This is a genomic window from Mesorhizobium sp. M2A.F.Ca.ET.043.05.1.1 (assembly GCF_003952445.1).
Lineage (GTDB): Bacteria > Pseudomonadota > Alphaproteobacteria > Rhizobiales > Rhizobiaceae > Mesorhizobium.
The window spans coordinates 4,913,404-5,836,149 of record NZ_CP034446.1 but is presented as its reverse complement, the minus strand read 5'-3'; the positions used below and the strand labels follow the sequence as shown (position 1 = coordinate 5,836,149).

At 62.4% G+C, this 922,746-nt stretch carries 796 protein-coding genes, 4 tRNA genes, 76 pseudogenes and 1 riboswitch (2 of these 877 cut by a window edge); of the genes and pseudogenes, 391 read left to right on the top strand and 485 right to left on the bottom strand.

Annotated elements, in window-relative coordinates:
- From trbE to trbB, 4 genes and pseudogenes are all read right to left on the bottom strand, one after another.
- A pseudogene (gene trbE / locus EJ069_RS28060) lies at positions 1-1,362 on the bottom strand (conjugal transfer protein TrbE); it reaches 1,087 nt to the left of the window's first position.
- Entirely contained in the window at positions 1,356-1,628 is a 273-nt protein-coding gene (locus tag EJ069_RS28055; protein WP_024502852.1) for a VirB3 family type IV secretion system protein, read from the bottom strand. Before EJ069_RS28055 ends, trbE begins: the two are co-directional and overlap by 7 nt.
- Complete coding sequence (locus EJ069_RS28050; RefSeq protein ID WP_126057781.1) at positions 1,628-1,936, bottom strand: TrbC/VirB2 family protein; 309 nt, start codon at positions 1,934-1,936, stop codon at positions 1,628-1,630. Before EJ069_RS28050 ends, EJ069_RS28055 begins: the two co-directional genes overlap by 1 nt.
- Before the next feature lie 12 nt (positions 1,937-1,948).
- Complete coding sequence (gene trbB, locus EJ069_RS28045; RefSeq protein WP_024502850.1) at positions 1,949-2,917, bottom strand: P-type conjugative transfer ATPase TrbB; 969 nt, start codon at positions 2,915-2,917, stop codon at positions 1,949-1,951.
- A gap of 91 nt (positions 2,918-3,008) precedes the next feature.
- On the opposite strand from trbB, the gene EJ069_RS32930 reads away from it, so the two are divergent.
- Positions 3,009-3,233: a hypothetical protein gene (locus tag EJ069_RS32930; RefSeq protein ID WP_189476007.1), complete on the top strand. Its 225-nt coding sequence runs from the start codon at positions 3,009-3,011 to the stop codon at positions 3,231-3,233.
- A 209-nt stretch (positions 3,234-3,442) separates the two neighbouring features.
- On the opposite strand, the pseudogene EJ069_RS28035 reads toward EJ069_RS32930, so the two are convergent.
- From EJ069_RS28035 to EJ069_RS33065, 5 genes and pseudogenes are all read right to left on the bottom strand, one after another.
- A pseudogene (locus EJ069_RS28035) lies at positions 3,443-5,466 on the bottom strand (conjugal transfer protein TraG).
- 206 nt (positions 5,467-5,672) lie between these two features.
- Positions 5,673-8,906 (bottom strand): Ulp1 family isopeptidase, encoded by a 3,234-nt coding sequence (locus tag EJ069_RS28030; RefSeq protein WP_126063929.1) that lies wholly within the window; start codon positions 8,904-8,906, stop codon positions 5,673-5,675.
- A 1,120-nt stretch (positions 8,907-10,026) separates the two neighbouring features.
- Positions 10,027-12,332: pseudogene (locus EJ069_RS28025) on the bottom strand (prolyl oligopeptidase family serine peptidase).
- A 515-nt stretch (positions 12,333-12,847) separates the two neighbouring features.
- A pseudogene (fni, locus tag EJ069_RS28020) lies at positions 12,848-13,771 on the bottom strand (type 2 isopentenyl-diphosphate Delta-isomerase); the annotation flags it as partial.
- A pseudogene (locus EJ069_RS33065) lies at positions 13,760-13,999 on the bottom strand (hypothetical protein); the annotation flags it as partial. The pseudogenes fni and EJ069_RS33065, both read right to left, overlap by 12 nt.
- Before the next feature lie 311 nt (positions 14,000-14,310).
- Here EJ069_RS33065 and EJ069_RS28015 point away from each other — a divergent pair.
- Genes EJ069_RS28015 through EJ069_RS28000 form a run of 4 tightly spaced genes read left to right on the top strand, consistent with a single transcriptional unit; the run spans position 14,311 to position 17,235 of the window.
- Positions 14,311-14,607, top strand: coding sequence for a DUF2604 domain-containing protein (locus EJ069_RS28015; RefSeq protein ID WP_126057779.1), 297 nt, complete (start codon positions 14,311-14,313; stop codon positions 14,605-14,607).
- The gene (locus tag EJ069_RS28010; RefSeq protein WP_126057778.1) at positions 14,600-15,217 is read left to right on the top strand and encodes a putative metal-binding protein; all 618 of its coding nucleotides are present in this window, start codon (positions 14,600-14,602) and stop codon (positions 15,215-15,217) included. Before EJ069_RS28015 ends, EJ069_RS28010 begins: the two co-directional genes overlap by 8 nt.
- The gene (locus EJ069_RS28005; RefSeq protein WP_126057777.1) at positions 15,214-15,702 is read left to right on the top strand and encodes a Mov34/MPN/PAD-1 family protein; all 489 of its coding nucleotides are present in this window, start codon (positions 15,214-15,216) and stop codon (positions 15,700-15,702) included. Before EJ069_RS28010 ends, EJ069_RS28005 begins: the two co-directional genes overlap by 4 nt.
- Before the next feature lie 3 nt (positions 15,703-15,705).
- Positions 15,706-17,235: an E2 ligase fold family C protein gene (locus tag EJ069_RS28000; protein ID WP_126057776.1), complete on the top strand. Its 1,530-nt coding sequence runs from the start codon at positions 15,706-15,708 to the stop codon at positions 17,233-17,235.
- Between the two features lie 232 nt (positions 17,236-17,467).
- On the opposite strand, the pseudogene EJ069_RS27995 reads toward EJ069_RS28000, so the two are convergent.
- The 7 genes and pseudogenes from EJ069_RS27995 to EJ069_RS27965 form a co-directional block, all read right to left on the bottom strand.
- Positions 17,468-19,936: pseudogene (locus EJ069_RS27995) on the bottom strand (S8 family peptidase).
- Positions 19,937-19,953: 17 nt separating this feature from the next.
- Positions 19,954-20,939: pseudogene (locus EJ069_RS27990) on the bottom strand (ATP-binding protein).
- 355 nt (positions 20,940-21,294) lie between these two features.
- Complete coding sequence (gene rlxS / locus EJ069_RS27985; RefSeq protein WP_024505648.1) at positions 21,295-23,265, bottom strand: relaxase/mobilization nuclease RlxS; 1,971 nt, start codon at positions 23,263-23,265, stop codon at positions 21,295-21,297.
- A gap of 177 nt (positions 23,266-23,442) precedes the next feature.
- Positions 23,443-24,126 carry a lytic transglycosylase domain-containing protein gene (locus EJ069_RS27980; protein WP_024505647.1) on the bottom strand — a complete coding sequence of 228 codons (684 nt, stop codon included), beginning with the start codon at positions 24,124-24,126 and terminating at the stop codon, positions 23,443-23,445.
- On the bottom strand, positions 24,114-24,662 hold the full coding sequence (locus EJ069_RS27975) for a S26 family signal peptidase (protein ID WP_024505646.1): 549 nt from the start codon (positions 24,660-24,662) through the stop codon (positions 24,114-24,116). Before EJ069_RS27975 ends, EJ069_RS27980 begins: the two co-directional genes overlap by 13 nt.
- A complete protein-coding gene (locus EJ069_RS27970) occupies positions 24,659-24,928 on the bottom strand; it encodes a helix-turn-helix domain-containing protein (protein WP_024505645.1) in 270 nt (89 codons plus the stop codon). The genes EJ069_RS27975 and EJ069_RS27970 overlap by 4 nt, the downstream gene beginning before the upstream one ends.
- Positions 24,929-25,109: 181 nt before the next feature.
- Complete coding sequence (locus EJ069_RS27965) at positions 25,110-25,433, bottom strand: DUF736 domain-containing protein (protein WP_024505644.1); 324 nt, start codon at positions 25,431-25,433, stop codon at positions 25,110-25,112.
- A 1,009-nt stretch (positions 25,434-26,442) separates the two neighbouring features.
- On the opposite strand from EJ069_RS27965, the gene EJ069_RS27960 reads away from it, so the two are divergent.
- The 3 genes and pseudogenes from EJ069_RS27960 (at position 26,443) to groL (ending at position 28,879) form a co-directional block, all read left to right on the top strand.
- Complete coding sequence (locus EJ069_RS27960) at positions 26,443-26,790, top strand: hypothetical protein (protein WP_063169239.1); 348 nt, start codon at positions 26,443-26,445, stop codon at positions 26,788-26,790.
- Between the two features lie 62 nt (positions 26,791-26,852).
- A pseudogene (gene groES, locus EJ069_RS27955) lies at positions 26,853-27,146 on the top strand (co-chaperone GroES); the annotation flags it as partial.
- A gap of 65 nt (positions 27,147-27,211) precedes the next feature.
- A complete protein-coding gene (gene groL / locus EJ069_RS27950) occupies positions 27,212-28,879 on the top strand; it encodes a chaperonin GroEL (RefSeq protein WP_126063928.1) in 1,668 nt (555 codons plus the stop codon).
- A gap of 157 nt (positions 28,880-29,036) precedes the next feature.
- Here groL and EJ069_RS27945 read toward each other — a convergent pair whose 3' ends face one another.
- Positions 29,037-30,038 (bottom strand): zincin-like metallopeptidase domain-containing protein, encoded by a 1,002-nt coding sequence (locus EJ069_RS27945; RefSeq protein ID WP_126059319.1) that lies wholly within the window; start codon positions 30,036-30,038, stop codon positions 29,037-29,039.
- 611 nt (positions 30,039-30,649) lie between these two features.
- On the opposite strand from EJ069_RS27945, the gene EJ069_RS33560 reads away from it, so the two are divergent.
- Complete coding sequence (locus EJ069_RS33560) at positions 30,650-31,219, top strand: hypothetical protein (RefSeq protein WP_245454735.1); 570 nt, start codon at positions 30,650-30,652, stop codon at positions 31,217-31,219.
- A gap of 6 nt (positions 31,220-31,225) precedes the next feature.
- Here EJ069_RS33560 and EJ069_RS27935 read toward each other — a convergent pair whose 3' ends face one another.
- On the bottom strand, positions 31,226-32,425 hold the full coding sequence (locus tag EJ069_RS27935) for a cation:dicarboxylase symporter family transporter (protein ID WP_306462679.1): 1,200 nt from the start codon (positions 32,423-32,425) through the stop codon (positions 31,226-31,228).
- Between the two features lie 707 nt (positions 32,426-33,132).
- Between EJ069_RS27935 and EJ069_RS27930 the strand changes: the two genes are divergently transcribed.
- The gene (locus tag EJ069_RS27930) at positions 33,133-33,522 is read left to right on the top strand and encodes a hypothetical protein (RefSeq protein ID WP_024505560.1); all 390 of its coding nucleotides are present in this window, start codon (positions 33,133-33,135) and stop codon (positions 33,520-33,522) included.
- 189 nt (positions 33,523-33,711) lie between these two features.
- On the opposite strand, the gene EJ069_RS27925 is transcribed toward EJ069_RS27930, so the two are convergent.
- From EJ069_RS27925 to EJ069_RS27920, 3 genes are all read right to left on the bottom strand, one after another.
- Complete coding sequence (locus EJ069_RS27925; protein WP_063169243.1) at positions 33,712-33,957, bottom strand: hypothetical protein; 246 nt, start codon at positions 33,955-33,957, stop codon at positions 33,712-33,714.
- 174 nt (positions 33,958-34,131) lie between these two features.
- Positions 34,132-34,266, bottom strand: a complete 135-nt coding sequence (locus EJ069_RS33840; protein ID WP_256754986.1) for a hypothetical protein — start codon at positions 34,264-34,266, stop codon at positions 34,132-34,134.
- Complete coding sequence (locus tag EJ069_RS27920; protein ID WP_245454734.1) at positions 34,259-34,729, bottom strand: hypothetical protein; 471 nt, start codon at positions 34,727-34,729, stop codon at positions 34,259-34,261. Before EJ069_RS27920 ends, EJ069_RS33840 begins: the two co-directional genes overlap by 8 nt.
- Before the next feature lie 599 nt (positions 34,730-35,328).
- Here EJ069_RS27920 and EJ069_RS33555 point away from each other — a divergent pair.
- Positions 35,329-35,577, top strand: coding sequence for a DUF6074 family protein (locus EJ069_RS33555; RefSeq protein ID WP_063169245.1), 249 nt, complete (start codon positions 35,329-35,331; stop codon positions 35,575-35,577).
- A gap of 366 nt (positions 35,578-35,943) precedes the next feature.
- Here the strand turns inward: EJ069_RS33555 and EJ069_RS27910 are convergent, their stop codons facing one another.
- The 4 genes from EJ069_RS27910 to panB form a co-directional block, all read right to left on the bottom strand.
- On the bottom strand, positions 35,944-36,576 hold the full coding sequence (locus EJ069_RS27910; RefSeq protein WP_126057769.1) for an acyl-homoserine-lactone synthase: 633 nt from the start codon (positions 36,574-36,576) through the stop codon (positions 35,944-35,946).
- 92 nt (positions 36,577-36,668) lie between these two features.
- A complete protein-coding gene (locus EJ069_RS27905; protein ID WP_126057768.1) occupies positions 36,669-37,388 on the bottom strand; it encodes a LuxR family transcriptional regulator in 720 nt (239 codons plus the stop codon).
- Between the two features lie 98 nt (positions 37,389-37,486).
- Positions 37,487-38,395: a pantoate--beta-alanine ligase gene (gene panC / locus EJ069_RS27900; protein WP_024505565.1), complete on the bottom strand. Its 909-nt coding sequence runs from the start codon at positions 38,393-38,395 to the stop codon at positions 37,487-37,489.
- Complete coding sequence (panB, locus tag EJ069_RS27895; protein WP_126063927.1) at positions 38,392-39,228, bottom strand: 3-methyl-2-oxobutanoate hydroxymethyltransferase; 837 nt, start codon at positions 39,226-39,228, stop codon at positions 38,392-38,394. The genes panC and panB overlap by 4 nt, the downstream gene beginning before the upstream one ends.
- A 171-nt stretch (positions 39,229-39,399) precedes the next feature.
- Here panB and EJ069_RS27890 point away from each other — a divergent pair, with 171 nt between their 5' ends.
- From EJ069_RS27890 to EJ069_RS27845, 10 genes and pseudogenes are all read left to right on the top strand, one after another.
- Positions 39,400-40,362, top strand: a complete 963-nt coding sequence (locus tag EJ069_RS27890; protein ID WP_126063926.1) for a hypothetical protein — start codon at positions 39,400-39,402, stop codon at positions 40,360-40,362.
- 62 nt (positions 40,363-40,424) lie between these two features.
- Positions 40,425-41,399: a quinolinate synthase NadA gene (nadA, locus tag EJ069_RS27885; RefSeq protein ID WP_126063925.1), complete on the top strand. Its 975-nt coding sequence runs from the start codon at positions 40,425-40,427 to the stop codon at positions 41,397-41,399.
- Positions 41,396-42,937 (top strand): L-aspartate oxidase, encoded by a 1,542-nt coding sequence (locus EJ069_RS27880; protein ID WP_024505569.1) that lies wholly within the window; start codon positions 41,396-41,398, stop codon positions 42,935-42,937. Before nadA ends, EJ069_RS27880 begins: the two co-directional genes overlap by 4 nt.
- A gap of 1 nt (position 42,938) precedes the next feature.
- Positions 42,939-43,820 carry a carboxylating nicotinate-nucleotide diphosphorylase gene (nadC, locus tag EJ069_RS27875; protein ID WP_024505570.1) on the top strand — a complete coding sequence of 294 codons (882 nt, stop codon included), beginning with the start codon at positions 42,939-42,941 and terminating at the stop codon, positions 43,818-43,820.
- A gap of 174 nt (positions 43,821-43,994) precedes the next feature.
- Positions 43,995-44,963 carry a biotin synthase BioB gene (gene bioB / locus EJ069_RS27870; RefSeq protein ID WP_245454882.1) on the top strand — a complete coding sequence of 323 codons (969 nt, stop codon included), beginning with the start codon at positions 43,995-43,997 and terminating at the stop codon, positions 44,961-44,963.
- Positions 44,960-46,099, top strand: a complete 1,140-nt coding sequence (locus tag EJ069_RS27865) for an 8-amino-7-oxononanoate synthase (RefSeq protein WP_024505572.1) — start codon at positions 44,960-44,962, stop codon at positions 46,097-46,099. The genes bioB and EJ069_RS27865 overlap by 4 nt, the downstream gene beginning before the upstream one ends.
- On the top strand, positions 46,096-46,731 hold the full coding sequence (bioD, locus tag EJ069_RS27860) for a dethiobiotin synthase (RefSeq protein WP_063169254.1): 636 nt from the start codon (positions 46,096-46,098) through the stop codon (positions 46,729-46,731). The genes EJ069_RS27865 and bioD overlap by 4 nt, the downstream gene beginning before the upstream one ends.
- Positions 46,731-47,995: pseudogene (locus EJ069_RS27855) on the top strand (adenosylmethionine--8-amino-7-oxononanoate transaminase). Before bioD ends, EJ069_RS27855 begins: the two are co-directional and overlap by 1 nt.
- Complete coding sequence (locus EJ069_RS27850) at positions 47,992-48,975, top strand: beta-ketoacyl-ACP synthase III (protein ID WP_126063924.1); 984 nt, start codon at positions 47,992-47,994, stop codon at positions 48,973-48,975. The pseudogene EJ069_RS27855 and the gene EJ069_RS27850 overlap by 4 nt, the downstream one beginning before the upstream one ends.
- Before the next feature lie 173 nt (positions 48,976-49,148).
- Positions 49,149-50,792, top strand: coding sequence for an MFS transporter (locus EJ069_RS27845; protein WP_126063923.1), 1,644 nt, complete (start codon positions 49,149-49,151; stop codon positions 50,790-50,792).
- A 234-nt stretch (positions 50,793-51,026) separates the two neighbouring features.
- On the opposite strand, the pseudogene hemN reads toward EJ069_RS27845, so the two are convergent.
- A pseudogene (gene hemN, locus EJ069_RS27840) lies at positions 51,027-52,353 on the bottom strand (oxygen-independent coproporphyrinogen III oxidase).
- A 470-nt stretch (positions 52,354-52,823) separates the two neighbouring features.
- Complete coding sequence (locus EJ069_RS27835; protein ID WP_024505577.1) at positions 52,824-53,180, bottom strand: hypothetical protein; 357 nt, start codon at positions 53,178-53,180, stop codon at positions 52,824-52,826.
- Positions 53,181-53,862: 682 nt separating this feature from the next.
- Between EJ069_RS27835 and EJ069_RS27830 the strand changes: the two genes are divergently transcribed.
- Positions 53,863-55,002: a porin gene (locus EJ069_RS27830; protein ID WP_126063922.1), complete on the top strand. Its 1,140-nt coding sequence runs from the start codon at positions 53,863-53,865 to the stop codon at positions 55,000-55,002.
- A gap of 482 nt (positions 55,003-55,484) precedes the next feature.
- Here the strand turns inward: EJ069_RS27830 and EJ069_RS33550 are convergent, their stop codons facing one another.
- The 10 genes and pseudogenes from EJ069_RS33550 to glyA form a co-directional block, all read right to left on the bottom strand.
- The gene (locus tag EJ069_RS33550) at positions 55,485-56,093 is read right to left on the bottom strand and encodes an SGNH hydrolase domain-containing protein (RefSeq protein WP_245456338.1); all 609 of its coding nucleotides are present in this window, start codon (positions 56,091-56,093) and stop codon (positions 55,485-55,487) included.
- Positions 56,042-57,355, bottom strand: a complete 1,314-nt coding sequence (locus tag EJ069_RS27825) for an acyltransferase (protein ID WP_245456337.1) — start codon at positions 57,353-57,355, stop codon at positions 56,042-56,044. The genes EJ069_RS33550 and EJ069_RS27825 overlap by 52 nt, the downstream gene beginning before the upstream one ends.
- Before the next feature lie 83 nt (positions 57,356-57,438).
- On the bottom strand, positions 57,439-57,999 hold the full coding sequence (locus tag EJ069_RS27820; protein ID WP_063169261.1) for a CpaD family pilus assembly lipoprotein: 561 nt from the start codon (positions 57,997-57,999) through the stop codon (positions 57,439-57,441).
- Positions 57,984-59,477 carry a type II and III secretion system protein family protein gene (locus tag EJ069_RS27815; RefSeq protein ID WP_245456335.1) on the bottom strand — a complete coding sequence of 498 codons (1,494 nt, stop codon included), beginning with the start codon at positions 59,475-59,477 and terminating at the stop codon, positions 57,984-57,986. Before EJ069_RS27815 ends, EJ069_RS27820 begins: the two co-directional genes overlap by 16 nt.
- A 26-nt stretch (positions 59,478-59,503) precedes the next feature.
- Complete coding sequence (locus tag EJ069_RS27810) at positions 59,504-60,190, bottom strand: response regulator transcription factor (RefSeq protein ID WP_024505585.1); 687 nt, start codon at positions 60,188-60,190, stop codon at positions 59,504-59,506.
- An 812-nt stretch (positions 60,191-61,002) separates the two neighbouring features.
- Positions 61,003-61,171 (bottom strand): annotated as a pseudogene (locus EJ069_RS33545) (transposase); the annotation flags it as partial.
- A gap of 714 nt (positions 61,172-61,885) precedes the next feature.
- Complete coding sequence (gene tdh, locus EJ069_RS27800) at positions 61,886-62,920, bottom strand: L-threonine 3-dehydrogenase (RefSeq protein WP_126063920.1); 1,035 nt, start codon at positions 62,918-62,920, stop codon at positions 61,886-61,888.
- A 65-nt stretch (positions 62,921-62,985) separates the two neighbouring features.
- Complete coding sequence (locus tag EJ069_RS27795; protein WP_126063919.1) at positions 62,986-63,999, bottom strand: adenosine kinase; 1,014 nt, start codon at positions 63,997-63,999, stop codon at positions 62,986-62,988.
- A 100-nt stretch (positions 64,000-64,099) separates the two neighbouring features.
- Complete coding sequence (gene metK, locus EJ069_RS27790; protein ID WP_063169265.1) at positions 64,100-65,275, bottom strand: methionine adenosyltransferase; 1,176 nt, start codon at positions 65,273-65,275, stop codon at positions 64,100-64,102.
- A 57-nt stretch (positions 65,276-65,332) separates the two neighbouring features.
- A pseudogene (gene glyA, locus EJ069_RS27785) lies at positions 65,333-66,653 on the bottom strand (serine hydroxymethyltransferase).
- Positions 66,654-66,753: 100 nt separating this feature from the next.
- On the opposite strand from glyA, the gene EJ069_RS32915 reads away from it, so the two are divergent.
- On the top strand, positions 66,754-66,954 hold the full coding sequence (locus EJ069_RS32915; RefSeq protein WP_024505365.1) for a hypothetical protein: 201 nt from the start codon (positions 66,754-66,756) through the stop codon (positions 66,952-66,954).
- Positions 66,955-68,091: 1,137 nt separating this feature from the next.
- Here EJ069_RS32915 and EJ069_RS27770 read toward each other — a convergent pair.
- Both EJ069_RS27770 and EJ069_RS27765 read right to left on the bottom strand, forming a co-directional pair.
- On the bottom strand, positions 68,092-70,026 hold the full coding sequence (locus EJ069_RS27770) for an HrpF/NolX family T3SS translocon protein (RefSeq protein ID WP_024505366.1): 1,935 nt from the start codon (positions 70,024-70,026) through the stop codon (positions 68,092-68,094).
- 301 nt (positions 70,027-70,327) lie between these two features.
- A complete protein-coding gene (locus EJ069_RS27765; RefSeq protein WP_126063918.1) occupies positions 70,328-71,026 on the bottom strand; it encodes a secretin N-terminal domain-containing protein in 699 nt (232 codons plus the stop codon).
- Positions 71,027-71,213: 187 nt separating this feature from the next.
- On the opposite strand from EJ069_RS27765, the gene EJ069_RS27760 reads away from it, so the two are divergent.
- From EJ069_RS27760 to EJ069_RS27705, 12 genes are all read left to right on the top strand, one after another.
- On the top strand, positions 71,214-71,723 hold the full coding sequence (locus EJ069_RS27760) for a nodulation protein NolB (RefSeq protein ID WP_024505368.1): 510 nt from the start codon (positions 71,214-71,216) through the stop codon (positions 71,721-71,723).
- Positions 71,724-71,732: 9 nt separating this feature from the next.
- The gene (gene sctJ / locus EJ069_RS27755) at positions 71,733-72,596 is read left to right on the top strand and encodes a type III secretion inner membrane ring lipoprotein SctJ (RefSeq protein ID WP_024505369.1); all 864 of its coding nucleotides are present in this window, start codon (positions 71,733-71,735) and stop codon (positions 72,594-72,596) included.
- Positions 72,541-73,227 carry a nodulation protein NolU gene (locus EJ069_RS27750; protein WP_269470858.1) on the top strand — a complete coding sequence of 229 codons (687 nt, stop codon included), beginning with the start codon at positions 72,541-72,543 and terminating at the stop codon, positions 73,225-73,227. The genes sctJ and EJ069_RS27750 overlap by 56 nt, the downstream gene beginning before the upstream one ends.
- On the top strand, positions 73,224-73,847 hold the full coding sequence (gene sctL / locus EJ069_RS27745; RefSeq protein ID WP_024505371.1) for a type III secretion system stator protein SctL: 624 nt from the start codon (positions 73,224-73,226) through the stop codon (positions 73,845-73,847). The genes EJ069_RS27750 and sctL overlap by 4 nt, the downstream gene beginning before the upstream one ends.
- A complete protein-coding gene (gene sctN, locus EJ069_RS27740) occupies positions 73,844-75,202 on the top strand; it encodes a type III secretion system ATPase SctN (protein WP_024505372.1) in 1,359 nt (452 codons plus the stop codon). The genes sctL and sctN overlap by 4 nt, the downstream gene beginning before the upstream one ends.
- On the top strand, positions 75,178-75,690 hold the full coding sequence (locus EJ069_RS27735; protein ID WP_032899688.1) for a hypothetical protein: 513 nt from the start codon (positions 75,178-75,180) through the stop codon (positions 75,688-75,690). The genes sctN and EJ069_RS27735 overlap by 25 nt, the downstream gene beginning before the upstream one ends.
- An 89-nt stretch (positions 75,691-75,779) precedes the next feature.
- Positions 75,780-76,808, top strand: a complete 1,029-nt coding sequence (gene sctQ / locus EJ069_RS27730) for a type III secretion system cytoplasmic ring protein SctQ (RefSeq protein WP_095769044.1) — start codon at positions 75,780-75,782, stop codon at positions 76,806-76,808.
- A complete protein-coding gene (gene sctR / locus EJ069_RS27725) occupies positions 76,801-77,466 on the top strand; it encodes a type III secretion system export apparatus subunit SctR (protein ID WP_029354851.1) in 666 nt (221 codons plus the stop codon). Before sctQ ends, sctR begins: the two co-directional genes overlap by 8 nt.
- Positions 77,467-77,468: 2 nt before the next feature.
- On the top strand, positions 77,469-77,744 hold the full coding sequence (locus tag EJ069_RS27720) for an EscS/YscS/HrcS family type III secretion system export apparatus protein (protein WP_024505375.1): 276 nt from the start codon (positions 77,469-77,471) through the stop codon (positions 77,742-77,744).
- Positions 77,745-77,752: 8 nt separating this feature from the next.
- Positions 77,753-78,571, top strand: a complete 819-nt coding sequence (gene sctT, locus EJ069_RS27715) for a type III secretion system export apparatus subunit SctT (protein ID WP_024505376.1) — start codon at positions 77,753-77,755, stop codon at positions 78,569-78,571.
- Positions 78,568-79,605: an EscU/YscU/HrcU family type III secretion system export apparatus switch protein gene (locus EJ069_RS27710; RefSeq protein WP_024505377.1), complete on the top strand. Its 1,038-nt coding sequence runs from the start codon at positions 78,568-78,570 to the stop codon at positions 79,603-79,605. Before sctT ends, EJ069_RS27710 begins: the two co-directional genes overlap by 4 nt.
- Before the next feature lie 356 nt (positions 79,606-79,961).
- Entirely contained in the window at positions 79,962-80,765 is an 804-nt protein-coding gene (locus EJ069_RS27705; protein ID WP_024505378.1) for a hypothetical protein, read from the top strand.
- Between the two features lie 525 nt (positions 80,766-81,290).
- Here EJ069_RS27705 and EJ069_RS27700 read toward each other — a convergent pair.
- Entirely contained in the window at positions 81,291-83,405 is a 2,115-nt protein-coding gene (locus EJ069_RS27700) for a hypothetical protein (RefSeq protein ID WP_245456333.1), read from the bottom strand.
- Positions 83,406-84,753: 1,348 nt separating this feature from the next.
- On the opposite strand from EJ069_RS27700, the gene EJ069_RS27695 reads away from it, so the two are divergent.
- The 6 genes and pseudogenes from EJ069_RS27695 (at position 84,754) to EJ069_RS27670 (ending at position 90,661) form a co-directional block, all read left to right on the top strand.
- A complete protein-coding gene (locus tag EJ069_RS27695; RefSeq protein WP_081714433.1) occupies positions 84,754-85,083 on the top strand; it encodes a hypothetical protein in 330 nt (109 codons plus the stop codon).
- Positions 85,084-85,154: 71 nt separating this feature from the next.
- Positions 85,155-85,397, top strand: coding sequence for a nodulation protein NopA (locus EJ069_RS33540; protein ID WP_224570034.1), 243 nt, complete (start codon positions 85,155-85,157; stop codon positions 85,395-85,397).
- A 117-nt stretch (positions 85,398-85,514) separates the two neighbouring features.
- Positions 85,515-86,405 (top strand): hypothetical protein, encoded by an 891-nt coding sequence (locus tag EJ069_RS27685; RefSeq protein WP_024505382.1) that lies wholly within the window; start codon positions 85,515-85,517, stop codon positions 86,403-86,405.
- Between the two features lie 232 nt (positions 86,406-86,637).
- A pseudogene (gene sctV / locus EJ069_RS27680) lies at positions 86,638-88,700 on the top strand (type III secretion system export apparatus subunit SctV).
- A 53-nt stretch (positions 88,701-88,753) separates the two neighbouring features.
- Positions 88,754-89,296 (top strand): tetratricopeptide repeat protein, encoded by a 543-nt coding sequence (locus EJ069_RS27675; protein ID WP_081714429.1) that lies wholly within the window; start codon positions 88,754-88,756, stop codon positions 89,294-89,296.
- 894 nt (positions 89,297-90,190) lie between these two features.
- Positions 90,191-90,661, top strand: a complete 471-nt coding sequence (locus EJ069_RS27670) for a MucR family transcriptional regulator (RefSeq protein WP_024505385.1) — start codon at positions 90,191-90,193, stop codon at positions 90,659-90,661.
- Positions 90,662-90,889: 228 nt separating this feature from the next.
- Here the strand turns inward: EJ069_RS27670 and EJ069_RS27665 are convergent, their stop codons facing one another.
- Positions 90,890-91,102, bottom strand: coding sequence for a cold-shock protein (locus EJ069_RS27665; protein ID WP_008874821.1), 213 nt, complete (start codon positions 91,100-91,102; stop codon positions 90,890-90,892).
- A 524-nt stretch (positions 91,103-91,626) separates the two neighbouring features.
- Here EJ069_RS27665 and EJ069_RS33535 point away from each other — a divergent pair.
- Positions 91,627-91,843: pseudogene (locus EJ069_RS33535) on the top strand (transposase); the annotation flags it as partial.
- Between the two features lie 794 nt (positions 91,844-92,637).
- On the opposite strand, the gene EJ069_RS27660 reads toward EJ069_RS33535, so the two are convergent.
- On the bottom strand, positions 92,638-93,759 hold the full coding sequence (locus EJ069_RS27660; RefSeq protein ID WP_024505387.1) for a DUF418 domain-containing protein: 1,122 nt from the start codon (positions 93,757-93,759) through the stop codon (positions 92,638-92,640).
- Between the two features lie 754 nt (positions 93,760-94,513).
- On the opposite strand from EJ069_RS27660, the gene EJ069_RS27655 reads away from it, so the two are divergent.
- From EJ069_RS27655 to EJ069_RS27625, 7 genes and pseudogenes are all read left to right on the top strand, one after another.
- On the top strand, positions 94,514-94,972 hold the full coding sequence (locus EJ069_RS27655; RefSeq protein ID WP_224570033.1) for a response regulator transcription factor: 459 nt from the start codon (positions 94,514-94,516) through the stop codon (positions 94,970-94,972).
- A 244-nt stretch (positions 94,973-95,216) separates the two neighbouring features.
- Positions 95,217-95,649, top strand: a pseudogene (locus EJ069_RS27650) (helix-turn-helix domain-containing protein); the annotation flags it as partial.
- Positions 95,650-96,268: 619 nt separating this feature from the next.
- A complete protein-coding gene (locus EJ069_RS27645) occupies positions 96,269-96,928 on the top strand; it encodes a response regulator transcription factor (protein WP_024505389.1) in 660 nt (219 codons plus the stop codon).
- Entirely contained in the window at positions 96,925-98,253 is a 1,329-nt protein-coding gene (locus EJ069_RS27640) for a HAMP domain-containing sensor histidine kinase (RefSeq protein ID WP_126063917.1), read from the top strand. Before EJ069_RS27645 ends, EJ069_RS27640 begins: the two co-directional genes overlap by 4 nt.
- A gap of 1,933 nt (positions 98,254-100,186) precedes the next feature.
- Positions 100,187-101,491, top strand: a pseudogene (locus EJ069_RS27635) (pitrilysin family protein); the annotation flags it as partial.
- A gap of 9 nt (positions 101,492-101,500) precedes the next feature.
- Positions 101,501-102,766 (top strand): pitrilysin family protein, encoded by a 1,266-nt coding sequence (locus tag EJ069_RS27630; RefSeq protein WP_245456719.1) that lies wholly within the window; start codon positions 101,501-101,503, stop codon positions 102,764-102,766.
- A 412-nt stretch (positions 102,767-103,178) separates the two neighbouring features.
- A pseudogene (locus EJ069_RS27625) lies at positions 103,179-104,626 on the top strand (NAD-dependent succinate-semialdehyde dehydrogenase); the annotation flags it as partial.
- Between the two features lie 1,209 nt (positions 104,627-105,835).
- Here EJ069_RS27625 and EJ069_RS27620 read toward each other — a convergent pair.
- On the bottom strand, positions 105,836-106,351 hold the full coding sequence (locus EJ069_RS27620) for a DUF2285 domain-containing protein (protein ID WP_245456331.1): 516 nt from the start codon (positions 106,349-106,351) through the stop codon (positions 105,836-105,838).
- 937 nt (positions 106,352-107,288) lie between these two features.
- Here EJ069_RS27620 and EJ069_RS27615 point away from each other — a divergent pair.
- Together EJ069_RS27615 and EJ069_RS27610 are read left to right on the top strand one after the other, a co-directional pair.
- Positions 107,289-107,601, top strand: a pseudogene (locus tag EJ069_RS27615) (IS256 family transposase); the annotation flags it as partial.
- Between the two features lie 98 nt (positions 107,602-107,699).
- Entirely contained in the window at positions 107,700-108,173 is a 474-nt protein-coding gene (locus EJ069_RS27610) for a hypothetical protein (RefSeq protein ID WP_126063915.1), read from the top strand.
- A gap of 403 nt (positions 108,174-108,576) precedes the next feature.
- On the opposite strand, the gene EJ069_RS27605 is transcribed toward EJ069_RS27610, so the two are convergent.
- From EJ069_RS27605 to EJ069_RS27585, 5 genes and pseudogenes are all read right to left on the bottom strand, one after another.
- Positions 108,577-109,206: a hypothetical protein gene (locus EJ069_RS27605; protein ID WP_126063914.1), complete on the bottom strand. Its 630-nt coding sequence runs from the start codon at positions 109,204-109,206 to the stop codon at positions 108,577-108,579.
- 192 nt (positions 109,207-109,398) lie between these two features.
- Positions 109,399-109,712 (bottom strand): annotated as a pseudogene (locus EJ069_RS33530) (ATP-binding protein); the annotation flags it as partial.
- 10 nt (positions 109,713-109,722) lie between these two features.
- Positions 109,723-110,256 (bottom strand): annotated as a pseudogene (locus tag EJ069_RS33525) (IS21 family transposase); the annotation flags it as partial.
- Positions 110,257-111,698: 1,442 nt separating this feature from the next.
- A complete protein-coding gene (locus EJ069_RS27590) occupies positions 111,699-113,015 on the bottom strand; it encodes a HipA domain-containing protein (protein ID WP_126063913.1) in 1,317 nt (438 codons plus the stop codon).
- Entirely contained in the window at positions 113,005-113,343 is a 339-nt protein-coding gene (locus EJ069_RS27585) for a helix-turn-helix transcriptional regulator (RefSeq protein ID WP_245456329.1), read from the bottom strand. Before EJ069_RS27585 ends, EJ069_RS27590 begins: the two co-directional genes overlap by 11 nt.
- 732 nt (positions 113,344-114,075) lie before the next feature.
- On the opposite strand from EJ069_RS27585, the pseudogene EJ069_RS27575 reads away from it, so the two are divergent.
- A pseudogene (locus tag EJ069_RS27575) lies at positions 114,076-114,461 on the top strand (aldehyde dehydrogenase family protein); the annotation flags it as partial.
- Positions 114,462-114,972: 511 nt separating this feature from the next.
- Here the strand turns inward: EJ069_RS27575 and EJ069_RS33955 are convergent.
- Both EJ069_RS33955 and EJ069_RS27565 read right to left on the bottom strand, forming a co-directional pair.
- Positions 114,973-115,434 (bottom strand): annotated as a pseudogene (locus tag EJ069_RS33955) (OB-fold nucleic acid binding domain-containing protein); the annotation flags it as partial.
- Between the two features lie 307 nt (positions 115,435-115,741).
- Positions 115,742-117,667, bottom strand: coding sequence for a potassium transporter Kup (locus EJ069_RS27565; protein WP_126063912.1), 1,926 nt, complete (start codon positions 117,665-117,667; stop codon positions 115,742-115,744).
- Between the two features lie 983 nt (positions 117,668-118,650).
- Here EJ069_RS27565 and EJ069_RS27560 point away from each other — a divergent pair.
- The 4 genes and pseudogenes from EJ069_RS27560 to EJ069_RS27545 form a co-directional block, all read left to right on the top strand.
- Positions 118,651-118,932: an AlpA family phage regulatory protein gene (locus tag EJ069_RS27560; RefSeq protein ID WP_126063911.1), complete on the top strand. Its 282-nt coding sequence runs from the start codon at positions 118,651-118,653 to the stop codon at positions 118,930-118,932.
- Positions 118,926-119,552 carry a hypothetical protein gene (locus EJ069_RS27555; protein ID WP_126063910.1) on the top strand — a complete coding sequence of 209 codons (627 nt, stop codon included), beginning with the start codon at positions 118,926-118,928 and terminating at the stop codon, positions 119,550-119,552. Before EJ069_RS27560 ends, EJ069_RS27555 begins: the two co-directional genes overlap by 7 nt.
- Positions 119,553-120,257: 705 nt before the next feature.
- Positions 120,258-123,785 carry an autotransporter domain-containing protein gene (locus tag EJ069_RS27550; RefSeq protein ID WP_126063909.1) on the top strand — a complete coding sequence of 1,176 codons (3,528 nt, stop codon included), beginning with the start codon at positions 120,258-120,260 and terminating at the stop codon, positions 123,783-123,785.
- 219 nt (positions 123,786-124,004) lie between these two features.
- Positions 124,005-125,003 (top strand): annotated as a pseudogene (locus EJ069_RS27545) (tyrosine-type recombinase/integrase); the annotation flags it as partial.
- Between the two features lie 383 nt (positions 125,004-125,386).
- Here the strand turns inward: EJ069_RS27545 and EJ069_RS27540 are convergent.
- Together EJ069_RS27540 and EJ069_RS27535 are read right to left on the bottom strand one after the other, a co-directional pair.
- Complete coding sequence (locus EJ069_RS27540; RefSeq protein WP_126063908.1) at positions 125,387-125,725, bottom strand: nucleotidyl transferase AbiEii/AbiGii toxin family protein; 339 nt, start codon at positions 125,723-125,725, stop codon at positions 125,387-125,389.
- A gap of 502 nt (positions 125,726-126,227) precedes the next feature.
- A complete protein-coding gene (locus tag EJ069_RS27535) occupies positions 126,228-126,458 on the bottom strand; it encodes a hypothetical protein (RefSeq protein ID WP_126063907.1) in 231 nt (76 codons plus the stop codon).
- Positions 126,459-127,166: 708 nt separating this feature from the next.
- Between EJ069_RS27535 and EJ069_RS27530 the strand changes: the two genes are divergently transcribed.
- Together EJ069_RS27530 and EJ069_RS27525 are read left to right on the top strand one after the other, a co-directional pair.
- A complete protein-coding gene (locus EJ069_RS27530; protein WP_126063906.1) occupies positions 127,167-129,329 on the top strand; it encodes a prolyl oligopeptidase family serine peptidase in 2,163 nt (720 codons plus the stop codon).
- A gap of 38 nt (positions 129,330-129,367) precedes the next feature.
- Positions 129,368-130,066, top strand: coding sequence for an OmpW family protein (locus tag EJ069_RS27525; RefSeq protein WP_126063905.1), 699 nt, complete (start codon positions 129,368-129,370; stop codon positions 130,064-130,066).
- A gap of 744 nt (positions 130,067-130,810) precedes the next feature.
- Here the strand turns inward: EJ069_RS27525 and EJ069_RS27520 are convergent.
- Positions 130,811-131,029 (bottom strand): helix-turn-helix transcriptional regulator, encoded by a 219-nt coding sequence (locus EJ069_RS27520; protein ID WP_126063904.1) that lies wholly within the window; start codon positions 131,027-131,029, stop codon positions 130,811-130,813.
- A 109-nt stretch (positions 131,030-131,138) separates the two neighbouring features.
- Between EJ069_RS27520 and EJ069_RS27515 the strand changes: the two genes are divergently transcribed.
- Positions 131,139-131,405, top strand: a complete 267-nt coding sequence (locus EJ069_RS27515) for a DUF2285 domain-containing protein (protein ID WP_126063903.1) — start codon at positions 131,139-131,141, stop codon at positions 131,403-131,405.
- A gap of 1,184 nt (positions 131,406-132,589) precedes the next feature.
- Here EJ069_RS27515 and EJ069_RS27510 read toward each other — a convergent pair.
- Positions 132,590-132,823 (bottom strand): helix-turn-helix transcriptional regulator, encoded by a 234-nt coding sequence (locus tag EJ069_RS27510; protein WP_126063902.1) that lies wholly within the window; start codon positions 132,821-132,823, stop codon positions 132,590-132,592.
- 116 nt (positions 132,824-132,939) lie between these two features.
- On the opposite strand from EJ069_RS27510, the gene EJ069_RS27505 reads away from it, so the two are divergent.
- The gene (locus tag EJ069_RS27505; RefSeq protein WP_126063901.1) at positions 132,940-133,248 is read left to right on the top strand and encodes a DUF2285 domain-containing protein; all 309 of its coding nucleotides are present in this window, start codon (positions 132,940-132,942) and stop codon (positions 133,246-133,248) included.
- Positions 133,249-133,854: 606 nt separating this feature from the next.
- Positions 133,855-134,823 (top strand): glutamate 5-kinase, encoded by a 969-nt coding sequence (gene proB, locus EJ069_RS27500; RefSeq protein ID WP_245456327.1) that lies wholly within the window; start codon positions 133,855-133,857, stop codon positions 134,821-134,823.
- 148 nt (positions 134,824-134,971) lie between these two features.
- Here the strand turns inward: proB and EJ069_RS27495 are convergent, their stop codons facing one another.
- The 4 genes from EJ069_RS27495 to EJ069_RS27480 form a co-directional block, all read right to left on the bottom strand.
- Positions 134,972-135,706, bottom strand: a complete 735-nt coding sequence (locus tag EJ069_RS27495) for a LuxR family transcriptional regulator (RefSeq protein ID WP_126063900.1) — start codon at positions 135,704-135,706, stop codon at positions 134,972-134,974.
- A gap of 509 nt (positions 135,707-136,215) precedes the next feature.
- Positions 136,216-137,268, bottom strand: a complete 1,053-nt coding sequence (locus EJ069_RS27490) for a GlxA family transcriptional regulator (protein WP_126063899.1) — start codon at positions 137,266-137,268, stop codon at positions 136,216-136,218.
- Positions 137,268-138,377, bottom strand: a complete 1,110-nt coding sequence (locus EJ069_RS27485; protein ID WP_126063898.1) for a mandelate racemase/muconate lactonizing enzyme family protein — start codon at positions 138,375-138,377, stop codon at positions 137,268-137,270. Before EJ069_RS27485 ends, EJ069_RS27490 begins: the two co-directional genes overlap by 1 nt.
- A gap of 8 nt (positions 138,378-138,385) precedes the next feature.
- Positions 138,386-139,939, bottom strand: a complete 1,554-nt coding sequence (locus EJ069_RS27480) for a trimethylamine methyltransferase family protein (protein WP_126063897.1) — start codon at positions 139,937-139,939, stop codon at positions 138,386-138,388.
- 644 nt (positions 139,940-140,583) lie between these two features.
- Here EJ069_RS27480 and EJ069_RS27475 point away from each other — a divergent pair.
- The 3 genes from EJ069_RS27475 to EJ069_RS27465 are packed head-to-tail and all read left to right on the top strand — an operon-like array spanning position 140,584 to position 143,571.
- Positions 140,584-142,170: an adenylate/guanylate cyclase domain-containing protein gene (locus EJ069_RS27475; RefSeq protein WP_245456323.1), complete on the top strand. Its 1,587-nt coding sequence runs from the start codon at positions 140,584-140,586 to the stop codon at positions 142,168-142,170.
- 41 nt (positions 142,171-142,211) lie between these two features.
- Positions 142,212-142,979, top strand: a complete 768-nt coding sequence (locus tag EJ069_RS27470; protein ID WP_126063896.1) for an E2 domain-associated cysteine-rich protein — start codon at positions 142,212-142,214, stop codon at positions 142,977-142,979.
- Positions 142,966-143,571: a Pycsar system effector family protein gene (locus EJ069_RS27465; RefSeq protein WP_126063895.1), complete on the top strand. Its 606-nt coding sequence runs from the start codon at positions 142,966-142,968 to the stop codon at positions 143,569-143,571. The genes EJ069_RS27470 and EJ069_RS27465 overlap by 14 nt, the downstream gene beginning before the upstream one ends.
- Positions 143,572-144,109: 538 nt before the next feature.
- Here the strand turns inward: EJ069_RS27465 and EJ069_RS27460 are convergent.
- From EJ069_RS27460 to EJ069_RS33830, 3 genes and pseudogenes are all read right to left on the bottom strand, one after another.
- Positions 144,110-145,036, bottom strand: coding sequence for a BRCT domain-containing protein (locus EJ069_RS27460; RefSeq protein ID WP_126063894.1), 927 nt, complete (start codon positions 145,034-145,036; stop codon positions 144,110-144,112).
- 419 nt (positions 145,037-145,455) lie between these two features.
- Positions 145,456-145,755 (bottom strand): annotated as a pseudogene (locus EJ069_RS33835) (SDR family oxidoreductase).
- Positions 145,712-146,116 carry an SDR family oxidoreductase gene (locus tag EJ069_RS33830; RefSeq protein ID WP_281060077.1) on the bottom strand — a complete coding sequence of 135 codons (405 nt, stop codon included), beginning with the start codon at positions 146,114-146,116 and terminating at the stop codon, positions 145,712-145,714. The pseudogene EJ069_RS33835 and the gene EJ069_RS33830 overlap by 44 nt, the downstream one beginning before the upstream one ends.
- A gap of 473 nt (positions 146,117-146,589) precedes the next feature.
- Here EJ069_RS33830 and EJ069_RS33515 point away from each other — a divergent pair, with 473 nt between their 5' ends.
- Positions 146,590-146,829 carry a hypothetical protein gene (locus tag EJ069_RS33515; protein ID WP_245456321.1) on the top strand — a complete coding sequence of 80 codons (240 nt, stop codon included), beginning with the start codon at positions 146,590-146,592 and terminating at the stop codon, positions 146,827-146,829.
- Positions 146,830-147,324: 495 nt separating this feature from the next.
- Positions 147,325-148,236 carry a LysR substrate-binding domain-containing protein gene (locus tag EJ069_RS27445; protein ID WP_126063892.1) on the top strand — a complete coding sequence of 304 codons (912 nt, stop codon included), beginning with the start codon at positions 147,325-147,327 and terminating at the stop codon, positions 148,234-148,236.
- On the opposite strand, the gene EJ069_RS27440 is transcribed toward EJ069_RS27445, so the two are convergent.
- The 3 genes and pseudogenes from EJ069_RS27440 to EJ069_RS27430 form a co-directional block, all read right to left on the bottom strand.
- Positions 148,233-149,468, bottom strand: coding sequence for an FAD-binding oxidoreductase (locus EJ069_RS27440; protein WP_210211314.1), 1,236 nt, complete (start codon positions 149,466-149,468; stop codon positions 148,233-148,235). The two genes, EJ069_RS27445 and EJ069_RS27440, sit on opposite strands and share 4 nt — an antisense overlap.
- 98 nt (positions 149,469-149,566) lie before the next feature.
- Positions 149,567-151,092 (bottom strand): annotated as a pseudogene (locus EJ069_RS27435) (aldehyde dehydrogenase).
- Positions 151,070-152,014 (bottom strand): dihydrodipicolinate synthase family protein, encoded by a 945-nt coding sequence (locus tag EJ069_RS27430; protein ID WP_126063890.1) that lies wholly within the window; start codon positions 152,012-152,014, stop codon positions 151,070-151,072. The pseudogene EJ069_RS27435 and the gene EJ069_RS27430 overlap by 23 nt, the downstream one beginning before the upstream one ends.
- A gap of 326 nt (positions 152,015-152,340) precedes the next feature.
- Here EJ069_RS27430 and EJ069_RS27425 point away from each other — a divergent pair, with 326 nt between their 5' ends.
- Positions 152,341-153,450 carry a hypothetical protein gene (locus tag EJ069_RS27425; RefSeq protein ID WP_126063889.1) on the top strand — a complete coding sequence of 370 codons (1,110 nt, stop codon included), beginning with the start codon at positions 152,341-152,343 and terminating at the stop codon, positions 153,448-153,450.
- Between the two features lie 75 nt (positions 153,451-153,525).
- Positions 153,526-153,720 carry a hypothetical protein gene (locus EJ069_RS27420; protein ID WP_126063888.1) on the top strand — a complete coding sequence of 65 codons (195 nt, stop codon included), beginning with the start codon at positions 153,526-153,528 and terminating at the stop codon, positions 153,718-153,720.
- Between the two features lie 435 nt (positions 153,721-154,155).
- On the opposite strand, the gene EJ069_RS27415 is transcribed toward EJ069_RS27420, so the two are convergent.
- The gene (locus EJ069_RS27415) at positions 154,156-154,536 is read right to left on the bottom strand and encodes a type II restriction endonuclease (RefSeq protein WP_210211312.1); all 381 of its coding nucleotides are present in this window, start codon (positions 154,534-154,536) and stop codon (positions 154,156-154,158) included.
- Between EJ069_RS27415 and EJ069_RS33825 the strand changes: the two genes are divergently transcribed.
- The 3 genes and pseudogenes from EJ069_RS33825 (at position 154,518) to EJ069_RS27400 (ending at position 157,290) form a co-directional block, all read left to right on the top strand.
- Positions 154,518-155,156, top strand: coding sequence for an aminotransferase class III-fold pyridoxal phosphate-dependent enzyme (locus EJ069_RS33825; RefSeq protein ID WP_126063887.1), 639 nt, complete (start codon positions 154,518-154,520; stop codon positions 155,154-155,156). The genes EJ069_RS27415 and EJ069_RS33825 overlap by 19 nt on opposite strands.
- Entirely contained in the window at positions 155,105-155,680 is a 576-nt protein-coding gene (locus tag EJ069_RS33820; RefSeq protein WP_126063886.1) for an aminotransferase class III-fold pyridoxal phosphate-dependent enzyme, read from the top strand. Before EJ069_RS33825 ends, EJ069_RS33820 begins: the two co-directional genes overlap by 52 nt.
- A 382-nt stretch (positions 155,681-156,062) precedes the next feature.
- Positions 156,063-157,290 (top strand): annotated as a pseudogene (locus EJ069_RS27400) (acetyl-CoA carboxylase biotin carboxylase subunit family protein).
- Positions 157,291-157,480: 190 nt separating this feature from the next.
- On the opposite strand, the pseudogene EJ069_RS27395 reads toward EJ069_RS27400, so the two are convergent.
- The 3 genes and pseudogenes from EJ069_RS27395 to EJ069_RS27375 form a co-directional block, all read right to left on the bottom strand.
- A pseudogene (locus tag EJ069_RS27395) lies at positions 157,481-158,049 on the bottom strand (IS66 family transposase zinc-finger binding domain-containing protein); the annotation flags it as partial.
- A gap of 1,054 nt (positions 158,050-159,103) precedes the next feature.
- Positions 159,104-160,099: a 2-oxoglutarate and iron-dependent oxygenase domain-containing protein gene (locus EJ069_RS27380; RefSeq protein WP_126063883.1), complete on the bottom strand. Its 996-nt coding sequence runs from the start codon at positions 160,097-160,099 to the stop codon at positions 159,104-159,106.
- A 240-nt stretch (positions 160,100-160,339) separates the two neighbouring features.
- Positions 160,340-161,047: a class I SAM-dependent methyltransferase gene (locus EJ069_RS27375; RefSeq protein ID WP_126063882.1), complete on the bottom strand. Its 708-nt coding sequence runs from the start codon at positions 161,045-161,047 to the stop codon at positions 160,340-160,342.
- Between the two features lie 433 nt (positions 161,048-161,480).
- Here EJ069_RS27375 and EJ069_RS33950 point away from each other — a divergent pair.
- From EJ069_RS33950 to EJ069_RS27355, 4 genes and pseudogenes are all read left to right on the top strand, one after another.
- Positions 161,481-161,751, top strand: a pseudogene (locus tag EJ069_RS33950) (alanine racemase C-terminal domain-containing protein); the annotation flags it as partial.
- A 493-nt stretch (positions 161,752-162,244) separates the two neighbouring features.
- Positions 162,245-163,312, top strand: coding sequence for an iron ABC transporter permease (locus EJ069_RS27365; RefSeq protein ID WP_206616867.1), 1,068 nt, complete (start codon positions 162,245-162,247; stop codon positions 163,310-163,312).
- On the top strand, positions 163,312-164,145 hold the full coding sequence (locus tag EJ069_RS27360; protein ID WP_126063881.1) for an ABC transporter ATP-binding protein: 834 nt from the start codon (positions 163,312-163,314) through the stop codon (positions 164,143-164,145). Before EJ069_RS27365 ends, EJ069_RS27360 begins: the two co-directional genes overlap by 1 nt.
- 1 nt (position 164,146) lies before the next feature.
- Positions 164,147-165,190 (top strand): ABC transporter substrate-binding protein, encoded by a 1,044-nt coding sequence (locus EJ069_RS27355; protein WP_126063880.1) that lies wholly within the window; start codon positions 164,147-164,149, stop codon positions 165,188-165,190.
- A gap of 61 nt (positions 165,191-165,251) precedes the next feature.
- Here the strand turns inward: EJ069_RS27355 and EJ069_RS27350 are convergent.
- Together EJ069_RS27350 and EJ069_RS27345 are read right to left on the bottom strand one after the other, a co-directional pair.
- Positions 165,252-165,368, bottom strand: a pseudogene (locus EJ069_RS27350) (transposase); the annotation flags it as partial.
- A gap of 215 nt (positions 165,369-165,583) precedes the next feature.
- A pseudogene (locus EJ069_RS27345) lies at positions 165,584-165,801 on the bottom strand (helix-turn-helix transcriptional regulator).
- Positions 165,802-167,350: 1,549 nt separating this feature from the next.
- Here EJ069_RS27345 and EJ069_RS27340 point away from each other — a divergent pair.
- Entirely contained in the window at positions 167,351-168,520 is a 1,170-nt protein-coding gene (locus tag EJ069_RS27340) for a M20 aminoacylase family protein (RefSeq protein ID WP_126063879.1), read from the top strand.
- A gap of 609 nt (positions 168,521-169,129) precedes the next feature.
- Here EJ069_RS27340 and EJ069_RS27335 read toward each other — a convergent pair.
- Positions 169,130-170,605 carry an amidase gene (locus EJ069_RS27335; protein WP_126063878.1) on the bottom strand — a complete coding sequence of 492 codons (1,476 nt, stop codon included), beginning with the start codon at positions 170,603-170,605 and terminating at the stop codon, positions 169,130-169,132.
- A gap of 2,116 nt (positions 170,606-172,721) precedes the next feature.
- Here EJ069_RS27335 and EJ069_RS27330 point away from each other — a divergent pair.
- Complete coding sequence (locus tag EJ069_RS27330) at positions 172,722-173,897, top strand: Xaa-Pro peptidase family protein (protein WP_126063877.1); 1,176 nt, start codon at positions 172,722-172,724, stop codon at positions 173,895-173,897.
- 830 nt (positions 173,898-174,727) lie between these two features.
- Here EJ069_RS27330 and EJ069_RS27325 read toward each other — a convergent pair.
- Complete coding sequence (locus tag EJ069_RS27325) at positions 174,728-175,165, bottom strand: hypothetical protein (protein ID WP_126063876.1); 438 nt, start codon at positions 175,163-175,165, stop codon at positions 174,728-174,730.
- Positions 175,166-175,274: 109 nt separating this feature from the next.
- Here EJ069_RS27325 and EJ069_RS33050 point away from each other — a divergent pair, with 109 nt between their 5' ends.
- The 7 genes from EJ069_RS33050 (at position 175,275) to EJ069_RS27300 (ending at position 182,579) form a co-directional block, all read left to right on the top strand.
- Entirely contained in the window at positions 175,275-176,294 is a 1,020-nt protein-coding gene (locus EJ069_RS33050; RefSeq protein ID WP_210211311.1) for a hypothetical protein, read from the top strand.
- On the top strand, positions 176,231-178,429 hold the full coding sequence (locus EJ069_RS27320) for a hypothetical protein (RefSeq protein ID WP_210211310.1): 2,199 nt from the start codon (positions 176,231-176,233) through the stop codon (positions 178,427-178,429). The genes EJ069_RS33050 and EJ069_RS27320 overlap by 64 nt, the downstream gene beginning before the upstream one ends.
- A gap of 204 nt (positions 178,430-178,633) precedes the next feature.
- A complete protein-coding gene (locus tag EJ069_RS27315) occupies positions 178,634-179,218 on the top strand; it encodes a hypothetical protein (RefSeq protein WP_126063875.1) in 585 nt (194 codons plus the stop codon).
- Between the two features lie 23 nt (positions 179,219-179,241).
- Complete coding sequence (locus tag EJ069_RS33505) at positions 179,242-179,652, top strand: aminopeptidase P family N-terminal domain-containing protein (protein ID WP_245456319.1); 411 nt, start codon at positions 179,242-179,244, stop codon at positions 179,650-179,652.
- Positions 179,598-180,416 carry a Xaa-Pro peptidase family protein gene (locus EJ069_RS27310; RefSeq protein WP_245456317.1) on the top strand — a complete coding sequence of 273 codons (819 nt, stop codon included), beginning with the start codon at positions 179,598-179,600 and terminating at the stop codon, positions 180,414-180,416. Before EJ069_RS33505 ends, EJ069_RS27310 begins: the two co-directional genes overlap by 55 nt.
- Positions 180,417-180,696: 280 nt before the next feature.
- On the top strand, positions 180,697-181,233 hold the full coding sequence (locus EJ069_RS33815; RefSeq protein WP_126063874.1) for a CocE/NonD family hydrolase: 537 nt from the start codon (positions 180,697-180,699) through the stop codon (positions 181,231-181,233).
- Positions 181,119-182,579: a CocE/NonD family hydrolase gene (locus tag EJ069_RS27300; protein ID WP_348639379.1), complete on the top strand. Its 1,461-nt coding sequence runs from the start codon at positions 181,119-181,121 to the stop codon at positions 182,577-182,579. The genes EJ069_RS33815 and EJ069_RS27300 overlap by 115 nt, the downstream gene beginning before the upstream one ends.
- A 453-nt stretch (positions 182,580-183,032) precedes the next feature.
- On the opposite strand, the gene istB (EJ069_RS27295) is transcribed toward EJ069_RS27300, so the two are convergent.
- The 4 genes from istB (EJ069_RS27295) to istA (EJ069_RS27280) form a co-directional block, all read right to left on the bottom strand.
- Positions 183,033-183,833 carry an IS21-like element helper ATPase IstB gene (istB, locus tag EJ069_RS27295; protein WP_126064886.1) on the bottom strand — a complete coding sequence of 267 codons (801 nt, stop codon included), beginning with the start codon at positions 183,831-183,833 and terminating at the stop codon, positions 183,033-183,035.
- Positions 183,833-185,122 carry an IS21 family transposase gene (gene istA, locus EJ069_RS27290; RefSeq protein ID WP_126063872.1) on the bottom strand — a complete coding sequence of 430 codons (1,290 nt, stop codon included), beginning with the start codon at positions 185,120-185,122 and terminating at the stop codon, positions 183,833-183,835. Before istA (EJ069_RS27290) ends, istB (EJ069_RS27295) begins: the two co-directional genes overlap by 1 nt.
- 151 nt (positions 185,123-185,273) lie before the next feature.
- Positions 185,274-186,167: an IS21-like element helper ATPase IstB gene (istB, locus tag EJ069_RS27285; protein WP_126063871.1), complete on the bottom strand. Its 894-nt coding sequence runs from the start codon at positions 186,165-186,167 to the stop codon at positions 185,274-185,276.
- Positions 186,164-187,648, bottom strand: coding sequence for an IS21 family transposase (gene istA / locus EJ069_RS27280; RefSeq protein WP_189476565.1), 1,485 nt, complete (start codon positions 187,646-187,648; stop codon positions 186,164-186,166). The genes istB (EJ069_RS27285) and istA (EJ069_RS27280) overlap by 4 nt, the downstream gene beginning before the upstream one ends.
- 376 nt (positions 187,649-188,024) lie before the next feature.
- Here istA (EJ069_RS27280) and EJ069_RS27275 point away from each other — a divergent pair, with 376 nt between their 5' ends.
- Both EJ069_RS27275 and EJ069_RS27270 read left to right on the top strand, forming a co-directional pair.
- A complete protein-coding gene (locus EJ069_RS27275; protein ID WP_126063870.1) occupies positions 188,025-188,207 on the top strand; it encodes a hypothetical protein in 183 nt (60 codons plus the stop codon).
- Between the two features lie 212 nt (positions 188,208-188,419).
- Positions 188,420-188,602 (top strand): AsnC family transcriptional regulator, encoded by a 183-nt coding sequence (locus tag EJ069_RS27270; RefSeq protein ID WP_245456315.1) that lies wholly within the window; start codon positions 188,420-188,422, stop codon positions 188,600-188,602.
- Between the two features lie 119 nt (positions 188,603-188,721).
- Here EJ069_RS27270 and EJ069_RS32905 read toward each other — a convergent pair whose 3' ends face one another.
- The 14 genes from EJ069_RS32905 to EJ069_RS27195 form a co-directional block, all read right to left on the bottom strand.
- Entirely contained in the window at positions 188,722-188,871 is a 150-nt protein-coding gene (locus EJ069_RS32905) for a hypothetical protein (protein WP_164897956.1), read from the bottom strand.
- Between the two features lie 42 nt (positions 188,872-188,913).
- Entirely contained in the window at positions 188,914-189,924 is a 1,011-nt protein-coding gene (locus tag EJ069_RS27265) for a dipeptide ABC transporter ATP-binding protein (RefSeq protein ID WP_126063869.1), read from the bottom strand.
- On the bottom strand, positions 189,921-190,928 hold the full coding sequence (locus EJ069_RS27260) for an ABC transporter ATP-binding protein (RefSeq protein ID WP_126063868.1): 1,008 nt from the start codon (positions 190,926-190,928) through the stop codon (positions 189,921-189,923). Before EJ069_RS27260 ends, EJ069_RS27265 begins: the two co-directional genes overlap by 4 nt.
- A gap of 1 nt (position 190,929) precedes the next feature.
- A complete protein-coding gene (locus EJ069_RS27255) occupies positions 190,930-191,811 on the bottom strand; it encodes an ABC transporter permease (RefSeq protein WP_126063867.1) in 882 nt (293 codons plus the stop codon).
- Between the two features lies 1 nt (position 191,812).
- Positions 191,813-192,754, bottom strand: a complete 942-nt coding sequence (locus EJ069_RS27250; protein ID WP_126063866.1) for an ABC transporter permease — start codon at positions 192,752-192,754, stop codon at positions 191,813-191,815.
- 6 nt (positions 192,755-192,760) lie between these two features.
- Positions 192,761-194,365, bottom strand: coding sequence for an ABC transporter substrate-binding protein (locus tag EJ069_RS27245; RefSeq protein WP_126063865.1), 1,605 nt, complete (start codon positions 194,363-194,365; stop codon positions 192,761-192,763).
- Positions 194,366-194,804: 439 nt separating this feature from the next.
- Entirely contained in the window at positions 194,805-195,992 is a 1,188-nt protein-coding gene (locus tag EJ069_RS27235; protein ID WP_126063864.1) for a glycine C-acetyltransferase, read from the bottom strand.
- 277 nt (positions 195,993-196,269) lie between these two features.
- Positions 196,270-197,217, bottom strand: a complete 948-nt coding sequence (locus EJ069_RS27230; RefSeq protein ID WP_245456313.1) for an aminotransferase class IV — start codon at positions 197,215-197,217, stop codon at positions 196,270-196,272.
- 185 nt (positions 197,218-197,402) lie between these two features.
- Positions 197,403-197,855 (bottom strand): Lrp/AsnC family transcriptional regulator, encoded by a 453-nt coding sequence (locus EJ069_RS27225; protein ID WP_126063862.1) that lies wholly within the window; start codon positions 197,853-197,855, stop codon positions 197,403-197,405.
- Between the two features lie 1,368 nt (positions 197,856-199,223).
- Positions 199,224-200,252, bottom strand: coding sequence for an ABC transporter ATP-binding protein (locus EJ069_RS27215; RefSeq protein WP_126063860.1), 1,029 nt, complete (start codon positions 200,250-200,252; stop codon positions 199,224-199,226).
- Positions 200,249-201,265 (bottom strand): ABC transporter ATP-binding protein, encoded by a 1,017-nt coding sequence (locus EJ069_RS27210; RefSeq protein WP_126063859.1) that lies wholly within the window; start codon positions 201,263-201,265, stop codon positions 200,249-200,251. Before EJ069_RS27210 ends, EJ069_RS27215 begins: the two co-directional genes overlap by 4 nt.
- Complete coding sequence (locus EJ069_RS27205) at positions 201,262-202,158, bottom strand: ABC transporter permease (protein ID WP_126063858.1); 897 nt, start codon at positions 202,156-202,158, stop codon at positions 201,262-201,264. The genes EJ069_RS27210 and EJ069_RS27205 overlap by 4 nt, the downstream gene beginning before the upstream one ends.
- Positions 202,159-202,160: 2 nt before the next feature.
- Complete coding sequence (locus tag EJ069_RS27200) at positions 202,161-203,099, bottom strand: ABC transporter permease (RefSeq protein WP_126063857.1); 939 nt, start codon at positions 203,097-203,099, stop codon at positions 202,161-202,163.
- Between the two features lie 22 nt (positions 203,100-203,121).
- Complete coding sequence (locus tag EJ069_RS27195; protein ID WP_126063856.1) at positions 203,122-204,711, bottom strand: ABC transporter substrate-binding protein; 1,590 nt, start codon at positions 204,709-204,711, stop codon at positions 203,122-203,124.
- Between the two features lie 462 nt (positions 204,712-205,173).
- On the opposite strand from EJ069_RS27195, the pseudogene EJ069_RS33500 reads away from it, so the two are divergent.
- Positions 205,174-205,469: pseudogene (locus EJ069_RS33500) on the top strand (biotin synthase); the annotation flags it as partial.
- Positions 205,470-205,589: 120 nt separating this feature from the next.
- Here EJ069_RS33500 and EJ069_RS33045 read toward each other — a convergent pair.
- Genes EJ069_RS33045 through EJ069_RS27165 form a run of 6 tightly spaced genes read right to left on the bottom strand, consistent with a single transcriptional unit; the run spans position 205,590 to position 211,144 of the window.
- Positions 205,590-205,922, bottom strand: a complete 333-nt coding sequence (locus EJ069_RS33045; RefSeq protein ID WP_206616871.1) for a tetrahydrofolate dehydrogenase/cyclohydrolase catalytic domain-containing protein — start codon at positions 205,920-205,922, stop codon at positions 205,590-205,592.
- 36 nt (positions 205,923-205,958) lie between these two features.
- Positions 205,959-206,108 (bottom strand): hypothetical protein, encoded by a 150-nt coding sequence (locus EJ069_RS33040; RefSeq protein ID WP_206616872.1) that lies wholly within the window; start codon positions 206,106-206,108, stop codon positions 205,959-205,961.
- Positions 206,105-206,740, bottom strand: coding sequence for a sarcosine oxidase subunit gamma (locus EJ069_RS27180; protein ID WP_245456310.1), 636 nt, complete (start codon positions 206,738-206,740; stop codon positions 206,105-206,107). Before EJ069_RS27180 ends, EJ069_RS33040 begins: the two co-directional genes overlap by 4 nt.
- Positions 206,664-209,597, bottom strand: a complete 2,934-nt coding sequence (locus tag EJ069_RS27175) for a sarcosine oxidase subunit alpha family protein (RefSeq protein ID WP_126063855.1) — start codon at positions 209,595-209,597, stop codon at positions 206,664-206,666. Before EJ069_RS27175 ends, EJ069_RS27180 begins: the two co-directional genes overlap by 77 nt.
- Positions 209,594-209,884, bottom strand: a complete 291-nt coding sequence (locus tag EJ069_RS27170; protein ID WP_126063854.1) for a sarcosine oxidase subunit delta — start codon at positions 209,882-209,884, stop codon at positions 209,594-209,596. The genes EJ069_RS27175 and EJ069_RS27170 overlap by 4 nt, the downstream gene beginning before the upstream one ends.
- A 9-nt stretch (positions 209,885-209,893) precedes the next feature.
- Positions 209,894-211,144 (bottom strand): sarcosine oxidase subunit beta family protein, encoded by a 1,251-nt coding sequence (locus EJ069_RS27165; protein WP_126063853.1) that lies wholly within the window; start codon positions 211,142-211,144, stop codon positions 209,894-209,896.
- Positions 211,145-211,269: 125 nt separating this feature from the next.
- Between EJ069_RS27165 and EJ069_RS27160 the strand changes: the two genes are divergently transcribed.
- Entirely contained in the window at positions 211,270-212,268 is a 999-nt protein-coding gene (locus tag EJ069_RS27160; RefSeq protein ID WP_210211309.1) for a GlxA family transcriptional regulator, read from the top strand.
- Between the two features lie 59 nt (positions 212,269-212,327).
- Here the strand turns inward: EJ069_RS27160 and EJ069_RS33810 are convergent, their stop codons facing one another.
- The 10 genes and pseudogenes from EJ069_RS33810 to EJ069_RS27125 all read right to left on the bottom strand — a co-directional run bounded on the left by EJ069_RS33810 (position 212,328) and on the right by EJ069_RS27125 (position 222,627).
- Positions 212,328-212,453 (bottom strand): hypothetical protein, encoded by a 126-nt coding sequence (locus EJ069_RS33810; protein ID WP_281035178.1) that lies wholly within the window; start codon positions 212,451-212,453, stop codon positions 212,328-212,330.
- A gap of 16 nt (positions 212,454-212,469) precedes the next feature.
- Positions 212,470-212,770, bottom strand: a pseudogene (locus tag EJ069_RS33495) (IS110 family transposase); the annotation flags it as partial.
- A 157-nt stretch (positions 212,771-212,927) separates the two neighbouring features.
- Positions 212,928-213,362 carry a hypothetical protein gene (locus tag EJ069_RS33945; protein WP_348639347.1) on the bottom strand — a complete coding sequence of 145 codons (435 nt, stop codon included), beginning with the start codon at positions 213,360-213,362 and terminating at the stop codon, positions 212,928-212,930.
- Positions 213,320-214,273, bottom strand: a complete 954-nt coding sequence (locus tag EJ069_RS27155; protein WP_348639346.1) for an MmgE/PrpD family protein — start codon at positions 214,271-214,273, stop codon at positions 213,320-213,322. The genes EJ069_RS33945 and EJ069_RS27155 overlap by 43 nt, the downstream gene beginning before the upstream one ends.
- A 187-nt stretch (positions 214,274-214,460) precedes the next feature.
- On the bottom strand, positions 214,461-215,183 hold the full coding sequence (locus EJ069_RS27150) for a gamma-glutamyl-gamma-aminobutyrate hydrolase family protein (protein WP_126063852.1): 723 nt from the start codon (positions 215,181-215,183) through the stop codon (positions 214,461-214,463).
- A gap of 23 nt (positions 215,184-215,206) precedes the next feature.
- Entirely contained in the window at positions 215,207-216,382 is a 1,176-nt protein-coding gene (locus EJ069_RS27145; RefSeq protein WP_126063851.1) for a Xaa-Pro peptidase family protein, read from the bottom strand.
- The gene (locus EJ069_RS27140) at positions 216,379-218,193 is read right to left on the bottom strand and encodes an ABC transporter permease subunit (RefSeq protein WP_164897963.1); all 1,815 of its coding nucleotides are present in this window, start codon (positions 218,191-218,193) and stop codon (positions 216,379-216,381) included. The genes EJ069_RS27145 and EJ069_RS27140 overlap by 4 nt, the downstream gene beginning before the upstream one ends.
- Complete coding sequence (locus EJ069_RS27135) at positions 218,193-219,308, bottom strand: ABC transporter substrate-binding protein (RefSeq protein WP_126063849.1); 1,116 nt, start codon at positions 219,306-219,308, stop codon at positions 218,193-218,195. Before EJ069_RS27135 ends, EJ069_RS27140 begins: the two co-directional genes overlap by 1 nt.
- 12 nt (positions 219,309-219,320) lie before the next feature.
- Positions 219,321-220,508 (bottom strand): ABC transporter ATP-binding protein, encoded by a 1,188-nt coding sequence (locus EJ069_RS27130; RefSeq protein ID WP_126063848.1) that lies wholly within the window; start codon positions 220,506-220,508, stop codon positions 219,321-219,323.
- A gap of 1,153 nt (positions 220,509-221,661) precedes the next feature.
- Positions 221,662-222,627, bottom strand: coding sequence for an ABC transporter substrate-binding protein (locus EJ069_RS27125; RefSeq protein ID WP_281060075.1), 966 nt, complete (start codon positions 222,625-222,627; stop codon positions 221,662-221,664).
- 388 nt (positions 222,628-223,015) lie between these two features.
- Between EJ069_RS27125 and EJ069_RS27115 the strand changes: the two genes are divergently transcribed.
- A complete protein-coding gene (locus EJ069_RS27115) occupies positions 223,016-223,840 on the top strand; it encodes an IclR family transcriptional regulator (RefSeq protein ID WP_126063845.1) in 825 nt (274 codons plus the stop codon).
- A gap of 419 nt (positions 223,841-224,259) precedes the next feature.
- Here EJ069_RS27115 and EJ069_RS33490 read toward each other — a convergent pair.
- A pseudogene (locus tag EJ069_RS33490) lies at positions 224,260-224,395 on the bottom strand (3-methyl-2-oxobutanoate hydroxymethyltransferase); the annotation flags it as partial.
- 221 nt (positions 224,396-224,616) lie between these two features.
- Between EJ069_RS33490 and EJ069_RS33485 the strand changes: the two are divergent.
- Positions 224,617-224,906: pseudogene (locus EJ069_RS33485) on the top strand (hypothetical protein); the annotation flags it as partial.
- A gap of 112 nt (positions 224,907-225,018) precedes the next feature.
- Here EJ069_RS33485 and EJ069_RS33940 read toward each other — a convergent pair.
- The 7 genes and pseudogenes from EJ069_RS33940 to EJ069_RS27070 all read right to left on the bottom strand — a co-directional run.
- Positions 225,019-225,246 (bottom strand): pantoate--beta-alanine ligase, encoded by a 228-nt coding sequence (locus EJ069_RS33940; RefSeq protein WP_348639378.1) that lies wholly within the window; start codon positions 225,244-225,246, stop codon positions 225,019-225,021.
- Positions 225,247-225,358: 112 nt separating this feature from the next.
- The gene (locus tag EJ069_RS33935) at positions 225,359-225,643 is read right to left on the bottom strand and encodes a pantoate--beta-alanine ligase (protein WP_348639377.1); all 285 of its coding nucleotides are present in this window, start codon (positions 225,641-225,643) and stop codon (positions 225,359-225,361) included.
- 34 nt (positions 225,644-225,677) lie between these two features.
- Positions 225,678-226,067, bottom strand: a pseudogene (locus EJ069_RS27095) (3-methyl-2-oxobutanoate hydroxymethyltransferase); the annotation flags it as partial.
- Positions 226,068-227,025: 958 nt separating this feature from the next.
- Positions 227,026-228,351, bottom strand: coding sequence for an amidase (locus tag EJ069_RS27085; RefSeq protein ID WP_126063844.1), 1,326 nt, complete (start codon positions 228,349-228,351; stop codon positions 227,026-227,028).
- Positions 228,344-228,562, bottom strand: coding sequence for a hypothetical protein (locus EJ069_RS27080; protein WP_126063843.1), 219 nt, complete (start codon positions 228,560-228,562; stop codon positions 228,344-228,346). Before EJ069_RS27080 ends, EJ069_RS27085 begins: the two co-directional genes overlap by 8 nt.
- A 74-nt stretch (positions 228,563-228,636) precedes the next feature.
- Positions 228,637-229,473 carry a hypothetical protein gene (locus tag EJ069_RS27075; RefSeq protein WP_245456309.1) on the bottom strand — a complete coding sequence of 279 codons (837 nt, stop codon included), beginning with the start codon at positions 229,471-229,473 and terminating at the stop codon, positions 228,637-228,639.
- 777 nt (positions 229,474-230,250) lie between these two features.
- Positions 230,251-231,003: pseudogene (locus EJ069_RS27070) on the bottom strand (prephenate/arogenate dehydrogenase family protein); the annotation flags it as partial.
- A 634-nt stretch (positions 231,004-231,637) separates the two neighbouring features.
- Between EJ069_RS27070 and EJ069_RS27065 the strand changes: the two are divergent.
- The 6 genes and pseudogenes from EJ069_RS27065 (at position 231,638) to EJ069_RS27040 (ending at position 238,841) form a co-directional block, all read left to right on the top strand.
- Positions 231,638-232,912, top strand: a complete 1,275-nt coding sequence (locus EJ069_RS27065; protein WP_126063842.1) for an acetyl-CoA carboxylase biotin carboxylase subunit family protein — start codon at positions 231,638-231,640, stop codon at positions 232,910-232,912.
- A 223-nt stretch (positions 232,913-233,135) separates the two neighbouring features.
- Positions 233,136-234,071, top strand: a pseudogene (locus EJ069_RS27060) (prephenate/arogenate dehydrogenase family protein).
- A 777-nt stretch (positions 234,072-234,848) separates the two neighbouring features.
- A complete protein-coding gene (locus tag EJ069_RS27055; RefSeq protein WP_245456309.1) occupies positions 234,849-235,685 on the top strand; it encodes a hypothetical protein in 837 nt (278 codons plus the stop codon).
- Between the two features lie 90 nt (positions 235,686-235,775).
- Positions 235,776-236,951, top strand: coding sequence for a Xaa-Pro peptidase family protein (locus EJ069_RS27050; RefSeq protein WP_126063841.1), 1,176 nt, complete (start codon positions 235,776-235,778; stop codon positions 236,949-236,951).
- A 13-nt stretch (positions 236,952-236,964) separates the two neighbouring features.
- Entirely contained in the window at positions 236,965-237,324 is a 360-nt protein-coding gene (locus tag EJ069_RS27045) for a gamma-glutamyl-gamma-aminobutyrate hydrolase family protein (RefSeq protein WP_126063840.1), read from the top strand.
- A 140-nt stretch (positions 237,325-237,464) separates the two neighbouring features.
- A complete protein-coding gene (locus EJ069_RS27040; RefSeq protein ID WP_126063839.1) occupies positions 237,465-238,841 on the top strand; it encodes an MmgE/PrpD family protein in 1,377 nt (458 codons plus the stop codon).
- 656 nt (positions 238,842-239,497) lie between these two features.
- On the opposite strand, the pseudogene EJ069_RS27035 reads toward EJ069_RS27040, so the two are convergent.
- Positions 239,498-239,621 (bottom strand): annotated as a pseudogene (locus EJ069_RS27035) (IS110 family transposase); the annotation flags it as partial.
- Positions 239,622-239,790: 169 nt separating this feature from the next.
- Here EJ069_RS27035 and EJ069_RS27030 point away from each other — a divergent pair.
- Positions 239,791-240,099 (top strand): hypothetical protein, encoded by a 309-nt coding sequence (locus tag EJ069_RS27030; protein ID WP_245456307.1) that lies wholly within the window; start codon positions 239,791-239,793, stop codon positions 240,097-240,099.
- Here EJ069_RS27030 and EJ069_RS33475 read toward each other — a convergent pair.
- Positions 240,057-241,208 (bottom strand): transposase family protein, encoded by a 1,152-nt coding sequence (locus EJ069_RS33475; RefSeq protein WP_348639345.1) that lies wholly within the window; start codon positions 241,206-241,208, stop codon positions 240,057-240,059. The genes EJ069_RS27030 and EJ069_RS33475 overlap by 43 nt on opposite strands.
- Here EJ069_RS33475 and EJ069_RS33470 point away from each other — a divergent pair.
- Positions 241,201-241,689 carry a hypothetical protein gene (locus tag EJ069_RS33470; protein WP_348639344.1) on the top strand — a complete coding sequence of 163 codons (489 nt, stop codon included), beginning with the start codon at positions 241,201-241,203 and terminating at the stop codon, positions 241,687-241,689. The genes EJ069_RS33475 and EJ069_RS33470 overlap by 8 nt on opposite strands.
- A 367-nt stretch (positions 241,690-242,056) precedes the next feature.
- Complete coding sequence (locus EJ069_RS27020; RefSeq protein WP_126063838.1) at positions 242,057-243,271, top strand: acetyl-CoA carboxylase biotin carboxylase subunit family protein; 1,215 nt, start codon at positions 242,057-242,059, stop codon at positions 243,269-243,271.
- On the opposite strand, the pseudogene EJ069_RS33465 reads toward EJ069_RS27020, so the two are convergent.
- The 5 genes and pseudogenes from EJ069_RS33465 to EJ069_RS27000 all read right to left on the bottom strand — a co-directional run.
- A pseudogene (locus EJ069_RS33465) lies at positions 243,226-243,487 on the bottom strand (transposase domain-containing protein); the annotation flags it as partial. The gene EJ069_RS27020 and the pseudogene EJ069_RS33465 sit on opposite strands and share 46 nt — an antisense overlap.
- A 34-nt stretch (positions 243,488-243,521) precedes the next feature.
- Complete coding sequence (locus EJ069_RS27015; RefSeq protein ID WP_126063837.1) at positions 243,522-243,836, bottom strand: hypothetical protein; 315 nt, start codon at positions 243,834-243,836, stop codon at positions 243,522-243,524.
- A gap of 246 nt (positions 243,837-244,082) precedes the next feature.
- Positions 244,083-244,601, bottom strand: a complete 519-nt coding sequence (locus EJ069_RS27010; RefSeq protein ID WP_126063836.1) for a hypothetical protein — start codon at positions 244,599-244,601, stop codon at positions 244,083-244,085.
- A gap of 663 nt (positions 244,602-245,264) precedes the next feature.
- Positions 245,265-246,440 carry a Xaa-Pro peptidase family protein gene (locus EJ069_RS27005; protein ID WP_126063835.1) on the bottom strand — a complete coding sequence of 392 codons (1,176 nt, stop codon included), beginning with the start codon at positions 246,438-246,440 and terminating at the stop codon, positions 245,265-245,267.
- Positions 246,441-247,122: 682 nt separating this feature from the next.
- Positions 247,123-248,418, bottom strand: coding sequence for an acetyl-CoA carboxylase biotin carboxylase subunit family protein (locus tag EJ069_RS27000; protein ID WP_126063834.1), 1,296 nt, complete (start codon positions 248,416-248,418; stop codon positions 247,123-247,125).
- A gap of 334 nt (positions 248,419-248,752) precedes the next feature.
- Between EJ069_RS27000 and EJ069_RS26995 the strand changes: the two are divergent.
- Positions 248,753-248,956: pseudogene (locus EJ069_RS26995) on the top strand (ISNCY family transposase); the annotation flags it as partial.
- A 284-nt stretch (positions 248,957-249,240) separates the two neighbouring features.
- A pseudogene (locus tag EJ069_RS26990) lies at positions 249,241-249,360 on the top strand (IS630 family transposase); the annotation flags it as partial.
- Positions 249,361-249,699: 339 nt separating this feature from the next.
- On the opposite strand, the gene EJ069_RS33460 reads toward EJ069_RS26990, so the two are convergent.
- The 7 genes and pseudogenes from EJ069_RS33460 to EJ069_RS26960 all read right to left on the bottom strand — a co-directional run.
- On the bottom strand, positions 249,700-250,263 hold the full coding sequence (locus tag EJ069_RS33460; RefSeq protein WP_245456302.1) for a hypothetical protein: 564 nt from the start codon (positions 250,261-250,263) through the stop codon (positions 249,700-249,702).
- On the bottom strand, positions 250,170-252,398 hold the full coding sequence (locus tag EJ069_RS26985; RefSeq protein WP_245456301.1) for a lyase family protein: 2,229 nt from the start codon (positions 252,396-252,398) through the stop codon (positions 250,170-250,172). Before EJ069_RS26985 ends, EJ069_RS33460 begins: the two co-directional genes overlap by 94 nt.
- The gene (locus EJ069_RS26980) at positions 252,395-253,453 is read right to left on the bottom strand and encodes a cysteine synthase family protein (protein WP_126063833.1); all 1,059 of its coding nucleotides are present in this window, start codon (positions 253,451-253,453) and stop codon (positions 252,395-252,397) included. The genes EJ069_RS26985 and EJ069_RS26980 overlap by 4 nt, the downstream gene beginning before the upstream one ends.
- A gap of 9 nt (positions 253,454-253,462) precedes the next feature.
- Positions 253,463-254,518: a hypothetical protein gene (locus EJ069_RS26975; protein ID WP_126063832.1), complete on the bottom strand. Its 1,056-nt coding sequence runs from the start codon at positions 254,516-254,518 to the stop codon at positions 253,463-253,465.
- An 800-nt stretch (positions 254,519-255,318) separates the two neighbouring features.
- Positions 255,319-255,758, bottom strand: a pseudogene (locus EJ069_RS26970) (pyridoxal-phosphate dependent enzyme); the annotation flags it as partial.
- A gap of 495 nt (positions 255,759-256,253) precedes the next feature.
- Positions 256,254-256,756 (bottom strand): annotated as a pseudogene (locus EJ069_RS26965) (pyridoxal-phosphate dependent enzyme); the annotation flags it as partial.
- Positions 256,757-257,219: 463 nt separating this feature from the next.
- Positions 257,220-257,394, bottom strand: a pseudogene (locus tag EJ069_RS26960) (aminocyclopropane-1-carboxylate deaminase/D-cysteine desulfhydrase family protein); the annotation flags it as partial.
- A gap of 313 nt (positions 257,395-257,707) precedes the next feature.
- On the opposite strand from EJ069_RS26960, the gene EJ069_RS26955 reads away from it, so the two are divergent.
- Both EJ069_RS26955 and EJ069_RS33455 read left to right on the top strand, forming a co-directional pair.
- A complete protein-coding gene (locus tag EJ069_RS26955; RefSeq protein WP_126063831.1) occupies positions 257,708-259,510 on the top strand; it encodes an ABC transporter ATP-binding protein in 1,803 nt (600 codons plus the stop codon).
- Positions 259,511-259,954: 444 nt separating this feature from the next.
- Positions 259,955-260,180: pseudogene (locus EJ069_RS33455) on the top strand (7-cyano-7-deazaguanine synthase); the annotation flags it as partial.
- Positions 260,181-260,236: 56 nt separating this feature from the next.
- Here the strand turns inward: EJ069_RS33455 and EJ069_RS26950 are convergent.
- From EJ069_RS26950 to queC, 22 genes and pseudogenes are all read right to left on the bottom strand, one after another.
- A complete protein-coding gene (locus EJ069_RS26950) occupies positions 260,237-261,250 on the bottom strand; it encodes a 1-aminocyclopropane-1-carboxylate deaminase (RefSeq protein ID WP_126063830.1) in 1,014 nt (337 codons plus the stop codon).
- A gap of 404 nt (positions 261,251-261,654) precedes the next feature.
- Positions 261,655-261,843, bottom strand: a complete 189-nt coding sequence (locus EJ069_RS26945) for an exopolysaccharide production repressor protein (protein WP_126063829.1) — start codon at positions 261,841-261,843, stop codon at positions 261,655-261,657.
- Between the two features lie 84 nt (positions 261,844-261,927).
- Positions 261,928-262,245: a ferredoxin III, nif-specific gene (gene fdxB, locus EJ069_RS26940; protein WP_189475995.1), complete on the bottom strand. Its 318-nt coding sequence runs from the start codon at positions 262,243-262,245 to the stop codon at positions 261,928-261,930.
- On the bottom strand, positions 262,242-262,445 hold the full coding sequence (locus tag EJ069_RS26935; RefSeq protein ID WP_095517143.1) for a CCE_0567 family metalloprotein: 204 nt from the start codon (positions 262,443-262,445) through the stop codon (positions 262,242-262,244). The genes fdxB and EJ069_RS26935 overlap by 4 nt, the downstream gene beginning before the upstream one ends.
- A gap of 46 nt (positions 262,446-262,491) precedes the next feature.
- Positions 262,492-262,935 carry a DUF269 domain-containing protein gene (locus tag EJ069_RS26930; protein WP_245456299.1) on the bottom strand — a complete coding sequence of 148 codons (444 nt, stop codon included), beginning with the start codon at positions 262,933-262,935 and terminating at the stop codon, positions 262,492-262,494.
- Positions 262,936-263,255: 320 nt separating this feature from the next.
- The gene (locus EJ069_RS26925; protein WP_063170388.1) at positions 263,256-264,401 is read right to left on the bottom strand and encodes a TlpA disulfide reductase family protein; all 1,146 of its coding nucleotides are present in this window, start codon (positions 264,399-264,401) and stop codon (positions 263,256-263,258) included.
- A gap of 272 nt (positions 264,402-264,673) precedes the next feature.
- Positions 264,674-265,051 carry a hypothetical protein gene (locus EJ069_RS26920; RefSeq protein ID WP_024505270.1) on the bottom strand — a complete coding sequence of 126 codons (378 nt, stop codon included), beginning with the start codon at positions 265,049-265,051 and terminating at the stop codon, positions 264,674-264,676.
- 13 nt (positions 265,052-265,064) lie between these two features.
- Positions 265,065-266,363 carry a SidA/IucD/PvdA family monooxygenase gene (locus tag EJ069_RS26915; protein WP_063169368.1) on the bottom strand — a complete coding sequence of 433 codons (1,299 nt, stop codon included), beginning with the start codon at positions 266,361-266,363 and terminating at the stop codon, positions 265,065-265,067.
- A gap of 842 nt (positions 266,364-267,205) precedes the next feature.
- A complete protein-coding gene (locus tag EJ069_RS26910; RefSeq protein ID WP_245456297.1) occupies positions 267,206-267,841 on the bottom strand; it encodes a universal stress protein in 636 nt (211 codons plus the stop codon).
- 331 nt (positions 267,842-268,172) lie between these two features.
- Positions 268,173-268,988 (bottom strand): response regulator transcription factor, encoded by an 816-nt coding sequence (locus tag EJ069_RS26905; protein WP_063169370.1) that lies wholly within the window; start codon positions 268,986-268,988, stop codon positions 268,173-268,175.
- Positions 268,985-269,464 carry a NifX-associated nitrogen fixation protein gene (locus EJ069_RS26900; RefSeq protein WP_024505267.1) on the bottom strand — a complete coding sequence of 160 codons (480 nt, stop codon included), beginning with the start codon at positions 269,462-269,464 and terminating at the stop codon, positions 268,985-268,987. Before EJ069_RS26900 ends, EJ069_RS26905 begins: the two co-directional genes overlap by 4 nt.
- A gap of 16 nt (positions 269,465-269,480) precedes the next feature.
- Positions 269,481-269,978, bottom strand: a complete 498-nt coding sequence (gene nifX, locus EJ069_RS26895) for a nitrogen fixation protein NifX (protein ID WP_063169371.1) — start codon at positions 269,976-269,978, stop codon at positions 269,481-269,483.
- Entirely contained in the window at positions 269,975-271,327 is a 1,353-nt protein-coding gene (gene nifN / locus EJ069_RS26890) for a nitrogenase iron-molybdenum cofactor biosynthesis protein NifN (protein ID WP_126063827.1), read from the bottom strand. The genes nifX and nifN overlap by 4 nt, the downstream gene beginning before the upstream one ends.
- A gap of 8 nt (positions 271,328-271,335) precedes the next feature.
- Positions 271,336-272,811 carry a nitrogenase iron-molybdenum cofactor biosynthesis protein NifE gene (gene nifE / locus EJ069_RS26885; protein ID WP_095489376.1) on the bottom strand — a complete coding sequence of 492 codons (1,476 nt, stop codon included), beginning with the start codon at positions 272,809-272,811 and terminating at the stop codon, positions 271,336-271,338.
- 61 nt (positions 272,812-272,872) lie between these two features.
- Entirely contained in the window at positions 272,873-274,414 is a 1,542-nt protein-coding gene (nifK, locus tag EJ069_RS26880; protein WP_126063826.1) for a nitrogenase molybdenum-iron protein subunit beta, read from the bottom strand.
- A 129-nt stretch (positions 274,415-274,543) separates the two neighbouring features.
- The gene (nifD, locus tag EJ069_RS26875) at positions 274,544-276,046 is read right to left on the bottom strand and encodes a nitrogenase molybdenum-iron protein alpha chain (protein ID WP_024505262.1); all 1,503 of its coding nucleotides are present in this window, start codon (positions 276,044-276,046) and stop codon (positions 274,544-274,546) included.
- A gap of 86 nt (positions 276,047-276,132) precedes the next feature.
- Complete coding sequence (gene nifH / locus EJ069_RS26870) at positions 276,133-277,026, bottom strand: nitrogenase iron protein (protein ID WP_024505261.1); 894 nt, start codon at positions 277,024-277,026, stop codon at positions 276,133-276,135.
- Positions 277,027-278,077: 1,051 nt separating this feature from the next.
- Positions 278,078-278,274, bottom strand: a pseudogene (locus tag EJ069_RS33450) (7-carboxy-7-deazaguanine synthase QueE); the annotation flags it as partial.
- A gap of 160 nt (positions 278,275-278,434) precedes the next feature.
- Positions 278,435-279,187, bottom strand: a complete 753-nt coding sequence (locus tag EJ069_RS26860) for a carbonic anhydrase (RefSeq protein WP_126063825.1) — start codon at positions 279,185-279,187, stop codon at positions 278,435-278,437.
- A 770-nt stretch (positions 279,188-279,957) separates the two neighbouring features.
- Entirely contained in the window at positions 279,958-280,683 is a 726-nt protein-coding gene (gene queE / locus EJ069_RS26855; RefSeq protein WP_164752747.1) for a 7-carboxy-7-deazaguanine synthase QueE, read from the bottom strand.
- Between the two features lie 5 nt (positions 280,684-280,688).
- Positions 280,689-281,045, bottom strand: coding sequence for a 6-carboxytetrahydropterin synthase QueD (gene queD, locus EJ069_RS26850; protein ID WP_126063824.1), 357 nt, complete (start codon positions 281,043-281,045; stop codon positions 280,689-280,691).
- Positions 281,045-281,743, bottom strand: coding sequence for a 7-cyano-7-deazaguanine synthase QueC (gene queC, locus EJ069_RS26845; RefSeq protein ID WP_063170389.1), 699 nt, complete (start codon positions 281,741-281,743; stop codon positions 281,045-281,047). The genes queD and queC overlap by 1 nt, the downstream gene beginning before the upstream one ends.
- Before the next feature lie 517 nt (positions 281,744-282,260).
- Between queC and EJ069_RS26840 the strand changes: the two are divergent.
- Positions 282,261-282,356 (top strand): annotated as a pseudogene (locus tag EJ069_RS26840) (transposase); the annotation flags it as partial.
- 10 nt (positions 282,357-282,366) lie between these two features.
- Here the strand turns inward: EJ069_RS26840 and EJ069_RS26835 are convergent.
- The 4 genes and pseudogenes from EJ069_RS26835 to EJ069_RS26820 form a co-directional block, all read right to left on the bottom strand.
- A pseudogene (locus EJ069_RS26835) lies at positions 282,367-283,573 on the bottom strand (IS3 family transposase).
- 244 nt (positions 283,574-283,817) lie between these two features.
- Positions 283,818-284,852: an LLM class flavin-dependent oxidoreductase gene (locus EJ069_RS26830; RefSeq protein ID WP_095484287.1), complete on the bottom strand. Its 1,035-nt coding sequence runs from the start codon at positions 284,850-284,852 to the stop codon at positions 283,818-283,820.
- A 94-nt stretch (positions 284,853-284,946) separates the two neighbouring features.
- Complete coding sequence (gene hisC, locus EJ069_RS26825) at positions 284,947-286,062, bottom strand: histidinol-phosphate transaminase (RefSeq protein ID WP_126063823.1); 1,116 nt, start codon at positions 286,060-286,062, stop codon at positions 284,947-284,949.
- Between the two features lie 832 nt (positions 286,063-286,894).
- Positions 286,895-287,206 (bottom strand): hypothetical protein, encoded by a 312-nt coding sequence (locus EJ069_RS26820; RefSeq protein ID WP_206437555.1) that lies wholly within the window; start codon positions 287,204-287,206, stop codon positions 286,895-286,897.
- Between the two features lie 1,173 nt (positions 287,207-288,379).
- Between EJ069_RS26820 and EJ069_RS26815 the strand changes: the two genes are divergently transcribed.
- The gene (locus tag EJ069_RS26815) at positions 288,380-288,913 is read left to right on the top strand and encodes a peroxiredoxin (protein ID WP_029356553.1); all 534 of its coding nucleotides are present in this window, start codon (positions 288,380-288,382) and stop codon (positions 288,911-288,913) included.
- Positions 288,914-288,981: 68 nt separating this feature from the next.
- Positions 288,982-290,415, top strand: a complete 1,434-nt coding sequence (gene rpoN / locus EJ069_RS26810; RefSeq protein ID WP_126063822.1) for an RNA polymerase factor sigma-54 — start codon at positions 288,982-288,984, stop codon at positions 290,413-290,415.
- On the opposite strand, the gene EJ069_RS26805 is transcribed toward rpoN, so the two are convergent.
- The 7 genes and pseudogenes from EJ069_RS26805 to EJ069_RS26780 all read right to left on the bottom strand — a co-directional run bounded on the left by EJ069_RS26805 (position 290,412) and on the right by EJ069_RS26780 (position 297,244).
- Positions 290,412-291,038, bottom strand: coding sequence for a nitrogen fixation protein NifQ (locus tag EJ069_RS26805; RefSeq protein WP_029356557.1), 627 nt, complete (start codon positions 291,036-291,038; stop codon positions 290,412-290,414). The genes rpoN and EJ069_RS26805 overlap by 4 nt on opposite strands.
- On the bottom strand, positions 291,025-292,077 hold the full coding sequence (locus tag EJ069_RS26800; protein ID WP_024505249.1) for an LLM class flavin-dependent oxidoreductase: 1,053 nt from the start codon (positions 292,075-292,077) through the stop codon (positions 291,025-291,027). Before EJ069_RS26800 ends, EJ069_RS26805 begins: the two co-directional genes overlap by 14 nt.
- A gap of 138 nt (positions 292,078-292,215) precedes the next feature.
- The gene (locus EJ069_RS26795) at positions 292,216-293,817 is read right to left on the bottom strand and encodes an SDR family oxidoreductase (protein ID WP_063169384.1); all 1,602 of its coding nucleotides are present in this window, start codon (positions 293,815-293,817) and stop codon (positions 292,216-292,218) included.
- A gap of 148 nt (positions 293,818-293,965) precedes the next feature.
- Positions 293,966-294,553, bottom strand: coding sequence for a nuclear transport factor 2 family protein (locus EJ069_RS26790; protein ID WP_126083656.1), 588 nt, complete (start codon positions 294,551-294,553; stop codon positions 293,966-293,968).
- A 138-nt stretch (positions 294,554-294,691) separates the two neighbouring features.
- Positions 294,692-294,814: pseudogene (locus tag EJ069_RS33445) on the bottom strand (ferredoxin); the annotation flags it as partial.
- Between the two features lie 29 nt (positions 294,815-294,843).
- The gene (locus tag EJ069_RS26785) at positions 294,844-296,022 is read right to left on the bottom strand and encodes a cytochrome P450 (protein ID WP_164759124.1); all 1,179 of its coding nucleotides are present in this window, start codon (positions 296,020-296,022) and stop codon (positions 294,844-294,846) included.
- 265 nt (positions 296,023-296,287) lie between these two features.
- Positions 296,288-297,244 carry an IS481 family transposase gene (locus EJ069_RS26780; protein ID WP_126063820.1) on the bottom strand — a complete coding sequence of 319 codons (957 nt, stop codon included), beginning with the start codon at positions 297,242-297,244 and terminating at the stop codon, positions 296,288-296,290.
- Positions 297,245-298,550: 1,306 nt separating this feature from the next.
- On the opposite strand from EJ069_RS26780, the gene EJ069_RS26775 reads away from it, so the two are divergent.
- Positions 298,551-299,783, top strand: a complete 1,233-nt coding sequence (locus tag EJ069_RS26775; protein WP_126063819.1) for an MFS transporter — start codon at positions 298,551-298,553, stop codon at positions 299,781-299,783.
- 156 nt (positions 299,784-299,939) lie between these two features.
- Here EJ069_RS26775 and EJ069_RS26770 read toward each other — a convergent pair whose 3' ends face one another.
- Positions 299,940-301,076 carry a ChuX/HutX family heme-like substrate-binding protein gene (locus EJ069_RS26770; protein WP_126063818.1) on the bottom strand — a complete coding sequence of 379 codons (1,137 nt, stop codon included), beginning with the start codon at positions 301,074-301,076 and terminating at the stop codon, positions 299,940-299,942.
- Between the two features lie 586 nt (positions 301,077-301,662).
- Here EJ069_RS26770 and EJ069_RS26765 point away from each other — a divergent pair.
- From EJ069_RS26765 to EJ069_RS26700, 15 genes and pseudogenes are all read left to right on the top strand, one after another.
- Positions 301,663-301,983, top strand: a complete 321-nt coding sequence (locus EJ069_RS26765; RefSeq protein WP_029356570.1) for an iron-sulfur cluster assembly accessory protein — start codon at positions 301,663-301,665, stop codon at positions 301,981-301,983.
- 17 nt (positions 301,984-302,000) lie between these two features.
- Positions 302,001-302,171: a hypothetical protein gene (locus EJ069_RS32890; RefSeq protein ID WP_165349961.1), complete on the top strand. Its 171-nt coding sequence runs from the start codon at positions 302,001-302,003 to the stop codon at positions 302,169-302,171.
- Between the two features lie 158 nt (positions 302,172-302,329).
- Positions 302,330-303,541, top strand: a complete 1,212-nt coding sequence (gene nifS / locus EJ069_RS26760; protein WP_126063817.1) for a cysteine desulfurase NifS — start codon at positions 302,330-302,332, stop codon at positions 303,539-303,541.
- Between the two features lie 180 nt (positions 303,542-303,721).
- Complete coding sequence (nifW, locus tag EJ069_RS26755; protein ID WP_024505239.1) at positions 303,722-304,099, top strand: nitrogenase stabilizing/protective protein NifW; 378 nt, start codon at positions 303,722-303,724, stop codon at positions 304,097-304,099.
- A gap of 188 nt (positions 304,100-304,287) precedes the next feature.
- Positions 304,288-305,139 (top strand): electron transfer flavoprotein subunit beta/FixA family protein, encoded by an 852-nt coding sequence (locus tag EJ069_RS26750; RefSeq protein ID WP_126063816.1) that lies wholly within the window; start codon positions 304,288-304,290, stop codon positions 305,137-305,139.
- A 16-nt stretch (positions 305,140-305,155) separates the two neighbouring features.
- Positions 305,156-306,265: an electron transfer flavoprotein subunit alpha/FixB family protein gene (locus tag EJ069_RS26745; RefSeq protein ID WP_126063815.1), complete on the top strand. Its 1,110-nt coding sequence runs from the start codon at positions 305,156-305,158 to the stop codon at positions 306,263-306,265.
- Between the two features lie 10 nt (positions 306,266-306,275).
- Positions 306,276-307,579 (top strand): annotated as a pseudogene (locus EJ069_RS26740) (FAD-binding protein).
- A 12-nt stretch (positions 307,580-307,591) separates the two neighbouring features.
- Positions 307,592-307,891: a ferredoxin family protein gene (locus EJ069_RS26735; protein ID WP_024505235.1), complete on the top strand. Its 300-nt coding sequence runs from the start codon at positions 307,592-307,594 to the stop codon at positions 307,889-307,891.
- A gap of 396 nt (positions 307,892-308,287) precedes the next feature.
- Positions 308,288-308,869 (top strand): alpha/beta fold hydrolase, encoded by a 582-nt coding sequence (locus EJ069_RS26730; RefSeq protein WP_287152319.1) that lies wholly within the window; start codon positions 308,288-308,290, stop codon positions 308,867-308,869.
- 700 nt (positions 308,870-309,569) lie between these two features.
- Positions 309,570-309,641: a helix-turn-helix domain-containing protein gene (locus EJ069_RS33035; protein ID WP_245467364.1), complete on the top strand. Its 72-nt coding sequence runs from the start codon at positions 309,570-309,572 to the stop codon at positions 309,639-309,641.
- Between the two features lie 273 nt (positions 309,642-309,914).
- Positions 309,915-311,396, top strand: a complete 1,482-nt coding sequence (gene nifB, locus EJ069_RS26720) for a nitrogenase cofactor biosynthesis protein NifB (protein ID WP_024505233.1) — start codon at positions 309,915-309,917, stop codon at positions 311,394-311,396.
- A gap of 29 nt (positions 311,397-311,425) precedes the next feature.
- Positions 311,426-311,620 carry a 4Fe-4S binding protein gene (locus tag EJ069_RS26715; RefSeq protein ID WP_024505232.1) on the top strand — a complete coding sequence of 65 codons (195 nt, stop codon included), beginning with the start codon at positions 311,426-311,428 and terminating at the stop codon, positions 311,618-311,620.
- An 85-nt stretch (positions 311,621-311,705) separates the two neighbouring features.
- Positions 311,706-312,026, top strand: a complete 321-nt coding sequence (locus EJ069_RS26710) for a nitrogen fixation protein NifZ (protein WP_024505231.1) — start codon at positions 311,706-311,708, stop codon at positions 312,024-312,026.
- Positions 312,023-312,235, top strand: coding sequence for a putative nitrogen fixation protein NifT (gene nifT, locus EJ069_RS26705; RefSeq protein ID WP_024505230.1), 213 nt, complete (start codon positions 312,023-312,025; stop codon positions 312,233-312,235). Before EJ069_RS26710 ends, nifT begins: the two co-directional genes overlap by 4 nt.
- A gap of 34 nt (positions 312,236-312,269) precedes the next feature.
- Complete coding sequence (locus tag EJ069_RS26700; protein WP_024505229.1) at positions 312,270-313,163, top strand: SIR2 family protein; 894 nt, start codon at positions 312,270-312,272, stop codon at positions 313,161-313,163.
- A 307-nt stretch (positions 313,164-313,470) separates the two neighbouring features.
- On the opposite strand, the gene EJ069_RS26695 is transcribed toward EJ069_RS26700, so the two are convergent.
- From EJ069_RS26695 to EJ069_RS33925, 6 genes and pseudogenes are all read right to left on the bottom strand, one after another.
- The gene (locus EJ069_RS26695; RefSeq protein ID WP_024505228.1) at positions 313,471-314,037 is read right to left on the bottom strand and encodes a sugar O-acetyltransferase; all 567 of its coding nucleotides are present in this window, start codon (positions 314,035-314,037) and stop codon (positions 313,471-313,473) included.
- Positions 314,038-314,619: 582 nt separating this feature from the next.
- Positions 314,620-315,663, bottom strand: a pseudogene (gene nifA / locus EJ069_RS26690) (nif-specific transcriptional activator NifA); the annotation flags it as partial.
- A gap of 762 nt (positions 315,664-316,425) precedes the next feature.
- Positions 316,426-317,634 (bottom strand): beta-ketoacyl-[acyl-carrier-protein] synthase family protein, encoded by a 1,209-nt coding sequence (locus tag EJ069_RS26685; protein ID WP_126057636.1) that lies wholly within the window; start codon positions 317,632-317,634, stop codon positions 316,426-316,428.
- Entirely contained in the window at positions 317,635-317,916 is a 282-nt protein-coding gene (locus EJ069_RS26680; protein WP_126057635.1) for an acyl carrier protein, read from the bottom strand.
- A gap of 1,218 nt (positions 317,917-319,134) precedes the next feature.
- On the bottom strand, positions 319,135-319,659 hold the full coding sequence (locus tag EJ069_RS33930; RefSeq protein WP_245265439.1) for a transposase: 525 nt from the start codon (positions 319,657-319,659) through the stop codon (positions 319,135-319,137).
- Between the two features lie 91 nt (positions 319,660-319,750).
- Positions 319,751-320,125: pseudogene (locus EJ069_RS33925) on the bottom strand (IS110 family transposase); the annotation flags it as partial.
- A gap of 701 nt (positions 320,126-320,826) precedes the next feature.
- Here EJ069_RS33925 and EJ069_RS26670 point away from each other — a divergent pair.
- Positions 320,827-321,744 (top strand): LysR family transcriptional regulator, encoded by a 918-nt coding sequence (locus EJ069_RS26670; protein ID WP_024505887.1) that lies wholly within the window; start codon positions 320,827-320,829, stop codon positions 321,742-321,744.
- A gap of 48 nt (positions 321,745-321,792) precedes the next feature.
- Here EJ069_RS26670 and EJ069_RS26665 read toward each other — a convergent pair whose 3' ends face one another.
- The 11 genes from EJ069_RS26665 to EJ069_RS26615 all read right to left on the bottom strand — a co-directional run bounded on the left by EJ069_RS26665 (position 321,793) and on the right by EJ069_RS26615 (position 333,708).
- Entirely contained in the window at positions 321,793-322,596 is an 804-nt protein-coding gene (locus EJ069_RS26665) for a TIM barrel protein (protein ID WP_024505888.1), read from the bottom strand.
- Between the two features lie 164 nt (positions 322,597-322,760).
- Positions 322,761-323,822 carry a LacI family DNA-binding transcriptional regulator gene (locus EJ069_RS26660; RefSeq protein ID WP_024505889.1) on the bottom strand — a complete coding sequence of 354 codons (1,062 nt, stop codon included), beginning with the start codon at positions 323,820-323,822 and terminating at the stop codon, positions 322,761-322,763.
- A 272-nt stretch (positions 323,823-324,094) separates the two neighbouring features.
- Positions 324,095-325,381 carry a dicarboxylate/amino acid:cation symporter gene (locus tag EJ069_RS26655; RefSeq protein WP_126063813.1) on the bottom strand — a complete coding sequence of 429 codons (1,287 nt, stop codon included), beginning with the start codon at positions 325,379-325,381 and terminating at the stop codon, positions 324,095-324,097.
- Between the two features lie 377 nt (positions 325,382-325,758).
- On the bottom strand, positions 325,759-326,520 hold the full coding sequence (locus EJ069_RS26650) for a sulfotransferase (protein ID WP_024505871.1): 762 nt from the start codon (positions 326,518-326,520) through the stop codon (positions 325,759-325,761).
- A 289-nt stretch (positions 326,521-326,809) separates the two neighbouring features.
- Positions 326,810-327,598, bottom strand: coding sequence for an ABC transporter permease (locus EJ069_RS26645; RefSeq protein WP_029356621.1), 789 nt, complete (start codon positions 327,596-327,598; stop codon positions 326,810-326,812).
- 3 nt (positions 327,599-327,601) lie between these two features.
- Complete coding sequence (nodI, locus tag EJ069_RS26640; protein WP_024505873.1) at positions 327,602-328,516, bottom strand: nodulation factor ABC transporter ATP-binding protein NodI; 915 nt, start codon at positions 328,514-328,516, stop codon at positions 327,602-327,604.
- A gap of 260 nt (positions 328,517-328,776) precedes the next feature.
- Positions 328,777-330,102, bottom strand: coding sequence for a chitooligosaccharide synthase NodC (nodC, locus tag EJ069_RS26635; protein WP_032899868.1), 1,326 nt, complete (start codon positions 330,100-330,102; stop codon positions 328,777-328,779).
- 15 nt (positions 330,103-330,117) lie between these two features.
- Positions 330,118-330,777 carry a chitooligosaccharide deacetylase NodB gene (gene nodB, locus EJ069_RS26630; RefSeq protein WP_126057632.1) on the bottom strand — a complete coding sequence of 220 codons (660 nt, stop codon included), beginning with the start codon at positions 330,775-330,777 and terminating at the stop codon, positions 330,118-330,120.
- A complete protein-coding gene (locus EJ069_RS26625) occupies positions 330,774-331,364 on the bottom strand; it encodes a NodA family N-acyltransferase (protein WP_024505875.1) in 591 nt (196 codons plus the stop codon). The genes nodB and EJ069_RS26625 overlap by 4 nt, the downstream gene beginning before the upstream one ends.
- Positions 331,365-332,217: 853 nt before the next feature.
- The gene (locus EJ069_RS26620; RefSeq protein ID WP_126057631.1) at positions 332,218-333,426 is read right to left on the bottom strand and encodes a beta-ketoacyl-[acyl-carrier-protein] synthase family protein; all 1,209 of its coding nucleotides are present in this window, start codon (positions 333,424-333,426) and stop codon (positions 332,218-332,220) included.
- Complete coding sequence (locus EJ069_RS26615) at positions 333,427-333,708, bottom strand: acyl carrier protein (protein WP_029356603.1); 282 nt, start codon at positions 333,706-333,708, stop codon at positions 333,427-333,429.
- A gap of 370 nt (positions 333,709-334,078) precedes the next feature.
- On the opposite strand from EJ069_RS26615, the pseudogene EJ069_RS33440 reads away from it, so the two are divergent.
- Positions 334,079-334,207, top strand: a pseudogene (locus EJ069_RS33440) (LysR family transcriptional regulator); the annotation flags it as partial.
- A gap of 104 nt (positions 334,208-334,311) precedes the next feature.
- On the opposite strand, the pseudogene EJ069_RS26610 reads toward EJ069_RS33440, so the two are convergent.
- Positions 334,312-334,458 (bottom strand): annotated as a pseudogene (locus tag EJ069_RS26610) (multicopper oxidase domain-containing protein); the annotation flags it as partial.
- 993 nt (positions 334,459-335,451) lie between these two features.
- Here EJ069_RS26610 and EJ069_RS32885 point away from each other — a divergent pair.
- Positions 335,452-335,721, top strand: a complete 270-nt coding sequence (locus tag EJ069_RS32885; protein ID WP_024504272.1) for a hypothetical protein — start codon at positions 335,452-335,454, stop codon at positions 335,719-335,721.
- Between the two features lie 594 nt (positions 335,722-336,315).
- Here the strand turns inward: EJ069_RS32885 and EJ069_RS26600 are convergent.
- Complete coding sequence (locus EJ069_RS26600; RefSeq protein WP_126063812.1) at positions 336,316-337,269, bottom strand: TauD/TfdA family dioxygenase; 954 nt, start codon at positions 337,267-337,269, stop codon at positions 336,316-336,318.
- On the opposite strand from EJ069_RS26600, the pseudogene EJ069_RS33435 reads away from it, so the two are divergent.
- The 3 genes and pseudogenes from EJ069_RS33435 to EJ069_RS26585 all read left to right on the top strand — a co-directional run.
- A pseudogene (locus tag EJ069_RS33435) lies at positions 337,184-337,369 on the top strand (pyridoxal-phosphate dependent enzyme); the annotation flags it as partial. The gene EJ069_RS26600 and the pseudogene EJ069_RS33435 sit on opposite strands and share 86 nt — an antisense overlap.
- 275 nt (positions 337,370-337,644) lie before the next feature.
- A pseudogene (locus tag EJ069_RS26590) lies at positions 337,645-337,808 on the top strand (thioredoxin domain-containing protein); the annotation flags it as partial.
- 41 nt (positions 337,809-337,849) lie between these two features.
- Positions 337,850-339,304 carry a glutamate synthase subunit beta gene (locus EJ069_RS26585; protein ID WP_024504270.1) on the top strand — a complete coding sequence of 485 codons (1,455 nt, stop codon included), beginning with the start codon at positions 337,850-337,852 and terminating at the stop codon, positions 339,302-339,304.
- A gap of 464 nt (positions 339,305-339,768) precedes the next feature.
- On the opposite strand, the gene EJ069_RS33430 is transcribed toward EJ069_RS26585, so the two are convergent.
- The gene (locus EJ069_RS33430) at positions 339,769-340,134 is read right to left on the bottom strand and encodes an extracellular solute-binding protein (protein ID WP_245454714.1); all 366 of its coding nucleotides are present in this window, start codon (positions 340,132-340,134) and stop codon (positions 339,769-339,771) included.
- A 1,054-nt stretch (positions 340,135-341,188) separates the two neighbouring features.
- Here EJ069_RS33430 and EJ069_RS26575 point away from each other — a divergent pair.
- Both EJ069_RS26575 and EJ069_RS26570 read left to right on the top strand, forming a co-directional pair.
- A pseudogene (locus tag EJ069_RS26575) lies at positions 341,189-341,409 on the top strand (insulinase family protein); the annotation flags it as partial.
- Between the two features lie 57 nt (positions 341,410-341,466).
- A complete protein-coding gene (locus EJ069_RS26570) occupies positions 341,467-342,525 on the top strand; it encodes a class I SAM-dependent methyltransferase (protein WP_024504268.1) in 1,059 nt (352 codons plus the stop codon).
- 606 nt (positions 342,526-343,131) lie between these two features.
- Here EJ069_RS26570 and EJ069_RS26565 read toward each other — a convergent pair.
- Genes EJ069_RS26565 through EJ069_RS26555 form a run of 3 tightly spaced genes read right to left on the bottom strand, consistent with a single transcriptional unit; the run spans position 343,132 to position 347,710 of the window.
- Entirely contained in the window at positions 343,132-344,187 is a 1,056-nt protein-coding gene (locus EJ069_RS26565; RefSeq protein WP_126057630.1) for a hypothetical protein, read from the bottom strand.
- On the bottom strand, positions 344,184-346,250 hold the full coding sequence (locus EJ069_RS26560) for a hypothetical protein (RefSeq protein WP_126057629.1): 2,067 nt from the start codon (positions 346,248-346,250) through the stop codon (positions 344,184-344,186). The genes EJ069_RS26565 and EJ069_RS26560 overlap by 4 nt, the downstream gene beginning before the upstream one ends.
- 2 nt (positions 346,251-346,252) lie before the next feature.
- Positions 346,253-347,710: a metallophosphoesterase gene (locus EJ069_RS26555; protein WP_126057628.1), complete on the bottom strand. Its 1,458-nt coding sequence runs from the start codon at positions 347,708-347,710 to the stop codon at positions 346,253-346,255.
- 59 nt (positions 347,711-347,769) lie between these two features.
- On the opposite strand from EJ069_RS26555, the gene EJ069_RS26550 reads away from it, so the two are divergent.
- Complete coding sequence (locus EJ069_RS26550) at positions 347,770-348,099, top strand: hypothetical protein (RefSeq protein WP_186815491.1); 330 nt, start codon at positions 347,770-347,772, stop codon at positions 348,097-348,099.
- Positions 348,100-348,120: 21 nt separating this feature from the next.
- On the opposite strand, the gene EJ069_RS26545 is transcribed toward EJ069_RS26550, so the two are convergent.
- Positions 348,121-350,805 carry an AAA family ATPase gene (locus EJ069_RS26545; protein ID WP_126063811.1) on the bottom strand — a complete coding sequence of 895 codons (2,685 nt, stop codon included), beginning with the start codon at positions 350,803-350,805 and terminating at the stop codon, positions 348,121-348,123.
- A gap of 671 nt (positions 350,806-351,476) precedes the next feature.
- On the opposite strand from EJ069_RS26545, the gene EJ069_RS26540 reads away from it, so the two are divergent.
- Genes EJ069_RS26540 through EJ069_RS26530 form a run of 3 tightly spaced genes read left to right on the top strand, consistent with a single transcriptional unit; the run spans position 351,477 to position 361,208 of the window.
- Positions 351,477-357,440, top strand: coding sequence for a DUF3320 domain-containing protein (locus tag EJ069_RS26540; protein ID WP_126057627.1), 5,964 nt, complete (start codon positions 351,477-351,479; stop codon positions 357,438-357,440).
- 13 nt (positions 357,441-357,453) lie between these two features.
- Positions 357,454-358,578, top strand: a complete 1,125-nt coding sequence (locus tag EJ069_RS26535) for a DNA repair exonuclease (RefSeq protein ID WP_126057626.1) — start codon at positions 357,454-357,456, stop codon at positions 358,576-358,578.
- Positions 358,575-361,208: an ATP-binding protein gene (locus tag EJ069_RS26530; RefSeq protein ID WP_126063810.1), complete on the top strand. Its 2,634-nt coding sequence runs from the start codon at positions 358,575-358,577 to the stop codon at positions 361,206-361,208. The genes EJ069_RS26535 and EJ069_RS26530 overlap by 4 nt, the downstream gene beginning before the upstream one ends.
- Before the next feature lie 21 nt (positions 361,209-361,229).
- On the opposite strand, the gene EJ069_RS26525 is transcribed toward EJ069_RS26530, so the two are convergent.
- From EJ069_RS26525 to EJ069_RS33425, 3 genes and pseudogenes are all read right to left on the bottom strand, one after another.
- The gene (locus EJ069_RS26525; RefSeq protein WP_126057625.1) at positions 361,230-361,607 is read right to left on the bottom strand and encodes a DUF5615 family PIN-like protein; all 378 of its coding nucleotides are present in this window, start codon (positions 361,605-361,607) and stop codon (positions 361,230-361,232) included.
- A 4-nt stretch (positions 361,608-361,611) separates the two neighbouring features.
- The gene (locus EJ069_RS26520) at positions 361,612-362,262 is read right to left on the bottom strand and encodes a DUF433 domain-containing protein (protein WP_126057624.1); all 651 of its coding nucleotides are present in this window, start codon (positions 362,260-362,262) and stop codon (positions 361,612-361,614) included.
- Between the two features lie 533 nt (positions 362,263-362,795).
- Positions 362,796-363,318, bottom strand: a pseudogene (locus EJ069_RS33425) (SMC-Scp complex subunit ScpB).
- Positions 363,319-364,216: 898 nt separating this feature from the next.
- Here EJ069_RS33425 and EJ069_RS33920 point away from each other — a divergent pair.
- The 11 genes and pseudogenes from EJ069_RS33920 to EJ069_RS26455 all read left to right on the top strand — a co-directional run.
- The gene (locus EJ069_RS33920; RefSeq protein WP_306283303.1) at positions 364,217-364,678 is read left to right on the top strand and encodes a hypothetical protein; all 462 of its coding nucleotides are present in this window, start codon (positions 364,217-364,219) and stop codon (positions 364,676-364,678) included.
- Positions 364,679-365,340: 662 nt separating this feature from the next.
- Positions 365,341-365,568, top strand: a complete 228-nt coding sequence (locus EJ069_RS26505) for a hypothetical protein (protein ID WP_245454713.1) — start codon at positions 365,341-365,343, stop codon at positions 365,566-365,568.
- Positions 365,569-365,689: 121 nt separating this feature from the next.
- Positions 365,690-365,806, top strand: a riboswitch (TPP riboswitch).
- A gap of 103 nt (positions 365,807-365,909) precedes the next feature.
- Positions 365,910-367,745, top strand: coding sequence for a phosphomethylpyrimidine synthase ThiC (gene thiC / locus EJ069_RS26500; protein ID WP_126063809.1), 1,836 nt, complete (start codon positions 365,910-365,912; stop codon positions 367,743-367,745).
- A complete protein-coding gene (thiO, locus tag EJ069_RS26495) occupies positions 367,742-368,743 on the top strand; it encodes a glycine oxidase ThiO (RefSeq protein WP_126057621.1) in 1,002 nt (333 codons plus the stop codon). Before thiC ends, thiO begins: the two co-directional genes overlap by 4 nt.
- Entirely contained in the window at positions 368,712-368,909 is a 198-nt protein-coding gene (gene thiS, locus EJ069_RS26490; protein ID WP_126057620.1) for a sulfur carrier protein ThiS, read from the top strand. Before thiO ends, thiS begins: the two co-directional genes overlap by 32 nt.
- Position 368,910: 1 nt before the next feature.
- Positions 368,911-369,684 carry a thiazole synthase gene (locus tag EJ069_RS26485; RefSeq protein WP_126057619.1) on the top strand — a complete coding sequence of 258 codons (774 nt, stop codon included), beginning with the start codon at positions 368,911-368,913 and terminating at the stop codon, positions 369,682-369,684.
- Positions 369,681-370,286, top strand: a complete 606-nt coding sequence (locus tag EJ069_RS26480) for a thiamine phosphate synthase (protein WP_126057618.1) — start codon at positions 369,681-369,683, stop codon at positions 370,284-370,286. The genes EJ069_RS26485 and EJ069_RS26480 overlap by 4 nt, the downstream gene beginning before the upstream one ends.
- Positions 370,277-371,092 (top strand): hydroxymethylpyrimidine/phosphomethylpyrimidine kinase, encoded by an 816-nt coding sequence (locus tag EJ069_RS26475; protein ID WP_126057617.1) that lies wholly within the window; start codon positions 370,277-370,279, stop codon positions 371,090-371,092. The genes EJ069_RS26480 and EJ069_RS26475 overlap by 10 nt, the downstream gene beginning before the upstream one ends.
- A gap of 627 nt (positions 371,093-371,719) precedes the next feature.
- Entirely contained in the window at positions 371,720-371,944 is a 225-nt protein-coding gene (locus tag EJ069_RS26465; protein ID WP_245454712.1) for a DUF982 domain-containing protein, read from the top strand.
- 531 nt (positions 371,945-372,475) lie between these two features.
- Positions 372,476-373,108: an Hsp20/alpha crystallin family protein gene (locus EJ069_RS26460; RefSeq protein WP_126057616.1), complete on the top strand. Its 633-nt coding sequence runs from the start codon at positions 372,476-372,478 to the stop codon at positions 373,106-373,108.
- 29 nt (positions 373,109-373,137) lie between these two features.
- Positions 373,138-373,920, top strand: a pseudogene (locus tag EJ069_RS26455) (sensor histidine kinase); the annotation flags it as partial.
- A 298-nt stretch (positions 373,921-374,218) separates the two neighbouring features.
- Here EJ069_RS26455 and EJ069_RS26450 read toward each other — a convergent pair.
- Positions 374,219-374,501: pseudogene (locus EJ069_RS26450) on the bottom strand (transposase); the annotation flags it as partial.
- Positions 374,401-374,613, bottom strand: coding sequence for a hypothetical protein (locus tag EJ069_RS26445; RefSeq protein WP_126057615.1), 213 nt, complete (start codon positions 374,611-374,613; stop codon positions 374,401-374,403). The gene EJ069_RS26445 and the pseudogene EJ069_RS26450, both read right to left, overlap by 101 nt.
- Positions 374,614-374,735: 122 nt before the next feature.
- Here EJ069_RS26445 and EJ069_RS32875 point away from each other — a divergent pair.
- Positions 374,736-375,249: pseudogene (locus EJ069_RS32875) on the top strand (transposase); the annotation flags it as partial.
- Between the two features lie 314 nt (positions 375,250-375,563).
- Here the strand turns inward: EJ069_RS32875 and EJ069_RS26430 are convergent.
- Positions 375,564-378,145: pseudogene (locus EJ069_RS26430) on the bottom strand (EAL domain-containing protein).
- Between the two features lie 422 nt (positions 378,146-378,567).
- On the opposite strand from EJ069_RS26430, the gene EJ069_RS33420 reads away from it, so the two are divergent.
- Genes EJ069_RS33420 through EJ069_RS33405 form a run of 4 tightly spaced genes read left to right on the top strand, consistent with a single transcriptional unit; the run spans position 378,568 to position 382,228 of the window.
- A complete protein-coding gene (locus EJ069_RS33420; RefSeq protein ID WP_245456288.1) occupies positions 378,568-379,437 on the top strand; it encodes a hypothetical protein in 870 nt (289 codons plus the stop codon).
- Complete coding sequence (locus tag EJ069_RS33415; protein ID WP_245456286.1) at positions 379,359-381,038, top strand: hypothetical protein; 1,680 nt, start codon at positions 379,359-379,361, stop codon at positions 381,036-381,038. Before EJ069_RS33420 ends, EJ069_RS33415 begins: the two co-directional genes overlap by 79 nt.
- Positions 381,019-381,930 (top strand): shikimate kinase, encoded by a 912-nt coding sequence (locus EJ069_RS33410; RefSeq protein WP_245454709.1) that lies wholly within the window; start codon positions 381,019-381,021, stop codon positions 381,928-381,930. Before EJ069_RS33415 ends, EJ069_RS33410 begins: the two co-directional genes overlap by 20 nt.
- Entirely contained in the window at positions 381,818-382,228 is a 411-nt protein-coding gene (locus EJ069_RS33405; protein ID WP_348639376.1) for a shikimate kinase, read from the top strand. Before EJ069_RS33410 ends, EJ069_RS33405 begins: the two co-directional genes overlap by 113 nt.
- 671 nt (positions 382,229-382,899) lie before the next feature.
- Here EJ069_RS33405 and EJ069_RS26420 read toward each other — a convergent pair.
- From EJ069_RS26420 to EJ069_RS26375, 10 genes are all read right to left on the bottom strand, one after another.
- Entirely contained in the window at positions 382,900-384,129 is a 1,230-nt protein-coding gene (locus tag EJ069_RS26420) for an HlyD family efflux transporter periplasmic adaptor subunit (RefSeq protein WP_245456284.1), read from the bottom strand.
- Positions 384,130-384,134: 5 nt separating this feature from the next.
- Positions 384,135-386,498, bottom strand: a complete 2,364-nt coding sequence (locus tag EJ069_RS26415; protein ID WP_126063806.1) for an ABC transporter permease — start codon at positions 386,496-386,498, stop codon at positions 384,135-384,137.
- Between the two features lie 4 nt (positions 386,499-386,502).
- Positions 386,503-387,210 carry an ABC transporter ATP-binding protein gene (locus tag EJ069_RS26410; protein ID WP_126063805.1) on the bottom strand — a complete coding sequence of 236 codons (708 nt, stop codon included), beginning with the start codon at positions 387,208-387,210 and terminating at the stop codon, positions 386,503-386,505.
- 3 nt (positions 387,211-387,213) lie between these two features.
- Positions 387,214-387,678, bottom strand: a complete 465-nt coding sequence (locus EJ069_RS26405) for a hypothetical protein (protein WP_126063804.1) — start codon at positions 387,676-387,678, stop codon at positions 387,214-387,216.
- Positions 387,675-388,355 carry an isoprenylcysteine carboxylmethyltransferase family protein gene (locus EJ069_RS26400; protein ID WP_126063803.1) on the bottom strand — a complete coding sequence of 227 codons (681 nt, stop codon included), beginning with the start codon at positions 388,353-388,355 and terminating at the stop codon, positions 387,675-387,677. Before EJ069_RS26400 ends, EJ069_RS26405 begins: the two co-directional genes overlap by 4 nt.
- Positions 388,352-388,633, bottom strand: a complete 282-nt coding sequence (locus EJ069_RS26395) for a DUF2933 domain-containing protein (protein ID WP_126063802.1) — start codon at positions 388,631-388,633, stop codon at positions 388,352-388,354. Before EJ069_RS26395 ends, EJ069_RS26400 begins: the two co-directional genes overlap by 4 nt.
- Before the next feature lie 9 nt (positions 388,634-388,642).
- On the bottom strand, positions 388,643-388,855 hold the full coding sequence (locus EJ069_RS26390; protein WP_126063801.1) for a hypothetical protein: 213 nt from the start codon (positions 388,853-388,855) through the stop codon (positions 388,643-388,645).
- Between the two features lie 651 nt (positions 388,856-389,506).
- A complete protein-coding gene (locus EJ069_RS26385; RefSeq protein WP_126063800.1) occupies positions 389,507-390,826 on the bottom strand; it encodes a glucoamylase family protein in 1,320 nt (439 codons plus the stop codon).
- 70 nt (positions 390,827-390,896) lie between these two features.
- Complete coding sequence (locus tag EJ069_RS26380) at positions 390,897-391,514, bottom strand: Spy/CpxP family protein refolding chaperone (protein ID WP_245456282.1); 618 nt, start codon at positions 391,512-391,514, stop codon at positions 390,897-390,899.
- A 20-nt stretch (positions 391,515-391,534) separates the two neighbouring features.
- Positions 391,535-393,013, bottom strand: coding sequence for a multicopper oxidase family protein (locus tag EJ069_RS26375; RefSeq protein WP_126063799.1), 1,479 nt, complete (start codon positions 393,011-393,013; stop codon positions 391,535-391,537).
- A gap of 789 nt (positions 393,014-393,802) precedes the next feature.
- Here EJ069_RS26375 and EJ069_RS26370 point away from each other — a divergent pair.
- Together EJ069_RS26370 and EJ069_RS26365 are read left to right on the top strand one after the other, a co-directional pair.
- Positions 393,803-394,216 (top strand): hypothetical protein, encoded by a 414-nt coding sequence (locus EJ069_RS26370; protein ID WP_126063798.1) that lies wholly within the window; start codon positions 393,803-393,805, stop codon positions 394,214-394,216.
- A 246-nt stretch (positions 394,217-394,462) separates the two neighbouring features.
- Positions 394,463-396,073: a caspase family protein gene (locus tag EJ069_RS26365; protein ID WP_126063797.1), complete on the top strand. Its 1,611-nt coding sequence runs from the start codon at positions 394,463-394,465 to the stop codon at positions 396,071-396,073.
- A 62-nt stretch (positions 396,074-396,135) separates the two neighbouring features.
- On the opposite strand, the pseudogene EJ069_RS33400 reads toward EJ069_RS26365, so the two are convergent.
- The 3 genes and pseudogenes from EJ069_RS33400 to EJ069_RS33395 all read right to left on the bottom strand — a co-directional run.
- Positions 396,136-396,395: pseudogene (locus EJ069_RS33400) on the bottom strand (histidine ammonia-lyase); the annotation flags it as partial.
- 94 nt (positions 396,396-396,489) lie between these two features.
- Positions 396,490-397,638 (bottom strand): annotated as a pseudogene (locus tag EJ069_RS26355) (hypothetical protein).
- A gap of 2 nt (positions 397,639-397,640) precedes the next feature.
- Positions 397,641-397,868 carry a hypothetical protein gene (locus EJ069_RS33395; RefSeq protein WP_245456280.1) on the bottom strand — a complete coding sequence of 76 codons (228 nt, stop codon included), beginning with the start codon at positions 397,866-397,868 and terminating at the stop codon, positions 397,641-397,643.
- 257 nt (positions 397,869-398,125) lie between these two features.
- On the opposite strand from EJ069_RS33395, the gene EJ069_RS26345 reads away from it, so the two are divergent.
- Entirely contained in the window at positions 398,126-398,515 is a 390-nt protein-coding gene (locus EJ069_RS26345) for a hypothetical protein (RefSeq protein WP_126063796.1), read from the top strand.
- A gap of 54 nt (positions 398,516-398,569) precedes the next feature.
- On the opposite strand, the gene recQ is transcribed toward EJ069_RS26345, so the two are convergent.
- Positions 398,570-400,414, bottom strand: coding sequence for a DNA helicase RecQ (recQ, locus tag EJ069_RS26340; protein WP_126063795.1), 1,845 nt, complete (start codon positions 400,412-400,414; stop codon positions 398,570-398,572).
- 240 nt (positions 400,415-400,654) lie between these two features.
- On the opposite strand from recQ, the gene EJ069_RS26335 reads away from it, so the two are divergent.
- Entirely contained in the window at positions 400,655-401,281 is a 627-nt protein-coding gene (locus EJ069_RS26335; protein ID WP_126063794.1) for a LysE family translocator, read from the top strand.
- 165 nt (positions 401,282-401,446) lie between these two features.
- Here EJ069_RS26335 and EJ069_RS26330 read toward each other — a convergent pair whose 3' ends face one another.
- Positions 401,447-401,779 carry a cupin domain-containing protein gene (locus EJ069_RS26330; protein WP_126063793.1) on the bottom strand — a complete coding sequence of 111 codons (333 nt, stop codon included), beginning with the start codon at positions 401,777-401,779 and terminating at the stop codon, positions 401,447-401,449.
- A 58-nt stretch (positions 401,780-401,837) separates the two neighbouring features.
- Complete coding sequence (gene uxaC / locus EJ069_RS26325) at positions 401,838-403,247, bottom strand: glucuronate isomerase (RefSeq protein WP_126063792.1); 1,410 nt, start codon at positions 403,245-403,247, stop codon at positions 401,838-401,840.
- A gap of 307 nt (positions 403,248-403,554) precedes the next feature.
- Between uxaC and EJ069_RS26320 the strand changes: the two genes are divergently transcribed.
- Positions 403,555-405,048, top strand: coding sequence for a mannitol dehydrogenase family protein (locus EJ069_RS26320; protein WP_126063791.1), 1,494 nt, complete (start codon positions 403,555-403,557; stop codon positions 405,046-405,048).
- Positions 405,049-405,162: 114 nt separating this feature from the next.
- Here the strand turns inward: EJ069_RS26320 and EJ069_RS26315 are convergent, their stop codons facing one another.
- The 8 genes from EJ069_RS26315 to EJ069_RS26280 form a co-directional block, all read right to left on the bottom strand.
- On the bottom strand, positions 405,163-405,570 hold the full coding sequence (locus EJ069_RS26315; RefSeq protein ID WP_040991593.1) for a F0F1 ATP synthase subunit epsilon: 408 nt from the start codon (positions 405,568-405,570) through the stop codon (positions 405,163-405,165).
- Between the two features lie 111 nt (positions 405,571-405,681).
- On the bottom strand, positions 405,682-407,259 hold the full coding sequence (atpD, locus tag EJ069_RS26310; protein ID WP_040991592.1) for a F0F1 ATP synthase subunit beta: 1,578 nt from the start codon (positions 407,257-407,259) through the stop codon (positions 405,682-405,684).
- Positions 407,260-407,329: 70 nt separating this feature from the next.
- Entirely contained in the window at positions 407,330-408,214 is an 885-nt protein-coding gene (locus EJ069_RS26305) for a F0F1 ATP synthase subunit gamma (RefSeq protein ID WP_126063790.1), read from the bottom strand.
- A 33-nt stretch (positions 408,215-408,247) separates the two neighbouring features.
- Positions 408,248-409,777, bottom strand: a complete 1,530-nt coding sequence (gene atpA, locus EJ069_RS26300) for a F0F1 ATP synthase subunit alpha (protein ID WP_126063789.1) — start codon at positions 409,775-409,777, stop codon at positions 408,248-408,250.
- Positions 409,777-410,337: a F0F1 ATP synthase subunit delta gene (locus tag EJ069_RS26295; RefSeq protein WP_126063788.1), complete on the bottom strand. Its 561-nt coding sequence runs from the start codon at positions 410,335-410,337 to the stop codon at positions 409,777-409,779. Before EJ069_RS26295 ends, atpA begins: the two co-directional genes overlap by 1 nt.
- A gap of 234 nt (positions 410,338-410,571) precedes the next feature.
- The gene (locus tag EJ069_RS26290) at positions 410,572-410,967 is read right to left on the bottom strand and encodes a DUF4345 family protein (protein WP_042645646.1); all 396 of its coding nucleotides are present in this window, start codon (positions 410,965-410,967) and stop codon (positions 410,572-410,574) included.
- 94 nt (positions 410,968-411,061) lie between these two features.
- Positions 411,062-411,757, bottom strand: a complete 696-nt coding sequence (locus EJ069_RS26285; RefSeq protein ID WP_126063787.1) for an aspartate/glutamate racemase family protein — start codon at positions 411,755-411,757, stop codon at positions 411,062-411,064.
- Between the two features lie 30 nt (positions 411,758-411,787).
- Positions 411,788-413,971, bottom strand: coding sequence for a primosomal protein N' (locus EJ069_RS26280; RefSeq protein ID WP_126063786.1), 2,184 nt, complete (start codon positions 413,969-413,971; stop codon positions 411,788-411,790).
- 90 nt (positions 413,972-414,061) lie between these two features.
- On the opposite strand from EJ069_RS26280, the gene fsa reads away from it, so the two are divergent.
- Positions 414,062-414,718: a fructose-6-phosphate aldolase gene (fsa, locus tag EJ069_RS26275; RefSeq protein ID WP_126063785.1), complete on the top strand. Its 657-nt coding sequence runs from the start codon at positions 414,062-414,064 to the stop codon at positions 414,716-414,718.
- A 210-nt stretch (positions 414,719-414,928) separates the two neighbouring features.
- On the opposite strand, the gene lptE is transcribed toward fsa, so the two are convergent.
- Together lptE and leuS are read right to left on the bottom strand one after the other, a co-directional pair.
- Complete coding sequence (gene lptE / locus EJ069_RS26270; protein WP_126063784.1) at positions 414,929-415,510, bottom strand: LPS assembly lipoprotein LptE; 582 nt, start codon at positions 415,508-415,510, stop codon at positions 414,929-414,931.
- The gene (leuS, locus tag EJ069_RS26265; protein ID WP_126063783.1) at positions 415,497-418,124 is read right to left on the bottom strand and encodes a leucine--tRNA ligase; all 2,628 of its coding nucleotides are present in this window, start codon (positions 418,122-418,124) and stop codon (positions 415,497-415,499) included. The genes lptE and leuS overlap by 14 nt, the downstream gene beginning before the upstream one ends.
- A 147-nt stretch (positions 418,125-418,271) precedes the next feature.
- Here leuS and EJ069_RS26260 point away from each other — a divergent pair, with 147 nt between their 5' ends.
- The 3 genes from EJ069_RS26260 (at position 418,272) to EJ069_RS26250 (ending at position 420,399) form a co-directional block, all read left to right on the top strand.
- A complete protein-coding gene (locus tag EJ069_RS26260) occupies positions 418,272-418,934 on the top strand; it encodes a YggS family pyridoxal phosphate-dependent enzyme (RefSeq protein WP_126063782.1) in 663 nt (220 codons plus the stop codon).
- An 18-nt stretch (positions 418,935-418,952) separates the two neighbouring features.
- Positions 418,953-419,264, top strand: coding sequence for a type II toxin-antitoxin system Phd/YefM family antitoxin (locus EJ069_RS26255; protein WP_245456278.1), 312 nt, complete (start codon positions 418,953-418,955; stop codon positions 419,262-419,264).
- An 85-nt stretch (positions 419,265-419,349) separates the two neighbouring features.
- Positions 419,350-420,399 (top strand): aldo/keto reductase, encoded by a 1,050-nt coding sequence (locus EJ069_RS26250; protein WP_126063781.1) that lies wholly within the window; start codon positions 419,350-419,352, stop codon positions 420,397-420,399.
- 63 nt (positions 420,400-420,462) lie between these two features.
- Here EJ069_RS26250 and EJ069_RS26245 read toward each other — a convergent pair whose 3' ends face one another.
- Positions 420,463-421,368, bottom strand: a complete 906-nt coding sequence (locus EJ069_RS26245) for a LysR family transcriptional regulator (protein WP_126063780.1) — start codon at positions 421,366-421,368, stop codon at positions 420,463-420,465.
- A 123-nt stretch (positions 421,369-421,491) separates the two neighbouring features.
- On the opposite strand from EJ069_RS26245, the gene EJ069_RS26240 reads away from it, so the two are divergent.
- Positions 421,492-422,679 carry an MFS transporter gene (locus tag EJ069_RS26240; RefSeq protein ID WP_126063779.1) on the top strand — a complete coding sequence of 396 codons (1,188 nt, stop codon included), beginning with the start codon at positions 421,492-421,494 and terminating at the stop codon, positions 422,677-422,679.
- A gap of 37 nt (positions 422,680-422,716) precedes the next feature.
- A complete protein-coding gene (locus EJ069_RS26235) occupies positions 422,717-423,751 on the top strand; it encodes an aldo/keto reductase (RefSeq protein WP_126063778.1) in 1,035 nt (344 codons plus the stop codon).
- Between the two features lie 308 nt (positions 423,752-424,059).
- On the opposite strand, the gene EJ069_RS26225 is transcribed toward EJ069_RS26235, so the two are convergent.
- Positions 424,060-424,332, bottom strand: coding sequence for an usg protein (locus EJ069_RS26225; protein WP_126063777.1), 273 nt, complete (start codon positions 424,330-424,332; stop codon positions 424,060-424,062).
- Positions 424,333-424,635: 303 nt separating this feature from the next.
- On the opposite strand from EJ069_RS26225, the gene acs reads away from it, so the two are divergent.
- Entirely contained in the window at positions 424,636-426,591 is a 1,956-nt protein-coding gene (acs, locus tag EJ069_RS26220; protein ID WP_126063776.1) for an acetate--CoA ligase, read from the top strand.
- Positions 426,591-427,358: an MOSC domain-containing protein gene (locus EJ069_RS26215; protein ID WP_126063775.1), complete on the top strand. Its 768-nt coding sequence runs from the start codon at positions 426,591-426,593 to the stop codon at positions 427,356-427,358. The genes acs and EJ069_RS26215 overlap by 1 nt, the downstream gene beginning before the upstream one ends.
- A gap of 267 nt (positions 427,359-427,625) precedes the next feature.
- On the opposite strand, the gene EJ069_RS26210 is transcribed toward EJ069_RS26215, so the two are convergent.
- Together EJ069_RS26210 and EJ069_RS26205 are read right to left on the bottom strand one after the other, a co-directional pair.
- Positions 427,626-429,041 carry a pilus assembly protein gene (locus EJ069_RS26210; protein WP_126063774.1) on the bottom strand — a complete coding sequence of 472 codons (1,416 nt, stop codon included), beginning with the start codon at positions 429,039-429,041 and terminating at the stop codon, positions 427,626-427,628.
- A gap of 443 nt (positions 429,042-429,484) precedes the next feature.
- Positions 429,485-430,354 carry a transglutaminase family protein gene (locus tag EJ069_RS26205; RefSeq protein ID WP_126063773.1) on the bottom strand — a complete coding sequence of 290 codons (870 nt, stop codon included), beginning with the start codon at positions 430,352-430,354 and terminating at the stop codon, positions 429,485-429,487.
- A gap of 172 nt (positions 430,355-430,526) precedes the next feature.
- Here EJ069_RS26205 and EJ069_RS26200 point away from each other — a divergent pair, with 172 nt between their 5' ends.
- On the top strand, positions 430,527-431,192 hold the full coding sequence (locus EJ069_RS26200) for an HAD-IA family hydrolase (RefSeq protein WP_126063772.1): 666 nt from the start codon (positions 430,527-430,529) through the stop codon (positions 431,190-431,192).
- A 245-nt stretch (positions 431,193-431,437) separates the two neighbouring features.
- Here the strand turns inward: EJ069_RS26200 and EJ069_RS26195 are convergent, their stop codons facing one another.
- Together EJ069_RS26195 and EJ069_RS26190 are read right to left on the bottom strand one after the other, a co-directional pair.
- On the bottom strand, positions 431,438-432,364 hold the full coding sequence (locus EJ069_RS26195) for a transposase (protein ID WP_126059570.1): 927 nt from the start codon (positions 432,362-432,364) through the stop codon (positions 431,438-431,440).
- 309 nt (positions 432,365-432,673) lie between these two features.
- Positions 432,674-432,895 carry a DUF1674 domain-containing protein gene (locus tag EJ069_RS26190; protein ID WP_126063770.1) on the bottom strand — a complete coding sequence of 74 codons (222 nt, stop codon included), beginning with the start codon at positions 432,893-432,895 and terminating at the stop codon, positions 432,674-432,676.
- Between the two features lie 105 nt (positions 432,896-433,000).
- Between EJ069_RS26190 and htpX the strand changes: the two genes are divergently transcribed.
- From htpX to purH, 4 genes are all read left to right on the top strand, one after another.
- Positions 433,001-434,029: a zinc metalloprotease HtpX gene (htpX, locus tag EJ069_RS26185; protein WP_126063769.1), complete on the top strand. Its 1,029-nt coding sequence runs from the start codon at positions 433,001-433,003 to the stop codon at positions 434,027-434,029.
- Positions 434,020-435,399, top strand: coding sequence for an RsmB/NOP family class I SAM-dependent RNA methyltransferase (locus tag EJ069_RS26180; RefSeq protein ID WP_126063768.1), 1,380 nt, complete (start codon positions 434,020-434,022; stop codon positions 435,397-435,399). Before htpX ends, EJ069_RS26180 begins: the two co-directional genes overlap by 10 nt.
- A gap of 149 nt (positions 435,400-435,548) precedes the next feature.
- A complete protein-coding gene (locus EJ069_RS26175) occupies positions 435,549-437,273 on the top strand; it encodes a heparinase II/III family protein (RefSeq protein ID WP_126063767.1) in 1,725 nt (574 codons plus the stop codon).
- A 112-nt stretch (positions 437,274-437,385) separates the two neighbouring features.
- Positions 437,386-439,002: a bifunctional phosphoribosylaminoimidazolecarboxamide formyltransferase/IMP cyclohydrolase gene (gene purH, locus EJ069_RS26170; RefSeq protein ID WP_126063766.1), complete on the top strand. Its 1,617-nt coding sequence runs from the start codon at positions 437,386-437,388 to the stop codon at positions 439,000-439,002.
- Between the two features lie 188 nt (positions 439,003-439,190).
- On the opposite strand, the gene EJ069_RS26165 is transcribed toward purH, so the two are convergent.
- Both EJ069_RS26165 and EJ069_RS26160 read right to left on the bottom strand, forming a co-directional pair.
- Complete coding sequence (locus EJ069_RS26165; RefSeq protein WP_126063765.1) at positions 439,191-440,564, bottom strand: MFS transporter; 1,374 nt, start codon at positions 440,562-440,564, stop codon at positions 439,191-439,193.
- A gap of 242 nt (positions 440,565-440,806) precedes the next feature.
- Positions 440,807-445,585: an NAD-glutamate dehydrogenase gene (locus tag EJ069_RS26160; protein WP_126063764.1), complete on the bottom strand. Its 4,779-nt coding sequence runs from the start codon at positions 445,583-445,585 to the stop codon at positions 440,807-440,809.
- 127 nt (positions 445,586-445,712) lie between these two features.
- Between EJ069_RS26160 and EJ069_RS26155 the strand changes: the two genes are divergently transcribed.
- The gene (locus EJ069_RS26155) at positions 445,713-446,276 is read left to right on the top strand and encodes a peroxidase-related enzyme (RefSeq protein ID WP_126063763.1); all 564 of its coding nucleotides are present in this window, start codon (positions 445,713-445,715) and stop codon (positions 446,274-446,276) included.
- Between the two features lie 217 nt (positions 446,277-446,493).
- Entirely contained in the window at positions 446,494-446,817 is a 324-nt protein-coding gene (locus EJ069_RS26150) for a YciI family protein (protein ID WP_126063762.1), read from the top strand.
- Between the two features lie 110 nt (positions 446,818-446,927).
- Here EJ069_RS26150 and EJ069_RS26145 read toward each other — a convergent pair whose 3' ends face one another.
- Positions 446,928-447,539 (bottom strand): LysE family translocator, encoded by a 612-nt coding sequence (locus EJ069_RS26145; protein ID WP_126063761.1) that lies wholly within the window; start codon positions 447,537-447,539, stop codon positions 446,928-446,930.
- 687 nt (positions 447,540-448,226) lie between these two features.
- On the opposite strand from EJ069_RS26145, the gene EJ069_RS26140 reads away from it, so the two are divergent.
- Positions 448,227-448,769, top strand: a complete 543-nt coding sequence (locus EJ069_RS26140; RefSeq protein WP_348639343.1) for a DUF1062 domain-containing protein — start codon at positions 448,227-448,229, stop codon at positions 448,767-448,769.
- 51 nt (positions 448,770-448,820) lie between these two features.
- Here the strand turns inward: EJ069_RS26140 and typA are convergent, their stop codons facing one another.
- Complete coding sequence (gene typA, locus EJ069_RS26135; protein WP_126063759.1) at positions 448,821-450,650, bottom strand: translational GTPase TypA; 1,830 nt, start codon at positions 450,648-450,650, stop codon at positions 448,821-448,823.
- Positions 450,651-450,851: 201 nt separating this feature from the next.
- Between typA and EJ069_RS26130 the strand changes: the two genes are divergently transcribed.
- A complete protein-coding gene (locus EJ069_RS26130; RefSeq protein ID WP_126063758.1) occupies positions 450,852-451,133 on the top strand; it encodes a hypothetical protein in 282 nt (93 codons plus the stop codon).
- A 220-nt stretch (positions 451,134-451,353) separates the two neighbouring features.
- Here EJ069_RS26130 and EJ069_RS26125 read toward each other — a convergent pair whose 3' ends face one another.
- Entirely contained in the window at positions 451,354-452,928 is a 1,575-nt protein-coding gene (locus EJ069_RS26125; protein WP_126063757.1) for an alkaline phosphatase, read from the bottom strand.
- A gap of 264 nt (positions 452,929-453,192) precedes the next feature.
- Positions 453,193-454,476, bottom strand: coding sequence for an MFS transporter (locus tag EJ069_RS26120; protein WP_126063756.1), 1,284 nt, complete (start codon positions 454,474-454,476; stop codon positions 453,193-453,195).
- 78 nt (positions 454,477-454,554) lie between these two features.
- Here EJ069_RS26120 and EJ069_RS26115 point away from each other — a divergent pair, with 78 nt between their 5' ends.
- The 8 genes from EJ069_RS26115 to EJ069_RS26080 all read left to right on the top strand — a co-directional run bounded on the left by EJ069_RS26115 (position 454,555) and on the right by EJ069_RS26080 (position 464,661).
- Positions 454,555-455,163 carry a TetR/AcrR family transcriptional regulator gene (locus tag EJ069_RS26115; RefSeq protein ID WP_126063755.1) on the top strand — a complete coding sequence of 203 codons (609 nt, stop codon included), beginning with the start codon at positions 454,555-454,557 and terminating at the stop codon, positions 455,161-455,163.
- A gap of 45 nt (positions 455,164-455,208) precedes the next feature.
- Positions 455,209-455,799, top strand: a complete 591-nt coding sequence (locus EJ069_RS26110; RefSeq protein ID WP_126063754.1) for a hypothetical protein — start codon at positions 455,209-455,211, stop codon at positions 455,797-455,799.
- Positions 455,800-456,132: 333 nt separating this feature from the next.
- Complete coding sequence (locus EJ069_RS26105) at positions 456,133-457,059, top strand: IS110 family transposase (RefSeq protein WP_126063753.1); 927 nt, start codon at positions 456,133-456,135, stop codon at positions 457,057-457,059.
- 334 nt (positions 457,060-457,393) lie between these two features.
- Positions 457,394-459,469, top strand: a complete 2,076-nt coding sequence (locus EJ069_RS26100; protein ID WP_126063752.1) for a 3-hydroxyacyl-CoA dehydrogenase NAD-binding domain-containing protein — start codon at positions 457,394-457,396, stop codon at positions 459,467-459,469.
- Positions 459,470-459,786: 317 nt separating this feature from the next.
- A complete protein-coding gene (locus EJ069_RS26095) occupies positions 459,787-460,812 on the top strand; it encodes a BMP family protein (protein ID WP_126063751.1) in 1,026 nt (341 codons plus the stop codon).
- A 332-nt stretch (positions 460,813-461,144) separates the two neighbouring features.
- Entirely contained in the window at positions 461,145-462,665 is a 1,521-nt protein-coding gene (locus EJ069_RS26090) for an ABC transporter ATP-binding protein (RefSeq protein ID WP_126063750.1), read from the top strand.
- Positions 462,665-463,720 carry an ABC transporter permease gene (locus EJ069_RS26085; RefSeq protein ID WP_126063749.1) on the top strand — a complete coding sequence of 352 codons (1,056 nt, stop codon included), beginning with the start codon at positions 462,665-462,667 and terminating at the stop codon, positions 463,718-463,720. Before EJ069_RS26090 ends, EJ069_RS26085 begins: the two co-directional genes overlap by 1 nt.
- Positions 463,717-464,661 (top strand): ABC transporter permease, encoded by a 945-nt coding sequence (locus EJ069_RS26080; RefSeq protein ID WP_126063748.1) that lies wholly within the window; start codon positions 463,717-463,719, stop codon positions 464,659-464,661. Before EJ069_RS26085 ends, EJ069_RS26080 begins: the two co-directional genes overlap by 4 nt.
- Before the next feature lie 204 nt (positions 464,662-464,865).
- On the opposite strand, the gene EJ069_RS26075 is transcribed toward EJ069_RS26080, so the two are convergent.
- Positions 464,866-465,633: an SDR family oxidoreductase gene (locus EJ069_RS26075; protein ID WP_126063747.1), complete on the bottom strand. Its 768-nt coding sequence runs from the start codon at positions 465,631-465,633 to the stop codon at positions 464,866-464,868.
- Between the two features lie 278 nt (positions 465,634-465,911).
- Between EJ069_RS26075 and EJ069_RS26070 the strand changes: the two genes are divergently transcribed.
- On the top strand, positions 465,912-466,067 hold the full coding sequence (locus EJ069_RS26070) for a hypothetical protein (RefSeq protein ID WP_095816548.1): 156 nt from the start codon (positions 465,912-465,914) through the stop codon (positions 466,065-466,067).
- A 157-nt stretch (positions 466,068-466,224) separates the two neighbouring features.
- Positions 466,225-467,163: an LLM class flavin-dependent oxidoreductase gene (locus EJ069_RS26065; RefSeq protein WP_126063746.1), complete on the top strand. Its 939-nt coding sequence runs from the start codon at positions 466,225-466,227 to the stop codon at positions 467,161-467,163.
- A gap of 1 nt (position 467,164) precedes the next feature.
- Here the strand turns inward: EJ069_RS26065 and EJ069_RS26060 are convergent, their stop codons facing one another.
- From EJ069_RS26060 to EJ069_RS26050, 3 genes are all read right to left on the bottom strand, one after another.
- Positions 467,165-468,079 (bottom strand): sigma-70 family RNA polymerase sigma factor, encoded by a 915-nt coding sequence (locus tag EJ069_RS26060; protein WP_126063745.1) that lies wholly within the window; start codon positions 468,077-468,079, stop codon positions 467,165-467,167.
- A 67-nt stretch (positions 468,080-468,146) separates the two neighbouring features.
- Positions 468,147-468,461, bottom strand: coding sequence for an antibiotic biosynthesis monooxygenase family protein (locus EJ069_RS26055; RefSeq protein WP_126063744.1), 315 nt, complete (start codon positions 468,459-468,461; stop codon positions 468,147-468,149).
- Positions 468,462-468,590: 129 nt separating this feature from the next.
- Positions 468,591-469,265, bottom strand: a complete 675-nt coding sequence (locus EJ069_RS26050; RefSeq protein ID WP_126063743.1) for an isochorismatase family cysteine hydrolase — start codon at positions 469,263-469,265, stop codon at positions 468,591-468,593.
- Between the two features lie 266 nt (positions 469,266-469,531).
- Here EJ069_RS26050 and exbB point away from each other — a divergent pair, with 266 nt between their 5' ends.
- From exbB to EJ069_RS26020, 6 genes are all read left to right on the top strand, one after another.
- Positions 469,532-470,476, top strand: coding sequence for a tonB-system energizer ExbB (gene exbB / locus EJ069_RS26045; RefSeq protein WP_126063742.1), 945 nt, complete (start codon positions 469,532-469,534; stop codon positions 470,474-470,476).
- Positions 470,477-470,481: 5 nt separating this feature from the next.
- On the top strand, positions 470,482-470,985 hold the full coding sequence (gene exbD / locus EJ069_RS26040) for a TonB system transport protein ExbD (RefSeq protein WP_126063741.1): 504 nt from the start codon (positions 470,482-470,484) through the stop codon (positions 470,983-470,985).
- Complete coding sequence (locus EJ069_RS26035; RefSeq protein ID WP_126063740.1) at positions 470,982-471,962, top strand: energy transducer TonB; 981 nt, start codon at positions 470,982-470,984, stop codon at positions 471,960-471,962. Before exbD ends, EJ069_RS26035 begins: the two co-directional genes overlap by 4 nt.
- 155 nt (positions 471,963-472,117) lie before the next feature.
- The gene (locus EJ069_RS26030; RefSeq protein WP_126063739.1) at positions 472,118-473,512 is read left to right on the top strand and encodes a multicopper oxidase family protein; all 1,395 of its coding nucleotides are present in this window, start codon (positions 472,118-472,120) and stop codon (positions 473,510-473,512) included.
- Between the two features lie 115 nt (positions 473,513-473,627).
- Positions 473,628-474,122 carry a hypothetical protein gene (locus tag EJ069_RS26025; RefSeq protein ID WP_126063738.1) on the top strand — a complete coding sequence of 165 codons (495 nt, stop codon included), beginning with the start codon at positions 473,628-473,630 and terminating at the stop codon, positions 474,120-474,122.
- Between the two features lie 479 nt (positions 474,123-474,601).
- Positions 474,602-477,643, top strand: coding sequence for an AsmA family protein (locus EJ069_RS26020; RefSeq protein WP_189475988.1), 3,042 nt, complete (start codon positions 474,602-474,604; stop codon positions 477,641-477,643).
- Between the two features lie 398 nt (positions 477,644-478,041).
- Here EJ069_RS26020 and EJ069_RS26015 read toward each other — a convergent pair.
- Positions 478,042-479,062: pseudogene (locus EJ069_RS26015) on the bottom strand (IS110 family transposase).
- Positions 479,063-479,537: 475 nt separating this feature from the next.
- On the opposite strand from EJ069_RS26015, the gene EJ069_RS26010 reads away from it, so the two are divergent.
- A complete protein-coding gene (locus EJ069_RS26010; RefSeq protein WP_126063736.1) occupies positions 479,538-479,873 on the top strand; it encodes a hypothetical protein in 336 nt (111 codons plus the stop codon).
- Between the two features lie 136 nt (positions 479,874-480,009).
- Here the strand turns inward: EJ069_RS26010 and EJ069_RS26005 are convergent, their stop codons facing one another.
- From EJ069_RS26005 to EJ069_RS25985, 5 genes and pseudogenes are all read right to left on the bottom strand, one after another.
- Positions 480,010-480,426 carry a curlin gene (locus EJ069_RS26005; RefSeq protein ID WP_126063735.1) on the bottom strand — a complete coding sequence of 139 codons (417 nt, stop codon included), beginning with the start codon at positions 480,424-480,426 and terminating at the stop codon, positions 480,010-480,012.
- A 204-nt stretch (positions 480,427-480,630) separates the two neighbouring features.
- Positions 480,631-481,032: a curli-like amyloid fiber formation chaperone CsgH gene (gene csgH, locus EJ069_RS26000; protein ID WP_126063734.1), complete on the bottom strand. Its 402-nt coding sequence runs from the start codon at positions 481,030-481,032 to the stop codon at positions 480,631-480,633.
- A 59-nt stretch (positions 481,033-481,091) separates the two neighbouring features.
- Positions 481,092-481,528 (bottom strand): annotated as a pseudogene (locus EJ069_RS25995) (curlin).
- 415 nt (positions 481,529-481,943) lie between these two features.
- Entirely contained in the window at positions 481,944-482,387 is a 444-nt protein-coding gene (locus tag EJ069_RS25990) for a hypothetical protein (RefSeq protein ID WP_126063733.1), read from the bottom strand.
- Between the two features lie 167 nt (positions 482,388-482,554).
- A tRNA-Ala gene (locus EJ069_RS25985) sits at positions 482,555-482,630 on the bottom strand.
- A 152-nt stretch (positions 482,631-482,782) separates the two neighbouring features.
- Here EJ069_RS25985 and EJ069_RS25980 point away from each other — a divergent pair.
- Positions 482,783-483,082 (top strand): YggT family protein, encoded by a 300-nt coding sequence (locus tag EJ069_RS25980; protein ID WP_042645595.1) that lies wholly within the window; start codon positions 482,783-482,785, stop codon positions 483,080-483,082.
- A complete protein-coding gene (locus tag EJ069_RS25975) occupies positions 483,082-483,393 on the top strand; it encodes a DUF167 family protein (RefSeq protein WP_126063732.1) in 312 nt (103 codons plus the stop codon). The genes EJ069_RS25980 and EJ069_RS25975 overlap by 1 nt, the downstream gene beginning before the upstream one ends.
- A 179-nt stretch (positions 483,394-483,572) precedes the next feature.
- Here EJ069_RS25975 and EJ069_RS25970 read toward each other — a convergent pair.
- From EJ069_RS25970 to EJ069_RS25960, 3 genes and pseudogenes are all read right to left on the bottom strand, one after another.
- A pseudogene (locus tag EJ069_RS25970) lies at positions 483,573-484,448 on the bottom strand (MurR/RpiR family transcriptional regulator); the annotation flags it as partial.
- Positions 484,449-484,455: 7 nt separating this feature from the next.
- On the bottom strand, positions 484,456-485,523 hold the full coding sequence (gene ugpC, locus EJ069_RS25965) for a sn-glycerol-3-phosphate ABC transporter ATP-binding protein UgpC (protein WP_126063731.1): 1,068 nt from the start codon (positions 485,521-485,523) through the stop codon (positions 484,456-484,458).
- 2 nt (positions 485,524-485,525) lie between these two features.
- A complete protein-coding gene (locus tag EJ069_RS25960; RefSeq protein ID WP_126063730.1) occupies positions 485,526-486,296 on the bottom strand; it encodes an SDR family oxidoreductase in 771 nt (256 codons plus the stop codon).
- 173 nt (positions 486,297-486,469) lie between these two features.
- Between EJ069_RS25960 and EJ069_RS25955 the strand changes: the two genes are divergently transcribed.
- The 5 genes from EJ069_RS25955 (at position 486,470) to EJ069_RS25930 (ending at position 492,558) form a co-directional block, all read left to right on the top strand.
- Complete coding sequence (locus EJ069_RS25955) at positions 486,470-487,696, top strand: sugar ABC transporter substrate-binding protein (RefSeq protein WP_126063729.1); 1,227 nt, start codon at positions 486,470-486,472, stop codon at positions 487,694-487,696.
- Positions 487,697-488,077: 381 nt separating this feature from the next.
- A complete protein-coding gene (locus EJ069_RS25945; protein ID WP_126063728.1) occupies positions 488,078-488,947 on the top strand; it encodes a sugar ABC transporter permease in 870 nt (289 codons plus the stop codon).
- Entirely contained in the window at positions 488,944-489,768 is an 825-nt protein-coding gene (locus EJ069_RS25940; RefSeq protein ID WP_126063727.1) for a carbohydrate ABC transporter permease, read from the top strand. The genes EJ069_RS25945 and EJ069_RS25940 overlap by 4 nt, the downstream gene beginning before the upstream one ends.
- A gap of 75 nt (positions 489,769-489,843) precedes the next feature.
- Complete coding sequence (locus EJ069_RS25935) at positions 489,844-491,364, top strand: M81 family metallopeptidase (RefSeq protein ID WP_126063726.1); 1,521 nt, start codon at positions 489,844-489,846, stop codon at positions 491,362-491,364.
- Positions 491,365-491,619: 255 nt separating this feature from the next.
- Entirely contained in the window at positions 491,620-492,558 is a 939-nt protein-coding gene (locus EJ069_RS25930) for an IS110 family transposase (RefSeq protein ID WP_126059835.1), read from the top strand.
- Positions 492,559-492,630: 72 nt separating this feature from the next.
- Here the strand turns inward: EJ069_RS25930 and EJ069_RS25925 are convergent, their stop codons facing one another.
- The 6 genes and pseudogenes from EJ069_RS25925 to EJ069_RS25900 all read right to left on the bottom strand — a co-directional run bounded on the left by EJ069_RS25925 (position 492,631) and on the right by EJ069_RS25900 (position 497,899).
- Positions 492,631-494,685 (bottom strand): M3 family metallopeptidase, encoded by a 2,055-nt coding sequence (locus EJ069_RS25925; RefSeq protein WP_126063725.1) that lies wholly within the window; start codon positions 494,683-494,685, stop codon positions 492,631-492,633.
- Between the two features lie 82 nt (positions 494,686-494,767).
- Positions 494,768-495,184 (bottom strand): nuclear transport factor 2 family protein, encoded by a 417-nt coding sequence (locus tag EJ069_RS25920; RefSeq protein ID WP_126063724.1) that lies wholly within the window; start codon positions 495,182-495,184, stop codon positions 494,768-494,770.
- An 11-nt stretch (positions 495,185-495,195) separates the two neighbouring features.
- Positions 495,196-495,837: a carbonic anhydrase gene (locus tag EJ069_RS25915; protein WP_126063723.1), complete on the bottom strand. Its 642-nt coding sequence runs from the start codon at positions 495,835-495,837 to the stop codon at positions 495,196-495,198.
- A gap of 150 nt (positions 495,838-495,987) precedes the next feature.
- Positions 495,988-496,754: pseudogene (locus EJ069_RS25910) on the bottom strand (DUF429 domain-containing protein).
- Entirely contained in the window at positions 496,751-497,635 is an 885-nt protein-coding gene (pdxY, locus tag EJ069_RS25905; RefSeq protein ID WP_042645579.1) for a pyridoxal kinase PdxY, read from the bottom strand. The pseudogene EJ069_RS25910 and the gene pdxY overlap by 4 nt, the downstream one beginning before the upstream one ends.
- Positions 497,636-497,647: 12 nt before the next feature.
- Positions 497,648-497,899 carry a hypothetical protein gene (locus EJ069_RS25900; RefSeq protein WP_126063722.1) on the bottom strand — a complete coding sequence of 84 codons (252 nt, stop codon included), beginning with the start codon at positions 497,897-497,899 and terminating at the stop codon, positions 497,648-497,650.
- Positions 497,900-498,052: 153 nt separating this feature from the next.
- On the opposite strand from EJ069_RS25900, the gene EJ069_RS25895 reads away from it, so the two are divergent.
- From EJ069_RS25895 to ppa, 5 genes are all read left to right on the top strand, one after another.
- Complete coding sequence (locus tag EJ069_RS25895) at positions 498,053-498,700, top strand: LemA family protein (protein ID WP_126063721.1); 648 nt, start codon at positions 498,053-498,055, stop codon at positions 498,698-498,700.
- A 217-nt stretch (positions 498,701-498,917) separates the two neighbouring features.
- Positions 498,918-499,721 carry a YgcG family protein gene (locus tag EJ069_RS25885; RefSeq protein ID WP_245456276.1) on the top strand — a complete coding sequence of 268 codons (804 nt, stop codon included), beginning with the start codon at positions 498,918-498,920 and terminating at the stop codon, positions 499,719-499,721.
- Positions 499,722-499,727: 6 nt separating this feature from the next.
- On the top strand, positions 499,728-500,366 hold the full coding sequence (locus tag EJ069_RS25880) for a TPM domain-containing protein (protein WP_126063719.1): 639 nt from the start codon (positions 499,728-499,730) through the stop codon (positions 500,364-500,366).
- A gap of 430 nt (positions 500,367-500,796) precedes the next feature.
- Complete coding sequence (locus EJ069_RS25875; RefSeq protein WP_040991512.1) at positions 500,797-501,306, top strand: GNAT family N-acetyltransferase; 510 nt, start codon at positions 500,797-500,799, stop codon at positions 501,304-501,306.
- Between the two features lie 123 nt (positions 501,307-501,429).
- Positions 501,430-501,963: an inorganic diphosphatase gene (gene ppa / locus EJ069_RS25870; RefSeq protein WP_126063718.1), complete on the top strand. Its 534-nt coding sequence runs from the start codon at positions 501,430-501,432 to the stop codon at positions 501,961-501,963.
- Between the two features lie 42 nt (positions 501,964-502,005).
- On the opposite strand, the gene EJ069_RS25865 is transcribed toward ppa, so the two are convergent.
- Genes EJ069_RS25865 through EJ069_RS25850 form a run of 4 tightly spaced genes read right to left on the bottom strand, consistent with a single transcriptional unit; the run spans position 502,006 to position 506,460 of the window.
- On the bottom strand, positions 502,006-502,953 hold the full coding sequence (locus EJ069_RS25865; RefSeq protein ID WP_126063717.1) for an ABC transporter permease: 948 nt from the start codon (positions 502,951-502,953) through the stop codon (positions 502,006-502,008).
- A gap of 2 nt (positions 502,954-502,955) precedes the next feature.
- Positions 502,956-503,933, bottom strand: a complete 978-nt coding sequence (locus EJ069_RS25860) for an ABC transporter permease (protein WP_189341737.1) — start codon at positions 503,931-503,933, stop codon at positions 502,956-502,958.
- 1 nt (position 503,934) lies between these two features.
- Positions 503,935-505,398, bottom strand: coding sequence for a sugar ABC transporter ATP-binding protein (locus tag EJ069_RS25855; RefSeq protein ID WP_126063715.1), 1,464 nt, complete (start codon positions 505,396-505,398; stop codon positions 503,935-503,937).
- Positions 505,399-505,446: 48 nt separating this feature from the next.
- Positions 505,447-506,460 (bottom strand): ABC transporter substrate-binding protein, encoded by a 1,014-nt coding sequence (locus EJ069_RS25850; protein WP_126063714.1) that lies wholly within the window; start codon positions 506,458-506,460, stop codon positions 505,447-505,449.
- Positions 506,461-506,657: 197 nt separating this feature from the next.
- On the opposite strand from EJ069_RS25850, the pseudogene EJ069_RS25845 reads away from it, so the two are divergent.
- The 7 genes and pseudogenes from EJ069_RS25845 to EJ069_RS25815 all read left to right on the top strand — a co-directional run bounded on the left by EJ069_RS25845 (position 506,658) and on the right by EJ069_RS25815 (position 515,490).
- Positions 506,658-509,073 (top strand): annotated as a pseudogene (locus EJ069_RS25845) (glucan 1,4-alpha-glucosidase).
- 33 nt (positions 509,074-509,106) lie between these two features.
- Entirely contained in the window at positions 509,107-510,120 is a 1,014-nt protein-coding gene (gene gnd, locus EJ069_RS25840) for a phosphogluconate dehydrogenase (NAD(+)-dependent, decarboxylating) (RefSeq protein ID WP_126063713.1), read from the top strand.
- A gap of 13 nt (positions 510,121-510,133) precedes the next feature.
- The gene (zwf, locus tag EJ069_RS25835) at positions 510,134-511,510 is read left to right on the top strand and encodes a glucose-6-phosphate dehydrogenase (protein WP_126063712.1); all 1,377 of its coding nucleotides are present in this window, start codon (positions 510,134-510,136) and stop codon (positions 511,508-511,510) included.
- A gap of 17 nt (positions 511,511-511,527) precedes the next feature.
- Positions 511,528-512,232, top strand: a complete 705-nt coding sequence (locus tag EJ069_RS25830; RefSeq protein ID WP_126063711.1) for an ROK family protein — start codon at positions 511,528-511,530, stop codon at positions 512,230-512,232.
- Between the two features lie 204 nt (positions 512,233-512,436).
- Positions 512,437-512,898 (top strand): MucR family transcriptional regulator, encoded by a 462-nt coding sequence (locus tag EJ069_RS25825; RefSeq protein WP_126063710.1) that lies wholly within the window; start codon positions 512,437-512,439, stop codon positions 512,896-512,898.
- A 108-nt stretch (positions 512,899-513,006) separates the two neighbouring features.
- On the top strand, positions 513,007-514,107 hold the full coding sequence (locus EJ069_RS25820) for an aminotransferase class I/II-fold pyridoxal phosphate-dependent enzyme (protein WP_126063709.1): 1,101 nt from the start codon (positions 513,007-513,009) through the stop codon (positions 514,105-514,107).
- A 144-nt stretch (positions 514,108-514,251) separates the two neighbouring features.
- The gene (locus EJ069_RS25815) at positions 514,252-515,490 is read left to right on the top strand and encodes an MFS transporter (protein WP_126063708.1); all 1,239 of its coding nucleotides are present in this window, start codon (positions 514,252-514,254) and stop codon (positions 515,488-515,490) included.
- Between the two features lie 186 nt (positions 515,491-515,676).
- On the opposite strand, the gene EJ069_RS25810 is transcribed toward EJ069_RS25815, so the two are convergent.
- The gene (locus EJ069_RS25810; RefSeq protein ID WP_126063707.1) at positions 515,677-515,907 is read right to left on the bottom strand and encodes a hypothetical protein; all 231 of its coding nucleotides are present in this window, start codon (positions 515,905-515,907) and stop codon (positions 515,677-515,679) included.
- 334 nt (positions 515,908-516,241) lie between these two features.
- Between EJ069_RS25810 and EJ069_RS25805 the strand changes: the two genes are divergently transcribed.
- Genes EJ069_RS25805 through EJ069_RS25795 form a run of 3 tightly spaced genes read left to right on the top strand, consistent with a single transcriptional unit; the run spans position 516,242 to position 517,721 of the window.
- Entirely contained in the window at positions 516,242-516,865 is a 624-nt protein-coding gene (locus EJ069_RS25805) for a hypothetical protein (protein ID WP_126063706.1), read from the top strand.
- Between the two features lie 33 nt (positions 516,866-516,898).
- Positions 516,899-517,210 (top strand): hypothetical protein, encoded by a 312-nt coding sequence (locus EJ069_RS25800; protein ID WP_126063705.1) that lies wholly within the window; start codon positions 516,899-516,901, stop codon positions 517,208-517,210.
- Between the two features lie 10 nt (positions 517,211-517,220).
- Positions 517,221-517,721 carry a hypothetical protein gene (locus EJ069_RS25795; protein WP_126063704.1) on the top strand — a complete coding sequence of 167 codons (501 nt, stop codon included), beginning with the start codon at positions 517,221-517,223 and terminating at the stop codon, positions 517,719-517,721.
- An 88-nt stretch (positions 517,722-517,809) separates the two neighbouring features.
- On the opposite strand, the gene EJ069_RS25790 is transcribed toward EJ069_RS25795, so the two are convergent.
- The 6 genes from EJ069_RS25790 to hemC all read right to left on the bottom strand — a co-directional run bounded on the left by EJ069_RS25790 (position 517,810) and on the right by hemC (position 523,954).
- Entirely contained in the window at positions 517,810-518,526 is a 717-nt protein-coding gene (locus tag EJ069_RS25790; protein ID WP_126063703.1) for a glutamine amidotransferase, read from the bottom strand.
- Positions 518,527-518,544: 18 nt separating this feature from the next.
- Positions 518,545-519,024 carry a TerB family tellurite resistance protein gene (locus EJ069_RS25785; protein ID WP_126063702.1) on the bottom strand — a complete coding sequence of 160 codons (480 nt, stop codon included), beginning with the start codon at positions 519,022-519,024 and terminating at the stop codon, positions 518,545-518,547.
- A gap of 33 nt (positions 519,025-519,057) precedes the next feature.
- Positions 519,058-520,629: a heme biosynthesis protein HemY gene (locus EJ069_RS25780; RefSeq protein ID WP_126063701.1), complete on the bottom strand. Its 1,572-nt coding sequence runs from the start codon at positions 520,627-520,629 to the stop codon at positions 519,058-519,060.
- A 10-nt stretch (positions 520,630-520,639) separates the two neighbouring features.
- Positions 520,640-522,109 (bottom strand): mitofilin family membrane protein, encoded by a 1,470-nt coding sequence (locus EJ069_RS25775; protein WP_126063700.1) that lies wholly within the window; start codon positions 522,107-522,109, stop codon positions 520,640-520,642.
- Between the two features lie 206 nt (positions 522,110-522,315).
- On the bottom strand, positions 522,316-523,029 hold the full coding sequence (locus EJ069_RS25770) for a uroporphyrinogen-III synthase (protein WP_126063699.1): 714 nt from the start codon (positions 523,027-523,029) through the stop codon (positions 522,316-522,318).
- A gap of 1 nt (position 523,030) precedes the next feature.
- Positions 523,031-523,954, bottom strand: coding sequence for a hydroxymethylbilane synthase (gene hemC / locus EJ069_RS25765; protein ID WP_126063698.1), 924 nt, complete (start codon positions 523,952-523,954; stop codon positions 523,031-523,033).
- A gap of 212 nt (positions 523,955-524,166) precedes the next feature.
- On the opposite strand from hemC, the gene tsaD reads away from it, so the two are divergent.
- The 6 genes from tsaD to EJ069_RS25735 are packed head-to-tail and all read left to right on the top strand — an operon-like array spanning position 524,167 to position 528,165.
- Positions 524,167-525,252 (top strand): tRNA (adenosine(37)-N6)-threonylcarbamoyltransferase complex transferase subunit TsaD, encoded by a 1,086-nt coding sequence (gene tsaD / locus EJ069_RS25760; protein ID WP_189476557.1) that lies wholly within the window; start codon positions 524,167-524,169, stop codon positions 525,250-525,252.
- The gene (locus EJ069_RS25755) at positions 525,249-526,268 is read left to right on the top strand and encodes an NAD(P)H-dependent glycerol-3-phosphate dehydrogenase (RefSeq protein ID WP_126063696.1); all 1,020 of its coding nucleotides are present in this window, start codon (positions 525,249-525,251) and stop codon (positions 526,266-526,268) included. The genes tsaD and EJ069_RS25755 overlap by 4 nt, the downstream gene beginning before the upstream one ends.
- 17 nt (positions 526,269-526,285) lie before the next feature.
- A complete protein-coding gene (locus EJ069_RS25750; protein ID WP_126063695.1) occupies positions 526,286-526,582 on the top strand; it encodes a YciI-like protein in 297 nt (98 codons plus the stop codon).
- A gap of 30 nt (positions 526,583-526,612) precedes the next feature.
- Entirely contained in the window at positions 526,613-527,038 is a 426-nt protein-coding gene (locus tag EJ069_RS25745) for an EVE domain-containing protein (protein WP_126063694.1), read from the top strand.
- Positions 526,993-527,691, top strand: a complete 699-nt coding sequence (locus EJ069_RS25740) for a methyltransferase (protein ID WP_189475985.1) — start codon at positions 526,993-526,995, stop codon at positions 527,689-527,691. The genes EJ069_RS25745 and EJ069_RS25740 overlap by 46 nt, the downstream gene beginning before the upstream one ends.
- A 48-nt stretch (positions 527,692-527,739) precedes the next feature.
- Entirely contained in the window at positions 527,740-528,165 is a 426-nt protein-coding gene (locus EJ069_RS25735; protein ID WP_126063692.1) for a DUF1761 domain-containing protein, read from the top strand.
- A gap of 9 nt (positions 528,166-528,174) precedes the next feature.
- Here the strand turns inward: EJ069_RS25735 and gcvA are convergent, their stop codons facing one another.
- Positions 528,175-529,095, bottom strand: a complete 921-nt coding sequence (gcvA, locus tag EJ069_RS25730; RefSeq protein ID WP_126063691.1) for a transcriptional regulator GcvA — start codon at positions 529,093-529,095, stop codon at positions 528,175-528,177.
- Between the two features lie 131 nt (positions 529,096-529,226).
- Here gcvA and EJ069_RS25725 point away from each other — a divergent pair, with 131 nt between their 5' ends.
- Positions 529,227-529,478, top strand: a complete 252-nt coding sequence (locus EJ069_RS25725) for a hypothetical protein (protein ID WP_126063690.1) — start codon at positions 529,227-529,229, stop codon at positions 529,476-529,478.
- A 78-nt stretch (positions 529,479-529,556) separates the two neighbouring features.
- Here the strand turns inward: EJ069_RS25725 and EJ069_RS25720 are convergent, their stop codons facing one another.
- Positions 529,557-530,090 (bottom strand): L,D-transpeptidase, encoded by a 534-nt coding sequence (locus EJ069_RS25720; protein WP_245456274.1) that lies wholly within the window; start codon positions 530,088-530,090, stop codon positions 529,557-529,559.
- A gap of 149 nt (positions 530,091-530,239) precedes the next feature.
- Between EJ069_RS25720 and EJ069_RS25715 the strand changes: the two genes are divergently transcribed.
- Positions 530,240-530,923: a response regulator transcription factor gene (locus tag EJ069_RS25715; RefSeq protein WP_040991447.1), complete on the top strand. Its 684-nt coding sequence runs from the start codon at positions 530,240-530,242 to the stop codon at positions 530,921-530,923.
- Between the two features lie 263 nt (positions 530,924-531,186).
- Positions 531,187-531,642 (top strand): cyclic nucleotide-binding domain-containing protein, encoded by a 456-nt coding sequence (locus EJ069_RS25710; protein WP_126063689.1) that lies wholly within the window; start codon positions 531,187-531,189, stop codon positions 531,640-531,642.
- Between the two features lie 290 nt (positions 531,643-531,932).
- On the opposite strand, the gene xth is transcribed toward EJ069_RS25710, so the two are convergent.
- The 6 genes from xth to tesB form a co-directional block, all read right to left on the bottom strand.
- Positions 531,933-532,739 (bottom strand): exodeoxyribonuclease III, encoded by an 807-nt coding sequence (gene xth, locus EJ069_RS25705; protein WP_126063688.1) that lies wholly within the window; start codon positions 532,737-532,739, stop codon positions 531,933-531,935.
- Between the two features lie 349 nt (positions 532,740-533,088).
- A complete protein-coding gene (locus tag EJ069_RS25700; RefSeq protein WP_042645542.1) occupies positions 533,089-533,757 on the bottom strand; it encodes an outer membrane lipoprotein carrier protein LolA in 669 nt (222 codons plus the stop codon).
- Positions 533,758-533,950: 193 nt separating this feature from the next.
- Positions 533,951-536,626, bottom strand: coding sequence for a DNA translocase FtsK (locus EJ069_RS25695; RefSeq protein ID WP_126063687.1), 2,676 nt, complete (start codon positions 536,624-536,626; stop codon positions 533,951-533,953).
- A 543-nt stretch (positions 536,627-537,169) separates the two neighbouring features.
- Positions 537,170-538,501, bottom strand: a complete 1,332-nt coding sequence (locus EJ069_RS25690) for an ammonium transporter (protein ID WP_189341664.1) — start codon at positions 538,499-538,501, stop codon at positions 537,170-537,172.
- A 49-nt stretch (positions 538,502-538,550) separates the two neighbouring features.
- Entirely contained in the window at positions 538,551-538,889 is a 339-nt protein-coding gene (locus EJ069_RS25685; RefSeq protein ID WP_027169082.1) for a P-II family nitrogen regulator, read from the bottom strand.
- A gap of 249 nt (positions 538,890-539,138) precedes the next feature.
- A complete protein-coding gene (gene tesB, locus EJ069_RS25680) occupies positions 539,139-540,002 on the bottom strand; it encodes an acyl-CoA thioesterase II (RefSeq protein ID WP_042645540.1) in 864 nt (287 codons plus the stop codon).
- A gap of 104 nt (positions 540,003-540,106) precedes the next feature.
- Between tesB and EJ069_RS25675 the strand changes: the two genes are divergently transcribed.
- A complete protein-coding gene (locus EJ069_RS25675) occupies positions 540,107-541,384 on the top strand; it encodes a ubiquinone biosynthesis hydroxylase (RefSeq protein ID WP_126064874.1) in 1,278 nt (425 codons plus the stop codon).
- Between the two features lie 273 nt (positions 541,385-541,657).
- Here EJ069_RS25675 and EJ069_RS25670 read toward each other — a convergent pair whose 3' ends face one another.
- Together EJ069_RS25670 and EJ069_RS25665 are read right to left on the bottom strand one after the other, a co-directional pair.
- Positions 541,658-542,188, bottom strand: coding sequence for a hypothetical protein (locus EJ069_RS25670; RefSeq protein ID WP_126063685.1), 531 nt, complete (start codon positions 542,186-542,188; stop codon positions 541,658-541,660).
- Between the two features lie 141 nt (positions 542,189-542,329).
- Positions 542,330-542,686, bottom strand: a complete 357-nt coding sequence (locus tag EJ069_RS25665) for a YciI family protein (protein ID WP_126063684.1) — start codon at positions 542,684-542,686, stop codon at positions 542,330-542,332.
- A 473-nt stretch (positions 542,687-543,159) separates the two neighbouring features.
- Between EJ069_RS25665 and EJ069_RS25655 the strand changes: the two genes are divergently transcribed.
- Positions 543,160-543,585 carry an OsmC family protein gene (locus tag EJ069_RS25655; protein WP_042645515.1) on the top strand — a complete coding sequence of 142 codons (426 nt, stop codon included), beginning with the start codon at positions 543,160-543,162 and terminating at the stop codon, positions 543,583-543,585.
- Positions 543,586-543,795: 210 nt separating this feature from the next.
- Here EJ069_RS25655 and EJ069_RS25645 read toward each other — a convergent pair whose 3' ends face one another.
- From EJ069_RS25645 to EJ069_RS25615, 7 genes are all read right to left on the bottom strand, one after another.
- Positions 543,796-544,422, bottom strand: a complete 627-nt coding sequence (locus EJ069_RS25645) for a DUF480 domain-containing protein (protein WP_126063683.1) — start codon at positions 544,420-544,422, stop codon at positions 543,796-543,798.
- 233 nt (positions 544,423-544,655) lie between these two features.
- Positions 544,656-545,435: a succinate dehydrogenase iron-sulfur subunit gene (locus EJ069_RS25640; RefSeq protein WP_126063682.1), complete on the bottom strand. Its 780-nt coding sequence runs from the start codon at positions 545,433-545,435 to the stop codon at positions 544,656-544,658.
- The gene (locus EJ069_RS25635) at positions 545,435-545,869 is read right to left on the bottom strand and encodes a DUF3052 family protein (RefSeq protein WP_126063681.1); all 435 of its coding nucleotides are present in this window, start codon (positions 545,867-545,869) and stop codon (positions 545,435-545,437) included. The genes EJ069_RS25640 and EJ069_RS25635 overlap by 1 nt, the downstream gene beginning before the upstream one ends.
- Positions 545,870-545,871: 2 nt before the next feature.
- Positions 545,872-547,707, bottom strand: a complete 1,836-nt coding sequence (gene sdhA / locus EJ069_RS25630; RefSeq protein WP_126063680.1) for a succinate dehydrogenase flavoprotein subunit — start codon at positions 547,705-547,707, stop codon at positions 545,872-545,874.
- Between the two features lie 4 nt (positions 547,708-547,711).
- On the bottom strand, positions 547,712-548,107 hold the full coding sequence (gene sdhD, locus EJ069_RS25625) for a succinate dehydrogenase, hydrophobic membrane anchor protein (RefSeq protein ID WP_126063679.1): 396 nt from the start codon (positions 548,105-548,107) through the stop codon (positions 547,712-547,714).
- The gene (gene sdhC, locus EJ069_RS25620) at positions 548,107-548,529 is read right to left on the bottom strand and encodes a succinate dehydrogenase, cytochrome b556 subunit (RefSeq protein ID WP_126063678.1); all 423 of its coding nucleotides are present in this window, start codon (positions 548,527-548,529) and stop codon (positions 548,107-548,109) included. Before sdhC ends, sdhD begins: the two co-directional genes overlap by 1 nt.
- A gap of 228 nt (positions 548,530-548,757) precedes the next feature.
- Positions 548,758-549,288 carry a hypothetical protein gene (locus EJ069_RS25615; protein ID WP_245456273.1) on the bottom strand — a complete coding sequence of 177 codons (531 nt, stop codon included), beginning with the start codon at positions 549,286-549,288 and terminating at the stop codon, positions 548,758-548,760.
- A 319-nt stretch (positions 549,289-549,607) separates the two neighbouring features.
- Here EJ069_RS25615 and EJ069_RS25610 point away from each other — a divergent pair, with 319 nt between their 5' ends.
- Positions 549,608-549,964: a hypothetical protein gene (locus EJ069_RS25610; protein ID WP_126063677.1), complete on the top strand. Its 357-nt coding sequence runs from the start codon at positions 549,608-549,610 to the stop codon at positions 549,962-549,964.
- On the opposite strand, the gene EJ069_RS25605 is transcribed toward EJ069_RS25610, so the two are convergent.
- Together EJ069_RS25605 and EJ069_RS25600 are read right to left on the bottom strand one after the other, a co-directional pair.
- Positions 549,948-551,150, bottom strand: a complete 1,203-nt coding sequence (locus EJ069_RS25605; RefSeq protein ID WP_126063676.1) for a GGDEF domain-containing protein — start codon at positions 551,148-551,150, stop codon at positions 549,948-549,950. The two genes, EJ069_RS25610 and EJ069_RS25605, sit on opposite strands and share 17 nt — an antisense overlap.
- Positions 551,151-551,410: 260 nt before the next feature.
- Positions 551,411-552,607 carry a GGDEF domain-containing protein gene (locus EJ069_RS25600; RefSeq protein ID WP_126063675.1) on the bottom strand — a complete coding sequence of 399 codons (1,197 nt, stop codon included), beginning with the start codon at positions 552,605-552,607 and terminating at the stop codon, positions 551,411-551,413.
- Between the two features lie 165 nt (positions 552,608-552,772).
- On the opposite strand from EJ069_RS25600, the gene EJ069_RS25595 reads away from it, so the two are divergent.
- On the top strand, positions 552,773-553,078 hold the full coding sequence (locus tag EJ069_RS25595) for a hypothetical protein (protein ID WP_042645496.1): 306 nt from the start codon (positions 552,773-552,775) through the stop codon (positions 553,076-553,078).
- Positions 553,079-553,416: 338 nt separating this feature from the next.
- Here the strand turns inward: EJ069_RS25595 and leuC are convergent, their stop codons facing one another.
- The 7 genes from leuC to rplS form a co-directional block, all read right to left on the bottom strand.
- Complete coding sequence (gene leuC / locus EJ069_RS25590; protein WP_126063674.1) at positions 553,417-554,826, bottom strand: 3-isopropylmalate dehydratase large subunit; 1,410 nt, start codon at positions 554,824-554,826, stop codon at positions 553,417-553,419.
- A gap of 469 nt (positions 554,827-555,295) precedes the next feature.
- Complete coding sequence (locus EJ069_RS25580) at positions 555,296-555,946, bottom strand: class I SAM-dependent methyltransferase (protein ID WP_126063673.1); 651 nt, start codon at positions 555,944-555,946, stop codon at positions 555,296-555,298.
- Positions 555,947-556,003: 57 nt separating this feature from the next.
- Entirely contained in the window at positions 556,004-556,813 is an 810-nt protein-coding gene (locus EJ069_RS25575; RefSeq protein WP_126063672.1) for an amino acid ABC transporter permease, read from the bottom strand.
- Positions 556,814-557,074: 261 nt separating this feature from the next.
- The gene (locus EJ069_RS25565; RefSeq protein ID WP_126063671.1) at positions 557,075-557,872 is read right to left on the bottom strand and encodes a transporter substrate-binding domain-containing protein; all 798 of its coding nucleotides are present in this window, start codon (positions 557,870-557,872) and stop codon (positions 557,075-557,077) included.
- Positions 557,873-558,137: 265 nt separating this feature from the next.
- Positions 558,138-558,638: a MarR family winged helix-turn-helix transcriptional regulator gene (locus EJ069_RS25560; RefSeq protein ID WP_126063670.1), complete on the bottom strand. Its 501-nt coding sequence runs from the start codon at positions 558,636-558,638 to the stop codon at positions 558,138-558,140.
- A complete protein-coding gene (locus tag EJ069_RS25555; protein WP_126063669.1) occupies positions 558,635-559,054 on the bottom strand; it encodes an organic hydroperoxide resistance protein in 420 nt (139 codons plus the stop codon). The genes EJ069_RS25560 and EJ069_RS25555 overlap by 4 nt, the downstream gene beginning before the upstream one ends.
- A gap of 443 nt (positions 559,055-559,497) precedes the next feature.
- Positions 559,498-560,019, bottom strand: a complete 522-nt coding sequence (gene rplS, locus EJ069_RS25550; protein ID WP_042645484.1) for a 50S ribosomal protein L19 — start codon at positions 560,017-560,019, stop codon at positions 559,498-559,500.
- Between the two features lie 367 nt (positions 560,020-560,386).
- On the opposite strand from rplS, the gene EJ069_RS25545 reads away from it, so the two are divergent.
- On the top strand, positions 560,387-561,139 hold the full coding sequence (locus tag EJ069_RS25545; RefSeq protein WP_126063668.1) for a sulfite exporter TauE/SafE family protein: 753 nt from the start codon (positions 560,387-560,389) through the stop codon (positions 561,137-561,139).
- On the opposite strand, the gene trmD is transcribed toward EJ069_RS25545, so the two are convergent.
- Complete coding sequence (gene trmD / locus EJ069_RS25540) at positions 561,121-561,825, bottom strand: tRNA (guanosine(37)-N1)-methyltransferase TrmD (RefSeq protein ID WP_126063667.1); 705 nt, start codon at positions 561,823-561,825, stop codon at positions 561,121-561,123. The genes EJ069_RS25545 and trmD overlap by 19 nt on opposite strands.
- Positions 561,822-562,421 carry a ribosome maturation factor RimM gene (gene rimM, locus EJ069_RS25535; RefSeq protein ID WP_126063666.1) on the bottom strand — a complete coding sequence of 200 codons (600 nt, stop codon included), beginning with the start codon at positions 562,419-562,421 and terminating at the stop codon, positions 561,822-561,824. The genes trmD and rimM overlap by 4 nt, the downstream gene beginning before the upstream one ends.
- Positions 562,422-562,519: 98 nt before the next feature.
- On the opposite strand from rimM, the gene EJ069_RS25530 reads away from it, so the two are divergent.
- The gene (locus EJ069_RS25530) at positions 562,520-563,458 is read left to right on the top strand and encodes a tyrosine recombinase XerC (protein WP_126063665.1); all 939 of its coding nucleotides are present in this window, start codon (positions 562,520-562,522) and stop codon (positions 563,456-563,458) included.
- Positions 563,459-563,807: 349 nt separating this feature from the next.
- Positions 563,808-564,872, top strand: coding sequence for a TraB/GumN family protein (locus EJ069_RS25525; RefSeq protein WP_126063664.1), 1,065 nt, complete (start codon positions 563,808-563,810; stop codon positions 564,870-564,872).
- A gap of 861 nt (positions 564,873-565,733) precedes the next feature.
- On the opposite strand, the gene EJ069_RS25515 is transcribed toward EJ069_RS25525, so the two are convergent.
- From EJ069_RS25515 to EJ069_RS25430, 18 genes are all read right to left on the bottom strand, one after another.
- Positions 565,734-566,756 (bottom strand): IS110 family transposase, encoded by a 1,023-nt coding sequence (locus tag EJ069_RS25515; protein ID WP_126063663.1) that lies wholly within the window; start codon positions 566,754-566,756, stop codon positions 565,734-565,736.
- A 367-nt stretch (positions 566,757-567,123) separates the two neighbouring features.
- A complete protein-coding gene (locus tag EJ069_RS25510; RefSeq protein WP_126063662.1) occupies positions 567,124-568,782 on the bottom strand; it encodes an acetolactate synthase large subunit in 1,659 nt (552 codons plus the stop codon).
- 176 nt (positions 568,783-568,958) lie between these two features.
- Positions 568,959-570,365, bottom strand: a complete 1,407-nt coding sequence (gene lpdA / locus EJ069_RS25505; RefSeq protein WP_126063661.1) for a dihydrolipoyl dehydrogenase — start codon at positions 570,363-570,365, stop codon at positions 568,959-568,961.
- 24 nt (positions 570,366-570,389) lie between these two features.
- Positions 570,390-571,145: a glucose 1-dehydrogenase gene (locus tag EJ069_RS25500; protein WP_126063660.1), complete on the bottom strand. Its 756-nt coding sequence runs from the start codon at positions 571,143-571,145 to the stop codon at positions 570,390-570,392.
- Positions 571,142-571,618 carry a hypothetical protein gene (locus tag EJ069_RS25495; protein ID WP_189475981.1) on the bottom strand — a complete coding sequence of 159 codons (477 nt, stop codon included), beginning with the start codon at positions 571,616-571,618 and terminating at the stop codon, positions 571,142-571,144. The genes EJ069_RS25500 and EJ069_RS25495 overlap by 4 nt, the downstream gene beginning before the upstream one ends.
- A 29-nt stretch (positions 571,619-571,647) precedes the next feature.
- Positions 571,648-572,289, bottom strand: coding sequence for a DUF4241 domain-containing protein (locus EJ069_RS25490; RefSeq protein WP_245456271.1), 642 nt, complete (start codon positions 572,287-572,289; stop codon positions 571,648-571,650).
- 88 nt (positions 572,290-572,377) lie between these two features.
- Positions 572,378-573,658, bottom strand: coding sequence for a 2-oxoglutarate dehydrogenase complex dihydrolipoyllysine-residue succinyltransferase (odhB, locus tag EJ069_RS25485; RefSeq protein WP_126063657.1), 1,281 nt, complete (start codon positions 573,656-573,658; stop codon positions 572,378-572,380).
- A 45-nt stretch (positions 573,659-573,703) separates the two neighbouring features.
- The gene (locus EJ069_RS25480; RefSeq protein WP_126063656.1) at positions 573,704-576,691 is read right to left on the bottom strand and encodes a 2-oxoglutarate dehydrogenase E1 component; all 2,988 of its coding nucleotides are present in this window, start codon (positions 576,689-576,691) and stop codon (positions 573,704-573,706) included.
- A gap of 148 nt (positions 576,692-576,839) precedes the next feature.
- Positions 576,840-577,742, bottom strand: coding sequence for a succinate--CoA ligase subunit alpha (sucD, locus tag EJ069_RS25475; RefSeq protein WP_126063655.1), 903 nt, complete (start codon positions 577,740-577,742; stop codon positions 576,840-576,842).
- Between the two features lie 27 nt (positions 577,743-577,769).
- The gene (locus tag EJ069_RS25470) at positions 577,770-578,186 is read right to left on the bottom strand and encodes a PIN domain-containing protein (protein WP_126063654.1); all 417 of its coding nucleotides are present in this window, start codon (positions 578,184-578,186) and stop codon (positions 577,770-577,772) included.
- Positions 578,113-578,418 (bottom strand): hypothetical protein, encoded by a 306-nt coding sequence (locus tag EJ069_RS25465; RefSeq protein ID WP_126063653.1) that lies wholly within the window; start codon positions 578,416-578,418, stop codon positions 578,113-578,115. The genes EJ069_RS25470 and EJ069_RS25465 overlap by 74 nt, the downstream gene beginning before the upstream one ends.
- Before the next feature lie 83 nt (positions 578,419-578,501).
- A complete protein-coding gene (locus EJ069_RS25460; RefSeq protein ID WP_126063652.1) occupies positions 578,502-578,999 on the bottom strand; it encodes a DUF1579 family protein in 498 nt (165 codons plus the stop codon).
- A 3-nt stretch (positions 579,000-579,002) separates the two neighbouring features.
- On the bottom strand, positions 579,003-579,374 hold the full coding sequence (locus tag EJ069_RS25455; RefSeq protein WP_126063651.1) for a cupin domain-containing protein: 372 nt from the start codon (positions 579,372-579,374) through the stop codon (positions 579,003-579,005).
- Positions 579,375-579,379: 5 nt separating this feature from the next.
- Positions 579,380-580,573, bottom strand: coding sequence for an ADP-forming succinate--CoA ligase subunit beta (gene sucC, locus EJ069_RS25450; RefSeq protein ID WP_126063650.1), 1,194 nt, complete (start codon positions 580,571-580,573; stop codon positions 579,380-579,382).
- 40 nt (positions 580,574-580,613) lie between these two features.
- On the bottom strand, positions 580,614-581,582 hold the full coding sequence (gene mdh, locus EJ069_RS25445; protein WP_126063649.1) for a malate dehydrogenase: 969 nt from the start codon (positions 581,580-581,582) through the stop codon (positions 580,614-580,616).
- 472 nt (positions 581,583-582,054) lie between these two features.
- Positions 582,055-583,251: a cell division protein ZapE gene (gene zapE, locus EJ069_RS25440; protein ID WP_126063648.1), complete on the bottom strand. Its 1,197-nt coding sequence runs from the start codon at positions 583,249-583,251 to the stop codon at positions 582,055-582,057.
- Between the two features lie 187 nt (positions 583,252-583,438).
- Positions 583,439-583,996 carry a protease inhibitor Inh/omp19 family protein gene (locus tag EJ069_RS25435; RefSeq protein ID WP_245456270.1) on the bottom strand — a complete coding sequence of 186 codons (558 nt, stop codon included), beginning with the start codon at positions 583,994-583,996 and terminating at the stop codon, positions 583,439-583,441.
- Between the two features lie 196 nt (positions 583,997-584,192).
- Positions 584,193-584,630 carry a VOC family protein gene (locus EJ069_RS25430; RefSeq protein ID WP_126063647.1) on the bottom strand — a complete coding sequence of 146 codons (438 nt, stop codon included), beginning with the start codon at positions 584,628-584,630 and terminating at the stop codon, positions 584,193-584,195.
- A 126-nt stretch (positions 584,631-584,756) separates the two neighbouring features.
- On the opposite strand from EJ069_RS25430, the gene EJ069_RS25425 reads away from it, so the two are divergent.
- The 8 genes from EJ069_RS25425 (at position 584,757) to EJ069_RS25390 (ending at position 592,015) form a co-directional block, all read left to right on the top strand.
- Entirely contained in the window at positions 584,757-585,764 is a 1,008-nt protein-coding gene (locus tag EJ069_RS25425) for an MBL fold metallo-hydrolase (RefSeq protein ID WP_126063646.1), read from the top strand.
- Between the two features lie 61 nt (positions 585,765-585,825).
- Positions 585,826-585,987 (top strand): DUF1328 family protein, encoded by a 162-nt coding sequence (locus EJ069_RS25420; protein ID WP_126063645.1) that lies wholly within the window; start codon positions 585,826-585,828, stop codon positions 585,985-585,987.
- Positions 585,988-586,140: 153 nt separating this feature from the next.
- Positions 586,141-587,025 (top strand): diaminopimelate epimerase, encoded by an 885-nt coding sequence (dapF, locus tag EJ069_RS25415; RefSeq protein ID WP_126063644.1) that lies wholly within the window; start codon positions 586,141-586,143, stop codon positions 587,023-587,025.
- Positions 587,025-588,338, top strand: coding sequence for a tRNA (N(6)-L-threonylcarbamoyladenosine(37)-C(2))-methylthiotransferase MtaB (gene mtaB, locus EJ069_RS25410; RefSeq protein ID WP_126063643.1), 1,314 nt, complete (start codon positions 587,025-587,027; stop codon positions 588,336-588,338). Before dapF ends, mtaB begins: the two co-directional genes overlap by 1 nt.
- Positions 588,339-588,351: 13 nt before the next feature.
- Entirely contained in the window at positions 588,352-590,040 is a 1,689-nt protein-coding gene (gene ftsY, locus EJ069_RS25405; RefSeq protein WP_126063642.1) for a signal recognition particle-docking protein FtsY, read from the top strand.
- Between the two features lie 63 nt (positions 590,041-590,103).
- The gene (locus EJ069_RS25400; RefSeq protein ID WP_126063641.1) at positions 590,104-590,760 is read left to right on the top strand and encodes a septation protein A; all 657 of its coding nucleotides are present in this window, start codon (positions 590,104-590,106) and stop codon (positions 590,758-590,760) included.
- 64 nt (positions 590,761-590,824) lie between these two features.
- Positions 590,825-591,445: a pyridoxamine 5'-phosphate oxidase family protein gene (locus tag EJ069_RS25395; RefSeq protein ID WP_126063640.1), complete on the top strand. Its 621-nt coding sequence runs from the start codon at positions 590,825-590,827 to the stop codon at positions 591,443-591,445.
- A 36-nt stretch (positions 591,446-591,481) separates the two neighbouring features.
- Positions 591,482-592,015 carry an NADPH-dependent FMN reductase gene (locus EJ069_RS25390; protein ID WP_126063639.1) on the top strand — a complete coding sequence of 178 codons (534 nt, stop codon included), beginning with the start codon at positions 591,482-591,484 and terminating at the stop codon, positions 592,013-592,015.
- Positions 592,016-592,210: 195 nt separating this feature from the next.
- Here the strand turns inward: EJ069_RS25390 and EJ069_RS25385 are convergent, their stop codons facing one another.
- Together EJ069_RS25385 and EJ069_RS25380 are read right to left on the bottom strand one after the other, a co-directional pair.
- On the bottom strand, positions 592,211-592,417 hold the full coding sequence (locus EJ069_RS25385) for a 4-oxalocrotonate tautomerase family protein (RefSeq protein ID WP_042645446.1): 207 nt from the start codon (positions 592,415-592,417) through the stop codon (positions 592,211-592,213).
- A gap of 159 nt (positions 592,418-592,576) precedes the next feature.
- Positions 592,577-593,497, bottom strand: a complete 921-nt coding sequence (locus EJ069_RS25380) for an SMP-30/gluconolactonase/LRE family protein (RefSeq protein ID WP_126063638.1) — start codon at positions 593,495-593,497, stop codon at positions 592,577-592,579.
- 292 nt (positions 593,498-593,789) lie between these two features.
- On the opposite strand from EJ069_RS25380, the gene EJ069_RS25375 reads away from it, so the two are divergent.
- Positions 593,790-593,954 carry a hypothetical protein gene (locus EJ069_RS25375; RefSeq protein ID WP_245431577.1) on the top strand — a complete coding sequence of 55 codons (165 nt, stop codon included), beginning with the start codon at positions 593,790-593,792 and terminating at the stop codon, positions 593,952-593,954.
- A gap of 79 nt (positions 593,955-594,033) precedes the next feature.
- Here the strand turns inward: EJ069_RS25375 and EJ069_RS25370 are convergent, their stop codons facing one another.
- From EJ069_RS25370 to ccmA, 5 genes are all read right to left on the bottom strand, one after another.
- Entirely contained in the window at positions 594,034-594,612 is a 579-nt protein-coding gene (locus tag EJ069_RS25370) for a DsbE family thiol:disulfide interchange protein (protein ID WP_126063637.1), read from the bottom strand.
- A complete protein-coding gene (ccmD, locus tag EJ069_RS25365; RefSeq protein ID WP_126063636.1) occupies positions 594,609-594,776 on the bottom strand; it encodes a heme exporter protein CcmD in 168 nt (55 codons plus the stop codon). Before ccmD ends, EJ069_RS25370 begins: the two co-directional genes overlap by 4 nt.
- 84 nt (positions 594,777-594,860) lie before the next feature.
- A complete protein-coding gene (locus EJ069_RS25360) occupies positions 594,861-595,235 on the bottom strand; it encodes an Imm50 family immunity protein (protein WP_126063635.1) in 375 nt (124 codons plus the stop codon).
- On the bottom strand, positions 595,235-595,900 hold the full coding sequence (gene ccmB, locus EJ069_RS25355) for a heme exporter protein CcmB (RefSeq protein ID WP_126063634.1): 666 nt from the start codon (positions 595,898-595,900) through the stop codon (positions 595,235-595,237). The genes EJ069_RS25360 and ccmB overlap by 1 nt, the downstream gene beginning before the upstream one ends.
- Before the next feature lie 272 nt (positions 595,901-596,172).
- On the bottom strand, positions 596,173-596,781 hold the full coding sequence (ccmA, locus tag EJ069_RS25350) for a heme ABC exporter ATP-binding protein CcmA (protein ID WP_126064872.1): 609 nt from the start codon (positions 596,779-596,781) through the stop codon (positions 596,173-596,175).
- 284 nt (positions 596,782-597,065) lie between these two features.
- Here ccmA and acnA point away from each other — a divergent pair.
- From acnA to EJ069_RS25320, 5 genes and pseudogenes are all read left to right on the top strand, one after another.
- Positions 597,066-599,755, top strand: a pseudogene (acnA, locus tag EJ069_RS25345) (aconitate hydratase AcnA).
- A gap of 310 nt (positions 599,756-600,065) precedes the next feature.
- Positions 600,066-600,506 (top strand): transposase, encoded by a 441-nt coding sequence (locus EJ069_RS33390; protein WP_245456268.1) that lies wholly within the window; start codon positions 600,066-600,068, stop codon positions 600,504-600,506.
- Positions 600,446-601,021, top strand: coding sequence for an IS630 family transposase (locus EJ069_RS33385; protein ID WP_245456713.1), 576 nt, complete (start codon positions 600,446-600,448; stop codon positions 601,019-601,021). The genes EJ069_RS33390 and EJ069_RS33385 overlap by 61 nt, the downstream gene beginning before the upstream one ends.
- A 273-nt stretch (positions 601,022-601,294) precedes the next feature.
- On the top strand, positions 601,295-602,074 hold the full coding sequence (locus tag EJ069_RS25330) for a thioredoxin family protein (protein ID WP_126063633.1): 780 nt from the start codon (positions 601,295-601,297) through the stop codon (positions 602,072-602,074).
- Positions 602,075-602,627: 553 nt separating this feature from the next.
- Positions 602,628-603,013: pseudogene (locus EJ069_RS25320) on the top strand (DUF2794 domain-containing protein).
- A 96-nt stretch (positions 603,014-603,109) separates the two neighbouring features.
- Here EJ069_RS25320 and EJ069_RS25315 read toward each other — a convergent pair.
- The 4 genes from EJ069_RS25315 to EJ069_RS25300 form a co-directional block, all read right to left on the bottom strand.
- Positions 603,110-603,721, bottom strand: coding sequence for a GNAT family N-acetyltransferase (locus EJ069_RS25315; protein ID WP_126063631.1), 612 nt, complete (start codon positions 603,719-603,721; stop codon positions 603,110-603,112).
- A gap of 117 nt (positions 603,722-603,838) precedes the next feature.
- Entirely contained in the window at positions 603,839-604,579 is a 741-nt protein-coding gene (locus tag EJ069_RS25310) for a Bax inhibitor-1/YccA family protein (protein ID WP_126063630.1), read from the bottom strand.
- 240 nt (positions 604,580-604,819) lie between these two features.
- Positions 604,820-607,318: an ABC transporter permease gene (locus EJ069_RS25305; protein ID WP_189476554.1), complete on the bottom strand. Its 2,499-nt coding sequence runs from the start codon at positions 607,316-607,318 to the stop codon at positions 604,820-604,822.
- Positions 607,319-607,499: 181 nt separating this feature from the next.
- Positions 607,500-608,195 (bottom strand): ABC transporter ATP-binding protein, encoded by a 696-nt coding sequence (locus EJ069_RS25300; protein WP_126063628.1) that lies wholly within the window; start codon positions 608,193-608,195, stop codon positions 607,500-607,502.
- An 82-nt stretch (positions 608,196-608,277) separates the two neighbouring features.
- Between EJ069_RS25300 and EJ069_RS25295 the strand changes: the two genes are divergently transcribed.
- Complete coding sequence (locus EJ069_RS25295) at positions 608,278-608,940, top strand: arylesterase (RefSeq protein ID WP_126063627.1); 663 nt, start codon at positions 608,278-608,280, stop codon at positions 608,938-608,940.
- 118 nt (positions 608,941-609,058) lie between these two features.
- Positions 609,059-609,652, top strand: coding sequence for an RNA 2',3'-cyclic phosphodiesterase (gene thpR, locus EJ069_RS25290; RefSeq protein ID WP_126063626.1), 594 nt, complete (start codon positions 609,059-609,061; stop codon positions 609,650-609,652).
- Here the strand turns inward: thpR and EJ069_RS25285 are convergent.
- Positions 609,559-610,074, bottom strand: a complete 516-nt coding sequence (locus EJ069_RS25285; protein WP_126063625.1) for a low molecular weight protein-tyrosine-phosphatase — start codon at positions 610,072-610,074, stop codon at positions 609,559-609,561. The two genes, thpR and EJ069_RS25285, sit on opposite strands and share 94 nt — an antisense overlap.
- 104 nt (positions 610,075-610,178) lie before the next feature.
- Between EJ069_RS25285 and EJ069_RS25280 the strand changes: the two genes are divergently transcribed.
- The 4 genes from EJ069_RS25280 to EJ069_RS25265 all read left to right on the top strand — a co-directional run bounded on the left by EJ069_RS25280 (position 610,179) and on the right by EJ069_RS25265 (position 613,854).
- Complete coding sequence (locus EJ069_RS25280; RefSeq protein ID WP_112129091.1) at positions 610,179-610,472, top strand: 4a-hydroxytetrahydrobiopterin dehydratase; 294 nt, start codon at positions 610,179-610,181, stop codon at positions 610,470-610,472.
- A 512-nt stretch (positions 610,473-610,984) separates the two neighbouring features.
- Positions 610,985-611,347: a YkvA family protein gene (locus tag EJ069_RS25275; protein ID WP_126063624.1), complete on the top strand. Its 363-nt coding sequence runs from the start codon at positions 610,985-610,987 to the stop codon at positions 611,345-611,347.
- 355 nt (positions 611,348-611,702) lie between these two features.
- A complete protein-coding gene (locus tag EJ069_RS25270; protein ID WP_042645424.1) occupies positions 611,703-612,209 on the top strand; it encodes an invasion associated locus B family protein in 507 nt (168 codons plus the stop codon).
- A gap of 298 nt (positions 612,210-612,507) precedes the next feature.
- Positions 612,508-613,854: a glycosyl hydrolase gene (locus tag EJ069_RS25265; RefSeq protein WP_126063623.1), complete on the top strand. Its 1,347-nt coding sequence runs from the start codon at positions 612,508-612,510 to the stop codon at positions 613,852-613,854.
- Positions 613,855-613,903: 49 nt separating this feature from the next.
- Here EJ069_RS25265 and EJ069_RS25260 read toward each other — a convergent pair whose 3' ends face one another.
- On the bottom strand, positions 613,904-615,253 hold the full coding sequence (locus EJ069_RS25260; RefSeq protein ID WP_126063622.1) for a chloride channel protein: 1,350 nt from the start codon (positions 615,251-615,253) through the stop codon (positions 613,904-613,906).
- 179 nt (positions 615,254-615,432) lie between these two features.
- Positions 615,433-615,732, bottom strand: a complete 300-nt coding sequence (locus EJ069_RS25255; RefSeq protein ID WP_126063621.1) for a hypothetical protein — start codon at positions 615,730-615,732, stop codon at positions 615,433-615,435.
- Between the two features lie 261 nt (positions 615,733-615,993).
- On the opposite strand from EJ069_RS25255, the gene EJ069_RS33380 reads away from it, so the two are divergent.
- From EJ069_RS33380 to EJ069_RS25235, 6 genes are all read left to right on the top strand, one after another.
- On the top strand, positions 615,994-616,416 hold the full coding sequence (locus EJ069_RS33380; protein WP_245456711.1) for an MFS transporter: 423 nt from the start codon (positions 615,994-615,996) through the stop codon (positions 616,414-616,416).
- Entirely contained in the window at positions 616,302-617,477 is a 1,176-nt protein-coding gene (locus EJ069_RS25250) for an MFS transporter (RefSeq protein WP_245456709.1), read from the top strand. Before EJ069_RS33380 ends, EJ069_RS25250 begins: the two co-directional genes overlap by 115 nt.
- Before the next feature lie 98 nt (positions 617,478-617,575).
- Positions 617,576-618,808 (top strand): 23S rRNA (adenine(2503)-C(2))-methyltransferase RlmN, encoded by a 1,233-nt coding sequence (rlmN, locus tag EJ069_RS25245; protein ID WP_126063620.1) that lies wholly within the window; start codon positions 617,576-617,578, stop codon positions 618,806-618,808.
- Entirely contained in the window at positions 618,805-619,272 is a 468-nt protein-coding gene (locus tag EJ069_RS25240; protein ID WP_126063619.1) for a hypothetical protein, read from the top strand. The genes rlmN and EJ069_RS25240 overlap by 4 nt, the downstream gene beginning before the upstream one ends.
- A 135-nt stretch (positions 619,273-619,407) precedes the next feature.
- Entirely contained in the window at positions 619,408-619,578 is a 171-nt protein-coding gene (locus EJ069_RS33375; protein ID WP_245456266.1) for a hypothetical protein, read from the top strand.
- Entirely contained in the window at positions 619,527-620,651 is a 1,125-nt protein-coding gene (locus EJ069_RS25235; RefSeq protein WP_348639375.1) for an MFS transporter, read from the top strand. The genes EJ069_RS33375 and EJ069_RS25235 overlap by 52 nt, the downstream gene beginning before the upstream one ends.
- A gap of 34 nt (positions 620,652-620,685) precedes the next feature.
- On the opposite strand, the gene EJ069_RS25230 is transcribed toward EJ069_RS25235, so the two are convergent.
- Positions 620,686-621,327 carry a LysE family translocator gene (locus EJ069_RS25230; RefSeq protein WP_126063618.1) on the bottom strand — a complete coding sequence of 214 codons (642 nt, stop codon included), beginning with the start codon at positions 621,325-621,327 and terminating at the stop codon, positions 620,686-620,688.
- 305 nt (positions 621,328-621,632) lie between these two features.
- On the opposite strand from EJ069_RS25230, the gene EJ069_RS25225 reads away from it, so the two are divergent.
- Positions 621,633-622,856 carry an argininosuccinate synthase gene (locus tag EJ069_RS25225; protein ID WP_126063617.1) on the top strand — a complete coding sequence of 408 codons (1,224 nt, stop codon included), beginning with the start codon at positions 621,633-621,635 and terminating at the stop codon, positions 622,854-622,856.
- Between the two features lie 146 nt (positions 622,857-623,002).
- A complete protein-coding gene (locus tag EJ069_RS25220) occupies positions 623,003-623,587 on the top strand; it encodes a hypothetical protein (protein ID WP_189475978.1) in 585 nt (194 codons plus the stop codon).
- A 249-nt stretch (positions 623,588-623,836) separates the two neighbouring features.
- Here EJ069_RS25220 and EJ069_RS25215 read toward each other — a convergent pair whose 3' ends face one another.
- The gene (locus EJ069_RS25215; protein ID WP_042645451.1) at positions 623,837-624,634 is read right to left on the bottom strand and encodes a lytic transglycosylase domain-containing protein; all 798 of its coding nucleotides are present in this window, start codon (positions 624,632-624,634) and stop codon (positions 623,837-623,839) included.
- Between the two features lie 302 nt (positions 624,635-624,936).
- On the opposite strand from EJ069_RS25215, the gene EJ069_RS25210 reads away from it, so the two are divergent.
- Together EJ069_RS25210 and EJ069_RS25205 are read left to right on the top strand one after the other, a co-directional pair.
- The gene (locus tag EJ069_RS25210) at positions 624,937-626,034 is read left to right on the top strand and encodes a putative zinc-binding metallopeptidase (protein ID WP_126063616.1); all 1,098 of its coding nucleotides are present in this window, start codon (positions 624,937-624,939) and stop codon (positions 626,032-626,034) included.
- A 168-nt stretch (positions 626,035-626,202) separates the two neighbouring features.
- Positions 626,203-626,808 (top strand): DUF1236 domain-containing protein, encoded by a 606-nt coding sequence (locus EJ069_RS25205; protein ID WP_126063615.1) that lies wholly within the window; start codon positions 626,203-626,205, stop codon positions 626,806-626,808.
- A gap of 67 nt (positions 626,809-626,875) precedes the next feature.
- Here EJ069_RS25205 and EJ069_RS25200 read toward each other — a convergent pair whose 3' ends face one another.
- Complete coding sequence (locus EJ069_RS25200) at positions 626,876-627,175, bottom strand: HigA family addiction module antitoxin (protein ID WP_042645449.1); 300 nt, start codon at positions 627,173-627,175, stop codon at positions 626,876-626,878.
- A gap of 399 nt (positions 627,176-627,574) precedes the next feature.
- Between EJ069_RS25200 and EJ069_RS25195 the strand changes: the two genes are divergently transcribed.
- The 4 genes and pseudogenes from EJ069_RS25195 to rpsP all read left to right on the top strand — a co-directional run bounded on the left by EJ069_RS25195 (position 627,575) and on the right by rpsP (position 631,631).
- Positions 627,575-628,525 (top strand): type II CAAX endopeptidase family protein, encoded by a 951-nt coding sequence (locus tag EJ069_RS25195; protein WP_126063614.1) that lies wholly within the window; start codon positions 627,575-627,577, stop codon positions 628,523-628,525.
- A 669-nt stretch (positions 628,526-629,194) separates the two neighbouring features.
- Positions 629,195-630,786: pseudogene (gene ffh, locus EJ069_RS25190) on the top strand (signal recognition particle protein).
- 7 nt (positions 630,787-630,793) lie between these two features.
- Complete coding sequence (locus EJ069_RS25185; protein ID WP_073989908.1) at positions 630,794-631,120, top strand: chorismate mutase; 327 nt, start codon at positions 630,794-630,796, stop codon at positions 631,118-631,120.
- A 109-nt stretch (positions 631,121-631,229) separates the two neighbouring features.
- On the top strand, positions 631,230-631,631 hold the full coding sequence (gene rpsP / locus EJ069_RS25180; RefSeq protein ID WP_126063613.1) for a 30S ribosomal protein S16: 402 nt from the start codon (positions 631,230-631,232) through the stop codon (positions 631,629-631,631).
- A gap of 81 nt (positions 631,632-631,712) precedes the next feature.
- On the opposite strand, the gene EJ069_RS25175 is transcribed toward rpsP, so the two are convergent.
- The 3 genes from EJ069_RS25175 to EJ069_RS25165 all read right to left on the bottom strand — a co-directional run bounded on the left by EJ069_RS25175 (position 631,713) and on the right by EJ069_RS25165 (position 633,919).
- On the bottom strand, positions 631,713-631,976 hold the full coding sequence (locus tag EJ069_RS25175) for a YMGG-like glycine zipper-containing protein (protein WP_040987857.1): 264 nt from the start codon (positions 631,974-631,976) through the stop codon (positions 631,713-631,715).
- A gap of 237 nt (positions 631,977-632,213) precedes the next feature.
- Entirely contained in the window at positions 632,214-632,624 is a 411-nt protein-coding gene (locus tag EJ069_RS25170; RefSeq protein WP_126063612.1) for a DoxX family protein, read from the bottom strand.
- Positions 632,625-633,013: 389 nt separating this feature from the next.
- On the bottom strand, positions 633,014-633,919 hold the full coding sequence (locus EJ069_RS25165; protein WP_126063611.1) for a bestrophin family ion channel: 906 nt from the start codon (positions 633,917-633,919) through the stop codon (positions 633,014-633,016).
- A gap of 155 nt (positions 633,920-634,074) precedes the next feature.
- Here EJ069_RS25165 and EJ069_RS25160 point away from each other — a divergent pair, with 155 nt between their 5' ends.
- From EJ069_RS25160 to EJ069_RS25150, 3 genes are all read left to right on the top strand, one after another.
- The gene (locus EJ069_RS25160; RefSeq protein WP_126063610.1) at positions 634,075-634,482 is read left to right on the top strand and encodes an ACT domain-containing protein; all 408 of its coding nucleotides are present in this window, start codon (positions 634,075-634,077) and stop codon (positions 634,480-634,482) included.
- 209 nt (positions 634,483-634,691) lie between these two features.
- Positions 634,692-634,961 (top strand): type II toxin-antitoxin system prevent-host-death family antitoxin, encoded by a 270-nt coding sequence (locus EJ069_RS25155; RefSeq protein WP_126064871.1) that lies wholly within the window; start codon positions 634,692-634,694, stop codon positions 634,959-634,961.
- A complete protein-coding gene (locus EJ069_RS25150; protein ID WP_126063609.1) occupies positions 634,958-635,371 on the top strand; it encodes a hypothetical protein in 414 nt (137 codons plus the stop codon). Before EJ069_RS25155 ends, EJ069_RS25150 begins: the two co-directional genes overlap by 4 nt.
- 145 nt (positions 635,372-635,516) lie before the next feature.
- Here EJ069_RS25150 and EJ069_RS25145 read toward each other — a convergent pair whose 3' ends face one another.
- Positions 635,517-636,551, bottom strand: coding sequence for an aspartate-semialdehyde dehydrogenase (locus tag EJ069_RS25145; RefSeq protein ID WP_126063608.1), 1,035 nt, complete (start codon positions 636,549-636,551; stop codon positions 635,517-635,519).
- A gap of 603 nt (positions 636,552-637,154) precedes the next feature.
- Between EJ069_RS25145 and EJ069_RS25140 the strand changes: the two genes are divergently transcribed.
- The 3 genes from EJ069_RS25140 (at position 637,155) to EJ069_RS25130 (ending at position 640,969) form a co-directional block, all read left to right on the top strand.
- Complete coding sequence (locus EJ069_RS25140) at positions 637,155-638,093, top strand: IS110 family transposase (RefSeq protein ID WP_126059835.1); 939 nt, start codon at positions 637,155-637,157, stop codon at positions 638,091-638,093.
- 202 nt (positions 638,094-638,295) lie between these two features.
- A complete protein-coding gene (locus EJ069_RS25135; RefSeq protein WP_126063607.1) occupies positions 638,296-640,143 on the top strand; it encodes a DEAD/DEAH box helicase in 1,848 nt (615 codons plus the stop codon).
- A 169-nt stretch (positions 640,144-640,312) separates the two neighbouring features.
- Entirely contained in the window at positions 640,313-640,969 is a 657-nt protein-coding gene (locus tag EJ069_RS25130; RefSeq protein ID WP_126063606.1) for a DUF805 domain-containing protein, read from the top strand.
- Here the strand turns inward: EJ069_RS25130 and EJ069_RS25125 are convergent.
- The 7 genes from EJ069_RS25125 to EJ069_RS33915 form a co-directional block, all read right to left on the bottom strand.
- Complete coding sequence (locus EJ069_RS25125) at positions 640,959-641,456, bottom strand: GNAT family N-acetyltransferase (protein ID WP_245456264.1); 498 nt, start codon at positions 641,454-641,456, stop codon at positions 640,959-640,961. The two genes, EJ069_RS25130 and EJ069_RS25125, sit on opposite strands and share 11 nt — an antisense overlap.
- Positions 641,449-642,552, bottom strand: a complete 1,104-nt coding sequence (gene leuB / locus EJ069_RS25120) for a 3-isopropylmalate dehydrogenase (protein WP_126063604.1) — start codon at positions 642,550-642,552, stop codon at positions 641,449-641,451. Before leuB ends, EJ069_RS25125 begins: the two co-directional genes overlap by 8 nt.
- Positions 642,553-642,860: 308 nt before the next feature.
- Positions 642,861-643,211, bottom strand: a complete 351-nt coding sequence (locus EJ069_RS25115) for a VOC family protein (RefSeq protein WP_126064870.1) — start codon at positions 643,209-643,211, stop codon at positions 642,861-642,863.
- Between the two features lie 38 nt (positions 643,212-643,249).
- Positions 643,250-643,633 (bottom strand): RidA family protein, encoded by a 384-nt coding sequence (locus EJ069_RS25110; protein ID WP_126063603.1) that lies wholly within the window; start codon positions 643,631-643,633, stop codon positions 643,250-643,252.
- A 330-nt stretch (positions 643,634-643,963) separates the two neighbouring features.
- On the bottom strand, positions 643,964-644,872 hold the full coding sequence (locus EJ069_RS25105; RefSeq protein ID WP_126063602.1) for a hypothetical protein: 909 nt from the start codon (positions 644,870-644,872) through the stop codon (positions 643,964-643,966).
- Between the two features lie 65 nt (positions 644,873-644,937).
- Positions 644,938-645,543 (bottom strand): 3-isopropylmalate dehydratase small subunit, encoded by a 606-nt coding sequence (leuD, locus tag EJ069_RS25100; RefSeq protein WP_040987979.1) that lies wholly within the window; start codon positions 645,541-645,543, stop codon positions 644,938-644,940.
- 47 nt (positions 645,544-645,590) lie between these two features.
- The gene (locus tag EJ069_RS33915) at positions 645,591-645,938 is read right to left on the bottom strand and encodes a hypothetical protein (RefSeq protein ID WP_348639342.1); all 348 of its coding nucleotides are present in this window, start codon (positions 645,936-645,938) and stop codon (positions 645,591-645,593) included.
- Between the two features lie 37 nt (positions 645,939-645,975).
- On the opposite strand from EJ069_RS33915, the gene EJ069_RS33910 reads away from it, so the two are divergent.
- From EJ069_RS33910 to EJ069_RS25080, 4 genes are all read left to right on the top strand, one after another.
- Positions 645,976-646,152, top strand: a complete 177-nt coding sequence (locus EJ069_RS33910; protein WP_348639341.1) for a GNAT family N-acetyltransferase — start codon at positions 645,976-645,978, stop codon at positions 646,150-646,152.
- A gap of 99 nt (positions 646,153-646,251) precedes the next feature.
- Positions 646,252-646,572 carry a metalloregulator ArsR/SmtB family transcription factor gene (locus EJ069_RS25090; RefSeq protein ID WP_126063601.1) on the top strand — a complete coding sequence of 107 codons (321 nt, stop codon included), beginning with the start codon at positions 646,252-646,254 and terminating at the stop codon, positions 646,570-646,572.
- Positions 646,569-647,018, top strand: coding sequence for an SRPBCC family protein (locus EJ069_RS25085; protein WP_126063600.1), 450 nt, complete (start codon positions 646,569-646,571; stop codon positions 647,016-647,018). The genes EJ069_RS25090 and EJ069_RS25085 overlap by 4 nt, the downstream gene beginning before the upstream one ends.
- A gap of 43 nt (positions 647,019-647,061) precedes the next feature.
- The gene (locus tag EJ069_RS25080) at positions 647,062-647,541 is read left to right on the top strand and encodes an SRPBCC domain-containing protein (RefSeq protein ID WP_126063599.1); all 480 of its coding nucleotides are present in this window, start codon (positions 647,062-647,064) and stop codon (positions 647,539-647,541) included.
- A 211-nt stretch (positions 647,542-647,752) separates the two neighbouring features.
- Here the strand turns inward: EJ069_RS25080 and EJ069_RS25070 are convergent, their stop codons facing one another.
- From EJ069_RS25070 to EJ069_RS25060, 3 genes are all read right to left on the bottom strand, one after another.
- Positions 647,753-648,919 (bottom strand): FAD-binding oxidoreductase, encoded by a 1,167-nt coding sequence (locus tag EJ069_RS25070; protein WP_126063598.1) that lies wholly within the window; start codon positions 648,917-648,919, stop codon positions 647,753-647,755.
- Between the two features lie 81 nt (positions 648,920-649,000).
- The gene (locus EJ069_RS25065; RefSeq protein ID WP_126063597.1) at positions 649,001-650,572 is read right to left on the bottom strand and encodes an ATP-binding protein; all 1,572 of its coding nucleotides are present in this window, start codon (positions 650,570-650,572) and stop codon (positions 649,001-649,003) included.
- A complete protein-coding gene (locus EJ069_RS25060) occupies positions 650,560-651,258 on the bottom strand; it encodes a response regulator transcription factor (protein WP_126063596.1) in 699 nt (232 codons plus the stop codon). The genes EJ069_RS25065 and EJ069_RS25060 overlap by 13 nt, the downstream gene beginning before the upstream one ends.
- A gap of 632 nt (positions 651,259-651,890) precedes the next feature.
- On the opposite strand from EJ069_RS25060, the gene EJ069_RS25055 reads away from it, so the two are divergent.
- Together EJ069_RS25055 and EJ069_RS25050 are read left to right on the top strand one after the other, a co-directional pair.
- On the top strand, positions 651,891-652,769 hold the full coding sequence (locus EJ069_RS25055) for a CoA ester lyase (RefSeq protein WP_126063595.1): 879 nt from the start codon (positions 651,891-651,893) through the stop codon (positions 652,767-652,769).
- 29 nt (positions 652,770-652,798) lie between these two features.
- Positions 652,799-653,005, top strand: coding sequence for a DUF1737 domain-containing protein (locus EJ069_RS25050; protein WP_095820644.1), 207 nt, complete (start codon positions 652,799-652,801; stop codon positions 653,003-653,005).
- A gap of 242 nt (positions 653,006-653,247) precedes the next feature.
- On the opposite strand, the gene EJ069_RS25045 is transcribed toward EJ069_RS25050, so the two are convergent.
- Positions 653,248-653,685, bottom strand: a complete 438-nt coding sequence (locus EJ069_RS25045) for a metallopeptidase family protein (protein WP_042645389.1) — start codon at positions 653,683-653,685, stop codon at positions 653,248-653,250.
- Between the two features lie 183 nt (positions 653,686-653,868).
- Here EJ069_RS25045 and EJ069_RS33370 point away from each other — a divergent pair, with 183 nt between their 5' ends.
- From EJ069_RS33370 to EJ069_RS25030, 3 genes are read left to right on the top strand one after another with little or no spacing between them, the layout of a single operon-like run.
- On the top strand, positions 653,869-654,858 hold the full coding sequence (locus EJ069_RS33370) for a hypothetical protein (RefSeq protein WP_126063594.1): 990 nt from the start codon (positions 653,869-653,871) through the stop codon (positions 654,856-654,858).
- On the top strand, positions 654,800-656,290 hold the full coding sequence (locus EJ069_RS25035) for a DUF6504 family protein (RefSeq protein ID WP_126063593.1): 1,491 nt from the start codon (positions 654,800-654,802) through the stop codon (positions 656,288-656,290). The genes EJ069_RS33370 and EJ069_RS25035 overlap by 59 nt, the downstream gene beginning before the upstream one ends.
- Positions 656,287-659,619, top strand: coding sequence for an error-prone DNA polymerase (locus EJ069_RS25030; RefSeq protein WP_126063592.1), 3,333 nt, complete (start codon positions 656,287-656,289; stop codon positions 659,617-659,619). The genes EJ069_RS25035 and EJ069_RS25030 overlap by 4 nt, the downstream gene beginning before the upstream one ends.
- Positions 659,620-659,870: 251 nt before the next feature.
- On the opposite strand, the gene EJ069_RS25025 is transcribed toward EJ069_RS25030, so the two are convergent.
- The 4 genes from EJ069_RS25025 to EJ069_RS25010 form a co-directional block, all read right to left on the bottom strand.
- Positions 659,871-660,116, bottom strand: a complete 246-nt coding sequence (locus EJ069_RS25025) for a Trm112 family protein (RefSeq protein WP_042645365.1) — start codon at positions 660,114-660,116, stop codon at positions 659,871-659,873.
- 14 nt (positions 660,117-660,130) lie between these two features.
- On the bottom strand, positions 660,131-660,802 hold the full coding sequence (locus EJ069_RS25020; RefSeq protein WP_126063591.1) for an LON peptidase substrate-binding domain-containing protein: 672 nt from the start codon (positions 660,800-660,802) through the stop codon (positions 660,131-660,133).
- Positions 660,803-661,095: 293 nt separating this feature from the next.
- The gene (gene trxA, locus EJ069_RS25015) at positions 661,096-662,088 is read right to left on the bottom strand and encodes a thioredoxin (RefSeq protein WP_126064869.1); all 993 of its coding nucleotides are present in this window, start codon (positions 662,086-662,088) and stop codon (positions 661,096-661,098) included.
- Between the two features lie 84 nt (positions 662,089-662,172).
- Entirely contained in the window at positions 662,173-662,673 is a 501-nt protein-coding gene (locus tag EJ069_RS25010; RefSeq protein WP_126063590.1) for a prolyl-tRNA synthetase associated domain-containing protein, read from the bottom strand.
- A 270-nt stretch (positions 662,674-662,943) separates the two neighbouring features.
- Between EJ069_RS25010 and EJ069_RS25005 the strand changes: the two genes are divergently transcribed.
- From EJ069_RS25005 to EJ069_RS24995, 3 genes are all read left to right on the top strand, one after another.
- Positions 662,944-663,018 (top strand) — tRNA-Gly (locus EJ069_RS25005).
- A 590-nt stretch (positions 663,019-663,608) separates the two neighbouring features.
- Entirely contained in the window at positions 663,609-663,806 is a 198-nt protein-coding gene (locus EJ069_RS25000; protein WP_126063589.1) for a hypothetical protein, read from the top strand.
- Between the two features lie 210 nt (positions 663,807-664,016).
- Entirely contained in the window at positions 664,017-664,400 is a 384-nt protein-coding gene (locus EJ069_RS24995; protein WP_126063588.1) for a hypothetical protein, read from the top strand.
- Positions 664,401-664,542: 142 nt separating this feature from the next.
- Here EJ069_RS24995 and EJ069_RS24990 read toward each other — a convergent pair whose 3' ends face one another.
- Positions 664,543-664,983 carry an Lrp/AsnC family transcriptional regulator gene (locus tag EJ069_RS24990; protein WP_126063587.1) on the bottom strand — a complete coding sequence of 147 codons (441 nt, stop codon included), beginning with the start codon at positions 664,981-664,983 and terminating at the stop codon, positions 664,543-664,545.
- Between the two features lie 130 nt (positions 664,984-665,113).
- On the opposite strand from EJ069_RS24990, the gene rocF reads away from it, so the two are divergent.
- Together rocF and EJ069_RS24980 are read left to right on the top strand one after the other, a co-directional pair.
- Complete coding sequence (gene rocF / locus EJ069_RS24985) at positions 665,114-666,049, top strand: arginase (protein WP_126063586.1); 936 nt, start codon at positions 665,114-665,116, stop codon at positions 666,047-666,049.
- 2 nt (positions 666,050-666,051) lie between these two features.
- Positions 666,052-667,110: an ornithine cyclodeaminase gene (locus tag EJ069_RS24980; RefSeq protein ID WP_126063585.1), complete on the top strand. Its 1,059-nt coding sequence runs from the start codon at positions 666,052-666,054 to the stop codon at positions 667,108-667,110.
- 160 nt (positions 667,111-667,270) lie between these two features.
- Here EJ069_RS24980 and EJ069_RS24975 read toward each other — a convergent pair whose 3' ends face one another.
- Together EJ069_RS24975 and EJ069_RS24970 are read right to left on the bottom strand one after the other, a co-directional pair.
- A complete protein-coding gene (locus EJ069_RS24975) occupies positions 667,271-668,269 on the bottom strand; it encodes a substrate-binding domain-containing protein (protein ID WP_126063584.1) in 999 nt (332 codons plus the stop codon).
- A gap of 616 nt (positions 668,270-668,885) precedes the next feature.
- On the bottom strand, positions 668,886-669,905 hold the full coding sequence (locus EJ069_RS24970; RefSeq protein ID WP_126063583.1) for an LLM class flavin-dependent oxidoreductase: 1,020 nt from the start codon (positions 669,903-669,905) through the stop codon (positions 668,886-668,888).
- A gap of 246 nt (positions 669,906-670,151) precedes the next feature.
- Here EJ069_RS24970 and EJ069_RS24965 point away from each other — a divergent pair, with 246 nt between their 5' ends.
- On the top strand, positions 670,152-670,907 hold the full coding sequence (locus EJ069_RS24965) for a COG4280 domain-containing protein (RefSeq protein WP_126063582.1): 756 nt from the start codon (positions 670,152-670,154) through the stop codon (positions 670,905-670,907).
- The gene (locus EJ069_RS24960) at positions 670,904-671,113 is read left to right on the top strand and encodes a hypothetical protein (RefSeq protein ID WP_126063581.1); all 210 of its coding nucleotides are present in this window, start codon (positions 670,904-670,906) and stop codon (positions 671,111-671,113) included. The genes EJ069_RS24965 and EJ069_RS24960 overlap by 4 nt, the downstream gene beginning before the upstream one ends.
- 298 nt (positions 671,114-671,411) lie before the next feature.
- On the opposite strand, the gene EJ069_RS24950 is transcribed toward EJ069_RS24960, so the two are convergent.
- Positions 671,412-672,044, bottom strand: coding sequence for an isoprenylcysteine carboxylmethyltransferase family protein (locus EJ069_RS24950; protein ID WP_126063580.1), 633 nt, complete (start codon positions 672,042-672,044; stop codon positions 671,412-671,414).
- Between the two features lie 219 nt (positions 672,045-672,263).
- Between EJ069_RS24950 and EJ069_RS24945 the strand changes: the two genes are divergently transcribed.
- The 3 genes from EJ069_RS24945 (at position 672,264) to EJ069_RS24935 (ending at position 675,618) form a co-directional block, all read left to right on the top strand.
- Positions 672,264-673,049, top strand: coding sequence for a hypothetical protein (locus EJ069_RS24945; RefSeq protein WP_126063579.1), 786 nt, complete (start codon positions 672,264-672,266; stop codon positions 673,047-673,049).
- Positions 673,050-673,515: 466 nt separating this feature from the next.
- Positions 673,516-674,193 carry a winged helix-turn-helix domain-containing protein gene (locus tag EJ069_RS24940; protein ID WP_126063578.1) on the top strand — a complete coding sequence of 226 codons (678 nt, stop codon included), beginning with the start codon at positions 673,516-673,518 and terminating at the stop codon, positions 674,191-674,193.
- A 45-nt stretch (positions 674,194-674,238) separates the two neighbouring features.
- Positions 674,239-675,618 carry a HAMP domain-containing sensor histidine kinase gene (locus EJ069_RS24935; protein WP_126063577.1) on the top strand — a complete coding sequence of 460 codons (1,380 nt, stop codon included), beginning with the start codon at positions 674,239-674,241 and terminating at the stop codon, positions 675,616-675,618.
- A gap of 256 nt (positions 675,619-675,874) precedes the next feature.
- Here the strand turns inward: EJ069_RS24935 and EJ069_RS24930 are convergent, their stop codons facing one another.
- Positions 675,875-676,744: a helix-turn-helix domain-containing protein gene (locus tag EJ069_RS24930; protein WP_126063576.1), complete on the bottom strand. Its 870-nt coding sequence runs from the start codon at positions 676,742-676,744 to the stop codon at positions 675,875-675,877.
- A 106-nt stretch (positions 676,745-676,850) separates the two neighbouring features.
- Between EJ069_RS24930 and EJ069_RS24925 the strand changes: the two genes are divergently transcribed.
- From EJ069_RS24925 to EJ069_RS24905, 5 genes are all read left to right on the top strand, one after another.
- Positions 676,851-678,119, top strand: coding sequence for an ABC transporter substrate-binding protein (locus EJ069_RS24925; protein ID WP_126063575.1), 1,269 nt, complete (start codon positions 676,851-676,853; stop codon positions 678,117-678,119).
- A gap of 179 nt (positions 678,120-678,298) precedes the next feature.
- On the top strand, positions 678,299-679,159 hold the full coding sequence (locus EJ069_RS24920) for a sugar ABC transporter permease (protein WP_126063574.1): 861 nt from the start codon (positions 678,299-678,301) through the stop codon (positions 679,157-679,159).
- A complete protein-coding gene (locus EJ069_RS24915) occupies positions 679,156-679,992 on the top strand; it encodes a carbohydrate ABC transporter permease (protein WP_126063573.1) in 837 nt (278 codons plus the stop codon). Before EJ069_RS24920 ends, EJ069_RS24915 begins: the two co-directional genes overlap by 4 nt.
- A gap of 12 nt (positions 679,993-680,004) precedes the next feature.
- Entirely contained in the window at positions 680,005-681,090 is a 1,086-nt protein-coding gene (gene ugpC / locus EJ069_RS24910; RefSeq protein ID WP_126063572.1) for a sn-glycerol-3-phosphate ABC transporter ATP-binding protein UgpC, read from the top strand.
- Between the two features lie 54 nt (positions 681,091-681,144).
- Positions 681,145-683,172, top strand: a complete 2,028-nt coding sequence (locus tag EJ069_RS24905) for an aldo/keto reductase (protein WP_126063571.1) — start codon at positions 681,145-681,147, stop codon at positions 683,170-683,172.
- 168 nt (positions 683,173-683,340) lie between these two features.
- Here the strand turns inward: EJ069_RS24905 and EJ069_RS24900 are convergent, their stop codons facing one another.
- On the bottom strand, positions 683,341-683,769 hold the full coding sequence (locus tag EJ069_RS24900; RefSeq protein WP_126063570.1) for an Lrp/AsnC family transcriptional regulator: 429 nt from the start codon (positions 683,767-683,769) through the stop codon (positions 683,341-683,343).
- 83 nt (positions 683,770-683,852) lie between these two features.
- On the opposite strand from EJ069_RS24900, the gene EJ069_RS24895 reads away from it, so the two are divergent.
- Positions 683,853-684,995, top strand: a complete 1,143-nt coding sequence (locus tag EJ069_RS24895; protein ID WP_281059992.1) for a saccharopine dehydrogenase family protein — start codon at positions 683,853-683,855, stop codon at positions 684,993-684,995.
- A 168-nt stretch (positions 684,996-685,163) separates the two neighbouring features.
- Here EJ069_RS24895 and lpdA (EJ069_RS24890) read toward each other — a convergent pair whose 3' ends face one another.
- From lpdA (EJ069_RS24890) to EJ069_RS24875, 4 genes are all read right to left on the bottom strand, one after another.
- Entirely contained in the window at positions 685,164-686,561 is a 1,398-nt protein-coding gene (lpdA, locus tag EJ069_RS24890; RefSeq protein ID WP_126063568.1) for a dihydrolipoyl dehydrogenase, read from the bottom strand.
- Between the two features lie 231 nt (positions 686,562-686,792).
- A complete protein-coding gene (locus EJ069_RS24885) occupies positions 686,793-688,109 on the bottom strand; it encodes a dihydrolipoamide acetyltransferase family protein (RefSeq protein WP_126063567.1) in 1,317 nt (438 codons plus the stop codon).
- Positions 688,110-688,122: 13 nt separating this feature from the next.
- Positions 688,123-689,136, bottom strand: a complete 1,014-nt coding sequence (locus tag EJ069_RS24880; protein WP_126063566.1) for an alpha-ketoacid dehydrogenase subunit beta — start codon at positions 689,134-689,136, stop codon at positions 688,123-688,125.
- Between the two features lie 2 nt (positions 689,137-689,138).
- Positions 689,139-690,371: a 3-methyl-2-oxobutanoate dehydrogenase (2-methylpropanoyl-transferring) subunit alpha gene (locus tag EJ069_RS24875; protein WP_126063565.1), complete on the bottom strand. Its 1,233-nt coding sequence runs from the start codon at positions 690,369-690,371 to the stop codon at positions 689,139-689,141.
- 465 nt (positions 690,372-690,836) lie between these two features.
- Here EJ069_RS24875 and holA point away from each other — a divergent pair, with 465 nt between their 5' ends.
- Positions 690,837-691,883 carry a DNA polymerase III subunit delta gene (gene holA / locus EJ069_RS24870; protein WP_126063564.1) on the top strand — a complete coding sequence of 349 codons (1,047 nt, stop codon included), beginning with the start codon at positions 690,837-690,839 and terminating at the stop codon, positions 691,881-691,883.
- A 379-nt stretch (positions 691,884-692,262) separates the two neighbouring features.
- Here holA and EJ069_RS24865 read toward each other — a convergent pair whose 3' ends face one another.
- The 5 genes from EJ069_RS24865 to mnmE all read right to left on the bottom strand — a co-directional run bounded on the left by EJ069_RS24865 (position 692,263) and on the right by mnmE (position 698,022).
- Positions 692,263-693,156, bottom strand: coding sequence for a ParB/RepB/Spo0J family partition protein (locus EJ069_RS24865; RefSeq protein WP_126063563.1), 894 nt, complete (start codon positions 693,154-693,156; stop codon positions 692,263-692,265).
- A 64-nt stretch (positions 693,157-693,220) separates the two neighbouring features.
- Positions 693,221-694,018, bottom strand: coding sequence for a ParA family protein (locus EJ069_RS24860; protein ID WP_112128796.1), 798 nt, complete (start codon positions 694,016-694,018; stop codon positions 693,221-693,223).
- 17 nt (positions 694,019-694,035) lie between these two features.
- Positions 694,036-694,677, bottom strand: a complete 642-nt coding sequence (rsmG, locus tag EJ069_RS24855) for a 16S rRNA (guanine(527)-N(7))-methyltransferase RsmG (RefSeq protein ID WP_126063562.1) — start codon at positions 694,675-694,677, stop codon at positions 694,036-694,038.
- Positions 694,674-696,548, bottom strand: a complete 1,875-nt coding sequence (mnmG, locus tag EJ069_RS24850; RefSeq protein WP_126063561.1) for a tRNA uridine-5-carboxymethylaminomethyl(34) synthesis enzyme MnmG — start codon at positions 696,546-696,548, stop codon at positions 694,674-694,676. Before mnmG ends, rsmG begins: the two co-directional genes overlap by 4 nt.
- Before the next feature lie 166 nt (positions 696,549-696,714).
- Positions 696,715-698,022 carry a tRNA uridine-5-carboxymethylaminomethyl(34) synthesis GTPase MnmE gene (gene mnmE, locus EJ069_RS24845; protein ID WP_126063560.1) on the bottom strand — a complete coding sequence of 436 codons (1,308 nt, stop codon included), beginning with the start codon at positions 698,020-698,022 and terminating at the stop codon, positions 696,715-696,717.
- 122 nt (positions 698,023-698,144) lie between these two features.
- Between mnmE and EJ069_RS24840 the strand changes: the two genes are divergently transcribed.
- Both EJ069_RS24840 and EJ069_RS24835 read left to right on the top strand, forming a co-directional pair.
- Positions 698,145-700,160: a thioredoxin domain-containing protein gene (locus tag EJ069_RS24840; protein WP_126063559.1), complete on the top strand. Its 2,016-nt coding sequence runs from the start codon at positions 698,145-698,147 to the stop codon at positions 700,158-700,160.
- 207 nt (positions 700,161-700,367) lie between these two features.
- Complete coding sequence (locus EJ069_RS24835; protein WP_189341472.1) at positions 700,368-701,348, top strand: IS5 family transposase; 981 nt, start codon at positions 700,368-700,370, stop codon at positions 701,346-701,348.
- Between the two features lie 172 nt (positions 701,349-701,520).
- On the opposite strand, the gene rho is transcribed toward EJ069_RS24835, so the two are convergent.
- The 3 genes from rho to hemE all read right to left on the bottom strand — a co-directional run bounded on the left by rho (position 701,521) and on the right by hemE (position 704,526).
- Entirely contained in the window at positions 701,521-702,786 is a 1,266-nt protein-coding gene (gene rho, locus EJ069_RS24830) for a transcription termination factor Rho (protein ID WP_108702996.1), read from the bottom strand.
- 178 nt (positions 702,787-702,964) lie between these two features.
- Positions 702,965-703,501, bottom strand: a complete 537-nt coding sequence (hemJ, locus tag EJ069_RS24825) for a protoporphyrinogen oxidase HemJ (protein ID WP_126063558.1) — start codon at positions 703,499-703,501, stop codon at positions 702,965-702,967.
- Complete coding sequence (gene hemE, locus EJ069_RS24820) at positions 703,498-704,526, bottom strand: uroporphyrinogen decarboxylase (protein WP_126063557.1); 1,029 nt, start codon at positions 704,524-704,526, stop codon at positions 703,498-703,500. Before hemE ends, hemJ begins: the two co-directional genes overlap by 4 nt.
- A 401-nt stretch (positions 704,527-704,927) precedes the next feature.
- On the opposite strand from hemE, the gene EJ069_RS24815 reads away from it, so the two are divergent.
- The 5 genes from EJ069_RS24815 (at position 704,928) to dnaQ (ending at position 709,217) form a co-directional block, all read left to right on the top strand.
- Complete coding sequence (locus EJ069_RS24815; protein ID WP_126063556.1) at positions 704,928-705,749, top strand: pyruvate, water dikinase regulatory protein; 822 nt, start codon at positions 704,928-704,930, stop codon at positions 705,747-705,749.
- Between the two features lie 243 nt (positions 705,750-705,992).
- The gene (locus EJ069_RS24810) at positions 705,993-706,592 is read left to right on the top strand and encodes a Maf-like protein (protein ID WP_126063555.1); all 600 of its coding nucleotides are present in this window, start codon (positions 705,993-705,995) and stop codon (positions 706,590-706,592) included.
- On the top strand, positions 706,585-707,412 hold the full coding sequence (locus EJ069_RS24805; RefSeq protein WP_126063554.1) for a shikimate dehydrogenase: 828 nt from the start codon (positions 706,585-706,587) through the stop codon (positions 707,410-707,412). The genes EJ069_RS24810 and EJ069_RS24805 overlap by 8 nt, the downstream gene beginning before the upstream one ends.
- Complete coding sequence (coaE, locus tag EJ069_RS24800; RefSeq protein ID WP_126063553.1) at positions 707,412-708,005, top strand: dephospho-CoA kinase; 594 nt, start codon at positions 707,412-707,414, stop codon at positions 708,003-708,005. Before EJ069_RS24805 ends, coaE begins: the two co-directional genes overlap by 1 nt.
- 507 nt (positions 708,006-708,512) lie before the next feature.
- Positions 708,513-709,217 (top strand): DNA polymerase III subunit epsilon, encoded by a 705-nt coding sequence (dnaQ, locus tag EJ069_RS24795; protein WP_126063552.1) that lies wholly within the window; start codon positions 708,513-708,515, stop codon positions 709,215-709,217.
- Positions 709,218-709,516: 299 nt separating this feature from the next.
- Here dnaQ and secB read toward each other — a convergent pair whose 3' ends face one another.
- Both secB and EJ069_RS24785 read right to left on the bottom strand, forming a co-directional pair.
- The gene (secB, locus tag EJ069_RS24790) at positions 709,517-710,017 is read right to left on the bottom strand and encodes a protein-export chaperone SecB (RefSeq protein WP_042645309.1); all 501 of its coding nucleotides are present in this window, start codon (positions 710,015-710,017) and stop codon (positions 709,517-709,519) included.
- 118 nt (positions 710,018-710,135) lie between these two features.
- Positions 710,136-710,630, bottom strand: a complete 495-nt coding sequence (locus tag EJ069_RS24785) for an FxsA family protein (RefSeq protein WP_126063551.1) — start codon at positions 710,628-710,630, stop codon at positions 710,136-710,138.
- Between the two features lie 204 nt (positions 710,631-710,834).
- Between EJ069_RS24785 and EJ069_RS24780 the strand changes: the two genes are divergently transcribed.
- The 4 genes from EJ069_RS24780 to EJ069_RS24765 are packed head-to-tail and all read left to right on the top strand — an operon-like array spanning position 710,835 to position 713,607.
- Positions 710,835-711,542, top strand: coding sequence for a Tim44/TimA family putative adaptor protein (locus EJ069_RS24780; protein WP_042645307.1), 708 nt, complete (start codon positions 710,835-710,837; stop codon positions 711,540-711,542).
- A 22-nt stretch (positions 711,543-711,564) separates the two neighbouring features.
- Positions 711,565-712,668, top strand: a complete 1,104-nt coding sequence (locus tag EJ069_RS24775; RefSeq protein ID WP_126063550.1) for a murein transglycosylase A — start codon at positions 711,565-711,567, stop codon at positions 712,666-712,668.
- The gene (locus tag EJ069_RS24770) at positions 712,665-713,189 is read left to right on the top strand and encodes a Smr/MutS family protein (RefSeq protein WP_126063549.1); all 525 of its coding nucleotides are present in this window, start codon (positions 712,665-712,667) and stop codon (positions 713,187-713,189) included. The genes EJ069_RS24775 and EJ069_RS24770 overlap by 4 nt, the downstream gene beginning before the upstream one ends.
- Before the next feature lie 55 nt (positions 713,190-713,244).
- Positions 713,245-713,607, top strand: a complete 363-nt coding sequence (locus EJ069_RS24765; protein ID WP_126063548.1) for a helix-turn-helix transcriptional regulator — start codon at positions 713,245-713,247, stop codon at positions 713,605-713,607.
- A 288-nt stretch (positions 713,608-713,895) separates the two neighbouring features.
- Here EJ069_RS24765 and EJ069_RS24760 read toward each other — a convergent pair whose 3' ends face one another.
- From EJ069_RS24760 to EJ069_RS24745, 4 genes and pseudogenes are all read right to left on the bottom strand, one after another.
- The gene (locus tag EJ069_RS24760; protein WP_126063547.1) at positions 713,896-714,153 is read right to left on the bottom strand and encodes a hypothetical protein; all 258 of its coding nucleotides are present in this window, start codon (positions 714,151-714,153) and stop codon (positions 713,896-713,898) included.
- A gap of 316 nt (positions 714,154-714,469) precedes the next feature.
- Positions 714,470-715,087: a transglutaminase-like cysteine peptidase gene (locus tag EJ069_RS24755; protein WP_126063546.1), complete on the bottom strand. Its 618-nt coding sequence runs from the start codon at positions 715,085-715,087 to the stop codon at positions 714,470-714,472.
- A gap of 201 nt (positions 715,088-715,288) precedes the next feature.
- Positions 715,289-716,565, bottom strand: a pseudogene (locus tag EJ069_RS24750) (polyhydroxyalkanoate depolymerase).
- Positions 716,566-716,847: 282 nt separating this feature from the next.
- Positions 716,848-717,210, bottom strand: coding sequence for a septal ring lytic transglycosylase RlpA family protein (locus tag EJ069_RS24745; protein ID WP_126063545.1), 363 nt, complete (start codon positions 717,208-717,210; stop codon positions 716,848-716,850).
- A gap of 308 nt (positions 717,211-717,518) precedes the next feature.
- On the opposite strand from EJ069_RS24745, the gene EJ069_RS24740 reads away from it, so the two are divergent.
- Positions 717,519-717,704, top strand: coding sequence for a hypothetical protein (locus tag EJ069_RS24740; protein WP_126063544.1), 186 nt, complete (start codon positions 717,519-717,521; stop codon positions 717,702-717,704).
- Positions 717,705-717,740: 36 nt separating this feature from the next.
- Here EJ069_RS24740 and EJ069_RS24735 read toward each other — a convergent pair whose 3' ends face one another.
- From EJ069_RS24735 to tauA, 8 genes are all read right to left on the bottom strand, one after another.
- Positions 717,741-718,544: an ATP-binding cassette domain-containing protein gene (locus EJ069_RS24735; RefSeq protein WP_126063543.1), complete on the bottom strand. Its 804-nt coding sequence runs from the start codon at positions 718,542-718,544 to the stop codon at positions 717,741-717,743.
- 8 nt (positions 718,545-718,552) lie between these two features.
- Entirely contained in the window at positions 718,553-719,332 is a 780-nt protein-coding gene (locus tag EJ069_RS24730) for an ABC transporter permease subunit (protein ID WP_126063542.1), read from the bottom strand.
- Positions 719,329-720,486, bottom strand: coding sequence for an FMNH2-dependent alkanesulfonate monooxygenase (gene ssuD, locus EJ069_RS24725; RefSeq protein ID WP_126063541.1), 1,158 nt, complete (start codon positions 720,484-720,486; stop codon positions 719,329-719,331). Before ssuD ends, EJ069_RS24730 begins: the two co-directional genes overlap by 4 nt.
- Before the next feature lie 74 nt (positions 720,487-720,560).
- A complete protein-coding gene (locus EJ069_RS24720; protein WP_126063540.1) occupies positions 720,561-721,517 on the bottom strand; it encodes a sulfonate ABC transporter substrate-binding protein in 957 nt (318 codons plus the stop codon).
- A gap of 510 nt (positions 721,518-722,027) precedes the next feature.
- Positions 722,028-722,213, bottom strand: a complete 186-nt coding sequence (locus EJ069_RS24715) for a hypothetical protein (protein WP_126063539.1) — start codon at positions 722,211-722,213, stop codon at positions 722,028-722,030.
- A 22-nt stretch (positions 722,214-722,235) separates the two neighbouring features.
- Entirely contained in the window at positions 722,236-723,096 is an 861-nt protein-coding gene (locus EJ069_RS24710; protein WP_126063538.1) for an ABC transporter permease subunit, read from the bottom strand.
- Positions 723,093-723,866: a taurine ABC transporter ATP-binding protein gene (locus EJ069_RS24705; protein WP_126063537.1), complete on the bottom strand. Its 774-nt coding sequence runs from the start codon at positions 723,864-723,866 to the stop codon at positions 723,093-723,095. Before EJ069_RS24705 ends, EJ069_RS24710 begins: the two co-directional genes overlap by 4 nt.
- 154 nt (positions 723,867-724,020) lie before the next feature.
- Positions 724,021-725,037: a taurine ABC transporter substrate-binding protein gene (gene tauA, locus EJ069_RS24700; RefSeq protein ID WP_126063536.1), complete on the bottom strand. Its 1,017-nt coding sequence runs from the start codon at positions 725,035-725,037 to the stop codon at positions 724,021-724,023.
- 772 nt (positions 725,038-725,809) lie between these two features.
- Between tauA and EJ069_RS24695 the strand changes: the two genes are divergently transcribed.
- The 7 genes from EJ069_RS24695 to EJ069_RS24665 all read left to right on the top strand — a co-directional run bounded on the left by EJ069_RS24695 (position 725,810) and on the right by EJ069_RS24665 (position 734,195).
- Entirely contained in the window at positions 725,810-727,150 is a 1,341-nt protein-coding gene (locus tag EJ069_RS24695) for an FAD/NAD(P)-binding protein (RefSeq protein WP_126063535.1), read from the top strand.
- A 405-nt stretch (positions 727,151-727,555) separates the two neighbouring features.
- A complete protein-coding gene (locus tag EJ069_RS24690; RefSeq protein ID WP_126063534.1) occupies positions 727,556-728,989 on the top strand; it encodes a pyridoxal-phosphate dependent enzyme in 1,434 nt (477 codons plus the stop codon).
- Entirely contained in the window at positions 728,986-730,155 is a 1,170-nt protein-coding gene (locus EJ069_RS24685; RefSeq protein ID WP_126063533.1) for a PLP-dependent aspartate aminotransferase family protein, read from the top strand. Before EJ069_RS24690 ends, EJ069_RS24685 begins: the two co-directional genes overlap by 4 nt.
- 587 nt (positions 730,156-730,742) lie before the next feature.
- Positions 730,743-731,462 (top strand): GntR family transcriptional regulator, encoded by a 720-nt coding sequence (locus EJ069_RS24680; RefSeq protein WP_126063532.1) that lies wholly within the window; start codon positions 730,743-730,745, stop codon positions 731,460-731,462.
- 130 nt (positions 731,463-731,592) lie between these two features.
- Entirely contained in the window at positions 731,593-732,834 is a 1,242-nt protein-coding gene (locus EJ069_RS24675; protein WP_126063531.1) for a D-amino acid dehydrogenase, read from the top strand.
- A 42-nt stretch (positions 732,835-732,876) separates the two neighbouring features.
- Positions 732,877-733,680, top strand: coding sequence for an aspartate/glutamate racemase family protein (locus tag EJ069_RS24670; protein WP_126063530.1), 804 nt, complete (start codon positions 732,877-732,879; stop codon positions 733,678-733,680).
- A 335-nt stretch (positions 733,681-734,015) separates the two neighbouring features.
- Positions 734,016-734,195, top strand: a complete 180-nt coding sequence (locus EJ069_RS24665) for a hypothetical protein (protein ID WP_189341673.1) — start codon at positions 734,016-734,018, stop codon at positions 734,193-734,195.
- Positions 734,196-734,218: 23 nt separating this feature from the next.
- Here EJ069_RS24665 and EJ069_RS24660 read toward each other — a convergent pair whose 3' ends face one another.
- The 11 genes from EJ069_RS24660 to EJ069_RS24610 form a co-directional block, all read right to left on the bottom strand.
- Positions 734,219-734,524, bottom strand: a complete 306-nt coding sequence (locus EJ069_RS24660) for a UBP-type zinc finger domain-containing protein (protein WP_126063528.1) — start codon at positions 734,522-734,524, stop codon at positions 734,219-734,221.
- Positions 734,525-734,551: 27 nt separating this feature from the next.
- Entirely contained in the window at positions 734,552-736,222 is a 1,671-nt protein-coding gene (locus tag EJ069_RS24655) for a cyclic nucleotide-binding domain-containing thioredoxin-disulfide reductase (RefSeq protein ID WP_126063527.1), read from the bottom strand.
- Between the two features lie 352 nt (positions 736,223-736,574).
- Positions 736,575-736,659, bottom strand: a tRNA-Leu gene (locus tag EJ069_RS24650).
- Positions 736,660-736,739: 80 nt separating this feature from the next.
- Complete coding sequence (locus EJ069_RS24645; RefSeq protein ID WP_126063526.1) at positions 736,740-737,360, bottom strand: 2,3-bisphosphoglycerate-dependent phosphoglycerate mutase; 621 nt, start codon at positions 737,358-737,360, stop codon at positions 736,740-736,742.
- Between the two features lie 30 nt (positions 737,361-737,390).
- Positions 737,391-738,212 (bottom strand): 4-hydroxy-tetrahydrodipicolinate reductase, encoded by an 822-nt coding sequence (gene dapB, locus EJ069_RS24640; protein ID WP_126063525.1) that lies wholly within the window; start codon positions 738,210-738,212, stop codon positions 737,391-737,393.
- On the bottom strand, positions 738,209-740,080 hold the full coding sequence (locus tag EJ069_RS24635; protein WP_126063524.1) for an ABC transporter ATP-binding protein: 1,872 nt from the start codon (positions 740,078-740,080) through the stop codon (positions 738,209-738,211). Before EJ069_RS24635 ends, dapB begins: the two co-directional genes overlap by 4 nt.
- A gap of 130 nt (positions 740,081-740,210) precedes the next feature.
- Positions 740,211-741,230 (bottom strand): glucokinase, encoded by a 1,020-nt coding sequence (locus EJ069_RS24630; protein ID WP_126063523.1) that lies wholly within the window; start codon positions 741,228-741,230, stop codon positions 740,211-740,213.
- Between the two features lie 89 nt (positions 741,231-741,319).
- Positions 741,320-742,396 carry a penicillin-insensitive murein endopeptidase gene (mepA, locus tag EJ069_RS24625; RefSeq protein WP_126063522.1) on the bottom strand — a complete coding sequence of 359 codons (1,077 nt, stop codon included), beginning with the start codon at positions 742,394-742,396 and terminating at the stop codon, positions 741,320-741,322.
- Between the two features lie 82 nt (positions 742,397-742,478).
- The gene (locus EJ069_RS24620; RefSeq protein ID WP_126063521.1) at positions 742,479-743,381 is read right to left on the bottom strand and encodes an SDR family oxidoreductase; all 903 of its coding nucleotides are present in this window, start codon (positions 743,379-743,381) and stop codon (positions 742,479-742,481) included.
- A complete protein-coding gene (gene queG, locus EJ069_RS24615; RefSeq protein WP_126063520.1) occupies positions 743,378-744,529 on the bottom strand; it encodes a tRNA epoxyqueuosine(34) reductase QueG in 1,152 nt (383 codons plus the stop codon). The genes EJ069_RS24620 and queG overlap by 4 nt, the downstream gene beginning before the upstream one ends.
- Positions 744,510-745,202, bottom strand: coding sequence for a glutathione S-transferase family protein (locus tag EJ069_RS24610; RefSeq protein ID WP_042645260.1), 693 nt, complete (start codon positions 745,200-745,202; stop codon positions 744,510-744,512). Before EJ069_RS24610 ends, queG begins: the two co-directional genes overlap by 20 nt.
- A 159-nt stretch (positions 745,203-745,361) precedes the next feature.
- On the opposite strand from EJ069_RS24610, the gene EJ069_RS24605 reads away from it, so the two are divergent.
- Entirely contained in the window at positions 745,362-746,168 is an 807-nt protein-coding gene (locus tag EJ069_RS24605; protein WP_126063519.1) for an undecaprenyl-diphosphate phosphatase, read from the top strand.
- A gap of 150 nt (positions 746,169-746,318) precedes the next feature.
- Here the strand turns inward: EJ069_RS24605 and EJ069_RS24600 are convergent, their stop codons facing one another.
- The 3 genes from EJ069_RS24600 to rsmI all read right to left on the bottom strand — a co-directional run bounded on the left by EJ069_RS24600 (position 746,319) and on the right by rsmI (position 748,919).
- Entirely contained in the window at positions 746,319-747,281 is a 963-nt protein-coding gene (locus EJ069_RS24600) for an IS110 family transposase (RefSeq protein WP_126060767.1), read from the bottom strand.
- Between the two features lie 285 nt (positions 747,282-747,566).
- A complete protein-coding gene (locus EJ069_RS24595) occupies positions 747,567-747,944 on the bottom strand; it encodes a YraN family protein (RefSeq protein WP_126063518.1) in 378 nt (125 codons plus the stop codon).
- A 51-nt stretch (positions 747,945-747,995) separates the two neighbouring features.
- On the bottom strand, positions 747,996-748,919 hold the full coding sequence (rsmI, locus tag EJ069_RS24590; protein ID WP_126063517.1) for a 16S rRNA (cytidine(1402)-2'-O)-methyltransferase: 924 nt from the start codon (positions 748,917-748,919) through the stop codon (positions 747,996-747,998).
- A 127-nt stretch (positions 748,920-749,046) separates the two neighbouring features.
- Between rsmI and EJ069_RS24585 the strand changes: the two genes are divergently transcribed.
- Positions 749,047-749,235: a hypothetical protein gene (locus tag EJ069_RS24585; protein ID WP_126063516.1), complete on the top strand. Its 189-nt coding sequence runs from the start codon at positions 749,047-749,049 to the stop codon at positions 749,233-749,235.
- A 213-nt stretch (positions 749,236-749,448) separates the two neighbouring features.
- Here the strand turns inward: EJ069_RS24585 and EJ069_RS24580 are convergent, their stop codons facing one another.
- The 5 genes from EJ069_RS24580 to rph all read right to left on the bottom strand — a co-directional run bounded on the left by EJ069_RS24580 (position 749,449) and on the right by rph (position 752,946).
- A complete protein-coding gene (locus EJ069_RS24580) occupies positions 749,449-749,769 on the bottom strand; it encodes a low molecular weight protein tyrosine phosphatase family protein (protein ID WP_126063515.1) in 321 nt (106 codons plus the stop codon).
- A gap of 5 nt (positions 749,770-749,774) precedes the next feature.
- Positions 749,775-750,947: a radical SAM family heme chaperone HemW gene (gene hemW / locus EJ069_RS24575; protein WP_189475972.1), complete on the bottom strand. Its 1,173-nt coding sequence runs from the start codon at positions 750,945-750,947 to the stop codon at positions 749,775-749,777.
- Positions 750,944-751,636, bottom strand: a complete 693-nt coding sequence (gene rdgB / locus EJ069_RS24570) for an RdgB/HAM1 family non-canonical purine NTP pyrophosphatase (RefSeq protein WP_126063514.1) — start codon at positions 751,634-751,636, stop codon at positions 750,944-750,946. Before rdgB ends, hemW begins: the two co-directional genes overlap by 4 nt.
- Positions 751,636-752,046: a VOC family protein gene (locus EJ069_RS24565; protein ID WP_126063513.1), complete on the bottom strand. Its 411-nt coding sequence runs from the start codon at positions 752,044-752,046 to the stop codon at positions 751,636-751,638. Before EJ069_RS24565 ends, rdgB begins: the two co-directional genes overlap by 1 nt.
- 183 nt (positions 752,047-752,229) lie before the next feature.
- Positions 752,230-752,946, bottom strand: coding sequence for a ribonuclease PH (rph, locus tag EJ069_RS24555; RefSeq protein ID WP_027169620.1), 717 nt, complete (start codon positions 752,944-752,946; stop codon positions 752,230-752,232).
- A 147-nt stretch (positions 752,947-753,093) separates the two neighbouring features.
- Here rph and hrcA point away from each other — a divergent pair, with 147 nt between their 5' ends.
- The 5 genes from hrcA to cysK all read left to right on the top strand — a co-directional run bounded on the left by hrcA (position 753,094) and on the right by cysK (position 758,203).
- Entirely contained in the window at positions 753,094-754,191 is a 1,098-nt protein-coding gene (hrcA, locus tag EJ069_RS24550; RefSeq protein ID WP_126063511.1) for a heat-inducible transcriptional repressor HrcA, read from the top strand.
- Between the two features lie 71 nt (positions 754,192-754,262).
- On the top strand, positions 754,263-754,460 hold the full coding sequence (locus EJ069_RS24545) for a hypothetical protein (RefSeq protein WP_126063510.1): 198 nt from the start codon (positions 754,263-754,265) through the stop codon (positions 754,458-754,460).
- A gap of 117 nt (positions 754,461-754,577) precedes the next feature.
- Positions 754,578-755,912 (top strand): sorbosone dehydrogenase family protein, encoded by a 1,335-nt coding sequence (locus EJ069_RS24540; RefSeq protein WP_126063509.1) that lies wholly within the window; start codon positions 754,578-754,580, stop codon positions 755,910-755,912.
- A 501-nt stretch (positions 755,913-756,413) separates the two neighbouring features.
- Entirely contained in the window at positions 756,414-757,031 is a 618-nt protein-coding gene (locus EJ069_RS24535; protein ID WP_126063508.1) for a LysE family translocator, read from the top strand.
- Between the two features lie 191 nt (positions 757,032-757,222).
- Complete coding sequence (gene cysK, locus EJ069_RS24530) at positions 757,223-758,203, top strand: cysteine synthase A (RefSeq protein ID WP_126063507.1); 981 nt, start codon at positions 757,223-757,225, stop codon at positions 758,201-758,203.
- 286 nt (positions 758,204-758,489) lie between these two features.
- On the opposite strand, the gene EJ069_RS24525 is transcribed toward cysK, so the two are convergent.
- Both EJ069_RS24525 and EJ069_RS24520 read right to left on the bottom strand, forming a co-directional pair.
- Positions 758,490-759,737, bottom strand: coding sequence for an RNA polymerase sigma factor (locus EJ069_RS24525; RefSeq protein WP_126063506.1), 1,248 nt, complete (start codon positions 759,735-759,737; stop codon positions 758,490-758,492).
- 6 nt (positions 759,738-759,743) lie between these two features.
- The gene (locus EJ069_RS24520) at positions 759,744-760,115 is read right to left on the bottom strand and encodes a YciI family protein (protein ID WP_126063505.1); all 372 of its coding nucleotides are present in this window, start codon (positions 760,113-760,115) and stop codon (positions 759,744-759,746) included.
- Between the two features lie 290 nt (positions 760,116-760,405).
- On the opposite strand from EJ069_RS24520, the gene EJ069_RS24515 reads away from it, so the two are divergent.
- The 3 genes from EJ069_RS24515 to EJ069_RS24505 all read left to right on the top strand — a co-directional run bounded on the left by EJ069_RS24515 (position 760,406) and on the right by EJ069_RS24505 (position 764,068).
- Positions 760,406-761,365: a TAXI family TRAP transporter solute-binding subunit gene (locus EJ069_RS24515; RefSeq protein ID WP_126063504.1), complete on the top strand. Its 960-nt coding sequence runs from the start codon at positions 760,406-760,408 to the stop codon at positions 761,363-761,365.
- Positions 761,366-761,597: 232 nt separating this feature from the next.
- Positions 761,598-763,694 carry a TRAP transporter permease gene (locus EJ069_RS24510; protein ID WP_126063503.1) on the top strand — a complete coding sequence of 699 codons (2,097 nt, stop codon included), beginning with the start codon at positions 761,598-761,600 and terminating at the stop codon, positions 763,692-763,694.
- Positions 763,691-764,068 carry a DUF1850 domain-containing protein gene (locus tag EJ069_RS24505; RefSeq protein ID WP_126063502.1) on the top strand — a complete coding sequence of 126 codons (378 nt, stop codon included), beginning with the start codon at positions 763,691-763,693 and terminating at the stop codon, positions 764,066-764,068. Before EJ069_RS24510 ends, EJ069_RS24505 begins: the two co-directional genes overlap by 4 nt.
- Before the next feature lie 132 nt (positions 764,069-764,200).
- Here the strand turns inward: EJ069_RS24505 and EJ069_RS24500 are convergent, their stop codons facing one another.
- The 3 genes from EJ069_RS24500 to EJ069_RS24495 form a co-directional block, all read right to left on the bottom strand.
- The gene (locus EJ069_RS24500; RefSeq protein WP_126063501.1) at positions 764,201-764,653 is read right to left on the bottom strand and encodes a thiol-disulfide oxidoreductase DCC family protein; all 453 of its coding nucleotides are present in this window, start codon (positions 764,651-764,653) and stop codon (positions 764,201-764,203) included.
- Positions 764,654-764,852: 199 nt separating this feature from the next.
- On the bottom strand, positions 764,853-764,978 hold the full coding sequence (locus EJ069_RS33805) for a hypothetical protein (protein WP_281059991.1): 126 nt from the start codon (positions 764,976-764,978) through the stop codon (positions 764,853-764,855).
- A gap of 2 nt (positions 764,979-764,980) precedes the next feature.
- Positions 764,981-765,127 carry a hypothetical protein gene (locus EJ069_RS24495; protein ID WP_108702809.1) on the bottom strand — a complete coding sequence of 49 codons (147 nt, stop codon included), beginning with the start codon at positions 765,125-765,127 and terminating at the stop codon, positions 764,981-764,983.
- Between the two features lie 396 nt (positions 765,128-765,523).
- Here EJ069_RS24495 and EJ069_RS24490 point away from each other — a divergent pair, with 396 nt between their 5' ends.
- The 3 genes from EJ069_RS24490 to ligD all read left to right on the top strand — a co-directional run bounded on the left by EJ069_RS24490 (position 765,524) and on the right by ligD (position 769,507).
- On the top strand, positions 765,524-766,030 hold the full coding sequence (locus EJ069_RS24490) for a ferritin-like domain-containing protein (protein WP_126063500.1): 507 nt from the start codon (positions 765,524-765,526) through the stop codon (positions 766,028-766,030).
- Positions 766,031-766,144: 114 nt separating this feature from the next.
- A complete protein-coding gene (locus EJ069_RS24485) occupies positions 766,145-767,005 on the top strand; it encodes a Ku protein (RefSeq protein ID WP_126063499.1) in 861 nt (286 codons plus the stop codon).
- 9 nt (positions 767,006-767,014) lie between these two features.
- Complete coding sequence (gene ligD, locus EJ069_RS24480; protein WP_126063498.1) at positions 767,015-769,507, top strand: DNA ligase D; 2,493 nt, start codon at positions 767,015-767,017, stop codon at positions 769,505-769,507.
- Positions 769,508-769,730: 223 nt separating this feature from the next.
- On the opposite strand, the gene EJ069_RS24470 is transcribed toward ligD, so the two are convergent.
- Positions 769,731-770,405, bottom strand: a complete 675-nt coding sequence (locus EJ069_RS24470) for a winged helix-turn-helix domain-containing protein (RefSeq protein ID WP_126063497.1) — start codon at positions 770,403-770,405, stop codon at positions 769,731-769,733.
- Between the two features lie 171 nt (positions 770,406-770,576).
- Here EJ069_RS24470 and EJ069_RS24465 point away from each other — a divergent pair, with 171 nt between their 5' ends.
- The 6 genes from EJ069_RS24465 (at position 770,577) to EJ069_RS24440 (ending at position 775,836) form a co-directional block, all read left to right on the top strand.
- Positions 770,577-770,945 carry an NIPSNAP family protein gene (locus EJ069_RS24465; RefSeq protein ID WP_126063496.1) on the top strand — a complete coding sequence of 123 codons (369 nt, stop codon included), beginning with the start codon at positions 770,577-770,579 and terminating at the stop codon, positions 770,943-770,945.
- Positions 770,942-771,286 carry an antibiotic biosynthesis monooxygenase gene (locus EJ069_RS24460; protein WP_126063495.1) on the top strand — a complete coding sequence of 115 codons (345 nt, stop codon included), beginning with the start codon at positions 770,942-770,944 and terminating at the stop codon, positions 771,284-771,286. Before EJ069_RS24465 ends, EJ069_RS24460 begins: the two co-directional genes overlap by 4 nt.
- 115 nt (positions 771,287-771,401) lie before the next feature.
- The gene (locus tag EJ069_RS24455) at positions 771,402-772,088 is read left to right on the top strand and encodes a DUF1223 domain-containing protein (RefSeq protein WP_126063494.1); all 687 of its coding nucleotides are present in this window, start codon (positions 771,402-771,404) and stop codon (positions 772,086-772,088) included.
- Between the two features lie 90 nt (positions 772,089-772,178).
- Entirely contained in the window at positions 772,179-772,487 is a 309-nt protein-coding gene (locus EJ069_RS24450) for a hypothetical protein (protein WP_126063493.1), read from the top strand.
- A 334-nt stretch (positions 772,488-772,821) separates the two neighbouring features.
- Entirely contained in the window at positions 772,822-773,559 is a 738-nt protein-coding gene (gene msrA, locus EJ069_RS24445; RefSeq protein WP_126063492.1) for a peptide-methionine (S)-S-oxide reductase MsrA, read from the top strand.
- Positions 773,560-774,132: 573 nt separating this feature from the next.
- Positions 774,133-775,836 (top strand): phospholipase D-like domain-containing protein, encoded by a 1,704-nt coding sequence (locus tag EJ069_RS24440; RefSeq protein ID WP_126063491.1) that lies wholly within the window; start codon positions 774,133-774,135, stop codon positions 775,834-775,836.
- A gap of 42 nt (positions 775,837-775,878) precedes the next feature.
- Here the strand turns inward: EJ069_RS24440 and EJ069_RS24435 are convergent, their stop codons facing one another.
- The 10 genes from EJ069_RS24435 to lepA form a co-directional block, all read right to left on the bottom strand.
- On the bottom strand, positions 775,879-776,250 hold the full coding sequence (locus EJ069_RS24435; RefSeq protein ID WP_126063490.1) for a hypothetical protein: 372 nt from the start codon (positions 776,248-776,250) through the stop codon (positions 775,879-775,881).
- Between the two features lie 363 nt (positions 776,251-776,613).
- Positions 776,614-776,961: a hypothetical protein gene (locus tag EJ069_RS24430; RefSeq protein WP_126063489.1), complete on the bottom strand. Its 348-nt coding sequence runs from the start codon at positions 776,959-776,961 to the stop codon at positions 776,614-776,616.
- Between the two features lie 349 nt (positions 776,962-777,310).
- Positions 777,311-777,658, bottom strand: coding sequence for a hypothetical protein (locus tag EJ069_RS24425; RefSeq protein WP_126063488.1), 348 nt, complete (start codon positions 777,656-777,658; stop codon positions 777,311-777,313).
- Between the two features lie 221 nt (positions 777,659-777,879).
- Positions 777,880-778,404 (bottom strand): hypothetical protein, encoded by a 525-nt coding sequence (locus EJ069_RS24420; RefSeq protein WP_126063487.1) that lies wholly within the window; start codon positions 778,402-778,404, stop codon positions 777,880-777,882.
- The gene (locus tag EJ069_RS32870) at positions 778,401-778,913 is read right to left on the bottom strand and encodes a hypothetical protein (RefSeq protein WP_189475969.1); all 513 of its coding nucleotides are present in this window, start codon (positions 778,911-778,913) and stop codon (positions 778,401-778,403) included. Before EJ069_RS32870 ends, EJ069_RS24420 begins: the two co-directional genes overlap by 4 nt.
- A gap of 164 nt (positions 778,914-779,077) precedes the next feature.
- Positions 779,078-779,482: a hypothetical protein gene (locus tag EJ069_RS24410; RefSeq protein WP_126063486.1), complete on the bottom strand. Its 405-nt coding sequence runs from the start codon at positions 779,480-779,482 to the stop codon at positions 779,078-779,080.
- Between the two features lie 106 nt (positions 779,483-779,588).
- The gene (locus EJ069_RS24405) at positions 779,589-780,419 is read right to left on the bottom strand and encodes an ImmA/IrrE family metallo-endopeptidase (protein WP_189475966.1); all 831 of its coding nucleotides are present in this window, start codon (positions 780,417-780,419) and stop codon (positions 779,589-779,591) included.
- Between the two features lie 253 nt (positions 780,420-780,672).
- Positions 780,673-781,245: a hypothetical protein gene (locus tag EJ069_RS24400; protein WP_126063484.1), complete on the bottom strand. Its 573-nt coding sequence runs from the start codon at positions 781,243-781,245 to the stop codon at positions 780,673-780,675.
- A gap of 203 nt (positions 781,246-781,448) precedes the next feature.
- Positions 781,449-781,592, bottom strand: coding sequence for a hypothetical protein (locus EJ069_RS32865; RefSeq protein ID WP_189475963.1), 144 nt, complete (start codon positions 781,590-781,592; stop codon positions 781,449-781,451).
- Between the two features lie 774 nt (positions 781,593-782,366).
- A complete protein-coding gene (gene lepA / locus EJ069_RS24395) occupies positions 782,367-784,172 on the bottom strand; it encodes a translation elongation factor 4 (RefSeq protein ID WP_126063483.1) in 1,806 nt (601 codons plus the stop codon).
- A 316-nt stretch (positions 784,173-784,488) separates the two neighbouring features.
- Here lepA and EJ069_RS24390 point away from each other — a divergent pair, with 316 nt between their 5' ends.
- Positions 784,489-785,589 (top strand): TadE/TadG family type IV pilus assembly protein, encoded by a 1,101-nt coding sequence (locus tag EJ069_RS24390; RefSeq protein WP_245456261.1) that lies wholly within the window; start codon positions 784,489-784,491, stop codon positions 785,587-785,589.
- 212 nt (positions 785,590-785,801) lie between these two features.
- Here the strand turns inward: EJ069_RS24390 and mbfA are convergent, their stop codons facing one another.
- Positions 785,802-786,785 (bottom strand): iron exporter MbfA, encoded by a 984-nt coding sequence (gene mbfA, locus EJ069_RS24385; protein WP_126063482.1) that lies wholly within the window; start codon positions 786,783-786,785, stop codon positions 785,802-785,804.
- Positions 786,786-786,967: 182 nt separating this feature from the next.
- On the opposite strand from mbfA, the gene EJ069_RS24380 reads away from it, so the two are divergent.
- Both EJ069_RS24380 and EJ069_RS24375 read left to right on the top strand, forming a co-directional pair.
- Positions 786,968-787,291, top strand: coding sequence for a hypothetical protein (locus EJ069_RS24380; RefSeq protein WP_042637293.1), 324 nt, complete (start codon positions 786,968-786,970; stop codon positions 787,289-787,291).
- Between the two features lie 470 nt (positions 787,292-787,761).
- Positions 787,762-788,736 carry a threonine/serine dehydratase gene (locus EJ069_RS24375; protein ID WP_126063481.1) on the top strand — a complete coding sequence of 325 codons (975 nt, stop codon included), beginning with the start codon at positions 787,762-787,764 and terminating at the stop codon, positions 788,734-788,736.
- A gap of 254 nt (positions 788,737-788,990) precedes the next feature.
- On the opposite strand, the gene EJ069_RS24365 is transcribed toward EJ069_RS24375, so the two are convergent.
- Genes EJ069_RS24365 through EJ069_RS24350 form a run of 4 tightly spaced genes read right to left on the bottom strand, consistent with a single transcriptional unit; the run spans position 788,991 to position 792,695 of the window.
- Positions 788,991-790,127 carry an ABC transporter permease gene (locus EJ069_RS24365; protein WP_126063480.1) on the bottom strand — a complete coding sequence of 379 codons (1,137 nt, stop codon included), beginning with the start codon at positions 790,125-790,127 and terminating at the stop codon, positions 788,991-788,993.
- Positions 790,124-791,044 (bottom strand): ABC transporter ATP-binding protein, encoded by a 921-nt coding sequence (locus tag EJ069_RS24360; protein ID WP_126063479.1) that lies wholly within the window; start codon positions 791,042-791,044, stop codon positions 790,124-790,126. Before EJ069_RS24360 ends, EJ069_RS24365 begins: the two co-directional genes overlap by 4 nt.
- The gene (locus EJ069_RS24355) at positions 791,041-791,994 is read right to left on the bottom strand and encodes an HlyD family efflux transporter periplasmic adaptor subunit (protein ID WP_126063478.1); all 954 of its coding nucleotides are present in this window, start codon (positions 791,992-791,994) and stop codon (positions 791,041-791,043) included. The genes EJ069_RS24360 and EJ069_RS24355 overlap by 4 nt, the downstream gene beginning before the upstream one ends.
- Positions 791,991-792,695, bottom strand: a complete 705-nt coding sequence (locus EJ069_RS24350) for a CerR family C-terminal domain-containing protein (RefSeq protein WP_126063477.1) — start codon at positions 792,693-792,695, stop codon at positions 791,991-791,993. Before EJ069_RS24350 ends, EJ069_RS24355 begins: the two co-directional genes overlap by 4 nt.
- A 92-nt stretch (positions 792,696-792,787) precedes the next feature.
- Here EJ069_RS24350 and EJ069_RS24345 point away from each other — a divergent pair, with 92 nt between their 5' ends.
- Positions 792,788-793,261, top strand: a complete 474-nt coding sequence (locus tag EJ069_RS24345; protein WP_126063476.1) for a CYTH domain-containing protein — start codon at positions 792,788-792,790, stop codon at positions 793,259-793,261.
- Positions 793,258-794,190 carry a CHAD domain-containing protein gene (locus tag EJ069_RS24340; RefSeq protein WP_126063475.1) on the top strand — a complete coding sequence of 311 codons (933 nt, stop codon included), beginning with the start codon at positions 793,258-793,260 and terminating at the stop codon, positions 794,188-794,190. The genes EJ069_RS24345 and EJ069_RS24340 overlap by 4 nt, the downstream gene beginning before the upstream one ends.
- A 107-nt stretch (positions 794,191-794,297) precedes the next feature.
- Here EJ069_RS24340 and EJ069_RS24335 read toward each other — a convergent pair whose 3' ends face one another.
- The gene (locus EJ069_RS24335; protein ID WP_126063474.1) at positions 794,298-795,674 is read right to left on the bottom strand and encodes an adenylate/guanylate cyclase domain-containing protein; all 1,377 of its coding nucleotides are present in this window, start codon (positions 795,672-795,674) and stop codon (positions 794,298-794,300) included.
- A gap of 219 nt (positions 795,675-795,893) precedes the next feature.
- The gene (locus tag EJ069_RS24330) at positions 795,894-796,700 is read right to left on the bottom strand and encodes a helix-turn-helix transcriptional regulator (RefSeq protein ID WP_126063473.1); all 807 of its coding nucleotides are present in this window, start codon (positions 796,698-796,700) and stop codon (positions 795,894-795,896) included.
- A gap of 111 nt (positions 796,701-796,811) precedes the next feature.
- Between EJ069_RS24330 and EJ069_RS24325 the strand changes: the two genes are divergently transcribed.
- Together EJ069_RS24325 and EJ069_RS24315 are read left to right on the top strand one after the other, a co-directional pair.
- Entirely contained in the window at positions 796,812-797,675 is an 864-nt protein-coding gene (locus EJ069_RS24325; RefSeq protein WP_126063472.1) for an ATP/GTP-binding protein, read from the top strand.
- Between the two features lie 338 nt (positions 797,676-798,013).
- Entirely contained in the window at positions 798,014-798,940 is a 927-nt protein-coding gene (locus tag EJ069_RS24315; RefSeq protein ID WP_126063470.1) for a DMT family transporter, read from the top strand.
- A 22-nt stretch (positions 798,941-798,962) separates the two neighbouring features.
- On the opposite strand, the gene EJ069_RS24310 is transcribed toward EJ069_RS24315, so the two are convergent.
- The 3 genes from EJ069_RS24310 to EJ069_RS24300 all read right to left on the bottom strand — a co-directional run bounded on the left by EJ069_RS24310 (position 798,963) and on the right by EJ069_RS24300 (position 800,374).
- The gene (locus EJ069_RS24310; protein WP_126063469.1) at positions 798,963-799,232 is read right to left on the bottom strand and encodes a helix-turn-helix transcriptional regulator; all 270 of its coding nucleotides are present in this window, start codon (positions 799,230-799,232) and stop codon (positions 798,963-798,965) included.
- Between the two features lie 78 nt (positions 799,233-799,310).
- Positions 799,311-800,021, bottom strand: coding sequence for a phosphatase PAP2 family protein (locus EJ069_RS24305; RefSeq protein WP_126063468.1), 711 nt, complete (start codon positions 800,019-800,021; stop codon positions 799,311-799,313).
- Positions 800,022-800,035: 14 nt separating this feature from the next.
- Positions 800,036-800,374, bottom strand: coding sequence for a hypothetical protein (locus EJ069_RS24300; protein WP_126063467.1), 339 nt, complete (start codon positions 800,372-800,374; stop codon positions 800,036-800,038).
- A 250-nt stretch (positions 800,375-800,624) separates the two neighbouring features.
- On the opposite strand from EJ069_RS24300, the gene EJ069_RS24295 reads away from it, so the two are divergent.
- Together EJ069_RS24295 and EJ069_RS24290 are read left to right on the top strand one after the other, a co-directional pair.
- Entirely contained in the window at positions 800,625-802,622 is a 1,998-nt protein-coding gene (locus EJ069_RS24295) for a PhoX family phosphatase (RefSeq protein WP_126063466.1), read from the top strand.
- 190 nt (positions 802,623-802,812) lie between these two features.
- The gene (locus EJ069_RS24290) at positions 802,813-803,037 is read left to right on the top strand and encodes a hypothetical protein (RefSeq protein ID WP_042637313.1); all 225 of its coding nucleotides are present in this window, start codon (positions 802,813-802,815) and stop codon (positions 803,035-803,037) included.
- 12 nt (positions 803,038-803,049) lie between these two features.
- On the opposite strand, the gene EJ069_RS24285 is transcribed toward EJ069_RS24290, so the two are convergent.
- Positions 803,050-803,730: a GNAT family N-acetyltransferase gene (locus EJ069_RS24285; RefSeq protein ID WP_126063465.1), complete on the bottom strand. Its 681-nt coding sequence runs from the start codon at positions 803,728-803,730 to the stop codon at positions 803,050-803,052.
- A complete protein-coding gene (locus tag EJ069_RS24280; RefSeq protein WP_126063464.1) occupies positions 803,727-804,212 on the bottom strand; it encodes a MarR family transcriptional regulator in 486 nt (161 codons plus the stop codon). Before EJ069_RS24280 ends, EJ069_RS24285 begins: the two co-directional genes overlap by 4 nt.
- Before the next feature lie 233 nt (positions 804,213-804,445).
- Here EJ069_RS24280 and EJ069_RS24275 point away from each other — a divergent pair, with 233 nt between their 5' ends.
- Positions 804,446-805,483: a phosphatidylglycerol lysyltransferase domain-containing protein gene (locus EJ069_RS24275; protein WP_126063463.1), complete on the top strand. Its 1,038-nt coding sequence runs from the start codon at positions 804,446-804,448 to the stop codon at positions 805,481-805,483.
- 286 nt (positions 805,484-805,769) lie between these two features.
- On the opposite strand, the gene EJ069_RS24270 is transcribed toward EJ069_RS24275, so the two are convergent.
- Positions 805,770-806,531, bottom strand: a complete 762-nt coding sequence (locus EJ069_RS24270; protein ID WP_126063462.1) for an ABC transporter permease — start codon at positions 806,529-806,531, stop codon at positions 805,770-805,772.
- Positions 806,528-807,454, bottom strand: coding sequence for an ABC transporter ATP-binding protein (locus tag EJ069_RS24265; protein WP_126063461.1), 927 nt, complete (start codon positions 807,452-807,454; stop codon positions 806,528-806,530). Before EJ069_RS24265 ends, EJ069_RS24270 begins: the two co-directional genes overlap by 4 nt.
- A 313-nt stretch (positions 807,455-807,767) precedes the next feature.
- Between EJ069_RS24265 and EJ069_RS24260 the strand changes: the two genes are divergently transcribed.
- The 3 genes from EJ069_RS24260 to EJ069_RS24245 all read left to right on the top strand — a co-directional run bounded on the left by EJ069_RS24260 (position 807,768) and on the right by EJ069_RS24245 (position 813,156).
- Positions 807,768-808,394 carry a CDGSH iron-sulfur domain-containing protein gene (locus EJ069_RS24260; RefSeq protein ID WP_126063460.1) on the top strand — a complete coding sequence of 209 codons (627 nt, stop codon included), beginning with the start codon at positions 807,768-807,770 and terminating at the stop codon, positions 808,392-808,394.
- Between the two features lie 309 nt (positions 808,395-808,703).
- The gene (locus tag EJ069_RS24250) at positions 808,704-810,725 is read left to right on the top strand and encodes a hydantoinase/oxoprolinase family protein (RefSeq protein ID WP_126063459.1); all 2,022 of its coding nucleotides are present in this window, start codon (positions 808,704-808,706) and stop codon (positions 810,723-810,725) included.
- Between the two features lie 250 nt (positions 810,726-810,975).
- A complete protein-coding gene (locus EJ069_RS24245; protein WP_126063458.1) occupies positions 810,976-813,156 on the top strand; it encodes a malate synthase G in 2,181 nt (726 codons plus the stop codon).
- Positions 813,157-813,196: 40 nt separating this feature from the next.
- Here EJ069_RS24245 and EJ069_RS24240 read toward each other — a convergent pair whose 3' ends face one another.
- On the bottom strand, positions 813,197-813,712 hold the full coding sequence (locus EJ069_RS24240) for a GNAT family N-acetyltransferase (RefSeq protein ID WP_126063457.1): 516 nt from the start codon (positions 813,710-813,712) through the stop codon (positions 813,197-813,199).
- A 166-nt stretch (positions 813,713-813,878) separates the two neighbouring features.
- Here EJ069_RS24240 and EJ069_RS24235 point away from each other — a divergent pair, with 166 nt between their 5' ends.
- Positions 813,879-814,469 carry a DUF308 domain-containing protein gene (locus EJ069_RS24235; RefSeq protein ID WP_126063456.1) on the top strand — a complete coding sequence of 197 codons (591 nt, stop codon included), beginning with the start codon at positions 813,879-813,881 and terminating at the stop codon, positions 814,467-814,469.
- Positions 814,470-814,499: 30 nt separating this feature from the next.
- Positions 814,500-815,087: a TetR/AcrR family transcriptional regulator gene (locus tag EJ069_RS24230; protein WP_126064865.1), complete on the top strand. Its 588-nt coding sequence runs from the start codon at positions 814,500-814,502 to the stop codon at positions 815,085-815,087.
- A gap of 52 nt (positions 815,088-815,139) precedes the next feature.
- Here EJ069_RS24230 and EJ069_RS24225 read toward each other — a convergent pair whose 3' ends face one another.
- The 5 genes from EJ069_RS24225 to EJ069_RS24205 all read right to left on the bottom strand — a co-directional run bounded on the left by EJ069_RS24225 (position 815,140) and on the right by EJ069_RS24205 (position 820,350).
- Positions 815,140-816,669 carry a YifB family Mg chelatase-like AAA ATPase gene (locus tag EJ069_RS24225; RefSeq protein WP_126063455.1) on the bottom strand — a complete coding sequence of 510 codons (1,530 nt, stop codon included), beginning with the start codon at positions 816,667-816,669 and terminating at the stop codon, positions 815,140-815,142.
- Positions 816,670-816,766: 97 nt separating this feature from the next.
- Complete coding sequence (locus tag EJ069_RS24220) at positions 816,767-817,747, bottom strand: glycosyltransferase family 8 protein (RefSeq protein WP_126063454.1); 981 nt, start codon at positions 817,745-817,747, stop codon at positions 816,767-816,769.
- Positions 817,748-817,937: 190 nt separating this feature from the next.
- A complete protein-coding gene (gene gshB / locus EJ069_RS24215) occupies positions 817,938-818,879 on the bottom strand; it encodes a glutathione synthase (protein WP_126063453.1) in 942 nt (313 codons plus the stop codon).
- A gap of 80 nt (positions 818,880-818,959) precedes the next feature.
- Positions 818,960-819,334, bottom strand: coding sequence for a GtrA family protein (locus EJ069_RS24210; RefSeq protein ID WP_126063452.1), 375 nt, complete (start codon positions 819,332-819,334; stop codon positions 818,960-818,962).
- Between the two features lie 11 nt (positions 819,335-819,345).
- The gene (locus EJ069_RS24205) at positions 819,346-820,350 is read right to left on the bottom strand and encodes a glycosyltransferase (protein ID WP_126063451.1); all 1,005 of its coding nucleotides are present in this window, start codon (positions 820,348-820,350) and stop codon (positions 819,346-819,348) included.
- Positions 820,351-820,477: 127 nt separating this feature from the next.
- On the opposite strand from EJ069_RS24205, the gene EJ069_RS24200 reads away from it, so the two are divergent.
- The 7 genes from EJ069_RS24200 (at position 820,478) to EJ069_RS24170 (ending at position 828,617) form a co-directional block, all read left to right on the top strand.
- A complete protein-coding gene (locus EJ069_RS24200) occupies positions 820,478-822,277 on the top strand; it encodes a GtrA family protein (protein WP_126063450.1) in 1,800 nt (599 codons plus the stop codon).
- Between the two features lie 265 nt (positions 822,278-822,542).
- Positions 822,543-823,892 (top strand): EAL domain-containing protein, encoded by a 1,350-nt coding sequence (locus tag EJ069_RS24195; protein WP_126064864.1) that lies wholly within the window; start codon positions 822,543-822,545, stop codon positions 823,890-823,892.
- A gap of 365 nt (positions 823,893-824,257) precedes the next feature.
- The gene (locus tag EJ069_RS24190; RefSeq protein WP_126063449.1) at positions 824,258-825,025 is read left to right on the top strand and encodes an SDR family oxidoreductase; all 768 of its coding nucleotides are present in this window, start codon (positions 824,258-824,260) and stop codon (positions 825,023-825,025) included.
- A complete protein-coding gene (locus EJ069_RS24185; RefSeq protein WP_126063448.1) occupies positions 825,022-825,954 on the top strand; it encodes a 2-dehydro-3-deoxygalactonokinase in 933 nt (310 codons plus the stop codon). The genes EJ069_RS24190 and EJ069_RS24185 overlap by 4 nt, the downstream gene beginning before the upstream one ends.
- The gene (locus tag EJ069_RS24180; protein WP_126063447.1) at positions 825,954-826,589 is read left to right on the top strand and encodes a 2-dehydro-3-deoxy-6-phosphogalactonate aldolase; all 636 of its coding nucleotides are present in this window, start codon (positions 825,954-825,956) and stop codon (positions 826,587-826,589) included. Before EJ069_RS24185 ends, EJ069_RS24180 begins: the two co-directional genes overlap by 1 nt.
- Positions 826,586-827,464: an SMP-30/gluconolactonase/LRE family protein gene (locus tag EJ069_RS24175; protein WP_126063446.1), complete on the top strand. Its 879-nt coding sequence runs from the start codon at positions 826,586-826,588 to the stop codon at positions 827,462-827,464. The genes EJ069_RS24180 and EJ069_RS24175 overlap by 4 nt, the downstream gene beginning before the upstream one ends.
- A 103-nt stretch (positions 827,465-827,567) precedes the next feature.
- Positions 827,568-828,617 carry a D-alanine:D-lactate ligase-like protein gene (locus tag EJ069_RS24170; RefSeq protein WP_126063445.1) on the top strand — a complete coding sequence of 350 codons (1,050 nt, stop codon included), beginning with the start codon at positions 827,568-827,570 and terminating at the stop codon, positions 828,615-828,617.
- 255 nt (positions 828,618-828,872) lie between these two features.
- On the opposite strand, the gene EJ069_RS24165 is transcribed toward EJ069_RS24170, so the two are convergent.
- The 13 genes from EJ069_RS24165 to EJ069_RS24105 form a co-directional block, all read right to left on the bottom strand.
- Positions 828,873-829,160: a DUF1330 domain-containing protein gene (locus tag EJ069_RS24165; RefSeq protein WP_042647338.1), complete on the bottom strand. Its 288-nt coding sequence runs from the start codon at positions 829,158-829,160 to the stop codon at positions 828,873-828,875.
- 269 nt (positions 829,161-829,429) lie between these two features.
- Positions 829,430-830,758: a peroxidase gene (locus EJ069_RS24160; protein ID WP_126063444.1), complete on the bottom strand. Its 1,329-nt coding sequence runs from the start codon at positions 830,756-830,758 to the stop codon at positions 829,430-829,432.
- 8 nt (positions 830,759-830,766) lie between these two features.
- Positions 830,767-831,792, bottom strand: coding sequence for an ester cyclase (locus EJ069_RS24155; RefSeq protein ID WP_126063443.1), 1,026 nt, complete (start codon positions 831,790-831,792; stop codon positions 830,767-830,769).
- Complete coding sequence (locus EJ069_RS24150) at positions 831,789-832,757, bottom strand: catalase (protein WP_126063442.1); 969 nt, start codon at positions 832,755-832,757, stop codon at positions 831,789-831,791. Before EJ069_RS24150 ends, EJ069_RS24155 begins: the two co-directional genes overlap by 4 nt.
- 120 nt (positions 832,758-832,877) lie before the next feature.
- Entirely contained in the window at positions 832,878-834,572 is a 1,695-nt protein-coding gene (locus EJ069_RS24145) for a hypothetical protein (protein ID WP_126063441.1), read from the bottom strand.
- Positions 834,573-834,926: 354 nt separating this feature from the next.
- On the bottom strand, positions 834,927-835,610 hold the full coding sequence (gene pyrF, locus EJ069_RS24140) for an orotidine-5'-phosphate decarboxylase (protein ID WP_126063440.1): 684 nt from the start codon (positions 835,608-835,610) through the stop codon (positions 834,927-834,929).
- Positions 835,611-835,633: 23 nt separating this feature from the next.
- Positions 835,634-836,230: an NADPH-dependent FMN reductase gene (locus EJ069_RS24135; protein WP_126063439.1), complete on the bottom strand. Its 597-nt coding sequence runs from the start codon at positions 836,228-836,230 to the stop codon at positions 835,634-835,636.
- Positions 836,231-836,466: 236 nt separating this feature from the next.
- Positions 836,467-837,072 carry a phospholipid N-methyltransferase PmtA gene (gene pmtA, locus EJ069_RS24130; RefSeq protein ID WP_126063438.1) on the bottom strand — a complete coding sequence of 202 codons (606 nt, stop codon included), beginning with the start codon at positions 837,070-837,072 and terminating at the stop codon, positions 836,467-836,469.
- 146 nt (positions 837,073-837,218) lie between these two features.
- Entirely contained in the window at positions 837,219-838,346 is a 1,128-nt protein-coding gene (gene dnaJ / locus EJ069_RS24125; RefSeq protein WP_042647343.1) for a molecular chaperone DnaJ, read from the bottom strand.
- A 221-nt stretch (positions 838,347-838,567) separates the two neighbouring features.
- A complete protein-coding gene (gene dnaK / locus EJ069_RS24120) occupies positions 838,568-840,484 on the bottom strand; it encodes a molecular chaperone DnaK (protein WP_126063437.1) in 1,917 nt (638 codons plus the stop codon).
- Between the two features lie 462 nt (positions 840,485-840,946).
- Positions 840,947-841,915, bottom strand: a complete 969-nt coding sequence (locus tag EJ069_RS24115; protein WP_126063436.1) for a substrate-binding domain-containing protein — start codon at positions 841,913-841,915, stop codon at positions 840,947-840,949.
- Between the two features lie 18 nt (positions 841,916-841,933).
- Positions 841,934-843,229: an ABC transporter permease gene (locus EJ069_RS24110; RefSeq protein ID WP_126063435.1), complete on the bottom strand. Its 1,296-nt coding sequence runs from the start codon at positions 843,227-843,229 to the stop codon at positions 841,934-841,936.
- Complete coding sequence (locus EJ069_RS24105) at positions 843,226-844,806, bottom strand: sugar ABC transporter ATP-binding protein (RefSeq protein WP_126063434.1); 1,581 nt, start codon at positions 844,804-844,806, stop codon at positions 843,226-843,228. Before EJ069_RS24105 ends, EJ069_RS24110 begins: the two co-directional genes overlap by 4 nt.
- 218 nt (positions 844,807-845,024) lie before the next feature.
- On the opposite strand from EJ069_RS24105, the gene EJ069_RS24100 reads away from it, so the two are divergent.
- Positions 845,025-846,044, top strand: coding sequence for a LacI family DNA-binding transcriptional regulator (locus tag EJ069_RS24100; RefSeq protein ID WP_126063433.1), 1,020 nt, complete (start codon positions 845,025-845,027; stop codon positions 846,042-846,044).
- On the opposite strand, the gene EJ069_RS24095 is transcribed toward EJ069_RS24100, so the two are convergent.
- From EJ069_RS24095 to EJ069_RS24075, 5 genes and pseudogenes are all read right to left on the bottom strand, one after another.
- Positions 846,034-846,834, bottom strand: coding sequence for an inositol monophosphatase family protein (locus EJ069_RS24095; protein WP_126063432.1), 801 nt, complete (start codon positions 846,832-846,834; stop codon positions 846,034-846,036). The two genes, EJ069_RS24100 and EJ069_RS24095, sit on opposite strands and share 11 nt — an antisense overlap.
- Before the next feature lie 74 nt (positions 846,835-846,908).
- On the bottom strand, positions 846,909-847,907 hold the full coding sequence (locus EJ069_RS24090) for an LLM class flavin-dependent oxidoreductase (RefSeq protein WP_126063431.1): 999 nt from the start codon (positions 847,905-847,907) through the stop codon (positions 846,909-846,911).
- A 3-nt stretch (positions 847,908-847,910) separates the two neighbouring features.
- Positions 847,911-848,732, bottom strand: a complete 822-nt coding sequence (locus tag EJ069_RS24085; RefSeq protein WP_126063430.1) for an arylamine N-acetyltransferase — start codon at positions 848,730-848,732, stop codon at positions 847,911-847,913.
- A gap of 88 nt (positions 848,733-848,820) precedes the next feature.
- A pseudogene (locus EJ069_RS24080) lies at positions 848,821-849,872 on the bottom strand (AI-2E family transporter).
- 242 nt (positions 849,873-850,114) lie between these two features.
- On the bottom strand, positions 850,115-851,167 hold the full coding sequence (locus EJ069_RS24075; RefSeq protein ID WP_126063429.1) for an LLM class flavin-dependent oxidoreductase: 1,053 nt from the start codon (positions 851,165-851,167) through the stop codon (positions 850,115-850,117).
- 234 nt (positions 851,168-851,401) lie between these two features.
- On the opposite strand from EJ069_RS24075, the gene EJ069_RS24070 reads away from it, so the two are divergent.
- Positions 851,402-851,830, top strand: a complete 429-nt coding sequence (locus tag EJ069_RS24070; RefSeq protein ID WP_042647354.1) for a DUF6481 family protein — start codon at positions 851,402-851,404, stop codon at positions 851,828-851,830.
- A gap of 74 nt (positions 851,831-851,904) precedes the next feature.
- On the opposite strand, the gene sugE is transcribed toward EJ069_RS24070, so the two are convergent.
- Together sugE and EJ069_RS33800 are read right to left on the bottom strand one after the other, a co-directional pair.
- On the bottom strand, positions 851,905-852,219 hold the full coding sequence (sugE, locus tag EJ069_RS24065; protein WP_112128924.1) for a quaternary ammonium compound efflux SMR transporter SugE: 315 nt from the start codon (positions 852,217-852,219) through the stop codon (positions 851,905-851,907).
- 193 nt (positions 852,220-852,412) lie between these two features.
- On the bottom strand, positions 852,413-852,538 hold the full coding sequence (locus EJ069_RS33800) for a hypothetical protein (RefSeq protein ID WP_095819016.1): 126 nt from the start codon (positions 852,536-852,538) through the stop codon (positions 852,413-852,415).
- Positions 852,539-852,749: 211 nt separating this feature from the next.
- On the opposite strand from EJ069_RS33800, the gene EJ069_RS24055 reads away from it, so the two are divergent.
- Positions 852,750-853,709, top strand: coding sequence for a cation diffusion facilitator family transporter (locus EJ069_RS24055; RefSeq protein WP_126063428.1), 960 nt, complete (start codon positions 852,750-852,752; stop codon positions 853,707-853,709).
- A gap of 37 nt (positions 853,710-853,746) precedes the next feature.
- Positions 853,747-854,151 (top strand): GFA family protein, encoded by a 405-nt coding sequence (locus tag EJ069_RS24050; RefSeq protein WP_126063427.1) that lies wholly within the window; start codon positions 853,747-853,749, stop codon positions 854,149-854,151.
- Positions 854,152-854,154: 3 nt separating this feature from the next.
- Here the strand turns inward: EJ069_RS24050 and EJ069_RS24045 are convergent, their stop codons facing one another.
- Positions 854,155-855,402, bottom strand: a complete 1,248-nt coding sequence (locus tag EJ069_RS24045; RefSeq protein ID WP_126063426.1) for a DNA recombination protein RmuC — start codon at positions 855,400-855,402, stop codon at positions 854,155-854,157.
- Between the two features lie 103 nt (positions 855,403-855,505).
- Between EJ069_RS24045 and def the strand changes: the two genes are divergently transcribed.
- The 4 genes from def to truA are packed head-to-tail and all read left to right on the top strand — an operon-like array spanning position 855,506 to position 858,312.
- Positions 855,506-856,036, top strand: coding sequence for a peptide deformylase (gene def / locus EJ069_RS24040; protein WP_126063425.1), 531 nt, complete (start codon positions 855,506-855,508; stop codon positions 856,034-856,036).
- Between the two features lie 58 nt (positions 856,037-856,094).
- Positions 856,095-857,030, top strand: coding sequence for a methionyl-tRNA formyltransferase (fmt, locus tag EJ069_RS24035; protein WP_126063424.1), 936 nt, complete (start codon positions 856,095-856,097; stop codon positions 857,028-857,030).
- Entirely contained in the window at positions 857,027-857,533 is a 507-nt protein-coding gene (locus EJ069_RS24030) for an N-acetyltransferase (protein ID WP_126063423.1), read from the top strand. The genes fmt and EJ069_RS24030 overlap by 4 nt, the downstream gene beginning before the upstream one ends.
- Before the next feature lie 23 nt (positions 857,534-857,556).
- Positions 857,557-858,312: a tRNA pseudouridine(38-40) synthase TruA gene (gene truA, locus EJ069_RS24025; protein WP_126063422.1), complete on the top strand. Its 756-nt coding sequence runs from the start codon at positions 857,557-857,559 to the stop codon at positions 858,310-858,312.
- Positions 858,313-858,419: 107 nt separating this feature from the next.
- On the opposite strand, the gene EJ069_RS24020 is transcribed toward truA, so the two are convergent.
- The 4 genes from EJ069_RS24020 to dapE form a co-directional block, all read right to left on the bottom strand.
- Positions 858,420-860,024 (bottom strand): PEP/pyruvate-binding domain-containing protein, encoded by a 1,605-nt coding sequence (locus tag EJ069_RS24020; protein ID WP_210211308.1) that lies wholly within the window; start codon positions 860,022-860,024, stop codon positions 858,420-858,422.
- A complete protein-coding gene (locus EJ069_RS24015; RefSeq protein ID WP_126063421.1) occupies positions 860,021-861,982 on the bottom strand; it encodes a DUF47 family protein in 1,962 nt (653 codons plus the stop codon). Before EJ069_RS24015 ends, EJ069_RS24020 begins: the two co-directional genes overlap by 4 nt.
- Before the next feature lie 387 nt (positions 861,983-862,369).
- On the bottom strand, positions 862,370-862,975 hold the full coding sequence (locus EJ069_RS24010) for a transporter (RefSeq protein WP_126064862.1): 606 nt from the start codon (positions 862,973-862,975) through the stop codon (positions 862,370-862,372).
- A 2-nt stretch (positions 862,976-862,977) separates the two neighbouring features.
- Positions 862,978-864,177: a succinyl-diaminopimelate desuccinylase gene (gene dapE / locus EJ069_RS24005; protein WP_126063420.1), complete on the bottom strand. Its 1,200-nt coding sequence runs from the start codon at positions 864,175-864,177 to the stop codon at positions 862,978-862,980.
- A gap of 123 nt (positions 864,178-864,300) precedes the next feature.
- Between dapE and EJ069_RS24000 the strand changes: the two genes are divergently transcribed.
- Entirely contained in the window at positions 864,301-865,335 is a 1,035-nt protein-coding gene (locus EJ069_RS24000; protein WP_126063419.1) for a 2-dehydropantoate 2-reductase, read from the top strand.
- A 75-nt stretch (positions 865,336-865,410) separates the two neighbouring features.
- Here EJ069_RS24000 and EJ069_RS23995 read toward each other — a convergent pair whose 3' ends face one another.
- From EJ069_RS23995 to dapD, 3 genes are all read right to left on the bottom strand, one after another.
- Complete coding sequence (locus tag EJ069_RS23995; protein WP_126063418.1) at positions 865,411-866,112, bottom strand: hypothetical protein; 702 nt, start codon at positions 866,110-866,112, stop codon at positions 865,411-865,413.
- A 7-nt stretch (positions 866,113-866,119) separates the two neighbouring features.
- Entirely contained in the window at positions 866,120-866,491 is a 372-nt protein-coding gene (locus tag EJ069_RS23990; RefSeq protein WP_189341662.1) for a DUF805 domain-containing protein, read from the bottom strand.
- A 129-nt stretch (positions 866,492-866,620) separates the two neighbouring features.
- Positions 866,621-867,475, bottom strand: coding sequence for a 2,3,4,5-tetrahydropyridine-2,6-dicarboxylate N-succinyltransferase (gene dapD / locus EJ069_RS23985; protein WP_126063416.1), 855 nt, complete (start codon positions 867,473-867,475; stop codon positions 866,621-866,623).
- Between the two features lie 144 nt (positions 867,476-867,619).
- Between dapD and EJ069_RS23980 the strand changes: the two genes are divergently transcribed.
- A complete protein-coding gene (locus EJ069_RS23980) occupies positions 867,620-868,465 on the top strand; it encodes an LOG family protein (RefSeq protein ID WP_126063415.1) in 846 nt (281 codons plus the stop codon).
- 167 nt (positions 868,466-868,632) lie between these two features.
- Here EJ069_RS23980 and EJ069_RS23975 read toward each other — a convergent pair whose 3' ends face one another.
- Both EJ069_RS23975 and EJ069_RS23970 read right to left on the bottom strand, forming a co-directional pair.
- A complete protein-coding gene (locus EJ069_RS23975; protein WP_126063414.1) occupies positions 868,633-869,214 on the bottom strand; it encodes a response regulator transcription factor in 582 nt (193 codons plus the stop codon).
- Positions 869,215-869,638: 424 nt separating this feature from the next.
- On the bottom strand, positions 869,639-870,301 hold the full coding sequence (locus tag EJ069_RS23970) for a sensor histidine kinase (protein ID WP_189475960.1): 663 nt from the start codon (positions 870,299-870,301) through the stop codon (positions 869,639-869,641).
- 295 nt (positions 870,302-870,596) lie between these two features.
- On the opposite strand from EJ069_RS23970, the gene EJ069_RS32860 reads away from it, so the two are divergent.
- The 3 genes from EJ069_RS32860 (at position 870,597) to EJ069_RS23955 (ending at position 872,139) form a co-directional block, all read left to right on the top strand.
- Positions 870,597-871,013 carry a hypothetical protein gene (locus EJ069_RS32860; protein ID WP_189475957.1) on the top strand — a complete coding sequence of 139 codons (417 nt, stop codon included), beginning with the start codon at positions 870,597-870,599 and terminating at the stop codon, positions 871,011-871,013.
- A gap of 206 nt (positions 871,014-871,219) precedes the next feature.
- Complete coding sequence (locus EJ069_RS23960) at positions 871,220-871,672, top strand: hypothetical protein (protein ID WP_126063411.1); 453 nt, start codon at positions 871,220-871,222, stop codon at positions 871,670-871,672.
- Positions 871,672-872,139 carry a hypothetical protein gene (locus EJ069_RS23955; RefSeq protein WP_126063410.1) on the top strand — a complete coding sequence of 156 codons (468 nt, stop codon included), beginning with the start codon at positions 871,672-871,674 and terminating at the stop codon, positions 872,137-872,139. Before EJ069_RS23960 ends, EJ069_RS23955 begins: the two co-directional genes overlap by 1 nt.
- Positions 872,140-872,181: 42 nt before the next feature.
- On the opposite strand, the gene EJ069_RS23950 is transcribed toward EJ069_RS23955, so the two are convergent.
- Positions 872,182-872,889: a pyrimidine 5'-nucleotidase gene (locus tag EJ069_RS23950; protein ID WP_126063409.1), complete on the bottom strand. Its 708-nt coding sequence runs from the start codon at positions 872,887-872,889 to the stop codon at positions 872,182-872,184.
- Positions 872,890-873,037: 148 nt separating this feature from the next.
- On the opposite strand from EJ069_RS23950, the gene EJ069_RS23945 reads away from it, so the two are divergent.
- The 3 genes from EJ069_RS23945 to EJ069_RS23940 all read left to right on the top strand — a co-directional run bounded on the left by EJ069_RS23945 (position 873,038) and on the right by EJ069_RS23940 (position 875,680).
- A complete protein-coding gene (locus tag EJ069_RS23945) occupies positions 873,038-873,799 on the top strand; it encodes a GGDEF domain-containing protein (RefSeq protein ID WP_126063408.1) in 762 nt (253 codons plus the stop codon).
- A gap of 271 nt (positions 873,800-874,070) precedes the next feature.
- Complete coding sequence (locus EJ069_RS32855; RefSeq protein ID WP_189475954.1) at positions 874,071-874,244, top strand: hypothetical protein; 174 nt, start codon at positions 874,071-874,073, stop codon at positions 874,242-874,244.
- Positions 874,241-875,680, top strand: a complete 1,440-nt coding sequence (locus EJ069_RS23940) for a GMC family oxidoreductase (protein WP_126063407.1) — start codon at positions 874,241-874,243, stop codon at positions 875,678-875,680. Before EJ069_RS32855 ends, EJ069_RS23940 begins: the two co-directional genes overlap by 4 nt.
- 80 nt (positions 875,681-875,760) lie before the next feature.
- On the opposite strand, the gene EJ069_RS32850 is transcribed toward EJ069_RS23940, so the two are convergent.
- Complete coding sequence (locus EJ069_RS32850; protein WP_189475951.1) at positions 875,761-875,928, bottom strand: hypothetical protein; 168 nt, start codon at positions 875,926-875,928, stop codon at positions 875,761-875,763.
- Positions 875,929-876,023: 95 nt separating this feature from the next.
- Here EJ069_RS32850 and EJ069_RS23935 point away from each other — a divergent pair, with 95 nt between their 5' ends.
- Complete coding sequence (locus EJ069_RS23935) at positions 876,024-876,512, top strand: MarR family transcriptional regulator (RefSeq protein ID WP_126063406.1); 489 nt, start codon at positions 876,024-876,026, stop codon at positions 876,510-876,512.
- A 519-nt stretch (positions 876,513-877,031) separates the two neighbouring features.
- Here the strand turns inward: EJ069_RS23935 and phhA are convergent.
- Positions 877,032-877,865: a phenylalanine 4-monooxygenase gene (gene phhA / locus EJ069_RS23930; RefSeq protein WP_126063405.1), complete on the bottom strand. Its 834-nt coding sequence runs from the start codon at positions 877,863-877,865 to the stop codon at positions 877,032-877,034.
- Positions 877,866-878,004: 139 nt separating this feature from the next.
- Between phhA and EJ069_RS23925 the strand changes: the two genes are divergently transcribed.
- Both EJ069_RS23925 and bchE read left to right on the top strand, forming a co-directional pair.
- Complete coding sequence (locus EJ069_RS23925; protein ID WP_042647377.1) at positions 878,005-878,481, top strand: Lrp/AsnC family transcriptional regulator; 477 nt, start codon at positions 878,005-878,007, stop codon at positions 878,479-878,481.
- Positions 878,482-878,582: 101 nt separating this feature from the next.
- Positions 878,583-880,133: pseudogene (bchE, locus tag EJ069_RS23920) on the top strand (magnesium-protoporphyrin IX monomethyl ester anaerobic oxidative cyclase).
- A 43-nt stretch (positions 880,134-880,176) separates the two neighbouring features.
- On the opposite strand, the gene argB reads toward bchE, so the two are convergent.
- On the bottom strand, positions 880,177-881,070 hold the full coding sequence (gene argB / locus EJ069_RS23915) for an acetylglutamate kinase (protein ID WP_126063404.1): 894 nt from the start codon (positions 881,068-881,070) through the stop codon (positions 880,177-880,179).
- A gap of 335 nt (positions 881,071-881,405) precedes the next feature.
- On the opposite strand from argB, the gene EJ069_RS23910 reads away from it, so the two are divergent.
- From EJ069_RS23910 to msrB, 4 genes are all read left to right on the top strand, one after another.
- Positions 881,406-881,945 (top strand): sigma-70 family RNA polymerase sigma factor, encoded by a 540-nt coding sequence (locus EJ069_RS23910; protein ID WP_126063403.1) that lies wholly within the window; start codon positions 881,406-881,408, stop codon positions 881,943-881,945.
- Positions 881,942-882,658 (top strand): anti-sigma factor, encoded by a 717-nt coding sequence (locus tag EJ069_RS23905; protein ID WP_126063402.1) that lies wholly within the window; start codon positions 881,942-881,944, stop codon positions 882,656-882,658. Before EJ069_RS23910 ends, EJ069_RS23905 begins: the two co-directional genes overlap by 4 nt.
- Positions 882,659-882,871: 213 nt before the next feature.
- The gene (locus EJ069_RS23900; RefSeq protein WP_126063401.1) at positions 882,872-883,426 is read left to right on the top strand and encodes a fasciclin domain-containing protein; all 555 of its coding nucleotides are present in this window, start codon (positions 882,872-882,874) and stop codon (positions 883,424-883,426) included.
- A gap of 221 nt (positions 883,427-883,647) precedes the next feature.
- A complete protein-coding gene (msrB, locus tag EJ069_RS23895) occupies positions 883,648-884,151 on the top strand; it encodes a peptide-methionine (R)-S-oxide reductase MsrB (protein WP_126063400.1) in 504 nt (167 codons plus the stop codon).
- Between the two features lie 305 nt (positions 884,152-884,456).
- Here the strand turns inward: msrB and EJ069_RS23890 are convergent, their stop codons facing one another.
- Positions 884,457-886,043: a DHA2 family efflux MFS transporter permease subunit gene (locus tag EJ069_RS23890; RefSeq protein WP_245456706.1), complete on the bottom strand. Its 1,587-nt coding sequence runs from the start codon at positions 886,041-886,043 to the stop codon at positions 884,457-884,459.
- 148 nt (positions 886,044-886,191) lie between these two features.
- The gene (locus EJ069_RS23885) at positions 886,192-887,385 is read right to left on the bottom strand and encodes an HlyD family secretion protein (protein WP_126063398.1); all 1,194 of its coding nucleotides are present in this window, start codon (positions 887,383-887,385) and stop codon (positions 886,192-886,194) included.
- Between the two features lie 132 nt (positions 887,386-887,517).
- On the opposite strand from EJ069_RS23885, the gene EJ069_RS23880 reads away from it, so the two are divergent.
- Positions 887,518-888,216 (top strand): TetR/AcrR family transcriptional regulator, encoded by a 699-nt coding sequence (locus EJ069_RS23880; protein ID WP_126063397.1) that lies wholly within the window; start codon positions 887,518-887,520, stop codon positions 888,214-888,216.
- 196 nt (positions 888,217-888,412) lie between these two features.
- Positions 888,413-890,854, top strand: coding sequence for a DNA translocase FtsK (locus tag EJ069_RS23875; protein ID WP_126063396.1), 2,442 nt, complete (start codon positions 888,413-888,415; stop codon positions 890,852-890,854).
- Between the two features lie 30 nt (positions 890,855-890,884).
- Here the strand turns inward: EJ069_RS23875 and yihA are convergent, their stop codons facing one another.
- The 3 genes from yihA to EJ069_RS23860 all read right to left on the bottom strand — a co-directional run bounded on the left by yihA (position 890,885) and on the right by EJ069_RS23860 (position 892,630).
- Positions 890,885-891,526 carry a ribosome biogenesis GTP-binding protein YihA/YsxC gene (gene yihA / locus EJ069_RS23870; RefSeq protein ID WP_126064861.1) on the bottom strand — a complete coding sequence of 214 codons (642 nt, stop codon included), beginning with the start codon at positions 891,524-891,526 and terminating at the stop codon, positions 890,885-890,887.
- A 26-nt stretch (positions 891,527-891,552) separates the two neighbouring features.
- Positions 891,553-892,191 carry a CatB-related O-acetyltransferase gene (locus tag EJ069_RS23865; protein ID WP_126063395.1) on the bottom strand — a complete coding sequence of 213 codons (639 nt, stop codon included), beginning with the start codon at positions 892,189-892,191 and terminating at the stop codon, positions 891,553-891,555.
- A 124-nt stretch (positions 892,192-892,315) separates the two neighbouring features.
- Positions 892,316-892,630, bottom strand: coding sequence for a hypothetical protein (locus tag EJ069_RS23860; protein WP_126063394.1), 315 nt, complete (start codon positions 892,628-892,630; stop codon positions 892,316-892,318).
- 165 nt (positions 892,631-892,795) lie between these two features.
- Between EJ069_RS23860 and EJ069_RS23855 the strand changes: the two genes are divergently transcribed.
- From EJ069_RS23855 to EJ069_RS23845, 3 genes are read left to right on the top strand one after another with little or no spacing between them, the layout of a single operon-like run.
- Positions 892,796-893,260: a MarR family transcriptional regulator gene (locus EJ069_RS23855; protein ID WP_126063393.1), complete on the top strand. Its 465-nt coding sequence runs from the start codon at positions 892,796-892,798 to the stop codon at positions 893,258-893,260.
- Positions 893,253-894,548 carry an HlyD family secretion protein gene (locus EJ069_RS23850; RefSeq protein WP_126063392.1) on the top strand — a complete coding sequence of 432 codons (1,296 nt, stop codon included), beginning with the start codon at positions 893,253-893,255 and terminating at the stop codon, positions 894,546-894,548. The genes EJ069_RS23855 and EJ069_RS23850 overlap by 8 nt, the downstream gene beginning before the upstream one ends.
- Positions 894,545-896,089 carry a DHA2 family efflux MFS transporter permease subunit gene (locus tag EJ069_RS23845; protein WP_126063391.1) on the top strand — a complete coding sequence of 515 codons (1,545 nt, stop codon included), beginning with the start codon at positions 894,545-894,547 and terminating at the stop codon, positions 896,087-896,089. Before EJ069_RS23850 ends, EJ069_RS23845 begins: the two co-directional genes overlap by 4 nt.
- Before the next feature lie 339 nt (positions 896,090-896,428).
- On the opposite strand, the gene EJ069_RS23840 is transcribed toward EJ069_RS23845, so the two are convergent.
- The 4 genes from EJ069_RS23840 to rpmH form a co-directional block, all read right to left on the bottom strand.
- A complete protein-coding gene (locus EJ069_RS23840) occupies positions 896,429-897,355 on the bottom strand; it encodes a transposase (RefSeq protein WP_126059570.1) in 927 nt (308 codons plus the stop codon).
- A gap of 567 nt (positions 897,356-897,922) precedes the next feature.
- Complete coding sequence (gene yidC, locus EJ069_RS23835; RefSeq protein ID WP_126063390.1) at positions 897,923-899,755, bottom strand: membrane protein insertase YidC; 1,833 nt, start codon at positions 899,753-899,755, stop codon at positions 897,923-897,925.
- A 14-nt stretch (positions 899,756-899,769) separates the two neighbouring features.
- Entirely contained in the window at positions 899,770-900,123 is a 354-nt protein-coding gene (rnpA, locus tag EJ069_RS23830; protein ID WP_112128961.1) for a ribonuclease P protein component, read from the bottom strand.
- A gap of 16 nt (positions 900,124-900,139) precedes the next feature.
- Complete coding sequence (gene rpmH, locus EJ069_RS23825) at positions 900,140-900,274, bottom strand: 50S ribosomal protein L34 (RefSeq protein ID WP_008833937.1); 135 nt, start codon at positions 900,272-900,274, stop codon at positions 900,140-900,142.
- Positions 900,275-900,529: 255 nt separating this feature from the next.
- On the opposite strand from rpmH, the gene EJ069_RS23820 reads away from it, so the two are divergent.
- Complete coding sequence (locus tag EJ069_RS23820) at positions 900,530-902,020, top strand: HAMP domain-containing sensor histidine kinase (RefSeq protein WP_126063389.1); 1,491 nt, start codon at positions 900,530-900,532, stop codon at positions 902,018-902,020.
- A gap of 186 nt (positions 902,021-902,206) precedes the next feature.
- Positions 902,207-902,283: transfer RNA gene (locus tag EJ069_RS23815), tRNA-Arg, on the top strand.
- Positions 902,284-902,545: 262 nt separating this feature from the next.
- Here EJ069_RS23815 and EJ069_RS23810 read toward each other — a convergent pair.
- The 5 genes from EJ069_RS23810 to EJ069_RS23790 all read right to left on the bottom strand — a co-directional run bounded on the left by EJ069_RS23810 (position 902,546) and on the right by EJ069_RS23790 (position 906,486).
- Positions 902,546-903,514 (bottom strand): quinone oxidoreductase, encoded by a 969-nt coding sequence (locus EJ069_RS23810; RefSeq protein WP_126063388.1) that lies wholly within the window; start codon positions 903,512-903,514, stop codon positions 902,546-902,548.
- On the bottom strand, positions 903,511-904,287 hold the full coding sequence (locus EJ069_RS23805; RefSeq protein WP_126063387.1) for an alpha/beta hydrolase: 777 nt from the start codon (positions 904,285-904,287) through the stop codon (positions 903,511-903,513). Before EJ069_RS23805 ends, EJ069_RS23810 begins: the two co-directional genes overlap by 4 nt.
- A 125-nt stretch (positions 904,288-904,412) precedes the next feature.
- Positions 904,413-904,925 (bottom strand): cytochrome P460 family protein, encoded by a 513-nt coding sequence (locus EJ069_RS23800; RefSeq protein ID WP_126063386.1) that lies wholly within the window; start codon positions 904,923-904,925, stop codon positions 904,413-904,415.
- A 24-nt stretch (positions 904,926-904,949) separates the two neighbouring features.
- Entirely contained in the window at positions 904,950-906,011 is a 1,062-nt protein-coding gene (locus tag EJ069_RS23795) for an alpha/beta hydrolase (protein WP_126063385.1), read from the bottom strand.
- Between the two features lie 58 nt (positions 906,012-906,069).
- Entirely contained in the window at positions 906,070-906,486 is a 417-nt protein-coding gene (locus tag EJ069_RS23790) for an organic hydroperoxide resistance protein (protein ID WP_126063384.1), read from the bottom strand.
- A gap of 237 nt (positions 906,487-906,723) precedes the next feature.
- On the opposite strand from EJ069_RS23790, the gene EJ069_RS23785 reads away from it, so the two are divergent.
- Positions 906,724-909,549, top strand: coding sequence for a winged helix-turn-helix domain-containing protein (locus EJ069_RS23785; RefSeq protein ID WP_126063383.1), 2,826 nt, complete (start codon positions 906,724-906,726; stop codon positions 909,547-909,549).
- 75 nt (positions 909,550-909,624) lie between these two features.
- Here EJ069_RS23785 and EJ069_RS23780 read toward each other — a convergent pair whose 3' ends face one another.
- Entirely contained in the window at positions 909,625-910,251 is a 627-nt protein-coding gene (locus tag EJ069_RS23780; protein ID WP_126063382.1) for a TetR/AcrR family transcriptional regulator, read from the bottom strand.
- An 88-nt stretch (positions 910,252-910,339) separates the two neighbouring features.
- Between EJ069_RS23780 and EJ069_RS23775 the strand changes: the two genes are divergently transcribed.
- Entirely contained in the window at positions 910,340-911,110 is a 771-nt protein-coding gene (locus EJ069_RS23775) for an SDR family NAD(P)-dependent oxidoreductase (protein WP_126063381.1), read from the top strand.
- A 73-nt stretch (positions 911,111-911,183) separates the two neighbouring features.
- Here EJ069_RS23775 and EJ069_RS23770 read toward each other — a convergent pair whose 3' ends face one another.
- Entirely contained in the window at positions 911,184-912,143 is a 960-nt protein-coding gene (locus EJ069_RS23770) for an aldo/keto reductase (protein ID WP_126063380.1), read from the bottom strand.
- Between the two features lie 280 nt (positions 912,144-912,423).
- Here EJ069_RS23770 and EJ069_RS23765 point away from each other — a divergent pair, with 280 nt between their 5' ends.
- Both EJ069_RS23765 and EJ069_RS23760 read left to right on the top strand, forming a co-directional pair.
- Entirely contained in the window at positions 912,424-913,206 is a 783-nt protein-coding gene (locus EJ069_RS23765; RefSeq protein WP_348639339.1) for an AraC family transcriptional regulator, read from the top strand.
- Positions 913,207-913,331: 125 nt separating this feature from the next.
- Entirely contained in the window at positions 913,332-913,862 is a 531-nt protein-coding gene (locus tag EJ069_RS23760; RefSeq protein ID WP_126063379.1) for a dihydrofolate reductase family protein, read from the top strand.
- Positions 913,863-913,883: 21 nt separating this feature from the next.
- On the opposite strand, the gene EJ069_RS23755 is transcribed toward EJ069_RS23760, so the two are convergent.
- Genes EJ069_RS23755 through EJ069_RS23740 form a run of 4 tightly spaced genes read right to left on the bottom strand, consistent with a single transcriptional unit; the run spans position 913,884 to position 918,235 of the window.
- Complete coding sequence (locus tag EJ069_RS23755) at positions 913,884-914,720, bottom strand: N-acyl homoserine lactonase family protein (protein WP_126063378.1); 837 nt, start codon at positions 914,718-914,720, stop codon at positions 913,884-913,886.
- 17 nt (positions 914,721-914,737) lie between these two features.
- Positions 914,738-915,730: an ABC transporter permease gene (locus tag EJ069_RS23750; protein WP_126063377.1), complete on the bottom strand. Its 993-nt coding sequence runs from the start codon at positions 915,728-915,730 to the stop codon at positions 914,738-914,740.
- Positions 915,727-917,280: a sugar ABC transporter ATP-binding protein gene (locus EJ069_RS23745; RefSeq protein WP_126063376.1), complete on the bottom strand. Its 1,554-nt coding sequence runs from the start codon at positions 917,278-917,280 to the stop codon at positions 915,727-915,729. Before EJ069_RS23745 ends, EJ069_RS23750 begins: the two co-directional genes overlap by 4 nt.
- A gap of 19 nt (positions 917,281-917,299) precedes the next feature.
- The gene (locus EJ069_RS23740) at positions 917,300-918,235 is read right to left on the bottom strand and encodes a sugar ABC transporter substrate-binding protein (RefSeq protein WP_126063375.1); all 936 of its coding nucleotides are present in this window, start codon (positions 918,233-918,235) and stop codon (positions 917,300-917,302) included.
- A 155-nt stretch (positions 918,236-918,390) separates the two neighbouring features.
- Here EJ069_RS23740 and EJ069_RS23735 point away from each other — a divergent pair, with 155 nt between their 5' ends.
- Entirely contained in the window at positions 918,391-919,449 is a 1,059-nt protein-coding gene (locus EJ069_RS23735; protein ID WP_126063374.1) for a LacI family DNA-binding transcriptional regulator, read from the top strand.
- 250 nt (positions 919,450-919,699) lie between these two features.
- On the opposite strand, the pseudogene EJ069_RS23730 reads toward EJ069_RS23735, so the two are convergent.
- Both EJ069_RS23730 and EJ069_RS23725 read right to left on the bottom strand, forming a co-directional pair.
- Positions 919,700-919,898: pseudogene (locus EJ069_RS23730) on the bottom strand (hypothetical protein); the annotation flags it as partial.
- A gap of 199 nt (positions 919,899-920,097) precedes the next feature.
- Entirely contained in the window at positions 920,098-920,961 is an 864-nt protein-coding gene (locus tag EJ069_RS23725; protein WP_348639338.1) for an alpha/beta hydrolase, read from the bottom strand.
- A gap of 153 nt (positions 920,962-921,114) precedes the next feature.
- Between EJ069_RS23725 and EJ069_RS23720 the strand changes: the two genes are divergently transcribed.
- From EJ069_RS23720 to EJ069_RS23710, 3 genes are all read left to right on the top strand, one after another.
- Positions 921,115-921,708 carry a TetR/AcrR family transcriptional regulator gene (locus EJ069_RS23720; RefSeq protein WP_126063373.1) on the top strand — a complete coding sequence of 198 codons (594 nt, stop codon included), beginning with the start codon at positions 921,115-921,117 and terminating at the stop codon, positions 921,706-921,708.
- A gap of 186 nt (positions 921,709-921,894) precedes the next feature.
- Positions 921,895-922,626 carry an NUDIX domain-containing protein gene (locus EJ069_RS23715; protein WP_126064859.1) on the top strand — a complete coding sequence of 244 codons (732 nt, stop codon included), beginning with the start codon at positions 921,895-921,897 and terminating at the stop codon, positions 922,624-922,626.
- 13 nt (positions 922,627-922,639) lie between these two features.
- Positions 922,640-922,746 carry the 5' end (the start) of an SPFH domain-containing protein gene (locus EJ069_RS23710; protein WP_126063372.1) on the top strand. 877 nt of this gene lie beyond the right edge of the window, so 107 of the gene's 984 nt are visible here — the first part of the coding sequence; its start codon is at positions 922,640-922,642; its stop codon lies off the right edge, out of view.

Here is a 922,746-nt window from a genome sequence, read left to right as displayed (position 1 = left end):
CCAACAACCAGCATGTGGCCGACATCTTCGACGTGGGTGGAAAGCCGAAACGGTGTCGACCCACTGGTCTCGGCAACGAAAAGCGGTGGCGCTTCGGTTTGGGTGACTTTCGCGAGATGCTCGTTTGTCGCAGGACCGGCCCAAACCGACGACAGCGGCATGAGATGGGCAAGGTTCAATGTATGAACGAGCGGTTGGCGAACGTTAGCGTAGACATGGCCAGGCAATGAGCCGAGCCAAGCCTCGACCGCATTGACGCCTTCTCGGATCGTGGTGAAGCCGAGCCCATTGATGATGCGCTCGACCGCGCGAAGCTTCTCTGCAGCGGCTTGGCGATCCTCGCCCCACACCGTCACGGTGGTGGTGAGATAGCCGAAACTCACATGATCACCGCCCAATGCCTGAAGGGCTTCGTCGGCATCGAGCGCCTTGTTGTCGGCATCGTTATCGACAAGCGGGACCGGCTCGTTGGTAATGACCTCGCGTAGGATTGCCACGATCGATTTGCGCTTGGCAAACCACTGCCGGCGCAATCGCGTCAGCGTCTTCGTGGCTTCCGTTTTCTCGAGCGGAATGAAGCGCGTCATCCAGCGATAGGCGAAATCCTGATGATTGAGGGTATCGAGGATTCCGGGCCGGGTGAGGTTCGGAAAGCCGAGGATGGTCAGTGTGCGAAGATGCTGCTCACCCAGCATCGGCTCCAGGCCACCGGTAAGCGGCGCATCGACCAGGATTGCATCCAGATATATCGGCGTTTCCGGGCCATGATAGGATGGCGACGAGGCGAAATCGTGCCGTGGAGGTAGGTCAACGTCTGAGCATCATCGAGGACGCGTACTTCGGACATGAAACCCGAGAAGAGATCGAGCACGCGGTTGGTCTCGTCACGGAACCTCGCCAGATCCTGGCGCCAGTCTCTTTCTCCTCGGGAATAATGAGAGTCGACGAGCGCGCTTTCTGCGCGCGCCTGGGCGTCCGGCGGTGGCATAAACACCAAGGTCAGATGATAGCGGCTCTCGTAGTGCGCTACCTTCCCTCGAAAGCAGCGCGGCGTTCTTCGTCGACCAGCCACGACGCGGCGTCAGGAAAATGCGAGTTCGGATAGCCCAGCGCTTCTGTGCGCTCGGCCTCAAAGAACAATGCCCAGCCAGAGCCAAGGCGTCTGAGAGCATTGTTCGCCCGGGCGCAAATGCCGACGAGTTCAGCCTCCGTCGCACTTTCGAGATCCGGGCCGCGGAACCGCAACGTCCGCTGAAAGCTGCCGTCCTTGTTGAGCACGATGCCGGGCGCCACCAAGGCAGCCCAGGGTAGATGGTCGGCAAGCCGGTCGGCTTTGCTTCGATATTCCGAAAGGTTCAGCATGCAAGCCACCCCTTCAGACGTAGGTGGCGCACAAGCACGCTGGCGAAGTCCGGATCGCGTCTTGCGGCAAACACCGCTAACGAGTGGCCTGCGATCCAAAGCACCAGACCAGCAATCCATTGCTGCAAGCCGAAGCCAATGGCCGCGGCCACTGTACCGTTGAGGATCGCCACCGCGCGCGGAGCCCCGCCGAGCAGGATCGGCTCGGTCAGCGCCCGGTGGACCGGTACTGCGAAGCCCTCGATATGCTGCTCCCCGGCGGCCATCAGACGAGCGCCCCACCACCGAAGGAGAAGAAGGAGAGGAAGAAGCTCGATGCCGCGAAGGCGATTGACAGACCGAAGACGATCTGAATCAGGCGCCGAAAACCACCGGCGGTGTCGCCGAAGGCAAGCGTCAGGCCGGTGGTGATAATGATGATCACCGCAACGATCTTGGCGACCGGTCCCTGCACGGACTCCAGGATCTGCTGCAGCGGCTGCTCCCACGGCATGCCGGAGCCGGCGGCATAAACCGGGGCCGTGTTAAGAAACGCGAGCGCTGTGGACGAAAGAAAGCGAAGCTTCTTGCGCATGAGGAAGGCCTTTCAAAGCTGCTGGAGTTGCGAAAGCGTGAGCGGGGCAACGGCGTAATCGCCGCTGCCGTCGAGACCGGTGACCTCGGCGATTGCGTCGATGTGGCGCGACGAGCCGCGTCCCGCTATGAAGACGATCAGATCTATCGCCTCAGCGATGAGCCGGCGGGGAACGGTGACCACCGCTTCCTGGGCGAGTTGCTCAATGCGATAGAGAGCCGAGCGCGCGGAATTGGCGTGTACGGTAGCGATGCCGCCTGGGTGCCCGGTGTTCCATGCCTTCAGCATGTCGAGCGCTTCCGCGCCCCTCACCTCGCCCACGATGATGCGGTCCGGCCTGAGCCTCAGCGTCGAGCGCACGAGATCGGCAAGGGTGACCGAGCCCCGCCTTGTTCTCAGGGCAACGCAGTCCCTGGCCGCGCACTGCAGTTCGCGTGTGTCCTCGATCAGGATCACCCGATCGTCGCATTCGGCGACTTCAGCCAGCAGAGCGTTGGCGAGTGTTGTCTTCCCCGAGGAAGTGCCGCCGGCGATCAGCATGTTGCGCCGCTCGCGGACGGCCTTTTTCAGCGCATCGGCCTGCAGCGGCAGCATGATGCGTTCGGCAACATAGTCGGCCAGGGTGTAGACTTTCGCGGCGGGCTTGCGGATGGCAAAACATGGCGCCAACACCACAGGTGGCAGCAGGCCTTCGAAGCGTTCGCCAGACGGCAATTCGGCACTGACGATCGGGTTGTCGGCGTGCGCCTCGGCGCGCACGTGCGAAGCAACCAGGCGGATGATACGTTCTGCCTCGGACGGGTGCATGTGAACGTCGGTATCGACCCGACCTTCGCCTAACCGGTCGAGTCGCAGCGCGCCGTCGGGATTGACCATCACCTCGATGACGGACGGATCGGCCAGGGCTTCGGTGATTGCCGGACCCATGGCGGTGCGCAGCATGACACGCCGCCGGTGGTCGGCCTCGGGATGAGAGCTCATCCTTCCCTCCCCCACCATTGTCTTTGCTAAGCGACTTTTTGCCGGAAGCGATCTGGCGGCCGACCTTCTCAACGAATTTCTCGAAACGCTCTTGGGCAATAGCCTGCGTTGCCCGATCCGGGACCGGCGTGTGGGCGTGAAGGGTGATCGAAAAGCGGATGAAGAGCGCCAGGCTCTCCAGGATCACCTCGGAATCGCGCCTGACGTGGGCAAGATCGCGGGAGAGCCGGTCAAGCCTTACGCCGTAGCGCCGATCGAACTCGCTCTCGCCACGCCGCTCGATGAACGCCTCGATCGCCTTCGCCACGATCGCTGATTTGGTCGTTGACGGATCGCGACTGAGGTTGTCCAGTTTCTCGCTGAGCTCCGGCTCAAGCAGAAACTGATGGCGAATGCGGTGCGGCTTCATGCGGCTCGTTCCGACGGCCCGGCGTTGCGCCGGCGACGGGAGAAGCATCGGCCAGACGCTCAAAATTGCTTATGGCCGTTATCTACGCTGAGGTGCGCTCTGCAACTCAGCGGACTTCAGAAGCCGGGAATGACATCGTCGCCCCTGCCCTCGTTGATACCGTAGGCGCGGGCCGCAGTGGAAATCCGATCCATGACACGCTTGTCCGCGAGCGCTTCGCTGTCATCGTCTGCGGGCTTGTACAGATCGGCCTGATCGGGCTCTTGAGAGACAACAACGTCTTCTTCGGGCAGGCTTGGATGGCGTTGCTGCTGAACGCCTCCCTCGTCTTCAACTGGCGCGTCGGCGCTTTCCTCGTCCGCAGCAAGTCGGCTATCGACGCTGCACACTTGTCCAGTCCAGCCGTCCGGGCGTGATGCAGGGCAGTCCGCATAGGGTCCGTCGTGCAGCACCGGCGCAGGCAGCACCCGATCTGTGAAATTCTGATCCTGATAATAGCGCAGCTTCTTGGCGCGGATCGGCGGCAACCCAGAAACCAGGACCAATTCGTCTGACGGCGGCAATTGCATCACCTCGCCTGGCGTCAGGAGCGGGCGCGCGGTTTCCTGGCGGCTCACCATGACATGTGAAAGCCAGGGCGCAAGCCGATGGCCCGCATAGTTGCGCATCGACCTAAGTTCGGTTGCGGTGCCGAGGGCATCCGAGATGCGCTTGGCCGTGCGTTCGTCATTGGAGGAAAAGGCAATTCGCACGTGGCAATTGTCGAGAATAGCATTGTTCTCGCCATAGGCCTTTGAAACCTGGTTCAAAGATTGTGCGATCAGATAGGAGCGAATGCCATAACCTGCCATGAAGGCGAGCGCCGTTTCGAAGAAGTCGAGGCGACCGAGCGCCGGAAACTCGTCCAGCATCATGAGCAGCTGATGCTTACGGCTCTTCTTCGGGTCCCCTCCAGACGCTCCGTCAACCGCCTGCCGATCTGGTTCAAGATCAGTCGCACCAAAGGCTTGGTGCGCGAGATATCCGAAGGCGGCACGACCAGATAGAGCGACAGCGGTCGCTCTCCATCCACTAGGTCAGCGATGCGCCAGTCGCAGGACGAAGTGGCCGCCGCGACCGTTGGATCACGATAAAGCCCAAGAAAGGACATGGCGGTCGAGAGGACGCCTGAGCGCTCGTTTTCCGACTTGTTCAGGAGTTCGCGAGCCGCCGAGGCCACTACGGGATGGACCTGAGGGTTATGCCCCGTCCCGAGATGGTTTGTCGTCATCATCCGCCGTAGCGTTGCGGCAAACGAGCGTTGCGGGTCCGACAGGAAGGTGGCGACGCGGGCTAGCGTCTTGTCCTCTTCAGCGTAGAGCACGTGCAAAATGGCGCCAACTAGGAGTGAATGGCTGGTCTTCTCCCAGTGATTCCGTCGCTCCAGCGCGCCCTCGGGATCGACGAGGATGTCGGCGATGTTTTGAACGTCCCGGATCTCATCTGGGCCTTTGCGCACCTCCAGCAGCGGGTTGTAGCGTGCCGATCTCGGGTCGGTCGGATTGAACAGAAGGCAGTACGAGAATTTCGACCGCCAGCCGGAGGTCAACTGCCAATTTTCGCCTTTTATATCATGAATGATGGCAGACCCGGTCCAGGAAAGTAGCGTTGGAACAACCAGCCCCACGCCCTTGCCCGAACGCGTCGGCGCAAATGCCATGACGTGCTCCGGGCCGTCATGGCGCAGATAGCGATCGTTCAGCCTACCGAGGAAAACGCCCGCCGGCCGTAACAACCCTGCCGTCTCGACCTCATGAGTCGTGGCCCACCGTGAAGACCCATAGGTCGTAACCGACCCGCGCTGTCGCGCGCGCAAAAGCGAGCCTGCGATTGCGGCGGCACAGCCCAGGAATCCGCTGGCGCCTGCAAGCGTACCGGCTTTGTCGAAGACCTCCGGCGCATAAGCATCGAAGTGGAACCACCATTCAAACAGCTTCCACGGCTTGTAGATTGGCCAGCCGGCGAAGAGAAACCATGGTGCGCCGAGAGGCGTCTGGTAGGTCAGCATTTGAGCGCACCATTGGGTTGCCGTCCATACGCCGATAATGACAATTGCGCACACAACGGCGATCTGCCCGATCAGTAGCTTCGTAGGTGTCATCGGCTTGGCCCGCTGAACAACGCGACCTAGCATCGCGCGGTGCAGCCGGGACAGGAATGTTCCTCACATACGATTTGGGAGCAATGAACGACTTCCTACTATGCAGGTCGGTCAGCACGCGTGTTGCGCCTTCACGCGACACCATCCTCTCCATTCACCCTGAGGCCCGGCGCCGCCGACAGTTGCGTGACCGCTCCTCCGCAAAGTTATCTTCTGCGTTCAGGGAGCCAGGGCGCCTGGGCTGGCTGATGAACACCGTCCGCTCGCGCATGTGGGGTCGAATTGATTTGTGCCCAAGTGGAGGCAGGCTCATCATTCAACAGTTGCCGCAGTTCCCCTGGCTCGAACGCCATCATTGGTGGGGAGGCAGGCTCGTCTTCCAACAGTTGCCGCAGTTCCCCTGGCTCGAACGCCATCATCGGTGGGGAAGCGGGTTCATCCTCCAACAGCTGCCGCAGTTCCCCTGGCTCGAACGCCATCATCGGTGGGGAAGCGGGTTCATCCTCCAACAGCTGCCGCAGTTCCCCTGGCTCGAACGCCATCATTGGTGGGGAGGCAGGCTCGTCCTCCAACAGTTGCCGCAGTTCCCCTGACTCGAACGCCATCATTGGTGGGGAGGCAGGCTCGTCTTCCAACAGTTGCCGCAGTTCCCCTGACTCGAACGCCATCATTGGTGGGGAGTCAGGCTCGTCTTCCAACAGTTGCCGCAGTTCCCCTGGCTCGAATGCCATCATCGGTGGGGAGGCGGGTTCATCCTCCAGCAGCTGCCGCGGCTCTTCCTCGTGCGGCAAGCGCCTCCTTAGCCGGTCTTGCAGCGCCTGCCGATCGGCAACGAGGTTGTCGAGGGGCAGCGGCTCGTGGTCTGGCCGCTGCCCTTTCACCAATCGTTCAACCAGCGCCCACGTGCCCTCCAGGACAAATACGCCGCAATCATAATGGTTCGTCTGTCTGGCCATGGGGGCTGGCGCCAAGGTAGCATTCAGCAGTCCTGCGAGCTGTTTTGCAGGCACGTCGTTATATCCCTCTCGCTGGAGGGAGTCGTAGTGATAGGCGAACCGCCTTTCGGGGTCGCGGCGATCAACGAGCAGCAGCGACCAATGGGTGCCGGGGCTAGTAGCCGTGCCATTATTCACTGGCAAGAACAGGAAGTCGGCTGTGGCGTTGTTTTGATTATAGATGGACTGCAATATGCCTCGAGCGTCTTGCGGCGACGTGTGTCGCAGTAGATGGGATACGGAAGGATCCACCAGCCGAGTCCGGGCAGCGAGCGCCGGATTGATCCCCTGCAGTTGCCGCTCCAGCAAATTGTAATCTCTCTGGACATGGGCGTCGCTCAGCCATTCGGCGGCGCCGAGCACCCGCCCCGTTGCAACGTTGGACGGGGCTGTCGGATCGAGCGCCCCGATCTGAGCCCCAGAGGAACTGGTCGTCAGTGTGGTCACATCAACCAGTGGAAGGCCGCGGTAGGTGCCTGGCAGCTTAGCGGTTGCTGGCGAGGCGGGTTGGGGAGCTCTTGCCGGTGCCGCTGGCCCAGCTTCAGCAGCGGCCCCAACGCGCCTGGTGACTGCGTCTGCCGGATGAGCAGCAAGGACAGTTTCGCGCCCGAGCACAATGCGCGGCAGGATATCCCGGAGGTGAGCCAATGCAGAACCGATACTTAGTCTATTACCATAGGAGACAGCCTTGAAGCTCTCAACATCTTTATCCAGCGATTTGTCGTGAATCCGAGCGGCAATCCCAGGCTTGTTATTTTGACGCAGATACTGGCTAAAATGTCTAAGAAAATTTGTATAGCCGCCCACGGTATCTGGATTCCGTCCGGTCGCAGGCGCTGCCAGGTACTCCTTGGTCGAAGCGGCTCTGTAATCTCTAATGAGCTCGGCATCGTCAGGATAGGGGATCACGAGAGGGCGACCCATAATCGGGGCTCCGCTTGTCGACTTCTTGAGGTAACGCAGTGCGCCAGCCACGGTGGAGGAACCACCCGTACTCTCGTACTCCTTGAGATCCTGATCCAGCGACGAATGGTAAAGCCGAGCAGCAAACCCTGGCTTGTTGTTTTGAAGGAGCCACCGACTAAAGCCGAAAAGAGAATTTACATTGAAAGTGACCGTGTTCGCGCTGGCCTTACCCGCGTGGAATGCTGCCCTCAGCCCTTCGATAGCGGTCGCATCGTTGGAATAGACAGGACGCTTGTCGGAACCGTTGGGGACTACAATTGGACGATCCGGCTGCACTGTCGAGGACATCGAACCACCACCTCCGGGATGCGGTGCTGGGGTGGATTCGTGTTCATCCCTCTGCCTGACGAGCTGCGCCTCAGATTCCGGTGTAGCCACCTTATGAGGATCCTGCATCGGTTCGATCCCCTCCATCTCCTGCTGCAACCAAGCCAAAGCTTGGCGAGCGGCGGCTTCATCAACCGCGGAGGATGTCTCCACACCTCTGGCGGACGCCGGCAGAGCCTGCTCCGCCCGCCGTCGAAAGAGCTCTGGCGAGGCGGATTTCTCCGCCCACAATCTGGGCTGCGTAGCGAGTCCCCGTCCAGATTTATGTGGCACCGCCTCGCTTGGCAGCGGGCTGCTCCTGTCCCGTGCAGCTACCAGCCCCTCCGGGGCGCCCTGGTCGCCGTGGCGCCAGTTCAAGTGAGGGACGGCCTCTCCAAAGTCGGGTGCTTGGTGTTGGTGCGCGGTTGGGGCGAGAGACAATGGTAGATCGGTGCCCTCCTTATAACCTACCGGCAGGAGCTCCTCTGGCCAATCGAATCCCTGCTGTGGTGCGGTATGCTGAGCAGCGTCGCCACGGGGACGAGCCTCCATGCTGACCGCGTTTTCCAGATGACTCCCGAGTATAACGCGCGGCGGGTGCTTGCGGATATAAACCAGTGCAGATTCGATCGGAGCTCCACGAGTAGAGGAGGCGGCCTTGTAGCTCTCAACATCTTTATCCAGCGATTCATCGTAAATCCGGCCCGCAATCCCGAGCTTGTCATTTTGACGTAGGTAATGACTGAAATGGTTAAGAGCAGTTGCGTAGCCGCTCGCGGATCTGAAATGTCTAGTGAGCGCGGCGTCGTCAGGATGGGGGTTCAGGACAGCGCGACCCACAATCGGGGCGGCTCCGCCTATCGGCTTCATCAGTTGACGCAGTGCGCCAGCCACTGTGGAGGAACCACCCCTACTCTCGTACTCCTCGAGATCCTGGCTCAGCGACGGATGGTAAAGCCGAGCAGCAAACCCTGGCTTTTTGTTTTGAAAGAGCCAACGACTAAAGCCGAAAAGAGAATTTGCGCTGCGAGTGACCGTGTCCGGCCTGGCTTTACCCGCAAGGAGTGCAGACTTCAGCCCTTCGATGGCGGTGGCATCGTTGGAATAAACAGGACGCTTGTCGGCACCGTCGGGGGCCACAATTGGACGATCCGGCTGCACTGTCGAGGGCATCGACCCATCGAGATGCGGCGCTGGGGTGTATTCGTGCTCATCCCCTGCATCGCGAGCTGCGCCTCCCGTTCCGATGTACCCACCTGATGGGCAGGGAGTTGCATCATCGCGCGAGCGCCTGAGTCACCAACCTGACCTGGTTGCCGCTCAGTGACAGCATGCTGCAGATTGCTTTGGATCCTCTGCCTCTTCGTTGGTCTCAACTCACCTTTGCCATGCGAGCCATTGACGAGGACATCCTCGCCTGGTGCACTCATCAACTCATCCGCCGCCTGCAATTCGCCCAAGTGCTGCTCAAAACCGGCTTGGCCGGCTTGTCCGCTTGCTCGTGCGGTACGGCGTGCTGCACCTGCAGCCAAGCTGCTACGATGAATGTCCAGTTTGTACGGGTGCACGCTAGCCTCACTTCCACAGATCACATGAGCAACCTACTCAGGCAAGCTTTCGAAAGGCTGACGAGGTCCGCCGCCGCGGAAGGCGAAGGCTGGTTTTCTGCTCAGCGGTTGACGGCCTAGCGTGTTGCGGCCGCGCCGGGTATCACGCCAATCAATCTGAATAGTCGATGCGTCAAACGAACCAGGATAGGATTTTCGTAGCGGGGCTGCTCTACTCACTCTTGTCCTGAGGTAGAATTCAACCATATCGCCGAGCAACTGGATGCCGATTGGATACCCGATCCGGAAAGCTTCAGCTCATATGTGACGCGAGGATGAGAATCGTGGCAGCTCCAGACCGACGGGCTGCCACCCACAGCGGCGATGACCGACGAGGGTCTTCTATTGCCAAGGTAATCGTCCGTTCGGGGACCTATGTGTTCCTATGCTCGTCGAGCGGATCGGGTGGGCCGCACCGCCGTAGCGTTACGGCGAGCGGAAGCGGCGTTGGGTGCGGCTTTTCCCCTGAACGCTTCACACCAGGCTGATAGGGGATCTTGCAATCGCACACACGCGGTCTGCAGGCGTGCCTATCAAGCAGTTTGCTCAGACCAACGTCGCGGCGAGCCTATCCTCAATACGCAGCGCAAGTCCTAGACTCCACGATCGTCCTTCGGTGCAGATTTGCTCGCGCCTCGCCCTGATTACAGCCGATAAGGCGAGCTAACAATTGCAAGAGCCACAAGCTACTCCAGCTCGATCGGTTTGCTGTTCCAGTCGGGCGGGGTCTGACCGAGAATGTTGCGAACGAAGAAGTCTAGGAGTTTGCGCTCGGTGTAGGTGCCTAGAGTATGGTGATTGGCACCAGGAACGTAGACAATGTCAAAATCTTTTCCTGCCTTGATGAGTCGATCGGCAAGCTGGAACGAGCAAAACGGATCGACATTATCATCCATTTCGCCGACCGCGATCATCAGCTTGCCCTGCAGCCTGTGAGCATTGTCAACGGCGGAGGATTGCGAATATTCAATGCCGACCGGCCACCCCATCCACAGTTCATTCCACCAGGTCTTGTCTATCCTGTTGTCGAAGCAGCCGTTTTTGGCGACGGCGACCTTGTAGAAATCGGGGTGAAAGAGCAGCGCGCTGACTGCACTCTGGCCGCCGGCGGATGCGCCAAAAATGCCGACGTTGGATATGTCGTACCATGGATATTGCGCGGCCGCCGCCTTGTGCCACAGAATGCGATCGGGAAATCCTGCGTCCTTCAGATTCTTCCAAGCAACATCATGGAAGGCGCGGGAGCGGTTGTTGGTGCCCATGCCGTCGATCTGAGCAACGACGAAGCCCAGCTGCGTGAGCGGCTCTGTCCACCGCGAGAAGGATTTTGGGACGAAGGAGCCGTGGGGTCCAGCATAGATATTCTCCACAACCGGGTATTTCTTCGTCGGGTCGAAGTTGGCTGGCAGGTGGAGCACACCCCAGATGTCAGTTTTGCCGTCGCGCCCCTTGGAATGGAAACTGAGCGGCGGCTGCCAGCCTGCGGCGACGAGCTCGGAAATGTCGGCCGTCTCGATCTGCTGGAGCTTGGCATTGTCGCTGGCGCGGTAGAGTGCCATGCGCGGGGGCAGATCGATGCGTGACCAGAGATCGACATAATAGCGCCTGTCAGGCGAGAACTCGATATGGTGGTTGGCCGGTTCGGGCGTCAGTGCAGTCAGTCCCTTGCCGTCAAAGCCGATGCGGTAAGCATGGACCCAATAGGGGTCCTCCTGCGAGTTCATCCCGCTCGCCTCGAACCAGATCTGACGCTTCACCGGATCGACATGGTTGACCCTCCGGACGACCCACTCACCTCGGGTGATCTGGTTTTCGAGCGCGCCTGTCCGGCCGTTGAAAAGATACAAATGCTCATACCCGTCGCGCTCTGATGCCCAGATGATCTCCTTCCCGTCATCGACATCGTAACGGAAGATTTTTCCGGCATCCTCCTGGCCATGCCCCAGCGGCAAATAATCCACGAATGTCTCGCTGGTCTCATCGATCAGGGAGCGCCCGCGGCCCGAGGCGGCGTCTACCTCGACCAAGCGATAGAGCTGATGCCCGCGCTGGTTATATTCGAAAGTGAAGCCGCGGCTGTCCGCCCACCACCGGAGAGGGGAAAGTTCGAAGACGTTCGAGAAGAGGGCACCGTCAATCACGATCTGGCGCCGGCCGGCAATGTCGAACAGGACTGGTTGGGGCAGCGGAAGGACATCGCCCGGCCTGGGATAGAATATTGTTGAATATTCCCGCTCCAACTGGTCCGTCGATGAATTGAGGTAGCGGACCTCTCGCCTATAGCCGGGGCGAACAAGGTAAGCGGCGAGGTGGCGCGAGTCCGGCGACCAGCTCAGCGTCGAAAAGACGTAGCAATTGCCTTCGGCTCCGTCCCGGCTCAGAGGAACATCCTGCAATCCGTCCTCGCTGCGCAGGAAAACGTTGCAGTTCTTGATATAGGCGATCCATTTGCCGTCGGGCGACGCGTTGCTCTTGTCGGGGTTGTTCTCCGCTGGCGGCGTGTAGCGGTGGCTGAGCTCCCTACGGTCCCCTTTCCTTGCATCGAATGTGGTGCTGGTACAGTCATAGCTTGCAAGGTCGCAGCTCCACCGGGTGTCTTCAATCTGGAAGTCGAGCCTGCGACCATCCTCACTCAGTTCGAAACGGTCGAACGGAAGATTGCCGGCTTGATAGCTCTCATGGCTCACCTTGTTTAGCGCTGCCGCCAGACGCGCCTGATCGAAAGCGGGCCGCTTGAAACCCGTGGCAGCATCGACCTGCATGAACTGCTGCTCGCCGTGGCTAGTCCGGCGGTAGACGAAGGCTTCACCCCGGTCAGCCAGAAAGGCATTTTGGGGACATTGACAGTGAGCCCGCCATATCGATCGTTGATCGTAAGTGCGCGCTTGAAATCGGCCGGCGCTAGCGTCGGGTGTAAACTTTTCGAACCCTTGGCCAGCGTCTGAGTTGCCGATCGCCATGCCGCGCGCGTCAAAGCGCCGATCCTGGACATACCTGTTCACTTCTTTCGGTTTTCGGAATGCTAATTTTGAAGTTGGGTTCTCGTCGCCGGTCTGCAGCAGCGCCGAGCGTCGCCTTGGAGGAGAGCCAGCACGCGGGTGCAGCCAGGCACGCGCAACAGGGGCGCTCCTTGGACATCCAGGCACTGGTTCGGGTGCCGATTGAAGAGTTGGCGTCCGTCGCCGAAACAACCAGGAAAGAGCGTCCATGCAGCCCTGACGCGACTATTTCCCCGCGAGTATGGCCGCTTGCTTTTCTGCATCATCTGAAAGGTCCTGCTCTAGTCGGGCCGGATGTCACCCCGGCAGATTGTGCTATTTCGACAATCTCCGAGCGATTGCCGCCGGCCCATGACGAGGTTTACCGATAGGGCGCAATATGCGTGCCAAAGGAAAAGCGGTTTAATACACGGCAATCCGCCTATGTCGCATCCCCAACATCGTCGCACACCGGACAATGCCGGACGATATTGTCCCGGGGCGTCAAATTGGTTTGATGGTGACCCAACAACTGGCGGATGACGATCTCGAAATGCGCGACAACGGCCTCGGTGGACACTGTCGCCGCGCCCAGCACGCTGGCCGCCTGCCCGGCGATGTCCGCGCCCAGGCGGATGGCCTTGGCCACGTCGACGCCATCGCGGATCCCGCCCGACGCGATCAGCTTCACCGTTGGCAGCGCCCGACGCACCGCCTGCACGCTGGTCAGGGTGGGAATCCCCCAATTGGCGAATGACATCGCCACTGCACGGTCGGCGGCATTGCGGGCGCGCTCGCCCTCCACTGCGGCCCAACTGGTGCCGCCGGCGCCGGCGACATCGATTACCGCCACGCCCGCCTCGACGAGCGCACAGGCCACCGAGGCGGACAGGCCGCCCCCACTTCCTTGGCCACGATCGGCACGCCCACGATGCGCGCGGCGCCAGCGATCAGCGCCAGGACGCCGCGCCAGTCGCGGTCGCCCTCCCGGCTGTACCGCTTCCTGCAGCGGATTGAGATGGACGATGAGCCCATCGGCCTCCAGCGCGTCCACCGCGCGACGCGCCAGGTCCAGGCCGTCGGCCTCCCGCAGTTGCGCGGCGCCGATATTGGCCAGCAAGGGAATGTCTGGCGCCAGGCGGCGCAGCGCGCGCGTTAGCCCCTGGGAGTTACGGGATTGCAGGCTCACACGCTGCGAACCGCACATGGCGATCCGCAAGGCTTGCGCTGCCTCGCTCAAATGCCGGTTGATGGCCTCGGCCCGTGGCATGCCGCCGGCCATAGAGCTGATCAGCAGCGGCGCGCGCATAGCCTTGCCCAGCAGCGAGGCGCGCAGGTCGATCTGCGTCAGGTCCAACTCGGGCAGTGCGCAGTGTTCGAAATGGATGTACTCCCAGCCAGCGGCCACCGTGGCCGGCGCCGTTCGCCGATCCAGCACCAGCGAAGCGCGCAGCTGAGCGCAGCCCTCGAATCCGGAGAGAACGCACGGTACGCCGTGCCCCAGCGCCTGCTCCACGGCGGCGAGCTGCTCCGGCGCGATCAGGCCAACGTCGTTGCAATCGTCTAGCCAGAACAGCAGCGCCAGTTCGCGATAGAACGCCACGATCAGCGTTTCGTTCTGCGGATCACGGCCGGTGCGGGCGCTGGTGTCGCGCAGGCTCGGGTGAATGCGTTGCAGGATTGGGGGACGCGTGACGCAGTCAAAGCTCCCCTTGCCAAGCACGGAGCAGGCGAGTGAGAGAGCAGATGAATAGGCGTGTCGCCAATATTTTCGCATTGCTATAATCGATTATACTTGTGAGGAGCAATTTGAGACCATTTACTTGCGGCTCAAGTCACCCATAAAAGAAGGCAAGCACCGATTCGGTAGCTTATCCCCTGTCTTTCGCGTACTCGCGGCCGTGGCGCCGGGTGAACGATTGAAGACCGCCGGTCTCACTCGCAGGTGGGCGCCAGGGCGTGGGACGGTTGGCAAGCCACAGGAGTAGGACAATGTCGAAGGATTCGGGTAAGGGCGATAATCACGGCGGCGGGCCGGGCAAGATCGAGATCACGATGGTGGTGAACGGCCAGCCCACGCAGGTCGAAGCCAATCCCAACCAGCCGCTTCACGTCATTCGTACCAAAGCCCTTGAGAACACGCAGAATGTCGCCCAACCAGCCGAGAATTGGGAATTGAAGGATGAGGCCGGCAACTTGCTCGACGTCGACAAGAAGCTTGGCGATTTCGGTTTCCCGAATACTGTGACCCTGTTCCTCAGCCTGAAGGCGGGCGTCGCAGGTGCCTAAACCCCAAAGTGTGGATCCGGAGGTCTCCCGAGCGAAGTTTGATCGGGAGATCGGCCGGTTCCGGCCATATGCTGATGTCTATCGGGCTCAGGGCTGCTTCTTGATCGAGGCGACCTTTCCGCGCGCTTTCTTCATTTTCGCAAGCCTCAAGTTAAAACCACGGGTGATCAGCGCAGCGAGCGAGGTCGACTTCACCGACTACGACTTAAGACCACCGTCCGTGGTCTTCGTCGATCCGTTTACGCGTCATCCGATTGCCCGGAAAGATCTATACCTGAAAATGCTTAGACGTCCGCCGCTGCCCGGAACGCCGCCGGAGATGATAGGAGCTCTCATCCAGCAGAACGCCGTGCCGCTGACGGACTTCATCCAGGCCAACAGTCCCGAGGACGAACCATTCCTGTGCATGGCGGGCGTCCGGGAATACCACGACAATCCAGCCCATTCAGGTGATCCATGGCTACTTCATCGGGGTTCTGGCGAAGGCTGTTTGGCCTTCATCCTGGACAAGATCATCAAGTACGGAATCATTCCTATAGAGCAGTTGCAGATTCAACTCCCACCGGCAATCGTAGGAATGGTGGTATCCCCTCAGGCGATACAAGAATGACTGGTTTGAGAGATGTAACGATCGTGACTCTCCCGCGCGGCTGCATCTCGACCACGCATGGGCATCTGCGCTCAGTTGGTCGCGAAGGCAATGAGGGGATGGCGCTCTGGGTCGGCGTTCAGCAAGACCGGCACTTTGCCGTAACAGAGACGGTTATCCCGGCGCAGCGTCACATTCGGACAAACGATGGCGTTTGCGTGATCGTTGCGGCCGAAGAACTGCACCGGCTCAATGTCTGGCTCTACAAAAGCGGCCTGAAACTCTTGGCCCAGATTCACAGCCATCCGGGCCGCGCCTACCATTCGACGACGGACGACGCTTATGCGGTTGCTACCACGGTTGGGTGTCTGTCGCTGGTAGTGCCGAATTTCGCCCGCGAGCCTTTCGATTTTGCTCGGGTCGCCGCCTATCGGCTTGACGAAAAGGCCAAATGGAATGCGCTCCCTCCCGCGGCACTGTCGCGAATGATCATGATATCGAGTTGAACAATGGCATTCGCTAACTTCATCGATCGTGCCGCCACGGCGGCATCTCAGGTCCTGGCCGATTTTCATCTGGGAGACTTCAAAGCAGCTCTTGAAAAGCAGGTCGTGGCAGTCGCCTTCGACCATCAGGCCGCTTCCTGCGCCGAAGGCCAGGCGACACTAGATCTTGCGGTGAGATTGCTCGCTAGGCTCTACCCGGTTCTGGCGATACTCCCGCTGGACAGCGCGGCGAGCTCTCAAGCCCAAGCGCTGGAGCGCTTGGCAAAGTCGATCAATCCAAAAGTCGGCATCCGGCGTTCCGGCAAGTCTGCCACCGTCTGCGTCGTTGCAGGGGTAACGCGCCCATCACTCCGGTGCCCGATCTTTTTCGTGGGATCGGACGGTTGGGCGGCAAAGCTGTCGCGTACGGACCCGGTGGGCTCTGGCCCAAGTCTGCTGCCTTTTGGAGCTGGCGCCGCCAGTTGCTTCGGCGCCGCCAACGTCTTTCGAACTATCTTCGCCGCCCAGTTGACCGGCGCCGAGTTGGACGAAACCATCGACCTCTCGCTATGCAGCTACGACAAGACCAAAGCCGGGGAGGCTGGCCCGATCGACTTCCCAGTCGACCTTGGCGAAACCCACCTCGTTGGGCTCGGTGCGATAGGCCATGGCTCGCTTTGGGCGCTAGCGAGACAACCCGATCTCAAGGGTCGTCTGCATGTAATCGATCACGAAGCGATCGAACTCTCAAACCTGCAGCGCTACGCATTGGCCGGCCAGGCGGAGATTGGTATGTCCAAGGCGGTTCTTGCAGCCACCGCCCTTAGATCGACTGGCCTTGAGGTCGAGGCGCACCCTCTGACGTGGGCAGAATATGTTGCGCGCCGGGGCAATTGGGTCTTAGACCAAGTGGGTGTGGCGCTTGACACCGCCGCCGACCGTCTGGCTGTCCAAGGTGCACTGCCGCGATGGATCGCAAACGCTTGGATGCAGGAGCACGATCTCGGTATCTCCCGGCATGGTTTCGATGACGGCCAGGCTTGCCTTTGTTGCATGTACCTGCCATCCGGAAAATCCAAGGACGAGCACCAGCTGATTGCCGAGGAACTCGGAATACCGGAAGCACACGAGCAGGTGAAAACGCTCCTGCAGACAAATGCCGGAGTTCCCAACGACTTTGTAGTTCGCGTGGCTACAGCGATGGCTGTGCCGTTTGAACCGCTAGCCCCGTTTGTCGGCCAGCCCCTGCGCTCCTTTTATCAGCAGGCTATCTGCGGCGGTCTGGTGTTCCAGCTTAGCGAAGGAAGTCGCCGCGTTCGAACTGTGGTTCCGATGGCCTTTCAGTCGGTGCTTGCCGGGATTATGCTTGCCGCGGATTTGGTCAAGCATAGTGCGGGGTTTCCCATGAGCCCGACGACGAGCACTCGGGTGAATCTTCTGCGCCCCCTTGGCTCTCACTTGCACGATCCGAAGGCCAAGGACTCCAGCGGCCGCTGCATCTGTAGCGACGACGATTTCATTGCCGCTTACAGGCGCAAATACGGAGCGCGTTGATCAGGTAAGCGATGTCTCGGCCGCCTAAGCAGACGCGCACCTCTCCGTAGACGCAGGGGGCGCGGCTTGTGGGCGTGACCATGGGCGCCATTATGACACGCTTGGCCCGCTCCTTTGCCGGCCTATCGTCCTCCGCGCATGATCCCGTGCCGACGTGATGATCCAGCACCAGCCGCCATGGCACCAGAGGCTGGTCAAACCTCCGTTGTTGGCCGGTTTGGACAGTGCTGCATCAGGTCTCGACCGACGTCTCGACAGTCAGGGCTGCTTCGACGGGTGTGAAGATGTCAACATCGACCCCAGGCGCCCGAATCGTCACAATCAGGGCGTACCGAGCCAGAGCGTCGACGCGTTCCAGGTAAGGCTTCTCCTTCCACCAGCCCCCGACCGGGAACACGCCGATCGCGTCACGCTCGGCGAGATCGGCGGCGCTGCCCGACCAGAAATCGGCGTGCAACGAGCCGCGATCGCGGAAGGTGCCGAGCAGCCACTCTTCTCCGCCTCCAGCAGGCGCCCCTTCCTCCTCGTCCCGAGCGGCCTGATTGATGCGGGCTCGGAATTCGTCGACTGTCTCGGTCGCTGACTTTACTCTGAACCGAAGACCATGGGACGCGTAACGATGCCGGCGGGTCCATCCGCGTTCACCGGGGTTGGGTTCGATGAAATAGGACAGCGTGACGCGGAGCTCGACCTGGGCAGCGCCGAGCGCCGCGAGCTGCTCCTTCGGCCAAGGCAGGCGATGCAGCTTCATGTCACGCGTTTTGGCAGCCGCGCCGCCCTCGCGCTGGAAAGGCTGAAGCTCATCTTCAACGATAAGCGTGAGGTCGTTCACCGTTGACAGAAGCGCGCGCCCAAGATCTGGCACGCCGTAACCATAGCGCCGCACGAGCGCCTGGATCTCGCCCTTCGCTCCGTTGCACGCATCGATGCGTGCGCGCATCGCCGGAGTCCATTCGGCCGAGTGGACGATCAGGGCGCGAACCGATTCAGGCCACAGCTCGGGGCGCGCTGATAGAATTAGTCCCGCCATCCGTGCGGCATGGGCCGTTGCCGCGCTCGTATCTCCGAGGGTGGTGAAGTGGCGCAGTTCGGGTCGACAGAAAGTGGTCAATATCTGCAGATCGTCGATCGGCTCGCCGGGCAACACACCGTCATGGGCGAGATTGCCGCCTTCGAAGACGACCTCGGGCTTCACCGGCCACTGCCTGTCCCAAACGACCGAAGTGCGACTGCGCGGCGAGAGCTCGCCGACCGGCGCGATCGGAGCGTAGCCCGAAAAGTCGGTGTCAATGATATCGACCTTTTCTGTGAAAGCGCCGACCGTCAGCGCATTCCAGGCCTGAGAAGGATCATCGACTGCTTCCAGATCGTTGCGCGTCAAATGCTCGGCCGGCATGAGGTCATCGCCGATGTTGCCGGCAGAGAGAACGATCAAGCGTCGCTGTTCCTCTTCGAAACAGAGTTGGTCGATAGCGGCAGACCACGATGTGGGCCTTCCACGCGCCGGACTGGCGCTTGTCACAGCCATTGCGATCGCGCGGCGGCGCTCCGGCGCCTGCACCTCGGCGCGGGCGATCGCTTCCGCGGTGATCGCGCCATAGAGTTCTGGATCGTTTGCCTCGTCTTCTGGCGGAAGGATACGAACACTCTCCAGCCGAAAGGGCAATGGAACTGGATCGCCTCCGACCAGGAGCGGGACCAGATCACCGTACAGGCCGACACCTGCCATTCGCGTCCCGTGGCCGCTCCACGCAGGTGTGTCGTCGCTGCCCCATGCCGGTTTGACGGTGTGCCAGTCTTAAACGGCAAGTGCGGGTTCGATCAACGGGTGGGTGCGACGCACGCCGCTGTCGAGAATGCAGACCGCAATATCGGATTGAGGCGGTCTGACGCGCCCGAGAAGCTCGTCGCTCCAGTCCCTTTGCTCCGCGCCGCCAAGGCCCAGGAAGAAGGACGGCGTATCCTTCGCGCGCCGCAGCTCGGCGACGACATCGCTGTGCGCAATCATGCGGTCGAGCATTGCCGTGCTGGCGAGGGCCAGCATGACCACCCGCTCCGGAAACCTAACCGCATGCGTGCGCAAAGTGATGTTCAGGGCTTCGGCAATGTGCTCGAAGTTCTCGCGGCGACCGTCGCGCAGCCAGACTTCCCACCACACCTGCTCGTCAGCGGCCTGGGGGAAGAGGTCGTCGTGGTCGGTAAACAACGATCGTGCAGTCGCCAGCCTGACTGTCTCCATGCGGGAGACGAGCGGCTCGTTGCGCGGTCTGCCGCGGTCAGTATCAACGTCTCGATACGCCTCGACTTTCCGCAAATAATAGGCTTGCGCGCTTTGCGGCAGGAACACCGACGCTGTGATGGGAGCACCGGGTTGAGTTGGCTCATGGACGGCGACCAGCTCCATGTGCTGGCGACGATCGGCCAACTGGTCGAGGGCCGCCCGTCCGGACATGGGCAGATCGATCGCGAGGTAAAAGCCAGGCGTGCCGACCGACAGCTGGGGGTCACGCGCCGCAATCTGCTGGCGTGCACTTTCGACCGCTTGTTCGATGGATTGCGTCAAGGCCGCAGCATGCGACGCCCGATCACGCGCCGGCAGCGGCGGTGCATGTATAAGTTGGTTGGGCCGCCGATAGGCTTCCCGAATGCCGTTGTTGCGAAGGTGGATATGGGCGCGGTCGCGCGGAAAATCGTCTGCCATTATGATCTGTGCTGTCGCTACTCAAACAGCGACGCCTGCCGGCGTTCCTTCAGAGCGTCGATGAGCGCTTCCGAGGTGATCCGCTTCCCCCCCGCAATATGATGGTTTTTGCAGCGTCGTCGGCCGCGCGCGTGATCTCGGCCTGCGACAGTCTCTCTGCCTGAGAGATCGCCTCGTTCCAGGCAAGCCCTCTGGTGTCGAAGCGGTCGAGTCGAGCCCGAAGCAGCGCCTCTATAATCGGCCGATCGGGCACGGCGTATTCGATGACATCGTCGAAACGGCGGAACAAAGCTCTGTCGAGCAGCTCGGGATGATTTGTTGCCGCAATAATCAGGCTGTGGCTGTCGTCTTGCTCGAGAAACTGCAGAAACGAATTCAGCACGCGCCGAATCTCGCCAACATCCTGGCGTTCGCCTCGACGCGCGCCGATGGCATCGAATTCGTCAAAGAAGTAGACGCCCCGCGTCGCCTGCATTGCATCAAAAACAAGCCGCAGCTTTCCGGCAGTCTCTCCCATGAACTTGGTGATCAAACCATCGAGGACGATCGTGAAAAGGGGCAGATGAAGCTCCCCGGCCAATGCCGATGCGGTCATCGTCTTGCCTGATCCTGGCGGGCCGACCAGAAGCAGTTTGCGACGGGGAACAAGCCCGTGCTCGCGCAAGCTTGCTTGTTGGCGCTGCTCTCCCAGCACGCGGTGCAGGCGCGAGCGCAGACTGTCCGGCAAAATCATGTCGGTCAGTCGCAGGTCCGGATAGCGCACATGCAGGAGCCCTGCGAGCTCGCCCTTTGGCTGAAAAAGGGGAACCGGCCGACTGCTCTTGACAATCCGGGCGTCCCTGCTCTTGGCTGCGTCGACCAGATCCTTGAGCTCCTGAGCAAGCTTACCATGGCCTTGACGTGCCTCATGCGCAGCAAGCTGCATCGCGATAGAGAGGAAACGATCCTCGTCGCCGGCAATGTGGCTTTTAAGCAGCGTCACGATATGGCGGGCCGTGGTCATGGCTCTCTTCTGGGGTATCCGTTTACTTGGCGAAGCGCATGCAACCTAAACGCTTTCAACGGCGATTTGTATCGCGCAATGGTGTTTTTTCTCTTGTCGATGTTCGCCCGTGGCAACTTCAGCGGTGAACTGTTGCGCCGCGGTCATAGGCCAGCCGGAATAACGCCGGCCAGCAGACAACAGTCCGCATCTTCGAGCGCTCGAAGTCTGGCCACTCACGCAGCGTGTCGGGTCCGAACGCTCCAAAGCCGCCCCGCCTGGCAGGTCCATGCGACCGATTGCGGGCGTGCGGCCATAAGGTCTACGCGGGCTCGCATGGCTGCCCGCGCCGCTGGCTAAAAAGCTGTACACCATCTCACGAAACACCAGGTCCGCTCCTTTGCCGGCCGACGGTCCATGAAATCCCCTCCCCACTTACGACACCGGAGACCTCCTTGCCCACATGGCGCTCAAGCACCGGCCGCCATGGCACCAGCGTGAACTCGCGCGACTTTTCAACGACGGCATATTTTCCGCTGGCAAGCTCGACGGAGCGGCGGAGCGTACCCTCTACTCGTCCTCCGGATCGCGCTTCGGCATAGGGCAGGCCAAGTTCCTCCGACAGTTGGCCAGCAACACGGTTCAGTTCTCGCTGGCGCAGGATCGAAAGCATGTTGGCTCGATAGACGATCCCATCCTGTTCTTTATGCGCGAGGCCTTGCGCGATCAGCCACTGCCGCCGGCGAGCTTGCGCCTCTCTCACGTCGCGGCCGAAGCCGGATCCGTGCAAAGGCTCGGGTCTATCGGCAACCAGCTCCCGGTCGAGCCAGGTGGCGCCGTTGAAGCTGACCTGTCGCTCCAGCGCCATTGAGGAGAGCTTGTCGGCAACGACAGGCTCGGCCCTGGCCCGCTGGCCCTCATAATTCGCGACGCGATCGAGATGGTCCGGCGCGATGAGCCAGGTGCCGTTCGGCTCTCGCTCGACGCCGCCGGTCGCGCGGCGGATCGCCTCCAGCCGCCGCACATGCGTTCGCGCAAAGCTCTCGGTGGCGGATGGGTCATGCTTCAGGTGCATATCGACGTCGTAACGGCCGCCATGCGCGGCGGCGATTTCGGCGATGGTACGATCGACCTGCCTCGGCTCGGTGTTCCTTGGCGCGACACGCACGATGCAGCCATTAGGCATCGTTTCCATCGCCTCGCCTCTACCGATGTTGATCCAATGGCTCTTACCGTCGACGGCGTCGACGATCATGTAATGGCGGTCATTGATCTCGTCGGCCAGTCCACGCGCGACAACGCGACCGACGAGAGACTGGACGGGCTCGCCGGATCGATCGTGGATCACCCAGTCGGCGGCCCTGCGGGCAAGCCCCTTGCCGGTCAGTTCGCGGTGCATGGTCTTGATGATGTCGCCGCGTTCGCCGGTGCGGCGCAGCGTGGCTTCGAGCTCATCGTCGAGGCGCCAGGAGCCAGCGCCGACCTCCGCGGCCAGACCCATCCGCTCGAGCTTGCGCAGCCGTCCCTGGTGCAGCGTCTGGCGAATGGCGTCGGGACCGCCCGGCGAGACCAGGCCGTCATCATCACGCATGCTGAGCAGCCGACGGTCGATGCTGGTGAAGCGTTCCTGCTCCATTTCCCGGCGCAGGCGAAGCTCAATCTCGCGGTCGGTTCGCGGACCGAGATCGAGGCTGACCAGCTCGGCCGCCCGCTCGCGGATGCCAGATGAGATATATTCGCGCGCGATGACCAGGTTCTCGCCACGGTCGTCCCTGCCACGGACGATGATGTGGCTGTGCGGGTGGCCGGTGTTGAAATGATCGACCGCGACCCAGTCGAGCTTCGTGCCGAGGTCTTCCTGCATCTGCGCCATGAGCCGCCGCGTCAGCGCCTTGAGGTCGTCGTACTCGATGCCGTCTTCGGCAGCGACGATGAAGCGGAACTGATGGCGGTCGCCGTCCGCGCGATCGATGAACGCCTTGCCGTCGACGCGGCCGCTGTCGGCGCCGTAGAGCTCGCCAGGTTCACCTTCGCGGGTGACCCCGTCGCGCTGAAGATAGCGTAGATGGGCACGCGCCCCGTCCGCGCCCTTGCCGGCGAGCTTGACGACCCGCGCCTTGACGATCACCCGGCGCTGGCGGAAGGCGGCATACCGGTCGCGCGATTTCAGCAGTGCGGCGGCCGCCCCGCCGCGCCCTGTCCGGCTTCCTGTGAAGCGACCACCGCGTTGCGGCCGGCCGCCAGCCCGGTTGATCGCCGCACGAACCTGGCCGGCATAGCGTTTGCCGGCCTTCGAGCCGCGCGACCCGATTTTGCCGAGCTTCGGCCTGAACTCGTCATCCTTAATGCGAGCCTCCCAGACATATCAAGCAAAATCAGACACTTACACGTCAAACCCTCTTGGCACCGGCGGCAGCCTCCCGGAAAAACGATGTGCAGACAAAGATTTAACCGCCTCCTGGAGGCGGTACCTTTATCTTGCCTTCCGCGCCCAGCCCCGCCAGACGCGCCCCGTCCGCCATGGCTAACGCACCGGCTCCTTCGGCTGCGCGCCGTCCTTGCCGAGCGGCACGAAGAGATCGCCGTTTCGCACGCCTGAGTGAACACCGTCATGAATGAAGAACAGCGACCGTCCGAGAGGAGCGATTTGCGCCTTTGGAGCGACAGATTGGCTTTCGAACGCCTCGATGTCGGCCGCCGAAACTCCGGCCGCCTTGAGTTGGTCGAGGTACTCGACGGTCTCTTCTGGCAGCGGTTTGCCACGCTTCAAATGCTCGTCGTAGCGCTCGGGACCGGCATTGTAGGCGCCAAACAGGCCAGGAAATCCGAAGCGGTCATACATGGCACTGAGATAGGCCGTGCCGGCCAGGATATTGTCGCGCGGATCGTGGGGGTTAGGCCCAAGGCCGTGTTCGACCCGCATCTCTTCATAGGTGCCGGGCATCACCTGCATGAGGCCCATGGCGCCAGCGGGGGAGGTGATGGGGCGGCCGCCGCGCATTGTCTTGCCGCCGCTTTCGGCAGCCATGACGGCATAGATCCAGGCTTGGGGAATATGGAAGCGCCGGCTTGCTTCCGATACCAACGTCTGCCACTTTCGCAGCTGCGGACTTTGGGAGATGGCGACCGGCTCAGCGCCGGTCGAGGCGGAACAGGCGCATGGCGCAATGGCGATCATGCCCAACAAGAGGAGGGTCACTCGGTCCATAGTGGTACGAGCCTCCCGATGACATTTTGAGTGGGAACAGGCCCGAAATAGCGGCTGTCGAAGGAGCGGTTTTTGTCGCTGCCGAGCAGGAAAACCTCGTTATCCCCGAGCGCTCGGCAGCCGTTCCACCATGGCAAAGGTCGGCCTTCGGCGTCGATTTTGAGCCGGCGCGCGACGATGTCGCCGCCGATGATGATGGCGTCATTGAAGGCGCAGACATTATCGTCCGGCAGCGCTGCAAGACGTTTTGCCAGCGGCACATTGCGAGGCAGATAGCTGCGCTCGGCGGCGAGATACGCCGCGTATTCAGGCGGGCGCACGAGCACGAGATCGCCACGCGCCAGCGCTCCCGCAGCGATGCGGTAAAGGCCGATCGGCGCGCTGGCCGAGGCGTTCCAGACCAGCCAAGGGGCGGGCTTTCCCAGCGCCGTGAAGCCCAAAAGACCGAGACCGGCCGCGGCCAAGGCGACCGTCTTACGGGCTCGAACACGCCTCAGGCGGCTGCCGATCAGATGGATGGAAGGGCGCCGCCTCATGAACGGCCTCCCGTGCCGCCCTGGCCGGAACCGGCCTTGCCATCGCCGGCGATGGAGTGCTGCGGGTGTCCTTTCGACCAATGGTCGAGTTCGTCGATGTGATAGCGGACATAGCGGCCGTGCTTGCGGAATTTCGGGCCGCCGCCCTTGAGCCGCATCTTTTCGAGCGTGCGCTGGGAGAGCCCGATATAGAAGGCGGCTTGGGCTGTGCTGAGAAACGGGCTGCCCTTTTTCGCGCGGGCCGCGCGTTCGTTTTCGTCGTCCATGATGATCCTCGTTTCGCTTCGGACAAGCGAGGGCGAGGATGGGCGAGGGAGATCGTCTCGGGGACGGGCGAAGAGTCGGGGGAGAGTTTTCGCCGCCCTTTAGGGCGGACGGGGTTTGGGTGGAACTCCTGGGAATGAGCCCCGCGCCGGGGCTGCGGCGCGAGGCTCTTATCTCGGCCGGTCAGTCGGCCGGGTTCCAGATGATGGCGTAGGTGTCGTGATCGTCCTGGCCGGCGGCTCGGCCGAGATTGGCGTAGAGCTTGCGCGGTCCGAACTCCGGCGCTGCAATCGACAGGCTCACATAATCCTTGCCGGAAGTCTCGCCGGTGCGGATCCAGCCAGCGCCGACTTCGACCCCTTGCGTAAGCACCCGGAAGTCGGGATGGTTATCGGCGCTCTTGGCCTGGTTGGGGACGATATCGATGTCGGCGCGGACGCTGAGCGTCTTGAACTGGCCCTTGTAGGCGCCGTTTTCCTGCTTGTTGACGTAACCGATCGCGGTCATTTCGAAGTCTCCTTTTGTGGTTTCGCCGGGGACCATCCCCTGCGATGGCGCACCGTAATGGGCGCGTCAGGACCGCCTGAATCCGACAGGGCCGCAGCGACAGTGAAGGACCCGAGCGGGCAGCTTTTTTGTGAGCGAAGCGGCGCGAGGAAGCCGCCGCAGGCGGCGGGGAAAAAAGCTGATGGCGCGAGGGTTTCGGGCGGCCGGACCCGCCCATAGGTCGACAAGCCAGCCGCAGGGATGGTCCTTGGAGAGAGCATGGAGACCGCTCGCCAAGTGCGGTCTGTCAGCCAAGCAGGACGCCGGGATGAAACGGCCTGCAAAGATGCTGCGCCCTTATGCCGGATCGAGATCGTGCCAGCGGGTCGGGCGCCAGAGCAGACATCCGGCATGGTGCGATCTATGAAAGCAGGGCTCGCCAGCGGGAATTTGATACGCGAGGGGCCAAAGTAAGGCTGGATGAGAAGCCGGTGCTACCTGCAGGTCCAGTGTCATGTGGCGGCGCTCGGGAAACCGCTACGCAATGTAACGCGCTCTTATGAGGCGAACAGACCGGCCCCAAAACCGATCGACCGGTGGTCGGCGCGAAACGCGTCATGCCTGTCCGAAAGCTGACAGTGGCAGAAGACGCATGTCGGGTTCCGCACAATTGACCATGCTGGATTTGTGAGGTTTTCAGGGAGAGCCATGCGTTCACTTCCCAGTGAGCTTTGGCACGGCATTTGCTCTTGATGTGGCAACACGGATCGAAGGTTGACTGCATGCACAAGCGCGAGATGAGCAATGCTCTCCTTTCCTGGAGGCTTGGCAGCAGATTCGATTTGACGTTGCGAGGAGCTTCAGCCGCTCGCGGCGGAAGTGATCTCAAATCTGAAGGCACCGTTGGGGCCGCAGCCATCAAACACATCTTTCTCTTTTTCGCAGCTCGTCTTCAACGCGATGCGGACTTCTTCGCGTCGACGGCGGCCGAAGGTGGAGAAGGGGCTCGACTTGCAAAAAGGAGTTGTCAATGACGTCTTACGTTCGCACCAACAGCCCGGCGCAGGTGCGCTCACTGTCCACCTTTGGCAAGCATCTGCAAAGGAGCGTGCTGACGGCGACGCTGCTTGCCGCGGCTTCGACGGGAAGTGAAGCGCAGCCCTATGTTCGTGCTGACGGCAGCACGACTGACGACTTGGAAGCGGCGCGAGCAAGTTGGCGTCATGACGCCGAATTCAATGGAAATGTGGGGCTCGCAGCCATCAACGCGGATGCCGCGTATGCGTTGGGTTCCACCGGGGAGGGGGCCAGAGCTCCTCGCCTGCCCTCGTCCGTCTTGACGAGTGCCCGCTTACAGCCTACCTCACTATCGCGTTAGCACTCGTCCATCGCGAGTGCTAACAAAAACCCCTCAACAGCGCACCAGGGAAAAATCCGAAAATGGCAAAGTCGAAGTTCCGCCCGCTGCATGACCGCGTGGTCGTTCGCCGGGTCGAATCCGAATCCAAGACCGCTGGCGGGATCATCATCCCCGACACGGCAAAGGAAAAGCCGCAGGAAGGCGAGATCATCGCTGTCGGCTTCGGCGCTCGTGACGAAGCTGGCAAGCTGGTCCCGCTGGACGTCAAGGCCGGCGACCGCATCCTGTTCAGCAAGTGGTCGGGCACGGAAGTCAAGCTCAATGGCGAAGACCTTCTGATCATGAAGGAATCCGACATCATGGGCATCATCGGCTCATATCAGGCCCTTTCGTCAACTGAATTCCCGGGCTCGATTGAAGCCCCTGCCAGGAGCTAAAAATGGCTGCCAAAGACGTAAAATTCTCCCGCGATGCCCGCGAGCGCATGCTGCGCGGTGTCAACATCCTCGCTGACGCGGTGAAGGTCACGCTCGGCCCCAAGGGCCGCAACGTGGTCATCGACAAGTCGTTCGGCGCCCCGCGCATCACCAAGGACGGCGTCACCGTCGCCAAGGAAATCGAGCTTGAGGACAAGTTCGAAAACATGGGCGCGCAGATGGTCCGCGAAGTTGCTTCGAAGACCAACGACATCGCTGGCGACGGCACCACGACCGCGACCGTTCTGGCGCAGTCGATCGTCCAGGAAGGCCACAAGGCCGTTGCCGCCGGCATGAACCCGATGGACCTGAAGCGCGGCATCGACCTCACGGTAACCGACGTCGTTGCGACCCTGATCAAGAACGCCAAGAAGATCAAGACCTCCGAAGAGGTTGCCCAGGTCGGCACCATCGCCGGCAACGGCGATGCTTCGGTCGGCAAGATGATCGCCGAAGCGATGCAGAAGGTCGGCAACGAAGGCGTCATCACGGTTGAGGAAGCCAAGACCGCCGAGACCGAACTCGAAGTCGTCGAAGGCATGCAGTTCGACCGCGGCTACCTCTCGCCCTACTTCGTCACCAACGCCGACAAGATGGTTGCCGAGCTCGAGGACGTCTACATCCTCCTGCACGAGAAGAAGCTGTCCAACCTCCAGGCCATGCTGCCGGTTCTCGAAGCCGTCGTGCAGACCTCGAAGCCGCTGCTCATCATCTCGGAAGACGTCGAAGGCGAGGCTCTGGCCACGCTGGTCGTCAACAAGCTGCGTGGCGGCCTGAAGATCGCCGCCGTCAAGGCGCCGGGCTTCGGTGATCGCCGCAAGGCCATGCTGGAAGACATCGCCATCCTCACCGGTGGCCAGGTCATCTCGGAAGACCTCGGCATCAAGCTCGAGAACGTCGGCCTCAACATGCTCGGCCGCGCCAAGAAGGTGTCGATCTCCAAGGAGAACACCACCATCGTCGACGGCGCCGGCAAGAAGGCCGAGATCCAGGGCCGCGTTGCCCAGATCAAGCAGCAGATCGAAGAGACCACTTCGGACTACGACAAGGAGAAGCTGCAGGAACGTCTGGCGAAGCTCGCCGGCGGCGTTGCGGTGATCCGCGTCGGCGGTGCGACGGAAGTCGAAGTCAAGGAAAAGAAGGACCGCGTCGATGACGCCCTCAACGCGACCCGCGCGGCCGTCGAAGAAGGCATCGTTGCTGGTGGTGGCGTCGCGCTGCTGCGCGCTTCGGCCAACATCAAGGCCACCGGCGTCAATGCCGACCAGGCCGCCGGCATCAACATCGTGCGTCGTGCGCTTCAGGCTCCGGCCCGCCAGATCGCGGCCAACGCCGGTGCGGAAGCATCGATCGTTGCCGGCAAGATCCTTGAGAACAAGGGCGCGACCTTCGGCTACAACGCCCAGACCGGCGAGTATGGCGACATGATCGCCATGGGTATCGTCGATCCGGTCAAGGTTGTCCGTACGGCTCTTCAGGACGCGGCCTCGGTCGCCGGCCTGCTGGTCACCACCGAAGCCATGATCGCGGAGGCTCCGAAGAAGGAGTCGGCTGGCGGCGGCATGCCTGGCGGCATGCCTGGCGGCATGGGCGGCGGCGGCATGGGCGGCATGGGCGGCATGGATTTCTAATCCAGCTCTGGCAGCTTTCGCAACGAGAGGGCGGCATCAATGCCGCCCTCTTTTTTTGCGAACCTCGGTCCGATGAACGATCGACGCCAACGCCGGCCATCGGCGTTAGGGCAACCTCAAAAGAACTGTCGAGTTGGTTGCGCGCGGCTTTGCGTCATCAGAGGCGCAAGGCGGTCGCGTGTGAGGATTGCGCGCTCCCATAGGCGGTTTCGGCATGTGCCTCGCCTTCGACATCGACATTGCGGCCAAGCAGGAAATCGGCGGCTTTCGAGGCATGGCTTGCGGCGCGGAAGATGGCGCGGTTGTCCTCGCGCAAAACCGTCAGCCATGAGCCGATGTAGTCGGCATGGCGCACGCTCGGCTCGATGCCGAGACTGCTGCAGATGAAGGCTGATGCGATTTCGGCGACCAGTTCCTCGCGCGCATAGGTGTTGGACCCGAAGGAGCCGGACAGGTCGCGCGCGAGTCGCCTCGGGTGGCCGGTCCAGTGTCCAAGCTCGTGAAAGCAGGTCCGGTAATAGTCGATCTGGTGGAAGAAAGCCGGCTGCGGCGGCACCTGTATGGTGTCGCTGCCGGGCATGTAGAAGGCGCGCTCGCCGCCGATGCGAAAATCAGCGCCGGTTGCATGAATGAGCGCCTCGGCCTGCGGGACCATCTCGCGCTCAGGCAGAGGCTCGCCGGCGGCGTAAAGATGTTCGGGCAGATTATCGCACTGCGCGACATCGAAGACGGTGAAGCGCTTCAGGAAGGGCACCGCCTGCGGTTCGTCGCCATCGGTGTCGGCGCGTTGCTTTTCGTTCTTGGGAACAAAGCGGTCAGCGTGAACGATGGTGGTGCCGTGCTCGCCCTTCCTGACATTGCCGCCAAGCGAAAGCGCCTGCCGGAAGGTGAGCCAGTTCTGGCTGGGGAAACCGCGCTCGATGACCGCGCCCCACAGGATCAGGATATTGATGCCGGAATATCGGCGCTGGGTGGCCGCATTCCGCGGCAGGCCGAGGCCTGTCCTTGCCCTGCCCCACGGCTTGACCCATGGCACGGTGCCGCGCTCCAGTTCGGCAATGATGCGGTCGGTGATTTCCTGATAAAGGCTGGCGCCGGTGCGCCCGCCACTGTCTGCGCCAGCCTGTCGGCTGCCGCAACGTTTGTTGTTTGCACGCATCGTGATGTCCTCCGCTCTACAATCGCGCGCCCTCCCCGGAAGCGGGGTGGGCGGCAAAAGCGACCGGAAAGGCCCGCCGTCGGAGGCGGACTGCATCAGCAGGACCGGAACGGAGTGGAGGACCCGAAAGCGACAAGCGAAGGGTTGCGGGACGCCGCGGCGGGCCTAGAAGGGAGTGCTGCCCACCCTGCGCCAGGGGGAAGGCCACAATAGAAAGACGCCGGCCGACAGGCCGGCGACCGTCAGCAGCCGAAGGCTGCCCCGCGCCAGGGGGCGATGCCGCAGGGCCAAGACCGCCTGAGCTTGCCGAAGAAAAGCGGGCTCGGTTCACGAGCACCCGGCCAGCGACTTCAGGCGCGGGCGCTCAGGATTGTTGTTGGCGCCCACGGCAGCTGGATGACCGCAACAAGATTACGAGGAGCGACAGCAAAGCCAGCTGCCACAAACGGCACGCTCCGGCAACAACAGCGTGGCCGGTCTACAGATGCTGCCCCGCACGAGAGCCAGCACGCTTTGAGCGCGCATCGGCGATGCAAGCGTTGCAAGCTGGCCATGTCCACAAGGTCGGCGACCACTATATCGCCGACCACCAACGCGGGCGTACCGTCTAAGTGCAGACCTTTCGCGAGTGCGCGGACCGCGCATTTCATCTGCGATGGCCGGATCTTGCATTCCCGCTTGAGCTGCTCAACGTCAAGGCCTACACGCGCTGCGATCTTGAGAGTGACCCTTCAACTGGGGGAAATCATAAGGGCGCGGTGGAATTCGTCGAACTTTCCCTGTTTTCTCGAGGCGAGTGCGGCGAAGGCTGGGAATTGGGAATCCGGTCCCAGGACCGGGAACTGTTTGATCACAAGCTTCAGATTGGGTTCATGCTTGAAGGCTTTTTGGTAGTTGATATCAGCCAGTCTGCAATGCGGACAGTTGTGGTAGTCATTGAATATGACCAGAACGGCATCGCCTTGCGGGTTGCCGGCGATTGGCGAAGGAGATCGTTGTCGAATGCGCCGCTCCACTTTTGCCTGTCGGTCGACCACGCCTGCCGGTGCAGGTTCGCGCTATATTGGCTCGCCAGCAAGGCGAGGAGTAAAAGAAGAGCTGCGACAGTGATGGCAGTCGGCTTAGACATGAGTCTCCAATCCATGGACGGCGTGGCAGCAACGGCCGCCTTTTTGGTGTAAAATGGGTCAGTTTTGATCGTGCCCCGCAGTTGCTACAGGCGCACAGGTGCCGGTGCGATCTGGCGGTTTCTCAAATACGGCTTTGCGCCATCGGGTCCACCCCAATAGCTGAGCGTCGTTCGCACGGGGAATTGTGTTCACCACGCCGGGCGACTTGACCGTCCACCGCCGGAGCGCTGAACGGTCCGCTAGTGAGGCGCTCCCCGAATCGTCGTTTATCCCGCTCGCCCCGGACCGGGTGACAGCCAGCGTTGCCGCTACGCTGCGGAGAAAAACCGTCAGCGCGTGGCATTCGGACATAAGCTGATCGACGCCAAGAATAAGCCCCACGGAGGTGACCGGTGCGGCCGGAACAAGAAAGAGCGTTGCAGCCATTGTGACGAGGCCTGCACCGGTAATGCGGGTTGTTCCGTTCGAAGGGAACAATGCGACAAACAGCATGAGGATCCGGCAGCCGATCGGGAGATCAGTTTTCGTCGCTTGGGCGATGAAAAGGGCGGCGAGCATCATATTCGTGCCGTCCAGATTGAATGGAATGAGACCCACGACCGAATGCGTGGCGCCGGCCCTTTCCATCTTCTCCATGAGCGAGGCCAGCGCGGCCTCTGAGGAGGACATTGCGAGCAGCAGCTCGTCCTTGATGTATCGGACGAGAGAGAAGAGCGAGCGGCCGTTGTAGCGGCAGACCGCGCCGAACAGGACCGAGAGGAACAAGACTTGCAGGATGTCGCCTTCCGCGAAGGCATTGGCAATCGTTGACGGGATGATGTTCATCAGGAAGCTGGTCACGGACTGCTCGTGAGCCGTGGCCACATAGCCCTTAACGGCTTGGACATCGAGCGAGGCCGGATCGATGTTGAGGCCGGCGCCAGGCTGAACGATATTCGCGACAATCAGCCCGACAACAAAAGCGAGCGTCGAAAAGGTGAGAAAATAGACCATCGCCTTGGCGGCAACTCGGCCGACCTTCTGCAGATCGCTCATGCCGGCAATGCCGGTCGCCATTGTCAGGAAGATGACAGGTACGGTGATTATCTTGACGACATCGACGAAGGCATCGCCGAGCGGCTTCAGGCTGTGGCCGGTCTCCAAATGGAAATAGCCGATTGCGGCACCCAGGATTATGGCGGCAAGTACCTGCACGTAGGTCCGGGCAAAATGGCGCTTGCGGGGCGCTGCGATCGCGCGGGGAACTCTTGGAACCAACACCGTCTCTCTCCTTGACCGGATCGGGGTGGGGCTCCTCCCTCTCCCATGCAGTGCTCCGGTCGAACGCTGCGCCCACTTCGGCGCAAACGATGTGCCAAATAGCAAAGAGGGGAAAACGCGCAGGACCTCACGCAATGCTTGCGATTCGCTCTCCCACACTCGTGCAGTGGTTGCCTGTCGCAACTATGGAAGGGTCGATTCTTGGGAACTCCAAAGGCCGCTCTTTGCGTCGAGCAGCTTGGCTGCCTGGAAGGTTCCCTCTTTGCCTTGCGGTCTGCGAGCTGAGTCCAGATCGTCATCATTTGGCTGCGCGCCGCACGGGGCTCGAAAGATTCAATCGAGGACGGGTCCTCTTGGAAAACGGGGGCAGCGTTGGTCAAGCCCTTCCACCCTGCTGTCCCAATGGTGTTCAGAAGCTCAGTTCACGATCAAGCGATGGATCAGCGTCATCTGGCGTTTGCGCCATCGCGGCGGCGTTGCAACGGGTCTGCCAAAGATGAGAAGGCCGCGAGGCAGGGTCCGAGACCTAGACTCCAACCTCATAGCGCGCTCGGCTCGCGTTCGGAAGGTTCGAACCGCAGCACGATCAGGTGGCGACACCGTTGGTCGGAACCGGAACCCGACGAATGATCGTTCGTGACCGACATCTGTGAACAAGCAGTATGTGTCATTGCAATCACCACCCGTTGCGCGGAAATGCCCATATGGCCGTGAATGAACTGGATTTGGTGATTTTCCAGATGGCGGTGGAAAGCGTCCGCTTGCTCTCTTCAAGCTTTGATGAGAAGGCGGCTGAGATAGCCACGAGGAGCCGTGGTAGCCTTCTTTTTGACGTGCGGGTGGACGGTGACCTGGAGGTCCAGCGAGTCGCAGCCATTGGATATCCAGGCGACAAGATCGGTGTGGTGGCATTGGACCGAGAGGGCCTTGTTAGCTGTTGTTGCCTAGTCAATGGCACCTTCTCACCTTTCATTGCACCGTTGGAGAACTGGACCAGCATGCCCCTTTCGATGCAGGCCCAGATCGATGTCACAGGCTATGCGAGGCTCCTTCTGGCCGCCTTGCGAAATGCTGGACATATGCTGGACAGGTAGCATCGCGATGATGTCTGTGATGAGATGGTGCAAACGGCTGGATGAGGCGATCGCTTGCTGGCAGCTTTGGCAACAAAGCGATCGGTGAGTTCGCAATGCTGGAACACGTCCTTTAGACTCTGCAGTTAAGTTAGCGGACTACCATCTGACGAATGCCCTCTGACAGTCTGCATGGCGCGGCATGCCCTCTTAGGAATGCAGCCGTGGTTCTACACCATCGGCTGTTTTTGTGTCGAAGGCGACGGGCACGCCATGAACGAAGGAAGCGGCCGCCAACAGTTCCTCCAACTCGCGGTCGGTGGCCTTGCATGCCGGCATTAGTGTTCGGATGGCGCGGATCGCCTGCGCCATGGAGAGAAAGCGGACCCTTCCCCTGGAAAGGACATAGGCTTCTGCGGCTTTTTCGACGGTGACGGTGTGAAACGAATTGGTCATGACGAATTCCTCCCTGAACCCTGACCAACCCGACTTATGGCACGAATTCGACCGCCTTCAAGCCTATGTCCGATTGCGGACAATAGCTGCGATTCGTTCAAAACCGCTGATGCTTTTGGGCGACCTGGTGAGGGGCAAGGAGACGTCGGCTGAACCCGTTTCAACCGACATGCTTCAGGCAGCGGCCAGGCCGAAATAACGCTGCTCCTCCTTGTCATAAGCGCCATGTGTGAGCTTTATCAATCCGGCACGGTCGATGATCGTGATCTCGCCGCGCTTGGCGTGCACCAGTCCTCGATACTCAAGCATTTGCAGGGCCGTGGTGACCCCGGGCGGTGGGCGCGAGCATGGTCGCCAGAAATTCATGCGTCGGGAGGATCTTATCTCCTTCCGCACGGTCGTGGACCATCAGCTGCCAGCGGGCCAGCCGTTCTTCGATCTTGGAGTGGCCATTGACCAGTGCCGTCCGGCATGATTGGACGAGGAACGCGTGGGCATAATCCAGCACTGAGGTGCGAAGCGACGGGCTAATCGCAGGGCGAAGGTTTTCAACCGGCAGGCGCCAGGTAGTGCTTTCCTTTCCGAGAATGACGGCAATTCCTTTCATCCCGTCATAGCCGACAATGCCGACTTCACCTTGCCGCCCGCCGGTCATGGTGGCGACCACCGACGCGATGCCCCTCTCGGGAAAATATACGTTCTTGATCGGCTGATGCGCGACCTCCAACTGGTCCTTGATGCCCGGTTCGACGTGATGCAGCGATGGTCGCAAAAGCGCGAAGTCCTGCGGGGTGAGGGCTTCAGCACCTGGTCGCGAAAGAGGGATCGGGCAAGGCTCTCTTCCAACGGGGCAAGAGCGCGTACGTCTTACTGTCGGCTGCACCGAAGTAAATGCCGGCCGATGCCAAAGCATAGGCTTCGAAACGCGCGATTGCAAAGCCCTGTCGGGGCAGTGCAGTCATGCTAGAAGTCGCGCCGCCTACGATAGGCAGCGGATGACATGATTCCCTTCTGCGGCGGCCACCAAGAACGGCTCGGGCACGCTTTAATCGTTCATACACAAGCTCGCAGGAATGTAAGCAGCGGAACAATCGGGTGATTCGTACCGCCCTGCCCTTTCAGAGATCAAGTCATTGGACGTCAATTCGGCTGGAACGCCTCGTCGAACGGCCCAGGAAAATGCAGCCGGATGAGCAATGGTGGTTCACCTTATGTGCGGTCCCGGATATGCGGTCCGGCGGCTCATCTCCCAATAGCTTGTCGATGGGGAAGTGGAACTCGTCATGTCGCCGCGAACCGTCACCGCGCTAGCGGGGCTCTTTTGAAGACGCCGGTGTTTTTCTTTGTGGAACTGAATCTGTGAGGTGATTGATGCATGAATCAAACATTTGCGTATTTCCGCTGCATCGGCGACGTATATTGGTCGAAAGTATCGCCCAGGCCCTCGAGACCAAGAACGGCGAGGCGGCGAGTGCGTTCTGGCGCTGTGCTGCCAAGAAAATGCTCATTCAATTGTCCGATGTAGGAATTGCGCCAGAGCTCGCTGCGCAGGAGGTTGGAAGCCTTCTTCATGCGGTCTTGGACGACATGGCCAACCGAACGGTAATGCACAAAGCATAGGCTCGGGCGCTGTTGGACCGCGCGTCAGCTCGGGTCCTTATCAGGGGACTGCTCCGACTGGCCGACGGTCCGGCCAAACCGGCATACCGGCAAAGGTTTGAGGTTGCGATCGCTCACGGCGGCCGGTCCAATATTCTAAGACGACCTCAGAAGCCACGTTGGCTTCTTTGGACGAAGCGGAGGGGCGCCATTTTGGCGTGCTCACGCTGGACTGCGGGTTGCGCCTACGGAAATCCAAAGTCCGGCCGCGCGAGCCAATCGACCGGAACAGTCGAAAGCTCGTGGGGGCGGGTCCGCTCACCCTCACGGCGGCGGTGGCGGCCGTGAGCAGACTTAACTCAAGTCACGGCTGAGCATCCGCAGGCGCTATGCCGATTGGATGAGAACTGGTTGCCACAACACCGGCCCGTTGAGGCGTCCCCTCCAGCGGATGCGCAAGAGACTGGCGTAGGAAATATCGAGGAAGCCGGCGACTGCCTCGGTGTTGCCGACCTGCTTGGGCTGTCCGATACGTGACAACGGCCAGGTGGCGAGACGAAGGATCCTTTCGATGCGCGTATCTGTCACCGTTACGATCCCGGAGAGATTGTTGGCCAAGCCGAATTCGATGATCCCCGCGAAGAGCTCGTAGGTTGCTTGGGCCAGGCCGCCAGCTGCCTTCGGCGCTGTCGCAGGGAGATCGAGCGCGAAACGACTACTCTCCCAGATATCGGCACTCGCAGGGACCACCATCTCATCCAGCAGCGTCGGAAACGTATCGCGCAACATTGTCGGTCCGGTGGTCGGCAAAAGGCGGACGCAGCCGCAAGTTCGCCAATCGGACCCCTTGAGAAGCAGGTAGACGGGGTTCAGGCTGTCAAACGGGTCCGTTTCCATTTCGCCTTCGGTCTGCACTTCCCAATCGAGCCGCTTCTTGAAAACCCGATACCTAAGTCCGTGCATTTCCTTGAGTTCGCTCGCAAACTCGGCGTAGCAGTCGGGTGTTATCAGCTGCATCATTGTCGTCTCCGTGCGGGATGTGTCCACGCAATCGAAGGGCAAAGCCGTCATGAATGCAGCCTGTAGACCTTTACAGCTAGACTTGGAGAGGATCAGGATCTCGCCCGAGCAGCCATCCGCACTACGGCCTGGTTGATGGTTCGCACGCCAAGCTTCGCCTTGGCGTTTTCCTGATGGAAGGTCACGGTGCGTTTCGAGACACCGAGAATCTGGCTGATATCCCAGGCCGACTTGCCGCACGCCGCCCATTTCAGGCACTCGAACTCCCGCCGGGTGAGCGTTATGCCATCTACCACGCAATCTTCGGCGAGCCTGCGCCGGGCATGGATATGAACGTTGATCGCAACCAGTTGCATTGCTTTTTCGTAGCGCGTCAGCGACCTCAGAAATGGCGGATGCGCCTCGTTGGAGGCGAAGGTCAGTGCGGCGAACCGGCCGCGATGATCATGCATCGACATGGTCAGTCCGCCGCGAATGCCGAACTCAGCTGCTTTTTCCAGGACTTCCTGCTGAGAGGTCGGCAAATAACGGTGATCGCGGTCCACACCCCAGTCGAAGGTATCCCAGCCCCGCAGTCCCCGCAGGATCACGGGATCCACGCTGTGGTAGCGCTGTTGCAGGTAATGTGATGTCCATGATGATGGATAATTCGAGATCAATCGCGGCCTGTCGCCGGAAGCGGATGGGTAGGTGAAATAAGCGAAGAGCGGAAAGTCGAACCCGGCTGCGGCGGACGCCATTGCCTCATGGAGATCGACGGCATCGACGCTTGCAGAGAGTTGCTCGACCAAGGTTTCAAATACGCGATGCATCTGCGCTTAGCGTACCTCGCGGAGGTTGCTGGAAGCCGACGGAGACGTGGTTCTAAATGATGGCCTGTCCCTGCAGGGCATACGACGCGCCGCCGTCATCACCGCAATTGCTGTGCTGCTTCCGATTGGAGAGAGCTCCGCCCACCTGACCAACTACCGATGGGTGATATTGCGACGTTATCGATGAGCCGCGTGTCGCCAAGCCAAGCCGCAGCAAGCAAGCGTGCCGGTCGGTCAAGGCTTGCTAACGATTGCAGGTCTGTTTCTCCGCGCAGCTCCAGGTATTCGAGCTCGCGATAGCCGGCAGCCAGAATTGCTGCACGCGCTTCATCAAGCGTAGGCAGGATGGGGGAGCCGCGTGCAAGCCGCTCGGCCGTATCGAGCAGGACCGATGCTAGTTTTGGGGCAATGGCGCGTTGGGCTGGGGAGAGCCGCACGTTACGCGACGATAGCGCAAGACCATCGGCTTCGCGGACTGTCGGACAGGGCACAATAGTGATCGGAATGTCGAGATCCCGGACCAAGCGCCTGACAAGCTGAAGTTGCTGAAAATCCTTTTCGCCAAAAAAGGCGAAGTCAGCGCCGGCCTGCAGGAAGAGCTTGGCCACGACCGTCGCCACGCCATTGAAATGGCCGGGCCGGAATGCGCCGCAAAGGCATTCGCTGATGCCGGACACTGAAACGGCCGTGGCGAAGCCCACCTGGTACATTTCCTCTGTGTCCGGCACATAGAGCAGATGCGTGCCCAGCAGAGCGAGCTTGGCAGCATCGTCGCTTTCCGTCCGAGGGTAGGCAATCAGGTCGGCGGGGCTGTTGAACTGCTTGGGGTTTACGAACAGCGTCACGATCACCCGCTCGGCCCTTTCGAGCGCCTTCCGCACGAGGCTCAGATGCCCGTCGTGCAAGGCTCCCATGGTCGGCACAATACCGATCGTGGCACCCGAGCGACGCCATTGCGCAACGACGCCGCGCAGCTCGCTCACGGTTCGAGCGATCGGCACGCTCATGTGAAGTCACCGGCCTTCAAGGCGTTGACATAGAGATGTTCGACCGCCGGAAAGTGCCGGTTCCGCACATCGGTGGCGTAAGCGGCGATTGCCGCCTCAGCCTGCTCACCGAGCTCGGCATAGCGTTTGACGAACTTCGGCCGAAATGAGGTGAAGAGCCCGAGCATATCGTGGCTCACCAGAATCTGGCCGTCGCAAGCTGGCGAGGCACCGATGCCGATTGTGGGTATGTCGATATCGGCGGTTATCTGCCGTGCAAGCTGCTCCGGTATCTTTTCCAGCACCAAGGAGAAGGCGCCCGCTTCGGTTACCGCCCTGGCGTCGCGCCTGATCCGCTCTGCATCGGCTCCCCGGCCCTGCACACGATAGCCTCCAAACGTGTTTACCGCCTGCGGCGTCAGGCCCACATGGGCCATGACAGGTACGCCGCGCGCGGTAAGGAAGCGGATGGTTTCCGAGATGGTCTCGCCGCCCTCGATCTTTACCGCTGAACAACCGGTCTCACCCATCACGCGCGCAGCGTTGCCGAAAGCGTGCTCTGGGCTTTCCTCGTAGGAACCGAAGGGCAGGTCGACGACCATCAGCGCGTGTTCAAGGCCGCGGCGAACGGCCTGTCCGTGCATGATCATCATGTCGAGCGTGACCCCCAGCGTCGACGACAGGCCGTGCAGCACCATGCCGACGCTGTCGCCGACAAGAACGATGTCGCAGTGGCGATCGAGCAGCCTCGCGACCGGCGTGGTGTAGGCCGTCAAGCATACAAGTGGCGTCTGGCCTTTTCGCGATCGAATATCTGGAGGAGTCATCCCTTTTATCTCACCAGCCGCGCTCAACCGAGGCCCCTTCCCTTACGTTACCAACAGCGGGTGTCGCGTTTGGCATATTTTTGTGCGACTGCGAAGAGCTAAAAACAGCGCTTGAGTACTCTGGTGTTGACGTGCTGGCTTCCAAGGTTACATTCAATCGATTAAGGCGCTCCGTTGGGCCAACCCGCTTTCGCAAACATGGATCCTCAGACAAGAAGAACCAAGAAAGGCAAAGCCGCCGTCAAAGCTGACGAAGCCAAAGTGGACCTGACTGCCGTCGTGGTCGCCGTAAACGACAGTGAGCCCTGTGTCCTCACAGTCGGTCATGCGGACACCCTCCCTTCTGGACCTTTTGCCCTTGAGCATCGATCACTGCAGTCGGGTTTGAGGGGGTGGGTGGAGCAGCAGACCGGCCATGCACTTGGATACATCGAGCAACTCTACACCTTCGCCGATCGCGATCGCATCGGCACTGAGCGCCACCAGCGCGTCATCTCAATCAGCTATCTCGCATTGACCAGGAAGGAACAGGCAACGAACTCGGCCGCGTGCGGCTGGCAAAGTTGGTACGAATATTTTCCCTGGGAGGACCACCGCTTCGGCACGCCGCCTGTGCTGCTCGATAGATTGCGGCCCCGCCTGATTGAGTGGGCCGGCGGCGCCAGCGAGCCGACCACTCAACGCGAGCGCCGGCAGCGCGCTGCGATAGCCTTCGGCTTCGACGACCGCCATTGGAACGAGGAACTCACGCTCCAACGCTACGAGTTGCTCTATGAAGCTGGTCTGATTGAGGAGGCCGGTGGCGGCAGGGACGCGATTGCGGCCGCGGCTGGCAAACCAATGGTCGCTGACCACCGTCGTATTCTGGCAACCGGGATCGCGCGGCTGCGTTCGAAGATCAAATACCGGCCGGTCGTGTTCGAGCTTATGCGGCCTTCCTTCACGCTGCTGCAACTGCAGCGAACCGTGGAAGCTTTGGCTGGCAGGCTGATCAACAAGCCGAACTTCCGGAGATTGGTCGAGCAGCAGGAACTTGTTGAGGAGACCGGGGAGACCTCCCTCGACACGGGCGGCCGACCGGCGAAGCTTTATCGCTTCCGGCATGCCGTCCTCGACGACAGGGCTATCGCCGGGACAAAATTACCGCTGGCGCGGGCTTGACATACTTATAGTCAAGGTAGATATATTCCCTTATTGTCAAACCGAATATAATCGAGGCGCCAATGACTGGGGCGTTACCTATGGCTGCGTCCCTGTATGAGCGTGTCCGGCGGGTGATCCCACCCGTTGAATGGCTCGCGTTCGCCGGCGATATTGAAGCCATCTTAGCGCTGAAGCGTGAGCGCAATGCGGTGGTGCTGGCGCACAATTACCAGACGCCCGAAATTTTTCATTGCGTGGCAGACATCGTCGGCGACAGCCTGGCGTTGGCCCACAAGGCGGTGACGGTCGACGCCGACATCATCGTGGTTGCCGGCGTTCATTTCATGGCCGAGACGGCAAAACTGCTCAATCCGAACAAGACCGTGCTCATCCCGGATCTCCGCGCCGGCTGCTCGCTGGCCGAATCGATCACGGCAAACGACGTGCGGCTAATGCGGCTGCGGTATCCGGGGGTCCCCGTTGTTACTTACGTCAACACTTCCGCCGCCGTAAAAGCGGAGTCCGACATCTGCTGCACGTCCGGCAACGCCAAGGCGGTGGTGGAATCGCTTGGCGTGGCGCGTGTGCTGATGCTCCCGGACGAATATCTGGCGAGGAACGTGGCAGCCGATACAGACGTCGAGATCATCGCCTGGAAAGGCCATTGCGAGGTGCATGAGCGCTTCACCGCAGCAGACATCCGGGAACTGCGCGATGCCCATCCAGGCGTCATCGTGCTGGCCCATCCAGAATGCCCACCAGACGTTGTCGCGGAGGCGGAGTTCTCCGGCTCGACCGCGGCGATGTCGGATTATGTCGAGCGTGAGAAACCGACGCGTGTCGTCCTTCTGACCGAATGTTCGATGAGCGACAACGTCGCGGTCGCGCATCCCGACGTCGAGTTCGTTCGCCCATGCAATCTGTGCCCGCACATGAAGCGCATCAACCTGGCCAACATTCGCGCCGCACTCGAGCAGAACCGGCATGAGGTCCGGATTGATCCCGAAATTGCCGGCCCCGCCCGCCGCGCGGTCGAGCGCATGCTTTCCCTATGAGTCTGGAGGTTCGCGACATCGCCGGGGCGCCGGTCGTCATCGGCGGCGGCATTGCCGGCCTGATGACGGCGCTTCATCTGGCGCCGGAACCGGTCGTGCTTTTGACCAACGCGCCGCTTGGAACCGGAGCCTGCAGTGAACTTGCCCAGGGCGGTCTTGCGGCAAGTCTCGGGGGCGACGACGGCCCAGATTTTCACCTTTGCGACACGATAGCTGCCGGCGACGGACTCTGCGATGAGGCCACGGTGCGGCGAGTGGTACGAGCTGCACCCGAAGCGATTAGGACGATCCAAAGGTTCGGCGTCGACTTCGACCAGCACCCTGACCGCGCGTTGCGACTTGGGCTCGAGGCGGCACACTCGCGACGGCGAATTGTGCATGCAGCCGGCGACGCCACCGGTCGCGAGTTGGTGCGCGCGCTCGTCGCCGCGGTTCGGCGTACAGCCTCGATCACCATTATCGAAAATGTGGAGGTCCGCCGGCTGGTCGTGCAGGACGGGTCGGTCATCGCCGTGGTCGCAGCAGGACGAGCCGGCGCGCTCGCTCTGCCCACGCGTCGCGCGGTGCTGGCGACCGGCGGCGTCGGCGGGCTGTTTTGCGACACGACAAACCCCGCTGGCTCATGGGGTCACGGGCTGGCGCTCGCCGCATGGGCGGGGGCGGAACTCGCCGACTTGGAATTCATACAGTTCCATCCAACTGCGCTCGACGGTCCGCGCCGGCCGATGCCGCTGGTGAGCGAAGCCGTGCGTGGCGAAGGCGCGGTGCTCATCGATGAGCGAGGAGAGCGCTTCCTCGCCGACACACCTGGCGGTGAACTTGCGCCTCGCGACGTCGTAGCGCGCGCCATTTGGCACCAGCTTGCCGTTGGACGCCGCGTATTCCTGGACGCACGGCAAAGTCTCGGCCCGAGATTTGGCAAGCGTTTTCCAGGCATCGCCGAATTGTGCCGGAGCGCAGGAATCGACCCCGCGACCGACCTGATCCCGGTGCGCCCGGCGGCACATTATCACATGGGCGGCGTCGCCGTAGACAGCGCCGGCCGCAGCTCCATCGAGGGATTGTGGGCCTGCGGTGAGGTGGCCTGTACCGGCCTGCACGGCGCCAACCGCCTGGCCAGCAACTCGCTCACCGAAGCGGCGGTCACCGCGAGCTGGGTTGCCGAAAGCGTTGCCGGCACGTCGTATACCCGGCGACCGCGCAGATGCTCCACATTCGTCCCTCCACGACCAGACGCTTCCGTGGTCCGCCCGATTGTCTCCGCCGCCCTGGGTATCATCCGCGACGGCGAGGCAATGCGCGAAGCGGTGGCGACCCTGCTGCCGATCGCAGCCAATAGTGTCGCTGCCTCTGGTCCGGCTTTGGTCTCACTGATGATCGCCGCGGCGGCCCTGAGGCGGGAAGAGAGTCGAGGCGCGCACTGTCGGTCCGATTTCCCGCTCCACGATGCCAACGTGCGCCCATCACGGCTGACACTGCACAGCGCAATGCGGGCCGCGGCCGCACTCGATTGCCGGGCTACCATACGGAGCACTTGATATGACTTCATTCTCCCCCCTCCCCGCGACCCTGATCGAACCGATTGTGCGCGTTGCGCTCCTCGAAGACCTGGGCAGATCCGGCGACCTGACCACCGATGCGGTTATCCCGTATGATTGCACTGCCACGTTGGTGCTCAAAGCGAGGCAGGCGGGCGTCGTTGCCGGGCTCGATCTGGTCTCGTATGCCTTCCTTCTCGTGGAACCGGCGATCAACATCCAGATCTGGCGCCCTGATGGCAGCGAGGTTGGGGCCGGGGAAACCATTGCAAGATTGTCCGGACCCGCACGAGGCCTGCTCACGGCCGAACGCACGGCCCTCAATTTCTTATGCCGGCTGAGCGGCATTGCCACTGCCACAGCGGCCATGGTTGAGGCCGTGCGCGGTCACAAGGCGAGGATTGTATCGACGCGAAAGACGACGCCCGGGCTGCGGGCATTGGAGAAATACGCCGTGCGCGTCGGCGGCGGTGCCAATCACCGGTTCGGCCTCGATGACGGCGTGCTCATAAAGGACAACCACATCGCGATCGCCGGCGATATCCGCACAGCAATAGAGCGGGCGCGCGCCGCAGCAGGGCATATGGTGAAGGTCGAGGTCGAGGTCGACACGCTGAAGCAGCTCGATGCAGCGCTCGCGATTGGTGTTGACGCGGTGCTGCTCGACAATATGTCGGTCGAGGATCTTGCCCGCGCGGTTTCTATAGTGGATGGCCGTACGATCACCGAGGCGTCCGGTCGGGTGATGCCGAAAACGGCGGCGGCGATTGCGGCGACCGGTGTCGATCTCATCTCCATGGGTTGGCTGACGCACAGCGCCCCGATCCTCGACATCGGCCTGGACATGCCGGACCACCAGAACATCTGCAAGCACTTGAACTGAGGATTACGGCGTGAGGAGCAACATCAGCTCGGCAGGCGTAGGAGGTGCTGGAAAGACGTGCCGCAGCTCGCCTTTAGCGAGTGCGCCCCAAAGCCAAGAAGGCGTACCGGACTAGCAAACAAAGGTTTGACGATGACGATTGGAATGAACTCGGAGTTCGACGTGAACCAGACCATGCAATCGGTCGATGGAACGCCTCCGCGATGGAACCGCAAAGAGGCCGAGGCCATCTACGGCATGCCATTCAACGATCTGCTGTTCCTAGCTCAGACGATCCACCGCCAGAACTTCGATCGAAACCGAGTGCAGCTGTCGCGGCTCCTTAGCATCAAGACCGGCGGGTGCCCCGAAGATTGCGGCTATTGCAGCCAGTCTGCGCATTACGAAACCGGTGTGAAGGCGTCGAAGCTGGTGGACGTCAAGCATGTCATCGACGAAGCGGCCATGGCGCGTGATGGCGGCGCAACGCGCTATTGCATGGGCGCGGCGTGGCGAAGTCCCAAGGAGCGCGACATGGAGGTTGTGGTCGCCATGATTGAGGGCGTCAAGGCCCTCGGCATGGAGACCTGCATGACGCTCGGCATGCTCGATCTTGAGCAAGCTGCTCGCCTGAAGCAGGCCGGTCTCGACTACTATAACCACAACATCGATACCTCTGAGCGCTACTATGGCGAGGTTATTTCAACCAGGACTTTTGCCGACCGGCTGGAAACGCTTGGGCACGTGCGCGCGGTTGGGATGAAAGTCTGCTGCGGCGGCATTGTCGGGATGGGAGAAGAAAAGACCGATCGCATCGACATGCTGGTCACGCTCGCGAACCTGCCCGAGCCGCCGGAAAGCGTGCCGATCAACATGCTTATTCCCATCGAAGGCACGCCGCTTGCCGCGGCCGACGCCATCGATCCGATCGATTTCGTCCGCATCGTTGCGCTCGCGCGGGTGATGATGCCGAAATCCTATGTAAGGCTGTCCGCCGGCAGGACGGCGATGAGCGACGAAACGCAGGCGCTGTGCTTCTTTGCCGGGGCCAATTCGATCTTTGTCGGCGACACGCTGCTGACGGCGGGAAATCCCGGCGAGGACAAGGATACCCTTCTGTTCCGGCGCCTCGGCATTGAGCCTATGGAACTCGCCACGCAATGAAGGAGGCAATTCTTGCCCGCTATGACGCAACCTTGCGGGGACTGGGGCGCAAGGACCGGTTGCGGACGCTCGCACCGCGCGCCGGGCTCGACTTCTCGTCGAACGACTATATCGGACTTGCCGCCTCCAAAAGACTGGGCGATGCGGTTTCGACGGCGATTGCGCGGGGCACGCCAGTGGGCGCCACCGGATCGCGGCTGTTGCGCGGCAATGCACCGGAACATGAGCAACTGGAGGCGGACGCAGCGGCATTTTTCGGAGCCGAGCGTGCACTGTTCTTCGGCAGCGGCTATATCGCCAACTTCGCTCTGCTGACGGCCCTGCCGCAGAAAGGCGACCTGCTGGTCCTCGACGAGCTCGCTCATGCCAGCATGCATGAGGGTGCCCAGGCCGGGCGCGCTGAGTTCAAGCTGGCCGCGCACAACGACGTCGACGCTGTCGAGGACGCAATCACCCGCTGGCGCGCCGAAGGCGGCATGGGGCGGGTGTGGATCGCCTTCGAAAGCCTTTACAGCATGGATGGCGACCGTGCGCCGATGGAGAGCCTGGTCGCGCTGGCTGATCGGTACCAGGCATTCATCGTCGTCGATGAAGCGCATGCCACCGGCGTCTGGGGACCGGACGGCCGGGGACTGGCCGCCGCGTATGAAGGCCGCGACAACATCGTCACGCTCCACACATGCGGCAAGGCGCTTGGCGCATCCGGCGCGCTCGTTACCGGACCGCGAACACTGTGCGACTATCTTATCAACCGGTGCCGGCCATTCATCTATGCGACCGCACCATCGCCGCTGATGGCAGTCGCGGCACGTGAGGCGCTGACTATTCTGTCTGACGAGCCTATGCGTCGTGCTCAGTTGCACGAGCGTGTCGCTTTCGCGAGCCGGCAATTGGCCGAACGCTGCGGCGTGATGCCCAGCGGTTCGCAGATCCAGCCGCTTGTGATCGGCGATAACAGCCGCACCATGGCGGTGGCGGCAGGACTGCAGGCACGCGGCTTCGACATACGCGGCATTCGCCCGCCGACAGTGCCTGAGGGTACGTCGCGCCTGCGCATTTCGCTGACTCTCAACGTCGACGAAGCCGACATTTCCGCCATGGTCGAGGCTCTCGTCGGAGTGTTGGCCACAGCATGACCAAACGCATCGTCGTCACCGGAACAGACACTGGAATTGGCAAGACAGTGTTTTCGGCCGGACTTGCCGGGCTGCTCGACGGCTTCTACTGGAAGCCGGTGCAATCGGGCCTCAACGAGGAGACCGACAGCGAGGTCGTCGCCCGGCTTTCCGGCTTGCCCGACGGACGCGTGCTGCCCGAAGTCTATCGACTGACGATGCCGCTGTCGCCGCATCGATCAGCCGAAATCGACGGCGTCGCGATCGAGGCCGACGATCTTTCATTTCCGGTCCTGCCGACACCGCTCGTCATCGAAGGCGCCGGCGGGCTGATGGTGCCGCTCAATCGACAGACAAGGTTCATTGACATATTCGAACAATGGCGGCTGCCGGTCATACTGTGCGCCCGCACCGCGCTTGGCACCATCAATCATACGCTGTTGTCGATCGAGGCCCTGAGAGCCCGCTCCATCCCGCTCATCGGCATTGCCTTCATTGGCGAAGAGGTGGCCGATACACAAAGGACAATCGTGGAATTCGGCGGCGTGCCGCAGCTGGGCAGGCTGCCGCACCTCGGTCCGCTGACGGGTGAAACGTTGAGAGATGCAATGATTTCCGGCTTCGACCTGGCCATGATTGCCGGAGGCGACTGATGGCGGAGTCTCGAGTCTGGCATCCGTTCACGCAGCACGCGCTAGAGCCCTCGGTCCCTGAAATCGTGCTGACTGAAGGCGCCTATCTCCACAAGGCCGACGGCTTCCGCATCCTCGATGCGATTTCTTCCTGGTGGGTCGTCACCCATGGCCATCGCCACCCCGCATCATGAAGGCCATCGAGACGACCGCGTCGAGCCTCGACCAGATCATCTTCGCGGGCTTCACCCACGAGCCGGCCGAACGGCTGGCCGAGGCGCTTATCGGCATCGCACCCGCCGGCCTCGACCGGGTGTTCTATTCCGACAGTGGCTCCACCTCAGTCGAAGTCGCGCTGAAGATGGCGCTCGGCTATTTCCGCAACATCGGCGCGCCGCGTTCGCGCATCGCCGTCATGGAGCACAGCTATCATGGCGACACGATCGGGGCGATGAGCGTCGGCGCCCGCGGCGTCTTCAACGCCGCCTATGATCCTTTGCTGTTCGAGGTCGACGCCATCCCCTTCCCGGCCGCCGGGCGCGAGCAGGAAACGCTGGATCGGTTCGAGGCCGTTAGCCGCGACCGGCGCGCAGCCGCGCTGATCGTCGAGCCGCTGGTGCTTGGCGCCGGCGGCATGCTGATGTATCCGGCCTGGGTTCTTGCCGAATTGAAGAGGATCGCCGAAGCCTCCGGCACGCTGCTGATCGCCGATGAAGTGATGACCGGCTGGGGGCGCACCGGAACCATGTTTGCCTGCGAACAGGCGTCCGTCTCGCCCGACATCTTGTGCACCTCGAAAGGTCTGACCGGTGGTACCATCCCGCTGGCCGCCACGATCGCCACCGATGCCATCTTCCACGCTCACTTTTCGGAGGATCGCAAGAAGACGTTTTTCCATTCGAGCTCCTACACCGCCAATCCGATCGCCTGCGCGGCAGCACTTGCCAATGTCGAGATCTGGCGTGACGAGCCGGTGGCCGAGCGGATCGCGGTCTTGAGCGCGAGGCAGGCCGCCGGGCTGCAACGCTTCCGGGTCAATCCATATTTCACCGACTGCCGGACAACCGGCACCATCGCGGCACTCGACCTACGCACCGGCTCAGCCGGTTATCTGGCCGAGATCGGGCCAAAACTGCGCGCTTTTTTCCTTGAGCGGGGGCTACTTGTGCGCCCGCTCGGCAATGTCCTCTATCTTCTACCGCCCTATTGCATCACCAGCGACGAATTGGGCGGGCTCTATGACGCGATAGAGGAGGCCGGCGAACGCTTCGGCTCGCGGCCATGAACCTATCGTCGCGCGTTCTCGGCTTCGGCCATCATGCGCCGGCGCGCAAGGTCGAGAACCCGGAAATCGAAGACCGGCTCGGGCTTGAGCCCGGCTGGATCGAGCGGCGCACCGGAATTCGCTCGCGCTTCTGGGCAACAGACGAAGACACGCTGTCGGGCCTTGCCGCCTCTGCCGGCGACATGGCGCTGACCAATGCCGGTATCGACCGCGGCGACGTCGGTCTACTCTTGCTCGCCACGTCGACGCCCGATCACCTTCTGCCGCCAAGCGCGCCGCTGGTCGCACATCGGCTGGGGCTAGGCCGCGCCGGAGCGATCGACCTGACCGGCGCCTGCGCCGGCTTCATCTATGCGCTGATGTTCGCCGACGGGTTCACCCGCCTGCACGGCAAAGCGAGCCTTGTCATCGCCGCCAACATCCTCAGCCACCGCATCAATTTGGCCGAGCGCGCCAGCGCCGTGCTGTTTGCCGATGCCGCCGGCGCCATGGTGATCAGTCCTTGCGATGACCCGGATCGAGGCATTCTCGGCGCTTCGGTGGATTCCGACGGCTCGCGCTACGGGCTAATCCAGATTCCCGCCGGGGGAAGCAACACTCCGTTCCATGCCGACCTCGACCTCGCGCAGACACGGATGACGATCACTGACGGCCGTGAAGTATTCAGCAAGGCCGTGGAGATGATGACCGCCTGCTCGAGAGATGCGCTCACTGCTGCCCGACTGAGGCCGCAAGACCTCGATCGTTTCGTGCCGCATCAGGCCAATGCGCGCATTTTCGACGCGGTCGGCAGGAACCTCGGCATCGCTGATCACTCGATCGTCAAGACGATCGCCGAATATGGCAACTCTTCCGCCGCGACGATCCCGCTCTCATTGTCGCTGGCCCATCGGGCGCAGCCGTTTCGGCCTGGCGAGAAAGTCCTCTTGGCGGCAGCGGGTGCGGGTCTCAGCGGCGGCGCGCTTGTGGTGGGAATTTAGCAAAGCAATGCTTGCGCACAGGACTGCTCATGAATGAGACTATGAGAATGGCTCAATACGTAAATAGTCGCCGGCAAGCTCCATAGAGCTGGGTTCCGTGCGGTGCTCCGCGATGTCTAAGTATCGACCCGCTTGCTCAAATCGCAGCGCTCATCGAAGGCCAGCAATACCTCATGCAGAGCGAAAATCCTCAACCGCCCGTTTCAAAGACGCTCGCCCCATTTCGAAACAAGGTGTTTCGCTCAATTTGGGCGGCCACCCAGATTTCCAGCCTCGGTTGGCTAGTGCAAACGGTCGCCATCAGTTGGCTTATGGCAACGATTTCAGCGTCCGACCTCATGGTGGCACTCGTCCAGGCCGCATCCACATTGCCGGTGTTCTTCCTCTCAGTTTTCGCCGGAGCCATTGCCGACAACTTCAGCCGCCGGTGGGTGATGTTTGCGGGACACTGCCTGATAGCATCGGCGTCGACGACGCTGATGATTTCTGTGGGTCTGGGATTTGTCAGTCCTTGGCTGATTCTCGGGTTAGGTTTCCTGGCCGGCTGCGGCTTTGCCTTGAATGATCCGGCTTGGCACGCTTCGGTCGGCGATATCCTTCACAAACGCGACATTCCGGCCGCAGTGACGCTTATGTCCGTCGGATACAACATTGTGCGCAGCGTTGGTCCGGCCTTGGGGGGCGTGATCCTGGCCGTCTTTGGGCCGCTGGCCGCTTTCGCCTTGGCTGCGGTGAGTGATCTGGCGCCCATAAGCGCGATATGGCGCACCAAATGGGAGGTCCGCTCTTCGCCTCTCCCTCGTGAGAGAATGACGACGGCAATTCATGACGGAGTGCGCTTTACTGCGATGTCTTTGGAGATCAGGGCAGCGACCGCCCGAGCCGCTCTTTTCGGATTGGCAAGCATCTCCATTCTGGCGTTGCTCCCCCTCGTCGTCCGGGATCAGTTGAAGAGTGGGCCAATTGTCTACGGTATCTTATTGGCCGGCTTCGGCATGGGTGCTTTCATCGCGGGCATGGGCAACGGCTTCTTGAGGAAGGTCACGTCTCAAAACAGGCTGGTGGCCTTCGCCTCTGTGGCTTGTGCAGTCTGTTGCCTCTCCCTTGCCCTTACATCGTCGATTCCTGTGGCGGCCATTTCGCTGGCGCTCGGCGGAGCGGGTTGGCTTATCACCTGGACGGGCATTGACGTGTCGGTGCAGTTGGCAAGCCCAAGGTGGGTTGTAGGCCGCACGCTCTCCATTTACTACGCCTTGAGCGCAGGCGGTATGGCTGCTGGCAGCTGGATCTGGGGTTCTGTCGCGCAAAACTATTCCTTGACCTTAGCATTGGAGGGCGCCGCAGGCGCTCTGTTGCTGGTTGCAGCAGCGGGGATCGTGTTGCCGGTCCGTCCCTGGGAAGAAACCGATCAAGAAAGTTCAGTTTTTCATCCGCCGGACGTGGCTCTCGATCTGAAACCCAGAAGTGGCCCTATCGTGGCCAAGGTCGAGTATTTGATATCGGAGGAAAATATCGAGGCCTTTCTGGGCTCCATGCGCACGCGGCGACACGTCCAGAGCCGTGCCGGTGCACGAAACTGGACGCTCCAGCGAAATCTGCAAACACCGTCACTTTGGACGGAGACATTCCGCACCCCCACCTGGATGGACTTTCTCCGCCTAAATCATCGACTCACCGCAGCAGATAAGGAAGTCGCCCAGCATCTCCTGTCACTGCATGAAGGAGAGGTGCCTCCGCAGACAGTGCTTTCGATTGAACGGACGACCGAGGCAATTCGTACCCGTACCTCGACAATCTTTTCTCGTCCTCCAAGATGACGCCATCAAGCTGCTGTCCAGGGACAGGGTGGATCACCGGTGCTTTGCAGAGCACAGCCTCACACCGAGAGCAGCGTGCTCCGGGTTGTGCGCTTTCGCGCGCACCCAGGCGAGATGATGGTGAACGCGGCGTCAAGTGGAAGTCCCCTGCATACGCTTGCGGAGTCTTCTGCGAGAGCCCATGCCGACGAGCGCCAAACAAGGTTTGATGCCTTTCGGCGTCGTGGCCTCAACTCATCGATTCGCGAGAAAAGCATCGAATGCAGCAGCAACGGCGCGAACAACAAAGCGGTGCTCCGGCCGCACGCGGATGAAGCCGTTTTCGACGTCCAGGATCCCCTCCTCAGCCAGCGTCACCAAACTCTCAACTGAATCGAGAAAACGAGCTGGTTCGATTTCGTGGGCGGCACAGATGGTCGGCACGTCGGCCTCCAAATCGCACATCAGTCGCTCGATGATCGCTGCGCGCACCCGGTCATCGTCGGTCAGACGGTGACCCTTTGATGTCGCCAGACGTCCACTTGCGATGTGCCGGGCGTAAGAATCCCGTGTTACTTCGTTCTGAACATACCCCTCGCGGACTCGGCCAATAGCCGACGCGCCTAAGCCGATCACGTTTTGCAAGTATCGGCCGAGTATCCCAGCGAATTACGCCGTAGGCGCGCCCGGTCTTCTGCGCTAGCGCGAGTTCGTCGTCCGGCGGAGCGAAATGATCGAGCCCGATCTCCCGGTAGCCAGCGCCAACCAGTGTCTCGGCGACAGCTGCAGCCTGTTCGGCGCGAAGATCGCCGTCCGGTAGACCTGCCTGCTCGATAGGCGCTGGTTCTTTATCACGGAAGGAATATGCGCGTATCCGAACACCGCAAGCCGGTTGGGGCGCATGGCGACCGCAGCCATCGCGGTCTGGATGCAGGACTGCACAGTCTGTTTCGGTAGACCGAAGATGAGGTCGAAGTTGATATGGCCAACGCCATGCCGGCGGAGATTTTGGACTGCAGCGGCCGTCTGCACCTTACTCTGGATCCGATTGATCGCCTTTGCACATCGGGATCAAAGCTCTGCACGCCGATGCTCGCGCGGTTGACACCGTTAGCTGCCAAGGCTTCGGCCATTTCCGGTGTGAACGTTCGGGGATCGATCTCCACGGTGATCGCAGCAGTTTTGCTGAAAGCGAAGTGGCGGCGTAGAAATTCCATCAGCGCCAAGTGCTCGGCTGGCCCGATAAGGTGAGGCGTTCCGCGCCGAAATGCACATCGCTCACCGGCAGCCCTTGCCGCACTTGCTCCGACACCAAACTGATCTCCTGACGCAGCACCGCTAAATAATTAAGGATCGGGCCGTTGCGACGGATGACCGCGGTAGGGAAGCCGCAATACCAGCACATGGATCGGCAAAACGGAATGTGGAAATAGAGCGACACCGATTCGTCGGCCGGGAGGCCCCCCAGCCATTCCTCATAATCGTCAGCACCAACTGCCGCAGAGAAGTCTGGCACAGTCGGATAGATGGTATACCAAGGCGGCCGGGGGTCCCGGTACTTTGTCAGGATTGAGGTGTGCAAGGAGCTGTCATCCCACGTCGCTGATCCATCATTCTTTCGTTGCGCGCTCGTCCTGGTCTCTGACCTAAGTCAGTGCGTCCCGCTTATGTCGCAGTCTCGTTTGGACAGGATGGGGTCAACCACGCCGGGGAGCGCGCGTGCCATGGTTGCGCCTGAGGTGATGGTGCGGTGCCGCATTCAACGTCTGAGTAGTACGTGACGCCAGTGCAGTGTGCTTGAGGCGTCTGCGGAAGAACTTTGCAATGCGAAATTCATGTCCGACGCAACGGACCTGTCAAGCCTCGTTCAGACGCCATCCAGGTCCAGCCAGCGGCCTTCCCTGCCGGCCGAAAAACCATACCGGCTTTAGCCACCGAGACGCTCTAAAGCTGACGTCGGCTCATTTGATGAAAGGAGGACGCCGCTAGGGGGTGCACAAGGTTCCCCGGCTTGACGTCGCTTCGAGCGAAGAGCGGCGGTGTGGCTTGTCGTCAAGCGCCGGGCAGCGTGCCCCCTACCGATATCCCGAAAAGATCGACCAAGATGGCCATGCCGACGCCACACGCGGTCTGGATGAGGCCGACCATGAAAATGCGATTGGCGCGTTCGTAGATGGGGCGCCGCAAGGAACTCATGTCGAGCAGCATGGACAGCGCTCTCATCTGCAGTGCGATGCCGAGCAGGATCGGCACTACGGCGAACAGATCGTAGAGTTGCCATGGCAAGGGGTTCGCGGCCCAATGAGTGAGGAAGCCGAGCGAAAAGGCAAGCAGGATACCCACGGCAGTGATTGTGCCGTTGCGGAAAATGGTCTCGATCGGTTCTTCCTTCGGATCGTGCTCGTCCAAGCGGCTTCCTTTCGTTGCTCTTTCCGTCGAGACTAAGTTCTCGAGAATGCTGTTCATCGCCAATTACTCGAGGCGAGCCGTAGGCAGCCGTTTCAGGGTGCGCTCCCTCTCGCTTCCGGCCGCGCAATGTACCTGCACGGCGAACTTACAGCGGCGAAAAGGTGCTGCGGCCACCATGCGACGCCTCGGACGCGCACGCCCTCTGTTCCTGGCGCAGCCCTTGCGGAGCGTACGCGCAGTGATCCTTCTCGGTAGCGCATGGCGCGGCCTCCGTTGCGGTCAGACGGGAAGCCGTCGCTGTTAAACGAGACTGTCACATATCGAACATGGCGAACCGTGTCGCACATTGCTTTTCGCAGTGACCCTCAAAAAAAGTGATTCCAGCGAGACGAAGGCGCGTCGGCCCGATTTTGGTGTCGGCCGCATTTACGCTTCAGGTTGGCATGTCGCTTGCTGCTCTATTTCGGAGAGCTGCAGCGGTCCGACCGGAGTGTTTCACATGTAAACGATAATGAATCTCCTAACAGAAAACACTATTATAAGTACATGTGGCTTTTACGCTGGCTCACCTCTCGTGTCAAGCGCTTTGGCGTCCACATATTGGAGACAACACGCACAAAATTTAGAGGAAAAGCTTGCTCTTTCGCCTCTATCCTTTTTATTCCTTCATGGAGATCTAGACATGTACATCAAGAGTCCTCTTCTCGGCTTAACTGCTCTGATGACCGTTTCCGTCGGTCGAGCAGCTGGCGCCGAGCGGGAACCGGCCGAGTACATCAAGATCTGCGACGTCCTCGGCTCGGGATATTCCTATATTCCCAACACCGAGACCTGCCTGCGCATCGGCGGCTATGTCCGTTACGATATCGGCCTGGGTGACGTCCGATCGTATGACAGCGCAAGAACCTCGGACGTGAGAACTGGCGAGGACCAAGGCACTTGGCGAAACAGCACACGCTTCACGTTCAAAACTTGGACCGGCCAGCAGACCGAGCTCGGCGCGTTGACGACCTATACCGAAACCCACGTGAATTTTGGCAACAGCGCTAACTCGCATGACAGTCCTCAGAACTATGATTTCAACAGCGGCCTCGCACTGGCTTCTGCCTGGGTCGAGCTGGGAGGCCTGCGAGTTGGCAAGGAGGGGTCGGCCTTCGATACGTTTGTAAGCTACGCTGGCGACGTTCTCGATAGTATGCTCGTTCCGTCGGCCGGCTTCGACACCAACGTGGCTCAGTACCACTTCGACGCCGGCAACGGCATTTCGACTGTGATTTCGCTCGAACAAGGATCGGGCTCAGCCGGTACTATCGACAGCTATATTCCGCACGTTGTCGCCGGCTTGAAATACACGCAAGGCTGGGGCTCGATCACCGGCGTCGCGGCTTATGACAGCAATTACGAAGCTTTTGCCGGCAAGATCCGCGTCGACGTCGCTGTCACAAACCAGCTGTCGCTGTTTGGACTCTTCGGCTACGGTTCCAATGCCAGTCTCAACGAGGACTCAAACGGCGCAATTGCCAATCATGGGCGCGGCTCGTACAAAATCTGGAACGGCCAGTGGGCTTTCTGGGCGGGCGCCACCTACGAGTTTGACGAGAAAACTTCGTTCAACCTTCAGGTCTCGGGTGATCAGCTCAAGGATGCTGGTGTGGCTGCAAACGTCGCCTACATGGTCGTTCCCGGCTTCACGGTCACAGCCGAGGTCGATTACGACCACTACGGCAACTCTGGCCTCGGCCCTGCCGAGCCTACCGCCGTCAAGGGCACGAGCAAGCCGAACAGCGTCGGCGGCATTCTCCGCTTACAAGGCTCATTTTGAAATCTCTCCAGTCGCGAGCATGGCAAAGGCACTTGCCTCGACAACGCACGCATGGAGAGCTTCGTTCGCCATCTTGAAGTCTGCATCGACCGTCCACGGCCCATCGTACCAACTAGAAACTGAAAGTTATGAGCCCTGTGTACTACACCTAGCCCTTGACCTGCCCGATGAACCGGCCAGGGGCCGTCAGTTCAAATTCGGGGCCGCTTAGAGGGCAGTGTGAGGCCGTGTTAGGTAAGCGCCACTGCAATGTCGAGGCCGCGACACGCCTGTCGCTTTGGACGGCTGGAATTGCCCTTCGCGGCGCCATTCATTCTCTCAACATTTACGTGATAATGCACGCTGAGTCCGAGCCGCGTGGCAGCACCCATCCTAGGTCACTATCGGGGGGCCTTAAACCTGAACAGCTCCATCGTCGCGGCTGCTGCGGAAGCAGGAGCTATCACTGGGACCCGTACTGGTGCTTGTCAGCCGCTGAGCCGCTACTTCGTCTTAGGAAGAGCATTGTCCTTGCCAAAAGCCGGCCAGTATTTCGAGATTGCCAGTGTGGCGCCGGCTGAAGAGAAATGACCATAGTCGAAATATAAAAACTCTCCTCTATCGGAATAGGCGCAGCGTCCTGCGCTGCACAGGAATTTCAGCGGATCGATGAATGTGGCGCCTTTGGTAAATGAGCGCACACGTTCGTTGATGTCGGGGTCCATCGCGATCGGCCAGGACGTATCGTCCAGATTTTGGCGCTTGGCGAAGAACGCAATTTTCCGGACGTCAGTTGGGAACTGCGGAGACTGGCCGATGACAAACACGCGCACGCCCAGGGCACGAAGCGTAGCGATTGTTTGCTGAAGACCGTCGAAACCTCTGACCTCATAGTCACTCCATCTACCGCTGAGGATAACCGTCTTGATGTCCGCTTCCAAGATGACGTCCAAGGCCTTGCGATTGAACCGGACACAATCAAGACGATCGTAAGGGTAGTAATAGAGTATCGGCGCGCAGCTGGCGTACGTATATTCAACGATGTTCGCCTGCAATCGATTTATGTTAGCACCCAAGCCGGAAACATAGTGCGCGGCGAAGGAGTCGCCCACAAAAAAACCGTTGTTGGAAAACCGCTGGTGCGCGTGCAATCCTCCATATTCCAGCTTTCGATCCGGCTGGTGCCCTCGTTGAAACAGATGCCATTCCTCCAGTCCCCGACGGAAATGCGCCGCTGGACATAGTCCGGAAACCGTTGCGGAAAGCCATTGCCGAGCGCCCCCGCCGCTCCGCCGGCACAAAGGACAACGATCGCGAGCGCTGAAAAGGCGAAGATAGGCCCCGGGGAGGTGAAGGCCCTCTTCTGTCGAAACGGCTGCTCTACAAACTTCCAGGAGAATGCAGCCAATGCGAGGCTTGCCACCAACATCGCACCGGTCATCAACGGATCGAGTTTTTGGAACGAAAGATAGTGCGCGAACGCATTGAGAGGCCAGTGAACAAGATACAACGAATACGAGATGAGCCCAATCCAGACCAGCGGCCGGACTTCGAGCATGCGGGTGGCGACCGTCGAGGGGGTATTTTGGCCAACATAGATCAGAAGGGCCGTTCCGATGCATGGATACAAGGCGTTGTAGCCTGGGAACGGATCACTCGCCGAAATCGCGAAGAACCCGATGGCGAGAAGGCCAAATCCGGCCACCCCCACCGACTCCATCAGGAATCGGTTGCCCAGCGGCGAGGGGCATTTGAGCATGAGCAGGGCGCCCAACATGAGTTCCCAGATTCGGGTCGGCAGCAGATAGAATCCGGCGGTGGGTGCCAGCGATGTCGCCATCACCGCCACTACGAAGCTGCAGAGAATTATCGGAAGAAGTGTCGTCAGCCAGCGCTTCCCGATGTAGCGATAGATTAGGAACATCAGGATTGGTGCGAAGATGTAGTACTGCTCCGCTACGGAAAGCGGCCAAGTGTGCAACAGTGGTAGAAGCGCGGCATCGATAGAGAAGTAACTTGACGTTTTCCAGAAGAAAACGTTCGACCAGAAGGTCGAGGTAGCTATGATGCTAAGACTGAATCCGCGCAGATCCGGTGGCAGAAGAATGAACAATGCTGCAATGCAGGTGAGAAGCATCACAAAGACGAGCGCCGGCAGAATGCGCCGGGCACGGCGCCAGTAGAAGTTGACGATGGAAAATTGGCCGCGTTCAAGGTCATCCAGGAGGCTTCCGCTGGTTAGGTAGCCGGAGATGACGAAGAAGATATCGACCCCGCTAAAGCCACCCGGGATCGCCGAAATTCCGAAATGAAAGAGTACGACCGGAAGTACAGCAACGGCCCTAAGGCCCTCGATATAGCGCCTATATTGCATCCAGCGGTTCCTTTTATTTTAGATCAGGACGCGATTGGAAGCTTTCAATCTCCGGTAGGAGTGCTGCCGAGATAAGGGCGGTATCAGCCACCTTTATCCGTCCCGAATGTTCTGTAAGTTGCAACTGGTACAGAAGCACGATCGCCATCGCCGGCCTTGACGGCCTGATTGTCGAGCAGATCGCGCGGATCGTTGACCATCACGGCCAGGTTATGTCCTGTCGAACAACCAAGCGGCTGTTTGAAGGATTCTTCATTGGGTAAGGCACCATATGAGGGACAGACCGGCGGACGGGCGTGATAGACAATCGCCTCAATTCGCACTGAGCCGGCGTCGTGTTGATCGCGCAATTGAATGTTGTCTTCTTCGATTGCCAACTGCCTGGCCTGATGGGCTACCCCTGCGCTGAGCTGGGGCGAACCGCTGATGAGGAGGTGGATGGCATCGAACCGGCCGCGACTGGCCTTGTCTAGGAAAACACGCAAACGCTGCCGTTCGGAAGCGCGCAGGCTTTGCAACGTCAGGACGGTGGTCTCCTCTCGGACAAGCATTGGTGCCGATGGTTCGACATCAACTGGCGTAGTGCTTGTGCAGCCACTTACGCTTGGTGCCAGAGCGACAAAGAGGATTATAAAACGCAACATCTTTGGATGACACTATTCGATGATGAAGCCGAGACCGCCCTGGGCGCTTGGCGCGCCCGCACGGATAGCAGCGCGGTCTCGCGGGGACTTGTCACGGAATTCGTCGGAGCGCCCCCTCCGTTCAAAGCCGGTGCCGCCCGCTCGGTCGGTGCGCTCATCTGGTTTGGGTTGGAGCCTGGTCTTACAATGTAAGGCGTAACTAGAATGACCAGTTCTGACTCCTCTTTTTGAAACGAGGTCGAGCGAAAAAGCGGTCCCAGGATCGGCAGTTCTCCGAGCCAGGGAAAGGCCCTGACATCATTGTTGACGTTCCGCCTGATTAGACCGCCGATTGCGAAGCTCTGGCCGCTGGCGAGTTCGACGACCGTATCGGCTCGGCGCGTGGAAACTGCCGGCACGGAAATTCCGTTGATTTGCACGGCACCTTGCGTCGACAGTTCACTGACTTCGGGCGTTACGTGAATGTTGATTTGATTGTTGCTGAGAACTGTCGGCACAAATTCCAGACTGACGCCGAAGTGACGGAATTCAACCGATACCTGCCTGTTTTCCTGCAGGACAGGAATGGGAAATTCGCCGCCCGCGAGAAAGCTGGCCTTTTCACCCGACATAGCGGTGAGGTTCGGCTCAGCCAGGACGGAAGCTATATGCTCCTTGGCGAGCGCGTCGAGAACCGCGCTGACGTTGACGGCACCGTTGTCGAATCCGATTTCTGCTGTACCGCCACCCTGGGTTGAACCAGACCCAGCGCTTGCAGCGCTTCCGCTTAGAACGCCCACTTTGAAATTGCCGATTTGACCGAAGGCGGACAAGTTGACGCCGAGTGACTTCATGGCGCTGCGTGAGACTTCGGCTACGCGCACGCTGAGGTTAACTTGCAGGGATCCAGCGACCTTGATGTTGTTGACGACTTGCGCTCCGTCGCCCAGATATTGCTCAGTGACTCTTTTTGCGGTGTCGGCGACCTCTGCGTCGGGCGCCGTCCCGCTAAGGATTGCGCCGCGCGGCGTATAGTTGACGCGGATGGGATAGTCGCCGACCTGCTCCCGCAACATGGCGCGTAAATCCCCGATCGGTTGCGTGACAACGATACGCAATTCGGCGAGAGGCTCGCCATTGCCATCCAAGGCGAATAGGCTGGTCCGCCCCGATTTCTTGCCAAAGACGAAGATTGTTTTGCTCGATGGCGCCTGAAAATCCGCGATCGTGGGGTCAGCAACAAAGATGGTCGTGGCTGGCGCGGGCAGATGAACGGTCTCCCCGAGCGAAGAGGAAAGGGTCAGCGTGGCGTTGATGCTATTCGAAGCCGCATGCGGCGGGCCTTTGTCCTGCTTGTTTTGCGCCGCGACACCAAGTGGGAAAGTCACAATAAGCGCGCAGAGGAGATGGCCCAGGTAACGGGGAACTGCAGGTCTTGTAACCTTGTTGGCGATCGCCCGCCAATTGAGCGCATGGCAAGGATGTTGAAGGATCAGCAAAATAGATCTTCTTTCGATTCGACAAACTATGCGGACGAGGCGTCAGTCAATTCTAGGATGTAACCAATGCCTCGGATGGTCTTGATCCGTGGCGTTGCACCTGATCTGGTCAGATGTCCCCGTAAACGATAAATTCCGACTTCAAGCGCGTTGGCAGACACGTCGTCGTTGAATGAATAGAGGTGATCTTCCAATTGCGCACGGGGCACGATGCGGCCTGCCCGGTTAAGCAGGTGCTCTAGAATACAGAGTTCGCGACGTGCGATCATCATTGGGTGCCCATCAACGAAAACCTGGCGGGCGACCGGATCAAAGTCGAGATTGCCAAATACGAGCCTCAGGTCGGTCATCTGTGTCGCCCGGCGCAGAATGGCTCTCATTCTGGCAATAAGCTCATCGGTAGAGATGGGTTTGAGCAGAAAGTCGTCCGCACCACCGTTGAAGATCGCAATTCGCTTATCGAGATCGTTAAGGCTGCTCATAATGACGGCAGGAACTGAATGCCCGTGGGTCCTCAACTGCCTCAGCCAACCCAAGCCATCGCCATCTGGCAGAGCCAATTCCAGCAGGAGAATTTCATAGCTGGCGCAAGAAAATGCACTCGAAGCCAGTTCCAGAGTACCAACGACATCAACGACGAAGCCGCCATCCCCGAGCGCAAGTCGCATGGCGCGCGCAAGATCCGCATGATGATCCACGAGCAGCGTTCGCATTTCATCTCCTCTCGAAGAGGGACGGCCCATCGAACGCGTCACCGGCGGCCATCTGATCGGAGCACACGGCGCGCAACTCGTCGCAGCTCTCGGAACTGGTCCGAGTCGGAGGGACATGCAAGTCGCTCGGTGGCAATAGGCGCGGGTGAGGACCAACTGACGGGCTCAAATACGCCGGTCGGCGAACCCACGAGGCCAGCAACCCGCGTGCGATTTCTCGTTGCATCATCTCTCCTACGTGCAGCCCCTGCGCTCGCAAGGCAGCGTCGCGGCTCAGAGCCCGATTCCCACAGAGGGTAGGGTTAGCTTTCGAGAAACTGATTGAACAAATCGATTATTTGGATCGAATGCATCCACGGTATGGATGCAGCGCACCATCTTCAACGACTGCGGCGTCCTGATGCACTGTTGTGTCTGTCGTGCTCTGCTTTTTTCGCTGTCCTTCAAGGCTGGCGAGCCTGGTGGAACCTGCGCGTCATTGGCTTGGTAGCTTGAATGCTCAACAACGGAGCGCCCTGCGCAAAGCCGCTCTCATTTCCAAAAAGCCTTGCAATCTGGTTGGAGCACTTCGCGCTCGACACCAAAATAGGCGAGGAAAACTGACGTCTGACAGGGATGTACATGCAACAGCCGATTTGCGGCACCAGCAAACGACCGCGTTCAGGCTGAAGATCGACGACCAACGGCTCCTCGATTTCCGCACCGACCGCTTTTACAAGCTCTTCCTGTGCGGGCGGATGCCGGCAAACAGCAGCACAGGGTCAGCGAAACCGGGAGCGGGCCTGCTTGATCGCCATGATCACATTGCCGCTGTCGCGCGTGCGGAGCGGAATGCAATCGGTCCAGCCGGCGGCAATCCGGTCAGCACCATCGTCTGCACGAAGCTCCCTGACGAAGACGTGCCCGAATGCGCTCAACAAAGCCGGGCGGCGGATCTTTCCAATCGCCGAAGGTGCGGGCTGGCACCGAGCGGCGAACTGCGAACTCATTCCTGCCCGGCGGCGCTGGCCGCCGCGAGCGTCGATGCGGACCCAGCCGCTCCGAATCCTCCCACAACACGATGAGCGCGTCGCGGACATCGCTGCCGTAACAGCGGCTGCGGCTCTTGCCCGCAGACGGCCTCTGCTCACGACGGTTCATAAGACGGATCGCGCGCTTGCGAATAATAGCCGGTTACCGCCTCGAACTCATCCAGAATGCGCCGCTTGTCAACGCCGCAATAAAGCTCCACGATCGCCGCTTCACCGTGTCGCCATGCTGAGCCGCGCCATCCTTCCCCCGAACCGGAATGGCACGACCTGTCCATCCCCTTTGGAACAGGACACTATTGGTAACATTTTGCTTGAGGCAATGCGGCTCGTTGCCTTCCTTTTCGCTGACCGGAAGGGTACCGGAAGTCGTCTATCGCATTTTACCCGCTGAAAGCGGCAACACCTCGACCTCAATCGCAGATCATAGGAAATAGACGATCGCGTCGGGGCCTCAGCATCGGTTCACCGGGTTTCCGTCATCGACTGAAGCGAATTGCCCCATCGACCGTCACCGGGTGGGCCGCGATACGTCGCCGTGTATGATTAGCGAGCGCACGTAGCGGAGCCATAGCTCTCCACCCAGCCATGTTCCCCTAGTTGGAAAATGTCCGGCGGACCAGAGGTGCTGTCGTCAGCTTTTCCTGAATAGCGGCCAAGGCAATCCCTACCAGTCCATCACCACCTTGCCGGAACTGCCGCTCTTCATCGCATCGAAACCGATCTGAAAATCGTCGATGCCGATGCGGTGGGTGATCAGGCCGGAGACATCCAGCGGACCCTGCACAAGCGCGATCATCTTGTACCAGGTTTCGAACATCTCGCGGCCGTAGATGCCTTTGAGATGCAGCATCTTGAAGATGACCTTGTTCCAGTCGATCTCGAAGCCGGTCGGCGCGATGCCCAGAATGGCGATCTTGCCGCCATTGTTCATGGTGTCGATCATGTCGCGGAAAGCGGGGGCGGCGCCTGACATTTCGAGCCCGACGTCGAACCCCTCGGTCATGCCGAGCACCGGCATGACGTCGCGCAGCTTCTCCTTCGAGGCGTCGACGACATGCTGGACGCCGAGTTTCTTGGCTAGCGCCAGCCGCACCGGGTTGATGTCAGTGATGACCACTTTGCGCGCGCCGACGCATTGGGCGACGAGCGCGCCCATGATGCCGATCGGCCCGGCGCCAGTCACCAGCACGTCCTCGCCGACCAGATCGAAGGACAATGCGGTGTGGACGGCATTGCCCAAGGGATCGAAGATCGCGGCAATCTCATCGGGCACATCGTCGGGGATCGGCACGACATTGTGCTGCGGGATCGCCAGATACTCGCCGAAGGCGCCTGGACGGTTGACGCCGACGCCGAGTGTGTTGCGGCACAGATGCCCTCGCCCGGCGCGACAGTTGCGGCAATGGCCGCAGACGATGTGGCCTTCGCCCAATACACGCTGGCCGACCTTGTATTCGGTGACCGCTGCGCCGAAATCGGCAACGGTGCCGACGAATTCATGGCCCGTCACCATCGGCACCGGCACCGTCTTCTGCGCCCACTGGTCCCAATTGTAGATGTGCACGTCGGTGCCGCAGATCGCCGTCTTCTTGATCTTGATCAGCACGTCGTTGGGGCCGATTTCCGGCACCGGCACCTCTTCCATCCAGATGCCCGGTTCGGCCTTGGCCTTCACAAGCGCCTTCATCATGTTCGACATCAGGATTTCCCTATTCCGTGATTGCGCTTCTGGCGAGATAGCCTGCACAACGGGAAGGTAGGCCACTAACTCGTTTGAACGTCCGGAATGGTCAGCCCCGCCTGCTCGGCCTCGCGGCGCAAATTCTGACGGGGCCTGGGGCCGATCTGCTGGATCACCAATCCGGCTGCCAGTGAGCCAAGGTCGCCGCAAGTCTGCAGGTCGCGGCCTTGCGTGTAGCCATGCAGGAAGCCGGCGGCATAGAGATCGCCGGCGCCCGTCGTGTCGACCAGTTCCTTGATGGCGGTCGCCTTGATCACCACGGTCTCGTCGCCGCGCACGATCACCGAGCCTTTTTCCGAGCGGGTGACGGCGGCGATCCGGCAATCCTTGCGGATCTGGGCCAGCGCCTCGTCGAACGACGATGTCTGGTAGAGCGACTTGATCTCGTGGCTGTTGGCAAAGACGATGTCGACCGTGCCCGAGCGCATCAGGTCGAGGAATTCGTCGCGGTAGCGGTCGACGCAGAACGAATCCGATAGCGTCATCGACACTTCTCGGCCTGCCGCGTGCGCCAGCTTCGCCGTCTGGCGGATTGCCTCCTTGGCGCGCGGCGGGTCCCACAGATAGCCTTCGAAATAGGTGACCTTGGCGCCGGACGCCTTGTCGGCTTCGACATCCTCAGGGCCAAGCTCGACGCAGGCGCCGAGATAGGTGTTCATCGAGCGCTCGCCGTCGGGCGTGACGAAGATCATCGAGCGCGCCGTCGGCGGCTCACCCTTGAGCGGCGTGGTGCCGAAGGCGACGCCCTGCGCATGGATGTCGTGGGCGTAGATTTCGCCCAGCGCATCGTTGGAGACCTTGCCGAAGAAGGCCGCGCGGCCGCCAAAGCTGGCGACGCCGGCCGCCGTGTTGCCGGCGCTGCCGCCGGACGCTTCGATCGCCGGACCCATGCGGCTGTAGAGCAGTTCGGCGCGTTGTGTGTCGATGAGGTTCATCGCGCCCTTGATGATGCCGTTGGTCTCGAGGAATTCCTCGTCGCACTGGGCGATGATGTCGACAATGGCATTGCCGATGCAAAGCACGTCATAATCCGGCATCAAAATCTCCGCCAAAACCCGAGCCGGCTTCTTGCCACGCCGGCCGGGCGTGGTCTCGCGAGTTGAAATGGGTTGCCGCATGCGCTTGATCCAGCCGCCCTCACGCAGCTGCCGGTCCGGCTTCACGCAGCAAATCGTCAGCTTTGTCCGTCTTCTCCCAAGTGAACTCAGGCTCTTCACGCCCGAAGTGTCCGTATGTCGCCGTCTTGCGGTATATCGGCCGTAAGAGATCAAGCATCTTGATGATGCCTTTCGGTCGGAGATTGAAAACCTCGAGAACAAGGCGCTCGATCCTTTTTTCCTCGATCCTTGCGGTTCCGAAGGTATTGACCATGACAGAAACCGGACTGGCCACGCCGATCGCGTAGGCAAGCTGAACCTCGCAGACCTCTGCAAGGCCGCTGGCAACGATGTTCTTCGCGACATACCGGGCGGCATAGGCCGCCGAGCGGTCAACCTTGGATGGGTCCTTGCCCGAAAAGGCACCGCCGCCGTGACGCCCGGTCCCACCGTAGGAATCGACGATGATCTTCCGTCCTGTGAGGCCGCAGTCGCCGGCAGGCCCACCGACCACGAACCGCCCTGTTGGGTTGACCAGAAATCTGATCCCCGAAGTATCCAGGTGGGCCGGCAGGACCGGTTTTATGATCTCCTCAATGACGCCTTCGCGGACCGTGGCTTGTGAGACCGCTTCGTCATGCTGCGTTGACAGGACTATGGTATCCAGCGCCACCGGGCGGAGCCCTTCGTAGCGTACCGACACTTGAGATTTCACGTCCGGACGCAGCCAGCCAAGCTGTCCCGCTTTCCGGACCTCGGCCTGTCTTTTCGTCAAATGGTGAGCGAGTTGGATCGGCAGGGGCATCAATGTATCCGTCTCGTTGCATGCGAATCCAAACATGATGCCCTGATCCCCTGCCCCTTGCCCGAGATCCTGCCCTCGTCCTTCATCAACGCCCTGGCTTATGTCGGGCGACTGCTCGGTGAGGGCCAGAACGACGGCGCAACGTCGACCATCAAAGCCAATCGCATCATCGTCGTAGCCAATATCGAGTATCGTATCGCGGGCGACTTGGCTGTAATCGATGTGGGCATGGCTGGTGATCTCGCCAGCCACAACGACCATCCCCGTCTTCACCAACACTTCACAGGCGACGCGCGCCTTCGGATCGGTGCGCAGGACCGCATCGAGAATGGCATCGGAGATGTTGTCTGCCATCTTGTCGGGGTGTCCCGCGCCGACGGATTCGGAAGAGAACACGAACTGCCTGGTCATAAAAATGCCCTCGCTTCAAGTGCTGGAGTTAGTGAGGAGTTTCTGGATTGGGGTGGCTTATCGGTCGCGGATGCCGGGAACATCGAACGCAGTGCAGAAGTCGGCAACGTCTCTTCGTACGCTCGCATGAACTTCCTGGTCATCGGGCTGGCGGCAGACCGAGTCGATGAAAGCGGCGATCTGCACCATCTCCGTTTCGCGCATGCCCATGGACGTCACCGCTGGTGTCCCTAAGCGGATGCCGCTTGTCAGCGCCGGATGCCGCCGGTCGCCCGGGACCATATTGAAATTCGCAATGATGCCTGCACGCGATAAGCGCTCCGCATAGGCTTTGCCTGACAGCGGCCGGTCCCGAAGATCAAGGATCAGCATGTGATTGTCAGTGCCCCCAGTGACGAGTTCATAACCTCGCTCCAGAAGCGCCTGGGCCAGAGCCTTGGCGTTGTGGACGATCTGCTGACCGTAGACACGAAAGGACGAGTTCGCTGCTTCCTGCAAAGCGACGGCAAGCGCGGCGATAGTATTCATATGCGGTCCGCCTTGCAGAAGAGGGAACACGGCGCAGATTGTGTTTGCTCTTCGGATGATGGAGGGGCTGATAACGGTCTTCATTCCTTGATAAAATGAAGCCACCCCGGGGACCGCGGATCGACTTGTGAGAGGTGCTGGTGACCACATCGCAATGGGACACGGGGTTCGGATGCACTCCTGCGACAACCAGGCCGCAGATGTGGGCGATGTCAGCCACCAGATACGAGTTCACCTCCGAAGCAATTTCGGCCATTGCCGCGTAGTCAAAAATACGCGGATAAGCAGTTCCGCCGACCCAAATTAGCTTCGGGCGTTCCCGCTTGGCGGTCTCGCGCAAGTGGTCATAGTCAATTTGCTGTGTCTTTTCGTGCAGCCTGTACGGGACGCGCTGATAATCGCTGCCGGAAAAATTGACGGACCAACCGTGAGTCAGATGGCCGCCTTCGGGTAAAGGCAAGCCCATGACTTTGTCACGGGGGCTCAAAAGCGCGCGATAGACAGCCTGGTTGGCTGGCGAGCCTGAATAAGGCTGGACGTTGGCGTGTTCACTGCCAAATAGCGCTTTCAGGCGCTCGATCGCGAGGGTCTCAAGCTCATCGACGATCTCGTTTCCGGCGTAGTAGCGCGCACCGGGGTATCCCTCGGCATACTTGTTGGTGAAAATCGACCCGGTCGCTTCCAACACCGCCGAGGAGGCAAAGTTCTCGGAGGCGATCAGTTTGAGAGTTGTCCGCTCCTGACGCTCCTGTCTTAGAAGCAGTTCGTGAACGCGGGAGTCGACGGCGGCTAAGTGAGGCCGCCCGTAAGTGTCGGGCTGCGCGATGGCGCCGCCGGCGGAGTTATCCATGGTAGTCGCGCTCCATTTGGACTGATCTATTTCACGATCAAGCAGGCGGTCCCTTCAACCGCGCGTCTTGTATTGCTTCCAGGCGTTGTAGGTCTCTTTTATGATGGCCATCATCGTGGGGCAGGAGATCGACCACCAATTGAGCCAGCCCGCCATCCTTGCCTCCTGCTTGCATATGGTACGAAGACTGCGGACGTTGTTCGTTGCAGCAAAGAAAGTTGGCTCTGCCCAGCCGCCGAACGTGGCGTCGAACCTGCTCGCGAGGCAGACTGGTAATATCGGCCAGCTCGCCGACGGTTAGATCCGCATGCGCGCAAAGGCCCAGGATTCGAAGGCGATCAAGATGCGCTGCCGTCCTTAGGCGATTTACCAGTGTCAACATTGGTTGGCATCAACCCGGACGGGATGCAGCAAGCCGCTAGCCCTTCTATCCCCATCAATCCGCATGAGACCTCTCTCGTCATTTGCTGTAAATCCGCTGGTATGGATGCTAATGGAAGATGGATCACAGTCCTTTCTACGACTAAGACGCCAGATATTGGGGCTAATGTACCACCTGACAGGAGACTACACTCACGAACATTATGTGAATTTTTTTTAACGTTGCTGAGAATCAAGGGTGAGGTTTGGCGAATGTCTCGCCGTCGACTGTCGAATCCTGCCCGACGGGATTATGGGGTGCGTAGCCTGCTTGTCCTTTCCACATGACCAGCGACGATGGGGCGGAGGCGGCAGACATAGCTCTGGAGCATGCTGCGGTATCTTTGGCCTGAAGCCGAGGAAGGCGGACCGTGGCTTCCGCGCCGCTGCCGGGAGCCCGCGAACAGGCCAAGTTGATCAGCCGGGTGTTGCCGTCATAGAGCGTGAGACCCAAAGCTGGCCAGCCGCGCCCTGAGGCTGACGCACCGCTCAGCGTCCACCTTGCTCTCGAAGCCCATCGGCATAGCGCCGATAACGACTTGACCGCGTGCGTGTCGACGAGCGATCGGTGAGCGCAAGGATCGAGGGTGCAGTGCAGGATAATGCTGTTTTAAATCAGCGCTGTTTTCAGCCGACTGCCTTGAGCGTGGGCACAAGGATATAGGCCCAAGGCAGGAGATCATCGTCTGCTGTTCGGGAGGCCGCCCTGGGCGCGCGACAGCCGTTCCTTCGGCTGCGCCGCTCCGCCACCATCCGCGCCGTGCCTTCCGGAGACCATTCCCGCTGCCGGCCGGCGCCCGTGAAAACCTCGACCCGGCGCACCGGCTCGAGATGGCTGGGCTCAGCGTAACTCTGAAGTCGTCATATACCGAAGCCTTCACAGACTTCGGACATCCCCCTCACAGTCCGATCCAGATGGCGTCAGGAACACCGCTGCGTTGATGCGGATGAACCCCTGCTTGTGCCACAATGACCCTTATGTCAGCGCGCGAGCCAAAGCTTCCGCGCAAGGCGACGGCTAGGATAAGGCAATGCCGACGAAGGGCACATTGCTTGCCACACTCTGGAATGATGGCATGCTCGGAAGGCCTAGGCTTTGCTCAGGGCCGCCTGCAAGGCGCGCTTTGAGGTTATTCACATAGCCTTCTGCGTAGTCCTGCGCCGTCGAGACCGAAAGATCAATGCCTGCCGCCAAGGCCTCTTCCATCAGGTGCTTTACGAGCCCATTTCGAATGGCCAGCTTGACCTCGGGGCCTGCGATAAGGCCGATCGCCTGCGCGGCCATATTGAGGCCAGCTTCCTCCAGCGCTCGCTTCATATCGCCTCCGTTAATGGCCGTACGCAGGAGATTGGCTGCTTGCGACTCAGCCTCGAGAACCATCGAGGCAAGATCGGCTACTTGTCCGAGGCCCGGAATGAAGCTGAGCAGTCCCACCGCCGTTGCCGCCAAGTCGAGCACTTTCGTCTCGATTTTGAGCACGGAGTCGACGACGTGCATGACGGCCCCGCCGTTCTTTTTGGCTGACTTAATGTCAGGCTGGTCCATCAGGCCCATCTTCATGTCCGCGACGGCATTCTGCTCTTCTGCGGTTTGGGCGCCGTGGGTGATTGGCTGCTGAACGTTGCGGTTCGCAGACGACATGTTTGTGCAAAAATGGGCAAAGTCTTTTTTGCTGATATTGCCGGAATCAACCGTATGCCCGCCGCCAAAGTCGAAGAATTTATGATGGGTCTTATAGCCCGTGATCGAATTGTTCAGGAGGCCAAACAGAAGAGGATCTGAAAGGAGCTGAGAGGCTGCTTCCCGCACTTTCGGATCAAGGCTCTTGTCGTCTTTCATTTTCGCCAGTTTGTCGCGAGTCAGAACACCGCTTCCAAAGAACGTGTCCTGATGGTCCTTGATCATCTCGACCGTATTCAGCTCAGTTTGCGTGAGGCTCATCGACGATGAGGCGACTTGCAGGAAATCCTCTTTGTGCATCTTCCCTTTCGAGCCACCGCACAACTGGTTCCAAGCATCGGGGTGATCGAGGAAATATTGCGCCGCCGCAATGACCTGGGGCGGAAATTTGCCGTTTTTCGATTCGCCGCCGACCATTTTCTTGAACTCATCCAGACTCAGGTCCTTGGACAGATTTTCGGAGTACCGGTAAAACTCCCGCAAGGCATCGCTCAAGGTCATGACCGAAGGCTGCAAACCTCCGCTGCCGTCGGATGGTATGTAGTTCTGCTCGTAGCTTCGCGCTTGGGCTTCCTGAAATGCAGCAACTTGTGGGTGGTGGTTTGAAAATCCGGCCAAGTCCTTGGCGTTGATCTTGCCTCCACAGCGGCCGTCGCCCTGCGAGCCAATCGCATAAAAAAGTCCCGAATCCTGCTGCAGTCCCTGGATCGCCGCTTTCAGATCCGGTGGCGTAGAGGGATCATTGGCTTTGTCGGTCAACGACTTCCAAGTAAGCGGGCATTGGTCCTTGTGACGGTTGAGTACCGCAACAATCTGCAACTCAGCCGTGGTCAGCGACCCACCGTTCCACGTGATTCCGGGGCTCGGCCTGGGAGCCGGCTCGATCTTCGGAGTGACGCCGAGCAGATGTTGGGCTTCAGTCGCCTTGGAGCGTTGCGATTGGTCCTCCTTGAGAGCCGCCCTCATATTTGGCGGCAGCAGATCCAGTGGGTGTTGCTCCAAGCCATTCAATGTCAAGACATCCGGTGCCAGATGGCCCAAAGGGTCCTGCCGCAATTTATCCATTGTCGAATCAAGATTCGACGCTGGCAGATCCCCTTGCGCGAAAGAGCCGGGCTTGTCTGCCAGCACACAAGTGGACAGCATCGCTTCGAAGCACGATGCACTTTGCTGATGCTGGGTCGCAAAATGGGAAACTTTCAGGCCCGGCCAACCCCTTGCGGACTGTAGCGAATTTGAGCGGTAGAAAGTTGAAAGATTACTGGCCGACATTATGCATCCTCAGACGTGACGTTGAAATCCCCACAAGAGACCCCGACAGAAGATCCCTTGCGTTTCACAAAATTCGACAATTCCAAGCGTCGGCAGGTCACGAATGCGCCTGCCCTGCCTTCAATTGCTGTGTTCCGGGCCGGCTCCAAGGTTCGGTCCAACACAATGGCCGGAGTCACCGCGAGAGCTGCCGGGACTCATCATGAGCGGATTAGCTTTCGAGAAACTGACGAGTTTGCGAAGAGTTCACAAAGGGGTAGCCGCAGTCATGTTCTTCAGAGCTGCGGGAAATCCTCAATGTTCATTTCTTGCCCAGCTCAGGCTTCCCGCCAACGCTATCCTGTTGTGGGATGTCAGAAGAATAAGAAGCATCCGGTCGTCCGTCGCGAACGACCGTAGTGGAGGAGCCGCGAAACAAGATCAGCACTGATTCCTTTGGCGTTGCCGCTATGTGAGTCTGCGCCTGCGCCTGCGCCACCAAGCCGTTAAAGGTCTGCTCCACGAGTGCGACGAAGCGCGGTGGACCGGAAACGAAGACGAGGCCATTGCCTGGCACGGGTTTGACCACATAGCGCTCGTCGGAGATATCAAGCTTGTCGAGAGCCCCCTTGAACGCATCGAAGCGAATCGACGTCATCAAAAGCATTCGAGTTTGCGATTCTTGTGCAGCAGACACATAGAGCACAAGGCCGTCATAGTACCATTGTAGACTGTAAAGGTTCGTCAAGCGGTCGAGGAACGCGCGCGGTGGCAAATCAGGCATACGTCCGCGAATTCGCCCCTTCACCGCAGGACTGATGTTGACCCTGATATTCAGGTTGTTGCCGAATTCCTGCAACGCTGCAGCGAGCTCCTGATCCAGAACCGTGTATCTATAGGGTGTCGCCGGAAGGGACAGCGGGACTGCATGCGCCGGGTGAATCCCGGTGGACAGAAAAAACCCGGCACAAAGAAGTCTCAAAACATGCAGGGTGACGGGTTGGATAAGCGTTCTCGGCATGTCGCACTGATAAACCAAACGCTGAAATCATCACAAGTGACTAAATTGCCGAAGAGATTTTAGATTGTCGAAATGACGCCGCCGTTAGTCAGCTTGTTGTCAGCTTGCCCCCCTAGGAGTGTTGCGCCGACACCGGGTGATGAATGGGCGGGGCTCGCCCGGTCAGAGAGAGCAACCGAGTCCTTACATGATGATGCCTGTCACGTCGATCTCTGCCACTCTAACGGCTGGCCTCCCCAGGGTCGGATCACCGTCGATTGTCGAGCAGGCCCAGTTTGAGCGCGCCTTAGGGCATGCAGCCGACTCGCTGAAAAACGATGCCGCCGCGGGGCCAGCGAGTGCGGCGCCAGTTGCTGCGGCGATGGATGTTCAGCGCGCGGCTGCGCCGACGAGCGGCATGGGCGATCGCGTGTTGCAGACGATTTCCTCCCTATATCCACACAACACTGTTTCCTTCCCCGCGCTCGACCATGACATAGCCCTTTCGAAGGGCGCTCTACCGGGACCGGCGCAGAAGCTTCCCGTTCCAGGTGAGGCGGGAACCGGAATCTCGGGCATTCCCCAACAAGGGCAAGACTTCGAAACGATGATGGCTGGTCTTCGGGATGTTTACAACGGCGTCACCCAGGTGGCGCTTATCTCCAAAGGCGTCAGCGGCGTCACATCATCCGTGAATAAACTTTTGAAGGAAGGCTGAACCGCGCGCATGATTGGCTTGGCCGAGGGCGAAATCATGCGTGGCCTGTCAGGGTGGCGGTCGGTTAGACTTGTCATGCTGCCAGTTCTCGTCGCCCTCACTGCTTGCAAAGCCGACCTCTACACGCAATTGCAAGAGCGTGAGGCAAATGAAATGCTCGCACTTCTTGAAGACAACGGGGTCGCCGCGATCCGGGTGGTCGCCAAGGATGGAACCAGCACGATCCAGGTTGACGAAAAGCTGCTCGCCTTCTCAATCAACCTTCTGAACGCCAAGGGGCTGCCGCGCCAATCCTTCAAGAACCTCGGTGAGATATTCCAAGGATCAGGCCTGATTGCCTCGCCGACCGAAGAGCGTGCCCGTTACGTGTATGCCCTGAGCGAAGAGTTGTCGCGGACGATCAGCGATATCGATGGCGTTTTTTCTGTACGTGTTCACGTCGTGCTGCCGCATAACGACCTTGTGCGAGCCGGTGCCACGCCATCCTCGGCCTCGGTGTTTATCAGGCACGACGCAAAAACAAATGTCGCGGCTCTGCTGCCAAAGATAAAGATGCTTGTAGCCGACAGCATCGAAGGCCTGTCCTACGATAAGGTGGAAGTGGTTTTGGTGCCGGTAGAACGGTCCGCACACGAGCAACGGCCCGATCCGACTGCTGTTTTGCCACAAGCATCACTACCTCTTCCTGCGCCACTTCTGGCGACCGTAACAGGTTTTGCCGCAGCCGTATTCGCCGTGGCCTGTTATCTCTTGATCGGCGTTGTTACGCGTCGGCGCAAGCAATCAACCGGCGTTTCCAAGGTCGAGGGGCGCCGGGATGCTTCTGCTGTCGAGGCCATTCGCAAAAGAATGCCTGCAATTGGACGTGGGTGACATCTCATTGCCAATGCCTATACAGACCGCCCGACCTGATGGTCCGCACTTTCCGGGCGCGAGCGAGCTTGCGGCTTCGGCCCATCCAACCCGTCTTGCGGCGCGTCTTGATCCAGCGTTATCGGCCGAAACGTTAGTGAAGTTGCAGAAGTGTTCCAGACTGCATCCAAGGCTGGCAGAATTGCTGGGCAACGATGACGTGGATCTGAACCACATCGGCTGCAGGCCGGACCTTCTACGCGGGCATGATCCATATCGAGCGGCCCTTCTTGCTGGTAGTATCTGGCATGCCCGTTCGCTGGTCGCGTTTGTCTCTCAGCCTGAGCTTGCCATCCTTGTTAAACGCATCGGCGTGGATGCACACGCATTCGGAATCCGACACCTGCTGCATGCTGTTGACAAAAGACTGATCTCGGACCCAGAAAAACTCGCTCAGCAAATCGAATACGATGGACACGCATGTCTTGGAGCTTGGCTCCAGGACAGTTCAGCGACCGAGCGTAACCGCGTGCTTCTTCGATTGCCCGAGGGGACTGCCGCGGAGACTCCAGCACATGAGCATTGGACCGCCGCCGGCCAATTGCTTTCACTTGTAGTAGCTCATTTTGAGACAGAGACCCCGGTGAAATGACAGTCGAACTTTCCGAGGGGCCAATAGCGCCGCAGATGCGTCCAGTCGGACCACTGATACCCGCGAGCGAGCTCGAAACCTGGCACAGCGCCGCGCAAGCCCTTGCCGCGGCAGAACGGCATCGGCAGCGCGTTCGAAACTGGGCACGCGCGGTTTACCAGCGGGCGTGGGCGCGCGGCCACATGGAGGGCTCGAATGCAGGCACCGAGGAGATGGCAGGGTTGATTGCGGAGACAATCTCCGAAATCGCGCGACGAAAGGCGGCTCTGGAGCAGGAATTGCCGCAGCTCGTGATGGAAATATTGAGCGATCTTATCGGCGCTTTCGATCCGGGCGAGCTATTGGTGAGGGCTGTTCGTCACGCCATAGAGTGTCAATACAGCGGCGCCGACGTTTGCCTTCATGTTTCTCCCATGCAAGTCGACATGCTTGCACGAGAGTTTGCTCGATGCGACGGCCAGGATGGTCGACCAAGGGTGCGGATCGAGCCCGACCCGACATTGTCGCCGCAACGCTGCGTGCTGTGGAGCGAGTACGGCAATGTTGACCTTGGACTTGACGCCCAGATGCGCGCGCTGCGCCTTGGTTTCGGGACGCTCTGTGAGAAAGGCGAGCTATGAGAAAGCCCGTCCCAGAACATAACGCTGACGCCGACACTCGAGCTCTCGTTCCAGCAATCTCGTCTTTGAGGGCTGCGGCCAAGCGAATTGACACGCGTGCGGTGCGCGGTCGGATCACGCGGGCTATCGGCACACTGGTTCATGCCGTCTTGCCAGACACTCGTATTGGGGAACTTTGCCTCCTAGAGGACCCGCGAACCGGGCTGTCGCTCGAGGCCGAGGTGATCGGCCTGTCGGGTGATGGTGTATTGCTGACACCGATCGGGGACTTGGTGGGCCTATCCAGCCGCGCAGAGGTCGTGGCCACTGGCCGAATGCGTGAGGTGCCCGTCGGCGGCGATTTGCTCGGTCGCGTGATCGACAGTCGTTGCCGCCCATTGGACGGCAAAGGCGAAATCAAGACCGTCGAAACTCGGCCCCTGCATGGCAGAGCCCCCAATCCGATGACGAGGCGCATGATTGAGCGGCCATTCCCGCTTGGGGTCCGTGTCCTCGATGGTCTGCTGACGTGCGGCGAGGGCCAGCGGATCGGGATTTATGGCGAGCCAGGTGGTGGCAAGTCGACGCTGTTGTCACAGATCGTAAAGGGTGCCGCCGCTGACGTCGTCATAGTGGCGCTCATAGGCGAACGTGGACGGGAAGTTCGTGAATTCATCGAAAGGAATCTTGGTGAAGAGGGCCTTCTCCGTACGGTCGTCGTGGTTGAAACATCCGACCGCTCGGCGGTAGAGCGTGCGCAATGCGCTCCAATGGCGACTGCGCTCGCGGAATATTTCCGCGATCAAGGCCTACGCGTTGCTCTCATGCTGGATTCGCTGACGCGCTTCTGCCGCGCTATGCGCGAAATAGGCCTTGCTGCGGGTGAGCCGCCGACGCGACGGGGCTTTCCTCCTTCCGTTTTTGGCATGCTGCCAGGCCTGCTCGAGCGCGCCGGCATGGGTGAGCGGGGCTCAATCACGGCCTTCTATACGGTGCTTGTAGAGGGTGATGGCACGGGTGATCCAATCGCCGAGGAATCGCGTGGTATTCTCGATGGCCATGTCATCCTCTCACGCGCTATTGCGGCGCGATCGCATTTCCCCGCTATTGATGTGCTGCAGAGTCGCAGCCGCGTCATGGATGCAGTCGTTTCGGGGACACATCGCAAGGCAGCATCCATTTTCCGCGAGCTCCTGTCGCGCTATGCCGAGACCGAGTTCTTGATCAATGTTGGCGAATACAAGCCAGGTGGAGATCCCCTGACTGACCGGGCTGTCGCGTCAATCGACGAACTGAGGGAGTTTCTGCGCCAGAGCGAAGATGACGCGTCAGATTTCGAGGAGACGGTCGCATGGATGTCGCGTCTGACCGCGTAAACTGGATTCAGTCTTCGAGGTTACGGCTTCTGAAGGAAATGCAAGAGCGTCGTGCCCTTGGCGAGCTGTCCAAGAAGGAAGCCCAGCGCGATGTGGCCGCCTCAGCCGTACAAAATGCCTCTAGGGAGCTTGCAATGATACAGCAACATTGTTCAAGAAAAGAAGCAGCGCTCTATCAGCATCTGATGTCACTCGACAACTTGTCTAGCGCAGCGCTCGACCGTCACCGCCTTCACACTGAACAACTTGCCGCTGAGATCAATTCCAGACGGCAGATGCTTGATGATACCCAAATCGCTCAAGAGGAGGCTGAGATGGCGGCGTCCAGGACGAGGGAGCTATGGGTCATATGTTCGGCGGCAAGGGACAAATGGCAACAAATCGAGGACGACGTGCGGCGCGCCGTCGAGACTCATTCGGAGGCCGCAGCCGAGATCGAGGCCGACGATGAGATACTGCTGAAATATGCGAGGGGGTCGCTTGCCTAAATGCCGCGCAACCGGATCCGACGGTCGCAAGAGGTCGTCCGAATGACACGACCGTGCAGTCTTTGATAGGCGCTGCGGTCACACCCGCCATGTTCGAACCAGTTCTGAAACTGTCCCACACGGTTGTCTCGTGGCTCAATGATACAGCAGCGCCGCGCACGCCGTTTCAAAGCCGGATCAACGAGGTGCCGCTATCGGTGCGAACGGCAGGGCTTGTCTGGCAGCAGGAACCTGCTGCCATTCCGATGCTTGACTGCGTCTGGAGAGTGGGAGCCGAAACGGTCATCTTGTCACTGTCGCGCCCGCTCGTAGAGGAGTTCATCACGACAGTGCAGAACGGCTTGGCCTTCCCTTCCGAGCCAACTGCTTCGCTAATTCTCGAACTCGCTCTGGAGCCGCTTGTCACTCGACTGGAGGAGACGACGCGTCTGAACGTGCAACTCGTGCGGGTATGCGAAGCCACGATGCTGGCTCCTCATCTTGAACTCGACATCATTTTCGGCGCGGTCAAGGGCAAGGGCCGTCTATTCCTGTTCACGCCACTTGACGGCTTAGTACCGCCTGCGTTTCGCGCGCTAGGCGAACTGCTTGCCCAGTTGCCGCGGCAGCTGGGCGGGCTGCCTCCAGAGCTCCCGCTCATTGTTGCAGGAGAGGTCGGCACGCTTCGCCTTCCTGCGGCGCTTCTTCGAAGCGCATGTGTCGGTGATGCATTGTTGCCCGATATTGCGCCGTTCGGCCGCGGCCAGATCACCCTAGCTGTCGGCCAGTTGTGCGCCGAGGCGGATCTTGACGGCGATGAATTAATCTTGCGGGGGCCTTTCCGCCCGCGACCGTGTCCTTTGGAGAGTGCGCATATGACACAACCCGGATCGCAACTGGAGCTTACTAAGGATCTCGACGATGTCGAGATCGTGCTTGTCTTTGAATGCGGCCGCTGGCCTATTTCTCTTGGGGAATTAAGAAGTGCCGGCGAAGGGCATATTTTTGAACTTGGATGGCCGATCGACGGCCCGGTCGACATAGTGGCCAATGGTCAGCGTATCGGGCGTGGCGACATTGTCCGCATCGGAGAAGAGCTGGGCATCAGGCTCCGTGGCGGGTTTGCATGCAATGAGTGAAGCTCAGCCGACAATCCTGGCGCTTCTTGCGGTTACCGCCGGACTCGGTCTGCTGGTTTTAGCAGTTGCCACGACAACGGCCTTTGTAAAGGTATCAATTGTTCTTTTCCTCGTCCGCAATGCGCTCGGGACCCAGACCATACCACCCAATGTGGTGCTGTACGCCGCGGCGATGATCCTCACTATGTTCGTTAGTGCGCCCGTTGCTGAGCAGACCTATGACCGCATGTCGGATCCCAAGCTCCACTATCAGACATTCGACGACTGGGTAAGCGCCGCTAAAGCCGGAAGTGAGCCCTTGCGCGAGCATCTCAAGAAATTCACAAATGAAGAGCAGCGGCGATTTTTCCTATCTTCGACAGAAAAGGTCTGGCCAGAGGAAATGCACGCTGCAGCCACGCCTGATGACTTTGCAATACTTGTACCATCTTTCTTGCTATCAGAATTGAAGCGCGGATTTGAGATAGGATTTCTACTTTATCTGCCTTTTATTGTTATAGATCTGATAGTGACAACTATCTTGATGGCAATGGGTATGTCGATGGTCTCACCAACTGTTATATCTGTCCCGTTCAAGATCTTCTTGTTTGTTGCCATTGATGGTTGGTCAAAATTGATGCATGGGCTTGTGCTGAGTTATACGTTACCGGGAGGCTGATCATCACTGAATCCAGCATCATTACTCTTATGAGCCAATCACTGGTGGTTTTCATGATCTGGATTCTACCGCCGCTCATTGCATCAGTGGTTGTCGGCCTCGTCATCGGCATCCTCCAGGCGGCGACGCAGATCCAGGATGAAAGCTTGCCGCTCACCGTGAAGCTTCTGGTCGTTGTCGCGGTGATTGGGCTGTTTGCTCCTGTGCTAAGCGCCCCGCTCATAGAGCTAGCCGATCAGATCTTCACCGAGTTTCCCGCAATGACACTTAGCTACTAGTCCGCCCCATGGACGCGCCATCGGCCGATATTCAAATTCTGATCCAGACGGCTCTCGAACTCGTCGTTGCGGCAGGTCTTGGGGCAGCCCGCGCGATGGGCATCATGCTGATCTTTCCCGTATTCACACGCTCGCAGATCAGTGGGCTGATCCGGGGCTGTTTGGCTGTTGGCTTCGCACTACCATGCCTGGCACACGTCAGCGGCGGATTGCCGGCGCTGGATCCTGATACGCGCCTGATCCAGCTAACCCTGCTCGGATTCAAGGAAGTTTTTGTCGGTGTACTCCTTGGCACTTTTCTTGGCATTCCGCTTTGGGGCCTTCAGGCTGCCGGGGAGCTTATCGACAACCAACGCGGCATCAGCAGCCCGACCGCTTCGGCCGATCCCGCGACGAACAGTCAGGCTTCCGCGATGGGCGTTTTTCTGGGGATCACTGCGATTGCCATATTCGTCGGATCAGGAGGCCTGGAAACTTTGATCAGTGTCCTGTACCGCAGCTACTTGATCTGGCCGGTGTATCAGTTTCACCCGACACTGAGTGGGCCAGGAGCAATGGAGTTGTTGGGGCTTCTCGACAGCATAATGCGCACGGCATTATTGGTATCGGGGCCTGTCGTGTTCTTCCTGATACTGATTGATATATCGATGATGCTGCTGCGTCGCTTTGCCCCGCAATTTAAGGCGAGCCAACTGTCTCCGGCAATCAAGAACATTGTCTTTCCAGTTCTCATGGTCACCTACGCTGCCTATCTGGTGGAGAGCATGAAACTGGAGGTCACACGTGCCAACGGCGTGCTGGAGTGGTTCGACAAATTGCTGCCATGAGCGACACAAGTGAAGAGAAGACACACGCCGCCAGCCCGAAGAAGTTAAGTGAAGCGCGCAAAAAAGGACAGCTGCCACGTAGCTCCGATTTCGTCCGCGCGGTCGGGACTTGCGCTGGGCTCGGCTACCTTTGGCTAAGAGGCAGCGTGATCGAGGACAAATGCCGGGAAGCGCTCCTATTAGCCACCAAGTTGCAGAGCCTACCTTTCGATACCGCGGTGCCGCAGGCATTGGTTGTGCTCGTCCAACTCACAGTCGCGGCTGTTGGCCCGCTGCTTGGAACCCTTGTCGCCGCGGTGATTTTGGCCAGCCTGCTAGCCAATGGTGGATTTGTCTTCTCTCTGGAGCCGATGAAGCTCAGCTTTAAGAAAATTGACCCCTTTGAAGGGCTGAAGCGCTTGGGGTCTGCTCGTTCCATGGTCGAAGTCTGCAAGACCATGTTCAAGGTATTGGTTCTCAGCGCAACCTTTTCCATTGTCCTTCTCGGGATGTGGAAGACAATGGTCCCTCTGCCGATCTGCGGCATGGGCTGTGTTGGCCTCATCTTTATGGAGACAAAATTGCTGATGGGAATTGGCGCCGGCGCACTGCTGGTCGGCGGACTGATCGATCTTCTGCTCCAGCGCGCGTTGTATCTGCGCGAAATGCGCATGACCAATACCGAAGTGACGCGCGAGTCGAAGGATCAGCAAGGAGCGCCAGAGTTGAAAGGTGAACAGCGTCGCATCCGCGAGGAGGCGGCCGACGAGCCTGCGCTTGGCGTGCATCGCGCCACGCTGGTCTTAACAGGAAGGGCGGTCCTGATCGGTCTGCGTTACGTTCGCGGTGAAACCGGGGTGCCGTTCTTAGTTTGCCGTGCCGAAGGTGAGCGCGTTTCACATGTGTTGAGCGAGGCGCGGGCACTACGCCTGACGATCGTCCATGACCATGTCTTAGCGCGTCAGCTGATAGGCACTACAAAACTCGGCCACGCGGTTCCTATGCAATATTTCCAGCCTGTCGCGAAAGCATTCTTTGCCGCAGGCTTGGCCTAGTCATTGGAAGTCCACGACTGCCCAGTTCAAAACTGACCTGGCTCCATGCTAGTGGCAAATGTCGGCTGGCCATCCGTGCCCCAGTGTCTCTGTCAGGCCAACCGCGCAACCGCGGGCCTGGGGCAATCACTCCCCTCGGATCTGCCACCCAGCAACTACGGCAAGTCCTCCGGGCATGACCTTGCAGCCTCTGCTGGCCGGTGCGTGGCGCAGTCCGAGGTTTTGAGGCCGGCAGTGCGGATTTGATTGGTGCAGCCGTTGGAATGCCCTCGTCAGCTAGTCGTCAACTAAGCGCCCTATGTTGAACAGCCGTGCTAACTTGAGCTCGGTTGCGAAACATAGGAGTACGAATCGTCATGTATGGTCGAATTGGTGGCTCATCCGATAGTTACCGCGCGCATAATGCCGGCGAGCAATCGGATGCAGGAAGCGAAGGGTTCGCGGACACATTTGCCCGAATGCACTTATCCGGATCGGAAGGTAGCGGCGCCTCATCATCGGCGGCTCCCCAAGCATACTCCCTCAATTCCCGACCTCCTGTGGTGGAGATCAACAGGACTTCCTTCAGGAGACAGGTGAGGCAATTTCATGGTGATGAAATCACGCACATCGCCGACAATCCTCAAGAGTATTCGGAGTTCGTATCGTCACGAGCCAGGCGCACCGCGGACGTTGCTCAGCAATATGGCATCCGTCGAGATACGGAGCACGCGCGATATTTCAGTTACCAATTGGGAGACCGGAGTGCCGGACTGCTGAGAATGGAAGGCGGATTCAGCATGAACGAGTTCGAATCGGAAAGTTGGCGGGAACAATTTCCTGGTCGAACTGAGGTCACTTCCATAGTGGATCTTCAAGTCGCCCATCCGCTCGTCGAAAATGCGGGCGATATTCTGCTGGAGCATCAACTTCGGATAGACGGCGACCGACCGTTGCTGAATTGGCGTGCGGCTAATCCGGAAGCACAAGCGCGCGCGCAGACGATGGGGTTTGTTGAAGTGGATCATGGCGACCTGGTGCTTGACCCTACGCAGCATCCCGACAAATGGACGAAGAACAGTGCCGGTGAGTGGCAGCGTGCAGGCAAACCTCCACTCTATCTCCACAAAACCGAGGATAGCGACAGCAGCGATAGCGGGTCCGACGACGATTTCATGTGATTTGTCGACCCGCCGCCGAGCCTTGCAACTGGTGACGGTTGCAAGGCTGTTGGCAGTGAATGCTAATTGTCCGGCGACAGCCCCGCCTTAGCGCCAGCGCCGCCGAGCAATCCAGCCCATCTCCCAGACAATAAACTGCGGATGCGCATCGTGGGTGCTTGCGAGCGGATTGTATTCGGGCCGGAACTCCGCCTCTTGGAACCGAGCTCTCCCGAATCCAATTTTCTCCACCACACCGTTGGGTCGTTGCGATGCGCCGATCCCGATCGGATCGGCTATGCCTGCTCCGCGCTCGCAGGAAGACCTTCCGCCTCGATCTTGGCGGCGCGATCTCGGCGATAAGTTGGATGGGAGGCAAGATACGCCGCCACGTCAACAGCCGGTAACGCGACATCGCAAATCGGCCCTGACGGTAGCCGATCGACTCCAATCGCCGGACCGCAACTCGCGCAGCGGCATTCGCGGTTTGGCCAGGAGAAATGCTCGCTGACTCACAGCGTGGCCGGCCGCATTCTGAGTGCCCTGTCATGCAGCCTGCGCCGACGGGAGCTCGGCACGCGAATGGCGTGGTTGGCGGCCAAGCCCTGAGGTCAACAAGGACTTACAGAAAGCGGGGGTGAGTTCGCCGCGATGAATTATGACCTTCTCGCGACCGGACCTAGCATCGGCTTCCTCTCGCTCTCGATTGTAGCCGCGCTGTTCGTTGGATTTAACGTGGCAAGCGGTGAATTCGGAATCAGCCAGCCCTTCCAAGTTTCTGGCCATGACGGGGCGACTCGTGTGGATGTGCACCCACATCGGGCTCGGCATCGCACCATTGACCAGCATCTTGGGCTGCAGCTTCATCTCAAACAGCTTTCCTGGCTCGCCACGCAGCGCGACCGGTGCCTCCGGCGGCATCAATTCGTCGGCATTGCACAAATGTTCCAGGTATTTTTGCGCCGGAAATGCGTAGGTCTTCATGCAATCAGTCGTAATGCCGGCTTTTCCTTCATTCAATGCGTTGGCCTGTCCCAGCACCATGTTCAGCAACCCTTTGAGCTGGTCTGTGCGTTCGTGCACTTTGGGTAGCTGGGTGGAGGTGAGTAGCAGGCGTACATTACGCCCCTGCAACCCGGCGAGACAGGTTTGCATCTCAATGGCCTGGGCTCGCAGGTACTGGGCCACATCGTCCACGACCTTACCGGCCTCCTCAGGCTTCATCTGGCGCACTTGGGAGACGACGCTTTGCTGACCGGCCAGATCGAACTGCAAAAGTTCGTCCAATCGTTTGAGCCGCTCCGTCAATACCTCCATTGACAACGCGGCGCCCCCGATTGTCGAGCCTGCCCCCGACGAACTCGCAGCCACCTCTTGCGCTCTCACCTGTGTACTCGCAACTTGATCCGAGCGCGCGAGAACCTTGGCTGCTGGCACTGTGCCGGCGTTCGCAGCGACTGGTGTTGATGGCTGCCCGGCGGCAGAAGTCCCGGCGCGAGCTGCCGACTTATGCTTTGACTTCCCTTTCCTTCGCGCTGTAGTGCCTTCTGACACTGCAGCCGTACCAGCAGTGCCAGCCGGTATCGCAGCGCCTGCCCTGGCCGGCATCGCAGCGCCCGCCTGGGCCTGTGGCGCCATGATGGCTGACGGCGGAGACTGCAGGTTCAACAAGTGCATGGCATCGTGCGCAGTGATCCATGCATCGTCCACGATCCGTTCGAACAGTTTCAATGGGAGGCCGGCATCTGGGTAGGTATGGCTTAGCTTGGTATGCACCTCGTGCAACGCCAATCCAAAATCCGAAAGCCGCTCCATGATTTTTTCTACAACCGCGCAATCATGAGCGTTGAGTGTTTTGCCATCATCCATTATGCCCTTCGCCAAAGAGAGGGCGCGAAGAGCTTCTTGAGCGGCGCTTGCCATCAGCTGCACCACTCCATTTCGACCGACGAGGAGTTCCTTCAAATCTGGCTCGAACCTGCTCGCCCGCAGTTCAATCTTGGCCCGCGCAAGACCGATCCGCTCACGGACCAGCCAGATCCTGACACTCAGTACCGAGCCGGCACGCAGCCGCAGTGCGCACCGCTCGGCTTCCCGCATCACGGGCGTTCCACTGGATAGGCTAGCGGTGGCAGCGCAGGCGGATCGCTGCCGTTCGGAGCGCCATGCCTTTTTTTCCCACCACTTAATTGCCGCCGTATGGTGGTTCTCCACATTTAAAATCAACAGCTCCTGCCGGTCCGCCTGGGAGTAGGAGTAGAGTTTATCGACCATACCTGCCGCTTTCTTGGTCTTTTTGTCCAATTTCGTGATCGTCGACAGGCCAAGTTTGTCTACTTCATTCGCGGCGTCGCACACGATCTGGCAACATCTACGCACCTTGTCGTCTGGCATAATTGTCTGCGCCTCAGCCGCAGGCAGGCTAGCGCGGTACTCCAGAATTGCTGAGGCTGCATCGACGACCCGACTGATCAGCTCCACCGCCTCCTCGGGGACGTCGGTTTTCCTGGCCGCAGCCTCGCAATCAGTCAGTTGTTGAACAAGACTGTTCATTCTGAGCTGTGTCGGACTGATATCTTCATTTGACGATGAGCTGGTGCCTTCCACCTGCGCGGTTGATAGTTGGCTACCGACCGGCGCCATGGCTTCGCCCTCAGACATGGAGGGAGAACCGCGCCGCCTTGCGGCTGCGCCACGTGGCGCTACGGTTCCGCGTGGTGGCGCAGCGGCTCCACGTCGCGGTGTGTTCAGGATTTGATCTTCGCCAATCGAGGCGCCTGGCAGACTTTCGCGGGCATCGCCTGGACCGCGCGCAACTGGAAGGGAGGAGGGCCTCCTATCGGCGTCCCCAGAGCGCATCTGCTCCACAACGGAATCGAATGACTGTCCACCTTCTCCCGCAGCAAGACTTGATTGCGAAAGGGAACTGCTCGCCCGCCCCGCGCGGCTGGCTCCAGTTTCAGCCTGCGATTTCCGTGGTCGGCCAATGCCCTTCATATTGCGTCTCCGTAGTAGGCGAGAATGTGCTGCTATTGTGCTGGCGGCTGACGAGACCAGCGGCATCTTTCGGTTAACGTCACGGTCAGCCAGACCCGCGACGGCGTAATGTTCCCGCCAAAGTGCTTCTCAGTAGCAGGCCAAGATTGGCCCGAGCTCACAGGACTTTCGCAACGTTGCCATCGATGTCCTGAGATTATCAGCGCTTCAGTCCGCCGATTTCCAGGAACAGCGAATGAAATCAGACCAACTCGGCTAGCTCCCCTTCCTAGACACGTGCCTGACGATTTTATTGATGCGTCACTCCTCTCGTTCGCCACCGACAAAGTCACACATTTGCTTCAGAGAAGCGTGTGCGTTGCGTATCACGCGGACCATTTCGATCTATAGTTACAAAAAGTGTCGAGACGGGACCTTTGGATCCGAAGGTCAGGCACGGCCGGCCTAGATAGACCGCTTGGCTGACGATTAGCTGACGATGGGAGTTCTCACGAACAGGGCAAGAAAATCCGACCGCTTCAAGCTTTCGATATGGTGAGAAGAGGATCCGCACCGGCCTCCCAAAGCCGGCAGACCATCCCATGTTCGTACGGTCGCCGACCTTCTCGAAGCCAATGAGCTCACCGCGCCGGGCCGTGATGTGCAGGCGAGAGAATGGTGATGCAAAGACCGAGTTCCTGCTCGTTGCGTGCGCCCGTGGAGCCAGCAAGAATACGGTCATTGCGGTCATGCAGCACGTGGACCGTGTCTCCTGTTCGACACCACAGCATCGAGGATGCAAACGAGCTGCTGCGGCTGCCATTCGGTCGCGGCATGCGTGGACGGCGGGATTGGCCGAACAGCCGAGATCGTGGTCGACTGTTCGATGCGAGAGCAACATCCTGCAGAGCATACGTTTTTGCGCTGGCCGGTTTTTGTCAAAAGCCGTCAGGTTCTCGAAAGCTCCCGCCCTTAGCTTGATCGAGGCTAACCTTTAACACGTCGCCGCCAATGGCAAATGCCGGAGTACCTGATGATAGCAGCAATTGGGAGTGGAGTTGGCAACCTCGGGACTTCCTTGATCCGAAAGGGCCATGGGGATTCGAAATCCGAGCATTCTGGTGATGGCAAGCCGGCTGATGGCAATGATGGCAAGCCAGCTGGTGGGAATGATGGCAAGGCAGCTGGCGGGAACGATCGGGCGGATAACCGGACCGTTTCAAATGATCAACTTCAAGACAACTCACAGTCTGCAGCACAAAGTGAAGCCTTCCAAAGTATCCTGCGATCGTTCGCGTTCCAATTCGCGAACGATGCGATGGCTGAGGCCGATGAAGCTTTGGATGACACAGAAGATGCCTGACGCGGGAAATCCGGCGTGAGGTCATACAGGCCGTTATTGACGGCACAACTCCAACAGAAAAAGGAATGATCATGGCTGCAGTTGATAATAATAAAAAATCAGGCAATACCAATACCAGTAGCGCCGGCAATACCGATAAAACTAACAGTGGCACTCCCGGCAATACAAGCGGAGCTGATGCTACTGCTTTTCAGGCGCAAGTGCAGGAACTAACCAATGTTAGCTTGGAGGCGACGAAAAGGAGTGTCCAGTTGCGCACTCTAACGACCAATCTCCAGACCATCAAGAAGGCCGCCGACGAACGCGTTTCGTAATGTCGGAAGCGGGTTTTAGACTGCCCCCTAGCGCGTCTCCTTATTGACGCGACGTAGTCCCGAAATGAGCCGCATGGCAATTGCCATGCGGCTTCTATCCTGTTTGAGAGATGCTCTGTGGATGACGCCGTTTCCCTCCGTTTCGAAGTGCGTTCGGGGCACTATTGCGGTCTGACCGGCAAGACGGATCTTCAAAAGTGTTTAATCGGCAGCGGCTTCGATGCCGATTTGGTCTTTGTCGAGCAGGGACTGGCACCGCATCACCTTCGTGTAACTCTTCTTGGCAAGTCGATCGAACTGGAGGCGCTTGCACCCGGACTCAGTATCGAGGGCAACCGGAATATCGCCGCAGGCCAGTCCGTTGTTGTGCCCCTTCCTGTCGTCCTGCTCGTAGGCGAGATGTCCATTGCTTTGTCCGTGCAGGATGCAGAGCCGCCTGGTTCGACCGGCATACCGCGCCTACCGATCGGTGTGCTCGCCATGGTCATAATCAGCTCACTCGGGATCGGCGCGCTTTCAGGCACGATCTCCTATCTTGGCAATGCAAGTGGATCGAGCCCCAATTCACTTCGGGCTGAAGTCGCGTCCAGAACGATCAGTCACCGCGCTGACAATGAACTTACGGAGGCAGCGGCCCAAGAGCTGCAGGAGGAAGTCGATCGAGCGGGTCTTCTCGACGTCAAGATTGGGTCGGCAAAGGGTGTTGTGACCGCCGAAGGCACCGTCACGTCTGAATCGGTCATCAGCTGGCAGAAGCTTCAGCAATCGTTCGATCGTCGCACCAAGGGTACTCTAACACTGGTGAACGGAGTGCTCATCAAAGAGGAGAAGGCGCCATCCGCAATCGCGGTCGAAGCTGTGTGGCATGGGGTCCAACCATATATTGTCATCGACAGCGAGAAGTATTTTGTCGGCGCCATTTTGGCTGATGGATGGGTGGTCGAACGTATTGAGGACAGCCGTGTGCTGCTGAGCAGGAATGGCCGCATTGCTGCTCTCCAATATTGAAAGCTCGCAGGCCCCATCAAGCAGCACTCTATGGCCAGCCAAACATCCTGTCGCGCTCGGTGCTGACAAGCTGGCTGCGTTGGAAACATTTGCTGCCCAGCCATTTCGCGCCTGCTTGTGGCTCTCATGCAGGGTCACGCGCTGGCCAAGGCTGAGGCGCCTTCGGAGTTCGAAAGCCACGTTTCATGGCGTAACAGCAGAGTAAGTCTCAACCGATTGCAAAGGTGTCTCGATGGCCAACGTCCTGCGTGACTTCATCAAGCGTGCGCCGGCCAGCCCGGATTTAATGGTTGCGTTGATGCTGCTTCTGGCTGTCGCGATGATGGTCATGCCTATCCCGGTCGTGGTGGTCGACGCCCTGATAGGATTCAATATGGGGTTGGCCATACTGCTGATGATGGTTGCCCTGTATGTCAGTACTCCACTTGATTTTTCCTCTTTGCCCGGCGTTATTTTGATTTCCACTGTATTCCGTCTCGCGCTCACGGTCGCAACGACGCGACTGATCCTGGCCGAGGGGAGGCCGGCAGCATTATTCATACTTTTGGCGATTTCGTCATTTCAGGCAATATCGTGGTGGGTTTCGTCATATTTCTGGTCGTCACCATGGTGCAATTCATGGTCCTCGCGAAGGGTGCCGAACGGGTGGCAGAAGTGGCGGCGCGTTTCACGCTGGATGCTCTGCCGGGCAAGCAAATGGCGGTCGACGCAGAGCTACGCAACGGCCACATCGATGCCAACGAATCCCGCCGGCGGCGCGCCGAATTGGAGAAGGAAAGCCAACTCTATGGCGCGATGGACGGCGCGATGAAATTTGTGAAGGGCGATTCCATCGCCGGGCTGGTGGTTATCTGCATCAACATGCTGGGTGGAATTTCGATCGGCCTGCTCTCCAAGGGCATGTCCTTCGGCGAGGTACTGCATCACTACACTCTGCTGACGATAGGCGATGCATTGATATCGCAGATTCCGGCCCTTCTGCTCTCCATTACTGCGGCGACCATCGTCACCCGTGTGACTGGGACGGCGAGGATCAACCTCGGTACAGAAATGGTCAGTCAGCTCACGGCCAGCACTCGAGCCTTGCGACTGGCGGCCGGCGTCCTGGTTGTAATGGGGTTCGTTCCTGGGTTTCCCCTCCCCGTCTTTCTGATGCTGGCCGCAGTGTTCGCTGCGGTAAGCATTGTCAAGGCTGATGTGCTGGGCGCCGGCACTGCCGATGCGAAAGGTGGAACTGCAGCGGAGCCTAAGCAAGCCGCGCCTGCGAAGGAATTCCCGATCGCATTTTTTCTAGCGCCAGATCTTATGCAGGCGGTCGATCAAGCCGAATTGCAAAAACATATTGGGCGCGTTTCGCTCCTGGTCACAGCCGATCTGGGCATTATCGTTCCTCGCATCCCTGTCTTGGTTGACGAGCAGCTGCCTGAATCGCAATTCCGAATTGATGTCGAGGGCGTGCCAGTCGAACAGGACGCCTTAGATCCAAACCAGATGGCGCTCCGAGCCGATGTAGCGCACGTCGACTCGAGCGGTGTCCCCCTTAGACGTGAGCCGAAAACGGACACACTCCCGGTTGAACATACCCCTGCAAAGGCCCTTACGGGCGCCGGCACGGAGCATAGGGCTCCCGGCGAACTCCTCGCCTTGCGCGTCCATGCAGCGTTGACCCGCTACGCACCGCGATTGGTGGGCATCCAAGAGACCCGACATTTCCTGGGCCGAATGGAGCAGGAATATTCTGAGCTTGTGAAAGAGGTGCTACGCACGACGCCGATTCCTCGGATTGCCGATGTTCTGCGCCGCCTCCTGGAGGAAGGTATCCCAATCCGCCACACCCGTCTCGTGTTGGAGGCATTGGCCGAATGGAGCGAGCGTGAGCAGAACGTTGCCCTGCTGACGGAATATGTCCGTTCTGGTTTGAAGCGACAGATCTGCCACCGCCATGCCAACACGGAGGGCATCGTGTCCGCCCTGGTCGTCGAGCGCGAGAGCGAGGATGTGATGCGTGGCGCGGTTCGAGATTCGGATGCAGGCCCCTATCTCGCACTGGAGGATCGGCAAAGCGAAGCGATGCTATCACAGATACGTCAGGTCCTTTCGAACGCAGAACCGGGTCAAACCCGCCCTATTCTGTTGACGTCGATGGATGTCCGACGTTTCGTCCGCGGCTTTCTGACGCGAAACGGGGTTGATCTCGCCGTGCTGTCTTATCAAGACCTCGCCTCCGACTTTACAATTCGCCCCGCAGGATCCGTCACACTCCCGCACGGATCGAACAGCGGATTGTTAGAGTAGTCCCACCTTTCCTAACTGAACGCCACGCGCCTCCCCGATAACTGAGAGATAACATGAATAGTAATACAGTTTCTCCATCGCCTATGTTTCTGCGCCGGAACTCACTTCTTTTTGCCGTACTCGCCATTCTGCCTTTGGGCGGTTGCGCCAGCTGGCAAAAGCCGGCTCTTTCCGTGCAGGAGACATCTTCCCCCGAGTTGCTCAGCGCCGATCAAATCGATCCGGCTATGCGCGAACGCATTTTGCGCGAAGTTGGTCAGGATGTTCAAGAGCGGGCTTTGCGGGATGAGGTGAAGCAGCACCCGGACAATGTTGATGCGGCGATACGACTTACAAATGCCTTGGTGGGCCAGAAGCGCCCGCACGAAGCGGTTGAGGTGCTCGACAGCGTCTTGGTTGCAGCCCCAGGAAACGTACGTGCATTGAATGCGAAGGGCGTGATTTTGGACATTGAGGGGCGGCATGACGCGGCACAGGCCCTGTATCGGCGAGCTCTCGAAAACGAGCCAGGCAATCAGATGGTGCAGCATAACTTCAATCTGTCGCTTGCCTTTAACGGCAAGTCCAAACAACCAAGGTTAGCACGATCGCAATAGGTGGGCACAGTGCATGCGCAGCCTGTTCCCCGGCTCGAACACGCGCTCGGCTCCCATCATAGATGGCCCCCTGAAGAGAGCCATATCTATGCAAAACAGTTGCTCCAGATCTGGCCGGCAGAGATCGGCAGGAGAGCCGGATGACATCACGCGGCCACCCGCAAGGCCACCCGCCTCGCTTCGTTGCCAGAGCGCCCTCTCCCTCGCCGGTCACCGTCTCGCAATGCGGCGACCTGGCTTAAGGCGGTCGACCGAGCGCCCGATGCAGTAGCCATGAATACGTAACGCAGCGATGGACCCGCCGGATCGTGTCGCGCTTGTGCTGGCCGTCCCTGCCATTACAGCACGGTGATTGTAGCTGGATCCTATTCTAGAGGCATCGATGGTGTGGATGCCTTCGATCCAAACAATCGATTTGTTGAATTCGTCCGCCTGAGGAAATTAGCTGCGGCGATCCGACTTCCGACGCCTGCAGGCGCAAAACCAACAGCGTGAGCGCTGCGGGTCCGGAGGCAGGCTGCAAAGTGCAATCACCAGCGCTGATAAGCGGCAAGTGAAGAATGTATCGCTCGGGCGACTCCTGTGTTGTGCACGGTTGCCCCGCGAGGTGAACTGTAGCAGCTTGGCAGCTCAGCGTTCACGAAAGGAGAAAAGATTTGGGGCCAAGCAAAGACCGGCTTTTTTGATTGTCTTGCTGTATCGCTATGGTGGGGCGGGCGCGACCGCTCCCATAATTCAATACGCTGCCTTTAGCGATGGACGATGACGGGATGCGTCGCCGAGACTTCAATGGTGGAGGAGCAGCGCACCCGTCGATCCATTTGCTTTCAGCGGCAACCGCCACTATGAAGCGACACTTCGCCCAACTGTGTTTCAAGCTGCCCGGAGAAGTTTATGACAGAAGAACCCCACAAGACCGACATCCTCATCGAGCTCACTGCCGATGTTGTATCAGCCTACGTCTCCAACAACCCCGTCCCGGCGGGGGAGCTTCCTGCCCTGATCGCCCAAGTGCACGGGGCTCTAAACGGCACGGCTGGACTCATACCGGCAGAAGAGCCTGTGCCTGTAAAAAAACCTGCTGTCCCGATCAAAAAGTCGATCGAACCGGACTACATCATTAGCCTTGAAGACGGCAAGAAATTCAAATCGCTAAAGCGCCATCTGGCGACGCACTATGGTCTGACCCCAGACGAATATCGCGCCAAATGGGGTCTGCCGTCGGATTATCCCATGGTGGCGCCGAATTACGCCGCTGCGCGCTCCGCCTTGGCCAAGACCATGGGACTCGGCCGCAAACCGAAAGAGCCGGAAGCCCCAGCCACGGCGCCGGCGAAACGGACCCGCAAGAAGGTCGCAGCCTAAATCCGTATCAACAGTCGTTCGGACGCGCAGCAGCCGTTGGCCCAATCTGCGCGGAATCAAAGGGCGGGGATGAGCCCCGCCTTTCCCGTCCAAGAGCCTCATTTCCAGAGTAATTCATGATGGCTCCAGCAATCCCTGCCGCGGCATTAACTTGCATGCTCCGGCCCGGGTTTCGAGCCGTCAATGCGTTCCGGCGATGACGAACCTTGCCAAGGCTTTCCCGGACCGTTAGCCAGCCTTGCTGAGGCTGCCTGCAGAGGACTTTCCCGTGCGGCGATCCTGTTCCACCTCGTAGTTGATCTTCTGGCCCTCATTAAGGGTCGACAGGCCCGCTCGTTCAACAGCGGAAATGTGGACAAAGACATCCTGACCGCCGTTGTCAGGCTGAATAAAACCAAAACCCTTCGTGCTGTTGAACCACTTCACCGTTCCAGTCGCCATATCCATTCCTTTGTAATAAGTCGCAACTTAGGCAGGCCATTCACGCCAGCCTGATTTGTACACGAGACTTTAGGCGCATCAAAATCGGAAAATTGCAAGGCCCACTCGATCGCCTGATCTCCAGCAGCAACTGCAACATATGCGAGGCGCGTGCCAGACGAGGCGTATGCCAGACGTTTCGTCGTGCGCTGTCGCTCGAACGTTGACAGAAACAATGACACACCTTGCAAACTCGGCACATCTTGTGGACGTGCTCGGGTCGCTTCTCGACTGCGATACCCGCTCCTGACCGGGTATCGTCGGCCAAAATGAGGGTTTTTGTCATGTGCCGCCAGACCGAAAGATCAGGCGCGCAGCGACCTGCACATTCAAACCGGAACCCGCGAACCTCGATTAGCTTCTGCCTGCTCCGAAGGGCGGTAGCCTGCTCTGAGGCGGGCCACTGTCGGGTTGAAAACCAACTGTCGGGTTCGGAACCCCAGATTGTCGGCAAGGTACGCGCCGCCCACTGGTTGGCCAAAGGGCACTGGCTCCTGATCCTGCCGCCATGCTCGCCCGATCTCAACCCGATCAAGACAGGTCTGCTCAAAACTCAAGGCGCGGCTGCGGAAGAAGGCGGCCAAAACTTTCGACGCTCTCTGCGGAACTCTCGGCGATATCTGCCAGCTGCTGGAGCCAAATCAAAAACCATTAATTGCGACAGGTGATTTTATGACATTCATTGCGAAGAGGCCAGAATGAACAGCGGAAGAGAGTAGCAGCTCTCTGGTCGCGGCGAGGTGGATCGTCGACACGATCGGCACCTGGCCCGTGCGGGGATCGCACCGCAGCCAGCACCAGAGCCAGACCTTGACCGCTTGCCTTGCTCAGGCGCCACAACAACGAGTGGCTGGAAGCAGATCCACGTGAACTCAGCGATATCGATCAGACGATGCTTACCCTCATGAAAGCCGATCCCGACGCTGTCCAGCGCCGCGAAATCCTGACCAGCATATGGCGCATCGGATGCCACCGCCTGCACACTCACCATCGACATGCCGGAACTCGGAACCAAAGGCCGCAAGCCTCGCCGGCCTCGGCAAAATGGAGCGGCCGCGCCTGGGCGGCCGGGCCAATGTTCGCCAGGCCCTCTACATGCCCGGCCCTTCGCCCTGCGCTTCAACCCCGACCTCAAGGCAAAATACCAGGCGCTAAAGGCGGCAGGCAAACCCGCAAAGGTCATCATCTTGTTGCGAAAGCTCCTCATCCTAGCAAACGCTCTCCTCAAGGCGCAGCGAAAATGGCCCCTAAAACCCTTGACCGAAACGGATACCTTAGCCTTTCAGGTGAGGCGGGCCGAGATAGACCAACCGTGGGTTTAACTTCGCGAGTTTAAGCTGATTATGCCGATGCAACTCTAGCGCCTGCGCGACCGTTTTAGCTTCCATCAACAAGGCGGCAGGGTGGGAGGAAGTACCCTCCCCTGCCGCGAACAAGCTTTGGACAAAGCCCCACCTTGTCCGTAATGTGATCGGGAGGCCGGGGCGCGGCGGTGCTCAGCGGATGTGACGCGCGAGATCTGCGACCCTACCCATCAGCACTTCCATCGGTCCTCGCTGGAAGACGCGCAGCCAAAGCACCGCAAAAGTGCTGATAACCACAACGAAGCCAAAGAGCGTGGACAGGCTCTCGTCTTTGAAAATGTTTATCTTCATAAGATAGGCTATTCCCGCAATGTGCAGCACATAGGCCGTCAAAGACATCGAGCCGACTGCGATTATTGGCCAGACCAGCTTTCGCAGACGCGGGAGCGCATCCACAGCGAGCATGCAAGCCGCCAAGATGATCATTGCGCAACCGGTGCTGCCCACGATCGAAAGCGTCGTTTCGCTATGAGGTGCGGCTATCCATGACGACTTGACTATAAATGACGACTTGGAAGGCTCAAAAGCGCCGTCAACGTCAGACCACCACAAGGAGGTTTCAGTCAAAGCGCGGGAACTCAGCGCGAGCAAGGATCCCCCATGGCCCAACACGGCCAGCGCGACCCCCGCCAGACCAAGGCGCCAATGCGCTGCTAGCGTATTAAGATTAAGGCGCGCGATGGCCATGCCAGCGATGAGGAAAGGAACCCAGGTCACCGCGGGATAGTAGCCGTTGACCATGAGGTTGAAGACCGGGTCGAGGAGGTTGGGGGCAACCGACAGAAGGGAGGAACGGACTTGCGGGAGAACTAATGCCGTAGCGGCAGCGATCAAGCCCAGCTGATATGCGCTGAGCCGATGGAGCGGCAATACCAACAAGAAGCAAATTCCGTAGTATTCTAGGATGACTTCGACCTGGGTACCGAGGCAGCCCAGGATTGAGCCAAGCGCGAGCAAAACAAGGGCACGAATTGCGACTCTGGCGATGGCCTGTCTACCGGCTATCCCCGACTTCGGCGCCTTGCGACCTGTAATCAGGAGGATTGAAAAACCGGCCAATACGGCAAACAGGGCCGACGGCCGCCCATGGGTTAGTTCCATCAGAAACCCGACTAGTCCTCCTTCGCCGGGGTCGGGACCGAGATGGGCGGCATACATCCCGAAGACAGCCAGGCCCCGAGCGAGGTCGATGCCGACCAGCCGATCTACTACCGACCCATTCCTAGCGTCGGCAACCGGTGCCTTCATTACCATGGTAGATTCCCTTGCTGGGTGTGTGGATCGCGGGAGCCGCGATAGGAGAGCCGGTCGGCTGCTGCCGTCGCCTCGTGAAAGGGTTCAAAACATCGCGCCATCTGGCGCATCGAGCCGGCGACAGAGCTGTTCAGCCATTAGCCTGGGGTAAGAACAACAGATCGGCTCACAAAGCCTGTGTCACGGACCTGAAAAGTGGTGTCGCGGAACCGTCGTTTTTTGCATGATGGCTAAGCCGAGAGATCCACTGCACCGACGAGAGACTCAGCGACGTTAGATATCCGATCAGTACGCCGCGGCTCCGCCGGTGACGATCACCCCGGGTGTCAAGGCCAGGGCGTAAACCTGCCATAATCTGTGGTAGTGCGCCCGCGACCAATCCGTTCGACAAAGCTCGGCGCATGGTCGAGCCAATCATATTCTTCCATGTGGCTGTTGCCTGAAAAACCGAAGACGCCGTTCGCTGGTCCAGCTGTTCCAGACCTCGGCCTGCGTCGGTCATTAGAACCGGCGCGCCTGTTTCCCAAATCAATTTGCTGATGCAGCCGCCGGGGGTCACATTGAGCAAAAGTGCCGAGGTCAGGACGGGTTTCATAGGGGCTCTTCGTTTGGCTTTGTTAACGACCCCTTTCTTGCAAGTTGTAGCTGACAGCAGCCTGAAAGCTCCCCAAATAATTCGCTGCCGCCGGTTCAGCCTATTGTCAGCTTCGACCAATAAGATGGGAGCCTTGCCCTCATACCGGAGCTCGGCAGCATGATGCGAATACTGCTCACTGAAGACGATAAGGACCTTGGAAGTGCTATGCACGATCATTTGGTGGCTGGTGGCCACGCGGTCGACTGGGCCAAGAACCTGTCCGAAGCGCGCGATTATGCAGCTGTGGTCGGCTACGACCTTATTTTGCTCGACGTTCACCTGCCGGACGGCAATGGGATCGACTATCTGCGGGAGCTGATCAAGGAACTTGAATCGGCACCGGTCATCATTCTGACAGCCTGCGATCGGATTTCGCATCGCATCGAGGGCTTCAACGCTGGAGCCGACGACTATTTGGTCAAGCCGTTCGATCTGGGGGAACTCTCAGCGCGTATCCATGCAGTGGCACGTCGCCATGGGCATTTTCCGGAGCCGCAATTTTCGGTTGGGACGCTTTCCATACAGGCAGCCGAGCGACGCCTCTTCCGCGACGGGCAGGAGGTCTACCTGACTTGACGCGGATGGGCGGTGCTCGACTACCGTCTGCCCCAGCCCTGCACGGTCGTTTCAAAAGGGAAGATCGTGGACGCGCTTTTCGGCAGACGGCGCTGATTCATACTCTAAAAGAAAATTCGGCTTCCAGTTGCCTTGGCCATGACTGCCCTTCCCGAAAGATGGGTGACAGTTCATTCCGGATAGATGGGTTACACTTTCGGCCCTTTGCAAGGAGAGCAAGGTGCCTTGGAAGGAGTGTAACGTCATGGAAGAGCGGCTGAAGTTCGTCGCCCGGCTGCTGGACGGCGAGAAGATGGCGGTGCTTTGCCGGGAGTTCGATATCTCGCGCAAGACCGGCTACAAGATCCTCACGCGCTACAACGACAGCGGCCTGGAGGGGCTGACGGACCGATCGCGGCGGCCCTATCGCCACGCCAATCAGCTTCCGTTTCAAATCGAGAAGCTGATTGTGCGCCTCAAGCAAGACAAGCCGACATGGGGTGCGCCGAAGATACGCGAGCGGCTGGCCCGGCTGTATCCGGATGTGCACCGGCCCGCGATCTCGACCGTGCATGCCGTGCTCGACCGCCGGCATGGTCGAGCGCCGCAAGCGCAGGCGCAACAGGGCGACGGGGACACCACTTTCAAACGGCTGTCGCCCTAACGATCTTTGGTGTGCCGACTACAAGGGCGAGTTCGGCAGAGAACACGGCCGGGACAGGGGATCACAAACACTTGACCGTTCCAGACCCTGGCAGTGGCGCATCGATTGACCGTTGGCTCTGTTCGTGGGCACCGAAAATAGGGCCTTCTTGGTCCTCGGCAGAGAATATGGCCCGGACGGGGGATAACAAACACTTGACCGTTCCAGACTCTGGCAGTGGCGCATCGATTGACCGTCGACTCTGTTCGCGAGCGCCGAAAATACGGACGACCCCTATGGTCAAAGTGCACTTCTGACCTGCTAGGCACTGTTCGATAACTGGAGGCACCCGCTACGGTGCCCTCGTATTTAAGACACCTGTCAGTTTCAAGCCTGGACATTGACGCGTGGCGCGGCTGCCATTCGTTGACCGCCACGTCGAATTGCCCGCCAACCAGTGTACAGCCGCCGGTGGTCACATTGAGCAAAAGTGCCGAGATCAGGAGGGGTTTCATAAGGCCTCTTCGTTTGGCTTTGTTAACGACCCCTTTCTTGCAATTGTAGCTGACAGCAGCCTGAAAGCCCCCAGATATTCGCTGGCGCCGGTTCAGCCTACTGTCAGCTTCGATCAATAAGGCAGGAGCCTTGCCCTCATACCGGAGCTCGGCAGCCTGATGCGAATACTGCTCATTGAAGACGACGACGACCTTAGAAGTGCTGTGCACGATCATTTGGTGGCTGGTGGCCACGCGGTCGACTGGGCCGAGGGCCTGTCCGGAGCGCGCGGTCATGCAGCTGTGGCCGGCTACGACGTTATTTTGCTCGACGTTCACCTGCCGGACGGCAATGGCATCGACTATCTGCGGGAGCTGATCAAGGGGCTTGATACAACGCCGGTCATCATTCTGACAGCCCGCGATCGGATTTCGCACCGCATCGAGGGGCTCAACGCTGGCGCCGACGACTATTTGGTCAAGCCGTTCGATCTGGGGGAACTCTCGGCACGCATCCGTGCAGTGGCACGTCGCCAAGGGCATTTTCCGGAGCCGCAATTTTCGGTTGGGACGCTTTCCATACAGGCAGCCGAGCGACGCCTCTTCCGCGACGGGCAGGAGGTCCACCTGTCTGGACGCGAATGGGCGGTGCTCGACTGCCTTCTACGCCGGCCCGGTTCGGTCGTTTCAAAGGGGAGGATCGAGCACGCGCTTTATTCATTCAATTCGGAGTTCGAGAGCAACACAGTGGAGGTTTATGTCAGCCGGCTCCGCAAGAAGATCGGCGGGGATAGAATAGCAACCGTGCGTGGCTCCGGATACAGGCTCGTGGTCACATGACGAACTCGAACAGCATGACGAGAAAGCTGATATCGTGGTTAGGCGGGGCAACGCTCCTGGTTTGGATCGCCGCCCCAACCATTGCTGCGTTCATTTTTTGCAATAATGTAAACGAAAGTTCGGATGACTTGCTCCAGGCGAGCGCAGAGTACAGAGAACCAGAGCTGATCAAGGTCTTGAATGGAAAACACGTTGATCAATACAATAACCACTTGCCAACTTATAAAAAGTACTGGACCTATCGTGAGCAGGTTATTAATAAGTACGGGGTAGTGCTTATTTCCGAACCGGAAGAGGGTCAGCAGCCCTTCCCTGATGCTCCCCTGAGTAACGGCTTTTGGGGAAACGCTGATTACCGCGTCTACACAGAGGAGATCCAAGACGGCGTGTATCATCAGTTGGCCGAACCGCTTGATGGCCGCCGTACCACAATCGCGAAGGGCGCACTTTTTGTCTTCCTTCCGACACTCGTGCTCCTGCCCTTTAGCTTAGCTGTTTGGTGGATCGTGATCCGGCGCTCGCTGCGGCCAATCGAGGTACTGCGACAGCAGATCGGATCGCGCGACGGCGGCAATCTGTCACCAATGGACTTGGGCGATTTCCCGGCAGAGTTGGCTCCAATCGCGGCATCCGTCAATCGGCTTCTCGATCGTCTGCGGGCGGCTCTCGAGGCCGAACGCGAGTTCGCCGCAAACAGTGCGCATGAACTGCGCACGCCGATCGCAGGTTCAATCGCTCAGATGCAGAGATTAGTGGCCGAGCTTCCCAATGGGTCGGCCAAAATGCGTGCGCGCGGCATCGAGCAAGCGCTGTCGAGCCTTGGCCGCCTTGTCGAAAAAGTGCTTCAGCTCGCTCAAGCCGAATCGGGGGTTGGCATGGCGGATCACGCGATCGATCTTGTCCGATCGGTTCGGCTGGAAATCGACGACCTGAGGAAAAAGCCGCAATATGCCGGACGCCTGCATCTTAACGTCGACGGCTGCACCACTTTGATGCGCAAAGTGGATGTCGATGCGTTTGGGATCCTCCTTCGTAACCTGATCGAGAATGCGCTGATACATGGACTGCCCACTGTTCCGACAACAGTTTCCGTCCAAACTGATGGAACCATCGCTATTGCAAACGCCGGACCGGTGGTGCCCCTCCCCGACCTCGAAGGGCTTACAAAGCGATTTAGTCGTGGTGCTACTCCTGCTGCGGGCTCAGGCCTTGGTCTACATATCGCTAACATGGTTATCCAGCGGATCGGTGGCAGTCTAGAGCTTGCGTCGCCCGCCCGCGGTCGCAATGATGGTTTCGAGGCGATCATACGAATTCCTCAATGACACCGGTGAATTCGACGACAGTTGGACACAGGGCGGATTGCTGGCAAGGCTGCTGACAGGGCGAACTGTACGGCAGTATGTATACGGCGTAGAAATCGTACTTCACACAACGCATTTCGGCCGCGGCAATCAATGCCGCTATCATCGTCTGAGCAGTTCGATCGAAGCGACACGACATGATCGGCAAAATCGAAGGCTCCGCCTCACCGCTCGCTCGATTTCGCCCGGGGAGAAAAAAGGCCATCCGAGAAAGTGCAAGCCGCCGCGCAAAGGCGACGTGTCCAATTGTCTGGGTGCCCCTGTGCGCCGGCCCGATCGGGTTGGCGGGGTCCAGTAAGGACCCGGACCAACCATTCCATTTAGACGACCGGCAGGTTTTAATCGGCGTCCGGATCGCCGTCCCAAAATGCCCCAAGTATACGGCTAGAAAGGCTGCCAACGATCGAGCTTTGGTCGGAGGCGTGCTTGTCAGCGTCTTGGGTGCTTGACCGGCCTTTGCAATGGCCATCGCCATCGCAAGTATCGTGCGTGGCCAGTGAGACCGCAATTTCATCAGCCTGGAGCCGACCGTATCGGTGCTTTTTTATGATTTAGGGATTTTTCGTTTTCCTCTTGGATCATCACGGGTTTGGAGAGGATCTGGTGTTAAGTGCCATTCGGAGCGCCGGCGAACCGCCCGAAATTAATGTGGTCGAGTGATGAAGCCTCCCGAATGCGTTAAACGAGACCCTTTATGGCGGCCCTGGCTGACAACAGTCTGAAAGCTGCAAGCGGCATGCGAAAATGGGGCGATCCTGAATGACGACAGATGCTATCAACATGAAAGAGGCTCGCCCTGAAAGCTGAGCACGCTTTATGCTCAGGCTGCTGACAAGGCCAAAGCAGCGTAAGTGCGTAGTGAAATCCAAGGTCCACATGGGTCGTCGCGCGTCCCATGCGCCTGGGAAGGCGCCGGCCCGGCCAAGCTTTCCCAGCTCGTCCGCATGATGCTTCGCTGAGCGTCAATGGACGTTGGCGCGAGACCAAGGCGTCGTGCGTTGCAATCCGGACGGTCCAGGGTATCAGGAGTTTCACGGCCTCGGCCCGCTTGGCTGGCCACAGTTGAAGCTCCAACGTACCGGCTGGCACCGGGAAATTGGGCTCTGCGCTGCCTCAACGCTGATGGCACGGTCAATGCTTGCCTACCGATGGGGCCGCCCATGCCGTGATGCTGTCGGTCGACGTTCGCAAACCAGACCCTCGCGAGACCCAGCGAAGGGGCTCGCCGGTACGACGAGGGACCTTACCTCTTTATGCGCGGCATCATTAGCCTTACACGTCGTCCCTCGCGCTCGGGTCTTTGTGGGGCGGATGAAGTCCTGATCGCGGTGGCACTGCTGCATGTTTGCGTAAGACCCATCCAGTCACGATCGCGCTGTCCTTCGATGTCGCGGTGCTGATAGGCGGGCAGATCGGTGTGCGCGGCGCCCGCCAAAGGATCGTCGTCACGCCGGAGGAGGCGAGCGTCATAGCCGGCGCGCCGGCGAAAGGCGCTTTCTGTCGGATGCCCGACAATGTCGGATATCGCAAGTATCAAGGTTGGATCAAACCTTGCGAATCGGGGCTTTCTTACTTGGCACGGGGCATGCTCAGGTATCCGCAAACACCCAATGGATAACGAGCAGACTTCCCATGGCCTCACCATGCCGAAAGTTTCCCGGACGCATCCAAAGATGAGGCTCGCGTCAGGCCCAGCAACACGCTGACGGCTCATGTGGCTCGGCGTCGCGTGCCGATCCACTTTCTCCCAATAGGCGTTCGGGAGACATAGATCCTTCAAAATGAGGAACAGATCACTTTGCCAGGAACGCAGCCCATAACCCCACTCTCCCTACCAGAACTACCAAGCAAGCCCCGCACTCATGGGCTTCGCAGGACGTCCGTTGCGTCCGAGTTGGTCGGCGCGGGGCCGGCTCCGATCCCCGTCGCATGGGAGGACGGCAAGGCGAGGGATTTCGTGCTCGACAACGGCATGGAGGTGGTCGTCATTCCCAACCACCGGGCGCCGATCGTCACCCACATGGTGTGGTACAAGATCGGCAGCGCCGACGAGCCGCCGGGCAAATCCGGCATTGCCCATTTTTTCGAGCATCTGATGTTCAAGGCGACGACCAACCATGCGGGCGGCGAATTCGACCGCGCAGTGTTCGAGATCGGCGGCTCCAACAACGCCTTCACCTCCTCCGACTACACCGCCTTCTATCAGACAGTGGCGCCGTCGGCGCTCGAGCTGATGATGAGCTTCGAGGCCGACCGAATGCGAAACCTCATCCTGACCGACGATGTCGTCAAGACCGAGCGCGATGTGGTCATCGAGGAGCGCCGCTCAAGCACCGACACCAACCCGCAGGACGTTCTCCATGAGGAGATCGACGCGACGCTGTGGCAGAACCACCCCTATCGCATCCCGATCATCGGCTGGATGCAGGAGATCGAGCAGCTGAACCGCGTCGACGCCACCGTCTTCTATGAAAAGTACTACTGGCCCAACAACTCCGTGCTGATCGTGGCCGGCGATGTCGAACCGGACACGGTGCGGGCGCTGGCCGAAAAGACCTATGGCAAGGTGGCGCGCGGACCTGACCTGCCGCCGCGCATCCGGCCGGTTGAGCCCGAGCAGAACACCAGGCGCACCGTCACGCTCTCAGACGCCCGCGTCAGCGTGCCCAGTTTTTCGACGCAGTGGGTGGTGCCGTCCTACCACACCGCCAAGCCGGGCGAGGCCGAAGCGCTCGACCTGCTGGCCGAAATTCTCGGCGGCGGTAACCGCGGCCGGCTCTACCAGGCGCTCGCTGTCCAGCAAGGTATCGCTTCCAGCGCCCGCGTCTATTTCCAGGGCACTGTGCTCGACGACACCAAGTTCGCCATCTATGGCGCACCGCGCGGCGATGCCAAGCTGGCTGATCTCGAAGCGGCGGCCGCTGCCGAAGTTGCCCGCATTGCCGAGGATGGTGTCAGCAACGAGGAACTAGGCAAGGCCAAGGACCACTATTTGCTCAATATGATCTTTGCGGAAGACAACCTGGACTGGCTCGCCAGCATCTACGGCTCGACGCTGGCCACCGGCGGTACCGTGAAGGATGTCGAGGAACGGCCGAATCGCATCCGCAAGGTTACCCCCGAGCAAATCAAAGCAGTTGCCGCCCGCTATCTCGCGTTCGACCGTTCGACCACGGGCTATCTCTTGCCCAAGACGGAGAATCAAGAGATGACGCTCGGCGCTCGGCCCCATGCTGCGATGAACATCCAGGAGGTGAAGTCCGAAAAGGGCATCATCGCCTGGCTGGTGGAGGACCACACAGTGGAAATCGTCAACATCGGCTTTGCCTTCAAGGGCGGCACCAAGCAGGACCCGGTCGGGAAGGAGGGGATGGCCAAACTGATGGCCGGCCTGTTCATCGAAGGCGCTGGCCATTACGACAGCGGTGCCTTCCAGGTGAAGCTCGACCATGCCGGCGCCGAAATGAGTTTGGACGCGCAAAGCGACGACATCTACGGATCGATGTGCATGCTTTCCAAAAAGCAGGACGCGGCGTTCGGCCTGCTTCGGCTCGCGCTGAACGCGCCGCGCTTCGAGCAGGGGCCGATCGATCGCGTCCGCGCCGAGATTGTCTCCCGCATCGTCGGCAGCGAGCGAGACCCTAACGCCATCGCTCAGCGCAAATGGCTGCGCGCGATCTATGGCGCGCATCCTTGTTCAAGGCCGGGAGAAGGCACAAAAGAGAGCCTCCCCGGCATCACGCCGTCCGACCTCCGCGCCTTCCACCAGGCCATTTTCGCTCGCGACGGGCTCCATATTGCCGTGGTGGGTGACATTGACGCGAACACGTTGAGGGAAAGGCTTGACCAGCTGTTTGGTGATTTGCCTGAGCAACAAACCCTCGTCCCCGTCTACGATGTCGCGCCGAAACTCGGTCAACTGGTGGAGGAGAACTACGACCTGCCGCAGACTTCGCTGACGTTGGCCTGGCCTGGCGTGAAGCCTAGCGCGCCGGATTTCTACGCGGCCGTGCTGATGAACGACATCCTTGGCGGCTCATACTTGACTTCCCGCCTTTACGAGGAGGTACGTCAAAAACGCGGCCTTGCCTATCACGTCAGCTCTGAACTAACCCTTGACTCGCTTCTGGTTACGACAGAGACACGCTCGGACTGCGCTGCCCAAACACTGAGCATCGTGCGAGATGTGGTAAAGCAGATGGCGCAGCAAGGACCGACCGGGGCCGAGCTCAAGGCGGCGAAGAAGCACCTGATCGGCGCCTATGCCATCGACCAACTGGGCTCGACCCGCTCGATTGCAGACCGGCTCCTGGATTTGCAGATTCACAAGGCCGACGTCGACTACAACCAGCGTCGCGCCCGCAGCATCGGTCGGGTGACGCTCAAACAGGTCAAGGCGGCGGCCAAAAAGCTGCTTTCGGCCGAGCCCGCCATTTTGGTGGTCGGCCCGCCGCTGGGCGGCAAGGATGAGTAAAGAAACTCATCACACCTTCCTTCTTCATCGGGGCTTCTCGTGGGAAGAGCGTTGGAGGCCCGTGGGCCAAGCAGATCATGCAGACGCGCGGAGTCGTTTTCGCCGACCTTGCGCGGCATTGGCGGTCCGGCGGCCTCTCGCCGAAATGGCGCTCCTCAGCATGTATGCCGCCTTTTTGCAGAATTCAGTCGCACGCCACCAGCAGGCATGGTGGATGAAGCAAACATCCGACTGCTTAATCCATCAATTGATGAACCGCGGGCACTCAAACTAACGAAACTGCTGTCTTTTCATCGGGCTAGCGTGGTCTACCAGCTGCTTTGCCGAGGCCCTACGACGAACCCACTGGTGCAGAATACACACTGACGGCCCGTCGACCTGGATGTTCGCTGCGTTGAGGAGGAATCCGGTATTGCCCCTGTGCCTGCCGATGATCCGTCGCCTGAAATCCCCGCACCTGTTTGGAGCCATCGACCGCCTGCCGGCACTCGGCAGACCAGTTGGCAATAAGACGTTCGAGGTCGTCAATCCGTCGACCGGCGAAGTTTTGGCAGAGCTTGCCGATATGGGCGTGGAGGAGACACGTGCTGCGGTAGACAAGGCCTATGTTGCGCAGTCGGGATGGGCCGCGTTGACGGCCCGAGAACGTAGCGACGTTCTTTGGCGATGGCATCAGCTGATCATCGACCATGCAGGCGATCTCGCCGCGATTCTGACTGCGGAAATGGGCAAGCCGCTTGCCGAAGCCATTTCAGAGGTATCGCATGCGGCGGCGTATCTGCAATGGTATGCCGAAGAGGCCAATCGCGTCTATGGGGAGACGATCTCGGCACCCTCGACAGACCGCCGAATGCTAGTGATCAAGCAGCCCATCGGCGTTGTTGGCACGATCACGCCATGGAATTTCCCGGCCTCCATGGTGGCGCGCAAAATCTCGCCGGCCTTGGCTGCGGGCTGCACAATCGTGCTCAAGCCCGCTGAACAGACGCCGCTTGTGGCTGGCGCAATGTTCGCCCTCGCCCATCAGGCCGGCTTTCCCGATGGCGTGGTCAACCTGATCTATGCGTCCGAAGGTGATCGCGTGGGCCGTGAACTCTGCACCAATTCCAAGATTCGAAAGATCAGCTTCACCGGTTCGACGGAGGTCGGACGGCTGCTGATGCGTCAGTGCTCTGACCAGATCAAGAAGGTCAGCCTTGAACTCGGCGGCAATGCACCTTTCATCATCTTCGATGATGCCGACATTGACGGTGCTGTTGACGGTGCGGTCCAGGCGAAGTTCCGCAATGCCGGCCAGACCTGCGTTTCCGCGAACCGCATTTACGTCCAATCGAGCGTTCACGATGAGTTCGTCAAGAAATTCGTGGAAAGAATCCGGCACTTGTCGGTTGGCGACGGATTCGATGCCGGAGTGGACATCGGACCGCTCATCGACAGGCATGCTCTGGCCAAGATCGAGTCTCACATCGCAGATGCCATTGCGAAAGGCGGCACAATACGATGTGGGGGCCAACGTATCGGCAAGAATGGCACGTTTTTCGAACCCACGGTCCTCACCGAGATTTCCAGCGTCATGGCAGTCGCGCAAGAGGAGACATTCGGGCCGCTCGCGCCGATCATTCGCTTCAACGATGCGGATCAGGTCGTGCGCGAGGCCAATGACACGATCTACGGCCTCGCCGCATACTTCTATGCCTCAAACCTGAAGCGGGTCTGGCGTGTGGCAGAGGCTCTGGAATATGGCATGGTTGGCATCAACACGGGACGCATGTCCTCGGAGGCGGCACCGTTTGGCGGGATCAAACAATCCGGCATCGGGCGGGAGGGTTCCCGTCATGGCTCGAGGACTATCTGGAAATGGTGATCGCGTGGGCCGTTGAACTCTTGACACCAATTACCAAGATTCGAAAAGATCAAATGCCTATCGACGGCAGTTTCGAATCCGCGAATGGTCGAACGGCTGCATGTAGGGAGCAAAACTGTGGAACTCGTACAAGCACAACAGATCTGCTATACTGACCTTGTCACGCCAGCGACCAGATCACTGAAGAGCGATGGCGAGCGGCCCGAATGGGCAGTCGGGGCTTCCGATGGGCCGTGAGTATCGTGCGTTGCGACGGACCGTTGCGCATGACCGTGGATGCTTGGCCGCGGCGCAGATGCTGCGAAGGCGACAAGGCCAACGTTGAATGCGTTTCGAACCCACGGTCCTACCGAGATCCAGCGCATGGCAGTCTCGAAGGATATCTGGAAATGAAATATCTTTGCATGGGCCGGGATTTGAAACCTGCTGCACTGGTCTCTCCGCCCCAACCGGGGGGCGGCCTGCGGCCAATGCCGCCACCTAATTGGAGTTCCAACGCCGTTGACCTGAAACACGGATGCCGGCAGGAGACTGAGCTCGCTGCCGGGCCGGACATGCCTTGGGAGGGCATAAGTCAGCGCTCCTAGGGCCGATGGGCCACTCAGTTCGTGCGCCTTTTGCCGATTGCGTTGCATGTGCCGTGCCAAGCAAAAAAGCATTGATAAACCGCCGATGGATCAGCTTTTGCCCTGTAGCGCATTCTACATTGTGCGATATGCGACAATGCCCAAGCGGTTGAATCGTCGTGTTGCAGACCCCCAGACGGGTCATGACTGCTGTTCTTAGGACAGTGCGCAGCAAGCCGCTACTCGCTGCACTCCAGGCACACCATTTCCATAATCAAGCGGTGGGTGCTATGTCTGACCGAGCTGTCGACCAGGGAGCGGTGTGAGGCCTCAAATCCCTCCATATTGTTGCACCCGCCGGTCCAACAGGACTGCAGGTCCGGACTCAAAGGATCTTGGCTGCTATGGCGACATTGCGGTGCACGCCGCTTTCCGACCAATGATGTGCGTCCAGGTCGAGGCCGGCCCTAATGAACCACCGCCTTGGCACCCTCGCCCATCTCATTGCGGCATCGACAAGCTAGACCAGAGCGCACCTTGCAAGGCGCCATGCAGTCCTGTCGGCGGGCGAACTGTTGGTGACGGGTACAGCTGCGAGCGAACGTTCATCCACCGACGCACAGCGCGGACTGTCGCTTTTCAAATTAGGAAATCTCTGTAGCCACCATTCATGAGCGCGCGGCCACGCGAGACGGCCCGACGGATGCGGTCGCGCAGATGATCGCGAGGATCCGCCCAGTCGGCATGGACGCGCCGTTGACCGATGAGAACTTCGGCGAGCTCGCGATGAGGTGCTCCGGCGAGCGAACCGTCGAGCGCACGAAGAACGAAGGACAAACGGACGCCGCGCTTTTCCGGCGCAAACAAGCGGGGGGGCAACTGTTGCCCTAGACTGAGAGCATTGAGGCACTCCAGTCCCCTCAGTCGATGCTTTAAAAGCACCGCGGGCCAGATGGCATGCGTATGCAGGCAAACAGGGTGGAGGATATTCGCGCCCGAGACGGCGAGCTGCAGCGCGTGGTCCGCATTGCGAAGAAGAACATGCTGGCTCTTGTCGGGCGCCAGCAGGACGGTTGCACGACAGGGCAATGCCGAGAGTTCGAACGGCGGTGTCGGCGACGAGGCAGGCAACCGTTCCGCAATGACCGGCAGCACATGGACGCACCAGAGCGGACACCAGAATACGACCGAAGCGCGGCCACAAGACTCCGCGAAACAGAACACCCCAGCGTGACAGGTCGCCGGCCGACGCGACCATATCGAGAAAGGATTGGAGAGACCAAGTCTTGCAATGCTGGCGCGCAGCGGTCAGATCGCGCTGGAACGCTGGATTGCGGCGTAAGAACTCCCAAGCCCACTCCCGCAGCGTCAGGCCAGCGGTGTAGTCGTATGATCTTTCATCCCGCCAATCGGCCTGATCCGCGCCAGTCAGGAGATTCATGACTGACATCCCCTGCCCGCGCCTGCGTGCGTCGAAACATTATGCCACTTCGCAAAGCATCGGCGAAGGCAGCAGACGTCGAAGACCCCGTTTCGTTGAACGGTCAGCCATCGCCACTGTCGGCGACAGAAGATGTGCCCAAATTGCCACCAGACCGTCGAACGGGCACAGCGACGGCCAGCGCGACCTGGAATTGATTCCGTAACGGTCATCGGCTCCTGCGTCGCGATCCAGACGTCCCTTGAAGGCGCAGTAGCGCGGCAGTGGATCGCACGCTGCTTGTCGGCAAGTTGTCGTAGCGGCGGCGCCATAGGCACGGTCATCGGAGGGTCTCCTGCGGCAAGTTTTCGCCATTGGAGGCCAATCTCCCCGCTAGGGCAGCCTGTGCAGTTGCACAGGTGAAGCGGATCAATCAGGGGGAGCCATGGCGGAAACTGGATGATGGCGGCTTGAGGAGAGCGGCGTATCGAGGCGGGTGATGAAGCCTGCCAGTACCTCTCAAGGAGAGTGATACGCCATGAACGAGACTATCAACACATTGTTCGCCTTCGTCAGCCCGACGAAATCGATGATACCCTGACGGATGTACTTCGCAGCGGCGCGCGCAAATTGCTTGCGCATGCGATCGAGATGGAGGCCGAGGCGTATGCCAAGGCGGTCGACTGCCTGACGAAAGATCAGAATGCGTCGCTGGCGCTCTACGATTTCCCCGCCGAACACTGGGATCATCTGCGAACGTCCAATCCCATCGAAAGCGTCTTTGCAACCGTTCGCTATCGCACGGTTCGCACCAAGGGCTCGCTCATCCTCGAAAACCGCCCAGCTGATGGTCTTCAAGCTGTTGGCCGCGGCCAGGAAGTGGCGACGATTGAAAGGACAAAATCAGTTGCCGAAACTCATCGCAGGTGCCAGGTTCCTGGACGGAATCCAGGTCATCGAAACGAAGCCGCAGAGCGCCGCTTGATCAGCCTCGTCACCCAAATTCCAGCATAGCTCCATCGGAACTGCCAGCCTTCCTTGCCGATCAGGCGCATATCAGCGCTGACGATACCGAGGACGGCGATGGCGGTCACCTCCAGGCCGCCGAGTAACGACCCTCAAAACACCGCACTGGTCGAGGCCAGCCTGAACCGGTATCTTGTGCCTGCCCTCGGGAGTCGCTCTATCCACCATGTGATCGACACCGACATTGCTAACATCACCAAGAAGATCGTCGCCGGGGGTCACCCGCAAAGGGCTAACACGGCCTTCTGGTATATGCGGGCATTTTCAACTGGTATCGCAAACCGCCGCAACGGCTCATCGCGGTTTCCCGCGAGGGTTTGGAAAATTAGGTATCCGGCCCCGATCGTCAAGCGCAAGCGAGTGGTGAACGATGCCGAACTGGCGGCTATATGGACGGGCTGTGAGCCCGAACCGGGCGATATCGGCTATTCGTTCGGCTCCATCGTCAAGCTGCTCATGCTGACCGGACAGAGGCGTACGGAAGTTGCCGCGATGCATTGGTCTGAACTCAACCTTGAAGCCGGAACATGAGAACTATCGGGTGACCGCACGAAGAACGAAGAGCCTACGCTTATTCCGCTGTCCACACTGGCGGTGTCGGTCCCCCAGTCGGCACCGAAGACTAATGACACGTTTGTTTTCCCTGCCAGGGTCAACAAAAAAAGCCACTTCTCAGGCTACGCGAAGGGCAAGAAGGCTCGAGACGGCAAGGTCAATGTTGACGGGGTGGCTTTGGAGAACGGGACCCTTCACGATCTGCGCAGGACGCTCGCGACAAATCTCGGCAGGCGGCAGGTATTGCCACACGTCATCGAGCACATAGTGAACACAAGGCGTCGTCCCTGAGACATTGGCGAAATCTACAATCTCTTTAGCAACGTCAAGGAGAGGCGCGAGGTGTTGCAGATGTGGTCAAATCACATCGAATGGCTGATCAAGCAGGCTGCGGATGACGCTCTGGCGGCGTAGCTGCTGGCATGGGCGGAAGATGCGGCGCAACAATCGTCAGAGCCTCATCGAATTGGAGATCATGCTTGACCAGCAAATGCGCGGCCAATGCTTCGATGGCTGACCAGTGATCGAGTACTAGCCGGGCCGTGCGATCTTCGATCCGCCTCCAACGGGGGCGGCGCGGCATCAGGAACCGCAACTCACCATAGATTCGCTTGGCATCCGCGTAGTCGCTGCTCCCCTCATTCCCATCGGACGCATTCATCGCCATATCGCTCGGGTCCAGATAGCCTTCGAATGCGGATTCTGCAAAAGGACCTGCCAGACACGCAACTATCTCTTGGATCGCACAATCGCGTTTCAAATATCGATCCATATCGTCCTCGAAAATCGGCTTTCGCTTCGAGGTGACTCCTTGCGCTGAATAAAAACCCGCGCCTTCGACAACACCAGCGCACTCTCCGTCACCGGCGTCGGGGTAAATACTAACACTTGAGAAAGCAGGGAGTTCACGGTCGTCGTCGAACACCTGACGGTGCAAAACGATGGCGGCCACCGCGTGCCCGGCTTCGTGATGCGCCACAAGCGGCAGATATTGGGAGGCTACATTCATGCGGTGCGGCTCTCAGGTCTAGTTTGCTTTTGCGCATAGGACCGCAATTGTCGTGCCAACTGGGAAAATCGTTTCGGGCAATGCGATCGCTCCGATAGCGTTGTGTCTCCTGTCTGACATTGTTGGGAAGTCGACACGCGCCCGTCGCAATGCGGTCGACCTTCCGCGCGAGTTGGGTGACCCGTGAAGGCGGCCGACCAGGACGATGTTGCGCTGATCGGCGACGAAGGCGCCGCCGGGCGAGATCGCGCATCAGGGGGTGACCGGCGTGTCGGCGAAGTCGAAGTCGTCGATGTCCTTGGCCAGCGGCAACTTGGCGACAGCGAACTGGTATTTGATGGAGCGGGCCTGCTTCTCCGATATCTCGGCCTGCAAGAGATCACCGACAATCCTGGGCGGCTCGTGCCGTCGCTTGATGGCGACGCGCCCATGATCTCGTCATAGGCTCTGCGCATTCCGTAGAGCTTCAGCGCTCCCATCAGTTCCAGTACCTCGGTGCGTTCCATGGCTGTTTGTCCTCCTGAGACTGTCATAGCGGGCGCAGTCGGCGACCGCTCGTGAGCTAGCTTCAGCGCCTGGGGAATGGAAAGGATCGTGCCCGGCGCCGGATCGCGGCTGCGGGCCAGGATGTTGAGGATCACCGGCGCCGACGATGCACCGTGCTCGATGGCTTCCTGACAGGCGGCCTCGACCGCGCTCAATCCGTCGGTCAGCACCCAGGTGAGGATCAACACCATCTGCCGGTCGACGTCATCAACCGCCTTGAGCTGCGCCGCACCTTCTCCATTGCCGACCGCAGGACCCAGCTAAGGAACGGCGCGCGCCGTGTGCCAGGGATCGTAGACGACCTCGTTGCGGCCAAAGGAGCGAACGTGTTCTCCCACGACCACGCCATCCTCTGGCGGATGCGATCCGATCGACATAAGCATGGATCTCGACGGGCCGACCGACGGCACTCGACAGCACCGAGTATTTGTTGTTGTCGAAGCGCACCGTGCAGGTCTTCGACACCGACGGGGGAATGCAGTGGAAGCCGTCGAAGCGACCGGCAGCCGCTCCCGCTGCGGCTTGGCCGCATTCGCCGACAGCAGCCGGTCCCGCGTCTCACGCCGAGCTCCCATGCGGGGATAGGGCTGGTGCTTGCGCTCGTAGCGGAACTCCGTCTGCTCAGAACGCAGGACCTTGCGCACCACCTTGCGCGAGATCTTCAGCTCACGGCAGATCGCCTTGATCGACTTCCCCTGGACCAGCGACAGCCGACGTATCTTTGCAATCGTCTCTAAAACCAACATCCAAAACACAAATGCCTCCGATCAAGCCGGAGGCATCTTGATGACCCCATCGTTAAAGGGTCCCGTTTGGACGAAAATCACCCTTTAAACAGGGTCCCCATTCCACGAAAAATCAATGCACTACCTTCCAAAGCTGCGAGAGATCGCCACCGACCGCTTTGAAGGGGCTTTCGGCGGTCTCGTCAGCGAGGTTGTGGCATGAAGAAACATCAATCCACAGCATTGGGCCGAAGCATGCCACGGGCTCATGCCGCGGGAGAGCGGGAAGATATTCTTGAAAGAAGCGGTCTCCGACATCAATACCGACAGGATGGGCAGCTTTCTCACATCACTTGAGGTCGAGCGTGGCAGTTGCGACCCGCAATGCAAGGCTGGCGGCGATGGATGCCTTTGCGCGGTTCCTGATTTCGGAGCACCCCGAATATTAGGATACGCTGCAACTGGTGGTGACACTTCCCTTCAAGAGAGCGCGTGGGTGGCACCTGTCGAATATCTCGATGAGCCCGGAAATCAAGAGCGTCCTGGCGCGTATCGACCGCCGCACGCCTTCTGGACAGCGGGATTACGCTCTGTTTTCGCTGATGTTCAATACGGATGCACGAGTTCAGGGATCCTGACTCTTCGATTGTGACCTTCGTCTGGTATCGCCCTGTCCCGCCGAGCAAAGCAACGACCGCCCCACACTGCTCACCCGGTTCGGTGTTCGATACTTGCTGCGCACACATGGCTGCGGGCGAAGGAACCACCCTGGCGGAAAAAAGCATCCATCATCGCCCTTTGCGGGACACGACGGCCATCCACCTCGTCAAGGCGGGTGTTGACATCGCCACCATCAGTCGATGGCCAGGCCACTCGGGCTGAACTAACGATGCGCTACGCCCAGGCCGGTATCGATATGAAGCGGCAAGCGCTCGAACAAGTCTTCCCCGACGTGATGTCATCGGCAAAAGATCAGACGATCATCGCTTTGATGGCTGGATGTTTGGCTGGCTGCACCGCTTGTAGACGCTCAGTTATGTGGAGTTGTATCGCGGGAAGTCGCGCGTCTTGGGCTTTTGCGGTGTCAGCTCCACATCTCTCCGCAGTGCACGTTGTCACTGTTGAAGAGCCGTTTGTTCAATCTTCGTCCTGGCACGGCAAGGGTTGTCCATATTGTGGGCGTCTTACGCTTGCCGAGCTTGTCCGAAATCCAGCGCCGGATCAGGCGTGAACACTGTTGCGTAGTTCGTCAGCCAGAGCGCGGAGAACGTCGGCGCTTCCTTCCAGCGCCGTAAAAGCGTAGGGATTGAGGAACTGTCGGCCCCAGAACAGATTGCGATCTGTGCCGGATAGCGTAGCTTCCTCGCTAACACGCGGCCAATTCTCCGCAATGCATCGGAGCTGGCCTTCAACAATCGCAAGAGCTTCCGGCGCGCTGAGCAGGAAGTGATGCGCGGCTTCAAGGCAGGACGCTATCCGGCTCATGCGGTTATTGCCGCTGATGAGCATGGCCTGGCTGGCCTCCTGGCCACTGCGGGCCTGCGGACAAATATCGTACGCAGGCGTGAGGGTGAGCTTAGCCCCATCCCAGAATGCCGCATGGTTGCGGGCATGATCGTCGGTGTTGCCGCAAAGTATGTTGAAGACAATGCGGCTGAACAACTCGCGCAGAGTTTCCGACGGCGCGGTGAATCGGTGGCGAATGATCTCCGCCAAATCCTGGTAGCTGGCGTAACGCGCCATCATCTCATCGAGCGCGAGCATCGTCAGCGCTGAGACCATGGATTTGCGTTGCCAGCCGCCCGTGACCTTGATCCGGTCGAATCGCTCGACGAGCAACACGTCGTTGCCTGCGGCGCGAACGAGCGAGACGGATGCCGCTCTGATGCCGCACAAGGCGGCAAGCCGCATGGCTATGAATTCTCCTTTGACGACGCTGTAAAGGTCGGCAGACGAGGAAAATTTCGCGACATGCTTGACGGCGTCATCCTCGATCAGCGCCTTTGGCCTTGCGCCGCCGATCGAGCTGCCGTGATGCAGCGCCTGATCTAATTCGGGGGTGAGCGGAATACCTTTCTCTACCCGCTCCGCCGATTGGACAAGCTCTTCGAGAGTGGCATTGGCCAGTGCGCGCGGCTCGTAATTCGTGGGCGAAAACTGAAAATCGAGCGCGCCGATGCGGTCCGAGCCTGATTCCAGCAGGAACGTCAGTTCTGAAATATCGAGCCGCGCGATTTCATCGCCCTTCACACCGAATTTGCGGTTTAGGATAACCCGTCGTCCCCAGGCATCGGGGGCAGCATCGCGGATGCATCCCGGCATGGTTAGGCCAGGAAGCAAAGGCAATTCGCCTGCCTTCAGGGGCAGTTCCGGGAGATAAAGCGGGATCGCGCTGCCCAGTTCACGAAAGCTCCTGCCATAGTTGAAGCTGACGAGTCCGTCATGGGCATATAGCCGCCCGGCGACAACCGGCGCGGTCTCGCCCGGCAGCCAGACCCAGACATAGGCTTCGTCGTACTTGGGGACCTTAGAACTCATCGACGATCTGCTTGCCGGCCTTGTAGACGTGCTTCGGCAGCAGCGCGATGCGATCGTCAATGCGGCCTGTGAGGGCTGTGATGCCATTGCCGTCGGCATCGAACAGCTTCACACCGACAATGGCAGCAGCTTCGAACATCAGTCCGATTTCGACTTTGGGATCGCCCTTCTCGATGCGCTGCAGGGTGCTGCGTGAAACACCGATTCTCTCGGCTAACTCCTGTGCGGTTAACCGGTGCTGCACCCGGCCCAGCCGGATGGTCTTACCGAAAAGGCCAAGCGCTTCCATCGCGTAGCGCGAATAGGTGCGTTTATGCGCTGCCGTCATTCGGGTCTCCGTGACCTATGCATGATCTATATCGTCTTCTTTCGACCTTTATATAGGTAATGTCACAGAGCGACTGCCAAAGTCAAGACTCCGTATCGCAAGCGTTACCCATCCGAACGAGGAAGGCGGATATTGCCTACGGCTCCTGCACAACCGGCCAGCTCTGCGCGTCTCGGGCGAGGCGGAGATCTGGCGCTGGATCGCGGACAGCCTTGAGACGCCTCGCATGAGTCATTCATGGGCGGTCCCTGGTGCGAGGCCGCGGCGCTCGACTGCTGGCCGACATTCTCGGCGGCGGGACCCGCATCCGGCTACACCAGCACTTTTCGACCACATACGCGCCCAGCTTCTCTCCGAAATCATTGCCAATGAGCGCGAACCTCATGCGATCGCCGAGCTGGCCTGGCGGCGCGGAACCTACGGCACGCATCCGTATTCGAGACCGCCCAAGGGAGGCTGACTAGCGTAACGCCCTCCGATCTAAGCGCCTTCCACAAAGCCGCTTTCGCACGCGACGGGCTGCATGTGGCGGTCGTAGGCGACATAGATGCCAAGCCCTGAGAGTAAGGCTCTACCAGCTGTTCGGCGATTTGCCTCAGAAACAGGCGCTTGCCGGCGCGAACCAGTGGTATCGCGAGGGCGAGCACGCCGAGCGCTTTTCCTCCGCCCTACACTGACCACAGACCCGCACGCAACGAAGCCGCGCTCGATCTTATCGTGGCGTGGCTAGGTGCAATGTTTGCTCTCGCCCATCAGGCCGGCTTTCCCGATGGCGTGGTCAACCTGATCTATGCGTCCGAAGGTGATCGCGTGGGCCGTGAACTCTGCACCAATTCCAAGATTCGAAAGATCAGCTTTACCGGTTCGAACGAGGTCGGACGGCTGCTGATGCGTCAGTGCTCTGACCAGATCAAGAAGGTCAGCCTTGAAACCGGCGGCAATGCACCTTTCATCATCTTCGATGATGCCGACATTGACGGTGCTGTTGACGGTGCGGTCCAGGCGAAGTTCCGCAATGCCGGCCAGACCTGCGTTTCCGCGAACCGCATTTACGTCCAATCGAGCGTTCACGATGAGTCCGCCGAGAAATTGTGGAGAAGGTCCGGCACTTATCAGTGGTCCGACGTCTACTCCCGGAGCGAAGCCGTCGCCAACCCAAGATCGAGTCCCACATCGCAGATGATAATTCGATGCGGGGCCGAACGATAAATATGCATGCTTTGGCCACCCCGAGGCAGGGCTCATTGAGATGATCCGACCGCCTTGGAACAAAGATGGGGTAGAGCAGATGAAGCGTTGGCAGCGTGTCTCCATTCGACGCGAGCGCTGAGGATGGGATCACGATCATTCGCATCACGCGCAGCCGCAAGGGCGACGCCATGGCTACTTTGGAATCGTTGAAGTGGTTTGAGCCGGACAGTCACAAATACACCCGTTACGCCGCGGCTCAGGAAACGGGGCGGCGTCCGGCGGTGGAGGTGCTCGCTGACTTAAAAAGGTGCGGGCAGTCGTTGCGCTTGAGAGCGACGACATTTGGGATCCGGCACGGGGTGACCTGCTGCCAATCGGCAGTTAACAGGGTCCGACAAAAGTGTGCACAACATGCTGCTGAAGTGGCCTCCGGAAGCGCTACCGGAAGTTACGCGTCTTGAACTTGATAGGGTCGATATGGTCATACTGCATCGACGATGTCGCGCCCCTTCGGCATGCCGCGCGGATCGATGCCCGATCCGCCGTGATGAGCCTCGTCCCTCGGCCGTGCGGCAACGGAAACGGCGTCTTGCGGTTTCCCACGCTGGCCAGCCCAGCCGACAGATCGGTCAGCTCGTGGGCGACGAGGTGCACCACCTCCTATTCCCGCCGGATGAGTCCGCGGACGCCGAGCATGGCCGACGCAAGAAGCACGCGCCGGAATTTCTCGAGAGATCTTGACCCAGACGACGACGTTTGCCGCACCCGTCTCATCCTCCAGAGGAACATGAAGCCTTTGGCCGAGCCCGGCCGCTGCCGGACCAGCACCAGGCCGGCGGCCTCGAGCCAGCTTCTGCCTCGCGCCTGCATAGCATCCTGACAGGTCACGGTGCGGCGCCGGTTAGGCGGCACGCCGATTTTGGCAACGCTAGCCTGTGAACTGAAGAATGAAGGTCGGACTTGCGGCACATCGATTAGGTTCAAATGATAAGTTGCTGCCCGGCGAGGTCGTTTCAGCGCATCTCGACTGGTGGGTCGGCAAGACAATGCGGAACGGAAATGATCGCAGGCGTAAAGGACGGCTTTCGGGGCCGGAAGCTTCAGGCCTGGAACCGGACCCCAGTTTGGCGCAAGCATCGTGGCCTCCGCCCGGTCAGGCATTCACCGGCTCGCGAAATGCCAATTGATTCTGCTTAACCGGGCATGCCTAAACGGCCACTTGCGTTCCCATCTCGACCACACGTCCGGTCGGGATCTGGAAATACTCCGTCGCGTCGGCGGCCGTGCGCGCCAAGCCGATGAACAGCTTGTCCTGCCACACCGGCATGCCGGAGTTGGGTGACGCCTTGAGCGAGCGACGCGACAGGAAGAAGGACGTCGTCATGATGTCGAACTTCCAACCCTGCTTGCGGCAGATCGCCAGCGCACGCGGGATGTTAGGCTGTTCCATGTAGCCGAAGGTCAGTGTCACCCGCATGAACAGCTCATTGATCGCTTCCATCATGATCCGCTCGCTGTCGGGCACCACGGGCTGCTGCGCCGTCACCACAGAGAGGATGACGTTCTGTTCGTGCAGCGCCTTGTAGTGCTTCAGGCTGTGCATCAACGCGGTCGGCGCACTGGCGGGATCGCTGGTCAGGAACACGGCCGTACCGGACACCAGCTGCGGTTTCTTCTTCAACAGATTGCCCGCAAGGAAATCGAGCGGAATCTGGTTCCTGCGCGTCTTGTCAAATAGATACCTGCTGCCTCTTATCCAAGTCCACATGGTCATCACGATCACTGCGGCAATGGCAAGCGAGGCCCAGCCGCCTTCGAATACCTTGACGATGTTAGCTGCAAAGAAGCCGGTATCGATGAAGACGAACACCGCCATTAAGGCTATCGCGACGCCGAGCGGCCATTTCCAGATGCGCGTCATCACAACAAAAAGCAGTATGTTCGTCACCAGCATATTGCCGGTCACCGAAATACCGTAGGCCGAGGCCAGCCGGCTGGATTCGCCGAAGCCGACCACCAGCAGCATCACCACCAGCGCCAGCATCAGGTTGATGCGCGGCAGATAGATCTGGCCCGACTGTTTTTCAGACGTGTGCTGGATGACGAAACGCGGCAGCATGTTGAGCTGTACCGCTTGCCTGGTCAGCGAAAAGGCGCCGGAGATCACCGCCTGGCAGGCGATCACGGTCGCCGCCGTGGCAAGCACGACCATCGGAATAAGCGTCCAGCCCTGGTTCATCTCGAAGAAGGGATGACCGACAACGCCGCCATTTGCCAGCACGAAGGCGCCTTGCCCGACATAATTGAGCAACAGACAAGGGAACACGATCGCCAGCCAGGCGAGCACGATCGGCTTGCGGCCGAAATGGCCGAGGTCGGCGTAGAGCGCCTCGGCTCCGGTGACGGCGAGGAAGACTGCACCAACCGTAACGAAGGCGACGTCAGGCGAGTTGACCAGGAACGACACGATGTAATGCGGGCTGATTGCCAGCAGGATTTCCGGGTCGTCCATGATGTGGTTGAGCCCGGAAAGGCCGATGGCCAGGAACCACAGCGCGGTAACGGGTCCGAACACCAATCCTACGCCGCCGGTGCCAAACCGCTGTACCGCAAACACGATCGCCAGGATGGCCAGTGTCAGCGGCACCACATAGGGCTGGAACGTCGGCGTGACGACATTCATACCTTCGACCGCCGACAGTACCGAGATTGCCGGCGTAATGACGGCGTCGCCAAAAAAAAGCGCCGCGCCGACGATGCCGATGCCGATGCCGAGGATCACCGCAGAGCGGGTCGGGAAACTGTTGCGCGCCAGCGCCATAAGCGACAGCACCCCGCCCTCGCCTCGATTGTCGGCGCGGAGCACGAACATGATGTATTTGATCGTCACGGTGATCGTCAGGGACCAGATGATCAGCGAGAGTACGCCGAGGATGTCGCCACGGCTGGCGACGTTGCCACCCGCTGATGCATGCAACGCCTCGCGAAATGCATAGATCGGGCTGGTGCCTATATCGCCATAAACGACACCTAGTGCGCCCAACATCAGCGCCTTGGTGCTGTGCTGCTCGACCTCAGAATGGCTCGATTGTTCGACAGGTTCTGCCTCGTTACCAGCATTGGTAAGGGCCATGGACGACACTCCGATAAGCGCGCGGTGCTCTACGCTTGCTGCACTGCAATATCAAGTTCCGTCACGTAATGTCTGCCGTCTCGCCTGTCGTTGCTCGCCTTGGTAGACTCGCCAGCCCGCAGCCCTACCGAGCAGCAATAGCGCCCCGGCAGAACCCTCAATCGCCCAGATCAATGAATGGTTATCGCCCACATTGCCCCCCCGCGATGCGGCCGATGGCGACCAGGGTGTCGTGGGCGCACAAGGATGGCGCTTTCCTGATGACGCCGTGCTCCAGGTGTGATCGCACCGTTGCTGCGCAAGCCATTTACTTGCTCGTCCCAGCGAGGACCGTGGCCAACTGGAACGCAGGGCCACGCCGCTCACCGGCCGCACTTTGCGGCGCAGATAACGATTCGATCTCCGCGGCGAGATTCTGGTTGAAGAAGCCACCAAGCTTGTCGAAGGACACACGGTCGTAATATCGACATGCCAGTATCCGCAACCCAGAAAAAGCTCCTTCGGCTCCGCTGCGCGCGCCACGAACAACCCGATCTTCTCTGCGAAAGAGGACGCCGTAATCCCAGGTTGAAGCCAAACCGGGGGGCGGCCGTGACGTATGCTACACAGGCGAAGGGCTAGGAGGCGGGTTCGGTGAGGAACGGCATTGATGTCCACGCCGTCTCCTGGAAAGACAGAGGAATGCGGTGTCACCGGCTGGCGCCGGAGGTTGATCCGGTGATTAGGAGGAGCACTCGTTGTCGGATTCTCGACGATGTCGGACATCTGACACAACGCTGCCAGAGTGATCGCATTGTTCCGAAACGATTTTCCCAGTTGGCACGACGGTTGCGGTCCCTATGCGCAAAAGCACTGCGATGCCGCACCGACTGGAAGAACTCATCAATGATCACGCTTTTCGAACATGTGGGCGCCGCTACCAGCACTGAGCGTTCCCGAGCCGACGGAAGCCTCTATCCCTTCTTTCTGAAGGCTGTCCGGACATGAACGCATTTGATGTCCGTCCAACGCTGGATGCTCCCGACGACGATCCCTATGTCTGGCTTGAAGATGTAGAGGGCGAGCGGGCACTTGCCTGGGCCGCCGGCCAGTCGGCAAAGACCCTGAAGCACTTCAGTGGAACGCAGTTCGAGCGCGACCGCGCGACTCTGAAGGCAGGCCTGTTCCCTAAGCGGCGTCGCATCTCCCCCGGCCGAGTCGCATGGCTTGAATCCGATATCAGGGCTTGGATGGAAACTAGATCTGAGAGCCGCACCGCATGGTAGCCTCCCAATATCTGCCGCTTGTGGCGCATCACGAAGCCGGGCACGCGGTGGCCGCCATCGTTTTGCACCGTCAGATGTTCGACGACGACCGTGAACTCCCTGCTTTCTCAAGTGTTAGTATTTACCCCGACGCCGGTGACGGAGAGTGCGGTGGTTTTGTCGAAGGCACGGTTTTCTATTCAGCGCAAGGATTCACCTCGGAGCGAAAGCCGATTTTCGAGAACGATATGGATCGACATTTCCAACGCGATGAAGCGATCCAAGTGATAGTTGCGTGTCTGGCAGGTCCTTTTGCAGAATCCGCATTCGAAGGCTATCTGGACCCGCGCGATATGGCGATGAATGCGTCCGATGGGAATGAGGGGAGCAGCGACTACGCGGATGCCAAGCGAATCTATGGTGAGTTGCGGTTCCTGATGCCGCGCCGCCCCCGTTGGAGGCGGATCGAAGATCGCACGGCCCGGCTAGTACTCGATCACTGGTCAGCCATCGAAGCATTGGCCGCGCATTTGCTGGTCAAGCATGATCTCCAATTCGATGAGGCTCTGACGATTGTTGCGCCGCATCTTCCGCCCATGCCAGCAGCTACGCCGCCAGAGCGTCATCCGCAGCCTGCTTGATCAGCCATTCGATGTGATTTGACCACATCTGCAACACCTCGCGCTTCTCCTTGACGTTGCTATAGAGATCGTAGATTTCGCCAATGTCTCCGGTTCGGGCTCACAGCCCGTCCATATAGCCGCCAGTCTGCTGCCTTCGAGTGGCCCATGTTGGCCGCGGCCAGGAAGTGGCGACGATTGAAAGGACAAAATCAGTTGCCGAAACTCATCGCAGGTGACGGTCTGGTGGCAATTTGGGCACATCTTGTGTCTCGTCGCCAGTAAACACGGATGCCCGGCAGGAGGCTGAGCTCGCTGCCGGCGGAAATCGTAGAGCGCCAGCGACGCATTCTGATCTTTCGTCAGGCAGTCGACCGCCTTGGCATACGCCTCGGCCTCCATCTCGATCGACCTGAACCGGTATCTTGTGCGCCATCCGGACGATCTGGGAAAGCTTGGCCGGGCCGGCGCCTTCCCAGGCGCACGGGAAGCGCGACGACCCATGTGGACCCTGGATTTCACTCCGCACTTACGCTGCTTTGGCCTTGTCAGCAGCCTGAGCATAAAGCGTGCTCAGCTTTCAGGCCGAGCACTCTTCCATTGTTGACAGCATCTGTCGTCAGTCAGGATCGCCCCATTTTCGCATGCCGCTTGCAGCTTTCAGGCTGTTGTCAGCCAGGGCCGCCATAAAGGGTCTCGTTAAACAACATTCAGGAGGCCGTTCCAATGATCAATCAGTTTGCGAGACTTTTTCGAGGACCAGGTATGCAGGCTTGTTTCAGGACAAAGAACTTTCTGGCGGCAACCACCGCGATGACGACGGTATTCCTGCCGGCTGTGTCTCTCGGGGTGGGTCTGGTAGCATTTCCAACTGGAGAAGCGTTGGCCGACGACCCGATTTCGATCCCGCTGGAGTATGTCGGGGAAGGCCATGACCGCCTGGGCATCTGGGCCAAGATCAACAATGGCAACGCGCAGCGATACGTATTCGACACGGGCTCGGACCAGCTCAACACGCAGATCGGGTCAGAGGTGACCGGGGTCCGCCCGATTGCCGACACGCCTTACGTATATACGTACGGGGACGGAACGTATGGTAATAAGCTTCAGAACGTGGAAATTGACAAATTTACATATGTCGATCCAGATCAAAAGATAACAATCGACGGGCCGTCTGTAAGCGATAAGAAATACCGGTCTGCTCGCATTCTCGATTTTGTCTATACCCATGCGTATTGCAAGGACAACAATCTTAAGTGCACGCCGGGATCCGTGACGGATGGACTTAAAGATATGTATGGTCAGGATCTCCAAGAACCTTATCACGCCGATAAGGAGCAGCGGGCGAAAATGACCGCTGGCAAGATGGCAGACGAAGGCGGCGATTTCGCAGGTACATTCGGGGCCGGCGATTTTCTTGGCAAGACAAGTGTCTGGGGCATGATGGGCAGTGTCACCAGGTCTGGCTACGTGGTCTCCGCCAATGTGAATCCGGATTCCGAGAGCGACCAAACGCCTGGCTGTTCCCCCTGCACGATTGTCAACCTCAATCCAAGCCTCCGGGCCCAATATACTAATGCCATGCCATGGGGAGAACCCGAGGAAAAAGATCAGGATTCTTATCAGAATTTTCCTGGCTCTGGCGCCAATGCCTCGACCGAATACGAAGGCAGCTACAATCTGCAGTACACGGTTAAGGATGGAGCCCCACCAATCACCGACCCCAACAAGACCGCGGTATTGCTCGACACCGGCACACCGGGCGGTGGCAGTCTGGAGATCAGTGATGCGATGCTGAAGCAATTTCAGGATGCGGGCGTCAAACTTAAAAATGTTCGGAGAAATGAGCAACGCGAGATCGTAAGCGCATCGGGCAACATCCCGAGCGTTACAATCGCAGGAACGGATGGCGATCCGGTAAGGCTGGACAATATCGACTTCACCTACACCAGCGGCACGACGGAACAACCCAATGACCAGACCAGTTTTGTTGCCGGTCTTGACTTCTTCAAAAACAGATCGGTCATTTTCGATCTGGAGAAGAAGTATACCGCTTTACATTTCGTCACTGCCAGCAACTTCTCTACCGATTCATCCGCACCCGAAGGGACCGGTCTGAGCAGGATCACGACGAGCATGGGGAATGAGGGCGGGTTCGGCATAGCGGGTGTCGTCTCCGGCTCCGGATCGCTGACGCTTGATACAAAGACGGTGGTCCGGATGACGAATGTCAACACCTACACCGGCGAGACGAATATTGCTCAGGATGCCTATCTCTCGCTTGCGGGGCTCGGCAACATCCAACGGTCAGCGAAAGTCGTTGCAGACGGCACGTTCGATATCTCCGAACATGGAAATGGCAGCGACTATTGGGGAATCTCCGACGCCTACAACGATGCCCGTATTCGTAGCCTGAGTGGCAGCGGAACGGTCGAACTGGGCAAGCGTACCCTGGTGCTAACGGCTTCGAACGACACTTTCGCCGGCAGCATCAACGACCTCGACGTTGATAACAATAATATGGGCGGCAAACTATTCGTTGCCGGTGGCGTGCAAACGCTGAGCGGAAAGAACAATTTTTCCGGCATGACGACGGTCGGTTCCGGCGCGGGATTGCTGCTTGCCGATACAGGTGTGCTTTCCCATGATGCGACCACGTCCGGCTTTCTCGGGAATGACGGGCAGATCGGGGGCACGGCTATCGCAAACAGCGGCGGTGTCGTCGCAGGCGGCGGCACCTACGGTGCGGTCACCATTTCCGAGGGCGGCACGGTCGCTCCTGGCAGTGCGACCGATCCGAGCAGGATCGTCACCACACTGACTGTCACGGGCGATTTCGCGCAGCAGTCCGGATCGATCTATCAGGTCGACCTCGCAAGGTCGTCCGATCTCATCGATGTTGGCGGAGCAGCGGCGATCGACAGCGGCGCGCAGATCGAGCTGCTGCGGCAGGGAACGCTATCGGTCGATGCCCGATATACTCTGCTCTCCGCAGCAGGCGGCGTAAGCGGCACCTATGGCGGGCTGACGGGGGCTCTGGCGACAGACGCGACGCCCTTCGTCGATTTCCAGCTCGTCTACGATGCCAACAATGTCTATCTCGATATCAGCCGCACATCGACGGCGTTTGCCGATGTAGCCAGCACCTTCAATCAACGCTCGGTCGCCGCAGCGGCTCAGGCGCTTGGAAGCGGTAATCCGATCCAGGACAACATCCTGTTCCTGACGGCGCCGGAAGCCCGCAACGCTTTCGATATGCTATCAGGCGAGGTTCATGCTTCCATTCATAGCGGCCTCATCGAGGACAGTCATTCTGTACGCGATGCCGCGAGCGAACGGATCCGTGCGGCGTTCGACGGCGTCGGTGCCTCCAGCGTTCCGGTGATGACTTATGGGCTGGGTGGTCTGGAACTGGCCCCGGCAACGAGTGAGAATTTCGCCGTATGGGGCCGTGGCTTCGGCGCCTGGGGTCATCTCGACAGCGACGGCAATGCCGCCGGTCTCGATCACTCGACAGGCGGCTTTCTGGCTGGCGGTGACGCGGCTGTCGGCGAAAGCTGGCGGCTCGGCCTCATCAGCGGCTACAGCCATACCTCCTTGGAGGCGGACGATCGCGCGTCGTCGGGCTCGAGCGAGAATTACCATCTCGGTCTTTTTGCCGGCACGCAGAACGGCAATCTCGGTTTTCGTTCCGGCCTTGCCTATACCTGGCACAGCATCGAGACCGGCAGGTCCGTGGTCTTTCCAGGCTTCGCCGACAGCCTTTCGGCCGATTACGACGCCGGCACGTTCCAGGCCTTTGGCGAGCTCGGCTACCGTATCAATACGGCTTCGGCTTCCTTCGAGCCCTACGCTAATCTCGCTTATGTGAATTTTGATGCCGATGGCTTCACCGAGAAGGGCGGCGCAGCCGCCTTGTCGAGCGGGGATCGCTCGAGCGACACGGCGTTTACCACGCTAGGTCTGCGTGCGTCGACGGTACTGACCCTCGGCACCGTGACTGCTACCGCGCGCGGCGGTCTTGGCTGGCGCCACGCCTTCGGCGACGTCAGGCCGGATACCGCTCTTGCCTTTGCTGGCGGTTCCTCCTTCGCCATCAAGGGCGTGCCGATCGCAAAGAACGCAGCTCTGCTCGAAGCTGGGCTGGACGTAAACATCACCGAGAACGCGACGTTCGGCATCGCCTATCAGGGACAGATCGCCTCGGATGCCCAGACACACGGGTTCAGCGCCAAGCTCGGCGTCCGTTACTAAATCACCCGCAAAAGAGATTGGTTATGAAGTCAGTGAGTGCATTTTCTTTTACCGTCGTTCTCGGCTCAGCGACGGTGATGTCTGTGTCCGCCGCGCGAACGGACGATGCCTGCTACAACAAGGCACAAAGCCTATGATGACGCAATGTTCAATCGACGACCTGAAGCCAGTCGATGGCGAGCTTGACAAGCTCTACAAGGAGATGGAGACCCGGCTCAAAGAGTCCCGGCGCATGTCCAGGAACTGGTCGAGACCGCGAGGGGCTACAACGCCACCTCGGAGAACACGCGCGACGCCTACCCCAAGGATTGGCGGCATTTTTCCTCCTGGTGCCGGCGCGCTGGCTTCGATCCCCTGCCTCCGGGCTCGAAGGTGATCAGGCTCAATATCAGCGCCTGTGCCTTGGGCACCGCCGCCGGCGATCCGAAGCGTGGCGCCCCTGCCCTTTCGGTTGCGACCATCGAGCGGCGGCTTTCCGGCCTCGCCTGGAACTTTACCCAGCGCGGCCGGCCGTTGGACCGCGCGGAGCGGCATATCTATACGGTTCTTGCCGGCATTCGCCGCGCAAGCACGCAAAAGCCACCGCGGCAGAAAGAGGCGGTCCTGGCGACGATCTGCTGGCGATGATCGCCACGCTCGGCCACGACCTCAGGGCCTGCGCGACCGCGCTATTTTGCTCCTGGGCTGTGGCGGCGGCCTGCGGCGCTCCGAGATCGTCGGTCTCGACGTCATGCGCGACGACAACAGCGATGGCGCCGGCTGGATCGAGATTTTTGACGGCAAGGGCTGCTGGTCACCCTGCGCGGCAAGACCGGCTGGCGCGAGGTCGAGGTCGGCCGCGGCTCCAGCGACCACACCTACCCCGTAGTCGCGCTCGAGAGCTGGATCCGCTTTGGCCGCATCGCACGTGGACCCCTGTTCCGCCGCATCTTCAAGGACAACAAGACCGTCGACGTCGAACGGCTCTCCGACAAGCACGTCGCCCGCCTGGTCAAGCAGGTGACGATCGCCGCCGGCGTCCCCTCCGATCTCCCGGAAGGGTAACGGGCGCTGCTGTTCTCGGGCCAGTCGCTGCGCGCCGGACTTGCCTCGTCGGCCGACGTCGAGGAGCGTTACGTGCAGAAGCAGCTCGGCCATGCCTCGGCCGAGATGACCCGCAAATATCAGCGGAGGCGCGGCAGATTCCGGACCAACCTCACCAAGGCGTCCGGGCTCTGAGAAACCCCTCCCCTCCCTCGGTTGGTCGCTAGGTCGTGGGGGTCAGGTTCTTTGAGTGATGACAACACCTCGTCGAGCACAGCGAACGCTGCGTCCAGACTGTCGGCGGCCGACGCTTCGTAGTCAGGGCATGATCATCAGCTGTGCAATGGCGCGGCCGACGAATTCATTGTTGAGTTTTTCCATCCGCTGTCTGGTTCGAGCGACCTGTTCTGGGAGCGTACGCAGAGCGTTGACGACCTCGTCCAATTGCGACCGGGCTGCGGCGGCGATGTCGAAGATGTCGCGCGGGTTGGCTTCCGAAATCCCCGGTAATAGACCTTCTTGGCGATGATTTCCGGGATGGTCTCGAGCCGCACGGTCCTGCCTTCCACCACGCGGGTCTAGAACGGCTTCGTTGTTAGCGCTCCGGCAACGATGAAGTCGATTTCGCCAACGTCTTCGAAGGCGAATTTCTGGAACCGAAGCCCGTCCCCCAAATAGTCGGACGGCATCGTTTCAAAGTGCAGGTGGCTTTTGGATGGTCGATGACCGAGCAATTGAGGGTCGTCGAGGAAAATATCGATGTCGTGGCTTTCGCGATGGCCGATCTGGATCATCATAGCCGTTCCGCCGCCAAATGACCATTCAAAGTCGTAGCCCCGGCATTCCCGCGAAGCTGGCCGATCAGGTCGATATAATACGAAAAAGCCGCCGCCATTCGGACGGGCGTCGGCTATCATGTCCAGCCATTACGCGGCGAGCGGATAGCTTTCGCCGGACCAGGCAGAGAACTTGGCGGCAAAAGCCTTCATCTCGTCGACCGAATGTGGTGCGCGGTTGCGAACTCGACTTGCTGGGCCAGTCACGAGAACTGCAGGCACGACTGTGCCCCCTTGCCCGCCCCCACGGACGTCCAAACATGCAATTTGGCAAAGCACCGGCGCCGAAGCCACCCGACCTCGATGACGCCATTTCGTCGAAGCATGTGTCGTCGGCACTGTGCAGGGCAGAAGCAGGCTGTCGGTCCCGCGCAGCGACAGCAAGCGCGGCCTGAGCATGCGAAGGGAGTCGCTTTGATAGGAGTACCCGGCTGGGTTCCGTTCAGGACGTTCCCTGAAGACTTGGTGGCGTGGCGGTGGCTTCGACGCTGGTGGTGGGCAGGTTGTCGTAGCCCGGGTGCAATAAGCTTAGTCATCTAGGTCTCCTGGGGGAAATTTCCGCCATTGGGGGCCAAGTTTCACGCTATGCCAGCCCGTAGTTGTACAGGTGAAGCCGACTGGTCAGTGGACCGCAAAACGAAAGGCGCGCCGCTTCTCTTTGGTGATGCTCGCGCCGCGCTTTCTTCGCTGACGGTATGGAGATGAAGCGCGGCATGCCCCTGTAGCAGCCGATTTCACAACCAGACTTGCGTCCGCACTGCCCCTGTTCCTGCGGCATACCAATGCGTGGCGTCAGGAAGACTTCGTCGACCATTAGCCGTCTCGCTGAGATACTACCGAGCCCGAGCTCCCCTATCCTAGACCCTCGTATCGCATATCGGACGGCCCCACATCAGCCCAAGTTGCCATGGGGACCAGCCCCATGCGTTCGCCCGAATGCAGCTTCCTGGCTTGATCGACAGCAATCCAGGCGACGGTGCAGGCCAAGATTGCGGCAGGGCTTGGGCAACCATCAGGTCGCCCAAGGGGTGCCCCACCCTTCTCCTCAGAACTCAGCTGCTTCCAGCTGGCGGCTGAAACTCACAGGCGCAGCCAGCTTGGTCTCTAACCGCATCGATCGCATCATGGTGTCTGCCATGAATCCGTGTGCGTGAAGCGCTCCAGAGCGAAGATGTTGGGCGTCAACCAGGTTCACCAATGAGCTTCACTGCTCGAGTTCTGCACGGTGTCACCGCCTGGCGCCGGAGGTTGATCCGGTGATTAGGAGGAGCACTCGTTGTCGGATTCTCGACGATGTCGGACATGTGACACAACGCTTCCAGAGCGATCGCGTTGTTCCGAAACGATTTTCCCAGTTGGCACGACGGTTGCGGTCCCTATGCGCAAAAGCACTGCGATGCCGCACCGACTGGAAGAACTCATCAATGATCACGCTTTTCGAACATGTGGGCGCCGCTACCAGCACTGAGCGTTCCCGAGCCGACGGAAGCCTCTATCCCTTCTTTCTGAAGGCTGTCCGGACATGAACGCATTTGATGTCCGTCCAACGCTGGATGCTCCCGACGACGATCCCTATGTCTGGCTTGAAGATGTAGAGGGCGAGCGGGCACTTGCCTGGGCCGCCGGCCAATCGGCAAAGACCCTGAAGCACTTCGGTGGAGCGCAATTCGAGCGCGACCGCGCGGCTCTGACAGCCATTTTCGACAATCGCGACAATCTTCCCCTGATCGCGCGCCGTAGTCAGTACCTCTACAATTACTGGCGAGATGACGGTAATCCACGCGGACTGTGGCGCCGGACCACCCTTGCCGCCTACATGAAGGCGGATCCCCAATGGGAGCTACTGCTCGATCTGGATGCTCTCGCGGCTAGCGACGGAGAGGACTGGATCTGGGACGGCGCGTCCATCGAGCCGGAGAGACGGGAAAGAGCCGTTCTGCGCCTGTCGCGCGGCGGCAGCGACGCGGTCGTGCATCGCGAATTCGACCTGATCTCTCTGAGCTTTGTCGCCGACGGCTTCAACCTCCCCGAGGCCAAAGGCTACGTTAATTGGCTGGACCCTGACACGCTTCTGCTTTCCAGTGCGCTTGGTAATGGCATGGCCACCCGCTCCGGCTATGCGCGCACCGTTCGACTGTGGAAGCGTGACGCGGATCCCCTCACCACGCCGGTAATCTTCGAGGCCGGGTTCGAGAGCCTCGAGGTGTCTGGTCATTCGGACCGCACCGGCCGCGGCGAGCGCCTTTGGTTCATCGAGAAACCGGCCTTCTTCGAGAAGATCAGTTGGATCGGGGACAGGAGCGGGCCGAGGACGCAGATCGATCTTCCTCGCGACGCGTCGTGGCGGGTCTTCGGCGACTGGCTGGCGGTAAGGCCGCGCAAGCCCTTGACGGTGGGAGGCACCACCCATCCCGCCGACGCGCTGATCGTCATCTCGCTTTCCTCTTTCCTCGCCGGCGGACGCCGTTTTGAGACCCTGTTTCAACCAGGGGAAAGGCGCTCCCTGCAGTCATTCTTCTGGAATGACGGGAAGCTTATTATCTCCTACCTCGCGAACCTCGCCCCGCGTTTCGAGGTCTTCACCCCGGGTCGGCAGGAATGGACGCGCCGGACCCTGGACGCGGTGCCAGCGCAAGGGACTGTCCACCTCTGGTCTCTCGATGCGGAAAATCACGAGACCAATGGAGAGGTCCTCGTTTCGGCTCAGGACCCGATCACGCCGCCGCAGCTCTTGCTATTCGATCTCAATGCCGCGCCGTCTCTCAGCGCTTCAGCAATCCTGAAGCGCAGCCCGGAGAATTTCGATGCATCCGGACTGGTGGTCACGCGCCACGAGGCAGTCTCTATCGATCATGAGCTGATCCCCTATACGCAGGTTGGTCCGGCGAACGGGAACGGAGATGCTCCGATTCACCTTTCCGCTTATGGCGGGTTCGGCATATCGCTCCTGCCCTACTACAACTCCCCGCTGGGCAAGCTGTGGCTCGAGCGCGGCGGCACGTGTGTGGAGGCGAACATCCGCGGCGGCGGCGAGTTCGGCACCCGCTGGCACGATGCCGGGCGCAGGGAGGGCAAGCGTCTGGCCCATGACGATTTCGCCGCCGTTGCCGCCGACCTCGTGCGAAGGGGCATCACCCTGCCGAGGCGGATTGCCGCTGAGGGCGGCTCAAATGGCGGCCTGCTGATCGCAAACATGCTGACCCGCTATCCTGAGCATTTCGGGGCTCTGTTCTGCACAAATCCGCTTATCGACATGCGTCGCTATTCCAAGCTCTTGGCGGGCGCGAGCTGGATCGACGAATATGGCGATCCGGACAAGGCTCACGATTGGGCTTTCCTGAAGGAAATCGCCGCCTATCACGCCGCGGCGCCGGGACAGCCCTATCCGCCTATCCTGATCGCCACCACGAAACGCGACGACCGCGTCCATCCGGGCCATGCGCGCAAGATGGCCGCAAAACTGCAGGCTCTTGGCTATCCCGCTTACTTCTACGAGGCCAGCGCAGGCGGGCACGGCTACGGCAAGGACAATCGGGAGCAAGCCGCATTCATCAGTCTAGGCACCAATTTTCTCCGCAGCGCAATCGGCTTCAACGATCACCTTCCGGAGATGGCGGAACGCGTTGCAACGCAAGAGGAGCGTTTGAGCTCCATCAACAATTCATTCGAGCAGGAGACGAAATAGTGCAGTGCATCCTTTCTGAACATCAAGGAGTGAATCTCATGGCGAGAACGCGAATGGGCGTAGCGCGGGCAATAGCAGCGGCGATGGCCCTGATCATGGTGGGACAGCAGGCCGTCGCCGCGGAGCCTGCGCAAGCAGAGACCGTCCTGGCGGAGACGGGAGCCTCGGTCACCGAAGCGCCAAGCCCTTGGCAGGTCCGCTTGCGGGCGTTGGGCGTCGTTACGAAAGATCTGGGCTACGTTGATACGCTTCCCGGCTCCGGTCTTTCGTATTCGGACACGGTGACGCCGGAACTCGATATCTCGTATTTCTTCACCGACAACATCGCCGCCGAACTCATACTCGGTACCACCTATGCCAACATCGCGGGCCAAGGGACGATCGGAGGGTTGGGCAACATCGGCAAAGTTTGGCTGCTGCCGCCGACGCTCACGTTGCAGTACCATTTTACCGATCTCGGCGCGTTCAAGCCTTATGTCGGCGCCGGCGTGAACTACACGATCTTCTACAACCAGGACACTGGCAGCGCTGATGCTCTCAAGGTGAAGAACACGTTCGGCACGGCGCTGCAGGTCGGATTCGACTACATGGTGGACCAGCACTGGGGCCTCAACTTCGACGTGAAGAAGCTTTTCCTGAAGCCGGACTTCGACGTCACGGTGGCCGGCGCGAAGCTGACGGGGAAGGCGGAGCTCGATCCCTGGCTGATAGGCGCAGGTGTCACCTACCGCTTTTGAATATCAGAGTGAAGTCTGCTTCCCGACTGCCGGTTTAAATGAAGGGCGCCTCGCGCGCCCTTTTTTACGGTCGACACTGCAGGGCGAGACCTCATGAAGCCGATTGTCGAGAGGGCGGGGCTCTCTTCCGGCGGACCAAGAAGGTGAACTGGCCAGCTGGCCCCGCGCCTGAGATGGAGTGCTCAGAAGCGCTTTGAATCGGGACGGGCTTTGGTATTGTGGGTGGAATGCTTCAGCCAGACCATTTGCCAGCATCGTCTCCCGGACGTCATGTCTGAGCTTCGTGTCAGCGCAAGGCGAACACGCGGCTCCTAGATGCCGACAAGATGGCTGGTTCAGCCATGCTGCGACAGTTGCCTGTTTTTTCAGTTCTTTGCTGTTCGTGCGCTAACCGCAACGCTCGATACTAGTCTCGCGTGCCTGTCCCAGTGGGGTGGGCGGCAGAAAGCGATTAGGCCCGCTGAAAGAGGCAGACCGCATCCGGAGACCGTAACCAAGAGAAGGACCTGAAGCGAGAGCGAAGGTTGCGGGAGGCCGCGGCGGGCCTAAAAGGGGATGCCGACCAACCCCCCACGCCCCAGGAAAGGCGGACAAAAACCGCAGCGGCCGACTGTCCAATAGGGTGCGCCCGCGCCAGGCGAGCCAAATGGCAGGGGCTGCCGGGGGACCCTAAGAAAAGCGGGTTGGGTTCACGAGCCCCCGGCGCGCGCCATCAGGCCGCCAGCTACTTGGAGGGCGGGGGCATCAGGTCTGTTTGTCGGGCCGAACCAGATCCATGTGGCTGACGCCGAGGGCCAATGCCAGTTCATAGATCGTGATAATTGTCGGATTTCTTCGGCCTTTCTCCAAGCCGCTGATGTACTGCTGACTGAACCCGGAACTCTCCGCAAGCTGCTCCTGCGTCAGATGCTTCCTTTGCCTGATCCTCTGTACATTCCGACCGACCAACTTGCGCATATCCATGCACGCAAGCCAGCGGATCAGGCGGCTTGAGTTTATCAACTATAATATGTAATCCACATTTAGCAGGCAGAGGGCTTCGCGGGTCCATTGTCCGGAGATCGAATTAGCGATGTTACAGCCCAAATCGAACACGCCGTTCGCCGACGAGGTCCCCTGGTCGGACCGCATTACAGCCTACGACAAGGACCACTTTACAACCTATATGAGGCTTCTGGACGCCTCGGCCGACAACGCCACTGAAGAGGAAATGGCCCATGTGATCCTCGGCATTGATCCGGCACGCGAACCTGAGCGCGCACAGAACGTTCTTCGCAGTCATCTCGACCGCGCAAACTGGGTGGTGACGAGCGGCTACAAGGATTTGTTCGCCAGTTGACGAAATGGGCGGTGCGGTCGCTTGGCTTCAAGCAACGAAGTCGCGTAACCACCCTGCATCGACGCATCACCACAGCGCGAATGCGCTCGATCGCGAGGACTTCCAGTCGGCGCGGATAGCCCAGTGCTTCGGCACCCGCAAGCCAAGCGTCGAAGCGCCTGCAGGACGAAGCGGAGGCGACGGCAGCGCGCTTTGAGCGAAACAGGATTTTTTGCAGTCGCCCTTACGCCGCAACTGTTGACACTTTCAAGAGAGTCCGGAGGCGGCTTTCAACCGCCGATCGGGCCAGATCGCGTCCATAATGAGTCGGACGGGCAGCAAAACGCTAGCGGCACGAGCTGGAATGCGGGCTCGCACCGCAGGGGTATATGCTCGCGGCGCCCCCCCAGAAATGCCGTTGCGCAGCATGCCAGCCTCGCCACGTCGAACAGCGATCTCGCCGGACGGGTGTGACGATAACCGCCGCAATCCTTGTGGTCCCGGGCAACTTGCCTTCCCCGCGCGTGGGTTCGCAGGCAGACAAGCGTGATGACGCAGGCGGTCGGCATAATTATGCGCAGCATGCCGAAGCGTGGCTCAACGGGCAGCTTGCGGCATCAAGGGTGACCTTGCGGGACACTAGTTAAGTGTAGCCCGGCCGCGGGGTCCCCGGACTGGTCGTGACCACGACCGATAGCATTGCGCCACCTATGGGCGCGCCCGCTTGGGCAGCGGTTTGGGACCATTCCCGCGCAACTGGCCTCAACAAGACGGAGACAGGAACGATTCCGACGTTTCGCTAGCCGCAGAGCGGGATTTGAGGACATGGCGCCCGCCCTCGCCTGCTCTTCGCTGGCGGTACGCTTCTGTCTCATCGTTTTGTCCTCCGCTCGCCAATCGCTGCTCCCAGGAAGCGGTGCGGCGGCGAGTCATGACAGGAACGGACCCGCCGTCTGAGCCGCACCGCATCCGAAGGACCGGAACGAGGAGAATGACCCGAAGCTCACAGCTAGCTAGGGTTGCGGGACGCCGCGGCGGGCCTAGAAGGATGCGGCGCCACCTGCTGGAAGGCGCAACAGAGAGAATTGCGAGAGTCTTACGACGCGCGCTAGGAGGCGCAGCGGAAATGGTCGAGACGCCCTGAGCCAAGAAAAGCGGGGAGCGACCCACTGGCACCCGGCACGCGTGATGGGCGCGGGCGCCCCCTACGTCCGCAGGCTCAACAGAATCTCACACGGATCAGCGTCGAGGGCCGCAGTTACGTCGAGAAACTCAATGATATCGAGACGCCGCTCTCCACCCTCATATTTCGCCACGAAGGATTGCGGACGACCAAGCTTCTCAGCCACCTGCGCCTGCGTCAGTCCTTTGACCTTGCGCAGTGAGATCAACTGGGTCAGAAACCGCTGGTGGCGGGAAGATCGAAGAGATTTGGGCATTAAGGTGAACCGGTCAGGTGAAGACCGGCTCAGCGACTAATCCCCGCTTCGGATTATCCCATTTTGGGATATTCTGCCTTGGATCCAGCGATCAAGATGCGAGGTTCGCGGCAGACATGAATCGAACAACGGGAACAGATTGGACTGAAAGCTCAACACTGCTCGACGAGGTCCCTTGGTCAGACAGCCTCACGAGCTATGACAGGCAGCATTTCAAAATCTATCTGAGGATCCTCGACGCCTGCGCCGACAATGCTACCGTAGAGGAGATGGCCGATCTCATTCTCGGTATTGACCCGGCACTTGAACCGGGGCGCGCCCGCAAAGCTATTCACAGCCATATCGACCGGGCGAACTGGATGATTACGACCGGCTACAAGGAACTGTTCCGGGCTGACGAAAAGGGCAAGGCGTTCGCTTCTTGAGCAACGAACTGGCTACCGCCATTCATCGGCACATGGCCACGGCGCAGCGAACGCGGTCGCACAGATGATCGGGAGGACCTTTCCAGTAGGCGCCGACCCGCGGTTGGCCGACGCAATTTTCCGGTGGGAATCACCCGCAGGCGAACCGTTGAGCGCCCGCAGGACGAAGCCGAGGCGGCGAGAGCGCTCTTCCAGCGAAACAGGGTTTGGCAGTTGCCTTTGCGTCCTTAGCGATCTCGCTGGATGATGCGACGACAACCCCGCAGTTCCTCGTAGCCTCGCTCCCCGCAGTAGTATGGTTGGGTATGGACAGAGTGCCGAACAGATTCGGGCCGCTGAATATCCGAATTGCAATCAACGGCGAGGCGCTATTCGACTTGGGCTGGGCACGCAACGTGCAGACCCCGAGTTTCGCTGCTCGATCGCCGCAGCAGTCTGATTTGACCAAATGAACTGGCAAGGAACTGGCAGCTAACGCGGCAGCAAGGGCACCATGCGCGCCTTTAATCATCGTGAACCCCCGGTTACAACGAATTTAAAGACTCTTCACGACCGAAATCACTGACAAGTGGTACGTTCCTCAGCAAGTCTTCGGCGGCCCCGAAAGTGTTAGGTCATACAAAGAAGTTGAAAGCTGATCATCCTGCAAGGCCGCACAGCCGCCTGTTTGGATACCAAGAGATTGAAAAAATGTCTTCCCTGCCCTGGCAGCAACACCCAATCCAAAAAACTACAAGCGCGGGCCAATTGCTTTCAGCTCGCCGGATCATCGTGAAGATTGGCTCTGCACTGCTTGTCGATCCACAAACGAGAAAGCTGCGCGGCGCTTGGCTTGAGTCGCTAATAGCCGATGTCGCCCGATTTTTCTCACGCGGGCAGCAGGTGATTCTCGTCACATCCGGTGCTGTCGCGCTTGGATCTTGTCAATTCGATGGGTTAGACAGACCACTCAGAATTGAGGAGAAGCAAACGGCGGCGGCAATTGGTCAGGTTCGACTTATGCTTGCTTACGAACAGAGATTAAAGCGCCATGGTTTTGCGTCGGGGCAAATGTTATTGACCAGCCAAGACATAGAGAACCAGAATCGCCGGCACAATGCATGGTCGACCCTTCAACAACTTCTCAAAATCGGGGCCGTACCCATCATCAACGAGAACGACACGACCGCAACGGCCGAGATCTGCTTTGGCGACAATGACCGGCTGGCGGCACGGGTCGCGCAGATGGTAAATGCCGACCTTTTAATTTTGCTTTCTAACGTAGATGGCCTATTCACGGAAGACCCGCACGACAATCCGTTGGCTCGTCTCGTGACAGAAGTGCGGTGCATTACCCCCGAGATAGAGGCCATGGCGGGTCATTCTCTCACCCGCTATAGTTCGGGTGGCATGGTAACAAAGTTAATGGCAGCAAAGATAGCCATGGGCGCGGGATGCGGCATGGTCATTGCGAGAGGAACCGAACCTTACCCGCTCGCCGCCATCGAGAACGGTTCGCCATCGACGTCGTTTGTTCCGATCGCCAAAGATAAAGCTATTCGCGGGACCTTTGATGAACTCTGGCCGCCTGAATAACTCCAGCGACCGTCAATTCGCGGACGGGCTTGCAATGCTATCTGGCGCAATGTTGCGCAAGGAATGAGCCTGCCATCGGAGGCTAGTGCACCTACTGAAGCGGCCTCTGCAAAGCATAGAGGAACCAAGGTCGAAGCAGTTTACTAATCTAGAGAATTGAAGATCGTGAGGAGGCTAACAGCGCTACGGCCTGGTTTTTGGTGCGCACGCCGAGCTTATTCCTGGCATTATCCAGATGAAAAGCGACCGTGCGCGCTGTGATGCCCAAGATGCAGGCCGTATCCAAGGCGGACGTGCCGCGCGCCGCCCACCGCAGGCAATCATATTCACGTGGTGTCAACAAAATGCCGTCCACCGTTCGATTGACAGAGAGTTTGCGGCGAATATGAATGTGAAAGCACATTGCCATGAGTTGGAGCGCCTGCTCATACCGCTCGGCGACGCGCAGTAAAGCGGACGGCTCACGCGCTGCAAAGGTCATCGCAGCAACACGGCCTCTGCGATCGACAATCGGGATCGTCAATCCAGAGCAGATGCCGAACTCTGCCGCTTCAGCGAACAGCCTTTGCTGAACCTTCGATGTCTCAAAGCCACGAAGGTCGCATTCCCATTGGAATGGACGTTCGGCAAGTCGCGCACGCATGATGACGGGATCGACTCTCTGATACTGGTTTCGCAGATAGTGCGCTGTCCAGGGACGCGGATAATTTGAGATCAACTTGGGCTCGCCGGAAGGTTGTGAGGGCAGGGATAGATAGGCAAACGTGAGTAGATCAAATTTTGAGGCCGCGCTGGCCAAGGCATCCCGAAAATCTGTTTCGTCGACGCTCTCCGAGAGCCTTTCCAGAAATGTCTCGAATACAAGCGGCATATCCTTTGTCATTGTCCTGACTCAATTTCTCCACCTGTCTGTTGCGCGCCACGCCGACTGGAGGCCCGGTAAAGCGACCCGCTTAACCGCTGCCCGCATCTCTGCATGGGCCGCCTGACAGTCTTGCAGAATGGCGCAACGTCTGGATCTTCGCTCCGATGATCCCAATGGCAACTACGCTGGACCTTGGGACGGCTATCTCCGCGACGCTTGAGCATCTCTCCAAACGCAATTGTGCAATGAGAGAGCCCTCTCGGAGTGAAACGACACAGCGCCCCTGCATCAGTGGTGAGAAGTCATCCTGCGCCATCATGGTCAGCGGCATCTAAAGGAATCATCAGTCCAGAGGTTGCTGCGTCAACGTCGCTCCGCACGAAGAAGAGAATGACAGGCGCTCATCTTCGCCGCTCTGGGCACTGTGATCTGGAACGTAGTTGCGCCGCTTCTGTGTGTTGCTGGGCAGATCGACTTCAAAGATCATACGGATGCCGCCGTTCCGTAAAGTTCAAATTGCCAGTCTATCATCTTAAGCCGGGACCAACCCAGGCCGGTACTCTCGCTCGACACTGCTGCGGCGACATTCCATTGAAGATTCTGAAGCACTTTGCGAAGTGCGAAGCAGACATGAACCCGCAGGCCATGGCAACGTCAATGATGGGCATCCGTGTGCCTTCGATCAGGCGCTTTGCATGCTCTGTTCGAATCCGGAGATAGTGACGCACCGGCGGAAGTCCAATATGGGAAGCGAACAAGCGTTCCAGCTGGCGCCGTGACACTCCGGCTTTTTGCGCGACCTCGTCCATTGCGAGCGGGAACTCCACGTTTTCTTCCATGATCCGCATTGCCATCAGGAGCTTGTCGCTCACGCCGACAAAGGCCAGGCCCGCTGGGCCGGTCTGGCGGTTTGAACCTGAGCGCTGACCTTCAACTGTCGCGTGGCGGCAGACCTCCTGGGCAATATACCCGCCGGCATGGCTGCCGATCAGATCCACGGCCAGGTCGAAGGCTGCCAGTTCTCCTGCGCAGGTTGAATACTGGCCGTCCTTGACAAACAAGGAATCGCTTACACGAGCCTGGTTGAACACTTCGGCGAACGCAGCGAGGCGCGACCAGTGAATCGTACAGCGTGTGCCTGCCAGAAGGCCCATTCGAGCAAGCAGCCATGTCGCTGTCCCAACGGCAGATATCGGCACCCCGCGACGCGCCATCGTTCGCAGGAATCCATTGAGCTCAGGTGTCAGTTGCCGTTCGACCGGCTCGCCCGTCATAATAGCGAGCTGGTTCGGTCTGCGATCTTCCGCGCCTAATACCAGCTCGTCTATTGCGAAATCGACAGCAACCGAAAGGCCGTTGGCGCCCTCAATAGGCCGGGCGTCAAGGCCGGCGATTCGCCACCGGAACAGGGGCAGCCGCGACACCGTATTGGCGATTCGGAATGGTTCGAGGTAAGCGTGAAGCGCCAAGTGCGAGAACCCGGGCAGCACCAGAACCACTAGATCAAACGGTCGGCCGGCCGCCGAAATCGCCGGCGCGGCCCACGACTTTATGACACTGATATTGGCAGGCGCGTTCATCAGGATCCGTATGTGACCAATGCTTTGCCGAACATGCCGGCTTCCGGTTTGACGCCGAGGCCTGGCAGTTGCGGCACGGCGATGTGACCCTTTTCGATAACAACCGGGTTCTTCGCGTCGAAATGTCCGTCGATATATTCCTGCGCGATCCAGGCACCCTCCATGCGGCACGGCTCTACGGTCGCGGCGAGATGGACGCAGGCCGCCGCAATGATGTCGCCACCCCAGGCGTCGTCGCAGCTATGCGGCAAGGAGCGGATGGCACAAAGGTCGCGAACGGCCGTCATCTTTGTGAGGCCTCCAAGGCGAGTGACCTTGAAGCCAAAGCCGTCAGCGATGCCCTGGGAGATCGCCTTGAGTACGGCATTCTGATCCTCTGTGTTCTCGTCCAGATATATAGGGTGCGTTACCCTGCCCTTCAGTGTGGCGACCTCATCCATAGTGTTGCAAGGTTGTTCGAAAACAAACGGGATTGCCTCACATAGCCGATCAAGATGGATTGCAGAAGCGACAGTGAGGCCTCTGTTGCCATCCACAGCGATGCGCGCTTTGTAACCGACTGCCTCCCAAACTTTGCGAATTGTGGCCACGTCCTCTTCGAGAGAGCGCCCCGAGATCTTGACCTGAAGGCGCAAGTAGCCCGCCTTCAGCTTATCGGCGGCAATTCGAGCGGTTTCATCCGGTGCGCCGACGATCAGCGAATAGTAGGCTGGAACGCGGTCGGTCAGCGCGCCGCCCAAGAGAGTCGAGACCGGAACGCCTAGCTGCTGGCCGAGGAGGTCCAGGAGCGCCATGTCGAACGCTGCCTTGGCATAGCCATGCCCGTTGAGGCGTTCGTCCATGCGTTTTGTTAGAAGCCTGATCGAGGCTATCTCAGAACCGACGAGCCCCGGGGCGATTTCGGCTATCGCTGCGCGGGCGCCCAATGCATGATGCGGTTGATATAGCGGCCCAACTGGACAGGTTTCGCCCCAGCCCGTGAGTCCGTGATCGGTCACTATCTCGAGAAGCGTGCTGTCCAGCGACTCCACCTCGTCGCTCGCCATACGGTAGACGCCGCCCTTAACCGGTAGCCGAGTGGTATAAAGGTTGATGTGATCGATGTGCATGACGTGGGTCAGAAGTCTTCATTCAGGGCATCGACGGCGGGGATTTCCCGTGAGCGACGATCGATATACGCGCGCAATTCCTCGTCCTTCGCGACATCGAGCTTAGGTTCTTCATATTCGTCCAGAAGACGGCGTGCATGATCGAGCGCGCGTTGCTTGATGTCCTTGGAGCCATCGGCGTACCACTGCTCGATCGAGTTATTGTCAAACAGTTTCGGGATAAAGAAGGCCTTCTCGAAGTTCGCCTGTGTATGCGGATGTCCAAAGTAATGGCCGCCGGGCCCGACATCGCGGACCGCAGCCAAGGCTTCGTCAAAGTCGTCCCACTGGATGCCTTGGGTCATGCGATAGCCCATAGAGCAGACTTCGGCGTCGACGACGAACTTCGCGATCGAGCAGTGCATACCGGCTTCATTCCAGCCAGCCGAATGCCAAATGTAGTTTGCGCCTGACATCAGCACGGCCATCATCGTCATCGCACTCTCATAGCCGGCTTGCGCATCGAAGACCTTGGCGCCGCCGAGCAGGTTTGAGGTACGCCAAGGGACATTGTAGCGGCGAGCCATCTGACCGATCATGAAGTTCATGAGCGATATCTCCGGCGTCCCCGCCATCGGCGCTCCCGATTGCATCGACACGGTCGACAGATAGTGCCCATAAATCGCGGGGCAGCCCTTCCGGACCACCTGCGTATACGCGAGTGCAGAAAGCGCCTCCGCATTGAGCTGAGCCACCGCCGCCGCGGTGGAGGCCGGCGTATTAGCGCCGCCGAGAACGAATGGCGAGCACAGAACGGGCTGATTGCGCCGGCAGAAAGCACGCATGCCGCCCAGCATAACCTGGTCCCACACGAGCGGCGAATTGCCATTGCAGTTTCCGGTGGTCACTGCATGCTTGTCGAGGAAGCCTTCGCCGAACAGGATCTCGCACATATCAAGCACATCCTCCGCATTTTTGGGCGAAGTAGTCATGCCCATAAATATCTTGTCGGAATGCCTCATTGACGAATAGGTGATGTGCAGGTGCCGATGCGCGACAACAATGTCCATTGGCTCCACGATGTGGTGCGCCGATGAATGCAACGCCGGCATCATGTGCGCTAGCTTGTGAAAGGTCCCAAGGTCCGCGATCGTCGGGCCACGCCGGACGTCATCTAGATCGCGCATGTAAGGCGCGCCGGTCATAGGCACAAAGATAGATTTGTTGCCGCCGAGCGCGACATTCTTCGTCGGATCCCTAGCGAAATAATCGACTTTGGGGGGGATGGTCTTGATAAGTTCCATGACCAAGCCGCGGTCGAGGTGAACGCGGTCATCCGCCCGCACGTCCGCTCCGGCTCTCTTCCAGTCCTCGATTGCGATCGGATCGCGAAACACTACGCCTACTTCTTCAAGGATCGCGAGAGAAGCCTCGTGAACGCGCTCAACCTGCTCGGCATTCATCGGCTCTACGACCGGCAGGCCGCGCTTCAGCGTCGGCAACATGTCGACCTTCGGCGCCATGCGGATCGTCCGCCGCGCTTCCCGCCCTCCTCTACGAGAAAGTTGTAGCTGAGCAGTCATGCCGGCCTCCAGAATAACGGTACGGCCCGTGTGAGCCGGCCTCAACTATTGCTGGAGCCCGAAGCTTTGACCTACTGCAAAAGTCTCACGCGTCTGTTGACTAACGCGCGGCCGTGGTCGGGCCGTCCGATCAGATAGCTCGCATCGACAAGAAAGACCGGTTCCCGCCGAAGGCAGGTCACGGGTGCACACTCGACGAGTGCGTCGAGGAAAAAAATTCAATCGTGAGACTACTTTTTTGCGCCAACGACCTTGTGCGGTTCCGTGCTAGCAAGTGTTGGTTGGTGTTGGTGGGACTCAAAATTGTGACTCTAGACGACAACGTTGCGTACGTTTGGGGCTGGATTCGCAGCATGGTGAAATTTGCGGGATCTGGGACAGCCCTGTTGCTCCTGAGCCGGCCCAAGTATCGGTTTGACGCAACGTCTTGCAGTAAAACTGGCCTCGAATGAGACGAGTGTACGCCTCGACATGTTTCCCCCGTCCAAGAGGTGACTGAGGCTTTTTTGTAAAGAACCGCTTTTCCCAGATGCAAAGGCGTTTGGAAAATCTCTGTCAGAACAAACAGCGAATTGAACGCAAGGAGGGCATCTCTCCCGGCGCACAATCTCGACGCTTCTATGCGAAATAGACGGACAGGAAATTTGATCGAAGCTTGTGAGGCGCCCCGGGCGCCTAAAGATGAATGGAGTCGAAAATTGTCGAATAGTTGGAAATATGACCGCGCTAAGAATGCCATTGATGCCCGCATCAAGGACGTTGAAACGGTGACGGTCGCCGACTACAAGCGGGATACGTCACTGACGTCCATACCGACGAACAAAGCCTACCGAATAGATGCTGTTCACCTCTACGCCGACATTTTGAACCTTCGAGACATGCTTAAAAGCACCGCGACGGAAGGAGAGACCTGCCATAAGAGGACACTCCGCTTTCTCAATCTTCACTACAGGGCCGTACACAGAATCTTATCAGCGTCGGATGCCCTGCGTGTCGATTTTCATAACCAGCGCCTCCACGCGGTCGTCGCCAAGCCCTACGGCGAGGATTCGGAAGGCGACCGCGTGAACCGAGCGGTGGCGATTGCACGGTTGATCAGCGACGTCCTGCAGGAAACGGGCGACGATGATGAGAACATCCCCGCAGCGCAGGTTCGTATTGGCATAGACAGCGGCCGTGCGTTGGTCGTCAACAACGGCCGCAACGGCAACCGAGAACCGCTATTCCTTGGCCGCCCTGCCAACATGGCCGCAAAGATCGCGTCGAACGGAAATGACGTTGGAATCTATCTCAGCAACGAGGCACGATCTGCAATAGGCCTCGAAGAGCTCGATGCTGGGGACATACCGCTTACGCCGTTGACCGACGCAGAGATCTCCGAGTGCCAGGATGCAGCGCAGCTCGGCTTGAGCAAGGACACCCTGGTGTCGGAATGGCACGCCGACAACAAGAACAATCCAATCGGCTCCTTTGTCTTCACGCGAGTCACGCCACCCCTGCGAGCTCTCGACATCCCTTTGCTGACCGCGGGCAACTCAAGACGGATGGAGACGATTTCGGTCTACGCTGACGTCGACAATTTCACAGCCTATGTGGACGCCCATATCGACGATGATCCGGAAGACGTTGTTCGCTGTCTCCATGTCATCCGCTCAGAACTTGATCGGGTTCTTTCTTCCGACTTCTCGGGACGTCGTATCAGGTTCATCGGTGACTGCATCCATGGCCATTTGATGGAGGGTACCGCCTTTCAGACCTACACCGAGGACACGGTATCGACTGGAACACTTTGCGCCGGTGCCTTCAGGAGCAGCTTCGACCTAGCGCTTGAGCGGCTGCGCGCGAATAACGTAGATACGGACGGTCTGGGATTGGCGATTGGTTTTGAGTATGGACCAACTGCCATCACTCGACTTGGCATGCAGGGCAATCGTGTTCGCTGCTCCACAGGACGAGCAGTCTTAGGATCAGAGGACGAACAGAAGCGCTGCACTGGCGAGCAGACGGCAATCGGCCAAACCGCATATGACGGAGGCCCGGCATCGGTGCGCACGCTCTTCGGAACGTCGAGGCGAAAGTCAGGTCTCACGTATGATGTGGTGCTAGAAGCGCTCGTTGCCGATGAAAACAAGGTGGCCAAAGCCATACACGCTGCCGCTTACGTGGTGGTGAGTCCTTCAATAGCCAGAGCTGCCGAAGAGCCGTTCCGACCTTACTGGGAGAAGTGCTAACACCGATGTCGGCCGTTTGGCTATTGGCTGAGACTGCAAACTTGAACCATGCCGTCTTCATCCGCGAGAATGGCGAGAGCGCAATCTTTGCTGTCCAGCCCCCGCTTGCTTCCGGTGCCCCAGGGACTAAATTTCTTATCGATGTCAAGAGGGTCGGCGAGACGGTTAAAGCTCGCGAATTGAAACCGGACCATCTTCCATCGTTCTGCCCGGAACGCCACATAAACTTCGACGGAAGCTTCTGTCTTTTTTGGGCGGAGCTCGAGCCTCATACCATCGACAGTCATGAGGCGGCGGCTGGATGGTGGCGGAAGTTGCTACTTTTTCTCCTTAGGCAAGGCGCCGCCGCGGTAATACGCTCATGGCCTGGAAAGGCCGATGCTAGGGCCCACGGGTCAGAGGCTGCGAAACTTCAAGCGGTCGCGGAATTCAATGCGTCCAACCTCGGCCAAGCGTACATAGCTTTTCTTCGGGAAGACCGTTTTTCGACCGTGGAGAAGCGGGTAAACAATGAGCGCCGAGTGCGACTGCACTTGGACGGTAAGAGGCTGCTTTCAGTCGTGCGAAAGGAGCGTCGCGTCATGACGCTTCGGCAAAGATGCAAATGCGGCCATGAGAACCGCCCAATTTCCGCCTGCTCAGATCACGGTAAAGTCCTCGCAGATTTCGTCCTAGCGTTAGATGGCTGGCGTGAGGCTGAGCGGGCGTTCTTCAACAGTTTCAAAAACTCGACGCTGAAATGCTGCGGGACAATGGACAACTGTCCTCTCGCCAACATTCTAGGCGTGCAACTCAATGAAGCTGCGTAGGATTGCGATGGCCAGAAATGATCAGCAAGACAGTTATGAGAAACTGCTCTCCGCCAGCCATGGGCGGATGCTGGACCTCGTGAAATTTGCAGAAACGAAGAACGCAGCCCTGCTCACCTTTTGCTCGGTTTGGATGGGATCGATTATCACTATACTCCGATCCTTGGACGAACCGCCCATGGGCTACCGAGCAGCATTCCTTGTTGTTCTTCCTCTATTGGCCGTAGCGGCTGTCATATCATTGACTTCATTCTTACCAAAATTCCTACATCACTTTCATCGGACCGTGGATGGATCGGCGAACCTCCTATATTTCGGCGACATCGCAAAACTGCGATCAGAGGAATTCGGTGAAGCCGCCAGGAGGCGGTATTTTCCGGAGGATGGTCAATCCGCCACCGACGACTATTTGGACGACCTAGCGCTCCAGGTCGCCGTGCAGGCTCTCATCGCAAATCGTAAATTCAAGACTTTCAACGCCGCCGGCCGACTCGTCCTAGCTTCATTCATTTGCATGGCGGCCCCCCCGGTGGTCTGGGCTCTTCAAACTATTTGGACGACCGCTAAAAGATTGCTTCAGGTAGCCAGTTAACTCTTCAGGCGGTCAAAAGATGCCGAGTTATTTTAGATTGTGAAGGAAAGGTTTTCACGTGATCGCGGGGCAGCGCTTCTATCAAGAAGAGCCTGAGGCCAACGTCACTTCGGTGGGATTCCTGAGTCGCCTGTAGCCAGTAGGGTCTCGGACAAATTGTGGAATTTTCCAAGGAGGCAAAGTTGATTGAGCAGGATTGGCGGACAATGAAGTCTATTTCATTATCTCGGAATCTTCGGCGTCTTTGTGAACTCCAAAAGAGTGGCAACGCGCCAACCGGGAGAGGCCATCGGGCTGCTACTTCCACTGGACTTGCGTGAAGTCTATCAAAGCGAGTTGGCTGCGGCTGATCGATACCGATGGTCATGTCATCCAGAGGTCACGACCTCCAGTAAAGGGGACAGGCATTAGAACCGTGCCCCCACGCGATTGTATTCTCGAACTGCTGCAAGCGAGATGAGGGAGGCCGCTACAGACACGTGGAGCGCGGTCCGGTCCGCCGAGCGGGACGACGCCTCCTGTGTTGAAGGACCCGCCGTCAAAGGCCCAGCGCCTTCTGGAGAGTAAGCTCTTCCACGAAATGTATGTTGCCGCCCTTCTCGCGAAGCTTCAGGGCTTCGATGATCTTGGTCCCCTGATGGCTATGGAGCCAATCGCGCGAAGCGATCGCGGCTATGATCAGGTAGTCGGTGCTGCGGGAGACGCTCCTAGTAACCACCCCTCCCCGTTCTACGATCCATCCCTCGATAGCCTTTCTAGGCCCCATACTAAAGTTACCGGTCACTACAAATCCCGCGTTCTCGAACACCAACATGCTCGAGTCTCTCAGGACGCCGTCTATGGAGGGCGTGTTCCCGTAAGTTGGTAACCCGGTGTCTGCGCAGCTATCGCCGACCAATCGAACGATCCACTCGCCGATGTCTTCTTCTTCCTCCGTCGATAGATGCCCATCCGATATCGCCTTGGCAGCCACCCTCTTCAAAGCCGCAATCCTGGCGTCATCGAGGAGTTGCGCGTTCTGGTCGATGCGGTCGATCAGCTTTTCGACCTCCATGATCTTCAGGCGATTGTCGCAGGCAATCCCGGCACAGAAGCCGAAGAACCTGTTGCAGCAGTCATTTGGGCTGCTTTCGGAGAACGGTCTCAAGCGATAGTCGACGATTCCGGAGATGATCCCGAAAATTTCCCCACGGTAATCGCTGTATGCGGTGTCCAAATCCTGGATGAGGTCTGCTGCGTCGTCGTCTCCAAACAGCTGGAGGAACTGCTCGGCTTCGGCCCGAATTGACGCGATTTCCAGGCTCTCAATGGATTCGCTGGCCAGAACACCTTCAAGAAAACCCAGCCAGTATGCCTCGGCCTTCCGACGGTTGCTCTTCGCGTGTATTCGCCATAGCGCAGACCCGCCGTACTTCAATTCACCTGCCCCCATCATCCCCTCCCTGTACAGCAGTTTACGAACCATATTTGCGGCCGGTCCTCAGCGCAATGACATCAGTTCACGAGAACTGATTTTGCCGCGGATGGAGCCAAATCGTTGTGCAAGAGCATGACCAGAGTCTTCGATTCCATTACCAAATGCTCGCCATCAACGACCCTTTGCTGTCGATCATTGCTGCATCTGAAAACGGGCCGGTTTTCATCCCGGGGCCATCCGCCGTGAACGATGAAGTTTTTGTGCCTGACGCGCTGCGTGCATATGCCTCAAAGCGTAATGGTGTCCTTGTCTGGCACCGGTAAGTTGGGCGATCTCTCGCCTGCAGGTTTGGAGACGTCGTGGTTCTGGTAACACTTATAGATCGCATTACCAGGCGAATTCGTGAGAAAGTCGATCCGACAGTCTGACAAGGGGCGGAGAGCCGGCCCATTGGCCGGCTTCGTGGCCTAGGGAATCGGTAGCGGCAACTTTTTGGTACGGCCGCCGTCGATGACGTAAACCTGACCGGTCACGAAGGCGCTCTCTGCCGAGGCAAGCCAAACGGCTAGATTTCCGATATCGGTTGGCTCGCCAAGACGGCCAACCGGATGCATGGCGAGCAGTTCTCTGTAGAGGCGGGAGCTGTCGGCCATGCTATGTATGTGGATTTCACTGAGATCAGAATTGATTCAGCCCGGTGCAATGGCATTGCACCGGATGCCCTCATGCCCATGATCGACCGCTACTGCTGCGGTAAACCCGTGAATGCCGGCTTTTGAGGCGGAATATGCAGGATGGCCAGGATTTGGACGCTAGGCCTTCAATCGACCCGATATTGACCACGCTTGCACCAGTCCGGTTGCGGAGGTGTGGCAACGCCGCCTTCGTGAGCAGGAATGGGGCCTTAAGATTGATATCCATCATGTGATCCCAGTCCGCCTCAGCCATCTCATCGACCGTCTTCTCGAACATGACACCAGCGTTATTGACCAGGATATCCAGACCGCCAAGGCTTTTGACCACAGTTTCGACAGCGGATCGAATGTCGTTGGAATTCGCGAGATCCGCCTTCACATAGATGGTTCGATTGTTAAGCATCCCGTCAGGCGGCGAATTTCTCTGCACAATGGCAACTCTCGCCCCCTCCTCTACGAACCGCTGTGTAATACCGGCGCCGATACCACGTCCCCGCCTGTGACGATTGCGATCTTGCCTGATAGCCTATCAGCCATGGGTGCCTCAATAGAGAGCTTTTGCATCGTTCAATTCGACCGCCGTGCCCGTGACGGAGCGTAGGACATAGGAAGATTACCACGTCGGCTATTTGGTCTGGCTCCGCGAGCCGGCCTTAAGGCACCGGGTTGTTGGCCTCCGCTGCGGCTGTGTACGGATCGAAGCCAGGCCGGAGGGCCGGTACGCAGCATCGGCGCGTTGACTTCATTTGGGCACACCGCGTTGACCCGCGTCCCGTCACTTGCCTGGTCGCGGCCGAGACATTTTGGCAACGCCGCCACGGCTGCTTCGCTGATCCAGTACGCGGCGTGCCCAGGCCCGGGATAGGGTCCCCAGTAACATGCGACGTTCACAATGGCGCCGCCGCCATGTCTCTTCATGTGGCCTATGGCTTTCCGGGAGGTATGGAAAATGGAACTCACGCTAATCTCGAATGTCCGCTCGCAAAATTCGCCGGTCGTCGTGAGAATATTTCCTCGCGTGATGATTCCGGCTTTGTTGACGAGCATGTCGAGCCCTGTCGCCTGGACGGAGTACTCGATCAAATCCTCGCAATAGTCCTTGCTCCTGAGGTCACCAGCTTTGGTCCAGACATTCTGTCCGGATAGATTTAGTTCTGCCTCAAGCCTGTCGAGTCCGGCCTGGTCGAGGTCGCTCGCAACCACACGAAAGCCCTTTCAACGAACTGCCTGGAGATAGCTCGCTCTATGCATCCCGCAGCGCCTGTTATCACCGCAGTTTTCTTATCAATGCCAGTCACGGCTCAAGTCAACCTTTGAGAAAAGTTCCCATCATAATCTCTGAAAGGCCGCCGAAGACTAGTGGGGCAGTCCTGCAAAAGTTTCACCTCCTTGTTGAGTTGTCAGCCAGCGGCATCGCCACGGATTGTGCTACGCTACAGCGGTGTCGGACTTTGATCGGGCAGCGTCGCAGATCGCGAAGCATGGTTCGAGCAGTTTTACTAAGCTGCGGCGCAGCTGGGTTGGAATTGCGGCCATAATCGGCCGTAACGCAGATTATCAGCTGCAACCCGATTTCCAAAAGTACCGAGTGGTTGATATATTTGTCGCCCGGCGCGATTGTCGAAGTATTTGGAGCTTGAGATGGTTCGCCGCTATTACGACCTGCCGTCCCTGACTGCTTTGGCTGTTTTTGAAGCGTCTGCCCGGCACCTGTCATTCAAATTGGCTGCTGCCGAACTGAACGTCACTCCTGGGGCTGTCAGCCGGCAGATCAAAGCGATCGAGGATGAACTCGGTGTTCCGCTCTTCGCTCGGCTGGCAACCGGCGTGGCGCTGACAGGCGCCGGCGAAGACCTTTATGGCGCGTTGGCCAGCGGTTTTTCGCGGGCCGCAGATATCGTCCGAAATGTGAAGCACGGCGACCGGGCGAAGAACGTCACTCTCGCCTGCTCTGATGCGTTCGCGTCGATGTGGTTGATCCCACGGATGCCGGACTTCTGGACGCGAAATCAGGACATTGCCGTTGACCACCTGATTTCGGACAATCCTCGAGAATACCGGCGCGCCGAAGTCGAACTGCGTATCCGCTACGGGTTTGGATCGTGGTCGAATGAAGATGCTGAACTCCTTTTCGATGAAACAATCTACCCGGTATGCGGCCCTGGATTTGCAAGCAAGCATCGCGACGCAACAGCGGAGTCGTTGGCCGACCTTCCTTTGCTGCACGTTGACTGGGTGGATCCCGACTGGGCTGGCTGGGACGAGGTCTTGCGGCGCGCGGGAGTCTCGCATGGGCCGACCCGTGGTCGGCGCTTCGGCAAGTTCTTCGTGGCTCTCCAGGCCGCTCAAGCCGATCAAGGGGTGGCTGTTGGCTGGCACCGCCTTGTCAAGGCGCAGATCGAAGAAGGGAGTCTCGTCAGACTGACGGATCTCGAGTTGCCCGCCCCTGGTAGCTATTATCTCACCTGGTATGAAAATCGCACACTGTCCCCTGCCGCGCAGAGCCTCCGTAGCTGGATCCGGGAAACGGCGGCGCAAGAACGAGAAAGCTAGAGCTCTCTGCCGGCCCGCTTCTGCATCGCCCACAGCTTCAACGGCACTCCGATCGACATCAGCGGTTCTGGATACAGCCGAACTGGGGTTGGCTCGCTCAGGGCGTCTGCAACCATCGGCTCGTTGCTACCGGCGGCAAGATCGGCAGCCAGCATCCCATAGAGGGTAGCTTGCACCGTTCCAAGGCCATTGCAGCATCCGGCTACGAAGACCCTATCCTCAATTTCGCCGAATGCGGGCGCTGAATTGAGGGAGAGACACAAGTGGCCTCCCCAACGAAATTCCATCGGTATTTCACCCAGCATAGGGAAGCGCGCCTGGAACGATCGGTCGTGCGCAGCGCCGATCCGACGGATCTGCTTCTCACTGGTGGACATATCCGGATTATAGGTGAAGGTGTTGCGGACGAGGATCCGGTTGCCGATCCTCCGGATAGTTGATCCCATCGGATCAGCCGGGATCAGGCCCCAGTTCGGTTCACCGCCCAGAAGCGCCTGTTCGGTCCTGGAGAGCGGCCTTGTCATGCTGGCGTAGGTGAACACATGGAGCAGGCGTTTCCTGAAGAAGCCAAAGCTTTCAAGATGACCGTTGACCGTCAGTATCAGCCGCGGCGCGGTGATCTCGCCCCCGGTCGTCCTCACGGTATGCATTTTGCCGGTCTGCAGAGATATGACCGGCGAATTCTCGAATATATGGAGACCGCGGGTTAACCCTTGGGCGAGGCCGCGGATGAAGCCGGCCGGCTGTGCCATTACTGTTCCCGGCGTAAAGGTACCTCCGGCGAAGAAGTCGGTTCCGGTGATTTCCTTCAGCTGCAGCGCGTCGAGCCGCTCGAATGGCTCGCCTAATCCCGTCAGGTGCTCCTCGAACCCGCGTAGGGCAGAGAGACCGTGGCCGGTTGCCGCCCCATGAAATTTGCCGGCCCGAACAAAGAACTTCTGCAGACCGTACTCGTCTGCGGATGAAGCAGAGAATTCGATCGCGGCCCGGTTCAGGCGGATGCGCCGGCGGTCGCGGTCCTGGCTTCCGCCGTAGTGCTCACTGCCGAGTTCGTGCGGAAGATCGATCATGAAGCCGGAGTTGCGCCCGGCAGCACCCCAACCGATGCGTTGGGCGTCGACGACCGCAATGCGCTCGTCCGGCACCAGTTGGGACAGACGCCGCGCGGCCGCCAGACCAGCAAAGCCGGCTCCGACAATGAGCCAGTCTGCCTTGTGACGGTCGCGCAGCACCTCCGGTGCCTTGGGAGGCGGCAGAATACCGTACCAGCCGGACGGGACGTGTCCGCAGGCGTGCGGACAGCCGCGTGGTCGGTCATCTTTGCGATCGGCTAGTCTACCGAACGCGAGACCTCAGGATCGGAAATATCCGCCCAGATGGTCTTGAGTTCGGTATACTGGTCGTGGGCATGCAACGACTTGTCCCGTCCCCGAAGCCTGAAAGCTGGAAGCCGCCGAAGGGCGTCGAGATGTCTCCTTCCCCATAGCAGTTGATGGTCACCGTTCCGGCGCGGATGTCTCGCGCGATACGATGTGCCTTGCCAAGATTGGCTGTGAAGATCGAGGCTGCAAGTCCATATTGCGTGTCATTTGCTACCCGGACTGCTTCATCAGCGTTGGTAACCTTAATGACGGAAAGCACCGGTCCAAAAATTTCTTCCCGTGCAATTGTCATTTCGGGGGTAACATCGTCGAACACGGTGGGCTCGATGAAAAAGCCTTTCCCGCACCTGTGGGCGTTCCCGCCCGTGACCATCCTGGCGCCTTCCGCCCGCCCCTTCTTGATGTAGGCCATAATTCGGTCGAACTGCTCCTTCGAGACAATGGCACCGAGCCGGTTGGCTGGGTTCAGCGGTTCCCCCAGAGGCCATTCCCTGAGCTTGTGCAGGACCGTTTCCACCAGGCGGTCCTTGATCTTCTCGTGAACGATGAGGCGCGAATTGGACGAGCAGTTCTCGCCCATGTTCCAGAAGACCGCCTGGGTGACATGCTGTGCTACGACATCGAGGTTCTCGGCATCATCCAGAACGATGCAGGGGTTCTTCCCGCCGCATTCGAGCACGATGCGCTTGAGATTGGACCTGGCGGAATATTCCAGGAATTTCCGGCCGACATCGGTCGAACCGGTGAAGGCGACCATGTCGACATCGGGATGCAGGCCGAGTGCCTTGCCGGTGATCTCGCCGGGACCGGTTACGATCTGGAGGACGCCCGCGGGGATCCCCGCCTCATGCGCCAGTTCGGCAATGCGCAAAGTTGACATGTTGGTCTGCTCGGCCGGCTTGACGATTACGGAGTTGCCGCTCGCAAGAGCTGGCCCGATCTTCCATGCCAGTATCAGGATAGGGAAATTCCAGGGCAGAACGCAAGCGACCACGCCGAGCGGCTGGCGTACGATCATCGATACGACATCATCACCGGAAGGCGACGTCTGGCCGTAGAGCTTGTCGGTGGCTTCGGCGTGCCATTCCAGGCAGTGCAGGGCCTCTGGAATGTCTATGGTTTCGACGTCATAGATCGGCTTGCCGCTTTCAAGCGTCTCAAGCACTGCAAGCTCATGGGCGTCTCGCTTCATCAGTTTTACTAGCCGCCGCAGAACGCGCTTGCGCTCGCTCGGATGCGCACGCGACCAGACGCCCGATTCAAACGCCAGTCGTGCTTTTTCGACAGCGAGATCGACGTCGGGCTGGCCGCAGGAAGCGATCCTGGCGATGACCTGCCCCGTGGCGGGATTGATGGTTTCGAATGTATCCCCAGATTGTGCTGCCCGCGCCGTGCCGTCGATCACTGCGTTGGTAGGCAGTGGCAAGCTGTCCGCCAAGTTCTGGTACTCATCACGCGTTAATAGCGATGACATTCTCGGAAGCCCTCTTTTGGGATTTTGTAGTGATCGACGCGATGACTGCTTTAAGGGTGCGGATCGTCGACTCGAGTTCCCGCTTTTGTTGGTCGTCGAGTGCCCGCATAGGTCGGCGCACCGGCCCAGCCGGCAATCCAGCCAATTCGCACGCGAACTTGATGCTTTGGACGAACTTGCCGCCCTGTTCGAGAAGGCTCATCAGAGGTAGAAGGGCCGACATGATCTGCCGGCCCTTGGTGAAATCATTCTCAATAACGCACGCTTCGTACAACGCGAGGTGCTCAGCCGGCAGGCAGTTGCCCGCTCCGCAGACCCAACCCTTGGCGCCCCAGGCGAAGAATTCGAGCGCCTGATCGTCCATCCCGCAGAACAGGTCGATATGCGGATAGTCACGAGCCAGGGCGTGCAGCTGATTCATGCTGCCGCTCGACTCCTTGATTGCACAGAAATTGGAGCTGCGACCGACGCGGTCCAGGAACTCGAAATCCATCATCGTGCCGGTGCGTCCGGGATAGTTGTAGAGCATCACCGGCAGATCGGCGGCCTTGTCAATTGCAAGGGCATGATTGGCAAGTTCGAGCTGCGTGGGGACAGCGTAGTAGGGCGAACCTATCAGGATGCCGTCGTACTTCAGGTCCTTTGCAACCAGCGCATATTCGATGCAGTCTTCCGTGCGGATCGCGCCGACGCCAGCAATCAGGGGCAACTTCCCCTTCACCATGCTCCTTGCAAGCTTTAGCAGGACGACACGCTCATCGCGTGACTGGGCGTAGTACTCGCCTGTCGTGCCACCGACAATGATACCGTGGACGCCAGCGGCGACGAGGTGCTCGACCATGACGCAGAAGCCGTCACGGTCAATCGATCCGTCCGCATGAAAGGGCGTTGTGACGGGCGGAATAACGCCTTTGAACGACATCTGCCTCGCTCCGATGTGGGCTACAAAGTCAGTGTTATATGCAAGCCTGAAGGGCTCGGCAGCCGAAATAAAGTCACCTGGTAGGCAACTTTTTTGCGGTTCGAGCTATGATTCGCAAGGCTTGCCCGTCCATTTGATGGCGGGTAATTACCTGACGCGCCCTGCCTCTGCGAATGCGTGAAATTTTATAGTGACGACGGCGAGATGGTCGACCGGAGTACGTGGCCGTGTGTTTTGAGCCCTAGCGGGTATACGCCGAGTGCACTCGAACGACCCGCTTTGATGACCGGTAGCTATTTGGCTTTCACTACGGAGACGGTTAACCAATGAAAATGTTTGATCAGATCGTCACCAACGAAAAACTCCATCCGCAATATGTGAGCTTGCGGGACATGTTTTCGTATGCGCCGGCACGAGGAATGATTGACGAGATCGCAGAGAAGCTCGTCGACGTCGACGGCAACTTCGTTGAGCAGTTCCAATCAACGGGCTTTGACGCTCGGACTTTTGAGCTATTCCTGAATACCATGTTTGCCGAGCAGGGACATGAGGTCTTGCGCGACTATGATCGCCCAGACTTCTTGTTGCGGAGAGATGGCATTGAAGTCTTCGTAGAAGCGGTGACCGCCAATCATCCTGGTCAAGCAAGTGGTCAGCCATACCAAGCTTTTCCTGAACCGAAGTCGCTGGCGGACGCTTCGGAGTATCACCTGAACGAAGGGCCCATCCGTCTAGGTAGCCCCCTCTACTCAAAGCTGAAGAAGAGGTACTGGGAGTTGCCGCATGTGAAGGGAAAACCGCTCATCCTCGCTATCCAGGATTTCCATGCACCCGGATCCCTGGCGAACAGTTCATCGGCGCTCTCTATGTATCTCAACGGTGCAATGGCTACCTCGTGGAAGGACGAGGCTGGGTCGCTTTCTGTGAGCACGGCGCAGATCCAGAAACATGTCGGCTCGAAAGAAATCCCTTCAGGATTCTTTGCGCAGCCAGGGGCCGAACACATCTCGGGCGTACTCTTCGCCAACAGTGGCACGATCGCCAAGTTCAACAGAATGGGTCAATTGGGAAAACACCATTCGAATGCAGTGCACGTATTCCGCTACGGCACGCATTACAATTGGGACCCAAATGCCACCAGGCCATTCCCGTTTCTATACGAAATTGGCGACCCTGAAGCGCCGCCTGAAAGTTGTAGACAGGGTACCGAATTGATCCGCAACCCTCATGCGCTCAATCCAGTACCAACTGAGTGGTTGGGCGCCGCAGTCGAAACCACGTTCGCGAACGGACAGATTGTGCCGTTGATTGCTAAAGGAGAGGATTTTCTCCCTTACATGTCGATGACCACGCACTTCCCTTCGACTGCGTCTAATGACGCCATCAACCAGGCATTGATGCTGCAGTTCGAGCCGCTTCGCATGATGTTCGGATAGTTAGCGTGCCCATGACCCAAATCATCGACTGGCTCAGGCAAAGGCGCATGGGTTGAATCATCTCTCAACGAGGAGGTGAGCGCCATCTCGCTGCTCTGGACCCCGTTCGAGTCCGGCCTGCTCAACACCGAAGGGAGTGCCCGATCCATCTGCAACATGGTGGATAGCTGGCAAAAGGACGGGACACTCGACGCGCCATCCTTCGACGCGGAGCTCAGCTATTTTCGGATGAAGGTGCTGGATCGGTACGGCGCGCTCCTCGAAGGATAGCGCGCCCGACGCGGCGGCGCAGGGTGTTCGGGGTGAGAGGTGCATGCCGGACCGGCGAAGCTCGGCGGCTTCGTCGTCGATTGGCCGGTTGGCAGTGGAAGGCGCGAATGGTGCGTGACGCGATCAGCTCCCCACTCTGTGAGCAAGGCCACCTCGAGCGGGCCAAGATGGAAGGTGCGCGCGTCTCAGACATCAATGGCAACGAAGCTTCCTCCAGGCGGCAGATCGGCCACGTGTCGGCTACCGATATTAATGACCTGCGATCCCTGAGCCAAAAACCGAGCCTAAAAAGCAAGCCGAGCCACCCCCAAGCTCCCCACGCCTCGAGTCAGCGGGAATTGAAGGCCGTCTCACTGCGGTTGCTGGCGGGCTTGCACGAGCTGCACGAAATCCATGAGAGACATCAGCCACGACCGCTGGCTCTCGCGATAGGTATCATGGAGCTTCGCAGGCAGCACCAGCTGGAGACGCTGCCTTCATCTGGTCGGTCTGGTTCTCGGATATGGCCGGCTCAAGTGTCAGCAGATGCTTCGACGGTATCCGTGCCGCCTCCGGCAGCACCTGGCGCCAGCGGTCTTTCAGCGTCGATTTGGATTCCAGCATGGTCAGCAGGTCGGGAGAGAAGCCGGAATCAGTGTACTCGGCGTGGCCAGGAAACAGAAAATCCGGCCTGTTGCGGTTCTCGGTCTCCGCGCCCCGCGAAAACCGGATCGAGCGCGCCTGAAACAGCGCCTCCAGATGATGCTCCAGCGACTGCCCCGCCCGGGATTTCCGGCGGTTCTGCACGCTCAGGGAAAATGCCAGAAAACCGTCCACGTCAGCTGGTCGGACATTCGCATCCGCAGGTGGTTGACGCAGTTCGAGCGCAGTTGCAGCGCTTCACCCATACCTTCTTCGGCAGCATTCCCTATGACGGTTACGTGCGGCTCGCGGAACGCCTCAACGCAATAGCCCCGTTTCGCTCGCCGGCGAAAACCCTGCTTGTCACTACTGGCGCAGAAGCGGTGGAGAATGCCATAAAGATCGCTCGTTTCCACTCGGGTCGAAGGGGTGTCATTGTCTTTAGCGGCGGTTTTCACGGGCGCACGTTACTCACCCTTGCGATGACCTCACAGATCTATCCATACAAACGCGGTTTCGGCCCCTTCCCCACTGATGTCCACGCGCCCTTTCCTTCGGCTTATCGAGGCCCTGGTGTAGACGAGGCCCTCGAAGCGCTTCGAGACCTGTTCGAAACGCAGATCGAACCTGACGAGGTTGCAGCCATGGTGATCGAGCCAGTCCAGGGTGAAGCTGGTTTCCTGCCGGCGCCGCCCGAGTTCATACGCGGTCTGCGCGCCTTGTGCGACGCCCACGGCATCGTCCTGATCGCGGATGAAGTCCAGTGCGGCTTCGCTCGCACCGGCCAGGTTTCGCCATCGAGCATTCAGGGGTAGAGCCGGATCTTGTCGCGCTCGGAAAGAGTTTCGGTGGCGGGCTCCCAATCGCAGCTGTCATTGGCAAGGCTGTGATCATGGACGCCGTGCCGCCGGGCGGACTCGGAGGCACGTTCGCGGGAAATCCTCTTGCCTGCGCGGCGGCACTTGCCGCTCTGAACGTGCTCGAGGATGAGAACCTGACCGCCCGTAGCATGGAAATCGGCGAACGCCTCACCATCGGTTTCCGCTCTCTAAGCCGCCGAGGGAACAATCGCCAAATTATTGGGGAGGTGCGTGGCTTGGGCGCGATGATCGGCATTGAACTCGTTGGCGATACAGTGTCCCGGTGCCCGGCGACAGCGCTGACGGCAAACCTTATGAAAGAGGCCGCGATACACGGTCTACTACTCGCCTCGGCCGGACGCGCGCATAATATCATACGCGTCCTTGCGCCGCTTACTGTATCGAACGAGATCATCGACGAAGCCTTGGCGATTTTCCAGGATTCGCTTGGGCGGGTGGTCACGCGTTGCCACACTTGATTAGCCATGCTGCCCTCAGAAATAGAGTCCCAGAATAGGGCTGGAGATCTGAATGGTGAGCCTCCGCACCGGGGGTTGGTGGGCAGGGAATGGGAGACGGCTTGCGTGAGCGTAGCCGAGTACGGTTGACTACTCACACTTCGGGCCGAGTGCTCGCATTTGAGCATTCTGCCGACGCATCTAGTGCCCTGAACACTGCACCCGTCGGAAATCAGTCAAGATGCTTAATGTCACAGCAGCGGTTTAAGACGGGTGCAACAGATCCCTCAAGTAAACTTGCAGAACTTTTAGCCTCCAACCCACCGTTACATACCTCAAGTAGTACGGCTTAAGAACCGATTTGTGCTTAGTGTCACTGCGCCACGCAATCTAGGTGTCTACGATGGCAAGAAGAGCGCTAATATTGCTTGAAGGCACAATCGCGAATGGCGAGCTATACGTCCAAGCCGCCCAGCGTCTTGGCCTTCATCCAATTGTCCTGTCCGCTAACCCGGCGCAGTACGAATATCTTGCAGCGGGAAGCATTGAAGCAGTCGCCGTTGACACAACCAATCTCGACGCGCTTATCCACGAATGTTCCCGGTTGAGTGCGACCTATGAAATTGAAGGGATTACAACCGCCCTTGAGCCGGTCTATGCGACTGTTGGCGAGCTCTGTCGCCATTTCCAGCTTCCAGGACCGAACCCCATAGCAATTGCACGATGCTGCGACAAATTCACCCAACGTCAACTCCTCGCGGAGGGCGGTGTTCCAATCCCAGCTTACCGCTTGGCAGCCAATGCGCCCGAGGTAAACAGTGCTGCTCAGGAGATTTGGGCTCCCGGTAGTCCTTAAGCCAGCCGTGGGCGCGGGCAGCAGCGGGGTCCAGTTATGCCGTGACTTCGACGAGCTGGCCGAACACACGAGCTATCTGTTGGGCGAGAAGCACCTCTGGCAGACTTCGCCGAGGATACTGGTGGAAGAATTCGCGGAAGGCCCCCACTATTGGGCGCACCTGATGGGAAATGAGGTAATTGGTATTGAGGCCGCTGAGTTCGACTCGCCACCCTACTTCGTCTTTCGTGAAGGCTCGTTTCCGGCCCTGCTGGCGATGAAGAGTATGAACGAATAACCGAACTTTCGCTGAGCTGCTTGCGAGCCCTCGACCTCGGCTGGGGGCCAGCGAATATCGAATTCCGTTTGACAGAGCGTGGCCCAATAAATTGAAGTCAATCCGCGTCTCGCTGGCGGTCCTCAATCGGTTCAATTGGCCTACGGCGTCGATCTTGTCACCGAACACATTAAACTTGTTATCGGCAATGAATGGAACCTGGGCCGAAGGCATTCCCGTGTCGCGGCTTGGCACTGTCTACTTCCTGATCGCGATGGCATCCTCGATTGGATAGATGGCCACGCCAGGGCGGCTGCCTTCTCAGGCGTCGCGGAGGTTAAATTGGATGTTAAACCCAAGACGCCCATCGTCAGGCAGCGCGACTACCGAGACTCTATGGGCTGTGTCATAGCTGTTTCGCCCAACTTTGATGAAACGAAAGCGATCCTTCAGCGTGCAGTTGACTTGATCAAGTGGTCGATTATACCATTTCCGACGATTGGAACAGAAAAAGTCTGAACCAGCCCTTCTTGCTTCAGCGCAGGGGCACACAAGTCAGAAATAATGGCCCGTTGATCGCCTACGACGAATCTGCCCGGACGCCCAGACGATTTTGGGGCAGCGACAATGTGATCAGGCGCGATATCTCGTCTTGAGCTTGCGATTGGCTAGACGTTCAAGACCGGAAACGGGCATGCTGGGGCTTGCCGGCGCCAGCCATGCTGCCTGGTATCGGACGGCTGGGCGCGGGCAACTGCACCATCTTTCGCAGCAGCGGCAGGATTTCTTCAACCGGGCGATCTCGATGACCTTCATCTGGGCGGCGATCAGGTCGAGGATTTCGCTTGTGTCTTCGCCCACAAGACGTAGTCCACCGCCACAGGCGGGGCAGCAGGCGCCGGGATCGAGCTCCCTGCGCTCGCGAACTGACTTGTGTGATACGCGCGGACGACGGCGCGTGATCTTTCGGGCGCGTTTGGCATAGGCGCAACAGACGCTGCCTCGTCGGCCTCATTGATTGGCCCGGCATTGCTCCCCGCCGCGGGGATCAAAAGATCCTCCAGGGCCAGTTCCAGCTGCTGGATTTCCCCCTCGATCTTTTCCGAAGACTTGCCGAAGACCTGTTTCTAGCCGGGCAAGGCGCAGCCGCAAGGCCTGGATCAACTGGTCATGCGCCTGCAACGTCGCCGACATCTTCGCATTTCCCGCCTGCAAGGCGGTGATCATCGCCTTCAGAAAGGCAGGATCGTCTGGATGATTTTCGGCGACATTCGACATGCACCTGACCACCATAAGTCAGGGCGAGTAGCCATAAAACCATTACATCAGAGAGATAAATCATCCGACACGCGCCTGCGGCGCACCCCATTTGGGGCGTCGCCAGTCAATTCCTTCCCATAACATCGCCATTTGCGCTGACGTCAGCCTGGCCGTCCCGTCGGCCGCCGACGGCCATGGAAAGCGACCCTTCTGCAAAACCTTGTAATAAAGACTGGACCCCTGGCCATAAAATAAAGAAGCTTCAAACGGTCGCCACGCCTTCCCCCAAAGGCGAAGACCGCGCCTCCCGTCGGCTTCTGGCCGCAACACATCCTGCGTCAGTGCAACCAAACCCTCGATCCCTTTGGGCATGGTGAACCCACAGGCAAGGTACACCCGAACCCCAGTTCCCGGTCCGATCATGCTGCCTCAACCGCTTGGATAAGCCGGGTCAGAGTGGCGGTATCGATCTCGCTGTCAAAGCGCAGGTTCCGCCCACAGCATAGTTGTAACTCAACCAGCGCTGACAATTTGTCAGTGCCTTTGCCCATACGGGGTTCGCAATGCGCCACGGGCATGTCCACGGGAAGGAACATGGGACCCGCCGACGGCAACAGGAGCCCCCTTCCTCCTCAGCCCTCGCCGCCAGGTGTAAATCTGCTGCCGCGTCACGGTCGCCCCCTCAATTCCAACCGACATGACGATGTCGAGCTTCTTCTTATCACCCCAGCGACGACGCCGTTCAGCACCAAGAATCTCTACACGCACCGCCCCAGGGTTGTTGATGTCCTCGCAAGCCTCATCAGTCTGGTCCAACCTCAACACGAAAGAAGTAGCAATGCCGGGAGTAGCAATGCCGCGCATCCGCATAGCAGAATCTCGGAACTCAGCTTTCTTGATCGCCGCTTGCGCTCGAAGCTCTGATGCTAGCAACGAACTCGCCGTCAGACTGACAGTATTATCTCGCCAGTCTGAACTGCACCCGGCCGCGACTTTGAAGGCCCCCTTGCCGACTAATTGTCCAAGTGCTTGTAGCCGCCCAGAATGAACACGGCAGGTCACGTATTTGCCCTCACGCCTTTGCCAAGTGACCGTAAGTTGCAGCAAAACGCCCGAATTTGTGTTCGCCGCACCTCACCGGTTTGTAGCGAAGCGGGTTGCCGTCCGTAATACATGATGGCAAAGATTCGACGATCGCATCGAAATCTGCGTCGATAAAGAAGGGGATCGAGTATCGCTCGCGGCCCGAGGTATTTATCACGCGGTGCATGTTCGCCAGATAGAGATCGTTCGTGAGCCGCTGAATCAGATCGCCAATGTTAATTACGAACGTGCCGCGGATCGGAATGCCCTCGACCCAATCTCCATCGCGATTCATGACCTGAAGGCCACCTACGTCGTCCTGCGCCAGGATGGTCAGATTGCCGTAATCCGTGTGGGCGCCGATACCGATGATCTCTTCGCTGATGTAGCCACTTTGCGGGGGGTAATGAAGCAGGCGCTGAATGCTGATCGGGTTTCGCATAAGGCTTTCGAAATAGCTTTCCGACAGGTCCAGACTGAGCGCAATGCCCTGCAAGATTTTTTTCGCCAGGCCGACCATCTTTTGATGGTATCCGTATGTAAGTTCTCGAAACTCGGGCAGACTTGAGGGCCACTGGTTGGGGCCAAAAAACGGACCCTCCAACATCAAACGTTCAGGACCGATGTCAATGCACTCCTTCAGGTCTTTCGTCTTGCCCGGATCGGTATTCTCCCCGAACGGCTCTATGTATCCGCGAAGGGCCACATCGGATTTGCTAATATGCAATGCCATCTTCTGCGACATGGGCAGATCAAAAAACCGACGGCTCACATCGAACACTGAATCCACATAATCCTGCGGAATGCCGTGATTCTTCACATACATGAACCCAGTATTTGACAACGCCCAATGTATCTCCTTCGCCACCCTCTGCTTGTTGCTGCCATCAAGAAGCGGCGCGATATCTACCACTGGAAGCTTGTCAAAGCTTTCGCGTTTCGCGCGCAGGTTGTCGTCCAGTCTGGTCAACAGGTCCATAGACATGAGTACACCTTTGTTTGACAAATGGGAGTCGGCACACGATTTCGGGCCATTTTCTTATTTGGCTGGCAGCGTCGAGGACCGTCGGGAAGCCTGAATAGGCTGTGCCGAGAATTCTTTTGAGGTGCCGTGCTCAACAAAGTAGAAGGCCCGAATTTCTGGCAGGCATGCGTAGGCACACACGCTCTTCGTTGTCGCCTTGCATCGTTTGCCAGCTTCGCCAGCGAGATTGCAGTAGCGTGGTCATGGCCCCTGTTCCTCTGGGGCGCTGGCCTTCTTGAGCACCTGGAAAACCCAGTAGTGCGCGTCCTCCTCCGCGACGTACCTGCCGTCATTTAGACGCTGTGCCAGCACAAGGACGCCCGCATCTTGCAGACGCCGCACCTCGCCTTCAAAGGAGGTGGCCTCCGCATAACTCTTGCGGGTGCTTGCGATGATGAAGCCGTTTGGGCGCGTGACGCGAGCCAGTTCGCGCAGCCCATCAGGTCGGACATGCCCGAGCGTGAAGACGCCGCAGCAGACCGTAATGTCATAGCTCGCGCTGGCGTAGTCGGAGAGCGGCCCGTTAAGGTCGACATCGCCTCGGACATGCCGGTATGCGCGGGTTTGCCGGGCCTGTTCGACCATCTCCTCGGAGAGGTCGATCCCGTCGATCAACCGGAAGCCGAGGCGTTCCAATTCTACGCCGACGAGGCCTGTTCCGCAGCCGGCGTCCAGGATTGCGATGGCAGTTCGCTGCCTGGCCAAATAGGCCGTCTGCACGGCACCCGCCAGTTCCGCCACGATCATAGGCCCGCAGTACCCGTCGCGGTCGACATCCATCTCGTAGGATCTAGCCCATCCGCGATAGAAGTTGGCCAAGCGACTGGCATCGCTGTCGAGCGCATGGGAATCCTTGATGCGTTTTCGTGCGGCTTGCTCCTGTGCCGTCTGCTGATCGGGAGTGTTCATGACAGTTCCTTATGTAGGGCAAGATGGTCAACGGCGGCGTGCCGGTCGGCACCTGCTGCCGCCTCGCACCGAGAGCATCAAAGCTCGTGCCATTTGGCCGAACGAGGCGAAAAAACATGTTTTGCGGCTGTTTTCAGCGATTTGGTCTGCTGCCAAAATAGGAGATTGGCTAGCCAAGCCTCTGTCGCCGATCAGACAAAAGCTAAAATCATGTCGGACATCTCCCCGCGCGCGCTACACGTAGATGTAGCGGGAGAGCCATAACGGCAGGCTACCCCTTCTCGCGTCCATGGCAGGGCTGTCCGGGGAAACTGTCTGAAAAGCAAATCTAGAGAGCCTGAGCTTTCCGACGGCGGCTCTGCTTTTCGAGAAAGAGAGGGGACGAGGCGTGCAGTGCCTGGGGGCGATGTTAGCGCGAGCCAGAGCGATTAGTGCTGCCGGCTACGCCAATGGGCTGCCCCGCAGCCTTGGCGCACGCGGTGCAGTATACTATTGGGGTCCGCCTGCCAATCGTCAGTCGCGTTTCGATGGACAGCATGACCGTCGTTGCAACGGCTCTGCCTGAAGCCGCACTGCGGCTAAGAAGCCTCGCCGAAGTGCTTTGGTCGACACCAAACGCTCGAGTACATCGCGCGACGCCGGAACCAATATCCTATAAAATCCTGACCGGCATCAGTGACCTATACCACCGGCGGTTTCGCTAAGCACATACGAGAGGGTACGATATGCCCACCCGAATCCGCTGAGATCGTCCTCATGGCGCAAACGAACGTGCGCAAAATTCTAGAGCTTGATTGCGCGTAATCGCGTTAAGTTTGAGCCTTGGATCTTGGTGTAGCCTGGACAGCTTGCGCTGAAGCCGTCACTTCGGGCCTCTTTTTTGAAGCACCCATTGCGTGTTCAGCATCGGATTGAGCGTCTTCGCGCGCGAAGCTGTGCGATCAAGAGGGCGCCAACTGATGCTGCGTCAGGATGGACCACGACGTGGGGCGCCGACGCAGGCGGAGCAGACTCCACCAAGCAAGGAAACAAGAATATCTCTGACGATGCTTCAGCGTGCCGCGGCCCGACCTCAACCCTCAACGCACTTCACGTTGATTCAACGCGCTACCCGCATGGCGTTGCGTTTATGGATGGGCAGTACCTGCCGATGTCAGAGATTTCTTTGAGCTGCTCGCTACTCTGGCCATCGGAAGAATGGGCACCTCGACGATGACCACTTCACACGAGAGGAGTCAAAGCCAGAACTTGTCGCGGCAACAGCCACTGTGGCCGCTCTACCTTGTACTTTTCGCACTGCTGCTTGCGGTGGTGGCGTCGGCCTTCGCCACGGGGCGCTATCCCGTGCCGCCGCTGATGGCCCTGCGGATCTTACTGTACCCCATAACCGGCGGCGAGGCCGACTGGGCCGCGACAGTGGAGACGGTCGTTTGGGAAATCAGGCTGCCGCGCATTGCCGGCGCGCTGCTGGTCGGCGCCAGCCTGGCGGCGGCCGGGGCGACGTATCAGTGTATTTTCCGCAATCCGCTGGTTTCCCCCGCGATTCTAGGCGCTTCACAGGGCGCGGCCTTTGGCGCCTCGCTGGCCCTGCTATTGCGCCTGTCTTGGTCGGGCATCATGGGTATGGCTGTGGCATCCGGTATCCTCGCCACGTCGGCCACTGCGCTGATCGGCCGTCATCTCGGCAGTGGCTCGATGATCACCTTGGTACTGGCGGGCCTGGTGGTCGCCGCCGTTTTCAACGCGCTGGTTGCGGTGGTGCAATACATAGCCGACCCGCTCGACGTGCTGCCGTCGATCACCTTTTGGTTGATGGGCAGTCTAAACCGCATCGGTAATGATGATCTCGGCATCATCGGCGTTCCTATCGCACTTATGCTCGCCCAGCTTTACGCCATCCGCTGGCACATAAACGTACTCGGCGCCGACAACGACTCGGCACGGGCGCTCGGGGTCAACGCGCCGCTGGTCAGCGGCGTGGCCATCGCCGGAGCTACCGTACTGACCGCGCTCGCTGTCAGCGTAAGCGGCATCGTTGGCTGGGTCGGGCTGGTCGTCCCCCACATCGCCCGCTTTCTGGTCGGTCCCAATTTCGACCGCCTCTTGCCGATCAGCGCCCTGACGGGCGGCCTGTTCCTGCTTGCCATGGACACACTGGCGCGCAGCGTGGCGACGCAGGAACTGCCGCTCGGCGTCGTAACTTCGCTTGTTGGGGCGCCATGCTTCGCCATCGTGCTCGGCCGTGCCCGGAGGCATTGGTTCTGATGGCCGCGTTAGTCGCCAGCGATGTCTCCTTTACTCACGCCGGCAACGTCGCACCGACCCTGCGTGGGATTTCGATCCGGGCCGAAGCGGGCGGGGTGCTGTGCCTTCTCGGGCCGAACGGGTCGGGTAAGACGACGCTGCTGCGTTGTCTCGTCGGGCTCCAGGGCGGCGGCGCCGGCATCGAGGTCGACGGCCGGCCGCTGTCAAGCTTCAGCGACGGCGAGCGGGCGCGCCGCATCGCTTACGTGCCGCAGCACGGCGCGGCCGTGTTTCCCTATACGCTGGCCGACATCGCAGTGCTCGGCCGCACGCCGCATCTCGGCTCCTTCACCGTGCCATCGCCCCATGACCGGCGCATTGCCCTCGACAGCCTCGACCGTCTTGGCATCGGCCACCTGGCGAACCATCCGTTCAATCTGTCGAGCGGCGGCGAGCGCCAGCTTGCGCTGATCGCCCGCGCAATCGCGCAGGACGCGGCGACGATCGTGCTCGACGAACCGACGGCCAGCCTCGATTTGGCCAACCAGACCCGCATCCTCGACATCATCGCGGGCTTGGCCACGCAGGGGCGCACGGTGGTATTTTCCACGCACGATCCCGACCACGCCCTGGCGGCGGCGACGCAAGCGGTTCTGCTGAAGCACGGGCTCGTGCTTGCGCAGGGAGACGTAGCCCACGTGGTCAACGATGTAACGCTGAGCGCTCTGTACGATGTGCCGGTGCGGGTGGCGTCCATAGGTTCAAGCGACGATGGCTTCGGTCCCATGACCGTATGTTTTCCTGTCCGCCGACGCTCCCGATTGGGCAAGTCCCAAAATCTGAGGGAATATTGATATGACGTGTCGATCCATCCTGAAAATTTCCGCCTTCTTGCTGCTCCTGTTAGGCGTCGCCTCGCCGGGGGCGAATGCAACCGAGGTCCGCACCATCACCGACATGGCAGGCCGAAGAGTCGTCGTGCCGGCCGAAGTCGAGCGGGTCGCCACCATGGGCTCCGTGCCGCCACTAAACAGCCTGCTGTTCGCCGTCGGCGCGTCGGATCGACTCGTCAGCGGTTTGCCGCCGCGATTCGGCGAGAACCCGCGCTGGACCTTTCAAAAAGTCTTCGCGCCGCAACTGGTTGACGCGCCCTTGATCGAGACGCAGAGCCGCGAACCGGACCTGGAGGCGATAATCGCGCTGCAGCCGGATGTCATCCTGACGACCTATCCGGCCATCGCGGATGCGATGGCGCGCGTCGGCGTGCCTGCGGTCGTCATTGAATGGCAGGAGCCCGATGACGTTAAGACGGCGATGGACCTCATCGGCGGCCTTCTCGGCAAAGAGAAGGAAGCAGCCGCCTATGTCGACTACTTCGACCGCACTCTGGCGCGGGTCTCGGCGATTTCGCAATCCCTTGCGGTCACCGAGAAGCCGCGCGTGCTCTATTTCGAGCCGGAGACGATCAGCCAGCCGCATCTCATTGCGGAGTGGTGGATCCGGCAGGCCGGCGGCGTCAGCGTCTCCGACGACGGGCGCAGCCAAGAAGTGCTGTCCTTCAACATCGAGCAGGTGCTTGCCTGGAACCCCGACATCATCTTGGTCCCCCAACTGAAGGATGTCGAAAAAGTCATTGCAAATCCACTGTTGAAGGATGTTCGCGCGGTGGCGACACGACGCGTCTTTCCGCTTCCAGTGGTCGCGCATACATGGGGCAATCGCACTGCTGAGCAGCCGCTTACCGTGTTGTGGGCGGCGAGGACGCTCAACCCCGAGGTTTTTGGTGAGATCGACCTAGAGGCCGAAGTGAAGCGATTTTACGCCACGATCTTCGCCCATTCGCTCGATGACAAGACTGTCGCAGCCATTCTGGACCCGACGACCGAGCCACCCTACTGAGCAATCCGACCGTGGACCGGTTCGGTTTCGGTTCCGCAGAAGTCTAACGGCAAACTTGCAAATCTCCGCCGCGATCCGAACCGCAGAACAGCCAGGCCTTGCGACCGAGCGGAACGCAGCGCAGGACCCTTCCGCAAGCAATGTTCGTGATGGAGACCCTGCCGTCGCCGAAGAATCGGGTGAGCGCGGGCTAGCGCTTTGGCACGTAGTTGATGGCCTTTGTCGAGATCATGATCGCGCGAGCGCTTGGCAATGGCCGGCGGTAGCACCAGCGGAAAGCTGCCCCCCTGCCAGGGGCGAAGCCGGATGACCGAGACCGCCTGAGCTTGCGAAAAATGGCCGGCTCGGTTCACAAGCACTCTGCACTCAGCAGTTACTTAGAAGTTGAAAGTCTCAGGCCTCTCTGTCGGGCCGAACTATATCCATGTGGCGGACGCACGGGCCGATGCCAGTTAATCGATAAATCGCAAGTATCGGATTTCTGCCGCCTTTTTCCAAACCGCTGATGTACTGCTGGCTGTATCCGGAAACCTCGACAAGCTGCTCCTGCGTCAGACGGTTTTGTTCCTGATCCTCTGCACATTCCGTCCGACCAACCTGCGCATGTCCATGCACGAAGGTCAGCGGTCGCACAGCGTAATCCACTTGAAGCGTCCCCGCCCGCGCGGAATCGATATTCTGGAGACCGACTCCAGCAATATTACATCCGAAATTGAGCACGCCGATTGCCGACGAAGTCCCTTGATCGAGCGGCCTCACACCCTACGACAAGGAGCACTTTACAACCTATATGAGACTCTTGGACTCTTGAACGCGTACGCCGACAAACCAGCGAAGAAGAAATTGCCCATTTGATCCTCGGCATCGAGCGTCAGAATCTGCCATGATAGCCGGTTGCCGTCGCGTAGCTGCCGAATTTCGATGTGCCATCGGGCTATGCGGATCACCTCCTTCGCAAAATACTCGATCGCGGAGGCACTGCAATCACCTCTATCAGGCAATTTGAGAATATCGCCCTGCCGGTAGGGAGGAACCCGGCAGGGCGCGCCGCGCGAAGGTCGCGGCCGCGTAACGACCGGACGGCGGTGGCGGACTGTCGCTTTGCGTAGCGAACCTCTTTTCCATCGGGTTCAGATCAGAGGCCGAGACGATTACGGGAACGCATTCAGGTCGCCTCGTTGCGAATTTTGACAGGATGACCTGTGGCGGGAAGCGATTTGCGCCAAAATGCGTCGGCTGCTGAAACGCGAACCGCATAAAACATTGCGGTTTGAGATATTCTAGCCGGGTTCGGCAAGAAGAGACACGCGAAGAGCAAATCACGCTGGCGGGTTTTGTCGCGCCGGCAGATCTTGGCGCGCTTAGCGCGACGGCGGGCGATCAGGGCTATTGGAAGGCGGCGGCGAGGTTCGATCCGTCTTCGCACGACCTGCACAAAACCGAATTTGCTGCCTCAGTCGATGGCGACATAGAGATACAGCTTGCCTTCCGCAGTCTACACCTCGGTGATGTCTATGCGAATTTCACCGGTACTTGGGCAAAATCCTAGCATTGAGTTTGATAAGTACGAAGGGCGACTGGTCAAAGGCACCCCTTGGCTTCGGCGACACGCGTCGAACTCGTGGGAGTTCACGGGATCAAGCATCTCGCACGAGCTGCAGAAGTTCCAGTTCTTTGGGTTATCTTCGCGCAGCCAAATCCAAGCTTAGCAGCGAGTCTAGCGCACGCAAAAATCCAGCCGGCGTTCCAGGCCGAGTGACGCTTCGATCTCATCATTACACAGCTCTGCGCGGTCACATGGTGGCGAGGCTCACAATCTCCGAGACAGCCAAGCGGTGAGAATTATCTGTTATCCATATTTGTCCCGAGTGCGTCGCAGAACGTGACGGCTATATTTCACACCGTATCATGTTGCGTGATCTGCATTTCACGGTCCGGTGCATTTTGGCACAAATCCCTCTCTCACATGTCCCATCCTCCCTAGAGGGTGGACAAAGATTCTGATCGTTGACTTGAATAAACAAGTAGACGTTGGATCGCTTATGCCGCGCTCCAAAAAAGGATGCAATCCACCGTTGCCTCTTCCGCGGGAACGCGACGCTGATGGAAAGGGACATCGAAAGGGCTCGGCGACTGTGTCGAAGAAGGGGCTAATGTGACATGAGAAGCGTAGAAACTTTCCGGGATATACAGCGCGAGGCAACCGAGTGGCGCCGCTATCTCCATGAAAATCCCGAGCTTGATTATCGGTTGTACAATACAGCGGAGTTCGTGTCCGAGAAACTAGCCTCTTTCGGAATCAATCATATCGAAACGGGGATAGCTGAGACCGGTATCGTCGCCGTGGTTCAGGGCGAAGGTGGAGACGGGCCGACTATTGGATTGAGGGCAGATATGGATGCCCTGCCAATCGTTGAGACGTCAAACAAACCCTGGTCGTCCAAGATAGCAGGCAAGATGCACGCATGCGGCCACGACGGCCACACGGCCATGCTGCTCGGCGCCGCGAAATACCTTGCGAATACACGCAACTTCAAGGGCTCGGTCGCCTTGATATTCCAGCCAGCAGAAGAGGTAGAATTGCCGTCGGGAGGCCTAAGAATGGTCCAGGCAGGGATTATGGACCGTTTTGGCGTATCCCAGGTTTTTGGTATGCATAACATGCCGGGCATGGAACTCGGCAAGTTTTCCATTTGCGACGGCCCAATCATGGGCTCCCAGGACGACTTCGACATAATCGTGAAGGGCAGAGGCGGCCATGCGGCCCACCCATACCGAACCATTGATCCCGTGGTTATCGCAGCACAGATAGTCCTTGGCCTGCAAACCTTGGTCTCGCGTAAGACCGACCCAAAGGAGTCGCTGGTGATCTCCGTCACCAAATTGAGCGCTGCACAGGCCTACAATGTCATTCCCGATAATGTTGAGATCGCCGGAACGGTCAGGACACTCGCACCGGACCTGCGAGACTTCGCCGAACGAGAGATTTTGGCAGCCGCTCAGGGCATTGCGCGCGGGTTCGGCGCAGATATCGAGTTCAAGTACCGTCGATCAGTCCCTGGTGCTGTCAACAACAAGGAGGCAACGAAATTTGCGGTAAAGGCGGCACGCGACCTAGTGGGACCTGCGTCGGTGAATCAAAACATGAGACCAAGCATGGGTGCAGAGGACTTCGCCTACATGCTTGAGGCGCGGCCAGGCGCTCTTATATTCCTTGGGAATGGACCGACCGCTTCGGTACACCACCCGGCATATGATTTCAACGACGAAGCCTTGCCTTATGGCATCGGCTACTGGGTGAACCTGGTCGAGACCGTTCTCGCACCCTAAAACGCGATCTGCGGCGTCTCTAGTCTCTATGATTGCTGGGCCTGAGGGTGGCTCCCTCATCCGATATGCAACGGTACGAGGGAAGCCGGCTAGCCGGCGCAGAGCCCCATGCATAGGAGACGGGCCACCCTCAGGCCCAGCAATCATAGGGACTAGCTTACTAGCGCGCTTTAACGGGATCAGCGGTTGCATGGTCCGCGGTCGCTAGCAAGCGCCATCTAAGATTAATGAGCAATAACGGCTATTATTACACCTCGCCAGCTTCCATGATGTACTTGGTACTGCTACTCAGATGCACTGACTATTCGGCGGATGGCGAATTGATCTGCCGAGTCTCTTCACTATTCCTTTAGCATAGGGGCGCCATCCTGTGGTGAACTTGGTGCGGTCAACGGTCAATAACCTCCCCTACGCCACAAGTATACGTCGATGATGGTTATGCAGCGTTCTTGATTTATCGACGCGGAATCCGTTGTTCGTCAGCCGGCCCAGATCGTCGAATGCCTCAGGCCGCGGGCGTAATTGGAGCGGCGGCAAGGCGCCCATTGACGCTAGTTTCCAGCCGCTGAAATGACGTCGCGCTCCCTTCGTCTGCTTTGACATAGGCGATCATGCTTCTTGGTAGCGAAGCTCCGGCGACGGATGACTTTTCCCTGCTCGAACGCTTGGTCGTCGCTGGCGCCATGGGCATGCCTCTTCCAGGTCGCGCGAGATCCGCACCAACGTTGCCTCGTCACCAAAACGGCCGACAATTTGCAGGCCGATTGGCAAGCCGTTAGCGCTATGGGCCAACGGTAGCGACACCGATGGATGCCCAGTGATGTTGAATACACCCATGTACTGATAAATCGCGGCAGCGGCATCGGCGTCCATGAATTCCAGTGCAGAAACCGCCGGATTGGTCGTGCAATAGATGCCTCGGTGCGGCGGGGCAACGATTGGCATCGTAGGCGTCAACAAAATATCGAAGGCATCGATCGCCTCGCCGACGCGGAACCGGAATCTACGGACATCCTCAAGTAAGTTTCCTATGGAATCACCTGGAGAGCTGCGGCCATAATCATAAAGCTTAAGATTGACCGGTTCCAGAGTGTCTGCGTCGATCGTTCGGCCCATGGCCCGGGCCGCGTCTTCAAGTGACATTGCACTCAGGGCGGAGCTGCGAAGCGTTATCCTCGTTCTCTCCTCAGGGTCGTATGGCGGGTCGATCTCCGCGACTAGATGGCCCATTTCCTCCAGAAGCGCGGCAATTGTGTCGACCGCTTGACGGACCTCGGGCTCGATATCAACCGCTGCCCATTTGGATCGCGCGACTCCGACCCGGAGAGTGCCGGTCGGTTGGGATAGCTCGTCCACATAAGGGCGGCTCGGCTGGACGATGATAAATGGATCTCCAGCATAAGGACCCGAAAAGACGTCCAATGCAGCAGCCATATCGCGCACCGTCCGACAGACGACAAAGGTTCGGCTACGGCCCAGCGACGCGTCTTGGTTGTTCGGCCCACCAGATACACGCCCGCGGGATGGGTTCAGCCCGACAAGGCCGCACCATGAGGCAGGAATGCGAATTGAGCCACCGCCGTCGCTGGCATGTGCGATGGGAGTGATGCCTGCGGCAACCGCCGCGGCGGCTCCCGAGGACGAGCCTCCTGCTGATCGGTCCAAACTCCATGGATTGCCGGTAATGCCATTTAAAATGGATTCACTCATTCCGGACGTTCCAAGCTCCGGGAGTGTTGTTCTACCGATCGTACGGAGGCCTGCTTCTCGCGAGCGACGAAAATAATAGCTGTCGGTGTCGGGACGACAGCCTTTGAACAGGCGACTACCTCGTTCCTGAAGTCGGCCAGCTTCGGCAGCACCAATATCCTTGCGAAGGAAAGGTACGCCGTGAAAAATTCCTCCGTCGGCGCCTGCCACGCTATCAGCATCTTCATAGAACTCGATGACGGCGTTGACTAAAGGGTTGACTTCGTCATGTGCCTCGCGGGCCAGCCGCGTCAACTCCAAAGGCGTTATTTCGCCAGCATTCACACGAGACGCCAGAGCGGTGGCATCATGATCGACATATTCACTCAATCTCATCTCAAAAATACCCTTACCCAACCCAGATTGTATTCGCGCCTTCTTGCCCGACTCCAAAGGAATGGGGAGGTGACGTTAGGCCTCGCAATGACCGGCTCGAAGAAGGCAAGGTCGTCAATATTATCCACAGGTCGATGGGCTCTCTGCGCTGGCGTCGCTGCACGTAACGATAAGGCCATTCCGGCAGGAGCGCGCATGTTAACGGGACCGCGCCGAGAAATCCTCATGTTCCAGTTCTTCCCTCTGAGCTCGGGCGCGGTTGTCCGCACTATTGGGGCTTGTCGACGGCACGGGCGTAGGATTCGGCTGTCGTTTGCCTCAAACGCCCCCTCAGGAGGCGACAATTCTGGAGTGATTAGCATCAGGGGAAGGCGAGTTTGCGCCAAAATGCTGCATCTATTGAAACGCGAGCTGCAAAAGGCGGCGGGGTTGAAGTGTCGCGGCCTCTGCGGGCGCACGCCGCAGCTCATGTTCGATCCGATATCCACAAACTCGCGCTTGTGCGGGCCTACCTGGCCCAAGCGCAGGGTGGTCACGAGCAGGCGGTGAAGGTTACCCCAGCTCGCAATGGCGGCATGCAGCGTAGTGCGGCGCATTGATCGCCGGCACGGAGCCGCCGGCCGGTGATCGCTGAGATCTCCTAGTCGATTGTTGGTCGAAACGCCGATGTGGGCCTCCTCCTCAACCAAATAGCCGATCTCGATCAGTGATATTTTGTACTTGGCGAGGTCGTCCGCCGCGCCATCACAGCGGGCGCACTGATTGATCTCCCTCACGAACTCCTCTCGGGTGGTGAGCGGTTCGCCATTTACGGAGCGCGTCGTCTGCGATGGGAGGTGAACTTCTAGACAATGAGGTGACCATATAGCCGATAGCGCCTGTTCAGACGGGCGCCAATTCGGGCCTTTCTCCAGCAACGTTGAATGACGGCTAGAACAGACTGCCGTAAAGACTGACCGCGTCACAGAGGCGAACGACCATTGCCGTCGCCTCCGCACCGAAAAATCTCTCGCGCGGCCTACCAGGCTTCGCGCTGGCGCTGTTCTTCTGCTCCGCTCGACTCAAGCCTGATCATTGTTCCGAAATACCTTAGAACCGGTTCATGAAGGCTCCATATCGAGGTCGACGCCCGCAGCGGAAAACGGAAGAGCGTTCTAGCCCGTTTTATGGCAGTGGTCCCCAGATCGCGTTCCAGAGTCTGGACCAGCACGCACTCGGTCCAGATCCCTAGCGATATCGGTCAGAACCATCGTCTGCACAAAGCTACCGAACGAGAAGGTGAGGTGCGGACCGGAACCGATCGGCTCACTGCCGAACTCATTCCGGCCCGACGCATTGCCCGTAGCGAGCCACAACACGCACTTTGCGACATGCCGCTCAGGCGCCGGCAGCAAGACGGGGGATCAGCGGTACAGGCGTTTCGAGTAGAAGCGGGCAACGCCTCCCACAACACCACCATGTCTCGAACCTGAGCGCCATAACGGGCGGCGCGCTACCGTCGGAAGGCGGCCTCGTCTCACCTCGGCCGAGCACACGGATCGCGCGCTTGCGGTGATAGGCGGAGACAGTGACAAACTCATCCAGGGATCCGCTGCCTGTCGGTCCGGCAGCTCGCTCGATTACCGGCACATCTACTCGGGTTTGAGCTGTCAAGGAGCTCGCCAATGCCGCGCAGAGATCATGGAGCCTCGCGCGGCGGCCGGTTTTAGGCGGGCCCTGACCTTGCCCTAGACGAGTTCGAGGGGGTTCAGTCCTCGGGAGCATTTGGGCAGTAAGAGAGACGCTTGGTGCTGACTATCCGAATGGCTTGTCGCGCCGCTTGGCTTTGGTGACGTCAAATTTGTCGAGCACAACGACATCCCCCGGTGAGCGACGGTGATGTCCATCTTCCTGACATGGGCCAAGAAGCGCTTGCCATTGAATTGGGCCGCCGGCGGATGCGTACATTTCAAACCATGTCCAGCTTGTGCGTTCCACGTTTCAGCGGAGGCCCATTTTGGTGGAAACTCTCCTCCCCGCCGATGTTAGAAAATTGCCAAGTATCGTTCCGCGATCAAGGGACTTGTTCGCGGCGACAAACGAATACAGAGGTACGCATGTCCAGAGGTGACTTAACATGACGGAGCGCACGCCGGTGAATGAGCCTGCGGACAACGGGATGATTTTTTCAGTTGAGGAATATCGGGCACGGGTTCAGCGCACGCAGAAGGAGATGTCTGAGCATGATCTGCCCGTGTTATTGCTGCATCAGCCAGAGAACATCCTGTATCTTAGTGGATTCCATACTACTGGCTATTTCTCCTATCACGCCTTGGCGGTTCCGAGTCGCGGCGACCCGGTACTGATCTTGCGCGATGTGGAAGTCCCGGCAGCGCACGCCACGTCTTGGGTGAAAGACCACGTGACCTATGCAGATGCCGCCGATCCGCTCCCCGTTTGGCTCGACACGGCGAGAAGAGCCCTCGATGGCCTTGGCTTCGCAGGCGGGCGTGTCGGCGTGGATGAGCACTCTTGGTTCTTGACGGTGGAACGCTGGAAGATGCTGCAGGCATTGCTGCCCAATGCGACTTTGGTCAGAGAGCCGCGCATTGTCGATCACCTGCGCCTGATCAAATCACCGCGGGAAATAGACTACCTGCGCGGCGCTGCTCGCCAGGTTGAAGTGGGCATCCGGGCTGGCATCGGGGCGATCGCGCCCGGCGTCAAAGAGCGAGAGCTCGCTGCCGCCGTGTTCGGCGCGTTGGTGAATGCCGGGTCAGAAATGCCGCTCAGCGGTACCATCACCTCGGGCAATCGAACCAATCTCATCCACGGGCAATGGTCCGACCGGCGCCTGGAATGTGGCGATACCGTCTGCCTTGAGCTCAGCGGGATCCATCACCATTATTGGGCACGCTTAATGCGCAGCGCCGTTGTTGGTTCCCCGAGCGCTGAGCAGCAGCGTATAGCTGAGACAATCATCCGCGTCCAAGACGGGGCTATCGCACTGATGAAGCCAGGCACACCGGCCAGCGTGATCGACCGAGCTTGCCGCGAGCCGATCCTGGCGTCTGGTCTGCGTAAGACATACACGAACCGCACTGGCTATTCGCTCGCCCTCAATCACCGCCCCTCCGCTGGCGAATTCATCCGCGAGTTCGTGCCGGGCGTGGAATGGGTGCTGGAGGCCGGAATGGTGTTTCATATGCTGATGACGGCAGCCGGGATGGGCTTCAGCGACACGGTGCTGGTGACGGAGCAAGGCCCGGAACGCCTAACCGGGATGGAGCGCAAGCTCTTCTCGCCTACTTGAGGTACCATCCACGATGGCTAAATTAATATGGCCAGCGCCAATTGAGCCCCTCCAGTGTGTGCGGACTTCAAGTTCATGGTCGGGTCAAGAAGGTCCGCGCATCTTCTTGGCGAAACGGGCAAGAGATATCTCGAAGTATCACGTTTTGTGCTCCGCGTTTCAATAGTCGACCCATTTTGGCGCAAATCTGTCTCTGCAATGCGCCCTTTCCGAAGTCCTTAACGAAGGCGATCCGGCAGCATTCCATGTCGGTTTCTCCGATCTAAGGTCGATCGAAAGATCATCGCTACCGAACTCTCAGTCTGCCACCACTGTCCGGTCCCACGCGGCCGGGATGTGCGCGGCGCGCCCTGCTGGTGTCCTCCCCGCCGGCAGGGCGCTGAGGGTTTGGATGCTAGTAACTACAGCGCATCCGCGATCGAAACTGAAGGGCTACTTGTCTCAACTTGTAGAGAATGACGGGGCTTCGTGCCGCGCTCTGCAGTGACCGGCGAAGCTCTGCGCCCGTGATGGGCTTACGATGAGCTTCTTGGCTACTTGGCTCGGCGACCAAGCACGGAGGGATCGCCAACAACAGAAGCGCCGCATGTTCTACGCCGGACCAAATGCAGGCGAGATGAATGGGCAGGATCCTCCTTGTCGGCCTGAGGCTGGACTCTCGCCTACTGCGAAGGTGCCGTCCAAACGAATTCCCGAATCGAGCAGGTGGACAGTCGTAATCAGATCCGGGACACCCTCAACCGGATCTGGAAGTTCCTCGCTACGCTTCCGACCGGCGATCTAAGAGGTCGGCGGCATTTCACACCAGAGCGCTTCATGCCGCGCTCGTTTCAAAAGCCCACGCATTTTGGCGCAAGCCTGTCTCCTCCATGCGTCATATTCCTAAAAGTGGTGACGTCGTCTGAACACAAAAGGGGAGCGCGAAACGCGAGGGATTGAAGCGCAGAACCGCCGAACGTACGCCGCCCACCAGAAAGCAGCCCACTCTGAACGGAATCGCTTGCAAAGACGGGAATGGAAATAGTGGTATTGGTCAACATGGACGGTAAAAAAATGAAGATTGTCCAGGGACCGCTACCCATCACATCAATCAACAAGAATTTGATTCCACTTTCCGACGGAATGGGTTTGGCTGCCAAAATCTCGCTGCCAGAAGGCGCGATCCTCCAATTCAGTTGGGACAGCATTGTTGACGTATTCCCTACGGCAAACGCAATCGCACCTAGCGAATTTCCCATTTCGCTGCACATGGTGACGCGAGCATCCATATAGCCATCCGAGGCACAGGCAGGCGCGTCGATCGTCCCTGGAAGCTCGATCAGGCTTCACGGCACAATACTATCATTTGCAGGTAATACGATGAGTAGGCAGATTAGCGTGACCGAACCCGGGACCCTCGAAGCCCTCAAATGGCGCTGTATCGGTCCAGCCAGAGGCGGCCGAGTTGTGGCGGTCGCGGGCGACCCTAACGATCCGACGGTTTTCTATTTCGGCGCCTGCGCAGGCGGGGTGTGGAAGACGATCGACGGTGGGATTTACTGGCACTGCGTATCCGACGGTTTTTTCGCGAGCGCAAGTGTCGGCGCGCTCGCGGTCGCCCGCTCCGATTCGAACGTTATTTATGCCGGCATGGGCGAGGCGTCGATCCGAGGCGACGTCTCTTACGGCGACGGCGTCTACAGGTCGACCGATGCTGGTCGCAGTTGGACTCACTTGGGACTTAAAGAGACCCACCATATCGGCAAGATCTGCATTCATCCGGACGACCCTGACATCGTGTATGTCGCCGCGCTCGGCGACGCGTTCGGGCCAAACGAGCAGCGCGGCGTGTTCCGCTCCGTGGACGGCGGCAAGACCTGGCAGAAGGTCCTCTACCGCGATCCCGACGCCGGCGCCATCGACATCTCGATGGATCCCAACAATCCGCGCATCCTCTTCGCCACGATCTGGCAGACGCGACGGAACTTTTGGAACCTGAACAGCGGTGGGCCGGGCAGCGGAATATTCCGGTCGTTTGATGGCGGCGACTCCTGGGAAGAGCTGTCCGGTCGGAACGGCCTGCCGGGCGGGGTGCTCGGCAAGATTGGCGTCTCTGTTTCGCAGGCGCAGCGCGGGCGCGTCTACGCGCTCATCGAGGCGGAAGGAGACAAGACAGGGCTCTATCGCACAGATGATCACGGCGACCGCTGGATCCAGACCTCGCAGAATCGCGATTTAATGCACCGTCCTTTCTACTACACCCATGTCTTCGCCGACCCTGGACATGCCGGTACCGTCTACATAACCAATTATCAGATGTGGAAGTCGACCGATGGGGGGCGAGCTTCACCGAAGTGGCGACGCCCCACGCCGACAACCACGATCTCTGGATCGATCCGGTCAATCCCAAGCGGATGATCGAAGGCAACGATGGCGGCGCCTGCGTCACCTTCAATGGTGGCGTGACTTGGTCGTCGATTTACAATCAAAAGACGGCGCAGTTCTATCGCATTGACGTCGATGAGCAGTATCCCTATCGGGTCTATGCCACCCAGCAAGACAACACCTCGATCTCGGTTCCGAGCGCGTCGGAATGGGGCGTTATCACCCTGAGCGATTGCACCTATCCAGGCACCGGCGAGAGCGGCTTCATCGTCGTCGATCCCGAGGATCCCAACATCGTCTATTGCGGCGCCCTCGGCTACAGCTCGGGCGCAGCAGCTGTGCAACGCTACGACCACCGGACCCGGCAGTTCCACCTCGTCAATGTCTGGCCGGAAGAGTTGAACGGTGTCGCGCCGAAGAACATGCGTTACCGATTCGCCTGGACCTTTCCACTCACCTTCTCACCGCATGATCCGAAGACGCTCTATGCTGGGGGTAACCATGTCTTCCGCAGCCGCGACGAAGGATCGAGCTGGACGGCGATCTCGCCTGACCTCAGCCTCAACGACCCGGCTCGGCAGGACTATTCGGGCGGCTTGACTGGCGAGAACTTTGGCTGTGAGGTCCATGCGACGTGCGCCTCGGTGGTGGAGTCTCGGCATCGCAAAGGTGAGATCTGGGCGTCTACTGACGACGGGCTCGTTCATGTTACGCGAGACGGTGGGGCCCAGTGGAACAACGTCACGCCCAAGGGGATGCCGGAACTCGCATATGTCGGCTGCGTTGAGATCTCGTCGCATGACGCTGATACCGTTTATGTAGCGGCCACGCGCTACAAACTTGCCGATTATCAGCCCTATCTTTTTCGCACCAGGGACGGCGGCAAGAGCTGGCAGTCGATCGTCGGCAACTTCCCGAGGGGGGAGATCACGCGTGTGGTGCGTGCCGACCCGGTTCGGCCAGGCCTACTCTTCGTCGGCACCGAGACAGGGGTCTTCTTCAGTCTCGATGACGGCGAGCATTGGTCGCGCATGGACGGCGGCTTGCCCGTGGTTCCGGTCTACGATCTTAAGATCAAGGGCAGCGATCTCGTCGCCGGCACCCACGGCCGGTCTTTCTGGATTCTCGACGACGTGACGCCGTTACGCGGGCTGGCTGCGGACCAGGAGGATATCTTGCTGGTGAGCCCGCGGTCGACGATCCGGACCAAGCTCCGGGCCGGGACGGGCTTCGCTAAGGCGAGGATCAGCTACGGCGAGGGTATCGCCGCCGCCACAGAAGGCGTGGAACTGGAGGGCGGACGGCGCGATTACCTCTATCTGGACTGCGGCGAGAATCCCCCGAATGGGGCGATCATCTATTACTGGCTCTCCCAAGATGCGGAGGGACCGGTCAGGCTCACCTTCCAAGACGCCGCGGGAAATACCGTCATCACCTTCTCGAGCGACGAACAGGACGCGCCCTTCCACAGGAAGCCGGGAACGAAGGCCGGGCTCAACCGCTTCGTCTGGGATCTCAAGCATGTCGGGCCGGCCAAGCTCGACCAGTCGCTGATAACCCGCAAATACGAGCCTCTCGCGCTGAAGGGTGACAACCAAAGCGGCGCGACGGTGGTTCCCGGCAGCTATAAGGTCGAGCTTCAGGTCGACGGCAGAATTCAGACGGTGGACTTTACAGTCCTCAAGGATCCCCGAATCGTTACGACCGAAAACGAGTTCGCCGAGCAGTTCGCTCTCCTACAGAGGCTGTTCGGCAATCTCTCGGCGCTCAATCAGGCGGTCAATCGAATCCGGTTTCTTAGGCGCCAGCTCGCGGATGTGCAAAGGCGGCTCGACGACAGCGGCAAGTCGCTCAGCGAGAGCGTGCAAGCATTGGTCGGTCAGCTCGAGGCGATTGAAGCGACGCTGGTCGACATCAAACGGGAGACTCCACAAGATCAGCGCAACCCGGCCGGCTTGAATGATACTCTGATCGGCCTCGTCAACGTGGTTGATTGCGCGGACGCGGCGCCGACGCTGCAAGCGCGACAGGTGTCCGATGAGATCATCTCGAAGGTCGACAATGAGATCACAAAGCTGGATGGGCTCGTGAAAGACGATGTGACTGCGCTCAATGCAGCGCTCCGGTGCGTTGGCATCGAGCCGGTCGGGACCGGCAGGTTGCCGTGAGGAGTTACACGTTGTTCAGTGAGCTTTTCTTAGAGAAGGAGCGGGAGATGGATTTCATTGAGCGAATTTTCGGTGTGGCGCCGGATGGGGGCGACGGCACGACCGAGATGCTCTACATCGCTGTTGCTCTCGTCGTAGCGGGGATGTTGGTCGCCCGCAGGTGGCTTAGCCGACGCGCCGCAATGCGGCGGCGCTAGTCTCTAAATGGTGATCTTCATGCAGGCCGTGGGCCGGGGCGACTCCGCACTCCTATCTTCAAGCGGTGATGGCAGATCAAAAGGCTGGCCTGAATTCGTTTTCCGCGCACGCCAACGATGGAATCTTGAGGTGATTGCCGGCCCGGCTGGCTTTTGTGACCGCCGTACAATGGTACCCAGAATGCATGAACAAGAGCGAGCCGGCCTGTCGTCATCGGATTCGACAACCTCGCAAAACCGGCAGTTGAACCAAAAAAGAGCTTACCTGACCGACCCACGACGTTTGATGCCCTGCCCTGTCCGCGTGGCAATGGATCAGGGCAAAAGGGCCCGAAGAGATCGCCAACCAAATCGCCCAGAAATTCAAGAAGATCGCTGGAATCTTCACCCACAGCGGCAGGGCGGGATTCTCTCGGCTATAGCTGATCTTAACATTATCGGCTTTCGGCCGCTGCTGGCTGCCCTTTCGCCACGATTGTTCGACGACGCGCTTCGGCGCGCGAGCGAACGCATCATCCTATGCGCCATCAAAGAGACTAGCGTCCCGGACGGGACCCTGAATCCAGGCGTCCTCGCCAGGCAGCTTTTCTAAGACGCTATTATCGAGGGATCGAGATGCAGAAGGAACTACGTTTTGAGCGGTCCGAGTTCGCGACACGCGTCACTGCGGTGAAGAAGGAAATGGAGAGGCGGGGCATAGACGTCCTCCTGCTTTCCGAGCCGGCCAATGCCAATTACCTGACCGGCTACGACGCCTATTCATTCTACGTTCCACAGATGATTGTGGTGGTTCTCGATCGCGAAGAGCCGATCTGGGTTGGACGGGGTATGGATGCCATTTCGGCCTTCATGACCACTTACCTGTCCGACGACAGCATACGTTCTTTCCCTGATGCCTATGTGCAGTCGACTCTGAGTCCGTATGACTTCGTCGCGGAAATTGTCAAGGAGATCGCTGGGGGAAAATCAGAGTGGGCGTCGAAATGGGCGGTTACTATTACTCCGCGCGAGCACATGCGGACCTGATAAAGGCATTGCCTGAGGCCACCTTTATCGATGCAGACTTGCTGGTGAACTGGATACGTCTGGTGAAGAGCCCGGCCGAGGTGGGACTCATGCGACAGGCCGGCCTTATCGCTGATGCGATGATGTACCGTGCCATCGATATGATCGAACCGGGTGTCCGGGAGTGCGACATTGCCGCTGTCGTCTATCATCAGATGATGGCGGGTACGCCCGAGTTCGGCGGAACCTATACCTGCTCTCCACCCTATCTTTGCGTAGGCGAGAAAGCGCTGGCTCCGCATGCCGCATGGACCGACAAGCCGTTGCCATCGTCGACCATCATCAATCTCGAGCTGTTCGGAAATCGCCACCGCTATCAGGTCAACCTGGCTCGTACGATTTGCGTCGGCGAACCAAGCCCGAGCTATAAGAAGCTGGCGGACGTCGTCGTGGAATCTCTGAATGCAGGGCTCGACACCGTAGCTCCCGGCAAGACTTCGGAGGAAGTTCACGCTGCGTTTGCCAAGACTCTTGCCAAGCACGGGCACGAGAAGGATTCACGTCTAGGGTATTCGCTCGGTCTTGGGTATCCGCCAGCGGTGGGAGAGAAAACCGTCAGTCTTCGCAAGGGAGATAAGACAGTGCTCCAACCCGGCATGTGCTTCCATATGATGTCGGGGCTCTGGCTCAAGAACGACGGAATCACCATCACTCAACCGTTTGTCGTCACCGAAACCGGGCACGAACCCCTGACCAAAATACCCCGCCAGCTCTTCGTTAAGTAGGCAAGACCAGCAACTCTCTCAATGAGAACGCGGCTCCGATAATTCAGGGCCGCGATAATATGCTCGAATCCAATAGGTCGTCCACCCGAAGCGAGCTGGGAAGCAGACGTTGCCGAAGCTTCAGCGATTCTCGGAGGGAAGCGGATGGCCTGACCTGATCATGCGAAGAACCCCTCTGATTTAGACGGAGGTGTTAGCACGGGACTTTGGCGATAAGTGCCCTCCGGGGGCGGAGGTCGGTCCATTGACGAATATATCTAGCTAAACTCAGGAGGACTGCATGAGCATCTCTCGTCGTCAACTGCTCCAGACTAGCGCGTGCGCTGGGTTCGGGGCGCTTTTGCTGCCGAAGATGGCTGAGGCGCAGGGGATGCGAGATTCGATCTTGCAATTTGATCTTCAAGGCGGAGCTCCGGGGCCGTACAAAATCGGCCGGCATGACTCCACTTATGTGACGATGCGGGACGGCGTGAAGATCGCCTTGGACGTGGTCCTTCCGGTGGGCGGCGGCGCGAATAAGCACGACGTGATTTTTGAGATGACACCCTACTGGCGCAGCGCAGAAGGGCGCCTGCCCCGCAACACCGAGCTGTTCGTGCCGCACGGCTTTGCGCTTGTCGTTGGAGATCAGCGCGGCAAAGGCGCCTCCTTCGGGCGACCCCCCATCTCCGTACGCGCGCGGACACCCTGGACTATGGCGAACTGCTCGACTGGATCGTCAAGCAGCCCTGGTCCACGGGCCGAGTGGTCGGCTATGGCCGTTCCTGTCCCGGCAACGCGGCGGATTGGATGGCGGAGCGCAATCATCCCGGGCTAAAAGGTATCATTCCGCGGGCTGTCGACTACGATATGTTTGCGACGTGTTTCCCCGGCGGTCTTTCAAATGTCGTGATGAACTATGGCTGGAGTAACCGGGCGGCCGAGCGTAATCGCAAGACCCTCGCCGGTGACGCGGGCGCGCCGGGCGTGCGTCTCGTCGGACCAGGCGGCAAGGCGGATCTGGCGGCGGCCTTGCGTCAGCGCGAGGGGGTGCCACCGGAAACGGAAGGATACAAGCAGATAACCTACAGGGATGATCGTCCCTCGGTATGGCCTGACTCCTTGGCCGACTTCAGCATTCAGGACGCCGCGGACAGGGTGTCTCGCTGGGGCGGCCCTATTCAATCGTGGAGCAGCTGGTTCGACAGCGCAACGGCGGAAGGCTCCATTCGTCGCTTCATCCAGGTCGCAAATCCGCTGAGCGTGATCATCGGGCCGTGGGACCATAGCGGCAACAATGCCTATGACCCTCTTCGTCCCGCCGGCGAAACGATCCCGCCAAATTTGAAGGAGCAGGAGGCGAATTACATCCGCTTCGCGAAAGCCAGCCTCAATAAGGCTGGCCGGGAGCGGGCGAAGATCATCCATTATTATACTCTTGGGGAGGGCAAGTGGAAGTCGACCCGCTCCTGGCCGATCCCTGCCGACCGCCGCCGATGGTACATGGCAAGTGGCTCCCGCCTGAGTTCATCGCCTGACGCGCCCGGCTTCGACTCGCTCCAGGTCGATCCTGAGCTTGGCGACATCACCACCAACCGGTGGACCACGACCGCCGCTGGCGGCAAGGTGGATTATGGAGATCGGCGGCCTTTCGATGCTGCCCGCCTCGCCTATACGAGCGAGCCGTTCACACATGACGTCGAGATCACGGGACATCCCGTCGTTTACCTGAACGTCACCTCGACACGCGAGGACGGCGCCTTCTATGCCTATCTCGAAGCTGTAAGGCCGGACGGGGTGTCCCTCTATCTTACGGAAGGTCAGCTGCGGGCTCTGCACCGGAAGGTGTGGAATGAATCACCCTTCAGCGTCCTTGGGCCGCAGCATAGCTTTTTGAAGCGTGACGGAGAACCGCTCACGCCGGGCCAGCCCGCCACCCTGGCCTTCACGATGCATCCGATCTCGGCTCTTCTTCCGGCGAGCTATCGCCTGAGAGTGTCTCTCGCCGGCAGCAACAAGACGAACTTCGCCATGGTGCCGGAAGATGGCCGCCGCCCCACCTCAATTTCCATCGCGGCCCCGCCGGTTGCTACATCGATTTGCCGATTATTGAGCGGTGAGCAGCCCATACTGCCGATGAAGCGCGTGCGCTCGTCGGGCCATGCAAGATCGTGTTGCGTTTGACCGGAGGTGGCAGGGTATTCGAAGTCGAGCATGCCTCGCTAGCCCTTTGAGGACTGGCTGTGAGCTTTCCATAGTTTGTCCACTTGGCCCAGACCGAGGAAGCTGAGGTTGCAAAGCTTCAGTGAGTCCCAGGAGGTTCGAATGGACATCCATAAGAATGCCCCGGCTGACCGTGTTTGGTCGAGAGCGGATTGTGCATCGGTGTTGGGCGGGCAGACGCCGAAGGCCGTCGCATTAGCCGCAGGCGCCTGCCCGCGGATCGTTCGCAAGTGGGTTGTCCGCTACCAAGCGGAGGGTCTTGTCGGACTTCGCGGACCGCAACTCACTGCCTCATCGATTGCGCCGCCCGACACCAGCCGATGTAGTCCAAAAGATCGACCAGAGGAGCAACAGGCGTCGGTGTCAAGCGAAGTGAGGATTTGACCCCCTGGGCGAACTGAAGATTTGACCCCCTCATTGTTTTGCGGTTTCGTTGGTGCCGAGCGTCGTTCCGGCCTTCTGCAATAGGCCGGAACGACGCTTTTCGCGAAGCCGGTAGCTGTCGCCACGGATCGTTATCACTGTCGAATGATGAAGCAGGCGATCAAGGATCGCCGTTGCCACCACGGGATCGCCAAACACGCTGCCCCATTCGCCCACCGAGCGGTTGGAGGTGATCAGGATCGATCCCCGCTCATAACGCTGCGACACCAGCTGGAAGAACAGATGTGCGGCATTGGCTTCGAACGGGAGATAGCCGAGCTCGTCGATGATCAGCAGTTTCGGCCGCGACAGGGTCGTCAGTTGCTTTTCGAGTGAACCGTCGTCATGGGCCTTGGCCAGCATCGCCACGAGCGTGGCCGCCGTGACGAACTGGACGCTATGGTTCTGCCGGATCGCCTCGCGCCCGAGAGCCACCGCCAGATGTGTTTTGCCCGTACCCGGAGGTCCAAGGAACAGGACCGTGTCGCCATGGGCAATCCAGCGGCAGGTCGCCAGCTCCCGGATTTGGCGCTGATCCAGCGACGGCTGCGCGTCGAAGTCGAAGCCATCGAGTTCGCGCACAAACGGGAACTGCGCGATCTTGCCTGCCATAGAGATGCGCCGCTCGTCGCGCCGCGCGATCTCGCGGGTCACCAGGAAGGCCAAAGCCTCGCGCAAGGTCATTTGCGAACGCGCCGCTTCGTCCAGCAGCGTATCGAGCTGGTCCCGGATCGCGGTCAGCTTCAGCCGGTCGAGCTGAGCCAACAGCATCTCGTGATCGACCGTCGTCATCACCAGCTGCCTCCCACCAGTGCCTCATATTCGGCCAGCGGCCGCAACAGAGCGGAAGGCGCAACGATATCCACCGGCGCCGATCGCACCGGCGCAGCAGCGCCGACCACGCCGGCAAGATGCGCGCGCTCGACAATCCGTTGGCGACGTCCGCGGCACAACGCATGATCCGCCACCACCTCGCCCGCATGACGCACGATAACGCGGCCGCCCAGCACCACGACCTGGACGCTCTCCCCGATCAGCCGCCAGGGAACCGAGTAACTGTTCGTGTCCAGGTCGATTGCGCAGTCTGCCTGGACCTTGCGCACGAGATCCCGCAGTTGCCCGAACGGCGCCCGTCCGCCCAGAGGGCGAAGCGCCATGGCTTCTTCGGCAAAGCGCTCCGCAGGAGCCACCCCGGTCGTGCCATGCACACGCTGATCGGCAATCTCGCGCGTCCACCGGTCCAGATGCGCCTCGAACGCCGCCCAGTTCTCGAACCGGCGGCCGGCAATCGCATTGTGCTTGACGTAGCCGACCCCGCGTTCGTCCTTTCCCTTCGTACGCGCCCGGTAGGGCGCACAAGCCCGTGGCGTAAATCCCCAGTAGCGGGCAAAGGCGTGCAGCCGCACATTGAAGCGCACCTCCCGCGTCGCCGCATCGTGATGTTCGACCAGCGCCTTCGGATTATCGAACAGCACTTCCGTTGGAACCCCGCCGAAGCGAAGGAAGGCTCCTTCCATCCCCTCCAACCAGTCCGCCTGGCGCTCCCGAAGCGAGGGACGGATATGCAGCCGACGCGAGTAACCCAGCGTTGCCACAAACAGGTGCACCCGAACACGCTCGCCGCCGATCCACGCCCGCGTGTCGCCAAAGTCGATCTGCATCTGATGTCCCGGCGCCGTCTCAAACCGAACCGTTGCGCGCTTCTGCACCCTCAACTCCCGACGCCAACCCTGCACCCGAAGCTCCACCGACCGAAGCCCTATGACGATCCCATGTTCGCTCTCCAGTTCCTGGCGCACCACATCGGCGTTGCCACCATGGCGGAAGAAGCGCTCCCGCAGCCAATCGTCTAGCCCGTCAAACGCGCTCCGCCGCACAGGCTTGCGAAACGGAACAGTCCCGCCTTCGCGCAGATACCGACGCACCGTGTTGCGCGCGCACCCGAATTCCTTCGCCAGCCGCTTCGCTCCCCAGCCAAGCTCATGCAGCCGCAGCATCGCTGCCACCTCTTCAGGCTGAAGCATCTCCTCTCCCTGCATCGTTCTCGACAATGCAGGAATCGCCGAAATCCCAATCGTCATCCATGCCTCCTCTCATAACCGAGGGGGTCAGTTCTTCATTTCGTCAGGGGGTCAGTTTCTCAATTCGCCCGACAGTCGGCCCTCGTGTTCCGAACGCGCGATATAGCGCGGCGATCTGGGAGAGACCTGCGCGACAATCTGGATGAGACTCTCAGAGCGCGGTCATGGGCAAATTATCATGCTGATTGTCGCTGGCAAGGTTTTCGTCGTTTTCTGATCGTCGCTCCGCGACAAGCTCGTGCATGTTTTTGATTGTCGCGTAGGAGGCAGGCCTGCCGCGCTGGCGTTTGGCTTCCATGGCGGATCTGCGCCGGTAGCTTTCGACATTCATCTCGAAGATCGTTGCGTGATGAACAAGCCGATCGACCGCGGCGAGGGTCATGGCGGGGTCGGGAAAGACCCTGTTCCATTCTCCAAAGGGCTGATTGGCGGTGATCATGATGGAACGCCGCTCATACCTTGCGGAGATGAGTTCGAAGAGCACGCTCGTTTCGGCCTGGTCCTTGGTGACGTAGGCCAGATCGTCGAGGATCAGCAGATCGAACTTGTCGAGCTTTGCGATGGCGGATTCGAGCTGCAGCTCACGCCGTGCGACCTGAAGCTTCTGAACGAGATCGGTGGTTCGGGTGAACAGCACGCGCCAGCCGTTCTCGATGAGGGCGAGCCCGATAGCTGCGGCGAGATGGCTCTTTCCACCGCCGGGCGGGCCAAACAACAGGATGTTGGCACCCTTTGCGAGCCAGCTGTCGCCGGCGGTCATGGCCATGACCTGCGCCTTGGAGACCATCGGTACGGCGTCGAAGGCGAAGCTGTCGAGTGTCTTTCCGGGCGGCAGATGCGCTTCGGCCAGATGACGTTCGACCCGGCGCCGATCGCGCTCGGCCAACTCATGCTCGGCAATGGCCGAGAGGAACCGGGCGGCGGGCCAGCCTTCCTTATCGGCCTGTTCGGCAAATTGCGGCCACAGGGTCTTGATCGTCGGCAATCTGAGGTCGTTGAGCATGATGCCGAGACGGGCTTCGTCGATGATGTGGGCGGCCTTCATGCGGCGTCTCCCACATAGGCCGTGCCGATCAGGGCTTCATAGCCGTTGAGGGAAGCGAGCTGCACCGAGACGGTCGGCAGCCGTGCGGGATCCGGGCCGAAGAGCGTTCGCAAGACGGCAATATCGGGCAGGTCGCCGGCGTCGAGGGTCTCGGCGAGTTGCTCGGCAAGTTCGCGCTCGCAGCCTCGATCATGGGCCAGCGCCAGCAATTCGACCATCACCTTGCAGGCCTGCCTGTCCGGCAGCCGCTCAATGAGCACATCGAAGGCCCTGCGGTATTCCTGCTGCGGGAAGAGCTTGTCACGATAGACGAGATTAAGAAGCGCCATCGGCTTTTTGCGCAGGGAATGGATGACGTGCCGATAATTGACGACCTGATCGTGCCTTCCATCCGCATGCCCGCGGCCTCTGGGAAGCGTCATCAGCTGTGTTCCTCCGACAAAGACCTCGAGGCGATCGTCGAACAGCCGGACGCGAAGCCGATGTCCGATCAGGCGGGAGGGAACGGTGTAGAAGACCTTGCGCAAGGTGAAGCCGCCGGTCCGCGACACGGTCACGACCACCTCCTCGAAGTCGCTGGTCCGCCGATCGGGGAGCTCCTGCAGATGAGGGCGCTCGGCGTCGATGCGTTTGCCATGATTGGCGTTGTGCCGGCTGGCGATCTCATCGATGAATGCACGATACGCACCGAGATCGTCAAAGTCCTTGCTGCCGCGCATCAGAAGGGCGTCACGGATGGCGCTCTTGAGATGACCATGGCTGCTTTCGATCGACCCGTTCTCGTGGGCGATGCCCTTGTTGTTGCGGGTCGGCGTCATGCGATAATGGGCGCAGAGCTCCTCGTAACGATGCGTGAGATCCTCCTTCGCATCGGCACTGAGATTGCGGAAAGCCGCCGACAGGCTGTCGCTCCGGTGATAGAGCGGCGCTCCGCCAAGTGACCAGAGCGCGTTCTGCAGTCCTTCGGCCAGGGCCACGAAGCTTTCACCGCCGAGAATGACATGGCTGTGTTCGAAGCCCGACCAGGCGAGCCGGAAGTGGTAGAGCAGATGGTCGAGCGGCTGGCCCGAGATCGACACGCCCAAGCTGCTCATGTCAGTAAAATCCGACAGCCCGAGCCGGCCGGGTTCGTGAAGCTGACGGAAGATAACCTCCTGCTCTTCGCCGTGGATGGCGCGCCATGACCGAATGCGCCGCTCCAGGGTCCGGCGAATGCCCTCGCTCAGTTCCGGGTGCCGCCGCAGCATCTCTTCGTAGATGGCGACAGCACGGATGCCTGGCGCCGCCTTCAAAAGGGGAACGACCTCGGCATCGAAGATGTGCTCGAGAGGGTCAGGCCGTCGCCGGCCGCGAGCCTTTTGCTTTTGCGATGGCAGGTCCGGATTCTTCTTGATGCGATAGGCCGTCGCTCTGCTGATCGACGCCTTGGCCGCGGCAACCTCGGTGGTATGTTCCTGTCGTAACTTCATAAAGAGCCTCATCTGATGGTCGGTTACATGACGGCCTGGCACAAAGGTGATTCTCCATTCTCCAGAAAATCGCCAAGGTACTTCAGCCAACCGCGCTCAACAGACGTCGGCAGTGACGCCGCGGGGGTGGTGTAACTCCGTTCGGGCTACGCCCTCACTGCGTCACACCACCCCCGCCGAGTCTCATCTTGATTGACGCTGAATCTCATCCTGATCGCCGCGTCGCAGCGCGATCTTCTGGTGCGCCAGGGCACCCAGGTCGGGCACAAGCAGGGCGGGTCATGGGCATTCGTCTTCTTCGGTAGATGGTGAGCCAGAGCGCACGGAGGACAGGCCTGCGCCGGATAGCAGCAGCATCTCGTCTAGGAAGAAGGCCCGCACCAAAGAAATGAATTTCTCGCTGCGCACGGCATTGTTGCTCTGCGTTTTCCGCGCCGTCGGCCTCCGGATCGCGTCCGTACCGACAGCCCATCCACAAAGCAAGACCCAGCTCGCATCGGCGGTATTCAGCGAAGCGCGTTTTTCAACCACCGGCACAGAGCTGCGGGCCGGTATCGCTGAGATCGCCTAGTCGACGTGGTTGGTGGGATGCTGTGGTTTGAAATACCTCAGCCTCTGCACGCCCAGCGAACCTCTTTGGAGGCCCGTAAGCGGGCAGATAGTCATCATTTTCTGGTCTAGAAGTGCCTCATCCATTTCAAACGATCGGGGTAACAAATGCTATAAATGTTGCATGAGGGTATGCAATTTTGAAAGGCTCTTAAGCATAGCGGGCCCTACTCCATGGACGATCTAGATCGAAAGATCCTTACGGCACTCCAGAAGAACAATCGGCTCTCCTTTGCCGAACTAGCCAAACTGGTCGGTTCTTCGGCCGCCTCGTGCATGCGTCGAGTGAACAAGTTGCGTTCGGCTGGCGTAATCGTTGCGGATATCTCGGTGGTGAATCCAAAGGCTCTTGGCTAAGCCCTTACCTCTGATACCGCGGCAGGGAACGTATTGCGCGCCAGGTGCTGAGGGGCGGATATGAGGCTGTCCGCATGAGCCGCAGGTGCCGTGTACGGCGCACAGGTGGGTGGCTCATCTCATCGGCCGACCCCGCAGGCGACCGTCGAGCAGGTCGAAGCGTTGCGCCGGCGGCGCTCGACCGGCAGGGAGATCGCCGCCGAAATCCGTATCTCGGCGGTGACTGTGTCCAGCAGGCGCGGTCCGCAAACTGCGGAAGTGATCGTCACTTCCTTGCGCGTTCAATGCCCTCAGCAGGCGGCTGAGCCACCTCAGTGCGCCGCCAAAAAGAAGGGCGCCGGGATTTCCGTGGCCGGAGCGCGCACATGACACGCGACGACCCGTCCGTCGGCCATCGGCACCAGAGGCGGGACGTCGATGCGGCAACGCTCGACTGCGAGCGGGCAGCGCGGGTGAAACGCACATCCGCTCGGCGGGTTGACGGGGCTTGGCACCTCGCCCTCCATGGGCACCTCCAACCGCACCCGCGTCGGATCCGGAACCGGGGCTGCAGCGATCAGCGCCTCCGTGTAGGGGTGTACCGGCTTGTCGAAGAGCGCATCGCACGGGGCGAGCTCCACGATCCGCCCCAAATACATGACCGCGACGCGATGACCGATATGCTGTACAACACTAAGGTCATGCGAGATGAAGATATAGGCGATGCCTATCTGCTGCTGGAGATCCAGCAGCAGATTTAATATCTGTGCCTGCACGGAGACGTCGAGTGCTGACACCGCCTCATCGGCAATGATGAGCGAGGGCTGGAGTGCAAGTGCCCGCGCAATGCCGAGCCGCTGCCGCTGGCCGCCTGACAACTCGGACGGGAGCCTGTCCATCATCTCGGGCGACATCCCGACCTTTCGCAGAAGCTCCGCGGCAAGCGCCTTGCGCTGCTTCCGGCTGAGGCGTTCAAAATTCTCGACGGGTTCGGTTATGATCTGTCCGGCGGTCAGGCGCGGGTTCAGCGATGAGTACGGATCCTGAAAGACCATCTGCATACGCCGGCGCCACGCGCGAACCGCATGCTTCTTGAGACCAGCAATGTCGGTGCCGTCGATCATTACGCGCCCAGCCGTCGGTTCGGCGAGCCGCATCAGGAGCCGCGCGACGGTGGACTTGCCGCAGCCGGATTCGCCAACGATACAGAGCGTCTCCCCCGCCTCGACCGAGAAGGAGACATCCTCCACCGCCCGCACCACCGGGACGGTCTTCTTCAGGATTCCTGTACCGAGCGGATAATGCTTGGTCAGATTCTCGACTTTCAGCAGAGGACCTCTCATGCGTTCACCACCTCTGCGGCCCGCCAGCAAGCTGCGGCATGGCCAAGCCCAACATCAAGCATAGCGGGCGTCTTTTCGAGGCAAATGGCTATCGCGAATGGACAACGAGGAGCGAAACTGCATCCGATAATCGGCTCGCGAAGGCTAGGCACGGTACCCGGAATTTCCGGCAGGCGGCCTCGGCGGCCACGCCGCAGATCGGGCACTGACCGCATGAGACCGAGCGTGTAGGGGTGTGTGGGGCGCGCGAACAGATCAATTACGCTCGCTTGCTCCACGATCCGGCCGGCATACATGACGATCACGCGTTGGCAGGTCTCGGCTACAACCCCCAGATCATGCGTGATGAACATCACAGCCGTTCCCATCCGCTCTTTCAGATCGACGATCAGCCGCAGGATCTGCGCCTGAATGGTGACGTCAAGCGCGGTCGTTGGCTCGTCGGCAATCAAGAGTTCGGGTGAGCACGCGAGGGCCATGGCGATCATGGCACGCTGGCGCATACCGCCTGACATTTCGTGGGGATAGTTGTTAACCCGACGCTCGGGATCGCCGATGCGGACGAGACGGAGCAACTCTTGTGCCTTCGCCATCGCTTCCGGTTGGGAGGCCTTGGTGTGGATCCGCACCGCTTCAGCGATCTGGTGACCAATAGTGTAAACCGGGTTCAGGCTCGTCATCGGCTCCTGAAAGATCATGGCGATCCGGTTGCCGCGGATCTGTCGCATCTCTCGTTCGGAAAGTTTCAGAAGGTCCCTTCCGCGGAAGCAGATCTCGCCGCCGACGGACTTGGCCGTCAGCTTCGGCAGCAGCCGAAGAATGGAAAGAGCGGTGACGCTCTTGCCGCATCCGGACTCGCCGACGACACCGAGCGTTTCGCCACTCTTTACCTGGAAGCTGATGCCGCCCAGCGCGCGAGTGACACTTTCGTCGCCGAAGAAGTGGGTTTCCAGGCCTCTAACGTCGAGAAGCACGTCATTCCCAGTGGTCTGATGAATTTGCATGTCAGCGCCTCCGTTTCGAGCGGGGGTCGAACAGGTCGCGCAGGCCATCCCCGAGCAGGTTGATGGCAAGGACCGTGGCGGCAAGGCAGATGCCGGGGGCGAACACCGTCATTGGAGCGATAGCGAGATACAAGCGAGAACTTGAGATCATGTTGCCCCAACTAGGAATTTCAGGCGGCACGCCTACACCTAGAAAGCTCAGTCCGGCTTCAGTCAGAATCGCATCTGCGCACACGATCGCACTCTGCACCATAAGCGCCGGAACGGTGCTCGGCAGGAGATGACGCCACAGTACTTTCGGCAGGCGAGCACCGCCGCAAAGCGCCGCTTCTACATAGGGACGCTGCTGAACACTCATAACTACCGAACGAACCAGCCGCGTAACGCTTGGCAGCTGGACGATCGTGATGGCGACGATGAGGGTACCAATGCTGGGTCCTGTGAGAGAAATAAGAGCGATCGCCAGCAGAATCGTCGGGATCGACATAAGGCCGTCCATGACTCGCATTATGACATTATCGAAGGCGCGGTTGTAGCCAGCGACGAGACCGATCAGAAGACCGCCCAGAGCCGCTCCTGCCGCCGACGTCAATCCGACCATAAGTGAGATTCGGGCGCCGAAGATCGTTCGGGCAAATACGTCACGGCCCAGATTATCGGTACCGAACCAAAAGTTCGCGGACGGCGGTTGGAGGCGTTCGAAGGGATTCATGTTCAGTGGATCGCCGGCGTAGAGCGGGGCAGCGAGCGCCAGAATGATGAAAAGCGCCAGGAGACCGCCACCTACAAAGATCAGCGGATGCCGTCTCGCCACACGGGGAAACTCAGATAGCTGCAGGCGGCCCTTCGAAACGGTTTCAACTGATGCGGAGGGGAGTGTCATATCAGTACCGGATGCGAGGATCGACCAGGGTATAAGAAAGATCGACCGCCAGATTGATTAAGACGTACAGGCCCGAAACGAGGATGAGCACGCCTTGAATGATGGGGTAATCGCGGTTGTTGATCGCATCCACTACCAAACGACCGACGCCAGGTATGTTGAAAACCGTTTCTGTGATGACCACACCGCCAATCAGACCTGCGAAGCTTAGGCCGATCACGGTGAGAATCGGGGCACCTGCATTCTTCAAGGCATGGTGGAACAACATGGTATGTGACGAAGCGCCCTTGGCAGCGGCCGTTCGCATATAATCTTCGGACAGGACTTCGAGCATACTTGCCCGCGCGATCCGAGCTATGAAAGCAATGTAGGGAACGCTCAAAGTCACGGTCGGGAGTATCAAGTGTACAAGCCATGCTCCGAAGCCATGGTCGATAGGCTGGTATCCTTGGACGGGTAGCCAATGCGTGCTGACAGCGAACCAATATATGAAAAAATAGCCGATGACGAAGACCGGGACAGAAAAACCAAGGGTCGCGAATGCAATCAGGATCCGATCAACAAGTTCGCCAGCTCGCCACGCGGCAAGGACGCCGAAGGTGACCCCAATCGTCACCGAAAGGATCATCGTTAGAATCGAAATGCAAATGGTCGGTTCCAGCCGCTGCGAAATCAGCTGGAGGACGGGTCGCCCCGTGAAAATTGAGGTCCCGAAGTCGCCGTGGAGGATGCTGAGAGCCCAAGTAACGAACTGAACCGGCAGGGGGTGACTAAGTCCCAGTTGCTCGCGTATGCCGCTGATCATCTCTGGCGTTGCCGTATTGCCGGCGATGATGGCCGCCGGATCGCCAGGAGCCAGCCTGAGAAGCAGAAAAACGAAGATCCCGACCATCACCATGACGGCGATGGTCGAAACCAATCTGCGAAGGACGTAGGCAGCCATTGCCCTTTAGACCTTCTGCATGTTCCACATCGGGACGTAAGGGACTGGCACCTTCATGAGGCCGTTGAGCGTCTTACGATGCGCGTTTGGCCGGACAGTTTGGCACAACAGAACGGAGCCTACGAAGTCCCACCAAACCCGCTGCATCTCGCGGGCCAGCGCCTTTCGCTCCGCAAGAGTATCGATATCGGCCCATTTGGCCCGAAGCGCCTCATATTGGTCTTCCTTAGGCCAGCCGTACCAAGCTTTGTCGCCATTTGCGAGCAAAAAGCCAGTGCTAATTGGATCGCTGAGGCTGTAATTGGGATAGTTTGAGATGAAGATATTCCAGCCACCATTCTCGATTGTGCCTTTGTTCGCTCGGCTTGCGGCAAGCTCGGCCCAGGCCATTGGTCGAAGCTCGGCGTTCACTCCAATCTTTCGCAGCGACGTTGCCAGAAGCTGCGAGGCATTGCCTGCCTGCGCCCAATCCGTGGGTTGGAGAATAACGACCTTTTCGCCAGCATATCCCGCCTCTTGGAAGAGCTGCCTGGCCTTCTCCGGGTCGCCGCCTTTTTTGTACCACCCTGTATTCTCGTCGTTTGAATACAGTGTGTCATTTCCAAATATCGAAGTGGCAGTGTGGCCATATTTTGGATCGGGCGCCATAATGCGAGAGAACGCCTCCTGGTCGACGAGGTGAAGCATGGCTCGACGTGCGTTTACGTTATCGAACGGCTTGTGAAGAAAGTTCATACGTACAAAATTTACATCACCAGCCTTATTTAGAAGCGTTAGTTCAAGATTGGGATCGCTCTCGATCACCGGGTAAAGATCGGCTGGTGGCGCATAAAGGAAGTCGAACTCACCGGCTTGCAACGCTGCGACCGCAGTCTGCTCATCGGCGATGTGTTCCCAAACTGCGCGATCGACCTTCACGATCTTGCCGCCGCCGAATCCGTCTGGCGGCTCATTGCGCGGTACATAGCTTTCGTTTCTGTCGTAGGTGAAGCTCGCACCCGGCTTGGCAAGGGTCTCATTGAACTTGAACGGTCCTGACCCGATGTTCGAGGTCACCTGCTCGGTTGCCGGACGATTTGCGTCCTTCTCGCGCATGATAGGCAAGTAGAGACCGCCCGGGGATGCCAGTATATCGATCAAAAGCCCCAGCGGCTCGTTGAGCACGATCGTGAAGGTCTTGGCATCCTTCTTCGATACGTCCTTGGCCCGCGACATGATCAGCTGCCCGCCGGAAGCGGCCTGACCCCACCGGCGAATCGAGGCCACACAGTCGCCCGCCGTGACGGGGCTGCCGTCGTGGAAACTTAGGCCATCCCGAAGCTCGAACGTATAGGTCTTCTTATCCTCAGAGACACTCCACTTCCCTACCATTTGCGGCTGCGCCACCAGCTTCGAGTCGATTGCGAATAATGTGTCGTAGATCGCCAGGCCATGGTCATAGGTAATATTGTCGGTGGATAGGATAGGATCGAAGATTCGGAGATCATCCATCACCATTCGCACCGTCCGCCCGTCGATCGCCGCCGTCTGCGCCCGCAGAACCGACGGGATTGATAAAGCGGTTCCGGCAGCAATGCCCATCTTAAAGACATCCCGTCGAGAAATAGTCATGTTCAAGTTCCCCTATTGATTGGTGGCACGAACAGTTCGTGCTTTTGGGCCTTGTGGTTTATGGGCTAGCATTCGGCCGTGTCCGACAGTGCATAGGTCGAAGGACAACAATTGATATCATCCGGGGCAGGAGCGTTTGCGCCAAAACGCGTCGGCTGCTGAAACAAGGGCAGCAGAACCAGATGTAGTGTGAATGTTTGCTACGCGTGCTGCCGTCCAGACTGCTTTGACAAACATGCCACGGGCATGTCGGCGCCCCTGCTTGGTGGTCGAGGGCCTGGCCCTGATTGCCTCTCCAGACGGGAACCGGTGAGGCTGTGCGGGCGATGCCCTAGGCTACCGAGGCTGGCGAGCAACTACCTCATTTAGGTTAAGCATCGATGAGCCAATGAATTCCGAACGCTCCGGCTGCACAGATCGACTTAGGCTAACGCAACTGTCAGATGACTCCCAAGTCCCTACCCACTTCGATGAAAGCCTCGACCGCGCAGTCGATATCGGTCTCCGAATGCGCGGCAGAGATCTGGGTCCGAATGCGGGCATGACCCTTTTGCACGACTGGGAAGGAGAATCCGATCACATATATGCCGCGCTGGAGCAGGTGTTCCGCCATCGCCTGAGCCAAAGCGGCATCACCAAGCAGGACGGGGATGATCGGATGGTCCGCACCAGTCAGCCTGAAGCCCGCTTTCGACATCTTCGAACGGAAGCGGTGAGCATTGGTATAGAGAGTTTCGCGTAGCTTATCGCCTTGCTCGATTAGATCGAACACCTTCAGCGAGGCTGCTGCAATGGCGGGCATGAGTGTATTGGAGAAGAGATATGGCCGCGAGCGTTGGCGAAGCCAGTCGATGAGCTCGCGCTTGCCTGACGCGTAGCCACCCGAGGCCCCGCCGAGCGCCTTGCCCAGCGTGCCGGTGATGATATCCACCCTACCCTGGACATCGCAATGTTCGGCCGATCCGTGGCCATGCTTGCCGACGACGCCAACGGCATGGCTGTCGTCCACCATGACCATGGCGCCATACTTCTCCGCTAGATCGCATATGCCTTTCAAATTGGCGATGATGCCGTCCATCGAAAAAACGCCGTCTGTTGCAATCATCTTGAAACGGCTGCCTTCGGCCCTCTTCAGTTCCTCCTCGAGCGAGGCCATGTCATTGTTGGCATAGCGGAAGCGCTTGGCCTTTGAGAGCCGAACGCCGTCTATGATAGAAGCATGGTTCAGAGCATCGGAAATGACGGCGTCCTCCTCGCCGAGCAGCGTTTCGAACAAACCGGCATTAGCGTCAAAGCAGGATGAATAGAGAATGGTATCTTCGGTGTTGAGAAATGAGGAGATGCGCGTCTCGAGTAGCTTGTGCACTTCTTGAGTGCCGCAGATAAAGCGGACTGAGGCCATACCGTATCCGTAGCGGTCGAGCGCATCCTTAGCCAGGTCTCGCAGATATTTATCGTCGGCAAGCCCGAGGTAGTTATTGGAGCAGAAATTCAGGACTTTGCCGCCATCCGTGAGCTCGATCTCGCGTGCCTGCGTCGAGGCGATGACGCGCTCGGATTTGTATAGGCCGGCCTTCTTCAGGCTTTCAAGTTCAATCAACAGATGGCCAATGAAGCTCGCGGTCATAGGCCCCTCTTGTGAATTGGCATTCCTGGCTCCAGACGCTACGGTGGCAAACGCCACGGTCGACACGCCGTGTGGAACGGCGCACGGTGATCTTCGCTATTTCAACGGAAAATCGGTACTTCCAAATCTTTACTGATGGGTGCCCGAGCAGCCCACTGGCACACGACTGCCTCTAAACGCCACCTGAACTACTGCGACTCCCCAAGCTATCAGGAGAGACGTCAACTGACGACAGGTCGAGCGCTGAACACGCCGCTCGGCCAACCGCATCGCGCCGCTACGGGTAGACAACAGCAGTCGACCATGCTGGATCATCGTGCTTTTGCCAGTAAAGATTCATCAGTCGGAGGGTGATGGGTCCGACCTTCCCATGGGAGATCGCCGTGTCATCGATACGCGTCACGGGCATAATGCCGCCGGCGGTCGATGTGATGAAAACCTCGTCAGCCCTTTGGATTTCGGCACGACTGATATCAGCAGCCGTGGCCAACAATCCGATCTCGGCACAAAGATCGAAGACAGTGCGGCGCGTGATGCCCGGCAATACCCCAAAAGCAGGTGTCTTCAGGGATCCGTCCTTGATAGCAAACACATTGAAGCCGGGGCCCTCCGCAATATTCCCGCTCGTATCTAGGATCAGCGCCGTCTCTGCCCCCATGTCATAGGCGTCGAAGAGACCCTTCACGAGATCGAGCCAATGATAGTTCTTGATTGCAGGATCGACCGATTTAGGCGGAATACGGACAGCCTCACTGATGGCGACGTGCAGGCCTCTTTCCAGTTGCTCCTTATTGGCAACTGACCCAAAGGGAACAGCAAACGCGATGAAGCGATTCTCTGCTTGACGGGGATCGCGGCTGAATGTTGGTGATGAACCGCGCGTGCAAATCATCTCGACGTAAGCCGATTTGTAGCCAGACAAAGCGACGCAATGTTTGAGGATCGCCACTATTTTCTCGCGATCATAGGGCAGCTTCATTCGCAGCCGTTCGACGCCCCCGAAGAAACGGTCAAGATGCAAATCCAACCGGAAGAACTTGCCATTCCAGACGTGCACAGTGTCATAAGTAGCGTCAGAGTGCAGGAATCCCCAATCGAGAACGGAGATCTTGGCCTCCGACATCGGAAGGTATTGCCCATCCATGAACGCGACTCCGTGTGGATAGAGACGCCTATCAACGTGATGCTCATCAACAGTCGGAAGAGCAGACAGAAGCTGTGTCATTGAGGACGCCATTCATTTTTTTCCTTACACCCGCGATGGTTGACTTGCCCGCGTCGAACAGTCGGGCAACTCACAACCTGGCCGCTCTACATCGCACGGATGCTTAGGCTAAAGAGCTCAATCTCGGGCTCGACACGCAATGGCAATTTCAAAAGGAGGCCCGAAGTGATGACTTCATCGCAACGCTAAATCGTAACCCGCGGCTCGAACTTGACACGATCAAGCGCAATCATGCTCCGGAATTTACGAACATTGGGGTTGGTATAGAGCTTCGTTTTGACGAAAACGTCAAAAGCCTCGACGTCCTCGACCGCCACAACCAGGACGAAGTCAGCGTCGCCCGTGACCATGTAGCATTGGGTAACCTCCTTGGCAGCACGCATCGCGCGTTTGAACTCGTCGACAAGGTCAAGACGCTCGCGGTCTAGCTCTACCGTGACAATAACGGTAAGCGATTTGCCAACAGCTTTCGGATCCACCAGCGAGATATCCGCGATTATCACGCCATCGGAACGGAGCTTGTTAACGCGACGCATGCATGACGCTGCCGAGGAACCAGCCAATTCCGCCAGTTCTGCAAATGAGAGCCGGTTGTTGGCTTGCAGTACCGTAAGAATCCTTCGATCTAGGTCATCCATTGGATACGTCCGCTATGACTACAATTTCTGACATTGCACCAGCCGCCGCTATGTTCGTTTCAGTTTTTGGCCACAAACTGAAATAGGCATATCAATCTCGGCCCGGAGATTGCAAGAGGCAGCCGTCGCCTCAATCGGACACAAGGGCGCGATTTTTCAGCGAATGAGTGAGGAGTGATTTTAATCCAAACGGGACCCCTTAATGTGGGGCCATCAAGATGCCTCCGGCTTGATTGCAGGCATCTGTGTTTTGGATGTTGGTTGTGGAGACGATTGCAAAGATCCGTCGGTTGTCACGGGTTGCAGGGGAAGTCATCAAGGCGTTCTGCCGGGAGTTGAAGATCTCCCGGAAGGTGGTGCAAGGTGCTGCGATCGGACGTCGCAGCTGCGCACGACTCCATCGGTAGCGCCCGGCCAGCAGAACTTACCATCCTCCAGCCGATTGGCGAACATGCATGCCCGTGCCCTCGAAGTACGCGGGCTTAGTCCGATCGGCCCGGTTAGCCCGGAACACGTAAGCGCGCCCAAAAACGGATCCGGCAATCGCCTCGCCTATAAGCGCCGCCAAGCCTTCGGCTCCCTTGTGGAAGTCGACCGGCTTGGTCGCCACCATGACCTTGATCGCCCCCGTCGGCCCCGATGACGATGTCGCCTCAGCGCGCGGATTACCGCTGCAACCGCGTTCGAATCCGCCCCACGACCCACCCGCATTGCGACGCCGCCGATCTCGAGTTCGCTCACACCAGCGTCTCGAGCCGGCTCTCCCTTCCCAGTCTTCTGCCGCACGCTTCGCGGCGGGCTCCGGAGGCGCCGCGTCACCACCGCCGAACATATGATTCCGATATCGCTGCCTCCTAAATCGCCCGGCGAGCGGCCCGACGCCAGGTGAACAATTGCTGCGGGGAAAGGCCTCATCCGGGCGTGCCACGCAACAAACCGTCTCGTCCACCTCGTCGCTCTCTGTCACTATCCTGGCCCTCTCCTCCGGCGGCCGCGCCGGCTCCTCGGCCTGGGTTTAAGCGTAAACTCTGAATAGGTCGCGTCCCAAAGAGTCGAAGGCCTCGTCGACCGCGTTGCGTAACTGTCCGTATGCGGGAAGGCTACGCCATTACCGCCACAATCTCGATGTTTCCAATTGTGCAGCGTCCGGCGTTCGGGCGCTCAACGATTCAGCCGATTACTTTCGCTGTTGGTCGACTTTAGAACATCCCCCGGTACGGTTCACGGGAAATGGCCAAGTGAGCCGATGTTCAAAGTCCATACCGGATTCGCCGTGGTATATTCCAGCGATCCTCGTGCTTGTGATTTGGAGCGAACAGAACATGGGCAAAACGATGAGCGCAACCGCACTCATGCCGTCAGTCGGGTTCAACTGGTGAGAGCGGTCGATTTTTCCCAACGCGGCCCAGATTCGTGCTTCAGCGGGAAATGGCATTTGAAGCTATGTTCCGCGTCGTCTCCGCTGGCTGAAGGTTCGGGAAACACACCTCTACAGATTTCCTGCGCGTACTGGCATCGGGTGTGGAACTCGCAGCCGGATGGCCTTCTGAGCATGCTCGGCACCTCGCCCTTTATCTCGATGCGGTTGAGAACCGCATCTGGATCGGGCACTGGATTCGCCGATAGCAAGGCCTGCGTATAAGGATGGCGCGGATAATCGAAAATGTGTTGGGTTGAGCCAGTTTCAACAACCCGGCCGAGATACATGATCGCCATACGATCAGCCATGTGGCGGACCACATTGAGGTTGTGCGTTATGATGAGGATGGCGATCCCGAGTTCATCCTGCAGGCGAGCAAGGAGATTGAGCACCTCACCCTGCACTGAAACATCCAATCCCGCTGTAGGCTCATCGGCGATGATCAGTTCTGGATTGAGGGCAAGGGCACGCGCGACGCCAACGCGCCGGGCCTGCCCGCCAGAGAGCTGGTGGGGGTAGCGGCGGCCAACATCCGCAGGCAAGCCGACCATGCGCAACAGGCGCTCTGCTTCGGCGCCGCCGTCCCGATTGCTTACGCCATGAATGCGGAAGGGCTCCGCGAGAAGCGACTGCACGGTCAGCCGCGGCGACAGCGAGCCGACCGGATCCTGGAACATCATCGCCATGCGACGCAGGTAAGGCATGCGTTCGGTCGCTGTGAGACCGATTAGCTCCTGTGCCCCGAAACGGATGCTGCCGCTTAAAGCAGGCTGCAGGCCAATGATGGTGCGCGCGATGGTGGACTTGCCCGAGCCGCTTTCACCGACGAGGGCAAGTGTCTCCCCCTTGCGGATTTGAAAGGAAACACCGCACACTGCATCAATGAAAGGTGCTTTCGTGCCCGTTGCGAGCGCCTTCAGCGGGCCCATTGTGCGGAAGCGCACGCGGAGGTCCTGGACACGCAGCAGCGCACTCATGCTACGAGCACCCGTCCTCGGTCGAGCATGTGGCATCGCGCCAACTGATCAACTCCTATTCGGTATTCGACTGGGGTCTCCTGTACGCAGCGATCGAAGGCATGAGGGCACCGCGGGCGAAAGATGCACCCTTTGTTGCTGCCGAAAAGACTAGGTACCTCTCCTGGAATGGTCGGCAAATTGCGCGTCCTTTGTCTGATCCGTCCGGGATCGCACTCAAGCAACGCACGAGTGTAGGGATGGGCTGGGTTATGGAAGATGTCCCGTACAGCCCCCTGCTCCACCACCTCGCCCGCATACATGACGGCAACGTGATCGCACAGTTCGGCCACGACGCCGAGATGATGGGAGACAAAGAGGATCGAGCAACCGATCTCCCTTTGCAGATCTTTGAGCAGATGAATGATCTGAACCTCCAGCGTTGCATCAAGCGCTGTGGTGGGTTCGTCGGCAATGAGGAGTACCGGCTTCACAAGCAGCGCCATGGCGATGCAGATGCGTTGGCGCATGCCACCGGAGAACTGATGCGGATGACCGCTGATCCGGCTTTGCGGATCGGGAATTCCCACACGCTTGAGCATGTCGATGGCACGCGCGCGTTTTTCGCTGCGGCTTCTTTGTTCGTGGTGTTGGATATCGATCATCTGGCTTTCGATTGTCCGCACGGGATTGAGGGCGGTCATCGGATCCTGAAAGATCATTGAGAGGCGATCGCCCATCAGACTCCGTCGTGCTTGGGAAGACAGTGTGAGTAGGTCGCGTCCCTCGAACACTATGCTGCCGGCTGTAACCTCAGCATTTTCGGGAAGCAGGCCCATCACCGAATAGGCTAGCGTTGATTTTCCGGATCCGCTTTCCCCAACAATACCGACCACCTGTCCGGGCGCCACCTCGAGCGAGACATTGCGCAGGGCGTGAACACGCCCTCGCGGTGTGCCGAAATCAAGATTGAGACCGGAGACTTCGAGCACCGGACGAACGGAGATCGGCTGTGTCAGGTTCTCGCGTCTCATAGGTCTTTCCGCAATTTGGGATCGAATGTGTCACGCAGTGCTTCGCCAAGGAATGTGAAGCCGAGTGTGGCAATGACGATTGGAATACCGCCGGCAAAGACCAGCCATCCCGTCTGATTTATGTAGCTATAGCCATCATTCAGGATCGAGCCCCAGTCGGGTGTGGGTGGGCGCACGCCCATGCCGAGAAAGCTGAGACCTGCTTCCACTGCGATCACCGCCGGCACATCCATGCTCACAAGAATGAGAAGCGGACCGATCACGTTTGGCAGCATGTGCACGAAGAGGATGCGCCTCGTGCTGGCGCCCATGCTACGCTCCGCGTCGATGTAATCACTGTTGCGCAGAGCATGCGTTTGGGTGCGCACGACGCGCGCATAGATCGGCATAGATGTTACTGCGATGACCAAAATCACGCTACCAATACTTGGCCCCAGGAGCGCGATGACGGCCAGCGCAAAAATGATGCCGGGAAACGAGCGGATCGTATCGAAGATAAGCAGGAGCAAGTTGTCGAGCCAGCGCGGCCCGAACCCGGCGATGAGGCCAAGCACGAGCCCGACGACAAGCGAACTGCCTAGTGACGCGAACGCGACCAGAAGCGGGATGCGGCCGCCCATGATGGTACGGGAAAAGGTATCACGGCCAAGTTGGTCAGTACCCAGAAGAAACTCGGGCGAAGGTCCTGCCAAACGTGGCCCAACCATGATGCGGATCGGATCATGTGTGATGATGAGGGGAGCAAAGATCGCACTCGCCATCACGACCAGGACGAGCACTGCGCCCAGCATGCCGAGACGGTTCTTGCGCAACTGCCGCAGGAAGGCGCGAAAGGCGCTGGCACTCTGCCGCCCTACGTCGGCTTCTGGGCCAATGGCTTCAATGCTCGCCATGGCTATAACTTTTCCCGGGTTCGTGGATCAAGACCGGCATTGATCAGATCCGAGAGCGTCGTTGAAATGACGATCAGGACCGTTGTGACCAGGACTACGCCCATGACGATCGGATAGTTGCGGGAATTGACCGCCTGCACGATCAGAGCGCCGATGCCAGGCCTTGCGAAGACCACCTCCACAAATACTGCAGTAGAGAGTAACCAAGCAATGCCTACGCCGAGGATTGTCACGGTCGGCAAAATTGCCAGCGGCAATGCGTAACGTGCAACGATGCGCCACTCCGAAATCCCGAAGGAGCGAGCCATTCGGATGTGGTTCTCACCGAGAACTTCAAGCATGGATGCACGCACCAGTCGCGAGATGTAGCCAACCCAGCCGATTCCCATGGCGAAGCTCGGCAGGATCAGATGGATCAACCCGTCCCGGAAGCCGTTTCCAACCCCAATCGCCGGCAGCCAGCGGAGAGTAACCGCGAAGATCAGCAGTGCGTAAACCGCCACGACGAAGGAAGGAATGGCGATTGTAGCCACCGCCATAACGCCGACGACCTGATCAACCACGGAATTCCGCCGCACGGCCGAGTAACAGCCGAGCGGCACGCCAACAGCGGCGGCCCATAAAATCGAGATCAGGATCAGGCCAATCGTATAGGGCAATTGCTCGAATACGATGTCGGCGACAGGTCTCTGGCTGAACACGTCAGAACCGAGATCGCCATGGAGCAGTCCACCGAAAAATATAATGATCTGTACAATAAGCGGCTTGTCGAGCCCCATCTGCTGATGGAGCTGTTCCTTCATCTCCGGCGTTGCGCGCGGGCCGAGCATAGCCGCGGCCGGATCGCCGGGCACGGCATGTATCATCAGAAACAGAAGCGCCACCGCGGTCACAGTGATTGCGACCGCGAGGACGATTCGTTTAAGGAGGTAGAGCCACATTGCTCCGGCTCGATCACATTGCTCAAGCCGAAGCTGGCTTGAAATCCAAAAACAGGGGGAACCCGTCCGGACGGGTCGCTGCTTTGATCTGCGTGGAGCGGGACAAGATCGGCGTCGCACCATTGGTCAGGAACCGGTAGGCGCCGGAATCTTCCATTATATCCTGCATCTCATAGTATAGCTTTGCCCGCTCGTTGGGATCCTCAACGGTAACCGCTTTAGCGTTTAGCTCATCAAAACGATCGCTGCGGAAGCGCTCCCAGTTCCACACGCCAACCTGGTCTTGGATAAAATAGGTGGTCGCTGCGTAGGGGTCAGGCGCACTGGAATAGTTGTTTACCATAAGTTGTACGTTTTTCCATTGCTCGCCCTCAGACTCCATGCCGAGTGTCCACCACGAGCCGGAGTCACGGAGATTGACCTCGGCCGCGATGCCGATTTGGGACAATTGAGCCTGAATCGTCTGAGCTATGGTCGAAGAAAGGCTGTCGTTCAGGCAATCGATCGTCAAAGCCAGGTCACTGACACCGGCCTTTTCGAGGAACTCCTTTGCCTTCTCGAGATCACCTTCCGGCGGCACAAGCGTTTTTGGGCGGTGCCCTATGAGGCCCGGCGCAATCGTGCCTGTCGCAACGTTGACCTGGCCCGCAAAGGCAGTATCCAGGATCTGTGGCACATTGATCGCCCATTGAACCGCCTTGCGGACGTTGATGTCTTTCAGCTTCGGGTGCTCCATATTCATGCCGAGCCAGAAGTACTCGAGCGAAGCCTTTTGCTCTAACTTGGTGTTCGCGAGCGGATTACTCTTCAAGGTCGCCAGCGAATCCAGACTGATACGAGTGAAGTCGACGTCACCCGCCTGATAGGCGCGTTCCGCCGTTTTATGGTCTTCCATCGGCACGATGCGTATCTCGTCGAACCCTGGCTTTGGTCCGGACCAGTCCGGGTTCCGTGTTAACAGCATATACTGGTTTTGCTTCCACTCGGCGAGCACATACGGGCCAGAGAAAGCGGGCGGCTTCATGCCGAAATCACCGCCGTCCTTAGTTGCCTTCATCACGGCATCCTCGGAAACGATGTGGCCAACCCCAAAGGGGAGCGCGAGATTCCAGAGCGGCACGAAGGGCGTCTTCAGCACGATAACGCCCGTGTAGTCATTCTCAATCTCGACGCGGTCGAGCGAACCCCAATCAGGTTTTACCGGCGAATTGTGCTTGATGACGCGCTCGAACGAGAATTTCACGTCCTTGGCGGTCATTTCGCCGTAACCGCCGGTGAACATGATGCCTTTCTTCAAGCGGAAGCGGATGTGCGTTGGGTCGACCTGCTCTACCTGTTCCGCCACCTCCAGCTCCCAGCTCCATTCGGAGCCCGGCTTGTAACGCGTTAGCTTCGAATAGATGCAGTGCATCACCTGGACATCGGAGTCACCTTGATAGAAGCCTGGATCGAGCACGTTGACACCACGAACGGAGCGCGCCTTGAGCACTTTGCCCTCGGCGGCCCAGATGGCGTCTGAGAGCGGCATGCCGGCAGCGATAACGCCTCCGCCTAGCGCTGCACCGGTCTTGAGAAAGGCACGGCGGCTTATATGGCTTCCTTTGTTCGTCATTATTGTTCCCCTTTTGCTTGAGCGGTTCCGCCTGCATCATCGTTGTCTTGAGCGTAACGCACGAGGGGTAGCGATTTACTCCAAAATGCGCCGGCTACTGAAATATGGGGTGCACAAAGCGATACGGTTTGAAACGTCAGCAGCTTCGGAGAAGCACTTCAAACCTACGAAACGAAGCCACATTGGGCGCAGAGACGGTCTCAGCTAACTGATAATTGGGGAAGCTCAATCGTGCCAACGGGCTATTGCCGCGACGGGCGGCGATCTGATCTCCGTCGGCTGGCTGACCACAGCGCGCCGATCCTGGATAACGGCTTGGACTTTCGGGGACTCACAATCGTCGCGACGAACGGCGTGAGGGCGGCGGCTTTCCGATTGCTTTCAATCAGCGAGGAAGAAGCCGCAAGCACCAGAATCCAAAAGGAACAGGATTCGATCCAAGCATCGAAATCCACAATGACAATGCCATACGCACAATCTACCGACGGCGGGTTCTGCACCCTGGAAAAGGCTCGGGCAGGTTACGATACCCCTTCGGCAACGTCCTCTTCCTGGCGCAAACCGTTAATCGCCGGAATTTCGATCCGAACAAGGTCCAGCTCAGCCGGCTTCTTGGCATCAAGACAGGCGGATTGCAGCCCCTCCGCTCGGTAGGAATGGGCCCGAAGGCGTCGAAGCTGATGGAGGTCCAACGGGTCCTCGTAGAAGCGCCCAAGGCGCGTTACGCCGGCGCCACGCGCTATTTCATGGGCGCCAGTGTTATGGCGCCCCTTATCTCGGCCGCGCTGCTGAAATCCACGTGGCCCACCAGCCGTTGCTTGCCGACCCGCGCATTCCGATCGATGCCGTGGCGCCTGCCTTGATCCAGTCGCCGGAGATCATCTTGAGGCGGCCGATGACAGCCAACAGAATGTCTGCGAGCCGGGACAGATCGCCGAGATGGCCACGCAGCAACATTTAGGCACCACGGGGTACACGACACCGGTAAACTTTTGTCCGGTGCCGAGAAGGCCGACATTCAAAATGTGAAATCCATCGATATCCTTTGCCGGATCGATCGCATTGATCACCAGATCAGCGTTCAGATGTTTGGGTAGAGGCAGTTGGACGAGAATGCCGTGAATCCCGGGATCGGCATTCAGCCGCTCGATCAGAGTAAGCAGATCGGCCTGAGAGGTTTCAGTGGGCAGCTTGTACTCAAGGCTCCTCATGCCAGCTTCGCGGGCCTACCGTCCTTTGTTACGCACTTAGACTTCCGACGCCGGATCATCGCCCACCAGAACGACAGCCAGCCCCGGCGCAATGCCGTGCTCCCCATTGAGCCACGCCATATGCGCAGCCACTCTCGAACGCAGCTGCGCCGCGGACACCTTTCCGTCGGTGATCTGGGCAGTCACGCCACCTTCTCCTCGAGCCGCTTTGCAGCCGTTTCCAGCGCGTGCCAGAGCGATCCGGCTGATGAGCGCGCGCCCAGCATGGCGGCATGGAGGTCGCCGCGGCGGATGACGAAACAGCTCATATGCTCAACGCCGGTCCGTGTCGCACGGCCCGGACCAAAATTCGCGAGGTCGATATTAACGAGCTTCGACAGCAACGCCTCGAGAGGCCCTGTGCCGGCCCGCGAAACAATCTCGAACGCCACCCAGCCATCGGTTTGCTCGGTTGCCGAGCAGCCGGGGGCGAGTTGCTTGAGCTCGGCGGCAAAATCCAGCTCGGCGCAGCCTTCGCCCTCGATCGTCCACTGATCCGGTCCGGTCCACAGCGCGGCAACCCCCTGCCCTGCAACCCAGCGGCCGGGTCCGGGAAGAGTGAGCCCAAAGGGTGTCGGCTCAACAGTTCCCCGGCGCAGCGCAAGCGAGGCAAGCGCGAGACCGACATTCTCCCGCAGCTCGATCGCTCCAAAGGATGCGTATCCGGGCGTTACGGCACCGAGCGCGGTGATAGGTCTCAGGTCAGTCACGCAGACGTTCTCCTTCAGGATCGATGAAATGCGCCGACACCACGCGCAGGCGCGCGTTTTCGCCTTCAAGCGGGTTCGCGGCCACGATCACCTCACCCAGTCGTTCGTCGCCATTCCCGAGGAAACCAAGCCCGATCATCGACCCGACATGCGGACTGTAGCAGGCTGACGTGATCCAACCTTGGTCGGTGTCGAGACTCTGCGGCGCCTCCTCGGCAAAAAGATGCGAGCCGCTGACCACCTTCCCGGCCGGATCGACGGGCCGCAGCCCCACCAGGCGTCGCCTGTCGCCCGCAAGGCCCTCGCGCCGCGACATCACGGCGCCGACGGAATCCTTCTTCTGCGACACCATACCGCCGAGTCCGACCATGGCGGCCGTCGTCTGTCCGTTCAACTCGGCCCCGGCGGCGTGTCCCTTCTCGATCCGCAGCACGGACAGCGCTTCCACTCCATAAGGCGTCACTCCGAGATCGGCACCCAGCTCCATAAGTCGCTCCATCAATGCGTGGCCGTATCGTGCCGGAACCGCAATCTCATAGGCGAGTTCGCCCGAGAAGGAGATGCGGAAGAGCCGCGCGCGCAGCCCGTCGCAGACGGTGAGCTCCGCGCAGGCCATGAAGGGGAAGGCCTCGTTCGACAGGTCGAACTCGTCAAAGATGCGGGCGAGCAGAGCGCGCGACTTGGGCCCGGCGACGGCGATCTGCGCCCAAGCATCGGTCGTGGAGATGAGCTGGACGTCGAGTTCCGGCCACAGGCATTGCCTCGCGAATTCCATGTTGCGGTAGACCAGACCGGCGTTGGCGGTCGTCGTGGTGACTACATAATGATCCTCGGCCAGCCGCGCGCAGGTGCCATCGTCATAGACAAATCCGTCTTCGCGCAGCATAAGCCCGTAGCGGACTCGGCCGACTTTCAGCTTGGCCATGATATTGCAGTAGAGCCGGTTGAGAAACTCGCCCGCGTCCGCGCCCTGGACATCGATTTTGCCGAGCGTCGTCACATCGCACAGGCCCACTGCGCTGCGCACGGCCCTGGCCTCGCGGTCCACGCTCTGGCGCCAATGCGTTTCGCCCGCACGCGGGAAATATTGCGCGCGCATCCACTGGCCGACCTCGACGAACACCGCGCCCTGCGCCTCGGCCCAGTGATGGGTGGGTGTGAGGCGGCGTGGTCGGAAATGCCGCCCTATATCGCCGCCGCCCAGGACAGAGAGCGTCACTGGAGTGTAAGGCGGGCGGAAAATCGTTGTTCCAGTTTCCGGGATCGACCTCCCGGTCAGCTCCGCCATCACGGCAAGACCGGTCACATTTGAGGTTTTGCCTTGGTCCGTCGCCATGCCCAGCGTCGTGTAGCGTTTCAAATGCTCCACCGGCCGCATGTTCTCGGCATGGGCGAGCTTGATGTCCTTCACCGTCACGTCATTCTGGAAATCGACCCAGGCGCGCTTCTTGCCGGGTACATGGAAGACGGGCGCAACCGTGTAGTCTGCCTCCTCGGCGCGCGGCAAATCGGGCAACGATGCCGCGATTCCAAGTTCGTCCATCGCACGCTGTGCGGCTTGCGCGCCGGAACGCATGGCGTCGGCGGTGGAAAAATTGCCCGCCGCCGCACCTGCCGGAATTAATCCTAGGGGTCCCTCCTCCCCAGGCAGGAACGCCTGCAGCGGTTCATTCCAAACAGGCCGACCGCGATGATGCGAAAAGAGATGCAAATTCGGGTTCCAGCCGCCAGAGACCCCAAGCGCGCCGCACTCGATCCATTCGGACCTGCCGTTGGCCTGAACCTCGACCGATTTTAGGCCTAGCCGTCCGCGTGAGCCAGTCACCATGCCCCCCGCGATCAGTCGGTAATCACCGCGAGCCTTCGCCTCGGGGCGCGCGTCGATGACGGCGGCGATCTGGACATCCTTGGCGGCGAGATCGCGCGCGGTGCGATGACCGTCATCATTATTGGTGAAGACGGCGACCGTCTCGGAGGGGCATGCCGCCCAGCGATTGGCGTAAGCCCGCATCGCGCCGGCCAACATGATTCCCGGACGGTCATTATCGGCAAAGGCGATGGGCCGCTCTGTCGCGCCCGCCGCCACTACCGCGCGTTTCGCCGTGATACGCCACAGAGTCTGGCGCACACGCCCGCTCGCGTCTGGGAGATGATCGGAAACGCATTCCACCGCGCCATAGATGCCGTGATCATAGACCCCGAACACCGTGGTGCGGCGCATCACGCGAATGTTCGGCAGGCTGTCGAACTCACGTTCCAATGCGGAGACCCATTCGGTGGCCGGCGCTCCGTCCAGCGTTTCCATCTCGGACAGAAGTCGCCCGCCCAGGCGGAAATCCTCGTCGGCCAAAATCACACGTGCGCCGGAGCGCGCCGCCGTCAGCGCCGCAGCCAGTCCGGCCGGACCTCCTCCGATCACCAGCAGGTCGCAATGGAGGAACCCCTTGTCGTATGCATCGGGGTCGGCCTGCTTGGAGAGGCGTCCCAGGCCCGCCGCTCTCCGGATCGCCGGCTCGTAGAGCTTTTCCCAGAAGACTTTGGGCCACATGAAGGTCTTGTAGTAGAAGCCGGCTGTGAAGAAAGGCGACAGCAGGTCGTTCATCGCCAACGCGTCGAAGCCGAGTGAGGGCCAGTGGTTCTGGCTTCGCACCTCCAGCCCCTCGAACAGCTCTACCACGGTGGCGCGCGTGTTCGGCTCCTGCCGTGCCCCCGTTCGCAGTTCGACCAGAGCGTTCGGTTCCTCCGAACCGGCCGAGAGCACCCCGCGCGGGCGGTGATACTTGAAGCTGCGGCCCACAAGACGCACGCCATTGGCCAGAAGCGCAGACGCGAGCGTGTCGCCGGCATGGCCGTGATACCGTTTGCCGTCGAAGGTGAAGTTCAGGGTCTGCGAGCGGTCAATCAGCCCTCCGGCTAGCCGTGTCATTTGCTGCACCTCGTCCGCCCAAGGGCCACATTGCGGGCCAGTTCCGCACCGAGGACTTCATGGGTGACCGTGTCGCGCGTCACCACCAGCCATGACCGGTCACCCTGCTCGTGGAACCACAGTTCGCGGTGCACGCCCGCCGGGTTGTCGCGCAGGAAGACGTAATCGCAAAAAGCGGCCTCGGCATCGGGCGCGGGTGGGTCTGGACGGTCGATGAGCCGAGCGTCGCCCAGATAGGTAAATTCCTGCGCATCGCGCGGGCCCAGAAGTGGATGGGGGATCAGCATGGAACCGCCTCAGTGGAGATTGGGCTGGGCACCGGCGCCGCGCTCGTCGATCACATAGCCGCGTGCGAACCGGTCAAAGCGATAAGCGCGCGCGGTCTCGTGTGGTGCGCCGGTGGCAAGAAGATGGGCGAAGGCATAGCCGCTGGCAGGCGTCGCCTTGAACCCGCCATAGCACCAGCCGCCGTTGAAATAGAGGCCATCAATAAGCGTGCGGTCGATGATCGGCGAACCGTCCATCGACATGTCCACCACACCCCCCCACATGCGCAGGAGCCGTGCCCGCCCGATCATGGGCATCAGCGCCATGCCGCCTTCGGCGACGTCCTCGACCACCGGCAGGTTGCCGCGTTGGGCATATGAATTGTAGCCGTCGATATCTCCGCCAAAGACAAGCCCGCCCTTGTCGGACTGGCTGATGTAGAAATGGCCTGCGCCGAAGGTGATCACGCCCGGAATGGTGGGCTTGAGCCCCTCCGTGACGAACGCCTGCAAAACATGGCTTTCGATCGGAAGCCGCATTCCGGCCATCGCCATGACGCGGCCCGAGGAGCCCGCCACTGCGACGCCAACCTTGTCGGCGGCGATATAGCCGCGCGATGTCTCCACGCCACGCACCTTACCGCGATCCACCCGGAAACCCATCATCTCGCAATTCTGGATCAGGTCCACGCCGTGGCTGTCGGCCCCGCGCGCATAGCCCCAGGCCACGCCGTCGTGCCGCGCGGTGCCGGCACGCCGCTGCATCAGGCCACCTTTGATCGGGAAGCGCGCGTTCTCGTAGTTCAGGAACGGAACCATGGCGCGCAGTTCCTCTCGACCTAGCAACCGGGCGCCCGCCCCCGCCAGCATCATGGCGTTGCCGCGGCGGCGAAAGGCATCACGCTGCGCATCCGTATGAAAAAGGTTGATGATGCCGCGCTGGGAAACCATTGCGTTGAAGTTGAGCTCCTGCTCCAATCTTTCCCAGAGCTTCATCGAGAACTCGTAGAAGGGCTCGTTGCCGGCAAGCAGGTAGTTCGACCGGATGATTGTCGTGTTTCGCCCGACATTCCCGGATCCGAGCCAACCCTTCTCCAGCACGGCGATACGGGATCGCCCGAAGGTCTTGGCCAGGTAATAGGCCGTCGCCAAGCCGTGACCGCCCCCGCCCACGATCACGTAGTCATAGGCGGGCTTGGGCTCAGGGTTGCGCCAGAGCGGCCGCCACCCGGTATGCCCCTTGAGCGCTTCAGCAAAGACGCGGAAGCCCGAAAACTTCATATCAAGAACTCCTTGGACTGCCGGGACTATGTCACGGCAAGGGCAGTGAGGTGTTTTCAAAATTGACTTATGTGTGCTTTTGCCGGACATGTGCGAACAATGTGGACGATAGGATTTCCAAGGGGATGATTGACGGGAATCACGGCAGCGCGCGGCGATACGGTTTCCTGCTGATCGAAGGCTATGCCCTGATGTCCGCGGCCTCCGCGGTCGAGCCGCTGCGCGCCGCCAACCTGCTTAGCGGGCGGACCCTTTACGATCTGAGCTTCATCTCGGCCAAGGGCGGGTGGATGCGCAGTTCCGTCTCGGGCGCGTTCGAGACCGAACCTGTTTCAGAGGCAGGCACTAATTTCGACATTCTGTTTGTCGTGGCGGGCGGCAATCCGCTGACCTATCGCGACGACAGGATTCTGGGCAGGCTGCGCCGTCTTGCCCGTTCGGGCGTGCCACTGGGAGGAATCTCAGGCGGGGCGGCAATCCTGGCCGCGGCGGGTGTGATGTCGTCACGCCGGTTTACAATTCACTGGCAGCATATCGATGCGATGCGGGAGATGTATCCCGACGCACTCATCGAACGGCGGCTGTTCGTCATTGATCGTGACCGCTTCACCTGCGCAGGCGGCATGGCCCCGCTGGACATGGCCCACGCCCTGATCGCTTCAGATCACGGTGTGGAATTGGCCCGTGCGGTCAGCGATTGGTTCATCCATACCGGCATCCGGCAGGCCGAGGCCCCGCAGCAATTGGACCCGGTGCGCAGGTATGATCTGCATCATCCCGCTCTGGTCGCCATGGTGGAACTGATGACGAGCCATATCGCAGACCCGCTAAAGCTGGAGGATCTGGCGCATCTGAGCGGTATCGGGGCCCGGCAATTGGAGCGGCTGACAAAGGAACAGCTGGGACAGAGCGTGATGCAGTTCTATCGGTTTCTGCGATTGGAGAAGGCCGACGAGATTCTGCGGCAGTCCAACCTTCCGCTCGTCGAGGTGGCGCTTGCCACGGGCTTTTCCAACCGTAGTCATTTCTCACGAGCTTTTCAGCGGAATTTCGGCACAGGTCCCGCCACCCGTCGCAAACAGCGCCGCCACGGCGAAAGTTGTCGCGACTGGCCGCGCCCGTGATCAGAAGGACCCGCTGACAGTCCTCCGTGATACATACAGGTCAGCGTACTCTGGAGCATTCACCCCAACGACGGTTTGTCCGATTCCGGCTCGACGTTTGTCATCACGATCAGCACCTCACAATCTTTGATGAGCGCCGCCGCTGTCATGCAGCGCGAGCTTTCAAATCTCTTGTCGGCCGTCATGAGCGCCGACACGATGGCCGAGCCGGGCCGCAAGCCGCCGGCCAGGGTCGAAGGCGAGGTCTGGGAGCGTGGCAGCGATCGCGCTCGCGATGATCGGAGTGGTTCCTGGAATCCTCTGAGCCGCCGGCTCAGTGGCTCAGTTCGTTTCAACGATGCCAGGCATGGACGGTCCATGTCGCTAATCTTCCCATGAACTTCGCGCAACCGTGCAACTGCTGGATTAGAACAAGAAGACAGAAAGGCAGATCGGCAAGCTGCGGAATCCGCTTATCGTCGTCTTGATCCGCAACCAGAATGCCTACGCCAGCGATGCCTTGGGGATGATGACGACCCGAGCTTGGCTGGGTGGCCCGCAAGGCGTTGATCCGACGCAGTTGCGTGTAATCGTGATTCGTCGGCCCCAATATGTTTGCCGCGCATCCGCAACGCATCTCGCAGCGAGTTACTTGAGGTATGCCGGAATATTGCCCTAGCTCACGCGCGGCTTCTCCATGGCGTGTCGCCTCTCCTGCGCGACAGGGCAGCCACAAGCGGTTCAAATCCTGCGGTTTCAAGGCTCTTAATCGCGGAAAGGATCTGGTCCTGCCAATGGGGATGGACATTCTCTCTGGTGATGTTCTTGAACTTCTCCACTACCTGTTCGCTAGATAACGGGTTAGCGACATCGCCAAGAGGATATCGTACGATCATTTCTTCCGGCCCGCTGCCCTGGTCTATGACAACGCGAGCAGGCGTTCCGGCTGGAAACGCCGAAGCGAAATCGGACGACGGCTCGAGCTCAATACGCGCAGCTAAATCAAGCACGCGTGAATCAGTAAGATGCTCAAGTTGAACAGGCTGTAGAGCTTCCCGTCCGAATAAAGCCGCTAGTGCGCAACTAAAATAGAAACTGTATTGCCCTCCCTCCAAGGTGCTGGGGCGCGCTCGTTCGCAAGGCGCATCGCTTGTGGGAAAGTTTCGATGCGCAGCCGCTGGATGTCCTGCCCGTCCCGCCGCATGGCAAGGATCGCATCGATAGCTGCGTGGATGTAGCGGCAGCACGCATATGGCTTAAGATAGCATTTTTGAACTTCCCACGACGACCCAAGGTTGTCTGTCAGGACATGGCGAGTGAAGCGATCATTGTCCTCAAGAAGATCAACAGGCCCGGTTGCGGCTGCCCGCGCGCGATATGCCGCAGTGACACCTGCAACGACGGCAGGGGGAATCCCCTCCTTCACTGTGTTGCCCACGAACTTGGCTGACGCAGTAGAGAATACGACCGGTCCTTCGGATCCGGCAATCGCCAACGCATGAGCGGTCTCTGTTGCACCCAAGCCTAGGAGACGGCAAGCTGCGGCCGCAGCCCCATAGCCGACCCAGCGTCCACTCGCATAAGTATCGACTGTTTCGATAGGACGAGAACTCGCGACTCTGAGAGCGATTTCGTATCCGAGCGCGATTGCAACCATGGTCTCCGAGTATGACGCGTCGACAGCCTGAGCTACTGCCAAGGCAGCGGGAATGACGCCGGAGCCAGCATGGCCTGCTGCGCCGCGGTGACCGTCGTCGATATCCAGAGCGCTCGCGGCAGCGCTGTTCGCCATCGCAGCGCCTACCACACTAGAGTGATTGTCCGTCAACCAGATGCTGATCGAGCCTTCGCCATAGGCTTCCACTGCTGCGTTTCTGGCTGCGTCAGCTAACGGCGATCGCAGACCCGCGGCTGTGGCACCGATAAGGTCTAATATAAGCAACGAGATAGTCTGCCGTGTAGCGGCTGGCAATCTACTTGCTGGGTAGCTGCTAACAAATTCACCGAGTTCAAGTACGGCTCGCACTGGAAGAGCTCCGTTAAGACCAGTTCTTTTGGGAATAAATTGCCTCAAATGGAGGCTTCGCGTCGTAGGACGCTTTGTCTCTATTCGCCTTCACTCCCTGTGTGGGAATCAGCGGTGGTGTGTTACCGGTTATTGACGCTGCCAGGGATTTGCGTGTGAGGCTGCACACGCGTGCTGGTTGCGCACGTCATGGGGCCTCTCTTCCAATCGAGTTGCAAGCTCTTGTGAAACTTTCAATCAAATTGCGACAGGCGCGCTCACTTTCATACATGCATTCTGGGTGCCACTGGACACCGATCACAAAGGGCCGTCCGGGTGCTTCGATCGCCTCGACGACGCCGTCGTCGGCCCGCGCGGAAACGACAAATTCAGGAGCCAGCCGTTTGATGGCCTGGTGATGATAGCTGTTTACCCGGAATGATGACTGCTCGCCACAGATCCGCCACAGGCGCGAGTCGCGATCCAAATGGACCTCGTGAACAGTCTGATCTAACGGTGTTCCATCGCGATGGTCGATCACATCAGGTAGCTCATCTATGGTATGCGGATAAATCGTACCCCCGCCGACAACGTTCAAAATCTGCATCCCCCGACAGATGCCGAGAATAGGCATGGGCCGATGGAGCGCTGATCGGATGAGCGCGAATTCGAAGTTATCGCGCTCCGGGATAATTCGTTGAACAGCAGAGTGTGGAGCCGCCCCGTACAGTTCGGTCGGAAAATCTCCACCCCCGGTAAGAACGAGACCGGAAATGTGATCTAACAGCGCGCTTACTTCATATGGTTTGACATAAGGCAAAATGATCGGAAGCGCGCCGGCTGCTTCGATTACACGCACATAATGGACGGGACAGAAGTAGCGTTCCCCCTCCACGTCGAAATTGCTGACGATCCCAATCACCGGTTTCATGCATTCAGCCTCAGGTTGTTTTCTCAAGCTTGAAAGAAAAGCTTGCGCTCAATACCGGTTAGGCGTTCCGGACCTTGTTCCGTCACCAATACCGTCTCGCTGAAGCCCATCCCGGCTGCCATTATCAGCATATGGAACACCATTCCGGCCTCCAGCACCCATTCCACGCCCGGCACGAATTCGCGGATGAATTCACCGGCGGAGGGGCGGTGATTGAGGGCGAGCGAATAGCCGGTGCGGTTCGTGTATGTCTCACGCAGACCAGACGCCAGGATTGGCTCGCGGCAAGCTCGGTCGATCACGCTGGCCGGTGTGCCCGGCTTCATCAGTGCGATGGCCTCGTCTTGGACGCGGATGATTGTCTCAGCTACACGCTGCTGCTCAGCGCTCGGGGGACCAGCAACGGCGCTGCGCATTAAGCGTGCCCAATAATGGTGATGGATCCCGCTAAGCTCAAAATAGACAGGATCACCGCGTTCGAGGCGACGGTCGGAATAGCCTCCGTGTATAAGATTTGTTCGAATACCGGAGGTGATCACACCGCTGAGCGGCATTTCTGACCCGGCATTCACCAACGCGCCGAACACGGCGGCAGCGAGCTCTCGCTCTTTGACGCCGGGCGCGATCGCCCCGATGCCAGCCCGCATGCCCACTTCAACCTGGCGGGCAGCGCCGCGCAGGTAGTCTATTTCCCGCGGTGATTTGATCAGGCGCAGGTGATCGACAATGCGCGGCTCTCTGACCAAAGTCGCATTGGGCAGCAATGCTTGCAGAATCTTCCAGCGTTCCACCGTCAAGAACCATGAGTGCTCATCAACGCCGACGTGGCCGCCTGCCAAACCGAGGCCATCGAGGGCTCTTCTCGCCGTGTCGAGCCAAACGGGGAGCGGATCGGCGGCATCTGCATAGGTCACGTGGTCTTTCACCCAAGACGTGGCGTGCGCTGCCGGGACTTCCACATCGCGCAAGATCAGCACCGGGTCGCCGCGGCTCGGAACCGCCAAGGCGTGATAGGAAAAATAGCCTGTAGTATGGAATCCACTAAGATACAGGATGTTTTCTGGCTGATGCAGCAATAACACGGGAAGATCATGCTTAGACATCTCCTTCTGCGTGCGCTGCAGCCGTGCCCGATATTCCTCAACTGAAAAAATCATCCCGTTGTCCGCAGGCTCATTCACCGTCGGGAACTCCTTCATTGTCGACTAATTTTGGTTCGGCGTTCAGCCGTTTGGCGGACTGCTTCCAGGCCGGCGTACATAACGACTGTGAACGCGATCAGTAGACTTGACACCGCAGCTATCGTGGGCGTGATTTCTTCCCGAATTCCCGACCACATCTTTACAGGCAGGGTCATGGTGTCTGGCCCGCTCATGTAAAGTGACAATACCACCTCATCGAATGAATGCAGGAAGGCAATGAACCCAGCAACGATGAATGCGTGACGGATGAGTGGGAGTACGATTCGCCAGATTGTAACAATCCGTGAGGCCCCCAAGCTCGCGGCGGCATGCTCAAGGCGTATGTTTTGAGCCTGCAAGCTAGCGGCCATGATCAGCACCACCAGGGGAATGGCCCCGATACTGTGCGCTATTACCAGTGCGAGAGACGTATTGATGAGTTGCAGTCGCGCAAAAAGGAAGTACAGCGCCACCGAACTTATGATCACCGGCACGATGATTGGTGCGAGCAATAGCTGGTATCCGACACGACGCATTCGCGGACTTCCGCGCACTAGTGCCATCGCAGCCGCTGAACCGACGGCAAGACTCACAAACGCGGTAGCTGTCCCCACCCCGAAACTCTGTATGGTCGCGGAGACCCACGCGTCGCTTGTAAAATACGCTTCATACCATTGCAGCGACAGGCCCGGAGGCGGGAATTCGAGGAAGCGCGAGGAGCTGAATGAGATCGGAAAGATGATCAGGATAGGACTGACGAGGAAAGCAGTGACGATCAGGCTTACTCCGCGTAGCAGCTTCCCACCAACGTCCGCACGCTCCCAATCTCTGGCAAGGCTCGCAGGAAAGCCAAGCCTACGACCGACGGCGCGCACCAGGGCTGTAACGAAGTCAACCAGCCGCACGTAAGCGCTAATTGGGCGACGTATGGTAGAGCCTGCCGATGGGCCAGCACCGCGCGGCGCGCCGAGCAAGCTTTCGATCCCGACGAAATGGTTGGAAAATGAATAGAGCAACAACGTGATCGCGAGCAGCACAGTGGCGGCAGTGGCCGCAAGCGGCCAATTGAGTGTCACATTCGTATAGGTGTCGATCTGCATCGGAAGTATGATTGTGTTCGCGCCGCCCATTAGCGCGGGGGTGATGTAGAACCCAATCGCAAACACAAATACGAGCAGCCCAGCCGCGATCACGCCCGGTGCGCTCAAAGGGAAGAACACACGCCAAAAATTCTGGGCTGCGGGGGCACCGAGTGAGGCGGCGGCACGCGTAAGACTAGACGGAATCCCTCTCATGACGCTGATGAGCACGAGCACGGTATACGGCATGAGGATGTACACCATCGCTATGAGCACGCTGAACTCGTTGTAGATGAGCTCGACAGGCCGTTCGGTAAGGCCCAGCGCCATCAACAGCTGGTTTACTAGGCCAAAGCGACCGAGGAGCACCATCCATGCATATGTGCGCACGAGGTAGCTCGTGAAGAACGGCAACACGACCGCAAGTAATAGCGCCGCGGCCACCCGGGTGCGGGCTGAGACGATCCAAAAGGCGAGTGGATATCCGAGCAGAAGGCAGATAAGCGTGACTTTGGCTGCGAGCTCAAAGGTCCGGGCGAGGATGATCCAGTTTGTTGTGTTACCCAAGAACTCTTGGTAATGCGCGAAAGTCGGTGCGGGATCGAGCAGGCTAATAGAAAGGAGGCCGGCGAGCGGGACGAAGAAGAATACTCCGAGCAGAAGCGCCGCCGGAGTAAGCAGGAGTGAGGCTTCGCGATTGTGAACCAGCCACATTGTGGCCGCTGTCACGGAGCGGTCCAGGGTGGCCATCAGCCGGCGACCCATTTGGTCCAGCCCTCGATCAGCACTTCGAGGTTAGTTTTGCCAGATGGCGATTGGGCCTCCCAATATGCTAGGTCACGGAAGAATTGTTTGTCGATGTTCTCGGGCGCGGTGGGCAGTTGGGAGGCGATTTTAGGCTCGATGTGGTTGAACGCGGCGCGATTTAGCGGACCATAAAAAATGAGATTGTTGAGACGAGCTTGCGCCTCGGCGGAGGACTGGTAGGCTGCAAACCGCATGGCCGCAGCCCTGTTTTTGGCGCCCTTCGGAACGACCCAGTAAGCCGGGCTAAGCTCCCCTTCGTTCCATTGGTAATCAACCGCTGCACCCTGGGTCTTGAGGGATTCCATTCGGCCATTGAATGCCGAGGCCATCGCGACCTGACGATCCGAGAGGAGCTGACCCGGTTCGGCTCCGACAGTCCAGAATTTCGTAATGTGCGGCTTGATGCGATCGAGGAACGCGAACGCCTTGTCGAAGTCGATTGGATACAGCTTGTCCTTCGGAACCCCGGCTGCCAGCAACGCGAATTCAATTGTGGTAGGATCTCCACCCGCCGCAATTACTGCCCTAAGCGAGCGCGGCCCCGGAAATTTGCTTACGTCCCAAAACTCAGCCCATGAGCGCGGGCGAGGCTTGTCGGCCGGGTATTCGGCCGTTGAGAACGCCATCACGGTGCTGTAGACGTATGCACCAACGCCGTATTTCACCTTTGCTTCAGGCACAAGGTTGTCCAGCGTTTCCTTGTCGAAGGCCCCGTAGTCGATTTCTTCGAGGTAATTCGATGCATCCGGTCGAAATGGAAAGCTGGATAGCTCCACCACATCCCATTGCACGGTGGTGCTGTCGACCTGCACCTTGAGCTTCGCCTCGTCGGCCGGAGACACATAAGTCACCTTGATGCCGGTCTCGCTCTGGAAGGGATCAATAACTGCTTGGCGGATCGCCTCCTCATACGATCCGCCGCCGGAGACTACGACAAGTGACGATTCTTGCGCCCGCAAGATGCTTGGAGCGCCAAGCGCAAGCGCCGCTCCGCCGACACCGATTCCCATTAACGCCTGACGTCGCGTCGGCCGACTGGAGTTGATGTGATACCTCATGAGCTCTCTCCCTTATGAAGACAATATCAGCATGCGATCTGCGGCTGACGTCACGCGCAACGAAGCCGACCCTGCTTCGTGATTTTCGACTACATCTTGGCTCGGGCGTTTCGCCGCATCAGAAAGAAGTCGTCCATCCCGCGCATCCCAACCGATCCTCACTTTCTCGCCGACTTGGAATCGCGGAGTGGAGGCGCGATACGCTACGGCCACAGTGAGCATTACTGGAAGGGCGGCACACAAGCGGACCTGACACTTGACAATGCTTCCCCGGTAGACGGCCTCTTGGACCACACCTTCGAATTCGTTGTCAGCGCGCGAACCGGCAGTCAGAGGAATAATCTTCTCGGGCCGGATCATGAGGGTCACTGGCCCCGTCTGGCGCTCTAATCCCTGCCACGTCGCATGTACCTGCAGGCCAGCCACTTCGACGACCGGTTCATGATCTGATTCTCCGGCCAGATGAGCGTCAAGGAAGTTGGATTCGCCGATAAAGCTCGCGACAAAGCGGGTCCGTGGATTCTCATATACCTCTTCCGGCGTTCCGATCTGCTCAACGTTCCCCTCATTCATCACCACGATCCGATCGGACATTGTGAGCGCTTCAATCTGGTCGTGGGTGACAAAGACCACGGTTGTTTCGAGAGACTTCTGCAGGTGCTTCAGTTCGAGCTGCATGTGCTCTCGGAGCTGCTTGTCAAGCGCACTGAGCGGTTCGTCCATGAGGACGACGCCTGGGCGAAACACAAGTGCGCGCGCCAAGGCAACTCGCTGTTGCTGGCCGCCGGACAGCTCGTGAGGCATGCGCCCCTCGTAGCCACTGAGCTGAACAAGAGTGAGCGCTTCCGTCACTCCGGCTCGTAGCTCGGAGCCGGATACTCCGCGCATCTTCAGCGCAAACGCGACGTTTTCGAAAACTGAGAGATGCGGAAATAACGCGTAGTTCTGGAACACGACCCCGATGTTGCGCCTATGCACCGGTAGCCCGGTTACTGGCCGAGCACCGATAAAGATCTGGCCAGCGGTTGGAGTCTCGAACCCCGCGACCATCATCAAGGTAGTCGTTTTGCCGGACCCGCTTGGCCCAAGAAATGAGACGAACTCCCCAGCCTCGATCTGAACCGACATATCGTGGACGGCTTGTACGCTACCGTACTGCTTGCAAAGCCGCTCTAGCCGCAGCGGTTCACCTCTGGACATCATCCCTCCACACGTTGCAAATAATGCAACTGCATTGCACAAATGTTGACAGGCGTATGAACGCCTGTCAACGTAAAGCTGAGGGGTCATCGATGAGATTACCCGAGTGACCGGACCGGGCGGGTTAGGACGTGCAACGCGCGCTGGAAATCTGCTGAGGATGGCGTTCGTCCTAGAAGCCTTCGACCGCGAACATCGGCGGCTAGGATATCTATGACATCAGTTTTGGTCGAAATGGCTCAGTGCAAGCCCTATCGAACACGTGCCAGACAACGCCAAAGCAACGCCCGCTTCGCAGCCGCGCAACATCGTCCCTGCTTCACGCCCGTGAATAATCTGGAGTTGAATGGCATGTCCGAAGTCTTCGTAGAGAAGTTCAAACGCGACAACCTGCGCATACCCCGCCGGACGCACCTACCGTGCTACGGCAGAATCAAGCGCAGGCTCGCCGTAGAGTCGGACCGGTACGGTGTGATAGACCAAAAAGCCTGCCTCGAGACGACGGTTGATCGTGCTCTTACCCGCGGGTTTACCGCACTTCGGCAATCCGTATTGGGCTTCCAATAGGGGGAACCGGATGAACGTCCATAAGAATGCCCGGCTGACGCCCCCACGCCGGCCCGCAGCAGGGGTGCCAGGCTGATCGTAGCGTGCCAGTTTGTCTTTACGCGCTCGCCCGCGCTCCGGGATCAGCGAGGATGCAACGACATCGCAATGGTGGCCGAGATCGACGACCTGGTGGCCTGTCCTTTCTTTGCGAGGGCACGGCTCGGCACTCCCGAGCAATTCCCGTTTGCTTACAGTGCAAAGACTAAGCGAGTCACCCGCAGATCACGGTCATAATGTCTGGAAGATGTCTTCTGGTCGGCGCAGCAGTGGGGGCTGGTGATAGTCGGGCCCGCAGAAGTAACGGATCGCTACAGTCACTCCGGCTATGCAAACCTAGGTGTGAAGCGGCCACGCGGTGGCCGCTCTCATTGGCTACAACTGTATGGTACAAGGCGTCACTTAACTGGCGACCCATTGGATCCAGCGCTCAACCAGCACTTCGAGGTTAGTTTTGCCAGATGGCGATTGGGCCTCCCAATATGCCAGGTCGCGGAAGAATTGTTTGTCGATGTTCTCGGGCGCGGTGGGCAGTTGGGAGGCGATTTTAGGCTCGATGTGGTTGAACGCGGCGCGATTTAGCGGACCATAAAAGACGAGCTTGCGCCTCGGCCGAGGACTGGTAGGCTGCAAACCGCATGGCCGCAGCCCTGTTTTTGGCGCCCTTCGGAACGACCCAGTAAGCCGCGCTAAGCTCCCCTTCGTTCCATTGGTAATCAAGGGGCGCCCCCTGGGCCTTGAGGTATTCCATTGTGCCATTGAATGCCGAGGCCATCGCGACCTGACGATCCGAAAGGAACTGGCCTACGTCAGCTCCGTCGGTCCAGAATCTCGTAATGTGCGGCTTGATGCGATCGAGGGACGCGAACGCCTTGTCGAAGTCGATTGGATACAGCTTGTCCTTCGGAACCCCGGCTGCCAGCAACGCGAATTCAATTGTGGCAACATCGCCGTTCGCACATGTCCTAAGCGAGCGCGGCCCCGGAAATTTGCTTACGTCCCAAAACTCAGCCCATGAGCGCGGGCGAGGCTTGTCGGCCGGGTATTCGGCCGTTGAGAACGCCATCACGGTGCTCCACACGTATGCACCAACGCCGTATTTCACCTTTGCTTCAGGCACAAGGTTGTCCAGCGTTTCCTTGTCGAAGGCCCCGTAGTCGATTTCTTCGAGGTAATTCGATGCATCCGGTCGAAATGGAAAGCTGGATAGCTCCACCACATCCCATTGCACGGTGGTGCTGTCGACCTGCACCTTGAGCTTCGCCTCGTCGGCCGGAGACACATAAGTCACCTTGATGCCGGTCTCGCTCTGGAAGGGATCAATAACTGCTTGGCGGATCGCCTCCTCATACGATCCGCCGCCGGAGACTACGACAAGTGACGATTCTTGCGCCGCAAGATGCTTGGAGCGCCAAGCGCAAGCGCCGCTCCGCCGACACCGATTCCCATTAACGCCTGACGTCGCGTCGGCCGACTGGAGTTGATGTGATACCTCATGAGCTCTCTCCCTTATGAAGACAATATCAGCATGCGATCTGCGGCTGACGTCACGCGCAACGAAGCCGACCCTGCTTCGTGATTTTCGACTACATCTTGGCTCGAGCGTTTCGCCGCATCAGAAAGAAGTCGTCCATCCCGCGCATCCCAACCGATCCTCACTTTCTCGCCGACTTGGAATCGCGGAGTGGAGGCGCGATACGCTACGGCCACAGTGAGCATTACTGGAAGGGCGGCACACAAGCGGACCTGACACTTGACAATGTTTCCCCGGTAGACGGCCTCTTGGGCCAAGCGGTTCACCTCCAAAGCACAATGTCAAAGGTGTTGCAAATAATGCAATTGTGTTGCATAGCGTGACAAGTGTACAAACGCTTGTCAACATAAAACTGATGGGATGATCGATGAGTTCTGTGATTTCGCCGAGCGACCGCGATCGAGCGGGCGGTGAGGTTAGGACCGTACAACGCGCATTAGATCTGATGAGGGTCGTGGGCGCGAGCGAAAAGCCGATCGGTGTGAATGAAATCGCGCGCCGGCTGGGAAAGCATGTCAGCGCCGTTTCGAGGACAATGGCGACGCTGGAGCACAATGGGTTCGTCGAGCGCGATGAAGAGACTGGACGGTTTGTGCTCGGAGTTGAGGTTATCGCGTTGGCGAGCAGACTTCTTGCTGAACTCGATGTGGTCCGTGTGGCGCGACCCTATCTCGAGGAACTTGCCGAGAGCACGAGAGAAACGGCCTCGCTTAGTCTTTGGAACAAGACGGAGGCTATCAACGTCGAGCATGTACTTGGCCCCGGGTCGATCAAGCACATCGCGGCGCCGGGGCGCCGCAACCCAGCGCACTGCACGGCGACTGGAAAAGCCATGCTGTCGCAGATGCCTGACTCAGCCCTGGAAGAGGTTTTGACGCTCGGCCTAGAACGCTACACGGACCGAACGATCACCGAGGTGCGCGCACTTAAACGCGAATTGCACTGCACTCGCGAGCGAGGATATGCGCTGAACATTGGAGAGTTCATTCCTGAGATCGCCGCCATCGCGGCCATCATCCACGACCGGAGGGGGAGAGTTGCGGCCGCAATTGCCGTTACGATGCCGGTTTTTCATTTTAGTCCGCAAAGTGAACAACAGCTGGCACCTCTTGTCATGAACGCGGCGGCGACCATCTCCCGGCGTTTAGGATATCGCGGCGCTCAGTCCATATCATCAGTGAAGCAAGACTGAGAACGAAAGTCGCGCCTGCGCACTCGTCCGAAAACGGCTCGCCGGCTGCATGAGCCGTTCGTCGACGTGCTCCCGAACCACCAGCACTATGGTGCCAAAACCTTTGACGACCCTCTGGTGCAGCGTTAAAGGCGCGCATATCGCGTCATGCAGTTCTCCGGGGGCCCGATCCGTCCAAAGCCGCGAAGGAAAAGCCGGCCAAAATTGTGTAATGGGGCCCTGCGGCGGGCATAGCCGGGGGCCGCTCATCTGGCTGGCCTTGGGTATCCGCAACGCCACAGTTGGATGATTGTGCGGTTTCGACGCTCGCTCCGGTCGAATTCGCCAACATAAGCCCGAGAGCAACCATGCTGTTGCTGCGAGAAGCCGTGCGAAAACATTGTCGCATGCGCGTGCAAAGTAGTAGATGCGCTAACGAATGAAGAGAGGCCGTGCAGAACCATGCCGACGCTGTCGCCGGCCAGCACGACGTCGCAATGCGTGGCGAACAGCCGGGCGAACGGGTTGTGTAGGCCGTCAGGCAGACAAGCGGCACTTTCCCTTGCGCGCCGCAATCTCCGGCGGGTGAAAGCCTTGGCTTGTCTTGTTGCCCTCATGACGCCTCTTTCCCTTGCGTTAGTCACCGCAGGCGACGCATATGGCACATTTTTGTGCAGGTGCGAAGAACCAATTTGCAACGCACGCGAGTTGACCCGCTGACCGTTATTGGAACAAAATGCAATTGATTCAGCTACTTCTCGGCACTGCTTAGCACTTAGCGACCGATGGACGATCGCATGAAAAGGATCAGGAATGAGAGGCCCGGAGCCAAGGCCGACACAGCCAAGGCGGACCTGATCGCAGTGGTCGTTGCGGTAAGCAATAATGAACCCTGTGTCCTTACCATCGGGCCGGCGGATAGCTTGCCCTCCGGTCCGCTCGCGCTCGAGCACCGCTCGCTGCAGTCGTGGTTTGAGAACGTGGGTCGAAGAGCGAACCGGCCATCCCCTGGGATATCGAGCAGCTCTACACCTTCGCCGATCGGGATCGGGCCGGCACCGAGCTTGAGCAGCGCGTCATCTCGATGAGACGGACGGCGCCCAGCCATGCGGCCACACCATTAGACGCGCCGGTCTGTCCGGTGCGTCGAGTGGCGAGAGATCATTGTCAGCCCGCAGCTCAAGATAATCGACACGTTCTTAACCGGAAGCGATCATCGCTTCCTTCGCCTCGGCAAGCACGAGCTCGGTTGGCGCTCCCGCTGACAGCCCCTCGGCGGCATCGAAGAGGATTTCGGCAAGCTTCGATGCCGCCAAGCGCTCGATGGCCGACAAGCTCATATTGCGGGAGGACAACGCTAGGCTGTCATGCCTCACCGACAGGCGGCGACCTCGATCAGATGTCGAGATCGCGGCGAGCCGGCGCACCACATGCAGCTGCTGGAATCATTCTTGCCGAAGAAGGCGAGATCGGCGCCGGAGAGGCCGTCGCTGGCGCCGCTGACCGAGATCGTCGTGGCAAAGCCTACCGGATTTCATCTCAGAGCATCTGGCGGGCAGAGAACATAAGCGCCGAGCGGGCGAGCTTGGCGGCGTCTTCATGCTCCGTTCGCGGATTGGCGGCGAGATCGGCTTGGCTGTTGAACTGCTTTGTCTTAAAGAAAGGCGTCACGATCACTCGGTCGGCACGCTCCAATGCCGCGCGCACCAAGCTGAGATGGCGGCCCTTATGCAGTGCGCATATGGTCGGCACGACCGCGACCTTGAGGCCGTCTTGACGCCAGACAGCCACGGTCCTGCGCAGTTCCTCGGCGGTGCGACCGATCAGTCATGCGATCGTTCCTAACGTCCTTGAGCATGTCACCGAACACATGCTCGGCCGCTAAAGAGCGGCGCTCCTCACTCCTGCGCCATAGGCTGCGATCGCGGCGAAAGCGGCCTCTCCCAGTTCGGCGTAGCGCTTGACGAATTTGAGCCGGAAGTCGCCGAACAGGCCAGCATGTCATCGATGACCAGGATCTGCCGTCGCAGGCCGGCGAGGCGCCGGTGCCGATGGTTGGTATCGCGACCACTTCCGTGATCCGGCGGGCGAGCTGCTCAGGCACCTCCTCCATGACTACCGCGAAGGCGCCTGCCTCGGGGACCGTCAACGAGTCACGCCGGATGCGATCGCCGTCCTCGCCCCTGCCCTGGACGCGGTAGTCGCCCAAGGCGCTGACCGCCAGCCCGACGTGGGCCGTCACCGGAACACGGCAGCCGGTGAGGATCGCATAGGCTTCGATGTCACGCGCGCCCACAGCCAACGCGTCAGCTAAAAGCCGTCGCCAGCCGCCTCATAGGTGACGGCGAGGTGCGCGCGAGCGGATGTTCTTTTCATCCTAGCCGTCGCGCACCGCACAGCAAAAGTGTGCTCACCGGCGCCGTCAGCGCGTTCGCGAAGCTGGCCCCAGGCCCTCACGAACCGCCAACCCAAGGCCGTCGACGCGCTCAGCCGGCATGTCTGGCGATACGCCCGGGTAACAGCGCAGCTCATAGAAACCGCGATGCCGCAGTATGCCGGTCGCAGCGCCTCGACGATTGTGAAAAGCGAGAACTCGTTCCCAGAGGGGGAGTCACGACGCTATCACCTGCCAAAAGGCATCCGGCACCTGTTGAGGGTCTCGCAAGTTGATTCCTGTGCACATCGATCAACTCTGGGCGAGCTACATGAATAAGTCCATAGCGACCTAGGTTCGGTTCTGGACGGGCTGTTGTCTGACGGAATGTCAATCGCTGCGGGCGGATTCGGTCTTTGCGGCATACCGAACTGTTGATAGGTTCGATGCGGGATTTGGGCACCAAGGCGGCTGACGATCCTGATTCCGGCCGACATGTTGAAATATTCCGGAGGGGTGGGCTTGCGAACCGGGTGGCATGAACCGTTCGACCGTGGCGAGTAGTCCTTTATCGCCTTCGCACAGCGGGGTCTCGTGGCCTCCCTGACTGCCGCCATCGTCCTTTCTACCGTCTCGCGGCCGTCTTGCTTGGAAGGCGGCTGTCCCTCGCTCCAAGCATCCGCGAGAGACCATCACAGCTGCAAGGTCGACGCTTCATCCTATCGCGCAGCTGATTCGGCTGGCTGGTTCTGGGCTGTGCATTGCAAGTCGTCGGCCGCGCAGGAAGTGCGGGCGATGCTAACGGCGCGCATGCCGCGGTCAGGATCTGGATTCATTTGCATACATTCTCGAGCATGAGGGCGAGTTCGAACAGCTTGGCATCGGAGCCGGGCGCGCCAACAATCTGCACAGAGACAGGGAGGCCGCCGCTCGGCGAGGTTACCGGCAGCACTATCGTGGGCGCGCCTACCAGGTTAAAGAAGGAAGTGAACATAGTCAGCGCATTGCCAAGCGGAATAGTCTGCCCGGCAATGTCCACGTTGACGGTCCCGACCTGCGGCGCTGTAATCGGACAGGTCGGTGTCAGCAGGACGTCGAACGTCTGCATGGTCTGCGCAAATGCTCGCCTGTAAGTACCTAGCACGCGCTTACACTGGATGTAGTTTTCTGCAGACAGGAACTTGCCTAGCACCATGCCGCCACGCATGTCGGCACCGAATCGACGCCTGGCGCTGGCGAGATTGGGGCCGTGATACGTAAGAGCCTCGGCGAGCTGAATTGTCAGCGAGACTGTACGGGCCTCGGACTGGTCTGGGAGCTCGATCGCGCCGAAAGTGGCTCCGGACCGTCGCATTTGCGCCTTGGTCGCGAGGAACGCGTCGCGCACCGACGCCTCGCAATTTTCCTCACAGCCCTCGATCAAGGCAACCCTCAGCGCCGCGCCGGGTGACGTCGCCGGCGGGAGCTTCGCGATTTGCCTGACGACAAGCTCCAGATCCTCGACGGATGTCGCGAGTACGCCCGCATGGTCCAGTGACCAACAATAGGGGATGACGCCGTCGAGACTGATCAGGCCGTAGCTCGGCTTGTACCCGGCGATGCCACAGAGCGCGGCCGGAACACGAACCGAGCCGCCCGTATCCGTGCCAAGTGCGAACGGCACGATGCCCGCCGCGACAGCTGCCGCGGAGCCGCTGCTCGAGCCGCCGGCGAGCCTTGTCTCGTCATGTGGGTTGACGACCGTTCCAGCCCAGCGGTTCTCGCCGGTCGCGCCATAGGCGAATTCGTGGAGATTGGTCTTGCCGATCAGGGTCGCTCCCGCTGCGTCGAGCATGCAAATAGCCGCCGCCGACCTGTCTGGGACATTGTTCTCTAGCACCCTGCTGCCGCCGGTGGTCCGGATGCCGCGCGTTTCGAACATGTCCTTCGCGGCATAAGGAATCCCGTCAAGCGGGCCTAGGACGCTGCCTGCCCTTCGGCGTGCATCGGCCTTCCCCGCCTGGGCGAGAGCATGGTCGGCGGCCACCGTAATGAAGCTGCGCAGCGAGGGATTGGTCCGTTCGGCCGCAGCGATACATTCCCTGGCAATCTCGACCGCAGACCGGTTGCCGCCCTCGAGTGCGGCCGCGATAGTCTTGATTGGCCTCCACTTAGTCATGGCCAGAGTCTGATGCTTGCTCTACGGCGTCCGGCGCGACTTGGCCCAGATCTGCGGCGACGATTATGCGCAAATCCTTGAGCAAGCTCTCGAAGCTAGTGATGACTCCGAAGCGGGGGGTGACCAATTGCTCAAGATCCTCATTGGCCCATAAGCTGTCAAAAAACTCGATGTTAACGGACTTCAGGGTCTCCAGACGCGGTTTTGCCATCGTTCCTCTCTCGCCACGGCAAGGCCGCGCGGATACTCCGCGAGGTGGTAAACCCCAGTCTTCGTACGCTAGGCTCAGAGCATTTCGCATGAGGGTGCAGAGATGTAGCAGGACGCGTAGATATAACCGGTCGTGCGCTCTAGGCGATCCTCCATGCCGAGCTTGGCCATAGCCTTCAGGATTGCCCGCCGTTCCGTTGGTGTGGAGAAGCGGCGCTGGCGTTGTCTGAACCGGTCTACGAGCTTGGTTTCCAACGCGAAACCCCGAAGAGCCGCGGCAATAGCGTCATAACTGAAGGGATGCATTGCAAAGACGACGACCCACGGGCGTGACGTCGCCGAGGCGTCATACACGCGTGCAAAGGTTCGCTCCGTGGCATAACCCACACAGCCTGTGCTGATGATGATGTCCGCATCCGCGAGGGCGCAACGTTCATTGACGGTCAAGTCACGGTTTTCCAAATCAGCCGTAATGCCAGCCTCCAGCAGGCCCAGATTCTGTGCATATCTAACAGCCCGGAACGATGGATCCACGCCGACGAACTGGATGTCGTCACGGAGGCCGCGATCGCGAAAGAAAGCGCGGTGCTCGATCCCCTGTCGGCGCGAGAGCGATCCGCTGGGTTCCAGATAGGCAGCATACAGATCGTCGAGGTCGAGATCGGTGCGCAGCAAAGCAGCGTTGATGCCATAGGAGCAACCGACATCGATGATCTTCAACCTAGACTTGTTTCGAACGCGTCGATAATCGGCGAATATCCTTTCGAAGACTGGCTCGGCCCGATCCGGAATCATATAGTCCAAGGCCAAATGCGCGCGAAAATAGGCATGCGGCCACTTGCGATTATAGGCTGCCGTGAAATCGTGCTTCGTCCCCTGAATGCTGCCGTGCACTGTACTTGCTGGCGCCATTTGTCCACCTTATTGCCCCGTGCCCTTGGGTCGCAGTCGACGATCAAGATAGTTCTGTCTGAAGCTGACAGGGCGGCGAGCGTATTTTTGGGAGGTGCGGATTTACCGATATCCCCCTTCCACAGAATGCGACCTGACACGGACCTGACATGTTGCTTTCCTTCCTTCGTTCCATCGATCGCGATGCGACCCACGACATGAATATCGGTTGGCAGCCTCTGCCGCCTCTTGACGAAGGAGATCAAAAGTCGTGCCAAGTGCGCAGAAAGAGCCACAGAAAGAATTTTTCGCTTATTGATCAATATCTTACCAGAGTGCGGCAGGACACCAACCCGAACACTACCGTGTCTCGTACTCGACAACCCCGATAGTAGATACCGATTGCCCGGCGGGAACTCAGATGGATTTACGACCGCCGCGATCTTGCCGAGCCCGCGCTCAACCACTGGCAGGGCAAAACCCGACCGGGTTGAAGAACGATCGAGGGAGACTTTCTCTTTCTAACGGCTGCTGCGCAGCTCGCCTAGTTTCCGTCCACAACCGCACATCTTCGTTGACAGGCACTTACGCTGTCGAGAAGCGATCGTAGGGCATGGACGGGGAAGAGCGCGCCGGTTTGTGGCGAAAACGACGCCACGGGCGCCGTGGCGCGCACGCCGCGAGACCGGCGTTGGACCGGCGCCACGCATTCCAAACGGCTGACCGGCGTCAGCTTGGTTTTCAGGCGGGTGAAGAGGACGAGGTTGGGGGATCGCGAGGCAGGCGCCTGTACCGCTGCTATGATACGACCTGCGGATGCCCGATTGGCTGGCGGCCGACATTGGGGACGTCGACATCCTGGCCGGTCGCGATGATCGAGCGGCGGATGGCGCGCGTGCGGGTGAAGAGACCGAACAGCTTGTCGCCTTCGCCCCAGCGGATCGCCCGCTGCAGGGAGGCGAAATCTTCCGAAAAGCGCGCCAGCATTTCTAGGATCGCGTCGCGGTTGTGCAGGCACACGTCGCGCCACATTGTGGGGTCGGAAGCCGCGAGGCGAGTGAAATCGCGGAAGCCGGAGGCCGAATATTCGATGACATTGCTCTTTGTGACCGTCTCCAGGCCGTCCGCCGTGCCGACAATGTTGTAGGCAATGATGTGCGGCAGGTGCGAGACGATCGCCAGCGTCATGTCGTGGTGCTGCGGGTCCATCGTTCGATGTTAGAGCCGCAACGGCGCCAGAATTCGGAGAGCTTCTCCAGCGGCGGGGTCGGTGCCTTCAAGCGGCGTGAAGATGCACCAGCGGTTCTCGAACAGTTCGGCAAAACCCGCATCAGGGCCTGACTTCTCTGTGCCGGCCAGCGGATGGCCGGGGATGAAGTGTACGCCCTCCGGCATGAAGCGCTGCATCTGAGCGGTCACGGAGGCCTTGGTGGAGCCGACATCGGTCAGGATAGCGCCCTTTTTGAGCGCCGGTGCGATCTCCTCAGCCACGGCGCCGGAAGCACCGACGGGCTCTGAGACGATGACGAGGTCGGCCCCGCGCACCGCCTCATTCGCGCCAGGCATGTTGACGCCCTTGTTCGCTCACCGGCATCGAGCGATGGAGCGCGTCCTTCGGATCGACCGAGCGGCAAGGCTTCTACTCCGGCGGATCGGCATTGTTCTGCACCATGCGATGGCAGCCGCGATCGGGATCGTCTCGTGTTTGCCGCCAAGGGCGCGCTCTAGATTCGCAGCGCTGGAACAGGCGTCCTCTTCGTTACTACAATAGCGGTCGTCACGGTCGCTCTGACGCGAGAGGTCATCCGACTGGGCGCGCCTTCACCGATGCCCTGCCCGCCGGGAGCGCGATTCTCCATTTCCTGGATTCCGCGCCATCTTGGTCGGCAAATCGATGACTCTGCGAAACGTATCACAGGTTGCTGCCGACCGGGAGCGCCGATCGACACGCCGGAATCGTGCAGCGGGGGCCGAGCTCAGGCTCGCATTCCCTGCAATACCGCACCACCACCGAGGAACCCGCCAATTCAGTCGCATAACAGATCCTGCAAATAAATTTACAGAACCTTAGCGATCGGAAATCGCTGACGATGTTACTTGAGCCTGAGATCAGGCACGGCTGAAAGAGCTAGCGCCGATTTACGCCTCGCACCACCGCATAGCACAACATCGGAGTCAGCACCCAATGGCAAGAAGAGCACTCATCGTGGTTGAAGGCACAAGGAGCAACGGTCTGCTATACGTGAAAGCAGCCCAGCGTCTTGGGCTTCATCCAATTACCTTGTCTGCCGATCCAACTCAGCACGACTACCTTGCGGCGGAAGGCATTGAGGTAGTCCGTGTCGATACAAACAATCTCGATGCGCTAATCCGCGAATGTTCTCGGCTACGTGCGACCTATGACATTGCTGGCATTACGAGCGCTGACGAGGCGGTCTATGCGACAGTTGGCAAGCTCTGCCGGCACTTCGACCTACCCGGACCGAACCCCACATCCGTCGAACGATGCTGCGACAAATTCACTCAATGTCAGCTCCTCGCGGAGGCCGGCGTCCCAATACCTGCTTATCGCTTGGCAACGGATGCGGCGGGCGTGGAAAGCGCTGCCGCGGAGATTGGCCTGCCGGTGGTTCTTAAGCCAGTCGTAGGCCGCGGCAGCAGCGGTGTCCGATTGTGTCGCAATGTCGACGAATTAACCGAGCATATCGCCTATCTGTTGGGCGGGGAGAACATGTGGCGTTCATCGCCGGAGATACTGGTCGAAGAATTTGCACAAGGCCCCTATTATTGCGCTCAGCTAATGGGAGATAAGGTTGTTGGGATTGGCACTGCTGACTTCGGCCCCCCGCCGCATTTCGTCTTTTATGGGGGTATTTTTCCGGCGCCGCTGACTGATGACGAGCATAGGCGTATCGTTGATGTTTCGCTGAGCTGTTTGCGAGCTCTCGACCTAGGCTGGGGGCCGACGAACATTGAATTCCGGTGGACCAAGCGTGGGCCGGTCGTCATTGAAGTCAATCCGCGTCTTTCCGGCGGCCCTCACTCGATTCAGGCGGCTTATGGTATCGATCTCATCACCGAGCACATCAAGCTTGTCATCGGCGAGGAATGGAATTTGCACAGAAGGCACTCGTACATTGCGGCCTGGCGAATCCTACTTCCTGATCGCGATGGCATCCTCGAGTGGATCGGAGATGAGAGACGGGCGGCTGCTGTACCAGGTATTGTCGACATTACATTGTACGTTAAACCCAAGACGCCGATCGTCAGGAAAGGCGATTACCGAGACTCTTTGGGATATATCATCGCTGTTTCACCCCGCCGAGCTCGGACCGAGGCTATACTTCAGCGCGCCGTCGAGTTGATTGATTGGTCGATCGCGCCGTTTCCGACCCTGGGCGAACAGGAAAAATCAGCCATCCCTCACCTCCCCCGCAGCGGCGCTGGCGGCGAGATGTAAGAGGTGAGGATCGCCGAATAGTGGTGCAATCGAGAGCAGGAGAGGGACGGGCGTTTTTTCGGGATCGTCGGCCTGGACGAGATCAAAATGCCCGTCCGCAAGCAGTCGACGATTATCTCATGGCGCGCGGTGGCTACGGTTTCTCCATTGCGCTGCGGATACCGGCGGAACCGAAGAACCCAATCGCGGCGGCGTAGTCACCGAATTCACCGAATTCCGAATTATGTCGAAACCCCTATTTGAAAAGATCGCTTTGGCCGGCATCGGTCTGATCGGCTCTTCGTTGGCGCGCGTCATCTGCCGCGAGCGGCTGGCCGGCCATATCGCCATTGCAACTCGTAGCGCGGAGACCCTGGAGCGCGCCAAGGAACTGAAGCTTGGCGACGGCTACACGACTGGCGCGAATGAGGCGGTGCGCGGGGCCGACCTCGTCATCGTCTCAGAGCCCGTCGGTGCTTCCGGCGCCGTGGCTGAGGAGATCGCACCGGCGCTCAAAAAGGGCGCTATCCTGACCGATGTCGGCTCCACCAAGGCCTCCGTGACCGCTCAGATGCAGCGCTTCATGCCGGAGGGCGTACACTTCATCCCCGGCCATCCGCTGGCCGGCACAGAGAAGTCAGGCCCTGATGCGGGTTTTGCCGAACTGTTCGAGAACCGCTGGTGCATCTTCACGCCGCTTGAAGGCACCGACCCCGCCGCTGGAGAAGCTCTCCGAATTCTGGCGCCGTTGCGGCTCTAACATCGAACGATGGACCCGCAGCACCACGACATGACGCTGGCGATCGTCTCGCACCTGCCGCACATCATTGCCTACAACATTGTCGGCACGGCGGACGGCCTGGAGACGGTCACAAAGAGCAATGTCATCGAATATTCGGCCTCCGGCTTCCGCGATTTCACTCGCCTCGCGGCTTCCGACCCCACAATGTGGCGCGACGTGTGCCTGCACAACCGCGACGCGATCCTAGAAATGCTGGCGCGCTTTTCGGAAGATTTCGCCTCCCTGCAGCGGGCGATCCGCTGGGGCGAAGGCGACAAGCTGTTCGGTCTCTTCACCCGCACGCGCGCCATCCGCCGCTCGATCATCGCGACCGGCCAGGATGTCGACGTCCCCAATGTCGGCCGCCAGCCAATCGGGCATCCGCAGGTCGTATCATAGCAGCGGTACAGGCGCCTGCCTCGCGATCCCCCAACCTCGTCCTCTTCACCCGCCTGAAAACCAAGCTGACGCCGGTCAGCCGTTTGGAATGCGTGGCGCCGGTCCAACGCCGGTCTCGCGGCGTGCGCGCCACGGCGCCCGTGGCGTCGTTTTCGCCACAAACCGGCGCGCTCTTCCCCGTCCATGCCCTACGATCGCTTCTCGACAGCGTAAGTGCCTGTCAACGAAGATGTGCGGTTGTGGACGGAAACTAGGCGAGCTGCGCAGCAGCCGTTAGAAAGAGAAAGTCTCCCTCGATCGTTCTTCAACCCGGTCGGGTTTTGCCCTGCCAGTGGTTGAGCGCGGGCTCGGCAAGATCGCGGCGGTCGTAAATCCATCTGAGTTCCCGCCGGGCAATCGGTATCTACTATCGGGGTTGTCGAGTACGAGACACGGTAGTGTTCGGGTTGGTGTCCTGCCGCACTCTGGTAAGATATTGATCAATAAGCGAAAAATTCTTTCTGTGGCTCTTTCTGCGCACTTGGCACGACTTTTGATCTCCTTCGTCAAGAGGCGGCAGAGGCTGCCAACCGATATTCATGTCGTGGGTCGCATCGCGATCGATGGAACGAAGGAAGGAAAGCAACATGTCAGGTCCGTGTCAGGTCGCATTCTGTGGAAGGGGGATATCGGTAAATCCGCACCTCCCAAAAATACGCTCGCCGCCCTGTCAGCTTCAGACAGAACTATCTTGATCGTCGACTGCGACCCAAGGGCACGGGGCAATAAGGTGGACAAATGGCGCCAGCAAGTACAGTGCACGGCAGCATTCAGGGGACGAAGCACGATTTCACGGCAGCCTATAATCGCAAGTGGCCGCATGCCTATTTTCGCGCGCATTTGGCCTTGGACTATATGATTCCGGATCGGGCCGAGCCAGTCTTCGAAAGGATATTCGCCGATTATCGACGCGTTCGAAACAAGTCTAGGTTGAAGATCATCGATGTCGGTTGCTCCTATGGCATCAACGCTGCTTTGCTGCGCACCGATCTCGACCTCGACGATCTGTATGCTGCCTATCTGGAACCCAGCGGATCGCTCTCGCGCCGACAGGGGATCGAGCACCGCGCTTTCTTTCGCGATCGCGGCCTCCGTGACGACATCCAGTTCGTCGGCGTGGATCCATCGTTCCGGGCTGTTAGATATGCACAGAATCTGGGCCTGCTGGAGGCTGGCATTACGGCTGATTTGGAAAACCGTGACTTGACCGTCAATGAACGTTGCGCCCTCGCGGATGCGGACATCATCATCAGCACAGGCTGTGTGGGTTATGCCACGGAGCGAACCTTTGCACGCGTGTATGACGCCTCGGCGACGTCACGCCCGTGGGTCGTCGTCTTTGCAATGCATCCCTTCAGTTATGACGCTATTGCCGCGGCTCTTCGGGGTTTCGCGTTGGAAACCAAGCTCGTAGACCGGTTCAGACAACGCCAGCGCCGCTTCTCCACACCAACGGAACGGCGGGCAATCCTGAAGGCTATGGCCAAGCTCGGCATGGAGGATCGCCTAGAGCGCACGACCGGTTATATCTACGCGTCCTGCTACATCTCTGCACCCTCATGCGAAATGCTCTGAGCCTAGCGTACGCGGGATCGACGGCTTTTTTGATGAGAGTTGAAGCAGTCCGCCAAGCGCGGTGAACCGGCGAACCAAATACAGTCAACAATGATGGAACTTAAGACGGTGAGTGACCCTATGAATAACGGGATGATTTTTTCAGTTGAGGAATATCGGGCACGGGTTCAGCGCACGCAGAAGGAGATGTCTGAGCATGATCTGCCCGTGTTATTGCTGCATCAGCCAGAGAACATCCTGTATCTTAGTGGATTCCATACTACTGGCTATTTCTCCTATCACGCCTTGGCGGTTCCGAGTCGCGGCGACCCGGTACTGATCTTGCGCGATGTGGAAGTCCCGGCAGCGCACGCCACGTCTTGGGTGAAAGACCACGTGACCTATGCAGATGCCGCCGATCCGCTCCCCGTTTGGCTCGACACGGCGAGAAGAGCCCTCGATGGCCTTGGCTTCGCAGGCGGGCGTGTCGGCGTGGATGAGCACTCTTGGTTCTTGACGGTGGAACGCTGGAAGATGCTGCAGGCATTGCTGCCCAATGCGACTTTGGTCAGAGAGCCGCGCATTGTCGATCACCTGCGCCTGATCAAATCACCGCGGGAAATAGACTACCTGCGCGGCGCTGCTCGCCAGGTTGAAGTGGGCATCCGGGCTGGCATCGGGGCGATCGCGCCCGGCGTCAAAGAGCGAGAGCTCGCTGCCGCCGTGTTCGGCGCGTTGGTGAATGCCGGGTCAGAAATGCCGCTCAGCGGTACCATCACCTCGGGCAATCGAACCAATCTCATCCACGGGCAATGGTCCGACCGGCGCCTGGAATGTGGCGATACCGTCTGCCTTGAGCTCAGCGGGATCCATCACCATTATTGGGCACGCTTAATGCGCAGCGCCGTTGTTGGTTCCCCGAGCGCTGAGCAGCAGCGTATAGCTGAGACAATCATCCGCGTCCAAGACGGGGCTATCGCACTGATGAAGCCAGGCACACCGGCCAGCGTGATCGACCGAGCTTGCCGCGAGCCGATCCTGGCGTCTGGTCTGCGTAAGACATACACGAACCGCACTGGCTATTCGCTCGCCCTCAATCACCGCCCCTCCGCTGGCGAATTCATCCGCGAGTTCGTGCCGGGCGTGGAATGGGTGCTGGAGGCCGGAATGGTGTTTCATATGCTGATGACGGCAGCCGGGATGGGCTTCAGCGACACGGTGCTGGTGACGGAGCAAGGCCCGGAACGCCTAACCGGGATGGAGCGCAAGCTCTTCTCGCCTACTTGAGGTACCATCCACGATGGCTAAGGTCATGCAATCAATCATAGGTGTCGTTAGCAATTTCGACGTGGAAAAGGAAGGCTACTTCTCTCCCCCCGACTATGTACGCGCAATCGAGAAGGCCGGTGCACTGGCCCCTGAAATCGTGGTGTCCGCGCGCGGGAACGATGAAGTCGTCGAGGCGATTGAGGTGCCCGGCCGACCTTTTGCGATTGGCGCACAGTGGCACGCAGAATGCATGTACGAGAGTGAGCCCGCCTGCCGCCATCTCATTAACAACTTCGCAACCGCTTGCAGCGGGATTGAAAGAGAGCCCGGATGGCCTGCGCCACCCACCACGCGTGGGGAGAGTCACGCGAAAGCGCCTGTGAAGCTTTGACTAAGCAGTAAACATCACCGTGGGATTCGAGACCGCTAAGTGGAGTCAACGAGTACAAAGCCGTTCCTGGCACCTAGTCGAGCCGCCACTTTGCGAGGCCATTTCGTTGGCCAAAGAACGTGATCTATTGGAGAGCTAGGGTGCAAACCATAACTGAACTCGCCAATTTCGTTAGCAGCTTCCCGGGAAGCGCACTGCCAGCAGTTACACGGCAGACAATCTCGTTGCTCATACTGGACCTCATCGGCGCTGCCGCTGCGGGCCTGCGATCGCCGTTAGCTGACGCAGCCAGAAACGCAGCAGTGGAAGCCTACGGCGAAGGCTCGATCAGCATCTGGTTGACGGACAATCACTCTAGTGTGGTAGGCGCTGCGATGGCGAACAGCGCTGCCGCGAGCGCTCTGGATATCGACGACGGTCACCGCGGCGCAGCAGGCCATGCTGGCTCCGGCGTCATTCCCGCTGCCTTGGCAGTAGCTCAGGCTGTCGACGCGTCATACTCGGAGACCATGGTTGCAATCGCGCTCGGATACGAAATCGCTCTCAGAGTCGCGAGTTCTCGTCCTATCGAAACAGTCGATACTTATGCGAGTGGACGCTGGGTCGGCTATGGGGCTGCGGCCGCAGCTTGCCGTCTCCTAGGCTTGGGTGCAACAGAGACCGCTCATGCGTTGGCGATTGCCGGATCCGAAGGACCGGTCGTATTCTCTACTGCGTCAGCCAAGTTCGTGGGCAACACAGTGAAGGAGGGGATTCCCCCTGCCGTCGTTGCAGGTGTCACTGCGGCATATCGCGCGCGGGCAGCCGCAACCGGGCCTGTTGATCTTCTTGAGGACAATGATCGCTTCACTCGCCATGTCCTGACAGACAACCTTGGGTCGTCGTGGGAAGTTCAAAAATGCTATCTTAAGCCATATGCGTGCTGCCGCTACATCCACGCAGCTATCGACGCGATCCTTGCCATGCGGCGGGACGGGCAGGACATCCAGCGGCTGCGCATCGAAACTTTCCCACAAGCGATGCGCCTTGCGAACGAGCGCGCCCCCAGCACCTTGGAGGGAGGGCAATACAGTTTCTATTTTAGTTGCGCACTAGCGGCTTTATTCGGACGGGAAGCTCTACAGCCTGTTCAACTTGAGCATCTTACTGATTCACGCGTGCTTGATTTAGCTGCGCGTATTGAGCTCGAGCCGTCGTCCGATTTCGCTTCGGCGTTTCCAGCCGGAACGCCTGCTCGCGTTGTCATAGACCAGGGCAGCGGGCCGGAAGAAATGATCGTACGATATCCTCTTGGCGATGTCGCTAACCCGTTATCTAGCGAACAGGTAGTGGAGAAGTTCAAGAACATCACCCGAAACAACGTTCACCCGCAGTGGCAGGAAGAGATCCTCACGGCGATAGCTAGCCTTGACACCACAGGCTTTCTGCCGCTCCTGGCAGCCCTCTCGCCACAGGAGGGTCGACACTTACACAGAGAACGCGCCGAAGGAGACGCCGCGCGCGAGCTAGTCACGTGAAGGTATGTTTGCCACACTGGGTCTGTTCTGCTTTTTGGCAGAAATTTCTGACTGATGACCGGATATCGTCGGCGGATGCCTATGCGAATCGACCAGTTTGTGGTTCGGTGCGGCAATCAAAGTGAGAGTGCGTATGCCTCACCTTGGAATGCTCCCAACGATTCTTCCGTTGCCTCACCAGGATGTTTCCCACGCTGCGACCCTTCAGCTGACACTTCTCTGGGTACGCTCGAGCAGTTCCCGGCTCCGCCACGGTTCTTCGTCAAACCAAGCCCGCAATTCGTCAGTCACTCCTGCAAGAGAATCAGGTCGTCGCCGTTCTCGCTTTTGCTTTGGTTTCAGCTTCGCGGTGGGGCGGGATTTCGCCCTCCTTCCACGCAGTTCGCAATCCTGAGAGGAACCGATCGAGCGCGGGCTCGGTCATGGGCGGTGGCGTGGGCCATTGATCGGCGATGGCGACAAGACGCCGTTTGTGCGGATCTCATGTCCCTCAGCAGCCTAAGAGCATCCAGCCGACAGTCCCATGGGGCGCATTCCGGCGTCCGCGGTGCCGGTCCACACACCAGGTTCTGGAAGCGACGGGCATCTCCTGCCATTTTGCTGCAATTGCCGAGGTGGGACCTCCTTCTCGCTCTCCAGGGACCGTCAGGCTGCTTTCACCGACAGGTCCGTTGATAGGCAGCATTACCCGAGAGCATCGACCAGACGATCCTCGCATTCTTGTTGGCGAGCGCGACCGCCGCCACATTGGGATGGCGCCGTCCGCAACTTGCCGAGCCAGAGGCCTCGCGGATCCTGTTTGCCGCCGGCGCGACCCAGAGCGGTGCGAGTGCCATGGATCATCTGCGTGCAAATAAGTAGCCGCGTTTTGGCAGGCTGGTTGCCGAGCAGATGACGCCGGCCGCCGTTAAACTGGCGCTCGACGCCCGCGAGGAGATCCACGCCCGGCATGAAGAAGCAGATCGGCTGCGTTGTCGAGCGCGCCAAGATCGAGGCCGATCTCGCCCAACGCCGTTTCATGCTGGTCGATCCGGATAATCGTCTCGTCGCCGACACACTCGAAACCAAATGGAACGAGAAGCTCCGTATCTTGGCCAAGGCCTGCGAAGAGCGCGAGCGTGCCCGGGAGCACGATCAATTCATCCTTGATGAAGCTGTCCGCGAGCGGCTGGTTGCAATGACGGTGGATTTCAAAAAGCTCTGGGCGGATCCCGATCACCAAACCGCGAGCGCAAGCGACTGCTTTCCCACATCATGAAGGATGTCACTATCGTCAAGCTGCCGACGGAAGGAGCCACCAAGGTTCATGTGCGGGAAGATCCAGAGACGCCCACCACCCTGAGCCCAAATTCTTCTGCCCAGCAGGTCAACACGCAGCCCGGCATCGTCGAACTGGGCGATAGACTCCTCGAGGACCACGTCTATTCCGAGATCGCAGAACCGCTCAACCAGCAACGATACCGTCCGGGTGAGGCCGCACGCCGCGGTCGCCCTAACGCCCGCTTCACAGCGTTGCGAGTTGCCTATATCGTTCACCATATAAGCTGCGCTCTCGCTAGGACCGCCTGCGGGAGGCCTTTTATGGGTGGGGCGCACCTCACCGCCCTGCCAAGCCGTCTTCAGATTTGCGGTGAAGCGCTGCAGATCGATGACGACCGGTTCCTGTGGCGTTGCTTGCACTCCACGACGATCGACGCGTCTTCCCAAATCTTCCTGTGCCGCACGGATGCCGGTGAACAGCATCACCGGGTCCGCCGTTGCGAGCATCGCACGCAGCAGCTGTTTGTCGACCTCCGGCACCTCGGGATGGGCCAATACACGCTCGACCGGCGGCGCTGGCGGATGATAGCGCTTGATCACACGCGCGCCGATACGGGTCTTCTCTCGCAGCTTGAACGAGGGCTGGAAGAGATTGCCGTGCAGCCGCACTGCGTCATAGAGACGAACAAGTGCCGCCGTGGCTTCCGCACCCACGAACCTGCCATAGCCGACCAGGCGACGAACGATGGCACTGTTCTTCTGTTCGACCCATGCCTGATCATTCTTCCGATAAGCACGGGAACGCGTCACTTCCAATCCTTGACTTCTGCACCAGGAGACCACGAGTTCATTCATGAAGGCGCTGTCATTGTCAAAGTCCACGCCTTGAAGCGGAAAGGGGAACAACGACCTGGCCCGCTTGATGGCAGCGATGACAAGACCACTTTCTCGCGTCCGCACCGGCACGCACTCGGTCCAGCCTGTGGCGATATCGGTCAAGACCATCGCTTGCACAAAGCTGCCGGACGAAGAGGTGCCGGAATGGGCAACGAAGTCGACCTCGACATATCCGGGCGGCGGATCGTTCCAGTCGCCGAAGGTGCGCACCGGAACCGACCGACGCACCGCAGAACTCAGTCCGGCGCTGCCCGCCGCGAGCTACCTCACGTACTTCCGAAAGCAGGCGATCCATCGTCGCTGGACTGATCGTCAGCAGCTTGTCGCGAAGTTCGCCATCCAGATCGAGCCGGCCATGCCGCTCAAGAGCCCGCAGCAAAATGGGAATCAGCGGTTTCAGCCGTTTCGAGCAAAGGCGATCGGACGCCTCCCACAATGCCACCAGCGCCTCCAGAACTTCGGCGCCATAAAGCACCGGATATTGTCTGGTGGGCGAGGGACCGGCAGCGCGAGGTCGCAACACCCGGATCGCATGTTTGCGATGATAGCCGGTAACTGCGACGAACTCGTCCAAAATCCGTTGCTTGTCGGCCCGGCAGCTCGATCGATATCGCTCGATAATTGCTTCAATCAATTCCAACTGTGTCGCCATGCTAACCCGCCCCGCCATCCCGCCTCCGAATCAGGATGACAACAACGGCTTCATCCCCTCGGGACGGCGACCCTATTGGTAACAATCAACGTGAGGCAATGCGGGGTCAAATCCTCACTTCGCTTGACAATAATAGGAAGGCAGCACGACAAAGCGGGATCACTGAAAGTCAAACCGGCGTCCCTTGAACATCGCACCCATCGAACATCGTCGAGACGCGCCGTGCCACGCCGCGGGCATTAAACGGTGCAAAGATCCTGTAAGAAAATTTCACAGAATCTTAGCGATGGCAAATCGCTGACGGTGGTACTTTACCCATAAGCCTGAGGTCAGGCACGGCTGAAAGAGCTAATGCCGATTTACGCCTCGGACCACCGCGCAGCACAAACACCGGAGTCAACAGCCAATGGCAAGAAGAGCACTCATCCTGATTGAAGGCAGTACAACGGGTAATGGTCTTCTATATGTCCAAGCGGCCCAGCGTCTTGGTCTTCATCCAATTACCCTATCGGCTGATCCAAATCGGCACGACTATCTTGCGATGGAAGGCAGTGAGGTAGTCCGTGTCGATACGGACAATCTCGATGCGCTGATCCGTGAATGTTCCCGGCTAAGTGCGACCTATGACATTGCTGGCATCACGTGCTCAGTGGAGTCGTTCTATGCGACAGCCGGCAAGCTCAGCCGGTACTTCGATCTACCCGGACCGAACCCTGAGTCGATTGAACGATGCTGCGATAAGGCTACTCAGCGTCAGCTCCTCGAGAAGGCCGGCGTTCCGATACCTGCTTATCGCGTGGCGGCGGATGCGGCGGGCGTGGAAAGCGCCGCTGCGGGGATCGGCCTGCCGGTGATTGTTAAGCCAGCCGTAGGCAGCGGCAGCATGGGGGTCCGATTGTGCCGCAGTCTAGATGAATTGGCCGAACATACGACCTATCTGTTGGGCGGGAGTCACATATGGCGGTCGCTGCCAAGGATACTGGTCGAAGAATTCGCACAAGGCGCGCATTATACCATTGACATAATGGGAAATGAGGTCATTGCAATTGCCGCCCTTGGCTTTGGCCGCCCACCGACTTTCGTTTATCGTGAGTGCACCTATCCGGCCCCGCTGGCTGCTGACGAGCATAATCGTATCGCCGATGTTTCGCTGAGCTGTCTGCGCGCTCTCGGCCTTGGCTGGGGGCCAACGAACGTTGAACTCCGGTGGACGAAGCGTGGCCCAGTCGTCATTGAAGTCAATCCGCGTCTTGCTGGCATGTCTACTCCTCAATTGGTTGAGCTGGCTTACGGCATCGATCTCGTCACCGAGCACATTAAGCTTGTCGTCGGCGACGAATATAACTTGCGCAGAAAGCATTCGTACACTGCGGCCGTGCGGTTCCTAACTGCTGATCGCGATGGCACCCTGGATTGGATCGATGGCGACGGTCGCGCGGCTGCTGTACCAGGTGTCGCCGAGGTCAAGTTGTTTGTTAAACCCAAGACGCCGATCGTCAGGAAAAGTGATTACAGAGACTGCATCGGACATGTCATCGCCGTTTCGCCCAGCTTTGCTCAGACCCAGGCGATACTTCAGCATGCTGTCGAGTTAATTGCTTGGTCGATTACACCATTGTAACCGCTGCTTTCAGGCCACGGCCATGAGCGGCTCGGGTAGGTAGACTCATGGCAGCAGATCGTGATCCGGCTTTGTGGGTGGCCGGCGATGATGCGGGTGATGACGTCGGCCAGGTAGTAGTGAGGCTCGAGGCCGGTAGCTTGCAGTCATGATCGGCGTCGTTGTGGCCGCCGCCCGGGCAGCGCCGCGTTCGGAGCCGGCGAACAGCCACGACTTCGACCGAGGGCGAAGACTGATTCCGCACCCCTCTTCAAATGGCGGAAAACAGCGATTCCTGATTGTCGTCGTTGATGCGACGCTGAGTATTGCGCGCCAAATCGGCTTTGAGCCGTTCATCTTCAAGATCACTGGCGCGGATTTGGTAGGGCGAACCGCGCATCCCTGTCGGCGGGCAATATGCCGTCCCTGAACTGTCCGCAGTGATTTGGCGCGACGAGCGGTCCAGGTCTTTCCCCAACCGGTCTGCATGCCATGCGGTTGAGCGTGGCCGCGATTTCGGCATCCGACCACCGCGTTTCCATGGATCGCATGATTTCCAAGGCTTGTTCAGGTGTACGCTGGCCATGCTCGCCGGATTTGCGCACCTGCGAGTGCTGACCTTCGTGCCAGTGAATGGTCAGGATCATCTCGCGCGTAGCGTCAACGTCCGCCCGCGATATCCTTGATGAGGCGCGCAGCGGCTGGCGACAGCGCACGTCGACGCTCGGCGCATTCCAGGCGGCTTCAAGATCCTTGGCGACCCGTGACTCCGGAACCGCATCGACGGACGGGCGCCACGGCCGTACCTCACTCTGCCTGGCCTCCCAGGTCTCTACGCGCGTGAGCGTGGCTTCCCAGCTCTTCTCGAACTGGGCGGCAGTGCGCCGGTTCTCGGTGCCGCAGGCGGCACAACGGCGCTCGGCAAGCCACGCCCCATAGCGCGCCCGCTGCAGGTCTCGTTCATCTGATGCCGCTGGGCTTCGCTCTCCAGCTGCATCCGTTCAGCCTCCAACGCCGCTTCGACCGCCATCGGCGCAACCGCGTCCAGCGCTTCGCGTGTCACCGCCGCGTCGGTACGAAACCCTTGAACGACATGCATTGCACCTGCGCCATCATGAGGTGCCACGCTCGCAGCGATATACCGGATAACCTTGGCCACGCCCGGCATACATGACAAACTAGCTTTCGCCCGTATCGACCATAGGAATGAAACCGGGAGCGCGCGACTGCCGCGGCCCGACTTGACGCGGCCGGCTTTGCCATAGGCGTTGGCCGCGAGCGGTTCCTGGTTCCGTTCGTAGTCGCTCCATTCGATATAGGCTTCGTGATGGCCCTTGAGCACCACCCGCACTCGCTGGCCGGCGTGTAATGGCCATAGCTCTTGCGAACGCGGCCATCGACGTCTCGGTGCGCTTCTCGCACTTACCATAGACATAGGCGCCGGCGTAGACGGGTTCTTCGGGATCGAGATCACGTTGCATCCGAGACCTCGATTTCGATCCCCCGCACCCGGTACAGGAGCACTGGTCATACTTGGCGCGAGATTCTGTCGCTGCCGCGGCGCCGCCGACTACTTCAACCGGCAGAAAGGCGCCCGCCGCACGAGCGCGTCTCACCCCCAAAGGCGCGGTGCCAGCCACAAATCAGCGACCGATCGAGATCATGTCGGCGCGCCACCTTCGGTGACCGTGAACCCGGGCTCCTTCAGCGCCGTCGACCAACTCCGAAGCCGACCCGTCCCACTCACAATCGCCATCCAATGAATGGACACCTGGCTATCCTCGCTGCTTGCATCGTGGTCGTTAAATCAACCATGACAAAAACGCTTCACCTCCTCACAAACAAGGCGGTCCTCACCGGGTGCTAAGGGAGTTTCCGACACCGATGTCCGCATGGTCCCCAACGTCACTGCCGATGGCGACACCACCGAGGCGAGGCTAATCCATATGCCGCATATTATCGCGGCGCCGAATTATCGGAGCCGCGTTCTCATTGAGAGAGTTGCTGGTCTTGCCTACTTAACGAAGAGCTGGCGGGGTATTTTGGTCAGGGGTTCGTGCCCGGTTTCGGTGACGACAAACGGTTGAGTGATGGTGATTCCGTCGTTCTTGAGCCAGAGCCCCGACATCATATGGAAGCACATGCCGGGTTGGAGCACTGTCTTATCTCCCTTGCGAAGACTGACGGTTTTCTCTCCCACCGCTGGCGGATACCCAAGACCGAGCGAATACCCAAGACGTGAATCCTTCTCGTGCCCGTGCTTGGCAAGAGTCTTGGCAAACGCAGCGTGAACTTCCTCCGAAGTCTTGCCGGGAGCTACGGTGTCGAGCCCTGCATTCAGAGATTCCACGACGACGTCCGCCAGCTTCTTATAGCTCGGGCTTGGTTCGCCGACGCAAATCGTACGAGCCAGGTTGACCTGATAGCGGTGGCGATTTCCGAACAGCTCGAGATTGATGATGGTCGACGATGGCAACGGCTTGTCGGTCCATGCGGCATGCGGAGCCAGCGCTTTCTCGCCTACGCAAAGATAGGGTGGAGAGCAGGTATAGGTTCCGCCGAACTCGGGCGTACCCGCCATCATCTGATGATAGACGACAGCGGCAATGTCGCACTCCCGGACACCCGGTTCGATCATATCGATGGCACGGTACATCATCGCATCAGCGATAAGGCCGGCCTGTCGCATGAGTCCCACCTCGGCCGGGCTCTTCACCAGACGTATCCAGTTCACCAGCAAGTCTGCATCGATAAAGGTGGCCTCAGGCAATGCCTTTATCAGGTCCGCATGTGCTCGCGCGGAGTAATAGTAACCGCCCATTTCGACGCCCACTCTGATTTTCCCCCCAGCGATCTCCTTGACAATTTCCGCGACGAAGTCATACGGACTCAGAGTCGACTGCACATAGGCATCAGGGAAAGAACGTATGCTGTCGTCGGACAGGTAAGTGGTCATGAAGGCCGAAATGGCATCCATACCCCGTCCAACCCAGATCGGCTCTTCGCGATCGAGAACCACCACAATCATCTGTGGAACGTAGAATGAATAGGCGTCGTAGCCGGTCAGGTAATTGGCATTGGCCGGCTCGGAAAGCAGGAGGACGTCTATGCCCCGCCTCTCCATTTCCTTCTTCACCGCAGTGACGCGTGTCGCGAACTCGGACCGCTCAAAACGTAATTCCTTTTCCATTTCGAACCCTCGATAATACGTCTTCAGAGACTATGCAGATCGCTTTTCCGCTGCACCTGGAGCCAGCAGTCACCGCAATCGTCGGTCAGATAAAGCCCGATCTTGTCGTCCTCCGCAGGCTCCGTCTCTTGAAAAGTAGAAATCTTCATGAGTAATACGACTAACATCCGGATCACCGGGAGGCTGGCCAGCCGTCATCGCGATCATGAGCCAGTCGAAAGCGCCGTATGGCGGAGAAGTCTGACGAGGCTTAAGCCGAGCGGCATCGACGAGCAGCGGCGCCAGGAACGCCAAGGCGGGCGATCCGCCGAAAGTCACGACCGCCGCCTATTCGCCAATGCTCGCCGTATAATCGCGGCCTGCCCCGCAAAACGGGGGCCAACTCCGACGCCGAGCTGGTCATCGGACACCTGAAAGCCGAGCACCGCTCGGCCGCAATTTACCTCGTCCACAGAATCGGCGACCCATCGATGTCGTGCTAACAGCCAGCGTCTACAACTTCCGCCACATGCTCAACTGGCTGAGGATTTTGCTGCACCACACCCTGATTGCTCTGCTCGCCGCACGAGAATCCACGGGCTCGGCCAAAATCATCCTGATTGGGATTTTCCACGGGCAGCTAAAGGTATTAACATCGAACTGCGTCTTTCTCCTGCTCTCAATTGCACAGTATTCGGCGACATCATTTCTTCTCAGGCGCCGCGTGCGCCGGTGCGGGGGAGGAAGGGACCGCAGATTGTTCCTGTTCGCCCGGGGTCGGAAAAGGTGCAATCGACCAACTAATTAAGTGGACGGCACGCTCAAGTATCGCCGCAGTCCGGGCACGGCTGGGTGAAGCGGCGATGACATGTCCGACGCGGTCACGATAGTCGCCTTTCCTCACGATCGGCGTCTTCGGTTGCATGTACAATTTCACCTCGGCGACACCCGGTACAGCGGCCGCCCGACTGTCGCCATCAATCCAATCGAGGATGCCATCGCGATCAGCATTTAGGCACTGCGCGGCTGCAATGTGCAAATGCCTTCTGCGCAAGTCCCATTCGTCACCAATCACAAGCTTGATGTGCTCGGTAATGAGATCAATACCGTAAGCGGCCTGAACCAGCCGAGGACTGGTCCCACCCGCAAGACGCGGATTGACTTCAATGACGACTGGCCCACGCTTGGTCCACCGGAGTTCAACAGTCGTTGGCCCCCAGCCTAGGTCGAGAGCTCGCAAACAGCTCAGCGAAACATCAACGATACGCCTTTGTTCGTCATCAGTCAGCGGCGCCGGGCAGGTCAAAAGGCTGAAGACGAAATGCGGTGGGCGGTCGAACTCGCCCGCCTCAATCCCTATGACTTCATTTCCCATTATGTCAGCCCCATAGAATGGTCCTTGTGCGAATTCTTCGACCAGTATCTTCGGCGACGTTCGCCATATGTGCTGCCCGCCCAACAGATAGGTGGTATGCTCGGCTAACTCGTCGACATTGCGACACAATCGAACACCGCTGCTGCCGCTGCCTACGGCTGGCTTAACAATCACCGGCAGGCCGATCTCCGCGGCAGCGCTTTCCACACCCGCCGCATCCGTCGCCACGCGATAAGCAGGTATTGGAACGCCAGCCTTCTCGAGGAGTTGACGTTGAGTGAATTTGTCGTAGCACCCTTCAATCGATGCGGGGTTCGGTCCCGGTAGATCGAAATGCCGACAGAGCTTGCCGACTGTCGCACAGACCGACTCGTCGGAGCCCGTAAAGCCCGCAATGCCAGCAATATCATAGGTCGCACCTAGCCGGGAACATTCGTGGATCAGCGCATCGAGATCGTCTGTGTCGACTTGGATCGCCTCAACGCCTTCCGCCGCAAGGTAGTCGTACTGAGTTGGATCAGCCGACAGGGTAATTGTATGAAGACCAAGACGCTGGGCCGCTTGGACGTATAGCAGACCAATACTCCTATGGCCTTCAACTAAGATGAGCGCTCTTCTTGCCACCAGGGTTATCCCTCCGTTGAGTTCTGGCCGTCTGAGGCGTAAACAGGTATCAGGTTTGATCCGCGCCTGACCTCAGAGTTCGCAGTGAAGATATCATCGGGAGCGACCTGCAGTCGTAAAGAATATATAAATTTAGTTGAAGGATCCGTTGCAACATTTTGGTTTCCGCCATGTGGCACGGAGCGTCTCGATTTTGGAGGGTTGCGATGTGCAAGGGACCCCAACTTAATCAATCAATCATCCTGCTTTGCGTGCGCTGGTGTCCGGCCCAATGAGCCATAAACGCACATATTTTGAAAGCAACTTTCGGGAGCATGGTAGGATCGCGAGCGCTGTAGAAGACATTGTCAGGAGCCGCTGGGTCTACCGCAAGCTGAGGAACTTCCGCCGAGGCACCGAGGCCGACATCTCTCGCCTAAAACGTGCTTACGGTCTGGCCTGCTGCACCTGGGGCGGGCTAACCCGCTTCAAGGCTTACGTCTGGTCCTCGGTGGTCGCTTACAACCTCGCCCTCTTCGCCCGCCTCACACCCAACTGAGCCCACGGATCGGGCCGTCCTCAATGGCATGCCGGCGAGCGCCGGCCGATACCTTACGCCCGCATGACTGTTGCAAACGCTCTCGGTCGGCGATTTCACCGACTCGCGACATCACGTGCCGCAAAGACACCATAGATTGACAGCGAAACGACCTTGAACGCTCGCAAAAGCAGCCGTTTATGGACGAGGACTAGACTAAAGCACGTCCGGCGATCGATGAATCGATCGTGATGTGACGCGAATCGTTTTGGCTGATTCAACGTCCACTTTTATGGAGGTGGACTATGGCGAGAGCACTTGGTGAGGATCTGCGGTCACGTGTCGTGAAAGCTGCGGGTAAAGAAGCATCGGCCCGGCAGGCAGCGGCTCCGTTCGGTGTCGGGATATCTAGCGCGATCCGCTGGATCGGCAGAGCCCGGATGGGCGAGACGACACCACGACCCGCACGGACGACGGCGCGGCTCGCGTCACGCCCATGCCGACTTCGTCATCGGCCGAGCGGACCATCGCAGCCCTGTGGGACACCGTCGGCGCGCTCGTCGACCTTTTTACGTCAACAGAAGCGCAAACTACTTCAAGGCCGTAGGCTATGAAAGCAATCCCGCAGACTGCGATCAGTCCGAGCATCGTCCCGCGTAGTCGCTGGGTCCATAGGATACATAGGCTGCAGCCGCTGCGCCGCTCCAGCCGCGGACTGATCTGCCGATTGTTATAAGATTAAGCGCTGTCCATATGTCGCTCGTTCAAGTTGCCTGATGATCATCAATAAGCTCATTCACCCTCTGTTTGCGGTGTATCTCAGCGTGCGCCCAGCGTTCCCGTATTTCCGCGCATTTCAGCTGCATTTCGCCATACATCTTCTTTGCTACAGAAAGCTGGTCGTCGGTTGATCTTATTCCGGGTCCTCGCCCGAACTGCAGAGCGTCTCTGCACTCCTCGAGAGTTGCGGGTAGCACCCCAGCGAGCTGGCTGGCCAACTCGCTTCGGCGCTCTGCCACAGGACTATCCTGAGACAGGCGCTTGGCGATGTCGCCAACCAGTGTGTGGGCCTTCCTGAAAGGAACGCCTCGCGACGCCATCCGTTCGGCGGCGACGACCATCATCGGTGAGCCGTCCTCCAGATTTTCACGCATAGACTGCACATTGAAAGTCATGAATTTCACAATGAGCGATGTGAGGGTGATTGCCTTCTTCAGGGCCTCCTCTGCAAGGCTCAGAGTAGAGCAGCCGTAGTTGCTCGTTTCAATCGAGTTGCTGAAAGGCGATTTGCAGGCTGCTGTCGCCGCAGCGACGTAAGCGCCAAGCACGGTGCTTGCCGATCCCTTAATGTGTTCAAGCAGAAACGGGTTCTTCTTTTGGGGAGCATGGAAGAGCCGCCAGCAAGATTGTGAGGAATGTCGATGAGGGCGAACTCCCGCGTCGTCCAAACCTGCAGGTCCTGGGCCACACGACTAAGTAGCGTTGAAACGCCAACGAAGAGTGAAAGCGCTTGTAGGTGATGGTCACGGCTTGCAACCGCATCAAGTGAGTTGAATAACGGCAGTTCGAATCCCAGAAGATTTGCTGTCTTCAACGGATCTATAGGCATGCTGGTGCCTCCGCCGGCACCAGCTCCCATAGGGCAGTTCCTGATGTCCTCCAGCAGGCAATGGAGGCGCTGGCGCTCGCGCCCCAGAGCGAAGAAAACCCCGAGCAGGTAATGCCCTGGCGATCCGGGGAGTGCAATCTGGTACTGACTGTACAACGGAGCCACAAGTCTCGACGCTTCCTCGACTCGCTGAAGCAGAGCATCTTGTGCAATTCCTATTTCTTGGGAGATGGAACACGCAGCTTCCCGAAGGACCAGGAGAGAAATGGTCGCGTTCAAGTCGTTGCGGGATCTGGCAAGGTGTAGCCAGCCAGCCTTTTCCGGGCCAGCTCTGGCGGCGAGTTCTGCCTCGTAGGCAAGGTAGAGGCCACGCGGAGCATCGCGGCCCTCCAAAGACTGAAAGCCCTCGTCCTGGAGGTCCAAGATGTGCTTCAGGAGATCGGCAGCGGTTGCCTGGCTGACCAGGCTCTGGTCCGCAAGCATCACCAGATGTGCTTCGTCTATGGCCGCCTGGTGCCGCAGAAGGCGGCCATCGCGCGAGATTTCTATAGGCGGAGCGAGCAACTTCATCGCTTCGGGATGCAGAGTCCACCTAGCATAGCTTGACCCAGGGTCCTGCTTGTTGTCCGATTCACCACCACCCGTCTCGATGTCGATCACAAGCGAGTCGATCATCCCTTCAGCTGCCGCTGCAGCGGCGTTGAGTTCATCGGCGACGCCTATAGCGTAGGCTACTCGGTCCCTGAAGTCGCCATTTATTTGAACTTCGTCTCCCTCAGATTTCAGTAGCCTCGCCTCGGGCACTGTCTGGTCTGGATTTCGAGAAAAGCCCAGGCGTTTGAGCTTCCCGGACGTGGGAGCAAGTCGGAAGCGGATGGCTCCCGCCCTTGCGCTCGCGCGTGGAGGCGTGAACCCTTCTCCCGCATAGAGTTTAATGACCATGTCCAGGATTGACGTACCCAAAGCGTGCGACAGCATGACTGGGATCATTCCTCCAGCCATTCTGGGATTGACCTCAATGATGACCGGGCCCGACTCCGCTATCACGAACTCTACATGAGCCGGTCCGAACTCCAGGCCGAGCGCCGATACCGCGCTTACGGCAAAAGAGGCCAATTCCTGGAGAGAGTGCCCCGGAAGCGGGGTCGGGAAGTCGTGCCCCACTTCAACGAAGCAGGGAGGCGGGCCCTTGTGCTTGGCAAGAACTCCAAGGCAATGCAGGGTTCCATCGTTCGCAATTATCTCTGCGGAGTATTCCTTACCCCTTATATATTGCTGGATGAGGACATCAGGGCTGCACAGACCTACCTGGTCGAGTAATGCGCCCCTTGCGCTCTCAAACGCCTTGATGGTGGCTGCTGTGCTATCGCATAATCTCACGCCGCTACTACCGCTTCCGGAGACCGGCTTCACGACTACTGGCAGAGTAGCTTGGGCAAGAATGTTCTCCACGTCGCTGACGGAAGTAGCCAATCGCGTTTCAGGGATCGCGATTGATTGTCGCCGTAGCTCGGCCGCTTGTTTCCATTTGTTTCGGCAGGTAGCTATAGCCTCAGGATTCGCTGTTGGTAGCCCGATCGCCGTCGCAGCACTTGATGCTGCTTCAACAAAATATTCCGACGATGAGTATATTCCTGCCATCCTTCCCAATTTGGTGGCGACCCCGACGAGTTCGTCCGGACTGCGCGTTTCAGCTTCGATAACGTGAGCGACGGTGTCCTTAAGAAACGCATACCGAGCGGGATCGCGGGTAACGAGATAGGGCTCAAAGCCCAGGGCTCTGGCCCGTTTCATCAACAGTTCGCCGGTGCCCGTCGTATTGCTTTCCACGAAAAGGAAGCTACCTCGGTTCATGAATCGTCCTCCAGCACATTTAGGACAGCTTCCCGGCTTTTCCGATTCCAGCGATATCGGTTCCAGGGCGGGAGAGCGGTCGAGGGATGCTCTTCGCTGGACGGAGCGTCCAGAAGAACACCTTCATGCAGACATCCGTTCTGCTTGAGCCACTCGTGGTCATAAACAGCTTCGGCGTAGCGGTGGCCTTCGTCAGGACCTATGACGACCACGGTTTCTCTTGGATACTGCCGAGCGTGCCAATGCCCAACGATGTAGCTCGCCCCGGAGGTCGGACCAGCGAAAACGGCGTGCTGCTCGTGGAGGGTATGGGTTGCAGCAAATGCCAGCGGAGCCGAGATGAGATGGACATCGTCAAACAGTTCATGCTTCACGTTGTTGGGGACAAGACTGTTCCCCAGCCCCCGCAGTTTCCGTTCGCCATCCGGTTGGCCAAAAATGACACTATTGAAGGTGTCAACTCCGATCAGGCGCGCGCCAGGGGCTGTTTGGCGGAGGCGCTCTATCGTTCCGCAAGTAGAGCCTCCTGACCCCACAGAACCGACCAAAGTTATGTTGGCGCCTAGCATCCCCGATATTTGATCGGCGAATAGCTTATAGGCTGCTGGGTTGTCCGGTGTTTCGTATTGCCGGGGCCAGAAACAGGAATCACCCAACTGTCTCATCTTAGCATGCAATGCGTCTAGCCGGCTTCTTTGATAGCCGCCCTGCTTGGCTTTTTCCGTTACTGTGACGACTTCGGCTCCCAGGGAGCTCAACCTGTTTTCCAGACCTTTGTCCATCACTGGGTCTGTGAAGATTTCGAGCTGGAATCCACGTTCCCGACAAACTACGGCCAAACCCAGCGCGAAGGTTCCGCTTGAAGTCTCGAGAACTTTCATCCCTTGCTTCAAGGTCCCTCGAGCCAGCGCTTGCTCAATGATGTACTTCGCAGGGAGAAGCTTCATAAAAGCAAACTGCGCAAGATATAGATTTGTCTCACATCTAATAATACTTGGCAGAGCATATGCCTCAGAATATCCGGAAAATGGCAGGCGTCTGTTAACAGCGTCCATATTATTACCTCATCGGCAGCCAGTCATGGTCAGGTAGATTTTTGGCGAGGTGTCGAAACGCGATACATCAGCGAGCACGGACTGAAGCTTCTGTGGGAAGTCCGCCGCCCTTCGATCAAGTAGGATTCCAATCATCGTGCCGCTGTGCGCGACTATTACCCCGAGAGCCTCAGTGGCCTCGGATGCTTTTAGCATCGCGTTCAGATGCTCCTTTGGAGCCCGCTCCTGATGCAGGAGTGCACTGGCCGTAGCTATTCTGCCTATCGTGGCCGTGTCAGCCCGCGGAATTGCTATCCGCGCGCTATCGAGTAGTCGATGATATTCCGCTTTGTGACTGGCGGAGATATCACCCCGCCGCTGATCATAGTCGACAGTTTCGACAGTCCCGCCTTCGTCGACTCCAACGATTGCAAGCGGCGGCATTTGCCCAAGGAAGGACAGCAGGCTACAAGCTCGCTGTCGATACGCGACCACGCCGGGATACATCACTCCGTCCGATGGCTCGATCTCGGCCATTAGCTTCTCGATCAGCGAGGTCCTGACTCTACGCTTAAAGCAGCAGGCGATTGAACGTGCCGTTGCAACAAGATCTGCTGATGAACTGGCCAGCCCTTTGCCTTCGGAGAGTTCAGATTGCAAAACGAGGGTTCCTCCTGAGGTGCCGAGTGCATCCACGAGATTCTCTGCTAGCCGTTTAGCTTTGACTTTATGAAGCGGATAAACGGTTACGGATCGCGTACCCGCTGTCGGCATGAAATGGGCACGCGCAAAAAGCGCTATGGGCATCGTGATTAAGAAATGCGGGTCCTGACGAGATGAGCCTACCGGCAACTCGCCTTGCAGCAACTCGCCGAATGTGCCGCAACAGAGAGCCCCGCTAGAATGAACCCTTGGCCCCGCCCCGTCCTCGACAGCAATCTCAGCCGCATCTCCTCCGTCGAACGCCTGGTGGTCCATGTAGGGCTTCCAAAATTCATCGGCGGCCGCTTCGAGGAGTTCTCTAGTCGAGATGCTCGCCCCGCTTGCTGAAAGGTCGATAGGATGGTCAGAGTTTTGGATCGACATATCACCTCCCCGTCAGGTACATTAAGCGAGAATAGCCCTGTCATGCGAACAGGGCTCGCTTTGAGTTGGGATACTTCCAAGTTCCCTGGGGGTGCTAGGTCACCTGGCGTTAAAGATTGGAGTGAACCTATCATAGTCAGTGAATTCAGATCGCAAAGAGTCTGTTAACTTACCTGAAGGATCTGTTGCACTACTTTGGTTGGGGCACGACGTACGTACGATCTTCAAGGGCGCCCCCTTCAGCTGAGCAATATAGCACTGCGCACGATGCTCGATCGATTACTCCCCGAACACGGTTGCAGAGCGCCCACGACGAAAATCCCCATCAGAATTAAGAGAACCTATCGTCATCTTCACCAAAGACCGCATCGACAACCTTGGCATATGGTCAATAGGCGCAGGGTTGCCGTCATAGCACGCGGCCCTGGCCGAATGCTTGCGTTGCGCACGCTGATACTTGTTGGTCCACCGCGATCGTTTAGCCCCGCCATTCCGGCGACGAGGTTGGTCGCGTCACAGCCGAGCTCGACATCCGCTGCGCGGCCTTGCCCACGCATCTTCCAGGCTTGGGGGCCGAAAGCCATGGGCGCTCACTTCCGAGCGCTAAGAGCGCGGCCCAAACCTGAGGGACATAGCTGACAGATTATCCGCAATGAGCCCAGCCCGAGCGGGGAGCTGACTCCATGCACGGGCCGGCTGCCTGGTCCCCTCAGAGTGCTGGCACCTGTGGGCCAAGTGGCCTCGAACGAACTTTGAGCGCACCGCTGGCACGGCAGGGCGGCGCAACGCGAGCTGGCGCGTCAGCCATTGCGAAAGGTGTAGCCATAACCGTTGATTGCGGGCGCGCCACCGCGACGGGCATAGAGGACCCTCTACCCTCTGGAAAGAAGCCTCTCTGGACGAGGTCGATCATCCTTGCATTGCCTTCATAAACGGGATCGGTAATCATGCCCTCGAGCCGCGCGCACAAACGGATCGCCCGCTTGGTTTCCTCGGATGGAATGCCATAACGCGGGTACGCGTAGTCCTCGAGCAACACCACGTCATCCTGAACGATTTCCGTTCCAAGCTCAACAAGCATCGCTGTATGTTGGGCAATGCTAAGCACCTGCGCCTTTGTCTTTGCGGGACTGGCAGAGGCATTGATACCGATCATGTTCCGCTGTCGACCGTCCCCGGCGAACCCGACGATCATGCCGGCATGCGTTGAACCCGTGACAGTGCAAACGACAACGTAGTCGCCTTTGACCGGCTCGGGATCAGCGAGGGCGCGACCTCGAATGCGGTACAGCATTTTTCCGTGAGCCTGATCATAAGAGGACATCCGCTGATGTGTTCGGAAGATCCTCTGCATCGAACGTGCCAGAAGGAAATTATCATGAAGGCAATGGGTAGCTGGTTTGTGATCCCGTCGGGTATCCGACATTGAGGGGGAAACCTTCAGCCGGCGGCCGATTTACAACGTCGCCGTCATCTTGCAGGTAGGGCTAATAGGCCAGCTCCGCACCGGAAATTTCTCGTAGGGACGGCCGGCAACCCAAGTTTACGGACTGTGGCGCGGAAAACGGCTCTTGCCACCTTCTCGCAGCGCGAATCTGAAAAAGACGCCTTCGGAAGGCGGGGCTTCCAGGAGGTCTCGCCCGTCTTGCGGAAAGATCGAGACGAGATCCGGATGCCTTCTTCACTCACTCGAGGCGCAGCGCAAAAGATGGTCACACAGCTACGTCGGGGGCTAGCCGAGGCCGCCGTTCGGGTGAACAGACGCCCCGGCTGGTATCGCATAAGGTCTGCCGCCTCTTGCCTCGACCTCATAAAGCTCTTTCCCAACTATGACGGATGCCGATGTCAAAGCCCTCGTCGACCAAGCGCACCTCTGCGCCCAAGATTCGGCTCAAAAGAATGTTGCCGACCCGGTCATAGACAACATCTTCATGTGGGACCCAGCTCTCCTGAACCAGGAGACATTTCATGCCGATCTTCGCGGCGAGTGCGGCGACCGTGCGCGTGTGGTAGGACTGCACGCCGCCGACGGTGACGAGCGTATCGGCATCTGACGCGATCGCATCGGGGATGATGTATTCAAGCTTGCGCAGCTTGTTCCGTCGAATGCGAGACCTGAGTTGCAGTCCTCGCGTTTGGCGTAGGTTTCCGCCTTGCCTCCGAGATACTTGCCGAGACGGTCGGGCTTCTCGATGGGGTTGGTAAGGTGAGCGGGTAGCCTTCGAACTTTTCGAGCATGTTTTCTTCAACGGCAAATTAATTTTGAACTCGCGACGAGAATACGCAAACACGGTGCCAAGTGATGGTAACGCCTGAAACATTCTACCAATGCTCACCTGACTGTCGGGATTGTCGAATTACCGACACGTCCTCGTCGGCCCTGACTCAAATTGGGGTCGAGGGTCAGCCATAGCCAAAGGGCCAGCGATAACCATATATTGTCGGCACCCCCGCTGAGACGCGCGAAGAACATTCGATCCCTCTGGAAAGAAGCCTGTCTAGACGAGGTTGATCATGCCCATTTGCCCTCCTAGGCGGGATACGCAATCATGCCCTCAAGCCGCGCCACACGCGGATGGCATCCTTCGTTCCCTCCGCGGGATTCATAGTGCGAGTGCGCCTACTCCTCAAGTAATACCAAGCGTACCCATGATGCGCTCAAGAGAAAATGTCGCCGACCCGGTGGTTGTCCGCATCCTTGCGGAACCCAGCTCTCCTGAACCAGAAGACATCTCATGCCGATCTTGGCGGCCACCGCCGCCACCATCCAGGTTGGACTGCCAGCCGCCGATGGAGACAAGTGTGTCGGCATCTGACGTGATCGCGTCAGGAATGACGTATTCGAGCTTACGCAGCTTGTTTCCGCCTAAAGCAAGATCGCGGTGCGGAGAAGCCCTTTAGATCCTGTCGACAATGTCCGCATTTCTGTGTCCATCTACCGCCGGTTGTCGAGTCCGTGACAATCGTGTTCGGCCGGCTTCGTGGCGGACTCTCATTAACGCGTTGAGCAACATGCAGAAGTTCTTCTGAGGCTCTTTCCGCTCAGTTGGCACGACTTTTGAACCTCACATCGTGAGGCGCCAGGAGCTGCCCGCCAAAATTGATGCTGTTGTGAGGGAGGTCGAAAATTCCAGTTTTGTCATTTAACTTCTTTGGGACCGAGCGTGTTGATGCGCCCGCTTGGAAACTATGAAACGTTTCCCCGTCCATGGACGCGGCGCCACTGGTCGCGACGTACTCGCCTTCACTGTCCGCCACTGGAGCCGGCAGCCGGTGCGGCTCGCGATCATCATGGCTGCGATGCTTGCCTCCACGCTGGCTGACGTGCTGATGCCGGTCTATTCAGGTCGTCTCATCGATGCTGTTGCAGGTGGCGCTGCTGTGGCAGCACCAGCCTGGCATTCGGCCCTTGCAGCCTTCTCTGTACCGATTGCGCTTGCGCTCGCGGCCATTGCCATGCGCCACATCGCCTTCATTGGTCTGAACGACCTTTTGCTGAAGATGATGTCCGATGTCGCGAACGAAGCGTTCTATCATGTCCAGCGCTTTTCGACAGACTGGCATGCGAACAGCTTCGCCGGCTCGACAGTGCGCAAGATAACGCGCGGCATGGGGGCGCTCGACCCCCTAAACAGCACAATATTGGTCGCGCTGTTCCCGTCCTTTATCATCTTGGTAGGTTCGACGGCGCTGCTCGGCTGGCACTGGCTGGTCATGGGGCTGATCTTTGCTTGCGGCTCTCTGATCTATCTTGCGTTTTCGATTTCGCTGTCGCTCAGCTATGTCGCGCCGGCGGCGAGCCTTGCCAACCAATGGGACACAAAGCTCGGCGGCGCGCTTGCGGACGCGGTCAGTTGCAACGCTGTGGTCAAAGGCTTCGGCGCCGAGGTCCGCGAAGACGCGCGCCTTGCAAATATCATGACCAAATGGCGGCACCGCACGCGCAGGAGTTGGGTGCGCGGGACGAACATTGGCTCAACCCAAGGCGTCACTTTGGTTGCGCTCAGGGTGGCGGTGATCGGATATGCCCTGCTTCTGTGGTCGCATGGACAGGCAACGCCTGGCGAGATAGCCTATGTACTCACGTCCTTCATCGTCCTCCAGGGCTATCTGCGTGATGCCGGCATGCATGTCCGAAACGTGCAACGCTCGGTTAATGATATGGAAGAACTGGTGGCCATCCACAATCAGCCGCTGGATGTTGCGGATCGTCCGGAGGCCAAGCCGATCCGGATCACGACGGGCCGCATCGATTTCCAGAACGTCCACTTCCGCTACGCCAACCATCCCCTGCCGATCTATAGCGAATGTTCGCTGTCGATTGAGGCTGGCGAAAGGGTTGGGTTGGTTGGGCCCTCCGGTTCCGGCAAGACAACATTCGTGAAGCTCATCCAGAGACTCTATGACCTGAGCGGCGGCCGGATCCTGATAGACGGCCAGGACGTCTCCGAGGTGACCCAAGAGTCGCTCCGTTCGCAGATCGCGATCGTGCAGCAGGAGCCTATCCTGTTTCACAGGTCGCTTGCCGAGAACATCGCCTATGGCCGGCCTGGCGCGAGCCAGGCCGAGATCGAGCAAGCGGCACGGCTGGCCAGTGCGCACGACTTCATCGCGCCCCTGCCGAAGGGCTATGGGACATTGGTCGGCGAAAGGGGTTTGAAGCTCTCCGGCGGCGAGCGCCAGCGGGTGGCGATCGCGCGCGCCTTCCTCGCGAACGCGCCGATCCTTATCCTGGATGAGGCCACATCGAGCCTCGATTCGGAATCCGAGGTGCTCATTCAACAAGCGGTGGATCGGTTGATGGTGGGTCGAACCACACTCGTCATCGCACACCGGCTGTCGACAGTCCGCTCGCTCGATCGGCTGCTCGTCTTCGATCGTGGCCGCATCATGGAGGACGGCGATCATGCCGCGCTGATCGATCTCGATGGTGGCATTTACCGCCGCCTCTTCGAACGGCAGGCGTTGGAACTAGCGAAGGGCCTGGCCTGAGCGCCAACCGGGTTGCGCGATGCGCCGAGCCGTTGCCGGAGACGCGTGTGGCAGTGAGGCCTTACCGAAGAGCGGCGGGCGTTACGGCCGGCGAAACCAGCACGGCCGGAACTGTCCGCCAAGCGGGCGGGCGGGAATGCATCACGTCTAAGCTTCGGCGAATGCGCGCAGTTACACGCGGGCACCGAATTGTCGCGCCTCACGGCGAACGCACCAGAAGGGCGGGAATCTCGACGGTCATTTGGGTCCGGGAAGTGTGCGGCCCTCGCCGTTACCCACATTTCGCCAAAGGAAGCGAAGTCAACGCACATTGAAGAGGGCGGTGCTTCCCGGCCGGCTGGGAGCCCTGTCGCTGGCCCAACCTGCCGCACGCCGGCCACGTCAACGCATCAAACTCCCTTCGGTTCGCAAAGTCGTCCCCTCGGAGACCCGGAAGCGCAAGAGCTGCGCAGTCTTCGTTTAACTCTCGCCATCTGCTCCGGGGGATTGGATTCCGTTCCTTTGCTAACAGAGTGGCAGCTGAGCACGAACTCGCCGGCCTCGTGTCTTTCGATTACGGCCAACGGCATAGGAAGAGATTGGATACGCCGGCCCTCTGCGGAGCGAATGAACAGTTCTACAGATCATCGACGTCCGCGAAATTGACCTCGGCCTTTCCGGCCCAGCGCTGAACAGTGCTATGCACGTCCGGTACGGCAGGACGGCGGAATCGTAGTCTGCCGAACGTCAGCCATTGCGAAAGGTGTAGCCGTACCCGTTGATCGCCGGCGCGCCGCCTAGATGTGCGTAGAGGACCCTCGATCCCTGTGGAAAGAAGCCCCTCTGGACGAGATCGATCATCCCTTGCATCGATTTGCCCTCGTAAACGGGATCGGTAATCATGCCCTCGAGCCGCGCGCACAGACGGATTGCCTCTTTGGTTTCCTCCGATGGAACGCCATAACCCGGGTACGCGTAGTCCTTGAACAACACCACGTCTTCCTCGACAATTTCCGCTCCGAGGTGGACGAGCTTCGCTGTATTTCGGGCGATGCCAAGCACCTGCGCCTTGGTCTTGGCGGGCATGGCGGAGGCATCGATACCGATCACGTTGCGCTGTCGACCATCCTTGGCGAACCCGACGAGCATGCCGCCGTGGGTTGAACCAGTCACCGTACAGACGACGATATAGTCGAAGGCAAACCCAAGCTGCTCTTCCTGGGCACGCACCTCCTCAGCGAACCCCACATAGCCCAGGCCGCCGTATTTGTGGACAGAGGCGCCGGCAGGTATCGCGTATGGCCTGCCGCCCCTTGCCTTGACCTCATAAAGTGCCTTTTCCCAGCTGCGGCGGATGCCGATGTCAAAGCCCTCGTCAACCAGGCGCACCTCTGCCCCCATGATGCGGCTCAAGAGGATATTGCCGACCCGGTCGTAGACGGCATCATCATGTGGGACCCAGCTCTCCTGGACCAGGAGGCATTTCATGCCGATCTTGGCGGCGACCGCAGCGACCATGCGCGTATGGTTGGACTGCACGCCACCGATTGTGACGAGCGTATCGGCATCTGACGCGATCGCGTCGGGCACAATGTATTCGAGCTTGCGCAGCTTGTTTCCGCCGAACGCGAGACCGGAGTTGCAGTCCTCGCGTTTGACGTAGATTTCCACCTTGTCGCCCAGATGCTTGCCGAGGCGGTCGAGCCTCTCGATCGGCGTGGGTCCAAAGGTGAGCGGATAACGTTCGAATTTTTCCAGCATGCTTTCTCCAGCAAGAGGTGATTGGTCTGAACCAGCTACGAACCGGTCAGCCCAAGGGCTTATTGACTTGATGCCAGCTTGCATTTTCAGACGGTGCAGAACAGCTCCATTCGTCATTTTCCAGCGCCGCGTTGTCACCGCGACAAAGCAATCCGCATGCCGGCGTTCCGCAACGGCTCTTGTGTGCCTAGGCAACCCAAACACCTGCATACTCCCGGCGTTAAAACAAACCGGAATTCGGTCGCCTCTGACTATGCCAAACACATTGAACGATCCGCTCAGTGATCAGAGCGATCCAACTAGTGTCGATCTGAGCACTGCTCTTGCGACCGCGCCTAAAAGCAACAGCGCTAAGCTGGGCAACTGGGACACAGCTGAAATTTCATTCCGCAGCTGATCAGAGTTCAGACGACTGATACCCGAGCTTTCCTGGAACTATCGGCATGCTGGCCCCTGTGGCGAGTTCCACGAGCGCGGCTAGACTGCCGGATCAGAAAGAGTAGGCGGCCGAAATAGCAGGCCTGAAGCAGCAGCGAACATGCCAGCGTCGTGACGACTGCCACACGGGGCGAATGCGAAGCGAAGTAAACCATCGACGCATTGCTGCACAGGATCAGCCCCACGAGCCGACAAAAGATATGAAGTGTAACGCCGTTCTCCTGGTTTTTTCGGCCTGATCATGCTGCGAGCTCGTCGGCCGCAACATGGGTCTGGCAGTTCTTGGGGCAGACGCGGGCGCAGGCTCCGCAGCCGATGCAGCGGCCAGCATTGTCGACAACCATGATCATGCGATTGAGCTCGCCATCGAAATCGTCGTCCTCGTCATCGCAGGGGCCGAGGATTTCACCCGCATCATCGACGCCGTGAAGATGCATGACATCGCGCGAGCAGACCTTGAAACAACGGCCGCAGCCGATGCAGGTCTTGCTATCGATGGAGGTCAGGTACGACGGCATCCAAAGGGAGCCGTCACGGGTGGTGAATGTGCGCATCATCCTAAATTCTTCATTGAAGCGAGTTCTCTCTTGGCAACATCCAACTCGGCATAAACGGCGTGGGTTTTCTCGGCGACTTCCTGTATGTCGGCCCACTTGCCCGGCAGACCCTCGACAAGGTCCTGCAATGCCATCTTGGCAATAGCTGCACGCAACTGGAGTTTTCGGACTTTATTCCTCATCTTATCTAGGTCTGACATAGATCCTTCCTGGAACAATGGTTTTCTTGATGCGCGCCATCTCGGGCTAGGCTTCAATGGCTGCAGTCGCATCGTCGACCAGTTTCGTACCGGCCTCAGCCAGTTTGCGGAAAGTCTCGAAGCCGAACCGGTGGACGTCTCGATAGAACGACCAACCGCCGGAAGCCCCCACGGGTTTCATTTCTATTGTCGGCGACGTCGACACGCCGGAGCGCTCCTCGATCGCAAGCGCTACGGCGGTGTAAAACATGTCGAGCCTCCACAGCGCGTCAGGATCGGGATCGCCGCCAAAGGGTACCGCACGTTGCTGTTGCTTGGTGATGATGAACTCGGCCAGCAGCTCGGCATCCGAATGGCCTTCCCATAAGCCGAAGGAATCCTGAGTACGAATGAGCCGCAGGAGGCATTTGACGAACGGGGAAGCAAGGGCCTCGCCGTCCCCGTGGACAGCAGGGCCAACCGGTTCATGAGGAATTTCGCTTTTCCCCAATTTCAGTACTCCTCTTGAAGGACGATCTCTTTTTCTGCGATGTGTGGTTCGGGCGCTTGCGTGGGCGGGGAATGGCTTGGGCGAGCCGATCCCACGCAACAGTGTCCCGTGGCCGACCTCGAGCACGTCCACCAATGCGAGACCTTTCACCGCGGCGCGAACGCCTGCGCCGCGGTTCGACCCGAGGTAAACGCAATGGAAATTCCACCTGCCGCAAGCCGCGCACTTTTGCGGCATCGACGTTATTGCTGCGAAGTGCGCCTGGGCGGGCGGATTTGCCGGTGTTCAATTCCAATTGTCATGCCCTTCGCGATCCTTGCTCAGGAAGTGACAGCGTTTTGAGTTTCGGAAGTCTTGTTTTGCGGAGCCACACAGAGACCCGCGTGACAGGCAGGCTCACCCGTGTAGTTGGCCAGGGCTTGGAGCAACGAGGTGAGGTAGCGCTGTTTGGTTTGGTCCGGCACTGGCTCCGAATGGTCCAGCGATTTGATTGCCACCTCGATCAACTCGATCGCCCGGTCCTTGTTGCCGCTCTCGTAATAATACTGAGCGACCGGAAAGTAACACCCGAATTTAAAGTCTCCATCGCCTTGCGGAGGATTAAGTTCCAGGATCTGTTCGGAGAGCTCCTTGCCCATCGCAAAGCGATCATCATGCGGAAGATGGGAGTTGTCGATCGTGGGATGGAAGAGTTGGTTCAGCGCCATCACCACCCAAGACATCGCTTCGAACTTTTTGTTGATCGCGTCCTCGACCAATTCGCGCATAAGCGGCAAGCCGGTTTTGATGTCGCGCAGCTTGTGAAGCAGAATATCCGCATGAACCCGCCGAAAATCAAAAGAGTCTGGCATCACGGCGAGGCCTTCTTCGATGGCCAATAGTGCCGCTGCCCAATCCTCGTCCTGCATCGCCGGCCCAAGTTTGGCGTATATCGGCTGACTCAGCGACGATTCGCGCACACGCGAGATTCGCTTTGCATCGACGGCTTTCGCTTCATAGCTGCTGCGCCAGCTGCCGTTAAGGACTTTCGGCAAAACGTCATCGAGAGGTGCCGGGTGGCCGATATAAGCGATGTGGCCGTCGCGGTCGACCACGAACGAGGTGGGAATCCCGAACGAAGAGCTGGGTTCCAGCCAGAGCTTTTTCATTTCGCCAGTGCAATCGAACGCTGTCCGATAATTCAGATTCGGGAACTTCTCGGTCAGCCAGGCATCCACGTTGGTCCGCGCTTCGTCCGCGGTTGCAGCCTTTTCGCAAGCTGCGACTCCGATAATCTCAAATCCGCTGTCTTTATATTTCTCCTGCAGTTCGATCAAATGGGGCATGGCGTGGACACATGGTCGGCACCAAGTCGCCCAAAATTCAACGAGGTAGACCTTGCCGGGCCGAAGGCTCGTGAGGGGCTCGCCACGCAGCCAGTTCTCCACTTTCAGCGCAGGAGCCGGGGACCCCATACGCAGTTCCATCTTGGTGTCCAAAGTCATTCCACACCTTTCGTCTCTTTTGTCGCGGAATATTTTCCAGTCAAAATCGGACACGGTCTCGAGGGCATTGCTCCCTCTCGCTTGCTTCAGCGGAGCTCTCACCGTGTTGCCGCACATCAAGCACGGCAAAGGGCATGCCAACCCTTCTTAGCTTCGGCAAGCGCCGGTACCGCCTTGAATAAGCGAGCCCTAACACGGCCAGCTGACGTTAACCTGAATGTCGGCTTTCGACGGCTCACCTTAGCGGCTGCCGTTTAGGAAGGTGAGAGTTTGGCTGGCCCGCTGGCGATAAGACCGGCTTCGGCGTCCTGGAGTAGTCGCACTTCGGCGATGGGGTCGAAAGTGCGGGAGAGGCTCGGTACCCTTGCAGCCACCGCCGCATGTGGCCCGGCGTCATAATTCGCGTCGCGGTTGCCAACGGCGGCGTTGGGCTCGATCCACGTGGCGTTGAGCCCGACAGCACGTAAAGCTGCATCGTGATTGAATGCCCTTTGCTGTTTCACGCCAAGCAGGAGTCGCGCGACGCTACCTTGCTCAAGCGCGAGCAGAGCGATCTGACGCCGTAGGAATATTGCTCGTCCCGCTTTTGCCGCCAGAGGCGGAAATCTTTCCTGAATGCCACCGCCGATCATCAATATCGACGAATCATATCCCGCTGCCCATTTGTTCGACTCCGAGGTCGGGCCAGCACTCCGTCAAGGGACGGTTGATGAACCCTAGATGCTCGGGATTGGCGCATGGCGCGCGCCGCAGAAGGCTGTCAAGGATGCGGCGCGCTCGCCAGGCCAGCAGCCCAAAGTTCGGATCAGCCAGCCCGCGCTGTCCAAGGCAGGCGTTCTGAACGAAAAGGCGTCGGTCTCGCGGTCCGTCCCAGTACACCGAAAAATCCTCGCCGATGGCGAGCTCATTGCCGATCTGTTCGAGGCGATCTGCGATCGGTTCTAGGAAACCCGGCAGCGGTTTCTCGTACCCGGTGGCCAGGATGACGATATCGGCGGTTACTTCTCCGATGTTGTCCAAGCCGCGTTGCAGCGTGAGCCTGTGCCCTGCTCCGGCATTGATGCAGCGCGACACGTTGCAACTTGGCCGCAATGTGATCTCGCATTGGTGTGGCTCGAGAAAGGCGTGGTGGTAGAGCGCCTGATAGACCGCGCGCAACTTGCTTTCTGAAATGCCCTCGGAGGCAAGCGCGAAACGCCGCAGGAACAGCTGTCGATGCACCTCGCTCATCGCAGCAAAACGATCCGAGAAGCATGGCGTGAACAGCCCGTTTGTGAACGCGTGGTCGTCGAAAGGCATCTCGCGCGTCAAGACCCATGTGATCGCCGCGGGCCGCCGTTCTTTCGGCCGGCCGACAAGGTGCAGTAGCAGCTCGGCTCCCGACTGTCCGCCGCCAACAACGCAGACATGCTTTTTTTGCACCTCAGGATTGATGTGGGCCAACTCAGATGAGTGGAACAGGTTGGGTCCAGTCCAGCCATGAAACTGAGGCGGAATTTGCGCCTGCTTGCCTATGTCGATGACGAGGTTTCTTGCATCAAGGACCGCGTTGTCCGTCCGCACGCGAAACTCGCCGTCAAAGCGGATTTCGCGAACGGCCTCGCCGCCACGGACAAGCGGATTCTTCTGGAACGCCCAGTTGAGATATTGGGCGAACTCGGCTCTAAGCACCCCGTGAAATTGCGCATTGAGGAAATTGTAAAGACGCCCGTTCTCGTGGAGGTAGTTTACGAATGTGTAGGCTGATCGCGGATTGACCAGAGTAACCAGATCCTGGAAGTGGCCGACCTGGAGCTCCGCGCAATCGAAAGCGCTGCCTGGATGTCCTCGGAAATCGACCTCCCGGTCCAGGAACAGTGCCCCTTGCGCAATCTCTTCCTGTATCTGACACGCAAGGCTCAAATTAGATGGTCCAGCACCCACACCAATACAAAAGAGGTCCACTTATCCTTACTCCTCTAGGAGTGTTTTCCAACTCAGCGGCATGTTGACGTCGATTGCCGGGCATTGAGCAATGCGAACCTCACAGGCATGCTTGAGCCGCGGTCCCGACTGAGAGGACAGCAAAAGCGTGTGCCGCCTTCCAGGTCTTGGGCTCAATGTCGGCGGCATCGACAGCGGCGCGGCGTGATCCGAACCCAAGAGCAGAAGGAAAGTGTGTGATGCTGTCGCGCGGCTCTTCCGGATCTTACGGCGGCTTCTAGCGCCGGCCTCCACCCCAGGAGTGGCTGTTTCCCTGCCACGACGGAAGCGGCTCTTTCTTTCGAGGGGCGTAACCATGGATAACGGCTCTTAATGCTTTCGGAGACTCCCATGCATGCGGCGTGCCGGATAAAGACCTGTCAAACCAACGAGTTCGCGCAGTTCCAGCTCGTCTGGAATCCGACATTGTCGCACGCCCGACGATCGGGCAGGGGAAGCTCCGCGGCAGCGGCCCTTGCACACCGCAGGCTGACAGGGACAGCCGCCGATTTGACGCGCGTCCGGGTACTGATAAGGGGCCTTCCAACAGGGTTCGCGCACGAGGCGGGGTCTCCTGGTACACCCGCCCTGTGGCTTGGCTGCGGTCTGCTGCAGCCGTTCGTCTTTACTGCCCGTTGCGGACGATCTCGCACGAGTTGGTTCACGAGAGCGTCGTGAAGCAGTCGAGGCGTCCGGTTTGGCTCTGACAAGCGTCGCAAGATGTTCGCGGATCCAGCCATGTCTCCGCAATCCGACCGGTAACCGACGACGACTTCGGACTGGTTGGCGGTCCTACGACCTGATCGGTGTTCCTACGGAGCTGATCAGCGAGCCAAAAACAGCGGCAATGTGGTCTTCCCAAAGCTCCAGCTCGGCGGACCGCCGAAAATCCGCTCACGCAGCCCACGGCTGCCATAAGCACCCATAACCATCATGTCAGCACAGATGTCGTTCGCGTGCTGGGTCAGCACTGTGCCCGCCGATTTGCCGGCGCTCTTAAGCAGGTCAACGGAGACCCGAGCACCGTGCCGAGTAAGATAGGCAGCGATGTCAGCTCCAGACTGCGCGCCTTTCCCGTTGTTTTGCGCCTTTGGATCGACCATAGCGACACAGACTTCCTTGGCAGCGGATAGGATACTAAGAGCTTCCCGAACCGCACGCGAGGCCTCTACACGCGAATCCCAGCCGACCAGCACGCGTCGAGGCGACAGCGTCGCCTTAACGCCCTTCGGCACGATGAGCACCGGCTTTCCGCTATCGAACAAGCAGCCGTTGACAACAGGAGGTCCGAGAGTCTCATCGTTGAGGAGGTCTCCTCCAACGATCGTCAGGTCAGCGCAGAGCGCCCGCTGTCGTGCCACTTCACCGAGGCTAGCCGGATCGCAATAGTCGGTGTCAACGTCACAGGAAAGCGACATAGCTTTCAGCCTTTTGAGGATATCCGCGGACCGTCTTTCCATTCTGGTCACGTCCTGTGAAAATTTCTCGATTTGCTGAAATCGATAGTTCGGTACTGCAATTGCCTGTGCACGTCCTGTATTCCATTCGGGGGCGGAGACAACATCAAGAGCAATGGAGGCGGTATAATGAGTACCGATAGGTGCGCGCCGACCTCGGCACACAGTCCGGCAGCTGTTGTGAGGTCCTCATCAGAATGATCAGCACCCGTCACACTGAATATGCTTTTAAATTCCATTTGCCTGCTTCTCCTGGTCTTCGTTAGGAGCGCCTCAAAGCGGCAACACCGCTCTCAGGAGGAAGAGAGAGCGGCACCACGTTCGATCACCGATTTCAGTCGTCCGGCTTCTCGAGCGAGTAGCCGGCCGACCTGACGGTGCGAATGACGCTGCCGGGCAAGGCCGTTTTCAGCGCCCTCCTGATTCGGCTGATATGGACATCGACGGTGCGTGCACCGACATGAATGTTGGGCAGCCAGGCCGCCCCGATAAGCTCGTCCCGGCTGAAGACCTTGCCGGGGGCCTCAATCATAAGCCGCAGCACGTTGAAATCGATCCGTCCGAGATGGATGTCGTGGCCATTACCGCGAACCCGATGGGCATCGAGCTTCATCTCCAGGCCTCCACAACAAATCCAACTGTCGTTTTCAACCCCGTTCGGACCACGCTTGGTCAGCCCGAGCCTCGCCCGCAGGCAGTCGAGCAGCTTGGCCGGAGCCACCGGCCGCACAAAGCTCTCAACGCCTGCCTTCAAGAGATCGAGGTGCTGGTGCTCGGCGCCAGGCGCGATCAGGGCGATGATAGGCAGGTCGGTGGTGCGCGGTTCCCGCTTGAGGTGGGCGCAAATTGCGGACCCGTTTATGCTGGCTGGGTCGCAATCCAGCACTACGGCCTGAAGCTCCCGTTGTTCGGCCAAGGCCAGCGCAGCCTTCGCGCCGTCTGCCGTCTCACTGCTGAAACCGTCAACCTCCAGTATGTGGCTGTAGAGCAGATAGAACTCGGCATCTTGCGAGCAGATCAGGACCAGCGGCTTCTTCATCGGCGATACCCCAACAACCTGGTCGGCCTCGAGTCCCTGGATCGAGGGGACTGGCCAACATAGTTTCTCGGGTCCGTCATGATGGCCTTTCTCGAAAATCGCGCCCATCATGCCAGCGCCACGTGGGGAAAGGTTTCGATGACTGAAATCGCATCGTCGACCAGCTTCGTACCGGCCGTGGCGAGCTTCAGGAGCGTCTCGAAGCCAAACCGGTGGACATCGCGCAGCGTTTTGGACAAAACGACCAGCCGTCCGGTCGTGAAAAGCACCCGACCAAAACCCTCATGGCTCACCTGGATCATCGGCGATGCCATAAGGCCGCAGCGCTCCTCGATCGCAAGCCCGATGGCGGCGTAGTACTTGTCGAGCCTCCACAGCACGTCGGGATCGGGATCTCCGATGATTGGGATCCCTCGGCGCTGTTCCTTGGTAATGATGAAGTCGCCCAGCAGCTCAGCGTCCGCTTTGCGTTCCCACGAGCCATAGGAATCCTGAGAACGGATCAGCCGCACGAGGCATTTGACGAACGGGGTGCAAAGAGCCGCCTCGTCTTCGGCGACAGCTGGGGGGATTGCGGGGTCAGGCATTGGCGTCCTCCTCTTTTCAGTCCTCGTCCTCGAAGGACGGTTTCTTTTCGGCAATGCCCGCTCGCGCCAGCACCTTGCGCAGCCAAGGCGGAGGACACGTCCTGAGCATCATCTGCGTGCGCAAGAGCACCTGTGGGATCGATTGGGGCTCCGCCACTTTGATCGGGTGGATTTTTGCCGCGACAAGCTTGGCTGCCGAAGGGCCGCCAATTGCCAGACAAAACAGGATCTGACAGCCCTTGAGCGCATCCACCTTTGGCGTGATGCGATCATCGCGCTCGGCCCGATGCTCCCCGCTTTCATCGGACACGTCATCGAAGGCCACGGCTTCTACGAGATTCCATTCCTCGCGCGTCACGTCGTAGACAGCAAAGCGCCTGGCCGACCCGAAATGGGCGTTGAGGTCCTGCATGTCCTGAGTGGCGATCGCAACGCGCAATGCGCCCTTACGTCGTTCAGGCATCGGGGCGAAAACCTCACTACTGACCAGCGAGAGGCGGCGAACAGCGTTCATCGTGATATTTCTCGATTACGGAGTGGATCAAGCGCCTCAGGAGTGGGCGCGTGTTGGTTGGCCTGGAAGATGCTGGCGACCTCGAAGATCATGTCGCGGGTGCCCTGATAGAGAATTGCGAGCTTGTGCTGGCTGCCTAGTCGATCGAAGACCGGGAACCCGATGCGCATGAGCGGAATTCGGAGCCGCTCCGATGCTTGGCGCCCGTGCGAATGCGTGACAAGCAGGTCAGCACCGACGGCAAGACTTTCCAGATCGCCGAGATCGCCGATCTGAACCGAAACCGCCGGGACTTTCTCGAGAATTTTAGACCTGTCGGTCGTTGTGACGGCCGCGGCTATCTCGGAGCCGAGGCCAGCAAAGAAGGTCGCAAGTTGGAACAGCTGGTCTGGTTCGGCAGCGATGGCAATTTTCTTGCCGCCGAAATGGAAATGTCCGTCGAGCATCGCGTCCTGCAATTGCGCCCGGCGCCGGCGCACGCGGGCCGGTACCGCCGCGCCCGAAATCGCAGACAGCAGCGACACGAAGCGGTCCGTGTCCTGCAGCCCAGTCAGTGACTGGAACAACACGTAAGGCACGCCGGTCAACCCGTGCAGCGCTTTCGCCGGGCGGCGCATGTGCTCACCGATGGCGATGCATTGCATGGCCGTGCCCAACTCGCGAATGTCTTCGACGCTGGTGCCGCCGTATGTGGTCGCTACCCAGCGGTCAGGAACCGTACCGTCGAGCGAGCCTGAAATGTCGGGCAGAATAACCGGCTTGAGCCCAAAGCTTTCAACCATGTCCCGCATATGCTCGATGTCGGCGATAGAGAGGTTGCATCCGGGCAGGATTGCGATCTTCTTCGGGTGCCGCGCCCGTTCGCCCGAGCGCGTAATCCCTTCGATCATTGCGGTGACTGCCTTGGCCCAGCCCTCTTCGATCGCGCCGTCAAAATCCGGCGTGTTGGCCAGCACGACCTCCGTACCCGCAAGCTGTTGCGTGTGCTTCCGCATGATGTTGGCAATATCACCCGCGCAATCTTCGCCACGCGTCTCCACCAGCGCGGTCGTGCACACCCCGATCAGCGTTGGCTTCGTGCGGTTCTTGAGGTTGAGGATCGCCTCTTCCAGATGGTCGGCTGCGCCGAGGATGGTCGCCACCTCATCCATCGCCGTAGTCTGCAAGGGAATCGCTTCTTTGAAGTGCCGCACGAAGAGAACGAGCGCAAAGCTTGTGCAGCCTTGGCTGCCGTGGAACAGCGGCATCGCACCGTCGACGCCAAGAAAGGCAAAGGCGGCACCCAGCGGCTGCGACGACTTCAGCGGGTTGACTGCCGCCGATTTGCTCTGGGGAAGGATGCGGGCCATCGGTCGCCTCAACACTCGTGTGCCGTCGCGCAGGCGAATTCATCAAACAGGTACGCGGTCTCGTTCCTCGTGCACGGCAATTCGCCTATCAGCTCAGGCTGGCAATCCCACGGGGCCGGCTGGCGCACCTGAGACCAGATCGGATTGTGAATGGCGAGGTCGATCTGGCGTACGAGTTCCACCATGCCGTCATAGCCGGCATAAGGATGCTGGCGCTCCTGGTTGATATCGAGCCAGGGCGTCTTGGCCTTGAGCGCAATGAATTGCGTGCGACCGCCCGACAGCATGATATCGGCCCTGTGTTCAGAGAGCATGGCGTACAGCTCGCTCGCAGCCATGGATTCGAACATGTGCTTGTCGTGCTTGAGAACTTGTTTGATGCGCTCCTTGTCCTGCACCGTAGATTTCTTGATCGAGGTGCCGACGATCTCGATTCCGATCTCCATCAGCGCATGGACAACCGACCAGGACTTCACACCGCCTGTGTTGAGCAGCACGCGCTTGCCTTGGAGCCTTTGCCGGTAGGATTCGAGTTTCTTCCACGCGATCGCCTCCTGCTGCGCGATCAGCGTCTCTGTGCGCTCGAGGATCTCCGGATCGGCGCCCTTCCTCACCAGCAGCCTGACAAGGTTTCGAAGAGCTTGCGATGTGTCGGAGATGCCATAGAAGGAGCCCTCGAAGAACGGGATGTCCCAGCGCTCCTCCATCTTGCGGGCAAGACTGATCAGCGCGGTCGAGCACACCATCATTGCCGCCCGGGCGCGGTGCGCGGAAGCAATGTCGCGGTAACGCGCATCGCCGGGAATGCAGGCGCGCACCCGGATCCCGAGCCGATCGAGGAGCGGCTTTACAAGCCAGAATTCGCCCGAGAGGTTGAATTCGCCAAGGATGTTGATGTCGTAGGGTCCGGGGTCGTCGGGTTCGACCGTGCCGATGACATGATCGAGCAACGCCTCGGCGGCGAGCTTATTGCCGAGGTTCTTGGAGCCTGCCAGGCCAGGCGCATTGATCGGCACCACGGCCAAACCGAACTTTTCCGTGGCGCGTTTGCACACGGCCTCGATGTCGTCACCGATCAGCGCCGTTACGCAAGTCGAGTAGACGAAGATCGCCGGCGGCGCGTATGTGTGCTTGATCTCGCGGATCGCCTTGAAGAGTTTCCGCTCGCCCTGCCCCATCACAAGGTCGAGTTCGGTGAGGTCGGTCGTGAAGCTTGTCCGCCACAAGGTCGGCCCTGACGAAACCGCACCACGGTTGTCCCAAGAATTGCCCTCGCAGGCGAGCGGCGCATGGACCAGATGCGCAACGTCGGTGATCGGCTGCAGGACGATCTTGGCTCCGTCAAAGGCGCAGCCGCCGGCTGCCGCCCCTGGTGTCAGCGACTTCGAGCAGCCCTCCTTGCGCGCCTTGGCATCTTTGCCACGGTTCTTATCGCAGGCGGGCTCATCGAAGGCGTCCTTGATTTTGGCGCTGAGGGAGGACATTGCTCAGCCTCCCCAGTCCATTGGGCAAGGAATGGCCTCGGCGAAAAGCCGGCCACGGCTCTTAGCGCGTGAGGTCATAGGAATAATCCGTCACACCCGTCTCGCTCGTCTCGCGATCGAGTTTGTCGAAGATCTTGTCGAGGATCGTCGTCAGCACGCGCAACGCTCCCTGGTAGCCAAAGAGCGCAAAGCGGTGATGATGGTGCCGATCGAAGATCGGAAACATCAGCCGGATCAGCGGTGTTCCGGTGTCGCGCTCCAGGTACTTGCCGTAGGAATTGCCGATCAAAAGGTCCACCGGCTCGGTAAAGAGCAGTGAGCGCAGCGCCCACAGGTCCTTGCCCGCCCAAACCTGGGCAGCCTTGCCGAAAGGCGAGGATGCTAGCAGCTTCTTCAAATCGGCTTCCCATGCCGAGGTGCCATTGGTGGCGAGGCAATGGGTTGGCTCGCCGCCGGTCTCCATGACAAAGCGGGCCATTGCGTGAACGAAGTCGGGATCACCGTAGATGGCGTATTTCTTACCATGCAACCAGGATTGGCTGTCCGCCATGGCGTCTACCAGTCGGCCGCGCTCGAGGCGAATTGCCTCGGGAATCTCCTTGCCGGAAATCGCCGCGACCTCCATCAGGAATTCGTCCGTCGCCTGAACGCCGAGCGGATAGTGGAACGAGGCCGTCGCCTGCCCGACCTCCTCGCAATAGCCCAGTGTCTTTCGGGTGTTGTGATGCTGCAGCGAAAGCGTTGCCTCGGCGTTGAGGGCCTTCTTCACCTCGTTGATCTTCGTGCCCCCGTCATACATGCGGTATTCACCGTCCGAAGGCGTATCGAACTGGTCAGAGGCATCCTGGATCAATGTATAGGACACGCCCATTACATCGAGCAGGCGCTTGAGCTCCCGGTTGTTGCCGACGCAGAAGCCGTCGAAGCCCGGAATGATGTTGATGGTTCCTTCGATTTGCGTACGCTCCTGACCTTTCCAGAAGTGCTCCAAAATGCCTTTGACCATGTTGTCATAGCCGTCGACATGACTGCCAACGAAGGCCGGGGTGTGGGCAAAGGGCACGTCGAAGTCGCGCGGGACTGAATCTTCGTCCTTGGCGTTCTGGATGAAGCTGTGCAGGTCGTCGCCAATGACCTCTGCCATACAGGTCGTCGACACGGCAATCATCTTGGGGTCGTAGAGCTGGTAGGTGTTGGCGAGCCCGTCGACCATGTTCTTCAGGCCGCCAAACACCGCCGCATCCTCGGTCATTGAGGAGGAGACCGCCGCGGCAGGCTCCTTGAAATGGCGCGACAGGTGCGAGCGGTAATAGGCGACGCAACCTTGGCTGCCGTGGACGAAGGACATGGTTCGCTCGAAGCCGGCGGCAGCGAATACCGCACCCAGCGGCTGGCAGGCCTTGGCCGGGTTCACGACAAGCGCTTTGCGGGCGAGGTTCTTTTCGCGGTATTCCCACGTCTGGGTGAAATCGCGCTGATCGGAAATGATTTCATCGGGGTGCGGACATTCGAAGTTTAGCTTCTTCTCAGCGAGCATCTTTCTGTATTCCGGCTCGCGGAACAGGGGAGCGTGATCGAGAATTTTTTCAGCCGACTGCGGCATGATGATTACCTCTTTTGCATCTGGCTGCGCGGGACGGCAGCTCAGGACGTCAAGACGTTCCAGGCTCCGGCGGATCAGAGGCCGCGGGAGTTCACCGTCTCAGTGGGAGACTGGGGCTGAAGCAAATGTTTATTCGGCAGCCATCGCCCGCTCATCGCCCCGGCTTCTTTTCCAAGGCGCGTGGAATAGGTCCCAGACCGGGTTGTTAATGGCGAGATCCACATCACGTGCGAAAATGGCAAAGCCATCGTAGCCGTGATACGGGCCTGAATAATCCCAGGAATGCATCTGGCGGAACGGTATGCCCATCTTCTGCACCGGGTATTTTTCTTTGATTCCCGAGCCGACCAGATTTGGGCGAATCCCTTCGATGAATTTCTCCAACTCATAGCCGGTCACGTCATCGTAGATCAGCGTGCCGTTCTTCACGTAGTGGCCGGTGCGCTGATAGTCGTCGCTGTGGGCGAATTCATAGCCGGTGCCCACGATGACCATGCCGAGGTCCTCGTAGGCCGTGACGACGTGGCGGGGGCGCAGGCCGCCCACATAGAGCATCACGGTATTTCCTTCCAGGCGCGACAGGTACTTGGCGATGACCGCATCAACAAGCGGCCTGTACTTGGCAATGACCTTTTCGGTCTTCTCCTCGATTTCCGGCCCAAAATGCTTGGCTATGTTGCGCAGAGAGGCTTCGATCTGGGAGGGACCGAAGAAATTGTACTCCATCCAGGCGACGCCATACTTTTCCTCCATATGCCGACAGATGTAATTCATCGACCGGTAGCAGTGGATAAGATTGAGCTTAGCCTTCGGGGCGCGCTCGATCTCTGCGAGTGTGGCGTCACCCGACCAGTTGCCAACCACGCGCAGCCCTATCTCCTCAAGCAGTATGCGCGAGGCCCAGGCATCGCCGCCGATATTGTAGTCGCCGATGACGTTGACGTCGTAGGGGCCGGCCTCGAACTTGACATCCTTTTTGTCGAAGACCCAATCCCGGATTGCATCATTGGCGATGTGGTGGCCAAGCGACTGCGAGACGCCGCGGAAGCCCTCGCAGCGTACCGGCACGATCGTCTTGTCATACTCCTTGGTCTTTTTGCGAGAAACGGCCTCGGTGTCATCGCCAATCAGGCCGATAGGGCATTCGGACTGCACGGTGATGCCGTTGTTGAGCGGAAACAAGACTTCAATCTCGTCAATGATCTGTTCCAGCTTCTTGTCGCCGCCGAAGACGATGTCCTTCTCCTGGAAATCGGAGGTGAACTGCATTGTCCCGAACGTGTCGACGCCCGTTGTACCGACGTAGTAGTTGCGGCGCTGCGACCAAGAATATTGGCCGCAGCCGACCGGGCCGTGCGAGATATGGACCATATCCTTGACTGGCCCCCACACCACGCCTTTCGAACCAGCATATGCACAGCCGCGAATCGTCATCACCCCGGGAATGGACTTGATGTTCGATTTGACGTCGCATTCGGAAAGGACCTCGCTTTCCCCGCCAGCCTCGTTGCCGCTCTTTGCGACGTTGAGGTGCTTCTTGCGGCGCTTCGCCGCCTTGTCGGGATAATGCGACAGCACCTCTTCGATAAGCTTCGCATGAAGAGCACCGTCATTCTCGTATTCCCGGCTCATGAGTCCCCTTTCAAGGTTGGGTGACGCCTCAAAGAATAGGCGCCGTTCTCTGCAAGGCGCGCCGATTCATGGCAGCGCTAATGTCACTACTGGGCCGCCGCCTTCGCCGCTTCCTTGGAGTGAAGCTCGGCAAGCATCTGCTCGTCGGTCTTCATGATGCCGAAGTCGAGCAGCATCTCCTCCAGCTCCTCCATGGTGATCGGCGTCGGGATCGTACCCTGGCCCGAATTGGCGTGGATCTTCTCGGCCAGAGCGCGGTATTCCCCTGCCTGCTTTGAGTCCGGCGCGTACTGGATCACCGACATCTTCCTGAGTTCGGCATGTTGGACGATGTTGTCGCGGGGCACGAAGTGGATGAGCTTGGAATTCAATCGGCCAGCCAGTGCTTCGGCCAGATCGAGTTCGCGGTCGGTTTGACGTTCATTGCAGATCAGCCCGCCCAGCCGCACACCGCCCGAATGGGCATATTTGAGGATGCCCTTGGCGATGTTGTTGGCGGCATAGAGCGCCATCATCTCGCCGGACATGACGATATAGATCTCCTGGGCCTTGCCTTCGCGGATCGGCATGGCGAAGCCGCCGCATACCACGTCGCCGAGGACGTCATAGGAGACATAATCGACATCGTCATAAGCGCCATTCTCCTCGAGGAAATTGATCGAGGTGATGACGCCGCGGCCGGCGCAACCGACACCCGGCTCGGGGCCGCCGGACTCCACGCACTTGATGCCTCTGTAGCCCACCTTGAGCACGTCCTGGAGTTCGAGGTCTTCCACCGAACCTTCCTGTGCGGCGAGATCCAGGACGGTATCCTGAGCTTTCGAATTCAGGATCAAGCGTGTGGAATCGGCTTTGGGGTCGCATCCTACGATGAGGATTCTCTGCCCGAGGTCGACAAGGGCAGCGAGCGTATTTTGGGACGTGGTGGACTTGCCGATGCCGCCTTTTCCGTAAAAGGCGATCTGACGCAGACCTGACATAATAGCTTTCCTTCCTTCGTTCTAATCATCGCGACTGCCCGCGACACAAGTGCCGATAGGCAGCTCGTGCCGCCTCACACCAAGCATCGCAAAAAGCGTACCAGCGTGATCGGCCGATCCCAGAAAAAACTTTGTCATTAAATTCCAGCCGCTTAGACGGCGGCAAAACGCGCGAACGGGCCTTTCAGGCGTCTGTCACGGACACGACAAAGCCGACACAGATTGTCGTGCGCCATCCAAACCGCCGTGTGTCGAGCTCGAAGCGGGAGAATGGGGAAGTTAGCCCAAAGCTGATGGCGAGACCATCGGAAGACATCGGCTCTTGTCTTTCCAGCCTGCCATTGATCGGGCGGTCGCTGGATGAGCAGGAGCCTGGGGCTTGACCGCGGCGCGGGTAGTTCAGGCAGGCTTACAGAGCGGGAACGCCGGCGGCCGATAGACATCCGCGCTTAACCTTTCATAGCCCGTCTACAAGTTGGTTCCGCCGACGCGCTATATGGAAGCCAAATAATTCAGTAGCTTAGCCGAGAGCATTGATTTTTTCAGAAAGATACGTGTTATACGCGTACGAACCGCCGAACCCATGGTCGGCGCCCTCATGCGCGTGAGACCCCGTTGTGGGCGAGGCTCGCGACTGGCTGCACGATCCTAGCCGGCCTGCTTGCCATTGAGTTTGGTCCCGCCGCGGTAGGCTGCGGCATCAAGGGCAACATCAGCTACAACACTGGCAAGAAGATTATCACGTTCTTGGACAGGAATCTTACTGGGAGACACGCATCAACAGGCGGGCGGGCGGGCTTCGAGAGGTTAGTGTCGCGGCAGCTTGCAGATCTGCCCACGGGGCCGCCACGATCGCAAAGTGTGTACAAAAGCGCCCTCTCTGCCGAACTGAACAGTGCTCACGGCCATAGCCTCGGATGAGCCCGACTGGCTTGACCTCTGCATGATGAGAGCAGCTTTTACACCAGGTGCGCAGCACATGTCTTTAACGAACGCATCGTCTTCAAGAATATAGAGAGCAATTCGGAAAACCGAGTAGTTGGCGGCGAAGCTAGGAGAAGGTATACACCACCCTCTTGTTACCCCAGAGTAGAACGTGCAGCTGCGGCAAGACGCGGGCTTCGAACCACCTGTCGCTGGTCACCTTTTCTACCAGCGATTCCATGCGCATCATATTCCGTCGGACTCGACAGAGACGTCTTCATTACCACGGCGGGGCGGCGTGTGATTGCCGGGTTGCAGACAAACCTCGCCGCGACGTCTTTGGGACGAGTGGTGTCGGCACCGAATCCCTATCATTTAGACTAGCCAGCTTGGGGAGCGCCGTCAGACCGCCAGACCGGAAGAGGAGGCTTCGCGCCAACTTGTGCCAAGAATGTTGGACCGTGCGGAACCGCTGGGGCGGCGCTCAACTCTGGCGCAGGATGAAGCGTCGATTGGGTGAATGAATAGGGCGCGCGTTCGACGGGTAGAGGGAGGCAAATCGCTGGATGTCTGCCGGATCAACGTCAACCGGTTCCATCGCCACCATCCACTCGACGTTTTCGGTGCACGGCGGCGTCGTCAGTGAGCCCTCATAAGTCCAATAGCCAAGCGAGGCTGGCAGAAGCCAGTTGGGATTCACCTCGTCGATCGTCACCTCCCCATTCGGCAGTTCGGGAAAGGCCGCAGCAAGGGCAGCAAAGCTGGCATTTGTCGCGCCGGGCGTTAAAAAGACGCCCAGCACGCCCAGAGTACCACTTTGCGTGTCCTTGTGAACGAAATGCACCTCCATCGGGAAGCTCTTGCCCGCCACGTGATGTTCGCTTGGCGCATGGAAATGGAACTGTACCAGTTCGTAGACACGATCGCTGCGGGTCAGCGTGCTGCCTTGTGGCATATTGATTTGAATGGTGTGGCCGTTGTTCACCATATTGCCGCCGCCCTTGTGCCAGCCGATGGCGATATGCGGGATATCCGCCTTGACCGCGCTGTTGATATTGATCGGCGATTGCTGCGTGCCGGCAGAGCATACGAAATTTTCCTTATCCAGATCAGCCCAGTGCTCCGGTCCGACCGGACCGGTGTACCCCCAATGGGCACTGGTCGCTTGGGCGGCTTGAACGCAAATCCGGCATGCGCCGAGCGCAACCAACCCTTTGATCAGGTGACGACGATACATATTACTTTTGCTCCTCTTGCGAACTGATGTTGGTGGCTGCCCTAATGGACGCGTGATGGCCAATCGGCGCGGCCAGTATTGTCCTTTGCAACTGATAGATGCCCGCATGCCTTGGCGTGCTTTCATAAGTGCGGCTGCCGTTTCTCGGCTGGCCGGCTTCTGCAGCCCGCAACGGGAGCAGTTTCAACCAGCTAAACGATAAAAAATTTGAGCAGACCAGCGCTTGACCCCCGCCGCAAAGGCACAGGCGAAGGTGATCACTGCGCGGCTGCCGTTCGCGCCGGAGGCCGCATCGCTATACTTTACACTCGCTGCCCAAGGAGACGCAGGCGACCCTAATACGTTTTCATCGCTACTCCCGACGCAGCCGACCCACGCCACGAAAACGTTGCTATATTTCACGTTGGGCCAGTGAGGAAATCGATCTTCTTTATGGAAGGCATTTGCGCAATGGATGCATTCCCATGCTGACAGTCGTGCGTCAGGCCGGACAATGAGATACATCGATAAGAGCTGGACAAGGATGAGGGGATGACGTGCTTGCGACGGAGCAGGTGGGGCGAGAAGGCCAGTTCTTGCGGATTTCAACTTTGCGTGACGACAGCTCATCGGAGTCAAGGTGACACACGCCGGCAGCGGGGTGTCCGGGCGGTTTCCAGCCGCACAATCGCGAGACCGCTGACGCGAACAAAGCTCGGCTGTACTCGGCACGCGAAGAGAGCCTGCCAAGCCGTTGGAGCCCGGCCTTCCGGTGCGACGCAAGCCGCAGACTAGACCGCCCTCTTGTTACCCCAAAGCAGAACGTGCAGCTGCGGCAACACGCGGGCTTCGAACCACCTGTCGCTAGTCACCCTTTCGACAAGCCATTCCATTCGCATCATTATTCCGTCCAAGTCGACAGAGGCGTCTTCACTGCCAGGGCGCGGCGGCGTGTGATTGCCGGGTTGCAGATAGATCGGAAGGTGCGGATATCTCGCCGCGACTTCTTTGGCGTAGGCATAGTCACTCTCGTCGAAAACGACGAGCTTGAGCACGATTTGCGGCTTCTCTTGCGCCGCTTCGAGGCATGCATCAAACGCAGCCCAACGGGTGGTCATCTCGCTGGACGGCGGCTTTGGGCTAAGGGTCAGCACGTCAAGATCCGCAAACCACTCCCTCACCACGGAACCCTGCGTTTCCAGTGCAAAACGATAGCCCTCGCGATGGCCGCGTTCTATGAGGGGACCGAACGGCTGAATGGCCGGGTTGCCGCCTGACAAGGAGACCATAACCGGCCTGCCGCCGGAAAGCGCATGGACGGTTTGCCACACGGCATCGATCGGCATCGGTAGCCATTCATGGCGATACTGATTGTCCACCGCGTGAAGGCTGTCGCACCATGAACAGCGATAATCACATCCGCCGGTTCTGATGAACACCGTCGGCAAGCCGATGAGCACGCCCTCGCCCTGGATAGTCGGCCCGAATATCTCGCTCACACGGATTGCGGGATGCATGTCGGTCACGGACGGTATTCCGCCCAAGTTTTCGGTGTTTCGCTAACGCGCACGGCCGCGGTCTGCGGCAGACGTGCCTTGCACCATTCATAGAAATGTCTGGCCAGGCATTCCGCCGTGACCTTCTCATGTCCCAGCACGTCGTTGAGGTGCCGATGGTCGAAGCTCTCGTCAATGTAGCGTTTGAGCGGCGCCAGATCGTGATAGTCGCGCACGAAGCCGTGGGCGTCCAGTTCCTTGGCCGACAGCTCCACTACGACGACATAGTTATGCCCGTGCAGGCGCGCGCATTGATGGTTGGGAGGCAAGGAGGTGAGCTGATGCGAGGCCGAGAAGTGGAATTCCTTGGTGATGTGGAACATTACGCGCGCCTCCTGCGCAGCGCCTCAAGCCAGAAATCGGCGTCCTCGTAGTCGGTGGGATCAGCGTGCCCGGCGAGATGGAACGCTTCGCGCCGCTCGACGCAGGTCCCGCATCGTCCGCAGTGACGCACGCCGCCCTTGTAACAGGACCAGGTCTCAGCAAACGGGGTGCCGTATCTTGCGCCATCCGCAACAATGTCAGCTTTTCCGAGATTCACATACGGTGCATAGAGGCGTATCTGCGCATAGCCGTCGAGCGCGCGGTCTTGCATTGTCTGGAAAGCTTCAATGAAGGCCGGACGGCAATCGGGATAGATGAAATGGTCCCCACCATGCACGGCCGCCGCCACCGCTTCGGCGCTGTGGGCGGCGGCGAGACCGAAGGCGATTGCCAACATGATGGCATTGCGGTTCGGCACCACCGTAATCTTCATCGTGTCTTCGGCGTAGTGGCCGTCCGGCACGTCGATACTGCTAGTCAGCGCTGAGCCGGAAAGGCCACGGCCAATTTCGCCGATGTCGATGATCTGGTGCGGGACCTTCAGTCGCTGCGCGCAAAGAGCGGCGAAGCCCAATTCCTTCCTGTGCCGTTGGCCATAGTCGAAAGATAGAAGGCCGGTGAGTTCGTGCTCCGCTGCCACCATGTGAGCAAGGGAAACGGAGTCCAATCCGCCAGAGCAGACGGCGAGAGTCTTCATCATTGGTATCCTTGTTTTGACCGGGTAAGGCTGCGACCGGAGATTTCTCTGCGCCCCCACTACTCCAGCGACTCAGTTTTGTGAACCGGGAGAATTTGCGCTCAGCCCGATTGGAACGGGAGTGCGTCGCGTCCAACACGCGTGATCAATAAAAGTTGAGCGCTTCAGCAGTTTGTTTCGCATCGCGCCAACTTTCGCAATCTGCTGTCGGATCGTCGACTTCGAGACAAGGTGATGTTCGGCCGACATCGGCTGACTCTTAATTAAGCCGCAGAACACATGTTGGCTTTCTGGCCTTCGCTTGTGCGGTTGGCACGACAATTGACATTCTAATTGTGGGGCGGCACACCCCGCCAGCCGAAAGTGGCAGTGAGCTCCTTCAGGCGCAGGTTGATGTGCTGATTATTCGGCGATTTTCCGATCTCGAACCAGAAAGCGAGGGCGACATGGATGCCAGCAAATTTGACATTGGCGACATCCGCCTGGAGAACCCTGCGCGGCGCGATTGAGGCCGCAGGCGAGCCTGCTCTACCTGCCGCCCTACAGTCCCGACTTCAATCCGATTGAGAACGCCTTCGCCCAACCTAAGGCGCTGCTGCGAGCAAAGGCCGACCATCAAGGCTCTATGGGACTGACGTTGCCCCAGCAGTTTTGAGTTCGTTTCCGGCGTGGGTTGTGCCCTGCTGGGCGGGTGAAGCGACGGGCGCTGGCGCGGAGCCTTTGGCATAGCGCAGCGCGAGCGACCGTCGCGGATTGAAGGTGCTGGCGAACTTGGCCGGGGTCTGCCAGGCGATTTGGGAGTGCGGCCGCGCGGTGTTGTAGTCGGCGTGCCACAGGGCGATGGCTACGCGCGCCTGAGCCAGCGAGGTGAACAGCGTCTCGTTGAGCAGTTCATCGCGCAGTCGGCCGTTGAAGCTCTCGATGAAGCCATTCTGCATCGGCTTGCCGGGCGCAATGTAATGCCATTCGACGCGGTTCTGATCCGCCCAGGAGAGGATGGCGTTCGAGGTGAACTCGCTGCCATTGTCGCTGACGATCATCCTGGGCCGGCCGCGCTAGTGATGAGCCGGTCCAATTCGCGGGCAACCCGCATGCCCGAGAGAGACGTATCAACGATGAGTGCCAGGCACTGTCTCGTGCAGTCGTCGACGACGGCCAGGATGCGGAAGCGGCGCCCGTCGGTGAGCTGGTCCGATACGAAGTCGAGCGACCAGCACTCGTCGGGCCTCAGCGGCACCAGCATTGGCGCCCTGGTCCCGATCGCCCGCTTGCGGCCGCCACGGCGGCGAACGGCGAGCTTCTCCTCCCGATAGAGCCGGAACAGCTTCTTGTGGTTCACGACCAGGCCCTCCCGCCTCAGCATCACGAGAAGACGCCGGTAGCCGAACCGGCGACGCTCCTGCGCGATCGCCTTCATCCGCTCGCGAACCTCCCGGTCGTCCGGCCTGCTGGTCTGGTAGCGAACCGTCATGCGGCAACAGCCGATGGCTTTACACGCCCGCCGTTTGCTCATCCCGAAGCCTTCCTTCAGGCGAGCGACAGCTTTCCGCTTGGCGGCGGGCGTCACCATTTCTTTCCCACAAGGTCCTTCAACGCGGCATTGTCGAGCATGGCGTCGGCCAGAAGCCGCTTCAGGCGCGTGTTCTCGTCCTCCAGCCCTTCAGGTCGCCGAGCCTCGGTGACATCCATCCCGCCGAAGCGGGCCTTCCAATTGTAGATCGAGGCGTCGCTGACCCCGTGCTTGCGGCACAGATCGCCAACCGATACCCCGGCCTCGTGTTTCTTCAAAATTCCGATGATCTGCTCTTCAGAGAAGCGGCTGCGTTTCATGTCCTGATCCTCTGGATGGGCCAGAACGAACTTCAAACCGGATTAGATCAGAGGGGCAAGGCCTCGGCGCGGTCGTCGACCTCTTCACCCCAGCCGAATGTGCCAACTACTTCAAAGCCGCAGGATATGACCTGGATCAGATAGGACGTGCTCCAATGGTTTACACCTGACAGGAGTCCGGCCCCCACAACCGTTTCGCAATGAGGAGCAGCGCTGCCGCTGCTCCTCCAATCACACGACGGATTCACGATGCGGCAACTCGAGCCATGATTTCGGATCGAATGGCCGATGCGGTGTATAGTGAGGCATCCAGCGGCAAATCCCCAAATGCCAGTTGACACAGAAGATAATTAGCACCTGCCTCTTCCAGCTGATCAAGGAGAGCTTTTCGGACAGAATCTGCCGTTCCCACGACGCACAATTCACTTTCAATTGCTGCATCGAAGTTCAAAGGCAAGTTTGGTGGAGTGGAAATGGCATTTAGTTCGTATAGAAATTTGAAGCTATTGAGCCATCGTTCATAGGCAGGTGCTGCGAGCAAATACGCATCTGTTTCAGAACGCCCTATCACCACCATTCGGAGCAATCCAAGAAATGGCGCTTGCTGGCCAATGTCAGCATCGTGAATTCGGGCGGCGCGGAACGCGTCGGTAACGCTGCGAACAGAAGTGGAAGGTCCGACGCAGGCGATGTTTGCCCCATTCGCAGCGGCCCAGCTAGCCGGCTCGGGTCGATTGGTGGCGATCCATGTCGGCGGATGGGGATATTGGTGAGGTCTCAACGTCAGCGGAACATCTTTCAACTCAAAGTGGCGGCCCTGATAAGAAAGCGTCCCGCCTTTCATCGCATTGATGAGAATCTCACTGGCCTCCGCATACTGTTCTGGTGCTGCTTCTACAGCAACCCCGAAGTATCCCAATTCAGTGGGAGCAGAGCCGCGCCCTATGCCGAGTTCAAGCCTGCCGCCGCTCAACTGATCAAGCATGCAGATCTCCTCGAAGGCACGCAGCGGATGATAGAGCGCAAGTAGCATTACCATGGGACCAACACGAAGACTGCGGGTTCGCTGGGCGACGCTCGCTAAGAACAAATTCGGTGATGGACCTCTGCCATGCGGCGTACAGTGGTGCTCGGCGAGATGATACGCATAAAAGCCATAGCCATCGCACGCTTCTGCTAGGCTCAGCCGATCTGCATATTGTTGTGCGATGTCATCGCCGTTTTCGTCCAGATGATCGAAGATGCCGAAGGTCAGGCCCGAAGCGGAAATTTTCTTCAATTAATTGTTCTCCAAATTACCTATTATTTATTCGCTAATCATCATAGCTGGCGACATATCAGCACCTATTACTTGGCGCTTAATGTGAATTGACTTAATGCTTGTGCACACCGCGATTCTTCTTAAAGCTCATACAGACGCGTTTGGCGGCAGCAAGGAATTTGTCCATCTGCTCTGTGGTGCCAATGCTGACGCGAATACAGTTCTTCAAATCTACGTCAGGAAAGCTGGCGATGAGGATCGCCTGCTCTTTCAACGCGGCTTGCCAGCATGAGCCCTCCTGTCCCGCCGGCACACGGGCCAGCAAAAAGTTTGCGTGGGAGGGTGTTACGGAAAAGCCAAGTTGCAACAGCGCCAGGGTCACTCGCTGTCGTTCATGCTTGATGTGCCTGTGGTTCTCTTCGTAGGCGTGGCGATGCGCAAGAATGCTTTTCCCGACCGCCTGCCCGATCACGTTCATGTTGAAGACATTCTGGATGTTGCGCAGCCTGCCAATGATTTCTGGGTGACCGAAACCGAAGCCGACTCGCACGCCAGCAGCAGCATAGCTCTTTGAAAAAGTCCTCAAGATCAAAAGATTCGGATGTCTATTGACGAGGCGCAGGGCATTGTCGGGTGCGAAGTCAACGTAGGCCTCATCCAAGACGACCAAGCGATCTGCTTGCTCCACAAGGCGTTCGATTTCGGCCACCGGCACGAATGTTCCGGTCGGATTGTTCGGATTAGCCAACAGAATGAACTTCGCGTCTTTTGCGGGGCCGGACAGCAGTTTTTCTATCGGCAGGGGATGAGCTTCGCTCGATGCGATTTCGAGAAACTCGGCACCCTGCAACATGGCAAGTTTACGGTTGAACGAAAATCCGGGCGACAGCATCGCCACTCTATCTCCTGGGGCGAGGAAAGCTCTGTAGATGAGTCCGAGCAGCTCCGACGAACCGTTGCCGGCAATCACCTGATCTTTGGAAAATCCGTAAGCATCGGAGGCAGCTGCCCTTAAGCTGAGATTGTCGTCTTCCGGATAAAGATACTGGTGTTCGATCGCAGCAATTGCACTTTGCATTACGCTCTTCGGCAACGGAAACGGGTTCTCGTTCGTATTTAGCTTAACGCAATTTGCATCCGTCGCTGGTCCGTTGGACGAGAGAGCATCTAATTTGCTGGCCACCGGCGAAAAAAGCGAAAGCACGGTCTTCAGTTTTGCATCGCACATGTTCTTCTCCGTTTTTCAGTCCCGCAGGGCATGTGACATGAGGCAATAGTTGATCGTGACTTGATCGACGTTCGGCTATATCAGCGCTGCCTTCCCACCCTGGTGGGGATCGCCGACCACGGTTTGGATTTGACACCGGCAAGCTGTCGAGAACCTGATGACGACCCAACGTGTGGCCGACGGCCGATTCGGCGCAACAGACGGTGTTTCAACATCGCATCGTCCTCAAAGCCGCATGCAGGGCCTGCACGACAGCCCGTCTCCAGCGCCCGCAGATAGGTGGAAGCCGAAGTCTTGCCGAACCTCAGTTGCTCTGCCACCTGGCCCACCGGACTGCCCTGTTTATGGGTCAGGCGCAGGATATCTCTGACGCTCGTTCGTCTTGCTTGCTTCCGTCTTGGCATGGGCTCTCTCGGTTTGCTGATGAGAGAGCCAAATACCGGCTCATCTGAGCATGAGACGCAGGCCTGACGATATGGAGCGTCGCTGTGGCGCGCGTAGCCAAGAGGGTTCGCCTCGGTGGCGGGGCATGCAAGACGGCGCACCTCCTTAGCCATCCTGTCCCATCGTCTCAGATCGTGAGGCGCACCTTATAGTCGGTGAGGAGATCTTGCAGGGTCAGGTTACGCCCTAGCGCTTAAGGTTGTTGGTCGCACCGAGCAAGCGCGGGACCTGTCGACGGACAACAGCGGTGCCACTGCCGGCACTAGGTCGTCCAGCATCGCAGTGAACCGCGTACGTAGTATTTTGTCGTAGGCGGCATTCTGGATAGCCGGATACGGGCTCTTCACCCGCTGCACCACCGATTGCGGGATGATGTCGCGAGAAACATTCACGGATTTCGTGAAAAAAGTGTACCCGCCGAAGAGCCCCACTCGCGGGGGCGGTGCAGCACCACCTCGGTGTCACTGCTCGTGTTCATGCGATGGACTAGGCCGGCCAGCTGTTGACGCAGCTCGCGGTAGTTGTAAGTCTCACCCGTGTAGACGAGCACCAAGTCAGGTCGGCCATCCTCCTGGAGCATCCTCGGCTGACGGCCGCCCTGGATATCGATGATTGCCAGGCGGTGGTGTCCCAGCGCCGCAGGCCCGCCGATCCAAGTCCCCTCGTCGTCCGGACCGTGGTTCGCTATGGTGGCCGTCATATCGGCAAGCTCCCTTCGCGCATCGGGACCTCCGAGGTCTCGATTGAAGTCGATCCATTCACAGATGCCGCACAGGTTATGTCGCCGCATTTGGGGCGAAGCAGATATAAGGCCAGTGGGAAACCATCGAGGCAAAGTGACGGATCTAGCCCAGCTACGATCCGCATCCGACATTGTCGGACATCGGACAGCACCGCGATTCGCTGCATAGGAAGCCTGGAGTCGCGATTTCCCTTGGGGGAATCAGCGCATGAAAGGAGAGCTGGGTCGTGTCTGCCGAAATGAGAAATTGCTCCCCCTTATTGCCTCACCGAGGAATGTTACCCAGCGCGATAGACGGACATGCCCTACCTCCCCCGTTGCAGCTGAGGGAGATAGGGGCCAGCTCTTCATTCAACCCTCATGGAGGATGATCAGCCCAGCCATTTCCATGCGCCGGCCTTCACAAGCCGTGCACCATTCAGGTTCTTTTCCTTGAAGCGCGACGATCCTTGTCAGACGTCGCAACACTTGCTGCCGAGAGCACGAGCTCTTCCTCGAGCATGCCTTGATCTGCGCCTCGAACGGCTCGCACATGCTGGGTTTCAACGACTTCGCAGAGGTTGATATTCTGCAGTGACTTCGTCTCGCTGCTGCACGGCATTGACGCTGGGAGCCATGCTCGCGTGGCGCAATTGTGCTGAAGCCGGTGCCCACGGCAACGTTTCTTAACCCGCCCCAGATCCTGGCGTTTGGCTATTTCCGACATTCGTGTCCGGCTTCGGACAAAGGCCGGGTTTGCCGAACGGAGTCGCACCCAATTTCCAGTGCTGCTTGAGCAATAATATCGACCGGCATTACTGCACAACACGAAAGTTGCTGCAAAAACCGAAGTGAACCCAAGGCATCGGGTCAATTGGCATGGCGCTTGCGACTCGGTCGATAGAACGCAGTCAAAATCACGGTTGCAGACCATGCCTACCTCTCAAAGCTCGATAAAGCACGCGAGCGAAATTCCCCGTCTCCGCGGAAGCTCGTCGCCTTTAAACGTGCCTGCTCGGGGGCGGTCTTGCACAAGACCGGTCCGAGGCAACCACGCCAAGGCGCGAGGCTGCCGGAACTGTCGACCGAAGTCGATGCCGCTTCAGTTTAACCGAAAAATGCACCGTACCACTTTGGCCTGGGAGCAAATCAATGACCGACAGAAAGAACGTTCCTCTCGTGACCTTTCGCACGCGTGTTCGCGATGAGTCGATCGGGGGGCCAAATCCTTATCGGTGGGAGAACAAGACCTCCGACGATTATTTCGGGGGCAAGCGCGTCATCCTGTTCTCGCTGCCTGGCGCCTTCACCCCGACCTGCTCGACCTTCCAACTGCCCGATTTCGAAAAACTCTATGATCAATTTCTGGAACTGCGAATTGACGCGATCTACTGCGTCTCGGTCAACGATGCTTTCGTCATGAATGCGTGGGGAAAGTCCTTGGGGCTGCAGAAGATCGAGCTGATCCCAGACGGGTCGGGCGAGTTCACGCGCAAAATGGGCATGCTGGTCGCGAAGGACAATCTGGGCTTTGGCATGCGCTCCTGGCGATACGCCGCTCTGATCGACGATGGCGTGGTGGAGCAGTGGTTCGAGGAGGAAGGCTTCTGTGACAACTGCGAGACGGACCCCTATGGCGTTTCATCCCCGCAAAACGTTCTCGACAAACTGAAGGCGGCGGCATGACCCAGAAGTGGCAAGTCTCACACAACCCAAGCACACACTAGAGCATCCTCGGCAGATTACGGTTCAACATGCATCTCTCAGCAAGCCTGCTTCAACGCCAGAAGCAACGTATGGTCTTATCGCCTCAAGCCATTGAAGCTATTCGCTTGCTGCGATTGACGCATACTGAACTCCATCAGCTCGTGCAGCAGGCACTCGAGAGGAACCCCGTTTTGAAGCCTGACCCGTTTGACGACGATTCGCCGCTGTCAGGGGTGGATCAGCGGAGCAGTCAAAGCAGAAGCGAAATCGGCGAATCGCCCATTGGCGGGCCGTCTGGCGGGCGCGGGCAATGGAAGTCGCAACGCAGTAGCGGCAACGATCGACCTGCCGTCGAGGAGTTTACCGCCCACACCGAAACATTGCACGACCATGTCGCCCGCCAGGTCGCCCTCACCCCGTTCACCCCCCAGGAGCGGCTGATTGCCGGACAGCTCGCCGCCCATCTGGAGGACACTGGCTATCTTCAGGTAAACCTTTTCGATCTGGCCAGGAGGTTAAACGTTCGGCAAGCTGATGTGGAACGGGTCATCGGAATCTTGCAGCAATTTGATCCGCCGGGGATTTTTGCGCGAACTCTCAGCGAATGCCTGGAGATTCAGCTGCGCCAGCAAGACCGGTTCGACCCGGCTATGGCAGCTTTGGTCGCCAATCTCGAGATGCTTGCACGGGGGGATTTTCAGGGATTGAAGCAGCGTTGCGGAGTCGACGAGGAGGATCTCCTCGACATGAGGAACGAAATCCGCGCGCTCGATCCCAAGCCTGGAGACCGGTTCCAGTCCGGGACGCCGGAAACCATCGTACCGGACGTCTGGGTAATGCCCAAGTCCGAAGGTGGATGGCGGGTGGAGCTTGATCCGGCCACGCTGCCCAAAGTGTTGATCAACCACACCTATGTCGCCGAAATCTCGCAGCTGACCAATCAAAATCCGGAAGGCAAAGCGTTTCTCGACCATTGCCAGGAAAAAGGGAACTGGCTGATCAGCTGCCTCGAGCAGCGCGCTAAGACGATCCTTAAGGTTGCGACCGAAATCGTGCGCCAGCAGGATGCCTTTTTTACACACGGCGTCGCCCATCTGCGGCCTCTCTGTCTCAAAAATGTCGCTGACGGGATCAAAATGCACCAGTCGACGGTAAGCCGGGTGGCTTCGAACAGGTACATGTTAACTCCGCGCGGGGTGTTCGAGCTGAAGTATTTTTTCACAGCGACAATCGCATCCTGCGAGGGCGGCGACGCGCACTCCGCCAAATCTGTCCGCCATCGGATCAAGGCAATCATCGCCGAAGAATCGCTCGACAAGGTACTTTCCGACGAAGACATCGTTGCTCAGCTCAAGCAGACCGGCATCAATGTCGCTCGCCGTACCGTCACCAAATATCGCGAGGCGATGAACATCCCTTCCTCCATACTACGGCGCCGCGATAAGCGTTTGTCCGCAGCTGCGATCAAGCGAAGTGACTAACCGGCATTCCTGGTCGGCGAGAGGCGACTCTCAACTTCCTCCGGGCCGAAGCAGCTTTCGAAGTCCTGGCATTCCCGACAACTGGGTGCAGTGCATGACGAAAAGCCTTCGGCCTCACACAGCTTGCGGTAAAAGTACTTTTTCCATTTCATGTTTTCTGTGTTGCCTGCCGCCAGCGCGGGAAAATGTCTGGCAAGCAGGCGGCTGAGCTCAGCGCGATTTGAGAGGCCAAGATCCCGCCAAAGATGGTCCGTGCGCATCGCACGCCGGGCGATGATCTTGGCCAAGCGGCCGCTCGCCGGGTCGGCCGGCGCAGCATGCGCTAGCAGCAGCCGGCGTAGCAGCTCCTCTTCCAGTTCCGGCTCGGGCTCGCTCAACTCCTCCAAAGCGAATACGCTGCTGGAGGTAGACGGGAAAGTTGCGGCCAAGACATCACGCAATTCGACAGACGAAAGGCCTGTCCCCTCCGTCGCCAACACCTCGCCCGCCTGGACCTCCTCAAGCGAACGTGAATGTACGCAGGGCAGCACATGCTGATCGAAGCTCCTCCCTAGCTCGGACCCACGCCATTGCGCGCTGGATAGGCAGCCATCATCGTAACGGCCGGCTTCAGCTTCCGGCATGACAAAGCGCCTTGTTGACCGCAGGGATGATCTTGTCGCCCCAGAGCTCGATCTGGCGCAGCATCGTCTTTTGGTCGAAGTCGCCCAATTGAGTCTGAACTGCGATCTGGTCCGGTTTCAAGATATCGATCTCTTCCAGCAGGCGATCAATCACGCGATTTACGCTGCCAATCGGCAAATTTTTGCGCATGGTCTCGAAGGACAGATCCTGCTGGGTCGGTGTCTCCTGCAGCAGGTAGCCATCGTGGCTCTGTTGGCGGCGCTGATGCAGGGCTTCAGAAAGCCGGCGCTGGAAGCGGGCATTGTCGAGATAGCTGTTGATCTCCAACTCGTCGTGGCTGGCATAGCAGCAGCGCAGCAGCGATATCTTGACGTCGGTGACGTTCTTTTCCTCGGATGCCGCCGCCCTCTCGACTGATTCACGCAGTGTGGTCAAAGTCTCTAAGCCGTCGTGGAAGGCTGTGACAAAAAAATTGTGCCCCTCGCGGTAGGCCCGAGCCATCCGTGCGGCTCCGCCAGCGATCCAGATAGGCGGCGTCGGCTGCTGGACTGTGCGGACCGAAATCGCTGTTGGGGGGATCTTCTCATACTGGCCGTCGTGTTCGAAGACGTTTTGGTTGAGGCCCTTGAGAATGATGTCCAGGTATTCCGAAAAGACGGCCGGCGCCTCATCGATGTCCACGCCGAACCGTTCGAACTCGAACTGCTGGTATCCCAAGCCTACGCCGAGCTCGAGACGGCCGTTCGCAACGATGTCGGCGAAGCCGATCTCGGACAGCAGGCGCTGCGGTTGGTAAAGCGGCAGCACGCAGACGGCAGTGCCCAGGCGAATCGTGCTTGTCAAGCCGGCGCAGTGCGCCACCATCATCAGCGGGGATGGTATGAGGCTGTAATTGTTGAAGTGGTGCTCAGCAAACCACGCGGTGTTGAACCCAGCCTGCTCCGAAGCGACGGCCTGTTCGATGGAGTTGCGGATGACGCTTTCTGAGGATTGGTGATAGCCACGCTGGGCGGCCAGAATGAAAGTGGCAAATTCCATGATTTCTCCTCGTTATAGACACGTCAGCCGACCGGGAATGTGCTCGGCATGCACATGCTTGGATCTCAAGCACCTCAGGTGCGTCGTGGAGCCGAGGCTTCATAATGCTCGGCCGGTCGCCCTGCGAAGGCCTGGCAATTAACCTGCGGCCTCCGCAAAACATTCGTCATAGAGTTCGCTGGCGTTTCCCGCATCACCGAACGAGGTCCAGCCGCCGTCCACGTAGAGGATCGAGCCGTTGATGTATGAGGCGTCAGACGAAGCAAGGAAGAACGATGCATCTGCGACGTCTTCTGGCCGTCCCATCCTGCCCATGGGGATGCGTCGTCCGATTGCTGTCAGGTCGATGCGGCCGGCTTTGGCCAACTGAGCAAGTGCGGGCGTGCGGATGTGGCCAGGAGCGACGGTGGCTGTCCGAATTCCGACCGGCCCGAGTTCGGCCGCCATGCAACGGGTCAGCATATCCATCCCCGCCTTGGAGGCGCCGTAGGCATGGCGCGGCGCGAACGGCAGAAAGCTGTCGATCGACCCGAGATTGAGGATCACGCCGCCCGGGCGCATAGCCTTGATCGCTTCGCGCGCGCAGGTGAAGGCGCCGGTAAGGTTGACATCCAGGACGTGTTCGAGCTGTTTCGACAGTTGCTCGATCGCAGGCACAATCCTGTCGGCGGTATCAGCACTATTGACCAGAACATCGATATACCCGAAGCGTCCCCTCAGTTCTTCGAACATCGACACCACATCGCTCTCGACGGCCACGTCCAGCGATTTCGCCAGATGCTTGCCGGGGAGCGATGTAGCCAGCTCTGCCGCTGCAGTGCCATCTTTATCAGCAATCACGACGGTGTCGCCGTTCGCGGCAAAGCGGCGAGCGACGGCCGCGCCAATGCTTTTTGCGCCACCGGTGACGAGCACGATTCGCGCATCTGTGCATTCGGCCGGACAGGAGAGCTCGGCTTGGAGCGCACCATCCACCGGCGGGTGAGCATCCCCCGGCTGGTTGAATGACATCCAGCCTCCGTCGACTGCCAGCACCGAGCCGGTGATGTAGCGCGCCTGCGTGCTGCTCAGAAAACGCACGACCCTGGCGATCTCGTCGGGGCGAGCCAAGCGCCCCATCGGCACGCGGCGGCGTATCGCCGCGAGGTCCATTTTGCCAGCGCGTGCCAGTTCTGTGACCATTGGGGTGCGGACGGAGCCCGGCGCCACCGCCGTGACGCGGATTCCTCGCATAGCCCACTCGCATGCAAGGGACTTTGTCAACGAGATCACGCCAGCTTTCGAGGCTGCGTAGGCGTTGCGCCTGGGATTGCCGACCACGCCCGCCATCGAAGCCACATTGACGATCGCACCGCCCGGCTTCATGCGCCGCGCCGCTTCCCGGGCCATAACGAATGGCCCAATAAGGTTCACTGTCACGCCGCGTCGGAAGGTATCGACAGCGGTGTCGATGATCCTATCCATCGTGGGTCCAACCGCCGCATTGTTGATGAGGACATCGATTTGCGCGAACCGTGCTTCGACCTGGCCGAAAAGTGAGAGCATGTCCTTCTCTCGCGACACATCGCACTCCAGACCGACGTGCGGCGACCCGAGATCCCGAGCCAGTTCAACCACACCACTGCCCGGAAGGTCCACCGCAACTACAGTGTCTCCGTCCGCGGCAAGGATATCGACCAGGGCACGGCCGATCCCGCCCGCAGCGCCTGTGATGATTACGGTGCGTGCTGCCAGTTTCACGAGAGCTTCTCCACGATGACCGCTTGTGATCTCAGCCCATCAACCTTGGGCGGAATGAAGGGCCGAGCCAAATCGTTGCAGTGACCGCCAGTTGCGGCCCCACACAGATGTCGTTCCCGTAGGGCGCTCATCCTCCATTTCTACCCACTTATGCAGCTCCCAGTTGGGGACCCTCGACGCCATCTTGGTCGGTGGGGATGTGACCCTTGAGCAACTGGTAGATGGGATCGTCTGGATGTTGTGCTCCAATCGGCTGTCGCCGGCCGAACCTATCTGCCTCAAGAATCGCTGGCGGGATTTGCTCCTCAACCCAATCGTAGACGACTGTCCGTTCCGCAATTCGCCACTCGTCCTGCCTCTTCTGAAACAGATCGCAGTAACGGCCGCAAAGCAGCGTCTGACGTATTTCTTGGTCTGTATCCGGTCCGCGTTGCAGCGCGGTGAAATAGCTCTCGACCGCGGCCTCTGCTGAACTGATGAAGTCGATCAGGCTGTTCGTGATTTGATGGATGTTACGGTGCCCCGGCAGACCGAGAGCAAATTGGATGAAGTCCTCTGCCGGTCCGCAATAGGGACCGTGCCTGTCATACGCTTCGGGCCAGTATGCGCTACGCAGCGCCGCCTCATCGGCGCGGTCTATCCCGCGGCAGTACCGATACAGGCAGTTGCGGATCGCCTCTCGGTCACGCAGTTCGGTAATTTTCGCGTGGTCGACAGGGTCTGTCGCGAATTGTATGATTGTTTTATCCTTCCCGATGCCAGTCTGCACTTTGCGTGTGTCTCTCTCTACAACTGAGTTAGCGGGGGGCTCGTCAACTTCCAGAGCTTGTTCGGGGCAGGCTCGTACCCCTTTTGAGGCAAGCAGTTGCTCCCCATCGGCAACATCAATATCACCGGGCAAGATGTAGCCGGCGTCATCAAGCTTGAAGACTCTCGGCGCCCGCGCCCAGCAGCGCGCATGACCCTGGCATCTGGCTTTATGTACGACGACACGCATAGCGAACTCCAATGTCGTTGGCTGAAACTTCAGGACCAGTCCAGGATCAGATTCTCGATCCCGAACACATGGCCGCCGAAGGTGATAGGTTCAGTCCCTGTCTTGATCCGAAAGGCTGGGATGCGCGCCAGCCACTCCTCCAGGCCAATGACAATCTCCCGCCGGGCAAGGTGTGAGCCAAGACAACGATGGGGACCATAGCCAAAGGCAGCGTGCCGGTTGTCCTCGCGCGCCAGATCGATCTCATTCGGGCATTCGAATTCCGCCGGGTCACGATTGGCAATCATCGTGGCACAGGAAACATAGTCTCCCTTGCGGATCGGCGCGCCTTTGAAGTCGACATCCTTCGTTGCCACTCGGATCATCTGAATGGTCGAATAGGCGCGCAGCAATTCTTCCGCAGCGACGGCAATCCGGTCCGGTTCGCTTCGTAGCAATTCCTGATCTTTGGGGTTGCGCGCGAGATGGGCCAAGTCGAAGCATATGGCTGCTGAGACCGTGTCGAGTCCCGCGACGAACACAAGCACGCCGATGCCACGGACTTCTTCGTCACTGAGCAGACGACCCTCGACCTTTGCCTTCACGATGAAGGTCATGAAATCATCGACCGGCTCCTTGCGGCGCTCGGTGGCAAGTTCGTCGATGAAGGCCACGATCGTCCGGGCTGCGGGTGGTCGTTGCTCCTTATCGCCGTGGAGCAGATCTCTAGCCCAGCCGACAAATGTTTCTAGTCCGTTGTCCGAAAGCCCAATAAAGCGAAGGAAGATATTGACCGCGAACGGAACTGCAAAATCCTTCATGATGTCGCAGCTCGTGCCTGATGCGGCGATCCTGTCGATCAGCTTGATCGCTCGTTCCCGGACAGCCGGCTCCAATGCCATTACCCGCTTTGGCGAAAGCAGCGGATTGAGCAGTGAGCGAAAAACACCGTGGAATGGCGGATCGAGCTCAAGCGGGATCATCGGCCAGCTCTCGCCGAGCACAGAGGCGAAGATGCTGCGATGGCTGGAAAACGTTTCGGTGTCCTGCAGCACCCGGCGCTGGTCGCTCGCGCGAGTGATGACCCAGGTACCCCGACCGTCGCGCGTGTTGCTGGTTGAATAAAAGATCGGAGGCCCGGCATGAACGCAAGCAACCGCTGCATGCGGATCCCCGTTAGCGGTCGGCAACATGCCGGGCGACGTAAACAGGCTGAAGTCCCTCACCATTTCGGGCGGGACATGATCTGGAACCGGCCGCGATTTAACCGCGCCAGAATCGAGAGACCGTTCATGAGATGCTGTCGGCATTTGCATGCAATCGTTGGTGCAAGCTCCGTGCCGAATTCGTCTTTCGATAATCCTTGCCGTTTGCTGGGCAACAGGTGGCGCCTGCGCTGACTTGCTGGTCGGGATTGCAACATTCTTGTCCAGCGTCGGACACAGAATGTAGAAAGCTAGACACCGACTTGGAGCAACTCAACTGGTGGGATCGCTAGCTGTGGAGCCTCAACAGGTTGTCCTCGGTTAGAGCGAGGCGACTGATAGGTGTTTTGGACTTTAGGCTCCCGTGGGGACGGTGCCAATTGTATCTGTGCAGCCAGACCGGCAACTCTGCGGCGCGGTGATCTGAAGTCGGATAAGCGATGGCATAAGCCCATTCGCGCAGTGCTGTCTGGATGAAGCGCTCGGCCTTGCCATTGGTCTTGGGTGTATAGGGTCTTGTCCTGACGTGCTTGAGGCCGAGATCGCGGCAGGCCTTGGCGAAGGCCTTTGATCTGTAGCAGGAGCCGTTGTCGGTCATGACGCGGGCTATCGTGACGCCGAGGCTGGCGTAGTAGGCCACCGCCGCCTTGAGGAAGGCGATGGCGCTTTCTTTTTTCTCGTCGGGCAGGATCTGCGAGAAGGCGATGCGGGAGGCGTCGTCGATGCAGACATGGACGAACTCCCAACTGCTGCCGCGCGAGCTGGCATTGCCGGTGCGCTTGCCGGTAATGCGATGACCGATGCGCTCGAAACGACCGAGCTTCTTGATATCGATATGGATCATCTCGCCAGGATGCTCGCGCTCGTAGCGTCGGATCGGCTCGGCCGGTTCGATATCCCGCAACCGCGACAGTCCGGCACGCTTGAGAACCCGGCTAACGGTGGCGGGCGAGACGCCGACCTCATGGGCGATGTGCTTGCCGGTCCAACGTTGCCGCCGCAGCGCCATGATGCGCTCGGCGATCAACGCAGCGGTGGCCTGCGGCATATGGGCGGGCCGCGAGGAACGGTCGATCATGCCGGCCCGCCCTTCGGACTTGTAGCGCTCGACCCAGCGCGCCACGATCTTGGCCGACACGCCGTAGACACGCGCCGCATGGGCTTTGGAGAAAGCGCCTTCTATCACCGACAGCGCCATCTCCTCTCGACGCAGCGGTGTGAGACGGGCATTCTTATGGATGTTCATTCGGATCCTCCGATGGATGCTGAAGCGTGGTAACTCCAGTCTCCTCGGTCCGGTCCGAATGGACAACCTCCCGAAAGCTCACAGCTAGCCGATCATGTGCCCGGGGAGCATCCAGTTCGAAAGCTTGCTCTAAGCGGCTTGGTGACTTGGCCGAGGTCACCCAGGTGGAAATGACCAACACTTGGGGTAAGCCTAGTGGCGCTCCCCTCGATGATGTCTGGCGGGGTGGTTAGCCGCCTCCGTGGGACAAGATCAGTCTACACGAATGGGCTATAGCCTCTCCTCGCCTGCCTCACTGGCCGTCCTTCAGAGCCGGCCACACGAGCTTTTGTCTTTCAGCAGGGCGTTTTTCTCGCCAGCTACAGAGCCACACCGACGCCATTAATGAGCGTCCAGTCGACGGGTTGGATGGCCCTGTCCATCTTGCCCAGCACCTTGGCTTAGCATTTGCCGGTGCGGCGGAAGCCTTCAAGACGCAGTTCTTGACCTTCTCCAGATCAGCCTCGGATGGATATCGGCAAGGGTTCAGCTCGTCCTTTTGAACTTGCGCATCTTCGTGTTGGCCAACCCCAGGCCGCCCGACATATTTGCGGTCTATCCGGCACCTCAACTTCGAACAACCTTGCGGCAAGCTCTTGGGATAGCCCACGCTCGTGCCTCCACCACCCGCTCAGCAGAGCCAGATTTGTCGTTGATGGCACGGAACTTGCGGAGTCATTCGCAGATGCGTCACGGACCGAGAGTGTCGTCCCATGAATTCGATCACCAAAAAGGCCGCCCGACGTTGCTGGGACCGCCTGCAATTACCTTATCCCAGAATTGGGAGCAACGGCTTCAAAAGGGATAACTCATCACCTCAATTTTGTCGATCGCGCGGCCATCGAACCGCAGCCATCGATCAGACTTCCGCCTCGTTGCACTCATTGCGACCGCCTTGGTGCTTGCGACAACCGCTCAATTCTGGCTGCCAGGATAACCACATATGGCGACGGAACTTCCTGCTTCAAAGCAATATAGAGATCGTCGATCATCCCCCATCAAGGCCTCGATCGAGGACACCGCGTTCGGCTTGCTTGGTTCGCAGTGAACAGACCGCACTTCGACGAATGCGATCGATGCGACCGCGCCGAGAACTCTCCCGCATTGTCGACGGTTGGGTCCGTCGGCCCTCCGATGAGGCCTCGGATGCGTCGGGCGCCGAGGCCTCGACTGATGCCGACTGGCCGCCGCCGGAAGGTCTCGCGGCTTTGATCCCCGGCGATGTAGCCACCCCTGCTGCAACAGCTCCTAGCCGGAGAACTCATTCATGACCGAATCGGCGACAGATTTAGTGGACGCGGCTTTGTTCGACCGAGATCGGCTTGACCCAGAAAGTCCCTATCAACGTTCTGGCCCTGCATGGGGTGCCATCATTTCGCTTTCCTTCGGCACCTTCGGGCTTGTGACGGCAGAGTTTCTGCCCGCCAGCGTTCTGACACCGCTCGCGCATGATCTCCGTATCACCACGGGCACGGCTGGACAGGCGCTAACAGCGACCGCAATCGTCGCGGCGATCTCGGCACCGATAATCGCCATCGTGACAAAGCGTCTGGACCGCAGGGTCGTCATCTGGGCGATGACGCTCCTGCTGATCCTGTCGAACGTTCTGGCAGAGGTTGCGGGGTCGCTGCCGGTTTTGCTGGCGGCACGCGTCGTCCTTGGCATATCGCTTGGTGGTTTTTGGTCTATTTCGGCAGCGTTGGCGATGCGGCTGGTTCCAAGTCACCTCATGCCGCGCGCCATGTCGATCATCCTCACCGGCGTTTCTGTCGCCTCCGTCTGCGCGGCTCCAATCGGCGCTTATGTCGGTGACATTTGGGGATGGCGAGCCTCGTTCAAGGTCGCCGCAATCGTGAGTGCCGTTGCGCTGCTCGTGCAACTCGTAACCATTCCGCCACTGCCTCCGATCGAAGTGCGCAGATTCCGCAGTCCGCTGGATGTCGCGAAGAATCCGGCGATGAAGGTTGCGGTGCTAGTCGTGCTATTGGTCGCTTCCGGCCATTTTGCCAGCTTCGCCTACATCCGCGCCTTTCTCGAGAGCGTTCCTGCGCTCGAAAAGAAGTCAATCCCGCTCGTGTTCCTTGCTTTTGGCACGGCCGGCGTCTTCGGCAATTTAGCCGGCGCATTCCTCACCAAACACAGTCTCAAGGCGGTCGCGGCCCTGCCGCCCCTGCTCATTGCCGTAGCCGCTGTCTCGCTCCTGACTATGGGAGCATCGGCCTTGACCTCGGCAATTGCAGTTGCCGTATGGGGCTTTGCTTTTGGCGCGGTCCCGGTCGGATTGCAGACATGGATGGTGCTACGCGCCGCTCCGAAACAGGCCGAGAGCGCTGGTGTACTGATGGTCATAACCTTCCAAGTGGCCATCGCAGCCGGCACAACTTTCGGTGGCCTATTGGTGGATCACACGGGTATTGCCAGTGTCTTTGTCTACAGCGCGGTTGCCACGTTCCTCGCTGTCTTGACAGTATTTTTGCTCGGCCCGAACCGCAAAACCTGACCGCCTGGTGGGGAGTGACGGTCGGCGGCGTTCACGCTATTGCCACCTCTGAGCTCGGCCCAAAGGCCGCGGCTTCGTCGTAACCATGCGGTCGATGGGGCAGCGCCAAATTGCTTCCTGCTCATCGCGTTGCGATAATACAGCGCGCTTATTGCGTCATCGTGTCCCCGGTCTCGGCTTCAATGCCCGGCTACTGGCTGCGGAGGCAGATGGGCGCCGGCGTCCCACCGACGACGATCGGTCTTTTCTCATGTAGCTGTCGGGGAAACGAGGCAGGTTTTCCGCCAGAACCCGCCAGTCGTCGCGCTCGCGTTCGCCTTCCTTGCGCGCACCGAACAACTGGATGATGATCTTGCCGTCGGACCCATATGCTTCGAGCGAGGTGACGTGACTGTCATTGGTCGGCTTGCGCACGGCCCAAACCTCACGGATTTGGTGGGTCCTGAGATGCAGCCGGAACGTTTCGTCCAGCACATGGATGCACGGCCCGATCTGCTTGACCGACTTGATTAAGCCGGAATGGGTCTGGATAGAACCTCGGTTGCCGACGAAGCACATGATCGGCAATTCGTCTTCGGCCGCACGCTGGAGCACGGCGCCAACTGCGGCATTGTCGAGCAGCCAAGCGTAATCCTGGCCGACCATGCGCAAAGCCTGGCAGCGGCTGAGCTTGAGCGTCTTTAGAAGGTTGACGTCAGTCAGCCGGCTCCAGTGCTCGCGTAGGTCGTCCACCGTGCCGGCCCAGTCCGCAGTCCTCGCGCCCAGGTCGGCTACTCTCGCCTTAAGCGACATGGTCGGCTCCTGGTTGGCGGATACGAGCTCGGCCACCAGCTTTCGATAGGCATGAAGGTTGGAGACCGGCCTGAGATGCACCTTATGCACTGCTGCGCCGGTGGCGTCGAAGAATTGCAAACTGCGCTGGATTCCGCCGCGATGGCGCCTTTCAACAGCGAAACCATACCTCCAAGCTTGCGGGAAGACGCGAAGGTCGAATTCGTCACCAAGGACCATGGCGTGATTGTTGCCGGTTATCACTCTGTTGAAGACGCCAATCTTTTCGTGCACGGCACCTTGATTGCGGGTCAGCGCCGTCACTTCGCCCACGAATTCGAGGCCCGTCAGAACGTGATTGACGCGCGGGTCGATGCGTGCCGCGCCGAAACCGCAATGGGCCGCGACCAGTTCCGCTTCCGAAATGGCCAATTGGGCTGCGAAATCACGCGCGGGAATGTTCGGACAGACTTCCCACGCACGCCGGATTTCGTTGGGCGACCGCTTCTTGCGCTGATCCATGTTTTTACCCCTGCCCCGTTCTTCTTTTGACGATCGATCGAAAAACGGGCCTCAGGGGTGTGCACGGCGGACGCGATCGATCGTCAGGCACATGCCAGTCGAATCCTGTCTCCGGGCGGTCAGCGGCCAATCGCCGGTAGAGAGCGATTGTTGGGTGGTCGGCGCCAATCGGCCGATCGAGCATTCGGGTACCACCGGCGGTGCTGCTTTCCCACTCAAGGCGGGTCTGATGGATCATATTGCTCTCCTTCGTTCTTCGATTGCGAGGGCAACCCAAAGGTGAATCGGCCGGCAATTTTGCCGCCGCAACGAAGGCTTCACAAAAATCGTGCCAGTTGCTCCGCGGCAAGCTCTGAACATCTTTGGCTCTGTTCATTGCTTTACGCGTGAGTGCATCGCGAACTCAGGCGCCCTTCCTGTGACGCGGACGCGACAAATCCGACAGTAAGTGTCGGTTGTCGGACGTCTCCCCAGCAATCGAGCATAAGAGACGTCGGGATGTCCTACGGTTTTTGACACGTCTTCCCTTTGGCACGGTCCATGCGAGATGATCCGCGAAAACGTCGGACCGAGGAGAAATCGAGCCATGATTACGCTCACCGACAACGCTGTTGCCGCCATCAAGGCCGCTCTTTACCGCGCCAGCGAGCCGGCGGAAGGATTTCGCATCATGGTCCATGCCGGCGGCTGCGCCGGCTTCCAATACTCAATGGGCCTGGAGAGCGTCTCACGTGAGGGCGATGCGATCATCGAGCGAGATGGGCTCAAGGTGTTCATGGATAGAGGCTCCCAACCCCATGCAGCCGGCATGACCGTGGACTTCGTCACTGGGCTCGAAACATCCGGCTTTGTTTTCGATAACCCCAATGCGCGTGAGACGTGCGGCTGCGGCAAGTCCTGCAAATGATTGCGAGGGAACAGGCTATGTTCGACTATAGCGACGCCAAGGAATACTGCGTCGAACCGGCACCGCCGGCGCTCTGGAACCGGCCGACACGCACTGTCGGCCCGGAACAATTGCGTTCGGTGATGCGCCAAATCGCGATCATCGATCGTTGCCGTGGGCAAGCAAACAAAATTGCCCGAAACAGCTGAATTCCCGGCAGATGCCGCCACCAAAGGGCAATGTCGACAGCGACCGGTCAGCCAAGCCATCGCTCGCCCGGCCGCCCACCTTACCAGATACGATATGCGCCAGAGGTTCAATGGCCCGCCTACCCTTGAATCATTTCAGCAGTTGAAGGATCACTCCCATGAACCCTGTCTATCTCGACAACAACGCAACGACGCGGGTTGATCCTGCAGTCGTTGGAGCGATGTTGCCTTTCTTTACGGAGCAATTTGGCAATCATTCGTCCATGCACGCCTATGGCGCATCGGTTGCTGAAGCCGTGAGAAAGGCGAGGCAACAGTTGCAAGCCCTCATCGGCGCGGGATTCGAGGACGAGATCATCTTCACCTCGGGCGGGACTGAAAGCGACAGTACAGCCATCCTTTCGGCGCTGGAGGTGATGCCCGACCGAACGGAAATAGTGACTTCCGCGGTTGAACATCCGGCCGTTCTGAAGTTGTGCGCGCACCTTGAAAAGACGCGCGGCGTCAAGGTGCACATTATCCCAGTCGATCACCACGGCCGGCTCGACCTGGACGCCTACAGAACCGCTCTCACTCCACAAGTGGCAATCGTCTCGATAATGTGGGCGAACAATGAGACCGGTACGATCTTTCCCGTGGTTAAGCTTGCCGATCTAGCCAGGGAAGTCGGCGCGCTTTTCCACACTGATGCAGTGCAGGCGGTCGGAAGGCTTCCGATTGAGCTGAAATCGACCGCGATCGACATGCTGTCGCTCTCCGCCCACAAGCTGCATGGTCCAAAGGGGATAGGCGCGCTTTATGTAAGACGTGGCGTGCGCTTCTCCTCCATGATCAAGGGTGGGCACCAAGAGCGCGACCGGCGTGCAGGCACTGAAAACACACCCGGCATAGTCGGACTGGGCATGGCGGCCGAACTCGCCTTGAAATTCATGGACGAGACAAAACGAATAAAATGGTTGCGCGACCGCCTTGAGAACGGGATCATCCAGCGCATCCCAAACACATCCATCAACGGCGATCCGCAAGAGCGATTGCCAAACACTGCAAACATTGGATTCGAAGGTATCGAAGGCGATGCAATTCCAATTGTCCTGAGCCGGCTGGGAATCGCCTGTTCCGCCGGGTCCGCCTGTGCCTCTGGCTCACTGGAACCGAGCCATGTTCTGATCGCTATGAACGCGGCATGTGGGGCAGTCCGCTTCTCCTTGTCGCGTGACAACGGCGAAGATGACGTAGACCGCGTGCTTGAGGTCCTGCCTGCGATCACCGAGAAGCTACGGGCCGTTCCCAGTGCTGGACTGTGCGGGCGAGGTGCAGAACAGCTTCATTCCGGCCCGGGTCCGAGCGGCACAATAGCCGACGAGCCGTGAGGTCTTCCTCAACGTGACGACCCTGCGCAATGGAGAGCAGTCAAACTCGGGGTCGCCTTCACCACTTCAGAAAAGCTTGAGATCGCCAAGTCTCTTGCCCAGCCGCCGTGCCAGAGGTCGGCACGCCGTCAGCAATGTCACCAATGCATCGACACCACAATTACGCGCCGGGAGAATACAATGAACTGCTCCGCTGATAGCCGCCCGATCGATCGCACCGATATCCTAGCGCGACTGAAGGGCCTGTCGGCCGCGGAGGACTTCTTCGCCTGCCTTGGCGTCTCCTACGACCCGAAAGTGATGAATGTCTCGCGGCTCCATATCATGAAGCGCGTGGGCCAATACCTTGCCGAAGAAGATTTCTCCGGTCTGCCTAACCAGGTAATCGCCGCGCGGGTGCGCGCCAAGCTGGAACGCGCCTACGAAGATTTCGCGACTTCCTCGCCGCTCACGCAACGTGTGTTCAAGGTGCTAAGGGACCACGATCCAAACATATGTCCCGCACCTGGCCGCGCCTTCGTCCCGCTCGACTCTGCACTGAAGCGGTTCGGAAAGTAATGAGCCCGACACGGCTGCGACGCGACAATGTCGAGAAGTCGACAAATCCAGTCCTCATGACGCCTCCTCGGAAGCAAACGAAGCCACCTTCTGGAATAGAGGCAGGAAGACGACTTGGCATGAACGATGCAGGCAATGAGGCGAACCGCCAAGCACGAATCCGGACTGGGAGCTTAGAGAAACCGCCAATGCATATCGTAATCTGCATCAAGCAGGTGCCGGATTCGGCACAGATCCGCGTGCACCCGGTGACGAACACGATCATGCGTCAGGGTGTTCCGACCATCATCAATCCTTACGACCTGTTCGCCCTCGAAGAAGCGCTCAAACTGCGCGACGTTCATGGTGGCGAGGTTACTGTGCTCACAATGGGTCCGCCCATGGCGGAGGACTCGCTGCGAAAGGCGCTCGGTTACGGTGCTGACCGAGCAGTTCTCTTGACGGACCGCTATTTTGCCGGATCCGATACGCTGGCGACTTCCTTTGCTCTTTCGCAAGCAATCGCAAAAATTGGGGAGACTTTCGGCAGGCCGGACATCGTCTTCACCGGCAAGCAGACGATTGACGGCGATACCGCCCAGGTCGGACCGGGCATAGCCAAGCGCCTAGATTTATCGCAACTTACCTATGTCGCGAAGATTGCCTCCATCGATCTCGATACGCGAGAGATCGAAGTCGCGCGTCGCGCCGAAGGCGGCACCCAGTTGCTGAAGAGCAGACTCCCTTGCCTCATTACCATGCTGGAAGACACCAACGAAATCCGCCGGGGCTCGCTCCAGCAGGCTCTGTGCGCGGCGCGCAGGCAAGTCGTGAAGTGGACTGCAGCCGACGCCGGCATTGACGATCTCACCCGGTGCGGTCTGCGTGGCTCGCCTACAGTCGTCAAGCGTGTTTTCGCCCCCACCGCACGGGCAGAAAGGGCGGCGCAGATCGACACCGCGGAAAGGGGCTTGCAGGACATAGCCGATGAACTCATCGCCGATATCTTAACCCGCCGGCCGGCGCTGGAACATGAGCTGGCCTTCAACAGCGGCACGTGACGGCCAGGAGCAGAAAATGTCGACCGCAAGCCAAACCACCCCTCGCATTGCCCCCGGCCGTGCCGGTGTAAAGAAAGAACTTCCCGACCATTTCAAAGACTACCGGCACGTGTGGGTCTTCCTCGAGCTCGAACGCGGCAATGTGCATCCTGTATCATTCGAACTGCTGGGCGAAGGCCGCAAATTGGCCGACAAGCTTGAAGTCCAGCTCGCGGGCGTCGTGCTGGGACCGCCGGGCGAGATGGTCGAGGACGCTGTTGCCGAGGCCTTCGCTTACGGGGCGGATCTTGTCTACATCGTCGATGCGCCGCCGCTCGCCGACTACCGGAACGAGCCGTTCGCCAAGGCGCTCACGGATCTGGTCAATACCCATAAACCCGAAATCCTCCTTCTCGGCGCGACCACACTGGGCAGGGATCTTGCAGGCTCGGTAGCGACGACCCTGCAGACGGGGCTCACGGCCGACTGCACCGAACTTGATGTAGATTCCGACGGTTCACTCGCCGCGACCCGTCCGACTTTTGGTGGCTCATTGTTGTGTACGATCTATACACTAAATTACCGGCCGCAAATGGCGACGGTGCGACCAAGGGTCATGCCTATGCCGCAACGGGTGGATAAGCCGGTCGGGCGTGTCATGCGGCACAAGCTGTCGCTCGTTGAGGACGATATCGTCACCAAAGTCCTCGGCTTCCTACCGGATAACCAGTCGGCAATGGCAAATCTTGCCTATGCGGATGTCGTGGTTGCGGGAGGCCTCGGTCTCGGAGCGGCGGAGAACCTTCAGCTTGTGAAGAATCTTGCCCGAGCGATCGGCGCCGAGCATGGCTGTTCGCGCCCCTTGGTCCAGAAGGGCTGGATGCCGGCTGATCGACAGATTGGACAAACTGGCAAGACCATTCGACCGAAGCTTTACATCGCGGCCGGAATTTCCGGCGCCATCCAGCACCGAGTTGGGGTCGAGGGGGCCGATCTCATCGTCGCGATCAACACCGATCCGAACGCGCCGATTTTCGAGTTCGCCCACCTCGGGATCGTCACGGATGCAATCCGCTTCCTGCCCGCACTGACGGAAGCCTTCACCCGGCGGCTGTCGCCGCACAGTCGAGACAAGCTTGCGAGTTGAGGGAGAGGACATGATTGAACAATTCGATGCCATAGTGGTCGGAGCCGGCATGTCTGGAAACGCAGCTGCTTACACTTTGGCAAGCCAGGGGCTGAAGGTACTGCAGTTGGAGCGCGGGGAATATCCGGGCTCTAAGAACGTCCAGGGTGCCATAATGTACGCGAACATGCTGGAGAAGATCATCCCGGACTTCCGGGATGATGCGCCCCTCGAGCGGCACCTGGTCGAACAGCGACTTTGGGTGTTGGACGACACGTCTCACACCGGAATTCATTACCGGTCGGACGACTTCAATGAGGCGAAACCCAACCGCTACACGATCATTCGCGCCCAGTTCGACAAATGGTTTTCCCGCAAGGTGCGCGAGGCTGGCGCGACGGTCCTGTGTGAGACGACCGCGACGGAACTCGTCCGTGATGGCAATGGCAAGGTGATCGGCGTCCGCACAGACCGGGCTGGCGGAGTGGTCTTCGCGAATGTGGTCGTTCTCGCAGAAGGGGTGTCGGGATTGCTTGGCACTCGCGCAGGCCTGCGCGAGATGCCGAAGCCGGAGACCGTGGCGCTTGCCGTCAAGGAAATGCATTTCTTGCCCGAAGAGGTCATTGGCCAGCGGTTCGGGGTCAAGGGCGATGAAGGCTGCGTAATCGAGGCCGTGGGCACGATCTCTCGCAGCATGGCCGGGCTCGGCTTCCTTTACACCAACAAGGAGTCGATATCACTCGGCATCGGCTGCCTGGTCTCGGATTTCGCCGCGACGATGGAGAGCCCGTCCGCCCTCCTGGATGCGATGAAAAACCATCCTTCGATCCGGCCGCTGATCGCTGGCTCGGAGGTGAAAGAATATGCCGCCCATCTTATCCCGAAGGTGGTTACAAGGCCATTCCGCAGCTCTTCGGCGACGGTTGGGTCATCGTCGGCGACGCAGCGCAACTGAACAATGCCATTCACCGTGAGGGTTCGAACCTTGCCATGACCTCGGGTCGTGTCGCGGCTGAGGCGATCATCAAAGTCAAAAGCCGCAACGGTCCTATGACCAAAGCGAACCTTGCGCTCTACAAGACGATGCTGGATGACTCCTTTGTGATCAAGGATCTTAAGAAATACAAGGACATGCCAGCCTTGCTCCACACCAATTCCAGCAACTTTTTTGACAGCTATCCGCGGCTGATGTCGCATGCCGCTCAGAACTTCATGCGTGTCGACGGCACGCCGAAGATCGAGAAGGAAAAGAACACCACGGCCGCCTTCATCAACGCGCGCTCGCGCTGGGGGTTGGTCAGCGACGCGGTCCGCCTGGCATTGGCATGGCGCTGAAGAGGGTACAAGATGACGATCGCAGTGACGAAGGTTCGTGTCGAGGACAAACTTTACCAGAACCGCTATCTGGTCGATTCCGGCCGCCCCCATATTATAGTGCGACCGCACGACAAGCCAAGCGCGAACTTGCTTGCGTTGACCTACGTCTGTCCGGCGAAATGCTATGAGTTGAATGACAAGGGTCAAGTCGAGATCACCGCCGACGGCTGCATGGAATGCGGCACCTGCCGGATATTGTGCGAGAAAGGCGGCGACATCGAGTGGAACTATCCGCGCGGCGGCTTTGGTGTCCTGTTCAAGTTCGGATGATCAGCCGGGACCGTGCCAAGAGCATGCCGGCAGCGAGCAACTGCGGCACACCATGAGCCTCTCCATCCACTTGCAAAGAGCTAGTGAATATTGGCCTTTCGCAATTCAAATTTCCTTGACTCGTTAGCGGTGTCCTCAGGCCACGGCGCTGCCCTGTGCGCCGGACTTACCACCGGTCACGTGGTCGAGCCCCTTTGGGACAACGCCCGGCCATCGTGCCGGATGGCAGCCACAACGGCCGGTGAGCAAGTGGAACGGCACAACCCATGGCAAAGACGTATGTGCTAGTGCATGGTGCCTGGCATGGCGGATGGTGTTGGCGGGACGTGGCTGCCAATCTTCGCAAGATGGGATGCCACGTGACCACGCCGACCAGGTGTCGGCGAACGCGCACGTTTGCTGTGCAAGGACATCACGCCCGACACATTCGTGACCGACATCGTCAACCACATTGTGACGGAAGAGCTGAGCGATGTGATCCTTGTCGGTCACAGTCTAGGCGGCATCAGCATCACCGGCGCCGCCGACCGGATACCCGACCATATCAGCCATCTCGTTTATCTCGACAGCGCCATCGTCGAGAGCGGTCAAAGTGTATTCAGCACCATGCCCCCCGACATCGTCGCGGCCCGTCGAAAATTGGTTGCGGAGGAAGGACGGGGTATCTTCATGCCGACTCCGCCGCCAACAGCATTCGGCATTCCCGAGGGACACTCGCTCACGGACTGGGTGCGGCGCCGGATAACACCGCATCCGGCAGGCACCTACGAAAGCGGACTTAAGCTCGAGCACCCGCTCGGCAACGGCAGACCCCGAACCTATGTCGTCTGCACTAATCCACTCCACCCGCCGATGGCGGGAGCGCGAGAATGGGTCGCGAAGCAGGATGGCTGGGCGTGGCAGGAACTCGCCACTGGCCACGACGCAATGATCCTCGCGCCGACGGAAGTTGCTCTCCTTCTTAGCGCAGTCGGCTGAGGAACCAAGTAGGGTGAGCGGCGGCCGATTCTCAGGCCGTGGCCTTGAGCTCTGGTGCACGGATAGGCCCAACGGGTCGTTCCGGTGGCGCCACCGAAACCACTAGGCGGGAGTGGCCTGTCCTGCCGACGTCGCAAGCTTGCGAGCGTTCCGCCGCGGCCGCAGCCCGTAGCGCCGGGCAACCTCCGAGATCACCGCGTCGGCTCCAGGGTCTCGGAATGACTCCGTGCCTTGTCGTCCATCGACCAATGCCGCCGACCAACAGCGCCGTTGATCACCCTCGAAAACGCCGAGGCTGCCGCTCAGGGTCAATCGTAAGTTCAAGTTCAGACACAAGCCGATCTCCGATCCACCTCAGAATCGGCAGGCCCACAGATCGCGGGTCCTCCTGGAAGGACACAGCGCTTACCCTTGAAATATGGAGAACCATGGCTTTGCGCCGTCGGCAGTTGAGCTGATCTCGCAATGCTATTTCCCCGGCAACGTCCGAGCCGGAGAACTGCGTGCTTGGCGTTCTCCTCTGGAAGGAACCAATCTTTCGGAACGTGGCAATGTCATCGACGAGCTCTCACGGGCCAGCACGATGCCGGTTCGGCGCATCGGCGCCCCCTGAACACGAGATAGCCACTTGCGATTCTAACGATACGGCCGGACGGGGGCTGAGACCGCGGCGGACGGAGCGTGACGGCTGATCGACACAATGGAGAAGGCCGGCTGGGTTCAGGCTAATGCGGCTCGAATTCTCGGCCTCAAGCTGCGACAAGTCGGCTAGGCGATACGCCGGCATAGTATCGAGGTGAAGGAAATTCTAAGAGCCTGATGAGCCAATCGTCAGGCCAGTGGTCTTGCGCGCCCTGTGCGCGACAAGGAGTGCTTCGTGCTTCTGAACGGATTTGGACTTGCACTGTCGCAAGCAGGACAAAATTGTGTCGCGCCGGCCTGACACAATGCGATATCGACCCGAATAGTGAACTGAAGCCGCTTTTTTCAGTTGGTATGGCTCTTGCACCTTGAACCGCGACGTTACCAGCAACGGAGCCGTTTGATGTCCTCACCGACAGTTTCGATTGAGGGGCCGACTAGCACGACATCCGAGGGTTTTCTGGCAGCCGCGAAATCCGGTGGCTGCGCATCGTCCTCCTACGGCTCGTCGCCGACCAGCCCGGGCGAAGGGGATCCGGCTATTTGGGAAAGGATCAAGGATCACCCCTGCTTTTCGGAGGAAGCGCATCATTATTTCGCGCGTATGCATGTGGCGGTCGCGCCGGCTTGCAATGTCCAGTGCAACTATTGCAATCGCAAATACGATTGCGCCAACGAGAGCCGGCCTGGTGTTGTGTCTGAGAAGTTGACGCCCGACCAAGCGCTACGCAAGGTCATCGCCGTTGCCAACAAAGTTCCGCAGCTTTCGGTTCTTGGCATCGCTGGGCCGGGGGATGCCTGTTACGATTGGGAGAAAACGAAGGCAACGCTCGACCGCGTCATCAGGGAAATCCCCGACATAAAGCTGTGCGTCTCCACTAATGGGCTCGTGCTGCCGGACCATGTCGCCGAGCTTGCCGAAATGAATGTTGATCACGTGACGGTCACCATCAACATGGTCGACCCGGAAGTCGGCGCGAAGATCTATCCATGGATCTTTTATGAAAATCGCCGCTACTTCGGCATCGAAGCCGCTCGAATCTTGCACGCGCGGCAGATGCTGGGCCTGGAGATGCTGAGCGCGCGCGGCATCCTCACCAAAATCAACTCGGTGATGATTCCTGGAGTGAACGACCAGCACCTGTTTGAGGTGAACAAAATGGTCAGGGAGCGGGGCGCGTTTCTGCACAACGTGATGCCTCTGATTTCGGACCCGGCGCACGGTACCCACTACGGACTCATCGGGCAGCGCGGCCCAACGGCAATGGAGATGATGGCTCTTCAGGATCGACTTGAAGGTGGCGCCAAGTTGATGCGCCACTGCCGGCAGTGCCGGGCAGATGCTGTCGGCCTGCTCGGTGAAGATCGTGGCCAGGAATTCACGCTGGACGGGATTCCCGACGATGTCGCCTACGATGCTGGCAAGCGTCAGGCCTATCGGCAGGTGGTCGCACACGAGCGCCGTGATCATGAGGCGGCGAGGAGCGAGGCCATCGGTATGGTCAAGGCAACAGACTCCGAAAAGTCGCTTCTGGTTGCGGTGGCCACTAAGGGAGGTGGACGGGTCAACGAACACTTCGGCCACGCGAAGGAATTCCAGGTTTATGAAGTCTCGCCTAGAGGGATCAGCTTGGTCGGGCATCGGAAGGTCGAGCGGTATTGCCTCGGAGGCGGGGGCGAAGACGCCATCCTCGAGGGCGTCATCGCAGCGCTCGAAGGCATACACATAGTGCTATGCGCCAAGATCGGAAATCGCCCGAAGGAACAACTCTCGCGAGCTGGACTGCGCGTAACCGACGCCTATGGCCATGACTACATCGAGACCGCAGTCAGCGCACTTTACGCGGCAGAGTTTGGGATCAGACCACTAGCGGCGACGGCCTGAGCCGTCTCGTCCGATAACCAGGAGTTAGAATGGCTTTAAAGATCATCGCATCCCAATGTACCCAATGCGGGGCCTGCGAGTTCGAATGTCCTTCGGAAGCGATCAAGTTCAAGGGCGACGCCTATGTGATCGATCCAAACAAGTGCACCGAATGCAAGGAGGCCTTCGATACGCAGCAATGCGTGTCGGTCTGTCCGGTACCGAAAACCTGCGTTCCCGCTTGATTCCTACCGAAACGGTCGGGTTCGCCGCACGACGACGCCTGCAACCCGCGACCACAACAAAAGCCTCGAGAAAGGAATGGACAGCATGTGGTCCAGACGCGAACAGGAGGTCGAAATCGGCAGACCGCCACGGTTCATGCAGGGTGAGCGGGTCCGTGCGATACGCCACATAAAAAACGACGGCACCTATCCCGGCAAGGAGATCGGCGAAAACCTCGTGCGGAAGGGCGACGAAGGCTACGTGCGCGACATTGGAACCTTTCTCCAGCAATTCTTCATCTATGCGGTCGAATGGATCGATCGTGGCACGGTCGTCGGCATGCGAGCGCGCGAACTCATTAGCCTCGACAAAGTCGAGGTTCCCTGCGGAGCTGAAGGCATTTCCAACGGGGGAACAGCCGGATGAAAGTAATGATTCGCAGGACCGCTACTGGCTTGTCGGCTTATGTCCCCAAGAAGGATCTCGAAGAGCCGATCACCGAGATTGAGAACGCTGACTTATGGGGCGGGACCGTGACGCTCAGGAACGGTTGGCGGCTCATGCTGCCCGACCTTCCGCGCGACACGCGTTTGCCGATCACCGTCGAGGCGATGAAGATTTCCGACGGGGCCTGATGCCGGTGGGTTCAGTGGCGGAGAGGAAACGCGTATGAACACGATGCTGAGCTGGGACCATCTCGTCGTCGTCCGGGGCAGTTTTGCCAAAAAACTGATTGACCTGCTGAACGGCGCTCTCAAGGCCGATCGAGTGATCCCCTATCTCGGTCCTGGTCTTCTGCAGCTTAACCCACCGGAATCACCTGTACCTTGCACCCCTGAAGATGTCGCCGCGGCCCTCAACAAGCGGGCGCCTGCCCCTTCCAGGATTCGCACCAATATGTGGTCGGTCGCGCAGTTTATCGAGCAGCGCCGACATCGTCGGACTCTCCAAGCGTGGATGGCGGAGATATTCGCAGCCCCCGCCGAGCCGACCGTTCTTCACGCCTGGCTCGCAACCCTTCAACTGTCTGTCATCATCGACAGCTGGTACGATGGCGCCATGCGAGCAGCCCTTGCAGAGGCCGGCCAAACAGACGTTGTCGAGATACAAGGAACGACGCGCGCGACCGGAATCGGTAACATCTGGACGAGAACTTACGATTTGTCAGGAACAGAACTCGAGGCCGAACAAGTGGCTAGGACGGTGCTCTATGCGCCGCACGGCAGCGTCAGGCCGGCGGCAAACTTCCTCGTGGCTGATTCCGATTACGTCGAAGTCCTAACCGAAATTGATATCCAGACGCCGATCCCGGACGCGGTGAAGCAACGGCGCGTCAACCGGGGTTTTTTCTTCGTGGGCTGCCGCTTCAACGATCAGATGCTGCGCACATATGCCAGACAGCTGATGAAGCGCTCCACTGGCCCACATTTTGCGGTGATCGATTCGGCTACGCTGACCAGAAACGAACGTCGTTTCCTTGCCGAAGGCGCAATCACGGTCATCGACATGCCGATCCGCAACGCCGCGGCTCGCCTCGTCGGGGTCGATGCTAGCCAGGATTAATGGCCGGCGATTGCTGGTGAGTCGCTGCTTGCCTCCAAGGGCGAAAACTCAGTTGGGAATACATTCGTGAGTAGTAATGCTAGTGGCAGCACAACGTAGGCTCTGAATTCGTTGGGCGATGTGAAAGGGTCCGCTGCTGCGGGACGTGAGCACGTTGCGGCGGCATTACGCACATGATCTTGTGACCCCCGTGGCAAAAGAACTGAAGCGCCCGAGTCGCGACAACATATGCAGCGCTCAATGGCTTCGACAAAAATTCGGCACAGTTTCGACAGTTCGCATGCACCTCCAGGGTCAACGAGGTTGATTATGCCTGTTTATGTGGGTCGGCCACGCGAGCAGGAATTCCCACTACCTTTGCCCCGGCGGGAACATCTCGTGTGACCACGCAGCCAGCGCCTACCACTGCATTATCACCAATCGTGACGCCAGGCAGAATGATTGCTCCACCGCCGATCCAGACACGGCTGCCAATGTGAACAGGACGCCCGACCTGCAGGCCGGCCTGCCGCTGCTCGGCATCATGTGGATGATCGGCGGTATAAATCTGCACAGCAGGCCCAATTGCCGTTCCTTGCCCGATTTTGACCTCTACCACGTCAAGAATAACGCAGTTGAAGTTGATGTAGGCATTGGCTCCAATGCGGATATTGAATCCGTAGTCGCAAAAAAAGGGCGGACGGATGACCGTTCCGCGCCCAACCTCTCCCAGCCGCTCGGACAAAAGCTCATGCCAATGCCCCGTGGTCTGCCCCAGCGTATCATTGTACCGCTTGAGCCAAGCCCCGGTGGCCAACAGGTCAGCTTGGATCTCCGGATCCGCCGCATTGTAAAACTCGCCTGCGAGCATCTTTTCTTTTTGGCTACGCATCATAGTCTCCCGTCAGGTCGTGTCCCGTACAGTGATGCAGGAACGCACATCAAACTGCCTCGGCAACTTTGTAACTCGGTCTTGCCGGGCGCGCGGTCGGTCACGAGCCGGGGCGACAGTTTCGTCTCGACCAACTTCCGCGAATTTGGATATCGCAGATCAACCGGTCGCAGGGGCCAATACCTGACGAGGTCGGCAACTGTCCAGCGGTCGAACTCACTTTCATGCCCATCTCAGATTGCGTGATATCGAGCGGTAAGCCATCAGCTAATGTATCGACCAGGTCCCGCCAGCGGAGATCTGCGCGTCGCCTCTACGCATGCTGGCGTGTCACCAATAATACATCGATTATTTCTGGATCCAGGCACGTCGAATTGATTTGCCTTGCGGTGTAGAGCGAAGTTACTAGCCATAGGATTACTCCTTTTTAGTTTGTCAGTCGCAGAGCCCCAGTATGACTACGTGGTAGAAAGCACACGGCCGGAATCTTGGCAGCGCTGTTCACACCCACTTCGTAAGCCTGGCCGATGGGCTCGCCAGAGCACCAATGCTTGACCTGCTCCAGCTCTTGCTCGGCGGGTTGTTTCAGAGACGCTTGATCTCGATACCGCGTTTTCTCAGCACGTAGCCGATCTGGCGCGGGGTCAAACCGAGCAGGCGCGCCGCCTTTGCCTGCACCCAGCCACACTTTTCCATGGCAGCAATGACCGTATCGGCATCGGGCACCCTACCACGACTCGTGGCAGGGCCTATCGGCGCTTGCCCGTCGCCGACGGGCGGGGCGGCACAGGCGGCGGAAGGCTGGATCGTAGTCGACTTCTCTGACGTCGGCGGTCCGTTCTTCCACAGCGCCGCGGCCAAGCACTGATCCGCGTAACAGGCAAAGTCAGTTCTGAGGATTGATGGACCCGTCGCCAGAACTGCCGTCCGTTGAACGCAGTTTTCGAGCTCTCGGATGTTGCCTGGAAATTCGCAGTTCATTAGCACCTCAATCGCTTCGGGAGCGAAGGTCAGCGTGTGATCATTCTCAGTATTGAAATTCTTGAGAAACTGAGCGGCCAAGAGCGGAATATCACCTCGCCTTTCGCGCAATGCCGGCACGCGTAAAGTGACGACGTTGATGCGATAATAGAGGTCTTGCCGGAACTCCTTGCGTTGAACTGCCGTTTCCAAGTCCCTGTTCGTTGCGGCAATCACGCGAACATCAACTTTAATGGTGTGGTTGCTGCCGACGCGCTCAAACTCCTGCTCCTGCAGGACACGCAGCAGCTTAGCCTGGAACGAACCTGATATTTCGCCAATCTCGTCCAGAAACAATGTGCCTTTGTCGGCAGCCTCAAAGCGCCCCTTGCGCAAACTGCTCGCGTCGGTGAAGGCACCCTTCTCATGACCGAACAAGTCAGATTCCAGAAGCGTCTCGGTGAGCGCCGCGCAATTGACCTTGATGAAGGGCTGCTTGGCGCGAGGCGAGAGCTCGTGAATGGCTTTGGCAACCAGCTCCTTACCGGTTCCGGATTCACCTCGCAACAGGACCGTAGTCTTCGCCTTGGCCACCTTGACAAGGTGCTCACGCAGCTTGCGCAGCGCCTGACTATCGCCAAGCATCTCCTTGCTGATCTTTTTACGTTCCATTTGGCAGCCCATCCCACTCCGCCACCCGCCGGTAGAACTGCACTGGACGGTGAGCTGTGTTGTATTTCGTCATCATCATTCTCGATCTCACCTTTGTTGCTTCGAAATTTTCGGCGCGCGGACGCCCTCGGCAAATGGCAATGGCGCCTGAGCATCGTTGCCTTTCACCAGGACGAGCGTCTTCCTCCGCGCGGGCGCTCGCAATATGCGGTTTGCGCAGGCCTTTACTCGACCGGTCGCTGTTCTGTCCGGCTTCTGCCGCACCGCAGCCTGCAAACTCATCCTTGACAAGAAAGGAGGGGAGTCAACCGAGCTCTCCTTGCATTTATGCAAGGAAAATTGTCAGTTTGATAGAATTCTATCAAAACGGCAGAAACGCCCCGCCCCAGTTTGGCTGTACCTGCGGCGTTCAGCGTACGTGACGACATGTGCGGACTTGTCCCAATTGCCATCCGAGTTGTGCGGAACAGTAGCTGCTGCGCTGTTCGCTTCAACCGCGTGAGGCCGGAGACAGTAGAGACGGCGGCTCGTCGAGCGAGGTTTCATTGTTCGGCTACTAAACCGGCTGTCCTTTGGTGGGAGTTGGTTTCGCCCAAGTTCTGGGCCTGGGGGCGTCTAGCCCGTTTCGCCGCACAGGCTCCTTCCACATCGTCGAGGCCGAGAAGGAGGGACCCCACAGCTCTCCCTGTATCACAATGCCCCGCCCCTCAAGCAGCTAGATACGACAGGTGACCTCAAATGAGGCGTCTTGCATGGCTTCTACACCTGCCTGAATGCCAGAACTGCGTTCGTACCGCCCATGGCGAAGGCGTTGCTCATGGCGACGCGCACCTTGCGCTCGCGCGGCACATTGGGTGTGATGTCGAGGTCGCAAGCGGGATCTGGCTCGCGATAGTTGGCGGTCGGCGGCACGACGTCCTCTTGGATTGCCATCACGCAGGCGATCATTTCAAGCGCGCTCGCTGCGCCGAGGCAATGCGCGTGCGTGGACTTGGTGGAAGAGATGGACATCGAATAAGCGTGGTTTCCAAACACACGCTTGATCGCCGCCGTTTCAGTCTGATCATTGCTTTTGGTACCGGTGCCGTGCGCGTTGAGGTAGTCGACGTCCTCGGCATTCAGCCCGGCATCGGCAAGGCAGGCGCGCATCGCCGACGCTGGCCCCTCGACAGATGGCGCGGCAATGTGGAAGGCATCGGCGGAAAGGCCGACGCCGGCGATCTCGGCAAGAATTGTGGCACCACGCCTCGTGGCATGCTCGTAGCTTTCCAGCACGGCCATGCCCGCACCCTCGCCCAGCACCAGGCCCTTCCTATCGGCGGAGAAGGGCCGGCAGGTATCGGGTGAAAGCACGCGCATTGCTTCCCATGCTTTCAGCACGCCCCATGCGAAGGGTGCGTCGCTGCCTCCGGAAACCATTACGTCGGCCCGGCCCAGCTTGATCTGGTCCACCGCCGAGGCGATCGCATGGTTGGCCGAGGCACATGCGGAGGTCACCCCGAAGACCGGCCCGCGCAAGCCGAGGCTCAAGCTCACCTGGCCGGCGGCGGCGCTTGGCATCGTTTTGGGTACAGCGAGGATGCCAACTCGCCTCGCGCCGTCCAAAAGGAGGGCCCGGTAAGTTTCCTCCATCACATCCCAGCCCAAGCCGCCGACGCCCACTGTCGCGCCGAAGCGATGGGCATTCCCCTCGTCGCAGGAAAGTCCGGCCTGCCGCATGGCTTCGCGCGCTGCAAGCACGGCGAGCAAGCTGAAGCGGGCCATGGAGACGAACTGCTTGCGATTGATGTCGTGCTGGGGCAGCGCCTTGATCTCAGCGCCGGTCATGCCCTCCAGGTCATGAAGCTCGGAATTGGCGATCGGGCCGATGGCGGAGCGGCCTTCGCGCATCTCTTTCCACATAGAGGCGGCGTCGGTGCCCAGTCCGCACAGGCCGCCCACTCCGGTGATAACGACGCGCCTGTCCATTCAAGCCTCCTTCGCAAGCAAGCCGCGGACGGCTTCCACGACGTCGCCGACATTCTTGAGATTGGACCAGGCATCGGCCGTGTTCATGTCGATCTTGATGCCGTAGGCCTGCTCCACATCCCAGAGGACGTCCGCCAAACCCAGCGAATCAAACCCGAGCGCGTCCAGTTCCGTGGCGATTGTTATCTCGCCGACGAATGACGTAGGCATTCCCTCACCGCTCTCCGACTCGGCGCGTTTCTTGATCAGGGCAATGACGTCCGTTGCGAATTGATCGGCCATTCTGTTTCCTGTCTTTCTTTCCCGCGTTTCGACCTGGACGCGGCTCAGTTCCTGAGGCGCGCCGCGTCGCGAAAGCCATCACGCTTGGGCAACTGACAAAGCCCAATGCTCATAAAGCCGGATCAGGTCCGGCCGGTGTGTGGCGTAGGTGCAGTATGACGATGTGAGCCGCTACACCGTGCGCGTCTCCCAGTCTGTCCATAGGCTCGGAAGAAGTCGGACCCGGTCAGTTGCAACTCCCTTTCCCAGCACTCCACTGCCCGGTAGAGCGCATGAAAAATCTCCTTTCGGGCGGTTTCTTAAGACGCTCGCCACGCCATGAGGCAGTGGGGGCATCGGTGTGCGTCAGGTGCTTCTGCCCATGCAGGATTCCAGAACATTGATGAAATCGTTTGTTTCGATGAAAGGCATCCACACTTTGGATAGTTGACCACGCGTTTCAAAGATCGTGAACTACATCTCGTCGTTGTGCTCGACGCACTCCCGACAGAGCGCAACCTCATGGGCGCGGCATGCAGGATTAACCGAGCCCAGCCGGTCATGAGTGCGGCCGGCGCTCGGCTGCTCGATTATTTGCGCGATAAGCTCGCGACCATGTCCGCGGAGGTATTCAAACTTAACGCTGCGTCCGGGAGCTCTTGCCCTCCAGTTCGCGACGCTCTCCCGCCCATCCAGTGCTCGTTTATTTCGTCGGATAGTTTGACCCGGCTCTACCGAATCGCCGCTTCAGGATCATTCTTCCCGATTTCGTCACGCTCGTATTTTCTGCCGCGTCCTACACCGATTGGGCGCGAACAAAACTGAGCGCCTTGGAACCCGAACCCGTGCGTCGTGACCGGGAGCATCCGGGGCGAACTCATCCGCTCGGGGGCATCGCATCACCGGACGGCGACAGGCACGGTCGACCGGCATCTCGGCATCGGCTGGGAATTCGTCCATGGTCTGCATTGGCGACGACGCTTCCTGAGGCCACGTAGCCCTTATGCCAAGCTGGGCGCCCGGTTTGCGGCATCCGTGCCTACCCTCTTCGGACCTCGTGGGTTCCAACCGGCGACGAGGCGTGCATAGGCGCCCTCGGCCTGCTCCACCCAGCGGCGCTCTTCTTCCCGGTGGCTCTTTATGTTGTAGGCGTGCGCTCCCTTTTGGCCGCGCACAGCCTTGCTCCCGGCCTTGAGTTCCACATCGCGCAAGCTTCTTGGCATGCAGGGAGGGTCGAGCCTACGCGTAACTCTCGCCCTTCTCAACAGATGACAGATCACGACAGAGAGTTTGCGTGCGGTTGCCACGGCCGCGACATGCTGTCCGCGCCGGGCTCGCACGCCGCAGGGAGAAGGCTCGCAACGGTCCGGGAGCACGAGCGGCCGCCCAGGCCGCCTCGACGAGCATGCCGCGCGCATGACCACGGCCCTGCTTGGTGATCCGCCCATGGTAGGCCGGACCTGGCCGGACTGCTGGACGCTTGGGTTCAACCCGAGATAGGTCACGAGCTTCTGCGGATCGTCGAAGCGCGACACGTCGCCGATCGCCGCCCTTCATCGCCAGCGCGACGGTGATGTCGACGCCGGGAATGGTCATCAGCCGCTTCACGCCTTCATCCTCGAGAGCCGAGCGGACAAGATCGCGTTCGATGACCTGGAGGTCTTCGCCCAATCGGTCGAACTCGCGCAGATGCCCATCGATCGCGAGGCGCTCGTCCTGCGGTACGACCTGCTCGATTACCAGGTCCGACCCTTGGCGCCGCACAGGTCGGCATGCGGGCAGGACGGATCAGGTGGCTATGAAGGATCGACTGGATGACGCTCTTCAATCGAGATCTCTGTCGGACAATCTGATTGCGCCGTGTCACCTGTCGACGCAGAGCCTGCGTCGGCTCGTCCGCAATCCAGACTTCTGGCAAGAAGCCGCTGGCATAGAGCTGCGCAAGAACGTCGGCGTCGATCGTCGTTTTGATCTTGGCATAGGCAACGATAAACACCTGTTTCGGCTTGGCGATCCCCACCTTCTTCACATGCGGCGCAATCACAGCTGCAGCGGACGTCGCGCTGCCGGTGGCCTCGATCACCCCGACATCGTTCGGCGACAGCTTCGCGGCGAACGCCGCCAGCAGATCGCGCCGCATGTCGACGCGGCCGAGTCGCCTGAGCCTGCCCTCCTCCCATGCCACTGCTTCGGCGAAGGCGCGGTGAATATCCAGTCCGATGATAAGCATGCCCGTTCCTCCTTCTTGGCTCGGTCAAAGACGGGAGCTGGCGGGCAACACGACATCTACTGATCCGCGCTCGCAGCGCATCCGGGAAAGTCGCCAGGGGCGGCCATGTAACGAGCTCGGGCTCTCAGCCCACGGTCTATTGACGGCCTGCCTGCACCTTTGTGCTCCCGGTGCCCCACGTCCCGGATGGGCTCACCATAAGGGCGTTCCAAAACAAGAACAGCAGGACGAGAAGACACCACAGATCACATACCGGATAGCGGCAAGGCCAAGCGCTTCGTTCAGATAGGCTTGCGCCAATGGGCTTAGGCCGAGCCTACAACAGCTCTCAAAAACGCTGCCGGACTGCTGCATTGGCTCGCCGATACAATTGGCACAGGCCTCACGGCAGCTTAGGATCAAACCGCCCATCAGTCGCCTCGGACTGGAAAGGTGCACCCTATTAGATTCCACGCCCAGCTAGGTCGGGGCCGCCGAAGACGCTGGTTGATAGCCCGGCGCCATCGGCCCGGCGTTTCAAACTGCCAATCTCTGACCTGCACAGTACGAACGATTGCTCGCTTCGGCAGATCACGCGGCTCATATGTCGGACCTTAACGTCATCCATCATAAACTTTTTGCGACAAAAGATTGCAAGAATGCTAAATTGTTAAAGTCGTTTGTTTCGGTTAAAGGCATCCATCCCATGGATGGCTGATGACATGCGTTTCAAAGGACTTGATCTAAATCTCCTCGTTGTGCTCGACGCACTCCTGACGGAGCGTAATCTCTCGGCGGCGGCACGCAGGATCAACCTGAGTCAGCCCGCCATGAGTGCGGCCGTCGCCCGACTGCGCGATTATTTCCGCGATGAACTGTTTACGATAAGAGGTCGCGAACGATTTCTAACCCCGCGTGCGGCAGCATTTGCCCCCGCAGTTCGCGACGCTCTCCAGCACATCCAGTGCTCGATTATTTCTTCGGATCCGTTTGACCCAGCTCGAGCCGATCGCCTCTTCAGGATCATTCTTTCCGATTTCGTCACGCTCGTGTTTTTCGAAAAGCTTGTGGAGCGTATTTCACGGGAAGCCCCCGCCGTCAGCTTCGAACTGCTGCCTGTCGACGATAGCCCCGATGAGCTTCTCCGGCGCGGTGACGTCGATTTTCTAATTCTACCGGATATGTTCACGTCGAGTGTGCATTCAAGCATTGCGCTGTTTGACGAGAAGCTCGTGTGCGTAGGCTGTCCCACAAACAAGCAGCTGCCACAGCAGCTTACATTCGAGAGATACATGTCGATGAGGCACGTCGCGGTCAGGTTCGGGCGTACGATGAAGCCGTCTATCGAGGAATGGTTTTTGCTTGAGCATGGCCTTAAGAGACGTGTCGAGGTCGCCGTGCAGGGCTTCAGCATGATTCCACCTATGGTGTCCGGCACAGCTCGTATAGCGACCATGCCCTTACGGCTGGTCAGGCATTTCGAAAAAACGTTCCCCCTGCGGGTTATCGAACTTCCGCTGCCATTTCCCACATTCACCGAGACCCTCCAATGGCCGGCCCTCCACAATAGCGATCCGGCAAGCATCTGGATGCGGGAGATAATGATACAGGAGGCATCTCGGATGGCTGCCCCGCTGTGAACCCTCGGAAAATTCAGGCGCACCTATAGTCACTACACCTGTCACCATCTACTTTGACGACAATAGCCCTCGCCGGATAAAGTCGATGCTGGCGGCAAGTGCGCCTGCGAGATCGTCCAGAGAATGGACTTCCTCGATCAGCTCGAACGAGAAAGGTCCCGCGTAGCCGCCATCCAGCAGCGCCTGAATCTGGCTGCCATTGTCGGAACCTGCAAGAAAGCGATCGGGGTAAATCCAGAAGGTCGGGTCGTTTACGCTTGAAATGTGCACCAGGCCGGTAAGCTCGCAGAACAGGCATGTCTCCCCGGCCAGGGTGTGGTGGAACGTGTCGTGCACGAGGCGAAAGACGGACTGGCCATCAACCGCGGCAACGGCCTCGGCCGCTTCCTTCTTTGATCGAAGCGAGCAGGTTCGGAAACCCAGCGGCTCGATGAGACCGATCAGACCCCGCGACTGGAGGATTGGCTTGATCTCGTTTAGAGCGAAACGAAGATTGTCCTGGCGCTCGCTATTGGTGGGCCACGAGCTGCGGTTGGCCGGCACCAACACGAGCGTCTCTGCCCCGCACGCCGTCGCATAATCGGCGAGGTTGCTTGCCTCGGCCTGACGCGTTGGAGTCCAGTCGTTGAACCGCTGCAAGGCGTTGACAGAGATGATCGTGACGCCCGCTTCGGTAGCGGCAAACCGAACGTCCGCAGCCGGAATGCCGCGTGCGACAGGATTGCTGAAATGAGGGTAACGGATTTGGACGTCGGTCAGGCCTTGGTCACGGGCAAGCGCGAAAAGCGCACTGACGTCAAGGCGGGGCGCCGCCATGTGATCGAGTGCAAAGCGGGGCGATACCTGGCGCATTGCTTGACTTTCCTTCCATGAAGCGCGGCTGCCATTTCGGCATCCGGCTTCTTTCAAGACGGAACCACGCCGGTTCACAGATCGGACAGAGACGGCCGAGTCAATCGAGCTTTCCTTTCATCGGTGAAAGGAAAATGGGCGCTCATGATAGAAATCCATCAAGGTCAAATATTTTCCGGAAGATAAATGTCGAACGGCAGAAATGTCTGCCCCGGGCTCTCCGCGACGCCGGCTTTGATGGCCCGCTCCATTGCCATTATCAGCTCCTGGCAAAGTCGGCGCATTGGCGTGCCGACCGCCATCGTCAAGATGTCATCCGCAAGCGCCCCACGTGACTGCGGCGTCATTTCACTCACGATCGCGACGAGATCCTGACCGCTCCCCTCTTCTCGGAGCGCGGAAATTGCTCCCTCTATACCCCCGCCGGCCATATAGAAGCCGACGAGCTCTGGTTCCCGCTGCATAAGATCCAGCAATTTTTCGTAAGTGAGCTGCCGTTCATCAAGGTTCACGAGCGGATCAAGCACCTCGAATTTGGGCGCGTTCTCACGAAAATAGGCACGAAAGGCCGTTTCCCGCGTCGCATGCGCCTGGAAGCGATGGCTTCCGACAAACACCGCCACCTTGCCGGGCCGTTTTGCGGCCTTGGAAAACACCCAAGCGGCAGTCCGTCCGACCTTGCTGTTGTTGAGGCCGATGTAGCCCTCGCGCACGCCATCGGCGAAGTCGGATAACAGCGAAAATACCGGGATACCTTTCGCCTTGAGCTCCTCGACTGATGCTGTGATTTTCGGGTGATCGGCCGCCACCATGGCGATCGCCTGGCAGCGGCTTCCAAGGTCCTTAAGAAGCGGGAGCAGGTCACGCGGCAAATGTGACTGCGCGAACTCGATGATCGGAAGGCCGTGGAAGGATTTAGCCATACTGACCGACTCTTCAATATTGCGAGCGAAATCTTGGTAAAAATCGTGGGCAGGTTTTCTCAAGATGAAGCCCAGCTTGTAGTGCGGCAGGTGCTGCTGCAAGCGCTGTTTGATGAGACCGGCAGCATGATAGCCGATCGCGTGCGCGGCCGCATGGACCCGCTGGGCGGTCTCCTCTCGCACCGGAAGGCGGACGTTCAGAACCCGATCGACTGTTGCTACGCTGACTCCGGCTTCGCGGGCGAGATCGGCAATTGTGACGCGCTTTCCCCTAGCGATTCTGATCGGCCGGTCCTCCGTCATCCGGTGCGATCCCGCGACGGCTTGGGGCGGCAAGCTGAAATAGTTACCACACCCCACGGTTGATAACGCATTCGACGAACAGCGCTCCATGCGGACCCAGATGAGTTTCCGTGAACCGTTCGTTTGCTTAGGGGCTTCATGGTGTTGTATTACTCTCCGCGTTAGTACACTATTTCCAGCGCTCTTTGGAGGCCGGCAATTCGACTGCTGTGAAGGCCGTGACTTACACGTCGCGCTATTGCTTGCTTGCGGGGAGCCCGTTTGATGTAACCCTAACCGCGGAAAGCGGCTTCCATCCGGGACTGGTCCAATTCGCCTTCCCAGCGAGCGACAACGAGCGATGCCACCGCATTACCGACTAAATTCGTCAGCGCGCGGCATTCCGACATGAAGCGGTCCACGCCAAGAATTAGAGCCATTCCGGCAACGGGAACACTCGGCACGACAGACAGAGTAGCGGCCAATGTGATGAAGCCGGCGCCGGTGACGCCTGCCGCACCCTTCGAGGAAAGCATCGCAATTAGCAGCAGGAGGATCTGATCGGCAATTGACAAATCTGTGTTCGTCGCCTGCGCGATGAAGAGGGCGGCGATCGTCATGTAGATATTGGTGCCGTCCAGATTGAATGAGTATCCAGTAGGGATGACGAGACTTACGACCGAACGCGCGGCGCCGGCCTTCTCCATCTTCTCCATGAGCGAGGGCAGCGCGGCCTCCGAGGAGGACGTTGCCAGGACAAGCAGCAGCTCGTCCTTGATGTAGCGGACAAGAGAAAAGATCGAGAAGCCGTTGCAGCGGCAGACCACGCCGAGAACCCCGAACACGAAGAGGAAGGCGGTCAGATAGAACGTCGCGACCAGTATCGCGAGGTTGGCCACCGAACCGATTCCGTATTTGCCGATCGTAAAGGCCATAGCGCCGAAGGCGCCGATGGGTGCAGCCTTCATCAGAATGCCGACGAGCTTAAAAATGGGGGCGGTGAGCGCCTGGAGAAAGGTAACGACCGGCCTGCTCGTCTCTCCGGTCATCGCCAGAGCAATGCCGAACAAGACCGAGAAGAACAAGACTTGCAGGATGTCGCCTTCCGCGAAGGCACTGGCAATCGTTGACGGGATGATGTTCATCAGGAAGCTGGTCACGGACTGCTCGTGAGCCGTGGCCACATAGCCCTTAACGGCTTCGACATCGAGCGAGGCCGGATCGATGTTGAGGCCGGCGCCAGGCTGAACGATATTCGCGACAATCAGCCCGACAACGAGTGCAAGCGTCGAGAAGGTAAGGAAATAAACCATCGCCTTGGCGGCAACTCGGCCGACCTTCTGCAGATCGCTCATGCCGGCAATGCCGGTCGCAATTGTCAGGAAGATGACAGGTGCGATAATCATCTTGATGACTTTGATGAAGGCATCGCCGAGCGGCTTCAGGCTTTGGCCGGTTTCCGGATAGAGGTAGCCAATTGCGGCTCCAAGGACCATGGCGGCAAGTACCTGCACGTAGGTCCGGGCAAAATGGCGCTTGCGGGGCGCTGCGATCGCGCGGGGGACTCTTGGAACCAACATCGTTTCTCTCTCCCTGACCGGATCGGGGTGGGGGCTCCTCCTTCTCCCATGCTGCGCTCCGGTCGAGCGCTGCTGTCATCTCGGAGCAAGCGCCGTGCCAACTGGACGCCTGTCCCGTCCAGCGAGATTGGTGCAGTTGCGCACTGGAACCCTCCACCTTGCCGGAATTCTGCACTCGAGGCTCGCCAAAGATCGCGTCTGAGGAAGTGCTTCATCAGAGAGGGAATTGACCAGGTCGCCTTGCGCCCGTGCCCTTTGATGTTCGCCGCAGATCGACTGCCGGTTGCCTTGGTGACTTTGGTTTGTCAGTTTTGGAACGGAATGCGCGCAAACTGCAGGATATCCTACACGCCCATCAGAGCACGCGGTACAAGCGATTAAGCGTAGGAGCGCATTGAATCTCCGAGGTCAAAAAATCTTGAATAAGGTCCGCGTGCGAAGTGAATCCGCAACTCGTCAAAGTTCTCCACCGTTTGATCAAGCGGTCGCGTTTCCTGGCGCTGCAAGATGGCGTTATCTGATGGCTCAAGCGCTGGAACGCCCAGGAAATCCCAAACCGCTCCCAAGCATTGGGCAGGTTCGTGAAGTAGGCTCTCGTATTCCATTACAAGCAGGTTGGTCGACGTGAAGGAGTCCATAACGCGAGCGTGAAAATCGTCGGCGGCTTTGAAATAAGCCTCACAGTCGGCGATTGACAACCTGACGCTCGGTGGCCGAGCGGTATCGTTGTCCGAGCTGAACTTCAGCCACTGACCGCTTTCCCTGGCCTGCACAAAGGATCGGAGCGATTCCAATACGTTTCGGCGAACAACGAGGATGACCTTGAGTGCTGGCCAACGAGCTAATTCCGCAAAGAATGCTGGACGCTCGCGAAACTGAGGTTCATTGATCTTGCAGCCAAGATGCGTCACATTCTTGTAGTCGCGCATAGGGCAGCGCACATAGGCAAGCTCAAGAAGCTCGCGATCCGTGCCTAGCAGGCGATCCGTGCTGGGCCAATTGGGATCATATTCGTTTAGCAACTCACCGTTACTCAGAACGGTCGGATGCTCGTTTAGCAATTCTTCTAAATAGTGTGTTCCGGTCCTTGGCATAGCAAGGATCACAAAAGGCTCAGGAGTTGGTTCGTTGTGGGTCATTGCATGTGTATCCAACTAAATAATGGCCGCGACGGTCTGGGGACGCGCACAAGAAGCTTGGCTGCTATCGCTTGAACGCTCCGGGTGGGTCCGCGCGCCTCACCACCCAGCCTGTACTCCGAGGTGTGGTCGCGAAGATGGGCGCGTGCCTGCAGCGGCTGGGTGGCGCCCGGCTTCGGCGTTGTTGTACCACTCGCGATTCCTGGCACACGCATGCCTCCGGGCCGCTGGGGGCAGTTTGCAATCCGGCATTGCGGACCTCCTTCTCGTTGATGGGCGTAGGTAAGCGTCAACGCATTAGTCGTCGATGAAACAGTCCAGCCGACAGAAAAAAAGGCAATACAGCGAACATGCAAAGTGCGCCTATATGCAGCCCTACATTGTCGCCCAGGCGGCCGAGCATCACCGGACGGATTAGATCGATAGAATTCGCCAGCGGCGAGAAGGCCGCAATCTGCTGAAACACTCCTGGCAATTGGCCGACTGGAAAAACCGCGCCCGAAAGGAACAGCATGGGTGTGATGACAAGCGTCTGATAGAAAATAAAATAGTGATAACTGGGCGCGAGCGCGATGACGAGCATGGCCAGGCTCGCAAAGGCGAACCCGGTGAGAGCGATGACCGGCAGCACGTAGAGAACCGACGTCCACGCGGCATAACCTAGCGCGGCGGCAACAATCGCAATTGTCGTACCGGCCAGAAAGGCCTTTGTGGCTGCCCAGGTCAATTCACCGAGAACGATGTCGCCGAGGGTAAGTTGTGTGTGCAGGATTGCTTCCCAAGTGCCCTGATCGCGCATTCGACCGAAAACCGCGTAAATTGTTTCGAAGGTTGATGCTGTCATCGCGCTCGTCGCAACCATGCCGGCTGCCAGAAAGGCGATGTAGGATGCACCTTCGATGCGGCCTACCAACAGTCCAAGGCCAGTGCCGAGCCCGAAAAGGTAAATCATCGGATCAGCAAGGGTGCCGAGCATTGAAGCAAATGCCACCTTCTTCCATGCCAGATGATTGCGGCGCCACACCGCGATCCAGTTCCAGGCGTTGGCGGGTAGAGCGGCCGCAAAACGTTCACCCATTGCTCACTTCTCCATCTCACGTCCGGTTAACCTCAAGAAAACGTCCTCCAGACTGGGTGGACGCTCTAGAATACGCAGACCCGCTCGACCGCGAAGCTGGATGCGCACATCCTCCGGCTCAGGCGCATAGCAAAAGAGCGTCTCGCCGCTTACCTCGACACGCTGAACGTACGGTCTGATCAGCGAAATCAGCTCCTGTGGATTGCCGCCGAAGATCTCGATCACGTTGCACCCAATGTACTCGTCGATCAGCGCATGAGGACTGCCCTCGGCGATCTTGCGTCCCCGCTCGAGAACACACAGCCGATCACAAAGCCGCTCAGCCTCTTCCATGAAATGGGTGGTCAAAATGATCGTTTTTCCGCTCGCCAGCAGGAAACGAAGTCGCTCCCAGATCAGATGGCGGGCATGCGGGTCGAGGCCGGTCGTGGGCTCATCCATCACAAGCAACTGGGGGTCGTTGATCAGAGCACGTGCCAGCGTCAGGCGCCGCTTCATCCCGCCGGATAGCAGGCCGACACGTGAATCCGCCTTGCTCTCAAGGCGAGCGAACTCGAGGAGCCGTGGGATGACGGCGTTGATCTCTCTTGTACTCATGCCGAAGTAGCGCCCGAACACCAACAGGTTCTCGCGTACCGTAAATTCCAGGTCGAGATTGTCGAACTGCGGGACCACGCCTATGCCCTTGCGGGCCAAGCGGCTGCGTGCCGGCACTGGTAGACCGAGGACTGTTATATCACCCGCGTCAGGCCGGGTCATACCGAGGAGCATACGCGCAATCGTGCTCTTGCCTGCGCCGTTCGGCCCCAGCAGACCGAAGCACTCTCCCGATGCAACGGTGAAGGACAGCCCGTCCACAACGAGCTTGTTTCCGAATAATTTGGTTACGCCGGTAAGGTCGATTGCTACATTGGACATGCGTCTATCTCAAGCGGAATGAGTCCGATTGGCCACCGGCAGCTTACTTGCGAATTCTGGTTCAGAGCAGGCCACCGCCTTGAGATGGCACCTTTGGAAAGTCGCGGCCGGAGCGACGCGTGTATCGCTTCCGCCAAAGAATAACGTCAAGATGCCACGTGTCGCTTCCAGATAGTTCCCGTTCTGACCATAGGTAACTCGAAAGCTTCACCCCGTGTCGACTGACACAACTTACTCGGTCACTCGGCGCTGCAAGGCCGTCAGACTTCACCAGCTGTGAGCGAAAGATCTGCAGTATGAAGTGACTCCGCAATTCCAGAATTGCCCGCAGCATTTGCTCCGGCAAGCGGCATCGCGCTTGTGATTTCCTTTGTGCTCCTGTTGGGCAGGGGAACACTTTTACGCGACAGCCAATCGCTATTGCTCAATGTACACAGGGCGTAAGCCTTCAAGGGGATCAACAGGAATATCCTGATTAACGCGTGCATTGAATAGCCGATGAATCGAAGCTGCCGAGTGCGGAAAGATAACACCGTAGATCTGATTATGGTCATCGTGACAATAGCCAGCACCGTCCACCAATTTACTGTATGTGAAAATAGTAGCTCACCGAGCGCCGTTACTACCGCGATGCCGAGCAACAATGGGCCGAGATTCTCTCCCATCACATCCAAAGTTAGATAGCGATCCAGGCCACGCAGTAGACCTCGCGCAAGCATCGTGTCCCGGAAGGTGCTTCGTGCCCAGCGGAGTTGTTGGCGCAAATAAGGTCCCATCTTGTCCGGAACGACTGTCGCCGCGACGGCACCTGGAACGTACTCGGTTCGAAAGCCTGCTTTCAGCATGAGGATCGTAAGATGACGGTCTTCACCGAAGTCGCTTGGTTTCCCCCTGAACAGCTGCGTCTCGTATTGATCCAGCAGAGAAAGGAGACAAGACCGGCGGTACATTGCACATGGGCCGCAGCAGCACATGACCGCACCAAAGCGACCTTGCGCCGCGCGCTCCTCATTGCAAGCCAGCCAGTATTCCATATCGATCAATCGGGTCAACCAAGTGTCGCTGCGGTTGTATGCCGTCAGCTGGCCCATGGCCGCTCCGACCATGGAATCCCGCATTTTTACTGCAAGCTTTGTGATGACGTCGGACGCAAGTGTCGTGTCAGAGTCGACGCTGAGCACGAAATCTCCAGATGAGCGGCGGATGGCGGCGATCTGCGCCTTGCGTTTGCCAACATTCTCGCGGAGCAGAATGAAATTGAATCTCGGGTCGCCCTCGTAGGCGTGATGTACCGGGATGACGGCATTACGATTTCCAGAACCGTCGTCAACCAGATAGACCTGAAATGTTCCGGCGTAATCTTGATTTGCAATGGAAGCTAAACACGCCGCGAGTGTGCGCGGGTCCTCATTGTAGCAGGGGATAATGACATCCACGCTCGGCCAACGGTCGGATCCGAACAAGCTTTCCGACGGCGGCGTAACATTTTCCGGTTGGGAGTAGACCGCTTGCATGCCTCTGTAAACAGTCGAGAGCACCGCATAAGACGAAACGGCAACAGTACTGGCTGTGGTGAGAAGGTCCATAGGATCTCTGTTTGTTCAGGGGTGTTGAGGAAGTGATCGGATTACAAATCCGCGGCCGTGCAATTCTGGAATTAGGCGTGACAACGCTGTCACCGTCTGGTCGCGCAGACTGGCTTGATTGCCTGGTTGCAATTCGTCGGGAGCGCACCCGTCGTGCAACAGCACGATTGCGCCCGGCCGGATATCGGCGAGCACTCTGTCGACGATGGCGTCAACGCCGGGGCGAGACCAGTCGCGTGGATCAATGGACCAATGGACGGGCGCCAATGCCGCACCCGCTGATGCAGCGATTACTTCTTCGGTCCAGATGCCATACGGTGCACGAAAGTACCGAACCATGGCCTGCGGGCAAGCCATCCCTATGACTCTGTTTGCCTCAACTATCTGGCAGTCGACTTCGACGGACCCGCATTTGGCCAGGTCCGGATGAGTCATCGTGTGGTTGGCTATACCGTGCCCGTCTGTAATAATTCGGCGAACGAGTTCCGGCTCGTCGGCCGCGTAGGCCCCAACAACGAAGAAGGTCGCCGTCACCTGATGTTGCGCCAGCACATTGAGTATCTGCGGTGTGAAAAATGAATTGGGACCATCGTCAAACGTCAGATAGACGCTGCGCTCTGCAGTGCCATCGGCATTGTCACTCTGCCCTTCGCATATGTAGTCCAGAGGCTTCATAGTTCCGGACCGTTCCGGTCGATCAGGGTACCGGACGGCCACTCGTCCATCGAGCGTCCGATCGGCGAAACCAACACGAGTACGTCTTCCAGGCGCGTGGGCGGCAGGTCGGGATGCACATCTGGACGGGTCGATCGTACGCGAACGCCCGACACAATGTTCGCGAGGCCGGCTCTGCAGAATCTTTCGACATGGTTTCGCAGCGCGTGCCGAACCGTGCCGAAAGCGAATGGAACACCCAACTGATGGAGCACTGGGTACGCCACGCGCATCGAAAAACCGATTCCGAGCCCTTCAAGATCCGGACGAACCGCGTACAGGCCCAATTCAGCGACGATCAAGTCGACCTCGCCAACTTTGATGAAGCGCCGCAGCATGCCGATGTGAGCCGCTACCCCATGCGCGTCGTAGCCGATTGCGCGGAATTCCGGCCTCGCGCCGGCCCAACTGCGGCCGCCTTCGAATGGCTCCGCGTTGAAGGCGCCAGTCCGTCCATAGGTCTTTCGAAAAAAGTCGGAGAGTTCGACATGGTCGGCCAGTTGCAGCTCATTTTCCCAGCACAACTTCCAATCGACATTCGGGCGCATGGAAGACCTCACCTTGGAGCTGTCTGGTTGAGATAAATGTCCAAGCATTGGTTAAATAATTGGCATCGCACCAACGGGGCGTAACTTGTGGAGACCGCCGAAAGACCAAGCCGTAATGCAGATGCGACTGACTTTGTGCGCCCCGCACACCAGATGATGCTCCTCGGATCCAACGCAACCATGGGAACTACCTATCTTTCCAACTTGAAGCGCCTCTATGGGACCTGCAGCAAAAACGGTAAAATCCTTTGTTTAGATGAAAGGTATCCACGCTTTGGATAACTGGGCGAATGCGTTCCATATGGCTGGTCAATTATCGTCGTCACGCTCGAGGCACTTCTGACGAAGCGCAAAGCTCACGCCCGCGGCACGCGCGGCCGTTGCCGGGCCGCGCGATTATCTCCGTAAGAGCCGAGCGGAGCTCAGACACGACGATTGATCAGAATCTGATTCGCGGGTTCAGTATCTCTTTCGTGTATCCAGCTCTGGGCTGTCCTTTGGCGGGAGTTAGGTTCGCCCAGGTTCTGAGCCTGGGGCGTCGGCCCGTTCGCCGCACAGGCTCCTTCGCACATCGTCGAGGCCGAGAAAGAGGGGGCCACACAGCTCCCCCTGTACTTTCCACCACCCGACACCAGCGCTCACCCAGGGCGCCGGCCTTGCTCACCTCAACGGATAGCGCACTCGCGCCGCTTCACGATTAAAAGAATTCTACAAGCAGATGCCTGTTTGATCGTGAGACGTCCGCTGCCAATTCCCGCATCGCAGAGGCAGCCAATAGCGCTCGCTTCACATAGTGGTCCGGCAAGCAGCTAGATACGACAGGTGACCTCAAATGAGGCGTCTTGCATGGCTTCTACACCTGCCTGAATGCCAGAACTGCGTTCGTACCGCCCATGGCGAAGGCGTTGCTCATGGCGACGCGCACCTTGCGCTCGCGCGGCACATTGGGTGTGATGTCGAGGTCGCAAGCGGGATCTGGCTCGCGATAGTTGGCGGTCGGCGGCACGACGTCCTCTTGGATTGCCATCACGCAGGCGATCATTTCAAGCGCGCTCGCTGCGCCGAGGCAATGCGCGTGCGTGGACTTGGTGGAAGAGATGGACATCAAATAAGCGTGGTTTCCAAACACACGCTTGATCGCCGCCGTTTCAGTCTGATCATTGCTTTTGGTACCGGTGCCGTGCGCGTTGAGGTAGTCGACGTCCTCGGCATTCAGCCCGGCATCGGCAAGGCAGGCGCGCATCGCCGACGCTGGCCCCTCGACAGATGGCGCGGCAATGTGGAAGGCATCGGCGGAAAGGCCGACGCCGGCGATCTCGGCAAGAATTGTGGCACCACGCCTCGTGGCATGCTCGTAGCTTTCCAGCACGGCCATGCCCGCACCCTCGCCCAGCACCAGGCCCTTCCTATCGGCGGAGAAGGGCCGGCAGGTATCGGGTGAAAGCACGCGCATTGCTTCCCATGCTTTCAGCACGCCCCATGCGAAGGGTGCGTCGCTGCCTCCGGAAACCATTACGTCGGCCCGGCCCAGCTTGATCTGGTCCACCGCCGAGGCGATCGCATGGTTGGCCGAGGCACATGCGGAGGTCACCCCGAAGACCGGCCCGCGCAAGCCGAGGCTCAAGCTAAGATGGACGGAAGCGGCGCTGGGCATCACCTTTACTCCAGTGAAGAGTTCAGCACGGATTGCGCTACCCAAAAGCAGTGAGCGGTAAGTTTGTTCTGTTGCGTATGAACCGGTAAATCCGACGCCCACTGTCGCGCCGAAGCGATGGGCATTCCCCTCGTCCCAGGAAAGTCCGGCCTGCCGCATGGCTTCGCGCGCTGCAAGCACGGCGAGCAAGCTGAAGCGGTCCATGGAGATGAGATGCCCCCGGTTGATGTCGTGCTGGGGCAGCGCCTTGATCTCAGCGCCGGTCATGCCCTCCAGGTCATGAAGCTCGGAATTGGCGATCGGGCCGATGGCGGAGCGGCCTTCGCGCATCTCTTTCCACATAGAGGCGGCGTCGGTGCCCAGTCCGCACAGGCCGCCCACTCCGGTGATAACGACGCGCCTGTCCATTCAAGCCTCCTTCGCAAGCAAGCCGCGGACGGCTTCCACGACGTCGCCGACATTCTTGAGATTGGACCAGGCATCGGCCGTGTTCATGTCGATCTTGATGCCGTAGGCCTGCTCCACATCCCAGAGGACGTCCGCCAAACCCAGCGAATCAAACCCGAGCGCGTCCAGTTCCGTGGCGATTGTTATCTCGCCGACGAATGACGCAGGCATTCCCTCACCGCTCTCCGACTCGGCGCGTTTCTTGATCAGGGCAATGACGTCCGTTGCGAATTGATCGGCCATTCTGTTTCCTGTCTTTCTTTCCCGCGTTTCGACCTGGACGCGGCTCAGTTCCTGAGGCGCGCCGCGTCGCGAAAGCCATCACGCTTGGGCAACTGACAAAGCCCAATGCTCATAAAGCCGGATCAGGTCCGGCCGGTGTGTGGCGTAGGTGCAGTATGACGATGTGAGCCGCTACACCGTGCGCGTCTCCCAGTCTGTCCATAGACTCGGAAGAAGTCGGACCCGGTCAGTTGCAACTCCCTTTCCCAGCACTCCACTGCCCGGTAGAGCGCATGAAAAATCTCCTTTCGGGCGGTTTCTGTTCTGCCCATGCAGGATTCCAGAACATTGATGAAATCGTTTGTTTCGATGAAAGGCATCCACACTTTGGATGGTTGACACGCGTTTCAAAGATCGTGAACTACATCTCGTCGTTGTGCTCGACGCACTCCCGACAGAGCGCAACCTCATGGGCGCGGCATGCAGGATTAACCGAGCCCAGCCGGTCATGAGTGCGGCCGGCCGGGTCGGGCGATAGGCAGTCATGCCCTGCCCTTCCTGCGGGTCAAGCACTCCGAAAAAACATTTCCCCCATAAATGCTAGATCTTCCGTTGCCTTTTCGCGGGCTTCTGCGTGAGGTGAGGCACGCCATCCATGGCATGTGGCACACGCACGCGATGCCAGTGCACGGTCGTTTTCTCGGCAAGGCCGTTCTCTACCTCGACCCGCACGCGCTCGCCCTGACGGACCCGGATTTCCGGGCCTGGAACGGGCCTTCGGCGCGCAATCGAGCCCGGTTCACCCGGCCCAATGGCGTCCACTTTGGGGGCGCATGCACTGCAGACCCGCTGGACCTGATCCGGGAGAGGATGGGCGCGGCGATTGGAATAGCTATGAAAGCGCATCGGACCGTGGAACTGCGCGCGCAGACTTTCGGAGGAAGGCTCGCTTTTAAACGTTATCGTGCAACTCTGACCGTTCTTCGCCTTGGCGGGTGCCGCGGAAGAATCCCGGGTTCTGCGAGCGCTGCGAGAACACCTGCGGTCGATCCTGTACCACAATCTCGCGAAGCTCGATGCTCTCTACAAACGATGTCTTGGATTCTCACGCCCTTATTTCAGCACTTCGCTCGCTTGCCCGACTCGGCCGCGGTCAGCCTTCACCGCCAATTTTATTGGCGCAGCGACGTTCCTATCGGTTCAGGCGAAGCTTCTTGAACCTGCCGCTCTCTCGTTGCCCTGGCACGATTAATCGTCCTCTCAGTCTGTCATTGGCGGAGTCGCTCCTGAGGCGCGCGCCGGCGAGTTCGAGGAGCGCGTGGCTATCTCCTCGGTCCAGCCGGATTCCGCTGCGCGCTCAGCCAATTCCTGGAAGGCCGATTCCAAGGCGAGCTGGCATTGAAGGCCGCGGTCCGGATGGTCGACTAGCTTGGTTCCACGATCGCAATGCTTGATCGCTTCATTGCAGGCCATGGGCTCTCGCCCTCTCCTTTTGCCACACGAGGCGCCAGCTCACGTGTTGTGCGCCCCGGCAACCGCTTTCACCAGCCGCTCCAGCGATCCCGCGCGCTCCAGCTCCGCAAAGAATGATGCGGCGTGACGCTACCCAGCCGGTGCTTCTCGGCCATTTGCACACATAGGGATAGTCGACCATGAAATCGGACCGAGGCGAGGCGTTGGACGTTTCAGTCTTGGTCTGAATGCGCCGCCCACGAGCCGATCGGCCTTCTCGATGATTTGGCGCACCCTCGTTGTCGACAAGCCATGTTCCTGAGCCAGGTCGGCGAAACTCTTGCCCTTCAGAAAGCCGTCGACCAGGGCTATGTTCCTATCGACGGTCGGCTAAATCCCAGCAGGCGCGCGCAGTTTTCCGGCATCATTCCGTTTGTTCATCCGCTTGTCCGCGCCCCCTGCAAATCCTACCGGGCCAAATCGGTGCTTGGAAGACCCACTCATGTCATGGCCTCGGGAAAGTACAAGGCCGACGGTTATGTGAATACGAAAGATGCTGGCGATCACCATGATCGTTGGTGACCGCTGACCTCCCCAATGTCGGCTTCGACGGCACACCGGGAGCTCTCGGCAATGTTGAATAATTCCGTTTGAAGATGGTTGACTTCGTCGTCGAGGCTCGATCCATCAGGATCGGTATCGACGATTCTATATTTGAGAAACCCAAATTCGTTTGACTCGCGCAATTCGCTGTACGGCGTATCATCGCAAGCGCGGGATTCCGACATCCTGCGAAGTGCCCGCGTTGCTGGAATCGATTTTGCGGAAGTAAAAAGGCCCCGGCGCTGGGTCGGCGCGCAGGGCCTTCAGGCATGTACGAGCTACCAGCATGTCCAGTTATGATCGTGCGCTATCATAATGAACAAACGGTGAATGATCGCTATCCGAGGTGCAGGGCGGGCGAGATGGTGGGGCGGTGGGGGACCTGTACCGCTGCAGCGGGGCCACGAGCAGCGACTCGAGCCATGCGCCACGCTGCAGGACCTCGATTTCGGGCCAAGCCTCGAGCCCGCAACTCGCCTTGCTTCTCGGAAATCATAAGGCTTTGTGGGGCGGTTAAGCAGCGCGATATGGCCGCGGCGATACGAAGTTTTCATCTTTACCCTGTTCAGACGGTCAGGCTGCCTTCGCCGCCGGCTTGGCTGCCTTGACATGGGTTATACTGCGGCGACCGTCGACGCCGATCGGAACGTCACCGTCAACCGTAGCGCGACGCACAACCCGGTGCTGGTCGCCATAGTCGTTGACCGCATAATGCTGGTTAGCACGGTTGTCCCAGATAGCGACGTCGCCTACTTGCCAGCGCCACCGCACGGTATTTTCCGGGGCAGTGACGTAGGACTGGAACACCTCGTAGAGTTTGGCGGAATCGCTCTTGGAAAGGCCGACGAGGCGCTGCACGAAATTGCCGAGCAGCAGCGACTTCTCCCCGGTTTCCGGATGGACGCGCACGACCGGATGCTCGGTCTCGTAGATCGTCGATGTGAAAACTTCCTCGAAGTGCTTCTTCTCTTCGGCTGTGGCGCGCGGGCGCACGGCTGCGTAGTCGTAGGAATTGCTATGAATAGCCCACAGATTGTCCGCCAATATTTTGAGCGGCGCCGGCAGATTCTCGTACGCGGCGTGCGTGTTGGACCAGATCGTGTCGCCCCCCGCCGCCGGAATGACGACGCCACGTAGGACCGAGAATTTCGGATAGGCATCGACGAAAGTCACATCGGTATGCCACTGGTCTGCCCTGCCACCGCCACGGCCGGAATCGAGATTGAGGATTGAGGCCGTGCCGGCTGCCGGCCCCTGCGTGGGATGAGGTACAAGGTTACCCAGACGCCGCGCGAACAATTCCTGCTCCGCATCGTCGAGATGCTCCTGGCCGCGGAAGAAGATCACCTTGTGTTTTAGAAGAAGCTGGTTGATGGCTGCTATCGCTGCGTCCGAAAGGTCTCCACCAAGGCGAACTCCTCTGATTTCAGCTCCAACACGGCTGGTCAGCGGTACAACGTCGGAGTCAGGAATTCTCTTCGTCAAGCTCGAAAGCCAAAATCCCGGCGGATCGATCAAGGATCGCATTGCGTTGTCGATGATCGTTAATGCCGAACAGCGTGGCCAGCTCGCGCCGGGCGGTACAATCATCGAAGCGACCGCTGGCAACACAGGGCTCGGCCTGGCCTGGCGGCACGAAGCGCGTGATCGCGTGTCCAAAAGCTGACAGCGTCAGACAAATGTCAGGTTCATTACAACCAACATCTGGGCACTGACGAGGTTTTTCGAAGCAATGGGCGCTAACTGCGCGCTGAGCGCGTTGGCATGGCTTTTGAGACTGAGTGACTGTGACTGCACTTAATGGGGCAAGACGAGCGATGCGCTCCTCCCTGAACCCGTGTGCCGTCTCTGAGAGGAAACCAGCTCGTGCAGAAACCTTTGGAAATAGCTTTGGACCGCAACGTGGTATTGCAGATGGAGTCCCCGGCTCCTTCGATTAGAGTCGAGAACTGGCTGCATGGCGAGCCCCTCACGAGCTTTGAGCCCGGCAAGTGTACATAGTCGAATTTTGGGCAACTTGGTGCGGCCCATGTGTGGACGGGATGCCCCATCTGATCCAGCTGCAGGGCGTCGCCAGGCGCGCCATCTGGACAGCAGGAGCTGGACTATGGGCAAGGTAACAGGCTTTCTCGAAATCGACCGGCAGGTGCACAAGTACCAGCCGGCCTCCGACCGCATCCGGCATTTCCGTGAATTCACGCTGCCGATGTCGGACAAGGAGGTCGAGAAACAGGCCGCGCGCTGCATGGATTGCGGCATTCCGTTCTGCCACGGGCCAACGGGCTGTCCCATCCACAACCAGATCCCGGACTGGAACGACCTCGTCTACAATGGCGACTGGGACAATGCGATCCGCAACCTGCATTCGACCAACAATTTCCCGGAATTCACCGGCCGCATCTGCCCCGCACCTTGCGAGGAAGCCTGCACGCTGAACCTCGAGGACATTCCCGTCGCCATCAAGACGGTCGAGCAGGCGATCGCCGACAAGGCTTACGAGACCGGCCATATCAGGCCCTATCCGCCGGAGAAGAAGACCGGCAAGCGCGTCGCCGTCATCGGCTCCGGCCCGGCCGGCATGTCGGCTGCCCAGCAGCTCGGCCGCGCCGGCCACGACGTCCATGTCTATGAGCGCGAGAGCCGGCCCGGCGGGCTGATGCGTTACGGCATTCCCGACTTCAAGATCGAGAAGCACTATATCGACCGGCGCATCGAGCAGATGCAGGGCGAGGGCGTCACCTTCCATTGCGGCGTCAATGTCGGCGTCGACAAGCCGGTTGCCGAGCTGCTCGCCGAACATGACGCGGTGCTTTATTGCGGCGGTTCCGAAACGCCGCGCGCGGCCGGCATTCCCGGCGACGATCTCGGCGGCGTGCATGACGCGATGCCCTATCTGGTGCAGCAGAACAGGCGTGTCGGCGGCGAACCGATCCAGTCGGTGGCGTGGCCGTCGCATCCGATCCTCGCCGGCGGCCAGCATGTGGTCGTCGTCGGCGGCGGCGATACCGCGTCCGACTGCGTCGGCACCGCCTTCCGCCAGGGCGCGGTCCGCGTCACCCAGCTCGACATCCGTCCGCAGCCGCCGGAAAAGGAAGACAAGCTTTCGGTCTGGCCCTACTGGGCGACCAAGATGCGCACCTCGTCCTCGCAGGCCGAAGGCGCCGAGCGCGAGTTTCAGGTGGCGACGCTCGAGTTCATCGGCGAAGACGGCCAGCTGACCGGGGTCAAATGCTGCGAGGTCGACGAAAAGCGCAAGCCGATCGCCGGCAGCGAATTCGTCATTCGTGCCGATCTCGCGTTCATCGCCATCGGCTTTGCCGGGCCAGCCGCTCGCGGGCCGGTGTCGGAACTGGCCGGCCAGATGAAGATCGCCATTGACAGCCGCCGCTCGAAGAATGTCGAGGCCAATGACCGGGACTACAGGACCAGCGTCGAAAAGCTCTATGCGGCGGGCGACGTGCGGCGCGGCCAGTCGCTGGTCGTCTGGGCGATCCGCGAGGGCCGCCAGGCGGCGCGCGCCATCGATGAGGCGCTGATGGGATCGAGCGTGCTGCCGCGCTGAGTCCGTCTCGAGACCCTACTTGTGCGGCCACCTGAAGGCGCTTTCCGCCCTTCCGCTGCCCCGGGCAGCTTACGGACTGATCGCCGTGGTCGTTTCGGTTGTGGCCCCGGCCGCAGGCTGCCGCCTTGGCGGCCAAGAAAAATCGTCGGCGCGGCCGGGCGAAGCAGCGCTGGGTTTAAGTGCTTGGGGTGACACGGCGTGATCTCCGCCGTTGGCGGGAACAGGGCAGTGCAATAGTACTGCCCTGTTCCTTTTGATCAGAGGCCAGTGCGGATTTCTTCGGCAAGCGCCCTCAACGTCGTCTCGACGTCATCGCCGTTTGCCATCTTCTGCATCGCCACGGCCCATGCGTTCATGGCTTCGCCGAAGCCGACACGCGGTGTGAAAGCCAGCGCGGCTTGATCCTGTATCTTTTTGAAGCTGTCAACGAAGTTGTTGAACTCGGGCTGCGAAGCGTACTTAGTCTAGGTATCGTCCTGCCAGGTCGACGTGCGCGGCGGATTGACGAGCTGGCCAGCAAGGGCACCCTTGAGCGCCACCTGCTTGGAGGTGGCCCACGGGATGAACAGCCAGGCCGTGCCCTTCTTTTCGGAAGCCGCGTTCATGGCGAGAGCCCAGATCCAGATGTCAGAATCCAAGCTCGTGGCGCTCGGTGCGTGCAGCGGCGGAGCGAAGGCGATCTTGCCGGATGCCGGCTTCCCCGCAACATCGTTCCAGAAGCCGAACATTTTTGAGTCGATCGTCATCGCGGTGCGGCCGGACGAGATGCCGTCCACGACCTGGTTCCAGTTATCATTGGCGAAGGAAGGAGCCGCGCACTTCTTGATCATGTCCGAATGTAGTCGTATCCAGCATCGGTAAGCTTCGGATCACTCAGGTATTTGTCCAGCAGGCGCCACTCGGAGCGAGGTCCTACGCGGGCTGAATGCCAGTGCCGAACACATCCCATGCTGGCGACTTCGTCGTCAGTTGGATCGTCATCTTGTTCCAGTAAGAATCGTCTGGGTAGAGTTCCGGCGTGACCTTGATGCCGGGTCAGCTTCTCGAACTCCGGAAAGTTGCGCAGCGAGAGCATCCGCATAGGGGTGGATGTCGTAGGCCCAAGTTATGCTGGTCCCTTCGAATTGACGCCAGTTCACGGTGTCGGCAGCGGCCGAATTAGTGAGCGATGCCGAAACGGCAAGAAACGCCAAGTCAAAAGCAAGCTGTTTGCGTAGCGACGCGCACCTGTAACGAGTACGGGGAATGAGCGACCCATGTAATCCTCCCTGGGGCATTTTGCCAATTTTTGGGTCCACTCCTCCATCCCGAGTTTGCTCATAGCCACAATAAGCGGTTTCCAACGACCTCGCTCTGAATGCACCAGGCCAACTGGGTAAAAACGGGTAACCGGCACTTAAAGGCGATGTAGTATCGCCACCAGAAATACTGCTCCGTGGTGCTGGCCTTTGCCTGGGGGCGCAACACGGCAACTACCCGCTCAAAACGGTTGGTCCTCTACCTCTTATTCACCGTCGCTTTCCTCGCGGCCTAACCCGGCCGGAATATCCGTTGCCAGAAAAAGGCCTCGCGGCCGGTTCGAGGCGCATCCCTCCTCCGAAGCAGCACGCTCAAGTATCGTCACAAGCCCCGAGCGCTTCGCGTTCGGCGATGTCCAAATTCCGACAATGTCGGATACAGTCAGATCTACTGGATTGCGTTTGAATGGTTTTCTCATTTGGCACAGTACATGCGGGTCATCCGCAAAACACGTGACCGACCAACAAGAGTTCGCATGATCACCTTACCACAACATACAGCCGCCGCGGAACAATCACTTGGCCCCTGATCGCCCGCCCCGGCACCACAACCGGAGTCATCGATGTTCTGACAGGCTGCCCAAGGATACCTGCTGCAACAGGGCTTGCCCTGGTGACGACCACTCCGGCTCCGCCGGTTACCGACGAGGGCAAAGTGACGGATTTCCTGCTTTTCAACGGCATGGAGGTGGCTGTCATTCCCGACCACCGCGCCGCTCGTCACCGATATGGTCTGGTGCAGGATCGGCAGCGCGGATGAGCCGCCGGGGATATCTGCATGTCTTCGAGCATCTGATGCTCAAGGCGCCTCATGACGAGCACGGCTCCGTCGCCTGGAGAGATTGAACCCAAAGGGAGATTCAGATGTCTGAAGCGAATCAGGAAAAGTTGGACGCATTCTTGGGGAAAATGGTCGGCGATCTCGGTGCGATCGCAACGGGCGCGGGAGTCCTGCTGGGGGACAGACTCGGCCTGTTTAAGGCATTGCGCGAAGGCGGCAAGATGACGGCCGCCGAACTTTCGACACGCACCGGCACCCAGGAACGCCTCGTAAGGGAATGGCTTTCCGGGCAGGCGGCGGCGGGTTACGTCGACTACGATGAAGCGAGCGACAAATTCTATCTCAACGCCGAGCAAGAGCTGGTGTTCGCTGATGAAGACAGCCCGGCCTTCATGGCAGGCGCATTCGAGTTCCTGTCCGCGCTGTGGCTCGATGAAGAAAAGGTGAGGCAGGCATTCCAGTCCGGCAAGGGCGTCGGGTGGCACGATCATAGCGCGTGTCTGTTTCGCGGTACGGAACGGTTCTTCCGTCCAGGCTACAATGCCAATCTGATCGACTCCTGGCTGCCGGCCTTGGAGGGCGTCGTCGAGAAGCTCGAACGCGGCGTGGACGTCGCGGATGTTGGATGCGGTCATGGTGCATCGACCGTGCTCATGGCACAGGCCTTCCCCAATTCGCGCTTCGTCGGCTTCGACTATCATGCCCCCTCGATTGAGCGCGCCCGCAAGGCGGCCGAGGTAGCCGGCGTCGGCGTTAACACGCGGTTCGACGTGGCGGCCGCCAAGAGCTATCCCGGAACGTATGACCTCGTCACATTCTTCGATTGCCTTCACGACATGGGCGACCCGACGGGCGCCGCCACCCATGTCCACGGATCGCTCAAGCCGGACGGCACGTGGATGATCGTCGAGCCGTTCGCGCATGATCATCTGGCGGCGAACCTCAATCCCGTCGGCCGCGTTTACTATGCCGCTTCCACTTTCGTGTGCACGCCCGCATCCGTGTCGCAGGAAGTCGGGCTCGCGCTTGGAGCCCAGGCCGGTGAGGCGAGGCTGCGCAAGGTTGTGACCGGCGGCGGCTTCAAGCGATTGCGTCGCGCCGCGGAGACACCGTTCAACATGGTGCTGGAGGCCCGCCCTTAGCGTGGCCGTCGCCAGAAATTGCAGCTCATCGCATTTGATTGAAGATCACCGCCAAAAATCCGGACGCATCGGGGACATTTTCAAGGCGCCTGGGTTCACGCAGAGGTCGCTGCCGAGTTGTGTGCCAAGAGTCCCATACGTTGCGGCTCAGAAAGGACCCGACGCACGGCTACGAACATGCCCATAGTGATGGCCGCTATAATCACATATGCCCACCATGGCGCGTTCACAAAGCTGGTAAGCCACGTCGCACCGAACGCGCTTACGACAAAAACGAGAGCCTCGATAAAATGACTGAGCCTGTACACATTCAGTCGTCTCATCCTCATACCACCCATCCAAAGACTGAGCTTGTTGCGCTACTGCGACAGAGCCTAACATATTGGAGAGCGCTCACTATTTCTATGCTAAACAGTCTCGCCTGAGTATATGTTTTGAGTCGCTAATTATGGAATTCTGCCAGTCTGCATTTCCCCTGATCTGATGTAGAGCAGCTTCTAAGTGGGAATTAGTCCCCCATCGACCGGATCGGGCGACACGAACATGCGCTGAAGGCTTGGCGGAACGGCTACTGGGACCATGATGCTACTCGAATGCAAGATCGTGTCAGAACGTCCCGGGAAGGCTGCAGGCAGGGGATGTCAGGTCAATCAGCCTATAGATATGATACCGCCCATTCGCTGAGACTTCACGATGGGCATAGGAGGTGGGAATTCGTGCCTTGAGATGGACGCGGCTGTCGGAGCAGGCGAGCACGGCAGCAGCGATGGCCTGAACCTTCGGGCCGCTGACAAAAACGTTCACCACCGCACGCGAGCCGAACCCGTCGAGATACGTCTCGAAAGCATCGAGGTGGGCCATCAGCCCGAAAGCCTGGATGTCGCGAACTTCGCCATCTTCGAGCCGGTGGGTTTCACGTACCTTGGCCACCTGTTGATCGAGCAAAGCATCGATATGCGCATTCTTCTCGCTTCTTGGGACGAGGAGCGAGATCCGTTCCGGACTGACGATATCGATCAATCCGTAGAATACGTCGGCATCTCCTCCGATCCCCACGAGCAGGACTTTCTCTTCGCCCATTCCTCCGCTGCCTTGAAGATGAGGGACGGTGACGTATCGGTCCAAGCCGCTGGAAAAATCCTCTTTGCCGATCGCGTTCCCGTAGATACCTTCGGCGTACCCGAATTCGAGAGACTGAATCGACATTTTCTTGAATGCCACCGCAATCAGCCATTGGATGTAGATTCGCGGCATCGTCGAGCACTCGACGAAAACCTTCCGCAGGCTTCCTTCGTATGAGCCACATGAAGCGGCCATCTGAGTGAGCAGGTGATCGAGGAGATTGATGTTCTTCTGATACTCGATGGAAGGCTCGAGGGTGATCGCAGTCACTTCGACGCCCCATCGGGTACCCATAGCGATGAGCTTTCGCCGGTTTTCTTCGACGGCTGGGACGTTCGCTTCCTTCAGAGCAAAGTCCAGAACCACGATTTTGCCGACCTTCAGGTCAAGATGGTTTTCGAACGCGGCGAAACGCGTTTCCCATCCAAGCGCGACGATCGCGATATCTGCCTCCATCGTTTCGCAGGTACCTGCATCTCTCGCCTTCTCAGTGACGGCCAGATGGCCGAAGACTCGATACTCGACAGTTGAAGCGGTCATTCGAGATCGCTCTCGAAAAGCGAGTGCTGGAATTCGGTCTTGAGTGCGGGCCGCGCGACGAGCTCCTTAAACACCGAGTCGGCCCAGTCTTCTGGGAGCCGATGCCTGGTAAAAAGCAGGTCGACCATCTGCGCCGCAGGGATTGTGTTGATTTCGTACGGGCCGCGATAGGAGAACCCGAAGTAAGGTGCAAATCGCCGATGCAATCTGATCAGCATCTCCTTCGATGCGGGGTCGGCGCGGTCCACCTCAAAGTTGCCGGCGGCGGAGACCTCCCGGATAAACCCATCCCTTTCCGCCCGACGCAGGACCTCGTCCAGTTTTCCGCTGGGTTGCTCCAGTCGGTTCACCAGCGAGCGCATTTCCTTTAGATCAACCCTGAAAATGCCTCTCTCTGTCGTTCCTAGAGCATTTTCTTCGGCAAACTCTGTCTGGAGGCGAGCGGTCAGGTAACCCAACGCCCGCACCATGCGCACGCTCTCTTCTTCGTACGGATGTGAAAGCGCCTGAAGTCCATCAAGCTTCCGTTGAGAGGCGGCGTTCACAGCCTGTCTCTGCTGTTCGAGATGAATCTGTAAATCCGAGTTGATGAATTCCACCAGTTTTCGTGGATCACTGGAACTCGGAACACTGCGGCGGAAGATCTCTCCCATTATATCAAGGAAATCGCGTATACAGACGTCGCTCAATGATGTGATGATCTGGTGCCCTACGTACGGGTAGTCATGCAGACGCAGCATCTGGCACGCTTTCAGAAAAGCCCATCCCTGTTTCCGGGCGATCGACCTCTTCAGATTTGAAGCATCCGCCTTGCTCATGGGCCGGCGCTTGATTTCCGGGTTCATGAGCGCGAGCGCCAGCCCTTCGGCATAAGGGCGCGCTTTTCGATCAAGAAGGAATTGCTGCTGATCCGCCGTCCTCAAATTCACGGAGAGGAATTCACGTGCTGCATCAGCGAGTGCCACAAGCTCTTCTCTGCCCTCGGAATGACCCGATATGATAACCCGCTCGATGATGTCATTGACGGAAAGCCGCCCCAGCCGGTTTTTGAGCGAAAACGCGCTGAGCGCATCGTTGCGCTTGAGATCACTCCGCAGATGGTCAGGAAGCGCATAGTAGAGCCGAAGCGACGACACGTTCTCGCACAGCGTGGCGAACTCCCTCGGATCGACTGAATCAAGATTCTCGACGTCCCGGTCAGCATTCGAGAGCGACTGGCCGGGTATGATCGTCCGGATCGTGTCGTAAAGGCCGCCGATGTAGGCGAGGACCCATTTCACATTGCCGCGCGTCTTCCTCACCAAGGTGTTCAGGAACTGCTGTTGGAGCGGTGTCAGTGCCTCACAGTCGTCAATCAGGATCTTGAAGAAGGGCGCCCTGTCACCGGCGAAAGATGGGCCATTTAAAAGTGGGGTGATCGCGGTCGCGACCTTGTTAATGATCGCGCCAGGGTCTGTCGCTCTGAAGCCGGTCGCTCCCTCATCGGCGGCAAAGAAGAACGCGTTGAAGCATTCGTCGACGTACCGGGTTATCCCACCCCGCAGCTCATCTATGCTGAAGAAGTCGAGACGGGCAGGTTGGGGTATGAAGTGCAGCACTTCGCGATGCAGTGCCAAGGCGACGTCCCTATCTTCAGAGGCCCGGTATTTCAAGTGGCTGTCGCGTCTGAGCTGGCTGATGCTCTCGAGCAGGCGTTCGACTATCTTCAGCTCCAGATAGTGAGAGAAGATTACGAATTGCCGCGGGATCACGGCGGCCGTGTCGAAGCGTATCCGCTCCGGAATGAGGTTCAGAACCGCGTTGTCGATTAGGGGCGAAAATGTCTCATTGAGCTGGAAGAAGACGCCATACCAGCCGAGCTTGCCGACTTGGTCCGCGAGACTTTTGTCTTCGAGGATATGAACTGTGGAAAGCGAGCGAAGAATACTGGTCTTGCCGCTGCCTCTCGTCCCTGCGACGAAGACCGGCTTGGCGGCGGCAGAAATCAAGGCCGACTTCTGACTGAACCACAGTATCGGGCGACTTTCGTACTCGATCCTGTTGGGGCCGAACGGATTCTCCATCTCTATTCGTCCCTTACCTTAATGCGCCAAGCCGAGTTTGCCTTCGTGAGGCCGTCTATCTCGACGAAGCGCGCCGCTTGGAGCATCAGAAGAGAGTCTTCCAAATCTAGCCCGAGCTCGGCGGAGGCGGCAATCTCAGTGATCTCGTCCCAGAAGAGTAACCCATTCCCGCGCCTGGTGGCATGGTCGCGCAGTCGGCGCATCAGGTCAAACGTGTCGTTGTTCAGAAAGGCCTTGCCGTTGGACATAGTCGAGATGAAGCAATGTTCGCCTTCCATGACCGTCCCGTCGGCGACATTGGTGCGGTAGGGTATAAGTCGGATGCCGACGAGCTCTCCCTGATCGGTCGTGAAGAAGACGAGCTCATTGAAACCTGACTGTATCTCTGGTGCTGAGATGCAGATCAATTTGCCGTCCGGAAACCTTGGATCGTTGACGATCTCGACCGGATCGGCATGTATGTGTCCATGCAGGTAGACGATAGGCTTGTTGCCCTGCAGCAGCTGAGTTCTGACAAATCCGCTGTTGAGCATCTCCGCGTATGGCGTAATGCGCGGAGTCTTTTGTGGCAGCAGATTGTGATGGCCGATCATGATGCCGTAACGCATGTCGGGCTGCTGGAGCAATTCCTGTAGGCCTGCAAGCATCTCACGCGAGATGTATGGCGTGTCCATCTGACCGTAATACTCGTCGTCGGACGCCTCCTTGTCTGGATCGCTGGGAGGTGTCGCGGGCGAATGTCCCGAGGTGTCCGGCGAGCCGAGATCTACAGGTTCTGTAGAAGGACCGAGTGCCTCGAGACGATCACGAAGGAACGCGGGAAGGTTCTGAAGCTCCCAACTGCCTATCGCTGTGTTGACGAGGATGAAGTTTGCGCCTGCGGATCCTGTCGGAAGTCTGAAGTGCACGGGTTGGTCCACGGGAACGGTCTGCCAACCCAAGCGGGCGGCTAAACTCGCCATTTCGCTGAATTTCTCAGTCGGTCCAAGTTCGCGCGCGTCATCACGGTTCACATCGTGATTTCCCGGTACGAATATCAACGGAAGCGCCTTTGAACTGCGCCCCTGTGCGCGGCAGAGCAACGTGAAATGCTGGAATGCCGAAGCAATGAAAGTCTTGTCGCCACGGCTCGTGAAATCCCCCATGAAGGCGATCGAATCCAAGGGCTTCGAAGTCGTCAGCCGCCGAAGCTTCGTCAAGACGGCACGCAGCGAAGACGCGCGTAGCTTCTGCGTTATTTTCGGAGCGAACTTGCTATCCTTGGCATCGATGTTGCTAGAGGAAGGATGCCAATCCGGATAGTGAATATCGCCTACTTGAAGGATTCGCACCCGTCGCATAACTCGCCCCCCCGCCGAGAGCCATAGACTAATCCGTTCGCTTTTGCCAAGCGCGAAACGATCATCCGACCGCATCGCCTGGAAAGCGCGTTTATCTTTTTGTTGGTAATGGAGAGGCACGACGCAATTGTGCCCCCGGTTGCTTGTCTGCCCACCAAATGGGCACTCAATCTGGGCGCATGGCTTATGATTTCTCGAGTTTGTCCCATAACGAGTTTGAGGATTTGGCCCGCGACCTCGTAGGTCGCGAGATCGACAAGCGTTTCGAGGCCTTTCCCGAGGGACCGGACGACGCGATGGATGGTCGACATGCCCTTGCCGGCGGCGACATTGTGCAGGCGAAGCACTACCAGCGGTCAGGCTTCTCGGCGCTGAAATCCAAGATGAAGAGCGAGCGCACAGCCATTGATGGCTTGGCGCCCTCGCGATACTTCCTCGTCACGTCGGCTTCGCCCGCGGCAGGCGGACACCGGCATGCGCAGCAGGATGAAGCCAGTGAGGGCCAGTAATACACGACAATAGTCATTAGGCTAGAGTACAGTCGCCTTGGGAGGCTGTTCGAATTCAATCCGGCGCTTTTCGGCATCCTTTTTTCGTTTGGTGGTGTCGATACGATATTGGTCAATTCCATCAAGATCGCTCTTCATATCGTTTGGTGTTGGAACTGGAATGGCCTTGGCGGACGCCATGTCATGTCCAGAACGCTCCGAAACTCGCTTCATGGCCCAATAGATTCGCTTGTGGTCTTCGTCCTCGACCACCACACCCTTCAGGCTCTGTGTCTTGACATCGCTGTTAAATCGCTCGACGACTTTACCGAGCAGGATTTCTTCAACGAGCCTCTCCCAGGTTTCCCGAAGATCGCTGTAGAAATCCTTCGCTGACCTTCGCCAAGCATCGGTGGTGAAATCAGTGGCGCCGTCGAAGCTCTTCAGGCGCGTCTTGAGAGTCTCGATGCGCTTCGTGACAGACTGTGCGATCCACGGCTCGTCAGTTTCGCTAATCAAGCCAAAACCGGCAGATTCGGACTTGTTGATGTAGTTTCGAACAAGGGGAATCGGCGGATTGGCCTGCGCAGCTGCGTCAACCACCTCGTTGAAGAACAGAAGATTATGGGTGAAAATAATAATCTGACGTCCTGTGGCCGCTTCTTTTACGAGCCTTGCCGCGACCCGCCTGATCCGAACATGGTCGAGAGATGACACGGGGTCGTCGATGATCATGCCTTGACGCGATGTGTCTCCTCCGACCTCGGCTAAGAAACAGGCCAGGGCAAGCGCGCGCTGCTCTCCTTCGCTTAAGACCTTGCTGTTTGAGATCGCTTTTGCCGCGTTGAGCCCGACCTCGAAATAGCTCTGCCCATCTTGACTACGATCATTAACTGCGAACGGGATGTGCGTTAACGCCAGAGTCTCAATCTCGGCGACGACGCGCTTTTCGAGATCCTGCATGACGAGGCTTCGTCGAAGCGACGTCATCTGCCGTGACACCGAGCCTGTTTCGACAGCATCGCAGCATGAGAGAAGCTTGCGCCGCTCTTCGAGATTCGCCAAGCGCGCGAGAACGATGGTGAGATCGTCGCCCAGTTTTTTCCGATCCTTGAGTGTATCGCGACGAGCTCGATCGGTAGCGCGGTTCCCGTCGTCGGCCGCTGCCTTGTCGTCCGTCAGCGCTTCGGCCTCTAGCGCCTCCGCCTCCGTTCGGAGTTTCGATGCAACTGGCGCCGCAAGTTGCGGGAACGCAGCGTACTCGGACAGCGCAGCCGCAACGACAATTGCATCACGCCTTTTACCTGCCTCGACATAATATGCCGAGATCAGGGCCACCATCGCCTTGCGTGCGGCGGACAGATCGCCAAACTCTCCGAGAGCCGCCTCAACCGCCTCCCCGGTCGCAATGGTGAGTCCTTTGATTTGGCGCAGGGCCTCTTCATGGGCAATAGATGCGACTTGCGCCGCCTTATTTGCGGCGCCCGTTACGAAGTCATTGAAGGATTGGATCCGCCCCGCGGCGTCCGCCGTCATCGGCTCCTGGCAGAGCATGCAACGATCGCCTTCCTGATCTGGCAAGTGCTGATGATCGATGCCAGTGACGCTCGCTAAATAGGCTCGTGCATGGTCGAACATATACCGCCAGGGAGAAAGCCCAACGCCGCTCAACGGCATAGTCGCGAACGCTCCTGAGGCGGCAAGTTGTGCAGCCTGCGCTGTAGAATCGGCTGTTGCATATAGATTGCGATAAATCTCGAGGGCCGCCGCTGAGAGAGCCGCGTCGATCTGTTCAGATGCAGTCAGCAGTTTTTCCAAGGCCGCCTTGGCACGCCGACGCTTTGTCGCCATCGTTGAAGGGTCGCTTGCCAGAGCCTGTTCGAGGCCAGCGAGATCAGCCATGTCCTGCTCTGAGAGGGCAGCGAGGTTTTTGATTTCGGCTGCGGAAGGCATCACGTCCTTTGACTTGATTTCGAGACGAGCCAGCAGCTTTACGACCGCGCCGGCAGCTGTGTACCCACTCGGCAATGGTGTCTTTAGGTTCTTTTCGATCGCTTTGATTTCTTCCCGGAAGTCGGCTTCGAGCTCGGTGCGGTGACGTCCATGGCTTTCGAGAAGCGCGATGGCTGCGGGCAGAAAACCGATACGGTTTTGCTTATCGACGTAGAGGCGAGCGTTCGCGGAGTCGAAAACGGAGATCCGTGCAATTGACGCGGGGGGCAGCGTTCCGTCCTTCCAGGTTATGGGGGTCGGTTCCGTAGCACCCTCTTCGAGAAACCGGACAAGCACTTCGGCTGGCGGTTTGGTGCCGATCTCGAACACGTTGCCAAGAAGATCATCCGCCGTCAGACTACGGCAAAGCTTCTTCGCGATCCGGCAATAGCCGCTCTTTCCGCTTCCATTGTCGCCGTAGATAATGGTGATGCCATCGGTGGCGAAACGCAGTTGCTGCTCTTCGGCGAGGCGGTTCAAATGCTTGACGGGGCCGAGTGAGCAAAGCACCGCGCGCGGCTCGTTCGAACTGTTGGCCCTCAAATGCTCCGCCGAGAGCGGAGAGCATTCGGGCAGATCAGCGGTAAATCCACCGACGTGGCGGACCCGAGCTGTTACACCGGCCTTATCCTCCTGCTCGAGGTTGAAGCCCGGCCGCGCGGCGTGTCTTCTTAAGGCATCCCTAATCCAGTCGGGCTGCTTATCCGCCCATTCCAAAAGTCCAACCTCGGCCATTCCTGCCCCCCGAATCTTACCATCATTATACTTATTGATTAGTCCAGATTCGATGAATTCGCTTGTCTGGACAAATTTTCCTCGCGATCGCACATAGAGTGCTGGAGATGTACCCAATAAATGACCTCCCCCCGCGCCGCTAGGTCAGCAAACAAATGCTTCAGCGATCAAACGTCTCCACAACGACATCAGCAATCAAAGGCATTGGACCGCGCGCACGAATTTAGGTAGCCGGCAACGCGTACGAGGAGATAGAGCTGGAAGTGCGTGCCTTTCGATAGTCTATGGGCGGAATTCGACCGCCTCACCGATAGGCCGATCGAGGTTCGCCGTCACTGTCGGGCTGGGTCCGAGTCCGCGATAGGCGCCACGACAGCGCTCGCGATAGGCGCGCAACGCTTGGTCCATGGCGCCCGGACCGCCACACATTTGCGGATGACGTCCTGCCCGTCTTGGGTTTCAGCAGCGTGCGCCGGCGCTCCGATTTCCGCGACTTTTGGATCCCCTCCAATCGTGACGACCGATTATCGCCTGTCTCCATTTCGACCGTTATCTGGGCGGTAACACTTTTAGAAATCTATGCTGCTGGACATAAGCGGCGACCATACCGAGAATTTACTTTCAAATTCTGGCGGCAAAGTTCTATCGTAAATGAAAATAGGGGATGGGGTATGGAAACGAGTTCGGAGACTGGCGATGCTGCCGGTATATCAGCCGCGCCCGTAATAGAAGTCGTGGCGGACATCGCCGCCAGCTTTACATATGCGTCCTTCCAAAATGCTATTCCGGTGATCCGGTCTATCGCGCTCAACAACCCGACCCAGCAGGGTTTCGAAAAATGCACTCTCGAGCTGACATCGAACCCCCCTTTTTTGCGCGCCAAAAGCTGGACAATTGATCGGATCGTTGCTGGCGACCGGCTTCCCTTAAGCGATCGAAAAATCGATCTCGACGCCGGCTATCTGGCCGGTCTCAACGAGGCTGAGCGCGGGGAGATAACGTTGCGCCTAACCTCAGGAGGCGCAGTGCTGGCCGAGCAGCGCGTTGCGGTGCGCCTGCTTGCCCGCGACGAATGGGGTGGCGTCGTCGATATGGCGCAATTGCTCGCCGCATTCGTCATGCCGAACGACCCGGCGATCGCAGGACTGCTGCGTTCCGCAGCGGAGCTGCTCGCAGCGCATGGTCATCCTTCCAGCCTCGATGGCTATCAAAGCGGCAATCCGCAACGCGCATTCATGCTGGCGGCCGCAATTTATTCGGCCATTGCTGGCCTATCGCTGCATTATGCAGAGCCACCTGCGAGCTTCGAAAGCCGCGGCCAAAAAATTCGACGTCCCTCAATTATTACGGCAGAAAAGCTGGCAACCTGTCTCGATACCAGTCTGTTATTCGCGTCCGCCCTGGAGGCGACGGGCTTGCATCCCGTCGTTTTGATGTTTCAGGGACACGCGGCCGTCGGCGTCTGGATGACACAAAGGACGCTCGCCAACGCCATTGAACCCGATGCCATGGAGGTCCGCAAGGCGCTGGCATCGCGCGAACTCATCGTGTTTGAGACGACAGGCGTGACGCATCGGCCGGCGATGACGTTGGAGGCTGCCCAACACGCAATCGAACAGCGGCTCGACGAAACGCAGGTAGCCACCTTTGTCGCAGCCATCGATATACGCCGCTCGCGCAGCGGCGGCATCACACCGCTTGCTTCGCACGAACCGACGCGCCGCAGCGTGGATGCAGAGGCGGCAACCGAAATCGCGTTGCCGTTGCCAGCCGCACCGGCCGTGGTAGCCCTGCCGGTCGAGATCGTCGAGGTAAAGCCGACGACAGCGGCCGGACGGATCGACCGCTGGCAGAAAAAGCTCCTCGATTTGACACTGCGGAACCGCCTGCTCAATTTTCCGGACTCCAAGAAGACAATTCCGTTTCTTTGTACTGACGTCGGCTACCTCGAGGACCGTCTGATGGCAGGCGCTTCGATCCGGCTGATTTCGCTCCCCGAACAGAATCCACTGGGCGAGCGGGATGCTGTCCTCTATCGCGAGGTGCACGGACGTGACCTCCAGCGTGGCTTTGCCGCGGAAGCGCTTCTGCGCGACGAGCTCCCGTCGACGCTCGATGGGCGTCAATTGGAATCCCGGCTGATCGATCTTTACCGGCAAGTGCGCAACGATTTTGCCGAGGGCGGCGCGAATACGCTCTTCCTGGCGGTCGGCTTCCTGCGCTGGAAGAAGAAGGCCGAGGACGAGCGCAGCTATCGCGCGCCATTGCTGCTCGTACCGGTCAAAATCGAGCGCCGCAGCGCAACATCGCATTTTACCTTGCGCTTCCATGAAGATGAACCGCGATTCAACGCAACCTTGTTGCAGTTTCTCGAACGCGACTTCGAGCTCAAACTGCCACAGTTTTCCGGTGAGCTGCCCGAGGACGAAAGCGGCGTTGATGTGCCGAGGCTGCTCGGTCTTATGCGCCAGGCAGTGCGCGACGTCCCCGGCATGGAGGTGGTGGACGAGACGGCGCTGTCGACCTTTTCCTTCGCCAAGTTTCTCATGTGGAAGGATCTGGTCGAGCGTACCGATGCGCTGCGCGAAAACCGTGTCGTGCGCCATCTGATCGACACGCCGGAGATAGCTTTCGAGGGCAATGGCGCATCATTCCGCGACGAGCGCGAACTCGACCGGCACTATGCCCCGTCCGACATGGTTTTGCTGCTGCCGGCCGACTCCTCACAGACCGCCGCAAGTCTTGCCGCCGCTGAGGGTCGCGATTTTGTCATCATCGGTCCTCCCGGCACTGGCAAGAGCCAGACCATTGCCAACATGATTGCCAACTGTCTTTCAGTTGGCAAAACCGTGCTGTTTGTGGCCGAGAAGACGGCGGCGCTCGATGTGGTGTATCGCCGCCTGCGCGAACATGGCCTGGGCGCGCATTGTCTCGAACTCCATTCCAGCAAGGCGGACCGACGCAACTTTCTCACCCAGCTCAGGATCAGCTGGGAAAGCGGCGTGCGCGTGGACGCAGCGGAGTGGATTGCGATCAACGAGCGGCTTCGCGTCCGTCGCGACGAACTGAATGCCTATGTCGAAGCGCTGCATCGGCACCATGTCAATGGTCTGACGCCTTATCTGGCGCTCGGCATCGCTCTCAAGAACAAGCGGCAGCACGCTCCGAGATTGTCCTGGCCATCGCGCGATTCCCATGACGAGGCAAACCGGCTGGCGCTGGAGCATATTGCCGCCGAAACAGGTCTCGCATTTCAGTCGGTGGAGATGCGGTCGGTCTTGCGTCTTATAGATGTCACCGAGTGGACGTCAGGCTGGCAGGACAATTTGCTCGAAGGGGCAAAGACCCTCAAGAATGCGTCCGAGGTTCTAGCGACCGCACTCGACGCCTTCCTGGTGAGCATCGGCCTGCGCGCCAAAGGCGACGCGTCAAAAGCGGAGCTCGAAGCGCTGCGAAAACTAGCAGCGGCACTCCAGGACAGTGCCGGCTATGACGTCAGCATTGTCTTTGATCGAGATTTCGCCCAGTTGCGGGGAGCCCTCGCCACTCTCAATGAGGCAATCGGAGACTATCGCAAGTCTCGCAAGGACCTGTCGGCCCGCTATGACGAGGCTGCCGTTGCGCGCATACGGGTGGAGGACATAGAGCAGCAATGGCAGCAGGCCGCTTCTGCATTCTGGCCAAACAGTCAGTTGGGCAAACGCAAAGTCCAGAAGCTGCTTCAAGGCTATGTCACAGAGGGGGTAGCCGATCCTCAGCACGACTTGCTGCTGTTGCGCCTGATGCAGGACCGCCGGGCCACTGTCGAAGCCAACATCCTATCTGGGAAGCCGATCGGATTTGCCGCACTTGATACCGACACCCACCGTATCGATCAGATACTCTCGATGGCCGAAAGGCTTCGACAGACGCTACGCCTGCCCGGCCTCGGCACGGAGGATTTCAAAGCGCTCCTGCAAGCAACCGCCCCGAGCCTGCGAAGCGGTGCAGCAGATAGCACGATGCGCTATGGGGCAGCCCGCTTCCTTGCGGCTTCTGCAGCATTCGAGGCTGCCAAGACCCAATTTGCGATCCCTGCTGGAAAGACGCCTTCTTGGGCAGAACATGATAACCCGCTGACCGAATTGACGACTGCGATGGGAGACTTGCTCGACGCCCGTCATCTTCTCCGGGACTGGACTTCGTGGTGCGGCATTCGTCGCAGGGCTGTCAGTCACAATCTGGGAGCGTTGGTCGACGATATCGAGGCGGGTCTAGTGCGACCAGCTGAAGCTCAATCCGCGTTCCGCCTGGCCTATGTACGCTGGTGGCTGCCGGCCACGCTGGATGCCGATCCGGTGCTGCGGAATTTCCGTCGCTTCCAGCACGAGCACGCCATCGAAGATTTCCGGGAAATCGACGATCTTGTCCGCGCTCAAGCAAGCCTTCGCGTCATCAGTGCCATCGCTCATGGTTTGCCGGCTGTGCAAGGCGTCCCGCGCAATTCCGAGTTGGGCCTGTTGCGCCATCAGATGGAATTGCAGCGGCCCAGCCGGTCAATCCGCGAGATGATTGGCGCGATGCCGACGAGCTTTGCCAAGCTCGCGCCGTGCATGCTGATGTCCCCTCTTTCAATCGCTCAATATCTACCGCCCGACCAAGCCCTGTTCGACGTGGTGATTTTCGACGAAGCATCGCAGATCACCACCTGGGACGCCGTCGGTGCCATCGCGCGAGCCCATCAAACCATAATCGTAGGCGATCCCAAGCAGTTGCCGCCCACCAATTTCTTTGGCCGCAACGAGGAGGACGAGGAAGTCGTCGAACACGAAAAGGATCTTGAGAGCATTCTCGACGAAGCCAAAGCGGCCGGCATCCCGGTACGTGACCTGCGCTGGCATTATCGTAGCCGCAATGAGTCGCTGATCGCCTTTTCCAACCATCACTACTATCAGAACCGGCTCATCACATTCCCTTCGCCAACGGTGGAAGATCGGGCAGTTCAGCTGCGAAAAATCACGACCGGCATCTATGACCGTGGCAAAAGCCGCACCAATCGAATCGAAGCCCAAGCGGTAACCGACGAGGCGGTCAGCAGGATGCGGCGTTGGCTGGCCCTACCGGAAAAGGACCGACCCACGCTCGGAGTCATCACTTTCAACGCGCAACAGCAGTCGCTCATCCTCGACCTTTTCGACAAGGCACGCCAGACAGAGCCGGAGCTTGAATGGTTCTTTGCCGACGAGCGTATTGAGCCCGCCATCGTCAAGAATCTGGAAAATGTCCAAGGGGACGAGCGTGACATAATCCTGTTTTCGATCACCTTTTCGCAAGATAATGCCGGCAAGCGCAGCATGGATTTCGGCGCGCTGAATCGGGACGGCGGCGAACGCCGGCTGAATGTCGCGGTGACGCGTGCGCGGCAGGAACTGATCGTATTTTCAGGTTTTGCCGCCGACCAGATCGACCCCAACCGAACCAAAGCGATCGGCGTACAGCATCTCAAAGCCTTTCTCGATTTTGCCGAACGCGGCGCTGTGGCATTGCCAGCGCAGGAACGCGGATCGGTCGGAGCCCTGGAATCCCCTTTCGAGGAGGCCGTCGCTGCCGAGCTTGAGAAGCGCGGATGGACCATCGTTCCTCAAGTCGGCATTTCGGGCTTTCGAGTGGATATAGGGATCCGGCATCCCGATCTCGCCGGCGCCTATCTGGCTGGGGTCGAATGCGACGGCGCGACCTATCACAGTTCTGCCACGGCGCGAGATCGAGACAAGGTCCGCGAGCAGGTCCTGCGCGGCCTCGGGTGGAACATTGTCCGGGTATGGTCAACCGATTGGTGGTTTGATCTCGAAGGTTGCACCGAGAGGCTTCATGCCAGCCTGGCCGCGCTGCTCGAGGAAAGCCGTCGCAAACAGGCTGAACAACAGGAAAGTGAAGCCGCGATCCATTGGGACATGGGACATAAGGTCGACCCCATGGACCCATTGCCAGCCGAAGACCTAGCATCGGCCGGCGAACCGGAACATCCGTCGATAAAATCAGAGCCAGAACTTGTCGCCGCTCCCCTCGCGACGGGAGAGCGCCCATCGGCATCTGCAGGAATTTTGCCTGCGGCCGCGCATTCGACGCATGATACCGTACCGACGGGCGGCCGTTATCGCCTGACTGATCTAACCGGATTTTCCACCAGCCCGGATCAGTTTTATGACTTCGTCTACCGAGGCACGCTGCGGTCCATGGTCGACGCGGTGATCGAGCAGGAAGGACCTCTGCGAGATGACGTCCTTGCGCAGCGCATCGCACGGGCGCATGGCTGGCTCAGAACGGGCAACAAGATTCGGGAGCGGATCGACCTGCATCTGCGCGAGTTCGATAGAACTGAAGAATCCAGCGGCAGCTTCCTATGGAAGAGAGGGACGGTGGTCGACCTGCTTGATTATCGCATGCCGTTCGATGCCGATGCCCGCCGGTCCATTGCCGACATTCCAATCGCCGAGCTGGCCGCTGTCGTCGTTGCGAACGAGGACATTCTGGAACAGTCCGACCCCGCTCTCGACCTTGCACGTCTGCTCGGTGTCGAGCGACTTGCGGCGATTTCACGCTCCCGGCTGGATGAAGCCATCGATCGCGCCCAGCGCAACCTGGCATCGACATAGTCTCGGAGACTCCATGTTTCGATTCATCCACAGCTCCGATCTTCATATCGGCAAGCGGTTCGGCAACATGCCAGAGGATCTGCGCGGGCGGCTCCGTGAAGCGCGCCATGGCGCGATCAGCCGGCTGGCAGAGCAGGCACGCGTCCATGGTGCATCCACCATACTTCTGGCCGGCGATACGTTCGATACCGAAACGCCCACTCCAGCGATGTTGCGGCAGGCCATGGCCGAGATGAGCCAGAGCGCGCCTCTGCGCTGGATATTGCTGCCTGGCAACCATGATTCCCTGTTGGCTGATCAATTGTGGAGTGCAGCGGACAGCGTTGTGCCGGACAATGTCCTGCTGGCGACGCGGCCCGAAACCCTGACCATTGGCGCGGACGTGGCGCTGCTGCCTGCACCTTGCACCACCCGCAGACCCGGTCGCGACCTTACCGAGTGGATGAACAGCGCCGCGACGCCGCAAGGCGCCATCCGGCTCGGCCTTGCTCATGGCGCTATTCAGAACTTTTCCGAAGATTCAGCAGCGTCCGATGTCATTGCACCAGATCGCGCGACTAAGGCCGGCCTCGATTATCTGGCACTTGGCGACTGGCACGGACCCGTCACCATCAATGAGCGCAGCCGTTATAGCGGTGCGCCCGAACCTGACCGTTTCAAGCATGATACACCCGGTCAGGCCCTTGTCGTTTCCATTGCCGGGCCTGGCGCCGTGCCCGAGATCGTGGCCGTTGAAACAGCTAGCTTTTCCTGGAAAACCGCTCCCCTGCATCTGCTGTCTGGCGACGACAGCGCCGCGGCATTTGAAGCGTTGCTTCCACCGGCTCATCTGCGGCGTCAGACTTTGCTGCGAATTGCCGCGTCTGGCCGGGTGCGGTTAAGTGGGCGAACGATCCTTCAAGCGGCGATCGCGGTAGCCGCGCCCGACTTCGCCTATCTGGAACTGGACGGGGACGGGCTCGCGACCGACTGCGAAAGTGGCGATTTGGATCGGATCGACCGCTCTGGTGCCCTTCGCGAGGCAGCGCAGGCACTGTTGGATGAAAGCAGCGACGAAACCCGGTCGGCTGTCGAACGCGACATATCGCGAGAAGCACTGGTTCGGTTGTTCAGCTATTGCGAGGCGATGGGATCATGAAACTTACGGCCCTTCGGCTCCACAACGTCAAACGGTTCGCCGGGCAAGGCGTCGCCATCGAAAACATCGGCGACGGCGTCAACGTGCTTTGCGCGGTCAATGAGTTCGGCAAATCAACCTTCTTCGAAGCGCTGCACGCACTCTTTTTCCAGCCTCACACGGGCACACCCGAAGGCGTGCGACTGTTGCGGCCTTACAGTGGGGGCAATCCGGTGGTGGAGGCCGACATCACCACTTCAGAAGGACGCTATCGACTTGCCAAGCAGTTTTATGGCGGCAGGCTGGCCAGCGTTATTGACCTCGACGGCGGGCGACTGTTGGCTCAAGCCGATGAGGCCGAAGCCTTTATCGGCAAACTAATCCATGGCGGAAGCGCAGGACCGGCAGGATTGCTCTGGGTTCGCCAAGGGGTCACCGGCATCGAAAGGCGCAGCAAAAGCGAGGAGGACGGCGAAAAACGCGTGCGCGAAAGCCTACTGTCCTCGGTTCAGGGGGAAGTTGAAGCCCTGACCGGCGGGCGACGCATGGCCGAAATCGCCGCGGCATGTGAAGAAGAACTCTATAGCCTGGTTACGTCAACGCTGCGTCCCAAGAGCGGCGGTCTCTATGCGGCAGCGCTCGACGAGCGTGACAAGCTGGTGAAAGACGAGCAGCGTCTCAGCGCCGAAGTCACCGGTCTGCGCGATTCGCTCGACAAGCGGCGCATGGCGTTGGCGCGTCTGTCTGAGCTTGAAAACCCCGAAGAAGGCGCCACTCGGCGGGAAGCCATCTCGGCCGCGGAAGCCGCAGTCGAGGCCGCCAAATCGCACAGCGAAGCCTTGAAAGCCGCCGAGGCGGAAGCTGCCCTTGCCGCAATTCACCACGACGCGGCGCAGCAGGCCCTCGATAGTTTTCGGACCGCGCTCAAACGAGCCACGGATTTGCGCCAGCAGTCGACGATTGCGCAGCTTCGCCGCAGTGAGGTTCTCGATCGGCGCGCTTCTGCCATTGCCGAAAACGAACAAGCGATGGGCGAAGTTCAAGCAGCCGAACTGGAAGAGCGCGAAGCACGCGAATTGCTCGCGCGGCTGGATGCGACTCTTTTGGCGCGTGACGCTGCCGAACAACTGGCCGGCTCGGACAACCGGTTGAAACAAGCCGAAGTCGCCAGAACCCAGATCGAAGATGGAGAGGCAGCACTGGCGATGCTGGCGGTGCCGGAACAAGCTGTCGAGCAACTCCAGGCGCTCGAAATCGAGATCGCCAGCCTTCGTGCAGCTCACCTGGCAACCCTGCCGACGCTATGCATGGAATACCGGGACGGCGCCGCCGATTTGGTGACCATCGATGCCAAGCCCTTGCCCCATGCAGAAGACCAAAGCTTTGCTGGCACCGTACGCCTGGATATTGCCGGCATCGGAGCCTTGACCCTGCGATCGAATCGGCCGCAGCAGGCCGACCGGACCATCGAAGACGCCGAAGCGAAGCACCGCAGCCTGCTTGCGTCCCTCGGTGTCGATAGCCTCAGGACGGCACGCCAGCGCCTAGTGGAAGCGCGCGACAAAGCTACCGAACTGGGCTTGGCGCGTCAGCGACTTGCCGATCTCGCGCCCAAGGGGATACAGCAATTACACGAGGAGCTTGCTCGTCTGAGTGCCCTCGGGGCCGGGGACCTCGAACTCAAAGTCGATCCAGAACAGATCCGGCAACATCATGCCGCAGCCGAGCAGCGTGTGGCGACAACACGCAACAGCGTGCGCGAGGCCTTGCCTTTGCGCAGCCATGCCGACGAGGCTGTCATGGCTGCGGAGACGGCTTATGTCACCATCCAGGCGGAACTGACCAGCCTCGAGGTCATATTGGGACCCGATGCAGCGCGCGAGGAAAAGGGGCGCTTGCTGCTCACCGAGGCCACCGCACGACAAAAGCTGCGCGAAGCGGCCGAAATGCGCGCTGCTCCCCTGCGCGACGGCGCTCGCGATCTCACCAGCGCTGAAGCCGTTCTGCGCCGCGCCCGTTCGGTTCAGGATGCCGCCACACAGGAAGCAAGTCAGTTGCGTGTAACCCTGGCCGATCTCAATGGCCATATTCGCACTCGGTCCGACGACGCGGTGGAAGAAGCTTTGCGCGAGGCCACAGAAAAATTGGAAATCGCTGGAGAGCGAGCGAGACGCTTCGAATTCGAAAAAGCCGTCCTCGACCGGCTGCGCACGACGCTGGTCGCTGCGCGCTCGACGGCACGCGATCTTTATCTGAAGCCGGTCATGTCCGAGCTGCGACCGCTGCTTGGATTGCTATTCGATGACATCTCCATAGTGTTCGACGAGAACACACTGTTGCCACAGACCGTTCGCCGCAATGGTCAGGATGAGGATGTCGATAGGTTGAGTGGCGGCATGCGAGAACAGCTTTCGGTTCTGACACGTCTGGCCTTCGCCCGTTTGCTTGCCCGCGACGGCCGACCCACACCGGTTATCCTGGATGACGCTTTGGTTTATTCCGATGACGACCGCATCGAGCGCATGTTCGACGCTTTGCATCGTCAATCACACGATCAGCAGATTCTCGTTTTCTCCTGCCGCCAACGCGCGTTTGCAAAACTCGGCGGTAACATTTTGCAGATGAGCGACTGGCAACCGGGTCGGTCATAAGCGGAGATCGCGCAGCCTCAGCTAGGGCGACGGCAGATCGTATCGTGTTACGATTGCAATGCCGTTTTCGATCTCGATTTCGATAACTTCATTAATCAGGAATTCCTCTGGGCCAAGATCCTCGAGGAGAGCATCGAAGAGCTCTCTCTGTTTTTCAGGCCCGACCTGAGGGACGACGATAATCAGGCCGGCGTGAACCGGTTCTTTGGCATAGAGCTTCCTGAAGTCCTTAGCATTGTTGGTGACGAAGGTGAAATCCTCATCGATAATGAGCGGCATGAGGTCCCAGTCGGTTTCGCCGCTTAGCCCAAGCCAGTTGACGTGGTTTGCTTCATGTCCGCGTTCTTGGGCTACCGCAACCAGAGACGTGTGCAGGCACTCATCGATCAGAAACCTCACGAGGTCACACGCGTCTCGACCTGGCCGACGGACCTGGGTCGCCCTTCAAAACCACGCGCTTCGACGACTTTATTTTCACGCCCTGCTCGACCAGCTTCTTAGGCCGCCCACGAACCGGGTGCGCGGCGACCCACATTCTGGCGAGCTCAATCACGCGCGGCGTTAGCTTCGGATATCCCTCCAGAACCTCCGCTTCATCTGCGCCCTGCGCTAGCATCGTCGTGATCATACGAACAGGGATGCGGGTTCCTTTGAAGACAGGCTCTCCGCCCATCACCCCTTTAACGCGGCCGATGGCGGCCTCCGCTTCATCAAGATCCACGATGCGCGCTTTGAGCTGTTTACGTGCCTCGGCGACGTCGACGATCAGCAGGTCGTCGGCCCTTACGGTCTTGGCCCTTGGGGCAGCTTTGATTTCCTCGAACAGGCGGTAGCGACGATCAGCGGGCAATGTCGCACCCACGCCATACCAAAGCTTGAGCCGCAGCAAATCCTCGCCGGTCAATGCCCGTCGGACGACCCCACCGATGCGCCGAGCAGTGCTTGGCACAGTATCGACAATGCGTTTGTCGATCGCATTGTGCACGGCCTTGATTCCTATCCCGCTGACGGCGGCTGCCTCTGCGGGGGTGTAGATGCGAGCAAGTGTGCCCATTATTCTTCTCCTTATAAAGAATAATATAGGCCGTTTGACCCCCTCCGTAAAGGCACGCGTCTTTGGAATCACGGCGGTTAGCAAAGGCGGTGGTGAGCCGAGAGGCCTCACAAACCCTTGGGGCTCGAGATGGCAGACTCGGCGCAGTATAATTGCGCTAACTATCGAATTTGCAGTTGGCGACAAACGACACACGAGTTCGTCGCGGACTTTTAACTCTGCGAAGGCGCGTCTTCGAGCGCTTTGAAACCCTACACCCATCTGCAGGCCATCTGTATCAAGCTTTGGACCAAAACCGTTTCCATCGCTCACGAGCGTTCTCTCTGGGGGTCTCAAGTGGGGCTTGCCCATGGCCACGAATTTTTGGGCGACAGCGGTGCAGAGGCCGCATACCGCTGCCTGCTTGACGTCGCTGACCGTGTCCATGTCCGAAATTTGCCTACAAATTTCGGACGCCCTTGGGCGCGCTAGATTCGCTATGGAAAGCTGGAAGCACTCGCAAGCCCGGTGGCCACAGCGTCTGCAGCGCCAAGCTATTCCTCCGTATCCAAACCCGCATCCTCATGGCCACTAGCCAACTCTGGCATAATTTCACCAGCAAGCAGCTCATCTCTGCTCAGCAGCCCGGCATCCTCGAGCGCCTCGCAGTCCGGGAGATCGCGAAGCGTGTCGAGGCCGAACTCGAGCAGGACGCTTTTGTCGTCACATAGGTGTAGGGAGCGCCGGGCGTCGGACTGCGCGGGTTCGACGCGATCAGGCCGGTGCCGCAGATGGCCGATCAGGTCGCGACTGATTACTTCCCGAAAACCGACGACAATTCGGCGCGGGTAATCGGCTGGAAGTGCCGATGCACATCAGCATCAGCACGTCCGACCACGTCAGGTCCACGGCACGCCCGCTGCTTCCGCAGGCGCGGATGGCATCGGCATAGGCCGGCCGTGTCAGGTGCTTCCAGCCGCCGGCGACAGCGACGAGGTCATAGGGCCGTCCGCGCAGCTCTCGGATGTCGTCGATGAGAAGGTCACGGGCGAGCTCGCGGGAGAGACTGCACCGCAAGCGCGTCCCGCGCGCGCGAACTGCTCGATCAACTGATCTCAGACGACGACGAATCTCGTCCAGATTCCAAAAGCGGTGGCCGCAGCGGCGCTTTGCGGGCTCGCGTTACCACAGATCGCAGAACTGTGATCTCGCCTTGTGCCCGAGACCGCAATCTGGGCTCGCGACGAAGCATATCGCTTGCGATCATCAAAGGACGCGTCGACGCCGTCGGTTGCCTTTTCCACCGCCGCCTCACACATCGTGTTGGGGCTGAAGAGCTACCTGCAAATCCTCGCAACGGGCGCGGCCGCATCCTTGATTTTACAAATTGACACGTCTTGGTTTTTAGAAAATGCCACGTGCGATGATGGCGCCAAAAAAAAATGTCACGCGAGATGATCATGCCTGAGGTAAATGGTCCGCCAAAGTTGGGAAAGGTATACCGGTTGAATGGTGGATAGGTACGCCGGATAAAAAGGGCTTCGGGTTCCGGAAGACGAACTAATCGACGGATAGGCGCTGCTCGTGAGGGAAACTGCATGCGCATTACGGTTATGACCATCCAGGGATGTCGGATATGATCTTGAATAGTGACATTGCAGGCCAAAGAGCGGCCGAGAAGCTAGCAGAGGGCCTGAAATCGCAGGGCAAGCAGCAATACGAAGAAAGGTCGAGGGAACGCGAACGAGATGTGTCTCGTTAGGTCGCACGTTGCACCAGGGGTGCGTCGGAAGGCACTCCGCCGTGTCCTGAAGAGGTAGCCTGCACTTGAGAATAGCCACGGTGGTACCTTATTTTCGGCTGTGAAGCACACGAGACCCGCGACGTGAGACCCAGTTGCTCAATACCCAGTTGCTGGGTGAGCGTGCATGACTGCCAACGGAAGGTCTTGCACGCACCCTCGCGATCTTGAGCAATGGTCGCCATGACTTTCTTCTTGCAGGCTTTTGAGTGGCCCAGCCTGCAATCACCAGACCCCACCGACTCTAAAGAGCGTGGCAGACGGGATAGTCGAGGTTGCCCGGCACAATTACGCTCAAGGCTTGCGCCGCCCAGAGGACACGCTGAAAAGGCAGCATGGGCGCGCAAGCACGCCATTCACGAGAGGTTCGACATGAAGACTATGCAAGAAAAAGACATTCCGGCATTCGTGCAAGCAGTTGTGGAGGCCGGCTGCAACATTTGCGCGATTGGCAACTTGGGATATGTCTTTGGCGATGCTGATTTGACGCCGGCGCAACGGAGGTCCGTCGAGCCACAGCTGCGCAGGATTGCTGAGATCTACGGCGAACGCGATCATCTCATGGACGAGATAGCTGTATATCTGCGGTCGATCGGACGCCATGTCGAGGTTGAGCCGAAGACAGGTGTTTCCTGATGGCCGCGATCGATCGCGTTCCGTAGTCGCCATTTCTATTGGGTAACGAGCAGCCGTCTTCCAACCTCTGAAACAAAAAAGAGGTGACCCCCAAAGGCCGCTCTCGAGACCGCAAGTCTGAGCCGCTAACGCATTGCGATAACCAGGCTGTCCGAACTGGGCGTCGATGCCTTCCTCGACCAGGTCGCGGTAGGCGGCGATCTCATCTACCGCATGCATAGCCAAGCCAGAGAAGTTTTCGGCAGCGGAATTCTCGGTCGCTTCCCCTTTTATGACTAGAGGGTGCGGCCGATCCGGCCGCGACGATCTCGCAGGGATTGCCATATACGGCAACACGAACACCGGCGGATCAATACTCGGATAATGGCGGCCGGCTATGTAGCGATCGATCGCGCACCAACATATCAATGCAATAGCTTAGTTGCTTTCAAAGGCGGGTCTCTACGAACTGCAAGCAAGCTAAACGATTGCGTCAACTCTTCCTCGCAGAGCGAAAACTCCGCGCCCACGCGATTTCTCTGCTGGAACAGCGGCACATCCTCAGCGCCAGGACACGGCCGCCGCCGTCGGGTTTTACGAAGCCGGTGATTGCATAAGTTGCCCGCAAGATATCATTGGTATCGGGAACGCCGCCGATGCCGCATCCTGAATAGAGCGGCCGCTTGCACCTGCCAGCCCGACGACCAGATCATATCTGCAACTCCATCTACCTGGACGTGGTGCAAATCACCTCGCTGAAGCCGCAAATCGTCGCCTTCGACCAGGATAACCACATCCGTGACCGCCTGAGCTACTCGGTCGATCTCGACGCACATGGCCGATACAGTTTTTCCATCCTTCACGAAGCGAATGAGACTTTGGCCATTCCAGCCCTGGTCTACGGGGCGTGACTTGTCCCCGATGCATGCGCGAGCTCTCCGCTCGGCCGGCCGCCGGACGTCGCCACCGGCCGAAGGCGCCCGAAGGCGCCCGAAGGCGCTTGACAAAGCAGCACCGGCCCATTCAACTTGAGGCATTCACCAGGGGAGTCCCGGTAAGGGGCTGAGATACTGCTGGCTTTCGCGGCGCAGTGACCCGTTGAACCTGATCCAGTTCATACTGGCGTAGGGACGGTGCAAGCGCTTTGCGGGAGTTTACGCCCGAGGTCCTGCTGCAGCAGGTCTACAGAAGCGTCTTTTCATCCTTCCGGCACAGAACTGGGTCTCCAATGCATGAGCAAAGGAGCCTCACGATGAATGCCCTCACCCCCGCCGTGTCGACGGGACCACTGCCCGCCTCGCGGAAAATCCACAAGCCCGGCGTCCTCTACCCGCAGATCAGGGTGCCGATGCGCGAGATTTCCGTCCATCCGACGGCCGGCGAACCGCCCGTCACCGTCTACGATCCGTCCGGCCCCTACACCGATCCATCAGTCCAAACCAGCATCGAAAAAGGCCTTGCCCGGCTTCGCCACGAATGGGTCACGGCGCGTTGCGATGTCGAAGCCTATGACGGCCGCCACGTCCGGCCGGAAGACAATGGATTCGCCACCGGCGAGCGCCTGACACCGGAATTTCCGATACGCAATCGGCCGCTCAAGGCCAAGCAGGGCAAGGCGGTGACCCAACTTGCCTATGCGCGCGCCGGCATCATCACGCCAGAAATGGAGTTCGTAGCCATCCGCGAGAATCTCGGCCGCGAGGTGATGCGCGGCAAGCTGCAACGCGACGGCGAAGCCTTCGGCGCGGCGATCCCAGATTTCGTCACACCCGAATTCGTGCGCGACGAGGTGGCGCGCGGACGCGCAATCATTCCCGCCAACATCAATCATCCCGAGAGCGAACCGATGATCATCGGGCGAAATTTCCTGGTGAAGATCAACGCCAACATCGGTAACTCGGCTGTCACATCGTCGATGGCCGAAGAGGTCGAAAAGATGGTGTGGGCGATCCGCTGGGGCGCCGATACGGTGATGGACCTGTCGACCGGCCGCAACATCCACAACATCCGCGACTGGATCGTGCGCAATGCACCGGTGCCGATCGGCACGGTGCCGCTCTATCAGGCGCTCGAAAAGGTCGGCGGCATCGCCGAGGACCTCAACTGGGAGGTCTATCGCGACACGCTGATCGAGCAGGCCGAGCAAGGCGTCGACTATTTCACCATCCACGCCGGCGTGCGGCTGCACTACATACCGCTGACCGTCGACCGGGTCACGGGCATCGTCTCGCGCGGCGGCTCGATCATGGCCAAATGGTGCCTGCACCATCACCGGGAGAGCTTCCTCTACGAGCATTTCGAGGAGATCTGCGACATCGCCAGAGCCTATGACGTTTCCTTCTCGCTCGGCGACGGCCTTCGTCCCGGTTCAATCGCCGATGCGAACGACGCGGCGCAATTCGCCGAACTGGAAACACTTGGAGAACTCACCAAGATTGCCTGGGCAAAGGACTGCCAGGTGATGATCGAAGGCCCGGGCCATGTCCCCATGCACAAGATCAGGCAGAACATGGACAAGCAGCTCGCAGTGTGCGGTGAGGCGCCGTTCTACACGTTGGGGCCGCTGACGACCGACATCGCGCCGGGCTATGACCACATCACCTCAGGGATAGGTGCCGCCATGATAGGCTGGTTCGGCACCGCAATGCTTTGCTACGTCACGCCGAAAGAGCATCTCGGCCTTCCCGACCGCAACGACGTCAAGATTGGGGTGATCACTTACAAGATAGCCGCCCATGCAGCCGATCTGGCGAAGGGCCATCCGGCAGCGAAAACCAGGGATGATGCCCTTTCGCGCGCGCGCTTCGAGTTCCGCTGGGAGGACCAGTTCAACCTGTCGCTCGACCCCGAAACCGCACGGTCCTTCCACGACCAGACCTTGCCCAAGGAGGCGCACAAGCTGGCACATTTCTGTTCGATGTGCGGGCCGAAATTCTGCTCCATGCGCATTTCCCACGACATCCGTGCCGAGGCTCAGAAGGAAGGCATGGCGGCAATGGCGGCAAAATACCGGGAGGGCGGCGATCTCTACATGCCGGCGGACGAGACTGGCGTACCGGTCGTGCCGGAGGCTCCCAAACCATCATGAGGGTGCTCGTCAAAGGGGCCGGCGTTGCCGGCCTCACCGTCGCTTTCGAACTCGCCGCCCGCGGCGCGACGGTCACAGTCGCCGAGATGCGGCATGGCCTTGGCGGCAACGCGTCGTGGTTCGCCGGCGGCATGCTGGCGCCATGGTGCGAGCGCGAAAGCGCGGAGCAGCCGGTGCTGGATCTCGGACGCGACGCTGCCGACTGGTGGGATGCGGTGCTGTCGGGTCAGGTGACACGGGCCGGGACATTGGTCGTGGCCGCGCCGCGTGATGCCGGTGAGCTTGACCGGTTCGCCAGTCGCACGTCAGGGCATAGGCGCGTCGATGAAAACGAAATTGCGCTCCTGGAACCCGACCTCGCCGGCCGCTTCCGGCGTGGATTGCTCTTCCCCAACGAGGCTCACCTCGACCCACGCCAGGCGATGGCGGCACTTCATGACAACCTTGCGACCATGGGTGTCAAATTCCACTTCGGCTGCGACGCCCGGCCTGTTTCGGGTTTCGCCCGTCAGATAGACTGCATGGGAATGGCAGCGGCCGATGACAGGCTGCGCGGTGTTCGCGGCGAAATGCTGATCCTTCGCACGCCTGATGTCTCGCTGTCGCGGCCGGTCCGTTTGCTTCATCCACGCTTTCCGCTTTATGCCGTGCCGCGCACCGATCACCGTTTCATGATCGGAGCGACGATGATTGAAAGCCAGAGCGCCGGACCGGTGACGGCGCGTTCCATGATGGAGCTGCTGGGCGCCGCCCATGCCCTCCATCCGGCCTTTGGTGAGGCCGAGATCGTTGAAACCGGTGTGGGTGTCCGTCCGGCATTTCCCGACAATTTGCCACGCGTCGAAACAGACGGTGAGATCATCGCGATCAACGGTCTTTATCGTCACGGTTTTCTCCTCGCCCCCGCCATGGCGCGCCAGGCTGCCGGCCTGGTTTTCAGTCAAGACAGAACCAAGGAGCATGCTCATGAAACTGATGGTCAACGGCGAGGCGCGTGAGATTGCCGCCACCACGCTGGCCGAGTTGCTTGCCGCGCTCGACTATGAGGGCGATTGGCTCGCCACCGCCGTCAACGGCGACCTCGTGCACAAAGCCAACCGCACGGAGTTCCAGTTGAGCGACGGCGACCGGATCGAAATCCTCTCGCCCATGCAGGGCGGCTAGCATGTTGGAGCTTTATGGAACCGAGCTTTCGTCGCGCCTGCTTCTCGGCACCGCTCAATATCCTTCGCCGGCCATCCTTGCCGATGCAGTCAAGGCGTCGGGCACGTCGGTGGTGACCGTCTCGTTGCGGCGTGAGATGGCGGGCGGTAGAGCCGGCGAACAATTCTGGTCGTTGATCCGCTCGCTGGGCGCCAGAATCCTGCCCAATACCGCCGGCTGCCTCTCCGTCAAGGAAGCCGTCACCACCGCGAAAATGGCGCGCGAGGTCTTCGGCACCAACTGGATCAAGCTCGAAGTGATCGGCAATCACGACACGCTACAGCCGGATGTGTTCGGTCTGGTTGAAGCCGCCCGCATCCTGTGCGAGGACGGCTTTGCGGTATTCCCCTATACCACCGACGATCTCGTTGTCGCCGAGCGGCTGCTGGAAACGGGCTGCAAGGTCCTGATGCCGTGGTGCGCACCGATCGGTTCCGCCTTGGGACCGGTCAACATGACGGCGCTGCGCTCGATGCGCGGATATTTCCCTGGCGTCCCGCTGATTGTGGATGCGGGGCTCGGACGGCCGTCGCACGCGGCCACCGTCATGGAACTCGGCTTTGACGCCGTGCTCCTGAACACAGCGGTCGCCAAGGCGGCATATCCGGTCGGCATGGCGCGTGCTTTCGGTAAGGCGGTCGACGCCGGTCGTGAGGCGTTCAGTTCGGGAATGCTCGAACCGCGCGACGTCGCCGTGCCATCGACACCGATGGTCGGCAGGGCCGTTTTTTCATGAAGCTCGATCCCTTTTATCTGATCGTCGACAGCGCTGCCTGGATCGAACGGCTGGTCCCACTCGGAGTCCGGCTTCTGCAACTGCGCATCAAGACCGTGGATGAGGCTGGGTTGCGCGCGGAGATCCGCACCGCGAAGGCCTTGTGTGCTCGATACCAGTGCCAACTCATCGTCAACGACCACTGGCGCCTGGCAATCGAGGAAGGCTGCGACTTCATACATCTCGGCCAGGAGGATTTGCAGACCGCTGACCTCTTGGCGATACGGGCAGCCGGCGTAAGGCTCGGACTGAGCACACATGATCATCAGGAGCTGGAAACGGCGATGGCCGCCGAGCCTGACTACATAGCGCTTGGACCCATCTATCCGACCATCCTGAAGAAGATGAAATGGGCGCCGCAAGGGGTCGAACGGATCAGCGAATGGAAGCGCCAGGTCGCGCCGTTTCAATTGGTCGCCATTGGTGGCCTCAACCCTGAGCGGCTCGACGGTGTCTTTGCGGCTGGCGCGGACAGCGCGGCGGTGGTGACCGACATCACGCTCAACGACGACCCCGAGGCGCGCACGCGAGAATGGATCGAAAAGACGGACCAATGGCGCTGAGGCGAGAACCACATGTGCTTGTCGTCGGTGGATCGGACTCCAGTGGCGGTGCTGGAATTGCACGCGATATCGAGACGATCTCTGCCATTGGCGTGCGCACCTGTCTCGCCGTCACAGCGCTAACGGTGCAAACGCATGACGCCGTGATCGAAATCTATTATTCGCCACCTAGCCTGGTGGCCAATCAGATGTGCGCCGCGCTGCAGGCCAACGACGTGGCCACAATCAAGATCGGCATGCTGGCGACTGCCAAGATCATTGTTGCCGTTGCCGCAGTGCTGCGCAAATTTCCGCATGTCCCCGCAGTACTCGACCCTGTGCTGGCCTCCACCTCAGGCCGCGCACTTCTGCAAGCAGGCGCTATCGCTGCCATGAAGCGCGATCTTATGCCGCTTTGCTGCATTGTCACGCCCAACCTCCCTGAACTGGCGCTCCTTAGTGGCTCCGAACTGGCAGTGGATGAGGACGGAGCGCTCCAACAAGGAAAAAGACTGCTGGCCGCCGGCCCTCAAGCCCTGCTGATCAAGGGTGGGCATGCGTCGGGAACCCGGTCGACCGATATTCTGTTACGCTCCGGGCACGAACCCATCCGCTTCGATGCACCGCGCCTTGCCACATCGATGCGCGGGACAGGTTGCATGCTGGCCAGCGCGATTGCGGCGCATCTGGCGAAGCCGAAGCCGCTCGAAGACAGCGTGCGCGAAGGCAAGCTGTTTGTCTTGGAGAGGCTTCAGAAATGCCGGCTGAATAACCACAGCGTTCTGCGTCCAGCCAAGCAGACCCATTTTCCAGAATTTTTCCCGTAGCGAGACTAGAGAAGGGGCTACTGCTTCTCTATGCCATCCTCACAACGCGTTGAGTTTCTCACTGCCAATTATGCGACTTTCGAGGTGCAAATAGCGAATATCGAGTTCTTAGTGACAGAAACGACCGGAATTGGTTGCGTGGATCACCAGGTCGCTACCGATTGGGTCAGCGACTCAATAGAACGTCACATCTCTGTCCACACTCGAGCTTATTTGCCGCAAACGCGTCGAGCCCCGCGTCAATCGGTCTTATAATAGTATCCGGGGCAGCTCCAAAGCTGTGGCATCGGCTACCCGCCGGCCGTGGCGCTTGCTGTTCGAGCGTCGGACGCCGCCTGCCATTGAACATCTGATGGGCTATTGGGTGGCGGCGACACACTCATCCAGGTGCAACTGGCTTTTTCAACTCGGGAACCAGCAGAAGCCTTCGCTGCGTCGCAACATTTGGATTATGTCGTACAGCCCGATCTTCCAGAGAAAACAAGACCTAACGTTCGAAACCTGTCACGCAACCAACCACCGAATGAAAGATCCAGCGTGCGATCGCAGGGAGGTAAGAATAACCGGTCTGGCTTTCCTATCGCCGGTCCAGGTTAAGACCAACGACGTCGTCACGACATCAACACAGTGCGCGAAGCGCTCGTATTCCTGAATCAGTGGCCAAAAGCGCGTCGGGGACCGGTATTCAGTTGCGCGGTGAGAAGCAGCAACGCAGCGATCGCCGGACAGATGACACCCGAGCAGGCGCGGCAAGCATTGTGGGATTTGCCAGGATTGCCGGCGTGCTGGCCAAATCTGATTTCGTCGTTGGTGGCGACTGATTTAAAGCTGCAGGAAGATCACCGCCGGTAACGCGTTGGCCCGCTGCTCGCCAAGACGGAAAGAACGCCGCCTTGTGAGTTCCAATAATGGGCGATGCGGGAATTGCACATGTCTGTGCCCATCTGTCCGGCCGAAATGCAAATGGCGTCACTGGCGAAGGTCAGCGAACGCGGCACGCAGGGCTGGATTCTTTTGACTTGCGGCAAGCCGACATAGGTGCTGGCTTGATGTCTCGGTCACTGCGACGTGTCATGCCGATTCATTCGTCAGCTACCATGACGATGCGGCGCGTCGCCTGCGATCAGTTGATCGAACCGCGGTGCAATTCGGGACGCTTCGTCGATCCCGACAGTTGCGCAAAGGGAAGCCAAATCAGCGACTAGAGGCAACGTGGCTACGGATTCGAAGGGACCCCGCTGTTGCCGAAGAGGTGACTGGTGGAATGTCAAAGATCACCTCGTGAAAGGCCATTTGGGGCCACCTAATGATAAAGCCGGATGCCGCTATCGGGTCCTGGCACGGGAATGACGGTCCGGCCCTACGGTGGATCGAGTTCGGTTCATGTCGCTTCGCAAGGAGGATGTGTTCCGGCGTCTGCCCGAACCCCTCTTTCTCGCATTCTGCGAGGTTGCGCGATCGGGCCGCTCGGTCTCTGTGCTGATCGCCCCTCCTGTTGCCATCGATCGATTCCGCTTCCGGTGCGCACGCACGTGTCGCGCGTGGCAATCATGCAAGGTCGTGAATCATAGGAGGATGTACATGCTTTTGTCGGATTTCGGCCGCATCGGGTTCGATCCGTTTGTGGAAATGCGGCGCATGCAACAGGAAGTAAACCAGCGTTTGGCCGGGCTGACCGCCAGCGCCGCTCAGGAGTTTCCGCCGATCAATCTTTGGACTGGCGAGGACAGCGTGGCGGTGGCCGCGGAACTGCCGGGGATATCACCTGACGAAATCGGCCTCACGGTGCGCGAGAACATTCTGACATTGAAGGGAACGCGCGAGCCTCGAACGGAGGACGAGAAATCCGTCTGGCACCGCCGTGAGCGCGCCTATGGGACCTTCTCCCGGACAGTGCAATTGCCATTCCGCGTCGACCCGGAACGGGTCGAGGCGCGTTTCGCCAACGGGCTGCTCGAAGTCGAGTTGCACCGGCCGGAGGCGGATCGGCCGAAGAAGATCCAGATCAAGGGATAGAGGGAGGCAAGCATGGCTCAGGAACGCGGATCGGCCGTCGCACCATGCTGCTCAATGCCCGCAAGGTGCTTTACGACCATAGTTCGGCCATCACCATCCTTCTCGCCTTCAATGACATAACGGCCCGTCGTATCATCGAGCGGGAGAAGGAAGAACTGCTCGGTCGCACCGAAGACCTGCTTCGGCAGAAAGACGTCCTGCTGCGCGAGATGGAGCATCGGGTTGCCAACAGCCTGCAGATCATTGCCTCGATCCTGTTGCTGAAGGCACGCTCGGTGACGTCGGAAGAGACGCGCCAGCATCTCAAGGACGCCCATCAGCGCGTTCTGTCCGTGGCCGAGGTGCAACGCCATCTCCACACCTCCGCCGGCGTCGACGAGATCGATGTCGGCTCTTACCTACCGAAATTGTGCAGCAGCCTCGCCTCGTCGATGGTCGGCGAAGCCCAGCCGATCACGGTCACCGTAATGGCCGAAGGCGGCAGGATAGATTCGCAAAGGGCAGTCAGTCTGGGACTAATTGTCACCGAACTCGTGCTCAACGCCATCAAATATGCTTTCCCCAAGAAGAGAACCGGCGCTCGCATCCAGGTGAGCTACGAGACCGCGGGCAGTGACTGGAAACTGACGGTTTCGGACAATGGCGTCGGCAAGATCGCCAACGACGTACCGGCTACCGGACTTGGAACAGCCATCGTCGAAGCACTGGTGAAACAACTGGAGGCCAGGGTGGAGATTATCAGCGATATTGACGGCACCAGCGTGTCGGTCACCCGGGCGACGTTCACCTCGCGCGTGCCGCGAGCGGCGTAAAAACCGTTACTACGATGCTGCCTTCCGGACATCGCCTGATGTCCAGGGGATCTTCTGCCGCCACGGCCTTGTCCCCGGAGCGCAGGACTGCCAGTCGCATCGCATAAGCCGAAACCTCTCAGTCGGTTGAGGGCGCTTCCGATGGCCAAGATCCGCTTTTTTGGCGTTCAGCCGGTGGGACCAAGCTCTGAAGCTGACGCTGCGCAGGTCTTTGCGTGGATGACTCGGTGCGGTCGGTAAACTCGAAGTGGCGGTTGTGTGCGTCAAGTTCTGCAAAATGGGGCGGCCACGATGCTGGTCATGCGGCTTGGCGTAGAGCGAGCTTCTTGTGCTCGCGCAGGTCGTCAATGTTGATGTAGGGCCTCCATCCAGTTTTCGTTGGTTTCGACAGCCGGCGCCCTGACGAGGCGCAGGCAGCTTTCGGCGTTGGGGAAGATGCGCACGACATAGGTGCGCCGGCGGATTTCCTCATTGAGCCGTTCAAGCATGTTGGTGCTCTTGAGATGCTTGTGATGCTGGCGCGGCAGGCAAAAGAAGGTCAGCGTGCGCTCGATGGTCTCCTCCACCGTCGTCCATCTCGGCCTCGAGCACCTCCTGCATCACCGCACGGATCATTTCGTGAAGTCCGTCCGGGTCTGAAAGCAGAATGTCTTTGACGGCAGCGCTGGCGGTCTTACTTTCAATCTTGGTCATGGTGGCGTTCCTTCGCGGGAATCGGCGACATGAACAATCACCAGATCCCATGGCGACGGATGGATAGCGGCGCGTGCTCTGGCAGAGTGACGCTGCTAACAAACACCCCGCGGAGGAACACCATGCATGTAGTGGCCGACCGATCCGAAACTCTGACTGCTATCCGGACTGGTCTGGGCGCAATCTTCGTATCGCTGGAGCTCAGCCGTTCAACCTGGCTGATCTCGTCGTTGTCGCCAGGTGGCGGCGAGAAGTTGTCGAAACACAGTGTCCCCAGTGGTGATTTATCCGCCTTGTTCCGTCGCTTCGATAGCGTGCGAGAGAAGGCAAGAGCACGCATGGGGCCAGACTTCCCCGTCGTCGCTATCCAGGAAGCCGGGCTCGATGGCTCCTGGATCCATCGGGTTCTGAGCAAGGCGGGGATCGAGAGCTACGTCGTTGATCCCGCTTCTATCGCAGTGTCTCGTCGCAGTCGCCGAGCCAAAACCGATAAGATCGATGGTGAAACGCTCGTCTCTCCTTGCCTTCAAGCGAGGCGAACCGCGCATATGTGCAATGGTCAAAGAGCCAACACCGGAGCAGGAGGATCGCCGGCGTATCTGTCGTGAACGCAAGGTACTGACGACCGAACGGGTATATAAAACGCCGCTCACTCAGAATGGTCTCGTCGCCCGAGCCCAGCGGCCGTAGGCGGGATGTTGGTGCAGCCGTGAAGAGCAGCGACCGAATGTGAGGTTGATCTGCTCGGTTACGAGCAGAGTCCTGCAAGTCGGGTTCAACCTGGATCCCATAATCGATATGACAAGCTAATCCCACTTTGACCGGCGCTCAGCACACCTAATTTCGAGCCGCGCCGACCTACACACCCGCTATCGACATGATCCGAGTGGCGGCCTGAACTAGGCCGGCAAACTCATGTTCGTTGGCACTGTTTTTCGCTTGCATCCCGGTTAGGCGGGGACAGACGCCCTACTGCGACGCCTGCCCGGCTTGTCCGTGTCTCGCTCGCCTGACGTTTCGGGTTCGGTCTCAATGATCTCGCCCGCCACCACGGCGCGGGTCCGCTCCAGCATCGCGGGGATGTCCCGCGCGGGCAGCGGGCGGCTGAGCAGGAAGCCCTGCGCCTCGGTGCAGCCTTCTCTTCGGACCCGTTCCAGCTGCTCCACGGTCTCGACGCCCTCGGCGGTGGTCTGCATCCCGAGGCTGTTGCCGAGGCTCGTGACCGCTCGAATGATGGCGACGGAACTGTCGATATCTCCGGCGTCCGTGATGAAGGATTGATCGATCTTGATCTTGTCGAATGGGAACGAGCGCAGATAGCTCAAGCTCGAATATCCGGTTCCGAAGTCGTCCATCGCGATATGAACGCCGAGCATGTGGATATGTTGCAGCATCGAGAGAGTCGCCTGGCTGTTGGCCAGCAGCACTGTCTCGGTGATCTCAAGCTCAAGCCGGCTGGGGGCAGTCCCGAGATATCCAATGCCTCGACGATGGTGGAGAGCAAGCGCGCGTTGCGAAATTGCGCCGGGCACAGATTGACGGCGACCTTGATGCTACCGGGCCAGCTTGCCGCGTCGAGACAGGCTTGCTTGATAACCCATTCACCGATCGGGACGATGAGGCCGATGTCCTCGGCCAGCGGGATGAATTCTCCCGGGGATACGATGCCGCGCGTCGGGTGATGCCAGCGCAGCAGCGCCTCGAAGCAGCTGACCTCGCCGCGGTCGAGATTGAGGAGCGGTTGGTAGTAGATTTCGAACTGCTGCCGCACCACCGCTTCGCGCAGGTCGAGTTCGAGAAACCGCCGCGCCTGCATGCGCGCATCCATTTCCGGTTCGAAGAACCTGTAGGTTCCGCGGCCTTCCGCCTTCGCCCGGTAGAGCGCCATGTCGCCGGTCTTGAGAAGTTGGTCGGCGTCAATGCCATCGTCCGGCGCGATCGAGATGCCGATGCTGGCGCTGATCATAACCCCGTGGCCATCGACGACATAAGGTGCGCTCAGCCCATCAATGACCCGTTGGGCAAGAGCTGTCGCCTCGACCGGCTGATCAACCGCGGTTTGAATGATCACGAACTCATCGCCGCCGAGCCTTGCCACGGTGTCGCCTTCACGGGCCACCTGTTTCAGTCTGGCGGCGACCTCCTTCAGCAAGGCGTCGCCAACCGGGTGCCCCAGCGTGTCGTTGACCATCTTGAAATGATCGAGATCGAGGCAGTGGAAAGCAATCTTGCTACCATCACGCCGCATCTCGACCAAAGCCTCCTCGGCGCGTTCGCGGAACAATATGCGATTTGGAAGCTCGGTAAGTCCGTCGTGGCGCGCCATGTATGAAATCTTGGCTTCGCTCCGCCGCAAGTCGGTCACGTCATGGTGAGTGGCAAGCCACCCGCCGCCCGGCAGTGGCTGATGGATGAGGTCGATGGTGCGTCCGTCCCTGAGTTCCACCAGGCTCACCGTCCGCTCTGCGCGATCGATGGTCTCCGTCAGCTGCTGCACATACTTTTCCGGGTCATGGCCGGCATAGAGGCCCGCCGCGATCCGGAACCGCATCAAATCGATCCACGGCGTGCCGGGACGAGTCAGGGGCTCCGGCACATGGTAGAGATCGGCGTAGCTTTGGTTGCACAGAACCAGCCGCCTCTCCGCATCGAACATGCAAAGCCCTACGGGCATATTGGCGGCGGCCGCGGCCAATTGCTGCCGCTCCAGCTCGGCTTCTCGGGCCAAGGCATCGCTGCGCTCCAGGCTGGCCCGGTAGCCGGCAAAGGCCGAGAACAGCACTCCAACCTCGTCCTGCCGATCCCTTTTCAGCGCAATGAGACTCGAACGGCGCTCGCCCTGCGCCAAGCAACGCATCGCCTCGGTCACGGCGAGGATCGGCTTGCTGACATTGTGGCGTATCCAGGCGACAAGCCCACCAAGACACCCGGCGGCAAAAAGAACTGCCAGCCAAGTCAATCTTTGCGCAACGGTGTAGGTCCTGTCCGCCATCACCGCCGCGGCCGTGCTGCGCTCGTTGGTGAGGGCCAGCAGGTCGTCCAATCGCTGCGTGGCGGCGGCAACGGTCGGGAGCGATACCGTCTCGAACTCCTTGACAGCCATTGTTCGCCCTCCTGTTTCGAGGAGCGGGAAAATCGATGTCAGGGAATCTTCGTAGGCCGTCCATAGGTTGACGAACTGGTCGAACAGCTGCTGCTCGGCCAGCGATCCGGCACTCCGGCGATAGGCGCGCCGACCTTGCAGTATTTCGTCGCTTTCCCTCGCCATCTCCTTCTCAATGCCGGCTATCTGCGCAGCCTCGGCAGTGCGCACGCGCAACGTCGCATAGAGCTGGTGTTCCGCGAGGTTGCGCTTCATCTCGCCGACGATCTGGACCTGGGGCAACCAAACGCTGGTGATCTCGCTCGTGACCTTGTTGAGTGATCGCAGTTGCGCGACCCCAAATACTCCCACGGCCACGACGCACAGCAGCGCCAGCCCAAAGCCCAACGAGAGCTTGGTCCCGACGCTAATGTCCTTTAGCCCTCTCATCTAGAAAACTGCAAACGCAAGACCAGTCCTCGTCAAATAGCATCGAGCTTTAGCGAATAGTAAAAGTATTCCTAGTGTCGCGTCTAAGGTATTAATGCTGGCTTAAGACTGCGTAATCCCCTAGAGGATCGACCAAACCACGTTGTAAAAGGCCGGCGGATGAAGCTCACCGATTTCCATATGATCCGATGACGGGCCTACAATGAGATCGAGGTGCTCGCACCTAGTCTTGGAAGCCGCTTGCAGCTTCTTTCACCGCACCGTGGGATCGGCCTTCGATCCCCTTCGAATGTAGCGAGGCCAGCCCATATTATGCACGACGATGGGGCTTTGAGGCTGGCAGTCGAATCTATGATCGGCAGTGTTCATCAGCCGAGGAAGGAGCGCCGCGGCGCGCGCCGAGGCGGTGCGCGAACTCGAGCGTGATCGCCGAGATCGAGGCGAAGGAGCCGCTCGAAGCGCTCGACACCTTCATGGCGCAGAACGCATCGATGATCCAGGCCCAGCATGCAGCCTCCAGCTTCGATGTCCATCGGGTCCTTCAGGCCATGGACCACGAGCCGAGACCGCCGCAAGGCGATGCCGGACTGATGCGGCTGCCGGTGGTCGACATGCAAGGCCGGCCGCTGGCCAGCGAAGCCGAGTTGCGCTATTCCATTTTCCACCGCTTGACCTCGGGCGCGGTGAAGGTGGTGGCGGTGCAGCTAAAGGGAACTCCGACTGGAGCCATGCTGACACGCACGTTCACCGTGGAGGGCGTGCCCTACCGCATGGACCTGTTCGGCGGCAGCAAACTGAAGCCGCCGCAAAAGAGCCTGAACCAGCTTGCCTCTCACCTGCCTTTCACGGCCGCAGAGGCCCCAAGCGGCAAGCTTTTGGCGATCCCCTATGCCGAGACGGCTCCGGGTACGGCCTTTGAGCAGCTGTCGCGGGCCTGGGCGCCGTTCAAGGAAGCCTATTACTATACCCAGCGCCGCGGATTTGCCGCGCCGCCGGGCATCCCCGACATTGGCCCCATGATTATGCGCTGGAAGGGTGCTTCAAGCTGTCCCTTCTGCCCGACCATCCCGCAGGCGCAGTGCATCCCTTCCGGTTCGAGGGGCGAGACGGCGAGATCGCCTTGCGGCCGCATGACGGCTGCGGCTTCATTAGGGCCTCACTGGCCGAGCGCATGCCGTCCATTGCCCGGGCTCGCCACGACGCTCCCGAGCGGATGCCTGCCTATGCCGATAAAAGGCAATCGGCGGTACCGCCCTCGGCGCTGCAACATTATCCGCGTAGCGTCGAGGTAGCACAGGAGACCCGCGAGAAGGCTCAGGCTTGGCTCGAAACCCATCAAAGCCTCACCGCCGAGGAGCTGTTCCGGACGGTCACGGGCGGGCATATCGAGGGTTCGAGCGCTATCGCCGTGCCGTCCAGCGACGAATGCCTGCATGTGCCGACGGGCAAGAGCAAGACCTTGACCCGTGACGCTGGCGTGCTTGTCGGACGCTCCCCCTATGACAAGCCCAACCTGCGCCCGTTCGCCGCCGACCGGGTCAGGTCGGCGCGCGATGGCGACCGGACCGCGGCGTTCCTGGATCGGTGCGTGGCCTTCCAATATAGCTTCAACTTCGCGCACAGGTCGGGGGCTGGGCTTGCCGCCGACGATCCGACCTTCTTTGCCAAAGGCATCTTGATCGTTGTGCCCGACGAAATGTGGCCGGCGGACTTCGCCGAGCGCGGGGTCGTGATGTCTGCCGAGGACGTAAAGTGCCATTCGTACTGGCTGGAGGAAAAGGACCGGGTCAAGGCCGACACCGCGCTCGAGTGCGTCGGCATCCTGCAGGCGACGGAGGTGTTCGCGCCCGGCTCTTTGGTTGCGGTTCCAAGCGTCGAACAAAAAATGCTCGACGGCGATTTTGATGGCGACACCGTCGTCATCATTGGCGACCAGCCTCGCCTTTACGAGCATGTGCGCCAGTTCGACGCGCAGCTGCAGGCGCGCGGCATCGCCTCGATGAAGCCGCCGAAGTCGCACACGCCGGCCATTGAGAAAAGCGGCTACCAGTTCACCCGGTCCAAGCAGATCCTGTCGGCCACCGGGCTGGTGCTGGAGACCTACAGCTGCCTGCAGCGCAACGTGCTGGCGCAGCCGCTGGAGGCGCAACGCTGGTTTGCCGAGCGTGCCATCTTCGGCACCTACGAGGGCATTCATAATGAGCTCAAGGCCGACATCCGCGCACTGTTGCAGGAAGATCGGCCGGATGGCCAGGCCCTCCATGAGCTCATCGCCAGGGCGAGGGAAGACAGCAAGGCCGCCAGGCATCCGGTGGCCTGCGAACTGGCCGCGTTGTTAGTGGCCGAGCTCCAGGACTGGAACCTGCAGCTCAATAGCGAGCCGGCTCATGAGCAGTCGGAAGTCAAGCTGCATGAAAGCGCCATCAATCTGTTGAGCGTCGGCATCAAGGTCGGCACTGACGCCTACAAGTCCGATACCGGTGCGCGGGTGTTCATGCAAAAAACCACCGAATTGCAGCGGCTCTTGGAGCAGAGGCCGGGCTTCAAGTCGGCGCCATATGTCAAGGCGCAGGCGGCAAAGCTCCACCAGGGCCGGTTCGACGTCGATGGCAGCCTGGCGGATCTGAAGGACAACCCCACGCTGGCGGCATCGGTCATGGAGGCCTCGATCAGACTCGCCGTCGAAAAGCGCATTCTGCTCAGCGCCTTAGCAATCTCGGCCGAAGACGACCGCGCCAGCACGATAACGCTGAGCAGCGAACAGGCCCTTGAGCGGGCCAGGCTCGAAGCCGCCCCCGCCGAAGCGCAAGAAAGCGCGATTACCAAAAATTGTGCATGCGGTTGCCGAGCTTTTGCGGCAGGACGGCATCGAGGTGAAGGTGCCGCATCTTGACCAACGGTCGGGCGGGCAGGTCTGGATAGCCGACGAGTTGACCGGCCAGAGCGTGAGCACGGCGCCGGAGGCCCAACTGGTCACCAATGCCGTGCGCCATGTCTTCGAGATCCCGGACGAGGCTTTTACGCGCGCCTTCAGGAAGGCGGCACTGGCCTTCGAGGAGCGGGACTGCAGCGAGGTCGAGACCACCAACTGGGTCATCAGGATGGACAGGCCGCGGTTACGCGGCGTTCACACGGCGTTCAGAACCGCGCAGAACTATCGCTTCGAGGTCGAGTTCCCTACGCCGGCCAGTTATCGGGCCGAGCTCGCGCACCGCGCGCAGAGCTCACAGCTAGTCCCCATTCCCCGTGGTGCCTGGGAGATATTACACTGGGACTCGTCAGGAGAAAGCAGGTCGAGGGCGGCAGGGACCTCCAGGTCGCCCATCGTCGCAAGACAACAGATTGCGGTCGCTCGCTCGCCGCAAGCCGGCGAGATCCTCGCGGCCCTCGGTACGCGGCCGGTCGTGCTCGTCGGCATGCCGGCGAGCGGCAAGTCGACCATCGGCGCCCAGCTTGCCAAGGAGTTGGGGGTGGAGTTTGTCGACATCGATAAGCATATCGTCGCCGATCACGGCAATCTGATGGAGATGTTCGCCGACCCTGGCCGTGGCGAGGCGCACTTCAGGGACCTGGAGACCAAAGAGCTCGCCAAGCAGCTGGAGAGAGGCCCCATCGTCATCGCAACCGGCGGCGGCTGCTTTGGCAAGGAGTCCAATCAAGCCCTGATTCTTAATAAGGCGAGGTCGATCTGGCTCGACACCCGAGCTGAAAGAGCTCCGCAGGCGCCTCGAGAGGGACACCAGCCGGCCGCTGCTGCAAGGCGCCGACATCGAGCAGAAGGTTGACCAGCTGTACGAAGAGCGCAGTCCGTTCTACCAAAAGGCCGATATCAGGTTGCCCCTCGTCCCGCCCTTTCAAAAAGACAAGAAGGACGCCCGCATTTGCGTGAAGGAACTCTACGCTTTCCTGTGCAGCGACAGAGAAGCCGCTCTGCCCGCTGCCGAGATATCACATGTCTCCGGTGCTTCCGGCACCGCCATCAGCATGTCCCAACAGCTCAGCGCATGCACGATGATCATCACAACGGCTACGATTGCGGGGGCGGCGTCGTGGAAACCATCCAGGCGCCGGCGGCACTATTGAGTGAAAGGGAACGGCCGCCGCTCCTCGACACCCTCACCGCCGACCCGCAGCCTTTGCTGGCCGGCAATAACGCACGAGCGAATTTAGCGTCTTCCACGAGAAGCAGGGAACGCTCAAGTCGAGGACGATAGCTTAGGCGTCGCAGGTTTGGTGCAGGGTGCGGGTTCGCACCGAATGCTAATAAAAGTGGGAAACGCATGCATAAGTCGTGAGAAGCCTGATGGCCGAGTTGATCCGGCCTGGATGACACAAACGTACAAAGACGAACCGCCGGTGCCGGGTCGCGCGCCAAATCCTGGTGATCGACCGGAAAGGATCAGCTCCGAGTCTAAACGGCATCGTCAACTTAATGAAGCGCGGATACTATGACAGAGTGACCCAATCCACCGCCGCGCCATTGCGTCGGTTTCGACAGATAAGATGGATTGGGCAGGCGAGCTCAAAAGAGCGATTGTAAATCGCAGTTGTAGCAGTGTAACAAACTGCGTAACAAAAAGCGCGAAAAGATTAGCATTTTCAGCAGGATAGGCGTGAAACCGAATCCCTCCCTCTCCGCCATCCTGCTTCGCGTTGCGCGGTTCGCAGGACAAGTCCGATCCTTCGCGCGAAGCAGGGCGCCCTCCGAAGCCTCGGCGAAGGAGAGCCCAAAGCAGCTTACGGGCCAACCGGGCCTATCGAACGCTCCGCTCGCGCACGGCCACGCCGTCGATCACCCGGTCGCTCGGGTGCAGCACGACCCGATCGCCTTCCGACAGGCCGGATTCGACCTCGGCCATCCTGCTGTCCCGGTGGCCGATCTTGATTACGGCAGTGCGCGCCCGTCCGGCCTCGTCGAGATACACGGCCCAGTCTTCGCCCTGCCGGAACAGTGCCGCCACCGGGACGCTAAGGACATTGTCGTCCCGCCAACTCGTCACGTGCACGATCACGCGATAGTCGTGCCCAAGCTGCGACCACATCTCGGCAGGGTCGACGATATCGATCTCCGTGTGGACGCGCTGCTCCTCGATCCCAAGCGCCGAGACCTTGAGAAACCCGGCCGGGTCGATCCGCGTCACCTTGCCCTGAAGCGCGGGCCCGCCCCAACCGTCGATGCGAACGGCGGCGCCGGGCCTGATCTGGACCGCGTCGGTCGAGAGCAGGTCCGCCGCCACCTCCAGGTCGCGCGGGTCGCCGATCTCGACAAGCGGCGCGCCCGGCTGGACCATGCCCTCGCTCTCCTGAACGATCTTCAGGATGCGGCCGCTCACCGGCGCACGAAGCTGGATGCAGCAGGCCGGATCCGATTGTGTGACATCTCCGGCAGGCTGGCCGAGCCGCGCCTGGATCATCGCCTGTTCGTTGCGCCGGACTTCGACCTGCGCCTTCGCGCTCGCCAAGGCTGCCTCGTTGGTGTCGACTTCGAACTTCGCCTTGTCGAGGGCGTTCTGCGAAATCGCTCCGGATTTGGCCAGCCTTTCCGCGCGATCGAGCTCGGTGCGCGAATATGCAAGCGCCGCCTCGAGACGTTTCACCTCCGCTTCCGCGAACGTCACGGCCGCTTCTGCCGCGCCAAGCGCCGCCAACAGTTCTTCGTGCGTGCGAACATCGTGGAGACCGGGGATGGTCGGCTGCATGACCGCCACCACCGTCTCGTCCTTGGCTACCTCGTCTCCGACATGATGCGGCGGCGAAATTCTGAGCACCTTGCCGGCGATTGGCGCGGATACCGTGTAGATGTGCCGCACCTCGGTCTTGGCCTCGTCATCGACGGTCACCTCCATCGGACCCTTGGCTACCGTCGCCAGGTCGACCGGGATCGGCTGCGGCCATGCGAACCAGACCGCCGCCGCGGCGATCAGGCCGAAGGCCGCAATGCCGCCGATTCTCCTCATCCAGTTGGTCATCGATCTGGTGCGCATGGCCTTCAATCCCGCGTCTTGAGAACGGCAACGAGTTCGAGTCGATTAACCCGCCTGCGGACGATCAGCGCGGAGAGCACAGCCGCCGTAATGACGATCGCGCTGGCGAAGACATAAGTGGCAGGCTCGACAACCAGGCGTACCCGCATCAGTTCGCCGGCCAGGTTCGTCTTCATGATCCAGGCAAGACCATAGCCGAGGGCCCAGCCCGGCGGCTGCGCGATCAGGGTCAACAGCGCGAGTTCAAAGAGAAGGATGCCGAGCACTTCGCCGCGGGTGAAGCCAAGCACCCGCAGGCTTGCCAGTTCCCTGGCCCGCTCGGACAGCGAGACACGGGCGTTGTTGTAAACCACGCCGAACGCGATGACGGCCGCGAGACCCGTGTAGATGCTGGACATCGTAGTGACCAGAAGCGCCACGGCGTCGCGGAAAGTGGCGAGGGACGCCGTCTGCAGAGCCAGGCTGCTCACCACCGGCATGGCCTTGACCGCCGCGTAGAACTCGTCCTGTCTGTTCTTGTCCAGGCTGACGCTCACCCCGTTCGCCATCGGCGCTTCACGCAACAGCCTGGCGAGCGCTTCCTCATCCATCATCCCGCGCATGCCGAGATAGTCCTCGACCAGCGCCGCCACCGGAAGCGAGACCGTCCGGCGCTCGCTGTCGAGCAGATCGACCTCGACGGTGTCGCCGACCCGCACCTTGAGTATCGTGGCTAGCATGTCCGAGATCGCGAGGCCCGATTCCGGCAGGACCACCGGCCGCAGGTCCGCATCGATGATACGGTTGAGCTCCGCCCCGCGCGGCCTGGCGCGGATCATGATGCGACGCTCGACATGGCCATTCCGGATGCGGACCTGGACTTCTCGATAGGGTTCCGCATTCAGCACTCCGGGAAGCCTCGCAATCTGGAAGGCCACTTCCCTCGGGCGCTTCTCGAAAAAGCTGACGGTCGCGTCCTGTCGATCCGCAAGGAAGTAGGTTACGTCGACGAGCTGCTCCATCGTGCCCTTCGTGAAGAGCGACACGATCAGGATCGCCGTCGCCAGCGACATGCCGAATGCGGTGAGAAAGGATCGAACTGGATGATGCGCGACGTTGCGCAGCATCATTCTCATCGGCTGCGAGACAAGGCCGGCCGCGCTCAGGCTCAACCGCAGCGTTCGGCGGAAAACCGGCGGAGCCGGCGGCTGCATGGCAACCGCGGGCGCCAGATTGACGACTTCGCGCAAGCCTCGCAGCGCGCCGATTGCCGCGGCAAACGCGCTCAGTCCCGCCGCCGCGACGTAGAGATCGGGGCTCTTGGTGAACAGGAGAAACGGGAAGCGGAAAAAGTCGGCGAATACTCCGGTCACATAGCTGCCGAGCCAGGTGCCGATCAGACTGCCGATGACGATGCCGACCGCCGTGATGACGCCTACAAATTTCAGGTAGTGCAGGACGATGCCGGCATTGCGGTAGCCGAGCGCTTTCAGGAGTCCGATCTGTTCGCGCTCAAGCGAAACGAGGCGGCTGAGGGTGAGGTTCACAAGAAACGCCGACACCAGCAGGAAGATCGGCGGCAGCGTGCGGCTCATATTGTTGAGCATGTCGAGCTCGTGGTCGAGCCAGGCATGCGACGTCTGGTCCTTGCGCCCGTAGGCGGCGTGCCCGCCATAGCGATCGAGCAGACTGTCGAGACGCATCATCACCTCGCGCTCCGACGTTCCCGGCAGCAGCTTCAGCGACACCGACGAAAAAGCGTCTTCGAGATCATAGGCGCTGGCCAGAGCCCGTTCGGACATCCAGATGACGCCGAAGCGGTGGCCGTCGGGCATGATGTCGCCGGGGCCGACGGCATAGATGTATTCGGGAGAAAGCGCGATGCCGACGATCGTCAGATCGCGCCTGCGACCGTTGAGGGTCGCCGCGAAGCTCGAGCCCAGGGTGAACCGGTGCGCTTCGGCGAAGGTCTCGTTGACGACGACCTCGTCGTCCCGGCTCGGATCCGGCGTGCGGCCCGCACGCATATGGAGGCGATTGAGCTTCGGCTCGCCGACCTCGGGCAGCGAGATGACCACGCCGGTGGCCGGAGCGGTCAGACCCGGTGTTTCGAGCAGCGCGAACTCTGCGATGCGTGCATCCACGCTAGCCACACCTGGGATTTCGGCGATCCGGCCGAGGAGAGATTTCGGCGCCCGTCGCACCGTGGCGAAGACATCGGCGAAGCGGTAGCGCTCGTAGTAAGCCGTCCTCGTCCCATCGAGGGAACGGTAGGAGCCGACGGCAAGCAGAAGCGTTGCCACGCCGCCGCCTACCACCAGCGCGATGGCCAATGCCTGCGCCCAAAGGCGGACAAGATCGCGCAACAGCTTTATGTCCAGGGCGCGCATGTCTTCACCACTGCAGCTCGGCGACGGCGCGCCGGGCTTCGTTCGTGACGGCTCTCGATATCTGCCCGTCGCTGAAGAACAGGACCCGGTGCGCGACCTCCTGGATGATGGCGTTGTGGGTGATGATGACGGTGGTCGTGCCGAGTTCGGCATTGACCTTCATCAGCGCATCGATCACCCGAACGCCTGTCCTGGAGTCGAGCGCGCCTGTCGGCTCGTCGCACAGCAGCACTTCCGGACGCTTGGCGATCGCGCGGGCGATGGCGACGCGCTGCTGCTCGCCGCCGGACAGCTGCGCCGGGAAATGGTGCATGCGCGGCTCCAGCCCAACGAGGGCGAGAGCTTCCTCGGGACGCATCGGATCGTCGGCAATCTCCGTGACCAGCGCGACGTTTTCGTAGGCTGTCAGGCTCGGGATCAGATTGTAGAACTGAAACACGAAACCGACGTGGCGGCGGCGATAGGATGTCAATCCGCGATCGTCGAGGCCGGTCAGCCGCAAGTCCTTGAAGGAAAGCTCGCCGCTGGTCGCGTGATCGAGCCCGCCCATGATGTTGAGCAATGTCGATTTCCCGCTGCCCGACGGACCGAGCAGGACGACCACTTCCCCTGCCGAAATCTGCAGGTTCACGCCGCGCAGGGCATGCACTTGCGTCTCGCCCGAGACGTAGGTCTTGGTGAGGTCCTTCGCGGTGAAGATAGGGGCGGACATGGATCACTCCGCCCTGCCTGCCCGCATGGCAGCTTGCCTGAGCTCGACCAGGAACATGCCCATGCTCGCGGCCCACAGGATCGCGACAGCCAGCAAGGCCCACCGGAAATCGGATCCTATGACGAAGTTGACAACGACCATCCATCCGATGGAGGCGACGCCGGCAGCGAGCACGCCCAGAAGAGCCCACCGCTCGTGCCGCCGGAACGACGTCACGGCGACCGTGACGGTGAGGATGCCCGAGGCGACGGCATACCCGCCAAGCACCTGAAACACGCGCTCGAGCCACGATGCCATGCGTGGCAGCTCGGCCTGAAGCTGTTCCAGCGAGAGGCCGACGAACCGCCCGTCCTCCGGCAATAGCGGCGGCCGAAGGAACATGAAGAAGGCGCCGATGCAGAAGAGCGCCACACCGAAGACGGCGAGCAGGATCGCCGAGAACGGCCAGGATCGGCGGTGCCACGTCATGGCGCAAAGCCTCGTCCAGGGCCGCCGACCGACCCGCCGGACAACCGGTTCCAGCTCGGAATGAATCCCGGAACCTGTGTCATGTATTTGCGGTAGACGTCGCCGAATTCGGCAATCGCTTCGCGCTCCTCGGCCCGCGCCAGCCTCACATACATCACGACCAGCACCGGGAACATCGCCAGCGTCAGCAGCGTCGGCCACTGAACGAGGAAACCCAGCATCACCAGGATGAAGCCGACATATTGCGGGTGGCGCACGTGGCTGTACGGGCCGCTGGTGGCGAGAGAACGGTGCTGCTGAGCGTCGTAGAGAACGCTCCATGCGGCCGCGATCAGCCAGAACCCACCGCCGATCAGGACGAAGCTCAGCAGATGGAAGGGGCCGAAATGCGGATTGATCCGCCAGCCGAACATCATTTCCAAGAGATGCCCGGCATCATGCGAGAACCAGTCGATCCTTGGATAGCGGGACTGCAGCCAGCCGGACAGCAGGTAGATGGTGAGCGGAAAACCGTACATCTCCGCGAACAGCGCGACCAGGAAGGCGCTGAACGCGCCGAACGACCGCCAGTCACGGGTCGTCGCCGGCTTGAAGAAGCTGTAGGCGAACAGGATGAAGACGGCGGAATTGACGATGACCAGGCTCCAGAGGCCATAGGCTTGTGTGTCGGTGCTCATGACGGATTCCTTTCGTTGGGCTGGTTGCGGTGGCCACCACCATGCCCATGTCCTCCATGCTCACGTCCTCTGTGGCCGTGTCCTCCATGCATGAAGAAGTGCATGAAGACGCAGCCGAGCGGCAGCAGATAGAACAGCGCGCCAAGCACATGGGCGCGGTGCTCGGTGAGGAGCAGGAACCCGCCGACCGCGAGGAAGCCAAGCAGGACGAGGCCTGCCCGCGACGTCAGAAAGGAGCCTTGCGGCTGGTCGTGGTCCGAATGGTCATGCATTGACATGCTGGTCTCCTATTCGACGATGAGGCGGCTGCGGAACATGCCCATGGGGCATGCGTTTCCGAACTCTCCTGGTTCCTCTTTGACCGCCCGAATGGCCTCATCGATTGCCGGCGGATAGTGGGTGCGGGTCATTCCGCCGATACGGAGCGCGACTGACCCCTGCCCGCTGGCCAGGCCACCAGACGGGTAATCAGGGATTGCTGCTTCTGTCCGCATGTTCATGAGTTTTCTCCTCGAAATACATTCGCGACCGAAGCCAGCGTAGGCCCGGCACAAGAGATCGGCCCTGGCCGGCAAGCGCGAGATTTACCCGCCGAGCAGGGCGTCAGAGAACGGAACGAGGGGGCCGAAAGGCTTCGTCAGGCCTGGTCAGCGCGAAACCCGATTGGTCGGGGAAAGGTGGGGCGCCAGGCTCAGCTGCAGAGGCGATATCAGGGGAGGCTGCCAGAGCAACTGCCGAACAACCGAAACAATGTCCACCCATGCACAGGCCGCAATGGCCGTCATGGCAACCCGACTCGTCCAGGGTTGATGCCGACAGAACGGCCGCCGAGGCCAGCCGATCGGCCTTGCCATCGGCAACCGACTGGACGACCTTGGCTGACGAGAAGTCTGGTGATGCGCCGAACTCGTGCGCTTGCGCCGGGCCCGAAGGCGTCAGCAACAGGAAAAGAGCAAGCCCGAACCCAAGCATGATCGCACCGAAGGTGCCGCTTGCAGTCTGATGGCGTCGCTGCCAGATGTGACAAGATTGTCCAAGCACAGCAAGGCTTCCGAGCTATTCACCATGGGCATGATCGCCTCTTCGACTCGAATGCGCTTTGATGTGCGTCAATTCGATCGGTCCGCCCGTGGGGGGCCCGAGCAATCAGTTCAGCCAGGATCCGCATCGTTCAACCACCCGCCGTTGAACCCGGCGCGGCGCAATCCGGTGAGGATGTAGGGGCAACCGCGCATCAAGCGCCAAACCGTGTCGCTCAGGTAGTTCTCGATCATCAGCACGATGGGGCCCTGGTTGATGCCGAAGTGCCAGGGCGATACCCACCACCCGTACGGATTGCCAGGCTCGCCCGGGTGGGTGGGATTGAAGGCCGCCTTGAAGCCGTATCTGTTGAGCTCCTTAAGCTTCGCCTGATGGATGCAGAAGTCGAGCGCCTCCAGCACGATCTCCGGAGCGAACGGCAATGAGGCGGCGACCGCCCAGGGAGCGAGCGTGCCGTCATCCGGTCCATAGGGAACGCCGCGGCCGACATAGTCGTAGAACTCCCGCTGGACACCATTGAGCTTGAGAGTGGCCGGACCTGGCCCCTCGCTTGCCGTGATCCCCCAGCAGCACTCGCGGTAACCTTCGAACTTCCGCGGATTCATGATGGCATAGCATTGCTGGAGATAGGTCGCCCGCCGGCTGTTCTCGAAATAGTCGATGCCCTTCCCGCGCATGAACGCGTCCTGTATCCCGCGAAAGTCGATCCAGACATGCGACAGCTGATGCGTGAACAACGGCCCGGCATAGAGGTATTCGTAGCCGTAGCAGCTTTCCCAGCGGTAGGTCGACGTCCAGGCGGCGTAGCTGCTCTCGGGAAGCGGAAAGGTCGGCGACCCAAGCGCCAGAATGTAAAGCAGGAGGGCCTCGTCATAGCCCTCCCAACGGTATTTGATGAACCCGTTTTCCGGGGTCCAGCCATGCGTCACCGTTGCGCCCTGGTTCCGTGCCCACTGCCAGTCGGCACGGCGATATAGCGCATCGGCAAGCGCGCGGATTTCCTGCTCGTCAGCGGTCTCTTCAGCGAAATACGCGGCCGCCGTGAGAGCGCCTGCCAACAGGAGGGCGCTGTCGATCGTGGACAGCTCGCACTGCCAGGCGCGCCGTCCTGTCTGCATGTCGAGGAAATGATAGTAGAACCCACGATAGCCGGTAGCGTCGGGCTCCGGCCCCTGGGGACTCGTGTGGAAGAAGCGGAGCGTAGCCAGAGTCCGCGCGACGGCTTCTTGCCGGGTCATGTATCCGCGCTCGACGGCCACCGGGTAGCAGGTGAGAGCGAGACCCGTCGCCGCTATGCTGGCCGGCCAATCGGTGGCGGTCTTGTCGCGGATGAGGCCGTTGGCGGAATTCACCTCGCCCAGGAAGTAGTCGAAGGTTTCGCGCTGCAAAAGCAGCAGCTCTTCCGTGTGGACGCTCGCCTTCCTCTTCATGGTCTCACCTGGAGATCTCGCGTCGATCGCGGGGGCCGTCGCGGGTCTGGCGCAACGGCCCCTTCATGTCTCACATCATGCCCATCGGGGCCGGCGCGAGCAGCTTGTCGGCCACCGCCTTTTGGGCATCGTCGAGCGACGCGTAGAAGGGCGCCAAAGCGACCTTGAGCCGCCTCAGTCCCTCGAGCCGCGTCGACAGCATTCGCTCCTGGACCTCGATCCGCTCCACTGGCGTCTCGGGGGCGGTATCTCCGCCCATCATGCCGGCAGGCATTTTCGCCATCATGTCCTTGGCCGAGTGAGCGTTTGCCCGCAGCGCCTCGGCGACGGCATCCCAAAGCGGCCGCTGCGCCTTGGTGAGTTTCAGTTCGGTCGAGAGGAAGGCGATCCGCCCCTCGATATGCTCGGGCGACATCATCTGACCCATGTCGCCGCCCGCCATCATCGCCATCATCATCTTCATCATGCCGTTCGGCATCATGGTGTTGGACATCGAGTTGCCCATCATCATGGGCATCCCCGAGCCAGTGCCTCCGTCCTCCGCATTCTCCATCGCGGCAGGGGGCGGCGAAGCGTCTCCGCTGCCGGCCGGATGATGGGCATCGTTCGCGAGAACGGGCGCCGAGAATGCGAGCACTGCTCCGATCGCCAGGGTCCTGAAGAGGGTATTCATATCGTTCTGTCTCATGGTCCTGTCCTTGAAACCGGTTAGGCGGCGTAGTCGACGACGGTCATCATGCCGGTCGCCATGTGATAGAGGTGATGGCAGTGGAACGCCCATGTGCCTGGGTTGGTGGCATCGAACGCCACCGTCACCTCGCGCATCGGCGGCAGCCAGACGGTATCGCGCACAGCTCCCGCGAAGCGGCGGCCGTCGATGGCGACAACCTGGAAATGATGGCCGTGCAGGTGCATGGGATGGCCCATCATGCTGGCGTTGCGCAGGACGAGTTCGATGCGCTCACCCTTTCGCACTGCGATCGGCTGATGGTCGCCCCATGTCCTGCCGTTGAGCGTCCAGGAGTAGCCCTGCATCGTGCCGCCAATCTCGACGGCCTGGTTCCGGTCCACAGACGCCACGGCCAGGGGCTTGGCGGCGACGAGGCTGGACTCGAATGCAAGGTCGAACGCGGCTGTCGCCTGGTTGCCAGCCGGCGCGATGCGCTTGACCGCGCCGCCCCTGGTCGCCAGCACGAAACCAGCGCGCTCGACACTGCCCTCACGCAACGCCAGGATCGGCCAGGCTCCCGCCTCGTCCGGAATACGCAGCCGGATGTCGAGGCGCTGGCCCATGGCGAGCGGAAAGCGGCGACCGCGCACTGGCGTGACGGCATTCCCGTCGACAGCGATAGCCTCGCCCTCGATTGACCCGGTGTCGATCCAGAATGCCGTTGCGGTCGCGCCGTTGATGAGGCGCAGCCGGACCGTGCCGTTGCGTTCCACAGCAAACAGCTGTGGATCGTCCAGCGTCCGGTCGTTCGCCAGATAGGCGTCGTATTGGATGTCGTTGACGTCCATCGGCATGGCCATGCCTTGCCCGTCTGACATGCCTTGCCCGCCCGACATCCCTTGCATGTCCATGCCTGACATGCCCGACATCGAGTGCCCGGCCATGCCGCCGGTTCCCGATGCAGGCGCCGATCCGGTCAGCCCGGCCAGCAATTCCTCCGGCGTCTTGAAGCTGAAGTCGTGGAACAGCACCACCAGCGGCTGCTCGTCCGCACCTGCCTCCGCAGGATCCGTGACGACCAGCGGCGCGGCAAGCAGCTGCTGTTCCTGCAGCGTGTGGGCATGCATCCAATGCGTGCCCGGCGTCGCGACGGGGAAGCTGTAGTCATAGGACTGGCCCGGCTGCAGCAACGGTTGCGGCAGGTCGGGCACGCCGTCCTGTCCGAACGGCGGCGTCAGGCCGTGCCAATGGATCAAGGTCGGCGCGTTCAGTCCATTTTCGAGCCGGACCTGGAAGTCATTGGCGGCCGAGGTGACAAGCCCATGGGTGCCGTCGGGCTGGACGAGACCGAAGACTTTGGCGGCACGGCCGGCCACCTCGATGACGCGGGTATCGGCCCGGATGACGGTCGGGGAGGCCGCCTGTACAGCGCGGGGATTGATCAGCGGCAGGACGACGCCCGCGGCGCCGGCAGCCACCGTGGATGCCAGGAACTGGCGACGGGATATGGATTGCATTGCAAAGCTCTCATGTTCGTGACTCGAGGGCCGGATTGACCGGCGGCGAAGCGCACGAACGGAAGGCGCGCGTGCGCTCAGGCGGTCACGACGAGGTTGGGGGGCGCAGCCCGACAGGCACGTCACTTGGAGAGGATACGAAAGGCGGCGCCGTCGCGACGGGATGGCTTCCCGAAATCGCGACGAAGAGATGGACGTCAACCGGGACGCAGAATGAGCAGCTTGAAGCCGAGATGCAGCATGTGCCCTGATGGCGCGCATGGCCGAAATCCTTGCACGGGACGGAACCATCATGTCGGATCGCCGCGGAGCCATGATTATGTTCTGCGGCCCACTGGGCGCCAAGCGGAGCCGCGGCCGAATTGGCATGGCTGGAAAGGACAGTGGTGAACGCCATCAGCAAGGCGAGGCAGACTGCGAGCCAACGCGAACCGCCAAATCCTGACGAGCGCTTCATGGAACGGCCAAGCCTTGGTCGGATGCCTTTCGGATCCACAATCAAACCTTTCCGAGCCTCGGCGAACGCCATCTTGAAACTAACCTATCCCGCTGACGTGGGCCGGAATTTGCCAAACTCGTCCAAGCGCAATGCGGCTTCCAAGTTCTTCACATTAATGATTACCTCTTCAATCAAAATGCGCTTTGACATACGTCAATCCGATCGAACCGGCTCTGGGGGACAATTCCGGGACAAGTAAGAGGATCTCTGGTGGAACCGTCCCGCGGAGGAGCATTTTCGACATACGCCCTGGGCCGAATCCAATCTGCTGTTTCACGATGGGTGATAGGATGACCGCGCGAACCATCATGGCAGCCCTGGCAATTGCGTTTTCCCTCTCGCCTTCGCATGCGGCACAGCATCGTCTGCCGAGCGGTTACAAATGGGGCCGCTGCCTGCTCGTCGTTCACGGCGAGACCCGCATCTCCGGAAAATGCTCCTATCAGATCGAACAGGGCGGCGATTTCAACATCCAGGGCCCCAAGCAGGTTTTCGCGGGCATCGACTATCCCGACACGCATAGCGGAGCTGGCGAGATGTCCAAGGATTACTGGGCGGTTGTTTACAAGGATGGAGATTCTTGGGCAGGCTATGCCAACGGGGATATTCGCGAGACGCACGGCGAGGTGGGCGATTGGGGAGAGCTTCGCCGCGAAGGCGCCTGCTATATCGGGAAGGACGTCAAGGTCTGCCTTTGGCGTTGACCAACTCAAGGCGATTGCGGGGTTGAATTCGGGCAGATCGAACTGAATAGGCTGGTCGCCGCCATCCTCCAGATCATGCAATGTGTTTGCCCGGCGCGGTGTCGCCGAGGCCCCGACGGCGCGGCTTCGACCGCGAGAGGGCACGCGCTTCCTGCCAGCGGATGTGCTATATTTCACAGACGCGAACATCTCTGAATGAAATTGCCAAGGCAAGCAGAGCCGCAACTTGAGTTGAGGATGCGCGCCATGAGGTTCTGGGTCGCCATCGTTGGTTTCTTCCTCCTGACCGCGGCAGATCTGCTGCCGCAGCACGGCGCCCTTGCCGCTCAGGGCAACCGGGTTGCGCTGGTCATCGGCAACAGCAAATATGTCTATGCGCCCGCTCTCCCCAATCCCGCGAGCGATGCCCGCCTGATGGCCGACGTGCTGCGCAAGGTCGGGTTCAACGTTATCGAAGGCGTCGATCTCGATTATGCCGGGATGCGGGATCGGCTCAACAGGTTCACCGAGGCATCCTACGACGCGGATACGGCGCTGATCTATTATGCCGGCCACGGCCTGCAGGTGAACGGCAAGAACTACCTCATCCCGGTCGATGCCGAGCTTACCGCGCCGGCGCATCTCAAGACCCGCACCGTCCAGATGGACGAGTTGCTAGCTGCTCTCCCGCCGGACCCGGCGGTCGGCATCGTCATTCTCGACGCCTGCCGCGACAATCCGCTGGCGAGGACCTTGGCGGCCTCCTTGCCGAAAAGCCGCTCGACCACGGCTCCGGGCCTGGCCCCCATTGATGTCAGCGGGTCGGACGTCGGCACCGGCGGCGTGCTGATCGCCTTTGCCACGGACCCCGGCGCGGTGTCCTATGACGGTGGCGGCGCCAACAGTCCCTATACGACATCTCTTGCCAGGCATATCGCCGAGCCCGGCGTGGAACTCCAGAGCGCGCTGACCCGGGTGCGGGGCGAGGTGACGGCCGAGACGAACGGCAAGCAGCGGCCCTGGCACAACGCATCGCTCGGCCGCGAGATCTTCATCGGTCCGCAGACCGCGCTGCCGCCGGCACCGGTCCAGCCGGCTGCGCAACCATCCGCGACTGCGGCGCCGGCGGAATCAGCCAGCAGCGACGGGCGCGGATGGGAAATCGAGCAGCGGGTCTGGGACGAGGCCTCGAAGCGCAACACGCTGGCGCATTATGAAGCCTATCTGCAACAATTCCCCAACGGGGCGTTCGCCGATCTGGCGCGTCTCAACATCGACCAGCTCAAGAAGCAGCCGGCTACCGTTGTGGCCAATGTCCAGAGCGAGACGTCGCGGTCGGCAACTGCCGTGGAACCTACGGCCGCGCCCAAACCAGAGACCGACGCCGGGACCGAACTGACGGAAAGCGCGATAGGACTTGATCGCCAGGGCAAGGTCGACTTGCAGGAACGGCTTCTGGCGATCGGCTACGACCTGGACGCCGACGGCGACCTCGGCGCCAAGACCCGCCGCGCCATCGGCCAGTGGCAGGAGGCGAATGGCTTGCCCACGACCACCTTCCTCACCCCGAAGCAATATGCCCGCCTGAAGCTCGACACGGACGACGCGCTGAGGACGTACCGCGCCAAGCAGGCATCCGAAGCGCCAGCAAAGAAACAGGAAAGCGTCGCGCCGCAAAGGCCGCAGAAACCGCAACCGGTCGTCCGCGCCAGGCCGGGGCGTCAGGACCAGCGCGAGGCTGCCAATCCAAGACCGGCGCCAAAGCCAAGGGCAACACCAGCGCGGAAGTCCGCATACCACATGTGCAGCGGGATTGACGGCACCTTCCAAATCCCGGCAGAACAAAGATGTCCCTTGAGCGGCTACGCCAACCACTGAAAGGCGCCGGGCTTCCGCCGATCCCGGTGGCGGCAGTCACCTGATACTTGCGCTTCCGACGCTCAGACTTCGCCGAACTCCACATCCGCCTCGCGTATGAAATCGCGCAGCCTTTCCATGTCCCAGGACAAACGGGCGATCGTCGCGGTAGTGCGCGATGCGTTGGCGCAAGGCTTGGTAGATCGCGTCCGTGCCACATGCCGCGGCCTGCCGGACAGGAAGTCATGCGCCTGCCCGGCGGCATGAGCTCGATCGTCAGGACGAATTCGGCGTTGTCTATGACGGCCCGAAGCTTGTTGGCCGCCACGGTCGGATGCGCGAGGGAATCCGTGGCGGCGGGACAAAAGTGAAAATACTAGCGCGCCTGCGTCGACCGGACCGGCACCCGGGTGCAGTTCCGGGAAAGCGCGAAACAGTTAGGCTGGCGGCCTCGCGAGCAGGTCCAGACGTTCGATGAAGCGCCCCTTGCCGGCGTGACGTTCCCGAATCGCTTGAAGCCGGCGGCGAAATTCCTCGGCACTGCCCTCTCTTTCGGCAAGCACCGACAGATCGGAAAGAAGCGCCGCCGCCTTGTCGTAGCCGGCCGGATTGCGTCGCATGATCTCGGTCTCGACCTCTGCCCAGACGTTCTCGCCCCGCTGACGAAGCGCCTCGATCCGAACATCGCGGGCCTTCTCAGCCGCTTCCGCCAGCAATCGCCGCTGCGCTTCCGCCGCCTCCGCCTCGGCGCGCTCGCGGGCAAGGCGAATTTCTTCGGCCCGTGCCCGCAGATCCGCTGCTGTACGCAAAGCGCCAGGCGAGATTGTCGTTTCGGGTTCCAAACGCGCCCGTATCGTGGCCCGCAACTCGGCGGATATGTTGGGCTCGCCGTTGAAAACCCGCATGAGCAGACTGGTCTTCTCAGCGTCGCTCATTGCCGCGACGACCAGCCGGGCCATTTCCGGCGCCGGGCCGGCGGGCGCCGTTGCCGCGCTTCGCTCGGCCGCCGCCTGGACCAGATCATGATTGATGCCGAAGAATTCGCCAAAGGCTTCGAGCGCCTCGGTCAGCGGCCCGATTCACGGCATCGCCTCCGGCGCATCGGATTCAACGGCGTCCGTTTCGACAGCCATCAACCAGGTGAGATAGAAAAGCCGAACATCGCCTGCGAGCAAGTCGGCTCGCAATGGCGCCAAGGCGGCGAGCCAACTCGAATCCTCATCGTCCAGATATTCGAGCTCCTCCTCGTCGCGTGAGATGCTTATGATGACGTTCTCGCCGGCGTCTTCGAGCATGACGTCGTCGGTCGCTGCGAGGAAGCTGCCTATGCGATCCCGATCGACCAGCCGAGCCGGCAGCTTGATCATCAGGCGGCGGGAGCCCCAGTTGGCGAAATAAAGATGAAGATCGAACCAGCGCGCCATAAGCTCGTCCGGATCGCCCCTGAAATCTCCCCATTCGTAGGAATTTGTGAAGCTGGTGGCCGTGATCCGCGCCCGCGAGGACAGGCTGCGAAGCACCTGTCGATCCGCGTTGCCAAGCGGACGATCGACCGCCTGGAATTCGTAATATTGGTATTCGCTCATTGCTAAACCGGGTGCAGGAGTTCATCGGCTTCGAGGATCTGGAGCGCCTCGGCGAGCGTCACATTCGCATGCAACGGCCACCATTTGCCCGTATGCCGCATCCAATAGATGTCGAATCTGTCTGGTCCGATGCAGTCCAGCCTGGCGAAAGGCGATTCGAACTCCTCGCCGCGATTTTGCTCCCAGCCCGACCGAAACCGCTGGATGAAGCGGTACCGCCCGCCGCCCATGCGCCCAGGATGTCGACTGCGTAATTCCATTTCGTCGGTCGTATCTCGGACAGGTACCTGGGCTTGAGGACGTCCTGAATGAACTTCTCGCAAGCCGTGACAATCACCTGTTTCTCTCGCTGGCTGACTGCCGCGGGCCTTGTCGCCCTGTGGACCCACCGCTTGCCTTGGACCATGGTGTTGATCCATCCTTTGTTTGCTGACCCTGTCTCTTACGACCGCCGACATCCTGTCGATTCACAACTGAGCGAGCAAACATGAAACCGGAGCAACGGGCAAGAAAGTGGATCGAGAAGAAAGCCAAGAAAGGTGTGCGAAGCTACCCTGTTGGCACCGTTGCCTTCTACGGTCCCGATGACAGCCGCGCCACCAAGGTGGCCGCCGCGATACTTCCGTACCAGGACTCTGAGGTGACCGAGCTCCGTCGCTGGTTCGGCGAAACGGGCGATCTGCGCAAGGATGACAAGATCTTCGCCGAAATCGCGGCGTTCTTGTGGGAGCAAGACGTCCATTCCGTGGTGATGGTCGACGGAATTCTAGGTTGTCCGCATGAGGAAGGAACCGACTATCCTGAAGGCGGCGTCTGTCCGAATTGCCCCTATTGGGCAGGGAGGGATCGCTGGGCGGGTAAGCTCAAAGCCTATTGATGTCCGGTCGAGATTGATCGGAGGCGGAGCGCCGCACGATCCCGCAATGAAGCTTCAGTCCGACCCGTCGGCCTGATGCGCCGCGATCGCATCCAGGAAAACCTCCCCGAACTCCTTCAGCTTGGCCGCACCCACGCCGTTCACCTCGGCGAACTCGTCGAGGTCTTGCGGACGGCGCTCGGCCATGTCGATCAGCGTGCGGTCGGAGAACACCACATAGGCCGGCACCTGGCGTTCCTTGGCGAGCCGCAGCCGCAGCGTCTTGAGCGCCGCCAGAAGCGATGCGTCGACGCCCTCGCCATCCGCGGCGGCGCCTTGCGCGGCGCGCTTGCGGCCGCGCGCGAGACGGTCCCGGCCCTCGACACGATACTCGAAGGCAACCTCGCCGCGCCCGAGCGCGCGGCCGCTTTCCGAGATGACGAGGCCGCCATGGCCGTCCGGATCCGGCACCAGGAAGCCGCCGGCGACCAGTTGCCGGATCAGCGACAGCCAGACCGGCTTCCTGTGCATGATGCCGGTTCTGAAGCTGGCGAGCTTCTGATGGCCTCTCGCCAGCACCTTCTCGGTCTCGTGGCCGAGCAGGATATCGATGACATGGGCGGCGCCGAAGCGCTCGCCGCTCTGCGCCACGGCCGCAAGGATGATGCGCGCCTCGGCGCTGCCGTCGGCGCGCGGCGCCTGGTTAAGACAGTTGTCGCAATTGCCGCAGGCCTTCGCCTCCTCGCCGAAATAGCCGAGCAGCACCTGGCGCCGGCACTGCGCCGTCTCGCAATAGCCGATCAGCGTGTCGAGCCGGCGATGCGCCCGTCTCTTGTGCTCGGGCGAGGTGTCCTCCTCGTCGATGAACATGCGGCGCGTGCGGATGTCGCCGGCGCCGTAGAGCATATGCGCTTCCGCCGGCCGGCCGTCGCGCCCGGCGCGGCCGATCTCCTGGTAATAAGCCTCCAGGCTGCCCGGCAGGTCGGTGTGGAAGACATAGGCGACGTCGGGCTTGTCGATGCCCATGCCGAAGGCGATGGTCGCCACCATGACGACGCCCGACAGGCTCATGAAGGCGTTCTGGTTCGCTTCCCGCGCCTCCTTGCTCATGCCGGCATGGTAGGCGAGCGCGCGCACGCCGTTCTTCTCCAGGAAGGCCGCCATTTCCTCGGTCTTGCGCCGCGACAGGCAGTAGATGATGCCGCTTTTGCCCTGGTGCCGCTCGACGAAGCGCAGCAGCTGCCGCTTGCTGTCCTGCTTGGTCTCGATCGCCAGCTTGATGTTGGGCCGGTCGAAACCCAGCACCAGCGTTTCGGCGCGCCCGGCAAACAGCCGCGCCTCGATATCGCCGCGCGTCGCCTCGTCCGCCGTCGCCGTCAGCGCGATGATCGGCACCTGCGGAAACACGCCGCGCAGTTGCGCCAGGTCCTCATATTCGCGGCGGAAGGCCGGTCCCCATTGCGAGATGCAATGCGCCTCGTCGATGGCGATCAGGCTGACATCGAGCCGCGACAGCGCGTCCAGCATACGCTCCGTCATCAGCCGCTCCGGCGCCAGGTAGAGCAGCCGCGTCTGCCCGGACGCCACGCGGCGCCAGGCCGCGACATTGGCCTCGCGGTCGAGCGAGGAATTGATCGTGTCGGCGGCCACGCCGGCAAGGCGCAAGGCGGCGACCTGATCCTGCATCAGCGCCACCAGGGGCGACACCACAATGGTGAGCCCGCCCTTGACCATCGCCGGAACCTGATAGCAGAGCGACTTGCCGGCGCCCGTTGGCATGACCGCCAGCACATGGCGTCCGGAGAGCAGCGCCTCGATCACGGTCGCCTGCCCGGGACGAAAATCGTCGTAGCCGAACACATCCTTCAGGACGCGACGCTTGGGATCCTCGGCCCGGATGCTCGCTGCCTGTGCCGGCATCAGGCAGACACCGGACAGGAGGTCGTTTTCGGGAAGGTTCGAAGAGCAGACAAGTGATTCACCGCTTGATGCCTTGGAGTAGCGCAGCCGCGACCCGGCCACAACCGCGCTTTGCGGGTAGCCCTGCCGCCTCGCGCCAATGTCGCATCGAAAAGCCATGGCTGGCACACTGGCTGGAGAGCCCGGCTGCTATGGTTCGATACATCCATTGCCGGCAGCGACCGCAAAAGGAGCCTTCACATGATCGACCAAGCCACGCTCATCACCTACATCGCGGTCGTGTTCGGCTTCGTCTTCATTCCGGGACCGGCGACGCTGCTCACCGTGGCGCGCGCGACGAGCTCGGGCACGAAGGTCGGCCTCGCCACCGGCGCCGGCGTTGCCGCGGGCGATGTCATCCACACCATCATGGCCATTGTCGGCATCTCGGCCATCATCGCCGCCTCGGCGATGCTGTTCAGCATCGTCAAATATATTGGTGCTGCCTATCTCGTTTATCTCGGCATCCGCGCCATGCTCGAGAAGGCGCCGGCCGATCTGGCGGGCAGGACGCTGCCGATCTCGGCGGGAAAAGCCTTCCGGCAGGCGATCCTGACCGAAGTGCTCAACCCGAAGACCGCTCTGTTCTTCCTCGCCTTCCTGCCGCAATTCGTCCACCCGCAAGGCGGTTTCGTGGTGCTGCAACTGATGCTGCTCGGCATCATCTTCGTCCTGCTCGGTCTCTTCAGCACGGTGGTCTTCGCCGTCAGCGCGGGCGGACTGGGCTCCTTCCTGCGCCGCAATCCGGCAGTGCTGAAATGGCAAGGCAAGGTGGTCGGCGGCATCTATTGCGCCCTCGGCATACGGCTCGCGCTGCAGCAGCGCTGAGTTTTTCCCGCCCGCCGCCAGTCGGTCGCCGTTAAACCTATCTTCACCATGCTGCGGCACAGTTGCTGTCCTGCGGCGATGTTTGAGTACCGCGGCGGCGCAACCAGCGCCCAGGCAACAGGCCCGCGCTTTACGGCGCGGGCTTTTCCTTTGAGCGGCGGATACTCAGCCGAGGAAATCGGCCCGGTGAGGCGCGAAGCTGTCGACCAGGCGCCCGGCCTCCAGCGCCTTGACGCCATGCACGAGATTGGAAGGCACGATGAAGCTGCTTCCGGTCTCGAGGATTTCCGATCGGCCGTCGATGGTGACCTGGAAGCGGCCCTCGGCGACATAGCTTGCCTGGACATGCGGATGCGAATGCAGAGCGCCGACGCCGCCCTTCTCGAAAGCGAATTCGACCATCATCAGTTCATCCGTATGCACCAGCACGCGCCGGCGATTGCCGTCCGGCGTCGGTTCCCAGGCTTTCGCGCCTGCGTGTGAGAAAATATCGTTCATTGTCCAATTTCCATTCGAAGCATGCCGTTCCTCCCTGCCAAAACCATGGGCGCTCGGCTCAGAGCCGGTAGGCCTTCTTGGCAAGTGTATAGGCAAGATCGCGCGCCAGTTCATGCGCCTCGTCCTCGCGCAGCCGATGCTCGGCGACCAGCCGCGCCAGGAAGGCGCAGTCGACGCGGCGCGCGACGTCGTGCCGCGCCGGGATCGACGGAAAGGCGCGCGTGTCGTCGTTGAAGCCGACGGTGTTGTAAAAACCGGCCGTCTCGGTGGTCATCTCGCGGAAGCGGCGCATGCCTTCCGGGCTGTCGTGGAACCACCAGGCCGGCCCCAGCTTCAGCGCCGGATAGACGCCGGCGAGCGGCGCCAGCTCGCGCGCGTAGCTCGACTCGTCCAGGGTGAACAGGATGATCGTGAGGTCGCGCTCCAGCCCGACGCAGTCGAGCAGCGGCTTCAGCGCCGTCACATAGTCGGCGCGCGTCGGGATATCGAAGCCCTTGTCGCGGCCGAATTTCTGGAAAACGGCAGGGGAATGATTGCGCCATGATCCGGGATGGATCTGCATCACCAAGCCGTCGTCGCGGCTCATCTTGGCCATTTCGGTCAGCATTTGCGCCCTGAACAGCCGCCGCTCGCGCTCGTCGTCGGAGCCGCGGCGGATACGGTTGAACAGCTCCTCGGCCGCCGCGTCGGAGAGATTGGCGGTCTCGGCGGTCGGATGGCCGTGATCGGACGAGGTGGCGCCGAATTGCTTGAAATAGGCGCGGCGCTTCCGATGCGCTTCGAGATAGCCCGTCCATGTGCCGGTATCGCATCCGGTGATGTCGCCGAGGCGATCGAGATTGGCCGAAAACCCTTCGAAATCGGGATCGACCACCGCGTCCGGCCGGTAGGCCGTGACGACGCGGCCGCTCCAGCCGCTGTCGCGGATCGTCCGGTGCCATTTGAGATCGTCGAGCGCGCCGTCGGTCGTGGCGATCACCTCGATGTTGAAGCGCTCGAACAGCGCGCGCGGACGATAGTCTTCGCGTTGCAGCAGCGTGGCGATCGTATCGTAGGTGCGGTCGGCACTGGCAGCGGTGAGCGGCTCCTCGATGCCGAACAGATGCGCGAACACATGGTCGAGCCAGAGCCGGGTCGGCGTGCCTCGGAAGAGATAGTAATGCTCGGCGAAGCGACGCCAGATCGCCCGGCCGTCGGTCTCGACCGGCGCGCCATCGAGCGGCGGCACGCCGAGTTCTTCCAGCCGCAAGCCCTGGCTGAACAGCATGCGAAGAACGTAATGGTCCGGCACGATCAGCAATTGCGCCGGATCGGGGAACGGCTCGTTGAGCGCATACCAGCGCGGGTCGGTATGAGCGTGCGGGCTGACGATGGGCAGGTCTTTCACGCCGGCATAAAGGGCGCGGGCCAGTGCGCGCGAATTCGCCTCGGGGGGAAACAGCAGATCGGGATCGGTCAATGCGGCCACTTGGCTCCTCCCGGATTGGGTCGAAGCAGGATCTCGAACCGAAGGCCGGCGAACGCGAAAAGCGGAAACCGGTTCCGGAAAAGACCATGCCCCGACAAAGAGTTAGACCGCAATGGCGATTCGACGAAACGTCATCTTGATCTAACGGTGTATCTGTCGGAGGCAATATCAACATACAAAACGATCGATTGCATGGCGGCTCTCAAAAGCAACGCAGCCATTGTGCGCGCCGACAGCGGATGTTACGTCGCTGCCATCGTTTTCACCCGGCATCAGGCGGGCAACCCGATCGGAGACTTCGCTTCCCATGAATGGTCGCCTGTCCAACGTCACCATCGCGAAGCTACCGGCCGAAGTCCTTGTTCCTCGCTACGCCCGTAATTCCGTCACGCCCGGCATCGTCCATCTTGGCGTCGGCGCCTTTCATCGCGCCCACCAGGCTGCCTATGTCGACGCCTGCCTGGCGGATGGCGAGAGCAATTGGGGCATCGTCGGCGTCTCGCTGCGCAGCCCCGACACGCGCGACGCGCTCAAGCCGCAGGACGGGCTCTACACGCTTGCGATCAGGGACAGCGCCGGCGAACAGCTGCAGGTGATCGGCTCGATCCAGTCCTTGCTCGTCGCTCCGGAGGATCCCGGCGCGGTGCTCGCCGCGCTGACCGACCCGCGCATCCGTATCGTGACGCTGACCATCACCGAGAAGGCTTATCTCAGGGCAGCAGACGGCACGCTCGACAGCGCGCACCCCGACATCGTCCACGATCTCGCCAACCCCGGATCCCCGAGGACGGCGCATGGCTTTCTCGCCGAGTCACTGGCGCGCCGCAGCATTGCCGGCACGCCGCCTTTCACGGTGCTCTGCTGCGACAACCTTCCCGCCAACGGCGCCACGCTGCACCGGCTGCTGATCGAATTCGCCAAGCTGCGCGATGCCGATCTTGGGCGCCATGTCGCCGACGAGGTCGCCTTCCCGTCCTCCATGGTCGACCGCATCGTGCCGGCGACAACGGATGCCGACCGGACGCGCATCGGCCAACAGCTCGGCGTCGAGGATGCCTGGCCGGTGATGACCGAGCCCTTCCGCCAATGGGTGATCGAGGATCGTTTCCCGGCCGGCCGGCCGGCCTGGGAGAGATTCGGCGTCACCATGGTCGAGGATGTCGGCCCCTTCGAGGATATGAAGCTGAGGCTGCTCAACGGCGCGCATTCAGGCATCGCCTATCTCGGCCTGCTCAGCGGCCATGCCACGGTCGACCGCGCCTTCGCCGATCCGGCAATCCGGCGGTTCGTCGACCGGCTTTGGGCCGAAGCTATTCCGACGCTGCCGCAGGATGCCGGGCTCGACACAACCGCCTACACAGCCGAGCTCGCAGATCGGTTTTCGAACACCGCGCTCGCCCACCGCACCGCGCAGATCGCTAATGACGGCAGCCAGAAGCTGCCGCAACGCATCGTCGCTTCAGCGCTTGCCAGGCTGGAGGCGGGCCTGCTGCCGGAACATCTGTCGCTGGTTGTCGCCGCCTGGATCGCGGCATGCGCCGCGCGCGGCGGTGCTTTGCCAGAAGGCCATTTCACCGACCCGCTCGACGCCGCCCTGAATGAACTGTTCGGCCGGGATCTGCCAACGGCAAAGATGACCGAAGCCGTGTTCGACCTCGCCGGCTTCGCCATAGGGCACGCGGAGCGCCAGCGGTTGATCGAGTTTGTCGCCACGCATCTGGTCCATTTCAAGCAAGGCGGTCCGAAGCTGGCCTTTGCCGCGCTCGGCATTGGCAACGAGCCGCCCAGGCTGGCCGAGTAGCTACCCGCCCGCCGACCCGCCGGATTGCGCCCCAAGCAGCGCGAAACTGTCTTGCAACAGCAAACAAAAAAGCGGGGCAAGCCCGCTTTTTCAATCTCGCATTTTCAACAACGATCAGGCCGGCAGCAGCGCGCCTTCCAGCGTGGTGAGCTGGGCGAGGAACTGCTCGGCGCGGCTGCGCGCCACGTCGTCCTTGGCGTCGGCGGCGTCTTCCTTGGCGTCCTGGATGCGACGCGCCAGGTCCGCACGGTCGATGTCGTTCACATGCACCGCCGATTCGGCAAGCAGCGTGCAGCCGGACGGCAGGATGTCGGCGAAACCGCCGAACACAACGTAGCGGTCTTCCTTGCCGCTGGCCGCCTTCACCGTGACGACGCCGGGCTTGATGGTGGTCATGACCGGCGCGTGCTGCGCCATCACCGTCATCTCGCCTTCGGCGCCCGGAATGACGACGGACTCGACCTGCTCGGAGACGAGCAGCCGTTCCGGCGAGACCAGTTCGAACTTGAAAGCTTCAGCCATGATCAATTTAGTGAGTAGGGAATAGTGAGTAGGGAGTAGGGAGAGGACATCTGTCCTGATCACCCAGCTGCTTATTCACTACCGACTACTGACTACTCCCTATTGCCTCAATTATGCCGCTTCAGCCGCCAGGCGCTGCGCCTTCTCGACCGCCTCGTCGATGCCGCCGACCATATAGAAGGCGGCTTCCGGCAGGTGGTCGTAGTCGCCAGCGCAGAGGCCCTTGAAGCCCTTGATGGTGTCGGCGAGGTCTACCAGCTTGCCCGGCGAGCCGGTGAAGACTTCGGCGACGAAGAACGGCTGCGACAGGAAGCGCTCGATCTTGCGGGCGCGGGCCACTGTCTGCTTGTCCTCTTCGGACAGCTCGTCCATGCCCAGGATGGCGATGATGTCCTGCAGCGACTTGTAGCGCTGAAGGATCGACTGCACCTGGCGGGCGACCTGATAGTGTTCCTCGCCGACGACCATCGGGTCGAGCATGCGCGAGGTCGAATCGAGCGGGTCGACGGCCGGATAGATGCCCTTTTCCGAGATCGCGCGGTTGAGCACGGTCGTCGCATCAAGGTGCGCGAAGGAGGTCGCCGGCGCCGGGTCGGTCAAGTCGTCGGCCGGCACGTAGATCGCCTGCACCGAGGTGATCGAGCCCTTTGTCGTCGTCGTGATGCGTTCCTGCAGCGCGCCCATGTCGGTGGCCAGCGTCGGCTGGTAACCCACGGCGGAAGGAATGCGGCCGAGCAGCGCCGACACTTCCGAGCCCGCCTGCGTGAAGCGGAAGATGTTGTCGACGAAGAACAGCACGTCCTGGCCCTGGTCGCGGAAATATTCGGCGACCGTCAGACCGGTAAGGCCGACGCGGGCGCGGGCGCCCGGCGGTTCGTTCATCTGGCCGTACACGAGCGCCGCCTTCGAGCCCTGGCCGCCGCCCTTCTTGTTGACGCCCGATTCGATGAACTCGTGATAGAGGTCGTTGCCTTCGCGGGTGCGCTCGCCGACGCCGGCGAACACCGAGAAGCCGCCGTGGGCCTTGGCGACGTTGTTGATCAGTTCCTGGATCAGCACGGTCTTGCCGACGCCGGCGCCGCCGAACAGGCCGATCTTGCCGCCGCGGGCGTAAGGCGCCAAGAGGTCGAGAACCTTGATGCCGGTGACCAGGATCTGCGCTTCCGTCGACTGGTCGACATAGGCCGGAGCCGGCTGGTGGATGGCGCGCAGCTCGACGGCGTCGACCGGACCGGCCTCGTCGACCGGCTCGCCGATGACGTTGATGATGCGGCCGAGCATGCCCGGACCCACCGGAACCGAGATCGGCGCGCCGGTGTCAAAGACGTCCTGGCCGCGGACCAGGCCTTCGGTCGAGTCCATGGCGATGCAGCGCACGGTGTTCTCGCCGAGATGCTGGGCGACCTCGAGCACGAGGCGGTTGCCGACATTGTCGGTTTCCAGCGCGTTCAGAATGGCCGGCAGGTGATCTTCGAACTGCACGTCGACCACGGCGCCGATGACCTGGCGGACTTTGCCGGCGGCGCCGACGCGCTTGGCCGCGACGCTCGCCGCGGAAGCCGCGGCCTTGGCCGGAGCGGCCGCCTTCTTCGCCGGAGCGGCGGCCTTCGCGGCTGCTGCCGGGGCCTTTGCCGCTTTCGGGGCCGATGCCTCCTTGGCCGCGGTCTTCGGGGTAGCTGCTTTCGCCATCGTCTTTGCCCTTTTCGTCTATCCGTTGTTCACGCCGCTGCGAGGCCTTTGGGACCCCGCCCGCGCGCGCCTAGAGCGCCTCGGCGCCCGAAATGATTTCGATCAGTTCCTTGGTGATCTGCGCCTGCCGCTGGCGGTTGTAGGTGATCGACAGCCTGTTGATCATGTCGCCGGCATTGCGCGTCGCATTATCCATCGCGCTCATCTTGGCGCCCATCTCGCCGGCCGCGTTTTCGAGCAGCGCCCGGAAAATCTGCACCGCGATGTTGCGCGGGATGAGGTCGGAGAGGATCTCGCCCGGCTCCGGCTCGTATTCGTAGACCGCGGTGGCGCCGTTGCCCGTCGCGGCGGCGGCCGAGGCCTGTGCCGCCGGGATGATCTGCTGCGCCGTCGGGATCTGGCTGATCACCGACTTGAACTGCGAATAGAACAGCGTGCAGATGTCGAAGCCGCCTTCGTTGAACAGGTGGATGACCTTGCGCGCGATCGCATCGGCGTTGACGAAGCCGAGCGTCTTGACCTCGCGCAGGTCGACGCGTTCGAGGATCAGCGCGCCGTAGTCGCGGCGCAGGATGTCGAAACCCTTCTTGCCAACGCAGATGATCTTGACCTGCTTGCCGTCGGCCAGAAGCCTGCGGATATGGTCGCGGGCAAGCCGTGCGATCTGCGAGTTGAAGCCGCCGCACAGGCCGCGCTCTGCGGTGCAGACGATGAGCAGATGCACATCATCCCGGCCGGTTCCGGTCATCAGCGCCGGGGCATCGCCGCCGCCGCCGATCGCCTGGGTGATGTTGGCCAGAACCGCGCCCATGCGCTCGGAATAGGGTCGGGCGGCTTCCGCCGCCTCCTGCGCGCGACGCAGCTTCGCCGCGGCGACCATCTGCATCGCCTTGGTGATCTTCTGCGTCGCCTTGACCGAGGCGATGCGGTTACGAAGGTCTTTTAACGAAGCCATGCTTCAAACCTGATCCCGTGCGTCCGGCTTCGTTCAAGCGAAGGTCTTGGCGAAAGCGTCGATTTCCGCCTTCAGCTTGGCGCGCAGATCGTCCGACAGCGCCTTCTCCTTGCGGATGCCGTCGAGCACGTCCTTGCCGGCCGAGCGCATGTGGCTGAGCAGGCCATGCTCGAACTTGCCGACCTGATTGAGCGGCAGCTTGTCGAGATAGCCGTTGACGCCGGCGAAGATCACCGCGACCTGCTCTTCCGTCTTGAGCGGCGAGAATTGCGGCTGCTTGAGCAGCTCCGTCAGCCGCGAACCGCGGTTCAAGAGACGCTGCGTGGCGGCGTCGAGGTCCGAGCCGAACTGCGCGAAGGCCGCCATCTCGCGGTACTGCGCGAGCTCGCCCTTGATCGAGCCCGCGACCTGCTTCATCGCCTTGACCTGCGCCGACGAGCCGACGCGCGACACCGACAGGCCGACATTCACCGCCGGGCGGATGCCCTGGAAGAACAGGTTGGTCTCGAGGAAGATCTGGCCGTCGGTGATCGAGATCACGTTGGTCGGGATGTAGGCCGACACGTCGTTGGCCTGCGTCTCGATGACCGGCAGCGCGGTCAGCGAGCCGGCGCCATTGTCGTCGTTGAGCTTGGCGGCGCGCTCGAGCAGGCGCGAGTGCAGGTAGAAGACGTCGCCCGGATAGGCTTCGCGGCCCGGCGGGCGGCGCAGCAAGAGCGACATCTGGCGATACGCGACGGCCTGCTTCGACAGGTCGTCATAGCTGATCAGCGCATGCATGCCGTTGTCGCGGAAATACTCGCCCATGGTGCAGCCGGCGAACGGCGCCAGGAACTGCATCGGCGCCGGGTCGGACGCGGTGGCGGCGATGATGATGGAGTAGTCGAGCGCGCCGCGCTCCTCCAGCACCTTGACGAACTGCGCGACGGTCGAGCGCTTCTGGCCGACGGCGACGTAGACGCAGTAGAGCTTTTCCTTCTCCGGGCCGTTGTCGTGCACCGACTTCTGGTTCAGCATCGTGTCCAGGATGATGGCGGTCTTGCCGGTCTGGCGGTCGCCGATGACCAGCTCGCGCTGGCCGCGGCCGACCGGGATCAGCGCGTCGATGGCCTTGAGGCCGGTCGACATCGGCTCATGCACCGACTTGCGCGGAATGATGCCGGGCGCCTTGACGTCGACGCGCTTGCGCTCGGTGGCCTGGATCGGACCCTTGCCGTCGATCGGGTTGCCGAGCGCGTCGACGACGCGGCCGAGCAGGCCGGGGCCGACCGGAACGTCGACGATGGCGCCCGTGCGCTTGACGGTGTCGCCTTCCTTGATGTCGCGGTCGTTGCCGAAGATGACGACGCCGACATTGTCGGCTTCGAGGTTCAGCGCCATGCCGCGGATGCCGCCCGGGAACTCGACCATCTCGCCGGCCTGGACATTGTCGAGGCCGTAGACGCGGGCGATGCCGTCACCGACGGACAGAACCTGACCGACTTCGGAGACCTCGGCCTCCTTGCCGAAATTCTTGATCTGGTCTTTCAGAATTGCGGAAATTTCCGCGGCGCGGATGTCCATCAGCCGACCTCTTTCAGTGCAAGCTTGAGCGAATTGAGTTTGGTTTTGAGCGACGTATCGATCTGGCGCGAGCCCATCTTGACGATCAGGCCGCCGAGCAGCGACGGATCGACGGTCATGGCGATGGCCACATCCTTGCCGGCGATGCTCTTCAGCGTCGCCTTCAGTTCAGTCTGCTGCGCGGCCGTCAGCGCATGCGCCGAGATGACCTCGGCGGAAGCCTCGCCGCGATGGTCGGCGGCGATCTGGCGGAACGCCTTGATCATGCCGGGCACCGCGAACAGGCGACGGTTCCTCGCGACGACGCGCAGGAAATTGCCGACCAGACCGGTAATGCCTGCCTTGTCGACGATGGCGGCGATGGCCTTGGCCTGGTCCTCGCTGGAGAACACCGGGCTGTCGATCAGCCGCTTGAGATCGTCGCTGCCGTTGAGCATCGCCTCGAAGCTCGTGAGGTCGGCCTCGACCTTGGCGACTGAATTGTCCTGCAGAGCAAGCTCGAACAGCGAGCCTGCGTAGCGTTCTGCGACAGCTGAGATTGGCGATGACGATTGGGCCACGGACCGTCTTTTCTCTTGTCTGACAGGCCGCAGATTGTTGGCGCGAGCGGGAACTCTGGCTAAATCTTTGACCTTACTGCATTTTTCCAAGCACGGAGGTGCGGCTTCCGCTATCCCCGGTCGAAAGTCGATTGCCGTCTAGCACAGGCTTTTTAAGACCGCAATGCATCGTCCGGCATGGTTTTCAGGCACTTTTGTCGCATCAGGCGGCAGAGTCCAGCGGAAGTGCTGGATTCATGGCACAAAGCCGAAGGCGAAGGCGAGCGGCAGGGCCGCAAGCGCCAGCTCGACAACGATCGAAACCCAGTTGAACGGCGTGTTGGCGCCGTCCGACATCATCGACAGCAGGCGGCCGAAGGCGGTGAAGAGCCATGAGAAGCCCAGCGCCATGTAGAGCAGCGGCTGCGCCAGAAGAATGCAGCACAGGCTGACGCCGAGATAGAAGCCCGACATGCGGCCGCGCCCTTCGGCGATTGCCGCCGCTTTCTCCGGCCTCGGCTGCAGCCGCAGCACGCGAAAGGCAAGCCCCGGCGCCAGGAACAGGAAGAGGCCGAGCGCCAGGGTCACGACGGCGCTCGACCAGGCCAGCCATTCGCCCTGGCTCGCGGGCCACGGAAACGCGAAATCCATAAAGTCCCCCCATATTTCTTGCTCTGAAACACCGGCATTCTAGCGAGGGAATGAAAGCGCGCCAGAGCATGGCCGGCACATTAGGTAAAGCGCATCAGGCGAGCGCGAAGTCGACCGCGGCCTCGGCATGGATGCGTGTGGTGTCGAACACCGGAATGTCGAAATCGCCCTGCCCGATCAGCATGGTGATCTCGGTGCAGCCCATGATGACGCTGTCGACCTGATCGGTGCGGCGCATCCGGCCGACCTCATCGAGATAGGCGGATTTCGAGTCGGGTCTGACGATGCCCTGGCAGAGCTCGTCATAGATCACCTTGTGCACCATGTCGCGGCCGGCCTGGTTCGGCACCGCCGGCTCGAGGCCGTATTTGTCCACGAGACGGCCTTTGTAGAAATCCTGCTCCATGGTGAAGCGCGTCGCGAGCAGCGCCGGACGGCTAACCCCAGCTTCAACGACAGCGCGTCCGGTGGCGTCGGCGATATGGATGAGCGGGATCGAGATGGCCGCCTGCACCGCGTCGGCCAGCTTGTGCATGGTGTTGGTGCAGATCACCAGGCCTTCCGCGCCGCCCGCCTCCAACCTTCGGGCCGCCTCCACCAAAAGCGCGCCGGCGCCTTCCCAGTCGCCCGCATGCTGCCGTTCGGCGATCTCGGCGAAATCAAACGACCACAACAACAGCTTCGCCGAATGCAGCCCGCCCAGCCGCTCGCGCACGATCTCGTTGAGCAGGCGATAATAGATCGCCGTCGATTCCCAGCTCATGCCGCCGATCAGGCCAAGGGTTTTCATAGCGACCACTCCGTTGGGACTGTCTCCCGCTTATAGGAAGCTCTGCGGGTCGATGTCGACCTGCACGCGAACCGAGCCGCGCAGCTTCGGGCCCTCAGCCAGCATGGCGCGGATGAAGCCTTGCATGTCGGCGCGCCGTTCGCCCTGGACAAGCAAGCGGAAGCGGTGCCGGCCGCCGATCAGCGACAGCGGCGCCTCGGCTGGGCCGAGCACGAACAAGTCCGAAGCCTGGGGCGCCACGCGGCGCAAGCCTCGTGCATGGCCCTCGGCCTCGCCCCGCGTCGCCGCGCTCACAATGATGCCGGCGAGCCGGCCGAAGGGCGGCAGTCCTGCCCGCTCGCGCTCGGCGATCTCGCGCTCGTAAAAAGCTTCCGAATCGCCCGAAACGATCGCCCGCATCACCGGGTGATCCGGCTGATAGGTCTGCAACAGGCCGAGGCTCTTCTTGCCGGTGCGGCCGGCGCGTCCCGTCACCTGGCTGAGCAGCTGGAAGGTGCGCTCGGCGGCACGCGGATCGCCGTTGGCCAGCCCGAGATCGGCGTCGACCACGCCGACAAGCGTCATGCCGGGAAAATTGTGCCCCTTGGCGACGAGCTGTGTGCCGATGACGATGTCGGCCTCGCCATTGGCGACGGCCTCCAGCTCCAGCCGCAGCCGGCGCACGCCGCCCAGAAGGTCGGACGACAGCACGATGGTGCGGGCATCCGGGAAATGGGCGACCACTTCCTCGGCGATTCGCTCGACACCCGGCCCGCAGGCCACCAGATGATCGAGCGTGCCGCATTCCGGGCAAGCCTCCGGCCGCCGCTCATTGTGGCCGCAATGATGGCAGACGAGCTGGCCGCGAAAGCGATGCTCGACAAGCCAGGCCGAGCAGACCGGGCAGCCGAAGCGATGGCCGCAGACGCGGCAGAGCGTCAGCGGCGCATAGCCGCGCCGGTTGAGGAAGAGCAGCGACTGCTCCTTCCTCTCCAGCGTGCGCTGCATCTGTTCAAGCAGGATCGGCGACAGGAAGCCGCCGCGCGCAGGTGGCGAACGCCGCATGTCGATCGATTTCAGATCGGGGAGTGCTGCTTCCGCGAAACGCGACGACAGCACGGCCCGGTCGTAGCGGCCCTGGCTGGCGTTGACCCGGCTTTCGACCGACGGCGTGGCCGAGGCGAGCACGACGGGAAAGCCGCCGATATGGCCGCGCACCACCGCCATGTCGCGCGCATTGTAGAAGACGCGGTCCTCCTGCTTGTAGGCGGGATCATGCTCCTCGTCGACGACGATCAGGCCGAGTTCCTTGAACGGCAGGAACAGCGCCGAGCGCGCGCCGGCGACGACGCGCACGCCGCCTTCGGCCACTTGCCGCCAGACCCGTTCGCGCATCCGCGGCGGCAGGTCGGAATGCCACTCCGCCGGCTTGGCGCCGAACCGGTCCTGGAAACGCTCGAGGAAGGCATGCGTCAGCGCGATTTCCGGCAACAGGATCAGCACCTGCCTGCCCTTGTCGAGCGCCGCCGCCACCGCTTCGAAATAGACCTCCGTCTTGCCCGAGCCGGTGACGCCGTCGAGCAGGGTGACGTTGAAGGCATCGGCGGCGATTGCCGCGCGCAGCTTCTCCGCCGCAGCTTCCTGGTCCGGCATCAATTCCGGCACGGCATGAGCGGGGTCGGGCGCCGCCACCACCGGCCGCGGCGGGATCATCACCGTCTCGAACACGCCCTGCGCCCGCAATCCGTCGATCACGGTCGAGGACACGCCCGCGGCATGCGCCAGTCCCGAGCGCGTCCAGGCTAGTCCGCCCTCGGCCGTCTCCAGCACGCGTCGCCGCGCGTCCGTCAACCGGTCCGGCTCGGCCAGCGTGCGCTGCAACCCTTCGATCCATGGCTCCGGGTCGAAAGCCTCCGGCGCGCGCAGTAGCATCCGCGCCACCATGCCCGGCGCCGACAGCGTGTAATGCGCGATCCAATCGACGAAGCGGCGCATGGCGCGGTCGATCGGCGGGCAGTCGAAGACCTCTTCGATCGGCCGCAATTTCTTCGCATCGACCATTTCGACCGCGCCGTCCCAGACAATGCCGGCCACCTGGCGCGGCCCGAGCGGCACGCGCACGATCGAGCCCGGCACCACGCGCATGCCGGGCGGCACGGCATAGGTGTAGGGCCGTTCGGCAGGCATCGGCACCAGCACCGGCGCGGCCGCGACAAAGGGCGAATCTTCGATCATCAGGCGTGACCTTGCCCTGACTTTGGTCTAGATCAAAGGGGACCCTCTCATCTGCCTGGCGCCCGCCGGGCAATCCCCAAGGAGACAGCCATGAAGTTTTTTGTCGACACCGCTGACATCAAGGAAATTAAGGAACTGCACGATCTGGGGCTTCTCGATGGCGTCACCACCAACCCGTCGCTGATCCTGAAATCGGGCGGCAAGATCGCCGAAGTCACCAAGCAGATCTGCGACATCGTCGAAGGCCCGGTCTCGGCCGAGGTCGTCGCGACCGAATTCAAGCAGATGATGGCCGAGGCCGAAGTGCTGGCCAAGATCGCGACCAATGTCTGCATCAAGGTGCCGCTGACGCTGGACGGCCTCAAGGCCTGCAAGACGATCCGCACCGAGATGAAGCGCATGGTCAATGTCACGCTCTGCTTCTCGGCCAACCAGGCGCTGCTCGCCGCCAAGGCCGGCGCCTCCTTCATCTCGCCCTTCGTCGGCCGCATTGACGACACCGGCTCGGACGGCATGGAGCTGATCTCGGAAATCCGCACCATCTACGACAATTACGATTTCAAGACCGAGATCCTGACCGCCTCGGTGCGCACGGTGAACCATGTCAAGCAGGCGGCGCTGATCGGCGCCGATGTCGTGACCGCGCCGCCGGCGACGCTGAAGGCGCTTGTCAACCATCCGCTGACCGACAAGGGCCTCGCCGCCTTCCTCGCCGACTGGGCCAAGACCGGCCAGAAGATCGGCTGAAGCCGACATCTTGTCAGAACAGAAAAAAGGCCGGGTGACCGGCCTTTTTTGTAGGCGCAAGCGGCGCGGAGGCGTGTTGAGATTCAGGTCAGGGCGAGCCGAAAATGCCAGTTTGCGAGAACCGGAGCGGAGCGTACTTAAAGTACGTGAGCACCGGAAGCGCAGGAAACTGGCATTTGCAGGCCGGCCTCACCTGAATATCAACATGCCTCAGGCTTTCTTGCCGTGTTTCGCCAGATCCTGCGCAATCGACAGCCGCAGCAGATCGGCCAACTCGCGCGCCGCGCGGTTCTCGGCATCGATCTGGGCGCGATAGGCCGCGAATTCCTGGCGCGGCCGGTCGAAGGACGACGGGATCGAGCGCTTCCCGACGGCGATTACCGTGTTGGTCGCGGTGTCTCTCAGCACATAGTTGGCGGTCAGCGTGACCGTGCCCGCCGTCGGCTCGTCTTCCTGGGTCTGGACCTGCACGATGGCCGCCGATTCGACCAGCTCGGTGACGCCGAGATCGAGCGTGTAGGTGGGCGAGGCCGGCTCGCCCGAACCCTGCCCGAAAGCGAAGATCAGATTGTTGCGCACTTGCTGCGCGTAACGGGTGTTGACCGGCTTGATCGAGATCGAGGCAAGCGCGGCGGAGGCGCTGAGCTGCGATCCGGGCGACAGCGGCTGGTTGGAATAGAGCGGCCGCACCGTGCAAGCCGAGACCAGCGCAAGCGCGGCGGCCATGCCGCAGACCGCCAAGTGGCCGCGCAGGCGGATCGCTTGTGACTTCACCGGATCAGGCAACGACATTGACGATCCTCTGCGGGACGATGATCACCTTGCGCGGAGCCTTACCCTCCAGTGCTTTTTGCACGAAGTCGAGAGCCAGCACCGCTTTTTCGACGGCACCTTGATCCGCGTCGCGGGCAATTGTCAAATCCCCGCGCTTCTTGCCGTTGACCTGCACCGGCAGCACGATCTCGTTGTCGACGACCAGCGCCGGATCGTAGACCGGCCAGGGCCGCTCGGCGACCATCTCGGTCCCGCCCAGCGCCTCCCAGCATTCCTCCGCCAGATGCGGCATGACCGGCGCGATGACGTGCACCAGGATCTCCACCGCCTCGCGGCAGGCGCCCTTCAGCGCGGCGTCCGCCTTGCCTTCGGCAACGTCGTTAAGCGGCGTCGCCAGCGCATTGGCAAGCTCGTAGATGCGAGCGATCGCGCGGTTGAAGCCGAGCTTCTCGATGTCTTCGCCGACCGCTTTCAGGATCTTGTGCGCGGCCTTCGACACGGCGCCCGCATCGCCATCCTTCGCCGCTGCCGGCTTCACGCCGGGCAGAGATTCGGCTGCGATCTGCACCAGGCGCCAGATGCGCTGCACGAAGCGATGCGCGCCGGCCGCGCCATCGTCTGTCCACTCGACGTCGCGCTCCGGCGGCGAGTCCGACAGCATGAACCAGCGCGCCGTGTCGGCGCCGTAGCCGTCGGTGATCTCTTCCGGGCTCACCGTGTTCTTCTTCGACTTCGACATCTTCTCCAGCGCGCCGATGGTCGCCTCCTCGCCGGTGGCGATCTCGAAGGCGAGGCGCTTGCCGCCGACATCCTCGAGCCTGACCTCGCTCGGCGACAGCCAGCGGCCGTTGTTGGACGGGCCGCCGACGCGGTAGGTCTCGTGCACCACCATGCCCTGCGTGAACAGGCCCTTGAACGGCTCCGCCAGATTGAGGTGACCGGTCTCGCGCATGGCGCGGGTGAAGAAGCGCGAATAGAGCAGATGCAGGATCGCGTGCTCGATGCCGCCGATATACTGGTCGACGGCCAGCCATTCGTCGGCCGCTTTCGGCTCGGTCGGCTCATTGGCCCAGGGCGCGGTGAAGCGCGCGAAATACCAGGACGAATCGACGAAGGTGTCCATCGTGTCGGTCTCGCGCCGCGCGTCGCGGCCGCATTGCGGGCATTTCACATGCCGCCAGGTCGGATGCCGGTCGAGCGGATTGCCGGGGCGATCGAACTCGATGTCGTCGGGCAGCTTCACCGGCAGATCGGCCTTCGGCACCGGCACCACACCGCAGGCTTCGCAATGGATCATCGGGATCGGGCAACCCCAGTAGCGCTGGCGCGAAATGCCCCAGTCGCGCAGGCGGAAATTCACCTTGCGCTCCGCCATCGGCCGGCCGCCGATCGTCTTTGCCTCCAGCAGCTTCGCCACTTCGTCGAAAGCCTGCTCCGGCTTCATGCCGTCGAGGAAGCGCGAATTGATCATCACGCCGTCGTCGACATAGGCTTCCTCGATGACCTGGAAGGTCTTGGCGTCGCCGTCTTCCGGCATCACCACCGGGATCACCGGCAGGCCGTATTTGTTGGCGAAATCAAGGTCGCGCTGGTCGCCCGATGGGCAGCCGAAAATGGCGCCCGTGCCATATTCCATCAGCACGAAATTGGCGACATAGACCGGCAGCGTCCAAGTCTCGTCGAACGGATGGACGACGCGGATGTCGGTGTCAAAACCCTTCTTCTCGGCCGTCTCCAGCGCCGCCACCGAGGTGCCCATATGGCGGACCTCCTCGATGAACTTCGCCAGCTCGACATTCTCCTCGGCGGCTTTCCGCGCCAGCGGGTGGTCGGCGGCGACCGCCATGAAGGAAGCGCCGAAGATGGTGTCGGGCCTTGTCGTATAGACTTCGAGCTCATGCGCGTCGCCAACCGGCTTTGCCAGCGGCCAGCGGATCAGCAGGCCTTCGGAGCGGCCGATCCAGTTGTGCTGCATCAGCTTGACCTTCTCCGGCCACTCCTCGAGCAGGTTGAGCGAATCCAGCAGATCCTGCGCGAAGTCGGTGATCTTGAAGAACCACTGCGTCAGCTCGCGCTGCTCGACCAACGCGCCCGAGCGCCAGCCGCGGCCGTCGATGACCTGCTCGTTGGCGAGCACCGTCATGTCCTCCGGGTCCCAGTTGACCTTAGAGGACTTGCGCGTCACCAGCCCCTTCTCGACGAAGTCGAGGAACAGCATCTGCTGACGGTGATAGTAGTCGACATCGCAAGTCGCGAACTCGCGCGCCCAGTCGAGCGACAGGCCCATCATCTTGAGCTGCTCGCGCATGATGGCGATGTTTTCGTAGGTCCAGTCCTTGGGGTGGACCTTGTTCTGCATGGCCGCGTTTTCGGCCGGCATGCCGAACGCGTCCCAGCCCATCGGATGCAGCACGTTGAAGCCCTTGGCGCGCTTGTAGCGCGCCACCACGTCGCCCATCGTATAGTTGCGTGTATGGCCGATATGGATCTTGCCCGACGGATAGGGGAACATCTCGAGCACGTAGTATTTCGGCTTCGGGTCGTCGTTCCTCGCCTCGAACAGCTTCTTTTCGGCCCAGGCCTTCTGCCATTTGGGCTCTGACGTGCGCGGATTGTAACGTTCGGTTGCCATCGGATGTTTTTCACTTAAAAGCAGGCACAGGGCGCCGGACATGGCCAAGCGCCCAAGAAAATGTCGTCGCGGTGTTCACCATGGATTGCCGGACCCGTCAACTGCGGCGAGCCGGCGCGAGCGTTAAAACTATAGGCGGATGTAGGCATGACGAGCGCCGTAGAGCAGCTTCACGCGGTCAAGGCGAGGATCGCAGGCGCCGAACGCGAGGCGAAGCGCGAGCCCGGCGCCGTTACGCTGGTGGCGGTGTCGAAGACCTTCGCGGCCGAGGACATCCGCCCCGTCATCGAGGCCGGCCAGCGCGTCTTCGGCGAGAACCGGGTGCAGGAAGCGCAGGGCAAATGGCCGGCGCTGAAGGAAGCATTTGCCGATCTGGAGCTGCATCTGATCGGCCCGCTCCAATCCAACAAGGCCAAGGAAGCCGTCGCGCTGTTCGATGTCATCGAGACCGTCGACCGCGAGAAAATCGCCGCCGAGCTTTCAAAGGAAATGACCAGGCAGGGCCAGACGCCAAGACTCTATGTCCAGGTCAACACCGGCTCCGAGCCGCAAAAGGCGGGCATCGAGCCGCGCGAGGCGGTCGCCTTCGTCAAGCGCTGCCGCGACGTTCATGGCTTGGCCATCGAAGGCCTGATGTGCATTCCGCCGGCCGATGAGAACCCCGGCCCGCATTTCGCGCTGCTGGAGAAGCTCGCCCGCGAGGCCGGCGTTGCAAAACTTTCGATGGGCATGTCCGGCGACTATGAGACTGCGATCGCCTTCGGCGCGACCAGCGTCCGGGTGGGATCGGCGATCTTCGGCAGCCGGTAGGTGCCGCGATCTGCTTGCATGACCTTTTCTAAAGCAGCTGAAAAGAATGTCGGACTGTTTTGCCGAGCGGCGCTCATGGACTGGGACCTTCAGAAAGTAGGGAAGAACCTGCCGAAATTGGTTAGGCAAGCGCGTGAAACAGGGCCGCAGACCATCACGCAACATGGGAAGCCCGTCGCCGTGGTGTTAGCGGTGGCTGACTACGAAAAGCTCATCGGCGCCAAGCCGTCACTTGCGGAATATCTTCTCTCCGGCCCTGAGTGGGACGACGCGTTCGCCGAGGAAGTCAATCGCAGACCTGAGACGATGATCCGAGACATCGATCCCTGATTCTCTCGATGTGAGGGCCTTGAAACGAAACGGGCCGTTCCTATTTGCTTGTTGTCACTCACTCCTTCTCTCGGGGAATCCCACCATGCGCTACAACCAGCTTGGCAACACCGGCCTTTTCGTTTCCGAACTCTGCCTCGGCACCATGACGTTCGGCGCCGCCGGCGAGAATGCCCAATGGGGGCTGATCGCCAGCCTCGACCAGAAGGGCGTCAACGAGATCGTCGCCCGCTCGATCGCCGCCGGCGTCAATTTCTTCGACACGGCGGATGTCTATTCCTTCGGCCAGTCCGAGCAATTGCTGGGACAGTCGCTCAAGGATCTCGGCATCAAGCGCTCGGACGTCATCATCGCCACCAAGGTGCATGGCGCCATGGGCAACGGCCCCAACGAGCGCGGCTCGTCGCGCGGCCACATCATGGATTCCGTCGACGGCAGCCTGAAGCGGCTGCAGCTCGACCATATCGATCTCTACCAGTTGCATGGCACCGACACGGTGACGCCGATCGACGAGACGCTGCGCGCGCTCGACGATCTCGTCGCCAGCGGCAAGGTGCGCTATGTCGGCGTCTCCAACTGGCAGGCCTGGCGCATCGCCAAGGCGCTGGGCATTGCCGAGCGCAAGGGCTTTGCCCGTTTCGAGACCATTCAGTCCTATTACTCGATAGCCGGCCGCGATCTCGAGCGCGAGATCGTGCCGCTGATCAACGAAGAGAAGCTCGGCCTGATGGTCTGGTCGCCGATGGCCGGCGGGCTGCTCTCCGGCAAATACGGCCCCGGCGCGCCCGGCAATGGCGAGGGTCGCCGCGCCTCCTTCAACTTCCCGCCGGTCAACGAAGACCGCGCCTGGGCGGCGGTCGCCGTCATGCGCGAGGTGGCGAAGAAGCATGACGTCAGCGTTGCCACGGTGGCGCTCGGTTATGTTCTGGCAAAACCTTTCGTGATGAGCGTCATCATCGGCGCCAGCCGCATGGACCAGCTCGAGCAGAACCTGGCCGCCACCGGTCTGAAGCTTGACACCGACGACCTCGCCCGGCTCGACGAAGTGAGCGCGCTGCCCGCCGAATATCCGGGCTGGATGCTTGAGCGGCAGAGCGCCGGCCGGCGTCCGGCGCCGTTCGTGCCGAAGGCGTAACTTCCCTTCGACTTGCCGAACCTCCGAAAAGCCGCGTGTCATTGGCGCGCGGCTTTTTCTCATTCAGATGCGGACAGTTTCCGCGAGAAAATCGAGAAAAGCCCGCACCCTGGCCGGGAGATGCTTGCCCTGGCCGACATAGACGGCGTGCGTCGGCTCCTCGTCGCCGGGATTGAACTCTTCCAGCAGCGGCACCAACAGTCCGGCGGCGATGTCGGGCTCGACATGCCAGCGCGCCAGCCGCGCAATGCCGGCGCCGGCCAACGTCGTTCGCCGCATCGCTTCGCCATCGGTCAGCGACATGTTCCCGATGATCGGCATGATGATCGATTTGCCCGCGGCATCAATGAAAGGCCAGCCGTCGATATGCCTGGCGAAGCCGAAGGCGAGCATGTTGTGGCGGGCAAGGTCGGACAATGCGCTGGGCGTGCCGCGCGTTTCGAGATAGGCAGGGGACGCAACCAGCACCATCCGGCTCTGGCCGAGCTTGCGCGCCACCAGGCGCGATTCGCTAAGCGGTCCGGCGCGTATGGCGACATCGGCCCGCTCCTCCAACAGGTTGATGACATTGTCGGTCAACACCGCTTCGACGGAAATCTCGGGATAGCGCTCCAGGAAACGCGGCAGCAATTCCATCAGCCGGTGCTGGCCGAACGGCACATAGGAGTTGACCCGGAGCTTGCCGCGCGGCGCGGCACCCGCTGCGGCTTCGCGTTCCGCCGCATCGAGATCGGCAAGGATACGCAAGCCGCTGTCGTAAAAGCTGGTTCCCTCGGGCGTCAGTTGCAGCTTGCGTGTCGAGCGGCTGACCAGCCGTGCGCCGAGCCGTGCCTCCAACCGAGCCATCAGCTTGCTCACCGCCGACGGCGTCATGCGTAGCGCCCGCGCCGCGGCGGAAAAACTGCCCGTCTCGGCAACACGGACGAACACTTCGATCTCGCCGGAGCGGTTGATGTCGGGTCTCGCCATTCGTGAATCTATTTCACAGAAAATATGCCTGATGCAAGGCTGGTTCACAGCTCGACGGATCACGATCTTTCGCGTCGGGGCGCGGGACTGAGCGTCCTTTCCTGGACCAGACGGACAATTGCCATGCCCCTTGCTCTCTATGCCCTCACCGCCGGCGCCTTCGGCATCGGCGTCACCGAATTCGTCATCATGGGCCTGCTGCTCGATGTCAGCGCCGATCTCGGCGTCTCGATCTCGGCCGCGGGCCTGCTCATTTCCGGCTACGCCCTGGGTGTCGTCGTCGGCGCGCCGCTGCTTGGCGCCTTGACCGGCCGCTTGCCGCGCAAGACCTTGCTGCTTGCGCTGATGGTGGTCTTCACGGTCGGCAACCTGGCCTGCGCGCTGGCTCCCGACTACTGGACGCTGATGGCTGCGCGTGTGCTCACCGCCTTCGCCCACGCCTCCTTCTTCGGCGTCGGCTCCGTCGTCGCCACCAGCCTGGTCGCGCCCAACAGGAAGGCCTCGGCCATCGCCCTGATGTTCACCGGCCTTACCGTCGCCAACATCCTCGGCGTGCCTTTCGGCACCTGGCTCGGCCAGGCCTATGGTTGGCGCTCCACCTTCCTCGCCGTCACGCTGGTCGGCGTCATCGCCTTTGCCGTGATCGCGCTGCTCGTGCCGCGCGACGAACCGGCCGCAGCAGCCGAGGAGGAAAGCTCCGAAGGCACGCTCGCCGTGCTCGGCCGCCGGGCGGTGCTGCTCGGCCTCCTGACCACGGTGCTGAGCTGGGTCGGCGTCTTTGCCGCCTTCACCTATCTCGCGCCGATCCTGACCCGCGTCACCGGCTTTTCCGAGGGGGCCGTCTCGCCGATCCTGCTCGTCTTCGGCGGCGGGCTGGTCGCCGGCAACCTGCTTGGCGGACGCCTCGCCGACCGGCATCTTGTGCCGACGGTCGTCGGCACGCTGGTGGCGCTGTCGGCGGTGCTGTTCGTCATGACCGCGGCGATCCATCAGCCGATCACGGCGATCATTGCCCTGGGCCTGCTGGGTGCCGCCGCCTTCGCCACCGTCGCGCCGCTGCAAATGTGGGTGCTGGAGAAGGCCAAGGGCGCCGGCCAAGGCCTGGCCTCCTCCTTCAACATCGCCGCCTTCAATCTCGGCAACGCCATCGGCGCCTGGCTGGGCGGCTTCGTCATCGATCACGGCCCCGGCCTCGGCGCCGTCCCTCTCGTCGCCGGCCTGGTGCCGATCGCCGCGCTCGGCGTGGTGCTCATGGCGCTGCGTCTCGAACGCGGCAGCGCGATCGGCAAGCCGGTCACGGCGCAGTGCTGAGCGCTGATCCCTTCGACATCCAATCAGGAGAAAAAAGATGGACTATCGATCTCTCGGCGCCTCCGGCCTGAAAGTGCCGGCCCTTTCCTTCGGCGCCGGAACCTTTGGCGGCTCCGGCCCGCTCTTCGGCCATTGGGGCAACAGCGACGCGAAAGAGGCTCGCCGGCTGGTCGACATCTGCCTGGAGGCGGGCGTCAATCTTTTCGACACGGCCGATGTCTATTCCAACGGCGCCTCGGAAGAGGTGCTTGGCGAGGCGATCAAGGGCCGTCGTGACACGGTGCTGATCTCGACCAAGACGTCGCTGCCGATGGGCGACGGTCCGGCCGACTGGGGCTCGTCGCGCTCCCGCCTGATCCGCTCCGTCGACGCGGAGCTGAAGCGTCTCGGCACCGACTATATCGACCTGCTTCAGCTCCATGCCTTCGACGCCTCGACGCCGATCGAGGAAGTGCTGTCGGCGTTGGATGACCTCGTGCGCTCCGGCAGGCTGCGCTATGTCGGCGTCTCTAACTTTTCGGGCTGGCAGGTGATGAAATCGCTCGGCCTGGCCGACAAACACGGCTACCCGCGCTACGTCGCGCATCAGGTCTATTATTCGCTGGTGGGCCGCGACTATGAGTGGGAGCTGATGCCGCTCGGCCTCGACCAGGGCGTCGGCGCTTTGGTGTGGAGCCCGCTCGGCTGGGGCCGCCTGACCGGCAAGATCCGCCGCGGCCAGCCCTTGCCGGAAAAGAGCCGGCTGCACGGCACCGCTGATTTCGGCCCGCCGGTCGAGGACGAGCATCTTTTCAAGGTGGTCGATGCGCTGGAAGCGGTCGCGGCCGAGACCGGCAAAACCGTGCCGCAGGTCGCCATCAACTGGCTCCTGCAGCGGCCGACCGTGTCGTCGGTGATCATCGGCGCCCGCAACGAAGAGCAGCTCCGCCAGAACCTCGGCGCCGTCGGCTGGACGCTGACGCCGGAGCAGATCAAGGCGCTCGACGAAGCGAGCGCGGTGACGGCGCCCTATCCCTACTTCCCCTATCGGCGCCAGGAAGGTTTCGCCCGGCTGAACCCGCCGGCGGTTTGACTGCCGGCATCGCGGCTGCCCCCTCAGAGCGAGCATGAACGTCTGAGATTAGCCGCCGCCCCCTGAACTTCGTCATCCACGGGCGAAGCAGCCGCGAAGCGGCGTCGCGCAGACCCGAGGATCCATTCCATTACCTCGATCGTAGAGCACGGCGGAGCAGTATTCAGGATCGCCGCAACGCTTCGAAGTCACGGAATGGATCCTCGGGTCTGCGCCGCGTCGCTTCGCTCCTTGCTCCGCCCGTGGATGACGAAGTCACAGGCGTTTCCGCCAAACATTCGACGTCCAGAGAACTTCTGAGCAACGCCTCAGTGCACCAGAAACTCCCCATCGACCTTCCGCCACTCATTCGGCGCGACGAGCCTCTGGTGCGTATACGTCACCGAATGCAGCGGCCCATCGAGCTTGGTCTTCCAGAATTCGATGAAGCGGATCAGCACCGGGAATTGCGGCGCTATGTCGTAATCCTGCCAGACAAAGCTTTGCAGCAGGTGCGGGTGGTCCGGGTAGTGGTAAAGGATCTTGGCCGTGGTCAGCCCATATCCCCTGAGCATCAGGTCCATTTCGGAATTGTCGCGCATTGCGTTTCCTTGGTTGATTCTCCTTCCTCCCAACGTCGAATTGTGCGCACGGTTGCTTAACTGTCTATGGTTTTTTGCGAGGTCCCTAAAGATTTTTCTTATTAAAACAGGCAGTTAGCAGCCGCCCAGCGGGAGTGCTAGTAGCCTTGGGCGCTTGCCCCTGCGTCATCCCGCCGCGCGAATCCAACGTCTAATATTGCCGTCACGACGGAACTGTTAATAATGCCCGCGAATTCGCGGCCGTTTTGCCGCGATGCCGCTGGCGGCTCAAGCCGGCGGAGTGGTTTGGGAGGAAAGCAGGAAATGTCCGATGTGCATGTCCACCGCGTCCAGCCGGCGTGGAAGAAGAACGCGTTGATCGACAACGATACCTACCTCAAATGGTATGCCGACAGCGTGAAGAACCCGGACAAGTTCTGGGGCAAGCACGGCAAGCGCATCGACTGGTTCAAGCCTTTCACGAAGGTCAAGAACACCTCGTTCGACGGCAAGGTCTCGATCAAGTGGTTCGAGGACGGCCAGACCAACGTCTCCTACAATTGCATCGACCGGCACCTGAAGAAGCGCGGCAACCAGACCGCCATCATCTGGGAAGGCGACAATCCCTACGACGACAGGAAGATCACCTACAACGAGCTTTACGAACATGTATGCCGGCTCGCCAATGTGATGAAGAAGCACGGCGTCAAGAAGGGCGACCGCGTCACCATCTACATGCCGATGATCCCGGAAGCGGCCTATGCGATGCTCGCCTGCACCCGCATCGGCGCCATCCATTCGATCGTCTTCGGCGGCTTCTCGCCGGACGCGCTCGCCGGCCGCATCGTCGACTGCGAATCGACCTTCGTCATCACCGCCGACGAAGGTCTGCGCGGCGGCAAGACCATTCCGCTGAAGGACAATGCCGACAAGGCGATCGACATCGCCGCCAGGCAGCACGTGATGGTCGACAAGGTCGTCGTCGTGCGCCGCACCGGCGGCAAGGTCGGCTGGGCTCCCGGGCGCGACGTCTGGTATCATGATGAAGTCGCTTCGGTGAAGGCTGAGTGCAAGCCGGAGAAGATGAAGGCCGAGGATCCGCTCTTCATCCTCTACACCTCCGGCTCGACCGGCAAGCCGAAGGGCGTCCTGCACACCACCGCTGGCTATCTCGTCTATGCCTCGATGACACACCAATATGTCTTCGACTACCATGACGGCGACGTCTACTGGTGCACCGCCGATGTCGGCTGGGTGACCGGCCACAGCTATATCGTCTACGGACCTCTGGCCAACGGCGCCACCACGCTGATGTTCGAGGGCGTGCCGAACTATCCCTCCCAGGCGCGCTTCTGGGAGGTCATCGACAAGCACAAGGTCAACATCTTCTACACCGCGCCGACGGCGCTGCGCGCCCTGATGGGCGCCGGCGACCAGCATGTGAAGAAGACCTCGCGCAAGTCGCTGCGCGTTCTGGGGTCGGTCGGCGAGCCGATCAACCCGGAAGCCTGGGAATGGTATTTCAACGTCGTCGGCAACGGCAAGGTGCCGATCGTCGACACCTGGTGGCAGACCGAGACCGGCGGCATCCTGATCACGCCGCTGCCCGGCGCCACGGACCTGAAAGCCGGTTCCGCCACGCGGCCCTTCTTCGGCGTTCAGCCGCAGCTGGTCGACGGCGAAGGCAAGGTGCTGGAAGGCGCCACCGACGGCAATCTCTGCATAACCGATTCCTGGCCGGGCCAGATGCGCACCGTCTATGGCGACCACGAGCGGTTCGTGCAGACCTATTTCTCGACCTACAAGGGCAAGTACTTCACCGGCGACGGCTGCCGCCGCGACGCCGACGGCTATTACTGGATCACCGGCCGCGTCGACGACGTCATCAACGTCTCCGGCCACCGCATGGGCACGGCCGAGGTCGAGTCGGCGCTGGTCAGCCACGACAAGGTTTCCGAGGCCGCGGTCGTCGGCTATCCGCACGACATCAAGGGGCAGGGAATCTACTGCTATGTCACCCTGATGGCCGGCGAGACGGGCAGCGAGGACCTGCGCAAGGAACTCGTCGCCCATGTCCGCAAGGAGATCGGCGCCATCGCCACGCCGGACAAGATCCAGTTCGCGCCCGGCCTGCCCAAGACCCGTTCCGGCAAGATCATGCGCCGCATCCTGCGCAAGATCGCCGAGGACGATTTCGGTTCGCTGGGCGACACCTCGACCCTCGCCGACCCGGCCGTGGTCGACGACCTCGTCGTCAACCGCCAGAACAAGAAAGGCTGATGGCCGGCGAGACGATCCTCGGCTCCGTCAGCCAGCTCTGGCGCTACCCGGCGAGCTCGCTCGCCGGCGAGCGGCTCGATGCCATCTCCGTCGGGCTGAAGACCGTCGACGGCGACCGGCTGTTCGGACTGGTCGACGCTTCCGACGGCGAGATCGCCAGGCCTGACCGCGAGGCCAAATGGCACAAGGTGCCGCTTATCCGCGCCCGGCTGACCGGAGACCGGCGACTGGAAGTGGCGGTGCCTGGCGGCGGCTGGCTGCCGGCACCCGACCCGGAAAGCGACCGCGCGATTTCAGCCTTCCTCGGCTTCGCGGCCTCCATCCGTCCGTTCGGCGCTGAGAACGCGGCGCCCGGCTATGATGGACCGCTGACCGAAGCCCGCTATGCCAAGGCGCCGATCCATCTGCTCACCACTGCCTCGCTGGCCCGCCTGAGGGCCCTGCATCCGAAGGGCACGCCCGATTCGCGCCGCTTCCGGCCCAACATCGTCGTCGACATGGCGCCTGTCGAAGGCGCCTTTCCGGAGACGGAATGGATCGGCAGGAAGCTCGCCGTCGGCGATCTCGAGCTCACCGTCTCCGAACCCTGCCGCCGCTGCGGCTTCACCATCATCGCCCAAGGCGGTTTCAGCGACGAACCCGGTTTCGACACCGACCCCGGCATCCTGCGCAACCTGGTGCGCCACAACGCCCACAATCTCGGCGTGTACTGCACCGTCGACCGGCCGGCGCGGATCGGGATCGGCGCGCCGATGCGCTTCCTCTGACCTGCCCTCTTGTCTTTTGCTGCAACGCACCCCATCATTGGGGTGTGTTCAACAAACCGAAAGGAGGTGATCCGATGTCGAGTGATTTCGTTTTCCATAACGTGAGCTCTGCGGATTGCACTTCCGGGAAGCAGTCTTCCCGTTAAGGCGCGAGACGCGCGGCAGGTAGCCCGAAGGGGTTGCCGCCAGGAGCCGCGTCATGGACGGAAACACGGAAGGCCGCCGGCTTCGTCAAGAAGCGGCGGCCTTTTCCGTTTTGCACTGGCGTCAGCGGCTGATGGTCAGCTTCTCGATGTTGCGGCTGATTTCGCCAAAGGCATGGGACAGTTCGGCGCCGTTGGCGGCCTCGTAATAATGCTTGAGCGACGAGGTGTCGTCCGTCGCGCAGTCCTTCAACACGGACTTGGCCTGATCGCGTTCGGTCGCGGTCATCGCCGGATCGTTGAGATCGAAGCCGATGGTGAATATCTCGATGCCGTCGCGCTTCATGTTATCGCAGATGTTTTCGGCATTGGCGCGCGACCTCTGACCTTGATCCTGTGACCTGGACGCGCCCCGTCCGCCGGCAAAGGCTGTGTTGAACTGGCCGTCCGTCATCAGAATGGCGATCTTGGCCACCCTGTTCTGATCGAAGTTGGCGGGGCCGGCGCCTAGGCGAGCGCTCGATATAGCCGTACGCCAGGATGGCGAGAGCATGTAATAGCCCCATTGCGCGGCAATGCCGCCTGCGGTCACGCCCCCGGCCTGAAAATGATCGATCGCCGTCACCAGCTTGTCCTCATCGGCAGTAAGCGGAACCAGGGTAGCCGTGGGGCATACCTTCACCCGGTAGTCGCGGTTGACCTTGGCCAGATAGATCTTGCCCTGATTGTCGCGCCGTTGCGTGTAGGGCCCGTCCGACGAGTAATCGGCGTAGCCGTCCTTGTCCTTGCGCTCGGTTGCGCAATTGTCGGACACCGTGGCGGAAACCGACACCGCGGCATCGATCGGCGGCGGCACTTTCGGCCCCATCTCTGTCTCGACGAAGACCGTGTCGGCCAGGCTGCCGGTGTTGACGGCTTCGGCATAGAGGATGATCGACACCCGAATCCGGGGATCGTTGGGATCCCGATTTTGGTCCAGGAGATCCTTGACCGTCTGTGATGCGGCGGTCTTCAGGTCGCCGATCTTGTTGGTCTTGGCGCGCCAGTCGGGAGCCATCGAACCGGTGACATCGAGCATCATCGCCACCTCCACCGTCTTGTCCGAGTAGAGCGCGGTGGTCGAAGCGGTCACGCGCCGCATGCTCTCGGTGCTGAACAGCGGAAAGAAAAGGCCGACATCGACATGCGCGTCCGCCTGCACGGTGTTGGCTGTCCTGTTGACCGTAAGCTTGTCCAGCACCACCTGGTTGGCCTGCAGGATGCCGGCGGTGCCGTTGGCGTCGAGGAATGCCTGCACCGTTTTGCTGGCGTCGGCTTCCGTGATGACGCCGAGGGTGAGATCGCGGGCCGTCGAGGTCACGGCCGCGTCGACGACGCCCTGCAAGCTCGACCTCGCATTGTAGAGTTGCGAGATGTTGACCGCGAATCCCACTCCCAGCGCGAGGACAGACACGGCAGCTCCGAACAGAACCGCGAAATTGCCTTCGCGATTCCGGGCAAAGTCGCCCACCTCACGAACGACACCTCTGAATTGCCGCATCCCTTCCGCCTCCATTGTCTGCGGCGCTCGCCGCTCGGCAAAGGCAGTGCAGGATTTCGGCCAGACGGGGCCGACGCCCGCTAAAGGACGCTTAACGGGAAGTTAGTCCATTGTTTTTGCTGGCTTCCGGCAAATTCGAGGGTGAACGGGAAGTAAACAAAAACGCCCCGGCAGGGAGACGTTCATGAAGCGCTTACCATGGTGCCGGCCGCTGTCGCGATCGTTCTCGCTTCGGCACAATCGAACTGTGCCGAAGCGGGTCAGCGGCTGCCATGGGCCCCGATGAGACAGGGTGCGGCGCTGGGTCGGTTGAGATTCAGGTCAGGCCGAGTCGAGAATGGTGGTTTCTGAGAACCGGAGCGGAACGTACTTGTAGTACGTGAGCACCGGAAGCGCAGGAAACCTCCATTCGCAGGCCGGCCTCACCTGAATATCAACCGACCTCAAGCCAGCATCTGCGCGCTGACCGTCCGGTCGACGCCGTGGTGCGGAGGATTGAAGCGGTTGCCTTCCTGCTCATAGGTCCAAACCTTGAACAAGGCGAGCCGATGCGGACCGAAACTGTGCAGCAGCGGCACGTCGGTGGCGTCGCGGCCGCGCGCGATGACGACGCGGCCGATGCGCGGCCGGTTGTGGCGCGGGTCGAACGTGTACCATTTGCCGTCGAGGAAGACTTCCATCCAGGCCGAGAAATCCATCGGCGCCGGATCGACCGGCACGCCGATATCGCCGAGATAGCCGTTCACGTAGCGCGCCGGAATGTTCATGCATCGGCAAAGCGTGATCGCCAGATGCGCGAAATCGCGGCAGACCCCGACACGCTCCTCATGCGCCTGTGCCGCCGTGCGCGTGGCGCGCGCATAGCCGTAGCCGAAGGAGAGCCGGCTGTTGACATAGTCGACGATTGCCTGGACGCGCGCCCAGCCTGGCGGCAGCTGGCCGAAACGCCGCCAGGCGACGTCGCTGAGATGATCGGTCTCGCAATAGCGGCTGCCAAGCAGATAAACCAGCACATCGTCGGGCAGTTCCGCGACCGGCGTTTCCCGCGCCAGCGTGTTGACCTCGTCGGTCTCGCCGCTGTCCTCGATCGCCGCGTCGTAGAGGATGCGGAAACTTCCGGCGGGCGCCGTGAAGCGACGGCAGATATTGCCGTGGCGATCGTGGTAGGTCCGGGTCGGCACCGACGGCGAGGTCAGGACCCGCGTCTGCCGCTTGATGTCGGCTTGCCGGTCGGGATGGATGTCGAGAAGCGAGATGATCGGCGTTGCCGCCGCGCATTCGATGGCGATTTCGTAGCCGAGCCGGATCAGCATCGCATCCCCCTTGTGATGATGTTGGAAAGACAGCCCTTTCAACGCAACGAACCGAAGGTTGTTCCCGCGCGGAATCGAAATGCGCGCATCTCGCCTTCTCAGCCAGCGATGGCCGGTCTAAACTGGGTAGCACGTTTCGCCCTCCCCGAAAACGATTCTCCAGGAAAACTCGATGTTCGCAGGCTCAAAGTTCGCTGCCTTCCTGTTTGACATGGACGGGACGGTGCTCAATTCGATCGCCGCGGCAGAACGGGTGTGGACGAAATGGGCCGAGCGCCACGGGCTCGACGTGGCAAGCTTCCTGCCGACGATCCACGGCAAGCGGGCGATCGAGACGATCGCCGGACTGAGGCTCGCGGGCGTCGATGCGGTTGCGGAAGCCGATGCGCTGCTCAGGGCCGAGGCGGACGACCTCGAAGGCATCATCCCTATCCCCGGTGCCGTCGCGTTCCTGGAATCGCTGCCGCCGGAGCGCTGGGCCATCGTCACCTCGGCGCCGCGCGAGCTGGCGCTGCTGCGCATCAGGGCGGCCGGCATCCCGGTTCCCGCCATGATGGTCACGGCCGAGGACGTGACCCATGGCAAGCCGGCGCCGGATTGTTTTCTCCTGGCGGCACAGCATCTTGGAGTCGAGGCGCGCGACTGCCTGGTCTTCGAGGATGCGCCGGCAGGCATCGCGGCGGGCGAGGCTTCCGGCGCCTCGGTGATGGTGATCAGCGCCACGCACGTCCACCCTATGGTCACGTCGCACCCGACGATCCGTTCCTACGATGAAATCGGCATTGCGACTGACGACAGTGGTTTCATCGTTTTGTCGCCGACCCAGGCGGCGGCCTAGCCCTTCGTTCGGGGATTTTGACGGATTGGAGGCTTGTCGGCAGGTGAGATTTTCACCGTTCGTTTCGCCAAATCAACCAAACCTTCGAGATCGGCCGAAGCTTACGAATTTCGTCATCCACGGGCGGAGCGACGCGCAGCGGAGTGCAGACCCGAGGATCCATTCCGTGACCTTGGCCGAGGAATGCAGCGGAGCAGAATTCTGGACCGCCGAAACGCCTCGACGTCACGGAATGGCAACTGTGTTCATGCGAAGGCGATTTTGTCGCGCATGATGGCATTGAGGACGACCAAGAGCTTCCTTGCGACGGCGATGATAGCCAGTTTCTTGGAGCCTGAGCGGGCAGCAAGTGCGGTGTAGAAGGTCTTGAAGCGCTCACAGGTTCTGATGGCGGTGAGGGCAGCCATATAGAGGGCGCGGCGCACGCGTGATCGCCCGCCCTGGATATGGCTCCTGCGGTTGAGCTTGCCGCTCTTGTTGTCGAACGGGGCAAGGCCGGCCAGTGCCGCGATCGCCTTGGGTGAGCGCTGGCCGAGCTCGGGCAGGAGCGCCAGCAGCGAGAGCGCGCCGACCTTGGAGACACCGGGCACGGAGACCATCAGCGCATGGTCGCGAGCGGTGTCCTGGTTTTGACGAATGACTTCGGCAATCTGGCTCTCGAACGCCTTGATGCGCGTGTCAAGGAAGGAGATCGTCTCTTCCAGATCGGCAATGACGATCTCATCGAAGGCCTCGGCGAGGTGCTTCTTCAGCGCTGCCCGCATCTCGACCAGGTGGTCGCGGTGGCCGGCAAGCGATTGAAGCCGCTCGACTTCTTCGCGCGGCGCCGGCTCGGCTTCAGGGTTATAGCGACGGCCATAGTCGCTCAGCATCCTGGCATCGAGAGGATCGGTCTTGGCGCGCCGGCGCGTCGACTTCGAATAGTGGTGGGTGTGTGCCGGGTTGTGCCGCGAGAACGGCACGCCGGCCTTGGCCAGCGCATGACGCAGCAGCCGGTCATGCACGCCTGTCGCCTCCATGACGACGAAGTCCCGACTGGGATCAAGACCCGCCACATAAGCCGCGATCGCATCGGCCTGGTTGTCGATGCGCCGAAGACGGCCGCTTGTCTCATCAAAAAAGTCGAGCCACTGCTTGGAGATGTCGCAGCCGACATAGTTCTGGGCTATCATGTCCACGCCTCTTCCTGTGGTGCGAGGTCTGCTTGTAACAGCCCCGTGCAACTGTTCAGGTTGATGGTTCACCGGTGGGAAGGGACCGGGCCATGCCACGGCCTGTCCGAAAGGACGACCAGGATCCACTCGGTCTCCTTCCCACTTCGAACCATACACCAGAACCAACACACAGGATCCTATGGTCTGCGCGCGTCGCTTCGCTCCTTGCTTCGCCATAGGATGAAGTGACGGACCTTCCACCAATCATCAACGCATGCAATCCGCGTGACAATTATTCGGCAGACTCCGCTCGGGAATCGGTTCCTGTCAGAAGTCGGTGGCGAGGCCCTTCACTTCCCAATCGCCATAGCGGCCGGGTTCCTTGCCGCCGCGGCCGCCGATTTCCTTCGGCAATTTTGCCTCGGCCTCGCGATATTCCCTGCGCCTGGCCTCGGCCTCCGCCAGCGCGCGGCTCGCGGCCGGCGTCAGCATCTTTCGCAGCCCATCGCCTTCGCCCCCGGTTTCGGTCTTGTTGGTCAGTTCGGTCATGCGATATTCCCTGCCGATTGAAACGGGGCCCGGCCTTTCCCATCATATAGCCATGACCACAAAAGGATCGACCCCAATTCTCCATCGGCCCGGACGGATGAAACGATGAACACGCTTCGCACCGCAATGCTGCTAGCCGCGATGACGGCGCTGTTCATGGGCGTCGGCTATCTGATCGGCGGCTCGGGCGGCATGGTCATCGCGCTTTTGATCGCCGCCGGCACCAATTTGTTCAGCTACTGGAACGCCGACAAGATGGTGCTATCGATGAACCGCGCCATCGAGGTCGACGAGAAGAATGCGCCCGAATATTACGCGATCGTCCAGGCGCTGGCCAAGCAGGCCGGCCTGCCGATGCCGAAGACCTATCTGATCGACAACCCGCAGCCCAACGCCTTCGCCACCGGCCGCAATCCCGAGAATGCCGCGGTGGCCGCATCCACCGGCCTGCTCCAGCGACTCTCCCACGAGGAGGTCGCGGCGGTGATGGCGCATGAGCTTGCCCATGTGCAGCATCGCGACACGCTGACCATGACGATCGTGGCGACGCTTGCCGGCGCGATCTCGATGCTCGGCAATTTCGCCTTCTTCCTCGGCGGCAGCCGCGAGAACAACAATTCCTTCGGCTTCGTCGGCGTGCTTGTGGCGATGATCGTTGCGCCCTTCGCCGCCATGATCGTGCAGATGGCGGTGAGCCGCACCCGCGAATACGAGGCCGACCGGCGCGGCGCCGAGATCTGCGGCAATCCGCTGTGGCTGGCCTCGGCGCTCGCCAAGATCGCGCGCGGCGCGGAGCAGATCCCCAATGAGGATGCCGAGCGCAACCCGGCGATGGCGCATCTCTTCATCATCAACCCCCTGCATGGCGAACGCATGGACAATCTGTTCTCGACCCATCCGAGCACCGAGAACCGCATCGCCGCGCTGCAGGAGATGGCAAGCGAGATGGGTCGTGCGTCGCCAGCCAATCGGCGCGAGGCTTCCGCGCCGCCCATCCAGCCCGAGGAGGCGTCGGCCGGTCCATGGGGTAAGCGGACGGAACCCGCCCCGCCTGCCGAACCACCGCAGCCGAAAACCAATCCCTGGGGCCGTAACCCGACCGGACCGCGCCGGTCGAAAGGTCCCTGGTCGTGACGCCGCCGAGGCGCGGACAGCCAGGCAATGCGCAACACAAGGCCGGTGACGAGATAGCCGGTCTTGCCGCGCGTAAGGCGGCGGCGCGTCTGCTTGCCGCCGTCATCGATGCCCGCACGCCGTTGGACGGGCTGACCGACAACGAGCACGGCCACCCGCAATACAAGGTGCTGGACGGCCGCGACCGCGCGCTGGTGCGGGCCATCCTGGTGACCGCGCTGCGCCACCGCATGACCATTGCCGGGCTGCTGTCGAAACGGTTGGAAAAGCCCCTGCCCGCCAATGCCACTGCGCTCTCGCATATCCTCAATGTCGCCGCCGCGCAGATCCTGTTTCTCGACGTCCCAGACAGCGCCGCCGTCGACCTTGCCGTCACCCACGCCAAATCCGATCCGCGCACCACCCGCTTCTCCGGCCTCGTCAACGGCGTGCTGCGTTCGCTGGCCCGCGCCAAGGAGGCCGAGCTTGCCCCGGCGCTTGCCGCCACCAGCGAGGCGCCGCAATGGTTTGCCGAGCGGCTGACCGCCGCCTACGGAGCCGACAAGGCGCGCGCCATTCTTGCCGCGCATCGCCACGAGGCGCCGGTCGATTTCACCGTCAAGGCCGATCCAGCGCTTTGGGCCGAGCGCCTGGGCGGCATCGTTCTGCCGACCGGCACGGTGCGTGTCGAAAAGCTCTCGGCCAATGTCATCGACCTACCCGGTTTCGCCGATGGCGCCTGGTGGGTGCAGGACACGGCCGCCAGCCTGCCGGCGCGCCTGTTCGGCGACATAAGCGGAAAACGCGTCGCCGACCTCTGCGCCGCGCCCGGCGGCAAGACGGCGCAGCTTATTCTGGCCGGCGCCGACGTCACCGCGGTCGACACCTCGAAGAACCGGCTGGCGCGGCTCAAGCAGAATCTCGATCGCCTCGGCCTGACGGCCGATCTGGTCCAGACCGATCTCATGGATTACCGGCCGGCGGAGCTGTTCGACGCCGTGCTGCTCGACTCGCCCTGCTCCTCGACCGGAACCGTGCGTCGCCATCCCGATGTGCCCTGGACCAAGACCATGGCGGATGTCGAAAAGCTCGCCGATCTCCAGCGTCGCCTCCTTGCCCATGCCGTCGGTCTCGTCAGGCCCGGCGGCCGCATCGTCTTTTCCAACTGCTCGCTCGACCCGATCGAAGGCGAGGAGCTTTCCCGCGCCTTCCTTGCCGAAACCCCCGGGGTGATCGACGACCCGATCCACCCGGGCGAGTTCGCCGAGGTCGATCCGTTCCTTACATCTGCGGGCACGCTGCGCACGACGCCCGCCGACCTAATGCTTGAATCGCCGGGGATTTCCGGTCTGGACGGCTTCTTCGCGGTCCGGATGAGACGGGCCGGTTGAGTCGTTATCTCGCAAAAACGTGCTGACTTTTTTAGGGATCGGTACCGGCAAGGCGGCGTGAAGCGGTTCACTTCGGCGAAATCCTCCTTCGCATAAGTTCTTGAATCGCATAAGCTTGCGCTTGGGTAATGGGGACCTCTGGAGGGCTTTTGGCACTTGTTGCCGGCAACACGACGCGTCTATGGACGCTCGTCGCGAAGGAGTTCTGGCGCAAGACGCGCCGGCGTTTGCGCGCCGGTCCGGTCTATCGCTGGCGCTATTCCGGCCGCACGCCCGAACGCGTCCTGATCGCCCCGCCGGATTTGCGGCTCGCCGATCCGCAAATCGCCCTGGAAATTTATTACGGCCGCTACCCGCTGTCCGGCCATCTGGTCGAGACCGGCGGCACCTCGCCCTTTCAGCTCGACGTGCCCAATCGCGGCTGGCAGAAATCGCTGCATGGCTTCCGCTGGCTGCGCCATATGCGCGCCGCCGGCACCGAGCTCGCCGCCGCCAATGCGAGAGCCCTGGTGACCGACTGGATTGCCATGCACGGCAATCAGATTTCGGGCATCGCCTGGGAGCCGGGAACGACGGCCAAGCGCGTGATCGCCTGGCTGCAGCATTCCTCGGTGGTGCTGCAAGGCGCCGAATTCCCGTTCTATCGCGCCTTCCTTAAATCGCTTGCCGTGCAGATTCGCTACCTGCGCTCGGTGGCGCGTGAGATGCCGGACGGCGAGGCCAGGCTGCGCGCCCGCATCGCGCTCGCCTTCGCCGCGCTGTCGCTGCCGGCGCCGGCTTCGGCGCTGCGTTCCGCGACGCGCAACCTGGCCGAGGAGCTGGAGCATCAGATCCTGCCCGATGGCGGCCACATCTCGCGCAAACCGATGGCGGTGCTGGAACTGCTCGCCGATCTCCTGCCGCTGCGCCAGACCTATGCCAACCAGGCCGAGGCGCCGCCGGCGGCCCTGATCGGCGCCATCGACCGCATGTTGCCGGCGCTGCGCTTTTTCCGCCACCAGGACGGCAGCCTGGCCCGCTTCAACGGCATGGGCGCCACCATCCATGACCGCATCGCCACCATCCTGCGCCATGACGACACGGTGGGCGCGCCGCTGCTGCACGCGCCGCATTCCGGCTATGAGCGCCTTTCGATGGGCGGCGTGACGGTGATCGCCGACACCGGCCTGCCGCCGCCGATCAACGTCTCCAACGCCGCGCATGCCGGCTGTCTCGCCTTCGAGCTCTCCTCCGGGCGCCAGCACTTCATCGTCAATGCCGGCATCGACACCTACGGCGCCCCCGAATTCCGGCCTCTGGCGCGCGCCACCGCCGCGCATTCGACCGCCACGATCAACGACACCTCGTCGGCGCGCTTCAGCCACTCGCTGCGCGTCAGCGACCTTTTGGGCTCGCCGCTGATCGGCGGCCCGCAGCACGTGCCCTGCAAGCGCCTCGACCAGAAGGGCATGCAAGGTTTCGTCGCGCGCCACGACGGCTACGTCCAGCAATTCGGCTTCCTGCACGAGCGCGAGCTGAAGCTCGGCACGAACGGCAACGTGCTTGCCGGCCGCGACCGGTTCCTGCGCCCGGGCAATGCCGCGATCCGCAACAACGGCCGCGACTTCGTCACGGTGCGCTTCCATGTCCACCCCGACATCAGGCTGCTGCAGGACGACCACGACCGGCTGACGCTTGCCGCCGCGCAGGGCGACAGCTGGGTGTTCACCTGCGCCGAAGTCGTGCCGGAGGTCGAGGAATCGATCTATTTCGCCGGCCTGAGCGGCCCCCGCCGCAGCCGGCAGATCGTCCTCGCCTTCAAGGCCTCGGAGATTGCCGAGGTGCACTGGCAGCTGACCCGCACCGAGATCGCCGGCTTTCCCGAAAACAACTGAGCCTGGCCGACAAACACGGCTGCGCGCCTGATCCCGGATTCACTTGATTTCCGGGGCTCATATGCTAGGGCCGGCCAACGTCCCTTCCAACAGCTCTGAAAGGCCGCCCGCCATGGCTGTGCCCACAAAAAACATTCCGGCGCCGGATCTCGTTCCGGTGCGCCGGGCCTTGCTTTCCGTCTTCGACAAGACCGGGCTGGTCGACTTTGCCAAGGCGCTCGCCGCCGCCGGCGTCGAACTGGTTTCGACGGGCGGCACGGCAAAGACCATCGCCGAGGCCGGCCTCGCGGTGCGCGATGTTTCCGAGCTCACCGGCTTTCCCGAGATCATGGACGGCCGGGTGAAGACCTTGCATCCTTCGGTGCATGGCGCGCTGCTCGGCATCCGCGACGATGCCGAGCATGCCAAGGCCATGCGCGATCATCACATCGAGCCGATCGACCTCGTCGTCTCGAACCTCTACCCGTTCGAGGAGGTGCGCCGCTCCGGCGCCGGCTATGCCTCGATCGTCGAGAACATCGACATCGGCGGGCCGGCGATGATCCGCGCCTCGGCCAAGAACCACGCCTATGTCGCCATCGTCACCGACCCGGCCGATTATGCTTCGGTGGTCAACGCATTGGAGATGAACCTCGGCTCGCTGTCGCTCGACTTCCGCAAGAAGCTGGCGGCCAAGGCCTTTGCCCGCACCGCCACATATGACGCGGCGATTTCCGGCTGGTTCGCCGAAGAGCTCCAGATCGAGCACCCGACATGGCGCGCGTTCGGCGGCCGTCTCGACCAGGTGATGCGCTATGGCGAGAACCCGCATCAGAATGCGGGCTTCTATCTCTCGGGCGACAAGCGGCCGGGTGTCGCCACTGCCAGGCAATTGCAGGGCAAGCAGCTCTCCTACAACAACATCAACGACACCGACGCCGCCTTCGAGCTCGTCGGCGAGTTCGATCCGGCCCGCTCGGCGGCGATCGCCATCATCAAGCACGCCAACCCCTGCGGCGTCGCCGAAGGCTCGTCGCTGAAGGCGGCCTACGCCAAGGCGCTGGCCTGCGATCCGGTCTCGGCCTTCGGCGGCATCGTCGCCATGAACCGCATCCTCGACGCGGAAGCCGCGGAAGAGATCGTGAAGACCTTCACCGAGGTCATCATCGCGCCGGACGCGACCGATGAGGCCGCCGCGATCGTCGCGGCGAAGAAGAATTTGCGCCTGCTGGTCACCGGCGGCCTGCCCGACCCGCGCGCCGCCGGCACGACGGTGAAGTCGGTCGCCGGCGGATTGCTTGTTCAAAGCCGCGACAACGCCGTGGTCGACGACCTCGAGCTGAAAGTGGTGACCAAGCGCGCGCCGACGCCGGCGGAACTGGCCGACCTCAAATTCGCCTTTCGCGTCGCCAAGCACGTCAAGTCGAACGCCATCGTCTATGTGAAGAACGGCGCGACGGTCGGCATCGGCGCCGGCCAGATGAGCCGCGTCGATTCCTCGCGCATCGCCGCCCGCAAGGCGCTCGACGCGGCGGCAGCCGCCGGCCTGGCCGAACCGCTGACCAAGGGTTCGGTCGTCGCCTCCGACGCCTTCTTCCCCTTCGCCGACGGGCTCTTGTCGGCGATCGAGGCCGGCGCCACTGCGGTGATCCAGCCCGGCGGCTCGATGCGCGACGACGACGTCATCGCCGCCGCCGACGAGCACGGCATAGCCATGGTGTTTACCGGTGTAAGGCACTTCAGGCATTGAGCCATCTTGCCCTTCTCCCCTTGTGGGAGAAGGGGTCGCCGAAGGCGACGGATGAGGGGTGCTCCAGGGAATGAGACGCTGGCGATGACCGCTCTGGACGAGCGTGCTCGCCAAGCTGGAACACCCCTCATCCGTCTCGGCGCTGCGCGCCGATCCACCTTCTCCCACAAGGGGAGAAGGACACAGCGCTACCGCTTGTCCGCCGGATAGGGCGTCCCCGCCAGTATCGCCATGCCGATGCCGAGGAACAGGATGATCGCCGCCATGCCGAGCCGTGGCGAATCGCTCGTCGTGGTGATGCTTGCAATCATGAAGGGCGCCAGGAAGCTGGTCGCCCGCCCCGCCAATGCGTAGATGCCGAAATAGCGCCCTGACTCCGCGGCGGTGACGCTGCGCGCCATATAGGATCGCGACGACGCCTGCACCGGCCCGAAGGCGAGCCCGATCAGCAAGCCATAGAGGATGTAGGCCTTTTCGGCCGCGGTGCCGAACAGTCCGCCGGAATCGGTTGCCGGCAGCGGGATCAGTCCGAGTAGCGTGAAACCCGGGCCGGTCGAGACGACGCCGATCGTGGCGACCGACAGCATCACCAGCGAGATCATCACGACATGCTTCGAGCCGAACGCGGTATCGAGCCGCGCCGCGATCCAGCAGCCGAAGATGGCGACAACGTTGAGGATGATGCCGAACAGGCCGATCTCGGTGATCGACCAGTGGAACATCCCGGCCGCGAAGGTGCCGCCGAGCGCCAGCAGCGCATTGACGCCGTCTTGATAGATCATGCGTGCCAAAAGGAAGCGCAGGATGCCGCTGCGCTGGCGCACCTCGGCGAGCGTCGACTTCAGTTCGGACAACCCCTCGCGCACCGCCGGTCCGATCGGGATGCCCTTGATGGCGTCGGGCGTGAAGAAGAACATCGGCAGGATGAACAGGAAATACCAGCCGGCCGACATCGGCCCGGTGAAGCGCGCATCCTCGCCGAGTTTCGGGTCCAGCCCGAACAGCGGATCGAGGCCGATGAGGGTCTTGCCGGTTTCGAGATTGCCGGCCAGGAACAGCACGACGAAGATCAGTGCCACCATGCCGCCGAGATAGCCGAGACCCCAGGCGACGTTGGAAATGCGGCCGATCTCCTCCTTCGGCACCAGCCGCGGCATCATGGAATCGTTGAACACGGTGGAGAATTCGGCCGCCACCGAGGCCAGCGAAAACAACAGCACGACCAGGAACAGGTTCGAGCCGGGTGCGGCGAACCACAGCAGGCTGAGACTGACGATCTTGATCGTGGCGAAGAAGGCGATCCACGGCTTGCGCGGCCCGGTTTGGTCGGCGATCGAGCCGAGCACCGGCGACAGCACCGCGATGACCAGCCCCGCCGCGGCGATGCCGTAACCCCAGGCGGCCTGCCCGGCGGTCGGGTCGCTCGCCATGCGCGAGACGAAATAGGGTCCGAAGATGAAGGTGGTGACGACGGTGAAGAAAGGCTGCGCCGCCCAGTCGAAGAACATCCAGCCCCAGATGCCGCGCCCCGATGCCCGCTGCACTGTCTCTACTGCCGCCATGCTGATTCCCTCGGGCCGCTCGTGCCGGGCGCCATGTCTGCATGTTTTCAGGCGGTGGCGCAACAAGTGCCAGTTCCTCGCCCCACGAAGTGGGAAGAGGTGGCTCGGCGAAGCCGAGACGGAGAGGGGAATGCGTCGACTGAAGCAGGGTAACCCGTTGCGGGAGGGTGGCCCCACCCTACGAAGCCCCTCTCCGCCTCGCTGCGCTCGGCACCTCTCCCCACTGGGTGGGGCGAGGAACTTCACATCCCCGTCAGGTCGGTCATCAGCCCGGATGCCACCGACAGCCGCGACACGGTGATGTCGCCGCCTTCGGTCAGCGCCTGCAGCCGCTCGCGGATGCGGGCGACGCGTTCGCCGCCGGCTTCCAGCCACGCCGCGACCGGATCCGCCGCCGCGCCGTGCGCCGTCAGAGCCGCCACCGCGATGCCGCGACGCGCGACGCCGATCGTGTCGGTCGCGCGTGACAGCGCCAGCTGGTCGTAATAGTCGGGCGGCATGATCGAGCGCGCCGCTTCCTCGACGCGCGGGATGCGGAAGGCGTCGCTGACGGCGAAGAAGGCCTTGGCCGCGCTGACGATGTCGGCATTGGCGGTGCGCGCGGTGAGCGCGACGTCGGGCATCAGCTCGGCCACCTCGGCCAAGGCGAGCTGCCCGGCGAGCTTCTCCGGCGCGCCGCCCTTGAACAGACCTTGCCGCCGCTCCTCTATGCGCTCGCGCGAGAACGCCGGCAGCAGCGAGACGAGCTTCGGCTCGAGCGCCTTGCGGGCCTCCTGCAGCTCGGCGATGCGCTGGCCGAGCGGCGCGGAGCCGGCTTCGTTCTTCAGATACCAGCCGCTGGTCACAAAGATGAGCCGGCTGACGGACTGGTAGAGATCGAGCTGGGTCTGCCCGTCGATCTGGTTGTCGAGCGCGTCGATCTCCTTGTAGAGCGCCGGCAGCGCAAAGCCGTCGCGGACCACGGCGAAGGTGCGCACGACATCGGCCGCCGGCCGCCCGGTAGCTTCCTGCAGCCGGTTGACGAAGGATGGCCCACCGCGATTGACGAGATCGTTTGCCACGACGCGGGCGATGATCTCGCGCCGCAGCCTGTGGTCGCGGATTTCGCCGGCGAATTTCTTGGCCATGCGCTCCGGGAAATAGCCCATCAGGTCGCGGTCGAAATGCGACTCGTCCGGCACGTCGCTGGCGACGATGTCGGAGAACAGCACGATCTTGGCATAGGCGAGCAGCACGCCGAGTTCGGCCCTGGTCAGCGGCTCGCCGCGCGCCTCGCGCTCGGCGAGCGCCGCCGGCGAAGGCAGCGTCTCGACGGCGCGGTCGAGCAGGCCGCGCGCCTCCAGCGCCGTCATGAAGCGGGCTTGGTGCGCGATGTCGGCGAGCCTCCGCTTGCGCGCGAGCGACAGCGCAAGCGTCTGCTGGTAGTTGTTGGAGAGCACCAGCGCGCTCACCTCGTCGGTCATCTCGGAAAGCAGCTTGTTGCGCGCCGGCCGCGTCAGCGAGCCTTTGCGCATGGCGGAAGCCAGCGCGATCTTGATGTTGACCTCGACGTCGGAGCAGTTGACGCCGCCCGAATTGTCGATGGCGTCCGAGTTGCAGCGGCCGCCATTCATGCCGAACTCGATGCGCGCCCGCTGCGTGACGCCGAGATTGGCGCCCTCCCCGATGACCTTCGCCCGGACATCGAGCGCGGTGACGCGGATGGCGTCGTTGGCGCGGTCGCCGACATCCTGATTGCTTTCGCCGGAAGCCCGCACATAGGTGCCGATGCCGCCGAACCACAGAAGGTCGACCGGCGCCTTGAGGATGGCGCTCATGATCTCGACGGGCGTCGCCGTGGTCTTGGCGAGGCCGATCGCGGCGGCGGCCGCCTGCGGCAGCGTGATCGATTTCTGGTTGCGCGAGACGATGACGCCGCCTTCCGACAGCTTCGACTTGTCATAGTCCTGCCAGGATGAGCGCGGCAGGGCGAACATGCGCTGGCGCTCGGCCATTGAGGCGGCCATGTCCGGATCGGGATCGATGAAGATGTCGCGATGGTCGAAGGCGGCGATCAGCTTGGTGGCGGGCGACAACAGCATGCCGTTGCCGAACACGTCGCCCGACATGTCGCCGACGCCGACGACGCTGAAGGGCTCAGCCTGGATGTTGCGGTTCATCTCGCGGAAATGCCGCTTCACCGCTTCCCAGGCGCCCTTGGCGGTGATGCCCATCTTCTTGTGGTCGTAGCCGGCCGAGCCGCCGCTGGCGAAGGCATCGTCCAGCCAGAAGTGATGCTTCTCCGAAATGGCGTTGGCGGTGTCGGAGAAGGTCGCCGTGCCCTTGTCGGCGGCGACGACGAAATAGGGATCGTCAGGATCGCGCCGCACCACGCCGGCCGGCGGGATGACCCCGTCGACGCCTATATTGTCGGTGATCGAAAGCAGGCTGGAGACGAAGTTCTTGTAGGCCGAGGTGCCGGCCTCGAAGATGGCGTCGCGCCCGGCGCTCATCGGCAGCTTCTTCGGATAGAAGCCGCCCTTGGCGCCGACCGGCACGATAACCGCGTTCTTGACCTGCTGCGCCTTCACAAGACCCAGCACCTCGGTGCGGTAGTCCTGGGCGCGGTCCGACCAGCGCAGGCCGCCGCGCGCCACCGGGCCGAAGCGCAGATGCACGCCCTCGACCTCGGAGCCGTAGACGAAGATCTCGCGCCATGGCCGCGGCGCCGGCAGTCCCTCGACCGCCTGCGAGTCGAGCTTGATCGCCAGCGACTGCCCCTTCGCTTTCGTATCGGCGACGAAATGATTGGTGCGCAGCGAGGCTTCGATCAGGTTGAGGTAGCGGCGGATGATGGTGTCGTCATCGATATTGGGGACCTCCTCCAGCGCATCCTTGATCTTGGCCTTGAGGTGCTTGGCAGTCACCGCGCCGTCGCCTTCCGCCGTCGGCCCAAGCCGGGCGACGAACAGCGAATGCAGGCCGCGCGCGATCTCCGGATAACGGTTTAGCGCCGCGGCGATGAAATCCTGGCTCTGCGGAATGCCGGCCTGCTGGAGGTAGCGGCCATAGGCGCGCAGGATGGTGATCTCGCCCGACCACAGGCCGGCGGTCTGCGCCAGGCCGTTGTAGCCGTCATTATCGACGTCGCCGCGCCAGACCGAGAGGAAGGCATCCTCGAACAGCGCCCCGCCATCGGCGAGGTTGATTGGGTTGCCGAAGCTGTTCTCCAGCTCCATGTCGTGGATGAATACCGTTGCAGCCGGGTCGCCGGCGACCTCGAAGGTGCGCTCGCTGATGACGCGGAAGCCGATATTCTCCAGCACCGGCACGCGCCGCGACAGCGCCACCGGGCTGCCATGGTGGTAGATCTTCAGCGCCGCCTGGTTCGGCTTCTGGTCGGCATGGCGGTAATAGTCGATGGCGATCGGATTGTCGGCGCTGATTTTGGCGATGCGCCCGGCATCGGCCAGCGCCACGGCGGCCGAGAAGGTGTCGCGATAGCTCTCGGGGAATCGCGCCGCGATCGCCTTCAGCGCCGGATCGCTGCCAGCCGCTTCCGCGGCCTCGGAGAGCGCGTCTTGCCAGGTCCGCACGATGTCGCGGATCGCTGCCTCGATCGTCGACTGCTCGATCTTCGGCGTCTTGCCGCCGGAGCGGCCGATGATGAAATGCACGCGCGCCAGCCCGCCTTCCGGGAAGGCCGGGTAATAGGCCGACAGCCGGCCCTCGAAGACGGTCTTGAGATAGGCGCCGATCTTCTCGCGCACGACGCTGTCATAGCGGTCGCGCGGCACGAAGACGAGGATCGAAACGAAACGATCGAACTGGTCGGCGCGCACCAGCGCTCTGATCCGCGGCCGCTCGACCAACCCGAGAATGGCATTGGCATGCTTTCTCAGGACCGGCACCGGAACCTGAAAGAACTCGTCGCGCGGATAGCTTTCCAGCACGTTGATCAGCGCCTTGCCGGAATGGTCGTTGGGATTGAACCCCGACTTGGCGATGATCGTTTCGGCCTTCGAGCGCAGATAGGGGATCTTCATCACCGAGCGCGTGTAGGCGGTCGAGGTGAAAAGGCCGACGATGCGCAGTTCGCCCGCGAGCGCGCCTTTCGCGGTGTAGGTCTTGACCCCGACATAGTCGAGATAGATGCGGCGGTGCACCAGCGACTTGGCGTTCGCCTTGGTGACGATCAACGGCTCCGGCCCGTGCAGGAAGGCGCGGATCTCCGGGGTCGTCGTCACCGCCTCGGTGCCGCGCCTCAGCACCAGCACGTCGGGATCCGCCAGGATGCCGAGGCCGGGCTTGTCGGCACGCTCGAGCGAGCCGCTCTCCTCGCCGCCGACATATTTGAACTCGCGCATGCCAAGGAAGGTGAAATTGTCGTCGCGCAGCCATTCGAGGAAGGCGATCGCCTCGGCGACGCTCTTCTTGTCTAGCGGCACCGCGGAATAGCGGAACTCGGAAATCGCCTGGTCGAGGCGGGCGAGCATACGCTTCCAGTCGACGACTGCGGCCCGGACCTGGGAGAGCATCTTGCGCAGCCGCTCGGTAAGGCTCTTCGCCTCCTCCGCGGTCAGCCTTGGAATGTGGACGTGGACGACGCTCAGCCGCTCGTGCTCGTCATCCTCCTTGCCGCCTTCGCCCAGAATCTCGACGACGCCGGCCTTGCCGTGACGGACGGTGACGATCGGATGGGTGACCAGCGTCGGCTGGCCGCTGCTCTCGGTGATCTCGCCCAGGATGGAATCGAACAGGAACGGCATGTTGTCGTTGACGACGGTGATGACCGTGACCGGCCGTCCGTCGCAGGCAACGCCCGAATCGGCATCGACGGCGACGACGCTTTCGCCCTTCCTGTGGCTGGCCACCGCTCGGGCTGCGAGCTCGCCTGCGCGTTCCAGGTCGGCGGCGTCATAGGCCGCTATATCCTCGGCGGGCGCCCGGGCAAGCAGATAATCGGCAAGCCTTGCGGGCTTCTCCTCCGCTTTCGCGGCGGCTGCCGCTTTCTTCCTCGGCTTGGATTTCACGCTGGCCATGACGCTTCTTCCCTCCCGCCTTATGCTTTTGTGGCTATCGTAGCAGATGACCGCCGTTTCGCGACAAAGGTTTGACGACGCATTAAAAAATTCGAACCGACGCCATCGGCCTGCAAGGAGAACCCATATGACCGGCAAAATAACCGCGCTTGACCTTGTCCAGGCGGAGCTGAGCGAGGCGACGAAAGCCTATTTCGCCAAATGCGAGGAGAAGCTCGGCCTCGTGCCCAACGTGCTGCTCGCCTATGCCTTCGACGAGAAGAAGCTGCGCGCCTTCACCGACATGTACAACGATCTGATGCTGGGCGATTCGGGCCTGTCGAAGCTGGAGCGCGAGATGATCGCGGTGGCCGTCTCCTCGATCAACCATTGCTATTACTGCCTGACCGCGCATGGCGCAGCGGTGCGTCAGCTGTCGGGCGAGCCGGCGCTGGGCGAGATGATGGTGATGAATTTCCGTGCAGCCGATCTGTCGGACCGCCAGCGCGCCATGCTCGAATTCGCCGTGAAGCTGACGGAAGAGCCGGCCAGGATCGTGGAAGCCGACCGAGCCGCCTTGCGCCAGGCGGGCTTTTCGGACCGCGACATCTGGGACATCGCCTCGACCGCCGCCTTCTTCAACATGTCGAACCGCGTGGCCGCCGCGGTCGACATGCTGCCCAATCCTGAATACCACGCCATGGCGAGATGACGGCCGCAGGTCTTATATTAGCAACACCGAATTTTTCGTTGCCGGCCGCGTCATTTGGTCCGATGATCAGGATTGCGGCGCGGCTGCATGTCCAGACCTGCGAGATTGCCGCGTATTCACGATTACGGGGCAGCCGCATATCGGGGTGCAGCGCAGCTGCATATCGCAAGCGGCGTTGCCGCATGCCGGTTCGACGCCGCCGACAAGGGAGGAGAACATGGCGAAATTTCTCTATGTCTATCACGGCTCCGGCAAGATGCCGACCGATGAGGCCGAACGGAAAGCGGCTATGGATGCCTGGACCGGCTGGTACGACAAACTGGGCTCCGCCGTGGTCGACGGCGGCAATCCGGTCGGCATGTCCAAGACGGTTCTGCCCAGCGGCAAGGTCGAGAACAATGGCGGCAGCAATCCGACCGCCGGCTACACGATCGTCGAGGCCAGGGACATCGACGATGCCGTCGCCAAAGCCAAGGAGTGCCCGATCCTGATGGACCCGGCCTTCAGCGTCGAGATCGCGCCGATCATCGAGATGATGTGAGGCCGGCCGCTTTAAGCGTTTCGCCGTTCGCGGAAACGGCGAACCGCTCTAACCTTTTTGTTTGACGCAATTCCGGGCGGAAAACCGCTCACCCTTTTTCTGGAATTGCTTTAGCGCGCGGCGATCGCCGCGGCGGCGCCCGCCATGGTCGTGGCGCTGACGCGGTTGGCGATCTTCATTGCGCGCTTGCTTTTTAGAAGCCGGCGCGCCTGCGAAGCGGCCAGCACCCAGGCTAGGTCGATGACGACCAACACGACAGCCATAGTCAGCGTCAGCTCGACCCAGCCGACGACGCTGACCGAGGCGAGATCGATGATGGTCGGCAGCAGCGCCAGATAGAACATCATGATCTTCGGGTTGCCGAGCGTCACCGCCATGCCGGCAAAGAACAGTTTCACGGGCGAATCTTCGCGCGGCATCTCGCCTTCCTTGGCCTCCACTGGCGCCGTCCACATCTTGAACGCTAGCCAGGCGAGATAGGCCACGCCAACCCACTTCACGACGACGAAGGCGTAGTGGAAGGTCTGCGCCACGACGGCCAGCCCGAACACCGCCAGCGACAGCCAGATCGCCTCTCCGATCCACATCGCCAGCAGGAACGGGAAGACGTCGCGGAATCCTTTCGAGATCACCCGCGCCACGAGCGCCGCGATGGACGGCCCGGGCGAGCCGGCGGCGACGAACAGAGCGGCGGCGAAGATCAGCAGCGAGGCGAGATGCATGGCGGACCTCTTGGTTGCGATTGGCTGCCATACTAGCCAGGCGAAGCGACATTGGCAAAGACAGGGTAATCGCATACGGCGCTCCCCCTCTCCGTCTCGGCTTCGCCGAGCCACCTCTCCCCACTTTGTGGGGGCGAGGAACCCAAGCTTTCCAAAGATCGCGGCGGCCGGCGGTTGGCGTTTCCTCGCCCCATGAAATGGGGGAGAGGTGTCCGCGCAGCGGACGGAGAGGGGGCAGCGCCAGCGTCCGAGAACTGGCGTTGAGCCGAGTCTGACGGAGGGTACTTGCCCCGTCGTTACTCTGCCGTTAGAAGCAGCCTTCCATTTTACCCATTTTCGAGCATGACTTTGCCTCAGTAACCGCCGGTCTCGCCAACTCCTCTGAATGCACCGCAGGCGCAGCCACTGGCGCCGCCTGCTCCATTTTCAAGTGTTCTTCAGGCGGCGGTTCGAGACCGGTTTGGCATTGCTGAGCCGCCGTCGAGCGCTATCGCGCCGACGCTTGATTTCGAGACAACACAGTCTTTCGCCACGCCGTGCCCATGAAGGGCATCTCGGACATTGCCGATCTGACGGACTTCCCGACGGGAAGGGCCTGCCGGCATGTCTTCTGCCTTGCTTGTCCGCTGGACGATCGCACCCGCAATCGCGCCACGACCTCTGAGCAACTGCAACCGCTGCGGCGGCGTGAGACCCTATCGATGCAGCGAGAAATTCCGCGTCAATGCCAATGGCAAGCGCATCGACGTCTGGCTGATCTATCGGTGCGTGAGTTGCGACAACTCCTGGAATTTCACCATCCTGGAACGACAAAACCGCCACGATATCGAGCCGGCACTGCTGGCAGCGCTTGAAAGCAACGATCCGGCGCTTGCACGCCGCTTTGCCTTCGATGCCGCCGCGTTGCGCAACCGGGCCGGGCGGCTCGAGGAATCTTCCGATGTCACGGTCCGAAAGGAGCTGCTCGACGGAGAGCCGGGACGCGCCGACGCGCTGGCGCTCGAGCTTCGGCCGGAGGGGACGACGCCTTTGCGGCTGGACCGCCTGCTTGCCGGCGAGCTTGGCCTCTCGCGGTCAAGACTCCAGGCCCTTGACGACCGAAGGCGACTGACCCTGGAACCGGATGGCGCCAAAGCCTTGCGCAAGCCGGTTCGCGACGGCCTGGCGGTGCGCATCGATCTGGCCGGAGAGGCGGATTGCCGCGCCATCCTGTTGGCAGCATGCCGCTGAAACGAAAAGAGGGAGCACGCGCTCCCTCTTTTGAACCCTTGGCTGGAAAGCTTACGCCGCGCCCATCACCTTGGCGGCCTTTTCGAAACGCTTGCGCTCGTTCGGGTCGAGATAGAGCTTGCGCAGCCGGATGGTCTTCGGCGTCACTTCGACCAGCTCGTCGTCCTGGATCCAGGCCAGCGCCCGCTCCAGCGTCATGCGGATCGGCGGCGTCAGCTTCACCGCCTCGTCCTTGCCGGCGGCGCGGATGTTGGTGAGCTTCTTGCCCTTGAGCACGTTCACTTCGAGGTCGTTGTCGCGCGAATGGATGCCGATGATCATGCCCTGATAGACCTTGACGCCCGGATCGATGATCATCGGGCCGCGGTCTTCCAGGTTCCACATGGCGTAGGCGACCGACTCGCCCTGCTCGTTGGAGATCAGGACGCCATTGGTGCGGCCGGGCAGCTCGCCCTTGTAAGGCTCATAAGCGAAGAACAGCCGGTTCATCACCGCGGTGCCGCGCGTGTCGGTCAAAAGCTCCGACTGGTAGCCGATCAGGCCGCGCGTCGGCGCATGGAAGACGAGGCGCTGGCGGTTGCCGCCGGACGGGCGCAGCTCGACCATCTCGGCCTTGCGCTCCGACATCTTCTGCACGACGACGCCGGCATGCTCCTCGTCGACGTCGATGACGACTTCCTCGACCGGTTCCAGCAATTCGCCGTTCTCGCCCTTCTGCATGACGACGCGCGGACGCGACACGGCGAGCTCGAAGCCTTCGCGGCGCATCGTCTCGATCAGCACCGCAAGCTGCAATTCGCCGCGGCCGGACACGAAGAACGAGTCCTTTTCGGCCGATTCCTCGATCTTCAGCGCGACATTGCCTTCGGCCTCGCGCAGCAGGCGGTCACGGATGACGCGGCTCGTCACCTTGTCGCCCTCGGTGCCGGCAAGCGGGCTGTCGTTGACGAGGAAGGACATGGTGACGGTCGGCGGGTCGATCGGCTGCGCATGCAGCGGCTCGCTCACCTGCGGGTCGCAGAAGGTGTCGGCGACGGTGCCTTTCGACAGGCCGGCGATGGCGACGATGTCGCCCGCCTGCGCTTCCTCGATCGGCTGGCGCTCGAGGCCGCGGAAGGCGAGGATTTTCGAGATACGTCCGGCCTCGATCTGCGTGCCGTCGTGATGCAGCACCTTGACCGCCTGGTTGGGCTTCAGCGTGCCGGACTCGATGCGGCCGGTGATGATGCGGCCAAGGAACGGATTGGCTTCCAGGATGGTGCCGATCATGCGGAAGGGACCCGGATGGACGGTCGGCGCCGGCACATGCTTGACGACGAGGTCGAACAGCGGGGCCAGGCCCTGGTCCTTCGGACCTTCGGGGTTTTCCGACACCCAGCCGTCGCGGCCCGAGCCGTAGAGGATCGGGAAATCGAGCTGCTCGTCGGTGGCGTCGAGCGCAGCGAAAAGGTCGAACACCTCGTTGACAACCTCGACATGGCGGGCGTCCGGACGGTCGATCTTGTTGATGACGACGATGGGCCGCAAGCCGACCTTGAGCGCCTTGCCGACAACGAACTTGGTCTGGGGCATCGGCCCTTCGGCGGCGTCGACAAGCACGATCGCCGAATCCACCATCGACAGGATGCGCTCCACCTCGCCGCCGAAATCGGCGTGTCCGGGCGTGTCGACGATGTTGATGCGGGTGCCGTGCCAGTCGACCGAGGTCGCCTTGGCCAGGATGGTGATGCCGCGCTCTTTTTCGAGGTCGTTGGAATCCATCGCGCGCTCGGCGACGCGCTGGTTGTCGCGGAAGGCGCCGGACTGTTTCAGAAGCTGGTCGACAAGCGTGGTTTTGCCATGGTCGACGTGCGCGATGATCGCGATATTTCGGAGGTTCATTTTTCTGGTCTCGGGAACGTTGCAGGCGGCAGGCTTAACAAGCGCCGCCTTTTTCGGTTGCGCGGCTCATACAAGGTTTTTCGCAATTGCGAAAGGGGAGGCCCGACCCCAAATAATGGTCACTGATTCTTAAACGTCTTGGTGTGAAATGATTCTGTTAACCAAGGCGGAACCTTTGAGGGGCCGGGCGATTTCATGTTCATGACCGATCAGATGTCCAGGTTGCGTCCGGTTTTCGCGTGGGCGGCGCTTAGCCTGCTCGTCGCGGCGGGCGCAGCGCAGTCGGCGGCTGCGCTCAGGCAAGTCGATCCGATCTCGCCGCCCGATGCCCAAACGGCGCAGCAGATGTTCGCCGATGCCCCCGACGGCGTCGACCCGATCGTCACCGGCCCGGTCAGCGCCGCCTTCAAGCAGCGCCAGAAGGATGCCAATTGCGAAACCGCGGTCTGGCCGAACATTCCGCGCGCCTGTTATCCGGATTGACGCTCTCAATACCGCAAACTTAGCGATCCTTCGCGCCCCCCTCTGTCCTACCGGACATCTCCCCCACTTGGGGGGAGATGGCTGTCGCGTTTGCTTTCGCCAATTGCCGGCGTTGCAGAAGGAGCGAGGCGCCGAAGCTGTTGATCTCCCCCCTTGAGGGGGAGATGGCCGGCAGGACAGAGAGGGGGGCCTCGCGCCGGCGCCTCCGATTCTACAAATCCTAAGCCGACCGCACCGGGTCCAGCGTCACCTTGTAGAGCTCGTTGTCGTCGCGATCCATCAGCCGCACCGTGAGCTGCTCCGTCGCACCTGAAATATCGACCAGCCCGAAGAACTGCAGGCCTGCCGACGGCGGTAGGTTCTGGCCCTGCTCGGCGGTCGGCGCTTTGATGAACTTCAGCTCCGGCCCGAAGGTCATATCGAGGTCGTTGGGGCCGAACGTGCCGGCATGGATCGGGCCGGACACGAATTCCCAGAACGGATTGAAATCCTGGAACTGCGCCTTGTCGGGGTTGTAGTAATGCGCCGCCGTGTAGTGCACGTCGGCGGTGAGCCAGACGGTGTTGGTGATGCCGGCAGTCTTGATGAAGCGCAGCACATCGGCGAATTCGAGCTCGCGCCCCTTCGGCTTGCCGTTGTCGTTGTTGCTGACGGCCTCGAAGCCGGCCTTCTTCGCCGCGTCGTCCCAGACGACGAGGCTGAGCGGCATGTCGGCGGCGATGACCTTCCAGGTCGCCTTCGAGTTCGCCAGCTCGCGCTTAAGCCACTTGGACTGCTCTTCGCCGATCATGCGCGACTTCGGCGTCAGCGTCTCGTCCAGGTTGGGACCATTGGGGCCGCGGTAGGAGCGCATGTCGAGGAAGAACAGGTCGAGCAGCGGCCCATGCGAGATCTTGCGGTAGACGCGGCCCGGCTCCGACGGCTCGTAGCGGATGGTGGTCATCTCGTGGAAGGCGCGCGCCGCCCTGGCCGCCAGCACATGGATCGACTTTTCCTTGTAGCGGTCGTCCTTGCTGAGGTCCTTCGAGTCGGACCAGTTGTTGAGCACCTCGTGGTCGTCCCACTGGTAGAAGGTCGGGCAGATGGCGGAGAGGGCAAGCACATGCTTGTCCATCATGTTGTACTTCCACTGGTCGCGATATTCGTCCAGCGTCTCGGCGACCTTGCGCTTGCCGTCGAGCATGACGACGTTCTTCCACTTGCCGCCGCCGGGCAGGTCGACCTCGTCCTTCAGCGCGCCGTCGGCATAGATCGTGTCGCCGGAATGCAGGAAGAAGTCCGGCGTGTGCTTGGCGATGGTCGAATAGGTCTTCATGCCGGTCTCGTCGATGCCCCAGCCCTGGCCGGCGGTGTCACCCGACCAGGCGAAGCGCACATCGCGCTTCGACGACGGCGCGGTGCGGAAACGGCCGACGATCGGCTCTGAGACGGCATTGATGTCGGACAGGTCGGCAGCAGTCATGCGGTAGAAGATGTCCTGGTCGGAGGCGAGATCGGTGAGCAGCCGCTTCACCGTGTAGTCGCTGGCCGGCGACGTATCGAGCGGCGCGAGCCTTATGGCGTTGGCAAAACTCTCTGTCGTCGACACTTCATACATCACGCGCGCGGGACGGTCGGTGCGGGTCCACACCATACCGGAGGTCGCATCGACATCGCCGGACTGGACGCCATGGGTAAAGGCCGGCCGCTGGTTGGCGCGGGAATAATAGGGCAGCGCCAGACCGGAGGCGCCGACAAGGCCGAAGGCGCTGGCCGAGGTGACGAAAGTGCGGCGGGTAAGGGGAAGCTTGTCCATGGCTGTCTCCGGATGGCTTTGAACGGGACCGCCAAGCTCTCGCCTCAATGTTTCAGGCGTGTCTCGGAACCATGAAGTTTTGATAACAGTGCACAGGGCGATCTTCCCCTTCTCCCCTTGTGGGAGAAGGTGTCGCCGAAGGCGACGGATGAGGGGTGTTCCAGGGAAAGCAGACGTCTCACTCCGCTGGAATACCCTTCATCCGTCTCGGCGCTAAAGCGCCGATCCACCTTCTCCCACAAGGGGAGAAGGGGAAACGGCGCCTCAAGCCGCCTGCGGCTCCGGCTCGAAAGCCGGCTTGGTCGTATTGATCAGCAGCGAGATACAGGCCGCCGCGATGCCCGTCATGCCGGCGATCAGGAAGGCCAGCTCGTAATTGCCCTGCAGCTCGCGCATGGTGCCGCCGAAAGCGGCAGCCGCCGCGGCGCCGATCTGGTGGCCGGCGACGATCCAGCCGAAGACGATCGGGCCGCTGCGGTCGCCGAAGGCCTCGTTGGCGAGCCTGAGCGTCGGCGGCACGGTGGCGATCCAGTCGAGCCCGTAGAGCACGGCGAAGATGATCAGGCTGGTCGCCGAGAAGCCGGAATAAGGCAGGTAGATCAGCGACAGGCCGCGCACCGCGTAATAGACGCCGAGCAGCTTGCGCGGATCGAAACGGTCGGTGAGCCATCCGGACAGCGTCGTGCCGATTAGGTCGAAAATGCCCATCATCGACAAGAGCCCGGCCGCCTGCACCTCGCCGATGCCCATGTCACCGCAAAACGCGATGAGATGTGTGCCGACGAGGCCGTTGGTGGTGAAGCCGCAGACGAAGAAGGTGGCGAACAGATACCAGAACACCCGTGTGCCCGCCGCGCGGCGCAGCGTGTTCAGCGTATGCGCCAGGAAATTGCCCTGCGATGCGGGCGACACCGGCGGCACGTCATCGGTATCGGCGCCGTAGCGAACTTGGCCGATCGAAGCGGGACGCTCCGGCACCAGCAGGAAGACGAACGGGATCAGCGCGGCTGTGGCAAGCGCCACCGCAATCGCCACCGGCTTCCAGCCGCCGCTCTGCGCCAGCGAGGCGATCACCGGCAGGAACACCAGCATGCCGGTGGCGCTGGAGGCCGCCATCAGGCCCATCATCAGACCGCGATTGGTCTTGAACCAGCGGTTGACGATGGTGGCGCCGAGCACGCTCGCCACCGCGCCGGAGCCGATGCCGGAAAGCACACCCCAGGTGATGAAGAGATGCCAGGGCTCGGTCATCAACAGGCTGAGCGCCGTCGATCCCGACATCACCGCCAGCGATCCGAGCAGCGTGCGGCGCAGCCCGATGCGCTCCATCAGCGCAGCGGCGAACGGACCGGTCAAACCGTAGAGCAGGATGCCGATGCTGGCCGCCCAGGAGGTCACGTCGCGGCGCCAGCCAAAACTTTCTTCCAGCGGCACCATCATCACCGAGGGCGCCGAGCGAAGCCCGGCGGCAATCAGCAGGCAGAAGAAGATGACGGCGACGACGACAAATGCGTAGCGCTGGCCAAACGGACGGGATTGGGCTATCATGTTACTGACCGGTACGTTGCAATGGGATGGCACCATACATACGTACCGGTCAGTAACATTGTCAAGCGAGTTGTTGGAATGCCATCGGACAATAAAATTGAAGCGCCGTTGAACACGGCCCCCGCCCCGAAGGCGGCCGACAAGATCCTCGACGTGGCGTTCGACCTTTTTTATCGCGAGGGCATCAGGGCGGTCGGCGTCGACGAGATCGTCAGGCGCGCCGGCGTCACAAAGCCCAGCCTCTATCGCAGCTTCCCGTCCAAGGACGAGCTCGCCGCCTCCTATCTGCGCAAATACGACCTCGAATTCTGGGAACGCTTCGACGAGGCGGTCGACGCACATCCCGGCAATCCGCGCGCCCAGATCATCGCCTTCCTGACCCGCGTCGGCAAACGCACGCAAAAGCCGGACTATCGCGGCTGCGGCATGACCAACGCGGCGGTGGAATATCCTGAGCGTGGTCACCCGGCCCGCATCGTCAGCGAAAACAACAAGCAGGAGTTACGCCGGCGCCTGCGCGCCATGGCCGCCGCGATGGGTGCGGCGGATTCCGATACGCTGGGCGACGGGCTGCTGCTCCTCATCGAAGGCGCCTATATCAGCGGCCAGCTTTTCGGCCATGGCGGACCGGCGGCGGCGGTTGCCCGCAACGCCGACCTCTTGATCGAAGCCAGCTTGAAGAAATAGCGGACGGCGTTACGCTTCCGGCAACTCGAAACGGAGTTGCCATCGATGCGTGCCCCTTTGATTCCGCTTGCCCTTGCCGGTTTCTGCCAGGCGGCCCAGGCCGGCGAAATCTCCAGCGCCTACACCGACCTCGACTCCAAGAAGGACTACGTGACCTATGCCCAGGCCGCGGAAGGCGACGGCGACTGGGCGAGCCTCGTCTGCTCGGGCTATCGCGGCTACCCGGTGCTGATTGGCTACGACGACGCGCGCGAATCCGTCTATTACGGCTTTCCGTCGGACGACATGACCGCGGTCTGGGAGAGCTTCACTGCCTTCAACGGCTCCGGCCCGAAAGTGGAATGGCGCATCGAGACCAATGGCGACATCGCCATCCCCTTCGCCGCCATCCATCGCCGCTCGGTCAGCGACCCCGAGGACGAGAAGAAATCGACCGACGTGCTGGTCGTCGCCAAGGTCGCGCAACCGGAAGAGCATCAGGGCTGCACCGTCGGCCTGGTTTTGGCCACCGGCAACCCACAGGCCAACGATCAGGCGCGCAAGCTGGCGGATGAGAAAGCCAAGACCTTCGTCTGCGGCAAGGACAAGCGCGAAGTGATCGGCGATGTGCCGCCCTTCGGCCGGGTGGATAACTAGTGGCGCTGCACAGGGCTTTTGAAAGTTGCCGTTTATCTTGGTATAGATTTTCCGCCCGTGAAAATCAGCGCAAACGCCGGGGATTGGCTGGAGCCGTCCCAACTTCGTCATTCTATGGCGGAGCAAGGAGCGAAGTGACGCGGCGCAGACCATAGAATCCTGTGTGTTGGTTCTGGTGTATGGTTGAAGTGGGAAGGAGACCGAGTGGATCCTGGTCGTCCTTTCGGACAGGCCGTGGCATGGCCCGGTCCCTTCCCACCGGTGAACCACCAACCTGAACAGTTGCACGGGGCTGTTCGAAGCAGACCCCGCACCACAGGAAGAGGCGTGGACATGATAGCCCAGAACTATGTCGGCTGCGACATCTCCAAGCAGTGGCTCGACTTTTTTGATGAGACAAGCGGCCGTCTTCGGCGCATCGACAACCAGGCCGATGCGATAGCGGCTTATGTGGCGGGTCTTGATCCCAGTCGGGACTTCGTCGTCATGGAGGCGACAGGCGTGCATGACCGGCTGCTGCGTCATGCGCTGGCCAAGGCCGGCGTGCCGTTCTCGCGGCACAACCCGGCACACACCCACCACTATTCGAAGTCGACGCGCCGGCGCGCCAAGACCGATCCTCTCGATGCCAGGATGCTGAGCGACTATGGCCGTCGCTATAACCCTGAGGCCGAGCCGGCCCCGAGCGAAGAAGTCGAGCGGCTTCAATCGCTTGCCGGCCACCGCGACCATCTGGTCGAGATGCGGGCAGCGCTGAAGAAGCACCTCGCCGAGGCTTTCGATGAGGCCGTCATTGCCGACCTGGAAGAAACGATCGCCCACTTCGACACGCGCATCAAAGCGCTCGAGAGCCGGATTGCCGAGGTCATTCGTCAAAACCAGGACACCGCTCGCGACCATACGCTGATGGTCTCCGTGCCCGGTGTCTCCAAGGTCGGCGCGCTCTCGCTGCTGGCGCTCCTGCCCGAGCTCGGCCAGCGCTCACCCAAGGCGATCGCCGCGCTCGCCGGCCTTGCCCCGTTCGACAACAAGAGCGGCAAGCTCAACCGCAGGAGCCATATCCAGGGCGGGCGATCACGCGTGCGCCGCGCCCTCTACATGGCAGCCCTCACGGCCATCAGAATCTGTGAGCGCTTCAAGACCTTCTACACCGCACTTGCCGCCCGCTCAGGCTCCAAGAAACTGGCTATCATCGCCGTCGCAAGGAAGCTCTTGGTCGTCCTCAACGCCATCATGCGCGACAAAATCGCCTTCGCATGAACACAGTTGCCATTCCGTGACATGACAGCGCCGCCACGGTGCAGAATTCTGCTCCGTTGCACGCCTTGGCGAAAGTAACGGCATGGATTCCAGGGTCTTCGCGACGGAGCTTCGCTCCTGCTCCGCCCTGGAATGACGATCGCGATGGACGTTTCTGCCAATCTCCAACGCATACCGCCTGCCAACGCAAAACGCAGCCAACCTTTCAAAACCTCTCCGTCGCGAAACGAACCGCTCTCAACTAACCATTGCGCCAAGTCTGGTTCGGGTTTCCATTCACGGGCCGGCCTAGTAAACCCGTGTTCCGATTGCAGCCGGTCTCGGGAGGTTCCGCTTGTCCAGTTCTGTCAGCGTCACGAACGACAACGGCGTGGCGGTGGTCACCATCGACAACCCGCCGGTCAATGCGCTGAGTTTTCATGTCCGCAAGCCGCTTTATGAGGCGCTCGCCGCTTTGCGCGACGATCCTGCTGCCAAGGCGATCGTGATCGCCTGCGCCGGGCGCACTTTCGTCGCCGGCGCAGACATCACCGAATTCGGCAAGCCGGTCCAGCAGCCGGAACTGCGCGCCATCATCGCCTTGCTTGAAACGATTCCCAAGCCGACAGTTGCCGCCATCCACGGCACGGCGCTCGGCGGCGGGCTGGAACTGGCATTGGGCTGCCATTTCCGCGTAGCGGATGCCGGTGCGAAACTCGGCCTGCCGGAAGTGAAGCTCGGCCTTTTGCCGGGCGGCGGCGGCACAGTGCGCTTGCCACGCTTGATCGGCGCCGCGAAGGCGCTCGCCATGATCGTGTCAGGAACGCCGATTCCGGCCGGCGACGCGAAGGCGGCCGGTCTCGTCGACGCTGTTGTCGACAGTGATCTCTTGGCGGAGGCGGTTCGTTTCGCTCGTGAAATGGCTGATCGAGGCGGCCCGTTCATGCCGGTGCGTGAGCGCAATGACCGCCTTGCCGAGACCGATCTCGCGGCCTTCGACACCCAAGCCGCTGAGCTGGCCAAAAAAGCCCGGGGCCTCGAAGCGCCGCTTGCCTGTGCCAAAGCCGTGCGCAACGCCGTCACCTTGCCGTTCGACGAGGCGCTTGCCGCCGAACGGCAGTTTTTCCTCAAACTCGTTTCCGGCGACCAGTCGCGTGCGCAGCGGCATCTGTTCTTCGCCGAGCGCGAGGCGGCGAAGATCCCCGGCAAGGACCTGCAGAAGCGTCGGCTCGAACGCGTCGGCATCATCGGCGCCGGCACGATGGGCGGCGGCATCGCCATGGCCTTCGCCAATGGCGGCCTGCCGGTGACCTTGCTCGAGACCAGCGAGGAAGCGCTGCGGCGCGGGCTGGCGACGATCGAGAAGAACTATGCTGTCTCCGTCAGTCGCGGCTCGTTGACGGAAGAGGCCAAGCAGACGCGGCTCACGCTGTTCAAGGGCAGCACCGACTACGCCGACCTTGCCGATTGCGACCTGATCATCGAGGCCGTGTTCGAGGACATGGCGGTCAAGAAGGAAGTGTTCGGCAAGCTTGACGCGATCGCCAAACCCGGCGCCATCCTCGCCACCAACACCTCCTATCTCGACGTGAACGAAATCGCCGCCTCGGTCTCGCGGCCACAAGACGTGCTCGACATGCATTTCTTTTCGCCGGCTAACGTCATGAAGCTACTGGAGATCGTGCGCGCCGAAAAGACCGCGCCCGAGGTGCTGGCGACGGTCACCGATCTCGCCCGGCGCATCGGGAAGGTGGCTGTCGTCGTCGGCGTCTGCCACGGTTTTGTGGGCAACCGGATGCTGTCCGCGCGCGGCGCCGAGAACGAATCGCTGCTGCTGGAAGGTGCCACCCCTGCCCAGGTCGACAAGGCGTTCACCGATTTCGGCTGGCCGATGGGGCCGTTCCAGATGGGCGATCTCGCCGGCCTCGACATCGGCTGGCGCAACCGCAAGGCGCGCGGCCAGACGGCCGTGATTGCCGATACGCTGTGCGAGCAAGGCCATTTCGGCCAGAAGACCGGGCGTGGGTGGTATCGCTATGAGAGCGGCGCGCGAGAGCCGGTCGCGAATCCGGATGTGGAGGCACTGATCCGCGCCAAGGCGGCGGAGCTTGGAATTGCCCGGCGTGAGATCGGCGCGGAGGAAATCATCGAGCGCACGCTCCATCCCTTGGTGAACGAAGGCGCGAAGATCCTCGAAGAAGGTATCGCCGCGCGCGCGTCAGACATCGATGTCGTCTGGGTCAACGGCTACGGCTTCCCGATCGGCAAGGGCGGACCGATGTTCTGGGCCGGGCTCGAAGGGGCTGGCAGGATCGCCGAGCGGCTGGAGTATTGGCATCAACGGACCGGACGGGCGATTTTCGAGCCGGCGCCGGCGTTGAAAAGGTTTGCCGAGATGGGCTCGTGGGAGGGCGCGGGCGGCGCCCCGTAACTTCGTCATTCCAGGGCGAAGCGAAGCGTAGACCCTGGAATCCATGCCGGAACTTTAAACGAAGAATGCCACGGTGCAGAACAGGCATTGGCGCAGCCGTTTGCTGGTTCTGCGCCGTTGAGGAGCGTCGAGGTCACGGCATGGATCCTCGGGTCTGCGCGCCGCTTCGCTCCTTGATCCGCCCGTGGATGACGAACGCGAAAGCGCAACCAAATTTGACCATGTGGACAAATCTCACCCACCGTTCCATAGTCCCGGGCGTCTGACATTTTTGGAACGGCCGGCTCGACACGGCTGTCGAACAGAGGGGCACTTCAATGGAAAACGACCGCAGCAAAACACAACGCGCCGGCCTGTCGCGGCGCAACCTGCTGGAACTTGGCGCGCTCGGCCTCGCGGCCACCGTGCTGCCCGGCGCGGCCTTCGCCAAGGACAAGAAGCTGAAGGTGGCGGCGATCTTCGCCACGCCGATCGAGGAGCCGTGGGACAACCAGATCCATGTCGCCCTGCAAAAGGCCGAAAAGGAGCTGGGCATCGAATACAAATGGTCGGAAAAGGTGCAGACCGCCGACTTCAGCCGCGTCATGCGCGAATATGCTCAAGGCGGTTACCAGCTGGTGCTGGGCGACGCATTCGCCGCCGAGCGGGAATCGCGAAAGACGGCAAAGCAATTCCCGAAGACCGCCTGGCTGTTCGGCTCCGGCGCCGGCCCGGCCGAGCCGAATTTCGGCGTCTTCGACAACTGGATCCACGAGCCCGCCTATCTCTCCGGCATGATCGCCGGCAAGATGTCGAAGTCGGGCACGGTCGGCGCTGTCGCGGCGATGGGCATTCCGGAAGTGAACCGGCTGGTCAACGCCTTCTTCGCCGGCGCCAAGGAGGTCAATCCGAACGTCAAAAAGAAGGTCGCCTTCATCGGCTCGTTCTTCGATCCGCCCAAGGCCAAGGAAGCGGCCGTCGCGCAGATCGATGCCGGCGTAGACGTCATCTACGCCGAGCGCTTCGGCGTCATCGAGGCGGCGGTGGAGAAGAAGATTCTTGCCATCTCCAACATGTCCGACCAGTCGAGCCTCGGGCCCGACACGGTCATCACCGGACCGGTGTGGGACATGTATCCGACGGTCGAGCAGGCGATCAAGCTGGTCAAGGCCGGCGTCTTCACCGCGCAGGACTATGGCGACTTCTCGCGCATGGCCAAGGGCGGTTCGTATCTGGCGCCCTACCACAAGTTCGACAAGACGCTGCCCGCCGAGGTGAAAGACCTGATCGAGAAGAAGAAGGCCGAGATCCTCGAAGGCAATTTCCGCGTCGACGTTGACGAGAACACGCCGGTTTCGGATTGACGCATTGTTAAGGGGTGGCGCGAGGCCCCCCTCTCTGTCCTGCCGGACATCTCCCCTCAAGGGGGGAGATTGGCAGTTTCATTGACGGCGCTCGATCTTTTCAACGTTGAAAGTTGACGAAAGCCGGCGTGACATCTGATCTCCCCCTTGAGGGAGGTGGCCGGCAGGCCAGAGAGGGGGCCTCGCGCTGCCCTAAAGCATGTCTCCCGAAAGTGGGAACCGGTTTCGGGATAAAGACATGCGTAAATCAAAACCTAAAGCGCACGGAGCGAATCTGAAAGATCGCGACGCGCTTTAGGGGTTTAGCAGAATCGCAAATCCAGGGAGCACCCTTGTCCGCCCCACTCATCGAGATGCGCGGCATCACCAAGATCTTCGGCGCCGTCAAGGCGAACGAGGCCGTCGACCTCAGCGTCGCGCCAGGAGAAATCCTCGGCCTGCTTGGCGAGAACGGCGCCGGCAAGACGACGCTGATGAATGTGCTGTTCGGCGCCTATGCGCCGGACGCCGGCGAGATCCTGGTCGAAGGACGGCCGGTCGCCATCCACAATTCGGCCGATGCGCTCGCCGCCGGCATCGGCATGGTGCATCAGCATTTCCACCTCGCGCCGCGCCTCACGGTGCTGGAAAACCTGCTGATCGGCATTCCCGGCAAATCCGGCCGCATCGACCGCGCGCGCGGGCTCGCCCGGCTCACCGAAATCAGCCGGCACTATGGGCTGAGCCTCGATCCGAACCTGCCGGTGTCGGCGCTGTCGGTCGGTGAGCAGCAGCGGCTGGAGATCATCAAGGCGCTGTTTCGCGGCGCGAAGCTTTTGATCCTCGACGAGCCGACGGCAGTGCTGGCGCCCTCGGAGGTCGATGGCCTGTTCGCCGCCTTGCGCTCGATGGCGGCGCGAGGGCTCGGCATCATCTTCATCTCGCATAAGCTCAACGAGGTCCGGGCCCTCACCCACCGCTGCGTCGTCCTGCGCCACGGCAAGGTCGCCGGCCGCGTCGACCATCCGGCACAAACCACCTCGGCGGAAATGGCGAAGCTGATGTGCGGCCACGAGATCGTGCCGCCGGTCAAGGAGGCTTCGACGCTCGGCGCCGCCGTGCTGACGCTAGACGGCATCTCCACCGCCGGCCATGCCGGCACGCCGCTGCGCGACGTCTCGATTTTCGTCCGCGCCGGCGAGATCCTCGGCATCGCCGGCGTCTCCGGCAACGGCCAGCGAGCGCTGGCCGACGTCATTTCCGGCATGCTGCCACCCAGGGCCGGCACCATGACGATAGCCGGCAAAACGGTGAAGCAATTCTCGCCGCGCGAGCTGCAGGCGCTTGGCCTCGGCCGCATCCCGGAAGACCGCTTGACCACCGGACTGGTCACCAACCTGCCTCTAGCCGACTCCATGGTTCTGCCGCGGATCGGCACCGAGGCCTTCAGCCGCAAGGGGCTGCTCAACCCGGCGGCGATCCGCGCCTTCGCTGAAGCGCAGATCAAGGCTTACGACATACGCTGCCCCGGCCCGATGGTGCGCGCCGGCGCGCTGTCCGGCGGCAATCTGCAGAAGGCGCTGCTGGCACGCGAGCTCGCCTTCGATCCGAAAGTGCTGATCGTCTCGCAGCCGACGCGCGGCCTCGACATCGGCGCCGCCCGCTTCATCCACGAGAAATTCCTCGCCATGCGCGCCAGGGGCTGCGGCATCATCGTCATCGGCGAGGATCTCGAGGAATTGCTGATGCTCTCGGACCGCATCGCGGTGATGTATGAGGGCCGTGTCGCCGCCACGCTTAGCAGCGCGGACGCCACCGTCGCCAGGCTCGGCCTGATGATGACCGGCGCCGGGCACACCGAGGAGGCGGCCTGATGTTTCGCCTCGAAGCCCGCACCTCGACGCCCGCCTGGTTCAATCTGGCGCTCCCGCTCATCGCCATCGCAGCGACGCTCATCCTGTGCAGTGGCCTGATCGCCATCGCCGGCGCCGGCGTGATCGAGGCCTATGGTGTCATGCTCTCCGCCTCGCTAGGCGACAGCTATGCCATCACCGAGACGCTGGTGCGCGCCGCGCCGATGATTTTCACCGGCCTTGCGGTGGCCATCGCCTTCCGCGCCAAATTCTGGAACATCGGCGCCGAGGGCCAGCTGCTCGCCGGCGCGGTGGCGAGCTGCTTCGTCGGCGCGATCCCGATGCCGGGCATCCTCGCCATGCTGTTGATGGCGATTGTCGGCGCGGCCGCCGGCGCGCTCGTGGCGCTGGTGCCGGCGACGCTGAGGGTCAAATTCAAGGTGGATGATGTGGTGAGCTCGCTGCTGCTCAACTCGGTCATCTATTACGCGCTGATGGCGCTGATCGAAGGGCCGTGGAAGGACACTTTCTCCGGCTATCCGATCTCGCCGCCGATCGAGGATTCCGCCAATTTCCCGGTGCTGATCGAAGGCACGCGGCTGCATCTCGGCGTCATCGTGGCGCTGATCGCAGCACCGCTTTGCTGGTTCCTGATCGCCCGCACCACGCTCGGCTTTAGGATCCGCGTCACCGGCGAGAATCCGGAAGCCGCCCGCTATGGCGGCATCAATGTGCAGCGCGTGCTGCTTTCCACCGCGCTGCTCTCCGGCGCGCTGGCAGGCCTGGCCGGTGTCGGTGAGGTCGGCGGCGTGCATTTCCAGGTGATGAGCGACATCTCGCCCGGCTATGGCTATTCCGGCATCGTCGTCGCCATGCTCGCCAGGCTCAACCCGCTCGGCGTGGTGCCGGCGGCGGTCTTCCTGGCCGCCGTCATGACCGGCGCCGAGGCGATGTCGCGCGCGACCGGCGTGCCTGCCTTCCTCAGCGACGTCATCCAGGGCACGGCGCTGCTTGCCATGCTGGTGGCGCTGCTCTTCACCGCCTACCGCATCCGCCGCGTGGGAGCGCAGACATGAGCGCGGTGTTCGAGCAGATCTTTCAGGTCGGCTTCCTCGCGGCCATCATCCGCATCGCCACGCCGCTCGCTTTCGCAACGCTTGGCGAAATGTTTTCCGAACGCGCCGGCGTGCTCAATCTAGGCATCGAAGGCATCATGCTGCTCTGCGCCATGGCGGGCTTCACCGCCGCCAGCTTGAGCGGCAGCCTGTGGCTTGGCGTGCTGGTGGCCGTGCTGGTCGGCGCGCTGATGGGCGCCCTGCATGCGCTGTTCACCGTGGCGCTGGGGCTGAGCCAGCATGTCTGCGGCATCGGCGTGACCTTGTTCTCATCCGGTCTCGCCTATTTCCTCTACCGGCTGATCTTCGGCCAGCAATCGGTGCCGCCCAGCATCGACGGCTTCAAGCCGGCGCCGATCCCGCTGCTCTCGGACATCCCGATCCTGGGGCCGGCCGTGTTCAACCAGTTCACGCTGGTTTACCTGGCGATCATCGCTGTTCCGCTCGCCGCCTTCGTGCTCTACCGCACGCCCTGGGGGCTCTCGGTACGCATGGTCGGGGAGAACCCGCGCGCGGCGGATTCGGCCGGCGTCAGCGTGATGGCCACGCGTTTCCAAGCCGTGATCCTCGGCGGCGCGCTGATGGGCCTTGCCGGCGCCTTCCTCACTATGGCGCAATTCAATGCCTTCACCTTCGGCGTCGTCTCCGGGCGCGGCTGGGTGGCGATCGCCCTGGTCGTGTTCGGCCGCTGGGACCCGTGGCGCTCGGCCGGTGCCGCGCTGCTCTTCGCCTTCGTCGACGCGCTGCAATTGAGGATGCAGGCCAGCGGCCTCGGCCACATCCCCTACGAAGCCTTCCTGATGCTGCCCTTCATCTTCACCATCGTCGCCATGGCCTTCATGTCGCGCAACGCGGTCGCGCCCTCGGCGCTGCTGAAGCCGTTTCGAAGGGAGGAGCGGTAGGTACGGATTTCCTCGCCCCGCAAAGCGGGGGAGAGGTGGCCGCGAAGCGGATGGAGAGGGGGCTGCGCCAACGGTCGAATGGTGGTCCTTCGGCGCCGCGTTTGCGCCAAATTCTGAGCCGGTTCGGCTTCACGCAGGGCGTCCCCTCTCCGTCTCGGCTTCGCCGAGCCACCTCTCCCCACTTTCGTGGGGCGAGGAAAAGCCTCAGATCGCCGTGAACGCGTTGTCGACGAACAAATGCGCGCCGTTGACGAAGCTGGACTCATCGCTGGCCAAAAACAGCGCGGCCTTCGCCACTTCCTCCGGCTCGCCGATGCGGCCTTGCTGCGCGGCCATGGCGGCATCGGAGACGTCGACGCCGAGCTTGCCGAGATCGGCCACTTCGCGCAGGCCGTGCGGTGTGCGAATGAAGCCGGGACAGACAGCGTTGCAGCGGATGTTGCGGTCGCGGAACTCGACCGCGATGGCCCGCGCGAACATGTGGCAGGCGCCCTTCGTGGTGTCGTAGAGCACTTCGTTCGGCGTCGCCGCCACCGCCGAGATTGAGGAAGTGCAGACGATCGAACCGCCGCCGGCGGCGATCATGCCGGGAAGCACCGCGCGCGTCATCAGGAACATCGAGCGGACATTGACGGCATGCAGCCAGTCCCACTCCTGCAGCGTCGTCTCCAGGAACGGCTTTATCACGATCGTGCCGGCATGGTTGAACAGCACCGTGACCGGACCGAGCTTATCCGTCGCCGCCTTCACCGCCGCCTCGACCTGCGCCTCATCCGAAACATCGGCCAGGAAATGCTCCGCCACATGGCCCCGCGCCCGGATCGCCGCCGCGGTCTTGCCGGCCGCCTCGCCGTTGCGGTCGATGATCGCCACCTTGGCGCCTTCGGCGGCAAACAGCTCCGAAGCCGCCCCGCCCATGCCCGTCGCGCCGCCCGAAACGATGGCGACCTTGCCAGCCAGCCTTCCACCCATTTTTGCCTCCCTGGATTCCGTGAGTGTTTTAGATGCTATCGCGTCGCGCGGGGAATGGCCAAGCGCTCAAACGAGGCCGTTTTGCCGCTGAAAGTCCGTGGTTCCAGGCATTTGTCGGGCAGCCCATGCTCCGCTTGCTCGCTGGATATTCCACTCCGCAGGAGCACGAATTACCTGATTTGCACGCTTCCCGAGAACATTCTCCCAAAAATCCTTGAAAAATAGCAATCGACAAAGTCTACTAACTTTATAGATTAAGCGCTGAGACGGAGGCCGATATGTCCTATATCCAGAACGCTCAGACCGCCCGCAAGGGCCAAAGGCTGACCGCCGACCAGAGCTGGAGGCCCGCCTATGGCGGTACCTTCGCCTATCTCGTCTTCGCGCTTGCATTCGTGTTCACCGGCGCGGTGGTGCTGGGGTTGATCCCCTGATTTCAAGGCGGGCCGAGACCCGCCGTCAAAACAATCTGAGTTGCGTAACCGGAGTGGAAAGCTGGCCGAGCGCCGGGGCGCTGTCGCGCGCCTGCGTCCTCGGATTTGGTTCAAAAGGCTTTGGAGCGGGCAAGCCGACGTGATGGAGGAGATGGCAATGCCGATCGAGTTCACGCATGTTCCCGGTAAGGCTGCCAATGGCGGCTTCTTCTATGATTTCGCCGAGACGGCGACCAAACTGTCGCTGATCGAGGATGCCGGTTTCCGTAGGCTGGTGGTGGACGATCCGGCCGGCCTGCTCACCAATATGGACATCGCCGCGCAGACGCTCGACCGCACCGGTTCGCTGGAGGTGGTGTTGACGCATTGGGCCGGCGTGATCGAGCCGACGGTGGCGGCAAGGCAGCTTGCCGCGCTCGACCGCAGAGGCGGCGGACGCCTGTCGCTTCGCATGCTGAGCGAGCCGCTGGAAGACAGCGATGCCGAGGCGCGACCGGTCGGCCACAGCGTGGTTTGGCAGCGCATCGATGAATATCTGGTGCTGCTGAAGCGCCTGTGGTCGAACGACAGGCCCTTCGACCATGAAGGCGCCTTCTACAGCGTCAGGGGCGGCTTCGTGCCGCGCAAGGGCCCGCATGGCGCCGATCTCGTCATCCGGCTCGGCGGCCAATCGGGCACCGCGCTGAAGGTGGCCGGCAGGCATGCCGATGTCTTCGAACTGGCCGCCGGCTCGCCGGACGAGGTGCGGCAATTGATCGAGCGTGCGCGCGGCGCCGCCGCCGAGCACGGCCGCGCCGGCAGATTGCGCTTCGCGCTGCCGGTCCGCATCCATGCGGACGGCTGGAGCGGAACCCCGGATCACAAGGCAGTCGAGATCGCCGGGCCGCCGGCGCGGATTGCCCTGGCGCTTTTGCCCTATGCGGCGCTCGGCATCGAGGAATTCATGATCAGCGGCATCGACCGTCCGGGCGAGATCGCCCGCATTGGGCGCGAGACGATCACGCTGCTCGCGAATTCGCTGGCGCGCCGCGAGGCGGAGATTCCGCAACCGGGTGCGTTTGCCTCATCTCCCTTTGCGGAACGCCGTATAGGCTGAGTTACGGCGTGCCGGAGTACTCCAGCCCGTCCATCACGTAATCCGCGAACAGGAAATCGCGGATGCCGGCGATCCGGCCGTCCTTCCAATCGATGAGGATGAAGTAGCGCGGCGGTCCATCCGGACGCTCCGGGCTGGTGACCAGGATGGCGGGCCGGCCTTCGACAAGGCCGATCGCGAAATGCCAATGCGTTTCGTCGGCATAGCGGCCGAAATAATTGCCGACATATTCCTTGCCGTCCGCGCGCAGCCGATTGACCAACTCCAGCTTGACGTCCTCGGCCAAAAGGCCGCGCAGCGTGTCGAAATCCCTGGCGTTGAAGGCAACGACATAGTCGCCCAAGCGGCGCATGTTCTGCCGGTCGAGCGCCGGACGGGGCGGCGCCATGCGCGGCGCGGCCGCCAGCTTGCGCAAGCTTTCGCGCCCGCGCTGCAGCGCGCCCTTGATCGCCGTGTCGGATGTTTCGAGGATTTCACCGATCTCCTCCAGGCTGTGGCCGAGCACATCCTTCAGCACGACCGCGCATCGTTGAGCCGGCGGCAATTGCATCAGCTCGGCCAGGCTCGCCTCCGCTGCGATGCGCGCGTCCAGCGCCGAATTCTCGTCGGCGATCATGTCGAGTTCCACTTCGCTTTCGCGCCCCCTTGAGCGGGCGCGCTTGCGCAGGAAATCGAGCGCCGCGTTATGCGCGATGCGAAACAGCCAGGGTTCGGTCCTGTCGGGCATGTCGCCATTCCTGATCGCCACGAAGCCTTTGGCCAAGGCCTCCTGGACGATGTCCTCGCCATCGATGACCGATCCAACCATGCGCGACGCATAGCGGTGCAGCCTGGCTCTCAGGGAAGCGGCCTCGCGCTCGAAGGCGCGGAGCCGGGGCTCGGTCGCCGCAACGGCCTGATCCTGCGAACCGGTCACGCAATCTCTACCTTTGTTTGACGCAATTCCGGACGGAAAACCGCTGCGCACTTTTCCTGGAATTGCTTCAGTTTTCAACGCCGCCCGTATGCGAATAGATGGTGTGGCCCATCATGCTCTCGCCGGCAGCCAGCTCGATGATGCTCTTCATGTAGTCGGCGAAGTGGGGGTCGGCGCGGAAGGCCGCGATGTCCTCGCCCGAACGCCATTGCGAGATGTTGGCGACCTTGCTGCCGTCGCCGCCGACGACCACGGATGACGACAGCGAGCCCGGCTGCTTGCTGAAGAAGTTCCGCGTGCCTTCGGCGAGCGTCCTGGCGAGTTCCTGCTGCTTGCCCGGCTTGGCGGTGAAGACGTTGATCAGGGTCACTGTGGTCGACATGGCTTGGCTCCGTTTGTCCTGATGGCGGAGGCCGTAGCGGCTCCCGCACCTGTTACGCCCCTCAAGACGAAGCCGGCAGCGGAAACGGAACGGTGGGGCGGAAAAATTTCGATGAGACCCAAATGACCTTCAGCGCACGGCGCCCGCGAGCTGCCGCAACGCCGCAATGACGGTTTGCGAGTCCGCCAGCGCGCCGAAGATCCCGTCCTCGACCGTCACCATGTGCAGCGCCGCTTCATGCGCATACTGGTCGCCGCTGGCGCAGGCGTCCGAAACCGTCAGGCACTGAAAGTTGCGGTCGCAGGCCTCGCGCAATGTGGTGTGCACGCAGACATCCGTCGTGCAGCCGGTGAAAAGCAGGTGCGTTATGTCCCGCGCGCACAGCACCATCTCCAGATCCGTATAGGTGAAGGCGCTGTTGCAGGTCTTGTCGATGATGACGTCCTGCGGCGCCACGTCGACATCGGCGGCGATCTGGAAGCCCGGGCCGGAGCGCAGCAGGACATCGGTGCCGTCGAGACCGGCCCGCTTGCGGCGCCATTTTTCGTAAGGCGTCATGTCGGCCATGTCGGCGCGGTAGCCTTGCCTTGTATGGATGATAGTGAGGCCTGCCGCGCGGGCCGCGGCAATCACCCGGTTGACCGCCGGCAGGATGGCTCGCAGCGGCGACGGATCATAGCCCTTCCTCGCGAAATAGCCGGTCGGCGACAGGAAATCCTCCTGCAGATCGATCACCAGCAGCGCCGTGTGTTGCGGCATCAGCCTGCCGTCATAGGGAAAGTCGAATGGTATCGCCTTGATCATTGGCCGCCTGCCTTGGAGCGATTTCAGGAAATGTGCGCAGCGGGATTGCGCAAAGAATAAACGCATCGTGCCCGGCAGCTGCCTTGCGGTCCAGACCCGCAGAGCGCGTCGACAGGGCACCGGATCGTCATAAATAGGTGAGCAGCACAGTCATCTTTATAGTTGACTCGCAATGTCATGTTTCATAGTCAACCGGCATGGCCGCTAGGCTTCTGTATGGTATGCGTGGCGGCCACCGCATTGCGATGATGAAGCGAGGACGAGCCTTGTCCCGGAACAGTATTTTCGCGGCGCTGGCCGTGGCCCTCATTCTTTCGGCCGGCATCGCCGGGGCGCAGGAACAGCCGGCGACGCAGCCGCCGGCTGGGCAGCCGATAGCACCCGCCGTGCAGGAGCCAATCGAGCAGGCGCCGGCGGCGCAGCCGCCCGTCGCCACGCCGATGGCGCAGAGCATTCAGCCAGCTCCGAACGGCGCCATTCGCGAAGAGCCTTCCATCCCGCTGACGCTGCCGCATGACCTGTCGCCCTGGGGCATGTTCATGAATGCCGACATCGTCGTGAAGGCGGTCATGGTCGGGCTGGCCTTCGCCTCTCTCGTCACCTGGACGATCTGGCTTGCCAAGTCGCTGGAGGTCTTCGGCGGCAAGCTGAGGGCCCGCCGTGCCGCCGATGCGATCGGCAATGCCGCGACGCTGATGCAGGCCCGCCGCGAACTCGGCCACAGCGGCGGTCCGGGCGCGCTTCTGGTGCGGGCGGCGGAAGAGGAACGCGCGCTATCGGCGGGCGCGCTCGACCACGTTTCCGGCGACGGGCTGAAGGAACGCGTCGCTTCCAGGCTCTCGCGCATCGAGGCGGCGGCGGCCCGGCGCATGTCGCGCGGCACCGGGCTGCTCGCCACCATCGGCTCGACGGCGCCCTTCGTCGGCCTGTTCGGCACCGTGTGGGGCATCATGAACGCCTTCATCGGCATTTCGCAGGCGCAGACCACCAACCTCGCCGTGGTGGCGCCGGGCATCGCGGAGGCGCTGCTTGCGACCGCGATGGGCCTTGTCGCGGCCATCCCGGCGGTCGTCATCTACAACGTCTTCGCGCGCTCGATAGCCGGCTACAAACAGATCCTCGCCGACGCCTCAGCCGGCGTCGAGCGGCTGGTCAGCCGCGACCTCGATTTCCGCACGGTGCCGCCGGCAGCGGCGATGGCGGCGGAGTAGCGGCAATGGCGGCGCGCATTCGCGAGAACTCCGGCGACGATCTCGAGGAAAGCCACGACATCAATGTCACGCCGTTCATCGACGTCATCCTCGTGCTTCTGATCATCTTCATGGTCGCGGCACCCCTCGCCACCGTCGATGTCAATGTCGACCTGCCCGGTTCGACGGCAACACCCGCGCCGCGCCCCGAGACGCCGCTCTTCCTGACGCTGAAAAGCGATCTGACGCTGGCGATCGGCAATGACAGCGTGCCGCGTCCGGCCTTCGCCGGGATGCTCGACAGCCGCACCAAGGGCGACAAGCAAACGCGCGTCTTCCTGCGCGCCGACAAGACGGTCGGCTATGGCGACCTGATGGAGGTGATGAACCTGCTGCGTCGCGCTGGCTATCTGAAGGTCGCGCTGGTCGGCCTCGAGACCATGGGCGGCGCCGGCGGACAGGCTGCGCCAGGAACTCCCGCGGCCGGCGCGAACCCAGCTCCGCCACCCGGTGGAAGCCCAGCGCCATGACGGCCGCCGCCCTTTCCCGCCAGCCGCGCTTCGGCGCGCGCGACGCCGGCCTGTGGACGAGCGCCGCCGCGATCATTCTGGCCGCCCATGTGGCGGTTGCCTATGCGGTGCAGAATCTGAGTTTCGCCGAAATGCAGGATAGCGGCCCGCCGCCGGCGCTGGCGGTCGAGATGGCACCGCTGATGACCGCGCCCGCCGTGCCGGAGGAGGCTGCGATGCTGGACACCGTGACACCGGGGCCGCCCGATGCCGCGGAGGAGACGGAAAAGCCCGTCGACACGAAGCCGGTGACCGATCCGGCGCCGGTGGCGGAGCAGCCAGAGCCGGTCACCGAACATCCGCTCGACGACAGGCAGGAGGCTGAACAGGCCGCGCCGGTGCAGCAGACCATCGCGGCGCTGAGCGAGCAGCAGCCACTGGATGAAGTCGTGCCGGATCCTGTCGAGGCGATCGCGCCCGATGTCGCCATTCCGCTACCGCAGCCGAAACCCGTGGAAGCCGAGGTCAAGGCGCAGAGGCCGGCCGAAGCCAGGAAGAAGGCCGAGAAGAAGCCGGTCGAAAAGCCGAAGGAACGGGTGGAAAAGGAAAAGGCGACGACGCCCAAGGCGACGACCGCCGCCAGCATTGACGCCAAGGCGGCGACGAAGGCAGCGGCGCCACAATCCTCGAGCGTGGCGCCGCGCTCGAGCGTCAGCCCGTCGCGCTGGAATTCCAGCCTGGCGGCGTGGATCAGGCGGCACACCCGCTATCCGAGCGCCGCGCGCTCCAGGCGGGCCGAGGGCACGCCGAGCGTGACCTTCACGGTCGACACGTCCGGAAGGGTGGTCTCGGCCCGGCTCGCGCGATCCTCGGGGGACGGCGATCTCGACCGCGCCGCGCTTGGCGCGTTGCAGGGCGCCTCGGTGCCGGCGCCGCCGGCGGAACTCGGCGCCCGCGTCACCCGCACCGCGCCCTTCGTCTTCAGCCTGCGCGATTAGGGCAATATCAGGAAAAGTGCGCGACGGCTTTCCATGCCGGATCTATCGAACGCTGAACCGCTCTAATTGCCCTGGGGGCGGCGATCTGTCCGTTTCGGGATGAGCCCGAATGATGATAAAGCCTGAGGCAATCACTCATCTATATCAGGATTCCCATGTCGGTCCTTACACGCCGCAAACTCCTGCAGAGCGCCGCGGCCGTCGGCGCGGCCGGTCTCGGCCTCTCGGCCGCCGGCAAGCTTGCCGGCTGGGCGGCGGCGAAGCCCGAACCGCTGATCCTGAAGACCGCCAGCATCGAGGCGCGGCTGATGGACGGCGCGCCGACGAAGAATGTTCTGACCTATGGCGAGGCAGGCCCGCCGCCGGTCGTCAGGATGCGGAAGGGCGAGCCGTTTGCCGCGCGCTTGATCAACGGTATCGACGACCCGACGACCATCCACTGGCATGGCATCCGCGTTCCCAACAAGATGGACGGCGTGCCGTTCCTGATCCAGCCCTATGTCTATCAGGGCGACCATTTCGACTATGCCTTCACCCCGCCCGACGCCGGCACCTTCTGGTACCACCCGCATTGCAACACGCTGATCCAGATGGGTCACGGGTTGACCGGCGTGATCGTGGTCGAGAACCCGAAGGACCCCGCCTTCGACGCCGAAATGGTGATCAACCTGCGCGACTGGCGGCTCGGCGACGACGGCCAGTTCATCGAGGCGTTCCGGCCACGCGACGCCGCAAAGGCCGGCACCTTCGGCACGGTGCGCACCGCCAATTGGCTCGAACAGCCGCAATTCGATGCGCCGGCCGGCGGACTGGTGCGGCTGCGCGCCGCCATCACCGACGTCACCCGTATCTACGCCTTCCGCGTCGATGGCGCCGAGGCGGCGGTGATCGCGCTCGACGGCAACCCGGTGCCGCAGCGGTTTACGCCGGACGCCTTGCAGATCGGACCCGGCCAGCGGCTGGAGCTTGCCATCCGTATGCCCGACGAGGAAGGCGCGATCGTTAGCCTGCGCGACGTCCGGGGCACCAAGCCGAAAATCCTGGCGACGCTGCGTTCCGTCGGCAAATCGCTCAAGCACGAACTGCGCGATCTCGGCCCGCTGGAAGTCAATCCGGTGGCGGAGGTGGACCTCTCCAGCGCCGGGCGCATCCCGCTGGCGCTGAGCGCCACGGCGGAAAACGTTTCGGCCGACAGCATCTGCGGTTCGCTCGGTTACAGTTTCTGGGCGATCAACAAAGTGCCGTGGCCAGGCGACACGCCCGACCCGACGGCGCCGCTCGCCGAGCTGAGGCTCGGCAAGAGCTACATCATCGACATGGAGAACCTGACGCCGCACGCGCACCCGATCCATTTGCACGGCATGAGCTTCAAGGTGCTGTCGTCCTCGACCAGGCCAGTGCAGCCGCTCGTCTCCGACACCTACCTCATCCAGCCCGACGAGAAGGTGCAGCTGGGTTTCGTCGCCGACAATCCCGGCGACTGGCTGCTGCATTGCCACATCATCGAGCACCAGAAGACAGGCATGACCAGCTATTTTCGGGTGGCGTGAGCGCATTGGCGCGCAAGGGCGGCGGCATTCGGAGTCTATCGCGGGTTGACGCGTTTGGCCGATTGCCTAGGTAGGCAAGAGGGCGCTGGGGCGGCACGCAACTCCGACCGACGGCATGACATCCTTGCGTATTCGAAAACTTGCCTTTGTCGCGGCAGGCATCTCCATCCTGTCGTCCTGCGTCATCCCGGACGACACGTCCGGCATCGCCAAGGTCGACCCCACCACGGCCGCCGCCCGCAAGGAGATGGTCGGTCTCAGCGAGGCCGATGTTCGCATGTGCGCCGGCTTTCCGACCGCGACCGCCGATGTGGGATCATCCGGCCAGATCTGGACCTATCAGCGCACCGTGCAACGCGGCAACCTCAGCATCGCGGTGCCGACCATGGCCGTGGGCGCGATCCCTGCGGTCGGCGGGTCAGTCAACGTCGCTCCCGGCGGTTACTGCAACACGCAGATCCGCATGGTCGGCGGCCATGTCGCCGAGGTGGCCTATGCCGGCGACAACAATCTGCCGAACAGCGTCGATGCGCTCTGCGTCAGCACGGTGGACGCCTGTGTGGCCTATGCGCGCCAACGCAATCACAAGGCGACGGCAATCTCCAGGTGAGTGGGACTGGTTCCCCGACACAGGGATTTTGAAAGGTTGCCGTTTGTCTTGTGCAAGATTTTCCATCCATTTGCGTGAAATCAGCGCAAACGTCCGGGATTGATCAAAGCCGCCCGAACCTCGTCATTCTATGGCGGAGCAAGGAGCGAAGCGACGCGGCGCAGACCATAGAATCCATGCCGTGACTTGGAAGCGCCGCGATGGTGCTGAATTTTTCTCCGTTGCGCTCGTTGGCGAAGGTAACGGCATGGATTCCAGGGTCTTCGCGACGGAGCTTCGCTCCTGCTCCGCCCTGGAATGACGATCGCGGTGGGCGTTTCGGCCAATCTCCAAGGCATGCCACCTGCCACCACAAACAGAGCCGACAGGCCACTAGGTCGGTCCGAGACTCCGCTTGTGTCAGCGTCCTCCGGAGTGAGTGGCGCCGGGCCGCGCAAGCTCATGATCCGCTAGGATTCAGTCGGGCGCCGGAAGCATGTATGCTCGACGATACTGATTCTTCCGATCATTTTTGGCTGGTCGATGTGAGAAAAATCGTCGCCGCACTCACCGTAGCTGTCGTTCTTGTCGTCGGGCTGCTTTTCCTTCTGCCCGCGCTGGTTTCGACCGACTGGGTTCGTGCTGAGCTAGGCCGGCAATTGTCGTCCGCGACCGGAATGAGCATTCGGCTGGACGGGCCTGTCAGGCTGTCGCTGCTGCCCAGGCTGGCGGTGGTCGCGGATGATATCTCGCTCTCGACCGGCGCTGGCGACATCGCGATATCCGCTCCGCGCTTCTCGACGTCGGTAACGCTTTCCTCGCTATGGTCGAAAAAGCTCGAGATTCAGTCGGTCGCGCTGGCGGATCCGACCATCGCACTCAGGGCTTCCGCGAGCGCGGAGCCAGCTCCGGAGCCCAAGGATGCTCAGCCCTATCCCTTCGCGGCGATCGTCGATACGCTCGAGCGGCTGGCGATCAACCAACTGACCATAACGAACGGTACCCTTACCTCAGCCGCATCGACCCGCAATGCCGCCAAGGTGATGGCGATCGACGCCGATTTGAGGGTTCCGGACCTCGACCGGGAGGTCTCGTTTTCATTGGCCGGCACCAGAAACGGCCGTCGCGTCGCAATCAGCGGGAGCCTTTCCGCCTTGAGGCCGATTCTGAAACGGCTGCCGGCCCAAATCGCCATCGAGGCGCGGCTCGATCCGGCGCCCGTTGCCAAATTCTCTGCCTTGCATGCGAGCGGCGAGATCCAGCTCAACGGCAATGGCAGCTATCAGATCAAGGGCGGGAAGTTCGAGATCGGCGACCAGAGCTTCCAGATGGACGCGCTCTTTCAGCCCGGGCCGCGGCATCGCTTCTTCGCCGACCTGGCAGCCAAGCGCGTCGATATCGACGCGCTGAGCGACCTCGGAAACGGCGGTTCCAGCGCGGGCAAAGCTTCGGCCGGCTCCGGAGAGCCTGATCTTGCCATGCTGGCCGCTTTCGACGTCGACATCAGCGTGACAATCGATGAGTTGCTCAGCGGCAAGATACGGGCTTCCGATGTCCAACTCGCCGCAACATTGCGCGACGGGCATCTCGAGGCAAAGCTGGAGCATTTCGGCCTCGACGCGGGAAACCTCAAGGCGAACGCCTCGACGAATGTCGCTGAAACGCCTCCGACCATACGGGGCAATATTGCGAGCTCGGGGCTGGACATCGGCTCGATAGCGAAGCTGGCCGGACAAGCGGTGCCGCTGTCCGGCAAGCTTACGGCCGATATGGGATTCGGTTTTCGTGGGCTTGCCGCGCAACGCATCCACAGCAGCCTCAATCTGCAGGGAACGGTCGGGATACGCGAAGGCAAGCTTCCGCTTGCGGCGCTTGCCCGTGACCGCACGGCCAACGACATAACCGGGCTCACTCTTGACGCGAAGCTTCGCGACATCGGCAAGCCGGTCGATGTGACGGGCAAGCTCGTCTGGCGGGGGCAGGCTGTTGCGTTCAAGTCTCAGGTCGCGCCCGCATCCTTTCTGGCCGGCGGCTCCGTTGCCGATGCATCCGGCCCGATCAGCCTTTCGGTCTCCTCCAAATATCTCGAAGGCAGCATAAGCGGCACTGTCGGGGGTGGCGGCACGTTCAAGGGCCAGGTCTCGGCTACATCGCCCTCGGTCGACAGACTGATGCAATGGCTGGGACAGGGCGCTTCCCGCAGTCTGCAGGATTTTGCCTTCAAGGGCGATGTCGATGCCGGCCCAACGCAATTCTCCTTCAAGAAGGCCACCGTCGCTTTGAACGGCGTCAAGGCGTCCGGGCAAGGCTCGGTGAAACTAGGGGAGCCTCTCACGATCCGGACGTCGCTCAATTTCGCGAAACTCGACCTTGCAGCGCTCGCCGGCAGCGGTGGAGCCGCGGCCGGCGGCAAGCAGAAACCGGGCGCGGCAACCGACGCGCCGGTCGATCTCTCCTTCCTCAAGGGACTTGATGCCAAAGTGGATATCCAGGCCGACAAGCTCGGCTATGGCAAGGTCTTCGCCGGGCCGGTGGCGACCAGCCTGACGGTGGCGGATGGGAAGGCTCACCTGAACGTGCCGCAAAGCCCCTTCTATGGCGGCACGATCGCGGCGGAGATGACCGCCGACGGCTCCGGTGACGCCGCTTCCCTGGACCTCAGCACCGCAATCACCGGCGCGGCCGCGGCACCCTTGCTGCGTGATGCGGCTGATTTCGACCGCATAGAAGGCACGCTTGAGGCGACGGTCGCGGTTTCAGGCGCGGGAAAGACCACCAAGTCGCTTGCCCGCTCGCTCGGCGGCAAGGCGGCGGCAAAATTCAGCGACGGCGCCTTCCGCGGCATCGACATAGCGGAGGTCTACAACAATTTGGTCGGGCTGCTCGCCGGCGGCTTCAAGCAGGATCAGGCCAAGAAGACGACGTTCACCGAGCTCGGCGCCTCATTCGCGATCGAGAACGGCATCGCGCAGACGACGGACATCAGTCTGCTGGGCCCGCTGCTGCGGATGGACGGCTCAGGCACGATCGACCTCGCCGACCAGACGCTCGACATGCGGCTCAACCCCCGCGTCGTCGCTTCGCTTGCCGGGCAGGGCGGCGACGTTGCCGTGAAGGGCATCGGGGTGCCGGTCGTGGTCCAGGGCCCGCTCTCCGCGCCCGGCGCCTATCCGGACCTGAGCGCGTTGGCCAAGGACCCGCAGGGTGCGCTGGATATGTTGAATCGCCTTGGGCTGCCGACCGGAAAACTCAATCTCGACAAGCTGATCCCGGGCCAAAAGGGCTCGAACGGCGACGGGTCCGGCAAGGGAGCGGCGGATCTGATCGGCGATCTTCTGCGCAACACCGCGCCCCGGCCCAAAACCCCGCCCGCCGCGCCGGAACCACCCGTGGCGCCGGACGACGGCAATGCGGAAAACCCGCCGCCGTCAGGTTCGGACACCAGCGGCGAGACCGAGGCCGCCGCGCCGGCGGCGGAACCCGCACCGGTCGACCCGCAAGCTGCCCCTGCTTCTCCCGAAGCGCCCAAGAAGGGGAAATAGATACGCTTCTCGATCAGTTGGCGAATTAGCGTCATGGGTGAGCTGGGATCGCTAGTAGCACCACACAGCGATTTTGACCGGTCGGCTTTGGTTGCGTTAGCAGATGGCATGCGTTGGAGATTAGCCGAAACGCCCATCGCGATCGTCATGTATGGACGGCCCCTCTTGGGCAAGAGGCAAAATGACGACGACGGCGTAAGTCTGGAGCGGTCATGTATTCGGCCTTTAGTGCGGTCGAGTTCGATGACCGCTGACCAACAAGGGTTACGCGGATCGGTTCCAATCATTCTAGCGCGCTTGGTGTCGCGATGACGATGGCGGATTTTCCCGACCCAGGTCCTGACCATTTTGCCGTGCTGCCTTTTTGCTCCTTACGCTGTTAAGGGCCTCGATTGCGGCTAGGCCACAGCCGGTGCCCTGTATTGTTGTCCCGATTGCAGCATTGCCCAGATGATGCGGGCGGTCTTGGCCGCCTGCGCCACGACGGCGACCTTGACCGGCCGCCTGGCCAGCAGGCCGCGTATCCAGGGCGAGCCTCTGTCGGGCTTGGCCCTGACCTGACGCAGCCAGGAACTGGCGCCGAGAATGAGCAACCTGCGCAGGTCCTTGTCGCCGGCACGGCTTATATGGCCTGTCGGCCTGTGCTTGCCGCCGGTGTCATGGGTCTTGCGGGTCAGGCCCAGCCAGGCTGCGAAGTCCCTGGCCGAGGCGAACTGGCGACCGTCGCCGATGGCTGCGACGGTCGCATGCGCGATGATCGGGCCGACGCTCGGGATCGTCGTCAGCCGCAAAGCTGCCCGCTGCTGCCTGACCTGAGCCAGGATCTGCTTGTCCAGCTTGCCGATCTCGCCATCCAGCGCCCGCCATTGCCCGGCCAGCGGCACCAGGCAGATCAACAGCGCCGCTGGGATGGCTTCATCGGCCGCCTCGACGCGCCGCAGCAGGGTCTCGATGCCCGCCGCCCCTTTGGCACTTGTCTGTCCCATCTCATAGAGCAGGCCACGCATGGCGTTGGCCAGTTGCGTGCGCTGGCGCACCAGAAGGTCGCGTGTGCGGTGCAGCGCCCGGGCCCATTGCTGCTCGACCGACTTGATCGGCACGAAGCGCATGTCGGGCCGGCTCACCGCCTCGCAACAGCCGTGCGCGTCGCGGGCATCGTTCTTGTTGCGCGGAACATAGGGCTTCACATAGGCCGGCGGCATCAGCTTGACGTCATGGCCGAGCGCGCTGAGCGTGCGAGCCCAATGATGAGCCGAGCCGCAGGCCTCTGCCGATCAGCGCCGGCGGCTGCGCGGCGAAGAACTTCTCCACCTGCGCGCGGCGCAGCTGCCGCTGCACCACCACGCGCCCGGCAGCATCCACGCCGTGCACCTGAAACACATTCTTGGCCAAATCGATTCCAAATCTGATAGCTTGCATGACGGACGGTCTCCTTCCGCTGGAGTTAATCACAGCCCAGTTTGGCACATTCGATGCCGCAAGGGGCCGTCCACCCATCATTCTAGGGCGGAGCAGCCGCGAAGCGGCGTCGCGAAGACCCTGGAATCCATTCCGTTACCTTCGCCAAGGCGTGCAACGGAGCAAAATCCAGCACCGTAGCGGCGCTTCCAAGTCACGGAATGGATTCTATGGTCTGCGCTGCGTCGCTTCGCTCCTTGCTCCGCCATAGAATGACGAGGTTTGGGCGGCTTCAAACCAATCCCCGCCCCTTGCGCCGATTTCGAGGAAATCAATGGAATGGCGCCCCAGCCAGAGGGTGGCCCTGGGCATACCGGCGCGGTACATGACCTAACGCTCATATGTGCGACCGAAAATCAAAGTGATCTCGGCCGCCGCAAATCGCCCCCAATCAGGACGTTCTTCCGGCCTTATTCTGGAGAGGTTGGAGAGGCCGATGAAATTACCCATTCTTGCCCTTGCCGGGACCATGCTGGCGATGGTGCCTGCGGTCCAGGCGGCGCCGATGATCGGCGTGCCGGCTGGAAATAGCCTGGTGCAGGAGGCGCATGTCACATGCGCTTATCTGACTGAGGACGGCTACTGCGTGCGGCCGCACAAAAGGCACCAATATTGGAAGCGGAAACACTATTACCAGCCCGCTTATCGCACCTATGTGCCGCAGCCGCCGGACGAGTATGACTGGCGCTATCAGCGTCCGCGGCCGATTATCCGGGTCGTTCCAAACTACCCGCCGCGGGACGAAGACAATTGGGACGACTGGGACGATTGAGTCTGCCCAGGGCCGGAGCTGCCTTGCGCTTTGCAGAGGCCCGCTTGCAGGCCTGGCAGGATGTGACGAAGACAATCGACGGCGGATACGCGGCCGGAACCGCCGTCCACGTATACGCAATCCGGCAATTTGTAGCCTACCAGCCGAACAGCACGGCCGCACCGCTCTGGCCATCGCCGGCCTGCGCGACATTGGCGTCGGTGTTTCTGCCGAACTGGAAAATGCCGTAGGAATTGTCGTTGCCGTCCTGCCGCAAGGTGGCGATATGTCCACTGCCCTCCTGCCGAATTACGCCGAGGTTGCCGGCACCGTCCTGACCTATGCCTGCACCATTGTTCCGACCGAACTGTCTGATGTGGGCACCGCTGCGCAGCCCGTTATAGGCCGAATAGGCATGTAGACCAAGGTCCAGCGCCCGCGCATCGCGGGCCGTCCGAGGCGAGTAGTAGAACCCGATCGAACCGCCCGCTTCTGCCGGAGCGGAAGCAAGGGGCAGGCCGATGGCGGCAACGAGCGCGGTGGTGTGGATGAGCTTTGTGATCTGGCGGTTCATGTTACGTCTCCTGGCAGGTTCGACGGTTCGACCGTTGATGAGGGACAGTCGCACAACCAAGCTGAACCATGACGGAAAGGATCGTTCAGCAGCCATTCAAGATCCGGCATTGGGTCAGGCTTCACCCCAGGGCCCGGCGGAAATGGCGGAGGGCTCCGGTGCCCGGAGCCCTCCTTTCGATCTGCCGATCGGGAGAACCGACGCTCAGGTTGCGCTAGGCACTTGCTTGACGCAGCTGACGCTCGTGCCGCCTGCGATCACCTTCAGCGTGACGTCGTAGGCAGCGCCATCTGCTCCCAAGCTCATCCGGCCGAGCGATGCGGGATTGCCCGGACCGGCTTCGAAGCTGCCGCCCTGCCGGATGTTGGCGGAGCCGGACGCGCCTCCTCCGGAGACGCTGATCGTGTAGGTGCCGCTGGTGCTCTTGTCAGCATAAACCAGGGGCTCCAGCAGGATGGCGTCTGCTTCAATCGTATCCCGTATCTCGCATCGCACCGGCCCGGAAGTCGAGCCATCCTTGCCGGCCGTCGCGCCTGCCGCGCCGGCGGTTATCGCAGCTAGGAGCGCGGCCCATGTCGCCGAGGCATGCTTGTCCAGTCTGGTCATGGATGATCTCCTCGCACTATCAGGATGGTGGCCGGCAAACCATTGCCGGCCACCATGGTTCAGGGGCAATCCTGGACGAAGGCGGCTACATTGCCGCTGCCACCCTGGCTGACATCGGCATTGCACCCGTGGCCGACCTGAACGCCGGCTGCGATGTTGCCGTTGCCGTCCTGCGTCAGGATCGCCGTGTGGTTCGAGCCGAACTGGGCAATGCCCCGGCATTCCGGTTGCCGTACTGGTAGGTCGCGCCGTAGTTGTTTGCGCCCTGCTGCCCGATCACCGAGAGGTTGCGACGACCATATTGCTGACCGATCGCGGTGTTGAAGCGGCCATCCTGGTGGAAATGGACGCGGTTGCGGTAGCCATGCTGGGTGCCGCCCGCGGAATTGCGCCAGCCATATTGTTCGATGTTGACGTCGTTGGCCAGGGCGGGTGCGACGGCGGTGAAACCGACGACAGCGGCAAGGGCCGTGGCGATGATCGATCTGCGGGTCATGGGACTTCTCCTTCGATTGCGGCGGGGACCGCGTGTTGAACGGCCTTTTGTAGGGAAGTCACTCGGAACGGAGGCTGAAGGCTTCATTCAGCGAAAGTTCATGGCCGCTGCGTTCAGACGTTCCAGGGCTGGAGCGCTCCGCCCGTCGGTCGGGCGAGGCCCTCGATGCAGGAGCACTCTGCGGATGAGGAGTTTGAATGGGAATCGGAGGGGCTGCGCTGATGGCGCACCGACGCGTGCGGGGGAAACATAGATTGATTTCAGGCCACCCTGAAAGCGCGGAGATATCCGGTTAGCCCATGCGTTCGGCACCTGAATATTACCCACGGCCAAGCGAAAACCCGGCGCACTCGATTCCGCGATCGAATGGCACTCCCTGGGTAATTCTCCTGGGAGTGCCAGAAAGTGACAGGCCCTATCGCTTCAGCGCGATGCTCATTCCGCTGAGATCGGCGTTGACCTGCAGGCCGACCTGCCGGCCGGTGAGCTCGAGCTGGGCGCCCTTGTCATTGGTCATGACGATCACCTGGGCGCCTTTGCCGACCGCGCCGCCGCCGCCGGCAGCGCCATAGACGCCCGTGACATCGCTGGCCCGGCGGATGTGGCGCACCGTGCCCTGGAAATAGGTCTTGGACGCCCCGAAGGCGAGGCCGCCCGAGACGCCGCCGACCGAGATCGGATAGCGTTTGCCATGGAAGGTCAGCGTGCCCTCGCCGCCGGAGCCGCCGATGAAGAAGGCCGCCTTGTAGACGGAGAAACGGATCGTGCCGCTGTCGGCATGCGCGGCGCTGGCAATGCTCACGCCAGCGGCGGCGATTGCCGCGACCGCGACGGAACGGAACCTGGATGAAATCTGCATGATGGAACTCCTCAAGGATCGCCGCTTGCCCAACCGGCCGCGCACGTCGGCTTCAAATGTATAGCTGAACCGAATTGCCCCGCCATTGGTTCCAGGCACGCGGCCCGAAATCCGGCGGTCACGAAATGGCGAGCAAGGAGGCGATGAGAGCACAGGCGTGTGCCGGCTGGTGGAGCTGAGGGGGATCGAACCCCTGACCTCATCATTGCGAACGATGCGCTCTCCCAGCTGAGCTACAGCCCCGTTCCAGCGGATCGGCTTGTATCGGTCGCGGCCGTTTGATGTCAAGGCGAAAGACCGGGGCGAAAGGCCGGGCCGGCCACAAGCGCCGTGGAGGGCGGGCCTTGCCGCTCGCCAAGCAATGGCTACATGTCGGCGACAATTTGGAGACCGGCATGATCGCCCTTATTCAGACCATCGTCATGGCGCTTGATATCTACTGGTGGATCATCATCGCCTCGGCGATCTTTTCCTGGCTCTACGCCTTCAACGTCGTCAATTCGCGCAATCAGTTCGTCGGCAGCGTCGGCAACATGCTCTACCGGCTGACCGAGCCGGCCTTGCGCCCGATCCGCCGCTTCATGCCTGATCTCGGCGGCATCGACATTTCGCCGATCATCCTGCTGTTGATCCTTTTCTTCATCCGCCAGTTCCTGGTCACCACGGTCTGGTCCTGGGTCGTGGCCGGCGGCTGATGAGCACGCCGTTTCGGCTGCGCGACAACGGCATCGACCTCTTCGTGCGGCTGACGCCGAAAGCGGCGCTTGACCGGATCGACGGCATCGAGACCGCCGCCGACGGGCGCAGTCACCTCAAAGCCCGCGTCCGCGCCGTGCCGGAGAACGGCGCCGCCAATCAAGCGCTGGAGCGGATGATGGGCAAGGCGCTGGGTGTGCCGGTGTCGGCCGTTTCGGTGGTCGCCGGCGGCACCTCGCGGCTGAAGACGCTGCGGGTCGTGGGCGATGCAGCTGAGTTGGTAGAGCGGCTTCAGACGCTCAGCAAATAACGCTGGCGACGCCCCCTCATCCGGCCGCTACGCGGCCATCTTCTCCCCGGCGGGGAGAAGAGCTTGGCGCCGGCGCCGACCTGCTCCTCTCCCCTTGGGGAGAGGTCGGATTGCCCCGAATTGCTCTTCGGCAATTCGGTCGGCAATCCGGGTGAGGATGAGTCTTCAAACCACTCAATCCCCAGCGGCAGCTTCGGATCGTCCACCTTCAGCGTGTTCACGCTCTGCTTGATGCGCCGCAGATTCTCCAGCACTTTCGGTCCGCGCGATTCCGCCACCGTGGTGGCGATCATGTCGACGATCGCCAGGAGCGCGTAGCGTGACGAGGTCGGCTTGTAGATATTGCCGTCCTCGACCGACTGCAAAAGGATCACCGTGCCGGCGACCTTGGCCAGGGCCGAGTCAGGCGCGGTGATGGCGACGGTGGCGGCGCCATATTGCTGGGCGACCTCGACCGCCTCGATCACCGAGCGCGCATAGCCCGAGACGGAGAAGGCGAGCAGCGTCGTCTCCGGGGTCGCGACGGCGGCATACATGCGCTGCAGCTGGCCGTCGGTCTGGGCGAGCGCCGAGAGACCCAACCGAAACAGCCGGTTCTGCATCTCCGTCGCCATCATCGAGGAGATGCCGCCGGAGCCGATGCAGAGCACATTGCCGGAGCTTGCAATCCGGGCGGCGACATCCATCAGCGTCGTCATGTCGAGGTTTTCGCTGGCGCGCTGGATGGCGGCGATCGCCGCCTCGGTGATGGCGGATGCAATGCGCTGCTCGCGCGCGTCGCGGCTGAGCGGCTCCGGCGACAGATACTGGCCGCCGATGGCGATCGCCTGCGCCAGGTAGAATTTGAAATCGCGCAAGCCCTCGCAGCCGAGATTGCGGCAGAAGCGGGTGACGGTCGGCTCGCTGACGGCGACGCGCGCGGCGATCTCTGAGATGGCCGCCTTCGACGCGAAATCGAGATCGGAAAGCACCAGCCCCGCCAGCCGTCGGTCAGATTTGGTGCCGTCCTGCGACATCAATTGCAGGCGGGTGATGATGTCGGCCGGGCTCTTCATCGTCTTCTCACAGCGGCAGGCCGGTCGCCTTGTCGAAAAGGTGGATGTTGCGCGGGTCGACACGCACCGGCAGCCGGTCGCCGGGCTTGACCTGCAGCCGGTCGCGAAACACAGCGCGCACCGTGTCCTCGCCGACCGAACCGTAGACATGGGTCTCCGAACCGGTCGGCTCGACGACATCGACCTTGATCGCGATGGCATCCTCACCGGCGCCGACGACGAAGTGCTCAGGCCGGATACCGGCTTCGACCGTGTCGCCGGCGGAAGCCGCGTTGCCCGAGAGCGCCAGGCGGCCGCCACCTTTGGTCTCGAACCAGGACTGGGCTCCGGCCGTCTTCAGCGCGCCGGAGACAAAGCTCATCGACGGCGAGCCGATGAAGCCGGCGACGAATTTGTTGGCCGGCCGATCGTAAAGCTCCAGCGGCTGCCCGACCTGCTGGATGCGGCCGCGGTCCATCACCACGATGCGGTCGGCCATGGTCATGGCCTCGATCTGGTCGTGCGTGACATAGACGATGGTCGATTTCAGCCGCTGGTGCAGCGCCTTGATCTCGGTGCGCATCTGCACGCGCAATTGCGCGTCGAGATTGGAGAGCGGCTCGTCGAAGAGAAACACCGAAGGTTCGCGCACGATGGCGCGGCCCATGGCGACGCGCTGACGCTGGCCGCCCGAAAGCTGCCGCGGATAGCGGTCGAGATAGGAGAAGAGGTTGAGCACGCCCGAAGCCTTCTTCACCTTGTCGTCGATCGCGGCGCGGTTCTCGCCGCGGATCTTCGGGCCGAAGCCGATATTTTCCGACGCCTTCAGATGCGGAAACAGCGCATAGGACTGGAACACCATGGCGATGTTGCGCTTTTGCGGCGGCAGGTCGTTGGCGCGCGTGCCGCCGATGACGAGGTCGCCGGAGGTGATGGTCTCCAGCCCCGCCAGCATGCGCAAAAGCGTGGACTTCCCGCAGCCGGACGGCCCGACCAGAACGACGAACTCGCCGGTTTTGATGTCGAGGTTGATGTCTTCGAGGATTTTGTGCTGCCCGAAGGATTTCGACAGGTTGCGGAACTGGACGTCGGTCATGGTCACGCTCCCAATATGTCGTCGATGAAAGGCAGGTAGCCGGCTGTCAGGCCGGCGTCCACGGGCACCACGGCACCTGTTATGCCGGAAGCGCGCTCCGAGGCAAGGAAGGCGACAGCTTCGGCCACTTCCCGTGCATTGACGATGCGTCCGAGCGGATAGAGCCGCTTCAGCCGCCCGAGGATCTCCGGATCCTTGGCCAGGCGATGGTCCCAGGCGGCGGTGCGGATCGATCCCGGGCACACGACATTGGCGCGCAATCCGCTGCGGCCAAGCTCGACGGCGACCGATTTGGCATAGGCGTTGATGCCGGCCTTGGCAGCCGCATAGGCCGGATTGCCGAAATGCGCGATGGCGTTGACCGAAGAGATGAAGACGACGCTGCCCGAACCGCGCCCGGCCATCGCCTTGATCAGCGGATCGGCGAAACTCATCACGCCGGTCAAATTGAGGTCGAGCTCCTGCTCGATCTTGTCAGCCGTCAGCGCCTTCAAGGTCTCGGCGCGCGTCCAGCCGGCATTGTTGATCAGGATGTCGGGCACGCCGTCCTTGTCGAGCAGCGCCGGGATCGCGGCTTCGATCGACGCCCGGTCGAGCAGGTTGAAGACATGGCGCGAGGCGATATGCGGGCGGGCCAATGCCTCCGCCGACTGGTCGCAGCCGACGATGCGCGCGCCGCGTTCGGCCATGAGCTCGACGATCGCCGAGCCGAGGCCACCGCCGGCTCCGGTGACCACGACGGTCTTGCCTTCGAACTCGGCTGTCGAACCCACGCTGCGCCCTCCTCCACCCCCTTATTTTGAGCCAGTAAGCTAGCCAACAAAATGTAATTAAGCAACATGATAATCCACTTGCGCGGGGCGAAATCATGGATAATGTAGGAAAGTAACATAAATCCTGTGCTCCTAAGGGCCAGGCGCCAACGTGCATCAATGGGAGAGTTGAGATGAGCCTTGCAAAATGGACTGTCGGCCTGCTGGCCGGAATGAGCATGCTGGCGCTGGCAGCACCAGCCGATGCCGGCGAGGTGCGCGTCACCGTCGCCGAATACAGCGCCAAGACCGGCCCCTATTTCGAAGCGGTGAAGAAGGAATTCGAGGCGGCCAATCCCGGCATCACGATCAAGTATGAAGTGGTGCCGTGGGATGTGCTGCTGCAGAAGCTCACCACCGACATCACCGCCGGCACCAATGCGGATCTCTCGATCATCGGCACCCGCTGGCTGATCGATTTCGTCCAGCAGGATGTCGCCGAGCCGCTCGACAGCTACATCAAGCCCGAGTTCAAGGACCGCTTCATCGACACCTTCCTGCAGCCCTCGATCATGAATGGCCACACCTATGGCCTGCCGATCGCGGCTTCGGCGCGCGCCATGTACTACAACAAGGAGCTGTTCGAGAAGGCCGGCATCGCCAAGCCGCCGGCAACCTGGACCGAGCTGCAGGAAGACGCGCGCAAGATCAAAGCGGTCGGCGCCTTCGGCTACGGCCTGCAGGGTAAGGAGATCGAGACCGACGTCTATTACTATTATGCGATGTGGTCCTTCGGCACCGAGATTCTCAACAAGGACGGCACGTCGGGCCTCGGCACGCCCGGCGCGCTCGAAGCGGCCAAGCTCTACAAGTCGATGATCGACGAGGGGCTGACGGAACCGGGCGTCACCTCCAACAACCGCGAGGACGTGCAGAACCTGTTCAAGCAGGGGAAGGTCGGCATGATGATCACCGCGCCCTTCCTGTCCAACCAGATCAAGGAAGAAGCGCCGAACCTGAAATACGGCGTCGCCGCCATCCCCGCCGGCCCGACCGGCGCGCGCGGCACCTATGGCGTCACGGACTCGATCATCATGTTCAAGAACTCCAAGAACAAGGACGAGGCCTGGAAGCTGCTCGACTTCCTGTTCACCAAGGAGCAGCGCGCCAAATTCACCCAAGGCGAAGGCTTCCTGCCCGTGAACAAGGAAGAGGCGAAGATGGACTACTACGTCAACAACGCCGACCTCGCCGCCTTCACCGCGCTCCTGCCCGACGCCCGCTTCGCGCCGGTCATTCCGGGCTGGGAAGAGATCGCCCAGATCACGTCGGACGCCATGCAGAAGATCTATCTCGGCGGCGACCCCGAGGCCGGCCTGAAGGATGCGGCGGCAAAGGCGAACGCGGTGCTGAAGAAATAAGGGCGTATCTCCCTGCGCCCGTGGCGCGCCCTACCCCCGCGGGGCGCGCCACATCTTTCCCGGTCTTCAGCAGAAAGACAGAATCGTCGACGTCAGCGCCGCCCCTCATTGCCCTGCCGGGCATTTCTCCCCGTATAGTGACGGGGAGAAAGAAGCTGGCCGCAACCTCGGAGCCATGCCTGCAACGTTTGTGATTGGCGAAAGCGGCGAGAGCGCCCCTCTCCCCGTCACTATACGGGGAGAGGATGCCGGCAGGCAGGTGAGGGGCAGCGCAGACGCTGGGAAAGAATTTGAACCGAGCCATCAGAACGAACAGGTCGAGATTAGGCTAGCTGGCAAGCCAGCGCTGCTGATGCCCCGCAACATGGTCCCAACCAGCCGATGCAAAATCGTTTCCTGCCCTATCTGCTGACGCTCCCCAGCCTGCTGCTCGCGGCGGTGGTGATCTTCTGGCCGGTCTGGGACCTTGTTCAGATATCGACGCATGATGTGAATCGCTTTGGCCAGCTTCGCGAATTCAGCGGCCTGGCCAATTTCTCGGCGCTTGCCGCCGACCCGGATTTCGTCGCGGCGCTCTGGCGCACCGGGCTGTGGACCGTGCTGGTCGTCGGCGGCGCGCTGCTTTTGTCGATCCCCGTGGCGATGATCCTCAACATGGATTTCTACGGCCGTGGCCTCGCCCGCGTCATCATCATGCTGCCCTGGGCGGTGTCGCTGACCATGACCGCGGTGGTCTGGCGCTGGGCGCTCAACGGCGAAAGCGGCATGCTGAATTCAGCGCTTATGAAGCTCGGGCTGATCAGCCAGAACATCCAGTGGCTGGCCAGCGCCGAGACGGCTTTCCCGATGCAGGTTCTGATCGGTATTCTTGTGACGGTGCCCTTCACCACCACGATCTTCCTCGGCGGCCTGTCCTCGATCCCCGATGATCTCTATGAGGCGGCCGCGCTGGAGGGCGCAACGCATTTCCAGCAGTTCCGCGAGATCACCTTTCCGTTGCTAAAGCCCTTCATCAACATCGCGATCGTGCTCAACACCATCTATGTCTTCAACTCCTTCCCGATCATCTGGGTGATGACGCAAGGCGGGCCGGCGAACTCGACCGACATTCTGGTCACGCATCTCTATAAGCTCGCCTTCCGCATCGGCAAGCTGGGCGAGGCCTCCGCCGTGTCGCTGGTGATGTTCGCGATCCTGCTCGTCTTCACCATGATCTATGTGCGCCTTGCCATGCGGGAGCAGCGCGCATGACGCCGAAGCTGAAACGCACCGTCATCGCCTGGCTGCTGCTGGCTCCGTTGATCGTGGTGACGATCTTCCCCTTCGCGGTGATGTTCCTCACCGCCGTCAAGCCGCGCACCGAGGTGCTGACCCCGGCCTGGTGGCCGAGCGAGTTCCGCTGGTCGAATTTCGCGGACATGTGGGTGGCGACCGGCTTCGGCCAGGCGCTGCTGAATTCGCTTTACGTCTCGGCGCTGGCGACGGTCGGCGCGATCCTGATCTCGGTCCCAGCGGCCTACGCCATGTCACGCTTTCGTTTTGCCGGCTATGGGGCCCTCCGCCAGTTCCTTTTGATCTCGCAGATGATCTCGCCGATCGTGCTGGTGCTTGGCCTGTTCAGGCTGATGGCGGCCTGGGGCCTGGTCGAGTCGACCACCGCGCTCGGCTTCATCTACATGGCCTTCAACGTCGCCTTCACAGTGTGGATGCTGCAGAGCTATTTCGACACCATTCCGCGCGACCTCGAGGAGGCGGCCTGGATGGAAGGCGCCGGCCGTTGGCTGACCTTGCGCAAGGTGTTCCTGCCGCTCTGCCTGCCCGCGATCGCGGTGACGGCGATCTTCACCTTCATCAATGCCTGGAACGAGTTCGTGGTCGCGCTCACCATGCTGCGCAGCCAGGAAAGCTACACGCTGCCGATCCAGGTTTTCTCGCTCGTCGCCGGCCGCTATACGATCGAATGGCACCATGTCATGGCCGCCACGCTGCTGGCGACGCTGCCGGTGGCGATCCTCTTCATCTGGCTGCAGCGCTACCTCGTCCGGGGCCTTGCGCTCGGGGCCGTCAAATAGCAAATCCCGGCAATTCCAGGAATACGCAGCGGTTTTCGTCCGGAATCGCAAAAACAAGAAGTCTAGGGAGCGTTCATGCGCATCTTCACCGCCTCGCTGGCGACGGAAACCAACACCTTCTCGCCGGTGCCGACCGACCGGGCGTCCTTCGAGATGGCCTTCTATGCCGGCCCGGGCAAGCACCCGGAGACGCCGACGCTGTGCTCCTCGCCGATCGTGGCGCTGCGCAAGCGCGCCGCGAAGGAAGCGCTGACCGTCATCGAAGGCACGGCAACCTGGGCGGAGCCCGGCGGTCTCGTGCAACGTCAGACCTATGAGGCGCTGCGCGACGAGATCCTTGGCCAGCTAAGGGAAGCCCTACCGGTCGATGCCGTGATCCTCGGCCTGCATGGCGCTATGGTCGCGCAAGGCTATGACGATTGCGAAGGCGATCTGCTGGAGCGCGTGCGCGCTGTCGTGGGGCCGAAGGTGGTGATCGCCTCGGAGTTCGATCCGCACAGCCACCTGACGCCGAAGCGCGTGGCGGCCTGCGATGTCATGGCCTATTTCCTCGAATTCCCGCACACCGATTTCTACGAACGTGGCGAGCATGTCGTCGAGCTCGGCCTTGCCGCGGCGCGCGGCGAGATCAAGCCGGTGATTTCGACTTTCGACTGCCGCATGATCCAGGTGCTGCCGACTAGCCGCGAGCCGATGCGCTCCTTCGTCGACAGGATCAAGGCGCTGCATGGCAATGACGGGGTGCTGTCGGTCTCGGTCATCCACGGCTTCATGGCCGCCGACGTGCCGGAGATGGGCACGCGCATCCTGGTCGTCACCGACAACGACAAGCTAAAGGGCGATGCTTTGGCCGAAACCCTCGGGCGCGAGCTCTATGCTCTGCGCGAAAAAACCGCGATGACGATGCTCTCCGCCTCGGCGGGCATCGAACAGGCGCTTGCCGTGCGCGCGACGCACCAGGACAAGCCGGTGGTGATCGCCGACATCTGGGACAATCCCGGCGGCGGCGTGCCGGGCGACGGCACGATCGTGTTGCGCGAGCTGCTCAAGCGCGGCGTGAACAAAGTCGGCGTGGCGACGATCTGGGACCCGATCGCCGTGACCTTCTGCCACGCAGCCGGCGAAGGCGCCGTCATCGATCTGCGCTTCGGCGGCAAGGCCGGGCCGCAGGCCGGCGAGCCGATCGACGCCCGCGTCACGGTGCTGAAGACGACTAACGAAGGCTGGCAAACCTTCGGGCCGAGCCGCGTGACGTTGGGGCCGTCGGCGGTGGTGCGCATCGAAGGCACGGAAGTCGACGTCATCTTGAACACCAACCGCACCCAGACCTTCGAGCCGGACGTCTTCTCCAACATCGGCATCGATCCGCTCAGCAAGGACATCCTGCTGATCAAATCGACCAACCATTTCTACGCCGGCTTCGCGCCGATCGCCGCCGAGATCATCTATGTCGCGGCGCCGAGCTCCTATCCGAGCAACCCGGCGAAGACGGATTATCGGAAGCTGAAGAGGGCGATCTGGCCGCGGGTGGCGGATCCGTGGAAGGATGCGGCTCCCCCTTCTCCCCTTGTGGGAGAAGGTGGATCGGCGCTTTAGCGCCGAGACGGATGAGGGGTGTTCCAGCGGAGTGAGACGCTGGCTTTCCCTGGAACACCCCTTGTATCTGCACGGACAGAGATTTGTGCAAGGAAAGCGACTGAGCCTCGAACCGGACGGCCATCCGATACGAGGCTTGGCGAAGTCGCCCGACACCCCTCCGGTCACAACCGTGGATGAGCCTGGGATCTTCGCCTTCGTCACGCACGACCGAATAGTCGCTTGGCTCCAATCGCACGCACAAGGCAGGTTACCGTGAACAAGATCATATGTGGAGTGGATGTTTCGAAAGGATGGCTCGATGCCCATGTCGAGCCGAGCGGGGCGGTGGGCCGCTTCGGCAATGATGCGGCAGGCATCGCCGATCTGGCCGCCTGGTGTCAGAGCCACGACGTCGAGCTTGTCGTGATGGAGGCTAGCGGCGGCTATGAACGACTGGCCTTCCTGCTGCTGTGGGAGTTGGGCGTATGCTGTGGCTTGGCCAATGCCCGCAGTGTGCGCTACTTCGCCGAGGCGATGGGCTTCCTGGAAAAGACCGACAAGATCGATGCCGCCATGATCGCCCGCTATGGCGCGGTCAAGCAGCTCAAGGCGATGCCGCCACCAAATGCGGCCCAACTGCGGCTCAAGGCGTTGGTTGCCCGGCTTTCCCAGGTGACTGGCGATCTCACCGTTCAAAAGCAGCGCAAGAGTGCTGCCCTCGACGCCGAGACCGTCGCCAGCCTTGATGAGGTGATCGCGCTGCTCACACGCCAGAGCCGCAGGCTCGAGGGTGAGATCGCTTCGCTCATCGACGATGATCCGTTGTGGGCATGCCTCGACCGGGCCTTTCGCTCGCTCAAGGGCGTGGCCTCTCGCACCGTGCCACGGCTGATGGCGCAACTGCCTGAGATCGGCATCGTCTCCAACAGGGCCATCGCTAAGCTGGCTGGCCTGGCTCCGATCGCCAATGACAGCGGTAAGCGCAGCGGCCGAAGAGCGGTGCGCGGTGGCCGCGCCGGGCCGCGAGGCGTCCTCTTCCTCGTTGCCAGCATCGTTGCCAAATATGATCCCCATCTCGCCGCCTTCAAGCAACGGTTGCAGGCGGCTGGAAAGGAAAAGATGGTCATTCGCATTGCGCTCGCCAGGAAGCTGCTCGTCATCCTCAATGCAAAAGCACGCGACGCGCGCAAACAGTTCGCAAATGCAACTTGACACCTCAGATAGTCGCTCATCCGTCGCCTTCGGCGACACCTTCTCCCACAAGGGGAGAAGGGGAAGCCGCCGCTACACCAGCCCCCGCTTCACCATCATCGCGTCGGGCGACGGCATCTTTCCCCGGAACGCCGTGTAAAGCTCCTCCGGATCCTTCGAGCCACCCGCGGCATAGATGTTCTTGCGCAGCCGCTCGGCCAATTCCGGATTGAAGGCATCGCCCGTCTCCTCGAAAGCCGAGAAGGCGTCCGCGTCGAGCACTTCCGACCACATGTAGGAATAATAGCCGGCTGAATATCCGTCGCCGGCGAAGACATGACCGAAATGTGGGGTGCGGTGGCGCATGGCGATCGTGTCGGGCATATGCAGCTTTTCGAGCGTCTCAGCCTCGAACCGAAGCGGCTCCGCAGGCGCGTCCGGCCGCGCATGATAGGCCATGTCGATCAGCGCCGAGGCGGTGAACTCGACCGTGGCGAAACCGGCGCCGAAGGTGCGGGTCGCAAGCATCTTGTCGAGCAGCGCCTTCGGCATCGGCTTGCCGGTCTTGACGTGCAGCGCGTGCTTTTCCAGCACCGCCGGCACCGTCAGCCAATGCTCGTAAAGCTGCGAGGGCAGCTCGACGAAGTCGCGACTGACGGAGGTGCCAGAAACAGACGGCCAGGTGACGTCGGTCAGCATGCCGTGCAGCGCGTGGCCGAACTCGTGGAACAGCGTCTTTGCCTCATCGACCGACAGAAGCGCCGCCTCGCCGGCCGGCGGCTTGGCGAAATTCATGATGTTGTAGATCACCGGCTTGGAACCGTGACCGAGCTTGTAGCCGGATTTCAGCGCGCTCATCCAGGCGCCGGAACGTTTTGACGGCCGCGCGAAATAATCGGCCAGGAACAGGCCGCGCTCGCTGCCGTCGGCATTCTTCACCACGAACGCGCGGGCGTCCGGATGCCAAACCGCGATCCCCTTCTTCTCCTCGAAAGTGATGCCGAACAGTTTCGTGGCCACATCGAAACAGGCCTCGATGACGCGTTCGAGCTGCAGATACGGCTTCAGCTCCGCCTCGTCGAAGGCGAATTTTTCGGCACGCAGCTTCTCCTGGTAGAAGCGCCAGTCCCAAGCGGCGAATTTCTCGTTGCTGCCGGCTTCCGCCGCCAGCCGCTCCAGCTCCTTCTGGTCGGCGGCGGCCTTCTCCAATGCCTTTTCCCACACCGGATCGAGCAGCTCGTGCACCGCCTTCGGCGTCTTCGCCATCGTGTCGTCGAGCTTCAGCGCCGCGAAGGAATCGTAACCAAGCAGCTTCGCCTTCTCGGCGCGCAGCTTCAGCATGTCGCGCACGACATCGGTGTTGTCGGAGGCGCCGCCATTCTGGCCGCGCATGATGAAAGCTTTGAACGCGATCTCGCGCAGGTCGCGGCGCTCGGAGAAGGTTGAGAACGGCTCGTAGATCGAGCGCGACAGCGTCACCGCATAGCGGCCCTTCTGCCCACGCATCTCGGCCGCCTCGGCCATCGCGCTCTTCAAGAAATCCGGCAGGCCGGCAAGATCGGCCTCGTCGAGGAACAGCGCCCAGTCGCGTTCGTCGGCGAGCACGTTCTGGCCGAACTTGGTCCCGAGCGAGGAGAGCTCTTCATTGATGGCCGCAAGCCGCTTCTTGCCGTCAGCATCGAGCTTGGCGCCCGAGCGGACGAAGCCCTTCCAGGTCTTCTCCAGCACCCGCAGCGTTTCGGCATCGAGCTTCAGGCTGTCGCGCCGCTGGTAGAGATCGTCGATGCGGGCAAACAGCTTCTCGTTCATCGAGATCGCCGAGAAATGCCGCGACATCTTTGGCGAAACCTCGCGTTCCATCGCCTGGATCGTGTCGTTGGTATGAGCGCCGGCGCGGCACCAGAAGATCGACGAGACATGGTCGAGCGGCTCGCCGGCAAGCTCGAGCGCGGCAAGCGTGTTCTCGATGGTCGGCGTCTCGCTGTTGCCGGCGATCGCGTCGATCTCGGCCTGGTGCGCGGCCAGCGCCGCGTCGAAGACCGGCCCGAAATCATTGTCGCCGATGCGCGAGAAGTCCGGCAGGCCGAGCGGACCTTGCCAAAGGGTCAGCGGATGGGCGGCGAGGTCGACGGCTTTTGAAGATGACATGAGCGATTCCGGTGGACTGATTTGGAGGCGGGCTGCGTCGGATGTAGGGCGATGCCGCGCGCCGCGCAACACGGACCTCGCCTCAATAGCCGCTGCAGTCCTGCGCCACCGCTGTCTGCGTGCTGGCGACGATGCGCCCGCCGGCGACGGTGAAGGTCTCGCGCATCAGCGTATCGTTGTTGGGAAAATCGTAACAGGCGAGCACCGTGGTCTCGCCATTCTCGCTCTTTTCGATGCGATGGCGGATCGCAGCGCCTGCGACCGCGCCCCGCCACTCGTCGATCGAGGCGATGAAATCCTCTTTGGTCTGGACGACGCCGATGTCGTCGAGCTTCATGCGCACGTCGTCGGCAAGCAGGTCGGACAATTCGGTACGGTCGGCGACCAGCAGCGCCGAATACCAGCGATCGATGATGGCGCCATCATCGGCGCTGGCCCGGGCGAGCGAGGACATGAGCAGCGTCGCCGCCAGAAAGATCCTCCAGCTGATCCGGTGCATCACGCCTCCGTTCAAAGCTCCGGCCGCTCGAAATCGCCGGTTTCCTTGTTCATCACCCACAGCTCCCCGGTCGAGATATCGAACCATGCGCCGTAGAGCGAGAGCTTGCCCTTGCCTTCGAGGATCGAGACACAGGGAAAAGTCCGGAGATTGGCGAGGGAATAGCGGATGGAAATCCGCTCCAGCGCGGTCTGGCGCTCCGTCGTTGTCATCATCGTGCTGGAAGCCACGGTATCGGCGGCCGGCGCGATCAGGCTCATCCATTTGCCGATGAAATCGCCGGGCGACAGCGGCGCGGAGTTGGTGTCGAGCGCGGCGCGGATGCCGCCGCAGCGGCCGTGGCCCATCACCACGATGTTCTTCACCTTCAGGCTCTGCACGGCGAATTCGAGCGCGGCCGAGGTCGAGTGGTACTCGCCGTCCGGCTCGTAGGGCGGCACCAGATTGGCGACATTGCGCAGCACGAAGAGCTCGCCGGGACCGGCATCGAAGATCGCTTCCGGCGCCGAGCGCGAATCGCAGCAGGCGACGATCATCGTCTCGGGCGCCTGGCCGTCGCGCGCCAGCGAGCGATAGCGGTCGCTTTCGGTGGGGTAGCGGCCACTCATGAAGTTGCGATAGCCGGCGAGGAGGTGCTCGGGGAGGTGAGGCATGGGCGGCTAGAGCCTTTCCGGGGGGTTGGAGGCGGCAGCTCGTTGCGATCGAAAAAGCCTCTAGCGGCAAATGCAGGTCGTGGGCAATGCCGAATTGCGGATGGCGGCGTCGCAATCGCATGCCGCCAAAAGCTGCGCGGTCGATTTGCCTCAAGCCCAGATGGCGACGGGAATGCCGAAACGATCCAGCAGCGGCGGATCGGGCGAAGGCCGCGCCGCGCCGCTGGCGATACGCCCGGCAATCAGCATCATCGCCGCCGCGTCGAGGAAATCGTCGCTCGCGGCACCCCGTGGCGGCGCCTGATCGAGGAAGCCCTTCTCGTAGCCATGCCGGCAAAGCAGCGCCTTGCGCTCCTCCATGCCGGCCGGGTTGACCGCGCCCTTGATCTTCTTCGGCAGCGCCATCGCCGTGCCGCCATTCAGCTGGCAGAACGCCACTTCCGGATGCGATTCGAAGACGCGGCCGCGCAGTTCGGGCCGCGCGATCAACAGCTGATCGATCTCGCGGATCTTGGCAAAGATGCCGAAAGCCTGGATGGAAACGCCGCGTGGCGGGTCAGAAGTCCCATCGCCACCGCGCTTGCCCTCCGGTGCGCTTCATACCAGGTCTCGACGGTGGTGAAGTCGCTGGTGTCGGCATAGAGCGCGGCGCGCGAGGGGATGGCGAACACGCTCGATTGCCGCGCGCCGAGCAGCGGCCGCACCAGCGCCTCCGGCCCGCGGCCGCCCTTGCTTGAAAACTCCGGCAGGCCGATCGGCATGTCGACGGCGATCGTGGCATCGGGCAGCGCGTCGAGCAGCGCGTGAAAACTCGGGAAGACCGAGACGGAGGGCGCGGCGTCCGCTTCGCGGTGGACGGCTATCCAGCCAGCCTTGCAGCCGTCGACGCCGGCCAGCGCGTGGCCGACCAGTTTCACGCCCGCTTGTCCCGCCCGGGATGCAGCAGATGGCGCAGCTGCACCATGGCCATTGGATGCGACAGGCTCTGGGCGTCGGTTTCGAGCTGCAGCTCGTCGCCGCCGCGCTTGGCGGTGCGGGCAAGTATCTCGTAGACGGCCGCCGTGGTCGATTGCAGCGCCTTGACCGGCGCTTGGCCGGAGAGAATCCGCGCCAGATAGACCGCCGCCGTCAGGTCGCCGAGCCCGTTCGGCGGCCTCTCGATCACACGGTGCTCCGCAAGCAGCGCCTGGCTGCCGTCGAGCAGGAAATTGCCGATGCCGCCCGCCATCATCGCCGGCGCCGAGGTCACCAGCATGGTCGAGGGTCCGGCATGAAGCGCGGCCGCCGTCACCGCCTTGATGTCGGGCAGCGGCGCGCCCGCCATCCATTCCAGCTCATAGCGGTTCGGCGTCGCGATATCCGCGATCGGCATCAATTTGTCGCGCATGGCGGCGGCCGTCGATTCCGGCACGTAGAGCCCGCCGGAATCGCCCATCACCGGGTCGCAGACGTAAAGCGCGTTCGGGGTCTTTTCCTTGACGGCGGCGACGAGCGAGGCGACGGCTTCCGCCTGGCCCGCTTCGCCGAGATAGCCCGAAAGCACGGCCCGCACCTCGCCCAGCCACGGTGCCCGCTCGAGGTCGGCCATCAGCGCCTTGAACTGGTCGAGCGGCGGCACGATGCGGGTTGCGCGGCTGTGCCCCGGATGCCAGGGCAGGATGACGGTCGGCACCGCCCAGACCGGGAAACCCAGTGTCTCCAGCGCGAACACCGCCGCGCGATTGCCGACCGAGCCGCGGGCGACATGGCTGGAGATGACGATGACCGCGCGCGGCGCGTCGGTTTTTTCTGCATTCATGAGGCTTGATTCCTAACCGCCACGCGTGGCGGCATACACCAGCCAGGCCAATAGCCCAATGGCAATGACGAAGCCGAGCGTTCGGCCAATGCGGGTTCCCCAATATTCGATGGGATCGGCGCGGTCCGTCTCGGCGGCGGTGACGCGGTCGCGCGCGTCCTTCGCCGCGCGGGCGATGAACGACGCGCCGCCTGGGGACGTCTCCTGTTGCACGCGTTCGAGGATGCGGCGCGACTCGGCCTCGTCGTCCCGGCGCTCTGCCATGGCAATTGCCCTTTCCGGCCCGCAGCTTAACTTGTTCGCGCTGCCATTCACAGTGCCTCACGGCTGAACCGGGACCGGCGTCATGCGCCGGACATTTTCTTGCGCCTGGATTGTGGTAATGCTTCGCATGCAACTTCTGTCGAGGGACCATTCATGATTACCGAGCGCCTCTCACCACCTTCCGTCTTCCGCAATCTGCCCGCCTTCCTGATGATGGCTTTCGTGCTGCCGCTGCTCGCCGGCTGCGGCTACAACACCATTCCGACCGCGGAAGAGAACGCAAGGGCGGCCTGGAGCGAGGTGCTCAACCAGTATCAGCGCCGTTCCGATCTGATCCCGAACCTGGTCGAGACGGTGAAGGGCTATGCCTCGCATGAGAAGGACACGCTCGACGCGGTCGTTCAGGCGCGCGCCAAGGCGACGCAGATCACCGTGACCCCGGAGACGCTGAAGGACCCGGACGCGCTGAAGAAGTTCCAGGATGCCCAGGCCGGACTGACCAGCGCGCTGTCGCGTCTGATCGCGGTCTCGGAAGCCTATCCCGACCTCAAGGCCAACCAGAATTTCCTCGCGCTGCAGGCGCAGCTCGAAGGCACCGAGAACCGCATCGCGGTGGCGCGGCGCGACTACATACAGGCGGTGAGGGACTACAATCTGACGCTGAAGACCTTCCCGTCCGTGCTGTGGGCGACCTTCTGGTTCCGCGGCAACGAGCCCTTCGCCAACTTCACCGTCGACGAGGACAAGATGCAGGTGCCGAAGGTCGATTTCGGCACCAGCACCACCAAGCAGGGTGGGTGAGAGCGACTTAGCTTATCGAGCCAGCCTTGAGTTCCGTCACCCCCTCTCTGTCCTGCCGGACATCTCCCCCTCAAGGGGGGAGATTGGCAGTTCCGCCGACAGCGCACAACCTGCGACGCTGACGATTGGCGAAGGCCGCGGTGACATCAAATCTCCCCCCTTGAGGGGGAGATGTCCGGCAGGACAGAGAGGGGGGCGACAGAGCGCCTACCTCTCATTGCTTGGCCTCCTTGCCAGCATCTTCTGCCTCTTCCCCCTCGCCGCCTTCGCCGCCGACCTCCCCGCGCTGACCGGCCGCGTCGTCGATAATGCCGGCATCATCGATGCCGGCACCCGCGCGGCGCTGACCCAGAAGCTCGCCGACTTCGAGACCAAGGGCTCCGACCAGATCGTCGTAGCCACCATACCCAGCCTCGGCGGGGAGGAGATCGAACCTTACGCCAACCGGCTGTTCCGCTTCTGGAAGCTCGGCCAGGCCAAGGAAAACAACGGTGTGCTGCTCCTGGTCGCGCCGAACGACCGCAAGATGCGCATCGAGGTCGGCTATGGGCTGGAAGGCACGCTGACCGACCTGCACACCAAGCTGATCATCGAGAACGACATGGTGCCAGCCTTCCGCGCCGGCGATTTCTCCGGCGGCATCACCAAGGCCGTCGACGACATGATCATGGTGCTGGAGGGCAATCCCGAGGAACTGGAGGCGCGCGGCAAGCGCAACGAGCAGGCGCCGTTCAATTCCGACGACCTGTTCTTCGCCATTTTCATCACCATCTGGGCGCTTATCTTCTTCGGCGGCATCGCGATGACGGTGCTGCCGCCGATCTTCGGCCAGAAGATCGGGCCGGGTCGCTACCGCTGGCTCGGCATGACTTTCGATCAGAACCGGCGTTCTTCCTCGGGCGGCTGGTCGTCGGGTGGCGGCGGCTGGTCGTCAGGCGGCGGTGGCTGGTCCTCGGGCGGCGGCGGATTTTCCGGCGGCGGCGGTTCGTCCGGCGGCGGCGGCTCTTCGGGAAGCTGGTGAGGCACCATGGCAACGCGACCGATCAGCGCCGAGGACCATGACCGCATCGCCGAGGCGATCCGCACGGCCGAGCTGAAGACCGACGGCGAGATCTACTGCGTCGTCGCTCGCGCCAGCGAGGGCTACTTCTTTCCGGCCGCTTTCACCACGACAATCGGCCTGTTCATCGCCAGCCTCGCCGTCGCCTACGGGCTGGAGGGCTTGTGGCTTACCATCCGGCTGCCGCATTTCGTGCTGGCGCAACTGTTGGCGCTGGCCTCGGTGTTCGCCCTGCTCTGGTCCCTGCCAGCCTTACGCATTCATTTCGTGCCGAGAAGGCTGCGCTATCAGGCCGCGCACGCCAATGCGATGAAGCAGTTCTTGGCGCGCAACGTCCACCGTACGAGCGCGCGCACCGGCGTGCTCATCTTCGTCTCCATCGCCGAGCGCTATGCCGAGGTCGTTGCCGATTCCGGCATCGACGCCAAGGTCGGCCAGCATGTCTGGGACGGCGTTGTGCGCGACCTGACCAAACATGCCGGCGACAACCGGCTGGCCGACGGCTTCGTCAAGGCTGTCGCCACGGTTGGCGCCGTGCTCGCCGAGCATTTCCCGGTCACCGAAGGCGACACCAACGAGCTCGACGATCATCTCGTCGAGATCTGACGGGTTCCCGCATTGGGATCTTGACCGGTCGGCTCTGTTGCGTCGGCAGGCGGCATGCGTTTGAGATTGGCCGAAACGCCCTTCGCGATCGTCATTCCAGGGCGGAGCAGGAGCGAAGCTCCGTCGCGTAGACCCTGGAATCCATGCCGTTACCTTCGCCAAGGCGTGCAACGGAGCAAAATTCTGCACCATCGCGGCGCTTCCAAGTCACGGAATGGATTCTATGGTCTGCGCCGCGTCGCTTCGCTCCTTGCTCCGCCATAGAATGACGAGGTTGGGAGAGCGGCTTCAACCAATCCCCGGCGTTTGCGCTGATTTCACGGAAATGAACGCCTTGCCCGCCCATACGGCTTTCGTCTGTGCGAAAGCCGCCTAAGGGCCGTGGCGGACTCTTTGCAATCGCCCGACGCGGGTTTATGGTTAACCAATCATGAACACGCTAACCATCGACATCCGGAAGGCAGAGCCGCGCGACGCGAGCGCCATCGCCGAGGTGCACCAGCAGGCTTGGCGCGGCGCCTATTCCGGCATCATCCCGCACCGCACGCTGACCTCGATGATCAACCGCCGCGGCGTCGACTGGTGGGCTAACGCGATTCGCCGCGCCGCCACCGTGTTGGTCGTCGAGATCGGCGGGACCGTCGCCGGCTATGCGACGATCGGCAAGAACCGCGCCCGCGAGCTCCGGCAGCAGGGCGAGATCTACGAGCTCTATCTGCGGCCCGAATATCAGGGCATAGGGCTCGGCAGCCGCCTGTTCAAGGCGGCCAAGGCCCGGCTCGCCGACCACGGCCTGCGCGGCCTTGTGGTATGGGCGCTGGAAGACAACCACAACGCCCTGGCCTTCTATGCCGGCAATGGCGGCCGCGATATCGCCGAAGGCGTCGAGGTCTTCGAGCAGAAGGCGCTGAAGAAGGTCGCTTTCGTCTGGAACGACTAGCGTCGCCTAAGTTACAGGCGATCACAAACTGTGCGATTCCATTAGCGTCCGGCACTATTCGACGCATTGCACCATGACGCGTCCCCCGCTATCGGTCTTTTCAATCGAAAGAGGGATTTAGCCATGCGTATCGAAGCCGTGCCGATCGGGAAGAACCCGCCCGACGACATCAACGTCATCATCGAGGTGCCGATCGGCGGCGAGCCGATCAAATACGAGATGGACAAGGAGGCCGGCACCTTGTTCGTCGATCGCTTCCTGCACACTTCCATGCGCTATCCCGGCAATTACGGCTTTGTGCCGCACACGTTGTCGGGCGACGGCGACCCGATCGACGTCCTGGTCTGCAACACCCGCGCGCTGGTGCCGGGCTGCGTCATCAATGTGCGGCCGATCGGTGTGCTGATCATGGAAGACAATGCCGGCCAGGACGAGAAGGTGATCGCCGTCCCCTCGCCCAAGCTGACGCTACGCTACGAGAACGTCACCGAATACACGCACCTGCCGGAAATCACGCGACAGCAGGTGCAGCACTTCTTCGAGCACTACAAGGATCTCGAGCCCGGCAAATGGGTCAAGATCGAGGGCTGGCACGATTCCAAGTACGCCAAGAAGATGATCGTCGACGCGATCGCGCGGGCCAAGGCCGCGAAATAGCGCGAACCTCTTGCCTCATCGGGAGATGGCCGGCGGAAGCTGTTACCGCACGGCCTTCTCGCCGCCGGCAGCCGTGATTACGCCGACGATGATCAGCCCGGTCAGCACCAGCCGCACGCCGGCGCTGACGCCGAAGGTGTTGAGCATGGTGAGCAGCAGCACCAGGAACAAGCCGGCGCCCCAGACGCCCGGCACGTTGGCCTTGCCGCCGGCGACCGAGGTGCCGCCGATGACGACGACCGCGATCGAGGCGAGCAGGTATTCGTTGCCGATATCGACATTGGCGCCGCGGAAATAACCGGCAAGCAGCGCACCGTCGATCCCGCCCAGCGCCCCGCACAGCGTGTAGGTGAGGAAGCGGATGCGGCCGACATGGACGCCGGCCAGCCAGGCGGCGCGGATGTTCTGGCCGATCGCCAGCACCGAGCGGCCGTAGATCATGCGCTGCAGCGCAAGTGCAGCGCCGATCGTGAACAGCACAGTCAGCATCGCCAGCACGGGTATGCCCAGCACCTGCCAATTGGTGAAGTCGGCGAAGCCCGGCGGCGGCTTGATCTGCAGGCCGCGGCCGTAGCTGATGTCGACCGACTGGATGATGAAGCTCGCCGACAGCGTCGCGATGATCGGCGGGATGCGCAGCGCCCATATCAAGAGATAGTTGATGGCGCCGATCGCAGCGCCCGTGGCGAGCGCGGCAAGCAGCCCGACGAGGATCATCGAATCGCTGCCGCCCATCACCTTCATGGCGACGGCGCTGGCCAGCCCGATATTGGCCGGCAGCGACAAGTCGACATTGCCGGGTCCGAGCGTGATGACGAACATCTGGCCAACGCCGACGATGACGGTGAAGACGGCGAGCGAAAGTGCTGCCGTGACCATGCCGCCGGCGCCATAGCCGCCGGTGAAGATGACCGTCGCCACCCACACGACGAGCGCGCCGGCGAAGGACCAGAGCCAGGGTTTTTCAAGCAGCGTCCGCACCGAGGTCATCGCTACCGCTCCCTGCGGCTGATCAGCACGCGCGCCGCCAGCACGATGATCAGGATCGCGCCATTGGCAGCGACCTGCCAGTCGGGCGGGATGTGCATGAAGGTCAAAAGCGGTGAGGCCGCGAGCGCCAGCGTCAAAGCGCCGAGCACCGCGCCGATCGGTGACACGCGCCCGCCGACGAACTCGCCGCCGCCAAGGATGACGCCGGCGATCGAGAGTAGCGTGTAGCCATTGCCGATATTGGCGTCGGCCGACGTGGTGATGCCGATCAGCGCCATGCCCGACAGAGCGCCGAACAGGCCGGTCAGCGCAAAGAGCACGATTTTGGTTTTGAGCAGCGACCAGCCGGCGCGTCTCAACGCCGCGGCATTGCCGCCGGAGCCGCGCAGGATGACGCCGTAGGAGGTGCGCATCAGGCCGAAATGCACGACTGCGGCGATGATCAGCGCGGCAAGGATCGGGAACGGGATATAGGGCGGTTTGAAGGACATGATCGACAGCAGCCAGTCCGGCGCCTTGCCGCCGGGCTTGGGCAGGACGAGGATGGCAAGCCCCTGCCAGACAAAGCTCATGCCGAGCGTCACCACGATCGACGGCAAGTTGCGCAGATGGATCAGCGCGCCGAGCAAGGCGTAGACACCGATCGAACCCAGCAGCACGAGTATGCCCAGCAGCGGCGCGTCGCGCAGCCAGGTCGCGGTGACGCAGCCGACGAAACCGACGAAGGTGCCTATCGACAGGTCCAGCTCGTTGCCGGCGATGACGAACATCTGCGCGATCGTCGCCAGCGCGATCGGGATCGCCAGATTGAGCATCAGGTTGAAGCCGAAATAGCTGATGGCGCGCGGATTGAGCCAGGCAATCGCCATCAGCACCAGCGCCAGCGACAAAGCCGGCAAAAGACCGCGCAGCAGGCGGGCCCTGGCGGCGCTGCCGCGCTGCGAGGATTTCGGGAGCGTTCCGGGAGCGATCGCGGTCATGTCAGGCCGCATCGCCGAACGAGGACTGGATGATCTTTTCCTCCGTCAGCTCGTCGCGCCCAAGATTGGCGACGATACGGCCGTTCTTGAAGACATAGACATGGTCGCAATTGTCGAGCTCCTCGGTCTCGGTGGTGTACCAGAGGAAGGTGCGGCCCTTGGCGGCCTCCTCGCGCACGAGGTCGTAGACTTCGAGCTTGGTGCCGATGTCGACGCCGCGCATCGGATCGTCCATCAGCACGATCTCGGCGTCGGAGCCTAGCGCGCGGGCAAACAGCGCCTTCTGCTGGTTGCCGCCCGACAGCGAATAGATGTTGTTGTCCATGTCCGGCGTTCGGATGCCGATCTTCTTCTTCCAGAATTCGGCGAGCTCGGCCTCGCGCTGCGGCGAGATCAAAAGGCCGTTCCGCAGTTTAGCCAGCGAGCGGATGCCGATATTCTGCGCGATCGACCATTGCGAAAAGATGCCGTCCGACTGGCGGTCACCCGCGACCAGCGCCACGGGCGCCGTCACTTCGATGCCGGTCCTGGCGCGGGCGGCTGCCGAGAAGATCGCCAGCAAAAGGTCGGTCTGGCCATGGCCGGCAAGCCCTGCGAGGCCGATGATCTCGCCGGCCCGGGCGACAAGCTCCTTGCCGTCCTGCTGCCTGGCCGGGCGCGCCCGCACCTTGAGCGCGCCAGGCTCGGTCTGGCGGGCCTCGGCGGCGACCTTGTGATGGCCTTCGGCGCCGCCCATGGCGGCGACCAGCTTGTCGCGGTCGAAGGCATCGGCGCCATCGGCCGCGACCACCTTGCCGTCGCGCATCACCACGATGCGGTCGGCGTTCTGCAGCACCTCGCCCAGAACATGCGAGATCAGGATGCAGCTGCCGCCCTGCTCGACGAAGCGGCGGACGAAGGAAAGCAGCTGGCCGGCGGTGTGCGCGTCAAGCGACGAGGTCGGCTCGTCGAGGATGACCAGATGCAGCGGCTCGCGCGTCAGCGTGAAGGCGCGCGCCACCTCGACCATCTGCCGCCTTCCGATCGACAGGTCGCCGGCGATGTCGTCCGCCGAAATACCGTGGTCCGGAAAGATCTCGTCGAGCTTGGCGCGGATGAGGTCGGCGGCCCTGCGCCGCCAGCCGAAACCGGCGAGCGAGGGATGATTGATGCGCGTGTTCTCGGCGATGCTGAGATTGGGGCAGAGCGACAGCTCCTGGAACACGCAGCGTATGCCGAGTTCCAGCGCGCGCGCCACGGAATAGCTCGCCTCCTGATTGCCGCGCACCGCGATCTGTCCGCCATCCGGCCGCAGCGTGCCGGCCACCATATGCATGAGCGTCGACTTGCCGGCGCCGTTATGCCCGACCAGCCCGACGCATTCGCCGGCGCCGACATGGAAGTCGACGCCGTTTAGAGCCCGAACGGCGCCGAAACGTTTTTCGGCGCCGTTCAGCCTGACGATGTCGGTGTTTGCCTTGAGCATGCTCAACGATACCCGGCTGGCGATGCGGCTGGCAAATTCACGCCGCCATTACTTGATGTTGGCCTTGATCGCCGCGATAGCCTCTTCCTGCGTGTATTCGTGCGTGGCGACGCCGCCTTCCTTGATCTTCGGCAGCGCGGCCTCGAAATCGTCCTGGGTGAAGGCGAGATAGGGCACCAGCAGGTCGTGCGGAATGTCCTTGCGTCCGTCGAGCACCTGCTGCGCCACCCAGAAGGCCAGCGTCGACACGCCGGGCGCGATCGAGGCCGACCAGGTCTTGTAGCCGTCCTTCTCCTTCTGCTCCTTCCACCACTTCAGCTCGTCCTGGCGGTTGCCCATGATGATGGTCGGGCGCGGCTTGCCCGCCGCCGCGAAGGCTTGCGCCGCGCCATAGCCGTCGCCGCCCTGGTCGACGATGCCGACGACGTCGGGGAGCGAAGGCAGGATGGTCGCCACCGCCTTCTGCGCCGTCGTCTGGTCCCAGTCGCCGGTCACCGAGCCGACGATCTTGAACTCGGGATGCGCGGCTACGCCCTCGAGGATGCCGGCATGGATGGCATCGTCGATCGAAGTGCCGGCCAGACCGCGGATTTCCAGCAGATTGCCGCCCTTGGGCTGGAACTTGGCCATCTGCTCGACTTCCTGCTTGCCCATGTCCTTGAAGTCGACGACAACCCGATAGGCGCAGGGCTCGGTCACGATGCCGTCAAAGGAGACGACGACGATGCCGGCATCGCAGGCCTGCTTGATGGCGCCGTTCAGCGCGTCGGGCGAGGCGGCGTTGATGACGATGGCGTCATAGCCCTGCAGGATCAGGTTCTGCACCTGGGCGGCTTGTGTGGGCACTTCCTTGTCGGCGGTGGTGAAGACATCCGCCGCGGCGACGATCTTGTCCTCGACCGCCTTCTTGGTGACGATGCCGTAACTGTCGAGCATCGCCTGGCGCCACGAATTGCCGGCGTAATTGTTGGAAAAGGCGATCTTCTTGCCGCTGGTGTCGGCAAGCGCGGTGCCCGAGGCGAGCATCGCCGCGAGTGCACCCAATACGAGCAGTTTCTTCATGTCGGTTCCTCCCGAGGTTGCTGATCTTGACGAATGGCCGTGACGTGTAGCGCCTGTTTTTTATCTATTGTCAGACAAATTTCGAGGAACTGCAAGCTGTCAACGGCAAAGCTTGATGGGCCACCGATCAACTTGCGGTGCGACGATTGAAAAGCCTCCCGCTGATGGTCTAGGAACGCGGCGGAAGAGAGGTTTGGATGGCAGTAACGCCGACCGTTGCCAAAGGCGCGCCCGGGATTCCGGCGCGCTGGACATCAAGCGCCAAGAGCGGCGTCGGCACCGCCCTTTCGGCAAGGAGCCCGCTCTGGTTCACCACCAGTCACGGCATCTTGAACGAGATTTATTATCCGCGCCTCGACAGCACCTGCACGCGCGACCTGGGGCTGATCGTCACCGGTCCGGGTGGCTATTTTTCCGAAGAGAAGCGCGATGCCGCCCATGCCGTCGAACCGTTCGAGGACGGGGTGCCTGGCTACCGACTGACCAACACCGCATCCGACGGCGCGTACAAGATCGAGAAGCGAATCGTTACGGATTCGAAACGACCCGTTCTGCTGCAGGAAATCAGCTTCATTGCGCTCAAGGGAGCAGCGGCAAACTATCGCGTCTACGCGCTGCTCGCGCCGCATCTCGTCAATGCCGGCATGGGCAACACGGCCTGGATCGGCGAGCACAAGGGACAGCGTCTTCTCTTTGCCACCGGTCGCGGCGTCTCGCTGGCGCTTGCTTCATCCTTGCCCTGGGGCGCCTGCTCGGCCGGCTATGTCGGCTTTTCCGACGGCTGGCGGCAACTGCATGACAGCGGGGCGCTCGATCCTTCCTGCCAGGTAGCGGAGAACGGAAATGTGGCTCTTACCGGCGAGATCGGCTTTTCGGCCGGCAAGACGGTTGCGCTGCTGGCGCTCGGCTTCGGCGCTTCGCCACAGGAAGCCGCCGACCTTGCGCTTGCAAGCCTGAAACAAGGTTTCGAGCCCGCCGCGAAAACCTATGTCGAGAACTGGCGGACATTCCAGGCAAGGCTGGAAAAACTCGACCGCCGCGCCGCCTCCGGTCTGAACTCCTACCGCGCCAGCACGGCGGTGCTGGCGACACACCTGTCGGTCGCCAGGCCCGGCGCCGCGGTAGCCAGCCTGTCGATCCCCTGGGGCTTCAACAAGGGCGACGACGACCTCGGCGGCTATCACCTCGTCTGGCCGCGCGACCTGGTCGAGACGGCGGGCGGCTTCCTTGCCGCCGGCGACGGAAAACAGGCGCTGCAGATCCTCGCCTATCTTCGCTCGATCCAGCAACCGGACGGCCACTGGCCGCAGAATGTCTGGTCCGACGGCACCGCCTATTGGCCGGGCATCCAGATGGACGAATGCGCCTTCCCCTGCTGCTCGCCGACGCTCTGCGCCGCGCCGGCCATCTGCCGAAGCCGAAGCTCGTCGATTTCCTGGCCATGATCGAGAACGCGGCCGCCTATGTCGTGCGCAACGGCCCGGTCACCGGCGAGGACCGCTGGGAGGAGGATGCCGGCTACAGCCCCTTCACCCTGGCCGTGGAGATAGCGGGCCTGCTTGCCGCCGCCGACATGCTCGATGCCTGCGGCAAAAATGAGCCGACGAACTATCTGCGCGAGACCGCCGATTGCTGGAACGACCAGATCGAGCGCTGGACCTATGTGACCGGCACGGAGGCGGGCGCCAAAGCGGGTGTCGAAGGCTACTACGTCCGCATCGCCCCGCCAGACGACGGCGGCGCCGCCTCGCCGAAGGACGGCTTCGTGCCGATCAAGAACCGGCCGCCGGCCGATACCGACAGGCCGGCCGAAGCGATCATCAGCCCGGACGCTTTGGCGCTGGTGCGTTTCGGGCTCAGAGCCGCGGACGACCCGCGCATCCTGAACACCGTCAAGGCCATCGACGCCGAGCTGCGCTGCGACCTGCCGCAAGGGCCGCTCTGGTACCGCTATAGCGGCGACGGCTACGGCGAGCATGAGGACGGCGCGCCCTTCGACGGCACCGGCCAGGGACGGCCATGGCCGTTGCTTGCCGGCGAGCGCGCCCATTACGAGCTGGCCGCCGGCCGCAAGGACAGAGCGGCGCAGCTGCTGGAGACATTCGAACGCTCGGCGGGCGTGGGTGGCCTTCTGCCCGAGCAGGTCTGGGATCGCCCCGACACGCCGGACCGCGAGCTGTGGCTGGGCAAGCCGTCCGGCAGCGCCATGCCGCTGGTCTGGGCGCATGCCGAGCACATCAAGCTGTTGCGCTCGCTGCGCGACGGCGCCGTCTTCGACCTGCCGCCGCAGGGCGTCGAACGCTACATCAAGGGCAAGACGGTCTCGCCGCTGCGGACATGGCGCTTCAACAACAAGATCCGCTCCATCCCGCCGGCAAGCTGTTGCGCGTCGAGCTGTCGGCGCCCGGCGTCGTCCATTGGAGCAGCGACAAATGGCTGACGGTGCAGGACAGCAGGACGGCCGAAAATGCGTTCGGCATCCATCTGGTGGATTTGCCCGTTAACCGCCTGCAACAGGGAACCACCATCGTCTTCACTTTTTTCTGGCCGGAAGCGATGCGTTGGGAGAATGTCGACTTTACCGTCGCGATCGACCAACCAAACGGCCAGTGAATTCTTCTTTCCTCAAGCAATCGGGATGAAACCATGCAGATCGGAATGATGGGGCTGGGCAGGATGGGCGCCAATATGGTGCGGCGTCTGATGCGCGACGGCCATGAATGCGTCGTCTACGACATCAATTCGGCAAGCGTCGCCGGCATGGTCAAGGACGGCGCCATTGGCGCCGCCTCGCTGGAAGAGTTCGTAGGCAAGCTCGCCAAGCCGCGCTGCGCCTGGCTGATGCTGCCGGCCGCGATCACCGGCAGGATCGTCGACCAGGTGGCGGCGCTGATGGAGCCGGGCGACATCATCATCGACGGCGGCAATTCCTACTACCACGATGCCGTCGACCAGGCGGCGAAGCTGGCGGTGAAGGGCATCAACTTCGTCGATGTCGGCACCAGCGGCGGCGTCTGGGGGCTCGAACGCGGCTACTGCCTGATGATCGGCGGCCCGGACGAAGCGGTAAGGCATCTCGATTCGGTCTTTGCCACGCTGGCGCCGGGACCGGACGCCGGAGCCAATCCCTCGAAGGCCGACGGAACGGCGGCTTTCGGCTATCTCCATTGCGGCCCGAGCGGCGCCGGCCACTTCGTTAAGATGGTGCATAACGGCATCGAATATGGCGTCATGGCCGCCTATGCCGAGGGCATGAACATCCTGAAATCGGCCAATGCCGGCAAAAGGCAGCGCACCGCCGATGCCGAGACGAGCCCGCTCGAGAACCCGCAATACTACCAGTTCGACATCGACCTGCCCCAGGTCGCCGAGGTTTGGCGGCATGGCAGCGTCATCGGTTCCTGGCTGCTCGATCTCACCGCCGGCGCGCTGAAGAGCGATCCGGCACTCGCCCAGTTCGGCGGCCGCGTCTCCGACTCCGGCGAGGGACGCTGGACGCTGAAGGCGGCGATCGACACCGGCGTGCCGGCGCCGGTGCTGTCCTCGGCGCTGTTCGACCGCTTCTCCTCGCAGGGCGAATCGCAATTCGCCGACAAGCTCCTGTCCGCCATGCGCTATGCCTTCGGCGGCCATGTCGAAAAGCCGAAGACCGGCGCGTGAGGGGAGAGACGGCATGAGCCAGGAGAGGTCCGACACGCTGGTGCTTTTCGGAGCGACCGGCGACCTTGCGCACAAGAAGATATTCCCGGCGCTCTACCAGATGGTCGCCAAGGGAACATTGGCCGAGCCGGTGATCGGCGTTGCCTTCGACCCTTGGGAGCTGCCCAAGCTGGTCGACCGCGCCCGCGACGGCATCGTCACCGCGCTGGGCGGCATCGACGACATGGTCTTTGCCAAGCTCGCCTCGCAGCTGCGCTATGTCAGCGGCGACTACCGCGACGGCGCCACCTTCGAGAAGCTGAGGACGGCGCTGGGTCCGGCGCAACACCCGCTGCACTATATGGCCGTGCCGCCGACGATGTTCGAGACCGTCGTGCAGGGGTTGGAGCAGTCCGGCACCGCGCACGGCGCGCGGCTGATGATCGAAAAACCCTTCGGCCACGACCTGCAGTCGGCGCGCTGGCTGAACCGGGTGCTGCATCTGGTGTTCGACGAGCAGTCGATCTTCCGTATCGACCACTATCTCGGCAAGGAAGCGATCCAGAACCTGCTCTATTTCCGCTTCGCCAACTCCTTCCTCGAGCCGATCTGGAACCGCAACTTCGTCGAGAGCGTGCAGATCACCATGGCCGAGGATTTCGGCATCGAGGGCCGCGGCAAATTCTATGACGATGTCGGCTGCATCCGCGACGTGATCGAGAACCATTTGCTCAACATCCTGCTTCTACTCGCCATGGAGCCACCGGTCGGCCGCTCGGCCGACGACCTGATCGACGAGAAGGTGCAGGTGCTGCGCGCGATCCGCACGCTGACCAGGGACGACGTCGTGCGCGGCCAGTTCGACGGCTATCTGGCCGAGCCGGGCGTCAGGCCCAACTCGCCGGTGGAGACCTTCGCCGCCGTGCGCTTCTTCGTCGACACCTGGCGCTGGCGCGACGTGCCCTTCTTCATCCGTGCCGGCAAGAACATGCCGGTGCACGCCACCGAGGTGATCGTGCGGCTGAAGCGGCCACCGCTCGACGTCTTCGATCCTATCAAGCCGGACGACGCCAATTACGTGCGCTTCCGCATCGACCCGCAGGTGGCGATCTCGATCGGCGCGCAGCGCAAGAGGGCCGGCGACGACATGATCGGCGAGCAGGTGGAACTCACCGCGCTCGACGACTCCAAGGGCGACATGCCGCCTTACGAAAGGCTGATCGGCGACGCCATGAACGGCAATGGCCAGCTGTTCACGCGCCAGGACGCCGCCGAGCTTGCCTGGCGCATCGTCGGGCCGGTGCTCGGCGACACCACTCCGCCGGCGATCTATGCGCCCAAGACCTGGGGGCCGGCCGATGCCATGAAAGGCTTCGGCCCGCCCGATGGCTGGATCAATCCGACCAGATAACTTCCGGGGAGGAGGGAATGGCGAAGGCAGCAAAGACCGCCGCGACGGGCAGCGATCCGATCGTGCTCAGCATCGATGTCGGCGGCTCGCATGTGAAGATCCTCACCAGCGCCGGCGGCGAGATGCGCCGCGTTCCGTCCGGCCCGAGCCTGACCCCCGACCAAGTCGTCGCTTCGGTCGGGAAACTGGCGGAGGGCCTGACCTACGACTTGATCTCGATGGGCTTTCCCGGCCCTGTAAGGGACAACAAGCCCTCGCTCGATCCCTTCAATCTCGGCAAGGGCTGGAACGGCTATGATTTCACCGCCGCCTTCGGCAAGCCGGTGAAACTCGTCAACGACGCCTTGATGCAGGCGATCGGCAGCTATGACGGGGGCCGCATGCTGTTCCTCGGCCTCGGCACGGGCCTGGGCGCCGCCATGATCATCAGGAATGTCGGCCAGCCGATGGAGCTTGCCCATCTGCCCTACAGGAAGGGCGCGACTTTCGAGGACTATATCGGCGAGCGCGGCCTGGTGAAGCACGGGAAGAAGAAGTGGCGCAAATACGTTTTCGACGTCGTGGGCAGGCTTCGCGCCGCCTTGCAGCCGGACTATGTCGTGATCGGCGGCGGCAATGTCGACAAGCTGGATGAATTGCCTGAAAAATCCCGGCGCGGCGACAACACTCGCGCTTTCGAGGGTGGATTTCGTCTATGGCGCGACAAGGCGCTGATCGTCTGATATTGTTACATTTCAGTATAATTGTTCAAAACAGCGTGTATTGATGCGACAAACGTTGCGTCGCGCAGATTTGCCGACTAGGAATTCGCCGGCCTGCGGCCCCTGCGGCTTTCGAATTCGCCAACAACGCTGGCAGCGCTTTGATATTACACACCGCGAAGCCGGATCGGTTTCGCGGCCTTGCGGTAGAAATGGAGGGACTACGTGGACGAAGACACCAGCACAGCCAAGGAAGTCGATCTGCTCGAGCTCACCGCTCACATCGTATCGGCCTATGTCGCGAAAAACCGCCTGCCCGCTTCGGACCTGGGCGGGCTGATCGCCAGCGTCGCCTCATCGATCGGCGGGATCAGCCAGCCGGCGGAACCCGCGGCGCCCCCGCCGACCCCCGCCGTCAATCCCAGGCGCTCGGTGACGCCGGACTACATCATCTGCCTCGAAGACGGGAAGAAGTTCAAATCGCTGAAGCGCCATATCGGCGTGCATTTCGGCCTGACGCCCGAAGCCTACCGCGCCAAATGGGGCTTGCCGGCCGACTATCCGATGGTCGCTCCCAACTATGCGGCCTCGCGCTCGCAGCTGGCCAAGTCTATCGGCCTCGGCCGCAAGGCGGAACCGGAACCGGCGAAGCCCGCCCGGGGTAGGAAGGCCAAGGCGAGCGCTTGAAATAGCGCGCCTGCACCAATGATTTGAGGAAGCCTGCCGAGGAATCCGCCTTGGCAGGCTTCCTGCTTTTGTGGCTTGGTTGCTACCTGAGATTGGGTGGAGGGGGCCATGAACTACGCCAGGATGCTGATCGAGAAGGAAGCGCCGGAGGAATACGGCTACGACCGCATCCGCTACAATCTCTCCGAAAGCTCGATCGCCGACCAGAAACTCTCCGACATCGGCCTGACGCTGCCCGACCTCACCTTGTTCTATGGCGAGCATCGCGGCGACAAGGACCTGCGCGCGCTGATCGCCGCGCAGGACGAGGGCCTTTCCCCCGCCGATGTGCTGGTGACGGCGGGCGCGGCCGGCGCGCTGTTCATCATCGCCACCGCGCTGCTGTCGCCCGGCGACCATCTTGTGGTCGTGCGGCCGAACTACGCCACCAACATCGAGACACCGAAGGCGATCGGCTGCGCCATCTCTTATGTCGATCTCGATTTCGACCAAAGCTTCGCCGTCGACATCGGACGCGTGAAGGCGGAGCTGCGGCCGAACACCAGACTGATCAGCGTCACCTGCCCGCACAATCCGACCGGCACGATGATGACACGCGGCGATCTCGACGCGCTGATCGCGCTTGCCGAACATCGCAAATGCCGCCTGCTGGTCGACGAGACCTATCGCGATCTCTCCTACGGCGAGCGCCTGCCGGCGGCGGCCTCGCTCAGCCCCAGCGCCATCAGCGTCTGCTCCCTGTCCAAGGCCTTCGGCATCCCGGGCATCCGCATCGGCTGGCTGGTGACCCGCGATCCGCAACTGCAGGAAACCTTCCTTGCCGCCAAGGAGCAGATCGGCATCTGCGGCAGCGTCATCGACGAGGCGATCGCCCGCGCGACCCTCGAACGCCGTGACGCCTTCTTGGCCTCGTTGCTCCCCGAGATGGCCAGGCGCCGCGACATCGTGCAGGCCTGGATCGACGGCGAGACGCTGGTCGACTGGGTGCGGCCGCAGGGCGGCGTCGTCGGCTTCCCGCGGCTCAACGTCGACGCGGGTTTCGACCTCGATCGCTTCTACGCCAGGCTGCTGGAGGAGCACGGCACCTATGTCGGCCCCGGCCACTGGTTCGAGATGCCGAAGCGCTTCTTCCGCCTCGGCTTCGGCTGGCCGACGGAAGCGGAGCTGCGCGGCGGGCTGGCGGCCATCTCGGCCGCGTTGCGGAGCTGAGCCGCCATCCGGGCAAAGATTCGATTTTCTTTGATCCAGCGCGGATTTTTGCGCGCATGGCAGGACGAACTGAGCTAAAGGGTTCTGGCCGGACCAGCGCCCACCGTGCCCCGCCGGCCATTGTCGCAACGGGGCCCTCGAACCATGACAGCCGAAGCAACGTCACCAGACCAGCGTTACGCCGCGTTCCGGCACCGCCCGTTCCTCAGCTACTGGACGGCGCGTTTCCTCACCACCTTCGCCACGATGATCGTGTCCGTCGCGGTCGGCTGGCAGGTCTACGACCTGACCCGCGACCCGTTCGATCTCGGCATTGTCGGCATCGTCCAGTTCCTGCCTTCGCTGCTTCTGGTCCTGGTCACCGGGGTGGTCGCCGACCGCTTCGGCCGCCGGCTGATCATGACGGTGGCGACGCTGGTCGAAGCCGGCTGCGCGCTGGCCCTGCTGCTTCTGACGCTGCGCGGCCTTCATGGCCCGCTGCCGATCTTCATCGTGCTGGTGATGTTCGGCATAGCACGGGCCTTCTACGGACCGGCTTCGTCCTCGCTCTTCGCCAATCTCGTGCCGCAGGAAGACTTCGCCAACGCCATCGCCTGGAACTCGTCGGCCTGGCAGACGGCGACCATCGTCGGCCCGGTCGCCGGCGGCCTGCTCTACGGCGTTTCGGCGGAAGCCGCCTACGCCACCGCCGCCGTGCTGATGCTCGCCGCCGCGGTGCTGATCTTCACCATTCCCAAGCCCGCCCAGCAGACGGCAACCGACAAGCCGACGATGCAGACGCTGTTTGCCGGCTTCGGCTATATCTGGAGCGAGAAGATCGTGCTCGGCGCGATCTCGCTCGACCTCTTCGCCGTGCTCCTGTCGGGCGCCTCGGCGCTGCTGCCGGTCTATGCGCGCGATATCCTGGAGCTCGGCCCCTGGGGCCTCGGCCTGCTGCGCTCGGCGCCCGGCATCGGCGCCATCTGCGTCGCCGTCTGGCTTGCCGGTCACCCGATCCGTGACCATGCCGGCAAGATCATGCTGGGCTTCGTCGCCCTGTTCGGCGCCTTCACCGTGCTGTTCGGCGTGTCGACCATCACCTGGCTGTCGATCGCGGCGCTGGCCCTGCTCGGCGCCACCGACATGTTCAGCGTCTATATCCGCGAGACGCTGATCCAGCTCTGGACGCCCGACGAGGTGCGCGGCCGCGTCAACGCCGTCAACCAGGTCTTCGTCGGCGCCTCCAACGAGGTCGGCGAATTCCGCGCCGGCACGATGGCGGCGCTGATCGGCACGGTCCCCGCCGTGGTGATCGGCGGCATCGGCGCCATCGCGGTCGCGGGCTTGTGGGCCTGGCTGTTCCCGGCGCTGCGGCAGGTGACGCACTTGAACAGCCGCGAGTGATCGCGCCCTGTATCTAAGCCGCCAAATCCGACGCTAGAGCGTTTCACCGTTTCACGGAAACGGCGATCCGCTCTATCCCTTTGTTTTTACGCAATTTCGGACGGAAAACCGCTCACACTTTTCCTAGAATTGCTCTATGGCCAATCAGACTGCGCCGTCGGTCAACGAGACGGGTCGCGAGCAGACCTACTCCGAGAAGCTCACGCTCACGCCGCGCTGGCGAAAATAGGCCTGCATCAACTTGCGGCCGGCGCGGTTGTTCTGCACCAGCCTGGTTGGATCGAAAACCGCCTGTTTCTTCCCCTCTCGTCCCAGTGCCGCCTTGAGCGCCGCGATATGCGCATCGAGGTCGGCATTGTCCGCTCGGAGTGAGGCATAGATATTTTCGGTCGCCTCGGCCAAGGTCAGTTCGCTCACAGTGTCGTCCTTTTGATTGATCGGGCGGCGCCTTAGCACAGATTCGCCGCTCGTCGATACCAATGAGATTGTCAGTGCAAAGGCGCCGCCGGTTGGGCCGCAACTTGATCGAGCGCCAGCCACCGGATTCGACGTTTGCCGCTATCCACATCCGCCGGCAGCCAACATCCGGCAGAGGACCGCGTTCGAGTCCGTGGTGAGTCCCCGGCGCGACCACGATGCCTCCCCGCACGCGATTGCTCGGAGTTGACGCAAGTCAAAGCCACGCCTCCTGGGAGAAGGTTATACCTCCCCACGAACGCACGCAGGGCAGTACGGCAAAATGGAGGCAATGATGTCGGATCAGAGCAGCATGCATGCCTATCTGAATTGGACCAAGCAACGGATCGACGAGATGGACGCCATCTTGGCATCGCTGGAAGCCAAGGTGGGCCAAGTGAAGGTCGACTCGAAGGCCGATGCCGATCGAATTGTCGCCGACCTCAGGAAGCGGCGCGACGAATTTGAGGCCGGCGCGAAGGCCCAAGCAAAAGCAGGACAAGCTGCTGTCCGGGAGAACACAGCCAAGTTGGAATCGCAGTGGCGTCGTTTCGAGACAGAGGTCAACACGTATTTCGAGATGGTCGGCAAACAGGCGGAGCAGCAAAAGGCGACATTCCTCCAGGCTGCCGCAGCGCAGGCTAAGGCTTGGCGCGCGACGGCCGAGGCATTCCACAACGAAGCTGGGAAAGCCGTGACCGCGAGGCGCGCCGACATCGACGCGGCGGTAATCAAGATGAAGGCCGACGCCGCGGAGGCCGAGGCGCGGCTGCATAAGCTGACGCAGGCAGGAGGAGAATCCTGGGCGGCGCTGAGCGCGGCGCTGGCCGAATCGCGCCAAGCATTCGATCGAGCAAATCAAAAGGCCGGCGATGCCCTGAAGGGCGGTGCGCAGACCAAATCCGAGTCATCGACCTGAATTCGGGCAAGGTTACTTCGGGAAGGTAACGACGTGAGCACAGATGCCGTAATCTCCCGCGAGTTGAAATCGCTGCAAGAGGCGGTGGCGCTCTTGCAACAGCAGCGAGCGGCCGCAGCCGCCCCGACAGACAATGTTGCCACCGGTGCCGAACCGGTCCACACAGCCGAAGATGACCACACAGCCGAAGGCGAAGAATGGCACGCCGACTTGCGCGCGCTCGCGGACGAGGTCACCGGGTTCTTTGAGGAAGCAGAGAAGAACATTTCGCAACATCCGACGTCGAGCGTCGTCGGCGCGCTGCTTGTCGGAATACTGATCGGGCGCCTGCTCGGAAGGCACTGAGGGACGAAGCGTGATTGATCATCTTGTTCGCGACCTGCAGGTGTTGAAAAAAGCCGATCTTCTGATCGGGAAGATTTGGCTGGACATTCTGCTGCGTCGGGCCGGTCTGATTGCCTTCTCTGGCCTCATTGCAGTGTTCGGGCTGGGGATGGTCAACATCGCCGGCTTCTACGCCCTGCAGGTGTCCATCGGCCAAGCATGGGCGGCCGCCGCCGTCGCCCTGATCGACATTGTGATCGCCGCCATCGTGCTGCTTCTCGCCAGCAAGTCCAGGCCCGGACCGGAACTCGAACTCGCCTTCGAAGTCCGAAAAATGGCTGTCGACTCCATCGAAGCGGACGCGCGTGACCTGAAACTTACCATCGAGGCAGTCGGTCAGGAACTCAAGAACGTCAGGGCGAACATAACCGAACTCGCGCACAATCCGCTGGATGTCGCTGCGCGAAAACTGCTCGTCCCCGCGGTCCTGTCAATGCTGAAGGGAATGCGATCCAGGAAGGAGCAGGCCTGACGATAAACGCCTGCTCAATCCCAACGGCAGATGCGGCATAAGTTGTCTTCGGGCAAACTCGGCCGTTCGACGCAATTTGGCCCCCGTCCTACCCCGCCGCCGGCCGACCAAAAATCAGCCCCAAAAACTCGGCTAACCAGCGCTTGAGGTGCATGTCCCAGATCAGTCGGCCGCCGAGATGGTCGCGGCCGGGCTGGGCGCCGGGGAGCTCGAAGCGATGCGCGCCGCGCACCACCCAGCGATGCATCATTATCCGGGTCAGCTCGCCATGGAACTGGATACCCCAGGCGTTCTCGCCGTAACGAAACGCCTGGTTGGGATAGGTTTCCGCCGTCGCCAGCAGCGTCGCTTCCTTGGGCAGCGAAAAGCCCTCGCGGTGGAACTGGTAGACCATTTCCGGCCAGTGCAGCAGCTGCTTGCCGGCCTCGGTCGCCTTCAGCGGATACCAGCCGATCTCGACCAGCCCATCGCCATGGCCCTCGACCTTGCCGCCCAAATGGTTGGCGAGCATCTGCGCGCCGAGGCAGATACCGAGGAACGGCCGGTTTTCCTTCAGCGGGATTTGCAGCCAGTCGGTTTCGCGGCGGACGAACTCGTCCTCGTCATTGGCGCTCATCGGCCCGCCGAACACCACCGCGCCGGCATGATCATCCAGCGTGCAGGGCAATTCGTCGCCCAATGGCGGCCTGCGGATGTCGAGATCGAAACCTTCTTCCAGCAGCATATGGCCGACGCGGCCGGGGCTCGACGTCTCCTGATGCAGCACGATCAGGATTTTTGGTCTCGGCCTCGGTCTGGGTGGCATGGAAGGCGATGCGTCCCGTTATTCGTCGCTCGACTTGCCCCGCGCGCCGGGCACCTGCGCCGCCGCCTTGCGGCGCGCCTCGATGCGGTCACGGCGCTCGACGCCGATCAGCTCGGCGACCCGCCAGACGGTGTTGTCCTCCAGCTCGTCAAGCTCGCCGTCGGCATAGACAATTTCCCACATCAGGCCGATGAAGGCCTTGCGCGCCTCGGCGTCGAGATCGCGCTTCAGGATGCTGGTGAAGGCGTAGAGGTCGATCGCCTCATTGTCTGCGCGCTCGCCTGCGGCCGCCAGCGCGTCGAGCTCCTCGCCGCTCACCGAATAGGTCTCGGCCAGGATCTGCTTGAAGCGCTCCCATTCGACGTCCTGGCGCACGCCGTCGGCGTTCATCACATGGTAGAGCAGCGCCGAAGCCGCGACGCGCGGATCGTCGGCGCTCGGCTTGGCCTCGCCGCCTCCCGGCAGGTCCCTCAGGAAGGCCAATACGCGCTCGAACATCGATGTTTTTTCCCTGCCCGCCAAAACCCTACCTCAGAACAAACGAAACCGGCGCGGCGATTTTTCCGCTTCCTCTTCCGGCGCGACACCCGGATCGTCGGGCAGAGGCGGTAATTCCGAACCCCGCCCGGCGGTTTCAGCTTCGCTGACATCTTCCGTAACAGCCGCGTCCTTCTCGCCGCCATTCGCCGGCAAGGGCTTCTCGACAGGCGCGTCCGCAACAATGTCGATCGCCTTTTCAGCGGGTGCTGCGGCGGGCGGCGCAGCTGTGATCGCCGGCACCGCGGCGTCCGTCTCGCTGTCGATCAGCTGGCCGAGCCGCTCCATCGGCGCGCGCCAGGTGAAGGCGTCGAGCTTGCCGGTGACCGGCGACACCGGCGCCCAGCGCTCGGAGATGACGCCGTCCGCCACCCAGGCCGGATCGCGCGGCGCACGTACGGCTTTGGACAGCAGCTGCCTAACCTTGCCCTGGTCTCCGGTCTCGGCCTCCTCGATATCGGCGAGCAGAAGATAGGCGCCCTCGCGGCGATCCATGCGGATCGCGGCCTCCGCTTCGCGCCGCGCGGTGGCGAAATCCTGCGCGTCGAGCGCCGCCCGAGCCACGGCCATCGATGACTCGGCGTGGTTCCTCTTCAATTCCTGCAGTTTCCTCGCCCGGTTGAGACGGTCGAGCACGGCGTCGCCCGGCCTCGCATGCGTGTAGAGCTCGGCAATGTCGGGATGCGGCTCGGCCTTCCAGGCGGCTTCCAGGATCTTGGAGCCCTTGCGCACGTCGTTTTGCCGGATAACCAGATCGGCGGCGATCACCGCGGCCGGCGCGAAATCGGGAGCCAGCTTGTTGGCTTCGAGCGCCGCGGTGCGGGCCGCGTTCGGGTCGCTGTCGACAAGCGCCTGCGCCTTGGCTGTCAGCAGCACGGCGCGACGGCGGTTGGCCACGTCGCGTTCGATCTGCCTTGTCGATTTCTGTGCCTCGACCAGCTTCAGCGCGCCGTCCCAGTCGCCACGTTCGGTCAGTTCCTCGAGCGTCGACTCCGCCGCCCAGGCGAGCTGCGGCGCCACCGCCGCCGCGCGGCCGGCATAATGGCGCGCGGCGTTGCGGTCGCCGAGCCGTTCGGCCTCGAGATAAAGCCCGCGCAGGCCGAGCAGCCGCATCTCGGGATCGTCGAGCATGCGCTCGAATTTCTCGCGCGCGCCTTCATGATCGCCCTCGAGCAGCGAGGCCTGTGCGTCGAGCAGGTTGATCAGCGGCTCCTGGTCGGCGCTGATCAGCTTCGCCGCTTCCTTGGTTTTCTTGCGCGCAAGCGCTCCGTCGCCGGCGCCGGCGGCGATCATGCCGGTCGACAGCGCCTGATAGCCGCGGTCGCGGCGGCGCACGCGGAAATAGCGCGAGATCGTGTAGGGGCTGTTCCACAGCGACTTGATCAGCCACCAGACGATCATCACCGCGGCGACCACCGCGACGATCGCCACCGCCGCCACCATCAGCGTGACCTGGTACTGGTAGCCGTTGAAGGTGACGAGCATTTCGCCCGGACGGTCGGCCAGCCAGGCAAAGCCCAGCCCCAGCGCGAAGACGACGGCGAGGAAGGCGAGAAGGCGGATCATCTGTTCGTCCTCACGCCTTCGTCGCGCCGGCAATCAGCGCTTCGAGCTGCTTTTCGACTTCGAGCCGCGCCTTCAGTTTGCCGGCAAAGTCGGCGCCGGCGGCCTTTGAGGCGTCGGGCAGCGTGTTATACTCGCTGAGCGCCTTGGCGTAGTCGCCCTGGTTGACCGCCACTTCCATGCGGGCGACGGTTTCGGGCGCGCCCTTGCCTTCAACGCTGCCGACCGGCCGCACCTTGACCAGCGATTCCGCGCTCGACACCAGGCTCTGGAAGAAACCGGCATTCTGGTCTACCGGCTTTGCCGCCTCGACCATGGCGTTGGCGGCGGCATCCACCTCCGAAGCGATGGTGGCGCGGGTCGGCACACCCTTGTCGGCATAGGAGCGCAGCGCCGCGAGCTCGGGCGCATCCGGCGCGATGGCCGCGAAGGTGTCGAGCTCGGTCGCGAAGGGCGCGCCGCGGTCGAGCGCCGACTTCAGCGCCGCGGCCGCGATCGCCAGCGCGATCTTGGGCTGCGAGGCCTGCGCCTCGACCTTGCCGGAAAGCTGCGACACGGACTGTTCCAGCGCCGCCACCCGGCCATCCTCGGCCTTGGCTGCGTCGCCGGTCGATTTCACCAGGGCGTCGAGCCCGGCGATCTTCTCGTTGAGCGGACCGAGATCGACGGGTGCCGCGTTGCCGTTCTTCTGCAGATCGGCAACGGCGGTCTCGATCTGGCCGACCTTGTCGCCGAGCGCCTTGAGCGCCGCGCCGTCGCCGCCTTGGCCGGCCGAGGTTTTCAACGCCGCCACCTCGGACTTGACCTGCTCGAGCGCCGACGAAAGACCGTCGACCGTGGCCGACGCTCCCTTGTCGCCGCTTTCCTTCGGCGCCGCGATCTCGCTTTTCAGCGACGCGATCTCGCCATTGACGCCTTCGAGCGATCCGCCGTTCGATCCCGGCGCGCCAAGCAGGCCGACCGCCTGCAGCAGGCCGGCGCCGGCAAGCGCGATCACGCCGCCGATGACGCCCGCTGCGATGACGCTGACGCCGGTTCTCCGCGACGGCTGCGGCGCGCGATCCTCGCCCCGTGCCTCGCTTCGCGTCTCGCTTGATTTCGCTGCCGGGGCGCCGGCAGCGGCAGCGGATGCGTCCTCGAAATTGTAGTCGAAGCCCTGGGGCTGGCTCTTCGGCTCATCGGAGCCGCCTGGATACGGCGCTTCGGGCTCGCCTTTGCCGGCTTCGGGCTTTTCGGCCGCCGCCTGGGCGACGTCGCTATGCTCCCACGGCTCGATATCGGCCTGCTCGGCATGGATCGGCTCTTCCGGCGCCTCCGGCTGCGAAGCGGCCGCGGCTTCTTCCGCCTTCGCCTCGTCGGTCTGCGCGGCCTTAGCCTTCGCGGCATCCTCGTCGGTGATTCGCGAGACGGCGCCGGGCTCGAGTTCGATGGTCACCGGCTCGCGCCGGGTCTTCGAATGTCGCATCTTCGGCGTCTTGACCATGCTTGGGCTCCGCAAAATGGCTTGGGGATGGATCGAAGGGTCCAGAGCGTCAGGATGCTCTAGCACATCACCAAGCGGTGAAAAGGGGCGGTGTGATGACGCGGCTTAGAGCAATTCCAGGAAAAGTGTGAGCGGTTTTCCGTCCGGAATTGCGTAAAAACAAAGAGCTAGGGCATTTCACCGTTTCCGTGAAACGGCGAAATGCCCTAGCGCGGTTGCGACAAAAGCGCGAGCAACGCGTCTTCCTCAGGCTGGGATGCAATGCGGACCCTGCTGCCGGCAATGCCTTCCATCGGCTGGCCGACGCGCGTCGAGAGCGCCAGGAACTGCGTTTTTTCAAAGAGATACCGTAGCGTCGGCCGCGCCATCAGGCCGACCACCGCTGCGCCGGCCTTGGCTGAGTAAAGCAGCGCGGCCTCGACCGGCTGGCCCGACAGGACGGCGACCACCTCGGCATCGCCATAGTCGACGCCTATCGTGTCGTAGGTTTCGATCGGCTGAACGTGCGCGCCCGCCGCCGCGAGCCGCCGTTCGAACGTCGGCAACCGAACGCGGCCGCACAGATAGACGATTGCCTTGCCGGCAAGGCCGCCGGCGATGGCGTCGGCCAGCGCCTCGGCATCGCCCGGACCTTCCGCGACCGATAAAAATCCCGCCGCGCGGCAGGCCTCGGCCGTCCGTTTGCCGACCGCGTGGCATGGCAGGCCCGCAAGCGACGCGACCAGCGGCTTTGGCGCATGCCGCACCGCATTGGCGCTGGTGACCGCAACCGCGACGGCATCGGCGCCGATGCTCGCCTCGACCGGCACTGCCCTCGTCGCGGTCAGCGGCAGCAGGACAGGCTGAAATCCCAGGGTTTCGAGGCGTCGTGCCGTGCGCGACGCGCCGGGCTCCGGCCTCGTCACCAGGACGCGGACCATGTCAGGCCCAGCCGTCGAAGAATTCAGCGCCGGCCCTGGCGCGGACAGTCCGCGCGGCGTCGAGACCGATCTCCACCGCGTCCGCGGCCTCGGCCTCAAGCCGGAGCTCATGCGATTGCGTGCCGTCGGGCGAGATGATCAACCCGGCGAAGGACAGTTTTTCGCCCGCCACCGTCGCATGGCCGGCGATCGGCGTGCGGCAGGAGCCGTCGAGCGCGGCGAGGAAGGCGCGCTCGCAGGCGAGTGCCTGGCCGGTCGGCACGTGATGAATCGCCGCCAGCATTTTTTCGACCTCGCGGTCGCCGACACGGGTTTCGATGCCGATCGCGCCTTGCCCCGGCGCCGGCGGAAACTCCTCGAGCGCCATCAGCTCGGTGACGACATGTTCGAGCCCGAGCCGCTTCAGCCCGGCATAGGCCAAGATCGTGCCCTCGGCGACGCCCTCGTCGAGCTTGCGCAGCCTCGTCTGCACATTGCCGCGGAAGATCACCACCTCGAAATCCGGCCGCATGCGGCGAAGCAGCGCCTGGCGCCTGAGCGACGACGAACCGACCACCGCGCCATGCGGCAGGTCGGCGATCCGCTTCACCCGTTTGCCGATGAAAGCGTCGCGCGCGTCCTCGCGCGGCAGGAAGGTGACAAGCTCCAGCCCGTCGGGCAGCACCGTCGGCATGTCCTTCGACGAATGCACGGCGATGTCGATGCGGCCGTCGAGCAGCGCTTCCTCGATTTCCTTGGTGAACAGGCCCTTGCCGCCGGCTTCCGAGAGCGGCCGGTCCTGGATGCGGTCGCCGCTGGTGGAGATCGCCACCACCTCGAAGGCCTGCTCGGGCAGCCCATGCGCCTGCATCAGCCGCGCCCGCGTCTCATGCGCCTGGGCGAGCGCCAGCGGGCTGCCGCGTGTTCCGATTTTCAAAGTTTGCATGGCGCGCGGTCCGTGATAACCCCCGTCCTTGGCCGAGGTCTGTCGAGATTCAGGTCAGGCCGAGCCGAAAATGGTGGGTTCCGAGAACCGGAGCGGAGCGTACTTGAAGTACGTGAGCACCGGAAGCGCAGGAACCCGTCATTTGCAGGCCGGCATCATCTGAATATCGATAGACCTCCGGTGATACAATCTTTGAGGCTAGCGACCAATTGATCCGCGTTCTGGGCATTGAGACGAGCTGCGACGAGACGGCGGCCAGCGTTGTGGCGCTGGACGGCGGCGCCGCGCCCGAAATCCTGTCCAACGTGGTGCTGAGCCAGATCGAGGAGCATGCGGCCTTTGGCGGCGTCGTGCCGGAGATCGCCGCGCGTGCCCATGTCGAGGCGCTGGACGGCATCGTCGAGGCGGCGCTCGCTGACTCGTCCGTCTCGCTAGACGAGGTCGACGCCATCGCCGCCACCGCCGGTCCCGGCCTGGTCGGTGGGCTGATCGTCGGCCTGATGACGGCGAAGGCGATCGCCGCCGCCGCCAACAAGCCGCTGATCGCCATCAACCACCTCGAAGGCCACGCGCTGACGGCGCGGCTGACCGACGGTCTCGACTTTCCCTATCTTCTGCTGCTCGTCTCCGGCGGCCACACCCAGATCGTCGCGGTGCGCGGCGTCGGCGACTACCAGCGCTGGGCGACCACCATCGACGATGCGCTGGGCGAAGCCTTCGACAAGACGGCCAAGATGCTCGGCCTGCCCTATCCCGGCGGCCCGAATGTCGAGAAGGCGGCGGCGACAGGCGACGCCGGCCGCTTCGCCTTCCCGCGCCCGATGAAAGGCTCCGCGCAGCCGGATTTCTCCTTCTCCGGCCTGAAGACGGCGGTGCGCCAGGCAGCGACCGCGATCGCGCCGCTGAGCGATCAGGACGTCGCCGATATATGCGCTTCCTTCCAGGCGGCGGTGGCCGACGCGCTGGGCGACCGTGTCGGCCGCGCGCTTGCCCGCTTCCGCCAGGAATTTCCCGATCAGGCAAAACCGGCGCTGGTCGTCGCGGGCGGCGTTGCCGCCAACCGCACCATCAAGGCGACGCTTGAAGCGCTTTGCGCGCAAGCCGGCTTCGCCTTTGTCGCGCCGCCGCAGAAACTCTGCACCGACAATGCGGCGATGATCGCCTGGGCCGGCATCGAACGCCTGCGCGCCGGCATCGCCGGCGAGAACAGCGCCGACTTCGTGCCGCGTTCGCGCTGGCCGCTCGACAGCGTTTCGACGCCGATGGTCGGCTCGGGCCGGCGTGGGGCCAAGGCATGAGTGCCAAGCGAACGAGCGGCAGCAAATCCGGCAGCGGCTGGCGCGTCGCGGTGCTGGGCGGCGGCGCCTGGGGCACGGCGCTGGCGCTTGCCATGCTGCGCGCCGGCCATGATGTCCGGCTCTATGCGCGCGACACCGAAACCGTCGCCGCCATCGCTCGCGGCGAGAACCCACGCTATTTGCCCGGCATCAGCATCGAGCCCGGCATCGCGGCCACCAGCGATATGGCGGCCGCGCTCGACGGTGCCGACTGCGTGCTCGCCGTGACGCCGGCGCAGTCGCTGCGCGCCGTCCTGGCCACCGCTCGGCACCATGTGCCTCGGGGAGCACCGCTGGTGCTCTGCGCCAAGGGCATCGAGCGCGACACTGGCGCGCTGCTCTCGACGATTGTCGAGGTAAGCCTGCTCAACAATCCGGTCGCAGCGCTTTCCGGTCCGAGCTTCGCCAGCGATGTCGCGCGCGGCCTGCCGACGGCGGTCGTGGTCGCGGCCCGCGAGGCGGAACTGGCGGCCGAGCTTGCCGCCCGCTTCTCGGCGGAAAATCTGCGCTGCTATTCCAGCGATGACCTGATCGGCGTCGAGATCGGCGGCGCACTGAAGAACGTCTTTGCTATCGCCGCCGGCGCTGTCACCGGCGCGGGCCTTGGCGCCAGCGCCCAGGCCGCCATGGTGACGCGCGGCTTCGTCGAACTGCGCCGCATCGGCGCCGCTTTCGGGGCGAAGCCCGAGACGCTGATGGGGCTTTCCGGCCTTGGCGATCTTCTGCTCACCTGCTCCTCGGCGCAATCGCGCAATTTCGCCTATGGCCTGGCACTCGGCCAGGGCAAGCCACTTGCCGGCCTGCCGCTTGCCGAAGGCGTGCCGACGGCCGGCATTGCCGCCCGCATTGCCGCCGAGCGCGGCATCGAGGCGCCGATCATTTCGGCCGTCGCCGCCATCCTCGAGGGCAAGATCACCATCGGCCAGGCCGTGACCGCGCTGATGACACGCCCGCTCAAGACCGAAACCGACATCTGAACCATCGGAGTTGAAGAATGCTGTTTGCGTTGATTTGCAAGGACAAGCCCGGCAGCCTGCAGCTGCGCGTCGACACCAGGCCTACCCATGTCGCCTTCCTCGAAGGCCTGAACGGCGAGGGAAAGCTGGCCTTCGCCGGTCCCTTCCTCAACGCCGAGGGCAAGCCGGACGGCAGCCTCGTCGTCGTCGAGGCGCCGGACCTGGCTGCGGCGCAGGCGCTGTCGGCGGCCGACCCCTACGCCAAGGCGGGCCTGTTCGAAAGCGTTGAGATTCGTCTGTGGAACTGGACCTTCAACAAGCCGGCGGCTAGTTAATTCAGGTCCGCGCCAAGGAGGAATACGAGCATGAACTACTGGCTGTTCAAGTCCGAACCCTCGGTCTTTTCCTTCGAGGCGCTGAAGACCAAGGGCAAGGCCGGCACGCAGTGGGACGGCGTGCGCAACTACGCCGCCCGCAACAACATGAAGGCGATGCGGATCGGCGATCTCGGCTTCTTCTATCATTCCAATGAGGGGCTGAACATCGTCGGCATCGCCGAGGTCTGCGCGCTGGCGCATCCCGATACGACGACCGACGATCCGCGCTGGGAGTGCGTCGACATCCGCGCCTTCAAGGACGTGCCGAAGCCGGTAACGCTGGAACAGGTCAAGGCCAACCCGAAATTGGCCGAGATGGCGCTGGTGCGGCTCGGCCGGCTTTCCGTGCAGCCGGTGACGCCGGCCGAATGGAAAGAGGTCTGCCGCATGGCCGAGCTCAACCCGGCGCCGTGACCAGGCTTACGCCGAAAAGCGCCAAAATGTTCATCCTCGACAACACGGCGCTGATGGCGCCGCCGCATGTGCCGGAAGTGCTTTTGCACCTCGCCGACGAGGCGCATGACCTTTGGCTGCGCACCGAGGAGGAGCTGGCCGAGATCGGCCTGCCGCCGCCCTTCTGGGCCTTCGCCTGGGCCGGCGGCCAGGGCCTCGCCCGCTATGTGCTCGACAATCCCGGGACGGTGCGCGGCAGACGCGTGCTCGACTTCGCCTCCGGCTCGGGCCTCGTTGCCATAGCCGCGATGAAAGCAGGCGCGAAGCAAGTGATCGCCGCCGACATCGATCCGTTCTGCGAGACGGCGATCGCGCTTAACCTCGAAGCCAACGGCGTCGAAGCGCAATTCCTCGGCACGGATTGTGTCGGCACCGACGATGGCTGGGACCTCGTGCTTGCCGGCGACGTCTTCTACGACAAGGCTTTCGCCGACAGGCTGCTGCCCTGGTTGACGAGCCTGAAGGCGCGCGGCGCCGAGATCCTTGTCGGCGATCCCGGCCGCGCCTACCTGCCCAGCACCGGGCTGCAATCGCTTGCCGTCTACCAGGTTCCGGTGACGCGTGTGCTGGAGGATGCCGAGGTCAAGCGCACGACCGTCTGGCGCCTCGCTTGACGCGATCGCCGAACAAGCGTTCCATCGTCTCGATCTGGAGGGGAAAGCATGGATTTTTCGGTCGTGAACTGGCTGGCGGTGGTTGTCGCCGCCGTCGTCGCATGGTTGTTCGGCGCAGCCTGGTATATGAGCCTGAGCAAGCCCTGGCTGAAGGCGGCCAAGCTCGACCCGGCCACCATGCAACGCTCGGCCGTTCCCTTCATCGTCAGCTTCGTCGCCGAGCTGGTCATGGCGCTTGTCCTGACATTGGTGGTCGGGGCAATCACCGGCGGCGAGCCGAACCCGGTCGCGGGCTTGCTGTTCGGCTTCGTGCTTTGGCTGGGTTTCATCGCCACCACGCTTGCCGTCAACCACCGCTATGAAGGTTTCGGCTGGGCCCTGACCCTGATCGATGCCGGCCATTGGCTGGGCGTGATGCTGATCATCGGCGCCGTCATCGGCTGGTTCGGCGCGCCGGCGGCGCCGGCGGGCTGACGACAGGTCCTATGTCGGCGTTTTCGCCACCTCATCCAGCAGCCATTCGCGAAAGGCGATGACCCGCGCGTCGTCCTTCGCTGCCTCGGGATAGACCAGGAAATAGGCGAATTCCGGCGCGACCTTGATGCCGAGCTCGAAGGGCCGCACCAGGCGCCCTTGCGAAAGATCGTTGGCGACCATGGCGAAGTCGGCCAGCGCCACCGCATTGCCGTCGAGCGCCGCCTGGGTGGCATCGGTTGACGATCCGAACACCAGCGTGCGGCTGTCGTCGAAATCGTCGACGCCGGCCGCCTGCATCCACATGCTCCAGTTCGGCCAGGTCACGCCCTGCCGCGACCATTCGATATGCGCGAGCGTGTGGTTGAAAAGGTCGCGCGGCTCTTTCAGCGGCGGACCTGACGCCAGCAGCGCCGGGCTGCACACCGGGATGATGATGTTCTCGAACAGCCGGTGCGCGCAGAGTCCCGGATATTTGCCGGTGCCGAAGCGGATGCCGATATCGACATCGTCGCGCTCGAAATCCCTGACGTCGTAGGTGATGTCGAAGCGCAGCTCGATGCCGGGCTTCTGCCGGCGGAAGTCGTCGACGCGGCGCATCAGCCATTTCGTCGCGAACTGCGCGTCGAGCGTAACCTTCAGCAATGCCGTGCCGCGGGTCATCTTGCGGGCGCGGCTGACCGCCCGGTTGAGCAGGTCGAGCGCGTCGATCGATGCGTCGTGCAGCAGGCTGCCCGCCTCGGTCAGCCGGATGCTGCGGCTGGTGCGCGTGAACAGCACCAGGTCGAGCTGATCCTCGATTTCCTTGATCTGGTGGCTGACCGCCGCCGGCGTCAGGCCGAGCTCATCGGCGGCGCGGGTGAAATTGAGGTGCCTGGCGGCCGCCTCGAACGTCCTCAGCGCGCGCGTTCCGGGCAGCAGCTTGGACATCCGATCTCCAAATAAAACTTGATAATCAGAAAAGAACTACTCGTTTCCCGTTTGTTTTTCAATCCGGCATCATGGCTCCATCGAAACACCATCAAACCGGATTTGATATCCGGAGAACACGGGATGAAGCCATGTCCGAGATCGCCCTGAAGCCCTGCACCCCCCTGGAATCGCGCTCGAGCCTGACCCTTTGGCTGCGTTCGGCACGCGATTGGCTGCGCCAGGCCCGCGTCGCCGCCACCTTGCCTGGGGAATCCGTCGAAGACCTTTCCGACCGCGACCTGCGCGACGTCGGCGGCCGGCGCCGCGACATCACAAAGGCATTGGACCGCGAGTTCCGAGAGATCGGACTGCTGGGGACAGGTTGGCAGCGTCGTCGCTAAGGCAGTAAGGGAGTAGGGCAGTAGGGAAAAGAACCACCTACTGCCCTACTGCCCTACTGCCCTACTGCCCTACTGCCCCTACCTCACCACCCTCACCACCGTCCTATCCGACAGCAACGGAAGCAGCCTCGCCATGGTCCGCGCCGTCACCGCCACGCAGCCCTGGGTCGGCGTGAAGCCCGGCCGCGCCAGATGGAAGAAGATCGCGCTGCCGCGCCCGCGCAAGCGCGGCGCGATGTTCCAGTCGAGCACCAGGCAGACATCGTAAAGCCGGTCGTCGCGCTTCATCCGCTCATGGCTCGCGCCATAGGGGATCTTCACCGGACGGTTGTAGTTGCGGTCGTCCGGCACCTCGCACCAGCCGAGATCCGGACCGATCGGCGCCATCGGCAGCCTCGTCCTGCGCCCGCCCGAAAAATGATCGCCCCGGAAATAGCCCGACAGGATGCGCATCGACGCCAGCGGCGTCGCGCCGTCCCCTTCATGCTTGTTGGCGGTGATGCCGCTGCGCCCCAGGGCGCAGGGAAACGCCGTTTTGCCGGCTTGCAGGAAGCCTTGCGCTGGGTTGCCGGGGCGCGCGCGCACCACCAAAACGCGCAAGCCTTTCGGCAAAAATGCGCCCGCCTCATTGCGCGCGCGTTTTTTCTTGTATGATCGTGTCACGGAACAAATCACTGTGATCGGCTGTTGCGCCGGTGAGCTTCCGCATAAATGGGGGGAGGTCAACTGAATATTCTTTTTAAAACAACGGATTGATATCCATGACATCACGCACCATCCTGATCGTCGATGACGACGACGACCTGCGCGCCACCCTGGTCGAGCAGCTGGCGCTCTACGAGGAATTCGACGTTCAGCAGGAATCGACCGCCGCAAAAGGCGTTGCCGCCGCGCGCGGCGGCGTCGTCGACCTTCTCATCATGGATGTCGGCCTGCCCGATATGGACGGCCGCGAGGCGGTGAAGATCCTGCGCAAGGGCGGCTACAAGGCGCCGATCATCATGCTGACCGGCCACGATACCGATTCCGACACGATTCTGGGTCTCGAGGCCGGCGCCAACGATTATGTGACCAAGCCCTTCCGCTTCGCCGTCCTGTTAGCCCGCATCCGCGCCCAGCTTCGCCAGCACGAGCAGAGCGAGGACGCCACCTTCTCGGTCGGACCCTACACGTTCAAGCCCAGCCAGAAGCTCTTGATCGATCCGCGCGGCGCCAAGGTGCGGCTGACCGAGAAGGAAGCCTCGATCATCAAATATCTCTACCGCGCCGACCAGAAGGTGGTGACGCGCGACGTGCTCTTGGAAGAGGTCTGGGGCTACAATTCCGGCGTCACCACGCACACGCTGGAGACCCATGTCTACCGGTTGCGCCAGAAGATCGAGCGCGATCCTTCCAATGCCGAAATTCTTGTGACAGAAAGCGGCGGCTACAAGCTGGTTCCTTAAACATTTCATGATCTAGACCAATTCCGCGAAAAGTACGAAACGGTTGAGCTTGGCGGCTTCGCCGTAGCCTTCCGTCCGGAATTGAGCCAAAAGAGATGAGAGCGGTCGGGCGGGACCGTTTCGGGTGCGATCCTGGTGCTGGAGGGTGATGGATCGGCTCGTTGCAGCATCGCACGATGCATGGTGGAGCGCTTCTCGCGCGCCCAGGAGGGCGCGCCGCTCCAAAGGAGGGACTGGACTGACCGCTCGGGGACACAGCTAGGATGGCGCTGGATGATGACATCCGCATCCTGTCCGGCGTGAAGCTTTTCCAGGGCTTCACCCAGGAACAGCTGCGCCTGCTCGCCTTCGGCGCCGAGACCACGCTGCTGCAGGCCGACCATAAGCTCTACCGCGAGGATGACGTCGCCGACTCTGCCTATATCGTGGTCAGCGGCCTGATCACGCTTTATCGGGAGCTAGGGGGCGAACGCGTCCCGATCGGCACCGCGGGTCCGGGCACCATGCTGAGCGAGCTGGCGCTGATAGCCGACACCAACCGGCTGACCAGCGCCTCCGCCGCGGTCGACTCTGAAGTGATCCGACTGAGCCGCAAGATGTTCCACCGCATCCTGGAAGAATATCCGGAGATCGCGGTTCTGTTGCATGAGCGCATCCTGGAGGAATTCCAGCAGATGGTCGCCCGCATCGAGGAACTGGCGCCGCGCTTTACGGGGTAGAGGTTAGGCGTCGGCCAGGGAGCGCCTTCGTCATTCCAGGGCGGAGCAAGGAGCGAAGCGACGCGCGCAGACCCTGGAATCCATGCCGTGACGTTGAAGCGTTGCCGTGTTGCAGAATGAGGGTTCTTACTACCGCCGACCCGCCCGAGCGTTGCGTTCTGTTCTGCATCATTGCATCTTTCGATACAGGTAACGGCATGGATCCTCGGGTCTACGCGCGTCGCTTCGCTCCTTGCTCCGCCCGTGGATGACGACCGAACGCCAGCGCCGCCCTCTCCTCCCGCAGCGCGTCAGTCCAAATCGAATCGCGCAATCACCGGTACATGGTCGGACGGCTTTTCCCAGCCGCGCGCCGCCTGCAGGATCTCGTAGCCTTTGAAATCCGGCACCAGGTTGGCGGAGGACCAGACATGGTCGAGGCGGCGGCCGCGGTTCGACGCCTCCCAGTCTTTCGCCCGATAGCTCCACCAAGTGTAGAGCTTCTGCTCGGCCGGCACGTTGAGCCGCATCAGGTCGACCCAGCCGCCGGCCTTGCGCATCGCCTCGAAATTTGTCGTCTCGACGGGCGTATGGCTGACCACGTTGAGCAACTGCTTGTGCGACCAGACGTCGTGCTCCTGCGGCGCGATGTTCAGGTCGCCGACCAGGATCGAGGCCGACGATTCGTCGCCGCTCGCCGGCACGGAGTTCATCTCATAGACGAAATCGAGCTTGTGGCGGAATTTGCGGTTGATCTCCGGATCGGGCTCATCGCCGCCGGCCGGCACATAGAAATTATGCACCAGCACCGACTTGCCGCCCGCCTGGACCCTGACCGACAGATGCCGGCTGTCGTCGATCTCGCAGAAGCGCCGCTTCTCAACCAGCTCGATCGGCCGGCGCGCGACGGTGGCGACGCCGTGATAGCCCTTCTGGCCGTGAAACAGGATGTGCTCGTAGCCCGCCTTGCGGAATGCCTTCTCCGGGAAGAGCTCGTCCGGCACCTTGGTTTCCTGCAGGCACAGCACGTCCGGCGCGTGCTCCTTCAGCAGCCGCTCGACGATCGGCATGCGCAGGCGCACGGAGTTGATGTTCCAGGTGGCGATGGTGAAAGGCATGCGGCGGGTCCGGGACGGCTAAAGTCGCCGAACTAGTGCCAGTGACCGCGGGCGAAGACAAGCCGAAGCATGTCGCAAGCCTTGGAGATTGGCCAAAGCCTTCTCAACTTCGTCATTCCAGGGTGGAGCAAGGAGCGAAGCGACGCGCGCAGACCCTGGAATCCATGCCGTGACGTGCGAGCGCTGCAACGGTGCAGACCTCGGCACCGAACCGGCACAGGATAATGTTCTTCTGCACCGCATCGTTCTTTGGCAAGCGCAACGGCATGGATCCCAGGGTCTGCGCTCCGCTTCGCGTCGCTTCGCCCTAGGATGACGAAGGCCTTGGACCGGCGCGCTGAATTGGAAGTCAGCGCGTCTTCGTGTTCAGCTCGCGGTTCGCCGTATAGTCGATCGCGAACGTGTCGGCCGGGAAGCTGACGCCTTCCTTGGTGTTGAAGATCATCACCGTGGTGTCCTTGCCTTGCGCGTCGGTGATCGTCCACTGGCGCAGATCATAGGTCTTCGGGTCGAACATCATGGTGATCATCGCATTGCCGAAGACCGACTTGTCGGAAAGCTTGATCGTGGTGAGGTCGTCCTCTTCCTTGACGGCCTTGACGCGCCCGCCGGAGAGGTCGATGCGGTCGTCGAGCAGCAATTTCAGCGGCGTCTTCGACAGCGGGTAGAGGTCGGAGGTGTTGAGCTTCTTGTTCAGGATCACCACCGACTTGCCGTCGGAGATGACGCGGAAGTTCGACGAGCCGTCATAGTTGAAGCGGATCTTGCCCGGACGTTCGAGGAAGAACTTGCCGCCGGTCTGCTCGCCCTTCGGGCCGAACTGCACGAACTCGCCGCTCATCGACTTCACCGAGGAGAAATGATCGGCGATCTTCTGCGCCGCCGGCGGCACCGCCGCCTGCGCGGCCGCCACGAGCTGGTATCCGGGCACAAGGTTGAGAGCGGCAGCTCCGCCAAGCATCAAGCCGAGGCCAAGGAGCTGGCGGCGGGTGATGGCGAATTCGGTCTGGGTGTTCATGCCGGTCACTTCCTGTGATTCGTGTCGTGGCAGTATGTGGACTCCCACTAGGGCCTAAGTTTGGCGGGTGCGCGACAACTTCGCACAAACGCGCCAGACGATTTCCGGTTGCCTGCCGACCCTCGTCTGGTCGGGCCAGGACTTGTCGAGATTCAGGTCAGGCCGGCCGCGCCTGAATATCGACAAGCGCTAGCTAGAACTTGTCGTCCTCCGTCGGCACCAAAATCTCGCGTTTGCCGGCATGGTTGGCCGGGCCGACAATGCCTTCCTTCTCCATCTTCTCGATGATCGAGGCGGCGCGGTTGTAGCCGATGCCGAGCCGCCGCTGGATGTAGCTGGTCGAAGCCTTGCCGTCGCGCAGCACCACCGCCACCGCCTGGTCGTAAGGATCGTCGGAATCCTCGAAATTGCCGCCGCCACCGCCGCCGGAACCGCCCTTGCCGGACGGACCGTCCTCGTCCTCTTCCTCGTCGTCCTCGGTGATGGCGTCGAGATATTCCGGCACGCCCTGCAGCTTGAGATGCGCGACGATCCGCTCGACCTCGTCGTCCGAGACGAACGGACCGTGGACGCGCTGGATGCGCCCGCCGCCGGCCATGTAGAGCATGTCGCCCATGCCGAGCAGCTGCTCGGCGCCCTGCTCGCCCAGGATGGTGCGGCTGTCGATCTTGGACGTCACCTGGAAGGAGATGCGGGTCGGGAAATTGGCCTTGATGGTGCCGGTGATGACGTCGACCGAGGGACGTTGCGTCGCCATGATGACATGGATGCCGGCGGCGCGCGCCATCTGCGCCAGGCGCTGCACCGCGCCTTCGATATCCTTGCCGGCCACCATCATCAGGTCGGCCATCTCGTCGATGATCACCACGATATAGGGCATCGGCTCGAGATCGAGGTTCTCGGTCTCGTAGATCGCCTCGCCGGTCTGGCGGTCGAAGCCCGTCTGCACCGTGCGCGAGATTTTTTCGCCCTTCTTCTCCGCCTGTTGCACGCGTGCGTTGAAGCCGTCGATGTTGCGCACGCCGACCTTGGACATCTTGCGGTAGCGGTCCTCCATCTCGCGCACGGTCCATTTCAGCGCCACGACCGCCTTCTTCGGATCGGTGACGACCGGCGTCAGCAGATGCGGGATGCCGTCATAGACGGAGAGCTCGAGCATCTTCGGGTCGATCATGATCAGCCGGCATTCCTGCGGCGTCATCCGGTAGAGCAGCGACAGGATCATGGTGTTGATGGCGACCGACTTGCCGGAGCCGGTGGTGCCGGCGACCAGCACGTGCGGCATCTTGGCGATGTCGACGATGACCGCCTCGCCGTTGATGGTCTTGCCGAGCGCCAGCGCCAGCTTCGCCTTGGTCGTCTCGAAGTCGCGGCTGGCCATGATCTCTCTGAGATAGACCGTCTCGCGCTTGGCGTTGGGCAGCTCGATGCCGATGGCGTTGCGGCCAGGCACCACGGCGACGCGGCATGCGATCGCGCTCATCGAGCGGGCGATGTCATCGGACAGGCCGATGACGCGCGACGACTTGATGCCGGGCGCCGGCTCCAGCTCGTAGAGCGTGACGACCGGACCGGGGCGGACATGGATGATCTCGCCCTTGACGCCGAAATCCTCCAGCACGCCTTCGAGCAGCCGCGCGTTCTGCTCCAGCGCGTCCTTCGACAGGCTTGGATCCTTGGCGACGTTCTTCGGCTCCGAGAGGAAATGCAGCGACGGCATCTCGAACGTGTCGGAGCCGATCAGCGAGGTCTGCGCCTCGCGCTGCACACGGGCGCCCGGCACCGGCCGCGCCGCCGGCGCCGCGACACGGGTCGCGGCATCGGAGCGGAAATTCTGCACCTTGGCGTGCGCGCCACGGCGCTGGGCAGGCGCCTCGTCGTCGAAGTCGTCGAGATCGACGTCTTCGCCCTGCTCGTCGTCGAAAATATCCTGGTCGGCCGGATCGACCGAAACGCTGCGGTCATTGACCATGGCGGCGAAAAATTCCGGTTCGACACGGGCGCGCCCGCCCGGGCTCACCCGGCTTTCCGCGAATTCGGCCGACTCGACGCGCTCGGCGGCGCGCCGCCAGGCGCTGGACTTGGACTGCATCGGCGGTTCGAACTCGTCGCGCTCTTGCCTACGACGCGCGGCGCGGCGGTGCAGGAAGGCGCGGAACGACAGCCACCAATGCGTGACGGCGCCGAGCGCAAGGATACCCTCATCGCCCTCGTCCTCATCCTCGTCGAACAGCATCTCGTCCTGCTCGCGCGGATCGGGCGCGGCAGCGCGCTCCATGACGGCGAAGCCGTTCTTGCGCGCGATCAGCGCCGAGCCATAGGCAAACAGCCACAACATCGGCGCGGCGAGGACGACCGCGATGATCGTCGCGAAAAGCCCTTTCGGGTAACCGCCGACCGCGATGCCGGGAATCTTCAGCACCATGTCGCCGAAGACGCCGCCGAGTCCGGTCGGCAGCGGCCAGGTGTTGGGCGGCGTCACGCAGCCGGCGATGGCCGCGGCCAGGAGCGCGAAGCCGAACCAGGCGAAGCCGCGCTTCGGCAATTTGTCGACGCCGCGCGCGGTGAAAAGCAGGAAGCCCCAGACAACCGCCGGCACCAGCCCGGCGACGGCGGCAAGGCCGAAGAACTGCATGGCAAGGTCGGAGAACACCGCACCGGCATAACCCATGGCGTTGGTGACGACGTTGCTGGTGGCGTGCGAGAAGCTCGGGTCGGCGACGTTCCACGTGGCCAAAGCCGCGATGCCGAAGGCGGTGAACAGGAACAGCCCGGCGCCGGCCAGCCGCCCGACCTGACGCCGCGCGAATGCCTGGATGCCGTGCCCCGTATCGGTCAGCGCGAGCGGTGCTGAGGCGCCTGAACGCATGCTCTTCCCCGTGATCGTTGCCTGGCCGGGCGCATGGCGCATTCCGGCAGATTCGAACGCCAGACTATCGGGGGAAGGTTAAGGCCGCATTAACCATGGACCTTTACCGGAGATGGCGCGGAAACGACGGTGGCGAGCCGCGAAGCCCGCCACCTTTTTGCTTGAAACGCCGAAACGATCAGGCCTTTTCGGACCTGACCTCGAGTGTCGCTTGTTGGCGCCGCCATACGCCATCAGATTGGCGCAGAATTCGGCGTGAGGCTTGCTCATCGCCGCGTCCTGGCACTCCTTCATCATCTTGTCTTGCTTGTCCTTGGGCGTCGCCGCCCAGGCCGGCTTGAAGTCGGCTTCGGGCTTTGGGCAAAAAAGGAGGCCCGGAAGGGTGTTCCGGGCCTCAAGGCGTGAGCCCCTTTCGAGACATCACGACGGGATCTTGGGAGGAATTCCGGGCCGGCGGGAGGAGGATCCGCCGGCCCTCGGGGCAATTCCAGGAAAAGTGTGAAACCCTCCGGAATTGCGCCCATGTAAAGGGCAAAGGCAGCCTTACGGCACCACCTCGCCGTGCTGGGTGACGTCGAGACCTTCGACCTCTTCCTGGGTCGACGGACGCAGGCCGACCAGCGCCTTGACGATGTAGAGGATCACGAAGGTGGCGATCGCCGTCCACAGGATGGTGAAGACAATGCCGTAGAGCTGCTTGCCGACAGAGGCGTCCTTGCCGAGCGCGTTGATCGTCGGATCGGCGAGCGCGCCGGTGAGCAGCGCGCCGACGATGCCGCCAACGCCGTGCACGCCGAAGGCATCGAGCGAGTCGTCATAGCCGAACGCGTGCTTGAGCTTGACCGCCGAGATGTAGCAGATGACGCCGGCGAGGATGCCGACGACGAAGGCGCCGGTCGGGTTGACGAAGCCGGAAGCCGGCGTCACCGCCACGAGGCCGGCGACGGCGCCCGAGATGATGCCGAGAACCGAAGGCTTCTTGGCGACGATCCATTCGGCGAACATCCAGGCCAGCGCCGCCGCGGCGGTGGCAACCTGCGTGTTCATCATCGCGGCGCCGGCGAGGCCATCGGCCGCCAGTTCCGAACCGGCGTTGAAGCCGAACCAGCCGACCCACAGCAGCGAGGCGCCGATCACCGAATAGACGAGATTATGCGGCGCCATGTTGGTGGTGCCGTAGCCCTCGCGCTTGCCCAGCACCAGCGCGCAGACCAGACCCGCGACACCGGCGTTGATGTGGACCACGGTGCCGCCGGCGAAGTCGAGCACGCCGGCCGAGCCGAGGAAGCCACCGCCCCATACCCAGTGCGCGATCGGCGCGTAGACGAAGACCAGCCACAGGCCCATGAAAATCAGCAGCGCCGAGAATTTCATGCGCTCGGCGAAGGCGCCGGCGATCAGCGCCGGCGTGATGATGGCGAAGGTCAACTGGAACATCGAGAAGACGAATTCGGGAATATTCGCCACGCCCGGCAGCCAGAGCGTCGAGACGGTGATGCCGTGGTGGAAGAACCGCGAGAAGCCGCCGACATAGCTGTTCAGGCTGGCGGATTCGTTGGTGGTGAAGGCGAGCGAATAGCCGAACATGAACCACAGCACCGTCACCAGGCAGGTGATGGCGAAGCTCTGCATGATGGTGGCGAGCACGTTCTTCTTGCGCACCATGCCGCCGTAGAACAGCGCCAGGCCCGGAATGGTCATCATCAGCACCAGCGCCGTCGAGGTCAGCATCCAGGCGGTATTGCCGGTGTCGAGAACCGGGGTCGGAGCGGCGGGTGCCGCAGGCGCCGCCGGAGCGGCCTCCTGCGCGAAGGCGGCGGCAGTGCTCAGCGCTACGAGAGCGAGCGAAGCGGCCGCGCGTCCCGTCGTCTTCAAGGTGGAAGGAATATTCATTTAACTCTCCGTTGGAATGGATGGTCGCCGCTCAGAGCGCGTCGGTGTCTGTTTCGCCGGTACGGATGCGCACCGCCTGGTCGATGCCGAAGACGAAGATCTTGCCGTCGCCGATCTGGCCGGTCTTGGCGGCCGAAGTGATGGCTTCGACGGCCTTGTCGACCATGTCGGCGCCGACCGCGACCTCGATCTTGATCTTGGGCAGGAAGCTGACCGCGTACTCCGCGCCGCGATAGATTTCCGTGTGCCCCTTCTGACGCCCGTAGCCTTTGACTTCGGTGACGGTCAGGCCCTGGATGCCGACGGCGGTGAGCGCTTCGCGCACCTCGTCGAGCTTGAACGGCTTGATGATTGCCATCACGATTTTCATAAGGTTTCACCCTTTGCTGTTGCGGTCCCCCGCGTTTGCACACCTACACCGATCCCGAGGAGAGCCGGAGAGTGCCCGACAGGATTCAAGCTCCGTGCCAATTGCCGAAGCAGGGCGTTAACCTGTTGTAAACAAAGGGGCAGAGCGGCCTGCGCACATCATTTGTGCGCAGCCGCATCGGGTGTCGTGATCAAAAAATAGGCAAAATTTCAAAAATGCCTGCTTGGCAGGCATCAACCGGAAGCCGGCTCAGCGCTTGAGTCGGATCAGGCCCTCCTGGGCGACCGAAGCGATGAGCGTTCCATCCCGCGCGAACAGCGAACCGCGGGTGAAGCCGCGCGACCCTTGCGTCGACGGGCTGTCCTGGTTGTAGAGGATCCAGTCGTCCAGCGAGTGGCTGCGGTGGAACCACATGGCATGGTCGAGGCTGGCCGCCTGGATGTCGCGGTCGAAGATGGCGCGGCCATGCGCGAAGGTCGAGGTGTCGAGCAACGTCATGTCGGAGAGGTAGGCGAGCACGGCCGCCTGTATCGCACGGTTTTCGGGCACCGGGCCGGTGGTGCGGATCCAGATGTTCTGCTGCGGCTCCAGCTTTTCGCGGCTCGTATAGTGCTTCAGCATCACCGGCTTCATCTCGATCGGCCGGTCGCGATCCCAGTAGCGCCTGATGCCTTCCGGCACCGCTTCGCCGAATTTGCCGAGCAGCTCGCGCTGGGACAGCAGCGTGTCGGGCGCCGGCACGTCGCGCGGCATCGGCATCTGGTGCTCAAGGCCAATCTCGTCCTGCTGGAACGAGGCCTCCAGCGAGAAGATCGCCTGGCCATGCTGGATCGCCACGACCCGGCGCGTGGTGAAGGAGCCGCCGTCGCGGATGCGGTCGACCTCGTAGACGATCGGCAGCTTGGTGTCGCCGGGCCGCATGAAATAGCCGTGCAGCGAATGCACATGGCGCTCCGGTTCCACGGTGCGCTGCGCGGCGACCAGCGCCTGGGCGATGGTCTGGCCGCCGAAAACGCGCTGCCAGTCGACCTTCGGGCTGCGACCACGATACAGATTGTGTTCAAGCTGCTCGAGGTCGAGAATGTCGAGAAGCTCGTCCATGGCCGCCGTCATGTCTGAAATCCTTCAAGGGATGCGCCATGGCCGGTTTCGGACAGGATGTGCGGCCAGTCAAGGCCGCAAGCGGCGGCGCGACGAAGCCGCGAAAGGATGATGCCATGGTCGACCGCAAGCCGGATGGAGCAAAGGCCGATGCGAACCGCGAAGCGCCGGTCGATGTGCTCATCGCCGGCGCGGCCTATGTCGGCCTCACCGCGGCCGTGTCGCTGAAGCAGGCGCGGCCGGGCCTCGCCATCGCTGTCGTCGACGCCGCGCCTGCAGGCGTCTGGCAACGGGACGGCCGCGCCTCGGCCATCGCCGCCGCCGCCAGCCGCATGCTGGAGCAGCTCGGTGTCTGGGACGAAATCGCGCCGGGGGCGCAGGCGATCACCGAAATGATCATCACCGATTCGCGCGCCGCCGACCCGGTGCGCCCGGTGTTCCTGACTTTCGACGGCGAGGTGGCGCCGGGCGAGCCTTTCGCCCACATGGTCGCCAACCGTGACTTGAACGGCGCGCTGCGCCGCCGCGCCGAAAAACTCGGCATCGATATCATCGAAGGCGTCGCTGTCAGCGCCTTCGACCTCAACGGCGCCGGCATCACAGTGCATCTGGGCGACGGCGCGGCGATGAAGGCGCGGCTGCTGATTGCCGCCGACGGCGTCAACTCCAGGCTGCGCGACCTGGCCGGCATCAAGACCGTCAAATGGGAATACGGCCAGTCCGGCATCGTCTGCACGGTGGCGCATGAGCGCCCGCACAACGGCCGCGCCGAGGAGCATTTCCTGCCAGCCGGCCCCTTCGCGACACTGCCGCTGAAGCCGGACAAGGACGGAACCAACCGCTCGTCGATCGTCTGGGTGGAGCGCACGCAAGACGCCAAGGCTCTGGTCGAGGGCGACGAGTTCGTCTTCGAGCATGATCTGGAGCAGCGCTTCGGCCTGAAGCTCGGCGAAATAAGGGTCGTCGACAAGCCGCGCGCCTGGCCGCTCGGCCTGACGCTGGCCCGCGCCTTCGTCGCGCCGCGCATCGCGCTCGCCGGCGACGCCGCGCATGGCATCCACCCGATCGCCGGCCAGGGCCTCAATCTCGGCTTCAAGGATGTCGCCGCGCTCGCCGAAGTCATCGTCGAGGCCGACCGGCTCGGCCAGGACATCGGCGCCCTCGACGTGCTCGAGCGATACCAGCAATGGCGCCGCTTCGACACGCTGCAGATGGGCGTCACCACCGACGTGCTGAACCGGCTGTTTTCCAACGACATCGCCCCGCTGCGCGCCGTCCGCGATCTCGGTCTCGGGCTGGTCGAGCGCATGCCCCGGCTGGAGGATTTCTTCATCCGTCAGGCCTCGGGCCTGTCTGGGGATACGCCGAGGCTATTGAAGGGCGAGGCGATCTAAAGGTTTGCCCGGAGGGATAGTGGCAGCGCCTATCAAGTCGTCATCCACGGGCGGAGCGACGCGAAGCGGAGCGCAGACCCGAGGATCCATTCCGTGACCTTGATCGTGGGGTGCAGCGGAGCAGAATTCTGCACCGTTGCAACGCTTCCAGGTAACGGAATGGATTCTATGGTCTGCGCGCGTCGCTTCGCTCCTTGCTCCGCCGCAGTATGACGAAGCGAGAGGCGTTTAAGCCAATCACGAAGGCAGGCGATCCGGCCCTACCGCTTCGGCTTAGTTCACCTCAAAACCCAGCTTCTGCCGCAACCTCAGCATCCGCTGGTCGGGTATCTTGAGGCTCTGCTCGCCGCCGTGCGCGACACGGTTCAGCATGCTGAGCAGGTCGTCTCGCTCATGCGGGTCGAGGCGGCCACGCAGGAACGGCGCCAGCTTGTCGATGACGATCGTCGTGTCGTCGACCTGCGCTGCAGCCCATTTTGCGTAGACGACCGCCTCGTCGGTCTTCTTCGGGCTTTCCGCGATCTGCGCGATGACATCCCGGATAACGGCCTCGCGCTTCGGCAGCACCGGCCCTTGCTCGGCAACGATCGCGGTGATCAGCGTCGCGGCCGCCACCACCGGATCGTCGATCGCCGTCAGCGGCGAGAGCGCGGCCTGCTTGCGCAATTTCTTGCGCCGTATGTTGCCCTGGACGCGTCCGACGACGTCGGCGACCTCACGCGCGGCGTCGCTCATATATTTCAGCCGGTACCACCAGATGGCGGCCGCTCCGAGCAGGCCAAGTATCGCGATAAGAATAGGCATGCCGAATTCCCCCGAAATCGCGGCGACGATAAGAGAGATGCGGCGTTGCTTCAACACGCAACGGTTGCGTCCGTGAAGAAACCCTGAAGATGTTTCCTGCGTGAGACGGCCGCAACGCGCCGTGCCCGGCCTGACCGGCGCCTATGACGCCGGTATGTCGTAGATCGCCCTGACCTCGACCGTGCCGAGCTCGGCCAGCGGAATGCGCTCCGCTATCTTCAGCGCCTCGGCAAGGCCGTCCGCCTCGACCATGACGAAGCCGAGCAGCTGCTCCTTGGTCTCGGCGAACGGCCCGTCGGTCACCAGTACCTTGCCCTTGCGCCGCCTCAGGGACTTCGAGGTCTTCACCGATTGCAGGGCCTGCGCGATGACCAACCTGCCTTGCCTGTCGAGTTCCCTGTCATAGGCAAGCGAGTCGGCATCGAGCCTGGCCGCCCGTTCCGGGGTGAGCGCGTAGAGGTCCTTCTCCTCGCCATAGACCAGCAGGACATATTTCATTTCGAGCTCCCTTTGATGGCCACGTTGTAAGCGGCAAAGGCGGCGGTGTCAGTCTTGTTTGCCGTGGCCACGTGGTCGAGCAAGCACGCCACCACGCCGACAATAGCGATGGCCGCAAGCAGTCGACCGAAACCGGGCGCCGGCGGATCCAGCCAGAACTCCTCCGCTCACCGGGCATTTCGCTCCGGCTTTCCCCAGATCGCAACAAACAGATTGTCCATCTCAAATCTCCATCGGCCGCGAGTGGCCGCCCGCAGGACGGTCGGGCCGATGGCAAGTCGACATTTTTGCGCGCAGTTTTTTTGAGATTTTCAGTCTGCCCACCACACGGGCGGAAAAGCGCGTCAAGATTCCGTCAGGCGGCCTCACCCGAATCTCAACGCGCCGGAGGATGGCCTTCCGCCTCGCCCGCGCTATAGTTCAGAAGAACGCCGGCGGCCGCCGGCGCAACCCCGACAGACCAGGAGGACACCATGGACCGCACCGCAAACGCCGTCTGGAAAGGCAATCTGACGGAAGGCCAAGGCACGCTCGACACGCAGAGCGGGACCTTGAAGGGCACGCCCTATTCCTTCAAGGCGCGCTTCCAGGACGAGAGCGGCAAATCCGGCACCAATCCGGAAGAGCTGATCGCCGCCGCGCATGCGGGCTGCTACGCCATGCAGCTGTCGCATTTCCTGGCCGAGAACGGCACGCCGGCCGCGGAGCTCGATGCCAAGGCGGTGGTGACACTGGTGCCCGGCACCGGCATAACCGGCAGCGCCATCACCCTGGTCGGCAAGGTGCCCGGCATCGACGCGGCGAAGTTCAAGGAACTGGCCGAGAAGGCCAAGGCGGAGTGCCCAGTGTCGAAGGCGCTGGGAGCGATCAAGGTGTCGCTGGATGCACGGTTGGGGTGATCAGTTTCGCGGGGGTAGCGATCCTTCGCCCCCCTCTCTGCCCTGCCGGGCATCTCCCCCTCAAGGGGGAGATTGGCAGCTTCGCCGCTGGCGCTCAGCTTGCGGCGTTGGAGATTGGCGAAACCCGGCGTGACATCTGATCTCCCCCCTTGAGGGGGAGATGTCCGGCAGGACAGAGAGGGGGGCCTCACGCTAACGTAATGTCGTGAGCTACCCGACCAGCGTCTCGATCTTCGCGCGCAGCGCCGCGACCTCCTCCTCCAGCGCCTTGACCCGCGCCTCGAGGTCGGAGTCTGCCGACGCCGCCGGCTGCCACGGCGCCGCCACCGCCGCCGCTTCCACCGGTCCGCTCAGCAAATGAACGTAGCGCTCCTCGCGCTGGCCGGGCGCGCGTTCGAGCAGCTGGATCAGCGGCGGCCTGCGGCCGATCATCAGGTCGAGATTGTCGCGAAGTTCCTCGATCGAGGCGAAACGCGCCATCCGCTCGGAGCGCGCCAGCAGCTCATGCGCCGTCTGCGCGCCGCGCAGCAGCAAAAGCCCGATCACCGCGATCTGCGGCGTGGTCAGCGAAAAGCGCTGCGCCATCAGATGCTCGTAGCGCTCGACCCGCGACGCAAAGGCCTGGCGCACAAGGCCCTTCTGCTCGAGCGTGCCCAGCGCCCGCCGGATCTCGGTCAGCTCCAGCGCCATGACAGACTCGCGCGCCGTCTTCTGGTTGGCGGCGGCGTGCGCGCCGTTGAGCGTCAGCGGATAGACGTCCGGCGTCAGCTCCTTCTTCTCGATCAGCGAGCCCAGCACGCGCGCTTCGACGGCGGAAAGGACGGGGAGATCGGTCATTGGCTGCAATCCTTTCTAGCGCTGGCGGGACAGCGCCCCCCTCTGTCATGCCGGACATCTCCCCCACAAGGGGGGAGATCAGCAGCTTCGTCAACAGCGCTCACTCTTCGACGACAGCGATTGGCAAAAGCCGCGATGACAGCCAATCTCCCACCCGTGGGGGAGATGTCCGGCAGGACAGAGGGGGCGCGAAGGATCGCTGCCTTCAAAGCACCGCGAGCGAATTCGCCCGACTAAACCCTTCTCTCCACCATCATCTTCTTGATTTCCGCAATCGCCTTCGCGGGATTGAGCCCCTTCGGGCAGGTCTGCGCGCAGTTCATGATGGTGTGGCAGCGGTAGAGCCGGAACGGGTCTTCGAGATTGTCGAGCCGCTCGCCCGTCGCCTCATCTCGGCTGTCGATCAGCCAGCGATAGGCTTGCAGCAGCGTCGCCGGACCGAGATAGCGGTCGCCGTTCCACCAGTAGCTCGGGCAGGAGGTCGAGCAGCAGGCGCACAGGATGCATTCATAAAGCCCGTCGAGCTTCTCGCGATCCTCATGGCTCTGCAGCCATTCCTTGGCCGGCGTCGGCGAGACCGTCTTCAGCCACGGCTCGATCGAGGCATGCTGGGCGTAGAAATTGGTGAGGTCGGGCACCAGGTCCTTGATCACCGGCATATGCGGCAGCGGATAGACCTTCACCGCGCCTGAAATGTCCTCGGCGCCCTTGGTGCAGGCGAGCGTGTTGGAGCCATCGATGTTCATGGCGCAGGAGCCGCAAATACCCTCGCGGCAGGAGCGGCGCAGCGTCAGCGTCGGGTCGATCTTGTTCTTGATCCACAAAAGCGCGTCCAGCACCATCGGCCCGCAATCGTCCATGTCGACGAAATAGGTGTCCATGCGCGGATTTCCGCCGTCGTCCGGCGACCAGCGGTAGATCCGGTATTCGCGCAGATTGGTGGCCCCCTCCGGCTTCGGCCAGGTCTTGCCTTGCTGGACCTTGGAATTCTTGGGAAGCGTGAGTTCGACCATTACCTGCGGTCCTTTCGGATGACGAGCTTCAGCCCGGACCAGATTTCGTTGACGGCGGCGACCTTGACGTCGACCAGGTCGCGCTTCAGCGCCTCCGACCGGATCACGTCCTCGGTGACGTCGGTCGGCACTTTCGAAGCCTTCTTCGGCCAGGAGACCCAGACCATGCCGTCGCGCTTGATCGCCGTCTCGATGCCGGCCAAGCCGTCCTCGATCTCGGCCCGCTGCCCGGTGAAGGCGTGCACGGCATCGTATTTGCGGCTGCCCGAGATCGCCGACCACCTTGGCAGCCGATCGACCTCGGCAAACTTTACTGCCTCGGCCAGATCATCGAGCTCCGGCGGCAGCGCGATGAAGGCGGCAACCATGCCGTCCTTCAGGCCGAGCTTGGCCGGAAGGGGCGTGCCGGAATATCCCGCGGCCGCCAATGCCATGGTCAATACACCCTGGCCTTCGGCGCGATCTTGGCCGGGTTGATGCCGCCGTCCTTTTCCGCCAGCAGCGTCTCGGTGTGCACCGGCCGGTAGGTGAGCGTCACCGTGCCGTCCTCGCTGACATGGGCCAGCGTGTGCTTGCGCCAGTTGGCGTCGTCGCGGGCCGAGAAATCTTCCCGCGCATGCGCGCCGCGACTCTCCTTGCGCGCCGCGGCGCCATGGACCGTGGTGATGGCGTTGGCCATCAGGTTTTCCAGCTCCAGCGTCTCGACGAGGTCGGAATTCCAGATCATCGAGCGGTCGGTGACCTTGATGTCCTTGAGCTCGCCCCAGATCTCGGAAACGCGCTTGCAGCCATTGTCGAGCGATTCCTGCGTGCGGAAAACCGCCGCGTCTTCCTGCATCGCCCGCTGCATCTTTTCCCGCAAGCTTGCCGTCGGCATCGAGCCGTTGGCGTGGCGCAGCCTGTCGAAGCGGTCCATGATTTTCTCGACTGAGGCCGCGTTGGGCGCAGGGATGGGCGAATTGCGGTCGATCACCTCGCCGGCGCGGATTGCCGCGGCACGGCCGAAGACGACAAGATCAATCAGCGAGTTGGAGCCCAGCCGGTTGGCGCCGTGCACGGATGCGCAGGCGGCCTCGCCCACCGCCATCAGGCCCGGCAGCACGCGGTCGGGATTCTCGGCCGTCGGGTCGAGCACCTCGCCCCAATAATTGGTCGGCACGCCGCCCATATTGTAGTGCACCGTCGGCAGCACCGGGATCGGCTCCTTGGTCAGGTCGACGCCAGCGAAGATCTTCGCCGATTCCGAAATACCGGGCAGCCGCTCATGCAGCACCGCCGGGTCGAGGTGGTCGAGATGCAGGAAGATGTGATCCTTCTTCGGCCCGACGCCGCGGCCTTCGCGGATCTCCATCGTCATGCAGCGCGAAACCACGTCGCGCGAGGCGAGGTCCTTGGCCGACGGCGCATAGCGCTCCATGAAGCGCTCACCCTCGGAATTGACCAGATAGCCGCCTTCGCCGCGCGCGCCTTCGGTGATCAGGCAACCGGCGCCATAGATGCCGGTCGGGTGGAACTGCACGAACTCCATGTCCTGCAGCGCGAGCCCCGCTCTGGCCGCCATGCCGCCGCCGTCGCCGGTGCAGGTATGCGCCGAGGTGGCGGAGAAATAGGCGCGGCCGTAGCCGCCGGTCGCCAGCACCACCATCTTGGCCGAGAAGCGGTGGATGGTGCCGTCATCGAGATTCCAGGCCACCACGCCGGTGCAGGTGCCGTCCGGCTCGATGATCAGGTCGAGCGCGAAATATTCGATGAAGAACTGCGCATTGTTTTTCAGCGACTGGCCGTAGAGCGTGTGCAGCATGGCATGGCCGGTGCGGTCGGCGGCCGCGCAGGTGCGCTGCACCGGCGGGCCATCGCCGAAATTCATCATCATGCCGCCGAAGGGCCGTTGGTAGATCTTGCCCTCTTCGGTGCGCGAGAACGGCACGCCGTAATGCTCGAGCTCGTAGACCGCCGCGGGCGCCTCGCGCACCATATATTCCTGCGCGTCGATATCGCCCAGCCAGTCCGAGCCCTTGACGGTGTCAAAGAGGTGCCACTGCCAGTTATCGGGGCCCATATTGGCGAGCGAGGCGGCGATGCCGCCCTGCGCGGCGACCGTATGCGAGCGGGTCGGGAACACCTTGGTGATGCAGGCGGTGCGCAGCCCCTGCTCGGCCATGCCGAGCGTGGCGCGCAGGCCGGCGCCGCCGGCGCCGACGATCACCACATCGAATTTGTGATCGACAAAAGTGTAGGCGGAAGCCGTGCCGGCTGTATTTGCGTTGGCCAAGACGTCAGCCTCCGAATGCGAGTTTGAGCAGGGCAAACAGCGAAGCGACGCCGACTGCCACGCAGAAGAAGGTGTTGAGCGCGATCAGCGCCAGCTTCATGCCTTCGCCATGCACATAATCCTCGATGATGACCTGCATGCCGATGCGCATATGATAGAGCGGCGAGATCAGCACCAAACCGAACATGACCACCACAAACGGGTTCGCGAGCGCGGCCCGCACTTCCGCGTAGCCGTGGCCGTTGATCGCGATCAGGAAGCCGACGAAGAACAGGATCAAAGGAATGTTGGCGATCGCGGTCAGCCGCTGCCGCCAGAAATGCCCGGTGCCTTCGCGGGCCGAGCCGAGGCCGCGGACCCTCGCCAGCGGCGTGCGCATATCGGTGTTGTTCGCGCTCATCAGAAAGCCCCCCGCGCCGCATAGCCGGCGATCCAGATCAGGAGCGTCAGCACGATCGAGCCGGCGAGCGTCGCCCATGCGATCTTCGAGGCGGTGTGTTTTTCGAGCCCGGCGCCGGTGTCCCAGATGAGGTGGCGCAGCCCGCCCAGCATGTGGTGCATCAGCGCCCAGGTGTAACCGAACAGAATCAGCCGGCCGAGCCAGGAGCCGAACGCCCAATCGACCCAGTCGAAGGCGGCCTGCGAGCTCGCGGCGGCGATCAGCCACGCCGCCACCAGCAGCGTTCCGAAATAAAGCGCGCCGCCGGTGATGCGATGGATGATCGACATCGTCATCGTGATCGGCGGCCGGTAGATCGTCAGATGCGGCGAGAGCGGCCGTTCACGTCTGGCAACTGCGCGGGTGGCTGGTGATTTGCTCATGGCTGCCCCAGTTCGGCGTCCTGGATGCCGCTACCGAGGAGCAGCGTTTTCCGCCCTCATATATGGCTCCGGACAGGCGGTTTCTAATGCTCTTTTTGCACCGCGTCAAAGCCGGAAAATCGTTTTGGAAACATCATTTAGTCTGACAAACCGGTGGCCGCGCGCTTCAATCGATTAGCGGCTGTTTCGAAGCCGGCGCAAGGTCTCGTTGCAGTGCAGCAACGAGCGCTATCTCCGACAGGTCTGCGGGGTGGACCCCCTCTTCATCACCAGCGCTTCGCGTCCGTCGATCACGATTGCGTCATGCGTCGACGCTTCCTGGTAGCGGCTGCTCTGGTTGGCGGGCGAGGCCGCGAATTCCTCGGTCGAGCCATCCGGGCGAGCCACGCGCAAAGACGAGCCGAGATTCTGGATGGTGATCATGCCGCCATTGCCGCATCTGTAGGTGGCTGTGCCGATGCCGGATCGCGGCACGGTGAGGTCGGTGATGGTCTTGGTTGCCTGGGGTGCGGGCGTTTTGGGCGCAGTCGCTCCCTGCGGCATTTGAGATGCCGGCGGCGCTGCAGCCGTTGCCGGTGCGGTCGCCGCGGATGCGGACTGCTGTGCCAGCGCAGGCGCGGCCACCGGCGCCGCCGCATTGGCCGCCTTCGGCGCGCCGTCCTGCGGCACGCAGGCCGCGGCTGCGAGAAGCAGCGGGATGATGATCGACACCCGAACCGTGTGGCCAAAGCTCATGCGCTGCCCTTTCGTGCGCGGCACGCTACAGCAATTCCAGGAAAAGTGTGAAACGGTTTTCCGTCCGGAATTGCGTCAAAACAAAGAGATAGGGTGGTTTGTCGTTTCCATTGAACGGCGAACCGCTCTACCACGCGACGCATCAAGATCAAGTTCGACCAGAGTGAGCCGGCTGCAGGACCGCCCGACGGCGGGCAAGACCGGGCCTTCGAAAATTAACCATGTTCCTTAAGAACCGGCGCCGAAAGCCCTCTGCCTCTTAACAAAGGTTAAGAAAGGGTTAATTTCCGATTCGGACCGGGAATCCAGGCGCGATCCGTCGCGCCGATCAAGGGAGAGCGACATGCGTTCGAATTCAGTGCGGGCAAGCCTTGCCGCATCAGTGCTGGCGGGGCTGGTCTTGGCGATCGCCGTACCGGCCGAAGCCGGATTGCGTCACCATGACCGCGTCTACGCCGATTCCTTCGGCAATCTCGTCATCGACAGCGCCGCCGGCTACAAGCGCATCATCGTCGGCGAGGGCAGGCACGCTAAGGAGCTCTCGAACTTTACCAGTGCCGGCCAGCCCGACGTCGTCTATGACGACGCGGACGAGGCCGGCGCGCCCGGCTGCTACCAGCCACCGGTGCTGGTCAAGGGTCGCTCCTATATGTACGGGCTTTCCGATGGCGAGATGCCCAACCTCAGCCCTTGCCGTTGAAGATCGTCGGCGTTTGGCGCCGCCTGAGCGCGCCTGACACGCGCACGCAGTCGCGGCCGGCATTCTTGGCTTCGTAGAGCGCGGCGTCGGCGCGCCGCAGAAGATCGGCAAACCCTTCGTCGGCGGCCAGCTCCGCCACGCCGAAGCTGGCGCTGCAGCGATGGTCGGTCGGCAGGCCCTCGATCGGCAAGGCTCCAAAAGCGTTGCGCGCCCCTTCGGCAAACAGCCGCGCCGCGGCAAGGTTGGTGCCGGGCAGGATGATGGCGAACTCCTCGCCGCCGATACGGCCGGCGACATGGTGCTCGGCCGCGGCCTCCCGCAGGAAGCTGGCGAATGTCTCGATGACGCGGTCGCCGCAGGCATGGCCATAACTGTCGTTGATGCTCTTGAAATAGTCTAGATCGGCGATCACCAGCGCCACCGGCACGCCGCGGCGGACGGCGTCGCGCATCGCAAAGACCGCGTGGCGCTCGAAGCCGCCGCGGTTGAGCAGCCGCGACAAAGCGTCGGTTTCCGATTTCGAGGTCGCCTCGCTGAGCGCGTCGCGCACCAGCACGGCGAGCGCAAGCAGCGCCAGCGCCAGCCCGAACACGGTGCCAACCGATTGCGATACAAGCGCGTAAGCCGTCGTGACATAGGCTTGCGGGTCAGAGCCCCAGCCCCCCAACGCACCCGCAATGAACGGCTTGGAGGCGAATTGCACGGCGCTGGCGCCAAGCACCAGCGCAAGCAGATGGTCCAGCCATGCAAGCCTCTGCCGGGAGGACAGCACGATGCCGAGCGCCGCGAACTGCATGGCGGCATAAGGAAGCTGGTAGGCCATCATCCGCGCCAGCGACTGGCGCGGCAGGTCCTGCACCAGATAGACGGCGACCGAGGCGACGGCCAGGAAGCACAGCATCGGCGCCCAGGGCGGCCGCACGCCGTATTTATGGGCCAACCCGCCATTGAAGGCGATGGTCGCGCCGAGGAACACGGCAAAGGCGGCAACGACCGGCAACCGGGCGTTCGAGAAAGCGGGGATGCTGAATTCGATGGCGAAATAAGCCATGCCAAGCAGGTAGCTGAAGGCAAGCCAACGCGCTGACGCGCGCCCGGTGCCATACACGGCAATCGCCATGAACGCCGCCGCCAGCAGCCCGGCGACGGCGAGGTTGATCATCAATATGAAGTCGGCGCTGCCCATGTCTGCTCCTTGACCGAGGGCTATCATCGACCGGCGAAAATCACGTTAACGCCCAGCATGACGGGAGGACAGCCGACCGTCGCGATTAGCCGCAAGACCTCCGGTCGTCAGAGCATTTGGAACGCGACGTAGAGGTCAATGGCAATCCCTGGTTCCGCGATTGGCCGAGCCATCCCTCCGATCGTCATCCACGGGCGAAGCAAGGAGCGAAGCGACGCGCGCAGACCCGTGGATGACGAAGGCGCGGGTGTCCACCCGCCTCACCCAATGGCGAACCGCTCGGCGACGAATGTCGTTTCCGGCCTCTCGTAAGAGAGCCGCACGCTGTCGCGGCCGTTCTTCTTGGCCTTGTAGAGCGCCTCATCGGCGCGCCGCATCAAGGGCATCAGCCCTTCCCCGCCGGAGCGGGCGGCGACGCCGAAGCTCGCGGTCACCTTGGCGCCGGGCGGCAGGCCGTCGACCGTGCCGGCCGAATAAAAGCTGCGGATCGCCTCGGCGAACAGCCTTGCCGCCCCCAGGTCGCTGAGCGGCAGAAGCACGGCGAATTCTTCGCCGCCGATGCGGCCGGCGGCTCCGCGCGCGCCGGTGGCCGAGCGCAGCTTGGCAGCGAAGTCGGCGATCACCCGGTCGCCGGCCTCATGCCCGTATTGATCGTTCAGGGCCTTGAAGTGATCGAGGTCGGCCAGCACCAGGGCGACGGGAAATCCTGCCCTGGCGCACTGATCGAGCAGCACGGTCGACCGCTCCTCGAAGCCGCGGCGGTTGAGGATGCCCGAGAGCGGATCGGTGTGGGTCTCGGCCTTCAGCGCTCGCACCACGTCGAGCGCCGCCGCGCTGAACAGGCAAAGCGCGATCAGCAGCGACAGCAGCGCGTGCAGCAGCAGCGCCGTCGTCCAGTAGGACGAGGCATAGAGCTCGTCGTAGCTCTTGAACGGTCCATTGGCGATGATGATGGCCAGCGTCCGCACGAAGAAGTTCAGTCCGGAAAGCAACGCCAGCACGAACAGCATCTTCTCCGTCGGGCCATTGCCGCGCACCACGCGCAGTTCGGCAGCGGCCAGAAGGCTGATGCCGCCAAGCGCGAAATTGACGACGAGGATGCGCCATGTCAGGTCCGGCTGAGCGAACAGGAACCAGCTGAACGCAGCCATGCCGCTTCCCGCCAGCACGCCGATCCCGACATAAGGGACGGGCCGGCCGTGGCGCGCGACGATGGCGCCGACCAGACAGGACCCGGCAAGGCAGAAGCACAGATTGGAGAGGAACTTGGACGGCGCCAGGCCGGCCGGGAGGGTGAAGTGCTGGAACAGGAACCCGCCAGCGGCGAGAGCATAGCTTGCCGCCAGGACGGCCAGGTAGGGACGATGGCGCTGATAGCACCACAGCACGAGGAACGCAGCGCCGAGCGCCAGCGCTATCGTCGGATTGAGCAGCGCTATGAGCAGACCGGTGTCCAAAGGACTGCGACTTTCCCCAACTTACCCAAGGGGAGATGTTAGGACTTAAGCCCAAACAAGCGGTTAAGCGCTCTCGATAAACACGCCGCGAAACCAGGGGGAACCGGGCTTGCCGGAGCGGCGTTGTCCGGCCAGACTGGAGACGCCAGACAGGAGACGATTGCGATGGCCGACACGATCACTTTGACCGATCACGATGAAATCCGCTCCTGGGCGGCGGCGCGGGCCGGCTTTCCGGCCATTGTCGACGTATCGCCGGAGCCTGGCACGCAGGCCATGCTGCGCCTGGTTTTTGACCAGCAGGCCTATGAGGACGAGGACCGGCCGGAACGCCCGCCCAATGCCGGCGGCTACGAGTTGGTCGAATGGGACGAATGGTTCAAGATCTTCGACGACCGCCAGCTGGCATTGGTCGTCGCCGCCGACGAGCCCGGCCGGCGCGAGGAGTTTCACGAGATCATCCGCAGATAAGTTCCCTGGCGCGGAAATCTCGACCGGTCGTATATGTCTGCGTTGGCAGGTCGCATGCGTCGGAGGTTGGCCGGAACGCCCATCGCGATCGTCATCCACGGGCGAAGCAAGGAGCGAAGCGACGCGGCGCAGACCCGAGGATCCATGCCGTGACCTCAAGGCGCTGCAGCAGTGCAGAATTCTGCTTCGCGGCACCCTTCGATCGAGGTAACAGCATGGATTCCAGGGTCTCCGCGACGGAGCTTACGCTCCTGCTTCGCCCATATATGACGACGTCGGGGGCTCCAGCTAATCCCCAGCGCTCGCGCTGATTCCGGCCTACTTTCCAAGCCGGGCGCCTATTTCCAGTCGCGGATGTCGACGAAATGGCCGGCGATTGCGGCGGCGGCCGCCATGGCCGGCGACACCAGATGGGTGCGGCCCTTGAAGCCCTGGCGGCCCTCGAAGTTGCGGTTCGAGGTCGAGGCGCAGCGCTCATGCGGCTTCAGCCGGTCGTCGTTCATGGCCAGGCACATCGAGCAGCCCGGCTCCCGCCAGTCGAAGCCTGCGGCGACGAAGATCTTGTCCAGGCCTTCGGCCTCGGCCTGTTCCTTCACCAGGCCGGAGCCCGGCACGATCATGGCGTTGACGCGCGGATTGACCTTCTTGCCCTCGACCACCTTGGCTGCGGCGCGCAGGTCCTCGATGCGGCCATTGGTGCAGGAGCCGATGAAGACCCGGTCGAGCGCGATGTCGGTGATCTTGGTTCCCGGCGTCAGGCCCATATATTCCAGTGCCCGATGCTTGGAGGAACGCTTGTTCTCGTCCGTGATGTCTTCGGGGTTCGGCACGATGCCCTGCACCGAGACGACGTCCTCCGGCGAGGAGCCCCAGGAGACGATCGGCGGCAGCTTCGCCGCGTCGAGCACGATCACCTTGTCGAAATGCGCGCCTTCGTCCGACTTGAGCGTCTTCCAGTAGGCAAGCGCCGCATCCCACGCCGCGCCCTTGGGCGCGCGCGGCTTGTCCTTGACATAGGCGAAGGTCGTCTCGTCCGGCGCGATCAGGCCGGCGCGCGCGCCCGCCTCGATCGACATGTTGCAGATCGTCATGCGCCCTTCCATCGACAGCGAGCGGATCGCTTCGCCCGCATATTCGATGACATAGCCGGTGCCGCCGGCCGTGCCGATCTCGCCGATGATGGCGAGGATGATGTCCTTGGCGGTGACGCCTTCAGGCAGCTGGCCGTCGACGCGCACGAGCATATTCTTGGCCTTGCGCTGGATCAGCGTCTGGGTGGCGAGCACATGCTCGACCTCGGACGTGCCGATGCCATGCGCCAATGCTCCGAAAGCACCATGCGTCGAAGTGTGGCTGTCGCCGCACACGATGGTCATGCCGGGCAGGGTGAAGCCCTGCTCGGGCCCGATGATGTGGACGATGCCCTGGCGGACGTCGTTCTCGGAATAATATTCGATGCCGAAATCCTTGGCGTTCTTGGCCAGCGCCTCGACCTGGATGCGGCTTTCCTCGTTCTTGATGCCGAACTTGCGCTCGGGCGAGGTCGACACGTTGTGGTCGACCACGGCCAGCGTCTTTTCCGGATGCCGGACCTTGCGGTTCGACATGCGCAGGCCTTCGAAGGCCTGCGGGCTGGTGACCTCATGCACGAGGTGGCGGTCGATATAGAGCAGGCAGGTGCCGTCATCCTGGCGGTCGACGACATGGTCGTCGAAGATCTTGTCATAGAGGGTGCGCGGTGCGCTCATGTGCGTAAATCCGTCGATATGAGAATGGGAAAAGCACGCCGGCAATCCGGCGCGACGACTGCGATCAGTCGGGTCAGTTAAGTCGGCTGGTCAGCGCGCCGCAAACGCGCGCGGAGAAACGCGACGGCAGGCGCTTCCTGTCCTGCAGCACGAAACCCTTGTAGGCCGGATCGCTGAAAAGCTTTTCCATGGCGGCGTAGATAGCAATGTTTTGGCTTTTCGGCAATTGGCGGCGGAACCTGTTCCTCGCCCCACGAAGTGGGGAGAGGTGGCCCGGCGAAGCCGGGACGGAGAGGGGCCTGCGGCGGTGCCTGGAGTTTTTAAAGCCTCCTACCGCCTCAAAGCCCTTCGGTCTTGCCTTGTCTTGCAGCGGCTCTTGTGTCGCGGAGGTCGCCCCCCTCTCCGTCCCGGCTTCGCCGGGCCACCTCTCCCCCGCCTTCGCGGGGGCGAGGAACTGGCGCCAGCCTATTCACACCACCTCGAACACGAACGTCTTCACCAGCGCTGCCGGATCACCGATCGCATAGCAGCGGAACCACGGGCTCTGCTCGACCGCGCGCCATTTCCCCGTCTGCGTCAGCTCATCGAACACCGCCTGGAACCCGCCGCTCTCGAACACCTGGTCGCGCACGGTGAAGATGGCGTGGCCGCCGCTTTTGGTGATGCGCACCAGCTCGTGCAGGCCGGAGGCCGGCGCGTGGCCGATGGTGAAGACGCCGGTCGAGAAGAAGGCGCGGAAATGCCGGTCCGGCCAGGGCAGCGGGCCGCCGAGCATCGCTTTCTTCAGCTCGCCATAAGCCGGCTTGCCACCGGCCTGGCGGCTGCCGGCGATCTTCAGCATGTCGTCGGAGAGGTCGAGGCCGACGATGTCGCCATAGCCAAGCGCCTTCAGCGACGGCCCTGATAGGCCGGTGCCGCAGCCGGCGTCGAGCAGCGGACCTTCGCCCGCCGGCACATGCCGGGCCACCCAGGCGGTGACCAGGAACGGCAGGAGATAGCCGAGCGAGGCGGTCTCGCTGTCATAGGTCGCGGCCCAGTCGGCATATGCCTTGGCGAGCCTCTCCGGCGAGTCGGCCGAATAAACGGAATCCAACGCCGCATTGGCCTTGTCGAAATTCATGGGCGCGTCCTCCGCGATGATGTGCTGAAGGATCGTAGCGCGGACTTTTGCTGCCGGCTATTCCCCGTGTTGCCGGCGCAGCCGCTGCTCCAGCCCCCGCAGCGCCAGCGACAGGCCGATGGTCAGGATGAGGTAGATATAGGCGACGATCGAATAGGTCTCGAAGAAGCGGAACGAGCCGGCGGCGTAGACCTTGCCCATCTGGGTGATGTCGGCGACGCCGAGCACCGAGACCAAGGAAGAATCCTTGACCATGGCGACGAAGTCGTTGCCGAGCGGCGGCAGGATCATGCGGATCGCCTGCGGGAACACGATCAGCCTGAAACGCTGCGCGCGGGTAAGACCAAGCGCCTTGGCGGCTTCGATCTGGCCCTTCTCGACCGACTGGATGCCGGCACGGAACACTTCCGAGATGAAGGCCGAATAGCCGATGGTCAGCGCCATGATGGCGCGCCAGAGCAGCGAGACATCGCGCACAAGCAATTCGCCGATCAGCCCGGCGCTCTGCAGCGGCGCGGTCAGCGCATTCCAGGCGGCGACGAAGGCCGGCGCGCCGGCAAAGGCGATCCAGAACAACAGCACCAGGATCGGCACGCCGCGGATGATCTCGACATAGAAGCGCGCGATCTGCCGCAGCCACTGCGATCCCGACAGCGCCATCAGCGCGATTCCGAGCCCAAGCGCAGAGGCTAAAGCGAAAGCGACCGCGGTGACGAAGATGGTGATGCCGATGCCCTTGGCGACGGTGGCGAAGACCTCGGCATAGAGATCGCTGGACGCGATGGCGAGGGCGGCAGCCAGTGCGAGGGCGGCCGCAGCGGCCAGCCACCAGGGGAATTCGGATTTGGTGGATGTCGTCGCAGACATCAGGCGACGCCGGTGGAGCGGACGTTCCGAGAGGATGGCGCCCAGTCCCCCCTCTCTGGCCTGCCGGCCATCTCCCCCTCAAGGGGGGAGATTGGATGTTCGATCGGCTTTCGCCAATCTTCAACATTGAATGAGGAGCGCCGGCGGCGGAGCTGCCAATCTCCCCCCTTGAGGGGGAGATGCCCGGCAGGGCAGAGAGGGGGGACTGGGCGCAATGTCAGCGCGATTTCCTGCAAACCCACCGCGCGCACCAAGACGAGCTCACTGCCCCATCTTGTAATCGAGGAACCACTTCTTGTTGAGCTTGTCGAACGTGCCGTCGGCCTTGAGCGAGGCGATCGCGGCGTTGACCGGCTTCACCAGGTCCGAGCCCTTGGGGAAGATGAAGCCGAAATCCTCGGTGCCGAGCGGGCCGCCGATCAGCTTCAGCTTGCCTTCCGAGGCATCGACATAGCCCTTGCCGGCGGTGCCGTCGGTCAAGACGACGTCGACGTCGCCCGCCTTCAGCGCCTGCACGGTCGCGCCGAAGGTCTCGAACAGCTTGATGCGCGGGTTCTGCTCGTTGCCGTCGAGCACGCTGTAGACGGCGGTGTAGAAGGGCGTGGTGCCGGGCTGGGCGCCGATCAGCCCGTCCTTGAAGGCGCCGAAGCTCTTGGCGTCGGTGAAGCGGCTTTCATCGCCGCGCACCAGCATGAACTGCTCCGAGCGCATATAGGGATCGGAGAAGTCGACCTTCTCCTTGCGGTCGTCCTTGATGGTGATGCCGGTCATGCCGATGTTGTACTGGTTGTCCGAAACCGCCTGGATCATCGCGTCCCAGGAGGTGTTCTGGTACTCGACCTTGAAATTCAGCCGCTTGGCGATCTCGTCCATCGCGTCATATTCCCAGCCGATCTGCTTGCCGGTCTTCTTGTCGATGAACTGCAGCGGCGGATAGGCGTTTTCCGTCACCACCACGACCTTCTTGCCGCCGAGGTCGGGCAGATTGTCGGCGAGCGCGGCGACAGGCGCGAGCAGGCAGGCCACCATGGCGGCCAGCAGCAATTTCGACTTGGTCATGACAAATCTCCGAAGGTGCGACCGCGCTGCAATTTCGCGGCCTGGGAAAATCCGGCGCCGACTTTAGAGCAATTCCAGGAAAAGTGTGAAGCGGTTTTCCGTCCGGAATTGCGTAAAAACAAAGAGATAGAGCGTCTCGCCGTGAAACGGTGAGACGCTCTATCTTGCCGCAAGCGCCTTGCAAGCCGGTCCGCGCAGCCGCAGGCCGCCAAGCACGCAATCCAATGCTCTTCGGGGATGGTTTCGAGGACTGCCTTTGCGCCATTCAGTCCTGATTGGCCGTTGTCTCGCGCAATCCGGCGACCAGCCGCGTCAGCGTATCATGCAGCGCTTTGAGCTCTGCCCGCTCCAGCGGCATGCCGCAGCTTAAGCCCTCCTGCACGTCCTTCATCTTGGCCCGCAGCGCATCACCCTTCGCGGTCGGCTCGACCAGCACCCGGCGTTCGTCGGCGGCGTCGCGCCGGCGCGTGACGAGGCCGCCCGCTTCCATGCGCTTGACCAGCGGCGTCAGCGTCGCCGAATCGAGGCCGAGTGCCGCGCCGAGCTCGCCGATCGTGCTCGGCGAATGCTGCCATAGCGCGAGCATTGCAAGGTATTGCGGGTAAGTGAGGCCGAGCGGATCGAGCAGCGGCCGGTAGAGCTTGGTCATCAGCCCGCTGGCTGAATAAAGCGCGAAGCAGAGCTGCTGGTCGAGGCGCGGCACCTCGATCACCCCGGCGTCCTGCGCCGGGGCTGGCTTGGTGATGGTTTCGGTTTTCGTCGTCATGCGGCCTTTGCCGAGAGCGCCACGTCGATATTGCCCCGGATGGCGTTGGAATAGGGGCGGACCTTGTGCGCTTCCGATACAAGCGCCTCGGCGCCCGCCTGATCAAGCCCCTTGATCTCGGCCGCCAGCGCGACGCCGAGGCGGAAGCCGCCCTGGCCGTTCGGATAAAGGCTGACCGTGGATGTAATCGAAGCGTCCTCGAGCGGCAGCTTCTGCTGGCGGGCGATGAAGCGCACCGCGCTCTCGAAGCAAGCCGCATAGCCGATGGCGAAAAGCTGCTCCGGATTGGTGGCGCCGCCCTTTCCGCCGAGCTCCTTCGGCATCGCGAGGTCGACCTTGAGCAGGCCGTCGCTGGTTTCGCCGTGACCGTTGCGGCCGCCGCTGACGTGAGCCTGGGCGGTGTAGAGTGCTGACATTTTCGATCTCCGTTGATTTGTGCACGATTATTTAGTGTACAAGATAATTGGACGTCAAGGGGTACCATGCGCCTATCTCCGATGCTCGGATGAATGGGCGGCAGGCCCTCAGCTTCGTCATCCACGGGCGGAGCGACGCGAAGCGGAGCGAAGACCCGAGGATCCATTCCGATACCTCAGCCATGAAGCGCAGCGGGGCAGAATTCTGCACCGTTGCGGAGCCTCGATGTCACGGAATGGATCCTCGGGTCTGCGCTGCGTCGCTACGCTCCTCGCTCCGCCCGTGGATGACGAAGCTGAGGCGGTTTCAGCCAATCACGAAGGCATGCGGTTCGCGAACGCAGGTTGGATAGGAACTGATCGGGGAACCGGTAGGGTTAGGCTTGCCGCCAAACGAAAAAGGCGGCCGAGGCCGCCTTTCCGGAACCTGTTTCGCAGAAGCCTTATTCGGCCGAAGCAGCCTCGGCGGCGGCCTTCTTCTCGGCGGCTTCCTTGGCGGCCGTCTCGGCGGCCAGCGCCTGGGCGGCGGCGACCTTCTCGGCCTCGATGCGGGCGCGCTCGGCGTTCAGCGCATCACGCTCTTCGTCGTTCAGCTTGCGGGCGCGCACGCCGGTGTTTTCCGAAATGCGGGCCGACTTGCCGCGACGGTCGCGCAGGTAATAGAGCTTGGCGCGGCGCACCTTGCCGCGGCGCACGATCTCGACGCCCTCGACCATCGGCGAGTAGACCGGGAAAACGCGCTCGACGCCTTCGCCGTAGGAAATCTTGCGGACGGTGAAATTCTCCTGGAAGCCGGAGCCGGAGCGGGCGATGACGACGCCCTCATAGGCCTGGACGCGGGTGCGGCTGCCTTCGGTGACGCGCACCTGGACGCGCACCGTGTCGCCCGGCTGGAATTCGGGCAGCTTGCGCTTGGCTTCGATCTTGGCGGCCTGTTCGGCCTCGAGCTGACGGATGAGATCCATCTCAAATATCCACTTCTTGTTCTTCCGACAGTCAGAGCGTCCTCGGCTCGCCTTGCAGTTCCAACGACCGCTCGGCTATGCCCTTTGTCGAAACATCGGGCAGGGACGGCTACACCGCCATTTGTTGACGGGTCCAGAAGATCGTTCTTCCGGTTCGGGCGGCGACATACAGCTATTTCGGCGCTTTGTCACGTCCAAATGCATGCCGCCCAGAAGTGTGCGCGGTTCTGGGGCAACGACATGCATCAAAAAAGGACTTCGAGGCATATTTTTTGCGCCGCTTGTACCATCTTATTGCCTCGTGCCGGGTTGCGCGAGCCCGCCAAGCTTTCTAAGCCGGGAACGTGTATTCCCGGGCCTTCCCTCCATGACATTCTCCGATGCCGTGCTGCTTTTCCTCGCGGGCTTTGCCTCCGGCGCCGCCAATGCGGTCGCCGGCGGCGGCACTTTCCTCACCTTCGGCGCCATGACGCTGGTCGGCCTGCCGCCGATCGTCGCCAACGCCACCTCGTCGGTGACGCAGCTGCCGGGCTACATCACCTCGACGCTCGCCTATTGGACCGATATCCGCCACTTCTGGCGCGGCGCCCTGCTGCTTTGCCTGATCTCGGCCCTCGGTGCGCTGGCCGGTTCGCTGATCCTGCTCGCGCTCTCCAACCCGTCCTTCCGCGCCCTTGTGCCCTGGCTGCTGATCGCCGCGACGGCCCTGTTCGCCGCCGGGCCGTGGCTGAAGCCGGCGGCCGGCCCGGAACATCAGGCCTCGGTCGGCTCGCTCGCCGGTTCGCTCGCGCAATTCGCGACCGCGGTCTATGGCGGCTTCTTCGGCGCCGGCATGGGGGTAATGATGCTCGCCACGCTCGGCCTGACGCAAGCCGGCGATTACCACCGGCTCAACGCGCTGAAGAACATGCTGTCCATCGTGATCGCGGTCGTCGCCATCCTGGTCTTCGTTTCCGGAGGCGTCGTCGCCTGGCCGCAGGCGATCGTCATGATCCCGGGAGTGGCGCTCGGCGGCTATGCCGGCGTGTGGATCGCCAAGCGCGTGCCACAGGCCGTGGTGCGCGGCTTCGTCGTCGCCGTCGGCCTGCTCCTGGCTTTCTACTATTTCACCAAGGGCTGAGGCGGAGCGCCAAGCAGGTCGGGCCGCCGTTCCCGCGTCAGCTTCTCCGCCTCCGCGCGCCGCCATTCGGCAATCTTCTTGTGGTTGCCTGAAACCAGCACGTCCGGGATCGGCCGGCCCTCGAACTCCTGCGGCCGCGTATAATGCGGATGCTCGAGCAGGCCGTTCTCGAAACTCTCTTCCTCGCCGGACACAGCATTGCCCATGACGCCCGGCAGCAGCCGCACGACGGCGTCGAGCAGCACGAGCGCCGCCGGCTCGCCGCCCGAGAGGATGAAATCGCCGATCGAGACCTCCTCGAGCGCCCGCGCGTCGATCACCCGCTGGTCGACGCCTTCGAAGCGTCCGCACAGGATGACGACGCCCGGACCGGCGGCAAGCTCGCGCACGCGGGCCTGCGTCAGCGGTTTGCCGCGCGGGCTCATCAGCAGTCTTGGACGCTCATCGCCTGGCGGCGAAGCGTGGTCGATGGCTCGCGCCAGCACGTCGGCGCGCATCACCATGCCGGCTCCGCCGCCGGCCGGCGTGTCGTCGACCGTGCGGTGCCTGTCGGTGGCGAAATCACGGATCTGGATCGTTTCCAGCGACCATCTACCGGCCTCCAGCGCGCGGCCGGCGAGCGACAGGCCGAGCGCGCCCGGGAACATCTCCGGATAGAGCGTCAGCAACGAAGCGGCAAAGCTCAACGGTTGCCCCCGGCATCCTTCGGTCCGCGCGGCCGGCCCTTCGGGTCGAAGCCGGACCGGCCCGGTGCTTCACCATCGTCCTCATCTTCGACCAGGCCAGCCGCCAGCGGATCGACCTCGACGAAACCGTCGGCGATCGAGACATGCGGCACCGCTGCCTGCGTGAACGGGATCAGCACGCCCTTGCGGCCGGCAAGGGTGACATCGAGAATGTCGCCGCCGCCGAAATTATGCACGGCGACGACCTTGCCGATGACGCCCGTGTCGTCCCTGACGTCCAGGCCGACGAGATCGGCATGATAGAACTCGTCCTCCTCGCCGTCGTCAGGCAGCACCGAACGGTCGACGAAAAGCTCCGTGCCGGCCAAACCCTCGGCGGCGTTGCGGTCGTTGACGCCCTTGAAGCGCACGACCACCACGGTCCCGGCAGGCCTGATATCGGTAATCTGGAAGGCACGGCCGTCCTTGGCGAAGAGCGGGCCGTAATCGGCCAGCGCCAGCGGGTCGCCGGTGAAGGTCTTCACCCTGAGTTCGCCCTTGATGCCGTGGGCGGCACCGATGACGGCCATCTGTACGGGGTTTTCGAGCTTCGACATTGGCGGCGCTTCCTTTGCCTTGCTCTAACGCCGTCTCGTGGTCATTTCAATGACGGCCTCTTCACCGCTTCCTAACCTCGAGACCTGACAATGCCGCCATGCAGGAATTCCTCATCCCGGCAAAATCCGATCTCCAAGCGGCGCGCGAGACCTGGCTGAAGACACTGGCGCATGAGCGCCGGCTGTCGCCGGAGACGGTCGAGGCCTATGAGCGCGACACGCGCCAGTTCCTGCATTTCCTGACCGGACATCGCGGCGGACCGCCCGGCATTTCCGACATCGCCGACCTGCGTCCCGCCGATCTGCGCGGCTTCCTCGCCAAGCGCCGCAGTGACGGCGCAGGCGCCCGCACGCTGGGGCGCGGCCTTGCCGGCATCCGCTCGCTGCTGCGCTTTCTCGAAAAACGCGGCCTCGTCAACGCTGCGGGTGCCATCGCTCTGCGTGCGCCGCGCCAGCCGAAATCGCTGCCCAAGCCGCTGACGGCAAGCGACGCCAGAAAGGTCGTGGCGATGGAGGGCCAACTCGCCGAAGAACCCTGGATCGCGGCGCGCAATGCCGCCGTGCTGACGCTGCTCTACGGCTCCGGCCTGCGCATTTCGGAAGCGCTGGGGTTGACCGGCGCCGATCTGGCGACGGAAGCCGACACCGTGCTGCGCGTCACCGGCAAGGGCGGCAAGACGCGACTGGTGCCGGTGCTGCCGGTGGCCCGCAAGGCGGTGGTGGAATACCGCCGGCTCTGCCCCTTTCATATCGGTCCCGACGGCCTTTTGTTCCGCGGCGCCCGCGGCGGCCCGCTCAACCCGGCCATCATCCAGCGCGAGATGGCGAAGCTGCGCTCGGCGCTGAACCTGCCCGACACGGCAACGCCGCACGCCCTGCGCCACTCCTTCGCCACCCACCTGCTCGGCCGCGGCGGCGACCTGCGCACCATCCAGGAGCTGCTCGGCCACGCCAGCCTGTCGACGACCCAGATCTACACCGGCGTCGACACCGCGAGGCTGCTCGACATCTACGAGAAGGCGCATCCAAGGGCGTGAGCCGCCTGAGGTCATCCGGAGCCCTCCGGACTTCGTCATTCCAGGGCGGAGCAAGGAGCGAAGCGACGCGCGCAGACCCTGGAATCCATGCCGTGACCTCAACGCTCCGCGACTGAGCAAAATTCTGCATCGCCGCATTCTACGGCCCACGTAACGGAATGGATCCTCGGGTCTGCGCGCGTCGCTTCGCTCCTTGCTCCGCCCGTGGATGACGATGCGATGGGCGTTTCGGCCAATCGACGGGGTATTCGATCCGACAAGCCGAGCGAACGTCAAAGCTCACCGCACCTCGAACAATTTCACCTGCCGATTAACCGTTTTGCCGCTTTTCAGCGCTAAGACGCTTCCCATGAAACGCGTCATCGCCATTGCCGACCGCGCGGCCCTTGTCTCGTTGAAGCTGCTTGCGGCGCTCAACCTGCTGTTTTTCCTGTCCTTCATCGTCGTTCTGCTGCTCGCAAGCCGGGCGCATGCCGAAACGCCGAATTGCGCCGGCACCGATCTGTTGACCGCGCTGGAGAAGAACGATCCGGCCGCCTTCCAGAAGGTCGAGGCCGAAGCGGCGGCCGTACCCAACGGCAAGGGCCTGCTGTGGAAGCTGGAGAAGCCGGGCGAAAAACCGTCCTATCTGTTCGGCACCATGCACATGACCGACACGCGCGTTACCACGCTGCCGGCCGCCGCGCAGAAAGCCTATGACGGCGCCGGCACCGTCGTCATCGAAACCACCGATGCGATGGACAAGGCCAAGATGATGGCCGCGATGGCCAGCGAACCCGGCCTGATGATGTTCACCGACAACACCACGCTGTCGTCGCTGCTGTCGCCGGACGATGCGGCGGCGCTGAACAAGGGGCTCGACGCCCGCGGCATCCCGCCGGCGACGGTCGCCAAGATGAAGCCGTGGATCCTGTCGGCGATGATGGCGTTGCCGGCCTGCGAGGTGGCGCGCCAGTCCGCCGGCGAACCCGTGCTGGACGTCAAGCTCGCTTCGGACGCCAAGGCCTCGGGCAAGGACGTCGAAGGGCTGGAGACCGCCGTTGGCCAGCTGCGCGCGATGGCTTCGCTGCCGCTCGAATTCCACATGAAGAGCCTGGTCGAGACCATGAAGCTCGGCGACAAGGTCAACGACGTCAACGAGACCATGATCGTGCTCTACCAGCGCGGCGAGGTCGGCATGTTCTGGCCGCTGTTCAAGGCGGTGCTGCCCGAGACCGCCGATGACCAGGCCGGCTATGCCGCCTTCGAGCAGACCATGATCACCAGCCGCAACAAGGTGATGGCCGCGAATGCGATGCCGATTCTGGCCAAGGGCAACGTTTTCATGGCCGTCGGGGCCATGCATCTGCCCGGTCCGGAAGGACTGGTCGAGGATTTTCGCAAGGCAGGGTATATTGTTACCGCCGTCAACTGAGTCGTCTGGCGGCTGGCGGACCTGAAAACGCCGGTTTTTCAGCGCTTTCCGTCCGTTTGCGTGAAACCCGATGCGGGATCAGCGCGTTGATGGCTGTTATTTTGATGACTTTCATCCAAGGAGGACACGTTTCATGGCGAACCCTAACGACCCCTTCACCCCTTCGAGCCCGCCTCCCAGATCGGGTGGCGGCGGCAGCGGGTGGCTGATCGCCCTTGTTGTCATTATCCTGGCCATTGTTGCGTATTATGTCTTTGGCAGAAGCGGCGGCGAGCATGCCCCGGCCCCGGCTGAGCCGCCGGCCGCCAGCACGCCAGCTCCTGCGCCAGCGACGCCTGCTCCGGCCCCTGAGCCGGCACCTGCGCCAGCCCCGGCTCCTGCACCCGCCCCGGCCCCTGCGCCAGCCCCGGCTCCGGCACCTGCGCCGGCTCAGTAATCGGGCTGCAGCTTGAAAACGAACGGCCCGCCAAAAGGCGGGCCGTTTTGTTTTGTGGCGCTGTCTCCAGCTTCGGAAAATGCTCAAGTAGCACTGCACAGAGATTGTTACCCGGCCGGCTCTGTTTCCGTTGGCATGCGTTGGAGATTGGCCGAAACGCCCATCGCGATCGTCATGTATGGACGGCCCCTCTTGGGCAAGAGGCAAAATGACGACGACGGCGTAAGTCTGGAGCGGTCATGTATTCGGCCTTTAGTGCGGTCGATTTCGATGACCGCTGACCAACAAGGGTTACGCGGATCGGTTCCAATCATTCTAGCGCGCTTGGTGTCGCGATGACGATGGCGGATTTTCCCGACCCAGGTCCTGACCATTTTGCCGTGCTGCCTTTTTGCTCCTTACGCTGTTAAGGGCCTCGATTGCGGCTAGGCCACAGCCGGTGCCCTGTATTGTTGTCCCGATTGCAGCATTGCCCAGATGATGCGGGCGGTCTTGGCCGCCTGCGCCACGACGGCGACCTTGACCGGCCGCCTGGCCAGCAGGCCGCGTATCCAGGGCGAGCCTCTGTCGGGCTTGGCCCTGACCTGACGCAGCCAGGAACTGGCGCCGAGAATGAGCAACCTGCGCAGGTCCCTGTCGCCGGCACGGCTTATATGGCCTGTCGGCCTGTGCTTGCCGCCGGTGTCATGGGTCTTGCGGGTCAGGCCCAGCCAGGCTGCGAAGTCCCTGGCCGAGGCGAACTGGCGACCGTCGCCGATGGCTGCGACGGTCGCATGCGCGATGATCGGGCCGACGCTCGGGATCGTCGTCAGCCGCAAAGCTGCCCGCTGCTGCCTGACCTGAGCCAGGATCTGCTTGTCCAGCTTGCCGATCTCGCCATCCAGCGCCCGCCATTGCCCGGCCAGCGGCACCAGGCAGATCAACAGCGCCGCTGGGATGGCTTCATCGGCCGCCTCGACGCGCCGCAGCAGGGTCTCGATGCCCGCCGCCCCTTTGGCACTTGTCTGTCCCATCTCATAGAGCAGGCCACGCATGGCGTTGGCCAGTTGCGTGCGCTGGCGCACCAGAAGGTCGCGTGTGCGGTGCAGCGCCCGGGCCCATTGCTGCTCGACCGACTTGATCGGCACGAAGCGCATGTCGGGCCGGCTCACCGCCTCGCAACAGCCGTGCGCGTCGCGGGCATCGTTCTTGTTGCGCGGAACATAGGGCTTCACATAGGCCGGTGGCATCAGCTTGACGTCATGGCCGAGCGCGCTGAGCGTGCGGGCCCAATGATGAGCCGAGCCGCAGGCCTCCATGCCGATCAGCGCCGGCGGCTGCGCGGCGAAGAACTTCTCCACCTGCGCGCGGCGCAGCTGCCGCTGCACCACCACGCGCCCGGCAGCATCCACGCCGTGCACCTGAAACACATTCTTGGCCAAATCGATTCCAAATCTGATAGCTTGCATGACGGACGGTCTCCTTCCGCTGGAGTTAATCACAGCCCAGTTTGGCACATTCGATGCCGCAAGGGGCCGTCCACCCATCATTCTAGGGCGGAGCAGGAGCGAAGCTCCGTCGCGAAGACTATAGAATCCATGCCGCTACCTTCGCCGAGGTGTGCAACGGAGCAGAATTCTGCACCGTGGCGGCGCTTCCAAGTCACGGAATGGATTCTATGGTCTGCGCCGCGTCGCTTCGCTCCTTGCTCCGCCATAGAATGACGAGGTTGGGGCGGCTTCAACCAATCCCCAGCGTTTGCGCTGATTTCACGCAAATGAACGGAAAAACTTGACCAAGACAAACAGCAACCTTTCAAAATCGCTGTGTCGGGGACTAATCATCCGGCATCGGACTGGCCGGCCAGGGCAGCCGATGGCGCAGCTCTTCGACCAGGACCCGCTCATTCTCCGAATAGTCGATCGGAACGACGACGAGATTGACGCCGCCCGCGGCAAAGGCCTGCTCAAGGGCCGGTCTCAGCTCGGCAATGGCGCCTACCCTGGTGCCCTTGGCGCCGTAGGCTTCGGCATAGCGGACGAAATCGGGATTCCCAAAGGTCATGCCGAAATCGGGAAAATCGTCGACCGCCTGCTTCCAGCGGATCATGCCGTAGGCATGGTCCTCGATGATCAGGACCACGAGGTTGAGCTTCAGCCTGACGGCGGTTTCCAGCTCCTGGCTGTTCATCATGAAGCCGCCATCGCCGCAAACCGCCATGACGCGGCGTTCTGGAAAAAGCATCGCCGCCATCATCGCCGACGGCAGGCCGGCACCCATCGTGGCCAACGCATTGTCGAGCAGCAGCGTGTTGGCGACGCGCGTGCGGTAGTTGCGCGCGAACCAGATCTTGTACATGCCGTTGTCGAGCGCCAGGATGCCGTCGGCCGGCATCACCGCGCGCACGTCGTGCACCAGGCGCTGCGGCGTGAAGCGGTCCTCGCTGTCGCGCGCCGCGATGCGGCTCAATATCCCCTCGCGCAACGGCAGCAGTGCCTGTGCGTTGGGAATGTTGCCTTCCAGGCGGTCAGCCAACAGCCTGAGCGACGCGCCGATATCGCCGATCACCTCGGTTTGCGGGAAATAGACCTGTTCGACGGTGGCCGGCTGGTAGCCGACATGAATGACCTTCGGACCGTCGGCGCCCATGATGAAGGGCGGCTTCTCGACCGTGTCGTGGCCGATCGTGATGATGAGATCCGCCCGCTCGATCGCCTCATGCACATAGTCGCGCTCGGACAGGGCGGCTGTGCCCATATAGAGCTCGGTCCCACCCGGCACCGTGCCCTTGCCCATCTGGGTGGTGAAATAAGGAATGCCGGTCCGCAGAACGAACTGGGCGAGGTCCGAGGTCGAGCGCGGCCGCGAGGCGGCGGCGCCCATCATCGCCAGCGGCCGCTCGGCCTCTATGATCATCTGCGCGGCGCGGTCGAGCGCAAGCGGGCTCGCCAGCGGCAGCTCGACGGGGTGCGGCGGAATCGGCGCCACCGCGTCGCATTCCTCGGCGGCGATGTCTTCGGGCAGCTCCAGATGCACCGGTCCCGGACGCTCCTCGCCGGCCACACGAAAAGCCTCGCGCACCACGCCCGGGATCATCCTGGGCGAAACGATCTGACGCGAAAGCTTGGTCAGGGGTTTCATCGCCGCGACGACGTCGACGATCTGGAACCGGGCCTGCCTGGACGACCTGACGCCCTTTTGTCCGGTGATCATGACCATGGGCATGGCCCCGAGCAGCGCGTAGGCCGCGCCTGTGGTCAGGTTCAAGGCGCCCGGGCCAAGCGTGGTGATGCAGACGCCGGGCCTGCCGGTGAGCCGGCCGTGGGTGGCGGCCATGAACGCGGCCGCTTGCTCGTGGCGGGTCAGGATCAGCTCGATCGAGGATCTGCGGATGGATTCGACGACGTCGAGGTTCTCCTCGCCCGGTATGCCGAAGATGCGGTCCACGCCTTCCTTCTCGAGGGCGGCAACAAGCAGATCGGAGCCTTTGGACACGCGGTATCTCCTAGAGCATGTCTCCCGAAAGTGGGAACCGGTTTCGGGATAAAGACATGCGTAGAACCAAGAACCTAAAGCGCATGGAGCGAATCTGAAAGATCGCGACGCGCTTTAGGCGAACCTTGCGAGACGAGCCTCACCGAACGCTGACGCGCGCATTCGGGAATGACGCCCTAGATATGAATCGGCTTGAAGAACGTCGCCAATGCCGCTTCCTTCACAGCTTCCGACATCGTCGGATGCGCATGGCAGGTGCGGGCGAGGTCCTCCGACGAGCCGCCGAATTCCATCAGCACCGCCGCCTCGTGGATCATCTCGCCGGCGCCGAAGCCAACGATATGCGCGCCGAGCACGCGGTCGCTGGCCTTGTCGGCCAGGATCTTCACGAAGCCGTCGGTGTGCAGCATGGCGCGCGCGCGGCCATTGGCGCTGAACGGGAATTTGCCGACCTTGTAGTCGATGCCGGCCTTCTTCAATTCCTCCTCGGTCTTGCCGACGGAGGCGATCTCCGGGCTGGTGTAGACGACGCTCGGAATGACGTCGTAGTTCACGTGCCCGGCCTGGCCGGCGATCGTCTCGGCCACCGCCACGCCCTCGTCCTCGGCCTTGTGCGCCAGCATCGGCCCGGCGATCACGTCGCCGATGGCATAGATGCCGGGCACATTAGTCCTTAGATGTCCATCGGTCTTGACCCGGCCGCGCTCGTCCATCTCCACGCCGGCTTCCTTCAGCCCCAGGCTGTCGGCATGGGGCCGGCGTCCGGTGGCGACCAGCACCACATCTGCCTCGATCGTCTCGGCGGCACCGCCCTTGACCGGCTCGAAGGTGACGGTCGCGCCCTTCTTGGCCTTGGCCACACCCGTGACCTTGGCCCCTAACCTGAACTCGAAACCCTGTTTGGAGAGCAGCCGCTGGAACTGCTTCGACACCTCACCGTCCATGCCGCCCAGGATGTTGTCGAGGAACTCGACGACCGTGACCTTGGCGCCGAGCCTTGCCCACACCGAGCCGAGCTCCAGCCCGATGACCCCGCCGCCGACCACCACGAGACGCTCCGGCACCTTGGCCAGCGACAGCGCGCCGGTGGAGGACACGATCCCCTTCTCGTCGAAATCGACCTTGACGCCCGGAATGCCGGCGACATCCGAGCCCGTGGCGATAACGATATTCCGGGTCTCGATCTCCTCGACCTTGCCATCCTCGCCGGTCACCGAAACCTTGCCGGCGGAAATCACCTTGCCGGTGCCGCGGAAAGAATCGATCTTGTTCTTCTTGAACAGGAAGGCGACGCCATTGACGTTTGACGCCACCGTCGTGTCCTTATGCGCCATCATCTTCTTCAGATTGAGCTTCGGCGCCGGTATCTCGACGCCCAGCGTATCGAAGGCATGGCCAGCCTCGGCGAACATCTCGGAGGCGTAGAGCAGCGCCTTCGACGGGATGCAGCCGATGTTGAGGCAGGTGCCGCCGAAGGTGGCGTTCTTCTCCACCACCGCCGTCTTCAGCCCGAGCTGCGCCGCCTTGATGGCGCAGACATAGCCGCCCGGCCCCGACCCAATGATAACCACGTCATAAGCCATGATAGAATCCTTCTTATCCGGCCTTTAGCGGCCGCCGCTCACATTCAGGATCGCGCCCGTTATATAGGAGGCCGCGTCCGACAGAAGATAGAGAACCGCGCTGGCGACTTCGTCCGCCGTGCCGGCGCGTTTCATCGGCAGCATGTCCTGCATCCGCGCCACACGGTCCGGCTGGCCGCCCGAGGCATGGATTTCAGTCTCGGTGATGCCGGGGCTGACCGCATTGACGCGGATACCTTCCAGCGCCACCTCGCGCGCCAGCCCCATGGTCAGCGTATCGATCGCGCCCTTGGAGGCGGCGTAGTCGACATATTCGCCGGGCGAACCCAGCCTGGCTGCAGCGGAGGAGATGTTGACGATAGCGCCGCCTTTGCCGCCATGGCGGGTCGACATGCGCTTCACCGCTTCGCGGGCGCACAGGAACGAGCCGACGACATTGATGCGCATCATGCGCTCCAGCCGCTCGACACTCATCTCGTCGACGCGCGCCTTGAGGTCGACGATTCCGGCATTGTTGACGAAAGCGTCGAGCTGGCCGAAGGCCCGGTCCACGGCTTCGAACATCGCGATGACATCGGTCTCGTTGCCGACATCGCCCTTGACCGCGAAGGCGTCGCCGCCCGCGGCCTTGATCTCGGCGACCAGCGCATCCGCCGCGGCCTGATTGGAGACATAGTTGACTGCCACCCGGTAGCCGGCCCCGATCGCCTGGCGGCATATGGCGGAGCCTATGCCGCGGCTGCCGCCGGTGACCAGCAGCGTCTTTTTCTCGGCGCTCATTCCTGGCAGCCTTTCAGCACGAAGATGTCCCACGGCACTTTGGAAAAGCCGGCGGGACCGTAAGCCGCCGACATCTCCAGCGACGGCCCGAGATCGGGGAAGATCAGGCTCTTCGGCGCGTCGACGCCCTCCGCCGGCAGCAGGCCGACGCCACCCTTCTCGTCGGCGCTGTAGATGACACCTTCCCAGACCGTGCAGGCGGCAAGCTCCTCGCCGGTGACGTCGCCCGTCGGGCATTTGTACATCAGCGACCCATGCGGCCGCGCCGCCGATCCTTCCGTCCACATGGCGATGCCGTCGAGCACTACATTGTTGTCGAGGATCATGCGGAAGGCATTGGCGATCGTCGCCGACGTGCCGGCCGACGTGAAGTCGATCTCGGCGCCGCTCTGCGCCTCGCCATAGACGGCGAGCTGGATCGGGCAGGCGGCCTGGGCGGCGGAAGTCGACAATAAAACCGCCGATCTAGCCATCCACCGGATTATGAGTGAGGCAAGTATCCTCATCGATCGGCCTCGTTACGGCCATCCGCGTTCTCGAGCACTTCGAAGTCGGTCATCAGGAGCAAAGGTTCGCCGGCGGCGTCCAGCCCCCAGAAGGATCGATACGAGCCATCGCCATAGCCAGTATCGAACATAACGACATTGATCGGGTTGCCTTCGATCGGACTATCGATACAAAACCTGTCGATATTGCACGCGACGTCGGCGAGATAGTCGTCAAGTTCCTCTTGGTCAGACATTATCGTCAGGACCGACTTGTCCATAAACGACGCAACCGCGTCATCAACGATAAATTCAAGAAATTCAGACTTATAGACCGGTGGGCGATCGGCAACGAAGGTCGCCAATTCCCAGCGTGCTGGCAAGCCGGGGCCGAACCGCAAGACCGCTGCGGCAATGCAGCCTTGCGCCTGAAGCAGTATGACCGGGTAGCGCCCCGGCTTTACCTTGCGGTTAAACGGCGGCCGCCCCAGTCCGGTGATGAGCGGGTCGCAGGCAACGATTTCGCCGGTGGGCAATTCAAGCTCACCGATCGTGATGGCTGTGATGTTCCGTTCTGCCATTTCGGCAGAGCTGAGAGCGAAGACGCCGAGGTTGCTGCTGATCTCGGCGGCGTCCCAATCGGCGGGCGAAGCGACCACGGGCAAGTCGGAGAAAAGCCAGACGCGTCCACGCCGAAGGAATCGGCGTAAGGCATCTGACCAACCGCTCATTGCGGATCAGCTCCGATCACAGATCGAGCACCAGCCGCTCGGGATCCTCCAGGCTTTCCTTGACGCGCACCAGGAAGGTCACGGCTTCCTTGCCGTCGACGATGCGGTGATCGTAGCTGAGCGCCAGATACATCATCGGGCGGATGACGATCTGGCCGCCGACCACCATCGGCCGGTCCTGGATCTTGTGCATGCCGAGAATGCCCGATTGCGGCGCGTTCAGGATCGGCGTCGACATCAGCGAGCCATAGACGCCGCCATTGGAGATGGTGAAGGTGCCGCCTTGCATGTCCGCCACCGAAAGCTTGCCGTCGCGCGCGGCGAGGCCTAGGCGTCCAATCTCCTTTTCGATCTCGGCGATCGACATCTGGTCGGCGTCGCGCACCACCGGCACCACAAGGCCCTTGTCGGTGCCGACGGCGACGCCGACATGCGCGAAGTTCTTGTAGATGATGTCGGTGCCGTCGATCTCGGCATTGACCGCCGGGATCTCCTTCAGCGCATGCGTCACCGCCTTGGTGAAGAAGCCCATGAAGCCGAGCTTCACGCCATGCTTCTTCTCGAACACGTCCTTGTATTTGGCCCGCAGCGCCATCACCGCGCTCATATCCACCTCGTTGAAGGTGGTGAGCATGGCGGCGGTCGACTGCGCCTCCTTCAAGCGGCGCGCGATGGTCTGGCGCAGCTTGGTCATGCGCACGCGCTCCTCGCGCGGCGCATCCTCGGCCGAGGACGGCGCGCGGGCGACGACCGGCGCAGGTGCCGCCTTCGGCGTCTCGGCCGGTTGCGAGGGCGCGCCCTTGGCGAGGGCGTCGAGCACGTCGCCCTTCAGCACCTGGCCGCGCTTGCCCGAGCCGGACAGCTGGTCGACCGAGAGATTATGCTCCGCGATCAACTTGGCCGCGGCCGGCGCCGGCGGCATGGTGCGCGGCTCGATCGGACCGTTGTCGCCAGCGATCTTGGCGGTCTCGGCCGCGGCCTGCTTGACCGAAGACGCGGCATCCGGGCTGGAAGCCTGCGCCACTGCCTGCGGCTTCGTGGCCGGAGCAGCGGCAGCGCCGCCCGCCGAAATCGAGCCGAGCAGCGCGCCGACATTGACCGTCTCGCCTTCCTTGACGGTGATCTCGGCCAGCGTTCCGGCGCCCGCGGCAGGCACTTCCACCGTCACCTTGTCGGTTTCGAGCTCGACCAGGGGCTCATCGGCGGCGATCGCGTCGCCGACCTTCTTGAACCACTTGCCGACGGTCGCCTCGGTGACGGATTCGCCCAGAGTGGGGACGCGGATTTCGGTAGCCATTGTGCCTGTCCGTTCTCTTGTCTTTTTGAGGTCTGTTTCGTCCGGTTATTCGCCGAGAGCGTCGTCGAGCAGCGCGGCGAGCTGGCTGAGATGCTTCGACATCAGGCCGGTCGCCGGCGAGGCCGAGGCCGGCCGCCCGGTGTAGCGCACCCGCTGATGCTTGGCGTCGATATGCGCCAACACCCATTCAAGATAGGGGTCGATGAACGACCAGGCGCCCATATTCTTGGGCTCCTCCTGGCACCACACCATCTCGGCATTGCGGAAACGCGACAGCTCGGTGATCAGCGCCTTGGCCGGGAACGGATAGAGCTGTTCGACGCGCAAAAGGTAGATGTCGTTGATGCCGCGCTTCTCGCGCTCCTCATAGAGGTCGTAATAGACCTTGCCCGAGCACAGCACGACGCGGCGGATCTTGGAGTCCTTGACCAGCTTGATCGGCTGGTCGGCCAAGAGCTGCGCATCGTCCCACAGCAGCCGGTGGAACGAGCTCTCGCCCGAAATCTCCGACAGCGTCGACACCGCCCGCTTGTGGCGCAGCAGCGACTTCGGCGTCATCAGGATCAGCGGCTTGCGGAAGTCGCGCTTCAACTGCCGGCGCAGGATGTGGAAATAGTTGGCCGGCGTGGTGACGTTGGCGACCTGCATGTTGTCTTCCGCGCAGAGCTGCAGGAAGCGCTCGAGGCGGGCGGACGAATGCTCCGGCCCCTGGCCCTCATAGCCATGCGGCAGCAGGCAGACGAGGCCTGACATGCGCAGCCACTTGCGCTCGCCCGACGAGATGAACTGGTCGAACACCACCTGGGCGCCGTTGGCGAAATCGCCGAACTGCGCTTCCCAGAGCGTCAGTGCCTTGGGCTCGGCCAGGCTGTAGCCATATTCGAAGCCCAGCACCGCCTCTTCCGACAGCATCGAGTTGATGACTTCGTAGCCGGCCTGCGCCGCCGAGAGGTTGTTGAGCGGGATGTAGCGGGTCTCGTCGCGCTGGTCGTAAAGGACCGAATGGCGCTGCGAGAAGGTGCCGCGCTCCGAATCCTGGCCGGAAAGCCGGATCGGATTGCCGTCGAGCAGGATGGCGCCGAAGGCCAGCGCCTCGGCCGTCGACCAGTCAATGCCTTCGCCGGACTCGATCGCCTGGCGGCGGTTCTCGAGGAAGCGCAGGATCGTCTTGTGCGCCTCGAAATCCTTCGGCACCTCGGTCAGCTTCTTGCCGATCTCCTTCAGCGTGCGCACCGGCACGGCTGTCTTGCCGCGCCGTTGCTCATCCTGGTTGTCGGCGGTGCGCAGGCCGGACCACGCGCCATCCAGCCAGTCGGCCTTGTTCGGCTTGTAGCTCTGGCCGACTTCCCATTCGGCTTCCAGATGCGCGCGCCAGTCGGCCCGCATCTTGTCGACCTCGGCCTGGGTGACGTGGCCTTCGGCGATCAGCCGGTCGGCATAGATCTGCACCACCGTCTTGTGGGTGCGGATGTTGCGGTACATGATCGGCTGGGTGAAGGCCGGCTCGTCGCCCTCATTGTGGCCGAAGCGGCGATAGCAGAACATGTCCACGACTACCGGCTTGTGGAACTTCATGCGGAACTCGGTCGCGACCTTGGCGGCGTGCACCACGGCTTCCGGATCGTCGCCATTGACGTGGAAGATCGGCGCCTCGATCATCTTGGCCACATCCGACGGATAGGGCGAGGAGCGCGAGAAGCGCGGATTGGTGGTGAAGCCGATCTGGTTGTTGATGATGACGTGCAGCGTGCCGGCGACGCGGTGGCCGCGCAGGCCCGACAGGCCGAGGATCTCGGCGATCACGCCCTGGCCGGCGAAGGCGGCGTCGCCATGCAAAAGCAGCGGCATCACCTTGGCGCGCTCCGACAGCGGCACGACCTCGCCGCGCTCGCGGCCGGAAAGCTGGTCCTGCTTGGCGCGCGCCTTGCCCATCACGACGGGGTCGACGATTTCCAGATGCGAGGGATTGGCTGTCAGCGACAGATGCACCTTGTTGCCGTCGAACTCGCGGTCCGACGAGGCGCCAAGATGGTACTTCACGTCACCCGAGCCCTCGACCTCGTCCGGGGCGGCGGAACCGCCCTTGAATTCGTGGAAGATGGCGCGGTGGGGCTTGGCCATCACCTGGGAAAGCACGTTGAGGCGGCCGCGATGCGCCATGCCGAGCACGATTTCCTTGAGGCCGAGCTGACCGCCGCGCTTGACGATCTGCTCCAGCGCCGGGATCAGCGACTCGCCGCCGTCGAGGCCGAAGCGCTTGGTGCCCTTGTACTTGACGTCGATATACTGCTCGAACCCCTCGGCCTCGATCAGCTTGGACAGGATCGCCTTCTTGCCGGTGGCAGTGAAGGTGATCTCCTTATCGGCGCCTTCGATGCGCGCCTGGATCCAGGCCTTCTCTTCCGGGTCGGAGATATGCATGAACTCGACGCCAAGGGTCGAGCAATAGGTGCGGGTCAGGATGTCCAGCATCTGCCGGATGGTGCCGAATTCCAGGCCCAGCACATTGTCGAGGAAGATCGGCCGGTCGTAATCGGCTTCGGTAAAACCGTAATTCTCCGGCGACAGCTCGTTATAGTCCTCGAGCGGCTTGGCGATGCCGAGCGGATCAAGATTGGCATGCAGATGGCCGCGCATGCGGTAGGCGCGGATCATCATGATGGCGCGCACCGAATCGCGCGTCGCCTGGTGCACGTCGGCGTCGGAAAGCACGGCGCCGTTGACGACCGCCTTGTCCTTGACCTTCTTTTCGATCGTTTTCTCGACCAGGCCCCAATTGCCGTCCAGCGCCGAGACCAGCTCGCCATTGGCCGTCAGCGGCCAGGACGGCTTCGCCCAGGAGGCGCCCTTGGCGTTCTTGCGGACGTCGCCCGCGTCGTCCTTCAGCCCGGCGAAGAAATCCTGCCACTCCGGATCGACCGAAGCCGGATTGTCCTCATAGGCCGCGTAGAGCGCGTCGATATAGTCGGCATTGCCGCCATAGAGGAACGAGGTGAGCGAGAATTGGTCGTTGGCCTGATCTTGTCTTGCCATTTTCGTCTGCGGAGCCTGGCTCCGTCTCCTTAGTTGGAGGGGAGTAGGGGAGTAGGGCAGTAGGGGAGTAGGGAAAGCGGCAATTGTCGCCGCGCGTCCCGTTCTTCCTATTCCCTTACTCCCCTACTGCCCTACTCCCTTACTGCCTTTAACCCTTGATTGCCTCGACCAGCGTCGTGCCGAGCCGCGCCGGCGAGGGCGAAACCTTGATGCCGGCCGATTCCATCGCCGCGATCTTGTCTTCCGCGCCGCCCTTGCCGCCCGAAATCACCGCGCCCGCATGGCCCATGGTGCGGCCGGCCGGCGCCGTGCGCCCGGCGATGAAGCCCGCCATCGGTTTCTTGCGGCCGCGCTTGGCTTCGTCCTTGAGGAACTGCGCGGCGTCTTCCTCGGCCGAGCCGCCGATCTCGCCGATCATGATGATCGACTTGGTCTCGTCGTCGGCGAGGAACATCTCCAGCACATCGATGAACTCGGTGCCCTTGACCGGGTCGCCGCCGATGCCCACCGCCGTGGTCTGGCCGAGGCCGACATTGGTGGTCTGGAAGACTGCCTCATAGGTAAGTGTTCCCGAGCGCGAAACAACGCCCACCGAGCCCTTGCGGAAGATGTTGCCGGGCATGATGCCGATCTTGCACTCGTCGGGCGTCAGCACGCCCGGGCAGTTCGGGCCGATCAGGCGCGAGGTGGAGCGGTCGAGCCGCGCCTTGACCTTGACCATGTCCATCACCGGGATGCCTTCGGTGATGCAGACGATCAGCGGGATCTCGGCCGCGATCGCTTCGATGATGGCCTCGCCGGCGCCCGCCGGCGGCACATAGATGACCGAGGCATTGGCGCCGGTCCTTGCCTTGCCCTCGGCCACCGTGGCGAAGATCGGCAGGCTTTCGCCCTTCGAGCCCGTCCAGGTCTCGCCGCCCTTCTTGGGATGGATGCCGCCCACCATCTTGGTGCCATGATAGGCCAGCGCCTGTTCGGTGTGGAACGTGCCGGTCTTGCCGGTCAGACCCTGAACCAGCACCTTGGTATTCTTGTCGACGAGAATGGACATGGGTTGAAACGCCCCTGACTTCAGCAATTAGAGGAAAGGATTGACGGCCCGGACCGAGCCATAAACCTGGTTGTGGTTGAGATCCTCGGTGTAGAAAATCGGCGCGCCGAGATATTCCGCCGCTCCGAGCAGCGCGGCGTCGTAGTAGTGAATGCCGTAGCGCCGCGCGAGGTCCAATCCCGAGCGAACATAGCTTTCATCGACAGGCACCAACGGGCAGGTTCCAAGGAGGACGAGCCATTGGTCGAGCAGGTCGTCTCCCAGGAGGGATTTCCCGCGAGCCACCGCAGTGAATTCGGCCAATGTCTGCCCTGACACGCCAAAAACAGTGTTCGATACCAGGTCCCCTGCGATCGGCGCGCGGCGTGGATCACGATTCTTCTCCGAAGCCGCGTAGATCAGGACGTTCGTGTCGAGAAAGCAGTCGATCTTCCCGGTCGGCATAGGCGTCCCTTCGATCCCACTTGTAAGGGGTGTCGGCGCTGTCGCTCCGTTTCGCGGCCTCGTCCATAAGTCGCTTCATTCCCGCTTTGGCCCAGGCGATCCGGTCCTCCTGCTCGACTTCATGCGCAAGCAGTGAACGAATGAGAGCGTTGAGCGTCGTCTTGCGACGTTCGGCAAGGCCTCGCGCCTGTTCAAGCAGTGTCTCGTCCATGGCCAGGGTGACGTTCTTCATCGTCCGTCTCCACATAAATACACAGGCCTAATATGTGTGATTATGTGCAACCCTTCAACCGTCTTGCCTACAATCGCCATCACTCAGCCTTCCTTCGTCTCGGAAGTCGAAACGCGCCGGTAGAGGCCGCTCACCATGTCTTGCCAGGCATTGCTGCCGGCAGGCTTGAACTGAAGTTTCATGCGATAGGTATCGGCACCGTCAAAACCATATGTCACGCTAGCGGCGCCGCGCGGGGACGACCGTTCCAGCACCAGTTCATTGCCATTCCACATGCCGATTGCGGGCGACATCGGCACGAACCCCATCGAGTCGAACTGATGCATGGTGACGATGCCGTTCTGCTGATCGAAGCCGAACACATTATGCGCGCCGAACGAGATCGTGCCGTCGCGGCGCTGCCGATAGCGCTGCACCACGAACAGGCCGCCGAACTGAGCCTCGGCCAACACTTCCGAAGTCGCCGTGCCGGCATCGGTCCATTGCGTCGCCGCGACCTCTTCCTCGCCGCGCCATGCGCCGACCAACGCCTGCAGGCGTTGGTGACCATCCGAGAGAGAGGAGAAGGGCGCCGCGTTCATGGCTCAGAGCCGCTTCAAATCGGTGACGGTGAGATCACTCTGGGCATTGCCGGTGTTCAAGGTCGTCGCCGGCTCGAACATCAGCACCACCGGCTCCGATGTCAGCGAGCGCGGCCGGTGCTCGACGCCGCGCGGCACGACGATGAAATCGCCCTCGCCGAGCTCGACCGGCCCGTCGCGGAAGTCGATGGCGATCCTGCCGCGCAGGACGAGGAAAGCCTCGTCCTCGTTGTCATGCGCATGCCAGTCGAAGACTTCGCCGAACTTGGCGACCTTCGCCTGGCTGTCATTGACGTCGCCGGCGATATGCGGATCGAAGACCTTGGCGATCTTCTGGTCCGCAGCCTCGACCAGGTTTATCTTGCGCGGAGGCATCCGCTTTAGCCCTTCACCGCCTTGACGATCTTCTTGGCCGCGTCGTCCAGATCGTCGGCCGAGACGACATTCAGGCCGCTGTCGTTTATGATCTTCTTGCCAAGCTCGGCGTTGGTGCCTTCCAGGCGCACCACCAGCGGCACCTTCAGGCCCACTTCCTTGACGGCCGCGATCACGCCCTCGGCGATGACGTCGCACTTCATGATGCCGCCGAAGATGTTGATCAGGATGCCCTCGACCGCCGGGTCCTTGGTGATGATCTTGAACGCTGCCGTGACCTTTTCCTTCGAAGCGCCGCCGCCGACGTCGAGAAAGTTAGCCGGCTCAGCGCCATAGAGCTTGATGATGTCCATGGTGGCCATGGCAAGGCCGGCGCCGTTGACCATGCAGCCGATATTGCCGTCGAGCGCGACATAGGCGAGGTCGTATTTCGACGCCTCGATCTCCTTCTCGTCCTCTTCGGTGGTGTCGCGCAGTTCCATCACGTCCGCGTGGCGGAACAGCGCGTTGTTGTCGAATGACACTTTCGCGTCGAGCACGCGCAGATGCCCGTCCTTCATCACGATCAGCGGATTGACCTCGAGCAGGCTCATGTCCTTCTCGACGAAGGCCTTGTAGAGGATCGGGAACAGCGACGCGCCGTCCTTCGCGGCATCGCCGTCGAGCTTCAGCGCGGCGTTGAGCGTCTTCACGTCGTCGGCACTCACGCCCTTTTCCGGGTCGATGGCGACGGTGACGATCTTTTCCGGCGTGTCATGCGCGACCGTCTCGATGTCCATGCCGCCTTCGGTCGAGACGACGAAGGCGATGCGGCCGACCGAGCGGTCGACCAGGATCGACAGATAGAGCTCGCGGGCGATGTCGGCGCCATCCTCGATATAGAGGCGGTTGACCTGCTTGCCGGCCGGCCCGGTCTGCTTGGTGACCAGCGTGTGGCCGAGCATCTCGTTGGCGTTGGCGACCACTTCGGCCGCCGACTTCGCCAGCCGCACGCCGCCCTTGGCGTCGGGGCCGAGTTCCTTGAACTTGCCCTTGCCGCGGCCGCCGGCATGGATCTGGCTCTTCACGACATAGAGCGGGCCGGGCAGCGCCTTTGCGGCGGCCTCCGCCTCGCTTGCCTTGAACACCGGAACGCCGCTTGCCACCGGCGCGCCGAACGTCTTCAGCAGCGCCTTGGCCTGATACTCATGGATGTTCATGCGCTTGATCTCCGGGGAGGATGATTGCTTTGCGGCGAGATTACTTGCCGGCGAGATGCGGGGCGATCTTGGTGCAGGCCTCGGTCAGGCCCTGGACGGCCGCGACCGAATTGTCGAACATCTTCTGCTCTGCCTTCGACAGGTCGATCTCGATGACGCGCTCGACGCCGCCGGCGCCGATTACCACGGGAACGCCGACATAGGTTCCCTTGACGCCATACTGTCCGGAAAGGTGCGCGGCGCAGGGCAGCACGCGCTTCTTGTCCTTGAGATAGGACTCGGCCATGGCGATCGCCGAGGCCGCCGGCGCGTAATAGGCCGAGCCGGTCTTCAACAGGCCGACGATCTCGGCGCCGCCGTCGCGGGTGCGCTGCACGATCTGGTCGAGCTTCTCCTTCGACGTCCAGCCCATCTTGACGAGATCCGGCAGCGGGATGCCGGCAACCGTCGAATAGCGGATCATCGGCACCATAGAGTCGCCATGACCGCCGAGCACGAAAGCGGTGACGTCCTCGACCGAGACCTTGAACTCCTCGGCCAGGAAATAGCGGAAACGCGACGAGTCCAGCACGCCGGCCATGCCGACGACATGGCTGGTCGGCAGGCCGGAGAACTTCTGCAGCGCCCAGACCATCGCGTCGAGCGGGTTGGTGATGCAGATGACGAACGCCTTCGGCGCGTATTTCTTGAGACCCGCGCCGACCTGTTCCATCACCTTGAGGTTGATGCCAAGAAGGTCATCGCGGCTCATGCCCGGCTTGCGCGGCACGCCGGCGGTGACGATGCACACATCCGCGCCCTCGATGCCAGCATAGTCGTTGACGCCGGTCAGCCGGGAGTCGAAACCGTCGACGGGGGAAGACTGCGCGATGTCGAGGCCCTTGCCCTGCGGAACGCCCTCGGCGATATCGAACAGCACCACGTCGCCGAGATCCTTGAGGCCGACCATATGGGCGAGCGTGCCGCCGATCATGCCCGAGCCGATGAGCGCTATCTTGTTGCGTGCCATGTGAGGATGTTTTCCCTTTGTCTGTGACGTGCCGTGACGGGGCCGGGGAGGCCGAAAGGATGCGGGAGGCCGCGAGATTTCGCCGCACCCATTAGCGCCGGCCAAAGAAAAATTCAAACGATTATTTTGATCCCAGTGTTTTCAATCGGTTAGATGCTTTGGGAATTACGTAAACGTCAAAGTTCCTGAGCCGACTGACGAGAATTTACACAATGAAGGTGGAAATCAGAAGGCTTCATCCCGGCGATGACGCTGTTGTGATTAGGCACCAGATCTCCCCCCTCGAGGGGGAGATGTCGCCGAAGGCGACAGAGGGGGTCGCCGCGCATGAAGCGCCGGCGTCCAATGCGTCGAGCGAACCGACCCCCTCTGGCCTGCCGGCCATCTCCCCTCAAGTGGGGAGATCGGACGCCGCGTCGGCTTTCGCCAATCGTCCGCGATGCAGGAAGGTGGCGGAACTACGTCGCTATCTCTATGCCTGCCTCGCCTCGGCGGGCTGCGGCCCGTCTTTGCGCCGTTCCGCCCAATCGTCCAGCCAGTCACGGCTCTGCATTTCTATCAGGCGTGAGGCGGTGCGCTCGAATTCGAACACTTCCGTGCCGCGTTTGGCCGTGTAGAGCCCTTCCGGCGCCGCAGCGGCGCTCATCACCAGCCGCATATGGTGGTCGTAGAGCGTGTCGATCAGAAGAATGAAGCGCTTGGCCTCGTTGCGCTTGCCTTCCCCCAGCACCGGCACATGGTCGATAAAGACGGTCGAGAAACGGCCGGCGATGGCCAGATAGTCGCGCGCGCCGAGCGGCTTTTCGCAAAGGTCGGCGAAGGAAAAGCGCGCCGCGTCGCCGGCGGCGCGCGGCACGACGAGCTGGCGGCCTTTCAGCGTCAAAATCACCTCGCCGGTCGGCTGGCCATGCGTCATCGCCTGCCAGGCCTCGTCCAGCGCGCGCTCGGCCGCAGCGTCATCCGGCGTGACATAGATGGGCTGGCGGTTGAGCTTTTCCTGGCGGTAGTCCTTGTCGGTATCGAGGGTCATCACATGCGCATTGCGCTCGAGCAGCGAGATGAACGGCAGGAAGAGCTGGCGGTTCAGCCCGTCGCGGTAAAGATTCTCCGGCGCCACATTGGAGGTGGCGACCAGCACCACGCCATTGGCGAACAGGGCCGAGAACAGGCGCGACAGGATCATGGCGTCGGCGATGTCGGTGACGGAGAACTCGTCGAAGCACAGCACCCAGGCCTGATCGGCGAGCGCCCGGGCCACCGGCGGGATCGGGTCGTCCTCCTTGACCGTGCCTTCCTTGCGCGCCTGCCGGTGTTTCTGGATCCGGTCCTGCACATCGGCCATGAAGTCGTTGAAATGCACGCGGCGCTTGCGGCGAACCGGCAGCAGCTCGAAGAACATGTCCATCAGCATGGTCTTGCCGCGACCGACGCTGCCGTGGATGTAGAGCCCTTTGACGGGCTCGCGCGGCTGCCGCTTGGCCGCGAACAGCCAGCCCAGCGCGCTCGATTTCTGCGCCAGCCTTTTGGCCGAGATCTCGTCGATCAGCCGGTCGAGCGCGGCGACGATTTGCTCCTGCGCCGGATCGCGTTCGACAGAGCCGCTCTGGACGAGATGGTCGTAGCGCTGCCTGACGGTCGCGTGGGTCTGGAGGCCGTCACGCAGATGCATTGGTTCACATCACTTACTTTGAGCAGAATGCTCTGAGGAGGCGCCAGGCTATGTTGAGATTCAGGTCAGGCCGAGCCGAGAATGGTGGTTTCCGAGAACCGGCGCGGAACGTACTTTAGGTACGTGAGCACCGGAAGCGCAGGAAGCCGCCATTCGCAGGCCGGCATCACCTGAATATCAGCATAGCCTACCTTGTAAGCGAGATAGGCTGCCCATTGGAAGTCTGGCCGTCGAACTTTTCGCCGCCCGAGGAATAGAGCCTGGCCAGCGTGCCGCCATTTTCGTCGTAAAGCGTCAGCTGCTTGCCGGCGACGTTCCACGACTTGATGCCGTCGATCGGCGCCGGGCAGTGCAGCGGACCGGCGCGGTAGCCGGCGCCGAACTTGGTCTGCGGCGTCGCCACCTTGCAGCTCTGCCCGGAGACATTGACGTTCCACACGCCGGCGACGCTGGCCGCGGTGAGATCGGTGGCGCCGGCGGGCGCCGTACCGTCCGGCGGCAGCGAAGCGACCTGGGTGTTCTTCGGCGCGGTCGGGAATTGCGACGGATCGGTGGTGCCGGGGGCGGCTGGCGGCGGCAGCTGATTCTGCGTCACCGTGCCGGACGGCGCCGGCGTCAGCGGCGCCGGCTGCTGATCGTCCATCGACGAGAAGCGCGAGGTCGAGCAGCCGCTCGCAACCAGCGCGGCCAACGAGATGGCCACGAGGCCGCTCCGCGAAAAGGGGCGGGTCATCGAAAAATTCATCAAAACCTCCGTCGGATCCGGCCGGGGGGAGCCGTCCGCGTAATCTTCGCTCCACCAAGATGGCGAAGGTGGCAGAATTTCAACCCGATATGGTTAAAATAGGGTTTTCGAGCCGGATGTTGCAAATTTATCGCAGCAAGCGGACGGCGCCGGAGCGGCGTTTGACGTGCTCATTCAAGCCATTGAAATTTCGGCATTAAATCCGGGCGCTCGGGACGAACACATAGCCGTCCGGGCCAACGATGTAGCATTCGCGCAGGCCATGCGGCTTATCGATCGAGCCGGCCAGCACGATATGACCGAGCGCCGCCGCCTTTTTCTCGATCCGATCCGGATCGGCGCCGTAAAGGCGCAATTCGATGCCGGCGCCGCGCGTCTCGGCACCCGAAGTGACCCCGGTCATCGGATTGTCGAGGTAGGAATGATCGGCATGCAGCATGAAGACCGAGCCCAGAAGCTCGATCGCCGCGAAATCCTCATCGGCGTAGATGATCCTGGCCCCGAGCACGTCGCGGCAAAAGGCCTCCATCGCCGCCATGTCGGTGACCAACAGGTTGACGCCAATCCCAAGCGGCAGCGAGCGGCCGAAATCCTCGGCCTTCATCCACGGTGTCCCGGTTCGCTTCACGACCATGATGACCGCCCCCTCGCTCGCGATCCTAGATGAACCGGGCTCCGCCCATTGGCATTCGCCAGCAAAATGCTTGCGCCAGGCATGCGCTTCCTTATCTCAGGAAGGGACCGAGCCGGCGGAGTGAGAATGGCCGCGAGAAAAAGAACCGCCAACCGCTATTACAGCGGCCCGCATAGCGATCATTTTGACGGCGCCTTGTTCTTCAACCCCGGCGGCAAGCCCCCAGGGCGCTTCAGCGATCTGCTCAGATGGCAATTCAGCGGCAAGCGGGCGAGATGGCCGGCCGCCGTTCCGAGTCCTCACCCGCCGGCAAAGCCGGTGCGTCGCGTGGATGGCGGCGCGCTCAGGCTCACAATGGTCGGCCACGCCTCATTGCTTATCCAGACCGCCGGCCTGAATTTCCTGACCGATCCGGTTTGGTCGGAACGCGCCTCGCCCTTCGCCTTTGCCGGTCCCAAGAGGGTCAATGCGCCGGGCATCGCCTTTGCCGACCTGCCGCCGATCGACCTGGTCCTGGTCAGCCACAACCACTACGACCACCTCGATCTCGCCACGCTGAGGCGGCTGAAGGAGGCCCACGACGCGCGCATCATCACGCCGCTCGGCAACGACGCCATCATCCACCGCGCCGTGCCCGGCATGCGGCTCAGTGCTCATGATTGGGGCGACAGGATCGACGCAGGGGCCGCCGCCATCCATGTCGAGCCGGCGCATCATTGGTCGGCGCGCGGCGGACGCGACCGCCGCATGGCGCTCTGGGCCGGCTTCGTCATCGAAACGGCGGGCGGCAACATCTATTTCGCCGGCGACACCGGCTTCCATGACGGCATCAATTACCGGCTGATGGCACAGAAGCATGGCGGCTTTCGCCTCGCCATCCTGCCGATCGGCGCCTATGAGCCGCGCTGGTTCATGGCGCCGCAGCACCAGAATCCGGAGGAGGCCGTTCTCGGCATGAAGCTCTGCAACGCGGCTCACGCCGCAGGCTGCCATTGGGGCACGTTCCACCTCACCGACGAGCCGGTCGAGGAGCCGGCGCAGAAACTGGGCGAGGCGCTCGAGTCGCACGGCCTGCCGCCGGAGCGTTTTCGCGCCATGCGTCCTGGCGAGGTCTGGGACATACCGGCTATCTGATGAAGGAACCCAAACCGGCGAAAAACGTTGGTTTCGCGACGCAATTTCGCCGGAGCTTCCCATGATCAGATGGATCATCATTCTTCTCATCATTGCCGCCGCCGCCAGCCTGCTCGGCATGCCGGCGCTGGCCGGAGCCGCCGCGACGGGAGCGCGCGTCCTCATCGGCATCGTGCTGGTCATCTTCCTGCTGATCGTGCTCGGCGTCTTCGCGGTAACTTAAGCGCGACCGCTAGGTCGTCGCGGCGCGACCACTTGGTCGTCGCCGGCGCGACGTTTCGCGGTGACCGAGACAAGAGCCGGACTGGTAATTCCCGCCCGTTTCCGCCATATAGCGGCCAACGGATTGGCCAAACGGATTGGAATGACCGGTTAGATGGCAGGCACCGCCCCCTTCGCCAAGATGAACGGCATCGGCAACGAGATCATCGTTGCCGATATGCGCGGCCGTGCCGACAGGGTCACGCCGGCCGCGGCGATCGCGCTTAACGCCGACGCCGCGACCAAGTTCGACCAGATCATGGCGATCCATGACGCCCGCACGCCGGGCACCGCTTATTATATCGACATCCTGAATTCCGATGGCACCAGCGCGCAGGCCTGCGGCAACGGCACGCGCTGCGTCGTCCAGGCCTTGGCCGCCGAGACCGGCCAGAAGAGCTTCACCTTCGAGACCCGCGCCGGCATCCTGAATGCTCAAGAGCATGCCGACGGCACAATCTCGGTCGACATGGGCAAGCCGCGCTTCGGCTGGCAGGAAATCCCGCTGGCGGAAGAGTTCCGCGACACCCGCATGATCGAGCTGCAGATCGGCCCGATCGACGCGCCGGTGCTGCATTCGCCCTCGGCGGTGTCGATGGGCAACCCGCATGCGATCTTCTGGGTCGACAACGACGTCTGGTCCTACGAGCTCGACCGCTTCGGCCCGATGCTCGAAAATCATCCGATCTTCCCCGAGCGCGCCAACATCACGCTGGCGCAGGTCACATCGCCTCAGACGATGATCATCCGCACCTGGGAGCGCGGCGCCGGTCTCACCAAGGCCTGCGGCTCGGCGGCTTGCGCCGCCGTGGTCGCGGCAGCGCGCACCAGGCGCACCGGCCGCAGCGTCTCGCTGCTGACGCCCGGCGGCGGCGAATTGCATGTCGAATGGCGCGACGACGACCACGTCATCCTGACGGGTGCCGCCGAATGGGAATTTTCCGGCAGCTTCGATCCCTCGACCGGCGCCTGGGCCCGCGACACCGAAAGCGCCGCCTGATGTCCGCCCTTGAGAAAGGCGCGGTCACCAACGGTATCGACGTCGTCACCTTCGGCTGCCGCCTCAACACCTATGAATCGGAAGTGATGCGCCGCGAGGCCGAGAGCGCCGGTCTCGGCGCGCTCCAGGGCGGCGCCGTGATCTTCAACACCTGCGCCGTCACGGCGGAGGCAGTGCGCCAGGCCAAGCAGGCGATCCGCAAGGCGCGCCGCGAGAACCCTTCAGCCCGCATCATCGTCACCGGCTGCGCGGCGCAGACCGAGCCGCAGAACTTCGCCGCCATGGACGAGGTCGACCTCGTGCTCGGCAACGAGGAGAAGCTCAAGGCCAATTCCTACCGCGCGCTGTCCGATTTCGGCGTCAACGACACCGAGAAGGCGCGCGTCAACGACATCTTTTCGGTGCGCGAGACGGCAAGCCACATGGTCGACGCCATCGAGGGCCGGGCGCGCGCCTTCGTGCAGGTGCAGAACGGCTGCGACCATCGCTGCACCTTCTGCATCATCCCATATGGCCGCGGCAATTCGCGCTCCGTGCCGATGGGCGCCGTGGTCGAGCAGGTGAAGCGCCTTGCCGGCAACGGCTATGCCGAGATCGTGCTTTCCGGCGTCGACATGACCAGCTTCGGCGCCGACCTGCCGGGCAGCCCGAAGCTTGGCAAACTGGTGAAGACGATCCTGCGCCAGGTGCCGGATGTGAAGCGCCTCAGACTGTCCTCCATCGATTCCATCGAGGCCGACGACGACCTGCTCGACGCCATCGCCACTGAACCGAGGCTGATGCCGCACCTGCATCTGTCGCTGCAATCGGGCGACGACATGATCCTGAAACGCATGAAGCGCCGCCATCTGCGCGACCAGTCGATCCGCTTTTGCGAGGACGTGCGCAAGCTGCGGCCTGAAATAGTCTTCGGCGCCGACATCATCGCCGGCTTCCCGACCGAGACTGAGGCGATGTTCGAGAATTCGGAGAAAATCGTCGAGGAATGCGGCCTGACGCATCTGCACGTCTTTCCGTTCAGCCCGCGCGAAGGCACCCCCGCGGCGCGCATGCCCCAGGTCCGCCGCGAGGTGGTGAAGGCGCGCGCCGCAAGGCTGCGCGCCGCCGGCGAGGCCGCCTATCGCCGTCATCTGACCTCGCTCCCCGGCACGCGGCAGTCGATCCTGATCGAACGCGACGGGCTCGGCCGCACTGAAGGTTTCACGCTGGCCGCGATCGACGCCGGCGCGCCCGGCGAGATCCTCGAAGCCATCATCACCGGCCATGACGGCGCCCGACTGATTGCGGCCCCGCTTGCCGTGCAAGCCGCCTGAGACTGCGAGACGCATGGCTGGTTTTTTCAAGAAGATATTTTCGTTCGGCAAGAAAGAGGTCGTCGAGGAGCGCGTCGACGAGACCGCCCCCCTGCCGCCGATCAAGTGGGATCAGCTCGAGGTGCTGAAGCCGGAGCCCGATCAGGCTGAGCCGACGGAAACGCTGGCGCGCGAGCAGGAATCGGTGGCCGCTCCGATTCCGGCGGCCGAGCTTGCGCCCACTCCGGAGCCCGCCCCCGAGGAGCCCACGCCCGAGCCGGCGCCGACGATCCCGCCTGAGCCCGAGCCTACCATTCCCGCCGAGCCGGAACCGCTGCCGCAGCCGGAGCCCGAAGAAGAGCCGCAACCGGCGCCTCAGACACCCGAGCCGCCGGCCCCCGAGGAAGTGCCGCCGGCGCAACCTGAGCCTTCACCCGCGCCTGAACCTGCTCCGCAGGAGGTACCCGCACCCGCGCCGGCTCAGCCGGAGATCGAGCCTTCGCGTCCTGAACCGCAGCCAGAGCCCACGCCGGTCGAAGTGCCGCCGCCCAGCGAGGTTCCCGCCGAGACACCGGCGCCGATTGAGATCCCGCCAGCCGAGGTACCATCTGCCGAAGCCGACGCGGAAATCGCGCCTCCCATTCGGCAACCGGCGCCCGTCGAGCCTCAGCCGATCCTTGCCGAGATCGCACCGGAACCGGAGGCCGTGCCGACGCCAAAAGCCACGCCCGCCGCCGGCAAGGTGACAGTCGCCAAAAAAGTCGAGCAGAAGGCCGAGCCCTTAAAGACGCCGGAGCCGGCGCCGCGGCGTTCCTGGTTCCAGCGCATGCGCGATGGGCTCGCCCGCTCCTCGCGCGAGCTCACCGGCAACATTGCCGGCGTCTTCACCAAGCGAAAGCTGGACGAGGACACGCTGCAGGACCTGGAGGACGTGCTGATCCGCGCCGATCTTGGCGTGGAGACGGCGTTGCGCGTCACCGATTCGCTTGCCTCCAGCCGCTATGGCCGCGACGTTTCCGATTCCGAGGTCCGCGCCGTGATGGCGGCGGAGGTCGAGAAGGTGCTGACTCCGGTGGCAAAGCCGCTCGAGCTCGACCTCAGCCACAAGCCGCATGTCATCCTGGTCGTCGGCGTCAACGGCACCGGCAAGACCACCACCATCGGCAAGCTGGCAGCCAAGCTCACCGATGGCGGCCTCAAGGTGATGCTGGCCGCCGGCGACACATTCCGCGCCGCGGCGATCGAGCAGTTGAAGATCTGGGGCGAGCGCACCAAATCGCCGGTCGTCGCCACCAAGCTCGGCGCCGACGCCGCGGGCCTCGCCTATGATGCCTTCGAGAAGGCCAAGGAGGCCGGCTCCGACGTGCTGATCATCGACACGGCCGGCCGGCTGCAGAACAAGACCGAGCTGATGGCCGAGCTGGAGAAGATCGTGCGCGTGCTCGGCAAGCTCGATCCGGAAGCGCCGCACACGGTGCTGCAGACGGTCGACGCCACCACCGGCCAGAATGCGCTGAACCAGGTCGAGATCTTCCGCAACGTCGCCGGCGTCAACGGGCTGGTGATGACCAAGCTGGACGGCACGGCGCGCGGCGGTATTCTGGTGGCGATCGCCGCCAAGCACCGGCTGCCGGTCTATTTCATTGGTGTCGGCGAGCAGGTCGATGACCTCGAGCCGTTTTCGGCCAGCGAATTCGCGAGAGCAATCGCCGGCGTCGCCTGAACAAAGGCGTGATCTTGGAAGGCCGCCCGCTTTTCGGCCAGATCATGCGCAAGAAGGAACTTTATGAACATCCTCGAACGCGACCCGTCCGATCCACGCCGCAAGCCGATGAACCCCGGCCTGAAGTTCCTGCTCGAGCTTGGGCCGGGCCTGGTGTTCTTCTTCACCACCATCCGCGGCGAGTGGCTGGCCGAGAAATTCCCGGTGCTCAGCCATCTCGGCGAGCCGATCCTGATCGCCACCGCCTTCTTCATGGTCGCGACCGCGCTTTCGCTGAGCGCTTCCTGGCTGCTCACGCGCAGCCTGCCGCTGATGCCGCTGGTCTCGGCGATCGTCGTCTTCGTCTTCGGCGCGCTGGCGCTTTACCTGCAGGACAAGACCTTCGCCTTCATGAAGCCGACGATCATCAACTCGCTGTTCGGCGTAACCCTGCTCGGCGGACTGCTGTTCGGCCGCTCGCTGCTCGGCTACGTCTTCGATTCCGCCTTTCAGCTCGATGCCGAAGGCTGGCGCAAGCTGACTTTCCGCTGGGGCCTGTTCTTCCTGTTCCTGGCCGTGCTCAACGAAGTCGTGTGGCGCAACTTCTCCGAGGCGACCTGGCTATATTTCAAGGTCTGGGGCACGATTCCCATCACCTTGCTGTTCACCTTCAGCCAGATGCCGCTGATCATGCGCCACTCGCTTGAGGAGAAAGCCAAGGAAGAGAAGGCCGGGAACTAAAGCAATTCCAGGAAAAGTGTGACGCGGTTTTCGTCCGGAATTGCGCCAGAATAAGAGGGGACGCATGGAATTCCTCACCACGCATCACGAGCTGAGGACGATCTACAAGACGCCCCGGCCGACCGATGGCTCGATCCGCAAGGAACTGAAAAGCCTCGACGGCCATTGCCGCTCCTTCATCGGCAAGAGCCCGTTCGTGCTGATCGGTTCCTCCGACGGCGCCGGCAATGCCGACGTGACGCCCAAGGGCGACAAGCCCGGCTTCACCGCCATCCTCGACAACAACACCATCGCCATTCCCGACCGCCCCGGCAACAACCGGCTGGACACGCTGGAAAACATCATCCGCAACCCGTCGGTCGGACTGCTCTTCCTGATCCCCGGCATGAACGAGACGCTGCGCGTCAATGGCGACGCCCGCATCACCATCGACCCGGGCCTGCGCGAGCGGTTGGCCGTCGACGGCAAGGAGCCGCAGAGCGTCATCGTGGTGACGGTCAAGGCCGCCTACATGCACTGCGCAAAGGCCTTCATGCGCTCCGATCTTTGGAAGCCCGAGACCTGGTACGACCGCGCGACGCTGCCGACGCTCGGCCAGATCATCCGCGACCAGCTGGCGCTGAGCGAAAGCGCCGGCGAAATCGACCGCGAGCTGGACGACGATTACCGCCAGACCATGTGGTAGGCTTGCCTGACGACTCACTTTTCGTCCGGCGCTTCCTTGATCGAGATCATCGCCATATCGGGCAGCCTGCGCGCCGCCTCGACCAATTCGGCCCTGCTTGCCGCCCTGGCCGCCAATGCCCCTGACGACTGTAGCGTGCAGCTCTATGACGGGCTCGGCCGGCTGCCGATCTTCAATCCCGATGATGAGGGCGAGCGCACGCCGCCCGAAGCGGCGCGCCTGATCGAGATGATCGCCCGTGCCGACGGCGTCATCGTCTCCTGCCCGGAATACGCGCATGGCGTCCCCGGCGGCATGAAGAACGCGCTCGACTGGCTGGTCTCGCGCGATGCCGCCGTGGGCAAGCCGGCAATGCTGGTCCACGCCTCGCCCCGCTCGCTCTACGCGCGGGCGGCGCTGGCCGAGGTGATGCGCACGATGTCGTTCGCGCTGTATGAGGAGGCGGCGCTGGAAATCACGCTGCTGGGGAAGAAGCCGGGGGAGATGGAGGCGATCCTGACAGAGGGTTCGAACCGCCAGGCGATGCGTGAGGCGGTGCAGGGTTTCGTGGGGTTTATACGCGGGCGGTGAGTGGCGCATCTTCCCCTTCTCCCCTTGTGGGAGAAGGTGGATCGGCGCGCAGCGCCGAGACGGATGAGGGGTGTTCCAGCGAAGTGAGGCATTGGCGACCTCGTCGCTGGACAAACGACGTCGCCAAGCTGGAGCACCCCTCATCCGACCTCGCTTCGCGAGGCCACCTTCTCCCACAAGGGGAGAAGGAAGAAGCTACCCCTTCCGCAGCGTCTCGACATCGGTCTTGCCGACATACCAGTCGCGGGCGTTGACCTCCTCGAACACCACCCAGACATCGTTGTTGCCAAGCCCGGTGGCCTCCATGATGGCCGAAGTCACCTTCTTGGCGATGTCAGCCTTCTTGCCGGCCGGATCGGCGGCGATCACTTCCTTGACGATGCGGATGTTGACGAATGGCATGATGTCCTCCCCTTGGGTTCTGCCGGTTGACGTCGGGCGGCGGTTTGGCAATTCGCTCCGGCAAAGCGGATGGCGGTCGTTGCGGGAACCGCAGCGCGGCCGGCGCTGCGGGGATGCGCAGAAAGGCCAGCAAAGGCCACAGAAGCGCCTTTAGCAGCTTCAAAAAGTCTTCGCTCCGTTCACCATCAGCCGCACCACATAGAGCGAGGTGGTGCCGGCTATGTAGAGGCAGTTCAGCTTGTTGCCGCCGAACACGCAGTTGGCGGTCACTTCCGGCACCTTGACCTTCCCGATCAGCGTGCCGTCCGGGTCGTAGCAATGAATGCCGTCGGCAGCGCTTGTCCAGATGCGTCCGTCGGAATCGAGCCGGAAACCGTCGAACAGGCCGGCAGTGCAGTCGGCGAAGACCTTGCCGCCCGAAACCTTCTTGCCATGCTTGCCTACATTGAAGACACGTATATGCGCCGGGTTCTTCTCGCCATGCGTGCGGCCGGTGTCGGCGACATAGAGCAGGCTTTCGTCGAGCGAGAAGGCGAGCCCGTTCGGCCGCACCATGTCGGTGATGACGGCCTCGACATCGCCGGTCTCCGGATCGACCCGGTAGACATTGCAGGCGCCGATCTCGCTTTCCGCCTTGTCGCCCTCATAGTCGGTGTCGATGCCGTAGCTCGGATCGGTGAACCAGATCGAGCCGTCGGAACGCACCACCACGTCGTTGGGCGAGTTCAGCCGCTTGCCTTTCCATTTGTCGGCGATGGTGGTGATCGAGCCGTCGAATTCCGTGCGGCTGACGCGGCGGCCGGAATGCTCGCAGGTCACCAGCCGGCCCTGCCGGTCGACCGTGTTGCCGTTGGAATTGCCGGAGGGCTGGCGGAACACGCTGACGCTGCCGTCGGTCTCGTCATAGCGCAGCATGCGGTTGTTCGGGATGTCGGACCAGACGACATAGCGGCCGGCGGCGAACCAGGCCGGCCCTTCCGCCCAGCGGCATCCGGTGAACAGCTTTTCCACCTGCGCGCTGCCGTTGAACAGGCGCGCGAAGCGCGGATCGAGAATTTCGTAATAGTCAGCGGCCGCCATGCGTTTCCTCCCGGCATCAGGTGACGGACGGATCAAGCCAGCCCGCAGCCATTCTGGCAAGACGGCAGGCCTGTAATTTGTATGACAAAACGGATGAGAACTGCGTGAGCGTGCGCCAAAGGCCGCCATGCCGGATGCAAGGAACCGTTAGCCCACGGTTAACCGGCTATGCGCTGGTTGCAATGGTGCATTGCAACATCTTTCTTTTGCAACGCACCATTCCTATGTCATGCTCGCAATTGTCAGGGAGGAACAACCGGCCGCACCAGTGCGGCATGAAAGGAACCCTGTCATGTTCGACAATCTTGTCTCCCGCGCTCGCGCCAGCATCGCCAAGCGCCGCCAGTACAACCGCCTCGTCGCCGAAATCGAGAACCTGTCCGGCCGCGATCTCGCCGATCTGCGCGCCGACCGTTCCGAGATGCTCTACCAGATCCGCAAGCAGATCTACGGCTGAGCGACAGGCCCTCACCGGATCGCCAACCTCTTCTCCCCTCGGGGAGAAGGTGGCCGCGAAGCGGCCGGATGAGGGGGCGTTAACCCGGCGCCGCCAAGGCCTTCTCTATCTGCGGCAACAGCAACGTCCTCACGGAGTCGGGCGTCAGCGGCCCGACATGCTTGTAGGCGATCTTGCCGTCCTTGCCGACGACGAAAGTCTCCGGCACGCCATAGACGCCCCAGTCGATCGCCGCGCGTCCGGCCGGGTCGACGCCGATCGCCTGATAGGGATTGCCGAGCTCGCCGAGGAAGCGGCGGGCGTTTTCCGGCTGGTCCTTGTAGTTCAGCGCCGCAAGCGTGAAGCGCTTGTCCTGCGACAGGCCGAGCAGCACCGGATGCTCTTCCCGGCACGGCGCGCACCAGGACGCGAACACATTGACCAGCGTCACCCTGCCGGCAAAGCTTTTGGAATCGAGTCCCGGCAGGTTCACCCCTTCCAGCGGCGGCAGACTGGTCTGCGGCGCCGGCAGGCCGATCAGCGCCGAGGGGATCTCGGCGACATCGCGGCCCGACAGAAGCTGCGACAGGAACAGCCCCGCCAGTCCCAGGAACACCAGCAGCGGCAGTAGCACGAACAAGCGGCGGCGCGGCGCCGGAGCTTCGGTCCCGGTGCTCATGGCTTGACGGCCTTGTCCGAACGCCGACGCACACCGGCCGCTTCGAGCGCCGCGAGTTCGCGTTTGCGCGCCCGCTGGTCGAGCAGGATCCAGCCGATCAGCCCGGCGAGCACGACGGCCGTGATCGCATAGGCGGCGGTGACGTAGAGGGCGTGCGCGCTCATTTCTCGATCAATCACTTATGGCATTCTAATAGTCGCACTGGTCTTCAGTCGCAATGAACTACGCGTGCGGCAGATTTGCGGTCACTATGACTGCAGGAACCCCGAGATTCTGCTAACGCGCATAAACTTGGATGTCAGCGACAGTCTGACCGCCCCTTCACATGTCAGCAGGATCTTGCCCGCATCGTCCCACATCCTGATCGAGCTCGTCCCATAGCTCTCGAATTTGCGCAGGCTGACGGACTCGACATCGAGGAACTCCAACCTGGACGACACGGCGTTGAATTTGCCCCATTTGGCCGGCGGCCGATAAGGCAGCACCGTCGATATAAAGGACAGATGCATGCTCGGACCATCTCGGTCCATCGTGGCCGAGGTGATCTCGACGGAAGACAAATCCGGGAAGTGACCGTAGATAGTCTGGAGAAAGATCGGGTTCTCGATGCGCAGCGGCCACATCAATCTGTCCCGTGCCGCAACGCCAGCGCCGCCGCCAGGGGCCCGACCACGGCAAGAAACAGCGTCAGCGCGGCAAGAATGAGGAAGGGCTGCAGGAACGGGGCCGGATCGGCGACGGCGCCATAGCTTGCCGAAACGCCGAAGATCAGCACCGGAATGGTGAGCGGCAGCACCAGCACCGAAATCAGCAGCCCGCCGCGCGGCAGCGCCACCGCTACCGCCGCACCCGCGGCCCCGATGAAGGTGATGGCAGGCGTGCCGATGAGCAGCGTCAGCGCCGTGGCGCCGATGCCCAGCGGCTCCATGTTCATGAACAGGCCGAGCAAGGGAGCGGCGACCACCAGCGGCAACACGCTGCCCGCCCAATGCGCCACGCATTTCGTCAGCACCGTCAGCGCCAGCATGTGCCGGTCGCCGTTGAGGACAAGAAGATCGAGAGAGCCGTCCTCCCGGTCGGCCTGGAACAGCCGGTCGAGCCCGAGCAGGCAGGCGAGCAGCGCCGCGATCCACAGGATCGCCGGGCCGATGCGCGACAACAGATTGAGGTCGGGTCCGACGCCGAACGGTATGGTGACGATCACGGCGAGGAAGAAGATGACGCCGACCAGCGCCCCGCCGCCGGCGCGGATGGAAAGGCGGATGTCGCGGAGGAAGAGGGCTACCATGACCTGAGAAGCCTGCGCCCAGGCCCCCTCTCTGGCCTGCCGGAGCGGGCCCTTCGCTGTCGCTCCGGGCGTTCGTCGTTCGAAAAGCCAAGCAGTTGGCTATTCGTCCGCTGCGCGGACCTCTCCTCACCCCCCTCAAGGGGGGAGATTGGATGTCACCTCGGCCTTCGCCAATCTCCGGCGTGGGAAGGCCAGCGGGGCGCCCGAACTGCCGATCTCCCCCCTGAGGGGGAGATGCCCGGCAGGGCAGAGAGGGGGGCCTGGCGCAAACATCAACCGGTCGCTCTCATTTGCAGCTCGCGCGCCCCTTCCAGCCCCAGCGGCAAATGCGTCGCCGCAACCACAATCCCCCCATCCCGCAAATGCCCCCGCATCAGCCCCGCGAACCGCTCCTCCGAAGCCTTGTCCAGCCCTGCCGTCGGCTCGTCGAGGAGCCAGACCGGCCGTCGGCTGACCAGAAGCTTGGCGATCGACACCCGCCGCCTTTGCCCGGTCGACAGATAGCCGAAGGGCAGATGCCCGAGCCCGCCGAGCGCCACCGTCTCCAGCGCCTCTTCGACGCTCAATGCCGGTTCGCCCTGGAAGGCGCGCCAGAAGCCGAGATTCTCCTCGACGCTGAGCGCCGTCTTCATCGCGTTGAGATGGCCGAGATAATGCGAGGCGGAGGCGACCGTCGGGAAAGCCTCGCCACCGCCTTCGACCAGCACCTTGCCCCGGGCAACCGGCAGCAGCCCGGCGACTACCCTCAGCAGGGTCGATTTGCCCGAGCCGTTCGGCCCGGTGACGATGAGCGCTTCGCCCTTGTCGAGCGCAAAGCCGATGCCGGAAAAAACCGCCTCGCCGCCGCGCTCGCCGCCCAGATTTTCGGCGATCAGCCGCATCATTGCCCGTTCCGAAAGCACCGTTTCGCGGCCGTCGCCGCATCGCACAAATTTGCCTTTTGTCTGTCTAGAACTATTCCAGGAAATTCTCTATATGCGGTTCATCCGTGCCAGCGGTCGGCGCGGGAACAGAATTAGCGCCGAACCAGCGCACGCGCCGCCTTGAACGGCTCGGGTTGCTTGGGAGCGGACAGCGGAAATGGCCGTACCCGCACCTTTGCGCGTGATTGCATGCCATCGGCGTCCGTTCCCTTTCAGGCTGAACAGACAAGGACGGATCGCACGTGTCAAAATCCCTCGACAGTTTCAAATGCCGCCGCACCCTGACCGCGGGTGGCGCGGACTATGTCTATTTCGACCTCGTCGAGGCCGAGAAGAACGGCCTCACCGGCATCGCCCAGCTGCCCTATTCGATGAAGGTGCTGCTGGAGAATCTGCTCCGTAACGAAGACGGCCGGTCCGTCACCAAGGAATCGATCCAGGCGGTTGCCGCCTGGCTGGCCGACAAAGGCACCGCCGGCGTCGAGATCGCCTATCGCCCGGCCCGCGTGCTCATGCAGGATTTCACCGGCGTTCCGGCCGTGGTCGACCTCGCCGCCATGCGCGACGGCATCAAGGCTCTCGGCGGCGATCCGGAAAAGATCAATCCGCTGGTGCCGGTTGATCTCGTCATCGACCACTCCGTCATCGTCGACGAGTTCGGCACGCCGATGGCCTTCGCCGCAATGTCGAGCTCGAATATGAGCGCAACGAGGAGCGCTACAAATTCCTGAAATGGGGCCAGCAGGCCTTCCGCAATTTCCGCGTCGTGCCGCCCGGCACCGGCATCTGCCACCAGGTCAATCTCGAATATCTGGGACAGGTGGTGTGGACCAACAGCGAGGACGGCGAAACCACCGCCTATCCCGACACCTGCGTCGGCACCGATTCGCACACCACCATGATCAACGGCCTTGGCGTGCTCGGCTGGGGCGTCGGCGGCATCGAGGCCGAGGCCGCGATGCTCGGCCAGCCGGTCTCCATGCTTTTGCCCGAGGTCATCGGCTTCCGCCTCACCGGCAAGCTCAAGGAAGGCGTCACCGCCACCGACCTGGTGCTCACCGTCACCCAGATGCTGCGCAAGAAGGGCGTCGTCGGCAAGTTCGTCGAGTTCTTCGGCCCCGGCCTCTCCAACATGACGCTGGCCGACCGCGCCACCATCGGCAACATGGCGCCGGAATATGGCGCGACCTGCGGCTTCTTCCCGGTCGACTCGGAAACCATCCGCTACCTCACCATGTCCGGCCGCGAGGAAAGCCGCATCGCGCTGGTCGAGGCCTATTCGAAGGCGCAAGGCATGTGGCGTGACGCCGGCTCGGCCGATCCGGTCTTCACCGACCTGCTCGAGCTCGACCTCGGCGATGTCGTGCCGTCGATGGCCGGGCCGAAGCGCCCCGAGGGCCGCGTCGCCCTGCAGGACGTTCCGGCCGGCTTCGCCAAGGCGATGGAGACCGAATACAAGAAGGCCGCCGAGATCTCGAAGCGCTACGCTGTCGAAGGCACCGGCCACGATCTTGGCCATGGCGACGTCGTCATCGCCGCCATCACGTCCTGCACCAACACCTCGAACCCGAGCGTGCTGATCGGCGCCGGCCTCTTGGCCCGCAACGCCAACCGGCGCGGCCTGAAGCAGAAGCCTTGGGTGAAAACCTCGCTCGCCCCCGGCAGCCAGGTGGTCGCCGAATATCTGGAAAAATCCGGCCTGCAGAAGGAGCTCGACCAGATCGGCTTCAACCTGGTCGGCTTCGGCTGCACCACCTGCATCGGCAATTCCGGCCCGCTGCCGGCGCCGATCTCCAAGACCATCAACGACAAGGGCCTGATCGCCGCCGCGGTGCTTTCCGGCAACCGCAACTTCGAAGGCCGCGTCTCGCCGGATGTTCAGGCGAACTACCTCGCCTCGCCGCCGCTGGTGGTGGCGCATGCGCTGGCCGGCACGGTGACCAAGGACCTGACCGCCGAGCCGCTCGGCGAGGGCAGCGATGGCAAGCCGGTCTATCTCAAGGACATCTGGCCGACCTCGGCCGAGATCCAGGAGTTCATCGAGAAGAACGTCACGCGCGAGCTGTTCGCCCGCAAATATGCCGACGTCTTCAAGGGCGACGCCTACTGGCAGAAGGTCAAGGCGCCGGAAGGTCAGACCTATGCCTGGGACGACCATTCGACCTATGTGCAGAACCCGCCCTATTTCGCCGGCATGGGCCGCGCCTTCGGCAAGGTCGGCGACATCAAGGGCGCGCGGGTACTCGGCCTTTTCGGCGACAAGATCACCACCGACCACATCTCGCCGGCGGGTTCGATCAAGGCCGCCTCGCCGGCCGGCAAGTACCTCACCGAGCATGGCGTCGGCGTCGCCGACTTCAACCAGTACGGCACGCGGCGCGGCAATCACGAGGTGATGATGCGCGGCACCTTCGCCAACATCCGCATCCGCAACCACATGCTGGGCGAGAACGGCCGTGAGGGCGGCTACACGATCCACTATCCTTCCAAGGAGGAGATGTCGATCTACGACGCCGCCATGGAGTACAAGAGGGACGGCGTGCCGCTGGTGATCTTCGCCGGCGTCGAATACGGCAACGGCTCCTCGCGCGACTGGGCGGCCAAGGGAACGAACCTCCTAGGTGTCCGCGCGGTCATTGCCCAGTCCTTCGAGCGCATCCATCGCTCGAACCTGGTCGGCATGGGCGTCATCCCCTTCGTCTTCGAGGAAGGCACCTCATGGGCTTCGCTCAATCTGAAGGGCGACGAGTTGGTCGAGATCGACGGCCTGGATGCGATCAAGCCGCGCCAGAAGATGGTCGCCAAGGTGACCTATGGCGACGGCACGGTGAAGAACGTGCCGATCATCTGCCGAATCGATACGCTGGATGAGCTCGACTACTTCAAGAACGGCGGCATCTTGCAGTACGTGCTGCGCGATTTGGCTGCTTAGCAGCAGCCAGGGAGTAGGGGAGTAAGGGAATAGGGCAGTAGGGAAACTACCCGCTACCCGATCCTCTTCCCCCTGCTCCCCTCATCTTCCCGAACCTCGCCGTCGCCGAGCCGATGCCGATCGCGACCACCCACCAGGCCAGCACTCGGCGAAGCTGCCGGTCCTGTATCGCCGCATTGCCGGACGCCCCACAGTCCCGCGGCAATGAAAGCCAGGTTGGCCAAAGCATTAAAGCGCGTCGCCCTTTAAAGGATTCGGGATTCCCAGAGTGACGGTTTGATGATTCATTGCGGTGGAAGGGAGAACCGTGATGGGCAAGCCGTTACCGATGGCGTTGCGTAAGCGTGTTGCGGCGTTTGTGGATGAGGGCAACAGCAACCGTGAGGCGTCGCGTCATTTTAGGGTTTCGCCGAAGTTCGTGAACGATCTGATGAAGCTGCGCGCCGAGAGAGGTACGCTTGAGCCGCGCCGGCAAGGCCACGGCCCTGGCGGCGGCAAGCTGGCCGCTCATGCCGACTTCGTGCGCCAGCGGATGGCCGAGAATGGCGATCTGACGCTCGATGAACTGTGCGTGGAGCTGGACGGGCGCGGCATCACGGTGCACCGGTCGAACGTGGCCCGTCTGCTTCACCGGCTGGGCCTCAGTCACAAAAAAAGACACTCCGGGCGAGCGAGCACCAGCGTCCCGACATCCGGCAGGCGCGCGAGCATTGGATCGGGCGGCGCAAACCGTTCTTCGACAAGGCCTTGACGCGCCTCGTCTTCATTGACGAGACCTCGACCAACACACGGCTGACCAAGCGAACCGGCTGGGCGCCCAAGAGCCAACGTTATCGAACATCCGCGCCGTTCGGCGGCTGGAAGACGCAGACCTTCATCGCCGGCTTGAGATGCCATGCCATGATCGCGCCTTGGATCATCGATGCGCCGATGAACAAGGCGCGTTTTGAACTCTATGTCGAAACCCAGCTTGCACCCGAACTCAAACCGGGCGACGTCGTCATCCTCGACAATGTCGCCTTCCACAAGAGCGAGCGGGCGGCCGAGCTGGTGCGCCAGCGCGGTGCCTGGCTGCTGCCGCTGCCGGCCTACTCGCCGGACCTCAACCCAATCGAAATGGCCTTCTCGAAACTCAAGGCGCTGCTCAGAAAGAAGGCCGCGCGATCCTTCGACGCCTTATGCAACGCGCTCAAGGACATATGCGACCTGTTCGACCCGCTACAGTGCAGAAACTTCTTCAAAGCTGCCGGATATGAGGCCAATTAAACGCGACGCGCTTTAGCCGGCTCCGCCCAAAGTTCTGATCCCGTCCGTTCGCAATAAAGATCGACAGGGGTCAGGAGAGTTTGCCTCGTGGTGAGAATGCTGCTCCCCGATCGAACCGCGCCTTGAAATGCAAACGCTCTCCTATTGCGCCCTTACCTGCGGCTGAAACAGCAAAAATTTCACCGCAACGTGACTTCCCGTTGACCGGCGCTTCTGCCACATATTTTAGCAATCAGAACAAAGCCGGCGTCACCGGCGGGAATTGGAAAAGTCATGGCATTTCGAGGACGATTGCGGCTTGCGGCAGTAGCGCTGGCCCTTACGGCGTTGGGCGGCGTGGCCCTGGCAGCCGAGCCTGAGAAGGCCGCGACCGACAAGCCTCAAATCGACAGGCCCTTGGGCGTGGTCGAATTGTTCACCAGCCAGGGCTGCAGTTCCTGCCCGCCGGCCGACGAGTTGTTCGCCGAGCTTGCTGGCAAGGATGACATCGTCGCGCTCGCCTACCACGTCAATTACTGGGACTATCTCGGCTGGCAGGACACGCTGAGCACCAAGGAGAACACCGAGCGCCAGTATGACTATATGCGCGCCTTCGGCAGCCGCTCGGTCTATACGCCGCAAGCCGTCATCAACGGCCGCAGCCATGTCAACGGCGCCAGCCGCAAGGATGTCGACGGCGCCTTGGCCCGGATGGACAGGACCGGCGAAGGCATGCGGGTCGCCATCAAGGTGAGCCGCACCAGCGACCGCGTCATGATCGACGCCGGCGATGCCGGCAACGGCCCGGCGGACGCCCATGTGGTGATCGTCTATTTCGATCCGCCGCAGATGGTGAAGATCGGCCAGGGCGAGAACAGCGGCCGCAGCCTGACCTACTGGAACGCCGTTTCCGACATCCAGACCGCCGGCATGTGGCACGGCAAGGCGCAGCGTTACGAATTGCCGATGACCGAGATCGCCAAGAAGGGCGGCTGCGCGGTGCTGCTGCAGTCGGTCGGCAAGGACGGCATGCCCGGCCCGATCCTCGGCGCCGCCTTCATCCATAAGCCGTGATTGCCTGGCTCCCCCTTCTCCCCTTGTGGGAGAAGGTGTCGCCGAAGGCGACGGATGAGGGGTGTTCCAGCGGAGGGAGACGTCGGCGTTCCCTGGAACACCCCTCATCCGTCTCGGCGCTGCGCGCCGATCCACCTTCTCCCACAAGGGGAGAAGGAGAGCTCCGCTTCGCCAAGCAATAAAAAACCGGCGTCAGCTTGCTTCTGACGCCGGTCATTCAGGTTTTGGGATCGTCGCACCTGATTTTTCCAAGGAAAAACCGAGGTTGGTTCGATCCGACGCTGACCCGTGGGCGGGGGCTTGGGGTTTACGAGCCGGTGCCGGACCGAACCGTCTCAGGCAACGCCGGTAAACTCGTCGGAGATTGGGGCATGAGCGCGGATTATTTGTGGCAAGAATGTGGCAGAGTATCACCAATTCCAACATGTGTTTCGCAAACGTGACTGGACGTTTGGGAAAGCGCACGACCCTGCGCATGCCTGCCCGGCCCTTGCAATTTGAACCTGAAAGCGCGAACCTTGGCCGGCGCATGATTCAATCGAAGGATCGAGGCATGACCGATCACAGCGGCGGGACGGAGGATGGGGAAGCATCCGGAATATTGATCCGTTGCACGAGGCGCGCAGCGCACGCCTCGACCAGCCGGTGCGATTCGACCGGCGCGAGCTCGACCAGATACTGAGGCTCTACGGGCGCATGGTGGCGGCCAATGAATGGCGCGACTATGCCATCGACCATCTCACCGATCGCGCTGTCTTTTCCGTCTTCCGCCGGGCCAGCGAAGTGCCGCTGTTCCAGATCGTCAAGGACCCGAAACTGGCGCGCCGGCAGGGCGCATTCGCCGTCATCGCGGCGGGCGGCCGCATCCTCAAGCGCGGCCAGGAACTCGGCCGCGTGCTTGGGGTCTTCGATGCCAAGCTGAAGGTGGTTGAGGCGTGAGAAGAGGAACTGGAGAATTGAAGAACTGAAGAATTGAGGAAAAGAGGCGCTACGCACCTGATAAAATGATCTTCTTTTCTTCAGTTCTTCAATTCCTCATTTCTTCAATTCCCATTTTCCCATTTTCCCATTTTGCTCATTTCCTCCGAGCCTGAACCGCCGCTCCGGCAGCGAATCAGGATCCGGTGGCAGCTCTGCGCCGCCATTCAGCGACAGCTGCATGAACACCGTGTCCAGCCAGCGCCCGTGCTTGTAGCCGGATCCTTCCAACCGCCCGGAATGGCGGAAGCCGAGCTTCTCGTGCAGCCGTACCGAGGCGCTCTCGGCATGGCCGTCGCCGATCACCGCGATGATCTGGCGGAAGCCCGCCGCGCGCGCCGCTTCGATCAGCGCCCGCATCAGCAGCGAGCCCACGCCCTGCCCCTTGGCCTCGGGCGCGACATAGACCGAATCCTCGATGACGAATCGGTAGGCGGGGCGCGGCCGGAACGGTCCGGCATAGGCGTAGCCGAGCACGGCGCCGCCCTTTTCCGCCACCAGATAGGGGAAGCCGCCCGCCGCCAGAGTGTCGAATCGGTTGCCCATTTCAGCGCGGGTGGGCGGCTCCAGCTCGTAGCTCGCCGTGCCGTGGACGACCGCATCGGCGTAGATTTCAGTGATCCGGTCAAGGTCGGCCGCAGTCGCAGCCCTGATCGCAATATTGCTCATAATCTATGCAGTTCATTTTCCTGCCTCGATAACAGCAAAGGCATGCACAAAAGGAAAGGGCGGCCGTTAGGCCGCCCTTTCTCAACTCTATGGTCCAGTGAGACCGGGTAACGGCCCTTAGCGGCGGTCGCCCATGAACTGCAGCAGGAACATGAACAGGTTGATGAAGTCGAGATAGAGGCGCAGCGCGCCCATGATCGCCTTGCGGCCGGCGACGTCGGCGACGTCACCCTCGAAATACATCTCCTTGATCTTCTGCGTGTCGTAGGCGGTGAGGCCGGCGAAGACCAGCACGCCGATCGCCGAAATGGCGAACGCGAGCGCCGACGACTGCAGGAAGATATTGATCAGCATTGCGATCAGCAGGCCGATCACGCCCATGATCAGGAACGAGCCGAACGCCGACAGGTCGCGCCTGGTCGTATAGCCGTAGAGCGACAGACCGCCGAAGGCCGCGGCCGTGGCGAAGAAGGTCTGGGTGATGCTGGTGCCGGTGTAGACGAGGAAGATCGTCGACAGCGACAGCCCAACAAGGCCAGCATAGACCCAGAACGTGGTCTGCGCCGCCGCCACGCTCATCGACTGGATGCGGAACGACAGGAACATCACCGCGGCGAGCGGCGCCAGGATGACGACCCAGCGGAAGGCGCTGGCATAGATGAGCTGGCCGAAACCGGTCAGCTGGCCGTCGCCGGTCACGGCGAGGTGGAAGGCCCCCCAGGCGGCAAGGCCGGTAATGAGCAGGCCAAGCCCCATGAGGTTGTAGACCTTGATCATATAGGCGCGCAGGCCCTGATCGATATCGACGCGCGCGCCGGAGGCGGCGCCCGTCTGGTAGTTGCGAATGGGATCAGCCATTGGAAATCCTCTGTTGCTTCTGCCCCGTCCGGTGACAGGTCCGCTTGGATTGATCCCTGGACCAGGCGCCGCTGGCGGGGCTCCAGCATGCCTGTTGCGAAATATGATGGTTCTTGACGTCAAGAACAAGACGGTAACGGGTCGTAACGCTTTGTGAGAGTGCGAAAGGCCGGTTTTTGGGCCTTCCGCCGGGCATTCTTACAAAGATTTAATCGGGCGGGGACGTGGAGCCGCGCTCGGTCAGAGGTTGCGCAGCACCGGCGCCGCCTTGTGGCCGAGCACCCGCCAGGTGCCGGCAAGGCCGATGCCGACGGTGACCGTCAGCGAGACCAGGATCGTCGCCACCGCCACCTCCGGCATGAAATGCGACGGCAGCGTCATGATGTGCGCGACCACGAACCAGGCGGCGATGCCGCCGGCGGCCAGCGCGAACAGCGCCGTCGCAAGGCCGATCAGCACATATTCGAGCGAGAAGGCGGCAATCAGCGTCCGCCGCGTCGCGCCGAGCGTCTTCAGCACCACGGCGTCATGGATGCGCGCCCGGTTGCCGGCGGCCAAGGCGCCCGAGAGCACCAGCACCGAGGCGATGAGCGCGACGCCGGCGGCGGCGCGGATCGCCGTGCCCAGTTGCGCGACCAGCCGGTTGACGATGTCGAGCGCATCCTTGACGCGCACCGTCGTCACCGCCGGGAAGGCGCGGGTGACGGCGTTGAGCAGCCTTGCGTCGTCGGCCGTGGTGGCTTGTTTGTCGGTCAGCGTCGCCAGCCAGCCATGCGGCGCCCCGGCAAAGGCGTTTGGCGAGAACACCATGACGAAGTTGATGCCCATCGTCTCCCACTGCACCTGGCGGAAATTGGCGATCTTCGCCATGACGTTGCGCCCCAGCACATTGACGGTGACGCTGTCGCCGAGCTTCAGCCCGATCGCCTTGCCCTCCTCGGCCGAGAACGACACCAGCGGCTCGCCGGAATAATCCTGCGGCCACCAGGCACCTTCGGTCAGCGTCGCGTTCTCCGGCTGCCTGGCGTCGTAAGTCAGGCCACGGTCGCCGCGCAGCACCCAGGCGCCGTCGGCCGGGATCTTCACCTTGTCGACGTCGACGCCGTTGAGCGCCATGATGCGGCCGCGCAGCATCGGCACCTTGACCAGTGTTCCCCGCGGCGACTCCTTGCCGACAAGGTTGGCGAAGGCATCGACGTCGCTGCTCTGGATGTCGACGAAGAAGAAGTTCGGTGCCCGCTCCGGCAGGCTGCCGGAGATCTGCCGCCGGAGATTCCCGTCGATCAGCGCCAGCGTCACCAGCAGCGTCAGCCCGAGACCGAGCGACAGCACCACCGAGGGCGTCAGCGCGCCGGGGCGGTGGATATTTCCGAGCGCCAGCCGCAGCGACACGAAACGCACGCGCGGGCTCTTCTTCGCGGCCCATTGGACCAGCACCGCCACCAGCCGCAGCACCAGGAAGGCAAAGACCGTTGCGCCGACGAAGATCGAAGCGATGCGATAGTCGTTGGCCGAGAGGATCGCCAGCGCCGCCAGCGCGACCACGATCGCCAGCGCCGCAGCCGTATAGGGCAGGCGCGGCAGGCCGCGGCTCTCGAACCCCATCTCGCGGAACAGCGCCGTCGCCGGCACGTCGCGGGCGCGGCCGAGCGGCAAAAGCGCGAAGGCCAGCGTCACCAGCACGCCGAACAGCGCCGCCATGGCCAGCGCGCCCGGATAGAAGCCCCCTTGCGCCGGCACGGGGATGACCGATTGCAGAAGCGCGCTCGCCACGAACGGCATCGCGGCGCCGAGGATGAGACCGAGCACAATGCCGAGGCCCGCGATCAACAGGATCTGCACCAGATAGACGGTGAAGACGAAGCCGCCCGAGGCGCCGAGGCTCTTGAAGGTGGCGATGACGCCGCGCTTGCCGTCGAGATAGGCGCGCACGGCATTCGCCACGCCGACGCCGCCGACCACCAGCGCCGTCAGCCCGACCAGCGTCAGGAATTGCGAGAAGCGCTCGATATTGGCCGACAGCGCCGGCGCCGCGTTGCTGCGCGTGCGGATCGACCAGCCGGCCTGCGGGAAATCCTTCGCGGCTTTAGCCTGGATTTCCTTGATCCGCGCCTCGGAAGTCCCTTCCGGCAGCCTTACCTTATAGGCATTCTCGACCAGGCTGCCGGGCTGCACCAGGCCGGATGCGGCGAGGCCCTGGCTGGAGATCATCAGCCGCGGCGCGAAGCCGAAACCGTCCGAGACCGCGTCCGGCTCGCTGACCAGCCTGGCGCGCAGCTCGAAAACGGCGCTGCCGAGCTTCAGCCGGTCGCCGACATGGACGTTGAGCCGCTCGAACAACAGGTCGGGCGCGGCGGCGCCGAACACGCCTGACCGCTCCCCGAATAATTGGTCCCTCGGCAGCGCCGGATCGGTCTTCAGCGCGCCAAAGAGCGGATAGGCGTCGTCGACGGCCTTGGCCTCGACCAGCGCCTGGTCGGAGCCATCTTCCAGCCGCGCCATCGAGCGCATGCCGGAATTGAGCGACACCGTGCCGAGGCTCCTGATGAAGCCAAGCTCGGCATCCGAAGCGCTGCGCTGGTTGACCTGGAAGCGCAGATCGCCGCCGAGCAGCGGCTGGCCCTGGTTGGCGACGCCGGCCGAGATCGCCTGCGCCACCGAATTGACGCCGCCGATCGCCGCGACGCCCAGCGCGATGCAGGCCAGGAAGATCATGAAACCCGACAGGCCGCCGCGCATCTCCCGCAGCGAGAAGCGGATGGCGAGCTTCAATGTCCGGAGCCAGGCCCCCTCATCCGGCCGCTTCGCGGCCACCTTCTCCCCGGTGGGGAGAAGAGGGAGGTGCCGGCCTCGGCGATCTCTTCTCTCCTTGGGGAGAAGGTGGCCCGAAGGGCCGGATGAGGGGGTCTCCGCCATGTGATTATGCCGTCACTTTAAGCTGAGCAGCGTCCTCGATCCGCCCTGAGCGCATCGACACCTGGCGCGCGCAGCGCGCGGCGAGCGCCGGATCGTGCGTTACCAGCACCAGCGTCATGCCGCGTTCCGCCGCCTTGGCGAACAGAAGATCGGCGATCTGCTTTCCCGTCGCCTGGTCGAGATTGCCGGTCGGCTCGTCGGCGATGAGGATGCGCGGCGAGGGCGCCAGCGCCCGGGCGATCGCCACGCGCTGCTGCTCGCCGCCGGAAAGCTCGCCCGGATAATGCGTCACGCGATCGCTCAGCCCGACCGCCGCGAGCTCGCGGGCGGCCACCCCGAACGGGTCGGCATGGCCGGCGAGCTCGAGCGGCACCGCGACATTCTCCAGCGCCGTCATGTTGGGGATGAGATGGAAGGACTGGAACACGATGCCAATATTTCGCCCCCGAAACGAAGCGATCTGATCTTCACTTCTGCCGTTGATCAGCTCGCCGGCGATCCGAACCGTGCCCGAATCGACCCTTTCCAGGCCGGCAAGAACCATCAGCAGCGTCGACTTGCCCGAGCCCGATGGGCCGACAATGCCGGTGGCTTGCCCGGCCGCGACGTCCAGGCTCACGCCCTTCAGCACATGGACGGAGGACGCGCCCTCGCCGAGCGTCAGCGATACGTCCCTCAACGCGATGACGGCTTCTGTCACAATAAAAGCGCCCTATATGTGGAAAAAGGAGACGGCCCGTGTCTCCTTCCTTGGGTTGTTCCGGTCATATGGGGCTCGCCGCATGGCATTCAAACATCGTTTTGCCACAGCCCCAGTCGTTTTCGCAGGCCTCATCCTTTTCCTTGGCCTTTGCGGCGCCATTTCGTCGGCGCGCGCCGCCACCTTCACCATCGTCGGCTTCGGCGACAGTCTGATGGCGGGCTACAGTCTCGCCCCCGGCCAGGGTTTCACCGACAGGCTGCAGGCAGCCTTGAAGGCGAAGGGCCTCGACGTCACCGTGGCCAATGCCGGCGTATCCGGCGACACCTCGAGCGGCGGGCTGGCGCGGCTCGACTGGTCGGTGCCGGACGGCACAAGGCTGGTGATCCTCGAGCTCGGCGCCAACGACATGCTGCGCGGTCTTTCGCCCGACATCGTTGAGAAGAACCTCGACGCCATGCTGGGCAAGCTGAAGCAGCGCAATATTGCGGTGCTTCTGGCCGGCATGCGCGCCGCGCCCAATCTCGGCGCCGACTACCAGAAGGCGTTCGACGCCATCTATCCGCGGCTCGCCGAGAAATACGGCCTCCCGCTCTATCCGTTCTTCCTCGACGGCGTCGCCGGCCACGCCGACATGCAGCTGGAAGACGGCCTGCATCCCAATCCCAAGGGGGTCGACATCATGGTCGAGCGTATCCTTCCCATGGTCGAGAAGGCCATTGCCGCGAATGGCGGTGCGTCGTGAGACCGAAAAGCCACGCTTTCCGCTGGGGAAACATTGTGGACAACAAACCGCTTGCCCCGCGCTGATATCGATGATTCGCTAGGGCTGAGAGTTTCGATTCGAGGACAGGAGGCTTCACATGCCACGTCTTTTCACCGCCCTCGAAATTCCGCGTGATGCCGCTCTCTCCTTGTCCCTGCTCCGGGGCGGGCTGCCCGGGGCGCGCTGGATCGATGTCGAAAACTACCATCTGACGCTGCGCTTCATCGGCGATATCGAAGGCCATGTCGCCGACGAGATCGCCAACGCCCTCGACAGGGTTCACCGCCCCTCATTCCAGATGACGCTCTCGGGCGTCGGCGCCTTCGGCGGCAAGAAGCCCCATGCGGTGTGGGCCGGCGTGTCCGCCTCGCCGGACCTGACGGCGCTGCAGGGCGAGATCGACCGCATCTGCCAGCGGCTCGGCCTGCCGGCCGACCCGCGCAAATTCTCGCCGCATGTGACGCTGGCGCGCCTGCGCAATGCAAGCCCGCTCGATGTCGCGCAATATCTTTCGGCGCGCGGCAATTTCGCCGCGTTGCCCTTCCGTGTCGGCCGCTTCGTGCTGATGTCGTCGCGCGATTCGGTCGGCGGCGGCCCCTACATCGTCGAGGAAGCCTGGCCGCTGGTCGGCGAAACGCTCGCCTCGAGCCGCTTCGCCAGCGCCTCCGACGCCTCGCGGATCATGCGGTAGACCGAGGCGAAGGCCTCGGCGCCGTCATAATAGGGATCCGGCACGTCCGCGGCCCTGCCCACGGCGAAATCCAGATAAAGATGGACGCGGTCCCGCGCGGCCGGCGGCGCCAGCGCCTTGAGGTCGCGCACATTCGCCCGGTCCATGCCGAGGATCAGGTCGAAGCGCGAAAAATCCTCCGGCAGCACCTTGCGTGCCCTTTGCCCTGAAATGTCGACGCCATGCTTCGCGGCCACCGCGATCGAGCGCCGGTCCGGCTCCTGGCCGGCATGCCAGCCGCCGGTCCCGGCCGAATCGAGCAGCATTTCGTGGCCCCGGCCACGCTCGGCCCAGACGGCGCGAAACACGCCCTCGGCCAGCGGCGAACGGCAGATATTGCCGAGACAGACGAACAGAACGGAATTTATCGGCTTAATGCTCATGCGATATGCGCCATTTGTGCATTTGGAACCCCAAAACCGCAAGGCAGCTTTGGGCGACTTGCATTATGGTGAGGGTGAAAATCGAGATAGCACGGGAAATCATCATGACGAGAGAAAAACTAAGCAAGGACGCGATCGCCGCCGCTCTGGCCGAGCTCGACGGCTGGTCGCTCGCCGCCGACGGCGCCTCGATCAAGCGCAGCTTCGTCTTCAAGAATTTCTCCGAGGCCTTCGCCTTCATGACCCGCGTGGCGCTGGCCGCCGAGAAGATGGACCATCACCCGGATTGGTCCAATGTCTACAAGACCGTGGACGTGACGCTGAACACGCATGACGCCGGCGGCGTGACGGCGCTCGATATCGAGCTGGCCAAGCGGATGAACCGGTATTTTCACTAAGGGCGAAGGGCCTCGCCTCACTTCGTCATTCCAGGGCGGAGCAAGGAGCGAAGCGACGCGCGCAGACCCTGGAATCCATTCCGTGACCTATGAGCGTCACGGCGGTGCAGACCATGGCGAACGTTCGCGATTGCCGAAGCCCGCGACTTTCGTCATCCACGGGCGGAGCGACGCGAAGCGGAGCGCAGACCCGAGGATCCATTCCGTGATCTGGGTCGAAGAAAGCAGCGGAGCAGAATTCTGCACCGTGGCCGCGCCTCAGCGTACCGGCATGGATTCTATGGTCTGCGCGCGTCGCTTCGCTCCTTGCTCCGCCATAGAATGACGACGGGAGGGCGTTCCGGCCAATCCCCAACGTTGCGTTGCCAACTCGGCTACACATCGCCAGCGCTGCCGAGTCCGATTTTCCGCCCAACCAACCCCCCAACTCTTGCAGCAGCCCCCGCTTTCACCACATCTTTCGCGGCGGGTCAGCACGCATGGGTTGCCGCGCGGCCGCCAAGGAGCGATTGATGACGCAAGGTTCCGGTTTCGATTTCTTCGGCTTCGGCGACAAGCTTGCCGGCGAAGGCGAGATCCGTGACAAATTCTGGCGCACCGCCAAGAAGGCGGCGCGGCAGATTCCGTTCATGGACGAAGTCGTCGCCGCCTATTACTGCGCCATGGACAAGGACACGCCGCTGCGCGCCAAGGCCACGCTGCTCGGTGCGCTTGGCTATTTCGTCCTGCCGTTCGATTTCATTCCCGATTTCGTCGTCGGCCTCGGCTACACCGACGACCTTGCCGTGCTGACCGCCGCGATCGCCGCCGTCAGCGCCCATATCACGCCTGCCCACAGGCAGGCCGCCAAGGACGCGCTGGCCGACAGGGGCTGACGGCGGCTTGCTCAGCCCGCAAATCAGCGCGTGCGAAAAGACAAACTCTTGCCGTTTTCGTGGCATCCAACTCCGCGCCGGGACGTCGCGCCAGCCGCTTTCAACGGTGGCGGCGCGACCGCATGTCGCCCAAAACTGCGTAGCGGTTTTTGGGTAACGACATGCACAAGAAAAGAGACCCAAAGCACGTCGCTCGAACCCTTCGGCGTGATGTGCCTTGGGTGGGCGGTTTCCTGGGGTGAGTTCCTTTTATCGAGGACGATTCACCGTTTGGTAACCCTGATTAAATCAAAATGAAGCGACGGCAGGACGCCACGCGGCCCGCCTCCGCACCATTTGGAATACGGGAAGAACGATGCGCGGATTGATTGCTATAGTTTCCAGCCTGGTCCTGGCGGCCGCTTTCGCGGCGCCAGCGCTGGCGCAGCAGGCGACCAAGATCGGCCAGCACAACGCCTGGGGCACCTACAGCTATCAGTCGCAGGCCGGCAAGGTCTGCTATGTGCTGACCGTGCCGACCGACAAGCAGCCGCCGTCGCTCGACCATGGCGACATGTTCTTCTTCGTCAGCCAGCGTCCCGGACAGCAGGTTTCCTACGAGCCGCAGTTCATCGCCGGCTACAACTTCCAGGAGGGCTCGAAGGCCACCGTCACCATCGACAAGAAGAGCTTCTCGATGTTCACCCGCGGCAAGTCGGCCTGGGTGGAGAACGCCGCCGAGGAGCCGGTGCTGATCGCCGCCATGAAGACCGGCACCGACATGAAGGTGTCGGCCAAGTCGGGCCGCGGCAACCCCACCTCCTATGTCTTCTCGCTGAAGGGCATATCGGCCGCGCTGGCCTCGATCGCCAAGTGCAAGTAGGCAGAGACCGAGTCTGAATCCGATGGCCGGGCCGCAAGCCCGGCCGTTTTCATTTGAGAGCAATTTCCGGAAAGAATGTGGAACGGATTCGATGCGCAATTGCGCATCGGAGAGCGGGTCGGCGTTTTCATGAAATGAGCATCAGACCCTACGGCTATTTTGTAGATGAATAGCGGAATGGGTGTTACGGCAAGCAACGCTGGTTGCTATGGTGGGCATGTATGGCTCAGACCGGCGAGATGAGGACAATCCGAGGCCGAGCCATATTCCCCGCGAGCGGACCGGAAGGAACCCTTTCGTGAGCACCCAACACCAGTGTCTTGCGATCGCCGCGATGTTGGCTCTTTGGTCTCAGGATTCGCGTGCCGACCCAAGAGCCGCCGTTCCGACCGCGGATTTTCTGAACAGCATCGGCGTCGTCAGCACATTTCCTGACCGCGGGCAGCCTTTGGCCAAGACCGTCGAGATGGTCCGCTATTGCGGCTTCCGGTGGGTGAGGGCGGGAATAGAGGGGTTAACTGACAACGGCCCCACGACCATGCAGACCTTTCTGGAACTGCATCGGCAAACCGGCGCCCGGCTGAGTTGGGGACTGGTGAGCGGTGGGTCCGACCTGAAGAAGTTGATAGAAACCGGTAAGGTATTGGCGCAGGCCAACGCGCTGCTGGCCTTTGAGGGCAACAACGAGCCAAACAACTGGCCTGTTGAGTATCAAGGCGAGAAAGGCGGCGGGCGCGGGTATTCCTGGAGGGCGGTCGCGAAATTGCAGCGAGACCTTTACCACGCGGTCAAGACGGATCCGGCGCTGGCGAAGTACCCCGTGTGGTCGATTTCGGAACCGGGAGCGCAAAATGACAACGTTGGCCTTCAGTTTCTTGCAATTCCTCAGGACGCTGAAACCTTGATGCCGGACGGCACCAGATATGCGGACTACGCGAATGTACACAACTACCTCTACCACCCGCATTCGCCCTATCCGGCCGACAACAAGGTGTGGGATGCTGCCGACCCAACCTATGCTTCGCGGGTCGACGGACTATTCGGAAACTTCGGTCTGACATGGTCGAAATGGTTCCGGGGCTACCCGCCTGAACAACTTGAAACACTGCCGCGTGTCACGACCGAGACGGGAACCAATATCCAGGGACCGGTCACCGAAGAGTTGCAGGGTTTGAATTTGTTGAATTTGTATTTCGCACAGTTCAAGCGTGGTTATGCCTACACTTCGGTCTATCTGCTGAGGGACCGCACCGATGAGGCCGGCAACCAGTCGTTCGGTTTCTTCAGGCCCGATTATTCACCCCGCAAGGCCGCGACCTACCTTCACAACGTAACGACTATTCTGGCTGACGAGGGTACGGTCGCTACGTCCGGCACGTTGGATTACACAATCGCGGACCAGCCTCCGACGGTTCATGATCTTCTCCTGCGGCGCAGCGACGGGACGTTCCAACTGGTCGTCTGGGACGAACGGTTGAACGACCAGGACCAGGTGACGGTGCGCCTTGGCGCCACGGCGGCTTCCATAAGCATCTATGATCCGACTGTCGGCACCGATCCTGTCCGGACGGTGAAGAACACGACCTCGCTCGACCTCTTGCTCAGCCATCATCCGAATGTAATCGAAATCTCGTCTGCCAGATAAGCTGGCGCGTTTGGACAAGCAGGCCGGGGCTCACATCCGGTCTTCGCTTTCACAGCGGCTGTTCTGCCCCGGCAACCCTGCGTCGCCGGATCGCTTCGGCGATGAAGACCCGTGACAGCGCGTGGTAAAGAGGTTCGTTGGAGATGAGCCGGGCCGTGCCGTAGCCCAGCATCGCCGCGCACATCAGCGCGATGACATTGTCGTGGTTGCCGGTCATTTCGAGGATGATGACGAAGGCCGTCATCGGCGCCTGCACGACGCCGGCGAAATAGCCGGCCATGCCGAGCAGCGCCGCGGTGCCAGTGGCCGCGCCGAAGACCAGGCCGAGCGTGCTGCCCAGTCCCGCGCCCACCGCCAGCGACGGCGCAAAGAGGCCGCCCGGAATGCCCGACACCATCGACAGCAGGCCCGTGGCGAACTTTTCCACGAAGAAGAAGGCCGGCAGCGGCGCGCCTTCGATAGCGCCGCGCGCCTGCGCATAGCCGGTGCCGAAGGTCAGCCCGCCGGACGCAGCGCCAATCACCGCCACGGCGAACCCGCAGACGGCCGCCACGACCAGCGCGCGCGGCAGCGGCTGCAGCGCGTTCCAGCGCCGGATGCGGCGCATGACTTTCAACGCCGAAAGCGAGAACAGCGCGCCGACCCCGCCGCCGATGATGCCGCAGGCCAGCACCAGCGGCCAGTCGGAAGCGAAGGCGACCGTGTCCCTGGCGACGCCGAAATAGGTGTAGTTGCCGAGCAGCCCGAGCGAGGCGAGGCCGGCCAGGATCACCGCCGTCAGCACCAGCCCGTTGGTGCGCGCCTCATAGGCGCGGCCCATTTCCTCGATGGCGAAGACGATGCCGGCAAGCGGCGTGTTGAAGGCGGCGGCTATGCCGGCGGCGGATCCCGCCAGGATCAGCCCGCGCGCCTGCGCCATGCCGCCCCAGCGTGCCGCCTGCAGCATCAGCGAGGCGCCGACCTGCACCGTCGGGCCTTCGCGGCCGATCGAGGCGCCGCAGGCGAGGCCGACGATGGTGAGCGCGATCTTGCCCACCACCAGCTTGAGCGACAGGATGCGGCTGCGATCGTCCTCGTCGCGCAGATGGCGCGCCGCGATCGCCTGCGGAATGCCGCTGCCTTGCGATCCAGGAAAGAAGGAATGCGCCAGCCAGGCGCAGAGCACAAACCCAAGCGGCGTCACGATCAGGGGCAGATAGAAGCGCCAGCCGCCCTCATTGCTGGTCATGACGTGGAACAAGGCCTGCGCGCGGTCGGCGAGCAGGGCGAACAGGACGCTGATCAGGCCGATTGAGATGGCGCCGGCCCAGAAGACGAGCCGCGGCTGCCAGACGCGGCGCGACACCCACATGGCGTGAGAACGCCGCAGCATCGGGTACTTTCGGGATATGCCGGCCATGACAAGCCTCGCGTTGTAGGCCCGGCCTAGCACAATGACGGCGCCGATCAACCCGCGAGGACGAGCCCGACCCTATGCCGGCAACGTCCAGGAACGGCGCTCAAGGAGATGTGATCCAATGGCGGATAACCCGCCGGCGTGCCGGCCGGCGGGGAGGTCGGCACGCGCTGTCGGCGAGGTCACATCGCCATTTTTTCGCATTCCGCCTGGGCCTTCTTGGTCGACGTGTCGATCATGTAGGCCTTGCCCTTGGCGTCGGTGATCATCATCATGCAATGCTTGATGGGCTTGGCCATCTTCATCATGTCGGCGCTCATCTTGGCGTCCGGCATCATGGTGCCCATGTGACCGTCCGGCATGATCGCGGTGACCTGGCCGCCCTTCATCATCGTCATGGCGCCCATCGTGTCCTCGGCGAAGGCCTGCGAGGCGCAAAGACCGGCGAGGCCGGCAATGAGTGCGATCTTGATCGAGTGCATCTGAACAACTCCCATTGTTGAGGGGCATGGTCGCCCCTTTCAGGTTCGCGGACGCGTCTCGATTGGTTACGCCAACACGAATATGTGATCGATCTTCAGAAGGCGGCGGCCGTCAGCGCCGCATTTCGGCGCGGCAGGAGGTCAAGATTTGTTGACCTCTGTGCCAGCCGAAATTGCTATCGCTTCGCATCGATCGGGCCATAAAGCAGTCCGGTGCGGTGGGGGTCCGGACCGGCAGGGCCGCACGACATCGACGCCGGCTTGATCGCGGATGGCTCGCGGGCGGGTCATCGCTTCCTGCACGACGGAACTGGCGGACAATTGGAACAGCATCTCTTTGCGACCGACCGCGACCCCCGCCTCAAGCTGATCATCCCGGCCATCGTCGCCATCGCCTTCCTGATGGAACAGCTCGATTCCACCATCCTCACCACCGCCATTCCGGCCATCGCGCAAAGCCTCGACACCACCCCGGTCCGGCTCAATCTGGCGATCACCACCTACATCCTGACCCTGGCCGTGTTCATCCCGGTCAGCGGCTGGTTCGCCGACCGGTTCGGCACCCGCAGATCTTCGCCCTGGCGCTCTTCACCTTCACCCTGGGCTCGGTTCTGTGCGGCGTGGCCGACAACGTCGGCATGCTTTTGGCCATGCGCGCGCTGCAGGGACTGGGCGGGGCCATGATGACGCCGGTCGGGCGGCTGATCCTGCTGCGCTCCTTTCCACGCAGCGGGCTGATCACCGCCATGACCTACATGACCTTGCCGGCGATCGTCGGTCCCGTCATCGGACCGCTGCTCGGCGGCCTCTTGACCACCTATGCCTCCTGGCGCTGGATCTTCTATGTCAACGTGCCGTTCGGCCTCATCGGCATTCTCGCCGCCTTGCGCTTCGTCGACGATTTCCACGGCGGGGAAGCGCAGCCTTTCGACTTCGCCGGTTTTCTCATGGTGGGGGCTGGCGCGGCTCTGCTGCAATTCGGCCTGGAGAATATCGGCAGGCCGATCATTTCGCCGCTGGCGACCATGCTGGTGCTGGCGGCCTCGGTCCTGCTCCTCTTCGCCTTCAGCCGCTATGCGCGCCGCGTCGCGGCGCCCGCGGTCGATCTCACGCTGTTCCGCTTCCGCTCCTTCTGGATCGGCACGCTGGCCGGCGGGTTCTGCCGCATCGGCCTCAACGGCGCGCCGTTCCTGTTGCCGCTGCAGGTCGGCTTCGGCATGAGCCCGGTCACGTCCGGATCGCTGACCTTCGTCGGCAGCTTCGGCGCGCTGCTGATGCGGCCGCTTCTGTCCTTCTTCCTGCGGCGCTTCGGTTTCAAGGCCGTGCTGAGCGGCAGCGCCGTGGTCGGCTCTGTTGCCGTGGCGGGCTTTGCCCTGCTCGACGCTGACACCCCGCATTGGCTGATCGGCCTCTATGTCTTTTGCTTCGGCATTGTTCGTTCGGCGCAGTTCATGTCGTCCAACACGCTGTCCTACGCCGACCTGCCGGCCGAGAAGCTCAGCCGCGCCACCAGCCTGGGCGGCGTCCTGCAGCAGCTCAGCGTCTCGCTCGGCGTTTCGATCGCCGCCATGGTGCTCGGCCTCGTCTCCGGGGAGGTGCATGCGCCGACGGCGAGCCAGTTCCATTGGGCGTTCCTGCTGACGGCGGTGATCCCGCTGCTTTCCATTCCGGGGTTCTTCTTCCTGCATCCGGAAGATGGCCAGCAGGTCAGCGGCCATCGCCGCAAGGCGGAAGTTCAAGGGTAAGCCCGGCGCATGACTCCGGCGCCAAGCTGTGCTATGCGCCGCGCTTCCTGTCAGGCCGGTGCTGAAATCGGCCGCAAATCGCTTATATTGGCGCCACCATGACCATTTCGCTTGACCTTACCGCCGAAGGCGCCCGTGACGCCTTGCGCCGCGCAGCCCCGGCAGAAAAGCCGTCCCTGATCGGCCTTACCCGCGCCGAGCTCGGCGAGGCGCTCGTCGGCGCCGGCATCGTGCCGGAGCGCCAGGCCAAGATGCGCGCCCAGCAGCTCTGGCACTGGATGTATGTGCGCGGCGTCTCCGACTTCGCCCATATGTTCAACATCTCCAAGGAATTGCGCGCCACGCTCGACAAGCATTTCACCGTCGCGCGGCCGGAGATCGTCGAGGAGCAGATTTCTTCCGACGGCACGCGCAAATGGCTGTTCCGCTTTCCGCCGCGCGGCGCCGGCCGTCCCGTCGAGATCGAGACCGTCTACATCCCCGAGGAAGGCCGCGGCACGCTCTGCATCTCCTCGCAGGTCGGCTGCACGCTGACCTGCTCCTTCTGCCACACCGGCACGCAGAAGCTGGTGCGCAATTTGACGACGGAAGAGATCCTGGCGCAACTGCTCACCGCGCGCGACCGGCTCGGCGATTTCCCCGACCGCGACACGCCGGACGGCGCCATCGTCCCGGCCGAAGGGCGCAAAGTGTCGAACATCGTCATGATGGGCATGGGCGAGCCGCTCTACAATTTCGAGGCGGTGAAGAAGGCGCTGCTGATCGCCTCCGACGGCGACGGCCTGTCCCTGTCGAAGCGACGGATCACGCTGTCGACCTCCGGCGTCGTGCCCGAGATCGCCCGCACCGGCGAGGAGATCGGCGTCATGCTGGCGATCTCGCTGCATGCCACCAATGACGACCTGCGCGACCTTCTGGTGCCGATCAACAAGAAATTCCCGCTGAAGGAGCTGATCGCCGCCTGCAAGGCCTATCCCGGCCTCTCCAATGCCAAGCGCATCACCTTCGAATATGTGATGCTGAAGGACGTCAACGATTCCCTCGATGACGCCAAGGCGCTGGTGAAGCTCTTGAAGGGCATTCCGGCCAAGATCAATCTGATCCCGTTCAACCCGTGGCCCGGCACCAACTACCAGTGCTCGGACTGGGAGACGATAGAGAAGTTTGCCGACTACATAAACAATGCCGGCTACGCCTCGCCGATCCGCACGCCGCGCGGCCGCGACATCCTCGCCGCCTGCGGCCAGCTCAAGTCGGAGTCCGAGCGCATGCGCAAAGTCGACCGGCTGGCGCTCGAAGCCATGATGATCGCGGGGCACGGCGAGGCGTGAGGCGCCTCATCGCCTATCTCGTCCGCTTCGCCGTCATCCTGATTGGCTATATTGTCGGCTCGCTGGCGGCGAGCGCCTTTCTCAACGCGCTTTTCCTCGGCTATTTCGGCTATGCGCTGGAGCCAGGCCACCCGACGATCGCGCCGGCGCTCTATTTTTCGGTGCCGTTCGTGGCGCTGTTCGTCGCCTATTTCGCCTTCATGCCGGCGGCCGTCGTGATCCTGGCGGCCGAGGTGCTTGGCCGGCGCGACTGGCTGTTCTATGCGCTGGGCGGCGCGGTCGTCGCCATCGTCTTCCTCGGCTTCGTGCATAATGTGGGCGACGCCAATTTCGATGTTACCGCGACCAATGCCCGCTTGGCCGTGATCGGCTGCGGCATGGTCGGCGGCATCTTCTATTGGCTCTCCGCCGGCCGTTGGGCCGGAAGCTGGCGCCGCGACCCGTTGCCCGACGCGGACCCTTGAGCTGATGACGAAAAGTTGCAGACTTTTCTGCAGCGGATCATGTCAAAACCCAACGACTTGAACAGGCTGTCCGAATCGAATTTGGCCCGCCGTGCTGGGACATTTCGGCAAAATCGTACCGACAGGAGCAGGGCCGTGGCGGAAGGCGAAATGAATGGCGGCTCGGCAGCCGCCGTAGCGGAACGGCTCGATCAAGCAGCCGAGCGCAGTCCGTCTGGCCTCGGCGCCGGCCTGCTGTTCATCCTCTCGATTGCCTGCGGCGTAAGCGTTGCCACCATTTACTTCCCCAGGCGATCACGCTGCTGATCGCGTCCGACCTGCACGTCCCTGCCGACACGGCGGCCCTGGTCGTCACCACCGCCCAACTTGGCTATGCGTTTGGCCTTCTGCTGCTGGTGCCGTTGGGAGACCGGCTGCCGCATCGTCCGCTTGTCGCAACCCTGTTGACGCTGACGGCCGCAGCACTTCTGATCGCCAGCCAGGCGCCGACGCTGCCGGTGCTGGCAGTCGCAAGCATGGCGACGGGCATCACCACCGTGGTGCCGCAGATCCTGCTGCCGATGGCGGCCGGACTGATGCCGCCGGAGCGGCGCGGGGCGGTCACCGGCACGCTGCTCAGCGGATTGCTGGCCGGCATTCTTTTGGCCCGCACCTTCGGCGGCTTTCTCGGCGAGCAACTCGGCTGGCGCGGACCGTACTTGGTCGCCGCGGCGGCGCTGTTCGCCTTCGCCGTCCTGCTTGGCCTGGTGCTGCCCAGGACGGCGCCGACATCTTCGCAGCGTTATCCTTCGCTGGTCGCGGCGGCCTTCATCCTCTTTCGCGACGAGCCGGAGCTGCGCCGCTCCTGCCTTTACCAGGCGCTGATGTTCGGCGCCTTTACCGCCGCCTGGACAAGCATTGCCTTGCTGCTTGGCGGACCGCTGTACCATCTCGGCGGCCAAGCGGTCGGGCTGATCGCGCTGGTCGGCGCGGCCAGCGTGTTCTGCACGCCGGTCGTCGGCCGGCTGATCGACCGCAAGGGCCCAGACGTCGTCAGCCCGCTCGCCTTTGTCACCGGCATCGCGGCGGCGATCGTTCTACTCGGCGGCGCGCTTGGCGGAGCAACAGGCCTGCTGGCGCTCACGGCGGGCATGCTGCTTCTCGATATCGCCGTGCAAAGCGGTCAAACCGCCAACCAGGCGCGTGTCTTCGCGATCCGGCCCGACGCCCGCAGCAGGCTCAACACGGCCTATATGACCTCAGTTTTCCTCGGCGGCAGCGCCGGCTCATGGATCGGCGTCAAGATCTACGGCCATTGGGAATGGCCGGGCGTCTGCGCGCTCATCGCTGCCGCGGCGACGATCGCTCTCGCAAGGCATGCGGTGAAGATATATCGCTGAACCCTTGCCGATTGCCGCAAGCGCCGAGCGACAGCTACTTCGCCTGCGCGGTCAGGATCTTGAGCGCGAAGGCCGAGAACACGCCGCCGAACAGATAATCGACCACGCGGGTGACGCGTGGGCTGGCCTTCATCGCCGCCGAGAACTTTTCCGCCGCCAGCACCATCGGCGCCGTCACCGGGATTGACAGCGCGATGAACATCACGCCGAGGAAGAACAGCTTGCCCGACGCGTTCGGATCATGCGCGGACACGAATTGCGGCAGGAAGGTCATGAAGAACAGGATGATCTTCGGGTTGAGCAGGTTGACGCCGAGCCCGGCCGCCCAGCTGCGGAACAGCGAGACCTGCGGGCCTGTCCGCTTCTCCGGTGAAAAGGCCGAGCCCTTCGTCACCGCCTGCCAGGCCAGAAACACCAGATAGCCTGCGCCGAAGATCTTGAGCACGAAGAAGGCCATCGGCGAAGCGACGATCAGCGCCGAGATGCCGACCACCACCAGCGTTGTGTGGATCAGCGTGCCGGTGAGCGCGCCAGCCATCGAGGCGAAGCCGGTGGCACGGCCCTGGCTCAGCGTGCGCGAGACGAACAGCGTCATGTCCGGCCCCGGCGTGATCGCCAGGATGATGGTGGCAATGGCGAACTGGATGAGCGTCGAAGTGTCGGGAATGAAGGACATGGCGAGGTTCTGCGGGGAAGACCGGTTCCTATAACGCAACTGCCTTGCCGATGCCAGCGGCTGGCGAGCGCCGAATCTCCCCCCTCGAGGGGGAGATGTCGCCGAAGGCGACAGAGGGGTCGCTGCGCGTGAAGCGCCAACGCCTGTGCGACAAGAATGAACGCCGGCGCTCTATGTGAGACGACCCCCTCTGGCCGCTTCGCGGCCATCTCCCCCTCAAGGGGGGAGATTGGGCGCGGCTCTTGCGCCGCCCGGAAACGGCGTGATACTCGCCCCCGAACCTTTTTTCCCGCGGAACCGCCAGAATGTCCAAATTCAAAAACGTCAAGAAAGTCGTGCTCGCCTATTCCGGCGGCCTCGACACCTCCATCATCCTGAAATGGCTGCAGACCGAGCTCGGCGCCGAGGTCGTCACCTTCACCGCCGATCTCGGCCAGGGCGGCGAGCTGGAGCCGGCGCGCCGCAAGGCCGAGATGATGGGCATCAAGGACATCCGCATCGTCGACGTGCGCGAGGAGTTCGTCGCCGACTTCGTCTTCCCGATGTTCCGCGCCAACGCCGTCTATGAAGGTACTTATCTCCTCGGCACCTCGATCGCCCGGCCGCTGATCTCCAAGCACCTTGTCGAGATCGCCAGGGAAACGGGCGCCGACGCCATCGCGCATGGCGCCACCGGCAAGGGCAACGACCAGGTCCGCTTCGAATTGTCGGCTTATGCGCTGAACCCGGACATCAAGGTCATCGCGCCGTGGCGCGACTGGTCGTTCAAGTCGCGCACCGACCTGCTCAACTTCGCCGAACAGCATCAGATCCCGGTGCCGAAGGACAAGCGCGGCGACGCGCCCTTCTCGGTCGACGCCAACCTTCTGCACTCCTCCTCCGAGGGCAAGGTGCTGGAAGACCCGTGGAGCGAGCCGCCGGAATTCGTCCACCAGCGCACCGTCTCGCCGATGGACGCGCCCGATGCCGTCACCGAAATCGAGATCGAATTCCTCAAGGGCGATCCGGTCGCGCTCAACGGCAAGAAGCTGTCGCCGGCCACCATGCTGGCGGCGCTGAACGACCTCGGCCGCGACAACGGCATCGGCCGCCTCGACCTCGTCGAGAACCGTTTCGTCGGCATGAAGTCGCGCGGCGTCTACGAGACCCCCGGCGGCACCATCCTGATCGCTGCCCACCGGGCGATCGAATCGATCGCGCTCGACCGGGGCGCGGCGCACCTCAAGGACGAGTTCATGCCGCGCTACGCCGAGCTCATCTATAACGGCTTCTGGTTCTCGCCCGAGCGCGTCATGCTGCAGGCGATGATCGACAAGAGCCAGGAGGATGTCGAAGGCACGGTGCGGCTGAAGCTCTACAAGGGCAATGTCATCGTCACCGGCCGCAAGTCGAAGAAGACGCTTTACTCGGATGCGCTCGTCACCTTCGAGGACGATCGCGGCGCCTACGACCAGAAGGACGCCGAGGGTTTTATCCGGCTCAACGGACTTCGGCTGCGAACGCTGGCCGCGAGAAACCGCAAGCACTGATATATTTTTCTCATATGGCTGAAATCAAACGACCCGGCGGAAACGCCGGGTTTTATTTCAGTATGCTAATGTAAGAGATCTAAATCCAAAACGCATGCTGTTGACCTGCCGGCGCTATAGGCTACTTTGTTCGCGGGGCAGGGGGTTTGGATTTGAAGAATCGAATTTTGTTACTGCTGACCGCAATATCGGTCGCAATCGGATGCCGCGTGGCAATGGCGTCCACGAAGCCGCCAGAATCGAGAATGGCCAAATGCGTAGCCTCGGCTCGTGTTTGGGACATCACGTTCAAGCACGAGCTCGCCTCTTTCATGGGCGTATCGCTCGACCGCGTGCCGGCAATCTTTTGCCAGCGTATTATCGAAGGCGTGCGCACCGGGCGCATCAGCTTCTCGGATGTAAACGCCATTCAGCTCGACCAGCCGACCGAAATCTGGTTGGTCATCAAGGGCAAGTCAAAGGCGGCTGCTGCTGCCACGCCGCCGCCACGGAACCCTAGATTCCGTACCTGCTCAAATGTTATCACCGGCTCCTTCGAGGTTTCCGCTTCCGAGAAATGCCCCTTAGGCGGCAGCTACTCGCAAGCTGCCGGAGTCCCGACAGTGATCGAGGGTAAGTCAAAGGCGGTCACGCCAGCGCGGCGCAACCCCAAATTCCGCACCTGCTCAAATGTCTACAGCGGCACCTTCGAGATTCCTGCTTCCCGGAAATGCCCCTCGGGCGGCGGCTAGTTTAAACTGCCAAGGCCCCGCCGGTGATCGAGGACAGGCCAAGGGCGGCTACTCAAACGCCGCGTAACTCCAGCAACGGTTTGACGGCGTGTTCCAAGTTCCCATCTCCCGGCAGTACCCGTTGAGCGGCCACGCGCATTATTAGGGCGAGAGATGGAACCTGGCTGTCCAGTTGATTTTCTTTTGACCTGCACCATGAACGAAAAGCCCGGCGCAGGCCGGGCTTTTCGTCGGAATGGAGATATTCCGTCAGTCCGCGTCGATCGCCTCGGCGATGCGGGCGATGGCCTGCTGATAGACGCTTGCCGAGTTCCAGCCGGCGATCGCGCCCATATTGGCCTCGTAGCTCGCGCCGGCGCGCCAGCCATGGCCCTTGAGGAAGTTGGCGGTGGACGCCAGCGCCGTGTTGCGGTCGCGCAAATTGCCGCTGCCCACGCCGTATTTCAGCACGTTTCCGGGCAGGAACTGAGTGTGGCCGATCTCGCCATGCATGGCGCCGACGGAGGAGGCGCTGAGCGCGCCGCGATCGACCAGCTTCAGAGCGGCGATGGCATGCGGCCTGAAATAATCCGGGCGGCGGCAGTCATAGGCGAGCGTGACGATCGCCGAAACCGTGTTCTGGTTGCCCATCGAAGCGCCGAAACCGGTTTCCATGCCCCAGATGGCAAGCAGCACGCCCGGCGGCACGCCATAGGTACGCTCGATATTGGCGAACATCGCCGCGTTTGCTTTCTTCAGCGCACGGCCTCGGGAGATGATCGCGGACGCGCCGCGCCGCTGCATGAAGCTTTCCACCGAGCCGCTGAACGCCTTGTGGATCGCCCGGTCGGCGGCGATCGTCCTGGTGGCGTAGGTAGCACCTGCCAGCGCGGACAGGCCCCTCTGGCCGACACCCTCGGCTCTGGCCTCGCCGGCAAAATCCTGTTTCCAGGCGTCAAAGCCGGCGCCGTTCTTGCCACAGCTCGGAGCCGCCTCGGCGCCAGCCGCCAGCGCCAGCGTCGCCACCACGGCCGCCGCAAAAATCCTTCCCTTGGCAAAAAATGCCATCTCGTTCTCCTGAATTGCCTGAATCACGTCCCGGTTGTGAATTTGCCAGCGAAACGCCGGGTTGTCACCGCCCACGCGGGGGACGTGACACCCGACACTGGCGAAAGAAGGGCAATCCGCTGCGATCGGCCGTCAGGTGTGGCGGGCTTGCCTCATGAAAGAGGTTGACGTCATGATGATTGGCGCCGGTTCGGGAGCTTGTCGCGGCAAAGAGCGGGCGAAATAGCGGTGGAACGCAGGAAGTCTGCCGGCGTTAGAACCCGAGTCCACCTCCACGTTCCGACCCTGCAGGCTGATGACGCATGAAGCTCTTCGACTGTCCAAACTGCGGGCACCGCCTTTATTTCGAGAACGCCCAGTGTCTGAACTGTTCCAGCCTGGTGCTCTACGACCCGGAGCAGGCGAAATTCGTGCCCAGCGGCGAGGGCGGCGTCCTTCCATGTGGCAACGCCGATGAATGCGCGTGCAACTGGCGCGCCGAGAACGGGCGGACCTTCTGCCGCGCCTGCGCTCTCAATAAGGTCATTCCCGACCTCTCCATCGACGGCAACCGCAGGCGCTGGATACGGGTCGAAGCGGCGAAGAAGCGTGCCGTCTACTCCCTGCTCGCCCTCGGCCTGCCGGTCATGCCCAAGGCCGATGCGGGGGACGAGACCGGTCTGGCCTTCGACTTTCTCGCCGACCCGATCGGCGCCGGTCCAGGCGGCGAACGCATCCTGACCGGCCATGACAACGGGTTGATCACGCTCAACGTCGCCGAGGCCGATTCCGCCGAGCGCGAGCGCCGGCGTGTCGAGATGGGCGAGAATTACCGCACCCTGCTCGGCCATTTCCGCCATGAGCTCGGCCACTATTATTGGGACCGGCTGGTCCGTGACGATCCCGCATATCTTTCGGCTTTCCGCGCGCTCTTCGGCGACGAGCGGACCGACTACGAGCAGGCCTTGCAGGCCTACTACGCCAACGGCGCGCCGCAGGACTGGCAGCAGCGCCACATCTCCGCCTACGCCACGTCCCATCCCTGGGAGGATTGGGCCGAAACCTTCGCGCATCATCTGCACATCACCGACACGCTCGAGATGGTGCATGCGCTGAATCTTCCGCTCGGCCGGCTGGAGACCGTCGGCGACGGCGACCTGCCGCGCGCCGATACCGGCGGACATTTGCAGCCGGCGCCTGGCGATTCAGATCCGGTGCAGGAGCCGTTCGAGAGAATCCTCGCCCGCTGGCTGGTGCTTTCGGAGGCCTCCAATTCGATCAACCGCTGCATGGGACTGCCGGATCTCTACCCCTTCGTGATTTCCGAGGTGACGGCGCGAAAACTGGCCTTCGTGAACGACCTTCTGACCGGCGCGCGGAAAAAGCCTGGAACAATTCGTGAGCCGGCAGCGGCACTTTAGCCGGAACGCATAGGCCCCTGTTTCGTTTTCGAGCCCGAGGGCATGATCCCGAAAAGTGGGAACCGGTTTTCGGAAAAGATCATGCTCCAACAAAGGAGCTGGATCAGGATGACGTCTCTTTGAAACGTCATCCTGATCCAGGGAGCGTTGAAAACGGAGTGAAAAACGATGAAACGCCTATTGTTTCCGGCGCTTGCCGGTGCGCTGCTCGCCATGTCGGGCGCCGCTTTCGCCGACACCCCTGTACAGGCGGTGGCCGACCTGAATGTGCGGGCCGGGCCCGGTCCGCAATATCCGGTCGTCGGCGTTCTGGCGGCCGGCCAGTCGGCCACGCTCAACGGCTGCATCGAAGGCAGCAAATGGTGCACCATCGCCGAAGCCGGCGGCAAGGGTTGGGTCTATTCCGACTATGTGACGGGTGACTTCGGCGGCAGCCGCGTTGTCGTGACGCGCCGGCCGGCCGATGCCGGCATTGCCGTCGTGGCGCCGCCGACCGATGACGTCTACACCACGGACACCTACACCGGCGCCATCGTCTCTAACGACGACGCCATCGAATCGATCGGCAGACCGCCGGCCGAGGTCGGGACCTATGTCACCGAGCACCGAGTCGATCCGGTCTATCTCGACGGCGAAGTGGTGACCGGCGCGACGCTGCCCGACACGGTCGAGCTGCGCGAGATCCCCGATTACCGGTATCGCTATGTCTATGTGAACAACCAGCCGGCGTTGGTCGATCCGGGCACGAGGCGTATCGTCTATGTGATGCGCTGATCCGGCTTGATCGCGATGAGAAGAGCGGCCGCCAGCGATGGCGGCCGCTCGTTTGTGTGCCGGCGGCTCAGGCGGCCTGCATCTGTTCGATAGAGTCGATCTCGGCTTTCTTTGCCTCGCCTTCCACCGCAAGGTCGTAGCTCGCCTGCATGTTCATCCAAAACCGCGGCGTCGTGCCAAAGAACTTGGCTAGGCGAAGTGCCGTGTCCGGCGTTACCGGCGTGGCTTCGCTCACCAGTCGCTCAATGCGCGTGCGGGGAACATGCAGCTTCTTGGCCAACGTGTATGGTTTCAGTCCAAGCGGGACCAGATATTCCTCACGAAGGATTTCGCCGGGGTGAATTGGCGGGAAGATGTTGGCAGCCATCTTCATTTCCTTTCTGGTTGCGGGCACATGCCACGACTTCGTCATTCCAGGGCGGAGCAGGAGCGAAGCTCCGTCGCGAAGAGCCTGGAATCCATTCCGTTACATCGACCGAAGAGTGCAGCGGTTCGGAATTCTGGCTCGTTGCATCGCTTCGAAGTCACGGAATGGATCCTCGGGTCTGCGCGCGTCGCTTCGCTCCTTGCTCCGCCCGTGGATGACGACGCGATAGACGATCCAGCTCGTCTCCAATCGTGACAGCGGGTCACGTTGTTCGATAGCATCTTTCAGGGTTCTTCACACGCGAAGCGACCCAATACAGCTCCCGGTCCCGTCGAGTAATCGCGCGGTAACCGGCGATCTTCTAGATTGCACGCCCAAAGCCTTCGGCAGGGGAGCCGCGTGACGATCGAGAATGCCGCCTTCGCGGGCTATCGCCGCTCGCCGAACGAAAAGACCACTTTGCTGCGCCTGTTCTTCGGGTCGGCGATCGTCATCGCCTTCTGGATGGCGATGACGGCTCTGGTGCTGTTTGCCGGCACCTATATCTACATCGTCTGGCGCCTGCCTGGACCCTCGACCGGGCAGTACATGCAGGATTTCCTGGCCTCGCCCGTCGGCATCCTGAGCGCCCTGACCTCTTTTGCCGGCATCTGGATCGGCCTGTGGGTGGCGATGCGCTTCGTTCACGGCGAGCCGCTGTCCGCGCTGTTCGGCGCCAGCCGCCGCATCGCCGGCGGCGATTTCCTCAAGGGGCTGGTCGCGGTGCTGATCACCTCGCTCTTCTCCGAAGTGCTGCTCTATTGGCTGCAGCCGGAAATCGTACGCGGACCGATCGCCTTTTCGTCCTGGCTGCTCTTCCTGATCCCGATCGTGCTGCTGGCCCTCCTGCAGACCTCGTCGGAGGAAATGCTGTTTCGCGGCTACCTGCTGCGCGGCCTCGCCTATCGCTTCCGGAGCCCGTGGATCTGGGCGCTGCTGCCGGGCCTGCTGTTCACCTCGCTGCACTGGAACTCGGCCTCGACTTTTGCCATCAATGCCTGCGTCCTGGTTTCGATCGGCGCCTTCGCCCTGCTGCTCACCCTCCTGGTCTATGTCACCGGCAATCTCGGCGCCGGTTTCGGCGCCCATCTCGGCAACAACCTCACCGGCTTCCTGATGATCTCGCACCAGGAAGGCTATAATGGCTTCGCCCTGCTCAATGCCAAGCCGCTCGAAGGCGCCGGCTGGACGAACTGGGACGCCGTGCTGATCGCCGCGATCGGCATTGTCAGCACGCTTTTGACGATGCTTTTGCTTTTGCACCAGCGCTCGCCGCTGCGAGTCGGGGCGAACAGGGAAAGCCTGCTGTAGACGCCTCAAATCGCGGCGTTTGGCCCAGTGGCACTGCACAGGGATTTTGACCGGTCGGCTCTGTTTGCGTTGGCACGTGGCACGCCTTGGAGATTGGCCGAAACACCCATCGCGATCGTCATTCCAGGGCGGAGCAGGAGCGAAGCTCCGTCGCGAAGACCCTGGAATCCATGCCGTTACCTTTGCCAAGGCGTGCAACGGAGCAGGATTCTGCACCGTGGCGGCGCTTCCAAGTCACGGCATGGATTCTATGGTCTGCGCCGCGTCGCTTCGCTCCTTGCTCCGCCATAGAATGACGAAGTTGGGGCGGCTTCAGCCAATGCCCGGCGTTTGCGATGATTTCACCGAAATGAACGGAAGATCTTGCACCAAGACAAACGGCAACCTTTCAAAATCCCTGTGCAGTGCCACTAGGTTTAGGCTCAACACTTGACTCCACGGCCGATTTCCTGTTCTAGACGCCTCGAATTCCGCGACGAGTAACCTTTCGCGAAAGCCGACCAGGACGCCGAAGCCTCTCTGAGGCAAGAGCTGTAAAGAGATCCTGGAGGCCAACACCCGGCAGCGCGATGCGCCCCCGGGTGCTTTTTGGCTTTGCGCTTTTGCTTGGCGACCCGCCGCGAACGCACTACCTCTCGGTCGAACCCCACCGAGATCGAAGGACGGCAGATGTTTGAATCCCTCCAGGAGCGCCTTGGCTCCATCCTGAACGGCCTGACCGGCCGCGGCGCATTGTCCGAGGCGGATGTCTCGGCGGCGCTGCGCGAGGTGCGCCGTGCGCTGCTCGAGGCCGACGTCGCGCTGGAAGTGGTTCGCTCCTTTACCGACAAGGTGCGCGAGAAGGCGGTCGGCGCCGCGGTGCTGAAATCGATCAAGCCCGGACAGATGGTCGTCAAGATCGTCCATGATGAGCTGGTCGAGATGCTCGGCGCCGAAGGCGTCGCCATCGACCTCAACGCGCCCGCGCCCGTCGTCGTCATGATGGTGGGCCTGCAGGGCTCCGGCAAGACGACCACTTCGGCCAAGATCGCCAAGCGGCTGACCGAGCGCCAGAACAAGAAGGTCCTGATGGCCTCGCTCGACACGCGGCGGCCCGCAGCACAGGAGCAGCTGCGCCAGCTCGGTGAGCAGACCAAGGTCGCGACGCTGCCGATCATCGCCGGCCAGAGCCCGGTCGACATCGCCAAGCGCGCCGTGCAGGCGGCAAGGCTCGGCGGCCATGACGTGGTCATCCTCGACACCGCCGGCCGCACCCATATCGACGAGCCGCTGATGGTCGAGATGGCCGACATCAAGAAGGTGTCGAACCCACACGAGATCCTGCTGGTCGCCGATTCGCTGACCGGCCAGGACGCGGTGAACCTCGCGAGAAGCTTCGACGAGCGCGTCGGCATCACCGGCCTGGTGCTGACCCGCATGGACGGCGACGGCCGCGGCGGCGCCGCGCTCTCGATGCGCGCCGTCACCGGCAAGCCGATCAAGCTGATCGGCACCGGCGAAAAGATGGACGGGCTGGAGGAATTCCACCCCAAGCGCATCGCCGACCGCATCCTCGGCATGGGCGACATCGTCAGCCTAGTCGAGAAGGCCGCCGAGACCATCGACGCCGAGCAGGCGGCGGCGATGGCCAAGAAGATGCAGTCGGGCAAGTTCGACCTGAACGACCTCGCCCAGCAGCTTCAGCAGATGTCGAAGATGGGCGGCATGGGCGGCATCATGGGTATGATGCCCGGCATGGGCAAGATGAAGGACCAGCTTGCCGCAGCCGGCCTCGACGACAAGATGTTCGGCCGCCAGCTCGCCATCATCTCCTCGATGACCAAGGCCGAGCGCGCCAACCCCGATATCCTGAAGCACTCGCGCAAGAAGCGCATCGCCGCCGGCTCCGGCACCGACGCGGCCGAGATCAACAAGCTTTTGAAGATGCATCGCGGCATGGCCGACATGATGAAGGCGATGGGCGGCAAGGGCAAAGGCGGCGGCCTCATGCGCGGCATGATGGGCGGCCTTGCCTCGAAAATGGGCCTTGGCGGCATGATGCCGGGGGCGGCATGCCCGACCTGTCGAAGATGGACCCGAAGCAGCTGGAGGCTTTGCAGAAGCAGGCGCAGGCCGCCGGCCTGGGCAAAGGCCTGCCGGGCGGCTTGCCCGGTGGACTTCCCGGCGGCGGCGGACTGCCGGGCCTGCCCGGCGGCATGAAGCTTCCGGGTCTCCCCGGCGTGGGCGGCGGCGGCCTGCCTGGTTTGGGCAAGAAGAAGTGAGGGGGCGATGAACGAGGAGAAAGACATGGCCGACGCACGCGCCATCCTGGCCGGCTACCGCGCCTCGATCGACAACATCGACGCCGCCCTCATCCATATGCTGGCCGAACGCTTCCGCTGCACCAAGGCGGTCGGCGTGCTGAAGGCCGAGCATGGCCTGCCGCCGGCCGATCCGGCGCGCGAGCAGCAGCAGATCGCCCGCCTTCGCCAGCTGGCGAAGGATGCGAATCTCGACCCGGATTTCGCGGAGAAGTTCCTGAACTTCGTCGTCCGTGAAGTGATCCGCCACCACGAACAGATCGCCGCTTCCAACGGCGCTGCAAAAGCCGGCTGACCTGTGCATGTCGCCCAAAAGTGCTTTCGCGGTTTTGGGATAACGACATGCACAAACAAGGACTCAGCCGGAAGGTAATGAACGAAATCAGAGCTTTTAGGAGAAAAGAATGGCACTGAAGATCAGACTGGCCCGCGCTGGGTCGAAGAAGCGTCCTTACTACCACGTCGTCGTTGCCGACGCCCGCTCGCCGCGCGACGGCCGTTTCATCGAGTCGCTGGGTTCCTGGAACCCGCTGCTGCCGAAGGACGGCGAGCGCGTCAAGGTCGACGCCGACCGCGTCAAGCACTGGCTGTCGCACGGCGCCCAGCCGACCGACCGCGTGCTGCGTTTCCTCGACGAGGCCGGCCTTGCCAAGCGCGAAGCCCGCTCGAACCCGAACAAGGCCCTGCCAGGCAAGAAGGCGCAGGAACGCTCCGCCCTGCTGAAGAAGGCCCAGGAAGATGCGGCCGCTGCCGCCGCCGCGGCGACCGCCGCGCCGGCCGAGGCTGAAGCCGCCACCGCCGAGTAATAACGGCGCCGTTGAAACGGCAAACGCTCCAAGAAAACGGCGGGCATGTGCCCGCCGTTTTCTTTTGGTCCGCCTGATGTCTCAGTAGCCGGACGGGCAGCGCGCCACATAGACGCGTCCGTAACGATCGCGGTAGCGGCACTGGCCGGCCTCGCTGGCGTGGCCGATCAATGCGCCGGCGACGGCACCGACCGCGCCGCCGACCACCGCGCCCTGCACCGGATCGCCGGCCACCGCGGCACCGACCGCCGCGCCGCCCAGGCCGCCGATCGCCGCGCCCTTTTCCGTCTGCGAGCAGGCGCCCAAGGCCATCGTCAGAACCAGAATGGTAATTGCTTTCTTCATTGCTGTTCCTCTCTCAAGCGCCGTCCTCGCCGCCATGCCCTAAACTCACGAACAGCTAAATTGATCCCGGCGATGGTGAAGATTGGCCGGCTACGTGCCGGCCGCATCTACGGGACCAAGCGCCAACCTACTGAAATCTTGTGGCTTTCACCGCTCGGAAAGGCGTCTCGGATTATCGAGCCCGGCCTCGAAATCCTTGCAGATGAGGTTATGAGAATGAGCATCGCTTTGCCCCTGTTATCGGCTGAACGGGATCAGCGCCCGCACTCTTGCGTCGCGCAGATAGAGCCCGCCCCACAGGATGACGCCGAGATAGACGCCGAACAGCGTGTGCGAGAAGAGCGGGTTGCCGATCCGCAAATGCGTCGAGATCGCGCCGCCCATATAGGCGGTGAGTAGGATCGCGCCGAGCACCGAAGTGGGCGGCAAGGCATAGAGCGCGGTCGAGATCAGCCCGATGACCCCGATCAGCCGTGCGATGTTCGGATCGGCCGGCCAGCCGATCTCGGTCATCGTCTGGGTGACGATATCGAGCGGCGGCAGCTTGATGACGCCGTCGAAGATCATGAACAGGACGACCACGGCGCTGAGCGCGCGCCCGGCCCACAAAGCGCCTTTTGAAGCAGGCGCGGCTTCGGAAATGCTCATGGATCTTCCCTCCTGGGTGCGAATACTGGCTGCTTGCCGGGTTCGATCCAAGGACGAAGGAACATGCCGCGATCCTACACGCCCAACCTCGCCATTCCAGGGCGGAGCAAGGAGCGGAGCGACGCGCGCAGACCGTGGAATCCATGCCGTGACGCTAAAGCGTTGCTGCGGTTAAAGAATTCTGCACCGTTGCGCCCTACGGCGGCAGTCACGGCATGGATACTCGGGTCAAGCCCTGGGTCAAGCCCGAGTATGACGACGTCGTGAGGGTCTCGGCTAATCTCCGAAGTCGGTGCCAGAAGCGCTCACCCACCCCGCGCCCGCCACCTTCGCGATTGGCCGTGGCTTACATCCCGGAGCGACGCGCGCAGAAGGCGAAGCGCCTATTGCTACGAGAAGTAAAATTTGTCGGCCGCGATCATCTTCGGCGGCGTCTCGTCCAGCGCCTCGAACACGGAAATCTCACAAACGCGGCAGAGGCCGTCCAGCGCCAGGTCGTTCGCCTCGATGCCGAACGGGTCCTCGAGCTCTTCCGACAGCGCGTCGAGGCCGAAGAAGGTGTAGGCGATCAGCGCTGTGAACAGCGGCGTCGCCCAGCCCGTGGTCGAGACCAGGCCGAACGGCAGAAGCAGGCAGACGACATAGGCCGTGCGGTGCAGCAGAAGCGTGTAGGCAAAGGGCAGGGGCGTGCCGGCGATGCGCTCGCAGCCGGCCTGGATGGCGGCGATCGCGGCCAGCCTTTCATCGAGGATGCGGAAGCCGATCGGGTCGAGCGCGCCGGCCTCGCGCCGCGCATTGGCGCGCCGGCCCATGCGGCGGACCATGTCTTCGGCAGGGTTGGCGCGGGCGGCGGCCTTATCGACCTCGTCGCCGATGAAGGCGCGCGCGTCCTTTATGCTGTCGATCCGGCGCAATTGCCCGCGCAGCAGATGGCAGAAGGCAAGCGCCTCCATCAGCAGCGCGCGCTGCTCGGCGCGGTCGCCGATCAGACTGGTGGTGGCGCGCGCCAGGTTGCGGATCTCGAAGACCAGCCCGCCCCAGAGCTTGCGCGCCTCCCACCAGCGGTCATAGGCGGCGTTGTTGCGAAACGACAGATAGATCGACAGCGTCACGCCGACGAGCCCGAAAGGCGCGATGCTGAAGGCGCTGAGATCGAGCTGGAAGTGCCGTGCCACGAGCAGGATGACCGCCGAGTAGATGGCGAAGCCGAAAATCTGCGGCAGGATGCGCGGCACCACCGAGCCGCGCATGATGAAGAACAATTGCAGGAATGTCGGGCGCGGGCGGACGATCATCGGCTGAACCTTTGCAAGCCGCTATGTCTCTACGGCGATAACGAACCCGCGGCTCAGCCGCCAGCGACATCGCTATGTCGTCCAGGCGCCGGACCGTTGACGTTTCGAGCAGGACCGTCGAGAACGTCGCGGAGCGCCGGACGAAGGAAGGAAAGATGAGCGGCGAGACGGACCTGCAGAAGCTGCTGGCGTCGATGACGCCGCGGCTTTACCCGGATGTCTATGTATTCGCCACCTTGCCGCCCGGCGCAGTGTTGCCGGGAGGCGTGGAGCCGGTGATGCGCTTCATCGAGCGCGAGGACACGACGCTGATCCTGGCCGAAAGCCAGGCAAAGGCAGCCGGCCTCGCCGGAACGTTCCGCTGCCGGATGATTACGCTCGACGTCCACTCGTCGCTGGAAGCCGTGGGGTTCCTCGCCGCCATCACGACGCGGCTCGCGGCCGCCGGCATGGGCGTCAATCCGGTCTCGGCCTTCTATCACGACCATCTGTTCGTGCCGGCGGCGCGGGCGGAGGAGGCCATGGTGATATTGCGGGCGCTGGCGGCGGAGAGCGGCGGCTGAGCCACGAGAGGATCGATGAGCCGGCGCCACCTCATCCACCCTCCCACTCCGCAGGGAAAGGAGCCCAGGTGCGGAAAGATCTCACGCCGGCGACGGGCTGGCTCTTTCTGGACATCCTGAAGCCCAGCCATTGGCGCATTTTTTTCATCGCTTTGCAGAAATGCTGCCAATGCTGTATATTGCAGCAATCAGCAATGATAGAGGTCGCTATGCCCCGCCTAGGTGGTTCCTATTCGACGAGCGAGCTTTCCCGGAAGTCCGGCGACATTATAGCCGAAGCTCTGCGCCGTCCGGTGACGATCACCCAGCGCAACAAACCGCGTCTCGTGCTTCTTAACATCGAGGACTACGCGCGGCTGGTGCGCCGGTCGGATAGCCGCTCTGCCGGTACGATCGAGACCATGTCTGACAGCCTCTTCGCCGATTTCGAGAGCGCCGTTGAAGCCTATGCGCAGGAGGATGAAACGGGGCGGACATGAGCTACGACGACATCCGCACGGCAACGGTCATCCGTTACCCTTACCTCTGGGCGCGCGAAGCCCGCGCCGGCGAGACGGAGGGTCGCAAGGATCGGCCCGTCGCCGTCGGCGTGCGGGTTGTACGAGCGGATGGCGATCTTGTCCTGTTCTTCCCGATCACCACCAAGGAGCCGGAGAAAGCTCGGTTCGCGGTGGAGATCCCCGCCATCGAGAGGCGCCGCGCGGGACTCGACGCCGACCGGCGGCTGTGGATCATCCTCGACGAGTTCAACTCCGATCTCGTCGGCAAGTCCTTCTATCTCGAACCCGAGCCGCCGATCGGACGCTTCAGCAAAGCCTTCTTCCTGCCGCTGTTGCGGGAGTTCATCGTCAGACGCAAGGCCTTCATCGAAGTCATCCGCTTCCGCTAGCCTCGGCACAGCCGCGTCTTCCGTGAGCGAAAACGAACGGCCGAAGGCCGAGCCCGCGACTGCGGGCCGCCGGTCGTCCGGCGCCCTCGCGGAGGGCCCGCCGCGGCAGCGGCGGAACAACCCGTGAGCGCTAATTAAACAGCCGTCAGGCGGCCTTCTTCTTCGGCTGGATCAGGCCGCGCTCGACCAGCAGTTCGGCGATCTGCACGGCGTTGAGCGCCGCGCCCTTGCGCAGATTGTCGGAGACGACCCACATCGACAGGCCGTTGTCGATGGTCGAATCCTCGCGGATGCGCGAGATGAAGGTGGCGTCCTCGCCGGCCGATTCCAGCGGCGTGATGTAGCCGCCGTTCTCGCGCTTATCGAGCACCTGGCATCCCGGCGCCTCGCGCAGGATCTCGCGCGCCTCGTCGGCAGTGATCGGCTTCTCGAACTCGATGTTGACCGCTTCCGAATGGCCGATGAACACCGGCACGCGCACGCAGGTCGCCGTCAGCTTGATCTTGGGGTCGAGCATCTTCTTGGTCTCGGCCACCATCTTCCACTCTTCCTTGGTGGAGCCGTCGTCGAGGAAGACGTCGATATGCGGAATGACGTTGAAGGCGATGCGCTTGGTGAATTTCTTGACGTCGACCTGGTCGGCGACGAACACGGCGCGGGTCTGCGTGAACAGCTCGTCCATGCCCTCCTTGCCGGCGCCGGAGACCGACTGGTAGGTGGCGACGACGACGCGCTTGATGGTGGCGACGTCATGCAGCGGCTTCAGCGCGACGACCAGCTGCGCCGTCGAGCAGTTCGGATTGGCGATGATGTTCTTGCGGGAGAACAGCGAGACCGCGTCCGAGTTCACCTCCGGCACGATCAGCGGCACGTCCGGGTCGTAGCGAAAGGCCGATGAATTATCGATGACGACGCAGCCCTGCTTGCCGATCTTGGGCGACCATTCCTTGGAGACGTTGCCGCCGGCCGACATGACGCAGAGGTCGGTGTCGGAAAAGTCGTAGGTGTCGAGCGCCTTGACCTTCAGCGTGCGGTCGCCGAAGGACACTTCGGTGCCCTGGCTGCGCCGCGACGCCAGCGCCACCACTTCGCTCACCGGGAAGCCGCGCTCGTCCAGAATGTTAAGCATTTCGCGGCCCACATTGCCCGTGGCGCCGACTACCGCAACCTTGAAACTCATCTGATATCTCCTGTCCCTCTCCGCTTGGTTGTTGGAGAAAACCCGCTGGCCTGATGCGGGTTTCGTCCCCCGGGCCGGACCCGGGAGAGGGTGGTTAGGCCAAGGGAATCACACCGTTTTGGTGGTGGTTTTCTTGGCCGTAGTTTTGCTGGAACGGACGGACGCGCCGAAGCGCCCGGCCCAATGCGTTACATTGTGGCTGGGGGCATCGAATGCAAGAAGAGCCATCAAAAGGCCGCGCATTGAGGATGATCCCGTTCGACGCGGGCTTTTACGCGGTTTGGTGGAAGAGTCAATTGGCAGCGCCTCTCCTTCTGCCCTTGTGGGAGAAGGTGGATCGGCGCGTAGCGCCGAGACGGATGAGGGGTGTTCCAGCGGAGTGAGACGCTGGCTTTCCCTGGAGCACCCCTTGTATCTGCACGGACAGAGATTTGTGCAAGGAAAGCGACTGAGCCTCGAACCGGACGGCCATCCGATACGAGGCTTGGCGAAGTCGCCCGACACCCCTCCGGTCACAACCGTGGATGAGCCTGGGATCTTCGCCTTCGTCACGCACGACCGAATAGTCGCTTGGCTCCAATCGCACGCACAAGGCAGGTTACCGTGAACAAGATCATATGTGGAGTGGATGTTTCGAAAGGATGGCTCGATGCCCATGTCGAGCCGAGCGGGGCGGTGGGCCGCTTCGGCAATGATGCGGCAGGCATCGCCGATCTGGCCGCCTGGTGTCAGAGCCACGACGTCGAGCTTGTCGTGATGGAGGCTAGCGGCGGCTATGAACGACTGGCCTTCCTGCTGCTGTGGGAGTTGGGCGTATGCTGTGGCTTGGCCAATGCCCGCAGTGTGCGCTACTTCGCCGAGGCGATGGGCTTCCTGGAAAAGACCGACAAGATCGATGCCGCCATGATCGCCCGCTATGGCGCGGTCAAGCAGCTCAAGGCGATGCCGCCACCAAATGCGGCCCAACTGCGGCTCAAGGCGTTGGTTGCCCGGCTTTCCCAGGTGACTGGCGATCTCACCGTTCAAAAGCAGCGCAAGAGTGCTGCCCTCGACGCCGAGACCGTCGCCAGCCTTGATGAGGTGATCGCGCTGCTCACACGCCAGAGCCGCAGGCTCGAGGGTGAGATCGCTTCGCTCATCGACGATGATCCGTTGTGGGCATGCCTCGACCGGGCCTTTCGCTCGCTCAAGGGCGTGGCCTCTCGCACCGTGCCACGGCTGATGGCGCAACTGCCTGAGATCGGCATCGTCTCCAACAGGGCCATCGCTAAGCTGGCTGGCCTGGCTCCGATCGCCAATGACAGCGGTAAGCGCAGCGGCCGAAGAGCGGTGCGCGGTGGCCGCGCCGGGCCGCGAGGCGTCCTCTTCCTCGTTGCCAGCATCGTTGCCAAATATGATCCCCATCTCGCCGCCTTCAAGCAACGGTTGCAGGCGGCTGGAAAGGAAAAGATGGTCATTCGCATTGCGCTCGCCAGGAAGCTGCTCGTCATCCTCAATGCAAAAGCACGCGACGCGCGCAAACAGTTCGCAAATGCAACTTGACACCTCAGATAGTCGCTCATCCGTCGCCTTCGGCGACACCTTCTCCCGCAAGGGGAGAAGGAGAGGCGGTGCCGCCTGCTCTGTACAATGCCGTCGCCAAGAAGTAGGAACCCACCAACCGTCCGGCCTTGCGGCGCCTCAGCGCCTGCCGGCATCAGCCCATCGATGGGCTTATAGAAGCTTCGAATTCCGAAAGAAGAAAATGTCCAGTTTCGAGATGATCGTTCCTGCGCTGGCAGAGGCGCTGGAAAAGCGCGGTTATTCGGCGCTGACGCCGGTGCAGAAGGCGGTGCTGGAGCCTGAGCTCGGCGAAGCCGACGCGCTGGTGTCGGCGCAGACCGGGTCCGGCAAGACTGTCGCCTTCGGCCTTGCCGTGGCGCCGACCCTGCTTGGCGACGCTCAACGTTTCGCCAATGCCGGCGCGCCGCTGGGCCTGGTGGTGGCGCCGACGCGCGAGCTGGCGCTGCAGGTGCGGCGCGAGCTCGAATGGCTCTACGAACTGACCGGCGCGCAGATCGCCTCCTGCGTCGGCGGCATGGACATGCGCACCGAGCGGCGCGCGCTGGAGCGCGGCGCTCACATCGTCGTCGGCACGCCCGGCCGGCTGCGCGACCACATCACGCGCGGCGCGCTCGACATGTCGGCGCTGAAGGTGGTGGTGCTGGACGAGGCCGACGAGATGCTCGACCTCGGCTTTCGCGAGGATCTCGAATTCATCCTCGACTCGGCGCCCGCCGAGCGCCGCACACTGATGTTTTCCGCCACCGTGCCACGCTCCATCGCCACGCTGGCCAAAAGCTACCAACGCGACGCCGTGCGCATCTCGGCCGGCGGCGAGGAAAAGCAGCATCTCGACATCGAATACCGGGCGCTTTCCGTCGCGCCCGCCGACCGCGAGAACGCCATCATCAATGTGCTGCGCTATTACGACGCGGCCAATGCAATGGTGTTCTGCAACACCCGCGCCGCGGTGAACCATCTCACCGCGCGCTTCAACAACCGCAATTTCGCCGTCGTGGCGCTGTCCGGCGAGCTCAGCCAGAACGAGCGCAGCCATGCCCTGCAGGCGATGCGCGACGGTCGCGCCAAGGTCTGCATCGCAACGGATGTCGCTGCGCGCGGCATCGACCTGCCCAATCTCGATCTCGTCATCCATGCCGACCTGCCGAGCAATCCGGAGACGCTGCTGCATCGCAGCGGCCGTACCGGACGCGCCGGGCGCAAGGGGGTGAGCGCACTGATCGTGCCGGGCAATGCCCGCCGGCGCACCGAGCGGCTGCTTGCCAATGCCGGCCTGACCGCGACCTGGGCAAGCCCGCCCTCGGCCGACGAGGTGCTGCGGCGTGACGACGAGCGCATCCTGGCCGACCCGTCCTTTGGCGAGCCGGTGAAGGACGAGGAGCGCGACTTTGCCGCCGCGCTTCTCGAAAAGCATGGCGCCGAGCTGGTGGCCGCCGCCTTCGTGCGGTTGTGCCGCGGCAGCCGCTCGGCGCCCGAGGACCTGATCGACGTCGGCCCGTTCGCCCCGTCGAAGGAGAAGTTTGCGCGCCGGGAAGAAGCCCCCGCGCGCCGCGACGACTTCGGCGACAGCGTCTGGTTCTCGCTCTCGGTCGGCCGCCGGCAGAATGCCGAGCCGCGCTGGCTGATCCCGATGCTGTGCCGCACCGCCGGCATGTCCAAGCGCGAGATCGGCGCCATCAAGATGCAGCCGGAGGAGACCTTCGTGCAGATCGCGGCCGACTGGGCCGACCGCTTCGTCGCCGCGATCGGCCCCGACCGCAAGCTGCAGGGCAGCATCGCGGTGAGGCGCATCGACGGCACGCCCGACCTGTCGCGCGCCGGCTATCAGCCGCCGAAGCCGGACAAGAAGCCGCATCGCGGCAAGCGGGCTTTCGACCAGGGTGCATCCCGGTTCGAGAAGCGAGCGCAGGACGAGCGGCCCGGTGGCGACGCGAAACCCTGGGCGAAGAAGCCGGCAAAGGCGAAGTTCGACAAACCAAAGTTCGACCAACCGGCAAAGCGCAAGAAGCAGAAGAAGCGGCCAGTGTGACTATAAGCCAATCCATCACTCGCGCGGGCAATTCTTGGGCGGCTGTCGGCGACATCGGCAGTGAGAACAAGCGGGGACTTATCCTGGCCGGTGTCTCGCTCTGGCGCCTCGCGTGCATTGCGTTTTTCTGCAACCATTGATAGCATGTTGACGGCGATGCAGGGGGCCAATGCGCGGCACTGTGTTTCACTACGACGAGAATCACGACTACGGCTACATTAACGGTGTCGACGGCAAGCGCTACATCTTCGGCCGCAAGGACCTGACAGAGGGCATGCCCCTCGCCAAAGGTCTGCTGGTCCAGTTCACGCCAGACGACGGGACTGCACACGACATCGTGGCCGCGAGCCGACCTTCGCTCCCGGCAAACGGCAATCCGGAACAGCGCGGCCGCAACGCGCAACGCCATTCCACCGGCCCCATGGGACTGTGGGCCTATTTTCTGCGTGCGCTCGGCGACGACTACCGCAATTTCACCGGCCGAGCGCGCCGTAAGGTTTTTTGGGCGTTCTATCTGTGGTTCTACGTCGTGCTCGTCACGCTATTCGGTTTCGGCATCCTGCTCAACCTGGCGATAAGCGGCTTCGATGACGGCCCAAGGACGTCGATCGGGTACATTCCTGCCCTGCTTTTCGTGCTGGCAGCAATCCTGCCGTCGATCGCAGTCGTCGTGCGGCGTCTGCACGACATCGGGCTGACCGGCTGGTTTGCCTTGCTTTGCTACATCCCGGCTTTCGGAGCCGTGGCCTTTCTGATCTTCGGGCTTCTACCTTCACAGTTCGGGGAGAACCGATGGGGGTCGATACAGGCCGGCGTCAGGTTCTAGCGATCCTGTTCAGCGCGTTTCCCGACAGCCGCAGGAAAACCTTCTGGCCGTGGCGCTCGGCGCCAAGCCGGTCGTAGAAACGCAGCGCGCCCTCGTTCCAGTCTTCCGTGGTCAGATCGATGCGGCCTATGCCTTTGCCGACACAATAGCCGGCGAGAAAGCCGATGAGCGCGCGGCCGACGCCCTTGTCGCGGGCGCTGTCGCGCACGAACAGATCCTTCAGGAACATCAGCCTTTCGAGATCGATGCCTGGATGCGCGATGGCCACCGAGGCGAGGCCGGCGACCTCGCCGCCCGCGAAGGCCAAGGCGAAATGCGGATAGGCCGGGCTCTCGTCGGTGAGCCATTGCCGCGTCGTGGCCGCCGCCCGGCTGTGATCCAGCGGCGCCTGCCGGTAGTGCGCCGCCATCGCGCAGAGCAGGGTGGCGAGCGCTTCGGCATCATCGACCTTCGCCCAGCGAATATCGACGGTGCCGGGATCAGCCAAGGAACTTGGCGATGATGGCATCGCCCATCTCGGTGGTGCCGACTTCCTTCATGCCTTCAGACATGATGTCTTTCGTGCGCAGGCCGTCGTCGAGCACGGCGGCGATCGCCGCTTCGAGCTTGTCGGCTTCCGCCACCATGCCGAAGGAATAGCGCAGGCACATGGCGAAGGACGCGATCATGGCGATCGGGTTGGCGATGCCCTTGCCGGCGATGTCGGGCGCCGAGCCGTGCACCGGCTCGTAGAGCGCCTTGCGCTTCTTGGTCTTGGCATCCGGCGCGCCGAGCGAGGCCGAAGGCAGCATGCCGATCGAGCCGGTGAGCATGGCCGCGATGTCGGACAGCATGTCGCCGAAAAGATTGTCGGTGACGATGACGTCGAACTGTTTCGGCCAGCGCACCAGCTGCATGCCGCCGGCGTCGGCCAGCATGTGGTCGAGCTTGACGTCGCTGTATTTAGCCTTGTGCGTCTGGCTGACCACCTCGTTCCACAGCACGCCCGACTTCATCACGTTGCGCTTTTCCATCGAGGTGACGTGGTTCTTGCGCGTGCGGGCCAATTCGAAGGCGACGCCGGAGATGCGCTCGATCTCGAACGTGTCGTAGACCTGGGTGTCGATGCCGCGCTTCTGGCCGTTGCCGAGATCGATGATCTGCTTCGGCTCGCCGAAATAGACGCCGCCGGTGAGCTCGCGCACGATGAGGATGTCGAGGCCCTCTACCACCTCCTGCTTGAGCGAGGAGGATGCCGCCAGCGCCGGATAGCAGATCGCGGGCCTGAGATTGGCGAACAGCTCCATGTCCTTGCGCAGGCGCAGCAGGCCGGCCTCGGGGCGCACCTCGTAAGGCACCGCATCCCATTTCGGGCCGCCGACAGCGCCGAACAGCACCGCGTCCGCCGCCATCGCCTTGGCCATGTCGGCGTCGGAGATCGCCGCGCCATGCGCGTCGTAGGCGCAGCCGCCGACCAGGCCCTCGTCGGTGGCGAAGCCGCTGCCGAGCTTGTCGTTCATGGCCTTGATCAGCTTCTTCACCTCGGCCATCGCCTCGGGGCCGATGCCGTCGCCGGCGAGCAGGAAGAGATTTTTCGAAGCCATGGAGAACCGTCCCGGGAGAGAAATGAGTTTCTATTTGCACAGCGTCCTTTGCGCGCCGAAGAGGCGCGCGGCGCTGTGCGGCCGGCGCCTTGCTAAACGCCAAGCGGTTGCGGCGCAAGGGGATGACGGGACATTAGGGCGCCGGCCAGGCGTGGCTCTGGTTCCTCGCCCCCGCAAAGCGGGGGAGAGGTGTCCGCGAAGCGGACGGAGAGGGGGGCTTCGTAGGGCGCTCCCCCTCTCCGTCTCGGCTTCGCCGAGCCACCTCTCCCCCATTTCATGGGGGCGAGGAACCCTAGCTGGAACAGCGCCTACCGATGCGAAAGAATATTCACCAGCCGGCCGAACGGAGCGCGCACATAGAAGCGCCGCACGCCCCAGGGCTCATCGGCCGGGCCGTATTCGACGGCGAAGCCCGCCTTCTTCATGCCCGCAAGCGCTGCGTCGACATCATCGACCTCGATCGACAGGTCCGGCACCGGCGTGCCCGACCCGCCCTCAGCCATGAAGCTCACCTGCACCGCCATGGTCTCGGCCGAACCGCAAGTCAGGATCCAGCCCTGGTCCATCAGGACATCAAGTCCGAGCACGTCCTGGTAAAAGCGCTTGGCCGCGGCAATGTCGGGGGTTTCGATATTGGCGACGATGCGCCTGACCTTCACCATGAGCCGCTCCTTTGCTTTGCGTGTCCGGCAGCCCTCTATGCCGTGCGCCTGAGCGCCGTCACCTCGATCTCGATCTTCATTTCCGGCTTGTTGAGCTGGCACACGATCATCGTCGCCGCCGGACGGATGTCGCCGAACGCCTCGCCGAGGATCGGGAAGACCACGTCAACATAGGCCTGGTCGGTGATGTAGTAATGCGCCCGCACCACATCGGCCATGTCGAAGCCGCCATCCATCAAGGCTTTTGCGATGGTGGCAAGGCAGTTGCGCGTCTGCGCCTCGACCGTGTCGGGCATGGTCATGGTGGCGTAGTCGTAGCCGGTCGTGCCGGAGACGAAGCACCAGTCGCCCTGCACCACCGCGCGCGAATAGCCGGCGGTTTTCTCGAAGGGGGAACCGGTGGAAATGAGCTTGCGCATGGAAGCCTCGCTTTGGGTTTGTCGGCCTGCATCTAGCAAACGAGGCTCGGCTAGTCGTGGGCCACCCGGACTGTTGTTACGAAGGCAAGGCACAGGCCTCCGCGGTTGGCCGCAACCTCCCTCCCATCGTCATTCCAGGGCGGAGCAAGGAGCGAAGCGACGCGCGCAGACCCTGGAATCCATGCCGTTACGCTGAAGCGGCGCCCAGCGGTGCAGAATTCTGCTCGGTTACACTGTACGGCAGCGGTCACGGCATGGATCCTCGGGTCTGCGCGCCGCTACGCGTCGCTCCGCCCGTGGATGACGACGGAAGAGGGCCGTTGCCGTGCCCTAGTTCCGCTGCGCATCCTCATAGGCCTTCTCGATATCCGCCGGCCAGTCCTTCAGCGGCGGCCAGGCCTGCGGCTCGCCATTGTCGCCTCGGCGGGCGAAATAGACCTTCTGCTTGGCCGGGTCGACAGCCATGAAGCCGTCATTGCCGCCGCAGTCATGCGGCACGCAGCCGGTGGCGTAGAAGGCGCCTGATGCCGTCTTTTCGGTGCCGCCGCCGACCAGCAGGCTGGTCGCCATGTCGGGCATGTCGTTGCCCAGCAGCACCTGGCCGGCCTTGTAGACCGCCTCATTGTGGAAGGCGTCGATGATGTTGTCGTATTTCGACGGGTCGACATCTTTCCAGTCGGTGCCGGGCTCCGGCGTGTAGGTCAGGTTGCCGGAGGTCGTCAGCCCTTCCGTGGGCGACCATTGCAGCGCCGGCTTGGAATCGCCTGGCAAAAGGTAGGGCACGAAATAGATGGCGCTGTCGGAGACGGCGGCCGGCGGCGCGCCGCATTCGTCCTGCTCGACCGTGGTGGTCTCAATCTCGCCGTCCTTCTTCCAGACGATGACCTTGGCCGGGCCGCATTGATTGCCGCCGTCGCCGACATCGACGAGCGCGACGTTGACGTCGCCGATCTTGACGATCTTGTCGAAGAAGACGTCGTAATTGCTGGCCAGCTGCTTGCCGTCATAGGACAGCACCTTCTCGCCGTCCTGCTCCGGCTGCGTGATGGTGAGCTGCCCGCCCTCGAAGGGGATCGGCGCCTGCTTGTCGTCCTCCGACGCAGCCTGGTCGCTGCCCTGGTCGGCCGTGCCTTGATCGGCAGCCGGCTGGTCGGACGTGGCGGGCGCCGTGGTCTGCGCGTGGGTGCCGATTGTGGCGAGAAGGATTGCCACCGAAGCGGCCAGAAGCGAGCGTGTCATGACTGTCCCTCCATTCAGTCGCCACGAACCCGGCCGCGAACGGCCGGGCCACTACGTTCAGAATGTCAGGCCCAGGGGCGCTGCTCGGCGTTCCGCTTCTCGAAGGATGCGATGGCGCCGGCCTTCTCCATGGTGAGGCCGATATCGTCCAGGCCGTTGAGCAGGCAATGGCGCTTGAAGTCGTCGAGGTCGAATTTGACCACGCCGCCGTCCGGCCCGCGGATTTCCTTGGCCTCGAGATCGATCGACAGCGTCGCGTTGGAGCCGCGCGAGGCGTCGTCCATCAGCTTATCGAGGTCTTCCGGGCTGACCGTGATCGGCAGGATGCCGTTCTTGAAGCAGTTGTTGTAGAAAATGTCGGCGAAAGAGGTCGAGATCACGCAACGGATGCCGAAATCGAGCAGCGCCCAGGGCGCATGCTCGCGGCTCGAGCCGCAGCCGAAATTGTCGCCGGCGACCAGGATCTGCGCCTTGCGATAGGCCGGCTTGTTGAGCACGAAATCCGGGTTCTCCGAACCGTCCTCATTGTAGCGCATCTCGGCGAACAGGCCGGTGCCGAGCCCGGTGCGCTTGATCGTCTTGAGATAATCCTTCGGGATGATCATGTCGGTGTCGACATTGACGATCGGCATGGGCGCGGCGACGCCGGTGAGCTTGGTGAATTTATCCATGGGTACCTGCCCGTCTTCTTGGCTTGCGGGGAATTTTGCGGGACGGTTTACACAAAGCCGGCGGCAAATGAAAGGCAACTGTTCGTGCACGGCCCTTGGGCCAATGGCGGGCATGGCTTGCGCACGGAATGACGCCTTAAAAACGGCTTCGAAATCCTGGCCGGTTGGTGCAGTCTGCCGCCATGGCCGATCCTTCCAAAGTCCTCTTCGCCAGCGAGCCCAGGCTCGCTGTCGCCGAATTCCGCCGCGTGTTGGTCGAATCCGGCCTCGGCGAGACGCGGCCCATCGATGACGACGCCCGCCTGAAGACGATGCTCGACAGGGCCAATCTGGTGCTGACCGCTCGGCTCGATATCGGGGGCAAGCCTCTGGTTCGGCGTCGCGCGCGGCGTCACCGACTTCTCCTGGGTCTGCTATATTTCCGAGCTCGCCGTGTCCACCTCGGCGCAAGGGCTCGGCATCGGCAAGGGCCTGATGGACGAGGCGCAGCGCCAACTCGGCCCGTCGGTCGCCATCAGCCTGATCTCGATGCCCGACGCCGTCGGCTTCTACGAGCGCATCGGCATGACGCGCATGCCCGACGCCTTCTGGTTCTCCCGCAAGCGCTGACGCTCCCGCAAGCTGATGGCGCCGGTCCGCGCAGCCCGGCACCCGATCTTTTTGCGCCTCACCGCTTGACATGCAACCGAATGGTTGCATATTAGAGCCATGAGCATGGATGCCGTCTTTCGCGCTTTGGCCGACCCGACCCGCCGGCAATTGCTGGACAGCCTCCATGCAAGGAACGGGCAGACGCTCAACGCGCTCTGCGAGCACATGGATATGACGCGCCAGGCGGTGACCAAGCACCTGGCGATCCTGGAGGAGGCGAACCTCGTCACCACCATGCGCCGCGGCCGCGAGAAGGAGCACTACCTCAACCCCGTTCCGATCAACGAGATCGCCGAGCGCTGGATCGGCAAGTTCGAGCGCCATCGGCTCAGTGCATTGAACGACCTGAAGCAACGTCTTGAAAGGGAAGAGCCGTGAGCGAGAACAGCTTTGTCTATGTCACCTATATCCGCACCACGCCTGAAAAACTCTGGCAAGCGCTGACCGATCCGGAATTCAACCGGCAGTTCTTCCTCTGCTCCTATCAGGAGAGCGACTGGAAGGTCGGCTCCAGCTGGAAGCTGATCTTCCCCGACGGGCGCGTCGCCGACTCAGGCGAGATCCTGGAGATCGATCCGCCAAAACGCCTGGTGATCAAATGGCGCAATGAATGGCTGCCCGAGGTGAAGGAGGACGGCTACACGCGCTGCACCTTCACCATCGAGCCGGACGGCGAATTGATGAAGCTCGCCGTCGTGCACGAGGCCGACGGCCCGCACAGGCTGATCGCCAACGTCTCCAAGGGCTGGCCGCTGGTGCTGGCGAGCCTCAAGAGCCTGCTTGAAACCGGCAAGGGTTTCGAGCGCCCGCCCTCGAAGGGCTGAACTTCATTTCGGATACGAGACAATTTCGCTGGGGGTGCATGCGATGCTTCAACTGTCCTTCCCGCAAGCCATGGCGAACGCCGACACGGTGATGGCCTCGGCCGACCTTCCCGTCGCGCCGGACGAGGTCATCGCCGCACTGGTCACCCGGGAGGTCGAGCGCTGGTGGGGTTCGGCCGACACTTACCGGATGACCGGGTGGAACGCCGATCTTCGCGTCGGCGGAAGCTGGAGCGTCGTCGTGAAAACGGCCAACGGTCAACGTCTACCCGCCAGCGGCGAGTTTCTTGAAATCGAGATGCCGCGCCGCATCGTGCAGACGCGGCGCTACGACTGGGACCATCCGGCGCTCGGCCGTAAGGAAACGACCGTGGCTTACCTGCTCGAGCCGATCGGCGACGGCACGCGGCTCACCATCTGCCACGGCGGCTTCGCAGGGTTCCCGGACGCCGCGGCGGAACATGCCGAAGGCTGGGCGCGCGTGCTTGGCTGGCTGCAGGGGTATCTTGGCGGGGCGACATGAAAACAGACGCCGCGATCCTTCGCCCCCCTCTCTGCCCTGCCGGGCATCTCCCCCTCAAGGGGGGAGATCAGATGTCACGCCGGCTTTCGCCAATCTCCGGCGTTGCAGGAAAAGCGCCGTCGCCGAAACTGCCGATCTCCCCCTTGAGGGGAGATGTCCGGCAGGACAGAGAGGGGGGCCTCGTACCAGCGTCCAAGAAACCGCGAGCGACTCAAATCACATTCAGCTCCCTGAATGCCCGTCCTTCCGCCACCCGCTCATACCCGAACGCCGTGCAGTCGATCGTGCGATACCCGCCATGCATGACAAGCTCCGCGATCGACTTGCCGACCGCCGGCGCCTGCTGCAGGCCGTGGCCGGAAAAACCGTTGGCGAACAGGAAGTTTGCGACCTCCGGATGCGGCCCGATCACCCCGTTCTGGTCGAGCGTGTTGTAGTCGTAATGCCCGACCCAGGCGCGCGTCGGCTTGATCGCCTCGAAAGCCGGGATGCGGGTGGCCAGAACCGGCCAGATCACCTCTTCGAACAGCGGCCAGTTGACGTCGAAATCCTTGGGATCGGGCGCGACATCGCCTTCCTCCGGCTCGGCGCCGCCGGTGAGGTAGACCGAACCTTCCGGCCGCACATAGATGCCGGACGGATCGACCAGCAGCGGCATGTCGGCATATTTCTCGCGCGCCTCGAAGACGAAGACATTGCGCTTGCGCGGCTCGACCGGCAGCTCGAGCCCGGCGAAGGCCGCGACCTTGCCGGCGTTCGGCCCGGCGGCGTTGACGACGATCCCGGCTTCCAGCGTCTCGCCATTGTCGAGCGACACAGCGGTGACGCGGTTGCCCTCGCGCTTGATGCCGGTGGCGGAAGCCGTGATGAAATCGATCTTCCTGTCGCGCAGCGCCTTGCGGAACAGCGTCAACAGCGCATGCGCGTCGAACCAGCCCTCGCCGCTGCGGCCATAGGCGCCGGCGGAAATGCCTTCGACCGACAGCCATGGGAAGCGGCGCGCCAGCTGCCCGGCATCCTCGAACGCGATATCGGCGCCCTCGGCGACCTGCGTCTCGTGATTGGCCCTGAGGATCGACAGCCCGGCCTCGCCGGCAAGGATGAGATAGCCGCCCTCGCGAAAGCCGATATCGGCATCGGCGCCGAACGTCTCCTTCAGCCGCCGGAACAGCTTCAGCGTGAACTGCGACAGCCGGATGTTTTCAGGGATGGAGAATTGCTGGCGGATCGAGGCGAGCGACAAGGTCGTCGCCGCGTGGGAGAATTGCGGATCGCGCTCGATCAGAGCGATGGAGCCCGTAAAGCCTTCCTCCCGCAAGTGATAGGCGACCGAGGACCCGACGATGGCTCCGCCGATGATGACGATGTCGTAGCGCACTTTTTTCTCCGATCAGAGCAATTCCAGGAAAAGTGTGTAGCGGTTTTCCGTACGGAATTGCGTAGCAAGCCACCCCGGTTCTCAGACGACCGGCAGATTGATCTCGAAGCGCGTGCCGCGCTCGGAGTCAACCAGCCTGATCGTGCCATCATGCGCTTTTAGGAGGGCCAGCACGATGCCAAGCCCCACGCCGGTGCCGCCGGTCTCGCGCCGCGTGGTGAAGAACGGCTCGAAGATTTTGGCCCGGTTGGCGGCCGAGATGCCGTCGCCGTCGTCGCCGACCCGGACCAGGGCGCGCTCACCATCGGCCGAGGCATGGATCGCCACCTGCCGGGCGCCGTGCCTCGCCGAATTGTCGATGAGGTTGGCAAGCACGATGCCGAGATTCTCGGCCGAGATGCCGAGCCTGATATCGCCGCCGCCTTCGAGCCGCGTCTCCAGCCTGGTGTCGACCGGCAAGGATGCCAGCGCGCCGTCAAGCGTCGTGCTTTCGCCGCTCGGTTCCAGGTTTTCGGCGCGCGCCAGGTCGAGCAGCCGGCGCACCAGGAGATTGAGCCGCCCGGCATCGGTGACGATGTTGTTGGAGAAACGCTTGCGCTCGGCCTCGTCCATCGCGCCGCCGGATTCCCTCAGCAGCTCCGCCGCGCCCTGGATCGCCGTCAGCGGCGATTTCAGCTCATGCGAGACATGGGTGGCGAAGGTCTGGATGGAGTCGGAGCGCGCCTGCAGCTTGGTCGCCATGTCGAGGAAGGCCGTCGATAGCGCCGCCATCTCGCGCGTGCCGTGATGGGCGAGCGGCCTGATCGCGTCGCGATCGCCGGCGGCGATGCGTTTCGTCCGCTCGATCAGCGCATAGATCGGCCGGCTGACGGTGCGGATGAACACCAGCGCGATCAGCAGCGTGCCGCCGAGTATGGCGATGGCCGCCAACGTCACCTTGCCGCGCTCGCCATAGAGATGCTTGACGATGTTGTTCGGCGTCCGCGACAGGTAGACGACGCCCGCGACCCGGCCGTCGAGCTCGACCGGCATGGCGACGAAGACGCGCACCCTGGTGCCCCGGCTCACCGAATAAAGCGGTGGCGGCGGCTGGTCGGGGATGCGGAGCCTGAGCTCGCTGGCATAGGCGCCGGAAAGCGCGACCCGCACCTCCTCGACCCCGCTGAGCGACTGACCGATCTCGTCGCCGCCGGCAATCACCACGCCGCGCGGATCGAGCAGGCGGAAGCCGGCGAGCGTCGTCTTCTGCGTTTCGTCGAGAATACCGTCGAGCCGCGCGCCAATGGCCGCGAAGGCAGGGTCGGAGGCGGCCGGAGTCGCCGCCGGCCGCATCGGCATTACGTCGTCCGAGGCGAGATCGAGGCGTGGCTCGATCGGTTCATAGGGATAGTTGTTGTCCCGCGCCGGATCGGCCGAGATCGGCGAACCCAGCCTGTCCTGCGAAATGCCGGCGGCGCGCAGCTCCTTTGCATAGACGGCCGCGATGACCGCCCCTTGCGCGATCAGTTCGCCCTCGGTCTGGCGGATCAGCTGGTTCTCATAGAGCCGGAAGAAGAACAGCCCGACCAGCGGCAGCGCCATGACCACGATCAGGATGGCGATGACGACGGTGGCGAGCCGCGGCCGCCACCTTTCCTTGCTCAACCACCGCATCGGCCGAGCCGGAAGCCGACGCCATGCACCGTCGCGATCGCATCGGCGCAGCCGACCGCCGCCAGCTTGGCCCGCACATTGCGGATGTGGCTGTCGACCGTGCGCTCCGAGACATGGATGTTCGAGGCATAGGCATTGGCCATCACCGCGTCGCGGCCAAGCACGTGAAGCGGGCGGGCGAGGAAGCCCTTCAGGATCGCGAACTCGATCGCCGTCAAGGTGAGCGGCTTGCCGTCGAAGCTCGCCGCATGGCTTGCCGGGACAAGCATCAGCTTGCCATGCGCGAATTCCCGCTCGTCCGCTTCTTCCTCGACCGGCATTGGGCGCGCGCGCCGCAGGATGACATTGACGCGGGCGACCAGTTCGCGCGGGCTGAACGGCTTGGTCACATAATCGTCGCCGCCCATTTCCAGCCCGAGGATGCGGTCGATTTCCTCATCGCGCGCGGACAGGAACAGCACCGGCACGTCGGATTTCTGCCTGAGCCGCCGGCAGACCTCCAGCCCGTCCATCTCCGGCATGCCGATGTCGAGCACGATGAGGTCGGGCGCGCGCCGCTCGACTGCCTGGAGCGCTGCGGCGCCGTCGGCGACGGCGGCCGTCTTCATGCCGGCCTTTTCCAGCGCGAAGCAGATGATCTCGCGGATATGCGGGTCGTCGTCGGCGACGAGTATGTTGTGCGGCATTGGTCAATGGCCCGGCGGGTAAGCTTGGGTGACGGCAGGATTAGAGCAAATCCAAGGAAAAGTGCGAAATTGTTTTCGGTCCGGAGCTGTGCCGGGACAAGGCCATGAGACCGCAAGGCGCTCGGGCATCCGCGCATGCCTGGACAGAGCCCATGGCATGGTTGGCAAAGAGCGTCATCGCCAGACCCTCCTCGGCATGTCCGCCACATGGCGCGACCTCGGAGGGAAAAGCAGGACGTCCGCCGCGACGCGCAGTCTTTGCGGCTCGACGAGCCACCAGCCTTCGTCGCGGAGCCGGCGCGGCAGCGACCAGCGGGATGTGTGAGGCGTTTGCATGACGGCCTTGTCGCAGACGGTCGCGGTAAGCGCGCGGCGGAATGGAGGAGGTTTTCCGCAAGGATTTGCAGATTTCGTGCAGGCAGGTCGCCCTCTCCCCCCTCGAGGGGGAGATGGCCGCGAAGCGGTCAGAAGGGGTCCTTGCGCGTAAAGGGCCGACCTCATTTCTTGCCGCGCAGAACGCCGGCGCTCCATGCGCGACGACCCCCTCTGTCGCCTGCGGCGACATCTCCCCCTCAAGGGAGGAGATTAACCTCCGCCTTGCCTCACCCGCCATCACCCGGCATAGATCGCTCATGACCGTCGACACCTACCGCCCGCGCCGCTCGGTGCTTTACATTCCCGCCTCGAATGACAAGGCGCTCGCCAAGATCGGTACCTTGGTGTGCGACGCCGTCATCATCGATCTCGAGGACGCCGTCCTGCCGGCCGACAAGAAAGCCGCGCGCGACAAGGTCGCCGGCATCCTGGCCGGCCGCGAAAAGCGCCGCGAGATGGTGGTGCGCATCAACCCATTGGCCAGCGAATGGGGCGCCGACGATCTTCTGGCTGTCGCCAAGGCCGAGCCCGACGGCATTCTCCTGCCCAAGATCGGCACGCCGCGCGACATCCTCGAGGCCGGCGACCTGCTCGACGACAATTTCGCGCCGGACAGCGTGAGACTATGGGCGATGGTCGAGACGCCGAAAGCGCTGCTCAATATCGGCGCCATCGCCGAGCTCGGGCGCGATCCGGCTTCGAGGCTGGCTTGTTTCGTGGCCGGAACGAACGACCTGGTGAAGGCGACCGGCATTCTGGCAACGCCCGACCGGCGCTATCTGATGCCGTGGCTGATGCAGCTGGTGCTGGCGGCACGGGCCGGCGGCCTCGACGTGATCGACGGCGTCGCCAATGATTTCCGCGACCTCGATGCTTTTGCCCGCGAATGCGCCGAGGGGGCGGCCATGGGCTTCGACGGCAAGTCGCTGATCCACCCCGCCCAGATCGAGCCGGCGAACCGCGCCTTCTCGCCGTCGCCCGAAGCGCTGGCTCAGGCGCGCGCGATCCGGGATGCGTTCGCGCGGGCCGAAAATGCCGGCAAGGGGGTGATTGCGCTGGACGGCCGCATGGTCGAGCGGCTGCATCTGGCGCAAGCCGAGAAACTTCTGGCGAAGGCCGCGGTCATCGGCGCATGATGCGCCGAAACACGTGATGGGTTCGAAAAATGAAACTCTACCGCTTCCTGTCCGGCCCGGACGATTCAACCTTCTGCCACAAGGTCACCGCTGCGCTGAACAAGGGCTGGCACCTGTTCGGCTCGCCGACCTACGCCTATGACAAGAAGACCAAGTCGATGCGCTGCGGCCAGGCCGTGGTGAAGGATGTCGAAGGCCAGGAATACACGGCCGACACCAAGCTCAGCGACTGGTAGAGCGCGCTGCGACCCTTCCACTTCGTCATCCTAGGGCGGAGCGACGCGAAGCGGAGCGCAGACCCTAGGATCCATGCTGTTACCTGAGCCGAAAAGCGCAGCGGGTCAGAAGGGGATATTTGCGGTGTCGGGGGTATGCGTTCCGTTCTTCACCGCGAGCTTGGTGTTGATGGAACGGCATGGATCCTAGGGTCTACGCGCGTCGCTTCGCTCCTTGCTTCGCCCTAGGATGACGAAGTGCTTTACCCCGCCGCCGCCTGCTCGGCCGCCTCCTCGATCCGCTCCATGTCGTCGTCCGACAGGCCGAAATGGTGGCCGATCTCGTGGATCAGCACATGGGTGACGATGTCGCCCAGCGTCTCCTCGTTCTCGGCCCAGTAATCGAGGATGGCGCGGCGATAGAGCGTGACGCGGTTCGGGCCCTCGCCGGTCTGCGGGTTCCAGCGCTCGGCGATGCCGCGCCCCTCGAACAGGCCGAGCAGGTCGAAGGGCGTCTCCAGCGACAGGTCGTCCATGATCTCGTCGGTCGGGAATTCGGCGATCTGGATGACGATCTCGCCGGTGAGCTGGCGGAACTCGTCCGGCAGATGGGCATAGGCCTCCAGCGCCATAAGCTCCAGCTCGTCCATCGACGGCGAGAGCTGATCGTGCCAGGTGCGGGTCTTGTAGATGCGGGCCATGGAATGTCCTTTGATCCCGGCATATAGGCTTTCGCGCCGATAGAGGCAAATGAGCCGGCCGGCCATGCGCTTTCAGGGTAAAAGCTGAAGGAATAAATTCCTTCGGACTCTGCTTGACTCTTCCGGGCGCCTCTGGAATCTATAAGAACATAACAGGAACAATTGCTGCCGGAAGTGAACGTCATGGCGATGAGCGCCGTGGCGCGGGACACTGTTTTTGCCCTGCGCCGCCAGATCGCGAAGATCGAGGGAACGCTGCCCGAGCGCCTGCAGGCGCCGGTTGCTGCCCCTGCGGATGCCGCCAAGTCGGATATGACGCTTGTCCGGCGCGGCCTTGCCGTGGCCTCGCCGGATGCTTTCCTGCACACCGGCATCGAACGCCTCGACACTGCCCTTGGCGGCGGCCTGCCCAGGGCGGCGCTCAGCGAGATCCATGGGCTGGAGACCCGCGATGCCGGCGCGGTCGCCGGCCTCGCGCTCTCGCTCGTGAGCCTGATCCTCAAGGAGAAGCAGGGCCTGCCGATCCTCTGGGTCGGCACGGCGGAAATCTTCCACGAGGCCGGCCTGCCCTATGCCAGGGGCCTTCATGCCCTGTTCGGCATCGAGCCGGAGCAATTGCTGTTTTCCGAGGCCCCGAAACTGCTCGACGCGCTGTGGATCGCCGAGGAGGCCGCCCGTATGACCGCCTTCGCCGCGGTCATCCTTGAAATCCGCGGCAGCCGGCGGCTTCTCGACCTAACCGCCACGCGCCGGCTGCACGCCCGCGCCCAGAACGCCGGCCGCCCGGTGCTGTTGCTGCGCCAGGCCGGCGAGGCCGATCCAACCGCCGCCCCGGTGCGCCTCATCGTCTCGGCGGCGCCCGCGGCGAACCGCGAGACGGTCGCCGGACCGCTCGCCGGCTCGATCGGCCGCCCCGCTTTCAAGGTCGATATCGGCAAGAGCCGCACGGCCCTGCCCGGACAATTCACACTGGAGTGGAACCCAAATGAGCACGCTTTTGCGGAAAGAACAGAGAATCCTGTCGCTGTGGTTCCCGCATCTCAGCGCGGAGCGGATCCTGCGCCAGCGTCTGGGGCGGTCCTGGCGTTCCCGGCCCTCGCAGCACCTGCCTCTGGTGATCAGCCATCGCGACAACAACACCCAGCGCATCGCAGCCCTCGACGAGCGGGCTGAGGCGCTGAAGCTGAAACGCGGCATGGGCATTGCCGATGCCCGCGCCATGCACCCCATGATCGATGTGGTCGAGGCCGACCCGGAAGCCGACCGCCGCCTGCTCGAAGGCCTTGCCGACTGGTGCGACCGCTACACGCCGCTGGTGGCGATCGACGCCGAGGACGGGCTGTTCCTCGACGTCACCGGCTGCACGCATCTGTTCGGCGGCGAGCGCGCCATGCAGGACGAGATCCTCACCCGCTTCTTCCAGCAGGGTTTCGACGTCCGCGCCGGCCTGGCCTCGACGCCGGGCGCCGCCTGGGCGGCGGCGCGCTTCCACGGTAACCGCATCGTTGCCGGCGGCGAGGAGGAGGCGCTGCTGGCGCCGTTGCCATTGTCGGCGCTGCGCATCGCGCCGGAGACCCGCGCCCTCCTGGAAAGCGTGGGCCTGCGCACCGCCGGCGCGGTGATGGCGGCGCCGCGCGCGCCGCTCGCCCGCCGCTTCGGCGCCACTCTGCTTCTGCGCCTCGACCAGGCGCTCGGCCGCCTCGACGAGGCCGTGTCGCCGCGTCTTCCCGTCGCGCCGCTCTCGGTCGAGCGCCACCTTGCCGAGCCGGTCATGCTCACCGACGATATCGAGCGGCTCATAAGCCGGCTTGCCGTCGCCCTGAAGACCGACCTCGAACGGCGCGGCGAAGGCGCAAGGACGCTGGCGCTGTTTCTCTTTCGCGTCGACGGCGCTGTCAGCCGCATCGCCGTCGGCACCTCGCGTCCGATGCGCGAGCCACGGCTGATCCAAAGACTGTTCCATGAGCGGCTCACCGCGCTGGAGCAGAATATCGACGCCGGCTTCGGCTTCGACCTTGTCCGGCTGTCCGTGCTGTCGGTCGCCGCCTTCGACTTGGTTCAGGGCGACCTCACCGGCGAGGCGGATGATGAGGACGCGGACATCGCGCTCTTTGCCGACCGCGTCCGCGCCCGCCTCGGCGAGGCTGCCGTGCTGAAGCCGGTTGTCGTCGAGAGCCATCTGCCGGAACGCGCCGTCAAGAGCGTGCCTTTCGCCGAAGCGCCGCAAAGGCGCGCGCCGGCGGCCGGGCGGGCGGCACCACCCCGGACAGCCCCGCCGATGACCATCTATCCGCCGGAGCGGCCGGTGCGCCTGTTCCGCTCGCCCGAGCCGATTGAGGTGCCGGCGACCGAGATCCCGGAAGGACCGCCGATGAATTTCCGCTGGCGGCGCGCGCTCTACCGCGTCGCCCGCGCCGAGGGGCCGGAACGCATCGCCGCCGAATGGTGGCGGCAATTGCCCGGCGAGGAAGAGGCGCCGACCCGCGACTATTACCGCATCGAGGACAGCGAGGGGCGCCGCTACTGGCTCTACCGCCAGGGTCTTTACAGCACCTCGCCCCAGGCCGCGCCACCGCACTGGTACATGCATGGGGTGTTCGCATGAAGGCGCTGACCGCCATTCCCTATGCCGAGTTCGGCATAAGCTCGAATTTCTCCTTCCTGCGCGGCGCCTCGAAGCCCGAGGAGCTGGTGGTCACGGCGAAATTCTACGGTTTTGCCTCGATCGGCCTTGCCGACAGGAACACGGTAGCCGGCGTCGTGCGCGCCTGGCAGCAGGCCAAGGTGGAGAAGATGGCCTATCATCCCGGCTGCCGCCTGGTGTTCGGCGACGGCACGCCGGACATCCTCGCCTATCCCCGCGACCGCCAGGGCTGGGGGCATCTGTGCCGTATGCTGACCCAAGCCAATCTGCGCGACGAGACCGAGAAGGGCGCGACATTGCTCGAGCTCGACGACCTGCTCGAATGGGGCGATCGGATGTCGCTGGCGGTCCTGCCCAATCTGTCCGGCGGCGCGGAAGGCAATCTGGAATTTATTAGCCGGCTCAAAGATAGTTTCGGCGCTGCGCTCAGATTGGCCGTGGCGCCGGATTATGGCGGCAATGACCGCTTCCGCATCGAGCAGGCGGCTGCGATGGCCGACCAGGCGCGCGTCCCGCTGATGGCGACCAACGACGTGCTCTATCATGCCGCCGAGCGCCGCCCGCTGCAGGATGTGCTGACCGCGATCCGCCTCAACACGCCGGTTTGCGAGGTCGGGCTGGAGCTGACCGCCAATGCCGAGCGCCACCTGAAGCCGCCGCTGGAGATGGCGCGGCTGTTCCGCCGTCACCCTGAAGCGCTGGCCGAGACGGTGCGTTTCGCCGACGAATTGTCCTTTTCTCTCAGCGACCTCGAATACAACTACCCGGACGAGCCGACCGAATCCGGCCTCGGGCCGCAGGCCGAGCTTGAGCGCCTGGCCCGCGAAGGAGCGGTCAGGCGCTATCCGGCCGGCGTTCCCGAGTATGTGCTGGAACGCATCGACAGCGAGCTCGCGCTGATCGAGCGCCTGAACTATGCGCGCTATTTCCTGACCGTCCACGACATCGTCAAATTCGCCCGCAGCAAGGATATCCTCTGCCAGGGCCGCGGCTCGGCCGCCAATTCGATCATCTGCTTCTGCATCGGCATCACCGAGGTCGGCCCCGAGCGCATCGACACACTGTTCGAGCGCTTCATCTCGGAGGAGCGCAACGAGCCGCCTGACATCGACGTCGACTTCGAGCATGAAAGGCGCGACGAGGTCATCGCCTATATATACGAGAAATACAGCGCCAAGCGCACGGCGCTTGCCGCCGCCGTCATCAGCTATCGCGGCCGCTCCGCCTTGCGCGAGGTGGCCAAGGCCATGGGCCTGTCGGAGGATGTGCGCAGCGCGCTGTCGAGCACCATCTGGGGCTGGTCGACCTCCGAGCTCGGCGAAAGGGAGGCCAATGCCGGCGGCCTCGACCGCACCGATCCGCTGTCGCGCCAGGTGCTGGAGCGCGCCAACGAGATCATGGGTTTTCCCCGGCACCTTTCCCAGCATGTCGGCGGCTTCGTCATCACCCGCGACCGGCTCGACGAGGTCGTGCCCATCGTCAAGACGGCGATGGAGGAGCGCAAGATGGTCGAGTGGGACAAGGACGATCTCGACGCGGTGAAGATCCTCAAGGTAGACGTGCTGGCGCTCGGCATGCTGACCTGCCTGAAGCGCGCCTTCACCTTGCTCACCGACCATTATCCGCAAGCGCGGGATCCGTTCGGACGGCCTTACGTACTCGCAACTCTTCCCGAGGAGCACGAGGACGTCTACGCCATGATCCAGAGGGCCGACACGCTCGGCGTCTTCCAGATCGAGTCGCGCGCGCAGATGTCGATGCTGCCGCGTCTCAAGCCGGAAAATTTCTACGATCTCGTCATCGAGGTGGCGATCGTGCGCCCCGGCCCGATCCAGGGCGATATGGTGCATCCCTATCTGCGCCGGCGGCAGGGCAAGGAGGCGGTCCATTACCCCAGCCTGGAGCTCAAGAAGATCCTCGGCAAGACGCTGGGCGTGCCGCTTTTCCAGGAACAGGCGATGAAGATCGCCATCGTCGCCGGCGGCTTCAGGCCGGGCGAGGCCGACGAGCTGCGCCGCGCCATGGCGACCTTCAAGCGCACCGGCACGATCGGCAATTACCGCCAGCGCATGATCGACGGCATGGTCGGTAATGGCTACGACAAGGAGTTCGCCGAGCGCTGCTTCAAGCAGATCGAAGGCTTTGGCGAGTACGGCTTTCCCGAAAGCCACGCCGCCTCCTTCGCGCTGCTGGTCTATGCCTCCTGCTGGTTCAAGACCTTCTTTCCCGACGTCTTCTGCGCCGCGATCCTGAACGCCCAGCCGATGGGTTTCTACCAGCCGGCCCAGCTTGTGCGCGACGCGCGCGACCATGGCGTCGAGGTGCGCGAGGTCGACATCAATCATTCCGTCTGGGACTGCACCCTGGAGGCCACCGCCTTCGATCCGTCCCGCATCCTCGAGCGCCACGCCTCGATGCGCGGCGTCATCGAGACAGCGCATGCCGTCAGGCTCGGCTTCCGCCAGATCAAGGGCCTGTCCAAGGAACGCATGGATGTATTAGTGGCGCAGCGCGGTGACGGTTATCGATCGGTCAGGGATATCTGGCTGCGCTCAGGCCTCGATGTCGGCGAGATCGAAAGACTGGCTGAGGCCGACGCCTTCCGCTCGATCGGCCTGGACCGCCGCGCCGCGCTCTGGGAAGTCCGGGCGCTCGACGGCAGGAGCGCCGCCGAGAAGCTGCCGCTGTTCGACCAGCCGTTGCTCCGCCTGCGCGAGCTGGAGCCGGAAACGAAACTGCCGAAAATGCCGCTCGGCGAGCATGTCGTGCATGACTACAGCTCGCTCGGCCTGTCGCTGAAGGAGCACCCAGTCGCCTTCCTGCGCGAGCGGCTCACCCGTGCCGGCATCACCCCCAACGCCCAGCTGCCGTCGGTGCGCGACGGCCGCCGCGTCTCCGTCGCCGGCCTCGTGCTGGTCCGCCAGCGCCCGGGCAAGGGCAACGCCATCTTCCTTACGCTGGAGGACGAAAAATCGATCTCCAACGTCATCATCTGGCCGCGCGTCTTCGACCGCTTCCGCCCGGTGGTGATGGGCGCCCGCTTCATCCGCGTCACCGGCAAGCTGCAGCATGAATCAAACGTCATCCACATCGTCGCCGACCGGATCGAGGATTTGACCTCGTGGCTGAGCGTCCTGCTGGAGTCCGCCAATCGCCCGGTCATCGAGCCCGCCGAACGGCCGGTTGGATCAAAGACCGACGCAAGCCGTGGCCTGCCGGTCCATCAGAATCTTGAAGCCCTGTCGGGTGCCGCACAACAGGTCATGCCGAAAGGGCGCAATTTTCAGTAGGATGACGTCGGACTGCGCGTGCCGTCACACACAACTTTGATGTCGGCGGGACAGCGCCCCCTTCTGTCCTGCCGGACATCCCCCCACGAGGGGGAGATTGGACGTCACGCCGGCTTTCGCCAATCGCCAACGTTGCAGGATACGCTGGGCGCCGCAGCTGCCAATCTCCCCCCTTGTGGGGGAGATGGCCGGCAGGCCAGAGGGGGGCGCGAAGGATCGCCTACCTACGTCGCTTATAAGCGCAAGCCCGCTCACGAAGGCCCGCCGAGACGCGGCGGCGGTGGCGCAAGCATGTCCTCGGCCGAGATCGTGCGCGCCTCCGAAGGCAGCATGATCGGAATGCCGTCGCGCACCGGATAGGCGAGCTTCGCCACCCGCGAGACCAACTCGCTGCGCTCCGGATCCCAGGTCAGCGGCCCCTTGGTCAGCGGGCAGGCCAGCAGTTCCAGCAGCTTCGGGTCGACCTCGGCTTTTCGTCCGTCACGTCCGTCCGCCATGAACCCACCCCAAACTATTGTAGACTGGACCCGAACTCGTCATCCTCGCGCGCCAGCGTCATCTCGGTGATGGCGATCAGCGTTTCGGCGCGCGTCTTCAGGTCCGGCGCTTCCAGGAGCGCCTGTTTCTCGGCCGGCCCGTAGGGCGCCATCATCGACAGCGCGTTGACCAGCATGCCGTTTTCGGCGCGGCTGACGCTTTCCCAATCGGCCTCGAGGTCGTTGGCCTGCAGATAGGCGCGAAACGCCTTGAGCAGCGCCGGCCGGTCGATCTCGGCGGCGGCCGGGTCCTCCTCGAGATCGGCCAGGAACGGCATGATCTTGCACTGCCGGAACGGCGCCTTTGCCGCGAGCTCCTGCACGATGCGGAACCGGCACACGCCCTGCAGCGAGATCAGGTAGCGGCCGTCGCCCGTCTCGGCGAGAGAGATGATGCGCCCGGCGCAGCCGACGCTGCACAGCTCCGGCTCGCCATCGTCGCGCAAAGCGCCGTCGAGGCTCGGCTGGATCATGCCGATCAGCCGCGAGCCGGCCATCGCCTGGTCGATCATCTGCAGATAGCGCGGCTCGAAGATGTTGAGCGGCATGCGGCCGCCGGGCAGAAGCAGCGCACCGGCGAGCGGAAACACCGGGATTGCCGGCGGCAGATCCTTGGCCAGCCGGTAAAGTGCGTTACCAACGCGCACCGCGACCCTCCCGAAGCAACGCCGGCAAGCGCATCACCCTGCAATCTCCTCTCGCACCCTCTTGATCGGCACAGCCCATATCTGGCGCTGGCACTCCTCCGCTCAAGCCTGCCGGCCGCGACAGCCGGCAAAAACTTTTGAGCTCAATTCCAGGAAGCAGCGGTTTCCGCCCGGAATTGCGCAAAGCCAAGCCTAGAGCAATTCCAGGAAAAGTGTGAAACGGTTTTCCGCTCGGAATTGCGCCAGGACAATCACTTGCAGCGTTTCGCGTTTCTGTGAAACGCTGAAATGCTCTACGAGAACAGCAGCGACGACAACTTGCGGCGTGCCGCCAGCGTCGCCTCGTCGGTCATTCCCCAAGCCTCGAACAACTTCAGCAGCTGCGCCCTGGCGCCGTCGTCGTTCCAGCTGCGGTCGGCCTTGACGATCGAAAGCAGATTGTCGGCGGCCGCATTGCGATCGCCGCGCGCGTTCTGGATCATCGCCAGGTCGAAGCGCGCCTGATGGTCGGCTGGGTTGGCGGCGAGCCGGCGCTCGAATTCGGCCGGATTGCCGAGCGCGGCCGCTTCGGCCGCCAGCGTCATCTTGGCGCGCAGCGCGGCGAGCGCCGGCGCATCCTTCTTGTCCTCGGGTGCGCGGGCCAGAACCGCCTCGGCGCCTTCCGCGTCGCCGGCATCGAACAGGATTTCGCCCAAGCCGGCGATCGCCTCCAGCGTCTCCGGCGCCTGCTCGAGGATCGCGTCATAAATGTCGGCCGCGGTCTGCACGTCACCTGCCGCTCGCGCCTCGGCGGCAGCGGCCAGCGCATCCGCGATCTGCGGCGCGCCGCCGCCCTTGCCGCCGACCTTCTGAATGAACTGGTTGATCTGGCTTTCGGGAATGGCGCCCATGAAGCCGTCGACCGGCTGGCCGTCCTTGAAGGCGATGACCGCGGGGATCGACTGGATGCCGAGCTGGCCGGCGATCGAGGGGTGGTCGTCGATGTTCATCTTGACCAGCTTGACCTTGCCGCCGGCTGCCTGCACCGCCTTTTCCAGCTGCGGCGTCAGCTGCTTGCACGGCCCGCACCATGGCGCCCAGAAGTCGACCAGCACCGGCTGGCGCCGCGATTCCTGGATGACGTCGGCGGCGAAAGTCGCGGTGGTGGTGTCCTTGATCAGGTCGGCCGCCGCCGGCGCCTCGCCCAGCGAAACCTTGGGGCGGTCGCCGCCGCCATAGTGCACCGTCTGGGCGTACTGGCCGCCATTGCCGCCGAACGCGCCGCTATACGGATTGTTGTCGCTCATCATGTCGCCCTTTCGGTCGCGCTTTCAGGCGCGTCATTGTCGGATTTTGGAACCGCCTTCCATGTGGCGATCAAGCCCTGACTTTCAAGATTGTGAGACTTTCAGGATAACAGGATCGTGGCCGGTTGCCTCGACGAATCTGATCAGATCGGCGGCGGCGATCGAGGTCGTCGCCTCATTGGTCAGCGGATGGCCGTTGATGACGTCGTGGCTCATCAACGCCTGGTCGAGAACGACCTTCACCCGCCCTTCCGTGTCGTTGATCAGGCCGAAGACGGTGACCGCGCCGGGGATGACGCCGAGCAGCTCCATCAGCATCTCGGGCTTGCCGAACGACACTCGGCTGGCGGCGCCGATCAGGTGATGGATCTGCTTCAGGTCGACGACGGCTTCCTCGCCGACGGTGACGAGGAAATAATTGTCCTTCTTGTCCTTGAGGAACAGGTTCTTGGTGTGGCCGCCGGGAATCTCGCCGCGCAAGGACTGCGAATCGGCGACGGTGAACAGCGGCGGGTGCCTGACCGTCGAGACGGAAATGCCGAGATCGGCAAGAAATTCGTTGAGCTCGGCTTCGGTCTTCGGCATCGGTCCTCGCGCGGTCGAATAGGGCTCATGCCGTTTACGGCCAACGATGCCATCGGGGCAAGGCCGCAGGGGCAATTCCGGGAAAGGCGCGCGGAAGCGCGGAAGCTTTGAGCGCGGATTGGCGATCGCCCCGGTTCCGCGCCGCTTCGATGCTTTCGAAGCGGATCTCGCCGCACGAGAAAATTCACTCCAAAAAGACCGTCATTTCCCTGTTGCAATCGCCGCGCTCTTCGGCCATATAGGCGCGGCTTGCGGCCCGAGGCCGCGCGAGCGGGTGTAGCTCAGGGGTAGAGCACAACCTTGCCAAGGTTGGGGTCGGGCGTTCGAATCGCCTCACCCGCTCCAGTTTCCTCCACCGAGGATCAAGCAGACGAAAAGCCGCGGACCGCCGCGGCTTTTTCGCGTCTGGACCATTTGATCTTCTTGATCCTCGGAGCTTCCCGGATTGCCGGGGAAGTGACGAAATCTGCCGCCGGCAGTTGGCGCGGTCATACGGGAAGTGCCGTCATCCATCAGACTTGGGTCGCATGCCAAAGGGACTGTAGAGCCTCTTTTGCCGGGCGCCTGACAACTATATGTTGAGTGAAAGTGCCGGAACTAAATCCGGCCGGGCAGTTTCGCGGGCGCAGTTCCCGCGAGTCGTTGCGTTGGGGCATACTAGATCAAAGAGCGTCGGCCATGAGGTTCACAGCCTTACGGGATCCGTGCGGCCAATGGATGGTATATGACCTGCTTTCGGGTTATCCGGCGCAGGTTGGGGACATATTGTTGCTCGGCCTGAGCCGCGAGGAGGCGGAGCGGCTTGCCGGACAGGCGGATCAATCGGCGCCGCAGCCATTTCGTCCGTATTGCAGCCATTTATCGATACTCTGCCGTTCCGATCCAGAACGAGCGGACTCGTCGGAGATTTAGATGCACCGACCGAGGGAGCGCCGATGAGGTTCGCAGCGATGCAGGATCCGTGTGACGACTGGCTTGTCCATGATCTGGCTCTCGACCTCCCGGCGGAGATGGACGGCCGGGTGCTGATCGGACTGACGCGTGGCGAAGCCGAGGATCTGGCCGACCAGGCCAATGCGGGAATTGGCGGGCAGGTTATCGATTCGCCGGTTCCCTTCGCCAGCGTCGCCTAAGGACCCAGGTCGCGCACCGCGATTCAACCCCAGATCACATCGGATAACATTTGCGTGCCAACGCATTTCAACCTTGTGCCGGCTTCCATATGTCCTTTCGGGGGCCGAGAACCGCCGGCGGTGAGTGGCCTGCACCGCGACACGACGCGACTGGACGGCCCGTTTTGGAAAGCGGGTTCACCGCTTCCTCCATCCCGAGGAGATGTCATCATGCGTTCTTTCATCCCAAAGATCATTGCGGCCGCCGCGATCTTCGCGGCCATACCGCTTTCGAGCGCCTATGCCGTGCACCGCCACCATAGAGCGGCGGTCGACACCACAACCACGGCATCGGTGCCGGCGGACCCGGAAGCGAGAGTTGCGACGCAGCAGCTGCTTGGCGTGAAACAGGGTATCCGTGAGGCCCGGGCGATGGGCAAGATCTCGCAGGACCAGGCCCGCGACCTGATGCGGCAGGCGGACGCCATCCAGCCCACCCGAGGCCGTTCGGCGATTGGGCAGATCAACGAGTTGGATCAGCGGCTTCAGAATGCCTCCGGCCAAGGGACCTATATCGGCAGCGGCGGCGACGGCGGCTATTATCCGAACGGCTGACGACCCGAGCGCTCCCCCCACAATGCGGCCGCCGGTGTGATCGAGCCCTGCCGGGCCGCACACCGGGGCCGTCGCGTTCCCACGATGCCAAGGCGGAGATAACGCCCGCGGACCGCCGATCGTCCCGAGACTCACGGACCTGTTATGCCAGCCGCGCCCTTGTCGTCCGCGGCGTAGCCAGCAGCAGGCTGGTCTCGCTGCCCGTGATCCCGGGGATCAGCCTTATCCGGCGCAGCACCGCATCGAAATCGGTGAGCGAGGCGGTGCCGAGCTCCACCACGAGGTCCCAGCGGCCGTTGGTGGTGTGGATGGTGGAAACCTCGGGAAGGCCGCCAAGCGCCCGGATGACGCGGTCGGCGGCATGGCCCTCGATCTCGATCATCATCACGCCGCGTATCCTCTGATCGACCGCGTCGGCGCGCAGCACCACCGTGTAGCCGATGATCTCGCCGGACTTTTCCAGCCGCTCCATGCGCGCCCGGACCGTGGCGCGCGAGACGCCGAGATCGACGGCGAGATCGGACACGCTGCGCCGCGCATCGTGCCGCAGAAGCGTGACCAGTCTTTCGTCAAGCGTGTCCATGATTGCCCATCTTGGTCAAATTGGATGCGCAGAATGATAGATCATTCTTCTCGAAATGCCAATTTTGCCTGTTCAAACCGCCAGCGCCTGATGATCCAATCAGCCAATCAATCGTAAGGGCTGAAAAATCATGCGCTGCAGGATCGTCGGCGCGCCGGTGCAGGACGGCGCGGGCAGGATGGGATGCGAGATGGGGCCGAGCGCGCTGCGCACGGCAGGCCTCGTCTCGGTGCTGGCCGAGCTTGGCCATGAGGTCGAGGACTGGGGCGCGGTCGAGAAGGCCGCGGCGCGACCGGTGATGGTGCACGGCAACCTCGCGCTCAAGGCACTGCCGGAGATCTCCGCCTGGACCGCGGCGATCGCCGAGACCGCCTACGCCGCTTCCAGGGACGCCGTGCCGATCTTCCTCGGCGGCGACCATTCGATCTCCGCCGGCACGGTGTCCGGCGTGGCGCGCCGCGCTGCCAAACGTGGCCGGCCGCTCTTCGTGCTGTGGCTCGACGCGCATCCGGATTTCCACACGCTCGACACCACCACCAGCGGCAATCTGCACGGCGTGCCGCTCGCCTATGCCAGCGGCCAGGCCGGCTTCAAGGGTTATTTCCCGGATCTGCCGCAGGCGGTCGACCCGGCCCGCATCTGCGCCATCGGCCTGCGCAGCGTCGATCCCGCCGAGCGCCGCGCACTCGCTGAAGCCGGCGTCACCGTGCACGACATGCGCGCCATCGACGAGCACGGCATCGCGCCCTTGCTGCGCGCTTTCCTCGCCCGCGTCGAGCAGGAGAACGGGCTCCTGCATGTCAGCCTCGACGTCGACTTCCTCGACCCGTCGATCGCGCCGGCCGTCGGCACCACCGTTCCCGGCGGCGCCACTTTTCGCGAAGCGCATCTGGTGATGGAGATGCTCTCCGACAGCTGCCTCGTCTCCAGCCTCGACCTGGTCGAGCTCAACCCGTTCCTCGACGAGCGCGGCCGCACCGCGACCCTGATGGTCGACCTCACCGCCAGCCTGATGGGCCGCCGCATCATGGACCGCCCGACCCGCAGCCATTCCGGGAGCCTCTGATCATGACCCAGCCTTCGCGCCTCGCCATCGTTCCCTTCGTCAGCGTCGACCGCATGATGAAGCTGGTGCTCGCCATCGGCGTCGAGCGCTTCCTGACCGAGCTCGCCGCCTATATCGAGGAGGATTTCCGCCGCTGGGAGCTGTTCGACAAGACGCCGCGCATCGCCTCGCACAGCCATGACGGCGTCATCGAACTGATGCCGACCAGCGACGGCAAGATGTACGGCTTCAAATATGTCAACGGCCATCCGAAGAACATGCGCGAGGGCCGCCAGACCGTCACCGCCTTCGGCGTGCTCGCCGATGTCGGCTCCGGCTATCCGATGCTGCTCACCGAAATGACCATCCTGACGGCGCTGCGTACCGCCGCCACTTCCGCCGTAGCGGCAAAATACCTGGCGCCCAAGGGTTCGCGCGCCATGGCCATCATCGGCAACGGCGCCCAGTCCGAGTTCCAGGCCATTGCCTTCAAGGCATTGCTCGGCATCGATAAGCTGCGGCTCTACGACATCGATCGTTCGGCGTCCGAAAAATGCGCCCGCAACCTGGCGGCCAAGGGTTTTGACATCACCATCTGCGCGACCGGGCAGGACGCGGTGGAAGGCGTCGACATCATCACCACGGTGACCGCCGACAAGCAGTACGCCACCATCCTCACCGACAACATGGTCGGCTCCGGCGTCCACATCAACGCCGTCGGCGGCGACTGCCCCGGCAAGACGGAGCTCCACCGCGACATCCTTTTGCGCTCCGACATCTTCGTCGAGTTCCCGCCGCAGACGCGCATCGAAGGCGAGATCCAGCAGCTCGACGCCGACCATCCGGTGACCGAGCTGTGGCAGGTGATGACCGGGAAGGCCAAGGGCCGCAAGGCGCCCGAGCAGATCACGCTGTTCGATTCCGTCGGCTTCGCCACCGAGGATTTTTCGGCGCTGCGCTACGTCCGCGACCAGCTCCAGGCCACCGGGCTCTATGAGGAGCTCGACCTGCTCGCCGACCCCGACGAGCCGCGCGACCTTTTCGGCATGCTGGAGAGGGCCGCCATGCAGCCGGCGGCGTGAGCGTAATCTCCCCCCTTGAGGGGGAGATGGCCGGCAGGCCAGAAGGGGTCGGTCCGACTGGGCTCAGCTTGCTTCTACAGATGGAGGTTGGCGCTTCACGCGCAGCGACCCCCTCTGTCGCCTTCGGCGACATCTCCCCCTCAAGGGGGGAGATTACGCACTACCCCCGCGCAGCGCAGCTCTCCCGTTCGACCAGCACCGGCGCCAGCACCTCGCGCCTTGACGGCGCTTCCGGTTCGCCCAGCCTTTCGAGCAGCAGGCTCACCGCGCGCGTGCCGATCTTTTCGACCGGCTGCGCGATGGTGGTCAGCGGCGGCCAGGTGGTGACGGCATAGGGGATGTCGTCGAAGCCGACCATCGAGATATCGTCGGGAACCCGCAATCCGCGCGACCGCAGCGCCGTGACCGCGCCCATCGCCATCAGGTCGTTGCAGGCGAACACCGCCGTGATGTCCGGCGCCTGCGCCATCAGCTGCTCCATCGCCAGGCGCCCGCCGGCGAAATGATAGTCGGAATCGACGACCGACGAGGCCGGCAGCGCGAGGCCCGCCTCTTCAAGCGCCCGCGCGAAACCGCGCAGCCGGGCCGGGCTGGAGCTGGAATCGCGCGGGCCGCCGATGACGCCGATCTTTTCATGCCCAAGCCCGGCCAGATACCGGCCGGCGAGATAGCCGCCATGGTCATGGTCGACCAGCACCGAATCGACATTGACCGACTGGATCTCGCGGTCGAGCAGCACCGCCGGCACGCTGGGCAAGAGGCGGGCGAACACCCGCGCATGGTCGGACGAGCCGGCGAAGATCAGCCCGTCGATCTGCTTGGCCATCAGCACCGAGAGGTAGCGCTCCTCCTTTTCGGCATTGCCGTCGGAGTTGCACAGGATCACCGTGTAGCCGGAGACGAAGCCGGCATCCTCGATCTGCCGCGCGACGCTGGCGAAGAACGGGTTTGAATTGTCGGGCAGCAGCAGGCCGATGGTCTTGGTCTCGCCGCGCCGCAGACTCCGCGCCACCGAGTTCGGGCTGTAGCGCAGCGCCGTGATCGCAGCGCGCACGCGCTCGGCCGTTTCCGGCTCGACATGGCGGGTATGGTTCATCACATGCGAGACCGTTGCGACGGACACCCCCGCGTGACGCGCAACATCGGCAATGGTCGTCATAGGCCCTGGTCCCGGTGGCTTCCGAGAGCGCTTTAGCGTGGAGTCGCTAACCGCTCCATCTTCCTGCGCAATTCCGGACTGAAAACCGCTACGTACTCTACTGGAATCGATCAGGCGGATCTTCTGCACTTACTCGGTACGCGTTTAGGATGACGGCAGGCACGACGACGAGGTAATTGTCGTGACGCCAAACCGCCGCAGCCGATGCCCGAGCCTTCCGTTCACTCCGCAATCGGTTACGCAACCGATTACGCATAAGGAAGCCCGCAGTTTTGGCGAGTGTCAATATCCGGAAGCAGCTGCCGAGGGCACCATTTGAAGTGCTGCCTGCGCCTGTGCCTGAGGGGCCGGCGCCGCCCCTCATTGTCCTGCCGGACATTTCTCCCCGTATAGTGACGGGGAGAACGACGCCGCCGCGAATGGTTTCGCCAATCGCCAGCGCTGCAGAACAAGCACCCAGGCCGCGGCCAGCCCCTTCTCCCCGTCACTATACGGGGAGAAGGTCCCGGCAGGGGATGAGGGGCGGCGCTAACGTCGGCGGTTTGGCGCCCGCAGGCCTGTCATAAAGTCAAGTGTTGATCATTATCGCCGGCATGATACCACCGCCCAACCGCCGTCACCGCCAGCCCAGCGCCGGCGCGACGTGCTTCAGGATCGACTCGATGACATGGGCGTTGTAGTCGACTCCGAGCTGATTGGGCACGGTGAGCAGCAGCGTGTCGGCCTCGGCGATCGCCTCGTCCTCCCTGAGCTGTTCGACCAGCTTGTCCGGTTCGGCGGCATAGGTGCGGCCGAACACGGCCCGCTTCTCCGGCTCGATATAGCCAAAGTGGTCCTCGCCCTCGCTGCCGCCGAAATAGGCGCGGTCCATGTCGTTGACGAGCGCAAAGATGCTGCGGCTGACCGAGACGCGCGGCTCCCGCGTATGGCCGGCTTCCTTCCAGGCGGCGCGGTAGGCTCTGATCTGCTTGGCCTGCTGGACGTGCAGCGGCTCGCCGCTCTCGTCGAATTTCAGCGTCGAGCTTTGCAGGTTCATGCCGAGCTTGGCCGCCCAGACGGCGGTGGCGTCGGTGGCCGCGCCCCACCAGATGCGGTCGCGCAGGCCAGCCGAGAAGGGTTCGAGCCTGAGCAGGCCGGGCGGGTTGGGGAACATCGGCCGCGGATTGGGCTGGGCGAAGCCTTCGCCGCGCAACAGGTCGAGGAAGATTTCGGCGTGGTTCCGCGCCATGTCGGCGTCGCTCTTGCCCTCTTGCGGCACGTAGCCGAAATAGCGCCAGCCATCGATCACCTGCTCGGGCGAGCCGCGGCTGATGCCGAGCTGCAAACGACCGCCGCCGATGAGGTCCGCGGCGCCCGCATCCTCGGCCATGTAGAGCGGATTCTCGTAGCGCATGTCGATGACGGCGGTGCCGAGCTCGATCCGCTTGGTCTTCGCGCCCGCCGCGGCCAGCAGCGGGAACGGCGAGGCGAGCTGCCGGGCAAAATGGTGGACTCGGTAATAGGCGCCGTCGGCGCCGAGCTCCTCGGCCGCGACCGCGAGGTCGATCGACTGCAGCAGCGCGTCGGCGCCCGAGCGCGTGCCCGATTGCGGCGAGGGCGACCAATGCCCGAAGGACAGAAATCCGATCTTCTTCATGTGCTCCGTTCCTGCTGGAGCGGCTCTTCGGCCGCTCAAATGCCTTGTTGCTCCCGCAGATAGCCAGGGCAGCGCCGCGATACAACGGACACCGAACGGATACAGACCGTCAATGAGTTCTTCGAAATGTCCGGTCCCACGCTCGCGTGACAAAGCGGATCGGCTAATCCCCGGCATTCTCGCCGCCTCCCGTGCGCTGTATCTTTCCCGCCAGCCGATGATTCCCCAGCATTGGACAAGAGCTTCATGCATGGCCTGACACCGATATTTTCCACCGTGACGGCCTCTTTCCTGGCGTCCTTCGTCGAGGTCGTCGAAGCCTTCACCATCGTGCTCGCCGTCGGGGTGACGCGCAGCTGGCGCCCCGCGCTGACGGGCGCAGCACTTGCGCTCATCCTGCTGGCGGCGCTGGTGCTCGTTTTCGGCCCGCTGCTGGCGCTCATCCCCATCGCCGTCCTGCAATTCGTGGTCGGCGTGCTCCTGATCCTGTTCGGCATGCGCTGGCTGCGGAAGGCGATCCTGCGCAGCGTCGGCGTGATCGCGCTGCATGACGAGGGGCAGGCCTTTTCCAAGGAGACCGCGATGTTGCGGCGGCAGGCCGGCGACCGCCGCGCCGACTATCTGGCCGCCGTCGCGTCGTTCAAGGCGGTGCTGCTCGAGGGTGTCGAAGTGGTGTTCATCGTCATTGCGGTCGGCGCCGCGCATGGCCAGACGCTTTATGCCGGCCTTGGCGCGCTGGCGGCCTTCGTGCTGGTGATGCTGATCGGCCTTGCCGTGCACCGGCCCCTGGCGCGCGTGCCGGAGAATGCGCTGAAATTTGTCGTCGGGCTGATGCTGACCAGCTTCGGCGTGTTCTGGACCGGCGAAGGCCTTGGCGCCGAATGGCCGGGCGCCGATCTCGCTTTGCTCGCCATCTTCGCCGTCATCGCCGCCGCATCCTTCGCCATCATGCGCTGGCTGCGCGGCGCTTACCCGGCGCCTGCCGAAGGAATTGCCCGGTGATCCGTCTCGTCTTCAAGGAACTCGTCGGCATGTTCGTCGACGACGGCAATCTGGCATTGCTGGCGCTGATCCTGGTCGCGCTGATCGCCGCCGCGGTGAAACTCCTGGGCCTGCCGCCGCTCGTCGGCGGCTTGCTGCTCCTTGCCGGCTGCCTGGCGATTCTCCTGCAAAGCACACGCCGCGCCGCGCGCGACAAGGCGCGCTGAGGGGGCCATTCTGGTTAAGCCCCGTAACCGCTGGAGATCGGCGAAGCCGCCTCAGCCTCGTCATTCCAGGGCGGAGCAGCCGCGAAGCGGCGTCGCGAAGACCCTGGAATCCATGCCGTTACCTTGATCGAAGGGCGCAGCGGAGCAGAATTCTGCACCGTTGCAACGCCTAAACATCACGGCATGGATCCTCGGGTCTGCGCTGCGTCGCTTCGCTCCTTGCTCCGCCCAAGGATGACGACGGGACGACCGTTTCGGCTAACGTCCAAGGCATGCTGCCTGCATGGCCCACCGGGAACTAGTAAACAGTGAAAAGCGTCGGCAGGTGGCCGCTGAGGCGGGCATACTCGACCGCCTCGATCAGCGGAAACAGAGCCAGGAAATAGAGCCCGTCGCGGAATGTGTTCCTCAGCGCGCCCGTCGAAAACAGCCACTGCGCCTCGTCGCGGTAGAGCAGCGGATTCGGCCAGAAGGACGGCGTGCGTTCGGCATAGGTTGCATAAGCCGCGCCGAACTTGCCGGCGAGGTACGCGGCCTCCTTGCGCGCGGTGAACCGGAAGACGAGGAAGCTTGCCAGGCCGAGCATCGCGGCCGCCAGCACCGAGCCGAACATCAGGCCGATACCGACCGCGCCGACGGTCGAGAAGAAATAGAGCGGGTTCCGGGTCATCGAGAACGGGCCGGACACGATCAGCTCGTCATTCTTCCTACCGCCGACGAAAAGGATGCTCCATAGACGGCCGAGGAAGCAGGCCAGCACCATCGCGAAGCCGATCGTCTCGACCACTTCGTGCCCATCCGATCCTTCGGCCAGCGCCGGCTTGCTGAACAGAAGCAGGATGACGGCAAGCACGGCTGCCACCTGCACGAAGATCAGGCGCTTGTGCTGGTCGAACGCTTTCGGCGCCGCTTTGAGGGACGTGTAGGCCATTCTTTCTCACCGCTCCAGCGCCGAGAGGGACGCCGGGCTTTCTCTAGCGCTTCCGCCGAGCGATGACGAGACCCGGCGAATGTTTTTGGCCGACCTTACGAATTTGTAAGGACGCGGACAGGCTGCGGTGAATTTACCAGCCTAGCCTGATTGCCACGGGTTGTCGGCTTGAACAGAGAGCACGGACGACCGTGCTCCTACAGGATGACAGCCATCGCAATGACCATGACAGCCAACGAATACGGGTCCGAACTGAACAGGGTCCCGGACGTCACCCTCGATTTCTGGCTGATCAAAATCATGGCGGTGACCATGGGCGAGACGGCGGCGGACTATCTGGCCGTCAATCTCGGTCTCGGCCTTACCGTCACATCGCTGATCATGAGCGGCATTCTCATTGTCGCGCTTGTCCTGCAATTCGCGCAGAAGCGCTACTTGCCCTGGGCCTACTGGCTGGCAGTCGTCCTGACCAGCGTCGTCGGCACACTGGTCACCGACAACCTCGTCGACAATTTCGGCGTGCGGCTGGAGACGACGACCATCATCTTCTCGGTCGCCCTCGCCCTGACCTTCATCGCCTGGTACGTCAGCGAGAAGACCCTGTCGATCCACACCATCTTCACCACCCGGCGCGAGGTCTTCTACTGGCTGGCGATCCTGCTCACCTTCTCGCTGGGCACCGCCGCCGGCGATCTGGTCGCCGAGCGCTTCAACCTTGGCTATCTCAACACTGGCCTCATCTTTGGCGGCGTCATCACGGCGATCGCCTTTGGCTATTTCGTCCTCGGCCTGGACGGCATCCTCGCCTTCTGGCTCGCCTATATCCTGACCCGGCCGTTTGGCGCCTCCTTCGGCGACCTGCTGGCGCAGCCGGTGGAATATGGCGGCATGGGCTTCGGCACCACATTCACCAGCCTCACTTTCCTCGGCTCTATAGTGGTCCTCGTTCTCTATATGACGCTGAAGAAGATGATCGAGGAAGACGAGCAAGCCCTGCTTGATTAGAGCACTGCACAGGGATTTTGACCGGTCGGCTCTGTTTGCGTTGGCAGGTGGCATGCGTTGGAGATTGGCCGAAACGCCCATCGCGATCGTCATTCCAGGGCGGAGCAGGAGCGAAGCTCCGTCGCGAAGACCCTGGAATCCATGCCGTTACCTTCGCCAAAGCGTGCAACGGAGCAGAATTCAGCACCGTGGCGGCGCTTCCAAGTCACGGCATGGATTCTATGGTCTGCGCCGCGTCGCTTCGCTCCTTGCTCCGCCATAGAATGACGAGGTTGGGGCGGCTTCGAACCGTCGTGCTCGTCGCTAAAACGGCTCTCGCAAAAATGTGTAGCGGTTTTCGGTCTGCAAGCGCGTAAAAACAGATGGTCGGTCCGGAGCCGCATGAAGAGAGACTATCAGCCAAGAAAAAGCCGCAGCCGGCGCTACCATGCCGGTGAGGTTGAAGTGGCAAGGACAGCACGGGGCGATGCGACTTCTGCTTGTTGAGGACGATCCGAGAACCGCCGACTATATCGTCAGGGGGCTGACCGAGGCCGGCCATGTCTGCGATTTGCTGCGCGACGGCCATGACGGCCTTTTCGCCGCGACCCGCAACGCCTATGACGTGATCGTCGCCGACCGCATGGTTCCCGGCCTCGACGGCCTGTCGATGATCAAGGCGGTGCGCGCCGCCGGCATCCATACGCCGGCTATCTTCCTGACCTCGATCGGCGGCGTCGACGACCGCGTCGAGGGCCTGGAGGCCGGCGGCGACGACTACCTGGTCAAGCCCTTCGCCTTTTCAGAGCTGCTTGCCCGCATCCATGCGCTCGGCCGCCGGCCGGCGGCGCAGGAGCAGAAGACCGCGCTGCGCGTCGCCGACCTCGAAATGGACCTGATCCAGCGCCGCGTGACCCGGCAGGGCCAGCCGATCGACCTGCAGCCGCGCGAGTTCAGCTTGCTCGAGGTGCTGATGCGAGGCGAGGGCCGCGTCATCACCCGCACCATGCTTCTGGAGCGCGTCTGGGATTTTCACTTCGACCCCAAGACCAGCGTCGTCGAGACGCATATCAGCCGGCTGAGGGCCAAGGTCGACAGGCCTTTCGACGTGCCGCTGATCCACACCGTGCGCAACACCGGCTACAGCCTGCATGTTCCGGCCTGATCCCGCATCCGCGATTGCCGGGCGACCAAACGGCTTCGCGCGCGCATGAGCGAGAGGCGCTCCAGCCTCCTGCGCAGCACGCCGTTCCGGCTGGCGCTGACCTTCGCCTTCCTGTTCCTGCTTGCCTTCATCCTGTCCGGCGCGGTCGTCTATCAACTGATGAGCGCCTCGCTCGCCAGGCAGCTCGATCAATCGATCAGGGAGACCTATTCGCTCATCGCTGGGACCCATGCCGAGAGCGATGAGGAGGATCTCGTCTCCACCGTCAGGGACCATGCCCAGTTCAGCCAGGACAAGGACCAGATCTTTTCCCTCACCGACAAGGCCGGCAACCGCCTCGCCGGCGATTTCACCGCCTCCGGCCTGCCGGACGGGTTTTCGATGTTCGCCGCGAACTTGCCGGGCGTGCCGCCAGGTACCGAATATCGCGCCTATTCGGGCACGGTCGGCGACAACAATTTGACCGTCGCCTTCTCGCTTTCGGAAACCGAGGATCTCGAAAGGATCGTGCTGATGAGCTTCGGCTGGGCGACGCTCGCCATCACCGTTCTGGCGATCGGCGGCGGCGCCGTGCTTGCCTCGCGCGTCCAGCGGCGCCTGGATGGCATCGCCAGCACCATGGTCGACGTCTCGCATGGCCGTCTCGACGCGCGCATCCCGCTGATCGGCAGCGGCGACGACATCGACGCAGTCTCCGCCCAGGTGAACGCGGCGCTGGAGCGCCTGTCGGGCCTGGTCGACGGCATGCGGGAAGTCAGCGCCAACATCGCGCATGATCTCAAGACGCCGCTCAACCGGCTGCAGATGATCCTGGAATCCGCCGCCGACAAGACGGTGTCGGGCGAGGATGTCTCGACCGAGCTGACCGACGCCCGCATCGAAAGCCAGCAGATCAACAGCACCTTCGACGCGCTTCTGCGCATCGCCCAGATCGAAGCCGGCGCGCGCAAGGCCCGCTTCGTCGACCTCGACGTCGGGCCCATCGTCGAGACCATCGGCGACGTCTATGCCGATGTCGCGGAGGATGACGGCAAGTCGCTGTCGACGAGCGTCCTTCCGGATACGAAATGGTATATCCACGGCGACCGCGACCTGCTGATGCAGATGCTCGCCAATCTTGTCGAGAACGCGCTCAGGCATTGCCCGCCGGGCACCGCGATCGGGCTTTCGGTGACCAGGGAAGGTGGCGACGTCCTCATCCATGTCCGCGACAATGGCCCGGGCATTCCGGCCGAGGAGCGTGAAAAGGTGTTCCGGCGGCTCTACCGCCTGGATGCGAGCCGCACGACGCCGGGCAGCGGCCTGGGCCTCAGCCTTGTCAAGGCTGTGGCCGACCTGCATGGCGCCGCAATAACGCTTGAGGATTGCAAACCAGGTCTCGGCGTGATCGTCAGCTTCCCGGCGGTTCGAGTTCCGGAAGCCTGAGGCGGGACCCCGACCCCAACGTCGTCATTCTAGGGCGGAGCAAGGAGCGGAGCGACGCGCGCAGACCCTAGAATCCATGCCGTAACATTAAAACGTTGCGGCGGTTACAGAATATTCTGCACCGTTGCGCTCGCCGGCAGAAGTCACGGCATGGATTCTAGGGTCTACGCGGTACGCTTCGCTTCCCGCTCCGCCCTAGAATGACGACCGCGATGGGCGTTTCGGCCTTACGCGCGGCCACCAATGTTGGCCCATCCTACCGCACGGCGCCCGCCCGGCGGAAATCGGAAGGCGACATGCCGGCGAGCTTGCGGAACGATTTGTTGAAGGCGCTGAGCGAGCCGAAGCCGGAGTCCATCGCGACCTTCAGCACATTGGCGTCCTCATGCATCAGAAGTGCCTGGGCATAGCTCAGCCGCAGGAGACTGACATATTCGTTGAGCGTCATGCCGGTCGATTTCTTGAACAGGCTCATGGCGTATTTGGGATGGATATCGGCGGCGCAAGCGATGTTCACGCAGTCGATATCGTAGAGAAAATTCTCGGCGATGAAATCGCACATGCGCCCGACATTGCGCGAGGACTGCTGGTCGAAGGGGCTGCCCGCGCCATGCCCGGCGGCGGTTCCGGGCACCAGCCGATAGGGCTCGAAACGCACCCGCTCGAGCCGAAGCAGCAGCTCGTTGACGGCATGCTCTGTCCTGGCCGGATCGCCCGAGCGCGCATAATCGTTCCAGCGCTTGAAATTGTCATTGTCGGATTGATCGGTGGCATTCGTCACCAGCGTCGCGCCGGTCATCAGCCGGTGGCGTATGTCGGCCGGCAGATGCAGGCGGAAGAAATGCACCAGCGGCAGATGCGCGCCGGCATAGATGGCATCGTCGGAAAGGTCGTCCATCTGGTGCGGCAGGCCGCCCCAGAACAGGCACATCTCGCCGGCCGACAGCGAAATCTCATGCTCGGCCATGCGGTAATGCACGCGGCCCTGCACGATGAAGTTCACCTCGACCTGGGCGTGCCAGTGCGGCTTCAGCATCACCAACGGGTGGTTGTGGAACATCTGCAGCATCAGCGGCAGGCCTTCGACGCTGCTCGCTCCGGGCTGGTAGAACGGACGCTCGGACATCTTACTTTCCGCCAACTTCTTATTCCCTCTGTCGGGGACAAGCCTTCCGCGCCGCATAATCTAGCCACGCTCACAGCGAGAGAGCAAATGAATTGGGAGGATTTCAATGCGCACTACACTGACCTGCGCGGCGCTTTTGCTTGCCCTGGGTTCAGGCCCGGCGCTGGCGCAGTCCGGCGAGATCACCATCTGGAGCTGGAACATCGCCGCTTCGTCGCTGAAGTCGACGGTCGAGGGCTTCAACAAGAAATATCCCGACATCAAGGTCACGGTTCAGGACCTCGGCAACCAGCCGACCTATGACAAGTCGATCGCCGGCTGCGCCGCCGGCGGCATCGGACTGCCCGATATCGTCACGATCGAGAACGGCGAGGCCGAGAATTACTGGAGCCAGTTCCCGGACTGCTTCGTCGACCTGCACACGCTGGGCTACACCACCGAAGACCAGAAGAAATTCCCCGATTTCAAGCGCACTGAGCTCGAGGTCGGCGACAAGGCCTATGCCATGCCATGGGATTCCGGCCCGGTCGCCGTCTTCTACCGCCGCGACTTCTACGAGAAGGCAGGCGTCGATCCGGCCTCGATCAAGACCTGGGACGATTTCATCGCCGCCGGCAAGAAGATCCAGGCCGCCAATCCCGGCGTGGCGATGACCAATGCCGATTTCAACGGCGACACCGAATTTTTCCGCATGATCTCCAACGAGCAGGGCTGCGCCTATTTCGCCGAGGACGGCCAGTCGATCACCGTGGCCGAACCGAAATGCGTCGACGCCATGACCAAGGTCAAGGAGATGAAGGACGCCGGCATCGTGTCGTCGGCCGACTGGTCGACCAAGATCACCAACAACACCGCCGGCACCGTCGCGACGCAAGTCTATGGCGGCTGGTATGAAGGCACGATCCGCACCGAATCGCCGAAGGAAAGCGGCAAATGGGGCGTCTATCTGATGCCGAGCCTGACCGCCGACGGCCCGCGCGCCGCCAATCTCGGCGGCTCGTCGCTGGCCATCACATCGGCCTCGAAGAACAAGGAGGCGGCCTACGCCTATCTGAAATACACGCTGGAGACCAATGACGGCCAGATCACCATGCTGAAGGATTTCGGCCTGGTCCCGTCGCTGGTCTCTGCGCTCGATGATCCCTACGTCGCGCAAGGTCAGGAATATTGGGGCGGCCAGCCGGTCTGGAAGGATATCCTCTCCACGCTGCCCAAGGTGGTGCCGAGCCGCGGCACCCAGTTCCAGAGCGACGCCGAGATCATCGTCCGCGCCGTGCAGACCAAATATCTGGCCAACGGCTATCCCGACGCCAAGGCCGCGCTCGACGACGCCGCCAAGCAGATCGCCGCCGCCACAGGTTTGCCGGTGAAGTAAGCGCCGCCTTGCCTTCCCCCTTGTGGGGGAAGGTGGATCGGCGCGCAGCGCCGAGACGGATGAGGGGTGTTCCAGGGAATGCCAACGTCTCGCTCCGCTGGAACACCCCTCATCCGGCCGCTGCGCGGCCACCTTCTCCCACAAGGGGAGAAGGGAAAGACAGAGAAAGGAGGAAGCCGATGCGCACCCAGAACGCCACCGCGTACCGCTTCCTCACGCCTTACCTCTTGATCTTCGCCGTCTTCTGGATCTGGCCGATCATTTCCTCGTTCCTGATCTCCTTCCAGGCAACGCGGACCGTGCCATGGCGTTTCGCGCCGGCCTTCAACTGGGGCCGCCTGATCGGCGACCCCGCCTTCTACAACGCGCTGAAGAACACACTGCTGATCCTGGTCATCCAGGTGCCGGTGATGATTGCGCTGGCGATCGTCATGGCGGTGCTTCTGAATTCGCCGCTCTTGAAGGCGCGAGGCCTCTACCGCTTCGCCTTCTTCGCCCCGGTCGTGGTCGGCGAGGTCGCCTATTCGGCCGTCTTTCGCCTGATGTTCAGCCTCGATTTCGGCATCGTCAACAAGCTGCTCAACAGCGTCGGCCTGCCCAAGGTCGATTGGTTCTCCAACGTCACGCCGGCCATGGCGTTAATCATGATCGCGGTGACCTGGCGCTGGGCCGGCTATAACGCCATCATCATCCTCGCCGGCCTGCAGTCCATTCCTGAAGACGTCTATGAGGCCGCGACGCTCGACCGCGTCAGCAAGGTGAAGCAGTTCTTCCACATAACCTTGCCGCTCTTGAAGCCGGTCATCGTCTTCTGCGCTGTGCTGTCGATCATCGGCACCATGCAGCTCTTCACCGAGCCGTTCCTGATCACCGAGCGTGGCGGCCCCGGCGGTGGCACCGAAACGCTTGGGCTGCTGCTCTACCGCCAGGGTTTTCGGTCGCTCAATTTCGGTTACGCCTCGGCCGTCGCCTACACCATGGCGGGCCTCGCCATCGCCATCACTTTGGTGCAGCTCTGGCTGATGAGGGAGCCGAAATGACCTCGCGCTCGCAGGCAAGGCTCGGCCGCAGCATCCTGCTGCATCTCTTCCTGACGCCGCTCGCGCTGATCTGGCTGTTCCCGCTGTGGATGATGGTGGTGTTCTCCACCATGCCCGACAACGGCATCTTCAGCCCCGGCATCGAGCTACTGCCGCATGACGGCTTCATCGACAATTTCAACAATCTGCAGCGCGACACCAATTTCGTCGGCGCCATCGGCATCTCGGTCTCGGTGGCGGTGACCTACACCGTGCTTTCGGTGCTGCTCACCTCGATGGCCGGCTGGGCGCTGGCACGTTACGAGTTCCACGGCAAGGGCGCGGTGGTGGCGATCATCTTCGGCACCATCACGCTTCCCTACGCGGTGGTGCTCATCCCGCAATTCATCATGGTGGCGCGCGACTTCGCTTTGGCCAACACCTGGATCGCGCTGATCGTGCCGCCGCTGTTCAATTCACTCGGCGTGCTCTTCATGCGCCAGGCCTTCTCGATGATGCCGGCCGAACTGTTCGACGCAGCTAGGGTCGAAGGCGTCAAGGAATGGCGCATCTTCCTGTTCGTGGCGCTGCCCTTGGCCCGCCCGATGCTGGCGGCACTGGCGATCATCCTCTTCCTCGCCTCGTGGAACAATTATCTCTGGCCGTTGCTGATCAACAGCCAGCCCGGCGCGATGACCGCGCCGGTGGCGCTCGGCACGCTGATCGGCCTGACCAAGGTTTCCTGGGGCGGCATCATGGCCGGCGCCGTGATGCTGACCGTGCCCATGCTCATCGTCTTCGTGCTGTTGCAGCGTCATTTCATCGCCGGCATCGCCGCCGGCGCGATCAAATAGGAAAGAAGCGCGATGGCCGCCGTCACCCTTACCAATGTCATAAAACGCTTCGGTTCATTCGAGGTCGTCCACGGCGCCAACATCGACATCGCCGACGGCGAGTTCGTCGTCTTCGTCGGCCCCTCCGGCTGCGGCAAGTCCACCTTGCTTCGAATGATCGCCGGGCTGGAGGACATCAGCGGCGGCGACATCGCCATCGGCGGCAAGGTGATGAACGATGTCGAGGCGGCCGACCGCGGCATCGCCATGGTGTTCCAATCCTACGCGCTCTACCCGCATATGACGGTCGGGCAGAACCTTTCCTTCGGGCTGCGCATGAACGGCAATCCGAAGGCCGACACCGAGCGTCGGGTGAAGCGCGCCGCCGAGATCCTGCGCATCGACGAATTGATGCAGCGCCGGCCGAAGCAGCTCTCCGGCGGCCAGCGCCAGCGCGTCGCCATCGGTCGCGCCATCGTGCGCGAGCCGCAGGTCTTCCTCTTCGACGAGCCGCTCTCCAACCTCGACGCGGAGCTCAGGGTGCAGATGCGGGTCGAGATCTCGCGCCTGCACAAGGAGCTCGGCGTCACCATGATCTATGTGACGCACGACCAGACCGAGGCGATGACGCTGGCCGATCGCATCGTCGTGCTGAAGGCCGGCAATGTCGAGCAGATCGGCGCGCCGCTCGACCTCTATGACGATCCAGCCAACCGTTTCGTAGCCGGCTTCATCGGCTCGCCGAAGATGAATTTCCTCAGCGCCAAAGTCGTCGACACGTCAAACAGCGCCGCGATCATCGAGCTCGTCAATCATGGCGGCGCACGATTGCGCAAGCCGCTCCGCGATGCTTTTCCCGCCATCGGCGCCGAAATCGTGCTCGGCGTCAGGCCGGAGCATTTCTTCGAGGCCGGAGAGGGCGATTGCGACATTCCGGTCAAGGCCGACGTCGCCGAGCATCTTGGTTCTGTGAGCTATGTCTACGCCAATGCCGGGCCCGAGGAGCTGATCGTCGAGCGCGAGGCCTCGCGCCAGCGCGCCGGCGGCGATCATTTCACCGTTTCGATCAAGGCCGAGCGTTCGCTGCTTTTCGACAAATCAGGAGCGAGGATTCGCTGACTTTCTTTTCCGCCCGATCCCCAAGGCGTGGCGGCGACCCATGGAGAATTCGACATGACATCTGGAAAAATCCGCTGGGGCATCCTCGGGCCCGGCAGCATCGCCAAGTCTTTTGCCGGCGGCGTGAAGGGATCGCGCACCGGCACGCTTGAGGCGCTCGGCGCCCGCAACCCTGCCAAGCCGGGCCTGGCGCAAGCCTTTCCCGGCGCGCGTATCCTCGACGGCTACGATGCGCTGCTCGCAGACAGCCAGGTCGACGCCGTCTACATTTCGATCCCGCATCCCGGCCACGCCGAATGGGCGATCAAGGCGGCCGAGGCCGGCAAGCATGTCCTGTGTGAAAAGCCGCTGGCGCTCACCGCCTTCGAAGCCGACGCCATGATGCACGCCGCGCGCAAGGCCGGCACCTTCCTCGGCGAAGCCTTCATGTACCGGCTGCACCCGCAGACACGCCAGCTGGTCGAGCTGATCAAGTCGGGCGCCATCGGCGAAGTGCGCATGATCAAGTCGAGTTTTGGTTTCGCCATGCCGGGCTTCATGCCCGAGCACCGGCTCTATGCCAACGACCTCGCCGGCGGCGGCATCCTCGATGTCGGGGGCTATCCTGTCTCGATGGCGCGGCTGATCGCGGGCGCCGCGATCGGCCAGCCTTTCGCCGAGCCCGACAAAGTCGTGGGTACCGCCCATCTCGGCCAGTCCGGCGTCGATGAATGGGCTTCCGCCTTGCTGCACTTTCCCGGCGGCATCGTCGCCGAAATCTCCTGCAGCATCTCGCTCGACCAGGACAATGTGCTGCGCATTTTCGGCACCAAGGGCCGGATCGAGGTGCCCGATTTCTGGTTCGCCGGTGGCAACCGCGATGTCGGACCGGGCCGGATCGAGGTGAACCGGTCCGGGGCAGCTCGCGAGGTGATCAGCCTCAACGAGACCCGTCACCTCTATTCCTTCGAGGTCGATGCCGCGGGCGAAGCAATCCAGGCAGGCAGGCAGGAATTCGCCTGGCCGGGCATGTCCTGGGCCGACAGCCTCGGCACGCTGCGCGTGCTCGACAGATGGCGGCAGGCCGTCGGGCTGGAATATGAGATCGAAAAGCCGGCTAAACGAGTCAACACGCTCTCCGGCCGGCCGCTGCGTGCCGACGGCACGGCCATTGGCAAGCGCGTCCTTCCCGGCCTGCCGAAACCGGTCTCGCTGCTGGCGCTCGGCTTCGAGGATTTTCGCACCTTTTCCTCCGGTTCGATCCTGCTCGACGCTTTTTCCGAGGTCGGCGGCAATCTGTTCGACACCGGCTATGTCTATGGCGCCGGCTACACCGAGACGCTGCTCGGGCAATGGCTCACAAATCGCGGCGTGCGCGAGCAGTCGGTCATCATCGCCAAGGGCGCGCATTCGCCGCTCTGTTACCCCGATGTGATCGCAAGACAGCTGGCGCAGTCGCTCGACCGGCTGCAGACCGATCATGTCGACATCTATTTCATGCATCGCGACAATCCGGACGTGCCGGTCGGCGAGTTCGTCGACGCCATGGACGCGGAGGCCAGGGCCGGCCGCATCCGCGGCCTGTTCGGCGGCTCCAACTGGACGATGGAGCGCATGGACGAAGCGATTGCCTATGCCGAGAAGAACGGCAGGCAGAAGCCCGGCGCGCTCTCCAACAATTTCTCGCTGGCCGAAATGCTGGAGCCGATCTGGGCCGGCTGCGTCACCTCCTCGACCGATGCCTGGAAGGCCTGGCTGGCGGCGCGCCAGATGCCGAACTTCGCCTGGTCGAGCCAGGGCCGCGGCTTCTTCACCGACCGCGCCGGCCGCGACCGGACTGACAATGAGGAGCTGGTGCGGGTCTGGTACTCGGAAAGGAATTTCGCCCGCCGCGACCGGGCGATCGAGCTGGCCCGAAAACTCGGCAAGAGCCCGATCCATGTCGCGCTGGCTTATGTGCTGGCGCAGCCCTTCCCGTCGGTACCGCTGATCGGCCCGCGCACGCTGGACGAGCTGGAGGACAGCCTCAAGGCGCTCGATATCAAGCTGACGCCGGAGGATGTGGCGTGGCTGGACGAGGGTGCGGAACGGAGGAGGGGGTGACGCGCGTAATCTCCCCCCTCGAGGGGGAGATGGCCGGCAGGCCAGAGGAGGTCGGTCCGACCGGGCTGGACCTCTTTGCGGAGGGCGAGGGAGGTTGGCTCCCCACGCGAAGCGACCCCCTCTGTCGCCTTCGGCGACATCTCCCCCTCAAGGGGGGAGATTTGGCTCTCACCGATCAACCCGCGTCGACAAGATAATCGACGACGACGTCCGCTCCACCCCGTCCATCGCCCCGATGCGGTCGAGCAGCGCGTCGAGGTCGCGGATCGACGGCGCGTCGACGATAACGATCATGTCGAAATTGCCGCTGACCGAATGCACTGTCCGCACTGGCGCCATTGCCTCCAGGCTCCGCACCACCTTGTCGGCGAGTTTCGGCGTGACGGTAAGCAGCACATGCGCCTTGACCAGCCCCTGCTCGTAATCGGGCGACAGCCGCACCCCATAGCCGGCGATAATGCCGCGCTGCTCCAGCCGCTCGATGCGGCTCTGCACCGTGGTGCGCGAAAGCCCGAGCTGGCGCGCCAGCTCGGCGGTCGAGGCCCGAGCGTTGGCGCGCAGCAAAGTGAGCAGGGCCTGTTCGGCTTGAGTGAGCATTTCGTCGAAGCCTTTCGGCAAACTGGATAAAGTTCAGCTTTATATTGCCAGATTCCACGCTTCCTTTCGACAGGCAAGCTGCGATGATTCCTGCAACTCGAAATTTGGCAGGGGAATTGATCATGAAGAACATCGTTGTCGTCGGCGCCGGCAAGATCGGCTCGACCATCGCGGAAATGCTGAGCGCCACGGGCGACTACCGCGTTACGTTGGTCGACCGCTCAGCCGCCCAGCTTGCCGCCGCCGAGCTGCCGGCCGGCGTCGCGACGCAGGAACTCGACATCGCCGCCACGGGCGAACTGGAAAAGATCCTTGCCGGCAAGTTCGCCGTGCTGAGCGCCGCGCCCTTCCACCTCACCACCCGCATCGCCGAGGCGGCGGCCACCACCAGCGTGCATTATCTCGACCTCACCGAGGACGTCGTCTCGACCCGCCGGGTCAAGGAGCTGGCGCGCGGGGCGAAAAACGCCTTCATCCCGCAATGCGGCCTGGCGCCGGGCTTCATCTCGATCGTCGCCAACGACCTCGCCAGCCGCTTCGACACGCTGGAAAGCGTGCGCATGCGCGTCGGCGCGCTGCCGCAATATCCGTCCAACGCGCTGAACTACAACCTCACCTGGAGCACCGACGGCGTCATCAACGAATATTGCGAGCCCTGCGAGGCGATCGTCGAAGGCGAGCTGATCGAAGTGCCCCCGCTGGAGGAGCGCGAGGAATTCTCGCTCGACGGCGTCACCTATGAGGCCTTCAACACCTCCGGCGGGCTCGGCACTTTGGCCGAGACGCTGAAGGGCAAGGTGCGCACGCTGAACTACCGCACCATCCGCTATCCCGGCCACGCCGCGATTATGAAGGCGCTGCTCAACGACCTCGGACTGCGCCACCGCCGCGACGTGCTGAAGGACATCTTTGAGAGCGCTCTGCCGGCGACGCTGCAGGACGTGGTCATCGTCTTCGTCACCGTCTCGGGCCGCCGTAACGGTCGCCTGCTGCAGGAGACCTACGCCAACAAGATCTATTCGCATCGCGTCGGCAACATCGTGCGCAGCGCCATCCAGATCACCACCGCATCGGGCATCTGCGCCGTGCTTGACATGCTGGCCGACGGCTCGCTGCCGGCCAAGGGCTTCGTGCGCCAGGAAGACATCGCCCTCGACGCCTTCCTCGCCAACCGCTTCGGCCGCGCTTACGCGCAGCACGAGATGGTAAGCCGGCTGGCGGGGTGAGCTGGCTAATCTCCCCCCTTGAGGGGGAGATGTCGCCGAAGGCGACAGAGGGGGTCCTTGCGCGTGGAGCGCCAACCCTCCATTTGTCGCAAGGGAAGTCGCATCCAGTCGCACCGACCCCCTTTGGCCTGCCGGCCATCTCCCCCTCAAGGGGGGAGATCACTTGCCTTATATATGCAGTGCATGCCCCAGCGCCTTCAGCGCCGCTTCCTGAAAACCTTCGCCTTGCGTCGGATGCGCGTGGATCGTGCCGGCGATATCCTCCAGCCGCGCCCCCATCTCCAGCGCCAGGCCGAATGCCGCGGACAGTTCCGACACGCCTTGCCCGACCGCCTGGATGCCGAGCACCAGATGATTGTCCGCGCGAGCAACCACGCGGACAAACCCGTCCTCGCCCTGCCTGGTCATCGCCCGGCCGTTGGCGGCGAAGGGGAACTGGCCGATCTTGATCTCGCCGGCGAATGCTTTCGCCTCTTCCGGCGTGAGACCCGCGGTGACCAGCTCCGGGTCGGTGAAGCAGATCGCCGGTATCGCGCGCTTGTCCCAGCTTCTTTTGTGGCCGGCGACGATCTCGGCCACCATCTCGCCCTGCGCCATGGCGCGATGCGCCAGCATCGGCTCGCCGGTGACGTCGCCGATGGCAAAGATGCCGCGCATCGAGCTGCGGCACTGGTCGTCGATGCGGATGAATTTTCCCGCTTTGTCGAGGTCGATCTGGTCCAGCCCCCATTCCTCGGTGAGCGGCTTGCGGCCAACCGTGACCAGGATCTTGTCGGCGGCGATCTTGGCGTTCTTGCCGTCTGATGTCTCGACCAGCAGCGCGTCGCCCTTGGTCGACAATCCCTTCGCCTTGGCCCCTGTCATCACTTCGACGCCAAGCTCGCCAAGCCGCTTCAGCACGGGCCGAGTCAGCTCGGCATCATATTGCGCCAGCACGCGCGGCAACGCTTCGACCACAGTGACCTTGGCGCCCATCTTGGCGAAGGCCATGCCGAGCTCGAGACCGATATAGCCGCCGCCGACGACCGCGAGCTTCTTCGGCACCTCGCCGAGCGCCAGCGCCTCGGTGGACGAGATGACCGGACCGCCGAACGGCAGGAACGGCAATTCGACCGGCGCCGATCCCGTGGCGATCACGACGGCTTCGGCGCGGATGACCTGTGTGCCGGTCTCGGTTTCGACCTCGACGGTCTTGCCGTCGCGGAACGTCGCCCAGCCCTGCACCGTCTTCACTCTGGCCTTCTTCAGCAGCCCGGCCACGCCGCTGTTGAGCCGGCTAACGATGCCGTCCTTCCAGGCGACGGTTCTTGCGAGGTCCAGCGTCGGCGCGGCGACCTTGATGCCGAGCGGATCCTTGCCGGAGGCCATATGCCCTATCTTCTCGAGCTCCTCCGCCGCATGGATCAGCGCCTTGGACGGGATGCAGCCGACATTGAGGCAGGTGCCGCCCGGCTTCGCAACTTCGACAATGACCGTATCGACACCGAGCTGCCCGGCGCGGATGGCGCAGACATAACCGCCCGGGCCGGCGCCGATGACCAGCAGCTTGCAGGAGATTTCTTTCATATCGACTGCCCTCTCGGCGATGGCCGGTACGCGCCTTCCCTTCCCCCCTTGTGGGGGAAGGTGGATCGGCGCGATAGCGCCGAGACGGATGAGGGGTGTTCCAGGGAATGCCAAAGTCTCACTCCGCTGGAGCACCCCCCATCCGTCGCCTGCGGCGACACCTTCTCCCACAAGGGGAGAAGGTGGAGCGCGCATCCCGGCGCCGCGACGTTCAAGCCCAACATCCACCCCTCAATCCACAAAAATCAGCGCCGGCGTTTCCAGCAGCGCCTTGATGCGCTGGACGAAGACCGCGGCATCCCAGCCGTCGATGACGCGATGGTCGAAGCTGGACGACAGGTTCATCATCTTGCGCGGGATGAACTGGGTGCCGTCCCAGACCGGCCGCACCATGATCTTGTTGACGCCGACGATCGCCACTTCCGGATAGTTGATGACCGGCGTCGTCGCAACGCCGCCCATGGCGCCGAGCGAGGTGATGGTGATGGTCGAGCCGGACAGCTCCTCGCGGCTCGCCGTGCCGGCCTTGGCCGCATCGGCCAGCCGGTTGACTTCCACAGCACTATCCCAGAGGTCGCGCGCCTCGGCATGTTTTACCACCGGCACCACCAGCCCGTTGGGCGTCTGCGCGGCGATGCCGATATGGATGCCTTCGTGCTGGTGGATGATGCCGGCATCGTCGTCGAACAGCGCGTTAAGGTTGGGCTGCTCGCCGATCGCCTTGACCATCGCCCGCATCAGGAACGGCAGCAGCGTCAGCTTGGGGCGATCGGCACGCTTCTCCTTATTCAGCGTCGCGCGCAATTCCTCCAAGGCCGTCACGTCGATCTCTTCGACATAGGTGATATGAGGGATGCGCGATTTCGCCAGCGACATCTTTTCGGCGATCTTGCGCCTGAGCCCGACGACCTTGATGTCCTCGACGCCGTCCTTCCGGGCAAGCCCGGTGGCGCGGGCGACCTGCGGGCCGCGCGCGACGAACGCATCGATGTCTTCATGGTTGATGCGCCCGGCCGGACCGCTGCCCGGAACCTGGCGCAGATCGATGCCGGCTTCCTTCGCCCGCAGGCGGACGGCCGGCGAGGCCAGCGGCTTCTCGCCCTCCGCGCGCGGCACCCCGGAAATGGAGGCAGGGCGCGCGGCCTTCGGCGCGGCGGCTGGCGAAACCTTGGCCTGCGGATCGGCTGGCTTCGGTGCGGGCTTTGGAGTGCTCGGCTGAGGTTCCGCTTTTGGCTCGGCCGACTTGGCGGGAGCCGAGGCCTCCGGCGCGTCGCCGCGACCGATTTCCGCCTTTACATTGCCTTCGCCGGCCACCTTCAGCCGCACGATCGGCGAGCCGATCGCCACCGTGTCGCCGATCTCGGCGCCGAGCCAGAGAATCTCGCCGTCGACCGGCGACGGGATCTCGACGGTCGCCTTGTCGGTCATGACGGCGGCGAGAACCGCGTCCTCGCGCACGAGATCGCCGACCTTGACATGCCACTCGACAAGCTCGGCCTCGGCGACGCCTTCGCCGACATCGGGAAGCTTGATGACGTGTTCGCCCATCTCAGGCCTCCCCCTAGGCTTCCAACGTTTCAAGCAAGACACGGCCGACCCGCGCCGGGCCGGGGAAATAGTCCCATTCCTGCGCGTGCGGATAGGGCGTGTCCCAGCCGGCGACCCGCGCCACCGGCGCTTCCAGGTGATAGAAGCAGTTCTCCTGTACCAGCGAGACCAGCTCGGCGCCGAAGCCGGAAGTCAGCGTCGCTTCATGCACGACGACGCAGCGTCCGGTCTTCTTCACCGAGGCGACGATCGTGTCGAGGTCGAGCGGCAGCAGCGTCCTCAGGTCGATCACCTCGGCGTCGATGCCGGTCTCCTCGGCCGCAGCCTGCGCGACATAGACCATCGTGCCATAAGCGAGCACGGTGACGGCCGAACCCTGGCGGCGGATCGCCGCCTTGCCGAGCGGGATCGTGTAATGGCCGTCGGCGACCTCGCCGAGCTCATGCTTCGACCAGGGCGTCACGGGCTTGTCGTGGTGACCGTCGAACGGGCCGTTATAGAGCCGCTTCGGCTCAAGGAAGATCACCGGATCCGGATCCTCGATCGCCGCGATCAGCAAGCCCTTGGCGTCGTGCGGATTGGACGGCACGATCACCTTCAGGCCGGAGACATGGGTGAACAGCGCTTCCGGGCTCTGGCTGTGCGTCTGGCCGCCAAAGATGCCGCCGCCGGTCGGCATGCGCACCACGATCGGGCAGGTGAAATCGCCGTTCGAGCGGTAACGCAGCCGCGCCGCCTCCGAGACGATCTGGTCATAGGCCGGATAAACATAGTCGGCAAACTGCACCTCGACGCACGGCTTCAACCCGTAGGCGGCCATGCCGATGGCCGAACCGACGATGCCGGATTCGCTGATCGGCGCGTCGAAGCAGCGGCTCTTGCCGTATTTGGCCTGCAGACCTTGCGTGGCGCGGAAGACGCCGCCGAAGAAGCCGACATCCTCGCCATAGACGATGACTTTATTGTCGCGGCCCATCGACACGTCCATGGCGTCGCGGATGGCCTCGATCATGGTACGCCTGGGCATGGTCAGACCCCTGCCTGCTGGCGCTGGCGCCTGAGATGCGGCGGCATCTCGGCATAGACGCCCTCGAACATGTCGCGGGTCGACGGCTTGCCGCCGGCATGCAGCGTGCCGTGGCCCTCGGCCTCCTTCTGCGCCGCGATCACCGTTTCGAGGATCTCGGCCTCCGCCTGGGTGTGGCGATCCTCGGACCAGACGCCCTTCTGGATGAGGTGGTTCTTCAGCCGGATAACCGGATCGCCGAGCGGCCAGGCGTCGGACTCCGCCTTCGGCCGGTAGGCCGACGGATCGTCGGACGTCGAATGCGCACCGACGCGGTAGGTGACATATTCGACCAGCGTCGGCCCGAGATTGGCGCGCGCCCGCTCGACCGCCCATTTCGCCACGGCGTGCACCGCGAGGTAGTCGTTGCCGTCGACGCGCAGCGAAGGAATGCCGAAACCGAGGCCGCGCGCGGCAAACGTGCCGGAGCCGCCGCGCGCTATGCCCTGGAAGGTCGAGATCGCCCACTGGTTGTTGACGACGTTGAGCACGACAGGAGCCTTGTAGGTCGAGGCGAAAACCAGCGCCGCATGGAAATCGGACTCGGCCGTCGAGCCGTCGCCGATCCAGGCTGCGGCAATGCGCGAATCGTTGGAGATCGCCGAGGCCATCGCCCAGCCGACCGCCTGGATATATTGCGTCGCCAGATTGCCGGAGATCGAGAAGAAGCCGTGCTCCTTCGAGGAGTACATGACCGGCAGCTGCCGGCCCTTCAGCGGATCGGCCTCGTTGGAATAGATCTGGTTCATCATCGAGACCATCGGATAGCCGTCGGCGATGAGAAGACCTGCTTGTCGATAAGTCGGGAAATTCATGTCGCCCGGCTGAAGCGCCTTGCGGAAAGCGCAGCTCACCGCCTCTTCGCCGAGATGCTGCATGTAGAACGAGGTCTTGCCCTGGCGCTGCGCCATCTGCATGCGCGCGTCGAAGGTCCGAAGCGTCATCATGTGGCGCAGGCCTTCGAGCAGCTCCTGATCGCTAAGCAGCCCCGCCCATGGCCCGACGGCCTCGCCGGCGCGGTTCAGCACGCGGATGATGGAGAAGGCCATGTCGCGGATGGTGCGCGGATCGACGTCGATCTCGGGACGCGGCACCGAGCCGGCCTTGGGAATGGTCACATTCGAGAAGTCGGGCGTGCCGCCGGGCCGCACCTCCGGCTCGGGCACATGAAAGCGCAACATTCCAGCATCGGCCATGAGCTCACATCCTCCAATGTTGCCGGTGCGATCTTTGCACATCCGCGCCGCCAGACCAGTGCCAATTCGCCGGGTCTGGGCACGGCCGTCCTCCCCGGCGCCGGCCTCGGCAAGCCAATGCGCCGCGCAGGCTCAAGATGCAGATATGGCGACGAAATTTCTTGTCGATGTTTTCGCGCCGCGCGCAATTTGGCGGAAGTTTGCGAGGCGATTGTCGTTAGAAAATGCAATTGGAGGCCGGGGCCGGGCGTGACCTCCCCCTTCTCCCCCTTGTGGGAGAAGGTGGATCGGCGCGCAGCGCAGAGACGGATGAGGGGTGTTCAAGCGGAGTGAGACGCTGGCGTTCCCTGGAGCACCCCTCATCCGGCCGCTGCGCGGCCACCTTCTCCCACAAGGGGAGAAGGAGGAGACGCTGGCGCCGCTTCTCCGTTCACTCCCGCCCCGCCTCATGCTAACTCACGCCGCATGGCACAGAAGAAAGGATACGAGGTCGATTCGTGGCTGGCGAGGCCCGACCCCTCCATGGGAATCGTCTTGCTCTACGGTCCCGATCGCGGCCTCGTCGCCGAGCGTGCAAAGGCCTTCGCCGCGAAAACCGGCCTGCCGCTCGACGATCCCTTCTCGGTGGTGAAGCTCGACGGCGCGGAGGTCGACCGCGATGAGGGTCGGCTGCTCGACGAGGCCCGGACCGTGCCGATGTTTTCCGACCGGCGGCTGCTTTGGGTGCGCAACGCCAGCGGCCAGAAGGCGCTGGCCGACGACATCAAGGCGCTGACAACCGAGCCCGCGCGCGACGCCGTCATTCTGATCGAAGCCGGCGACCTGAAGAAGGGCACCGGGCTCAGGGCCATCGTCGAGGCCGCCGGCAACGCCATCGCTCTGCCCTGCTATGCCGACGAAGCCCGCGACCTGGATTCGGTGATCGACGACGAATTGCGCAAGGCCGGCATGTCGATGACCCTGGACGCCCGCCAGGCGCTGCGACGCAATCTCGGCGGCGACCGCCTCGCCTCGCGTGGCGAGATCGAGAAGCTGGTTCTTTACGCGCATGGCCGCAGGGAGATCGGCATCGAGGACATCAACGCGCTGTCAGGCGATGTCTCCGGCTCCTCTTTCGACGCGGCGGTCGACGCCATGCTGGACGGCAAGGTCGGCGATTTCGACATCGCCTTCACCCGTCATTGCCAGTCGGGCGGCCATCCGTTCCTGGTGCTGTCCTCCGCGATGCGGCAATTGCAGGCGATCCAGGTGATGCGCGGCCAGATGGAATCCGGCGGCCGCAATGCCGCCTCGGTCGTTGCCGGCGCGCGCCCGCCCGTCTTCTTCTCTCGCCGCAAGCTGGTGGAAAAGGCACTCGAACGCTGGAATGTCGAGGCGCTCGGCCGCGCGCTTAGCCGGCTGCAGACGGCGGTGCTGCAGACCCGCAAACGGCCCGACCTGTCGGAAGCGCTGGCCAGGCAGGCGCTGCTCGGAATCGCCATCGAAAGCGCGAGATTGGGGCAGCGCGGCTGATCTCCCTTCTGTAGGCAGGGCATCGCATAGGGCGCTCCCCTCTCCGCCTCGGCGCTGTGCGCCGAGCCACCTCTCCCCGCCTCTGGCGGGGGCGAGGAACCCAGGCTTGCAAAGGCCGCGTCCTCGGCGATTAGCGTTTCCTCGCTCCCACAAAGTGGGGGAGAGGGCGTAGCGGACGGTGAGGGGGCAGCGCTGCCTTATCTGGGTTTGCCTTGCCCACAAGGGAGGAGATCGGCCGCCACCGCCGTTTCGCCAATGATCCGGAAAATAAACGGGCCGGCACATCGCGAGCCCTTCATGTTTATCACCGATATATCAGGCGTATCCAGGCTTAAGCCAAAACCTCAGCTACCGCCGAAAACCGCGGCGCCGCAGCCGTCTACCGCTCGTCCTTCAGCCGTCGGCAGAGCTCGTCGAGCTGCTCCAGCGAGCGGTAATCGACGCGCAGCGTGCCGCCCTTGCCCTTGTGCTCGATGCTGACGATCATGCCGATCGTATCGGTCATCAGCTTCTCGAGCGCCAGCGTGTCGGGATCCTTTTCGGGCGCGCTTGTCGCGGACTTCACCTTGGCCGGCGTCGGACCGGCGGGCGTCTGCGCCAGCGCTTCGGCCTGGCGCACGGAAAGCCCCTCCTTGACGATGCGCTTGGCAAGCCCGGCCGGGTCCTCGGCGGTCACCAGCGTACGGGCATGGCCGGCGGACAGATCGCCGTCGACCAGCATCGAATGGATGACGGGGGGCAGCTTCAAAAGCCTGAGCGTGTTGGCGACATGGCTGCGGCTCTTGCCGATCACCTGGCCGAGATCGGCCTGGGTATAGCCATGCTCGTCGATGAGCTGCTGATAGCCTTGCGCCTCCTCGACCGGATTGAGGTCGGCGCGCTGCACGTTTTCGATGATTGCCAATTCCAGCGCCGTGCGGTCGTTGACGTCGCGCACGATGATCGGGATTTCGGTAAGCCCCGCGCGCTGCGCCGCCCGCCAGCGCCGCTCGCCGGCGATGATCTCGTAGCGGCCGGTCTGCGAGGGCGAGGGGCGCGCCACCACCGGCTGGACCACGCCATGCTCGCGGATCGACTGAGCAAGGTCAGTCAGCTCGGCATCGCCGAAATGCCGGCGCGGGTTCTTCGGGTTGGGGCTGACGAACTCGATCGGCACCTTGCCGTCAGCCGCCACGACCGCGCTCGGCTTTTCCGGCGCCGCCGGGCGGTCGATTTCGCCGATCAGCGCCGCTAGGCCACGGCCCAGTCTTTTTCTCGATTGGTCTTCGCTCATTATAATGTCCAGATCGTTTCGGAATCGAATCGGCTGATTAACTACGGCTGCCAGGCGGCTCGGCTCAGGCGGCGCGCAGCTTGCGCTCGCGGCGGATCACCTCGGAGGCGAGCTGCAGATAGGCCTGGCTGCCGGAGCATTTCAGGTCATAGAGGATCGCCGGCTTGCCGTAGGACGGCGCTTCGGAAACCCGCACGTTGCGCGGGATGATCGTCTCATAGACCTTGTCGCCCATATGGGTGCGCACATCCTGCACCACCTGGTTGGCGAGGTTGTTGCGCCCGTCATACATGGTGAGCACGATCCCCTGGATGGTCAGATCCGGATTGATCGTGCCGCGCACCTGCTCGACCGTTTCCAGCAACTGGCTGAGACCCTCCAGCGCGAAGAACTCGCATTGCAGCGGCACGAGAACAGAGTCGGCCGCCGCCATCGAATTCAAAGTCAAAAGATTGAGCGAGGGCGGGCAGTCGATCAGCACATAGCCGAACGGCGCCGACCGCTCTGCCGCGGCGCGCAGGGCATTGCGCAGCCTGAGCACGCGGTCGGGCGCCGAGGCGATCTCCATCTCGATGCCGAGCAGGTCAAGCGTCGAGGGCACAATGGATAGGCCCGGCACCGCCGTCGGCACGGCTGCCGCTTCCAGCTCGAGCTCGCCGGTCAGCACATCATAGGACGACACGGTCCGGTCCTTGCGGTCGATGCCGAGCCCGGTGCTGGCATTGCCCTGCGGGTCGAGATCGACGATCAGCACGCGTTCGCCGATCGCGGCCAGCGCCGTCGCCAGATTGATGGCCGTCGTCGTCTTGCCGACGCCGCCCTTCTGGTTGGCGACGGTGATGATACGCGGTGCTGTGCTCATGGGCCTATGCCAGTAATTCATTGCTGTTTCGCCGGACGCAAGTCGCTGATTTCGAGGACGACGCCATGGGGGTCGGTCATGCTCGAATGTTCTACCAGATCGAAGCCCCAGCGGTGAGTGCTTTCTTCCACTTCGGCCCGGTAATCCCGGCCTTTATGGAAAAGCGCGCGCGCCCCTTTGGTCAGCCAGGGCGCAGCCAGATCGAGCAGGTCCGGGAGCGCGGCGAGCGCCCGCGCCGTGACGATTTCCGGCGCGGAAACAAGCGGATAGCTGTCGTCGATGCGCTTCGCCAGGACCCGCGCCGGCAAATCGAATTGGCCCACGACAGACTGCAGGAACGACGCTTTCTTGCGGTTGCTCTCGACCAGATCGATCGATGCGCCGGGACGTTCTTTGAGCAGGAAGCCGAGCACCAATCCGGGAAACCCACCGCCCGAGCCGAGATCGACCCAGCGCGTTGCGGCGGGCGCGATTCGCGCAAGCTGGGCACTGTCCAGGATATGCCGCTGCCAGACATCGTCCAGCGTCGATGATGCCGCCAGATTGATGCTGCGGTTCCATTTCAGGAACAGCTGTTCGAAAGCCCCAAGCCGCTCGAATGTTTCACGTGAAACCGGACCCGCTGCCTTCTGCAGGTCCGCCCAGGCGTCCGCGCTCACGCCACGGACCTTCGCGCGCCAAGCTCGGCATAGCGGACATGCGCGACAATGATGGCAAGCGCCGCCGGCGTCATGCCTTCCATCCGTTGCGCGTCGGCAATCGAACGCGGCTGGCGCGTCTTCATCTTCTGCTTCAGCTCGTTCGACAGGCCCGGCACATCCGAGAAGTCGATCCCCTCCGGGATGAGCCGCGATTCCTCATGCCTGATCTGTGCCACATCCGCCTGCTGGCGATCGAGGTAAACCGAATATTTCGCTTCCGTTTCAAGCCGCTCGGCGGTCTTGGCGTCAAGCGCGGCAAAGCGCGGTTCGACGCGGGCCAGCCACGCCATGTCGACGCCCGGATGCGCCAAGAGGTCGTAAGCCGAGCGGCGCACGCCGTCTTTGTTGATCTCCAGCCCCAGCCGCGCCGCCTCGTTCGGCGTCCAGGCCACCGACTTTGCCAAGATACGAGCCTCATCGAGCTCCCGGACCATCCCGCCGAAGCGCTGCAGCCGCTCAGACGACGCGATGCCGAGCTTCTCGGCCAGCGGCGTCAGCCGCTCGTCTGCATTGTCGGCGCGCAGCGAAAGCCGGAACTCGGCGCGCGATGTGAACATCCGATAGGGCTCTGCGATGCCGCGACTGGTGAGGTCATCGACCATCACGCCGATATAGGCTTCGGTCCGGCTGAGCACGAATTCGTCACTGCCGGCCGCCTTGCGCGCCGCGTTGATGCCGGCAAGCAGGCCTTGCGCGCCGGCCTCTTCGTAACCGGTGGTGCCGTTGATTTGCCCGGCGAGGAACAAGCCTACGATCCGCTTGGTCTCTAGCGTCGTCTTCAGCTCGCGCGGATCGACATGGTCGTATTCGATCGCATAACCCGGCTGCAGCATCGTCGCCTTCTCCAGCCCGGGAATTGTCTTCAGGATCTCGAGCTGAACGTCCTCCGGCAGCGAGGTCGAGATGCCGTTCGGATAGACCGTGTCGTCATCGAGCCCTTCCGGCTCCAGGAAAATCTGATGGCCCTCGCGGTCACCGAACTTGACGATCTTGTCCTCGATCGATGGGCAATAGCGCGGGCCGACGCCTTCGATCGAGCCGGAATACATGGCCGAGCGGCCAAGATTGGCGCGGATCAGTTCATGCGTTGCCGGCATGGTGCGGGTGATCCCGCAATGGATCTGCGGGTTGGCGATAGCGTCCGTCATCAGCGAGAACGGCACCGGATCTTCGTCTGCGGCCTGGCTTTCCAGCGAGGCCCAGTCGATTGTGCGGCCGTCGAGGCGAGCGGGCGTTCCGGTCTTCAGGCGCCCGAGCTTGAAACCCGCGCGCGCCATCGTCGCCGACAGGCCGTGGCTCGCCTGCTCGTTCATGCGGCCGGCGACGATCTTCTTCTCGCCGATATGAATCAGGCCGCGCAGAAAGGTGCCGGTGGTCAGCACCACGGCGCCGCAAGCCAACCGGCGGTCACCGGAAATCTGAACGGCAGCGATTCGACCGTCCATGATTTCGAAGTCGAGAGCCTCGCCTTCGATCACGTCGAGATTGTTCTGCTGCCGAATCGCTTCCTGTATGGCGAGCCGATAGAGCTTGCGGTCGGCCTGGGTGCGCGGCCCGCGCACGGCCGGCCCCTTGCGGCGATTGAGCAGGCGGAACTGGATGCCGGCGGCATCGGCGATGCGGCCCATCAGTCCGTCCATGGCATCGATCTCGCGCACGAGATGGCCCTTGCCGAGACCGCCGATCGCCGGATTGCAGGACATGACGCCAATCGTGTCGAAGCGAAGCGTCACCAGCGCGGTCCTGGCGCCGGCGCGCGCGGCAGCACTCGCCGCCTCGCATCCGGCATGGCCGCCGCCCACCACCACCACATCATAGTGATCGGTCATTTCCCAAGAATCCGCTTTCTGAGATGGATTGACACATGTCCCTGCCACCTCGCGCTGTCAAGGACGAAGACCGGACTCGTTTCACGTGAAACATCGATCCGGCCCAATTGCGTAGTGTTTCACGTGAGTCACTGCCGGACAGAGGCCGCTCCGTGTTTCACGTGAATCATTTACCAATGCAGAACTGCGAGAAGATGACGTCGAGCAGATCCTCGACGTCGACCGCGCCCACGATCCGCCCGAGACGCTCGGCCGCCAACCGCAATTCCTCGGCGCGCAGCTCCTGGCGGTGCCCTGACAGCGCCGCCCTCAGGAAATCCATTGCCTCCCTGAGCAGCTCGACGTGGCGCATTCTGGATGGCAGGACGTCACCCGCCTCGCGAACCGCGGCTGCGGCGCGGCTTCCGATCTCATCGAGAAGGCGCCCCAGTCCGCTACCGTCCCTGGAAGAAATCACCAGGTCGTAGGCACCGGGGCCGATATCGGCGATGTCCGACTTCGTGCCGATTCTCAGCAACGGAGCCCCAGCCGGGACTTCCCCGACAGGCGCCGGATTGGCCATATCCTCCAACAGCAGAACAAGATCCGCCACATCAGCTTTGGCCCGCGCTCGTTCGATGCCGATCGCTTCCACCTTGCCCACGGCGTCGCGCAGCCCGGCGGTATCGACAAGCCGCACCTTTAGCCCGTTGAGGTCCATGACGACCTCGAGCAGATCGCGGGTCGTGCCCGGTTCATCGGTGACGATTGCCGCCTCGCGCCGCGCCAAGGCGTTGAACAGACTGGACTTGCCGGCATTCGGCGCGCCGAGGATCACGACCTCAAAACCGTCACGGATGATCTCCGCTGCCTTGAACCCCTCGACGTGCCGTTCGATCTCGCCGATCATGGCGGTCACGTCCGACCAGACCGCCTCCGAAACGGAGCCAGGCACATCCTCCTCGTCGGCGAAGTCGATCTCCGCCTCGATCATCGCCCGGGCATGGATCAGCCGGCGCCGCCAGCTCGAATAGAGTTCGCTCTGCGCGCCTTCCGCATTGCTGAGGGCGAACCGGCGCTGCGCCTCGGTTTCTGCATTGACCAAGTCGGCCAAGGCCTCCGTCTCGACCAGATCCAACCTGCCGTTCAGAAAGGCGCGCCTGGTGAACTCCCCGGGTTCGGCATGCCTGACGCCTTCGAAGCCGGTGATCGTCTCCAGCATCTTGGCCGCGACCGCGCGGCTGCCATGCACCTGGAACTCGGCGACGTCCTCGCCGGTGAAGCTGCCAGGGCCCGGAAAGAACAGCACGAGCCCGTGGTCGATCGGCGAACCATCCGCCGCCCTGATCGTCCGTAAGTTGGTAAACCGATCCTTAACCGGCCCGGCGATCGTTTCGACCACGAATCGAGTCTTTGGCCCGGAAATGCGGATAACCGCGATGCCCGCGGGCAGGCGGCCGCTGGACAGCGCGACGATTGAATCCTTCGAAGCCATTGGCGAAACCATTTGCCGGACCTGCCGAACCGCCTAGATTAAAGATGGAGCACGACCGAAAACCGCTTCACACTTTTCGGCATCATGCCCTTGCCTTGCAACCCAACTCGAGCCCGCCCATCGTGACCTTGCCCGCGCGAAACCTGCTTGCCGAAGAAGCCAGCCCCTATCTGCGGCAGCACAGCGACAACCCTGTCCATTGGCGCGGCTGGTCGCCGGCCGCCCTTGCCGAAGCCACGGAACTGGGCCGGCCAATCCTGCTCTCCATCGGCTACGCCGCCTGCCACTGGTGCCATGTCATGGCGCATGAAAGCTTCGAAAACGACGCCGTCGCGGCCGTCATGAACCGGCTCTACGTGAATATCAAGGTCGATCGCGAGGAGCGGCCGGACATCGACCAGATCTACATGGCTGCTCTCCATGCCATGGGCGAGCAGGGCGGCTGGCCGCTCACCATGTTCCTGACGCCCGACGGCAAGCCCTTCTGGGGCGGCACCTATTTTCCTCGAGAGGCGCGTTACGGGCGGCCGGGCTTCATCCAGGTGCTGGAAGCGGTCGACAAGGCTTGGCGGGAAAAGCAGCAGAGCCTCGCCGAAAGCGCCGACGGGCTGACCGCTCATGTCGAATCCCGGCTTGCCGGAACCAAGGGCAAGGCGGTGCTCGACCGCGATGCGCTCAGCGATCTCGCGGGGCGCATCGGCAGCATGATCGACCGCGATCTCGGCGGCTTGAAGGGCGCGCCCAAATTCCCGAACGCGCCCTTTATGCATACGCTTTGGCTGTCCTGGCTGTGCGACGGCCAGGCGGAACATCGCGATGCCGTGCTCACCAGCCTCGAAAAAATGCTTGCCGGCGGCATCTACGACCATGTTGGCGGTGGCCTCAGCCGCTACTCCACCGATGCCGAATGGTTGGTGCCGCATTTCGAAAAAATGCTCTACGACAATGCCCAGCTTATCCGCCTGTGCAACTGGGCCTATGCCGCCACCGGCAAAGACTTGTTCTGGCTGCGAATCGAAGAGACCGTCGCCTGGCTGCTGCGCGAGATGCGTGTCGAAGCCGGCGCCTTTGCCGCCAGCCTCGACGCCGACAGCAACGGCGAGGAGGGGCTTTTCTATACCTGGAGCCGCGACGAGGTCGAAGCTGCGCTTGGCGAGCAAGCCCCGACGTTCTTTCAGTATTTCGAGCTGGCCGCCCCGCATGGCTGGGAAGGCAAGGCGATCATCCGCCAAAGTGAAATGCAGCAAAGCGAAGGCATTGCCGACTACGCCCAGCTTGCGCCTTTGAAAGCGAAGCTGCTGGCTTTCCGCGAACAGCGGGTCAGACCGGGCCGTGACGGCAAGGTGCTGACCGACTGGAATGGTCTGATGATTGCGGCACTCGCCGAAGCCGGCCGCTCGCTCGGTCGAGCGGACTGGATCGATGCCGCGGCAAAAGCGTTCACTCATATTGTCGAGGCCAGCCAGGACGGCCGTCTGCCGCATTCCATGCTCGGCGCGAAGAAGCTTTTTCCGGCACTGTCCAGCGATTACGCCGCCATGACCAATGCCGCGATCGTGTTGTTCGAGGCAACCGGCGACCCGGCCTATTCCGATCACGCCCGACATTTCATCGGCGAGCTCGACCGCTGGCACCTGGACAGCGACAAGACCGGCTACTGGCTGACCGCCTCGGACAGCGGCGACGTGCCGATCCGCATCCGCGGCGATGTCGATGAGGCGATTCCCTCGGCCACCAGCCAGATCGTCGAGGCGCTGGTTCGGTTGTCTTCGCTTACCGGCGACCTCGAACTCTGGGAGAAGGCCTGGGCGGCGGCCGAGCACGCCATGGGCCGCGCATCCCAACAGGCTTACGGCCAGGCGGGCATCGTCAATGCCTGTGCCCTGGCGCTCGAGCCGCTGAAGCTTGTCATCATAGATGAGCCAGGATCTTCAAGCCTCGTTCCGGTCGCGAATCGGAATCCCGACCCGCGCCGGGTCGATATCGTCGTGCCGATCGGCACGGAAACGAATCGACCCTTGCTGCCGGGCGGCGTGCTGCCGCCGACGGACAAGCCAGGCGCCTGGTTCTGCAGCGGACAAGTGTGCCTGCCGGCGGTGAGGGTTGCGAGTGAGTTGGAGAAGCTGTTGCGGCGATAGCGCCCTTTCCTTCTCCCCTTGTGGGAGAAGGTGTCGCCGAAGGCGACGGATGAGGGGTGCTCCAGATGCCACCAGCGTCTCACTCCGCTGGAACACCCCTCATCCGTCTCGGCGCTGCGCGCCGATCCACCTTCTCCCACAAGGAGGGCTTTGCACGGAACTGAGTTGGTGATTCCGTAGGTCCGGCATGAAGGGGAGATGATTCGGATGGTCGATCGCGTGCTTGGACAACTGAGCCTTGCGGATGGGCTGGTGTGGTCGGACGTGACGGAGCTTGACCAGATCGCGCGAGTGATCGACTGGGTGCCGATCAAGGCGCTTCTTGGTCAGCGCAGCGGACCAGGACGGGGCAACATTAGCTATCCGGCCGAGGCCTTGCTGCGCTGTCTGCTGCTTGGCGTGTGGAACAATCTCAGCGATCCTTCGCTGGAGGCACAACTGCGCGACCGGCTGTCGTTCCGCCGCTTTGCCGGTTTCAGCCTGTCGGACCCCACGCCGGACCATTCGACGTTGTGGCGTTTCCGCGAGGAGCTGAAGTGCGATGGGCTGATCGACCGGGTGTTTTATGAGATCACGCGGCAGCTTGAGCAGAAGGGGCTGATCGTCAAGCGCGGCACGTTGATCGATGCCTCCTTCATGCAGGCCGCCGCGCGCCCGCCGGCGAAGCCGAAGAAGGGTGAGGAGGCGACGGCGCGGCCATCGGCCGATGGCGAGGCACGTTGGGGACGCAAGGGCAACAAGACCGTGTTCGGCTATAAGGTGCACAACGGCGTCGACGATGCTCATACGCTGATCCGGCGCATGGACTTTACGGATGCATCGGTCACCGATACCGAGCCGGCCGACGGCCTGATCATCGGGGACGAGAAGGCGGCCTATGGCGACCAAGCCTACTACACCCATGCCCGCCATGCCCGGCTGAAGCAGGCCGGCATCAAGGACCGGCTGATGCACAGAGCCAACAAGCACCATCCGCTGACACCGCGTCAGAAGCAGCGCAACCGGCTCATCTCGAAGGTGCGGGCGGCAGTGGAGCGGCCGTTTGCAGTGTTCAAACAGCGCTACGGCATGCGGCGACTGCGCTTCTTCAACCTTGCGACCAACCGGACGCAGTGCATGCTTGCCGGCTGCGGCTACAATCTGCAAAGAGCGGCCGCAGTCCTCTTCCCAAAGAGGAAGCCGGCATGAGGCGCAGTCCGCCCAAAATCCACTGCCAAGGCGGCCTGAGGCCTCAAGAGCGAGGCAAAACAACCCGCCAAAGCGGCCAGAGCGCCTTTCAAAAAACGCCCATCTGCCTCGTGCGCTAAATATCGGCTCCCATGCAAAACCCTCACAAGGGGAGAAGGGGAAGGCAGCCCCATCACGTATTCATCGAATCGAAGAAGTCTGCGTTGGTCTTGGTCTGCTTGAGCTTGTCGATGAGGAACTCGATCGCGTCGGTCGTGCCCATCGGCGCCAGGATGCGGCGCAGCACGAAGATCTTCTGCAGGTCGGAACGCGGCACCAGCAGGTCTTCCTTGCGGGTGCCCGACTTGAGGATGTCGATCGCCGGATAGATGCGCTTGTCGGCCACCTTGCGGTCGAGCTGGATTTCGCAGTTGCCGGTGCCCTTGAACTCTTCGAAGATGACTTCGTCCATGCGGCTGCCGGTGTCGATCAGCGCGGTGGCGATGATGGTCAGCGAACCGCCTTCTTCGATATTGCGCGCGGCGCCAAAGAAACGCTTCGGACGCTGCAGCGCGTTGGCGTCGACACCGCCGGTCAGCACCTTGCCGGATGACGGCACGACCGTGTTGTAGGCGCGGCCGAGGCGGGTGATCGAATCGAGCAGGATCACGACGTCGCGGCCATGCTCGACCAGGCGCTTGGCCTTCTCGATCACCATTTCGGCGACCTGCACGTGGCGCGCGGCCGGCTCGTCGAAGGTCGAGGAGATGACCTCGCCCTTCACCGAGCGCTGCATGTCGGTCACTTCCTCGGGACGCTCGTCGATCAGAAGCACGATCAGGTAGCATTCCGGATGGTTGGCGGTGATCGAATGCGCGATGTTCTGCAACAGCACCGTCTTACCGGTGCGCGGCTGCGCGTTGATCAGCGCGCGCTGGCCCTTGCCGATCGGCGCCACCAGGTCGATCACGCGCGGCGAGATGTCCTTGGTCGGAGGAGTGTCGACCTCCATCTTCAGCCGCGAGGTCGGGTAGAGCGGCGTCAGATTGTCAAAGTGGATCTTGTGCCGGATTTTTTCCGGATCGTCGAAATTGATGGTGTTGACCTTGAGCAGGGCGAAATAGCGCTCGCCCTCTTTTGGGCTGCGGATCGGTCCTTCGACCGTGTCGCCGGTCTTGAGCGAGAAGCGCCGGATTTGCGACGGCGAGATATAGATGTCGTCGGGACCTGGCAGGTAGTTTGCGTTGGCCGAGCGCAGGAAGCCGAAACCGTCCTGCAGCACCTCGACGACGCCGTCACCGATGATCTCGATGTCTTGCGCGGCCAGCTTTTTCAGGATCGCGAACATCAGCTCCTGCTTGCGCATGACGCTGGCGTTCTCCACCTCGAGCGATTCGGCGTAAGCGATCAGCTCCGGCGGCTTCTTGTTCTTGAACTCTGCGAGTTTCATTTCTTGCATTAGATAGACTCTGGGTAGGCTTTTGGGAGAAAAATCGGCTGAATACGACAAATGCCGGGCGCGGCCGAAAGCGAGTAAAGGGGGCGGCGCATGACGGGAAGGAAGACCCGTCTTTTATCGTCGGTCGTCCGAAAGAGCAAGCCGCCTTTTGCTGGGCTTCTTCTGGTTTTGGGGGAGCCTAGAACGGCTTCACGACGACCAGGATGACGATGACGATCATCAGCAATGTGGGGATCTCGTTGACGATCCGCCAGTGCCTGGCCGGCTTTTCGTTCTTGTCCTCGGCGAATTTCCTGACCGCGCCAGCGAGATAGCCATGCAGCCCCGACAGGATGAGCACCAGCGCGATCTTGGTGTGCAGCCAGCCGCCCTGGAAACCGAAGCCTTTCCAGGCGAGCCAAAGGCCGAACACCCAGGTCACGATCATGGCCGGATTGATGATCCCCCTGAGCAGCCGGCGCTCCATCACCTTGAAGGTTTCGGACTGCACCGAGCCTTTCTCGGCATCGACATGATAGACGAACAGCCGCGGCAGATAGAGCATGCCCGCCATCCAGGCGATCACCGCGACCACATGGATGGCCTTCGCCCAGAGATAGAAGCCGTCGCCAGCCACAAAATAGAGAAGGGCCGTCGCCGCCACGAGAACGACAATGCCGATCACCATGCGCTTCATCGCCTGGCCGGTGGTGTTCTCGTTGCTCACATTGCTCATCGGTGGCTCCTCACCATTTTCACCATCGCTTCGACATGCGCCACCGGCGTTTCCGGCGTGATGCCATGGCCGAGATTGAAGATCAGCGGCCCGCCGCCCAGCGTCTTCAGGATGGCATCGACGCCATCGGCCAGCGCCTTGCCGCCGGCGACCAGCCGCAGCGGATCGAGATTGCCCTGCACCGCGCCTTCGCGCTGCAGCTCCTTCGCCATGGACAAAGGCACGGTCCAGTCGAGGCCGAGACCAGCGATACCGGTCTTCTTCCTGTAGTCGCGATAGCGTTCGCCGGCGCCCTTGGGAAACCCGATCACCGGCACGTCGGGGTAAACCGTCTTCACCTGCCGCACGATCTCGGCCACCGGCTCGACGCAGAAAGCCTCGAAGGAGGGCTCGTCCAGCACGCCCGACCAGGAATCGAAAATCTGCACCGCATCGGCGCCGGCTTCGATCTGGCGGATGAGATAGGCAGCCGAATGATCGGCCAGTGTCTTCAAGAGCGTCGCGAAGGCCTCGGGCTCGCGATAGGCGAACAGCCGCGCCGGTCCCTGGTCGGGCGTTCCATGCCCGGCGATCATATAGGTCGCCACCGTCCATGGCGCGCCGCAGAAGCCGAGCAGCGTCGTCTCGTCGGGCAGCTTGGCGCGCAGCCGGCGCACGGTCTCGTAGACCGGCTCGAGATTCACGTGAAACACATCGCCGTTCAGCGCCGCGATCTCTGGCGCCGAGATCGGCTTCAGGATCGGCCCACGGCCTTCCTCGAAACGGACATCCCTTCCCAAGGCGTTGGGCACAACGAGAATGTCGGAGAACAGGATCGAGGCGTCGAAGCCGAAGCGTTCGATCGGCTGCAGCGTCACCTCGACGGCAAGGTCCGGATCATAGCAGAGATCGAGGAAGGAGCCTGCGCGCTTCCTTGTCTCGCGATACTCCGGAAGATAGCGGCCCGCCTGGCGCATCATCCAGAGCGGCGGCGGTGAAACCGTCTCGCCCTTGAGGACGTCGAGCACGATCCGTTTCCCAGCCATCCAGCGCCCGCCTCTCCAGTTCTCTTAAATCAAATATCTATTTTAAAAGAGTCTTCTGATTCTAAGAGTCTGTTGGTTGTGATGATTGCGACCTGTCCAGCCTGCGGCTCGAAAAGGCCAGTCAGCATATTGTCGCGTACTTGTTTTCGCAAATTGGAGGGATCTGGGGACAAGGCCGATTCAGGCTTTCGAGTCAAAAGCTTGGCCGATCCGATCCGATATCCGGGTTGTGGATGAAATCGGCCCGGAAAAGTTGATCCCCAGTTTTGTCCCCAGCGCCGCGACAAAGCCTACAGCTGGTCGAATTGTGGACAAGCGGCCATCTGATACAGTCGCTTCCCTACCCAAGGCCCGCCCATCCAGCCTTGTCCACAATTGCCCACAGCCTGGACCCACCCCTTGTGAACAAACCTCAGAGCTTCTTCCATCTGCATCTGATCTCCGACGCCACCGGCGAGACGCTGCTGGCCGCCGGCCGCGCTGCGTCAGCGCAATACAAGGACGCCCGCGCCATCGAACATATCTATCCGCTGATCCGAACCGAGAAGCAGGTCGCCAAGGTCTTCGACGACATCGAGGAGGAGCCCGGGATCATCCTCTACACCGTGGTCGACCAGAAGCTCGCGCGCTCGATCGACGAGCGCTGCGCGGCCATGGGCCTGCCTTGCGTCTCGGTGCTGGAGCCGGTGCTCGCCGTCTTCCAGTCCTATCTCGGCACGCCGGCCGGTCGCCGCGTCGGCGCCCAGCATGTGCTCGACGCCGAATATTTCCGCCGCATCGACGCGTTGAACTTCACCATGGAGCATGATGACGGCCAGCTGCCGGCCAATATGGACGATGCCGATATCGTGCTGATCGGCATCTCGCGCACCTCGAAGACGCCGACCTCGATCTATCTCGCCAATCGCGGCATCAAGACCGCCAACATCCCGATCGTGCTCGGCGTGCCGCTGCCCGAGAGCCTGATCGCCGCCAAGACGCCGTTGATCGTCGGCCTGATCGCGACGGCCGAGCGCATCTCGCATGTGAGGCAGAACCGCATCCTCGGCAACAGCGCCGCCTTCGTGCCGACCGACTATGTCGATCGCGCCGCCATCAACGAGGAGCTTGCCTATGCGCGTCAGCTCTGCACGAAGCATGGCTGGCCGATGATCGATGTCAGCCGCCGCTCCATCGAGGAAACGGCGGCGGCGATCGTTGCCCTGCGGGGCAAGACGCGCTAGGGGCAAGCGATAAAAGTGAGCACTCCGTCCAGCACCCCTCATCCGTCCGAGCTTCGCTCGGCCACCTTCTCCCACAAGGGGAGAAGGAAGAGCGCGGCGCCAGCGTCCCGCGATTACCGTCAGGCGGCGATTTGCAGCGGCGTTGGCGCAGGACTTTCCTTCCCCCTTGTGGGAGAAGGTGGCCGAGCGAAGCTCGGACGGATGAGGGGTGCTGGACGGATCGCAACCGTTGGATGAACCAGCATGTCCGAAAAGATCATCCTCGCCTCCGGCAGCCCGTTCCGAAAGACCATGCTCGTCAATGCCGGCCTCGACATCGAGGCGGTGCCGGCAAATGTCGACGAGCGCGCCCTCGAGGCTCCGCTGAAAGACAGCGGCGTCTCGCCGGAGGATGTCGCCTCTATCCTGGCAGAGGCCAAGGCGACTGAGGTCAGCGAGCGGAGGCCCGGCTCCCTGGTGCTCGGCTGCGACCAGACGCTGTCGCTGGGCGACGAGATCTTTCACAAGCCCGCCGACATGGAAGGCGCGCGTCGCCACCTGCTCGCGCTCTCCGGCAAGACGCATCAATTGAACAGCGCGGCCGTGCTTTGCCGCGACGGCGAGGTGCTGTGGCGGCATGTCGGCGTCGCCAGCCTCACCATGCGCAAGCTCGATCCCGCCTTCATCGGCAGGCATCTGGCGCGCGTCGGCGCCAAGGCGCTGGCGAGCGTCGGCGCCTATCAGGTCGAGGGCGAAGGCATCCAGCTGTTCGAGAAGATCGAGGGCGACTATTTCACCATCGTCGGCCTGCCGTTGCTGCCGGTCCTGAAGGAGCTGCGCGCGCTGGGAGCCATCGATGGCTAAGAAAAAGGCCTTTGTCACCGGACATCCGATCGCCCATTCGCGCTCGCCGAAGATCCACGGCTATTGGCTCCAGCAATACGGCATCGACGGCAGCTACCAGGCGATCGACGTCGCGCCGGCGGATTTCGCCGAATTTCTGAAATCTCTCGGCGAGGAGGGCTACCGCGGCGGCAATGTCACCATTCCGCACAAGGAAGCCGCCTTCGCCGGCGTCGCCCGCCGCGACCATGCGGCCGATGAAATCGGCGCCGTCAACACGCTGTGGTTCGAGAAAGGCGTTCTCTGGGGCGGCAATACGGACGGCTACGGTTTTGCCGCCAACCTCGATGACCATGCGCCGGGATGGGCGGCCAATGGACCGGCCGTGGTGCTGGGCGCCGGCGGCGCCTCCCGCGCCGTCATCCACGCGCTGAAAGAGCGCGGCATCAAGGACATCCGCATCGTCAATCGGACGCTGGCGAGAGCCGAGGAACTCAGCCGCCAATTTGGCCCTGGCGTCTCGGCGCATGGGGCAGTCGGCGAGCTGCTTGCCGATGCCGGCCTGCTCGTCAACACCACAGCGCTTGGCATGCATGGTGATGCGACGCTCTCCGCCGATCCGGCCGGCTTGCCGGACCACGCCATCGTCACCGACATCGTCTATGTGCCGTTGGAAACGCCTTTGCTTGCCGCCGCCAGGGCGAGAGGGCTGAAGACGGTCGACGGGCTCGGCATGCTGCTGCATCAGGCGGTGCCCGGCTTTGAACGCTGGTTCGGCCGCAAACCCGAAGTCTCGCCCGAATTGCGGCGCATGATCGTCGCCGACATCGAGGGCCATTGATGATCGTGCTCGGCCTCACCGGATCGATCGGCATGGGCAAGTCGGCGACGGCGAAGATGTTCGCCGAGGCCGGCGTGCCGGTGCATGATTCGGACGAGACGGTGCATCGCCTCTATGCGGGCAAGGCGGCGCCTTTGGTCGAGGCGGCCTTCCCGGGCACGACTGAGGCGGGCGTGGTCGATCGCGTGAAGCTGGCGAGCCAAGTGCTCGGCGATCCCGCCGCGCTGAAGAAGCTCGAGTCGATCATTCATCCGCTGGTGCGCGCCGATGCCGATGCGTTTCTGGCGAGGCATCGGGCCGCCGGCGCGCCGCTCGCCGTGCTCGACATCCCGCTTCTGTTCGAGACCGGCGGCCGCAACCGCGTCGACAAGGTCGTGGTCGTCACCGCGTCGCCAGAGATCCAGCGCGAGCGCGTGCTAGCCAGGCCTGGCATGGGCGAGGAGAAGTTCTTGTCGATCCTCGCCAAGCAGGTTCCCGACGCCGAAAAGCGCCGCCAGGCCGATTTCATCATCGACACCGGGCAGGGCTTCGACGCGGCGCGGAGGGCGGTTGAGGCCGTCATCGGCGAATTGCTGCCAACACAGAAGTCTTGACCGGTTTGTTAGTGTGCGTTGGCAGATCCCAGGCCTTGGCGATTGGCCGAGACGCCTATCGCGGTCGTCATCCACGGGCGGAGCAAGGAGCGAAGCGACGCGCGCAGACCCGAGGATCCATGCCGTGACTTGGAAGCGCCACGGCGGTCCAGAATTCTGCACTGTTGCACACTTCGGTCCAGGTAACGGCATGGATTCCAGGGTCTGCGCGCGTCGCTTCGCTCCTTGCTCCGCCCTGGAATGACGAAGTTCAGAAGCCTTCGGCTCATCGCCAGCGTTTGCGCTGACTACCCCAATGAACGTTGATAGCTTTGCCCGACAAACCTATAATCTTTCGAATCACTGTGTTGAGGAACTAAAGCATGATGTCGTCCGCTCCACACTTTTCGGCATCATCCTCTGGGGATAAGCAGGAATCGCCCCGCTCCTGACGGCAAGCCGTCAGCAGTCGCCATTGCCATTTTGTTTCGGTTTGTGATTCTGCTCCTTGGAGTGGATTGATTCGAAATGCGTGAGATCATCTTCGATACGGAAACCACCGGCCTCGATTTGCGCGAAGACCGCATCATCGAGCTGGGCGGCGTCGAATTGGTCAACCGGTTTCCGACCGGCCGCACCTTCCATAAATTCATCAACCCGCAGGGCCGCGCCATCCACGCCGAGGCGCAGGCCGTGCATGGCATCAGCGCCGCGGACCTGGTCGGCAAGCCGACCTTCGCCGAAATCGTCGATGAGTGGCTGGCCTTCACCGACGGCGCCAAGCTGATCGCGCACAACGCCACCTTCGACCTCGGCTTCCTCAACCTCGAATACAGCCGGCTCGACCATCCGGCCATCGATCCCGGCCGCATCATCGATACGCTGGCGCTTGCGCGCCGCAAGCATCCGATGGGCCCGAACTCGCTCGATGCGCTCTGCCGGCGCTACGGCATCGACAACACCCGCCGCACCAAGCACGGCGCGCTGCTCGACTCCGAGCTGCTGGCCGAAGTCTATATCGAGCTCATCGGCGGCAAGCAGGCGGCGCTGGTGCTGGAAACCGTGGCGGTGCAGATGAACGGCGCCGGCGAGGTGGCCGATATCGACATCTCCGTCGGCGCCCGGCCCATCGCCCTGCCGCCGCGCTTGAACGAAGCGGACCGTGCCGCGCATGCCGGGCTGGTTTCGACGCTGGGCGAAAAGGCGCTGTGGCTGAAAGTGGCGGTGGGCTGAGCGGGCGCTTGTAGCGCTGATCTGCGCGATTGGCCGAATCCCTCCGTGACGTCGTCATACTCGGTCTTGACCCTAGAATCCATGCCGTGACCGCCGCCGTGGGGTGCAACGGTGCAGAATTCTGTAACCGCATCAACGCGTTGGCGTCACGGCATGGATTCTAGGGTCTGCCCGCGTCGCTTCGCTCCTTGCTCCGCCCTAGAATGACGACCGTACGGAGGTTTTCGCCAATCTCCGACGTCTCCAACAAAAAAGCCCGGCCGAAGCCGGGCTCTCGATACGGTGTGGCGCAGCGCGCCTCAGCTCACTTGGACCTTGCTCGCGGCCTGGTCCTCGGCGATCCGCTGCTGGAACATCTGCGCGAAATCGATCGGGTCGAGCATCAGCGGCGGGAAGCCGCCATTGCGGGTGGCGTCGGAGATGATCTGGCGGGCGAAGGGGAACAGGAGCCGCGGGCATTCGATGAACAGGATCGGCAGCATGTGCTCCTGCGGGAAGCCCGAGATGGCGAAGACGCCGCCATAGACCAGCTCGACATTGAACAGCACTTCCTGGTCGAAGGAGGCCTTGGCGTTCAAGGTCAGGTTGACGTCGAACTGCTTGTCCGAAAGCGGATTGGCGTTGACGTTGACGTTGATGGCGATGCCTGGAGCCTTGTCGCGGCCGCGCAGCGAATTCGGCGCGCCGGGGCTTTCGAAGGAAAGATCCTTCACATACTGGGCAAGTACATTGAGCGAGGGCTGGTTCTGGGTGCCGTTGCCGTTGGCGGCGCCGGTCGCCGCGTCATCGTTGCTGGCCATGAGCCTTTAAGTCCTTCTGCCTGGGCAGCATTGCTGACCGGATTGAAATCGCGGGTTCGCTACCATGGCCCGCCGGACAAAACAAGTTTTGCCGATTTATCGGGCAAAGGGCCTGGGACTAATCGTTTTTCAGCCGCCGCCAGGGCGAATTGTGATCCGGACGGTTCGGATAATCGTCGCGCGAATAGTCGCTGTCGTCGAGGTCGATGACGGTCTCGCGCCGGCGCACCGAAAAGCCGCTCGAGAAGCTGGTCGCCATGACGATGCGGCTCTTGAGCAGGCGCCAGGCGAAGTCGCGCACCGGCGGCAGCAGCAGGAGAATGGCGAAGATATCGGTGATGAAGCCGGGGATGATCAAAAGGATCGCCGCCAACACGATCATTGCGCCATGCGCGAGCTGCCGGCTGGGATCATGCCCGGCATCCATCTCGGCCCGCACCCGCGTCATGACGCCGAAACCCTGACGCCTGAGCAGCAGGCTGCCGGCGACGCTGGACAGGATGACCAGCCCGACCGTCGCCAAGGCGCCGATCTCGCGGCCGACGACCACGAAGCCGGCGATCTCCAGCAGCGGCAGCAGGAGCAGGAGCAGCGGGATGAAGGAAATGCGCAAAGTCTCGACCGATCGCTTTCTTCTTTTGGGGGCGCTCGCGGACAATCGCCGCTGGCCTTGGCGCCCTTAGATAGGTATGGCTGCCTTTGATTTGAATGATTGCGCCTGCCGTTCTATATGCTTTGGATGTTGAACGCCATGCGACCGCGATCCCCGAGGGGTTAAGCCGGTCCGGCAAGAACAGGGTTCGAGTTGGCGGAAAATATGGGTTTCTTCGACTTCGGCACGATTTTCTTTCTGATTGCGGCGGTTGTGATCTTTTTCCAGCTGCGCAACGTGCTCGGACGTCGCACCGGCAACGAGCGCCCGCCCTTCGATCCCTATTCGGCGAGCCGCACGCGCGAGGCCGACGCGGCGCAGAAGCCCGAAAATGTCGTGTCGCTGCCGCGCAAGCGCGCGCCGGGTGAATCCTCAGCCGAGACCTATGCCGCGATCGACGCCTTCGCCAAGCCGGACACCGATCTCAACAAAGGCCTGCGCACGATCAAGGACAACGATCCGTCCTTCGATCCCAAAACCTTCGTCGACGGCGCCAAGATGGCCTATGAGATGATCGTCATGGCCTATGCCGATGGCGACCGTAAGACGCTGAAGAATCTTCTTTCGCGCGAAGTCTATGACGGCTTCGTTGCCGCCATCGGCGAGCGCGAGGCGAAGTCGGAGAAGATTCAGTCCTCCTTCGTCGGCATCGACAAGGCCGATATCGTCTCCGCGGAGATGAAGGGCTCCGAAGCGCATATCACGCTGCGCGTCGTCTCCGAGCTGATCTCGGCGACCCGCGACAAGGCCGGCGCCGTCATCGACGGCGATCCGGAAACGGTGGCCGAGGTCAAGGATGTCTGGACCTTCGCCCGCGACACGCGCTCGCGCGACCCGAACTGGAAGCTCGTCGCCACCGAAGAAGAAGATTGAGATCAAGCGGCGGGGCTCGGTCGTGCCGCTCTCTTCCACATTCAGCGAGAAGTCTTTCAGCGACTTGCCCGGCTGGGGCGAGGACGACCATGCAGCGGCCTTCGCGGCCTTTCGCCGCTCGGCCTTCCATGCACCGATAAAACCTTACCGCACCGGATCCCTCGGGGTCGATTTCAACGCCTTCGCCGAGGCCTATGCCGGGGCGCGCGCCGTTTCGGCGCCGAATCGGTCGCAAGCGCGATCCTTCTTCGAACAGCATTTCGTTCCGATGCTGGTGAAGGCCGACAATGGAGCAGGTCTCGTGACCGGCTTCTACGAGCCGGAGGTCGAGGCCTCGCCGGTCAGGACCGAGCGGTTCACCGTGCCGTTGCTGTCCCGCCCGGCCGACCTGATCGACATCGACGACGGCAACCGGCCGGCCGGCATGGACTCTTATCTGGCCTTCGCCCGCCGGACGGATGACGGCCCCGTCGAATATTTCGATCGCGGCGCGATCGAGCGCGGCGCGCTGGCCGACCAAAACCTTGAAATCGCCTGGCTCGCCGAAAAGGTCGATGCCTTCTTCATCCATGTTCAGGGCGCGGCTCGGCTGAAGATGACCGACGGCAGGCTCATCCGCGTCACCTATGCCGCAAAGTCGGGCCAGCGCTTCACTGGCCCGGGCAAGATTCTGAGCGATCTCGGCGAGATCCCGCTGGAAAAGGTGACGATGCAGTCGATCCGCGCCTGGTTCAAGGCGCATCCGGAGAGGGTCGACGAGATCCTCTGGCAGAACCGCTCCTACATCTTCTTCCGCGAGGCCGCGGTCGATGATGCGGCGCTTGGGCCGATCGCCGCCGCCAAGGTGCCGCTGACGCCGGGGCGCTCGGTCGCGGTCGACCGCCTGCTGCACACATTCGGCACGCCCTTCTACATCGACGCGCCGACGCTTACCGCCTTCGACCAAAAACCGTTCCGGCGGCTGATGATCGCGCAGGACACCGGATCGGCCATCACCGGGCCCGCGCGAGGCGACCTCTTCGCCGGCTCCGAGGACGCCGCCGGCGAGATCGCCGGCGTGGTCCGCAATGCGGCCGATTTCTATGCGTTGGTTCCGCGTGGGCTTCTGAATGGAGCGACCCGGTGAGCCGCCGCGACGACCATCTCAGTGACGACGACCGCATCCTGTGGAACCTGGTGGCGCGTTCGGCCCGGCCGTTGAAAGGCAAGACCGCAGTCGAGATTCCCGAAATCATCGAGCCCAAGCCGACGGCGGCCGCCGCTCCCGTCAACGGTGTCCCGGCCGTCGCGGCAAAACCGAAGACGCCGCATGTCTCGCATTCGCTCGATGACCAGACGCTGCACAAGCTGAAGAAAGGCCGGCTGCCGATCGAAGGCCGCGTCGACCTGCACGGCATGACGCAGGACGAGGCCTATTCGCTGCTGCTCTCCTTCCTGCATCGGGCGCATGCCGGCGGCATCCGCTACGTTCTGATCATCACCGGCAAGGGTTCGTCCTCCGGCGGCGACGGCATCCTGCGCCGCGCCGTGCCGGCCTGGCTGTCGACGCCGGCCTTCCGCCATCTCGTCTCCAGCCACGATCACGCGGCCCGCAACCATGGCGGCTCGGGCGCGCTCTATGTGCGGCTGCGGCGGACGCGCCCATGAGGGGCCAGGCAATGAGCGGCTCGGCAATAAGGGGCCCGGCGATGAGCAGGTCGACATGACCCCGTTCGGCGAGAAGCTCCGGGCGCTGCGCGCCGAACGCGGCGTCAGCCAGAAGGCCATGGCCGAGGCGATCGGCGTCAGCGCCGCCTATCTGTCGGCGCTCGAGCACGGCCGCCGCGGCGCGCCGACCTGGACGCTGATCCAGAAGATCATCGGCTATTTCAACATCATCTGGGACGATGCCGAGGACCTCGCCCGCCTCGCCGAAAGCTCGCACCCGAGGGTCAGGATCGACACGTCCGGCCTGTCGCCGGCGGCCACAGAACTCGCCAACCTGCTCGCCGAAAGCATTGAGAGGCTGGATGAGGCGCAGCTGCGGAAGATCACGGCATCGGTCCGGGCCGCGTTGCGCAGATAGTTTGCCCGTATGACAACGGGTAGCGTTACCCGAAGCGCCCCAGATTCGTCATCCACGGGCGGAGCGGGAGCGAAGCGGACGCGTAGACCCGAGGATCCATTCCGTGACCTCGCGCGAAGGGCGAAGGCGGCGCAAAACAGAGGCCGTTCTGCACCGCCGTGACGCTCATAGGTAACGGAATGGATCCTCGGGTCTGCGCTGCGTCGCTTCGCTCCTTGCTGCGCCCGTGGATGACGAACTCGCGGGAGGCCAGGTGTATTACGCCGCCGGCAACCCTCACGCCTAAGATCAGAACTTGCCGGCGCCGTTGGCGCTGCCGCCGTTGGTGCTGCCCCGTCCGCCCTTGCCTTCGTGACCCTGATGATCACGGCCGCCATTGCCGCCGCCTAGGCAGTTCGCGGAACCGACGCTGCAGCAGCGGCCGCTCCACAGGTCATTGAGGTTGGTCGCGGCGCAGCTTTTGTAGGTCTGGTCCGCCAGAGCCGATCCGGTCAGGGCCGATACCGCGACGGCGGCGAGAAGAGTGTTGCGCAGGAAAGAAGTCATTTGAGTTCTCCATGGTTGGATTTGCCATTCACGGCTGTGTGTCGGCGGCCGAACGGGAATGGTTCATGGAGTTGTGCGATTTTTTCGGAGGGCCACCGCCTTCGTCATCCACGGGCGGAGCCGGAGCGAAGCGGACGCGTAGACCCGAGGAACCATGCCGTGACCTCGCGCGAAGGTAAAAGCGGTGCAGAACGGAGGTCGTTCTGCACCGCGGCAACGCCTGTAGGTAACGGAATGGATTCCAGGGTCTGCGCTGCGTCGCTACGCTCCTTGCTTCGCCCTGGAATGACGAAGCCGAGGTGGCGTCGCCCGGTTCCTACTGCACCGAGCCGACCAGCACCGCCTGGCCGTCGCGGATCGAGACCCAGCGTCCGGTGTTGTCGATCGCCTGGCGCTTGAGGAAGCGGTAGCCGGTCGCGTCCCAGGCTTTCACCTTGTCGGTGAGATTGTCGAGCACGTAGTCGCCCTTGTCGGTGCGCACCGTCAGCACCGAATGGCCTTCGCCGTCCGGCTTGCGAACAACGGTGATCAGGAGATCGGCGAGCGACATGCCCATGCGATAAAGCTGGCGGCGCTTTTCCAGCACATAGTCCTCGCAGTCGCCATAGCCGTCATCCGGATAGGCCCAGACTTCATCCTTTCCGTAGTGGTCGAGATCGCTCAACGGCTTGACGGCGGCGTTGACCTTGGCGCTGACGCTGACCAGCTTGCGCCACAGGCCGTCCGTCATCCTGGCCGGCTCGAGATCGGCCGGATGGATGTTGCATTCGTTCGGACGCGCTTTGCAGAAATCATAGTGCCCGATCGGCTGCGAGGTCAGGCCGCCCGTGGTCATTGCGCCCGCCGCCCAGGCGGGCACCGCCCAGTGGGCTGAAATCGCCAGCCCTGCGACTGAACACAAACGCAGAATCCGCGTCATCGCTGAGGAAGTCATTGCCCCCGCCGCCCTGTTCTTTATTAACGAAACGTTAAAGGCGATTTACAGTCCGTGTCAATTAGAGACCGCGGCCAGTTTGACGGCATGGTTACCTGGACGATCCCGTAGCGGCACTTTCGCAACAGAGGCGCTGGCGCAACACCAGCGGCCGCCCTCCGGCGGCGGAACGGAAGTTCGCTCTGGCGCGGTCCGCGGCGTTCAGCCTTTCGCGGAACGGACCAGTTTGGGCCTCGTCGCCACACGCTGCTGGCGGCCATAGCTGGAAATGAAGTCGGCGATGCGCGGCACGATCTCGGAGCGGAAGCGCGAGCCGTTGAAGACGCCGTAATGGCCGACGGCCGGTTGCACGTAATGGACATGCTTGTCGGCGGGAATGTTGACGCACAGATCATGCGCGGCCTGGGTCTGGCCGAGCCCGGAAATGTCGTCGTTCTCGCCTTCGATGGTGAGCAGCGCGACGTTGCGGATCGCTGCGCAGTCGACCGTCTCGCCGCGATGCGTCATCTCGCCCTTCGGCAAGGCGTGGCGCACGAACACGGTGTCGACCGTCTGCAGGTAGAATTCCGCCGTCAGGTCCATCACCGCCAGATATTCGTCATAGAAGTCGCGGTGCTTTTCGGCGCTGTCGCCGTCATGCTTCACAAGGTGCATGAAGAAGTCCTTGTGGGCGATGATGTGGCGGTCGAGATTCATGCTCATGAAGCCGGAGAGCTGCAGGAAGCCCGGATAGACCACGCGGCCGAAGCCCGGCACCGGCCAGGGCGCCTGCATGATGACATTGTCGCGGAACCAGTCGATGCCCTTTTCCTTGGCCAGGAGATTGACCGCGGTGGGGTTGCGGCGCGTGTCGACCGGCCCGCCCATCAGCGTCATGGTCGACGGCACGAAGGGATCGCCGCGCCTGTCCATCAGCGCCACCGCCGCCAGCACCGGCACGGAAGGCTGGCAGACGGCCATCACATGGGTGTCGGGGCCGAGCGCATGGAACATCTCGATGACGTAGTCGATATAGTCGTCGAGATCGAAGCTGCCTTGCGCCACCGGCACCATGCGGGCGTCGACCCAGTCGGTGATGTGCACGTCCGCGTGCGGAAGCATCGCCTCGACCGTGCCGCGCAGCAGTGTCGCGTAGTGGCCCGACATCGGCGCCACGATCAAAAGCTTCGGGTCAGGCTTGCGCCCTGCGGGCAGCGCGCGCTCGAAGCGCACCAGGTTGCAGAACGGCTTCGACCAGACCGTCTTTTCAGTGACGTCGACGCTCTTCCAGTCGACCACGGTCTTGTCCAGCCCGAATTGCGGCTTGCCGTAGCGGCGTGTGGTGCGCTCGAACAGCTCGGCGGTCGCCGCGACCGAGCGGCCGAAGGGGTGTGGGAGATCGGGTTGAGCGGGTTGGAGTAGAAGAGCCGCACCGCGTCGGCATAGAGGCGCGCGGGCTGCAGCGCCGCATGGTTCATTTCGTAGAGCTGGTAGAACATTGAGAACCCCGTTGCCGTCCGTCGACCAAAGGACGACGAACAGCGCCGAGCCTTGCCCGGCGAGGTTAACAAGATATTGTTGCGATGCAATACGTCATTTTGTCTGACGAATGCTTCTTTGGTTCAACCTGTTGGAAATCAGGCTTGAGCGGGCGAGCCGGCTCACTGTGCGGTGCCGAAATGTGAAGGATATGTGTCCGGCCCCTCTTTGCCGGACCCCGGCCATGATCCAGAACCGTGGGGCTGCGTTGGATCATGGTCCGGCGAAAACGGTGGAGCTCTCTAGGCGCGCGCCATGCAGACGGCGGTGTGGCCCGAACCGATGAAGCCCAGCTGGCGGGCGGCGCCGCGGGACAGGTCGAGCATGCGGCCCTTGACGAACGGACCGCGATCGTTGATGCGCACGACGACGCTGCGGCCGTTGTTCTTGTTGGTGACCCTGAGCTTGGTGCCGAAAGGCAGAGTGCGGTGGGCGGCGGTCAGTGCCGAGGGGTTCATGCGTTCCCCTGAGGCGGTTCTGGAATGCAGCGCATACCAGGAAGCGCGGCCGCATTGCGCGGCGGCGGAGGAGGCGGACGAGGCGCCAGCCATCAGGCCAGCCGCGATCGTTACCGCGACAAGCGCGGTCTGGTTGGTTCTCTTCATGCTTTGGGGGTGGCTCCGTTGATCGAATAGCCCCGCCTAAGTGCCGAATGAGGCGGGAAATGCGGCAGCCTTCTGGCGGTTCCATGGCGAGGGCACACGTTTGGAGTCGCCACGAAACAGTTTGTCATGATATTTTTGGAGGTGGAGAGGCGTATTCTTGATGAATATCGGACCACTCTCCGGGACGTTCCGGACAAGATCGGTTCTTAAATTGGAAGTACAGAGGGGCCGGACTACTCCGACTCCTCAGTGTCTTTTGTTGCGTCCCTGTCACCGCTCGAAATCGACTTCCGGAGAGGATCAAGCCGATGCGATTGTTCAGGTTTGTGCTGGCGCTGATTGTGCTTTGCCTGGGCGCGCTATGGTCGCTGCAGGGGCTCGGCCTGGTCGGCGGCAGCTTCATGACCGGCCAGACGCGATGGCTCTATATCGGCCTCGTCACCGTGCTGGTCGGCATCGTCGGACTGCGCTGGGCGAGCCAGTCGCGCGTCTAATGATCTCGTGATTTGGGATCGCGGCCGGCGCCGCGCTCAAGCCCGGTTGAACAGGTGATCCAGGATGGTGCCCTCGATATGGGCTAGCTCTGCCGAACCGTGCCGGCGCGGCCGGGCCACGGGCACGTCGAGGTCGAGGGCGATCCTGCCGGCGCCGATCACCACGACGCGGTCGGCGAGCGCGACGGCTTCGCCGACGTCGTGCGTCACCAGTACGGCGGTGAACTTCTGGTCGAGCCATATCCGTTCCAGAAGCTGCTGCATCTCGATACGGGTCAGCGCGTCCAGCGCGCCGAGCGGCTCGTCCAGCGCCAGGATCTGCGGCTGGCCGACCAGGGCGCGGGCAAGCGCGACGCGCTGCTTCTGACCGCCCGACAGCACGGAGGGCCACTCGTCGGCGCGATCGGCGAGCCCGACCTCGTCCAGCATGGCAAGCGCCCGCTGCCTGGCCTCGGCACCGCCGGCGATGCCGGTCAGCCCGATCTCGACATTCTTCACCACGCTCGCCCAGGGCAGCAGCCGCGGCTCCTGGAACATGAAGCGCGTGCGGCTGTGACCCGCCTCGGCGGCGCCGAAGGTCAGCGAGCCGCTGGTCGGGCGGTCGAGCCCGGCGAGCAGCCGAAGCAGCGTGCTCTTGCCGCAGCCGCTCTTGCCGATGACGGCCAGGAACTGCCCGGCCCGCACGTCGAGGCTGATGCCGTCGAGCACGATCTTGTCGCCGAAGCGCTTTCCCACCTCCTTGAAGGCGAAGGCCCGGCGGCCTTCGACCGAGCCGATCGTCCGGGCTTGCGCCGGCGTGGCGACGAGGGAGCGTGCGGCGGTGAGGGTGGCGGCAGGCATCTTTGTTCTCACCCTTTCTGGAAGGCCGGATGCCAGCCGAGCGACAGGCGCTCGAGCAGGCGGGCAAGGCTGTCGGCGAGCTTGCCGAGCAGCGCATAGATCAGGATCGAGAGCACCACGACATCGATCAGCAGGAACTCGCGCGCCTGCATGGCCATGTAGCCGAGGCCGGAGCTTGCCGAGATCGTCTCGGCGACGATCAGCGTCAGCCACATGATGCCCAATGCGTAGCGCAGGCCGACGAAGATCGACGGCAGCGCGCCGGGCAGGATCACCCGGAAGAACAAGGCGCGCCGGTCGAGCCCGTAGACGCGGCCCATCTCGACCAGCTGCGGATCGACGCTCTGGATGCCGAGCAGCGTGTTGACATAGATCGGGAAGAAGACGCCCAGCGCCACCAGGAAGAGTTTTGCCTCCTCGTCGATGCCGAACCAGAGGATAACCAGCGGGATCAGTGCCAGATGCGGGATGTTGCGGATCATCTGCAGCGTCGTGTCGGTGAGCCCGCGGCTGAGCGCCGACAATCCGTTGGCGAGGCCGAGCGCGAAGCCGATCGAGCCGCCGATGACGAAGCCCGACAGCGCGCGCAAGGTCGAGACGCCGATGTTGCGGACCAGCTCGCCGGACAAGGTCAGCCGCCAGAAGGCCTCGGCCACCGCGCTCGGCGCCGGCAGCACATTGGCGGGGATCAAGCCCGCGCGTGCCGCGGCTTCCCAGCCGGCGATGATTGCCGCCGGCAGGAGCCAGCCGGCCACCCCGTTGCTGGCAAGGCGCGTCGCCAGGCTCATGACGCCGCCTGCAGGCGGCTGGCGCCGTGGAAGCCGACCGAGAATTCGTTGGCGATATCCTTGTGCGCCCGTTGCCGCTGCGTGCCCAGGCCGAGCCGCGGGAACAACAGCTCGGCGACGCGATAGGCCTCCTCGAGATGCGGGTAGCCGGAGCCGATGATGGTGTCGATGCCGATCGCCTGGTATTCGCCGATGCGCTCGACGATCTGCTCCGGCGTGCCGACCAAAGCCGTGCCGGCGCCGCCGCGCACCAGGCCGACGCCGGCCCAAAGGTTCGGCGACACGACAAGCCGGTCGCGCCGGCCGCCATGCAGTTCGGCCATGCGCCGCTGCCCGACCGAATCCATCTCCTTGAGGAAACGCGCTTGCGCATTCTCGATCTGCGCGTCGGTGACATGGCTGATCAGCCGCTCGGCGGCGCGCCAGGCCTCGTCCTCGGTCTCGCGCACGATGAAATGCAGCCTGATGCCGAAACGCAGCTTGCGGCCGCGCCGCGCCGCTTTTTCACGCGCCGAAGCGACCTTTGCGGCAACCTGCGCCGGCGGCTCGCCCCAGGTGAGATACATGTCGACGAGGCCGGCCGCGAGCTCCTGGCCGGCGTCGGAGGAGCCGCCGAAATAGAGCGGCGGCCGCTCCTGCAGCGGCAACAAATCGAGGCGGCCGTTCTCGACGCGGTAGTGTTTGCCTTCGAAATTCACCCGTTCGCCGGACACCAGCCCGCGCCAGATGGTGAGAAATTCCTGCGCCTGCGCATAGCGCTCGTCATGCGGCAGGAACACGCCGTCGCCGGCAAGCTCGGTCGGATTGCCGCCGACCACGACATTGAGCAGCAGGCGGCCGTTGCTCAGCCGGTCGAGCGCCGCGGTCTGGCGCGCGGCGAAGGTCGGCAGCGTCACGCCGGGTCTGAGCGCGACGAGGAATCTCAGCCTCTCCGTCAGCGTCGCGAGCCCGGTGGCGGTGATCCAGGAATCCTCGCAGTTCTGCCCGGTGGGCAAGAGCACGCCCGGGAAGCCCAGCCGGTCGACCGCCTGCGCGATCTCCTTGAAGTAGCCGAATTCGGGCGGCCGCTGCTGCTTCTCGGTGCCGAGATAGGTTCCGTCGCCATGCGTCGGGATGAACCAGAAGAAATCGAGCGGGCTGGCTGAAGCAGTCATGGCTGAACCCAGAGAGAAGACAGGAGAAAATACGACGGCGCCGGGCGTTCGCCGCCCGGCGCCGTGGACGAAAATCAGTTGCCCGGCGCGGTCCAGACGGCGTCGGATATCCGCACCGCTTTCGGAATCAGCCCGAGCTTGAAGAAGCGGTCGGCGGTCGCCTGCTGGCCGGCGACGATCTCGGCGGTGATCGGATAAATGCCAAACTTGGTGCGGTTGGCGGCGATCGTCTGCGCGTCGAGCGGCACGCCGGTCACCTCATGCAGCGCCTCGGCCACCTTGTCGCGATTCTGGTCCGCCCATTTCGCCGCGTCGCCGAGCGCGGCGATCGTCGTCGAGACGAAATCCGGATGCGCCTTGGCGAAATCCTTGTTGGCGAGGAAATAGGTGTTGACCTTGAGCACGTCGATGGAGCGGGCAAGCACCCGCGGCTGGTAGCGCGTCTCAGCGATGGCGAAGAACGGGTCCCACACCGCCCAAGCGTCGATCTGGTCGCTGGCGAAGGCGGCCGCCGCGTCGGCGGGGCTGAGGTAGACCGGCGTGACCTGATCGAAGGGGATGCCGGCTTTCTCCAGGGCGGCAACGACCAGATTGTGCGCGCTGGTGCCCTTGCCGACGCCGATGCGCTTGCCCTTGAGGTCGGCCAGCGACTGGATCGGCGAGGCCGGCTTGACGAAGATCGCCTCGCCCTGGCCGTTGGAGGGCAGCGCGGCGGCGTAGACGATGTTGGCCCCGGCCGACTGGCCGAAGATCGGCGGCGCGTCGCCGGTCCAGCCGACATCGATGGCGCCGACATTCAACGCTTCCACCAGCGGCGGGCCGGCGGTGAACTCGACCCACTTCACCGTCACGCCCTTGTCGGCAAGCGCCTTTTCGATGATCTGCTGCTGCCTGGCGATCACCGGCAGGCCGGTCTTCTGGTAGCCGATGTTGAACGCCTTGAGATCATCCGCAGCGGCGCCGAAGGATATGGCAGCCGTTGCCGCCACCAGCAGGCCGAGGCCAAAAACGCGTCTCGTCAGATTGAACATGACCCTCTCCTTCAATGGTCCCGAACTGCCGGACCGTTTGGAATGAAGGCAGGCTAGGTAAATCTATAAAGCTAGTAGAGAAACGATCTTGCGAGTTCGGCGGATTTCATGGAATTATTTTCTGCGCGTAACCCTGGGTGTCGTCATCCTGGTTGAGACCGCACAGGGATTTTGATCGGTCGGCCCTGTTTGCGTTGGCGGGCGGCATGCGTTAGAGATTGGCCGGAACGCCCTTCGTGATCGTAATTCCAGGGCGGAGCAGGAGCGAAGCTCCGTCGCGAAGACCCTAGAATCCATGCCGTTACCTTCGCCACGGCGTGCAACGGAGCAGAATTCTGCACCGTGGACGGCGCTTCCAAGTCACGGCATGGATTCTATGGTCTGCGCCGCGTCGCTTCGCTCCTTGCTCCGCCATAGAATGACGAGGTTGGGAGGGCGGCTTCAACCAATCGACGCGGCGCAGACATTAGGATGACGAAGTCGCCAGCGCTGGCGTCCCCCACTTCCCGCTCACTGCGACCAGTACTGCCAGGCCCAGTAGAAGCTCTCGTCGCGCGGCGGTAGGCGGTCGCGGTCGCCGGCAAGCAGCACCGGCGTCGGTGATTTCGGTTCGTCTGCCTGCTGTTTGTCGCTCGGCGGCAGACGCAACAGCCATGTGCCGACATGCGCGAACAGCACTGCGGTGGAATGGGTCATCGTCCTTCTCCTTCGCTTGAGCTCATTCCCGCCCCGCCCAGGGCACCAGCACCCGCTCGATCCGGCGGATGACGAATTCGAGCGCAAAGGCGATGATCGCGATCACCAGGATGCCCATCACCACCACGTCGGTGACCAGGAATTGCGCCGCCGACTGGATCATGAAGCCCAGCCCTCGCGTCGCCGCGACCAGCTCGGCAGCGACCAGCGTCGACCAGCCGGCGCCGAGCGCGATGCGCAGGCCGGTGAGGATCGAAGGCAGGGCGCTGGGCAGGATCACATGGCGGATGACCTGGGCCCGCGTGGCGCCGAGCGAGCGCGCCGCGTCGACGCGCTCGCGCGAAACGCCGCGCACCCCGGCGGCGGTCGACAGCGCCACCGGCGCCAGCATGGCGATGGCGATCACCAGGATCTTGGACGGCTCGCCGATGCCGAACCAGATGATGATCAGCGGCAGATAGGCGAGCGGCGGGATCGGCCGCAGGAATTCGAGCAGCGGATCGAACACGCCGCGCCCGATCCGGCTGATGCCGATGGCGAGGCCGACCGGTACGCCGACGAGGATCGCCGCGATCAGCGCGGCGAACACGCGCCAAAGCGAGGCGAGGGTGTGCTGGAGCAATGTCGCGTCGACGAACCCGTCGCGGGCCACGACCACGAACTTCGCCCAGACCGCGGCGGGCGAGGGCAGGAAGACCGGCGATACCAGCTGCAGCGAGGCCGCCGCCGTCCAGGCGGCGAGCAGCACCAGGATGGTGATCGCGCTGACCAGCCTGGCTGAGACGACCGTCCTTTTCGGCGGCGGCCGCGACCATGGCACGGAAAGCCTGTCGGTCTCGCCGGATTTCGCGGCGGGACGTTCGCTATAGGTGCTCACGCTCATGCCGCCTCTCCTTCGAAGATCGCGTCGGTGAGCTCGGCGCGGGCCGCGGCAAAGCCGGGATCGGCCTTGATCGCGCGGATCGGCTCGCCGGCCGCGTAGCGGCGGCCGAAATTCGTTTCGAATGTCCGCACCACATGGCCGGGTCCCGGCGCCAGCACGACGATGCGGGTCGCGAGCACCAGCGCCTCCTCGATGCCGTGCGTCACCATCAGCACGCCGACCTGGCTTGCTGCCCAGAGGTCGAGCAATGTCGTCTGCATGCGCTCACGCGTCAGCGCGTCGAGCGCGCCAAGCGGTTCGTCGAGCAGAAGGAATTCGGGTTCTGCGGCCAAAGCTCGGGCAAGGCCGACGCGCTGGCGCATGCCGCCGGAAAGCTCCCAGATGCGCTTGTCGCCGGCCTCGGCGAGCTTGACCAGCGACAGCAATTCGTCGGCGCGGCGTGCTCTGCTATCGGCCGGGACGCCGCGCAGCCTAAGCGCGAAGGCCACATTTTCCCGCGCCGTCAGCCAGGGGAACAGCGCATCGTTCTGGAAGACAACGGCGCGATCGGATCCGGGCCCGGTGATTTTCTTGCCGCCCACCGTGGCGAGTCCTCCCGCGGGCTCGACCAGGCCGGCGGCGACGTTGAGCAGCGAGGTCTTGCCGCAGCCGGAACGGCCGACCAGCACGACGAAATCGCCCTTCGCAATGTCGAGCGAAACACGCTCGACCGCCGGCGCCGGCTGGCCGTCATAATGAACGCTGACCTTGTCGAGGATGAGATGCGTCATCGGGATTTGGCCTCACTGCATTAACGGGCCTGCCCCGAAGCCGCGCCTCGTCAGCGGCTCCGGGGCAGGCAAGCGCAAGGCCAGGGAAGGAGGCCGCGCTTCCGAACAATCCCCGGAAAGGCGGTCATCCTTCCGGAGATTGCGTGGAGAAGGCTCAGTTCGAGGCAAGCGCCTCGCTGGCATATTTGGCCGTCACATATTTCGAATAGTCGGGCAGCACGGCGTCGACCTTGCCCTGCTCCTTGAGGAAGGCGGACGTCGCCGCGACGGCCTTCACGGTTGCGCCGCCGAGGAACTTGTCCGAAGCCTGCTCTTCGAGCGACGGGAAGACATAGCCCTTGAGCAGTTCCGGCACTTCTTCCAGCTTGGCGCCGGTGAGCTTGGCGATCTTGCCGGCTTCCGGCGAGGATACCGACCAGGCCTCCGCCTTGGCGAGGAACTGGGCATAGGCTTCGCCGGTCACCTTGACGAAGTCGCGCACGGCTTCGGGGTGCTTTTCGGCAAAATCGGTGCGCACGATCCAGGCGTCGAAGGTCGGTGCGCCCCAGGCGGCCACTTGCGAAGAGTCCAGCACCACCTTGCCGGTCGTCTTCACCTGGCCTAGCGCCGGATCCCAGACATAGGCCGCGTCAATGTCGCCGCGCGCGAAGGCGGCGGCGATCTCCGGCGGCCTGAGGTTGAGGATCTGCACCGACTTCGGATCGACATTCTCATGCTTCAGCGCCGCGAGCAGGCTGTAATGCGTGGTCGAGACGAACGGCACGGCGACCTTCTTGCCGGCCAGGTCCGCGACCTTCTCGATGCCGGCGCCGTTGCGGGCGACCAGCGCCTCCGATGGACCGATCAGCCCGACGACGAAGATGGCCTGGATCGGCAGCTCGCGGCTGGCGGCCGCGGCCAGCGGGCTCGAGCCGACATAGCCGATATCGACCGAGCCGGAAGCGATCGCGGCGATGACGTCGGCGCCGGAATCGAACTTGCGCCAGTCGATCGCCGCCTTGGTCGCCTTCTCATAGGCGCCGTCGGCCTGCGGCACTTTCGAAGGCTCGACCACCGTCTGGTAGCCGATGGTGATCTTGAGATCCTCGGCGTTGGCCGGGCCGAGCAGGGCGGCACCGGCAAGAGCGGCGGCCGACGAAAGCAACAGAATGCGTCGTGAAAGGATTGACATTGAAAGGCTCCATAAACCCCTGAAAACCGGATTGCCTTTCTATCGTCCGTTAATTCTATCAGGTTTGTAGAGTTAAATCCTTCCAACGAAGGGCGCTTTGTTGGAAAAGTGTCGCGGGGTAACGGCGGAACGGGCGCAAAGGAATGGTCGCGGGGTTGGTGCGGGTGGACGCGGCCGCCAGCCGCGCTCTTCGGTGCCCTGGGTGGTTGGCAAAGCCGTCCCTCCAGTCGTCATTCCAGGGCGGAGCAAGGAGCGAAGCGACGCGCGCAGACCCTAGAATCCATGCCGTGAAATAGAAGAGATGCTGCGGTGCAGACCTATCTTTCGGCGGGGGTAGATAAGGTTCTATTCTCCACCGTTGCACCTCTCGCGAAGGTAACGGCATGGATTCTAGGGTCTACGCGCCGCTTCGCGTCGCCCCGCCCTAGAATGACGAAGTCGTTGGGTTGGCGCTCCCTTTCAAAGATACCAAAGCGGACTCTCCGGCCTAGAATGACGACAGCGGATGCGGCGCCCTTCCACAATCGCGGCAGCCTGAACGAAAATCCTCCTGTCACCGGGTTTCAGCAAATTCATGCTTCAAATCGCCGGCGAATTGAAACGCGGGTTTCGTGCTTGCCTCGCTTAGTATAGTAATCTTATCAACATTGGGAGTGAGAGAACGATGCGCGACCTTCTGAAAACCGTTCCGGCGATCGTTCGTGGCTTGCGGCTTAGCCCGCCCGCGGCGCTCGCCGCACGCTGATCGCTCGACAAAAACCGGCTCGCAACCATGGTTGGACGCGGCAACTCCATCATCATTGTCGGCGGCGGCGCCAGCGGCGTGGTGCTGGCCGCGCATTTGCTGATGTCGTCAAACTCCGATCTGCGCGTCACGCTGATCGAGAAGCGTCCGCATTTCGGCCAGGGCATGGCTTATTCCACTTTGCTGTCGGCGCATGTGCTCAATGTCAAAGCCTCCGGGATGAGCGCCTATGCCGACGACCCCACCCATTTCGCGCGCTGGGTGCTTGAGCGCGGCTTCGCCAAACCCGACCAGGGGCCATTTTATGCGCCGCGCAGTCTCTATGCCCGTTACCTGAGAGAGCTGCTCGACGATCTGGTGGAACGTGAGCGCGAGACCGGCCGGCTGCGGCTGATTGCCGAGGAGAGCCTGTCGATCTCGCCGACGCCGGCTGGCGTCGAGGTTGTGCTCGCCAACGGCACCAGCGTCGTTGGCCATCTGGCCGTTCTTGCCACCGGCCATGACGAGCAGCCCGGGGCCTTCCAGGGCCATGCCATCCGCATGGGGACGGAGGCCGACACCGCGCTCGATCCGCAAGCCGGTGTCCTGCTGCTCGGCACGGGCCTCAGCATGGTCGACGCCTTCCTGTCGCTGGAACAGCGCGGCCATAGCGGCCCGATCGTCGCGGTATCGCGGCGCGGCCTGCTGCCGTCGCCGCACCGCAAGGGCAACCCGATCAAGCTCGATATCGCCGACATTCCGCTCGGCACCGAGCTTTCCTATTTCGTCGGCTGGTTCCGCAACCTGATCCGCGAGACCCAGAAGGCCGGCGGCGACTGGCGCGACGTCGTCGATGGGTTGCGGCCCTTCAACCAGACGATCTGGCAGAACTGGCCCTCGTCCGCCAAGCGCCGCTTCGTCGAGCACACCAAGGCCTGGTGGGACATCCACCGCCACCGCATGGCGCCGGAAGTCTACCAGCGCGTCACCGAGGCGGTCAGGTCAGGCCGCATCCGCCTCGTCGCCGGCAGGATCGTGAATGTCGAGGCGAACGGCAGCTTCACCGTAAATATCCAGCCGCGCGGCACGCAGGATATCGAGATTCTTGAGGTCGCCCGGCTCTATGATTGCATGGGCATCGCCCGCGACATTTCGAGGACCTCGAACGGCCTCGTGCGCGCGCTGATCGAGCGTGGCGTCGCGCGGCCGGATCCGCTGCGCCTCGGCCTCGACGTCACCGCGAAATGCGAGCTGATCGCGGCCGACGGCACGGTGTCGTCGAAGCTGCTCGCCGTCGGCCCGCTGACGCGCGGCACCTTCTTCGAGATCGACGCCATTCCGGATATACGCGTGCAGTGCGCGAAGCTGAGCAAGCAGCTGCTGGGGTGAGGCATGGTCGAGGGATAATCTCCCCCCTTGAGGGGGAGATGGCCGGCAGGCAGAGGGGGTCGGTCCGACCGGGCTCGGCCTAATCTGTTGCAAATGGAGGTTTGCGCTGCACGCGCGGCGACCCCCTCTGTCGCCTTCGGCGACATCTCCCCCTCGAGGGGGAGATTACAAGCCTCCGTGAAATTCCATTCCCCGACTCGCCGCCGGATTGGCACGATCTATCTTCTTTCCGGATGAAAAGGGCTGGAAAAGACAGGGCGCGCGCTCCGCGAAACCGGGATGGATTCCGGCGGCTAGAGCATGATCCCAAAAAGTGGGAACCGGTTTTTGGAATAGATCATGATCCAACAAGAATGCGCGAGATTGCCGACATCCGCCTCGAACTGCTTCGATGGAGCACTCAAGATGAGCGAGCAGACAAAAGCGCCCGGCGGCGCGGACACCAACCTGTCGAGGCTTCGCCCGCCTTACCCTTCGGTGCTCGACCTGATCGGCCAGACGCCGATCGTCGAGCTGACCAAATTCGACACCGGCAAATGCCGGCTGTTCATCAAGCTCGAAAGCCAGAATCCCGGCGGCTCGATCAAGGACCGTATCGCGCTGTCGATGATCGCCGCCGCCGAGAAGGCGGGCAAGTTGAGGCGCGGCGGCACCATCGTGGAGGCCACCGCCGGCAACACCGGTCTCGGCCTCGCCCAGGTCGGCATCCCGAAAGGCTACCGCATCATCCTGGTCGTGCCCGACAAGATGTCGCGCGAGAAGATCCAGCATCTGCGCGCGCTCGGCGCCGAGGTGCGCATGACCCGCTCCGATGTCGGCAAGGGCCACCCCGAATACTACCAGGACATGGCCGAGAAGATCGCTTCCGAGCTGCCCGGCGCCTTCTATGCCAACCAGTTCGCCAATCCGGCCAATCCGCTGGCGCATGAGACGACGACCGGGCCGGAAATTTTTTGGCAGCTCGACGGCGATGTCGACGCGGTGGTGGTCGGCGTCGGCTCCGGCGGCACGCTCACCGGTCTCGGCCGTTACTTCGCGAAACACTCGCCGAAAACCGAGATGGTGCTGGCCGATCCGGTCGGCTCGGTGCTGGCGCCGCTGATCAAGACCGGCAAGATGGAGGAGGCCGGCAGCTGGACGGTCGAAGGCATCGGCGAGGATTTCGTGCCGCCCAATGCCGATCTCTCGCTGGTCAAGAAGGCGTATTCCATCCCCGACAAGCAGAGCATGCTGGCGGTGCGCGATCTCTTGTCCAAGGAAGGCATCCTCGCCGGTTCGTCCTCTGGCACGCTGTTGTCGGCCGCGCTTCGCTATTGCCGCGAGCAGACGGCGCCGAAGCGCGTCGTCACCTTCGTCTGCGACAGCGGCAACAAGTACCTGTCGAAAGTGTTCGACGATTTCTGGCTGGCCGAGCAGGGCCTTGCCGAGCAGGAGCAGCATGGCGATCTGCGCGACCTCGTCATGCGTTCGCACCGCACCGGCGACACCGTCTGGGTCGGGCCGGAGGAAAGCCTGCTCAACGCCTATGGCCGCATGCGCCGTTCCGATGTCTCGCAATTGCCGGTGCTGGACGAAGGCAGGCTGGTCGGCATCGTCGACGAGAGCGATATCCTGGCCAAGGTCGACGGTCCCTATGACGGCCGCTGGGACCGCTTCAACGCGCCGGTGCGCACGGCCATGACGTCGAACCTGCACACGCTGCAGGCCAACCAGACGCTGGACGCGCTGCTGCCTGTCTTCGACCGCAACGAGGTCGCCATCGTCTTCGATGGCGAGGAGTTCATCGGTCTGATAACTCGTATCGACCTGATCAACCATCTGAGGCGCCGCGCAAAATGACTTCAAACGGCAAGAACCGCCTGGCCTTTTCCACCCGCACCATCCATGGCGGCCAGAGCCACGACCCGCTGACCGGCGCGGTGATGGTGCCTATCTACGCCACCTCCACCTATGGCCAGCAATCGCCCGGCGTGCACAAGGGCTTTGAGTATGCCCGCAGCCAGAACCCGACGCGCTTTGCCTTCGAACGCGCGGTCGCCGATCTTGAAAGCGGCACCAGGGCTTTCGCCTTCGCCTCCGGCCTGGCGGCGATCTCGACGGTGCTCGAGCTGCTCGATTCCGGCGCCCATATTGTCGCCACCGATGATATCTATGGCGGCTCGTTCCGGCTGATGGAGCGGGTGCGCAAACGTTCCGCGGGCTTGCAGGTGAGCTTCGCCGACTTCACCGACCTTGCCGCGGTCGAAGCCGCGATCCGGCCGGACACGAAGCTGCTGTGGGTCGAGACGCCGACCAACCCGCTGCTGCGCATCGTCGATCTCGAAGCTCTCGCGGCGCTTGCAAAGCGTAAGGGCCTGCTTACCGTTGCCGACAACACGTTCTGCAGCCCCTATATCCAGCGCCCACTGGAGCTTGGCATCGACATCGTCGTGCACTCGACGACGAAATATTTGAACGGCCATTCCGACATGGTCGGCGGCGTGGCGGTCGTCGGCGACAACAAGGATCTCGCCGACCAGCTGAAATTCCTGCAGAACGCCATCGGCGCCATCTCCGGCCCGTTCGACTGTTTTCTGGCGCTCCGCGGCATCAAGACTTTGGCGCTGAGGATGGAGCGCCATTCCGCGAACGGCCTGAAAATAGCGCAATGGCTGGAAACGCGAAAAGATGTCCGCCGGGTGATCTATCCCGGCCTCGCCAGCCACCCGCAGCATTCCATCGCCGTCCAGCAGATGCACGCCTTCGGCGGCATGATCTCGGTCGACCTCGACCGCGACCTGGCGGGCACCAAACGCTTCCTCGAACGCACCCAGCTCTTCACGCTGGCCGAAAGCCTCGGTGGCGTCGAAAGCCTGATCGAGCACCCGGCGCTGATGACGCACGGCTCGATCCCGGCGGAGAAGCGCGGGGCGATCGGCATCACCGATTCGCTGGTGCGGTTGTCCTGCGGCATCGAGGACGGCGATGATCTGGTCGCGGACCTGGAGCAGGCGCTGGCGCACTAGTTCCTCAACACAGTGATTTTGAAAGATTGCAGGCTTGTCGGGCAAGGCTATCAACATCCGTTTGGGATAAGCCAGCGCAAACGCTGGCGATGAGTTGGAGGCTCCCGAACCTCGTCATTCCAGGGCGGAGCAAGGAGCGAAGCGACGCGCGCAGACCCTGGAATCCATGCCGTTACCTGGACCGAAGTGTGCAACGGTGCAGAATTCTGGGCCGCCGCGGCGCTTCCAAGTCACGGCATGGATCCTCGGGTCTGCGCGCGTCGCTTCGCTCCTTGCTCCGCCCGTGGATGACGATCGCGATAGATGTCCCAGTCAGTCGCCAAGGCCGGGGATCTGCCAACGCGCACTAACCAACCGGTCAAAACTTCTGTGTTGAGGAACTTGAGCAGTTCCAGGAAAAGTGTGAGCCGCCTTCGCCGTAGCCTTCCGCCCGGCAATTGCGACAAGCAAGACAAACAAAAAGATAGAGCGCTTCGCCGTTTCCATGAAACGGAAAACGCTTTAAGCGCAACTGAGTGCACTTTGCGATTTCAGAACATATCATAGCTACGCCCGCCGATTGGCCGGCGGCGCCGGGATGAGGGCTGATGACACAAGGACGCGGCGGTGGTGAAAAATCGGCGGCTACCCGTGCCGTCCGCGCGGCCGACGGCGTCGAGCGTGTCTATGCCCGGATCAAGGACTTCGCGATCGACTATCGTTTCCGGCCGGGCGAGCGGATCAATGAAGTCGAGCTCGCCGCCGAGCTGGCGGTCAGCCGGACGCCGGTGCGCGCCGCGCTCAATCGGCTGGAGCGCGATGGTTTTGTCACCTCCGTGCCGAACAAGGGCTTTTTCGCCCGCGAGCTGACGCCGGAGGCGGTGCGCGATCTCTATGAGCTTCGCGCCGCGATCGAGCGTGCCGCCTTCGTGCTTGCCTGCGAGCGGGCGACCGATGCCGAGATCGAGGCGGCGGCCGGGACCTGGACAAGACACAGCAGCTTCCGAGACGAGGGCTCATGGGCGCAGATCGCTGTCGCCGACGAGAGCTTTCACATGGGCCTGACGCGATTGTCGAAGAATGCGCAGATGATCAGCGCGCTCGAAGGTCTCTGCTCGCGTATCCGCTTCTTCAGATGCATCGACCTGGAGTCTTCATCGCGCCGCGAACGCACCTATCGGGAGCATGATGCGATCATTGGCGCCCTGCGCCGCCGCGACGCCGCGGGCGGAGCGAGCCTCCTCGAAAAGCACATCACGCTGAGCTCTGCGCACGCCATCGAAGTGGCCGCGCGCGGCTTGGCGCGGCTTTTCCCGGAAACGGCGTAGAGAGCTTCCGCGGAGAACCTCAACGCCGCGGCCCGCCGGCATCTCAAAAGACGGCCATTTTGCAGGCTGCCCCTTGCGGATCTCGCGATAGACTCTAAAGTGTACTCACTTTGCGATCTGCGGAGGCGTGATGCGCGTGATCGTGTTGGGTGGCGGCGTGGTCGGCGTCACCACTGCTTACCAGCTGCAGAAGGACGGGCACGAGGTCGTCATCCTCGAGCGCCAGCAACAGGTCGCGGCCGAGACCAGCTGGGGCAATGCCGGCATGATCGCGCCGGGGCATTCCTTCGTCTGGTCCTCGCCCAGGGCGCCGATGATCCTGCTGAAATCGCTGGTGCTGAAGGATCAGGCGCTGCGCTTCAGGCTCTCGGCGGATCCGAGGCTCTACAGCTGGTCATGGCTGTTCCTGATGGAATGCACGGCCGAAAAGGCCAGGCGCAACACGCTGCTCAAGCACCGGCTCGCCGTCTATTCGCAATCGGTGCTGCAACAGGTCGTCGCCGACGAGGCGATCGACTACGACCGCAACGATCGCGGCATCCTCTATTTCTATCGCAGCCAGCAGGCGCTCGACAAAGGCGTCGAGCATATGAAGCTGCTGGAATCCGATGGACAGCTGATCAAGGTGCTCGACCGCGACGCCATCGTCGCGCTCGATCCCTCGCTGGCTTCGGCCAGGGAAAAGATCGCCGGCGGCATTCACTGCCCGACCGACGAGACCGGCGACCCGGCGAAGTTCACCCGGGCGCTGGCCGCCAAGATGGTCGAGCGCGGCGGCGAGATCCGGATCGGCACCACCATCACCGGCATAGAGACGTCGGGTGACGGCGTCGCGCAGGTGATGACCGACAAGGGCGCGGTCAAGGGCGATGCCTATGTGCTGGCGCTTGGCTCCTACAGCCCGCTGATAGCCAGGACGATCGGGCTCAGCCTGCCGATCTATCCGGTCAAGGGCTATTCGCTGACCATCCCGATCGGCAACCGGCCGGCGCCGCCGACCATCGCAGCGATCGACGAGCACAATCTGGTCGCCGTGTCGCGCTTCGGCGACCGGCTGCGCGTCACCGCTACCGCCGAATTCGCCGGCTACGACACCAGCCACAAGCCGGCCGATTTCGCCTTTATGAAAGGCGTGACCGAGGAGCTTTATCCTGAAAGCGCCGATTATGACCGCGCCGAGATGTGGGCGGGGCTCAGGCCGATGACGCCGAACAACCTGCCCGAATTCGGCCGGCGGCGCCTGCGCAACCTCTACCTCAACACCGGGCACGGCCATATCGGCTGGACCATGTCGCATGGGTCGGCCCGCATCACCGCCGACCTGATCGCCGGCCGCAAGCCTTCTGTTTCCATGGAAGGCCTTTTGAACTGAATGTTTGGTCCGCACGGGATCGACAAGAAGAAAGGGAACGCCATGTCCGTCAGCGCCGCTACCCGCCCTCAGTCGTCAGGACCGGTCGACCTTGGCGTCCTTCCGTCGCAGATCGATGGCGGCCTCGCCTCGCGCGCGGCGATCGGCCTGGCGATCCTCGCCACCGACCAGACGCTGGAGCACGAGTTCCGCGCGCTGGTGCGCATTCCGGGCGTCGCCTTCTACGAGGCGCGGCTGTTCAACGACAACGACATCACGCCCGACACTTTGCGCGCCATCGGCCCGCGCATCGCCCCCACCGTCGATCTCATCCTGCCCAGCATCCCGCTCGACGTCGTCGGCTTCGGCTGCACTTCGGCCACCATGACGCTCGGGGAGGAAGCCGTCTTCGCCGAGATCAGGAAGGCGCGGCCGGGCGTCGCCTGCACCACACCGGTCACCGGCGCGCTGGCCGCCTTCAAGGCGCTCGGTGCCAAGGGCATCGGCCTGCTTACCCCCTACGCGCCCGAGATCAACCAGGGCCTGGTCCGCTATTTCACCGGCCGCGGCCTCGACATCGCGGCCGTCGCCACCTTCGACCGCCGCGACGATCGCGAAGCGGCCCGCATCTCGCTGGCTTCCATCGAGGCTGCCGCCGAACGCATGGCTGAAGTGCCCGGCGTCGATGCGATCTTCATCTCCTGCACCAGCCTGCGCGTCGCCGAAGCCGTGGCGGAGCTGGAGCGGCGCATCGGCGTTCCCCTCACCTCCTCCAACCACGCCATGGCCTGGCACTGCCTGCGCCTCGCCGGCATCGACGACGTGGTGCCGGCGGGTGGAAGGCTGTTCGCGCTGGCTGATGTTTGATTGGTGGAGCAGACTTTCAGGGGATAGGAGGCGTATCCAGCGGGTAATGGCATAGGGCGCTCCCCTCTCCGTCTCGGCTTCGCCGAGCCACCTCTCCCCGCCTCTGGCGGGGCGAGGAACCCAGGCTCGCGAAGGGCGCTGGCTCGGCGATTGGCGTTTCCTCGCCCCCACAAAGTGGGGGAGAGGTGGATCGGCGCGCAGCGCCGAGACGGAGCGGGGGCAGCGCTGCCCTCTGCGATTAACGCTGATCATCCGTCCGTTAACGGAATCGGAAGGAGATGTTTAACGCTTCGTCTCTATCTCCGGCCCCGGGTGGCGCAGACAGAGCGAGCATGATGAACGACAGCCCCGAAAAGCGAAACGAATGGCGTGCTATTTTCTACGTGCAGGCCCGCGTCGCCATCCTGTTTGTGCCGGTCGTCCTCAGCCTTCTCCTCATCGGCATTTTTGCCGGCAACGATCGCAAATCCGTGCCGGACCCCGTCGATCCGACCGTGACGGGCTCGGTGCGCTGAGAACCGCCGGCGGCGGGCTTACCTCAGACGAAGCGTGGTATCGGCCCGTTCTGGGGCGTCGTATCGCCCTCGAGGTCGACGAAAACCTCGTCGACAAAGCACCAGGCCCAGCCTTCCGGCGGGTCGTAGCCTTCGATGATCGGATGCTGCGTGGCGTGAAAATGCTTTGTCGCGTGGCGGTTGGGCGAGTCGTCGCAGCAGCCGACATGGCCGCAGGTGCGGCAGAGCCTGAGATGCACCCACCAGGATCCGCTCTTCAGGCATTCCTCGCAGCCCAGCGCGCTCGGCGTGACCTTTTTGATGTCCCTGGTGTGCCTGCATTCGTCCATCACGATCTCCTGGCCGGTTCGGGCTGATTATTCGTTGGCGGCGGCGCCGTTACCTGCCAGATAGGCATGCAGGGCCGCAACCACCTGCGCGCCTTCGCCGACGGCGGCCGCGACGCGCTTGGTCGAGCCGCAGCGCACGTCGCCGATGGCGAACACGCCGCTGCGGCTCGTCTCCATCAGCCCGTGCCCCGGCGTCGTGTCCGGTCCGGTCCGCACGAAACCCTTCGCATCCAGCGCCACATTGCAGTTGGCCAGCCAGTCGGTGTTCGGGTCGGCGCCGATGAACAGGAAGAGGTGGTGGATGGCGCGCTCTGTCTCCTCGCCGGTTATCCGGTTGCGCCAGCGCAGCCGCTCGAGATTGCCGTCATGGCCTTCCAGCGCCGTCACTTCGGTTTGCGTCAGCACCTCGATGTTGGGCTGCGCCTTGATGCGCTCAACCAAATAGCGCGACATGGTGGCGTCGAGGTTGTCGCGGCGCGCCAAGAGCGTCACCTTGCGCACCTGGCTCGCCAGATAGACGGCCGCCTGTCCGGCCGAATTGCCGGCGCCGACCAGCGCCACCTCCTGGCTCTGGCAAAGCCTGGCCTCGATCGGCGAGGCCCAGTAATGCACCGACGTCCCCTCGAACTGCGCGAGGTTGGCGATGTCGAGGCGGCGGTAGCGCGCGCCGCTGGCGATCACCACCGCACGCGAGCGCACGCTCTCGCCATCGCCGATGGCAAGCCTGTAGCGGGCGCCGTCGCCGGCGTCGTCCAGCAGCTTCGCCTCGTCGGGGATCACCATCTCGACGCCAAATTTCTGCGCCTGATTGTAGGCGCGCGCCATCAGCGCCATGCCGGTGATGCCGGTCGGGAAGCCGAGATAGTTCTCGATGCGGGCCGAGGCGCCCGCCTGCCCGCCGAAGGCGCGGCAGTCGAGCACGATGGTCGACAGTCCTTCCGAGGCGGCATAGACCGCCGCCGCCAGCCCGGCAGGGCCGGCGCCGACGATCGCCACGTCATAGATCTTCTCGGCATCGATCGGCCGCAGCAGGCCGACGCAGCGGGCAAGCTCGTTCTCGCCCGGATTGTGCATCAGCTTGCCGTTCGGGCAGAGCACGATCGGCAGATGGTGCGGGTCGACATGGAACCGCTCGATCAGCGTTTTGGCGCAAGGGTCGGTGTCGGAATCGAGCGCCCGGTGAGGCAACCCGCTGCGCCGCAGGAAACCTTGCAGCCGCAGCACGTCGCCATTGCCTGGAGGGCCGATGACGACCGGCCCGCTGGCGCCGCTTTCGAGCAGCCCGACGCGGCGCAGGATCAGCGCCCGCATGACGCGCTCGCCGAGATTGGCCTCCTGCACCATCAGGTCGCGCAGCCGCGGCGAGGGGATGACGATCGCCTCGACCGGCTCGACCGCCTCGGCATTGACCAGCGACGGCCGGTTCGACAGCTGCGCCAGTTCGCCGATGAAATTGCCCGCGCCATGGGTGACGATCGGCTCAGGCTGGCCGAGCCCGCCGGCTTGGGTGATGTCGACCTTGCCCGACAGGATGAGGATCACGCCCGGCGAAACCGTGCCGGCCGTCACGATATGATCGCCGGCGGCATAGGCGCGCGCCTCGCCGAAGCGCCGCATGCGCTCGATATCCGCATCCGAGAGGATCGGGAACATCTGGTCGCGGCGGGCGGCAATGGTCGGGCTGACGGAAGGGGCCATGATGAGACCGTAGCGTCAGGGGCGGCAGGTTTGAAGCGGTTTGTTGGGGGCCTGGCCGGAAGGGGAGGTGGCTGATGGCTTACACGCCTTCGTCATCCACGGGCGGAGCAAGGAGCGAAGCGACGCGGCGCAGACCCGAGGATCCATTCCGTGACCTTTGTCGGAGAAGGCAGCAGAGCAGAATTCTGGAGCGCCGCAACGCCTCGACTTCACGGAATGGATCCCAGGGTCTCCGCGACGGAGCTTCGCTCCTGCTCCGCCCTGGGATGACGAAGTTCCGAGGTCAAAGGCTAATCTTGAGCGTCGTGATCGCTGGCGGATAAGGCCGATCCCGTTGGCAGTCGGGATGAGATGGTGCCCAGAAGAGGACTCGAACCTCCACTCCTTGCGGAACACGGACCTGAACCGTGCGCGTCTACCAATTCCGCCATCTGGGCTGGTGGGCGCTCATGTAAGCGGGCAAACGATATGTGTCAACGCGCTTTTTTCGTGGCTTGCCCTGGCTTGCCGAATGGGCTCACCCCTCCAGCACTTCTTTCTTGGCCACGGTGGAATCGGCGTTGAGCTTGTAGATGACCGGCACGCCGGTGCCGAGCTCGAGCTTGACGATCTCCTCGCCGCTTTTGCCGTCCAGCGCCATGATCAGCGCGCGCAGCGAATTGCCGTGGGCGGCGACCAGCACCGTCTCGCCGCGCAACACATGCGGCTGCACCTCGTGCAGGTAATAGGGCCACACGCGCGCGCCGGTGTCCTTCAGGCTTTCGCCGCCGGGCGGGGCGATGTCGTAGGAACGGCGCCAGATATGCACCTGCTCCTCGCCCCATTTCTTGCGCGCGTCGTCCTTGTTGAGGCCGGAAAGGTCGCCATAGTCGCGCTCGTTGAGCGCCTGGTCGCGGATGGTCTTGAGCTCGCTCTGGCCGACCACGTCGAGGATGTGCTGGCAGGTCTTCTGCGCCCGCTTCAGCGCCGACGTATAGGCGATGTCGAATTTCAGGCCGCGCGCCTTGAGCTTTTCGCCGGCGGCGAGCGCTTCCGCCGTGCCCTGCTCGGTCAAGTCGACGTCGCGCCAGCCGGTGAACAGGTTCTTCAGGTTCCATTCGCTCTGGCCGTGGCGCACGAGCACGAGAGTTCCCGACATGTTTTCTCCTATAGAATGTTTGGATATGGATTAGCTCAGGCCGAGCACATCCCGCATGGAATAAAGTCCGGGCTTCTTGCCGCGCGCCCAAAGCGCCGCCTTGACCGCGCCGCGCGCGAAGATCGCGCGGTCCTCGGCGTGGTGGGAGAGCGTGATGCGCTCGCCGGTGCCGGCAAGGATCACGCTGTGGTCGCCGACGACGGAGCCGCCGCGCAGCGTGGCGAAGCCGATCGAGCCCGCCTTGCGCACGCCGGTATGGCCGTCGCGCACCCGCACGCTGTTGTCGGCGAGATCGATGCCGCGCCCCTTGGCCGCCGCCTCGCCGAGCAGCAGCGCCGTGCCGGACGGCGCGTCGACCTTGTGGCGGTGGTGCATTTCCAGGATCTCGATGTCGAAATCCTCCGGGTCGAGCGCCTTCGCGGCCTGCTCGACCAGCACCGCCAGAAGATTGACGCCAAGGCTCATATTGCCGGATTTGACGATCGTCGCATGCCGCGCGGCGGCGGCGATCCTGGCATTGTCATCGGCCGAGCAGCCGGTGGTGCCGATGACATGGACGATGCGCGCCTGCGCGGCATAGCCGGCGAATTCGACGCTTGCCGCCGGCGCCGTGAAATCGAGCACGCCGTCGGCCTTGGCGAAGGCCGGCAGCGGATCGTCGACGATCGGCACGTTGATGATGCCGATGCCGGCAAGCTCGCCGGCATCCTTGCCGAGATGCGGGGAGTCCGGCCGCTCGATCGCGGCGGCGACGCGCGCGCCGGGCATCGTATGGATGGCGCGGATCAGCGTCTGGCCCATGCGGCCGGCGGCGCCCACCACCACCAGGCCCATATCGCCGGCTTCACTCATGCGCTTCTCCTGACAGTCTTCTTGGCGCGGCTGCGCTGCGCCGGAGTTTGGCCCGAAGTCTGGCTTGCCTTGGCGTCGTCGACAAGCCCCAGCCCCTTCTTGCCCTGGATGCGGTGGAAGCGGGCATAGATGCCGTGCGGGTCGGCCATCAGGGTCGCATGCGTGCCTTCCTCGACCAGCCGCCCCTCTTCCAGCACGATGATATGGTCGGCATTGACCACCGTCGACAGCCGGTGCGCGATCACGATCGTCGTGCGGCCGTCCATGACATGGGTCAGCGCCTCCTGGACGCGCGCCTCCGCCTCGTTGTCGAGCGCCGAGGTCGCCTCGTCGAGCAGCAGGATCGGCGCCTGGCGAACGATGGCGCGCGCGATCGAGACGCGCTGGCGCTGGCCGCCCGACAGCGTCGAGCCGCCTTCGCCGACCGGTGTGTCGTAGCCTTGCGGCTGCTGGCGGATGAACTCGTCGGCCGCCGCCAGCTTCGCCGCCTGCTCGATCTCGGCGTCGGTGGCCGACAGCCGGCCGAAGCGGATGTTGTCGCGGATCGTGCCCTCGAACAGATAGGGCGCCTGCGCCACATAGGCGATCGATTGGCGCAGCGAATGCTTGGTCACCTTGGCGATGTCCTGACCATCGACCTCGATCGAGCCCTTGTCGACGTCATAGAAGCGCTGCAGCAGCGCCACCAGCGTCGACTTGCCGGCGCCCGAGGCGCCGACGATGGCCGTCACCTTGCCGGCCGCAGCGGTGAAGCTCAGGTCCCGCAGCACCGGCGTGTCGGTATTGTAGCCGAAGGTCACATTGTTGAAGCGCACCTCGCCGGTGGTGACCTTCGCCTCGACCGCGTCGGGCGCGTCGCCCTGCTTCGGCTCGAGGTCGAGCAGCTCGTAGATCATGCGCGCATTGACCAGGGCGCGTTCCATGCCGACCTGCGTGCGCGCCAGGCGCCGCGCCGGGTCGTAGGCCAGGATCAGCGCGGTGATGAAGGAGAACACCGCGCCCGGCGGCTGCCCGAGCACCAGCGCCCGATACCCGGAATAGGCAAGCACGGCGGTGACGGCGAGGCCGCCCAGGATTTCGGAAATCGGCGACAGCCGCTCCGCGACGCGGGCGATCTTGTTGTTACGCTGCTCGGCCGTGTCGGCCATGATGCCGATGCGGCGCGCCAGCTCGTCCTCCAGAGTGAAGGCCTTGACGATGGCGATGCCTTGCGTGGCCTCCTGGACGGACCCGTTCAGCCGCGAGTTGATCAGCACGGATTCCCGGTTGATCTTGCGCAGGCGGCGGGTGATGTAGACGACGGCCCAGATCAGCGGCGGCCCGATCAGCAGCGAGCTCAGCGACAGCACCGGATCCTGGTAGATCATCACGCCGACGAGAGCGACGAGCGAGACCGCGTCGCGGCTGATGGAAGTCAGCGTCAGCGACAGCAGATCGCGGATGCCCCCGACATTCTCGTTCACCTGAGCCGCCAGCCGGCCGGAACGGGTCTCGTTGAAGAAGTCGACGCCGAGCTTCATCAGATGGTCGAAGCTGCGCTTCTGGTAGCGGGCGACCAGGTTGTTGCCGATCCTGGCCAGCGCCACCGCCTGGCCGTAGCCGGCGAAGCCGCGCAGCACGGAGGCGCCCATGAAACCGGCGCAGATCCAGACGATCATGTCGCTGCGCCGTTCGTAGAAGATCTGGTTGATCATCGGCGCCATGATCCACGCGGTGAAGGCGGTGGCGCCCGAAACAATCAGCAGGCAGGCGACGGCAACGACATAGGTCCAGCGATATTCCTTGCCGTTTTCGGCCAGGATGCGGCGCAGCACCGCGCTGACCTCGGTGGGCTGGACTTTCAGTTTGAGGGAAGTTTGAACGGTCAAATCAGGGGCGCTTCGTGGGTTTTCGTCGGACAGGGCTGCCTCTCGGCACCCCTCTTAGCGCCCCGGCTACGGCTTGCCTATGGCGAAACTTCGTCGCGCCGGCCGATCGCTATCCCGAAACCGGGTGCGATCAGGTCCGCCAGTGCCGCCCCGCCGTGTTGACGCCGAACAGCGACGGCGTCCTGGCATAGGCGGCAAGCCCAAGCAGCGCCGCCAGCGGATGGGTGATGACATAGACCGGCATTTCGCGCATCAGCGCGCTGTGCGGCGCCTTGTCCTCGAAGGCGGCGCGGAAATTGCCGGCTTTCAGCGCCGGCACGATCTTCTGCGCGATGCCGCCGGTCAGGAACACGCCGCCCCGGCCCATGAACACCAGCGCCAGGTCGCCCGCGGTGCGGCCGAGGCAGGTGACGAACAGTTCCAGCGCCTCCTCGGCCACCGGATCGGATTTCGCAAGCGCCGCCGCGGTAATCTCGGCCGGCGTGGTGAAGGGCGCCGTCCGGGCATCGGCCTTGGCCACGGCGCGATAGACATTGACCAGCCCGCGGCCGCACAGGATCTGCTCGCCGGAGATGCGGCCTTCGAGCTTGTCGATATGCGGGAACACCTGGAAGTCGCGCGGCGTGCGCGGGCCGATATCCATATGCCCGCCCTCGCCCGGCACCGGGATCCAGTGGTCGAGCGCGTAGATCAGCCCGGCAACGCCCAGCCCGGTGCCGGGGCCGAGCACGACGCGGCTCGCATTGGGTTCCGGCGCGCCGCCGCCGATCTTTTCCATATGCTCCTCGCCGAGCGCCACGACGGCCAGCGCCTGCGCCTCGAAATCGTTGAGCACGACCACCTCGCTCAGGCCCAGATTGGCGATCATCTGCCGGGGTTTCACGACCCAGGGGCAGTTGGTGAGCGGAATCTCGTCGCCGTCGACCGGCCCGGCGATTGCCAGCACCGCCGAGTTCGGCTGGATGGACGAGCGGTCGAGCACCGCCGCCTGGATCGCGTCGTCGATGGTCTTGAAATTCGCCGTCTGGACGATATGGGGCTCGGTCGCCTCGGAATTCGCGTCGAGCACGATCGAGAAGCGCGCATTGGTGCCGCCAATGTCGCCGATCAGGACCGGAAACCGCAGTCCCTTCTCGTCTTCGCCTGCCATGCTCGTGATCGTCCTCGTTGCGGCGCGGCTGCGCCATTTCAATCGATTGACTAGCGCATGACCCCGGAAAGGGGAAGCCCGCTTCGGCGTCAGTTCCCCGGTCTAGGTCGCGGCAGCGGAATGCCGATCTTCGGCGTCGGCGCGAAAGCGCTCGCCTGGGCCGGGAGCGCGCCGCTGGAGATCGTCTCCGTCGGCTCGGTCGGCTGCGGTTCGGCAACGGCCACGGCGGCGGCGCTGCCGCCCTGATAGGTCACGGCCGCCAGCGACGGCGCATCCGTCGCGGCGAGCACCGCCTGGCACTCCTTCGGCAGATTGGCCATCGTCATCAGGTCGCGCGCCTTCGGCGCATCGGGGTTCTTGTTGGGCCGCCATGGCTCCTCGGTGAACCACCAGGCCAGCGGCTTGCCGCAGCCGTCATCAGCGGGCGTCGCCTCCTGCCCCTTGCAACCGGGCGAGCCCGGCTGGCATCCGATGCGCATATGTAAGTGATAGTCGTGACCCCAGAACGGCCGGATCTTGCGCAGCCAGGAACGGTCGCCGGTGACGGTGTCGCAAAGCTCCTTCTTGATGCCGGGATTGACCAGGATGCGCTCGACTTCCGGATAGCTCGCGGCGCGCTTGAGCAGCCTTGTGTGCGCCGGGGTCCACAGCGCGTCCTTCACCAGATGCGTCTTCTCGTCGACCATCAGCGTGGCGCTCATCGATTCGCGCTGGGCGATGGTCAGCGGCCGCTTCGGCATCGGCGTCAGCCAGATGTCGGCGTCGAGCCCGATCTGGTGCGAGGCATGGCCGGTCATCATCGGTCCGCCGCGCGGCTGCGAGACGTCGCCGACCAGAAGCCCCGGCCAGCCATCGGCTACCGCGTCGCGCGACAGCTTTTCGATCAGCGCGATCATGGCCGGGTGGCCCCAGCGGCGGTTGCGCGAGGGGCGCATCACTTCCCAGGTCGGCCCATCCATGGGCAAGGCGACGCCGCCGGCGAAGCAGCCTTTGGAGTAGAAGCCGAAGGATTGCGCGGGCACCACCGCCGGCAGTTTCTTGGCGCCGAACAGGTCCTTGGCGCGCGGTTCGGCCGAAATCGCGGCCGCCGCCAGCGCGGCCAAGGTCACCAGCGCCAGCGCGGCGGTCAGGAACGGCTTCCTGTCGGGCAGCGATCGCAAATTCATCAGGCCGGATCCCTCTCCAGTCAATCCGTTTGCGACACGGTCAGGAACGAATCATACCACGCCCAGCGTCCCGCATCGATCTTCAGCGCCTCATCGGGCTGCGCGGCGCTCCGTCCCGCCAGTTGCCCTCGGCCCACATCCGCTCCAGCGCCACCCGGTAGTTCGGGAACCGGAAGCGAAAGCCGGCCGCCTTGATCGCCTTGTTGGCAACACGCTTGTTCTCGCCATAGAAAGACCGCGCCATGGGCGAAAGTTGGGCGGTCTCGAAGGGAATTTCCGGCGGCGGCTCGACGCCCATCAGCCCGGCGGCGTAGGCCACGACATCCTGCGGCGGCGCCGGCTCGTCGTCGGTGACATTGAAGATGCCGCCGAGATTGCCGCCGGCGAGATGCCAGAGCGCGCCGGCGATGTCGTCGCAATGGATGCGGTTGAACACCTGCCCCGGCTTGACCAGCCGCCGCGCCGTACCCTCCTCGAGATTGGCCAGCGCGTTGCGGCCGGGCCCGTAGATTCCGGAAAGCCGCAGCACCGCCACCGGCTTGCCGATCTCGCGGCCAAGCTTCAGCCACTCCTCCTCGGCCGCGACCCGCATCACCGAGCGCTTCGATACGGGGCGGCAGGCGCTGGTCTCGTCCACCCAGGCGCCGCCATGATCACCATAGACGCCGACGGTGGAGAGATAGGCGATCCATTCCAGCGCCGGCATTTTTTCCCGCAGCGCATCGCCGACGACGTTCAGCACCGGGTCGCCGGCATCGTCGGGAGCGACCGAGACGATGAGATGCGTCGTTTTGACGAGTGCGTCGCCGAGCTCGGGCGACAGCGCGCCGTCGAATTGCAGCGGCTCGATACCGGCCGATCGCAGCGCCTCGAACTTTTCCGGCGCCCGGGTCGTGCCGAGGACCGGCGCATGTTGGGCGTTGGCCCGCGCGAATGCCTGGCCGGAATAGCCGGCGCCGAAGATGAAGAAGCGTCTTTCGCTCATCGATCAACCTCTGCGGATGCCAAGCCCGCCAGCCATTCCTCTCGAACCGCCGCATCGATTTCGGTCCTCGAAGCCGTGGCGGCAAGCTCGCCAAATTCGCGACCAGAGAGCAATCGCGACATGGCCCAGATTGCCGCACCCCGTACCAGCGGCGAGGCCTCGTCGAGCAGGCCACGCACGCCAGGTACAAGCGAAGCGTCGCTCGAATTGCCGGCGGCGATCAGCACGTTGCGCACAAAACGGTCGCGGCCGATGCGCTTGATCGGCGAGCCCGAGAAGAAGGCGCGGAACGCTGCGTCGTCGAGCGCGAGCAGGTCCGAGAGCTTCGGCTCGCGCAGATCGTTGCGCGCGGCAAGCTTCGCCTCCGAGGCCGCACTGGCGAACTTGTTCCACGGGCAGGCGGCTAGGCAGTCGTCGCAGCCATAGATGCGGTTGCCGATCTTTTCGCGGAATTCACGCGGGATCGGCCCCTTGTTCTCGATGGTCAGGTACGAGATGCAGCGCCGCGCATCGAGCCGGTAGGGCGCCGGAAACGCATCGGTCGGGCAGGCGTCGAGGCAGGCGCGGCAGGAGCCGCAATGGTCGATCTCGGCCTGGTCCGGCTCAAGCTCGGCCGTGGTGAAGATCGTGCCGAGGAACAGCCAGGAGCCATGCGCGCGGCTGACCAGATTGGTGTGCTTGCCCTGCCAGCCGAGCCCGGCGGCCTCCGCCAACGGCTTTTCCATCACCGGCGCCGTGTCGACGAACACCTTCACGTCGCCGCCCGCCCTGGCCACGATCTTGCCGGCGATCTCCTTCAGCCGGCCCTTCATCACGTCGTGATAGTCGCGGTTTTGCGCATAGACCGAGATCGCGCCGCGGTCGGGTTTTTGGAGGATATCGCGCGGGTCGCGGTCGGGGCCGTAATTCATCGCCAGCACGATGATCGAGCGCACCTCCGGCCACAGCGTCGAGGGCTCGGCGCGGCGTTGAAGCGTCTCGGCGATCCAGTCCATCGAGCCGTGGAACCCGTCGGCTACGAATTCGGCCAAACGTGCGGGCGCCAGCGGGATCGCGTCCGGCCGGGTCACGGCGACCGCCTCGAAGCCGGCGCGGCGCGCCTCCGCGTCGATCAGCGCGCGTAAGGTTTCAGAAGTCGAGGTCCGCATAATGCGATACCGGCGACAGGCCGCGCACCCGGTCGGAGAGCAGCGGCCGGAACGATGGCCGCGATTTCACCCGCGTGTACCATTCGCGCGCGGCGCTGTGTTCGCGCCAGTCGATCTCGCCGAGATAATCGAGCACCGACAGCGTAGCCGCCGCCGCGAGGTCGGCATAGGTCACCTTGTTGCCGGCCAGCCAATGGCGCGTGCCGGCCAGCCAATTGGTGTATTTCATGTGCTGGCGGATATTGGCGCGCGCCGCCCGGATCGCCGCCGAATCGGGCGAGCCGCCGCCGGCGGTTTCCGGCATCACCGGCTTCAGCACGCGCTCGCGCACCAGGTGGCGGGTGACCTCACTTTCGGCCTTCGCCAGATACCAGTCGGTCAGCCGGCGGATTTCGGCGCGCTGCATCGGGTCCTCGGCGAACAGCCTTTTGTCGCGTTTCAAGACGCCGCGCGTCTCGTCGAGATATTCGGCGATCACCATGGCGCCGACGATCGGCACATCGCCTTCGGCGAGCAGGATCGGCAGCGTGCCGGCCGGGTTCAGTGCCAGGAACTCCTTGCGCCGCGTCCACGGCTTTTCCTCGATCAGCGCCAGCTCCTCGCCATACTCGCCAAAGGCGAGGCGCACGAACCGGCAGGTGGCGAACATGGGATGATGGAAAAGCGTCAGCATGGTTCCGCGATGATAGGGCGCACTGGCGAATCGATACCTGCACCGGTAAGTCTTGGCGGCCCGTCATGCGGCCGTCACGGTGTTGCGACCTATAGGGGGACTTCCGCGCCGTGACAAGCAAGCCGTTGTCCCAGCTATCCCCGAAATCCTGAGGTTGCCATGGAAAGCCAGACCATCGTCGAAGCGCTGCTGCTTGGGCTTTTAGAGGGCCTGACCGAGTTCATCCCGGTGTCCTCGACCGGCCACATCCTGCTTGCCGGCCATTTCCTCGGCTTCCACTCCACCGGCAAGGCCTTCGAGATTCTGATCCAGCTCGGCGCCATCCTGGCCATTTTGAGTGTCTATTTCGGCAAGCTCTGGCAGATGCTGATCAAGCTGCCCAGCGACCCGCAGACCAGGCATTTCGTCATCGGCATCCTCATTGCCTTCCTGCCGGCGGCGGTCATCGGCGCGCTGGCGCATGATTTCATCAAAAACTATCTGTTCGAATCGCCAAAACTGATCTGCAGCATGCTGATCATCGGCGGCGTGGTGCTGCTCGTCGTCGACCGCATCAATTTCAAGCCGGTGCATCATGACGTCGAGCGCTTCCCGTTGAGCGTCTATCTCAAGATCGGCCTGTTCCAGTGCCTGTCGCTGATCCCGGGCACGTCGCGTTCCGGCTCGACCATCGTCGGCGCGCTGCTGATGGGGGTCGACAAGCGCGCGGCGGCGGAATTCTCCTTCTTCCTCGCCATGCCCACCATGGTCGGCGCCTTCGCCTTCGACCTCTTCAAGAACCGCAACGTGCTGACTTCGGCCGACCTGCCGATCATTTCCGTCGGCTTCATCGCCGCCTTCGTCGCCGCGCTGATCGTCGTGCGCTTCCTGCTCGATTACGTCTCGAAGAACGGCTACGCGCTGTTCGGCTGGTGGCGGCTTGCGGTCGGGATAGCGGGGCTGGCGGCGCTGATGGTTTGGGGGTGAGGCTTGCCCTCCGGGGGATGGCAGCCACAAACGCCGCTCTCCCTCACCCGGCCTCCGCTTCGCTCGGCTGACCTCTCCCCGGGGGGAGAGGAGACTGTCGGCGTCGGCGCCAACCTCTTCTCCCCACCGGGGAGAAGCGCAACCATTAGCTTAGGCGGCGTGGTTTGCGGGTGGAGCTTTGCTCCACGGAGTGCCGCGTTCGACGACGGCGTTGGCGAAGATGAGGAGCTTTCTGACACAGGCGATGATGGCTTTCCTGTGGGCCTTGCCGTTGTTCGTAAGGCGGCCGTAGAGAGCGACCAGGGCGGTGTTCCAGCGCTGGGAAGCGGGCAATGCAGCATTGAAGAGCGCTCGGCGGACACGACTGCGACCGCCGGCGATATGGCGCTCGCCGGTACGTTCGCCCGAGTCGTCGTCGTAAGGAGCGACGCCAACCAAGGCAGAGATTTGCTCACGACTGACCTTGCCGAGTTCGGGCAAGAGGATGACGAGGGTGAGCGCGGTGCGTATGCCGATGCCATCAACGCTGGCGATCAGCTCGAGCCGCCGAGCGAGATCATCGTGTTTGCACACGACGACCTGCAGGAGCAGCAGTTCGGCCTCGCGGCGCCGCTGCAGACGCTGAACGTCACGCTTGAGTTGGTTGAGAATCCGCTTGGTGGTGAAGTGCTCGCGCCGCGTCTTGAGGTGAGCGATATCGTACTCCAGTTGCTCGATGAAGAGCAGATGCTCAGCGAACGCGGCCAGCCTGGTGTCTGGCGGTTCATGCAGGTCGCCGAGATTGGCAGCGCACTCGGCGATGAGGGCGGCGTCGATACGATCGTTCTTGGCACGACGCAGCTTGTAGATGGCAAAGGCATGCACTTGACGCGGCTGCAGGAGAGCGACCTCGAAGCCCTGCTCGCGCAAATATTCCACGACGGCTCGTTCGTAACCCCCGGAGGCTTCGATGCCGATGCGTTTGATCTTACGCGCGCTCAGCCAAGCAACCAACTCTTGATGTCCGTCTCTGGCATTGGCTACGCGCAACCTGTCGCTCGTCGGATAGGTTGCGACATCAAGCGACTTCTTGCTGGTGTCGATTCCGGCGGTTCTTGTGCTAGTCTCATTCATCTTCGTCGTTCCCTGCCTTGCATACGAACCAGGTTGTTCCAGCAACCATCCGGGCCACGATGAAGAGCCGATCGCGATCTTGCTTCTCCTTAACCCCACGGGTTCGGGTGGCTGGCGATCCGACGATCGGCGCCAACGGCCGGGTGGCCACCCGGCCGTTGGCGTCCCTTACGGGACGACCACTTCATACAACATCGCTTATGCAAGGTGGCCGCGAAGCGGCCGGATGAGGGGGCCAGCGCTGCCATATGCGATTGTCTACCCACTGTAGCGGGGGTAAGCCCTTCAATTCCTTCCATAAAACGCGTTCTCGACATGCACCGGCCAACGCCAGGGCAGAACCGCCACCATGTCGAAACGCAGCGAAAGCCGCCCGTAATCCGGCTGGCGCGACAGCCACAGATCCGCCGCGCCCTCGATGCGGCGCTCCGATTCATGGCCGATCGCTTCCATCGCCTCGATCAGCGTGCGGCGTGCCTTGACCTCGACGAACAGCACGAGATCGCCGCGCCGCGCGATCAGGTCGATCTCGCCGAGCCTGGTGCGGTGGCGGCGGGCGAGGATGCGATAGCCTTTCAGCATCAGCGCCAGCGCCGCCAGCCACTCGCCGCGATGGCCGCGCCGGTAGGCCTTGCGTCGATGGCCGACCGTGCGCTCAGCCATTTCTTTGCTTGACCATGATCTTATCCAAAGACCGGCTTCCACATTTTGGGATCATGGTCCGTCCTTGAGCTCCAAGAGCCGCCGGTAAAGCGCCTGTTTCTGGCCGCCGGTCATCTTCGCCGCTTCCGATGCCGCCTTCGAAGCCGGCATTTCGGCCGCCAGCGACAACAGCAGCCGGTCGATATCCGCCGGCTGGTCTTCCGCCGCCTCAGGCGGGCCGACGCAGACGACGATCTCGCCCTTCGGCGTGTCGGCGGCGGCATAGTGGCCGGCCAGCTCGGCCAGCGTGCCGGTGCGCATCTCCTCGAAGGCCTTGGTCAGCTCGCGCCCGATCGCGGCTTTGCGCGCGCCCCCCAGTGCCTCGACCATGGCGGCAAGCGTCTCGGCCAGCCGTCTGGGCGATTCGAAGAAGATCAGCGTTGCCGGCACCGCCTTGAAGGTTTCGAGCTTGGCCAGCCGCTGCCCTGCCTTCACGGGCAGGAAGCCGACGAACAGGAAAGCGTCGGAGGGCAGGCCGGAAGCGGTCAGCGCGGCGAGCGCAGCGGAAGGTCCCGGGATCGGCACCACGCGGATGCCGCGCTCCAGCGCCTCGCCGACCAGCCGGTAGCCGGGATCCGAAACCAGCGGCGTGCCGGCGTCGGAGATCAGCGCCACGCTTTGCCCGGCCGCCAGCGCCTCGATCAGTTTCGGCCCGGCCTCCTGCGCATTGTGCTCGTGATAGGCGGTGGTGCGGCGGCGGATGCCGTAGCGTTCGAGCAGCACGCGCGAGACGCGCGTGTCCTCGCAGGCGACGATGTCGGCAGCGGCCAGCGTCTCCAGCGCGCGCAGCGTGATATCAGCCAGATTGCCGATCGGCGTCGCCACCAGATAGAGCGCCGGCGCGAGCGGCCGCGCCGCGATCTCAGTCTGTCCGATCAGGTAGCTGCTTCTGTCGCCGGTCACCGATTGCCCCTCATAACCGGCCTTGTTTGGCATGGCTGGCGCCTCGTTGCAAAACGTGAGGTCGGGTTAAGGAAATCGCCATGCCTTTGCCACAGTGCGGAACGAAACCCACAGCGGCGAATTTAACCCCTGATTCCCCGGGAGGAGGCAGGACCGAACGATGCCCAATCGCTTCGACATCTTCATCAGCCGACTTGAAAGCAAGACCGCCCGCGAGGGCATCCCTCCACACCCCATCGCCGCCCAGAGCGGCGTCCGCCGCGACAAGGCCGATGCGAAGCCTGCCCGCCCCGATGACGCGCATGGCGAGAAGCACCGCGGCAAGCACCGCCAGAAGCACGACGCTTAGAGCGTCGCATGTGAGCGCTGACGACCCTCGCCTCGTCATTCCAGGGCGAAGCAAGGAGCGAAGCGACGCGCGCAGACCCTGGAATCCATGCCGTTACATCGAAGCGCCACCAACGGTGCAGAATTCTGTACCGCAGCACTCTTCGCATAGGTCACGGCATGGATTCTCGGGTCAAGCCCGAGAATGACGAACGCGCGGGGAGCGTCACAGCCCTCAGAGATAGCGCGGCACCCTCGCCTCCAGCAACCGCACAAGTTCGGGATCCATGAACTCGTAGTCGTCCGGGATATCGAGGCAGATCACCCTGGCACCCTTCAGACTCGACCGGAACTTCTTCTGCAGCTTGGCGCGGTGCGCCTTTTCCATCACGAAGATGATGTCGGCCCAGGCCACCAGCTCATGCGTCAGCGGGTTGTCGGCATCATGGTTGGTGCCGGCCGATGCGACTTCGATGTCTCGGCGCTTGGAAAACACCTGCTCGGCGGTCGGGCTGCGCAACCGGCTCTGGCTGCAGACAAAGAGGACGTTCTTCAAGGAGGTTACCGCGCCAGATCCGCCACCACCGCATCCAGCACGATCATCCCTGCCGTCGTGGCGCGCAGCCTTGCATTGCCGACCGGCGCCACCAGTCCTTCCTCCTGCAGCACCGAAAGCCTTGCGATCGACAGGCCGCGACCCGAGAGCGCCTCATAGCGCTGCAGGTCGATGCCTTCGGCGAGCCGCAAGCCCATCAGCAGGAACTCGTCGGCCTCTTCCGCGCGGGTCAGGATCTCGCCGCCGGTGACGCCATGGCCCTTGGCCTCGACAAGGTTGAGCCAGGTCTCCGGCATCCTTTCCGCTATCGTCACCGTGCGGCGGCCACTCTCGACGAAGCGGCCATGCGCGCCCGGGCCGACGCCGACATATTCGCCATAGCGCCAATAGGTGAGGTTGTGCCGGCTTTCGGCGCCCGGCCGGGCGTGGTTGGAAATCTCATAGGCCGGCAGCCCATGCGTCGCCGTCACCTCCTGCGTCAGCGCATAGAGATCGGCGGCATGGTCGTTGTCAGGCAGCGTGAATTTCTTCGCCGCGTAAAGCGCGTGGAAGGGCGTGCCCTCCTCGATGGTCAGCTGGTAGAGCGACAGATGGTCGACCGCGTAGCCGATCGCCTGCTCCAGCTCCGCGCCCCACGCCTCCGGCGTCTGACCGGGCCGGGCATAGATCAGGTCGAAGGAGAGACGGGGAAATATGTCCCGCGCCAGCGCGATGGCGTGCAGTGCCTCCTCGACATTGTGCAGCCGGCCGAGGAAGCGCAGGTCCTTGTCGTTCAGCGCCTGCACGCCGAGCGAGACGCGGTTGACGCCCGCGGCGCGATAGCCGCGAAAGCGCTCGGCCTCGACCGAGGACGGGTTGGCCTCCAGCGTCACCTCGATGCCGGCCGGCACCGACCAGTTCCTCGCCACCGCCTCCAGCACCGCGCCCACCGTTTCCGGCTTCATCAGCGACGGCGTGCCGCCGCCGAGGAAGATGCTGGTCACCTCGCGCGGCCCTGTGCGGGCGCGCATGGTTTTGAGCTCCGTCTCGAAGGCGCGGGCGAAGCGCTCCTGGTCGACCGGCTGGTGGCGGACATGGCTGTTGAAGTCGCAATAGGGGCACTTGGCCGCGCAGAACGGCCAGTGGATATAGACGCCGAAGCCGGGGCTGCGGTCGAGCGGTATGGTCACTGCGCTCATGCGGGTCCTGATCGCGCCAGATCCAATCTGGCCAAATCCAATCGCGCTTCGGCGAATTTCTGGAAGGCGCGGGCGCGGTGCGAAAGCGCCGTCGCCTGGCCGGGCTTCCAGCCATGTTTTTCCTCGGCGCTCATCTCGCCAAAAGTCTTGTCGAAGCCATTGGGCAGAAACACCGGATCGTAGCCGAAGCCGAGCGCGCCGCGCGGCGGCCATATCAGCGTGCCCTCGGCCTCGCCGCGATAATATTCGGCCTCGCCGTCCGGGAAGGCGAGGCAGATGACTGCGACAAACCGGCCGGTGCGCTGCGCGGGTTCCGTCGCGCCGGCGTTTTGCAGCGCCGTTTCCGTCTTCTGCATGGCCATGCCGAAATCGCGTGACCCGTCCGGCTTTTCAGCCCAATTGGCGGTATAGACGCCCGGCGCGCCGTCGAGCGCGTCGGCGCATAGACCGGAATCGTCCGACAGCGCGGGCAGGCCGGTCGCCTTGGCGGCGGCGAACGCCTTGATATAGGCGTTCTCTTCGAAGGTCGTGCCGGTCTCGTCCGGCTCGGGCAGGCCGTATTCCTTGGCCGATTTCGCCTCGAAGCCGAACGGCGCCATCAGATCGGCAAATTCGCGCAGCTTGCCGGCATTGTGGCTGGCGACGACGATCTTCTTTCCGTTGAGGGAATGAAATGGTTGGGAATGCATCAGAAACCCCAGATCCTTGGCTCGGCGAACTCGATCGAATTGCCCGAAGGGTCGCGGATATAGATCGAGTGTCCGCCCTGCGGCCATTCGAAATCGCTTTCGATGGCGATGTTGTTCGCGGCGAGACGCTTGCGCCATGCGGCGATTTCGTCGGCGGTAGCCGCAAAGCAGAGATGCCCCTCGCCGGCCGTGCCATGCGGCGGCACTTTCAGCCGGGCGTCGGGCGCCGGCGGTATCTTCGTCGCCTCCGCGTTGAACAGAAGCAGCACGCCGTCGCCGCAGCGAAAGAAGACGTGGCGGCCCTCGACCTTGCCCAGCGCTTCGAGGCCGATGATGTCGCGGTAGAAGGCTTCGGCCGCGTGCAGGTCCGTGACGTAGAGGGCGGATTCGAGGATTGCGGAGGGTATCACGAGGCCCCCCTCTCTGCCCTGCCGGGCATCTCCCCCTCAAGGGGGGAGATTGGCAGCTTTGTCGTAGGCACCCATTCTGCAACGCCGGTGATTGGCGAAAGCCGCGGCGAAATCCAATCTCCCCCCTTGAGGGGGAGATGGCCGGCAGGCCAGAGAGGGGGGCCTAGGCTCGGCATTTCAAAACTACGCCACCGCCATCTGCTGAAGGCTCACCAGCCGCGAAATGCCTTTCTTGGCCAGTCCCATCAGCGCCGCGAACTGCTCCTCGGAGAAAGGCTCGCCCTCGGCCGTGCCCTGGATCTCGACGATGCCGCCCTTGCCGGTCATGACGAAATTGGCGTCGGTGCCGGCCGAGGAATCCTCGAGGTAATCGAGGTCGATGACCGGCTGGCCGTCATGGATGCCGCAGGAGATCGCCGCGACATGGTCCTTCAGCACCTTGGCGACGCTGACCATCTGGCGCGCTTCCATCCAGCGCAGGCAATCGTAAAGCGCCACCCAGCCGCCGGTGATCGAGGCGGTGCGGGTGCCGCCATCGGCCTGGATCACGTCGCAGTCGACGGTGATCTGCTGTTCGCCCAGCGCCTGCAGGTCGACCACGGCGCGCAAGCTCCGGCCGATCAGCCGCTGGATCTCCAGCGTGCGGCCGCCCTGCTTGCCGGCAGAGGCCTCGCGCCGCATGCGCTCACCGGTCGAGCGCGGCAGCATGCCGTATTCGGCCGTCACCCAGCCCTTGCCGGAATTGCGCATCCAGGCCGGCACTTTTTCCTCAAGGCTCGCGGTGCACAGTACATGCGTGTCGCCGAACTTCACCAGGCACGAGCCTTCGGCATGCTTGGACACGCCGCGCTCGAAGGAGATGGCGCGCATTTCGTCGGCTTGGCGTTTGGAGGGGCGCATCGAGGCTCTTTCTGTTCTTTCCCGGATTCGTTGGCGGCTTGTAGACGCATGCAGTCTCTCGCGCAAAGGAAAAGGGGCGCGAGCCAGGGCGGGTTGCGCGGGCCGACCGGGAGTCTATATCTTTCCGGTAGGAGGTTTCTCGCCGGAATGAACAGACCAGTCGATCCGACGTCGCAGTCACCCGGGCTTCAGTCGCCGGTGCTTCAGTCACTCGACATGCGCTCGCGCGATATTTTCCGGCGGATTGTCGATTCCTATCTGCGCGACGGCGAGCCGGTCGGTTCGCGCAGCCTGTCGCGCATCCTGCCCTCCTCGCTGTCGCCGGCCACCATCCGCAACGTGATGAGCGACCTCGAGCATCTGGGGCTGATCTACGCGCCGCATGTTTCCGCCGGCCGCCTGCCGACCCAGACCGGCCTGCGCTTCTTCGTCGACGCCTTCATGGAGCTCGGCGACCTTTCCGACGATGAGCGCCGCATCATCGAGGCGCAGGTGCGCGCCTCCGGTTCGGGCGCGACGCTGGAGCATATGCTGACCGAGGCCAGCCAAATGCTGTCCGGCATGTCGCGGGGCGCAGGCCTCGTGCTCGCCTCCAAGAACGAGGTAGCGCTGAAGCACATCGAATTCATCCAGCTCGAGCCCGCCAAGGCGCTGGCCGTGCTGGTGTCGCAGAACGGCGATGTCGAGAACCGCGTCGTCGACCTGCCCGCCGGCACCACCGTGTCGCAACTGCACGAGGCGTCCAATTTCCTTAACGCCCATATCCGGGGCCGCACGCTTGCCGAGGCGCGCGCCGAGATCGCCCGCATCAAGGACGAAACCAAATCCGCCCTCGACACGCTGTCGCAGGATCTGGTCGAGAAGGGCCTGGCAGTCTGGGCCGGCGCCGAAAGCGGCCTGCCGGCGCGTCTCATCGTGCGCGGCCGCGCCAACCTTTTGGAAAATGTCACCGCCCAGGCCGATCTCGAACTGCTGCGCCATCTGTTCGAGGATCTGGAGACGCAGGACGGGCTGCTCCAGCTGCTCGACCTCGCCGAGGAAGGGCCGGGCGTGCGCATCTTCATCGGTTCGGAGAACAAGCTGTTTTCGCTGTCCGGCTCGTCGCTGGTCGTCGCGCCCTATCGCGACAAGGACGCCCGCGTCATCGGCGCGCTTGGCGTCATCGGGCCGACGCGGCTGAATTACGCCCGCATCGTGCCGATGGTCGATTATACCGCACAACTGATTTCGCGCATGCTGCGTTAGGTGTATCGATATTCAGGTGATGTCGGCCTGACCGGAATCTCGACATACCTAAAGTCGCTGCGGAGGGAAAAATGGCTCTGGAATCAATCAAGGCCCAGATCGACCTCCTGCTTCAGGAAATGATCAACCAGCCCGAGGACGACCACGAGATCCAGGAGCAGCTGCGCGAGAAATTGCGGGAACTCCGCGCCATGGGCCTGCCCTTGCCGGCCGATCTCGTCGAGCTGGAAAAGCGCCTCGACGACGACCTGGATGCCGAGGAGACCTAAGCTCCGGCGCTCCGTCAAATCCGCGTGCGCAAGCTTCTCTTTTCGGTCGTTTGCCCAATATGTCCTGCTCGGAGCGCCTGACCGAGCGAGGCGTATTGGCAGACGACGGAGGACAGCATGATACGGATCGCCAGCCTTGCGGGCATTGCCTTGATTCTCGCCAGCGGTGCCTTTGCGCAGCGGGCCCCCTTGCTCAGCGGCGAAAAGGCCTTCGGCGACTGGAAAGCCGATCGTCCGGGCGTGCGCCGGCTGCTGAAGCCGCAAGATCAGCCGAAACCCGATGTGACGGAGTCCGCCGCCAATGGCGGCGGGGTCACAGATCGCCCGGAGGGCGCGAAGCCACAGCTTCCGCCGGGCTTTTCCGCCGAGCTGGTCGCATCGGGTATCGACAGTCCACGCGTGGTCCGCGTGGCGCCGAACGGCGACCTGTTCGTCGCCGACAGCCGGGCAAACCAGGTCCGCGTCTATCGCCTGGCCAAGGGCAGCGCGAAGGCCGCCGAGACGTCGATCTTCGCCAAGGGCCTGACGCGACCCTACGGCATCGCCTTCTATCCGCCGGGCGACAAGCCGCAATGGGTCTATGTGGCCAACAGCAACAGCGTCGTGCGCTTCCCCTATCGCGACGGCGACCTCGAAGCGTCCGGCGAGCCGGAGACCATCGTCGCGAAAATCCCCGCCAGCCATCATTGGACGCGCGACATCGCCTTCGCGCCCGACGGCAAGACGCTCTATCTGTCGGTCGGCTCCGGCTCCAACATCGCCGAGGATATGGGGGCGAAGCCGAAGGGCGGTGTCGAGGCGTGGGCGAAATCGCAGCCGCTGGGCGAGGCCTGGGGCCCGGAACAGGGCCGCGCCGATGTGCTCGCCTTCGACCCCGACGGCCGCAACCGCCGCACCGTCGCCACCGGCCTGCGCAACTGCTCCGGCATGACCGTGCAGCCGGCGACCGGCGCGCTCTGGTGCGTCGTCAACGAGCGCGACGAGCTTGGCGACAATGTCCCTTTCGAGTATGCGACCGCCGTGAAGGAAGGCGCCTTCTACGGCTGGCCCTGGTATTATATCGGCAGCAATGAGGACCCGCGCCACGAGGGCGCGCGCCCCGATCTCGCCGGCAAGGTCACGATGCCGGACGTGCTGATCCAGGCGCATTCGGCGCCGCTCAACATCGCCTTCTACGATGGCGGCAACTTCCCCGCCGACTATAAAGGCGACGCCTTCGTCACCCTGCACGGCTCGTGGAACCGCAATGTCCGCACCGGCTACAAGGTGGTGCGGCTACGGTTCAAGGACGGCAAGCCGACCGGCGAATATGAGGACTTCGCCACCGGCTTCGTCATATCCGACGACGCGGTCTGGGGCCGCCCGGTCGGCGTCGCCGTGGCCAAGGACGGTGCGCTGATCCTCACCGAGGACGGCAACGGCACTATCTGGCGTGTGACGTATGGTGGGTAGCTTCTCGGCAGAGGGTTTTGGAGGGCTGCCGCTTGTTGCGGGCAAATTTTACCTCCCATTTTGCGATCGCGCAGACGCTGGCGATTGGCGTAAGCCTTCCCAACTTCGTCATTCCAGGGCGGAGCAAGGAGCGAAGCGACGCGCGCAGACCCTGGAATCCATGCCGTTACCTCGGCCGTGGAATGCAGCGGAGCAGAATTCTGCACCGTTGCGGCGCGTCGAAGTCACGGAATGGATCCTCGGCTCTGCGCGCGTCGCTTCGCTCCTTGCTCCGCCCGTGGATGACGACCGCGATAGGCGTCTCGGCCAATCGCCAAAGCATGCCACCTCACCAACGCAGACATAGTCGACCGGTCAAAATTCTTCTTGCTGCGGAAACCAGCTCCTGATGCCGCTGGCGCAACAAATCCCGTCGCGAGGGAATTACCAGTGACCGGGCGCCATGATAAAAACCCGCCCCTCATCGAGCTTTCGGGAAATTATACGCCAGGTGCCAAAACCATGACACTCACCGGATTCCTCGCTTACAGCGCAGCCCTCGGCGTCGCCGCCGCCATTCCAGGTCCCGGCGTCACGGCGCTGGTCGCCCGCGCGCTCGGCTCCGGCTTCCGCTCCTCGCTTGCCATGTCGTTCGGCCTGATGCTCGGCGATCTAACCTATCTCACCGCCGTGGTGCTTGGGCTGGCCTTCGTCGCCCAGACCTTCGGCATGGTCTTCCTCGCCATCAAATGGGCCGGCGTCGCCTATCTCGCCTTCCTTGCCTGGCGCTTCTGGACCAGCGGTATCACGCCCGAGACCGTCGAGGCGCGCAAGGCCCGGGGCGGGCTGCTGTCGAGCTTCATCGCCGGGCTGACGGTGACGCTCGGTAATCCCAAGACGATGATCTTCTATCTCGCCATCACGCCGACCATCGTCGACCTGAAGACGATCACGCTCGCCGACTACGCCATCCTCGCGGCACTCACCGTGGCGGTGCTGTTCGTGGTGCTGGTGCCCTACTTGGCGCTGGCCGCCAAGGCGCGCTGGTTCCTGAAATCGCCGCGCGCGCTGAAGGTGCTGAACCGCACCGCCGCCGGCTTCATGATGGGCGCGGCGGCCGCCATCGCGGCCCGACAATAGGCTCCGGATGTCAGCCGCTCCCGGATTTCAGCCAAACCATTCCTGAAACCCACTGCAGCGGAAAATGCATTTCCGCTGCGGCGCGCTTTTCAGCAACCGCCCCACTCGGATATTTTAGGTGGCCGGCCTATCTTGCGCGGCTGAAAGCCCTATTCTGTTTTGCCTATGCCATTGCCCTGGGAGCGAACCAAATGAACAAGCCCGTCACCTCCGCGCGCGTGCCCGGCCGCGGCCGCGTCTTCAATTCGATCACGGAGACGATTGGCGACACGCCGCTGGTCAGGCTGGACAAGTTCGCCAAGGAGAAGGGCATCGTGGCGAACCTGATGGCCAAGCTCGAATTCTTCAACCCCATCGCCTCCGTCAAGGACCGCATCGGCGTCGCCATGATCGAGGCGCTGGAGGAAGCCGGCAAGATTGCGCCCGGCAAGACCACGCTGATCGAGCCGACCTCCGGCAACACCGGCATCGCGCTCGCCTTCGCCGCCGCCGCCAAGGGCTACAAGCTGATCCTCACCATGCCGGAGACTATGTCGGTCGAGCGCCGCAAGATGCTGGCGCTGCTCGGCGCCGAGCTGGTGCTGACCGAGGGGCCGAAGGGCATGAAGGGCGCCATCGCCAAGGCCGACGAGCTCGCCGCCACGCTGCCCAACGCCATCATCCCGCAGCAATTCGAGAATCCCGCCAATCCCGAAATCCATCGCCGCACCACGGCCGAGGAAATCTGGAACGACACCAATGGCGAGGTCGATATCTTCGTCGCCGGCATCGGCACCGGCGGCACCATCACCGGCGTCGGCCAGGTGCTGAAGAAGCGAAAGCCCTCCGTGCATATCGTGGCGGTCGAGCCGGAGGCCTCCCCGGTTCTGTCCGGCGGCCAGCCCGGCCCGCACAAGATCCAGGGCATCGGCGCGGGCTTTGCGCCGAAGATCCTCGACACGTCCGTCTATGACGAGATCGTCAGGGTGTCGAACGAGGATTCGGTCGCCAATGCACGCCTGGTCGCGCGCCTCGAAGGCGTGCCGGTCGGCATCTCGTCGGGCGCGGCACTCCAGGCGGCCATCGTCGTCGGCTCGCGGCCGGAGAACAAGGGCAAGAACCTCGTCGTCGTCATCCCCTCCTTCGCCGAGCGCTATCTCTCGACCATCCTGTTCGACGGCCTGGGGGCTTAGGCGCGCACATACCTAGGAAGTGGCTTCGGCTTGGGATTGGCTGAAGCCTCCCAACCTCGTCATCCACGGGCGGAGCAAGGAGCGAAGCGACGCGCGCAGAGCCGAGGATCCATTCCGTGACTTCGACGCGCCGCAACGGTGCAGAATTCTGCTCCGTTTGCATCCTGCGGCCGAGGTAACGGCATGGATTCCAGGGTCTGCGCGCGTCGCTTCGCTCCTTGTTCCGCCCTGGAATGACGAGACTGGGACGCCCCCAGCGGGCCAGACGACAAACGGCAACCGGGCTCTACTTCCCCACAAGCTTCGCCTTCTCGCCCTGCAGGAAGCGGCGCAGCGCCGGGTCGCGCTCGAGGCCGATCGCCTGGTCGTAGGCCTGCGCCGCCTGCTTCGTATTGCCAAGCCTGGCCAGCAGCCCGGCGCGCGCGGCCCAATAGGGCTGGTAGTCCTGCAGCCGCTTGTCCTCGCCCAGCACATAGAGCGCCGCCAGCCCGGCTGTTGCACCCTCGGTTTCGGCGATGGCCACCGCGCGGTTGATCGCCACCACCGGTGAGCCGGCGACGGAAAGCAGCGCGTCGTAAAGCTGGCGGATGGCCGCCCAGTCCGTGCCGCTGCCGCGCCGGCGCGCCGTGTGGGCGGACTGCACCGCGGCCTCGAGCTGGTAGCGGCCGATGATGCCCCTTTGCGCGGCGCCCGCCAGCAAGGCCTCCGCCTCGTCGATCAGGCTGTCGTCCCAGAGCGCGATATCCTGTTCGGCCAAAGGCACGAAGTCTCCATCCGGGCCGCGCCGTGCCGAGCGGCGCGCCTCGGCGAACAGCATCAGCGCCAGCAGTCCCAGCGCCTCCGGCTCGTCCGGCATTAGCGAGGCGACCAGCCGTCCAAGCCAGATGCCTTCGCCGGCGAGGTTGCGCCGGCGGCTGTCGGTGCCGGTCGGATCCGACCAGCCTTCGGCGAAGGTGGCGTAGATCGCCTCCAGCACGGCGCCGAGCCGCTCGCCGAGCTCCGCCTGTTCCGGCACGCGGAACGGGATCCCGGTCTCGCGGATGCGCGCCTTGGCCCGCACCAGCCGCTGCCCCATCGTCGCCGGCGAGACCAGGAAGGCCGAGGCGATGGTCGCGGCGTCGAAGCCGAGGATCGTCTGCAGGATCAGCGGCGCGCGCACGCTGGCTTCGATCGCCGGATGGGCGCAGGCGAACATCAGCCGCAACCGGTCGTCGGGCAGCTCCTCGCCGCTCATGCGCGCCTCCATCTCCTCGGCGATCAGCTGCAGATGATCGCGCGCCGCCTCGCCGGTCAGCCGCCGCCGCACGGCGTCGACGTCGCGCCGGCGCGCCACCGCGAGCAGCCAGGCTTCCGGCTGCTCCGGCACGCCGGTCCGCGGCCAGCGCTCCAGCGCGGCGGCGAAGGCATCGGCCAGCGCGTCCTCGGCTCCGGCGACGTCGCGCGTGCGCGCCGCCAGCCAGGCGACCAGCTTGCCGTAGCTGCGCCGGGCGGCCGCTTCCGCCGCCGCCCGCGCGATCTCCGAGCGATCATCCATCGCGGGTCACTCCGCGGCGGCGACGTACTCCGCCATTTCCCAGATCGGCCGCACCTCGACCGTGCCGGTGGAGGACGCGGGACAGCGCGCGCCCCACTCGATGGCCGTGTCGATGTCGGCCGCCTCGATCATGTAGAAGCCTGCCAATTGCTCCTTGGTGTCGGCATAGGGGCCGTCGAGCACATTGGTCTTGCCTCCGGCGAGCCGCACCGAGGTGGCCGCCTGGGTCGGGCGCAGCCGCTCGCCGGCGATATACGCCCCGGATTTCTTCAGCGCCTCGGTATAGGCGCCATAGGCCGCGAGCACCTGGTGGGTCTGCTCCTTTGGAGCATTCGCCATCGCAGCTTCGTCATTGTAGATCAAAAGCATGTATCGCATGGTCTTCTCCCGTTTCTTGAAGGCCGCGTCGTTGCGTGCCGACCTATGTCGTGCGGCATAGACCGATTTCGACAGGCGCCGGAAAAATCTTTCGTCCCCAAAGCAGCAGAGCGCAAGCCGGCGCTTTTTCGCCGCCACTCAACCGTTCGTCCTGATCATGATCCCAAAGGTGGACCCGCGTTTTTGGGAAGGATCATGATCAAATTGCGGGTTGGCATTTGGCTCCTCCCGTCTAAACTCACGAGCCTCGCGACGGGGAGGCGACGCGACCGTTTCAGGAGGAGAAACCTATGTTCGATTTCAGGACGAAATATGTTGCCGCCGGCGCTTTGGCGCTGTCGCTCGGTCTCGGCATCGTGTCGGCCGGGGCGCAGGAGTTCATCAATGTGCTCACCGGCGGCACGTCGGGCGTCTATTATCCGCTCGGCGTCGCGCTGTCCGAAATCTACGGCAAGGGCATTGATGGTTCGCGCACGCAGGTTCAGGCGACCAAGGCTTCGGTCGAGAACCTCAATCTCCTGCAACAGGGCAAGGGCGAGATCGCCTTTGCGCTCGGCGATTCGGTCAAGATGGCCGCCGAGGGCAACACCGAGGCCGGCTTCCCGGGCAAGCTCGACAAATTGCGCGGCATTGCCGCGATCTATCCCAACTACATCCAGATCGTCGCCAGCCAGGACTCAGGCATCAAGACGCTCGCCGACCTCAAGGGCAAGAGCCTGTCGGTGGGCGCGCCCGCCTCCGGCACCGAGCTCAACGCGCGCGCCATCTTCGCCGCCGCCGGTCTCAAATACGAGGATCTCGGACGCGTCGAATACCTGCCCTTCGCCGAGTCCGTCGAGCTGATCAAGAACCGCCAGCTCGACGCCACCTTGCAGTCGGCAGGCCTCGGCGTTGCCTCCATCCGCGATCTCGCAACTTCCGTGCCGATCAACGTCGTCGCCGTGCCGGCCGAGGACGTTGCCAAGATCGGGGCGCCCTATCTTTCCGTGGTCATCCCGAAAGGCACCTATGAAGGCCAGGCGGAAGACGTCCCGACCGCCGCGGTCGGCAACTTCCTGATCACCCGCGCCGACGTCTCCGACGAAACCGCCTATCAGATGACCAAGCTTTTGTTCGAGCATCTCGACCAGCTCACCGCCGCTCATGCCGCAGCCAAGGCGATCGATCCGGCCAAGGCGCTGGACGGCATGCCGGTGGCGTTGCATCCCGGCGCTGAGCGCTACTACAAGGAAAAGGGCCTGCTGAAATAGGCCCTCACCATCGAGGAAGGCTATCGCATAGCGCAGCGCCAGCCCCCTCATCCGGCCGCTTTGCGGACACCTTCTCCCCGCGGGGAGAAGAGGTTGGCAGCGACGCCGACAATCTCCTCTCCCCCTCGGGGAGAGGTCAGCCGAGCGAAGCGGGGGCTGGGTGAGGGGGAAGTACGATACGCGGTTTCCCTCCCCTCAACGGAGAACGGTATTGCCCGCCAGGAACCCCCCAATGACCGAGACCCCGACCGTTCTTTCCCCGGCCGCCGAAGAACAGGTCGAAGGGCTGCCGGCGGGCTTCGGCGACGGCCTCGCCGGCAAGGCTGCTTTCCTCATCGCGGTCGCCTTCTCCGTCTTCCAGATCTACATCGCCGCTTACGGCAGCCTGCCCAGCCAGGTGGTGCGGGCCATGCATGTCGGCTTCCTGCTGCTGCTCGGTTTCGCCCTGATCGCCAATTTGCGTGCCACCGGCCTGGCGGCGAAGGCCGCGTTCTGGACGCTCGGCGTGCTGGGCTTCGCCACGGGCCTCTACAACTGGGTCTTCTACGCCGACCTCATCCGCCGCTCCGGCTTCCTCACCACGCCGGACCTCATCGTCGGCACGCTGCTGGTGGCGCTGGTCTTCGAGGCCGCTAGACGGCTGATGGGCCTGCCGCTGGCGGTCATCGCCTTCATCTTTCTCGCCTACTGCTTCGTCGGCAATCATCTGCCGCCGCCCTTCATCCATCGCGGCTATGATTTCGCGCAGCTGGTCGACACCTTCGCCTTCGGCACCGAGGGCATTTACGGCACGCCGGTCTATGTGTCGGCCGCCTATATCTTCATCTTCGTCGTCTTTGCCGCCTTCCTCGAGCGGGCCGGCATGATCGCGCTGTTCAACGATTTCGCGCTCGGCCTCGTCGGCTCATGGCGCGGCGGCCCGGCGCAGGTCTGCGTGCTCTCCTCCGCGCTGATGGGCACCATCTCCGGTTCGGGCGTCGCCAATGTAGTCGCCAGCGGCCAGTTCACCATTCCGCTGATGAAGCGCTTCGGCTTCCGCTCGGCCTTTGCCGGTGCGGTCGAGGCGACCTCCTCGATGGGAGGCCAGATCATGCCGCCGGTCATGGGGGCCGTCGCCTTCATCATGGCCGAGACGCTGAACATCCCTTATGCAGAGGTCGTCAAGGCGGCGATCATCCCGGCGCTGCTCTATTTCGGCGCCTGTTTCTGGCAGGTGCATCTGGAGGCCGGCAAGGCCGGGCTGCATGGAATGGCCAAGGCCGAGTTGCCCAATCCCTGGGAGGCGGTGCGAAAGCACTGGCCGCTCGTGCTGCCGCTCGCCGTGCTGGTCTACCTGCTCTTTGCCGGCTACACGCCGATCTTCGCCGGCACGATGGGCCTGGCGCTGACCATCGTGCTCATCCTCGGCACACCGCTGGCGGCGTTGATCGGACCGCTCGCCTTCCGCGTCGTCTTCTGGCTGGCCCTCGGGCTTGCCGCCGCGTCCTTCATGCGTTTCGGCGTCAATGTGCTCAGCCTCGTCATCGCAGCGCTCGTCATTGCCTGCCTCCCCTTCAAGGGTGGGCGCGAGACGCTGCGCATCTGCGTCGACTCGCTTGCCGAAGGGGCCAAGAACGCGCTGCCCGTCGGTATCGCCTGCGCCATCGTCGGCATCGTCATCGGCACGCTGACGCTCACCGGCATCGCCTCCACCTTCATCGGCTGGATCATCTCCATCGGCGAGAACAATCTGTTCCTGTCGCTGGTGTTGACCATGCTCACCTGCCTGGTGCTCGGCATGGGCATTCCGACGATCCCCAACTACATCATCACCTCCTCCCTTGCCGGTCCGGCGCTGCTGTCGCTCGGCGTGCCGCTGGTGGTCAGCCACATGTTCGTCTTCTATTTCGGCATCATGGCGGACCTGACGCCGCCGGTGGCGCTCGCCGCCTTCGCCGCCGCGCCGATGGCCAAGGAAAGCGGGTTGAAGATCGGCATCCAGGCGACAAAGCTCGCCATTGCCGGCTTCGTCGTGCCGTTCATGGCCGTCTACACGCCGGCCCTCATGCTGCAGGACGCCGGCCCGATCGCGGCCTCGTTCGGCTATCCCGTCGAGGTCGCTTACATCGTCGCCAAGGCCTGTATGGGCATTGTGCTGTGGGGCGCCGCTGCCGTCGGCTTCCTCGCCCGGCGCATGGCCTTGTGGGAGCGTCTCGTCGCTTTCGCAGCCGGCCTGCTCCTGGTGGTCGCGCTGCCGCTCACCGATGAGACCGGCTGGGCGCTCGCCCTGGCGTGGATCGGCTGGCATTGCTGGCGCGCGCGCCGGCTGTCCATGGCCGGCGCCGCATGAGCCTGTGCATCCTCACCGCCGGCAAGACGGTGACGCTCGCCGCCGCCGCCTTCACCCTGTCCTGGACGCATTCGGTGGAACGCACGCGCTGGCGGGAGGATTGGAAAGTGTCGCCCACCGGGCTGCACGTCGTCGAGGCGCGGGTCAAAGGCTCCGGCGCCGGCATGGAGCCGCCCGAGGGCTCGGTGCTGCGGGAAGGCTGGTGGGTCTACCAGCCACGGATCGGGCTCCAGCCGCGTCTGGTGCTCGCGGCGTCCGGCGCCACCGGGGAAGGCTGGACGCTGTGCACGGTCATGGGTTGCCGGGAGCTGGGCGGGACGGCCGGCGAACCCATCGTGCTCGAACCATGCGCCGGCTCGAGCCAGCCGCGATAGCGCACGATCAGCCCAGCCACCCGCGATCTTAAAGGATGTCTGCCGAAAGTGGGAACCGGTTTCGGGATAAAGACACGCGTAAAATCAAAAACCTAAAGCGCATGGAGCGAATCTGAAAGATCGCGACGCGCTTTAGCCGATCAGCCGCTCCCGCAACTCAGCCGAAGGAATCTCGCAACTGTCCTTGCGGCCGAACAGCGCGTAGCGGTTCCTGGCAACGCGGTCATAGAGCCAGTCGCGCAGCGGCCGCGGCAGGATGAGCAGCGCCTTCGCGGCGCGCCAAGGCCAGCCGAGCGCGGCCATGACCGCGACGAAACTGTCGAGCTTGGTGAAGGGGGCGCCGTCGATGATGGCGAGGTTGCTGTCGTAGTCGTCGGTCGGCAGGCCGTGCCGGCGAAACAGCGCCTCGCCGAGCGGCGACTGCGCCGTGGCGAAGCGGAAGCGTTTTTCCCGGTCGAGCTTGAGGATAAGCTGGACAAAGCCCGAGCAGAACACGCAGACGCCGTCGAAGACGATCAGCGGATAGCGTGTGTCATAGGCCTGGCTAGGAGAGGCGGGACTGTTCGGTTCGGGCAGGTCGGTCATGGAGGCCCCGGCTGCTTGTGTCCCAGGAAAAGTGTGAGCGGTTTTCCGTCCGGAATTGCGTCAAACTAAAGCATGTCTCCCGAAAGTGGGAACCGGTTTCGGGATAAAGACATGCGTAAATCAAGAAGCTAAAGCGCGGAGCGAATCTGAAAGATCGCGATGCGCTTTAGGGGAGACACCAAGCCAGCCGGCGGCGGCGTCAAAGTCGCGGCGTTGTCGCACGCCAGTTGGCGGCGAGCACAAGGCGCTCGACGCGATAGGTGGTGGCGCGCTGGTCGGCGGCCGGCCGGCAGATGCGGCTGTGGTGGGCGCGTTCGCGGGTCATGATCAGTTCGCGCTGACGCCCAGCGAGTTGCCGCGACGTGCGCAGGCCGGCCCCGGGCCGCGCATGTAATAGCGCTCCGGCCGATAGGTCGGCGCGACGAATTCGCGGATGGCGGCGGCGTAGCCTGCAATGTGGTTCCAGAAGTTCATTTTTACTGTCCCTGTCCCGCTTTCGGATGTCCCGTCCGAATTGTTCGAGAGCATAGCGTCGAGGCGTGAATAGTCGGTGAACGTGATGTTAATTTCTGGTCCGAAACTCGTTGCATCGTGGCCGGATTGCGGCTGATTCGCGGTGTTTCGGTGCCTTTCGTCGCCTTTCCGCGTCGTGTGACTTTTGCATCACATATGTTTCGTTCCGATGTCGCTTGGCCGCGCTTCCGTTTCACCTTCGTCCGACGGCAGGAAATTTCCTTTCTCGCGGCCAGGCGGACAGGAACCTGTCACGGAAGCCGACGTTGACCCGCAAGGCCGGGGCGAACCTGGCCGCGTTGACGGCTGTCCCGCCGCGCAACTTCCCACAATCCGAAACATGGAAAGGCAACCGCCATGGGCTTCTTTTCGAAGGATATCAAGACACTGGACGATCTCTTCATCCACACGCTGCGCGACATCTATTATGCCGAGAAGCAGATCGAGAAATCGCTGCCGAAGATGATCGACAAGGCGACCGATCCGCAGTTGAAGGCCGGCTTCGAGAAGCACCTCACGCAGACCAAGGGTCACATCGAGCGGGTCGAGCAGGTGTTCGAGCTGCATGGCGTCAAGGCCAAGACCGTCAACTGCCCGGCCATCGACGGCATCCTCGCTGAGGCCGACGAGGTGAGCGGCGATGTCGACGACAAGGAAGTCCTCGATGCGGCGCTGATCGCCTCCGCGCAGGCCGTCGAGCACTATGAGATAACGCGCTACGGCACGCTGATCGCCTGGGCCAAGCAGCTCGGCCGCAGCGATTGCGCCAATGTTCTGGCCAAGAACCTCAAGGAAGAAGAGGCGACCGACCGCAAGCTCACCGAGATCGCCGAAAGCAAGATCAACCTGCAGGCGGCCGAATAGCCTGACGATTAGGCCGGCGCATGGCGTCGGCCTTCCCGTCCCCGGGAACCGAAGCGGCGTTCCGGCCGTTTCGGTTTGTCCGATGTTGCCCCGATGTTGCAAGGAGTGTTCGTCATGGCGCCGCGCCCCGCCTGGAGCGGTTATCTCAAGCTTTCACTGGTCACCTGCGCCATCGAACTGAGCAACGTCGTCACCCACGCCGAAAAGGTGTCCTTCCACATCCTCAACCGAAAGACCGGCAACAGGGTCCGGCGCGTCTATGTCGACCAGAAAAGCGGCAAGCCGCTGGAAGAGGATGAGGAGGTCAGGGGTTTCGAGGTTGGTAAGGACGAATTCATCCGCATCGAGGACGAAGATATCGAGGCGGTCCAGATCGAATCCTCGCACACGCTCGATCTCGACGGTTTCGTCGACAAGGCTTCGATCGACCAAGTCTATCTCGACACGCCCTATTATGTCTCGCCCGCCGACAAGGTCTCTCAGGAGGCCTTCGCCGTCATTCGCGATGCGTTGGCCGAGAAGAAAATGGCCGGCCTCGCCCGCATCGTGCTCTACCAGCGCGAGCGCCCGGCGATGATCGAGCCGTTCGGCAAAGGCATGCTGCTGACGACGCTGCGCTACGGCGACACGGTGCGCGAAGCATCCCAGATCTTCGCCGACATCCAGTCCGCGAAGCTGGACGGCGAGATGGTCGGGCTGGCCGAGACTATCATCGACAAGAAGAAGGCGAAGTTCGATCCTGCAAAGTTCAGGGATCGCTATGAGGAATCGCTGCTCGAGCTGGTTCGCTCCAGGAAGGCCGGGAGAAAGGCGCCGAAGGCCAAGGCATCGCCGAAACCGTCCAATGTCGTTAACCTGTTCGACGCGCTGAAGAAGAGCCTCAACGCCGACGACGGCAAAACCGGCAAGGCATCGTCCAAAGCGCCGGCCAAACGAGCGAAGGCCAAGGCCGCGCCGAAGCGCAAGTCCGCATAGGAGCCCGCAATGGCGAGCCTCGAACAATATCAAGCCAAGCGCGATTTCAAGAAGACCGCCGAGCCGGCCGGCAAGGTGAAGCGCGGCAAGCAGGGCGGCGGCATCTTCGTCGTCCAGAAGCATGCCGCCACGCGGCTTCATTACGATTTCCGTCTGGAGCATGACGGCGTGCTGTGGAGCTGGGCGGTGACGCGCGGCCCGAGCCTCGACCCGCATGAGAAGCGGCTTGCCGTGCATGTCGAGGATCACCCGATCGACTACGCCTCCTTCGAAGGCACCATTCCGAAAGGCCAGTATGGCGGCGGCTCGGTCCTGGTCTGGGACGAAGGCAGATGGGTGCCCGATGGCGATCCCGCCCAGGGCATGAAGAAGGGCCATATCGACTTCGAGCTCGAGGGCCACAAGCTCAACGGCCGCTGGCATCTGGTCAGGCTGAGGCCCCGCCCCGGCGAGAAGCGCGACAACTGGCTGCTGATCAAATCCGACGATGCCGCCGCCCGTCCCGGCGAGGATATCCTCGAAGAAGAACCGAAATCGGTGAAATCGGGCCTGACCATCGAGGAGGTCGGCGAAGGCAAGGCGGCCAAGGGGCAGACGCCGAAGGTCTGGCAGTCCAACAGGCCCGCCAAAGCCAAGGCCGGCCGGGCTGGGCGGCTCGAATTCATCGAGCCGCAACTGGCGACGCTGGAGAAGGAAGCACCCACCGGCGACGACTGGCTGCACGAGGTGAAATTCGACGGCTATCGCATGCAGGCGCAGATCGAAGGCAGCGAGGTCAGGCTCCTTACCCGCGCCGGCCTCGACTGGACCGGCAAATTCGAGGGGCCGCTCACCGCCGCGCTGGCCAAATTGAAATGCCGGGACGCCGTCATCGACGGCGAGGTCGTGGTGCTGGCCGACAGCGGCGTGTCGTCCTTCCCGCTGCTGCAGGCGGACCTGTCGGCCCGCCGCGCCGACCGCTTCATCTATTATGTCTTCGACCTGATGCGGCTCGACGGCGAGGATCTGCGCCGCGAGCCGCTGGTCGAACGCAAGCAGGCGCTGGCCGAATTGGTCGGCGAGCAGCCCGAAAATTCGGCGCTGCGCTTCAGCGACCATTTCCACGAGCCCGGCAAGGTCATGCTGCAGCATGTCTGCCGCATGGGTCTGGAAGGCGTGGTGTCGAAGCGCGCCGACGCGCCCTATCGCAGCGGGCGGGGGCTCACCTGGATCAAGTCGAAATGCACGCTCCGGCAGGAATTCGTCATCGGCGGCTATCTGCCTTCGGACAAGACCGGGCGAGGCGTGCGCTCGCTTCTCGTCGGCTATTACGAGGGCGGCAAGCTGCACTATGCCGGCCGTGTCGGCACCGGCTTTTCCGGCAAGGTGATGGCGGATTTGCAGAAGAAGCTCGATCGCCTCGAGGCGAAGACATCGCCCTTCTCGGCGGCCGTGCCGAAGGGCAAGGGACTCACCTTCGTCAAGCCCGAGCTTGTCGGCGAGGTGGAGTTCCGCAGCTGGACATCCGACCGTATAATCCGCCACGCCTCGTTCCAGGGGCTGCGCGAGGACAAGCCGGCGGAGGAAGTCGTGCAGGAAAAGCCGAAAAAGGCCGAGAGCCAGGCAAAGACGGGCGCAAAACCCGCCAAGACCTCGGCCGGAACGGCGAAGACATCGATAAAGCTCTCGCATCCCGACAAGCTGCTGTGGCCCGACGAGAAGGTTTCGAAACAGGACCTGCTCGAACACTACGCGCTGGTCTGGCCGCGCATGGAGCAATTCGTCGTCAACCGGCCGCTGAGCCTGGTGCGCGCGCCCGACGGCATCCACGGCCAGCGCTTCTTCCAGAAACACGCCTCGCCTGGCATGAGCGACAAGATCGCCCGCATGAAAGATCCGACGGATGGCGAGGAGATCCTCTACATCAAGGATTTCGACGGGCTGGCGGCGCTGGTCCAGTACGGCGTGGTCGAGGTCCACATCTGGGGCTCGACGATCGATGCGCTGGAAAAGCCGGACCAGATCATCTTCGACCTCGATCCGGACGAAGGCGTCGATGTCTCCAAAGTGCGCGAGGCGGCGCTCGACATCCGCAAGCAACTCGACGAATTGTCGCTGCCGAACCTGGTCAAGACCTCCGGCGGCAAGGGCTATCATGTGCTGGTGCCGCTGAAGCCCTCGGCGGAGTGGGACGAGGTCAAGGATTTCGCGCACGACTTCGCCCGTGCGCTGGAGCAGGCGGCGCCCGACCGCTACACCGCGACGCTGTCGAAGAAGGCGCGTACCGGAAAGATCTTCGTCGACTACCTGCGCAACGGCCGCGGGTCGACCACCGTCGCGCCCTATTCCTCGCGCGCCAAGAAGGGCGCGACGATATCGATGCCGGTGACCTGGCCGGAGATCGAGAAGGGCCTTGCGCCGAATGCCTTCCCGCTTGGCGACGAGACGACGCTGGCGCAGCTGAAGAAGGCCGACCCGTGGAAGGACTTCTTCAAGCTGGGGAAGGCGTTGAAGCGGAGCTAGCTGGCGCAACAAGCGTCGCGATCCTTCGCGCCCCCCTGTCCTGCCGGACATCTCCCCCACAAGGGGGGAGATTGGCGGTCTCGACGCCTCGCTTGTCCTGCAATGTTGAAGGTTGGCGAAAGCCGGCGTGACATCGATCTCCCCCCTTGAGGGGGAGATGCCCGGTAGGGCAGAGAGGGGGGCCTCGCGCCGGCATTGCGAGGCTGTCGTTAGTGCGCGCGCCCTACGCCAGAAACACCCTCTTAAACTCTTGCCTTCCCCTCGGCGAAAACACCACGGCGCGGCTGTCCTTCTCGCGGCAGGCCCATTTCTCGGCGATGATCTTGTCGAGGATGGCGGCGCCGAGCGTGCCGGCGAGATGCGAGCGCCGGACGCTCCAGTCGAGGCAGGCGCGGCACACCGGCCGCCGCGCCTTGGCCTGGATCTCGATGCCGAGCGCTGAAAAATGCGAGGCGCCGGCTGACGAGAGCCGGATCTCATTGTCCTCGCGCAGCAGAAGCTTCCGGTCGAAGAGCCGGTCGAGCATCATCACCGCCTGCTCGCCGGCGAGATGGTCGTAGCAGACCCGCGCCACGCGCATGGCCGCGTCGCGCGGACCGGGCCGCACCCGCTTCGGGCCGACCGCCTCGGCGACGCCGATGATCGCCTCGATCATGCCCGCCACCTGCGCGCTGGCCAGCCCGTAATAGCGGTGCCGGCCCTGGCTGGCCAAGGTCAGCAGCCCGCCCTCCATCAGCTTCGACAGATGCGAGGAAGCGGTGGGCAGCGACACGCCGGCTTCCAGCGCCAGTTCCGACGCCGTCAGGGCCGTGCCGCCCATCAGCGCATTCAGCATGTTGGCGCGGGCCGGGTCGCCGACCAGGCTGGCGATGCGGGCGATGTCTGGTCCTTCACGCATGGTTCGATCCTCATCGAAGCATTCCCGTCAGGGAAGCATTATTCTGGGGCCATCTCAAGCAACCCGGGCAAACACTCCTGACAGGACAATGCCTAGCACAGGGGCGTCAGCGATGTTTCGATCACCGTCGAAGCGTCGATGTGCGCAAGCCAACCGACGAGGAGACCCGACATGACCATCACCTGCTTCATCCGCTACGAGATCGACCCGTTCGGCAAGGCGGCCTTCGAGCAATATGCGCGCGCCTGGGGCCAGGCCATTCCGCGCTGCGGCGCCGACCTCATCGGCTACTACGCGCCGCATGAAGGCTCGGCCACCACGGCTTACGCCGCCTATAACATCGAGAGCCTCGCCGCCTATGAAGCCTATCGCGCCCGGCTTGCCGCCGACCCCACGGGCAAGGCAAATTACGAGTTCGCCAGGCGCGAGAAATTCATCTTGAAGGAAGATCGCGTCTTCCTGAAGCTGGTGTCGGGGCCGCACGGTCCAAGGCAGCTCTTTCGCACCGACGTGACGGTCAGGGAAGGAATAGAGCCATGATCGCTGTCATCTTCGAGGTCGAGCCGGCCGAAGGAAAGCGCGATGCCTATCTCGGCATCGCCGCCGATCTCAGGCCATTGCTCGAAAGCATCGACGGCTTCATCTCGGTCGAGCGCTTCCAGAGCCTGACCGATCCGAAGCGGGTGCTGTCGCTGTCCTTCTGGCGCGACGAGGAAGCGGTGAAAGCCTGGCGCAACACCGAGGAGCACCGCCAGGCGCAGCAGGCCGGCCGCGGCGGCATCTTTGCCGGCTACCGTCTGCGCATCGCCCATGTCGTGCGCGATTACGGGCTGACGGAAAGGGCTGAAGCGCCGCAAGATAGCAGGGTGGTGAACGGATGAGCTTTCTTCCGCGATCGAAGGAGAAGCGGCCTGCAATCACAAACCGGTGAAGCCTGTAACGAAGCGATCCGCCCCGGCGAAATGGGAGCATGACCCGCTACGGAGATTGCTTTCCATGACCGGATTGAAGACAGGCCTGCTCGCCGGCGCGATGCTCGCGGCCATGATCGGCGCGGCGGCCGCCCAGCCGCTTACCGTGGTCGAGCTGTTCACCAGCCAGGGCTGCTCGTCCTGCCCGCCGGCCAATGCCAACCTGATCAAGGTCAAGGACCAGCCGGGCGTGCTGGCGCTGTCGTTCAACGTCACCTATTGGGACTATCTCGGCTGGAGGGACACGTTCGGCCGCAAGGAATTCACCGATCGCCAGGTGACCTACGAGCCGCCGCTCGGCCGCGACGGGCCGTTCACGCCGCAGGTGGTGGTGAATGGCAGCCATGACGCCGTGGGTGCTGCGCCCGGCGAGATCCAGGGCCTCATCGCCAACAGCGGCCACCCGCAGGGCCCCGAGCTTTCGCTTGGGCGGGGCAAGGTCAGCATCGGCGCCGGCAAGGCGCCGGGTGGCGGCGCCGACATCTGGCTGGTGCGTTACAACAAGGGCGTCGTCCAGGTGCCGGTGGCGCGCGGCGAGAACACCGGCCGCACGCTGCCGCACGCCAATGTCGTGCATGCGCTGACAAGGCTCGGCAGCTGGAACGGTGAAGCGACAACGCTGCCGCTGCCGGCGGCCAGCGGCGGCTTGAGCACCGCCGTGCTGGTGCAGGCGCCGCGCGGCGGGCCGATCCTGGCCGCCGCCGCCAACTGATCTTTCATTCCCTTTCGCGCGGGGCCGCATGGGCGGCAACGCTTCACCAAGGCCCGCATCTGCGCGCGCCAAAACCAAGGAGACTACCTCATGACCAAGTTCCTCACGCTGCCGGCTCTGGCCTTCGCGCTCTCCGCTTCGGTCTTCGTGGCCGGCGCCCGCGCCGACGACACGACCAATGCGATGAAGCCCGCCGATGCGATGGCGACGGATGCGATGAAGCCGGCGACGGACGCGATGAAGCCGGCCGACGCCATGAAGCCCGCCGATGCGATGGCGACGGATGCGATGAAGCCGGCCACGGATGCGATGAAGCCTGCGACAGATGCCATGAAGCCGGCGGACGCGATGAAGCCTGCAACCGACGCCATGAAGCCGGCGGATAGCACTGCTCAGTGAGGCTGAGCTCGCGAGGCAGCCGGCTTCGCAGCCAATCGCGAATGTCAGCGCTGGCCCCCGCTCCGTCTCGGCGCTGCGCGCCGATCCACCTCTCCCCCGCTTTGCGGGGGCGAGGAAACGCTAACCGCGAAGGGCGAGCAACGCCAATGAGCCACGGAGGGGCCTTCGCAAGCCTGGGTTCCTCGCCCCCGCCAAAGGTGGGGGAGAGGTGGCTCGGCGAAGCCGAGACGGAGAGGGGGAGCGCCGTCGGCGGTTGCACACCGCCGCACGGCAAAGTGAGAACCTCTCGACGGCTTCCTTCGTATATAGTGGACCAACAACAAGGAGACCCAACATGACTGGCATTGAAAAGAAAGCCGCGCGGCGGCCATTCCTTGCCAAGGGCGCGCTGGCGGCGCTGGTGCTCAGCGCGGCCGCGGCCGTCTTCTGGCAGAGCCCGGCCCGCTCGGCCGAGGACGCGGTGGTGATCCCGCCGCCGGCAATGGACGAGAAGACGGCGAGCGGCACCGAGAAAGCGATCTTCGCCGGCGGCTGCTTCTGGGGCGTGCAGGGCGTCTTCCAGCACGTCAAGGGCGTCAGCAAGGCGGTATCCGGCTATACAGGCGGCAGCGCCGAAAACGCCGTCTATGAGGTCGTCGGCACCGGCCGCACGGGCCACGCCGAATCCGTCGAGATCACCTACGACCCGTCGAAGGTCACCTACGGCCAGCTGCTGCAGGTCTATTTCTCGGTCGCGCACAACCCGACGCAGCTCAACTACCAGGGGCCGGATTCCGGCACGCAGTACCGCTCGACGATCTTCGCCGAGAATGCCGAGCAGAAGAAGGTCGCCGAGAGCTACATCGCCCAGCTCGACAAGGCCAAGGTCTTCCCCAAGCCGATCGTCACCACGCTGGAAACCGGCAAGACCTTCTACCCGGCCGAGGATTACCATCAGGACTTCCTGACGCTGAACCCGACCTATCCCTATATCGTCTACAACGACCTGCCCAAGGTCGAGAATCTGAAGGCGCTGTTCCCGCAGCTCTACAGCGAGAAACCGGTGCTCGTGCTGGCCTCCAGCAAGAGCTGAGAGAGGCCCACTCGTCATCCACGGGCGGAGCAAGGAGCGAAGCGACGCGCGCAGACCCGAGGATCCATGCCGTGACTTCGACGCGCCGCAACGGTGCAGAATTCTGCGCCGTTTGCATCCTTCGGCCAAGGTAACGGCATGGATTCCAGGGTCTCCGCGACGCCGCTTCGCGGCTGCTCCGCCCTGGAATGACGACGTTGGGGAGGCTTCGGCCAACCCCCGGCGTTTGCGCCGATTTCACGGACAGGAACGGTGAAACCTGCCCGCCGACAAACGGCGTCGCTCGCACTTCTCCAGGGGTGCTCCAGGCCCGTCTGCCGTTTGAACCCATGGTTCCCGAGATCATCCACCCTTTGCGTTTGCTGGCAAACAGAGCACAGTGTGAAGCAGTTCATAGAGTGATACTTGACGCTGCAAAACATTGACGTCGATGTTCTGCCGCCACATAATCATCGCCACCACCTTCTCGAAAGTTTTGTTTCAATTGATCCGGACCCCCTGCTTCCGGCGTGGATTTTGTTGGCTGCATTGACGGGCCGGAACAGCCGGCGCTGCATCGGGGAGGACCGAGAAATGGCCGTCGAGATAAAGGTTTCCGTCTACACCAATGGCGACGACGCCTTCGTCGCCTGGGCGCCGAGCGACTTCATCGCCGGATGCCGCGGCTTCCTGCTCGAGCGCGGCCGCAAGGCCGGCGCGACCGAGAAGATCGAGCCGGTGGAGAACCGCGTCGGCTTCACCAAGGACAAGCCGAAATCGGGCGACCACAGGTCCTCGGACGTCTGGCCGTTCCAGCGCTTCAACTGGACCGACCATGCCGCCGATGTCGGCAATGTCGTGCGCTACCGGGTCACCGCGATGATGAGCACGGGTCCCGGCAAGCCGCTGACCAAGGGCGTTTCCAGCGACTGGACGGAGTGGAAGACGCTTGCGACCGACGCCGGAGGCGGCTTTTCCTGCTACTTCAATCGCGGGCTGGTGCTGTCGCAATTCGTCGCCCGCTACATGGCCAAGAACAGGCTGACGCCCGCGGCTTTCAAGAAGAGCCTGCAGACCAATGGCGACGCAAAATTCCGCGCCTTCCTGGAAGGCGATCTCGGCCTGCGCATGGTCGGGCTGACGCAAGGCGCCGGCGACGAGCTGCATGCCGCGCTCTACGAGCTCGGCGACGCGACGCTGGAGACGGCGCTGATCGGGCTCGGCCCGCGGCTCCATCTCATCCTTGCCAACGGCTCCGACAGAAAAGGCGACGGCAACAAGGCGGCGCGCAAGAACCTCAACGACCACGGCATCGCGACCATCGACCGGATGCTGAAATCGAAAGGGCTGGGCCACAACAAGTTCGTCGTGGTGTCGCAGGACGGCGAGCCGAAGAAGGTGTGGACCGGCAGCACCAACTGGAGCACCACGGGCCTGTGCACGCAGGTCAACAACGGGCTGCTGATCGAGGACGTGGCTGTCGCCGCGCATTTCCGCAAGCATTGGGACCTGCTCAAGGATGCCTCGCCGCCGAAGACCGACCCGGCCAATTTCACGCCGGCGCTGATCGCCGACAACGACGCGCCGAAAACCTTCGCGGTCGGCAGCGCCAGGGCGACCGTGTGGTTCACCCGCACCTCGAACGGCGCCGACATGGATGCGCTGCGCGAGGTCATCACCTCGGCCAGGCAGGCGGTGCTGTTTTTGATGTTCACGCCGGGCAAGCAGGGGCTGCATACGCTTGCCGGAGAGCGGGCCAGGGAGAAAGGCATGTATGTGCGCGGCGTGGTCTCGACGCTGAGCGCCGACGAGGGCGGCACCGAGCAGAATTTCCTCGACATCGACCTGGTGAGCAGCGACCGCAAATTCACGCCCGACCGCTACGCGGTGGCGCAGCCGCAGGGCCTCGACGCGCCGCTCGGGCCGTGGATCGCCGAGGTCAACCGGCGGGAGTTTCTGTCGCAGATCGGCCACGCCATCGTGCACTCGAAGATCCTGGTCACCGACCCGCATTCGAAGGATTGCGTGGTGGTGACCGGCAGCCACAATTTCTCGGCGCCGGCGAGCCGGAAGAACGACGAGAACCTGGTGATCGTGCGCGGCCACAGCAAGCTTGCCGCCGCCTATGCCACCTACGCGATGTCGGTCTACAGCCACTACCGATACCGCTCCTACATCCGAGAGATGCGCGCGCAAGGCAAGACGCCGTGGAGCTATCTGGACGACGACGACCAGTGGCTGAAGACCGAGCTCCGCACCAAGGCGCAGGAGATCGCGTTCTGGACGGCGCGGAGTTAGAGTAAACGGCCCTCAAGGGGCGAGATCAGCAGCTTCGGCGCCCTACTCCTCCAGGTCGATCTCCTCGGTCTGGCCGCCGCTGCAGGTGTAGCAGCAATCCTCGCAAGACTCCTGGTTGTTGGGGCCGACGCCCCAATAGGTGCTTTCGTCGCCGTCCACCCAGGCGCCGTAGCAGATCTTCTCGCCCTCGTTGCAGGAGATCGGCAGTTGCTTGGTCTCGCCGTCGTCGAGATAGAAATCCTTGCCGTCGCCCGGCCAGACATAGTCGCGGTCCTGGCTGTAGAGCTCGACGCGCATGGCGTTGGGATGGTTGTTCCTGATCTGGAAGGTGACGTCGCCGGCATGGGCGGCGGACGCGATGAGGACGGCAAGCGAAAGCGCGACGGCAACGCGTCGCGCGAAAGAGATGGACATGAGAACCCCCGAAATAGAATCGGCCCCCACGGCCGATGCCGGATGATGGCACGAGGCGCGGCGATGCCAAGGGGTGGGGAGGAAAATAGCTGAGGGAATTTGGGGGATGGTTGGGAAATCGGCGATGCCGGCCAATTCCACCTCTGGGATATTCGGCAGGACAGAGGTCATGCGGAACGCGGCGCCGGCGAGTTCGCGTTTCCTCGCCCCACGAAAGTGGGGAGAGGTGGCTCGGCGAAGCCGAGACGGAGAGGGGAGCGCCCTACGAAGGCCCCCTCTCCGTCCGCTTCGCGGACACCTCTCCCCCGCTTTGCGGGGGCGAGGAACCCAAGCGTTGAGAAGTCGCAGCTCGAACGCCCCGCGCTACTCCGCCAAGTCCACCGTCTCGGTCGAATGCTCCACGCAGATGAAACAGCAGGTATCGCAGGGCTGGTCGTTGTCGGGGCCGACGCCGGCGCTGACGGAATCGTCGCCGTCCACCCAGGCGCCCCAGCAGATATGCTCGCCCGGCTCGCAGGAGATCGGCACGGACTTTCGCGCCTTCGGCCGGATGAGGAACACCTTGTCGCCGCCCGGCCAGACTTTCTGGCTGTCGCGGCTGAACAGCTCCAGCGCGACGCCGTCCGAACGCTGGTTGCGCACGAACACCGACATATCGGCGGCGAAGGCCGGCGTGGTGAGGAGGAGGAGAGCGAGCAAAGCGCGAATCATGGCGAGGTCCCCGGGGGGGAGTAGAGCACGGGAGCGGAAGCGGCGCGACCTCCCCTTCCCCCCTTGTGGGGGTTGAGGAGGGGTCCGCGTAGCGGACGGGAAGCCAATTGCTTGGCTTTCCGAGCGACGAAAGCCCGGCAGGCCAGAGGGGGCGCGAAGGAACGCGGTGCCGGCGAGTTCGCGTTTCCTCGCCCCACGAAAGTGGGGAGAGGTGGCTCGGCGAAGCCGAGACGGAGAGGGGAGCGCCCTACGAAGGCCCCCTCTCCGTCCGCTTCGCGGCCACCTCTCCCCCGCCTTTGGCGGGGGCGAGGAACCCAAGCGTTGAGAAGTCGGCAGCCTCGACGCCCTCCTACTCCGCCAGATCCACCGTCTCTGTCGAATGCTCCACGCAGATGAAGCAGCAGGTGTCGCAGGGCTGGTCGTTGTCGGGGCCGACGCCGGCGCTGACGGTATCGTCGCCGTCCACCCAGGCGCCCCAGCAGATATGCTCGCCGGGCTCGCAGGAGATCGGCACGGACTTTCGCGCCTTCGGCCGGATGAGGAACACCTTGTCGCCGCCCGGCCAGACCTTCTGGCTGTCGCGGCTGAACAGCTCCAGCGCCACGCCGTCCGAGCGCTGGTTGCGCACGAAGATAGACATGTCGGCGGCGAAAGCCGGCGTGGTGAGGAGAAGGAAGGCGAGCAAGGCGCGAATCATGGCGAGGTCCCCGGGGGAGTAGAGCACGGGTCGCGCGGGTAATCTCCCCCCTTGAGGGGAGATGGCCGCGGAGCGGCCAGAGGGGGTCCTTGCGCGTGGAGCGCCAACCTCATTCGGCACGTGAAGCCCCGCGTCGTTTGCCGGCGTAGCAGGCGTCGGCGCTCTACGCGCGGCGACCCCCTCTGTCGCCTTTGGCGACATCTCCCCCTCGAGGGGGGAGATCAGCGCCTCACCACCACATGCGGCGCAAACTTCCTCACCGCATCCACAAGGTCCTGGCCGCGCACATCCAGCGAGGAGATCTCCATATGCACGATGTTCCGGCCGAAGGGCATCAGGCCGAAGGCGTTGGCGGAGGAATATTTGATTGCGTCGGGCGGCTCGCCGGTGAGCTCGAAATTGAGCATGGCCGCGCCCTTGCCGCCGGCGGCAAGCCGCACGCTTTTCACCTTGCTCCACGGCACCAGCACGTCGCCGGCGCGAGCATCGCGGAAACCACGCTGATCCAAGACGACCTTGACCGAACTGTCGAAGGCGCCGCGCGCGATGAAAGCGCCGAGCGCCAGACAGACGGCGGCGAGCAGCGCGATCCACAGCACATGCCCGCCATCCGCGCCCGAGGCCACGCCCTGCAGCGCGCCGAAGCCGAAGACGCCGCCGATCAGGAACGGCCCGAGCGCCGGAAAGATCTTTCCCGACGGGCTGTTGCGGAGCTCGAGCGGCGCGGCCATCGCCTTCGCGCTCAACGCTCCGGCTTCAGCAGCGTCCAGATCCAGCCGATGAAGGTCAGCACCAGGAACGGATAGCCGAGCGCCGGCAGCGGCGCCGAGGTGGGCAAAAGCGGCGGGCCCCACAGGATCATCAGGACCGAAACAGCGAAGAGCGCGGCGGCAATGAGCCCCGTGAGCCGCATCCAGAGCGCGAAACTGTCTTGGGCGCTGACCATGACCAACCCCGCCGCCCACAGCGCAATGCCGCCGGCATAGGAAGGCACGGAAGCCTGCAAGCCCGCCGCATTGCCGGCCAGAAGCAGGCTTTCGCCGGCGAGGAAAGTGAGGAAGCCGGCCGCAACGAGGTCATTGCCGAGCCGCTGGTATTTCATCGTGAGCAGCGCCGCGGCGACGACGATGCCGACGCCGTCGATGGTCCACAGCGTCTCGCGCAGCGCATCGCTGGCAACGAATGTGCCCGCCATGCCCAACGCTCCGCCAATGGCGAGGCCGATCGCGGCCACGGTGTCAGAGGTGGAGCGCATGTGATGTCTCCCCAAGCTGGAGGGGAGGATACAACGAGGGGGTGGGATGGTGAAGTGTGTACCGGGTACACGACGCATGCATACTGGAGCAAAGTGCTAGACGGATCCGATTGGGCCTAAGCTCATGCTAGTGATCACACACGGCAGCCCGCCCGCAGTAATCCTTATTGCTTGAGCCTAGCCTCTCCAGCCTGACAACGGTCCCAGTAAGCGTCATCCATAGCTGGCACAAACCCACCCGCATCAATAATCTTGCGCACGCCCAGCAAAACGTCCGCTAGGTCCAGCGCTCCTGCTGCCAACAAGCTACATAATATACCGATCGTGCCTATTACCTTGTCTTGACCGATTATCCTTTCGGCAACCAATCTCGCTCGACGGTCGTCGCAAACAAAAAATAAACCGTGGTCACGGCACGCGAGTATGGATTGCGCCTCGCCTTGTCCAATATTTTCTGCTCGAATAAATTCCTGGAGTTCATCGGGATCCACTACACTTTGACATATGTCGCATCGGCTATCGGCTCGCAGGATGTCGAAGAGTGCTCGATAAGAGCCGTTCATCTCCATCTGAACCGCTCCGACAATCGCTTTTGGCCCCCTCAGAAAGTCGAGCACGGTTTCTAGAAGCCCGCAATTCGCGAGATTGATCCAGCTACAGGTATCAAATCTGGCGCTATCGGATAAATTCATAGACTTCGTTTACCGTATACCCGAATATATTCGCAACCCGGCTAACGGAGTATTGACCGTCTTCAATTTTGGCTCTTACGAATTTCTTCAAAGCCGGCGATAATACAGGGACCTCATCATAATTTTCTTTAACAGGGAGGCCTCGCATATATGCTTCTGCGCTTTCAAAATTCTTTCTGATCTCACTCAGTATACTGGCGGTAACACCTCGATCAATGATTCGAATTTGCTCCAATCGGTTTCCAGCCGCCTCAAAGCTAGCGCCAAAGAATCGAGCAATATATGCAACCTCAACCGAGGAGATAGAATCATTTTTCTGATCGAATATCTCTTTGAACCTCGCAATAAACCGCGTGATGCCCAGGACAGGCATTAAGAGGCAAGATGCAAAGGTATTGGCCAGGTTCTCATCATCAGCTATGCCAGCGTCATCATTGAATATGTTCTCATCAATTATTGGCCTACTTCTGCAATGTCCGAAAATTATGTGGGCGAGCTCATGAGCCACGGTAAACCGCATCCTTGGCGCATACTGGGCGGAAACAAATATGAAATTCACCCCCTCAATACTCACGCATGCACCATCTACGCCGAAACCTCTTAGCTTTATGACGTGAGCCAGCTTGGAGTCGCTGATTACCTTGGATATATCCCTTATCGGCCCGATTTCTTCCTCAAGGTGGAATAGGCTTCTGACCACCAATGAGGTGTCATCGATTGACCGAAGGTTTTCGGTCGAAGCCTTCATTTCTATCTGTATATTTCTTTCGTTTGAGCCGGCCTCTTTCAATATAAAATCGGTTATGAGTCGCACCCGCATTTCCGACGAATAGAACATTTCCGGGCCACTGGACGACCGAAGCCGCATGTCTGCGACACCGGTACTGTCGTCGAACTCGCCTATCGCATCGACTGGGATACGAAGATATTTGCCCAAAGCGAGCAGTTCGCTGAGGCTGGGGCTTGACCCATGAGAAATTGATTGCAGTCGCTCGACCGAGATACCAGTTCGCTTGGAGATGGTTGGGAATCGAGGCTCAAGGCGAGAAATTTTGCTTCTCACTTGATTATTTTCCCGACTTGATGTCGCTCAGCCATGCAAGCATGGTATCTACTTCCGCCCCCCCTATTTTGGACATGCGCCCGATTACGTCAATTGGCCTGTTTCCAGCCTTGCCGACCACCTTTTGCAAGATGGGCAGCGTCTCGTTCCTGCTGCGCTGGACCTGTTCGGGGGTCTCCAAATTTATAGAGTTGCCGCCCACGATGAAGTTTTCAATACGGCGGTCGAAGCCATCTTTTGAGTGAGTATCTAGCGGGTGCTTGGCACCGGTTTCGGACACCACGACATTCCCCACTAGAAGCCCATCAGAGGTTAACGACAGTCGATTCGCAGGGAACCTCGCGTGTGCTTCCAACGCGCTTATTTTCTCGGCAACCTGCATCCCACCGATGACGTACTGTTGGAACCTTTCGATCTTTCCACTTACGACAAATATCCAATCGCCAACTGATACCGCGCGCCGAATATTTGGCATACATGCGCCCAGTGTAGGCACCGGCCCAAACATTGGATCTTTTAAGAAACGGCCTGCACCGGGATCGGCCCCCTGGCCAGTGATGTAGACATAGCCGCTCATGCTAATTCCTCTTGAAAACACCACGTTAAGTTATGATCTTTATCTTCGATCATACATCCAACTTTGGCAAATCGATGGATCACCTTTTATTAGACCCGGACGAGTACCCCGCTGGTATTGCGATCTGGGGCGGCGTCGAACCGATTTTCATGACCGCGCACCGGCCTAGTGAAGAGGCTGGAATACATGTTCACGCACGCAAATCACCAAAAGCTGAGAAAGACATAGACCAAAGCTTTGATGAAGTCACTTTCAGAGACCATGTCGCTCACCGGGATATACGGATCGACCAGGATGCGGCTGTAGGGTTCATGATATCTCAGATTCTTGGCCTGCCTCTGTTGCATGTTGTTTGCACCAATTGCGGGAATGACATCTTTCTAGGGCGGCAGTCTGCCGCACACCCTTCGACGAGTCATCAATGCCCATCGTGCTTAGCCGTAAACATTACGGCCGGAGCTGTGGTCGCCAACCCGTTGATCTCTTTGCGCGAAAGATATTCAAGCAAGATCGATCCTGCCGTAGTGTTGCCTCGTCGCCCGTTATCGCTGCAGTGGGGTCAATTCCCTGGGGGAATTGATATTTGGGGGTCCAACCAAGCAATAATCTGGACGGCTCATAAGCCCGAAGAGGAAGGCTTGCACATACACTGGTACGCAAGTGACGGCACCATGCTGCGGGACGATACATTTGACACAGTGACTATCGGGACGACCGCGATAGACGTCCCGGCGGCCAGACTCTGGATGGCGCAGCGCGAAGTATATCAACTTCGCAGTGCGATCAGATCAATAAACTGCGAAGAGTGCGGTACGCCCATCTGTGACCAAGGCCTTCAGGCTCGCACGGCTTCCAGAGATCACAGGTGTACGAAATGCGCACGTGTGACAGTGTCTGCTAGCCCGATCATTGCGAACCCAATGCCTATGATCATTCAGTCGCTTCGGACTGGTTGGCAGCTGGCTCAGGTTTGATCGGACGAAGTCGTCGAATCTCCACCGCGCAGCTTCAGCGCCGCGCTGGCGGGGGCCCGCTGCTTGCCAGCAGCTCCCCCGCTTTCGAAGCCTGCCATCGATTCACCGGATCGATGGGTTGGCGCACTCCGTGCGCCAACCGGCTTCTCAATCGCCCATCTTCAGCGCCTGGATAAACGCCTCCTGCGGGATATCCACCTTGCCGAACTGCCGCATGCGCTTTTTGCCCTCTTTCTGCTTGTCGAGCAGCTTGCGCTTGCGGGTGACGTCGCCGCCATAGCATTTGGCGGTGACGTCCTTGCGCAGCGCCGAGACGGTCTCGCGGGCGATGATGCGGCCGCCGATCGCGGCCTGGATCGGGATCTTGAACAGGTGCTGCGGGATCAGCTCCTTCAGCTTCTCGCACATGGCGCGGCCGCGCTTTTCCGCCGCCGAGCGGTGAACCAGCATGGAGAGCGCGTCGACCGGCTCGTCATTGACCAGGATCGACATCTTCACCAGGTCGCCCTCGCGATAGTCGGTCAGGTGATAGTCGAAGGAGGCGTAGCCCTTGGAGATCGATTTCAGCCGGTCGTAGAAGTCGAACACGACCTCGTTGAGCGGCAGGTCGTAGGTCAGCATGGCGCGTTTTCCCACATAGGAGAGATCGGCCTGGATGCCGCGCCTGTCCTGGCAGAGCTTCAGGATGCCGCCGAGATAGTCGTCGGGGGTGAGGATGGTGGCACGGATCCACGGCTCCTCGATCGAGGCGATCTTGACCACGTCGGGCATGTCGGCCGGGTTGTGCAGTTCCTTCACCGTGCCGTCGATGAGGTTCATGCGGTAAACGACGGAAGGCGCGGTGGCGATGAGGTCGAGGTTGAACTCGCGCTCCAGCCGCTCCTGGATGATCTCCAGATGCAAGAGCCCCAGGAAGCCGCAGCGGAAGCCGAAGCCGAGCGCGGCCGACGTCTCCATTTCATAGGAGAAGCTGGCGTCGTTGAGGCGCAGCTTGCCGACAGCGGCGCGCAGATCCTCGAAATCGGCGGCGTCGACCGGGAACAAGCCGCAGAACACCACCGGCTGCGCCGGCTTGAAGCCGGGCAGGGCCTTTTGCGTCGGGCGGCGGTCCTCGGTGATGGTGTCGCCGACGCGGGTGTCGGCCACTTCCTTGATGGAGCCGGTGAAGAAGCCGAACTCGCCGGGGCCGAGCTCGTCGACATTGACGCGGGCCGGCTTGAACACGCCCGTCCTCTCGACGAGGTATTTGGCGCCGGTGCCCATCATGCGGATGGTCTGGCCCTTCTTCATCACGCCGTCGATGATGCGCACCAGCACGATGACGCCGAGATAGGCGTCGTACCAGCTGTCGACCAGCATGGCCTTCAAGGGTGCGTTGATGTCGCCCTCGCGCGGCGGCGGCAGCTGGTGGACGATCGCCTCCAGCACGTCCGGCACGCCCAGCCCGGTCTTGGCCGAGATCAGCACGGCGTTGGAGGCGTCGAGGCCGATCACCTCCTCCACCTGCTCGCGGATGCGCTCGGGCTCGGCCGCCGGCAGGTCGACCTTGTTCAGCACCACGACGATCTCGTGGTTGTTGTCGATGGCCTGGTAGACATTGGCCAGCGTCTGCGCCTCGACGCCCTGGGAGGCGTCCACCACCAGCAGCGAGCCCTCGCAGGCGGCCAGCGAACGCGACACCTCATAGGCGAAGTCGACATGCCCGGGCGTGTCGATGAGGTTCAGCACGTAATCCTCGCCGTTCCTGGCGCGGTAGTTCAGCCGGACGGTCTGGGCCTTGATGGTGATGCCGCGCTCGCGCTCGATATCCATCGAGTCCAGCACCTGCTCCTTCATGTCGCGCTCCTCCAGCGCGCCGGTGAGCTGGATCAGCCGGTCGGCAAGCGTGGATTTGCCATGGTCGATATGGGCGACGATGGAGAAATTGCGGATGTGGTCGAGCGGCGTCGTCATGCGGCGCGCTTTAGCAGGGGCAGGGTTGAGGGGCAAGCGGAACGCCCGTTTCCTTCCCCCCTTGTGGGGGAAGGTGGATCGGCGCGCCAGCGCCGAGACGGATGAGGGGTGTTCCAGCGGAGTGAGACGCTGGCTTTCCCTGGAGCACCCCTCATCCGGCCGCTGCGCGGCCACCTTCTCCCACAAGGGGAGAAGGAAAAGGCGCCACCGCTCACAATATATTCAAAACCGCTTAAGCATTCATCCACCGCTTTAGGGCATGCTCCGCGCCCGGATGGTAAACCGGCTCCGATGCCGCGATGATGAAGGCCTTAGCATGCCCAGTTCTGCCCGAAAGTTCAGCCCGGCCGCGCTGGTCGGAGCGGCGAGACGCTTCCTCGCCAGTCGCCACGGCTCGATGATGCCGATGATGGTGCTGCTGACGATCCCGCTGGTGACGGCAGTCGGCTTTTCGGTCGACTACACCTCGGCGGTGACCACCCGCAGCGACATGCAGAACGCGCTCGACGCGGCGATCATCTCGATCACCACGCTGCCGACCACGACATCGCTGGCCGACCGCCAGACGGCGCTGCAGCAGGCCTATGCGGCCAATAGTGGCCAGGGCACGGCGACGCTCACCAGTGTCAATGTCGATAGTTTCGGCGCGGCGACCTTCACCGCCACGGCGAGCTACCCGATGCCGACCAATTTCATGCAGATCGCGCGGATCAACACGGTGCAGGTCGGCGTCGGCTCCGCGGTGCGCAAGACGCCGGCGCTGGTGCAGTCTACCTTCAAGGTGACGAAGGTGTCGGGTTACTGGGCAAAGACCATGACGCTCTACGGCACCAAGTTCGGCGACACGGTGGCCAAGCCGCTGATGACGATCAGCTATAGCTATAACGGCTATGGCGATCCGAAGGGCTACGGCACGACGACGGTGAGCACTGTCAACGGCTCCACCACCACAGTGGTGCAAAAACAGGTGTGCACGACCGGGACACTGAAGTCCCTCCAGAAGAGCCTGCCTGCCGGATCGGTGATCCAGATCGACCAATACGGCACCAGTTATTCCTGCGCCGATACCTTCTATCCTGCCAATGGCGCCGGCGCGGTGATCGACGTCAGCCAGATGGATCAGCTCTATCTGGAGATGGACGTGCCCTCGGGCAATCCGAAGGTGCTGAAGTCGAACGATCCCTCCACCTCGAACCGGCTCTATATCGGCGACAGCGCCACCAACATGCCGGAGGTGGCGACCGGCCAGACCGTCAACATCTTCACCGCGGTGCCCTGCGGCCAGGCCGGCTACCAGGCCTGGGAAGACGGCGGCAACCCGGTGCCCGCCGCCGTCAGCAATGCCGACTTCTTCTACACCACCACCGGCAAGTGCGACTACAACCAGCGCCCGTCGGAGACGGTGCTGACGCAGTAGGGCGCGGCTTAGCGCGTTTCACCGTTTCACGGAAACGGCGAACCGCTCTACCTCCTTGTTTTTACGCAATTCCGGACGGAAAACCGCTCACACTTCTCCTGGAATTGCTCTAAAGCGCGTCGCGATCTTTCAGATTCGCTCCATGCGCTTTAGGTTTTTGATTTTACGCATGTCTTTATCCCGAAACCGGTTCCACTTTCGGGAGACATGCTCTAGGCGTTCCCGATCAGCACGCCCGCCCCGAACACCAGCGCGCCGCCCAGCACCACCTGGAAAGCGGCGCGCCAGAACGGCGTCTGCATGTAGCGGTTCTGGATGAAGGCGATCGCCCACAGCTCGAAGAACACCACCACCGCCGCCACGATCGTTGCCGTCCAGAAATAGGGGATGAGGTAAGGCAGCGCGTGGCCGAGCCCGCCCAGCGTCGTCATGATGCCGACGGTCAGGCCGCGCTTGAGCGGCGAACCGCGCCCCGACAGCTTGCCGTCGTCGGAGGCGACCTCGGTGAAACCCATCGAGATGCCGGCGCCGATCGAGGCGGCGAGGCCGACGAGGAAAGTCTGGAAGGTCGCATGCGTGGCGAAGGCGGCGGCGAAGATCGGCGCCAGCGTCGACACCGAGCCGTCCATCAGCCCAGCCAGCCCCGGCTGCACATAGGTGAGGATGAACTGGCGCTGCTCGGCGCTCGCTTCCTCCTCCTTGACCGCGCCCGGCACGTGCTGCTGCTCCAGTTCGTGCGCCGAGCTCTCATGGCCTTGCTCGGCCAGAGCGAGATCGTCGAGCAATTTGCGCGTCGAGGCGTCGGTGGTGCGCTTGGCGGCCTCGACATAGAAGCGGTAGGCCTGCCGCTCCATATCCTCGGCCTGCCGGCGCACATGCTCGATGCCGAGCGGCCGCACCAGCCAGTCCGGCTTGCGCTCGTAATAGCCCCTCACATGCTCGCGGCGGATCAGCGGAATGCGGTCGCCGAAGCGCTTGCGGTGAAGCTCGATCAGCGAGTCGCGGTGGCCGTCCTCCTCCTCGGCCATCGCCTCGAACACCTTGGCCGATTGCGGAAAGTCCTGCGCCAGGCCATCGGCATAGGCGCGGTAGATGCGCCCGTCATCCTCCTCGGAGGAGATCGCCAGCGCCAGGATCTCCTGCTCCGACAGCGAATCGAAGGAACGGCGGCCGAAGCCGAAAACACGGGAAAGCATGATGGGATCACTCTAGTTTAGAATGATTCTAAACTATGGTTTCAAGCGCCCAACGTCAATTGCGAAGGCCACGGCCCCCGCGCGAAAATGGATGACCGTGCGTGACCGGGGTCGGCCCCTTCATTATTGCCGAATGTTAACCTATATTGGCGCAACAGCCGAAATCGAAGGAGACCAACGCAATGACGGAGAAGAAACCGCCGCACGCATTCGACGCCAAGCCGGTGCTCGATCTCATCGCCAGCATCGAGGCCGACCTGCAGCGCCTGAAGGGCCTGGTCGAGGAACAGCTCGAGAAATTCGACCCGGCCAACCCGCATAACAAGACGCCGGACGGCAAGCTGACCGAGGAGGGCGCGGAGTGCTGCTACCGCATGTTCGACGAAGGCAAGTCGCGCTACACGGTTTCCCAGCAGATGAAGATATCCTTCGCCGCCGCCACCCACCGCTTCAACACCTGGCGCAAGCTCGGCGGCAAGAAGCGGACGCCGACGCTGCTGGGGTGAGGGGGGCGTTCGTATGACCGCGATTGGCCGTGGCCATATTCCCGATCGTCATTCCAGGGCGGAGCAAGGAGCGAAGCGACGCGCGCAGACCCTGGAATCCATGCCGTGACGCTAAGGCGTTGCAACGGTTGCAGAATTCTGTACCGTCGCGCGCACCGCAAAGGTCACGGCATGGATACTCGGGTCAAGCCCGAGTATGACGAAAGGATAGGCGACTCGGCTAATCGCATAGGTCGCGCCAACAGCGCCCGCTCCGCCCGGCGCCACTTTCACCTTCTCGCCCAGTATCAAGACAAGCCCAGCGTCCCGGGACAGCATCAGCCTTTTGCGATTGGCGGTAGCCAAAATTCCCGACGAAGATGAAGGCGCGCCAGCGCCAAACCTTGTCTCCGTCACATTTTTTCGTTGGCGCGCAGCGGTTTTTTTTGTGCACCATGGGCGATCGCTTTCTTTCGCGAGGCCCTTCGCCCATGACCACCCTGCCCGGCATCCTGGACATCCGCGCCGCCGCCGAGCGGCTTTCCGGCCTGATCGTCGAAACGCCGCTGATCGAATCGCCCGAGCTCAACAAGCGCTATGGCGGCCGCATCCTGTTCAAGCCGGAGACGCTGCAGCGCACCGGTTCCTTCAAGATCCGCGGCGCCTATAACAAATTGTCGACCCTGAGCGAGGAAGAGCGCGGGCGCGGCGTCGTCGCCTTCTCGTCCGGCAACCATGCGCAGGGCGTGGCGGCGTCGGCCGCCCTGTTCGGCGTCAAGGCGGTGATTGCCATGCCGGCCGACGCGCCGGCGATGAAAATCGGCAATGTCCGCAGGATGGGCGCCGAGGTGGTGACGTTCGACCGTTTCAAGGAGGACCGCATGACGGTCGTGCGCCCCTATGTCGAACAAGGCATGGCGCTGGTGCCGCCCTTCGACGATCCGGCCATCATCGCCGGCCAGGGCACGATCGGGCTGGAATTGATGCGGCAGGCCAAGGCGCTCGGCGTGGCGCTCGACGCCGTCGTCATCCCTTGCGGCGGCGGCGGCCTGTCGAGCGGCATTTCCGTCGCCGTCAAGGACGCCTCGCCCAGCACGCAGGTCTGGGCGGTCGAGCCGGAGCATTTCGATGACACGCGCCGCTCGCTCGCCAAGGGCGAGCGGGTCGCGAACGATCCCGGCCACAGCTCGATCTGCGACGCGCTGCTCACCGCCGAGCCCGGCGCCATCACCTTCGAGATCAACCGAAAAAATCTCGCCGGCGCCATCGCCGTCTCCGACAAGGCGGCGGCGCAGGCGATGCGCGACGCCATGGCCCATCTCAAGCTTGTGGTCGAGCCCGGCGGCTGCGTCGCCTTTGCCGCGCTCGCCTCCGGCGAGATCGACCTCGCGGGCAAATGCGTGGCGGTCGTGCTGTCCGGCGGCAATGTCGATTTCAGCACTTATGCGGAGATCATGGCGGCGTAGATCTCTGCGGGCGGTGGCCCGCAAATCGTCATGGTCGCGTTCCTTCGCGCCCCCCTCTGTCCTGCTGGACATCTCCCCCACAAGGGGGGAGATTGGCAGTTTCGGCGCATCGCTCATTTTGCGACGTCAGAGATTGGCGAAAGCCGGCGTGAGATCCGATCTCCCCCCTCGTGGGGGAGATGGCCGGCAGGCCAGAGAGGGGCGCTGTCCCGCCAGCCCTGGGCTTTTGTGCGCCAAGAGACCTTTCGTGCCTTTCAATCCAACGTCCGCCTGAACCGCACCAGCGCGAACCCGGCAAACAGCGCTACGAACACCGCCAGCCAGCCGATTTCCGTCGCCACCGCCGGCAGCTCGGCGCCCTTCAGCATGACCGCGCGGGTGATGCGCAGGAAATGCGTCAGCGGAAAGATCTCGCCAAGGCTCTGCGCCCATCCCGGCATGCCGCGATAGGGGAACATGAAGCCGGAGAGCAGCAGCGACGGCAGGAAAAAGAAGAAGGTCAGCTGCATGGCCTGCATCTGCGAGCGCGCCATGGTCGAGATCGTATAGCCGAGCAGCACCAGCGAAAGCACGAAAACCAGCACCGAGGAGAGCAGCAGCGTCAGGCTGCCAACGAAGGGGATGCCGAACAGCAGCTTCGCCGCCACCAGCACCACCACCACCTGCACGGCGCCGACCACGAGGTAAGGCAGCACCTTGCCCAGCATGATCTCCAGCGGGCTCGAGGGCATGGCGAGCAGGTTTTCCATCGTGCCACGCTCGGTTTCCCGGGTCAGCGCCATCGCCGTCATCATCACCATGGTCATCTGCAGGATGACGCCGAGCAGGCCGGGCACGATGTTGTATTGCGAGACGCCTTCGGGATTGTAGCGCCGGTGCACGACGACATCGAGCTGGCCGCGCGCCGCTTCCCTGGCCGCGTCCTGCGTGCCCTGGGCTCTGAGCAGCGCCTGGCCGGCAACGGTGCTGAGCGTGGAGATGGCGCCGCTGGCGACGGACGGGTCGGTGGCGTCGGCCTCGATCAGGATCTGCGGGTTGTCGCCGCGCTCCACCCGCCGCGCGAAATCGGCGGGAATGGTGACGACGAAGGAGACGTCGCCGCGCGCCATCAGGAACTCGGCCTCCTCGGCGCTTTGCGCGACATGGTCGAAGCGGTAGTAGCCGGTGGTCTGCAGCGCCGAGACCATCGCCCGCGTGTAGGGATCGCTGCTGGTCGCCACAAGTGCGGCCGGCAGGCTCTTCGGGTCATTGTTGATCGCAAAGCCGAACAGCACGAGCTGCATCAGCGGCACACCCAGCATCATGGCGAAGGTGATGCGGTCGCGCCGCATCTGGATGAATTCCTTGGTGAGCAGCGCGCCCAGCCTGGCGAAGGAAAAGACCGCGTTCATGCCATATTGTCCTTCGAGCCGGACATGAACTGGATGAACACATCCTCGAGGCTGGTCTCGCCCGGCGTCACCGTCACGTCCTTGTGCTCCTTCTCGACGTCGGCAAGCGCCTTTTCCAGCGCCGCCTTGTCGGAGCCGACGACATGCAGCGTCGCGCCGAACGGCGCCACCTGGTCGACACCGGGCCTGCCCTGCAGCGCCGCGGCCACCTGGTCGAGCCCCGGCCCATGCAGCACGAAGGTGGTCAGCCCGGCATTCCTCACCACCTGGTCGACCGTGCCGGTGGCAAGCATCTTGCCGTAGGAGATGTAGCTGATGCGGTGGCAGCGCTCGGCCTCGTCCATGTAATGGGTGGAGACGAGCACGGTGAGCCCGCCGCCGGCGAGGCGGTGGATCTCGTCCCAGAACTCGCGCCGCGCCTTGGGATCGACCCCGGCGGTCGGCTCGTCGAGCAGAAGCAGCTTCGGCTTGTGCATGATGCAGGCCGCCAGCGCCAGCCGCTGCTTCCAGCCGCCGGAAAGCGTGCCGGCCAGCTGGTTGCGGCGGCTCGCCAGGCCGAGCTCTTCCAATGTCCTCGCCACATACTGCTCGACCGGCTTCAGCTGGTAGAGCCGCGCCACGAATTCGAGGTTCTCGCCGATCGTCAGATCCTCGTAGAACGAGAATTTCTGCGTCATGTAGCCGACTTCGCGCTTGATCTTGAGCGCGTCGGTGCGGATGTCGAAACCCAGCACCGTGCCGTCGCCCTCGTCGGGCGTCAAAAGCCCGCACATGATGCGGATGGTCGTCGTCTTGCCCGAGCCGTTCGGCCCGAGGAAACCGACGATCTCGCCTTCGGCGACCGTCATCGTCACATGGTCGACGACCGTCTTGTCGCCGAAGCGCTTGACCAGGCCGCGGACGTCGATGGCGTTCATTGCCCCATATCCGCGAGATCGACATCGACGATCTGGCCGGGCTGCAGCGGTCCGGCGTCGCCCTCCGGCCGCGCCTCGACGAGATAGACCAGCTTCTGCCGGTTCTCGAGCGAGTAGATCACCGGCGGCGTGAATTCCGGATCGGGCGAGACATAGCTGACGCGCGCCTTCAGCCCAACCCCGCAGCCATCGCAGTGGACGTTGAGCCCTGTGCCGACCTTGACCGACGAGAACGCACTTTCGGGCACATAGACACTGAGCTTCACGGCGCCGTCGGGCAGCATCGAGATCACCGGCGCGGTCGGCCCGGCCGTGTCGCCGGGATTGCGGATCACGTCGTTGACGCGTCCGGGCGAGGGCGCCGTCAGCACCCGCTTCGACAGCCGCCACTCAGCCTGCCGCAGGGCCGACTGCGCCTGCTTGACCTGGTTGTCGGCGGCCTTGATGGTTTCGGGGCGTGCCGGCAGGTTGCCGACGGCGAGATTGGCTTCCGCCTGGCCGACCTGCGCGTTGGCCGTCTCCAGCGAGGCCGAGGCGGTGTCGTAATCGGCCTGGGTGCCGGTGCCGCGTTTGTAGAGGTCGCTGGCGCGGTCATATTTGCGCTTGGCGTCGGCGGCCTGGGCCTTTGCCATGTCGACCTCGGCCTTGAGCACGGCGATCTCTTCCGAACGCTTGCCGACCTGCAGGTCGGCAAGCTGCGCCTGTGCCTGGGCAAGCGCGGCCTCGGCCTGCGCCACCTCGATCCGGGCATCGGCATCTTCCAGCGTCGCCACCGCCGCGCCGGTCTCGACGCGGTCGCCGCGCCTCACCGTCACCGTCGCCACCTGGGCCACTTCGATCGGCGCCATCAGCACATATTCGCCTTCGACATAGCCGACGGCGAGGGGTGCCGCCGGCGCGCAGGCGCCGAACAGTTGGGCCGCGAGCGGCAACGAACAGAGAAAGCTCATGATTTGCCCTTCTTGCCGGCGAGCGCATCGCGCGCCGCCAGCATTGCCCTGAGATTGCCGGTCGTGACCGCCACCACCTTGGCGGCCTCTTTCTCGCCGATCTCGCGCCAGCCCATCCGGCGCATCACCGCTTCGCGGCCGATGCGGAAATAGATGACCTGGCCGATCATGGTGAAAACGGTGAGCCGGGTTGCCTCGCTCTCGGCCGGCTCGCCGGTCGCCTGCTCCCAGATCTGGCACAGCCGCCGGTGCGTCGGCTCGAAGACGCCGGCATAGATGCGGTCGAGCGCGGCGGTCGGATGCGAGAGCTCGCGAAGTACGAATTGTACGATCTCGCCCGCCTGAGGACTGACGACGACGAAACCCACCATCCGCTCCAGCGCGGCGAAGAGCTGTGCCCTCGCGGCTTCCGGGTTTGCCGGGGCGGTCGCCTGGGCGCCGCCCAGCGCCTGGCCGGCGATGCCCTGGATGGTTTCGACGATGAAGTCAGCGGCGGCGGCGCGCAAACCCTCCTTGCCGCCGAAATGATAGGCGATCGAGCCGATATTGGCCTTGGCTTCCGCCGCTATTTGGCGCGTCGACGTGCCGTCGAACCCCTGCCGCCCGAACAACTTGAGCGCCGCGTGCACCAGCGCCGCGCGCGTCTGCTCGGCGGTGGTGGCCTCGCGCTGCCGCCTTTTCGCACTTGATTGCTTTTCCATATCCCAGTTTTTAATCAATCGATTGATTAAAGTCAAATTTGACTTTTGAGTCGGCTTGCGTTCCCGGTCCCCACAGGCTTTAGTGCGCGGCCATGGGCAAGGAAGTCGAGCGTAAATTCCTGGTCTCCAGTACCGTCTGGCGTGACGAGGTCGAGGCGGAGATCCGCATTCGCCAGTTCTATGTCGCCGCCCAGCCCGGCCGCACCGTGCGCGTGCGCATCTCGGACGGGCGCTCCGCCAAGCTGACGCTGAAGTTCGGCGTCAGGGCGCGCGAGCGCGACGAATTCGAATATTCGATCCCGCTCGCCGAGGCCGAGGAATTGATGGCCTTTGCCATCGGACGTGTCATCGAGAAGACACGCCACCATGTTAGACACCATGGCTATCTCTATGAAGTCGATGTTTTCGGCGGCAAGCTCGCGGGGTTGGTGATCGCGGAGCTGGAGACGCCGGAGGACGTATCTGACGAAATGCTGCCCGACTGGCTCGGTCGCGAGGTCACCGGCGAGTCGAGGTTCTACAACGCGTCGCTGGCCCTCGGGGGGATACCGGAGATCGCCGCATGAGCTTCCGCATCGATCCGCGCTTGCCGCTGACCGGCGAGGTCAGGCGCATATTGGCCGACGAGATCAGCAGGGCCATCAGCCATCTCGAGACGGCGCGCGAGAAGCCGGAGCAGGGGCTGCACAAATGCCGCAAGCGGCTGAAGAGCGTGCGCGCCTTGCTGCGCCTGGTTCGTTCCGGGGACGAACCATTCTGCCAGACCGAGAACGAATGCTACAAACAGGTCTCGGCGCTGCTCGCCGGCCCGCGTGAGGCGACGGCCCTCATCGAGACCGTCGATCGTCTCGCCGATGCCTTTCCGGAACAATCGGCCGGCGGCGGTCTCGAGCCCGTGCGCGAACGGCTGGTGCTGCGCCAGCACGAGCTCCATGCCGGTCCCGGCCTCGACGCCGCCATCAATGCGGCGATAGCCGCGTGCCGGGAGGGGCTGGAGCGCATCGACCGGCTCGCTCTGCCCGACCAGCCGGAACAGGCGGCCGACGTCCTGGCCGGCGGCGCCCGCGCCACCTTGCGACGGGCGAAGAAGGCGCTGGACAAGGCGGAGGCGCGCGGCGAGGACGAGGATTTTCACAATCTGCGCAAAGCGGCCAAGACCCATTCCATGCATCTGTCGCTGCTTGGCCGCCTGTGGCCGACGCCGATCAAGGCGCGCCGCAAGGCGGTCGACAGGCTCGGCGAGCAGCTCGGCGAATTGCATGACGTCTTCGTCATCCGCGCTTTGCTCGACGCCGAGGGCGAGCCGCTCGGTTCCCCCGACGAAACGAAGCTTCTGCGCAAGCTCTTGAAGCGCTCCGAGAAGAGCCTGACCAAGGCCTGCCTCGGCGATGCCGCCGAGCTGTTCGGCGACAGCCCGAAACGCTCGGCCAAAAGACTCGCCCGCAAGGCGCGCGACGACCTCGCCGCGCCGCAGGAAGAAGCAAAGGCTGCCTGATCGCGGCGCTCATGCACGTGATGGCTTTCGGCCTGGGTCAGTACATGCCCTACGGCGGGACTACTGCTATCCGGCCGAGGTGCAGGCGTCTCGCATGGCGGCCTGTATCACGCTGAAACCGGAACAGCGCCTTGGTCCTCGGCTCTGTGCTCGACCCAGACATGGACCGGTTCGTCCCGGCCGCGGACGCTGACCGGCCCATGATCGCTCGCATTCAACTGTATCGTGAGCGATTCCACCTTTGCGGCCTCTATCAGTCGTGACCCAAAGCAAATACTCGCCCGAAGCTCGCGGCAGAGCGACTGCAAACGGCTGGCGACATTGACGGTGTCTCCAACCACCGCGAACGACAGATTGCGCTCGCTGCCGACCGCGCCGATAACGACTGCGCCATATTGTGCACCGATGCGAATGTCCAGCGACGGGTATCCCCTGGACACACGCTGCACATTCCATGCTTCGACAGCGGTGACCATCGCTTCCGCGCACTTGATGGCCCGGGTCGCGTCGTCATGGCTGGTTTGCGGAACCCCGAATGTCGCCATGATGCAATCACCGATATAGTTGTCGACCGTGCCATTGTGGTCGAAGACGACCTGCTCCATGCGGCGGTGGAACTGACGCAGAAGTTCGAACACGGCTTCGGCCGGATTATTCTCGGAATAGTTTGTGAAGCCGACGATATCGGCGAACAGCACCGCGATATCCTGCCGGCGGACCGGGCCGAAGGGCTCGTCATCCGCGGCGAGCTGGTCGACCACATTGGGCGAAAAATGCCGGGCGAGATTTGCCCGGGCGCGCTCCGCCTTGACATAGTCTTCCGACAGACGCCGGGAACGGGAGACGACGAGCGCCATGATCGCGCCGATGATCAGCACAACCAACACGTTGGTCGCCTGCGCGAATGTATCGACGAAATTGGGGTTGAGATAGAGGTTCAGTCGCTCTGCCATCGGCAGCGAATAGAGGTTCGTCGCCGGAATGACGGTTCCCGGATGAAAAACTACCCATCCCACCCCGATTGCCCATATCAAAGCCGCGAGCGCGCCGAGATAGAGCGCCAATCGTGGCGAAAGAGTCAGCGCGCCAAGGCATACGAAAATCAACAGGAATTTGAAGCTGCCCTCGCGCAGTTGCATCGCAGCCGGCGTGACCTCCGGGGAAAACGGGTTGGGCATTACCAGCAGAACGGTCAACAGAACGATGTCCAGTGTGCCGACGAGGTAACCGATCCACCATGGCGCCGTCGGGCGGCGTGCAAAGAGAAACTGGATCAGGCCGACAAGCTGGAACAGCACGAGGCCCGCCAGCACGAAAAGCAGGGCGGCATCCCAGCGGCTGATCAATGAAAAAAAGCAGGAGATCACGGCGAGCGATGAGGTACGCGCCCAGAACTGCAATCCAGCACCTTGCCGTTCTGCGCGCTCCCGCAATTTTTGCAGGCGCGAATGGCGGCGAAGCTCAAGTGTTGGCGCGGTCGGCATTGGATCACTTCGATTTCGCATTCGGCAAACCCGCCCACCACTGTCCGGCAAATCAGTGCGCGAATTCTATCATGAATGTTGATGCCGGATTTCTATTCTATCCCGAGGCGTCCTACGGGCTCGGTCGGCGTCGCTGGCGGCAAGCCGATGGCGAAGAGGGCGGCAGTCCGCGCCGATGGAGCGGCGCGCGACAAGCTCGATCGCCAGATGCAATCCTGCTCAAGATGATTGGTCAGCCGGCAAGGGGCGGCGTCCCTTTGCAGGAGGGGCGGCCTGGGCACCCGCATCCCTTGGGTGCGGACCGATCGGCATGATCGCGGGGAACGGCGTCGCGCCGAAGGCGAAGGTCCATTTGTAGCCGGTGAGCTGGTCCTCCGGCGTGGTGTGCTGGTCGTGATGGGCAAGCAGCCGGGCGCGTTCGGCGAGCTCGTCGGCCTCACGGCGCAGCATCTCGGCCGTTTGCGGCCGCATCCGCCGGGAAAAGCTGATGAAGGTCGCGCCGTGCTCCATATGGCCGAGCGCCCAGCCGACAAAATTCTTGTTGGTCATCTCGAAATGCGGCTTCAGCGGCCCCTCGAAATCCCACTGGATCGGCGTGTCGACGAGCAGCCTTGCCGACAGGCCGCGTCCCAGCGCCACCAGCCCAAGCTCCTCGAGGTCGCGCAGATAGAGGAACATCGAGGCCTCGCTCAAGCCCTGCGAGCGCATGATGCCTTCGGGCGTGAATTTCTCCGACAGCATGATGAAGACGAAGAGCAGCGCCGGCCGCGCCGCCAGCCTGCGCTCGATCTCCGGCGAAACGCGGTTGGCCGGACCCGGCCCGCGATTCATCGCGCCGAGCACGTTCTCCAGCTCGACGTCAGCCGCGGCGCAGATCTCCATCAGCCGGTCGAGCTTGCAGTTCCGCTCATGGAAGATGCGCTTCACCGTCGGCTCGGAAACGCCCATGCGCTCGGCCAGCGTGCGATAGGTCAGGCCCTTGGCCTTCAGCGTCCGTTTCAGCGCCTCGAAGATCGGGCCGTTCATGGAATGCGCCTCATTCGTGCGATTTCGTATCGAACCTCGATACTAGCGTCGAACCGTCTTTCCGAAAAGTATCGAAAAATCTAGCTCTCCCCGTCACCACAGGAGAGCACCATGAACACCCTCATCGCTTCGACCGTCATCGCCGTCGCCGGCATCGCGGCGGCTCCGTCTGCGCAGGCCGGCGAGCTCTGGCGCGCCACCGGCTTCGAGCAGCCGGAATCCGTGCTTGCCGACGCCGCCCGCAACCGCATCGTCGTCTCCAACATCGCCGGCGATCCCGGCGCGGCGGACGGCAATGGCTATTTGTCGCTTCTGTCGATGGACGGCAAGATCATCGCCCGCCATTGGGTCGACGGCATGGATGCGCCCAAGGGCATGGCGATTTCCGGAGGCAGGCTCTACGCCGCCGACCTCACCAAGGTGCGCGTCGTCGATGTCGCCAGCGGCAGGCTGGTCGAAACCATCGATGTGCCCGGCGCCGTGTTCCTCAACGATATGACGCAGGACAGCGCCGGCAAGGTCTATGTCAGCGACATGCTGGCCGACACCATCTACCGCATCGACGGCGACAGGCCGGAGCCGTTCGTCAAGGACCCGCTGCTCGCCTCGCCCAATGGCGTATTCGCGGATGGCGACAGGCTGATCGTCGCGTCCTGGGGCAAGGGCATCAACAAGGCCGATTTCAGCACCGCCGAGCCCGGCGGACTGCTGTCGGTCGACCTCGTCACGAAGACGATCACGCCGCTGCCCGGCGCTCAAAACTTCGCCGACCTCGACGGTGTCATCGCCATTGGCGGCACCATCTACGCCACGGCCTACATGACCGGCACGCTTTACAGCTACAAGCCCGGCGGCAAGCCGGAAGCGGTAATGAAGTTCAAGCCGGGCAGCGCCGATATCGGCACCGATGGCAAGGCAACCATCTATGTGCCGCTGATGGGGGAGGGTGAGGTCGCGGCGCTGTCCCTGGATTGAGCCAGGCGGAAATGATCGTGGAGTTCAGTGGCTGTTACAGCGGACGACTGAGAAGCGCCGTGTTCCTTCGCGCCCCCCTCTGTCCTGCCGGACATCTCCCCCACATGGGGGGAGATTGGCGGCTTCGGCGCCTCGCTCGTCCTGCAGCGCTGGCGATTGGCGAAAGCGGCAGTGACGTCTGATCTCCCCCCTTGTTGGGGAGATGTCCGGCAGGACAGAGGGGGACGCTGTCCCGACAGCCTTCGAATTTTCGCCGATCGGGATTGGACCGGCCATATCGGCGGCGGTGCCATCTGGCTCTGCCGCTTGCTCCGGACTATCCGGCTTGCATCCGTCACATGAGCGAAGCCGTGAAGACATCCAGCTTGAACGGCGCCGTTTCGCCGACGATCCCGATGCTCGTCTGCGCGCTGGCGATCTTTCTTTTGTCCGGCATGGATGCGGCCATGAAATCACTGGTCATCGCGGTCGGCGTCTACAACACGCTGCTGTGGCGCAGCATGGTCTCGACCCTGGTCGCGGGTGTGGCATGGTCGGCGGGGCCGCGCTCGAAGCCGCGCCTTCCGGTGCTGGGCCTGCATGCGTTGCGCGCCGCGATTGTCGGCATCGTCCTGGTCTCGTTCTTCTGGGGCCTGGCCAGGCTGCCGCTCGCCGAGGCGATCGGGCTCAGCTTCGTCGCGCCGCTGTTCGCGCTTTTCCTTGCAGCATTGCTGCTGGGCGAGCGCATTCGGCGGCAGGCCGTGTGGGCATCGCTTGCCGGCATCGCCGGCGTCGCGATCATCCTGTCCGGGCAGTTCGGGCGGGAAAGCTATTCACAGGATGCCGTGCTCGGCACCGCGGCGGTGCTCGTATCGACGGTGTTCTACGGCTACAATCTGGTGCTTGCCCGGCAGCAGGCTCTATTGGCCAAGCCGGTCGAGATCATGCTGTTTCAAAACCTCTTCGTTGGGATCATCCTTGGTTGCGCAGCACCTTGGCTCGCGGTTGGGCTGCCGGGCGATCTCTGGCTTCCCGTGGCCGGGGTGGCGCTGCTGTCGCTCGCCGGGCAATTCCTGATGAGCTGGTCCTACGCCCGTGCCGAAGCGCAATTTCTGATCCCGACCGAATACTCGGCCTTCATCTGGGCGATCGCGCTCGGTTGGTTCTTCTTCGGCGAGAAGCTGGCCTGGACCACGCTGGCCGGCGCATGCCTCATCGTCGCCGGCTGCCTGATCGCCGCGCGCGCCAATCCGAAGCTTGCCGAGCCGATCGAAGCGGCGATGTGAGGCGGTCTTTCAAGCCGGCGGCTTAACCTTGCGGGTTCTGCGCCGCGGCGGCTTTGAGGCGCACGCCCCTGCCGCCGCGCTCGCTGGCTTGGTTCTCGCCGATCAGCTCCACCCCGACCGCGTCGAGCGCCTGGATGACCTTCATCAGCGTGTCGACCACGCCCCTGACCACGCCCTCGCTCGCTTCCATGCGCTGGATCGTCGGCAGCGAGACGCCGGCACGCTCGGCGAGCGTCTTCTGGTCGATGCCGGTCAGCGCCCGCGCGGCGCGCATCTGTGCGGCAGTGATCATCGGCCGGAACCTGTTCTGAAAGATATGAAAGATGTATATTTTAAGGGTTACAATGTCTCAAGCATCATTTTAAATGCTTCAACCATCGACGTCGCTGTCGGCCACCACTTTGCGCCGCTGCAGCAGGCGTGCCGCGAGCCAGCACAGCATGGCCCAGGCGAAGCCAGCGCACCAGCCGGCAAGCACGTCTGACGGCCAGTGCACGCCGAGATAGACGCGGCTGGTGCCGACCAGCACGGTGATCAGCACGGCAAGGCAAAGCACGAAGATCTTCGTCCGGCGATCCGGAAGGAAGCGCGCCGCTAAAGAGCCGAGCGTCAGATAGGTCACCGCCGACAGCATGGCGTGGCCGCTTGGAAAGGACAGCGACGTTTCGGTGGCCAGGTGCGAGACGAGATCGGGCCGGGGCCGGTCGACTTCGTGCTTGAGCAAGGTGGAAAGCACTTGCCCGCCCGCCACCGCCGCGAACACGAACAGCGCGGTCGAAGGCCTGCGGATCAACATGAGATAGACGATCGTCGCGGTCGTGATCAGCACCAGCACCACGGTGCTACCGAGCGCGGTGATGTCGCGCATCGCGCCCTGCAGCCAAAGCGGACCGATCGGGCTGTCCGGCTGCCCGGCATGGCGGAAGGCAAGCAGGATCTCGGTGTCGAAGGCGTGCGGCGCTGTGGCGCGCGCCACCTCCATCAATTCTTCAAAGCCCCACAGCCCGCCGGCGATGACCAACCCGGCCAGCAGCAGGGGGAATTCGATCTTGGCAAGCAATGCACCGACGGATGGCTTCATGAGAGGCTCGAGGGTTAGAGCTTCTGCATATAGGGCCCGAGCGTGATCAGGGCGACGGCGGCGATCGCCAGCACCATGCCGGTCGCCTGGAAAGTATTGAGCCGTTCGCCGAAAAAGGCGATGGCCACGACATTGACCGCGACAAGCTGGATCACCGCCGACAGGCTGAACGCCACCGACATGCCGAACTCGCGCACCAGCCTCAGCATGATCAGGTTGCCGGCGGTATAGAGCGCCAGCGTCACAAGGAGCTTGGCCAGGCTCGGCGCCAGCCCCCATTGCTTGGCCGCCATCGCCGCCAGCAGGAACATCACGGTCGAAATACCGAGCTGCGCCAATCCCCAGAAACTCACCCGCCGTCCCCTTTTTCAAGCGCCGTCGCCATGCCGGCCGCAGCCCTTGTTTCCGAAGCGGGCGAAACCGTCAAGCGGGGCGCGGTCGATCCCACGTGCGCGTCAGGGATTGCAGCTGGCCCAGCCGCTGCTCAGCAAGCAAACCAATCTTGCGGTTTGATCACGGCGATGTCACGAAATTGTGATCGGCGCGCTTTAGGGGTCGAAAGGTCCAAGCTCAAGCCACCTCAAGAAGCCAGAGGAACAGCCTATGACCGTGACCCCTGAAACCCGCTTCCGCACCAGCCAGCTCGAGGAGAATGACGGCCCGCCCGTCAACCCGACCGACAACCGCACCATGGGCGAGATCATCGCCGCGCGCTTCTCGCGCCGCGGTTTCCTCATGGGCTCGCTGGCCGTTTCGGCCATCGCCGCCACCGTCAGCCCGCTGGCGCTCGTCGCCGCCGACGAGGCGCGTGCCGCCGAGGCCTCGGCTTTCAAGTTCGACGAGCTCGAAGCCGGCATCGACGACAAGCACCATGTCGCGCCGGGCTATGATGCCGACGTGCTGCTGCGCTGGGGCGATCCGTTGTTTGCCGATTCGCCGGAGTTCGATCCGCTGAAGCAGTCGGCCGAGGCTCAAGCAAAACAGTTCGGCTACAACAACGACTATGTCGGCTACATCCCGATCGACGGCTCGGCCGAGCATGGGCTTCTGGTCGTCAACCACGAATACACCAATCCGCATCTGATGTTCCCCGGCATCGTTTCGATCGTCGAGAAGGACGGCAAGAAGGCCGCCGAGGTCGCGCCGCTGACGAAGGAGCAGGTCGATGTCGAGATGGCCGCGCATGGCGGCACCATCGTCGAGATACGCAAGGAAGGCGGCAAATGGCAGGTGGTGCGCGACGGCAAGCACAACCGGCGCATCACCTCCACCACCGAGATGGCGCTCTCCGGCCCGGTCGCCGGCCACGACCGCGTCAAGACCAATGCCGATCCCTCCGGCGCCAAGGTCATCGGCACGCTCAACAATTGCGCCGGCGGTGTCACGCCCTGGGGCACCTACGTGATGGCCGAGGAGAACATCCATGGCTATTTCTCGGGCGAATTGCCGGAAGGCCACAAGGAAGCCGCCAATTACAAGCGCCTCGGCATTCCCGAAGGCGCCTATGAATGGGGCGCCCATTACGACCGCTTCAACCTTGCCAAGGAGCCGAACGAGCCCAATCGTTTCGGCTGGATCGTCGAGGTCGACGTCAACGATCCGGCTTCGGTGCCGAGGAAGCGCACCGCCATGGGCCGTTTCAAGCATGAGGGCGCGGAGTCGATCGTCGCCAGGGACGGCCGCGTCGTCTTCTATCTCGGCGACGACGAGCGCTTCGACTATGTCTACAAGTTCGTCACCGCCGGTACGTTCAACCCCAATGACCGCGCCGCCAACATGAACCTGCTCGACGACGGCACGCTCTACGTGGCGAGGTTCGCCGAGGACGGTTCGGTCGAATGGATGCCGATCGTCTTTAGGCAGGGCCCGCTGACGGCGGAGAACGGCTTCGCGTCCCAGGCCGACGTGCTGATCGAGACGCGGCGCGCCGCAGACCTGCTCGGCGCCACCAAGATGGACCGGCCGGAGGACATCCAGCCAAATGCCGGCAACGGCAAGGTCTATGTCATGCTGACCAACAATTCCAAGCGCAAGGCCGAGCAGGTCGACGCCGCCAATCCGCGTGCTGCCAACGCCTTCGGCCACATCATCGAGATCGTCGAGGAGGGCGGCGACTTCGCCGCCAGCAAGGGCAAGTGGGAAGTGCTGCTCAAATGCGGCGACCCGTCCGTCGCCGATGTCGGCGCCACTTTCTCGACCGCGACCACCGCGCATGGCTGGTTCGGCATGCCGGACAATTGCGCCGTCGATTCCGCCGGGCGCCTGTGGGTCGCCACCGACGGCCAGGGCCCGAAAGCCACCGGCCGCACCGACGGCCTCTGGGCGGTCGACACGGAAGGCGCGGCGCGGGCGACCTCAAAACTGTTCTTCCGCGTGCCGATCGGCGCCGAAATGTGCGGGCCGCTCTTCGCGCCGGACGACCAGACGGCTTTCGTCGCCGTCCAGCATCCGGGCGACGGCGGCGAGGACTGGGAAGGCTTCGGCCGCCCGTCCTACTACGAGGATCCGTCGACCCGCTGGCCGGACTTCAAGCCGGACATGCCGGTGCGGCCGTCCGTCGTTGCGATCACGAAGCAGGGCGGCGGCAAGATCGCGGTGTGAGGACAGTATCTCTTTGTTTTTGTGCAATTCTGGCAGGAAAACCGCTCACACTTTTCCTGGAATTGCTCTAGGCGCCCGACATGGCGGGGCTCGGCAGGATCCGAGCCCCTATTTTGGTTGAAGTCGATCAAGCCACAGGAAAGATTGATCTTTTATAGGTGGCGCCCTAGCTCCTCGCCAGGAGATCGCCATGCCGAAGTCCATTTATGACCGTGGCCTGCTGAAACCCGCCCAGGTCGCCACCTTGCAACGCGTCTTCGATGAAGCCTGCCGAAGTCGCGAGGCGCATCCCGAATCGGCCGAGGCGCGGGAGATCGCGCTGACTGTGCTCGCGCTCTACAATGCCGGCATGGTCGATGAAGAGATGCTGATGGAGACGGTTTGCTTCCGTCGGCCGAAGTCGAAAACCGCCTGATCCAGACAGCCGCTATCCCGCCCGCTGAACCACCGCGATGTTCATCGCGCTGCGCAGCCGGAAGCCGATCGACTCGTAGAGCTTTATCGCCGCTGTATTGTTGGCGAAGGCATGCAGATAGGGAACCTCGCCACGCGCCATGATGCGGTTGGCCACAAACAGCGACAACAGCCGGGCGAGGCCGCTGCCGCGGAAATCCGGATGCGAGCACACGCCGCTGAGTTCCGAATAGCCGGGCTGCTTCATGCGCTCGCCGGCCATCGCGGCCAGCCTGCCGTCGATCTTCACGCCCCAGAATTCGCCGAGGCTCAAGGCTTCCAGCGTGAACGGGCCAGGCTTCGTCAACGAGGCGAGCGCGAGCATCTCGGCCGCGTCCTGCCGCGTCAATTGCTCGATCCGGGGATCGGCGACCGTCTGCAAGGCTTGCCCGGCAATCATCTGCACGGCACCGGCGGTCATCGTCGCGACAAGCGCCGGCGGCAGGACAATGTTCTCGGCCTGAGCCAGGATGACGGTTTCGCCAGCGGGAACGAGCCTTCCGAGCGCGTGCAGGTTTTCCGGATCGTCCGTCGCCGTGGCGGCGAACGGGATGATCGATGGCCGGTACCGGCGCGCGAGATCGTCACCCTCGGCGAAAGTCCTTTGTCGCGTTCCGAGCGCGCTCCAGACAGGACGGTCGAGCATATGCTTCATGGCGCAGCGACCCTTTCGGCGCGACGGTGGAGCGGTGTCTCGGCCAGCCGGTCCTCGATGGCGGCAAGCTGGCCGAGCAGCGGCCCGGAAAGATCGGCGCACAGATCCGCGACGGCATTTTCGATGCTCGGCCAGATGTCCTGTTTCGCCCGGTCGACCAGCCGTCTGCCGTTGCCGGTCAGCGAAACGATCCTGCGCCGCTGGTCGTCATCCGCAGGATTGACCTCCACCAACCCCAACTCGGCAAGCAGCGCTACGCTTCGCGTTACGCCTGGCTGCGCGACGCCCAGTGATTGCGCCAGCTCACCGACCGGCAGCGGCCCCAGCCGGTCGAGCGCGGCGAGCAGCGGGTACTGGCTCGACTGGATGCGCATGTCGAGGCGGTCGAGCACGCGCTGCGTATCGGCCTGCAACTGCTCGCCTATGCGTTTCATCCGGCTGCCGAGGCAGAGAAAGCCGAGAGATCGGAGGATGTCTTCCATAGCGCGCTCGCCAGATATCGATAACATGATATATAACATTGCATGGAAAGATCAACCCGGTGCTCGCAGGGGCGTTTCCCGCGGCGGGTGGCCGATGCCGGAAGCTTTGCGACCTTTGCCCTTCATTCGCCGTCAATTGCATCCTATATCGCTGACGCGACGTTGGCCGGCAGCGGTCGCCAGCGATTCGCGACCTGAGGGGGCAGGTCATCACTTCTTGGCACGCGGAGCTCATGGCGCCCCTGCGCATCTATTTCGATCGGCTTCTCGACGCCGTGGCACCCAAGGTTCCGCGGCGCGAATTGAGCGATGAGGAGCGCCTGGCGCTGGTGCGCCGCCACGGCGATTTCTCGCTCGCCTATTCCACGGCCGTGCAGCAGAAGCTGTCCTATTTCGGCGACGGCGACGGCTACATCGCCTTCGGCACCAAGATGAGCCGTCATTTCGCGCTGGGCGATCCGGTGGCCGACCCGGCGGACCGCCCGGCCTACATCAAGCGCTTTGTGGAGGCGGCCGGCGGCCCCTGGTTCGTGCAGATCGGCGCCGACACGGCCAAGGTGCTCGCCGGTCTCGGCTACCAGGTCAACCGGCTCGGCATCGACACCAGGCTGCTATTGCCGGCGCATGATTTTTCCGGCAAGCGCAACGAGACGGTGCGCTATTCCGAGCGCTGGCTGGCGAAGAAGGGTTTTGTCCTCGCCGAGGGCACGGGCGACATGCTGCAGGAAGAGATCAAGCAGCTTTCCGCCGACTGGCGCAGAAAGCGCATCATCAAGCGCTGGGAGATGGGCTTCCTCAACCGCCGCTTCTCCGAGGAGCTCGGTGCCGGCATGCGCCGCTTCCTTCTGCACAGCCCCGAAGGCCGGCTTCTCGCCATCCTCGATTTCGACCCGCTGTTTCGCGACGGCAAGGTGATCGGCTACACCACCGCCTTCAAGCGCAAGCAGACCGACGCGACGCCGCATGCCGAGGTCGGGCTGACCAAATTCGCCGTCGACCGCTTCCGCGAGGAAGGTATCTCGCAGGTGACGCTCGGCCTCTCGCCGCTGCTCGACATCGAGCCCAGCGGCTTCGCCGAATCGGATTTCTGGCGCAACGCCTTCCAGCGCGCCTACAACTCGCCCTGGGTCAACCGCTCGCGCTTCAACCTGCAGGGCCAGGCGGCCTTCAAGCGCCGCTTCCACGGTGTCGAGGAACCGACGTATATCGCCTTCCGCAAAGGAACCTTCGTGGAAATGCTGGGGCTGCTGCGCCTGACCAAGGCGATTTAGCGATATCACCACCTTTGCCGTTGGCCGACGCTTTGCAGCTTCGTCATCCCAGGGCGAAGCAGCCGCGAAGCGGCGTCGCGAAGACCCTGGGATCCATGCCGTTACCTCGCACGAAGAGTGCGGCGGCGCAGAATTCTGCGCCGTGAGCGACGCTCAGATGTAACGGCATGGATTCTATGGTCTGCGCGCGTCGCTCCGCTCCTTGCTCCGCCATAGAATGACGACGGACTGGCGTCGCGGCTAATTTTCCAAGCGTTGCGGCCGCTCAAGTGCTCTACAGCTTCGGTCAGTTCCTCAACCGATATCCCGTCTTGAAGATCCACGCCACGATGGCGATGCAGATGGCCAAAAACACCAGCGTCATGCCGAGGCTGACGCCGACGGAAACGTCGGCCTTGCCGTAAAAACTCCAGCGGAACCCGCTGATCAGATAGACGACCGGGTTGAACAGCGTGATCGTCTTCCAGATGCCGGGAAGCATGTGGATGGAATAGAAGCTGCCGCCGAGGAAGGTGAGCGGCGTGACGATGAGCAGCGGCACCAGCTGCAGCTGCTCGAAGGTTTTCGCCCAAATGCCGATGATGAAGCCGAACAGGCTGAAGGTCACCGCCGTCAGCATCAGGAAGGCGATCATCCAGAACGGATGCTCGATCCTGAGCGGCACGAACAGCGCGGCGGTGGCGAGGATGATCAGGCCGAGCATGATCGATTTTGTCGCCGCGCCTCCGACATAGGCGATGATGATCTCGAGGTAAGACACCGGCGCCGACAAAAGCTCATAGATCGAGCCGACGAATTTCGGGAAATAGATGGCGAAGGACGCATTCGAGATCGACTGCGTCAACAGCGACAGCATCATCAGGCCCGGCACGATGAAGGCGCCGTAGGCGATGCCGTCGATCTCGTTGATGCGCGAGCCGATGGCCGAGCCGAAGACGACGAAATAGAGCGATGTCGAGATAACCGGCGAGATAATGCTCTGCAGCACGGTGCGGAAGGCGCGCGCCATCTCCACCCGGTAGATCGCCCATACTGCCCGCAGGTTCATGGCTCTTGCCTCAGGAGATTGACGAAGATCTCTTCGAGCGAGCTGTTCTTGGTGTCGAGATCGCGGAACTGGACGCCGGCCGTCTCGAGGTCGCGGATCAGCGAGGCGACGCCCGGGCGGTCGCTCTGGTTGTCATAGGTGTAGGTGAGCTGGTTGCCGTCGCCCGACAGCTCCAGCGCATAGCGCGACAGGCTCTCCGGCAAGGCCGCAAGCGGCGCGCGCAGCTCCAGCCGCATCTGCTTGCGGCCAAGCTTGCGCATCAGCTCGGCCTTGCCCTCGACCAGGATGATCTCGCCCTTGTTGATGACGCCGACGCGGTCGGCCATCGCCTCGGCCTCCTCGATGTAATGCGTGGTGAGGATGATGGTGACGCCGTCCTCGCGCAGGCGCCTGACCATCGCCCACATGTCCTGGCGCAGCTCGACGTCGACGCCGGCCGTCGGTTCGTCGAGGAAAAGCACGCGTGGCTCGTGCGACAGGGCCTTGGCGATCATCAGCCGGCGCTTCATGCCGCCCGACAGCGTGATCGCCTTGGAATCCTTCTTCTCCCAGAGCGACAGGTCGCGCAGCACCTTCTCGACGAAATCCTTGTTTGGTGGCTTGCCGAACAGGCCGCGGCTGTAGTTCACCGTCGCCCAGACCGTCTCGAAGGCGTCGATGGTGAGTTCCTGCGGCACCAGCCCGATCAGGCTGCGCGCGGCGCGGTAATCCCGGCTGATGTCGTGGCCGTCGACCGTGACGCTGCCCGACGAGCGGTTGACGATGCCGCAGACGATCGAGATCAGCGTCGTCTTGCCGGCGCCGTTCGGCCCGAGCAGCGCGAAGATCTCGCCGCGCTCGATGTCGAGATTGATTTCCTTCAATGCCTTGAAGCCGGTGGCATAGGTTTTCGTGACACCGGAGATCGAGATGATGGATGACATGCTGAAAAACGGCCGGCTGGAAATTGTGACCTGATATAGGCCGGTTGCCGTTTTATGCAAACCGGCAATTGATGCCGCTCCTGACAGCTCTGGACAGTGGGTAAGCGATTAGAGACGCGACAATCTGGCAGCCAGCGCGCCATAGCAGCGGGCGCCCCTCGCTCAAGGGGGGAGCGCGGGAGATCAGCCGGCACCTCCCCTTTCGCCAATCTCTTAACGGTCGCTATTGCAGGGCTGCCCATCCTCCCAGCTTGACGCCCTTCGCTCCCGCGCCCTAAGCCTGGTCTCCATCCCAACAGGAGACCCCACCCATATGGCAGGCACGGTCGAAGGCGAGAAGATCGACGTTTCCTTCAGCGGCAAGCGCTGCATCCATTCGCGCAATTGCGTGCTCGGCAACCCGCATGTCTTCGTGCCCAACGCGCCGGGTGAGTGGATCCACCCGGAAGCGGCTGATGTCGAGCAGGTGGTGGCGCTGGCGCAGAACTGCCCGTCGGGCGCCATCACCTACACCAGAAAGGATGGCGGGCCGCAGGAGAAGCCGCCGGTGGTCAATACGGTGCGCGTCCGCGAGAACGGCCCGCTGGCGGTGCATGCCGAGATCGTGCTTGGCGACGACACCTTCTTGCGCGCCACGCTCTGCCGCTGCGGCGCCTCGCAGAACAAGCCGTTCTGCGACAACAGCCACATGAAGGCCGGCTTCACCGCCACCGGCGAGCCGCCGCTGAAGGAAGCGCAGGTGCTGGACGCGAGGAATGGCCCGCTGACCGTAACCCCGACCAGCAACGGCCCGCTCAAGGTCGAAGGCAATGCCGAGCTCGTCACCGGCACGGGGCATACGATCGCTCGCACGACCAAGGTGTTCCTCTGCCGCTGCGGGCATTCGGCGAACAAACCGTTTTGTGATGGGAGCCATAAAAGAGTGGGGTTTGAGGGGTAATCACGGAGGCTGGCGCGAGGCCCCCCTCTCTGCCCTGCCGGGCATCTCCCCCTCAAGGGGGGAGATCAGATGTCACGCCGGCTTTCGCCAATCGCCAGCGTTGTAGAAAGGAGCGAGGCGCCTGAACTGCCAATCTCCCCCCTTAAGGGGGAGATGGCCGGCAGGCCAGAGAGGGGGGCCTCGCGCCGGCATCTCAGCAGATACGCCACGCGCCCTGACTTCTTGGCCCATCCCTCCAACCTTTATCCGGCAGCCCGTATCGGCTAAGGGCTTCGCGACCAAGCCCTCGACCCCGGACTGCCCGCAAAAATGACTGCCAAGCCTCACCCCCTCTTCCTCGGCATCGACACCGGCGGCACCTACACCGATGCGGTGCTGTGGTCGGAGGAGGGCGGACCCAAGGGCAAGGTTCTGGCCAAGGCCAAATCGCTGACCACGCGTCACGATCTCGCCGTCGGCATTTCCGGCGCGGTCGATGCGGTGCTTCAGCAATCCGCCACCGATCCGGCCGCGATAAAACTCGTCTCGATGTCCACGACACTCGCCACCAACGCGCTGGTCGAGGGCCAGGGCGGGCGCGTGGCGCTGGTGATGATCGGCTTTTCCGAGGCCGACCTTGCCCGCGACGGGTTGAAGACGGCGCTGGGCACGGACCCGGTGGTGTTCTGCCCCGGCGGACACGACGTGCACGGCAATGCCGCCAAGCTCGACCTTTCCGGCCTCGAGGCGGCGCTGCCGGAATTGGGCGGCTCGGTTTCGGGCTTCGCCGTCTGCGCCTATTTCGCCACCCGCAATCCGGCGCATGAGCTGGCGGCCCGCGACCTGATCCGCGAGAAGACCGGCCTGCCGGTGACAGCCAGCCATGAATTGTCGGCCAAGCTCGGCGGCCCGCGCCGCGCGCTCACCACGCTGCTCAACGCCCGCCTGATCTCGATGATCGACCGGCTGGTCGCGGCGACCGAAGGGTTTCTGGCCAAGCGCGGCATCGCGGCACCCCTGATGGTGGTGCGCGGCGACGGCGCGCTGGTCTCGGCCGCCTTTGCCCGCCAGCGGCCTATCGAGACGATCCTCTCGGGCCCGGCTGCCTCTCTTGTCGGCGCACGCCACATGACCGGGCTGGACGACGCCATGGTCTCGGATATCGGCGGCACCACCACGGACGTCGCCGTGCTCGACGGCGGCCGCCCGCGCCTCGATCCGGAAGGCGCCACCGTCGGCGGCTTCCGCACCATGGTCGAAGCGGTCGCCATGCGCACCTTCGGCCTTGGCGGCGACTCGGAGGTCACGCTGGAAGACGGCGTGCTCGATCCGAAAATCCTGCTCGGGCCGCGCCGCCTGGTGCCGCTGGCGCTGGCCGGCATGGCGCATGGCGAGGCAGTCACCGCCGAGCTGGAACGGCAGCTGCGCGCGCCCAATCCGGGCCGCATGGACGGGCGCTTCGCCGTCCGCACCGGCGTGCCGGACAGGCTCGCCGCGGGGCTGACCGCGCCGGAAGCGAAGCTTTACGAGATGATCGGCGGCACCCCGCTTGCGCTCGACCGGCTGCTCTCGTCGAACGCGCAGAACGCCACGCTGAACCGTCTGGTCGCGCGCGGGCTGGTGCATATCTGCGGCTTCACGCCGTCCGACGCCGCCCATGTGCTGGGCAAGCAGTCGAACTGGGACGCCGCCACTGCCCGCCTAGGCGCCGAGCTGTTTTCGCGCCGCCGCGACGGCCGCGGCCAGGCGATCGCGGCGACACCCGAAGCCCTGGCCGAGCGCGTGCTGACGACGCTCACCCGTTGGTCGGCCGAATACATCCTCGAAACCGCGTTCGCCGAGGATGGCCTGGACGGCGCCGCAACCGTCGCGCATGCGCTGGTTCAGCGCGCGGTCGATGGCCACCCCGGCATCGCCCGTTTCACCGTCGCGCTCGATCGTCCGGTCATCGGGCTGGGCGCCTCGGCGCCGCTGCATTACGCCGGCTTGGCCGTGCTGGTCGGCAATGGCTGCATCGTGCCGGAGGACACCGACGTCGCCAACGCGCTCGGCGCCGTGGTCGGTCAGGTGCGCGTCTCGGCCGAAGCCCGGGTCAGCCAGCCCAAGGAAGGCCTGTTCCGCCTCGCCTCCGGCCAGACGGTGCGCGACTTCACCGAAGAGGCGAAGGCGATCGCGGCGGCTGAAGCCGATGTGCGGGCGATTGCCGCCCAGCGCGCGAGGGACGCCGGCACCGACAGCGCCGAGATCGACGTCGCCACTGAGTTCAAGGTCTCGACCATCGAAGGCCAGCGCATGTTCATCGAGGCGCATGTGGTGGCCGTGGCTTCGGGAAGGCCGCGGATTGCGGTGTGAGTGCGCCTTTTCCTTCTCCCCTTGTGGGAGAAGGTGGATCGGCGTGAAGCGCCGAGACGGATGAGGGGTGTTCCAGCGGAGTGAGACGCCGGTTTTCCCTGGAGCACCCCTCATCCGTCGCCTTCGGCGACACCTTCTCCCACAAGGGGAGAAGGGGAAACCGCACCGCACCTTCACCCTAAGCCGAATTGACCCCGCAACCCCAAACATGCCAAAGGCCCCGGCAAGCTACCTATCTGGAGACGTGCTGATGACCGACCGCATCGAGATCGCCGGGTTGCGGATTGCCCGGGAGCTCCATGACTTCGTGGCCGAGGAGGCTACGCCCGGCACCGGCATCGATCCGGAAAAATTCTGGGAGGGCTTTTCCGCCATCGTCCACGATCTCGCGCCGAAGAACCGGGCGCTGCTCGCCAAGCGCGACGCCATGCAGGAGAAGCTCGACGGCTGGTACCGCGAAAACGGCACGCCGATCGACATTGAGGCTTACAAGGGCTTCCTGAAGGAGATCGGCTATTTGGTGCCGGAAGGCCCGGCGTTCAGCGTTTCGACGGAGCATGTCGACCCCGAGATCGCCGTCGTCGCCGGGCCGCAGCTCGTCGTGCCGGTGATGAATGCGCGCTATGCGCTCAATGCGGCCAATGCGCGCTGGGGCTCGCTCTATGACGCGCTCTACGGCACCGACGCCATTCCCGAGACCGGCGGCGCCGAGAAGGGCAAGGGTTTCAATCCCGCGCGTGGCGCGAAAGTCATTACTTGGGCGAAGGATTTCCTTGACCAGTCCGTGCCGCTGACTACGGGCAAATGGGCCGGCGTCAACGGGCTGTCGGTGGCGAATGGCGCGCTGAAGGCGGGCGAGGGCGCCGGCGCCACGACGCTCGCCGATCCAAAACAGTTCGCCGGCTATCGCGGCGATGCCGAGAATCCCGAAGCCGTGCTGCTGGTCAAGAACGGCCTGCACATCGAGATCGTGATCGACCACGCCAACCAGATCGGCAAGACCGATCCGGCCGGCATCGCCGACGTCGTCCTGGAATCGGCTCTCACGACCATCCAGGATTGCGAGGATTCGGTCGCGGCCGTCGATGCCGAGGACAAGGTCGTGGTCTACCGCAACTGGCTCGGCCTCATGAAGGGCGACCTCGCGGAAGAGATCACCAAGGGCGGCAAGAGCTTTGTCCGCAAGCTCAATCCCGACCGCCGCTATACGGCGCCCAATGGCGGCCAGCTGCTTTTGCCTGGACGCTCGCTGATGCTGGTGCGCAATGTCGGCCACCTGATGACCAATCCGGCGATCACCGACCGCGATGGAAACGAGGTGCCGGAAGGCATCATGGACGCCGCCATCACCGCGCTGATCGCGCTGCATGATGTCGGCGAGAACGGCCGCCGCGCCAATTCCCGCGCCGGCTCGATGTATGTGGTGAAGCCCAAGATGCACGGGCCGGAGGAGGTCGCCTTCGCGGTGGAAATCTTCGACCGCGTCGAGGCGCTGCTCGGCATGGCGAAGAACACCATCAAGATGGGCATCATGGACGAGGAGCGGCGCACCACCGTCAACCTCAAGGAAGCGATCCGCGCGGCCAAGGAGCGCGTGGTGTTCATCAACACCGGCTTCCTCGACCGCACCGGCGACGAGATCCACACCTCGATGGAAGCCGGCCCGATGATCCGCAAGGGCGACATGAAGCAGGCCGCCTGGATTTCCGCCTATGAGGCCTGGAATGTCGACACGGGGCTCGAATGCGGGCTCGCTGGCCATGCCCAGATCGGCAAGGGCATGTGGGCTATGCCCGATTTGATGGCGGCAATGCTGGAACAGAAGATCGCGCATCCCAAGGCCGGCGCCAACACCGCCTGGGTGCCCTCGCCGACGGCCGCGACCCTGCACGCCACGCACTATCACAAGGTCGATGTGCATGCCGTGCAGGCGGCGCTGAAGAGCCTGTCGAAGGCCAAGCTCGACGATATTCTGTCCGTGCCGGTGGCGGTGCGGCCCAACTGGACGCCGGACGAGATCCAGCGCGAGCTCGACAACAACGCGCAAGGCATTCTGGGCTACGTCGTGCGCTGGATCGACCAGGGCGTCGGCTGCTCGAAGGTACCCGACATCAACGATGTCGGCCTGATGGAGGACCGCGCCACGCTGCGCATCTCCTCGCAGCACATCGCCAACTGGCTGCGCCACAAGGTCTGCTCGGAAATCCAGGTCAGGGATTCGCTGCAGCGCATGGCGGCGATCGTCGACCGTCAGAATGGCGGCGACCCGCTCTACCGCCCGATGGCGCCGGATTTCGACAAGTCCATCGCCTTCCAGGCGGCGTGCGACCTGGTGTTCAAGGGCGCGAGCCAGCCCAATGGCTATACCGAGCCGGTGCTGCATGCGCGGCGGCTGGAGCTGAAGGCACGCGACAGGCAGGGCTCCGCCTGAGTCTGCCGGCTTGCCGCCGGCTGGTTGACGGCTGCGGCCCTTACGCGCCTTTGCTTGGCCGCGACAGGAACACATCCGTGTGCCTGACATGCGCCAGTGTGTCGCGAAACGGCGCGCAGGGCCCGAAGCCGAATGCCTCATACACGGCGATGGCGCTTTCCATGTAGAAGGTCGTGTGGATCAGCACCGTGCGGGCGGGGCCTTTGTCGATCTCCGTCAGGACGGCGCCCATCAGCGCGCGGCCTATGCCTTGCCCCCGGAAAGCGGCGTCGACGAAGAACTTGTGAAGTTCAACCGTGCTTTCGCCGAACGGATCGAAGGCGAGGCAGCCCGCCGGCAGGCGTCCGGATCTGGCGATGAACGCCATCGCATCCGGCGCGCCGAACTGCGCGGCCAGCTGCGGGCCGCTTGTTTCGGGATGGAACAGAGCCTTCACATCCGCGGCCGAGACGCCATGCGGCGCCGAAGCGTCGACATCCCATTGCGCGAGCTTGCGGCAGAGCCCCGCCAGTGTCTCGAAATCTTCGGCGCTGCGCGCCGGCAGAACTGAAATCATCCCTCGCCCCCGCGCGGATCGGCTCCACCATACCACGCACAATTTCTGGACGCGATTGCGCGTTCAAAGAGTTGTGAACGCCCAGGCGGCCACCTCGCAAACGCTTGACAGCCACCTATCTACCTTCTAGTAGGTAGGCAAATCAAATCGAAGGAAAGTTCACATCATGTCTGCACAAACGAGCGGTCAAGGCCGCGCCAACTCCTCAAACGGCTGGCTGAAAAACTATTATTATCTGCGGTTTGCCGTATCGGCGGCCTGGGTCCTGGCGGCCTTCACCGTGGCGAAGATGGTGCCGCCGCTGGCCGCCGTCATGCTGGTCGCCTACCCCCTTTGGGACGCGCTTGCGAATTATGTCGACGCGCAACGCAGTGGCGGCCTCGGCCGCAACAGGTCGCAGCTGCTCAACTTCGCCGTGAGCATCGTCACCGCGATTGCGGTTGCCATCGCGCTTGGCCACAGCATGAACGCGGTGCTCGCGGTCTATGGTGTCTGGGCTGCGGTCTCCGGCGCGTTTCAGCTTCTGACGGCGGTTCGTCGCTGGAAGACCAACGGCGCCCAGTGGGCGATGATCCTGAGCGGCGCCCAGTCGGCGCTGGCTGGTCTCTTCTTCGTCAAGATGGCTGGCGGCGCGGAGGCCATCGGCATCGCCAATGTCGCGCCGTACGCCGCTTTCGGCGCCTTCTATTTCCTGGTGTCCGCCGTCTGGCTGTCGGTCGGCGATATCCTTCGCAAGTCGCCGCAGGCCGCGCGTTGAGATTTCTGCCGCCGGAGGTTAGGCATGCCTATGGACAGGCCCTCGAGCACCGCCGATGACATCCTGGCCGCCGCGCGACGCTTCATCGTCGCCGGCGGCTATAACGGCTTCAGCTACGCCGATATCGCCGAGGTGGTCGGTATCCGCAAGGCGAGCATCCACCATCATTTTCCGAGCAAGGTCGACCTCGTGCAAACCCTGGTCAGGCGCTACCTCGAGGATGCCGTGACGGGCATGACGGAGCTTGAGCGCAACGTGCCTGAGCCGCCCGAGCTGCTGCGAACCTATGCCGGCTTCTGGGCCCAGTGCATCGAGGACGCGAGCAGGCCGTTTTGCGTCTGCGCGCTGCTCGCCAGCGAGCTTCCCGCCCTGCCGCCGGAGGTTGCTGTGGAAGTCCGCGCGTATTTTCAGTTTCTGTCAGGCTGGCTGACCGGCGTGATCGAGCGCGGCGCCGGGCAAGGCACATTGACGATCGCCGCCGCGCCTCGCGTCGAGGCCGAGGCCTTCATGGCAACCGTGCACGGGGCGATGCTTTCCGCCCGTGCCTATGGCGATGTCCTGACCTTCGGCATGATCCTGGCGCCGACGCTGCAGAAGCTGATCCCCGAGGCCGATTGAAGAGGAACTCAGGAGCGAAGAAACCGATTCGGCCTCCTTGCGAGTTCCTTGACTACGCCGCCTGCGCCATCCGCTCGGCGCTCATGCGATAGGAAATCGCTTCGGCGAGATGGATGCGGCCGACGGTCTCGCTGGCGTCGAGGTCGGCCAGCGTGCGCGCCACCTTGAGCACGCGGTGATAGGCCCGCGCCGAGAAGCCGAGCTTTTCGCTGGCGTCCTTGAGCAGCGTCAGTCCGGCGGCATCGGGCTTGGCGATCTCCTCGATGACCGAAGGCGGGCAATGTGCGTTGGTGGTGGCGCCGGCGCCCAGCCTTTCCAGCCGCTCGCGCTGCATGGCCCGCGCACGCGCCACGCGCTGCGCCACCGCAGCGCTTGTCTCGGCCTTGTCCGGCCGGATCAGGTCGCTGGCTGAGACCGCCGGCACTTCGATCCGAAGGTCGATGCGGTCGAGCAGCGGGCCGGAAATGCGCGCCTGGTATTCGGTGCGGCAGCGGTCGCCGCGCAGGCAGCGATAGCCGGGCTCGCCCGACATGCCGCAGCGGCACGGGTTCATCGCCGCCACCAGCTGGATGCGCGCCGGATAGGTGACGCGGTGGTTGGCACGCGCGATCATGCAGTCGCCGGTCTCCAGCGGCTGGCGCAGCGCATCCAGCGTCTGCGGTGTGAACTCCGGCAGCTCGTCGAGGAACAGCACGCCGTGATGGGCGAGCGACACCTCGCCGGGGCGGGCGCGCAGCCCGCCGCCCACCATCGCCGCCATCGAGGCGGAGTGATGCGGCGCGCGGAACGGCCGCCGGTCGGTCAGCTTGCCCTCGCCGAGCTCGCCGGCGACCGACGCGATCATCGAGACTTCGAGCAGTTCCTTCGGCGCCAGCGGCGGCAGGATCGAGGGCAGCCTTTGAGCCAGCATCGACTTGCCTGAGCCGGGCGGCCCGACCATCAAGAGGTTGTGCCCGCCGGCGGCAGCCACTTCGACCGCCCGTTTGGCGCTCTCCTGGCCCTTGATGTCGGCGAGGTCCGGCAGGTCGCGCGCCGCAAGCTGGATGCCGGCTTCGGGTCGCGACAGCACCTGCGTGCCGCGAAAATGGTTGGCAACGGCGATCAGGCTGCGCGGCGCCAGGATATCGAAATCCTTGCCGGCCCAGGCCGCCTCCGGTCCGCAGGCGAAGGGGCAGATCAGGCCCTTGCCTTCGGCATTGGCGCCGATCGCCGCCGGCAGCGCGCCGGCCACGCCGGCGATCGTGCCGTCGAGCGACAATTCGCCCAGCACCACATAGCCGGTGAGCATCTCGCCAGGGATAGCGCCCAGCGCCGCCATCAGGCCGAGCGCGATCGGCAGGTCGTAATGACTGCCTTCCTTGGGCAGGTCCGCCGGCGCGAGGTTCACCGTCACCTTCTTCGACGGCATCGACAGGCCGGATGCATGCAGCGCCGCCTGCACGCGCTCGCGGCTCTCGGCCACCGCCTTGTCCGGCAGGCCGACGATCTGCATGCCGACCTTGCCCGGCCCGACCATCACCTGGACATCGACGGGCAAGGCCTCGATACCCTGGAAAGCCACCGTGCGAACCCGCGCCACCATTTTTTAAGCCCCCGGATACCAGCTCGCATGACCTTGCGATCAGGCCGCGAGTGAAATCAGGCTAGACAACCACAGATTTTCGCTTTGGGCAAGAACATTACGAGAACGTCGGCAACTGCGCGTCTCGTTCCCGCACGGCAGTCGAATGCTGCGGCGGCAACGGAACCTTCGAGAACATCTTACCCAGGCTTCGCAGATGTGGCTTGGTAAATCGACGGCGGTAGTAGTAAGTCGCCAGGGCGGAGGACCAGTATTTTCTGCGCAGCCCGATAAGGCCAAGGATCATCTTGCGCCTACGAGCGGATTTCAAAAGCAGCACCCCCTCCGGGATGTCCAAACCCGACAGGGTTCTGTAGAAATTGAAAACATCGGCAAAAGGCACGCGCCTGTAGCGCCAGGGTTTGGCCGACCCTGCATAGTGGATCACCTTTGGAAGTCGCCGTTCGATTTCCACATGGCGCTCTGAAAAGAAATTCCATTCCCTGCCTAGGAAGAGAACTCGTCCGCGCACCACCGTGTTCAAGGCCGTCTGGTCGAGGTATCGCGACTTGGCGGTTTCACGAACCGTTGCAAAGACCCTGTCCGCAATGCCTTCCCTGCGCCAGGCGACGAGATTCATCACCAGAACGCCGGAATTGATATATTCATTCCGGGACATTTGGATGTCGTCGAGTTCCTCCTGCTCGACGAAACCGTCAACCACGCCGGCGACCAAATTGTCGCCCAGGTCCGCCAACCAGAGGGCACCAAGATCGGACACCACCAGCGTATCCGCGTCCAAATAGATGGCCTTGTCGCAATCAGGCAATATCTCGGGAATGAGTATTCGGGCATATGCGGCCGTCGTCAGCAGCTTGCCTCTTGTCGGCAGATCGGAAATCCGCTTGCCGTCCGCTTGGACCAACTGACAGTCAATTCCGTTTCGGTCGCAAAAACGGCGAAGCTCCATCACGCTCGCAGGCTCTATTCCTGCGTCGATGACGACGAACTTCGCCTCGCGATTATGAAGCCAGGCAGAAAAGATGAATAGAAAAAGCCCGGGCACAAAGTTATTGTCGCTTGCGGTAACAATTACCATGAAATTGCGAGCCTTGGAAAGCGGGGAGCAAGGCCCAGCTGTGGGTATAGCGCGGTAGCATCTCCGGTCATAGGCAGCACATTGGCATCTTGCCCCCCAAAATAGCTCGTCGTCCACTGCAGGCGGAAGCCCCGTTACCTTGTTCGGCGACACGACGGGCCCGATGGAACGCCCTGCATCGTGAAGAGAATTACCCCCGCTTCCCCTCCACACAATCCCAGAACAGGGCGGCGATATCCGCCCCGCCAAAGCGCTTGACCTCGCGGATGCCGGTCGGCGAGGTGACGTTGATCTCGGTCATGTAGTCGCCGATCACGTCGATGCCGACCAGGATGAAGCCGCGTTCTTTCAGGGAAGGCCCGATGCGGGCGCAGATCTCGCGCTCGCGCTCCGTCAGCTCCGTCTTCTCGGCGCGGCCCCCGACATGCATGTTGGAGCGGGAATCGTGCTCGGCCGGCACGCGGTTGATGGCGCCGACCGGCTCGCCGTCGATCAGGATGATGCGCTTGTCGCCCTTGCGCACGTCCTTGAGGTAGCGCTGCACGATATAAGGTTCGCGGAACAGCTGGCCGAACATCTCGAGCAGCGAGGCGAGGTTGCGGTCGGCCTCGTGCAGGTGGAAGATGCCGGCGCCGCCATTGCCGTAGAGCGGCTTGACAATGATGTCGCCGAATTCCTTGCGGAAGGCGGCGACTTCCTGAGGATCCTTGGTGATTAGCGTTTCCGGCATCAGGTCCGGGAATTCGGTGACGAAGATCTTTTCCGGGCTGTTGCGCACCCAAGCCGGGTCGTTGACCACCAGCGTCTTCGGGTGGATGCGCTCCAATATATGCGTGGTGGTGATGTAGTTCATGTCGAAGGGTGGATCCTGCCTCAGCAACACCACGTCCATCTCGGAGAGATCGGTGCGCACCTTCTCGCCCAGCGAATAATGGTTGCCCTTCTCGTCGCGCACCTGCATCTCCTCAATGCGAGCGAACACCTTGCCGTCCTGCATCGACAGCCGGTCGGGCGTGTAATGGAAGAGCTTGTGGCCGCGCCGCTGCGCCTCCAGCGACAGCGCGAAGCTGGTGTCGCCGGCGATCGACACGGTGGAGACATGGTCCATCTGGACGGCGATCTTGAGCGGCATTTTTCCTCTCCGGGGAAACTCAGCCGTCGATATAGGGAAATCGGCGGCTCCTGCCAATCGTGCTCGCTTGGTGCAGACGCTTACCGGTCGAAGACCAGCCTGGAATAGCCCAGGAAGGACAGCGTCATGGCGACGATCGAGGCGATGGCGAGCGCTGCGAGCGGCGGCAGGGCCGGCAGCGCGAGCAGGACGGCGCAGTAGACCAGGTAATTGACGATGCTGGTGGCGATGCCGACGCCGCCATAGCGGGCGCCTTCCTCAGCCATGCTCCGGCTCGACGGCGCGAAGGTCATATGGCGGTTGATTTGCCAGGTGACGCAGAGCGCGAAGCCGATCGACAGCACGCGCGCCGAAAGCGGCCCGAGCGGCGTCGTGGCAAGCAACAGCCAGAGCGCCGCCGCGTCGGCGGCAAAACCGATGCCGCCGGCAAGACCGAAGCGGATGAGGCGGCCCACTATGCCGCCCACTAGGCTGCCCGCGAAGCCTTGCCAGCTTCGCCCTTGGGCAATGCCTGCGCCGGCGTCCCGCGTTCTGCACGGCCGGAGGAGATCGACAGATAGAAGATGCGCTTCTGCTCGGCCCTGCCGCGCGACACCGAATCGAGGATCAGCCCGGTCATCATCGAGAGCATGGCCAGAAGCAGCATGCCGATCGACAGCACCCAGGTCGGCATCCGCGGCACCAGCCCCGTCTCGGCGAATTCGATGACCACCGGGATCATCAGGCCGAGGCTCGCCGCCAGGAAGAACAGCGCGAAGGTGCCGAAGAAGCGCAGCGGCTGCGTCTCCTTCACCAGCATGGCGAACATCCACAGGATCCTGGCGCCGTCGCGGAAGGTCGACAGTTTCGACGAGGAGCCCTCCGGGCGGCGGCCGTAGTCGAGCGCCATCTCGCTCACCGGCAGCTTGAGCTGCGAGGCATGCACCGACATCTCGGTCTCGATCTCGAAGCCGCCGGAGACGGCCGGGAAGCTCTTGACGAAGCGGCGCGAAAACACCCGGTAGCCGGAGAAGATGTCGGTGAAATCGGTCCCGAACAGGCCCTTGTAGAGCCGGTTGAAGATGCGGTTGCCGAAGGCGTGGCCGTTGCGGCCGGCATCGTCGGTCACGCCGCGCCTGGTGCCCACCACCATGTCCGAGCGCTCGGTCTGCAGCACGTTGATGAGCTGCGGCGCGTCCTCCGGCGCATAGGTGCCGTCGCCGTCGGCCATCACATAGATGTCGGCATCGATGTCGGCGAACATGCGCCGCACCACATTGCCCTTGCCCTGGCGCGGCTCGCGCACGACGATCGCGCCGGCGGCGCGGGCCTTCAGCGCCGTGAGGTCCTTGGAATTGTTGTCGTAGACATAGATCGCGGCCGACGGCAGGGTCTCGCGGAAGCGCCGCACGACCTCGCCGATGGTGAGCTCCTCATTGTAGCAAGGCAGGAGCACGGCGATGACCGGCTCGTGGCGGACTGCATGCGGCATGTCTGTCTCCGGACGCCCGACCAGCCTCCGGCCGGCCTGATGCCGGTCCCGTCGAGCCGTTTTACTATTTATTGAAGCCGTTAAGGCTAGGTTTAAACCAAATCCTCTCCCGTCAAAGGTCACGGCAATGGGCACAGCCGAGAACGGCGCCGCCGCGTGGAAATCCGACCTCTTGCTGGCGCTGCTTGCCGCCTTGCTCGCGCTCGCCGTCGACGCGTGGACCGGCTTTGGCCAACTGACCGATGCGGGCGGCGACAACGACAATCTGCTGCGCCTCGTAGAGGTCCGCGACTTGCTTGCCGGTCAGGGCTGGTTCGACCTGCACCAGTATCGCATGGGGCTGGAAGGCGGCTTCGTCATGCACTGGTCCAGGCTGGTGGATGCGCCGATCGCCGCGATCGTGCTTGCCGCCTCGGCGCTCACCGGCAGCAGGCCGCTTGCCGAGGACGTGGCGCAGGTGCTGTGGCCGGCGCTGCTCTTCTGGTCGACCCTGTTCTTCACCGCTCGCGCCGCACGCGGCTTCGGCGGCGCCGGCGCGGTGCTGCCCGCCATCCTGGTCGGCGGCGCCGGCTACTATTTCCTCGGCATCTACGACCCCGGCGCGCTCGATCACCATAACGTCCAGCTGATGCTCACCATGGCGAGCCTGGCTTTGCTGCTCGAGGCGCCTGCCCGGCGCTGGGCCGCGCTGTTGTCCGGCCTCTGCGCGGCGCTGACGCTCGCCGTCGGCATGGAAACCGTGCCCTATGTCGCCACCATCGGCGTCTGCGTGTCGCGGCTGTTCGTCGCCGATCGGAGCGGCGAGCGGACAATCGCCCGCGATTTTGGCCTCGGCTTCGCCGGCGTCGCGGCGCTTGTCTTCGTCGCCACCATCCCGCCCTCCGCCTGGGGCGTGGCTGAGTGCGATGCCTTCTCCGTCGCGCAGTTCGTCGTCGCCGCAATCGCCGGCGTCGGGCTGGCGGCGATCGCCTTGGTCGAGCCCGCCGCCGGCAGCCGGCAGCGCAGGCTGGCGTTGCTTGCCGCGCTGGGCGTCGTCCTCGGCGCGGTCGTGGCGGCGCTGTTCCCGCAATGCCTCTCGGCGCCCTATGCCAATCTCGACCCGCGCCTCAAGGAACTGTGGCTCGACCATATCGACGAGGCCCAGTCGCTGTTCACGCTGCTCGTCCATGATCCGGCGCGCGTGGCGGCGCGTTATGCGACGCCGCTGGTCGCGATCATTCTGATGGCATTGCGCTTCCGCCGTGGCGGCTGGCGGCGGCAGGACAGCCTCGTCGCGGCGCTGCTTGCCGTCTCCTTCGTGGTCGGCGCCTGGCAACTGCGTGGCACCACCTTCTCGATCGCCTTCGCGGTCATTCCGCTGTCAGCCTGGATCGCCAAATGGCGGGCGCGGGCCGAAGCGGGCTCTTCGCCCGGCGTGGCGCTGCGCCTCGCGGCCGTCTGGCTGGTCTCGATCAACCCTGTCTGGACCGGCGTTGCCGCCGCCGCCTCGGTAGCGTTCGAAAAAGGCCCGGCTGTCGCCGACCGTGGCACGACGGACAAGGCCTGCGAGAAGAAGGCGACCTTCGCCCCGCTTGGCGGCATGACCGGCACCACCGTGCTTGCGATCTCCAATCTCGGCGCGCCGATCCTCGTCTATAGCGGCCACAAGGTCTTCGCTGGTCCCTATCATCGCAATGTCGCCGGCAATCTCCTGGCGCTGGATGCCTTTCTCGGCTCGGCCGATGACACGCGGCGGATCGTCGAGGCGCATCGTGTCGGCCTCGTCGCCATCTGCCCCGGCAATGGCGAGAGCCGGACCCTGACCCAAAAGGCGCCGCAGGGCTTCCTGGCCGGGCTGCTGCGCGGCAGCGTGCCGGACTGGCTCGAGCCGGTCAGCGGAACCAAGGACGGCCCGATCGAGATCTATCGCGTCAGGCAAGCGGGCTGACGCAATGCGCCGAAAAGTGCGAAACGGCTTTTCCTCGGCACTTGCTCGAACGGCAGCTGCGCACCTGAAAAAGATTGTTCGATATTTACATTAGAAGTTACGCATAAACGAATATTCGGGCTGGGCTAGCCTTCGCTGCGCAAAGCTGAACAAGCGCCGGCGACTCCTGTAACTCTCCGGCGAGAGAAAATCGATTTTCCGATACTTTTCCTAAACGCTTTGCTGCCAGTGTGACTGAAAATACTGACATAAGAACAGAGGCATGATGCAAACGGCGTTTGGCACCGGTCAGCCAGGCAGGGAAAACACGGATCTGGCCCTCACGGATTCGTTGACCGGGCTCGGCAACCATCGTCGCTTCTTCGATAAGGTCGATCGGCTGATCAGCGACCGCGCCGACGATCCCGCGCCCTTCACCGTCGGCATCCTCGACCTCGACGGCTTCAAGCCGATCAACGACCTGTTCGGCCACAAGGCCGGCGACGACATCCTGATCCAGGTGGCGATGCGCCTGCGCGCCTCGATGGACGGCTATTCCACCGTCTGCCGCATCGGCGCCGATGAGTTTGCCTATCTCTACCCCATGGTGTTCTCCGAGGAGCAGGCGGCCGAGAAGTCCCGCATGCTGATCGAGATCCTGTCGGCGCCCTATGACGTCGGCGAGCGCACCGCGAGGCTCTCGGCCTCGGTCGGCTGCTCGCTGTTCTATTCCGGCGACGAGACCACCGAGATCCTGATCAACAAGGCCGAGACCGCGCTTTATCACGCCAAGCGCTCGGGCCGCGGCCGCGTCGTCGTCTACACACGCGAGATGGAGGAGGCGGCCAAGCGCGTCACTCGCATCGAGCAGGCGCTGCGCCGCGCCGTCTCGGCCGGCGAGGTCGAGCCGCATTTCCAGCCCATCGTCGACCTGAACAGCCGCCGCACCATCGGCTTCGAGACCCTGGCGCGCTGGACCGACCGCGACCTCGGCGTCGTGCCGCCATCCGTCTTCATCCCGATCGCCGAGGAACGCGGCATCATCGGCCCGCTGTCGCAGCTGGTGTTGCGCAAGGCGACGGAAGCGGCGCGCAGCTGGCCGAAGGATCTGTTCCTGTCCTTCAACCTGTCGCCCTCGCAGCTCGTCGATCAGAACACCGGCCTGCACATCTTGGCCATCCTCGAGCGCACCGGCTTCGATCCGCGCCGCCTGGAGATCGAGATCACCGAGACCGGCCTGATGAACGATCCGGCCTCGGCCGAGAAGATCGTCGAGGACCTGCGCCGCGTCGGCATCCGCGTCTCGCTCGACGACTTCGGCACCGGCCAGTCCTCGCTCGGCCGCCTGCGCGAGTTCCATTTCGACAAGCTCAAGATCGACCGCGCCTTCGTCTCCTCCATTCTCGACGACCGGCCCTCGGAGCACATCATCCGAGCGATCCTGGCCATGTGCGAGGGGCTCGGCATGGATGTCGTCGCCGAAGGCATCGAGGACGAGGCGCAGGCCGATCGCCTCGTCCAGTTCGGCTGCGCCGGCGGCCAGGGCTACCTGTTCGGCAAGCCGGCCGATGCCGACGCCACGCTCGGCTATCTGCGCGATTCCTATCGCGGCGCGCTGCATGCCAAGGCGATCTGACAAGGTCCCAGCACGGGGATTTTGACCGGTCGGCTCTGTTGCCTTGGCTGGCGGCATGCCTTGGAGATTGACCGAAGCCGCCCCAGCCTCGCCATAGAATGACGAGGCTGGGGCGGCTTCGGTCAATCTCCAGCGTTTGCGCTGGTTTCACCGAAATGAACAGAAAATCTTCTACCAAGACATTTCACTGCTTCCTTGAAACGGTGAAACGCTCTGGAGCTTTTCGACTGCCTCTAAGACCGGCGGTCCCCGCTTTGCCGGGGCGCCGATCATTTGTCTGATATTTGGCCGGAAATCCGCCTTTTCACCCTTGCCCCCCAGCCCGGCGTGGCTAGGATGCGCGCCGGCCAAAGGGAGAAGAAATCATGATGCCATCGGCACGCTTTGCCGACCTGGACGGCGCCTCGGTGCTGATTACCGGCGGCGGCTCCGGCATCGGCGCGGCGCTAACCGAAGGTTTCATGCGGCAGAACGCGAAAGTCGCCTTCATCGACATCGCCGAGAGGCCAAGCACGGCCCTGGCCGACCGGCTGGAGAACGAGCTCGGCCGCCGCCCGCTCTATCTCAAGGCCGACCTGCGCGACATCGAGGCGCTGCGCGCCGCCGCGGCCAAGGCGGCCGAAGCGCATGGCGATGTCACCGTTTTGGTCAACAACGCCGCGCTCGACGATCGCCACGCCGTGGAAGACGTCACGGTCGAGTTCTGGGACAACAATCTCGCCATCAACCTGCGGCCGCATTTCTTCACCGCGCAGGCCGTGGCGCCCGGCATGAAACGCGCGGGCGGCGGCTCGATCATCAACTTCACCTCCACCTCCTATCTGATCAACCATCCCGATATGCCGGCCTACACAGCAGCCAAGGCAGGCATACTCGGCCTGACCAAAGGCCTCGCCGGCAAGCTCGGCGCCGACCGCATCCGCGTCAACGCGGTGGCGCCAGGCTGGGTCATCACCGAACGCCAGCGCGAGCTCTGGGTCACCGACGCGGGGCTCGCCGCCCATGTCGCCAAGCAGTGCATCAAGGACGTGATGCAGCCCGACGACATGGTGGGCACGGTGCTGTTCCTAGCATCCGACGCCTCGCGCATGCTGACCGCCCAGATGCTGATCGTCGACGGAGGCTTCCTGTGAGTTCGGCACCGGCGGTTGCCGCGCTCGACTGGGGCACGACCAGGCTGCGGGCCTGGCTGCTCGACAATACCGGCAACGTGCTTGCCGAGCGGCGCGGCGACGACGGCCTGATCACCGCTCGCGAAAAAGGTTTTGCCAAGGTGCTGGAAGGCCATCTGGCAGCCATGGGCGCGCCGGAGGCGCTGCCGGTCATCATCTGCGGCATGGCCGGCTCGCGGCAGGGCTGGATCGAGGCGCCTTATGTCACCGTGCCGGCGCCGATCGGCGCGATCCTGCGCGGCGCCGCACGCATCGAGGGCTCGCGCCGCGACATCCGCATCGTGCCTGGTCTCGCACAGCGGCTGGCCAACGCGCCGGATGTCATGCGGGGCGAGGAGACCCAGCTTGCCGGCGCCGGTTTGCCGGCAAAGGGGCGCCATCTCGTCTGCATGCCGGGCACCCATTCGAAATGGGTTTCGGTCGAGGACGGTGCGGTCACGGGCTTCGGCACCTGGCCGACCGGCGAATTGTTTTCCGTGTTGGCCGCGCACTCGATCCTGAAACATTCGCTCGGCGAGCATCCTGCTCCCGTCGCCGCGGACAGTCCGTTCTTCCGGCAATGGTGCGAGCGGGTCCTGGGCGAGGGCGGCGATGTCACCTCGAAACTGTTCGCCATCCGCGCGGCCGGGCTTCTGCAGGATCTGCAGCCCGCCGACGCGGCGGCATGCCTGTCCGGGCTTTTGATCGGCGGCGAGATCGCCTCGGCGAGGCGCCGCTATGGCGCCGGCGAAGAGCTGGTGGTGCTGGTCGCCTCGGGCGCGCTAGCCACGCTTTATGGCACGGCGCTCGGCTTTGCCGGCCTTGCCTTCCGCACCGTCGACGCCGATGAAGCGGTGCGCGCCGGCCTTGTCGAGGCCGCGCGCGAGAACGGCATGATTGGAGGCGCTTGATGGGCCAGACCGCATCTTTCCCGAAGCTCAGGCGCGGCCTTGTCGCCATCCTGCGCGGCTTGAAGCCGTCCGAGGCGGTGGCGATCGGCAAGGCGATCCACGACGCTGGCATCGAGGCGATCGAAGTGCCGCTCAATTCGCCGGACCCGTTCGTCTCCATCGCCGATCTGGTCAAGGCGCTGCCGCAAAGCGCGCTGATCGGCGCCGGCACTGTGCTGACGGCGGCGGACGTCGACGCCTTGCACAAGGCCGGCGGTCGCCTGCTCGTCAGTCCCAACATCGATGCCGAGGTCATGGGCCGCGCCATGCATCATGGCATGGTGACAATGCCTGGCGTGTTCACGCCCACGGAAGCCTTCCAGGCGATCCGGCTCGGCGCCTCAGCGCTGAAATTCTTCCCGGCAGGCGTGCTTGGAGCGAGCGGCATCGCGGCGATCCGCGCCGTGCTGCCGGCAGCGACGCTGATCGGCGCGGTCGGCGGCGTCTCCGACAAGGACTTTGCCGGCTACAAGGCGGTCGGCGTCAGCGTCTTCGGTCTTGGATCCAGCCTCTACAAGCCGGGCGCGACGGTCGAGGACGTGGCGCGGCGCGCCAGCGCCGCGGTCGCCGCCTGGGATGAAGCTTTCGGAGGATGACAATGGACGGCATTTCGGTTTTTTCCGACCACATCTGCGAGCTCGGCGAAGGCCCGAGCTACGATCCCGCGACCGACACGCTGTTCTGGTTCGACATCGTCAACGGCAAGCTTCTGGAAAAGCCGCTCGCCGGCGCGCTGAAGGTGCATGACCTCGGCGTCATGGCCAGCGCCATCGCCGTCATCGACGCCGACCGCCAGCTCATCGCCACCGAGATCGGCCTGCAGGTCCGGGACGTGAAAACCGGCAGGCTGACGCTGCACACGCCGATCGAGGCCGACAATCCGGTGACGCGATCCAACGATTCCCGCGTCCATCCCTGCGGCGCGCTGTGGACAGGTACGATGGGCAAGGGCGAGGAGAAGGGCGCGGGCTCGATCTACTGGTTCTTCAAGGGCGAATTGCGCCGGCTGTTTTCCGGCATCACCGTCTCGAACTCGATCTGTTTTTCACAGGACGGCACGATCGCCTACTACACCGACACCGCGACCGGGCTGCTGATGCGCGTCGCCTGCGATCCGGTGACCGGCCTGCCGGCCGGCGAAGTGAAGGTGTTCGTCGATCATCGCTCCTCGAAAGGCTATATCGACGGCTCGGTCGTCGACCGCGACGGCGTTCTGTGGAACGCCGTCTGGGGCGGCAGCGCGGTGAAGGCCTATGCGCCGGACGGCACGCTGCTGCGCGAGATCGCCATGCCGGTGACGCAGGCTTCCTGTCCCGCCTTTGTCGGCGCGAAAGCCGATCGCCTCGCCGTGACCTCGGCCTGGAGCGGCAAGGACGAGAAACAGCGCGCTCTCGACCCGCAAGCCGGCATGACCTTCCTGCTCGATATCCCGGTGAACGGCCGCTTCGAACCGCGCGTGCTGATCGCATAAGGCGGTCGACACTATCAGGCAATCGCCGTAGGCCGGTCGGTTTCCCGCAAGCCGGCCGCTGCGGCCATGCGATGGTAGCGCCTGATTTCGCCCGGAGCATTCGATGCTGCAGCCGACCCTCATCCTCGTCTACGAGCCGGAAAAGGCCTGTCTCGCCCGCCTGTCCGCCGACGGCTATCCGGCGGATCGTGCCCTGGAAATTTCGTCCTATCTGGCGCAGTCGACCGACCTTGCGCCCGAATTCGACCTGCTCGCCGCCGCCTGCGAGAAGCGCGGTCTCGCTTTCAAGCCTGTCGAGCTCGACGACGCGGCGCCGGTTCTGGCAAAGGCCGATCCGACAACGCTGGTCTGGACGCTGACCGACGGCATTGCCTATTTCCGTGGCGGCGCTTCGCCGGCGCTGGCGCGGCTGAACGGGCTGCGCACCATCGGCGCCGACGATTCGCTGTTCGCGCTCTGCCAGGACAAGTTCCGCTGCGGCGCCGTGCTTGGCGCGCTCGGTCTGCCAATGCCGCAAGCCGGCCTGGCACGCAACGGTGAATGGCTGCTCGAGCCGCCGGCCTCGCCCAAGGGCTGGTTCGTCAAGCCGAACCGCCTCGGCGCCAAGATCGGCATCTGGCCGGATTCGCGCATCGCCGATCTCGGCCATGCGCTGGAGCTTAGCCGGCGCGTCTTTTCCCATTACCGCGACGACGTCGTCGTCCAGCCCTATGTCGCCGGCCGCAACGTGCGCGCCAGCTTCCTTGGATTGAAGCCCGAAACCGGCGTTGAGGCTTTGGGCATCTTCTTCGTCGATTCCGGCGGCGATTTCCAGACCATGGCCGACTCGATGGCGCTCTATGGCGAGACCGGCCAGGCCGCGAAGGATGCGGGCACCTATGTCGAGCCGGAGCTGGAGGCTGTCGGCGCCAGCCAGCCGGAGGCGGATCGAAAAATCCGCGCCATCGCGCAAAAACTGATAAGCGGTCTCGGCCTGAAAGATGTCTTTTCCGTCGACTTCAGGGTCGAGGCCGACGACGCCGTCCATCTCATCGAGTTCGAGGTCTGCCCCGGCCTGCCCTGCTTCGATTTCCGCGACTATTGTCGCAGGGAGTGGGGCATGAACCTGGCCGACGCGATGGCGCAGACAGCGGCGAGCCGGTTGCGGTCGTGACACTCATCATTGGCTGAGACCTAAGAGCTTCGTCATTCCAGGGCGGAGCAAGGAGCGAAGCGACGCGCGCAGACCCTGGAATCCATGCCGTTACCTCGGCCGTAGAGTGCAGCGGAGCAGAATTCCGGACCATGGCGGCGCGTTGAAGTCACGGAATGGATCCTCGGGTCTGCGCGCGTCGCTTCGCTCCTTGCTCCGCCCGTGGATGACGAAGTAATGGGCGGCCGATCTCCAACCTACGCCCGCGCAGACGAACTAAACGCCCTCCACCAGCACGATCTCGCCATCGGCCACTTTCTGGCGGATAGCGGCGGCGCGCTGGTATTCCGGCGAGTGGTAGCAGTCATGCGCCACGGCCAGCGAGTCGAACTCGATGATGACGTTGCGGGCGCGCCCCGGCCCTTCGGCCTTTTCGTGCTCGCCGCCGCGCGCCAGGAACTTCGCGCCGAAGCGATCGAAGGCGAGCTTCGCGGCGGCGACATAATCCTTGTATCCCTCGGCGTCGCGCACATCGACGCGAGCGATCCAATATCCCTTGGGCATGCGTTTCTCCTGTTTATGTTCGGGCGAGCGCTCGGTCATTGCCGACCGCCGGCCACAATGCCGCGGCATTGTGGCTTGGTTGAGCGGCGCGCCTTAACACACAACCCGAACCCAGGGAAAGCAAGCGCTGGCCGGACGCTGGCCTATGATATGAGCAACGCTCCAGCCGACGGAGATGACGAGCCCGCTGCGCCCTTTTGCCGGTCACCGGCCCGGATGCCGTTGAAGCCCGCCTTCGATATTTACATCGGCTTGCCGATGTTTGGATATCACCCTCGACCGGCAAGCCAACGCAGGCCGCCGATGCCCGGCAGGAACACATGCTCACCGCCGCGCGTGACGGCGAAGTCGAGCAGGCCGGTCAAGCGCCGCCGCACGGGCCTCGCTGGAAAGGCGTAGTCGTCCGAGTGGTCGCGGCGGCCGGCGATCGGGTCGCTGCGCGAACCCTCGGAGACGAAATCGCCGTCATTGATCCATTGCGACTGGACGAATTCGAACTGTCGGCCGGGATTGGCGTTGACAAGCGCCAGTATGATGCCCCGGTCCTGACCGTCATCCTCGAGCACGCCTTCGGGCAGCATCGGCCCATAGGATGAGCCGCGCCGCAAAAGCCGGTGCAGGCGGGCGTCGGTCAGCGACGCCTTCAGCGCGTCACGCGGGTTGACCCGTCTGATGTGGCTGCCGACCGGGGTCCTGCGGCCATCCGGATCCTCGTCATGATAGGCGAAGTCGTTGTTGCGCCGGCTGTCGCGGCCGAGTTCCGGATCGTCGGCTTCCGGCGCCAGCGCGAGGGGGCACCCGCTGCGCCAGCGTCCCATCATCTTGGCGGCGACGAACTCCTGCCCCGCGGGGCTGTCGGCATTGTCGCGCAGATATTTGCGGAATGCGGCGACGTCCTGGTGGATCTTGCGGATCGCCAGATAGGTTGCATTGCGCCACAGCGCTTCCGGACCAGGACCGGTCGCGACCACGCCAAGCTCGTTGACGTAACCCAGCACGAACTCGCCCGCCTTGGCCGGTTCGCCCTGGCCGGGCAGCGGCGCGCCGCCCTGGCCTTCGATATAGGGCCGGCTGATGCCGTCGGCGAAGCCGAAATGCTCGCGCAAATTGGGCGGCACCCCGACATCGACGCGCCCGACCAGCTTGACGCCCGCGAGCCCTGCCAGCGCTTCATGCCCGACGGCGAGCTTTTGTTGCCGCAGCTCATCGCTGGCGGCCATCACCAGAAGCCCGACATGGAAGCCGTTTGCGCCATGCGGCATGTCCCAGTGCTCGGGGTCGCTCGCGCCGACATCGCCGAGGAACACCTTGCGCGCCGCCATCCCCTGGCGGAATTCCACCGGGAACTCCGGCAGGATAGCCTCGCTCAGCCGAAGACGCCGGAGCCCTTCGAAGGTGAAGACCACGTTGATCCAGGCATCCTCGACCGGCCTGTCCCAGTCCGCCGCCGATGTCACATAGGGCAACAGCCGGCGCAGCAGTATCCGCGCCTGCTCCGCGTCGTCGATGCGGAACAGGAGGTAGGCGCCGAAATAGGGCATGGGGCGGTTGCGCAGCACCGTGCCCTGGATGTCGTCGAGTTCGAGCTGAACGGGCATGATGGCAATCAGCCGGCGGCGTCGAGCAGGTCGCTGACGGCGGCGGAGAGCTTCTTCATCCTGGTCAGGTCGCGGACCGAGACGTCGGGATGCGCCGTATAGAAGAACTCGGTCGGGTGAAGCAGGCTGATGACCCATTCGCCTGCCTTGGGGCTGGTTATGCCGGGATAACCTTCCAGCACCCCGTTCGCCAGGGCGTCGAGCCAGGGAGCCGCCTGGGTGGCGATGTCGACGAGATAAGGCTTGAAGTCGCCGTCATAGAGAAGCGAGAGCACGAAGCGCGTGTCGTTGTCGAACAGCAGGATGCGAAGGCTCTGGACCGTGCCCACCCGGCCTTCCCAATAGGCGGCCTCGGCTTGGAATTGCGGCAGCCGCTTGCGGAACAGCTCGGCGCCGCCCGGCACCACGTTGCCGATCATTGTCAGCTCGCCGCGCTTGCCGATCCGCTTGCCGGGGCCGTCGGGCTGATCCGTCATGGTCTGCGCCATCGCCAGGCGCTCTTCCAGGGGCAGTATGTCGGTCATGATCGTCTCCTTGTGTTGAAAGCTGGCAATGGCGTCGGCCGGACCGGCCGGCGGGCGCTGCGGGCTATGGGGATCCGCCTGCAGTTGCCGCAGCATCAGTGCCGTATCCAGGAGCTGCCGCTGCTCGACGATACGGCCGGCCTGCCAGCGGCAGACGACCGCGAGGGTCACGTCGAAGGCGCGCCGGCCGGGGGGCAGCGCGATGCCGGGAAGCGTCTTCGGCGCGCCGTCCACCGTTCCGGTGATGCGGGCGACCGAGCAGCTCTTCGAGCCGTCGTGGCTGGCAAAGAGATCGAGATAAGGCTCGATCCAGACATGGGCGTCGGCCGCGATCGCGCAGAACTTCCGTGCCTTCTCGATATGGGCCTGCTTGCCGTGCGGCTCGGCTTCGCCGCCTGCATAGGCGGTCAGCCCCTCGGACAGCAGGTCGCCATAAGTCGCCCAGTCACGCGCGTTCCAGGCAGTGTCGATCGCGCGCATCCGCTCGAGCGTGCCGCGCATCGCCATCATCGCTTTTCCTCGCCGCCGAACGGACAGCCGCTGCGCCAGCCGCCCGAACGACTCGCCGCCGAAACCTCGTAGACGCCGCGCCTGATCTGCAGAATGGGATCGTCGGTCGGCTCGATGCCGTCGGTCAGCACCGTGGGGTCGTGGTTCATGACCGGATCGCCTGTGTCCTTTTCCGATGCCGGAGCTGTCAGCGTCATGCGGCCGATAACCACGCGGCGGCGGTCCTCGGGCCACAAGGCGGTGGCGTCGTCGACGGGATCGCCGGGTTCGGCCAGCTCCAGAACCAGGTCGAAAGGCACCGGCTCGCGCGCCAGCCTCTCCTCCAGCTCGACGTAGAGGATGTCGACATTCTCCTCCTTCAGGTCAGCCGGCGGCTGCCCCTTGATGCCGGCCACCGGCACCCAGTGGCAGCGGGCCAGCGTCTCGACATGTTCGGCGCTGATCCAGCGAAAGCAGTGCACCGAATTGAACTCCGTGTGCGCGAAGCTGACCGGAGCCGGGCTTTCGGCGCGCATCTGGAACACCCGCGCCGAATTGGGATTCGCCGCCAGGAAGGTCTTAAGACCGGCAAGGTTGGGAGGGCCGCCAGGTTCGGCCGGCAGGCCGGCATCGAGAAGTCCGACGAACTGGTCGATGGAATTGGCGATGAACAGCTTCTGGCTGAGCATGATGAGGTTGGTGACGCGCCCGTCGTCGAGATAGAAGCGCGTGGCCATGCCGACCGTCGAGCCGAAATGGGCGTAAGGGTCGCCGCCGCCCTTCGAGAAACGGACGGTGACGGGCATTTCCGCGCCCTGCAGATGAACGGCCCGTGTGTAGCGGCGGGCCGCCTCGTTGGCGCAGAAGGTGCCCTTGTAGAGCCTGCCGTCGGCATGCAGGGCGCGATAGCCCGGGAAGTCACCGAGGATGCACTTGATCTTGGCGACGATGTCCTCGGCTTTGCGATACTGGCTGTTTTGCGGCATGCACCTGCTCCCGTCTCTTGTCCGCTGGCGGACAGCACGAATGGAGGTGAGCCTATGGGGCTGCGCCCTTGCCCGTGAAGTTAGGCGCGGGCGGGCTAACTGTTAGCTGACGTTGAGGGTCTAGGGCTGGACGATCGCCAACGGGTCCGCAAGGCCGGTCGTGCCAGCGGGCACGAAGGCGTTGAGCCGTTCCATCAAGGCCGAGAAACGCGGCATGTGGCGAAGCCGGTCGAGCCGTGCGTCGGTTCGTATCCAGACCGTCGAAAGCTCGCGCCGGTCCATCGCCTTCTCCAGCATGTCGAGGCAGAGCTGATCCCGCCCGAGCGCCGCCGCAAGCATGGCGCGCGCGAAATGCGTCGAGGCGCCAAGCGCGCCGTCGAGGACGCGCATGCCTCGTTCAGGAGCACCCAGCAAAGCCTGCAGTTCCGCCGCCGCCAGCATCAGGTCCGGGAATTTGTCGGTGACATGCTCGATCTCGGCCAGCTGCGAGCGAACGGCTTCGGCATCGCCGTCGAAGACATGCGCCAGCGCGCGATAGACCAGGACTTCGGCGGGAGCGCTCCGGCCCGCTGCGCCAGCCGACGCCGCACGCAGGGAACCGAAGTCGCGCGCCTGATAACGGCTGATGGCTTCGGCGATGTCCTGCTGGATGGAAAAAGGCTCGATTGCCCGGGCCTCGCGGAACAGCCGCTCCGCTTCCTCGTGGCGCGCCATGATGGTCAAAAGGACGCCATGGAGACGTGACGCGCGCGCATTCTCGCCAAGCTCAACCGCCTTGCGGAAGCCTTCGTCCGCCGCCGCGCGGTTCCACTCGAGCCAGGCCGCGATCGTGGCCCGCGCGGTGTGCGCCTCGACCGATCCGGGGTCGACGGCAAGAGCGGCCCGCACCGCGGCGCTGGCTTCCCGCAAGGCCGTATCGTGGTCGACAAGCCCCAGGCGATAGAGGTCGCAATGGCAGTCGGCGATGCCGGAATGACCGCGCGCATAGTCGGGAGCGTTCGCGGCGACGAACTCGAAAACCTGCAACGCGGCGCGGATGGAACCGGGCGTCTGCTCATCGAGCAGTTGCCGGCCGCGATAGACGGCGCCAAGCGCCTTTAAGGCGGATGGGCGCGGTCCGATCTTCGAGGAGCGAATCGCCGAGCTGTCGAAACGAACGCGGCTGAGCGCCGTGATAGCGATGCGTTCCTGCAGCCGCAGCCGTTCGCGCGCCGGCGCGTCGAACCGATCCGTCCATATGACGAAGCCTTGCGGATCGGCCACCTCGATCGTGACGCGGAGCATGTCGTCCTCCCGGCGCACCGTGCCCTGGACGATGGCGTCGACGCCGAGCTCGCGCGCGGCGCCTGCAAGCGAATAGGCTTGGTCCTTGAACTGAAACGTGATGCTGCGCGAAACCACCCGCAGTCCCTGCGCCAGCTGCAGCCTGAAGATCAGCTCGTCGGTCAGCCCGTCGGCAAAGCTTTCATCCTCCGCCTCCGCCGACAGCGAACGGAAAGGCATGATCGCAATGGCAGCGCCCATACCTTCGCGGAAAATGCCTTCGGCGTCGGAAGGATGTGGCTCCCGCGCCTCTGCGGGATCCGGTTGCAAGGTGAACTCCGGCACATAGCCGCCGGTCGGAAGGCTGATCCTGACCGGGTCCATCTGCCCCTCGCCGGCGTAGTATTCCTTGAGCTTGGCGCGCAGACGCCGGGCCTCCACCCGCACCGTGGAGTCGATGCGCGGGTCATAGGGCGGCTCGCGACCATAGACATTGTTGCCGATCTGGACTTCCTTGAGCGTGCCGCCGCCACCCTTGAGGGTCTCGGTCACGACAAAACCAAGGAATTCGAGCAGGCGCTCTGAATCCGCAAAGGTGCGGCTGCGCCGAAGTCGCGCGAGCTGGGCCCGGATCATGGCTGGCGAAGGTCGTTTCGGCTGACCCAATTCGAACCCCTCGGCAAAACTGTTACAGCATGTCTCCCGAAAGCGGGAACCGGTTTCGGGATAAAGACATGCGTAAAATCAAAAACCTAAGGCGCATGGAGCGAATCTGAAAGATCGCGCCGCGCTTTAGAGGGCAAAACTAACAGCAACTCATCGAAGTTACAGTGGAAAACGCGCGACCGGCACAGCGGTCGCGGCCGCCTGGCGGCGCGATTCTCGGCAGCCGCGTCCCGGGACTTTCTATGCCGACTGCATCTCAGCGAGGATCGCCTCGGCCGCGGCGCGGCGGTCCGGCGCCTTGACGATCGGCCGGCCGACGACGAGATGGCTGGAGCCGTTGCGGATCGCCTGCGCGGGCGTCACCACGCGCTTCTGGTCGCCATGGTCGCTGCCCGAGGGGCGGATGCCCGGCGTCACCACCGCCAGGTCGGGGCCGACGATGCGGCGCACCGCTTCAGCCTCTTCCGCCGAGCAGACGATGCCGCCCATGCCGGCATGCAGCGCCTGTTCGGAGCGCCGGAGCACCAGCGTGTGCGGGTCGTATTCATAGCCGGCGTCGATCATGTCCTGCTCGTCCATCGAGGTCAGCACTGTCACCCCGAGCAGGCACAGATTGCTGCCCTTGGCCGCCTCGACCGCCGCTCTCATGGTTTTGGGATAGGCGTGCAGCGTCAGCATCGTCATGCCCATCTTGACGATGTTCTCGACGCCCTTGGCCACCGTGTTGTCGATGTCGAGCAGCTTCATGTCGAGGAACACTTTGGTGCCGCCGCTGGCGAGCTCCCGCGCGAAGTCCAGCCCGCCGGCAAAGGCCAGCTGGTAGCCGATCTTGTAGAAGGAAACGGCGCCTTCGAGCTCGCGCACCGCCTTCTCGGCCTCCTTCAGCGTCGGCAGGTCGAGCCCGACGATCAAACGGTCCCGCATCGTGTTCGCCTCCGCGAAATTGATCACGCCTCGATCCGGGTCGACCGCATGCGCGAGGTTTCCATCAGTGTACGGCATAGGCGCTCCATCGATTGGTGTAGTCTGGCGTCCCTGAACTGTCCGTCCTCGGCGAAAGCTTCGTCGGCCTCGGAGACCGAGCATTCCGGCGTGATCACCTCCATCTGGCAGCGCACCAGCACCGCGCGCAGGTGGTTGATGCAGCGTATGCCGGCGAACTTGCCCTCGGAGGACGAGCAGAGGGCGACCGGCTTGCCGGCCAGGGGCCTGAAGGTGCGGCTGCCCTCTCGCCGTATCCGGCTCACCCAGTCGATCGCGTTCTTGAGCAATGGCGGGATCGAGCCGTTATATTCGGGCGTCGCGATCAAAAGCCCATCATGCGCGGCGATCTGACGGCCGAGCCTGAGCGCGTTCTCGGGGATGCCTCGTTCCTTTTCCAGATCCTCGTCCATGATCGGCAGCGGATAGTCGCCGAGCGAGATTCGCGTCACCTCCGCGCCCTGGATGGCCAGTTCCTTCTGCGCCACGTCGGCGGTCCGGCCGCTATAGGCGCCGGTCCGGACCGAGCCGGCGAAGACGAGGATTCGTGGGATCACTGCCATGGGCCACCCTTGTTCGGGGACAGGTACAGCCAAGGGGAGCGCAAATCAACGAGTGGTGGCAGAAATCAAAACCGAATTCGGCGATCTGCGCCTGCCGGGTGTGCCGAGATTCAGGTCAGGCCAGTCGAAAATGGTGGCTTCCGAGAACCGGAGCGGAGCGTACTTAAAGTACGTGAGCACCGGAAGCGCAGGAAGCCGCCATTTGCAGGCCGGCCTCACCTGAATATCGGCGCACCCTAGTGCGACGGCCGCCGATAAATCCACAGCTGCGTCGGCGGGATGTTGCGGAAGATGAAATCGAAATGCTCGACCGTGTAGTCGCCGCGCCCGGCCGGGATCGGCGACAGCGGGCCGTAGGTCAGCTGCACGATCGGCCGTCCGGCGGGAATGCGGTCGAGCAGGCTTTCGATATAGGCGATGCGCTGGGCGACCGGGAAATTGAGCAGCGGCACGCCGGAGACGACCGAATCGAACACCATGTCGCGCTTGTCGCCGAGCGTGGCATCGAGATTGAAGGCGTCGCCCTCGATCACGTTGACGCCGGGATAGAGTCCGCGCAGATGGCGCACGAAGTCGGTCGAATACTCGACGGCGTAGAGATTTTCCGGCTTCACGCCCTGGGCGAGGATGGCGCGGGTGATGACGCCGGTGCCGGGCCCCACTTCAAGCACGGGCAGGCCAGATCTCGGATTGACGATCGAGGCCATCTTGCGGGCGGTGATGGAACTGGTCGGAACGATCGAGCCGACCGTTTTCGGCTTGTCCATCCAGCCTTTGAAGAACTTCAGCTCGTCGTCGAATTTTTCCGCCAGCGCTTTGCGCAATCCGGGACTACGTGCCATCAGAGCTCTCCTCAATGCTCGCCCCCCCGATCCGCTACTTAGCAGGTGGGTGGGACAAGGCAAGGCGTCAAGCTGGCATAAGGTGTTGATGACGCTTGGGAAGCGGATCGCCCCTCCCAAGCCGTGCACAATGTGGGGCGTGACGATCAGTTTTCGCCGAACGACTCGAAGAAGTCCTTCATGCGGGCGAAGAAGCCGCTCGACTGAGGCGAGTTGTCCTTCGAGGAGAGCTGCTCGAACTCTTCCAGCAATTCGCGCTGGCGGCGCGAAAGATTCTGCGGCGTCTCGACCGCCGTCTGGATGTAGAGGTCGCCGACATTGGGCTGGCGCAGCACCGGCATGCCCTTACCCTTGAGGCGGAACTGGCGGCCGTTCTGGGTGCCTTCCGGCACTTTGACCTTGGTCTGGGTGCCGTCGAGCGTAGTGACCTCGAAGGAGCCGCCAAGGGCGGCCGTCGTCATCGAGATCGGCACCTTGCAATAGAGATCGGCGCCATCGCGCTGGAAGAATTCGTGCGGCTTCACCGCCAGGAAGATGTAAAGGTCGCCGGACGGCCCGCCGCGCAGGCCCGCCTCGCCCTCATTGGCAAGCCGGATGCGGGTGCCGTCCTCGATGCCGGCCGGGATGTTGACCGACAGCGAGCGCTCCTCGGTGACGCGGCCCTGTCCAGCGCATTTCGGGCAAGGGTCCTTGATCGTCTGGCCGCGGCCCTGGCATTGCGGGCAGGTGCGCTCGATCGAGAAGAAACCTTGCGTGGCGCGCACCTTGCCGTGGCCGTGGCACATCGAGCAGGTCACCGGCTGCGTGCCGGGCTTGGCGCCGCTGCCGGAGCATTCCGAGCAGGAGATGGAAGCCGGCACGTGGATCTGCGCCGTCTTGCCGGAAAAGGCCTCTTCCAGCGTGATTTCCATGTTGTAGCGCAGGTCGGCGCCGCGCTCGCGGCCGCCCGACGAGCGGCGCTGGCGGCCGCCCATCATGTCGCCGAAAATATCCTCGAAGATGTCGGCGAAGCCGCCGGCGCCGAAGCCGTGCGCGGCGCCGTTCATGCCGCCCTCGAAGGCGGCGTGACCGAAGCGGTCATAGGCGGCCCGCTTCTGCGGGTCCTTCAGCGTCTCGTAGGCTTCGTTGATTTCCTTGAACTTGTGCTCGCAGGCATGGTCGCCGGGGTTGCGGTCGGGATGGAACTGCATGGCGAGCTTGCGAAAAGCGCTCTTGAGTTCCTTTTCGTCGGCGCCTTTTTGCACGCCCAGCGTTTCGTAGAAATCAGCTTTCATTTTTTCCCGCTGTCCGGATGCTCAATGTCTTCAAGCATTGTTGGCGACGTTTGCCGGCATGGCCTTGGATTTAGGAGCGATGTTTCCCGGATGCTAGTACCAAGCAGGCTCGCTCCGGTTTTTTCCGTCACTTTTTCAAGCAGGCCCGTACTTTTTCAACGAAGGTTGCAAAAAAGCCCGGCTTTGCGCCGGGCTTTTGCACTTATTCGCCGTCAGCCGGCTCAGGCCGACTTCTTCTTGTCGTCGTCTTCGTCGATTTCCTCGAAGTCGGCGTCGACCACGTCCGAATCCTTGGCGGCATCCGCCTTGGCGTCGGCTTCGGCCGCTTCCTTCTGCGAGGCCTCGTACATGGCCTGGCCGAGCTTCATCGACACTTCGGCGAGCGACTGCGACTTGGCCTCGATATCGGCCGGATCGTCGCCTTCGGCGGCGGTCTTCAGCGCGGCGATGGCGTCGGAGATCGCGGTGCGGTCAGCATCCGAGACCTTGTCGCCATAATCCTTCAGCGACTTCTCGGACGAATGCACCAGCGCTTCGGCCTGGTTGCGGGCCTCGACGAGGGCACGGCGCTTCTTGTCGGCGTCGGCATTGGCCTCGGCGTCCTTCACCATCTTCTCGATGTCGGCGTCGGACAGGCCGCCCGAAGCCTGGATGCGGATCTGGTGCTCCTTGCCGGTGCCCTTGTCCTTGGCCGAGACGTTGACGATGCCGTTGGCGTCGATGTCGAAGGTGACTTCGATCTGCGGCACGCCGCGCGGCGCCGGCGGGATGCCGACCAGGTCGAACTGGCCGAGCAGCTTGTTGTCCGCCGCCATTTCGCGCTCGCCCTGGAAGACGCGGATCGTCACAGCCGACTGCGAATCCTCGGCGGTCGAAAAGGTCTGGCTCTTCTTGGTCGGGATCGTCGTGTTGCGCTCGATCAGTCGGGTGAACACGCCACCCAGCGTCTCGATGCCCAGCGACAGCGGCGTCACGTCGAGCAACAGCACGTCCTTGACGTCGCCCTGCAGCACGCCGGCCTGGATGGCGGCGCCGAGCGCGACGACCTCATCCGGGTTGACGCCCTTGTGCGGCTCCTTGCCGAAGAACTGCTTCACGATCTCCTGGATCTTGGGCATGCGAGTCATGCCGCCGACCAGGACTACTTCGTCGATCTCGCCGGCCTTCAGGCCGGCGTCCTTGAGCGCCGCCTTGCAGGGCTCGATCGTGCGCTGCACGAGATCCTCGACCAGGCTTTCGAACTTCGCCCGGGTGAGCTTCATCGTCAGGTGCTTCGGGCCAGTGGCGTCGGCGGTGATGAAGGGCAGGTTGATCTCGGTCTGGGTCGTCGACGACAACTCGATCTTGGCCTTTTCGGCCGCTTCCTTCAGGCGCTGCAGCGCGAGCTTGTCGGCCTTGAGGTCGATGCCCTGTTCCTTCTTGAACTCGGCCGCCAGATATTCGACGAGCCGCATGTCGAAGTCCTCGCCGCCGAGGAAGGTGTCGCCATTGGTCGACTTCACCTCGAACACGCCGTCGCCGATCTCGAGCACGGAAATATCGAAGGTGCCGCCGCCAAGGTCATAGACGGCGATGGTCTTGCCGTCCTTCTTCTCCAGGCCGTAGGCAAGCGCCGCAGCCGTCGGCTCGTTGATGATGCGCAGCACCTCGAGGCCGGCGATCCTGCCGGCGTCCTTGGTCGCCTGGCGCTGGGCGTCGTTGAAATAGGCCGGAACGGTGATGACCGCCTTCTCGACCTTCTCGCCGAGATAGGCTTCCGCCGTCTCCTTCATCTTCTGCAGGATCATGGCCGAGATCTGGCTGGGCGACTGCTTCTTGCCGCCGGCCTCGACCCAGGCGTCGCCATTGTCGCCCTTGACGATCTTGTAGGGGACAAGCTTCTTGTCCTTCTCCGTCACCGGGTCGTCATAGCGGCGGCCGATCAGGCGCTTGACCGCGAAGATGGTGTTTTCAGGATTGGTGACCGCCTGGCGCTTGGCCGGCTGTCCGACGAGACGTTCGCCGTCATTCGAGATGGCGACGATGGAAGGCGTCGTGCGCGCGCCCTCAGCATTCTCAATCACCTTGGGGTCCTTGCCATCCATGATGGCGATGCAGGAATTGGTGGTGCCGAGATCGATACCGATAACTTTTGCCATTGTTCTAGTCTCTCCTCTAAGCAGGCTCTCAGGACCCTTCAAAAGGCGTTCCGACGAAAGCCCCTGTTCACAAGAAATCCCGTCATGGTCACCGGTTTTCGGGGGCCGGGACGGCTGGGGCGTATATAAGAACAGCCGATACGGGGCGCAAGCATTCTGCGCAAGCTGTTCATTGTCTCGGCAAGGCTTGGGAAGCGATCCGCCGCGCTTTGTAGCGCGCTCGGCGCGAGCCCGCGCTATCTTATTGTTCCGGCTGAATTTTTTGGACGCGACGCCGCTGGCGGTGCTTGCAGCCATCATCCGGCGAGGGCAACGCTCGCCTCGGCGGGCGTGACTTTCGGTCGCGAAAGGCCGGAAAATTGGCGTCTCGGCGACGCTTCGCGCATCCGGCGGCCAAGGAATGGGAGCGCCTCGCGCTCGGGCAGAACCCTGCCGGGCGCGTGGCCCGGCAGGGTTCCGGACTTAGAGCCCGTTGTCCTTGAGGATCTTGGCAGCGTTTTCCTTGGTGATCCTTTCCGTCGGCAGCGTGATGGTCTTCTCGACCTTCTCGCCGTTCAGGAACTTGATCGCCTGGCGCAGGCCCTCGGCGCCCGGCGTCACATAGGTGAAGGTCGCCGTCAGCTCGCCCTTGTTCACCATCTGCACGCCTTCGTTGGGCAGGCCGTCGATGCCGATGAACTTTATGTCCTTCTCGCGCCCGACATCCTTGGCCGCGAGATAGGCGCCATAGGCCATCGGGTCGTTGTGGCCGTAGACGAGGTCAATCTTCTCGTTGGTCTTCAGCGCGTTGGCCATGATGTTGTAGGCCTGGTCCTGCTTCCAGTCGCCCGACTGCTGGTCGAGCAGGTACTTGATGCCCGGCTCCTTGTCGGTGAATTCATGGAAGCCGTCATGGCGGTCATGCGCCGGCTGCGTGCCCATGCCGCCCCAGATCTCGACGACGTTGCCGGCGGCCTTGCCCTTGCCGCCCAGGAGCTCGACGGCATATTCGCCGGCAGCCCGGCCGATCAGCTTGTTGTCGCCGCCGACGAACTGCGTGTAGTCCTTGGTGTCGACGTTGCGGTCGAGCACGAAGACCGGGATCTTGGCGTCGATCGCCTGCTGCACCACGCCGGTGAGGCCGGCCGATTCCTTCGGCGACACCAGCAGCGCGTCGACCTCCTGGCGGATCAGGTTCTCGACGTCGGCGACCTGCTTCTCGGTCTTGTCCTCGCCGTCGGTGATGATCAGCTCGACTTCCGGATGCTTGGCGGCCTCGGCGATGATGTCCTTGTTGAACTGGGCGCGCCAGGGCTCGATGGTCGTCACCTGCGAGAAGCCGATCTTCCACTTCTTGTCCTGGGCAAAGGCATGGTTGCCGGACAGAATTGCGGTGGTCGTCAGAAGTGCCGCCGCGAAAGTGGCGAGCTTCAGCATTTCACGTCGTTTCATGGTCCTGTTTCCTCCGGATTATAGAGACGAGGTCTCCTGTGACGGCCGCTTGGCCGCGGCCGTTTCCTTTTGCGCCGCCCGTCCGCCGGGCAGGCGCAGATAGCTTAAGATGTCGCCGGCGTTGCGCTCCTGAACGAGCACCGTGCCGATGATGATCGCCCCCTTCAGCACCAGCTGAAGGTTCGAATTGATGTTGTGCAGTTGCAGGATGTTGGACAGCAGTCCGAAGATCAGCACGCCGCAGAAGGTGCCGATCAGGCTGCCTCGCCCGCCCATCAGGCTGGTGCCGCCGATGACCACGGCGGCGATGGCGTCGAGCTCCAGCCCCGCGCCGGCATCCGGCTTGCCTTGCCGGTATTGCGCCACGTAGAGCACCGCCGCGATGCCGGCGAGCAGGCCGGACACCGCATAGGTGGCGATCTTGACGCGTCCCGCCGCGATGCCGGAAAGCCTGGCCGCCTCCTCATTGCCGCCGATGGCGTAGACATAGCGGCCGAAGGGCGTGAAGCGCAGCACCGCGCCATAGATCAGGACCGCGCCGAGGAAGAACAGGCCTGGCATCGGCACGACGCCGAACACCAGCGAGCGCAGGATCTCGAACTCTTCCGTGGCGTTGGAGCCGGTATAGACCGGCAGCACCGCATTGTTCTGGCCGGCGGTCAGCCTGGCGATGCCGAGCGCCGTCACCATCATCGCCAGCGTGACGATAAAGGGCTGCAGGCGGCCGGCGACGATGATGAAGCCGTTGATGGTGCCGAACAGCAAGCCGACGCAAGGCGCCACCAGAAGCACGCCGAGCACGCCGAACTTGGTCTCGACCTGCGGCAGCAGATACCACAGCGAGAGGCCGCAAAGGATCACGCCGACGACGCCCGGGATGACCAGCCCGCGCGTCGTGTCCAGCCGCACGTCGCGCCCGGCTTCCGCACCGGCGCGGGATTTCTGGATGTTGAGCAGGATGAAGCGGGTGACGAGCGCGCCGAGGCAGAGAGCCACCAGCGCGGTTGTCGGCACGCCAAGCGCCGCCGACGGCGTGACGCCCGGCACGGTGAGCAGCATGGCGCAGACCACCGAGCAGATCGCCATCAGCGAGCCGACGGACAGATCGATGCCGCCGGTCAGGATCACCGCCGTCATCCCCGTGGCGATGAGGCCGGTGGTCGACACCTGGCGCAGCACGTCGAGCAGGTTGCCGTAGGACAGGAAGATGTTGTTGCCCTTGGAACTGATCGGCGAGCCGAAGACGCCGATCAGGAAGATGGCGATCAGCCCCCAGTAAAGCTTGGTGCGGGAGACAAGGCTGATGAGGTTCATGCGGCAGGTCTCGCGGTCCTTCTGGGCGCGGCAAGCCGCATGATCGCCTCCTCGCTGGCTTCGGTGCGGGACAGGATGCCGCGCTGGCGGCCCTCCGCCATGACCAGGATGCGGTCGGCCAGATGCAGGAGCTCGGGGAGTTCCGAGCTGATCACGGCGATCGCCAGCCCGTCGCCGGCGAGTTTGAAGATGAGGTCGTAGATCTCGCGCTTGGCGCCGACATCGATGCCGCGCGTCGGCTCGTCGAGCAGAAGCACGCGCGGCCGTGTCGCCAGCCATTTGCCGATCACCACCTTCTGCTGGTTGCCGCCCGACAGCGTGCCGGCGGCCTGCTCGATGCTTTCGCAGCGTATGCCAAGCGCGCTCACGGCCTCGCGCGCCAGGCTTTGCTCGCCCGAACGCGAGCGCAGGCCGAAGCGCGCCAGCGCGCCGACCAGTGGCAAGGCGACATTGTCGGTGATCGAGGCCGTGAGATGCAGGCCTTGCGTCTTGCGGTCCTCGGTCACCAGGGCGATGCCTAGCCGGCGCGCCTCGCGCGGCGAGCCGATCTCGACCGGCGCGCCGTCGAGCTTGATCTCGCCGCCGGTGCGGCCGTCGCTGGAGCCGAAGATCGCTTCCAGGATTTCGCTGCGGCCGGAACCCAGCAGCCCGCCTATGCCGAGGATTTCGCCCGCCGAAAGATCGAAGCTCACGCCCTCGATCACGCTGCGCCAGCCATGCCGGTCCGGCTTCGACAGCGACAGGTCCCTGACCGCGAGCACAGCCTTGCCGCCCGGACCGCGCTGATGATCGGAGGACGCCATAAGATCGCGGCCGACCATGGCCGAGATGATGGCGTCTTCGTTCAGCGCCGCCATATCGTTGGTCAGCACGTGACGCCCGTCGCGCAGCACGGTCACCCGGCTTGCCAGATGCATGACCTCGTCGATGCGGTGCGAGATGTAGACGATGGCGACGCCGCTTGCCGCGAGCTGGCGGATGATGCGGAACAGTCGCTCGCACTCGGCCGGCGACAGCGCCGATGTCGGTTCGTCCATGATCAGGATGCGCGCCGATTTCGACAGCGCCTTGGCGATCTCCACCAGCTGCTGCTCGCCGACCCTGAGCCGGCCGACCCGCGCTTCCGGATCGAGCTCGATGCCGAGACGCTCCAACAGCGCTTTTGCCGCGCGGCTGCTCGCCTTGCGGTCCACCACCAGCCCGGCGATCAGCTTCTCGCGGCCGAGGAAGATGTTGTCGGCGACGCTGAGCTCGGGGACGAGGTTGAGCTCCTGATGGATGATGGCGATGCCGGCGTCCTCGGCGTCGCGAACACCGGCGAAACGGACCGCCTCGCCGTCGATGGCGACAGTGCCTTCGTAGTCGGTATAGACGCCCGAGAGGATCTTCATCAGGGTCGACTTGCCGGCGCCGTTCTCGCCCATCAGCGCATGCACCTCGCCCCGCCTGAGGTCCAGGCTGACATCGGACAGCGCGGTGATGCCGCCGAACCGCTTGGAAATGCCGGTCGCGCTCAGGACGACGGTCGGACCGTTGGCCGTCACGTCTTCCGTCGTGATGGAGCCAGCGCGCTGCATGACAAAGGACGGCCTCCCTCCGTCGTCTTCGGCGACTTGAACGCTAATCGAAACGTTTCGAACGTGTCAAGCGCCTATCTGTTCTCTGAGGATTGATGCATTTCAATTCTTGCGAAAAATGGCGGCTTTACGTAGGTTTAGCCAGATAAGGGCGGCTAAACGTTTCGAAAATGATGGCGTCAGGGCGGAAAAAACAGCGGAAATCCACGGCGCCGACCATGCTGCATGTGGCGGAGGCGGCGCGTGTGTCGGTGGCAACCGTGTCGGCATTGCTGAACGGCACGGCCACCGTCAGTCCCGAGCTTACGCAACGCATCGAGCAGGCGATCCGCGACATCGGCTACAAGCGCAACGCCATCGCCCGCAGCCTGAAGATGGGCACAACGCGCACCATCGGCCTCACCGTGCCGCACATCACCAACCCGTTCTTCACCGATGTCGTCTCGGTCATCCAGCAGGCCTTCGACCGCGCCGGCTATGCGGTCATGCTGTGCTGCACCGACGAGGATCTGAACACGCAGGACGAGCAGATCCGCCTGCTGCTCGACCGCATGGTCGACGGGCTGATCGTCGCGCGCGTCGGCGATGGCGGCCTTCTGAAGGGCATCGTCGAGGACACCAACGTGCCGGTGGTGCTGCTCGACCGTCTCTGCGAAGGCGTCGACACCGATGCGGTGGTGCTGGACAACCAGCGCGCCGTGTTCGACGCCGTCACCTATCTGATCCATCTCGGACACCGGCGCATCGGCTACATCACCGGCACCTCCGACATATCCCCCATGCATGACCGCATGATCGGCTACCGCGAGGCGCTGCAGGCGGCCGGCCTGCCGGTGGCGGAGGAACTCATACGCTCCGGCAATTTCCACGAGATCGACGGCTACAACGCCACCATGCAGCTCTTGTCACTGCACGACCGGCCAAGCGCGATCTTCTCGGCCAACAACCCGATGGTGATCGGCACGATGAAGGCGATCCGCGACATCGGCCTATCTTGCCCCGAGGACATTTCGGTCGCCTGCTTCGACGACTTTCCCTGGTCGGACGTGTTCGTGCCGCAGCTGACCACCGTGGCGCAGCCGGTGCAGGCGATCGGCGAGCAGGCGGCGAACCTCCTGCTCGACCGACTGGCCGGCAACCGCGACGCGCCGCCGCGCAAGCTGGTGCTGAAAGGCCGGCTGATGATCCGCAATTCCTGCCGGCCGCTGGGCGCGATCGCGCAGAGCGTCAGTGCGTAGGTTCGAAGGCCTCCGCGCACAGCGCCTGCAATCTCGGGAAGATGCGGCTGCCGCCGGTGATCACCTGCGTGCCCTGGTCGAGCACCGTCTTCGGATCCGCTCTGAGCACCGTGCCGCCGGCCTCTTCGACCAGCAGCATGCCGGCGAGGCAGTCCCAGGCGTTCATGTGCTCCTCGACATAGCCGAGCAGCCGGCCGGACGCCGCATAGGCGAGCATCAGCGCTCCGGAAGCATTGCGGTAGAAGACGCCGCCCTGGGCCATGATCAGGCTGATGAGAGTGACGACATTCTTGGTCGAGGCGCGGTTGGACAGCCCGGTGCCGACGGCGCCCTCGGAAAGCGACGCGGCATTGCTGGTCTTGATCGGCTTGCCGTTGAGGAAGGCGCCGCCGCCCAGCCGGCCGTAGAACGTCTCGTCGGTCGAAGGCTCATGGATGACGCCGACCACTGTCTCGCCGTCCCTGGCGCAGGCGATCACCACGCACCAGGCGGGAATGCCGCGCACGAAATTGGCGGTGCCGTCGATCGGGTCGATCACCCAGACATGGCCGGTTGTTCCGGTCACCGCAGCATGCTCCTCGCCGATGATGCCGTCTTGCGGATAGGCCTCGGCGATCGCCGCGCGAATGAACAGCTCGACCTCGCGGTCGGCTTCCGAAACCAGATCCTGATGCCCCTTGCTCTCGACGGCCAGATTGTCGAGGTCGCGGAAATATTTCAGCCCCAGCTCGCCGGCGCGCCGCCCCAGGTCGATGGCAAAATGCATGCGGTCGTCGAGATCTTTGGTCACGGGGAACTCTTGGCTGAGAGGGACATCTGCGCGCCCTTAACAGACCAATATGTCAGGTAAAAGTGACGGCGCGATCACGCCGCCTTCGACATCGATTTGTGCACGTCGGCGAGGATCTCGTAGGAGCGCACGCGCGCCGCGTGATCGAAGATCTGCGCCGTCACCATCAATTCGTCGGCGCCGGTGCGGCGGACGAAGGCGTCGATGCCCTGGCGCACCGTCTCCGGCGAACCGACAACGGCGCAGGACAGCGCCTGGGCAAGCATGGTTTTCGCCATCGGGTCGAGATCGCGGTCGTAATTCTCGACCGGCGGCGGCAATTGCCCGGCCCGGCCGCTGCGCAGATTGACGAAAGCCTGCTGCAGCGAGCTGAACAACAGCTTCGCCTCCGCGTCCGTCGGCGCGGCAGAGACATTGAGGCCGAGCATGACATAGGGCTTGTCGAGCTGCGCGGAGGGCTGGAAGCGCGTGCGATAAACCTCCAGCGCGTGGTCGAGCTCGGCCGGCGCGAAATGCGAGGCGAAGGCGTAGGGCAGGCCGAGAAGCGCTGCGAGCTGCGCGCCATAGAGGCTGGAGCCGAGGATCCAGACCGGCACGGTCTGGCCCTCGCCCGGCACGGCGCGGATGCGCTGGCCTTCCTCGGCCGGCTGGAAATAGCCCATCAACTCGACCACGTCCTGCGGGAAGTTGTCGGCGGACTCCAGGTTGCGGCGCAGCGCCCGCGCGGTCAGCATGTCGGTGCCCGGCGCGCGGCCGAGGCCGAGGTCGATGCGCCCGGGAAAAAGCGCGGCCAGCGTGCCGAACTGCTCGGCGATCACCAGCGGCGCATGGTTGGGCAGCATGATGCCGCCGGCGCCGACGCGGATCGACTTGGTGCCGCCGGCGACATGCGCGATCACGACGGAGGTCGCGGCGCTTGCAATGCCCGGCATGTTGTGGTGCTCGGCCAGCCAGTAGCGCTTGTAGTCCAGGCGCTCGGCATGGCGGGCAAGGTCGAGCGAATTGGCGAGCGACTGCGAGACGGTGCTGCCTTGGGTGATCGGCGACAGGTCGAGAACCGAAAGGGCGGTCATTGGTCAGGTCTCCACGATGCGTTTTTCCCTGAGCCTCGCCTCGAAGGCGGCGCGGTCGGGAATGACGATGGCGAGCTGGTTCTCCAGCACGTCGGCGAGCTCGGCGGCCGTCGCGATCTCGCGCTGCTCGCTGCGGCCGCCGGCATGATGCGTCGACAGCCGGTTGTTGCGCAGCGCGTAGCGCCGGTCGGGCAAAGCGAGCGCGGCGACCAGCGTCGACAGGAAATGCGAGCTCGGATGCGTCGACAGGAAATGGCTGGCGACCCGGTAGTCGACCTCATAGGCCTGGCTCAGGTCGAAGCGGTAGAGCGTGCGCCAATCACCGCCGATATCGGCCTGCAGGCGGAATTGTCCGCCGGTCTCGACGAGGCGGAAGGTTTCGTGCGGCGTCTGCTGCGCGAGCCCGGCTTCCAAAAGCAGCGGCGCCGTCAGCGTCAGGCCGCCGAAGCCGACATCGGCGATGTAAGTGCGGCCGCCAAGCTCGATGCGCAGCAGCATGTGGCTGCGCGCGGTGACCGCGTCCTCCGGCTGGCCCCACAGCACGCGGGCGGCAAGCCCGCTGACGGTGAAGCCCAGCGCGCCAAGCGCGTGCATGAAGATCAGATTGTGCTCGAAGCAATAGCCGCCGCGGCCCTGGCGAAAAATCTTGTCCTGCAGTGAAGCGACGTCGAGGCCGACGGAAACGCCCATCAAGGCATCGATGTTCTCGAACGGGATCGCCCGCGGGTGCGCGGCGTGCAGCGCCCGCAGCGTGGCGAGCGAAGCGTCGGCCGGTCCGCCGTGACCGATGCGGGCGAAATAGCCATCGAGATCGAAGTCGCTCATTCAGGGACGGTCCGGCTTGACCGGTCCGATATAGGCACTGGTCACCGGTGTCGCAAACAATGGCCGGGATTTGGGATTGGGCCAGCCCTCAGCCTGCTTGATTGTGGTTGTTCTCGGCCGGCTCGTCATCGACGACAGTTGCTTGCTGCGCCGCCAGGAAATTGCCGAATGGGCTCAGGCTTTCGAAATGGTCGCAAAACACCTTGATGACGACCAGCAGCGGCACCGCCATCAGCGCGCCGACGAAGCCCCACAGCCAGGACCAGAAGGCGATGGCGATGAAGATCGCCACGGCGTTGATCTCAAGACGCCGCCCGACCACCATCGGTGTCACGAACTGGCCTTCGATAATGTCGCACAGCACCACGAAGGCCGGCGCCAAGAGCGCATAGGCGATCGTGTCGAAGCTGATCAGCGCAATGACGGCGACAATCAGGACGGTCATCAGCGCGCCCACATAGGGCAGGAAATTGAGCAAGGCCGCCATCGCCCCCAGACCAATGGGTTGGGCATGCCGAGCCCCCAGAGGCCCAACCCGATCACCGTGCCGAGACTGACATTGATGATGGAGACCGTGAGGAGATAGTGCGAAATCTCGCGCTCGACGTCATAGACGACGCGCAGCGCCCGCTTCTTCTGCGTCATGCTGGCGAAGGATTGGACGATCTTCTCGTAGAACAATGTGCCGGAGGCGAGCAGGAACAGCGACAGCACGAAGACGATGGTGATCGCGGTGCCTGCTTCCAGGATGTTGCTGGCCGCGGTTGAGAGGATGCCGGAAGGCGCCACCGCGACCCGCTGCAGGCCGGGCTCCTGGGAGGTCTCGGTCAGCGCTTCCAGTTGATGCGCGAGGTCCATCATTCGTTCGAGCGGCCGCCTGAACGGCGCCAGCCGCTCGGTCAGCTGCTGGCCGATCGAATAGGAGTTGTTGATGAGGTCGATGATCGGGCCGCTGAGCAGATAGCCGGCGGCGGTGAAAATGAAGATCGACAGCAGCACCAGCAGCGTCGCCGACACCACTTCGGGGATCCCGTGCTTTCTCAGAAAGCGCACGATCGGCGTCAGCGTCAGCGCCAGCAGGAAGGCAAGCATCACCGGCATGAAGAAGGCGCGGGCGAAGTACAGCGCCGCTGCCGTCATCAGAATGAAGATCCCGATCACCAGCGACCGCATCAGGCGTATGTCCGCCCTGGCATCGGCACGCGGGTCAGGGCTTTCGGCAGCGCTTGCGCCCGAAGCGATCTGTTCGGCTTTCATCGGTTCCCTTGCAAGCCGCCAGCCGATAATGCATGGCGGGCCTGTGCCCGAAACGCGGGAGTTCCGGGCAAGGTTCCAAGAGCCGGCTTTCCGCATCCGGGGGCCGGTTTGGAGCGGATCGCTCGTCAGGCAGCCGGCGCTGGCGCCGTCTTGGCCGTCTCCTTGCGCACGATCGGCGCCACCTTGGTGCCGTAGAGCTCGATCGCCTTCATGATCTTGGCATGCGGCATGGTGCCGATCGCCATCTGCAGCAGGAAGCGGTCGTTGTTGAAGATCCTGTGCTGGGCGACGATCTTTTCAGCCACCTGCTCGGGGTTGCCGACGAAGAGCGCCCCATTGGGACTCCGCGCCTGGTCGAAATGCGCCCGCGAGGTCGGGCCCCAGCCGCGCTCGCGCCCGATGCGGTTCATCACCTCCGCCTGCGGTCCGTAGAAGTCGTCGGCCGCCTGTTCGGTTGTCTCGGCAATGAAGCCGTGCACGTTGATGCTGGTCGCAAGCGAAGCTGGATCGGTGTTGGCGCGGCGCGCCGCCTCGCGATAGATATCGAACAGCGGCGCGAAACGCGCCGGCTCGCCGCCGATGATGGCCAAAGCCAGCGGCAGGCCGAGCACGCCGGCGCGGGCTGCGGATTGCGGCGTGCCGCCGATGGCGATCCAGATCGGCAGCTTGTCCTGGAAGGGACGCGGGTAGACGCCGCGCCCGTTGATCGGCGCGCGCAGCTTGCCCTGCCACGTCACCTTCACCTGGTCGCGGATGGCGAGCAACAGATCGAGCTTCTCAGCGAAAAGCTCGTCATAGTCTTCCAGATTGTAGCCGAACAGCGGGAAGGATTCGATGAAGGAGCCGCGCCCCGCCATGATCTCGGCGCGGCCGTTGGACAGAAGGTCGAGCGTGGCGAATTGCTGGAAGACGCGCACCGGATCGTCGGAGGAAAGCACGGTGACCGCGCTGGTGAGCCGGATCTTCTTGGTGCGCTCGGCCGCCGCGGCAAGCGCCACGGCCGGCGCGGAGGCGGCATAGTCGGGGCGGTGATGCTCGCCGAGTCCGAACACGTCGAGGCCGACCTGGTCGGCCAGCTCGATTTCCTCGATGAGGTTGCGCAGCCGCTCATGCGGACCGATGGCGCCGGGACCCGGCTCCGGGCTGACATCGGCAAAAGTGTAGAGACCGAGTTCCATCTGGTTGCGTCCTGAACCTGTTCATATGGGGTTTTTGCCTGTTGGCGCTCTAGGTAGCCGTATGCCTTGCCGCCCGCCAGAGGCGCGATCGGTGAACAGTGCATCGCGCATCGCCAAGCCGTATCCCTGCGGCAACAAGCCCGGTTTTTTCATGGCTGGCATACCGTTTTGACGCTTGAACTCGGCGCTTTCACGCGTATGTAAGCGTCGCGAATAGACTGCAGGGAAGTACACTTGGCTATCTACAGGGAAAAAGACATTTTCGAGCGGCGCAATGCCGCGAACGAGGCAAAGAAGGCGCTGCTCGCGCGCTTCAAGGCAAAGCCGGCGGCGGATGATCCCGCTGTGCTGGCGCGCCAGGCCGAACGCAAGGCGATCCTCGAGGCCCGCGCCATCCGCGAAGCGGAGAAAGCAAGGCTGAAGCAGGAGAAGCTGGCTCGCGAAGCGGCCGAGAAGGCCGAACGCGAAGCCGCCGCCGAAGCGGCGCGCATCGCAGCCGAAGAGGCCGCTGCCGCCGAGGCCAAAATCCGCGAGGCCGAGGAAGCAGAGCGCATCGCGCTCGAGCTTGCCGACGAGGCCGCGCGCAAGGCCAAGCGTGACGCACGCTACGCCGCCCGCAAGGCGCGCGTCGGCAGGACGCCTCCGGGCTTCTCCGCCCGCTAAGTTCGGGTTGTTTGGAAGATCGGTCAGGGTCGCCAAAAGCGGCCCTGAACGCGTTCGTGCTGTCAGCCCTAAATTTAGGCTACCAGCTTCAGCCCGACGATGCCGCAGACGATCAGGCCGATGCAAGCCAGGCGGACGACGGTCGCGGGCTCGCCGAGCAGCCAGATGCCGAGCAGCGCCGTGCCGACGGTGCCGATGCCGGTCCATACGGCATAGGCCGTGCCGACGGGCAGCGTCTTCAGCGCCAGGCCGAGCAGGCCGAGGCTGACGATCATCGAGGCGATGGTGAGAAGGGTCGGCAGCGGCCTGGAGAAGCCGTCGGTGTATTTGAGGCCGATCGCCCAGCCGATCTCGAACAGGCCGGCGAAGAAAAGAAAGATCCAGGACATCGAAAACGCTCCGTCATTCCAGCATCGCCTGAGATGCTTGGTGGCGGGTCGTCCCGGCCGGTTTTTCGGGGAAGCGAGGTCGTCCTCGCTCCTTGGATATAGGATGGCCTGTTTTGCGATCAACAAAACACCGGCAGCATTGTGATGCCGCCGGTTCAAGCCTGCATCGAGTCGGCCGACCGAATCGGGCCGCTTACTTTTCCTTGATGCGCATCGCCTTGACCGGCGGCGCCTTGGGAGCCGGGGCCGCGGCGGGCTTCTTGGCGTCCTTCTTCGGCTTGCGGGCTTCCTTGCCCGCCTTCATCGCACCTTTAGCCATGATTCGCTCCTCCGATTGTGGGCAATCCGAGTGAAACAAGAGAAGTGACGGACTGCAAGAGGCAGTGCGGCTTTGCTAAGCCGGCCGGCCGGCTGTCAACCGATTTTGAGGTCGCGACGCCAGTTCGAAACCTCGCATGGACTGGCGCATTGTCTGTAGAGCTTTGCCGGGCGGGCCGCTAAGCTCGCGCGCAGGGCAAGCCGGGGATCGGATGGCAGGACATAGCGGATCGAGACGGGTGATCTACGCCGCGCTCGCCGGCAATCTGGCGATCGCGGTCACCAAATTCGTGGCGGCAGCCTTCACCGGTTCGTCCGCCATGCTGTCGGAAGGCGTGCATTCGCTGGTCGACACCGGCAATGGCACGCTGCTCCTCTACGGCATGCATCGCGCCGCGCGGCCGCCCGACCGCGCGCATCCGCTCGGCCATGGGCGCGAGCTCTATTTCTGGAGTTTCATCGTCGCGCTCCTGGTGTTCGCGCTCGGTTCCGGCGTTTCCTTCTATGAGGGCATCATCCACATCATGGCGCCGGAACCGGTCGTCAACGCCAAGGTCAACTATATCGTGCTCGGCCTTTCGTTCCTGTTCGAGGGCAGTTCATGGCTGGTGGCGCTGAAGGAGTTCCGCCGGCAGAAGGGCCGACAGGGCTGGTTCGAGGCCGTGCAGTCGAGCAAGGATCCGAGCGTCTACACCGTGTTGTTCGAGGACAGCGCCGCGCTGCTTGGCCTCGTCGTCGCCTTCGCCGGCATCCTGTCAGCGCAACTCCTGGAAAGGCCGGAGCTCGACGGCCTCGGTTCTCTTGGCATCGCCCTCATCCTTGGCGCCACAGCGATTTTTCTGGCGCGTGAGAGCAAGGGCCTGCTGCTCGGCGAACCTGCGTCGCCCGAGGTCCAGAAGAAGGTTCTGGCGATCGTCCAGCAGGACCCGGCCGTCCAGCAGGCGAACGGCATATTGAGCGTCCATGTCGGTCCGGAGGAAATCGTCGCGGGCTTGAGCATCGAATTCGAGGATCACCTCACCGCGCCCGACATCGAAGCCTGCGTCGAGCGCCTGGAGGCGAGACTGAAGAAAGAGATGCCGCAAATCTCCAGGCTCTTCGTCAAGCCGCAGGCGACTGGCACATGGGAGCGGCGGCGCAAGGCCATGGCCGAGGCTTCGGAGGAGGGTTAGGTTCAACACGACAACGAATTTTTTGAGGAGCAAGCCGATGAAGATCGACGGCGGATGCCATTGCGGCGCGATCACCTATGAGGCGGAGGTCGACCCGGAAAAGACCGGAATCTGCCATTGCACGGATTGCCAGCAACTGACGGGAACAGCCTTTCGCGTGACTGTGGGGGCGCCAGAAGAGCATTACCGGATCACCAAGGGCACGCCCAAAGTCTATATCAAGACCGGATCGAGCGGCGCCAAGCGCGCACAAGGCTTCTGCGGCGACTGCGGCTCGCATCTCTATGCGACGTCAGTCGGCGACGGGCCTAAAATCTACGGCATCAGGGTAGGCACAGCGCGCCAGCGCGAGGAGCTCGTTCCGAGAAGGCAGGTCTGGCACCGCTCGGCGCTGCACTGGCTGCCGGAATTCGAAGGCATGACCACAATCGAGGAGCAGTAGGGATCAGTCGCCGTCCTCAACGACTCGCAGCCTGAGCTGTCCCGTCTTGGAGTCCGCCACCCGCGCGCCCCCTTCGGCCTTCGCCGGGCGCGGCGCCTCGGTCTCGCCCTCGGCGAATTCCAGCGCCTCGATCTTCTGGCCGCGCTTGGTGACCTTCGACGTCGAGACCAGAATGTCGTCGATGTCCTTGGCCGCCTGGCCGAAATGCGTCTGCAGCCGCCGCACCCGCTCGTCGACCCTGGCCACATCCTCCATCAGCCGGATGACCTCGCCTTGGATCAGATGCGCCTGCTCGCGCATGCGGGCGTCCTTCAGGATCGCCTGAATCACTTGGATCGACAGCATGAGCAGCGAGGGCGAGACGATGACGACGCGGGCGCGGTGCGCCTTCTGCACCACCGCTTCGAAATTCTCGTGGATCTCGGCGAACACCGATTCCGACGGCACGAACATGAAGGCGGTGTCCTGCGTCTCGCCCTGGATCAGGTATTTTTCCGCGATATCGCGGATATGCACCTCGATGTCGCGCCGAAAGGCCTGCGCCGCCACCTTCTGCATGTCGGCGCCCTCGGCGGCGCGGATAGCGTTCCACGCTTCCAGCGGGAACTTGGCGTCGATGGCCAGCATCGGCGCGCCGTTGGGCATTCGCACCAGGCAGTCGGGGCGGCTGCCATTGCTGAGGCTGGCCTGGAACTCATAGGCGCCGTGCGGCAGCCCGTCGGCGACGATCGCTTCCATGCGCGATTGGCCGAAGGCGCCGCGCGTCTGCTTGTTGGAGAGGATCGCCTGCAGCTGCACGACCTGGCCGGCCAAGGATTGGATATTGCCCTGCGCGGTATCGATCACCGCCAGCCGCTCCTGCAGCTTGGCCAGGCTTTCATGCGTCGACTTGGTCTGCTCGGCCATGGTCTGGCCGATGCGGCCGGTCATGGCGTCGAGCCGTTGCCCGAGCGATTGCGTGAGCTCCGCCTGCCTGGCGCCGAACACGTCGGCGATCGCGCCCATGCGCCCCTGCATCTCGGCCTGCGCCTGCATGATGTCGGCCATCCGCGCCTCGGTGTCACGGGCATGGTCGGCCGCTTCCGCCGCGGCGACCGAGCGCGCCTTGGCGGCGCGCCACAGGGCGATGACGAGCGCGGCGAACAGCACGACGAACAGGACAGTGGCGATACCAAGCGCCTGGCCGAGCGTGACCGTGGTGGCGCCGAGCCGCGCGACCGGTTGCGAAAGGATGGAGGTCATGTCGTTCATGTGCGCAGCATAACCGATTCGCATCGCCGGCACAGATCAAAACGTGAACAGGGAAAAGCTGCCCCCGTTGACGCTTCTCCAGCGAAGTCTTAGGTGAGACGCCATGTCGATCAAGCCGCTCATCATTCTTCCCGATCCCATCCTGCGCCAGGTTTCCAAGCCGGTCGAGCGCGTCGATGCCGATTTGCGCAAGCTTGCCGGCGACATGCTGGAAACCATGTATGACGCGCCGGGCATCGGCCTTGCGGCGATCCAGATCGGCGAGCCGCGTCGGCTGCTGGTCATCGACCTCGCCAAGGAAGGCGAGGAGCCTCAGCCGCATGTCTTCATCAATCCCGAAGTGCTCGAGAGTTCCGACCAGCGTTCCGTCTATGAGGAAGGCTGCCTGTCGATTCCCGATTATTATGCCGAGGTCGAGCGCCCGGCTTCCGTGCGGGTGAAATATCTCGACCGCGACGGCAAATTGCAGGAGATACAGGCGGAAGGCCTGATGGCCACCTGCCTGCAGCATGAGATCGACCACCTCAACGGCGTGCTGTTCATCGACCACATCTCGAAGCTGAAGCGCGACATGGTGGTGCGCAAGTTCAAGAAGCTCGCCAAGGACAAGGCGCCGGGCAAGATGGTGGGCTGAGGGCCGTTTCGGCCGCGCGAGCGCCTGAGCCTCCCGCAAAACAGGATCGCAGGACCTCATGCCGCTTCGCGTCATCTTCATGGGCACGCCGGATTTTTCCGTGCCGACCCTGCGCGCCATCGCCGAGGCCGGTCACGAGATCGCGGCCGTCTACACGCAGCCGCCGCGTGCCGCCGGTCGACGCGGGTTGGAGCTGACGCCTTCCCCAGTGCAGCGCGAGGCCGAGCGGCTGGGCTTGGACGTGCGCACGCCCACGTCGCTGAAGGGCGAAGCCGCGCAGGTGGCTTTCGCGGCCCTTCGTGCCGATGTCGCCATCGTCGTCGCCTATGGATTGCTGCTGCCGAAAGCCATTCTGGACGCGCCGCGGCTCGGCTGCCTGAACGGCCATGCCTCGCTTTTGCCACGCTGGCGTGGTGCTGCTCCCATCCAGCGCGCCATCATGGCCGGCGATAGGGAAACCGGCATGATGGTCATGAAGATGGAAGAGGGTCTGGACACCGGGCCGGTGGCTTTGGTTGAAAAAGTGGCCATCGCACCCGATATGACGGCCGGCGAATTGCATGACCGCCTGATGGTTCAGGGCGCCTCGCTGATGGTCGAGGCGCTCGCGCAGTTGGGGATAAATTGTCTGACATTTACCCCGCAGGCGGCGGAAGGGGTGACCTACGCCGGAAAGATCGATAAATCGGAGACACGCGTAGACTGGACGCGGCCTTCTGGCGAAGTCCACAATCACATTCGCGGCCTCTCGCCCTTTCCGGGCGCGTGGTGCGAGGTCGAAATTGGCGGCCGCATGGAGCGGCTGAAACTGCTTCGCTCGACGCTCTCGGATGGCGTCGGCGAGTCGGGAGGAATTCTCGATGACCGGCTGACGGTCGCCTGCGGATCGGGCGCGGTCAGGCTGGTCGAAGTTCAACGGGCGGGCGGAAGGCCCGCCGCCGCGCAGGAGTTCTTGCGCGGAGCCAAGATCGAAAAAGGAACGAAACTGACATGAGCATGATGTCGATACGCGCGGCGACGCCGCGGGATCGCGAGGCGATCCGCCTCGTCGAAGAACATGCCTTCGGCCAGCAGGCGGAAGCCGGGTTGGTCGATGCCCTGGTCACCGGCGGTGACGCCGTCGTCGAGCTGGTTGCCGAGGAGGACGGCCAGGTCGTCGGCCACATCCTGTTTTCCAGGCTTTACGTGCAGAATGGCGGCAAGCGTTTCGCCGCCGTCGCGCTGGCGCCGCTGGCGGTCGAGCCCTCCTTCCACGGCACCGGCATTGGCGGTGCGCTGATCCGCGAGGCGCATATCCGCCTCAAGGAAGCCGGCGAGACGCTGGCAGTTGTCCTGGGCGATCCGGTCTATTATGGCCGCTTCGGCTACACCCATGGCCGCGCCGCAAAGTTCGACAGCGAGTATCAGGGCGAGGCGCTGCAGGCGCTGGCCTGGGGTGACGCCCCCGAGACCGGCAGGCTGGTCTACGCTTCCGCTTTCACCGCCTTGGCCGCCTAGGCTAAGGCAAAGCACAAGCTGGCATGCCGCGTTTTCGGCTCGATATCGAATATGACGGCAGCCAGTTCGCGGGCTGGCAGCATCAGGCCGACCAGCCCTCGGTGCAGCAGGCGATCGAGCAGGCGATCGAAAAGTTCTGCGGCGAAGACCTGAGAATACGGGCCGCCGGCCGCACCGATGCCGGCGTGCACGCCACCGCCCAGGTGGCGCATGTCGATCTTGCCAAAGCGTGGTCGGGCGACAAGGTGCGCGATGCGGTGAATGCCCATCTGCAGGCGGCCGGCGCGCGCGTCGCCATCCTCAAGGCGGCGGTCGTCGCCGACGATTTCGACGCGCGCTTTTCCGCCACCGGCCGCCACTATCTCTACCGCATCCTCAACCGCCGCGCGCCGGCGGCGCTGGAAAAGGGCAAGGTCTGGTGGGTGCCGAAGCGGCTCGACGCCGAGGCCATGCACGAGGCGGCGAAAGTGCTGCTCGGCAAGCACGACTTCACCACCTTCCGGTCGACCCAGTGCCAGGCCGAAAGCCCGGTCCGCACGCTTGACCGCCTCGACGTCAGCCGCGATGGCGATTTCATCGAGGTGCGCAGCTCGGCGCGCTCCTTCCTGCACAACCAGGTTCGCTCGATGGTGGGCTCCTTGCGGCGCGTCGGCGACGGTTCCTGGCGCGCGGCCGATCTCAAGGCGGCGCTCGAAGCGCGCGACCGAGCAGCCTGCGGCCAGGTGGCACCGCCGGACGGGCTTTTTCTCGTCGGCGTCGATTATCCGAAAGAGACATGATCCCGAACCATCGGCCCGGAAGACCCTGAGCAGGGCAGTCGGCGGCAGGCACCTGACCGGCCCAACCTGTCAAGCGCGACGCCGGCCGACTGTTCGTGGCCCAAATATCATCCCGTCCTCCCGTGCAGCAGGTCGAGCCGCCGCAACAATTCCGTCGGCACCTGCTCGGCGGTGCGCGACGCGCCAGCGAAGATCGTGCCGCTGTTGCCGTCCAGCGTGATCACCGCGCCGGGGTCGAGCCATTCGTCGTCGAAACCGATCCGGCCGCCGGGCTCGTCGATGCGCATGGCCTCGCAGCCGACGAGACAGACCTTGCCGAGCTGCCGCGCCACCACGGCCGCGTGGGACGTGCGCGCGCCGTGCCGGGTGAGCAGGCCCCGCACGCGGTCGATCAGCGCGACGTCATGCGTCTCGGCGTTGTCCCGTGCCAGGATCGCCGGTTTTCCCGCCGCCTCGGCCGCCGCGACCTGCTCCTCGTTGAGTGCGACCACGCCGCTGGCGACGCCGCTGGAGGCGGTCGCGGCATGGCCGAGCGTCGCTGCCGCCGCGCCGTCCTCGGCCACGATGACGCGCGTGGTCAGCGCGGCCGCGTCGAGGCCGGCGGTGCGGCTGCGCGCGGTGTCGCGGTCGATCAACCCTTCGTCCGCCATGTCGAGAGCGATGCGGGCCGCCGCCTGGGGCGTGCGCTTGCCTTCGCGGGTCTGCAGCAGGAAGAGCTTGCCGTCCTCGACGGTGAACTCGAAATCTTGCATGTCGCCGAAATGTCGCTCGAGCGCCTTGGTCGCCTCGACCAGTTCCTTCCAGACGCGCGGAGCGATCGCGGCCAGCCGGTCGTGGCCCTGCGCGCTGCGCCGGCCGCTGACCACGTCCTCGCCCTGCGCGTTGAACAGGAAATCGACCCAGGGGGCAGGATCGCCGTCGCTGGGATTGCGGGTGAAGCCGACGCCGGCCCCGGACAGCCCGCCCGCGTTGCCGAACACCATCCGCTGGACCGTCACCGCGGTGCCCATGCCATGGCTCAATCCGCGCATCTCGCGATAGGCGACGGCCTTGGCGCTCGACCAGGAGCGGAACACCGCCGCGATCGCCGCCTGCAACTGCGCCACGGCGTCCTGTGGAAAGGCCTCCTGCGTCAGCCGCAGGTAGGTTTCCAGATGCCGCTGCGCGAGATCGCGCAGCGCGGCGAAGTCCAGCGCGCGCTCATCCTCGCCCATGCGCACCTGATCGAGATCGGCCTCGAACGCGGCCGCTTCGATGCCAGCCACCACCTCGCCATAGCCGGCTATCAACCGGCGATAGGCATCCCAGGCCAGCCGCGGATTGCCGGTCGATCGGATCAGCCCCGGCAGCGTCGCGTCGGTGAGGCCGATATTGAGCAGTGTCTCCATCATCCCCGGCATCGACACTGGTGCCCCGGAGCGGACGGACAGGAGAAGCGGCCGGCGCGGATCGCCGAAGCGCAGCCCGGTCGCGGCTTCGAGATGCGTCAACGCATCGCGCCAGAGCGCGGGCGTGACCGCTTCCGGATGGGCGCAGAGGTTGGTGCCCAGCACGAAAGCCGGCGGCACGTTCAGCCCAAGCGCCGCCATCCGCGCGAGATTATAGGCCTTGAAGCCCATCGTCTCGGGCGATGCCGCCTTGGCGAGCGGCGCGCCGGGCACGATGAGGCCAGCCGCTCCTTGTGCCGGAATGCCCATCGATGCGTCGTTCACGCCCGTCTCCCCTGATGGTCCGCGCCGACCCGCGTGAAGACCAGACCGCGCATTGCGTAGCCGGTGCGCAGCAGCGCGTCGGTGGATGCCTCCAGCGCGGCCGCGAAATCGGTGCCGAGGCTGAGCGCGGCGGCGTCCGATACGTGGCGCACGAACAGCCGCCTGACATCGCGGGTCAGCGCGTCGCAAAGCTTCTCGGCATTGACCACCCGCCAGCAGGCGGCCAGGAATTCATCCTGATCCTCCGCAAGGCTCGCTTCGTTGAGCGTGCGCGCCACGGCAAGCGCCTTGACGTGATCCTGTGCCGCGTCGAGCACCTTGTCGGCCAGCCGGCGCAGCGCGGCGCGCAATTCGTCGTTCCAGCCGTGATGGTCGTGCTCGGCGATCAGCGACAGCACGAAAACGGCCTCCTCGAGCTCGTCGGCCGCATCGTCGGCGCATTCGATCAGCCGCAGGAAGGGCAGCCAGCGCGCGTTGCCCGCGGCCTGGTCGCGCAGCCGCATCACCAGATGATCGGCCTTGCGTTCCCAGACCTTGGCGCGCTCCGAGAGCTTTCGCGCCGCCTTGACGTCCGTTTCGTGGCCATGGGCCAGCGCATCGCGTATGCCCTCTGCCAGGGCCTGGCAGAAGGCGGCGTGCTCGCCGAGCAGGGCGAATTCGTCCCGGTGGCGGCCGACATGGCGCGACAGAAGCAGCCGGATCTGGTCGGCGACCAGGGCGGCGGTCTGGCCCGCCTGCATGGCATTGGAGGAAAGCACCAGCGCTTCGGTCAGGAAATCCCGCGCTTCGGCCTCGCCCAGCACGCCGTCCAGCCGGTCGCCGACGCGAAAGTGGTCCGGCGACAGCGCTTCCATCGCGTCGAAGACCAGCTGCTCGGCCCCGGCCATGAGCCAGCCCATGTGGCCTGCCTCGCGATGGGCCGCCTCGGTCAGCACCGCGACGGAGAGTGGCTTGGCCACCAGCCGGTTCAGCCGCTTGCGCGCCCGGTTCCAGTCGATCAGGAAGACGATGCGCGCGCCCAGCCCCTCGAGGACGGCGTCCGCCGCCCCGGCATCGGCGCAATCGAAACGTGCCGTGCCGACGACATAGTCGGCGCCTGCGTTCAGCCCGGCGCTGCGCCGTGCGCCGACGCCTGACCATTGCGCACCGATTTCCGACAAGAGTTCCTGGAAGAAAGCGAAGCGCCGCTCGTGCAGGTCCGAATAGGTGAGCGTGATCGAAAGGCCCTCCATCTGGATCACCAGCACATGCGCGTCGTTGGTGCCGATGTCGTTCTGGATGAGCAGCCGCGCTCCGTCGCGGGTCGCCGCGGTATCGAGGCCGGGATGGTCGAGTTTGAGCTTGCGCGTGCGGTTCAGCCCACGCATGAACGCGGCGACCCGGGGGCGGTCGCCGGCATCGAGCTGCCAGACATGGGCGCCGTCGACAGTGTCGTCGGACATATCGGCCGCCATCCGGTTCAGGCTCTTGTGCAGATCCATCACCAGAATGTGGAATGTATCGTCCTCGCCGCGCCTCCCGCCGGTCAGCGCGACCATCTGGGCGTCGTCGAGCACGCCCGCGTTCAACCGGTCCAGCCAATCGCACCAGTGGTCGACTCGCGCCAGCAGCGCCAGGTGGGCGGCATCCGCGCTGCCCTCCAGCGGGCGGGCCATCAGGCGGATGTCGTCGGCAAGCAGCTTGCCCAGTCGGGGCAGGTCGGGAAGATGCAGCTTCCCGCCCTCCGACCAGGCCGCTTCCTGCATCATCAGCATCCAGGGCGCGTTGGCATGCGCGGCGGCATAGTCGCGGCGCAGGTCGGCCAGCGGGGCTGAGCCGTCGGCGGCATGGGCAGCGGCGGCCTGGAGCGCGGTCAGCGCGAATTTCAGCCGGTCATTGGCCGCGAGCGCGCCCTTTATCCGGGCCGGCAGGAGCAGTTTCGATTGACCGAGCGCGGCGACGACATCCACCTTTTCCATCTGTCAGCCATCCATCCTGTCGTGAAGCCTTGCGGTCCCGCTCATTGCCGGTTCATCCTTGTTCGAAAGTTCTCCGAAATCATAAGCCGCCTTATGAAAAAGACTTCGAAGAATTGTGACAATCTTGTCATGATGAATTTACTCTGCGATCAAGGCTCGACCATTGATCTGGCGCAAATCACTTGAAGAAGATTGTCAGGCGCCCGATTGCGCCGCGAAAAAGGCTGCGATGATGAATATCGCCCGGGAGCAATGCCCTTCGGATCATCCGATTGGATTTGTGAAGGGGGCTGCCGATACGAACCGAGGCAGGCGGCGGCGCCAGGACAGGATCGCGGGAGCGCGATAGGCCGCTGCTACGGCTAATGCGCGCCGAACTTCATTGCTTTAGGTTCCGGCGTCGCCGGGTATGTCGATGCCGAGCAGCGCCTGCAGGCCGAACAGGACGAGCAGCGAGGCGATGAACATGCCGACAAAGACGGCGGTGCCCACGGCGGCGCCCTTGCCGATCGACGCATTGGTCATGCGCCAGGTCAGCAGCGCCGACAGCGCGAACAGGAACAGGGAGACAAGGCTGCTGATCTCGCTGGTTGAGGGCAGGAACAGCCTGAGCAACGCCGAGGGCAGCATCAGCCAGGCGATGATCGCCGACGCCCAGTTGGAGGCAACGACATAGTGGACGAAGCGGCCGCCTATGCCGGCGCGTGGCGCGACCACCGCCAGCGCCACCAGCGGCAGCACCCAGGAGCCGATATCCACCGTCGCCAGCCTGATCAGCATGCCGAGGCGCCCGGCGAAGGCCTCGGGATCGCCGATCTCATTGGCGATTCCGACCCAGCCGACGATCAGCGCCGGCGCCGCCACGACGATGGCGTAGAAGGAGTTCCAGAAACCGTCCGCCGAAAGGTCGAGCAGGCGCAGCCCGTCGGCCTTGCCGAACATCAGCCGCCAGGCGCCGGCCAGCGAAGCATAGGTTTCGTCCGCCGATAGCATGGTCACGAAAGGCCTTTTGCGAACCAGTCTTCGATGAAGCGTTCGTAGATCTGCGTCAGCGTCTCGAGATCGGCAAGCGCGACGCGCTCGTCCACCATATGCATGGTCTTGCCGACCAGCCCGAACTCGACCACCGGGCAATAATCCTTGATGAAGCGCGCGTCCGACGTGCCGCCGGAAGTGGAGAGCGCCGGCGTCCTGCCGACGACCGTCTTGACCGAGCTGCTCAGAGTATCGATCAGCCTGTCGTCGCGGGTGAGGAAGACATGGCTCGGCCGGTCGCGCCAGACAAGCTCGTAGTCGACCGGTGTCTTCTTGCCCGGCCGGTATTTCTTGCGCCCCGCCGCCTGGTCGAGCCGGTTGTGGATCTCGGCCTGGATCGTCTCCGCGTCCCATGTGTCGTTGAAGCGGATGTTGAACGTCGCCGTCGCCTTGGCCGGGATGACGTTGGTCGCCGGATTGCCGACGTCGATCGACGTCACTTCGAGATTGGTCGGCTGGAAATCCTTGGTTCCCTTGTCGAACACCGGATGGAGCAGCGCGTCGACCAGGCTCATCAGGCCGCGCACCGGGTTGTCGGCAAGCTGCGGATAGGCGGCATGGCCCTGGCGTCCGTTGACGGTCACGGTGCCAGACAGCGAGCCGCGCCGCCCGATCTTGATCATGTCGCCAAGCGCGTCCGGATTGGTCGGCTCGCCGACGATCGAAGCATCCCACTTCTCGCCCTTGGCGGCCGCCCAGTCGAGCAGCTTGGTGGTGCCGTTGATCGCCGGCCCTTCTTCGTCGCCGGTGATCAGCAGCGAGACCGAGCCTTTCGGGCCGCCGTTTTTCTCCACGTGGCGAGCCACTGCGGCGATGAAGCAGGCGATGCCGCCCTTCATATCGACGGCGCCTCGGCCATACATCTCGCCATTGGCGATCTCGGCGGCGAAGGGCGGATGCGTCCAGGCTGATTCGTCGCCCACCGGCACGACATCCGTATGGCCGGCAAACATCAGATGCGGGCCGTTGCCCGAGCGCCGCGCATAGAGGTTTTCGATGTCCGGCGTGCCGTCTTCCGAGAAGACTGGACGCTCGACCGAAAAGCCAAGCGGGTTCAGCATGTCCTCCAATGCGGCAAGCGCCCCACCTTCTGCGGGTGTCACGGACGGACAGCGGATCAGGGCGGCAAGATTCGCGGCGGGATCGGTCGGCAATGTCATGGGCAAAGCGATAGTCGAAAGCGTTTGTCGTGTCACGGTGGCAGATCATCGCCGGTCATGCCGCCGACGATATAGTTTTCATCACGTATAAATGCATGTTGCGAGCCAGATGAGGACAAATGCATGGCCAGCGAAACAAGCATCATCGCGATAGCCGGCGCCGGCAGCATCGGCTGCTATGTCGGCGGCTGCCTCGCACTCGCCGGGCGCAAGGTCGTTTTCCTCGGCCGCGGCTGCGTCGTCGGGACCATGCGAGAAAGCGGGTTGCGCGTCAGCGATCTTAACGGCCGCGACCGCCACGTCGAGGCGCAGGCGATTTCGGCGACCGACGATCCGGCAACCGCGCTGTACGACGCGGACGTCGTCCTGGTGACGGTGAAGAGCGGCGCGACCGCGGAGATGGCCGGGCTGATCGGCACTCACGGGCGCCCGGATGCCGTGGTGGTCAGCCTGCAGAACGGCGTCGACAACGCCGACCGGCTGCGCGCCGCGCTCCCCGGGCGGCGGGTGCTGACCGGCATGGTGATGTTCAACGTCGTCCAGTCGCCGGACGGCGAGCTGCCGTTCCGCATCCATCGCGCCAGCGAGGGCGAGGTGATGATCGACCAGGGCGTCGGTGGCCTTGCCGAGCTGCTCGATGTCGACGGGCTTGCCGTCGAGGCGCGCGCCGACATGAAGGCGGTGCAGTGGAGCAAATTGCTGATGAACCTCAACAATGCCCTGGTGGCGCTCTCCGACCTTCCGCTGGCAAGCCAACTGGCCGACCGGAGCTGGCGCGTTATCCTGGCCGCCCAGGTCGACGAGGCGCTCGCCGCGATGAGGGCGGCCGGCATAGCGCCGGCGCGCATCACCGGCCTGCCGCCGGCGCTGCTGCCGATAGTGCTGCGGCTGCCCGACTGGCTGTTCGGCCTCCTGGCGCGCCGCATGCTGGCGATCGACCCTCAGGCGCGTTCGTCGATGTGGGATGATCTCAAACGCGGCCGTCCGACGGAGATCGGCGAATTGCAGGGCGCGGTCATTCGCCTGGCCAGGCAGGTCGGCATCCCGACGCCGATGAACGAACGGGTCACGGCTCTGGTGCGTGAGGCCGAGGCGGAAAAGCGCGGTCCCCCAGGCCTCGGGCCGGATGCGGTCAGCGCAATTCCAGGAAAAGTGTGAGCGGTTTTTCCGTCCGGAATGCGCAAAAACAAAAGGATGGAGCGGTTCGCCGTGTCCTTGAAACTGTGAACCGCTCTATCGGCGGCCTTCGATCAGCGTGATCTTCTGCCAGATCTTGCGCGACAGGTTGGAGCTCAGGTTCTCGATGTCGTTGACTCCGTCGATGACGACATCGTCATTGACCGACTGCGCGAACAGCGCCGCCACCTTGCCGGTGATCGACAGCATCTCCGAGCAATAGTCGAGATAGCGCGCGAGGTCCGCGGCGTTGGTGATGCGGGCGGGCGAGTGCGTGGTCGGCTTGAACTCGGCCGACAGCGCCGCCGGGTCCTTGGTCAGCTGATGCATGTCGATGACATGGATCAGCGAGCGCAGCCCGTGCAACTGGCGGAAGACCTTCTTGCGCTTGATGCGCTCCTCGGTGCGGACCAGCGCCAGCAGCCCGAGCACGGCCAGGATGACGGTGTTGATCGTCGCTTCGATGCCTTGCATCGACTGCACGGCGTCGTCGGCGCCCGAGATGCGGTCGAGCGGCAGGATCGTGCCGACGAACAGGAACACCGCCACGCCGGCGATGAAGGCCGCGATGATGACGCCGCGCAGCCACCAGATCGGCGTCTCCAGTTCCCTGGCCGCCTTGGCGAGGTCCCGCGACAGCGACACCAGCTCGGCGGCAACGCCGCGCAGACCGGCATCCGGAAAACGCTCGCCGATCCGCCCCTCCAGCCTTTCGGCCGTCTCGATGATCAGTTGCGGATCGAGCGCGCGGTAGCGCATGACGGCCTCAAGAATCGGCCGGCGCGTTGGTGCGCCTGCCGTAGCGGTTCGGTCCGGGATCGCTGCGGAAACAGGAGAGGATGATGAGCAGGATGGGACCGATGATGAGCGAGATCAGCGCAAAATAGGTCGGCTTGCCGAAATCATGGAAGCGCTTTGCCGTCACCGCGAAGGTGGCCCAGGCCGAGACCAAGAGCACGCCCCAGCAGATCATGGCCCAGTTCTGGCTGGCGCTGGTGTTCAACTCCACCCGCGCGAACTGGTAGAACGGGAAAAACTGGACGAGCACCAGCAGGATGCCGGCAAGCGCATAGGCGACCGGGCTCAGCCGCCCCGACAGGCTGAAGAACAGCCAGAGGAATTGCGATCTTTCAGACAATCGCGTCCGCTCCGTCAAAAGCATGTCTCCCGAAAGTGGGAACCGGTATCGGGATAAAGACATGCGCAAAATCAAAAACCTAAAGCGCAGCGAGCGAATCTGAAAGATCGCGACGTGCTTTAGGCAGGATCAATCGCGCAGCAATTCATTGATCGAGGTCTTCGAACGCGTCTTGGCGTCGACGCGCTTGACGATGACGGCGCAGTAGAGGCTCGGACCCGGCTCGCCATCGGGCAGCGGCTTGCCTGGCAGCGATCCGGCGACGACCACCGAGTTCGCCGGCACCTCACCGTAGAAGACCTCGCCGGTGGCGCGGTCGACGATCTTGGTCGACTGGCCGATGAACACGCCCATGCCGAGCACCGACCCTTCGCGCACGATGCAGCCTTCCACCACTTCGGAGCGCGCGCCGATGAAGCAATTGTCCTCGATGATGGTCGGGCCGGCCTGCATCGGCTCCAGCACGCCGCCGATGCCGACGCCGCCGGAAAGATGCACGTTCTTGCCGATCTGGGCGCAGGAGCCGACCGAGGCCCAGGTGTCGACCATGGTGCCCGAATCGACATAGGCGCCGACATTGACGAAGGACGGCATCAGCACGGCGCCCGGCGCGACATAGGCCGAGCGGCGCACGATGGAGGACGGCACGGCGCGGAAGCCGGCCTTCTCGAAATCAACGGCGCTCCAGCCGTCGAACTTCGACGGCACCTTGTCCCACCACACCGCCTGGCCGGGGCCGCCCTTGATGATTTCCATCGGGTTCAGCCGGAAGGAGAGCAGCACCGCCTTCTTCAGCCACTGGTTGACATGCCACGTGCCGTCGTCCTGCCGCTCGGCGACGCGGGCGACACCGCGGTCGAGCAGGTCGAGCGCCGCCTGGATGGCGTCGCGCGTCTCGCCGCGCGTGGCGCTCGAAATCGTGTCGCGCTCCTCGAAAGCCTTCTCGATGGTCGTTTCGAGGCTCGCCAGATCGGGCTTCGACATGATTTCGCTCCATTACCAAGCTGTTAAGGGGCTCAGCCTTAACCTGTTTAAAAATCGCGCGGACCCTATGTTAAGGCTGAATGAGGGTCAATCGCGCCAGCGTCACGGGACGGCGCAAGTAAGGGAATTGGACGGGTGGATTCGATGACTCCCATGGAAAAGGCGGGGTGGACGCCGCTGCCGCATTCGGACGAGGACCTGGAGCGCGCGAAAAGCGTGCCGGACACCCCGCAGACTCGTGCCGAAACCTACCGGCTGGCCTGGAACGATCCCGACTTCATGACGCGGCGCGAATTGCGCGCCGTGCGGCTGCAGCTCGAGCTTTTGAAGCCGGAAATGATCCTGGCCGAACGCGGCATCCGCTCGACCGTGATCCTGTTCGGCGGCGCCCGCTTGCCAGAGCCGGGCGGCGAAGCCTGGGCGGCGAAGAACGAGACGCAGAAGAAGAACCTCGAGGCGAACAGCAGATATTACGAGGAAGCGCGCAAATTCGCCCGTCTGTGCTCGCAGCAATCGGCCACCTCCTATTATCGTGAATATGTCGTCGTCACCGGCGGCGGGCCTGGCGTCATGGAGGCAGGCAACCGCGGCGCCGACGATGTCGGCGCTCCGTCGATCGGCTTGAACATCGTGCTGCCGCACGAGCAGGCGCCGAACGCCTACGTCACGCCGGAGCTCTGCTTCAACTTCCACTATTTCGCCATCCGCAAGATGCATTTCGTCATGCGCGCCAAGGCGGTCGCCGTGTTCCCGGGCGGCTTCGGCACGATGGATGAGTTCTTCGAGACCCTGACCCTGATCCAGACCGGGCGCATGGAGCGCGTGCCGGTGATCCTGTTCGGCAAGGCCTTCTGGCGAAGGGTGATCGACCTCGATTTCCTCGCCGAGCAGGGCACGATCTCGCCCGGCGATCAGGACATCATCGATTTCGTCGACACCGCCGAGGAAGCCTGGGACATCATCCGACGCTTCTACAAGTTGGGGGAGTAGGAACTGAGGAACTGAGGAACTGAAGAACTGAAGAACTGAAGAATTGAGGAAAAAGAGCGTCCGGCTCGTTCGTCCGTTCTCCAGTTCTTCAATTCTTCAATTCTTCAGTTCCTCAGTTCTTCAGTTCTCCAATTCCTCTACCCGGGATGGCATCCCGGCCCGTCTGCTCACACCGGCAACTCGGCCAGCCAGCCATTCGAGTGCGCGAAGCGCACAATGGCCGCCCGCGAGCGGAGCTCGAGCTTCCCGGACGCCCTGGTGCGATAGGTTTCGATCGTCTTGATGCTGAGGTTGAGGCGGGACGAGATTTCCTTGTTGCTGTAGCCGAGCGCCACCAGCTGGATGACCGACCGCTCCCGTTCGCTGAGATTGCCCGGATCGCCCTGCGGGGCGCTGCGCGGGCTCAGGATACGCGCCGCAAGTGCGGGATCGACATAATTGTCACCGGCCAGCACGCATCGGATGGCCTGCAGCAGGTCCGTCGCGGTCGAGCGCTTGACCACGAAGCCGCGGCCACCGGCCGCAAGCACCTGGCGCAGGCAGCCGGGGTCCTCATGCGCCGTCAATGCTATGCAGCTGACCTCGGGAAAGCGCTCGCCGAGCCTTTCGACCAACACGACCCCGCTGTCGCCGGGAAGCGATATATCGACCACGGCGATATCGGGCAGCGTCTTGCCGATCCCTTCAAGGGCATCCTCGGCATTCCCGGCCAGGCCGACAACCGTCAGATCGTCCTGGCTGTTGATCATCGCCCCGACCCCGACAGCATGATCGGGTGGTCGTCGACCAAAAATATCCGCCTGCAGCGCACCTTTAACCTCCATCAGTCGTGAAGAGCCCTTCCTCCGGAAGAGGCCTCTTGTCCTTGATGGTCTAGGCAACAGCCCCGCATGGCGCGGGACGCCCGTCTGTATCGGCAAGCCCTGAGGCGGCCGTAGCGGGTAAAGCTATCCCCCCGCCTAACCCATGCGGCGCGGATTGTAAGCCGCAGCTAATGTCCGGGATGTGCGGCGCTTCACGTAGACGAGTTTAGGAAAGGAGCGTCGCGGTTTTGCTGTCCGAATCTGTGCAAAACCAGACACTTGGCAAAACGCGACGAACAGGCCCGAAGCCGAAGCGACCGTTTCCCCACCCATCGGACTGTCCTTGGAAGGCGCAGCCCTTCCCCGCTATTCAATGTGCCAACGGCACATCCGCATAAACGGTAGTTCCTTTCATCGCGGCGCTTTCGACCGTCAATTCACCGCCGACCAGCGCCAGCCGCTCCCGCATTCCGGCAAGCCCCAGATGGCCCGGACCGGGGTCGGCGCGGCCGTCAAAACCGCGGCCATCATCCTCGATTGCCAGGCGCATTCGATTGTCCTGAATATGGGCCGTTACGCTTACCCGGCTTGGCTGGGCATGCTTGCCGATATTGGTAAGCGCCTCCTGCGCGACACGATAAAGCGTGAGCGCGGTCTCTGCGGGCAGCGGGTTCGAAAGGGCGTCGAGATCCATCTCGCACGGAATGCCGAGCTGGCTGCAAAGCATTGTCGCCAGATCCTCGACCGAAGCCCGCAGGCCGAGACGATTAAGGTCGGCGGGCCGCAGGTTCCAGGCAGCGTCATGCACCTTGGCGCTGAGTTGATCGACAAGCATCGCGGCGCGCTCGAGGCGGCCGTCCATCTCTTGCGTGCCGGCACGGACGTTGTGCAACTCCAGCGCGACGCTGGCCAGCATCTGGCCGAGGTCGTCATGCAGCTCCCGCGACAGGCGCAGGCGCTGCTCTTCCTGCACGGCGATCAAGCGCCGCGCAAGCCTACGGCGCAGGGCCTTATCGTCCTTGCCTGTGGTCATACCCGCCCACATCAACTTTTCTCTTCCCATTGCCGTCGCGAGGATCGCAAGCCACCCGCGGGTCGGCGAGAAAAGGCATGAATGTCCACGCAGTATACACCCGCCAGATGCCTTTATGCCTGTCAGTTTTTTCCTGATTGCTTCAACTTTTCCTGACATGGGGATCAGCAGAAAAACCGACAGCCTCCGCTGATCAGCCCGAATGTATCGCCGCTATTTCTGCGTGCATCCTTAAAGCGTCCTCCCGGTCATCTTGAACTGCCCGGGAAGCTCAACGCAAACGAAGGAGAACGTCATGAGAAAGATCATCCTGGCCGCGGCCGTACTGTCGGCTCTGACCGGTACGGCATCCGCGCTTTCGATCGGCAGCGGCAACGGCAACGGCAACGGCAATGTCGGCGTCGGCAACGGCAACGGCAACGGCAACGCCAATACCGGCGCCTTCAACGGCAACTTCAACGGCAACGGCAATTTCGGCTTCGGCAACGGCAACGGGAACGGCAACGCCAATATGGGCGCCTTCAACGGCAACTATAACGGCAACCTGAATGCCGGCGTCGCGAACGGCAATGGCAACGGCAACGGCAATTTCGGCCTCGGCAACGGCAACGTGAACGGCAACGGGAACTGGGGCCTCGGAAACGGCAATGCCAACGGCAACGGCAACTGGGGCGCCGGCAACGGCAACGGAAACGGCAACGCCAACCGCTAGCGCCGTCCAACCGCCAGCGTCGCCAAGCTTCAGTTTGGAAAGACGCTGATGGCTCTGGGACCGCCGAGCCACGCGCCCGTCCCCCGCGCAAGGCTATCGCGACATGTCGCCGGCGGTCCCAGTCCTGTTCGACGAACGATCCTTTTCGAAACAGGGGCCAATTTCGAAAACCCAATTTCAAGCTTAGCCATGGAAGGAGCTCGCAGATGAAACGCTACGTCATACCGGCGCTATGCCTGGGGTTGTTGAGTGCAACCGCGGCGAAGGCCGACACCACGACGGGCAGCCAGGCCTTCGGCATGTCGGCTGTCCAGGCGGCGGTCGGCAAATACGGCCAGGCCATCGGCTCGGACGTCAGGGGCATGAATCCGCTCGGCAACTTCGGCGGCAATCTCGGCTACAAGAACAGCGGCACCGGCAATGTCGGCGCCTTCAACAACGGTACCGGCAATGTGGGCGCGTTCAACGGCAACAACAACACCTCTGCGACGAGCGGCAACGGCAACATCGGCGCCTTCAACGGCAACGGCAACACCGGCGAATATGACGGCAACAGCAACATCGGCGCCGGCAATGGCAACTTCAACGGCGGGTCGTTCAACGGCAACGGCAATGCCGGCGCCTTCAACGGCAACTTCAACGGCCGGGGGAATCGCTGATGACCGGCCTGAAATCATCCCGACCCGCCCGGCCCCGCGAGCGCCGGGTGGCGGCGAGGCTGCTTGATGGCAACGGCCTCGCGCTCGGCACCCTGCTTGCCGCGTTGCTGGCCGCCGATGCCTCGACCCTGGTCAGGATTGCCGATCTTCCAATCGGCGCCGCTGTCGCCAACGGCCTTGGCAATACCGGAAATTTCAACGGCAATGGGAATACCGGCAACTTCAACGGCAACGGCAACAGCGGCAATTTCAATGGCAATGGCAATGCCGGGAGCTTCAGCGGCAATTTCAATGGCGGAAGCTTCAACGGCGACGCCAATTGCGGCAACGGCCACGGCAACGGCTACGCGTCCGACGGCAACGGCAACGGTACGGTAGCGGCCGGCAATCCGGACCTCTGCCGGTTCTTGAAGGAGCTGAACGGCCGGCTGGGACTACCGCCCGGCACGATTCCGGATTTCGACTAGAGGGCATCGTCCGCACGGGCGGCGTACGGCTATGCGGAGAGGTCAGGCTACGACGTCGACGATCGCGGTCAGGAAGCCGGCGAGATCGTCGGTGACGAAATCGACGTCGTCATCATTCGCCGGGTCGCGTTCCCAGATTTCCGAGAAGGTCGGTTCGAAATTGCGCGGCACCACCAGCACGGTCGTCATGCCGAGCGATTTCGGCACGGCCAGATTGCGCGCCAGGTCCTCGAACATCACCGCATTGTGCCCGGTCACCGAGTGCAATTCGGCGAAGCGTTCATAGGTCTGGCGCTCCGGCTTGGGATTGAGCCCCGCCGCGACGATGTCGAAGATGGCGTCGAAATGCTCCAATATGCCGAGCTGGCGCGCGGTGCGCTCGGCATGCCTGCGGTCGCCATTGGTGAAGATGAATTTGCGTCCGGGAAGCTGGCGGATCGCCGCGCCCAGCACCGGATCCGGCACCAGCCTCGAATAGTCGATATCGTGCACCTTCTCGAGAAAATCGTCGGGATCGATGCCGTGCCGCTTCATCAGCCCGTTCAGCGTCGTGCCATATTCCAGGTAGAGTTCCTTCTGCAGCTTGCGCGCGTCGTCGCGCGAAAGCGTCAGCAGCTCGCCGACATAGGCGGTCATCTTCACATCGATCTGCGCGAACAGGTTTGAGTGATGCGGATAAAGCGTGTTGTCGAGGTCGAACACCCAGTCCGTGACATGGGCAAAGCGGGCGGGATCGGGTGTCATTGTCATGGCTTCTTATGGCATGCCGGCGCTGAAGTTATCCACAACTTATGCGCGTCACGAAATGTGAAAATGGCGTCTCGCTTCAAATTTTAAAAGTTCCGGAAAGGTCGCCTTCAGCGCTTGCTGGCACAGAGGCTATCCTTGGGAGCAAGTGATGAGCCGCATATTTCTAAAGGCCGCTACCGTAGCATTCGCTTCGGTCGCCGTCTCGCTGTTGTTGACGCTGATTGTGGTTCCGGCGATGGGCTTTCCGATGAGCCGCACCATCTGGCTGGCATCGACGCTATGCCCGCTCGTGCTCGCCTGGGCCGCCAGCGCTGGCAGCTTCTGGCACAGCGACCGGTTGCAGAACGCGCATCGCGAGCTTGCCCGCGCCCACGCGCAACTCGCAGCCGCGCACAGGCGCCTCTCCGAAAAGGCAAGCCGCGACGACATGACCGGCATGCTCAATCGCGAAACCTTCTTTGCCGCGCTCGATGGATCGCGGCGCAAGAGTGATCGCGGCGCGCTGCTCATCATCGACGCCGATCACTTCAAGAGGATCAATGACAGCTACGGTCATCTGACGGGGGACGAAGCGCTGCTTCTGATCGCCGGCGCCATCGAACGCGGCGTGCGCAACGGCGACGTGCTCGGCCGCATCGGCGGCGAGGAGTTCGCGGCTTTCCTGGTCGGCGCCAGCGAGCGTGAGGCCAAGCATGTCGCCGAACGCATCCGTCGCGAGGTCGAGCTGATCCGTTTCCACCCTAGCGACGGGCGCACCGTGCCGCTCACGGTCTCGATTGGCGGCATAAGCTGCGGCGAGGGTGCAACCGTTTCCGATTTGATGCGCGCGGCCGACCGCAGGCTCTACGAGGCGAAGAACCGCGGCCGCAACCTTTCGATACTCGACCGCGAGTTTCCCGAAGCGGCTTGAAGCCCCGTCGCGGGCGTCATGCATGTCGCCCAAAAGTGCGAAGCGGTTTTGAGGCAACGACATGCATCGAAAACTCGAAAGCGCGGCGCCTGAACCGCTCCAGTGCGCCGCGCTTTAGGAAAACCCTAACCATGTCCATATTCAACCGCGCTAAACTTCCGGGTGTAACACCGTCTTCACCCCGGTTTGGCACGGAATTGGCCTCCTCGGCGGCATGTGTGCCGTTCAGGAACGGCATGCGTGGATCGAGGCCCCTATCGAGAGACGTGTCATGAGCAGGTTGATAAGCAAAATGTCGCGCCGCGCGATCGTGCAGGCGCTGATCGCGTTGCCGGCACTGTCGCTGTTCCGCAACCCGCCGGCCCCTGCCAATCCTGACGAAACCGACCGCGACGAAATCGTCGAGATCAATGGATGGATCCTGCGGCGGAGCGACCTCGCATGATCTTCGACAGCTACGAAGCCTACAAGCAGGTCGGCTTCAAACCCAGGGCCTGCATCCTCGGCTCCGGCCCGGCCGGCACCACGATCGCCAGGAAGCTGGGCGCCGTCGGCATCCCGGTCGTCGTCCTGGAGGCGGGCTCGCGCGAGTTCAGCGACGAGTCGCAGGATTTCTACCGCGGCAAGACGGTCGGCGACTTTTACTTCGACCTCGACATCACCAGGCTGCGCTTCATGGGCGGCTCGTCCAACCATTGGGCCGGCTGGTGCCGCGTGCTCGACAGCCAGGACTTCGAGCCCAAGGCCTGGGCGCCGGACACCGGCTGGCCGATCAGCCGCGCCGATATTGAGCCCTATCTGAAGGAAGTCCACGACATCCTCGAGCTTCCCGACTTCCGGCCCGACGTGCCGGTTTCGGACGACATACGCTGGGTGCAATTGATCAAGAGTCCCGCGGTTCGCTTCGGCGAGAAATTTGCCGACGAGCTCGACCGGAGCAAGAACATCGCCGTCGTGCTCAACACCTATGCGACCGAGCTTATCGGCGACGGCAAGCGCGTCACCGGCGCAAAGCTGTGGTCGAACGGCCAGGACGCCGGCACCTTCAGCGCGGACTATTTCGTCACCTGCACCGGCGGGCTGGAAAACTCGCGGCTGCTGTTATGGTCGAACGAGCGGTCGAATGGCGGCGTGGTGCCGAACGCGGCGGCGCTCGGCCGCTATTGGATGGAGCACCCGACCTTCGAGGGTGGCAACGCCATCCTCGCCAACTATTCGGAGTTCGAGGTCGATGCCTCGAACGAAGCCTTCTTCTCGCCGACGCTTGCCGCGATGGAGCGGCTGCAGATCATGAATTTCGGCATCCGCCTGATCGAGAGCCCCTATCCCAATGTCAAGAAGCTGATCGCCGACCTTGCTTGCACCGCGCCGAACATGGCGGAGTGGATGTCTTCGCAACTGGACCAGAGGCTGCGCTGCGCCGCCCAGCTCTATGTCGCCTGGGAGCAGGCGCCGCTCCCCTCGAACCAGATCGAGCTGTCGAAGACCGATGTCGACCACGCCGGCGTGCCGCGCATCGAATTGCGCTGGAAGAAGTCGCCGCTCGAGCGCCGCACGCTGCTCGAGGGGCTGAAACTCTTCGGCACGACGATGGCGCAGAAGAACCTCGGCCGCGTCCGCATCGACGACTGGATCAGCAATGGCGGCGACTATCCGACCAACGAGGAGACCGCCGGCCACCATCATATGGGCGGCACCCGCATGGGAACCGATGTCTTGAAGAGCGTCGTCGACGCCAATTGCAAGGTGCACGGCATGGACAATCTCTATGTCGGCGGCTCATCAGTGTTCTGCACGTCGGGCCAGTGCAACCCGACGACGACCATCACCGCGCTCGCCTGCCGGCTGGGCGAGCATCTCGGCAAGCTGATCGCCGTCTGATCTCCGAAACGCCGGCGGCGCCGGCGCCTGGAGCGGCAACCGGCGCCGCCCGGGCGCTTTTGGCGAAATTGCGACCGCGTTCAAAGGCCGTAGACGGCAATGCGCACCAGCACGGCCGCGGCGGCCGGCGCCACCAGCAGGATGCCGAGGCCGATGGGCGAGCCCCAGCCATACCATTCCATCGCCAGCTTGGCGTATTTGTATTCCTCCTCGTTCGAGAGAGGGGTGCGCTGTTGGATCAAGCTCATTGGTCACTCCATGTCGGCGACTTTGCCCTTGCCTCGCAAAGGGTGTCATCGCATATTGATACAATAGTCTGAATGTTAGACAGATAGATAGTTAAATGATCGAAATAAAATCGTCAAGCACGAAACGCGATGAAATGACCCGGGACGTCGGCCTTGCCGTCATGCGCTGGCAGGACGCCACCCAGGCTTATGACGAGGCGGTGGGCGCACGGCTGGGCCTGATCGCGGCCGAGCGGCATTGCCTTGGCCTGCTCTACGCCGGGCCGCAATCGGCGGGCGCCGTGGCGGCGGCGACCGGACTGACGCCAGCCGCCGTCACTGCATTGATCGACCGGCTCGAGGCGCGCGGCTACGTCACCCGGACCCGCAGCCTGGAGGACAGGCGCAAGGTGGTGATCGAGGCGACCGAACTGACCAGGAAGTTGTCGGAGCGCTACTACGGCACGATCGCGCGGGAGGGCGAGAAGGTGGTGGCGAGCTTCAGCGATGCGGAGCTCGCGACCGTGCTGCGCTTCATCAATGCCGCGCTGGAGCTGCAGAGCGAGCAACTGGCCAGGATCAAGGCCGAGCCGGACAAGGCATAACGAGAGGTTCGGTGCAGGATTTTGAAAGGTTGCCGTTTGTCGACGGGCACGATTTTCACCGTTCCTTTCCGTGAAATCAGTGCAACGAGGGTTGGCCGAAGCCTTCCAACCTCGTCATCCCTGGGCGGAGCAGCCGCGAAGGCGTCGCGGAGACCCTGGGATCCATTCCGTGATTTTTATCGAAGAACGCAGCGGAGCAGGATTCTGCACCGCGGTAGCACTCATGCGACACGGAATGGATCCTCGGGTCTGCGCGCGTCGCTTCGCTCCTTGCTCCGCCCGTGGATGACGACTGGGTGGGCGTTTCGGCCAATCTCCAAGGCATGCCACCTGCCCAACATAAACATTGCCGACCAGTCAAAATCCCTGTGCTGGAAACGTAATCGCAAAAGGGAACGAAGCGGCTCAGCTGCCTCTCGGCAACTGAGCCGCCCTGAATGTCGGTTGGGCGAAAACCGACCTCAGAGCAATTCCAGGAAAAGTGCGTCGCAGTTTTCTGTCCGGAATTGCGTAAAACAATCATACCGTAGCCGGGTCGAGCGCCGGCTGACCCTTGAACCGTGAGACGATGCCGGCAAGGTCGCCATTGGCGAAGGTATCGCGCAGCGCATCGAAGGACGGCAGCACGAAATAGGCGCGCTGGAACTTGTCGATCTCGTAGCCGGTGCGCATCACCGTCTCGAGGTCGAACGGCACATGGTGGGCGTCCTTGCTCTCGACCGCGAATTGCAGCTCGGTGAAGGACGACATCAAGCCGGCGCCGAAGGCCTTCACGGGCTGGCCGGGTTCCTGGATGAGACCGTATTCGGCGCTGTACCAGTAAAGCCTGGTGATCATCTCGTCGCCGCCGAGCGCGATCATGTCCTCCGCCTTTTCGCCATACATCTGCATGAAATCGGCGAACACCGGCTGGGTCAGGATCGGCACATGGCCGAAGAAATCGTGGAACATGTCCGGCTCGACGATATAGTCGAGCTCTTTTTTCGTCCGCAGCCAGTTGGTGACCGGGAAGCGCCGGTTGGCGAGATGGTCGAAGAAGGGGCCGGCCGGAATGAGGCCGGGCACGGCGACGATCTCCCAGCCGGTCAGCTCACTGAGCTTTTCGCTCACCGAGTCGAAATCGGGAATCCTGTCGAGCAGGCCGAGCGCGGCGACGCCGTCCAGATAGGAACGGTGCGCGAGCTTCTGGGTCAGCTTCGTCTGGCGGTCGCACAGCGTGCGCCACACCGCCTGTTCCTCGGCGGAGTAGTCGTAGCCTTGCGCCACCGTGAAATCGCTGCGGCAGACCGAATAGTCGCCGCGAAGGCCCTGCGCGGCGCATTCGGCGGCGTAATCGGCAACGCTGATCGTCATCGTTTCCTCCTCTAGGATCGTGATCCGTGGATCGTGAAGCGGAGTTTAGAGGCGGCAGATGAGGCAAATCAGCCTTGTTTGTGGCTTGCCGGGGGATTTTGAGGTAAAATCACTCAGATCAACGAGAGATCGAGAGAACATGCCTCAATTCGACGAATTTGAGATCAGGATGCTCGACATCCTGCAGCGCGACGGCCGCAAGCCCGTCTCGGAGCTGGCGCAGGAGATCGGGCTGTCGACAACACCTTGCGCGCGCCGCTTCGAGGCCTTGCAGGAAACCGGCATCATCAAGGGCTTTGCCGCCGTGCTCAGCCGCCGCGCCGTCGGCCTGACCGTCGAGGTGTTCATCCAGGTGCGGCTGGTCAGCCACAGCGACGGCTCGCCCGAAAGTTTCATCGCCGCCGTGCAGCGTATGGACGAGGTGTCGTCCTGCTGGACGATGACCGGCGACCACGATTTCCTGCTGCATGTCATGGTGCCTTCGGTGGACGATCTGAACGCCTTCGTCATGCACCGGCTGATGCGGCTGCCCGGCGTGCGCGACGTCCACACGCAACTGGTGCTGCAGAACATCAAGGGCCCCGGCCACGTGCCGCTCAGCCATTTGCGGCGCTGACCGGTCAAATCTGGCGAAAAGCTGCTTGGAAACTGCTGAACCGCGCCAAGGCGGCTTCGGCATCGGCGATTAGCACAAGCGGACCAACATGGAGGTCCGCCTTGAACATCGTGCTGATCAATCCGCCGCACACGGCCATCGGCAGCCGCGTGCCCGACGACCATCTGCCGCCGCTTGGGCTGCTGGCGATCGGCGGCCCGCTGATCGATTCCGGCCATCAGGTGCGCCTCGTCGATGCCGAGTTCGGGCCGATGCCGCTTGGCACGCTTGTCGACGAGGCATTGCGCGGCGATCCGGATTTCATCCTGATCGGCCATTCCGGCTCGACCTCGGCGCATCCGACCGCCTTGAAGATTGCCGAAATGATCAAGGCCCGCGCTCCAGGCGTCATCGTCATCTATGGCGGCGTCTTTCCGACCTATCACTGGCGCGACATCCTCGCCGCGACCGACGTCTTCGACTTCATCGTGCGCGGCGAGGGCGAGGCGACCGCGACGGTGCTGGTCGAGGCGATCGAAATGCGCCAGCCGGTGGGAAGTGTCGCTGGCATCGCCTATCGCGACGATCTCGGCCGCCCGGTCGCGACGCAGGCGGCGATGACGATCGCCGATCTCGACGCTTATCGCGTCGGCTGGGAGCTGATCGATCATCGCCGCTACTCCTATTGGGGCGGCAAGCGCGCGGTGGTCATGCAGTTCTCGCGCGGCTGCCCGCATCTGTGCAATTATTGCGGCCAGCGCGGCTTCTGGACCCGCTGGCGGCATCGCGACCCGGTCAAATTCGCCAAGGAAATCGCCTGACTGCATCGCGAGCATGGCGTCGAGCTGATCAATCTGGCGGATGAGAACCCGACCTCCTCGAAGAAGGCATGGCGCGCCTTTTTGGACGCCATGATCGCCGAGAACGTGCCGGTGCTGATCGTCGGCTCGACCCGCGCCGACGACATCGTGCGCGACGCCGATATCCTGCACCTTTATCGCAAGGCCGGTGTCATCCGCTGGCTGCTCGGCATGGAAAACACCGATGAGGAGACGCTGTCATTGATCCGCAAGGGCGGCAGCACCAAGTCGGACCGCGAAGCGATCCGGCTGCTCAGGCGGCACGGCATCCTGTCGATGGCGACCTGGGTTGCCGGCTTCGAGGACGAGGGCCTTCGCGATCTCTGGCGCGGCTTCCGCCAGCTGATCGCTTATGATCCCGACCAGATCCAGGCGCTCTATGTCACGCCGCATCGCTGGACGCCATTCTTCCGCATCGCTGCCGATCGCAAGGCGATCCAGAAGGACGTGCGCCTCTGGGATTACAAGCATCAGGTTCTGCACATGACCCGGCTGAAACCGTGGATGCTGTTCTTCGCAGTCAAGCTGATCGAGGTCGCCGTGCAGTCGCGGCCGAAGGCGCTGGCGCGCATCCTCTTCCACCCTGATCCCGAGCAGCGGCATTCGATGCGCTGGTACACGAAGATGGGCCGCCGCGTGTGGCTCCGCGAAGTCTGGGGCTTTCTCGCCCGCGACCGCCGCGTCACGGACGGGCCGACATTAGCCGAATTCTTGGGCGCGCCGCAGGACGCCGAGGAGGAATCGATGATCGTCCGCCGGCCGGTGAGAAAGCCGGCCGCAATTATCGAAGACCAGAGAAGATTAGCTGGCTAAAGGCAAGTTCACCGTTTGCAGAAACAACGAACTAGCGTGCTCTTTACGGAACGATCAGCGTGCCGGCGCCATGCTCGGTGAAGAGCTCGAGCAGCACCGAATGCGGCGTCTTGCCGTTGAGGATGACGACGCCCTCGACGCCGCGCTCGATCGCCTCGATGCAGGTCTCGACCTTCGGGATCATGCCGCCGGAAACCGTGCCGTCCTTGATCAGCGCCTTGGCCTCGGCGACGGTCAACTCGTCGATCAGCTTCTTGTTCTTGTCGAGCACGCCCGGCACGTCGGTGAGGAACAAGAGGCGCGAGGCGCGGCAGGCGCCGGCGATGGCGCCCGCGAACGTGTCGGCGTTGATGTTGTAGGTGTGGCCGTCGCGGCCGGGCGCCACCGGCGCCAGCACCGGGATCATCTCCGAGCGGGCAAGCAGATCGAGCAGCGTGCGGTCGACCTCGACCGGCTCGCCGACGAAGCCGAGATCCAGCACCCGCTCGATGTTGGAGTCGGGGTCGATCATGGTCTTGCGTGCCTTTTCGGCGAACACCATGTTGCCGTCCTTGCCGCAAAGCCCGATCGCCCACTCGCCCTCGGCGTTGATCAGCGCCACGATCTCCTTGTTGATCGAGCCCGCCAGCACCATCTCGACGATCTCGACCGTCTTCTGGTCGGTGACACGCAGGCCCCCCTCGAACTTGGATTCAATGCCCATCTTGGTCAGCATCGCGCCGATCTGCGGCCCGCCGCCATGCACGACGATCGGGTTGACGCCGGACTGTTTCAAGAGCGCGATGTCGCGGGCGAAGGCCTTCCCGAGCTCATGGTCGCCCATGGCATGGCCGCCATATTTCACCACCACCGTCTTGTTCTCGTAGCGCTGCATGTAAGGCAGCGCGCGCGAGAGCAGCGCGGCCTGCATTTCGGCGTTGGCGGCGACGTCCGTCATCGGTATCGATCCCAGCTGAGCTTGATTGGCGGCCTCTTAGCGGGAATTGCCGCAGGCCGCAAACGGCTTTGCGGTCACAATGACGAAATCACTAGTGGTCTAGCCATGTAACCAATGTGGCAGCGCAGCTCTCTCCGTACGCGAAGCCGGGACGGAGACCGGGGGACGCTCTATGCGATTTAAGCCGGCAGCCCGAGCGACCGCTGAAACGCTTTGGCGGACCCGATTTGCTTGGCAGCGGCTCACTGCCGACTCGCGCGAGCGTGCCGTTGCCCTTGGCGGGCGAAGCCTTCCGCGCCCGTTGCAATTAAATCGCAATCTTCTAATTTGCCGCCATGGCGCCGCAGGACATCAGCAAGCTGATCGTCCGGACTTCGATGAAGGACCGGGCCGCGTTCGATCTGCTCTACAAGCAGACCAGCGCGAAACTTTTCGGTGTCTGCCTGCGTGTCTTGAAGGACCGGGGCGATGCGGAAGAAGCGCTGCAGGAGGTCTTCGTCAAGATATGGACGAAGGCGGACCGCTTCGCAGTTTCCGATCTGAGCCCGATTTCCTGGCTGGTGGCCATTGCGCGCAACCATGCGATCGATCGCATCAGGGCGCGGCGCAGTCCTTCCGCCAACATCGACGTGGCTCTCGACGTCGCCGATCCGGCGCCGGGACCCGAGGCGATGGCTGTGGCGGGCGGCGAGGCCGAACGCATCCACCATTGCCTCGAAGAGCTTGAACAAGACCGGGCGGCGGCCGTCCGGGGCGCCTATTTGAGCGGCGAAAGCTATGCCGAGCTGGCGGAGCGCTTCAAGGTTCCGCTGAACACGATGCGGACCTGGCTGCGGCGAAGCCTGCTCAAACTGAGGGAATGCCTGGAAAGATGACGCTGGCGGAAGACAACGGACCGGAACGTGGAGGCGACGACCTGCTCGCCGCCGAATACGTTCTCGGCGTTCTGTCAGCCGAAGAGCGCCAGAGCGCGTCCCGCCGCATCGACACCGAGACGGCCTTCGCCCGCCTGGTCGATGCCTGGGAGGTCCATTTCGCGCCGATGGTGGCCGCCTATGCTGCAGTCGAGCCGCCGGCGTCGGTCAAGGTGGCGATCGATCGCCGCCTGTTCGCGTCGTCCGCGTCCGGCGCGCCCAGTGGCAGCCTGTGGATGAGCCTGGCCTTCTGGCGCGGCCTCGCCGTCGCGGCCATCGCCGCTTTGGCCGTCTATGTCGCCCTGCCATACGTCAATCCGCCGGCTCAGCCGCCCGGGACCAGGCTGGTCGCGTCGCTCGCCGCCGACAACAGCAACGTCAAATACCTCGCCGTCTATGACGCCGCCCGCCATGAGGTCGGCCTGTCGCTGGTCTCCGGCGAGCGTGGCGCCGGCAAGGACTTCGAGCTGTGGATGATCGAAGGCAAGAACGCGCCGGTTTCGATGGGCGTCATCCCGGCCGGCCAGACCGCACGCATGGCCGTCACCCCGGCCGTCCAGCAGAAGCTCGCGCAGGGCGCCGTGCTCGCCGTCAGCCTCGAGCCTTCGGGCGGCTCGCCGACCGGCCAGCCGACCGGCCCTGTCGTCGCCGCAGGTGACCTGAAGGGCATCTGACCGCCGCTTCGGCAGAATTACGCCCATAGAGACCAATCGAAGTCTATCTTCTTCCTGACGAAGGCGGGGAAAGTCTGCTGACGCCATGAGTGGCGCGGATAAAATAAATCGCACGAAGAAAAAATCTTTGGCGACCATGAAACTTGATTTTCGGCGCAGTCGTATCTCCTCGCGTTCCCAAGAATGGGAAAACAACCCGAGGAGACTGACACAATGCGTAAACTCGCCACCCTTTTTCTCGCCTCTACGCTCGGCCTTTCGGCGCTCGGCACCGTTGCCTATGCCAATCCGATGGTCGGCGGCGCGCCGATGTATGCCAAGAAGAACATCATCGAGAACGCCGTCAATTCGAAGGACCACACCACGCTGGTCGCCGCGGTCAAGGCCGCCGGCCTCGTCGACACGCTGCAGGGCGCCGGTCCGTTCACCGTCTTTGCGCCGACCAACGAAGCCTTCGCGGCGCTGCCCGCCGGCACGGTCGACACGCTGCTCAAACCCGAGAACAAGGACAAGCTGACCAAGGTGCTCACCTGCCATGTCGTCGCCGCCAAGGCGCTGGCGGCCGACGTCGCCAAGATGGCGAAGGCCGATGGCGGCGCACACCAGGTCAAGACGGTCGGCGGTTGCGAGCTGACGCTGAAGGCCAAGGGCGGCAAGGTCACCGTCACCGACGAGAACGGCAATGTCGCCCACGTCACCATCGCCGATGTCCGCCAGTCGAACGGCGTCATCCACGTCATCGACAAGGTTCTCTTGCCCAAGATGTAACAAAGCGGGCCGAAGATGTAACAAAGCGGACCTGGCCGGCGAAGACATGGCTGAGCGCCGGCCGCGACATCCAAGATCCGCGCCGCCGGCAAGGGTTTGCTCCGCGCCGTCCTGCAAGGGCGGCGCGGGCTGCATGCTCAAGCAATAACGGATAGGGCGTCACCGGCTTTTGATTTCCGGGCCGAGCTCTATCTTGGCAAAATGCGTCAGGAGGAACGGCCATGAACCGTCGCGATTTTCTCTGGAGCGGGGCTGCCGCCACAGCTCTCATCGTGGGATCCGCAGCGATGCTGCGCGCCGGCGGACCGAAGCCGGCTCTCGCCGCCGAGACCTTCGAGGTCACCAAGACCGACGCCGAATGGCATGCCATTCTGTCGGACGAAGCCTTCGATGTGCTGCGCAAGCAGGGCACCGAATATCCCGGCACCAGCCCGCTGCTCAACGAGCACCGCAAGGGCATCTTTGCTTGCGCCGGCTGCAACCTGCCGGTCTATTCGTCGGAGACGAAATTCGATTCCGGCACCGGCTGGCCGAGCTTCTGGCAGGAGATCGCCAACTCCATCGGCAAGACCGTGGACAATTCGCTCGGCATGACCCGCACCGAGGTGCATTGCCGGCGTTGCGGTGGCCATCTCGGCCATGTCTTCGACGACGGCCCGCCGCCCACCGGTCTGCGCCATTGCATCAACGGCGTGGCGCTTAGCTTCAAGCCGGCCGCGGCTTGAGCGGTCCCCCGGCGCCAACATAGGTCAATCGCATAGGGCAGCGCCGCCCCCTCATCCGGCCGCTTCGCGGCCACCTTCTCCCCCAGGGGAGAAGAGGTTGGCGCCGGCGCCGACAGTCTCCTCTCCCCTCGGGGGTCCGAAGGACAGGCGAGACCCGTGGCTCGCCCCGGAATGGTCAGCCGAGCGAAGCGGAGGCTGGGTGAGGGTGAGCGCCCTATGCGATTTCTCCAAAAAGAATGACCCCGGAAATCGTCGCCGATTTCCGGGGTCACGTGTTGAGGAGACCAGGCGGGGGTTCCGGCTCCTCAATGGCCTCCGCCGCCACCGCCGCCCTGCTGGGCCGGCTTGTTGATGAACAGCACGAAGAATCCGAGCGAGGCGAACAGCACGGTCAGCATCATGAACACGTCCATGAAGGACAAGAGCGCGGCCTGCTGATGCACCATGCCCGACAGTTTCGAGATCGCCGCGCTGCCTGCGTCGAGGCCCGCGGTCTGCTCGAAGTTCAGCGTCATGTTCTGCAGCTTGGTCTGCGCGGCCTGGCTGCCCCACTGCACATGCTCGGCAAGCCGCGCATAGTGGAAGGCGTTGCGGTCGATCAGCACCGTGTTGATCAGCGCGAGGCCGACGGCGCCGCCGAGATTGCGGGTCAGGTTGAACAGTCCCGACGCATTCTTCAGCCGTTCCGGCGGCAAGGTGCCGAGCGCGATGTTGTTGATCGGCACCATGCACAGCATCATCGAGCAGCCGCGCAGGATCTGCGGGATCAAGAGCTCATAGAAATCCCAGTCGGCGGTGAGATGCGTCATCCACCACGTGCCGGTGGCGAAGCCGACGAAGCCGATCATCATCATCAGCCTGAGATCGATCTTGTTCGACAGGATGCCGGCGACCGGCGCGGTGAAGAACATCGCCAGGCCGCTGACGAACAGCGCCTCGCCGATCATCATCGAATCGTAGCCGCGGATGCGTCCCAGGAACACCGGATAGAGGTAGGTGAGCCCGTAAAGGCCGATGCCGACGACGAAGGAGAACAGCGAACCGAAGGCAAAGTTGATGTTGCTGAAGGCCCTCAGGTCGACGATCGGCTCCTCGGCGGTGAAGACGCGCCAGAAGAAGATGACGCCGCCTATGGTCATGATGATGGCGCAGGCAAACACGGCCGGCTCCTGCAGCCAGTCATGGTTCGGGCCTTCCTCCAGCACATATTCCATGCAGCCGAGGAAGGCGGCCATGCCGGCCAGGCCCCACCAGTCGAACTTGGAGAACAGTTTCAGGTTGGGCTTGTCGAAATCGATCAGCGCCCAGGCCGCCGTCGCCACCAGGATGCCGGGCACGACATTGATCAGGAACAACCAGTGCCAGGACATGGCATGGCTGATATAGCCGCCGACCGTCGGTCCGATCGTCGGCGCCAGCGTCGCCACCAGGCCGATCATCGGCGAGACGACGGCGCGCTTGGAAGGCGGGAAGATGGTGAAGGCGGCCGCGAAGACGCTGGGGATCATGCCGCCGCCGATAAAGCCCTGGATGGCGCGGTAGACGATCATCTGGTCGATGTTGGTGGCGGTGGCGGCCAAAGCGCTCGCCGCGGTGAAGCCGGCCGCCGCCGTGGTGAACAGCACGCGCGTCGACAGCATGCGGCTGAGGAAGCCCGACAGGGGGATCATCACCACCTCGGCGATCAGATAGGCGGTCTGCACCCACGGAATCTCGTCGGAGCTGGCGCTGAGACCCGCCTGGATCTCCGACAGCGAGGCCGAGACGATCTGGATGTCGAGGATCGCCATGAACATGCCGAACACCATCGCCAGGAAGGCGACGACGCGGCGCACAGGCATATGGTCCGCGGGCAGGGCCGGCGCGACGGCTGCGGCCGGGCGTCCGGGCATTGCTCCTGCGGTGATGGTTGCGGTTGCCATGTCATGGCCTCCTTAAACAATTCTCGAAGACTAGCGCGTGGCGGTCCGGAATTGCGTCGAAACGGATAAAGCAGGCTGGGCGGCTCGGCGCTCGATTGGCCACCGAACCGCCCCCCAATCAGTTGGTCGTCGAGGCCGGCGCGGTGCGGCTGTCGACAGCGACGACGACGCTGAGGCCGGCGCGCAGCTTGCCGGTCTTCAAGACGTCGGCCGGCACGTCGATGCGCACCGGCACGCGCTGCACCACCTTGGTGAAGTTCCCGGTGGCGTTTTCCGGCGGCAGCAGCGAGAACACCGCGCCGGAAGCCGGCGCCAGCGAGGAGACCGTACCTTCGAAGCTCTGGCTGTCGATCGCGTCGACGGTGATGCGGACCTTCTCGCCGGGCACCATGCGGCCGAGCTGCGTCTCCTTGAAGTTGCCGACGATGTAGAGCTTGTCCATAGGCACGACGACGGCGAGCTTCTGGCCGGGGCTGACGAGGTCGCCCTGCTCGACCGAGCGGTTGCCGACGACGCCGTCATAAGGCGCCTTCAGCACGGTGAAGGAGAGGTCGCGCTGGGCCTTGTCGCGGGTGAGCTGCAGCGAGGCGAGCGTCGAGGCCGATTCCGCGCGCTGCGCCTCCAGAACGCCGATATTGGCCTGCGCCGCGGCGATCTGCGCGTCGGCGCCGACAAGCGCCGCCTTGGCCTGGTCGAGCGCTGTCTGGGCGTCGTCGAGCTGCGCCTGCGTGCCGACATGGGTCTTGAGCAGCTGCGCGGCGCGGACCTGGGCGCGCGCCGCGTTGTCGGCGGCGGCCTGGTCGGCGACCTTCTGCGCCTGAGCCTGCGACAGCGAGGCCTGGGCTGCCTTGGTCTGCGCGTCGATGCGGTCGAGCGTCTTCGCCAGCGTGGCGATCTGCGCCTCGGCCTGGGCGACGGCTATTCTGTAGTCGCCATTGTCGATGACGAACAGCGGATCGCCGGCCTTGACCGGCTGGTTCTCGCTCACCAGCACCTTGTCGATATAACCGGATATTTTCGGCGACACGAACGACATATCGGCCTGGACATAGGCGTCGTCGGTGGAGATCATGAACCGGCCGTCGGTCCAGTAGTTATAGCCATAGTAGGAACCGGCGCCGAGCAAGGCGAGGCCGATGACCGGCAAAAGGAAAGAGCGCACCGAACGCTTCTTCTTGGCGGGTGCTTCAGCCGCGGGTGCGGCAACCGGAGCGGCGGGCTGGACAGGGATTTCCGGAGCCTCGGTCGACGGCTGGACCTTGGCGTTGGGAAACGTGCGGACTTCGGCGGTGGCGGGCGCGTTGGAGGACATTGGGTATCTCTCTGGATGTCAGTCAGACTGAACCGTTCGGTTCGAATTGCCGATTGACATAGCGCGGAAAGAGGACCATATCAAGAGGAAATCGAACCGAGTGGTTCGAAATATTTTCAAGGAACGACTTCCATGGTCGACACGACAGCCGATAGCGATCTGCTCGACTTACGCAAGGGCCGACCGGCCGCCGGACAGGACCCGGTCAAGCGCGCCCAGATCATCGAAGGCGCCCGCCGCGTCTTCATAGACAAAGGCTTCGAGGCCGCCTCGATGAACGACATCACGCGCGAGGCCGGTGTCTCCAAGGGCACGATCTACGTCTATTTCGAAAACAAGGAAGAGCTGTTCGAGGCTCTCATCGAGGAAGAACGCGGCACCATTTTCAAGAATTTGTATGAGGTGCTCGATCATTTCGAGGACTTGCGCAAAACGCTGGTGAAATTCGGCATGGCGCTTTCGATCAAGATCACTTCGGCCAAGGTCATCCAGGCGCAGCGCACCGTCGTCGGCGCCGCCGACCGGATCCCCGAGCTTGGCGCGCGTTTCTACGAGCGCGGCCCGAAGCGCGGCCATGACAAGGTCATGGCTTTCCTCAATGAAGCCATAGAGCGCGGCCTGCTCAAGATCGACGATGTCGACGTCGCCGCCTATCAGTTCACCGAGCTCTGCCTCGCCGGTCTGTTCCGCCAGTGCATCTTTTCCTACCGCACCAAGGCGCCGACCCAGGCCGAGATCGAGCGTATCGTGAAATCCGGCGTCGACGTCTTCCTCAAGGCCTACGCCACGGAAAAATTCCTCGCCGAGGAAAAGGCGCTGCAATCGGCCTGACCACTCCGGGCACGTGATTCCCAAAGCGCGCGAAGCAAGGCTGGGGGGCCTCGCTGCGTCTTGTGATGCTCGTCGCGATCGTCCGCCGACCCCGCTGAAATTATCGGCAGGCATCCCTCCGGCATGCGCTTTCGGAAGGACCTGTTAACCATCGCTTCCTATGTCTCGGGAGACGTTCAATCGGCGAGTCTCGAGAATGACATCCATGCGTTTTCCCCGTGCCAATCTTTCCGGCGCTTCCGCTTATCAGGGCGACGACGATCACGGCGCGGACGGGCGCCGGGGCGGGGTTCCGCAGACGCAAACCGGGCAGGTGGTCGCGTTGCGCGTCGCGCCGGCGAGCGATTCGGACGCGGCTCGTGCTGCACCGCTCGATTCGGCCAATAGCGGCGAATTCAGCCGCCCGGCCTGGCAGGACTATTTCTTCCTTGCGCCCAATGTGCGGTTCACGCGCACGCCGGACACCGATCTCAGGCGAACCGCCCCGCAGGAGGATGCCGCGCCGGCCAGGACACCTGCCCGCGAGCCCGTCCGGCCTGCACAGCCCGCTCCGCCGGCAGCCAATTCAGTTCGGACGATTCCCGCGGCTCCCGCGGCTCGAGCCGCGGCGCCGGCGCAAGCCAAGCCGGTCATCGCGCCCGCCGCCGCCACGCCTGTCGCTCCCACCGCCGCTCCGGTACAAAAACCGCGTCCGAGCGGATTGCGCTGGTCCTATCTTTCCGATCATGCCTTCTTCGAATTCGGCATGCCTTTCCTCGCCGAGCGCCTGGCGCGGGCGCGCCTGAATGAAGCGGGCCAGGCCCCCGCGGCTTCGGCGTCGCCGCCCGTCAGACCGATGCCGGCGCCGGCGGCGCAACCGATGCCGCCCCGCGCCGCCTTCATGGGCGAGGCGACATCATTCTACCGGGTCATCGAGTGGCGCTCCAACGCGGCGGACATGAGCCCTGCTCCGGCACAGACGCCGGTCCCGGTGGCCGCCCAGCCGGCACCTGCCGAGACCATGCCGGTTGCCGCGCCGGCAAGCGCAAGGATGGCAAGGCAGGCACCTTCCTTGCCCATGGCCGGCGAGGTCGTGCCGTTGCCGGCTTCCGTCGGCTACGAGCTTCCCTCCGAGGAACTCCTGCAGATGCCGCCGGAAGGTCAGGGCTTCTACATGTCGCAGGAGCGGATGGAGCAGAATGCCGACCTGCTTGAAAGCGTGCTGGAGGATTTCGGCGTCAAGGGCGAGATCATCCATGTCCGCCCCGGTCCGGTCGTCACGCTTTACGAGTTCGAGCCGGCGCCGGGCGTGAAATCCAGCCGCGTCATTGGCCTCGCCGACGACATCGCCCGCTCGATGTCGGCGATCTCGGCGCGCGTCGCCGTGGTGCCGGGCCGCAACGTCATCGGCATCGAATTGCCCAACGAGACGCGCGAGACGGTCTATTTCCGTGAGCTGATCGGATCGGCCGGCTTCCGCAACACCTCCTGCAAGCTGGCGCTCGGCCTCGGCAAGACGATCGGCGGCGAGCCGGTCATCGCCGAGCTCGCCAAGATGCCGCATCTGCTGGTGGCGGGCACCACCGGTTCCGGCAAGTCGGTCGCCATCAACACCATGATCCTGTCGCTGCTCTACCGGATGAAGCCTGAGGAATGCCGCCTCATCATGGTCGACCCCAAGATGCTCGAACTGTCGGTCTATGACGGCATCCCGCATCTTCTGACGCCGGTCGTCACGGACCCCAAGAAGGCGGTGACGGCGCTCAAATGGGCGGTGCGCGAGATGGAGGATCGCTACCGCAAGATGGCGCGCCTCGGCGTACGCAATATCGACGGCTACAACCAGCGCGCGGCCAGCGCCCGCGACAAGGGCGAGGTCGTGACCATGCAGGTGCAGGCGGGCTTCGAGAAGGGCACCGGCGAGCCGCTGTTCGAGGAACGCGTGATCGATCTCGCGCCGATGCCCTATATCGTCATCATCGTCGACGAGATGGCCGACCTGATGATGGTGGCCGGCAAGGAGATCGAAGGCGCCATCCAGCGCCTGGCGCAGATGGCGCGCGCCGCGGGCATCCACCTGATCATGGCGACGCAGCGCCCGTCGGTCGACGTCATCACCGGCACGATCAAGGCCAATTTCCCCACCCGCATCTCCTTCCAGGTGACCTCCAAGATCGACAGCCGCACGATCCTCGGCGAGCAGGGCGCGGAACAGCTGCTCGGCCAGGGCGACATGCTGCACATGGCCGGCGGCGGGCGCATCTCGCGCGTGCATGGTCCGTTCGTTTCAGATGTGGAGGTCGAGCATGTCGTGGCGCATCTGAAGGCGCAGGGGCGTCCCGAATATCTCGACACCGTCACCGCCGACGAGGAGGAGGCTGAAGAGGCGGCCGATACCGGCCCGGTCTTCGACAAGGGCTCGATCGCCGAGGAGGATGGCGACGCGCTCTTTGAGGAAGCGGTCAAGGTGGTCAAGCGCGACAAGAAATGCTCGACCTCCTACATCCAGCGCCGCCTCGGCGTCGGCTACAACCGCGCCGCCTCGCTGGTCGAGCGCATGGAGAAGGAAGGTCTGGTCGGCGCCCCCAACCATGTCGGCAAGCGCGAGATCCTCACCGGCCGGCGCGATCGCGAGCCCGAACGCGAAGAGACGGACTGATCCTGGCTGATCGGCCTCAGGCGGACGGCGTCAGCCGCCGTTCGCCACCAGCACGATCGCGGCGCGCAGCTCGTCGAGACCCGAGGCTTTTTCCGATGATGTCGCCAGGACCACGGGGAAAGCCGCCGGCCGTTTCTTGATCTTGGCCAGCGTCTCCTCGATCAGCCTCGGCACGCCGGCGGCCTTGATCTTGTCGGTCTTGGTCAGCACCACCTGGTAGGACACCGCCGCCTTGTCGAGCAGGGTCAGCACTTCCTCGTCCTTGGCCTTGATGCCGTGGCGGGCGTCGATCAGCACATAGACGCGCTTCAGCGTCACGCGGCCCTGCAGATATTCGTAGATGAGCTTCGTCCACTCATCGACCTTGTCCTTTGGCGCGCTGGCGTAGCCGTAGCCGGGCATGTCGACCAGCGCCATCGGCGGCAGGTCGGCGCCTTCGCCGGAAAACCCGTCCGGCACGAAATAGTTGAGCTCCTGTGTGCGCCCCGGCGTGTTCGAGGTGCGCGCCAGGCCCTTGTGGCCGACCAGCGCGTTGATCAGCGACGACTTGCCGACATTGGAGCGGCCGGCAAAGGCGATCTCCGGCGGGCCTTCCGGCGGCAGGAACTTCATCGACGGCACGCCGCGGATGAAGATCCAGCCGCGGGTGAACAGCTCTGGATCGATCGCCATCTTGTCGCTTTTCGTGTCGGGCGCGCTCAAGCCGCAGCCTCCAGTCTTGCAATGTCGGCGCCGCGAATGGCGTCGAGGTTGCGGCTGATCTTGCCGACCGGCCAGTCCCACCAGGCCGCCTTGAGCAGGCGGCGCACGGTAAAGTCGTCGAAGCGCATCTTCACCACCTTGGCAGCATTGCCGGCAACGATCGCATAAGGCGGCACGTTGTGCGTGACAACCGATTTCGCCGCAACGATTGCGCCATTGCCGATCCTGACGCCCGGCATGATCACCGCATCCATGCCGATCCACACGTCGTTTTGGACGATGGTGTCGCCGCGGATCTCCTTCGACCAGGTCTCAGGATCGAACCCTTCCTCCCAGCCATGGCCGAAGATGTTGAATGGATAGGTCGAGAAGCCGGACATGGCATGGTTCGCGCCGTTCATGATGAAGCGCGCGCCTTCCGCGATGGCGCAGAACTTGCCGATCACCAGCCGGTCGCCGATGAAGTCGTAGTGGTGCAGCACACATTTTTCGGCGAATTTGTCGGGACCGTCGGGATCGTCATAGTAGGTGAAGTCGCCGATCTCGATGTTGGGCGACGTCACCAGCGGCTTCAGGAAGCCGACGCGCGGATGCGTCGCCATCGGATGCTTGATGTTGGGATTGGGTCCGGTCATCGCGGTCCCTCCGTGGCTAGAGCAATTCCAGGAAAAGTGTGAGCGGTAAAAACAGAGAGACAGTGCGTTCCGGAGCGGTCAACGTCAGATCAAACTAACGTGATCCGGCCGCGGCACCAACCGTTCACTGGCTGCCGCGGCAGATCACGATCGGGTTGGAAAGGGCGCTGTCGAATCCACTGCCCTGATAGACCTGGACGTTCGACGCGCCGGGCGGCAGCGAGAAGCTGCCTTCGACGATCTTCTGGTCGCCGGTCATCGTGTGCAGCGCCCAGCTGAAGGTGCAGAATTGCGGCGGCGCCTTGGGTTGCACGTGGCTGCAGTTGAGCTGCGCGCCGCCCAGCATCGCCGCCCCGCCGCAGCTCACCGCGTCCTTCGCCGCGGCCGGAAAAGCGTATCCCACGAGCAGCGCCAGCATGGTGATCTTGAGCCGGTTCATCGTCTTGTCCTTGCCGAAAACCCAAGCCGGTCCGGCGGTTCTGGCCCATCCGATATTTTTTCCAAGCGCCTTAGTCGGTCTTGCGCTCCGCGTCCAGCGGGATTATGTGCATGATGATAATAAGCATGCTTACGAAAGTTCGTCCACCGGCTCCGAAGTTCTCCCATGCCCTCCTCGCCCAATATCAGCTTCGTGCTGCACGACGTCGCGCGCCTGCTCAGGAAGCGGTTCGAGCAGCGCTCGTGCGCCTTTGGGCTGACCCGCGCGCAATGGCAGGTGCTGGCCTATCTTTCCGTGCATGAGGGCATCCACCAGAACAAGTTGGCCGACCTCATCGAGATCATGCCGATCACCCTCGCAAGGTTGCTCGACAAGATGGAAGCGCGCGGCTTCGTCGAGCGCCGGCTCGATCCGGCCGACCGCCGGGCGTGGCTCCTCTATCTGACCCCGCAGGCGCATCCGCTGATTGAAGTGATGCGCAGCAACGGCCGGAAGACGCGTGACGAAGCCTTCGCCGGCCTGTCCGCGGACGCGCAGCAGCAACTGCTGCAAGCCCTTTGCCTGATCAAATCCAATCTGCTCGAGGCCTGCACCCAGCCGGCCGTCGACCGGGAGAAAGTCCATGTCTGAAGGAACCTCACCCAGAAAGCCCGCCGACGGAGAAAATGCCGGCGAAAGAGCAGGCGACCAGGTCATTCGCCTGGACAGCCAGCGCGAGCAAAGGCGCGGCAATAATCAGCCTGTCGTCGAAGACGATGAGCTGGAAGCGCCCGTGGCGCCGGAGCCGGTGACGCTGGAGGCGCCTTCGGCGCAGCCGAAGCCGGCTTCCGTCACCGTGGCTCCACCCGCTCCCGCCAAGCCGCGCCGCAGCCTGACGCGGCCGATCCTGTTCGCGCTGCTGCCCGTCGCTCTGGTGGCCGGCGGCTACTACTATGTCGTCGGCGGCCAGATCATGACCACCGACAATGCCTATATCCAGGCGCAGTCGCTCGGCGTCTCGACCGACGTCTCCGGCACCGTCGACGAGATCGATGTGCACGACAATCAGGCGGTGAAGAAGGGCGATGTGCTCTTCCGCCTGCGGCCGGCCTCCTTCGAGACCGCGCTCGCCGGCGCCAAGGCGCAGCTCGGCACGGTGCGCAACCAGGTGCTGACGCTGCAGGCGAGCTATCAGCAGTCGATGGCCTCGATCGACCAGGCCGAGGCTGACATTCCCTATTACGAGTCCGCCTTCCAGCGTCAGCAGGACCTGCTCAAGACCTCGACCGCCTCCAAGGCGACCTTCGACAGCGCCCAGCACGATCTGATCGCGGCCCGCCAGAAGGTGACCATCGCCAAGGCGCAGGCGCAGGCGATGCTTGCCCAGCTCGGCGGCGACGCCGGCCAGCCGGTAGAGCAGAACCCGTTCTACCTGCAGGCCCAGTCGGCGGTGGACGACGCGCAGCGCAACCTCAACGATTCCGTCGTCAGGGCGCCGTTCGACGGCATCGTCACCAATGTCGACGCGCTGCAGGTCGGCAAGTACCTGCCCGCCTCGCAGCCGGCCTTCAGCCTGGTATCGTCGACCGATATCTGGATCGCGGCCGAGCCGAAGGAAACCGAGCTCACCTATGTCCGGCCGGAACAGAAGGCGACGATCAGCATCGACGGCTATCCCGGCGAGGTCTGGCACGGCACGGTCGGCTCGATCAGCCCTGCATCGTCGTCCAGCTTCTCGCTGTTGCCGGCGCAGAACACTAGCGGAAACTGGGTCAAGGTCGTGCAGCGCATCCCGATGCGCGTGACGATCGACGATCCGGACGGCAAGCCGCCCCTGCGCGGCGGCATGAGCGCCGTCCTCAGCATCGACACCGGTCACGCCCGCGGCCTGCCCGATTTCATCGCCAACCTCTTCAAGCAATCCGGGTCAAAGTCATGACAACGGCTTCCGCGACAGGCGCGCCCGTGGTCGCCAATCGCGGCGCCATCACCGCTTGCGTGATCCTGGCGGTGATCATGCAGGCGCTGGACACCACTATCGCCAATGTGGCGCTGCCCTATATCCAGGGCAGCGTCTCGGCCAGCGCCGACCAGATCAACTGGGTGCTCACCTCCTATATCGTCGCCGCCGCGGTGATGACGCCGCCGTCGGGCTATCTCGCCAACCGCTTCGGCCGCAAGCGCATTCTTTTGGTGGCGATCACCGGCTTCGTCGTCGCTTCGGTGCTGTGCGGTTTCGCGCAGTCGCTGCCGCAGATCGTCGGCTTCCGGCTTTTGCAAGGCCTGTTCGGCGCGGCGCTCGTGCCGCTGTCGCAGTCGATCCTGCTCGATATCTACAGCGTCGAGGAGCGCGGCTCGGCCATGGCGCTGTTCGGCGTCTCGGTCATGGTCGGCCCGGTGCTCGGTCCGGTCATCGGCGGCTGGCTGACCGAGAATGTCTCCTGGCGTTGGGTCTTCTACATCAACGTGCCGATCGGCGCGCTGGCCTTCATCGGCGTCTCCATGTTCGTCCAGGAAACCAAGCTCGACTTGAAGGCAAGGCTCGACTGGCTGGGCTTCGGCATGCTCAGCCTCGCCATCGCCTCGCTGCAGATGTTCCTCGACCGCGGCGAGCAGCTCAACTGGTTCTCCTCGGCCGAGATCATCGTCGAGGCGCTGGTCTGCGCCTCGGCCTTCTACATCTTCATCGTCCACACCTTCACCGCGCGCGACACTTTCGTGAACCCGCGGCTGTTCCTCGACCGCAACTTCGCCGTCGGCATGATCTTCATCTTCATCATCGGCATCACCTATCTCGCCTCGCTGGCGCTGATGACGCCCTACCTGCAGACGCTGATGGGTTATCCGGTGGTGACCGCCGGCATCGTCATGGGCCCGCGCGGCCTCGGCACCATGGCCTGCATGTTCCTGGTCGGCCGCCTCGTCGGCAAGGTCGACACGCGCTGGCTGCTGTTCATCGGCCTCGCCATCACTGCCTGGGCGATGTACGACATGACCGGCTGGACGCCGGACGTCTCGCAATGGACGATCATCAGCACCGGCTTCATCCAGGGCGCCGGCCTCGGCTTCCTGTTCGTGCCGCTCACCACCATCACCTTCGCCACGCTGGCGCCTGAGCGGCGCGCGGAAGGCACCGGCCTCTACAATCTGTCGCGCAACATCGGCTCCAGCGTCGGCATCTCAGTGGTCTCGGCGCTCCTGACGCAGAACCAGCAGATCAACCACGCCAACATCGCCACCTATGTGACGCCCTACAATCCGGCCTTCAGCGATCCGGCGATCTCGCAGGCGCTGAGCCCCTACACCGCCGCCGGCCGCGCCGCGCTCGACGGCCTGGTCACGCTGCAGGCCACGATCATCTCCTATATCGACGACTTCAAGCTGATGATGATCCTGTCTCTGGCCGCCATCCCGCTGGTGCTTCTGCTGCGCAAGCCGTCGACGCCGGCCAAGGTCGATCACAGCGCGGCCATGGAATAAAAGGACCGGGATCCCGCCGCCCGCGGGACCCCGGCGTGCCGGACGACCTCCCAAACACCGGCGTCGCTGCGCCGGAAGCCGGCCGGCCCTTTTTGGGAGGACTGGAATCGTACGAATCGAGCAGGCGCGGAGTTTCAGGAACTCCGAATAATTTCCCGAAAATCATTCTCGCCCCGGCGGATCGAGGCAATCACGTATGGGTTTATCGGCGAAGGCCAACGCAACGCCGTCATCCCCGAGCCACCTGAGGATCCATTCCATGACCCTTGCCGTAGAGTGTGACGGTGCAGAATTCTGTAACCGTTGCAACGCCTTGGCGTAACGGCATGGCAACTGTGTTCATGCGAAGGCGATTTTGTCGCGCATGATGGCATTGAGGACGACCAAGAGCTTCCTTGCGACGGCGATGATAGCCAGTTTCTTGGAGCCTGAGCGGGCAGCAAGTGCGGTGTAGAAGGTCTTGAAGCGCTCACAGGTTCTGATGGCGGTGAGGGCAGCCATATAGAGGGCGCGGCGCACGCGTGATCGCCCGCCCTGGATATGGCTCCTGCGGTTGAGCTTGCCGCTCTTGTTGTCGAACGGGGCAAGGCCGGCCAGTGCCGCGATCGCCTTGGGTGAGCGCTGGCCGAGCTCGGGCAGGAGCGCCAGCAGCGAGAGCGCGCCGACCTTGGAGACACCGGGCACGGAGACCATCAGCGCATGGTCGCGAGCGGTGTCCTGGTTTTGACGAATGACTTCGGCAATCTGGCTCTCGAACGCCTTGATGCGCGTGTCAAGGAAGGAGATCGTCTCTTCCAGATCGGCAATGACGATCTCATCGAAGGCCTCGGCGAGGTGCTTCTTCAGCGCTGCCCGCATCTCGACCAGGTGGTCGCGGTGGCCGGCAAGCGATTGAAGCCGCTCAACTTCTTCGCGCGGCGCCGGCTCGGCTTCAGGGTTATAGCGACGGCCATAGTCGCTCAGCATCCTGGCATCGAGAGGATCGGTCTTGGCGCGCCGGCGCGTCGACTTCGAATAGTGGTGGGTGTGTGCCGGGTTGTGCCGCGAGAACGGCACGCCGGCCTTGGCCAGCGCATGACGCAGCAGCCGGTCATGCACGCCTGTCGCCTCCATGACGACGAAGTCCCGACTGGGATCAAGACCCGCCACATAAGCCGCGATCGCATCGGCCTGGTTGTCGATGCGCCGAAGACGGCCGCTTGTCTCATCAAAAAAGTCGAGCCACTGCTTGGAGATGTCGCAGCCGACATAGTTCTGGGCTATCATGTCCACGCCTCTTCCTGTGGTGCGAGGTCTGCTTGTAACAGCCCCGTGCAACTGTTCAGGTTGATGGTTCACCGGTGGGAAGGGACCGGGCCATGCCACGGCCTGTCCGAAAGGACGACCAGGATCCACTCGGTCTCCTTCCCACTTCGAACCATACACCAGAACCAACACACAGGATTCTATGGTCTGCGCCGCGTCGCTTCGCTCCTCGCTCCGCCCTGTAATGACGACCGGGGTGTAAGCCACGGCCAATCGCGAATGTTGGCGCTGGCGCTTCTGTCGCGACGTTGGAGATTGGCCAAACCCCCCGTGACGTCGTCATCCTCGGGCTTGACCCGAGGATCCATTCCGTGACCTTTGCCACGGAGTGTGAGGGTGCAGAATTCTGTAACCGTCGCAACGCCTTAGCGTGACGGCATGGATTCCAGGGTCTGCGCGCGTCGCTTCGCTCCTTGCTCCGCCCTGGAATGACGACCGAGCTATTGTCTCTGCAAATCGCAAAGGTCAGGAGACAACAAAAAACCCCGGCCGAGGCCGGGGTTTGAACTGCGCCGTCTGGTGCGCCTTCTATTCCGCCGGCGATGGTTTCTTGCGGAACATCGCCGCCAGATTGTCCCACAATTCGATCTTGGCACCCTGGCGCTTCATGATCACGCCCTGCTGCAGGATCGACAGCGTGTTGTTCCAGGCCCAGTAGATGACGAGGCCCGCCGGGAAGGAGCCCATCATGAAGGTGAAGATCACCGGCATCCAGGTGAAGATCGCGGCCTGCGTCGGGTCCGGCGGCGCCGGGTTCATGCGCATCTGCAGGAACATGGTGATGCCCATCACCACCGCCCAGGCGCCCATATGCGGCAGGAAGGCGGGCGCCGCGAAGGGCAGGAGGCCGAACAGGTTGAAGATCGACGTCGGATCGGGCGCCGCAAGGTCGTGGATCCAGCCGAAGAAGGGCGCGTGCCGCATCTCGATGGTGATGTAGAGCACCTTGTAGAGCGAGAAGAAGACCGGGATCTGCAGCGCCACCGGCCAGCAGCCGGCCAGCGGATTGATCTTCTCGGTCTTGTACAGCTCCATCATCGCCTGCTGCTGCTTCATCTTGTCGTCCGCGTATTTCTCGCGGATCTCGACCATCTTCGGCTGCACCTTCTTCATGTTCGCCATCGAGGCGTAGGACTTGTTGGCCAGGGGGAAGAAGATCGCCTTGACGATGACGGTGGTGGCGAGGATCGCCAGGCCGAAATTGCCGAAGAATTTGTAGAGCGTGTCGATCAGCCAGAACATCGGCTTGGTGATGAAATAGAACCAGCCCCAGTCGATCAGCAGGTCGAACTGGCGGATGTGCCGGTCCTTTTCATAGGCGTTGATGGTCGAAACTTCCTTCGCGCCGGCGAAGATCTCGGACTCGATCGTCGTCGACTGTCCAGGCGCGACGCTGATCGCGTCGGACAGGAAGTCGGACTGATAGCTGTGGCTGTGCGGCCCGTCCCTGAATTCGAAATAGGAGAATTTCGGCTGGAAGGGCTGCTTCTCCGTCGGGATAAGCGTCACGGCCCAGTATTTGTCGGTGATGCCGAGCCAGCCATCGGTGGATTTGCCGGGCTTGACCTCCTTGTCCTTCTCGATGGCCGCGTATTTGTACTCCGTCAGCCCTTCGCTGCCGGTCACGCCGATCAGGCCTTCATGCAGCACATAGGTGCTGGCGACGGCCGGTTTGTCGAAACGGGTGACGCGCCCGTAATTGTAGAGCGAGACGCCGGCCGTTCCCGAATTCTGCACCGTGTCGGAAACGGTGAACATATATTCGTTGTCGATCGAGATGGTGCGCTTGAACGTCAGGCCCTTGTCGTTGGTGAAGGTCAGCGTCACCGGCGTCGAGGGCGTCAGCGTCGGATTGCCTTCGACGCTCCACACCGTATCCGCGCCCGGCACGGCGCCGGTCGCATCGTTGCCGACGAAGCCGATCTCGGCGAAATAGCCGTTGGGCAGCGACGACGGGTTGAGCAGCTCGATCTCGGGCGAGTTCTTGTCGACCGTCTCGGTATAGTGCTTGAGCTTCAGGTCATCCAGGCGCGCGCCGGTCAGGTTGATCGAGCCTTCGAGGCTGGGCGTGTCGATCTTGACGCGCTTGGTGGCGGCAATGGCCTGGTCGCGGCTGGCGGCGGTCACCGCTTCACCGCCGGGTGCGCCGGGAACGCTGCCGGCCGCCGGGGCCGGCGTTCCGGTCGCGCCGGAATTGGCGCCGCCGCCCGCTTCCTTCTTCTGCGCCTCGACGCGCTGCTGCTCGATGCGGGCCTGCTCGCGCTGCTGCTCCATCTTCGGGTTCATATAGAACACCTGCCAGAGCGTCAGGATCAGCACCGACAGCGCGATGGTGATGAAGAAATTGCGGTTGTTTTCCATCGAAAGCCCTTGGCCTATCGTGCGCCGCGTAGCCGGCGGGAAAGCTCGGCCTTCAACTGGCCGAACGGAGTGGCGAGCACGTCTTCACGCCCGACGATGACATAATCATTGCCGGGCGCCATGTCATCGGCGGCGTGAACGCGCACGGCTTCCCTCAGCCGCCGCCGGACGCGGTTGCGCACCACGGCGTTGCCGACCTTCTTGGTGACGGTGTAGCCGACACGCGGCGCAAGGTCGTCGCCGCGGTCGAGAACTTCAACGAGAAAAAGCCGTCCGCGGCGTTTCTCGCCGCCGCGCACAGCCAGGAAGTCCGCGCGTTTCAGAAGCCGCCCGGGAGTTTTCCCCTTTGGCTTGCCGGTTGCGGGCAACGATCTCGTCTTTCGTTCAGGCGCTGAGCCGCTTGCGGCCGCGATTACGGCGGGCAGCAACGACGCCACGGCCACCCTTGGTGGCCATGCGGGCACGGAAACCATGCCGGCGCTTCCGGACGAGCTTGGACGGTTGGTATGTACGCTTCATTTGTTTTAATACCGCGGGGTGCGGCCCTTCTTGATTCTGTCACTCTGTAACAGGAGCTTTGCCGGGCCGGCTTAGGCGCGATCGAAACCGCGCCGGGACGAATGGCCCGAGCGTGAGCGGGCTTATAGAAAGAAGGTTTTTGGAAGTCAATCCGCCCCGCCGCGAGGCAATTTTTCGCGGGGGTGACGATGAAATTGGCAAAAAAGCCGCAAATCGCATAATCTTGCCCGATCAAGCCTTTGTGAATGCGCGTCAATGACGAGTGAAACTCTGTCCACGAACGAGAAGGCAACCCCGGCGGCAAACCCGACGCGCCGGGTGCCGCTGTCGCGCGGCCTGTCGACAAAGCTTCTTCTGCTCACCATTGCCTTCGTGCTCTTGGCTGAAATCCTGATCTTCCTGCCCTGGATCGCCAGCTACCGGGTGAACTGGCTGAAGGAGCGGTTGAGCACCGCCGCCGCCGTGTCGATCGTTTTGTTGCAGGGCGAGCCCAACGCGCTGTCGCACAACGCCCAGAACGACGTGCTGATGGCGATCGGCGCCAAGGCGATCGCCGTGCGTGACGGCGGGGTGTCGCGGCTGCTCGTCGTTTCCGACATGCCGCCGCAGGTCGACGAGCATATCGACATCGCCAATGTCGGCCTGGTCAACGGCATGACCGGCGCGCTCGACACTTTGTTCTTCGGCGGCAAGCGCATGCTGCGCGTCTTCGGCCCGGTCGGCGACAGCGACAAGGAATTCGAGCTGATCATGCCGGATTACCGTCTGCGCGACGCTATGCTCAGATACTCGCGCAATGTCGCCGTCGTTTCGCTGCTCATCTCGCTGTTCACGGCCATGCTCGTCTATGCGGCAATCGACCTGATCATGATCGGGCCGATCCGCACCATGACGCGCTCGATACTGTCCTTCTCCGAGGCGCCCGACGATCCCGGGCGCATAATCTGTCCGACCGAGCGCGCCGACGAGATCGGCGTGGCCGAGCGCGAGCTGGCGCAGATGCAGGGTCGGCTGCAGAAGATGCTGTCGGAACAGAAGCATCTCGCCGACCTCGGCCTCGCCGTCTCCAAGATCAACCACGACATGCGCAACATCCTGGCTTCCGCGCAGCTGATGTCCGACCGCCTGCGCCAGGTGAAGGACCCGACCGTGCAATCCTTCGCGCCGAAACTTGTGCGCGCGCTCGACCGCGCCGTCGCCTATTCGGAGGGCGTGCTCGCCTATGGCCGTACGCAGGAGCCGGCGCCGTCACGCCGACGCCTTAGGTTGCGCCAGTTGGTCGACGACGTGCACGGCCTGCTCGACATCGAGACAGGCATCGAATTCATCAATGGCGTCGAACATGCCTTCGAGGTGGACGCCGATTCCGACCATCTCTTCCGCGTGCTCACCAATCTGTGCCGTAATTCCATTCAGGCGATGGCCGCCGATACGGAGAGGACGGTTGTGCGCCGGCTGGCGGTCGCGGCGGAGCGTCACGGCAGCGTCAGCCGCATCACCGTCACCGACACCGGCCCCGGCCTGCCGCCCAAGGCGCGCGAGAACCTGTTCGCCGCCTTCCGGGGTTCGGCGCGCAGCGGCGGCACCGGCCTTGGCCTGGCGATCGCGCACGAATTGATCCGCGCCCATGGCGGCTCGGTCGAGCTTGTCGAATCGATCGGCGGCCGCACCGTCTTCGCCGTCACCATCCCCGACCAGCCGGTCCGGCTCGATCAAGCGCGCAACGGCCTGCGCCGCCCGGCTTGAGGAGCACTTCATCCGGCTCAGACCGGCCTAAGTCGCGCGACGTCTCAACAGGGGCAAAACCGCCCTGCGACAAAACTTTTGCCGGATCGGCTTGCAATTCTCAAATTCAGTCGTTAGGGAACACTCCACATCGCGGCCGGCCGTCTCGACCGGATCGCGGGGCTTGTGTCACACACGGCCTGTTGCGCGCCCGTAGCTCAGCTGGATAGAGCACCAGACTACGAATCTGGGGGTCAGGAGTTCGAATCTCTTCGGGCGCGCCAATATTTCAATGACTTAGAGCAATTCCAGGAAAAGTGTGAGCGGTTTTCCGTCCGGAATTGCGTCAAAATAAAGAGATAGAGCGGTTCGCCGTTTCGGTGAAACGCTCGAGCAAGGCACCGCAGACTAGAGAGAGAAACTAGTCTGCGGAGCGCGAGGTCTTCTCGCCAGCACACGAGGCATCACCCGTTGTGCCGAGAGTGACTGATGGCAGTCAAAGCAATCGCCGGAGCTTTTGCTGTGCTCTCTGGAAAATGCCGGAGATTACGGGATGAGCAGAAGCTTGCCTGTCGTGGCGCGGCTTTCCATGTCGGCATGCGCCTGTGCTGCCTCGGCAAGCGGGTAGATGCCGCCGATCCTAACCTTCAGCTTTTCGCTTGTTATCCAGTCGAATAGCTGACCGGAGCGAGCGTGAAGGAGTGCCGGCGTGTGGACATGATCGAAGAAGACGGCGTAGCCGATCTTGATGCTCTTCGGCAGGCTCATGATATCGAGCGGACCGGGACCGCCGAGCACCGGGCCGTACCAGCAGAAAGTGCCGGAACGGCGCAGTGAGTCGAGCGACCCCTGAAAGGTTTTCGGCCCTGAGCCGTCATAGACGACGTGGACGCCGTCGCCGCCGGACAGGCGAAGCACCTCTTGCCCGAACTGCCCTTTGGTATCCACGATCACATGGTCAGCGCTGGCCTCTTTAGCGATCGCCACCTTGTCCGCCGAGGAGACGCGGCCGATCACATGGCCGCCTCTCAACTTGATGATTTGGGTGAGCAGCAGGCCGAGACCGCCGGCCGCCGCATGCACAAGCGCGATATCGCCCGGCTGTACCGGATAGAAATCCGTTGCGAAGTGGCTGGCGGTAAGTCCCTGCATCATTACAGCCGCTGCGGTGCGGTCGTCGATCGCATCCGGTATCGGTACGAGCGCCTCGGCGGGAAGTATCGCACGCTCGGCATAGCTCCCCGGTGCATAGACCCAGGCGACGCGATCGCCAGGCGCGAGACGGTCAACTCCCTCGCCGACCGAAATCACGCGACCCGCCCCCTCGACGCCAAGAACTTTCGGATTGGGGACGTCGGTCCAGGCGAGCCCGCGCCGCACACCCGTATCCATGAAATTGACGCCCGCAGCGGCGACCTTGACGAGGACTTCGCCCGGGGCGGGCTCGGGCTCGGGCAACTCGGCAAATTCCATCACTTCCGGTCCGCCTTGAGTAGTCATCACGACCGCTTTCATCGTGATGCCTCCGTAGCGGCCTTCTCGATCAGCCGCGCCACGGGTTCAGGGTGCGAAACCATCACTACATGCGAGGCGCCCTTGATAACCACGGTATCCCGCGAGTGGGCCCGAGCAGCCATGAAAGCCAAGGCTTCCGCCGGTATGTTCTTGTCGCCGTCTCCGTAGATGAACCAAGTCGGAAGCTTTTTCCACGCTGCTTCTGCCTGGATTTCGTTCAGCGCGGCTTCTGCGATGGGCCTCTGCCCCGCGGCCATCAGCCTGGCTTCGGCTTCGGGGACGTCGGCGGCGAACTGATCGTGGAATTTTTCCTGCTGGATGTAGAGATCCTTGCCTCCACTTGACAGGGTGACCGGCGGCGCGAGGGTCGGACCGAGTGTGCTGCCGGGAAATTTGCCGGCGAGTTGCGCGGCGGTCTCGCCCGCATCCGGCGCGAAGGCCGCGACATAGACCAGCGCCTTGACGTTCGAATGGCCTTCGGCCGCGTCGCTGATGACCGAGCCGCCATAGGAATGGCCAACGAGGACGACAGGCGATTTGATAGAACCAAGGATGTCGGCGACGTAGCCAGCGTCACTTTTGACGCCACGCAGCGGATTGGCGACAGCTACGACGGAATAGCCATCCTTCTCCAGGACCTTGACGACGCCGTTCCAACTCGACGAATCCGCGAATGCGCCGTGAACCAAGACGACGGTGGGTTTGTTGGCCTGCGCATATGCATTGCCGAACAAGGCGCTGGCAATTGCCAAGGCCGCAAAGAGTATTTTCATCCGATATGTCCTTCATGGTTGATTGACTCGGCCGGCTGGGCCGGCCAGGCAATGGGAAGACCGGATTTCTCCGGCAATGGCCGCAGACCCCCGGTTCCTGCGGGAATCCATGGATCGGTGCCGGGTTACGGCGCGAGCCGCGTGAAGACATGGTCGTGCCCCCGAACGCGCGCCTCATGGCAAGCGAAGCAGGTCTGGTGCTGAGCCTCATCGACCGGTTTGCCGTCGACGAACCTGCCGAAGCCCCATCCGCCCGTGGCCGCATATTTCTTCGAATCCTTGACCATGACTTGGACGGTCGTCGCTGCCCCGGGAACAGAAGCAGGCTCAAACTCGGGCGATTGCGCCCGCTTCCATGCCAGCTTGACGAGAACAGCACCGTCCGGGAACGGCAGCGTGCCAGCACGATAGGCTTCGATTGCAACCGAATTGCCGACGACTGCACGAAGCTCGTTCAGCGGGTCCGCTTCCAACGCCGGGGCGACCAGTTCCCAACCCCGGTAACCGTCGGGGATCGTCACGCCATAGATCGGCGACGCATTCGTCGCCTCCGAACCCGCGCCGGCTCCAAGCGCATCACCCGCCGCTGTGACGAATATCGCCGCCAGCCCAGCCCATGCGAGATTAACGCGCCTCATCGCAATGTTCCTTCTGTCGAGTGGCTAGAACCGGTCGACGTCGATGACGGCCTGGGCGAAGGCCTGTGGTGCCTCCTGCGGCAGGTTGTGACCGATGCCGCCCGTGATCAGCCGGTGCTCGTACTTGCCGGAAAATCGCTTGGCGTAGACGCTGGGCTCCGGATGCGGCGCGCCATTGGCGTCGCCCTCCATCGTAATCGTCGGCACGCCGATCATGGGAGACGTAGCGAGCTGTTTTTCCAGGTCGTCATATTTGGGTTCGCCTGCGGCGAGGCCGAGACGCCAACGGTAATTGTGGATGACGACGTCGACATGGTCCGGATTGGCGAAGGCTGCCGCGCTGCGTGCGAAAGTGGGGTCGTCGAACTTCCATTGCGGCGAGGCGAGCCTCCAGATCAGCTTGGCGAACTCGTCCGTGTTTTTCGCATAGCCTGCACGGCCACGCTCGGTGGCAAAATAGAACTGATACCACCACTGGAGCTCGGCCTGCGGCGGCAGCGGCGCCACGTTGGCGGCCTGGCTGCCGATCAGATATCCACTGACAGACACCATGGCCTTGCAGCGCTCCGGCCAGAGCGCGGCAACGATATTGGCGGTCCGCGCCCCCCAGTCGTAGCCCGCGACGACCGCCTTCTGAATCCCGAGGGCATCCATCAAGGCTATGATGTCGACGGCGACCGCCGCCTGCTGGCCGTTTCGGACAGTCGCGTCCGACAGGAAGCGTGTCGTGCCGTAACCACGCAGATAGGGCACGATCACGCGGTAACCTGCATCCGCAAGCAGCGGTACGACGTCGACATAGCTGTAGATGTCATAGGGCCAGCCGTGCAGAAGGATGACCGGGGGCCCATCCGAAGGGCCGTCCTCGGCGTATCCGACGCTCAGCAAGCCGGCTTCGATTGTCTTCAGCGATGCAAATGACGTCTGAGGCTTTATGGAGCCCGAGCCGGAGGCCTCGGGAGCGGCACCTTGTGCGCTCGCACTATGGATCGCGCCGAGTTGAGCAGCCGCCAAGGTCGCGGCGGCGATGCCGAACAGGCGCCGGCGGGAATGATCGATGTCTTCCGGAGTTCTGATTGCATTCATTGGTGCACCGCCTTGCTGTGAGGTTTGGTCAGGGCCGACCGACAGTCGGGAGCGAGGGCTAGATCAGGTTAATTTCGACATCGATGTTGCCGCGTGTGGCCTTCGAGTATGGACAGGTCTGATGGGCCGCGTCGACGACCGCTCGTGCGACGTTGGGGTCGAGACCCGGCAGGCTCACATTGAGGCGCGCGCTGAGGGAGTAGGCACCTTCATCGACGTTCAGATCCACCTCAGCGTCGATTGCTGTGCCGGCAGGCAGCGCGACGTTCATCTTACGGGCGGCGATCGCCATCGCTCCCTCGAAGCAGGCCGACCAGCCGGCCGCGAACAGCTGTTCCGGATTGGTGCCGCTGCCTTGACCTCCGGGTGTCGATAGCCGGATATCCAGTCTCCCGTCGGAGCTGCGGGATGCTCCGTCCCGACCGCCGGTAGTGCGGACTTTGCCAGTGTAGAGCCGTTTTGTTTGTGCGGGCATGATCACTCTCCGTTGGTCGATGGAAGGCTGTGCTGCTTCGACACATAGAGAGATGTCGCCCTGCTGGCCCGTTATGCGTTATGAGGAGCTGTTAGTGCTCGCCAGCAGCAGCAGTCTCGCCGCAGATCGTCACTCGGCGCGAATCTGTCCTGTGGGAAAAGCCCTTCTGCGAGCCGGGATCCTCCTCAATCAGGCGAAGGATGACTCCATGATACGACCGGAGCCCCGACGAGCGACATGATTTCGTTTGGTCCCTTCACTCTGGTTGCGAACGAACGGCTCCTTCTGCGCCAGGGCATGCCGGTTGACCTCGGTGCACGCGCCTTCGACATCCTGGCGACTTTGGCTGCCCGCCCAAACGAGGTCGTCAGCAAGAAGGATCTGCTGGCTCATGTCTGGCCCGATGCCACTGTGGAGGAGGGTAGCCTGCGATTTCACATGGCCAACCTGCGAAAAGCCTTGGGGGACGGCAAGGACGGCGCGCGCTACATCGCTACCCTGGCCGGACGAGGCTACTGCTTTGTGGCACCGATCTCGCGATCGGGCAGTCGGAACGATGTGCACAGCGAGGTCGCCGCCAGCTACCACGCCAATCTACCAAGCCGGCTCATTCGTATGGTGGGGCGGGCCGATGATGCTATCGCGCTTTCAACCCAGCTCATTGCCACGCGCTTCGTCACAATCGTTGGCACGGGTGGGGTCGGCAAGACCACCGTTGCGGTGGCGGTCGGGCATGATGTGATCGAGATGTTCGCTGGCGCCGTGCACTTCATCGATCTAGGCGCGCTCAGCGATCCCAGCTTGGTCGCAACAACGGTGGCCTCGACGCTCGGGCTGTCACCACAGTCCGACGACGCCATCTCCGAGTTGATCGCCTATCTCGCGGGGCGGCGGACCCTCCTGATCCTCGATACCTGCGAGCATGTCATCGATGCGGCTGCAGACCTGGCAACCCGTATCTTCGCCGACACGCCGCAGACTCACATCCTCGCGACAAGTCGCGAGCCGCTTCTGGTCGAAGGGGAGAACGTTTACAAGCTGGCGCCGCTGGCATACCCGCCGGACGATCCGGAGCTCACGGTGTCAGTTGCGCAGGGCTTCCCCGCATCCCAGCTGTTCGTGGAACGCGCCGCGGCGAGCGGCGCTCGCCTCGATCTCGACGACGCGGATGCCAAGGTGGTGGCCGACATATGCCGGAAGCTTGATGGCATGCCACTCGCGATCGAGCTGGCGGCCGGACGGGTTGCGAGCTACGGCCTTCATAAGACCGCGGCCCTTCTCGACGAGCGGCTGACCCTGCTGTGGCCGGGGCAGCGCACCGCCCCGCCGCGCCAGAAGACCCTCCAGGCCACTCTGGACTGGAGCTTCGGGCTTCTGTCCGAGTTCGAGCGTCTGGTGCTTCGCCGGCTCGCCGTGTTCGTTGGCCACTTTTCGATTGAGGCCGCCCTGGCGATCGTGACGAGCCCCGCCGCCGACGAAACTCTGGTGTTTGGTGCCATCGACAGCCTCGTAGCCAAATCGATGATCGCCGCAAGACCGGCAGGCGCAACAATGCGGTATCGGCTGCTCGATACGACGCGGGCCTATGCCCTCCAGCTCGACGTTCACGATGCCGAACTCACGGAGCTGGCCGCCCGCCACGTCACCTACTATCTGCGATGGCTGGAGGAGACTGGAACTGAATGGCCGACCTTGTCGAGCGCCGCGCAGCGCGCTCTTCACCTCGCCGGCATTGCGAATGTGCGAACAGCCTTGGAATGGTGCTTCGGGCCTAACGGGAACACTCAGCTCGGCATCCGGCTTGCCACTGCCGCAGCGCCAGTCTTCCTGTCGATGTCCTTGCTCACCGAATGCCACCGCTGGGCTGCCCAGGCAATTCTCGCCCTGGACGACAGCACGCATGGAGGGCCCGACGAGATGCGTCTTCAGGCCGCCTCGGGTGTATCCCTGATGTTCACGCGCGGAGGACAGGACGCTGCGCGTGCGGCATTGAACAGAAGCTTCGCAATTGCCGAGGAGCGAGGCAATGCGCTCGATCAGATCCAGGTTTTGGGTCCACTGCAGATGTTCCATCTGCGCACAGGAGGGTTCAGGACGGCGCTTAGCTATGCGGAGCGCTGCTCCGTCATCGCTGGCACTATCAAGGACTCCGTGTCCACGACATTGGCGCACTCGTTGATGGGAATCTCGCTCCATCTGAACGGGGAGCATGGCCGTGCGCGGACTGCGCTCGAAGAGGCGCTGCGATACGGCCCCCGTTCTGACCGGTCCACGACGAACTATCTCGGCTTTGACGGCAGAATTCTCGCAGACGCGATTCTGGCCAGGACACTCTGGCTGCAAGGCTATCCGGATCGCGCGGTGGAGCGTGCGCTGCTGGCAGTCAAGGATGCGGAAACCTTGGACCATCCGCTAACGCTCTCCATCGCTCTGGTCTGGGCAGTTTCCGTGTTGGTCTGGGTTGGTGATTTCGACCGCGCGGAGGAGCACATCAATCGTCTTTTCTCCTGCGCCGAGCTGCACTCTCTCAGGCCTTACCTAACGGTTGGGCGAGGCTTCCAAGGAGAACTCGCGATTCGTCGAGGCGATGCAGAAAGCGGGGTTCGGAGCCTGCAACGCGTTCTTCAGGATCTTCACGCAGCCCCATACGAGCTGCTCACAACGCCGCTCAGCATCGCGCTCGTTCAAGGCTTCGCCGCGACGGGCCGATTCCCGGAAGCCCTTGCGCTGATCGACGAGACAATTCGATCGGTCGAGGCAAATGGGGATCTTTGCTACATGCCGGAGTTGCTGCGGGGGAAAGCAAACCTCGTCCGCGTGACGAAGCCGCATGCTGATGACGAGGCGGAATTGTATCTCAGGCGGTCGCTCGAAATGAGCCGCGGTCATGGTGCACGGGGGTGGGAGTTGCGCGCTGCGATGGACCTGGCTACCTTTCTGGCTGCCCGCAGCCAATACGAAAGCGCGCGAGCTTTACTCCAACCGCTGTTCGAGCGTTTCGCGGAGGGCTTGGATACGGCTGATCTGAAGTATGCGGCACGCCTGCTGGCGACACTGCGCTAGAGGTGGCATTCTGGATCATCCAGTTTTTCTGCAATCCAAAATGCTCTTTTGGTATGGCGGCATGCATTAGCGCGTTCAACGACTTCTATCACCACGGCTTCCCGGCCAAGCTGAAAGCGCGATATCGACCAGACGTCTCAACCTTTCGGTACAGGCGCCGTCACAGGCTTGAACCGACATTCCTTGTACGAAAGCTCCGTAGAAGCGTGCAAGCGAATCCGTGTCGGTGCCGGCGGCAAGTTCCCCTTCGATGACTGCCCTGTCGAAACGTTCGCGTATGGCTTTGATGGCAGCCTCGCGCCTTGCGGTTACGGATTTCGCGACCGTCTCGTTTTCCGCCGCGCATTGAACAACCGCTGTCGAGACGATGCACCCGCGCGGATCGTCGGGACGCGAGATGCCGGTCGCGACGTCGTGCAGGTAGAAGGACAAAGCCTCATAAGCGCTCATATCGCTCTGTAGCGCGTCCATCCGGGCCTTGCTCTCACGCTCGGTGGCACGGTCGAGCGCCTGCCTGTACAGCTCCTCCTTGGAGCCGAACGTCGCATAGAGCGACGGCGGGGTCACGCCCATGGCCGCCGTCAAGTCGGCGATCGATGTTCCTTCATAGCCGTGTTCCCAGAACAGTCGCGCCGCGACATCAAGCCCGACATTACGATCCAGGGTCCTCGGCCTGCCCCGTTTTTTCGGAGGCTCGGTCATTTATATATCGATCCCTATAAAATCTGTTGACAACCATCGACCGACATTAATATATCGATCGCTATTAAAAATCGCAACGGAGTTGCAAATGTCCGCACGCCTCTCGAACAAGGTCGCACTCGTAACCGGCGGATCGCGCGGTATAGGCCGAGCAGTGGGGCTCGCCTTCGCCAGGGAAGGCGCTGCACTCATCGGCGTGCACTACGCCAGCAACAAGGAAGCCGCGGACGCCACGGTGCGGGATATCGAGGCACTGGGGACGCGAGCTGTCGCCATCGGCGCGGATTTGCGCGACGCGAAGGCGGCTGCCGACAGCATTGCCGGAGAGATTAGGGCCGCGGCGCTGGCCGCGACCGGCAAAGCCGGCCTCGACATCCTCGTCAACAATGCGGGCATCGCGGTGGCAACGCCGTTGGCGCAGACCAGCGAGACCACATTCGACGACCTCATGACCATCAACTTCAAGGCGCCGTTCTTCCTGATCCAGGCGCTGGCGAATGACATCCGAGACGAAGGACGCATCATCAACATTTCCACGGGCTTCACACGCATCGCAGCGCCGAATCACCCCGCCTATGCGGCGTCAAAGGGTGCTCTCGAAACGCTGACACTGGCACTCGCGCCCGATTTCGCAAGCCGCGGCATAACCGTCAACTCGGTCATGCCCGGTGTCACCGAGACCGACATGAACGCGGACTGGCTTGCGACGGATGCGCGTGCGGGCGCGGAAGCATTGTCGGTGTTTTCACGTGTCGGCCAGCCCGCGGACGTGGCTGACGTCATCACCTTCGTCGCGTCAAACGATGCGCGGTGGACGACGGGGCAGTCCATCGACGCCACAGGCGGCGCTCGGATCTAGCCGCCCTCCTGATGGCCGGATCATGTTCGCGTAGTTCTTGCGAACAACGGCAGGCAACGCGGCCCTAGGGAGCTCAGACGTCCATCGCTTTTTCCCACCAGCCGCGGGTGTTCACGTCGGCGGCGATAGCGAGAGCTTCCAGCTCTGCGATGTCGTCGCTGGGGAGCGTCATGCTGGTAGCCCGGACCAGACCATCGATGTAGCCAGGCTTGGTGACGCCGATGATCGGCGTCGCGCCCTTGGCGATGGCCCAGGCCGTCGCGACATCGGGAGCCGCTGCGCCCTGCTTCTGGCCGATCGAGGCGAGCTTGTCCGTCAGCGCCTTCAACTGAGGCAATAAGCCATTGTAAGCCTTCGCCCGGCTGCTGCCTTCCGGCAGCGGGTTCTGCGGGCTGTACTTGCCGGTCAAGGCGCCCTGTTCGAGCACCATATAGGCGAAGAACGGGATGCCCTGGTCGCGGCAGTAATCCAGGATTCCGGCATCCTCGGAGCTGCGATAGAGGAGGCTGTAATGGTTCTGGACGGCCTCGACCCGGAACCCGGCTTCTCCGAGGATCCGGTTGGCGAGCTCGATTTCGCCAAGGTTGTGATTCGAGACGCCGACATGTCTGACGTTCCCGCTCTTCAGCAACGGGATCAGGCATGGAGTCCAGCGTGCTACATCCGCTGGATTGTGGATCCAGTAGAGGTCGATGTAGTCGGTGCCGAGGCGTGCCAGGCTCTGCTCCAGCATGTCCGCCACCGGATCGTCGCCGGTTCCCACGGCTTGCGGGGTGAACTTGGTGGAGAGCTGGTAGTCGCCGCGGTCGAGGCGCTTCAGGACTTCCCCGAGAACGGTCTCGGAACGGCCCATGCCGTACACCATGGCGGTGTCCCACAAGGTGAAGCCGGCCGCATGTGCCTTGTCCGCGAGCTCTTCCAGGCCGGCCCGGGTGAGCTGGCTGCCGAAATAGCCGTCGCCGGTTTCGCCGCTGTCGCCCCAGGCCCAGGTTCCCAGTGCGACCGTGGGTGTCTTCAGTCTATCGATCGTCATGTTCGCTCCATGCTTGCTCACTTTGTTCTGCGGCCTGGTTCGCCTGACACCATGGAGCGCGGCGACGCCGGCCCGTTAGCCCGATGCGCCGGGATTGCTGCCTGATCCTCCAGAAGCTGCGGTTCGCATTGCCGCGCTTGCGCACGCGTGCGATGGTCGCATTCATGGAAAAACTCTCGAAAATCGCGGCCTTGATTGCCCGGCACGTCTCGAAGGATGGCTTCCACGCACCCCTCTTGACCGTGTGACGCTTGTTCGATCCTCCACCGTGACGATGCCGATGCCGAATGTTTACCGGCCGCAACTGTGCCTCGTCGCGCAGGGGCGCAAGGAGGTCATGCTGGGCGATCGCGTGTTCACATACGCACCGGGGCGCTATGGGGTCGTGACTTACGACCTGCCAGCCACAGGTCATGTGGTCGAGGCGACGCCCGACAAGCCCTATCTCTGCCTGTACCTCGATTTCGATCCGCTTATGCTGGGGGACTTGGCTCAGCGCGTGCCGCGGTCGCCGGAAGCGCCGTCCGCGCCCATAGGCAAGACGGTGTCCGACGCCGGCGCCGGTCTGCTCGACGCGGTCCTGCGCCTGCTGCGCCTGCTCGACGATCCGGCGGCGCTGCCCGTGCTCGGGCCGCTTGCCGAGCAGGAAATTCTCTATCGCCTGCTTGCCGGCCTGGACGGCGCCAGGATGCGCCACATCACCTCCAGTCAGGGTCGGGTGGCCCAGGTCGGCCGCGCCATCGCCTGGATCGGGCAGAACTTCCGGGAGCGGTTCAGTATCGAGCGGCTTGCCGGGGAGGTGGGCATGAGTCCATCGAGCCTGCACGAGCATTTTCGCGCGGTGACGGCGATGACGCCGCTGCAATTCCAGAAGCAGCTCAGGCTGCAGGACGCGCGCAGCCTGATGCTGGTCCAGGACATCGATGCGACGACCGCCGCCTTCCGCGTGGGGTACGAAAGCGCCTCGCAGTTCAGCCGCGAATATCGCCGTCATTTTGGCGAACCGCCGGCGCGCGACATAGCCCGCTTGCGCGCCTCACCGGGTCTGGCGGTGGTCGCTTGAGTTTCGCCTTGCCGGGGGCGCGTTCATGCAGCACCAAACCAATTGCAAAATAAAACCGGTTGCCCTAACCTGAGCCGATTGCATTACGCAATCAGATCGTCCGAAAGCCATGTGAGGAACAGGCAATGGCCAAGCTCGTCTTCGGAATGAACCAGTCACTGGACGGCTATGTCGATCACACGGCCTTCGGGCCAAGCCCCACGCTCTTCCGCCACTTCATCGAGGAGGCCGAGCGGCAGTCGGGCAGCATCTACGGTCGCCGCATGTATGAGATCATGCGCTACTGGGACGACGAGCATCCTGAATGGGATACCGATCGGCTTGCCTACGCGTCGGCGTGGCGGCGCCAGCCGAAATGGGTCGTCTCGCGCTCGTTGCAGTCGGTCGGCCCCAACGCCAGCCTCGTCGGGGATGACCTTGAGGGCGCGATGCGCAAGCTGAAGGCCGAGTACGACGGCGAGATCGAAGTCGCCGGCCCGGACCTGGCGCGAAGCCTCACCGAACTGGGCTTGATCGACGAGTATCGGATCTACCTGCACCCGGTCGTGCTTGGCCGCGGCAAGCCTTATTTCGCCGGACCCCGGCCGCCGCTTCGCCTGATGGCGCATGACCGGATCGGCGACGATGTGATCAGGTTGAGCTGCGCTCCGGCATGATCTCGCGACGGTCTCCCGTGATCAGGTGAGCCGGACGATCTTGAAGCCCTCGACCTCCTTGACGACCGGATGGTCCTTCCAGCGCTCGACGTCATGCAGCACGACAAGCTTCGACAGGTCGCCGCCGAGCTCGTCATTCATCTTGTCGATGGTCTTCAGCTGCTCCCAGACGCTGCCCACCGCATTGTTGAGCGGGACATAGACGCCGTCGTGATTGTGCCCGGTGAACTGGCGGCGCGAATAGACGCAATCGCCGGAGATCACCCGGCGACCGGCATCGGTGTCGACGAGCACGAATTGCTGGCCGATCGTGTGGCCGCTGCCGAGCCGCGCATGGATGCCGGGCAGGATGTTGTCCTTGTCGCCGTCGATGAGCGTCACGCGATGCTCGATCGAGGCTTCGAGGGCGGTGCGCAAATTGTCGGGATCGATGATGGCGGTCAGATGCGCGAAGCGTTTCGGCAGCGCGATCGCCTCGTACCACGAAAGCAGTTCGCTCTTCTGGATGTGGATATGCGCGCGCGGGAATTCTGCGATCGAGCCCATATGGTCGAAATGCGCATGGGTGACCACGATGTCGCTGATCTGATCGGGTGCGATGTCGAGCGCCGCCAGCATCCGCACCGGCGAGATCCATGTCGGGATGCCGAACTTCTGCGAGAAGCTGTGGTCGTCCTGCATGAAGCCGGTATCGATCAGCACGTTGCGTTCGCCGTTGCGCGCGAGCACGAAGGAGAAGGGCAGGTCGACCACGCCGTCATTGTACATGCCGCTGATGAGATCAACCCAGGGCTGCTCCTTGGAGCGCGCATATTCCAGCACGAAGACTTGCCATTTCGCGGATTGTGGAACGGTCATCGGTGTCCTCCTCCAATTCAGCTTTCGGCAAGCGAGCGGCCAAGGCTGGCGAGTCCGACCGCGACGATCAGGATGGCGCCCTGGAACACGAATTGCGAGAAGGTCGGCGCGCCGAAGATGTTGAGCCCGTTGAAGCCGAGCACGATGATGAGCGTGCCGATGAGCGTGCCCAATATGTGGAATTCGCCGTCGCGCAGCGTGGCCGATCCGAGGAAGACGGCTGCGAAGGCGGTCAGGAGATAGGAATCGGCGGCATTGGTTGTGCCGCTGCCGAGCCTGGCGGCAAGCAAGGTGCCGGTGAGGGCCGCGCACATGCCGGAAAGCACGAAGCCGAGGATCTTGATGCGGTCGACATTGATGCCGGCGAGCCTCGCAGCGGCGGGATTGCCGCCGACCGCCTGGATCTCCTGGCCGATCGCCGTGCGCTCGACCAGCAACCACAGGCTGCCGAACACCAGTGCCATGAAGATGATCGGGTTGGGGATGCCGAACAGCCAGCGTCCCAGCGCCAGCTGCAGGAAGGATTCCGGTACGCCGGAGACGATCGGTACGCCGGCCGAATAGGCAAAGGAGAGGCCGACCAGCACGGTGCCGACGCCAAGCGTGGCGATCACCGAATTGACCTTGAGCTTGGTGACGATCACGCCGTTGACGACGCCGATGAGGGCCCCCAGCGCGAGCTCAATCAGAACCGCCACCGGGATCGGCAGATGGTTTGCCACGATCAGCCCCGTGACGAGCACGCCGTGCAGGCTGGCGGCATAGCCGACCGAGAGGTCGAGCTCGCCGACGATCACGGCCATGGTCAGCCCGCCGGCGATGATCATGGCGAGGGATGCCTGGCTCAGCACGTTGATGAAATTATTGTAGGTCGGAAAGGCGTGCGGCGACAGGAACGAGAAGACCAGGATCATCACGAGCAGGCCGATGATCGTGCCATAGCGCGCGAAAACACCGAGCGCGGCCCTGGTGCCGGGCGAGAGGCGTCGCGTGTAACCGGCGTCACTCATGCGGAAACCCTTTCCTCGGTTAAGGCATAGCTTGCCTCGATGATGGCGCTGCGGGTGAGGTCGGTGCCGGCGAGCTCGCGCACGATCCGTCCTTCCGCCATCACCAGGACCCGGTCGCACAGATCGGGGAGTTCGTCCGGTTCGGACGAGATGACGAGCACGGCCATGCCGTGTCCGGCGAGCTCGCGGATGAGCCGATGGATTTCCCCGCGAGCGCCAATATCGACGCCGCGCGTCGGCTCGTCGAGGATGAGCACCTTCGGCTTCGAGCGCAGCCAGCGGCCGATGACGACCTTCTGCTGGTTGCCGCCGGAAAGCCGCCCGACCGGCTGTTCCGGCGAGCCGGCCTTGATCGACAGGTCGCGGATCGTCGCCTGCGCCAGCCGCGCCCGCTTGCGCAGGCTGATGAAGGGCAGGACCGGGCTGGCGAGGAGAGGCGTGAGATTGCCGAGGCTGAGATTGAAGGCGACGGATTTGCCGAGGAGCAGCCCCTCCGTACGGCGCTCCTCCGGCACAAGGCCGAGCCCGGCGCGCACCGCGCCGGCCGGGGTGCGCGGCGCAAAAGGCCTTCCCTCTATCGTCATGCTGCCGGCGTCGGGCCGGTCGGCGCCGTAGAGCAGACGCGCAAGCTCGCTGCGCCCGGCGCCGACAAGGCCGCCGAGCCCAAGTACCTCGCCGCGGCGGAGGTCGAAGCTTGCTTCCTCCACGCGCGGCAGGCGGCGCAGGCCCCGCACTGACAGCACGATCTCACCGCCCGTCGCCTCGCGCGACTTGGGCAGCTGTTCGACTGCCCCGCCGACGATCTCCTGGACCAGCCGGCGCCGGGTCAGTCCGGAGCCGTCGAGGACCGCAACAGACCGGCCATCGCGGAAAACGGTGACCCGACTGCACAGATCGAGGATTTCGTCCAGCCGGTGCGAGACGTAGAGCACTGCCACGCCCGCCGCCGAAAGCCCCCGAATGATGGAGAAGAGCTTGCGGCATTCGCCTGCCGAGAGCGAAGCGGTCGGCTCGTCCATGACGATGAGGCGCGCCTTCCAAACCAGCGCCCGGGCAATGCTGATCAGCCAGTTCTCGGCCGTCGACAGGCTCTTGGCCGCGGCGTCGAGCGGCGCGGTTATACCGACGCGTTCGATGATCGGCGCGACGTCGCTCTGGATCGCGGACCAGTCGACCAGGCCGAGCCTCGTCTTCTTCTTGGGCAGGCCAAGCATTATGTTCTCGAGCACCGTCATATCCGGCACGAAGGCGAGCTCCTGATGGATGAAGCTCATGCCGAGCCCGCTCGCCGCGTGCGGCGACACGATCGCCACCGGCCTGCCCTCGATGGCGATTTCGCCCGTGTCCGGCTGGGTCACGCCGGCCAGGATACGGATCAATGTCGACTTGCCGGCGCCGTTGGCGCCGACCAGCCCATGCACTTCGCCGGGCAGCACGGAGAGCGCAGCGCCGCGCAGCGCCTGCGCTCCTCCGTAGGATTTGCTGATCGCATTCGCCGCCACGAACGGCACCGCCGGCGGCGCCGCCATCGGAGTCGGGACTGGGTTCATGGGTGAAGCGTTGAGGTTCCTATTTCATGGCGTCCGGATGCTTGGCGATGAAGTCGTCGATCGTGTCCTTGGTGACGAGCACCGCGGGCACCTCCACCGCCTTCGGCGTCCAGTCCGCGCCGGCCTTGCGGATCTCCGGCAGCAGTTTGATCATATTGTAGCCTTCAGTATAGCTGTCTTGCCAGGCGGTCGCGGTCATGAAGCCGTTCTTGATGTTCTCCAGCGCCTGCGCGTTGCCGTTGACGCCATAGACCTTGACGTCGTCGCGGCCCTGCGCCCTGAGCGAGCCGATGGCGCCGATCGCCGGATCGTCCCAGCAGCCCCAGATGGCGAGATTCTCCTGGCCCGCCGGGTGCGAGGCCAGCCAGGCATTGGCATATTGCGCGCCATCCTCGAAATAGCCGGGGATGCGCACCTCGTTCTTCGTGACCTTGATGTCGGGATTGGCCGCGAGCGCCTTGTCGAGCTCGACCTCGCGGTTCCGGCAGACCTCGCCGGTGTGATAGGTCAGCGCCAGGATGGAGCCCTTGCCGCCCATCGTCTTCAGCATCAGCTCATTGACCGGCACCACCATCGGCCCGCCCGAGCCATTGGTGGCGGCGACCGAGCTTCCGAGCCCGCCACCCCAGGTGACGACCGGGATATTGGCCGACTTGGCGGCCTGGAGCCCTGCCCCGATCGAGGAATAGGGAAACACCATATCGACGATTGCCGCCGAGCCGCGCTGCGCAAAATTCTGGATCGCGGCATTCGCCTGGTCGGCGCTGCCCGCCGCATCGATGACCGAAACATCCCAGCCGATCTCCTTGGCAGCGGCCTTGGCGCCGACGATATAGCGGGCGTTGTTCGCCTCCGTCGCCGAGATCGAGACGATGCCGACCAGCGGCGTGTCCGCCCGAGCGGGAAACGCTGCGGCCGCGGCCGCCAACGCAGCCCCAATGACTATCCACTTCATGATCTCCTCCCTTGACGTTGCGGCGCCTACCTCGCCGAACCGTTTCGCTAGATTATGCGGATAATAACGGCAATCAAGCAAATTTTCGGTGATTTAGCCTAGACAAAGGCCGTTCTGGCGACCAAAACTCAACTAATCGATTAGCTGAGTTCGCTATGGCCACCATCAAGGACGTCGCTCGCAAGGCAGAGGTATCGACGGCAACGGTGTCGGCGGTGATCAACGATTCCGCCTATGTGAGCCCGGAATTGCGGGCCCGCGTCCTGGCCGCCGTCCGTGACCTCAGCTATGCGCCCTCGCTCGCCGCGCGGAACCTGAAGCGCGGGCGCAGCCAGTTGATCGCCCTGGTCGTGGCCGATCTCGCCAACCCCTTCTTCTCGCGTGTCGTATGGGCGGCGGAAGCGGCGGTCGCCGCCTGGGGCTATTCGCTGCTGATCTTCAACAGCGACGAGAAGCCGGAGGTCGAGCGTCGCATCCTCGCCCGCGTGCGAACACTCTCCTGCGACGGGGTGATCCTGGTCCCGGTCGGCGACTCGACGGAGCATCTGCAGAACGATCCCGACGGCAAACCGATCCCGACCGTGCTGTTCGGCCGTACCGTCGCCGATGACAGGTCGGACACGGTGACGATCGACAACATATCGGCCGGCAGGCAGGCGACGGAATATCTGCTCGATCTCGGCCATACCCGCCTAGGCACGGTCACCGGCCCGCTGCATGTCACCACCGGGCGTGGCCGACTCGACGGGATGCTGGCGGCCATGCGGTCGCGGGGCCTGACGCTTGAATCGCGCTATATACGCTCGGGTGAGTTCCGTGAGGATGCCGCCTATTCTGTGGCGCGCAGCCTGTTGGAACAGCCGGCGCGGCCAACGGCGCTCTATGTCGCGAGCGGCCTGATGGCGCTCGGCGTGATGCGGGCAGTCGCGGATCTCGGCCTGCGCTGTCCGGGCGACATCTCCATCGCTTCCACCGATACCATCCCTGGCATCGGAGGCTTGCGTCCGCGCTTGACGCGCACCGAGCATCCGCTTGTCGACATGACCAACGAGGCGGTCCGGCTTCTCGTCGATCAGATCAGGCGTGGCGGTCCTGCCGAACCGCGCAACGTCGTCTTCCAGCCTTCACTGGTGGTCGGCGACAGCTGCGCGCCGGTCGTGGCGCAACCCGTGGCGTCGCCGCCCAGCTCCGCCCCAATGACCCCTGCACCTTGATCAGGATCGAGGCTTGCGTTTTCGGGCGGCGCCCATCCCTCGTCTCGACAGCGGAAAGTTCGCAAGGGCCTCAGCCCGCCTGCGGGGCCGTTCGGGCCTGCACGGGCAGGCGGCGTTCGAACCCCCACAAAAGGGCAGGGCAGGCTAGAGCAATTCTAGGAAAAGTGTGAGCGGTTTTCCGTCCGGAATTGCGTCAAAGAGGTAGTGCGTTTCACCGTTTCCGTGAAACGGTGAAACGCACCAGACTCTTTTACGTTTTGACGGAAGCGCACCCGGGCGTTTGCGAAGTAGTTGTTGCATTCGGCTGCCTCGATGGTTTCGACGAGGTGGCCGATGTGGCGCCGGGTGTCCTCGACATAAGCGCGGAAGCATTGACGGCTGATCGGTCCGTCAAAGATGCAAGGCGCCGCGAGCCGATCACAACGCAGCGCGCCGAGGAAGATCAGCGTGCCAGACCGCGCAGCTGCTGCTGCACCAGTGTTCAACTCTCAAGAGGATAGAACCACGCTGGCGACGACGGCCAACAGATTGGCGCGAACCAGGGTTGACATAGCTCTCGGTGCGCATCCGCGGCGCCATTGCTTCACGCCAGGGGCAAGAACTGCCACGCGCCGGCTAAGCCATCGGGTTCTCCGACAGGCCGCCGGATCAGTTGTGCTTCAAAAACTCCTGCACGGCGCTGATTGTCGGTCCGGGAGCCTCTTCCATCAGCCAGTGCCCGGACTCGGGGATGACGACTTCGGTCACATTGGTGGCGGCGTTGCGCATCACGACCGCCTCCGCCTCGCCGAAGGATTTCGCGCCGCCGATGGCAAGCACGGGCATCGGCAATTTCCTGGCCAAGGCGGCCTGGTTGTCGACGGCGTCTTTACGGATCGATCGGAACTGGGCGAAGGCGGCGCGCATGGCGCCGGGCCTTGCATAGAGCTTCGCGTAGTGCCGGCGGGTTGCCTCGTCGAATTTCGCCGGCGTGCCTGCGAACTCGTTCCAGAACCTGTCGAGATAGATGCGTTCGCGGCCGCGCACGAGGCGCTCCATGTCGGGACCGCCGAAGTCGAAATGCCACAGCCTCGGATCCCGCACGATATCGTTCCAGGGCGGAATGCCGGGCACCGGCGCATCCATCACGACGAGCTTCTCCGTCTTTTCAGGATAGCGTGCCGCGTAGGCGTAAGCGACCATCGTGCCGATGTCGTGCCCGATGATATCGGCGTTCCCGATGCCCAGATGATCGAGCACGGCTCGGATGTCGGCGGCCTGGTTCCATTTCTCGTAGCCGCTCTCCGGGATCGAGGAAAGTCCCATGCCGCGCAGATCGGGAACGACGACGGTATGATCCTTGGAGAGATCGAGAGCCAGCGGCTTCCACATGTCGCCGGTGTCGCCAAATCCGTGTATCAGCACCACCGCCGGCCCCGATCCGCCGATGCGCGCATAGATTTTGGCGCCGTTGGCGGCGACCATTTCAGTGTGGAAACCCGGAAAGGTGCCGCCTTCCGCGTGAGCAGTCATCGGCGCTGATATCGCCAGCAACAACGATAGCGCTATCATCACCTTGCCGAGCATTTTTCCCCTCACCATCTCAATCCCTAGGTGCCGAAATGTAGAACGATCATTCTATATTTAGCAAGCACTATTATGAAGACGCTGAGTCGGAGAGTTGACATGGGAGCAGGAAGACCACGCGAGTTCGACATCGACCAGGCGCTCGACCGTGCGGTGCAGCTCTTCTGGCGCCATGGCTACGAGGGGACTTCAATTGCAGACCTCACCGAAGCGCTGGGCATCACCCGCGCCAGCCTCTACGCCGCCTTCGGCAGCAAGGAGGCCTTGTTCCAGCGCGTCATGGATCGCTATGAGAGCCGGGCCGGTTCCTACAGACGCGCCGCGCAGCAGGCCGCGGCGCTTGAGGACGCAATTAGGCTCCTGATGACCGGGCCTGTCGAGCTGCACGGAGACAGCCGCAATCCGCAAGGTTGTCTGGGTGTCCAAGGAGCGCTGTCAGTCAGCCCGATATCGCAGGCGGTCAGAGGCGACCTGTCCGCCCGCCGCCGCCGCGGGGAGGCAGGCATATTAAAACGACTGCAGCGCGCACAGGCTGAGGGCGAGTTGCAGGCCAGCGCGCAACCCGCGGATCTCGCCCGGTACCTTTCCGCGCTGATATACGGAATGGCGATATTGTCGGCTGATGGAGCGAACAAAAAGGAATTGGAAGCGGTCGCGGATATCGCCCTTCGGGGCTGGCCGAACGTTCGTTAGGCGATGGCGATTGTATGAACCCGCAGCGGCATAGGGACACTTGCCGCGACGCACGGCCTGCGGATACCTCTCCCGCCCAGACTGCATTCCAGCCGCTCGAGTCTGTCCGGTGACAGGCGGAAATGTCCGTTGACATATATGCAAATTAGATATATGTAATTTGCATATTACGGATCAGGGCATATGATGAACGAGACCGATTTCCTCAAGGACTACGACCCGAGCGCCTTCCAGCGGCCGTCGGTGGCGGTCGACCTTGTGCTGCTCGGTATCCGCGCCGGGCGGCCGGCCGTGCTGCTGGTCAAGCGCGACCAGCTTCCGCATGCGGGGCGCTGGGCGCTGCCGGGCGGCTTTGTCGGCATCGACGAATCCCTCGACGCGGCCGCCGCGCGCGTGCTGCGCGAAAAGGCCGGCATGGGCGAGGCGCATCTCGAGCAGCTCTACACGTTCGGCGCGGTGGAACGCGATCCGCGCATGCGCATTATCAGCGTCGCCTATCTGGCGCTGCTCACCGAGCAGGCATTCGATGCGGCGCTCGGCGCGAAGCCGGCGCTGCTGCCGGCCGCGATCCATGTGGCCTGGGCCGGAGAGACCGGCGGACCGGTCGATGTGCTCGCGCCGGAAGGCGAAAAACTGACGCTCGCTTTCGACCATGCCGATATCCTGGCAATGGCGATACTCAGGCTGCGCGGCAAGCTCGACTATTCCGACGTCGCCTTCGCGCTGCTGCCCGAATTCTTCACGTTGCGGCAGCTGCAGGACGTGCACGAGGCGATCCTGGGCACGTCGCTCAACAAGCCGGCCTTCCGCCGCCGCCAACTCGACAAGGGCTGGCTGGCGGCGACCGGCGCCTATGAATCGGGCGCTGCTTTCCGCCCGGCCGAACTCTATCGTTTCCAACGTCTCATGGCTGATTGAAGGAGAGACCATCATGGCCACCATCCGCAGTTTAGGCTTTGTCGCCCAGCTTCGCAGCGAGGCAAGCAGCCACGTCATCCGCTACCGCAACGGCCGCGAAATGCAGAGCGGCCGCGGCCT

Bases quoted from the DNA above. Each gene is read 5' to 3' on its own strand.
- EJ069_RS28055 (WP_024502852.1), bottom strand. From the start codon at position 1,628: ATGGCCGCCGGGGAGCAGCATATCGAGGGCTTCGCAGTACCGGTCCAC.
- EJ069_RS28050 (WP_126057781.1), bottom strand. From the start codon at position 1,936: ATGCGCAAGAAGCTTCGCTTTCTTTCGTCCACAGCGCTCGCGTTTCTT.
- trbB (WP_024502850.1), bottom strand. From the start codon at position 2,917: ATGAGCTCTCATCCCGAGGCCGACCACCGGCGGCGTGTCATGCTGCGC.
- EJ069_RS28030 (WP_126063929.1), bottom strand. From the start codon at position 8,906: ATGCCCTCGACAGTGCAGCCGGATCGTCCAATTGTGGCCCCCGACGGT.
- EJ069_RS28015 (WP_126057779.1), top strand. From the start codon at position 14,311: ATGTCGAAGGATTCGGGTAAGGGCGATAATCACGGCGGCGGGCCGGGC.
- EJ069_RS28005 (WP_126057777.1), top strand. From the start codon at position 15,214: ATGACTGGTTTGAGAGATGTAACGATCGTGACTCTCCCGCGCGGCTGC.
- EJ069_RS28000 (WP_126057776.1), top strand. From the start codon at position 15,706: ATGGCATTCGCTAACTTCATCGATCGTGCCGCCACGGCGGCATCTCAG.
- EJ069_RS27980 (WP_024505647.1), bottom strand. From the start codon at position 24,126: ATGGACCGAGTGACCCTCCTCTTGTTGGGCATGATCGCCATTGCGCCA.
- EJ069_RS27975 (WP_024505646.1), bottom strand. From the start codon at position 24,662: ATGAGGCGGCGCCCTTCCATCCATCTGATCGGCAGCCGCCTGAGGCGT.
- EJ069_RS27970 (WP_024505645.1), bottom strand. From the start codon at position 24,928: ATGGACGACGAAAACGAACGCGCGGCCCGCGCGAAAAAGGGCAGCCCG.
- EJ069_RS27965 (WP_024505644.1), bottom strand. From the start codon at position 25,433: ATGACCGCGATCGGTTACGTCAACAAGCAGGAAAACGGCGCCTACAAG.
- EJ069_RS27960 (WP_063169239.1), top strand. From the start codon at position 26,443: ATGACGTCTTACGTTCGCACCAACAGCCCGGCGCAGGTGCGCTCACTG.
- groL (WP_126063928.1), top strand. From the start codon at position 27,212: ATGGCTGCCAAAGACGTAAAATTCTCCCGCGATGCCCGCGAGCGCATG.
- EJ069_RS27945 (WP_126059319.1), bottom strand. From the start codon at position 30,038: ATGCGTGCAAACAACAAACGTTGCGGCAGCCGACAGGCTGGCGCAGAC.
- EJ069_RS27930 (WP_024505560.1), top strand. From the start codon at position 33,133: ATGGCCGTGAATGAACTGGATTTGGTGATTTTCCAGATGGCGGTGGAA.
- EJ069_RS27925 (WP_063169243.1), bottom strand. From the start codon at position 33,957: ATGACCAATTCGTTTCACACCGTCACCGTCGAAAAAGCCGCAGAAGCC.
- EJ069_RS33840 (WP_256754986.1), bottom strand. From the start codon at position 34,266: ATGCTTGAGTATCGAGGACTGGTGCACGCCAAGCGCGGCGAGATCACG.
- EJ069_RS33555 (WP_063169245.1), top strand. From the start codon at position 35,329: ATGCATGAATCAAACATTTGCGTATTTCCGCTGCATCGGCGACGTATA.
- EJ069_RS27910 (WP_126057769.1), bottom strand. From the start codon at position 36,576: ATGATGCAGCTGATAACACCCGACTGCTACGCCGAGTTTGCGAGCGAA.
- EJ069_RS27905 (WP_126057768.1), bottom strand. From the start codon at position 37,388: ATGCATCGCGTATTTGAAACCTTGGTCGAGCAACTCTCTGCAAGCGTC.
- panC (WP_024505565.1), bottom strand. From the start codon at position 38,395: ATGAGCGTGCCGATCGCTCGAACCGTGAGCGAGCTGCGCGGCGTCGTT.
- EJ069_RS27890 (WP_126063926.1), top strand. From the start codon at position 39,400: ATGGATCCTCAGACAAGAAGAACCAAGAAAGGCAAAGCCGCCGTCAAA.
- nadA (WP_126063925.1), top strand. From the start codon at position 40,425: ATGACTGGGGCGTTACCTATGGCTGCGTCCCTGTATGAGCGTGTCCGG.
- EJ069_RS27880 (WP_024505569.1), top strand. From the start codon at position 41,396: ATGAGTCTGGAGGTTCGCGACATCGCCGGGGCGCCGGTCGTCATCGGC.
- nadC (WP_024505570.1), top strand. From the start codon at position 42,939: ATGACTTCATTCTCCCCCCTCCCCGCGACCCTGATCGAACCGATTGTG.
- bioB (WP_245454882.1), top strand. From the start codon at position 43,995: ATGCAATCGGTCGATGGAACGCCTCCGCGATGGAACCGCAAAGAGGCC.
- EJ069_RS27865 (WP_024505572.1), top strand. From the start codon at position 44,960: ATGAAGGAGGCAATTCTTGCCCGCTATGACGCAACCTTGCGGGGACTG.
- bioD (WP_063169254.1), top strand. From the start codon at position 46,096: ATGACCAAACGCATCGTCGTCACCGGAACAGACACTGGAATTGGCAAG.
- EJ069_RS27850 (WP_126063924.1), top strand. From the start codon at position 47,992: ATGAACCTATCGTCGCGCGTTCTCGGCTTCGGCCATCATGCGCCGGCG.
- EJ069_RS27845 (WP_126063923.1), top strand. From the start codon at position 49,149: ATGCAGAGCGAAAATCCTCAACCGCCCGTTTCAAAGACGCTCGCCCCA.
- EJ069_RS27830 (WP_126063922.1), top strand. From the start codon at position 53,863: ATGTACATCAAGAGTCCTCTTCTCGGCTTAACTGCTCTGATGACCGTT.
- EJ069_RS27825 (WP_245456337.1), bottom strand. From the start codon at position 57,355: ATGCAATATAGGCGCTATATCGAGGGCCTTAGGGCCGTTGCTGTACTT.
- EJ069_RS27820 (WP_063169261.1), bottom strand. From the start codon at position 57,999: ATGTTGCGTTTTATAATCCTCTTTGTCGCTCTGGCACCAAGCGTAAGT.
- EJ069_RS27810 (WP_024505585.1), bottom strand. From the start codon at position 60,190: ATGCGAACGCTGCTCGTGGATCATCATGCGGATCTTGCGCGCGCCATG.
- tdh (WP_126063920.1), bottom strand. From the start codon at position 62,920: ATGTCGAACATGATGAAGGCGCTTGTGAAGGCCAAGGCCGAACCGGGC.
- EJ069_RS27795 (WP_126063919.1), bottom strand. From the start codon at position 63,999: ATGCCGGATTATGACGTGCTTTGCATCGGCAATGCCATTGTCGACATC.
- metK (WP_063169265.1), bottom strand. From the start codon at position 65,275: ATGACCAGGCAGTTCGTGTTCTCTTCCGAATCCGTCGGCGCGGGACAC.
- EJ069_RS32915 (WP_024505365.1), top strand. From the start codon at position 66,754: ATGATGGCCATCATCGTGGGGCAGGAGATCGACCACCAATTGAGCCAG.
- EJ069_RS27770 (WP_024505366.1), bottom strand. From the start codon at position 70,026: ATGTCGGCCAGTAATCTTTCAACTTTCTACCGCTCAAATTCGCTACAG.
- EJ069_RS27765 (WP_126063918.1), bottom strand. From the start codon at position 71,026: ATGCCGAGAACGCTTATCCAACCCGTCACCCTGCATGTTTTGAGACTT.
- EJ069_RS27760 (WP_024505368.1), top strand. From the start codon at position 71,214: ATGATGATGCCTGTCACGTCGATCTCTGCCACTCTAACGGCTGGCCTC.
- sctJ (WP_024505369.1), top strand. From the start codon at position 71,733: ATGATTGGCTTGGCCGAGGGCGAAATCATGCGTGGCCTGTCAGGGTGG.
- EJ069_RS27750 (WP_269470858.1), top strand. From the start codon at position 72,541: ATGCTTCTGCTGTCGAGGCCATTCGCAAAAGAATGCCTGCAATTGGAC.
- sctL (WP_024505371.1), top strand. From the start codon at position 73,224: ATGACAGTCGAACTTTCCGAGGGGCCAATAGCGCCGCAGATGCGTCCA.
- sctN (WP_024505372.1), top strand. From the start codon at position 73,844: ATGAGAAAGCCCGTCCCAGAACATAACGCTGACGCCGACACTCGAGCT.
- EJ069_RS27735 (WP_032899688.1), top strand. From the start codon at position 75,178: ATGGATGTCGCGTCTGACCGCGTAAACTGGATTCAGTCTTCGAGGTTA.
- sctQ (WP_095769044.1), top strand. From the start codon at position 75,780: ATGTTCGAACCAGTTCTGAAACTGTCCCACACGGTTGTCTCGTGGCTC.
- sctR (WP_029354851.1), top strand. From the start codon at position 76,801: ATGAGTGAAGCTCAGCCGACAATCCTGGCGCTTCTTGCGGTTACCGCC.
- sctT (WP_024505376.1), top strand. From the start codon at position 77,753: ATGGACGCGCCATCGGCCGATATTCAAATTCTGATCCAGACGGCTCTC.
- EJ069_RS27710 (WP_024505377.1), top strand. From the start codon at position 78,568: ATGAGCGACACAAGTGAAGAGAAGACACACGCCGCCAGCCCGAAGAAG.
- EJ069_RS27705 (WP_024505378.1), top strand. From the start codon at position 79,962: ATGTATGGTCGAATTGGTGGCTCATCCGATAGTTACCGCGCGCATAAT.
- EJ069_RS27700 (WP_245456333.1), bottom strand. From the start codon at position 83,405: ATGTCTGAGGGCGAAGCCATGGCGCCGGTCGGTAGCCAACTATCAACC.
- EJ069_RS27695 (WP_081714433.1), top strand. From the start codon at position 84,754: ATGATAGCAGCAATTGGGAGTGGAGTTGGCAACCTCGGGACTTCCTTG.
- EJ069_RS33540 (WP_224570034.1), top strand. From the start codon at position 85,155: ATGGCTGCAGTTGATAATAATAAAAAATCAGGCAATACCAATACCAGT.
- EJ069_RS27675 (WP_081714429.1), top strand. From the start codon at position 88,754: ATGAATAGTAATACAGTTTCTCCATCGCCTATGTTTCTGCGCCGGAAC.
- EJ069_RS27670 (WP_024505385.1), top strand. From the start codon at position 90,191: ATGACAGAAGAACCCCACAAGACCGACATCCTCATCGAGCTCACTGCC.
- EJ069_RS27665 (WP_008874821.1), bottom strand. From the start codon at position 91,102: ATGGCGACTGGAACGGTGAAGTGGTTCAACAGCACGAAGGGTTTTGGT.
- EJ069_RS27660 (WP_024505387.1), bottom strand. From the start codon at position 93,759: ATGGTAATGAAGGCACCGGTTGCCGACGCTAGGAATGGGTCGGTAGTA.
- EJ069_RS27655 (WP_224570033.1), top strand. From the start codon at position 94,514: ATGATGCGAATACTGCTCACTGAAGACGATAAGGACCTTGGAAGTGCT.
- EJ069_RS27645 (WP_024505389.1), top strand. From the start codon at position 96,269: ATGCGAATACTGCTCATTGAAGACGACGACGACCTTAGAAGTGCTGTG.
- EJ069_RS27640 (WP_126063917.1), top strand. From the start codon at position 96,925: ATGACGAACTCGAACAGCATGACGAGAAAGCTGATATCGTGGTTAGGC.
- EJ069_RS27630 (WP_245456719.1), top strand. From the start codon at position 101,501: ATGACGCTCGGCGCTCGGCCCCATGCTGCGATGAACATCCAGGAGGTG.
- EJ069_RS27610 (WP_126063915.1), top strand. From the start codon at position 107,700: ATGGCGGTCACCTCCAGGCCGCCGAGTAACGACCCTCAAAACACCGCA.
- EJ069_RS27605 (WP_126063914.1), bottom strand. From the start codon at position 109,206: ATGAATGTAGCCTCCCAATATCTGCCGCTTGTGGCGCATCACGAAGCC.
- EJ069_RS27590 (WP_126063913.1), bottom strand. From the start codon at position 113,015: ATGAGTTCTAAGGTCCCCAAGTACGACGAAGCCTATGTCTGGGTCTGG.
- EJ069_RS27585 (WP_245456329.1), bottom strand. From the start codon at position 113,343: ATGACGGCAGCGCATAAACGCACCTATTCGCGCTACGCGATGGAAGCG.
- EJ069_RS27565 (WP_126063912.1), bottom strand. From the start codon at position 117,667: ATGGCCCTTACCAATGCTGGTAACGAGGCAGAACCTGTCGAACAATCG.
- EJ069_RS27560 (WP_126063911.1), top strand. From the start codon at position 118,651: ATGAACGCATTTGATGTCCGTCCAACGCTGGATGCTCCCGACGACGAT.
- EJ069_RS27555 (WP_126063910.1), top strand. From the start codon at position 118,926: ATGGTAGCCTCCCAATATCTGCCGCTTGTGGCGCATCACGAAGCCGGG.
- EJ069_RS27550 (WP_126063909.1), top strand. From the start codon at position 120,258: ATGATCAATCAGTTTGCGAGACTTTTTCGAGGACCAGGTATGCAGGCT.
- EJ069_RS27540 (WP_126063908.1), bottom strand. From the start codon at position 125,725: ATGATAGCCGACGCCCGTCCGAATGGCGGCGGCTTTTTCGTATTATAT.
- EJ069_RS27535 (WP_126063907.1), bottom strand. From the start codon at position 126,458: ATGGTCGACGAAGTCTTCCTGACGCCACGCATTGGTATGCCGCAGGAA.
- EJ069_RS27530 (WP_126063906.1), top strand. From the start codon at position 127,167: ATGAACGCATTTGATGTCCGTCCAACGCTGGATGCTCCCGACGACGAT.
- EJ069_RS27525 (WP_126063905.1), top strand. From the start codon at position 129,368: ATGGCGAGAACGCGAATGGGCGTAGCGCGGGCAATAGCAGCGGCGATG.
- EJ069_RS27520 (WP_126063904.1), bottom strand. From the start codon at position 131,029: ATGGATATGCGCAAGTTGGTCGGTCGGAATGTACAGAGGATCAGGCAA.
- EJ069_RS27515 (WP_126063903.1), top strand. From the start codon at position 131,139: ATGTTACAGCCCAAATCGAACACGCCGTTCGCCGACGAGGTCCCCTGG.
- EJ069_RS27510 (WP_126063902.1), bottom strand. From the start codon at position 132,823: ATGCCCAAATCTCTTCGATCTTCCCGCCACCAGCGGTTTCTGACCCAG.
- EJ069_RS27505 (WP_126063901.1), top strand. From the start codon at position 132,940: ATGAATCGAACAACGGGAACAGATTGGACTGAAAGCTCAACACTGCTC.
- EJ069_RS27495 (WP_126063900.1), bottom strand. From the start codon at position 135,706: ATGACAAAGGATATGCCGCTTGTATTCGAGACATTTCTGGAAAGGCTC.
- EJ069_RS27490 (WP_126063899.1), bottom strand. From the start codon at position 137,268: ATGAACGCGCCTGCCAATATCAGTGTCATAAAGTCGTGGGCCGCGCCG.
- EJ069_RS27485 (WP_126063898.1), bottom strand. From the start codon at position 138,377: ATGCACATCGATCACATCAACCTTTATACCACTCGGCTACCGGTTAAG.
- EJ069_RS27480 (WP_126063897.1), bottom strand. From the start codon at position 139,939: ATGACTGCTCAGCTACAACTTTCTCGTAGAGGAGGGCGGGAAGCGCGG.
- EJ069_RS27465 (WP_126063895.1), top strand. From the start codon at position 142,966: ATGAAGCTGCGTAGGATTGCGATGGCCAGAAATGATCAGCAAGACAGT.
- EJ069_RS27460 (WP_126063894.1), bottom strand. From the start codon at position 145,036: ATGGTTCGTAAACTGCTGTACAGGGAGGGGATGATGGGGGCAGGTGAA.
- EJ069_RS33515 (WP_245456321.1), top strand. From the start codon at position 146,590: ATGTCTCTTCATGTGGCCTATGGCTTTCCGGGAGGTATGGAAAATGGA.
- EJ069_RS27445 (WP_126063892.1), top strand. From the start codon at position 147,325: ATGGTTCGCCGCTATTACGACCTGCCGTCCCTGACTGCTTTGGCTGTT.
- EJ069_RS27430 (WP_126063890.1), bottom strand. From the start codon at position 152,014: ATGTCGTTCAAAGGCGTTATTCCGCCCGTCACAACGCCCTTTCATGCG.
- EJ069_RS27425 (WP_126063889.1), top strand. From the start codon at position 152,341: ATGAAAATGTTTGATCAGATCGTCACCAACGAAAAACTCCATCCGCAA.
- EJ069_RS33825 (WP_126063887.1), top strand. From the start codon at position 154,518: ATGCCAGAAAACCGTCCACGTCAGCTGGTCGGACATTCGCATCCGCAG.
- EJ069_RS27380 (WP_126063883.1), bottom strand. From the start codon at position 160,099: ATGTCTATGGACCTGTTGACCAGACTGGACGACAACCTGCGCGCGAAA.
- EJ069_RS27375 (WP_126063882.1), bottom strand. From the start codon at position 161,047: ATGAACACTCCCGATCAGCAGACGGCACAGGAGCAAGCCGCACGAAAA.
- EJ069_RS27365 (WP_206616867.1), top strand. From the start codon at position 162,245: ATGGGCACCTCGACGATGACCACTTCACACGAGAGGAGTCAAAGCCAG.
- EJ069_RS27360 (WP_126063881.1), top strand. From the start codon at position 163,312: ATGGCCGCGTTAGTCGCCAGCGATGTCTCCTTTACTCACGCCGGCAAC.
- EJ069_RS27355 (WP_126063880.1), top strand. From the start codon at position 164,147: ATGACGTGTCGATCCATCCTGAAAATTTCCGCCTTCTTGCTGCTCCTG.
- EJ069_RS27340 (WP_126063879.1), top strand. From the start codon at position 167,351: ATGAGAAGCGTAGAAACTTTCCGGGATATACAGCGCGAGGCAACCGAG.
- EJ069_RS27335 (WP_126063878.1), bottom strand. From the start codon at position 170,605: ATGAGATTGAGTGAATATGTCGATCATGATGCCACCGCTCTGGCGTCT.
- EJ069_RS27330 (WP_126063877.1), top strand. From the start codon at position 172,722: ATGACGGAGCGCACGCCGGTGAATGAGCCTGCGGACAACGGGATGATT.
- EJ069_RS27325 (WP_126063876.1), bottom strand. From the start codon at position 175,165: ATGGATGCTCGCGTCACCATGTGCAGCGAAATGGGAAATTCGCTAGGT.
- EJ069_RS27315 (WP_126063875.1), top strand. From the start codon at position 178,634: ATGGTGATCTTCATGCAGGCCGTGGGCCGGGGCGACTCCGCACTCCTA.
- EJ069_RS33505 (WP_245456319.1), top strand. From the start codon at position 179,242: ATGCAGAAGGAACTACGTTTTGAGCGGTCCGAGTTCGCGACACGCGTC.
- EJ069_RS33815 (WP_126063874.1), top strand. From the start codon at position 180,697: ATGAGCATCTCTCGTCGTCAACTGCTCCAGACTAGCGCGTGCGCTGGG.
- istB (WP_126064886.1), bottom strand. From the start codon at position 183,833: ATGACGACGGTCGATCACGAGATGCTGTTGGCTCAGCTCGACCGGCTG.
- istA (WP_126063872.1), bottom strand. From the start codon at position 185,122: ATGACGATTGGGATTTCGGCGATTCCTGCATTGTCGAGAACGATGCAG.
- istB (WP_126063871.1), bottom strand. From the start codon at position 186,167: ATGAAGGCCGCCCACATCATCGACGAAGCCCGTCTCGGCATCATGCTC.
- istA (WP_189476565.1), bottom strand. From the start codon at position 187,648: ATGAGGCTCTTTATGAAGTTACGACAGGAACATACCACCGAGGTTGCC.
- EJ069_RS27275 (WP_126063870.1), top strand. From the start codon at position 188,025: ATGAATTTCTCGCTGCGCACGGCATTGTTGCTCTGCGTTTTCCGCGCC.
- EJ069_RS27270 (WP_245456315.1), top strand. From the start codon at position 188,420: ATGGACGATCTAGATCGAAAGATCCTTACGGCACTCCAGAAGAACAAT.
- EJ069_RS27265 (WP_126063869.1), bottom strand. From the start codon at position 189,924: ATGAGAGGTCCTCTGCTGAAAGTCGAGAATCTGACCAAGCATTATCCG.
- EJ069_RS27260 (WP_126063868.1), bottom strand. From the start codon at position 190,928: ATGCAAATTCATCAGACCACTGGGAATGACGTGCTTCTCGACGTTAGA.
- EJ069_RS27255 (WP_126063867.1), bottom strand. From the start codon at position 191,811: ATGACACTCCCCTCCGCATCAGTTGAAACCGTTTCGAAGGGCCGCCTG.
- EJ069_RS27250 (WP_126063866.1), bottom strand. From the start codon at position 192,754: ATGGCTGCCTACGTCCTTCGCAGATTGGTTTCGACCATCGCCGTCATG.
- EJ069_RS27245 (WP_126063865.1), bottom strand. From the start codon at position 194,365: ATGACTATTTCTCGACGGGATGTCTTTAAGATGGGCATTGCTGCCGGA.
- EJ069_RS27235 (WP_126063864.1), bottom strand. From the start codon at position 195,992: ATGACCGCGAGCTTCATTGGCCATCTGTTGATTGAACTTGAAAGCCTG.
- EJ069_RS27230 (WP_245456313.1), bottom strand. From the start codon at position 197,217: ATGACACAGCTTCTGTCTGCTCTTCCGACTGTTGATGAGCATCACGTT.
- EJ069_RS27225 (WP_126063862.1), bottom strand. From the start codon at position 197,855: ATGGATGACCTAGATCGAAGGATTCTTACGGTACTGCAAGCCAACAAC.
- EJ069_RS27215 (WP_126063860.1), bottom strand. From the start codon at position 200,252: ATGAGTGCGCTGCTGCGTGTCCAGGACCTCCGCGTGCGCTTCCGCACA.
- EJ069_RS27210 (WP_126063859.1), bottom strand. From the start codon at position 201,265: ATGAGACGCGAGAACCTGACACAGCCGATCTCCGTTCGTCCGGTGCTC.
- EJ069_RS27205 (WP_126063858.1), bottom strand. From the start codon at position 202,158: ATGGCGAGCATTGAAGCCATTGGCCCAGAAGCCGACGTAGGGCGGCAG.
- EJ069_RS27200 (WP_126063857.1), bottom strand. From the start codon at position 203,099: ATGTGGCTCTACCTCCTTAAACGAATCGTCCTCGCGGTCGCAATCACT.
- EJ069_RS27195 (WP_126063856.1), bottom strand. From the start codon at position 204,711: ATGACGAACAAAGGAAGCCATATAAGCCGCCGTGCCTTTCTCAAGACC.
- EJ069_RS33045 (WP_206616871.1), bottom strand. From the start codon at position 205,922: ATGAGGAGCCTTGAGTACAAGCTGCCCACTGAAACCTCTCAGGCCGAT.
- EJ069_RS27175 (WP_126063855.1), bottom strand. From the start codon at position 209,597: ATGACACGGCTAGCCGGAGGGCTGATTGACCGCTCGCAGACCCTGAAC.
- EJ069_RS27170 (WP_126063854.1), bottom strand. From the start codon at position 209,884: ATGCTGATCCCCCATCCACTTCTGGGCCCGCGCGATGCGCAGGAATTT.
- EJ069_RS27165 (WP_126063853.1), bottom strand. From the start codon at position 211,144: ATGAAGTTTTCGGGCTTCCGCGTCTTTGCTGAAGCGCTCAAGGGGCAT.
- EJ069_RS27160 (WP_210211309.1), top strand. From the start codon at position 211,270: ATGATTGACGGGAATCACGGCAGCGCGCGGCGATACGGTTTCCTGCTG.
- EJ069_RS33810 (WP_281035178.1), bottom strand. From the start codon at position 212,453: ATGACGGCCGACAAGAGATTTGAAAGCTCGCGCTGCATGACAGCGGCG.
- EJ069_RS27150 (WP_126063852.1), bottom strand. From the start codon at position 215,183: ATGAAACCGGTGATTGGGATCGTCAGCAATTTCGACGTGGAGGGGGAA.
- EJ069_RS27145 (WP_126063851.1), bottom strand. From the start codon at position 216,382: ATGAAGGAGTTCCCGACGGTGAATGAGCCTGCGGACAACGGGATGATT.
- EJ069_RS27140 (WP_164897963.1), bottom strand. From the start codon at position 218,193: ATGGCCACCCTGGACCGCTCCGTGACAGCGGCCACAATGTGGCTGGTT.
- EJ069_RS27135 (WP_126063849.1), bottom strand. From the start codon at position 219,308: ATGAGGTATCACATCAACTCCAGTCGGCCGACGCGACGTCAGGCGTTA.
- EJ069_RS27130 (WP_126063848.1), bottom strand. From the start codon at position 220,508: ATGTCCAGAGGTGAACCGCTGCGGCTAGAGCGGCTTTGCAAGCAGTAC.
- EJ069_RS27115 (WP_126063845.1), top strand. From the start codon at position 223,016: ATGAGTTCTGTGATTTCGCCGAGCGACCGCGATCGAGCGGGCGGTGAG.
- EJ069_RS27085 (WP_126063844.1), bottom strand. From the start codon at position 228,351: ATGACTAAGTGGAGGCCAATCAAGACTATCGCGGCCGCACTCGAGGGC.
- EJ069_RS27080 (WP_126063843.1), bottom strand. From the start codon at position 228,562: ATGGCAAAACCGCGTCTGGAGACCCTGAAGTCCGTTAACATCGAGTTT.
- EJ069_RS27075 (WP_245456309.1), bottom strand. From the start codon at position 229,473: ATGGCGCCAGCAAGTACAGTGCACGGCAGCATTCAGGGGACGAAGCAC.
- EJ069_RS27065 (WP_126063842.1), top strand. From the start codon at position 231,638: ATGGCAAGAAGAGCACTCATCGTGGTTGAAGGCACAAGGAGCAACGGT.
- EJ069_RS27055 (WP_245456309.1), top strand. From the start codon at position 234,849: ATGGCGCCAGCAAGTACAGTGCACGGCAGCATTCAGGGGACGAAGCAC.
- EJ069_RS27050 (WP_126063841.1), top strand. From the start codon at position 235,776: ATGATGGAACTTAAGACGGTGAGTGACCCTATGAATAACGGGATGATT.
- EJ069_RS27045 (WP_126063840.1), top strand. From the start codon at position 236,965: ATGGCTAAGGTCATGCAATCAATCATAGGTGTCGTTAGCAATTTCGAC.
- EJ069_RS27030 (WP_245456307.1), top strand. From the start codon at position 239,791: ATGAAGAAGCAGATCGGCTGCGTTGTCGAGCGCGCCAAGATCGAGGCC.
- EJ069_RS27020 (WP_126063838.1), top strand. From the start codon at position 242,057: ATGGCAAGAAGAGCACTCATCCTGATTGAAGGCAGTACAACGGGTAAT.
- EJ069_RS27015 (WP_126063837.1), bottom strand. From the start codon at position 243,836: ATGGCCAGCGTACACCTGAACAAGCCTTGGAAATCATGCGATCCATGG.
- EJ069_RS27005 (WP_126063835.1), bottom strand. From the start codon at position 246,440: ATGGAAAAGGAATTACGTTTTGAGCGGTCCGAGTTCGCGACACGCGTC.
- EJ069_RS26985 (WP_245456301.1), bottom strand. From the start codon at position 252,398: ATGAACCGAGGTAGCTTCCTTTTCGTGGAAAGCAATACGACGGGCACC.
- EJ069_RS26980 (WP_126063833.1), bottom strand. From the start codon at position 253,453: ATGGACGCTGTTAACAGACGCCTGCCATTTTCCGGATATTCTGAGGCA.
- EJ069_RS26975 (WP_126063832.1), bottom strand. From the start codon at position 254,518: ATGTCGATCCAAAACTCTGACCATCCTATCGACCTTTCAGCAAGCGGG.
- EJ069_RS26955 (WP_126063831.1), top strand. From the start codon at position 257,708: ATGAAACGTTTCCCCGTCCATGGACGCGGCGCCACTGGTCGCGACGTA.
- EJ069_RS26950 (WP_126063830.1), bottom strand. From the start codon at position 261,250: ATGCTGGAAAAATTCGAACGTTATCCGCTCACCTTTGGACCCACGCCG.
- EJ069_RS26945 (WP_126063829.1), bottom strand. From the start codon at position 261,843: ATGGTTTACTTCGCTTCGCATTCGCCCCGTGTGGCAGTCGTCACGACG.
- fdxB (WP_189475995.1), bottom strand. From the start codon at position 262,245: ATGATGCGCACATTCACCACCCGTGACGGCTCCCTTTGGATGCCGTCG.
- EJ069_RS26935 (WP_095517143.1), bottom strand. From the start codon at position 262,445: ATGTCAGACCTAGATAAGATGAGGAATAAAGTCCGAAAACTCCAGTTG.
- EJ069_RS26925 (WP_063170388.1), bottom strand. From the start codon at position 264,401: ATGGAACTGCGTATGGGGTCCCCGGCTCCTGCGCTGAAAGTGGAGAAC.
- EJ069_RS26920 (WP_024505270.1), bottom strand. From the start codon at position 265,051: ATGATCGGCGGTGGCATTCAGGAAAGATTTCCGCCTCTGGCGGCAAAA.
- EJ069_RS26910 (WP_245456297.1), bottom strand. From the start codon at position 267,841: ATGGAAAGACGGTCCGCGGATATCCTCAAAAGGCTGAAAGCTATGTCG.
- EJ069_RS26905 (WP_063169370.1), bottom strand. From the start codon at position 268,988: ATGATGGGCGCGATTTTCGAGAAAGGCCATCATGACGGACCCGAGAAA.
- EJ069_RS26900 (WP_024505267.1), bottom strand. From the start codon at position 269,464: ATGCCTGACCCCGCAATCCCCCCAGCTGTCGCCGAAGACGAGGCGGCT.
- nifX (WP_063169371.1), bottom strand. From the start codon at position 269,978: ATGAACGCTGTTCGCCGCCTCTCGCTGGTCAGTAGTGAGGTTTTCGCC.
- nifN (WP_126063827.1), bottom strand. From the start codon at position 271,327: ATGGCCCGCATCCTTCCCCAGAGCAAATCGGCGGCAGTCAACCCGCTG.
- nifE (WP_095489376.1), bottom strand. From the start codon at position 272,811: ATGTCCTCCCTCAGCGCCAAAATCAAGGACGCCTTCGATGAGCCCGCC.
- nifK (WP_126063826.1), bottom strand. From the start codon at position 274,414: ATGCCGCAGTCGGCTGAAAAAATTCTCGATCACGCTCCCCTGTTCCGC.
- nifD (WP_024505262.1), bottom strand. From the start codon at position 276,046: ATGAGCCGGGAATACGAGAATGACGGTGCTCTTCATGCGAAGCTTATC.
- nifH (WP_024505261.1), bottom strand. From the start codon at position 277,026: ATGTCAGGTCTGCGTCAGATCGCCTTTTACGGAAAAGGCGGCATCGGC.
- EJ069_RS26860 (WP_126063825.1), bottom strand. From the start codon at position 279,187: ATGTATCGTCGTCACCTGATCAAAGGGTTGGTTGCGCTCGGCGCATGC.
- queE (WP_164752747.1), bottom strand. From the start codon at position 280,683: ATGCATCCCGCAATCCGTGTGAGCGAGATATTCGGGCCGACTATCCAG.
- queD (WP_126063824.1), bottom strand. From the start codon at position 281,045: ATGTTCCACATCACCAAGGAATTCCACTTCTCGGCCTCGCATCAGCTC.
- queC (WP_063170389.1), bottom strand. From the start codon at position 281,743: ATGAAGACTCTCGCCGTCTGCTCTGGCGGATTGGACTCCGTTTCCCTT.
- hisC (WP_126063823.1), bottom strand. From the start codon at position 286,062: ATGTGCGATGCAAAACTGAAGACCGTGCTTTCGCTTTTTTCGCCGGTG.
- EJ069_RS26820 (WP_206437555.1), bottom strand. From the start codon at position 287,206: ATGACGGCCACCATAGCGAACCACGGTCCGGACGACGAGGGGACTTGG.
- EJ069_RS26815 (WP_029356553.1), top strand. From the start codon at position 288,380: ATGACCGACAGAAAGAACGTTCCTCTCGTGACCTTTCGCACGCGTGTT.
- rpoN (WP_126063822.1), top strand. From the start codon at position 288,982: ATGCATCTCTCAGCAAGCCTGCTTCAACGCCAGAAGCAACGTATGGTC.
- EJ069_RS26805 (WP_029356557.1), bottom strand. From the start codon at position 291,038: ATGCCGGAAGCTGAAGCCGGCCGTTACGATGATGGCTGCCTATCCAGC.
- EJ069_RS26800 (WP_024505249.1), bottom strand. From the start codon at position 292,077: ATGGAATTTGCCACTTTCATTCTGGCCGCCCAGCGTGGCTATCACCAA.
- EJ069_RS26785 (WP_164759124.1), bottom strand. From the start codon at position 296,022: ATGGTGAGGGACTTCAGCCTGTTTACGTCGCCCGGCATGTTGCCGACC.
- EJ069_RS26780 (WP_126063820.1), bottom strand. From the start codon at position 297,244: ATGAACATCCATAAGAATGCCCGTCTCACACCGCTGCGTCGAGAGGAG.
- EJ069_RS26775 (WP_126063819.1), top strand. From the start codon at position 298,551: ATGACCGAATCGGCGACAGATTTAGTGGACGCGGCTTTGTTCGACCGA.
- EJ069_RS26770 (WP_126063818.1), bottom strand. From the start codon at position 301,076: ATGGATCAGCGCAAGAAGCGGTCGCCCAACGAAATCCGGCGTGCGTGG.
- EJ069_RS26765 (WP_029356570.1), top strand. From the start codon at position 301,663: ATGATTACGCTCACCGACAACGCTGTTGCCGCCATCAAGGCCGCTCTT.
- EJ069_RS32890 (WP_165349961.1), top strand. From the start codon at position 302,001: ATGTTCGACTATAGCGACGCCAAGGAATACTGCGTCGAACCGGCACCG.
- nifS (WP_126063817.1), top strand. From the start codon at position 302,330: ATGAACCCTGTCTATCTCGACAACAACGCAACGACGCGGGTTGATCCT.
- nifW (WP_024505239.1), top strand. From the start codon at position 303,722: ATGAACTGCTCCGCTGATAGCCGCCCGATCGATCGCACCGATATCCTA.
- EJ069_RS26750 (WP_126063816.1), top strand. From the start codon at position 304,288: ATGCATATCGTAATCTGCATCAAGCAGGTGCCGGATTCGGCACAGATC.
- EJ069_RS26745 (WP_126063815.1), top strand. From the start codon at position 305,156: ATGTCGACCGCAAGCCAAACCACCCCTCGCATTGCCCCCGGCCGTGCC.
- EJ069_RS26735 (WP_024505235.1), top strand. From the start codon at position 307,592: ATGACGATCGCAGTGACGAAGGTTCGTGTCGAGGACAAACTTTACCAG.
- nifB (WP_024505233.1), top strand. From the start codon at position 309,915: ATGTCCTCACCGACAGTTTCGATTGAGGGGCCGACTAGCACGACATCC.
- EJ069_RS26715 (WP_024505232.1), top strand. From the start codon at position 311,426: ATGGCTTTAAAGATCATCGCATCCCAATGTACCCAATGCGGGGCCTGC.
- EJ069_RS26710 (WP_024505231.1), top strand. From the start codon at position 311,706: ATGTGGTCCAGACGCGAACAGGAGGTCGAAATCGGCAGACCGCCACGG.
- nifT (WP_024505230.1), top strand. From the start codon at position 312,023: ATGAAAGTAATGATTCGCAGGACCGCTACTGGCTTGTCGGCTTATGTC.
- EJ069_RS26700 (WP_024505229.1), top strand. From the start codon at position 312,270: ATGAACACGATGCTGAGCTGGGACCATCTCGTCGTCGTCCGGGGCAGT.
- EJ069_RS26695 (WP_024505228.1), bottom strand. From the start codon at position 314,037: ATGATGCGTAGCCAAAAAGAAAAGATGCTCGCAGGCGAGTTTTACAAT.
- EJ069_RS26685 (WP_126057636.1), bottom strand. From the start codon at position 317,634: ATGGACAGGCGCGTCGTTATCACCGGAGTGGGCGGCCTGTGCGGACTG.
- EJ069_RS26680 (WP_126057635.1), bottom strand. From the start codon at position 317,916: ATGGCCGATCAATTCGCAACGGACGTCATTGCCCTGATCAAGAAACGC.
- EJ069_RS26670 (WP_024505887.1), top strand. From the start codon at position 320,827: ATGCGTTTCAAAGGACTTGATCTAAATCTCCTCGTTGTGCTCGACGCA.
- EJ069_RS26665 (WP_024505888.1), bottom strand. From the start codon at position 322,596: ATGCGCCAGGTATCGCCCCGCTTTGCACTCGATCACATGGCGGCGCCC.
- EJ069_RS26660 (WP_024505889.1), bottom strand. From the start codon at position 323,822: ATGACGGAGGACCGGCCGATCAGAATCGCTAGGGGAAAGCGCGTCACA.
- EJ069_RS26655 (WP_126063813.1), bottom strand. From the start codon at position 325,381: ATGTTGGTTCCAAGAGTCCCCCGCGCGATCGCAGCGCCCCGCAAGCGC.
- EJ069_RS26650 (WP_024505871.1), bottom strand. From the start codon at position 326,520: ATGACCCACAACGAACCAACTCCTGAGCCTTTTGTGATCCTTGCTATG.
- EJ069_RS26645 (WP_029356621.1), bottom strand. From the start codon at position 327,598: ATGGGTGAACGTTTTGCGGCCGCTCTACCCGCCAACGCCTGGAACTGG.
- nodI (WP_024505873.1), bottom strand. From the start codon at position 328,516: ATGTCCAATGTAGCAATCGACCTTACCGGCGTAACCAAATTATTCGGA.
- nodC (WP_032899868.1), bottom strand. From the start codon at position 330,102: ATGGACCTTCTCACCACAGCCAGTACTGTTGCCGTTTCGTCTTATGCG.
- nodB (WP_126057632.1), bottom strand. From the start codon at position 330,777: ATGAAGCCTCTGGACTACATATGCGAAGGGCAGAGTGACAATGCCGAT.
- EJ069_RS26625 (WP_024505875.1), bottom strand. From the start codon at position 331,364: ATGCGCCCGAATGTCGATTGGAAGTTGTGCTGGGAAAATGAGCTGCAA.
- EJ069_RS26620 (WP_126057631.1), bottom strand. From the start codon at position 333,426: ATGGACAGGCGCGTCGTTATCACCGGAGTGGGCGGCCTGTGCGGACTG.
- EJ069_RS26615 (WP_029356603.1), bottom strand. From the start codon at position 333,708: ATGGCCGATCAATTCGCAACGGACGTCATTGCCCTGATCAAGAAACGC.
- EJ069_RS32885 (WP_024504272.1), top strand. From the start codon at position 335,452: ATGTTCCTGAGCCAGGTCGGCGAAACTCTTGCCCTTCAGAAAGCCGTC.
- EJ069_RS26600 (WP_126063812.1), bottom strand. From the start codon at position 337,269: ATGCGATCCTTGATCGATCCGCCGGGATTTTGGCTTTCGAGCTTGACG.
- EJ069_RS26585 (WP_024504270.1), top strand. From the start codon at position 337,850: ATGGGCAAGGTAACAGGCTTTCTCGAAATCGACCGGCAGGTGCACAAG.
- EJ069_RS33430 (WP_245454714.1), bottom strand. From the start codon at position 340,134: ATGATCAAGAAGTGCGCGGCTCCTTCCTTCGCCAATGATAACTGGAAC.
- EJ069_RS26570 (WP_024504268.1), top strand. From the start codon at position 341,467: ATGTCTGAAGCGAATCAGGAAAAGTTGGACGCATTCTTGGGGAAAATG.
- EJ069_RS26565 (WP_126057630.1), bottom strand. From the start codon at position 344,187: ATGACCGCTTCAACTGTCGAGTATCGAGTCTTCGGCCATCTGGCCGTC.
- EJ069_RS26560 (WP_126057629.1), bottom strand. From the start codon at position 346,250: ATGGAGAATCCGTTCGGCCCCAACAGGATCGAGTACGAAAGTCGCCCG.
- EJ069_RS26550 (WP_186815491.1), top strand. From the start codon at position 347,770: ATGGCTTATGATTTCTCGAGTTTGTCCCATAACGAGTTTGAGGATTTG.
- EJ069_RS26545 (WP_126063811.1), bottom strand. From the start codon at position 350,805: ATGGCCGAGGTTGGACTTTTGGAATGGGCGGATAAGCAGCCCGACTGG.
- EJ069_RS26540 (WP_126057627.1), top strand. From the start codon at position 351,477: ATGGAAACGAGTTCGGAGACTGGCGATGCTGCCGGTATATCAGCCGCG.
- EJ069_RS26535 (WP_126057626.1), top strand. From the start codon at position 357,454: ATGTTTCGATTCATCCACAGCTCCGATCTTCATATCGGCAAGCGGTTC.
- EJ069_RS26530 (WP_126063810.1), top strand. From the start codon at position 358,575: ATGAAACTTACGGCCCTTCGGCTCCACAACGTCAAACGGTTCGCCGGG.
- EJ069_RS26520 (WP_126057624.1), bottom strand. From the start codon at position 362,262: ATGGGCACACTTGCTCGCATCTACACCCCCGCAGAGGCAGCCGCCGTC.
- EJ069_RS33920 (WP_306283303.1), top strand. From the start codon at position 364,217: ATGGTCGCCATGACTTTCTTCTTGCAGGCTTTTGAGTGGCCCAGCCTG.
- thiC (WP_126063809.1), top strand. From the start codon at position 365,910: ATGAATGCCCTCACCCCCGCCGTGTCGACGGGACCACTGCCCGCCTCG.
- thiO (WP_126057621.1), top strand. From the start codon at position 367,742: ATGAGGGTGCTCGTCAAAGGGGCCGGCGTTGCCGGCCTCACCGTCGCT.
- thiS (WP_126057620.1), top strand. From the start codon at position 368,712: ATGAAACTGATGGTCAACGGCGAGGCGCGTGAGATTGCCGCCACCACG.
- EJ069_RS26485 (WP_126057619.1), top strand. From the start codon at position 368,911: ATGTTGGAGCTTTATGGAACCGAGCTTTCGTCGCGCCTGCTTCTCGGC.
- EJ069_RS26480 (WP_126057618.1), top strand. From the start codon at position 369,681: ATGAAGCTCGATCCCTTTTATCTGATCGTCGACAGCGCTGCCTGGATC.
- EJ069_RS26475 (WP_126057617.1), top strand. From the start codon at position 370,277: ATGGCGCTGAGGCGAGAACCACATGTGCTTGTCGTCGGTGGATCGGAC.
- EJ069_RS26460 (WP_126057616.1), top strand. From the start codon at position 372,476: ATGTCGCTTCGCAAGGAGGATGTGTTCCGGCGTCTGCCCGAACCCCTC.
- EJ069_RS26445 (WP_126057615.1), bottom strand. From the start codon at position 374,613: ATGACCAAGATTGAAAGTAAGACCGCCAGCGCTGCCGTCAAAGACATT.
- EJ069_RS33415 (WP_245456286.1), top strand. From the start codon at position 379,359: ATGCCTGCCTATGCCGATAAAAGGCAATCGGCGGTACCGCCCTCGGCG.
- EJ069_RS26420 (WP_245456284.1), bottom strand. From the start codon at position 384,129: ATGCGCACCAGATCGATGACCAACTGGATGAGGAGAATCGGCGGCATT.
- EJ069_RS26415 (WP_126063806.1), bottom strand. From the start codon at position 386,498: ATGCGCGCCCTGGACATAAAGCTGTTGCGCGATCTTGTCCGCCTTTGG.
- EJ069_RS26410 (WP_126063805.1), bottom strand. From the start codon at position 387,210: ATGTCCGCCCCTATCTTCACCGCGAAGGACCTCACCAAGACCTACGTC.
- EJ069_RS26405 (WP_126063804.1), bottom strand. From the start codon at position 387,678: ATGACGTGGCACCGCCGATCCTGGCCGTTCTCGGCGATCCTGCTCGCC.
- EJ069_RS26400 (WP_126063803.1), bottom strand. From the start codon at position 388,355: ATGAGCACCGACACACAAGCCTATGGCCTCTGGAGCCTGGTCATCGTC.
- EJ069_RS26395 (WP_126063802.1), bottom strand. From the start codon at position 388,633: ATGTCAATGCATGACCATTCGGACCACGACCAGCCGCAAGGCTCCTTT.
- EJ069_RS26390 (WP_126063801.1), bottom strand. From the start codon at position 388,855: ATGAACATGCGGACAGAAGCAGCAATCCCTGATTACCCGTCTGGTGGC.
- EJ069_RS26385 (WP_126063800.1), bottom strand. From the start codon at position 390,826: ATGAAGAGGAAGGCGAGCGTCCACACGGAAGAGCTGCTGCTTTTGCAG.
- EJ069_RS26380 (WP_245456282.1), bottom strand. From the start codon at position 391,514: ATGAGACAGAACGATATGAATACCCTCTTCAGGACCCTGGCGATCGGA.
- EJ069_RS26375 (WP_126063799.1), bottom strand. From the start codon at position 393,013: ATGCAATCCATATCCCGTCGCCAGTTCCTGGCATCCACGGTGGCTGCC.
- EJ069_RS26370 (WP_126063798.1), top strand. From the start codon at position 393,803: ATGACCGCGCGAACCATCATGGCAGCCCTGGCAATTGCGTTTTCCCTC.
- EJ069_RS26365 (WP_126063797.1), top strand. From the start codon at position 394,463: ATGAGGTTCTGGGTCGCCATCGTTGGTTTCTTCCTCCTGACCGCGGCA.
- EJ069_RS33395 (WP_245456280.1), bottom strand. From the start codon at position 397,868: ATGGGCGGCGGGCGGTACCGCTTCATCCAGCGGTTTCGGTCGGGCTGG.
- EJ069_RS26345 (WP_126063796.1), top strand. From the start codon at position 398,126: ATGAAACCGGAGCAACGGGCAAGAAAGTGGATCGAGAAGAAAGCCAAG.
- recQ (WP_126063795.1), bottom strand. From the start codon at position 400,414: ATGCCGGCACAGGCAGCGAGCATCCGGGCCGAGGATCCCAAGCGTCGC.
- EJ069_RS26335 (WP_126063794.1), top strand. From the start codon at position 400,655: ATGATCGACCAAGCCACGCTCATCACCTACATCGCGGTCGTGTTCGGC.
- EJ069_RS26330 (WP_126063793.1), bottom strand. From the start codon at position 401,779: ATGAACGATATTTTCTCACACGCAGGCGCGAAAGCCTGGGAACCGACG.
- EJ069_RS26320 (WP_126063791.1), top strand. From the start codon at position 403,555: ATGAATGGTCGCCTGTCCAACGTCACCATCGCGAAGCTACCGGCCGAA.
- EJ069_RS26315 (WP_040991593.1), bottom strand. From the start codon at position 405,570: ATGGCTGAAGCTTTCAAGTTCGAACTGGTCTCGCCGGAACGGCTGCTC.
- atpD (WP_040991592.1), bottom strand. From the start codon at position 407,259: ATGGCGAAAGCAGCTACCCCGAAGACCGCGGCCAAGGAGGCATCGGCC.
- EJ069_RS26305 (WP_126063790.1), bottom strand. From the start codon at position 408,214: ATGGCTTCGTTAAAAGACCTTCGTAACCGCATCGCCTCGGTCAAGGCG.
- atpA (WP_126063789.1), bottom strand. From the start codon at position 409,777: ATGGACATCCGCGCCGCGGAAATTTCCGCAATTCTGAAAGACCAGATC.
- EJ069_RS26290 (WP_042645646.1), bottom strand. From the start codon at position 410,967: ATGGATTTCGCGTTTCCGTGGCCCGCGAGCCAGGGCGAATGGCTGGCC.
- EJ069_RS26285 (WP_126063787.1), bottom strand. From the start codon at position 411,757: ATGAAAACCCTTGGCCTGATCGGCGGCATGAGCTGGGAATCGACGGCG.
- EJ069_RS26280 (WP_126063786.1), bottom strand. From the start codon at position 413,971: ATGATCGAAGATTCGCCCTTTGTCGCGGCCGCGCCGGTGCTGGTGCCG.
- fsa (WP_126063785.1), top strand. From the start codon at position 414,062: ATGAAGTTTTTTGTCGACACCGCTGACATCAAGGAAATTAAGGAACTG.
- lptE (WP_126063784.1), bottom strand. From the start codon at position 415,510: ATGTCGTTGCCTGATCCGGTGAAGTCACAAGCGATCCGCCTGCGCGGC.
- leuS (WP_126063783.1), bottom strand. From the start codon at position 418,124: ATGGCAACCGAACGTTACAATCCGCGCACGTCAGAGCCCAAATGGCAG.
- EJ069_RS26260 (WP_126063782.1), top strand. From the start codon at position 418,272: ATGACGAGCGCCGTAGAGCAGCTTCACGCGGTCAAGGCGAGGATCGCA.
- EJ069_RS26255 (WP_245456278.1), top strand. From the start codon at position 418,953: ATGACCTTTTCTAAAGCAGCTGAAAAGAATGTCGGACTGTTTTGCCGA.
- EJ069_RS26250 (WP_126063781.1), top strand. From the start codon at position 419,350: ATGCGCTACAACCAGCTTGGCAACACCGGCCTTTTCGTTTCCGAACTC.
- EJ069_RS26245 (WP_126063780.1), bottom strand. From the start codon at position 421,368: ATGGCGAGACCCGACATCAACCGCTCCGGCGAGATCGAAGTGTTCGTC.
- EJ069_RS26240 (WP_126063779.1), top strand. From the start codon at position 421,492: ATGCCCCTTGCTCTCTATGCCCTCACCGCCGGCGCCTTCGGCATCGGC.
- EJ069_RS26235 (WP_126063778.1), top strand. From the start codon at position 422,717: ATGGACTATCGATCTCTCGGCGCCTCCGGCCTGAAAGTGCCGGCCCTT.
- EJ069_RS26225 (WP_126063777.1), bottom strand. From the start codon at position 424,332: ATGCGCGACAATTCCGAAATGGACCTGATGCTCAGGGGATATGGGCTG.
- acs (WP_126063776.1), top strand. From the start codon at position 424,636: ATGTCCGATGTGCATGTCCACCGCGTCCAGCCGGCGTGGAAGAAGAAC.
- EJ069_RS26215 (WP_126063775.1), top strand. From the start codon at position 426,591: ATGGCCGGCGAGACGATCCTCGGCTCCGTCAGCCAGCTCTGGCGCTAC.
- EJ069_RS26210 (WP_126063774.1), bottom strand. From the start codon at position 429,041: ATGCGGCAATTCAGAGGTGTCGTTCGTGAGGTGGGCGACTTTGCCCGG.
- EJ069_RS26205 (WP_126063773.1), bottom strand. From the start codon at position 430,354: ATGCTGATCCGGCTCGGCTACGAAATCGCCATCGAATGCGCGGCGGCA.
- EJ069_RS26200 (WP_126063772.1), top strand. From the start codon at position 430,527: ATGTTCGCAGGCTCAAAGTTCGCTGCCTTCCTGTTTGACATGGACGGG.
- EJ069_RS26195 (WP_126059570.1), bottom strand. From the start codon at position 432,364: ATGATAGCCCAGAACTATGTCGGCTGCGACATCTCCAAGCAGTGGCTC.
- EJ069_RS26190 (WP_126063770.1), bottom strand. From the start codon at position 432,895: ATGACCGAACTGACCAACAAGACCGAAACCGGGGGCGAAGGCGATGGG.
- htpX (WP_126063769.1), top strand. From the start codon at position 433,001: ATGAACACGCTTCGCACCGCAATGCTGCTAGCCGCGATGACGGCGCTG.
- purH (WP_126063766.1), top strand. From the start codon at position 437,386: ATGGCTGTGCCCACAAAAAACATTCCGGCGCCGGATCTCGTTCCGGTG.
- EJ069_RS26165 (WP_126063765.1), bottom strand. From the start codon at position 440,564: ATGGCGGCAGTAGAGACAGTGCAGCGGGCATCGGGGCGCGGCATCTGG.
- EJ069_RS26160 (WP_126063764.1), bottom strand. From the start codon at position 445,585: ATGGCCAGCGTGAAATCCAAGCCGAGGAAGAAAGCGGCAGCCGCCGCG.
- EJ069_RS26155 (WP_126063763.1), top strand. From the start codon at position 445,713: ATGACCGGCAAAATAACCGCGCTTGACCTTGTCCAGGCGGAGCTGAGC.
- EJ069_RS26150 (WP_126063762.1), top strand. From the start codon at position 446,494: ATGGCGAAATTTCTCTATGTCTATCACGGCTCCGGCAAGATGCCGACC.
- EJ069_RS26145 (WP_126063761.1), bottom strand. From the start codon at position 447,539: ATGCATCTCGCCTCGCTGCTGATCTTCGCCGCCGCTCTGTTCGTCGCC.
- typA (WP_126063759.1), bottom strand. From the start codon at position 450,650: ATGAACCTCCGAAATATCGCGATCATCGCGCACGTCGACCATGGCAAA.
- EJ069_RS26130 (WP_126063758.1), top strand. From the start codon at position 450,852: ATGACCGATCAGATGTCCAGGTTGCGTCCGGTTTTCGCGTGGGCGGCG.
- EJ069_RS26125 (WP_126063757.1), bottom strand. From the start codon at position 452,928: ATGGACAAGCTTCCCCTTACCCGCCGCACTTTCGTCACCTCGGCCAGC.
- EJ069_RS26120 (WP_126063756.1), bottom strand. From the start codon at position 454,476: ATGATAGCCCAATCCCGTCCGTTTGGCCAGCGCTACGCATTTGTCGTC.
- EJ069_RS26115 (WP_126063755.1), top strand. From the start codon at position 454,555: ATGCCATCGGACAATAAAATTGAAGCGCCGTTGAACACGGCCCCCGCC.
- EJ069_RS26110 (WP_126063754.1), top strand. From the start codon at position 455,209: ATGCGTGCCCCTTTGATTCCGCTTGCCCTTGCCGGTTTCTGCCAGGCG.
- EJ069_RS26105 (WP_126063753.1), top strand. From the start codon at position 456,133: ATGATAGCCCAGAACTATGTCGGCTGCGACATCTCCAAGCAGTGGCTC.
- EJ069_RS26095 (WP_126063751.1), top strand. From the start codon at position 459,787: ATGGAAAACGACCGCAGCAAAACACAACGCGCCGGCCTGTCGCGGCGC.
- EJ069_RS26085 (WP_126063749.1), top strand. From the start codon at position 462,665: ATGTTTCGCCTCGAAGCCCGCACCTCGACGCCCGCCTGGTTCAATCTG.
- EJ069_RS26080 (WP_126063748.1), top strand. From the start codon at position 463,717: ATGAGCGCGGTGTTCGAGCAGATCTTTCAGGTCGGCTTCCTCGCGGCC.
- EJ069_RS26075 (WP_126063747.1), bottom strand. From the start codon at position 465,633: ATGGGTGGAAGGCTGGCTGGCAAGGTCGCCATCGTTTCGGGCGGCGCG.
- EJ069_RS26070 (WP_095816548.1), top strand. From the start codon at position 465,912: ATGTCCTATATCCAGAACGCTCAGACCGCCCGCAAGGGCCAAAGGCTG.
- EJ069_RS26065 (WP_126063746.1), top strand. From the start codon at position 466,225: ATGCCGATCGAGTTCACGCATGTTCCCGGTAAGGCTGCCAATGGCGGC.
- EJ069_RS26055 (WP_126063744.1), bottom strand. From the start codon at position 468,461: ATGTCGACCACAGTGACCCTGATCAACGTCTTCACCGCCAAGCCGGGC.
- EJ069_RS26050 (WP_126063743.1), bottom strand. From the start codon at position 469,265: ATGATCAAGGCGATACCATTCGACTTTCCCTATGACGGCAGGCTGATG.
- exbD (WP_126063741.1), top strand. From the start codon at position 470,482: ATGGCGGCGCGCATTCGCGAGAACTCCGGCGACGATCTCGAGGAAAGC.
- EJ069_RS26035 (WP_126063740.1), top strand. From the start codon at position 470,982: ATGACGGCCGCCGCCCTTTCCCGCCAGCCGCGCTTCGGCGCGCGCGAC.
- EJ069_RS26030 (WP_126063739.1), top strand. From the start codon at position 472,118: ATGTCGGTCCTTACACGCCGCAAACTCCTGCAGAGCGCCGCGGCCGTC.
- EJ069_RS26025 (WP_126063738.1), top strand. From the start codon at position 473,628: ATGACATCCTTGCGTATTCGAAAACTTGCCTTTGTCGCGGCAGGCATC.
- EJ069_RS26020 (WP_189475988.1), top strand. From the start codon at position 474,602: ATGCTCGACGATACTGATTCTTCCGATCATTTTTGGCTGGTCGATGTG.
- EJ069_RS26010 (WP_126063736.1), top strand. From the start codon at position 479,538: ATGAAATTACCCATTCTTGCCCTTGCCGGGACCATGCTGGCGATGGTG.
- EJ069_RS26005 (WP_126063735.1), bottom strand. From the start codon at position 480,426: ATGAACCGCCAGATCACAAAGCTCATCCACACCACCGCGCTCGTTGCC.
- csgH (WP_126063734.1), bottom strand. From the start codon at position 481,032: ATGACCAGACTGGACAAGCATGCCTCGGCGACATGGGCCGCGCTCCTA.
- EJ069_RS25990 (WP_126063733.1), bottom strand. From the start codon at position 482,387: ATGCAGATTTCATCCAGGTTCCGTTCCGTCGCGGTCGCGGCAATCGCC.
- EJ069_RS25980 (WP_042645595.1), top strand. From the start codon at position 482,783: ATGATCGCCCTTATTCAGACCATCGTCATGGCGCTTGATATCTACTGG.
- EJ069_RS25975 (WP_126063732.1), top strand. From the start codon at position 483,082: ATGAGCACGCCGTTTCGGCTGCGCGACAACGGCATCGACCTCTTCGTG.
- ugpC (WP_126063731.1), bottom strand. From the start codon at position 485,523: ATGACCGACGTCCAGTTCCGCAACCTGTCGAAATCCTTCGGGCAGCAC.
- EJ069_RS25955 (WP_126063729.1), top strand. From the start codon at position 486,470: ATGAGCCTTGCAAAATGGACTGTCGGCCTGCTGGCCGGAATGAGCATG.
- EJ069_RS25945 (WP_126063728.1), top strand. From the start codon at position 488,078: ATGCAAAATCGTTTCCTGCCCTATCTGCTGACGCTCCCCAGCCTGCTG.
- EJ069_RS25940 (WP_126063727.1), top strand. From the start codon at position 488,944: ATGACGCCGAAGCTGAAACGCACCGTCATCGCCTGGCTGCTGCTGGCT.
- EJ069_RS25935 (WP_126063726.1), top strand. From the start codon at position 489,844: ATGCGCATCTTCACCGCCTCGCTGGCGACGGAAACCAACACCTTCTCG.
- EJ069_RS25925 (WP_126063725.1), bottom strand. From the start codon at position 494,685: ATGTCATCTTCAAAAGCCGTCGACCTCGCCGCCCATCCGCTGACCCTT.
- EJ069_RS25920 (WP_126063724.1), bottom strand. From the start codon at position 495,184: ATGCACCGGATCAGCTGGAGGATCTTTCTGGCGGCGACGCTGCTCATG.
- EJ069_RS25915 (WP_126063723.1), bottom strand. From the start codon at position 495,837: ATGCCTCACCTCCCCGAGCACCTCCTCGCCGGCTATCGCAACTTCATG.
- pdxY (WP_042645579.1), bottom strand. From the start codon at position 497,635: ATGAATGCAGAAAAAACCGACGCGCCGCGCGCGGTCATCGTCATCTCC.
- EJ069_RS25900 (WP_126063722.1), bottom strand. From the start codon at position 497,899: ATGGCAGAGCGCCGGGACGACGAGGCCGAGTCGCGCCGCATCCTCGAA.
- EJ069_RS25895 (WP_126063721.1), top strand. From the start codon at position 498,053: ATGATTACCGAGCGCCTCTCACCACCTTCCGTCTTCCGCAATCTGCCC.
- EJ069_RS25880 (WP_126063719.1), top strand. From the start codon at position 499,728: ATGGCAACGCGACCGATCAGCGCCGAGGACCATGACCGCATCGCCGAG.
- EJ069_RS25875 (WP_040991512.1), top strand. From the start codon at position 500,797: ATGAACACGCTAACCATCGACATCCGGAAGGCAGAGCCGCGCGACGCG.
- ppa (WP_126063718.1), top strand. From the start codon at position 501,430: ATGCGTATCGAAGCCGTGCCGATCGGGAAGAACCCGCCCGACGACATC.
- EJ069_RS25865 (WP_126063717.1), bottom strand. From the start codon at position 502,953: ATGACCTCGGTGCGGACGCTGCTTGAAAAACCCTGGCTCTGGTCCTTC.
- EJ069_RS25860 (WP_189341737.1), bottom strand. From the start codon at position 503,933: ATGACCGCGATCGCTCCCGGAACGCTCCCGAAATCCTCGCAGCGCGGC.
- EJ069_RS25855 (WP_126063715.1), bottom strand. From the start codon at position 505,398: ATGCTCAAGGCAAACACCGACATCGTCAGGCTGAACGGCGCCGAAAAA.
- EJ069_RS25850 (WP_126063714.1), bottom strand. From the start codon at position 506,460: ATGAAGAAACTGCTCGTATTGGGTGCACTCGCGGCGATGCTCGCCTCG.
- gnd (WP_126063713.1), top strand. From the start codon at position 509,107: ATGCAGATCGGAATGATGGGGCTGGGCAGGATGGGCGCCAATATGGTG.
- zwf (WP_126063712.1), top strand. From the start codon at position 510,134: ATGAGCCAGGAGAGGTCCGACACGCTGGTGCTTTTCGGAGCGACCGGC.
- EJ069_RS25830 (WP_126063711.1), top strand. From the start codon at position 511,528: ATGGCGAAGGCAGCAAAGACCGCCGCGACGGGCAGCGATCCGATCGTG.
- EJ069_RS25820 (WP_126063709.1), top strand. From the start codon at position 513,007: ATGAACTACGCCAGGATGCTGATCGAGAAGGAAGCGCCGGAGGAATAC.
- EJ069_RS25815 (WP_126063708.1), top strand. From the start codon at position 514,252: ATGACAGCCGAAGCAACGTCACCAGACCAGCGTTACGCCGCGTTCCGG.
- EJ069_RS25805 (WP_126063706.1), top strand. From the start codon at position 516,242: ATGTCGGATCAGAGCAGCATGCATGCCTATCTGAATTGGACCAAGCAA.
- EJ069_RS25790 (WP_126063703.1), bottom strand. From the start codon at position 518,526: ATGCCACCCAGACCGAGGCCGAGACCAAAAATCCTGATCGTGCTGCAT.
- EJ069_RS25785 (WP_126063702.1), bottom strand. From the start codon at position 519,024: ATGTTCGAGCGCGTATTGGCCTTCCTGAGGGACCTGCCGGGAGGCGGC.
- EJ069_RS25780 (WP_126063701.1), bottom strand. From the start codon at position 520,629: ATGATCCGCCTTCTCGCCTTCCTCGCCGTCGTCTTCGCGCTGGGGCTG.
- EJ069_RS25775 (WP_126063700.1), bottom strand. From the start codon at position 522,109: ATGGTCAAGACGCCGAAGATGCGACATTCGAAGACCCGGCGCGAGCCG.
- EJ069_RS25770 (WP_126063699.1), bottom strand. From the start codon at position 523,029: ATGGTCCGCGTCCTGGTGACGAGGCCGGAGCCCGGCGCGTCGCGCACG.
- hemC (WP_126063698.1), bottom strand. From the start codon at position 523,954: ATGCAAACTTTGAAAATCGGAACACGCGGCAGCCCGCTGGCGCTCGCC.
- EJ069_RS25755 (WP_126063696.1), top strand. From the start codon at position 525,249: ATGAGTGCCAAGCGAACGAGCGGCAGCAAATCCGGCAGCGGCTGGCGC.
- EJ069_RS25750 (WP_126063695.1), top strand. From the start codon at position 526,286: ATGCTGTTTGCGTTGATTTGCAAGGACAAGCCCGGCAGCCTGCAGCTG.
- EJ069_RS25745 (WP_126063694.1), top strand. From the start codon at position 526,613: ATGAACTACTGGCTGTTCAAGTCCGAACCCTCGGTCTTTTCCTTCGAG.
- EJ069_RS25740 (WP_189475985.1), top strand. From the start codon at position 526,993: ATGGAAAGAGGTCTGCCGCATGGCCGAGCTCAACCCGGCGCCGTGACC.
- EJ069_RS25735 (WP_126063692.1), top strand. From the start codon at position 527,740: ATGGATTTTTCGGTCGTGAACTGGCTGGCGGTGGTTGTCGCCGCCGTC.
- gcvA (WP_126063691.1), bottom strand. From the start codon at position 529,095: ATGTCCAAGCTGCTGCCCGGAACGCGCGCGCTGAGGACGTTCGAGGCG.
- EJ069_RS25725 (WP_126063690.1), top strand. From the start codon at position 529,227: ATGTCCGAGATCGCCCTGAAGCCCTGCACCCCCCTGGAATCGCGCTCG.
- EJ069_RS25715 (WP_040991447.1), top strand. From the start codon at position 530,240: ATGACATCACGCACCATCCTGATCGTCGATGACGACGACGACCTGCGC.
- EJ069_RS25710 (WP_126063689.1), top strand. From the start codon at position 531,187: ATGGCGCTGGATGATGACATCCGCATCCTGTCCGGCGTGAAGCTTTTC.
- xth (WP_126063688.1), bottom strand. From the start codon at position 532,739: ATGCCTTTCACCATCGCCACCTGGAACATCAACTCCGTGCGCCTGCGC.
- EJ069_RS25700 (WP_042645542.1), bottom strand. From the start codon at position 533,757: ATGAACACCCAGACCGAATTCGCCATCACCCGCCGCCAGCTCCTTGGC.
- EJ069_RS25695 (WP_126063687.1), bottom strand. From the start codon at position 536,626: ATGCGTTCAGGCGCCTCAGCACCGCTCGCGCTGACCGATACGGGGCAC.
- EJ069_RS25685 (WP_027169082.1), bottom strand. From the start codon at position 538,889: ATGAAAATCGTGATGGCAATCATCAAGCCGTTCAAGCTCGACGAGGTG.
- tesB (WP_042645540.1), bottom strand. From the start codon at position 540,002: ATGACGGCGGCCATGGACGAGCTTCTCGACATTCTCGACCTCGAGCAG.
- EJ069_RS25675 (WP_126064874.1), top strand. From the start codon at position 540,107: ATGGTCGACCGCAAGCCGGATGGAGCAAAGGCCGATGCGAACCGCGAA.
- EJ069_RS25670 (WP_126063685.1), bottom strand. From the start codon at position 542,188: ATGCCTATTCTTATCGCGATACTTGGCCTGCTCGGAGCGGCCGCCATC.
- EJ069_RS25665 (WP_126063684.1), bottom strand. From the start codon at position 542,686: ATGAAATATGTCCTGCTGGTCTATGGCGAGGAGAAGGACCTCTACGCG.
- EJ069_RS25655 (WP_042645515.1), top strand. From the start codon at position 543,160: ATGGACCGCACCGCAAACGCCGTCTGGAAAGGCAATCTGACGGAAGGC.
- EJ069_RS25645 (WP_126063683.1), bottom strand. From the start codon at position 544,422: ATGACCGATCTCCCCGTCCTTTCCGCCGTCGAAGCGCGCGTGCTGGGC.
- EJ069_RS25640 (WP_126063682.1), bottom strand. From the start codon at position 545,435: ATGGTCGAACTCACGCTTCCCAAGAATTCCAAGGTCCAGCAAGGCAAG.
- EJ069_RS25635 (WP_126063681.1), bottom strand. From the start codon at position 545,869: ATGGCATTGGCGGCCGCGGGATATTCCGGCACGCCCCTTCCGGCCAAG.
- sdhD (WP_126063679.1), bottom strand. From the start codon at position 548,107: ATGAGCGCGAACAACACCGATATGCGCACGCCGCTGGCGAGGGTCCGC.
- sdhC (WP_126063678.1), bottom strand. From the start codon at position 548,529: ATGAGCAAATCACCAGCCACCCGCGCAGTTGCCAGACGTGAACGGCCG.
- EJ069_RS25610 (WP_126063677.1), top strand. From the start codon at position 549,608: ATGCGTTCGAATTCAGTGCGGGCAAGCCTTGCCGCATCAGTGCTGGCG.
- EJ069_RS25605 (WP_126063676.1), bottom strand. From the start codon at position 551,150: ATGGGCAGCGCCGACTTCATATTGATGATCAACCTCGCCGTCGCCGGG.
- EJ069_RS25595 (WP_042645496.1), top strand. From the start codon at position 552,773: ATGGCCGACACGATCACTTTGACCGATCACGATGAAATCCGCTCCTGG.
- leuC (WP_126063674.1), bottom strand. From the start codon at position 554,826: ATGAGCGCACCGCGCACCCTCTATGACAAGATCTTCGACGACCATGTC.
- EJ069_RS25580 (WP_126063673.1), bottom strand. From the start codon at position 555,946: ATGAATTTCGACAAGGCCAATGCGGCGTTGGATTCCGTTTATTCGGCC.
- EJ069_RS25575 (WP_126063672.1), bottom strand. From the start codon at position 556,813: ATGTCTGCGACGACATCCACCAAATCCGAATTCCCCTGGTGGCTGGCC.
- EJ069_RS25565 (WP_126063671.1), bottom strand. From the start codon at position 557,872: ATGACCAAGTCGAAATTGCTGCTGGCCGCCATGGTGGCCTGCCTGCTC.
- EJ069_RS25560 (WP_126063670.1), bottom strand. From the start codon at position 558,638: ATGACGACGAAAACCGAAACCATCACCAAGCCAGCCCCGGCGCAGGAC.
- EJ069_RS25555 (WP_126063669.1), bottom strand. From the start codon at position 559,054: ATGTCAGCACTCTACACCGCCCAGGCTCACGTCAGCGGCGGCCGCAAC.
- rplS (WP_042645484.1), bottom strand. From the start codon at position 560,019: ATGGATCTCATCCGTCAGCTCGAGGCCGAACAGGCCGCCAAGATCGAA.
- EJ069_RS25545 (WP_126063668.1), top strand. From the start codon at position 560,387: ATGACATTCTCCGATGCCGTGCTGCTTTTCCTCGCGGGCTTTGCCTCC.
- rimM (WP_126063666.1), bottom strand. From the start codon at position 562,421: ATGTCGAAGCTCGAAAACCCCGTACAGATGGCCGTCATCGGTGCCGCC.
- EJ069_RS25530 (WP_126063665.1), top strand. From the start codon at position 562,520: ATGCAGGAATTCCTCATCCCGGCAAAATCCGATCTCCAAGCGGCGCGC.
- EJ069_RS25525 (WP_126063664.1), top strand. From the start codon at position 563,808: ATGAAACGCGTCATCGCCATTGCCGACCGCGCGGCCCTTGTCTCGTTG.
- EJ069_RS25515 (WP_126063663.1), bottom strand. From the start codon at position 566,756: ATGCAAGCTATCAGATTTGGAATCGATTTGGCCAAGAATGTGTTTCAG.
- lpdA (WP_126063661.1), bottom strand. From the start codon at position 570,365: ATGGCTTATGACGTGGTTATCATTGGGTCGGGGCCGGGCGGCTATGTC.
- EJ069_RS25500 (WP_126063660.1), bottom strand. From the start codon at position 571,145: ATGAGCGCCGAGAAAAAGACGCTGCTGGTCACCGGCGGCAGCCGCGGC.
- EJ069_RS25495 (WP_189475981.1), bottom strand. From the start codon at position 571,618: ATGGCTAGATCGGCGGTTTTATTGTCGACTTCCGCCGCCCAGGCCGCC.
- odhB (WP_126063657.1), bottom strand. From the start codon at position 573,658: ATGGCTACCGAAATCCGCGTCCCCACTCTGGGCGAATCCGTCACCGAG.
- EJ069_RS25480 (WP_126063656.1), bottom strand. From the start codon at position 576,691: ATGGCAAGACAAGATCAGGCCAACGACCAATTCTCGCTCACCTCGTTC.
- sucD (WP_126063655.1), bottom strand. From the start codon at position 577,742: ATGTCCATTCTCGTCGACAAGAATACCAAGGTGCTGGTTCAGGGTCTG.
- EJ069_RS25470 (WP_126063654.1), bottom strand. From the start codon at position 578,186: ATGCCGACCGGGAAGATCGACTGCTTTCTCGACACGAACGTCCTGATC.
- EJ069_RS25465 (WP_126063653.1), bottom strand. From the start codon at position 578,418: ATGAAGAACGTCACCCTGGCCATGGACGAGACACTGCTTGAACAGGCG.
- EJ069_RS25460 (WP_126063652.1), bottom strand. From the start codon at position 578,999: ATGAACGCGGCGCCCTTCTCCTCTCTCTCGGATGGTCACCAACGCCTG.
- EJ069_RS25455 (WP_126063651.1), bottom strand. From the start codon at position 579,374: ATGCCTCCGCGCAAGATAAACCTGGTCGAGGCTGCGGACCAGAAGATC.
- sucC (WP_126063650.1), bottom strand. From the start codon at position 580,573: ATGAACATCCATGAGTATCAGGCCAAGGCGCTGCTGAAGACGTTCGGC.
- mdh (WP_126063649.1), bottom strand. From the start codon at position 581,582: ATGGCACGCAACAAGATAGCGCTCATCGGCTCGGGCATGATCGGCGGC.
- zapE (WP_126063648.1), bottom strand. From the start codon at position 583,251: ATGCATCTGCGTGACGGCCTCCAGACCCACGCGACCGTCAGGCAGCGC.
- EJ069_RS25435 (WP_245456270.1), bottom strand. From the start codon at position 583,996: ATGAATTTTTCGATGACCCGCCCCTTTTCGCGGAGCGGCCTCGTGGCC.
- EJ069_RS25430 (WP_126063647.1), bottom strand. From the start codon at position 584,630: ATGGTCGTGAAGCGAACCGGGACACCGTGGATGAAGGCCGAGGATTTC.
- EJ069_RS25425 (WP_126063646.1), top strand. From the start codon at position 584,757: ATGGCCGCGAGAAAAAGAACCGCCAACCGCTATTACAGCGGCCCGCAT.
- EJ069_RS25420 (WP_126063645.1), top strand. From the start codon at position 585,826: ATGATCAGATGGATCATCATTCTTCTCATCATTGCCGCCGCCGCCAGC.
- dapF (WP_126063644.1), top strand. From the start codon at position 586,141: ATGGCAGGCACCGCCCCCTTCGCCAAGATGAACGGCATCGGCAACGAG.
- mtaB (WP_126063643.1), top strand. From the start codon at position 587,025: ATGTCCGCCCTTGAGAAAGGCGCGGTCACCAACGGTATCGACGTCGTC.
- ftsY (WP_126063642.1), top strand. From the start codon at position 588,352: ATGGCTGGTTTTTTCAAGAAGATATTTTCGTTCGGCAAGAAAGAGGTC.
- EJ069_RS25400 (WP_126063641.1), top strand. From the start codon at position 590,104: ATGAACATCCTCGAACGCGACCCGTCCGATCCACGCCGCAAGCCGATG.
- EJ069_RS25395 (WP_126063640.1), top strand. From the start codon at position 590,825: ATGGAATTCCTCACCACGCATCACGAGCTGAGGACGATCTACAAGACG.
- EJ069_RS25385 (WP_042645446.1), bottom strand. From the start codon at position 592,417: ATGCCATTCGTCAACATCCGCATCGTCAAGGAAGTGATCGCCGCCGAT.
- EJ069_RS25380 (WP_126063638.1), bottom strand. From the start codon at position 593,497: ATGGCGGCCGCTGACTATTACGAAATTCTCGATCCGCGCTTCGCGCGC.
- EJ069_RS25375 (WP_245431577.1), top strand. From the start codon at position 593,790: ATGTTCGACAATCTTGTCTCCCGCGCTCGCGCCAGCATCGCCAAGCGC.
- EJ069_RS25370 (WP_126063637.1), bottom strand. From the start codon at position 594,612: ATGAGCACCGGGACCGAAGCTCCGGCGCCGCGCCGCCGCTTGTTCGTG.
- ccmD (WP_126063636.1), bottom strand. From the start codon at position 594,776: ATGAGCGCGCACGCCCTCTACGTCACCGCCGCCTATGCGATCACGGCC.
- EJ069_RS25360 (WP_126063635.1), bottom strand. From the start codon at position 595,235: ATGTGGCCGCTGCGCATCGAGAACCCGATCTTTCTCCAGACTATCTAC.
- ccmB (WP_126063634.1), bottom strand. From the start codon at position 595,900: ATGGTAGCCCTCTTCCTCCGCGACATCCGCCTTTCCATCCGCGCCGGC.
- ccmA (WP_126064872.1), bottom strand. From the start codon at position 596,781: ATGCGGCTGATCGCCGAAAATCTGGGCGGCGAGCGCGGCGGCGAGGCG.
- EJ069_RS33390 (WP_245456268.1), top strand. From the start codon at position 600,066: ATGGGCAAGCCGTTACCGATGGCGTTGCGTAAGCGTGTTGCGGCGTTT.
- EJ069_RS25330 (WP_126063633.1), top strand. From the start codon at position 601,295: ATGGCATTTCGAGGACGATTGCGGCTTGCGGCAGTAGCGCTGGCCCTT.
- EJ069_RS25315 (WP_126063631.1), bottom strand. From the start codon at position 603,721: ATGAGCAATATTGCGATCAGGGCTGCGACTGCGGCCGACCTTGACCGG.
- EJ069_RS25310 (WP_126063630.1), bottom strand. From the start codon at position 604,579: ATGGCTGATCCCATTCGCAACTACCAGACGGGCGCCGCCTCCGGCGCG.
- EJ069_RS25305 (WP_189476554.1), bottom strand. From the start codon at position 607,318: ATGCGCGGCGGCCTGTCGGGTTTCATGATCTTCCTGGCCTGCATCGCG.
- EJ069_RS25295 (WP_126063627.1), top strand. From the start codon at position 608,278: ATGGCATTCAAACATCGTTTTGCCACAGCCCCAGTCGTTTTCGCAGGC.
- thpR (WP_126063626.1), top strand. From the start codon at position 609,059: ATGCCACGTCTTTTCACCGCCCTCGAAATTCCGCGTGATGCCGCTCTC.
- EJ069_RS25285 (WP_126063625.1), bottom strand. From the start codon at position 610,074: ATGAGCATTAAGCCGATAAATTCCGTTCTGTTCGTCTGTCTCGGCAAT.
- EJ069_RS25280 (WP_112129091.1), top strand. From the start codon at position 610,179: ATGACGAGAGAAAAACTAAGCAAGGACGCGATCGCCGCCGCTCTGGCC.
- EJ069_RS25275 (WP_126063624.1), top strand. From the start codon at position 610,985: ATGACGCAAGGTTCCGGTTTCGATTTCTTCGGCTTCGGCGACAAGCTT.
- EJ069_RS25270 (WP_042645424.1), top strand. From the start codon at position 611,703: ATGCGCGGATTGATTGCTATAGTTTCCAGCCTGGTCCTGGCGGCCGCT.
- EJ069_RS25260 (WP_126063622.1), bottom strand. From the start codon at position 615,253: ATGGCCGGCATATCCCGAAAGTACCCGATGCTGCGGCGTTCTCACGCC.
- EJ069_RS25255 (WP_126063621.1), bottom strand. From the start codon at position 615,732: ATGCACTCGATCAAGATCGCACTCATTGCCGGCCTCGCCGGTCTTTGC.
- rlmN (WP_126063620.1), top strand. From the start codon at position 617,576: ATGACCATTTCGCTTGACCTTACCGCCGAAGGCGCCCGTGACGCCTTG.
- EJ069_RS25230 (WP_126063618.1), bottom strand. From the start codon at position 621,327: ATGTCCTTCATTCCCGACACTTCGACGCTCATCCAGTTCGCCATTGCC.
- EJ069_RS25225 (WP_126063617.1), top strand. From the start codon at position 621,633: ATGTCCAAATTCAAAAACGTCAAGAAAGTCGTGCTCGCCTATTCCGGC.
- EJ069_RS25215 (WP_042645451.1), bottom strand. From the start codon at position 624,634: ATGGCATTTTTTGCCAAGGGAAGGATTTTTGCGGCGGCCGTGGTGGCG.
- EJ069_RS25210 (WP_126063616.1), top strand. From the start codon at position 624,937: ATGAAGCTCTTCGACTGTCCAAACTGCGGGCACCGCCTTTATTTCGAG.
- EJ069_RS25205 (WP_126063615.1), top strand. From the start codon at position 626,203: ATGAAACGCCTATTGTTTCCGGCGCTTGCCGGTGCGCTGCTCGCCATG.
- EJ069_RS25200 (WP_042645449.1), bottom strand. From the start codon at position 627,175: ATGGCTGCCAACATCTTCCCGCCAATTCACCCCGGCGAAATCCTTCGT.
- EJ069_RS25185 (WP_073989908.1), top strand. From the start codon at position 630,794: ATGAACGAGGAGAAAGACATGGCCGACGCACGCGCCATCCTGGCCGGC.
- rpsP (WP_126063613.1), top strand. From the start codon at position 631,230: ATGGCACTGAAGATCAGACTGGCCCGCGCTGGGTCGAAGAAGCGTCCT.
- EJ069_RS25175 (WP_040987857.1), bottom strand. From the start codon at position 631,976: ATGAAGAAAGCAATTACCATTCTGGTTCTGACGATGGCCTTGGGCGCC.
- EJ069_RS25170 (WP_126063612.1), bottom strand. From the start codon at position 632,624: ATGAGCATTTCCGAAGCCGCGCCTGCTTCAAAAGGCGCTTTGTGGGCC.
- EJ069_RS25165 (WP_126063611.1), bottom strand. From the start codon at position 633,919: ATGATCGTCCGCCCGCGCCCGACATTCCTGCAATTGTTCTTCATCATG.
- EJ069_RS25160 (WP_126063610.1), top strand. From the start codon at position 634,075: ATGAGCGGCGAGACGGACCTGCAGAAGCTGCTGGCGTCGATGACGCCG.
- EJ069_RS25155 (WP_126064871.1), top strand. From the start codon at position 634,692: ATGCCCCGCCTAGGTGGTTCCTATTCGACGAGCGAGCTTTCCCGGAAG.
- EJ069_RS25150 (WP_126063609.1), top strand. From the start codon at position 634,958: ATGAGCTACGACGACATCCGCACGGCAACGGTCATCCGTTACCCTTAC.
- EJ069_RS25145 (WP_126063608.1), bottom strand. From the start codon at position 636,551: ATGAGTTTCAAGGTTGCGGTAGTCGGCGCCACGGGCAATGTGGGCCGC.
- EJ069_RS25135 (WP_126063607.1), top strand. From the start codon at position 638,296: ATGTCCAGTTTCGAGATGATCGTTCCTGCGCTGGCAGAGGCGCTGGAA.
- EJ069_RS25130 (WP_126063606.1), top strand. From the start codon at position 640,313: ATGCGCGGCACTGTGTTTCACTACGACGAGAATCACGACTACGGCTAC.
- leuB (WP_126063604.1), bottom strand. From the start codon at position 642,552: ATGGCTTCGAAAAATCTCTTCCTGCTCGCCGGCGACGGCATCGGCCCC.
- EJ069_RS25110 (WP_126063603.1), bottom strand. From the start codon at position 643,633: ATGCGCAAGCTCATTTCCACCGGTTCCCCCTTCGAGAAAACCGCCGGC.
- EJ069_RS25105 (WP_126063602.1), bottom strand. From the start codon at position 644,872: ATGACACGCTCGCTTCTGGCCGCTTCGGTGGCAATCCTTCTCGCCACA.
- leuD (WP_040987979.1), bottom strand. From the start codon at position 645,543: ATGGATAAATTCACCAAGCTCACCGGCGTCGCCGCGCCCATGCCGATC.
- EJ069_RS25090 (WP_126063601.1), top strand. From the start codon at position 646,252: ATGAGCATGGATGCCGTCTTTCGCGCTTTGGCCGACCCGACCCGCCGG.
- EJ069_RS25080 (WP_126063599.1), top strand. From the start codon at position 647,062: ATGCTTCAACTGTCCTTCCCGCAAGCCATGGCGAACGCCGACACGGTG.
- EJ069_RS25065 (WP_126063597.1), bottom strand. From the start codon at position 650,572: ATGCGGTGGTTGAGCAAGGAAAGGTGGCGGCCGCGGCTCGCCACCGTC.
- EJ069_RS25060 (WP_126063596.1), bottom strand. From the start codon at position 651,258: ATGCCGCACAACATACTCGTCGCCGACGACGACCCGCATATCCGCGAG.
- EJ069_RS25055 (WP_126063595.1), top strand. From the start codon at position 651,891: ATGACCGTCGACACCTACCGCCCGCGCCGCTCGGTGCTTTACATTCCC.
- EJ069_RS25050 (WP_095820644.1), top strand. From the start codon at position 652,799: ATGAAACTCTACCGCTTCCTGTCCGGCCCGGACGATTCAACCTTCTGC.
- EJ069_RS25045 (WP_042645389.1), bottom strand. From the start codon at position 653,685: ATGGCCCGCATCTACAAGACCCGCACCTGGCACGATCAGCTCTCGCCG.
- EJ069_RS33370 (WP_126063594.1), top strand. From the start codon at position 653,869: ATGGCGATGAGCGCCGTGGCGCGGGACACTGTTTTTGCCCTGCGCCGC.
- EJ069_RS25030 (WP_126063592.1), top strand. From the start codon at position 656,287: ATGAAGGCGCTGACCGCCATTCCCTATGCCGAGTTCGGCATAAGCTCG.
- EJ069_RS25025 (WP_042645365.1), bottom strand. From the start codon at position 660,116: ATGGCGGACGGACGTGACGGACGAAAAGCCGAGGTCGACCCGAAGCTG.
- trxA (WP_126064869.1), bottom strand. From the start codon at position 662,088: ATGAGCGACAACAATCCGTATAGCGGCGCGTTCGGCGGCAATGGCGGC.
- EJ069_RS25010 (WP_126063590.1), bottom strand. From the start codon at position 662,673: ATGCCGAAGACCGAAGCCGAGCTCAACGAATTTCTTGCCGATCTCGGC.
- EJ069_RS25000 (WP_126063589.1), top strand. From the start codon at position 663,609: ATGAGGTTCGCAGCGATGCAGGATCCGTGTGACGACTGGCTTGTCCAT.
- EJ069_RS24995 (WP_126063588.1), top strand. From the start codon at position 664,017: ATGCGTTCTTTCATCCCAAAGATCATTGCGGCCGCCGCGATCTTCGCG.
- EJ069_RS24990 (WP_126063587.1), bottom strand. From the start codon at position 664,983: ATGGACACGCTTGACGAAAGACTGGTCACGCTTCTGCGGCACGATGCG.
- rocF (WP_126063586.1), top strand. From the start codon at position 665,114: ATGCGCTGCAGGATCGTCGGCGCGCCGGTGCAGGACGGCGCGGGCAGG.
- EJ069_RS24980 (WP_126063585.1), top strand. From the start codon at position 666,052: ATGACCCAGCCTTCGCGCCTCGCCATCGTTCCCTTCGTCAGCGTCGAC.
- EJ069_RS24975 (WP_126063584.1), bottom strand. From the start codon at position 668,269: ATGACGACCATTGCCGATGTTGCGCGTCACGCGGGGGTGTCCGTCGCA.
- EJ069_RS24970 (WP_126063583.1), bottom strand. From the start codon at position 669,905: ATGAAGAAGATCGGATTTCTGTCCTTCGGGCATTGGTCGCCCTCGCCG.
- EJ069_RS24965 (WP_126063582.1), top strand. From the start codon at position 670,152: ATGCATGGCCTGACACCGATATTTTCCACCGTGACGGCCTCTTTCCTG.
- EJ069_RS24950 (WP_126063580.1), bottom strand. From the start codon at position 672,044: ATGGCCTACACGTCCCTCAAAGCGGCGCCGAAAGCGTTCGACCAGCAC.
- EJ069_RS24945 (WP_126063579.1), top strand. From the start codon at position 672,264: ATGACCATGACAGCCAACGAATACGGGTCCGAACTGAACAGGGTCCCG.
- EJ069_RS24940 (WP_126063578.1), top strand. From the start codon at position 673,516: ATGCGACTTCTGCTTGTTGAGGACGATCCGAGAACCGCCGACTATATC.
- EJ069_RS24935 (WP_126063577.1), top strand. From the start codon at position 674,239: ATGAGCGAGAGGCGCTCCAGCCTCCTGCGCAGCACGCCGTTCCGGCTG.
- EJ069_RS24930 (WP_126063576.1), bottom strand. From the start codon at position 676,744: ATGTCCGAGCGTCCGTTCTACCAGCCCGGAGCGAGCAGCGTCGAAGGC.
- EJ069_RS24925 (WP_126063575.1), top strand. From the start codon at position 676,851: ATGCGCACTACACTGACCTGCGCGGCGCTTTTGCTTGCCCTGGGTTCA.
- EJ069_RS24920 (WP_126063574.1), top strand. From the start codon at position 678,299: ATGCGCACCCAGAACGCCACCGCGTACCGCTTCCTCACGCCTTACCTC.
- EJ069_RS24915 (WP_126063573.1), top strand. From the start codon at position 679,156: ATGACCTCGCGCTCGCAGGCAAGGCTCGGCCGCAGCATCCTGCTGCAT.
- ugpC (WP_126063572.1), top strand. From the start codon at position 680,005: ATGGCCGCCGTCACCCTTACCAATGTCATAAAACGCTTCGGTTCATTC.
- EJ069_RS24905 (WP_126063571.1), top strand. From the start codon at position 681,145: ATGACATCTGGAAAAATCCGCTGGGGCATCCTCGGGCCCGGCAGCATC.
- EJ069_RS24900 (WP_126063570.1), bottom strand. From the start codon at position 683,769: ATGCTCACTCAAGCCGAACAGGCCCTGCTCACTTTGCTGCGCGCCAAC.
- EJ069_RS24895 (WP_281059992.1), top strand. From the start codon at position 683,853: ATGATTCCTGCAACTCGAAATTTGGCAGGGGAATTGATCATGAAGAAC.
- lpdA (WP_126063568.1), bottom strand. From the start codon at position 686,561: ATGAAAGAAATCTCCTGCAAGCTGCTGGTCATCGGCGCCGGCCCGGGC.
- EJ069_RS24885 (WP_126063567.1), bottom strand. From the start codon at position 688,109: ATGGGCGAACACGTCATCAAGCTTCCCGATGTCGGCGAAGGCGTCGCC.
- EJ069_RS24880 (WP_126063566.1), bottom strand. From the start codon at position 689,136: ATGCCCAGGCGTACCATGATCGAGGCCATCCGCGACGCCATGGACGTG.
- EJ069_RS24875 (WP_126063565.1), bottom strand. From the start codon at position 690,371: ATGGCCGATGCTGGAATGTTGCGCTTTCATGTGCCCGAGCCGGAGGTG.
- holA (WP_126063564.1), top strand. From the start codon at position 690,837: ATGGCACAGAAGAAAGGATACGAGGTCGATTCGTGGCTGGCGAGGCCC.
- EJ069_RS24865 (WP_126063563.1), bottom strand. From the start codon at position 693,156: ATGAGCGAAGACCAATCGAGAAAAAGACTGGGCCGTGGCCTAGCGGCG.
- EJ069_RS24860 (WP_112128796.1), bottom strand. From the start codon at position 694,018: ATGAGCACAGCACCGCGTATCATCACCGTCGCCAACCAGAAGGGCGGC.
- mnmG (WP_126063561.1), bottom strand. From the start codon at position 696,548: ATGACCGATCACTATGATGTGGTGGTGGTGGGCGGCGGCCATGCCGGA.
- mnmE (WP_126063560.1), bottom strand. From the start codon at position 698,022: ATGGCTTCGAAGGATTCAATCGTCGCGCTGTCCAGCGGCCGCCTGCCC.
- EJ069_RS24835 (WP_189341472.1), top strand. From the start codon at position 700,368: ATGGTCGATCGCGTGCTTGGACAACTGAGCCTTGCGGATGGGCTGGTG.
- rho (WP_108702996.1), bottom strand. From the start codon at position 702,786: ATGCAAGAAATGAAACTCGCAGAGTTCAAGAACAAGAAGCCGCCGGAG.
- hemJ (WP_126063558.1), bottom strand. From the start codon at position 703,501: ATGAGCAATGTGAGCAACGAGAACACCACCGGCCAGGCGATGAAGCGC.
- hemE (WP_126063557.1), bottom strand. From the start codon at position 704,526: ATGGCTGGGAAACGGATCGTGCTCGACGTCCTCAAGGGCGAGACGGTT.
- EJ069_RS24810 (WP_126063555.1), top strand. From the start codon at position 705,993: ATGTCCGAAAAGATCATCCTCGCCTCCGGCAGCCCGTTCCGAAAGACC.
- EJ069_RS24805 (WP_126063554.1), top strand. From the start codon at position 706,585: ATGGCTAAGAAAAAGGCCTTTGTCACCGGACATCCGATCGCCCATTCG.
- coaE (WP_126063553.1), top strand. From the start codon at position 707,412: ATGATCGTGCTCGGCCTCACCGGATCGATCGGCATGGGCAAGTCGGCG.
- dnaQ (WP_126063552.1), top strand. From the start codon at position 708,513: ATGCGTGAGATCATCTTCGATACGGAAACCACCGGCCTCGATTTGCGC.
- secB (WP_042645309.1), bottom strand. From the start codon at position 710,017: ATGGCCAGCAACGATGACGCGGCGACCGGCGCCGCCAACGGCAACGGC.
- EJ069_RS24780 (WP_042645307.1), top strand. From the start codon at position 710,835: ATGGGTTTCTTCGACTTCGGCACGATTTTCTTTCTGATTGCGGCGGTT.
- EJ069_RS24765 (WP_126063548.1), top strand. From the start codon at position 713,245: ATGACCCCGTTCGGCGAGAAGCTCCGGGCGCTGCGCGCCGAACGCGGC.
- EJ069_RS24760 (WP_126063547.1), bottom strand. From the start codon at position 714,153: ATGACTTCTTTCCTGCGCAACACTCTTCTCGCCGCCGTCGCGGTATCG.
- EJ069_RS24755 (WP_126063546.1), bottom strand. From the start codon at position 715,087: ATGACTTCCTCAGCGATGACGCGGATTCTGCGTTTGTGTTCAGTCGCA.
- EJ069_RS24745 (WP_126063545.1), bottom strand. From the start codon at position 717,210: ATGAAGAGAACCAACCAGACCGCGCTTGTCGCGGTAACGATCGCGGCT.
- EJ069_RS24740 (WP_126063544.1), top strand. From the start codon at position 717,519: ATGCGATTGTTCAGGTTTGTGCTGGCGCTGATTGTGCTTTGCCTGGGC.
- EJ069_RS24735 (WP_126063543.1), bottom strand. From the start codon at position 718,544: ATGCCTGCCGCCACCCTCACCGCCGCACGCTCCCTCGTCGCCACGCCG.
- EJ069_RS24730 (WP_126063542.1), bottom strand. From the start codon at position 719,332: ATGAGCCTGGCGACGCGCCTTGCCAGCAACGGGGTGGCCGGCTGGCTC.
- ssuD (WP_126063541.1), bottom strand. From the start codon at position 720,486: ATGACTGCTTCAGCCAGCCCGCTCGATTTCTTCTGGTTCATCCCGACG.
- EJ069_RS24720 (WP_126063540.1), bottom strand. From the start codon at position 721,517: ATGTTCAATCTGACGAGACGCGTTTTTGGCCTCGGCCTGCTGGTGGCG.
- EJ069_RS24715 (WP_126063539.1), bottom strand. From the start codon at position 722,213: ATGACCCATTCCACCGCAGTGCTGTTCGCGCATGTCGGCACATGGCTG.
- EJ069_RS24710 (WP_126063538.1), bottom strand. From the start codon at position 723,096: ATGAGCGTGAGCACCTATAGCGAACGTCCCGCCGCGAAATCCGGCGAG.
- EJ069_RS24705 (WP_126063537.1), bottom strand. From the start codon at position 723,866: ATGACGCATCTCATCCTCGACAAGGTCAGCGTTCATTATGACGGCCAG.
- tauA (WP_126063536.1), bottom strand. From the start codon at position 725,037: ATGTCAATCCTTTCACGACGCATTCTGTTGCTTTCGTCGGCCGCCGCT.
- EJ069_RS24695 (WP_126063535.1), top strand. From the start codon at position 725,810: ATGGTTGGACGCGGCAACTCCATCATCATTGTCGGCGGCGGCGCCAGC.
- EJ069_RS24690 (WP_126063534.1), top strand. From the start codon at position 727,556: ATGAGCGAGCAGACAAAAGCGCCCGGCGGCGCGGACACCAACCTGTCG.
- EJ069_RS24685 (WP_126063533.1), top strand. From the start codon at position 728,986: ATGACTTCAAACGGCAAGAACCGCCTGGCCTTTTCCACCCGCACCATC.
- EJ069_RS24680 (WP_126063532.1), top strand. From the start codon at position 730,743: ATGACACAAGGACGCGGCGGTGGTGAAAAATCGGCGGCTACCCGTGCC.
- EJ069_RS24675 (WP_126063531.1), top strand. From the start codon at position 731,593: ATGCGCGTGATCGTGTTGGGTGGCGGCGTGGTCGGCGTCACCACTGCT.
- EJ069_RS24670 (WP_126063530.1), top strand. From the start codon at position 732,877: ATGTCCGTCAGCGCCGCTACCCGCCCTCAGTCGTCAGGACCGGTCGAC.
- EJ069_RS24665 (WP_189341673.1), top strand. From the start codon at position 734,016: ATGAACGACAGCCCCGAAAAGCGAAACGAATGGCGTGCTATTTTCTAC.
- EJ069_RS24660 (WP_126063528.1), bottom strand. From the start codon at position 734,524: ATGGACGAATGCAGGCACACCAGGGACATCAAAAAGGTCACGCCGAGC.
- EJ069_RS24655 (WP_126063527.1), bottom strand. From the start codon at position 736,222: ATGGCCCCTTCCGTCAGCCCGACCATTGCCGCCCGCCGCGACCAGATG.
- EJ069_RS24645 (WP_126063526.1), bottom strand. From the start codon at position 737,360: ATGTCGGGAACTCTCGTGCTCGTGCGCCACGGCCAGAGCGAATGGAAC.
- dapB (WP_126063525.1), bottom strand. From the start codon at position 738,212: ATGAGTGAAGCCGGCGATATGGGCCTGGTGGTGGTGGGCGCCGCCGGC.
- EJ069_RS24630 (WP_126063523.1), bottom strand. From the start codon at position 741,230: ATGGCAGGCGAAGACGAGAAGGGACTGCGGTTTCCGGTCCTGATCGGC.
- mepA (WP_126063522.1), bottom strand. From the start codon at position 742,396: ATGAATTTGCGATCGCTGCCCGACAGGAAGCCGTTCCTGACCGCCGCG.
- EJ069_RS24620 (WP_126063521.1), bottom strand. From the start codon at position 743,381: ATGAGCGAAAGACGCTTCTTCATCTTCGGCGCCGGCTATTCCGGCCAG.
- queG (WP_126063520.1), bottom strand. From the start codon at position 744,529: ATGCGGACCTCGACTTCTGAAACCTTACGCGCGCTGATCGACGCGGAG.
- EJ069_RS24610 (WP_042645260.1), bottom strand. From the start codon at position 745,202: ATGCTGACGCTTTTCCATCATCCCATGTTCGCCACCTGCCGGTTCGTG.
- EJ069_RS24605 (WP_126063519.1), top strand. From the start codon at position 745,362: ATGGAAAGCCAGACCATCGTCGAAGCGCTGCTGCTTGGGCTTTTAGAG.
- EJ069_RS24600 (WP_126060767.1), bottom strand. From the start codon at position 747,281: ATGAATGAGACTAGCACAAGAACCGCCGGAATCGACACCAGCAAGAAG.
- EJ069_RS24595 (WP_126063518.1), bottom strand. From the start codon at position 747,944: ATGGCTGAGCGCACGGTCGGCCATCGACGCAAGGCCTACCGGCGCGGC.
- rsmI (WP_126063517.1), bottom strand. From the start codon at position 748,919: ATGCCAAACAAGGCCGGTTATGAGGGGCAATCGGTGACCGGCGACAGA.
- EJ069_RS24585 (WP_126063516.1), top strand. From the start codon at position 749,047: ATGCCCAATCGCTTCGACATCTTCATCAGCCGACTTGAAAGCAAGACC.
- hemW (WP_189475972.1), bottom strand. From the start codon at position 750,947: ATGAGCGCAGTGACCATACCGCTCGACCGCAGCCCCGGCTTCGGCGTC.
- rdgB (WP_126063514.1), bottom strand. From the start codon at position 751,636: ATGCATTCCCAACCATTTCATTCCCTCAACGGAAAGAAGATCGTCGTC.
- rph (WP_027169620.1), bottom strand. From the start codon at position 752,946: ATGCGCCCCTCCAAACGCCAAGCCGACGAAATGCGCGCCATCTCCTTC.
- hrcA (WP_126063511.1), top strand. From the start codon at position 753,094: ATGAACAGACCAGTCGATCCGACGTCGCAGTCACCCGGGCTTCAGTCG.
- EJ069_RS24545 (WP_126063510.1), top strand. From the start codon at position 754,263: ATGGCTCTGGAATCAATCAAGGCCCAGATCGACCTCCTGCTTCAGGAA.
- EJ069_RS24540 (WP_126063509.1), top strand. From the start codon at position 754,578: ATGATACGGATCGCCAGCCTTGCGGGCATTGCCTTGATTCTCGCCAGC.
- EJ069_RS24535 (WP_126063508.1), top strand. From the start codon at position 756,414: ATGACACTCACCGGATTCCTCGCTTACAGCGCAGCCCTCGGCGTCGCC.
- cysK (WP_126063507.1), top strand. From the start codon at position 757,223: ATGAACAAGCCCGTCACCTCCGCGCGCGTGCCCGGCCGCGGCCGCGTC.
- EJ069_RS24525 (WP_126063506.1), bottom strand. From the start codon at position 759,737: ATGGATGATCGCTCGGAGATCGCGCGGGCGGCGGCGGAAGCGGCCGCC.
- EJ069_RS24520 (WP_126063505.1), bottom strand. From the start codon at position 760,115: ATGCGATACATGCTTTTGATCTACAATGACGAAGCTGCGATGGCGAAT.
- EJ069_RS24515 (WP_126063504.1), top strand. From the start codon at position 760,406: ATGTTCGATTTCAGGACGAAATATGTTGCCGCCGGCGCTTTGGCGCTG.
- EJ069_RS24510 (WP_126063503.1), top strand. From the start codon at position 761,598: ATGACCGAGACCCCGACCGTTCTTTCCCCGGCCGCCGAAGAACAGGTC.
- EJ069_RS24505 (WP_126063502.1), top strand. From the start codon at position 763,691: ATGAGCCTGTGCATCCTCACCGCCGGCAAGACGGTGACGCTCGCCGCC.
- EJ069_RS24500 (WP_126063501.1), bottom strand. From the start codon at position 764,653: ATGACCGACCTGCCCGAACCGAACAGTCCCGCCTCTCCTAGCCAGGCC.
- EJ069_RS33805 (WP_281059991.1), bottom strand. From the start codon at position 764,978: ATGACCCGCGAACGCGCCCACCACAGCCGCATCTGCCGGCCGGCCGCC.
- EJ069_RS24495 (WP_108702809.1), bottom strand. From the start codon at position 765,127: ATGAACTTCTGGAACCACATTGCAGGCTACGCCGCCGCCATCCGCGAA.
- EJ069_RS24490 (WP_126063500.1), top strand. From the start codon at position 765,524: ATGGGCTTCTTTTCGAAGGATATCAAGACACTGGACGATCTCTTCATC.
- EJ069_RS24485 (WP_126063499.1), top strand. From the start codon at position 766,145: ATGGCGCCGCGCCCCGCCTGGAGCGGTTATCTCAAGCTTTCACTGGTC.
- ligD (WP_126063498.1), top strand. From the start codon at position 767,015: ATGGCGAGCCTCGAACAATATCAAGCCAAGCGCGATTTCAAGAAGACC.
- EJ069_RS24470 (WP_126063497.1), bottom strand. From the start codon at position 770,405: ATGCGTGAAGGACCAGACATCGCCCGCATCGCCAGCCTGGTCGGCGAC.
- EJ069_RS24465 (WP_126063496.1), top strand. From the start codon at position 770,577: ATGACCATCACCTGCTTCATCCGCTACGAGATCGACCCGTTCGGCAAG.
- EJ069_RS24460 (WP_126063495.1), top strand. From the start codon at position 770,942: ATGATCGCTGTCATCTTCGAGGTCGAGCCGGCCGAAGGAAAGCGCGAT.
- EJ069_RS24455 (WP_126063494.1), top strand. From the start codon at position 771,402: ATGACCGGATTGAAGACAGGCCTGCTCGCCGGCGCGATGCTCGCGGCC.
- EJ069_RS24450 (WP_126063493.1), top strand. From the start codon at position 772,179: ATGACCAAGTTCCTCACGCTGCCGGCTCTGGCCTTCGCGCTCTCCGCT.
- msrA (WP_126063492.1), top strand. From the start codon at position 772,822: ATGACTGGCATTGAAAAGAAAGCCGCGCGGCGGCCATTCCTTGCCAAG.
- EJ069_RS24440 (WP_126063491.1), top strand. From the start codon at position 774,133: ATGGCCGTCGAGATAAAGGTTTCCGTCTACACCAATGGCGACGACGCC.
- EJ069_RS24435 (WP_126063490.1), bottom strand. From the start codon at position 776,250: ATGTCCATCTCTTTCGCGCGACGCGTTGCCGTCGCGCTTTCGCTTGCC.
- EJ069_RS24430 (WP_126063489.1), bottom strand. From the start codon at position 776,961: ATGATTCGCGCTTTGCTCGCTCTCCTCCTCCTCACCACGCCGGCCTTC.
- EJ069_RS24425 (WP_126063488.1), bottom strand. From the start codon at position 777,658: ATGATTCGCGCCTTGCTCGCCTTCCTTCTCCTCACCACGCCGGCTTTC.
- EJ069_RS32870 (WP_189475969.1), bottom strand. From the start codon at position 778,913: ATGCGCTCCACCTCTGACACCGTGGCCGCGATCGGCCTCGCCATTGGC.
- EJ069_RS24410 (WP_126063486.1), bottom strand. From the start codon at position 779,482: ATGGAGATGAACGGCTCTTATCGAGCACTCTTCGACATCCTGCGAGCC.
- EJ069_RS24400 (WP_126063484.1), bottom strand. From the start codon at position 781,245: ATGAGCGGCTATGTCTACATCACTGGCCAGGGGGCCGATCCCGGTGCA.
- EJ069_RS32865 (WP_189475963.1), bottom strand. From the start codon at position 781,592: ATGCAACAGAGGCAGGCCAAGAATCTGAGATATCATGAACCCTACAGC.
- lepA (WP_126063483.1), bottom strand. From the start codon at position 784,172: ATGACGACGCCGCTCGACCACATCCGCAATTTCTCCATCGTCGCCCAT.
- EJ069_RS24390 (WP_245456261.1), top strand. From the start codon at position 784,489: ATGCCCAGTTCTGCCCGAAAGTTCAGCCCGGCCGCGCTGGTCGGAGCG.
- mbfA (WP_126063482.1), bottom strand. From the start codon at position 786,785: ATGCTTTCCCGTGTTTTCGGCTTCGGCCGCCGTTCCTTCGATTCGCTG.
- EJ069_RS24380 (WP_042637293.1), top strand. From the start codon at position 786,968: ATGACGGAGAAGAAACCGCCGCACGCATTCGACGCCAAGCCGGTGCTC.
- EJ069_RS24375 (WP_126063481.1), top strand. From the start codon at position 787,762: ATGACCACCCTGCCCGGCATCCTGGACATCCGCGCCGCCGCCGAGCGG.
- EJ069_RS24365 (WP_126063480.1), bottom strand. From the start codon at position 790,127: ATGAACGCGGTCTTTTCCTTCGCCAGGCTGGGCGCGCTGCTCACCAAG.
- EJ069_RS24360 (WP_126063479.1), bottom strand. From the start codon at position 791,044: ATGAACGCCATCGACGTCCGCGGCCTGGTCAAGCGCTTCGGCGACAAG.
- EJ069_RS24355 (WP_126063478.1), bottom strand. From the start codon at position 791,994: ATGAGCTTTCTCTGTTCGTTGCCGCTCGCGGCCCAACTGTTCGGCGCC.
- EJ069_RS24350 (WP_126063477.1), bottom strand. From the start codon at position 792,695: ATGGAAAAGCAATCAAGTGCGAAAAGGCGGCAGCGCGAGGCCACCACC.
- EJ069_RS24345 (WP_126063476.1), top strand. From the start codon at position 792,788: ATGGGCAAGGAAGTCGAGCGTAAATTCCTGGTCTCCAGTACCGTCTGG.
- EJ069_RS24340 (WP_126063475.1), top strand. From the start codon at position 793,258: ATGAGCTTCCGCATCGATCCGCGCTTGCCGCTGACCGGCGAGGTCAGG.
- EJ069_RS24335 (WP_126063474.1), bottom strand. From the start codon at position 795,674: ATGCCGACCGCGCCAACACTTGAGCTTCGCCGCCATTCGCGCCTGCAA.
- EJ069_RS24330 (WP_126063473.1), bottom strand. From the start codon at position 796,700: ATGAACGGCCCGATCTTCGAGGCGCTGAAACGGACGCTGAAGGCCAAG.
- EJ069_RS24325 (WP_126063472.1), top strand. From the start codon at position 796,812: ATGAACACCCTCATCGCTTCGACCGTCATCGCCGTCGCCGGCATCGCG.
- EJ069_RS24315 (WP_126063470.1), top strand. From the start codon at position 798,014: ATGAGCGAAGCCGTGAAGACATCCAGCTTGAACGGCGCCGTTTCGCCG.
- EJ069_RS24310 (WP_126063469.1), bottom strand. From the start codon at position 799,232: ATGATCACTGCCGCACAGATGCGCGCCGCGCGGGCGCTGACCGGCATC.
- EJ069_RS24305 (WP_126063468.1), bottom strand. From the start codon at position 800,021: ATGAAGCCATCCGTCGGTGCATTGCTTGCCAAGATCGAATTCCCCCTG.
- EJ069_RS24295 (WP_126063466.1), top strand. From the start codon at position 800,625: ATGACCGTGACCCCTGAAACCCGCTTCCGCACCAGCCAGCTCGAGGAG.
- EJ069_RS24290 (WP_042637313.1), top strand. From the start codon at position 802,813: ATGCCGAAGTCCATTTATGACCGTGGCCTGCTGAAACCCGCCCAGGTC.
- EJ069_RS24285 (WP_126063465.1), bottom strand. From the start codon at position 803,730: ATGAAGCATATGCTCGACCGTCCTGTCTGGAGCGCGCTCGGAACGCGA.
- EJ069_RS24280 (WP_126063464.1), bottom strand. From the start codon at position 804,212: ATGGAAGACATCCTCCGATCTCTCGGCTTTCTCTGCCTCGGCAGCCGG.
- EJ069_RS24275 (WP_126063463.1), top strand. From the start codon at position 804,446: ATGGCGCCCCTGCGCATCTATTTCGATCGGCTTCTCGACGCCGTGGCA.
- EJ069_RS24270 (WP_126063462.1), bottom strand. From the start codon at position 806,531: ATGAACCTGCGGGCAGTATGGGCGATCTACCGGGTGGAGATGGCGCGC.
- EJ069_RS24265 (WP_126063461.1), bottom strand. From the start codon at position 807,454: ATGTCATCCATCATCTCGATCTCCGGTGTCACGAAAACCTATGCCACC.
- EJ069_RS24260 (WP_126063460.1), top strand. From the start codon at position 807,768: ATGGCAGGCACGGTCGAAGGCGAGAAGATCGACGTTTCCTTCAGCGGC.
- EJ069_RS24250 (WP_126063459.1), top strand. From the start codon at position 808,704: ATGACTGCCAAGCCTCACCCCCTCTTCCTCGGCATCGACACCGGCGGC.
- EJ069_RS24245 (WP_126063458.1), top strand. From the start codon at position 810,976: ATGACCGACCGCATCGAGATCGCCGGGTTGCGGATTGCCCGGGAGCTC.
- EJ069_RS24240 (WP_126063457.1), bottom strand. From the start codon at position 813,712: ATGATTTCAGTTCTGCCGGCGCGCAGCGCCGAAGATTTCGAGACACTG.
- EJ069_RS24235 (WP_126063456.1), top strand. From the start codon at position 813,879: ATGTCTGCACAAACGAGCGGTCAAGGCCGCGCCAACTCCTCAAACGGC.
- EJ069_RS24230 (WP_126064865.1), top strand. From the start codon at position 814,500: ATGGACAGGCCCTCGAGCACCGCCGATGACATCCTGGCCGCCGCGCGA.
- EJ069_RS24225 (WP_126063455.1), bottom strand. From the start codon at position 816,669: ATGGTGGCGCGGGTTCGCACGGTGGCTTTCCAGGGTATCGAGGCCTTG.
- EJ069_RS24220 (WP_126063454.1), bottom strand. From the start codon at position 817,747: ATGGTAATTGTTACCGCAAGCGACAATAACTTTGTGCCCGGGCTTTTT.
- gshB (WP_126063453.1), bottom strand. From the start codon at position 818,879: ATGCCGCTCAAGATCGCCGTCCAGATGGACCATGTCTCCACCGTGTCG.
- EJ069_RS24205 (WP_126063451.1), bottom strand. From the start codon at position 820,350: ATGCCGCATGCAGTCCGCCACGAGCCGGTCATCGCCGTGCTCCTGCCT.
- EJ069_RS24200 (WP_126063450.1), top strand. From the start codon at position 820,478: ATGGGCACAGCCGAGAACGGCGCCGCCGCGTGGAAATCCGACCTCTTG.
- EJ069_RS24195 (WP_126064864.1), top strand. From the start codon at position 822,543: ATGCAAACGGCGTTTGGCACCGGTCAGCCAGGCAGGGAAAACACGGAT.
- EJ069_RS24190 (WP_126063449.1), top strand. From the start codon at position 824,258: ATGATGCCATCGGCACGCTTTGCCGACCTGGACGGCGCCTCGGTGCTG.
- EJ069_RS24180 (WP_126063447.1), top strand. From the start codon at position 825,954: ATGGGCCAGACCGCATCTTTCCCGAAGCTCAGGCGCGGCCTTGTCGCC.
- EJ069_RS24175 (WP_126063446.1), top strand. From the start codon at position 826,586: ATGACAATGGACGGCATTTCGGTTTTTTCCGACCACATCTGCGAGCTC.
- EJ069_RS24170 (WP_126063445.1), top strand. From the start codon at position 827,568: ATGCTGCAGCCGACCCTCATCCTCGTCTACGAGCCGGAAAAGGCCTGT.
- EJ069_RS24165 (WP_042647338.1), bottom strand. From the start codon at position 829,160: ATGCCCAAGGGATATTGGATCGCTCGCGTCGATGTGCGCGACGCCGAG.
- EJ069_RS24160 (WP_126063444.1), bottom strand. From the start codon at position 830,758: ATGCCCGTTCAGCTCGAACTCGACGACATCCAGGGCACGGTGCTGCGC.
- EJ069_RS24155 (WP_126063443.1), bottom strand. From the start codon at position 831,792: ATGATGGCGATGCGCGGCACGCTCGAGCGGATGCGCGCGATCGACACT.
- EJ069_RS24150 (WP_126063442.1), bottom strand. From the start codon at position 832,757: ATGCCGCAAAACAGCCAGTATCGCAAAGCCGAGGACATCGTCGCCAAG.
- pyrF (WP_126063440.1), bottom strand. From the start codon at position 835,610: ATGCGGGACCGTTTGATCGTCGGGCTCGACCTGCCGACGCTGAAGGAG.
- EJ069_RS24135 (WP_126063439.1), bottom strand. From the start codon at position 836,230: ATGGCAGTGATCCCACGAATCCTCGTCTTCGCCGGCTCGGTCCGGACC.
- pmtA (WP_126063438.1), bottom strand. From the start codon at position 837,072: ATGGCACGTAGTCCCGGATTGCGCAAAGCGCTGGCGGAAAAATTCGAC.
- dnaJ (WP_042647343.1), bottom strand. From the start codon at position 838,346: ATGAAAGCTGATTTCTACGAAACGCTGGGCGTGCAAAAAGGCGCCGAC.
- dnaK (WP_126063437.1), bottom strand. From the start codon at position 840,484: ATGGCAAAAGTTATCGGTATCGATCTCGGCACCACCAATTCCTGCATC.
- EJ069_RS24115 (WP_126063436.1), bottom strand. From the start codon at position 841,915: ATGAAACGACGTGAAATGCTGAAGCTCGCCACTTTCGCGGCGGCACTT.
- EJ069_RS24110 (WP_126063435.1), bottom strand. From the start codon at position 843,229: ATGAACCTCATCAGCCTTGTCTCCCGCACCAAGCTTTACTGGGGGCTG.
- EJ069_RS24105 (WP_126063434.1), bottom strand. From the start codon at position 844,806: ATGCAGCGCGCTGGCTCCATCACGACGGAAGACGTGACGGCCAACGGT.
- EJ069_RS24100 (WP_126063433.1), top strand. From the start codon at position 845,025: ATGCTGCATGTGGCGGAGGCGGCGCGTGTGTCGGTGGCAACCGTGTCG.
- EJ069_RS24090 (WP_126063431.1), bottom strand. From the start codon at position 847,907: ATGACCGCCCTTTCGGTTCTCGACCTGTCGCCGATCACCCAAGGCAGC.
- EJ069_RS24085 (WP_126063430.1), bottom strand. From the start codon at position 848,732: ATGAGCGACTTCGATCTCGATGGCTATTTCGCCCGCATCGGTCACGGC.
- EJ069_RS24075 (WP_126063429.1), bottom strand. From the start codon at position 851,167: ATGGAACTCGGTCTCTACACTTTTGCCGATGTCAGCCCGGAGCCGGGT.
- sugE (WP_112128924.1), bottom strand. From the start codon at position 852,219: ATGTCCTGGATCTTTCTTTTCTTCGCCGGCCTGTTCGAGATCGGCTGG.
- EJ069_RS33800 (WP_095819016.1), bottom strand. From the start codon at position 852,538: ATGGCTAAAGGTGCGATGAAGGCGGGCAAGGAAGCCCGCAAGCCGAAG.
- EJ069_RS24055 (WP_126063428.1), top strand. From the start codon at position 852,750: ATGGCAGGACATAGCGGATCGAGACGGGTGATCTACGCCGCGCTCGCC.
- EJ069_RS24050 (WP_126063427.1), top strand. From the start codon at position 853,747: ATGAAGATCGACGGCGGATGCCATTGCGGCGCGATCACCTATGAGGCG.
- EJ069_RS24045 (WP_126063426.1), bottom strand. From the start codon at position 855,402: ATGAACGACATGACCTCCATCCTTTCGCAACCGGTCGCGCGGCTCGGC.
- def (WP_126063425.1), top strand. From the start codon at position 855,506: ATGTCGATCAAGCCGCTCATCATTCTTCCCGATCCCATCCTGCGCCAG.
- fmt (WP_126063424.1), top strand. From the start codon at position 856,095: ATGCCGCTTCGCGTCATCTTCATGGGCACGCCGGATTTTTCCGTGCCG.
- EJ069_RS24030 (WP_126063423.1), top strand. From the start codon at position 857,027: ATGAGCATGATGTCGATACGCGCGGCGACGCCGCGGGATCGCGAGGCG.
- truA (WP_126063422.1), top strand. From the start codon at position 857,557: ATGCCGCGTTTTCGGCTCGATATCGAATATGACGGCAGCCAGTTCGCG.
- EJ069_RS24015 (WP_126063421.1), bottom strand. From the start codon at position 861,982: ATGGAAAAGGTGGATGTCGTCGCCGCGCTCGGTCAATCGAAACTGCTC.
- EJ069_RS24010 (WP_126064862.1), bottom strand. From the start codon at position 862,975: ATGCTATCGGCGGACGAAACCTATGCTTCGCTGGCCGGCGCCTGGCGG.
- dapE (WP_126063420.1), bottom strand. From the start codon at position 864,177: ATGACATTGCCGACCGATCCCGCCGCGAATCTTGCCGCCCTGATCCGC.
- EJ069_RS24000 (WP_126063419.1), top strand. From the start codon at position 864,301: ATGGCCAGCGAAACAAGCATCATCGCGATAGCCGGCGCCGGCAGCATC.
- EJ069_RS23995 (WP_126063418.1), bottom strand. From the start codon at position 866,112: ATGCGCTACCGCGCGCTCGATCCGCAACTGATCATCGAGACGGCCGAA.
- dapD (WP_126063416.1), bottom strand. From the start codon at position 867,475: ATGTCGAAGCCCGATCTGGCGAGCCTCGAAACGACCATCGAGAAGGCT.
- EJ069_RS23980 (WP_126063415.1), top strand. From the start codon at position 867,620: ATGACTCCCATGGAAAAGGCGGGGTGGACGCCGCTGCCGCATTCGGAC.
- EJ069_RS23975 (WP_126063414.1), bottom strand. From the start codon at position 869,214: ATGATCAACAGCCAGGACGATCTGACGGTTGTCGGCCTGGCCGGGAAT.
- EJ069_RS23970 (WP_189475960.1), bottom strand. From the start codon at position 870,301: ATGACCACAGGCAAGGACGATAAGGCCCTGCGCCGTAGGCTTGCGCGG.
- EJ069_RS32860 (WP_189475957.1), top strand. From the start codon at position 870,597: ATGAGAAAGATCATCCTGGCCGCGGCCGTACTGTCGGCTCTGACCGGT.
- EJ069_RS23960 (WP_126063411.1), top strand. From the start codon at position 871,220: ATGAAACGCTACGTCATACCGGCGCTATGCCTGGGGTTGTTGAGTGCA.
- EJ069_RS23955 (WP_126063410.1), top strand. From the start codon at position 871,672: ATGACCGGCCTGAAATCATCCCGACCCGCCCGGCCCCGCGAGCGCCGG.
- EJ069_RS23950 (WP_126063409.1), bottom strand. From the start codon at position 872,889: ATGACAATGACACCCGATCCCGCCCGCTTTGCCCATGTCACGGACTGG.
- EJ069_RS23945 (WP_126063408.1), top strand. From the start codon at position 873,038: ATGAGCCGCATATTTCTAAAGGCCGCTACCGTAGCATTCGCTTCGGTC.
- EJ069_RS32855 (WP_189475954.1), top strand. From the start codon at position 874,071: ATGAGCAGGTTGATAAGCAAAATGTCGCGCCGCGCGATCGTGCAGGCG.
- EJ069_RS23940 (WP_126063407.1), top strand. From the start codon at position 874,241: ATGATCTTCGACAGCTACGAAGCCTACAAGCAGGTCGGCTTCAAACCC.
- EJ069_RS32850 (WP_189475951.1), bottom strand. From the start codon at position 875,928: ATGAGCTTGATCCAACAGCGCACCCCTCTCTCGAACGAGGAGGAATAC.
- EJ069_RS23935 (WP_126063406.1), top strand. From the start codon at position 876,024: ATGATCGAAATAAAATCGTCAAGCACGAAACGCGATGAAATGACCCGG.
- phhA (WP_126063405.1), bottom strand. From the start codon at position 877,865: ATGACGATCAGCGTTGCCGATTACGCCGCCGAATGCGCCGCGCAGGGC.
- EJ069_RS23925 (WP_042647377.1), top strand. From the start codon at position 878,005: ATGCCTCAATTCGACGAATTTGAGATCAGGATGCTCGACATCCTGCAG.
- argB (WP_126063404.1), bottom strand. From the start codon at position 881,070: ATGACGGACGTCGCCGCCAACGCCGAAATGCAGGCCGCGCTGCTCTCG.
- EJ069_RS23910 (WP_126063403.1), top strand. From the start codon at position 881,406: ATGGCGCCGCAGGACATCAGCAAGCTGATCGTCCGGACTTCGATGAAG.
- EJ069_RS23905 (WP_126063402.1), top strand. From the start codon at position 881,942: ATGACGCTGGCGGAAGACAACGGACCGGAACGTGGAGGCGACGACCTG.
- EJ069_RS23900 (WP_126063401.1), top strand. From the start codon at position 882,872: ATGCGTAAACTCGCCACCCTTTTTCTCGCCTCTACGCTCGGCCTTTCG.
- msrB (WP_126063400.1), top strand. From the start codon at position 883,648: ATGAACCGTCGCGATTTTCTCTGGAGCGGGGCTGCCGCCACAGCTCTC.
- EJ069_RS23890 (WP_245456706.1), bottom strand. From the start codon at position 886,043: ATGCCCGGACGCCCGGCCGCAGCCGTCGCGCCGGCCCTGCCCGCGGAC.
- EJ069_RS23885 (WP_126063398.1), bottom strand. From the start codon at position 887,385: ATGTCCTCCAACGCGCCCGCCACCGCCGAAGTCCGCACGTTTCCCAAC.
- EJ069_RS23880 (WP_126063397.1), top strand. From the start codon at position 887,518: ATGGTCGACACGACAGCCGATAGCGATCTGCTCGACTTACGCAAGGGC.
- EJ069_RS23875 (WP_126063396.1), top strand. From the start codon at position 888,413: ATGACATCCATGCGTTTTCCCCGTGCCAATCTTTCCGGCGCTTCCGCT.
- yihA (WP_126064861.1), bottom strand. From the start codon at position 891,526: ATGGCGATCGATCCAGAGCTGTTCACCCGCGGCTGGATCTTCATCCGC.
- EJ069_RS23865 (WP_126063395.1), bottom strand. From the start codon at position 892,191: ATGACCGGACCCAATCCCAACATCAAGCATCCGATGGCGACGCATCCG.
- EJ069_RS23860 (WP_126063394.1), bottom strand. From the start codon at position 892,630: ATGAACCGGCTCAAGATCACCATGCTGGCGCTGCTCGTGGGATACGCT.
- EJ069_RS23855 (WP_126063393.1), top strand. From the start codon at position 892,796: ATGCCCTCCTCGCCCAATATCAGCTTCGTGCTGCACGACGTCGCGCGC.
- EJ069_RS23850 (WP_126063392.1), top strand. From the start codon at position 893,253: ATGTCTGAAGGAACCTCACCCAGAAAGCCCGCCGACGGAGAAAATGCC.
- EJ069_RS23845 (WP_126063391.1), top strand. From the start codon at position 894,545: ATGACAACGGCTTCCGCGACAGGCGCGCCCGTGGTCGCCAATCGCGGC.
- EJ069_RS23840 (WP_126059570.1), bottom strand. From the start codon at position 897,355: ATGATAGCCCAGAACTATGTCGGCTGCGACATCTCCAAGCAGTGGCTC.
- yidC (WP_126063390.1), bottom strand. From the start codon at position 899,755: ATGGAAAACAACCGCAATTTCTTCATCACCATCGCGCTGTCGGTGCTG.
- rpmH (WP_008833937.1), bottom strand. From the start codon at position 900,274: ATGAAGCGTACATACCAACCGTCCAAGCTCGTCCGGAAGCGCCGGCAT.
- EJ069_RS23820 (WP_126063389.1), top strand. From the start codon at position 900,530: ATGACGAGTGAAACTCTGTCCACGAACGAGAAGGCAACCCCGGCGGCA.
- EJ069_RS23810 (WP_126063388.1), bottom strand. From the start codon at position 903,514: ATGAAAGCGGTCGTGATGACTACTCAAGGCGGACCGGAAGTGATGGAA.
- EJ069_RS23805 (WP_126063387.1), bottom strand. From the start codon at position 904,287: ATGAAAATACTCTTTGCGGCCTTGGCAATTGCCAGCGCCTTGTTCGGC.
- EJ069_RS23800 (WP_126063386.1), bottom strand. From the start codon at position 904,925: ATGAGGCGCGTTAATCTCGCATGGGCTGGGCTGGCGGCGATATTCGTC.
- EJ069_RS23795 (WP_126063385.1), bottom strand. From the start codon at position 906,011: ATGAATGCAATCAGAACTCCGGAAGACATCGATCATTCCCGCCGGCGC.
- EJ069_RS23790 (WP_126063384.1), bottom strand. From the start codon at position 906,486: ATGCCCGCACAAACAAAACGGCTCTACACTGGCAAAGTCCGCACTACC.
- EJ069_RS23785 (WP_126063383.1), top strand. From the start codon at position 906,724: ATGATTTCGTTTGGTCCCTTCACTCTGGTTGCGAACGAACGGCTCCTT.
- EJ069_RS23780 (WP_126063382.1), bottom strand. From the start codon at position 910,251: ATGACCGAGCCTCCGAAAAAACGGGGCAGGCCGAGGACCCTGGATCGT.
- EJ069_RS23775 (WP_126063381.1), top strand. From the start codon at position 910,340: ATGTCCGCACGCCTCTCGAACAAGGTCGCACTCGTAACCGGCGGATCG.
- EJ069_RS23770 (WP_126063380.1), bottom strand. From the start codon at position 912,143: ATGACGATCGATAGACTGAAGACACCCACGGTCGCACTGGGAACCTGG.
- EJ069_RS23765 (WP_348639339.1), top strand. From the start codon at position 912,424: ATGCCGAATGTTTACCGGCCGCAACTGTGCCTCGTCGCGCAGGGGCGC.
- EJ069_RS23760 (WP_126063379.1), top strand. From the start codon at position 913,332: ATGGCCAAGCTCGTCTTCGGAATGAACCAGTCACTGGACGGCTATGTC.
- EJ069_RS23755 (WP_126063378.1), bottom strand. From the start codon at position 914,720: ATGACCGTTCCACAATCCGCGAAATGGCAAGTCTTCGTGCTGGAATAT.
- EJ069_RS23750 (WP_126063377.1), bottom strand. From the start codon at position 915,730: ATGAGTGACGCCGGTTACACGCGACGCCTCTCGCCCGGCACCAGGGCC.
- EJ069_RS23745 (WP_126063376.1), bottom strand. From the start codon at position 917,280: ATGAACCCAGTCCCGACTCCGATGGCGGCGCCGCCGGCGGTGCCGTTC.
- EJ069_RS23740 (WP_126063375.1), bottom strand. From the start codon at position 918,235: ATGAAGTGGATAGTCATTGGGGCTGCGTTGGCGGCCGCGGCCGCAGCG.
- EJ069_RS23735 (WP_126063374.1), top strand. From the start codon at position 918,391: ATGGCCACCATCAAGGACGTCGCTCGCAAGGCAGAGGTATCGACGGCA.
- EJ069_RS23725 (WP_348639338.1), bottom strand. From the start codon at position 920,961: ATGACTGCTCACGCGGAAGGCGGCACCTTTCCGGGTTTCCACACTGAA.
- EJ069_RS23720 (WP_126063373.1), top strand. From the start codon at position 921,115: ATGGGAGCAGGAAGACCACGCGAGTTCGACATCGACCAGGCGCTCGAC.
- EJ069_RS23715 (WP_126064859.1), top strand. From the start codon at position 921,895: ATGAACGAGACCGATTTCCTCAAGGACTACGACCCGAGCGCCTTCCAG.